The sequence below is a fragment of the Sulfitobacter noctilucicola genome (assembly GCF_000622385.1).
GTDB classification, from domain to species: domain Bacteria; phylum Pseudomonadota; class Alphaproteobacteria; order Rhodobacterales; family Rhodobacteraceae; genus Sulfitobacter; species Sulfitobacter noctilucicola.
In genome coordinates, this window is sequence record NZ_JASD01000008.1 from 1,987,521 (window position 1) to 2,910,266 (window position 922,746).

At 57.4% G+C, this 922,746-nt stretch carries 852 protein-coding genes, 14 tRNA genes, 3 rRNA genes, 2 other RNA genes, 6 pseudogenes, 1 riboswitch and 1 other annotated feature (2 of these 879 running past the window's edge); of the genes and pseudogenes, 492 read left to right on the forward strand and 385 right to left on the reverse strand.

The genetic code is table 11. The features are described 5' to 3' along the window. The 3 genes from Z946_RS0113385 to Z946_RS0113395 all read right to left on the reverse strand — a co-directional run. Positions 1-364 carry the 5' portion of an adenine phosphoribosyltransferase gene (locus Z946_RS0113385; RefSeq protein WP_025056243.1) on the reverse strand. The gene continues 167 nt to the left of window position 1, outside the view, so the window shows 364 of its 531 coding nt (coding positions 1-364); its start codon is at positions 362-364; its stop codon lies off the left edge, out of view. Continuing rightward, complete coding sequence (locus Z946_RS0113390) at positions 361-990, reverse strand: LysE family translocator (protein ID WP_025056244.1); 630 nt, start codon at positions 988-990, stop codon at positions 361-363. The genes Z946_RS0113385 and Z946_RS0113390 overlap by 4 nt, the downstream gene beginning before the upstream one ends. Before the next feature lie 113 nt (positions 991-1,103). Then, positions 1,104-1,976, reverse strand: coding sequence for an S-methyl-5'-thioadenosine phosphorylase (locus tag Z946_RS0113395; protein ID WP_025056245.1), 873 nt, complete (start codon positions 1,974-1,976; stop codon positions 1,104-1,106). Positions 1,977-2,260: 284 nt separating this feature from the next. On the opposite strand from Z946_RS0113395, the gene Z946_RS0113400 reads away from it, so the two are divergent. Both Z946_RS0113400 and alaE read left to right on the forward strand, forming a co-directional pair. Beyond that, positions 2,261-3,922, forward strand: coding sequence for a SulP family inorganic anion transporter (locus tag Z946_RS0113400; protein ID WP_025056246.1), 1,662 nt, complete (start codon positions 2,261-2,263; stop codon positions 3,920-3,922). Positions 3,923-3,972: 50 nt separating this feature from the next. Then, positions 3,973-4,374, forward strand: a complete 402-nt coding sequence (gene alaE / locus Z946_RS0113405; RefSeq protein ID WP_160170281.1) for an L-alanine exporter AlaE — start codon at positions 3,973-3,975, stop codon at positions 4,372-4,374. An 11-nt stretch (positions 4,375-4,385) separates the two neighbouring features. Here the strand turns inward: alaE and Z946_RS0113410 are convergent, their stop codons facing one another. Next, positions 4,386-4,991: a flavin reductase family protein gene (locus tag Z946_RS0113410; protein WP_025056248.1), complete on the reverse strand. Its 606-nt coding sequence runs from the start codon at positions 4,989-4,991 to the stop codon at positions 4,386-4,388. A 49-nt stretch (positions 4,992-5,040) separates the two neighbouring features. Between Z946_RS0113410 and Z946_RS0113415 the strand changes: the two genes are divergently transcribed. Beyond that, positions 5,041-5,571, forward strand: coding sequence for a GNAT family N-acetyltransferase (locus Z946_RS0113415; RefSeq protein ID WP_052836150.1), 531 nt, complete (start codon positions 5,041-5,043; stop codon positions 5,569-5,571). Between the two features lie 52 nt (positions 5,572-5,623). Next, positions 5,624-6,391 (forward strand): EcsC family protein, encoded by a 768-nt coding sequence (locus Z946_RS0113420; protein ID WP_025056250.1) that lies wholly within the window; start codon positions 5,624-5,626, stop codon positions 6,389-6,391. 21 nt (positions 6,392-6,412) lie between these two features. On the opposite strand, the gene modC is transcribed toward Z946_RS0113420, so the two are convergent. The 3 genes from modC to modA are packed head-to-tail and all read right to left on the reverse strand — an operon-like array spanning position 6,413 to position 8,915. Further along, positions 6,413-7,501, reverse strand: coding sequence for a molybdenum ABC transporter ATP-binding protein (gene modC / locus Z946_RS0113425; protein WP_025056251.1), 1,089 nt, complete (start codon positions 7,499-7,501; stop codon positions 6,413-6,415). Continuing rightward, positions 7,498-8,187 (reverse strand): molybdate ABC transporter permease subunit, encoded by a 690-nt coding sequence (modB, locus tag Z946_RS0113430; protein ID WP_025056252.1) that lies wholly within the window; start codon positions 8,185-8,187, stop codon positions 7,498-7,500. The genes modC and modB overlap by 4 nt, the downstream gene beginning before the upstream one ends. After that, complete coding sequence (gene modA / locus Z946_RS0113435; RefSeq protein WP_025056253.1) at positions 8,184-8,915, reverse strand: molybdate ABC transporter substrate-binding protein; 732 nt, start codon at positions 8,913-8,915, stop codon at positions 8,184-8,186. The genes modB and modA overlap by 4 nt, the downstream gene beginning before the upstream one ends. Positions 8,916-9,029: 114 nt before the next feature. Here modA and Z946_RS0113440 point away from each other — a divergent pair, with 114 nt between their 5' ends. The 5 genes from Z946_RS0113440 to ptsP all read left to right on the forward strand — a co-directional run bounded on the left by Z946_RS0113440 (position 9,030) and on the right by ptsP (position 14,556). Beyond that, complete coding sequence (locus Z946_RS0113440; protein WP_025056254.1) at positions 9,030-9,500, forward strand: NUDIX hydrolase; 471 nt, start codon at positions 9,030-9,032, stop codon at positions 9,498-9,500. Between the two features lie 62 nt (positions 9,501-9,562). Beyond that, positions 9,563-9,994, forward strand: a complete 432-nt coding sequence (locus tag Z946_RS0113445) for a DUF1178 family protein (protein WP_025056255.1) — start codon at positions 9,563-9,565, stop codon at positions 9,992-9,994. A 10-nt stretch (positions 9,995-10,004) separates the two neighbouring features. After that, positions 10,005-10,649, forward strand: a complete 645-nt coding sequence (locus Z946_RS0113450) for an SDR family NAD(P)-dependent oxidoreductase (RefSeq protein WP_025056256.1) — start codon at positions 10,005-10,007, stop codon at positions 10,647-10,649. 89 nt (positions 10,650-10,738) lie between these two features. Further along, a complete protein-coding gene (locus Z946_RS0113455; protein WP_025056257.1) occupies positions 10,739-11,977 on the forward strand; it encodes an aspartate kinase in 1,239 nt (412 codons plus the stop codon). 332 nt (positions 11,978-12,309) lie between these two features. Next, entirely contained in the window at positions 12,310-14,556 is a 2,247-nt protein-coding gene (gene ptsP, locus Z946_RS0113465) for a phosphoenolpyruvate--protein phosphotransferase (RefSeq protein ID WP_025056258.1), read from the forward strand. Between the two features lie 42 nt (positions 14,557-14,598). Here ptsP and Z946_RS0113470 read toward each other — a convergent pair whose 3' ends face one another. From Z946_RS0113470 to Z946_RS0113505, 8 genes are all read right to left on the reverse strand, one after another. Further along, positions 14,599-16,137: a caspase family protein gene (locus Z946_RS0113470; protein WP_025056259.1), complete on the reverse strand. Its 1,539-nt coding sequence runs from the start codon at positions 16,135-16,137 to the stop codon at positions 14,599-14,601. A gap of 11 nt (positions 16,138-16,148) precedes the next feature. Then, positions 16,149-17,225 carry an OmpA family protein gene (locus tag Z946_RS0113475; protein WP_025056260.1) on the reverse strand — a complete coding sequence of 359 codons (1,077 nt, stop codon included), beginning with the start codon at positions 17,223-17,225 and terminating at the stop codon, positions 16,149-16,151. Between the two features lie 170 nt (positions 17,226-17,395). After that, positions 17,396-18,085: a 2-C-methyl-D-erythritol 4-phosphate cytidylyltransferase gene (ispD, locus tag Z946_RS0113480; protein ID WP_025056261.1), complete on the reverse strand. Its 690-nt coding sequence runs from the start codon at positions 18,083-18,085 to the stop codon at positions 17,396-17,398. Further along, positions 18,078-19,613 (reverse strand): indolepyruvate oxidoreductase subunit beta family protein, encoded by a 1,536-nt coding sequence (locus Z946_RS0113485; RefSeq protein ID WP_025056262.1) that lies wholly within the window; start codon positions 19,611-19,613, stop codon positions 18,078-18,080. Before Z946_RS0113485 ends, ispD begins: the two co-directional genes overlap by 8 nt. Next, positions 19,610-21,760 (reverse strand): thiamine pyrophosphate-dependent enzyme, encoded by a 2,151-nt coding sequence (locus Z946_RS0113490; protein ID WP_025056263.1) that lies wholly within the window; start codon positions 21,758-21,760, stop codon positions 19,610-19,612. The genes Z946_RS0113485 and Z946_RS0113490 overlap by 4 nt, the downstream gene beginning before the upstream one ends. A gap of 9 nt (positions 21,761-21,769) precedes the next feature. Next, on the reverse strand, positions 21,770-22,249 hold the full coding sequence (locus Z946_RS0113495) for a MarR family winged helix-turn-helix transcriptional regulator (RefSeq protein WP_025056264.1): 480 nt from the start codon (positions 22,247-22,249) through the stop codon (positions 21,770-21,772). Next, complete coding sequence (locus Z946_RS0113500) at positions 22,246-23,808, reverse strand: phytoene desaturase family protein (RefSeq protein WP_025056265.1); 1,563 nt, start codon at positions 23,806-23,808, stop codon at positions 22,246-22,248. The genes Z946_RS0113495 and Z946_RS0113500 overlap by 4 nt, the downstream gene beginning before the upstream one ends. A gap of 5 nt (positions 23,809-23,813) precedes the next feature. Beyond that, positions 23,814-24,605, reverse strand: coding sequence for a cyclase family protein (locus Z946_RS0113505; RefSeq protein ID WP_025056266.1), 792 nt, complete (start codon positions 24,603-24,605; stop codon positions 23,814-23,816). A 114-nt stretch (positions 24,606-24,719) separates the two neighbouring features. Here Z946_RS0113505 and Z946_RS0113510 point away from each other — a divergent pair, with 114 nt between their 5' ends. The 7 genes from Z946_RS0113510 (at position 24,720) to Z946_RS0113540 (ending at position 32,619) form a co-directional block, all read left to right on the forward strand. After that, positions 24,720-26,288: a phytoene desaturase family protein gene (locus Z946_RS0113510; protein WP_025056267.1), complete on the forward strand. Its 1,569-nt coding sequence runs from the start codon at positions 24,720-24,722 to the stop codon at positions 26,286-26,288. A gap of 32 nt (positions 26,289-26,320) precedes the next feature. Then, positions 26,321-27,847 (forward strand): ABC transporter substrate-binding protein, encoded by a 1,527-nt coding sequence (locus tag Z946_RS0113515; protein WP_025056268.1) that lies wholly within the window; start codon positions 26,321-26,323, stop codon positions 27,845-27,847. Between the two features lie 60 nt (positions 27,848-27,907). Next, positions 27,908-28,918, forward strand: a complete 1,011-nt coding sequence (locus Z946_RS0113520) for an ABC transporter permease (protein ID WP_025056269.1) — start codon at positions 27,908-27,910, stop codon at positions 28,916-28,918. Further along, a complete protein-coding gene (locus tag Z946_RS0113525) occupies positions 28,911-29,762 on the forward strand; it encodes an ABC transporter permease (protein WP_025056270.1) in 852 nt (283 codons plus the stop codon). The genes Z946_RS0113520 and Z946_RS0113525 overlap by 8 nt, the downstream gene beginning before the upstream one ends. Next, on the forward strand, positions 29,759-30,628 hold the full coding sequence (locus tag Z946_RS0113530; protein ID WP_025056271.1) for an ABC transporter ATP-binding protein: 870 nt from the start codon (positions 29,759-29,761) through the stop codon (positions 30,626-30,628). The genes Z946_RS0113525 and Z946_RS0113530 overlap by 4 nt, the downstream gene beginning before the upstream one ends. Next, on the forward strand, positions 30,625-31,419 hold the full coding sequence (locus Z946_RS0113535) for an ATP-binding cassette domain-containing protein (protein ID WP_025056272.1): 795 nt from the start codon (positions 30,625-30,627) through the stop codon (positions 31,417-31,419). Before Z946_RS0113530 ends, Z946_RS0113535 begins: the two co-directional genes overlap by 4 nt. A gap of 81 nt (positions 31,420-31,500) precedes the next feature. Beyond that, positions 31,501-32,619 carry an aminotransferase class V-fold PLP-dependent enzyme gene (locus Z946_RS0113540; protein ID WP_025056273.1) on the forward strand — a complete coding sequence of 373 codons (1,119 nt, stop codon included), beginning with the start codon at positions 31,501-31,503 and terminating at the stop codon, positions 32,617-32,619. A 23-nt stretch (positions 32,620-32,642) separates the two neighbouring features. On the opposite strand, the gene Z946_RS0113545 is transcribed toward Z946_RS0113540, so the two are convergent. Further along, positions 32,643-33,806 (reverse strand): pyridoxal phosphate-dependent aminotransferase, encoded by a 1,164-nt coding sequence (locus tag Z946_RS0113545; RefSeq protein WP_025056274.1) that lies wholly within the window; start codon positions 33,804-33,806, stop codon positions 32,643-32,645. Positions 33,807-33,897: 91 nt separating this feature from the next. Between Z946_RS0113545 and Z946_RS0113550 the strand changes: the two genes are divergently transcribed. Then, a complete protein-coding gene (locus Z946_RS0113550; RefSeq protein WP_025056275.1) occupies positions 33,898-34,620 on the forward strand; it encodes an SDR family NAD(P)-dependent oxidoreductase in 723 nt (240 codons plus the stop codon). A 27-nt stretch (positions 34,621-34,647) separates the two neighbouring features. On the opposite strand, the gene Z946_RS0113555 is transcribed toward Z946_RS0113550, so the two are convergent. Then, a complete protein-coding gene (locus tag Z946_RS0113555; protein WP_025056276.1) occupies positions 34,648-35,406 on the reverse strand; it encodes an MBL fold metallo-hydrolase in 759 nt (252 codons plus the stop codon). 25 nt (positions 35,407-35,431) lie between these two features. Here Z946_RS0113555 and Z946_RS0113560 point away from each other — a divergent pair, with 25 nt between their 5' ends. The 8 genes and pseudogenes from Z946_RS0113560 to Z946_RS20730 all read left to right on the forward strand — a co-directional run. Continuing rightward, positions 35,432-36,562, forward strand: a complete 1,131-nt coding sequence (locus tag Z946_RS0113560) for a pyridoxal phosphate-dependent aminotransferase (RefSeq protein ID WP_025056277.1) — start codon at positions 35,432-35,434, stop codon at positions 36,560-36,562. 682 nt (positions 36,563-37,244) lie between these two features. Beyond that, positions 37,245-38,706 (forward strand): 16S ribosomal RNA (locus Z946_RS0113565). 291 nt (positions 38,707-38,997) lie between these two features. Further along, positions 38,998-39,074 (forward strand) — tRNA-Ile (locus Z946_RS0113570). A gap of 142 nt (positions 39,075-39,216) precedes the next feature. Beyond that, a tRNA-Ala gene (locus Z946_RS0113575) sits at positions 39,217-39,292 on the forward strand. A 555-nt stretch (positions 39,293-39,847) separates the two neighbouring features. Beyond that, positions 39,848-42,682: ribosomal RNA gene (locus Z946_RS0113580) — 23S ribosomal RNA — on the forward strand. A 91-nt stretch (positions 42,683-42,773) separates the two neighbouring features. Then, positions 42,774-42,888, forward strand: a 5S ribosomal RNA gene (gene rrf / locus Z946_RS0113585). Together the 16S, 23S and 5S rRNA genes with 3 tRNA genes alongside form the textbook arrangement of a ribosomal RNA operon. Positions 42,889-43,048: 160 nt before the next feature. Continuing rightward, a tRNA-Met gene (locus Z946_RS0113590) sits at positions 43,049-43,125 on the forward strand. A 306-nt stretch (positions 43,126-43,431) separates the two neighbouring features. Further along, positions 43,432-43,635: pseudogene (locus Z946_RS20730) on the forward strand (IS3 family transposase); the annotation flags it as partial. Positions 43,636-43,677: 42 nt separating this feature from the next. Here the strand turns inward: Z946_RS20730 and tnpB are convergent. Continuing rightward, positions 43,678-43,959, reverse strand: a pseudogene (tnpB, locus tag Z946_RS0113600) (IS66 family insertion sequence element accessory protein TnpB); the annotation flags it as partial. Next, on the reverse strand, positions 43,956-44,342 hold the full coding sequence (tnpA, locus tag Z946_RS0113605) for an IS66-like element accessory protein TnpA (protein ID WP_025056279.1): 387 nt from the start codon (positions 44,340-44,342) through the stop codon (positions 43,956-43,958). The gene tnpA and the pseudogene tnpB, both read right to left, overlap by 4 nt. A gap of 178 nt (positions 44,343-44,520) precedes the next feature. Between tnpA and ribB the strand changes: the two genes are divergently transcribed. Continuing rightward, complete coding sequence (ribB, locus tag Z946_RS0113610; protein ID WP_025056280.1) at positions 44,521-45,663, forward strand: 3,4-dihydroxy-2-butanone-4-phosphate synthase; 1,143 nt, start codon at positions 44,521-44,523, stop codon at positions 45,661-45,663. 111 nt (positions 45,664-45,774) lie between these two features. Here ribB and Z946_RS0113615 read toward each other — a convergent pair. Continuing rightward, positions 45,775-45,848 (reverse strand) — tRNA-Cys (locus tag Z946_RS0113615). Between the two features lie 144 nt (positions 45,849-45,992). Here Z946_RS0113615 and Z946_RS0113620 point away from each other — a divergent pair. The 3 genes from Z946_RS0113620 (at position 45,993) to Z946_RS21525 (ending at position 49,419) form a co-directional block, all read left to right on the forward strand. Further along, the gene (locus Z946_RS0113620) at positions 45,993-46,646 is read left to right on the forward strand and encodes a protein-L-isoaspartate O-methyltransferase family protein (protein WP_025056281.1); all 654 of its coding nucleotides are present in this window, start codon (positions 45,993-45,995) and stop codon (positions 46,644-46,646) included. Positions 46,647-46,701: 55 nt separating this feature from the next. After that, complete coding sequence (locus Z946_RS0113625) at positions 46,702-48,126, forward strand: TolC family outer membrane protein (RefSeq protein WP_025056282.1); 1,425 nt, start codon at positions 46,702-46,704, stop codon at positions 48,124-48,126. A gap of 75 nt (positions 48,127-48,201) precedes the next feature. Further along, a complete protein-coding gene (locus tag Z946_RS21525; protein WP_025056283.1) occupies positions 48,202-49,419 on the forward strand; it encodes a putative sodium/potassium/calcium exchanger in 1,218 nt (405 codons plus the stop codon). 10 nt (positions 49,420-49,429) lie between these two features. On the opposite strand, the gene Z946_RS0113635 is transcribed toward Z946_RS21525, so the two are convergent. Beyond that, positions 49,430-50,887 carry a cobyric acid synthase gene (locus tag Z946_RS0113635; RefSeq protein ID WP_025056284.1) on the reverse strand — a complete coding sequence of 486 codons (1,458 nt, stop codon included), beginning with the start codon at positions 50,885-50,887 and terminating at the stop codon, positions 49,430-49,432. Between the two features lie 98 nt (positions 50,888-50,985). On the opposite strand from Z946_RS0113635, the gene Z946_RS0113640 reads away from it, so the two are divergent. Continuing rightward, complete coding sequence (locus Z946_RS0113640; protein WP_025056285.1) at positions 50,986-51,564, forward strand: hypothetical protein; 579 nt, start codon at positions 50,986-50,988, stop codon at positions 51,562-51,564. Positions 51,565-51,631: 67 nt separating this feature from the next. Here Z946_RS0113640 and Z946_RS0113645 read toward each other — a convergent pair whose 3' ends face one another. Further along, positions 51,632-51,952 (reverse strand): DUF6280 family protein, encoded by a 321-nt coding sequence (locus Z946_RS0113645; protein ID WP_025056286.1) that lies wholly within the window; start codon positions 51,950-51,952, stop codon positions 51,632-51,634. Between the two features lie 211 nt (positions 51,953-52,163). Here Z946_RS0113645 and efp point away from each other — a divergent pair, with 211 nt between their 5' ends. Continuing rightward, positions 52,164-52,727 carry an elongation factor P gene (gene efp, locus Z946_RS0113655; RefSeq protein WP_025056287.1) on the forward strand — a complete coding sequence of 188 codons (564 nt, stop codon included), beginning with the start codon at positions 52,164-52,166 and terminating at the stop codon, positions 52,725-52,727. Positions 52,728-52,828: 101 nt separating this feature from the next. On the opposite strand, the gene ygfZ is transcribed toward efp, so the two are convergent. Next, entirely contained in the window at positions 52,829-53,581 is a 753-nt protein-coding gene (gene ygfZ, locus Z946_RS0113660; RefSeq protein WP_025056288.1) for a CAF17-like 4Fe-4S cluster assembly/insertion protein YgfZ, read from the reverse strand. 65 nt (positions 53,582-53,646) lie between these two features. On the opposite strand from ygfZ, the gene Z946_RS0113665 reads away from it, so the two are divergent. After that, on the forward strand, positions 53,647-54,324 hold the full coding sequence (locus Z946_RS0113665; RefSeq protein WP_025056289.1) for a TIGR04283 family arsenosugar biosynthesis glycosyltransferase: 678 nt from the start codon (positions 53,647-53,649) through the stop codon (positions 54,322-54,324). Here Z946_RS0113665 and Z946_RS0113670 read toward each other — a convergent pair. Next, positions 54,321-56,135, reverse strand: a complete 1,815-nt coding sequence (locus Z946_RS0113670) for an ABC transporter ATP-binding protein (RefSeq protein ID WP_025056290.1) — start codon at positions 56,133-56,135, stop codon at positions 54,321-54,323. The two genes, Z946_RS0113665 and Z946_RS0113670, sit on opposite strands and share 4 nt — an antisense overlap. Positions 56,136-56,278: 143 nt before the next feature. On the opposite strand from Z946_RS0113670, the gene Z946_RS0113675 reads away from it, so the two are divergent. Beyond that, positions 56,279-57,487 carry a pyridoxal-phosphate-dependent aminotransferase family protein gene (locus Z946_RS0113675; RefSeq protein WP_025056291.1) on the forward strand — a complete coding sequence of 403 codons (1,209 nt, stop codon included), beginning with the start codon at positions 56,279-56,281 and terminating at the stop codon, positions 57,485-57,487. 7 nt (positions 57,488-57,494) lie between these two features. Here the strand turns inward: Z946_RS0113675 and Z946_RS0113680 are convergent, their stop codons facing one another. Together Z946_RS0113680 and Z946_RS0113685 are read right to left on the reverse strand one after the other, a co-directional pair. Further along, the gene (locus Z946_RS0113680; protein ID WP_025056292.1) at positions 57,495-57,677 is read right to left on the reverse strand and encodes a hypothetical protein; all 183 of its coding nucleotides are present in this window, start codon (positions 57,675-57,677) and stop codon (positions 57,495-57,497) included. A 53-nt stretch (positions 57,678-57,730) separates the two neighbouring features. Then, positions 57,731-58,834 carry a pyridoxal phosphate-dependent aminotransferase gene (locus tag Z946_RS0113685; RefSeq protein ID WP_025056293.1) on the reverse strand — a complete coding sequence of 368 codons (1,104 nt, stop codon included), beginning with the start codon at positions 58,832-58,834 and terminating at the stop codon, positions 57,731-57,733. Positions 58,835-58,935: 101 nt separating this feature from the next. Between Z946_RS0113685 and Z946_RS0113690 the strand changes: the two genes are divergently transcribed. Continuing rightward, positions 58,936-59,100, forward strand: coding sequence for a twin-arginine translocation signal domain-containing protein (locus Z946_RS0113690; protein ID WP_025056294.1), 165 nt, complete (start codon positions 58,936-58,938; stop codon positions 59,098-59,100). A gap of 86 nt (positions 59,101-59,186) precedes the next feature. Next, positions 59,187-59,975, forward strand: a complete 789-nt coding sequence (locus Z946_RS0113695) for a crotonase/enoyl-CoA hydratase family protein (RefSeq protein ID WP_025056295.1) — start codon at positions 59,187-59,189, stop codon at positions 59,973-59,975. A 100-nt stretch (positions 59,976-60,075) separates the two neighbouring features. On the opposite strand, the gene Z946_RS0113700 is transcribed toward Z946_RS0113695, so the two are convergent. Then, on the reverse strand, positions 60,076-63,258 hold the full coding sequence (locus Z946_RS0113700; RefSeq protein WP_025056296.1) for a valine--tRNA ligase: 3,183 nt from the start codon (positions 63,256-63,258) through the stop codon (positions 60,076-60,078). Between the two features lie 132 nt (positions 63,259-63,390). Between Z946_RS0113700 and Z946_RS0113705 the strand changes: the two genes are divergently transcribed. The 4 genes from Z946_RS0113705 to arsB all read left to right on the forward strand — a co-directional run bounded on the left by Z946_RS0113705 (position 63,391) and on the right by arsB (position 68,212). Then, positions 63,391-65,688 carry a xanthine dehydrogenase family protein molybdopterin-binding subunit gene (locus tag Z946_RS0113705; RefSeq protein WP_025056297.1) on the forward strand — a complete coding sequence of 766 codons (2,298 nt, stop codon included), beginning with the start codon at positions 63,391-63,393 and terminating at the stop codon, positions 65,686-65,688. Continuing rightward, positions 65,663-66,715, forward strand: coding sequence for a DUF2235 domain-containing protein (locus Z946_RS0113710; RefSeq protein ID WP_081780829.1), 1,053 nt, complete (start codon positions 65,663-65,665; stop codon positions 66,713-66,715). Before Z946_RS0113705 ends, Z946_RS0113710 begins: the two co-directional genes overlap by 26 nt. A gap of 118 nt (positions 66,716-66,833) precedes the next feature. Next, a complete protein-coding gene (locus tag Z946_RS0113715) occupies positions 66,834-67,157 on the forward strand; it encodes an ArsR/SmtB family transcription factor (protein WP_025056299.1) in 324 nt (107 codons plus the stop codon). Beyond that, positions 67,154-68,212 (forward strand): ACR3 family arsenite efflux transporter, encoded by a 1,059-nt coding sequence (gene arsB, locus Z946_RS0113720; protein WP_025056300.1) that lies wholly within the window; start codon positions 67,154-67,156, stop codon positions 68,210-68,212. The genes Z946_RS0113715 and arsB overlap by 4 nt, the downstream gene beginning before the upstream one ends. 93 nt (positions 68,213-68,305) lie before the next feature. Here arsB and Z946_RS0113725 read toward each other — a convergent pair whose 3' ends face one another. After that, positions 68,306-68,785, reverse strand: coding sequence for a PaaI family thioesterase (locus tag Z946_RS0113725; protein WP_025056301.1), 480 nt, complete (start codon positions 68,783-68,785; stop codon positions 68,306-68,308). A 70-nt stretch (positions 68,786-68,855) separates the two neighbouring features. Then, positions 68,856-69,722 (reverse strand): methylenetetrahydrofolate reductase [NAD(P)H], encoded by an 867-nt coding sequence (gene metF / locus Z946_RS0113730; RefSeq protein ID WP_025056302.1) that lies wholly within the window; start codon positions 69,720-69,722, stop codon positions 68,856-68,858. A 92-nt stretch (positions 69,723-69,814) separates the two neighbouring features. Here metF and Z946_RS0113735 point away from each other — a divergent pair, with 92 nt between their 5' ends. Beyond that, on the forward strand, positions 69,815-70,720 hold the full coding sequence (locus Z946_RS0113735; RefSeq protein ID WP_025056303.1) for a LysR family transcriptional regulator: 906 nt from the start codon (positions 69,815-69,817) through the stop codon (positions 70,718-70,720). 143 nt (positions 70,721-70,863) lie between these two features. Here Z946_RS0113735 and Z946_RS0113740 read toward each other — a convergent pair whose 3' ends face one another. Beyond that, positions 70,864-71,904, reverse strand: a complete 1,041-nt coding sequence (locus Z946_RS0113740) for an NADP-dependent oxidoreductase (RefSeq protein ID WP_025056304.1) — start codon at positions 71,902-71,904, stop codon at positions 70,864-70,866. 220 nt (positions 71,905-72,124) lie between these two features. On the opposite strand from Z946_RS0113740, the gene Z946_RS0113745 reads away from it, so the two are divergent. After that, on the forward strand, positions 72,125-72,910 hold the full coding sequence (locus Z946_RS0113745; RefSeq protein WP_025056305.1) for an inositol monophosphatase family protein: 786 nt from the start codon (positions 72,125-72,127) through the stop codon (positions 72,908-72,910). On the opposite strand, the gene Z946_RS0113750 is transcribed toward Z946_RS0113745, so the two are convergent. The 3 genes from Z946_RS0113750 to putA form a co-directional block, all read right to left on the reverse strand. Beyond that, the gene (locus Z946_RS0113750) at positions 72,907-73,287 is read right to left on the reverse strand and encodes a GFA family protein (RefSeq protein WP_025056306.1); all 381 of its coding nucleotides are present in this window, start codon (positions 73,285-73,287) and stop codon (positions 72,907-72,909) included. The two genes, Z946_RS0113745 and Z946_RS0113750, sit on opposite strands and share 4 nt — an antisense overlap. Then, entirely contained in the window at positions 73,284-74,030 is a 747-nt protein-coding gene (locus Z946_RS0113755; RefSeq protein WP_025056307.1) for a rhomboid family intramembrane serine protease, read from the reverse strand. Before Z946_RS0113755 ends, Z946_RS0113750 begins: the two co-directional genes overlap by 4 nt. A gap of 76 nt (positions 74,031-74,106) precedes the next feature. Then, entirely contained in the window at positions 74,107-77,529 is a 3,423-nt protein-coding gene (gene putA / locus Z946_RS0113760) for a bifunctional proline dehydrogenase/L-glutamate gamma-semialdehyde dehydrogenase PutA (protein ID WP_025056308.1), read from the reverse strand. Between the two features lie 59 nt (positions 77,530-77,588). Between putA and Z946_RS0113765 the strand changes: the two genes are divergently transcribed. From Z946_RS0113765 to Z946_RS0113785, 5 genes are all read left to right on the forward strand, one after another. Further along, positions 77,589-78,113, forward strand: coding sequence for an Lrp/AsnC ligand binding domain-containing protein (locus tag Z946_RS0113765; protein WP_025056309.1), 525 nt, complete (start codon positions 77,589-77,591; stop codon positions 78,111-78,113). Between the two features lie 30 nt (positions 78,114-78,143). Beyond that, positions 78,144-78,701 carry a tetratricopeptide repeat protein gene (locus tag Z946_RS0113770; RefSeq protein WP_025056310.1) on the forward strand — a complete coding sequence of 186 codons (558 nt, stop codon included), beginning with the start codon at positions 78,144-78,146 and terminating at the stop codon, positions 78,699-78,701. A gap of 41 nt (positions 78,702-78,742) precedes the next feature. After that, a tRNA-Leu gene (locus tag Z946_RS0113775) sits at positions 78,743-78,829 on the forward strand. A gap of 667 nt (positions 78,830-79,496) precedes the next feature. Beyond that, positions 79,497-82,430 carry a rhamnosyltransferase WsaF family glycosyltransferase gene (locus tag Z946_RS21145; RefSeq protein WP_160170282.1) on the forward strand — a complete coding sequence of 978 codons (2,934 nt, stop codon included), beginning with the start codon at positions 79,497-79,499 and terminating at the stop codon, positions 82,428-82,430. Between the two features lie 257 nt (positions 82,431-82,687). Further along, positions 82,688-83,368, forward strand: coding sequence for a sulfotransferase family 2 domain-containing protein (locus Z946_RS0113785; protein ID WP_025056312.1), 681 nt, complete (start codon positions 82,688-82,690; stop codon positions 83,366-83,368). 375 nt (positions 83,369-83,743) lie between these two features. Here Z946_RS0113785 and Z946_RS0113790 read toward each other — a convergent pair whose 3' ends face one another. The 3 genes from Z946_RS0113790 to Z946_RS0113800 all read right to left on the reverse strand — a co-directional run bounded on the left by Z946_RS0113790 (position 83,744) and on the right by Z946_RS0113800 (position 89,228). Then, entirely contained in the window at positions 83,744-84,763 is a 1,020-nt protein-coding gene (locus tag Z946_RS0113790; protein ID WP_025056313.1) for a hypothetical protein, read from the reverse strand. Positions 84,764-84,975: 212 nt separating this feature from the next. Beyond that, entirely contained in the window at positions 84,976-88,089 is a 3,114-nt protein-coding gene (locus tag Z946_RS0113795; protein WP_025056314.1) for an efflux RND transporter permease subunit, read from the reverse strand. After that, entirely contained in the window at positions 88,086-89,228 is a 1,143-nt protein-coding gene (locus Z946_RS0113800; protein ID WP_025056315.1) for an efflux RND transporter periplasmic adaptor subunit, read from the reverse strand. The genes Z946_RS0113795 and Z946_RS0113800 overlap by 4 nt, the downstream gene beginning before the upstream one ends. A gap of 655 nt (positions 89,229-89,883) precedes the next feature. On the opposite strand from Z946_RS0113800, the gene urtA reads away from it, so the two are divergent. From urtA to urtE, 5 genes are all read left to right on the forward strand, one after another. After that, positions 89,884-91,113 carry an urea ABC transporter substrate-binding protein gene (gene urtA, locus Z946_RS0113805; protein WP_152540619.1) on the forward strand — a complete coding sequence of 410 codons (1,230 nt, stop codon included), beginning with the start codon at positions 89,884-89,886 and terminating at the stop codon, positions 91,111-91,113. 66 nt (positions 91,114-91,179) lie between these two features. After that, positions 91,180-93,105 carry an urea ABC transporter permease subunit UrtB gene (gene urtB, locus Z946_RS0113810; RefSeq protein ID WP_025056317.1) on the forward strand — a complete coding sequence of 642 codons (1,926 nt, stop codon included), beginning with the start codon at positions 91,180-91,182 and terminating at the stop codon, positions 93,103-93,105. Position 93,106: 1 nt separating this feature from the next. Further along, complete coding sequence (gene urtC / locus Z946_RS0113815) at positions 93,107-94,282, forward strand: urea ABC transporter permease subunit UrtC (protein ID WP_025056318.1); 1,176 nt, start codon at positions 93,107-93,109, stop codon at positions 94,280-94,282. Then, positions 94,279-95,019, forward strand: coding sequence for an urea ABC transporter ATP-binding protein UrtD (gene urtD, locus Z946_RS0113820; protein ID WP_025056319.1), 741 nt, complete (start codon positions 94,279-94,281; stop codon positions 95,017-95,019). The genes urtC and urtD overlap by 4 nt, the downstream gene beginning before the upstream one ends. Positions 95,020-95,022: 3 nt before the next feature. After that, a complete protein-coding gene (gene urtE, locus Z946_RS0113825) occupies positions 95,023-95,718 on the forward strand; it encodes an urea ABC transporter ATP-binding subunit UrtE (RefSeq protein WP_025056320.1) in 696 nt (231 codons plus the stop codon). Here the strand turns inward: urtE and ureG are convergent. The 7 genes from ureG to Z946_RS0113860 are packed head-to-tail and all read right to left on the reverse strand — an operon-like array spanning position 95,715 to position 100,621. Next, a complete protein-coding gene (gene ureG, locus Z946_RS0113830; RefSeq protein WP_025056321.1) occupies positions 95,715-96,353 on the reverse strand; it encodes an urease accessory protein UreG in 639 nt (212 codons plus the stop codon). The genes urtE and ureG overlap by 4 nt on opposite strands. A gap of 16 nt (positions 96,354-96,369) precedes the next feature. Next, the gene (locus tag Z946_RS0113835) at positions 96,370-97,008 is read right to left on the reverse strand and encodes an urease accessory protein UreF (RefSeq protein ID WP_025056322.1); all 639 of its coding nucleotides are present in this window, start codon (positions 97,006-97,008) and stop codon (positions 96,370-96,372) included. Then, positions 96,998-97,471 (reverse strand): urease accessory protein UreE, encoded by a 474-nt coding sequence (locus tag Z946_RS0113840; protein WP_025056323.1) that lies wholly within the window; start codon positions 97,469-97,471, stop codon positions 96,998-97,000. Before Z946_RS0113840 ends, Z946_RS0113835 begins: the two co-directional genes overlap by 11 nt. After that, positions 97,471-99,231 (reverse strand): urease subunit alpha, encoded by a 1,761-nt coding sequence (ureC, locus tag Z946_RS0113845; protein WP_025056324.1) that lies wholly within the window; start codon positions 99,229-99,231, stop codon positions 97,471-97,473. The genes Z946_RS0113840 and ureC overlap by 1 nt, the downstream gene beginning before the upstream one ends. Next, positions 99,231-99,536 carry an urease subunit beta gene (locus tag Z946_RS0113850; RefSeq protein ID WP_025056325.1) on the reverse strand — a complete coding sequence of 102 codons (306 nt, stop codon included), beginning with the start codon at positions 99,534-99,536 and terminating at the stop codon, positions 99,231-99,233. Before Z946_RS0113850 ends, ureC begins: the two co-directional genes overlap by 1 nt. Positions 99,537-99,545: 9 nt before the next feature. Beyond that, positions 99,546-99,848 carry an urease subunit gamma gene (locus Z946_RS0113855; protein WP_025056326.1) on the reverse strand — a complete coding sequence of 101 codons (303 nt, stop codon included), beginning with the start codon at positions 99,846-99,848 and terminating at the stop codon, positions 99,546-99,548. 2 nt (positions 99,849-99,850) lie between these two features. Further along, positions 99,851-100,621, reverse strand: coding sequence for an urease accessory protein UreD (locus Z946_RS0113860; RefSeq protein ID WP_160170283.1), 771 nt, complete (start codon positions 100,619-100,621; stop codon positions 99,851-99,853). 327 nt (positions 100,622-100,948) lie between these two features. Here Z946_RS0113860 and Z946_RS0113865 point away from each other — a divergent pair, with 327 nt between their 5' ends. Then, positions 100,949-103,384: a GcvT family protein gene (locus tag Z946_RS0113865; RefSeq protein ID WP_025056328.1), complete on the forward strand. Its 2,436-nt coding sequence runs from the start codon at positions 100,949-100,951 to the stop codon at positions 103,382-103,384. On the opposite strand, the gene Z946_RS0113870 is transcribed toward Z946_RS0113865, so the two are convergent. From Z946_RS0113870 to gph, 6 genes are all read right to left on the reverse strand, one after another. Then, the gene (locus Z946_RS0113870) at positions 103,381-104,307 is read right to left on the reverse strand and encodes an HAD-IIA family hydrolase (protein WP_025056329.1); all 927 of its coding nucleotides are present in this window, start codon (positions 104,305-104,307) and stop codon (positions 103,381-103,383) included. The genes Z946_RS0113865 and Z946_RS0113870 overlap by 4 nt on opposite strands. Further along, the gene (gene phnE, locus Z946_RS0113875; protein ID WP_025056330.1) at positions 104,271-105,086 is read right to left on the reverse strand and encodes a phosphonate ABC transporter, permease protein PhnE; all 816 of its coding nucleotides are present in this window, start codon (positions 105,084-105,086) and stop codon (positions 104,271-104,273) included. Before phnE (Z946_RS0113875) ends, Z946_RS0113870 begins: the two co-directional genes overlap by 37 nt. Continuing rightward, on the reverse strand, positions 105,086-105,895 hold the full coding sequence (gene phnE / locus Z946_RS0113880; RefSeq protein ID WP_025056331.1) for a phosphonate ABC transporter, permease protein PhnE: 810 nt from the start codon (positions 105,893-105,895) through the stop codon (positions 105,086-105,088). Before phnE (Z946_RS0113880) ends, phnE (Z946_RS0113875) begins: the two co-directional genes overlap by 1 nt. Then, the gene (phnC, locus tag Z946_RS0113885; RefSeq protein ID WP_025056332.1) at positions 105,892-106,689 is read right to left on the reverse strand and encodes a phosphonate ABC transporter ATP-binding protein; all 798 of its coding nucleotides are present in this window, start codon (positions 106,687-106,689) and stop codon (positions 105,892-105,894) included. The genes phnE (Z946_RS0113880) and phnC overlap by 4 nt, the downstream gene beginning before the upstream one ends. Before the next feature lie 70 nt (positions 106,690-106,759). Beyond that, complete coding sequence (gene phnD, locus Z946_RS0113890; protein WP_241461369.1) at positions 106,760-107,728, reverse strand: phosphate/phosphite/phosphonate ABC transporter substrate-binding protein; 969 nt, start codon at positions 107,726-107,728, stop codon at positions 106,760-106,762. 73 nt (positions 107,729-107,801) lie between these two features. After that, a complete protein-coding gene (gene gph, locus Z946_RS0113895) occupies positions 107,802-108,461 on the reverse strand; it encodes a phosphoglycolate phosphatase (protein WP_025056334.1) in 660 nt (219 codons plus the stop codon). A 138-nt stretch (positions 108,462-108,599) separates the two neighbouring features. On the opposite strand from gph, the gene Z946_RS0113900 reads away from it, so the two are divergent. Genes Z946_RS0113900 through Z946_RS0113910 form a run of 3 tightly spaced genes read left to right on the forward strand, consistent with a single transcriptional unit; the run spans position 108,600 to position 112,661 of the window. Beyond that, on the forward strand, positions 108,600-109,256 hold the full coding sequence (locus Z946_RS0113900) for an ABC transporter ATP-binding protein (RefSeq protein WP_025056335.1): 657 nt from the start codon (positions 108,600-108,602) through the stop codon (positions 109,254-109,256). Further along, positions 109,253-111,631 carry an FtsX-like permease family protein gene (locus Z946_RS0113905; protein WP_025056336.1) on the forward strand — a complete coding sequence of 793 codons (2,379 nt, stop codon included), beginning with the start codon at positions 109,253-109,255 and terminating at the stop codon, positions 111,629-111,631. Before Z946_RS0113900 ends, Z946_RS0113905 begins: the two co-directional genes overlap by 4 nt. Beyond that, positions 111,621-112,661 (forward strand): lipocalin-like domain-containing protein, encoded by a 1,041-nt coding sequence (locus Z946_RS0113910; RefSeq protein WP_025056337.1) that lies wholly within the window; start codon positions 111,621-111,623, stop codon positions 112,659-112,661. Before Z946_RS0113905 ends, Z946_RS0113910 begins: the two co-directional genes overlap by 11 nt. 56 nt (positions 112,662-112,717) lie before the next feature. Here the strand turns inward: Z946_RS0113910 and katG are convergent, their stop codons facing one another. Next, positions 112,718-114,946 (reverse strand): catalase/peroxidase HPI, encoded by a 2,229-nt coding sequence (gene katG / locus Z946_RS0113915; RefSeq protein WP_025056338.1) that lies wholly within the window; start codon positions 114,944-114,946, stop codon positions 112,718-112,720. 95 nt (positions 114,947-115,041) lie between these two features. On the opposite strand from katG, the gene Z946_RS0113920 reads away from it, so the two are divergent. Then, entirely contained in the window at positions 115,042-115,938 is an 897-nt protein-coding gene (locus Z946_RS0113920; protein ID WP_025056339.1) for a hydrogen peroxide-inducible genes activator, read from the forward strand. A 131-nt stretch (positions 115,939-116,069) separates the two neighbouring features. After that, positions 116,070-118,640: a methyl-accepting chemotaxis protein gene (locus tag Z946_RS21890; protein ID WP_025056340.1), complete on the forward strand. Its 2,571-nt coding sequence runs from the start codon at positions 116,070-116,072 to the stop codon at positions 118,638-118,640. Positions 118,641-118,724: 84 nt separating this feature from the next. On the opposite strand, the gene metG is transcribed toward Z946_RS21890, so the two are convergent. The 3 genes from metG to Z946_RS0113940 all read right to left on the reverse strand — a co-directional run bounded on the left by metG (position 118,725) and on the right by Z946_RS0113940 (position 122,961). After that, positions 118,725-120,569 (reverse strand): methionine--tRNA ligase, encoded by a 1,845-nt coding sequence (gene metG / locus Z946_RS0113930; protein ID WP_338152253.1) that lies wholly within the window; start codon positions 120,567-120,569, stop codon positions 118,725-118,727. After that, complete coding sequence (locus Z946_RS0113935) at positions 120,490-121,653, reverse strand: serine hydrolase domain-containing protein (protein ID WP_025056342.1); 1,164 nt, start codon at positions 121,651-121,653, stop codon at positions 120,490-120,492. The genes metG and Z946_RS0113935 overlap by 80 nt, the downstream gene beginning before the upstream one ends. A gap of 66 nt (positions 121,654-121,719) precedes the next feature. Then, on the reverse strand, positions 121,720-122,961 hold the full coding sequence (locus Z946_RS0113940) for an MFS transporter (protein ID WP_025056343.1): 1,242 nt from the start codon (positions 122,959-122,961) through the stop codon (positions 121,720-121,722). A gap of 192 nt (positions 122,962-123,153) precedes the next feature. Here Z946_RS0113940 and Z946_RS0113945 point away from each other — a divergent pair, with 192 nt between their 5' ends. From Z946_RS0113945 to Z946_RS0113965, 5 genes are all read left to right on the forward strand, one after another. Beyond that, positions 123,154-124,197, forward strand: a complete 1,044-nt coding sequence (locus tag Z946_RS0113945) for an aldo/keto reductase (RefSeq protein WP_025056344.1) — start codon at positions 123,154-123,156, stop codon at positions 124,195-124,197. A 162-nt stretch (positions 124,198-124,359) separates the two neighbouring features. Continuing rightward, the gene (gene bcoG, locus Z946_RS0113950; RefSeq protein WP_025056345.1) at positions 124,360-125,271 is read left to right on the forward strand and encodes a 3-dehydrocarnitine:acetyl-CoA trimethylamine transferase BcoG; all 912 of its coding nucleotides are present in this window, start codon (positions 124,360-124,362) and stop codon (positions 125,269-125,271) included. 37 nt (positions 125,272-125,308) lie between these two features. Continuing rightward, entirely contained in the window at positions 125,309-125,827 is a 519-nt protein-coding gene (locus Z946_RS20745; protein ID WP_025056346.1) for a lipocalin/fatty acid-binding family protein, read from the forward strand. Then, positions 125,824-127,296: a carnitine 3-dehydrogenase gene (locus Z946_RS0113960; protein ID WP_025056347.1), complete on the forward strand. Its 1,473-nt coding sequence runs from the start codon at positions 125,824-125,826 to the stop codon at positions 127,294-127,296. Before Z946_RS20745 ends, Z946_RS0113960 begins: the two co-directional genes overlap by 4 nt. Continuing rightward, a complete protein-coding gene (locus tag Z946_RS0113965; protein WP_025056348.1) occupies positions 127,293-128,042 on the forward strand; it encodes an SDR family oxidoreductase in 750 nt (249 codons plus the stop codon). Before Z946_RS0113960 ends, Z946_RS0113965 begins: the two co-directional genes overlap by 4 nt. A gap of 30 nt (positions 128,043-128,072) precedes the next feature. Here the strand turns inward: Z946_RS0113965 and Z946_RS0113970 are convergent, their stop codons facing one another. Continuing rightward, the gene (locus Z946_RS0113970; RefSeq protein ID WP_025056349.1) at positions 128,073-128,933 is read right to left on the reverse strand and encodes a helix-turn-helix domain-containing protein; all 861 of its coding nucleotides are present in this window, start codon (positions 128,931-128,933) and stop codon (positions 128,073-128,075) included. A gap of 105 nt (positions 128,934-129,038) precedes the next feature. On the opposite strand from Z946_RS0113970, the gene Z946_RS0113975 reads away from it, so the two are divergent. Then, positions 129,039-129,989, forward strand: coding sequence for a fatty acid desaturase (locus Z946_RS0113975; protein WP_081780832.1), 951 nt, complete (start codon positions 129,039-129,041; stop codon positions 129,987-129,989). A gap of 15 nt (positions 129,990-130,004) precedes the next feature. Then, positions 130,005-130,922 (forward strand): DMT family transporter, encoded by a 918-nt coding sequence (locus tag Z946_RS0113980; RefSeq protein WP_025056351.1) that lies wholly within the window; start codon positions 130,005-130,007, stop codon positions 130,920-130,922. Between the two features lie 50 nt (positions 130,923-130,972). Here Z946_RS0113980 and Z946_RS0113985 read toward each other — a convergent pair whose 3' ends face one another. Both Z946_RS0113985 and Z946_RS0113990 read right to left on the reverse strand, forming a co-directional pair. Continuing rightward, positions 130,973-131,668 carry an NUDIX hydrolase gene (locus tag Z946_RS0113985; RefSeq protein ID WP_025056352.1) on the reverse strand — a complete coding sequence of 232 codons (696 nt, stop codon included), beginning with the start codon at positions 131,666-131,668 and terminating at the stop codon, positions 130,973-130,975. 36 nt (positions 131,669-131,704) lie between these two features. Next, positions 131,705-132,124 (reverse strand): DUF983 domain-containing protein, encoded by a 420-nt coding sequence (locus Z946_RS0113990; RefSeq protein WP_025056353.1) that lies wholly within the window; start codon positions 132,122-132,124, stop codon positions 131,705-131,707. A gap of 188 nt (positions 132,125-132,312) precedes the next feature. On the opposite strand from Z946_RS0113990, the gene Z946_RS0114000 reads away from it, so the two are divergent. The 5 genes from Z946_RS0114000 (at position 132,313) to Z946_RS0114020 (ending at position 134,902) form a co-directional block, all read left to right on the forward strand. Then, positions 132,313-132,834 carry an EF-hand domain-containing protein gene (locus Z946_RS0114000; protein ID WP_025056354.1) on the forward strand — a complete coding sequence of 174 codons (522 nt, stop codon included), beginning with the start codon at positions 132,313-132,315 and terminating at the stop codon, positions 132,832-132,834. 54 nt (positions 132,835-132,888) lie between these two features. Further along, entirely contained in the window at positions 132,889-133,476 is a 588-nt protein-coding gene (locus Z946_RS0114005; RefSeq protein ID WP_037969760.1) for an RNA polymerase sigma factor, read from the forward strand. Beyond that, a complete protein-coding gene (locus Z946_RS0114010; RefSeq protein ID WP_241461336.1) occupies positions 133,466-133,834 on the forward strand; it encodes a hypothetical protein in 369 nt (122 codons plus the stop codon). The genes Z946_RS0114005 and Z946_RS0114010 overlap by 11 nt, the downstream gene beginning before the upstream one ends. Continuing rightward, positions 133,827-134,333 (forward strand): periplasmic heavy metal sensor, encoded by a 507-nt coding sequence (locus Z946_RS0114015; RefSeq protein WP_025056357.1) that lies wholly within the window; start codon positions 133,827-133,829, stop codon positions 134,331-134,333. The genes Z946_RS0114010 and Z946_RS0114015 overlap by 8 nt, the downstream gene beginning before the upstream one ends. A 65-nt stretch (positions 134,334-134,398) precedes the next feature. After that, on the forward strand, positions 134,399-134,902 hold the full coding sequence (locus Z946_RS0114020) for a hypothetical protein (RefSeq protein WP_025056358.1): 504 nt from the start codon (positions 134,399-134,401) through the stop codon (positions 134,900-134,902). Between the two features lie 76 nt (positions 134,903-134,978). Here Z946_RS0114020 and Z946_RS0114025 read toward each other — a convergent pair whose 3' ends face one another. Genes Z946_RS0114025 through Z946_RS0114035 form a run of 3 tightly spaced genes read right to left on the reverse strand, consistent with a single transcriptional unit; the run spans position 134,979 to position 137,490 of the window. Beyond that, positions 134,979-135,536, reverse strand: coding sequence for a TadE/TadG family type IV pilus assembly protein (locus Z946_RS0114025; RefSeq protein ID WP_025056359.1), 558 nt, complete (start codon positions 135,534-135,536; stop codon positions 134,979-134,981). Further along, on the reverse strand, positions 135,536-136,075 hold the full coding sequence (locus Z946_RS0114030) for a TadE/TadG family type IV pilus assembly protein (protein ID WP_025056360.1): 540 nt from the start codon (positions 136,073-136,075) through the stop codon (positions 135,536-135,538). The genes Z946_RS0114025 and Z946_RS0114030 overlap by 1 nt, the downstream gene beginning before the upstream one ends. Continuing rightward, on the reverse strand, positions 136,072-137,490 hold the full coding sequence (locus Z946_RS0114035) for a Tad domain-containing protein (RefSeq protein WP_025056361.1): 1,419 nt from the start codon (positions 137,488-137,490) through the stop codon (positions 136,072-136,074). Before Z946_RS0114035 ends, Z946_RS0114030 begins: the two co-directional genes overlap by 4 nt. A gap of 365 nt (positions 137,491-137,855) precedes the next feature. On the opposite strand from Z946_RS0114035, the gene Z946_RS0114040 reads away from it, so the two are divergent. From Z946_RS0114040 to Z946_RS0114110, 15 genes are all read left to right on the forward strand, one after another. Then, the gene (locus Z946_RS0114040; RefSeq protein WP_025056362.1) at positions 137,856-139,292 is read left to right on the forward strand and encodes a Glu/Leu/Phe/Val family dehydrogenase; all 1,437 of its coding nucleotides are present in this window, start codon (positions 137,856-137,858) and stop codon (positions 139,290-139,292) included. Between the two features lie 88 nt (positions 139,293-139,380). Beyond that, the gene (locus tag Z946_RS0114045; RefSeq protein ID WP_025056363.1) at positions 139,381-140,445 is read left to right on the forward strand and encodes a bifunctional transcriptional activator/DNA repair enzyme AdaA; all 1,065 of its coding nucleotides are present in this window, start codon (positions 139,381-139,383) and stop codon (positions 140,443-140,445) included. 2 nt (positions 140,446-140,447) lie between these two features. Beyond that, entirely contained in the window at positions 140,448-141,200 is a 753-nt protein-coding gene (locus Z946_RS0114050) for an isocitrate lyase/PEP mutase family protein (protein ID WP_025056364.1), read from the forward strand. Between the two features lie 110 nt (positions 141,201-141,310). Continuing rightward, the gene (locus tag Z946_RS0114055; protein WP_025056365.1) at positions 141,311-142,564 is read left to right on the forward strand and encodes a sarcosine oxidase subunit beta family protein; all 1,254 of its coding nucleotides are present in this window, start codon (positions 141,311-141,313) and stop codon (positions 142,562-142,564) included. A 76-nt stretch (positions 142,565-142,640) separates the two neighbouring features. Continuing rightward, positions 142,641-142,922: a sarcosine oxidase subunit delta gene (locus tag Z946_RS0114060; RefSeq protein ID WP_025056366.1), complete on the forward strand. Its 282-nt coding sequence runs from the start codon at positions 142,641-142,643 to the stop codon at positions 142,920-142,922. Then, positions 142,919-145,855: a sarcosine oxidase subunit alpha family protein gene (locus tag Z946_RS0114065; protein WP_025056367.1), complete on the forward strand. Its 2,937-nt coding sequence runs from the start codon at positions 142,919-142,921 to the stop codon at positions 145,853-145,855. Before Z946_RS0114060 ends, Z946_RS0114065 begins: the two co-directional genes overlap by 4 nt. Continuing rightward, the gene (locus Z946_RS0114070) at positions 145,848-146,390 is read left to right on the forward strand and encodes a sarcosine oxidase subunit gamma (RefSeq protein ID WP_025056368.1); all 543 of its coding nucleotides are present in this window, start codon (positions 145,848-145,850) and stop codon (positions 146,388-146,390) included. The genes Z946_RS0114065 and Z946_RS0114070 overlap by 8 nt, the downstream gene beginning before the upstream one ends. A 38-nt stretch (positions 146,391-146,428) precedes the next feature. Then, positions 146,429-146,737, forward strand: coding sequence for a hypothetical protein (locus tag Z946_RS0114075; RefSeq protein ID WP_025056369.1), 309 nt, complete (start codon positions 146,429-146,431; stop codon positions 146,735-146,737). A gap of 203 nt (positions 146,738-146,940) precedes the next feature. Continuing rightward, positions 146,941-147,303, forward strand: a complete 363-nt coding sequence (locus Z946_RS0114080) for a tautomerase family protein (RefSeq protein WP_025056370.1) — start codon at positions 146,941-146,943, stop codon at positions 147,301-147,303. 39 nt (positions 147,304-147,342) lie between these two features. Then, positions 147,343-148,065 (forward strand): HAD family hydrolase, encoded by a 723-nt coding sequence (locus tag Z946_RS0114085; protein WP_025056371.1) that lies wholly within the window; start codon positions 147,343-147,345, stop codon positions 148,063-148,065. 73 nt (positions 148,066-148,138) lie between these two features. Beyond that, positions 148,139-149,083 (forward strand): glutathione S-transferase family protein, encoded by a 945-nt coding sequence (locus Z946_RS0114090; RefSeq protein ID WP_025056372.1) that lies wholly within the window; start codon positions 148,139-148,141, stop codon positions 149,081-149,083. A 127-nt stretch (positions 149,084-149,210) separates the two neighbouring features. Next, positions 149,211-151,184, forward strand: a complete 1,974-nt coding sequence (gene dnaG, locus Z946_RS0114095; RefSeq protein ID WP_025056373.1) for a DNA primase — start codon at positions 149,211-149,213, stop codon at positions 151,182-151,184. Between the two features lie 123 nt (positions 151,185-151,307). Further along, positions 151,308-153,299, forward strand: coding sequence for an RNA polymerase sigma factor RpoD (gene rpoD / locus Z946_RS0114100; RefSeq protein ID WP_025056374.1), 1,992 nt, complete (start codon positions 151,308-151,310; stop codon positions 153,297-153,299). Between the two features lie 150 nt (positions 153,300-153,449). Beyond that, complete coding sequence (locus Z946_RS0114105) at positions 153,450-153,890, forward strand: hypothetical protein (RefSeq protein ID WP_241461337.1); 441 nt, start codon at positions 153,450-153,452, stop codon at positions 153,888-153,890. Positions 153,891-153,972: 82 nt separating this feature from the next. Then, on the forward strand, positions 153,973-154,389 hold the full coding sequence (locus tag Z946_RS0114110) for a secondary thiamine-phosphate synthase enzyme YjbQ (protein WP_025056376.1): 417 nt from the start codon (positions 153,973-153,975) through the stop codon (positions 154,387-154,389). 12 nt (positions 154,390-154,401) lie between these two features. On the opposite strand, the gene Z946_RS0114115 is transcribed toward Z946_RS0114110, so the two are convergent. Next, positions 154,402-155,073: an SDR family oxidoreductase gene (locus Z946_RS0114115; RefSeq protein WP_025056377.1), complete on the reverse strand. Its 672-nt coding sequence runs from the start codon at positions 155,071-155,073 to the stop codon at positions 154,402-154,404. 186 nt (positions 155,074-155,259) lie between these two features. Between Z946_RS0114115 and nrdR the strand changes: the two genes are divergently transcribed. Continuing rightward, a complete protein-coding gene (gene nrdR / locus Z946_RS0114120; protein WP_025056378.1) occupies positions 155,260-155,727 on the forward strand; it encodes a transcriptional regulator NrdR in 468 nt (155 codons plus the stop codon). 14 nt (positions 155,728-155,741) lie between these two features. Beyond that, positions 155,742-156,812, forward strand: a complete 1,071-nt coding sequence (gene ribD, locus Z946_RS0114125; RefSeq protein WP_037969770.1) for a bifunctional diaminohydroxyphosphoribosylaminopyrimidine deaminase/5-amino-6-(5-phosphoribosylamino)uracil reductase RibD — start codon at positions 155,742-155,744, stop codon at positions 156,810-156,812. Positions 156,813-156,845: 33 nt separating this feature from the next. On the opposite strand, the gene Z946_RS0114130 is transcribed toward ribD, so the two are convergent. From Z946_RS0114130 to Z946_RS0114140, 3 genes are all read right to left on the reverse strand, one after another. Further along, positions 156,846-158,885 carry a capsular polysaccharide biosynthesis protein gene (locus tag Z946_RS0114130; protein ID WP_025056380.1) on the reverse strand — a complete coding sequence of 680 codons (2,040 nt, stop codon included), beginning with the start codon at positions 158,883-158,885 and terminating at the stop codon, positions 156,846-156,848. 5 nt (positions 158,886-158,890) lie between these two features. Further along, positions 158,891-160,024: a polysaccharide biosynthesis/export family protein gene (locus tag Z946_RS0114135; RefSeq protein WP_025056381.1), complete on the reverse strand. Its 1,134-nt coding sequence runs from the start codon at positions 160,022-160,024 to the stop codon at positions 158,891-158,893. 116 nt (positions 160,025-160,140) lie between these two features. Beyond that, positions 160,141-161,433: a capsule biosynthesis protein gene (locus Z946_RS0114140; RefSeq protein ID WP_025056382.1), complete on the reverse strand. Its 1,293-nt coding sequence runs from the start codon at positions 161,431-161,433 to the stop codon at positions 160,141-160,143. 129 nt (positions 161,434-161,562) lie between these two features. Between Z946_RS0114140 and Z946_RS0114145 the strand changes: the two genes are divergently transcribed. The 5 genes from Z946_RS0114145 (at position 161,563) to Z946_RS0114165 (ending at position 164,190) form a co-directional block, all read left to right on the forward strand. Then, positions 161,563-162,150 carry a riboflavin synthase gene (locus tag Z946_RS0114145; RefSeq protein WP_025056383.1) on the forward strand — a complete coding sequence of 196 codons (588 nt, stop codon included), beginning with the start codon at positions 161,563-161,565 and terminating at the stop codon, positions 162,148-162,150. Next, positions 162,147-162,713, forward strand: coding sequence for a hypothetical protein (locus Z946_RS0114150; protein WP_025056384.1), 567 nt, complete (start codon positions 162,147-162,149; stop codon positions 162,711-162,713). Before Z946_RS0114145 ends, Z946_RS0114150 begins: the two co-directional genes overlap by 4 nt. A gap of 62 nt (positions 162,714-162,775) precedes the next feature. After that, the gene (locus tag Z946_RS0114155) at positions 162,776-163,327 is read left to right on the forward strand and encodes a 6,7-dimethyl-8-ribityllumazine synthase (RefSeq protein WP_025056385.1); all 552 of its coding nucleotides are present in this window, start codon (positions 162,776-162,778) and stop codon (positions 163,325-163,327) included. 10 nt (positions 163,328-163,337) lie between these two features. Further along, positions 163,338-163,811, forward strand: coding sequence for a transcription antitermination factor NusB (gene nusB, locus Z946_RS0114160; RefSeq protein ID WP_025056386.1), 474 nt, complete (start codon positions 163,338-163,340; stop codon positions 163,809-163,811). A gap of 55 nt (positions 163,812-163,866) precedes the next feature. Beyond that, positions 163,867-164,190 (forward strand): hypothetical protein, encoded by a 324-nt coding sequence (locus Z946_RS0114165; RefSeq protein ID WP_025056387.1) that lies wholly within the window; start codon positions 163,867-163,869, stop codon positions 164,188-164,190. A 65-nt stretch (positions 164,191-164,255) separates the two neighbouring features. Here Z946_RS0114165 and ssrS read toward each other — a convergent pair. The 3 genes from ssrS to Z946_RS0114175 all read right to left on the reverse strand — a co-directional run bounded on the left by ssrS (position 164,256) and on the right by Z946_RS0114175 (position 166,525). Continuing rightward, a non-coding RNA gene (gene ssrS, locus Z946_RS21430) (6S RNA) lies at positions 164,256-164,410 on the reverse strand. A 49-nt stretch (positions 164,411-164,459) separates the two neighbouring features. Then, the gene (locus tag Z946_RS0114170) at positions 164,460-165,227 is read right to left on the reverse strand and encodes a COG3904 family protein (RefSeq protein WP_025056388.1); all 768 of its coding nucleotides are present in this window, start codon (positions 165,225-165,227) and stop codon (positions 164,460-164,462) included. Further along, on the reverse strand, positions 165,224-166,525 hold the full coding sequence (locus tag Z946_RS0114175; protein WP_025056389.1) for a hypothetical protein: 1,302 nt from the start codon (positions 166,523-166,525) through the stop codon (positions 165,224-165,226). The genes Z946_RS0114170 and Z946_RS0114175 overlap by 4 nt, the downstream gene beginning before the upstream one ends. A 111-nt stretch (positions 166,526-166,636) precedes the next feature. Here Z946_RS0114175 and Z946_RS0114180 point away from each other — a divergent pair, with 111 nt between their 5' ends. Continuing rightward, positions 166,637-167,107 carry an MmcB family DNA repair protein gene (locus Z946_RS0114180; RefSeq protein WP_025056390.1) on the forward strand — a complete coding sequence of 157 codons (471 nt, stop codon included), beginning with the start codon at positions 166,637-166,639 and terminating at the stop codon, positions 167,105-167,107. 23 nt (positions 167,108-167,130) lie between these two features. On the opposite strand, the gene Z946_RS0114185 is transcribed toward Z946_RS0114180, so the two are convergent. Continuing rightward, positions 167,131-167,325: a DUF6324 family protein gene (locus Z946_RS0114185; protein WP_025056391.1), complete on the reverse strand. Its 195-nt coding sequence runs from the start codon at positions 167,323-167,325 to the stop codon at positions 167,131-167,133. A gap of 80 nt (positions 167,326-167,405) precedes the next feature. Here Z946_RS0114185 and Z946_RS0114190 point away from each other — a divergent pair, with 80 nt between their 5' ends. Both Z946_RS0114190 and Z946_RS0114195 read left to right on the forward strand, forming a co-directional pair. After that, entirely contained in the window at positions 167,406-167,888 is a 483-nt protein-coding gene (locus tag Z946_RS0114190) for a GNAT family N-acetyltransferase (protein WP_025056392.1), read from the forward strand. 77 nt (positions 167,889-167,965) lie between these two features. After that, positions 167,966-168,042: transfer RNA gene (locus tag Z946_RS0114195), tRNA-His, on the forward strand. A gap of 166 nt (positions 168,043-168,208) precedes the next feature. Here the strand turns inward: Z946_RS0114195 and Z946_RS0114200 are convergent. Further along, positions 168,209-168,502, reverse strand: a complete 294-nt coding sequence (locus tag Z946_RS0114200; RefSeq protein WP_037969209.1) for a DUF6476 family protein — start codon at positions 168,500-168,502, stop codon at positions 168,209-168,211. Between Z946_RS0114200 and Z946_RS0114205 the strand changes: the two genes are divergently transcribed. From Z946_RS0114205 to Z946_RS0114220, 4 genes are all read left to right on the forward strand, one after another. After that, positions 168,501-169,535, forward strand: a complete 1,035-nt coding sequence (locus tag Z946_RS0114205) for an RluA family pseudouridine synthase (RefSeq protein WP_025056394.1) — start codon at positions 168,501-168,503, stop codon at positions 169,533-169,535. The two genes, Z946_RS0114200 and Z946_RS0114205, sit on opposite strands and share 2 nt — an antisense overlap. Positions 169,536-169,687: 152 nt before the next feature. Continuing rightward, positions 169,688-170,584 (forward strand): RNA polymerase sigma factor RpoH, encoded by an 897-nt coding sequence (gene rpoH / locus Z946_RS0114210; RefSeq protein WP_025056395.1) that lies wholly within the window; start codon positions 169,688-169,690, stop codon positions 170,582-170,584. 73 nt (positions 170,585-170,657) lie between these two features. Then, positions 170,658-170,927 (forward strand): DksA/TraR family C4-type zinc finger protein, encoded by a 270-nt coding sequence (locus tag Z946_RS0114215; RefSeq protein ID WP_025056396.1) that lies wholly within the window; start codon positions 170,658-170,660, stop codon positions 170,925-170,927. 195 nt (positions 170,928-171,122) lie between these two features. Continuing rightward, entirely contained in the window at positions 171,123-172,034 is a 912-nt protein-coding gene (locus Z946_RS0114220) for a glycoside hydrolase domain-containing protein (RefSeq protein ID WP_025056397.1), read from the forward strand. Here the strand turns inward: Z946_RS0114220 and Z946_RS0114225 are convergent. The 5 genes from Z946_RS0114225 to Z946_RS0114245 form a co-directional block, all read right to left on the reverse strand. Beyond that, entirely contained in the window at positions 172,031-173,851 is a 1,821-nt protein-coding gene (locus Z946_RS0114225) for a M3 family oligoendopeptidase (protein ID WP_025056398.1), read from the reverse strand. The genes Z946_RS0114220 and Z946_RS0114225 overlap by 4 nt on opposite strands. Positions 173,852-173,913: 62 nt before the next feature. After that, positions 173,914-175,512, reverse strand: a complete 1,599-nt coding sequence (locus Z946_RS0114230) for an ATP-dependent DNA ligase (RefSeq protein WP_025056399.1) — start codon at positions 175,510-175,512, stop codon at positions 173,914-173,916. Next, the gene (locus Z946_RS0114235; RefSeq protein WP_025056400.1) at positions 175,509-176,522 is read right to left on the reverse strand and encodes a ligase-associated DNA damage response exonuclease; all 1,014 of its coding nucleotides are present in this window, start codon (positions 176,520-176,522) and stop codon (positions 175,509-175,511) included. The genes Z946_RS0114230 and Z946_RS0114235 overlap by 4 nt, the downstream gene beginning before the upstream one ends. Before the next feature lie 39 nt (positions 176,523-176,561). Continuing rightward, a complete protein-coding gene (locus Z946_RS0114240) occupies positions 176,562-177,509 on the reverse strand; it encodes an alpha/beta fold hydrolase (RefSeq protein ID WP_025056401.1) in 948 nt (315 codons plus the stop codon). Beyond that, on the reverse strand, positions 177,509-177,799 hold the full coding sequence (locus Z946_RS0114245; RefSeq protein WP_025056402.1) for an SCP2 sterol-binding domain-containing protein: 291 nt from the start codon (positions 177,797-177,799) through the stop codon (positions 177,509-177,511). The genes Z946_RS0114240 and Z946_RS0114245 overlap by 1 nt, the downstream gene beginning before the upstream one ends. A gap of 74 nt (positions 177,800-177,873) precedes the next feature. Between Z946_RS0114245 and Z946_RS0114250 the strand changes: the two genes are divergently transcribed. The 5 genes from Z946_RS0114250 to Z946_RS0114270 all read left to right on the forward strand — a co-directional run bounded on the left by Z946_RS0114250 (position 177,874) and on the right by Z946_RS0114270 (position 182,929). Further along, entirely contained in the window at positions 177,874-178,431 is a 558-nt protein-coding gene (locus Z946_RS0114250) for a tetratricopeptide repeat protein (RefSeq protein WP_025056403.1), read from the forward strand. 33 nt (positions 178,432-178,464) lie between these two features. Then, complete coding sequence (locus tag Z946_RS0114255) at positions 178,465-181,332, forward strand: helicase-related protein (RefSeq protein WP_174416556.1); 2,868 nt, start codon at positions 178,465-178,467, stop codon at positions 181,330-181,332. Beyond that, positions 181,333-181,719, forward strand: a complete 387-nt coding sequence (locus Z946_RS0114260) for an RNA-binding S4 domain-containing protein (RefSeq protein ID WP_025056405.1) — start codon at positions 181,333-181,335, stop codon at positions 181,717-181,719. Positions 181,720-181,771: 52 nt separating this feature from the next. Next, positions 181,772-182,110: a ferredoxin FdxA gene (gene fdxA / locus Z946_RS0114265; RefSeq protein ID WP_025056406.1), complete on the forward strand. Its 339-nt coding sequence runs from the start codon at positions 181,772-181,774 to the stop codon at positions 182,108-182,110. Positions 182,111-182,416: 306 nt separating this feature from the next. Beyond that, positions 182,417-182,929 (forward strand): CarD family transcriptional regulator, encoded by a 513-nt coding sequence (locus Z946_RS0114270; RefSeq protein ID WP_025056407.1) that lies wholly within the window; start codon positions 182,417-182,419, stop codon positions 182,927-182,929. 59 nt (positions 182,930-182,988) lie between these two features. Here Z946_RS0114270 and cobS (Z946_RS0114275) read toward each other — a convergent pair whose 3' ends face one another. After that, positions 182,989-183,774, reverse strand: a complete 786-nt coding sequence (gene cobS / locus Z946_RS0114275; protein WP_025056408.1) for an adenosylcobinamide-GDP ribazoletransferase — start codon at positions 183,772-183,774, stop codon at positions 182,989-182,991. Between the two features lie 81 nt (positions 183,775-183,855). Here cobS (Z946_RS0114275) and cobT (Z946_RS0114280) point away from each other — a divergent pair, with 81 nt between their 5' ends. After that, positions 183,856-184,869, forward strand: coding sequence for a nicotinate-nucleotide--dimethylbenzimidazole phosphoribosyltransferase (gene cobT, locus Z946_RS0114280; RefSeq protein WP_025056409.1), 1,014 nt, complete (start codon positions 183,856-183,858; stop codon positions 184,867-184,869). 21 nt (positions 184,870-184,890) lie between these two features. Here the strand turns inward: cobT (Z946_RS0114280) and Z946_RS0114285 are convergent, their stop codons facing one another. Continuing rightward, a complete protein-coding gene (locus tag Z946_RS0114285; RefSeq protein ID WP_025056410.1) occupies positions 184,891-186,810 on the reverse strand; it encodes a cation:proton antiporter domain-containing protein in 1,920 nt (639 codons plus the stop codon). 76 nt (positions 186,811-186,886) lie between these two features. Further along, positions 186,887-187,342: an Lrp/AsnC family transcriptional regulator gene (locus tag Z946_RS0114290; protein WP_025056411.1), complete on the reverse strand. Its 456-nt coding sequence runs from the start codon at positions 187,340-187,342 to the stop codon at positions 186,887-186,889. 158 nt (positions 187,343-187,500) lie between these two features. On the opposite strand from Z946_RS0114290, the gene hppD reads away from it, so the two are divergent. Then, on the forward strand, positions 187,501-188,598 hold the full coding sequence (gene hppD, locus Z946_RS0114300) for a 4-hydroxyphenylpyruvate dioxygenase (protein WP_025056412.1): 1,098 nt from the start codon (positions 187,501-187,503) through the stop codon (positions 188,596-188,598). Positions 188,599-188,649: 51 nt separating this feature from the next. On the opposite strand, the gene Z946_RS0114305 is transcribed toward hppD, so the two are convergent. Then, positions 188,650-191,124, reverse strand: a complete 2,475-nt coding sequence (locus Z946_RS0114305; RefSeq protein WP_025056413.1) for a hypothetical protein — start codon at positions 191,122-191,124, stop codon at positions 188,650-188,652. Between the two features lie 167 nt (positions 191,125-191,291). Then, positions 191,292-192,581, reverse strand: a complete 1,290-nt coding sequence (locus Z946_RS0114310; protein ID WP_025056414.1) for an O-acetylhomoserine aminocarboxypropyltransferase/cysteine synthase family protein — start codon at positions 192,579-192,581, stop codon at positions 191,292-191,294. 259 nt (positions 192,582-192,840) lie between these two features. Here Z946_RS0114310 and Z946_RS0114315 point away from each other — a divergent pair, with 259 nt between their 5' ends. Further along, positions 192,841-193,425, forward strand: a complete 585-nt coding sequence (locus tag Z946_RS0114315; RefSeq protein ID WP_025056415.1) for a hypothetical protein — start codon at positions 192,841-192,843, stop codon at positions 193,423-193,425. 1 nt (position 193,426) lies between these two features. Here Z946_RS0114315 and Z946_RS0114320 read toward each other — a convergent pair whose 3' ends face one another. Continuing rightward, a complete protein-coding gene (locus tag Z946_RS0114320; protein ID WP_025056416.1) occupies positions 193,427-194,431 on the reverse strand; it encodes a hypothetical protein in 1,005 nt (334 codons plus the stop codon). A 91-nt stretch (positions 194,432-194,522) separates the two neighbouring features. On the opposite strand from Z946_RS0114320, the gene Z946_RS20750 reads away from it, so the two are divergent. After that, entirely contained in the window at positions 194,523-195,137 is a 615-nt protein-coding gene (locus tag Z946_RS20750) for a hypothetical protein (RefSeq protein WP_241461338.1), read from the forward strand. Positions 195,138-195,369: 232 nt separating this feature from the next. Next, positions 195,370-197,538: a hypothetical protein gene (locus tag Z946_RS0114330; protein ID WP_152540582.1), complete on the forward strand. Its 2,169-nt coding sequence runs from the start codon at positions 195,370-195,372 to the stop codon at positions 197,536-197,538. Between the two features lie 89 nt (positions 197,539-197,627). Here Z946_RS0114330 and Z946_RS0114335 read toward each other — a convergent pair whose 3' ends face one another. Both Z946_RS0114335 and Z946_RS21530 read right to left on the reverse strand, forming a co-directional pair. After that, positions 197,628-198,815: a geranylgeranyl reductase family protein gene (locus tag Z946_RS0114335; RefSeq protein WP_025056419.1), complete on the reverse strand. Its 1,188-nt coding sequence runs from the start codon at positions 198,813-198,815 to the stop codon at positions 197,628-197,630. Between the two features lie 194 nt (positions 198,816-199,009). Then, positions 199,010-199,093 (reverse strand) — tRNA-Tyr (locus Z946_RS21530). Between the two features lie 111 nt (positions 199,094-199,204). Here Z946_RS21530 and rlmB point away from each other — a divergent pair. The 3 genes from rlmB (at position 199,205) to Z946_RS0114350 (ending at position 201,010) form a co-directional block, all read left to right on the forward strand. Further along, the gene (rlmB, locus tag Z946_RS0114340; protein ID WP_025056420.1) at positions 199,205-199,981 is read left to right on the forward strand and encodes a 23S rRNA (guanosine(2251)-2'-O)-methyltransferase RlmB; all 777 of its coding nucleotides are present in this window, start codon (positions 199,205-199,207) and stop codon (positions 199,979-199,981) included. Positions 199,982-199,991: 10 nt separating this feature from the next. Continuing rightward, positions 199,992-200,312 (forward strand): hypothetical protein, encoded by a 321-nt coding sequence (locus tag Z946_RS0114345; RefSeq protein WP_025056421.1) that lies wholly within the window; start codon positions 199,992-199,994, stop codon positions 200,310-200,312. Between the two features lie 230 nt (positions 200,313-200,542). Next, positions 200,543-201,010, forward strand: a complete 468-nt coding sequence (locus tag Z946_RS0114350; protein ID WP_025056422.1) for a CoA-binding protein — start codon at positions 200,543-200,545, stop codon at positions 201,008-201,010. A 51-nt stretch (positions 201,011-201,061) separates the two neighbouring features. Here the strand turns inward: Z946_RS0114350 and Z946_RS0114355 are convergent, their stop codons facing one another. From Z946_RS0114355 to hisA, 3 genes are all read right to left on the reverse strand, one after another. Continuing rightward, complete coding sequence (locus Z946_RS0114355) at positions 201,062-201,376, reverse strand: phosphoribosyl-ATP diphosphatase (RefSeq protein ID WP_025056423.1); 315 nt, start codon at positions 201,374-201,376, stop codon at positions 201,062-201,064. Further along, positions 201,373-202,134, reverse strand: coding sequence for an imidazole glycerol phosphate synthase subunit HisF (hisF, locus tag Z946_RS0114360; protein WP_025056424.1), 762 nt, complete (start codon positions 202,132-202,134; stop codon positions 201,373-201,375). Before hisF ends, Z946_RS0114355 begins: the two co-directional genes overlap by 4 nt. A gap of 68 nt (positions 202,135-202,202) precedes the next feature. Next, complete coding sequence (gene hisA / locus Z946_RS0114365) at positions 202,203-202,922, reverse strand: 1-(5-phosphoribosyl)-5-[(5-phosphoribosylamino)methylideneamino]imidazole-4-carboxamide isomerase (protein WP_025056425.1); 720 nt, start codon at positions 202,920-202,922, stop codon at positions 202,203-202,205. Positions 202,923-203,050: 128 nt separating this feature from the next. Here hisA and Z946_RS0114370 point away from each other — a divergent pair, with 128 nt between their 5' ends. The 3 genes from Z946_RS0114370 (at position 203,051) to Z946_RS0114380 (ending at position 204,477) form a co-directional block, all read left to right on the forward strand. Next, on the forward strand, positions 203,051-203,446 hold the full coding sequence (locus Z946_RS0114370; protein ID WP_025056426.1) for a DUF2147 domain-containing protein: 396 nt from the start codon (positions 203,051-203,053) through the stop codon (positions 203,444-203,446). A 123-nt stretch (positions 203,447-203,569) separates the two neighbouring features. Continuing rightward, positions 203,570-203,956, forward strand: a complete 387-nt coding sequence (locus Z946_RS0114375) for a DUF2147 domain-containing protein (protein ID WP_160170284.1) — start codon at positions 203,570-203,572, stop codon at positions 203,954-203,956. A 128-nt stretch (positions 203,957-204,084) separates the two neighbouring features. Continuing rightward, positions 204,085-204,477 carry a DUF2147 domain-containing protein gene (locus Z946_RS0114380; RefSeq protein ID WP_025056428.1) on the forward strand — a complete coding sequence of 131 codons (393 nt, stop codon included), beginning with the start codon at positions 204,085-204,087 and terminating at the stop codon, positions 204,475-204,477. A gap of 30 nt (positions 204,478-204,507) precedes the next feature. Here the strand turns inward: Z946_RS0114380 and hisH are convergent, their stop codons facing one another. Next, positions 204,508-205,146, reverse strand: a complete 639-nt coding sequence (gene hisH, locus Z946_RS0114385) for an imidazole glycerol phosphate synthase subunit HisH (RefSeq protein WP_025056429.1) — start codon at positions 205,144-205,146, stop codon at positions 204,508-204,510. A 7-nt stretch (positions 205,147-205,153) separates the two neighbouring features. Continuing rightward, positions 205,154-205,741, reverse strand: a complete 588-nt coding sequence (hisB, locus tag Z946_RS0114390) for an imidazoleglycerol-phosphate dehydratase HisB (RefSeq protein WP_025056430.1) — start codon at positions 205,739-205,741, stop codon at positions 205,154-205,156. 139 nt (positions 205,742-205,880) lie between these two features. On the opposite strand from hisB, the gene Z946_RS0114395 reads away from it, so the two are divergent. Then, a complete protein-coding gene (locus tag Z946_RS0114395) occupies positions 205,881-206,120 on the forward strand; it encodes an Lrp/AsnC ligand binding domain-containing protein (RefSeq protein ID WP_025056431.1) in 240 nt (79 codons plus the stop codon). Then, positions 206,120-206,464, forward strand: coding sequence for a hypothetical protein (locus Z946_RS0114400; protein ID WP_025056432.1), 345 nt, complete (start codon positions 206,120-206,122; stop codon positions 206,462-206,464). The genes Z946_RS0114395 and Z946_RS0114400 overlap by 1 nt, the downstream gene beginning before the upstream one ends. A gap of 12 nt (positions 206,465-206,476) precedes the next feature. On the opposite strand, the gene Z946_RS0114405 is transcribed toward Z946_RS0114400, so the two are convergent. The 7 genes from Z946_RS0114405 to Z946_RS0114435 all read right to left on the reverse strand — a co-directional run bounded on the left by Z946_RS0114405 (position 206,477) and on the right by Z946_RS0114435 (position 212,345). Further along, positions 206,477-207,463 (reverse strand): response regulator, encoded by a 987-nt coding sequence (locus Z946_RS0114405; RefSeq protein WP_025056433.1) that lies wholly within the window; start codon positions 207,461-207,463, stop codon positions 206,477-206,479. A gap of 256 nt (positions 207,464-207,719) precedes the next feature. Beyond that, a tRNA-Gly gene (locus tag Z946_RS0114410) sits at positions 207,720-207,794 on the reverse strand. A 169-nt stretch (positions 207,795-207,963) separates the two neighbouring features. After that, positions 207,964-208,353 (reverse strand): MAPEG family protein, encoded by a 390-nt coding sequence (locus tag Z946_RS0114415; RefSeq protein ID WP_025056434.1) that lies wholly within the window; start codon positions 208,351-208,353, stop codon positions 207,964-207,966. Between the two features lie 151 nt (positions 208,354-208,504). Continuing rightward, positions 208,505-210,178 (reverse strand): cytochrome c oxidase subunit I, encoded by a 1,674-nt coding sequence (ctaD, locus tag Z946_RS0114420; protein ID WP_025056435.1) that lies wholly within the window; start codon positions 210,176-210,178, stop codon positions 208,505-208,507. A 338-nt stretch (positions 210,179-210,516) separates the two neighbouring features. Next, entirely contained in the window at positions 210,517-211,173 is a 657-nt protein-coding gene (lipB, locus tag Z946_RS0114425; protein ID WP_025056436.1) for a lipoyl(octanoyl) transferase LipB, read from the reverse strand. A 39-nt stretch (positions 211,174-211,212) separates the two neighbouring features. After that, a complete protein-coding gene (locus tag Z946_RS0114430) occupies positions 211,213-211,581 on the reverse strand; it encodes a hypothetical protein (protein ID WP_025056437.1) in 369 nt (122 codons plus the stop codon). Between the two features lie 92 nt (positions 211,582-211,673). Further along, positions 211,674-212,345, reverse strand: a complete 672-nt coding sequence (locus Z946_RS0114435; protein ID WP_025056438.1) for a DsbA family oxidoreductase — start codon at positions 212,343-212,345, stop codon at positions 211,674-211,676. Between the two features lie 156 nt (positions 212,346-212,501). Between Z946_RS0114435 and Z946_RS0114440 the strand changes: the two genes are divergently transcribed. Both Z946_RS0114440 and Z946_RS0114445 read left to right on the forward strand, forming a co-directional pair. After that, a complete protein-coding gene (locus Z946_RS0114440; protein WP_025056439.1) occupies positions 212,502-213,851 on the forward strand; it encodes a peptidoglycan-binding domain-containing protein in 1,350 nt (449 codons plus the stop codon). A 122-nt stretch (positions 213,852-213,973) separates the two neighbouring features. Next, positions 213,974-214,059, forward strand: a tRNA-Leu gene (locus tag Z946_RS0114445). Between the two features lie 92 nt (positions 214,060-214,151). Here Z946_RS0114445 and Z946_RS0114450 read toward each other — a convergent pair. The 3 genes from Z946_RS0114450 to Z946_RS0114460 form a co-directional block, all read right to left on the reverse strand. Continuing rightward, entirely contained in the window at positions 214,152-214,616 is a 465-nt protein-coding gene (locus Z946_RS0114450; RefSeq protein WP_025056440.1) for a DUF3237 domain-containing protein, read from the reverse strand. A 35-nt stretch (positions 214,617-214,651) separates the two neighbouring features. Then, positions 214,652-215,437: a crotonase/enoyl-CoA hydratase family protein gene (locus Z946_RS0114455; protein ID WP_025056441.1), complete on the reverse strand. Its 786-nt coding sequence runs from the start codon at positions 215,435-215,437 to the stop codon at positions 214,652-214,654. Positions 215,438-215,551: 114 nt separating this feature from the next. Next, positions 215,552-216,403, reverse strand: a complete 852-nt coding sequence (locus Z946_RS0114460) for a helix-turn-helix domain-containing protein (RefSeq protein WP_025056442.1) — start codon at positions 216,401-216,403, stop codon at positions 215,552-215,554. A gap of 87 nt (positions 216,404-216,490) precedes the next feature. Between Z946_RS0114460 and pobA the strand changes: the two genes are divergently transcribed. The 4 genes from pobA to Z946_RS0114480 all read left to right on the forward strand — a co-directional run bounded on the left by pobA (position 216,491) and on the right by Z946_RS0114480 (position 220,369). Then, entirely contained in the window at positions 216,491-217,660 is a 1,170-nt protein-coding gene (gene pobA, locus Z946_RS0114465; protein ID WP_025056443.1) for a 4-hydroxybenzoate 3-monooxygenase, read from the forward strand. Positions 217,661-217,743: 83 nt separating this feature from the next. After that, positions 217,744-218,472 carry a protocatechuate 3,4-dioxygenase subunit beta gene (gene pcaH, locus Z946_RS0114470; RefSeq protein WP_025056444.1) on the forward strand — a complete coding sequence of 243 codons (729 nt, stop codon included), beginning with the start codon at positions 217,744-217,746 and terminating at the stop codon, positions 218,470-218,472. A 1-nt stretch (position 218,473) separates the two neighbouring features. Continuing rightward, entirely contained in the window at positions 218,474-219,073 is a 600-nt protein-coding gene (pcaG, locus tag Z946_RS0114475) for a protocatechuate 3,4-dioxygenase subunit alpha (protein WP_025056445.1), read from the forward strand. An 18-nt stretch (positions 219,074-219,091) separates the two neighbouring features. Continuing rightward, positions 219,092-220,369 carry a flavin-dependent oxidoreductase gene (locus Z946_RS0114480; protein WP_025056446.1) on the forward strand — a complete coding sequence of 426 codons (1,278 nt, stop codon included), beginning with the start codon at positions 219,092-219,094 and terminating at the stop codon, positions 220,367-220,369. Here the strand turns inward: Z946_RS0114480 and Z946_RS0114485 are convergent. Together Z946_RS0114485 and Z946_RS0114490 are read right to left on the reverse strand one after the other, a co-directional pair. Further along, the gene (locus Z946_RS0114485) at positions 220,361-221,059 is read right to left on the reverse strand and encodes a GntR family transcriptional regulator (RefSeq protein ID WP_025056447.1); all 699 of its coding nucleotides are present in this window, start codon (positions 221,057-221,059) and stop codon (positions 220,361-220,363) included. The two genes, Z946_RS0114480 and Z946_RS0114485, sit on opposite strands and share 9 nt — an antisense overlap. Beyond that, entirely contained in the window at positions 221,056-223,965 is a 2,910-nt protein-coding gene (locus tag Z946_RS0114490) for an FAD-binding and (Fe-S)-binding domain-containing protein (protein WP_025056448.1), read from the reverse strand. The genes Z946_RS0114485 and Z946_RS0114490 overlap by 4 nt, the downstream gene beginning before the upstream one ends. A gap of 151 nt (positions 223,966-224,116) precedes the next feature. Here Z946_RS0114490 and Z946_RS0114495 point away from each other — a divergent pair, with 151 nt between their 5' ends. From Z946_RS0114495 to Z946_RS0114520, 6 genes are all read left to right on the forward strand, one after another. Then, positions 224,117-225,274 (forward strand): pyridoxal-phosphate-dependent aminotransferase family protein, encoded by a 1,158-nt coding sequence (locus Z946_RS0114495; RefSeq protein WP_025056449.1) that lies wholly within the window; start codon positions 224,117-224,119, stop codon positions 225,272-225,274. A 68-nt stretch (positions 225,275-225,342) separates the two neighbouring features. Beyond that, complete coding sequence (locus tag Z946_RS0114500; RefSeq protein ID WP_025056450.1) at positions 225,343-226,323, forward strand: TRAP transporter substrate-binding protein; 981 nt, start codon at positions 225,343-225,345, stop codon at positions 226,321-226,323. Between the two features lie 118 nt (positions 226,324-226,441). After that, on the forward strand, positions 226,442-227,008 hold the full coding sequence (locus Z946_RS0114505) for a TRAP transporter small permease (protein WP_037969215.1): 567 nt from the start codon (positions 226,442-226,444) through the stop codon (positions 227,006-227,008). After that, on the forward strand, positions 227,008-228,288 hold the full coding sequence (locus tag Z946_RS0114510; RefSeq protein ID WP_025056452.1) for a TRAP transporter large permease: 1,281 nt from the start codon (positions 227,008-227,010) through the stop codon (positions 228,286-228,288). The genes Z946_RS0114505 and Z946_RS0114510 overlap by 1 nt, the downstream gene beginning before the upstream one ends. Next, positions 228,285-229,067, forward strand: coding sequence for an enoyl-CoA hydratase/isomerase family protein (locus Z946_RS0114515; protein ID WP_025056453.1), 783 nt, complete (start codon positions 228,285-228,287; stop codon positions 229,065-229,067). The genes Z946_RS0114510 and Z946_RS0114515 overlap by 4 nt, the downstream gene beginning before the upstream one ends. Continuing rightward, positions 229,064-230,269 (forward strand): CaiB/BaiF CoA transferase family protein, encoded by a 1,206-nt coding sequence (locus tag Z946_RS0114520; RefSeq protein ID WP_241461339.1) that lies wholly within the window; start codon positions 229,064-229,066, stop codon positions 230,267-230,269. The genes Z946_RS0114515 and Z946_RS0114520 overlap by 4 nt, the downstream gene beginning before the upstream one ends. Before the next feature lie 113 nt (positions 230,270-230,382). Here Z946_RS0114520 and Z946_RS0114525 read toward each other — a convergent pair whose 3' ends face one another. Further along, entirely contained in the window at positions 230,383-231,153 is a 771-nt protein-coding gene (locus Z946_RS0114525) for an SDR family oxidoreductase (protein ID WP_025056455.1), read from the reverse strand. A gap of 135 nt (positions 231,154-231,288) precedes the next feature. On the opposite strand from Z946_RS0114525, the gene Z946_RS0114530 reads away from it, so the two are divergent. Further along, complete coding sequence (locus Z946_RS0114530) at positions 231,289-232,203, forward strand: SMP-30/gluconolactonase/LRE family protein (protein ID WP_025056456.1); 915 nt, start codon at positions 231,289-231,291, stop codon at positions 232,201-232,203. A 9-nt stretch (positions 232,204-232,212) separates the two neighbouring features. Here the strand turns inward: Z946_RS0114530 and Z946_RS0114535 are convergent, their stop codons facing one another. From Z946_RS0114535 to Z946_RS0114555, 5 genes are all read right to left on the reverse strand, one after another. After that, positions 232,213-233,181: a Gfo/Idh/MocA family protein gene (locus tag Z946_RS0114535; RefSeq protein ID WP_025056457.1), complete on the reverse strand. Its 969-nt coding sequence runs from the start codon at positions 233,179-233,181 to the stop codon at positions 232,213-232,215. Between the two features lie 3 nt (positions 233,182-233,184). Beyond that, on the reverse strand, positions 233,185-234,174 hold the full coding sequence (locus Z946_RS0114540; RefSeq protein WP_206537784.1) for a DMT family transporter: 990 nt from the start codon (positions 234,172-234,174) through the stop codon (positions 233,185-233,187). An 80-nt stretch (positions 234,175-234,254) separates the two neighbouring features. Beyond that, on the reverse strand, positions 234,255-235,427 hold the full coding sequence (locus Z946_RS0114545) for an iron-containing alcohol dehydrogenase (protein ID WP_025056459.1): 1,173 nt from the start codon (positions 235,425-235,427) through the stop codon (positions 234,255-234,257). A gap of 136 nt (positions 235,428-235,563) precedes the next feature. Then, on the reverse strand, positions 235,564-236,238 hold the full coding sequence (locus tag Z946_RS0114550) for a GntR family transcriptional regulator (protein WP_025056460.1): 675 nt from the start codon (positions 236,236-236,238) through the stop codon (positions 235,564-235,566). Continuing rightward, the gene (locus Z946_RS0114555) at positions 236,235-237,143 is read right to left on the reverse strand and encodes a hydroxymethylglutaryl-CoA lyase (protein ID WP_025056461.1); all 909 of its coding nucleotides are present in this window, start codon (positions 237,141-237,143) and stop codon (positions 236,235-236,237) included. Before Z946_RS0114555 ends, Z946_RS0114550 begins: the two co-directional genes overlap by 4 nt. A gap of 81 nt (positions 237,144-237,224) precedes the next feature. On the opposite strand from Z946_RS0114555, the gene Z946_RS0114560 reads away from it, so the two are divergent. The 10 genes from Z946_RS0114560 (at position 237,225) to Z946_RS0114605 (ending at position 249,382) form a co-directional block, all read left to right on the forward strand. Next, the gene (locus tag Z946_RS0114560; RefSeq protein ID WP_174416557.1) at positions 237,225-238,433 is read left to right on the forward strand and encodes a CaiB/BaiF CoA transferase family protein; all 1,209 of its coding nucleotides are present in this window, start codon (positions 237,225-237,227) and stop codon (positions 238,431-238,433) included. A 13-nt stretch (positions 238,434-238,446) separates the two neighbouring features. Next, a complete protein-coding gene (locus tag Z946_RS0114565) occupies positions 238,447-239,331 on the forward strand; it encodes a MerR family transcriptional regulator (RefSeq protein ID WP_025056463.1) in 885 nt (294 codons plus the stop codon). A 53-nt stretch (positions 239,332-239,384) separates the two neighbouring features. Next, complete coding sequence (locus tag Z946_RS0114570; RefSeq protein ID WP_025056464.1) at positions 239,385-241,595, forward strand: hydantoinase/oxoprolinase family protein; 2,211 nt, start codon at positions 239,385-239,387, stop codon at positions 241,593-241,595. A gap of 18 nt (positions 241,596-241,613) precedes the next feature. Then, positions 241,614-243,506 (forward strand): hydantoinase B/oxoprolinase family protein, encoded by a 1,893-nt coding sequence (locus tag Z946_RS0114575; protein ID WP_025056465.1) that lies wholly within the window; start codon positions 241,614-241,616, stop codon positions 243,504-243,506. Further along, positions 243,506-244,144 (forward strand): isochorismatase family protein, encoded by a 639-nt coding sequence (locus Z946_RS0114580; protein ID WP_025056466.1) that lies wholly within the window; start codon positions 243,506-243,508, stop codon positions 244,142-244,144. Before Z946_RS0114575 ends, Z946_RS0114580 begins: the two co-directional genes overlap by 1 nt. A gap of 18 nt (positions 244,145-244,162) precedes the next feature. Further along, entirely contained in the window at positions 244,163-245,248 is a 1,086-nt protein-coding gene (locus Z946_RS0114585) for a sugar ABC transporter substrate-binding protein (protein WP_025056467.1), read from the forward strand. Continuing rightward, positions 245,245-246,822, forward strand: a complete 1,578-nt coding sequence (locus Z946_RS0114590; RefSeq protein ID WP_025056468.1) for a sugar ABC transporter ATP-binding protein — start codon at positions 245,245-245,247, stop codon at positions 246,820-246,822. The genes Z946_RS0114585 and Z946_RS0114590 overlap by 4 nt, the downstream gene beginning before the upstream one ends. Before the next feature lie 8 nt (positions 246,823-246,830). Beyond that, complete coding sequence (locus Z946_RS0114595; RefSeq protein ID WP_025056469.1) at positions 246,831-247,877, forward strand: ABC transporter permease; 1,047 nt, start codon at positions 246,831-246,833, stop codon at positions 247,875-247,877. Between the two features lie 6 nt (positions 247,878-247,883). After that, on the forward strand, positions 247,884-248,120 hold the full coding sequence (locus Z946_RS0114600; RefSeq protein WP_025056470.1) for a hypothetical protein: 237 nt from the start codon (positions 247,884-247,886) through the stop codon (positions 248,118-248,120). Between the two features lie 71 nt (positions 248,121-248,191). Then, a complete protein-coding gene (locus Z946_RS0114605; RefSeq protein WP_025056471.1) occupies positions 248,192-249,382 on the forward strand; it encodes an acyl-CoA dehydrogenase family protein in 1,191 nt (396 codons plus the stop codon). 16 nt (positions 249,383-249,398) lie between these two features. Here Z946_RS0114605 and Z946_RS0114610 read toward each other — a convergent pair whose 3' ends face one another. The 6 genes from Z946_RS0114610 to Z946_RS20755 all read right to left on the reverse strand — a co-directional run bounded on the left by Z946_RS0114610 (position 249,399) and on the right by Z946_RS20755 (position 254,738). Then, positions 249,399-250,286 (reverse strand): isocitrate lyase/PEP mutase family protein, encoded by an 888-nt coding sequence (locus Z946_RS0114610; RefSeq protein WP_025056472.1) that lies wholly within the window; start codon positions 250,284-250,286, stop codon positions 249,399-249,401. Between the two features lie 4 nt (positions 250,287-250,290). Further along, entirely contained in the window at positions 250,291-251,565 is a 1,275-nt protein-coding gene (locus Z946_RS0114615; RefSeq protein WP_025056473.1) for a TRAP transporter large permease, read from the reverse strand. Next, entirely contained in the window at positions 251,562-252,059 is a 498-nt protein-coding gene (locus tag Z946_RS0114620) for a TRAP transporter small permease (RefSeq protein WP_025056474.1), read from the reverse strand. Before Z946_RS0114620 ends, Z946_RS0114615 begins: the two co-directional genes overlap by 4 nt. A gap of 59 nt (positions 252,060-252,118) precedes the next feature. After that, a complete protein-coding gene (locus Z946_RS0114625) occupies positions 252,119-253,111 on the reverse strand; it encodes a TRAP transporter substrate-binding protein (RefSeq protein ID WP_025056475.1) in 993 nt (330 codons plus the stop codon). Positions 253,112-253,212: 101 nt separating this feature from the next. Next, on the reverse strand, positions 253,213-254,016 hold the full coding sequence (locus tag Z946_RS0114630) for an SDR family NAD(P)-dependent oxidoreductase (protein ID WP_037969218.1): 804 nt from the start codon (positions 254,014-254,016) through the stop codon (positions 253,213-253,215). Beyond that, a complete protein-coding gene (locus Z946_RS20755; protein WP_052836105.1) occupies positions 254,013-254,738 on the reverse strand; it encodes an SDR family NAD(P)-dependent oxidoreductase in 726 nt (241 codons plus the stop codon). The genes Z946_RS0114630 and Z946_RS20755 overlap by 4 nt, the downstream gene beginning before the upstream one ends. Positions 254,739-254,840: 102 nt before the next feature. Here Z946_RS20755 and Z946_RS0114640 point away from each other — a divergent pair, with 102 nt between their 5' ends. Then, a complete protein-coding gene (locus Z946_RS0114640) occupies positions 254,841-256,037 on the forward strand; it encodes an FAD-dependent oxidoreductase (protein WP_025056477.1) in 1,197 nt (398 codons plus the stop codon). Positions 256,038-256,044: 7 nt separating this feature from the next. Next, positions 256,045-256,788 (forward strand): GntR family transcriptional regulator, encoded by a 744-nt coding sequence (locus tag Z946_RS0114645; RefSeq protein WP_025056478.1) that lies wholly within the window; start codon positions 256,045-256,047, stop codon positions 256,786-256,788. An 8-nt stretch (positions 256,789-256,796) separates the two neighbouring features. On the opposite strand, the gene Z946_RS0114650 is transcribed toward Z946_RS0114645, so the two are convergent. Continuing rightward, a complete protein-coding gene (locus tag Z946_RS0114650) occupies positions 256,797-257,654 on the reverse strand; it encodes an isocitrate lyase/PEP mutase family protein (protein ID WP_025056479.1) in 858 nt (285 codons plus the stop codon). Between the two features lie 257 nt (positions 257,655-257,911). On the opposite strand from Z946_RS0114650, the gene Z946_RS0114655 reads away from it, so the two are divergent. The 3 genes from Z946_RS0114655 to Z946_RS0114665 are packed head-to-tail and all read left to right on the forward strand — an operon-like array spanning position 257,912 to position 261,452. Continuing rightward, the gene (locus Z946_RS0114655) at positions 257,912-258,580 is read left to right on the forward strand and encodes a maleate cis-trans isomerase family protein (protein WP_206537785.1); all 669 of its coding nucleotides are present in this window, start codon (positions 257,912-257,914) and stop codon (positions 258,578-258,580) included. A gap of 22 nt (positions 258,581-258,602) precedes the next feature. Further along, positions 258,603-259,547, forward strand: a complete 945-nt coding sequence (locus tag Z946_RS0114660) for a TAXI family TRAP transporter solute-binding subunit (protein ID WP_025056481.1) — start codon at positions 258,603-258,605, stop codon at positions 259,545-259,547. A gap of 15 nt (positions 259,548-259,562) precedes the next feature. After that, positions 259,563-261,452 (forward strand): TRAP transporter permease, encoded by a 1,890-nt coding sequence (locus tag Z946_RS0114665; protein ID WP_025056482.1) that lies wholly within the window; start codon positions 259,563-259,565, stop codon positions 261,450-261,452. 102 nt (positions 261,453-261,554) lie between these two features. On the opposite strand, the gene Z946_RS0114670 is transcribed toward Z946_RS0114665, so the two are convergent. Beyond that, the gene (locus Z946_RS0114670) at positions 261,555-262,085 is read right to left on the reverse strand and encodes a GNAT family N-acetyltransferase (RefSeq protein ID WP_025056483.1); all 531 of its coding nucleotides are present in this window, start codon (positions 262,083-262,085) and stop codon (positions 261,555-261,557) included. Between the two features lie 713 nt (positions 262,086-262,798). Between Z946_RS0114670 and Z946_RS0114675 the strand changes: the two genes are divergently transcribed. The 6 genes from Z946_RS0114675 to Z946_RS0114700 all read left to right on the forward strand — a co-directional run bounded on the left by Z946_RS0114675 (position 262,799) and on the right by Z946_RS0114700 (position 267,896). After that, positions 262,799-263,920: a glycosyltransferase gene (locus tag Z946_RS0114675; RefSeq protein ID WP_025056484.1), complete on the forward strand. Its 1,122-nt coding sequence runs from the start codon at positions 262,799-262,801 to the stop codon at positions 263,918-263,920. 116 nt (positions 263,921-264,036) lie between these two features. Beyond that, entirely contained in the window at positions 264,037-264,711 is a 675-nt protein-coding gene (locus tag Z946_RS21535) for a hypothetical protein (RefSeq protein WP_160170285.1), read from the forward strand. A 233-nt stretch (positions 264,712-264,944) separates the two neighbouring features. Then, positions 264,945-265,964 carry a tRNA dihydrouridine(20/20a) synthase DusA gene (gene dusA, locus Z946_RS0114685; RefSeq protein ID WP_037969222.1) on the forward strand — a complete coding sequence of 340 codons (1,020 nt, stop codon included), beginning with the start codon at positions 264,945-264,947 and terminating at the stop codon, positions 265,962-265,964. Between the two features lie 27 nt (positions 265,965-265,991). Further along, positions 265,992-266,813, forward strand: coding sequence for a sulfite exporter TauE/SafE family protein (locus Z946_RS0114690; RefSeq protein ID WP_025056487.1), 822 nt, complete (start codon positions 265,992-265,994; stop codon positions 266,811-266,813). Then, entirely contained in the window at positions 266,810-267,556 is a 747-nt protein-coding gene (locus tag Z946_RS0114695) for a hypothetical protein (protein WP_025056488.1), read from the forward strand. The genes Z946_RS0114690 and Z946_RS0114695 overlap by 4 nt, the downstream gene beginning before the upstream one ends. Positions 267,557-267,659: 103 nt before the next feature. Continuing rightward, the gene (locus tag Z946_RS0114700) at positions 267,660-267,896 is read left to right on the forward strand and encodes a hypothetical protein (protein WP_025056489.1); all 237 of its coding nucleotides are present in this window, start codon (positions 267,660-267,662) and stop codon (positions 267,894-267,896) included. A 47-nt stretch (positions 267,897-267,943) separates the two neighbouring features. On the opposite strand, the gene Z946_RS0114705 is transcribed toward Z946_RS0114700, so the two are convergent. From Z946_RS0114705 to ccmI, 3 genes are read right to left on the reverse strand one after another with little or no spacing between them, the layout of a single operon-like run. Continuing rightward, positions 267,944-268,177, reverse strand: a complete 234-nt coding sequence (locus Z946_RS0114705) for a DUF1289 domain-containing protein (protein ID WP_025056490.1) — start codon at positions 268,175-268,177, stop codon at positions 267,944-267,946. Beyond that, the gene (gene ruvX, locus Z946_RS0114710; RefSeq protein ID WP_025056491.1) at positions 268,170-268,658 is read right to left on the reverse strand and encodes a Holliday junction resolvase RuvX; all 489 of its coding nucleotides are present in this window, start codon (positions 268,656-268,658) and stop codon (positions 268,170-268,172) included. The genes Z946_RS0114705 and ruvX overlap by 8 nt, the downstream gene beginning before the upstream one ends. After that, complete coding sequence (gene ccmI / locus Z946_RS0114715) at positions 268,655-269,884, reverse strand: c-type cytochrome biogenesis protein CcmI (protein ID WP_025056492.1); 1,230 nt, start codon at positions 269,882-269,884, stop codon at positions 268,655-268,657. The genes ruvX and ccmI overlap by 4 nt, the downstream gene beginning before the upstream one ends. Before the next feature lie 232 nt (positions 269,885-270,116). Here ccmI and Z946_RS0114720 point away from each other — a divergent pair, with 232 nt between their 5' ends. The 6 genes from Z946_RS0114720 (at position 270,117) to Z946_RS0114745 (ending at position 276,563) form a co-directional block, all read left to right on the forward strand. Continuing rightward, positions 270,117-271,361: a sarcosine oxidase subunit beta family protein gene (locus Z946_RS0114720; protein WP_025056493.1), complete on the forward strand. Its 1,245-nt coding sequence runs from the start codon at positions 270,117-270,119 to the stop codon at positions 271,359-271,361. A 94-nt stretch (positions 271,362-271,455) separates the two neighbouring features. After that, positions 271,456-271,719, forward strand: a complete 264-nt coding sequence (locus Z946_RS0114725) for a hypothetical protein (protein ID WP_025056494.1) — start codon at positions 271,456-271,458, stop codon at positions 271,717-271,719. A 105-nt stretch (positions 271,720-271,824) separates the two neighbouring features. After that, on the forward strand, positions 271,825-272,157 hold the full coding sequence (locus Z946_RS0114730; RefSeq protein ID WP_025056495.1) for a sarcosine oxidase subunit delta: 333 nt from the start codon (positions 271,825-271,827) through the stop codon (positions 272,155-272,157). Beyond that, on the forward strand, positions 272,154-275,171 hold the full coding sequence (locus Z946_RS0114735; protein ID WP_025056496.1) for a sarcosine oxidase subunit alpha family protein: 3,018 nt from the start codon (positions 272,154-272,156) through the stop codon (positions 275,169-275,171). Before Z946_RS0114730 ends, Z946_RS0114735 begins: the two co-directional genes overlap by 4 nt. Beyond that, positions 275,164-275,739, forward strand: a complete 576-nt coding sequence (locus Z946_RS0114740; RefSeq protein WP_025056497.1) for a sarcosine oxidase subunit gamma — start codon at positions 275,164-275,166, stop codon at positions 275,737-275,739. Before Z946_RS0114735 ends, Z946_RS0114740 begins: the two co-directional genes overlap by 8 nt. 224 nt (positions 275,740-275,963) lie before the next feature. Continuing rightward, on the forward strand, positions 275,964-276,563 hold the full coding sequence (locus Z946_RS0114745; RefSeq protein ID WP_025056498.1) for a superoxide dismutase: 600 nt from the start codon (positions 275,964-275,966) through the stop codon (positions 276,561-276,563). 137 nt (positions 276,564-276,700) lie between these two features. Here the strand turns inward: Z946_RS0114745 and Z946_RS0114750 are convergent, their stop codons facing one another. Next, on the reverse strand, positions 276,701-277,261 hold the full coding sequence (locus tag Z946_RS0114750; protein WP_025056499.1) for an LOG family protein: 561 nt from the start codon (positions 277,259-277,261) through the stop codon (positions 276,701-276,703). 104 nt (positions 277,262-277,365) lie between these two features. On the opposite strand from Z946_RS0114750, the gene Z946_RS0114755 reads away from it, so the two are divergent. The 3 genes from Z946_RS0114755 (at position 277,366) to Z946_RS0114765 (ending at position 281,081) form a co-directional block, all read left to right on the forward strand. Continuing rightward, positions 277,366-278,790, forward strand: a complete 1,425-nt coding sequence (locus Z946_RS0114755; protein WP_025056500.1) for a LysM peptidoglycan-binding domain-containing protein — start codon at positions 277,366-277,368, stop codon at positions 278,788-278,790. A gap of 84 nt (positions 278,791-278,874) precedes the next feature. After that, the gene (locus Z946_RS0114760; RefSeq protein WP_025056501.1) at positions 278,875-280,734 is read left to right on the forward strand and encodes an ABCB family ABC transporter ATP-binding protein/permease; all 1,860 of its coding nucleotides are present in this window, start codon (positions 278,875-278,877) and stop codon (positions 280,732-280,734) included. Further along, positions 280,731-281,081, forward strand: a complete 351-nt coding sequence (locus tag Z946_RS0114765; protein WP_025056502.1) for a hypothetical protein — start codon at positions 280,731-280,733, stop codon at positions 281,079-281,081. Before Z946_RS0114760 ends, Z946_RS0114765 begins: the two co-directional genes overlap by 4 nt. A 94-nt stretch (positions 281,082-281,175) precedes the next feature. Here the strand turns inward: Z946_RS0114765 and Z946_RS0114770 are convergent, their stop codons facing one another. From Z946_RS0114770 to Z946_RS0114780, 3 genes are all read right to left on the reverse strand, one after another. Continuing rightward, complete coding sequence (locus Z946_RS0114770; RefSeq protein ID WP_025056503.1) at positions 281,176-281,631, reverse strand: DUF302 domain-containing protein; 456 nt, start codon at positions 281,629-281,631, stop codon at positions 281,176-281,178. An 80-nt stretch (positions 281,632-281,711) separates the two neighbouring features. Next, positions 281,712-285,593: an efflux RND transporter permease subunit gene (locus tag Z946_RS0114775; RefSeq protein ID WP_025056504.1), complete on the reverse strand. Its 3,882-nt coding sequence runs from the start codon at positions 285,591-285,593 to the stop codon at positions 281,712-281,714. Then, a complete protein-coding gene (locus Z946_RS0114780; protein WP_025056505.1) occupies positions 285,590-286,843 on the reverse strand; it encodes an efflux RND transporter periplasmic adaptor subunit in 1,254 nt (417 codons plus the stop codon). Before Z946_RS0114780 ends, Z946_RS0114775 begins: the two co-directional genes overlap by 4 nt. 254 nt (positions 286,844-287,097) lie before the next feature. Between Z946_RS0114780 and Z946_RS0114785 the strand changes: the two genes are divergently transcribed. The 3 genes from Z946_RS0114785 to der all read left to right on the forward strand — a co-directional run bounded on the left by Z946_RS0114785 (position 287,098) and on the right by der (position 290,729). After that, on the forward strand, positions 287,098-287,799 hold the full coding sequence (locus tag Z946_RS0114785) for a hypothetical protein (protein ID WP_025056506.1): 702 nt from the start codon (positions 287,098-287,100) through the stop codon (positions 287,797-287,799). Positions 287,800-287,848: 49 nt separating this feature from the next. Then, positions 287,849-289,204, forward strand: a complete 1,356-nt coding sequence (locus Z946_RS0114790; RefSeq protein ID WP_025056507.1) for a PQQ-like beta-propeller repeat protein — start codon at positions 287,849-287,851, stop codon at positions 289,202-289,204. Between the two features lie 61 nt (positions 289,205-289,265). Further along, positions 289,266-290,729, forward strand: a complete 1,464-nt coding sequence (gene der, locus Z946_RS0114795; RefSeq protein ID WP_025056508.1) for a ribosome biogenesis GTPase Der — start codon at positions 289,266-289,268, stop codon at positions 290,727-290,729. A gap of 60 nt (positions 290,730-290,789) precedes the next feature. On the opposite strand, the gene Z946_RS0114800 is transcribed toward der, so the two are convergent. Together Z946_RS0114800 and serS are read right to left on the reverse strand one after the other, a co-directional pair. Continuing rightward, the gene (locus Z946_RS0114800) at positions 290,790-291,503 is read right to left on the reverse strand and encodes a tryptophan-rich sensory protein (protein ID WP_025056509.1); all 714 of its coding nucleotides are present in this window, start codon (positions 291,501-291,503) and stop codon (positions 290,790-290,792) included. A 74-nt stretch (positions 291,504-291,577) separates the two neighbouring features. Next, positions 291,578-292,870, reverse strand: coding sequence for a serine--tRNA ligase (serS, locus tag Z946_RS0114805; protein ID WP_025056510.1), 1,293 nt, complete (start codon positions 292,868-292,870; stop codon positions 291,578-291,580). 281 nt (positions 292,871-293,151) lie between these two features. Between serS and yajC the strand changes: the two genes are divergently transcribed. The 10 genes from yajC (at position 293,152) to Z946_RS0114855 (ending at position 299,951) form a co-directional block, all read left to right on the forward strand. Continuing rightward, positions 293,152-293,430: a preprotein translocase subunit YajC gene (gene yajC / locus Z946_RS0114810; RefSeq protein ID WP_025056511.1), complete on the forward strand. Its 279-nt coding sequence runs from the start codon at positions 293,152-293,154 to the stop codon at positions 293,428-293,430. A gap of 33 nt (positions 293,431-293,463) precedes the next feature. Next, a complete protein-coding gene (secD, locus tag Z946_RS0114815) occupies positions 293,464-295,113 on the forward strand; it encodes a protein translocase subunit SecD (protein WP_025056512.1) in 1,650 nt (549 codons plus the stop codon). Between the two features lies 1 nt (position 295,114). Then, positions 295,115-296,083, forward strand: coding sequence for a protein translocase subunit SecF (secF, locus tag Z946_RS0114820; protein WP_025056513.1), 969 nt, complete (start codon positions 295,115-295,117; stop codon positions 296,081-296,083). Then, positions 296,076-296,831, forward strand: a complete 756-nt coding sequence (locus tag Z946_RS0114825; protein ID WP_025056514.1) for a sulfite exporter TauE/SafE family protein — start codon at positions 296,076-296,078, stop codon at positions 296,829-296,831. Before secF ends, Z946_RS0114825 begins: the two co-directional genes overlap by 8 nt. Before the next feature lie 3 nt (positions 296,832-296,834). Further along, the gene (locus tag Z946_RS0114830; protein ID WP_025056515.1) at positions 296,835-297,188 is read left to right on the forward strand and encodes an Mth938-like domain-containing protein; all 354 of its coding nucleotides are present in this window, start codon (positions 296,835-296,837) and stop codon (positions 297,186-297,188) included. Positions 297,189-297,194: 6 nt separating this feature from the next. Beyond that, a complete protein-coding gene (ccmA, locus tag Z946_RS0114835) occupies positions 297,195-297,812 on the forward strand; it encodes a heme ABC exporter ATP-binding protein CcmA (RefSeq protein ID WP_025056516.1) in 618 nt (205 codons plus the stop codon). Next, a complete protein-coding gene (gene ccmB, locus Z946_RS0114840) occupies positions 297,809-298,465 on the forward strand; it encodes a heme exporter protein CcmB (RefSeq protein ID WP_025056517.1) in 657 nt (218 codons plus the stop codon). Before ccmA ends, ccmB begins: the two co-directional genes overlap by 4 nt. A 64-nt stretch (positions 298,466-298,529) precedes the next feature. After that, a complete protein-coding gene (locus tag Z946_RS0114845; protein ID WP_025056518.1) occupies positions 298,530-299,264 on the forward strand; it encodes a heme ABC transporter permease in 735 nt (244 codons plus the stop codon). Next, positions 299,261-299,419, forward strand: coding sequence for a heme exporter protein CcmD (ccmD, locus tag Z946_RS0114850; protein ID WP_037969226.1), 159 nt, complete (start codon positions 299,261-299,263; stop codon positions 299,417-299,419). The genes Z946_RS0114845 and ccmD overlap by 4 nt, the downstream gene beginning before the upstream one ends. Further along, positions 299,412-299,951, forward strand: coding sequence for a DsbE family thiol:disulfide interchange protein (locus Z946_RS0114855; protein ID WP_025056520.1), 540 nt, complete (start codon positions 299,412-299,414; stop codon positions 299,949-299,951). The genes ccmD and Z946_RS0114855 overlap by 8 nt, the downstream gene beginning before the upstream one ends. Before the next feature lies 1 nt (position 299,952). On the opposite strand, the gene Z946_RS0114860 is transcribed toward Z946_RS0114855, so the two are convergent. Both Z946_RS0114860 and acnA read right to left on the reverse strand, forming a co-directional pair. Then, the gene (locus Z946_RS0114860; RefSeq protein WP_025056521.1) at positions 299,953-300,627 is read right to left on the reverse strand and encodes an SDR family NAD(P)-dependent oxidoreductase; all 675 of its coding nucleotides are present in this window, start codon (positions 300,625-300,627) and stop codon (positions 299,953-299,955) included. A gap of 96 nt (positions 300,628-300,723) precedes the next feature. After that, positions 300,724-303,513, reverse strand: coding sequence for an aconitate hydratase AcnA (acnA, locus tag Z946_RS0114865; protein WP_025056522.1), 2,790 nt, complete (start codon positions 303,511-303,513; stop codon positions 300,724-300,726). Positions 303,514-303,751: 238 nt separating this feature from the next. On the opposite strand from acnA, the gene Z946_RS0114870 reads away from it, so the two are divergent. Continuing rightward, on the forward strand, positions 303,752-304,450 hold the full coding sequence (locus Z946_RS0114870) for a DUF1223 domain-containing protein (protein ID WP_025056523.1): 699 nt from the start codon (positions 303,752-303,754) through the stop codon (positions 304,448-304,450). A 17-nt stretch (positions 304,451-304,467) separates the two neighbouring features. Here the strand turns inward: Z946_RS0114870 and Z946_RS0114875 are convergent, their stop codons facing one another. The 5 genes from Z946_RS0114875 to purB all read right to left on the reverse strand — a co-directional run bounded on the left by Z946_RS0114875 (position 304,468) and on the right by purB (position 308,895). Beyond that, positions 304,468-305,376 carry a lysophospholipid acyltransferase family protein gene (locus Z946_RS0114875; protein ID WP_025056524.1) on the reverse strand — a complete coding sequence of 303 codons (909 nt, stop codon included), beginning with the start codon at positions 305,374-305,376 and terminating at the stop codon, positions 304,468-304,470. Positions 305,377-305,452: 76 nt separating this feature from the next. Next, the gene (locus Z946_RS0114880; protein ID WP_025056525.1) at positions 305,453-306,529 is read right to left on the reverse strand and encodes a flagellar motor switch protein FliG; all 1,077 of its coding nucleotides are present in this window, start codon (positions 306,527-306,529) and stop codon (positions 305,453-305,455) included. A gap of 60 nt (positions 306,530-306,589) precedes the next feature. Continuing rightward, positions 306,590-307,114, reverse strand: a complete 525-nt coding sequence (locus Z946_RS0114885; RefSeq protein ID WP_025056526.1) for a tetratricopeptide repeat protein — start codon at positions 307,112-307,114, stop codon at positions 306,590-306,592. A 190-nt stretch (positions 307,115-307,304) separates the two neighbouring features. Then, positions 307,305-307,466, reverse strand: a complete 162-nt coding sequence (locus Z946_RS21595) for a hypothetical protein (RefSeq protein WP_160170286.1) — start codon at positions 307,464-307,466, stop codon at positions 307,305-307,307. A 121-nt stretch (positions 307,467-307,587) separates the two neighbouring features. Continuing rightward, the gene (purB, locus tag Z946_RS0114895) at positions 307,588-308,895 is read right to left on the reverse strand and encodes an adenylosuccinate lyase (protein ID WP_025056527.1); all 1,308 of its coding nucleotides are present in this window, start codon (positions 308,893-308,895) and stop codon (positions 307,588-307,590) included. Between the two features lie 82 nt (positions 308,896-308,977). On the opposite strand from purB, the gene Z946_RS0114900 reads away from it, so the two are divergent. After that, the gene (locus Z946_RS0114900) at positions 308,978-309,325 is read left to right on the forward strand and encodes a hypothetical protein (RefSeq protein WP_025056528.1); all 348 of its coding nucleotides are present in this window, start codon (positions 308,978-308,980) and stop codon (positions 309,323-309,325) included. Positions 309,326-309,334: 9 nt separating this feature from the next. Here Z946_RS0114900 and Z946_RS0114905 read toward each other — a convergent pair whose 3' ends face one another. Then, positions 309,335-310,549 carry a bifunctional alpha/beta hydrolase/OsmC family protein gene (locus tag Z946_RS0114905; RefSeq protein ID WP_025056529.1) on the reverse strand — a complete coding sequence of 405 codons (1,215 nt, stop codon included), beginning with the start codon at positions 310,547-310,549 and terminating at the stop codon, positions 309,335-309,337. 157 nt (positions 310,550-310,706) lie between these two features. On the opposite strand from Z946_RS0114905, the gene Z946_RS0114910 reads away from it, so the two are divergent. Further along, on the forward strand, positions 310,707-311,864 hold the full coding sequence (locus Z946_RS0114910; RefSeq protein ID WP_025056530.1) for a trans-sulfuration enzyme family protein: 1,158 nt from the start codon (positions 310,707-310,709) through the stop codon (positions 311,862-311,864). 68 nt (positions 311,865-311,932) lie between these two features. On the opposite strand, the gene Z946_RS21150 is transcribed toward Z946_RS0114910, so the two are convergent. Beyond that, complete coding sequence (locus tag Z946_RS21150; protein ID WP_025056531.1) at positions 311,933-313,003, reverse strand: LysM peptidoglycan-binding domain-containing protein; 1,071 nt, start codon at positions 313,001-313,003, stop codon at positions 311,933-311,935. Between the two features lie 302 nt (positions 313,004-313,305). Then, on the reverse strand, positions 313,306-314,646 hold the full coding sequence (gene dddP, locus Z946_RS0114920; RefSeq protein ID WP_025056532.1) for a dimethylsulfonioproprionate lyase DddP: 1,341 nt from the start codon (positions 314,644-314,646) through the stop codon (positions 313,306-313,308). 126 nt (positions 314,647-314,772) lie between these two features. Between dddP and Z946_RS0114925 the strand changes: the two genes are divergently transcribed. Continuing rightward, positions 314,773-315,483, forward strand: coding sequence for a heme-dependent oxidative N-demethylase family protein (locus Z946_RS0114925; RefSeq protein WP_025056533.1), 711 nt, complete (start codon positions 314,773-314,775; stop codon positions 315,481-315,483). Between the two features lie 30 nt (positions 315,484-315,513). On the opposite strand, the gene Z946_RS0114930 is transcribed toward Z946_RS0114925, so the two are convergent. The 5 genes from Z946_RS0114930 to Z946_RS0114950 form a co-directional block, all read right to left on the reverse strand. Beyond that, positions 315,514-315,945, reverse strand: coding sequence for a glyoxalase superfamily protein (locus Z946_RS0114930; protein ID WP_025056534.1), 432 nt, complete (start codon positions 315,943-315,945; stop codon positions 315,514-315,516). A gap of 214 nt (positions 315,946-316,159) precedes the next feature. After that, positions 316,160-316,963 (reverse strand): lytic murein transglycosylase, encoded by an 804-nt coding sequence (locus Z946_RS0114935; RefSeq protein ID WP_025056535.1) that lies wholly within the window; start codon positions 316,961-316,963, stop codon positions 316,160-316,162. Positions 316,964-317,042: 79 nt separating this feature from the next. Then, positions 317,043-317,288 carry a hypothetical protein gene (locus Z946_RS0114940; protein ID WP_025056536.1) on the reverse strand — a complete coding sequence of 82 codons (246 nt, stop codon included), beginning with the start codon at positions 317,286-317,288 and terminating at the stop codon, positions 317,043-317,045. Between the two features lie 161 nt (positions 317,289-317,449). Further along, on the reverse strand, positions 317,450-318,856 hold the full coding sequence (gene glnA, locus Z946_RS0114945; protein ID WP_025056537.1) for a type I glutamate--ammonia ligase: 1,407 nt from the start codon (positions 318,854-318,856) through the stop codon (positions 317,450-317,452). Between the two features lie 49 nt (positions 318,857-318,905). Further along, the gene (locus Z946_RS0114950; RefSeq protein WP_025056538.1) at positions 318,906-319,244 is read right to left on the reverse strand and encodes a P-II family nitrogen regulator; all 339 of its coding nucleotides are present in this window, start codon (positions 319,242-319,244) and stop codon (positions 318,906-318,908) included. 174 nt (positions 319,245-319,418) lie between these two features. Between Z946_RS0114950 and Z946_RS0114955 the strand changes: the two genes are divergently transcribed. Further along, on the forward strand, positions 319,419-321,077 hold the full coding sequence (locus tag Z946_RS0114955; RefSeq protein ID WP_025056539.1) for a bifunctional ADP-dependent NAD(P)H-hydrate dehydratase/NAD(P)H-hydrate epimerase: 1,659 nt from the start codon (positions 319,419-319,421) through the stop codon (positions 321,075-321,077). Between the two features lie 12 nt (positions 321,078-321,089). Here Z946_RS0114955 and Z946_RS0114960 read toward each other — a convergent pair whose 3' ends face one another. Continuing rightward, positions 321,090-321,611, reverse strand: coding sequence for a Hint domain-containing protein (locus tag Z946_RS0114960; RefSeq protein WP_025056540.1), 522 nt, complete (start codon positions 321,609-321,611; stop codon positions 321,090-321,092). Between the two features lie 137 nt (positions 321,612-321,748). On the opposite strand from Z946_RS0114960, the gene Z946_RS0114965 reads away from it, so the two are divergent. The 4 genes from Z946_RS0114965 to Z946_RS0114990 all read left to right on the forward strand — a co-directional run bounded on the left by Z946_RS0114965 (position 321,749) and on the right by Z946_RS0114990 (position 331,804). Beyond that, positions 321,749-321,832: transfer RNA gene (locus tag Z946_RS0114965), tRNA-Leu, on the forward strand. An 819-nt stretch (positions 321,833-322,651) separates the two neighbouring features. Beyond that, entirely contained in the window at positions 322,652-325,612 is a 2,961-nt protein-coding gene (locus Z946_RS21725; RefSeq protein ID WP_025056543.1) for a PIG-L family deacetylase, read from the forward strand. A gap of 220 nt (positions 325,613-325,832) precedes the next feature. Beyond that, a complete protein-coding gene (locus Z946_RS0114985; RefSeq protein ID WP_025056544.1) occupies positions 325,833-327,653 on the forward strand; it encodes an autotransporter assembly complex protein TamA in 1,821 nt (606 codons plus the stop codon). A 41-nt stretch (positions 327,654-327,694) separates the two neighbouring features. Continuing rightward, the gene (locus Z946_RS0114990) at positions 327,695-331,804 is read left to right on the forward strand and encodes a translocation/assembly module TamB domain-containing protein (protein WP_241461340.1); all 4,110 of its coding nucleotides are present in this window, start codon (positions 327,695-327,697) and stop codon (positions 331,802-331,804) included. Positions 331,805-331,813: 9 nt separating this feature from the next. On the opposite strand, the gene Z946_RS0114995 is transcribed toward Z946_RS0114990, so the two are convergent. Further along, a complete protein-coding gene (locus tag Z946_RS0114995) occupies positions 331,814-332,338 on the reverse strand; it encodes a flavin reductase family protein (RefSeq protein WP_152540585.1) in 525 nt (174 codons plus the stop codon). Between the two features lie 173 nt (positions 332,339-332,511). Beyond that, a complete protein-coding gene (gene acs / locus Z946_RS0115000) occupies positions 332,512-334,470 on the reverse strand; it encodes an acetate--CoA ligase (RefSeq protein ID WP_025056547.1) in 1,959 nt (652 codons plus the stop codon). Between the two features lie 283 nt (positions 334,471-334,753). Here acs and Z946_RS0115005 point away from each other — a divergent pair, with 283 nt between their 5' ends. The 4 genes from Z946_RS0115005 to Z946_RS0115020 all read left to right on the forward strand — a co-directional run bounded on the left by Z946_RS0115005 (position 334,754) and on the right by Z946_RS0115020 (position 339,305). Further along, positions 334,754-335,857, forward strand: coding sequence for a zinc-binding dehydrogenase (locus tag Z946_RS0115005; protein WP_025056548.1), 1,104 nt, complete (start codon positions 334,754-334,756; stop codon positions 335,855-335,857). Between the two features lie 302 nt (positions 335,858-336,159). Then, positions 336,160-337,179, forward strand: a complete 1,020-nt coding sequence (locus Z946_RS0115010; protein WP_025056549.1) for a C4-dicarboxylate TRAP transporter substrate-binding protein — start codon at positions 336,160-336,162, stop codon at positions 337,177-337,179. 97 nt (positions 337,180-337,276) lie between these two features. After that, positions 337,277-337,918, forward strand: a complete 642-nt coding sequence (locus tag Z946_RS0115015) for a TRAP transporter small permease subunit (RefSeq protein ID WP_025056550.1) — start codon at positions 337,277-337,279, stop codon at positions 337,916-337,918. Next, positions 337,905-339,305 carry a TRAP transporter large permease gene (locus Z946_RS0115020; protein WP_025056551.1) on the forward strand — a complete coding sequence of 467 codons (1,401 nt, stop codon included), beginning with the start codon at positions 337,905-337,907 and terminating at the stop codon, positions 339,303-339,305. The genes Z946_RS0115015 and Z946_RS0115020 overlap by 14 nt, the downstream gene beginning before the upstream one ends. Here Z946_RS0115020 and Z946_RS0115025 read toward each other — a convergent pair. Next, positions 339,291-340,382 carry an AI-2E family transporter gene (locus Z946_RS0115025; RefSeq protein ID WP_052836106.1) on the reverse strand — a complete coding sequence of 364 codons (1,092 nt, stop codon included), beginning with the start codon at positions 340,380-340,382 and terminating at the stop codon, positions 339,291-339,293. The two genes, Z946_RS0115020 and Z946_RS0115025, sit on opposite strands and share 15 nt — an antisense overlap. Positions 340,383-340,555: 173 nt before the next feature. Between Z946_RS0115025 and Z946_RS0115030 the strand changes: the two genes are divergently transcribed. Continuing rightward, positions 340,556-340,942: a carboxymuconolactone decarboxylase family protein gene (locus Z946_RS0115030; RefSeq protein ID WP_025056553.1), complete on the forward strand. Its 387-nt coding sequence runs from the start codon at positions 340,556-340,558 to the stop codon at positions 340,940-340,942. 18 nt (positions 340,943-340,960) lie between these two features. On the opposite strand, the gene Z946_RS0115035 is transcribed toward Z946_RS0115030, so the two are convergent. Genes Z946_RS0115035 through Z946_RS0115070 form a run of 8 tightly spaced genes read right to left on the reverse strand, consistent with a single transcriptional unit; the run spans position 340,961 to position 348,126 of the window. Then, positions 340,961-341,587 carry a nucleoside/nucleotide kinase family protein gene (locus tag Z946_RS0115035; protein ID WP_025056554.1) on the reverse strand — a complete coding sequence of 209 codons (627 nt, stop codon included), beginning with the start codon at positions 341,585-341,587 and terminating at the stop codon, positions 340,961-340,963. Between the two features lie 55 nt (positions 341,588-341,642). Next, a complete protein-coding gene (locus Z946_RS0115040) occupies positions 341,643-342,572 on the reverse strand; it encodes an AEC family transporter (RefSeq protein WP_025056555.1) in 930 nt (309 codons plus the stop codon). A gap of 58 nt (positions 342,573-342,630) precedes the next feature. Next, positions 342,631-343,431 carry an MBL fold metallo-hydrolase gene (locus Z946_RS0115045; protein WP_025056556.1) on the reverse strand — a complete coding sequence of 267 codons (801 nt, stop codon included), beginning with the start codon at positions 343,429-343,431 and terminating at the stop codon, positions 342,631-342,633. Then, positions 343,431-344,237: a TatD family hydrolase gene (locus Z946_RS0115050; protein WP_025056557.1), complete on the reverse strand. Its 807-nt coding sequence runs from the start codon at positions 344,235-344,237 to the stop codon at positions 343,431-343,433. The genes Z946_RS0115045 and Z946_RS0115050 overlap by 1 nt, the downstream gene beginning before the upstream one ends. Before the next feature lie 37 nt (positions 344,238-344,274). Beyond that, positions 344,275-345,387: a DNA polymerase III subunit delta' gene (locus Z946_RS0115055; protein WP_025056558.1), complete on the reverse strand. Its 1,113-nt coding sequence runs from the start codon at positions 345,385-345,387 to the stop codon at positions 344,275-344,277. A gap of 40 nt (positions 345,388-345,427) precedes the next feature. After that, positions 345,428-346,057: a dTMP kinase gene (gene tmk, locus Z946_RS0115060; RefSeq protein ID WP_025056559.1), complete on the reverse strand. Its 630-nt coding sequence runs from the start codon at positions 346,055-346,057 to the stop codon at positions 345,428-345,430. After that, complete coding sequence (locus Z946_RS0115065; RefSeq protein ID WP_025056560.1) at positions 346,054-347,223, reverse strand: D-alanyl-D-alanine carboxypeptidase family protein; 1,170 nt, start codon at positions 347,221-347,223, stop codon at positions 346,054-346,056. The genes tmk and Z946_RS0115065 overlap by 4 nt, the downstream gene beginning before the upstream one ends. Before the next feature lie 15 nt (positions 347,224-347,238). Further along, the gene (locus Z946_RS0115070) at positions 347,239-348,126 is read right to left on the reverse strand and encodes an SPOR domain-containing protein (protein WP_025056561.1); all 888 of its coding nucleotides are present in this window, start codon (positions 348,124-348,126) and stop codon (positions 347,239-347,241) included. Between the two features lie 231 nt (positions 348,127-348,357). Between Z946_RS0115070 and Z946_RS0115075 the strand changes: the two genes are divergently transcribed. The 3 genes from Z946_RS0115075 to Z946_RS0115085 all read left to right on the forward strand — a co-directional run bounded on the left by Z946_RS0115075 (position 348,358) and on the right by Z946_RS0115085 (position 351,512). Then, positions 348,358-348,447: transfer RNA gene (locus tag Z946_RS0115075), tRNA-Ser, on the forward strand. A gap of 160 nt (positions 348,448-348,607) precedes the next feature. Further along, complete coding sequence (locus tag Z946_RS0115080) at positions 348,608-350,302, forward strand: GMC family oxidoreductase (RefSeq protein WP_025056562.1); 1,695 nt, start codon at positions 348,608-348,610, stop codon at positions 350,300-350,302. 31 nt (positions 350,303-350,333) lie between these two features. Beyond that, on the forward strand, positions 350,334-351,512 hold the full coding sequence (locus Z946_RS0115085; protein WP_025056563.1) for a CaiB/BaiF CoA transferase family protein: 1,179 nt from the start codon (positions 350,334-350,336) through the stop codon (positions 351,510-351,512). 58 nt (positions 351,513-351,570) lie between these two features. Here the strand turns inward: Z946_RS0115085 and Z946_RS0115090 are convergent, their stop codons facing one another. Then, positions 351,571-353,166: a gamma-glutamyltransferase family protein gene (locus tag Z946_RS0115090; RefSeq protein ID WP_025056564.1), complete on the reverse strand. Its 1,596-nt coding sequence runs from the start codon at positions 353,164-353,166 to the stop codon at positions 351,571-351,573. A 132-nt stretch (positions 353,167-353,298) separates the two neighbouring features. Here Z946_RS0115090 and Z946_RS0115095 point away from each other — a divergent pair, with 132 nt between their 5' ends. From Z946_RS0115095 to choV, 4 genes are all read left to right on the forward strand, one after another. After that, entirely contained in the window at positions 353,299-354,231 is a 933-nt protein-coding gene (locus tag Z946_RS0115095) for an acetamidase/formamidase family protein (protein WP_025056565.1), read from the forward strand. Positions 354,232-354,437: 206 nt separating this feature from the next. Then, a complete protein-coding gene (choX, locus tag Z946_RS0115100) occupies positions 354,438-355,358 on the forward strand; it encodes a choline ABC transporter substrate-binding protein (RefSeq protein WP_025056566.1) in 921 nt (306 codons plus the stop codon). A 73-nt stretch (positions 355,359-355,431) separates the two neighbouring features. Next, on the forward strand, positions 355,432-356,265 hold the full coding sequence (gene choW / locus Z946_RS0115105) for a choline ABC transporter permease subunit (protein WP_025056567.1): 834 nt from the start codon (positions 355,432-355,434) through the stop codon (positions 356,263-356,265). Further along, on the forward strand, positions 356,262-357,275 hold the full coding sequence (choV, locus tag Z946_RS0115110) for a choline ABC transporter ATP-binding protein (RefSeq protein ID WP_025056568.1): 1,014 nt from the start codon (positions 356,262-356,264) through the stop codon (positions 357,273-357,275). Before choW ends, choV begins: the two co-directional genes overlap by 4 nt. Before the next feature lie 2 nt (positions 357,276-357,277). Here choV and ccoS read toward each other — a convergent pair whose 3' ends face one another. The 9 genes from ccoS to fnrL all read right to left on the reverse strand — a co-directional run bounded on the left by ccoS (position 357,278) and on the right by fnrL (position 365,999). Then, the gene (ccoS, locus tag Z946_RS0115115) at positions 357,278-357,418 is read right to left on the reverse strand and encodes a cbb3-type cytochrome oxidase assembly protein CcoS (RefSeq protein ID WP_025056569.1); all 141 of its coding nucleotides are present in this window, start codon (positions 357,416-357,418) and stop codon (positions 357,278-357,280) included. After that, positions 357,415-359,535, reverse strand: coding sequence for a heavy metal translocating P-type ATPase (locus Z946_RS0115120; RefSeq protein ID WP_025056570.1), 2,121 nt, complete (start codon positions 359,533-359,535; stop codon positions 357,415-357,417). Before Z946_RS0115120 ends, ccoS begins: the two co-directional genes overlap by 4 nt. Beyond that, the gene (locus tag Z946_RS0115125) at positions 359,532-359,984 is read right to left on the reverse strand and encodes a FixH family protein (RefSeq protein WP_025056571.1); all 453 of its coding nucleotides are present in this window, start codon (positions 359,982-359,984) and stop codon (positions 359,532-359,534) included. The genes Z946_RS0115120 and Z946_RS0115125 overlap by 4 nt, the downstream gene beginning before the upstream one ends. Beyond that, positions 359,981-361,525, reverse strand: a complete 1,545-nt coding sequence (gene ccoG, locus Z946_RS0115130; protein ID WP_025056572.1) for a cytochrome c oxidase accessory protein CcoG — start codon at positions 361,523-361,525, stop codon at positions 359,981-359,983. The genes Z946_RS0115125 and ccoG overlap by 4 nt, the downstream gene beginning before the upstream one ends. Positions 361,526-361,682: 157 nt before the next feature. After that, positions 361,683-362,546, reverse strand: a complete 864-nt coding sequence (gene ccoP / locus Z946_RS0115135; protein ID WP_025056573.1) for a cytochrome-c oxidase, cbb3-type subunit III — start codon at positions 362,544-362,546, stop codon at positions 361,683-361,685. Then, positions 362,539-362,775 carry a CcoQ/FixQ family Cbb3-type cytochrome c oxidase assembly chaperone gene (locus Z946_RS0115140; protein ID WP_025056574.1) on the reverse strand — a complete coding sequence of 79 codons (237 nt, stop codon included), beginning with the start codon at positions 362,773-362,775 and terminating at the stop codon, positions 362,539-362,541. Before Z946_RS0115140 ends, ccoP begins: the two co-directional genes overlap by 8 nt. A 9-nt stretch (positions 362,776-362,784) precedes the next feature. Beyond that, on the reverse strand, positions 362,785-363,510 hold the full coding sequence (gene ccoO, locus Z946_RS0115145; RefSeq protein ID WP_025056575.1) for a cytochrome-c oxidase, cbb3-type subunit II: 726 nt from the start codon (positions 363,508-363,510) through the stop codon (positions 362,785-362,787). 11 nt (positions 363,511-363,521) lie between these two features. Then, a complete protein-coding gene (gene ccoN / locus Z946_RS0115150; protein WP_025056576.1) occupies positions 363,522-365,138 on the reverse strand; it encodes a cytochrome-c oxidase, cbb3-type subunit I in 1,617 nt (538 codons plus the stop codon). A 129-nt stretch (positions 365,139-365,267) separates the two neighbouring features. After that, positions 365,268-365,999, reverse strand: coding sequence for a transcriptional regulator FnrL (gene fnrL / locus Z946_RS0115155; RefSeq protein ID WP_025056577.1), 732 nt, complete (start codon positions 365,997-365,999; stop codon positions 365,268-365,270). A 53-nt stretch (positions 366,000-366,052) separates the two neighbouring features. Between fnrL and hemN the strand changes: the two genes are divergently transcribed. Further along, positions 366,053-367,408, forward strand: coding sequence for an oxygen-independent coproporphyrinogen III oxidase (gene hemN, locus Z946_RS0115160; RefSeq protein ID WP_025056578.1), 1,356 nt, complete (start codon positions 366,053-366,055; stop codon positions 367,406-367,408). 95 nt (positions 367,409-367,503) lie between these two features. Here hemN and Z946_RS0115165 read toward each other — a convergent pair whose 3' ends face one another. Both Z946_RS0115165 and hydA read right to left on the reverse strand, forming a co-directional pair. Then, positions 367,504-370,554 carry a peptidoglycan-binding domain-containing protein gene (locus Z946_RS0115165; RefSeq protein WP_025056579.1) on the reverse strand — a complete coding sequence of 1,017 codons (3,051 nt, stop codon included), beginning with the start codon at positions 370,552-370,554 and terminating at the stop codon, positions 367,504-367,506. Between the two features lie 761 nt (positions 370,555-371,315). After that, positions 371,316-372,704 (reverse strand): dihydropyrimidinase, encoded by a 1,389-nt coding sequence (gene hydA / locus Z946_RS0115170; protein WP_025056580.1) that lies wholly within the window; start codon positions 372,702-372,704, stop codon positions 371,316-371,318. 116 nt (positions 372,705-372,820) lie between these two features. On the opposite strand from hydA, the gene Z946_RS0115175 reads away from it, so the two are divergent. The 12 genes from Z946_RS0115175 (at position 372,821) to Z946_RS0115230 (ending at position 384,780) form a co-directional block, all read left to right on the forward strand. Further along, positions 372,821-373,468, forward strand: a complete 648-nt coding sequence (locus Z946_RS0115175) for a GntR family transcriptional regulator (protein WP_025056581.1) — start codon at positions 372,821-372,823, stop codon at positions 373,466-373,468. Between the two features lie 101 nt (positions 373,469-373,569). Beyond that, on the forward strand, positions 373,570-373,971 hold the full coding sequence (locus tag Z946_RS0115180) for a VOC family protein (RefSeq protein WP_025056582.1): 402 nt from the start codon (positions 373,570-373,572) through the stop codon (positions 373,969-373,971). A 76-nt stretch (positions 373,972-374,047) separates the two neighbouring features. Beyond that, a complete protein-coding gene (locus Z946_RS0115185) occupies positions 374,048-375,607 on the forward strand; it encodes an ABC transporter substrate-binding protein (RefSeq protein WP_025056583.1) in 1,560 nt (519 codons plus the stop codon). 82 nt (positions 375,608-375,689) lie between these two features. Then, positions 375,690-376,655, forward strand: a complete 966-nt coding sequence (locus Z946_RS0115190; protein ID WP_025056584.1) for an ABC transporter permease — start codon at positions 375,690-375,692, stop codon at positions 376,653-376,655. Between the two features lie 7 nt (positions 376,656-376,662). After that, the gene (locus Z946_RS0115195) at positions 376,663-377,535 is read left to right on the forward strand and encodes an ABC transporter permease (protein ID WP_025044765.1); all 873 of its coding nucleotides are present in this window, start codon (positions 376,663-376,665) and stop codon (positions 377,533-377,535) included. A gap of 2 nt (positions 377,536-377,537) precedes the next feature. Continuing rightward, positions 377,538-378,521, forward strand: a complete 984-nt coding sequence (locus tag Z946_RS0115200) for an ABC transporter ATP-binding protein (RefSeq protein ID WP_025056585.1) — start codon at positions 377,538-377,540, stop codon at positions 378,519-378,521. Then, positions 378,518-379,552, forward strand: coding sequence for an ABC transporter ATP-binding protein (locus Z946_RS0115205; protein ID WP_081780840.1), 1,035 nt, complete (start codon positions 378,518-378,520; stop codon positions 379,550-379,552). The genes Z946_RS0115200 and Z946_RS0115205 overlap by 4 nt, the downstream gene beginning before the upstream one ends. Next, the gene (locus Z946_RS0115210; protein WP_025056587.1) at positions 379,549-380,988 is read left to right on the forward strand and encodes an ABC transporter substrate-binding protein; all 1,440 of its coding nucleotides are present in this window, start codon (positions 379,549-379,551) and stop codon (positions 380,986-380,988) included. The genes Z946_RS0115205 and Z946_RS0115210 overlap by 4 nt, the downstream gene beginning before the upstream one ends. Beyond that, complete coding sequence (locus Z946_RS20770) at positions 380,978-382,405, forward strand: amidohydrolase family protein (protein WP_037969236.1); 1,428 nt, start codon at positions 380,978-380,980, stop codon at positions 382,403-382,405. Before Z946_RS0115210 ends, Z946_RS20770 begins: the two co-directional genes overlap by 11 nt. A gap of 13 nt (positions 382,406-382,418) precedes the next feature. Further along, positions 382,419-383,090 (forward strand): aspartate/glutamate racemase family protein, encoded by a 672-nt coding sequence (locus tag Z946_RS0115220; protein ID WP_025056588.1) that lies wholly within the window; start codon positions 382,419-382,421, stop codon positions 383,088-383,090. After that, positions 383,087-384,010 (forward strand): dihydrodipicolinate synthase family protein, encoded by a 924-nt coding sequence (locus Z946_RS0115225; RefSeq protein ID WP_025056589.1) that lies wholly within the window; start codon positions 383,087-383,089, stop codon positions 384,008-384,010. The genes Z946_RS0115220 and Z946_RS0115225 overlap by 4 nt, the downstream gene beginning before the upstream one ends. Beyond that, positions 384,010-384,780 carry an SDR family oxidoreductase gene (locus Z946_RS0115230; RefSeq protein WP_025056590.1) on the forward strand — a complete coding sequence of 257 codons (771 nt, stop codon included), beginning with the start codon at positions 384,010-384,012 and terminating at the stop codon, positions 384,778-384,780. The genes Z946_RS0115225 and Z946_RS0115230 overlap by 1 nt, the downstream gene beginning before the upstream one ends. Before the next feature lie 345 nt (positions 384,781-385,125). Here Z946_RS0115230 and Z946_RS20775 read toward each other — a convergent pair. The 4 genes and pseudogenes from Z946_RS20775 to Z946_RS0115250 all read right to left on the reverse strand — a co-directional run bounded on the left by Z946_RS20775 (position 385,126) and on the right by Z946_RS0115250 (position 390,886). Beyond that, a pseudogene (locus tag Z946_RS20775) lies at positions 385,126-386,083 on the reverse strand (IS3 family transposase). A gap of 60 nt (positions 386,084-386,143) precedes the next feature. Next, positions 386,144-386,362: pseudogene (locus tag Z946_RS21540) on the reverse strand (integrase core domain-containing protein); the annotation flags it as partial. A gap of 183 nt (positions 386,363-386,545) precedes the next feature. Then, positions 386,546-386,950, reverse strand: coding sequence for a hypothetical protein (locus Z946_RS0115245; protein WP_025056591.1), 405 nt, complete (start codon positions 386,948-386,950; stop codon positions 386,546-386,548). A 21-nt stretch (positions 386,951-386,971) separates the two neighbouring features. Then, positions 386,972-390,886, reverse strand: coding sequence for a coiled-coil domain-containing protein (locus tag Z946_RS0115250; RefSeq protein ID WP_025056592.1), 3,915 nt, complete (start codon positions 390,884-390,886; stop codon positions 386,972-386,974). Between the two features lie 273 nt (positions 390,887-391,159). Here Z946_RS0115250 and Z946_RS20785 point away from each other — a divergent pair. After that, positions 391,160-392,526 (forward strand): annotated as a pseudogene (locus Z946_RS20785) (IS1182 family transposase); the annotation flags it as partial. 469 nt (positions 392,527-392,995) lie between these two features. On the opposite strand, the gene Z946_RS0115265 reads toward Z946_RS20785, so the two are convergent. Beyond that, positions 392,996-393,889, reverse strand: coding sequence for a Hint domain-containing protein (locus tag Z946_RS0115265; RefSeq protein ID WP_152540586.1), 894 nt, complete (start codon positions 393,887-393,889; stop codon positions 392,996-392,998). A 484-nt stretch (positions 393,890-394,373) separates the two neighbouring features. Next, positions 394,374-395,093, reverse strand: a complete 720-nt coding sequence (locus Z946_RS0115270; RefSeq protein WP_025056595.1) for a flavodoxin family protein — start codon at positions 395,091-395,093, stop codon at positions 394,374-394,376. A gap of 429 nt (positions 395,094-395,522) precedes the next feature. Here Z946_RS0115270 and Z946_RS0115280 point away from each other — a divergent pair. After that, positions 395,523-396,751 (forward strand): IS3 family transposase gene (locus tag Z946_RS0115280; protein WP_152540587.1). Its coding sequence is split into 2 segments (ribosomal slippage): positions 395,523-395,811 and positions 395,811-396,751, totalling 1,230 coding nucleotides; the frame shifts between segments, so codons are not numbered across the junction. After that, positions 395,804-395,920 (forward strand) — a sequence feature (AL1L pseudoknot). (Overlaps the previous gene by 117 nt.) An 80-nt stretch (positions 396,752-396,831) precedes the next feature. Here the strand turns inward: Z946_RS0115280 and Z946_RS0115285 are convergent. The 6 genes from Z946_RS0115285 to Z946_RS0115310 form a co-directional block, all read right to left on the reverse strand. Next, on the reverse strand, positions 396,832-397,758 hold the full coding sequence (locus Z946_RS0115285) for a hypothetical protein (RefSeq protein WP_025056597.1): 927 nt from the start codon (positions 397,756-397,758) through the stop codon (positions 396,832-396,834). Beyond that, the gene (locus tag Z946_RS0115290; RefSeq protein WP_025056598.1) at positions 397,758-399,599 is read right to left on the reverse strand and encodes a glycosyltransferase family 2 protein; all 1,842 of its coding nucleotides are present in this window, start codon (positions 399,597-399,599) and stop codon (positions 397,758-397,760) included. Before Z946_RS0115290 ends, Z946_RS0115285 begins: the two co-directional genes overlap by 1 nt. Further along, a complete protein-coding gene (locus tag Z946_RS0115295) occupies positions 399,596-401,167 on the reverse strand; it encodes a cellulose biosynthesis cyclic di-GMP-binding regulatory protein BcsB (protein ID WP_025056599.1) in 1,572 nt (523 codons plus the stop codon). The genes Z946_RS0115290 and Z946_RS0115295 overlap by 4 nt, the downstream gene beginning before the upstream one ends. Positions 401,168-401,241: 74 nt before the next feature. After that, complete coding sequence (locus Z946_RS0115300) at positions 401,242-402,447, reverse strand: NAD-dependent epimerase/dehydratase family protein (RefSeq protein ID WP_025056600.1); 1,206 nt, start codon at positions 402,445-402,447, stop codon at positions 401,242-401,244. Positions 402,448-402,768: 321 nt separating this feature from the next. Next, positions 402,769-404,028, reverse strand: a complete 1,260-nt coding sequence (locus Z946_RS0115305) for a class II D-tagatose-bisphosphate aldolase, non-catalytic subunit (protein ID WP_025056601.1) — start codon at positions 404,026-404,028, stop codon at positions 402,769-402,771. Continuing rightward, positions 404,025-404,981, reverse strand: coding sequence for a carbohydrate kinase family protein (locus Z946_RS0115310; RefSeq protein WP_025056602.1), 957 nt, complete (start codon positions 404,979-404,981; stop codon positions 404,025-404,027). The genes Z946_RS0115305 and Z946_RS0115310 overlap by 4 nt, the downstream gene beginning before the upstream one ends. Positions 404,982-405,098: 117 nt before the next feature. On the opposite strand from Z946_RS0115310, the gene Z946_RS0115315 reads away from it, so the two are divergent. The 7 genes from Z946_RS0115315 (at position 405,099) to Z946_RS0115345 (ending at position 412,979) form a co-directional block, all read left to right on the forward strand. Further along, positions 405,099-406,136, forward strand: coding sequence for a LacI family DNA-binding transcriptional regulator (locus Z946_RS0115315; protein ID WP_025056603.1), 1,038 nt, complete (start codon positions 405,099-405,101; stop codon positions 406,134-406,136). 104 nt (positions 406,137-406,240) lie between these two features. Continuing rightward, on the forward strand, positions 406,241-407,569 hold the full coding sequence (locus Z946_RS0115320; protein ID WP_025056604.1) for an ABC transporter substrate-binding protein: 1,329 nt from the start codon (positions 406,241-406,243) through the stop codon (positions 407,567-407,569). A gap of 137 nt (positions 407,570-407,706) precedes the next feature. Further along, positions 407,707-408,579, forward strand: coding sequence for a carbohydrate ABC transporter permease (locus tag Z946_RS0115325; RefSeq protein ID WP_025056605.1), 873 nt, complete (start codon positions 407,707-407,709; stop codon positions 408,577-408,579). Between the two features lie 14 nt (positions 408,580-408,593). Continuing rightward, positions 408,594-409,427, forward strand: a complete 834-nt coding sequence (locus Z946_RS0115330; RefSeq protein WP_025056606.1) for a carbohydrate ABC transporter permease — start codon at positions 408,594-408,596, stop codon at positions 409,425-409,427. Between the two features lie 10 nt (positions 409,428-409,437). After that, positions 409,438-410,442 (forward strand): ABC transporter ATP-binding protein, encoded by a 1,005-nt coding sequence (locus tag Z946_RS0115335; protein ID WP_025056607.1) that lies wholly within the window; start codon positions 409,438-409,440, stop codon positions 410,440-410,442. A 53-nt stretch (positions 410,443-410,495) separates the two neighbouring features. Beyond that, the gene (locus Z946_RS0115340; RefSeq protein WP_241461341.1) at positions 410,496-411,977 is read left to right on the forward strand and encodes a mannitol dehydrogenase family protein; all 1,482 of its coding nucleotides are present in this window, start codon (positions 410,496-410,498) and stop codon (positions 411,975-411,977) included. 6 nt (positions 411,978-411,983) lie between these two features. Beyond that, positions 411,984-412,979: a zinc-dependent alcohol dehydrogenase family protein gene (locus tag Z946_RS0115345; protein ID WP_025056609.1), complete on the forward strand. Its 996-nt coding sequence runs from the start codon at positions 411,984-411,986 to the stop codon at positions 412,977-412,979. A 9-nt stretch (positions 412,980-412,988) separates the two neighbouring features. On the opposite strand, the gene Z946_RS0115350 is transcribed toward Z946_RS0115345, so the two are convergent. From Z946_RS0115350 to Z946_RS0115365, 4 genes are read right to left on the reverse strand one after another with little or no spacing between them, the layout of a single operon-like run. Then, complete coding sequence (locus Z946_RS0115350) at positions 412,989-413,846, reverse strand: metal ABC transporter permease (RefSeq protein ID WP_025056610.1); 858 nt, start codon at positions 413,844-413,846, stop codon at positions 412,989-412,991. Then, a complete protein-coding gene (locus Z946_RS0115355) occupies positions 413,846-414,724 on the reverse strand; it encodes a metal ABC transporter permease (RefSeq protein WP_025056611.1) in 879 nt (292 codons plus the stop codon). Before Z946_RS0115355 ends, Z946_RS0115350 begins: the two co-directional genes overlap by 1 nt. Continuing rightward, positions 414,721-415,614, reverse strand: a complete 894-nt coding sequence (locus tag Z946_RS0115360; RefSeq protein ID WP_025056612.1) for a manganese/iron ABC transporter ATP-binding protein — start codon at positions 415,612-415,614, stop codon at positions 414,721-414,723. Before Z946_RS0115360 ends, Z946_RS0115355 begins: the two co-directional genes overlap by 4 nt. Before the next feature lie 27 nt (positions 415,615-415,641). Beyond that, positions 415,642-416,538 carry a metal ABC transporter substrate-binding protein gene (locus Z946_RS0115365; RefSeq protein ID WP_025056613.1) on the reverse strand — a complete coding sequence of 299 codons (897 nt, stop codon included), beginning with the start codon at positions 416,536-416,538 and terminating at the stop codon, positions 415,642-415,644. A 232-nt stretch (positions 416,539-416,770) separates the two neighbouring features. Between Z946_RS0115365 and Z946_RS0115370 the strand changes: the two genes are divergently transcribed. Continuing rightward, positions 416,771-417,883, forward strand: a complete 1,113-nt coding sequence (locus Z946_RS0115370) for an S-(hydroxymethyl)glutathione dehydrogenase/class III alcohol dehydrogenase (RefSeq protein WP_025056614.1) — start codon at positions 416,771-416,773, stop codon at positions 417,881-417,883. On the opposite strand, the gene Z946_RS0115375 is transcribed toward Z946_RS0115370, so the two are convergent. Next, positions 417,880-418,419: a TetR/AcrR family transcriptional regulator gene (locus Z946_RS0115375; RefSeq protein WP_025045479.1), complete on the reverse strand. Its 540-nt coding sequence runs from the start codon at positions 418,417-418,419 to the stop codon at positions 417,880-417,882. The two genes, Z946_RS0115370 and Z946_RS0115375, sit on opposite strands and share 4 nt — an antisense overlap. A gap of 107 nt (positions 418,420-418,526) precedes the next feature. Here Z946_RS0115375 and Z946_RS0115380 point away from each other — a divergent pair, with 107 nt between their 5' ends. From Z946_RS0115380 to Z946_RS0115390, 3 genes are read left to right on the forward strand one after another with little or no spacing between them, the layout of a single operon-like run. After that, entirely contained in the window at positions 418,527-418,985 is a 459-nt protein-coding gene (locus tag Z946_RS0115380) for a (2Fe-2S)-binding protein (protein WP_025056615.1), read from the forward strand. A gap of 2 nt (positions 418,986-418,987) precedes the next feature. Further along, positions 418,988-421,228, forward strand: a complete 2,241-nt coding sequence (locus Z946_RS0115385) for a xanthine dehydrogenase family protein molybdopterin-binding subunit (protein ID WP_025056616.1) — start codon at positions 418,988-418,990, stop codon at positions 421,226-421,228. Beyond that, positions 421,225-421,791: a hypothetical protein gene (locus Z946_RS0115390; protein WP_025056617.1), complete on the forward strand. Its 567-nt coding sequence runs from the start codon at positions 421,225-421,227 to the stop codon at positions 421,789-421,791. The genes Z946_RS0115385 and Z946_RS0115390 overlap by 4 nt, the downstream gene beginning before the upstream one ends. Here the strand turns inward: Z946_RS0115390 and Z946_RS0115395 are convergent. The 8 genes from Z946_RS0115395 to Z946_RS0115435 form a co-directional block, all read right to left on the reverse strand. Further along, positions 421,785-423,338, reverse strand: coding sequence for a trimethylamine methyltransferase family protein (locus Z946_RS0115395; protein WP_081780841.1), 1,554 nt, complete (start codon positions 423,336-423,338; stop codon positions 421,785-421,787). The two genes, Z946_RS0115390 and Z946_RS0115395, sit on opposite strands and share 7 nt — an antisense overlap. 117 nt (positions 423,339-423,455) lie before the next feature. After that, complete coding sequence (locus tag Z946_RS0115400) at positions 423,456-424,970, reverse strand: malonate--CoA ligase (RefSeq protein ID WP_025056619.1); 1,515 nt, start codon at positions 424,968-424,970, stop codon at positions 423,456-423,458. 433 nt (positions 424,971-425,403) lie between these two features. Further along, entirely contained in the window at positions 425,404-426,213 is an 810-nt protein-coding gene (locus Z946_RS21605) for a hypothetical protein (protein WP_025056620.1), read from the reverse strand. 374 nt (positions 426,214-426,587) lie between these two features. Beyond that, positions 426,588-427,598, reverse strand: a complete 1,011-nt coding sequence (locus Z946_RS0115415) for a cytochrome d ubiquinol oxidase subunit II (protein ID WP_025056621.1) — start codon at positions 427,596-427,598, stop codon at positions 426,588-426,590. Positions 427,599-427,600: 2 nt separating this feature from the next. Further along, positions 427,601-429,001, reverse strand: coding sequence for a cytochrome ubiquinol oxidase subunit I (locus Z946_RS0115420; protein WP_206537793.1), 1,401 nt, complete (start codon positions 428,999-429,001; stop codon positions 427,601-427,603). Positions 429,002-429,144: 143 nt separating this feature from the next. Further along, positions 429,145-429,846 (reverse strand): arylmalonate decarboxylase, encoded by a 702-nt coding sequence (locus Z946_RS0115425; RefSeq protein ID WP_025056623.1) that lies wholly within the window; start codon positions 429,844-429,846, stop codon positions 429,145-429,147. A gap of 1 nt (position 429,847) precedes the next feature. After that, positions 429,848-430,726 (reverse strand): NAD(P)-dependent oxidoreductase, encoded by an 879-nt coding sequence (locus Z946_RS0115430; RefSeq protein ID WP_152540590.1) that lies wholly within the window; start codon positions 430,724-430,726, stop codon positions 429,848-429,850. Next, positions 430,716-432,443 (reverse strand): dihydroxy-acid dehydratase, encoded by a 1,728-nt coding sequence (locus tag Z946_RS0115435; RefSeq protein WP_025056625.1) that lies wholly within the window; start codon positions 432,441-432,443, stop codon positions 430,716-430,718. The genes Z946_RS0115430 and Z946_RS0115435 overlap by 11 nt, the downstream gene beginning before the upstream one ends. A gap of 85 nt (positions 432,444-432,528) precedes the next feature. Between Z946_RS0115435 and Z946_RS0115440 the strand changes: the two genes are divergently transcribed. Continuing rightward, entirely contained in the window at positions 432,529-433,284 is a 756-nt protein-coding gene (locus Z946_RS0115440; protein WP_025056626.1) for a 2-keto-4-pentenoate hydratase, read from the forward strand. Between the two features lie 7 nt (positions 433,285-433,291). Here Z946_RS0115440 and Z946_RS0115445 read toward each other — a convergent pair whose 3' ends face one another. The 11 genes from Z946_RS0115445 to Z946_RS0115495 all read right to left on the reverse strand — a co-directional run bounded on the left by Z946_RS0115445 (position 433,292) and on the right by Z946_RS0115495 (position 444,552). After that, entirely contained in the window at positions 433,292-434,584 is a 1,293-nt protein-coding gene (locus Z946_RS0115445; protein ID WP_025056627.1) for a TRAP transporter large permease, read from the reverse strand. A 1-nt stretch (position 434,585) separates the two neighbouring features. Continuing rightward, positions 434,586-435,107: a TRAP transporter small permease gene (locus Z946_RS21160; protein ID WP_025056628.1), complete on the reverse strand. Its 522-nt coding sequence runs from the start codon at positions 435,105-435,107 to the stop codon at positions 434,586-434,588. A gap of 12 nt (positions 435,108-435,119) precedes the next feature. Continuing rightward, complete coding sequence (locus Z946_RS0115455) at positions 435,120-436,148, reverse strand: TRAP transporter substrate-binding protein (protein WP_025056629.1); 1,029 nt, start codon at positions 436,146-436,148, stop codon at positions 435,120-435,122. 106 nt (positions 436,149-436,254) lie between these two features. Further along, positions 436,255-436,980 carry an SDR family NAD(P)-dependent oxidoreductase gene (locus Z946_RS0115460; protein ID WP_025056630.1) on the reverse strand — a complete coding sequence of 242 codons (726 nt, stop codon included), beginning with the start codon at positions 436,978-436,980 and terminating at the stop codon, positions 436,255-436,257. Next, positions 436,977-437,756 (reverse strand): cyclase family protein, encoded by a 780-nt coding sequence (locus Z946_RS0115465; RefSeq protein ID WP_025056631.1) that lies wholly within the window; start codon positions 437,754-437,756, stop codon positions 436,977-436,979. Before Z946_RS0115465 ends, Z946_RS0115460 begins: the two co-directional genes overlap by 4 nt. Further along, positions 437,753-439,006, reverse strand: a complete 1,254-nt coding sequence (locus Z946_RS0115470) for an SDR family NAD(P)-dependent oxidoreductase (protein ID WP_025056632.1) — start codon at positions 439,004-439,006, stop codon at positions 437,753-437,755. Before Z946_RS0115470 ends, Z946_RS0115465 begins: the two co-directional genes overlap by 4 nt. Then, complete coding sequence (locus tag Z946_RS0115475) at positions 439,003-440,169, reverse strand: thiolase family protein (RefSeq protein WP_025056633.1); 1,167 nt, start codon at positions 440,167-440,169, stop codon at positions 439,003-439,005. Before Z946_RS0115475 ends, Z946_RS0115470 begins: the two co-directional genes overlap by 4 nt. Then, positions 440,169-441,791, reverse strand: coding sequence for an AMP-binding protein (locus Z946_RS0115480; protein ID WP_025056634.1), 1,623 nt, complete (start codon positions 441,789-441,791; stop codon positions 440,169-440,171). Before Z946_RS0115480 ends, Z946_RS0115475 begins: the two co-directional genes overlap by 1 nt. Then, the gene (locus tag Z946_RS0115485) at positions 441,788-442,267 is read right to left on the reverse strand and encodes an aromatic-ring-hydroxylating dioxygenase subunit beta (RefSeq protein WP_025056635.1); all 480 of its coding nucleotides are present in this window, start codon (positions 442,265-442,267) and stop codon (positions 441,788-441,790) included. The genes Z946_RS0115480 and Z946_RS0115485 overlap by 4 nt, the downstream gene beginning before the upstream one ends. Then, positions 442,264-443,598: an aromatic ring-hydroxylating dioxygenase subunit alpha gene (locus Z946_RS0115490; RefSeq protein WP_025056636.1), complete on the reverse strand. Its 1,335-nt coding sequence runs from the start codon at positions 443,596-443,598 to the stop codon at positions 442,264-442,266. Before Z946_RS0115490 ends, Z946_RS0115485 begins: the two co-directional genes overlap by 4 nt. A 15-nt stretch (positions 443,599-443,613) precedes the next feature. Next, entirely contained in the window at positions 443,614-444,552 is a 939-nt protein-coding gene (locus tag Z946_RS0115495) for a PDR/VanB family oxidoreductase (RefSeq protein WP_025056637.1), read from the reverse strand. Between the two features lie 96 nt (positions 444,553-444,648). Here Z946_RS0115495 and Z946_RS0115500 point away from each other — a divergent pair, with 96 nt between their 5' ends. The 6 genes from Z946_RS0115500 to Z946_RS21895 all read left to right on the forward strand — a co-directional run bounded on the left by Z946_RS0115500 (position 444,649) and on the right by Z946_RS21895 (position 450,812). Further along, positions 444,649-445,134, forward strand: coding sequence for a MarR family winged helix-turn-helix transcriptional regulator (locus tag Z946_RS0115500; RefSeq protein ID WP_025056638.1), 486 nt, complete (start codon positions 444,649-444,651; stop codon positions 445,132-445,134). 71 nt (positions 445,135-445,205) lie between these two features. Next, positions 445,206-446,597 carry an L-seryl-tRNA(Sec) selenium transferase gene (gene selA, locus Z946_RS0115505; RefSeq protein ID WP_025056639.1) on the forward strand — a complete coding sequence of 464 codons (1,392 nt, stop codon included), beginning with the start codon at positions 445,206-445,208 and terminating at the stop codon, positions 446,595-446,597. Then, positions 446,594-448,501 carry a selenocysteine-specific translation elongation factor gene (gene selB / locus Z946_RS0115510; RefSeq protein ID WP_025056640.1) on the forward strand — a complete coding sequence of 636 codons (1,908 nt, stop codon included), beginning with the start codon at positions 446,594-446,596 and terminating at the stop codon, positions 448,499-448,501. The genes selA and selB overlap by 4 nt, the downstream gene beginning before the upstream one ends. 16 nt (positions 448,502-448,517) lie before the next feature. Further along, positions 448,518-448,612, forward strand: a tRNA-Sec gene (locus Z946_RS0115515). Between the two features lie 64 nt (positions 448,613-448,676). Then, positions 448,677-450,266 (forward strand): TlpA family protein disulfide reductase, encoded by a 1,590-nt coding sequence (locus tag Z946_RS0115520; protein ID WP_025056641.1) that lies wholly within the window; start codon positions 448,677-448,679, stop codon positions 450,264-450,266. 24 nt (positions 450,267-450,290) lie between these two features. Beyond that, the gene (locus Z946_RS21895) at positions 450,291-450,812 is read left to right on the forward strand and encodes a UGSC family (seleno)protein (protein ID WP_260168401.1); all 522 of its coding nucleotides are present in this window, start codon (positions 450,291-450,293) and stop codon (positions 450,810-450,812) included. Positions 450,813-450,851: 39 nt separating this feature from the next. Here the strand turns inward: Z946_RS21895 and Z946_RS0115535 are convergent, their stop codons facing one another. Next, complete coding sequence (locus tag Z946_RS0115535; RefSeq protein WP_025056644.1) at positions 450,852-452,279, reverse strand: DUF6880 family protein; 1,428 nt, start codon at positions 452,277-452,279, stop codon at positions 450,852-450,854. Positions 452,280-452,385: 106 nt separating this feature from the next. Between Z946_RS0115535 and Z946_RS0115540 the strand changes: the two genes are divergently transcribed. The 5 genes from Z946_RS0115540 to Z946_RS0115560 all read left to right on the forward strand — a co-directional run bounded on the left by Z946_RS0115540 (position 452,386) and on the right by Z946_RS0115560 (position 457,841). Next, positions 452,386-452,459, forward strand: a tRNA-Gly gene (locus Z946_RS0115540). A gap of 84 nt (positions 452,460-452,543) precedes the next feature. Then, positions 452,544-454,346, forward strand: a complete 1,803-nt coding sequence (locus tag Z946_RS0115545; protein ID WP_025056645.1) for an ABC transporter transmembrane domain-containing protein — start codon at positions 452,544-452,546, stop codon at positions 454,344-454,346. 67 nt (positions 454,347-454,413) lie between these two features. Beyond that, on the forward strand, positions 454,414-454,845 hold the full coding sequence (lysM, locus tag Z946_RS0115550) for a peptidoglycan-binding protein LysM (protein ID WP_025056646.1): 432 nt from the start codon (positions 454,414-454,416) through the stop codon (positions 454,843-454,845). Positions 454,846-455,034: 189 nt separating this feature from the next. Beyond that, complete coding sequence (locus Z946_RS0115555; RefSeq protein ID WP_025056647.1) at positions 455,035-456,903, forward strand: acyl-CoA synthetase; 1,869 nt, start codon at positions 455,035-455,037, stop codon at positions 456,901-456,903. Continuing rightward, the gene (locus tag Z946_RS0115560; RefSeq protein ID WP_025056648.1) at positions 456,900-457,841 is read left to right on the forward strand and encodes an alpha/beta hydrolase; all 942 of its coding nucleotides are present in this window, start codon (positions 456,900-456,902) and stop codon (positions 457,839-457,841) included. The genes Z946_RS0115555 and Z946_RS0115560 overlap by 4 nt, the downstream gene beginning before the upstream one ends. On the opposite strand, the gene Z946_RS0115565 is transcribed toward Z946_RS0115560, so the two are convergent. From Z946_RS0115565 to Z946_RS0115595, 7 genes are all read right to left on the reverse strand, one after another. Continuing rightward, positions 457,838-458,674, reverse strand: a complete 837-nt coding sequence (locus Z946_RS0115565; protein ID WP_025056649.1) for an alkaline phosphatase family protein — start codon at positions 458,672-458,674, stop codon at positions 457,838-457,840. The genes Z946_RS0115560 and Z946_RS0115565 overlap by 4 nt on opposite strands. A gap of 66 nt (positions 458,675-458,740) precedes the next feature. After that, positions 458,741-459,676, reverse strand: a complete 936-nt coding sequence (locus Z946_RS0115570; protein ID WP_081780843.1) for an NAD(P)H-binding protein — start codon at positions 459,674-459,676, stop codon at positions 458,741-458,743. Beyond that, on the reverse strand, positions 459,673-461,310 hold the full coding sequence (locus Z946_RS0115575) for an ABC transporter ATP-binding protein (protein WP_025056651.1): 1,638 nt from the start codon (positions 461,308-461,310) through the stop codon (positions 459,673-459,675). The genes Z946_RS0115570 and Z946_RS0115575 overlap by 4 nt, the downstream gene beginning before the upstream one ends. Further along, positions 461,307-462,122 (reverse strand): ABC transporter permease, encoded by an 816-nt coding sequence (locus Z946_RS0115580; protein WP_025056652.1) that lies wholly within the window; start codon positions 462,120-462,122, stop codon positions 461,307-461,309. The genes Z946_RS0115575 and Z946_RS0115580 overlap by 4 nt, the downstream gene beginning before the upstream one ends. Beyond that, complete coding sequence (locus Z946_RS0115585) at positions 462,119-463,075, reverse strand: ABC transporter permease (protein WP_025056653.1); 957 nt, start codon at positions 463,073-463,075, stop codon at positions 462,119-462,121. Before Z946_RS0115585 ends, Z946_RS0115580 begins: the two co-directional genes overlap by 4 nt. A gap of 13 nt (positions 463,076-463,088) precedes the next feature. Then, on the reverse strand, positions 463,089-464,693 hold the full coding sequence (locus Z946_RS0115590) for an ABC transporter substrate-binding protein (RefSeq protein WP_025056654.1): 1,605 nt from the start codon (positions 464,691-464,693) through the stop codon (positions 463,089-463,091). A gap of 118 nt (positions 464,694-464,811) precedes the next feature. Beyond that, positions 464,812-466,809 carry a CocE/NonD family hydrolase gene (locus Z946_RS0115595; RefSeq protein WP_025056655.1) on the reverse strand — a complete coding sequence of 666 codons (1,998 nt, stop codon included), beginning with the start codon at positions 466,807-466,809 and terminating at the stop codon, positions 464,812-464,814. Positions 466,810-467,119: 310 nt separating this feature from the next. Here Z946_RS0115595 and Z946_RS0115600 point away from each other — a divergent pair, with 310 nt between their 5' ends. From Z946_RS0115600 to Z946_RS0115615, 4 genes are all read left to right on the forward strand, one after another. Continuing rightward, positions 467,120-470,584: an Ig-like domain-containing protein gene (locus Z946_RS0115600; protein WP_025056656.1), complete on the forward strand. Its 3,465-nt coding sequence runs from the start codon at positions 467,120-467,122 to the stop codon at positions 470,582-470,584. Positions 470,585-470,666: 82 nt separating this feature from the next. Then, positions 470,667-471,983, forward strand: coding sequence for a TolC family protein (locus Z946_RS0115605; RefSeq protein WP_174416558.1), 1,317 nt, complete (start codon positions 470,667-470,669; stop codon positions 471,981-471,983). Further along, positions 471,980-474,208 carry an ATP-binding cassette domain-containing protein gene (locus Z946_RS0115610; protein ID WP_025056658.1) on the forward strand — a complete coding sequence of 743 codons (2,229 nt, stop codon included), beginning with the start codon at positions 471,980-471,982 and terminating at the stop codon, positions 474,206-474,208. Before Z946_RS0115605 ends, Z946_RS0115610 begins: the two co-directional genes overlap by 4 nt. Further along, on the forward strand, positions 474,205-475,395 hold the full coding sequence (locus tag Z946_RS0115615; protein ID WP_025056659.1) for an HlyD family type I secretion periplasmic adaptor subunit: 1,191 nt from the start codon (positions 474,205-474,207) through the stop codon (positions 475,393-475,395). The genes Z946_RS0115610 and Z946_RS0115615 overlap by 4 nt, the downstream gene beginning before the upstream one ends. Positions 475,396-475,414: 19 nt before the next feature. Here Z946_RS0115615 and dtd read toward each other — a convergent pair whose 3' ends face one another. The 3 genes from dtd to Z946_RS0115630 are packed head-to-tail and all read right to left on the reverse strand — an operon-like array spanning position 475,415 to position 477,660. Further along, positions 475,415-475,858 (reverse strand): D-aminoacyl-tRNA deacylase, encoded by a 444-nt coding sequence (gene dtd / locus Z946_RS0115620; protein WP_025056660.1) that lies wholly within the window; start codon positions 475,856-475,858, stop codon positions 475,415-475,417. Further along, complete coding sequence (locus tag Z946_RS0115625; protein ID WP_025056661.1) at positions 475,859-476,533, reverse strand: nitroreductase; 675 nt, start codon at positions 476,531-476,533, stop codon at positions 475,859-475,861. Further along, positions 476,530-477,660, reverse strand: a complete 1,131-nt coding sequence (locus tag Z946_RS0115630; protein WP_025056662.1) for a TFIIB-type zinc finger domain-containing protein — start codon at positions 477,658-477,660, stop codon at positions 476,530-476,532. Before Z946_RS0115630 ends, Z946_RS0115625 begins: the two co-directional genes overlap by 4 nt. A gap of 144 nt (positions 477,661-477,804) precedes the next feature. Here Z946_RS0115630 and Z946_RS0115635 point away from each other — a divergent pair, with 144 nt between their 5' ends. Next, the gene (locus tag Z946_RS0115635; RefSeq protein ID WP_025056663.1) at positions 477,805-478,437 is read left to right on the forward strand and encodes a sulfotransferase domain-containing protein; all 633 of its coding nucleotides are present in this window, start codon (positions 477,805-477,807) and stop codon (positions 478,435-478,437) included. Positions 478,438-478,440: 3 nt separating this feature from the next. Here the strand turns inward: Z946_RS0115635 and Z946_RS0115640 are convergent, their stop codons facing one another. From Z946_RS0115640 to Z946_RS0115680, 9 genes are all read right to left on the reverse strand, one after another. Then, the gene (locus tag Z946_RS0115640; RefSeq protein WP_025056664.1) at positions 478,441-478,971 is read right to left on the reverse strand and encodes a cytochrome b561; all 531 of its coding nucleotides are present in this window, start codon (positions 478,969-478,971) and stop codon (positions 478,441-478,443) included. Positions 478,972-479,036: 65 nt separating this feature from the next. After that, positions 479,037-480,152 (reverse strand): SPFH domain-containing protein, encoded by a 1,116-nt coding sequence (locus tag Z946_RS0115645; RefSeq protein WP_025056665.1) that lies wholly within the window; start codon positions 480,150-480,152, stop codon positions 479,037-479,039. A gap of 70 nt (positions 480,153-480,222) precedes the next feature. After that, positions 480,223-480,702 (reverse strand): hypothetical protein, encoded by a 480-nt coding sequence (locus Z946_RS0115650; protein ID WP_025056666.1) that lies wholly within the window; start codon positions 480,700-480,702, stop codon positions 480,223-480,225. A 141-nt stretch (positions 480,703-480,843) separates the two neighbouring features. Further along, complete coding sequence (locus Z946_RS0115655) at positions 480,844-481,809, reverse strand: DUF2927 domain-containing protein (protein ID WP_025056667.1); 966 nt, start codon at positions 481,807-481,809, stop codon at positions 480,844-480,846. A gap of 7 nt (positions 481,810-481,816) precedes the next feature. Beyond that, positions 481,817-483,013 (reverse strand): toxic anion resistance protein, encoded by a 1,197-nt coding sequence (locus Z946_RS0115660; RefSeq protein WP_025056668.1) that lies wholly within the window; start codon positions 483,011-483,013, stop codon positions 481,817-481,819. A gap of 36 nt (positions 483,014-483,049) precedes the next feature. Then, the gene (locus Z946_RS0115665; RefSeq protein ID WP_025056669.1) at positions 483,050-483,940 is read right to left on the reverse strand and encodes a 5-bromo-4-chloroindolyl phosphate hydrolysis family protein; all 891 of its coding nucleotides are present in this window, start codon (positions 483,938-483,940) and stop codon (positions 483,050-483,052) included. 3 nt (positions 483,941-483,943) lie between these two features. Then, complete coding sequence (locus tag Z946_RS20795) at positions 483,944-484,174, reverse strand: hypothetical protein (RefSeq protein WP_037969247.1); 231 nt, start codon at positions 484,172-484,174, stop codon at positions 483,944-483,946. A gap of 43 nt (positions 484,175-484,217) precedes the next feature. Continuing rightward, positions 484,218-485,036, reverse strand: a complete 819-nt coding sequence (locus Z946_RS0115675) for a TerC family protein (protein WP_025056670.1) — start codon at positions 485,034-485,036, stop codon at positions 484,218-484,220. A gap of 150 nt (positions 485,037-485,186) precedes the next feature. After that, complete coding sequence (locus Z946_RS0115680) at positions 485,187-486,014, reverse strand: pseudouridine synthase (RefSeq protein ID WP_025056671.1); 828 nt, start codon at positions 486,012-486,014, stop codon at positions 485,187-485,189. Between the two features lie 62 nt (positions 486,015-486,076). Between Z946_RS0115680 and Z946_RS0115685 the strand changes: the two genes are divergently transcribed. Then, on the forward strand, positions 486,077-486,526 hold the full coding sequence (locus tag Z946_RS0115685) for a nucleoside deaminase (RefSeq protein WP_025056672.1): 450 nt from the start codon (positions 486,077-486,079) through the stop codon (positions 486,524-486,526). Positions 486,527-486,543: 17 nt separating this feature from the next. Here Z946_RS0115685 and Z946_RS0115690 read toward each other — a convergent pair whose 3' ends face one another. Both Z946_RS0115690 and Z946_RS0115695 read right to left on the reverse strand, forming a co-directional pair. Further along, a complete protein-coding gene (locus Z946_RS0115690) occupies positions 486,544-487,260 on the reverse strand; it encodes an NAD(P)-dependent oxidoreductase (protein WP_025056673.1) in 717 nt (238 codons plus the stop codon). Positions 487,261-487,336: 76 nt separating this feature from the next. Continuing rightward, positions 487,337-488,032, reverse strand: a complete 696-nt coding sequence (locus tag Z946_RS0115695; RefSeq protein WP_025056674.1) for a metal-dependent hydrolase — start codon at positions 488,030-488,032, stop codon at positions 487,337-487,339. A 200-nt stretch (positions 488,033-488,232) separates the two neighbouring features. On the opposite strand from Z946_RS0115695, the gene gatC reads away from it, so the two are divergent. The 8 genes from gatC (at position 488,233) to Z946_RS21610 (ending at position 493,484) form a co-directional block, all read left to right on the forward strand. Continuing rightward, a complete protein-coding gene (gatC, locus tag Z946_RS0115700; RefSeq protein WP_025056675.1) occupies positions 488,233-488,520 on the forward strand; it encodes an Asp-tRNA(Asn)/Glu-tRNA(Gln) amidotransferase subunit GatC in 288 nt (95 codons plus the stop codon). After that, a complete protein-coding gene (gene gatA, locus Z946_RS0115705) occupies positions 488,520-490,007 on the forward strand; it encodes an Asp-tRNA(Asn)/Glu-tRNA(Gln) amidotransferase subunit GatA (protein WP_025056676.1) in 1,488 nt (495 codons plus the stop codon). Before gatC ends, gatA begins: the two co-directional genes overlap by 1 nt. A 41-nt stretch (positions 490,008-490,048) precedes the next feature. Further along, positions 490,049-490,774: an excalibur calcium-binding domain-containing protein gene (locus Z946_RS0115710; RefSeq protein WP_025056677.1), complete on the forward strand. Its 726-nt coding sequence runs from the start codon at positions 490,049-490,051 to the stop codon at positions 490,772-490,774. Positions 490,775-490,777: 3 nt separating this feature from the next. Next, a complete protein-coding gene (locus Z946_RS0115715) occupies positions 490,778-491,440 on the forward strand; it encodes an N-acetylmuramoyl-L-alanine amidase (RefSeq protein WP_025056678.1) in 663 nt (220 codons plus the stop codon). A gap of 52 nt (positions 491,441-491,492) precedes the next feature. Beyond that, positions 491,493-491,869, forward strand: an RNA gene (gene rnpB, locus Z946_RS21215) — RNase P RNA component class A. Between the two features lie 70 nt (positions 491,870-491,939). Continuing rightward, entirely contained in the window at positions 491,940-492,647 is a 708-nt protein-coding gene (locus Z946_RS0115720) for an SDR family NAD(P)-dependent oxidoreductase (RefSeq protein ID WP_025056679.1), read from the forward strand. 104 nt (positions 492,648-492,751) lie between these two features. After that, positions 492,752-492,919, forward strand: coding sequence for a 50S ribosomal protein L33 (gene rpmG, locus Z946_RS0115725; protein ID WP_007119221.1), 168 nt, complete (start codon positions 492,752-492,754; stop codon positions 492,917-492,919). A 412-nt stretch (positions 492,920-493,331) separates the two neighbouring features. After that, entirely contained in the window at positions 493,332-493,484 is a 153-nt protein-coding gene (locus Z946_RS21610; protein ID WP_160170287.1) for a hypothetical protein, read from the forward strand. Between the two features lie 83 nt (positions 493,485-493,567). Here the strand turns inward: Z946_RS21610 and Z946_RS21960 are convergent, their stop codons facing one another. The 4 genes from Z946_RS21960 to Z946_RS21845 form a co-directional block, all read right to left on the reverse strand. Further along, positions 493,568-493,732, reverse strand: a complete 165-nt coding sequence (locus Z946_RS21960; protein WP_206537786.1) for a DUF1272 domain-containing protein — start codon at positions 493,730-493,732, stop codon at positions 493,568-493,570. Then, positions 493,713-493,811, reverse strand: a complete 99-nt coding sequence (locus Z946_RS21965) for a DUF1272 domain-containing protein (protein ID WP_206537787.1) — start codon at positions 493,809-493,811, stop codon at positions 493,713-493,715. The genes Z946_RS21960 and Z946_RS21965 overlap by 20 nt, the downstream gene beginning before the upstream one ends. 69 nt (positions 493,812-493,880) lie before the next feature. After that, positions 493,881-494,657 (reverse strand): Bax inhibitor-1/YccA family protein, encoded by a 777-nt coding sequence (locus Z946_RS0115730; protein WP_025056680.1) that lies wholly within the window; start codon positions 494,655-494,657, stop codon positions 493,881-493,883. Between the two features lie 124 nt (positions 494,658-494,781). Further along, positions 494,782-495,000, reverse strand: a complete 219-nt coding sequence (locus tag Z946_RS21845) for a DUF1127 domain-containing protein (RefSeq protein WP_025056681.1) — start codon at positions 494,998-495,000, stop codon at positions 494,782-494,784. 123 nt (positions 495,001-495,123) lie between these two features. Here Z946_RS21845 and Z946_RS0115740 point away from each other — a divergent pair, with 123 nt between their 5' ends. The 4 genes from Z946_RS0115740 to Z946_RS0115755 all read left to right on the forward strand — a co-directional run bounded on the left by Z946_RS0115740 (position 495,124) and on the right by Z946_RS0115755 (position 499,042). Beyond that, complete coding sequence (locus tag Z946_RS0115740) at positions 495,124-495,999, forward strand: LysR family transcriptional regulator (RefSeq protein WP_025056682.1); 876 nt, start codon at positions 495,124-495,126, stop codon at positions 495,997-495,999. Positions 496,000-496,393: 394 nt separating this feature from the next. Further along, entirely contained in the window at positions 496,394-496,771 is a 378-nt protein-coding gene (locus tag Z946_RS0115745; RefSeq protein WP_025056683.1) for a helix-turn-helix domain-containing protein, read from the forward strand. A 32-nt stretch (positions 496,772-496,803) separates the two neighbouring features. Next, the gene (gene hisN / locus Z946_RS0115750) at positions 496,804-497,601 is read left to right on the forward strand and encodes a histidinol-phosphatase (protein WP_025056684.1); all 798 of its coding nucleotides are present in this window, start codon (positions 496,804-496,806) and stop codon (positions 497,599-497,601) included. Between the two features lie 103 nt (positions 497,602-497,704). Then, the gene (locus Z946_RS0115755; RefSeq protein ID WP_025056685.1) at positions 497,705-499,042 is read left to right on the forward strand and encodes an 8-oxoguanine deaminase; all 1,338 of its coding nucleotides are present in this window, start codon (positions 497,705-497,707) and stop codon (positions 499,040-499,042) included. Here the strand turns inward: Z946_RS0115755 and guaD are convergent. Further along, positions 499,039-500,340, reverse strand: coding sequence for a guanine deaminase (gene guaD, locus Z946_RS0115760; RefSeq protein ID WP_025056686.1), 1,302 nt, complete (start codon positions 500,338-500,340; stop codon positions 499,039-499,041). The two genes, Z946_RS0115755 and guaD, sit on opposite strands and share 4 nt — an antisense overlap. 105 nt (positions 500,341-500,445) lie before the next feature. On the opposite strand from guaD, the gene mgtE reads away from it, so the two are divergent. The 6 genes from mgtE to Z946_RS0115790 all read left to right on the forward strand — a co-directional run bounded on the left by mgtE (position 500,446) and on the right by Z946_RS0115790 (position 506,628). Then, the gene (mgtE, locus tag Z946_RS0115765; RefSeq protein WP_025056687.1) at positions 500,446-501,846 is read left to right on the forward strand and encodes a magnesium transporter; all 1,401 of its coding nucleotides are present in this window, start codon (positions 500,446-500,448) and stop codon (positions 501,844-501,846) included. Then, the gene (locus Z946_RS0115770; protein ID WP_025056688.1) at positions 501,843-502,400 is read left to right on the forward strand and encodes a 5-formyltetrahydrofolate cyclo-ligase; all 558 of its coding nucleotides are present in this window, start codon (positions 501,843-501,845) and stop codon (positions 502,398-502,400) included. Before mgtE ends, Z946_RS0115770 begins: the two co-directional genes overlap by 4 nt. Before the next feature lie 237 nt (positions 502,401-502,637). Beyond that, the gene (locus tag Z946_RS0115775; protein ID WP_025056689.1) at positions 502,638-502,994 is read left to right on the forward strand and encodes a hypothetical protein; all 357 of its coding nucleotides are present in this window, start codon (positions 502,638-502,640) and stop codon (positions 502,992-502,994) included. 102 nt (positions 502,995-503,096) lie between these two features. Further along, positions 503,097-503,909, forward strand: coding sequence for a TIGR00282 family metallophosphoesterase (locus Z946_RS0115780; protein ID WP_025056690.1), 813 nt, complete (start codon positions 503,097-503,099; stop codon positions 503,907-503,909). After that, complete coding sequence (locus Z946_RS0115785) at positions 503,906-504,826, forward strand: DMT family transporter (protein ID WP_025056691.1); 921 nt, start codon at positions 503,906-503,908, stop codon at positions 504,824-504,826. Before Z946_RS0115780 ends, Z946_RS0115785 begins: the two co-directional genes overlap by 4 nt. A gap of 29 nt (positions 504,827-504,855) precedes the next feature. Continuing rightward, a complete protein-coding gene (locus Z946_RS0115790; protein WP_025056692.1) occupies positions 504,856-506,628 on the forward strand; it encodes an SLC13 family permease in 1,773 nt (590 codons plus the stop codon). A 21-nt stretch (positions 506,629-506,649) separates the two neighbouring features. Here the strand turns inward: Z946_RS0115790 and Z946_RS0115795 are convergent, their stop codons facing one another. Next, the gene (locus Z946_RS0115795; RefSeq protein ID WP_025056693.1) at positions 506,650-508,422 is read right to left on the reverse strand and encodes an SLC13 family permease; all 1,773 of its coding nucleotides are present in this window, start codon (positions 508,420-508,422) and stop codon (positions 506,650-506,652) included. Between the two features lie 194 nt (positions 508,423-508,616). Here Z946_RS0115795 and Z946_RS0115800 point away from each other — a divergent pair, with 194 nt between their 5' ends. Beyond that, on the forward strand, positions 508,617-509,369 hold the full coding sequence (locus tag Z946_RS0115800) for a YebC/PmpR family DNA-binding transcriptional regulator (protein WP_025056694.1): 753 nt from the start codon (positions 508,617-508,619) through the stop codon (positions 509,367-509,369). 32 nt (positions 509,370-509,401) lie between these two features. Here Z946_RS0115800 and Z946_RS0115805 read toward each other — a convergent pair whose 3' ends face one another. Then, positions 509,402-509,653, reverse strand: a complete 252-nt coding sequence (locus tag Z946_RS0115805) for a hypothetical protein (protein ID WP_025056695.1) — start codon at positions 509,651-509,653, stop codon at positions 509,402-509,404. A 228-nt stretch (positions 509,654-509,881) separates the two neighbouring features. Here Z946_RS0115805 and Z946_RS0115810 point away from each other — a divergent pair, with 228 nt between their 5' ends. From Z946_RS0115810 to Z946_RS0115840, 7 genes are all read left to right on the forward strand, one after another. Next, positions 509,882-510,478 (forward strand): LysE/ArgO family amino acid transporter, encoded by a 597-nt coding sequence (locus Z946_RS0115810; protein WP_081780887.1) that lies wholly within the window; start codon positions 509,882-509,884, stop codon positions 510,476-510,478. 37 nt (positions 510,479-510,515) lie between these two features. Beyond that, on the forward strand, positions 510,516-511,418 hold the full coding sequence (locus Z946_RS0115815; RefSeq protein ID WP_025056697.1) for a DMT family transporter: 903 nt from the start codon (positions 510,516-510,518) through the stop codon (positions 511,416-511,418). A gap of 72 nt (positions 511,419-511,490) precedes the next feature. Further along, complete coding sequence (gene betI, locus Z946_RS0115820; protein WP_025056698.1) at positions 511,491-512,066, forward strand: choline-binding transcriptional repressor BetI; 576 nt, start codon at positions 511,491-511,493, stop codon at positions 512,064-512,066. Then, positions 512,063-513,571: a choline-sulfatase gene (gene betC / locus Z946_RS0115825; protein WP_025056699.1), complete on the forward strand. Its 1,509-nt coding sequence runs from the start codon at positions 512,063-512,065 to the stop codon at positions 513,569-513,571. Before betI ends, betC begins: the two co-directional genes overlap by 4 nt. Before the next feature lie 52 nt (positions 513,572-513,623). Then, complete coding sequence (gene betB, locus Z946_RS0115830; protein ID WP_025056700.1) at positions 513,624-515,081, forward strand: betaine-aldehyde dehydrogenase; 1,458 nt, start codon at positions 513,624-513,626, stop codon at positions 515,079-515,081. 260 nt (positions 515,082-515,341) lie between these two features. Further along, positions 515,342-517,000 (forward strand): choline dehydrogenase, encoded by a 1,659-nt coding sequence (gene betA / locus Z946_RS0115835; RefSeq protein ID WP_025056701.1) that lies wholly within the window; start codon positions 515,342-515,344, stop codon positions 516,998-517,000. Positions 517,001-517,143: 143 nt separating this feature from the next. Beyond that, positions 517,144-517,725 carry a thermonuclease family protein gene (locus tag Z946_RS0115840; protein WP_311733197.1) on the forward strand — a complete coding sequence of 194 codons (582 nt, stop codon included), beginning with the start codon at positions 517,144-517,146 and terminating at the stop codon, positions 517,723-517,725. Between the two features lies 1 nt (position 517,726). On the opposite strand, the gene Z946_RS0115845 is transcribed toward Z946_RS0115840, so the two are convergent. Then, a complete protein-coding gene (locus Z946_RS0115845; protein ID WP_025056703.1) occupies positions 517,727-519,127 on the reverse strand; it encodes a helix-turn-helix domain-containing protein in 1,401 nt (466 codons plus the stop codon). A 50-nt stretch (positions 519,128-519,177) separates the two neighbouring features. Continuing rightward, positions 519,178-520,410, reverse strand: a complete 1,233-nt coding sequence (locus Z946_RS0115850) for a multidrug effflux MFS transporter (RefSeq protein ID WP_037969252.1) — start codon at positions 520,408-520,410, stop codon at positions 519,178-519,180. A gap of 171 nt (positions 520,411-520,581) precedes the next feature. Here Z946_RS0115850 and Z946_RS0115855 point away from each other — a divergent pair, with 171 nt between their 5' ends. The 8 genes from Z946_RS0115855 (at position 520,582) to Z946_RS0115890 (ending at position 527,066) form a co-directional block, all read left to right on the forward strand. Further along, entirely contained in the window at positions 520,582-522,114 is a 1,533-nt protein-coding gene (locus Z946_RS0115855; protein WP_025056705.1) for an acyl-CoA carboxylase subunit beta, read from the forward strand. A gap of 93 nt (positions 522,115-522,207) precedes the next feature. Continuing rightward, positions 522,208-522,471, forward strand: a complete 264-nt coding sequence (locus Z946_RS0115860) for a DUF7218 family protein (RefSeq protein WP_025056706.1) — start codon at positions 522,208-522,210, stop codon at positions 522,469-522,471. Between the two features lie 168 nt (positions 522,472-522,639). Continuing rightward, positions 522,640-523,020, forward strand: a complete 381-nt coding sequence (locus tag Z946_RS0115865; protein ID WP_025056707.1) for a DUF6497 family protein — start codon at positions 522,640-522,642, stop codon at positions 523,018-523,020. Positions 523,021-523,234: 214 nt separating this feature from the next. Beyond that, entirely contained in the window at positions 523,235-523,381 is a 147-nt protein-coding gene (locus Z946_RS21685; protein ID WP_169736909.1) for a hypothetical protein, read from the forward strand. An 81-nt stretch (positions 523,382-523,462) separates the two neighbouring features. Next, positions 523,463-523,810 (forward strand): hypothetical protein, encoded by a 348-nt coding sequence (locus Z946_RS0115875; RefSeq protein ID WP_025056708.1) that lies wholly within the window; start codon positions 523,463-523,465, stop codon positions 523,808-523,810. Positions 523,811-524,132: 322 nt separating this feature from the next. Further along, a complete protein-coding gene (locus Z946_RS0115880; protein WP_025056709.1) occupies positions 524,133-524,339 on the forward strand; it encodes a hypothetical protein in 207 nt (68 codons plus the stop codon). 105 nt (positions 524,340-524,444) lie between these two features. After that, positions 524,445-526,490, forward strand: a complete 2,046-nt coding sequence (locus tag Z946_RS0115885; RefSeq protein ID WP_025056710.1) for an acetyl-CoA carboxylase biotin carboxylase subunit — start codon at positions 524,445-524,447, stop codon at positions 526,488-526,490. Positions 526,491-526,496: 6 nt separating this feature from the next. Next, entirely contained in the window at positions 526,497-527,066 is a 570-nt protein-coding gene (locus tag Z946_RS0115890; RefSeq protein WP_025056711.1) for a hypothetical protein, read from the forward strand. A 94-nt stretch (positions 527,067-527,160) separates the two neighbouring features. On the opposite strand, the gene Z946_RS0115895 is transcribed toward Z946_RS0115890, so the two are convergent. Continuing rightward, complete coding sequence (locus tag Z946_RS0115895) at positions 527,161-527,616, reverse strand: DUF4174 domain-containing protein (RefSeq protein WP_025056712.1); 456 nt, start codon at positions 527,614-527,616, stop codon at positions 527,161-527,163. Between the two features lie 99 nt (positions 527,617-527,715). Here Z946_RS0115895 and Z946_RS0115900 point away from each other — a divergent pair, with 99 nt between their 5' ends. The 7 genes from Z946_RS0115900 (at position 527,716) to Z946_RS0115930 (ending at position 534,070) form a co-directional block, all read left to right on the forward strand. Then, on the forward strand, positions 527,716-528,720 hold the full coding sequence (locus Z946_RS0115900) for a hypothetical protein (RefSeq protein ID WP_241461342.1): 1,005 nt from the start codon (positions 527,716-527,718) through the stop codon (positions 528,718-528,720). After that, positions 528,689-530,812 (forward strand): methylmalonyl-CoA mutase, encoded by a 2,124-nt coding sequence (gene scpA / locus Z946_RS0115905; protein WP_025056714.1) that lies wholly within the window; start codon positions 528,689-528,691, stop codon positions 530,810-530,812. The genes Z946_RS0115900 and scpA overlap by 32 nt, the downstream gene beginning before the upstream one ends. Before the next feature lie 10 nt (positions 530,813-530,822). Then, on the forward strand, positions 530,823-531,437 hold the full coding sequence (locus Z946_RS0115910; protein WP_025056715.1) for a VOC family protein: 615 nt from the start codon (positions 530,823-530,825) through the stop codon (positions 531,435-531,437). A gap of 116 nt (positions 531,438-531,553) precedes the next feature. Next, entirely contained in the window at positions 531,554-532,234 is a 681-nt protein-coding gene (locus Z946_RS0115915; protein WP_025056716.1) for a molecular chaperone DjiA, read from the forward strand. Next, positions 532,234-533,265, forward strand: coding sequence for an endonuclease/exonuclease/phosphatase family protein (locus tag Z946_RS0115920; protein WP_025056717.1), 1,032 nt, complete (start codon positions 532,234-532,236; stop codon positions 533,263-533,265). The genes Z946_RS0115915 and Z946_RS0115920 overlap by 1 nt, the downstream gene beginning before the upstream one ends. A gap of 29 nt (positions 533,266-533,294) precedes the next feature. Beyond that, entirely contained in the window at positions 533,295-533,678 is a 384-nt protein-coding gene (locus tag Z946_RS0115925) for a hypothetical protein (RefSeq protein ID WP_025056718.1), read from the forward strand. Then, a complete protein-coding gene (locus Z946_RS0115930) occupies positions 533,675-534,070 on the forward strand; it encodes a VOC family protein (RefSeq protein WP_025056719.1) in 396 nt (131 codons plus the stop codon). Before Z946_RS0115925 ends, Z946_RS0115930 begins: the two co-directional genes overlap by 4 nt. Here Z946_RS0115930 and Z946_RS0115935 read toward each other — a convergent pair. The 4 genes from Z946_RS0115935 to Z946_RS0115950 all read right to left on the reverse strand — a co-directional run bounded on the left by Z946_RS0115935 (position 534,067) and on the right by Z946_RS0115950 (position 539,728). Then, the gene (locus tag Z946_RS0115935; RefSeq protein ID WP_025056720.1) at positions 534,067-535,650 is read right to left on the reverse strand and encodes a Ppx/GppA family phosphatase; all 1,584 of its coding nucleotides are present in this window, start codon (positions 535,648-535,650) and stop codon (positions 534,067-534,069) included. The genes Z946_RS0115930 and Z946_RS0115935 overlap by 4 nt on opposite strands. A 95-nt stretch (positions 535,651-535,745) precedes the next feature. Then, positions 535,746-537,920 carry an RNA degradosome polyphosphate kinase gene (locus tag Z946_RS0115940; RefSeq protein ID WP_025056721.1) on the reverse strand — a complete coding sequence of 725 codons (2,175 nt, stop codon included), beginning with the start codon at positions 537,918-537,920 and terminating at the stop codon, positions 535,746-535,748. 68 nt (positions 537,921-537,988) lie between these two features. Continuing rightward, positions 537,989-538,669 (reverse strand): HdaA/DnaA family protein, encoded by a 681-nt coding sequence (locus tag Z946_RS0115945; protein WP_025056722.1) that lies wholly within the window; start codon positions 538,667-538,669, stop codon positions 537,989-537,991. Next, positions 538,670-539,728, reverse strand: coding sequence for an AI-2E family transporter (locus Z946_RS0115950; RefSeq protein ID WP_037969833.1), 1,059 nt, complete (start codon positions 539,726-539,728; stop codon positions 538,670-538,672). A gap of 136 nt (positions 539,729-539,864) precedes the next feature. On the opposite strand from Z946_RS0115950, the gene pepT reads away from it, so the two are divergent. Beyond that, complete coding sequence (gene pepT / locus Z946_RS0115955; RefSeq protein ID WP_025056724.1) at positions 539,865-541,103, forward strand: peptidase T; 1,239 nt, start codon at positions 539,865-539,867, stop codon at positions 541,101-541,103. Between the two features lie 67 nt (positions 541,104-541,170). On the opposite strand, the gene Z946_RS0115960 is transcribed toward pepT, so the two are convergent. Continuing rightward, positions 541,171-542,811, reverse strand: a complete 1,641-nt coding sequence (locus tag Z946_RS0115960; protein WP_025056725.1) for an ABC transporter substrate-binding protein — start codon at positions 542,809-542,811, stop codon at positions 541,171-541,173. A 183-nt stretch (positions 542,812-542,994) separates the two neighbouring features. Between Z946_RS0115960 and proS the strand changes: the two genes are divergently transcribed. From proS to Z946_RS0115990, 6 genes are all read left to right on the forward strand, one after another. Further along, positions 542,995-544,335 carry a proline--tRNA ligase gene (gene proS, locus Z946_RS0115965; RefSeq protein WP_025056726.1) on the forward strand — a complete coding sequence of 447 codons (1,341 nt, stop codon included), beginning with the start codon at positions 542,995-542,997 and terminating at the stop codon, positions 544,333-544,335. A gap of 57 nt (positions 544,336-544,392) precedes the next feature. Continuing rightward, on the forward strand, positions 544,393-545,346 hold the full coding sequence (locus Z946_RS0115970; RefSeq protein WP_025056727.1) for a serine hydrolase domain-containing protein: 954 nt from the start codon (positions 544,393-544,395) through the stop codon (positions 545,344-545,346). Then, a complete protein-coding gene (locus tag Z946_RS0115975; RefSeq protein WP_025056728.1) occupies positions 545,343-545,840 on the forward strand; it encodes a DUF2937 family protein in 498 nt (165 codons plus the stop codon). The genes Z946_RS0115970 and Z946_RS0115975 overlap by 4 nt, the downstream gene beginning before the upstream one ends. A 51-nt stretch (positions 545,841-545,891) precedes the next feature. Continuing rightward, positions 545,892-547,175: a lipoprotein-releasing ABC transporter permease subunit gene (locus tag Z946_RS0115980; protein WP_025056729.1), complete on the forward strand. Its 1,284-nt coding sequence runs from the start codon at positions 545,892-545,894 to the stop codon at positions 547,173-547,175. Further along, the gene (locus Z946_RS0115985) at positions 547,168-547,851 is read left to right on the forward strand and encodes an ABC transporter ATP-binding protein (RefSeq protein WP_025056730.1); all 684 of its coding nucleotides are present in this window, start codon (positions 547,168-547,170) and stop codon (positions 547,849-547,851) included. The genes Z946_RS0115980 and Z946_RS0115985 overlap by 8 nt, the downstream gene beginning before the upstream one ends. A gap of 88 nt (positions 547,852-547,939) precedes the next feature. Then, on the forward strand, positions 547,940-548,926 hold the full coding sequence (locus Z946_RS0115990) for an Ldh family oxidoreductase (RefSeq protein ID WP_025056731.1): 987 nt from the start codon (positions 547,940-547,942) through the stop codon (positions 548,924-548,926). On the opposite strand, the gene Z946_RS0115995 is transcribed toward Z946_RS0115990, so the two are convergent. Next, on the reverse strand, positions 548,910-549,344 hold the full coding sequence (locus tag Z946_RS0115995) for a DMT family transporter (RefSeq protein ID WP_025056732.1): 435 nt from the start codon (positions 549,342-549,344) through the stop codon (positions 548,910-548,912). The two genes, Z946_RS0115990 and Z946_RS0115995, sit on opposite strands and share 17 nt — an antisense overlap. Positions 549,345-549,508: 164 nt before the next feature. On the opposite strand from Z946_RS0115995, the gene Z946_RS0116005 reads away from it, so the two are divergent. Then, positions 549,509-549,847: a c-type cytochrome gene (locus Z946_RS0116005; RefSeq protein WP_025056733.1), complete on the forward strand. Its 339-nt coding sequence runs from the start codon at positions 549,509-549,511 to the stop codon at positions 549,845-549,847. Here Z946_RS0116005 and Z946_RS0116010 read toward each other — a convergent pair. Both Z946_RS0116010 and Z946_RS0116015 read right to left on the reverse strand, forming a co-directional pair. After that, positions 549,844-550,500, reverse strand: a complete 657-nt coding sequence (locus tag Z946_RS0116010; protein WP_025056734.1) for a hypothetical protein — start codon at positions 550,498-550,500, stop codon at positions 549,844-549,846. The genes Z946_RS0116005 and Z946_RS0116010 overlap by 4 nt on opposite strands. Positions 550,501-550,526: 26 nt before the next feature. Further along, positions 550,527-550,928, reverse strand: a complete 402-nt coding sequence (locus Z946_RS0116015; protein WP_025056735.1) for a PaaI family thioesterase — start codon at positions 550,926-550,928, stop codon at positions 550,527-550,529. Positions 550,929-551,073: 145 nt separating this feature from the next. Between Z946_RS0116015 and Z946_RS0116025 the strand changes: the two genes are divergently transcribed. Then, positions 551,074-551,472, forward strand: coding sequence for a c-type cytochrome (locus Z946_RS0116025; RefSeq protein WP_025056736.1), 399 nt, complete (start codon positions 551,074-551,076; stop codon positions 551,470-551,472). A 196-nt stretch (positions 551,473-551,668) separates the two neighbouring features. Here Z946_RS0116025 and parE read toward each other — a convergent pair whose 3' ends face one another. Then, the gene (gene parE, locus Z946_RS0116030; protein ID WP_025056737.1) at positions 551,669-553,633 is read right to left on the reverse strand and encodes a DNA topoisomerase IV subunit B; all 1,965 of its coding nucleotides are present in this window, start codon (positions 553,631-553,633) and stop codon (positions 551,669-551,671) included. A 147-nt stretch (positions 553,634-553,780) separates the two neighbouring features. Here parE and Z946_RS0116035 point away from each other — a divergent pair, with 147 nt between their 5' ends. Then, positions 553,781-554,485: a dimethylsulfonioproprionate lyase family protein gene (locus tag Z946_RS0116035; RefSeq protein WP_025056738.1), complete on the forward strand. Its 705-nt coding sequence runs from the start codon at positions 553,781-553,783 to the stop codon at positions 554,483-554,485. A gap of 8 nt (positions 554,486-554,493) precedes the next feature. Here the strand turns inward: Z946_RS0116035 and Z946_RS0116040 are convergent, their stop codons facing one another. Next, positions 554,494-555,387 (reverse strand): DMT family transporter, encoded by an 894-nt coding sequence (locus Z946_RS0116040; protein ID WP_025056739.1) that lies wholly within the window; start codon positions 555,385-555,387, stop codon positions 554,494-554,496. 206 nt (positions 555,388-555,593) lie between these two features. Here Z946_RS0116040 and Z946_RS0116045 point away from each other — a divergent pair, with 206 nt between their 5' ends. Beyond that, positions 555,594-556,460 (forward strand): hypothetical protein, encoded by an 867-nt coding sequence (locus tag Z946_RS0116045; protein ID WP_025056740.1) that lies wholly within the window; start codon positions 555,594-555,596, stop codon positions 556,458-556,460. A 71-nt stretch (positions 556,461-556,531) separates the two neighbouring features. Here Z946_RS0116045 and Z946_RS0116050 read toward each other — a convergent pair whose 3' ends face one another. Both Z946_RS0116050 and Z946_RS0116055 read right to left on the reverse strand, forming a co-directional pair. Then, entirely contained in the window at positions 556,532-557,407 is an 876-nt protein-coding gene (locus Z946_RS0116050) for an alpha/beta fold hydrolase (protein WP_025056741.1), read from the reverse strand. A 69-nt stretch (positions 557,408-557,476) separates the two neighbouring features. Next, entirely contained in the window at positions 557,477-558,337 is an 861-nt protein-coding gene (locus tag Z946_RS0116055) for a LysR family transcriptional regulator (protein WP_160170288.1), read from the reverse strand. A 92-nt stretch (positions 558,338-558,429) separates the two neighbouring features. On the opposite strand from Z946_RS0116055, the gene Z946_RS0116060 reads away from it, so the two are divergent. Together Z946_RS0116060 and Z946_RS0116065 are read left to right on the forward strand one after the other, a co-directional pair. Next, positions 558,430-558,822 carry a DUF4260 domain-containing protein gene (locus Z946_RS0116060; RefSeq protein ID WP_025056743.1) on the forward strand — a complete coding sequence of 131 codons (393 nt, stop codon included), beginning with the start codon at positions 558,430-558,432 and terminating at the stop codon, positions 558,820-558,822. 43 nt (positions 558,823-558,865) lie between these two features. After that, complete coding sequence (locus Z946_RS0116065; RefSeq protein WP_025056744.1) at positions 558,866-560,227, forward strand: MATE family efflux transporter; 1,362 nt, start codon at positions 558,866-558,868, stop codon at positions 560,225-560,227. A gap of 69 nt (positions 560,228-560,296) precedes the next feature. Here Z946_RS0116065 and Z946_RS0116070 read toward each other — a convergent pair whose 3' ends face one another. The 4 genes from Z946_RS0116070 to Z946_RS0116085 all read right to left on the reverse strand — a co-directional run bounded on the left by Z946_RS0116070 (position 560,297) and on the right by Z946_RS0116085 (position 563,238). Further along, positions 560,297-561,037: an MIP family channel protein gene (locus Z946_RS0116070; RefSeq protein WP_025056745.1), complete on the reverse strand. Its 741-nt coding sequence runs from the start codon at positions 561,035-561,037 to the stop codon at positions 560,297-560,299. 212 nt (positions 561,038-561,249) lie between these two features. Next, a complete protein-coding gene (locus Z946_RS0116075) occupies positions 561,250-561,651 on the reverse strand; it encodes a hypothetical protein (RefSeq protein WP_025056746.1) in 402 nt (133 codons plus the stop codon). Position 561,652: 1 nt separating this feature from the next. Continuing rightward, the gene (locus Z946_RS0116080) at positions 561,653-562,024 is read right to left on the reverse strand and encodes a bleomycin resistance protein (RefSeq protein ID WP_025056747.1); all 372 of its coding nucleotides are present in this window, start codon (positions 562,022-562,024) and stop codon (positions 561,653-561,655) included. A gap of 8 nt (positions 562,025-562,032) precedes the next feature. Next, positions 562,033-563,238: a pyridoxal phosphate-dependent aminotransferase gene (locus Z946_RS0116085; protein WP_025056748.1), complete on the reverse strand. Its 1,206-nt coding sequence runs from the start codon at positions 563,236-563,238 to the stop codon at positions 562,033-562,035. A gap of 95 nt (positions 563,239-563,333) precedes the next feature. Between Z946_RS0116085 and Z946_RS0116090 the strand changes: the two genes are divergently transcribed. From Z946_RS0116090 to Z946_RS0116100, 3 genes are all read left to right on the forward strand, one after another. Beyond that, positions 563,334-563,732, forward strand: coding sequence for a helix-turn-helix domain-containing protein (locus Z946_RS0116090; protein WP_025056749.1), 399 nt, complete (start codon positions 563,334-563,336; stop codon positions 563,730-563,732). Continuing rightward, complete coding sequence (locus Z946_RS0116095) at positions 563,725-563,991, forward strand: FAD assembly factor SdhE (protein ID WP_025056750.1); 267 nt, start codon at positions 563,725-563,727, stop codon at positions 563,989-563,991. The genes Z946_RS0116090 and Z946_RS0116095 overlap by 8 nt, the downstream gene beginning before the upstream one ends. 83 nt (positions 563,992-564,074) lie before the next feature. Further along, entirely contained in the window at positions 564,075-564,575 is a 501-nt protein-coding gene (locus Z946_RS0116100; protein WP_025056751.1) for a MarR family winged helix-turn-helix transcriptional regulator, read from the forward strand. Positions 564,576-564,704: 129 nt separating this feature from the next. Here the strand turns inward: Z946_RS0116100 and Z946_RS0116105 are convergent, their stop codons facing one another. The 6 genes from Z946_RS0116105 to Z946_RS0116130 all read right to left on the reverse strand — a co-directional run bounded on the left by Z946_RS0116105 (position 564,705) and on the right by Z946_RS0116130 (position 569,740). Further along, positions 564,705-565,421 carry a DUF1194 domain-containing protein gene (locus Z946_RS0116105; protein ID WP_025056752.1) on the reverse strand — a complete coding sequence of 239 codons (717 nt, stop codon included), beginning with the start codon at positions 565,419-565,421 and terminating at the stop codon, positions 564,705-564,707. Continuing rightward, positions 565,418-566,119, reverse strand: coding sequence for a DUF1194 domain-containing protein (locus Z946_RS0116110; protein WP_025056753.1), 702 nt, complete (start codon positions 566,117-566,119; stop codon positions 565,418-565,420). The genes Z946_RS0116105 and Z946_RS0116110 overlap by 4 nt, the downstream gene beginning before the upstream one ends. Next, positions 566,116-566,829: a DUF1194 domain-containing protein gene (locus Z946_RS0116115; RefSeq protein ID WP_338152266.1), complete on the reverse strand. Its 714-nt coding sequence runs from the start codon at positions 566,827-566,829 to the stop codon at positions 566,116-566,118. The genes Z946_RS0116110 and Z946_RS0116115 overlap by 4 nt, the downstream gene beginning before the upstream one ends. Continuing rightward, the gene (locus tag Z946_RS0116120) at positions 566,813-567,247 is read right to left on the reverse strand and encodes a VOC family protein (RefSeq protein ID WP_025056755.1); all 435 of its coding nucleotides are present in this window, start codon (positions 567,245-567,247) and stop codon (positions 566,813-566,815) included. The genes Z946_RS0116115 and Z946_RS0116120 overlap by 17 nt, the downstream gene beginning before the upstream one ends. Positions 567,248-567,326: 79 nt before the next feature. After that, on the reverse strand, positions 567,327-568,703 hold the full coding sequence (locus Z946_RS0116125) for a surface lipoprotein assembly modifier (RefSeq protein WP_025056756.1): 1,377 nt from the start codon (positions 568,701-568,703) through the stop codon (positions 567,327-567,329). Further along, the gene (locus Z946_RS0116130) at positions 568,703-569,740 is read right to left on the reverse strand and encodes a hypothetical protein (RefSeq protein ID WP_025056757.1); all 1,038 of its coding nucleotides are present in this window, start codon (positions 569,738-569,740) and stop codon (positions 568,703-568,705) included. The genes Z946_RS0116125 and Z946_RS0116130 overlap by 1 nt, the downstream gene beginning before the upstream one ends. 195 nt (positions 569,741-569,935) lie before the next feature. Between Z946_RS0116130 and thyX the strand changes: the two genes are divergently transcribed. The 4 genes from thyX to Z946_RS0116150 all read left to right on the forward strand — a co-directional run bounded on the left by thyX (position 569,936) and on the right by Z946_RS0116150 (position 574,073). Continuing rightward, the gene (gene thyX / locus Z946_RS0116135) at positions 569,936-570,844 is read left to right on the forward strand and encodes an FAD-dependent thymidylate synthase (protein ID WP_025056758.1); all 909 of its coding nucleotides are present in this window, start codon (positions 569,936-569,938) and stop codon (positions 570,842-570,844) included. A 1-nt stretch (position 570,845) separates the two neighbouring features. Then, complete coding sequence (locus Z946_RS0116140; RefSeq protein WP_025056759.1) at positions 570,846-572,414, forward strand: HNH endonuclease signature motif containing protein; 1,569 nt, start codon at positions 570,846-570,848, stop codon at positions 572,412-572,414. Between the two features lie 87 nt (positions 572,415-572,501). Beyond that, complete coding sequence (locus tag Z946_RS0116145) at positions 572,502-573,683, forward strand: cytochrome P450 (RefSeq protein WP_025056760.1); 1,182 nt, start codon at positions 572,502-572,504, stop codon at positions 573,681-573,683. Positions 573,684-573,770: 87 nt separating this feature from the next. After that, entirely contained in the window at positions 573,771-574,073 is a 303-nt protein-coding gene (locus Z946_RS0116150) for a hypothetical protein (RefSeq protein ID WP_025056761.1), read from the forward strand. Positions 574,074-574,126: 53 nt separating this feature from the next. Here Z946_RS0116150 and Z946_RS0116155 read toward each other — a convergent pair whose 3' ends face one another. Continuing rightward, entirely contained in the window at positions 574,127-574,333 is a 207-nt protein-coding gene (locus Z946_RS0116155; protein ID WP_025056762.1) for a cold-shock protein, read from the reverse strand. Between the two features lie 161 nt (positions 574,334-574,494). On the opposite strand from Z946_RS0116155, the gene Z946_RS0116160 reads away from it, so the two are divergent. Further along, complete coding sequence (locus Z946_RS0116160; RefSeq protein WP_025056763.1) at positions 574,495-574,818, forward strand: ArsC/Spx/MgsR family protein; 324 nt, start codon at positions 574,495-574,497, stop codon at positions 574,816-574,818. A 27-nt stretch (positions 574,819-574,845) separates the two neighbouring features. Here the strand turns inward: Z946_RS0116160 and Z946_RS0116165 are convergent, their stop codons facing one another. The 6 genes and pseudogenes from Z946_RS0116165 to Z946_RS0116190 form a co-directional block, all read right to left on the reverse strand. Next, positions 574,846-575,391, reverse strand: coding sequence for a DoxX family protein (locus Z946_RS0116165; protein ID WP_025056764.1), 546 nt, complete (start codon positions 575,389-575,391; stop codon positions 574,846-574,848). Then, positions 575,388-576,146 carry an HvfC/BufC N-terminal domain-containing protein gene (locus Z946_RS0116170; RefSeq protein WP_025056765.1) on the reverse strand — a complete coding sequence of 253 codons (759 nt, stop codon included), beginning with the start codon at positions 576,144-576,146 and terminating at the stop codon, positions 575,388-575,390. The genes Z946_RS0116165 and Z946_RS0116170 overlap by 4 nt, the downstream gene beginning before the upstream one ends. Next, complete coding sequence (bufB, locus tag Z946_RS0116175; RefSeq protein WP_025056766.1) at positions 576,143-576,991, reverse strand: MNIO family bufferin maturase; 849 nt, start codon at positions 576,989-576,991, stop codon at positions 576,143-576,145. The genes Z946_RS0116170 and bufB overlap by 4 nt, the downstream gene beginning before the upstream one ends. A gap of 66 nt (positions 576,992-577,057) precedes the next feature. Beyond that, positions 577,058-577,360: a BufA1 family periplasmic bufferin-type metallophore gene (locus tag Z946_RS0116180; protein WP_025056767.1), complete on the reverse strand. Its 303-nt coding sequence runs from the start codon at positions 577,358-577,360 to the stop codon at positions 577,058-577,060. A 216-nt stretch (positions 577,361-577,576) separates the two neighbouring features. Continuing rightward, positions 577,577-579,523 (reverse strand): threonine--tRNA ligase, encoded by a 1,947-nt coding sequence (gene thrS / locus Z946_RS0116185; RefSeq protein WP_025056768.1) that lies wholly within the window; start codon positions 579,521-579,523, stop codon positions 577,577-577,579. Positions 579,524-579,871: 348 nt separating this feature from the next. Further along, positions 579,872-580,822: pseudogene (locus tag Z946_RS0116190) on the reverse strand (MFS transporter); the annotation flags it as partial. 119 nt (positions 580,823-580,941) lie between these two features. On the opposite strand from Z946_RS0116190, the gene Z946_RS0116195 reads away from it, so the two are divergent. Together Z946_RS0116195 and Z946_RS0116200 are read left to right on the forward strand one after the other, a co-directional pair. Next, positions 580,942-582,210, forward strand: a complete 1,269-nt coding sequence (locus tag Z946_RS0116195; RefSeq protein ID WP_025056770.1) for an MFS transporter — start codon at positions 580,942-580,944, stop codon at positions 582,208-582,210. 105 nt (positions 582,211-582,315) lie between these two features. Then, a complete protein-coding gene (locus Z946_RS0116200; RefSeq protein ID WP_025056771.1) occupies positions 582,316-582,561 on the forward strand; it encodes a hypothetical protein in 246 nt (81 codons plus the stop codon). Here Z946_RS0116200 and Z946_RS0116205 read toward each other — a convergent pair. After that, positions 582,558-582,989, reverse strand: coding sequence for an MAPEG family protein (locus Z946_RS0116205; protein ID WP_025056772.1), 432 nt, complete (start codon positions 582,987-582,989; stop codon positions 582,558-582,560). The two genes, Z946_RS0116200 and Z946_RS0116205, sit on opposite strands and share 4 nt — an antisense overlap. Positions 582,990-583,001: 12 nt before the next feature. Then, a complete protein-coding gene (locus Z946_RS0116210; RefSeq protein WP_025056773.1) occupies positions 583,002-583,748 on the reverse strand; it encodes an ArsR/SmtB family transcription factor in 747 nt (248 codons plus the stop codon). Between the two features lie 114 nt (positions 583,749-583,862). On the opposite strand from Z946_RS0116210, the gene Z946_RS0116215 reads away from it, so the two are divergent. The 5 genes from Z946_RS0116215 to Z946_RS0116235 are packed head-to-tail and all read left to right on the forward strand — an operon-like array spanning position 583,863 to position 586,749. Further along, positions 583,863-584,612: an alpha/beta fold hydrolase gene (locus Z946_RS0116215; RefSeq protein WP_025056774.1), complete on the forward strand. Its 750-nt coding sequence runs from the start codon at positions 583,863-583,865 to the stop codon at positions 584,610-584,612. Beyond that, positions 584,612-584,881: a hypothetical protein gene (locus tag Z946_RS0116220; protein ID WP_025056775.1), complete on the forward strand. Its 270-nt coding sequence runs from the start codon at positions 584,612-584,614 to the stop codon at positions 584,879-584,881. Before Z946_RS0116215 ends, Z946_RS0116220 begins: the two co-directional genes overlap by 1 nt. Then, positions 584,881-585,309 carry a VOC family protein gene (locus tag Z946_RS0116225; protein ID WP_025056776.1) on the forward strand — a complete coding sequence of 143 codons (429 nt, stop codon included), beginning with the start codon at positions 584,881-584,883 and terminating at the stop codon, positions 585,307-585,309. Before Z946_RS0116220 ends, Z946_RS0116225 begins: the two co-directional genes overlap by 1 nt. Next, positions 585,309-585,980 carry a hypothetical protein gene (locus Z946_RS0116230; protein WP_375782152.1) on the forward strand — a complete coding sequence of 224 codons (672 nt, stop codon included), beginning with the start codon at positions 585,309-585,311 and terminating at the stop codon, positions 585,978-585,980. The genes Z946_RS0116225 and Z946_RS0116230 overlap by 1 nt, the downstream gene beginning before the upstream one ends. Before the next feature lie 58 nt (positions 585,981-586,038). Further along, positions 586,039-586,749 carry an alpha/beta fold hydrolase gene (locus Z946_RS0116235; RefSeq protein WP_025056778.1) on the forward strand — a complete coding sequence of 237 codons (711 nt, stop codon included), beginning with the start codon at positions 586,039-586,041 and terminating at the stop codon, positions 586,747-586,749. 1 nt (position 586,750) lies between these two features. Here Z946_RS0116235 and Z946_RS0116240 read toward each other — a convergent pair whose 3' ends face one another. After that, positions 586,751-587,326 (reverse strand): DUF6151 family protein, encoded by a 576-nt coding sequence (locus tag Z946_RS0116240; RefSeq protein ID WP_025056779.1) that lies wholly within the window; start codon positions 587,324-587,326, stop codon positions 586,751-586,753. A gap of 4 nt (positions 587,327-587,330) precedes the next feature. Then, a complete protein-coding gene (gene phaZ / locus Z946_RS0116245; protein ID WP_025056780.1) occupies positions 587,331-588,632 on the reverse strand; it encodes a polyhydroxyalkanoate depolymerase in 1,302 nt (433 codons plus the stop codon). Positions 588,633-588,734: 102 nt separating this feature from the next. On the opposite strand from phaZ, the gene Z946_RS0116250 reads away from it, so the two are divergent. The 3 genes from Z946_RS0116250 (at position 588,735) to phaR (ending at position 591,903) form a co-directional block, all read left to right on the forward strand. Next, the gene (locus Z946_RS0116250) at positions 588,735-590,540 is read left to right on the forward strand and encodes a PHA/PHB synthase family protein (protein WP_025056781.1); all 1,806 of its coding nucleotides are present in this window, start codon (positions 588,735-588,737) and stop codon (positions 590,538-590,540) included. 159 nt (positions 590,541-590,699) lie between these two features. Continuing rightward, positions 590,700-591,143 (forward strand): phasin family protein, encoded by a 444-nt coding sequence (locus Z946_RS0116255; RefSeq protein ID WP_025056782.1) that lies wholly within the window; start codon positions 590,700-590,702, stop codon positions 591,141-591,143. Between the two features lie 208 nt (positions 591,144-591,351). Next, positions 591,352-591,903 carry a polyhydroxyalkanoate synthesis repressor PhaR gene (phaR, locus tag Z946_RS0116260; protein ID WP_025056783.1) on the forward strand — a complete coding sequence of 184 codons (552 nt, stop codon included), beginning with the start codon at positions 591,352-591,354 and terminating at the stop codon, positions 591,901-591,903. Between the two features lie 3 nt (positions 591,904-591,906). Here the strand turns inward: phaR and Z946_RS0116265 are convergent, their stop codons facing one another. The 16 genes from Z946_RS0116265 to secG all read right to left on the reverse strand — a co-directional run bounded on the left by Z946_RS0116265 (position 591,907) and on the right by secG (position 606,070). Beyond that, on the reverse strand, positions 591,907-593,211 hold the full coding sequence (locus tag Z946_RS0116265; RefSeq protein WP_025056784.1) for an NAD(P)/FAD-dependent oxidoreductase: 1,305 nt from the start codon (positions 593,209-593,211) through the stop codon (positions 591,907-591,909). A gap of 46 nt (positions 593,212-593,257) precedes the next feature. Next, positions 593,258-594,616, reverse strand: a complete 1,359-nt coding sequence (locus tag Z946_RS0116270) for a glutamine synthetase family protein (protein ID WP_025056785.1) — start codon at positions 594,614-594,616, stop codon at positions 593,258-593,260. Then, the gene (locus Z946_RS0116275) at positions 594,616-595,293 is read right to left on the reverse strand and encodes a type 1 glutamine amidotransferase (protein ID WP_025056786.1); all 678 of its coding nucleotides are present in this window, start codon (positions 595,291-595,293) and stop codon (positions 594,616-594,618) included. The genes Z946_RS0116270 and Z946_RS0116275 overlap by 1 nt, the downstream gene beginning before the upstream one ends. A 9-nt stretch (positions 595,294-595,302) precedes the next feature. Further along, positions 595,303-596,637 (reverse strand): glutamine synthetase family protein, encoded by a 1,335-nt coding sequence (locus Z946_RS0116280; protein ID WP_025056787.1) that lies wholly within the window; start codon positions 596,635-596,637, stop codon positions 595,303-595,305. A gap of 104 nt (positions 596,638-596,741) precedes the next feature. Continuing rightward, positions 596,742-597,548: an ABC transporter permease gene (locus tag Z946_RS0116285; protein ID WP_025056788.1), complete on the reverse strand. Its 807-nt coding sequence runs from the start codon at positions 597,546-597,548 to the stop codon at positions 596,742-596,744. Further along, on the reverse strand, positions 597,545-598,426 hold the full coding sequence (locus Z946_RS0116290; RefSeq protein ID WP_025056789.1) for an ABC transporter permease: 882 nt from the start codon (positions 598,424-598,426) through the stop codon (positions 597,545-597,547). Before Z946_RS0116290 ends, Z946_RS0116285 begins: the two co-directional genes overlap by 4 nt. Before the next feature lie 77 nt (positions 598,427-598,503). Then, positions 598,504-599,241 (reverse strand): transporter substrate-binding domain-containing protein, encoded by a 738-nt coding sequence (locus Z946_RS0116295; protein WP_025056790.1) that lies wholly within the window; start codon positions 599,239-599,241, stop codon positions 598,504-598,506. 30 nt (positions 599,242-599,271) lie between these two features. Next, positions 599,272-600,048: an ABC transporter ATP-binding protein gene (locus Z946_RS0116300; RefSeq protein ID WP_025056791.1), complete on the reverse strand. Its 777-nt coding sequence runs from the start codon at positions 600,046-600,048 to the stop codon at positions 599,272-599,274. Positions 600,049-600,160: 112 nt separating this feature from the next. Then, positions 600,161-600,601 carry a tellurite resistance TerB family protein gene (locus Z946_RS0116305; RefSeq protein WP_025056792.1) on the reverse strand — a complete coding sequence of 147 codons (441 nt, stop codon included), beginning with the start codon at positions 600,599-600,601 and terminating at the stop codon, positions 600,161-600,163. A 36-nt stretch (positions 600,602-600,637) separates the two neighbouring features. After that, on the reverse strand, positions 600,638-601,075 hold the full coding sequence (locus Z946_RS0116310) for a tellurite resistance TerB family protein (protein WP_025056793.1): 438 nt from the start codon (positions 601,073-601,075) through the stop codon (positions 600,638-600,640). Positions 601,076-601,086: 11 nt separating this feature from the next. After that, a complete protein-coding gene (locus tag Z946_RS0116315) occupies positions 601,087-601,737 on the reverse strand; it encodes a hypothetical protein (RefSeq protein WP_025056794.1) in 651 nt (216 codons plus the stop codon). 21 nt (positions 601,738-601,758) lie between these two features. Then, positions 601,759-602,052: a DUF1330 domain-containing protein gene (locus Z946_RS0116320; protein WP_025056795.1), complete on the reverse strand. Its 294-nt coding sequence runs from the start codon at positions 602,050-602,052 to the stop codon at positions 601,759-601,761. A gap of 14 nt (positions 602,053-602,066) precedes the next feature. Continuing rightward, positions 602,067-602,843 carry a 23S rRNA (adenine(2030)-N(6))-methyltransferase RlmJ gene (gene rlmJ, locus Z946_RS0116325; protein ID WP_025056796.1) on the reverse strand — a complete coding sequence of 259 codons (777 nt, stop codon included), beginning with the start codon at positions 602,841-602,843 and terminating at the stop codon, positions 602,067-602,069. Between the two features lie 54 nt (positions 602,844-602,897). Next, entirely contained in the window at positions 602,898-603,767 is an 870-nt protein-coding gene (locus Z946_RS0116330) for a hypothetical protein (RefSeq protein WP_025056797.1), read from the reverse strand. 127 nt (positions 603,768-603,894) lie between these two features. Next, entirely contained in the window at positions 603,895-605,541 is a 1,647-nt protein-coding gene (locus Z946_RS0116335; RefSeq protein WP_025056798.1) for a CTP synthase, read from the reverse strand. 175 nt (positions 605,542-605,716) lie between these two features. Then, a complete protein-coding gene (gene secG / locus Z946_RS0116340; RefSeq protein ID WP_025056799.1) occupies positions 605,717-606,070 on the reverse strand; it encodes a preprotein translocase subunit SecG in 354 nt (117 codons plus the stop codon). Between the two features lie 324 nt (positions 606,071-606,394). Between secG and nthA the strand changes: the two genes are divergently transcribed. Genes nthA through Z946_RS0116360 form a run of 3 tightly spaced genes read left to right on the forward strand, consistent with a single transcriptional unit; the run spans position 606,395 to position 607,993 of the window. Further along, positions 606,395-607,009: a nitrile hydratase subunit alpha gene (gene nthA, locus Z946_RS0116350; protein WP_025056800.1), complete on the forward strand. Its 615-nt coding sequence runs from the start codon at positions 606,395-606,397 to the stop codon at positions 607,007-607,009. Beyond that, entirely contained in the window at positions 607,006-607,689 is a 684-nt protein-coding gene (nthB, locus tag Z946_RS0116355) for a nitrile hydratase subunit beta (RefSeq protein WP_025056801.1), read from the forward strand. The genes nthA and nthB overlap by 4 nt, the downstream gene beginning before the upstream one ends. Next, positions 607,679-607,993 carry a nitrile hydratase accessory protein gene (locus Z946_RS0116360; RefSeq protein ID WP_037969259.1) on the forward strand — a complete coding sequence of 105 codons (315 nt, stop codon included), beginning with the start codon at positions 607,679-607,681 and terminating at the stop codon, positions 607,991-607,993. Before nthB ends, Z946_RS0116360 begins: the two co-directional genes overlap by 11 nt. 44 nt (positions 607,994-608,037) lie before the next feature. Here Z946_RS0116360 and Z946_RS0116365 read toward each other — a convergent pair whose 3' ends face one another. Then, positions 608,038-608,436: a DUF6524 family protein gene (locus Z946_RS0116365; protein ID WP_025056803.1), complete on the reverse strand. Its 399-nt coding sequence runs from the start codon at positions 608,434-608,436 to the stop codon at positions 608,038-608,040. Positions 608,437-608,630: 194 nt separating this feature from the next. Between Z946_RS0116365 and Z946_RS0116370 the strand changes: the two genes are divergently transcribed. Next, positions 608,631-609,923, forward strand: a complete 1,293-nt coding sequence (locus Z946_RS0116370) for an adenylosuccinate synthase (protein WP_025056804.1) — start codon at positions 608,631-608,633, stop codon at positions 609,921-609,923. Between the two features lie 13 nt (positions 609,924-609,936). Next, entirely contained in the window at positions 609,937-610,158 is a 222-nt protein-coding gene (locus Z946_RS0116375) for a DUF2842 domain-containing protein (protein WP_025056805.1), read from the forward strand. Positions 610,159-610,301: 143 nt separating this feature from the next. Here Z946_RS0116375 and Z946_RS0116380 read toward each other — a convergent pair whose 3' ends face one another. Beyond that, complete coding sequence (locus Z946_RS0116380; RefSeq protein WP_025056806.1) at positions 610,302-612,746, reverse strand: flagellar biosynthesis protein FlhF; 2,445 nt, start codon at positions 612,744-612,746, stop codon at positions 610,302-610,304. 138 nt (positions 612,747-612,884) lie between these two features. On the opposite strand from Z946_RS0116380, the gene Z946_RS0116385 reads away from it, so the two are divergent. Then, a complete protein-coding gene (locus Z946_RS0116385) occupies positions 612,885-613,577 on the forward strand; it encodes a thiamine diphosphokinase (protein WP_025056807.1) in 693 nt (230 codons plus the stop codon). Here the strand turns inward: Z946_RS0116385 and Z946_RS0116390 are convergent. Both Z946_RS0116390 and Z946_RS0116395 read right to left on the reverse strand, forming a co-directional pair. Further along, entirely contained in the window at positions 613,510-614,436 is a 927-nt protein-coding gene (locus Z946_RS0116390; RefSeq protein WP_025056808.1) for a DMT family transporter, read from the reverse strand. The two genes, Z946_RS0116385 and Z946_RS0116390, sit on opposite strands and share 68 nt — an antisense overlap. 101 nt (positions 614,437-614,537) lie before the next feature. Continuing rightward, positions 614,538-615,956, reverse strand: coding sequence for a diguanylate cyclase (locus tag Z946_RS0116395; RefSeq protein ID WP_025056809.1), 1,419 nt, complete (start codon positions 615,954-615,956; stop codon positions 614,538-614,540). 106 nt (positions 615,957-616,062) lie between these two features. On the opposite strand from Z946_RS0116395, the gene Z946_RS0116400 reads away from it, so the two are divergent. From Z946_RS0116400 to Z946_RS0116450, 11 genes are all read left to right on the forward strand, one after another. Further along, positions 616,063-616,347: a DUF3572 domain-containing protein gene (locus Z946_RS0116400; protein ID WP_025056810.1), complete on the forward strand. Its 285-nt coding sequence runs from the start codon at positions 616,063-616,065 to the stop codon at positions 616,345-616,347. Positions 616,348-616,352: 5 nt separating this feature from the next. After that, on the forward strand, positions 616,353-617,063 hold the full coding sequence (locus Z946_RS0116405) for an HAD family hydrolase (protein ID WP_025056811.1): 711 nt from the start codon (positions 616,353-616,355) through the stop codon (positions 617,061-617,063). A gap of 95 nt (positions 617,064-617,158) precedes the next feature. Continuing rightward, positions 617,159-618,721: a trimethylamine methyltransferase family protein gene (locus tag Z946_RS0116410; protein ID WP_025056812.1), complete on the forward strand. Its 1,563-nt coding sequence runs from the start codon at positions 617,159-617,161 to the stop codon at positions 618,719-618,721. A gap of 84 nt (positions 618,722-618,805) precedes the next feature. After that, positions 618,806-619,393 carry a heme NO-binding domain-containing protein gene (locus Z946_RS0116415; RefSeq protein WP_025056813.1) on the forward strand — a complete coding sequence of 196 codons (588 nt, stop codon included), beginning with the start codon at positions 618,806-618,808 and terminating at the stop codon, positions 619,391-619,393. Positions 619,394-619,434: 41 nt separating this feature from the next. After that, positions 619,435-620,424, forward strand: a complete 990-nt coding sequence (locus tag Z946_RS0116420) for a GGDEF domain-containing protein (RefSeq protein ID WP_052836159.1) — start codon at positions 619,435-619,437, stop codon at positions 620,422-620,424. Between the two features lie 82 nt (positions 620,425-620,506). After that, positions 620,507-621,208 (forward strand): GntR family transcriptional regulator, encoded by a 702-nt coding sequence (locus Z946_RS0116425; protein WP_025056815.1) that lies wholly within the window; start codon positions 620,507-620,509, stop codon positions 621,206-621,208. A gap of 7 nt (positions 621,209-621,215) precedes the next feature. After that, entirely contained in the window at positions 621,216-622,130 is a 915-nt protein-coding gene (locus Z946_RS0116430; protein ID WP_025056816.1) for a dihydrodipicolinate synthase family protein, read from the forward strand. A gap of 4 nt (positions 622,131-622,134) precedes the next feature. Then, entirely contained in the window at positions 622,135-623,634 is a 1,500-nt protein-coding gene (locus Z946_RS0116435; protein ID WP_081780845.1) for an aldehyde dehydrogenase, read from the forward strand. A gap of 13 nt (positions 623,635-623,647) precedes the next feature. Then, complete coding sequence (locus Z946_RS0116440; RefSeq protein ID WP_025056818.1) at positions 623,648-624,985, forward strand: NAD(P)/FAD-dependent oxidoreductase; 1,338 nt, start codon at positions 623,648-623,650, stop codon at positions 624,983-624,985. Positions 624,986-625,020: 35 nt separating this feature from the next. Then, on the forward strand, positions 625,021-626,064 hold the full coding sequence (locus Z946_RS0116445; RefSeq protein ID WP_025056819.1) for a glycosyltransferase family 2 protein: 1,044 nt from the start codon (positions 625,021-625,023) through the stop codon (positions 626,062-626,064). Further along, entirely contained in the window at positions 626,061-627,005 is a 945-nt protein-coding gene (locus Z946_RS0116450) for a glycosyltransferase family 2 protein (RefSeq protein WP_025056820.1), read from the forward strand. Before Z946_RS0116445 ends, Z946_RS0116450 begins: the two co-directional genes overlap by 4 nt. Positions 627,006-627,021: 16 nt before the next feature. On the opposite strand, the gene Z946_RS0116455 is transcribed toward Z946_RS0116450, so the two are convergent. Further along, positions 627,022-627,768, reverse strand: coding sequence for a WecB/TagA/CpsF family glycosyltransferase (locus Z946_RS0116455; RefSeq protein WP_025056821.1), 747 nt, complete (start codon positions 627,766-627,768; stop codon positions 627,022-627,024). A gap of 205 nt (positions 627,769-627,973) precedes the next feature. Between Z946_RS0116455 and Z946_RS0116460 the strand changes: the two genes are divergently transcribed. The 8 genes from Z946_RS0116460 (at position 627,974) to Z946_RS0116495 (ending at position 646,727) form a co-directional block, all read left to right on the forward strand. Beyond that, on the forward strand, positions 627,974-629,425 hold the full coding sequence (locus Z946_RS0116460) for a membrane protein (RefSeq protein ID WP_025056822.1): 1,452 nt from the start codon (positions 627,974-627,976) through the stop codon (positions 629,423-629,425). Between the two features lie 275 nt (positions 629,426-629,700). Further along, positions 629,701-636,180, forward strand: coding sequence for a type I polyketide synthase (locus Z946_RS0116465; protein WP_025056823.1), 6,480 nt, complete (start codon positions 629,701-629,703; stop codon positions 636,178-636,180). Between the two features lie 5 nt (positions 636,181-636,185). Next, a complete protein-coding gene (locus Z946_RS0116470) occupies positions 636,186-637,184 on the forward strand; it encodes a glycosyltransferase family 2 protein (RefSeq protein ID WP_025056824.1) in 999 nt (332 codons plus the stop codon). Next, positions 637,181-641,734, forward strand: coding sequence for a MupA/Atu3671 family FMN-dependent luciferase-like monooxygenase (locus Z946_RS0116475; RefSeq protein WP_025056825.1), 4,554 nt, complete (start codon positions 637,181-637,183; stop codon positions 641,732-641,734). Before Z946_RS0116470 ends, Z946_RS0116475 begins: the two co-directional genes overlap by 4 nt. Next, positions 641,734-642,426, forward strand: a complete 693-nt coding sequence (locus tag Z946_RS0116480) for a 4'-phosphopantetheinyl transferase family protein (protein WP_025056826.1) — start codon at positions 641,734-641,736, stop codon at positions 642,424-642,426. The genes Z946_RS0116475 and Z946_RS0116480 overlap by 1 nt, the downstream gene beginning before the upstream one ends. A gap of 4 nt (positions 642,427-642,430) precedes the next feature. Next, positions 642,431-643,375, forward strand: a complete 945-nt coding sequence (locus Z946_RS0116485) for a hypothetical protein (protein WP_025056827.1) — start codon at positions 642,431-642,433, stop codon at positions 643,373-643,375. Further along, positions 643,372-645,897: a hypothetical protein gene (locus Z946_RS0116490; RefSeq protein ID WP_025056828.1), complete on the forward strand. Its 2,526-nt coding sequence runs from the start codon at positions 643,372-643,374 to the stop codon at positions 645,895-645,897. Before Z946_RS0116485 ends, Z946_RS0116490 begins: the two co-directional genes overlap by 4 nt. After that, positions 645,894-646,727: a glycosyltransferase family 2 protein gene (locus tag Z946_RS0116495; RefSeq protein ID WP_221228690.1), complete on the forward strand. Its 834-nt coding sequence runs from the start codon at positions 645,894-645,896 to the stop codon at positions 646,725-646,727. The genes Z946_RS0116490 and Z946_RS0116495 overlap by 4 nt, the downstream gene beginning before the upstream one ends. Here Z946_RS0116495 and Z946_RS0116500 read toward each other — a convergent pair. Beyond that, on the reverse strand, positions 646,724-647,914 hold the full coding sequence (locus Z946_RS0116500; protein ID WP_025056830.1) for a glycosyltransferase family 4 protein: 1,191 nt from the start codon (positions 647,912-647,914) through the stop codon (positions 646,724-646,726). The two genes, Z946_RS0116495 and Z946_RS0116500, sit on opposite strands and share 4 nt — an antisense overlap. 153 nt (positions 647,915-648,067) lie before the next feature. Between Z946_RS0116500 and Z946_RS0116505 the strand changes: the two genes are divergently transcribed. After that, complete coding sequence (locus tag Z946_RS0116505; RefSeq protein ID WP_052836161.1) at positions 648,068-649,375, forward strand: oligosaccharide flippase family protein; 1,308 nt, start codon at positions 648,068-648,070, stop codon at positions 649,373-649,375. A gap of 11 nt (positions 649,376-649,386) precedes the next feature. Here Z946_RS0116505 and Z946_RS0116510 read toward each other — a convergent pair whose 3' ends face one another. The 3 genes from Z946_RS0116510 to Z946_RS0116520 form a co-directional block, all read right to left on the reverse strand. Then, positions 649,387-650,712: a GumC family protein gene (locus Z946_RS0116510; protein WP_025056832.1), complete on the reverse strand. Its 1,326-nt coding sequence runs from the start codon at positions 650,710-650,712 to the stop codon at positions 649,387-649,389. Between the two features lie 136 nt (positions 650,713-650,848). After that, positions 650,849-651,769, reverse strand: coding sequence for a CpsD/CapB family tyrosine-protein kinase (locus tag Z946_RS20800; protein ID WP_025056833.1), 921 nt, complete (start codon positions 651,767-651,769; stop codon positions 650,849-650,851). 75 nt (positions 651,770-651,844) lie between these two features. Beyond that, positions 651,845-652,591, reverse strand: a complete 747-nt coding sequence (locus Z946_RS0116520; protein WP_025056834.1) for a sugar transferase — start codon at positions 652,589-652,591, stop codon at positions 651,845-651,847. A gap of 665 nt (positions 652,592-653,256) precedes the next feature. Here Z946_RS0116520 and Z946_RS0116535 point away from each other — a divergent pair. Beyond that, positions 653,257-654,180 carry a carbohydrate kinase family protein gene (locus Z946_RS0116535; protein ID WP_025056836.1) on the forward strand — a complete coding sequence of 308 codons (924 nt, stop codon included), beginning with the start codon at positions 653,257-653,259 and terminating at the stop codon, positions 654,178-654,180. An 88-nt stretch (positions 654,181-654,268) separates the two neighbouring features. Here the strand turns inward: Z946_RS0116535 and Z946_RS0116540 are convergent, their stop codons facing one another. From Z946_RS0116540 to Z946_RS0116555, 4 genes are read right to left on the reverse strand one after another with little or no spacing between them, the layout of a single operon-like run. Then, positions 654,269-655,288 (reverse strand): glycosyltransferase, encoded by a 1,020-nt coding sequence (locus tag Z946_RS0116540; protein ID WP_025056837.1) that lies wholly within the window; start codon positions 655,286-655,288, stop codon positions 654,269-654,271. Beyond that, positions 655,285-656,265 carry a glycosyltransferase family 2 protein gene (locus Z946_RS0116545; RefSeq protein ID WP_025056838.1) on the reverse strand — a complete coding sequence of 327 codons (981 nt, stop codon included), beginning with the start codon at positions 656,263-656,265 and terminating at the stop codon, positions 655,285-655,287. Before Z946_RS0116545 ends, Z946_RS0116540 begins: the two co-directional genes overlap by 4 nt. Positions 656,266-656,285: 20 nt before the next feature. Beyond that, complete coding sequence (locus Z946_RS0116550; protein WP_025056839.1) at positions 656,286-657,209, reverse strand: glycosyltransferase family 2 protein; 924 nt, start codon at positions 657,207-657,209, stop codon at positions 656,286-656,288. After that, entirely contained in the window at positions 657,206-658,447 is a 1,242-nt protein-coding gene (locus Z946_RS0116555; protein ID WP_025056840.1) for an oligosaccharide flippase family protein, read from the reverse strand. The genes Z946_RS0116550 and Z946_RS0116555 overlap by 4 nt, the downstream gene beginning before the upstream one ends. A gap of 189 nt (positions 658,448-658,636) precedes the next feature. Between Z946_RS0116555 and Z946_RS0116560 the strand changes: the two genes are divergently transcribed. Further along, entirely contained in the window at positions 658,637-659,836 is a 1,200-nt protein-coding gene (locus Z946_RS0116560; protein ID WP_025056841.1) for a polysaccharide biosynthesis/export family protein, read from the forward strand. Here the strand turns inward: Z946_RS0116560 and Z946_RS0116565 are convergent. The 4 genes from Z946_RS0116565 to Z946_RS0116580 all read right to left on the reverse strand — a co-directional run bounded on the left by Z946_RS0116565 (position 659,826) and on the right by Z946_RS0116580 (position 665,254). After that, positions 659,826-662,327, reverse strand: coding sequence for an ATP-binding protein (locus Z946_RS0116565; RefSeq protein WP_025056842.1), 2,502 nt, complete (start codon positions 662,325-662,327; stop codon positions 659,826-659,828). The genes Z946_RS0116560 and Z946_RS0116565 overlap by 11 nt on opposite strands. A 36-nt stretch (positions 662,328-662,363) precedes the next feature. Continuing rightward, entirely contained in the window at positions 662,364-662,840 is a 477-nt protein-coding gene (locus Z946_RS0116570; RefSeq protein ID WP_025056843.1) for a putative pterin-binding protein, read from the reverse strand. Between the two features lie 103 nt (positions 662,841-662,943). Then, the gene (locus Z946_RS0116575) at positions 662,944-663,828 is read right to left on the reverse strand and encodes a UTP--glucose-1-phosphate uridylyltransferase (RefSeq protein ID WP_025056844.1); all 885 of its coding nucleotides are present in this window, start codon (positions 663,826-663,828) and stop codon (positions 662,944-662,946) included. Between the two features lie 46 nt (positions 663,829-663,874). Then, positions 663,875-665,254 carry a WecB/TagA/CpsF family glycosyltransferase gene (locus Z946_RS0116580; RefSeq protein WP_025056845.1) on the reverse strand — a complete coding sequence of 460 codons (1,380 nt, stop codon included), beginning with the start codon at positions 665,252-665,254 and terminating at the stop codon, positions 663,875-663,877. A gap of 252 nt (positions 665,255-665,506) precedes the next feature. Between Z946_RS0116580 and Z946_RS0116585 the strand changes: the two genes are divergently transcribed. From Z946_RS0116585 to Z946_RS0116600, 4 genes are all read left to right on the forward strand, one after another. Beyond that, entirely contained in the window at positions 665,507-666,121 is a 615-nt protein-coding gene (locus Z946_RS0116585; protein WP_025056846.1) for a response regulator transcription factor, read from the forward strand. 136 nt (positions 666,122-666,257) lie between these two features. Beyond that, a complete protein-coding gene (locus Z946_RS0116590) occupies positions 666,258-667,697 on the forward strand; it encodes a GumC family protein (protein ID WP_025056847.1) in 1,440 nt (479 codons plus the stop codon). Next, positions 667,694-668,965: a capsular biosynthesis protein gene (locus Z946_RS0116595; RefSeq protein ID WP_025056848.1), complete on the forward strand. Its 1,272-nt coding sequence runs from the start codon at positions 667,694-667,696 to the stop codon at positions 668,963-668,965. The genes Z946_RS0116590 and Z946_RS0116595 overlap by 4 nt, the downstream gene beginning before the upstream one ends. A 179-nt stretch (positions 668,966-669,144) precedes the next feature. After that, positions 669,145-670,893 carry a sugar phosphorylase gene (locus tag Z946_RS0116600; protein WP_025056849.1) on the forward strand — a complete coding sequence of 583 codons (1,749 nt, stop codon included), beginning with the start codon at positions 669,145-669,147 and terminating at the stop codon, positions 670,891-670,893. On the opposite strand, the gene Z946_RS0116605 is transcribed toward Z946_RS0116600, so the two are convergent. The 6 genes from Z946_RS0116605 to Z946_RS0116630 all read right to left on the reverse strand — a co-directional run bounded on the left by Z946_RS0116605 (position 670,890) and on the right by Z946_RS0116630 (position 678,067). Continuing rightward, the gene (locus tag Z946_RS0116605; RefSeq protein ID WP_025056850.1) at positions 670,890-672,110 is read right to left on the reverse strand and encodes a glycosyltransferase family protein; all 1,221 of its coding nucleotides are present in this window, start codon (positions 672,108-672,110) and stop codon (positions 670,890-670,892) included. The genes Z946_RS0116600 and Z946_RS0116605 overlap by 4 nt on opposite strands. A gap of 15 nt (positions 672,111-672,125) precedes the next feature. After that, entirely contained in the window at positions 672,126-672,908 is a 783-nt protein-coding gene (locus Z946_RS0116610) for an HAD-IIB family hydrolase (protein WP_025056851.1), read from the reverse strand. 256 nt (positions 672,909-673,164) lie between these two features. Continuing rightward, positions 673,165-673,239, reverse strand: a tRNA-Glu gene (locus Z946_RS0116615). An 80-nt stretch (positions 673,240-673,319) separates the two neighbouring features. Continuing rightward, positions 673,320-675,059, reverse strand: coding sequence for a single-stranded-DNA-specific exonuclease RecJ (gene recJ, locus Z946_RS0116620; protein WP_025056852.1), 1,740 nt, complete (start codon positions 675,057-675,059; stop codon positions 673,320-673,322). Positions 675,060-675,121: 62 nt separating this feature from the next. Next, positions 675,122-676,090, reverse strand: a complete 969-nt coding sequence (glpX, locus tag Z946_RS0116625; RefSeq protein ID WP_025056853.1) for a class II fructose-bisphosphatase — start codon at positions 676,088-676,090, stop codon at positions 675,122-675,124. 96 nt (positions 676,091-676,186) lie between these two features. After that, complete coding sequence (locus Z946_RS0116630; RefSeq protein WP_221228689.1) at positions 676,187-678,067, reverse strand: FAD-dependent monooxygenase; 1,881 nt, start codon at positions 678,065-678,067, stop codon at positions 676,187-676,189. Positions 678,068-678,155: 88 nt separating this feature from the next. On the opposite strand from Z946_RS0116630, the gene Z946_RS0116635 reads away from it, so the two are divergent. Further along, positions 678,156-678,587 carry a MarR family winged helix-turn-helix transcriptional regulator gene (locus Z946_RS0116635; protein ID WP_025056855.1) on the forward strand — a complete coding sequence of 144 codons (432 nt, stop codon included), beginning with the start codon at positions 678,156-678,158 and terminating at the stop codon, positions 678,585-678,587. A gap of 9 nt (positions 678,588-678,596) precedes the next feature. On the opposite strand, the gene Z946_RS0116640 is transcribed toward Z946_RS0116635, so the two are convergent. Together Z946_RS0116640 and Z946_RS0116645 are read right to left on the reverse strand one after the other, a co-directional pair. Further along, a complete protein-coding gene (locus Z946_RS0116640) occupies positions 678,597-679,883 on the reverse strand; it encodes a homoserine dehydrogenase (RefSeq protein ID WP_025056856.1) in 1,287 nt (428 codons plus the stop codon). 86 nt (positions 679,884-679,969) lie between these two features. After that, positions 679,970-680,266 (reverse strand): hypothetical protein, encoded by a 297-nt coding sequence (locus Z946_RS0116645; protein ID WP_025056857.1) that lies wholly within the window; start codon positions 680,264-680,266, stop codon positions 679,970-679,972. 78 nt (positions 680,267-680,344) lie between these two features. On the opposite strand from Z946_RS0116645, the gene Z946_RS0116650 reads away from it, so the two are divergent. Further along, positions 680,345-680,938 (forward strand): TetR/AcrR family transcriptional regulator, encoded by a 594-nt coding sequence (locus Z946_RS0116650; protein WP_025056858.1) that lies wholly within the window; start codon positions 680,345-680,347, stop codon positions 680,936-680,938. A gap of 64 nt (positions 680,939-681,002) precedes the next feature. On the opposite strand, the gene Z946_RS0116655 is transcribed toward Z946_RS0116650, so the two are convergent. The 3 genes from Z946_RS0116655 to Z946_RS0116665 form a co-directional block, all read right to left on the reverse strand. Beyond that, the gene (locus Z946_RS0116655) at positions 681,003-681,758 is read right to left on the reverse strand and encodes a hypothetical protein (protein WP_025056859.1); all 756 of its coding nucleotides are present in this window, start codon (positions 681,756-681,758) and stop codon (positions 681,003-681,005) included. A 177-nt stretch (positions 681,759-681,935) separates the two neighbouring features. Further along, positions 681,936-682,847 carry a pirin family protein gene (locus Z946_RS0116660; protein ID WP_025056860.1) on the reverse strand — a complete coding sequence of 304 codons (912 nt, stop codon included), beginning with the start codon at positions 682,845-682,847 and terminating at the stop codon, positions 681,936-681,938. 128 nt (positions 682,848-682,975) lie between these two features. Beyond that, positions 682,976-684,154 (reverse strand): 4Fe-4S double cluster binding domain-containing protein, encoded by a 1,179-nt coding sequence (locus tag Z946_RS0116665; protein WP_025056861.1) that lies wholly within the window; start codon positions 684,152-684,154, stop codon positions 682,976-682,978. A 164-nt stretch (positions 684,155-684,318) separates the two neighbouring features. Here Z946_RS0116665 and Z946_RS0116675 point away from each other — a divergent pair, with 164 nt between their 5' ends. Further along, the gene (locus Z946_RS0116675) at positions 684,319-685,263 is read left to right on the forward strand and encodes an NAD(P)-dependent oxidoreductase (protein WP_025056862.1); all 945 of its coding nucleotides are present in this window, start codon (positions 684,319-684,321) and stop codon (positions 685,261-685,263) included. Between the two features lie 240 nt (positions 685,264-685,503). Next, entirely contained in the window at positions 685,504-685,887 is a 384-nt protein-coding gene (locus tag Z946_RS0116680) for a hypothetical protein (protein ID WP_025056863.1), read from the forward strand. 33 nt (positions 685,888-685,920) lie between these two features. On the opposite strand, the gene Z946_RS0116685 is transcribed toward Z946_RS0116680, so the two are convergent. Further along, a complete protein-coding gene (locus tag Z946_RS0116685) occupies positions 685,921-687,294 on the reverse strand; it encodes an L-serine ammonia-lyase (protein ID WP_025056864.1) in 1,374 nt (457 codons plus the stop codon). A 201-nt stretch (positions 687,295-687,495) separates the two neighbouring features. On the opposite strand from Z946_RS0116685, the gene rpiA reads away from it, so the two are divergent. The 6 genes from rpiA (at position 687,496) to Z946_RS0116715 (ending at position 693,886) form a co-directional block, all read left to right on the forward strand. Next, positions 687,496-688,284 (forward strand): ribose-5-phosphate isomerase RpiA, encoded by a 789-nt coding sequence (rpiA, locus tag Z946_RS0116690; protein ID WP_025056865.1) that lies wholly within the window; start codon positions 687,496-687,498, stop codon positions 688,282-688,284. A gap of 11 nt (positions 688,285-688,295) precedes the next feature. Continuing rightward, complete coding sequence (locus tag Z946_RS0116695; protein WP_025056866.1) at positions 688,296-689,774, forward strand: FAD-dependent oxidoreductase; 1,479 nt, start codon at positions 688,296-688,298, stop codon at positions 689,772-689,774. Between the two features lie 83 nt (positions 689,775-689,857). Beyond that, positions 689,858-691,078 carry an FtsH protease activity modulator HflK gene (hflK, locus tag Z946_RS0116700; RefSeq protein ID WP_025056867.1) on the forward strand — a complete coding sequence of 407 codons (1,221 nt, stop codon included), beginning with the start codon at positions 689,858-689,860 and terminating at the stop codon, positions 691,076-691,078. Beyond that, entirely contained in the window at positions 691,078-691,977 is a 900-nt protein-coding gene (gene hflC / locus Z946_RS0116705) for a protease modulator HflC (RefSeq protein ID WP_025056868.1), read from the forward strand. The genes hflK and hflC overlap by 1 nt, the downstream gene beginning before the upstream one ends. After that, positions 691,974-692,168, forward strand: a complete 195-nt coding sequence (locus tag Z946_RS0116710; protein WP_025056869.1) for a DUF2065 domain-containing protein — start codon at positions 691,974-691,976, stop codon at positions 692,166-692,168. Before hflC ends, Z946_RS0116710 begins: the two co-directional genes overlap by 4 nt. A 206-nt stretch (positions 692,169-692,374) precedes the next feature. Beyond that, positions 692,375-693,886, forward strand: a complete 1,512-nt coding sequence (locus Z946_RS0116715; protein ID WP_025056870.1) for a DegQ family serine endoprotease — start codon at positions 692,375-692,377, stop codon at positions 693,884-693,886. A 68-nt stretch (positions 693,887-693,954) separates the two neighbouring features. On the opposite strand, the gene Z946_RS0116720 is transcribed toward Z946_RS0116715, so the two are convergent. Next, positions 693,955-694,518, reverse strand: a complete 564-nt coding sequence (locus Z946_RS0116720; RefSeq protein WP_025056871.1) for a peptidoglycan-binding domain-containing protein — start codon at positions 694,516-694,518, stop codon at positions 693,955-693,957. Positions 694,519-694,676: 158 nt separating this feature from the next. On the opposite strand from Z946_RS0116720, the gene Z946_RS0116725 reads away from it, so the two are divergent. Then, on the forward strand, positions 694,677-695,000 hold the full coding sequence (locus tag Z946_RS0116725; RefSeq protein WP_025056872.1) for a 2Fe-2S iron-sulfur cluster-binding protein: 324 nt from the start codon (positions 694,677-694,679) through the stop codon (positions 694,998-695,000). Further along, a complete protein-coding gene (locus Z946_RS0116730; RefSeq protein WP_025056873.1) occupies positions 695,000-695,692 on the forward strand; it encodes an FG-GAP repeat domain-containing protein in 693 nt (230 codons plus the stop codon). Before Z946_RS0116725 ends, Z946_RS0116730 begins: the two co-directional genes overlap by 1 nt. Here Z946_RS0116730 and purD read toward each other — a convergent pair. Next, positions 695,689-696,954, reverse strand: coding sequence for a phosphoribosylamine--glycine ligase (purD, locus tag Z946_RS0116735; protein WP_025056874.1), 1,266 nt, complete (start codon positions 696,952-696,954; stop codon positions 695,689-695,691). The two genes, Z946_RS0116730 and purD, sit on opposite strands and share 4 nt — an antisense overlap. Positions 696,955-697,024: 70 nt before the next feature. Between purD and xseA the strand changes: the two genes are divergently transcribed. Further along, entirely contained in the window at positions 697,025-698,566 is a 1,542-nt protein-coding gene (gene xseA / locus Z946_RS0116740) for an exodeoxyribonuclease VII large subunit (RefSeq protein ID WP_025056875.1), read from the forward strand. Between the two features lie 75 nt (positions 698,567-698,641). On the opposite strand, the gene Z946_RS0116745 is transcribed toward xseA, so the two are convergent. Next, a complete protein-coding gene (locus Z946_RS0116745) occupies positions 698,642-699,034 on the reverse strand; it encodes a hypothetical protein (RefSeq protein ID WP_025056876.1) in 393 nt (130 codons plus the stop codon). Between the two features lie 40 nt (positions 699,035-699,074). Next, entirely contained in the window at positions 699,075-700,085 is a 1,011-nt protein-coding gene (locus Z946_RS0116750; protein ID WP_025056877.1) for an alkane 1-monooxygenase, read from the reverse strand. Positions 700,086-700,269: 184 nt separating this feature from the next. On the opposite strand from Z946_RS0116750, the gene Z946_RS0116760 reads away from it, so the two are divergent. Next, positions 700,270-701,997 (forward strand): NAD(P)H-dependent oxidoreductase subunit E, encoded by a 1,728-nt coding sequence (locus Z946_RS0116760; RefSeq protein ID WP_025056878.1) that lies wholly within the window; start codon positions 700,270-700,272, stop codon positions 701,995-701,997. Between the two features lie 24 nt (positions 701,998-702,021). On the opposite strand, the gene Z946_RS0116765 is transcribed toward Z946_RS0116760, so the two are convergent. Beyond that, complete coding sequence (locus tag Z946_RS0116765; RefSeq protein ID WP_037969263.1) at positions 702,022-702,918, reverse strand: lytic transglycosylase domain-containing protein; 897 nt, start codon at positions 702,916-702,918, stop codon at positions 702,022-702,024. A 106-nt stretch (positions 702,919-703,024) separates the two neighbouring features. Here Z946_RS0116765 and ftsY point away from each other — a divergent pair, with 106 nt between their 5' ends. The 3 genes from ftsY to Z946_RS0116780 are packed head-to-tail and all read left to right on the forward strand — an operon-like array spanning position 703,025 to position 706,190. After that, positions 703,025-704,659 carry a signal recognition particle-docking protein FtsY gene (gene ftsY, locus Z946_RS0116770; RefSeq protein WP_025056880.1) on the forward strand — a complete coding sequence of 545 codons (1,635 nt, stop codon included), beginning with the start codon at positions 703,025-703,027 and terminating at the stop codon, positions 704,657-704,659. A 13-nt stretch (positions 704,660-704,672) separates the two neighbouring features. Further along, positions 704,673-705,575 (forward strand): DMT family transporter, encoded by a 903-nt coding sequence (locus Z946_RS0116775; protein WP_025056881.1) that lies wholly within the window; start codon positions 704,673-704,675, stop codon positions 705,573-705,575. Positions 705,576-705,584: 9 nt separating this feature from the next. Next, positions 705,585-706,190 carry an inner membrane-spanning protein YciB gene (locus Z946_RS0116780; protein ID WP_025056882.1) on the forward strand — a complete coding sequence of 202 codons (606 nt, stop codon included), beginning with the start codon at positions 705,585-705,587 and terminating at the stop codon, positions 706,188-706,190. 53 nt (positions 706,191-706,243) lie between these two features. On the opposite strand, the gene Z946_RS20805 is transcribed toward Z946_RS0116780, so the two are convergent. Beyond that, positions 706,244-706,888, reverse strand: coding sequence for a glutathione S-transferase family protein (locus Z946_RS20805; protein ID WP_037969266.1), 645 nt, complete (start codon positions 706,886-706,888; stop codon positions 706,244-706,246). 86 nt (positions 706,889-706,974) lie between these two features. Continuing rightward, a riboswitch (SAM riboswitch) is annotated at positions 706,975-707,051 on the forward strand. Positions 707,052-707,116: 65 nt separating this feature from the next. Between Z946_RS20805 and metZ the strand changes: the two genes are divergently transcribed. Both metZ and folE2 read left to right on the forward strand, forming a co-directional pair. Continuing rightward, positions 707,117-708,295 (forward strand): O-succinylhomoserine sulfhydrylase, encoded by a 1,179-nt coding sequence (gene metZ / locus Z946_RS0116790; RefSeq protein ID WP_025056883.1) that lies wholly within the window; start codon positions 707,117-707,119, stop codon positions 708,293-708,295. Positions 708,296-708,413: 118 nt separating this feature from the next. Continuing rightward, on the forward strand, positions 708,414-709,508 hold the full coding sequence (gene folE2 / locus Z946_RS0116795) for a GTP cyclohydrolase FolE2 (RefSeq protein ID WP_025056884.1): 1,095 nt from the start codon (positions 708,414-708,416) through the stop codon (positions 709,506-709,508). 3 nt (positions 709,509-709,511) lie between these two features. Here folE2 and Z946_RS0116800 read toward each other — a convergent pair whose 3' ends face one another. After that, positions 709,512-709,694 carry a hypothetical protein gene (locus tag Z946_RS0116800; RefSeq protein ID WP_025056885.1) on the reverse strand — a complete coding sequence of 61 codons (183 nt, stop codon included), beginning with the start codon at positions 709,692-709,694 and terminating at the stop codon, positions 709,512-709,514. Positions 709,695-709,868: 174 nt separating this feature from the next. Here Z946_RS0116800 and Z946_RS0116805 point away from each other — a divergent pair, with 174 nt between their 5' ends. The 3 genes from Z946_RS0116805 (at position 709,869) to Z946_RS0116815 (ending at position 713,314) form a co-directional block, all read left to right on the forward strand. Then, the gene (locus Z946_RS0116805) at positions 709,869-710,120 is read left to right on the forward strand and encodes a hypothetical protein (protein WP_025056886.1); all 252 of its coding nucleotides are present in this window, start codon (positions 709,869-709,871) and stop codon (positions 710,118-710,120) included. A 144-nt stretch (positions 710,121-710,264) separates the two neighbouring features. Beyond that, entirely contained in the window at positions 710,265-711,713 is a 1,449-nt protein-coding gene (locus Z946_RS0116810) for a TrkH family potassium uptake protein (RefSeq protein WP_025056887.1), read from the forward strand. Next, complete coding sequence (locus tag Z946_RS0116815) at positions 711,713-713,314, forward strand: 5-guanidino-2-oxopentanoate decarboxylase (RefSeq protein ID WP_081780847.1); 1,602 nt, start codon at positions 711,713-711,715, stop codon at positions 713,312-713,314. The genes Z946_RS0116810 and Z946_RS0116815 overlap by 1 nt, the downstream gene beginning before the upstream one ends. A gap of 52 nt (positions 713,315-713,366) precedes the next feature. On the opposite strand, the gene Z946_RS0116820 is transcribed toward Z946_RS0116815, so the two are convergent. After that, entirely contained in the window at positions 713,367-715,151 is a 1,785-nt protein-coding gene (locus Z946_RS0116820) for a serine protease (protein WP_025056889.1), read from the reverse strand. A gap of 156 nt (positions 715,152-715,307) precedes the next feature. On the opposite strand from Z946_RS0116820, the gene Z946_RS0116825 reads away from it, so the two are divergent. The 9 genes from Z946_RS0116825 (at position 715,308) to glmM (ending at position 726,905) form a co-directional block, all read left to right on the forward strand. Next, positions 715,308-716,246: a glycine--tRNA ligase subunit alpha gene (locus tag Z946_RS0116825; RefSeq protein WP_025056890.1), complete on the forward strand. Its 939-nt coding sequence runs from the start codon at positions 715,308-715,310 to the stop codon at positions 716,244-716,246. Positions 716,247-716,325: 79 nt separating this feature from the next. Continuing rightward, positions 716,326-716,850 carry a DUF6446 family protein gene (locus Z946_RS0116830; protein ID WP_025056891.1) on the forward strand — a complete coding sequence of 175 codons (525 nt, stop codon included), beginning with the start codon at positions 716,326-716,328 and terminating at the stop codon, positions 716,848-716,850. Positions 716,851-716,921: 71 nt separating this feature from the next. Further along, complete coding sequence (locus Z946_RS0116835; protein WP_241461345.1) at positions 716,922-717,752, forward strand: DUF1206 domain-containing protein; 831 nt, start codon at positions 716,922-716,924, stop codon at positions 717,750-717,752. A gap of 78 nt (positions 717,753-717,830) precedes the next feature. Then, on the forward strand, positions 717,831-720,107 hold the full coding sequence (gene glyS, locus Z946_RS0116840; protein WP_025056893.1) for a glycine--tRNA ligase subunit beta: 2,277 nt from the start codon (positions 717,831-717,833) through the stop codon (positions 720,105-720,107). Positions 720,108-720,173: 66 nt separating this feature from the next. Beyond that, a complete protein-coding gene (locus tag Z946_RS0116845) occupies positions 720,174-722,744 on the forward strand; it encodes a putative PEP-binding protein (protein ID WP_025056894.1) in 2,571 nt (856 codons plus the stop codon). A 187-nt stretch (positions 722,745-722,931) separates the two neighbouring features. Next, the gene (locus tag Z946_RS0116850) at positions 722,932-723,513 is read left to right on the forward strand and encodes a cell wall hydrolase (RefSeq protein ID WP_152540592.1); all 582 of its coding nucleotides are present in this window, start codon (positions 722,932-722,934) and stop codon (positions 723,511-723,513) included. Between the two features lie 94 nt (positions 723,514-723,607). Continuing rightward, a complete protein-coding gene (locus Z946_RS0116855) occupies positions 723,608-724,531 on the forward strand; it encodes a dihydroneopterin aldolase (RefSeq protein WP_025056896.1) in 924 nt (307 codons plus the stop codon). A gap of 2 nt (positions 724,532-724,533) precedes the next feature. Then, entirely contained in the window at positions 724,534-725,565 is a 1,032-nt protein-coding gene (folP, locus tag Z946_RS0116860; RefSeq protein ID WP_025056897.1) for a dihydropteroate synthase, read from the forward strand. Next, complete coding sequence (gene glmM / locus Z946_RS0116865) at positions 725,562-726,905, forward strand: phosphoglucosamine mutase (protein ID WP_025056898.1); 1,344 nt, start codon at positions 725,562-725,564, stop codon at positions 726,903-726,905. Before folP ends, glmM begins: the two co-directional genes overlap by 4 nt. An 18-nt stretch (positions 726,906-726,923) precedes the next feature. Here glmM and Z946_RS0116870 read toward each other — a convergent pair whose 3' ends face one another. Then, the gene (locus Z946_RS0116870; protein WP_025056899.1) at positions 726,924-727,847 is read right to left on the reverse strand and encodes a DMT family transporter; all 924 of its coding nucleotides are present in this window, start codon (positions 727,845-727,847) and stop codon (positions 726,924-726,926) included. A 136-nt stretch (positions 727,848-727,983) separates the two neighbouring features. On the opposite strand from Z946_RS0116870, the gene Z946_RS21695 reads away from it, so the two are divergent. Beyond that, a complete protein-coding gene (locus Z946_RS21695; RefSeq protein ID WP_169736910.1) occupies positions 727,984-728,154 on the forward strand; it encodes a hypothetical protein in 171 nt (56 codons plus the stop codon). Positions 728,155-728,210: 56 nt separating this feature from the next. On the opposite strand, the gene ilvC is transcribed toward Z946_RS21695, so the two are convergent. Beyond that, the gene (gene ilvC, locus Z946_RS0116880) at positions 728,211-729,233 is read right to left on the reverse strand and encodes a ketol-acid reductoisomerase (RefSeq protein WP_025056900.1); all 1,023 of its coding nucleotides are present in this window, start codon (positions 729,231-729,233) and stop codon (positions 728,211-728,213) included. Positions 729,234-729,383: 150 nt separating this feature from the next. Here ilvC and Z946_RS0116885 point away from each other — a divergent pair, with 150 nt between their 5' ends. After that, a complete protein-coding gene (locus Z946_RS0116885) occupies positions 729,384-729,839 on the forward strand; it encodes an Lrp/AsnC family transcriptional regulator (RefSeq protein ID WP_025056901.1) in 456 nt (151 codons plus the stop codon). Next, positions 729,836-730,291 carry an Lrp/AsnC family transcriptional regulator gene (locus Z946_RS0116890; protein ID WP_025056902.1) on the forward strand — a complete coding sequence of 152 codons (456 nt, stop codon included), beginning with the start codon at positions 729,836-729,838 and terminating at the stop codon, positions 730,289-730,291. The genes Z946_RS0116885 and Z946_RS0116890 overlap by 4 nt, the downstream gene beginning before the upstream one ends. 19 nt (positions 730,292-730,310) lie before the next feature. On the opposite strand, the gene Z946_RS21165 is transcribed toward Z946_RS0116890, so the two are convergent. Next, complete coding sequence (locus tag Z946_RS21165) at positions 730,311-731,399, reverse strand: Hint domain-containing protein (RefSeq protein ID WP_025056903.1); 1,089 nt, start codon at positions 731,397-731,399, stop codon at positions 730,311-730,313. Positions 731,400-731,667: 268 nt separating this feature from the next. Here Z946_RS21165 and Z946_RS0116900 point away from each other — a divergent pair, with 268 nt between their 5' ends. Further along, positions 731,668-732,792: an aminotransferase class V-fold PLP-dependent enzyme gene (locus Z946_RS0116900; protein ID WP_025056904.1), complete on the forward strand. Its 1,125-nt coding sequence runs from the start codon at positions 731,668-731,670 to the stop codon at positions 732,790-732,792. Positions 732,793-732,834: 42 nt separating this feature from the next. Here the strand turns inward: Z946_RS0116900 and Z946_RS0116905 are convergent, their stop codons facing one another. Both Z946_RS0116905 and Z946_RS0116910 read right to left on the reverse strand, forming a co-directional pair. Next, the gene (locus tag Z946_RS0116905; protein WP_025056905.1) at positions 732,835-734,031 is read right to left on the reverse strand and encodes a UbiH/UbiF family hydroxylase; all 1,197 of its coding nucleotides are present in this window, start codon (positions 734,029-734,031) and stop codon (positions 732,835-732,837) included. 9 nt (positions 734,032-734,040) lie between these two features. Next, entirely contained in the window at positions 734,041-734,688 is a 648-nt protein-coding gene (locus Z946_RS0116910; protein WP_025056906.1) for a pyrimidine 5'-nucleotidase, read from the reverse strand. 126 nt (positions 734,689-734,814) lie between these two features. On the opposite strand from Z946_RS0116910, the gene Z946_RS0116915 reads away from it, so the two are divergent. Beyond that, positions 734,815-735,468, forward strand: a complete 654-nt coding sequence (locus tag Z946_RS0116915) for a GntR family transcriptional regulator (RefSeq protein WP_025056907.1) — start codon at positions 734,815-734,817, stop codon at positions 735,466-735,468. Here Z946_RS0116915 and Z946_RS0116920 read toward each other — a convergent pair. Together Z946_RS0116920 and carA are read right to left on the reverse strand one after the other, a co-directional pair. Then, complete coding sequence (locus tag Z946_RS0116920) at positions 735,431-737,350, reverse strand: glycosyltransferase family 2 protein (protein ID WP_025056908.1); 1,920 nt, start codon at positions 737,348-737,350, stop codon at positions 735,431-735,433. The genes Z946_RS0116915 and Z946_RS0116920 overlap by 38 nt on opposite strands. An 87-nt stretch (positions 737,351-737,437) precedes the next feature. Further along, entirely contained in the window at positions 737,438-738,613 is a 1,176-nt protein-coding gene (gene carA, locus Z946_RS0116925; protein ID WP_025056909.1) for a glutamine-hydrolyzing carbamoyl-phosphate synthase small subunit, read from the reverse strand. Between the two features lie 197 nt (positions 738,614-738,810). Between carA and Z946_RS0116930 the strand changes: the two genes are divergently transcribed. After that, entirely contained in the window at positions 738,811-739,269 is a 459-nt protein-coding gene (locus Z946_RS0116930) for a GatB/YqeY domain-containing protein (protein ID WP_025056910.1), read from the forward strand. 160 nt (positions 739,270-739,429) lie between these two features. Here Z946_RS0116930 and Z946_RS0116935 read toward each other — a convergent pair whose 3' ends face one another. The 6 genes from Z946_RS0116935 to Z946_RS0116960 all read right to left on the reverse strand — a co-directional run bounded on the left by Z946_RS0116935 (position 739,430) and on the right by Z946_RS0116960 (position 747,196). Further along, positions 739,430-739,918: a DUF2244 domain-containing protein gene (locus tag Z946_RS0116935; RefSeq protein ID WP_025056911.1), complete on the reverse strand. Its 489-nt coding sequence runs from the start codon at positions 739,916-739,918 to the stop codon at positions 739,430-739,432. Positions 739,919-739,988: 70 nt separating this feature from the next. After that, positions 739,989-740,369 (reverse strand): VOC family protein, encoded by a 381-nt coding sequence (locus tag Z946_RS0116940; protein ID WP_025056912.1) that lies wholly within the window; start codon positions 740,367-740,369, stop codon positions 739,989-739,991. A gap of 151 nt (positions 740,370-740,520) precedes the next feature. Beyond that, entirely contained in the window at positions 740,521-741,909 is a 1,389-nt protein-coding gene (locus Z946_RS0116945; protein WP_025056913.1) for a PepSY-associated TM helix domain-containing protein, read from the reverse strand. Positions 741,910-741,976: 67 nt separating this feature from the next. Continuing rightward, positions 741,977-742,342: a hypothetical protein gene (locus tag Z946_RS0116950; RefSeq protein ID WP_025056914.1), complete on the reverse strand. Its 366-nt coding sequence runs from the start codon at positions 742,340-742,342 to the stop codon at positions 741,977-741,979. A 150-nt stretch (positions 742,343-742,492) separates the two neighbouring features. Then, positions 742,493-745,933 (reverse strand): pyruvate carboxylase, encoded by a 3,441-nt coding sequence (locus tag Z946_RS0116955; protein ID WP_025056915.1) that lies wholly within the window; start codon positions 745,931-745,933, stop codon positions 742,493-742,495. 123 nt (positions 745,934-746,056) lie between these two features. Beyond that, positions 746,057-747,196, reverse strand: coding sequence for an alpha-hydroxy acid oxidase (locus tag Z946_RS0116960; RefSeq protein WP_025056916.1), 1,140 nt, complete (start codon positions 747,194-747,196; stop codon positions 746,057-746,059). A 171-nt stretch (positions 747,197-747,367) separates the two neighbouring features. Here Z946_RS0116960 and Z946_RS0116965 point away from each other — a divergent pair, with 171 nt between their 5' ends. Further along, positions 747,368-749,821, forward strand: coding sequence for an ATP-dependent helicase (locus Z946_RS0116965; protein ID WP_025056917.1), 2,454 nt, complete (start codon positions 747,368-747,370; stop codon positions 749,819-749,821). Positions 749,822-749,827: 6 nt separating this feature from the next. Here Z946_RS0116965 and Z946_RS0116970 read toward each other — a convergent pair whose 3' ends face one another. Further along, a complete protein-coding gene (locus Z946_RS0116970; protein WP_025056918.1) occupies positions 749,828-750,463 on the reverse strand; it encodes a hypothetical protein in 636 nt (211 codons plus the stop codon). Between the two features lie 100 nt (positions 750,464-750,563). Here Z946_RS0116970 and Z946_RS0116975 point away from each other — a divergent pair, with 100 nt between their 5' ends. From Z946_RS0116975 to Z946_RS21170, 3 genes are read left to right on the forward strand one after another with little or no spacing between them, the layout of a single operon-like run. Next, a complete protein-coding gene (locus tag Z946_RS0116975) occupies positions 750,564-751,094 on the forward strand; it encodes a DUF2975 domain-containing protein (RefSeq protein ID WP_025056919.1) in 531 nt (176 codons plus the stop codon). Continuing rightward, the gene (locus Z946_RS0116980) at positions 751,094-751,300 is read left to right on the forward strand and encodes a helix-turn-helix domain-containing protein (RefSeq protein WP_025056920.1); all 207 of its coding nucleotides are present in this window, start codon (positions 751,094-751,096) and stop codon (positions 751,298-751,300) included. The genes Z946_RS0116975 and Z946_RS0116980 overlap by 1 nt, the downstream gene beginning before the upstream one ends. Beyond that, positions 751,293-753,260, forward strand: coding sequence for an alpha/beta hydrolase family protein (locus Z946_RS21170; RefSeq protein WP_025056921.1), 1,968 nt, complete (start codon positions 751,293-751,295; stop codon positions 753,258-753,260). Before Z946_RS0116980 ends, Z946_RS21170 begins: the two co-directional genes overlap by 8 nt. Before the next feature lie 189 nt (positions 753,261-753,449). On the opposite strand, the gene Z946_RS0116990 is transcribed toward Z946_RS21170, so the two are convergent. Further along, positions 753,450-753,785: a DUF1127 domain-containing protein gene (locus Z946_RS0116990; RefSeq protein WP_241461346.1), complete on the reverse strand. Its 336-nt coding sequence runs from the start codon at positions 753,783-753,785 to the stop codon at positions 753,450-753,452. A 392-nt stretch (positions 753,786-754,177) separates the two neighbouring features. Here Z946_RS0116990 and Z946_RS0116995 point away from each other — a divergent pair, with 392 nt between their 5' ends. After that, complete coding sequence (locus tag Z946_RS0116995; protein ID WP_025056923.1) at positions 754,178-755,254, forward strand: Mrp/NBP35 family ATP-binding protein; 1,077 nt, start codon at positions 754,178-754,180, stop codon at positions 755,252-755,254. 10 nt (positions 755,255-755,264) lie between these two features. Here Z946_RS0116995 and Z946_RS0117000 read toward each other — a convergent pair whose 3' ends face one another. Beyond that, positions 755,265-756,053, reverse strand: a complete 789-nt coding sequence (locus Z946_RS0117000; protein WP_025056924.1) for a hypothetical protein — start codon at positions 756,051-756,053, stop codon at positions 755,265-755,267. Between the two features lie 860 nt (positions 756,054-756,913). Here Z946_RS0117000 and mraZ point away from each other — a divergent pair. Genes mraZ through mraY form a run of 7 tightly spaced genes read left to right on the forward strand, consistent with a single transcriptional unit; the run spans position 756,914 to position 764,612 of the window. After that, positions 756,914-757,417, forward strand: a complete 504-nt coding sequence (gene mraZ / locus Z946_RS0117005; RefSeq protein WP_052836109.1) for a division/cell wall cluster transcriptional repressor MraZ — start codon at positions 756,914-756,916, stop codon at positions 757,415-757,417. Between the two features lie 4 nt (positions 757,418-757,421). Then, a complete protein-coding gene (gene rsmH, locus Z946_RS0117010) occupies positions 757,422-758,417 on the forward strand; it encodes a 16S rRNA (cytosine(1402)-N(4))-methyltransferase RsmH (protein WP_025056926.1) in 996 nt (331 codons plus the stop codon). A 5-nt stretch (positions 758,418-758,422) separates the two neighbouring features. Beyond that, positions 758,423-758,779, forward strand: coding sequence for a cell division protein FtsL (gene ftsL, locus Z946_RS0117015; RefSeq protein ID WP_025056927.1), 357 nt, complete (start codon positions 758,423-758,425; stop codon positions 758,777-758,779). Beyond that, positions 758,776-760,566: a peptidoglycan D,D-transpeptidase FtsI family protein gene (locus Z946_RS0117020; RefSeq protein ID WP_025056928.1), complete on the forward strand. Its 1,791-nt coding sequence runs from the start codon at positions 758,776-758,778 to the stop codon at positions 760,564-760,566. The genes ftsL and Z946_RS0117020 overlap by 4 nt, the downstream gene beginning before the upstream one ends. Positions 760,567-760,581: 15 nt before the next feature. After that, positions 760,582-762,063 (forward strand): UDP-N-acetylmuramoyl-L-alanyl-D-glutamate--2,6-diaminopimelate ligase, encoded by a 1,482-nt coding sequence (locus Z946_RS0117025; RefSeq protein ID WP_025056929.1) that lies wholly within the window; start codon positions 760,582-760,584, stop codon positions 762,061-762,063. Next, positions 762,060-763,487 (forward strand): UDP-N-acetylmuramoyl-tripeptide--D-alanyl-D-alanine ligase, encoded by a 1,428-nt coding sequence (locus Z946_RS0117030; RefSeq protein ID WP_025056930.1) that lies wholly within the window; start codon positions 762,060-762,062, stop codon positions 763,485-763,487. Before Z946_RS0117025 ends, Z946_RS0117030 begins: the two co-directional genes overlap by 4 nt. 42 nt (positions 763,488-763,529) lie before the next feature. After that, positions 763,530-764,612, forward strand: coding sequence for a phospho-N-acetylmuramoyl-pentapeptide-transferase (gene mraY / locus Z946_RS0117035; protein ID WP_025056931.1), 1,083 nt, complete (start codon positions 763,530-763,532; stop codon positions 764,610-764,612). A 6-nt stretch (positions 764,613-764,618) separates the two neighbouring features. On the opposite strand, the gene Z946_RS0117040 is transcribed toward mraY, so the two are convergent. Beyond that, a complete protein-coding gene (locus Z946_RS0117040; protein ID WP_025056932.1) occupies positions 764,619-765,530 on the reverse strand; it encodes a glutaminase in 912 nt (303 codons plus the stop codon). A gap of 71 nt (positions 765,531-765,601) precedes the next feature. Here Z946_RS0117040 and murD point away from each other — a divergent pair, with 71 nt between their 5' ends. Next, positions 765,602-767,002, forward strand: a complete 1,401-nt coding sequence (gene murD, locus Z946_RS0117045; RefSeq protein WP_025056933.1) for a UDP-N-acetylmuramoyl-L-alanine--D-glutamate ligase — start codon at positions 765,602-765,604, stop codon at positions 767,000-767,002. Here the strand turns inward: murD and Z946_RS0117050 are convergent. Continuing rightward, entirely contained in the window at positions 766,989-768,167 is a 1,179-nt protein-coding gene (locus Z946_RS0117050) for a BaiN/RdsA family NAD(P)/FAD-dependent oxidoreductase (RefSeq protein WP_025056934.1), read from the reverse strand. The genes murD and Z946_RS0117050 overlap by 14 nt on opposite strands. Before the next feature lie 110 nt (positions 768,168-768,277). Between Z946_RS0117050 and Z946_RS0117055 the strand changes: the two genes are divergently transcribed. The 18 genes from Z946_RS0117055 (at position 768,278) to Z946_RS0117140 (ending at position 788,534) form a co-directional block, all read left to right on the forward strand. Beyond that, the gene (locus tag Z946_RS0117055) at positions 768,278-768,802 is read left to right on the forward strand and encodes a peroxiredoxin-like family protein (protein ID WP_025056935.1); all 525 of its coding nucleotides are present in this window, start codon (positions 768,278-768,280) and stop codon (positions 768,800-768,802) included. A gap of 145 nt (positions 768,803-768,947) precedes the next feature. Next, positions 768,948-770,117, forward strand: coding sequence for a putative lipid II flippase FtsW (ftsW, locus tag Z946_RS0117060; protein WP_025056936.1), 1,170 nt, complete (start codon positions 768,948-768,950; stop codon positions 770,115-770,117). After that, a complete protein-coding gene (locus Z946_RS0117065) occupies positions 770,114-771,214 on the forward strand; it encodes a UDP-N-acetylglucosamine--N-acetylmuramyl-(pentapeptide) pyrophosphoryl-undecaprenol N-acetylglucosamine transferase (RefSeq protein ID WP_025056937.1) in 1,101 nt (366 codons plus the stop codon). The genes ftsW and Z946_RS0117065 overlap by 4 nt, the downstream gene beginning before the upstream one ends. Next, entirely contained in the window at positions 771,211-772,629 is a 1,419-nt protein-coding gene (gene murC / locus Z946_RS0117070) for a UDP-N-acetylmuramate--L-alanine ligase (RefSeq protein WP_025056938.1), read from the forward strand. Before Z946_RS0117065 ends, murC begins: the two co-directional genes overlap by 4 nt. Positions 772,630-772,786: 157 nt before the next feature. Then, on the forward strand, positions 772,787-773,038 hold the full coding sequence (locus tag Z946_RS0117075) for a DUF2484 family protein (RefSeq protein WP_025056939.1): 252 nt from the start codon (positions 772,787-772,789) through the stop codon (positions 773,036-773,038). Beyond that, positions 773,035-773,301: a DUF2484 family protein gene (locus Z946_RS0117080; RefSeq protein WP_025056940.1), complete on the forward strand. Its 267-nt coding sequence runs from the start codon at positions 773,035-773,037 to the stop codon at positions 773,299-773,301. Before Z946_RS0117075 ends, Z946_RS0117080 begins: the two co-directional genes overlap by 4 nt. Then, positions 773,298-773,591: a hypothetical protein gene (locus tag Z946_RS0117085; RefSeq protein WP_025056941.1), complete on the forward strand. Its 294-nt coding sequence runs from the start codon at positions 773,298-773,300 to the stop codon at positions 773,589-773,591. The genes Z946_RS0117080 and Z946_RS0117085 overlap by 4 nt, the downstream gene beginning before the upstream one ends. A 31-nt stretch (positions 773,592-773,622) precedes the next feature. Then, positions 773,623-774,564 (forward strand): UDP-N-acetylmuramate dehydrogenase, encoded by a 942-nt coding sequence (murB, locus tag Z946_RS0117090; protein WP_025056942.1) that lies wholly within the window; start codon positions 773,623-773,625, stop codon positions 774,562-774,564. Between the two features lie 109 nt (positions 774,565-774,673). After that, the gene (locus tag Z946_RS0117095; protein ID WP_025056943.1) at positions 774,674-775,552 is read left to right on the forward strand and encodes a D-alanine--D-alanine ligase; all 879 of its coding nucleotides are present in this window, start codon (positions 774,674-774,676) and stop codon (positions 775,550-775,552) included. Continuing rightward, positions 775,540-776,418 carry a cell division protein FtsQ/DivIB gene (locus Z946_RS0117100; RefSeq protein WP_025056944.1) on the forward strand — a complete coding sequence of 293 codons (879 nt, stop codon included), beginning with the start codon at positions 775,540-775,542 and terminating at the stop codon, positions 776,416-776,418. The genes Z946_RS0117095 and Z946_RS0117100 overlap by 13 nt, the downstream gene beginning before the upstream one ends. A gap of 62 nt (positions 776,419-776,480) precedes the next feature. Beyond that, positions 776,481-777,815 carry a cell division protein FtsA gene (gene ftsA, locus Z946_RS0117105; protein ID WP_025056945.1) on the forward strand — a complete coding sequence of 445 codons (1,335 nt, stop codon included), beginning with the start codon at positions 776,481-776,483 and terminating at the stop codon, positions 777,813-777,815. Positions 777,816-777,930: 115 nt separating this feature from the next. Continuing rightward, a complete protein-coding gene (locus tag Z946_RS0117110) occupies positions 777,931-778,860 on the forward strand; it encodes an LpxL/LpxP family acyltransferase (RefSeq protein ID WP_025056946.1) in 930 nt (309 codons plus the stop codon). 352 nt (positions 778,861-779,212) lie between these two features. Beyond that, positions 779,213-780,859 carry a cell division protein FtsZ gene (gene ftsZ / locus Z946_RS0117115; protein WP_025056947.1) on the forward strand — a complete coding sequence of 549 codons (1,647 nt, stop codon included), beginning with the start codon at positions 779,213-779,215 and terminating at the stop codon, positions 780,857-780,859. Positions 780,860-781,064: 205 nt separating this feature from the next. Beyond that, positions 781,065-781,988 carry a UDP-3-O-acyl-N-acetylglucosamine deacetylase gene (lpxC, locus tag Z946_RS0117120; RefSeq protein WP_025056948.1) on the forward strand — a complete coding sequence of 308 codons (924 nt, stop codon included), beginning with the start codon at positions 781,065-781,067 and terminating at the stop codon, positions 781,986-781,988. A gap of 202 nt (positions 781,989-782,190) precedes the next feature. Continuing rightward, positions 782,191-783,063 (forward strand): outer membrane protein assembly factor BamD, encoded by an 873-nt coding sequence (locus Z946_RS0117125; protein WP_025056949.1) that lies wholly within the window; start codon positions 782,191-782,193, stop codon positions 783,061-783,063. Between the two features lie 33 nt (positions 783,064-783,096). Further along, on the forward strand, positions 783,097-784,746 hold the full coding sequence (gene recN, locus Z946_RS0117130) for a DNA repair protein RecN (RefSeq protein WP_025056950.1): 1,650 nt from the start codon (positions 783,097-783,099) through the stop codon (positions 784,744-784,746). A 22-nt stretch (positions 784,747-784,768) separates the two neighbouring features. Next, positions 784,769-786,454 (forward strand): chloride channel protein, encoded by a 1,686-nt coding sequence (locus Z946_RS0117135; RefSeq protein WP_025056951.1) that lies wholly within the window; start codon positions 784,769-784,771, stop codon positions 786,452-786,454. A gap of 154 nt (positions 786,455-786,608) precedes the next feature. After that, a complete protein-coding gene (locus tag Z946_RS0117140; protein WP_025056952.1) occupies positions 786,609-788,534 on the forward strand; it encodes a calcium-binding protein in 1,926 nt (641 codons plus the stop codon). A 133-nt stretch (positions 788,535-788,667) separates the two neighbouring features. On the opposite strand, the gene Z946_RS0117145 is transcribed toward Z946_RS0117140, so the two are convergent. The 6 genes from Z946_RS0117145 to Z946_RS0117170 form a co-directional block, all read right to left on the reverse strand. Next, the gene (locus tag Z946_RS0117145; protein WP_025056953.1) at positions 788,668-789,012 is read right to left on the reverse strand and encodes a DUF427 domain-containing protein; all 345 of its coding nucleotides are present in this window, start codon (positions 789,010-789,012) and stop codon (positions 788,668-788,670) included. 33 nt (positions 789,013-789,045) lie between these two features. After that, the gene (locus tag Z946_RS0117150; protein ID WP_025056954.1) at positions 789,046-790,836 is read right to left on the reverse strand and encodes an aminopeptidase P family protein; all 1,791 of its coding nucleotides are present in this window, start codon (positions 790,834-790,836) and stop codon (positions 789,046-789,048) included. 42 nt (positions 790,837-790,878) lie between these two features. After that, positions 790,879-792,756, reverse strand: a complete 1,878-nt coding sequence (gene cobT / locus Z946_RS0117155; RefSeq protein WP_025056955.1) for a cobaltochelatase subunit CobT — start codon at positions 792,754-792,756, stop codon at positions 790,879-790,881. 78 nt (positions 792,757-792,834) lie between these two features. Then, positions 792,835-793,821 (reverse strand): cobaltochelatase subunit CobS, encoded by a 987-nt coding sequence (gene cobS, locus Z946_RS0117160; protein WP_025056956.1) that lies wholly within the window; start codon positions 793,819-793,821, stop codon positions 792,835-792,837. 113 nt (positions 793,822-793,934) lie between these two features. Then, positions 793,935-795,602, reverse strand: a complete 1,668-nt coding sequence (locus Z946_RS0117165; protein ID WP_025056957.1) for a tetratricopeptide repeat protein — start codon at positions 795,600-795,602, stop codon at positions 793,935-793,937. 37 nt (positions 795,603-795,639) lie between these two features. Beyond that, the gene (locus Z946_RS0117170; protein ID WP_025056958.1) at positions 795,640-796,266 is read right to left on the reverse strand and encodes a DnaJ domain-containing protein; all 627 of its coding nucleotides are present in this window, start codon (positions 796,264-796,266) and stop codon (positions 795,640-795,642) included. A gap of 75 nt (positions 796,267-796,341) precedes the next feature. Between Z946_RS0117170 and Z946_RS0117175 the strand changes: the two genes are divergently transcribed. After that, positions 796,342-796,599, forward strand: coding sequence for a BolA family protein (locus tag Z946_RS0117175; protein ID WP_025056959.1), 258 nt, complete (start codon positions 796,342-796,344; stop codon positions 796,597-796,599). A gap of 9 nt (positions 796,600-796,608) precedes the next feature. Here the strand turns inward: Z946_RS0117175 and Z946_RS21445 are convergent, their stop codons facing one another. From Z946_RS21445 to gatB, 3 genes are all read right to left on the reverse strand, one after another. Beyond that, the gene (locus tag Z946_RS21445; protein WP_025056960.1) at positions 796,609-797,136 is read right to left on the reverse strand and encodes a DUF4177 domain-containing protein; all 528 of its coding nucleotides are present in this window, start codon (positions 797,134-797,136) and stop codon (positions 796,609-796,611) included. A gap of 147 nt (positions 797,137-797,283) precedes the next feature. Beyond that, entirely contained in the window at positions 797,284-797,754 is a 471-nt protein-coding gene (locus tag Z946_RS0117185; protein ID WP_025056961.1) for a thioesterase family protein, read from the reverse strand. 85 nt (positions 797,755-797,839) lie between these two features. Further along, complete coding sequence (gatB, locus tag Z946_RS0117190; RefSeq protein WP_025056962.1) at positions 797,840-799,348, reverse strand: Asp-tRNA(Asn)/Glu-tRNA(Gln) amidotransferase subunit GatB; 1,509 nt, start codon at positions 799,346-799,348, stop codon at positions 797,840-797,842. Positions 799,349-799,609: 261 nt separating this feature from the next. Between gatB and Z946_RS0117195 the strand changes: the two genes are divergently transcribed. Next, on the forward strand, positions 799,610-800,158 hold the full coding sequence (locus tag Z946_RS0117195; RefSeq protein WP_025056963.1) for a hypothetical protein: 549 nt from the start codon (positions 799,610-799,612) through the stop codon (positions 800,156-800,158). 52 nt (positions 800,159-800,210) lie between these two features. On the opposite strand, the gene Z946_RS21180 is transcribed toward Z946_RS0117195, so the two are convergent. After that, positions 800,211-800,960 (reverse strand): lysophospholipid acyltransferase family protein, encoded by a 750-nt coding sequence (locus tag Z946_RS21180; protein ID WP_160170289.1) that lies wholly within the window; start codon positions 800,958-800,960, stop codon positions 800,211-800,213. 229 nt (positions 800,961-801,189) lie between these two features. After that, positions 801,190-802,497 (reverse strand): hypothetical protein, encoded by a 1,308-nt coding sequence (locus Z946_RS0117205; RefSeq protein ID WP_025056965.1) that lies wholly within the window; start codon positions 802,495-802,497, stop codon positions 801,190-801,192. Positions 802,498-802,752: 255 nt separating this feature from the next. Here Z946_RS0117205 and Z946_RS0117210 point away from each other — a divergent pair, with 255 nt between their 5' ends. Next, on the forward strand, positions 802,753-803,520 hold the full coding sequence (locus Z946_RS0117210; RefSeq protein WP_025056966.1) for a transglycosylase SLT domain-containing protein: 768 nt from the start codon (positions 802,753-802,755) through the stop codon (positions 803,518-803,520). 1 nt (position 803,521) lies between these two features. On the opposite strand, the gene Z946_RS0117215 is transcribed toward Z946_RS0117210, so the two are convergent. Genes Z946_RS0117215 through pepN form a run of 3 tightly spaced genes read right to left on the reverse strand, consistent with a single transcriptional unit; the run spans position 803,522 to position 807,257 of the window. Next, positions 803,522-803,956, reverse strand: coding sequence for a hypothetical protein (locus tag Z946_RS0117215; protein ID WP_025056967.1), 435 nt, complete (start codon positions 803,954-803,956; stop codon positions 803,522-803,524). Beyond that, entirely contained in the window at positions 803,953-804,693 is a 741-nt protein-coding gene (locus Z946_RS0117220) for an SDR family oxidoreductase (protein ID WP_025056968.1), read from the reverse strand. The genes Z946_RS0117215 and Z946_RS0117220 overlap by 4 nt, the downstream gene beginning before the upstream one ends. 2 nt (positions 804,694-804,695) lie before the next feature. Beyond that, positions 804,696-807,257 (reverse strand): aminopeptidase N, encoded by a 2,562-nt coding sequence (gene pepN, locus Z946_RS0117225; protein WP_025056969.1) that lies wholly within the window; start codon positions 807,255-807,257, stop codon positions 804,696-804,698. Positions 807,258-807,357: 100 nt separating this feature from the next. Between pepN and Z946_RS0117230 the strand changes: the two genes are divergently transcribed. The 5 genes from Z946_RS0117230 to Z946_RS0117245 all read left to right on the forward strand — a co-directional run bounded on the left by Z946_RS0117230 (position 807,358) and on the right by Z946_RS0117245 (position 811,497). Beyond that, entirely contained in the window at positions 807,358-807,600 is a 243-nt protein-coding gene (locus tag Z946_RS0117230; protein WP_025056970.1) for a hypothetical protein, read from the forward strand. 77 nt (positions 807,601-807,677) lie between these two features. Beyond that, positions 807,678-807,830: a DUF2256 domain-containing protein gene (locus Z946_RS21450; RefSeq protein ID WP_081780850.1), complete on the forward strand. Its 153-nt coding sequence runs from the start codon at positions 807,678-807,680 to the stop codon at positions 807,828-807,830. 105 nt (positions 807,831-807,935) lie between these two features. Continuing rightward, entirely contained in the window at positions 807,936-810,074 is a 2,139-nt protein-coding gene (locus Z946_RS0117235; RefSeq protein ID WP_025056971.1) for a malate synthase G, read from the forward strand. 101 nt (positions 810,075-810,175) lie between these two features. Then, positions 810,176-810,601: a GlcG/HbpS family heme-binding protein gene (locus Z946_RS0117240; protein WP_025056972.1), complete on the forward strand. Its 426-nt coding sequence runs from the start codon at positions 810,176-810,178 to the stop codon at positions 810,599-810,601. 119 nt (positions 810,602-810,720) lie between these two features. Further along, positions 810,721-811,497 (forward strand): gamma-glutamyl-gamma-aminobutyrate hydrolase family protein, encoded by a 777-nt coding sequence (locus tag Z946_RS0117245; RefSeq protein WP_025056973.1) that lies wholly within the window; start codon positions 810,721-810,723, stop codon positions 811,495-811,497. Positions 811,498-811,535: 38 nt separating this feature from the next. Here Z946_RS0117245 and Z946_RS20830 read toward each other — a convergent pair whose 3' ends face one another. Further along, positions 811,536-812,126 carry an REP-associated tyrosine transposase gene (locus Z946_RS20830; protein ID WP_025056974.1) on the reverse strand — a complete coding sequence of 197 codons (591 nt, stop codon included), beginning with the start codon at positions 812,124-812,126 and terminating at the stop codon, positions 811,536-811,538. A 104-nt stretch (positions 812,127-812,230) separates the two neighbouring features. On the opposite strand from Z946_RS20830, the gene Z946_RS0117255 reads away from it, so the two are divergent. From Z946_RS0117255 to Z946_RS0117270, 4 genes are all read left to right on the forward strand, one after another. Further along, positions 812,231-812,713, forward strand: coding sequence for a methyltransferase family protein (locus tag Z946_RS0117255; protein WP_241461347.1), 483 nt, complete (start codon positions 812,231-812,233; stop codon positions 812,711-812,713). 137 nt (positions 812,714-812,850) lie between these two features. Further along, on the forward strand, positions 812,851-814,425 hold the full coding sequence (locus tag Z946_RS0117260; protein ID WP_025056976.1) for a Re/Si-specific NAD(P)(+) transhydrogenase subunit alpha: 1,575 nt from the start codon (positions 812,851-812,853) through the stop codon (positions 814,423-814,425). A gap of 13 nt (positions 814,426-814,438) precedes the next feature. Beyond that, entirely contained in the window at positions 814,439-815,881 is a 1,443-nt protein-coding gene (locus Z946_RS0117265; RefSeq protein WP_025056977.1) for an NAD(P)(+) transhydrogenase (Re/Si-specific) subunit beta, read from the forward strand. A 396-nt stretch (positions 815,882-816,277) separates the two neighbouring features. Continuing rightward, on the forward strand, positions 816,278-816,619 hold the full coding sequence (locus Z946_RS0117270) for a hypothetical protein (RefSeq protein ID WP_152540593.1): 342 nt from the start codon (positions 816,278-816,280) through the stop codon (positions 816,617-816,619). 71 nt (positions 816,620-816,690) lie between these two features. Here the strand turns inward: Z946_RS0117270 and Z946_RS0117275 are convergent, their stop codons facing one another. Continuing rightward, the gene (locus tag Z946_RS0117275; RefSeq protein WP_311733185.1) at positions 816,691-818,247 is read right to left on the reverse strand and encodes an MATE family efflux transporter; all 1,557 of its coding nucleotides are present in this window, start codon (positions 818,245-818,247) and stop codon (positions 816,691-816,693) included. A 55-nt stretch (positions 818,248-818,302) separates the two neighbouring features. On the opposite strand from Z946_RS0117275, the gene Z946_RS0117280 reads away from it, so the two are divergent. Further along, positions 818,303-819,586 carry a DUF3422 family protein gene (locus tag Z946_RS0117280; RefSeq protein WP_025056980.1) on the forward strand — a complete coding sequence of 428 codons (1,284 nt, stop codon included), beginning with the start codon at positions 818,303-818,305 and terminating at the stop codon, positions 819,584-819,586. On the opposite strand, the gene Z946_RS0117285 is transcribed toward Z946_RS0117280, so the two are convergent. From Z946_RS0117285 to Z946_RS0117300, 4 genes are all read right to left on the reverse strand, one after another. Then, a complete protein-coding gene (locus tag Z946_RS0117285) occupies positions 819,522-820,595 on the reverse strand; it encodes a YeeE/YedE family protein (protein WP_025056981.1) in 1,074 nt (357 codons plus the stop codon). The genes Z946_RS0117280 and Z946_RS0117285 overlap by 65 nt on opposite strands. Before the next feature lie 375 nt (positions 820,596-820,970). After that, positions 820,971-821,969, reverse strand: a complete 999-nt coding sequence (locus tag Z946_RS0117290) for an ABC transporter permease (RefSeq protein ID WP_025056982.1) — start codon at positions 821,967-821,969, stop codon at positions 820,971-820,973. Beyond that, positions 821,962-822,999: an ABC transporter permease gene (locus tag Z946_RS0117295; RefSeq protein ID WP_025056983.1), complete on the reverse strand. Its 1,038-nt coding sequence runs from the start codon at positions 822,997-822,999 to the stop codon at positions 821,962-821,964. Before Z946_RS0117295 ends, Z946_RS0117290 begins: the two co-directional genes overlap by 8 nt. Positions 823,000-823,104: 105 nt before the next feature. Next, positions 823,105-824,823 carry a peptide ABC transporter substrate-binding protein gene (locus Z946_RS0117300; RefSeq protein WP_025056984.1) on the reverse strand — a complete coding sequence of 573 codons (1,719 nt, stop codon included), beginning with the start codon at positions 824,821-824,823 and terminating at the stop codon, positions 823,105-823,107. A 309-nt stretch (positions 824,824-825,132) separates the two neighbouring features. On the opposite strand from Z946_RS0117300, the gene Z946_RS0117305 reads away from it, so the two are divergent. Continuing rightward, positions 825,133-826,965 (forward strand): ABC transporter ATP-binding protein, encoded by a 1,833-nt coding sequence (locus tag Z946_RS0117305; protein WP_025056985.1) that lies wholly within the window; start codon positions 825,133-825,135, stop codon positions 826,963-826,965. 28 nt (positions 826,966-826,993) lie between these two features. On the opposite strand, the gene Z946_RS20835 is transcribed toward Z946_RS0117305, so the two are convergent. Beyond that, a complete protein-coding gene (locus Z946_RS20835) occupies positions 826,994-827,419 on the reverse strand; it encodes a hypothetical protein (RefSeq protein ID WP_152540594.1) in 426 nt (141 codons plus the stop codon). A 75-nt stretch (positions 827,420-827,494) separates the two neighbouring features. On the opposite strand from Z946_RS20835, the gene argE reads away from it, so the two are divergent. The 3 genes from argE to Z946_RS0117325 all read left to right on the forward strand — a co-directional run bounded on the left by argE (position 827,495) and on the right by Z946_RS0117325 (position 831,287). After that, entirely contained in the window at positions 827,495-828,655 is a 1,161-nt protein-coding gene (argE, locus tag Z946_RS0117315) for an acetylornithine deacetylase (RefSeq protein WP_025056987.1), read from the forward strand. Between the two features lie 76 nt (positions 828,656-828,731). Then, positions 828,732-830,081 (forward strand): NAD(P)/FAD-dependent oxidoreductase, encoded by a 1,350-nt coding sequence (locus Z946_RS0117320; RefSeq protein WP_025056988.1) that lies wholly within the window; start codon positions 828,732-828,734, stop codon positions 830,079-830,081. Between the two features lie 36 nt (positions 830,082-830,117). After that, positions 830,118-831,287, forward strand: coding sequence for a M20 aminoacylase family protein (locus Z946_RS0117325; protein ID WP_025056989.1), 1,170 nt, complete (start codon positions 830,118-830,120; stop codon positions 831,285-831,287). Positions 831,288-831,414: 127 nt separating this feature from the next. Here the strand turns inward: Z946_RS0117325 and Z946_RS0117330 are convergent, their stop codons facing one another. After that, positions 831,415-832,362: an SDR family oxidoreductase gene (locus Z946_RS0117330; RefSeq protein ID WP_025056990.1), complete on the reverse strand. Its 948-nt coding sequence runs from the start codon at positions 832,360-832,362 to the stop codon at positions 831,415-831,417. A gap of 206 nt (positions 832,363-832,568) precedes the next feature. On the opposite strand from Z946_RS0117330, the gene Z946_RS0117335 reads away from it, so the two are divergent. From Z946_RS0117335 to Z946_RS0117380, 9 genes are all read left to right on the forward strand, one after another. Beyond that, positions 832,569-833,414, forward strand: a complete 846-nt coding sequence (locus Z946_RS0117335) for an AraC family transcriptional regulator (protein WP_221228687.1) — start codon at positions 832,569-832,571, stop codon at positions 833,412-833,414. 598 nt (positions 833,415-834,012) lie between these two features. Then, positions 834,013-834,180 carry a hemin uptake protein HemP gene (hemP, locus tag Z946_RS20840; protein ID WP_081780892.1) on the forward strand — a complete coding sequence of 56 codons (168 nt, stop codon included), beginning with the start codon at positions 834,013-834,015 and terminating at the stop codon, positions 834,178-834,180. Then, positions 834,177-834,668, forward strand: coding sequence for a hypothetical protein (locus tag Z946_RS0117350; RefSeq protein WP_025056992.1), 492 nt, complete (start codon positions 834,177-834,179; stop codon positions 834,666-834,668). The genes hemP and Z946_RS0117350 overlap by 4 nt, the downstream gene beginning before the upstream one ends. 12 nt (positions 834,669-834,680) lie before the next feature. Next, positions 834,681-835,943 (forward strand): imelysin family protein, encoded by a 1,263-nt coding sequence (locus Z946_RS0117355; RefSeq protein ID WP_025056993.1) that lies wholly within the window; start codon positions 834,681-834,683, stop codon positions 835,941-835,943. A gap of 60 nt (positions 835,944-836,003) precedes the next feature. Beyond that, complete coding sequence (locus Z946_RS0117360) at positions 836,004-837,002, forward strand: porin (protein WP_025056994.1); 999 nt, start codon at positions 836,004-836,006, stop codon at positions 837,000-837,002. Positions 837,003-837,137: 135 nt separating this feature from the next. Further along, positions 837,138-838,703: a di-heme oxidoreductase family protein gene (locus tag Z946_RS0117365; protein WP_052836111.1), complete on the forward strand. Its 1,566-nt coding sequence runs from the start codon at positions 837,138-837,140 to the stop codon at positions 838,701-838,703. Then, on the forward strand, positions 838,700-839,716 hold the full coding sequence (locus Z946_RS0117370) for an imelysin family protein (RefSeq protein WP_025056996.1): 1,017 nt from the start codon (positions 838,700-838,702) through the stop codon (positions 839,714-839,716). The genes Z946_RS0117365 and Z946_RS0117370 overlap by 4 nt, the downstream gene beginning before the upstream one ends. A 1-nt stretch (position 839,717) precedes the next feature. Beyond that, on the forward strand, positions 839,718-840,800 hold the full coding sequence (locus tag Z946_RS0117375; protein WP_025056997.1) for a DUF1513 domain-containing protein: 1,083 nt from the start codon (positions 839,718-839,720) through the stop codon (positions 840,798-840,800). A gap of 120 nt (positions 840,801-840,920) precedes the next feature. Continuing rightward, entirely contained in the window at positions 840,921-842,084 is a 1,164-nt protein-coding gene (locus Z946_RS0117380) for a M20 aminoacylase family protein (protein ID WP_025056998.1), read from the forward strand. Between the two features lie 52 nt (positions 842,085-842,136). Here the strand turns inward: Z946_RS0117380 and Z946_RS0117385 are convergent, their stop codons facing one another. The 3 genes from Z946_RS0117385 to moaA are packed head-to-tail and all read right to left on the reverse strand — an operon-like array spanning position 842,137 to position 845,485. Further along, positions 842,137-843,189 carry a glycosyltransferase family 4 protein gene (locus Z946_RS0117385; protein WP_025056999.1) on the reverse strand — a complete coding sequence of 351 codons (1,053 nt, stop codon included), beginning with the start codon at positions 843,187-843,189 and terminating at the stop codon, positions 842,137-842,139. After that, on the reverse strand, positions 843,186-844,469 hold the full coding sequence (locus Z946_RS0117390; RefSeq protein WP_025057000.1) for a 3-deoxy-D-manno-octulosonic acid transferase: 1,284 nt from the start codon (positions 844,467-844,469) through the stop codon (positions 843,186-843,188). The genes Z946_RS0117385 and Z946_RS0117390 overlap by 4 nt, the downstream gene beginning before the upstream one ends. 8 nt (positions 844,470-844,477) lie before the next feature. Next, the gene (gene moaA / locus Z946_RS0117395; RefSeq protein ID WP_025057001.1) at positions 844,478-845,485 is read right to left on the reverse strand and encodes a GTP 3',8-cyclase MoaA; all 1,008 of its coding nucleotides are present in this window, start codon (positions 845,483-845,485) and stop codon (positions 844,478-844,480) included. A 108-nt stretch (positions 845,486-845,593) separates the two neighbouring features. On the opposite strand from moaA, the gene Z946_RS21900 reads away from it, so the two are divergent. Both Z946_RS21900 and Z946_RS0117405 read left to right on the forward strand, forming a co-directional pair. Beyond that, complete coding sequence (locus tag Z946_RS21900; protein WP_260168331.1) at positions 845,594-845,725, forward strand: hypothetical protein; 132 nt, start codon at positions 845,594-845,596, stop codon at positions 845,723-845,725. A gap of 36 nt (positions 845,726-845,761) precedes the next feature. Then, entirely contained in the window at positions 845,762-846,283 is a 522-nt protein-coding gene (locus Z946_RS0117405; RefSeq protein WP_025057002.1) for a hypothetical protein, read from the forward strand. Between the two features lie 7 nt (positions 846,284-846,290). Here Z946_RS0117405 and Z946_RS0117410 read toward each other — a convergent pair whose 3' ends face one another. The 4 genes from Z946_RS0117410 to glmU are packed head-to-tail and all read right to left on the reverse strand — an operon-like array spanning position 846,291 to position 850,723. Beyond that, the gene (locus Z946_RS0117410; protein WP_025057003.1) at positions 846,291-846,980 is read right to left on the reverse strand and encodes a DNA alkylation repair protein; all 690 of its coding nucleotides are present in this window, start codon (positions 846,978-846,980) and stop codon (positions 846,291-846,293) included. Continuing rightward, entirely contained in the window at positions 846,973-847,527 is a 555-nt protein-coding gene (locus Z946_RS0117415; protein WP_025057004.1) for a pyridoxamine 5'-phosphate oxidase family protein, read from the reverse strand. Before Z946_RS0117415 ends, Z946_RS0117410 begins: the two co-directional genes overlap by 8 nt. Before the next feature lie 20 nt (positions 847,528-847,547). After that, entirely contained in the window at positions 847,548-849,368 is a 1,821-nt protein-coding gene (gene glmS, locus Z946_RS0117420; protein ID WP_025057005.1) for a glutamine--fructose-6-phosphate transaminase (isomerizing), read from the reverse strand. A gap of 2 nt (positions 849,369-849,370) precedes the next feature. Then, positions 849,371-850,723 carry a bifunctional UDP-N-acetylglucosamine diphosphorylase/glucosamine-1-phosphate N-acetyltransferase GlmU gene (gene glmU / locus Z946_RS0117425; protein WP_025057006.1) on the reverse strand — a complete coding sequence of 451 codons (1,353 nt, stop codon included), beginning with the start codon at positions 850,721-850,723 and terminating at the stop codon, positions 849,371-849,373. 145 nt (positions 850,724-850,868) lie between these two features. Here glmU and Z946_RS0117430 point away from each other — a divergent pair, with 145 nt between their 5' ends. Beyond that, positions 850,869-851,543, forward strand: coding sequence for an HAD-IA family hydrolase (locus Z946_RS0117430; protein ID WP_025057007.1), 675 nt, complete (start codon positions 850,869-850,871; stop codon positions 851,541-851,543). Then, positions 851,540-852,739, forward strand: coding sequence for a DegT/DnrJ/EryC1/StrS family aminotransferase (locus Z946_RS0117435; protein ID WP_025057008.1), 1,200 nt, complete (start codon positions 851,540-851,542; stop codon positions 852,737-852,739). Before Z946_RS0117430 ends, Z946_RS0117435 begins: the two co-directional genes overlap by 4 nt. Before the next feature lie 34 nt (positions 852,740-852,773). On the opposite strand, the gene Z946_RS0117440 is transcribed toward Z946_RS0117435, so the two are convergent. Further along, positions 852,774-853,250 carry a pyridoxamine 5'-phosphate oxidase family protein gene (locus Z946_RS0117440; RefSeq protein ID WP_025057009.1) on the reverse strand — a complete coding sequence of 159 codons (477 nt, stop codon included), beginning with the start codon at positions 853,248-853,250 and terminating at the stop codon, positions 852,774-852,776. Between the two features lie 145 nt (positions 853,251-853,395). Between Z946_RS0117440 and Z946_RS0117450 the strand changes: the two genes are divergently transcribed. From Z946_RS0117450 to Z946_RS0117650, 41 genes are all read left to right on the forward strand, one after another. After that, positions 853,396-854,559 (forward strand): isovaleryl-CoA dehydrogenase, encoded by a 1,164-nt coding sequence (locus tag Z946_RS0117450; protein ID WP_025057010.1) that lies wholly within the window; start codon positions 853,396-853,398, stop codon positions 854,557-854,559. 3 nt (positions 854,560-854,562) lie between these two features. Beyond that, positions 854,563-854,868 (forward strand): hypothetical protein, encoded by a 306-nt coding sequence (locus Z946_RS0117455; protein ID WP_025057011.1) that lies wholly within the window; start codon positions 854,563-854,565, stop codon positions 854,866-854,868. Beyond that, on the forward strand, positions 854,865-856,388 hold the full coding sequence (locus Z946_RS0117460; protein ID WP_025057012.1) for an AMP-binding protein: 1,524 nt from the start codon (positions 854,865-854,867) through the stop codon (positions 856,386-856,388). Before Z946_RS0117455 ends, Z946_RS0117460 begins: the two co-directional genes overlap by 4 nt. Continuing rightward, the gene (locus Z946_RS0117465; RefSeq protein ID WP_025057013.1) at positions 856,385-857,989 is read left to right on the forward strand and encodes a carboxyl transferase domain-containing protein; all 1,605 of its coding nucleotides are present in this window, start codon (positions 856,385-856,387) and stop codon (positions 857,987-857,989) included. The genes Z946_RS0117460 and Z946_RS0117465 overlap by 4 nt, the downstream gene beginning before the upstream one ends. A 73-nt stretch (positions 857,990-858,062) precedes the next feature. Beyond that, entirely contained in the window at positions 858,063-858,473 is a 411-nt protein-coding gene (locus Z946_RS0117470; protein ID WP_025057014.1) for an ASCH domain-containing protein, read from the forward strand. Between the two features lie 87 nt (positions 858,474-858,560). Then, positions 858,561-860,507 carry an acetyl/propionyl/methylcrotonyl-CoA carboxylase subunit alpha gene (locus Z946_RS0117475; protein ID WP_025057015.1) on the forward strand — a complete coding sequence of 649 codons (1,947 nt, stop codon included), beginning with the start codon at positions 858,561-858,563 and terminating at the stop codon, positions 860,505-860,507. After that, on the forward strand, positions 860,504-861,169 hold the full coding sequence (locus Z946_RS0117480) for a glutathione S-transferase family protein (protein ID WP_025045095.1): 666 nt from the start codon (positions 860,504-860,506) through the stop codon (positions 861,167-861,169). Before Z946_RS0117475 ends, Z946_RS0117480 begins: the two co-directional genes overlap by 4 nt. A gap of 52 nt (positions 861,170-861,221) precedes the next feature. After that, on the forward strand, positions 861,222-862,079 hold the full coding sequence (locus Z946_RS0117485) for a hydroxymethylglutaryl-CoA lyase (protein ID WP_025057016.1): 858 nt from the start codon (positions 861,222-861,224) through the stop codon (positions 862,077-862,079). Continuing rightward, positions 862,079-862,861: a crotonase/enoyl-CoA hydratase family protein gene (locus Z946_RS0117490; protein ID WP_025057017.1), complete on the forward strand. Its 783-nt coding sequence runs from the start codon at positions 862,079-862,081 to the stop codon at positions 862,859-862,861. The genes Z946_RS0117485 and Z946_RS0117490 overlap by 1 nt, the downstream gene beginning before the upstream one ends. 153 nt (positions 862,862-863,014) lie before the next feature. Then, entirely contained in the window at positions 863,015-863,986 is a 972-nt protein-coding gene (locus tag Z946_RS0117495) for a YHYH protein (RefSeq protein WP_025057018.1), read from the forward strand. A gap of 160 nt (positions 863,987-864,146) precedes the next feature. Beyond that, positions 864,147-864,512 carry an NADH-quinone oxidoreductase subunit A gene (locus tag Z946_RS0117500; protein WP_025053309.1) on the forward strand — a complete coding sequence of 122 codons (366 nt, stop codon included), beginning with the start codon at positions 864,147-864,149 and terminating at the stop codon, positions 864,510-864,512. After that, complete coding sequence (locus tag Z946_RS0117505; protein ID WP_025057019.1) at positions 864,503-865,048, forward strand: NuoB/complex I 20 kDa subunit family protein; 546 nt, start codon at positions 864,503-864,505, stop codon at positions 865,046-865,048. The genes Z946_RS0117500 and Z946_RS0117505 overlap by 10 nt, the downstream gene beginning before the upstream one ends. Positions 865,049-865,073: 25 nt before the next feature. Further along, positions 865,074-865,682, forward strand: coding sequence for an NADH-quinone oxidoreductase subunit C (locus Z946_RS0117510; RefSeq protein WP_025057020.1), 609 nt, complete (start codon positions 865,074-865,076; stop codon positions 865,680-865,682). Continuing rightward, entirely contained in the window at positions 865,682-865,855 is a 174-nt protein-coding gene (locus Z946_RS21700; RefSeq protein ID WP_025057021.1) for a hypothetical protein, read from the forward strand. The genes Z946_RS0117510 and Z946_RS21700 overlap by 1 nt, the downstream gene beginning before the upstream one ends. Beyond that, entirely contained in the window at positions 865,852-865,974 is a 123-nt protein-coding gene (locus Z946_RS21905) for a hypothetical protein (RefSeq protein WP_260168326.1), read from the forward strand. The genes Z946_RS21700 and Z946_RS21905 overlap by 4 nt, the downstream gene beginning before the upstream one ends. Beyond that, the gene (locus Z946_RS0117525) at positions 865,974-867,218 is read left to right on the forward strand and encodes an NADH-quinone oxidoreductase subunit D (RefSeq protein ID WP_025057022.1); all 1,245 of its coding nucleotides are present in this window, start codon (positions 865,974-865,976) and stop codon (positions 867,216-867,218) included. Before Z946_RS21905 ends, Z946_RS0117525 begins: the two co-directional genes overlap by 1 nt. Continuing rightward, on the forward strand, positions 867,218-867,481 hold the full coding sequence (locus tag Z946_RS0117530; RefSeq protein ID WP_025057023.1) for a hypothetical protein: 264 nt from the start codon (positions 867,218-867,220) through the stop codon (positions 867,479-867,481). Before Z946_RS0117525 ends, Z946_RS0117530 begins: the two co-directional genes overlap by 1 nt. Before the next feature lie 18 nt (positions 867,482-867,499). Then, the gene (locus Z946_RS0117535; RefSeq protein WP_025057024.1) at positions 867,500-868,810 is read left to right on the forward strand and encodes an NADH-quinone oxidoreductase subunit E; all 1,311 of its coding nucleotides are present in this window, start codon (positions 867,500-867,502) and stop codon (positions 868,808-868,810) included. 114 nt (positions 868,811-868,924) lie between these two features. Continuing rightward, entirely contained in the window at positions 868,925-869,827 is a 903-nt protein-coding gene (locus Z946_RS21185) for a hypothetical protein (RefSeq protein ID WP_152540595.1), read from the forward strand. A 12-nt stretch (positions 869,828-869,839) separates the two neighbouring features. After that, positions 869,840-870,067 (forward strand): DUF5337 domain-containing protein, encoded by a 228-nt coding sequence (locus Z946_RS0117545; RefSeq protein ID WP_025057026.1) that lies wholly within the window; start codon positions 869,840-869,842, stop codon positions 870,065-870,067. 45 nt (positions 870,068-870,112) lie between these two features. Beyond that, positions 870,113-871,408: an NADH-quinone oxidoreductase subunit NuoF gene (gene nuoF / locus Z946_RS0117550; protein WP_025057027.1), complete on the forward strand. Its 1,296-nt coding sequence runs from the start codon at positions 870,113-870,115 to the stop codon at positions 871,406-871,408. A 158-nt stretch (positions 871,409-871,566) separates the two neighbouring features. Beyond that, complete coding sequence (locus tag Z946_RS0117555; RefSeq protein WP_025057028.1) at positions 871,567-871,980, forward strand: MAPEG family protein; 414 nt, start codon at positions 871,567-871,569, stop codon at positions 871,978-871,980. Further along, a complete protein-coding gene (locus Z946_RS0117560) occupies positions 871,980-872,468 on the forward strand; it encodes a DUF3291 domain-containing protein (RefSeq protein ID WP_025057029.1) in 489 nt (162 codons plus the stop codon). The genes Z946_RS0117555 and Z946_RS0117560 overlap by 1 nt, the downstream gene beginning before the upstream one ends. 4 nt (positions 872,469-872,472) lie before the next feature. Next, positions 872,473-872,712 (forward strand): hypothetical protein, encoded by a 240-nt coding sequence (locus tag Z946_RS0117565; RefSeq protein WP_025057030.1) that lies wholly within the window; start codon positions 872,473-872,475, stop codon positions 872,710-872,712. Positions 872,713-872,717: 5 nt separating this feature from the next. Further along, positions 872,718-873,197 carry a DUF3291 domain-containing protein gene (locus tag Z946_RS0117570; RefSeq protein ID WP_025057031.1) on the forward strand — a complete coding sequence of 160 codons (480 nt, stop codon included), beginning with the start codon at positions 872,718-872,720 and terminating at the stop codon, positions 873,195-873,197. Positions 873,198-873,545: 348 nt separating this feature from the next. Beyond that, positions 873,546-873,878 (forward strand): hypothetical protein, encoded by a 333-nt coding sequence (locus Z946_RS0117575; protein ID WP_052836112.1) that lies wholly within the window; start codon positions 873,546-873,548, stop codon positions 873,876-873,878. A gap of 116 nt (positions 873,879-873,994) precedes the next feature. Then, complete coding sequence (locus tag Z946_RS0117580) at positions 873,995-874,396, forward strand: DUF5333 domain-containing protein (protein WP_025057033.1); 402 nt, start codon at positions 873,995-873,997, stop codon at positions 874,394-874,396. Positions 874,397-874,400: 4 nt separating this feature from the next. After that, entirely contained in the window at positions 874,401-876,416 is a 2,016-nt protein-coding gene (gene nuoG, locus Z946_RS0117585; RefSeq protein ID WP_025057034.1) for an NADH-quinone oxidoreductase subunit NuoG, read from the forward strand. Positions 876,417-876,454: 38 nt separating this feature from the next. After that, positions 876,455-876,808, forward strand: coding sequence for a hypothetical protein (locus tag Z946_RS0117590; RefSeq protein WP_241461371.1), 354 nt, complete (start codon positions 876,455-876,457; stop codon positions 876,806-876,808). 21 nt (positions 876,809-876,829) lie between these two features. After that, a complete protein-coding gene (nuoH, locus tag Z946_RS20850) occupies positions 876,830-877,864 on the forward strand; it encodes an NADH-quinone oxidoreductase subunit NuoH (RefSeq protein WP_037969280.1) in 1,035 nt (344 codons plus the stop codon). Positions 877,865-877,871: 7 nt separating this feature from the next. Continuing rightward, complete coding sequence (nuoI, locus tag Z946_RS0117600) at positions 877,872-878,366, forward strand: NADH-quinone oxidoreductase subunit NuoI (RefSeq protein ID WP_025057036.1); 495 nt, start codon at positions 877,872-877,874, stop codon at positions 878,364-878,366. Next, positions 878,363-878,761, forward strand: a complete 399-nt coding sequence (locus tag Z946_RS0117605; protein ID WP_025057037.1) for a carboxymuconolactone decarboxylase family protein — start codon at positions 878,363-878,365, stop codon at positions 878,759-878,761. The genes nuoI and Z946_RS0117605 overlap by 4 nt, the downstream gene beginning before the upstream one ends. After that, a complete protein-coding gene (locus Z946_RS0117610) occupies positions 878,758-879,159 on the forward strand; it encodes a carboxymuconolactone decarboxylase family protein (RefSeq protein ID WP_025057038.1) in 402 nt (133 codons plus the stop codon). Before Z946_RS0117605 ends, Z946_RS0117610 begins: the two co-directional genes overlap by 4 nt. Beyond that, the gene (locus Z946_RS0117615) at positions 879,156-879,758 is read left to right on the forward strand and encodes an NADH-quinone oxidoreductase subunit J (protein WP_025057039.1); all 603 of its coding nucleotides are present in this window, start codon (positions 879,156-879,158) and stop codon (positions 879,756-879,758) included. The genes Z946_RS0117610 and Z946_RS0117615 overlap by 4 nt, the downstream gene beginning before the upstream one ends. Before the next feature lie 213 nt (positions 879,759-879,971). Continuing rightward, positions 879,972-880,277, forward strand: coding sequence for an NADH-quinone oxidoreductase subunit NuoK (gene nuoK, locus Z946_RS0117620; protein WP_008553673.1), 306 nt, complete (start codon positions 879,972-879,974; stop codon positions 880,275-880,277). A 6-nt stretch (positions 880,278-880,283) separates the two neighbouring features. Next, the gene (gene nuoL, locus Z946_RS0117625; protein ID WP_025057040.1) at positions 880,284-882,383 is read left to right on the forward strand and encodes an NADH-quinone oxidoreductase subunit L; all 2,100 of its coding nucleotides are present in this window, start codon (positions 880,284-880,286) and stop codon (positions 882,381-882,383) included. Next, positions 882,383-883,945 (forward strand): NADH-quinone oxidoreductase subunit M, encoded by a 1,563-nt coding sequence (locus Z946_RS0117630; RefSeq protein ID WP_025057041.1) that lies wholly within the window; start codon positions 882,383-882,385, stop codon positions 883,943-883,945. Before nuoL ends, Z946_RS0117630 begins: the two co-directional genes overlap by 1 nt. Before the next feature lie 11 nt (positions 883,946-883,956). After that, a complete protein-coding gene (gene nuoN / locus Z946_RS0117635) occupies positions 883,957-885,399 on the forward strand; it encodes an NADH-quinone oxidoreductase subunit NuoN (protein ID WP_025057042.1) in 1,443 nt (480 codons plus the stop codon). 55 nt (positions 885,400-885,454) lie between these two features. Further along, positions 885,455-886,189, forward strand: coding sequence for a biotin--[acetyl-CoA-carboxylase] ligase (locus Z946_RS0117640; protein ID WP_025057043.1), 735 nt, complete (start codon positions 885,455-885,457; stop codon positions 886,187-886,189). A 14-nt stretch (positions 886,190-886,203) separates the two neighbouring features. Continuing rightward, positions 886,204-886,983 (forward strand): type III pantothenate kinase, encoded by a 780-nt coding sequence (locus Z946_RS0117645; protein ID WP_025057044.1) that lies wholly within the window; start codon positions 886,204-886,206, stop codon positions 886,981-886,983. Continuing rightward, positions 886,980-888,647, forward strand: coding sequence for a ribonuclease J (locus Z946_RS0117650; RefSeq protein WP_025057045.1), 1,668 nt, complete (start codon positions 886,980-886,982; stop codon positions 888,645-888,647). Before Z946_RS0117645 ends, Z946_RS0117650 begins: the two co-directional genes overlap by 4 nt. Positions 888,648-888,716: 69 nt before the next feature. Here Z946_RS0117650 and Z946_RS0117655 read toward each other — a convergent pair whose 3' ends face one another. The 3 genes from Z946_RS0117655 to Z946_RS0117665 form a co-directional block, all read right to left on the reverse strand. Continuing rightward, complete coding sequence (locus Z946_RS0117655; protein WP_025057046.1) at positions 888,717-890,291, reverse strand: DEAD/DEAH box helicase; 1,575 nt, start codon at positions 890,289-890,291, stop codon at positions 888,717-888,719. 137 nt (positions 890,292-890,428) lie between these two features. After that, positions 890,429-891,355: a glycosyltransferase family 2 protein gene (locus tag Z946_RS0117660; RefSeq protein ID WP_025057047.1), complete on the reverse strand. Its 927-nt coding sequence runs from the start codon at positions 891,353-891,355 to the stop codon at positions 890,429-890,431. After that, the gene (locus tag Z946_RS0117665; RefSeq protein ID WP_025057048.1) at positions 891,355-892,974 is read right to left on the reverse strand and encodes a peptide chain release factor 3; all 1,620 of its coding nucleotides are present in this window, start codon (positions 892,972-892,974) and stop codon (positions 891,355-891,357) included. Before Z946_RS0117665 ends, Z946_RS0117660 begins: the two co-directional genes overlap by 1 nt. 352 nt (positions 892,975-893,326) lie before the next feature. Between Z946_RS0117665 and Z946_RS0117670 the strand changes: the two genes are divergently transcribed. Beyond that, the gene (locus Z946_RS0117670; RefSeq protein WP_025057049.1) at positions 893,327-894,655 is read left to right on the forward strand and encodes a hypothetical protein; all 1,329 of its coding nucleotides are present in this window, start codon (positions 893,327-893,329) and stop codon (positions 894,653-894,655) included. Between the two features lie 53 nt (positions 894,656-894,708). Here the strand turns inward: Z946_RS0117670 and Z946_RS0117675 are convergent, their stop codons facing one another. After that, positions 894,709-895,722, reverse strand: a complete 1,014-nt coding sequence (locus Z946_RS0117675; RefSeq protein WP_025057050.1) for a Hint domain-containing protein — start codon at positions 895,720-895,722, stop codon at positions 894,709-894,711. Positions 895,723-895,860: 138 nt separating this feature from the next. Between Z946_RS0117675 and Z946_RS0117680 the strand changes: the two genes are divergently transcribed. The 6 genes from Z946_RS0117680 to Z946_RS0117705 all read left to right on the forward strand — a co-directional run bounded on the left by Z946_RS0117680 (position 895,861) and on the right by Z946_RS0117705 (position 901,090). Continuing rightward, entirely contained in the window at positions 895,861-896,640 is a 780-nt protein-coding gene (locus Z946_RS0117680) for an SDR family oxidoreductase (protein WP_025057051.1), read from the forward strand. Continuing rightward, positions 896,640-897,761 carry a hypothetical protein gene (locus tag Z946_RS0117685; protein WP_025057052.1) on the forward strand — a complete coding sequence of 374 codons (1,122 nt, stop codon included), beginning with the start codon at positions 896,640-896,642 and terminating at the stop codon, positions 897,759-897,761. Before Z946_RS0117680 ends, Z946_RS0117685 begins: the two co-directional genes overlap by 1 nt. Before the next feature lie 92 nt (positions 897,762-897,853). Beyond that, the gene (locus Z946_RS0117690; RefSeq protein WP_025057053.1) at positions 897,854-899,212 is read left to right on the forward strand and encodes an SLC5/6 family protein; all 1,359 of its coding nucleotides are present in this window, start codon (positions 897,854-897,856) and stop codon (positions 899,210-899,212) included. A 32-nt stretch (positions 899,213-899,244) separates the two neighbouring features. Beyond that, on the forward strand, positions 899,245-900,327 hold the full coding sequence (locus Z946_RS0117695; RefSeq protein ID WP_025057054.1) for an ABC transporter ATP-binding protein: 1,083 nt from the start codon (positions 899,245-899,247) through the stop codon (positions 900,325-900,327). A gap of 39 nt (positions 900,328-900,366) precedes the next feature. After that, a complete protein-coding gene (locus tag Z946_RS0117700; protein WP_025057055.1) occupies positions 900,367-900,729 on the forward strand; it encodes a Lin0512 family protein in 363 nt (120 codons plus the stop codon). Further along, positions 900,722-901,090 (forward strand): Lin0512 family protein, encoded by a 369-nt coding sequence (locus tag Z946_RS0117705; RefSeq protein ID WP_025057056.1) that lies wholly within the window; start codon positions 900,722-900,724, stop codon positions 901,088-901,090. The genes Z946_RS0117700 and Z946_RS0117705 overlap by 8 nt, the downstream gene beginning before the upstream one ends. Before the next feature lie 12 nt (positions 901,091-901,102). Here the strand turns inward: Z946_RS0117705 and Z946_RS0117710 are convergent, their stop codons facing one another. Further along, complete coding sequence (locus Z946_RS0117710; RefSeq protein WP_025057057.1) at positions 901,103-901,795, reverse strand: helix-turn-helix transcriptional regulator; 693 nt, start codon at positions 901,793-901,795, stop codon at positions 901,103-901,105. Positions 901,796-901,965: 170 nt separating this feature from the next. Here Z946_RS0117710 and tatA point away from each other — a divergent pair, with 170 nt between their 5' ends. The 4 genes from tatA to Z946_RS0117730 are packed head-to-tail and all read left to right on the forward strand — an operon-like array spanning position 901,966 to position 904,507. Further along, positions 901,966-902,187, forward strand: coding sequence for a twin-arginine translocase TatA/TatE family subunit (tatA, locus tag Z946_RS0117715; protein ID WP_025057058.1), 222 nt, complete (start codon positions 901,966-901,968; stop codon positions 902,185-902,187). Positions 902,188-902,190: 3 nt separating this feature from the next. Then, a complete protein-coding gene (gene tatB / locus Z946_RS0117720; protein ID WP_025057059.1) occupies positions 902,191-902,766 on the forward strand; it encodes a Sec-independent protein translocase protein TatB in 576 nt (191 codons plus the stop codon). A 3-nt stretch (positions 902,767-902,769) separates the two neighbouring features. Next, on the forward strand, positions 902,770-903,648 hold the full coding sequence (gene tatC / locus Z946_RS0117725; protein ID WP_025057060.1) for a twin-arginine translocase subunit TatC: 879 nt from the start codon (positions 902,770-902,772) through the stop codon (positions 903,646-903,648). A 10-nt stretch (positions 903,649-903,658) separates the two neighbouring features. Next, positions 903,659-904,507, forward strand: coding sequence for an ATP-binding protein (locus Z946_RS0117730; protein ID WP_025057061.1), 849 nt, complete (start codon positions 903,659-903,661; stop codon positions 904,505-904,507). Here the strand turns inward: Z946_RS0117730 and Z946_RS0117735 are convergent. From Z946_RS0117735 to alr, 14 genes are all read right to left on the reverse strand, one after another. Further along, on the reverse strand, positions 904,493-905,527 hold the full coding sequence (locus Z946_RS0117735; RefSeq protein WP_025057062.1) for a Hint domain-containing protein: 1,035 nt from the start codon (positions 905,525-905,527) through the stop codon (positions 904,493-904,495). The two genes, Z946_RS0117730 and Z946_RS0117735, sit on opposite strands and share 15 nt — an antisense overlap. 175 nt (positions 905,528-905,702) lie before the next feature. Further along, positions 905,703-906,935, reverse strand: coding sequence for a LysM peptidoglycan-binding domain-containing M23 family metallopeptidase (locus Z946_RS0117740; protein ID WP_025057063.1), 1,233 nt, complete (start codon positions 906,933-906,935; stop codon positions 905,703-905,705). 62 nt (positions 906,936-906,997) lie between these two features. Continuing rightward, the gene (locus Z946_RS0117745; RefSeq protein ID WP_025057064.1) at positions 906,998-907,654 is read right to left on the reverse strand and encodes a protein-L-isoaspartate(D-aspartate) O-methyltransferase; all 657 of its coding nucleotides are present in this window, start codon (positions 907,652-907,654) and stop codon (positions 906,998-907,000) included. After that, a complete protein-coding gene (surE, locus tag Z946_RS0117750; protein ID WP_025057065.1) occupies positions 907,651-908,436 on the reverse strand; it encodes a 5'/3'-nucleotidase SurE in 786 nt (261 codons plus the stop codon). The genes Z946_RS0117745 and surE overlap by 4 nt, the downstream gene beginning before the upstream one ends. Before the next feature lie 81 nt (positions 908,437-908,517). After that, the gene (locus Z946_RS0117755) at positions 908,518-909,153 is read right to left on the reverse strand and encodes an SDR family NAD(P)-dependent oxidoreductase (RefSeq protein WP_025057066.1); all 636 of its coding nucleotides are present in this window, start codon (positions 909,151-909,153) and stop codon (positions 908,518-908,520) included. A 50-nt stretch (positions 909,154-909,203) separates the two neighbouring features. Further along, entirely contained in the window at positions 909,204-909,458 is a 255-nt protein-coding gene (locus tag Z946_RS0117760; RefSeq protein ID WP_025057067.1) for a hypothetical protein, read from the reverse strand. Positions 909,459-909,557: 99 nt separating this feature from the next. Then, complete coding sequence (locus tag Z946_RS0117765) at positions 909,558-909,971, reverse strand: hypothetical protein (RefSeq protein ID WP_025057068.1); 414 nt, start codon at positions 909,969-909,971, stop codon at positions 909,558-909,560. A 44-nt stretch (positions 909,972-910,015) separates the two neighbouring features. Continuing rightward, a complete protein-coding gene (purF, locus tag Z946_RS0117770) occupies positions 910,016-911,500 on the reverse strand; it encodes an amidophosphoribosyltransferase (RefSeq protein ID WP_025057069.1) in 1,485 nt (494 codons plus the stop codon). Between the two features lie 160 nt (positions 911,501-911,660). Next, complete coding sequence (locus tag Z946_RS0117775; protein WP_025057070.1) at positions 911,661-912,791, reverse strand: sensor histidine kinase; 1,131 nt, start codon at positions 912,789-912,791, stop codon at positions 911,661-911,663. Positions 912,792-912,892: 101 nt separating this feature from the next. Then, the gene (locus Z946_RS0117780) at positions 912,893-913,447 is read right to left on the reverse strand and encodes a CvpA family protein (protein WP_025057071.1); all 555 of its coding nucleotides are present in this window, start codon (positions 913,445-913,447) and stop codon (positions 912,893-912,895) included. Positions 913,448-913,477: 30 nt separating this feature from the next. Continuing rightward, entirely contained in the window at positions 913,478-914,845 is a 1,368-nt protein-coding gene (gene radA / locus Z946_RS0117785) for a DNA repair protein RadA (RefSeq protein ID WP_025057072.1), read from the reverse strand. Between the two features lie 111 nt (positions 914,846-914,956). After that, a complete protein-coding gene (locus tag Z946_RS0117790) occupies positions 914,957-915,733 on the reverse strand; it encodes a hypothetical protein (RefSeq protein ID WP_025057073.1) in 777 nt (258 codons plus the stop codon). Between the two features lie 154 nt (positions 915,734-915,887). Further along, positions 915,888-916,331, reverse strand: coding sequence for a paraquat-inducible protein A (locus Z946_RS0117795; protein WP_025057074.1), 444 nt, complete (start codon positions 916,329-916,331; stop codon positions 915,888-915,890). A gap of 14 nt (positions 916,332-916,345) precedes the next feature. Beyond that, positions 916,346-917,380: an alanine racemase gene (gene alr, locus Z946_RS0117800; RefSeq protein ID WP_025057075.1), complete on the reverse strand. Its 1,035-nt coding sequence runs from the start codon at positions 917,378-917,380 to the stop codon at positions 916,346-916,348. A gap of 259 nt (positions 917,381-917,639) precedes the next feature. Between alr and Z946_RS0117805 the strand changes: the two genes are divergently transcribed. Continuing rightward, entirely contained in the window at positions 917,640-918,959 is a 1,320-nt protein-coding gene (locus Z946_RS0117805; protein ID WP_241461348.1) for an alpha/beta hydrolase family protein, read from the forward strand. Positions 918,960-919,106: 147 nt separating this feature from the next. Here the strand turns inward: Z946_RS0117805 and Z946_RS0117810 are convergent, their stop codons facing one another. The 4 genes from Z946_RS0117810 to Z946_RS0117825 form a co-directional block, all read right to left on the reverse strand. Continuing rightward, entirely contained in the window at positions 919,107-920,603 is a 1,497-nt protein-coding gene (locus Z946_RS0117810; RefSeq protein ID WP_025057077.1) for a replicative DNA helicase, read from the reverse strand. A gap of 151 nt (positions 920,604-920,754) precedes the next feature. After that, positions 920,755-921,432 carry an orotate phosphoribosyltransferase gene (locus Z946_RS0117815; protein ID WP_025057078.1) on the reverse strand — a complete coding sequence of 226 codons (678 nt, stop codon included), beginning with the start codon at positions 921,430-921,432 and terminating at the stop codon, positions 920,755-920,757. Between the two features lie 51 nt (positions 921,433-921,483). Further along, on the reverse strand, positions 921,484-922,518 hold the full coding sequence (pyrC, locus tag Z946_RS0117820; RefSeq protein ID WP_025057079.1) for a dihydroorotase: 1,035 nt from the start codon (positions 922,516-922,518) through the stop codon (positions 921,484-921,486). A gap of 38 nt (positions 922,519-922,556) precedes the next feature. Further along, a protein-coding gene (locus Z946_RS0117825) for a hypothetical protein (protein ID WP_025057080.1) crosses the window boundary here: on the reverse strand, positions 922,557-922,746 show its 3' end. The gene runs 776 nt beyond the window's last position; the window shows 190 of its 966 coding nt (coding positions 777-966); the start codon falls outside the window, past its right edge; the stop codon is at positions 922,557-922,559.

The window sequence follows — 922,746 nt, forward strand, 5'->3', positions numbered from 1 at the left end:
GCAGATCGTCTACGACCAGAACCTTTTCGCCGGGCTGAATGGCATCGTCGTGGATTTCGACAATCGCTTCACCGTACTCAAGGGTATAGTCCTGACTGATTACCTTGCCGGGCAGCTTGCCTTTTTTGCGGATCGGCACGAAACCTACAGAAAGCTGGTGTGCAATGGCTCCTCCAAGGATGAAGCCCCGCGCCTCGAGCCCGACTACTTTGTCGATCTCCATCCCTGCGTAGGGATGAAGCATCTGGTCAATCGCCATGCGAAACCCGCGTGGGTCGGCAAATAAGGTGGTCACATCGCGGAACATGATGCCCTCGTGTGGGAAATCGACGATAGTGCGGATGTAGTCTTCGATCTTTTTCATGTGGTGCTCCGGCGTAGGGTGGCGGTAAGAATGCCCATTCCGATCAGCGCAGCACCGCCGCCGCGCGTAATCCAGGTTATGATCGACGGTCTGGCGATGATGCGGCGCAGACGGTCGGCCATCAGCGCATATGCAAAGGCGTTCAAGGCCGCAAGACCTACAAAGGTTGCAATCAGGATTGCGAACTGGGGCAGAAGGGGGGCCGCGGGCGATATAAATTGCGGTACAAAGGCAATGAAAAAGGCGATGGATTTCGGGTTGAGCGCGGTGACCGCCGCTGCATGACCAAAAACCTGACGTCCGGTAACATCCGCTTGCGCTGGCAGACTTAGCCCACCTGAGGGGGCCGAACGGATCAGTTTGATCCCGAGCCAAACCAGATATATGACACCGGCCCATTTGAGCACGGTAAACATCGTGGCAGAGGTGAGGACCAGCGCGCCCAGACCTGCAAGCGATGCGCTCATCGCGATCAGATCACCAAGCGCGACCCCCGCAGCAGAGGCAACGGCGACAGAGCGCCCTTTACTCAGTGCATAGCTCAATACCAGTAATACTGTAGGTCCGGGGATCAACAGGAGTGCTGTTGAGGCGGCAACGAAGGTGAGCCATAAATCGAGAGGCATCGGAAATCTCCTGTTTCGGATCGTGCTATCCAAGACAGCACAGCCTGCGCAATTCAAGCGTAAAGCCTGCCTTTGCAGGATTTCGCGGAATATCTTTCAGCCGCCATTCGGTTTCAGAGCATACGTCCGGCAACGGCGTCCAGCTTGGCCATCAGTGCAGGATCGCGTGCATCGGGCTGTGTCATAATCGCGAACTCTAGTGCCCGGTCGCATCCGTGCGGACAGGCAGCGCGGTCCTCCCCCAAAAGCTTTGGCAGGCCAGCAATTAGATTTCTCGCTTTGTCAGCATTGCCCATCAGCGTGGCGATAATCGCGGTTACGTCCACTTCGCCATGATCGGGATGCCAGCTGTCGTAGTCGGTGATCATTGCCACGGAAGCATAACAAAGCTCAGCCTCGCGGGCGAGTTTTGCTTCTGGCATATTGGTCATGCCAATCACATCGGCCCCCCAGCTTTCGCGGTACATTTTCGACTCAGCCAGCGTGGAGAACTGCGGCCCTTCCATCGCCAGATAGGTGCCACCGCGATGCACGTTGATGCCGCTGGCCTTGGCAGCCGTTTCGCAGGCGTCGCCAAGTCGGGGGCATGTCGGGTGTGCCACGCTGACATGGGCAACACATCCGGTGCCAAAGAATGATTTCTCACGCGCGAATGTGCGGTCAATGAATTGATCCACGATGACAAAGTCGCCCGGTGCCATTTCCTCGCGGAACGACCCGCAGGCAGAGACACTGATCACATCCGTGCAACCCAACCGTTTGAGCGCGTCGATGTTGGCGCGGTAGGGCACTGTACTGGGGCTGTGCACATGGCCTCGGCCGTGGCGCGGCAAAAATGCCATCTCTACCCCGTCCAAGGTGCCGGTCAGGATCGCGTCAGACGGCGCACCCCAAGGTGTCTCCACCGTGACCCAATCAGCGTCCTTCAGGCCGTCGATTTCATAAAGCCCTGATCCGCCGATCACCGCGATCTTGGTCTGTGTCATGGCCGTTCCCTTCAAACTTTTGCTCAGGCGCAGCAAGTCAGAGAGGCATGGTGATTTCAACCCCTGATGCGAGGGCCAAAGTCCGGCGAGACGATCACATTGTTGCGAAACGGAAGAGATGCGGCCATGACACTGAAGGGGCTCCATCTTGGCCGGTCTACATTCGTGTTGGTTCACGCACCGCAGACCCCGCTACCCTTGGCATCTTGGGCGAAGTGGTATAGCGAGCGCTCAAAGTGGCCTTATTGGGCCATATTCCCCGATTGATGATCAAAGGATGCCCGATGGCGCGCTCGATTTTTCATAGCTTTACCAAAAACCTTCAGGTGACCGACCTGCGCTGGATGCCCGATGACGGATTTTCGGTCAGCCGCTTGCGGATCGAGCTTCTGTCCGGCCTCACAGTTGCGCTGGCGCTTGTCCCCGAAGCGGTCGCCTTTGCTTTCGTTGCGGGTGTGCACCCGCTTGTCGGTCTCTACGCGGCGTTCCTTGTAGGTTTGATCACCGCATTGATCGGCGGTCGGCCGGGCATGATCTCGGGCGCTACTGGTGCACTTGCGGTTGTGATGGTCGCGTTGGTCTCCCAACACGGGGTTGAGTATCTTTTTGCGACCGTGATCCTGATGGGCCTATTGCAGGTTTTCGCCGGGGTGATGCAGTGGGGCAAATTCATCCGGCTGGTGCCGCATCCGGTGATGCTCGGGTTTGTTAACGGTCTGGCAATCGTGATCTTCCTTGCCCAGATGAGCCAGTTCAAAGTGCCCGGCACCATGGTCGACACAGGCCACGGAATGGGCGGCGGTGAATGGCTCTCGGGTCAGCCGTTATATCTGATGCTGGCACTTGTTGCGGCCACGATGGCGATCATCTGGGTAATGCCGCGTGTGACCAAGCTTATTCCTGCGCCTCTTGCCGGTATCGGCATTGTCGCGGCGGTTGTGATCTTTACCGGCATGGACGTGCCACGGGTTGGTGATCTAGCCTCTATCGAGGGTGGGTTGCCGATGCCGCATATGCCATTTGGCGATGGCCTTGGCCTTTACGGTACAGCGCTTGCGCCTTTCAACCTCGAGACGCTTTATATCATTCTGCCCTACGCCGTGATCCTTGCGGCCATTGGCCTGATTGAATCATTGCTGACGCTGAACCTGGTGGGGGATATGACCAACACACGTGGTGGTGCCTCTCAAGAATGTGTGGCGCAGGGTGTCGCAAATACGGTTACCGGCTTTTTTGGCGGTATGGGTGGTTGTGCGATGATTGGGCAATCCATGATCAATGTGAAATCTGGCGGTCGCACGCGGGTAGCAGGTATTGCTGCTGCGATCTTCCTTTTGCTTTTTATTCTTGTCGGATCGTCCGTGATTGAGCAGATCCCGCTGGCCGCACTTGTGGGTGTCATGTTCATGGTGGTGATCGGTACATTCGCTTGGAACTCGCTCACGATCCTGCGCAAAGTGCCGCTGACCGATGCCTTTGTCATCCTGTTGGTGACGGTTGTCACCGTATACGAAGACCTTGCCGTCGCGGTGGTTGTCGGTGTTATCGTTTCGGCGCTGGCCTACGCGTGGAACAACGCGCGCCGCATCCACGCCAAGACATACGTCACGCCAGAAGGCGCAAAAGTCTATCAGGTGCAAGGACCGCTGTTTTTCGGGTCTTCCGAAGGCTTTGCAGAACTCTTTGATGTGCAAAACGATCCGTCACTGGTGATTGTCGATTTTGCGGACAGCCGTGTGGTAGATCAGTCTGCACTGCAGTCTATCGAGGCAATTGCGGCGAAGTACGAAGGGGCGGGCAAACGGATCGAACTGCGTCACCTCAGCCCTGACTGCCACCGCCTGCTGACCAAAGCAGGCCACCTGATGGTCGATAGTGATGACGATCCTGATTACGAACTCGCTGTGGATTATGGGGTGCGCACGGGCATTCTGGGCGGGCACTGATCGGGCACAAGGGACCGGCAATTTATGTATTGGAGCCTTCGGAGTTGCGATTGACGATTGTCGACACGCTGACCACGATCGTTTTCTTTACGATGATTGCCGGCTTCACCGAGCTGTTTGTCGTCGGTATGGAACCTGTTGCGGTGCTTAAGACACGTGTCATCATGATACCAATGATGATCGTGACGGGGCGGCCTTACGGAGCATGGCGCGATTTGGTTTTCAAGAAAGCAAAGCCAGCGACCGCTTTAAGTAAATCAGTCGCTGACGGAGTGGCGTTTCTGTCGTTCCAGCTTCCTGTTTATGCTGCAACCTTGTGGATTGCCGGTGCCAGCGGTCGCGAGATCCTCGCGCTGCTGGCAACAACTTCCTTGCTTATGCTGTTGGTCAGCCGCCCCTTTGGTCTGGTGCTGGACACTGTACGCAAATGCGCAGGTGTCAGCGCCACCTGACTTGCCCGACTTCAGTCGTCTGGACGGGCTAGTTCAAACACCTCACGCACAAACGTATAATCGCGGTATCCAAGGCGCGATAGCGGTTGGTAGGTGGTCACGTCAAAGCGGCCATCTACGATGCAGTCGTCACGCATATGAACACCAATTACCTCACCAAAGACGGCAAAGTTTGCGGGCCCTTCGATCTGCACGATCTGGGTCATGCGGCACTCAAGGCTCGCTGGGGCATTTGCAACGCGCGCACAGTCAATCACATCACAGGCCGCCTTTTCGATACCCGCGTGGGCAAATTCGTCGGTTTCGTGAGGCAGGGTTGCCGAGGAAGCGTTCATCGCGTCACGCACGGCATATTCCACCACGTTCACACAAAAAACGCCGGTTTCACGGATGTTTGCCACGGAATCTTTGGTCCCATCCACATCATCCTTAACGCCAGTCGACGCGAACATGACCTGTGGCGGCGTGTAGGCGACACCGTTGAAGAACGAATAGGGTGCCAGATTATCGCGCCCTGCGCTGTCACGGGTCGAGATCCAGCCGATGGGGCGTGGCGTGACGATAGCATTGAAGGGATTATGAGGCAGGTTGTGGCCGTCTTCCGGGCGGTAGAACATGAAAGCTTCCTTTGTCGGTCTTTGTCGAATTGCGCCTATGCCTATCGCCATGATAGGGCGGTTGCCACGACAAAACAGAAGGCAAGGCGCTTTGTACCACCTCATTCCCGAAACGGCGGCAGATTACTGGGAGGTCGAGGCGCTTTATGACCTCTGTTTTGCGCCCGGACGCGAGGCGTTGTCTTCCTACCGTTTGCGCGATGGAATTACGCCGGTTGCAGGGCTTAGCCATGTCGCACGCGATGCTGATGGTATCCTCGGCGGTGCAATCCGTTACTGGCCGGTGCGGATCGGCGCGATAGAGGCGTTGCTGCTGGGCCCCGTCGCCGTCCACCCAACAAGGCAGGGTGAAGGGCTGGGACGTGCACTCATTGAGGAAAGCCTGCGCCATGCGGCCCCGCTCGGGTGGGACAGGGTGATGCTGGTGGGCGATGCGCCTTACTACGGTAGATTCGGGTTTGAACGGCTTGATAACGTCGTGATGCCACCGCCGACGAACCCCGAAAGGGTGCTGGGCAGAGCCTTGAGCGATGGCGCATGGGATGGCGTTCAAGGAGATGTTCGCCGCTGGGCGGATTGAATTACCCATCCGCAGGCCCCACTTACAAAGGGTCTCAAGGGAGTTAACGATCATGGACATCGACACCGATCTGCCGGCACATATTGACGTTGAAGTGCAGCTTGATGCGCTGGCGCAACGCTACAAAGCGGCGGGTGGCCTTGGGATTTCCGTGTTGAACCTGATCGGAGGCTCTGCCGAAAGCCTGATTGACCGATTGCCGGAAGGCGTGCGTGGGAACCTCGAAAGCGCCACGATATCCGCACTCAATCAGGCGATGAAAGCGGCCCATTCGAGCCGTTCCATTTTGCCGGATCAGAAAAGCTGGCTCAATCAGGTGGCGACAACCGCGATGGGCGCGGCTGGGGGCGCAGGCGGATTGCCAACCGCACTTGCGGAGCTGCCCGTCACAACGACACTACTTCTACGTGTCATTCAGGGCGTCGCGGTTGAGCATGGCTTTGATCCCGCTGCTGAAAACGTGCAGTTTGATTGTGTTCAGGTTTTCGCGGCAGCCGGCCCGCTTTCGGGCGACGATGGCGCTGATCTCGGCTTTCTGTCTGCGCGCATTGCGCTGTCGGGAAAAGCGATGCAGGCCGTTATTCACAAGATAGCGCCAAGGCTTGCCATTGTTATGGGGCAAAAGCTGGCCGCGCAGACAGTACCGGTGTTGGGGGCCGTTGCGGGTGCGGCGACGAACTATGCCTATACGAGCTATTACGAAGACATCGCACATGTGCATTTCGGCCTGCGCAAACTCGCTATAGATGCGGACGTGCCGCACGAGGACCTGATGGGACGACTGGCGGCGCGGATGGAAAAACCCGTCGTTAAAGCTTAACACGCGAGGCTGGCAGTTGGCTTAGCGCCCGATACTGATGGGTGCCACGCTGGTGGCCTTGATCACCGCAAAGCAGGGCTGACCCGGTTCGAGCTCCAACTCTTTGACGGCGCGTGTTGTGATCCGAGAGAGCAATTGATCCTTACCCGCTTGCAGAACGACCGCCGCACCCGGACCGTTGCCGAGGTGCACGGCTTGCACGGTCACGGGCAGTATGTTGAGCGCGGACAGCCCAACGGGCCGATCACGCGACACCAACACGTCCTGTGCCAGCACACGCAACCGAACTTTTGCACCGACTTCTGCCTGCACACCGGGCAGATGCAGATCACCGCCGCTGAACTTCAATCGGGTGAGGCCGTCGTCGGCATGTGCCATCACTGTTGCTTCAATCACTGCACCGGCTTCGCGCACCCCCAGCAACGGAACGGCCGCCGGATCGGCCATCACATCCATCAGGGGGCCCGCCTTTTGCACGCGTCCTGCTTCCAGCAGAACCAAGGTGTCCGCCAGCCGCGCAACCTCATCAACAGCGTGGCTTACGTAGAGGATCGGCAGACGCAAGGGACCGTCGCGCAATCGCTCCAGATAGGGGAGAATCTCTTGTTTGCGGGCACCATCAAGGCTCGCCAATGGTTCATCCATCAACAGCATCCGCGGTTTGCTGAGCAAAGCACGCCCCAGAGCCACACGCTGCTTCTCTCCACCCGACAGGGTAGCAGGCGCGCGGTCGAGAAGTGGGGTAAGACCCAGCAGCGTGCAGACACTGTCCTGATCCGGCCCCTTGGCATCAGCGGGAGAATACCGCGCACCGAACTGCAAATTCTCACGCACGCTCAGGTGCGGGAATAACCGTGCGTCCTGAAATACATAGCCCAGCCTGCGTTTTGCAGGCGGTACAAAGACAGCGTTTTTACTGTCGAACATCACTTCACCATGCACCGCGATACGTCCGGCATCAGGTTGCAAAAGGCCCGCAACAGCGTTGATAACTGTGGTCTTTCCGGCTCCGGAGCGCCCGAAAAGCGCGGTTATGCCCTCATCCGCGATGAAGCGGGTGTCCAAAGAGAAATCTCCCGCCCTATGGGTGATCTGAACCTCCAGCGTCATGATCGGGCAATCCGGGCGGCCACGCGGCGGGCGAGCATTTCAGACAGGGCCACTGCGCCTAACGCCACGATACAAGCCATCACGACCATGACGGCGGCCTGACTTTCCCCGCCGGGGATTTGCAGCGCTGTCCATATGGCGCTGGGCAGGGTCTGTGTCTGGCCGGGAATGTTGGCAACAAAGGTGATTGTCGCGCCGAACTCCCCCATCGCTTTGGCAAAGCCCATAACCGTCCCCGCCAGAATACCCGGCGCGATAAGCGGGAGCGTCACACGGCCAAAAACCGACCAGCGTGGCGCGCCAAGGGTGGCGGCGGCCTCTTCAAGCTTGGGATCGACGGCCTCAATCGCGAGGCGCATTGCGCGGACCATCAGCGGAAATCCCATAATCAGCGCGGCCAGAACGGCACCCGTCCAATTAAAAGCGAGGGTTAGCCCAAGCACTTCAAGAAAACGTCCCACAGGTGCCGTGCGGCCAAAGACGATCAACAGAAGATATCCGGTCACAACCGGTGGCAAGACGAGCGGCAAGTGCACCAGAGCGTTCAGCAGTGCTTTGCCGCGAAAAGAACGCCGCGCCAAAAGCCATGATACCCAAAGTGCCAGCGGGATCGCGAGAGCCGTGGCCCAGACGGAGACCCAGAGCGACAGACGCAACGCCTCCCATGCAGTGGCATCGGGGTTCATTCAGGCACCGCGAGGAAACCGTGGGTGGCGAAAATCGTGCGGGCATTGGGCGTATTCAGCAGAGCCAGAAAGTGTTTACCTGCCAAGGTGAGCGCGGCACCCGGGTAGAGGACCGGATCGTGCGATGTTTGGGGTACTTCCCAGACAATATCGACGGCAGGTTCAGCCAGTGCGTCCGTTGCGTAGACGACGCCAAAGGGTGCCTGACCGCGCGCGACAAGGGCAAGTGCGGTCCGCACGTTGTCTGTCTCGGCCAGATTGCCTGTCAAAGTTTCCCACAACCCTTCAGTTTCGAGCCACTGCCGTGCATATTTACCAGCAGGCACTGCATCGCGTTGTCCCATGGCAAGCCGCTGATCCGCCAAAAGGCGGGGCAGGACTTGCGCGTTTGTCAAAGGCGGCGTGCCAGCAGCGGCGATGACCACAAGACTGTTGCGCACCACTGGCTGAACATCTTTGGCGGTGATCAATCCCTGCTGTTCCAGCCACAAAATCCAATCGTTATTTGCAAGGATCACTGCGTCCGCCGGCGCACCTGCGGACACCTGCCGTGCCAAAGTGCCTGATCCACCAAAGGAAAAGACTGCATCAATCTCGCCCTGCGCTGCAATTTCTTGTAAAACGCCACGCAGGCTGGCTGCGGCAAATACGGTGACGCGGCTCTCGGCCACTGCCGAAACGGCAAAGACGGCGAAAAACAAGGTCAGTATGGCAGCAATCCGTGTCATGGCTGCACTATTAGCGATGCACTGCCCCCCTTCAAGCGCAATGGCCACCTGCGTGCCTTGCGAACATCGACGGGGCAGGCCATCTTGGCCACAACGACCCCGATGGAATTCCGCATGACCAAACAACCGCCACTTTCGCTCGACGGTGCCCGCAAAGGCGAAGTCCGCACGCAATTCGCTGCGCTGTGCTACCGTATCCGTCGCGGCAAAGTGCAGGTACTGGTAATCACCTCACGCGGCTCGAAGCGCTGGATCATGCCTAAGGGTTGGCCGATCGACGGGCGCACGCCTGCAGCCTCCGCAGCGCGGGAAGCATGGGAGGAGGCCGGGGTCACCGGTAAAGTCACCGACCGCTGCCTTGGTGCTTACAGTTATGGGAAGGACGTCGGCATGGATGACGCCATGCCCTGCATCGCGATGCTTTATCCGGTTGAGGTGAAATCGCTCGCCAAAAGGTATCCTGAAAGCGGCCAGCGCCGCCGCCGCTGGGTATCGCGCAAGAAGGCCGCGAAAATGGTCGCGGAGCCCGAACTGGCGCGGCTTTTGCTCAGTTTCGACCCAAGACCCGTTAAACAGCGTGCTTGACCCGCGCACAACAGCGCCCCATCTGATAAGAGACAAACCTTCGCTTTCTGTAAAAGGCTCACATGATCCAGTACACGCTCAAATGCGATCAGGGACATCACAGCGACAGCTGGTTCCAATCGGCTGCGGCCTATGATGCGCTGGAGAAATCCGGCCACCTGAGCTGTGCCACCTGCGGCACTACCAAGATCAGCAAGGCCTTGATGGCACCTCGGGTCAGCGTAAGTGAGGACAAGGAAGCCAAGACAGCACCTGTTTTGCGGGATCCTGGCAGTGACGTTGAAAAGGCCGTGGCAGAGCTACGGCGCAAGGTTGAAGAAACGTCCGACTATGTCGGGGACAAATTTGTGACAGAAGCCCGCGCAATGCATCTGGGCGAAAAGGCCGAACGCTCCATTTATGGAGAGGCGCGACTGGATCAGGCGAAAGAATTGATCGAAGAAGGTGTGCCGTTGATGCCACTGCCATTCCGACCCAAACAGAAACTGACCTGAGGATTTTGTTATGACCGTTATTATTACCGGTGCCAGCCGTGGCATCGGCGCGGCGCTTGCCGACAAGTACAAAGCACAGGGGCGTGAGGTTCTGGGGACGGGGCGTTCCGTTGCCGCGCAGATTCAGCTTGATGTGACGCGACCCGCCAGCCATTTCGAAATGGCACAGGGGCTCGCTGGCAAACCAATTGACCTGCTGGTGTGCAATGCCGGTGTCTATCTCGACAAAGGCGATGATCTCGATACCGGTTTCGGGGCGGATCTCTGGGCGCAAAGCTTTGCCACAAATGTAACAGGTGTGTTTCTAAGCATTCAGGCTTTGTTGCCCAACCTGCGGTTGGCGGAAAATCCGAAGATCGCCATCATTTCTTCGCAGATGGCCTCTGACACGCTTGCTCCGGGTGGCAGCTATATTTACCGCGCCTCCAAGGCGGCGGTGCTCAATCTGGGGCGTAACCTCGCGACGGACCTTAAGGACGAAGGCATCGCAGTGGGTATCTACCACCCGGGGTGGGTGCAGACCGATATGGGCGGAGACACAGCGGCGATAACCACGGACGAATCCGCAGATGGTCTGATCGCGCGCTTTGACGCCCTAAACCTTGAAACGACAGGCTGTTTCGAGACATGGGACGGACGCGTGCATCCGTTCTAGGCACTTTCATGTAGGGCCAGACAGGACCCATCTTGCGCAGCTGCGGCGTTCCGCGTAAACCGCGCCGGAACTGAGCGACGGAGGGTCTGATGCCCGTTTTGGTGATGAAATTCGGTGGCACGTCTGTGGCCACGCTGGACCGTATCCGGCGAGCCGCAAAACGCGTGGGCGTCGAAGTGGCCAAAGGCTATGATGTGATTGTCATCGTATCGGCGATGTCGGGCAAAACGAACGAGTTGGTCGGCTGGGTCAACGAGACTTCGGGCATGTATGACGCGCGTGAGTATGACGCTGTTGTATCGTCGGGCGAAAACGTGACCGCCGGTCTGATGGCGCTGACGTTGCAGGAAATGGATGTGCCTGCACGCTCCTGGCAGGGATGGCAGGTGCCCGTGCGCACCACGGATGCCCATTCAGCCGCACGGATCGAAGAAATTCCGCCCGAGAATATCATGGCGAAATTCGCCGAAGGTATGAAGGTGGCTGTTGTCGCAGGTTTTCAGGGTGTCAGCCCCGAGGGGCGCATCACCACACTGGGGCGCGGTGGCTCTGACACGACCGCTGTTGCTTTTGCTGCAGCGTTTGAGGCGGAGCGGTGCGACATCTATACGGATGTAGACGGCGTCTATACCACTGACCCAAGGGTCGAATCCAAAGCGCGCAAGCTTGATCGCATCTCTTTTGAGGAAATGCTGGAACTTGCCTCGCTTGGTGCGAAGGTTTTGCAAACCCGCTCGGTAGAGCTGGCGATGCGGTACAAGGTCAAGCTGCGCGTTTTGTCGAGCTTTGAAGAACAATCGGACGAAGCCGGAACGCTCGTCTGCGATGAGGAGGAAATCATGGAAAGCAATGTAGTCGCAGGGGTGGCCTTTAGTCGTGAAGAGGCGAAGATGACGCTGGTTTCAGTCGCGGACAGGCCCGGTATAGCCGCCACAATCTTTAGTGCGCTGTCCGATGCCGGTGTAAATGTCGATATGATCGTCCAGAACATCTCGGAAGAAGGGCGCACCGACATGACGTGGTCCTGTCCTGTCGATCAGGTCAAACGTGCCGAAAAGGCGATGGCAGAGGCGAAGTCTGGCGATGTATTCAACTTCGGTGAACTCCTTGCGGACACCGATGTGGCAAAGGTGTCCGTGGTCGGCATCGGCATGCGGTCGCACACCGGCGTTGCGGCCAAGATGTTTCAGGTGCTGTCAAACGAGGGCATCAACATTCAGGTTATCACCACGTCAGAGATCAAGATTTCCGTCCTGATTGACCGCAAGTACATGGAGCTTGCCGTTCAGGCGCTGCATGACGCGTTCGAACTGGACAAAGTGGCCTGACGCGCAGCGCGATGCCTCAGCTGAAATTGGCCGGCAGGGCTAGCATCACGGACAACCCCTAAAGCAAACGGTTCAGGCTTCGTCTGTTCGCGTCGCGGATGACGGCGAAGGTCGCGATCAGGGGACCTGCCGTAACGACGATTAACGGCATCTGTCACATTCCTTTTGTCAGCGATGCCTATGATATGGGCAGCTAGGCGTTGAATTGCCAGCTGCGCGGCGGATGTCATCGCGTTGATGCTGGAAATGACTGGTTGGGAGGCATCTAGGGCATTTCGCTTTTTGCGTGTCTATGGTCTAAGCTGACATTGGTTACAGGGGGATGTGCCAACATGGCCGAGCGTTTTGAGACAGAGAGCCGCAAGCTTCTGGGGCGTCTGCGTGATGCGATGGCGGGCGATGACGCAGGTCAGGCACGTCTGAACAAGATTACGCACCTGATCGCGACTTCTATGGGTTGTGAAGTTTGCTCCATCTATCTGTTTCGCGACGACGAAACCCTTGAGCTATGCGCCACCGAAGGTCTGAAAGAAGAGGCCGTGCATGAAACGCGCATGCGTCTGGGCGAGGGGCTTGTCGGCCGCGTGGCCAAGCAACGGCAAGTGATTAATACGCCAGATGCGCCGCAGGCACCGGGTTTCCGGTTTATGCCAGAGACCGGCGAAGAAATGTACTCGAGCTTTCTGGGCGTTCCAATTCAGCGCATCGGCGAGAGCCTTGGTGTGTTGGTCGTCCAATCCAAGAGCCAGCGGGCCTATTCAGCTGATGAGGTCTACGCACTGGAAGTTGTCGCCATGGTGCTGGCCGAGATGACCGAATTGGGTGCCTTTGTGGGTGAAGGTGCAGCGATGTCGGCGCGACACTCCCAGCCTGTGCTTTTGCGCGGGACGGTTGGTCAAGAAGGCGTTGCCGAAGGACATGTCTGGTTGCATGAGCCACGCGTGGTTGTCTCAAACCCCATCGCGGATGATCCCGCGCGCGAGGAGGAGCGGCTTGTCGAAGCTGTCGACGAATTGCGTGTGAGCGTGGACCAGATGTTGACCATGACCGTGGGCAACAAAGACCAGCAGCAGGTGCTTGAGACTTACCGGATGTTTGCCAACTCCAAAGGCTGGATGCGGCGGATGATTGAAGACATTGCAAGCGGTCTGTCTGCCGAAGCGGCGGTTGAGAAAGAGCAATCCCTTGCCCGCGCCCGGATGAGCCAGTCCAACGATGCCTATCTGCGCGAACGTCTGAGCGATCTGGACGATCTGTCAAACCGCCTTTTGCGCATTCTGACGGGGCAGGGGTCGGACACCGGCGCAGAGATGCCGCGCGATCCTATTCTGGTGGCGCGTAACATAGGGCCTGCGGAACTTCTGGAATATGGCCGCCAGCTTAAGGGGATCGTGCTTGAAAACGGCTCTGTCGGGTCACACGCGGCAATCGTGGCGCGGGCGCTGGCAATACCGCTTGTGGTACATGCCGGGCGGATCACAAACGATGCGCTCAACGGCGATCACATCCTCGTGGATGGCGAGCAGGGCATCGTGCACCTTCGTCCGGACGATTCCGTGGCGACGGCGTTCCGCGACAAAATCGCGATGCAGGCGGCCGCGCAGGAACGGTACTCCTCACTGAGAGATCAGCCAGCACAGGCGAAATGTGGAAATATCATTTCCTTGCATATGAACGCTGGCCTGATGGCAGATTTGCCGTCGTTACAGGGATCGGGTGCTGAGGGCGTCGGCCTGTTCCGTACCGAATTACAGTTTCTGGTGCGCAACAAAATGCCGCGCCGGTCCGAATTGTCGGCGCTTTATACGCGGGTGTTGGATGCCGCTGGTGACAAGCCGGTCGTGTTCCGGACGCTTGATATCGGTTCGGACAAGGTACTGCCCTACATGAAGCCGAACGATGAGCCGAACCCGGCGCTGGGCTGGCGGGCGATCCGTGTTGGTTTGGATAAACCCGGCGTGATGCGTATGCAGCTTCAGGCGCTGATCCGTGCCGCGAACGGCAGGCCGCTCACGGTCATGTTCCCTTTCGTCGCACAACTCGAAGAATTCCGCGCCGCCCGCAAAGAGGTGGACAAAGCAATGGCCCGCGAAGAGCGGCTGGGCCATGTCCTGCCATCAAAATTGACTGTAGGTGCGATGCTTGAGACGCCAAGCCTTGCCTTCGCACCGAGGCAGTTCTTTGAAGAGGTCGAGTTTCTGTCGGTTGGCGGTAATGATCTGAAGCAGTTCTTCTTTGCGGCAGATCGCGAAAACGAGCGGGTCCGGCGTCGCTATGACACGTTGAATGTCAGCTTCCTGACGTTCCTTGAAGGGATCGTCGCACGCTGCAACGAGACCAACACAGCGCTCTCTTTCTGTGGAGAGGACGCGGGCCGCCCCGTTGAGGCGTTGTGCTTTGCGGCCATCGGGTTCCGCAGCCTTTCAATGCGACCAGCGTCAATCGGGCCTGTCAAAAGCTTGCTGCGCCGTTGCAACCTAGAGGATGTGCGCACGGTTATCGAAACCGCAAAGGCGCAAGGCGAGATGTCGGTGCGGGCCGCTGTGATGGATTACGTGCGGGCGCAGCACCACGCCTGAGAATGGCACGGAGCGAAGCTGTGAATATGGCTTACGATAATCCTACTTGCAGCCGCCATCCGCCCATGCACGCAGGTTCATCTTGAAACCGCCGCCGTAGGGGTGGTTTTTGGAAACCGCTTCGTCATTGCCAGCCTTCACATAGGTGGTGCCTTGGGTGCAAAGCGCCTCCTTGGTCCACTGGTGGCAGTTCGAACAGGTCTGATCTTTCCACAGCTCTTCTGGAATGCCCTCAATTGGTGCGAACAGCGGAGAGAGCGTGACCAGTTCTTCGATGCTTTTGCCCAAGATTGCATCATCACCACTGGTGAATGGCATCACGAACGTCAATTCGGTTCCCATGGGGGCTGGTGCCGCGCGGGATGCTTCTGGAAGGGCCGCAACAACCGTTGCGCCCGCGTCTGTTCCTGCGTCAGCACGTTGAGCCTTTTCGGCAATGATCTTTAGCTCGAACGCCGCAAACTCCGAGAATATGCCGTCCGGATAGGCGTCCATATACGCGCGGTAATCTGCCTCAGCGCCGGAGTTTTGAGCAACAGAGATCAAACGCTGTTGGTCGGCTGTGGTATCTTCAACCGCCGCAGGTTCCGGTGCGGCTTCTGCCACCGGCTCTGCGGGGGCCTCAGGTGTGGCCGCCACTGTCGCGGTGCCCATCAAGCGTGACAACAGTGCGCGTGCCTCTGGAATGTAGGCACTGTCAGGATAGCCCCGCATGAAAAGAACGACAGGCACCGGATCTGTGCTGTCTTTCACCGATTCCCAAAGCCGTAGCTCGGCCTGTTCCGCTTCACTTACGACTTCACCAGCCGTGAACGTGAAATTGCCCGTGAGCGATGAGGTGTCCCACGGTGTCTGCTGGCCGTTTGTTTTTTCAATTACTTCAACACGGACATTTTTGAACACCTGTTCAATGGGCAAACCAGGTGTCGGAATTTCGCGGGCAAGTGCTTTGGTAAAGGGGCTGTTCCCCTCAAGCCCGTCCAGCGCCACAGCACCGGGAGCGGTAGAGTACGACAGGAAAGTCCCTGTGGGCGACTTCATCTCTGCAAGACCATTGTCATTAAGGTCAGGAATAGCCTCGAACGGGTTGTTGCGGCAGGCATCGAGGATAACGATGTTGGTCTTGTTCTTGGCCGAGAACATCTGCCGCAGTACGGCCTGTGCAGGCACAGCCACAAGACTAAGGTCAGCGGCATTGGTCAGGCTGGCATCAGTCGGCAGCAAAAAGTTGGAACCGAAGGACTGCACCGCGTGGCCCGCATAATAGAAAAGCCCGGTCGCGTCTGATCCACCATCGCGCAAGTCCCGCCCGAACTGCGCAATCGCACGATTCAGTGTCACCTGACTTGCGTCCAGCAACAACGTCACAGCAAAACCCTGCACTTCGAGGGTTGATGCCATCAGTTCTGCATCTGGGCCGGGATTGTCCAGCGGCGTCACAGTCCCGTAGTTCCCGTTGCCTACGATCAAGGCAATGCGCGGCGCACCGTCCTCCTGCGCGGATACGGCAGCGGTCAGACCGAAAAAGGTCAATCCGACGAACAGGGCGAAACGGCGAAGAAACATCGTTACGATCGACATACTATTTTTCATCAGTTGCTTAGTACCTTGAATTCGATGCGGCGGTTCGCCCAGCGCCCTTCAGCCGTATCATTTGTTTTTAGAGGAGTGGTTTCACCATAGCCCTTGCTGACCAACACGTCCGGCGACACATCGCGCGAAATCAGATAGCGACGCACAGAGTTTGCGCGTGCATCCGACAAACGTTGGTTGGTCGCGTTACTTCCGACTGAATCGGTATGACCACCTACTTCGATCACCATATTCGGGCATCGCGCGATGATACCGGCCAGTGAATTGAGCAGCGGCTCGCTTTTGCTGTCATGGCGTGAGCTGCCGGAGGCAAAGTAGATGTTGCCGGTGCGCGAGAGAATTTCAAAGCGGCCCTTGCAGGCATCACGGTCAAAATCGCCTTCCGCTTCAAGGGCGACAGAAGCGGGGTCAGCGGTCGCGGTCTGTGCCGGAGCAGCAGCCGCTGTGGTGGTGTTGCGGGCGAAAAGGAAATCAAATGACACTGTCGCAGACGGAATGATCGTCACATTCGCTGCTTCCTGCAATTTTCCAAGACCTTCCATAAGATCAAAATCATCAACGCTTACTGAGATAGGCGTGGTGCTGGCCACTGACACCAGGTCTTCGGTCAAGAGCGTAACCGCCACTTCCGCTTCATAGGTTTGGGACACGCCGTGCAGGTCCATCGTGTAGCTGACCGGTACAGTCTTGCGGCGGACGGTAGCCAGGTCATTCAGCACTGACGCATCCAACTGAGTGGTGATCTTGGCTGTGGGGAATTTGAACGTCTCAAAAAACAGGAAACGCATCCGTACGTTCCGCAAATCGATCTTGGTATCGACCGAATCCAGCAAAACGCTGACCTCGGTGGCTCCGTTTTCGGCGATGGCCCCCTCAAGGGTTGCGAAACTGCTGGATTCAACGACTGTCTGTTTTTTCACAGACTGAAAGTTGAGGTTCGACATCTCGGGCTGCAATGTCCAGCCGCCGCTAAAGGGGTTCTGCTGGGCGTTGGCTGTAGGGGTAAGGCCTGCCAGCACCATCAGTGCGGCGACGGCCAAAATTGTAAATTGGTGGCGCAAAATGCTAAAATACATCATATATTTCCTCCGGATCGATGAAAATTCGTGGGGGGAGTTCTAACTAAAATCTTTCCACAGCTTACACGAAGCCGCGCTCAGAAAAACCCTTTTTATGTGAACAATGGTGTGACGCTGCCGCCCTGATTGCCAAAGGCTGGGTCAAGGGTACGGCAGCGGGTGCTGGGTCAGGGTTGTTGAGCGCGAACAAAATTCTCTGCGCGCGCCAGATCATCCGGTGTCGTTACCTTAAAATTGGCGGTATCGCCCTGCACGATCTTCACAGAAATCCCTTGCGAACGGGCGATCTCGACATCATCGGCAGCATCGCCATCATAGGCCAGATGAGCCCGCAAAAGCGCATCAAACCGGAACCCCTGCGGTGTCTGTGCCCGCCAGAGGTTATCGCGGGACACGGGCGCAGAGACTAGACTCCCTTCGGCCTTCCAAAGCGCATCGACAACCTGAACCGCCGCAAAGGCTGCGTCGCATGTATCCAGCTCTGTCAAAACGCCACCGATAACCTTCGGCGAAATAAAAGGCCGTGCCGCATCATGCACCAGAACCTTGTCAGGATTGTGCAGCTGCAAGGCTTGCAATCCGTTCACGACGGACGCGGCGCGTGTGTCGCCACCTGCCACAGACGGCATCAACCGCGCATCTGTCAGCCCTGCAACCGCTTCGGCATAAAGCTTTGCGTCGTCGGGGTGGATCACGACCTGAACGCGGTCTATTTCTGCAACGCCTAGAAAGGTATCAAGACAGCGCCGCAGGGAGCAGGTGCCCGCGATAGGCAGGTACTGCTTCGGCAATGGATCGCCAAAGCGACGACCGCGCCCTGCCGCGACGATCAGAACGGTGCAGTCGCTCTTATACAAAACTGCGAACCGTCTTCAACGCGCCGTCAAGGGCTTCGCCTTTGGGATCTTGCAGCGCCGCTTCACGCAGCCGGTTCATCCACTCGGCGGCATCATCGCGCCCGCGCAGCAGATCGGCAGCGCCCATCACAGTGGCAAATTTCGTCAGCCCACGTGCATGGGTGTCGGAGTATCCTTTTACCAGCCTCCGGTTTTTAAGCATCTCGACAGCCAGTGCATAATCGGTACTCACCAGATCAAGGCTCGATTTCAGCCATGCTTCAAGATGTCCAACTTCAACCTCGTGTCGCCGCGTCTTGAGCCGGTAATTTTTCAGACCACCCAGAAAGTGCAACATCAGGAAAGAACGCAGTGTGTGCGTCCGCAGACGTCTTCCCTTATTGAACAGTCGGGCAAGCAGTGCCATCCGTCTTGGATTGGCTTCCCACGCCGCCCCCATTTTAGCGGGCATAAGGCTCGCAACCTCTTCGGCGCGAGGGTGAAAAAACTCTGTGAGCTCAACGAGATTGGCGTCTTTTGCCCCCATCTCGGTCTTGATACGGGACAGGCGTGGGCGGCGCGTCTTCAGATCGGCAACGCGGATGATATCGTCATAAGCCATCGCATTGGCGATGTACTTTGCCGCAGTCGCTGATAGCTGCCATTCGGTATTCGCACTGTCGAGGGTCACGACATGGTCCAGCCTGTTCAAATAGGTTTCGCCGTAGGCGCAATCCTGAAAGTCGACAATCTTGGTCAGACCCGCGAGCGCCATTTCCTGTACGGGGGTGGGCATACCGGACACCCGATTGCAAAGGGCCTGCCATTTGCCCAGTTCAGTCGCTGGTCCTGTCAGGCTTGCAGCAGGTTTTGCCAATGGCTTTTCAGGTGCCTGAACGCCGTTTTGCGCTGCATCAAAACCGGCGGCGAACGCCTTGAGCGAAGGCTCAACACCTTTTCCTCCGGCCCGTATCGCCTCCTCGAAGGCTTCGCGCGGGAAGGGCAGGCTGCCGGAGCCAGCCAAGGCACCGAAAAGGCTCGACGAGATTACAGATCCCTGTCCAACAGCCAGCTGTTCCATATCGGCCAAAATCAATTGCTGCGCTGCAAGTTCGGCAGCGGCACGCACCTCGTCGGCGTCAGCTATGCCGTCACCGGGCACCATTTTTTCGGAGACAGCCAAGGCGCGGTGGGTCGAGCCTATCAAGGTTGTGCGGTCGGGCGTCACGAATCCACGGATTACCGCACGGCCCACTTCCATCATTTCAGCGGCTATCAGCACATCCACGTCACCACCCGCAGGAGCGAGGGCAAATACCGGTTGCTGTTCCGACATCGGTGCCATCTCAACGTAGTAGATCGTGGCACCTGTACGCTGAGCCACGCCTGCCACGCTGGTTGCCTGACAGGTCCACCCTTGCGCCCGCGCCAATCCTTCGATCCAGCCCGTCAGAACGCCACCGCCCTGACCGCCAACCGCCATTACTGCCAGCTTGATGATCTGGCCAACACGCGCATCGGGCGTTTTTTGCTGCAGCACCATGTTCATGAGAGCGCCTTTTCAAGCCGTAGGCGCTTGCCGTCACGCCTTTCCTGTAACCAAGTGATTACCCGTGTGCGCAGCCCCGCGCGCCACGTCTCGAATTTTGTAGGGTTATGAACTACGTCGGCGCGATAGAAGGACGGACAAAGCACAGCCGCATCCGCAACTTCACCGCAGTTACCGCAACCGACACATGTCTGGTCGATATGCGCCACCGGATCATCGCGCAACGGATCATCCAGCCGTTTAAGCGACAGGGACGGGCAGCCCGACAAGCGAATACAGGCGTGATCACCCGTGCAGACATCGCTATCCACACCAAAGCGCGGCACATCCACGCGGCGCCCTTCCTTGATCGCCTTGTTACGGATCGGCTTTTCACGCCGCTGCTTGTTCAGCATACATTCGGACGAGGCAACGATCACCTTCGGCCCTTTGAAATCCGTCGTCAGCGCCTCGCGCACCGTATCGCGCACATGGCCCACGTCATAAGTGTGATCAATCTGGCGGATCCATTCGACGCCGACACCTTTCAACGCGGCCTTGATCGGATTGCCTGTCGATTTGGTGTCATTATGCGCGCGACTGGATAGAACATCCTGCCCGCCTGTCGCCGCAGAATAATAATTGTCGACAATCACGACGACATTGTCTGATTTATTGAACACCATGTTCCCGATCGAGGAACTAAGCCCGTTATGCCAGAAACCGCCATCGCCCAGCATGGAAATCGCACGACGTTCACCGCCCCCGTCAAAGGCCGCATTTGCCGCGGGGCCAAGGCCGTAGCCCATGGTCGCCCCCCCAATTTCGAACGGCGGCAGTGAGCCGAACAAATGGCATCCGATGTCGCCGGTGATCTGGTGTTTGCCCAGCTCTTGTTCAACCAGTTTCATCCCCGCAAAAATCGGTCGTTCGGGGCAGCCGGTGCAAAACCCCGGCGGACGGATCGGCACGGTTTCAGTCAGGTCCGGTATCGCTGGCGCTTCCATATTCGGCGCGCGTATTTGGCTGGGCAGCATATCCGGCGCGGCCGATTTCAAGAACGCCGTCACCCCGTCCAGCAAAACCTGACCGGTATATTCCCCGGCCATCGGCAGAACGTCCTTGCCATAAAGCTTCAGATTGCGACCCGCTTTATAAAGGTATGACCCAAGTTGCTGTTCGATGTGATCGGGCTGGCCTTCCTCGACGATCATCACGTGATCCTTGCCTTCGCAGAAAGCATCAAATTCGTCTTTAACAATCGGATATGTGACGTTCAGACAATAAATCGGCACCTCTGTCTTCCCGAATACATCCGCCAGCCCAAGGCGCTGCAACGCGCGGATCAACCCGTTATACATGCCGCCTTGCACCACGATGCCCAGCTTGGCCTTTTCCGGTCCGAAAACCTCGTTCAACTTGTTTTCAACGATGAATTTCTCGGCGGCGGGCCAGCGGTTTTTGATCTTGTCCTGTTCATGCACATAGGACATCGGCGGCAATACCACGCGGTTGAAATCGGACTGCGGATTGGCGATGGCATCCTTGACCGTCAGCGGGGGCGGCACGTTATCACGGGTCGCGAAACTGCCTGTGACGTGGCACGACCTGATGCGCACCATCAACATCACCGGCGTATTGCTGGCCTCACTCAGCTCGAACCCGTCTTTCACCGCTTTGGTGATCGACGGCAGGTTCGGACGCGGGTCCAGCATCCAGAACTGCGATTTCATCGCGAACCCGTGGCTGCGTTCCTGCATGATGGAGCTGCCTTCACCGTAGTCTTCGCCAACGATGATAAGCGCGCCGCCATTCACGCCGGAAGAGGACAGGTTCGCCAAAGCGTCCGATGCCACGTTTACACCGACCGGTCCTTTAAACGTGACTGCGCCCCGGATCGGGTAGTGGACGGAGGCCGCCAGCATCGCAGCGGCAGCAGCTTCGGATGCATTCGCTTCAAACCGCACGCCCAACTCGCCCAGCAGTCCTTCGGCATCGGCAAGCACATCCATCAGATGCGAGATCGGCGCGCCTTGATAGCCGCCGACATAACCGACACCGTTTTCCAGCAACGCTTTGGTGATCGCGAGAATGCCTTCGCCGGTAAAGACGTCGCCATCGCCTTTGCGCAGATGTTCGACTTCTGCTTTAAATGACCGTTCTGCCATGGTGTCCCCTTAGAAATCGTGCTTGCGAATGTTGCGCAATATGGTCTGTAGCGTCCCGATAAAGGCCCGCTTTTCGGCGGAATCGATACCTTTGAACATCGCCTCATAAGCTTCCGACATGTGCGGCCAAAGACGTTCATACACATCGCGCCCCGCGTCAGTGATAAAGACCCGCGTGGCGCGGCTGTCCTGCTCGTCCTGCTCGCGTCGGATCAGGCCGTTCTGGTCGAGCGTATCCAGCGCCCGACTGAGCGTGGATTGTTGTACAACCGCATATACAGCCAGTTCGCGGATCAGGATGCCGTCGATAACTGAAAGCACGGCGAGAGAGCGCATTTGTGGCGTGGTCAATCCCAGCGCCGCCATTTCCGAAGACATCGCAGCATTATAGCGGCCGATGATACGGTTCATCAGGTAGGGCGCGAAATTCTCCAGCCCCATTTCACCCAGACGTGCGGGTGACGTATCGACTTTCTCAGCGCGGTTCATGCGCCCAACCCCTTAGCGACATTCAACCCAGATCCACCGCCCAGACCGGGGCCAGGATGGGTGGAGGCCCCGATATGATAGAGGTTTTTCACAGGTGTCGCGTTGTTTGCCTGACCGGCATATGGCCGCCAGACAAAGAACTGGTCCAGCGCACAAGCTCCGCCATAAGGATCGCCACCCACGAGGTTCACGTTCATTTGTTCGAGGTCAGCGGGAGAATAGGCGCGGCGCTTCAGCTTGATTGCATCCCAGTTTTTGATGTGTTTGGAAAGAATTCCTTCAATCCGGTCGGCGAATGCTTCGCGCATTGCGGGTGTCCAAGTGCTCTCCGTTTCGATCTCTCCGGCAGCATCGCCTTTGATCACGGATGGCGCATCGGGGATTTGTAGCCACAGGATGCCCTTCCCGTCAGGGCAGCGCGTCGGGTCAAGGCGGTGTGGCTGGCCGACGCAGATCGTCGGTGTCGCTGGCAACATGCCGCGCTCCGCCTCGTTGCATGACTTCGATACCGCATCAATCCCGTCGGTCAGGTGTATCAAGGCAACATCATCAAGGCCGTCGGCTTCCCATTTAGGCTGTCCATCCAAAGCGAAATGCAGCTGAAAGTTGCCGCGCCCATGACGGAACTTCTTGGCTGTATCAGGACGGGGCTGATCGCTGAGCAACCCGTCATAGAGCTGGCCGGGGGCCGTGCTCGCGATGATGTTTTTCGCGGTAATTCTCTCATCTTCAGCGGTCTGAACACCAATCGCTTTGCCGTTTTCGATGATGATCTTCGTGGCTTCAACGCCTGTGCGCACCACGCCTCCGTTCGCTTCGATCAACGACTGGAACGCCTTTGCGGCTTGACCCGATCCACCTTTGACAACCGGCGCACCGGCCGCTTCGAGTGCGAAAGCGATGACGCGGGACATTTGCCCGCCATAGCTGGATTCAGGTGTCAGCCCAACGTGCAGGACCCAAGGTGCCCAGATCGCTTGTACATCGGGGCTTTCGTATCGTGTCTCAAGCCAGCCACGGCCGGGTTCTAATGCCTCACCGAACCATGCCTTGAGCGGGCCAATACCCTTCTTCCATGCTTGTTTCGCCATCAGCGTCATGGTTTGCCGGGACCAAAGTGGTTGACCCAATAACGAGAATAGAAAGTCCGCGTCTTGCTCGATGCTACCCACATCGCGGGCGTGCTGATCGCCGTCACCTGCGCTGCGTGCATTAAAGGAGGCGATGTTTGCGGCGCGGTCGGTAGCCAGAGTCAGGGCAGACCCATTCGGCCGTAGTGCTGCGGTGGGATGTTGCGTATGGCAGAACTCAAGCCCGTGCTCGGCGAGGTCTGCCCCCAATGCTTCATGTGCCGGACCTGTCAGGAAAAGCACGAAAGTGGCGGCCATCACGTCGTGGTGAAACCCCGGCAGGGTCACATCATCCGAAGTGTACATACAGCCGCCAACGCGGTCTTCGCGTTCGATCATCAAAACGCTGTCGCCTTTGCGCGACAACATCGCGGCAGCCACCAAAGCATTGATGCCCGAGCCGATAATCAGATGATCGAACGTTGCCATACCGATCAGCCTTTGGGGGCCAGCGCCAAAGCGCGGATCGGGCTGCCGGTGCCGTTTTCGATCTTAAGCGGTGCGGCAATCAGGATTGCACCCTTGGCAGGCAGCTTGTCGAGGTTGGCAAGGGACGCCAGGCCAAAGCAATTGTCGCGGTGCAGAAGGTTATGCGCTGGGTAGGGTGGCTCCATCCCCCCAGCCTGACCGGCATCGGTGCCGATGCACTGGGTACCCCAGCCGACGATCTTTTTGCTGAGCAAGTATTCGATGCAATCTGGTGTCGGGCCGGGGGAGTGGGGACCGGTATCATCCGCATTAAGGAACTTGCCCTCATCATCCGCGCGTTTGTCCCAATCGGTGCGCATGACGACCCATTCGCCTGCGCCGATCTCGCCGTGTTCTTTCTCCCATGCTTTAACGCCGTCGGCGGTCAGCAGGAAATCCTCGTTCTCGGCGCTCTCTTTTGAGCAGTCGATGACGTTGACCGGCGCGACCAGACGCTGCACATCCAGCTTGTCCGTATAACCGTCATCATAATCCTTGCCGGTAATCCAGTGATGCGGCGCGTCAAAGTGCGTGCCTGAATGTTCACCCAGCACCATCCAGTTCCACGCAAAGAAAGGACCGTCATTGTCGTATTCACTGATCTTGTGAATCTCGACTTTTGGTGTGTTCTTTGCAAAATCCGGCGGCAGTTGCAGGATCGGCGTGTCAGGTCCCAGCACGCCGGAACAATCTACGACTTCAACACCGCCAGAAGCCAGCATGGCCCCCAGGTTTCCCAAAATATCAGATGCGCTCATTTTCTAATCTCCCTGTGTCCCGCTCGTTTCGCTTCGCGGTTGTATGATGAATCAAAGCTAGACAAATTTATATGCGTTTGCAATTATCTTATCGCAAAGGAGTGCAGGAAACGCATGTCAAACCAATTAGACGCAGTCATCATCGGTGCTGGACACAACTCATTGGCCTGTGCATGCCATCTGGCCGCGCGCGGATGGAAGGTCGGCGTCTATGAACAAGCCGCAGAACCGGGCGGCGCGGTCAAGACGGGTGAATATACGCTGCCCGGATTTCGGCATGATTGGGCGGCTATGAACCTGTCGTTGTTTGCTGGATCCGCATTTCACACTGAAAAAGCTGCAGAACTGGCCGGGCATGGTCTGGCGTTCGCGCCAACTTCACATCCTTTTGCATCGGTTTTTCCGGATGGGCGCTGGTTTGGTGTTTCGGCGGATGCCGCGCTGACCACGGCGCGTGTGCGGGGATTTTCCGATGCAGATGCAGACACATGGGCGCGGCTAACGGCGGACTTTCCAAATCAGGCCGAATCGATATTCGGTGTGCTGGGTGCCGCGATGAATTTACGTGCAATTTCATCTGTAGGTTGGAAGCTTTGGCGTAAGAACGGCGGCGGTGGCAGTCTCGATCTGGCTAGGTTCATGATGATGTCGCCTCGTGCGTGGCTGGATGAGACATTTGAATCGGATCACATCAAAGCAACTTTAGCAGCGTGGGGTATGCATCTGGATTTTGCACCTGATGTAGCGGGCGGCGCGGTTTTCCCCTATCTGGAGGCGATGGCCGGTCAGGCGTTTGGCATGGTCTTGGGGCAGGGCGGTGCCGACACCATCACCAAAGCGATGGTCAAAATGATCGAGGCACGCGGCGGTGCGGTTCATTGCAACGCTGAAGTCACAGGGATCAAACAAGCGGCCGGTCGCGCCTTTGGCATCATCCTCAAGGACGGCACGCTGGTAGAAGCGGATAAGGCTGTGATTGCGAACGTATCGCCGTCCGCCTTGCTAAAGCTGACAGACGGCACCGGTTCGACCCGCCATGAGCAGGCGATGAAATCATACCAACACGCGCCGGGCACAATGATGATCCATCTGGCGATGGATGCGTTGCCGAATTGGACCGCAGCGGAGCTGAAACGCTTCGCCTATGTGCATATGGCCCCGTCGATGGATCAGATGGCCCGCACCTATGCGCAGGCCAAGGCTGGTTTATTGCCGGATGAGCCAGTGATTGTTTGTGGCCAACCAACGGTTGTTGACCCGTCGCGCGCACCTGACGGCAAGCATGTGCTTTGGTTGCAGGTCCGCATGGCCCCGGGTGAGATCAAAGGGGATGCAGGCGCAACTATTGACGCGACAAACTGGCAGGAGGCAGCAGAGCCCTTTGCAGAACGCGCCTTGGATATACTAGAGCGTTATGCCCCCGGCACGCGCGCCCATATCATTGGCAGACATATTGTGACGCCCGAGATGCTTGAAGCGGACAACCCCAACCTTGTTGGCGGGGATCAGGTTTGCGGCAGCCACCATTTGCACCAGCATTTTATGAACAGGCCTGCACGCGGTTACGCGGACGGGACCACACCCATTAAAAATCTTTACCATACCGGTGCCGCTGTCTGGCCCGGTGGTGGGACCGGCGCGGGACCGGGAACGCTTCTCGCCAAAAAACTTGTCGGAAACTGAAAACACAAAAACCACAAAACAGGGGAAATCGCATGAAACTATCCAGAAGAAGTCTGCTAAGAACCACCGCCGCTGCGGCGGCATTTGCCACCGTCGGCCTGCCGTCCTTTGCGCAAGAGATCGACGAACTGGTCATCGCTTATAACGTCAACCTGCCCAGCTGGGACCCGACCGTGGGTCTGTCAGCGGTGAACCCGACAATTCAGGGATTTTATCAATCAGTCTTTGATCTGTTCATTCCCCAGAATACTGACCTGAGCTTTGGCTCGGGCATCATCACGGACTACGGATGGAATGAGGACAATACGCAGGTCTGGATGGATGTGCGTGAAGGGGTCACATGGCACAACGGCGATCCGCTGACGGCTGAAGACGTCGCGTGGTCGCTGACCCGCGCAGGCAATCCCGAGACAGGTAGCCCGATCCAGTTTGTCTGGGGCAAAGTCGAGAATGTGATGGCCGATGGCAACCGTGTGACGGCGGACGTCAACGAATACGATCCTACATTCTTTAAGTGGATGTCATTCCTCACGGGCTATGTGATGCCCAAGAAATACTACGAGGAAGTGGGCGCGGACGGGTTCGAAGCAGCCCCCATCGGCACCGGCCCCTACATGGTAGAGAAGTTCGAGCGCAACGCGTTTGTGCGTCTGAAAGCCAATGAAAACTACTGGGGCGGTGCGCCTGAGTTCAAGACCGTAACGATCAAGTTCGTGACCGACGCGGCAAGCCGTGTGGCAGAAGTCGAATCCGGTAACAGCCATGTCACGCTAGAGATTCCTTACGAAGAATTTGACCGTCTGAAGGAAAAAGACGGGATGGCAGGTATCGCAGAGCCTGTGTCTGACATCGGCATGATCTTCCTCAACGATATTGAGGTGATGACTGACCCCAATGTACGCAAGGCTGCGGCCCATGCGATTGACAAAAGCCTCATCATTGATCGCCTGCTGTCCGGTTACGGCGTGCCGATCGACACGTTGCAAACGCCGGATTACGCGGCTTATGACGAGACGATCAAGGTGGCCTACGATCCTGAGCTGTCAAAGAAACTGCTGGCAGAGAGCGGTTATGGCCCTGACAATCCGGTGAAGTTCAAGATCCAGACCACCAAGGGTTTCAAGCCCAAGGACTATGAAATGGTGCAAGCCATCGTGGGGCTGTGGCGCCGTGTTGGGATTGAGGCCGAGATCGAAGTGTACGAGATCGCCAAACACTTTGAGCTGCGTGCCGCCGACCAGCTGGCACCTGCAGCCTTCTACAACTGGGGTAACTCGGTTGGCGATCCGACGACCTCAACTGGTTTCGCAATGTTCGGTCCATCGCCGCACTCCGTCTGGGATGGCAAGGAAACGTTTGATGCGATCCTGCCGCTTTGGGGTGAAGCCGATGAGGCCAAGCGCATCGAAGGTTGGAAAGCAGTGGACCGTCTGGTGGCCGAAAACGCCGAGGTCATTCCGCTGCTGCAATATGTGCAACCCATCGTGCATGCTGCTGGGGTGAAGGTTGTTCCGCACCGCTCCGGCGCATTGCTGCCGCATCTGATGACGCGCGCCTAAAGCGTATTTGTGACAACGGGCGGGGCCACATGGTTGGCCCCGCCGCGTCAATAGGTTTTCATGACACTTCTTAGAAACATCCTTATCCGGCTGCTCACCACCGCCGTCACCCTTCTTGGTGTCGCAGTGATCGTGTTTGTCGTGATCCGCGTCGTTCCCGGCAACCCGATTGCCATGATGCTTCCGCCTGGCGCGACAGAGGACGATATCGCCCGATTGCAGGCGCAATACGGTTTTGACAAATCCATCTTCGAGCAGTTCGTGATCTGGTTGAAAGGTGTGATGCAGGGGGACTTCGGCACGTCCATCTCGACACGCCAGCCTGTCCGACAGTTGGTGCTCAGCCGCTTGCCTGCCACGCTTGAACTGTCGATTGTGGCGCTGAGTATCGCGGTCCTTCTGGGCGGGGCTCTGGCGCTTTTGGGTACACGGTTTCGCGATACCAAGGGCGAAGGCGCGGTGGATGTGACTGCAGGCATGGCCCTGTCGATACCTGATTTTCTTTGGGGGCTGGTACTGATCCTGCTCTTCGGTGTGCTTTGGCCGGTATTCCACATATCCGGCCGCATCTCTCCCGCACTTAACATTGATTTTTCGAGCAACTTCTATCTGTTCGAGGCGCTCGTTCGTTTGCGGTTCGACGTGGTGGCGGATCTGATCGGACATATGTTCATGCCTGCACTAGCACTGGCCATCCCCTTGGCCGCGATTATTGCGCAGCTTCTAAAACAATCGCTGAAAGAGACCATGCATCTGGACTATGTCACACTGGCCCGCACCAAAGGCTACGGCGAGAACCATGTAATCACCCGCGAGGCGCTGCCCAATGCGATCCTGCCGACACTGACATTGGTCGGTGTGCAGTTTACCTTTCTTATCGGCGGCACCGTGATCATTGAGCGGCTGTTCAGTTATGAAGGATTGGGGAACATGGCCATTGATGCGGTGATCAACCGCGATCTGCCGCTGATCCAGGGAATCGTGATCCTTTTCGCGCTCATCTTTACCATCGTTAATCTGGTCGTCGACATGCTCTATGTGATGCTGAACCCGAGGCTGCGCCATGCGTGACGCCCGTGCTGATGTGAAACGCCCTATCGGCGTGCGGCTATGGCTGTCCGGTAGTTGGCTGACCTTGCTTTTGCTGGCGGCGGTCTTTGCGCCATTGATCGCACCCTATGATCCACTGATGCAGGACTTGTTTCTTGGCCGGATGCCGCCTTTCTGGATGGACGGGGCAGAGCCGGGGTATCTGTTGGGAACGGATTCTTTGGGACGTGATGTACTTAGCCGCATTCTCTATGGCGCCCGGATCGCCCTAATCGTCGCAGTCGTTGCAGGTACGATCACTTGTGTGATCGGTGCGGGGCTTGGCCTAATTGCGGGATACTACCGTGGTTGGCCAGACCGGATCATCAGTCGCTTTGTCGACATCTGGATGGCGTTCCCACCTGTCTTGTTCGGGATCCTTCTGATCGCGGTGCTGGGGCCGGGTCTGTGGTCGATCATCATCGCTATTGTCGTCATCGACTGGACCCGCTTTGCCCGCGTCATACGCGCCGAAGCGATGAGCCAGAGCGCGATGGACTATGTCGCTTCTGCCCAAGTGGCGGGCCGCACCAAGTTCGGCACAATGCTGACGGAGATACTTCCAAATGTCCTACCGACCATCGTTGCGTTGCTGACGCTTGAAATGGGGATCGCGGTGATCGTTGAAGCCATCCTATCCTTTGTGAACCTCTCGATTTCAACCGATAGCCCGACATGGGGCGGCATGATCTCGGAAGGTCGCACAAGCGTGCATCAGGCATGGTGGGTTTTGGTCTTTCCGCTCATCACATTGTTCCTCACGGTGCTCAGCTTCAGCCAATTGGGCGAAGGGTTGAAGGACCGCTTTGATCCGGTGTTGCGATGAATAAATTTCTGGAAATCAAAAACCTCACCGTTCAGTTGCGCGGGGGCGGCACTATTCTGCGGTCTGTGTCTTTGTCCGTGGATGCGGGGCAGGTGCAGGGACTGGTGGGTGAATCCGGTGCGGGAAAGTCGATGATCGGCAAGTCTGTCCTTGGCACGCTGCCGCGCGCGATGCAGGTGACGCAGGGCGAGATATGGATGGACGGGACCGACCTCATGCGGCTCACACCGTCCCAGCGGCGCAAGCGGATCGGTGCGATGGCTGCGCTCATCCCTCAAGACCCGCTTACGGCACTGAATCCCAGCAAGCGGATCGGGCCTCAAATCACGCGGCGGCTGGTGGATATTCTGGGCTGGACAAAGCAGGACGCGCAGGCACGCGCGCTTGAGCTGCTGGATGAGGTACATATCCCCGATCCCGCGCGTGTGATGGGCAGCTACCCGCACGAGCTGTCGGGCGGCATGCGCCAACGTATTCTGATAGCTTCGGCTTTTGCTGCGGAACCGAAACTGATCATCGCGGATGAGCCGACGACGGCCCTCGATGTTACCGTGCAAAAACAGATCCTGCGCCTGATCGCGGAAATGCAGACGCGGCATAATACGGCGCTGTTATTTGTGACGCATGATCTGGGTGTGGTTTCCAAGGTCTGCGATACGTTGACGGTGCTTTATGCTGGCAAAGTGGTCGAGCAAGCGCGGATGCGGCGGTTTTTTACACGTCCCATACACCCTTATTCAGCCGCCTTGCTGGCTGCGACGCCGACCTATACCGACCCGACCGGCAGTCTGACGCCGGTGCCGCAAGCGGTGATCGACGGTGTTGAGCAAGAAGTGCGCGAGCATGATGTGAGGGCGGGCGCATGATGTATGAAATCAGCGATCTGCGGCTGTCCTTTCCGGATTTGAACAACAAGCCCCTGCTGGGTGCCGCGCCACGGATCGAAGTCCTGAAGGGTCTTAGCTTTGATGTGCCCAAAGGTGCTGTGTTGGGTATCGTTGGTGGATCCGGCTCTGGTAAATCCACATTGGGTCGCGCGATGCTACGCTTGCTGGAGCCAACGGCGGGCTCCATCAAGTTTGACGGGAACGACATTACGCACCAGTCCGAGGACCAGCTGCGCGGGTTGCGCCGGCGCTTTCAGATGATTTTTCAGGACCCGATGTCATCGCTTAATCCGCGTCGCCGCGTGGGGGGGATCATCGCGGGGCCCTTGCGGCTACACGGACTGGACGGCATTCCTGCGCGAATTGACGAGGCGCTCGATATGGTTGGCTTGCCGCGCAGTTTTGCGCAGCGCTATCCGCATGAGTTGTCCGGCGGACAACGCCAACGTGTCGGCATCGCGCGCGCCATTGCGTTACGACCGGACTTTATTCTGGCGGACGAGATCGTGTCGGGCCTTGATGTCTCTAGCCAAGCGCAGGTGCTGAACCTGCTGGGAGAGTTGGTGCGCGAACTGGGGCTGACGCTTGCCTTTATCAGCCACGACCTGTCAGTGATCCGGCGGTTATGTTCGCGTGTTCTGGTATTGCACCTTGGTGAGATTGTGGAAGAGGCAGAGACCGCCGCGCTTTTTGCCGCGCCTCAGGCCGAATACACGCGTACTTTGATGAATGCGATCCCATTGCCGGACCCTGACCAGCCGTGGGAATAATTGTTTGGTGGTGGCGCAAGTGTTAGGCCGCAGTCCAAAGCGACGCTAAAAACCGGCGACTGAGTAAAGTGACAATATCAAATGAATAATGATCCCGCCTATTTTCTCTATCACTCCATCGGCCTTTATCCTGACAAGGCGTCGGACATGGCAGGGGCCCTGTCCGCATTTTCGAGCGAGTGGGCAGCGTTGGATGACGGACAGTGGCCTGCGGTTCTAAGCGCGCGTTCAGAGTTTCTTGCTCTCTGGCGCGATCTGATAGATGCGCCTGATGGTTCACTGACCTCCGCCGAAAATGTGACAACGGCACTTTTCTCTGTGCTTGGTGGTCTTCCGCCCGAGCGATTGCGCGGCAAGAAAGTGTTGATCGCGGCAGATTGCTTCCCATCGCTGCATTTCTTGTTGAACGGCATGGCAGACCGGCTCGGCTATGCCCTTGAAACGGTGCCAATCCGCCAAGGCGATTTTTGGGTGCGTGATGAAGATATGATCGCAGCATGGGACGAAAGTGTGGGGCTGGCTTTGTTGACCTTTGTGACATCCACGTCTTCGCATCGTTGTGATCTGGATGCATTGATTGCACACGGTCACCGCATGGGCAGCGTTGTTGGTGTGGACCTGACCCAAGGCATCGGGATCATTCCGTTTTCCCTTAATGACACACCTGCCGATTTCGTTGTGTCGACCACATTGAAGTGGCTCTGTGGTACGCCCGGTGCGGGTATCATCCAGATGCGGCCTGACATGATCGCAGAGGTCAAACCGGAGCTGCGCGGATGGTTCAGTCAGGACAATCCGTTCTCTTGGGATCTGGACGCTTTTGACTACGCGCCTGATGCGCGGCGGTTTGAGCATGGGACGCCTTCGGTTCTGGCTTGCGTTGGATCTGTGCCTGCGCTGCGATGGCATGCGGGGCAGACCGATCTTTTGGCGCATAACCGGATGCTGACAAAGGCGGTAATCGAACGGGCGGATGAGACTGGCCTGACGATCGCAACGCCGCGCGATGAAACCGCACGTGGCGGGTCGGTCATGCTGGAGCTGCCAAGCGATAGCGACCCCAAGGCGTTGGTGGATCATTTGCGTGAACAGCACATCCACACAGATGCGCGTGGCCGCATCTTGCGGATATCACCGGGTGCCGTGACCCGAGACGCGCATGTTGATCGCTTGTTCAACGCGCTGGGCGACCTATTGTAAGGTGGTGCGATAGCCCAACTGCATTACAGCCCGTTGAAGAAGCGCTGCATACGGTCCATCGCATCCGTCAGGACATCCATCTCCGCACATCCGAAGCACACACGCAGATGTCCTTCGCCCGCGTCACCATAGAAACTGCCCGCTTCGACGACGACACCTGTTTCCTGTAGCAGCTTGTCCGCACAGTCTTGGGCGTTCAGGCCTGTGGCGGTAATATTGGGAAAGGCGTAGATCGTCCCCTCCACCGGTGCGCAGGTCACGCCGGGCATTTGGTTCAGGCGGGTGACCACCAGATCACGCCGCTCCCGATCCCTTGAGACCATGTCAGACAGGATCGCCGGATCACCGGTCAGTGCGGCGAGGGCACCGTGCTGAACGAATGTGTTCACATGGGTGACTTCATTAGTTGTAATCTTCATCATCGGCCCGATCAGCGCCGCATCTGCCACGATATAGCCCAATCGCCATCCATCCATCGCATAGGCCTTGGTAAAGGCGCACATTGTTACCGTGCGTTGCTTCATCCCCGGCAATGACGCGATAGAGATGTGGCTGGCGGCGTCATAGGTGATTTCTTCGTAAACTTCATCGGACAGGATCAGCAGATCATGCTCCTGCGCCAGATCAGCCAATACTTGCAATTCATCACGGCTATAGACGCGGCCTGTAGGGTTGCAGGGGTTGATTAATGCGATGGCGCGGGTTTGTGGGGTGATCAACGGCTCGATCAATGCACGGTTGATGGAAAAGTTGTCAGATGCGTCGAGTGGAGCGATGGTAACTTTCGCGCCCGCAAGTTCCGCCTTGCCGATATGTTGGGGGTAGTAGGGGGCGAGCAACAGGCATTCGTCACCTTCATCAAGGAAAGCCATGAATGCGGCAAAGGAAGCCTGTGTGAGCCCATTGGTCACGATCACTTCGTCAGGCGTAACATCCACATTGTTCTGGCGGCGCATTTTGTCAGCGATTGCGTTGCGCAAATCAGGAATCCCTTGCAGGTCTGAATAATGCACATGTCCGGCCTGAAGCGCGGCGATGGTCGCGTCCTTGATATGTTGCGGCGTATCTTCGGCAGGCATACCTAGCTCCAGATGAATCAAATCGCCCTCCATCCCGACGGCTTTGGCAAACATGCCAAAGTTCTTTGGCGAGGTATCAGTGATGCGGCGGGCAGGACGGATCGGCATGTGGTTTCCTTGCAAGGGTAGATATGTGCGTTTACATATAAATTTGGATAACGTGGCCAGTAGCGGAATGCCACATGAAAAGGGGTAGGACATGAGCAAAATCGCAGTGGTCACTGGTGCAGCAGGCGGTATGGGGCGTGCAATCACAGCTCAATTGATGGGAGACGGCTACCATGTCGTGGGGCTCGATGTGGCGGAGGATGGACTTGCTGACATGGCCGCTGATGGATTTACCGCAATGGTGGTCGATCTGATGGATGCGGGTGCGATCCGCGCCGCCTTTGACCAGATCGGGGATGCGCACGGGGGCGTCGATGCTTTGGTCAACAATGCCGGCACCTGCTTTATGTCCGAGTTTCCGGATATTCCCGAAGACGAGTTCGAGCGGCAGATGGCGCTCAACTTCTCGGCGGCCTTCCATTGCTGCCAGGCCGCGATCAAACTCATGCAAGGTCGCGAAGGCGTGCGCAAAATCGTTAACATAAGCTCTAACGGTGCGTACAACTTCGACGTGTTTGATCCACCGCATTACCGCGCTTCGAAAGCGGCGCTTGATAACCTGACCAAAGACCTTGCCCGCCGGTATGCACAAGACAAGATCACAGCCAATTCCATTGCCCCCGCGATGACAGAGACTCCTTTATTTAATGTGCTGACCGAAGACGTATTGGCAAATGCTGTCGCGCAGATGCCTCACGGCCGCGCAATGCAACCATCAGAGATCGCCGCATGGGTGGGTTTCTTGATGTCTCCTGCCGGAGAAGTGTCGAGCGGGAATGTCATTATATTGAACCAGGGGCGTGATGTGCGTTGACGATGTGACCGTGCAATGCGCACTGGCTTATTGGAACCAATGCGGTGCTTTCTTTAACTCCGGCCATTGCTCCGGCGAATGGCCAAAGATCACAAAGGCGTCTCGTGCTTTTGCGAGTGCCATCAATCTGTCGCCGTGATGGATCGCCAGATCATCGTCCCATGATCCGGCGAATTTCTCGTCTATCTCAGATGCGCGGCTGATTGCATCAGAGGTCAGCATTATCCAGCCCGTCTGGGGTAGCCTGACCATAAACGCCAATTGGCCCGGCGCGTGGCCCGGACAATGCAGTACCTCAAAGCCGTCACCGATGGAGGTATCCTCAGTTAGCTCGATATAGTCACGCGCGGGCCATTCCATCGCCTGCTTGCCGGACCAATAAAGCGGGCGGGGCAGGGCTCGTTCATCAGCCGAGATCAGGATAGGTGCCTGCGGATACCCCGCCATGTCGCCGACGTGGTCGATGTGCGTGTGGCTCTGGATCATTAAAGTGACATCCGATTTCACCAGCCCCAGAAGCGCCAGTTGCGCTTCCGGCAAATTGTCATAGGTGACGCTCAACACCCTGCCGAAACTGCCAAGCTCATCTTCTGCTGTGGCGGCATCTGCATCCACAGCATATTTTGCGGGAAAACCTGTGTCGATCAGCACGACCTCATCTGCTTCGGTCTCGACCACAAAACCGCAGATGCCGATGGTGCGCGGCCCTGCGTGTACTTCAAACAGACCGTAATCCAGTACGGCCAGACGTTTCGGTTTGCCCTTAAGGGAGACTTGGGTACTCATGCGGGCATAGGAGAGGGGAGGCGGGATGAAAGTCAAGATACACACGCTGTTTCAATATCTACTTGAGACAACAGACGCTGCACCGGAGGCAATCGTCGGGTTCTCTTTGTCGGAATCGCCCGTGCTGGGGGATTACCTTGATGATCTAGACCCGAACCAATCGCTCGACTGGAACGGTAGGGATTTTCGCGGTCTGCCGGAATTGCGCGACCATGTTTTGCGGCAGTCAGGATTGCAGGGATTATGCGCGGCCAAAGATGTCCTGATTACCGCTGGTGCGGCAGAAGCGAACTATCTCGCGATAATGCAACTCCTCCAGCCCGACGACGAGATTGTCATCGAGACACCGGGCTGGCCGCAAGCCGAAGTGTTGGCCAAAGCCATCGGAGCGAAGATCATCAAGTTGCAGCGACGCGAGGCAGACAATTGGGCGCTGCCGCTGGATCAGCTTGCCGATGCGGTCACATCCAAAACGAAGATGATCTTTGTCACAAACCCGAATAACCCGACGGGGGATCTGCTTGACGAGAACGCGATCAAAGAACTGGTACGTATCGCAGACCGCGTTGGCGCGTGGTTGTTGGTAGATGAGGTATACGCCGGGCTTGAATGGGACGGGCCCCGCGCGCCATCTGTGGCGGGACTATATAGCAGGGGCATCACGACAGGTTCGGTAAGCAAGGCGCTGGGCTTGCAAGGGTTGCGCACTGGCTGGCTGATCTGTCCTGATCCCGATTTGATTATGGACGCGGTCATCCTGCGCGAGAATTCATCAGAGATCATGAATATAATGGGAGAAGCGATCGCCGAGATCGCGCTTCGCCCAGAGCGCTACAACAAGGCTATGGATAAGGCGCGCAGTGAAGGTGCTGCCAACCTCGACCAACTGAACCGTTGGATCGCTGATACGCCACAACTGGAGTGGGTGGCACCACGCGCGGGTCTGATCGGACTGGGCCGCCTGCCCAAGGGAACGCACAGCGATGCGTTCGCGAGCTTCCTGTTAGAGGAACCGTACAAGACGTTCATTCTACCGGGGTCCGCATATGAGCAGCCAGAGCACATTCGTTTGGGGGTAGGGGGCGGCGCAGGCGTAAACCTTCTGGATGGTTTGGACCGTCTTTCGCAGGCATTGAGGGACTGGAAGGGGGGCTGAAGGCCAAATTGATTCCATGATTCAGGCAAATCGACCAAAAGAACCCTAAAATATCGGAAAGGGGGGACATCTTCACCGACTGGTCGGCTTTGGGCCGCAATTTCTTACAAATTTATTGCCCAGCACTGCAGATCAGATGAATTTGCGGGAATGGCCCTATTTTATTGGCTTAAACGAAGGATTTCTCACTCCCATACCGTCCCCGAACTGACTTCCGGATAGGCGATTTCAAAGTTTTTGAACTTTTCTGACTGATTTTTTCAAAAAAGGGTTGCGGCCCTCCGACCATAAGTCTAGAGAACAATTCTACTCAGTAAGGCAGACGCCAAGCGGGTAGCAGCGAAGGTCTTCAGGGACACAAGCTGATAAGAAATTCAGAGGTAGTGAGGCGGGGCGCGCCGAATGTTTAGGGCGCATCCAGTTTCTTTTGTCTCTACGTTGTTTGAAAATTTGATATCTGAAGAGATATGTGGGCGGTTTGGTTCATTCGATGGATCAACGTCTGTATATCGCGCTAATAGGCTTCGGCCGATGATTTAGTGTCAGCTTCACTGTTTGAGTGGCTTTCGGTTACTTTGGTAACTTTAAGTACATCAAACAGAAAGACGCCATATGATTTCAGTAAGGTCATATGGTCGATGTGCAGAGGTTCGACGTCAAGGATATGATGGTAACATCATTTCAACTTGAGAGTTTGATCCTGGCTCAGAACGAACGCTGGCGGCAGGCCTAACACATGCAAGTCGAGCGCACCCTTCGGGGCGAGCGGCGGACGGGTTAGTAACGCGTGGGAACGTACCCTTGTCTACGGAATAGCCATTGGAAACGATGAGTAATACCGTATACGCCCTTCGGGGGAAAGATTTATCGGACAAGGATCGGCCCGCGTTAGATTAGATAGTTGGTGGGGTAATGGCCTACCAAGTCTACGATCTATAGCTGGTTTTAGAGGATGATCAGCAACACTGGGACTGAGACACGGCCCAGACTCCTACGGGAGGCAGCAGTGGGGAATCTTAGACAATGGGCGCAAGCCTGATCTAGCCATGCCGCGTGTGTGATGAAGGCCTTAGGGTCGTAAAGCACTTTCGCCAGAGATGATAATGACAGTATCTGGTAAAGAAACCCCGGCTAACTCCGTGCCAGCAGCCGCGGTAATACGGAGGGGGTTAGCGTTGTTCGGAATTACTGGGCGTAAAGCGTACGTAGGCGGATCAGAAAGTAGGGGGTGAAATCCCGAGGCTCAACCTCGGAACTGCCTCCTAAACTCCTGGTCTTGAGTTCGAGAGAGGTGAGTGGAATTCCAAGTGTAGAGGTGAAATTCGTAGATATTTGGAGGAACACCAGTGGCGAAGGCGGCTCACTGGCTCGATACTGACGCTGAGGTACGAAAGTGTGGGGAGCAAACAGGATTAGATACCCTGGTAGTCCACACCGTAAACGATGAATGCCAGTCGTCGGGCAGTATACTGTTCGGTGACACACCTAACGGATTAAGCATTCCGCCTGGGGAGTACGGTCGCAAGATTAAAACTCAAAGGAATTGACGGGGGCCCGCACAAGCGGTGGAGCATGTGGTTTAATTCGAAGCAACGCGCAGAACCTTACCAACCCTTGACATCCTGTGCCACTACCAGAGATGGTACGTTCCCTTCGGGGACGCAGTGACAGGTGCTGCATGGCTGTCGTCAGCTCGTGTCGTGAGATGTTCGGTTAAGTCCGGCAACGAGCGCAACCCACATCTTTAGTTGCCATCAGTTCGGCTGGGCACTCTAAAGAAACTGCCCGTGATAAGCGGGAGGAAGGTGTGGATGACGTCAAGTCCTCATGGCCCTTACGGGTTGGGCTACACACGTGCTACAATGGCAGTGACAATGGGTTAATCCCCAAAAGCTGTCTCAGTTCGGATTGGGGTCTGCAACTCGACCCCATGAAGTCGGAATCGCTAGTAATCGTGTAACAGCATGACACGGTGAATACGTTCCCGGGCCTTGTACACACCGCCCGTCACACCATGGGAGTTGGTTCTACCCGACGACGCTGCGCTAACCTTCGGGGGGCAGGCGGCCACGGTAGGATCAGCGACTGGGGTGAAGTCGTAACAAGGTAGCCGTAGGGGAACCTGCGGCTGGATCACCTCCTTTCTAAGGATGTTCCTAGCAGCATGAACTTGTTCATACTCGTGGAACACTTAGCAGGTCAGTAAACAAAACTGACCATATTTAGGGACATCTTCGGATGTCACCTACGGACCGAGCCGTCCTCATATCTCTTCAGCAAGCGTCTCACGCAGTGAGGCGCGTCGCCCTGGCAGTGTCTTTGCGTAGCAAAGATCACGAGAAGGGTTGCAATGGTTACGACCCCGTGGCGCACCTTGCGCATTGCTTCGCAATACGCTGTATGCGCGACGTCGATTTTGCTTAGCAAAATCAACTGGGTCGGTAGCTCAGGTGGTTAGAGCGCACGCCTGATAAGCGTGAGGTCGGAGGTTCAAGTCCTCCTCGACCCACCAAGACATTTTGCCGGAGGCAAAAGTCGTTGGCCAGGCAGTGTCTTCGCGAAGCGGAGATCACGAGATGGCCTCTGGCGCAACTCGCGCATTGCTTCGCAATACGCTGTTTGCGCGACGTCGATTTTGCTTTGCAAAATCAACTGGGGCCTTAGCTCAGCTGGGAGAGCGCCTGATTTGCATTCAGGAGGTCAGGAGTTCGATCCTCCTAGGCTCCACCAAGATTTTCCTTCGGAAAGGCATCGGTGGCAATTGCTACAAAGTAGCGATGAGAACCATTACTTAGTAGAACACATCTTCAAGCATTCGCTGAATGTTTGAACGTCTGTTCTACAGACGAATTGACATCGTAAAGAGAGATACAGTTACTTTGAGAGTAATCTTAAAGTAACAAACAACACTGTTTGATCGCACCGAGTAGGGTGATTGATCTCAGTTGCTGCTTCTTTTGAAGCCGGTGCTTATCGGACTGTTTCCTCGGTCTTTTAGGCATATCGCGACTGAAACGAACGTGTTGTCCAAGTCAAGTACACTAACCAGAGAGATGACGGTGTTTGCCCGCACGGCTGACACCTATCTGCATCTCTCGTTGTCCACTCGAATGAGTGGGCGGGAAAAAGTATGCTTTTGACCAGAATAAGGGCCCCCAGTTTCTTACCAGCTTCTGAGGGTCGCGCATGCCTTCTGTCTTATGCAGCAACGTTGGTTGCGGGTGTAAATAGCCCTCAAGTAGCGAAGCGGTAGGGCGTTAAGGAAGTCTTGCTTTTTCTGGATCAAATCAAGCGCGAAAAGGGCGTTTGGTGAATGCCTTGGCAGTAAGAGGCGATGAAAGACGTGATACTCTGCGATAAGCCATGGGGAGCTGAGAATAAGCTTTGATCCATGGATTTCTGAATGGGGCAACCCACCTGATACTTTGTTATTATTGCTCAGCAATGAGCAGCTAATAATGAGGTAAACCAGGTATTTCTAGACTGAATATATAGGTTTAGAAAAGCAAACCCGGGGAACTGAAACATCTAAGTACCCGGAGGAAAGGAAATCAATTGATACTCCCCTAGTAGCGGCGAGCGAACGGGGACCAGCCGAGCCATGAGTGTGGTTAGAATGCGTTGGAATGCGCAACCAGAGTGGGTGATAGTCCCGTATAAGAAGCATGATTGGACGTATTAAGTAGGGCGGAACACGTGAAATTCTGTCTGAAGATCGGAGGACCACCTTCGAAGGCTAAGTACTCCTTACTGACCGATAGTGAACCAGTACCGTGAGGGAAAGGTGAAAAGCACCCCGACGAGGGGAGTGAAACAGTACCTGAAACCGAACGCCTACAATCAGTTGGAGGGGCTTTACGCCCTGACAGCGTACCTTTTGTATAATGGGTCATCGACTTGGTCTCACGAGCAAGCTTAAGCCGTTAGGTGTAGGCGTAGCGAAAGCGAGTCTTAATAGGGCGTTGAGTTCGTGGGATCAGACCCGAAACCGAGTGATCTAGGCATGGCCAGGTTGAAGGTAAGGTAACACTTACTGGAGGACCGAACCCACATCTGTTGAAAAAGATCGGGATGAGCTGTGCCTAGGGGTGAAAGGCCAATCAAACTCGGAGATAGCTGGTTCTCTGCGAAATCTATTTAGGTAGAGCGTCATCCGAATACCCTCGGGGGTAGAGCACTGGATGGGTAATGGGGCCCCACAGGCTTACTGATCCTAACCAAACTCCGAATACCGAGGAGTACTAGATGGCAGACACACGGCGAATGCTAACGTCCGTCGTGAAGAGGGAAACAACCCTGACCTCCAGCTAAGGCCCCTAATTCATGGCTAAGTGGGAAAGCAGGTGAGACGACCAAAACAACCAGGAGGTTGGCTTAGAAGCAGCCATCCTTTAAAGATAGCGTAACAGCTCACTGGTCTAAATAAGTTGTCTTGCGGCGAAGATGTAACGGGGCTCAAGCCATGAGCCGAAGCTGAGGATGCATTTATTGCATGGTAGCAGAGCGTAGTGTGACATAGTTCCATGTGTCCTTATCTTCCCTCGGGAAGAATTGGACACAAGGAGCTTTCTGTGAAGCCGGCGCGTAAGCGATCCGGTGGAGAGATCACTAGTGAGAATGATGACATGAGTAGCGACAAAGAGTGTGAGAAACACTCTCGCCGAAAGTCCAAGGGTTCCTGCTTAAAGCTAATCTGAGCAGGGTAAGCCGACCCCTAAGGCGAGGCCGAAAGGCGTAGTCGATGGGAACCAGGTTAATATTCCTGGGCCAGATGGAAGTGACGGATCTCGAGGGTAGTTCATCCTTATCGGATTGAATGGGCTGCTTAGAGGTTCCTGGAAATAGCTCCATCGCTAGATCGTACCCTAAACCGACACAGGTGGACTGGTAGAGAATACCAAGGCGCTTGAGAGAACTATGTTGAAGGAACTCGGCAAAATACCTCCGTAAGTTCGCGAGAAGGAGGCCCGGTTCCTAGGCAACTAGGGGCTGGGGGCACAAACCAGGGGGTGGCGACTGTTTATTAAAAACACAGGGCTCTGCGAAGTCGCAAGACGACGTATAGGGTCTGACGCCTGCCCGGTGCCTGAAGGTTAAAAGGAGGGGTGAGAGCTCTGAATTGAAGCCCAGGTAAACGGCGGCCGTAACTATAACGGTCCTAAGGTAGCGAAATTCCTTGTCGGGTAAGTTCCGACCTGCACGAATGGCGTAACGACTTCCCCGCTGTCTCCAACATAGACTCAGCGAAATTGAATTACCTGTCAAGATGCAGGTTTCCCGCGGTTAGACGGAAAGACCCCGTGCACCTTTACTACAGCTTCACACTGGCATTAGGCCGAACATGTGCAGGATAGGTGGTGGGCTTTGAAACCGGAACGCCAGTTTCGGTGGAGCCTCCCTTGAGATACCACCCTTGTTCTGCTTGATGTCTAACCGCGGTCCGTTATCCGGATCCGGGACCCTGTGTGGCGGGTAGTTTGACTGGGGCGGTCGCCTCCTAAATCGTAACGGAGGCGCGCGAAGGTTGGCTCAGAGCGGTCGGAAATCGCTCGTTGAGTGCAATGGCAGAAGCCAGCCTGACTGCGAGACTGACAAGTCGAGCAGAGTCGAAAGACGGCCATAGTGATCCGGTGGTCCCAAGTGGGAGGGCCATCGCTCAACGGATAAAAGGTACGCCGGGGATAACAGGCTGATACTGCCCAAGAGTCCATATCGACGGCAGTGTTTGGCACCTCGATGTCGGCTCATCTCATCCTGGGGCTGGAGCAGGTCCCAAGGGTACGGCTGTTCGCCGTTTAAAGAGGTACGTGAGCTGGGTTTAGAACGTCGTGAGACAGTTCGGTCCCTATCTTCCGTGGGTGTAGGATACTTGAGAGGAGTTGCCCCTAGTACGAGAGGACCGGGGTGAACGATCCACTGGTGGACCAGTTGTTATGCCAATAGCAGTGCTGGGTAGCTATGATCGGACAGGATAACCGCTGAAGGCATCTAAGCGGGAAGCCCCCCTCAAAACAAGGTATCCCTGAGAGCCGAGGTAGACCACCTCGTCGATAGGCCAGAGATGTAAGCGTAGTAATACGTTCAGTTGACTGGTACTAATTGCTCGATAGGCTTGATTTGATCCAGTAGAAGCAAGATTCTACAGACTTATCAAAAAGCATACACAGTACATTAGATGTACATGACTTGGACATTCAGAGAATTTATTCGGTTTGGTGATCATAGCGAGAGCAAAACACCTGGTCCCATCCCGAACCCAGCCGTTAAGTGCCTTAGCGCCGATGGTACTGCGTCTTAAGACGTGGGAGAGTAGGTCATCGCCAAACCTAATAAGTCCTCTGAATACGTATCTCTCTTCGATGTTCAATAGGCCTCCAGTACTACATACCTGAAGGCAAAAAAGACGCAGGACAGAGCAACCCGCGCCTTAAAAACAAACCTCGTCAGGCTCATAACCTGAAATCTCGAGGTCGCTCAGCGCTTTGGCGCGGGATGGAGCAGCCCGGTAGCTCGTCAGGCTCATAACCTGAAGGTCGTAGGTTCAAATCCTACTCCCGCAACCAATTACAAAATCATTAAATGATATCCTAACTCGCCCGGTTCCAATGTAATGCAACGCGGCTTTGGCCCGATTGTGACGAGCGGGCTTGAATGCGGCTTTCAAAGGGTACTGCTAAGCCCTCCTATTCGGGCATTGATGGTAAGCGTCTGAACCGCGCCGGGTTTGCCGGAGGCTCCAACTCCTGAGTAGGATGGAGCATCATGAGCAAGACAACGAACAAATTTTCCCCCGAAGTGCGTGAACGCGCAGTGCGACTGGTCTTCGACAATGAGGGGCAGCATGGATCGCGTTGGCAAGCGATCATGTCGAAACGATCAACGGCCTGTTCAAAGCTGAGGTCATCCACCGTCGCGGCCCGTGGCGCAGTTTCGAGGCCGTCGAATACGCGACACTCGAATGGGCAGACTGGTTCAACAACCGCCGCCTGCTCGAGCCTATCGGAAACATCCCGCCCGCAGAAGCCGAAGCAAACTTCTACGCAGCTCTGGAAACTGAACCCGTGGCCGCGTAACTAACCGAAATCAGCCTCCGGCAAACCCGGCGCGGTTCACCGAGCCAATTGCGCCCCTGTCAGCGCGATCTTGCCCTCTTTTGCAGAGGGCCACACGAACCGACCCTTCTCCAAGCGCTTGCTGAAAACGCAGGCACCTTGTCCGTCCCACCAAATGATTTTGATGAGATCACCGCGACGACCACGAAAGACGAACAGGTGCCCGGTGAATGGATCCTGATTCAGCGTTTGTTCGGCCTGCGCCGCAAGCGTCGTGAACCCGCGCCGCATGTCGGTCACACCGGCTGCCAGCCAGACAAGCGTGTTCGCGGGAACAGGGATCATGTAGAAAGACCACGGATCAGCCGGGCCAACGCCTCGGGATCATAGCTGCCGACAATCCTCAGCTGATGACCGCCGGCGATATCGATCTCAATCGCACTTTGCGGGGGCTTGGTGTCAGTCGTCGAGGCCGTGTCTTTGGCCGGGGTGCGGTCGACAATCTCGACGGGAAGAAAGCATGGCGTCTCAGCAACCTCACCTTCAATGATCTCCGGGTCAGGCGCAAACTTGGGATCACGTAGCAATTTGTGGATCAGGTTGGTGTTCATCGCATACCGCCGCGCAACCTGCGCTACTGAAACACCCGGCGCGCAGGTTTGCGCGCAGATCGACACCTTCTCCTCATCCGACCAGAACCGCTTCTTCTGACCCTTCTTGCCCGCCATATCCGTCCTCAAGATGTCCACTATCAATGGTGGACACTTATCAACACACTCTATGGCGCGTCAGTGCAGGCAGGCCGGACGCTTACCATTGATGCGCCGTATTATCGCGTTGTTTCCTCAGCGACTGACACATAAAGTCAGCTGTGAAAGTAAGCACACAGACCAATGGATGGCAGGGATGATCAAGCCGGTAGATAAATCTGGAACCCACGATGTTCCCGGGGCAGTCGAAGACAGCCTGCGCCACGCGATTTCGCCTATCGAGGAAATCATCGAAGAAGCCCGCAATGGCCGGCTTGTCATCCTTGTCGATCACGAGGACCGCGAAAACGAGGGCGATCTCTACATTCCTGCCGAAAAATGCAAGCCCGACGCCGTTAATTTTATGGCGACGCATGGACGCGGGCTTATTTGTCTGACGCTCACATCCGACCGCGTTGATGCTCTTGGCCTACCGCCAATGGCGCGCGCGAATTCGATGCGGCATGAAACGGCATTCACGGTCTCCATTGAGGCGCGTGAGGGCGTTACGACGGGCATTTCTGCCTACGACCGTGCCACAACCATTGCCGTCGCAATCGACCCAGAAAAAGGTGCGCAAGATCTGGCATCTCCTGGCCATATCTTCCCTCTTCGTGCGCGTGATGGGGGTGTCCTAGTGCGCGCAGGACATACAGAAGCAGCCGTTGACGTTTCGCGTCTTGCAGGGTTGAACCCGTCGGGCGTCATTTGCGAGATTATGAATGATGACGGCCACATGTCCCATCTGCCCGAACTGATAGAATTCGGCAAAAAGCATGGGCTTAAGATCGGCGCGATCTCTGATCTCATCGCTTACCGTCGTCGTCACGATAATCTGATCAGTGAAACCCATTCGCAAACGGTAACTTCCGCTTTTGGCGGGGAATGGATGATGCGCGTTTTCACCGATCAGGCAGAAGGAATCGAACATGTCGTTTTGACCAAAGGCGACATCACAACGCCGGAACCGGTCCTTGTGCGCACCCATGCGCTCAGGGTGCTGGACGACGTGCTGGGGATCAATAACGATGCGACCGGTGAGCTGAACCGCGCAATGGAAATCGTCGCGGAAGAGGGCCGAGGTGCTGTCTGTTTGTTTCGAGACCCACATGTGAAACTCATCCGTGAAGAAGATACTGGCCCCCGAACGATCAAACAGATTGGTCTTGGCGCGCAAATCTTGTCCTCGATGGGTTTGCACGAGCTGGTCCTGCTGACGGACAATCCCCAGACGCGTTACGTCGGCTTGGACGCATATGACCTACATATCGTCGGCACGCGTCAAATTACGAAAGCCTGAAAATTACCAGCGCCGCAGCAGCGCAGGCAGAGCGAAACTGCGAGACAGATACCGGACTCCGGTTTCGAAGGGAGACTACGATCCCTCGAAATTTCGGCTACTGGGGGAAGATGGAGGCGAGTACCGGAATCGAACCGGTGTACACGGATTTGCAATCCGCTGCGTAACCACTCCGCCAACTCGCCGACCTTGTGGTTTTTGCTTGCTAACTGATCCCAGAGACCGCCGCAAGCGGGATGATGCTTGAAAGTGCGACAAGTGGGCGTTGCTGAGCCTTGCGCAATGTGGCACATCTGACAAATAAGAATCTGAACGGATGAGTCTAGCTGATGAGTGATTTCACCACACGCCGCACGATGATGGTAGATACACAGGTCCGCCCCTCGGACGTTACCAAATTCCCGATCATTGATGCCATGTTGACTGTGCCGCGCGAGCAGTTCGTACCTGCGACCCAACGTGAAGCCGCCTACATGGGCGAAAACCTTGATCTGGGGCAGGGGCGCGTCCTGCTTGAGCCGCGTACATTGGCGAAAATGCTGGACGTTCTTGCGATCAACAACAACGAGCTTGTTCTCGATATCGGGTGTGCGATGGGATACTCTGCCGCAGTTGTCGCGCGTATGGCCGAGGCTGTTGTGGCTTTGGAAGAAGACGAGGCTATGGCGAAAGAGGCGCAGGATGCGCTGATGGACGCCGGTGCCGACAATGTATTGATGCACGTGGGGCCGCTGGCCGAAGGTGCTGCCGCGCATGGGCCTTATGATGTGATCCTGATTGAAGGTGGCGTCAGCGAGGTGCCGCATAGCATTCTGGACCAGCTCAAGGATGGCGGGCGAATCGCTGCTTTGTTTATGGATGGCGCTTTGGGCGAAGTTCGGGTCGGGTACAAGCGCGGCACAGATGTCAGCTGGCGCATGGCGTTCAATGCCGCTGCGCCTGTTCTGGAAGACTTCAAGAGACAGGCCGCTTTCGAGCTCTAGGCCGGCGTCGCTCAAACGCGACACAGCACTACAACAGGAAAGAGGTCAAAGACCCATGGTAGTCCAGAAAATCACATTAGTTTTGCGGATGGGCGTTGCTGCCTGCGTTGTAATGGCCGGCGTTGCTTTGCCGCGCACCGGAACAGCTGATACGCTCGCTGATGCGCTGGTTGGGGCTTACACCCATTCCGGTCTGTTGCAGCAGAACAGGGCTCTGTTGCGGGCTGCGGACGAGGATGTCGCGGCAGCGGTTGCAACATTGAAACCGGTCCTGTCATGGTCAGCTAGCCTTACCCAGACATACGGTACAGTGCGCACAGCGTCTTCCGTCAACAGCTTTAACAACGATAGCCTTAGTGCTGCGGTCGGCTTGGCCGCGTCTTTGGTGCTTTATGATTTCGGGTCTCGGGCTTTCCGCGTCGAAGCAGCGAAAGAAACAGTTTTGGCAACGCGTGAGGCGCTGATCGACATCGAGCAGCAGGTATTGTTGCGTGCGGTTCAGGCCTATATGGGCGTGATCGAAGCGTCGGAATTTGTGGCGCTGCGTGAAAACAACGTCCGATTGCTGACGGAAGAACAACGCGCGGCCAATGACCGTTTCGAAGTGGGTGAAGTCACCCGCACGGACGTGGCGCTTGCGCAGGCTCAACTTGCGCAAGCAAGAAGCGGTCTTGCGGCAGCGCGCGGTCAATTGATCAGCGCGACAGAAGAATACCGCAACGTCGTGGGTCGCGCACCCGGTCGGTTGCGTCAGCCTCCCGGTCTGCCTGCCATTGAGGATAGTGTTGACGCGGCAAAAGCAATCGCAGTGCGCAGACACCCGTCCATGCTTAGCGCTCAGCGTCAGGTCGCCGCGGCGGATTTGCTGGTGCAGGCGACTGCGGCAGATATGAAGCCGACCATCAGTCTGACGGGCCGTTTGACCGCAACTGAGAGCCTGAGCTCGAGTGATTTCAATCGCGGCGGCAGTGTTGGCCTTGAGGCCGGTCAGACCATCTATCAAGGCGGTGCCTTGTCCGCGAGCAATCGGCAGGCGCAAGCCCGCGCAGATGCACAGCGCGGTAATTTGCATGTGGTGCGTCATGCTGTGCAGCAGGATGTGGGCAATGCCTATGCTACTTTGACGACGGTTCAGGCACAGCTTGCCGCATCCGAACGTCAGGTGCGTGCTGCGCGTATCGCGTTCCGTGGTATCCGCGAGGAAGCCACACTTGGTGCGCGGACTACTCTGGACGTGCTTGATGCTGAACAGGCGCTGCTGGATGCCCAGTCTTTGCAGGTTTCTGCCCGTGCGAGCCTTTATTTTGCAGCTTACTCGATCCTTGCATCTACCGGGCGCCTGACGGCAAAAGACTTGCAGCTTCCGGTTCAGATTTACGATCCGACAGAGTACTATAATCTGGTAAAAGACAGCCCTGCAAAACGCTCAAAAGAGGGCCAGAAGCTGGACCGTGTGTTGCGGGCGCTGCAAAAAGACTGACAAATTTTCACCAACCATTGATGGAATCTCTGTTAAGAGCTACCCTGAGCGTGAGAGAAAGAGTGGTAATTAACAATGTCCGACCCGGTTACGAATGCTGAGGTAGAGGATGTTCTGTCTTCGATCCGTCGTCTGGTATCAGAAGACAAGCGTCCCGTTCAGGCACCCAAAGCTGACTTGCGCAACGATAGACTGGTGCTGACGCCCGCTTTGCGCGTCACCACACCTAATGAGACACCTGCTGAGCAGGCGTCGCATGATGCGGTATCTGCTCAGTCACCAGATGTCGCTGAACGTTCCGAGATGTCGATCAGCAGTCTCGTTTCTGATGATGAAGCAATTGATACTTACGTGCCTGCGCATGAAGATGTAGATGATTCCGACCCGACCGAGGTTTCCGATATGTCGGCGACCGAAGACGAGTCGCTTTTCGACGATCCGGCACAGGATTACGCTGACGATCCATATCAGTTTGATGACGATGACAACATCGATGGTGAGGAAGAGATCAGCGTCCATACTTCGCCGGATGATTACGACTTCGGTGGGGCGCGCGACGACGCAAATACCGAGCGTGATTTGTCAGAAGCCGTGCTGCTGAGCGCGGAACTAAAAGAATCCGAGATGCACGATGCGGTTTCTGAGGGAGAAATCCACGCTGAAGGTCAGAGCGACGACTTGCACACCGAAGGGGCACAGCGCGCAGATATGCTTGCGGATGAAGAGCATGTCCAAACGGACGATCATGCCGAGGCTGCAAAGCAGGACGGTCAGACTGATGACACGCAAGCGCACGTCGAAAAGTCTGCTGCTCTGACGGCAAAGATTGCAGCGCTGGAAACGGCGATCGGGCAAATCTCTGATACCTGGGAACCGGACGAAGCGGGTGACGGCGATTATGCCGGTACTGAGCCGGACACAATGGAGTGGGAGGATGACACCCAGTCCGCAGAAGAGTTTTTCCGTCCGCCGAACGATGAAGCGGATACTTTAGAAGGTCAGAACACGAAAGAAGTTCAGGACGACCATCGCGAAGCGGAAGGTGCTGCCCGACAAAATGACGGATCAGACGATCAGCCGATGATGGCAGGAGCTGCTGGAAAACCCTCAGATGCGAAGATTGATCTAGGCGAAGAAGAGCAACTGCTGGATGAAGACGCTTTGCGTGATTTAATCAGCGACATTGTGCGTGCCGAGTTACAAGGTGCTCTGGGTGAGCGGATCACGCGTAACGTGCGCAAGCTGGTACGACGTGAAATTCACCGTGCGTTGACCGCTCAGGATCTGGAATAGCGCTTCAGCCTCAAACCTCTTTGGCAAGTGCCAACAGCTGATCGATGTCGAAGTAACGTTCCATATGCAACGCCAATGCGTCAAGGGCGTCTTCGACGCCTGCTTCGAAGTTCAACTGCGATCCCGCACCGAGTTGCGACAGGAATACTGCCCGAAACGCGTCTGCATTAAACAGCCCATGCATATAGCATCCGCGTACGAGGCCGTCTTTGCTGGTAGCGCCCTCCGGCTTGCCGTCAAAACGCAACCAAGCGCGCTCGGTGTCAGGTCCGCTCGTTTCTCCGATATGGATTTCGTAGCCGGAAAGCTCAGTTCCGCTTTCTGGATGGACGCCGGTCTTTAGGGACAAATGCTTGATCGGAGCCATTACCGTATGGATATCAAGATGTCCTAGCCCTGTAACGGTTCCCGGCTCTCCTTCGATCCCATCGGGGTCTGCAATGGTCTTTCCCAGCATCTGATAGCCGCCGCACAAGCCCAGAACCTGACCGCCCCGCCGAGTATGCGCGGCGATGTCGATATCCCATCCTTCGGCCCTCAGCGCCGCCAGATCGGCGATCGTCGCTTTGCTTCCGACAAGCAGGATTAGATCGGCATCCGCAGGCAACGGCTGGCCCGGCATGATGATGCGGAGGTCCACGCCCGGCTCGGCTGCAAGTGGATCGAGATCGTCAAAGTTTGAAATGCGCGGAAGGCGCGGCACGGCAATCACACATCCCGCACCTTTCGATCGTGCGCGGGCAGGCAGGTCCATCACATCCTCTGCGGGCAAGCGGTGCGCTGCATCAAACCAAGGAATGACGCCAAGGCTGGGCCATCCGGTGCGCGCCACAATGTCATCGCGTCCGGCGTCAAACAGGCTGCGGTCCCCGCGAAACTTGTTCACGGCAAAACCGCAAACCAGTGCGTTGTCGGTGGAATCTAGCACTGCTTGCGTGCCGACAATCTGTGCAATCACACCACCGCGGTCGATGTCGCCCATCAGAACAACGGGTACCTGGGCGGCACCAGCAAAGCCCATGTTTGCGATATCCCCGCTGCGCAGGTTTGTCTCTGCAGGGCTGCCGGCACCTTCGATGATGATGAGATCGCATCCGGCTGCAAGCCTTTGAAACGACTGAAGAACCGCAGGCATCAGTGCGGACTTGTTCCTGCCAAAAGCTGCGGCTTCCTGATGGCCTGCGATCTGGCCCTGCACGATCACCTGCGCACCGGTCGCGGATTGTGGCTTGAGAAGGATGGGGTTCATGTCGGTGTGCGGTGGTACACCCGCAGCGCGCGCCTGTAGCGCCTGCGCGCGACCGATTTCGCCGCCGTCCTCGGTCACGGCCGCGTTGTTCGACATGTTCTGTGGCTTGAAGGGGCGCACGTTCAAGCCGCGTTTAACACATGCGCGGATCAGCCCTGCCACGATCATGGACTTTCCGACATTGCTGCCGGTGCCTTGTATCATAATCGCTTTTGTCATCTGTTGAGCCTTGCGCAGTTTGCTGCAAACTGGCGCAAATAAAGACCCGGTGAAAGGCCATTTATGCAAAGGGATCAGTTGCCAAGGCGGTTAGCCCCATGAATACCCCTGCGCATCTGCTGATTGGCGCTGCAGTCTTTGGGAAGCGCGGCGAACGCCAATTGGTTTGGGCGGCTTTGGCCGGTGCCTTGCTGCCAGATCTGTCACTATACGTATTGGCAGGTGTCTCTATGCATCTGCTCAACATCCCGCCTCGAGTGGTGTTTGACGAGCTTTATTTCTCGGACCTTTGGCAGGCGGTCTTTGCCGTCGATAATTCGTTTATCGTCTGGGGGGCTTTGTTTGTGCTGGCCCTTTGGCGGCAAAGCCGATGGGCAATGGCGCTCACAGGGGCGGCGCTGTTGCATCTGGCTTTGGACTTCCCACTTCACCACGACGATGGAAGGCCACATCTATGGCCGATGACGGATTGGATATTCGAAAGCCCGATCAGCTATTGGGACCGTGCGCATGGTGCGCTTTGGATCGCACCGGTCGAAGCTACAGTTGCTCTGATCTGCGGGGGTGTCATTTTGATGCGCCGGCCCGGTTGGTGGCTCGGCCTTCTCACTATTGCGTTGGTCGCGGCGGAATTGATGGTTGCCCGGATATGGATGTTCGTGTTCGCAGGCGGGTAGGGTGCCATTCACGCATAAAAAAACGCAGCCCGTAGGCTGCGTTGATTTTACCCTCAAAAGGGAATGGTTATGCAGCTTCAGCCTGCTGCGCGGCGTGACGACGCTCGGATTCTTCGCGCGACAACGCAACAGATGTCCGCACACCTTTGCCAACAAAATCCATCAAACCTGATACCACACGCTCGTTGGGGTCGATCCCGGCGCAGCTCAGCACTTCGCGGCCATCGCGGGAGCGGGCCCAGCGGGCGATCTGCTCTGGTCCGTTGCCATATTTCTTGTCGTCGGCGATTGCATCATCCAAGGCAGCCAGTACCACAGCTGCGAAAAGTTTGCGGGCCCGATTTCCTTGCTCGTTATTGAAAGCGGTGCCATCAACGAAATCTCTCATCTCGTCGTCCTTTCTGTTATTCTTGCTCTTGTCATTTCGGCGTGGAGTTCCTTATGACCGATATCCTTCGATTCGGATACTACTTTATTGCATGGGTCCTATGCAGATATCGCATACCGAATAACGACATCTGGTTGGCTTGCAGGGTCCCATTCTCCCAGATATAGGTCCCGTTATACATTCATCAACCTTTTGCCATGGTTTTGCCACAATGCCCAAAATTAACGGAAATGAAATTCGCCCCGGTAACGTTCTGGAGCACAACGGCGGCCTCTGGGCTGCGGTCAAAGTCGACCATGTAAAGCCGGGCAAAGGGGGTGCCTTTGCTCAGGTCGAGATGCGCAACCTGCGCAACGGATCAAAGCTCAATGAACGCTTCCGTTCAGCTGACAAGGTAGAGCGTGTACGCCTTGAGCAGAAGGATCAGCAATTTCTCTATGAAGACAGTGGGATGCTGGTGCTGATGGACACTGATACATATGATCAGGTGCAGCTTTCAGCCGAGCTCTTGGGTGAACGTCGTCCGTTCCTGCAAGACGGTATGATGGTCGTTGTCGAATACCACGGAGATGAGCCGCTCAATGCGTCTTTGCCTCAGAAAGTGGTGTGCAAGGTTGTCGAAACCGAGCCTGTCGTGAAAGGTCAGACTGCTGCGAACTCGTTCAAACCGGCCGTTCTGGACAACGGCGTTAAGGTTTCCGTGCCACCGTTTGTGGGGCAAGATGAAGACATCGTGGTGAACACAGAGACAATGGAATACGTGGAGCGCGCTTGATTTCGGCCACAAAGACCCTTTCAGTTGACGCCAAGTAATCTTTCGTTAACTGTCTTGAAGACCTTCAAGCCCTGCCGTGTGCAGGGCTTTTTGATTCAACTTTAAAGACTTTTCTTTTCAGGTCTCCATGAAACCTTGGCCGAACCGGCCTCCATCGGGCCTGATGCGCGGTCGAATCGCAGATAAGCGATGCCTTGGTCCCCGCTCTGGGTGAACAAAACGCCCGCTGCTTTCCCGTTGCTGAGCAATTCGGACCCGACAGGCGCAGTACCTTTGACATCTACGCGGGCCAACCCCTTGCGCAGTTCGGTCTTGTGCTTCATCCGTGCGGTCACTTCCTGACCTACATAACAGCCTTTGCGGAAATCGACCCCACCAAGACGCTCAAACCCCGCCTCAAGAATGAAGGTATCGGGCGTCAGCTCGATACCGGTTTCCGGCACTAAATGCGCCACGCGCAGTGCCTCCCAATCGGTGTCGTCTTCCGTCTGCTCGCTATCGCGATAGGCCCGCCAGCCAAGGGCAGATTCACGTGGATCGGCAAAGCCATCTTCGGGGACCTCTCCCAAGCCACGGTGCAGATGAAGCGGAACTGTCTCTATCGTGACATCGGCCCTCAGCTTGTACATCGAGAGACGCTGTGTGACCAAATCACCTAATTCATCCGCTACGTCGAGGAGGACCGTGTCCCCGTCCGGCAGCAGAAAGAAATCCGCCATGTATTTGCCCTGTGGTGTCAGCAGCGCTGCATAGACGGCACCGCTTTCCAGCTTGGACACGTCATTGGTGACCAGTCCTTGCAGAAAATCGCGGGTGTCAGCCCCGCTGAGACGCAGAATGCGGCGTTTGGTCATGGGTTCTGTCCTTTTCCGGCTTCTTTGCGATATAGTGGTGTCACGCCAGACCAAAAGGGGCAAGCATGCCTGCGCCGATCACAATTATCATACCGACCCTCAACGCCGAGAGTTCATTACCCGACTGCCTAACCGCACTGATGGAAGGGCTGGAGGCGGGATTAATCCGTGAGTTGGTCATTTCCGATGGTGGGTCACAGGATGCAACGGGTGTCATCGCTCAGGCTTGGGGTGCCATAGTTATCGAAGGGTCGGCCACACGCGGCGGCCAACTTCGTCGGGGATGTGACGTGGCCAAAGGCGATTGGTTATTGGTGCTGCATGCTGACACTGTGTTGCAGCCGGGATGGACCAAAGAGGTGCAAGCACATCTGTCAAAGCGCGATCGCGCGGCTTGGTTCCATCTCCGGTTTGATCGCACAGGGATCGGCGCGCAGGTCGTTGCGGGCTGGGCCAACCTGCGGAGCCGGTTCGGACTACCCTATGGCGATCAGGGGCTCCTTATTTCGTCAAGCCTCTATGCCCGCGTCGGGGGATATCCCGATGTGCCGTTGATGGAAGATGTTGCACTGGCGCGCGCGCTCAAAGGTCGCCTTGTTGGGCTTGATGTTGTGGCACAAACCAGCGCCGATAAATACGCAAGGCAGGGGTGGATTAAACGGGGGGTGCGCAACCTTTGGACCCTTGGCCGCTATTTCGCAGGGGCGGACACGACGAAGCTCTCTGAAAGCTACCGCCGCTAGCGGCCTAAAAGGCGGTTGAAGAAACCGCCTGCTTTCGCGTGTTGGCTCGCAACAGGTGTCGGTGCATTGCCCTTGAATTGCAGTTGATACAGCTCGGCATAGGCACCGCCTTGTGCAAGCAGGCCCTCGTGCGTTCCTTCTTCAACCACGCGGCCACGATCCATTACCACGATATGGTCTGCATTGCGAATTGTCGCCAGACGGTGCGCGATCACGATCGTAGTGCGCCCTTTGGACAATCGATCCAGCGCTGTTTGCACGGTCTGCTCCGACTGTGCATCAAGCGCACTTGTGGCCTCGTCCAGCAACAGGATCGGCGTATCACGCAACAGGGCGCGGGCGATCACAACACGCTGGCGCTGTCCACCCGAAAGAGCAGATCCTCGGGGTCCGACCAGTGTTTCCAGACCTTTGTCGAGCTTTGGTAGGAAATCGGACACATGCGCCGCATCTAACACTTCTTTAAGACGGGCGTCCGTGACGTCCGTGCGTCCCAGAAGTATGTTTTCCCGCAGCGTATCATCAAACAAGAGTGCTTCTTGCGTCACCACAGAGAACAGCTTTCGCAGATCGGCCAACCGCATTTCCGTGGTCGCAACGCCGCCCAGAGTGGCAGAGCCTTTCTGGGCGTCGATCAGGCGGGTCAGCACGTTAAATACAGTCGACTTTCCCGCACCAGAAGCCCCCACGAGGGCGGTCGTCTGACCGGCTTTGGCGGTGAAAGATAAACGGTCCAACACGCGGGTTTCGCCATAGGAAAGGTCGACATCAGTCAGTTTTATCTCTGGCGTGCCAACGGGCGCAGTGACAGGCTTTGCAGGATCTTTCAGGTGTACGGGTGCATCCAGCAATTCGCGAATGCGCTCTAGCGCCGCCGCTGCGATCTGCCATAGCCCGGCCATACCGCCCAGACGCCGTAAGGGACTGAACGCAAACCCCATCGCCGTGAAGAACGTCATGAATTGGCCGATGGTCTTATCGCCCGAGATAATCTCGGATCCGCCGTAAAGGATCACTGCCATGAAACCGAGACCGGAGAGTATATCGACCATGCCGGGAATGGCCGAGTTCCCAAAGGCTGCACGCACTTCGGTGTCGATAAATCGTCCCGTCAGATCGCGGTACTGGCGCGTTTGGTACGCTTCAAGCGCATTCAGTTTGACCTGAACGATACCATGAAACACCTCGTCCAGTCGCGTCGCCAGATCAGCACCAAGGTCTCGCGCTTCGCGGGCGCGTTTGCGCACAAAGCGTTGCGCCATCGCGGCGGGCAGCACCATAACCGGAATGCCCACACAAGCGAGCAGCGCCCACACCGGATCAATAGAGATGGCCACACCGAGTAGAACCAGAAGCCCGATAAAGTCGCGCCCCGCGCCGGTGATAACCGCCCGCCAGACATCGCCAACTGCATTCACATCCGACTGCACACGTTGGATCAGAAAGCCTGGCGGATGGCTTTGGTGAAAGGCCCCGTCCTGCTTCATCATCCGTTCTAACAGGTCAATGCGCATATCTGCTGCCGTGCGCTGGGCAACCTTTGTCAGCAATACCTTCTGACTGACGCCCGCGATGGCGCGCAGCACGAAAATCCCGATCAGCGTGAGGCCCACCCAGATCAGCGCATCTTCCTGTCCTGCCACAAACACCCGGTCGAACATCGGCTCCATCAGGCGGGCTAGCGCACCGAGTGTGCTGCCTTCAATCACCATGAAAACTACAGCAAGCGTCATGAGCCAGATGTGTTTCTTGAGGTAATCGCGCCACAGCCAACCCATCAGATCGCGAGACGTGTAGGTCTGGTCATTCATCGCCGGATTTACCTTCGGTTGCTCAGGATCAAGCTACCTCTACGCATTCGGCCGGAACAGGGCAAGGCAGGGCCGATCCGGTGTTGACGCGACTGTGCCCAAGCCTAGTGTCGGCACTACCACTTCATTGAAAGGTCAGGTCCATGACACAACCGACATCGCTTGCGCAGGGGCGCTCTTATCTTGCCATTCCCGGTCCCTCTGTAATGCCCGATGCGGTCCTGCGTGCCATGCACCGTGCTGCGCCCAATATTTACGCTGGCGAACTGGTGGAAATGATGCCAGGGATCACAGCTGATCTCAAACGGGTGGCGCGTACCAAGCATCACGTGGCGATGTATACAGGGAACGGCCATGCCGCTTGGGAAGCATCGCTGTCCAACATCCTTTCGCCGGGCGACAAGGTGCTTGTTCCGGCTACAGGGCGCTTTGGCATCGGTTGGGGGCAAACGGCAGCCGCACTGGGTGCCGACGTCGAGACAATCGATTTTGGCAAGCAAAGCCCGATGGATATGGACCGGATCGCACAGGCGCTGGCGGCTGACAAAAATCACGCCATCAAGGCGGTTCTCGCCGTACATGTCGATACGTCAACATCGATCCGAAACGATATCAAATCCTTGCGCGAAGTTCTGGATGCTGCGGGTCACCCCGCATTGCTGATGGCCGATTGCATCGCATCCTTGGGCTGTGATCGCTTTGAGATGGACGCATGGGGCGTCGATGTCATGGTGACGGGGTGCCAGAAAGGGCTGATGGTGCCGCCAGGCATGTCATTTGTTTTCTTCAATGACCGCGCCGAAGAAGCCCGCGCCAAGATGGAGCGCGTCAGCTGGTACTGGGATTGGACACCACGGGCCCATGCAACAGAGTTCTTTCAGTACCATGGTGGCACGGCACCGACACACCACCTGTACGGATTGCGCACCGCACTTGATATGATCCACGAAGAAGGGATCGAGCAGGTCTGGGCCCGCCACAGCGTTTTGGCCCGCGCGATCTGGGCCGCTTGCGAGGCATGGAGCACCGCTGGTACCTTTGGAATGAACGTGGCCGATCCTGCGCATCGCAGCAACGCTGTTACCTCGTTGCGGCTTCAGTCCCCGCAAGCGACCGAACTGCGCGACTGGGTTGAAAAAGAGCTTGGTCTTACGCTGGGCATTGGCCTTGGCATGGCAGAACCGGGCGATCCTTCATGGCACGGTTTTTTCCGTCTGGGTCACATGGGGCATGTGAACGGTCAGATGGTGATGGGAATGCTGGGCGGCATTGAAAGCGGCCTACGGGCGCTCAAGATCGATCATGGTACCGGTGCGCTGGACGCCGCTGCACAAGTAATTGCAACGGGGTAGGTCGGTATCAGCTGCGGGAAATTGCAATTCGGTTGATGAGCTGGTTCACGGCCCACCCAACGGCAGCCACCGCGAACATGCCCCAAACAGCCCAGATTGCAAACAACACCCATGTCAGGTTGATCCCGAACATCACAATGCAGGCTTGGGTGAAATTCGGGGCTGATGGCCGTTCATCTGTATCGCGCATTCGAAGTCTCTTTGGCTGATCCATCAAAGACTATAGGGCGGGGCAGCTTAACGTCAGCTTATTTTTGCGTGGTTCAGTACCGATGGCAGTTCGGACGCCAGCAAATCCAGCTGGTCGGGCGTGCCGCAACTGATGCGGATGCATCGGTTTTGCGGGGCCACAAAAGGCATGCGGACAAAGATGCCACGCGCAACCAGACCCTCCAGCACCGCCTTGGCAAAAGCCCCGTCACGTCCACAATCAATTGTCACGAAATTCGCAGCAGAGGGTAGGGCGACCAGCCCGTTATCTTGTGCAATGGCGCTGATACGGTTACGCGCCTCGACAATCTTTGCCTTGACCTGCGCGAGCCATTCCTGATCCGCGAGTGCTGCCAGTGCACCGGCCTGTGCAGCCCTGTTCATGCCGAAATGGTTGCGCACTTTATGGAAGGCTGTAATCAGCTCAGGCGCTGCAATGGCGTATCCAACGCGCGCGCCTGCCATCCCGTAAGCCTTTGAAAAGGTGCGCATGCGGATCACGCGGGGGTCGTCCCAACTCAGCGGTAGTGCCGTCCCTTCCGGTGCGGTGTCTATATAGGCCTCATCGAGAACCAATAGACTACCGTCCGGCAAATGGTCCATCGCTGCAGCAAGGGATGACCCGCTATGCCAGGACCCCATCGGGTTATCCGGGTTGGCAAGGTAGACAAGCTTTGCATTCACTTCGGCAGCCTTGGCAAACAGCGCTTCGGGGTCTTCATAATCGTCGCGGTAGGGCACCTTGTGCAGGACACCTCCGTAACCGGCCACATGGTAGTTGAAAGTAGGGTAAGCCCCATCCGAGGTTACAACTGCATCGCTCTGACCAACGAACAAACGCACCAGATACCCCAGCAACCCGTCAATTCCTTCACCCACTATTATATGGTCAGGCGTGGTGCCGTGATGGGCCGCGAGCGCCCCGCGCAGCTCGAAGCTCTCAGGATCGCCGTACATCCAGTGATCGGCCTCGGCCATTGCCTCAATCGCTTTGGGGGAGGGACCGAAGACATTCTCGTTCGCACCCAGCCTTGCTTTGAAGGGGCGTCCAAACTGTCGTTCTTGCGTCTCCGGCCCGACGAACGGGACAGTTGCAGGCAGGGATTGAGCAAGCGAGGTAAGGCGATAATGGTTCATGGCAACGGTGATAGGCGCACTCCTTGCGCTGGGCAAGGGTTGGAAGAGGGCAACGCGATGCCTATATGAGAATCGCTCGCAACAAAGAAGGAGCAATTCGAATGGCCAAGCTGACCCGTCGCGGGTTTATTGCCGTGACCGCTGCTGCAGGCGCTGTGCGCGTGGTGCCGTCACTTGCGACGAAACCGCAAGCCCGACATATTCTCACTCTCGTTTATGACAAAAGCCTAGGCATGATGCGCGCAATAGACCGTTTGGTGCCCTGATGATTGGCAGGTGAACTGCCGCCACGTTTTGCTGGCACAGTCGGGGCAGGTAGGCTCAACTGGGATCAACCAAACCGGAGGATTCCATGGCCCGCGTCACAGTCACCTATGATAATCACATCGCTTTTGTCCGCCTGACCCGCGCAGACAAGATGAACGCCGTTGATCAGGAAATGATCGACGGGATCATTGCCGCAGGTACCGAAGTTGCCGCCTCGGATGCACGCGCAGTCGTTGTATCCGGCGAAGGCAAAGCCTTTTGCGCCGGTATCGACATCACGGGTTTGTCGGGAATGATGGGCAAAGATCCGGCTGATGCGCTGATGCCGCGCAGCCACGGGGATGGGACAACAAACCAATGGCAAGAAGTCGCGATGATCTGGTCGCGCATGGATATCCCGGTGATTGCGGCCATTCACGGCGTCTGCTTTGGCGCTGGTATCCAGCTCGCGCTTGGCGCCGATATCCGTATTGCGGCACCGGGTACCCGCTTTGCTGTAATGGAAATGAAATGGGGCATCGTTCCCGACATGGGCGGCATGGTCCTGCTGCCCAAGTTGGTGCGTTCGGATGTACTGCGCCGGATGACATACACGGCCGAGCAGATCGACGCAGATCAGGCGTTGGCATGGGGCTTGCTGACCGAGATTGCAGATGATCCGATGGCGGCGGCGACTGAACTGGCCACGACGATCGCGGGCAAAAGCCCCTCTGCAATCCGTGCCGCCAAACGGTTGATCGCAATTGCGGAATCGGAATCCGACGCAGAGGTTCTTCTGGCTGAATCGCGCCTTCAGGCGGAATTGATCGGTAAGCCACACCAGATGGAAGTGATCGCAGCTGAAATGGGCAAACGGCCCGCGGTCTTTAAGTAAACGAAAAAGGCGTGCCGCGTAGTTAAAACTATGCGGCACGCCCCGGCTTCGATTGGCCGATTAATTCAACGCTGCCCGTCTGAGCGCGCAGCGCCTGCGATCAGCCCATTTCGGCCAAACGGTCAAGCGCCGCTTGCAGCTGATCAGCCTCTTCCTGACGCGCATCCAGATTGGCCTGGGCCTCTGCTACAACGTCTTCGGGGGCGGAGGCGGCGAATTTTGGGTTGTTCAAACGCCCTTTGAGCCCGCCAATCTCTTTGCCCAGCTTATCAAGTGACTTCTGCAGACGCGTCTTTTCGGCGTCAATGTCGATGATGCCTTCCAGTGGCAGACCCAAGGTGGCCGCGCGTGCGGGGATTGACGCTGTGCCTTTCGGGAAGGCCGCGACTTCGCTCAGACTTTCCACACCGGCACGTCGCGCGATCAGGTCTTTGTTGCGCTCCCACGCGAGCTTGCCCGCGTCGTCCATTTCTGTATAGACCATCGGGACCTTGGCACTGCCCGGCACACCCATCGCCACACGGGCTGAACGGATGTTCTGGATCAACGCGATGACCCAGTTGAGCTCACCATCCGCTTCTGCATCCAGCATCTCATCGGCGGTGTAAGTCGGCCAATCTGCATGTACCAGCATCTTGGGACGGGCTTTCAGGCCCCACAGCTCTTCTGTGATGAAAGGCATAATCGGGTGCAGCAGGATCAGACATTGATCCAGCGCCCAGCCATATGTCGCTCGCGTCTCTGCAATCGCTGCCGCGTCGTCGCCATCAAAGATCGGCTTGGTGAACTCCAGGTACCAGTCGCAGAACGTCCCCCAGACAAAGGCATAAAGCGTGTTTGCGGCATCGTTGAACCGGTATTGGGTCAGCGCCGTATCCACCGCTTCGCGGGTTTTTGCAATTTCGCCCTTGATCCATTTGTTGACGGTCAGCTTGGTCTCGGGCGCTGTATCGCTATGCGGCACCTCGAGCACACCGTTGCGTTCGGCAAAAGCGGTGGCATTCCAGATCTTGTTGCCGAACTTGCGGTAGCCATCGATGCGGGCGGTCGACAGCTTCAGATCGCGGCCCATCGCCGCCATCGAGGTGAGCGTAAAGCGCACCGCGTCGGCACCGTATTCATCAATCAATTCAAGCGGGTCGAGCACGTTGCCGAGCGACTTCGACATCTTCTTGCCCTTCTCGTCACGCACCAGCGCGTGGACATAGACGGTATCGAACGGCTTTTCGCCAACCACAGCGTATTGCATCATCATCATACGGGCGACCCAGAAAAAGATGATGTCAAAACCGGTGATCAGCACTGATGTCGGGAAGTATTTTTCCAACGCTTCCGTCTGTTCAGGCCAACCGAGCGTGCCAATGGGCCACAGACCCGATGAAAACCACGTGTCCAGCACATCAGGGTCGCGCCATACAGGATACACAATATCCGTCGGGTCCAGACTGTTGGTGTAAATCGCGAGGCTTTCGGCGAGCACATGGATGGCTTCGCTGCGCGAGCTTACCTCCACAACACGCGCGTGGTTCAAAGGTGTTGGCATATTGACCAATACGTCATTGAAACTCTTGCTGACGCTGTCAAAACTTGCAGCGCAGTGAAGATGATCACTGGTCTCCGGCAGTGATTGGTTCAGCAGGAAGCGAGACATTTCAACCATGTCTAGCGCGTTGTCGCCCTCATCATCGGTGAAACCGGCTGTTTTGAGGTCCAGCCCGTACCAAACCGGTATTTGATGCCCCCACCATAACTGGCGCGAGATACACCAAGGCTCGATATTTTCCAGCCAATGGAAATACACCTTTTTGTCCTGCTCTGGCAAAATCTGGGTGTCACCATTGCGCACAGCGTCGAGCGCGGGCCCAACGATTTTGTCAGTGTCTACAAACCATTGATCGGTCAGCATCGGCTCGATCACGACCTTGGAGCGGTCGCCAAACGGCTGCATGATTTTCTTTGCCTCGACCAGCGGCGTTGGCTCTTCGCTGGGCTCTTCACCCTTTTTCAGCTTGCGGCCCAAACGGGGGTCATCGGGCTTGGTCATCACTGCCAAGCCTTCGGCAGAGATATCCGCGACAATCTTTTCGCGCGCCTCGAACCGGTCAAGGCCGCGGTAAGCGTCAGGCACAAGGTTCACGTCCGTTACATCCGGCACAGGCTGATCCGAAACCGATTGGAACCGGCCTTCGGTCTCCTGCATCATCTCGACGGTGTTCCGGGCGTAGGCCGCCGCCTGCGCCGCCGCTTCTTCATAAGGCAGTCCGTCGCTGCGCATGGCACCGCGTGTGTCCATCAGGGAATAAAGCGGGATGCGGTTGCGCTTGGCGACACCGTAGTCGTTGAAATCATGTGCGCCCGTGATCTTGACCGCACCCGAGCCAAAGTCTGGATCAGGGTACTCATCGGTGATGATCGGGATCAGACGGCGGTGCTCTTTCGGGCCGACCGGAATTTCGCACAGCTTGCCCACGATGGAGGCATAGCGTTCGTCAGAGGGGTGTACAGCAACCGCGCCGTCACCCAGCATGGTTTCGGGGCGCGTGGTCGCGATAGAAATGTAGTCGCGCTCTTCGGACAGCGTGACATTCCCGTCTTCGTCTTTTTCGACGTAAGTATAGGTGGCTCCCCCCGCGAGCGGGTATTTAAAGTGCCACATGTGGCCGTCGACTTCAGTGCTTTCCACTTCCAGATCGGAAATCGCTGTTTCGAAATGCGGGTCCCAGTTCACCAGCCGCTTGCCGCGATAGATCAGGCCTTTGTTGTACATGTCCACAAAGACCTTGATCACGGCATCATGGAAGTTGCCTTCCTCGCCTTCGGGGGCATTCGGCGCACCCGACATGGTGAATGCGTTCCGGTCCCAATCGCACGACGCGCCAAGCCGCTTGAGCTGCTCGATAATTGTGCCGCCGGACTCTTTCTTCCAGTCCCAGACTTTTTCCAGAAACGCCTCGCGGCCCATTTCACGGCGTGTGGGTTGCTGGGTTTCAGCCAGTTTGCGCTCAACCACCATCTGCGTGGCGATGCCCGCATGGTCCTGTCCGGGCTGCCAAAGGGTGTCGAACCCGCGCATCCGGTGCCAGCGCGTCAGGATGTCCTGAAGTGTATTGTTGAACGCGTGACCCATGTGCAGCACGCCTGTCACATTCGGGGGCGGGATCATGATCGAGAACGTCTCGTCGCGCGATGCGTTGGCCCCTGCAGAAAAAGCCCCTGCTTTTTCCCATGCAGCATAAAGGCGCGCTTCCGCTTCGCCGGCATTAAATGTCTTGTCCAGAGCCATGATGATTGTTCCTTCAGCAGGTTTGGTGTTGATCTAGCGGACGTTGCGGCGAAGGGAAAGGGCGGGCTGGACAAGACTGGCAGGACAGTTAAGTCTTTGGGCAGAAATCCCGCCAAAAGAAGGTAGTACGTCATGGACAAATTCGGAAAAAGCCAATCGGTCACGCGGACGGAAGACGTACGGTTTCTGACGGGAGACGGGCGTTATGTGGATGACATCGCTCCCGAGGGCGCTTTGCACGGATATTTTCTGCGGTCCACAGTAGCGCATGGCATCATCAACGAACTCGATGTGTCGGACGCTCTGGAGGTGGACGGCGTTCACATGGTGCTGACCTGTCGCGACATGGAAGCGGCGGGCGTAGATGTGTCGATGGCGGGTGCCGTGGTGCAAAACCGCGATGGGTCAAACGGGGCCAAGCCGCAGCGTCCGATGCTGGCGAAAGACCGAGTGCGCTATGTGGGCGAGCCTGTGGCGCTGATTGTGGCGGACACCATCGCACAGGCACGCGACGCGGCCGAGTTAATTATGTTTGACGTGGATGATCTGCCAGCCAAGATCGAGTTCGCTGCCGGTGGTGAGACGCTGCACGCAGAAGCGCCCGACAATAAGGCGTTTGATTGGGGTATGGGCGACGAAAGCGCGACTGAAGCCGCGTTCAAATCGGCTGCGCGAACTGTCGCCCTGGATGTCGATGACAACCGCATTATCGTCAATTCCATGGAGCCACGTGGGGCCTATGCCGAGTGGACAGATGGCAAATTACATGTGGCCCAGAACGGACAGGGCGTTTGGGCGCACAAAGGCTACCTCAAATCCGCTTTCGGTCTGGAAGACGATCAGGTGCGGGTCACCAACCCCGACACGGGCGGCGGCTTTGGCATGAAGGCAATGACCTACAACGAATATTTCTGTCTGGCGCAGGCCGCGCGCGTTCTGGATCGCCCTGTGCGCTGGATGTCCGAGCGGACCGAAGCAATGCTCAGCGACAATGGCGGTCGTGATCTGACATCGTTGGCCGAATTTGCTTTTGACGAAAACAACAAGATCACGGCCTACCGTGTCACGAGCAAATGCAACCTCGGTGCCTATAACTCCCAATTTGCCCAGTTCATCCAGACCCAGCTTTTTAGCCGCGTGTTGATGGGCGTCTATGATGTGCAGACCACATGGTTGCAGGTGGAGGGTTATTATACAAATACCACACCAGTCGATGCCTACCGCGGTGCCGGACGTCCGGAAGCGATCTATGTGCTAGAACGTCTCATGGACCGTGCCGCGCGAGAGTTGGGCGTTGACCCATGGGAGTTGCGCCGCATCAATTTCATCAAGCCCGATCAGTTTCCTTATCTGGCAGCGACAGGGGAGACCTATGATGTCGGCGACTTCAATAAGGTCCTAAGCCGTGTCGCGATCGAGGCCGACCGCGCTGGCTTCGAAGCGCGCCGTGCCGCCGACGCAGAAAAAGGTCTGCTACGCGGGCAGGGGCTTTGTTATTATATCGAGAGCATTTTAGGTGATCCTTCGGAAGGGGCGCATGTCGTCTTTAACGAAGATGGCACAGTCACGATCTATGTCGGCACGCAATCGAACGGGCAGGGGCACGAAACCGTTTATGCCCAGTTCCTGAGCGACCAAACCGGCATCCCCGCAAACAAGATAACCGTTGTACAGGGCGATTCCGACTTGATTGCGCAGGGTGGTGGCACGGGCGGATCACGGTCCGTCACAGTGCAGAACAACGCAACGCTCGCCACCGTGGCAAAGATGACAGAGGCGTTCACAGTTTTCCTGTCGGAAGAAATGGGCGTGCCCGCATCAGAGATCAGCTTTGATGACGAACGGTTCCGCGCTGAGGGATCGAACCTCACGCCCACCATGCTTGAAGTCGCCGAGATGGCTCGCGAAAAAGGTCGCGATGACCTGCTGAGCCACCAGGAACGCGCTACACTCCCGGCACGAAGCTTCCCCAACGGGGCGCATGTGGCTGAAGTGGTGATTGACCCCGAAACCGGCATTGTTGTGACAGACCGCTACACCGTGGTTGATGATTTCGGCAATTTGATCAACCCGATGCTGGCTGAAGGTCAGGTCCATGGCGGCGTGGCCCAAGGTGTGGGGCAGGCGGTGCAGGAACGCGTTGTTTACGATGAAGACGGCCAGCTTCTGACGGCCTCCTTTATGGATTATGCGATGCCGCGGGCGACGGATCTTCCGAATATTTCCTTCACGTCCGAGCCGGTTCCTTCTACCGCAAACATCATGGGAATGAAGGGTTGTGGAGAGGCCGGCACTGTCGGCGCACTTGCCGCTTTGTCTAACGCGGTGCAGGATGCGCTTTGGGATCACGGCGTGCGACAGGCGGACATGCCATTCACGCCGCACCGTGTCTGGGAGATGCTGAATGAGGATCGCATCGCAGCAGAATAATGCAAAGGCGGGCCGCGCGCCCGCCACTCATGTAATTATCATGGATGGTACGTTGTCTACGCTGGCTCCGGCAGGCCAGACAAATGCAGGCCGTACATATACGATCCTGCGCCGGATGGGTGCCGCTCTTTCGATCTATTACGAGCCCGGTCTGCAATGGGACAACTGGCGCTCCGTCAGGGATGTGGCGACCGGCAAGGGCATCAATCGACAGATCCGCCGTGCTTACGGCTGGCTGGCCAGTCGTTACAGGCCGGGCGACCGGATTTATCTGTTCGGCTATTCGCGGGGGGCTTATGCGGTGCGCTCACTCGCTGGTGTGATTGACCTTGTGGGGCTGCTGCATGCCGATCATGCAACCCATCGGAATATCCGTGCAGCATATCGTCATTATGAGCGAAATCCTCGTGGCGATACGGCACGCGCCTTCTCCGCGCATCATTGCCACGCGCAAACGGAAATCGAGATGATTGGCGTTTGGGACACCGTGAAATCGCTGGGGATCAACGCGCCGGTACTCTGGCGACTGTCAGAGCATCTGCACGCCTTTCACAACCACGATCTCAGCGCGATCGTGAAGCACGGGTTTCATGCGCTGGCTCATGACGAGAACCGCGTCGCCTTTGCCCCCGTCATGTGGGAGTGCCACGACGATTTTCCGGGGCGGCTTGAGCAGGTGTGGTTCCCCGGTGCGCACGGAGATGTGGGTGGCCAGCTCGGCGGGTTCGAGGCGGCCCGACCGCTTGCGAATATTCCGCTGGTCTGGATGCTTGGTAGGGCGATGGAGAGCGGATTGCCATTACCTGACGATTGGGAAACTGGTCTGGAGACTGACCCATTGGCCCCGGCGCGTGGTACGTGGCGCGGCCACGGACGTTTTCTGATGACGCGCAAACGTCGTGTTGTCGGTGCCGATATCTCTGAGCGGTTTCATGAAAGCGTTCTATTGCGACAGGCAAGGCCGACCCAGCTGACAAGCAGTGAACAGGCGCTGTTTGTGGATCATCAGGGCGATGAACCCTCTTAGAAACCGTTGCCCGAGCAGAGCTGCATATCAAAACTTTTGGGGATGTTTTCAACCTGAGAACAGCGTTGCGCTGCGGCTATCTATCGTTTATCGACGATAAGCGAAAGGGTGCTGTAAAATGGATGGGACGGACATAAATCTCGCTGATCTAGCCAAGGCACTTGCCCATCCCGCGCGGCTTCAAATTCTTCAGCTACTGCGCGACACGCCGGGCTGCATCGGCGGTGATATCGTCGAGGCCATCGGGTTGGCGCAATCCACCGTCTCGGAGCATTTGCGCATTCTGAAAAAGGCCGGAATCATCAAAGGTGAAATATCCGGCCCGCGCACCTGCTATGCGCTGAACCCTGCCGCTCTTGAACCATTGTCTCAGTTCATCAACGCATTGGCACCCCCCGCAGAAATGACATGCTGGGTACCGGACAATAAGGAAACCATATGAGCATTTTCGAACGCTACCTTTCGATCTGGGTCGCGCTGGCGATATTGGCAGGGCTCGCGCTGGGCAGTCTGGCACCCGGGCTCGTCGGGTTTCTGGCCGGACTTGAATATGGCTCCGTCAACTTTGTGGTCGCCATACTGATCTGGGCCATGGTCTACCCGATGATGATCGCGGTCGATTTCAAAGCGCTTTCACGCATCCACGAACGACCAAAGGGATTGATTATCACGCTGGTGGTGAACTGGCTAATCAAACCCTTCACAATGGCAGCGCTGGGCCTCGTGTTCTTCGAATTTGTTTTTGCGCCCTTCATCGAACCCGGAACAGCGGGCCAGTACATTGCGGGTATGATCCTGCTGGGGGCTGCGCCCTGTACGGCGATGGTTTTTGTATGGTCACAACTGACCAAAGGCGATCCGAATTACACGCTCGCACAGGTGTCCCTGAACGATGCGATCATGGTCTTTGCCTATGCGCCGATTGTTGCATTGTTGCTCGGGGTGACAGACATCGCTGTGCCTTGGACGACACTCGTGCTCTCGGTGGTCTTATACGTTCTCATTCCACTATTGGCTGGTATGATTACGCGGTGGTGGATGACCCGTTCAGCGGAAAATGCAAACGAGGCCGAGGCCTTGATCGGGGAATTCACAGCCAGGTTGAAGCCGTTTTCGGTGGTTGGCCTTCTTGCGACCGTGGTGCTACTTTTCGGTTTTCAGGGGGAGGTCATTCTTTCCCAACCGCTGGTCATCGTAATGATCGCAATCCCTCTGCTCATTCAGTCCTATGGTATGTTCGCGGTGGCCTATTGGGCTGCGAAAGCATGGAAGGTCCCGCACAATGTGGCTGCACCCTGCGCAATGATCGGCACATCGAACTTCTTCGAACTGGCGGTCGCGGTGGCAATCGGGCTGTTTGGCCTGAACTCCATCGCGGCGCTGGTCACGGTGGTCGGCGTTCTGGTCGAGGTGCCCGTGATGCTATCGCTGGTCTGGTTTGCAAACCGTACCGTTCATTGGTTTCCTGTCGATGGGGGCGTAGGTCGCGGAAAATAGTGCGCCCGCATGCGCTGAGGCGTGCGGGGTGAATGTTGCCTCCAAGTTGGTCGCATCTACGATTTATATTTCCAGTGTAGACAGGAAATCCGTTCAGGCGATCTTCATCACGATGCAGGTGGTTGATCCGGTCGCATAAAGCTTGCCATCCTCCACGCCCCTGATCTCGCCATGGGCTACTCCGGTGGACCGTCCCACATGATCGGTCTGGCCAATGCAATCGATCTCCATGCCCAGCGGGATGCCCTTAAGAATATTCACCTTATATTCCAAGGTGGTATAAACCGATCCGCGCGGCACGCGTGTCATCACTGCACAGGCCATCGCCGAATCCAGAAGAGTGCCGTACCAACCGCCGTGGACCGTCCCCATGGGGTTCGTCACATTAAATTCCGGCGCGCCGCGAAACACGGCGCGGCCTTCGTCGATACTATGAAGTTTGTATCCCATCGTCGCCCCGATCGGAGGACCTGGATTTGTGCCGTTCAGGATTGCCTGCATAAATTCCAGACCGGAGAGCTTGAGCGCTTCGGACTGGGAAAGAAGGTCTTCTGGTTTGGTGGCGATAGGCAAGGGGACACCTCTTTGTCAGGAACAGCAATCGCCCCGATGCTAGGCGCAGTGCTGTTGCCTTGCCAAGTCGTTACGCCACGTTGCGAACGGCAACCTGAGGTGTCACACCCAACGCGCGGCAGACATCGCGTGTCAGCTCCGCACGATTAAGGGTGTAGAAGTGCAGGTCCTCGACCCCTTCCTCGATAAGCGTGTCACACATCTCGGTGCAAAGGGCAGTGGCGAGCAGGTCATGCCGGTCATCTCTGATCGCTGCGTCGAACGCTTCATCCAGCCACGCGGGAACAGGTGTCCCGCAGCGGGTGGCGAATTTACGGGCTGATTTCCAATTCAGGATGGGCAGAATACCGGGAGTGACCTGCTTGGTGATGCCAGCCGCCGCGCAAGCGTCGCGGAAGCGCAAAAAGCTGTCCGCTTCAAAGAAGAACTGCGTGATCGCCTCATCGGCACCGGATTCAAACTTGCGCTTCAGCCATGCAACGTTCGCCGCCATATCTGTCGCTTCAGGGTGGCTATCAGGATATGCGCCGACGCGGATATTGAATGTTCCTTTGTCTGCCAATGCCTCGATCAAGGCGCAGCTGTCCGCGAACCCTTCGGGATGAGGTGTAAACGTATCAGCTCCGTCCTGCGGATCGCCGCGAAGGGCAACGATGTCCGTGACCCCGATTTTCGCAAAATTATCAGCGACTTCGAGCGTTTCCGTTTTGCTCGCACCAACGCAGGTCAGGTGCGCGGCAACGGGTAGGCCGGACGTGCGGCGCAGCACGTGGGCCGCGTCATGCGTAAGGTCGCGGGTTGTGCCGCCAGCCCCGTATGTCACAGAGAAAAAACGCGGATTAAGCGGGGCAAGTGTATGCGCTGTGTCCCAAAGATTAAAGGCCGCATCGACGTTTCGCGGCGGGAAGACTTCGAATGAGACATTGGGCGTTGGCATTGTGGAATCCTCTATGGGTTATGCTCTTGTTTCATACTTGCTGTTGTGAAACAAATTCATAACTTTCATCTTGAACATGAGGAACGCCTCACATGCATATCGAGTTCCGGCATTTGCGCACAATTCAGGCAATACACGAAGCGGGTGGTCTGGCGCGGGCAGCCGAGCAGATGAACATCACCCAATCTGCGCTGAGCCATCAGGTAAAGGGCCTCGAAGATCAGGCCGGAGTGGAGCTTTTTGTGCGTCGCTCAAAGCCGCTCAAGCTCTCTCCTGCGGGGCAAAGATTGCTCAAACTTGCGCAGCAGGTTCTGCCGCAAGTTCAGGCGCTTCAGGATGAATTCACCGGATTGCGCGCGGGCAGTACAGGCCGGATGCACATCGCGATTGAGTGTCACGCATGTTTCGAATGGCTGTTTCCTGTGCTTGAACAGTTCCGCCGCTCGTGGCCGGATGTCGACGTTGATATCCGCCCCGGTCTTGCCTTTGATGCGCTGCCTGCGCTGCTGCGCGAAGAGGTGGATCTGGTTGTGTCATCGGACCCCGAAGACCTGCCCGGCGTCGAATTTGTTGAGCTTTTTGACTACAAAGCAGTTTTCGTCGCTGCATCAACGCATCCGCTTGCTGCAAAACCTTTTGTAGAGGCTGCCGATTTCCGCAATGAGACTTTGATCACCTATCCGGTTGAACGGACACGGCTGGATGTCTTCAGCCAGCTGTTAATCCCCGCCAAGGTAGAACCTGCCAACATCCGACAGGTTGAGTTGACGGCTGTCATCCTTCTGCTCGTGGCGTCCAATCGCGGCGTTTCTGTTTTGCCGGATTGGGTGGTGCGGGAAGTGAAATACTCTTCCGACTACGTGACACGCCCCCTGACAGAGAACGGGATCACCCGTAGGCTTTATGCCGCTGTTCGGACCGATGATTTGGGTAAACCGTTTATGGACCAGCTCTTGCAACTTGCAGGTGTTGAGGCCCGTAAACTGCAGACGATGTGATCGACAGCCAGACAGCATCTGAAGCCGAGCGCAGCTGCACCCGATCTGAGTTTAAGCGCAACCGACGCCACGAAAGCGCCGGTTACGCACGGGCCGCGTCAATGCAGCCTTTCGTAAGGCGGGGGTGACCCCGCCATATATTGTCAGACGACTTTCACAATCGCTTTGCCGGTGTTGCCGCCGGTCAGCAGGTCCATGAATGCTTGTGGCGCGTTCTCCAGACCCTCGGTGATGTCTTCCTGAACGGCAATCTCGCCGCTGGCAACTTTGGGTGCTACCTCATTGATAAACTCAGGAAAGCGGTCCCAATGGTTCGAGATGATGAAACCGTTGACGGAAAGGAAGTTGACCAGAATGGTGCGCCAGAGCTTTGGCGCAGTCAAACCGGCACCGCCTGCGTTTTCGCCAAGACCACCAGCGTTATACCATGCGATCATGCCACAGATCGGGATACGGCCGAACGGACGCATGAGCGGGATCACCGCTTCCAGCACCTTGCCGCCCACGTTTTCGAAGTAGATATCGATGCCCTTGGGGCATTCGGCCTTCAGCGCTTCGCGTAGGGATTTCGCATCATCGTAGGCGCGGTGGTCAAGGCAGGCATCAAAGCCGAAATGCTCCACTGCTGTTTTGCATTTGTCCGCGCCACCGGCCACGCCTACAACGCGCAATCCCAGTGACTTTGCCAGCTGACCAACCATAGAGCCGACGGGCCCCGTTGCCGCAGCTACGACAAGCGTTTCGCCCGCTTTAGGTTTTCCGTAAGCCATCAACCCGTGCCAGCCGGTCAGACCGGGCATACCCAGAACGCCCAATGACGTGGTGATTGGTGCCTGTTCAGGATCAAGCTTGCGGCACATCTTGGCATCGGCAACCGCATGGGTGGCCCAGCCGAAAGGTCCAAAGACCATGTCGCCTTCTTTCAGATTTGGAGCGTTCGAAGCGATAACCTTGCCCGCGCTGCCGCCTTCCATCTTGCCTCCAATCGGAACCGGGGCTGCATAAGATTTCGCGTCATCCATTCGGCCCCGCATATAGGGGTCAAGGGACATGTAATGCACTTCGACCAAGACTTCGCCGTCGCCCGGCGTCGGCATGTCCGCGCTCTCAAGCCGGAAGTTGTCGTGGCTCGGCGCGCCATCAGGGCGGCTGGCGAGAACGATCTGCTGCATTTGGGTGCTCATGGGACTTCTCCGCTTTGGTTGATTGAACTGGCCGTCATCGTGACCTTTGAGAGGCGGATGACAAGCAGGACGCTGCGTGACGGCGCCAAAAGGCGAAGTCTTGCGCTTATTCACGAGAATTTCGGGCCCTGAATCGTACCGCGGGGGGCTCCCCACCCTTGGCAATTGGTGCCATCGGGCCTAAAGGGTGCATCTGATCGCGGCAAAAAGGCGTCCCAAAATGGTTGGCAGTGCAAATCTGAATATTATGATCAAAGCGGCCCGCAAGGCCGGACGGGCTTTGACCAAAGACTTTCGCGAGGTCGAGAACCTTCAGGTATCGGTCAAGGGTGCGGGCGACTTCGTGTCAAAAGCCGACATCGGTGCAGAGCAAATCATCAAAAGCGAGCTGATGAACGCCCGTCCCACTTACGGCTGGTTGGCCGAAGAGGGAGGCGAGGAAGAAGGGGCGGACCCTACGCGCCGCTGGATCGTGGATCCGCTCGATGGGACGACGAATTTCTTGCACGGTTTGCCGCACTGGGCCGTCTCTATCGCACTTGAGCATAAAGGCCAGATCGTTGCGGGCGTGGTTTTCGACCCCTCCAAGGACGAGATGTTCTTTGCCGAAAAGGGTGCGGGTGCCTGGATGAACGAGACGCGTATACGCGTTTCGGGCCGCCACAGAATGATCGAGAGTATTTTCTCCACCGGTCTGCCTTTCGGCGGTCGTTCCGATCTGCCGCATACTTTGCAAGAGCTGGCTCGCGTGATGCCGGTATGCGCGGGTGTACGCCGCTGGGGCGCTGCCTCTCTTGATTTGGCGTATGTAGCTGCGGGCCGCTACGATGGCTTTTGGGAGCGCCGTTTGCAGCCTTGGGATCTGGCGGCCGGACTGGTCATCGTGCGTGAGGCGGGTGGTTTGGTCGAACCGCTGGAACAAGGGCGCGATATCGTAGCCGACGGTCAGATCATTTGCTCGAACGAGCCGATCTTTACAGGGTTTGCGAAAGCCGTGCGCGGCTAGGACGATCTGTCTGACGGGTGATTGCGCCCGTCACTCCAGCGGATTGGATCGAAATCCCAAGGATCGACGCCTTCAATACAGCCCAGGTTGATCCCGCATTGTGTGGGGTCCGCACGGCGTTTGTGATGTGTATAGATGCCGCAAGTTTTGCAAAAGTAGTGCTTGGCCGTCCCCGTACCCCATGTGTAAAGCGACAGATTATCTGCGCCTTTGGTAACAACCACAGAAGCTGCCGTCGCTGTGACGGATGCCGCTTGCCTGCGTGCACAGAATGAGCAGTTACAGCGTCCCACATCGGAAAGCCCAAAGGGCAAGGTGGCAGTCAGGTTAACCGCGCCGCAATGACAGGACGCTTTGATGTCTGTGGGGGTGCTCATCTGCGTTTGACCTTTGGGATGCGGCTGCTGTTGATGCGCGGATATTTGGTCTCAGGATGCGGTGGATGGCCATCCGTACGCTGCCAGAACGTAACGCCGCCGCGTTTGAGCCAAAAAGGCAAAGCGCCGATCAATCCCGCAACAAAGCCACCCGCATGTGCCCAGAAAGCGGTGCCGCCCGCAGTTGGATCGGAGCCCAGACCGCCCAGAAATTGCATGCCGAACCAGAGCATCAGCATGATCCACGCAGGGATCGGGAAAATACGGAAAAACACGATAAAGATAATCAGAATATCTACCTTGGCCTTTGGGAAGAGCAAAAGGTAGGCCCCCATGACCCCCGCAATGGCACCCGATGCGCCGACCATCGGAATACGCGAGCTTGGGTCTATCGCGACTTGGGTAAGGCCTGCTGCCGCTCCGGTTGCGAGGTAGAACAACAAATACTTGAAGTGCCCCATCTCTTCTTCAACGTTGTCTCCGAAGATCCACAAGAACAGCATGTTGCCGGCCAGATGCATCCATCCGCCGTGCAGGAACATTGATGTGAATAATCCCTCGAACCCGTATCCTTCACCGATGCGGGCAGGGACCAAAGCGTAGCTATTGTAAAATTCATAGAGGGCCCGATCGTCTGACAGGATCGGCACATAGCTGAGGAAGATGCCAATGTTCAGCGCCATCAGCACGTAGGTGACATAGGCCACGCGGCCAGACGGGTTGTGATCGCGAATAGGAAACATCAGATCACGCTGGTCGATTGCGCAGGCAGGGTCAAGAGCCCCGCCTGCGGTCATTGTGTCATTGTCTGCAAATAGCTTAGCTGGCGGCACCCAGCAAAGCCGCGTTGCCACCGGACGCAGTCGTATCAACGCAGACGTGACGCTCTGCGCGAACGCGGGCAGGATCGGGCAAACCGGGGATCATAGGCAGGATCGGTCCTTGCCGCTTTGCAAGCGCCTGTTCGATCTGCGTCCCCGTTTGTGCATCGCCCCACCACAGCACACCGCCGTACGCGGGACCGGACGTGAGGTCCGCAGGATCAATCTGGCCTGTTGCCTTGATCGCGATGCCGCCCAATGCCTCGACCGCGCGCGCCTGTGCCGCCACAGCGTCGGACCCTGGACCCATGCACAAAAGCGGATCGCGGGGCAGGGTGCTCAAACGGTTTGATTCGCCGGTTGGGCCAGGCATTGATAGTGTCTCGATCGGTTTGGCGGGCGTATGCGCCGGAAGTGACGGGAGTGTGTCCTGCTTTCCGCTCCATGCGTCTGACGCTGTCTGGCGGTCAGGTGTTGCAAAGCGCGGCAGATAGTTCGGGCCGCCCGCCTTGGGCCCGGTGCCTGACAACCCTTCACCGCCAAAAGGTTGAGAGCCGACGATCGCGCCGATCTGGTTGCGGTTGACGTAGATGTTGCCTGCTTCAATCCGTTCGGACACATATTGCACACGGTCGTCGATACGTGTGTGCAGACCGAAGGTCAGCCCGTAGCCCGTCGCATTGATCGCGTCGATCACATCATCCAGCTCGTGTGATTTGTAGGTTGCAAGGTGCAGTACCGGTCCGAAAATTTCACGCTGCATTTCGGAAATACCGTTCACACGCAGGATCGCAGGGGCAACGTAGGTGCCATGTTTGGGCGGCGTCATCTCGGCGATGATCCGGCCTTCAGCGCGAGCGGTGTCGATATGATCCTGGATGGATTTACGGGCCGCCTCGTCAATGACGGGACCAACATCTGTACTCAACTCCCATGGCATGCCGATATTCAATGCTTCCATCGCACCGATCAGCATTTTCGTCAGATCGTCGGCAATGTCTTCCTGCACGTAAAGGCAACGCAGCGCAGAGCACCGCTGGCCAGCGGACTGGAAGGCGGATTCAACGATAGCCTGCACAGCTTGTTCGGGCAGAGCTGTGGAATCGACAATCATCGCGTTCAGACCGCCGGTTTCGGCAATCAGCGGTGTGCCGGGTGCGCAATGCTCGGCCAAATTGGCGCGGATGCGCATGGCTGTGGCGGTAGAGCCGGTAAAGGCGACACCGTTCACGCGTGGGTCGCCGGTCAGCGCCGCACCGATGTCTCCGCCGCCGGGCAACAGTTGCAGAGCAGTGCGCGGAACGCCTGCCTTGTGCAGCAGTTTTACCGTGACATAAGCCACTAGCGGCGTCTGCTCTGCCGGTTTGGCAAGAACCGCGTTGCCTGCCGCCAATGCGGCAGAGATTTGCCCCGAGAAGATCGCCATCGGGAAATTCCATGGGGATATACAGGTAAAGATCCCCGCAGGAGGCTCACCAGTGGCTTGCCCCGCGTAATAGCGCAGGAAATCAACGCCTTCGCGCAACTCAGCGACACAATCGGGCATGCCTTTTCCAGCCTCACGGGCGAGCAGGGCAAAGATTTCGCCAAAGTTTTCTTCGATCAGGTCGGCCGCATCGAGCAGCACCTTGCGGCGCTCTGCCAATGGCGCAAGCCAAGGCTCTGCATTCTCAAACGCGGTGGCGACGTCTTCAAGTGACGCATTACGCACAGTGCCGGGGGAGGCTGAATGATCGGCAGGGTTGATTACGTCAACAGCCGCTTCGGGCATGGCCTTGCCCGCCAAAAGAGGTTCGGCTTGCCATCTCGTGTCTGCAAAGACACCGCGGGCTTTTTCGATCTCGTCCAGTGTTTGCGTGTGAGCCAGATCAAAGCCGCGCGCGTTTGCACGCACTGGGGCAAAGACTTCGGGGCCCTTGGCAATCGCAAGATTGGTCTGGCCCAACTGCTCGAAAGGATCAGCGGCAACAACTTCCGGCGGCACATCTTCGTCAACAATCTGGTTCACAAAGCTGGAGTTTGCCCCGTTCTCAAGCAGGCGTCGTACGAGATAGGCGAGCAGATCCTTGTGTGCACCAACCGGCGCATAGATGCGGCAGCGTGTCCCGTGATCTTTCATCACCAGTGTGTGCAGGGTCTCGCCCATGCCGTGCAGGCGCTGGAACTCAAACGCTTCTTTATCTTGCGCCATGTGTAAGACAGCAGCAACCGTGTGGGCGTTGTGTGTGGCGAACTGCGGATAGATGCGGTCGGTCATACCCAGCAGTTTGCGTGCGTTGGATATATAGCTGACGTCGGTCGCCGCTTTCTGAGTGAAGACAGGAAAGCCGTCGACACCTTCGACCTGAGCGCGCTTGATCTCTGTGTCCCAATAGGCCCCTTTAACCAACCGCACCATAATCCGGCGATCGTGGCGCTGGGCCATCTCGTATAGTGCGTCGATCACTGTGCTGGCACGCGGACCAAAGGCCTGCACCACAATTCCGAACCCGTCCCACCCCTTAAGCGCAGGTTCGGCCATCACGCGGTCAATCACCTCAAGCGACAGGGCAAGACGGTCGGCCTCTTCCGCGTCGACGTTCAAGCCCATACCGGCAGATTTGGCCAACAGGCACAAAGCGCGCAGGCGCGGGACCAGATCGGTCATTACGGCTTGTTCTTGCGCCACTTCATAACGCGGGTGCAGGGCGGAGAGCTTGACAGAAATACCGGGGTTTTTACGCGTGTCGCTGTCGGTGCAGGCCGTCGCAATTGCAGAAATCGCACGGGAGTAGCTAAGGTGATACCTTTTGGCATCGGCCTCGGTCCGCGCCGCTTCGCCCAGCATGTCATAGCTGTAGGTAAAGCCCTTCTTCTCCATTCCCGCAGCGCGGGACATGGCAGCATTAATGTCTTCGCCAAGTACGAACTGACGTCCCATTTCCTTCATCGCTCGCGAAACAGCTGTGCGGATCACCGGTTCACCCAAGCGCTTGATCGCGGCACGCAAATGGCGCACGGGGCCGGGCTGGTCATCATCAAGCACACGACCTGTCAGCATCAGCGCCCAGGTAGAAGCGTTGACAAGGCTAGATGTCGAATGACCCATGTGGCGGCCCCAGTCGGAGGGCGCGATCTTGTCTTCAATCAAAGCGTCGATGGTGTCGGCATCCGGCACACGAAGCAATGCTTCGGCCAAACACATCAGCGCCACGCCTTCATCCGTAGATAGACCATACTCCGCAAGAAAGACTTCCATGAGCCCCGGTTGGGTCGCACCGCGGATGGAGCGCACGAGGTCAGCGGCATCTGCTGAAATCTTCATGCGGTCGTCACCTGACAGTTCCGCGTCTGCCACCAGCGAGTTTAATATTGCTTCGGGGTCGGCATACATGCCTGCATCGATTTGGTGGCGCAGGGTAGGTGGTGTATCGTAAGCCATGGCATCCTCCATCAGGCGTTTTATCAATAATAGCCTATGCCGATCAGTCTGTTTTCCCTATGATCGACTTTAATGTGGTTCATTTGGTGGTAGAACGCGTGAAGTACGAGAAAAACGAGCAGTCGGGGGTAGATCGCTTCGATCAGGCGATTCTCACAGTTTTGGGCGAAGACGGGCGGATCAGCATTACCGATCTGGCCAAAAGGATTGGATTGTCGAAGTCGCCAACGCAGGCGCGGTTGCGGCGTTTGGAGGAACAGGGGGTCATCTTAGGGTACCGCGCCATGCTGGATCCGATCCGGTTGGGGCTGGATCACGTGGCCTTTGTCGAAGTGCGCTTGAACGATACGCGCGAGGTCGCCTTGCGGGCATTCAATGCCGCCGTCGCCAAAGTGCCAGAGATCGAACAGGCACATATGATTGCGAGCCATTTCGATTATCTGCTGAAAGTGCGTACCCGCGACATGTCTGCCTACCGGCGGTTTTTGGGTGAAACGATCTCGGCTCTGCCGCACGTTTCAAACACGTCGACTTATGTCGCGATGGAAGCTGTAAAGGAAACCATGTTGTCGGACGGAACTTGACCCGCTCAAGAACTGCGCCAAGTTAGTTGCATGCGCAGTCTTATCGTTCTTGCTACCATCATGGCCCCGCTCTTTGCCCATGCGTCGTGTCCCGAGCCAAGCGATACACGCAACGAATTACTGAATCTAATCGCCAAGGCGAATGCCGCCCGTTCCCAAGCTGAGGGCAGGCGGGTCTCGAACGAGATGTGGCAAGTCTGGCTGCGTGCCCCCGACGAGGCGGCACAGACCGTTCTGGATGCAGGCATGGCACGTCGGGACGTCTATGATTTCGCAGGTGCGATTGCCGAGTATAACCGTCTGGTAGACTACTGCCCAACCTACGCTGAAGGCTACAACCAGCGGGCTTACATCCATTTTTTAAACGGGAACCATGAGGCGGCGCTGACTGACCTCGATATGACTATTTCCTTGCAACCCTATCATGTGGCGGCCCAATCCGGGCGCGCCCTCACGCTGATGAACCTTGGCCGCATAAACGAAGCCCGCGATCAGTTGTTGATTGCGGTTGATAACAACCCATGGCTCTCTGAAAGGGCGCTATTGGCAGACGACGCGCCACTGGGTTTGCAGGGTAAGTCACTCTGACCATTTACACCCGCAGTGGCATCGGGTTAGGTGCGAAGAATGCGGGCGTGATGGAATGGTAGACATACCAGACTTAAAATCTGTTGGGCCTTGTGCCCGTGTGGGTTCGAGTCCCACCGCCCGCACCAAAAAGCAAATTCTCCCGCCGATACCTCTACTCGCAGCATAAAAGACGTGAATCGCAGATTGCACTGTTAACTTTTAAAGTACTTTAAAAGTGATCAAAGACCGGGGCTGAGCTATCGACGGATGCACCCCTGCAAGTTGTACCCCCGTGTGTCACAACGGGATTAGCTTTCAAAGCCAAGATGCGGCTGCTCGGAATATACGTTGTTAGATCGAAGAACATAAATGTGAGTGAAAGCTGTTTAACCTAGAATTCGGAGGCACTTGTCCGCCGTGTATCCGCGAACAGTTATCAATCAACGAATGGCGACCTCCCCCAATCGTGGGGACTCTGCTGCCCGTAGGGGTTGTGGAGAGCCCTCCACATCCATTAATGCTTTACAAAACCGGGACACCAGTTGTTTAAGCGGCGTGGTTAGCGGTGCCGTTAGCTTATAGATGCAAGACTTTCGACCGGTCTATTTGCAGGGGAAGAGTATGTTCGATTGTGACGTTTACAGGTTTTGCAATCCTGATCTAGCAGGATTGAGTGACCGAAAACTGAAGAAGCATTTTGATAAAACAGGGTGGAGAAACCACCGTGACCCATCAGCTTTTTTTAACGTCGCAGCTTACCTCGATCAGAACCCCGATGTTGCCGAGGCTAAAGTTAACCCACTGGAACATTTTATGAAATCCGGTGAGGCAGAGGGGCGTCAAATATTCCTCAGCAACTGGAGCGGTCAGACTGAAGACCTGATGACGCGCGATGATCTTGAAAGATACCGGTTATGGATCGACCCTGCATTTCTGCGTAAGGCGAGCCCGAAAGTAGCTGCTTTCGACGATGACACGGTAATTTCTTGGTTCTTGATGGACGGATGGCGCGAAGGTGTTGATCCGTCTGAACGATTCTCCACCATGTTCTATCTTACGAACAATCCAGACGTTAAGGACGTTAATATCAACCCCCTTATCCATTTTGTTCGTTTCGGCGAATCCGAAGGTCGGTTTGCTACGCAGAATGAGGCGCAAGTTGCCGCAGACGCCGCGGAGGAAGAGCGTCAAAAGCAAGAAGCGGCCCTTCAGGCGGAACGTGAGCAACGTGAGCGTGAGGCGCAGGCTGAACAAGAACAGCGTGAGCTGGAAGAGAAGGCACAGCGCGAACGCGATGCACAGGCTGAGTTGAAGCGGCTCGAACGGGATCAGGAAAAAGCCCGTCAGGAAGCTCTGCTGCGCACGGATATGATCGCTGTCAAAGATGACTTCGATGCAGATTGGTACCGGAAGTCCTATCCGGAAATAAGCGGAACCGATGACGAATTGCTGGCGGACTACATGACGACAGGATGGAAAGGTCTCAAAGATCCTTCCCCATCGTTTTCAACAGCATATTACCTTGATGCGTATCAGGACATCAGTGAAAGCGGCCTGAACCCGTTTCTGCATTATGCTTTGTTCGGGCGTAAAGAGGGACGGCGTTGTTCTCCTGATGGTGCAGTCCGCCTGTCCGTTTCGCCGAAAGCAAATCTTACTCCGGGCCTGCCTGATCTGGGTCCCAGCAACTTCACAGGAAAGAAAGCACGGCCTCCTCGGAAAATAGATCCTGACGCACTGGATATTCACTGGGTCGTGCCTGATTTCCGGCCAGGTTCTGGCGGGCATATGACCATCTTCCGGATGGTGCGGTACCTCGAACTGTTTGGACACAAATGTACAGTTTGGATCGAGGAGCCGACGTTCCATGAAAAAGAACGGGACGCATGGGAGACGATCGTAAAGTCCTTCCAGTGTGTTGAAGCAGATGTACGCTTTGTTTCAGACGATCTGTACACTCAGTCAGGCGATGTCATCATCGCTACCGGGTGGAGCACAGCCTGGACTGTGAGGGACCTGACAGGCTTCAAAACGTCTATGTACTTTGTGCAGGACCACGAGCCCGAGTTCTACCCGACAGGTTCGATGTCAAACCTGGCGGAGCTGACCTACGGATTCGAACTAGGATGTATCTGTGCAAGCCCTTGGTTGGAAAAGCTGATGTCCGAAAGGTACGGACGCTGGGCGAAGGGTTTCTACCTCGCTTACGAACCCGACCAGTACTTCGTGTCAGATGAGCGCACGGAGATCTCTGACGGCAAAGGGCCCGTCAAGGTCGCGGTTTACGGGCGCGCGCATACGGATCGCCGCTGCGTCCAATTGGCGTTGGCTGGCTTGTCGATATTGGCAGACTCCCGCGATGATTTTGAGGTCCATCTCTTTGGACAGGATGAGCTTCCATTCAATGCCGCGCCGTTTGCAGCTTTCAACCATGGCGTTCTGGACCCTGCGCAACTCAATCGCCTGTATAACGACTGTGATATCGGGATTTGCTTTTCCGGCACAAATTACAGCCTCGTTCCGCAGGAGATGATGGCATGTGGACTGCCGCTGATCGAATTTAACACCGAGAGCACGCAGGTAATTTTCCCAAAGAACACTGTAACACTCGCCGGACCTGCTCCCACCGATATTGCTGCAAAGGTTGCGAAGTTGATCGACGACCCTGCAAAGCGCCTTCGCCAGCGAAAGGCTGCCTTGAAATGGGTGAAGTCCTTTTCGTGGGAAGCGAGTGCGCGCGAAGTCGAGGCCGCCATTCAGGATTATCTCACGCAAAAAGGTGCCAAGTTGGCGTCTCCTTCAGTTAATGCATCGAAAGAAATACTGTTCGATGTGGTGATCCCGACTTGGAACGGGAAAGAAGAATTCGAGCCTGTTCTTGAAGCGCTGCGGAGCCAGCGGATCGCTGATCAGATCCAGATCCACTGCGTGGATTCAACTTCGACGGACGGGACCATCGACTGGTTGAAAGGTCAAAAAGACGTCAGCCTAACGGTTATCGATCAAAAAGATTTTCAGCATGGCCGGACACGGAACTACGGTGCATCGTTGGGCACCGCACCGTTCGTCGGCTTTATAACCCAAGACGCGATGCCCGCCACAGTTGACTGGGCAACTGACATTGTAAAGATGATGCGGGCCGTTCCGGATGCTGCGGGTCTGTTCGGGCGTCACATCGCGTATCCCGACCATCCGATTTTTGTGCGCGAAGAAATCACCAAGCATTTCGAGAACATGAAACAATACCCGCTTGTTTTGTCAAAGTTCACTGACCCGGAACGCTGGGATAAAGGCGATATCGGCTGGCGGCAATTCCTGCATTTCTATTCCGACAACAACTCAGCAATGCGCCGCTCCGTCTGGAACGAGATACCTTATCCCGAAGTCGACTATGGTGAAGATCAGGTTTGGGCACGGACCATAATCGAAGCGGGATATTCAAAGATCTACGCACCTACCGCGACGGTGTATCACAGTCACGACTACGATCCGGAGCAGACCTACAAGCGGTCGAAAACCGAAGGCGCATTTTTCCTCGAGCATTTCGGGTATGAGTTGGGAAAGGGTAGCGAGAGCGATATCAACGACCGGATCGCCAGAGAGCAGCGTGACATGGAAGCCTGGGGTCGCCGTCGTGCTGTGAGCTCCGACGAAATTGAGATGCGCAAAGCTAACATCGTGGAGAAATATCGCGGCTGGCGTGATGGGCGGGCTGAAGTCGGGAATGTGAGCTCGGCGGATTGGTGATATTCAAAGGGCAGAAAGGGTATCACTCGGTATAGTCTGTCGATCGTCGTGCGGTATAAAAAATGCTGGTTTCGTCGATTAATGTGATATAGTTGCGAGAGACCACCATAAAGGAAAATTCTAGCTTCGCCTTTCATCGCCATAGCATTGGCAGTCATAATTTTGACGCGATATCAGCATCGCAGAGAAACGACTAGAGTCCCCCGAACGGTGATCTATTGCCGAGATTTGGAATAATGAGGTTACGACGGTCAAATATGTTAAAGACGGATTCAAATGAAAAGTTTGTGTTTCTCCATGTGACTAAGACTGCTGGCGGAACTCTGAAGCGATCGTTAAAGGATAGTCCATTAGAGGTTCATTTTATCTACGGGAAAGCGGACAAGGAAGCACTTGTTGGGAAAGATCTCTCAGCAGTCGATATCTTTTATGGACACATGCCTTATGGTGTACATTCGCAATGGGGGAATATCGAAAATCCACGATATTTTTGTTTTATGCGACACCCTACAGCGCGAACTATTTCCCATTATTTCCATCTACGTAACGTGGACAAAAGCGCTACGGGAGATCGAATAAGGAAGTCTTATGACATAAATGATTTTTTTCAGAATTCTGATCATTGGGAGTTTCGGAACTTTATGACTGGTTCTGTATCAGGTCTTGGACGGAACATTGTGAACGATTCGAGAAATTCGCTTGATATCGCAAAAGAGAATCTAGATAAGAACTTCGCCTTTGTTGGTTTTCAAGAATACTTTTCGTTTTCGATGAGAAAACTATCGAAAATACTTGATGTACAATTGAACGTTGAGCGAGATGTGAACGTTGGTAGATATGATCTCTCTCAAGTGTCAGAGGATACACTTGGCGTAATTGAAGAGAACACGAAGCTTGACTTTGAGCTTTATAAGTATGCGTTAGAAAAGTTCTTGTGAAGTATTCCAATATGTTAGAGAGTTAGGTGGTGGGCCGCTCTGGTTGTAATAGATACGCCTTTAGTTGCCAATTTGGGTTTCTCGAAGTTCGAATTTGAAATCTCTTTTTTCAATGTATTCGATTTTGCATAGGCTATGATCGTGGTCGTTGGTTTGAGTGTTAATCTATTCGCGGCCGCAGAGAGCAAAATTAAATGGGCGCTGCGCTTCGTTTGCAGTAATTATTTTTTGTACCATAATTTTATGTAAGGTATTTGATCGAGGATCTGCTACAATATTAGTTCTATTCATAACTTATTTGCTAGAGGACGGGACTAGAAACAGATTTTTTCTTAGGTCTAATTCCGCGGTTGTTCACGCTCTTATCTTAACAAACTAGCCACCAGGGTGTGGTGACTTTTTGGTCAGTTCGGCAATAACGTTATTGTAATGACTAACGAGATCTGAAAGAGCACCAGCGAAATTACATTTTTGCTCCAACACAGCTGTATTGCCGGTTTCTGGGAACTTTCCCCAATTCGGTTGAAGTTGACCTTCGCGCAGGTCGTCTCTGCGCGAAATTAGAGAACGATTACTCTCTTCGAAACGATGCTGAATTTGGCGAGCAAATTTTTGGTCTAAAGTGAGTTTTTCTGACACTGGCAGACGGTCGAGAACACGGAAATCGACACGTTGTTGTTTTCCGCTATCGACGAGTGCGTTGACAAGCGCCATGACGTTAACATCTAGCGCCTCGTTAGTACGTTTCGGAGTCGGAAGTGACTTAAGGTCAAGGCCAATGTATTGCGCCAACCAATCTAAGTAACTGGGGGTTTCCTTGAAAGCTAGGCAACGGACATTTTCGACACCAAAAACACCTTCCCAAAGGCCAACAAGTCGGTCGTAATTGTAGTATATCTGATCAGCGCGAACACTTTGAAAAAAGGCTTCTCCTATGCGTCCTCCTACTCGGGATTGAGTGGAAGCCAGAGAAATTGCGACGTCAACTTGTGGTCGCAGATGAATATGGACTTCAATATCTTCGAACAAAGGTGCAAGTAGCTGTTTGATTGACAGAACCTGTTCTTCTGTTCTCAGTCTGGAGTGTAGATGCTCGCTTGAAATGATGCAGTAACGTGCCGTCGAGGCCGCAGTTAGTTGCTCAGTTAGACGTGCTTCAGTATCACTATGAAAATTGTCTATTTGTTGTTGCGTATGAAGCCCCATTGCTCTCATCGATTCGTCTGCGGTATCAAGTTGAAGTGCATATGACGCAATAAACCTGTGATTTATCCCGCCGAGGTTAGATGGATAGACTATATCTTGAGAAAGCAATCGTGTTCGATTTTCATGCAGAAAATTCTGTGAAGATGTTGTGCCTGTCTTTTCTGTACCAATGTGTAGTATCGCGCGCATGATCGGTTTTCATCCCCGTGGTTGTTTCCTGAAGACAACATCGTGAAAAGCATGTTTTGCAGAAACATCAGGAAGTCACAACACTGTACGGCATAATATGTTGTGCAACGCACATGGCACATCAATCTATGTCGATGGCAGCTTAATGATGAATTTGGAACATTAACTGTTCTTGCTGGTCATAACGCTACTGCCGAGAGGTTGTCTTCCCCTTAGCTCGCGACACCCTCCCCCCGCGCTGCTTTCCGTTCGCCCAGCATCAGCATCGCAGGAGTGACCACGAGCGTAAGGACTGTGGCGACGACCAAGCCACCAGCAATCGCGGACGAGAGCTCAGTCCACCATTGTGTCGAAGGGGCACCATAGACAATCTCTCGCGTGAAAAAATTGAGGTTCAGTCCGATGACCATCGGCATGAGACCCAAGGCGGTTGTCACGGATGTAAGGATCACAGGCCGTAGACGTTGAGCACCTGTGCGCAAGGCTGCCTCCAACGGTGCGAGGCCGGTTTTCTTTAAGTCATTGTAGGTGTCGATCAGCACGATGTTGTTGTTTACCACGATCCCCGCCAGAGCGATGACACCGATCCCGCCCATCACGACCCCGAAAGGACGCCCCGTCACAATCAACCCCAGCAACACACCCGCGATCGAAAATATGATCGCGCTCATGACAACGAAGGCCTGAAAAAAGCTGTTAAACTGCAAGACGAGGATGACAAACATCAGGAAGATTGCAGCGGCAAAAGCAGAGACCAGAAAGATCATGCTTTCTTGCTGGTCCTCCGCTTCACCTGCAAAGCTATAGGCAACACCCTTGGGCAGATCGGCACCTTCCAATGCAGCCGTTAGTGCGATGACCTGATCGTTCACCAGATATCCCGGCGCGACGTTCGCCTCTATGGTGGTGACGCGCTTTTCGTCGATGCGGCGGATAATGCCTGTGCGTTCTGAGGGTGCGAATGTCACAAAGTTCGAAATCGGCACGAGGCCCGAAGTTGTCGGCACCCGCAGACTGCTAAGTTCGGCCAGTGACCGCTCCGCGCGGGGGAATCGGACGCGGATGTCGAGCGATCCGTCAACGTCATCAGGGCGGTAGTCGGCCACCGTGATGCCTTGGGTCAAAAGCTGGACGGCCTGACCCAGCAGGCTGACGTCAGCACCAAAGCGGGCGGCCTCTGCGCGGTTTACCAGAATCGACACCTCCACACCCGGAACAGGACGCGTGTCTGTTACATCTGTGAAGCCGCCAATCCGGTCCATCACCTCGCGTATTTGTTCAACTACCGCAGTCTGCAACTCCGGATCGCGCGCTGTGATTTCCAGATTGACGGGCTTGCCCGACGTGGGGCCGCCGCTTTCTGTTTGTACCTGAACATCAATGCCCGCGATATCGGACACGGTTGCGCGTATATCGTCGCCGATCACAGCGGCAGTACGGCGCGTGTCCCATGGTGTAAGCTCAAGCTGCAGGGTCCCGATTGTTTCTTCGTCTCCCTGACCTGCAGACATCATGGAGCGCGCATAGATGCTGGCAATCTCGTCATATCCGAGCAGGCGTTCTTCAACGGCGCGCACCAGTGCGTCACGCTCGAAGATCGAGAAATTGTCGCGCGCACGGACCTGAACCTGCATGAATTCTGGCTCGACCGACGGGAAAAAGCTGACACCCTTGCCGAACTGACCGTAAGCACCGAACCCGCCCAAGAGAAGCGCCATGGCCAACAGGAGGGTCGCGGCGGGGCGCAGAATGGCCCAATGCAGCACCCGGACATAAGCGCCGGTTAAGCCGGTCATTTGTCGCGGGTCGCCCGTTTCAGCGGCGTGCAAGGCAGCTTTCTGTTTGGCGGTTTGAGGTTGTCGTTTACCGATCAATCCACCCACCACAGGAATAAAAACGAGTGCCATAAATAGTGATGCTGTTAGTGTCAGGATCACTGTAATCGGAAGAAATTTCATGAATTCCCCGACCATGCCCGTCCAGAATAGAAGTGGGAAGAACACGCTGAGCGTTGTGGCTGTGGAGGCGATGATCGGCCAAGCCATCCGTTTGGCTGCAAGCGCGTAGGCCTCTGGCGCGGTGGCTCCTTCCTGAAGCTTGCGGTCTGCCAGCTCGGTCGTGACGATGGCCCCATCGACCAGCATCCCCACGACCAGAATGAGTGAAAACAGGACCACGATATTCATCGTGTACCCCATTGTCCAAAGCGCAATTACACCTGCTAGAAATGCACCCGGAATGGCAAGCCCCACCAGAATGGCCGAGCGGAAACCGAGGGCGAGGACAATAACGATCATCACCAGAATGACCGCAGCAATGACGTTTGCTTCCAGATCGCTCAGCATGTCTTTGACCTGTTTGGACTGGTCTTGCAGATAGGTGATCTTGATGCTCTCGGGCCAATCGACCCGCAGCTCATCAACAACATTGCGCACCGCCGCGACCGTCTCGATGATGTTCGCGCCGGAGCGTTTGGTAACTTCAAGCGCAAGTGCAGGTTGCCCGTTGATCCGTGCAAACGAACTGGGGTCTTCGAACGTACGCCGGATTGTGGCCACATCTCCAAAGGTGACAACGGCATTGCCACGCACCTTAACCGGCATCGCCATGACGTCTTCGAGATCCTCAATCAGCCCCGGAACCTTGAGGACAATGCGTCCCGAGCCGGTCTCAATGGCGCCGGCTGCAATCAGGCGGTTGTTGCGCTGGATCTGGCCAATCAGTTCGTCAAAGGAGAGATTGTAAGTCTGGAAAACGGTGGGGTCGATCAGCACCTCAAGAAACTCGAACCGCTGGCCGCCGATTTCGGCTTCCAACACGCCCTCAAGGGCTTCGATCTCCTCCTGCATGTCTTCGGCAAGGCTGTTCAGTGTTCGCTCGGGAACGGGGCCCGAAATGATTGCGGTGATGATCGGAAACAACGCAGTGTTAATTTCCGTAATTGTAATGTCGCGGGCGTCTTCGGGTAATTCACTTTCCGCACGATCAGCCGCTTCGCGCACTTTGTCGAGCGCTTCGTCGTTGTCACCGCCGGGGATGAACTCCAGCTGAATACTTGCAAAGCCCTCCGACGCGTCGGACTTCATCGTATCTAGCCCCTCGATTGATCCGAATTCGGCTTCCATCGGTTCAAGCAAGAGCCGTTCCGCGTCTTCGGGGCTAATGCCATCAAGTCCGGTGGACACGTAGAAAAGGGGCAGGGGCACCTCTGGGTTCGATTCTTTAGGGATCGCGACATAGGCGATTGTGCCAACAACCAGCACCATGACCAGCGCCATGACCACCACACGCGACCGCGAAAAGGCCGCATCAATGATGGCATTCATCGGGATGTCTCCCCGGCCGCGGGTGCGACGGTTTCACCCTCGCTCACAAAGCCCTGACCAACAGTGATAACGTCGACGGTATCGGGCAGGCCAGTGACCCATATGCCGTCGATCTGGGCCTTTACGATTTCGATCGGATAGAATTCGACGACGGCTTCGGCGTTCACAGTCTTCACGCCGAGCGACCCTTCGGTATCAAGCGAGACGATCGAGGGGGACAGGAAGTGTGCCGTAACTTCGCCCGTCGGGATGACGACTTCGGCAGAGATGCCGGCAGGGATCGCGCCCGCGTCGTTCTCGATCTCGACCTCGGCAAGGAACGTGCGGGTTTCGGATGCGGCAGATGTCCCGACAAAGGTGACGGTGCCGTCGCGTTCTTCTCCGGTGATGAACAGCACGGTGGCGGACTGGCCTACCTTCAGGCGGGTGAGCGATTGCTGCGGCACCTGAATGGCCACGGTGAGCGGTGTGATATCGACTAACCGACCGACTTCGGAGCCGCTTGAAACATATTCTCCCGCATCCAGGTCAAGGGTCTCGATCCGTCCGTCGAACGGTGCAGTGATGACCAAGGCATCAGCATCCTGTTCCACGGCAGTAACCTGTGCCTGCGCTGCCGCAAGTGCAGCACGCGCCTGCGTCACGCGGTCTTGCGTGGCGACACCACGCTCGAGCAAGGCGGCGGCATTATCAAATTCGCGTTGGGCGTTTGCCAGATCTTCAGCTGCGCGGTTGGCGTCTGCTTCGTTCGCGGCGCTGTCCAACCGTGCAATCACGTCTCCGGCCTGAACATCCTCGCCTTTCGCGACAAGTACTTCGATCACATCTCCGGAGGTTTCCGCCCGCAGCATCGTGTCACGATCCGGCAGCGCCTGTCCTTCCGCGCGGTAAAACTGCGTGACGGTCTCGGCAGTCGACGTCGTGACGGCAACCGCTACGGGGGCAAGCTCTTCGCGTGCATCGCTTTCAGCTTCCTCTGCCGCAGGAAATATAAAACCACTGCCCATCCATGCGACGATCATTACGACAAGCGCTGCCGCAATCCATGTCGAACGGGATGCGCCTTTGTCAGATGTGAACTCCAACGGGGCAGGGATTTGTGAGTCCGCTGTGTTGCTTGTTTTCTTAACGGTGGGCATGGATGCATCCTTTGACGCTCGGCGGGATTGCCTCTTACCGGCCGTCCCGACCGCTCGTGTGTCTATAATAGGGCGCAGTACCATCCCTGCAACGCCTGGCCAAATTGAAAGAGGGCGAATAAGTGCGCGGTGGTAAGCATTGGATCGTCGGCGAATACCGCTTTGGCAGGTTGAGCTTCTGCATTAACTGCACGTGATTGGCCAAGAGAATCTCTCCTCCGGTTGTGACCAAAGTGTAGTGGGTGAATAAGCTGAGCCATTCTCAGCGCCAGCGGCCGACAGAGCTTTCATAAAGAAAGCGCTCTAAAACCGCACTTGTTTTGATCGCTCCACCTGCTTGGCGCCACTTTTTTGGGCGAAGGCGCGCGCAAGAGCGGTCGGTCGTCTCAGAAACCTGTCCCGTTCGTAGATTATGTCCAAGGATTTGCGTGTTCCGATCTGAACATTTCGATGCCATGCGAAGGTGCAATCCTGTCCGATAACGACCCTCGCATGGCTGCAACAAAAGAGCTGCGGTTCCTGAATACCACTCTGTCCTGACGATGCATAGCAACGAAGGTCGGAAGCGCAGTGAACAATGGGGGATATTCCTTTGACGAAACGAAACATTCTGCTTTCTGCCCTGTCCGCATTTACGCTTGCTGCTTCCGGTGGCATGGCGCTCGCACAGGACTGCGCCGCACCGATCAAGGTTGGCGTGCTGCATTCACTGTCCGGCACAATGGCGATTTCCGAGACCACGCTTAAAGACACCATGTTGATGTTGATTGACCAGCAGAACGCCGCAGGCGGTTTGCTTGGCTGTCAGCTAGAGGCTGTGGTTGTAGACCCTGCGTCCGACTGGCCGCTCTTTGCAGAGAAAGCCCGCGAGCTGCTGACCGTGAACGAAGTTGACGTCATTTTTGGCAACTGGACATCCGTAAGCCGCAAGTCGGTTTTGCCTGTCATCGAAGAGCTGAATGGTCTGCTGTTCTACCCCGTTCAGTACGAGGGTGAAGAAAGCTCCAAGAACGTCTTCTACACCGGTGCCGCGCCAAACCAGCAGGCGATACCTGCTACGGATTATTTCCTCGAAGAGCTGGGCGTAGAGAAGTTTGCATTGCTTGGCACCGACTATGTCTATCCGCGCACGACGAACAACATTCTTGAAAGCTACCTCAAGGAAAAAGGCATCGCGCAAGACGACATCTTTGTGAACTACACACCTTTCGGACACTCCGACTGGGCAACAATCGTCGCGGACGTTGTGGCGTTGGGCGAAGATGGCAAACAGGTCGGCGTGATCTCTACTATTAACGGCGATGCGAACATCGGTTTTTATAAAGAACTCGCCGCCGCTGGTATCTCTGCCGATGATATTCCGGTTGTTGCGTTCTCCGTCGGAGAAGAAGAACTGTCCGGTCTCGATACCTCGAACCTCGTCGGTCATCTCGCGGCGTGGAACTATTTCCAGTCCGCAGAGAGTGATGCAAACACAGATTTTATCGCCGCGTGGAAAGAGTTCGCAGGCGAAGAGCGCGTAACCAATGACCCGATGGAAGCCCACTATATCGGCTTCAACATGTGGGTGAACGCGGTCAAGGCGGCAGAGACCACAAACGTGGATGCGGTACGCACTGCGATGTACGGTCAGGAATTCCCGAACCTGACAGGCGGAACAGCAGTCATGCTGCCAAACCACCACCTCGCAAAGCCTGTGCTGATCGGCGAGATCACGGCCGAGGGTCAATTCGACATCATCAGCCAGACTTCCGAAGTTCCGGGTGATGCATGGACCGATTTTCTGCCGGCTTCTGCGGTCCTGAAGTCTGATTGGAAAGACCTCGGCTGTGGCATGTACAACACAGAGACGGAAACCTGCGTGCAGCTGACCTCGAACTACTAAACCAATCCGGCACGCGCGGCTTTCCCGTTCGCGCGTGCCGCTCAAAGTTACTTCCGAAAGTCACAAATGCACCGTCTTCTGCTTGCCTGCTTCATGGTCCTGACCAGCCTAACCGCTGCGGCATCACAGGACCTGCAAACGCTTTTGCAAACCCATGCGGCAGAAATCGCGAAGCCTTCGCGCAATTCCGTGGGTGTCGTTCTGGATGATCTGGCAGGATCGGGCTTGCCTCAAGTCACCGCATTTCTGGAAAGCTGGTCGGACAAGCGCGTTTGGCAAAAGTCAGACGGACTGTTCTATATCGGCACAAAAGAGGGCGACCAACTTGCGTTGCGCGATGTCGATACCGATGAAGCGCTTAGCGGTGATCCTTCCGACTACAAACAGCTGCGCCCCAATGGCGGCGTGCGCCGTTTGATCGGCACTGCACTGGTACAGTTCCAGCTGTCCGACCCTGATGTCGAACGGCGCAGCACAGCAGTTGCGTCCATTGCGCGCAGACCTGAAGCAAGCCAGCTCGCGCCGCTTCTTGCTTCCATCGAGGGGGAGGTCGATCCTGTACTGAAGGCCCGTAAGGTCCAACTTGCGAACTTCATGTCCGCCCGTTTTGCAGAGACTGCGCAGGAGCGCATTGCCGCAATCAACAGTCTGGCTTCTGATACTTCTGTGGAAGCAAGGGCGGTTCTCAATCAGATCCTGCAATTCGAAACCGCAGTGGCAAAGGATGCGCCGGAAAGGAACATAGCGCGTTTGCTGGACCCGTTTGAAAACGCCGACGCTCGTTATGCGCAATTGGCCGAGGCTGACCTTGTTCCGCAGGCGTCGACCGACAAAGGCATCCGCGAAGTGCTGGAGGCGAATATTTCACAAGGCCGCATCGCAGGTTTTCCGACCGCGCAGATGAGTGATCCCGACCTTCGCGCACAAGCCTACCAAGCGCTGGCGGTACAGGGTTTGGCACCGCCTTTGGTGACGGAAGAAATGCGCGATGCAGCGCTGCGCGAGCATGTCTTCTATGACGTTTACGACGAACCGGATGCCCAAATCACAGCCGCTGCCGAAAAGGCGCTGAAATCGGTGGAGGGCAGGGTGGGCCGCGCGCAGGTCGCCGACCTCACGCTGGATGCCCTTTCGCTGGCCTCGATCTTTTTCCTGGCGGCTATCGGGCTGGCGATCACCTTTGGCGTCATGGGCGTCATCAACATGGCGCATGGCGAATTCATCATGATGGGCGCTTACTCGGGCTATGTGGTCCAACTGCTGATCCCCAATTACACCCTGTCGATTATCGTCGCCTTGCCGGTGGCATTTGCCCTGACCTTCGCTGCAGGTGTCGCGATGGAGCGTCTGGTGATCCGCTGGCTTTATGACCGCCCGCTTGAGACTTTGCTTGCGACCTTCGGCATCTCGATTGTCTTGCAACAACTTGCCAAGAATATCTTTGGTACGCAGGCGCGGCCCCTTACGTCGCCCGATTGGCTGGCGGGTGCATGGGTACTGAACGATGTGATCCAGATCAGTTATATACGCATTGCGATTTTTGTTCTGGCCCTGACGTTTCTGGTGCTGATCCTCTACATCCTCAAACGCACACGTTTGGGGCTTGAGGTGCGCGCAGTCACGCAAAACCCCGGCATGGCGTCATCAATGGGCATCAATCCCGACCGCATCAACATGCTGACCTTTGGTCTGGGTTCGGGCATTGCGGGGATCGCGGGCGTCGCTATCGGGCTCTATGCCAAGGTCACGTCCGAGATGGGGTCGGACTATATCGTGCAAAGTTTCATGACCGTGGTTGTAGGCGGTGTCGGTAACGTCTGGGGAACCCTTGCTGGGGCCGCGATGATCGGCTTCGGGCAAAAGGGGATCGAATGGTTCAACCCCTCCAACACACTCGCGGCGCAGACTTATATGATCCTCTTCGTCATCCTGTTTATTCAATTTCGGCCAAAGGGGATCGTCGCCCTCAAGGGCCGCGCGGCGGGAGACTGATATGGAACGCACCTTTCTTGCCAAGAATCCCTCGACCCTTTGGTTTCTGCTGGCCCTGTCACTCTTCACGATTGTTATCACCCTTCTGAGCGAAGCGGCCGGCGGTGGGTTTGTGTCGACCTCCTTCCTCAAGACTTTGGGAAAAACCCTCTGCCTGTGTCTGGTGGCGGTCGCGATGGATGTGGTCTGGGGCTACTGCGGCATTCTCAGCCTCGGCCATTTCGCGTTCTTCGGGATCGGTGGCTATGCGATCGGCATGTGGCTGATGTACGAGCGCACACGCGATATCGTTGTCTCGTCGTTAGAGACTGGGGTGCTGCCCCCGACGCCCGACGAAGTGACACAGGCCATCGGAACCCAGATTTTCGGGGTTGTTGGCAGTTCGGAGTTTCCGGCGATCTGGGCATTTTCGCATTCACTCACGCTACAATTATTGGCGGTTGTGCTTGTGCCTGGCCTGCTGGCGCTGGTGTTCGGTTGGCTGGCGTTTCGCAGCCGTGTGACCGGCGTTTATCTGTCAATCCTGACCCAAGCCATGACGCTGGCATTGTCGCTATACTTCTTTCAGAACGATACCGGCCTGCGCGGCAACAACGGGCTGTCGGGTCTGCAGAACATTCCGGGCTTCGAAGCAACCTCGCAGGACATCCTGTCACTATGGTTCTTCTGGGCCTCGGCCGTAGCATTGGCGCTGGGCTACATTCTTTTTGCGTGGATCACCTCGGGCAAGCTGGGGTCGGTGATCCGCGCAGTGCGCGACAACGAAGCGCGGGTGCGCTTTCTGGGATACCACGTAGAGAGCTACAAGCTGTTCGTCTTCACTGTCACCGCAATGATCGCAGGGATCGCGGGCGCGCTGTACTACCCGCAGGCCGGCATCATCAATCCGGCCGAAATTGCGCCGATAGCGTCGATCTATCTTGCGGTCTGGGTCGCAATCGGCGGGCGTGGCAGGCTTTATGGTGCAGTGATCGGCGCAGCTGTCGTTTCGTTACTGTCGTCGTGGTTCACGGGCGGCAGTGCGCCTGACGTGAACCTTGGGGTCTACGTGATCAAATGGACAGACTGGTGGCTCGTCCTCTTGGGTCTGGTCTTTGTTGCTGTCACGCTGTTTTTCCCAAAAGGCATCGGCGGGCTGTTTGATCTGGCAGAACGTCGGAAAGGGCAGGGCTCATGAGTACGCTTCTTGAGGTGTCGGGGGTCAGCGTCAGTTTTGACGGCTTTCGCGCCATCAACAATCTGTCCATCCAAATCGCAGAGCCCGAACTGCGTGCGGTGATTGGTCCGAATGGTGCGGGCAAGACGACCTTCATGGATATCGTGACCGGCAAGACAAAGCCGGATGAAGGACGTGTGATCTGGGGGGACAAATCAATCTCTCTTATCGGGATGAGCGAAAGCGAGATCGCGCAGGTGGGGATCGGGCGGAAATTTCAAAAGCCCACTGTGTTTGAGGCCCAAACTGTGCAGGAAAACATCGTGATGGCGCTAAAGAATCCGCGCGGCCCGTTTGATCTGTTGCTCGGGCGTAAGGATGCGGACCAGCAGGATCGCGTTAACGCCATCGCCGAAGAGATCGGACTGCGTACAGTCTTGGATCAGCCTTCAGGTGTGCTCAGCCACGGGCAAAAGCAATGGCTGGAGATCGGGATGCTGTTGGCGCAGGATCCGCGCTTGCTGCTGGTGGACGAGCCTGCGGCGGGCATGACCCCGTCAGAGCGCGAGCACACGACAGATCTGTTGCGCCGCGCGGCACAGACCCGCGCGGTGGTGGTGGTGGAACACGACATGGAGTTCGTCCGGAGATTGAACTGCAAGGTCACAGTGTTGCATCAGGGCTCTGTGCTTGCCGAAGGATCGCTGGATCACGTTACAAAAAACCAAGACGTCATTGACGTCTATCTGGGCAGATAAACCATGCTGGACATCCTCAATCTTACCCTAAAATACGGGCAAAGTCAGATCCTTAATGGTGTGTCCATGACTGCCAAAGCCGGTGAAGTGACGGCGGTTATGGGCACCAACGGTGTCGGCAAAACCAGTCTTTTGCGGGCGATATCGGGACGGCACCCTTATGCGGGCGGCACGGTCATGGTGGGTGGGACCGCGCTGGATCATCCCAGCCCCTTTGGTGCCGCGCGCGCCGGCATCGCCTACGTTCCACAGGGGCGCGAAGTCTTTCCGATGATGACTGTGGCTGAAAACCTTGAGACCGGATTTGCCTGCTTGCCAAAAGACCAACATCACGTGCCAGATCAGATTTTTGACCTTTTTCCTGTGCTTCACGATATGATTGACCGGCGCGGCGGAGACCTGTCGGGTGGGCAGCAGCAACAACTTGCTATCGCCCGTGCCCTGATTACAAAGCCGCGTGTTTTGCTTTTGGACGAGCCTACAGAGGGCATACAGCCCAACATCATTCAGCAGATTGGCAAAGTGATCCGCATTCTGTGCGAACAGGGCGATATGGCGATCGTGCTGGTTGAACAGTTTTTTGATTTCGCCTTCGACCTCGGTTCGGACTTCTATGTAATGAGCCGGGGTGAAGTTGTATTCAACAAACGCGAAGATGTGCTGACCCGCGAAGAGTTGTACGCTCAGGTTCTTGTCTAAGCGTCGCTCAGCGCGTTCTCGGGCACCGTGAACCCGCCGATCCTGGCAAGCAGCCTGACAACTTCGTCCGCACCGTTGCCATTGCGCAGAGCAGTAAAGACAAACGGCTTTTCCCCCCGCATCCGTGCCGCATCGCGCTGCATCACGTCGAGTGAAGCACCCACATAAGGTGCCAGATCGGTTTTATTGATAACCAGCACATCGGACTTTGTGATCGCAGGGCCACCCTTGCGCGGAATCTCTTCGCCTGCCGCCACGTCGATGACGTAGACAGTTAGGTCAGCCAGTTCGGGGCTAAAAGTCGCCGACAGGTTGTCGCCACCGCTTTCGATCAACACCACTTCAACGTCCGCGTGACGTTTGCGCATCTCGGCGATGGCCGCAAGATTGATCGAAGCGTCTTCGCGGATCGCGGTATGCGGGCAACCGCCGGTCTCTACGCCGATCACACGGTCTTGCGGCAGAATTTGCATGCGCATCAGCGCTTCTGCATCTTCCTGTGTATAGATGTCATTCGTGATCACGCCGATGGAAATCTGTGGATGCAAGATGCGGGCGAGGGCGGCAGTTAATGTGGTTTTACCGGCACCGACAGGGCCGCCGATCCCGATGCGCAAAGGGCCGTTGAGTGACATAGAAGGTGTATCCTTTTCAGCTTCTGAATACGCGGGCGTATTGTTTTTCGTGGCGCATGGCCATGATGTCGGACAAGAATGAATTTGCGTAAAGATCGGCGAGTATCGCGCCCTTGGTGCGTTCCGCGACTGACAGGCAGAGCGGTTTTAGCGCAGCTTGCACCAACTGCCCACCGGTTTGCCCCAGAGGCACGAGCCGCATAGCAGCGGCGCAAAGGTTGCCGACAAAGGCCTGAAGATACAGCGCCGTGGTGAGGTGCGGATCAATGTCCAACTCTGATGCTGCCCGGCCAACCGCGACCGGATAGGTCAGCCGCCCCAACTCCAGTCCCCAGACGTCTGCCAGCGTGTCGCAGAACGCGGCCCCCTGCAGGTCTGACTCCAAAAGGCGCTCGCGGGATGCCGCAAACGCACGTGCCTGCATGTCGATCGCAGCAACTTCAGGTCGAGGTGCTGCATAAGCGGCGTTCAGGAAAACCGCGTCGCTGTAGGCGCTGCCCTGCGACACAAGCGTTTCCAGCCAATCTTGTAAAGACAGGCCATCACCCACCAATCCGGCATCAATCGCGGCTTCCAAACCGTGAGAATAGGCAAAGGCACCGACTGGAAAGGACGGTGACAGCAGCTGCGTCAGGGTCAGAACGTCAGTGCTCATGTGCTGTGGCACCGTGCTCATGCGAATGTGTGCGACCGTGCCCGTAGGCACCTCCTTCTGGTGTAAACGGCTCCGACACTTCGGTGACTTTCGCGCCAAGGTGTTCAAGCATATGTCCGATCACCGGATCGCTCTGGATCAACAGGCGGGTCCGTTCAATCTGGCAGGGCGTGTGGCGATTGCCCACGTGCCATGCGAGGCGGACAAGGTCGTCTCCTTCGATCTGCAGCAAGGTTTGGGGTGCTGCCACGATCTCGATCAGGGTGCCATCGCCCAGGACAAGCGCATCGCCCTGTTCCAGCGATGTCGTGTGCTCCAAGTCAACCAGAATATCCTGCCCCTGAGCCGTCGTGACAACGCGTCTGCGCAGAAAGCGTTCATCGTAATTCAGCACACAGCGGTCCTGCGCTGTCTTGCTCCAATCACCTGCGCGGCGCAGCTCATTGCTTACCATGCCCGCCATCAGAACAGGAAATACCGTTGTGCCATCGGCAGGACCTCGGCAGGTTCACAGGTCAGAAGCTCGCCGTCCGCGCGCACTTCATAAGTTTCCGGATTCACGTCGATATCAGGTGTAGCAGTGTTCAGCATCAGATCAGATTTCCCTATGTTGCGGGTGCCTTCTACGGCAACGGTTTGTTTGGCGAGCCCCAGTTTGTCCCCGATCCCTTCGGCTTGGGCGGCGGCTGAAACAAAGGTTACGGCAGAATGTTCAACTGACCGGCCGTAGGCCCCGAACATGGGCCTTGTGTAGACCGGTTGCGGCGTGGGGATGGACGCATTGGGGTCACCCATCTGTGCCGCAACTATTGTGCCCGACATCAGAACCATCTCGGGCTTCACGCCAAAGAATGCAGGGTCCCACATCACCAGATCGGCACGTTTGCCTTCTTCGATGCTGCCGATCTCGCGGCTGATCCCATGAGCGATGGCAGGATTGATGGTGTATTTGGCGATATATCGGCGGACACGGAAATTGTCATTCTCTCCGGTTTCTTCAGGCAATCGACCGCGCTGTTTTTTCATTTTGTCGGCTGTCTGCCATGTACGGATCAGTACCTCGCCGACCCGTCCCATGGCCTGACTGTCGGATGCAATGATCGAGAACGCGCCCATGTCGTGCAGAATATCTTCGGCGGCAATGGTTTCGCGCCGGATACGGCTTTCGGCAAAGGCCACATCCTCTGGAATGGATTTGTCGAGATGGTGACAAACCATCAGCATGTCCAGATGCTCTTCCAGAGTGTTCACAGTGTAGGGCCGCGTCGGATTGGTGGAGGAGGGCAGGACATGCTCTTGGCCGCAAATCTTGATGATGTCAGGCGCATGGCCACCACCCGCACCCTCGGTGTGGAAGGCGTGAATGGTGCGTCCCTTCATGGCCGCGACAGTGTTCTCGACAAAGCCGCTCTCGTTCAGGGTATCAGTGTGGATCATCACCTGTACATCCATGGCGTCAGCGACGCTTAGACAGCAATCAATCGCGCCGGGGGTCGTGCCCCAATCCTCATGCAGCTTCATGGCGCAGGCCCCTGCAAGAACCTGCTCTTCCAAGGCGGCGGGCAGCGACGCGTTCCCTTTGCCTGCAAAAGCAAGGTTCATCGGAAAGGCGTCAGCGGCCTGCAACATGCGCCCGATGTGCCACGGACCGGGCGTGCAGGTGGTGGCAAGCGTGCCGTGTGCGGGGCCGGTTCCGCCGCCCAGCATGGTCGTGAGACCGGAATGAAGCGCATCCTCGATCTGTTGCGGACAGATAAAATGAATGTGCGAGTCAAATCCGCCAGCGGTCAGGATACGGCCTTCACCCGCGATGGCCTCGGTTCCCGGTCCGATGATGATATCGACACCCGGTTGTGTGTCAGGGTTGCCTGCTTTGCCGATTTTGTGGATGCGGCCATCCTTCAGACCCACATCTGCTTTGTAGATGCCGGTGTGATCCACGATCAGCGCGTTTGTGATGACGGTATCGACCGCCCCCTCCGCACGCGTTGCCTGAGACTGGCCCATCCCGTCGCGGATGACTTTGCCGCCACCGAATTTCACTTCTTCCCCGTAAACAAGGGCGTTCGGCCCGTCCCCGCCGGTTGACGCGGCACCAGCCCGCTCTGCAATCAGGTCGCGTTCGACTTCGACAATGAGGTCGGTATCAGCAAGACGCAGCTTGTCGCCAACAGTAGGGCCGAACATGGCTGCGTAGTCACGGCGCGAGATTGAGGCAGGCATCAGAGGTCTCCCATTACTGTTTGGTTGAACCCGAAAATGCGGCGGGCACCAGAAACCGGGACCAGTTGCACCTCACGGCGCTGGCCCGGCTCAAACCTGACGGCCGTACCTGCCGCAATATCCAGCCGCATACCGCGCGCCGCGGCGCGGTCAAAGTCCAATGCGGGATTGCTTTCGGCGAAATGGTAATGGCTGCCGACCTGCACAGGCCGGTCGCCGGTATTGGCCACCATCATGGTGATCGCAGTTGCATCACCGTTCAGCGACAGACTGCCTTCGGCGGGAAAAAGTTCTCCGGGGATCATGGCGCGCACCTACCTTATCGGATTGTGGACGGTGACCAGCTTGGTGCCGTCTGGAAATGTGGCTTCGACCTGAACGTCGTGGATCATCTCGGCGATGCCATCCATACATTGGTCACGGGTAATCACATGGGCACCTGCCTGCATCATATCGGCGACAGAACGGCCGTCGCGGGCGCCTTCGACAACAGCATCTGTGATCAGCGCAATGGCCTCAGGATAGTTCAGCTTGACGCCCCGGCTCAGCCGTTTGCGTGCGACTTCGGCGGCCATCGCCACCAGCAGTTTGTCTTTTTCCCTCGGGGTCAGCTTCATCGTCAGAGCCTCCAGTTTTTCGGCACGGTATCGTTTGTTAAGTGTTGCAGTAGCGGCATCAGATCACGTCTGAGGCTAAATCCATCCGCAGCCAATATGCGGGCGCAAAGAATGGTGTCTGCCAACAGGCTCGCCCCTGCGGTATCGGGAAGCATTGCGCGGATTTCGTCAAGATGGCGTTCGGCGCTGGGGCTGTGAAATACCACGCTCGCCATGGCACCCGCGCCGTTACCGATTGCACGATGCTGAAGCGATGCCGCCATGTCCCCTTCAAAACGCACGCGATCAATATAATGCATGTGCGTGCCTGTTCTGATTGTCACGCTGTCCTGAAAGAGGCCCGCGCGCACGGTCTCGCCGGAAGCCTCGCGCCCGAAGACGACAGGTTCTGCCATCACAAACTCCGCGCCTTCAGCAACATCAACGTCCAACTTTCGCTGTAGCCTGCTGCCGTCGAAGAGGATCGTTTCTTGTGGCAACCAGTTCACCCTCGCACCTGATGCGACAGTTATTGTGGTATCCAGTTTCCCGTTTGATGCATCGGAGACACCGTAAGCGCGTTCGGCAGCTTGGGTGGTCAGCGTCAAACAACTTTGCGCTGCGGCCGTGGCGTTTATAGAGTACCTGTCGCCCCCAGCGATGCCGCCCGCAGTGTTCAAAATTACCGCTTCGACACTGCCGGATGGCGCGCGCGGGAAGATCACCCTGAAAGACCCCTGTTCGCGCAGGTCCGTAAGGCCGCAAGATCCGTCCGTGCGCCGACCTACGGACAACGAGAGTTTCCCGATTGCACGCTGCAAGGTTTGCCTTTGCGCCACTGGTCATCGTTATCCTAAATTGATCCTCGGACCGCACTTTTGCGGAATTGCCGGATCAAAGACAGATGTTTGAGCCGAGCCTGCCACGACCGGTCACCTCGCGCGCGTGCGTGATTAAACCTCGATCATTTCGATGAAAATTTAGGCAAATATAAAACGCTAACGATGCAGGTCGGCTCCGAAGGGAGGCTCATAAAAATTCTGAGTGCGTGAGAAACTATATTGTGCCGGAACGACGACCCATGCATTGCTGAGGTAACCTAGGGGAAAAGGAAACTTATAATGCGCGATCAGGTGCGGGCTGTAGTCATCGGGGGTGGCATCGCAGGGTGCTCAACGCTGTACCATCTAACGCAGGAAGGCTGGACAGACGTTATGCTCATCGAACGCGATGAGCTGACATCGGGGACCACATGGCACTCTGCCGCACAGGTCACAAACTTCGGCATGACGCAGACAATGGTCGGTCTGAAAAGCCACTCCATCGCGCTTTATAAAGATTTGCGTGACGATCCGGATTATCCGGTCGGCTACAATTACGGTGATGGCGGCATCCGTCTGGCGAACACGCCAGAACAGATGGATGGCTACCGCCATTTCGCATCTATGGCTGCGGGCATGGGCGTGGAATTCGAAGTGATCGATGCTGAGGAATGTGCACGCAGGCATCCGTTGATCTCGACGGACAATTTGCTTGGTGGTCTTTGGGACGGCAGTGACGGACACATCGACCCCGCGCAGTTGTGTCAGGCACTGGCCCGTCGTGCGCGTCTGGCCGGGGCAGAGGTAAACAGGCACACTTCCGTCACCGACCTGACCCAGCACGCCGATGGCACATGGACCGTACATACTGACAAAGGAGATGTCCGCTGCGAAGTTGTCATCAACGCGGGTGGCTACCGCTGTAACGAGGTGGGCGCAATGATGGGTGTAGAGCATCCTGTTGCCTCGATGGAGCATCAGTATTTCCTTACCGAAGACATTCCCGCCATCGCAGAGGCCGGTCACCGCATGCCGCTGCTGCGCTGCCCGATCAGCGATTATTATTGCCGTCAGGAAAAAGGCGGTTTGCTGTTGGGGTTCTACGAACAGGATTGCCGCACATGGGGCATGGACGGCATCGACCCCAAGTTCACCAATGCATTGTGTCCCGACGATCTGGACCGCGTAACAGATGTGCTTGAGGGAGCTTTCGAGCGTATGCCAGCCCTTATGGAAACGGGCATCAGGCAAGTTGTGAACGGCCCCATCACATACACAATCGACGGCGCCCCGCTGGTGGGGCCAATCCCGGGAAAACGTAACGCATACTGCATTATCGGGTTGCGTGCCGGTCTGGGTGAGGGCGGTGGCCACGGCTGGTTGCTGGCACAACAGATCGTGCATGGCGAAGCGGAGTACGACACTTGGGTGATTGATCCGCGCCGCTTCACAGGTCACGCGAGCGTCGAGCTGACAGCGCTCAAAGCGATTGAGGACTACCAGAACGAGTTCCGCTTCCATTTCCCTCATGAGCACCGCCCCGCCGGACGCCCGATGAAGACGACACCGCTGACCCAGACGCTGGTGGCGGAAGGCGCTGAGATGGGCACAGTGAATGGTTGGGAACGCATCGACTATATCAAACCGTCACCAGATTTTCACGAAACACTCGGGTTCAAATTCAATGAGGTCCACTCTGTTGTGGCAGAAGAAGTTGCAGCCATTGCATCAGGCGTCGGCATGACCGAGGTATCAGGCTTCAACCGGTTTGAACTGACGGGTGCAGATGTGCACGAATTTCTCGATCGCATGATTTGTGGCACGGTCCCCCGGCGGCCCAATCGTGTAGGCCTTGGCTATCTGCTGAACCCCTACGGGATGATCAAAGCCGAGGCGACGATTGCCAATATCCCGGCCTCGCCGCGCGGACCTGATCGTGTGTGGTACGGTTCTGCTGCTGCCTCCGAATTTCATGATATGGATTGGTTGCAAAGCCATCTGCGCCCTGACGAGGATGTGCAAATCAGGTCCTTGACCAATGCCCAGACGATCCTTGTGCTGGCCGGACCCAAGGCGCGCGATGTGCTGTCTGCTGCGTCACGGGGCGACTGGTCTGCATCTGCATTCCCGTGGTTGTCGCTGCGCGAGACGCATATCGGGATCGCCCCCGCAACTGTCTTGGGCGTGAGCTTTTCCGGCGAGCTGGCCTACGAAATTCACGTTCCGAACGAGAGCCTGCTTGCAGCATATACCGCGCTGCGGGCCGCGGGGCGGGAACACGGTTTGCGCCTGTTCGGCTCGCGTGCAGTGGAGTCCATGCGGATGGAAAAAGGTTTCCTGCATTGGAAATCAGACATCCTGACAGAATTTGATCCCTTCGAGACGGGGTTGGACAGGTTTGTTAAGCTCGACAAGTCCGACTTTATCGGCAAAGACGCCCTGCTGGAGCGCAAAGCAGCAGGACCGCAACGCCGTCTGGTGACACTTTCTGTCGATACAGATGAAGCCCCCGCGCACGGAGGGGCCAGCCTGCGTATGAACGGGGAAATCGTTGGGACGGTCACATCAGGTGACTGGGGGCACCGAACAGGTCTGAACCTTGCGCTGGCCTTTATTGAACCCGCTCTCGCGACGCCGGGCACGGAGATGACCGTTGATATCATCGGCGTGCCGACACCCGCAAAAGTGATCGAAAGCGGACCATACGATCCGACCTATGCGCGGATGCGCAGTTAAGGACGGTCTAGAATAAAGTCGGGATAGATTGCAGCGGCGGAGATATGTGCATGCACATCCGCCCCTGCGAAAAAGCCATAGCCCGCAATGAGCGCTGTTCCGATGCCTGCAGTCTGCCCGCCCAGAATATCAGTGTGCAGACTGTCACCCACCATGAGGGTCCGCGCCTTATCGGCGGTAGGGACGCGTTCAAACGCCAAATCGTAGATTGTGCCGAACGGTTTGCCGTAGAATTCGGGCATAAGGCCGGTGGCATCCGCAAGTCGGTGCGCAAAGGCTCCGGGTTCTGTAGAAAAGCCGCTCTCTCTCGGTGCCACGATGTCCGGGTTGCCAACATAGACCGGACGCGGATTACGCCGTAGCGCATCCTCTAGCAGCTCCTGCCGTTCTTGCGTCCACACAGCACTTCCGATCAGCAAAAACGCTTCAACCTCTGCGTAGACATCAGGGTCTTCAGCCAGATAGGTCACATTGAGCGCTTCCAGATCAGCGCGGCCAAGGTTCTCTGTCGCCATCAGACCGAAGTGGCGGTTGGGAAGAGAACGCAGGCCATGAAGCAACGCCTTGCGACTGGTGATTACATCTTCTGGCGCAAAGTCGTAGCCGAGGCGCGTGTATTTCTCCATCAGGGAAGCATGGGGGAAGCCCGCGGCATTTGATACGATCAGCACGCGTTTCCCTGCGGCCTGCAACCTTGCCACCCGTTCCGGCACGCCGGGGATCGCGGTCTCGCCTATGTTCAGAACACCAAAAGCATCCAGAAAGAACGTATCGAAGTCCTCAGCCAGCGCATCAAGATCAGGCAGGGAAACACAGGCTCCCCGCTGGCGTGGTTCAGGCAGTCTGGCACGTACGCCTTCGTAGGCGGCAAAGGCTTCATCCAGGTTCAAATGATAGCTCCGCGTACCTTCGCTGATACCCATTCGGAAATAACAACAGCCGCCAGGATCACCAGCAGGATCAGAGACACCTGTGGCCACGCCAATACGTTGAGCGAGGAGGACAATTGCAGCCCGATACCGCCCGCACCGACCAAGCCAAGAACCGTGCTTTCGCGGATGTTGATGTCCCAACGGAACACCGCGATCCCTGCAAAGGCCGGCATGATCTGCGGCACGATGCCGTATGCCATTACCTGCCAGCGTGATGCACCTGTGGCCGTGATCGCTTCGACCTGTGTCTCGTCAATCTCTTCGATGGCTTCATAAAGCAGCTTGGCACAGAACCCGATGGATCGGATTGCAATGGCGATGACACCTGCGAAAACGCCGGGACCGATGATTGCGATCAACAGCAGTGCCCAGATAAGCGAGTTGATCGAACGTGTGGATACGATGATCAAAAGCGCGATAGGGCGGATGAATAACCGCGAGGGCGTAGTGTTGCGGGCCGCGAGAAACGCGACCGGCACCGCAAGGATCAGCGAAATGATCGTGCCCAGCGTCGCGATGTTGAGCGTATCCCAGATCGGCTTGCCCAACTGAGTGATGTATTCCCAGCGCGGCGGGGTCGCACGGGTCCAGATGTCACCCGCGATGCGGGGGGCATCCCAGACAAAGAACCACGTCGTTGAAGCTGAAATCTGCTGCCAGCAATAGGCAAAGACCGCAACGCCAATCAGCCACATGACCCAATGCGCCAGACTCTCGCGGGAGGTGCGCCGCTGCCAGATTGCACGGCCTTCAAGATCTTTTACGGGCATTATTGTACCCTCGCGCGGATCACACCGGACAGGTATTCCAGCGCCATCACGATAAGGATGATAATCAGAAGGATCGCTGCAGCGGTGTCATATTCATACCGGTCAAACGCGGTGTTCAACGTAGCCCCGATACCGCCTGCACCGACCAACCCCAAAATCGCACTTTCACGAAAGTTGATGTCGAGCCGGTACATGCTAAGGCCAATGAGGCGTGGCATGACCTGTGGTTGCACACCGTAGTTGATCCATTGGGTCCAGCGCGCGCCCGATGCCTTGATCGCTTCAGCCTGAACGCGGTCCATACTTTCGATGTCCTCAGCCAGCAGCTTTGACAGAAAGCCGATGGTCGCAAAACTGAGCGTCAGGAAACCTGCCAGCGGGCCAAAGCCGAAGATCGCCACCAGCAGGATCGCCACGATGATCTCTTGCAGAGCGCGGCTGATCGCGATGATAGACCGGCAAATGAGATAGACGGGTAGAGGGGCCACATTGCGGGCGGCCCCAAGCGCGATGGGTATTGAAATCGCGATACCCACGACCGAAGAAGCGACAGTCATGATGATGCTTTCCAGCATCCCTTCGTAGATATCGGATGAGCGGGTGGTGAAATCGGGGCTGGTGAAGGCCAGCACGAACTTCTTGCCGCGCTCAAGCCCTTCATAGACGCGGCTCCAGTTCACCTCGATCGTCATATAGGCTGCGATGAGATAGGCGATCGCTCCAAGGACCAGCGCCCAACGCAACCAGGGGCGTTTGATGAAAGACGGCTTGCGCCATGGCTGGCCGATCAATGTGTTTAGCTCGCTCATTCAGCGGCCTCCACTTCGTCATCGTCCTCGTCGACCGCTTCAATCGTCGCTTCCCAGTCTTCCTCTCCGTAGATGGTGGTCAGCACATCAGGCGTCAGCCCGTCAGGCGGACCGTCGAATTCCACAGCACCGAAACGCAACCCGATCACACGCTGCACAAACATCTGCGCAAGAGCCACGTCATGAATGTTGATGATCGCCGCCAACCCGCGTTCTTTGCAAAGCTCGCAGATCAAGCGCATGATCTGGCGCGAGGTTTTGGGATCAAGGGAAGCCGTCGGTTCGTCCACCAGCAACAGGGCAGGGTTCTGTATAAGCGCACGGCAAATGCCCACGCGCTGGCGCTGTCCGCCGGAAAGCTCGTCCGCGCGTTTGTCGGCCATGTGTGCAAGGCCTACGCGATCAAGCAGGCGAAAGGCTTCATCCACATCGGATTGCGGAAACCGGCGCAAAAAGCTGCGCCAGAAACCGACATAGCCCAAACGACCGGACAGAACGTTTTCCATCACCGTCAGTCGTTCAACAAGCGCATATTCCTGAAAGATCATGCCCATTCGGCGGCGTTCGCGACGCAGCGCACCAGAAGACAGTCCCGTCAGTTCCACATCCCCCAGATAGACCTTGCCGGATGTCGGCTCTACCAACCGGTTGATGCAGCGGATGAGGGTCGATTTGCCTGCACCTGACGGCCCGATCAGCGCCAGAACCTGCCCCTCGGGGACCTCCAGTTCGACCGCCTTGAGCGCCTGATCCCCGGTTTTGTAAGTTTTGACGAGTTTCTCAAGCCGTAGCATGAAAGCCCCCCTGCCGTTTTTTAAATTATTGTTGGAAAGGGTGGACCGCGCAGGTCCACCCGATCAGAGGTTACTCGCAGGAATAGCTCACGCCATTTGCAGTATCGATCTTGCGGATCACTTCCCAGAATTCCTTGTAAGTCATCGGCAGGAACTGTCCTTCGTTCGACTTCTCGAACTCAGCCTGAAGCGACGTGCCTTCCCACTCGAAGTTGAAGAAGGCGTTCTTGATCTTGTCCTTCAGCTCAGGAGTAAGGTTATGCGCCGTGCCGAAACCCGTGGTCGGGAAAGTCTGCGATTTGTAGATCGTTTTGACCTGATCTTCGGTAATCACATCACGGCTCAGCATACGTGCCTTGACCGAGTTGGCGATAGAGGCCGCCATGTAGTCTTTGTTGGCCACGCCGAGGATCGAGTTGTCGTGCTTGCCTGAATAAACAGGCTCGAAGTCACGCTCGGGCAGCATGTCGAAATCGCCCTTCAGGATCGCTGACGGAGCTTTGAAGCCGGAGTTCGACGTGGGCGAAGTAAAGGCCAACTGCTTGCCCTTAATGTCTTCGACTTTTTCGATGCCGGAACCGGGATAGGTGATGATTTCCATCTCGTACCCGAAGTTGCCATCTTTGGACGCCATAATGGTGAAGGGGTTGAAACCGGCACAGTTCACAGCCAGCGGGTTCGAGCCGGTGTTGAAACCTGCAATGTGCAAACGACCAGAGCGCATTGCCTCAATCTGTGCCGCATTGTTCTGGACCGGGAAGAAGACAACAGACTTGCCGGTCTCCGCTTCCAAATGCGCCAGAAAGTCGGACCAGGCCGCTTTGTAGACGGCGGGATCTTCAACAGGCGTGTAGGCAAAGATCAGTGTATCAGGGTCCACAAGTTCGGACGCATCCGTTGGCGTGTCTGCGATCAGATCGCCGTCCACATCGCAAAATCGTGCATCCAGATCACCGCGTGGGCAGTCCTGCGCCGCAGCGGTTTGAGCGAATGCAAAGGTGAGTGCCACGGCAGCGCCGGACAAAAGAATGTTCTTCATGTTCATTATGTTTCCTCCCAGAGCCATGACGTTATCCGGAACGCAAATTTTTACAAGGAGGTATCGTCACGGATCATTCCGGCAACGGAATGCCGTGCGCGGCCCAATCATCAAAGCTGTCGCTTTCTGACAAATCGGGCAACGGGTCGTTCAGATATCCTTTCGAGAAGAGACGAAAAGAAACATGGGCGTTGCGAGCTGTGTGATAATCGACTGCACTGTCCCCGACATAAAGCGCCTGTGCCGGGTCCACACCGAGGTTATCAATGCTGGCCAGCAGCGGCGCCGGATCTGGCTTTCTGGCCTGCCCATCCTGTGCACCTGTGATATCCGCAAAGTAGGCGGTGAGGCCCATCTGATCACAGATATCGCGAGCCGGTTGCACAGGTTTGTTGGTGCAAATGCCAAGTGGGATGCCGGTGTCGCGAAAGTCATTAAGGGCCGCTATCACGCCGGGGTATGCCTTTGTCAGGGTGGTCATGTTCTGCGTATAGAACGCCATAAACGTCGCCAGCGCGCGGACATGTAACGCTGCGTCAGAGCCGCCTGTCACATCAAGCGACTTCGCGATCAGGGCATCGACCCCGTTCCCGATAAAGGAAATGACGGTGTCGAGATCGAGCGGATCGCGCCCCTCTGACGCCAGTGCGACATTTGCGGCCGCATGCAGGTCGGGGGCGCTGTGTATCAATGTGCCATCAAGATCGAAGATTATCGCTTTGGGGGGGATCATGATGTGCTCCTGAGATTGCTGTTCAGCGTTTACTTACCGCGATGCAAGTAAGAGATGAACCTGCAACCGAGGCGAAAAAACTTCTGGCATCGGGATGATCTTGCGAGAAATGTCCTACCTATGAGGCAGGAGGCCGCGATGCTGCTAGAATTCAAAGACGTCAAAAAGTCCTATCCGGGCAGCGACGGGCCGGTGGCTGTGCTGAACGGCGTCTCTTTCCGGCTGGGGCAGGGTGAGACGCTGGCGCTGACCGGAGAATCGGGCAGTGGCAAAAGCACGCTGCTACACATCGCCAGCGGGCTTGAGCAGGCCGATGCGGGACGCGTTCTGCTGGACGGTCAAAACATGACGCAGGCCGATGACAGTTCTCGCGCGGCATTGCGACGGACCGATATTTCTTTGGTATTTCAACAGTTCAATCTGATCCCTTCGCTGACCGTCGCGGCAAACATCAGCTTTCAGGCCCGTCTTGCAGGTCGCGTCGATACCCAACACATCGATGGTCTGACGAAAGCGCTGGGGCTGGCGGAGCATCTGGGCAAATACCCTGAAACCCTGTCGGGTGGGCAGCAGCAGCGCGTCGCTATCGCGCGTGCGCTTGCCGCGCGTCCGAAGCTGCTGCTGGCGGATGAGCCGACAGGAAATCTTGATGAGGCAACGGCGGCTGACGTGCTTGAGCAGATGTTGAACCTCGTCGCTCAAACCGGTGCGGCGCTGATGATGGTGACACATTCACCCAAGATCGCAGGTCAGATGGACCGCCAATTGCACCTGCGCGGCGGCGTACTGGTATGATCCACGCCTGTCTGGCAGCGCTGTGGTCGCATTGGCGGCGCAACCCTCTGCAGCTGTTCGCCTATTTCGCGGGCCTTGCACTGGCCACGGCGCTGTGGTCCGGCGTGCAGGCCATCAACAGCGAGGCGCGGGCGAGCTATGATGCGGCGGCTTCCACACTGGGCGATGGCCAGTTTGACCAGCTTGTCCCCCGTCAAGGGGATGGCATTGAGCTGGAGACCTATGTCGCGCTGCGCCGCGCGGGATGGCTTGTGTCTCCGGTGGTCGAAGGGCGGCTTGAAGGGGTGCGCCTAATCGGGATTGATCCGCTCACGTCACCGACGGGATTGGGTATCGCTGATCTTTCGCAAACCCCAGACTTTCTGGACGCCGAAGGCGCGGATCAACTGGTCGCGAATGCCCAGACGGCGCAAGTTCTGGAGGGCAAGGCAACACTGCGCACCGATGCAACCATCGCCCCCGGTATCGCGGTCGGCGATATTGCCACCGTTCAGGAGATGTTAGGCACCGCTCGACTATCGCGGCTTCTGGTCTTGCCTGAGCAGCCTATCGGAAGACCCGATCTGGAGACTGTGGCCTCCGACCTGATGGTGCAACCGGCGCAACAGGTGGCGGACATTGGACAGCTGACTGACAGTTTTCACCTGAACCTCACAGCTTTCGGATTGCTAAGCTTTGCTGTGGGCTTGTTCATTGTTCACAGCACCATCGGGCTGGCGTTCGAGCAGCGGCGCGGAATGATCCGGATACTGCGGTCGCTTGGCGTACCCTTGCGTATGGTTGTCGCGCTTATCGCGATTGAGATGATGACCCTTGCTGCCATCGGTGCAGGGGTCGGGATCGTGCTGGGTTACATCATTGCAGCGCTTTTGCTGCCTGATGTCGCGGCGACCCTGCGCGGCCTTTACGGAGCCGAGATTTCAGGTGTGCTGGGCATCCGTACAGAGTGGTGGCTTTCGGGTCTTTTGATCGCGCTTTTCGGGACAGCTTTCGCTCTGGCTGGCCGCATCTGGCAGATTGTTCGGATGCCACTACTGGCAAGCGGGCGGCCTAGAGCCTGGGTTATGGCGTCAGCTTCGCGGTTCAAAGTGCAGACAGCAGCGGCATTCGTCCTGCTGACTGCAACAGGCGCGCTGGCGTTGTTTGGTAGCGGGCTTTATGCCGGCTTCGCGCTCTTGGGTTGCCTTCTCATCGGTGCGGCGCTGGCGCTGCCGGTCCTCGCGTCGCTCGCACTGTCGTGGGTGCAGGGACGGGGGACAGCCCCTGTCTGGCAGTGGTTCTGGGCGGATACGCGTCAACAATTGCCGGGGCTGAGCCTCGCGCTGATGGCGCTACTGCTGGCGGTTTCAGCCAACATCGGCGTGTCCACCATGGTGTCGAGTTTCCGGCTGACCTTTGTCGGTTTTCTGGATCAGCGGTTGGCACCTGAATTGTTTGTGCAGGTCGAAACCGCCGATCAAAGTGCTGCGCTTTTGGCGATGATGGCCCGGGATAACACAGAAGTTTTGCCGCTTGTCTCGACCAGAGGTCAGGTTGCGGGGCAGACCGTAGAACTTTACGGCGTGCGGGTGGGGCCAACCTACCGTGATGCTTGGGTATTTCTTGATGCACAGAACGCCGCCTGGGACGCTGTGGCGGATGGCACTGCGGTGGTGGTGAATGAACAACTCGCGCGGCGATCCAATCTATGGGTTGGTGATAGCGTAGATATTGCAAACGATCTGACGTTACCCATCGCCGCAGTCGTGGGCGATTATGGCAATCCGCAAGGGCAGGTGGTCATGTCTGAAGACGTGTTCATTAAATTGCATCCCGAACTGGTGCCGCTGAGGTTTGGCATCCGGACGCAAAACGCAAGTGAGCTGCGCAGTCGGATTGTCGATCAAGTGGGCATTTCTGACAGCGCTATCGTAGATCAAGCTTCTATCAAGGCGCTGTCACTCGAAGTCTTTGAGCGAACCTTTACCGTCACGGCAGCGCTGAATGTATTGACGCTTCTGGTCGCAGGCTTTGCGATATTGATGAGCCTGCTTACCCTTGCCGATCTGCGCCTGCCGCAACTGGCCCCTGTTTGGGCACTGGGTCTGACCCGCCGCGAATTGGGTCTGCTTGAACTGCTCCGCGCCGTGGCATTTGCGGCCTTGGTGTTTGTGCTCGCGGTACCGCTGGGCTTGGCGCTGGCGTGGGTTCTGCTTAGCGTCATCAATGTTGAAGCCTTTGGCTGGCGCTTGCCGATGTTTCTTTTCCCGTTCGAATACTTTCGCCTCGGCCTTTATGCGATGGTCGCAGCCTTTCTGGCCGCTGCTTGGCCGGCACTGCGCCTGATGCGCACACCTCCTTCCGCATTGTTAAAGGTGTTTGCCAATGAACGCTAAGATACTTGCGATCCTCGTTCTGTTGCCGTTCGCTGTCGGGGCGCAAGGTTTTTCGGGCCTCGGTACCGACGCGGACGGGTTTGCCACACCCGAACCTGATGCGGCATTTTCATTTCCAGCCGACCATGGGCCACATCCCGACTATCGCATCGAATGGTGGTATTTGACGGCGAACCTCGAAGATGCGGATGGCACGCCTTATGGCTTGCAATGGACGCTATTCCGCTCGGCCCTTGCACCGGGGGAAGCGGAAGGCTGGCGGTCTCCGCAGGTTTGGTTTGCCCACGCCGCAGTTACCACGCCCGAGCAGCATTTTGTCACCGAACGGTTTGCCCGCGGCGGGATCGGGCAGGCGGGGGTGCGGGCAGACCCCTTCCGCGCATGGATTGATGAATGGGCGTTGGAAGGTCCTGATTTTGACGCGCTGTCGCTAAGAGCGACCAGCACAGACTTTGGCTATGACATGGCTCTCAGAGCACAGGGCCCTTTGGTTTTTCACGGCAAAGACGGGTACTCGGTCAAGTCTGCTCAAGGGCAGGCAAGTTATTACTACTCACAACCATTCTATAAGATTTCCGGTACGTTGGACCTGCCACAAGGGCCGGTTGAGGTAAGCGGCACGGCTTGGCTCGACCGTGAATGGTCATCGCAGCCTTTGTCGGATGACCAGACCGGTTGGGACTGGTTTTCGCTGTCCTTTGAGAGTGGTGCAAAGATGATGGGATTTCAGCTGCGCCAGACGGACGGGACGGGCTATAGTTCTTCGACGTGGATTGATGCAGATGGCACCAGCACCGCTTACGATGATGGGGTTTTCAGCGCAGTTCCCTTGTCGAGCAGCTCCGTTGCGGGGCGTGATGTTCCGACGCAGTGGCGTGTGCGCCATGCGGCCCAGGGGGTTGATGTGACGGTGGAGGCGCTCAACACGGGTGCGTGGATGGACCTCAGCATTCCCTACTGGGAAGGACCGGTTACGGTGACGGGTACTCACAAAGGGCGGGGATACCTTGAGATGACCGGTTATGAATGAAAACGGCCCCCCGATCAGATCGGGGGGCCGTTTTGATGTCGGGTTGTACGTCCGCTTTAGGCTGCTACGTCAAACCGGTCCGCATTCATCACTTTGGTCCATGCCTTGACGAAGTCGGTGACAAAGGTGTCTTTTGCATCGTCTGCACCGTAAGCTTCGGACAGCGCCCGTAGTTGCGAATTGGATCCAAAGATCAGGTCGGCGCGGGTTGCCGTACGCACTGCAGCGCCTGACTGACGGTCGGTCGCTTCAAACACTTCCTGAGTGTCGTCCATCGCCTTCCATGTGCATGTCATGTCGAGGATGTTGACGAAAAAGTCGTTTGACAATGCGCCCGGACGATCGGTGAACACACCATGCTTGCGACCGGCATAGTTCGCACCAATCACACGCAGACCACCAACCAGCACTGTCATCTCGGGTGCCGTCAGCGTCAGAAGTTGCGCACGATCAACAAGCAGTTTCTCAGTTGGTACGGCAAAGTCTACCGCCAGATAGTTGCGGAAACCGTCTGCTTTCGGCTCAAGTGGCTCAAAGCTTTCGGCGTCCGTCTGCTCTTCTGTGGCATCCATGCGACCGGGCATAAACGGAACAGTCACCTCATGACCGCCAGCTTTCGCCGCTTCTTCGACACCGGCGTTACCCCCCAGAACGATCAGATCCGCTAGCGAGACTTTTTTGCCACCGGACGCTGACGCGTTGAAGTCTGCCTGCACACCTTCCAGCGCTTCAAGCACCTTGGCCAATTTGGCAGGCTCGTTCACTTCCCAGTCCTTCTGCGGAGCCAGACGGATACGTGCACCGTTTGCGCCACCACGGTGATCGGACCCACGATAGGTCGACGCAGATGCCCAAGCGACCGAGACGAGTTCGGGTGCACTGAGACCTGTCGCAAGGATCTTTTCCTTGAGGGTCGCGGCATCCTGATCGTCAATCACAGGGTGATCGCAGACAGGGATCGGATCCTGCCAGATCAGGTCTTCGGCAGGAACTTCCTTGCCCAGATAACGCGGCTTGGGCCCCATATCGCGGTGCGTCAGCTTGAACCATGCGCGGGCATAGGCGTCGGCAAACTTGTCCGGGTTGGCGTGGAAATCCTTGGAAATACGCAAATACTCAGGATCGGTGCGCATCGCCATGTCAGCCGTCGTCATCATCGGCTGATACTTCGGCTCCCCGGTCTCTGCGTCTGGCACGGTGTTGGCCATGGCGTCGCCCTTCGGCTTCCACTGGTTTGCGCCTGCCGGACTTTTGGTCAGCTCCCATTCGTTACCAAGAAGCGTATCGAAATAGGACATATCCCACTGGATTGGTGTTGGTGTCCAAGCGCCCTCAATACCGGATGTTGTCGTGTGGACACCCAGACCGGTCTCGAACGTGTTGGTCCAACCCAAACCCATCTCCTCAATGGAGGCACCCTCAGGCTCTGCGCCGACAAGCGTCGGGTCGCCCGCACCATGCGCTTTGCCGAAGGTGTGCCCACCTGCAACCAGCGCGACAGTTTCTTCGTCGTTCATTGCCATACGCGCAAAGGTGTCGCGGATGTCAAATGCGGAGGCTTGCGGATCAGGGTTTCCGTCAGGCCCTTCGGGGTTCACATAAATAAGACCCATCTGCACAGCGGCCAGCGGGTTCTCAAGCTCGCGCTCGCCCGAGTAGCGGCTGTTCGGTTTGTCGGAGGTGGCGAGCCACTCTTCTTCGGTACCCCAGTAGACGTCTTCTTCCGGCTCCCAGATATCCTTGCGACCGCCGGCATATCCGAAGGTTTTGAAACCCATAGTTTCCATCGCGACATTGCCAGTAAGAACAAACAGGTCCGCCCACGACAGGTTGCGACCATATTTTTGCTTGATGGGCCAAAGCAGGCGGCGCGCCTTGTCCAGGTTGCCGTTATCCGGCCATGAATTCAGTGGCGCGAAGCGCTGGCTGCCTGATCCGGCACCGCCACGGCCATCGCCGGTCCGGTATGTGCCCGCCGCATGCCATGCCATACGCACGAAGAACGGACCGTAGTGCCCGTAATCCGCAGGCCACCATGGTTGCGAATCTGTCATCAGCGCTGCGAGGTCTTTTTTCACCGCATCCAGATCAAGCTCTTTGAACGCTTTCGCATAATCAAAGTCTTCGCCCATTGGATCGCCAAGTGGCGTATTCTGGTGCAAAATCTTGAGGTTAAGCGAGTTTGGCCACCAATCTTTGTTGGTGCGAGCATCGTGGGTGACGTGCTTGGTGCTGCCGTGCATCACTGGGCATTTGCCGCCACCTTCATAATCGTTGCCGTCCATTGGTCTCTCCCGGTTTTGTGAATCTAGAATCGTTATAACAAGCGGTTTTGGTAAATATAAGTTGGTTTTCCTGATTGTTGTGATAACTTTTACTTATGGCAAATTTCACTCTTCGGCAGTTGCGGTATTTTGAGGCTTTGGCGATGCACCGGCACTTCGGTCGCGCGGCGGAGTTCAGTGCAGTGTCCCAACCCGCTTTGTCCGTGCAGATCAAAGAGTTGGAGCAGGCGCTGGGCAAGCAGCTGTTTGAACGCACAGCTCGGCAGGTGCGGCTGACCCCATTCGGTGAGGACTTTGCATTGCGTGTGCGCGAAATCCTTTCACGGGTCGATGCGCTTGATGATTTTGCGAGAGCAGCGCAAGGGGAGCTGTCAGGTCGCTTCCGTCTTGGCGTGATCCCCACAATCGCTCCGTACCTACTGCCATCATTGATCCGCCGCTTGGCTGACAGTCATCCCGCGCTTGATCTGCACGTGCGCGAGACCCTGACACCACGGCTGATGCAGGAGCTTTTGCAAGGCCAGATTGATACGGCCATTGTGGCCTTGCCCGTTTCAGAACCGGCTTTGACCGAGATACCTTTGTTCGATGAAAAGTTCCTATTGGTGAGGCCGGATACCGACCGCGATGCGCCAATGCCACGCGGCGAAGACCTCCGCGAGATGAGGTTGTTGCTCTTGGAGGAGGGGCACTGTTTTCGTGAACAGGCGCTGAATTTCTGCAATGCTCCAACGGCGGTTACGCGCGACGGGCTGGATGGCAGCTCGCTGTCTACATTGGTCCAGATGGTCGGAGCGGGAATTGGCGTAACCCTCATCCCCGAGATGGCGGTCGGGGTTGAGACACGTTCTGCAGGCGTGGCGTGTACTCCGTTCAAGGGACCGCAGCCCGGTCGTACTGTCGGAATGGTCTGGCGGCGCTCGAACCCCTTGGCAGAGGCATTTTCGGAGATTGCAGAAGCAGTGCGGGCCGCAGGAAAGCCGGAAACGTAGTCGTTTGTTTGTATTCTAGCGGTCACTTGTGAAGCAGCTTTGCTTCATTAATCTGGTGGAAAGACCTTAGCGTTTAGAAGGCCTCCGAGGCGCTCCTTGTGTGAGCGTATGTCGCGCCAAGGAGAACCATCATGTCGTCTGAGCCCCGGTCCCCGGATCATGTCAATCCGCTGCGAAGCTTGCTTGCCAAATGTACAATGATGGTGGCCGTCTGCGTGCTTTTGGTCGTGGCAGTTATTCTTTTCGTTGAGTTTCAGCAGAATCTGAAAAAAGCCGAAGATGTCATTGAAATGCGCGGATCTGAAGTGACGCAGCTTCTGGCCGGGCAGATGGGTGGGTCGATCAAGTTCTCCAATAAAGAGGCAATCGAACTGATCATCTCGGACGCGATGAAGGTCGGTGGCGAGGAACTGGTCACAGCAACCGTTTTCGATGCGCAAGGAAGTGTGATTTACTCTACCCAGCCTGATGTCTCAGGTGAGGTTCAATCGCTGGCAAAGCGGAGCATTCAGGAAGTCGGTGGTTTTACGGGAAGTGACGGGCTTTCCTTTGCGGTGGCAAGCCGCTTTGGTGCGAACAATGAGGTAGTCGGTGCGGTATCGACCGTTTGGACACTTGAGCCGAGTGTCGCGAGTATTCTGCAAAACCAGGGGGCTGCGATGCTACTAGGCTTTGCTGTATTTGCAGTTGCGATTATCGGTGCGGGAATTTCGCTTCGCGCCCAGATGTCACAGCCGCTGATCAAACTGCAGACCGCAATGCAAAATGTCGCCCATGAAGACTACGAGACCGACGTGCCTTTTACCAAACGGCGCGATGAAATTGGTCAAATGGCACGCATTCTGGATGCATTCCGGCTTGCGCTTTCAGAGGCCAATGCATCGCGTGCTGCTGCCCTCTTTGCAGGGGCCGGATTCGAAGGGTCTTCGGCTGCGATGATGGTCGTCGATAAGGATGCGCGGGTCGTGTTTGCAAACCCCGCCTGCGAGGAAATTATTCGCGCTCTATCCCCAGAAATCAGAACATTCTGGCCCTCCGCAGATGAAGAGACATTGGTTGGCGCTGATCTAAGCTCGGCTGAAAAACTGCAACCGCTGTTGAAAGCTGCGATTGATAATCCTTCCAAGAATCTCTCGGATGGCATGACCAAAGTTCGCATCGGCGAAAAAGTTGTTGCGATCAATGTCGACGCTGCTCTTGATCGTGATGGGCAGCTTCTGGGTTGTGTTATCGAATGGACCGATCGCACCGAAGCTGAAAAACATGCCGCTTTGATACAGGCGATTGATGTCGGGCAGGCGATTGTTGAGTTCTCTTTAGAGGGGAAAATCATCGCGGCAAATCAGAACTTCCTCGGCATGATCGGTGGCACTTTTGAAGACACTATCAAGTGTTCGATTACCAGCATGTTCGCACATAACCTTGACGGGGATACTGACGGAAGAGCCTTCGCGCGAGCGGCCTTTGCTGGTGAGGTGCCTGCGGGCCAATTCAAAGCGTTCAGTGTTCACGCGGACAAAACCTTTATCCTTGATGGTAACTTCGGGGTGGTCCACGACACAAACGGTGAACCTGAATCCGCGATCTTTATAGGCAACGATGTGACGAAGCGCTCCGAGATGGCAGAGCTTGCCGAGGCGGAGCGAACCAGTGTCCAAAGGGAACAAAACAAAGTTGTCGAGATCCTGACCGTCGCGTTGAAAAAGCTGTCAGACGGCGATCTGGAATCCGACATCAGACATGATGTGCCTGAATCTTATGTCAAGCTGCGCGACGACTTTAACGGAACAGTCGCATCCTTGCGCGAAACGATTTCGAAGGTCATTCACAATTCAGATTCCATCCGAAATGAAACATCCGAAATTACATCTGCCGCTGATGATCTATCCCGCCGGACAGAGAAGCAGGCGGCCACGCTGGAAGAAACCGCTGCCGCATTGGACGAGTTGACGGTATCCGTACGATCCGCTGCCGAAGGCGCTGACGAAGCCAGCCGAACATCAGCGGACGCGCAAAGTAACGCGGAGCAGGGTGGTGAGGTGGCCCGCAAAGCAGTTGTCGCGATGGACGGGATCAAGACATCGTCACAGGAGATCTCGAAAATCACCAGCGTGATTGACGACATTGCCTTCCAAACCAACCTGCTGGCACTCAACGCGGGCGTCGAGGCGGCCCGCGCCGGAGAGGCTGGGCGCGGGTTTGCTGTAGTGGCAACCGAAGTGCGTGGTTTGGCCCAGCGTTCGTCAGACGCTGCACGGGAAATCAATGCGCTTATTACATCGAGTGGCGAACAAGTGCAGCAGGGCGTTGATCTGGTCGGCAAAACCGGCACCGCGTTGGCGTCAATCGTAACGTCCATATCTGAAATCTCCAAACGCGTGGCCAATATCGCTTCGTCCTCACGTGAGCAGGCGGTAGGTCTAGCGGAGATCAATACGGCGATGAATGAACTGGATCATGTAACCCAACAGAACGCAGCGATGTTTGAGGAAACGACTGCAGCCAGCCATGCACTTACGTCAGAGGCGGACGCGCTGGTGTCTGCAGTCGCAGGCTTCAAGATCGGGGAGGGTAAACGCCAAGTGCATAAACCGGTAAAGCCAGCGGCCGTTCCGGCATCGGCTCCGCGGACAAGCCACGTTGTGCAGGGCAATACAGCGCTCGCACCGGTCCACGACGCGGATGGCTGGGAGGAATTCTAAGATGGGATAGTCCGGTTGCCTAGGCAACCAGCACCAAACCCACCTTGGTCTCGCTAGGATTGACGCAGGTCAACCCGACTTGCGTCAATCGCGTGTACCAGCGAAACGAACCGACCAATCTGCCACGTCATCGTCCGTAATCTTGGCAAAAAGAACTTCTGGCACCTCAAAGACATGTCCAGGTGCCAAAGAGGTCAGGACTGCGGCAACATCATCAGGCCAGCCAGCGGCTTCCACGTGCATCGCCTCCAACATGCTCGCTGACGCGGCTGGAATGAAGGGCGCAGACAAGGTCGCGTAGAGCGGAATGAGGTTCAAAGCCAGCCGCACCTGTGCAGCAGCCTTTTCCGGATCGGTTTTGAACGTCGTCCAAGGCGCTTCGGCTTGCAAGTACTCGTTCCCGGCAGCCCAAATCGCTCTGAGCTCCTGCGCCGACTTCCGCACGTCTATCGCATCCATATGCGCCTGATACCGCTGGACACGTGTGGTGATATCAGCAATCAGGGCTTCTTCTGCCGGACCGAAAGTCCCACCTTCAGGCACTGCTTCCCCGAACTTGGAACGACAAAACTTGGTGATGCGGCTGATGAAGTTTCCAAGCACATCTGCGAGGTCTTTGTTTGTGGAAGCCTGAAAATCCTCCCATGTGAACTCTGCATCCGACGTTTCCGGCGCATGGCTGAGCAACCACCAGCGCCAGTAATCGCTAGGCAGAATTTCGAGCGCTTGATCCATGAATACGCCACGTCCGCGCGACGTGGAAAACTGGCCTCCGTCATAGGTCAGGAAGTTGAACGACTTGATGTAATCAACCAGTTTCCAGGGCTCGTTCGAGCCCATGATGGTGGCTGGAAAGCTGAGCGTGTGGAAGGGCACGTTGTCCTTCCCCATAAACTGCGTGTAGCGCACGTCATCTGCGCCCTTGTCGGTGCGCCACCAGCGTTCCCAGTCTGTGCCTTTGCCTGCGTCTACCCATTCCTGTGCACAAGCAATGTATTCGATCGGAGCGTCGAACCAGACATAGAATACTTTGCCCTCCATCCCGGGCCAGTCTGCATCACCGCGTTTGACCGGGACACCCCATTCCAGATCGCGGGTGATGCCACGGTCGCGCAGGCCATCACCGTCGTGAAGCCATTTCTTTGCGATAGAAGTGGTCAGCACCGGCCAATCAGTCTTTGAGCTTATCCATTCGTCAAGGCGGTCCTTCATCTGGCTTTGTCTTAGGAAGAGGTGTTTCGTGTCGCGCATCTCAAGGTCGGTAGAGCCGGAGATGGTGCTGCGCGGATTGATCAGATCGACCGGGTCCAGCTGTTTTGTGCAGTTGTCACACTGGTCGCCGCGCGCGCTTTCGAACCCGCAATTGGGGCAGGTGCCTTCGATATAGCGGTCAGGCAGGAATCGACCATCAGCGTTGGAATAGACCTGTTTCTCGGTGACTTCTTCGATCAGGCCTTCGGCAGCCAGCACACCTGCAAAATGCTGCGTCAGCGCGCGGTTCTGTGGCGAAGAGGACCGCCCGAAATGATCGAAAGACAGCCCGAATCCGGCGGCAATCGTGGCCTGCACATCATGCATCTCGGCGCAATAATCGGCGACTGGCTTGCCTGCCTTGGCGGCTGCCAGCTCTGCCGGTGTGCCATGTTCGTCGGTTGCACACAGGAACATCACCTCGTGGCCGCGCCCACGCAGGTAACGGGCATAAAGGTCTGCGGGCAGCTGACTGCCAACAAGATTGCCTAGGTGTTTGATGCCATTGATATAGGGAATGGCGGACGTGATCAGATGGCGGGCCATAGTGCTTTCCTTTGCGCGGGTTTGCCTCACATAGACCGCTTGGTGCGCAGGATCAATTCGTCGCAGGCACCCTTTGCAGATAGGGGGCAATTGCTTTGCGCAAATCGCTGTAGGCTTTCTTGTCCAGATCACCCTGCCAATTCGCAACAAATGTCGCGCCGGTGTCGCTGGTGAGAAAGATCGCGCCATGCTGGCGGCTGGCTTTCTTGCTTTGCCAAAGCCCGGTGTGGTGGATGAGGTGGCCGCCGGTCCGCTGCGGGATTTGAAAAACGCCAAGTCCGGACTTGCGCCGCTCGTAATAGGCGAAATCCTCTGGGGTGGCGACCCAATCGCGTTCTGGGGCGTACCAATGCATCACAAAACGGGCGTAATCTTCGGAGGAAACCGACCATCCGCCAAACCCGGCGGTGGCCCACATGCGCCCGCCAACAATGGCACCATGCGCTCCTGCCGGAGTCATCACGCGGGGCTTGCAGGTGTCCTCATACGTCTGGCCGGACAGGGCGACGATGACCTGACCGAGGATGGCGTAATTGACATTGGAATAAGAAAATCTTGCCTTTTTAGGCAGATGCGCGGGGTTCGTCAGCGCCTCGCGGGCGATATTTTGCTGGGTATAAAGGTTTCGTCCCTCGCCTGCGGTGTCCATGCCCTTCAGGTTTTTGGTAAACCCTGTGGTGTGATTGGCCAAAGCCGCCAGCGTGATGGGCTGAACGCCCGCCTGAGGCGGCATGTTCAACCGGGCGAGCACAGGGGCAAGATCGCCAAGGGTGCTGGTCCAGCCATACTCTGTCTCTGCCAGCATCTCATTCAGGCACATCGCCGTGATTGCTTTGGACAAGCTGGCGACAGGGTAGGGTACATCGGGGCTGCGGCGCAGATTTGCGCTGCGCAAGATATGTCCATGTCGGCCGAGGCTCATCGCTCCAGCAGTCACGCCGTTATGTGCCATCCAGCTGCGCCAACCCTGTTCGGCCCCGGCAATGTCGAACTCGAAGGGCGTCTGAGGCACAGCGGCTACAATGGAGACGTTAACTTCTGTGCCACCTTTTGATTTGCCAACAGACCCCGGCACAAGATCGCTAATCGTTTGCGCGGTTTTATCGGCATCGCTTTGCCCACTTGGTGCGATTTGCATTGTAACCGGGCTGCCCTGATAGGCGTTTATGGCATAGCCTGCCAGCATCAGGCACAACATCAATATAAAACTGCGCATCAGGCGACCTCCGCTTTCGCCTTTCGCCTAGTGGAAAAGCGTGCATTTCATGCGGCGGAATAGCGGCTATTTTTTGTGGGTGGTGTTCTTCTTGTTTCTGTCAACGCGCAGCAAGCGGCCAATGGTAAAGCTGGTGCGTGGCGCATAGACATACGGCGTGCGGACAGTGCGCGCGGGACGGGCCCGCATTCGGGTCAACCCAAAGACTACCAGCAGCGCATGGCCAACCGAGATCAGCGTAAACAGCGCACCCGGCCCGTAGGTCTCAATCAGCACCGAAGCGATGTAGGGCGCAAAGATTGCGCCTGTTGCAAACCAGAACATCAGCGCGGCAGAAAGCTCCACGCGTTCGTCGCTGCTGGCAAAGTCATGGGCGTGGGCGGCGGCCACCGAATAAATCGGAAAGGTCGTCAGACCGAACAGTCCCGCAGAGAGCATAATGCTCGCGGTGCCAAGCCCGCTCGTGCCCATTGTAACGCCGCAGCTTATGATCGCTGCAACGGAAAGCCAGATCAGAACCCAACGGCGGTCATATTTGTCGGCCAGCCAACCTATCGGAATTTGCGCAATGGCCCCCCCTAAGACAAAAGCCGACAGGAACCAGGCGATTTGTCCGGCACTCAGTCCGACTTCTTGACCGTAGATTGGACCCACCATCCGGAAGGACGCGCTCGACAATGCTGCAACGACCACGCCCGCCGCCGCCAGTGGGGAACGCGCAAACGCCAGCTTTGGCCGCAGGCGGGGCGAAGATGGGGTCGGGGGTTGTTTGATCGTGGTCAGGGTAAGCGGCAATAGTGCCGCACAGCAACCAATCGCAAGCAGATTGTAGGAAACATAAGAAGCTGGAGCGAGAATGCCGACGATCATCTGCGCGCCCAGACTGCCGGTCATATCGACTACGCGGTACACGCCCATGGTGCGCCCGCGTGTCTCATTTGTCACCTTCGCCTGAAGCCAGGCCTCGATCACGGTATAGCAGCCAGCAACACATAGACCGGAAGCGATGCGCATTGCGGCCCATGCATAGGGGTTTACGACCAGCATATGCGCCATCAGACCGATGGCCCCCATGGCCGTGAACGCCGCAAAAGCCCGCGAGTGCCCGACTGAACCCATCAGCCGTGGCGCCCACCAGCATCCGATAAAGAAGCCAAAGAAATGCGCGGAGCCGAGAAGGCCGATTTCCTGATTGGAAAAACCCAGAACGCTGCCTGACAGGACGTCGATAGGCCCAACCCCCCCTGAAGAGAGTTGGAGCAGGATGACCGACAAAAATAGGGCGGCAAAGGAAATCAATAGACGCATAGCGAAGGGGTATGCCCGTTTGGGGGTCAGACCCAAGTAAAATCTGGCACCGATGCACAAATGCTCTCAATTTACGCAATCCGCCCTGCCGGTTCTGTTTTATTCACAGTTTTGTGGAACGAAGGGACGCGGGTTTGTGGCTTGTGCGTGCGTGGCACCGCTCTAGGATGACGCCAAATTGTGAGGATGACTATGAAGCGTAACAAATTGGGTGGCAGCCAGCTTGAGGTGTCAGAGCTTTGTCTGGGGTCGATGACATGGGGCACGCAGAACTCCGCCGAAGAGGCGCATGACCAGATCGACCGCGCGCTGGAGGCGGGAATTGATTTCATAGACACCGCCGAGATGTATCCCGTGAACCCGATCAGCGCTGAAACTGTCGGCCGCACGGAGCGTATCATCGGCCTTTGGTTCGAACGCGGCGCGCGGCGTGAGGATGTCGTGTTGGCAACCAAACACTCAGGCGCAGGAATGGAACATGTGCGCGAGGGCGCGCCGATTTCTTCTGACACCATCGGCGAGACGGTTGAAGGATCGCTCAGACGGCTTCAGACAGACTATATCGACCTCTACCAGTTTCATTGGCCAAACCGCGGCAGCTATATGTTCCGCAAGAACTGGACCTATGATCCGTCCGATCAAAACCGCGCTGATACAATTGCCCACATGGAAGACACGTTGGGTGCACTGCAAGCAGAAGTCAAACGCGGCACGATCCGCTATTTCGGGCTGAGCAACGAAAGCGCTTGGGGGATGGCACAATGGGCTGATGTCGCCCGTCGGGTAGGCGGGCCTAAACCGATCACGGTGCAGAATGAATATTCTTTGATGTGCCGGATGGCGGACACGGATGTCGCAGAAGCCTGCATCAATGAACAGATTGATATGTTTGCATTCTCACCGCTCGCGACCGGGCTTTTGACGGGCAAGTATCAAGACGGTGCCGTGCCGGAAGGGTCTCGCATGGCCCTGAATGACGACCTTGGCGGGCGCAAAGGCCCTCGCGCATTTGAGGCGGTGGATGCCTATCTCAAGGTTGCCAAGGATCACGGTCTGAACCCGGTGCACATGGCGCTGGCGTGGTGTTGTCAGCGGCCTTTCATGGGGTCGGTTATCTTTGGCGCGACACGTATGGACCAGCTGGAAACAGCCATTGCCGCCGCTGATGTGACACTGGACGAAGACGTGCTGACCGCTCTTGATGAGGTCAACCGTGCGCATCCAATGCCATACTAAGAGACCGCCTTTAGGAATTTAAGAAATACACGGGATCACCTGTTCAGGTGGTCCCGCAATCGTTCGTGCGCCGGAAAATGCTGAGATGTCGTTTTCGGCATGGCGTCCGCTAACGTCCTGTCGCATGGTCCCCGAAACCACTCTGACCAAGGAGCCTCCGACATGCCTCTTTCGATGAACCGCGACGTCTTTATCACTTGCGCCGTCACCGGCTCCGGCAGCACGCAGGACCGATCTGCGCATGTGCCGCGCTCGCCCGAACAGATTGCGACAAGCGCCATTGCGGCCGCAAAAGCGGGGGCTGCAGTTGTGCACTGTCATGTGCGTGATCCAGAGACCGGCCAGCCCAGCCGCGATCTGCGCCTTTACCGAGAAGTGACGGAACGCATCCGCGACAGCGAAACAGATGTGGTGCTGAACCTTACCGCCGGTATGGGTGGAGACATCGTTTTCGGCGGCACGGAAAATCCGATGCAGTTAAGCCAGCAAGGCACCGATATGATTGGCGCGTCCGAGCGGGTCGCCCATGTTGCCGACTGCCTGCCGGAGATTTGCACGCTTGACTGTGGCACGATGAATTTCGCCGAAGCCGATTATGTCATGACCAACACCCCCGGCATGTTGACCGCCATGGGACGGATGATGACAGAATTGGGCGTTAAACCGGAAATAGAAGCTTTTGATACGGGCCATTTATGGTATGCAAAACAGCTGGTTAAGGACGGCGTGCTGGACAGTCCTGCTTTGGTGCAACTGTGCATGGGGGTGCCTTGGGGGGCGCCGGATGATCTGAATACTTTTATGGCGATGGTCAACAATGTGCCGGATGACTGGACGTTCTCCGCCTTCGGTTTGGGGCGCAACCAGATGGCTTATGTCGCGGCCAGCGTTCTGGCGGGCGGCCATGTACGCGTAGGGCTGGAGGATAACCTCTGGCTGGACAAAGGTGTGTTGGCTGAAAACTGGCAGTTGGTCGAGCGCGCGGGCACCATCATCGAAAACATGGGCGCACGTGTGATCGGACCTGCGGAAGTCCGCGAGAAGCTCGGCTTGCAAAAACGCGCACCGAAGTGACCTCGGTACCAAGCGCATTGCGGCAGGGAATTTGGTTATGAAAAGCCCTGTATCTGAGAATGTCAGCGTGACGCGTCTTGGCCTGCGCGCTGCGATGGGCGCGATGGCCATGTTTCTCGTGGGTTGTACTGCGGAGCCCTTGCCCGAGATCGAAATTGGTTTGCGGAACCCAACCGTACCACTGGGCGGGACCAGCCGGTTCGAGGCGGGACGGTTTGCGGGTGACTGGCAGACGGTGCGGTGCCTTGGCGAATGTGAGCGGTCCGTGACCTATCAGGTCGCCACCGATGGTGTTTTCCTACGCAGGGCTGGCGACACTTTGACCGCCTATTCGGTGCCTGCACCGGGCATACTGCGCGAAATGGGCGGTGACAGCACGCTGGTCGTTATGTGGGTCGACGAAGGGTTTCGCACGGCGGCGGTCGGTGATGCAGACGGGCGCTGGGCTGCGGTTTTGGGCAGGAGCCGCAAAACCGCACCTGACAGAGTAAAGGCCGCGACAGAAATTTTGGACTTTAATGGCTGGGACATAGCCAAGATGCAGGTGGTGAAATGACGAAAACAGCAGCGATCATCGGTGGCGGTGTCATTGGCGGCGGTTGGGCCGCGCGGTTCGTATTGAACGGCTGGAACGTTCAGGTTTTTGATCCGGATCCAGAAGCCGCGCGCAAGATTGGAGAGGTGATGGCCAATGCCCGCCGGTCCTTGCCGGGATTAACGGATGTGGCATTGCCGGATGAGGGCGCGATCACATTTCACGAAACCATCGCAAGCGCAGTTGATGGAGCGGAATGGATACAAGAAAGCGTACCAGAGCGGCTGGACATCAAGCACGAGACGTTTGCTGAAGTACAGGCAAACTGCGACGCGAGTGCCGTGATCGGCTCTTCGACTTCCGGTTTTAAGCCGAGCGAATTGCAGCAGGGTGCGCTACGGCCCGGCCAGATTATGGTCACGCATCCGTTCAATCCGGTCTACCTTTTGCCGCTGGTGGAACTTGTACCGGGCGACGCTGGCGATGCTGCGCTCGTCGAGAAGGCGAAGTCCGTGCTTTCGTCGCTGGGGATGCACGCGTTGCATCTGAAGAAAGAGATCGACGCGCATGTGGCGGACCGTTTCCTTGAGGCTGTATGGCGCGAAGCGCTTTGGCTGGTGAAAGACGGCATTGCCACCACCGAAGAGATCGACGACGCGATCCGCTACGGGTTCGGCATCCGCTGGGCGCAAATGGGCCTGTTTGAGACTTACCGCGTGGCGGGTGGTGAAGCAGGAATGAAGCATTTCATGGCGCAGTTCGGTCCGGCACTGAAATGGCCTTGGACCAAGCTGATGGATGTGCCGGAATTCACAGACGAGCTGGTAGATTTAATTGCCGGTCAATCAGACGCGCAATCGGGTGCCTATTCCATTCGCGAGCTGGAGCGGATCAGGGACAACAATCTGGTCACGATGATGCGCGGATTGAAAGCGCAGGACTGGGGTGCCGGCGCGTTGTTGAACGCGCAGGAAAAACTGATGCGAGACGGCAGGCCGCTGGGTGCAAAAGCGGATGATGTGCCTGCAGATAAGCCGGTGCTGACCGCGCGGCGGACCGTGCCGCTGGATTGGACAGACTACAACGGACATATGACCGAGAGCCGCTACTTGCAGGCTTTCGCGGACGCGACGGACCGTTTCATGGAGATGATTGGTTGTGACGCGGAATATATCTCGAACGGCGGAAGCTATTTCACGGCCGAGTCGCATATACGGCATCTGGATGAAGTGCACGCAGGGGCTGTGATCACGATTGATACGCAGGTTGTGCTGGGCGAAGGCAAGAAGATGCACTTGTTCCACACCATGCGGGAGGGCGACCGTGTTCTTGCAACAGGCGAGCATTTCCTGTTGCACGTGAGCCTTGAGACGCGCAAACCGGCACCGCCCTCGCCGCAGATCGAGGCCGCCTTGGCGCGGATCGCCAAGGGGCATACCTCTCTGCCCCGACCGGAAGGGCTGGGTCGCGCAATCGGCGGGCCGCGATGAAACGGGTCCTCATCACCGCAGGCGCATCCGGGATCGGGCGCGCCATGGCGGAGGGTTTTGCAGACGAGGGATATGAGGTCTGGGTGACCGATGTCGACGCGGCTGCGTTGAAGGCGTGCCCGGACGCGTGGGTATGCCACCAGGCGGACGCTGTCGATGAGACGCAGATGGCAGGGGTCTTTGCGCAGATGGATGGTTTGGATGTTCTGTGTGCAAACGCAGGCATCGCGGGTCCGACTGCGCGGGTTGAAGACGTGGCACTTTCGGACTGGCGCGCTTGTGTGAGCGTCAACCTTGAGGGGGCATTTCTGGCGTCGAAATACGCAGCACCCATGATGAAGGCTGCTGAAGCGGGGTCAATTGTGTTGGTTTCATCCACCGCTGGTCTGTTCGGCTACCCGAACCGCGCACCCTATTCGGCGGCGAAATGGGCCGTCATCGGTTTGATGAAAACACTCGCGATGGAGCTTGGCCCATATGGCATCCGTGCGAATGCGATCTGTCCGGGGTCGGTGGAGGGGCCGCGCATGGAGGGTGTTCTTGCGCGTGAGGCCGCAGCCAAAGGTATGACGCGGGATCAAGTATACAACGGTTATGCATCAGGAACATCAATGCGGTCATTTGTAGAAGCACGCGATATTGCCGATATGGCGGTCTTTCTCGCGTCACCCAAGGCGCGGCGCGTCTCGGGGCAGGTGATCGCCGTTGACGGTCACACAGAAAATCCCGATCCAAAAGTCGGCTGAGACAGACGCGGCGTAATCGCGTGTGGCGCTCTACCGGATCAGTTGCCGCATGTCTTTAAGCACATCGGGAAAATCGCGAGCGGTATGGCGGGCCTCGCGGACAAGCACGTCGAAATCGGTGGTAAATGTTTCGATGCGCGCGCGGTCGCGAAAGGCCATATAGTGCCCGCCAGCGTAGAAGACCGCGAGCAGAGGGCCAAAGATCGTAACGGGCGCGGAATAGAGCTTGCGGGCATCGAATTGGTAGAGCCGCAGACGCGGATAAAGTTGCGTGCTCAGAGCGATCAACTGATCCGTCTGATCAAGCCGTGTTGTGACCGGCAAACCGGCATAGTAGCCGCTGCCCCGGATAAAACTTTCGATCTCGTAAAGTGGCATTGCGATTTCATATTCGGACCGGGCTTGCCGCATCCAGTCCAATCTGTCGCGGGACGCATTGATCGCCTGCTGAGTGGTGCGGCCCAGATGGGGGCCGTATTCCCATTGCAGCATGGCTTCGGTCTTAAGCATATCGGGTAAGGTTGCGGGAACATGCCGGATTTTGTATCCAGCCGCTTCGCGATGCCATGCATAGATCTGTTCGTCTACCAAAGCACGCGGGGCCTGTGAAATCTCGAAACTGTTGGTGACAAGATCAGCGGCCGTTTCGGGACGGTCGGAAAGACCCAAAAGCCAGTCCGACGACACGCCCAAAGCATGCGCCGCCGCCCCCACGACATGCGCACTGGGAAGCCGTGTGGCCGCACCGCCGAGCGCTTGTGACAGGGTGGAGCGATCAACGCCGATCGCGCGGGCCAGACCGCTTTGTGTCAAATCGCTTTCGCCAAGCGCCTGAGAGAGGCGCGCGCGGAAGGTCAGGGCGCGATCATTCTTGGTGAGTTTTCTCTGCATCTGGTGAAAGTTATCACAAGATGTGGGAAATGTTAATCGTTGTCCGAATTGTCCACATCGGAAGGCTTATGCAGTCTAGGTCAAAACTGATGTGATCGGAATTAAATGACCACCGCCCTCCTACCGCAGCTTAGCCAAGCCCCCTCAGAGCAAACACCGCCCACCCGAATTGTAACCGTAGATTGGCGTACCTTCAGCGTGCTGACAGGTTGCCTTTTGGTCTGGGGTCTTGCGCTCAGCATGCCGCAAGGGTGGCAGGCCTTCAGCTTTGTGTTGCTGGTTCTGTCGCTGACGTTGCATTCATCGTTAAGCCACGAGTTGCTGCATGGTATCGTGGTGCGTTCAAATCGCATCTCGACGGCCATCGGATTGATCCAGCCAGGGCTCTTTGTTCCCTACCTCAGGTTCAAAGAGCAGCATCTCGCGCACCATCATGATGCCCGTCTGACTGACCCCTACGACGATCCTGAATCCCACTATCTTGACCCGGCGGTTTGGGAACGTGTCCCGTTCTTGCTGCGACTTGTTTTACAGATGAACAACACATTGCTGGGCCGCATGATCCTTGGACCTGCTATCGGGCTGGCGGTATTCTGGACGGGTGACCTACGCCGGATTGCCAAGGGGGACACCAAAGTGCTTGCCCATTGGGTTTCGCATGTACCGGGCGTGTTGCTGGTGCTTGGTGTGGTAGCATGGTCCGAGGTGAGCCTGTGGAGCTATCTTCTTGCGTGTTATGGAGCCTTATCTGTCCTTCGCATCCGCACCTTTCTGGAACACCGCGCACATGAGCGCGCATCAGGACGCACCGTGATTATCGAGGATAGCGGTCCACTGGCGTTTCTATTTCTCAACAATAACTATCATGCGGTGCACCACATCCACCCGCAGGTGGCGTGGTACAGATTGCCTTCGGTGTACCGTGCCCGCCGCGCTGCATTTGTCGCGCGAAATCAGGGGTATGTGTACCGTTCATATGGGACGATCTTTGCGCAGTATTTGCTGCGCGCCAAAGATCCCGTCGCGCATCCGCTCTGGCGAAGGGGTCATAAATAGACCTATAGCAGTGGGATGAACGCTTTCGTCCCCGAATTCTGGATCATCGTGACGCTGGCAGCTGCCGCGTTTCAAACCGTCCGCTTCATGCTGCAGAAGCATTTGGCGACTGCAACGCTTTCGGCAGCAGGGGCCACATATGCGCGGTTCTTCTATTCACTGCCGTTCATACTGGCCCTTTCAGCGCTCTATCTGGTCTATTCGGACACCCGCCTGCCTGCGGTTAGTGCTTCGTTCTGGGGCTTTGGTATTTTGGGGGCGGGTTCCCAGATTTTGGCGACGGTCTGCGTCGTGCTGTTGTTCAAACAGCGCAATTTTGCGGTAGGCATCACGTTCAAGAAAACCGAAGTCATCCAAACCGTTCTGGTAGGGTGGCTGTTGCTGGGCGAAGGGGTCTCGCCGCTGGGGTTCGGTGCAATTGCCTTGGGCATCACAGGTGTGCTGATCCTTTCGGCAAACCCGGACACCAAGGGGTTCAGTCTGGGCGAGATAGGCAACCGTGCAGTGGGGTTGGGGCTTGCCTCGGGCATACTTTTTGCCTTTTCGGGTGTCAGTTATCGCGGCGCGACACTGGCAGTGGCGGCAGATGACCCTGTGCTGCGTGCGGTGGTGACACTGGCAGCGGTGGTGAGCATACAAACGGCGATGATGGTGGTCTGGTTGCGCTTGCGCGAGCCGGGCCAGATGCGTGCGGTGTGGGATGCGCGGCGGGTGGCGGTCTGGATCGGATTAACTTCAATGGCGGGGTCATTGTGCTGGTTCATCGCATTTGCGGTGCAGAACGTGGCCTATGTGGCCGCACTGGGACAGATCGAGTTGATCCTGAGCATGGCGGCATCAACCCTTTTCTTCCACGAGCGTATCTCTCCGCGGGAATTGATCGGCATGGCCGTTTTGGTCTGCTCGCTGGTCATGCTGGTGCTGGTGATCTAATACCACTTCGCTGACAGTGTTCCTTTGCTGCGAACCCTGCTTTGCAACGCCTACTCCGGCATTGGAGTGCCGCGCAGGCGAAGGAACAGGCTCTCTTCATCGTTGTTTTTGAAGTAGGGAACGGAGGCGGGCGGTGATCGGTCGTCGGCACGGGCTTCGACCTCTGCCAGCACAACTTCGGTGATGAAGGGCATGTCAAAGGAACGTGCCTTATCCAGAGGTACCCATTGCAGGTGGCTCAACTCGTCGCACGCGGCGTCAAAGTCATCGAGGTCTGTTGCGATGTCGTCGGCATCCACCAAAAAGAAACGCGCATCAAACCGGCGCGGGCGGCCGGGGGGCGTCAGGGCGCGGAAGGTGAATTGCAACGCTGAGGCATCCGGCAGGTGACCGGTAGCGGCGAAAGTCTCCCAATCAGGGGGCGGTGTGTGATCCCATGCGCCTGGTGTGCCGAGAATAAGGCCGGTTTCCTCCCACAATTCACGCACTGCAGCAACGGCAATGGCGTGGGCGAGGGTGGCGTCGGCATCTTCGGCAAGGCGTGAATGGCAGGTTTCGGGTAGCGGGTTGGCAAGCGGAATGTCGGCATCCCCTGCGTCCACAGCGCCACCGGGAAAAACGAACTTGTTGGGCATGAACACAGCCTTGGCACCGCGCTGACCCATCAGAATGCGGGGCGCTGTCAGTCGGTCGCGCAGGACGATCACCGTTGCAGCGTTGCGTACTTGGCTTTTGTCGATGGTCATAGATGCGTCCCGTCCTTGTTCAGACCGGGACGGGGGTCAGGTGTCGTCGCCGAACCCGCCCATGCCCTTGGCCCACTGAAAGCCGATCATGGCTCCCTTCAGTCTGGGCAGAAGGTAAAGCGACAGGCCGACACAGCCAACCGCAAAAATGGTGAACAGGGTCAAAGGCTCGGGACGCCATTTAACAAAGACCCAGTGCAGCATCGGCGCCATCAGATGACCGACGATCAGGATCGTCAGGTAGGCAGGGCCATCATCGGCTTTGTGGTGAAACAGCTCCTGCTTGCACACAGCGCAGTCGTCATTGACCTTAAGATAGCTTTTCAGGATCGGACCGGAGCCGCAGTTCGGACATTTGCCGCGCCATCCGCGCAGGATCGCGCCCCAGAAAGGTCGCTCCTCCGAGGTGTCGGTCAAAGGCATAGAAGAATCGGCATGCTGGGCTTGATCGGTCATTTGTTGTCCTACTCTGCATTCCATGTGCGCCTGATGGGCGAGAATTGAAAGACCTCAGATAGCTATTGCGGCGCGATGTCGCAAATTTCGACATCTGAAACTTTTTTCGACGGAAAGCCGGTGATGGCCCGTTTGATGATCATCTGGCCCGGAAAAACCGGGTCGATGGATCATTACAGGAGAATGACATGATCAACGCTTCATACACAAAGATTGCCCTCTTGGCCGGACTGATTGCTGTAGGCGGCGTGGCCGCTCAGGCAAAGTCGGGTGACAAGGGTGGGATGTTCGAGCAGATCGACGCGGACGGCAACGGTTCTGTCACGCAAGAAGAGCTTCGCGCCCATGCGGCGGCACGCTTTGCGACAGCCGATGCGAACGGTGACGGCTTTCTGACAGCCGAAGAGATGCAGGGCGCGCGCGGAGGAAAGCGGGCTGAAAAGATGCTCGAGAAGCATGATACCAATGGCGATGGCACACTGGACGCGGCAGAGCTGGAAGCCGCTGGCGGAAAACGTCAAGGCAAGCGTGCGGGCAAGATGATGGAACGTGTGGACACCAACAAGGACGGCAAAGTGTCCTTGGCCGAGATGACGGAGCGTCGTGATCCGGCAAAGATGCTCGAACGTCTTGATGCAGATGGTGATGGTGCCTTGAGTGCCGAAGAGTTCGCCAAGGCACGTCAGGGTGGCAAGCGCCATTCGAACTAAGCGATTGGACCGGAGGCGGTTTTTGTTGCGCCTCCGGTCTGCTACGTCATGCAAATGTACAACCAGATAGTGCCTGAAGAAGCAGACCCCGAGGCCGCGTTGCTTGAACGCTATGCTCAGGGTGACACGACAGCGGCGCGGGCCTTGACGGCCGCGCTGACGCCGCGCGTCTATGGACATGCTTTTCGTGTTCTGGGTGACGGGGCAGAGGCAGAGGACGTGACACAGGAAGCACTGCTGAGATTATGGAAAATTGCGCCGGAATGGCGCACAGGCGAGGCCAAGGTGACGACGTGGATTTACCGGGTGACTGCAAATTTATGTACCGACAGGCTGCGCCGCCGTCGCGGACCCGGCCTTGACGAGATTGAAGAACCCGCTGATCCCTCAATGAGTGTCGAGCAACGGCTTCAGGAAATAACCCGTCGGGATGCGTTGCAGGCCGCCTTGGACACCCTTCCGGATCGTCAAAGACAGGCAGTGGTCTTGCGACACATTGAGGGATTGGCCAATCCGGAGATTGCGGCCATTCTTGACACAGGGGTCGAGGCTGTTGAAAGCCTCACGGCTAGGGGAAAACGTGCACTGGCCAAGGTATTGCACGGGCAACGAGAGGCATTGGGATATGAAGATGACCAGTAGAAACCAGAACAACGATGCCATGCTGGAAGACTTGTTTCAGCAGGCGCGTGCCACGCCTCCGCATGCTCCCGATGCCTTGATGGAACGGGTGCTGGCAGACGCGCAGCAGGAACAGCCAAGGCCGGCTTTCAAGGGCTGGCGTGACTGGCTCGGGGCTTTGGGCGGTATACCCGGTCTGAGCGGGCTGGTTACTGCCAGCTGCGTGGGGTTCTGGCTGGGTATTGCACCACCCGATGCGGTGCCAGATCTGACAGCGACAGTGTGGGGCGTAGAGACCGAATACACGGAAGATAGTTTTGACAGCGCAGGGGTGTCGGCCTTTGGCTGGGATATCGAAGAGGATGCGACCGATGGATAACACTCAATCCGCACGGCGCTTGCCCCGCGCTTTCAAATGGGCATTCGGCATCTCTCTGGCGCTAAACCTGGCTTTTGTCGGTGTGTTTGCCGGAGCGGCCCTGCGCCACATTGGTGACGGCCCTCAAAAGCGCGGTCCTCGTGATATCGCGCAAAGTTATGGCACACCTTTTGTGCGCGCACTGCCACGCGAGGCGCGGCGGGACCTGCGGCAAAGCATGCGTCAGGGCAATCCGTCCGTGATGTCCACGCGTGAGGGGCGACGGGGTGTTTACCTTGAAATGGCTGAAATTTTGCGGGCTGATCCTTTTGATGCAGATTCCGCAACGGCCTTGCTGTCAGGCCAATCCGAGGCAGCACAGAATGCTCAGGCCCGTGCGCAGACAGCATGGTTGCGTATTGTCGGGACCATGCCGCACGCTGACCGCATGATGGTGGCAGACCGGCTTGAAGAACAGCTGAATGAAAGGCGATTCAAAAAGGACGGGCGCAAGCCCTGAGCCGCCCGCTTGCTCTGATGGGTGCTGCGCGGTAGGGACGCAAGCAATCAGGGACGGAGCGCAATATGGAATTTGAAGACACACTCGGCGATGAGGATGAAGTGCTGGCCACGGCCAAGGCTTCCAATGGACGCCGGTTTCTGGGGTTGGTTTCCCTCGCGCTTTTGGGCGTGCTGGTAATCTACATTTCGTTTGTGCGCCCGCCCAGCATGGGCTGGCAGATATTCCTGCTGTGCATCGGTGTCGGATCGTTGTGGTTGGCAGACAAGATGCGCCGCGCGACGGCAAGCTGCATAGAACTCACCAGAACCGAAATCCGCGATGGCGACGGGACATTGATCGCGCGGGTCGAAGATGTCGAAGGCATGGACCGCGGCGTTTTTGCTTTCAAACCGTCCAATGGCTTTTTGTTGCGGACCAGCACGTCTGCGCCGCGTGCATGGCGTCCGGGTCTGTGGTGGCGCATCGGCCGCCGCATAGGCATCGGCGGCATGACCCCCGGCAGCCAGACCAAATTCATGTCCGAAGTTCTGGCGGCCATGATGGCATTGCGCGACCCGCACCAATAGGGCGGATCGCGCAGCTTACTTTGTCACTCGTTATGAAGGTTGTTCAAGGCATCAGCCATTGGCGACTTCGAACTGTCTAGTTACACTGTTCCCAGCACACGCGCGGTGCAAAACGGGGACGGGTGAACACGAAATTGGTGATCTCGCGACGCTCCAGACCAGTTGCGAAGGGCGGATCGTATTCGCTCCATGTCTCAACCAGCATGATACGCTCACCGTCAGGCAGGACTGGCAATTTGGTCTGCCACGTCTCGACGTCATCGCTGCTCAGTTCAGCCACGGTACCGTTGCTTTTCGACCAGTCCGCGAAGAAGCGGTCTTGCGCAGCATCATACCAGAGGGACGAGACACGCAGCGCCGATTGTCCCTGACTTTGCGACAGGTATTCGAACAGCTGGAGCGTTCCTGTAAGATAGGCCTGATCCAGTGGTGCTGTCTCACGCGAGATAGAGTCGCCAATGGTAAAGGCCGCCTTCTGGTTGATGCTATACGTCCGGAAAGCGTCGAAGATTGAGAACATCGACAGGAATGCCCAGAACATCACAGGCAGAACAATCATAGCTTCAAGCGCGATGGTGCCGTCTTCGTTCCGGCCAAAACCGGACAGGCGGGATTTGATCCGTGCTAAGAACATTAACCTGGCTCCTGAACAAAGGCTGCGGAGGAGACCATCTTGGCCTTGCCGGAACCGTCTTTTTCAAATGCGTAACCCAGACCGCTTGTTGGATAGATCGGGTCGAACTTGATGCAGGCACGCAGCATCATCATCTGGTTCTCGCGACCCAAGGTGAAACCGCGTACTGGTTCAACAGGTTCTGACGTGTCGACACAGTCCGCAGTTTGTTCGAACTGGGCGAAGTCGCGCGGGTTGATCGAAACCATCTCGAGGCGCAGTGTCTCTCCGCAGTTTTCAAGCCAACCCGAGTTGTCACAGATCATCTGTTTGATGTCGTCGTGCGTGTAATCCTCGTTCGTGTTGAGGCGCACAAAGCGCACAGCGAGGTCCAGGCCGCGGTCCAGATACATCTGGCGCATGGAGTAGATACCCATTTCAACCGCCATCAGGAATGCACCGAACAAGAGCGGAACAAAAATGCAGAATTCAATCACGAGGGCGGAGCCGTCCTCGCTGCGGCGAAAACGCCGCAGGAAGTTTTTGACTGGCTGTATCATTGTGTGAGCCTCAGCTGGTTGATCTGGCGGGCGATGGACGAGAACGCTTCGGTGATCTCGACGCCTTCCACCCGGAAGAAGTGGCTGGGTGAGGAAGCGCAGTCGCGCATCACGTTTGCACCGTGGTCCTGAACCTCAAAACCAATAGTCCAGATGACGATCTTCTTTTCTTTCGCAGCTTCACAGACGCTTGAGAGCAAACCGTCACCCTGAGACGCATCATACTTCTGGGTGTAGAAGTTTCTATGGTAGTAAGAATTCACATATCTGCTGAGGTAGTAGTTCAGGTTGTAGTTCGCCCAGTGCACGATCTCGGAGCTTGAGTCGTAATAGTAGTCCGGGATCCGCATTGATTTGTCGTTTTGACCGTCCGTCATAAGGATGATCGTCTTGAGCGTCTCGTCATCATTGTAACCGGTTGGACGGTTGGCAAAGACAGCGTCGACGTTGCCCTGATTGGCAAGCTGGTAATTGATCGAGCGGAACGAGGGGTCGAGCATAGCCGAGCCCCATTTCATGCCCAAAAAGATCGACGTACCCGCACGCGGCTTGAGCTGCGAGATCTGCCCTTTGAGATAGCTGGCATTCTGGCTCGTTGGAATGATCCGTTCGTAAGAATAGCGAGGGCAAACGGTGTCATACCGCGTGTTTTGAGTATTGCCGGATTCATTGGAGTAGCTGTTCCACTGGTAGTGCTGCATCTGCTCGTACGTCATTGTCTTGTTGAGCGCGACGCTTGAGAACTCACTGTCCGGAAACTCGATGCAGTGTGAATAGTTGTGCAGCGTGTTCACATTCAGCTGGTCATAGATCATCGGACCAGCGTTCACGTGCTCTGAATAAGGAACGAGCGATACGGAAATAAGGTCTTCGTCAGTATCGTCCAGCACGGTGTCGATGAACGTCGCCGCCGCGTTCTTGAGGTTGTCCATCTTGCCGTTGTTCTTCATCGAACCAGAGATGTCGACCACGAGGGAAATCTCAACTTTGTTGACCTTCTCCTCAGCGCGCGAAACGCCCGGCACAATCAGATTGTCGACGCCAAGGTAGTCCATGAACTGCGTTTTGACGGTGGTGGACGCGTCCACCTTAACATTACGGAAGTTCAGGCCCTGGTTCACTTCGACATTTGAAACAAAGTCGGCCATGCCAGACTTGGCAAAGTAATCATGAACAACCGCTGTGGGGTCCAACAACTGGTCAAGGTCAGCCGCAGCGAGCACAGCGCGGTCGGCAACAGCCTGAATGCGCGTGCGCTCCATCTCGTGGCGCATCATGTCAACACCGATACCGCCGATCATAATCATGCAGAAGATCATGAAGCATGCAAAGATCGTGACCATGCCGTCCTCTTCCTTCGCAAAACTGCGGTAGAACGCGGTGAAGTCGCGAAACTCTTTCATTTGTCGTTTCATAATCGTTAACCTTTCCAGCCTAACCCTCTTCGGGGTGTTCCCATTCAGTGGGCGGACTTTTCCGTTGGTCTGTTGTGCCGTCAGAACGTGGCGGAAATGGGGCAAACTATTGGCAAATATAGGTATTTTTGGACATGTTTGAGCATCAATGCAGCCGAAGTTGGGCGGTTGTTGCGCCATCAGATACAGTCGGCTTCAAAACGGCCTTATACTGTGGCCAGTGTAAGGAATCGCGTTAACGATGAATAAAGTCGCAGGTTGCAAATTTGCAGCCTATGGTCGGACCCAGCCTTGAGCCGAGTCGCCTGTCCGCGATGCTCCCCCACAGCCCCCGATCTTGGAGGCGAGACGAACAGGAGAACCAGATGCAAACCAAGAACGAGCCGAGTTTCCGCGATAGTGTCGACATTATGTTCAACCGTGCTGTTGCGTTGATGGACCTGCCTGCCGGGTTGGAAGAGAAAATTCGCGTCTGCAACGCGACCTACACCGTCCGCTTTGGTGTGCGCTTGCGCGGCAAGATCCAGACATTCACAGGCTACAGATCAGTTCATTCAGAACATATGGAGCCGGTGAAAGGCGGCATCCGTTACAGCCTTGGCGTGAACCAGAACGAGGTGGAGGCGCTGGCCGCGCTGATGACCTATAAGTGTTCGCTGGTCGAAGCCCCCTTTGGTGGCTCCAAGGGTGGCTTGTGTATTGATCCGCGCGAATATGACGATCACGAGCTGGAACTGATTACCCGCCGCTTTGCCTATGAGCTGATCAAGCGGGACATGATCAACCCCGCACAGAACGTACCGGCACCCGATATGGGGACCGGAGAGCGTGAGATGGCGTGGATCGCCGATCAGTACAAACGGATGAACACCACGGACATCAACGGCGTGGCCTGCGTGACCGGCAAGCCGATCAACGCGGGCGGTATTCAGGGCAGGACCGAAGCGACAGGTCGTGGCGTGCAGTATGCGCTGCATGCGTTTTTCCGCGACAAACAGGGAATGGAAAAAGCGGGGCTGACCGGCACGCTAAAAGACAAAAGGGTCGTGGTGCAGGGTTTAGGCAACGTCGGCTATCACGCGGCCAAGTTTCTGAGCGAGGAAGATGGTTGCAAAGTCACCGCAATTATTGAACGCGACGGCGCTTTGCACGATGAGGCGGGGCTGAATGTGCAATCAGTCTATGACTGGATCGGCAAGCACGGTTCGATCCTCGGTTATCCAAGCTCCAGCGTAGAGAGCGCGGAGGAAGGTGCCAAGATGCTGGAGACGGAATGCGATATCCTTATTCCGGCGGCTCTTGAGGGGGTGATCAACCTTAGCAACGCAGAAAATATCAAGGCACCGCTGATCATCGAAGCAGCCAATGGTCCGGTAACGGCGGGGGCTGACGACATTCTGCGCAGCAAGGGGACGGTAATCATTCCGGACATGTATGCGAATGCGGGCGGTGTGACGGTATCCTACTTTGAGTGGGTCAAGAACCTCAGCCATATCCGCTTTGGGCGCATGCAACGCCGTCAAGAAGAAGCGCGTCACCAGTTGGTCGTGGACGAATTGGAGCGGCTGTCCGCCGACAGCGGCATCGGCTGGCAGCTAAGTCCGAACTTCAAAGACAAGTATTTGCGCGGCGCGGGCGAGTTGGAACTGGTCCGGTCGGGGCTGGATGACACGATGTCGACGGCATACCAGTCCATGGCCGACGTCTGGCACGGGCGCGATGACGTAGAAGACTTGCGCACCGCGGCTTATCTGGTGTCGATCGAAAAGGTGGCCGCAAGCTACCGCGCCAAGGGATTGTAGGACAGCTGCATAATTCCAGACGCGGTTTTCTGAATAGACGCCCGTTTGCAGGCGGACAGGGCCGCAGCGCTTTGGTAGGCATCTGTTCATGATGTTTGATCTGCCAAATGATGATGCGCTTTATGCTGCCCTCATTGCCCGCGATGCAGGGTTCGAGGGGCGCGCCTATGTCGGTGTGACATCGACCGGCGTGTTTTGTCGGCTGACCTGTCCTGCCCGCAAGCCCAAGCGTGAGAACTGTGTGTTCTTCGACCGGGTCGGGCTGTGTATCGAAGCGGGCTTTCGGGCGTGCAAACGCTGTCATCCTCTGGCCCCTGCGGCACAGAGTGATCCGACGATTTCGCGATTGCTGGTCGTTTTGGAAGCTGAGCCATCACGCCGGTGGCGGGAACGGGATATCGCGCAGATGGGGCTGGATACCTCGACCGTGCGGCGGTCGTTCAAACGGCAATTCGGCATGACCTTTCTTGAAATGGCGCGGCTTTCGCGATTGCGCACGGCCGCGCAGATTTTGCCGGAAGGGGGCCGCGTAATCGACGCGCAGATGGAAGCCTCCTATGACAGTCCTGCAGCATTTCGTGCGGCCTTTGCCCGTTGGTTGGGGGTGGCACCGGGCAAATTTGTTAAGGATGCGCTGCTGAGGGCCGACTGGATCGACACAAAGCTTGGACCGATGATTGCGGTGAGTGATGCGCAGGCGTTGCACCTGCTGGAGTTCGCCGAGCGCAAGGCGCTGCCTGCGGAACTGAAACGGCTTTATGCGCATGCCAAGGGGTCATTGGGTTTCGGGCGGTTCGGACCGATTGATCAGATTGAACGGGAAATGAACGCCTTTATGAGAGGGACCAGCGCGGATATCCGCACGCGGCTGGCCCCATTGGGAACGCCGTTCCACCAAGAGGTGTGGCGCAGGCTGCGGGACATTCCGGCAGGGCAGACACGGTCCTATTCGGAGGTGGCACGGATGATGCAGCGGCCTGACGCCACCCGAGCTGTTGCGCGGGCAAACGGTGCCAATCCGATAGCGATTGCGATCCCTTGTCACCGCGTCTTGGCTGCCGATGGGGCGTTGACCGGATACGGTGGTGGGCTTTGGCGCAAACAGGCTTTGTTAGAAATCGAGCGGGGATTTGCGCAGGCAAAAAAGGAATGATGATGAACCAAGGCGAAAAGGCAGAGGTATTCAGAGCGTTGCACCAACGCGGCACGCCTTTAGTATTGTGGAACGTTTGGGATGCTGCGTCGACAAAGGCTGTGACGCAGGCGGGCGCCAAAGCGATTGCGACGGGCAGTTGGTCGGTGGCAGCGGCATTGGGGTTTGAGGACGGCGAGGCATTGCCATTGGATGATGCCCTGCGTGTCGCTCGCCAGATCGTCGGCGCAACCGTTCTGCCTGTCAGTGTTGATTTCGAGGGCGGGTATGCTGTCACTCCGCAAGGCTTAGAGCGCAATGTTTCACAGCTGATTGCGACGGGTGTTGTGGGGCTGAATTTCGAAGATAGGGTCGTGCGTGGTGAAGGGTTGCATACTATTGAAGATCAATCCGCACGCATTGCAGCGATCAGGAAGACAGCAGATGACGCAAGTGTCCCGCTGTTCATCAATGCGCGAACGGATGTTTTCTTTCAGGACGATGGTGTTCCACCAGCCGCGCATATGGAAGAGGCTTTGGAACGCGCGGCGGCTTATGCAAAGGCTGGAGCGGACGGTGTTTTTGTGCCGGGTCTGTCTGATCTGTCACTGATACAACGGCTCGCTCAGGCACAACCACTGCCGGTTAATGTGATGCGGATGGGCGCGGATATTTCTGTTGCCGCATTTGCCGCAGCGGATGTGTCAAGGGTCAGCCACGGCCCTGGACCCTTCATTGCAGCGATGAAAGCACTGCGTGAAGGCGCGCTCGTTTGAATGGCGCTCACGGAAAACCATGAAGATTTACCGCGAGGTTTTGCGAAAAACCGTTGAACCTTGATCCTTTGCCTGACTAGATGACCCGATCGAAGATGGGGATGCACAGGATGCGGTTTTCAGGATTACGCGTGTTGCGCGAAGGGTTGACCGGAAACAAGGGCTGGACGCCCCATTGGCGCGATCCCGAACCCAAGGCTGAATACGACGCCATCATTATCGGCGGCGGGGGCCACGGGCTGAGCACCGCATATTACCTTGCCAAGAAGCATGGGCTGACCAACATCGCTGTGCTGGAAAAGGGATATCTGGGGGGCGGGAATGTCGGGCGCAATACGACGATCGTGCGGGCGAACTACGGGATGGAAGGCAATTCGCAATTCTACTCTCATTCTCTCAAACTCTGGGAGGGGCTTGAGCAGGACCTGAATTACAACGCGATGATGTCCCAGCGCGGCGTTTTGATGCTGTGCCATTCCGATGGGCAGCGCGATGCCTTTGCGCGGCGTGGGAACATGATGGCGGCGCAAGGCGATGATGCGGAATTGCTGAGTGCGCAAAGCGTCCGTCAGATGCTCCCTTATCTTGATTTTGAGAACACGCGGTTTCCGATCTACGGCGGCTTGCTGCACCGCCGCGGCGGGACGGCAAGGCATGACGCGGTAGCGTGGGGTTACGCACGGGGGGCGGATCAACGTGGCGTTGACTTGATCCAGCAGTGCGAAGTTACTGGCATTGATATTGAAAACGGTGTGGTCAAAGGGGTTCAGACCACTCGCGGCGCAATCCGTGCGAAGAAGGTAGGCGTAGTCGTTGCAGGCCGATCATCTCAGGTGGCGGCGATGGCCGGGATGCGGTTGCCAATCGAGAGCCATGTTTTGCAAGCCTTTGTGACAGAAGGGCTCAAACCGGTAATCGACCATGTAATCAGCTTTGGCATGGGTCACTTCTATATCAGCCAGTCGGACAAGGGTGGTCTGGTCTTTGGCGGCGATCTGGACTTCTATTCCTCTTACGCGGCCCGCGGCAACATGCCGATGATGGAGCATGTCATGGAGGCGGGCATGACCCTGATGCCGATGATCGGGAAGGCCAAGGTGCTGCGTTCGTGGGGCGGGATCATGGATATGACGCCTGACGGCTCACCTATTATTGACAAGACAGAGACCAAAGGTTTGTTCATCAACTGCGGCTGGTGTTACGGCGGGTTCAAGGCTGTGCCGGGATCTGGCGATGCATTCGCGCATCTGATGGCCACGGGAGAACATCATACAGCAGCGGCGGCTTACCGGTTGGACAGGTTCCGGATCGGTGCGGGGTTGATGGACGAAGAAGCAACAGGATCGCAGCATAATTTGCACTAATCGAGAGCAGCGAATGCGGGATCGAGTTTATGGGCCAAGTGAAGCCGGGCGTCGGTGATTTGACGGGAGTTTGGGTGTGAGAATTGACTGTCCGATATGTGGTCTGCGTGACCGGCGGGAATTCTATTATCAGGGGGCGGCCAGCATGTTGGCGCGGCCGGCACCTGGCACCGGTGTCGACGTCTGGGATGACTACCTGCACCTGCGCGACAATCCGGCAGGCGCTCTGGAGGAGTTATGGCATCATGACGCGGGCTGCGGCAGTTGGCTGGTGGTGACGCGGGACACACGCACCCACGAGATATCGAAGGTGGCCTTGGCGGCGGATACCAAGCAGGCCATGGGAGCTCTGTCATGAGGATTGCTGGTAAAGGCATCGTGAACGGGGGAAAACCCGTTCAGTTCAAGTTTGATGGTGTGAAGTTCAACGGTTTTGAAGGTGACACGGTGGCCTCTGCGCTTTTGGCCAATGGGGTTACCCTGATGGGACGGTCCTTTAAATACCACCGGCCGCGCGGCGTGCTGAGCGCGGGCAGTGAGGAGCCTAATGCGTTGATGACCGTGGGTAAGGGGCCGGATGCAGAGCCCAACGTGCGCGCCACACAGCAAGAGATTTATGACGGATTGGTTGTGCGCTCGCAGAATGCATGGCCGAGCCTTGATGTCGACCTGATGGCAGTGAACGATCTGGCGGCACCATTTCTGGGCGCGGGGTTCTACTACAAAACCTTCATGTGGCCGAAGCGGTTCTGGGAGAGCATTTACGAGCCGGTGATCCGCAAGGCCGCAGGTCTGGGTGGTCTGTCAGGCAAAAGCAATGGCGATACCTACGAAAAGGCCTTTGCATTTTGCGATCTCTTGGTGATCGGTGCGGGGCCCGCCGGTTTGATGGCAGCGCTGACAGCCGCAAAGGGCGGCGCGGATGTGATCTTGGCGGATGAGGACAGCCTAATGGGCGGGCGACTGAATGCCGAGAGCGGCGCGGTCGGACACCAGTCGGGGGCCGCTTGGGCGGCGTCGGTTGTGGCTGAACTCGCGGCGATGGACAACGTGCGCTTGATGCCGCGCACCACGGTCACAGGGGCCTACGACGGTGGCATGTATGGTGCGCTGGAGCGGGTAAACCAGCACACGGATCGTCGGAGCGGGGGCGCACCACTTGAGTGTTTCTGGCGCATTGCAGCCAAGCGCAGCATTCTCGCGGCAGGTGCCATTGAGCGGCCTGTGGCATTTCAGAACAATGACCGGCCGGGGATCATGACGGCGGGGGCCGTCAGGGCGTACGTCAACCGTTGGGGCGTGAGCCCGGGCAAACGGGTCGCTGTCTTCGGCAATAACAATGATGCGCATCGGACCGCACGCGATCTTGTGCAGGCGGGCGTACACGTCGCGGCGCTGATCGACAGCCGCAAGGATGCTGTCGTCGAGGGTTTCGGGGGTCGCGTGATCAAGGGTGGGCAGGTCTGCAATTCCGGCGGGCGCAAGGCGCTCGAAAGCATCACCGTGCGCACCGATGAAGGTGAGGAAGCCTTGCAAGTGGATTGTCTGGCGATGTCGGGGGGGTGGAACCCAACGGTGAACCTGACTTGCCATATGAATGGGCGTCCCACATGGCGTGAGGACATTCAGGCCTTTGTGCCGACACAAGGTGCCGTGCCGCATATGGATGTTGCGGGGGCCTGTGCGGGTACGTTTTCGACGCACGGCTGTATGGAAGCAGGCGTTTCCGCTGCCCACGACGCGTTGAAGGCGCTGGGCAAAAAGACTGTCGAGGTGGCTATTCCGGTCGCTGAAGATGAGGCTTACGCGTTGAATCCCCTTTGGGCGGTGGCTGGAAAAGGCCGGGCTTGGCTGGATTTCCAGAATGATGTTTCGGTCAAGGACATCCGGCAAGCTGTCGTCGAGAATTTCAAATCCGTCGAACATATGAAGCGGTACACCACGCAAGGCATGGCGACGGATCAGGGCAAGAACTCAAATGTCGCGGCATTGGCTGTTCTGGCAGATGCGACGGGGCGTGGCATACCCGAGACAGGTACAACTACCTTCCGTCCGCCCTATGTGCCGGTCAGCATTGCGGCGATGGGGGCAGGGGGCCAAGGCCACGGGTTTGCTCCTGAACGGCACACGACGTCACACCGTCAATCGGTTGAGGCTGGTGCACCGATGATTGAAGCGGGGCTTTGGTACCGCCCGAGCTATTTCCCGAAAGGCGGCGAGACGACATGGCGTGAAAGCTGTGATCGCGAGGTGGCCTATGTACGCCAGAGCGTCGGTGTCTGCGATGTCTCGACCTTGGGCAAGATCGACATCCAAGGGCCGGATGCGGCGGCGCTGCTGGATTTCGTCTACACCAATATGTTCTCGACGCTGAAAGTCGGGCGCGTACGCTATGGTTTGATGCTGCGTGAAGACGGACATGTCATGGATGATGGCACCTGTGCGCGTCTGGACGAGCAGCACTTTGTGATGACCACGACGACGGCGGCAGCGGGTGCCGTGATGCGGCATCTGGAGTTTGTAACGCAGTGTTTGCATCCAGAATGGAAGGTCACGTTCACCTCTGTCACCGAGCAGTGGGCGCAGTTCGCTGTTGCCGGACCAAAGGCACGAGAGCTGCTGAACGGATTGCTCGTCACCCCGATTGATGCGGACAGCTGGCCGTTTATGGCCTGCGGTGACGTGTCCGTCGGTGGTGTTGCAGGACGTCTGTTCCGTATCTCGTTCTCGGGTGAACATGCCTACGAGATCGCTGTGCCGTCGCGGTACGGTGCGTCACTGTTCGAAGTGCTGACCGAACGGGCGACAGCGCTGGGCGGCGGTCTTTACGGGATGGAAGCTTTGAATGTGCTGCGTATCGAAAAAGGCTTCATCACCCATGCGGAGATTGAAGGACGCGCGACCGCATTTGACATCGGAATGGGACGGATGATTTCGACCAAGAAGGATTGTATTGGCAAAGCTATGGCCGCCCGCCCCGGATTGGTTGACGAGATGCGCCCGCAGTTGGTGGGGCTAAAGCCGGTGGAGCCGGAAGGCACGCTGTCCGGTGGCGCGCACCTGTTTGACCAAGGCACCGAAGCGGTGAGGATAGAGTATCAAGGACATGTGTCCTCCGTCGGGTATTCGCCGGATCTGGGGCATATGATTGGATTAGGCTTTCTGCGGCGTGGACCTGCCCGCAAGGGCGAAGTGGTTGCGATGATCGACAAGATGCGCGGGATCGAGACACTTGTCGAAGTCTGCGATCCGGTCTTTATCGATCCGGAAGGGGAGCGTGTGCGTGGTTGAGTTGACACAAAAAACACCCTGCGCGGGCCTTTTGCCGGTGACCTATGGAGATGTGACGCTAGAGGAAGTTAACTTGGGGCCGATCACCTCTTTGTCGGCTTTTGATGACCTCTCAAAAATGGCAGCGGCATTGAAGAAGGCACACGGGTTGTCTTGGCCAAAGCCGCAGGAAAGCCATTTGAAAGACGACGTGCGCTGTCTCTGGTTCGGGCGGAAAGAGGTGCTTCTCACGGGCGTGGCACCTGATGAAAGCCTGAGAAAGCATGGCGCTGTTGTGGACCAGTCCGATGCTTGGGCAGTGGTGTCTGTTAATGGCGAAGGGACGACCGATGTGCTGGCTCGATTGGTACCAGTCGATCTTCGTGACAGCGCGATGCCGGTGGGCGCAACGGTGCGTAGTCAGGTGCAGCACATGCAGGGATCAATTACCAAACTGGCAAGCGATGAGTTCATCGTCATGGTGTTTCGCTCAATGGCGACAACACTTGTACACGATATGAAACAGGCCATGGCAGCAGTCGCGACACGCAAGTAAACTGGGTCAAATACACGAATCGTAAGCGGGAGTTCGACATGGTGCGTTTGTTTTTAGGTGCGACAGTGATCGCGGCGGCATTGGCTGGCCCGTTAATGGCGCAGAGCTCTGAAAAAGAGACGCAGTGCGGTTATCAGGCAGAAGTTGTGAAAGCGATTCAGCAGGCCCGCCTTGACCGTGTCAGAGAACGCAAGGTTCAAGAGCATGTACTTGCGGTGGCGACCTGGCCGGATAACTACAATACGGCCATTCCTCTGCTGACCCCATGGGTTTACGAAATGAAAATGCGCGACGTGCGCAAACAGGATCTGGCCGCAGCCTGGACAGAGTTGTGTCTGGCGCAATAGCCAGACGAACTTGAAGCGCTTTCCTGTATCTTTCCAAACAATTGCCTTGCGCAGCTGGGCTGCAAGTTGCTTCATACTGCAAGATCAGGGCAAGACTACAGCATCCATATGCTGAGCGCAGCGCCTGACTGGATTGAACCACAATGGGGTGGTCTGTCGTGCCGGTACGGGCGCGTCGTGTCCGATTGCAAAAGGAAAGAACTATGCCTGTCATCCGCATCGAAGTCCCCGAAGGAACGGCGCAAGATATCAAGGGCCGCATACGCGACGGCGTAAAGCAGGCAGTACTGGATACACTTGCTCCCAAGGAAACCAAATACGACTATGTCGCGGTCCGCGAAGCTTATGCGGAACTGGGGGATGGCTTACCGCTTGTGACAGTCGATCTGCGACCCGGCCGCGAAGCTGAGCGCAAGAAAGCACTGGTTGATGCGATTGCTGCTATCCTCAAGACCGAGTTGGGATCGGATCCTGTCGATCTTTATGTGCTGTTTCGCGAAAACCCTGCGGAAAACCACTATACCGGCGGAACACCCTTGCCCGACTGGGTGCCGGCGGACGCATAATTTTTCTGGCCAAAGTTTGCAGCATCCAAGGGGATTTTCATGAGCTTATCCGACATTCGGGCCCTGACCTTTGACACAGGCGGTACAATTCTGGATTGGCATACCGGCTTTTCACAAGCGCTTGGCAACGCGGGGGCAAACCACGGGATAAATCGGGACTGGCCGTCGCTTGCGAACGAAATTCGGCGCAAGGGGCTCGGCAAGGTTGTTAATCTGGGAAAAGACGCACCGCCGCCGCATAACTTCGACGGGGCACACCGGATGGCGCTGGAAGAAGTGATAGCCGAGCACGGGTTGGAGGCCTTTACCGAGGAGGAACGTCACGCCATTGCGTATGACGCACCACATGCATTCGAATGCTGGCCGGACTTTCCACCGGTCCTCCCGAAACTACGCGAGAAATATATCTGCGCGTCGTTCACGATACTGAGCTTTCGTATCATCATGGACACCGCACGCCGCAATGGCCTGGCATGGGACGCTGTTTTTTCCTGCGAAGCGATTGGCAAGTACAAGGTGCTGCCCGAAGCCTATGATACAGTCGCGCATTATCTGCAGCTCGACCCGTCGCAGATTTGTATGGTCGCCTGTCACAACTTCGATCTGGATGCCGCCAAAGGCCGCGGCTACAAAACTGCATTTGTCAGGCGTCCTATGGAATGGGGCAAGGATGGCCCGCCGGACCCCGAGCCGAACGAAATTCATGATATCGTCGTCGATGATTTCGCATCTTTGGCGCAAGTGCTTGGCGTGACAGCATGATTTGCGTTTCAATGCCCGACTGGCCAAGCAGCATGAAGCGGGGGGCCAGCGACGACCTGATGAGGTATATCCAGTGACTGATCTAAAACACGAACACATTTTTCACGCCTATCCACAATCGCCCGTCGCAGAAAAAGTAAGGGTCGCGTTCGGCATCAAGGGACTGGCGTGGCGCAGCGTGGACATCCCGCGACTGCCGCCTAAGCCGATGCTGACGGCTCTGACCGGCGGCTATAGGCGTACCCCGGTGCTGCAGATCGGTGCCGACATTTACTGCGACAGCCAATGCATCATCCGTGAACTTGAGCGCCGCTTCCCGTTGCCATCCTTTTTCCCGACCAAGGACGAGGGCCTTATGTGGTGCCTGAGCAGATGGACCGACGGCACCTTGTTCGATCAGGTGGTGAGGCACGTATTAGGGGCCGCGGGTGATAATCTGGATAAGCACTTTGCGGCCGACCGGGGGCGGCTTTATTTGGGGGAAGACTGGGCTGCGGGGCTTAAAAAAGCGAATGCTGATTTGCCGCATCTGGTCTCACAACTACGCGCGCCACTGACATGGCTGAATGCGCAGATGGCTGATGGTCGCGCCTTCTTGCTAGGCAATGCACCGGCAGCAATTGATGCACAGATTTACCACGTGGTCTGGTTCTTGCGGGGGCGCTGGGCTGGTGGTCCGTCGTTCCTGTCAGAGTTTGCTGAGCTGGAGCGCTGGGAAGCGAACATTCAATCTATTGGCCACGGCACCTCAAGTAACATGAGTGCAGAGGACGCAATCACTGTGGCAAAGAAAGCTGAACCCCTCGCCATAGCTGGCGTGGCAGCGCATGATCCGCAAGGTCTAGAGGTCGGTCAGGAGGTCACGATCAGCCCTGATGTGAATGGCGGAGAACAACCTGTCGCGGGCAAACTTCGCTTTGCCGATGCACAGACGGTTGTAATCGATCGTACTGCCGAAGATGTCGGAAACGTTTGCGTTCACTTTCCACGCGCCGGCTACCGGGTCGATTTGAGTTAAGATGTTCTCAAACAGGTAAAACCATCGCAGCGGCAGCAAACACTTTGCCTCTGCTTCACGCGCCGGAAACCGATCAAGATTTGGCGGATCACTGGACTCTGCATGCTCTAGCCCAATATAAAACCCCATGAGCCTACCACCCGGATTTTTGGATGAACTGCGGACCCGATCCAGCCTGTCACAGGTTGTCGGGCGCAAGGTCATATGGGACCCGCGCAAGTCCAATCAGGGCAAGGGTGACATGTGGGCACCTTGCCCGTTTCATCAGGAAAAATCGGCCAGTTTCCACGTCGATGACCGAAAAGGCTTTTACTACTGCTTCGGGTGTCACGCCAAAGGTGACGCGATCTCGTTCGTGCGCGAAACCGAAAACGTAGGGTTTATGGAAGCGGTCGAGATTTTGGCCCGCGAGGCCGGTATGCCTGTGCCGAAACAAGACCCGCGCGCGCAAGAAAAAGCGGACAAGCGGACCGAGCTTGCCGATGTGACGGAACTTGCCGTGCGGTGGTTCCGATTGCAGCTGAAGACAGGTGCGGCCGAAGAAGCACGTGCCTATCTGGAGCGGCGGGGCCTGAATGAGGCAGCACTGGAGCGGTGGGAAATCGGCTTTGCGCCCGATACATGGCAGGGACTGTGGGACGCGCTGAAAGGCAAGAACATCAGCGATGAGCTGATCCTCGGGGCAGGGCTAGCAAAGCCATCGACCAAAGGCGGCAAACCCTACGACACGTTTCGCGGACGCATCATGTTTCCGATCCGTGATGCGCGGGGGCGTGCGATTGCTTTTGGGGGCCGCGCCATGGACCCGAACGACAACGCCAAATACCTCAATTCGCCCGAGACAGAGTTATTCGACAAAGGCCGTAGTCTTTACAACGTCAAAGAGGCGCGGACCGCCGCCGGCAAAGGGCAGACCCTTTTGGTGGCTGAGGGGTATATGGACGTCATCGCACTTCAGCAGGCGGGGTTCGAGGCGGCGGTTGCACCTTTGGGAACGGCGATCACAGAAAACCAGTTGCAGATGCTCTGGCGCATCGATCCGGAGCCGATAATCACGCTTGATGGCGATACAGCCGGACAACGGGCAGCATTGCGGCTGATCGATCTGGCGCTGCCCCTACTGGAGGCAGGCAAATCGCTTCGCTTTGCGATGATGCCCGAAGGACAGGATCCCGATGATCTGCTCAAATCTGCCGGTAAGGGCGCGTTTCAAAAGCTGATCGAAGCTGCGTTGCCGATGGTGCAACTGTTATGGCAGCGCGAAACCGAAGGTCGTGTGTTTGACAGCCCCGAACGTAAGGCGGCATTGGACAAAGCGCTGCGTGAAAAGATCATGCTGATTAAGGACCCCAGCATCCGCAGCCATTACGGTCAGGAAATCAAAGATCTGCGCTGGCAGTTATTCCGGCCGAAAAAGAGCGGCAGCACTCCGGTCGCGCGAGGCAAGGGAAAGTGGGACAAGACGCCGCCCTACAAAGCAAGCCCTGCCGCCAAGACGTCGGTCCTCGCCGCCGCGGGTGATCTGCGCGCCACGGAACATCTGCGCGAGGCTGTCATTCTGGCGGCGTTTGCGTCTTGTCCGCAGATTATCGAAGAGTTCGAGAGCGGCTTGGAAGGAATGACCTGCCATGATCCAGACCACCGCATTCTGCGTGATCTGATGCTGCGCCATGGGGCGCAGGACGCTGCGGTGTTGCGCGAAAAGATTTACAGCGCACTGGGGCCGGATGCTCTTGAAAACCTCATGTCACAACGCCACGTTGCCATCACACCTTGTATCCGCAATCCCGGCGATACCGAAATGGCCCGGCTGACTGTCGCCGAAGAACTGGCCAAATCGGAAGCTGCACGCGGGTTGGATGCCGAAATTGAAGAAGCGGTAGAAGATTTGAGCGGCGTAGCGGATGAGGGCGTAACCTGGCGATTGAGTGAGGCCGCTCGTGCTGCGGATCTGGCCACACGATCGGGTCAGGAAGACAAGGCGGAGTACCATGTTGGCGACAATGGTGCCCGCATCAGCAAGGACGAACGCAGCGCATGGGACACGCTGCTGGGGACGATAAAATTCAGCAAGGCCAAAGGCGACACGACTGATTCGTGATCTTTTGGCAGGCACTTTAGGAAAAAACAGGATATCGGGTTTAAGAATCATGCCGAAACCCGCATGATTCGGACAAACCGAATCACCTAACTGATTCGCGCTTTCGCGCTGGAGGGACTTTATATGGCGGCTAAAGACACCAACGAAGACAGCAAGCGCGAAGAAGGCGACAGCGGTCACTCGCTGGACATGAGCCAGGCGGCTGTCAAAAAGATGATCTCGGAGGCCCGCGAGAAGGGCTATATCACCTACGATCAGCTGAACACGGTTCTGCCACCTGATCAGGTGTCTTCCGAGCAAATCGAAGACGTGATGTCGATGTTGTCCGAAATGGGCATCAACATCATCGAGGACGAAGACGCCGAGGAAGAAGAAGCCAAGGGCGGCACCGACCTTACGACCACTGACAGCAACAAAGAAGTTACGCTGTCCAGCGGCACGGCCGAAAAGCTGGACCGTACCGACGACCCTGTGCGCATGTACCTGCGTGAAATGGGATCGGTCGAATTGCTGAGCCGTGAAGGCGAAATCGCGATTGCCAAGCGCATCGAGGCGGGCCGCAACACGATGATCGCGGGGCTATGTGAGAGCCCTCTGACATTCCAGGCGATTACAATCTGGCGCGACGAACTTTTGTCCGAGGACATTCTGCTGCGCGATGTCATCGACCTTGAAGCTACCTTTGGTGACCAGTTGGGCGAAGACGGGGAGACAACACCGGTTGTACCTGCCGTCGGCGCCACGACAGAGACGAAAGATACTGAAGGAAAGCAGGAACTGGATGCCGACGGCAATCCGATCAGCTCCACCGACGATGACGACGATGATGAAGACGAACAGGCCAACATGTCGCTCGCCGCGATGGAAGCTGCGCTGAAGCCGCAGGTTCTGGAAGCGTTGGATATCATTGCCGACGACTATGCGATGCTGAGCGAGATGCAGGACAGCCGTATCTCTGCCACGCTGAACGAAGACGACTCGTTCAGCAAAAAGCAGGAAGATAAATACCAGAAGCTGCGCTCCGAGATTGTGTTGCTGGTGAATGAGCTGCATCTGCACAACAACCGTATCGAAGCCCTGATCGACCAACTTTACGGCATCAACCGACGCATCATGCAGATTGACTCTGCGATGGTGAAACTGGCGGATCAGGCGCGTATCAACCGCAAGGAATTTGTAGACGCCTATCGTGGCTACGAGCTTGATCCCAACTGGATGGAGCGGATGGCCGAAAAGTCCGGTCGCGGCTGGCAGATGTTCATCGAGCGCTCCACCGACAAGGTCGAAGAGCTGCGTGCGGACATGGCACAGGTTGGCCAGTACGTTGGTCTGGATATCCCTGAATTCCGTCGCATCGTGCAGCAGGTCCAGAAGGGCGAGAAAGAAGCCCGTCAGGCCAAGAAAGAAATGGTCGAAGCGAACCTGCGTTTGGTGATCTCGATCGCCAAGAAGTACACCAACCGTGGTCTGCAATTCCTTGATCTTATTCAGGAAGGTAACATCGGCCTGATGAAAGCGGTCGATAAGTTCGAATACCGCCGCGGCTACAAGTTCTCGACCTATGCGACATGGTGGATCCGTCAGGCCATCACCCGTTCGATTGCCGATCAGGCGCGCACGATCCGTATTCCGGTGCATATGATCGAAACCATCAACAAGCTGGTGCGTACGGGTCGTCAGATGCTGCACGAAATCGGCCGCGAGCCGACGCCGGAAGAATTGGCAGAAAAGCTTCAGATGCCTTTGGAAAAGGTCCGCAAGGTGATGAAGATCGCCAAGGAACCGATTTCACTGGAAACGCCAATCGGCGACGAAGAAGACAGCCAGTTGGGCGATTTCATCGAGGACAAGAATGCCGTGCTGCCGTTGGACAGCGCCATTCAGGAAAACCTCAAGGAAACGACAACACGTGTTCTGGCTTCGCTCACGCCGCGTGAGGAACGTGTTCTGCGGATGCGTTTCGGTATCGGCATGAACACCGATCACACGCTTGAAGAAGTGGGGCAGCAGTTCAGCGTGACACGCGAACGTATCCGCCAGATTGAAGCGAAAGCGCTGCGCAAGCTCAAGCACCCGAGCCGTTCCCGCAAGTTGCGGTCGTTCCTCGACCAGTAACGCGCAGTGATGTGAACTATCCAGAAACCCGCGCATATCTGTGCGGGTTTTTGCATTTGTGTCAGCTCCCATATTCGAAGCACGTAGTTGTGATTTTGACCTTTGGGAGTGCGCACCTACCTTTTGAGCAAGCAGCAAAGGAATAAAATCATGCCAAAGATAATGAAATCTATCGCCGTGCTGACCGCGCTGTCTATGCCGGTCGCAGCAACAGCGCAGGTGTTCGAAGCGGTCAATGACCTGAAAGTTGTCAGGTTGAGTGCGACGGACTTTGATGTGATCGAAGAGCGCGGCAAAGGCGCAAGGGGCATCTGGTGCGCCGCAGCCGACTATGCCCGTGTGCAATACGGTGGAACGGGCCAGCAACGCATCTACGTGAAAACCCCGCGCGGTCCGTCTGCCAGTGCGCAGGGACGCAAAAGCGTAGTATTTACTTCCGACCCCGGCTCGCTCGGTGTGGCACCGACGCAATCTGTGTCTGTCACGGTGCGCACACCCGGCGTTGGGCTGACAGTCAACCACGCGATCCAGTTCTGCAAGGATCACCTGATTTACCGTGACGTTCTGATCCGCCCAAGACCGAACCACTAACGCCAGCCCATCGGCGGTTTTTCATTTAATGTCTGGCGGTGTAGAAACGTCAGACATTAATATCTGTCGGTGGGACCCAAACATGCAAACGATTTTTGAGCAGAGGACACAGGGGCAGGCGCTATACGAGATCACACGCCCTGTTGCCGAATGGGTCAGACCTCTTGGCGACGGGCTTCTGACCTTGATGATACGGCACACGTCTGCTTCTCTGCTCATACAAGAAAACGCCGACCCTGACGTGCAGCGTGATCTGATAAGCTATTTCGCACGGCTGGTCCCGTCTGCAAATGATCCTTCTCTGAACTACCTGCGCCACCGCGATGAAGGCCCCGATGATATGCCCGCTCATATCAAGGCCACGATGATGCCGGTGAGCCTTTCTATTCCCGTGGCAAATGGCGCTATGCGGCTAGGCACGTGGCAAGGTATTTACCTGTTCGAACATAGAAACGCACCGCACACCCGTCAGGTGGCGGCGCATTTCAGTCGTGATTAGCCCCGCTTCGCCTTAGCCCACCGGCATTAGGTGGATTTCACGAATTGATGCGTGTGCGGGCGCTTCCAGCGCATGCATCACCGCATTCGCCACATCGTCGGGCTGAAGCTTGTCGGGTTTTGCCTCATCAAAGAACGCGGTGTTGACCATCCCAGGCGACACAACCATGCAGCGTCCGCCCCATTCGGCCATCTCATCCGCCAGATTGCCTGCGAAGCCGTGAATGAACCACTTGGTTGAGCCATAGATGGACCCCTTCAGATGTCTGCGGCCGGCAAGGGAGCCGGTGACAACATATTGTCCTTTGGTCTTGCGCAGGTGTGGCAGGGCCGCATGCGCGGTATAGAGCGCACCCATGATGTTAAGATCGACCATCCCCTTCCAGTCTTCAGGGTCGCCATCTTCTGTGCCTGATTTTGATGTCCCACGGCCAGCATTAGCAAACACTGCATCCAGCCCGCCGAATTTATCCACCAGCTTTGCGATTGCGTCTTTCTGCGTGTCATAGTCGGTTGCATCGCCGGTCAGCACCAGCGCGTTGTCACCAATGTCGCTGGCGATCCGCTCTAGCTCGTCTGTGCTGCGTGCAAAAAGGCCGACGTTCCAGCCGGCTTTGGCTGCTGCTTTGGCGGTTGCTTCTCCGATGCCGCTTGATGCGCCGGTAATGAAAAGTGTCTTCGTCATGGGATACTCCTATTTGAATTCACGGCCTAACGCGGCGGATGGCGTTCAGGTTCAACTTTTGGATCATTTCCCTAGATGTTGCGCTGCATTTCGCCTCTACCCAAAACTCTGCGGACACCCTATAAGTTTTGGGAAACGGGCAGGTGTGCCCACTACAGATGCACGAAATTAACAGGGGGACTGCCGATGCGCTGCCCGTTTTGCGGAAATATCGACACGCAGGTGAAAGACTCTCGTCCCGCCGAGGATCACGTATCGATCCGACGGCGCAGGTTTTGCCCCGCATGCGGCGGCCGTTTCACCACGTATGAGCGGGTTCAACTGCGCGATCTGGTCGTGATCAAAACATCGGGAAAGCGCGAGGACTTTGATCGCGACAAGCTTGAGCGTTCCATCCGTATTTCCATGCAAAAACGCCCAATCGATCCGGAGCGGATTGACCAGATGATTAGTGGAATCGTGCGCCGGTTGGAAAGCATGGGCGAGACCGACATAGGGTCCAAGCAAATCGGCGAGATTGTCATGGAAGCCTTGGCTCGCATCGACACGGTTGCCTATGTGCGCTTTGCAAGTGTCTACAAGAATTTTCAGGCGGCGGATGATTTCGATAAGTTCGTTCAGGAATTGCGTCCCGATCAACCCAGCGACGAGTGAGCGACGACCGCTACATGATGCTGGCCCTGTCGCTGGGTCGGCGAGGGCAGGGGCGGGTTTGGCCCAACCCTGCGGTTGGCTGCGTGATCGTTGGCAATGGGCGCATTCTGGGCCGTGGCTGGACTCAAGATGGCGGCAGGCCTCACGCTGAAACGGAGGCTTTGGCGCAGGCAGGCGAGGCGGCGCGCGGGGCCGTGGCCTATGTCACGCTTGAGCCTTGTGCCCATCACGGCAAGACCCCTCCATGCGCACAGGCGTTGATTGATGCTGGCGTTGCACGTGTGGTCGTCGCGGTTGCAGACAGCGACACCCGCGTTGACGGCAAAGGGGTCGAAATGCTGCGTGCAGCGGGGATAGAGGTGACTGTCGGTGTCTGCGAAACCGAAGCCCGCGCTGATCATGCAGGGTTCTTCATTCGCAACGAGACAGGCAGACCATTTCTGACACTGAAACTTGCCACTTCTTTTGATGGCAGGATCGCCACGGGCAGCGGTGAAAGTCAGTGGATCACAGGCCCGGATGCCCGTCGTGCAGTCCATGCCATGCGCAGTCGGCACGACGCCGTTCTGGTGGGAGGCGGGACAGCCCGCAAGGATGATCCTAGCTTGACCGTCCGCGACATGGGCGTTGACCACCAGCCGGTTCGCGTTGTGGTTTCGCGCAGGCTGGACCTGCCCTTGATGGGTAAGCTTGCCCGCACGGCCAAAGAGATACCGCTGGTTTTGTGTCACGGCACGGATGCCGACGCGACGCTGGTCAACACTTGGCGCGATCTGGGGGCCGAGATGTTGACGTGTTCCGTGCGTGGTGCGCAGCTTGATCCGGTAGATATCCTGCGCCAGTTGGGCAGCTACGGTCTAACCCGTGTGTTCTGCGAGGGCGGCGGCGCATTGGCGGCGTCCTTGCTGGAAGCGGATCAGGTGGATGAATTGGTTGGTTTTACCGCAGGTCTTGTCATCGGAGCTGAAGGTTTGCCGGGGATCGGAGCGTTAGGTGTGTCCAAGCTCGCACAGGCACCGTCCTTTGATTTGAAATCAACGCAGGCTATGGGCAAGGATATCTTGCACATCTGGACGCGTCGCTAGGGCATTCATTTTCTCTTAATGGAGAAGAGTGGGCTATCCGCGGCGCCACAAATGCGACTGCGTGGCAAATAGCCCCTGTAGTTTCGACAAAAGCCGATTGCCTGTACCAAGGCGGGGTAAGTCGTCGTTGGCAAGCCGCTCAACAATCACTTCAACGGGGCAGGGCAGGCGGGTCTTGGGGTCGTGGTAGCGTGGGTAGTCGATGAGCGTAGCATGTACCAGCCCCTCCAGATCGAGCTGCGCCCTGCGGCGCGGCGGTACATCCCCAAGGTCTGTGGTCAGCCCCCATCCTGCGTAAAAGGGCACGCCAACCGTCGTCACGGCCACGCCGCGCAACAGCGCCTCAAAACCCAGAAGCGATGTCATGGTCCAGACTTCCTGCACAATCGGCAGCAGTGCTGCCGGGTCCGTGCGGTTCAACACCACATCGGCAAGTCCGTCGGTTTCGACATGACCCGCGCGCAGTCCGGCCTCAACGTCAGGATGGGGCTTGTAGAGAATAATGGCATCGGGACGCGCTGCACGCACGGTCTCCAGCAAAGCACGATTTGTTGTAACCCTGCCTGTGCCGGTTCTGATAGACGCGTCGTCCTCAACCTGTCCCGGTACAAGGATGCGGTGCCCTTTCGGCAGCTTTTCCAGATCGGTGGGCGGCACATCGGGGTTGTATTTGCTTAACCCTTTGGCAGTCAGCGCCTCTATCAGACGGGCGGCGCGCATTCGTTGGTCGGGGCGCAGATCAGCGCGCGCTTCGATCCATCTTTCCAACCGGCTGGGGCGGGAGGGATCGTAGTAAATGCCTAGATCATCACAAACGAGCGACAATGGCGGAACAAGTTCTGCGCCTAGGCCACGCGACCGAAGGAAACCGTCTTCGACCCGTACCGCGTCGCCGTGTCCGACCTGCGCCTTGCCTGCCCAAACCATCCATCTTTTGCCTGTGGCACGCGCACGGGCGGGGTCGTCTTCAAACACTACGGGTTTGTGTTGGCCAAAAAATTGCTGCAACGGTTTACGCTTCCACATGCGCATCGCTGATGCGGTCCAGCCCGCGTGGTCTTCGCGCCAGCAACGGGTCTGCGCTGCCAGTGTCTCAATCGCGTCCTCAAGCGTGCACAGCCGGTCGCGGTAGGGATCGTACCACTTGGGATACAAGATCATGGCCCCCGCAAACAGCTGTGGCCGCGTCAGAACGCGCTGGCGACGGGGGACCGGAAATTCGTCCGTGGTGAGGCCCCAACCGGCATAGAACGGTTGTCCAAAGATGCGCGGCTTGTGACCTGCAAAGATCGCTTCGAAACCAAGCTGCGACGAAACAGTGTAGACGCCAACAGCCCCTTCAAACAACGTCCACGGGCTTATCGGGTCGGTCATCAGGGTGATGCGGTCATTCGCATCCTCCGGCCCGAAATAACCGGCGCGGTGACCTTGAGCGGTTTCGGGATGTGTCTTGATGATAACGCGTGCGCCGGGGTGTTCTTCCTGCGCAAAGACCAGCATTTCGACAAAACGTGCGCGATCCGCGCCGGACGCGCGGACAGATGCATCGCCCTGCGTCTGGTCAATCACCAGCACATAGCCGGGATCAGGGGCAGGGGTGTCAGCCTCAAAGCCTGTATATTTACTTAGATGGGCCTCGGTTATGCGGGCGATGGCACCCCGGGCGCGGTTCAGAAGGGCGGTATCATCCAACGGATGCGTGGCCAGCAGCTCTTCCAGTTTAGAGACGGTGGAAGGATCGAAATGAACCCCCTTTTCGTCGATCAGCAACCCGAGCGGCGGCTCACCGCTGCGTCCGGGAAATAGGGAGCGAAGCGGCGCGTCCTCTATGCGGACCAGAGGGGCGGAATATTTGTCGGCAATGCCGCGACCACGGTGGGCGGTGGGTGAGTTGCCCCAGATGGCAACGGCATCACCTTCGCGGGGCAGTCCTACGTGCAATGAGTATCCCGAGAGCTGGAGAATGCGTCGCACACGCTTTTGGGTCAGGAAACCGCCATTATAGACGAAAAGCCGCCGGTCCTTTGCGAGACCGGCGGCTGGGGTATCATATGTTTCGGGCCCAAGAGCCAAGAGGATCAGCCGCCTGCAAGCGATGTCAGGCCAGATGCCGAGGTGGCAGTGCCTGTGATGGCCGAGATAACCTTGTTCCACTGGGTAAACGGCGCTTCGGTCACGTAAAGCGTATCGCCGTCACGGATCACAAAGTCGCGGGCCATGAACATACCGTTGGGTTGGGTGAGGTCCAGCACGTACACCATACGCTGTGCGCCTTGCAGGTCACTGCGGCCAAGAACCTGTGACGCAACTTCCTGCGGCTCGTTGCGGAAAACAAACACACCCGTGGGGTCGGCAGTTGCTGCGTTCAGGCCACCGACCTGCGCGATGCCTTCCAAAGCGGAAAGCGACTGCGATTCAAATGGCACCTGAGCCTGTCCACCAGTCGCACCCAATGCGGTGAAAGAGCGTGTGTCTTCCTCGACCAGAATGCGGTCTCCGGCGCGCAGGGCGATATCGAGCTGCGGATGATCGTACAAGTCCTGAAGCCAGATCTTGCCGCGCTGGGTGCCACGTATGACAGTAACTTGTGCGATTTCGGGAACAATCGTCACACCGCCAGCCTGCGCCAGCATGGTACCAAGCGTCCGTGTCGGACGCTCGATCGCATAGACGCCCTGACCGCCGACAGCACCGATAAGAGACACTGTGGAGCCGTCGCCCGCTGCGCGGCGTACTTCGACCTGCGGGTCGGGGGTCTGTTCGCCCAATTTGTTGGTGATGATGCGGCGGATTGCGTCAGGCGTGTTGCCTGCGGCTTTGATGCGGCCAGCATAAGGAATAAAGATAAAGCCCGCGCCGTCGACCTGTACTTCTTCAAGGGCGGTGGCGGGGGCACCTTCAACGCCCAGCAGCGGATCATCTACGTTCTCGTAAACGGTGATGCCCAGAACATCGCCTGCGCGGATGGTGTCCGAACCAAGCTGTGCGGCGTTCTTGAAAGCATCTGAGAAGCCGAGCGCAGGAACAACTGCGGTGGCACGGGTCACACGGTCATTCACCGCAACAACAAAGGCGTCGCCTTCTTTCTGTACGGATCCCGCATAAATCTGACGCTTGTTCGGGCCAACATGCGGCAAACCACATGACGATACCACGCCAAGCGCGGCGATGACTGCGATGGGACGTGCCCACCGAAAAGTTACGGATTTCACTGCCCGGTCTCCTCGACCTATTCAACTCTGCCTCAAGTATTCGCCGGTTTTCCGGCGTAATTGCGGCCACGCTAGCGCAGGATGGTTTGAAAATCCAGTACGTTGAGGCGCTTAGGTCAGGTGACAACGCGCAACTGTTGCCGTGGGGCCGCGGTGCCCGATTGCAGGGCATCATATGGGTCTTCAGGCGACAGCATCATATCAACGACCTGTCGCAGCAACTGCCGGCGTCCGCGTGACGAGTAAAAGCCGCCAGGAATCTGTGATGTTTCAAGCAGATAGCGACGATAGTCTTTATACGCTTTGTTGTCAGGACGCGCAGCGCCTGCAAAAAATTCCGGCAGCGACTGGTCAGACACAAACTCGGGCTGTGCATAGACTGCGCGGCCAAAGACCTTGAGCGGGATACCGCGCCAAAGCACCTGCTGACCGGCAGTAGAATTTACCGTTACAGCACTGCGGGCATCATTAAGAAGCTGCGCCAGCTTGCCGCCACGGACATAGTGGACACGGTCCGCGACACCAAGGCTGCGGGCCAGACGTTTCAGATCGCGGCGCACTGGCACGCGGCCATCTTCTAGCGGATGGGCTTTGACAACGAGATGGTGGTGGCGCGGTGCGCCTTCGGCGAAACCCTTGATCACCAGCTCAAGAAAGTCGGACATCGTAGCGAAGGGGGAATGCATCTGGAAAGAGCTGTCGTGCTCAAGCTGTAGCAGCGCCAGATGATAGGGGAAGCCGCCCAACCGGATGCGAAGCGTGGCAATCAAACGATCCGCTGCGAGCAAAGGCATGAGCAAAAGCCGCTTGATATAAAGCGCGAATTCTTTGGTGACGGGCAGACTGCGGTGCGGCTTGAAATTGCGATAGTCACCGTTTCGGAACATGACGAACCAATGATAGAGAGCACCGTAGAAGATGTGCTGGCGCATGTCGCCCCAGTGTCCGGGTGGCAGCGGTGCTTCCATATCCGATTGCGCGAGAGCCGTTTGCATTTGCGGGATGGTCATGTCCATCAACCGCGAATTGCCGTTGGAGCCGCCACGCTCGTATGTCACCCAGTAGGGGCGCATGTAACCTTCCTCAAACACATGTACCATGATGCCACGCCGCTTGGCCTCGGCGACGGCATCTGCGTGGATCGGGCGTGTATCCCCGTAAAGGACGATGTCGGTCACCTGTTTCTCGGCAATCAGCGCCTTGAACGTATCTGTCCAATCAGCCGCAGTGCCCCGATAGGGCAGATAACTGCTAGGATGAAACCAGAAGGCGCGGTCGCCCGCATTGAAACCGACACGCCACACATCTGCTCCGGCCAGCCGCAGCATTTTGCCCAGCCGGTGAAAGAAGGGTCCGTGCGGCCCTTGCAGGAACAGAAATACCCGTTTGTCGGGCGTCGTGGTGTTCATGTCGCTCCCTCTGGTCGCGCAGTTACCCTTAGCTTGCACATAAAACAGGCCAAAATGTGACATGTGTCCCTCTTGTCAGGACCGGTCACGGGCGATACGTCACCAAGGTATGTAAATGAAAGGCTGGCCATGTTCACGGGGATTATTACCGATATAGGCATCCTTGCCGCGCTGGAGCAGCAAGGCGATTTGCGCGCGAGGATCACGACAGGCTATGACACCACGTCCATTGACATGGGAGCTTCTATCGCCAGCGATGGTGTATGCCTGACAGTCGTTGATCTGGGGCCGGACTGGTACGAGGTGCAGATCAGCGCAGAAACTGTCAGCAAGACAAGCCTGAGCGACTGGGCCGTGGGCCGCCGCGTCAATCTGGAACGCGCCTTGAAAGTCGGGGACGAGCTGGGCGGCCATATCGTATCGGGCCATGTGGACGGTGTGGCCGAAGTCGTCGCCATGACAGAAGAGGGCGACAGCACGCGGGTGACCCTGCGCGCGCCCAAGGAACTTGCAAGGTTTATCGCGCCAAAAGGGTCGGTTGCTTTGAACGGTACATCCCTTACGGTGAACGAGGTCGACGATTGCGATTTCGGCATCAACTTCATTCCGCACACGAAAGAGGTCACGACCTGGGGTGATGTGAAAGTCGGAGACAGGATCAATCTGGAGATCGACACGCTCGCACGCTACGTCGCCCGGCTGGCGGAAATGTCATGAGGGCCGGTATCGGGCACAATCAGGGCCCTACGATGGAGCGCGGCCAGAAATGGCGCAGCTTTCAGTGGCAAAAGGCGCGGGATGCGGCGATGCCGAAAGCGGTGCCGCTGATGGTGGTAAAGATGCACGTAGCGCGTGCGCGGCAGTTGGGGCTCGACTATCCGACCTATGCGGCAGTGCGTAAAGCCACGGGGCGCGATATCATGGGATTGCTTTTTTCATCCAACGCGCTGCGCGTGGTGCGTGCCGAGGCCCCTCAGATGCCGCTTGACCGCAGCGATGCCATCGAAGCCGTCAGTGGTGCGCGCAAGCTTGCGTTGGTGCACGCGCCCATTCGCGCCGAGATTGTCCAGCAGACAAACCCTGTACTTGACCACGTTGGCGTCGCGCCAAAGTTCACGGACAGCTGGAGCGCCATGCGTGCGCATCTGGGCGGTATCATCAGCGATCAGCGCCTTGCCCGCGATCAGGTGCTGGTGATCGGTGACACCGGCCTTGAGCGTGACTGGGCCCCGGCGGCGCAGGCCGCAGGATATATCGAAGCGGCGCGCTATTTTCCTTAAAGAGTGGTGCAAAGCCCCAACCTACCTGACCGCCGAACTACCTAATAAACAAAGGACATGACATGGCATCTTCCCAAGAGCACACGGTTCTGCCCAGACCCACATTTGATAGACCTGTGAAGGTGCTGATTGTTGTGTCACCTTACTACAGTGACATTGCCGACGGGCTTTTGACCGGTGCAAAAGCAGAACTCGAAGCTGCGGGTGCGGGATATGATGTGGTCGAGATGCCCGGTGCGCTGGAAATCCCGACTGCCATAGGGATCAGCGACCGCCAGAATAACTATGATGGTTATGTCGCTCTCGGCTGTGTGATCCGCGGAGAGACGACCCACTATGAGACGGTGTGCAACGACAGCAGCCGTGCCCTGCAACTGCTGGGGCTTCAGGGCTTGTGTATCGGCAATGGAATTCTGACCGTCGAGAACAAAGAACAGGCTGACGTGCGTGCCGCCCCCGAAGGTCAGAACAAAGGCGGAGGGGCAGCAGCGGCGGCCTTGCATCTGATTGCGCTGGCCCGTAAGGGGTCGCAAACCGGCAAAGGTATCGGGTTCAAGCCACTTGGGCAGGATACGCTGATGGCGGGTGACGCGGACGGAAAGACAACAGCATGAGTTTCAAGCGATGAGCACGGGCCTGTCAGGCAATCAAAAGCGCAAGATGAAATCGGCAGCACGGCTCTATGCGGTGCAGGCCCTTTTTCAGATGGAACATTCGTCCCAGACGGTTGAAAAAGTGCGTTCGGAGTTTCTGGAGCACCGTTTTGGCGCGACATATGACGGCGACGAATTTCAGGACGGTGATATCGCGTTGTTCAGCGACATTCTGGAGACGGCTGTGAATTATCAGGCCCCGATTGACCAGCTGACCGACCGCGCGCTGGTTGCGAAATGGCCGATTGCCCGCATCGACCCGACGATCCGCGCCCTTTTTCGTGCGGCCGGAGCAGAGTTGCGCGATACGCAAACCCCTCCGAAAGTGGTGATCGTTGAATACGTTGACGTGGCAGGCGCATTCTTTCCCGATGGCAAAGAACCGTCATTCGTGAATGCTGTCCTTGATCATATGGCCAGAGAGGCCCGCCCCGAGGCATTCTAGCGCATTTGATCCATCCTCGGGCGGTGCTAGGTTGATCTTGCAAGGGGGACGTACCATGCCTGACGTGTTCAAGTTCTATATCAAACATGCTCTGATCGGATTTCTGGTCGCCGGCGTATTTGTCGGGCTACTTTTGTACTTCAACGTGGCAAATCTCTGGCACCTGATCAGCACTTCCGACATCGCAATCATGGCGCTGGTCGTGTTCTGGGCCTTGAACGGTCTGGTGTTCGGCGGCGTTCAGACTGCTGTGGCTGTGATGCTAATGGCAGAAGACCGGTCAGACGACAGCAATGGCCCGCGTGGCAACACGCCCCAGCAGGTCTTGGCGGATGGCCTGATACCGGTGCCGCAAGAAGCGACAACGCCGCCGCGATAAAGCCGATTTGCCCCTGAGGGTCGCAAAAGCCTTCGCGCTTGCCGCAGTGCAATGTTGGAGGGTGTGACGGGACCACCATTGCCGGTCGGTTTTTTATTCCCGGGGACCTGTATATACAGGTGGGCGCCAGATAAACGAACCAGGGCTCGAACAGAGCCAGCTCCCTAGGATTTGCTTAAGGCCACTGGAATGTAACGTCTCACGAACAGGGCAGTACCCGTCACCGCTCATAGGTAGGCCGGCGGTAGCGGTCCTGCAAGGGGCGGGCCTCAACTCTCTTGCGGTTCGGTGATAAATCCGTATTCGCGTAGTTCTGCCGGAACCAGCACGTAAATTTCGTCGGGTGGTGTAATCAGTGCGTGACGCATGACCAGCGGGTCGATGCCCATATCGTCCAAGTATCCCATGACCTCCCCCTGACCGCGCTGAATATCCTCTACAGCGACGAAGGCAGGCAACAGGGTGCTTTGCCCGAAATAATGTTGATGTACGCCAACAGAGCCACCTTCGGGGATGTCGCGGACGGTGCCTGCGGCCAGAACATAGGGACATGCGGAGTAGCAGATATCGCCTTCGCGCATTCTTGTCTCAATCCCCTCGGCACGGATAAACCGGCCCAGCTCAAGTGCATCCGAGACAGAACCGCCGGGCGAGTTCAGGATGATGCGTTGCGGTTGCTGGGGCAGGGCGGCGATATCCTTGGCTATGCGTGCACCGTCACCACCGGCGATTGAGCCTTCCAGCAGCACAGTTTGACCTGCTTCAACAACTGTCAGCACCAGCCGGTCAGGCAAAGCCGTATCCGGCATCGGCTGCCCCGGAGACGGGGCGCGATCCTCTCTGTACCGTCTGGTCTGGTCGCCGGGGCGGATCGGTTCGGTCAGACTGGGTGCGCGGGGGCCGAAACCGGGCAAGCTCAATCCGTTACGCAGGTCGCCCCAGAAAAGCAGGCCGCCCAGCAGGATCTGAAAAAACAGAATACCACCCAGCACACGCGCAATCGGGTTGCGGGGTTTTACATTCTCTGCGGTACTCATTTGGTCTTCAACGAGGTGACCTGAACAGTTGGCTCGGTCGGAGGAGGCTCTGAGGACCGCGCGGTTCGCACGTCCCTCGCGTCGCCTTTCATGCCAAGGTCGACGTCTCGCATCGCTGTCATCGCCGCGCGCAACTCTGCCAAGGTGAGCGTATCGGCTACGGATGAATCATTGCGGCCTGACCGGATTGCCGACTGGGTGATGGCCAGAATAAACACCAACACAGCAGGCAGCAGGTCGATCGCGATGGCACCTGCCCAGGACGGGACAAAGTTGCGGGCATAAAGAATGACCGCATCCGCGCTTGAAATAGGCGTATAGGTTGTCTCGGTTGGTGGCGGCATGGCCATAACGGCTTGGGCTGCCCGCTCCAGCGTGGTGGCGCGCTGCGCCAAGACATCAAGTACCGATGTAATGGTGGCCGTCTGTGTGCCGCGGGTCTCGGCAGAGTTTGCGTCAAGTTCGGGCAGCACCACCGAAGCGGCGAGATCCTGCGCGGCACGCTCGACCAGTGGAGCGACAGAAAGCTGGCGCAACTGGGTGATGAGACCGGCAAGGCGCACCGATTGCTCTGAAAACTCAATGGAACGGATTTCGATCGGTCCGGGCTCGACCGTCAGTGCTCGCATACGGCTCAGGATCTGGTTCCCCTCGGTGAAAGCCCGTTCTACCAGCGGCGTCTGGCTGGCAATTTGGGTTTCCAGACTGCCGAGTTCGGCCGATTTCTGGCGCAGCACACGGAAAACGGCACCACGGCCCGCAAGACCGGAGAGATTGCCGGTGGCCTCTTGTTCGCTCAGGTCCTCAAAGCTTTGCCGCACGCGGGAGACATCACGTTCAAGCCCTTGTGCTGACACGGCAATCTCGTGGGCACGCTCGAGCGACGACTGGTATTCCTGCACCGTGCGGGCAAGGTGCTGTTCAACCGCTGCGGAACCCGCAAGGGCAGCAGCGTTCAGCCAGCTGGACATGGCAACAATTGCAAGCGATCCCAGCGCCATTGCCCCAAGAAGGCCTGTCCGCGCTCTGGCAGAGCGCACAGCAGGGAAAAGCCGCAGCATGTAAGACCAGAACACAAAGATCCCCACCGACACGGCCACCGAATAGGCGATGGCGGCAAAGGCTGACATGGCACCATTATCGTCTAACAGGGAAGAAACGCCGAGGTAGGTGTAGATGCCTGAAGCTGTCGCCAAGACGCCCAAAGCCGTCCCCGTAAAGGTATCGAGCCAGCTAAGGTGGCCCTCAAGCTCTTGCGCATAGCGCACGCCGCGCGCGTTTTCGTCGGACGCTGTCATACTGATTCCCTGCCTCACATTACCCGCCTCTTAAGATAGGAGGGATGGGCAGGAATACCATTGCACGTTACAGGACTTGCCAATGTTCACGAAATGTTCATAATTTCACACATGGCTTTTGTAGATCTCAATCCGTCCTCCGTTACGCCGCAACCCGGCCAGTTGCTCGCGCGTGGCGTGGCACGACATCTGGTCAGTCACGGCTTTGCTTGCGTTGAAGAACTGGTGCCCACGCGCGGACTACGCGTAGACATCATGGCGCTTGGGCCCAAAGGTGAGATCTGGGTCGTCGAATGCAAATCCTGCCGTGCGGATTTTACCTCCGATTCCAAATGGCAAGGATATCTGGAATGGGCGGACCGGTTCTTTTGGGCAGTGGATCAAGACTTTCCGACAGAACTGCTGCCGGATGAAACAGGCCTTATCATCGGGGATGCCTACGGCGGAGAGATCATCCGCATGGGGCCAGAAACGAAACTACCGCCTGCAAGGCGCAAAGTGATGGTGCAGAAATTCGCAGTGCATGCGGCACGGCGTCTGCATTTGTTGCGCGACCCTGACATGATGCCTGCGCGGGACTAGAGGAGACGTGCCGCAAATCCGCTTTAGCGGTTTTTTGCGGCCCCGTTGACCCGGTTCGCAGCGGCTGTGATTTCTTCCGCGATTTCCAATGCCTCTTCGGGCGTGAAATCCATCGGAATCTCGATGCCGTTTCCTTCAACAAACAGCCGGACCATGCCCGCATCTGTCGGGCCGATTTGCAGGTTCGCTTCGATATCGCGTTCGTCGTTAATGCCCATGATGCACTCCGCAGTTGATGGGCGGTATCGCTAGCCTGCGGACACTTGAAAGGCAAGCGGTGCGAAGCGCATCATCAAGTATGGATAATATCTCGATTCGTAGATTTGGACCCGAGGACCGCGACTGGCTGGTCCGCGAACACCGCGATCACTATGCGCGTGCGGAGGGTTTTGACGAAGGGTTCGGTGTGCTGGTGGCGGGAATTATTGACGATTATCTCGCAGATCACGACCCTGAGTGTGAAGCCGGTTGGATTGCCTGTCAGGGGGATAAGCGTCTGGGCAGCATCTTTTGTGTGAAGCTTGACAACGAGACCGCGAAGCTCCGACTGTTCTTGCTGACCGAAGACGCGCGCGGACAAGGCTTAGGCAAGCAGTTGCTTTCCACATGCATGGGCTTCGCCAAGTCATGCGGATTTAAATCAATGACACTCTGGACGCACGAATCTCACCGGGCAGCGGGCGCGCTTTATGCAAAGACGGGCTGGTCCCTGATCTCTTCAAAACCGGTGAAATCTTTCGGGCAGGATCTTGTAGAGCAACATTGGCAGATCACACTCTGATTTTCTGTAAGGTTCGACATTTCGCTGCCGCTTGGCTCTTGCAATCCATAGCAGTGGCAGCTAAATCGACCGCGTGTGCCGCCTTAGCTCAGTTGGTTAGAGCACTGGTTTGTGGAACCAGGGGTCCCCCGTTCGAGCCGGGGAGGCGGTACCACTTCCAACAGTTTCAGGAAATCGTTGGAAGTTTCGAAAAAGAGCTTTTGCAAAGCAAAGGCGCGGTTCGACCCGATTGATATTCGAGATACCTCATCACTTGCATCGTCTGTTGTTGCACCTCTGTCCCGTCTCACCGCTCGTACCCGCGGGTTCTTGCGAAGGGATTATGGTTTTTGGTCGATTTCTACGGTCTGCTGCAAAGATCCTGTCAGGCGATCGTAAATGAGAATCTGATTTGTGTCCGTCACAATAGCGTACCAGTCTGCCCCTTGGGTAAAGGCCTGCGCCTCAACACCGACTGGTAAAGCAATCTGATCGGGCAAAACCGGTGCATCGCGGCTCAGGCGCGTGACAAGCAGACCAATCACGACTAGAACGCCGCAAATCATCACGGCGGTCAGAACCGTCACCAACCGCCGCAGAAACCGCAGGTTTGCAGGCTCAATCGGATCATCCATGTCTTTGCACCGCACCATTACATTTGTTTTCGGCGAAGCCCCGCCTTCGCGCCTTGATAAGGCGCTTGCGCGTGATGTGCCAGAGGACGCGAACCTGTCGCGCACCCGTCTTGGAAAACTGTTGGAGCAAGGAGCTGTCAAAATCGCCGGACAGGTGGTGCGGGACCCGCGCGCCCGCGTGAGCGAAGGACAGCTGGTCGAGATTGGTGTGGAAGAAGCAGAAGAAAGCCACATCGTGGCGGAGGTTATTCCGCTTGATATCGTGTTTGAGGACGCTGATCTGGTAGTGGTGAACAAGCCCGCGGGTATGGTGGTGCACCCTGCGCCGGGATCGCCATCGGGCACGCTGGTAAATGCGCTGATGGCACATTGCGGCGACAACCTCTCTGGCGTGGGTGGCATGAAGCGGCCGGGCATTGTGCACCGCATTGATAAAGAAACCAGCGGCTTGTTGGTCGTGGCCAAGTCTGATGCCGCGCATCACGGTCTGGCCAAGCAGTTCGAAAAACACACCGTTGAGCGGTACTACAAAGCGCTGGTTTATGGGGTGCCGGATGCCAATGACCCGCGTTTGCGCGGGATCAAGGGGGCCTCATTCGAGCCGGGCAATATCCTCAAGCTGACCACACAACTTGCACGCCATAAGACGGATCGGCAGCGGCAGGCTGTGTTGTTCAACGGGGGCCGCCACGCCGTAACCCGCGCGCGCACGGTCGAACGTTTCGGCACGCCGCCGCTACTCGCCTTGATGGAATGTTGGCTGGAAACGGGCCGCACCCACCAAATCCGCGTTCATATGGCGCACGCTGGTCATGGCCTTGTCGGGGATCCGACATATGGTGGCAAACGCAAGCTGCCAAAAGCAGCCCTGCCAGACATCGCTGCTGATGCGGTGAAAGCCTTTAAAAGGCAGGCCCTGCATGCTGCGGTGCTTGGGTTTGATCACCCGGTTTCGGGCGAGATCATGCGATTTGAGGCGGCTTTGCCACAAGATATGACCGACCTGCTAGATATCGTGCGACTGGCTGTTTAAGCGGGGCGGCTCGCGCGTTCGTGTAACGTTGTGTTCATATTTGTGCCCACAAAATGAACCAAACAGGCGGGTCAAACCTTGTAACCATGACACGACAAACCCATATGCATGTTAAGCCCGTAAACATCGGGCATTGAGGGAAAGGACGACACATGGCAAATTATGCAAATCTGCCGGCCCCAACACCAGAAGGTGGTTTGAACCGCTATATGCAGGAAATTCGTAAATTTCCGCTGCTGGAACCGGAAGAGGAATACATGCTCGCCAAAGCCTGGGTCGAGCAGGAAGACACTGAAGCCGCGCACAAAATGGTGACATCCCACCTGCGATTGGCGGCAAAGATCGCTATGGGATATCGCGGCTATGGTTTGCCGCAGGCCGAAGTCATTTCAGAAGCAAATGTAGGCCTGATGCAGGCGGTCAAACGCTTCGATCCCGAAAAAGGCTTCCGGCTTGCGACCTATGCGATGTGGTGGATCCGTGCATCCATTCAGGAATATATCCTGCGTTCTTGGTCCTTGGTAAAGCTGGGTACGACCTCCGGTCAGAAAAAGCTGTTCTTCAACTTGCGGAAAGCCAAAAACAAGATCGGTGCACTTGAAGAGGGCGACTTGCGTCCTGAGAACGTTGCAACCATTGCGACGCAACTTGGGGTGACCGAGGCTGAAGTCATCTCTATGAACCGGCGTATGTCGGGCGGTGATGCGTCCCTGAATGCACAGGTCGGCTCCGAAGGCGAGGGGACCATGCAATGGCAGGACTGGCTTGAGGATGAAGATGCCGATCAAGCTGGTGACTACGCCGAACGTGATGAGCTAGAAACCCGCCGCGAAATGCTTGCTGAGGCGATGGATGTGCTTAACGATCGTGAGAAGGACATCCTGACACAGCGCCGCCTGTCGGATGAAACGATCACGCTTGAAGACCTTTCAGGTCAGTATGATGTGAGCCGCGAGCGTATTCGCCAGATCGAAGTTCGCGCTTTTGAAAAGCTACAAAAGCGGATGCGTGATCTGGCCAAGGAAAAGGGGATGATGGCAACAGCCTGATTTTCGCTTAACTTGAACTGACATAGACCCTGCCTACGTAAGTGGGCAGGGTTTCGTTTTTTGGAGAATGCATATGGCTGGTGGATGGGCAAAAGACGGCGCGGTCAGCGAGCAGATCGAAGCCTCGATCAATGACGAACTGGCGCGTCTGAAGGCGCGAAAGGCACCGGTAGGGGAAAGCCGCACCCATTGTGCAGAATGCGAGGAACCTATCCCGCAGGCCCGGCGTGAGGCGCTGCCGGGAGTGAAGTTGTGTATTGATTGTGTGAACGAGCGTGACGCTCAGTTCAAAGCCCGCGGCGGCATTAACCGGCGTGGATCAAAGGACAGTCAGTTGAAGTAGCGACCTGCGCCGTGGTTTGTGTTAGAGTGGTGTGAATTCATTTGCTCGGCACTTCCATTAACTTCAGGTTAAGCTTTAATGTCTATCCGTACCGCTCTGATATCAATCTTATTTTCATCATTTTCAAGTGGACTATTGGCTGGTCCTGCGTGTCAGGCGCATGCAGGCTTTACTGCAATAGACGCCTCTCACCCGATGACTGAACTGACGCCGCGCGGGGGTGCCTCGGGAATGGCGGCGTTGCGTGGCATGGGGGTCGATACGATCATCCGCTACTACGATAACGTCGCAGAAACGTTGCCCTGCAAAACACTTGTGCCAGAAGAGACCCGCGCCATCCTCGATGCTGGCTTTAGTGTCTTGGCGGTGTTCCAACACCACAATGACAATCCCATGACCTTCGTGACACCGGGGCGTGGTACGTTAGACGCACAGCGCGCAATCGAGCTTGCGCTGGCCAACGGGCAACCCAACGGATCGGCGATCTATTTTGGTGTCGACGGTGTTGATGGGGCGCTCGAATCCGCGAATTACGAGTACGCCAAAAGCAGCGGGGGCGCGATCAGCGCATCACGAGAGGCGACGTTAAAAAGCAGCATGGGCGCAGGGGCGTACCGAAAGCACAAAGCATTCTACGAAATTTACCGTATCGAGGGCGCGGCGCTTTTCGGGGGGACGTTGGGAAAACATCGTGCGCATGACATGTTGCCCGCAATTGAGGCGTATTTCCGCGATCTTAAGAACATATTTGACAACTTTGGCAACCAGACCGGATTGCGCTTCAAGCTGGGTGCCTACGGGGGCGGATTGGTCTGTGACCATCTGCTGTCGTTGGGTCTGGCGGACTACTGCTGGCTGTCGCAATCCAAGGGGCTGGCAGGATACGACAGCTTTAATGCCTCCCAAAAATGGGTGATGCGGCAAGAATTAACGACAGTTTGCAAAGGTTGGAAATTCCGCACTGGTGGCGATTTCCAATTTGATTTTAACACCGTGAATGCCCGCACGCCGGACTACGGGCAATGGAACACGCAGACCGATTATGCCGTCCCGTTCAGCAGGCCGCTGAAGCGGGACGGCATTGGCTGTTATGCGTGGAAGGATTAATCCTCCATCGCTTCCAGTTCATCGATGAAGCCTGATATCATCGACAGACCTTTGTCCCAGAACGCCGGATCGCTTGCGTCCAGACCGAAGGGGGCCAAGAGCTCCTTGTGGTGCTTTGAGCCGCCCGCCTTGAGCATGTCGAAGTATTTCTCTTCAAAACCCTCTTCTCCCTCTGCGTATACAGCATAGAGCGCGTTTACGAGGCCATCACCGAAGGCATAGGCATAAACGTAGAAGGGTGAGTGCACGAAGTGTGGGATGTAAGCCCAGAAAGTCTCGTACCCGTCCATGAACTCAAAGGCTGGCCCAAGGCTCTCGGCCTGCACGGACATCCACAGCGCGTTGATGTCGTCAGGGGTCAGCTCTCCGTTCCGGCGTGCTGCGTGCAGCTTGCATTCGAAGTCATAAAACGCGATCTGGCGGACGACCGTATTGATCATATCCTCGACCTTGCCTGCCAACAGCACCTTGCGCTCTGTTTGGGATTTGGCGTTATCGAGCATCTTGCGGAAAGTCAGCATCTCACCAAAGACACTTGCAGTTTCTGCCAGTGTGAGGGGGGTGGATGACAACATCTCGCCTTGGCCGGCGGCCAGAACCTGATGCACGCCGTGGCCCAATTCATGCGCCAGGGTCATGACGTCGCGAGGTTTTCCCAAGTAATTGAGCATCACGTAAGGATGCACGTCTGTCACTGTAGGATGCGCAAAAGCGCCCGGTGCCTTGCCCGGTTTGACACCCGCATCAATCCAGCCGCTGTTAAAGAAAGGCTTTGCCAACTCGCCCATGCGCGGATCAAACGCGGTGTAGGCGTCCATCACCATCTTTTCGGCCGTGGGCCAATCAACAATGCGAGGGTCTTCCATCGGCAGTGGCGCGTTCCGGTCCCAGACCTGCATCACATCGAGGCCCAGCCATTTGCGCTTCAGTTCGTAGTACCGGTGGCTAAGTTTGGGGTAGGCTTTGACGACTGCGTCGCGCAGCGCTTCAACCACTTCCGGCTCTACCTGATTGCTCAGGTGACGACCTGTCTGCGCCGTTTCCATCCCACGCCAGCGATCAATGATCTCTTTCTCTTTCGCTTGCGTATTATGCACGCGGGCAAAGGTTTTGACGTTTGCGCCGAACACCTCTGCCAATTCACGGGCACCCGCCTCTCGATTGGCGCGGTCGGGGTCTGTCAGCAGGTTGAGCGTACCTTCGATGCCCATGACCTCGCCATTCACCTCAAACTCGAGCCCTGCAATCGTCTCGTCAAACATCCGCTCCCACGCATCGCCGACAACGCCGAGGTCATGCATGAATTTCTCAAGCTCGTCGGACAGTTGGTAGGGCTTCATCGCGCGAATCCGGTCGAAAATCGGCTTGTATCGCGCCAGATCTGCGTTCTTGTTCAACAGCGTGTCGAGATGGTCATCCGGCAGCTTGTTCAATTCCAAAGTGAAAAACACCAGTGGTGTGGTGAAGTTGGTGATCTTCTCTTGCGCGTCAGACATGAATTTGGCGCGGCCTGCATCTGTTGTCAGCTGGTAGTACCTTAGACCGGCAAATGACATGATCCTTCCGGCAATCTGGTTGATCTTTTCATTACGCAGCACGCATTCAAGCAGCCCGCCAGCGTCCAGTTCAGCCAGCTTGCCCTCATAATCGGCGGCAAAACTGGCACAGGCCTGCTCAAGCCAGTCAAGATCGCGTTTGAGTTCGGGCGCGTCTTCACCGGTGTACAGATCGCTCAAATCCCATTCCGGCAGATTTCCAAGGTCTTTGGAGCCACCGCCAGCATTGGCGTCACGAACGGGGAAGGGAAGCTGAAACATGTGTCATCCTATATTGTGTTTCGAGGTATCTAAGCGCGCGGACAGGCGGGAACAACCACTGCTCAACCGTAGATGCGCAGCATTTCGTTCAGATCGTCGAGCGTATTTGCTTCCGCCAGCGGTTTGTCCTGCCTCCAACGCTTCATTCGCGGGAACCTGAGGGCCACGCCTGATTTGTGACGGCTCGAGGCCTGAATGCCTTCAAACGCGATCTCAAACACATGGTGGGGCGTCACTTGCCGCACCGGACCAAAGCGTTGCTGCGTGTTTTTCCTGACCCAAGCAGTGATTTTGCGGAATTCGGCGTCAGTCAGTCCTGAATAAGCTTTTGTGAAAGGCACCAGATCATCGCCATTGCGTACAGCAAAGGTGAAATCGGTGAACAGGTTCGCGCGCCGACCGGAGCCGGACTGTGCATAAATCATGACGGCGTCTATGGTCAGTGGATCAAGTTTCCACTTCCACCAGTCGCCTTTCTTGCGGCCCGATAGGTAAGGGCTGTCCGCACGTTTCAACATGAGGCCTTCGGCGTTTTCGTCGCGTGCAGTGCTTCGTAGGCTGGCCAATGTGTCCCAATCCTCGAAGCGGTGCTGCGGTGATAGCTTGACCGGCGCATCTTCTGGTAGGTCAGCGCATGCCGCCTCAAGTAACGAACGGCGCTCTGCAAAAGGCAGCTGCCTGATGTCTTCTCCTTGCCATTCCAGCAGATCGTACGCATGCAACACAACCGGCGCTTCCGCTAATAGCTTCTTTGGCACCGTCTTGCGTCCGATCCGGGCTTGTAGCGCGTTGAAAGATGAGGGCTTCTCTTTATGAGCGGGCCAAACCAGAAGTTCACCATCCAAAACGGTCCCTGAAGGCAAGTGATCTATGGCGCTGACCAGTTCCGGAAAACGGTCGGTCATCAACTCCTCACCGCGTGACCAGACAAAGTAATCACCATCCCGAAGGATCAATTGACCTCTGATCCCATCCCACTTCCATTCCGCGCGCCAATCTTCAGGCTCTCCCAGCGGTTCGGGTCCGTCTTCGAGCGCGTGAGCGAGGTAGAAGGGGTAGGGACGCGAGGCGTCGGCACTTGCGTCCTCCGCCTCAATCAAGCTGTGCCACGTGTCGGTATCAGGGTGCCAGTTCCCCATCAAACGGTGCGCCATCTCAGGCTCGGGTTTACCGGTCGCCTGCGCCAAGGCACGGGTCATCAGTTTCTGGCTCACCCCCATGCGGAAACCGCCTGTGATCAGCTTATTGAAGACGAACCGCTCAGTGCCGCCAAGCTGTCGCCATGCCTGCAAAACGAATGCCTTCCGCGCATCATCGTCGACTTCGGAAAGGCTGCGCAGGTCGCTGATCCACTGCGACAGGGATTGGTTGCTGACCGCAGCATTCTCCGGCAGAACGAGGGCAATAGTCTCCGCCAAGTCACCGACGATGGCGTAGCTTTCCTCAAACAACCACAGCGGCACCTCACCGACTTCCGCAGCCCATTCCCGCAGGCGGGTCGCGGTTACAGCCCGCTTGGGGCGCCGACCGGAAAACAGCGCGACAGTCCAAAGCTTATCGTCATCCTCCGCCTCCACAAAATAGGCGGCAAGTGCTGCAACTTTGACAGTTGTTTTTGTGCTCTGATCAATGGCGTTAAAGAGGGCGGCAAAACGTTTCATGCGTCCTCCGACTGATCCAGAGATTCACCTTCGAACTGTGTCGGTACAACCTGAGCATTCCAACCGTTTTCGTTCAAGTATCGCATGAAGATATCAGTATAACCATGTGTTACATAAATATTTTCCGCGCCCGTCTTTTTGATGGCGGACAGAAGGCCATTCCAGTCGGCATGATCCGATATGATAAATCCGCGATCACCTGCACGGCGCCTGCGAATACCGCGCACAGCCATCCAGCCGCTGGCAAAAGCAGTCTCTTGCGGTCCGAACTTCCGCGCCCAAGCGCTGCCCATCGCCGAGGGTGGCGTGATGACGATTGCGCCGGGGTGGTCCTTGTGAACCAGTTCTGCATCTGCCTGAACTGTATCGGGTAATGTGATGCCTTGATCACGCATGATCCGGTTTGTGTGTTCAATCGCTGTATGGGTCAGGATCGGACCAATATTCGGGTCCAGCATTGTCATGAGCCGCTGCGCCTTGCCCAAGGCGTAAGCGCCCAGAAACGCGGTCTTTCCTTGCGCAGCACAACCGGCCCACCACGTGTTAATCTGTGCGGCAATGTCGCTTTGCGGTGCCCAGCGGAAAACAGGCAAACCAAAGGTACTTTCGGTGATAAAGTGGTGGCAGCGCACAGGCTCGAACGGGTCGCTTAGCCCGTCATCGATAACCTTGTAGTCGCCTGAAGCTACGAAAACCTCGCCTGCAACTTCTACCCTGATCTGCGCGGAGCCCGGCACATGGCCTGCCGGATGGAAGGAAACGAGGGCGTCACCGATCTTACGGACTTCTCCATATGCGATGCTCTCAGCCGAAATATCCCCAAGTCTGTGGCGCATAACAGGCAAAGCGATGTCAGTGGCAAGATATGTCCCCATCCCCCAACGTGCGTGATCCGCATGGCCGTGCGTAATCAGCGCACGGTCAACGGGCCGCCATGGATCAATATAGAAATCACCGGCGGGGCAGTAGATGCCTTTGTCTGTGAAGGTAAGAACGGGTGTGCGTGTCATGCCAGAAGAAGTAAGGCAGACTTGCGCTTTGCAAAGGGGTCAGGTTGTGACTGTACCCAGAAAATGCTGTTCGAGGCCGTCAAGAACAGGTACGCGAATGGCCTCTTGCTCCATCAGGATCTCATGTTCTGCGCCTTGAACCAGCTCAAGCCGCCCTCCGGTCCAATTCTCCATCCGTTCGTGGATCGGGGGCAGGGCGACAATGCGCTCGTTTGTGCCCAGCCACGTGAGTGAGGGCAGATTCGGAGCAGCGCGGCCGGCCAAGTGGTTGGTCTCCGCGAAGGCTTCGCGCAGCCAGACATAGCTTGGTCCACCAAGCGACAATTCGGGGTGAGCCTCCAGCTGATCCCGCATCATATCGAACATTTGGCGGTCAGTGGTAAGCATATTGTCTTCGAAAGGCGCTGCTATGACATAGGGTTCCTTGACCGTGCCCGGAGGCATGCCATGCCCTTTGCCGATCCGCGGCATGGCATGGGCCAAAGTTTTTGCCAGCACCCGCAGATGCGGTTTGACGTAAATGCCCCACATCGGGCCGGTAAATGCCGCAGCCTGAACGCCCATGCCTTCCATCACAGCCCGCAAGCCGATGCAGCCCCCCATAGAGTGCGCGAGCAGAAAGTAAGGACGCGGCAGATGCAGTGCGCGCGCGGCCCGCATCATCGCGGCCACGTCTTTTTGATAGTCGGTAAAGGCCTCTACATGCCCGATCAGCGGATCGGGGATCAGGCGGTCCGCAAGCCCTTGTCCGCGCCAGTCAACAGCCATAGTGGCCAATCCGCGTGCCGCAAGATCACGCGCTGTGACGCCATATTTTTCAATATATTCCGTGCGACCGGGAAACAGCAGCACGGTGCCTTTCGCCCCTTCGAGAGGCCAGTGACCGACCCTGATCCGTTTCTGATCAGAGGTGACCGCCCAATGCGCAACCCCGCCCTCGGGGCCGGGATGCACATCGGTAAACAGGGGGGCCGGTGTCAGGTCCATCAGGCCAGTACAGAAGCCAGCTTCATCGCCATGCCCATGTCACCGTCAACTTTCAGCTTGCCGGTCATAAAGGCGGAGGTGGCGTTCAATTCACCTTCAAGGATTTCACGGAAAGTGTCGGCATCTGCGCTCAACGTCACGTCGGCTTCTTCGTCTGCAGCACGGGCTCCGGTGGAGTCCATCATCACGGCACCTTCGCCTTCAATGTCAAACTTGGCTGTGCCGTCAAAATCGGCCCCCGCCAACTTTTCATTCAGTGCCACAACCGCCTGGTCAATAATATCGCTCATCGTACGCCCTTTTTGGCAAAATGGTGCCGGCACGTCTGGATTTGTGGCGGCAGCCTGTTACATTCACTGTTGTTATGCGCATCTTACCCGTCAACCTCAAACGTCACCTTACGGCACTCAGCGCCGCTGTGTTGCTATGCAGCACAGGTTTCGCGGATGCTGCGACGTCAGAACTCTTGCATAGGTTGAAAAATGCTGATCCGGCAGAGGCCGCCCGCCTGAACAAGGAAATCAAGCTTGAGTGGGCGAAATCCGGGTCTGCAGCGATGGACTTGCTTTTGCGGCGGGGACGCGAAGCGTTGACCGAGGAAGACTACGGTCTCGCTATTGAGCATCTCACGGCGCTCACGGATCACGCCCCCCGATTTGCCGAAGGGTTCCACGCCCGTGCAGAAGCGTATTTCCGGTCCGATCTTTACGGTCCTGCGCTGGATGATCTTGAAACAGTGCTTGCGCTAAACCCCGACCATTACGAAGCGATCTTTGGACTTGCAGTAATGTTTCAACAATTCGGTAATTTGCGGCAAGCTGCCAAACTTTATCGTCAGGTATTGGCCATCCATCCCAATCACGAGAATGCTGCAAAAGCGCTCAGCGGGCTGAAACGCGACGGCATTGGCCGCGAACTCTGATCGGGGACAGACGTGTCGAACCAAGGTAGGGTTGTGGCCGTTCTGGGCCCGACCAACACAGGCAAAACCACCTACGCAATCGAACGGATGCTGGGGCATCGCACAGGTGTTATCGGTCTGCCGCTTCGTCTGCTGGCGCGGGAGGTGTATGACCGCATCGTAGCGCTGCGCGGCCCGTCTGTCGTTGCATTGGTAACCGGCGAAGAGCGGATCGTGCCACCGCGCACCCAATATTGGGTCTGCACGGTCGAGGCGATGCCGGAGGGTATGGGCGCGGACTTCCTCGCAATTGACGAGATACAGCTTTGTGCGGACCCCGAACGCGGGCATGTCTTTACTGACCGGCTGCTCCGTTCAAGAGGCTTGCATGAGACGCTTTTTCTCGGCGCGGACACGATGCGGGGCACCATTAATGCACTGGTGCCCCACGTCGAGCACATCAAACGGGAGCGAATGTCTGAACTTATCTATTCTGGTCAGAAAAAGATAAGTAGAATGCGCCCTCGAAGTGCAATAGTCGGATTTTCGGTTGAAAATGTATATGCCATCGCTGAGCTGATCCGCCGGCAGAAGGGGGGTGCCGCGGTTGTTATGGGCGCGCTTTCGCCCCGTACGCGCAATGCCCAAGTCGACATGTACCAGAACGGTGAAGTGGACTATCTCGTGGCGACTGACGCTATCGGCATGGGGCTGAATCTGGACGTTGACCATGTCGCATTCTCTGCGCTGTCGAAATTCGACGGGCGCCGGATGCGCCCCTTGGCACCGAACGAGTTGGCGCAGATCGCGGGACGTGCTGGACGCGGGTTCAAAAGCGGAACCTTTGGCACAACAGGTGATGCGCCCGCGCTAGACGACGGTGTGGCGCGTGCGATTATGGATCACAACTTCACCCCGCAGAACAAGATCAACTGGCGCAACCACGCTCTGCAATTTGGCTCGATCGACCGGCTTATTTCAACGCTTGAGGCAAAGCCCGATGACGAAAGGCTAGTTCGTGCGCGAGAGGCCGATGACCTAAAGGCATTGAAAACACTGGGGCAGGTGGATGAAGTATTCGCACGCTGTACCAATGGCCCTTCGGTCAAGCTGCTTTGGGATGTCTGTCGCATCCCCGATTTTCGCGGGATCAGCAGTGCGGAACATGCCAGCCTGCTTGAGAGCATATTCATCGACCTGCACCAGCGCGGAACGATCCAGGATGACTGGCTAGCACGGCAAATTAAAAGAATTGATCGAACCGATGGCGACATTGATGCGTTGTCCAAACGATTGGCGTTTATACGCACATGGACATACGTGGCGCAGCGCAAAGGCTGGACAAAAGACGAAAGCCATTGGCGCGGGGCCACTCGTGTCGTAGAAGACCGCCTATCAGACGCCCTGCACGAGCGTTTGACCCAAAGATTTGTAGACCGGCGCACATCCGTGCTTTTGCGCCGGCTAGGACAGAAGGAAGCCATGGTGGCCGAAGTAAGCGATACCGGTGAAGTAACCGTCGAAGGCGAATTTGTAGGCAAACTGGACGGATTCCGTTTCCGTGCCGACAAAGGTGCGGGCGGTGCTGAAGAGAAAACGATCAAATCCGCAGCGTTGCAAGCGCTGGCACCACAGTTTCATTTGCGGGCTGACCGTTTTTATAACGCGCCCGACACCGAGATTGATTTCACCGAACAAGGTGGCCTGATGTGGGGCAGCTCGGCTGTCGGCAAGCTGGTTGCCGGCCAAGACGCGCTCAAGCCGCAGGTTGAGGTGTTCGTCGATGATGTCGCCGGACCGGAGGTTGCCCAGAAGGTTCAGCGCCGGCTGCAACACTTCATTGACCGCAAGGTCGCGGCCCTGTTTGAACCTTTGTTGGGGCTTGCGTCCGACGAGGCCTTGAGCGGCCTCGCACGCGGGTTTGCGTTTCAAATGGTCGAGAGTTTCGGCGTTCTGCCGCGTTCGAAAGTTGCAGACGACGTAAAGTCACTGGATCAGGACGCTCGTGGTGCGTTGCGCAAACATGGTATCCGGTTCGGTCAGTTCACCATCTTCATGCCACTGCTGCTAAAGCCCGCTCCTACGCGTCTGCGCCTTGTGTTGTGGTCACTTTCCAAGGGTTTGACCGAATTTCCCGAAGCGCCCCCTCCAGGCTTGGTTACGATTCCGGTCGATGCTGGTGCGCCTGAGGGTGCCGATACAATGTCCGGCTACCGCAACGCCGGCACACGGGCGATCCGTATCGACATGCTGGAACGTCTCGCAGACATGCTGCGTACCGAAGATTCGCGCGGTGGGTTTGAAGCGAAGGCTGACATGCTGTCGATCACTGGCATGACGCTGGAACAGTTTGCCGATCTGATGGGCGGGCTCGGGTATCAAGCCGAGAAAGACGAACGCGTTAAAGCGAAGCCGGTCACGGAAGTGGTGCCGGAGGCCGAAACCGACACTGCCGCCAGTACGCCAGTTATGGACGTTGCCGCAAAGGCGGCCGATGGGGCAATCACGGGGGACGCAGAGGTCCCACCGGCCGATCCGGTTGATAAAATCATTGATGACGGCATCGCGCCGATTGCATCAGAGGCTGCCGAGCATCCAGAGCAAGAGCCTGCGATTGCGGACACATCCGAGACGGAGATCATGCCAGGCACTGCGCCGGATGCAGCCGTTGATGCAACGGAGATGGAAGTTTTTTATATCTTCACTTGGGGCCGTCCCGCCCGTAGCAAACCCAATCCGCGCCGTCAGACTGGTGACAAGCCGCGTGGCAAGGGCAAACCCGCACAGGGCAAGGGCCGTAAGGGCGGTGGCAAATCGGACAAGGCGCAGAACTTCTCGGCCAGACCACCGAGGAAAGAAAAAGCCATCGATCCGGATAACCCCTTTGCAGCAGCATTGATGGGGTTGAAGGACAACAAGTAAGTGTCCGGAACGAATGACAAACTGCGCGTGGACAAATGGTTGTGGCACGCGCGGTTTTTCAAGACACGGACCCTCGCGGCATCACGTGTCAAAACGGGCAACGTGCGGATAAACGGAACAACTACTCACAAACCTTCCAGCACTGTGTGCAAAACGGATGTGCTGACCTTCGCACAAGGGGATGACATTCGCGTGATCCAGATAGATGCCTTGGGCGAACGCCGCGGACCGGCTCCCGAAGCGCAAACGCTCTACACAGATTTGTCCCCGCCACAGCCCAAAGAAAAGAACATTCGATCTGAGAATCCGGCGTTTGACGGGAAGGGGCGCCCGACCAAGAAGGATCGTCGCACCCTTGATCTTTCTAAGGCCCGCCATCTTGAATGATGTTGCACCCTGATTTAGTCAGTGGCCTAGCTTTCCTGACAGAGACCTCTCCATGACCTATATCGTGAACGACAGCTGCATCGCCTGCAAATATACCGACTGCGTCGAAGTCTGTCCGGTGGACTGCTTCTACGAAGGCGAGAACATGCTGGTTATTCACCCGGACGAGTGCATCGATTGCGGTGTATGCGAGCCCGAGTGTCCTGCAGATGCGATCCGCCCCGACACGGAGCCAGATATGGACAAATGGGTCGAGTTCAATCGCAAGTATTCCGAAATTTGGCCGGTCATCATCACCAAGAAAGATCCGCTGCCGGAAGCCGAAGAGCGCGATGGCGAAGCGGGCAAGCTTGAGAAGTACTTTTCCGAAGCGCCCGGCGAGGGCGGCTGATTCGCGCACCTACATCCTTTGGGCTTTTGGTAATTTGAATGGTTTCAGTGGTTTACGCTGAAATTAAGGCTGATCCTGCCCAACTTTCAGATTGCCCGTTTTTATGCTATGATAGTGTAAAGCTATAACGGACAAACGGTCGACATGAACGATAACGATTACAACACTACTTTGATCGACTGACCTAACCCATCTGATATGACGCACCCAAACGCGGGCCATCCGGCCATCGTTTGCTTGCGTTTTTCTGTTGTCTGCTACAGCGCCACGTTTTCCGCGGGTACCCCGCACCATAGGAGCCACTACATGTCTAAATCTAAAAAGCTTGATTTCCGCCCCAGCGAATTCGTCGTCTATCCGGCCCACGGTGTTGGCCAGATCGTCTCGGTCGAAGAGCAAGAAGTCGCGGGCATCACGCTTGAGCTGTTTGTGATCGCGTTCGAAAAAGACAAGATGACGCTGCGGGTGCCGACACATAAGGCCACGGAAATCGGGATGCGCGCACTTAGCAGCCCTGATGTAATTGCCCATGCCATGAAGACCCTCAAGGGCAAGGCCAAGGTCAAGCGGGCGATGTGGTCCCGTCGTGCGCAAGAGTATGAGCAAAAGATCAACTCGGGCGACCTGATTGCGATTGCCGAAGTTGTCCGTGACCTGCACCGCACAGACGATCAGCGCGAGCAGAGCTATTCCGAACGTCAGTTGTACGAAGCGGCGCTTGAGCGTTTGACGCGCGAAGTCGCGGCTGTCGCCGGTGGCGACGAAGCTGGTGCCGCAAAGCAGATCGGTGATGTGCTCGAAAGCCGTATCGCCGCGTAAGCTGCACAACTGACCAATACATATTCAGCGCTGTCCCCACCGCAGGGGGCGGCGCTTTTCTATATGGAGGCGCTAAGGCAAGCCAGCAGCAATGCGGTTTCAAGCATTTGTTGGGTTGCTCCCAGAACATCCCCGGTCTGACCTCCGATCTTTGCCTTTGCGATCCGTCCCACGATGAACGTGACGATAAGGCTGAGGGCCAAGAGACCTGTCAGAGGGGCAGGTGTTATCAGTAGCGCCACAGTGCCGATAGCCAATGCGGTCAACGTAGCACCTATTGGTGGACGACCTGTGCGGCCCGACAACCCAGACGCACGCGCGACCGGCAAGGCGTACATCACCCAAACCATCCCAGCGCGTGACACGATGGCGGCTCCTATCAGGGCGTAGGGCCATGAAGGCGATAGCATAAGTGTGGCCAGAGCGGCCCATCTCAGCCCCAGTGAAACAATGAGCGCAATAACACCATATGTTCCGATCTGGCTGTCTTTCATGATTTCCAGCCGCCGCTCGCGCGTCCAGCCACCCCAGAAACCGTCTGCGCAATCAGCAAGACCATCTTCGTGCAGCGCACCTGTGCTCAGTATTCCACCCAAGAAGCCGATAAACGCGGCTGCTGATGGCGGAAGACCTAAAGCAAGGGCCAGATATCCCGCGATGATAATAACGCCCGCCACTGCCACGCCGGTCAACGGATAGGCCCAAGCGGCATGTGCTGCTGGCCGGGGGTCTTGTGCGTCAAAGGCGGGGTAGGGCAACGGCAGGCGGGTCAACAACCCGAATGCAGTCCAGATATCACGCAACTCGGGGCGAAAGGCACGAGGGGGCATGTCGTTTCCAGTCATTATTGTGCCTTTCGGCCCCTTCCTGTCAGGTGACGCTGTGGGTAGACAGAGGTCACACACTATTCAAGCGCGAGCATGCCAATGACCGATTATTTTGCAACCCTGTCCGAGTTTCGCGCACTGCTCAAGGCGCAGCCAGATCCTGATCCGCAAGCGCTTGCGGCGGCGGCGGATCACAACATGCAACTGACCAAACCCCCCGCCGCATTGGGGCAGCTTGAAGATCTCGCTCTGTGGTACCGCAGTTGGCGTGCAGGGCCGCTGACCGCTATTGCCGCCCCACAGGTGATAGTCTTTGCCGGGAACCACGGTGTCGCCGCGCGAGGGGTTTCGGCCTTTCCGGCGGAAGTGACTGCGCAGATGGTGATGAACTTCGAACATGGCGGTGCCGCGATCAATCAGATCGCAGGCAGTGTCGGCGCGATGCTGGACGTGGTGTCGATTGACCTTGACCGGCCTACCGATGATTTCACCCAAGGTCCTGCGATGTCAGAGGCCGACTTTTTGACGGCGCTCAAGCAGGGCTGGGACGCAGTCAACCCAAGCGCGGACCTGCTGGTGGTCGGCGAAATGGGGATTGCAAATACGACCGCTGCCGCCGCGCTCGCTTGCGCGATGTTAGGCGGCGAAGCGGCCGATTGGACCGGTCGCGGCACAGGTGTGGATGATGCGGGACTAACCCTTAAGACCAAAGTGGTGGCCGAAGGCGTGGTTTTGCATCAGGGGCAGGGCGACGGGATGGAGACATTGCGCCGTCTGGGCGGGCGCGAGATTGCAGCGATGGCAGCAGCGATTGCCCGCGCGCGCCACCTGCGTATTCCCGTGATCCTTGACGGTTTTATCTGTTCTGCGGCGGCGCTAGCGCTTGTCAAAACCCAAGATGGTGCGCTGGATCATACGGTCGCAGGACATCTGAGTGCCGAAGGGGCGCATGACAAGCTGTTGCAGGCATTGGGAAAAAAGCCCCTGCTAAGTCTAGGACTGCGACTTGGAGAAGCTTCGGGCGGTGCGCTCGCGATCGGCATCCTGAAGGCTGCCTTGGCGTGTCATGCGGGCATGGCGACCTTTGCACAGGCAGGCGTGACCGACGCCTAGCAGACGGGCACAAATAGGCGGTCACGCCCGTTTTTTGTCGTCATCCTCTTCGCCACGGTTAAGAAACGCAGTCTCAAGGTCTTTTTGCAGTTCCTTGGCGCGGTCTACATAGGCCTTGTTCTGTGACGGCTCCACGTCAGGGCGCCATAGGCTGGCGAGTTCCCGCACCGACATGCGGTCATGCGCGTAGAACATTTTTTCTGCCTCATGCGCCTCAAATTCCGAAAGCCCAAGGTTCTCTAGAACATAGCGGCCCGCCCGCAGCGACCCGTCGAACATCTCTCGCACGATATCGGACGATCCAGCCTGATACTGGCGGTATACATCCGTGCGGTCATGTGCGCGGCTGACAATATGCAGATCGGGACGTTCCTTGCGGGCATAAGCGATCAGGGACAGTGCTGCTTTGGGATCGTCAAGTGCAACGACAAGTACACGAGCATCCTTCAGACCTGCTTTGCGCAGGATGTCCGCACGCGTCGGATCGCCAAGGAAAGCCTTGAACCCGAAGCGCCGCATGACAGCAATTGTCTGGGGATTATGATCCAACACCACGGTTTGAAAGCCGCTCGCCTGGACAAGCCGGTTTACGATTTGGCCAAACCGACCGATGCCAGCGATGATGACGGGACCTTCCTCGTCGATTTCATCCGGTACGATCGGCCCACTGGCTTCTTCCATACGTTTGCTGATCTGATCGTACAGAATGAACAGGAGGGGTGTAATCAGCATGGACAGGGCAATCACCAGCAACAGCGTCTCGGCCACCTCGTTTGGCATGACGCCCGTTGTTACAGAGAAGCTGACCAACACAAAACCGAATTCGCCAGCCTGTGCCAATGCGAGGGCAAACAGCCACTGATCCCGCCCGCGCAGCTTGAATAACCGTGCAAGCCCGAAGAGGATCAGACCCTTCACGATGATAACCAACAGCGCCATTCCAATGATGATGACACTGTCGGCAAAAAGTAGCTCAAAGTTGATGCCCGCGCCCACGGTAATAAAAAACAGCCCCAAGAGCAGACCTTTGAAGGGTTCAAGGTCAGTCTCAAGCTCGTGCCGGAACTCCGAACTGGCAAGGACGACCCCCGCCAGAAACGCACCCAACGCAGGTGAAAGCCCCACAAGCATCATCAGAAACGAAATGCCCACGACAATCAGCAAGGCCAGCGCGGTGTACATTTCGCGCAGTTTGGCGGAGTGGATAAAACGGAAAACCGGCCGCGTGAAGAAGATGCCGACAATGATAATCGCGGCGATCGCCCCGATGGTGACCAGAGTGATCCCCCAGCCCGGCAGGCCCTGCACAAATGCAAAGGCAGCTTCAGCGGCGGCAGGGCCATGATGCGCGTCGACTGCATTGTGCGCTGCATCAACCTCATCCGTGCTGATAGAGATCGACCCGTCCGGCATCACCCCTGCAACAGTCGACAATGCCAGCAGCGGAAGCAACGCCAGAATGGGAATGACCGCGATATCCTGCGTGAGGAGTACAGAGAAAACAGATCGCCCCCCGCCGGTCTGCATCAGGTTCTTTTCCGACAGGGTTTGCAGAACAATCGCGGTGGAAGACAGCGCCAGCGTCAATCCAATGGCCAAAGCGACATTCCAGGGCTGGTTGTAGGCCATGGCAATGCCCATCAGGGCAGCGGTCGACAGAACGACTTGCAGACCACCCAAGCCAAGCAACCTGTGCCGCATATCCCACAAGGCGCGGGGCTCTAGCTCAAGTCCGATAAGAAACAGCATCACCACGACGCCGAATTCGGCGAAGTGTTGCAAATCCTTCGTTTCTGACCCCACGAGCCCCAGAACCGGACCAATCATAATGCCCGCAGCTAGATACCCCAGTACCGAACCCAGCCCCAACCTTGCGGCAATGGGCACGGCGATGACAGCCGCTGCCAGATAGATTGACGCTTGAAACAGGAAGCCTTCCATGGTGGTCCTTTCTGCAGCGCCGGTCAGAGCGCAAGGGGCGGGCAGGTGGGCGATGGCTTCGCCCGTCATATCGTGTTCAGGTGGGCAAAGGCCCGTCGGGTTTAAGCTGATCCATCACGATCTGGCTGTGTACCCGTGCGACCGCAGCATGCGGCAACAGCACTTCGTGGATCAGCCGGTTCAAATGCGGCAGATCATCACAATAGACGCGCAACAGGTAATCCGCATCCCCTGTCATGGTCCAGGCGCTCACAATTTCGGGACGGGTCGCCAGCAACTGCGCAAAACTGCGCGAGTGCTCGGGGCCGTGCGTGTTGAGGTGAACCTGCACAAAGCCCTGCACGTTTAACCCGAGCTTCAAGGGATCAAGGCGTGCAGTATAGCCAGTGATATACCCTTCGGCCTCAAGCCGCTGGCGTCGCCGTCCCGCCTGAGAGGCGGACAGATGCAGCCGTTCGCCCATCTCATGTGCTGTCAGATGCGCATCGCGCTGAAGCGCGGCCAACAATCGGGTGTCTGTGTCGTCTAGCATCCTGCATCCTTCCGTGCGTTGTTTCCGCATGAATTTCGCCTCTATTGGCGGATGTCTGCGCCATTGGCCAGTATCGAGCGCCGATATGCGCAAATATTGCCTTCAATGGGCGATAGTCTGCTCAAAGCTGCCCCTTTTTTGATCTCAGGAGACATCGCATGGGTCCTTTCCCGCATGACGCACCGAAATCTATCATTAGCGCTGAAAATCCGGCTGGCACGGACGGGTTCGAATTTGTCGAGTTCGCAAGCCCTGATCCGGAAGCACTGCGCGCGCTTTTCACCCGCATGGGTTACGCACACGTGGCCAATCACAAGTCGCGTGCGGTCGAGCTTTGGCAACAGGGCGACATCACTTACGTGCTGAACGCTGACCCGAACAGCTTTGCCGCGCAATTTGTCGAAGAGCACGGTCCCTGCGCCCCCTCAATGGGATGGCGCGTGGTGGATGCGCAAAAGGCGCTGGCCCATGCTGTCGCTCAGGGTGCAGAGGAATATACCGGCGAAGGTAAAGTGCTGGATGTGCCCGCCATCATGGGCATCGGCGGATCGTTGATCTATTTCATCGACCAATACTACGACACGTCGCCATATAACTGGGAATACGACTGGATCGCAGACTCAAAACCTGATGGCGTCGGGTTCTACTATCTGGATCACCTGACCCATAATGTTTTCAAGGGCAACATGGACGTCTGGTTCAAGTTCTACGGAGACCTGTTCAATTTTCGCGAGATCCGGTTTTTTGACATTTCCGGCAAGTTCACCGGGCTGACCAGTCGTGCGCTGACTTCGCCCTGCGGACGCATCCGTATTCCAATCAACGAGGACCGCGATGAGAAAGGCCAGATTGTTGCCTATCTCAAGAAATACAAAGGTGAAGGCATCCAGCATATCGCTGTCGGGGCACGTGACATCTATGATGCGACGGACGCGATTGCCGAGAAAGGCGTGACCTTTATGCCCGGACCGCCCGACACCTATTACGAGATGAGCACCGGGCGGGTGAAAGACCACCAAGAGCCGCTGGACCGGATGAAGAAACACGGCATTCTGATCGACGGGGAAGGGGTTGTTGATGGTGGAGAGACACGCATCCTGCTCCAGATATTTTCAAAAACCGTCATCGGACCAATCTTCTTTGAGTTTATTGAACGCAAAGGCGATGACGGGTTTGGTGAAGGTAATTTTAAAGCTCTCTTTGAGAGCATCGAACAGGAACAGATCAATAGCGGTGAGTTGAAAGACGCATCCTAGCGGATCAACGATTTCGCACCGATACAATTGAACTGCTTCTTGGGGCGGTTCTTATCTTGGCATCTTGAGGACGACGTTGCGGCCACTTTTTGTGTACCGCAACTCGCCCTCACCGATGGCGGAAACCTGTCCACCGTCAATGCGGTCGCCAACAACGACCTTTTTGTACCGCCCGTTACCAAGCCGTACCAGCGCACGGCGACTGGACGGTTTGCCATAAACGCCAATCAGGTTGATCTTACGCAAGTTCAACGCGTTCTTAACCGTGGCCTGCTTTGCCACAGAGGTTTTCGACGGCGTCTTGGGTGTGACCACGCGCGGTGCCACGGCAGCAGCACTTGCAACGCGGACCTCGTCCTTTTGCGCGTTGCGCTGTGCACGTTTTACAATCCTGCTAAAATTGCGCGGGCGCAGATCAGGCCGGACGGAGGCTTTGACAGCGTGTTTGGTTGCGTTCTGGATTGCCGGCGGGGTCGCCAGTGCAAGTGCTACGGCACCGGCTGTCGCAATTGTTGCGGGCTCGGGGTCTGCCGGAGCAGGGGCCGCCGCAGCTTCGGCTTCTTGTTGTAGCGATACAGGGCGCAAAGCAGGGCGTAACCGCGACAGTTCGCGGCGGGTAAGGCCGTCGAGCTGCGCACGTTCGGTTCGCTCGACCAGTCCGGCAGGGCGCGGAGCAGGGCGTGCGGCGGCAAGCGCAGATATGATCGCGGTATCTTCCGGCTCTTTCTCAAGACGAACAGGTGTGGCTGGTGGCACCAAGGGAGGCTTGCCCAGAATAACGGTGAACCCGTCAGGGCTGAGTGCGCCAAGTGCCGTGGGTATTACCAGCCCTGCATCATCCAGCGCAAATTGCGTGCCTGCCGCAGCAGGAGAGGAAAACGCTGCGAGGACAACATCCGTTGAAAAGCTGCTGATGGCAGGCAGGGCAATCGCATCCGTGGCGGTACTGACGGGATCAATGCTCGTCAGGTAGAGATTTTCGATGTCGACCAGTTCGGCGGGTTCGGGCGGTACGACAGGGCTACTGGTCCAAATGCCTGTTGCTGCATATTTCGCTTCAACCTCGGCAGCACTCGGCGCGACGGGGTCTGCGGGGACAACTGGTTCACGCAGAGCATCCAGAACTGCTGTGTCTTCTTCGGTCAAGGTCGGATCGAGACTTGCAACCTGTATCTGTGGCTCTTCCGCCGGAGCGTCCTTTGGTGGTTCAATTTGGGCGCTTTTCGGCGCGCGGTCACCAAAGAGGCGGGACAGGGCCATGCCGTCATCAAGAAACACGGATGCCCATGCCGCTACACCGGCAAGAAACACCAGCAAAGCTGCCGTCAGGATCAACCCGAGAAACCGTGGCTTGCCGCCTACGTTCGTTTTTCGTGCGCCGAAGATCGTCATGCGATCTTCTTCGGAGCCTGCGTCCGCTGCTGCTGTTGCCGCGGTGGCCTTTCGCTTGGCGGGTGGAGACTTTGGTTTCCGGCGGCTCAGGAAGCCTGCCTTGGCAGGAGCAGGTTCAGCAGCAGGAGCCGCCGGTGCGATGGGCGGGACAGGATCAGCAACCTGCGTGGCGGCTGTAATCTCAGGCTCAATATCAATCTTCGGAGCCGTGACATTGGCTTTTGGCAGTTCAACGGGTGGAACGGCAGCAGGCGGTTGTGGGGCCTGTTTGTCCCGCGTGACACCTTGCAGGCCGGGTCCTGCGGGTTTCTCACCGCCACGTCTGCTGGCAAAACCCAATGTTGGCTGGGCGGTCTCTTTACTCTCTTCGGCAGGTTGCGGTGATGCGACCTCCGCTTCCTTTGTGACGGGAACCGAAGGCGGTTCGGCAGGCGCGCTTGCCGTCGCCTCTGCTGTGTCTTTCGTAGCTTGCTCGGTTGGCTTTTCTTCTTCATCCGCAGGTACAGTTTCGGACAAAGTCTCCACATCAACCGGAACATCATCCGGCGTCTTCGCATCGTCCGCCACAGGACCTTTCGGTGTCTCGATGTCGCCAATCACGACAACAGCTATGCCGTCAGGTTCAACCTCCTCACCGTTTTCGAGCAATGTTGCGGCTGTGGCCGTGACCCCGAAGAATGGCTCCCCTAGATACGTATTGTCCCCTGGTACGGCAGCAAAGCTGACGGGATGGAAGCGGTGATCGTTGGCAAATGCCTCGGCTTCGGTCAGCGTTTCCTTGGCAACGGCAGCGATGTGGGTCTGATCGCCATCGACGCTGATGTCGTAGGCAAGATCTTCGACCGCGTAGGGCGTCGCACCGTCAAGCGCGATGGTCGCCGCCGCGCGTCGGGCGGCATCGTCCATGTCCGGTGTATCAATGGTCAGATACTTGATTTGTTCGTTGGGCAGCAGCACCTTGGTCCGCACGCCGCCCGGCTCCAGCGCGGTTGCCGTCTTGCGCAGCACGGCAAATGCACCGTGCATGTCTTCGGCATCAAGTGCGACGTCGCCGACCACACGCCACCCTCCTGCTGCACGGTGCAACAGACGGATACCGTCGAACGAAAGGGAAAGGGCGAAACTGGGCTTCATCGCTACGACTTTAACACAAGGACGGGCAGATGCATCATACCTGCCGATTGATTAAAGAATAGCGCGTGCCGTTGCGCATGAAAAGGCCTGCGGCAGGGTGACGCCCGCCGCAGGCCATTCTACGCATTTGGATAAGGGGCTGTGATGCTTCCTATCCGGCTTACACCTTAGCTTGATGCCTTGCTGAGCGCCTGATCCAGATCAGCGATCAGATCAGCGGCGTCTTCTGTGCCGATGGACAGACGTACCACGTTCGGGCCTGCACCGGCGGCTTCTTGCTGCTCTGCTGACAATTGGCGGTGTGTGGTGGACGCAGAGTGGATCACAAGGCTGCGTGCATCACCAAGGTTTGCAACGTGGCTGAAGATTTCCAGCGCGTTCACCAGTTTGACACAAGCCTCATAGCCGCCCTTCACAGAGATCGTGAACAGCGCGCCTGCACCTTTGGGGCAGACCTTGGCGACACGGTCATAATAGGGCGAGGATTTCAGACCGGCATAGGTAACCTTCTCGATCCGGTCATCCTGCTCCAGCCATTCGGCCACTTTGATCGCGTTCTCTACGTGACGTTCCATCCGCAGCGACAGCGTCTCCGTGCCCATCAGAGTATAGTGCGCGGCTTGCGGGTTCATCGTCATGCCCAGATCACGCAGACCGATTGCAATGCCGTGGAAGGTGAAGGCAAGGTTGCCGAATGTCTCGTGAAACTTCAGGCCGTGATAGGCGGGCTCCGGCTGGCTGAGCGAGGGGAACTTGTCATTGGCGGACCAGTCGAATTTGCCTGAATCCACAATAGCACCACCGGTAACAGTGCCGTTGCCGGTCAGATACTTGGTGGTGGAATGCACAACGAGGGTTGCACCATGCTCGATCGGGCGGCAGAGAAACGGTGTCGCCGTGGTGTTGTCGATGATCAGCGGAATTTCAGCCGCATCCGCGATGTCGGCGATGGCACGCACGTCCATGATATAGCCGCCGGGGTTCGCGATGGCCTCACCGAAAACGGCGCGGGTGTTCTCATCAATCGCGTCCTTCACGGCATCCAGATCGTCGAAATCGACAAATTTGCATTCCCAGCCAAAGCGTTTGATCGTGTGGCTGAACTGCGTGACCGTGCCACCGTAAAGACGTGTGGATGCAACGATGTTCTTGCCCGGTCCCATCAGCGGGAAAAGCGCCATGATCTGAGCGGCATGGCCGGAAGAACAGCATACCGCGCCGACACCACCTTCAAGCGTTGCAATACGTTCCTGCAAAACGGCAACCGTCGGGTTGGTCAGGCGCGAATAAATGTAGCCGACTTCCTGAAGGTTGAAGAGCGCTGCGGCGTGATCGGCGTCGCGAAAGACATAGGCCGTGGTCTGGTAGATCGGCGTCTGGCGCGCGCCGGTGGCGGGGTCGGGCCGTGCGCCTGCGTGGATCTGCAGCGTATCAAAGCCGTAAGTTGCGTCTGTCATGTGTCTCTCCCTTGGAATGCCGCCTGATGCGGATTGCCTCTTCGATACGGGAACCTGTTGGCCCAGACAAGAGAGCGGACGCGGGCAAGAACAGCGTTTTGGAAAGCGATGGCAGCGTTGGCGCGCTGTTCCGCAGATGGCATGTTTGTCGAAACGATAGTTTATCGGGGCAGTTTTGACCACATACATACAATGTATGTTGACAGACTCAGTAGTGAAAGCATACATGTATAGTATGTTTTGAGCAGGAGTTTTCAAAATGGGTAAAATAGAAAAAATCAGCGCACCCAAAGCCGGAACTGCAGAGCGTTCTGCGCAGCGGGCACGCAGAAAAGAAGCCGTTGCGAAGGCTTCAACCGTGACCTTCACGCTGGAGCCGACAGTTAAACGCGCTATCGCAGCTCAGGCGAAAGCCGCAGGCATGAATGTGACGCACTACTTGCAGATGATGGTGGAAAATCACGTGATTGATCATGCCGCCAAGGGCGATCCGCTTGCAACACGTCTCGCGGCAAAGCGCTTTGTCATCAATCATGCGGTGGCATTGGCAGGATCTCTGTACAGCGCGGGCAAATTTGACGAGCACTTCATCCTGACCGTGGTGCGGGAAGCGGAGAAATCGCCCGAGTTTTCTGCGAACTACGCAGAAGCAGTGGGTGGCGAGGACGCCGACGGAACACGGGCAGCAGCGCGTGCGCGGGTATCACTGAACCAGCAGATCGGTCGCGTAATCAAAAAAGCAGCGGGTGCGCGCAGCAAGCGGCTGGCAAGTGGCAAAATCGCCCGGGCGCAGGTCACGGATGCGATTGTTTCGACCTATACGCTGCTCGACAAAGCGGCTTGATCTAACGGATCCAGAAGCCATTCTTTTTTATCTGGTTACGGATCATCTGCTCGCGTCTGGGCAGGTGATCCTGATCAAACAGCGCACGCACTTTGTGGCCACGGCCCTGATAGATCGTGCGTTTGATCGCGTTTGATCCCTTTAGCACCTTCTTGAGCTTGTTGGGGGCGGTTACTGTTTCAAGCACCTCAATGGCGCGCTCGCTTTCGCGGGCATAAAGGAGGGGCAGGAAACGATAGTGACAGCTCACTTCCCCGTCCAGATACCCCGGTGCAAGTGTATCCCGTCCACCGCCCAAAGCATGGATGGCCAGCGGCAACGCGATCTGATCCAGCCAGGGATCAAAGCTCTGCGCACACAACTCGACCGGCGGCGTGTCACGGATGGCTAACGCGTATTGCAGAAATTTCGCGCCGAACTGGCGGGGACAGCGGTAATAGAAAAAACCTGCATTAAAATAGAGATACCTGCGCCAGTATTCGTCAGGCTGGGTCAGATCGAGGCTACTTTCAAAATCCAGTCCGAACTTGTCATAAAGCGATTTCCACAAGCCAGTATACCCGGGGCCATAAATCTGCGGTTCCGGCCATGTACCTTCGCGGCGCAGTGACGCGCTGGGCCTGTCAAAATTGAAAGGAACCGAATTGAGGTCGCCGGTGATCAGCGTGTCTGTATCGAAGAACACAAAGGGCTCACCCTTGGGCAACACCTTGAGCATCTCGATCTTGTTTCCGTAGGGGTATTTCTGGCCAAAATGTGTGTTCTCGAAGGGGATAATCTCTGCGCCAAGCTCAATAAGGGCAGCGCGGATATCAGCGTTCTTGATCCTTGGATCGTTCTCCCATCGCACACCGGGTTGCGGCTCTGCGACGAACAATCGGCCTTTGAAATCGGGGCTGGAGTGCCGCAGGGAAGCGGCGAATATGAGCGCCTCATATGCAAGCCGGCCTTGTTGACCGACGATTGCCACGTTGAAAGTTTGCGAGCCTGCTGCTTTGCGTGCCATAGTCGCGCGACGCCTTTTGTTTTTTACGACTATAGCGCCGTTTGGCATGGCACAAAAGATGCCATTTGCCACCATTCCGAGGGGGAAAATGATGTTTGATCTGGTATTTGCACTAATTGCAGCGGGCATGAACGGTGCCCCGTCGACAGCACCAGAGGTCACCGCCGCGGCGTCGGCGGCGCAGATGGCTGGCAGTCCGACGGTGCAGATTGCCCCTAATAGTGTGGTGATCGGGCAGGGTGTCGTGAAACCAACGACCCCCGCACCCCTTGAGGTGCAAAGCACCCAAGGGGATTCATTCAATATGGCGGTGGTGCCGCCCGGGCTGGTTGCTGATCCACAGGTCCCCAGCGGCAAATTCACAACGGCTGCAGAGGTGAAACCGATACTTAGTGCCACCAAGGGCAACTGGGTCGCCATTCGCGAGTATGAAGGGCAGGACTGGCTTTATATAACCCACCTCTGGGCGTGGCGTTGCGGGCTGAAGGCAATCGCGATTTCCATCAATCAAGAGCCGATGCAGAATTGGCCGGTGCCCGATTGTCACGAAAAGTACACGACCCCCAACGCAGTGCTCGAAGGCGACGGCCTGCCGTACCTTACGCTAAAGCTTGGCGGCGTGCAGACGGTGACCATCCAGATCGTCTATGACGACCTGTCGATGGACGTCGCGCAGTTCGAGCGTGGCAACATTTTGATCCCCTAAGAGACACTTTCTTCATGAGTGATTCGGAGCCGGCTACACGGCGCGCATCACGGATTAACAGTCTGTTAATTTGGTCAATATTGACGTTTGAAAGGAAACAATTCCCCCTACCAATCCGCTCCGTGACGGGTCACTGATGCCCAAACGTGACCAATGTGTGTTTTTTGCTGACCGTAATTAAGGCAATGCCTAAGACCGTCTGCGATACATTCAAATGCGCCAGGAGCCTGCCATGCTAGATGCGACACCAAAAGTACCTGTTACCGTTACTCTGGGATGCGATCCCCAAGTGACTGTTACTCTGACTGAAACACCAACGGGTACTATATTCGTTTCCATCGCTCCGACTGATCCGGCGATGCCTGTCGGTGATATCGACGGGATCTTCTTTAACCTGACTGACGACAGCACCCTCGACACAGTTAATTTCTTCCCTGAACCTAACACAGGGTCGATCTTTGCACCGGTAACTGGTGTGCAAGCTGCAGCGGATGCTGTGAACACGCTTTCTAACGGCGCACAAACCGCAGACAGCTATGACATCGGTATCCAGTTCGGGACAGTAGACGATTCCACCCAAGGTGTGGTGCCGCAGACGGCCTTCACCCTTTTCGCGGACAACGGGCCGTTGCTACTGGAAGACCTCGACCTTGATAGCCTTGCAACCGTTGTAAACTCCGACGGCGGCAACGGTCAGGTTCTGACAACTGGCGATACGCCTGATGATGATCCGGTGCTCGTGGTCAAGGAAATCCTGTTCGAAGACTTCGACGACATTCACAGGGCCACCGATTCAGACGCAATCGAAAGCAACACCGGTTGGGCTGTCGCATGGGACAAACTGGTCACCAATGGTCACAACGACGGTACCGTGACCTTTGAAGAGGTCGAAACAGACGGTCCCGTGACCCTGACAATGGACCTGAACACACACGACACACACAAGTTTGAAAACTCCGGCGCATATGCGGACAGCTTGCGCGTAGAGGTCAGCATCGATGGCGGCGAATGGGTTTTGCTGGACGAGTATGAAGTGAACGACGCGGGAACGGCAATTGTCGGTTCTGAAACCGGCCAGTCATTCGGCAACAGCGGCAATACCGTCAGCTATTCTGGCGGCATCCTCGATACGGCCGAAGATAACGTCCAGTTCCGTGTCGTCTCTGACATTTCTGCCGGTGACGAATACATCAAGATCGACAATGTCAGCATCACGGCAACCGAAGCCGAAGCGGTGCCGGGCGAGACCGAGCTTGTTCAATCCGAAGTGCTTGCGGATGACTTTAACGACATTTACCGCGCGACTGATTCCGATGTTGTCGAAAGCAATACCGGATGGGCTGCGGCATGGGACAAGCTGGTCACCAATGGTCATAACGACGGCACGCTCACCTTTGAAGAAGTTGCGACGGACGGTCCTGTCAGCCTGACAATGGATCTGAACACCCACGATACACACAAGTTTGAGAACTCCGGCGCATATGCGGACAGCCTGCGCGTTGAAGTCAGCATCGATGGTGGAGATTGGGTCCTTTTGGACGAGTATCAGGTCAACGATGCAGGCACGGCGATTGTCGGCTCCGAAACTGGTCAGACATTCGGCAACAGCGGCAGCACTGTCAACTACTCCGGCGGCATCCTTGATACCGCCGAAGAAAGCGCGCAGTTCCGCGTTGTGTCAGATATCTCTGCGGGTGACGAATACATCAAGATCGACAACGTCAGCATCGAAGCCTCCACGGAAGTTGCGGTTGAGGGCAGTGATGGCGACGCCGTCAAAGTCGATTTCGAGGGGCTGTCCTCTGGCGATGTGGTCGATGCCCAATTCGCAGGTGTCTCGATCTCTGCCCAGCGGGCAGGGGATGCGGACAACAGCGAAAACGATGCAATGATCTTTGACAGCAACGCACCAACGGGTGGCGACCATGATCTGGCGTTCGACAATCAGGACAACATCCTGATTATCTCTGAAGACAACGACAGTTCCGATGCGGACGATAATGCGCACGGCGGCACGATCACTTTTGATTTTGACGATCCATCCGATGTGGTCAGCATCACAATGCTGGACATCGAAGAAAGCGGCGGCACGATCGATTTGATCGACGCCAACGGTGATCTGATCCGGACAGTGGATATTCCTGTCACTGGCGACGGTGAAGCACAAGATGTCGATATTGATACCGCGGGTGTCTCAACCATGAATGTAAACATGGTCGGCTCCGGCGCGGTTGATGATCTGTGCTACATTCCGATGTCTGACGATGCAGATGATGAGTGCGGCGGCCAGTATGACGTGGGCTACATTGCCGGTATCCCTGTTTTGCAGCCGATCGACGAAGATCAGCTGAAAGACCTTGATGCGGCCGAAGACGACCTCGAAGCCGATGCTTTGATGTAAGACCGGTCAGGTTTATAAGAAAAGGCCCCTGCTTTTTAAGAAAGGCAGGGGCCTTTTGTGTTTTCGCTGACGGCGCATGGTCACGCCGTTTATTGGCGATCCCGTGATCCGGGTTTAAAAGCGCGTAGTGTCATCGCAGGCAACCGTCGCAGCACCTTGCGCCCCAAATCTCCATATTCGATCTCTCCGCCCAGCAGGCGCATGTATTCGTTCTTGAGCGTCGTCGAGCCAGCGAAGGCCCGCGCAAACGGACCCTTAAGGTGTTTTGAAAACATGATTGGCCGTATCATCCGTGCGATGGTGATCGCGCGGTGAATGGTGCTGAGGCTCTTGGCATAGTGTAATGTGGCAGAGGCGGGGTCTTTGGCGTGCAATGCCTCTGCGGCGCTTTGGGCGGCCAGGCTGCCGCTCTCAATTGCGAATGCGATGCCTTCACCGGTTACAGGGTCAACCAGACCCGCCGCATCGCCACAAAGCAACACGGCGTCGCGACCGGGTGTTTTGCGGAAATACCCGAAAGGGATAAAGTGTCCTCTGATCTTGAGCGCAGCCGGATCATGGCCAAGCTGTTCCAGATAACCATTCATCGCAGTTTTCAGGGCAGGATTGTAGCGTTGCAATCCGCCGATTCCGACCGTTGTGGTATGTGTTTTCGGGAAGGACCAGCCATATCCCCACACTGCAGCCGATAGATCAATCCGCACCGGCCCCTGATCGCGGCCTGCCTCTTTGGGAACTTCTGTTTCGAGCGCAAAGCCGATGTTGCGGCGATCATAGGCTGCGCCGAACAGCGCCTTGGCGACCCCGCTGTTGACCCCGTCAGCACCGATCACGACCTGTCCCGCAATTGTCCGCCCGTCCGCTAGCGTGACTCCGCCATGCGCCAGATCGTAAGATTGGATGCGCTGGCCAGAGAAATCGTTGGCACCGGCCTGAATTGCCAGATCAAACAAATGTGCATCAAAAGTTCGGCGCATGGTCAAAAAAAGCGGCGGAATATCCGAGATCAACCCTAGCGAGATGCCCTGATGCCAAAACGCTGCTGCGTCTTTACGCAACAAAACATCCTGAGGCGGATCTGCGTCAAACAAATCAAAATAGGCACGCCGTGCACGCCCCGTGATAAGGCCACCGCATAATTTGTCTCTGGGAAAACGGCTCTTGTCGATCAGCGCCGTTGAAAGACCCAACTTGCAACAGCGGTATGCCGCTGCTGCGCCGGCCGGACCGCCACCGATGACCACGACGTCGAAATTCAGGGTCCCGTTTGGGGTCATTCAGCCTTCTCATGGTCTACGCAGTAGTGGGGCGTTCAATAATGATAGAAGGGATGCCTCGGGAATGAAACCTTGGCCTTGGCATTCGGCTTTCGCACACATCTCGGCAATCTCGTTGTGAAGAGGCGCAAAAAACGAAAATCCAATGCTCATTTGATGTAACGGCAAAGCTGTCATATCAAATGGATGGAAAGTGGTGGGCGACCCTGGAATCGAACCAGGCGTGCGTCTCCGCGAGGGAGTTACAGTCCCCTGCCACACCTTGCGGCCTGTCGCCCACTGCGTCCTTCGCATTGCGCTGGACGTGGGGGCGTGATTACAAGCGGCCCTAAGGGGCGTCAAGGCAAAAACAGTCGTGTTTTGCACAGACCGCAAATAGGAATGAAAAGATGAAGAAACCCAAATGGGTCGTACAGAAAGAGCAGGACAAAAAGGCGCAGGAAAACCTGACTGTCTGGTTGTTCGGATTGCATGCCGTGCGCGACGCGCTGATGAACCCGGCCCGCGAGAAATTGACATTGATGGTCACACCGAATGCGCAGGCTAAGCTGGAAGAAGCGATTGCTTTTTCTGGTATGGAACCGCAGGTGCAGGACCCGCGCAAATTCAAACCACCGCTTGATTCCGGCTCTGTTCATCAGGGCGCTGTGCTTGAGGTAAAGCCGCTTAACTGGGGACGGCTTGAGGATGTCTGCATCGGGGACGCAGCACCGCGCGTACTGTTGCTTGACCGGGTGACTGATCCGCATAACGTGGGCGCGATCCTGCGCTCTGCCGAAGTATTGGGGGCCTCGGCCGTGATCGGAACGCGTCACCATTCCGCGCCTGAGACGGGTGCGCTGGCCAAAACGGCATCAGGTGCTCTGGAACGGCAACCCTATCTGCGGGTCCGGAACCTTGCTGATGCAATCCGTGCACTGCAAAACATGGGCTATCTTGTTCTCGGGCTGGACGGCGAGGCAGAGATATCTGTCGAACAGGCGGTTGAGGGCAAGCGGTCGCGTCCCGTCGCACTCGTTCTGGGAGCAGAGGGGCCGGGGCTGCGCGAGAAAACCCGCGAGACAGTTGACGCGCTGGTCAAGATTGACGCGGCAGGGCAGTTTGGTTCCCTCAACGTCTCAAACGCGGCGGCCATCGCCCTATATGCAGTAAGAGGCAACGCGTAGAGAGACCCTGATGGCCCATCCGACCAAGATTGCAACCTGCTGCCATTGCGGCAGTAAGGCCGCACTGACGCTGGAAAACGGGCGTCATGAATTAAGCTGTGCCAGTTGCGGCGCGCCGCTGCGCAATTTCAAGATGTTGCCGAAGGAACCTGCGACCCCGTCTGCTCCCAAAGCTGCGATCAGCCACCGTGCGCCATTGCGCCAGTTTCCGCAGGCCGCCAAAAGCGAGGCCCGCAAGAAAATCAAACCACGCAAGATCAAGAAACGCAAAGGGTGGCTGAAGGGGCTGGCCGAAGAGGTTTTCGACATCGTCGAAGACATTTTTGACTGACGAAGTGCACCTGCCAAAGGTCGGCAAATTTCTGCCGGTCGCGTTAACCGACCGTTCACAAGAAAGCGATAGCCCTTTTTAGGCATCGGATGGGTTCCTATCTGTTGTTCAAGACAAGCAGGTTTGGAACTCCTGCTGTCGTCTAACTGTCCCTCGTTCCACACTTATGCGCCCGCAGGTTTTACCTGACGGGCGCTTTTTTTCGGAATTGCGCTGGGGTAGGGTTGGGTATGCATTATTCCGATGATCATTTGCGCAACGTTCTGACCCGCCTGAAGCGTGTGGCGGTTGTGGGCGTTTCGATGAACCCCGTGCGTGCGAGCTATTTCGTAGCGCGGTATCTGGGGCTTCGGGGGATCGACGTGGTCCCTGTCAATCCCCGCCACAAGGGAGAGACGTTGTTTGGCAAAACGATTGTCGGCAGCCTTTCGGAGATCGAAGGACCTGTGGATATGGTCGACATTTTTCGTCGGTCCGAAGCGGTGCCGGAAATTGTCGATGAGGCGCTGGAGGTCTTCCCAGACTTGCAGACGATCTGGATGCAGATCGGTGTGACCCATGCAGAAGCAGCAGCGAAGGCAGAAGCACGCGGCGTCACCGTTATTCAGGACCGTTGTCCGAAAATCGAATACCAGCGTTTGTTCGGCGAGTTACGGATGGGCGGATTTGCCACCGGGGTAATCTCAAGCAAGCTTTGAACTGAAGGCCGCAGGACAAGCCAGCGGCGCGTTTCAGTCAGTGGCAAAGTGTCAGGTCCGCGAACGGCCCGCTTTTTCCGCGATGCCAGAGGTGGCCTGACGCGCTGCGAGCGTGTCCATGACATCACTTAGCGGGACATCACGGGCGGCAAGCATCACCAGAAGGTGGTAAAGGACATCGGCGGCTTCGGACGTCAGTCCAGCTTTGTCGTCTTTTACCGCTTCGATGATCGCCTCTACCGATTCTTCACCGAATTTTTCGGCGCATTTTTCCGGACCCTTCGCCAAAAGCTGTGCCGTCCAGCTGCTGGAGGGATCGGCATCCTTGCGGGCGAGGATGGTTGTGTAGAGCTCATCCAGTGTCATGTCAGCCTCATCGGAATACCGGCGGCGGCCATGTGAGCCTTTGCCTGTTGGATGGTGAATTCACCGAAGTGAAAGATAGACGCGGCGAGCACAGCAGACGCTCCGCCCTCGGTTACGCCATCCACCAGATGGTCAAGCGTGCCAACACCGCCTGAAGCAATGACAGGGACGCTCACCGCATCCGAAATTGCGCGGGTGAGGGGCAGGTTGAAGCCCTGCTTAGTCCCGTCGCGGTCCATTGATGTCAGAAGTATCTCTCCTGCACCTTTCGCCGTTACGGTACGGGCAAATTCGACAGCGTCGATACCTGTCGGCTTGCGGCCCCCGTGGGTAAAGATTTCCCATTTGCCGGGGGACACCGTCTTTGCATCAATGGCGCACACGATGCACTGGCTGCCGAACTGGTCAGCTGCTGTTGCGATGACGTCAGGATCGGCGACAGCTGCGGAGTTGAAGCTGACCTTGTCCGCGCCCGCAAGCAAAAGCGCCCGTACATCAGCGGCCGTGCGCACGCCACCACCCACCGTCAGCGGGATATAGCAATGCTCGGCCGTGCGGCGTACCAGATCGAACATGGTGCCACGGTTTTCGTGAGTGGCGTGAATGTCGAGAAAGCACAGCTCATCCGCACCCGCTGCATCATAGGCGATGGCAGCATCCACCGGATCGCCCGCATCGCGCAGGCCAACAAAGTTCACGCCTTTGACAACACGGCCATCGGCGACATCAAGACAGGGAATGATACGGGTTTTTAGCATGGCTTTGGTGTAATCCGGTGTCGGGAGCGGGGCAAGCAGGAGACCGTTGGCATAACAGCTGACTTAGATCAGTCCTTGAGAGCTTTAAGGGCCTGCTCAAGATCTATTGCGCCATCATAAAGTGCGCGACCGGAGATCGCACCATCTATGACACCTGTCGCCTTCAGCGCCTCAAGATCGGCCAGCGATGATACACCCCCTGACGCGATAACGGGAATCGAAACAGCACGCGCCAGAGCCTCGGTCGCGGCGATATTCGGGCCACCCATGGCCCCGTCGCGCAGGATATCCGTGTAGATGATCGCGGCCACACCGGCGTCCTCAAAGGATTTGGCTAGATCGGTGACCATGACGTCGGTCTCCTCAGCCCAGCCTTTAGTCGCAACCTTGCCGCCACGTGCATCGATCCCTACGGCCACCTGACCGGGAAAGGCTGCGGCGGCCTCGCGCACCAGATCAGGGTTCTCCACGGCCACTGTGCCCAGAATAACCCGAGCGAGACCTTTATCGAGCCACCGTTCTATCGTGGCCATATCGCGAATGCCGCCGCCAAGCTGCGCGGGCACCTTGCAGGCCTTCAAAATCGCCTCAACCGGCGCGGCATTGACCGGAGTCCCTGCAAAAGCGCCATTAAGATCAACCAGATGCAACCAGCTGCATCCTGCATCCACAAATGCACGCGCCTGCGCTGCAGGATCATCGTTGAACACGGTAGAGCGGTCCATGTCACCGTGGACAAGGCGTACGGCTTGTCCGTCTTTGAGGTCAATCGCGGGATAGAGGATCATGAAATGGGCCTTTGATTTATGCTGCCCTTCCTCTGCCATGCCCCCGCATCATTTGCAACGCGACCCTAGGTCAGCCTTGCCACAAAGGGGTCAGCGCCCTCAGACTAAGAAAAAACGGGAGGAAGAACATGAAAACGATTTTGACAGCGATTGCATTGAGCGCTGCAATGGGGACCGCTGCACTTGCGGCTGATCCGATTGTGGGCACGTGGCAGACGATCAAGGATGACAACGGCAATTCCGGACAGATCAAGGTGGTGGAATGCGGTGCTGCTATTTGTGGCACGCTGGTTCAGTCATTTGACTCTGCCGGCAAGCCGTTCGCGTCCAAGAATAAAGGCCGAAAGCTGATCTGGGATATGAAAAACCAGGGCGGCGGAAAGTATGCCGGCGGTAAAGTGTTTTCGCCCGATCGCGACAAGACCTACAACGGTCAGCTGGTTCTGTCGGGCAACACCCTCGACGTCAAAGGCTGTGTTCTGGGCATTTGTCGCAGCGGCGGCAAGTGGTCGCGCGTCAAGTAACGCACACCACACGGATCGCCCATGAACCGTCACAAGAGTATTGAACCCGTCGCCACAGCTTTTAGGGTGGCGGGTGCGATACTATGAAAGGCGGAGACAGCGCGGGTGAGAAAAAGCAGGCATTTGGCAGCGATGGTGTTGGGCATCTACGCAGGCGCAGCGCAGGCTCAGGAAGGGCAGGTCGAGGTGCCGCGCGGATTGTGGCAGACCGAGCCTGACACCTTTGGCGTTGTCCTGTTGGTGCGGACACGCGCCTGCGGGCGATCTTTGTGCGCCAGAGTGGAGCGTGCGAAGAACCGCGCGGGGTATGACGCGCCATCCGGCGCGGTCGGCCAGAAGGTGTTCTGGTCAATGGACCCACGGCCTGATGGCAGCTTCTTCGGGGAGTATCGCAGCCCCAAGGCAGAGCAATTCAGAGAATCCCGGGTCGAGGTTGCCGGCCGAATTCTGCGGCTTCGGGCTTGCCGCAAACAGGACTGCCGGGCGACGGAATGGAAGCGGGTCAAATAGCCCTGCGGTTCCGCGAAAAAAAATCTATTGCCAAGTCAGTTGACCAAGCGTAAGCGAAATCGACGTTCTCCCGATAGTCGGTGGTCGGCTACACAAGGACGTATGTATCGCTTTGGGGAGTGATGCGGATGACCCTCTATAAATTTATCGTACCGGCCGTTCTGGCTGCCGGTTTGTGCACGCCGTTACATGCTGATGTACCGCTTGGCTTGTGGGAATCGAAGCCGGACCGTCGGGGCGTTGTGGTGCATGTGCGTACAAAACCTTGTGGGCAGTCCATTTGCGGGCGCATTGAACGGGCAAAGGACCGGCGTGGCTATGACACACCGTCGAATGCCTTGGGGCGCAGGATGCTGATGGACATGCAAGCGCAGTCCGATGGCTCCTATTCGGGCAAAATCTGGGAGCCGTCGCGCAACCGGATAATCAGCAGCCTGATGCGCGTTCAGGGCAACCGGATGGAATTACATAACTGTGACGGCGATGCCTGCGAAGACGTGGTCTGGACCCGTTTGCGTTAATGCGCCAGGGCACCTCGGACACTCAGTGCCTTACGGTGCCCACGACAGGAAGTTCGCAATCAGGCGCAAGCCGGTGGTCTGGCTTTTCTCGGGGTGAAACTGCATCCCGAGCATGGTTTCACGACCTATAATCGCAGTCACGTCACCGGCATAGTCCACATGTGCCAGTCGCTCTTGCGGGTTTTTCACGGCCATGTGGTACGAGTGCACGAAATAGGCGTGATCCCCGGTCTGCAGATCGGCAAAGACCGGGTGCGGATGGTCAATTACAAGATCATTCCACCCCATGTGCGGCACTTTTAGCGCGGGATCAGATGGCGTGATGCGCGTGACCTCTCCTTCGATCCAGTCAAGGCCCGGCGTGTCCTCATACTCGCGCCCCATGCTCGCCATCAGCTGCATGCCGACGCAGATGCCCAGAAACGGACGGCCCTTGACCTCGACGGCCTCAACCATCGCGTCATAGAGGCCGCCGGCACCTTTAAGTGCTGCCATGCAGGCAGGAAAGGCACCGTCACCGGGCAATACGATCCGGTCCGCACGCGCAACTACATCCGCGTCATCGGTGACCACAACATCGCCTGCATCGGTTTCCTTTGCCATCCGCTCAAACGCCTTGTGGGCGGAGTGCAGGTTGCCGCTTTCGTAATCAATGATCGCAGTCAGCATGGCAAACTCACAATGCACCCTTGGTCGATGGGATCGCATCCGCTTTGCGCGGATCAACCTCGACAGCATCACGCAGGGCACGCGCGACAGATTTGAAGGTCGCTTCCGCAATGTGGTGGCTGTTGAGGCCGTGCAGCATGTCAACGTGAAGCGTGATGCCGCCATGCGTACTCAATGCCTGAAAGAACTCGCGCACCAGCTCGGTATCAAACGTGCCGATCCGGTCAGTGGGCAGAGCCACGTTCCAGATCAGGAACGGGCGTGCAGACAGATCAAGCGCGGTGCGCACCAATGCGTCGTCCATCGGAAGCAGGCAGGCACCGTAACGGCGGATGCCGCGCTTGTCGCCCAAGGCTGCCGTCAGCGCTTGTCCCAGTGTGATGCCCACATCCTCTACGGTGTGGTGATCGTCAATGTGCAAATCGCCCTTGGCGCGGATGGTCATGTCGATCAGCGAATGGCGCGCAAGCTGGTCCAGCATATGGTCAAAGAAACCGATACCGGTCTGGTTGTCATAAGCGCCTGATCCATCGAGATTGATCTCGACGCTCACATCCGTTTCGGCGGTGGTGCGGGTGAGGGCGGTGGTGCGCATGGGGTCTCTCCGGGGTCAGGTGTCTGCCGCCCTTATAGCAGCACCGGTTGCGGGGCCAAGCCCGCACAATGGCGTTATCTCCCATTGCGGGGGGCGGGGCCATGTGCGACCGTTGGCGGAACCAGTCTAAGAGGTCCAAATGGCTACTTGTGTCTTTATCCAGATCCGCTGCAAACCCGGCACGACCTACAGTGTGGCGGACCAGATCGCCTTGCGTGAAATCCATTCGGAGCTCTATTCGACTTCCGGCGATTTCGATCTGCTGATGAAGCTCTACATCCCAAAAGGGGAAGATGTGGGCGTCTATATCAACGATCACCTGCTGGACATTGAAGGGATCGAGAGATCGCTGACAACGATGACCTTCAAGGTCTTTTGATGCGCCGACGGCTGTTGTCTGTTGCTTTGGCTGTTGTGCTGGCGCAGCCCGTCATGGCCCAGAAGACGCGGACCTATGCAGGCGAAGAAGCAGCAGCGCTGCGGTGCTCCAATGCGCTGGCACTTACAGCGATCGCACTGTCACGAGCAGAGCTGATCGCGGACGTCGAGAAAGAAGTCATGCTGGGCGTGACGGTCCTCATCCTTGAGCGGCACGTCAGTGGCACCTGGCAACAGAAAAAACGCGCGCTCGAAGTCATGCGCGACCGCCGCAGTGTGCCTGACACGCTGGACGACTATCGCCGCAATGCCGTCAAATGCCTGCGGCAATTCCCTATCAATTAAGCTGTCAGAGGGTCAGGCCGAAGAAATCTGACCGTCGTCATCGTCTGCTTCCGCTTCACTCTGCGCATGCGTGCTCTGCATGCGGGTATGAACACGTGAGCGGGTCCGCTCAAAGGTTTTGTTGACGCGTTGGTAACGGCTGGCACTGGGCGTGATCGGATTGCCCACAGCGACTTCAAGACACATCTTGGTGCCATCGTCGCGGCACAGGTTTTGTGCGGCGATCGCATCCCGTACACGGTATTCCATTTCCGGCCACGCAGGCGGCTCTGAACCCAGTGTGATGCACATCAGTATGCCGCTGCCTTCATAGGCGGTCAGCATAGTAGGGCACTTCACAACCTCGCTTACCGCAGTGACAACCCCGTGGAGACCGCGCGCCAGCTCATGCGTTTTGCAGGTCTGGTAAAGCGTGTCGATGTCACAAAGCTGCACAGCGAACAAAACGCAATTGTCCAAGCGACGGCGCGACAGCTGGCAAAGATAGTTCCCAAGCGCGAAAGGCTGGATCAGCTGCGGGGCTCCATGGATACGAAGCGGGTCTTCAATGCTGAACTGGTGCAAACCCGGCTTGTCCGTCTCTTTGCAAAGGTCGCGGTCTATCATGGCGACCGGTTGGCTCTTCTGGGTCATTCGTTCCGCGACACGTACCCGCGCAACGATGTCTTTCACGTCAAACGGCTTGGTGATGTAGTCATCGGCACCGGCAGCAAACGCGCTTTCGACGCTTGCCGTGTCCATGACCGATGTCAGCATAAGGATTGGCTTGTGCTGATACCGCGGCATCCTGCGTACCAAGCGGCAAAGCTCGATGCCTGACATCTCTGGCATCGAGATATCGAGGATCAGACCGTCAAATTCAAAGTCGGGGTTGGATAACATCTCCAAAGCCAAGACAGCGGAGGAGGTGACACTTACTTCCGGCAAGTCAGCACTTTTGAAAATCAACTTCAGGAGATCAAGAACTACAGGATCATCGTCTACAGCGAGCAGTCTCATTTCTTACCTCACAATCAGGGTGCGGCACCCCTTGAAGAATATAACCGGCGATTGAATCGGTTAGAACGTAACAACCTGTCAGCTTTATGGCCGATATTAAGATTGTGTTTAGAAGTATGAAGCTAATGTGCCGAGAATGGGTCCATTCCCTGACGCTGGGCAATTTGTTGCTGACCGCTCAGAGTATCCGGGAAACGAAAAAGACCGCCCCGAAGAGCGGTCTTTTCACGTACTGCCTGGGTGCGGCAGATCCAAATGGAGCGGGCGAGGCGATTCGAACGCCCGACCCTAACCTTGGCAAGGTTATGCTCTACCCCTGAGCTACGCCCGCATCCTTTGGTGTGGCGGATGTACCCATCCTGTGCGGGCCGTGCAAGAGGGAAATCCATGTGATTGGCAAAAAAAATCAGATTTTTGAAACGGGGCAATAAAAGCCCTGTTTTGCCAGAGTGTACGGAGGGCGGGAGGGCGCGCCATTCGGCTTCACCGCGCTTCAGCGATCAGAAAAGTGTGTGACCAATCAGTCCCAATGACCCCAGACCTATAGAGAGCAACGTCAACACCATGCCAAGCTGGCGCAGAATCATTTTCTGCGGCGTAGACGAGAAGCCGATGGCGTGCAGCGTCCGTCCGGCTACGATCCCCAGACCCATCAGATGCAGCGCGATGGCAGGTGCCTGTGACAACTCGATAAGCAAAAGCAGGAAGAGCGCCACAGGCGCGTATTCAGCCCAGTTGCCATGCGCCCGAATTCGTTTGCGCAAGGCTTTGTCGTCATTGTCGCCTAGTGAGATCAAGTTGCGGCGGCGGTAGGTGATGACCCGCGCCGTCAGCGCCAAATAGATCAGAGCCGCAAGGCCCGCGTAGATTGGCGTGATCGTAACGCTCATGATTTCTTCTCCCTTAATCGGCGGCAGCAGTTTGCGCTGGTCGTCTCTGTACCGGCCGTATCCGTGTTCCAACAGGCTAGCCTAGCAGGCCAGAAATGCAAAAGGCCCCAACCGTGGTTGGAGCCTTTCTATTCTTATCGTCAGTCAGATCTTAGTGACCCGGCTGTTTGTCCCATTCTTCCTGCTTGGGAAGAATTTCAAACGTATGCTCCGGTGGTGGGCATGGAAGTGTCCACTCAAGCGTATCCGCATATTCGTTCCATGGGTTGTTCTGTGTCACACGTGCGCCTTTGCGCAGTGCATAGGCCATTACACCAAAGAAGAAGAGGAAGGATGCAAAGCTCAGGAAAGCGCCGATGGACGACCACTGGTTCCAGTATGCAAATGCCTCAGGATAGTCGATGTAACGACGCGGCATGCCCTGACGACCCAAGAAGTGCTGTGGGAAGAAGGTCAGGTTCGCACCGATGAACATCGCCCAGAAGTGCAGCTTGCCTGCCCATTCAGGATACATGCGGCCCGTCATCTTTGGGAAGTAGAAGTAGATACCCGCGAAGATGGCAAAGACAGCGCCCAGCGACATCACGTAGTGGAAGTGTGCCACAACGTAGTACGTATCGTGGTAGTAGCGGTCCACAGCAGCCTGCGACAGAACGATACCTGTTACACCACCAACGGTGAAGAGGAACAGGAAGCCGAACGCCCAGAGCATTGGCGTCTTCAGTTCAACCGAACCGCCCCACATGGTTGCGATCCATGAGAAGACCTTAACGCCGGTCGGAACCGCGATGACCATGGTCGCAAGCATGAAGTAGGCCTGCTGGTTCAGTGTCATACCAACAGTGTACATGTGGTGCGCCCAAACGACGAAGCCCAGTGCACCGATTGCGATGATCGCCCAGACCATTGGCAGGTAGCCAAAGATCGGCTTGCGCGAGAAAGTCGCGATGACGTGGCTGATGATACCGAAACCGGGCAGAATGATGATGTACACTTCAGGGTGGCCGAAGAACCACAGGATGTGCTGGTAAAGAACCGGATCACCGCCGCCTGCCGGATCAAAGAAGGCGAAACCAAAGTTACGGTCCATCAGAAGCATCGTGATCGCACCAGCCAGAACGGGCAGGGACAGAAGGATCAGCCAGCTTGTGACGAAGATCGACCATGAGAACAGCGGCACCTTGAACAGTGTCATGCCGGGCGCACGCATGTTCAGGAATGTGGTGATCATGTTGATCGCACCAAGGATGGAGGACGCACCAGACACGTGAACCGCGAAGATGGCGAGGTCCATCGACATGCCGCCTTCTTTAACGGACAGCGGTGGATACAGTACCCAACCCACACCGGAACCGGCCTGACCGTTACCACCCGGGGCAAGGACAGAGCAGACAGCCAGTGTTGTACCAGCCACATAGAGCCAGAACGACAGGTTGTTCATCCGCGGAAACGCCATATCAGGCGCACCGATTTGCAAGGGCATGAAATAGTTGCCAAAACCGCCAAAGAGGGCCGGAATAACAACGAAGAACATCATAAGAATGCCGTGACCTGTGATCAGAACATTCCAAAGATGCCCGTTCGGCGTACACACTGCGGAAGAATCGGCGATGAAACGCGCGCCTTCCATACACATGTACTGAACGCCGGGGTTCATCAGCTCCAACCGCATGTAGACGGTGAAGGCAACGGATACAAAACCCGCAAGTGCTGAGACGATCAGGTACAAAATACCGATGTCTTTGTGGTTGGTGGACATGAACCAACGGGTGAAGAACCCCCGTTCGTCTTCGTGATCGTGCCCGTGAATGGCTGCGTCTGCCATGCGGTGCCTCCTCGATATGTTAATTCTAGATACACCGCGCCTGTTGGCGACGCGCGGTGCAGGTCTTTTTCCGTTCTATTGAAGCATGGCGCGGGGGGCAATGGGCGCGTTTGCCGCAGTTTGCCTGAAATCGCATGATTCCGGTCTGCTTGGCACAGGTTGGCTTGGAAATCTGGACCGGTCATCCCCGATTTGTCGTCAATCCTAGATAGATTGGGTAAAATGGTAGGGGGTGAGGGGCGGCATACCTGTTTTCCGGTGCCCTGATGCAGTGTGATTCCTTGAGCCTTTGAAGAGGGGTGTTTGCCGTATCACTTAGCTGTGCGGCACATCACCCGTCAGATTGCGTCGCCGAAAACAGTTGTGAAGCTTTCGCGCAAAGCGAGATCGAGGTCGTCCATCGTCACGGGCAAACCCAGATCAACAAGTGATGTCACGCCGTGATCGGCGATCCCACAAGGCACGATACCACCAAAGTGGCTCAAGTCCGGCTCCACATTGATGCTGATGCCGTGAAAGCTGATCCATTTTCGCAGACGTATTCCGATGGCGGCGATTTTGTCTTCGGCAGGTGTCCCGTCCGCCTGCGGCGGTTTTTCCGGCCGCTGCACCCAAACGCCGACGCGACCGTCACGAATTTCACCACGCAAATTGAATTGCGCCAGTGTGTCGATTACCCAAGCCTCCAGATCACGTACGAAACAGCGGACATCGCGCCCCCGTTTCCCCACATCTAGCATGACATAGGCAACCCGCTGGCCCGGTCCGTGATAGGTGTACTGGCCACCGCGTTTCGTTTCGAACACATCGAAACGGTCAGGATCGGTCAGATCTTCGGACTTCGCCGATGTGCCGGCGGTATAAAGCGGAGGATGCTCCACCAGCCAAATGCATTCATCCGCAGTGCCAGCGGCGATAGCTGCCACGCGGGCTTCCATACGCTCTTCGGCCTTGCGGTAAGGCGTTAGCCCGTCTGTTGTGATCCATTCTACCATGAGGATGATGTATCCAAAGTGCGTCGCCGCCGGAAGAGGCTAGTTCAAGACCAAGGCATTCTCAGCAGTCAAATCCTTGGGTTGCTTCCGGCAATACCCTGGCAGCACGACATTATAGCGTACCCACTGGCGGGCAATCAGCCTGCGTTTGGAAACGCAGACCTGCGCCCCTTTTATCGTTGCGACAAAGGGATCTGACGTCCGCAGGACGCGCAAGCGGTCCGGTGCTTTGACCAACACAACACGGTCACGCTCTGATTTGCCCGCTACGGTCTGAACGTCCATCACCTTGGCCCAGCGATATTCGACCGAGAGCAGTATGCCATGCACCGCGATACCGCAGGCTAGAAACAATCCGGCACCTACTAGTTTCTTCAGCCAAGTCGGGCCATCAAAACGAATTTTCACGCTGCTGCCATGTAGATGCCGCTCCTTCCGTGATCGTAACGGAACAATCTGGCGGAGTGGGGCCGGCTTTGAGGCGTTAGAAAGGTATTGTGTCAGGCGGCGGCGCGTTCTGCGCGGATCTTCTCAAGCATCTGTGCATAGGTCTGCGCACCTTGGGCGCCCGTCAGCATATAGCGCCCGTCGAACACCATCGAAGGCACGCCTGACACACCACGCGATGTCCAGAAATGTTGGTGGGCACGGGTTTCCTCTGCACGGCTCCCGCTTTTCAGAATGTCGTGTGCTGCATCGCGGTCCAACCCGACCGAGGCGGCTATGTCCAGAAGCACAGACACATCTGATACGTCCCGCCCTTGAGTAAAATGCGCATCGAACAAGGCCATCTTCAACGGATGCTGCATTCCTTTGGTTTGTGCCCAGCCGAGCAATTGGTGACATGTAAATGTATTCACGATGCGGCTGTCCGGTGAATATGCGAAATCAATGCCAAGCGCTTTGCCCAGTGATTGCAATTGCGTTCGGGCCTGATCGGACTGCTCCGGCGTGCTGCCGTATTTCTCAACGATATGTTCGCGCAGGTTCTGCCCCTCGGGCGGCATCGCCGGATTAAGCTCGAAAGGGTGCCAGCGGATGTAAGCGCCGGTTCCCGTCATTCCCAATGCTTGCTCCAGTTGTTTGAAACCCACGATGCACCACGGACACATCACATCTGACACAATATCAATCTGGACGACATCTGCATCCTGCGGTGTTGCGTCGCTCATATGTGGTCCTTTCTGGTGTGATATATCCAAAATCAACGCGGATTGGCGGTAATTCAAGGGCAAACACACTTTATTGCACAGATTGCACCGTTGGCAGATCACCAAGCTGTGTTACCCTTCGCGCATTAATCGATTCATTTAGAGCGGAGAACGTTCATGCAATTTAAAGCAATCACGGGGGCCATTCTTGGGGCCTCGCTTATTTTCATTCCGGTCGAACGGGCACAGGCGGACGCCGGTGACTTTATCGCCGGTGCCATTATCGGAGGCATTGTTGGTGCAAATGCCAAAAAGCAGCGCACCAAAACCTACCGCAAGAAAACCTATGTCAAAAAGAAAACCTATCGGCCTAAAATCCCTGTGACGCAGGAAGGGCGCAGCATTCAGGCATCGTTGAACTATTTCGGGTTCGACGCAGGTGCGGTTGACGGGCAGCTGGGCAAAAAGACCCGCAATGCCATATCGCAGTATCAGGCCTATCTGGGCTATCCGATCACCGGGCAGATGTCCGCGTTCGAACAGAACCTTCTGATTTCGAGCTACAACAGGGCGCAGGCTGGCGGCTATGCTGTGCAGCAACAGGTTGCCTCGACGCCTGATGGTACGCGCGGATTGCTCAAGACATATCGTGCCGAAATGGCGGGACAGGCACCAGCAAACGCACCTGTGATGGCAAATACTATTGCGCCGCAACCTGCACCGGCTCCTGTGCCAACCAGCACCGTCGTGGCGGCGGCGGCACCCCTTGCTGCAGCGTCAGGGCTTGCGGCGGCGGTTGCGCCATCGACTGGTTTGCCCAATTTCATGGGGGCAGGGTCGCAGGCCTCACTCGCATCCCATTGTAATACAGTGTCCTTGATCACCAACACGAATGGCGGCTTTACCACGCTGGCCAGCATGTCGGACCCCAATGTCGCCATTAACGAACAGTTCTGCCTTGCACGCACCTACGCGATCGCGAAGTCGGAAGAGCTTGTCAGCCAGATCCAGGGGTTCACACCTGACCAGATTGCCCAGCAATGCGAAGGCTTCGGCCCCGCGATGAAAGAGCATGTGTCCTCCTTGTCGCTCAAGCCACGTGACGGCGTTGTGGCAGATGTCTCCTCGTTCATCCTGACCACGGGTATGTCGCCGGCGCAGCTTGCCGGAACCGCACGGATTTGCATGGGGGTCGGGTACCGGACAGACAATATGGACGTTGCCGTCGGCTCCGCGCTATTGCTTTATGCCATGGGCGAGGGGGTCTATGGCGAATTGATGGGCCACCACCTGAGCCAAGGGTTCGGAACGGCGCGCCGGATTGATATGGCTCAAAGCTGGTATCAGGCAGGTTTGACCGCAGTTGATACCGGCGCTGCAGCCGTGTTTGTGCCGGGCCAGCCCGAGCGCACAGAGCTGATCCGGGCTGCGTCCCAGCGCATGGCAGGTGTCCCGGCTGCGGCAACTTTGCCGCAACCTGTGCCGGCATCAACAGGCGGATTGCCCAGCTTTACCATCAGCGAATAACAGCAGTTCCGACTGTCGTCAGAGCCACAACCCTGATGCCTTCGGGTGTCAGGGTTTTTTGTTGGGTTTTGCTCTTCACAAGGGCGTAATTCCCAGCTACACCGCCGCGCATACCATGGCGTGCGGCCGTGGCGGAATGGTAGACGCGCAGCGTTGAGGTCGCTGTGGGGTAACACCCGTGAGAGTTCGAGTCTCTCCGGCCGCACCACTTTCACCGGACGTGTTCGTTGTGAAGCCGAGATCATCGTGAGCTGCAAGCTGGTCGCGTATTTACAACCGATGGCAAGCGAGCGGAGCTGCCTATCGCACCGCATACAGCTTTAGATGCACAGCTTGTTTCGCTCTTGCTCCGACACCGACAAAGAGTATCCGGTTCACCCAAGCGTACCGTGCATCGCCCGTTTCAAGTCGTGCATGGGTGCGCATGTAATAGCTGTCGGGCGCTACATCTTCGCCGCGGGCGATGGCTTCGATGACGTCTGTCGGACCGTGGCGGTATCCATAGTTGATGATTTCGATCACCGCGCCGTCATCCGTTTCCATAGCATAGCGTGTGTCCAACTCGGCCAAGCCATCATCGAATACAGTCTGCCAGTCAGCACCGACATTCAGAATTTTGCCAGAAAGCTGGGGGCCACGTACAACGCCGCCGACAATTGGAATAATCCGCCGCTGTCCTGCGCGGCCTGATCCCATCTCGCGGATCGGATCGAGTGTCACCTCAAGATTGCAGACATGTTCTAGCTTCGGTTCTGGTAGGTTCATGAATTATGGCCTCTGTGCGTAGGGGGAACGAGGAGCTAGGGGCGGAAATTCGGCGGGCGCTTTTCGAGAAAAGCACGTAACCCTTCGCTTGCACCTTCGGTGGTTTGGGCCATGGCTGCGGCCAGACTCTCGGCATAAAATCCGTCTGCGCGGGACATGTCACTGATCCGTGCCAGCGATTCGATCATCAGGGCGTTTGAAAACGGCGCATTATCGGCGACCTTTCGTGCCAGATCTCGCGCCAGTGGCAGCGCCTCACCTTCACCAACTGCGTAATGGGTAAGCCCCAGCGCCAGCGCTTCGTCAGCACCGTAGCTGCGGCCTGTCAGCATCATTTCACGCATCCTATCAGGCCCAAGCAGACGACCCACCCGCACCGTCGCACCCCCACCGACAAAAATGCCGCGACGCCCTTCAGGCAGTTGGAACCGCACCGAAGGTTCTGCAATGCGGACATGGGTCGCCGTTGCAATCTCCATGCCGCCGCCAATCACAGAACCGGTCAGTGCCGACACAATAGGCAGCCCGCCAAACTCCATCCGCTCTGTGATCCGGTGCCAGTCACGCGAATGCTGCATTGTGGCTTCCGGGGTGCGGGTCTCGTGCTCTGACAAATCAAGACCCGAACAGAAATGGCCGCCATTGCCGGTCAGGATCACGGCGTTGATCCCCTCTGGCGGCTTGCTGAAAAACGCGTCCAGCGCCTCGATCAACGCCTTGTTCATCGCGTTGCGCTTGGCTGGCCGATTGAAGGTCAGCGTGGCTATATCGCCGTCGATATCTAGTGTGGTTACCATGTCTTGTGTGGGGGGCAGTGTCATATCGGTCCGATCCATGGGCAGGCTTGCATAATGTTGTAGGGACGGGTGGCGGTTTTGCATAGTCCGACCTCAAATCTGTGGGTTTGGACACGCCGCAGAGAGAGGTTTTGTCAGTCACTCCAAAAACTTCTTTCGATACGCACTCGGTGCCTGATTGCGCACAACGCGAAAGCGTCGCGAAAAATACGATGGATCGTCATATCCCAGCCGGTACCCGATTTCGGATACGGTGAGGCGGGTAAACGCCAATAGGCGGCAGGCTTCCTCGATCCGGGCCTGCTCGATATACGCGGTTGCTCCTAAGCCAGTGGAATCGCGGCACAGACGGCTCAGATGGCCAGTGCTCACCGAGAGAGCGGCTGCATAGTCCGACGCCCCCCAACCAGCGGCCAGATTCTTAGCGATCAGTTGGTCAAACTGGGGCAGGCGAATATTGCGCTTACCATCCTTTAACGGTGCCGCATCATCTGCGGATTGTGCCACTAGGCTTAGGATGGCATGGGCAAGAGCGAGGGTTTCTTGCGTTCGAAAAGTACCGTTGTCTTCAACAGTGGCGAGCAACAATTCGGTCAATGTGGCCAACCTTGTGGGCGTTTCACTGATCATCGGTTTTTCGAGCGCGCCGCGCAGATCGTCAGACTGTGGTGAAATTGCAGCAACCACACCGACAGGCACTGACAAGACCTGACCCTCGGTTCCAGGTTCAAATTCGAACCGATGTACCATCTGCGCAGGTATATAAAGAAACTGACCGCTTTTGAGAGACATGGCTGCACCATCTACGGTGGCCGAGACGCCTCCGTCCTGGATGAGGAACAGCTGCGCAATATGCGCGTGGCGATGGGCTGAGATACGCCAGCCCAGTGCGGCTGCGCGTGCCGAGAATCTTTCGCAATGAACCACATCTGGGAACGCTTCGGTTTCACCATAAAGCGTAAAAATAGGGATGATCTGCGGGGCCGACATGCACGATGAGTACCATTCATCGCGCGGCAGGTCCATTCCCGCCAGCGTGACGGGTTTCTAAGGTATAGGCAGGGAAGAGGACTTTTAATGAAGACACAGGTGGTTATCATCGGCGGCGGGCCATCCGGGCTATTGCTGTCTCAATTACTCAATAGGGCAGGGATCGAGACGCTTGTTTTGGAGCGGGCAAGCCGGGACCGCGTCCTGTCCCGCATTCGCGCTGGCGTGCTTGAGGCCGGAACGGTTCAGATGCTGCGCGAAGCTGGGGTGGCCGAGCGTATGGAGCGGGAGGGGATACCGCACGCGGGTTGTTACCTGACAGACGATGATCTGATGGTGCGGATCAACTTTGAAGGACTGACAGGCAGTCCGGTGATGGTTTATGGCCAAACCGAAGTCACTGTTGATCTTTATGCCGCTCAGGATGCGATGGGTACAACAATCGTACACGACGTTGAGGATGTCGTGATTAACGACGCCGATAGCACCGCCCCTTTCGTCGAATACACAAGTGCGGGAAAACGCATACGGGTCGATTGCGACTATGTTGCGGGATGTGACGGGTTTCACGGTGTGAGCCGTCCAACGATACCGGCCGAGAAAAGACGTGAATTCGAACGTGTTTATCCCTTTGGATGGCTTGGCGTTCTGTCACGCACCCCGCCTGCCCATCACGAACTGATCTATGCGAACTCCTCAAACGGCTTTGCCTTGGCGTCGATGCGGAATGAGAACCTGAGCCGGTACTACGTGCAGGTTTCACTGACCGATAAGGTCGAGAATTGGAGCGACGAAAGGTTCTGGGACAAGCTGCAAAGCTGTTTGCCGTCGGAAGTGGCCAACACCATGATCACCGGGCCATCCATTGAAAAATCCATCGCCCCGTTGCGGTCGTACGTGAACGAACCTTTGCGGTGGGGACGGCTGTTTTTGGTCGGGGACGCCACCCATATCGTGCCTCCAACCGGTGCCAAGGGTTTGAACCTTGCAGTGTCAGATGTCTTTTATTTGCATCAGGCTTTGATAGACGCGCTTAAAAATCACGATGAAACAGGCATCGACGGCTATTCCGAACGCGCGCTTAAACGTATCTGGAAGGCGATGCGGTTTAGCTGGCAGATGACCTCGATGCTTCATCAATTCGAGGGTGAAGACAGTTTTGCAGCACAGATGCGAAAGGCAACGCTCGCCCATCTGGCGCAGTCGGAAACCGCGCGGCGCGAATTGGCAGAGAACTATATCGGCCTGCCGTTCTGAGTGGATGACGAAACCTTTAACCGCTGATACGCTGGCAAAAAATGAGGGCAGTACCGTTGATCTGCCCCGATGGAGGGTAACCCATGACAGAAAAATCCGCGCTGATGGCGCGTCGGCGCGAGGTACATCCCGTGCCGTATTCGCCGGAGTACAAAACATCTGTGACCCGGGCACCGTCGCTGCCGCTGCTGTCGATGGAATCAACCACCAGCGAAGAAACCGGCCCGCGCTTTGGTCACAGCACTATTGGTCCGCACGATAACAATCTGATCTCCAACTACACGCAGGGCAAGGCATTGGCCGTGGGCGAACGCATCCGCGTGCATGGGCGGGTGCTTGACGAAAACGCGCGACCGGTGGCTGGCGCGTTGATTGAGGTGTGGCAGGCCAATGCGGGCGGTCGCTACCGTCATGTGAAAGATACCTACTTTGCACCGCTTGACCCGAATTTTGGCGGATGTGGCCGGACCCTGACGGATGAGAATGGATATTACGAATTCATGACGATCCGGCCCGGTGCCTACCCTTGGCCGAACCGCGCCAATGACTGGCGCCCGATGCATATCCATTTCTCAGTCTTCGGCCATGCCTTCGGGCAACGTCTGATCACCCAGATGTATTTCGAGGGCGATCCGTTGATCGACCTTTGTCCGATCGCAGCTACCGTCAAAGATCGCAGCCAGCTAGACCGGCTGGTGGCACCCCTTGATCTGCAAAATGCGCGGGGGATGGATTACCTCGCGTACAAATTCGACATCGTGCTGCGGGGCCACCGCCAGACGATGTTTGAAAACAAGCCGGAGGGCATGTGACATGGTGCAACACCTTGATACATTGATAGAAACGCCAAGCCAGACCGCAGGGCCCTATGTACACATCGGTTGCATCCCGTCTTTTGCAGGGGTGGAAGGTATCTATTCGCAAGACCTTGGCACCACCCCAATTGCAGAGGGCGCCAAGGGCGAAAGCATCACGATCACAGGGTCGGTTTTTGACGGCACAGGCTGGGCGATGCGTGATGCCATGATGGAAAGCTGGCAAGCTGATGCGGCTGGTCGCTATCCCGGTCAGCCTGATGCCGATCCGAATGTCAGCGGGTTCTGCCGTTTTGCCGCCGACAAGGACAGTGGCGAATTTGTCCTGCATACCATCAAGCCCGGTGCGGTACAGGATCGCAACGGCGCCATCATGGCTCCGCACATTACGCTTTGGATCGTGGCACGCGGTATAAACATCGGCCTGCACACACGCATCTACTTCGAAGACGAGGACAACAGCGCTGATCCGCTTCTGGCCCGTATTGAGCAGCGACCGCGCGTCGATACGTTGCTGGCCCGCAAAACGGGCGAGGGGCAGTACCGCTTTGATATCCGCCTGCGCGGTGACGATGAGACTGTTTTTCTGGATATGTAAATTGGGGGCAACGGCACCATGAGCGATAGCAAAGTAATCATCGCGGGCGGGGGCATTGGCGGTCTGTCGCTAGCTCTGACCCTGCACCAAATCGGTGTGCCATGTATGGTGATTGAAAGCGTTCGCGAGATGCGGCCTTTGGGGGTTGGCGTAAATTTGCAACCCAATGCCGTACGTGAATTGTTCGATCTGGGTTTCGCAGCAGAAGACCTTGATGCGGTAGGCCTGCCTGCGCTGGAATGGGCTCTTGTCGGGCTGAATGGCAAGGAGGTCTACGCAGAGCCGCGGGGCACGAATGCCGGATACAGATGGCCGCAGTACGCCGTCCATCGCGGCCAGTTTCACATGATGCTCTATCAAAAAGTGGTCGAGCGGCTTGGCCCGGACGCGGTCAAGCTGGGCACCAAGGTCGTTGGGTACAAATCAACCGCCGATGGCGTAGAGGCGATATTGCGCAGCGCTGATGGGACTGATGCCACGATTTCGGGTAAGTTGCTTGTTGGAGCGGACGGTATTCATTCTGCCGTGCGGGCACAGATGCACCCGGATCAACCCCCGATCCATTGGGGCGGTGCGCTTCTGTGGCGGGGCACATCTAGGGTCAAACCGATCCGGACCACCTCATCGTTTGTGGGCCTTGGCACGCATGAGCATCGCATGGTGATCTACCCGATCTCCCATGCAGACGATGATGGATATGCAACGGTCAACTGGATCGCAGAAGTCACCATGCACGAAAACAACGGCTGGCAGGACGATCGGTGGTTCAAACCTGTCAAGACCGCGGACTTCGTGCATAATTTCGATGATTTCAAGTATGACTGGCTGGATGTGCCAGCGATGATCAGCGCGACGGATCAGGCCTACGAGAACCCGATGATCGACCGTGATCCGGTGCCCACATGGATCGACGGGCCGGTGGCACTTATGGGGGATGCCGCACATGCGATGTATCCGACGGGCTCGAACGGGGCCAGTCAGGCCATCATCGACGCGCGCGAGATCGGTGCGCAAATTTTATCACACGGGCTGACCCCGGCTGCCTTGGCCGCCTACAACGCCAAACTATGCGGTCCCATATCGGAGCTCGTTTTGCGCAATAGGGGGGCAGGACCGTTCGGAATGCTCAATCTGTTGGACGAACGGTGTGGCGGCGTGTTCGACGACATCGAGGATGTGATCCCGCAAGCGGAGCGCGACGCCTATATGGCCAAATATAAAGCTGCTGCCGGTTTTGCCATTGATACGCTTAATGCTGCCGAACCGACAATCCCGACAGGTGCGCGTTTAAGCTAGGCCGCTTTCTGCCTCGGTTTCCTGTGCTTCAAGCCAGCGTAAGACTGACAAGCGTTTGGCATCCATATGATCCTGAAGCGTCCGTGCCAGCGCTGCTCCATCGCGGGCGGCAAGGTGGGTCATGATGTTCTCATGCTCCTGCACCGCATCATACCAGCGCCCCTCGGTCATGTTTGCCAGATACCGCGCCCGCTGCATCCGGAGCGCCAGTGCCTGACACGATGTGGTAAGCGTGTCATTACGCGCGGCTTCAAGTATCGCACGGTGGATCTTTTGGTTGATCGCGAAATAGGCGTCCAGATCACGGCGTTCGTAACTGCCGATCATCTCGTCATGCAAATTGCGCACTGTTTCAATTTCGTCGTCCGTAATGTGGCGGCAAGCCAACTCACCTGACAGCGCCTCCAATGCGCCAAGCACCGGAAAGACCTCTTCGACCTCGCTGACGGTGACGGTTGTGACCCACGCGCCGCGGTTCGGCTCTAGCCGCACAAGACCGTCTGACGCCAGCACCTTCAACGCTTCACGCAGGGGCGTGCGCGAGACACCGAATTGCGCACAAAGGTCCTTTTCCGGGATTTTGCCACCGGGGATAAGATCGCCGCCGATAATCAGCAGTTGCAAGCGGTCCACCAGTTCCTGATGCAGCGACGTGCGGGTGATGGTCTGGGGCGCAGCAGCAAGGTTCATCGGGCATTCTCTCCATCAAGGGCCATTTCCAGCAACCGTGCCACGTGGATCGGTTTGCGGTCGGTTGTATCGGCAACCTGATGACGACAAGAAGTGCCGTCCGCAACGATCAAAGTATCTGCATCTGCGTTTCTTACTGCCGGTGCCAAATCTGCCTCCGCCATCTTGAGGGAAATCTCATGGGTGTCCGTACCATAGCCAAAAGCGCCCGCCATGCCACAACAGCTTGTCTCAACCACTTCGACCTTCGTGTCAGGCAACAGCGCCAGCGTCTTTTCGATGCTCGACATTACGCCCATCGCCTTTTGATGGCAGTGGCCGTGAAGCAGTACTTTGGGGGCAGGGGACTTAAGCGGCAGATTGAAATCCGGATTGCCTGCCTGATCGGCAATATATTCCTCCAGCATGCGTGCATGTTCGGCAATCAACTCAGTGTCTTTGCCCGGCAAGAGCGAGGGTATCTCGTCACGCAGGGTCAACAGGCAACTTGGTTCCAGCCCGATAATGGGGATGCCTTTCTGTGCGTAGGGCAACAGCGCATCAACTAAACGCTGCGCCTCAATCTTGGCCTGATCCACCAGACCGGAGGACAGGAAGGTGCGACCGCAACACAAGGCCCGCTCGCCCTTGGGCGGTGATGCCACATCGAATGGCACATTCGCCGCATCCAGAACCTTCATTGCAGCGCGCAGGTTTTCCGGCTCGAAGTAGCGGTTAAAGCTGTCTGCAAAAAGCACAGCTTGTGGCGCACTATGGGAAGTGACTTCACTGTCTTTGAAGGGGCGCGTGGCCCATGTGGGCAGATCGCGCGTGGCTGTGAAACCGGTCAGCTTTTCGGTCAGCTTCGCGACAAAAGGGATGCGGTTGCGCAGATTGGCAATGAACGGGACCCGCGATACCAACGGTGCATAGCGCGGCAGATAGCCGACCAGCCGGTCGTGCAGGCCGATCCCGTGCTTTGCAGCGCGCGCTGCCTGCACTTCGATCTTCATCTTGGCCATGTCCACGCCGGTAGGACACTCGCGCTTGCATCCCTTGCACGAGACACAAAGCTTCATCGTTTCTGCCATCGCGTCTGAGGTCAGCGCATCCGGCCCCAGTTGTCCGGTGATGGCAAGGCGCAGCGAGTTGGCGCGTCCGCGTGTCAGGTCCTGTTCCTTGCGGGTCACACGGAAGGACGGGCACATCACGCCGCCCTTCAGTTTGCGACACGCACCGTTGTTGTTGCACATCTCAACCGCGCCTTGAAAACCGCCGCCGCTGCCGGTCCAATCGGACCAATCCAGCTTGGTCTCAAAGGCGGGTGGAGTGTAATCTGGGCCATATCGGAACAGCGTGCGGTCATCCATCTTGGGCGGATCGACGATCTTGCCAGGGTTGAAGAGGCCGGTAGGATCAAACCGCTGTTTAACCTCCTTGAAGTTGGCAACCATGCGCGGGCCGAACATCTTTTCGTGGAACTCGGACCGAACAATCCCGTCACCATGTTCGCCCGAATGTGACCCCTTGTAGCTTTTGACCAGATCAAAACATTCCTCGGCAATCGCCCGCATGGTTTTGACGTCCTGGTCGAGCTTCATGTTCAGCACGGGCCGTACATGCAGACAGCCGACAGAGGCATGGGCGTACCATGTGCCCTTGGTGCCATATTTTTCGAAGATGGACGTCAGACCATCGGTGTAGGCGGCCAGATCAGGCAGTTCCACCGCGCAATCCTCAACGAAAGACACAGGTTTGCCGTCTTCTTTCATCGACATCATAATGTTGAGGCCGGAACTGCGCAGATCGGCGATGCGGGTTTGCAGGGCAGGGTCCGTGACATGGGTGACGCCGCCCCATTTCTCGCCCGTGCCTTTCCATGAAAAGCCCAGATCGCCCATCACCTCGCCCAGCTCTTTCAGCTTGGCAGCATGGCGGCTCGGGTCTTCCTCGGCAAATTCTACCAACAGCAGGGCGGCGGGATCACCGGTCACGAATTCCTCAATCGTCTGGCGGAACATCGGGATGTCGCGGGCCAGCGCGATCATTGTGGAATCGACCAGTTCAACCCCTTGCGGGTCCAGTTTGACCAAATGCTGTGCTGCATCCATCGCCAGATGGAAGGTCGGGAAGTGGCACACGCCTACGACCTTTTGCGAGATGATGGGCCAGAGTTTCAACTCAATCGCTGTGGAATAGGCAAGTGTGCCTTCAGAGCCGACCAATAGATGTGCCAGATTGTTCGGCGTATCTTTGGGCACCAGCGCGTCGATGTTGTATCCGCCCACCCGGCGCATCACTTTCGGGAAGCGTGCGTCGATCTCTTCCGCCTCACGCGCACCCAAGGCCAGCAGATCATCGCGCAGCGCGGCGTAGGCAGGGGTGAGCGTGTTGCCCACAGGTCCGAAGTGGTGCTGGCTGCCGTCTGCGAGAATGGCATCAATCGACAGCACATTGTCGCGCATCGTGCCGTACCGAAGGGATTTGCCGCCGCAGGAATTGTTGCCGGTCATGCCCCCGATTGTAGCGCGGGACGCAGTGGAAACATCCACGGGAAACCACAGACCATGCGGTTTCAAAGCGCGGTTCAACTCATCCAGGACGATGCCGGGCCGCACGACACAGCGGCGGTTTTCCACGTCCAGTTCAAGGATGTCATTGAAATATTGAGTGTTATCCAGAACCAGCGCGTCGTTCACCGTCTGCCCGCACTGCGAGGTGCCGCCCCCCCGTGCGAGGATCGGCACACCTTGCTGGCGCGAAACTTCAAGTGCGGCACGAATGTCGTCTTCTGATCTGGGAGAGAGAACACCCTTCGGCATGATCTGATAGAGCGATGCATCCGTGGCGTAGCGTCCGCGCGAAAAACTGTCGAACAGCAGGTCGCCGGTCACTCGGTTCTGGAGGGCATCGGCAAGCTGAGACATAGGGGCTCCGGTCGTTAGAAGGGGCGGATGGGCAAATATTTCGATTGACTTAATTATGAATTCAAAATTACGCTCCAGCAACAGAAAAGCAATCCAAGCCCGCGCTGCCGTGTGGCTTTGTCTAAAAATTTCAGGTCTGGGGCCTTAACACATGAGAAAAGCCGGTCGTCATTTTTTGCAGATTCCGGGGCCAAGCGCCGTACCGGACCGAATCCTTAGCGCTATTGGTCAGCAGACGATTGACCACCGCGGGCCAGACTTTGCCAAAGTGGGGATGCGTGCACTTGATGGTATGAAGTCGATCTTCAACACCAAGGAACACGTCTTCATCTATCCGTCTTCGGGGACAGGCGCATGGGAAGCGGCATTGGTAAACACATTGTCACCGGGTGACTGCGTATTGATGTTTGAGACGGGACATTTCGCAACGCTGTGGAAGAAGCTAGCGGAAAAGCTGGGCCTCAAGGCCGAGTTCATCGAAGGCGACTGGCGCGGCGGGGCAGACCCCGACCAGATCGAAGCCTATCTGGCCGAGGATAAAAACCACGAGATTAAAGCGGTCTGTGTGGTCCATAACGAGACATCGACCGGCTCCGTCTCGCCCATCGCGGCGGTGCGGCAGGCGATTGATAACGCAAACCATCCGGCCCTCTTTATGGTCGACACCATCTCCGGTCTGGCGTCACTTGAGTACCAGCACGACGCATGGGGCGTGGATGTTACGGTCTCAGGCTCCCAAAAAGGTTTGATGCTGCCGCCGGGCCTGTCGTTTAACGCGGCCAGTGCCAAGGCAATGGCAGCAAACAAGACGGCGACCTTGCAGCGTTCTTATTGGGACTGGGCTGAAATGGTCGGGCCGAACAAAACCGGCTATTTCCCGTATACCCCCGCGACAAACCTTCTGTATGGTCTGAACGAAGCCGTTGATATGCTGCATGAAGAGGGGATGGAAAACGTCTTTGCCCGTCATGCCCGCCACGGTCAGGCTGCGCGGGCCGCTGTGCGGACTTGGGGGCTGGAAGTTCTTTGTGCAGCACAGGGTCAGGAAAGCGGCGTGCTGACGGCCGTCAAGCTGCCGGACGGGCACAGCGCCGATGCATTCCGGGCTTCTACGCTTGAACACTATGACATTTCACTGGGCAACGGTCTGTCTAAAGTGGCGGACAAGGTTTTCCGCATCGGACACTTGGGCGACTTTAATGACCTAATGCTGGTGGGTACCTTGGCCGGTGTGGAAATGGGCCTCAAGAAAGCAAACGTGCCTCACAACGCAGGTGGGGTGCAGGCCGCGATGGAATTGCTATCATAAGACCAACGCCCCCGAAGCGGGGCGATTCAAAAAAAGCAAAACCAACATAATCTCTGGGAGGAGACCTCATGAAAGTAATCGCAAAAATCCTTGCCGCAACAACGGCGCTGGGCATGGCAACCGCCGCTTCAGCTGCCGATATGACAATGAAGTTCGGACACGTCGGCGCGCCTGGCTCCTTGTTTGAAGCATCGGTAAACAACTTTGCCGAATGTGTGAACGGTGCCATGCCGGACAAGGTCGAGGTGCAGACATTCGGTTCGTCGCAATTGGGCAAAGACAAAGAGCTGCTGCAAAAGATCAAACTGGGTCAGGTTGATTTCGCGCTGCCGTCCTCGGTGATGTCATCGGTAGACGATTCATTCGGCATCTTTGAAATGCCTTACATCATCACAGACCGCGACCACATGCGCCGCGTGCAGGGCGAGATGATGGACACGTTCCAGAACGCAGCCCACGAAAACGGCTATCACATCGTTGGTCTGGCCGAAAACGGCTTTCGCAACATCACCAACAACGTCCGCCCGATCAATGTGCCGTCCGACCTAGAGGGTATTAAACTGCGGACGCCAAATGGTGTCTGGCGCTTGAAAATGTTTCAGGAATACGGTGCGAACCCCACACCCATGGCGTTCTCTGACGTGTTTACCGCGCTGCAAACAGGTGTGATCGACGGGCAGGAAAACCCCTATGCCCAGATCGCATCGGCCAAGTTTCAGGAAGTGCAGAAGTACCTCTCTGTCACAGGCCACGTATATACGCCCGCGTATATTCTGACCTCGAAAAAGAAGTTTGACGGTTTGCCCGCGGACATTCAGGCGGGTCTGACGGATTGCGCAAACAAAACGCAGGACTTCACATACGAGAAAGCAGCCGAGCTGGAAGCAAGCCTGCTTAAAGTGATCGAGGATGCAGGTGTTGAAGTAAACACAGCCGACAAGGCCGCGTTCATTGAAGCGTCCAAGCCTATCTACAAGCAGTTTGCTGACGAAGTCGAAGGCGGTCAGGACATGATCGACACCGTTCTTGGCCTCGGCAACGCTGGCTAAACGACATCGGGCGGCCGGCGCAACTCTGCCGCCCGAAATCACTACGTGCAATGATATCCCGTCCTGACCTGTGCCGATTGCGCGGCAGGACATCCGTTACCCAACAGGTCAGTCCCACATGGAAAACGCCGCCTATCCTACGCTGTCCCGCATCAACAGGATGCTCAGCAGGGTTCTTGAATGGATCACCATCAGTCTGATGATCCTGCTTACCGTCATTGTGGCCATGGCGGTCATTGCCCGGCTGATGGGCCAGAGCTTTTCTTGGTATGACGAAGTCGCAGCGATTATGCTGGCGTGGATCACCTATTACGGATCGGCACTGGCAGCATTGCACCGCCGTCACATCGGGTTCGATACTGTCTTGCTGAAGATGCCAAGGCAATTGCGCGTCGCGGCACTTCTGGTGGGAGAGGTGATCGTGCTGGTCTTCTTCTTCCTGATGGCACGGGCAGGGTTGCAAGTACTCGAAGTTCTGGCGGGTGACACGCTCATCTCGCTTACATGGGTGCCGATCCAGTTTACGCAATCTGTCATCCCGATTGGTGCTGTCCTCTTCATGCTGTGCCAGATGCTCAGCCTGCCGGGATACCTCAAACTCACGGCGGCTGGCATCTCGCTTGAACATGCAGAGATTGAGGAAGAAGTCGAAACAGAGCTTGAGAAAAACAAGGATCGCGTCTGATGTTGATGGCCGGAATTTTCGCCGCGATGCTGCTGATGATCTGCATCAATATTCCCATTGCCGTTGCGCTCGCCATGTGCGGCGTGCTGGGGCTTTTGTTCACTGAAGGCACCGACAGCCTCGTCACGATCGCACTTGATATGTACGATGGGTCGACAAAGTTTTCCCTGATCGCCATCCCCATGTTCGTACTGGCCGGTGCCATTATGAACGCAGGTGGGATCACCGACAGGCTAATCAACTTTGTCTCTGCTATTATCGGGTTTATCCGTGGTGGTCTGGCGATGGTGAATATCGGCGTGTCGCTGTTCTTTGCCGAAATTTCGGGCTCTGCCGTAGCTGACGTGGCCGCGATGGGCTCCATCCTCATCCCGCAGATGAAAAAGCGCGGTTATTCCAAGGAATTCTCCGCCGCCGTGACCTCATCCTCGGCCTCACTTGCGATTATTATCCCGCCGTCGATCCCGATGATCCTTTATGCGGCTTCCGCCAACACATCTGTTGAACAGCTCTTCGTTGCGGGCGTTGTGCCGGGCCTCTTGGGGGCAGGGGGATTGATGACCGTGGCCTACTTCTTTGCCAAGCGGTACAACTTTCCGACCGAAGCCGCGTTCAACCTTGGCCGTCTGCGCGAAACTTTCATGGACGCCCTGCCAGCTTTCACATTGCCTGTGATTATTCTGGGCGGCATCTTTGGCGGTTACGTTACCGCCACCGAAGCGGCGGGCCTTGCGGTTATCGCATCGCTGGTCGTGTCGGCGTGGTACGGCAACCTTGATATCAGCCACCTGCGCCGTGCAATGCTCGACGGTGGCATCCAGACAGCGGTTGTGATGTTGCTGGTCGCGGCATCCGTGCTGATGGGCGGCTTCCTGACGCGTGCACAAATCCCGCAGCAACTGGCTGAAGGCATCCTGTCGATCACGACACAGCAGTGGGCGATCCTGTTGATCCTGAATTTCTTCTTCCTGATTATCGGTTTCTTCCTGCATTCGGCTGCGGCGATCATTCTGGTTATTCCAATCGTGATTCCGCTGATCACGGCAGCGGGTATTGATCCTGTGCACTTTGGTCTGGTTGTTACGCTGAACCTTGCCATCGGCCAACAGACGCCGCCTGTGGCTTCCGTGCTGATCACCGCCTGTTCGGTGGCTCGCGCCAATATCTGGGAGGTATCAAAGGTCAATATCTGGTTCGTTGGTGTTCTGCTGGCAGTGCTGATGCTGTGTACCTACGTGCCCTCTGTGCCGATGTTCCTTGTGGAGTATTTCTACCGATGACTGATGCACCGCAGATTACGGATGAGGTCCGTGACGGGGTCATGTGGATCACGTTTCAACGCCCGCAAGCCCGCAATGCGCTTACATTCGGGATGTACGAACGACTGGCGGAACTGTGTAAGACCATGCCGACAGATGGTTCGATCAGGGCGGTTGTCATTTCGGGCGCGGGCGGCAAGTCCTTTGCCGCCGGCACCGATATGACGCAGTTCCGCGCATTTGAAAGCGAACAGGATGCCTTGGACTATGAAGGCCAGATCGATGCAGTCCTAGATGCGGTTGAACGTTGCCCGCTACCTACCATCGCTGCGATCAATGGTGCCTGTACTGGTGGTGGTGGGTCTATCGCCGCAGCCTGTGACATTCGCATCGCGTCGGCCAGCCTCAAGTTCGGCTTTCCCATCGGGCGCACCTTGGGCAATTGTCTCGCCGCGGCCAATCTGGCGCGCTTGTCAGAACTGATCGGAGCAGGGCGCGTCCGTGAGATGATCTTTACCGCCCGCCTGATGGAAGCCGAGGAAGCGCTGGCCACCGGTCTCGTCTCAGAGGTTTTGCAGGATGAAGGTGCGTTGATGAACCGCGCCGCTGAGTTGGCGGAGCGGGTGGGATCGATGGCACCGCTTACCCTGCGCGCAACGAAAGAGGCACTTAGACGCAACCGTGTTGCTACCTCGGTAAATGACGATGATCTTATCATTTCGTGCTACATGAGCGATGATTTCCGCATTGGTATGGAAGCGTTCCTTGGCAAGACAAAGCCCAAATGGACAGGCAAGTGAGCGCGAAAACCGGCCCCTTGCAGGGCATGAAAGTGATCGAGCTTGCGCATATTATGGCCGGACCGGTCTGCGGCCTTATGCTGGCCGATATGGGCGCAGATGTGATCAAGGTCGAAAAGCCAAGCGGAGATGACAGCCGCCGCTTTGTGCCGCCCGAGATCGGCGGCGAAGCCGCCGCTTATATGATGATGAACCGCAACAAACGCGGTATCGCGCTGAACCTCAAAGATCCCGAAGCGGTCGATATTCTGCGAACGCTTTTGGCTGATGCAGATGTGGTCATCGAAAACTATCGCAAAGGCACGATGGCAAAACTCGGGCTGAGCTACGAGGTTTTAGCCGAAACAAACCCCCGTCTGATCTATTGCGAAATTTCCGGATTCGGGCGTACGGGGCCGTATGCAGAGCGCGGCGGATTTGATCTGATCGCGCAAGGCATGTCAGGCCTTATGTCGATCACGGGGGAGGGGCCGGGCAGGCCGCCGGTCAAGGTTGCGGCTCCCATTTCTGACATCAACGCTGGTATCCTTGCAGCCATGGGCATCAATGCCGCCTACGCCAATATGCTTCAGACCGGCCACGGTCAAAAGGTTGACACCTCGCTTTTTGAGGCTGCGATCGTGCAGACCTACTGGCAGTCGGCGATTGCCTTGGCGACGGGTGACAAACCCGAACCGCTCGGCTCTGCCCATCCGCTCAACGCGCCTTATCAGGCGTTTAAAACAAGTGATGGATGGATCAACGTGGGTGCCGCAAACCAAAGCAATTGGGAGCGGTTTCTGGATGTGATCGAAGCGCCCGAACTGAATGACGATCCCCGCTTTGCGGCGAATGCCGACAGGATCGTGAACCTGCCTGCGCTGGTTGAGGTCCTCAATACTTACATGGTCAAAGACACGACGGAAAACTGGCTTGCCCGGATGGAAGCGGCCAAGCTGCCCGCAGGGCCGGTCAATGACATACTGCAAATGCACGAAGATCCGCAGGCACGCGCGCGCGATATGATCGTTGCTGTCGATCACCCGACGGCAGGCAAGGTCGACACCATCGGCCATCCGGTAAAATTCAGCCGCACCCCCGCTAAAGTAGACAGCGCCGCACCGCTTCTGGGGCAGCATACGCGCGAGGTGTTGACCGACATGGGACTAAACGAGGATCGCATCAACGCCCTGATCGCGTCCAATGCGGTTATCGCTTCCTGACGCTCAGGTCGGGTCGGTGGCAACGCCCGCTATCGGGGCAGGAAAGCCTCGTTAAATACGAGTGGCACAATACTTGACTGTTAAGAAGTGTGCCTGATCCAACATAAACCACATTAGAGCTTCATGCCGCCCATCTCGGCAACGCCTACGAAACTGCGGTTCCAAGTGGGACTAATCAGGACTTCGTTGATGCAGACATGCGGTGGTGCTTCCGCGATATAGCGAACCATTGAGCCTAGATCGTCCGATTGCAGCATACGGGCCTGATCCTCGGCTGAGGGTGGCTTTGGCCGTGACTGCATGATCGGTGTCGCAACCTCGCCCGGCATGAGTGCGGTACACCGGATACCGTTCACGCCTTCGTCTTGATTGATGGAATGACTGAGCGCCACAACCGCATGTTTGGACGCGCTATACGCAGGGCCGGTCAATCGCGAGGGGTGCCGTCCCGCCCAAGAGGACGTAAGGATCAGCGTACCGCCGCCTGCCTTTCGCATCTGTGGCAATACCGCGAGAACACCGTTCATCACCCCGTTCAGATTGATGTCTACAACCTTGGTAAAGTCTGCAGGCGTGACAGCAGCAGTTGATCTGTTTGGTATATTGATACCTGCATTCGCCATGAAAATATCGATAGCACCCAATCGTGCGATCAGATCATCTGCGATGGCTTGGGTGGCTTCGGCATCCACCACATCCAGCGGTGCCGTCTCTGCCTTGCCACCGTCTGCTGTGATGTCTGATGCGACGCGGCTTATTTCCGCTTCGCGTCTGCCTGACAGCACGACATGCGCGCCACTTGCCGCCAGCGCCTTGGCCGAAGCTTCCCCGATCCCGCCTCCCGCGCCCGTAACCCAAGCGATCTTTCCTTGCAGCGTTCCCATGGCTCTCTCCCTGTCGTTTGTCCCTTCCGTCCAAGTCAGTCACAGACGGCGGGCATTGTCCACGACCACGCATGCAGATTTAGGCTGACGTGCTGCGTTCTTCGTGGAAGACTGGTTCGGCAGGGGGGACACATCATGGAATTGACAAAGATATGCGACGGGCTCGATTTTCCCGAAGGGCCAATCGCGATGGCGGACGGCAGCGTAATTCTGGTCGAGATCCGGCGGCAGACCCTGTCGCGGGTCCAGCCGGATGGACGGATTGAGGTTATTGCGCATTTGGGTGGGGGGCCGAACGGTGCCGCAGTTGGCCCTGACGGCCTGATATATGTCTGCAACAACGGCGGTTTTGTCTGGACCCAAGGCGAAGCGATCCGCCGCCCGATTGGTACGCCAGAAGACTACGCTGGGGGATCAATCCAGCGGGTAAATCCCGACACCGGCGCATTCGAAAAAATTTATGAAGCCTGTGACGGCATTCCGCTCAGAGGTCCGAACGATATCGTTTTCGATGAGCACGGAGGGTTCTATTTCACCGATCTGGGCAAGACGATGGCGGACTATGTGCATCATGGTGCCTTCTATTACGCCAAGGCAGATGGTAGCCGGATCACCCGCGTTCATGCACCCATGATTACGCCCAATGGCATTGGCCTATCGCCAGATGGCAAGGTGGTGCATGTGGCCGAAACGCGCACCGGACGTGTTTGGAGTTTCGATCTTGTGGCCCCCGGTGAAATCGCGCCTGTGCCCTATCATATGCCCGGACGGTTGGTGAGCAGCTTACCCGATTACCAGCTTCTCGATAGTCTGGCAGTGCAGGCAGACGGGCGGATTTGTGTGGCGACCCTCATGCGTGGCGGGATCAGCATTGTTCCGCTGGATGGCGGGCCAGTCCAGTTTCTTGAGGTGCCGGGAGACCGCTACATCACCAACATCTGCTTTGGTGGTGCGGACATGCGGGACGCGTGGATCACGGCGTCGGGCACCGGATGTCTTTATCACACCCGCTGGCCCGATCCGGGACTCAAGCTGCATTTCAACGGATAGTGCGCCGGTCTAGCGGGGCGTGCCGTTTGCAAGGATGGCTTCAACCAGCACCTGCACGCGCAACGCTTCTTCAAGCGTGGCCAGCCTGTGCGTTTTGCCTGCCATCATAAGTGACAAATCATCAAGCTGCGCTTTCAGACTAAGGGCGCGCGGGTCCGCATAATCTTCATGCAACTGAGTGAATTCACCACCATCGGAGGCGGCGTTCTTGTAAAACTCGGTGACACGGCGGCTCTCTTTGCTGCCTTTGATCGTCAGCTCCTGCCGGTCAGGTTGAGCGCCGCCGACGCTGCCCATGATCGACACAGGCTTGCCGGATGCAGAGATCAGCCGCGCCGCCACATGCGTCTCACACAGATTATCCTGGGCGGGGTAGTCGGTCTGTGCCCAGACCAGATTGAGCGGACCAAGCAACCGCTCAGAGAAGAAGATGAAATGCGAGATCACCTCGCGGGTCATCCCGCCTTCGGCACTAAAGCGCAGCCAGTCCGCCGTTTTTTGCCATTCACGTGGCCAATGGGCATAGCTCAGGATGATATCAGCGCCAGCCAGATCACCCATATTGCCACTTTGCGCAGCCGCAGTGACTTCTGCAAGCGCAGGTCCGGCAGCTTGGGTAAAGTTGACAGCCGCAGGCACACCGGATGCCGCCACCGCATCGACTAACGCGCGGCTTTCTTCGACATCAACGCCAAGGGGTTTTTCCAGAAAAAGAGCCGTCCCTGCCGCTGCGGCTTTTAGCGCATAGGCCTTGCGTGGTTCGGGCGGACAGGCGAGGTAGACCAGATCAGCACCTGCCATCGCGTCTTCTGCGCTGGACCCTATGCGGGCATCGGGTGCCAGTTCACGCGCCAGCTCACAGGATGCTGCATCAGGGTCCCAGACCGCGACCACGTTATAGTCAGCATGCAGCACCATATGCTCCAGCATCCGCCGGCCCATAATACCCAGCCCTATGATTGCAGTTTGGATGGTCATATCTTACTCCTGATTTTCAAGGCACTGCTTGCTTGCGGAACCGGTCTTTTGACGTTCCCTGAAAGCGATAGCAAGGCCAGAGGAAAAGATCACGGCGGCACCGATCCACGTAAACACGTCCGGTATCTCGGAAAAGAACCACGCACCGATGATGGCGGTCCAGATTAGCTTGAGAAAATCGAAAGGCATGAGCGCGGTCGGGTCGGTTTCCTTGAGCGCCTGACTAAGCGCCATTTGCGCAATCGACCCGAAAAGTCCGATCAGTATCATCCATCCCAAGGTCGCCAGCCCAAAGGGTTCCCAGACCCACCATGCAGGGATGACAGAAAACAGCCCAAGGAATATTCCCATATAGGCAACAATGGTCACACTGCTTTCTGTGCGCGAGAGTATCTTGATAATGATCATCGCAACCGCCCAGAGCGAGGCCGATCCGGTGACCAGCAGCGCACCGGTGTCGAGCGCCACGAGACCCGGACGCAAGATGATCAACATGCCTGCGAAGCCCGCAAAAATTGCAAGCCAGCGATAGATCTGAAACCGTTCGCCCAGAAACAGGACGGCAAGAACAGCCATGAAAATGGGTGCAGTAAAGCTGAGCGCTGTCACCTTGGCCAAAGGCGAGATCGACAGCGCGGTGAAGAACATCAACATCGCCAGAATATTTACCACCCCGCGCAGCGCATGCAGCCCGATCCGGTTGGTCCGCAGCATCGTAAAGCGTGATCGCATCAGCAGAGGCATCAGGAAGGCAAGGCCAAAAAGATTACGGAAAAAGGCGATCTGAAAAGGCGGAAGCGCCTCTGAAACAAAGCGTACCAGCCCGTGCATGATAGAAAACGCAAGCGTTGACAGGCACATCAAAAGGATACCCTGCAACGCAGGTGTCTGCCGCTGCCAGACGGTCGCAAACCCACGGGGGTCAAGCGCGTTAAGGAACATGTGATACAGACTTTCCAAGAGCGGCGGCACTTTTGCCACCGTACGAGACAAAGCGTACGGGGCGGGACACCGACTTACAAATTCAAACTGGCCCGCCCAGATATGGATCAGGCGAAAGGGGGCTCCTTGCCTTATAGAGAAGCAGTGTAGATTTGCGTGGCGTCTGCGTGTGTTACCTCCCGCGGGTTGTTGACCAACAGACGCGTCTGGTTCATCGAGTCACCCGCCAAGCGTTCAATGTCAGTGTCGGCGATGCCGACTTGTCGCAGGCCGCTGGGCAGTCCCAGATCGATATTGAGTTGCACAAGCCGTTCAATGAACTCCGCACAGATGATCTGTGCCCCGCGATCCGTTTCGATGTCTGGAAAGACATGAGGGGCGAGAGCCGCGTAATCAGCCGCGCAATCGGGCGCGTTAAAGCGCATGACCTCAGCCAGAACCAGCGCGTTCGACAGGCCATGAGGGACATGGAACAGGCTGCCGACCGGATAGGCAAGCGCATGCACGGCCGCCACTGGCGCATTGGCAAATGCCTGACCCGCAAGCATCGCACCCAGCAGCATATTCTCGCGCGCATCAAGATCGTCACCATTGCCGACAGCCATACGGATGTTGGCCCCCAGCAGGTCCAGCGCCTGACATGCGAGCATTTTGGATACCGGATTGTTGTTCGCACTTTTGGACGTATAAGCCTCGATCGCGTGGACCATGGCATCTACGCCGGTCGCGGCTGTGATATGTGGCGGCAGGCCAAGCGTCAGCGTTGCATCCAGCAGGGCAATATCCGGCAGGATGATAGGAGAGACGATGCCCTTCTTCTCTTGCGTGCCTGTGGTAAGGATCGATACGGCAGTCACTTCGGATCCGGTACCTGCGGTGGTGGGCACCAGCACCAGCGGCAAACGCGTGCCGGTCGCCTGTCCCACGCCATACGCCTCGTCAATGGGCTGACCTGACGATGCCAGCAATGCCACGACTTTTGCCACATCCATGGAACTGCCACCGCCAAACCCGACAATGCAAGCCACATCGTTTGCCTGTGCGATCTCTACCGCTTCGAGTACCGTACTGGCCTTGGGGTCAGGCTCGACCGCATCAAAAACCTTCACTGCAAATCCGCTTTCTTTCAAGCTGGAAAGCGCACCATCTGCCAGTCCCAGCTTCATGATGCCGGGATCTGTCACAACCATCACGTCAGCTTTGTCAGTGGCAAAAGGCATTTCGCTCAAAATTGCGCCCAAACGTGATGCACCGCCCCGCGACTGTCTGATTGAGGGTGTAGTGTTGAAGGTAAAGTCGGGCATCTAAAATTTCCTTTTGGCCAATGTCAGGCGCGGCAATTCGGGCCCCATTTTATTTGTGCATCTGGTGACGCTAAGTTTCCAGCCTTGTTTGAGCATGCAAAGTCGATCTCGCATTCGCGGGTCCAAGGGCGCGCAGTTATCCGTCCTGTGCATCCTTACGTCCCTGAAACGCAGAAGCCGCGGCGGCAAGAACATGCGACGACATAACGCTTTCGGCCCATTCGGGCGCTTGCGCTTCAACAGCATCGACAATTTCGGTGTGATGGCGGGCGCTGCGTTCAAGGTCAGCGGGGGAATAGCTGTGATAGGTGCGGGCAACCACACCGACATCAACAGCAGAAGTGATCAACGCTGTCAGGCGAGGAGAGCGCGCCGCTTCATAAAGCGTGCGGTGAAATTCGGTGTTTGCTGTTGAAATGATGTCGTAATCTTCTTGGTTGGCAGGCGGCGTGTGGGCGGCCATTTCATCTGACAGCTTACGCAAAAGGGCCACTTCGTCAGGCGTGGCCATTTTTGCCGCGCGGCCTGCCGCATAGCATTCAAGCCGTCGCCTGATCTCGAACAACTGGGCCAGTTCCTCATCATGGAAATCCGCAACGCGGGTGCTGTACCCTTGGCCCTTTTCGACAAAGCCCTCGTGCAAAAGGCGTCTGATGGCTTCTCTGACAGGGGTACGGCTTAACCCCAGATCCTTGGCCAAGGATTGCTCTACCAGACGCTCGCCAGGTCCCAGATCACCCGACAGGATACGTGATCTCAGGATGTCATACGCGGATTCGGCGGCAGGGGGGCGTGAGGCACCATCCATCATGACGCGGCCACGCCAGTTGGAAATCCACCCGCTTTCATCACCATGCCCGGCACCTGTTTCTCCAGTTGCACTTCCAGCCATTCGGCAGCGGCGATGGCTTTGTCGAGCGATACGTTCGTGCGCACACCGCTGCGGTCCAGCATATAGACCAGATCTTCGGTAGCGATGTTGCCGGTGGCCCGTGGCGCAAACGGGCACCCGCCGACGCCGCCAAGGCTGGCATCCAGACTGCTTGCACCCGCTTCCAGCCCTGCCCATGCATTTGCAATGCCGGTGTTGCGCGTGTTGTGCAGATGCAATCGCAGGCGGACGTCGGGGTAGGCCGCCCGCACCGCACGAACACGCTCGGTCACATCGCGGGGGGTGGCGACGCCGATGGTGTCTGCCAGAGCCAGTTCAAATGGCGCATGCGCCATGCAGCCGTCGACAACTTCCAACAGCCTGTCCAGTGGCACCTCGCCCTCGAACGGACACCCGAAGGCGGCCGCGATTGTGACGCCCACATCAATCTTGTTCCGTCCTGCATCAATGGATTGGCCGAAAGCCGCGATGCTGTCTGCTGTCGGTACACCCTGATTGCGCTGGTTAAATGTGTCGGAAGCCACCACCACAAAGTTTGCCTCATCCAGTCCGGCAGCAACTGCGCGGTCGAACCCGCGTGCATTCAGCGTCAGTCCGATAAACCGCGCATCCGTATCGCGTGGGAGTGCGGCTGCAACTTCATCGGCATCCGCCATTTGCGGGACCCGCTTGGGATTGACGAAGCTCGTCACTTCAAAGCGGCGCAGTCCGGCATCGATCCCACGCTGTATCAGCTCAATTTTCGTATTCGAACTCAATATCTTCTGTTCATTTTGTATGCCGTCTCGGGGCGAAACTTCGATAATCTCAGCAAAATCAGACATTTTGTCTTTCCCCTTCAGATTTTTGTATACAGATTACGAATTGTTTGGAATCATGCAAGCACTAACAGGGGGATAATGCCGATGGTTGCGTCGACAGGTGAGGGTGCACTCAGCGATTTGCGGGTGCTGGAAATGGGTCAACTGCTCGCAGGGCCATTCTGTGGTCAGATGTTGGCCGACTTCGGTGCAGAGGTGATCAAGATCGAAGCGCCCGGCGTTGGCGATCCAATGCGTCAGTGGGGGCGGGAAAAGCCGCATGGGAAATCGCTCTGGTGGCCGGTAGTGGCCCGTAACAAGAAATCTCTCACGCTCAATTTGCGCGAAAAAGAAGGGCAGGACATCGTTCGTAAACTCATCGAGAACACGGACATCCTGATCGAGAATTTCCGCCCCGGCACGATGGAGCGCTGGAACCTCAGTTATGAAGAGCTTTCGGCGATCAACCCGCGTCTTGTGATGGTGCGCGTCACCGGATTTGGCCAGACCGGACCCTATTCGAAACGCGCAGGCTACGGTGCGATTGGGGAAGCAATGGGTGGTTTGCGCTATGTCGTGGGCGATCCTTCAACACAGCCCAGCCGCATGGGCATTTCGATTGGTGACGAGCTGGCGGCTGTCCACGCATGCATGGGCGCGATGTTTGCCATCCACGCCCGCGAGCGGACGGGCAAAGGACAGGTCGTCGACAGCGCCATCTACGAGGCGGTCCTTAATATGATGGAATCGCTGGTCACGGAATACGATGTGGCGGGCTACGTGCGCGAACGGACGGGGGCCATTCTGCCCAATGTGTCGCCCTCAAACGTCTTTGACACGGCCGATGACAAATTGCTGCTGATTGCGGCAAATCAGGACACGGTATTCAAACGTCTGGCCGAAGCAATGGACCGGCCCGAATTGGCCGAAGATGAACGTTACGCCACCCATTCGGCACGCGGCAAATATCAAAAGGAACTGGACGGTCTGATTAATGAATGGACGCGCACCATTCCTTTGGCAGAGCTCGAAGAGAGAATGAACGAATTCGGCGTGCCCTGCGGATTGATCTACAAAGCCGAAGACATGATCGAAGATGAACACTTCAAGGCCCGCAACGCGATTGTAGATGTGGAGCATCCGGACTTTGGCCCGATCAAGATGCAGAATGTTGCTCCGCGCCTGTCCGACACCCCTGGCGCGGTGCGTCACGTGGGGCCGGAGTTAGGGGCAGATAACGCGTATGTGTTGGGCGAGCTGCTGAACCTCGACGCAGAAGCGCAGGCCCGGTTGAAAGACAGCGGTATCACCTAACGGATGTTCAAGAATGCGCAATGATCCTTCCGCCTCTGCCACCGGTCTGCATTTCCTTTCTGTTGAAGAGGCGGCGGACAAGCTGGGTGTTTCGCGGATCAAGGTTCGTGAGGCGGCAGAGCGTGGATTGATCCCCTCTAAGCGCGACAATGAAAATCGCTTGCGGCTAGATCTGAGCGATGTGAACCCGAAGGTGTTGGATAAAAAGGGCAAGCGGTTGACGCAGGCCCGTTTGATGCACGTGCTCTTTGATGAAATTGAAGAACTGCACGATGTGGCTTCCGCAAAGGCGGCAGAAGTCGAGGCGCTGCGCGGGATTGCCGACAGGCAGGCGGATGCACTGGATGCCGCCGCACGGCGGATGGACCAGGACGCCTTCGACAAGGCACAACTGTCACAGATGCTGGACCGGGCATTGGCCCATCTTGAGGCGGGCGGCGAAGATACGGCGCGGCTTGCGGATGTGTCGGGGCGGGCGCTAAGCGCGCTTGAGGCTACAGGCGCACACCTCGAAGACAGCCTCTCACAGACCGCGCGGTTCGACGCGCTTGTTGCCCGTGCGCTTGATTATGCGGATGCGGGCAAGGATGCAGATGCCAAGGGAACAGAAGCTATGGCCGCTACGGCACAGCGGGCGATGAACCTGCTGGATGCCAGCCTCGCGGAAGCCGAAGAAAGCCGACATGCCGTCGTGCGTACAGGCCAGATGCTGGATCGCGCACTTGAGACAGGTGCCCGCATGGAAGAGCGGATCGCGCAGCGCGACCGCGAGATCGAAGACAAGTCCGCGACCGTCACGAAAGTATTGGAAATGTCGGAACGTGCCGTGGCGCTTGCCACGCCTCCCGACACCATGCCGAAGAAGAGGTCGTTCTGGCAGTGGTTAATGGGAAAATGATCGGCGGGTTGATGCCGTACACTTAAATCTAACAGGGAGATGGGTAGAAGCATATGTCAGGAACAGATGAACTGATCCGCCAATACGAGGCCCGGCTGGCCGCGTTTGAAGAGCGGCTTCGCAAAATGGAAACGACTGGCGGCTCTGCCACCGCAGCCCTTGCGCAACCGCGCCGGCGCAGCACAGGCGGTACGGGTTTACGGCTTGGCGTTGATGTGGGCGGCACCTTTACCGACCTGTTGCTGCTAGATGAAAAGAACGGGCGCACGATTACCGCCAAGGTGCCATCAACCCCTTCGGACAGCTCGATCGGTGTTCTGAACGGTATCGAAAAGATCTGCCGTACCGCTGGCATCGATCCCACAGACATCACCGAAGTCCTGCATGGCACCACAGTTGCGACCAACACGGTTCTTACCAGTTCCGGCGCTCTTGTCGGTTTGGTCACAACCAAGGGGTATCGCGACACATTGCAGATTGCGCGGTCTTTTGTGCCCGGCGGCCTTGGTGGTTGGGTCATCTGGAACAAGGCAGAACCACTCGCACCACTTGAGCTTACGATTGAAGCGGACGAAAGGATGGATGCGCAGGGCAACGTTTTGGTGCCGCTGGACGAGGCGCAGCTCAGACGTGATCTCAAGGAGCTGCTGAATTCAGGGATCGAAGCCCTGACGATTGCGCTTTTCAACGGATATACCAACGACGCACATGAACGCCGCATCGCCGAGATTGCACAGGAAATAGCACCGAACATTCCGGTCTCGACTTCCGCTTCTGTCATGCCGGAGATGTATGAATACGAGCGTACAGAGACAACGGTCGTTAACTCCTACGTGCGCCCTGTGGTCAGTAAGTATGTGCATAACCTTCAAAGCGAACTGCGCCGCCGCATGGGCGACGATGTGCTGTTGCAAATCTTGCGGTCTGATGGCGGTCTAAGCTCGGCTCAGGCAGCGATGGAACAGCCGGTCAACCTGTTGATGTCGGGTCCGGCGGGCGGTGTGTCGGGCGCGCTCTGGATTGCCAAGCAGGCGGATTTCAAGAACCTTCTGACGTTCGACATGGGGGGCACGTCTACTGATGTGGCGCTTATCCAGAATGGTGTCGCGCGAACCCGCCGCGAAACACGGGTTGGCGATGTCACGGTCCGCGCGCCGTCGATTGACGTGCGCACGGTGGGTGCCGGTGGCGGTTCTATCGCATATGTGCCCGAGCTGACCAAAGCGCTGCGCGTGGGCCCGCAATCCGCGGGTGCCGATCCGGGGCCTGCCGCCTATCAAAAGGGTGGAGTGGAGCCAACGGTGACGGATGCCAATGTCGTGCTGGGCTATCTGCCGTCTGACGCCAAACTGGGCGGTGATATGGAGATCAGCCGTCCCAAGGCGGAAACAGCAGTCAAGACCATCGCGGATGCCATCGGCATCTCGGTCGAGGATGCCGCTGAGGGTATCATCAAGATTGTGAATGAAAACATGTGCGGTGCGCTGCGGCTTGTGTCGGTTGAACAGGGCTATGATCCGCGTGATTTCGCATTGATCGGCTTTGGTGGTGCTGGACCTCTTCATGCCAATGCGCTCTCCCGCCTTATCAACTCTTGGCCCACGATCATTCCGCCCGGACCCGGCGTTCTGTGCGCCTATGGCGATGCCACGACACGCCTGCGCAACGAAGCGACCCAGACCTATGTGACATCGGTCAGTGGCACGAGCGACGCAGAAATATCCGGCATGCTGAAAGACCTTGAGGACAGCGCAGGTGAGGATCTTACCGCCGAAGGTGTCGCCCGCGATGAGCAGGACGTCTTTTACCAGATCGATATTCGATACAAAGGGCAGGGGATGAAACTGACGGTTGACGTCTCTCCCGAAGACTTCGCGCGTGAAGGGCTGAAAGGTGTCGCATCTCGCTTTGATGCGGAGCACGAGCAGCTCTTTACCTTTGCCTTGGATGCAGAACACGAACTGGTCGGTCTACGGGCGGTCGTTCAGGGGGCCGAGAAGAACTTCATCAACACAGAAGGGGCGCGGGGCGCCAAAAGCGCCGAAGCGGCCAAGGTCACCAAGACGCGCATGTACGCGGATGCAGCGTGGCACGATGCCTTCATCTACGACCGAAGCAAACTTGTTCCGGGGAACGAGGTTCAAGGGCCCGCTGTGGTGACTGAGATGGACAGCACTTCGGTCATTCTGCCCGGTCACGTGGGCGAGATTGACGATGTCGGTAACATTCTGATCTGGCCCGCCGGTCATTCCAGAAACCGCTAAGACTTAGGAGAGAAAACAATGGTTGCACAGATTATAGAAGCAAATCCCACACCGTTCTCCCGTGTCGATGTGGACCCGATCACGCTGGACATCGTGGAAAACGCACTGCGCAATGCCCGCAACGAGATGGACGCGGTTCTGTTCCGCACCGCGATGAGCCCGGGCATCCGCGAACAGCACGACGCCTTTCCGCTGATTGCCAATCAGGAAGGCAAGATGGTCGTCGGCCAGTTTGGCAGTTTCCTGTATGGCTTTATGGAAGGCTACGAAGGTACGGTCGAGGATGGCGATATCTTTATCACCAATGATCCGTATTCCTGTGACGGTGCGGTTAGCCACCTGAACGACTGGTTGCTGATGATGCCCATTTTCCACGAGGGCAAACTGGTAAGCTGGGCCGCGATGTTCGGCCATATGACGGACGTAGGCGGCAAGGTGCCCGGATCACTGCCGACAGATGCCAAGATGATCTACGAGGAAGGCATCATCATCCCGCCGACCAAGATTTACCGTGGTGGTGAATTGCAAAACGAATTGCTGAACATCCTGTTACACAACACCCGGATGCCGGAATGGAACAAGTCCGACTTCTTTGCCATCATCGCGGGCCTGCGTCTGGCCGAACGTCGCGTGCGCGAAAACATCGAACGCTTTGGCACTGACATCTATATCTCCGCGATGTGGGACATGCTGGACCGCAACAAGGCAGCAATGGGCGCAATCATCCAGATGATTATCCCCGAAGCGGTCGATGGCAAGAAGGCATACTTTGAGGATTGGATCGACGATGACGGCATGGGCAACGGCCCTTACAAGATCGCCTGCCATCTGCACCGCGAAGGCGAGATTGCCTATTTCGACTTCACCGGATCGGACCCGCAGTCGTTTTCATCCATCAACTTTCTGTTGAACGAAGAGATGTTCAAGATGTTCTTCGGAGCGTTCACGATTAATCTTTTCGATCCGCAGATCCTGTTCAATGACGGGTTTTATGATCTGGTAGATGTGCACATCCCCGAAGGCTGTATTCTCAAACCGCAAAAACCGGCGGCATTGTCGTGCCGGACACACATGTTGGGCCGTATCTTCGATCTTATGGGCGGCTTGCTGGGGCAGGGCGCACCTGATGCGCTGAATGCGGCCGGCTTCTCGGACAGCCCGCACTTCATGTATTCGGGTTTCGACAAGGATGGTGATTGGTACCAGCTTTTCCAGATCGGCTTTGGTGGTGTGCCGGGGCGCCCTGCGGGCGACGGGCCGGACGGACATTCAATGTGGCCTGCCTTTACGAACGTACCGAACGAATTCCTTGAGGCGTACTTCCCCCTGCGCATCCGCGAATATGCGACCATTCCTGACAGTGGCGGCGCAGGTGTGCACCGTGGCGGCAACGGCATTACCATCGCGTATGAAATGCTTGAGACGGGCGAAGTATCTATCCACGACGACCGTTGGTTGACCTATCCCTGGGGCGTCAACGGCGGTGAGCCGGGTCTGCGTTCCACCAAACGGCTGGTACGTGCGGACGGGACAGAGGAGAACATACCCTCCAAGTGCGACCGCATCGCGGTTGAGCCGGGTGATATTCTGTACTTCAACACATGGGGCGGCGGCGGCTGGGGTAACCCGTTGGAGCGTGATCCCGAACTGGTGCTCAGGGACATGAAGCGCGGATTGGTCACGGTCGAGGGGGCTAAACGCTACGGCGTGGTTCTGAAATCGGGTGGCGTGGATCAGGCGGCAACAGCCAAACTGCGCAAGACGATGGAAGGCCAACGTGGTGAGCCGGAACTCTTCAGCCGCGGATTTAGCTCAATCGAAGAGCTCAAAGCCCGCTGCCTCAAAGAGACAGGTTTCGAGCCACCGATGACGCCGAAGTTTCGCGGTCAATACGCAAGGGCTGCGGAATAATGGCAGGCGCGCTTGACAAGAACTATGAGAAGGCAGGCTATCATGCCCGTCAATCATGGGGCCACCGGCCTGCGCTGGTGCTGATCGACTTTGCCAAGGCATATTTTGACCCCGACGCCCCGCTTTTTGGCGGGCAGGGATGCCAGACTGCGTTGGAAAACTCTGCGGTGCTTGCGGATGCGGCACGTGCCGCAGGCGTGCCTGTGGTCTTTACCGAAGTCAAATACCAGCCAGGCGGAAGCGATGGCGGCGCATTCTATGCCAAAGTGCCCGCACTTTCTTGTTTCGACGCAGGAACCGAAACCCAAGAGCTTGCCCCTCCTCTTGAGATGAAAGAAGGCGACATCCTGATCACAAAGCAGTACCCCAGCGGATTTTTTGGCACCTCGCTGGCGTCTACGCTGCACTTTATGAAGGTGGACACGGTGCTGCTTTGCGGGGTGACAACGTCGGGCTGCGTGCGGGCCACCTGCATCGACAGCATCAGCCACGGCTTTGTCACGCTGGTGGTCGAGGACGGCGTGGGCGACCGCGCCGAGGAACCGCACCGCGCCAACCTCTTCGATATGAGTGCCAAATATGCGGACCTGCTGAACACGCAGGACGCAATAGCCTATTTCAAGAACCTAAAAACATAACCAAAGGGAGAAACGACAATGAAATATCTTATGACCGCTGCTGTTGCAGCCCTTGGTCTGGCAAGTCCTGCGCTCGCCGATATGGACGCGGCCAAGGCGGTAATCGAAAAATACAGCCAGCTTCCCACGTTTGATGCGCCGGGCGAACCGTTTGATGCAAAAGCCTGCATGGCAGACAAGAAGATGTTTGTCATTCCGCTGACCAATGCCAACCCGTTTAACGCCGCGATCTCTCAGGGATTTGTCGATGCAGCCGCCATGGTCGGTTTCGAGCTGCGCGATTGGGAAACACAGATGGACCCCGCAGGATGGATCCAAGGCATCAACACAGCTGTTGCAGAGGGTTTTGATCTGATCGACATGCAGGGTGGTTTGCCACCAGAGTTTCTCGTGCCACAGATCACCGAGGCAAAGGCCGCAGGCGTCAAGGTGACAGCGACCCACAACTGGGATGCGACCACTCAACAAACTCCGGAATTTATGGATGGGGCCGCGAACACGGACTACGTGACCATCGGACAGATCATCGCGGCATGGTCGATTGTACAAACTGGCGGCAAGGTAAACGCGCTGGTTCTGGGCCCTGATGAGATCACACCAACCGCCCCGCTGCGTGATGCAATCTTGGGGTATCTCAAGGACAACTGCCCAGATTGTACAACCAAGTACATTAATGTGCCGGTGAACGACTGGGCAACACAGGGGCAGCCCGCCGTGCAAAACGCGCTTCTGGCTGATCCGTCCATCAACTACGTGCTGCCGGTCTACGATTCCATGTCACAGTTCATCGTGCCAGCGATCCAGATCGCAGGATCCAGCGCCAAGATTGTCAGCTACAACGGCACACCCTTTGTGCTCGACATGATGCGCGATGGGGACATCGTCGAGATGAACGTCGGAGAAAGCCTTGGCTGGGTCGGTATGGCCGGTGCGGATGCGAATATGCGTCTGCTCTGCGGTCTTGATCCGGTAACAAAGCTGAACACCCCGGCGTTTATTTTTACCGATGAAAACGTCGAGACAGCAGGCAATCCGGCGACGTTCAATGATGGGTATGGCGATGTCCACACCGCTGGCTTCAAGGCGCTTTGGGGCCTCGAGTGAGCCTCACCTCACACTCTCGCAGCATCCCCGATGGGGGTGCTGCACTTGAGATCACGCACCTGTCCAAACGTTTTGGCGGCATGCTGGCCCTTGATGATGTATCGCTGCATGTTTCGCGCGGCGAAGTGCATGGCCTTTTGGGGTCAAACGGGTCGGGAAAATCCACGCTGATCAAAGTCTTGGCAGGCTTTCATGATCCTGAACCGGGCGCGGAAATCCGTCTATACGACCAGCGCCTGACATTGCCGGTTTCAGGCGCGCATGCGCGAAATATGGGCCTCGCCTTTGTGCATCAACACCTTAGTTTGATCGGCTCTCTTTCTGTGACCGAAAACCTGTTTCTCAACAAGCTTGCGACCGAAGACCGGTGGCGCATCAACTGGCCCGCGCTGCACCGCGATGCGGCAGAGATCTTCGCACGCTTCAACCTCGCGCTTGATCCGCGCAGCGAGGTCGCCTTTCTGTCACCGGTGCAGCAGGCGCTATTGGCCATCGTGCGCGCCTATGAAGAGGTGCGTCAGGCCAGCAAAGATCACGCCGACCGCCCCGGCGTTTTGGTTTTGGATGAGCCGACACCGTTTCTGCCGCGCGCTGGCGTAGAGCAATTGTTCGGGCTGGTGCGCCAATGCACTGCCCTTGGAGCCAGCGTCATTTTTGTCAGTCATGATGTAGATGAGGTGCGCGAGATCACGGACCGTGCCACCATTCTGCGCGACGGCAAATTGATTGAGACGGTTGATACCGTACAAACCTCGCATGACGGATTTGTAGGACGCATCATCGGGGGGGCGCTTGAGACTTACGGCGGGCATGCCAAGACGCTCAAAAATGTCGAACCGTATGTCACGGTAAGCGATCTGACAGCACCCGGTATCGGTCCGCTGAGTTTCGACGTGGCAAAGGGCGAAATCCTCGGCCTGACGGGACTGATCGGTTCGGGCTGTGACGATGTCCCTGCCTTGATTTACGGCGCACGGGAGGCCACGGGCGGGACAGTGTTACTTGACGGTCGCCGCATGCCCGCCATGGCGCTTTCGCCTGAGAAGGCACTGGGCTGGGGCATGGCCTATCTTCCCGCAGACCGTTTGGGTGCGGCTGGTGTCGGCTCCTTACCGGTGTGTGAAAACATCGCGTTGCCGGTATTTGACCGGCTCAGACGCGGCTTTGGTCTGATGTCCTCGACCATCGAAAAACACGGGCTTGAACAGGGAGCGGGGGCAGGGGTCAAACCCAATGTGCCGGTGTTGCCGCTTGCCGCTTTGTCGGGTGGCAATGCGCAGAAGGCGCTTATGGCCAAATGGCTGCAGACCACCCCACGCCTGTTGTTGCTGGATGAGCCGACACAAGGCGTCGATGTGGGGGCACGCCAGCAGCTATGGGATGCGATGGACCGTGCGTCAGATGCAGGGACCTCAATCGTGATCGGATCGACTGACTATGACCAGCTGGCCCAGATCTGCCACCGCGTGCTGATATTTGCACGCGGCGAGATCGTGGCCGAACTGAAGGGCGACGCCCTGACCAAAGAAAACATTGCCGAACATTGCTACCGCTCTGTGACAGAGCTGGCCTGAGGATGCATATGGACCACACAAATACTGATGACCGCGTAGCAGCGCTTGAGGCGCGTATCAGGGATCTGGAAACCCAGACAGCCGCGCGTTCTGTCAAACCAGAATTCGAATGGAAAACATGGGCCGAGAAATACGGGCTGCTGATCGCGTGGATCGCGGTGATAATCATTATGGGTGCCTTCAAGCCTGCACAGATGTTTGCATGGAATTCCTACGCCACGATGTTGGGTTCAAATGCGATGGTGGTGGTGCTGACCCTCGCGCTGATCATACCGCTCACAACAGGTGATTTTGATCTGTCGGTTGCGGCGACTATGGGCCTCAGTTCGATGGTAATCGCAGTGCTCAATGTGAAAATGGGCTTGCCGATCTCAAGCGCGATCATCGCAGCATTGTTAACGGGCGTGGCGGTTGGCATCGTAAACGCCTTTTTCATCATATACTTCGGGGTGTTTTCGCTCATTGTCACCCTGGGGACAGGTTATTTTATCTCCGGCCTGATCTTGTGGGTCGCCGACAGCGGTACCGTGGCAGGTGTATCCATGAGCCTGATCAAAGCGGTCATTCTCACGCGGTTTTTGGGCATTCCAGTGGGGTTTTATTACGCGCTGCTGCTGACAGGCGCGATCTGGTATTTGTTCCAATATACGGCTTTGGGACGGCGGATGCTTTTTGTGGGACGGGGCCGGGAGGTGGCGCGGCTATCGGGCGTGAACGTGAACCGGATGCGGGCAGGCGCACTTATCGCATCCTCTACGCTCGCGGCGTTTGCTGGTGTGCTTTACACAGGGATGCGCGGCGTCGCGGACCCGTCATCAGCGCTGGCCTTCCTGCTGCCTGCATTTGCCGCGGCTTTCCTTGGATCGACCACGATTTATCCCGGCAGGTTCAATGCACCTGGGGCCTTTGTCGCTGTCTACTTTTTGTCGACAGGTATCATGGGGCTGAACTTTCTGGGCGTGGACAGCTTTGTGCAGAACCTCTTTTACGGGGGCGGGCTTGTGCTGGCGGTGGCGATTTCACAGCTGATCCGGGGCAGAAAGTCGATGGACTGACGGATCATGGCACAAGTGAACAAGGTTGTGCGGTCCGTGAACGCGCCAGGAGAGACGCTGTGCGTCGATGTATTCATGCGCCCCGACGCAAGCTTCGGCTTCGAAGAGTTCCGCCGCGATCCCGAAGACGGGCGCGGCTGGTATCCGGTAGGTCATCACAGCGCAGAGGTTTTCAAGACGGCCGAGGAGGCGTGGGGCCGGGCGGTACAGATCGTCACATGGCTGGATGCGTCATCCGATTGAAGTACCGCCGTTTTTGCGCGAGACATTAATGACAGGTTTTGCTGCACCGACTTGCGACAAAGGATAGTCAGATGACCCCCACTTCTGCGGATACGATCACCCTTCCTGCAGCCGAAGACTGGAACGATATCCGCGACGCGGTGGCGAAGCTATGCGAAGACTTCCCCAACGCATATTGGAACGCTTGTGATAAGGCGGATGAATATCCGACAGAGTTTGTCAGGACACTGACCGCGTCGGGATTTCTGGCCGCTCTCATTCCCGAAGAATTTGGCGGGTCCGGTCTGCCGCTATCTGCGGCATGCGCGGTTCTTGAGACAATCCATGAGCGCGGATGCAATGCCGCAGCGTGTCATGCGCAGATGTATACGATGGGAACCGTTCTGAAACATGGATCAGATGCGCAAAAGCAGGCCTACCTGCCCAAGATCGCCAGCGGGGATCTGCGTTTGCAAGCCTTTGGCGTGACAGAGCCGACAACAGGAAGCGATACGACCCAGCTCAAGACACGAGCCGAAAAGCAGAGCAACGACACCTATGTAATTAATGGCCAAAAAGTCTGGACCAGTCGTGCGTTCGAATCCGATCTGATGCTGCTTTTGGCGCGCACTACGCCAGCGGCAGAAGTGAGCAAGCGGTCGGACGGTATGTCGGTGTTCTTGGTCGATATGCGTGACGCGCTCGGCAAGGGGTTGGAGCTGCGCAAAATCGACGCGATGATCAATCACAACACCTGCGAGGTCTTCTTTGATAACCTCGAAATTCCTGCCGACACGCTGGTGGGCGAAGAGGGCAAGGGTTTTCGCTATATCGTCGACAGCATGAACGCAGAGCGCATTCTGATTGCCGCCGAATGTATAGGAGATGCCAAGTTCTTTATTCGTAAGGCGAGTGAATACGCAAACGAGCGCAAGGTTTTCGGCGGTCCGATCGGGGCCAATCAGGGCATCCAGTTCCCTATCGCACAGGCTTACGCGCAGGCGCAGGCGGCGGAGCTGATGGTGCGCAAGGCGGCAGCCATGTTTGATGCGGGTCTGAAGGCGGCGGCAGAGGCGAACATGGCTAAATTACTGGCAGCGGATGCGTCATGGAACGCCGCAGAGGTCTGTATGCAGGTTTATGGTGGTTTCGCCTTTGCGCGCGAATATGGCATCGAGCGGAAATGGCGTGAAGCCCGGCTCTACCAGACAGCGCCGATCTCCAAGAATATGATCCTTGGCTATTTGGGCCAACACGTGCTGGGCTTGCCACGCAGCTATTGAGCGTGGCGTGCGGCCTTTACTGGCCGCCTGATCCACGACGGGAAGAGGCGTACTGCTCCGATCCTTCATAGTAGGCGTCAAATCCGATTCGCTCGCGCAGCTCTCCAAAGTCCATAAGATCGGGGCGGGTCCCGCAGCGCATGTCGCGCAAGGTCGTAACCATCGCCTGCATGGCAGATGCCATGAGGGTCAGCGGGTAGGTCGCGATGGAATATCCGATTTCATGCAACAGCTCGATGGGCAGATCAGGGGTGTCGCCACCTTCAACGATGTTTGCCATCTTGGGGCCGGGCAGGGCACCGCAGACATCGCGCATCTCGGACTCCGATGTCGGGGCTTCGACAAACAGAATGTCGGCACCGAGTTCGGCAAAGACTTCCGCACGCGCAATCGCTTCACCCAGACCGTGCTCATACCGGGCATCGGTCCGCGCAAGGATCAGGATGTCGCCGCCTTTTTCGCGCAGGGCCTCGCGTTGATCGACGGCGGCACGGATACGGTCAAAGGCTTCATCGCGGCTGACCACTGCCTTGCCCGGCGTATGGCCGCAGCGTTTGGGAGCAAGCTGGTCCTCGATCATCACAGCAGCGCAGCCTGCCTTGGCGAACCCCGCAACCGTGCGGCGTACGTTCATTGCGTTGCCATAACCGGTATCCCCGTCCCCGATCAGGGGAATATTAATCGCACTGGTGATATTGTTCACCTGATCGACAACCTCGCCATAGCTCATCAGGCCCAGATCGGGTTCACCCAGACGGCTGGCGGAAGCGGCGAAACCCGACATGAAGGTCAGTGCATAGCCTTCCTGTGCAATCAGTTTGGCCGACAACGCGTCAAAACAGCAGGGCATCATGTGGCATGTGTCCTGCTCTAGCAGGGCGCGCAGGTTCTGGGCTTGGGTCACTGGGTCACCATTTGAAAGGGATGTACAAGGCAAGGTCGGGAAAGACATATAACACGCCGACGGTCACTAGCATGAGCGCCAGAAAAGGCCAGACCCCGCGTGCCACATCTGCAAGGCTGGCTTTCGCGACCGACTGGATCACATAGAGGTTCAGACCGACAGGCGGCGTAATCAACGCGCATTCCACCATGATGACCATGTAAATGCCGAACCAGATCGGGTCAAAGCCAAGGCCAAGGGCTGCGGGTAGTAAAACCGGTGTCATGATCAGGATCATCGACAACGCTTCGAACACCAATCCCATCAGCAACAACACAATGGATACCACGATGATAAACTGCAGCGGGCCGTCGATAGTCTGCGCCAGAAAGGCGGATATGTCCTGCGGGATGCGGTAGAGGGCGATGGCCTTGCCGAAAACCTTGGCACCCGCGACAATCAACAGGATCGCGGCAGTGGTAATCGCGGATTCCATGATTGCTTCCCGTAAGGCGGCCCACGTAAGGGTGCGCAGCCAGAACGCTGTGATGACCAAGGCGGCAGCACAGCCGACGGCCGCCGCTTCGGTGGGCGTGAAGGCACCGGAATAAAGCCCGATGATGACCAGCAGGGCCAAGGCCACCGATGGCAGAGCCCGTCTGGAGGCGGACATCCGCTCTGACATACTTGCTTTTGGCACATCGTCAAAATTGCCGGACAGACGTGCGTGCACCATTGCAAAGACAATAAAGAGGGTAACAAGAACCAGCCCCGGTCCGATGCCTGCAAGAAACAGCGCGATGACGGATTGTTCGGTGACAAAGCCATAGACGATCATCGGGATTGAGGGCGGGATCAGAATACCCAGCGTGCCGCCTGCCGCCAGCAGGCCGTAGACAAATCGTTTATCGTATCCTCGATTGATCATCTCGGGGATGGCGACAGTACCGATGGTGGCTGCTGTTGCCACGGACGATCCGGAAATGGCTGCAAACAGACCACAACTGATAATCGTCGCCACAGCCAGCCCGCCGGGCCAATGTCCGACCCAGGCCTGCACCGCTGCAAACAAATCACGCCCCACGCCGCCTTTCAGCAGCAGGTTCGACATGAGCAAAAAGAGCGGCACAGCCAGCAGAATGAAGCCGTCCAGCGTCGACAGAATGGATTGCGGTGCCATCAGCGGAGAGAACCCGCCGAGCAGCAACATGCCCAGCCCCATGCCACCAAGGGCAAAGGCCACGGGTACGCCCAACAGAAGAAGGACAAAGAGCGTAATCAGGATGAGAATAATTGTCATTCGTGCGTGGCTCCAAGGCTGGTGGTGTCAGAGCCGGGCAGTTGCACAAGTTCAACCACCCCCTGCAGCATCAAAAGGCCGAACCCGATCGGGACGGAAGCCTCGGCTATCCAAAGCGGGTAATTCAGAAGCGAACCGGTCAAACGCCCCCGGACAAAACTGTCATGTGCGATGTCGTAGCCCCAGAAGGCCACGATGGCCGAAAACACAACGATGACAGCCAGTGCTATGAAAGCGCAGGCTTTTTGCGCATTGTAGGGCAGCAAGGACGTGACCGCATTCACCGTAATATGGCGGCGCAAAGTCAATAGATACGCCATGGCCAGAAGGCATCCCCAGATAAGGCAAAGCTGGCTCAACTCTGCGGCCCAAATGGTCGGGCGTATGAAGAAATACCGAGCGATCACCTCGTAGGTTAGCATCACGCCGGTAGCGGCCAGCAGAACGGCACCCACGGTGCAAGCGATCCGCGACACGAATGTAATTGTATTCATAGAAACCTCGTACGGACGGCCAAACGGGCCGCCCGCATCTTGTTGTATTCAGCTATGCGTCAGGAGCCGCTCGCGACACCCAAAGCGTCGAGGATCTTTTGCCCTGTCTCGCCTGTGGCTTCGAGGTACTGATCGATCACCGGCTGCGATACCTGCTGCCACGCGGCAAGCTCTTCGTCGCTCAGTTCGACAACGGTCATGCCATTCTCTTCCGCGGCAGCATAGGCATCCGCTTCGATCTGGGTCATGCGATCACGCACATCGTCCTGCGCTACCTTTGCAGCATCACGGATATGGCCACGTGTTTCGTCATCAAGCCCGTCCCACCAGTCGTTGTTCACAACGACGATAAACTCGATATCGGCGTGGTTGGTCTTGGTGATTGTGTCCATGACTTCCCAAAGCTTGCGGGATTTTACGCCCGACACACCGGTCATGCCCACATCAACTGTGCCGCGCTGATAGGCCAGATACTGTTCCGATCCCGAAATCATTGTGGGGGCACCACCAGCTGCACTGACAAAATCGCCAAGCGTTTTGCCAAAAACGCGGGCTTTCTTTCCCACCATGTCTTCGGGTGTGCGGATCGGGCCGCCCTGTGACAACAGGATCGCGCCGCCATAAGCCTGCCAGTAAAGAACCTGACCGCCGGTCTTGGCAATCTCTTCCTCAAGTAGTGTGCGGACAGCAGAGCCTTCGGCCACTGCCGCACGCACTTTTTCTTCGGTGTTCAAAAGGAACGGCATGTAGAACACGTCGACGGCAGGCACATCACCCACATAGCGCGTCAACGAGGCTACGCCTGCCTCAATCGCGCCGGAGCCAACAGCGGCAGGCACCTCTTTGTCTTTGTAAAGCGTCGCACTGTCGTAAATCTCGACGTCAATCGCACCGCCTGTGCGGGTCTCGACTTCTTTTTCGAACAGCACAAGGTTTTCGCCGAGGTGGCTTGTCAGGGGCAGCTGCAGCGAAATGCGCATTTTTTCTTGTGCCACTACGGCCGTACCCAGAACGGATACACACAGGGCAGTTGCAATCGTTTTGTTAAACATCTTATTCCTCCCAGTAATTCAGATAATCAGACTACAAGCGTGCTCTCATTTGGCAACTATGGATTGCCTTTCTTTTTCGCGCTCTGCGCAAAGAGCATGCGCTACATAATTTGCGGTTTGCCTCCTTTATCGTCGCGTGCGGCACCCGGATCATCGGTGTTCCAAAGCCGCGCGATAAAGCGCGCACCGGTTATGCCATCCGCCGCATCCGACACCAGCCAAAGCGCTGGTGCGCACATGATCGAGGGGGACAGCAGATTGCCATCCGCCCCTTTTTTATCGGGGCCGGGCGGCAACAGATCTGTATCTGCGGCACCTCCCGGCAGAAGAACGTTCACGTCCACACCTGTACCTGCCAAATCAGCAGCCCAAACCCGCGATGCCGCTTCAAGAAAAGCTTTGCTTGGCCCGTAGGGCGCATAACCTTGTCGCACCATCGTCTGGTCCGAAGTGGAGATGTTGATGATCTTGCCAAAGCCCTGCGCCATCATATGTGGAACCGCCGCGCGGGCCATCAGGAACGGCCCGTTTACATTGGCATCCACAATGCGCGCCCAAGCCGAGCTGTCTGCCTCCCAGAACTTGGTGGGACTGGTGTTGAAGGTCTCTGATACAAGGCGCATGCCGATGCCTGCGTTGTTGATCAGAACGTCGATTCTGCCAAATTTAGCGACGGTTTTTGCCACCGCGTCTTCCGCAGCGTGTTCGTCAGTCACATCAGCAGGCAGCGCGATGGCTTCAGGGCCAAGCTGCGCCAGAGTGTCGTCCAAAGCATCAGACGCAGCGGCTCCGGTGATCGCCACTTTCGCGCCCGCCTGCGCTAATGCGATGGCCATTTCACGCCCCAACCCGCGTGACCCACCGGTGATCAGCACGACCCGATCCTGTACCAAAGGCTGCGTCATGGCATGTATCCTCCGCCGTTGATCCACAAAACCTGTCCGGTCATGAACGCGGCGTCTTGTCCCAGTAAAAACAAAATTGGGCCCACCACGTCGTCAGGCGTGGCAATGCGCCCCAAAGGCGTGGCCGCCGCCACCGCATCAAGATCGACGGCAGGGGCCGTCTTGGCGCTGCGTCCTTCGCCGCCACGCAGAAATGCGGTGTCAACCGCACTTGGCCCCACTGCATTGATGCGTACATCCGGTGCGGCCTCCAATGCGAGTGTCTTTGTCAGGCTGATCATTCCGGCCTTTGCCGCCGCATAAGGCCCAAACCCCGGACGCACATGTGCGCCCAATCCTGAGGCCACATTCACCATGGCCCCTTTGCGAGAATGGAGCAGGGGTAGTGCTGCCTGAGCTGCCAGAAATGCGCCCCGCAAGTTGCCGGTCATCACCTCGTCAAACGCGTCTAATGGCGTTTTCACCAAGGGACCGTGCGGTGACATGAAACCCGCGAGATTCACGAAGCCATCCAGTGGTCCAAGATCTTTAAAGGCATCCGTCACAGACGCGGCATCTGCGATATCGATTTCTTTGGACAAAACACCCTTTGGTGGAGGATGCGCCGCGAGGGATGCGGGCAGGTCTAGGATGGTCACATCCCATCCTTCGTACACCGCGCGTGAGGTCAGGGCCCGACCGATGGCACCGGCACCGCCCAGAATTGCAAGTTTCTGCGTCATAATCGCTATCCTGCTACCTCTGACAGATTTGTCCAGACAAATTTTCCTTGACCCTTCCGGCGTCACACGTACCGTTAGGGCAGAGCCGCAGGAGGGACATCTATGAAAATCGAAGACCGTGTATTGATCGCCGGGGCAGGTCCTGTCGGATTGGTCGCTGCTGTTTCCCTTGTCGAGAACGGCATTCCCGTCACCGTACTGGAGGCGTCTGCCGATCTTGCAGTGGACCTGCGTGCCTCAACCTTCCACCCGCCGACGATCGATTTTCTGGACCGTCTGGGCCTTGCCGACGGATTGATCGCACGCGGTATCAAATGTCCGCTGTGGCAGTTCCGCGATCGCAAAGAGGGCGAAGTGGCGACATTTGATTTGGGCATTTTGAAGGATGAGACAAACCATCCCTACCGTTTGCAGGCTGAACAGTGGAAACTGACCGAAGCGGCCCGCGCGCGTCTTGAGGGTGATCCAAACGCCGATCTGATTACCGACATCGTTGTCGAAGAGGTCGCACAGGATGCGGACAGCGTGACAGTTACGGCTCGTCGCAAAACCGGTGAGGTTGAAAAGTTTCGGGCGGCTTACCTCATTGGCGCGGACGGGGCACGCTCAACCGTGCGCAAATCCACCGGTGTCGAATTTCCGGGTTTGACGATCCCCGAGATTTTCTTGTCGCTTTCGACCCCGTTTCGCTATGATGAGGCGATCGAGGGGCTTGCGGACATTTGCTATATCTCGGACCCCGAAGAATGGCTGGTGCTGCTGCGCACGCCAACGCTTTGGCGTGTTCTTTTTCCGACGGACCCCAACCTGAGCGATGAGGAAATCCTTGATCCTGCTCGGATCGAACAACGGATGCAGGATTTGCTGCCCGGAGAACCCTATGAAATTGCGCATAAAACGGCCTACCGTGTACATGAACGTGTAGCCGAGCAATATGTGCATGGCCGCATCTTTCTGGCCGGTGACGCGGCACATTTGAACAATCCGTTGGGTGGTATGGGCATGAATGGCGGTATCCACGATGCGGTCAATCTGGCCGATAAGCTGACGCAGGTCTGGCAGGGAGCGTCGATTGATCTGATGGGCCGCTACAACAGACAGCGCCGTAAGGTGGCGATCGAAACGGTGCAGGCACAAGCGCTGCGCAACCGCGCTGTGCTGAACGAAACCGATCCCGCAAAGCGACAAGCTTACCATGATGAACTGCGTGCGACGGTGGATGATCCACAAAAACATATGGCTTACGTAATGCGTTCTTCGATGATCCAGTCTTTGCGCGATCTTGAGGATGTGTCATAGCAGCAGGATGTCCTCCACTGAGCGCACCCGCAAAACGCCACGCTACCTCGAAGTCTTCAAACTGATCCGCGCCGATATCGACACCGGCAAGGTCAAGGTCGGCGACCTGCTGCCCAGTGAAGCCAGCCTTTGTGCCCGCTTTGATGTCTCGCGTTTCACTGTACGCGAAGCTTTGCGCCGGCTTCAGGCGGATGGAATGGTGTCGCGCACCCAAGGGGCAGGGAGCCGCGTTCTGCGCACCACGCCTTCGGGCGTCTATGTCCAGAACTACCGTTCGGTGTCAGAGCTGTCGCAATATGCGGCAGAGACGACGCTTGATCTGCTCAAATCCGAAGACACGATCCTTGATGCAGACATGGCAGTGCGTCTGGGCCGGACCGAAGGGGAAGAATGGGCTCTGCTGACCGGCTTGCGTCGCACGTCAGAAGGGACCGCACTTGCCCTTGTCGAAAGCTATGTGCCCGCAAGGTTCAAGGATATTGCGGCTGAGCTGGCGCAGGGCGAGGGGGCCATTCACATAGGACTTGCCGAAGCCGCCGGTACCGCCATTAGCCATGCCGAACAGGAAACCCAAGCGCTACCGGCCCCGTATCATGTGGCAGATGCGCTAGACCTTCCTGAACACACGCCCGTGCTGCGCATCTTGCGCCATTACATAAGTGGTGAGGGGCTCTTGATCGCTTCGTTCAACTGGCATCGTGGCGGTGACAGCTACATCCACCGCACGCGAATCACGCTGGAGGCAGAGTGACGAACCTGTCAGCCCTGCGCCCATTTGCGATCAAATTCCCAGACATCCTCAAACCCCATCAGCTTGCTGAAGGCTTCGAAATCTTCAAGCTTGGCCCCTGACACATCGCCCTTTTCGGCAAGTGTTCCGTAGGCGTCCTTGAGCGCCTGACCAACCGCAAGAAAACCCAGGGCAGGGTGGATGCCGATGGCGAAGCCCAGACGCGCCAACTCGTCAGAAGGCAGCACAGGCGTCATTCCGCCCGACACCATATTTGCTAGTGTCGGCACGCCGATACGGTCTGTGATCAGCTTCATTTCATCGACGGATTCCGGCGCTTCGACAAAGACCACGTCGGCACCGGCACTGGCGTATGCTTCGCCGCGGCGCAGGGCTTCGTCCAGGCCCAGTGTGGTGCGGCTGTCGGTGCGGGCGATGATCAGTAAATCTGCGCTCGACCGTGCGTCGCATGCGACCCGTATCTTGGAGACCATGTCTTTCATCGGGACCACGCTGCGGCCCGGCGTATGCCCGCATTTCTTTGGGTATTCCTGGTCTTCGATCTGGATGGCGGTCACACCTGCGGCCTCGTATCCGCGCACCGTGTGGCGCACGTTCAGCAAGCCGCCGTAGCCTGTGTCGGCATCTGCGATAACGGGCGTCGATGATCCCTGAACGATCTGGCGGATGCGGCTTTCCATGTCGGTATAGGTCATGATCCCCGCGTCCGGCAGACCCATATGAGAGGCTGCCAGCCCGTACCCCGTCACGTAGAGCGCAGAAAAACCCATCCGGTCCGCCACCAGAGTCGAGATCATGTCGAATACACCGGGCGCGGTGATGAACGCGCCTGCGTCCAGCATCTGTCTGAGTTTCGGGTCGGCCATCTCTATGTCTCCCAACATCATTGCGAAGGTGATTAATCCTGCGGCACATCGCCGGATTTCTTCTCTGCATAATGGGGGAGACGATCCCGCGTCAATAATTTGTCCAGACAAATTCTTGACGCAGAGGCAAATGCTGTATCTTATCGTTGAAAAGGTGTTGTGAAAGCAGGGGAACCGCAATGTCAAAGGACGCAAGAGGATGGCGCTGTAAGTTTGCGGTGGTTGCTCCGTCGACGAACACAATCGTCCAGCCGGACATGGATGACTTTCGTGTGCGGGGCGTCACAAATCACTTTGGCCGGATCTATGTTCCCAATATGAAAGTCGGCAATGACGAGGAATTCGTAGCACTTGTCGATGCCATTGGTGCCACGCTTTACGACGCGGTCGACCGCTGCACTACGTCGGAGCCTGACTATTTGATCATGGGCATGTCCGCGCTGATGTTCTGGGACGGCCGTGCCGCATCTGAAAAACGGATGCAGGAATTATCGGATCATTGCGGGCTGCAAGTCTCAGCAGGGTCATTCGCTTGCGAGGCGGCGCTTAACCTGACGGGTGCAAAGCGGATTGCGGTCATATCCCCCTATTTCCCGATCTCGGATAAGAACGTGACACTGTTCTTTCAGGACTGCGGTTTCGAGGTTGTCCGCTTTCGTGGATTGAAATGTTCAAGCCCCGTGGCGATTGCACAGGTGCAGGAAGATACTCTGCGCGCCCATGTGGCTGAGATGGATGGCGACGATGTGGACGCTTTTGTTCAGGTGGGCACCAACCTGAGCATGTGTGCACTCAGCACCGAGCTTGAAGCCGAATACGGAAAGCCATTCGTGGCGATCAACGCGGCAACGTATTGGCACGCCTTGCGTGCCATGGGGATCAATGACCAGTTTTCCGGCCACGGTCCTTTGTTCGAAAAACACTAATATAAAAACAGGGAGAAATAATATGTCATTCAAGTATTTAGCAGGCGTCACAGTTGCGCTGACCCTTGGTGCGACCGCCGTCGCCGCCGAACTTGCGGCGCTGGGCTCCACCGCGCGGGGCGGCACAAGCCAGATCGGCCGTTCCCTTTCGGCGGCAATCTCCGAAGCGGGCGATCTACAGATGCGACCGCAGGAACTGGCGAATACCGCCGACTATATTCCGCTGGTCAATGCCGGTGAGATCGAATTCGGCATCGCGAACGTGGTTCAGCTGACCTATGCGATCACCGGCACCGGCATGTCGGAAGGACGCCCGAACGATAACCTGCAGATGGTTGCCACGCTGATGCCGTTTCGCAGTGCCTACATTGTGCGCAAGGATAGCGACATCCAGACCCTCGCTGACCTGAAGGGTAAGCGGGTTCCGGTTTTCGCGGACAAAGCATTGGGCGACTATGTGACTCGTGGATATTTTGCCAATCAGGACATGAGCCTTGATGACGTCGAAGGCGTCGCGGTGCCGAACTTCCCGCGTATGTGGGCCAGCTTTGCCGAAGGCTCCGCCGATGTGGCCATCGTTGTTGTAGGTGCCGGTAACAGTCGTGAATACGATGCATCTTTTGGCATTCGCTATCTCTCCTTCGATGATAGCCCCGAAGCGCTTGAGCGGATGCGGGCTTTGTTGCCGCAAAACTATTTGCAGGAAATGCCTGCAGGCAGCGTTCCGGGCATCGAGAAGCCGACGAATGTGAACGTCTTTGACTACACCCTGTTTGCGGGCAAGGACGTCTCTGAGGACATGGTCTATGACGCCGTGAAAGCGATCTGGGAAAAAGAAGCAGACCTGCTGGCCGGCGGTCCTTTCTGGAACGGGTTCACCAAAGAAATAATGAGCAAGGACGTAGGGCTTGAGTATCACCCCGGTGCAATCAAGTTTTACAAGGAAATGGGCGTCTGGCCTGAATAGAAAGGTCTCTGACCGGTGAGCGATCAGTCCTCTCAAACCGCCCGGCGTATTAGTCTGTCCGTTCCGGGCATTCTGGCGGCGCTAATCACGCTTACCTCTGTCTTCTGGTCCTCGGGGGCACCCCTGTGGATCGGTTGGCGGGTCTATTCGGAACAGGTGCTGATCTGCGCACTGGCCTTTGCTATGGCGGTGGCTTTTCTGACCCGCCCGTCTGGCCCGAAATGGGTGTCGCGCGGGGCGGCAGTCGCTTCGCTCTGCTTTGGCGCATGGCTTTCCGCAAGATTCCCCACGCTGTCTGAGAACGTGTTTTACCACCCGACAGAGGCGTTGATTGTATCGGTCATCGGCTTTGTCCTGCTGCTGGAGGCGGTCCGCCGCACCATGGGATGGAGCCTGATTGTCATCCTTGGCTGTGTGTCTCTCTACGCACTTTTCTCAAGCAACTTCTCTGGCCCGTTGCAAAGCCGTTCGATCGCGCCGGACCGACTGCTTACATTTCTGATGCTCGACAGCGCGTCGCTCGCCGGGGCCGCACTGTCTATCGCTGTGGCGGTGGTGGTGCCGTTCCTCATATTGTCACAACTGCTGCTCGCCACTGGCGGATCGGCGTTCTTCTCTGATCTGTCACTTGCGCTTGCCGGACACCGCCGTGGCGGGGCAGGCAAGATCGCAATCCTTGGCTCCGCGTTTTTCGGCTCCGTTTCTGGCAGCGCTGTGTCCAATGTGGCCTCTACAGGCGCAATCACGATCCCGATGATGAAGGATTGCGGCTACCAACCGAAAACCGCAGGCGCGATTGAGGCTGCGGCCTCGACCGGGGGGCAACTCATGCCTCCCATCATGGGGGCGGCGGCGTTCCTCTTGGCCGAAAACCTGCAAGCGAGTTACGTCGACGTGATGCTTGCAGCGCTCATCCCCTCTATTCTCTATTATTTCAGCCTATTCGCCTTTGCTGATCTTGAAGCGGGCAGGCGCAACATCTCCCCCGTCGCCAAAGACCGCATCCCGTCTAAGGGCAGTGTGCTGCGTAAAGGATGGTACGTCTTTGCACCCTTTGTTGTGCTTCTGGTGGGGCTTTTCGCCTTCAACCTGCGCCCTGAGACATCCGCGCTTGTCGCGATCATTGTGCTGTTGGGATTGTCGCTGGTGCTGACCTACGATGGCAGTAAACTGAACCTCAGAATACTGCTTGATGTCATCGTCACATCCGGTCGTGCCGCTGTCGAAATCATCCTGATTTGCGCCATCGCGGGCATGATTATCGGCCTTGTTGCGCGCTCCGGTCTGTCCTTCGGGCTTGGCTTTTTCCTCGTTCAGCTTGGCCAGTCCAGCCTGCTGTTGCTGCTGGTTGTCACAGCACTTGTCTGCATCGTTATGGGCATGGGGCTGCCGACCGTCGGGGTATACCTGCTGCTGGCATCGCTCGCCGCGCCGCCTCTGGTAGAGCTTGGTCTGCAGCCCATGGCAGCACATCTTTTCGTGCTCTATTTCGGGATGCTGTCGATGTTGACCCCGCCTGTTGCCATCGCCGCGTTTGTGGCGGCAAACATGGCCAAGGCACCGCCCATGGCCACCGGCATAGAAGCTGTACGCATTGCATGGCCTGCCTACGCCATCCCGTTCTTCTTTGCGGCATCGCCTGCGTTGCTGTTTGACGGCCCGCTGTGGCTTGTCGCGGTGACAGGCGTCAAGGCGGCAGTTGGTGTCTATGCGACCACAGGTGCCATCACCGGCTTTATCAGCCGCCGGTTATCTTCGCCCGAGCGCGTGATTATTGCCCTCGCAGGTATCGCAATCCTGTGCCCGTGGGAGGTCTTTGACGGCGCAATGTGGCTGAATGCAGTAGGGATCGGTGCGGCGCTCGCAGTCGTAATGCTGACCCCGAGACGTGTGGCGACTGACTAGAGGTAGGACGGCCATGCAGAAGTGCGCAGGCCTTTTGTGCGCGTGTTTTTAAGGCCCAGTTGGTCAACAATCAATGGCGATCCGCTGGGCCTGATCTTTCAACTACAGACTGCCCTCAGCAGTCGTCTTATGCACCCAGATTTCTGCGTCCGGCTCATGCGGTGCGCGCGTTCCGTCAGTCGTTGCACCAACCCTTTTCGCGACAGCCTGCGACCGCGTATTCCCTTTGTCGATATAGCTATAGAGCTGCGCTATTTTGAGCTGCTCTGCCGCCCACTGCTTTACGGTACATGCAGCTTCGGTTGCATACCCAAACCCTTCGGCACCCTCGAACAAATGCCATGCAAGCTCCACCTCCGGCCAGTTTGAATGTTTGATCAACCCAACCCGGCCTACGGGCTGTCCCGTCTGCTGAAGGGCAAGTGTGAAAAAGCCAAAACCGTGCCAATGCCAGTGGCCAACGCCAGCCAGAAACCCGAACCATGCCTGCTCCGCTGTGATGGTCTCGCCTTGGGCCTTCATCGAAGGGGCACTGGTCATGAAACGCGTGAGCTCCGCCAGATCATCCCGCTCCGGCCCGCGCAGGACCAACCGTTTTGTCTTGAGTGTTGGTGCAGATGTCAGGTGTTCCATTAACTGGCCTTTTTGATGCAAATGAGCGGGCGTCTGCGTTCACTATAGAGACCGGCCATCTATAGCTAAACACTGCTGGCTTTTCCCAAGCAAATTCGTTTCAGGCCGGATATTCAGGAAACGAAGGGTCCGACGTTCAAGCGCAGATTATCCGCCACCGGAGGGGGTGGACCGCCACATTCTCTTTGCAGTATGAGTCCGGTTCTTGCCAGCCTGGAGATAGGCGGTTTTTGGAGCCAGAAAAATGATACGGAATTTAGCCGAAGCATCAGCCCGCCTCTCTGTCGCACCCATGATGGACTGGACTGATGAACCATAAAGTCATTTATGTATCAGTAACTTACAGAGATTGAATTTGCGTGTTGTTCAAGGTATTGTACAAATTTTGGTCGGATTTGGCTGATAATGGGCAATATTGTATTCGAATCCTGGCTCAGATTACTCTGATAATCTGAATATTATCCGTTACTCTGACACCGAGAGATCTTCAATTTGTATTAGTATATACAGTCATAGTTAGCTTAAAGATGGCCGCGTGTCTGCTTGGCGAAAGTGGCAACTTCATCGAGAAGCGGTTGCTGCTTTTCCTTGTTCCTAGAATTAGTTTATGATCATGATCTGTTTGATATACTGCCATGCGCGCTAATAGGCTTCACGAGAGCATTCGATTATGCCAAGGGTTGCTCAGTAAGTAACACTGGGATGGTTAGACGATGAAAGCTCTGCTGTGCACGCATCATTTTGATACTTGGAGCGGGTCGGAGTTGGTTTTGTTAGAACTGGCTGAGGCTTTGAACAATGCCGGGTGGGATGTCGAGATTTTTTGCCCTTTTCAACGCGACGGCTTTTTGGATGCTGTCTTAGGGACGCGGTTTTACGTATATAAATCAGCAGAGGATGTGGCCGACCTAACAGGTTTTGAACTCGTTTATATTCAGCACAGTATGCATTCTAGGTTTCTTGCGGTTCAACCAATGAGCTCCATATTTGGAGTAGATGCTCCGACTTTCGTATACAATCATTTGTCGCCACATGAACCGTTTGAAAGCCCTATGACCGCAAGTGAGGCGGTTTTGGCTGATTTAGTATGCGCGAACAGCCCAGAAACAGCTGATCGTTATAAACCCCTAGGTGCACCGTTTGACCATATGATCGTGATGCCAAACCCTGCACCTATGGAATTTGAATCCGCACGTCGCCCCCGTTATCCTGGAAGGCTCAAGCGTTTGCTGGTCGTGTCTAATCACGTTCCTCCGGAAGTTATTGAGGCAATCACACTCTTGCAAGATGAAGGTGTTGTTGTTGAACGTGTTGGTATGCAGCACGAATCGAGGCGCATCATCCCGTCAGATTTGGCGCTGACAGATGCCGTGCTGACGATTGGTAAGACGGTTCAATACGCTTTGAGAGCCGGGTGCCCGGTTTATATCTATGACCATTTTGGGGGTGGCGGGTGGTTAACCCCTGCCGGCTTTGCAAGTGCGGAGGCAACAAATTTTTCAGGTCGGGATTGCGCTCAAACAAAAACGGCCCAAACGTTACGTGAAGAACTATCGGAATTACCACCCAAAGCGCTTGAAGCTGTAGAAAATTGTCCTGAACGATTTTGTCTCGAATATTGGGTTGAGAAGATTGCTCAAACGGTTGCATCAAAAGAGAAAAAGAACGCACCCGCAATCCCAATTCAAGCTTTAGAACTTGAGAAAAAGACTGTTGATCATATCGACTTTCTTTTTTCTGAAGTGCGAAGATTTAGAACGGCTTACCAAAGGTCGAGTGCCAAGAATAAGGTTTTGCGTGAGCAGCTTGAAAAGTTTAAGAAGGCAAAAAACTAATAGTTGGTGAGTACTATATGTTTATTTCTGGATCCTATAATTTTTTCAATGGGGATGAGCATTTGCTAGCGTCGCTTCGGACTAATCGTGGTTGGCTCGACCACATATCCATCATTATGCAAGATGTTTCGAATGCCGGGGAACCTATATCAAATTTTGCACGTCAAGCTGTCGACTCGGCTATTTGCGAAGGATTGGTGGATGAAGTAGTTCACTACCAGCCAAGCTTTGATGTTTCGCGCAAAGACAATGAAACAAAGAAACGTCAGATAGGGCTAAACGTGGCTCGATTGGCAGGAGCGACGCATTTCGTGAGTTTGGATGCTGACGAGTTTTATCGTACCGACGAGGCTCTTGGCGCGCGTAAACAGATTGCTGCGCATGGTTGGAAGAGCACTTCTGTCAATAGCTTCCTGCATGTTCGACGCCCAGTTTGGCGCACTCTAGATACAACTTGTTGCTGTTTTATTACTGAAATTCAGGAAGATACGGTGATGGGATATAAGCCATTTGCGCATCCTAATGTGGATCCTTCGCGTGGAATGACGTGCTCTCCGGCTTTTCACCATCATTTTGATATTCAAACGGTTGCTATGTATCACATGAACCTCATTCGGCGTGATTTTGATCAGAAACTTCGTAACTCCTCGACAATGGATCAGGGTTTTCTTGCAAAAGTGGCGAAAGCTGTAAGTGCTTGGGATCCCGGCCAGAAGTTGGAGTTTCCAAACAAAGGGGCGTTAAGTTTTGAGCTGGTCGAAAATGAATTTGAAACTTTTGATCCCCAGTAATTACTCATATTGAACGCTTTGAAGGATTGATTGGGCAACACTTTAAAAGCGCGGAAATTCGAACTTGAGCTGCTAGCATGCTTAGTTTTTTTTGGCAACAGTTGGCTGAAATTGGGGCTTGGTGGATGTTTGCGACTAACCCTATCCATTATTGCTTATTCCTGCCTATTGTTGTCCGTCCAATTTTCGACTAGCCAGACAAACCGAGAATCTACTAACATGTGGTCTAATAAGTGTCTGAAAATAAGAGATACAACCTGCATCAAAGTGCACGCTTAAGTTGTGCGCCCATGATGGACTGGACCGACCGTCATTGTCGTTACCTGCACCGGCAACTCAGCCGGCACACGCTTTTGTATACCGAGATGGTTACCGCGCCAGCGCTGGTGCGGGGCGGGGCTTTGCATTTGCTGGATCACGACGTGGCGGAGCATCCGGTGGCGTTGCAGTTAGGCGGCTCTGACCCGAAAGAGCTGGCGCAGGCGGCGAGGCTGGGGGCGCAGGCGGGGTATGACGAGATCAATCTCAACTGTGGCTGCCCTTCAGATCGCGTTCAATCCGGCAGCTTCGGGGCGGTGTTAATGGAGAACGCGGCGCTGGTGGCTGCTTGTGTCAGTGAAATGCGGGCGGCGGTAGATGTCGATGTAACGGTAAAATGCCGCATCGGTGTAGACGATCAAAACCCCGCCGAAATTCTTCCGGAGTTTTTGTCGCGGGTCGTTGCCACGGGATGTACCCGGGTTCAGATCCATGCGCGTAAAGCGTGGTTGCAAGGCCTCAGTCCCAAAGAAAACCGTGACATTCCTCCGCTCGATTATCCGCTTGTGCAACAGATGAAAGAGCTGTTTCCGAACCTTCATATCTCGATCAACGGCGGTATCACATCGCTGGATCAGGCCATCGCACTTCTCGACAGCGGGCTGGACGGGGTGATGATCGGGCGCAGCGCATATCATCAGCCCACCGATATCCTCGCGGCAGCGGACCGCCGCATCTTTGGCTCGGGCACTGATACCACAGCCGAAGCCGCAGTGGCGGCGATGTTGCCCTATATCGAAAGGCATCTGACAGGTGGCGGCAGGCTGAACCAGATTACGCGGCATATGATGGGGTTGTTCGCGGGACGGCCCGGTGCGCGGCTGTGGCGGCGCATGTTGTCAGAAGGGGCGTCCAAGCCCGGTGCAGGCCCCGAGTTGGTCGAAGCGGCGATGGCCGAAGTGGTGGCACTGGCAGCTTTGCAAGAAGCGGTGTAGCACTGACGCAAACCAGCGGAGGACGTCATGCCGGAAACCATGCTTTTGATCCAGATGGGTCTGTTATTGATGATCATCGGGGCGGTTGCCGGTGTTCTTGCCGGCCTTCTGGGTGTCGGCGGCGGTATCGTGCTGGTACCTGCCTTTTTCTATGCGTTTCAGACCCTTGGCTATGAAGGGCCGCAGCTGATGCAGATGTGTCTTGCGACCTCTCTTGCGACGATCATCGTCACTTCCGTCCGCTCGGTACTGGCGCATAACAAAAAGGGCGCGGTGGATTGGGATATCCTGCGCACATGGGCCCCCGGGATCGTCATCGGCGCTGTCATCGGAATGCTGCTTGTGGCGCAGCTTCGGTCTAATACATTGCAGGCGATATTCGGGGTGCTGGCGCTGGTTGTCGGTTTGTATATGGGGTTCGGACGTTCCGAATGGCGGCTGGGTCAGGCTATGCCGACCGGTGTGATCCGTGCTGTACAATCGCCGTTCATGGGTTTCTTGTCCGTGCTTATGGGGATTGGCGGCGGCAGTTTCGGTGTCCCGCTGATGAGCCTCTATAACACACCTATTCACCGTGCAGTCGCGACTGCTGCAGGATTTGGTGTGCTGATCGCAGTTCCTGCGGTGATCGGGTTTCTTTTTGTTCCGATGACCAGCAACGCGCCGCCGCTGACCTTGGGCACCGTTAATCTGGTGGCGTTTGCGATTATTATCGCGATGACGCTGATCACCGCGCCTTGGGGCGTCAAGCTTGCCCATGCGATGGATCCCAAGCCACTCAAGCGTGTCTTTGCTGTGTTTTTGATAGCGGTGGCACTTAACATGTTGCGCAAGGCGCTGGGCTGGTGACAGCGGCAGACGGTTTCACCGTCTTTGAAGCGACTGAACCAGCATTGAACTGGGCGAAATCGGCCCATCGCACCGCTCTGAAAGTCGCCAGCGATCCGCAAGTCAGATTGGCTAACCTGCGGCATGGAGAAACCTGGTTTGTAGGCGTGGATGCGCTGCCCAATGCGCAAGACGGCAGCATAGACGGCACGCCCTTAGACGGAGCATGGCGCGATACCGTGAACTGGCAGGGGGAGTGGCACCGCGCGCAGCTCTCTGTTGTTTATCCGGGCTACCCTGAACGGGATACCGGCGAAACGGATGGTACCCACCGCTACCGTGTCAAACGCCATGCTGCGCACGTTGACGGCTTGCTGCCTCTTGGTCCTGACAGGCAGCGATTTTTGCAGGAACCTCACGCATTTATTCTGGGGCTTCCGCTGAATGTCTCGGACGGCTCCCCCTTGGTTGTCTGGCCAGGCAGCCAGCGGATCATGGGGGACGCTTTGCGCAAGGCGATCGGCGATGCCAGACCACAGGACATCGACCTTACCGAACCTTATCAGTCGGCACGCAGGCTGGTTTTCGAACGCATCACTCCGCAGCGGATCATCGCAGCGCCGGGGCAGGCCGTTTTGCTGCATCGTCATCTATTGCATGGCGTCGCACCTTGGGAAGCATCTGCAAATGCACCACCCGAAGGGCGCATGATCGGATACTTCCGACCGCAATTTAGTTTGGCAGAATGGTGCCGCGAGGCCTGAAAGAAAGCTTGTTTTTCGCACAAAGACCCAATGCTCGCCCCATTGTTGCCATTTCCGACACGATACTGATGCGGGAAGAGAAACAATAACGAGACGATGCAGGATGGCACAGGTAATCACAGGCGCAGGCGGATCAATCGCCTATTTCAACGCTAAACCCAAACCCCGCGCGGTTCCGGTTTTTGACGCCACAGGGGGCTTTCATGCGGACGCGCAGCGCGGTTTCGCGGGGTTGAGTGCATTCGCTGCCAACGGGAATCACGCGCCAACCGATTTCGATGGCGCGGTGACTTGGGATGCGGGGGTCGACCTGCTTTTTAGGATCGCGGGCGCGCATTAGACGCAACCGGCAGCCGTTTTAACCAGCTCCGCCGTCCCGATGCGGCTCTATTTGTTTGCAAGTCGCGCGGCGCGTCCGCCGCGGCGCTTTGTCAGTTGACCGGCACGTGTCGGCAATTCGGCCATGATATCACGCCGCTCCTGCGCGCTCATTCGTGACCACTGTCCAATCTCGTCAATCGACCGCAGGCAGCCGGTGCATAGACGCGCTTTAGGGTGAACCACACAGATCTTGATGCAGGGGCTCTCGATCTCGTCGCGTTTCCAAATGCTGTCAGTCATATGTGCTTCCTTCGCGACGAATGACCGCCAGCCGGTCCAGTACACCTTGCAAGATATAACCAGCGGCCACGTGATCTATCACCTCGGCGCGACGTTTTCGTGTCGTATCCGCCTCAAGCAGTGCGCGTTCGGCGGCAACAGTACTCAATCTCTCGTCCCAGAAGGTAATGGGCAAAGGAGACAGCTTTTCGAAATTGCGGGCAAAAGCGCGGGTGGACTGGCATCGCGGTCCTTCCGTGCCGTCCATATTGCGTGGCAGGCCCAGCACCAACCCACCGATCCGGCGGTCGGTAATGATTTCGACCAGACGCGCCGCGTCCAACCCGAATTTTTTGCGTCGCACGGTCTCAAGCGGGGTGGCCACGCTGAGGAAACTGTCCGTGACCGCAACGCCAATGGTCTTTTCCCCCAGATCGAGGCCGATCAGAGCCTGCATCGGAGGGACCGCTGCGGCGAACTCGGCCATATCGTCATAGATCATTCTGCAACTCCGGCCTGACTGCCCGCTGCCCGGATTACATCGCGAGAGGCCGGATCATCCGCAAAGACATCCATCGCGTTGTTGTAGATCGCCAGTGCCTGTTCGCTGTCACCCAACACGCCAAGCGATGTAATCAACCGCGCCCAGTCCTGCGCAGGGCCACCTTCGGTCGCCAACCTGTTGGATAATCCCTCAACCATTCCGCCGATCATCTCCATCCGGGCCTCCGCGGTCATTTCTGAGGCCGCTTCTATATCATCAACTGACGGGCCGGGGGCCGCACCGCCACCGATCGCAGGAATGGAATAGTTGTTTACGCCCGCCAACTGCGCAACGTTCTCGATCTGGGCGGTAATCGGTGCAATCCACGCCGCATCGGCAGGTCCGCGCCGCAGAAGACCATTCCACAAACGAAAGGCTATGTCGGGCCGTCCCGTCTGCACCATCATGAGACCCAGATAGTATCTTGCGCGTCCGTCATTCTCATCGCGGTTGAGCGCTGCGCGAAAAGCGACTTCTGCCTCGGGGGAGACGTAGCCGCCCGCCGCCAAGACCAACAATTCGCCAAAGTCAGAGATATCCTCGGACGTGACGTCCTCGCCCTTGATCTGCATGACGCGGTTCTGTGCTGCGGCAGCATCCATGAAATTGCCCATCCGCGCCTCGTTCTGCGCCAGAAGGATGTGCCCCTGAAGGTCATCAGGGCGCGCAGACACGGTTTCGCGCAGGCTGGCCATGAGGTTTACAAACTCATCCGAAAGTTCTTCGGTGACGGGAAAGGGGGGCAGGCTATCAACCGCGGTTTGCTGGTCGGGCCGGTTTTCCCGCAGTTCTTCGGCAAATGCGATACGGTCCTGAAGCGCCAGATCACCATATCCCGGCTGGCCCAACCACGTGTAGATGGCAATGCTGCCGCCGATCAACGTGATGGCAAGTGCACCAACCAACAACAAGGGCGTTTTTTGCGGTTCGATTGTCGCAGCGCTGCGCCCGGCATCCGCAGCGAGAATTCGGCGCGAGATTTCGGTGCGCACGCGCTCTGCGTCTTCAGGCGGGATCACACCGCGTGCCACGTCGCGCTCGATCTCGGCCAGTTGGTCGCGGTAAACACGCAAATCGTAGTCGCCGGCGTCCCCCGCAACGGCTCGTCCACGTCCGATCAGGGCACGCGCGAGGAACGAGGCAACCAGCACAGCCATCAAAACCGTTGTAATCCAGAACGTCATATGCTGCCTTTTTGTGCGCTGCGCGTTATCTGGACCTGTATCTAGTCGCTCAGCCCGCAGGACAAAAGGCCGCAATGCGCAATCCGCCTGCGACACGCGGGCGCTATTGCACCTGATGTCGCAAAATTGATACCAAACGCCGTGGGGAGTATCCTTTTTTCTGACCGTCCCTCCAGAAGAGAGACATCTGCCATTCGCCGTTGCGGCTTCTTCCGTGCCAAGGATTATCGTTATGAAAAAATACTCCGTCTTTGCCGTGGCCCGTGAGGCGATGCGCCATCACACCGGATGGGACCGCGCATGGCGCGATGCGCAACCCAAGGCGAAATACGATGTGATTATCATCGGAGCAGGCGGTCACGGGCTGGCCACGGCCTATTATCTGGGAAAGAACTTCGGCATCACCAATGTGGCGATCCTTGAGAAAGGCTGGCTGGGTGGTGGGAACACGGGTCGTAATACGACGATCATCCGCTCGAACTATTTGCAGGACCCGTCTGCTGCGATTTACGAAAAATCGCGTTCGCTTTATGAGACGATGTCGCAGGACCTGAACTATAACGTGATGTTCAGCCCGCGCGGCGTGATCATGCTTGCACAGACGGAGCATGAGGTGCGCGGCTACAAACGGACTGCACACGCCAACGCCTTGCAGGGGATCACCACCGAATGGATCGATCCTGCCCGCGTCAAAGAGTTGTGCCCGATCATGAACATCGACGGACCACGCTATCCGGTGCTGGGCGGTCTTTGGCAGGCACGTGGCGGTACAGCACGGCATGACGCGGTGGCATGGGGTTATGCGCGGGCGTGCTCCGATATGGGCATGGACGTGATCCAGCAGTGTGAAGTCACAGGCATCCAGAAAAGCGGCGGCAAGGTAACAGGTGTCAGCACCAACAAGGGTGACATTGCCTGTGACAAGCTCGGGATGGTTGTTGCGGGACACTCGGGGCATCTGGCCGATATGGCGGGTTTCCGTTTGCCGCTTGAATCCGTAGCGCTGCAAGCACTGGTTTCAGAGCCGATCAAACCTGCGATGGACATCGTGGTGATGGCCAACACCGTGCACGGCTATCTGTCACAATCAGACAAAGGCGAGATGGTGATCGGTGGCGGCACCGACGGCTACAACAATTATACCCAGCGCGGCAGCTTCCATCATATCGAAGAAACTGTCCGCGCCTTGGTCGAGACATTCCCGATGCTCAGTCGCCTTAAAATGTTGCGCCAGTGGGGCGGGATCGTGGATGTGACGGGGGATCGTTCGCCGATCCTGTCAAAGACACCGGTCGACGGGGTTTTCGTGAACTGCGGCTGGGGAACCGGTGGCTTCAAGGCGATCCCGGGGTCCGGTTGGGCCATGGCCGAACTTATTGCAAAAGGTCACTCTCCTCTCACGGATGCCTTCGGGATGGAGCGCTTTATCGAAGGCCGCTTTATCGACGAGAGCGTCGCTGCCGGCGTGGCGCATTGAAAATGCAATTGCGCCTGTCCAAAGAGATTTTTCGGAACTTTTTCAGAGGGATTCATGTTTCCTTTCCAGAACCTATTTTGGAAGGAAATGAAACATGGCACATCCAGACCACACTGTTTCTGAACGCAACACAACAACCACAACCACCACATCAGGTGGGTCCGGCATGGGATTCATCGTCGGCGCACTCGTCGTCATTGTCGGTATTCTTGCCTACGTCGTCTTCGGCGACGGATTTGGCGGCGCTAGCGGTGCAAACGACGTCAACATCACTGTCGAAGGTGCGGGCGACGCTGCCCAAGGTGCCGCAGAAGCTGTTGATGAAGCTGTCTCAGGTGGTGCTGCCGCGAGCGAATAACGCGCAAGCGCATATTAACATTGCGAATTCAAGGGCTGTTCTTCTTTCGAAGAGCAGCCTTTTTGCTGTCCAACGGTCACTTATTCTGCGTGCGGGGGTTGCCTAATGCTGAACATCCACTGTCCTAATTGCGGTATCACCGCCGAGGAAACCGAATTCCACGCCCATGGCGAGGCGCACCTGAAACGCTTTGGTCCCGGTTCGTCGGATGACGAATTCGAAACCTATCTGTTCATGCGAGCGAACCCGAAAGGCGTGCATTTCGAGCGGTGGCGGCATCAGAACGGTTGCGGCAAGTGGTTCCACGTGGCCCGCTGCACCACAACGCTTGAGATCTTTGGCAGCTATTCGGCCCAAACCACCGAGCCGCCACAAGAAATCATCGACCAAATCAAAGACCGCCGCCCCGATTGGCGCGCGACAGAGGCATCCACATGAGCACACGTCTTGCCAATAAAGGCCGTCTGGTCGACCACACAAAACCGGTATCCTTCACCTTCAACGGGAAGAACCTGCGCGGCTATGCGGGTGATACGCTGGCCTCTGCACTGCTTGCCAACGACCAGATGCTGGTAGGTCGCTCGTTCAAATACCACCGCCCGCGCGGCATCGTAGCCTCTGGACCAGAAGAGCCGAACGGCCTGGTTAACCTGGGCAGCGAGGGCCGGTTTGAGCCGAACCAGCGCGTCACCACAACCGAGCTGTTTGACGGGCTGGAAGCGACAAGCCAGAACCACTGGCCGAGCCTTGAGTTTGATGTAGGTGCGATCAACAAACACCTCAGCCGCTTTTTGCCTGCGGGCTTTTACTACAAGATGTTCATGTACCCGCGTGCCTTCTGGAAACACGTCTACGAGCCGGTGATCCGCCATTCTGCAGGTTTAGGCAAAGCGCCAAAAACCCGTGACGTGGATACCTATGAACATTTCTATGCTTTCTGCGATGTGCTGGTTGTCGGCGGCGGTGTCGCCGGTTTGCAGGCCGCGCTCACGGCGGGCCGCTCAGGCGCGCGCGTGATCTTGCTTGAGCAATCCGACCATTGGGGCGGACGTGCACCGGTGGATGGCGGCATCATTGATGGCGCGCCTGTGGATAACTTCGTGGATGAAACGCTCGCCGCCTTGAAATCTATGGACAATGTCGAACTTCGTCTGCGCACCATGGGGGCCGGTGTTTACGATCACGGCTATGCGCTGGGCTATGAACGACTTACCGATCATGCACCGCAAAATGCTGGCCCGCGCCACCGTTTGTGGCGTATTCGCGCCGAACAGATCATCACCGCAACAGGAGCGATTGAACGTCCGCTCAGCTTTGCCGGAAATGACATTCCCGGCGTTATGCTTGCTTCGGCCGTGCGCGACTACGTGGTGAACTACGGTGTCTCGGTGGGGGACCGCACTGTCGTGGTGACAAACAACGATAACGCTTACCTTACGGCAATTTCGCTCAAGCATGCTGGGCTCGACGTGCCTGCGATCCTTGATGCGCGGGTCATGCCCGAAGACATCGGACTGGTCGCTCAGGCCCGCGCGCTGGGCATTCGCGTTCTAATGGGACATGCGGTTTCCAGCGTCAAAGGTGGCAAGCGGGTTACGGGCGTGACCGTTTGTTCGCAAGCGGGTGAGGGCGCAGTTCTAGAAGAGATCGCCTGTGATGCGGTAGCGATGTCTGGCGGTTGGTCGCCAGTGGTTCATCTGTGGTCCCACTGTGGTGGCAAACTGCGTTGGGATACCGCGAATGCCTGTTTCAGCCCCGATGTGGACAACCCGCCCAAAGGGGCGGACGGGATGGGCTTTGTCACTCCTGCGGGTGCGGCCTCGGGCATGTTCCCGCTGGACGATGTCTTGCACGATGCACATGCAGCCGCCGAAGGTGTTATCACCTGCCTTGATATGAAATTGCCTAAGGATGTTGCCTCTCCGATTGCGGAACGGCGCGAAGAAAGCCCGATGGCTCCGGTCTGGATGATGCCCCACGGTGCAAGTTCAAAGCTGCGTGAAAAGACGTGGCTTGATTATCAAAACGATGTGAAAGTCTCGGACGTGCGGCTCGCTGCACAAGAAGGTTTCGTCAGCGTCGAGCACGCCAAGCGCTACACCACGCTGGGCATGGCCACCGATCAGGGCAAGCTTAGCAACATCAATGGACTCGCCACATTGGCGGGTGCCTTGGACGCTGATATTCCAACTGTTGGCACAACCACATTCCGCCCGCCGTATCATCCTATCTCGCTGGCTGCGATTGCGGGTGAAGCGCGGGGCGAGGTGTTCCAACCCTTGCGCCGCACGCCGATGCACGATTGGCACGAAGCCAACGGCGCGGAGTTCGAACCTGTCGGCCAGTGGCGCAGACCCTATGCGTACAAGCGGGGTCTGGAAAGCACCCGCGATGCCGTGATGCGCGAGGTAAAGAACACACGTGAGAAGCTGGGTCTTCTCGATGCCTCGACCCTTGGCAAGATCATTGTCAAAGGGCCGGATGCAGGCAAATTTCTCGACATGATGTACACCAACATGATGTCGACCCTGAAGCCGGGGAAATGCCGCTACGGGTTGATGTGCTCCGAAAACGGTTTCCTGATCGACGACGGCGTTGTCGCGCGGATCGACGAGGATACATGGCTGTGCCACACCACCACCGGCGGTGCCGAAAGCATCCATGCCCATATGGAAGAATGGTTGCAAACCGAATGGTGGGACTGGCAGGTCTACGTGGCCAATGTGACAGAACAATACGCACAGATTGCTGTCGTGGGTCCGAATGCGCGTCAGGCGCTTGAGCGTTTGGGCGGGATGGATGTCTCCAAAGAGGCCCTTGGTTTTATGGAGTGGACAGACGGCGAATTGGGCGGCTTCAAGGTCCGCGTTTACCGTATCTCCTTTTCGGGCGAGTTGAGCTACGAGATTGCAGTGGATGCCAGCCACGGGCAGGCGTTCTGGGACGCGCTGTTGGCAGTGGGTGCTGATTTGGGTGTGATGCCTTATGGCACCGAATGTCTTCACATTCTGCGGGCCGAAAAGGGCTTCATCATGATCGGGGACGAGACGGACGGAACGATCATTCCGCAGGATTTGGGCTTGAACTGGGCGATCTCGAAAAAGAAAGAAGACTTCCTTGGCAAACGCGCACAGGAGCGCCCGCATATGACCAGCGCAGACCGCTGGAAACTGGTGGGTCTTGAGACCGTCGACGGATCAACCTTGCCGGACGGCGCATATGCGGTGGGCGAGGGGACAAATGCCAACGGTCAGCGCAACACGGTTGGGCGGGTCACTTCGACCTACCACTCCCCAACGCTGGATCGCGGTATCGCGATGGGGCTGGTGTTGCACGGACCGGACCGCATGGGCGAAGTTCTAAGCTTCCCCGGTACGGATGGCAAAACCTATGAGGCCAAGATTGTAGATCCTGTGTTCTACGACAAGGAAGGGGAGAAGCAGAATGTCTGATCCGGTCACAGCCCTGAAGGGTGCAAAGAACACGGATGGTTTCGCCTCAGTCACTGAGATTGGTCCGCTGGGCATGATTACCTTGCGCGGCGATCTTTCGGCAAAGCCCCTCATCAAGGCAGCAGTCGCCGCCAGCGGTGTGACAATGCCCGAACAGGGGCATTGTGCGACAGAGGGTGAGCAGGGCATGGCGTGGATGTCACCGGATGAGCTGCTCATCATGTGCCCCTATGCTGAGGTGGGCGATCGACTGTCCGAACTTCAGGGAAAACTCGCCAAGCATCACGCTCTGGCGGTCAATGTCTCCGACGCACGCGCGGTCTTTCGCCTGCGCAGTACTCAGGTACGGGACGTTATCGCCAAACTTGCACCTGTCGACATGCACCCCGATGTTTTCACTTCGGGGACGTTCCGCCGCACGCGGTTCGCGCAGATCCCCGCAGCTTTTTGGTTGCCCGAACCGGACGTGGCGCAGATCATCTGTTTCCGTTCAGTTGCGCGATATATGTATGATTTGCTGAACATCGCGGCTCAGGAAGGTTCAGAGGTCAATCACTTCAGCCGCTAGGCAGAATACTGATTTCCAAGGACTGTTATCGTTCAGCGGGTTCGATCGCTGTTAAAGCTCCGACCATTCCCATCTTGTGAGGGCCCTCAAGGATGGCATTCTTTCGACGCACTTCGTGGGCGAGAGCCGTCACACGCGACAATTCGCGCATTGCGACCTTGACGAAGCAGGTTCGAGCGCTCCATTTGGTGTAATCTGAACTTGAAACACGAAGGAGGCTTCAAATGGCTTTTTCACTTCCCGATCTTCCCTATGCTCACGACGCACTTGCATCCAAAGGGATGAGCAAGGAGACGCTTGAGTACCACCATGACAAGCACCACAACGCTTACGTCACAAACGGCAACAAGGCGATTGAGGGTACCAAGTGGGAGGGCAAGTCCCTCGAAGAGATCATCAAGGGCACCTACGATGCATCCGCCGTGGCGCAATCCGGAATTTTCAACAACATCAGCCAGCTGTGGAACCACAACCAGTTCTGGGAAATGATGAGCCCTGACGACAGCAAGATGCCGGGCGAGCTTGAGAAAGCAATCACCGAGAGCTTTGGTTCAGTCGACAAGATGAAAGACGAATTCAAAGCAGCCGGTGCAGGCCAGTTCGGTTCTGGCTGGGCATGGTTGGTCAAAGACACAGATGGCGGTCTGAAAGTCACCAAAACGGAAAACGGTGTGAATCCTGTTTGCTTCGGTCAGACCACGCTTCTGGGTTGTGACGTATGGGAGCATTCATACTACATCGACTTCCGCAACGCGCGTCCTGACTATCTGACTAACTTCCTCGATAACCTTGTGAACTGGGAAAACGTCGCCTCGCGCATGTAATCGAGGGACCGGCCGCCGCGTAATGCGTGGCGGCGTGTGCCACATGCCAAAAATGGCCCCGCCGGTACATACGGGCGGGGCTTTCATTTTCTGGCGAAGTCCCGAACCGCTTGCTATGGCGGGCCGAGTGAAGACGACTAGCCGATAGGTGCGGTAAGGGCACCCACGCGGTCGAGCACAGCGTCGCTGCTCGCCAGTTTTTCGATGAACGACAACAGGCTTTTGTCGGCAAAGCCATTTTCGACAACATGGTTCAGCAAGGTGACCAGCGGATCCCAATAGCCATTTGTATTCAATAGATAAATGGGCTTCTCGTGCAGACCAAGCTGTCGCCATGTCAGCGCTTCGAACAACTCGTCCAGCGATCCTGCGCCCCCCGGCAAGACCACGACCGCGTCGCAGTTCATGAACATCACCTTTTTGCGCTCATGCATGGTCTCGGTCACGACATAGGTGGTCAGGTCCGTCTTGCCGACTTCCCAATCCACAAGGTGCTGGGGGATCACGCCAAAGGTCGTGCCGCCGGCTGCCTGTGCGGCGCGTGCAACTGTCCCCATCAGACCTACATCACCGGCACCATAGACCAGCCGAAGGTCGCGCTCAGCCAGTCCGCGACCCAGCTTTTCAGCCTCGACAGCATAGGCAGGATCGGTCCCCGCACGGGACCCGCAGTAAACGCAAACAGATTTCTGTGCCATCGTGGCCCCTTTCGCCTGAAATAAGGCTATGATTGACAGGTCGTGCTTTGACCCCTGTTAGCCTGCTTGCTAAACAGGCTCAACCTTTTGGGGATAACGAAACGATGCGCAATTTTCTGGCAGGCTTCAGCGGCGGGTCCGGTGCCTTTGGTGCGGCGGCTGTAGTCGTGCTGTTGATCGGCGCGGCGCTTTGGGTGCAGTCCGGGCGTGAGGCGGAAGAGCCGGCCTCCGAAGTCGCGATCGTGATGCCGGACGCGCTGGAAGACACACCCGAGCCTGCCGCGGTCATGCCCGAGAAAAAGCAGGATGAGGCAGCCGCCACGGAGCCCGCGGCAAAGCCAGACACGCAGGATGAAGCATCTGTTGCTCCGCAGTTGAAGGCACCGGCATTCGACGAGGTACGGCGCGAGGCCGATGGCGTTACGGTGATTGCAGGCACCGCCGCTGCCGGAGCCGAAGTCAGTATCCTTCAGAACGGTGTGGAGGTCGGAAAAGCGACGGCGGACGGTACAGGAAAGTTCGCGACCCTTGCGATCATCCCGCCTGACGGGCGCGGCCATGTGCTGTCGTTGATGCAAAAAATCGGCGAAGCGGAACTGGCCTCAGCAGATGAGATTATACTTGCGCCAATGGACCCACCGGCAGAGGTGGAGCCAACCATCACCGCAACCGCAGGAGAGGACAAGGGCAGGTCGCCAACCCCGCCAACGGCAGAAAATGAAACCGCAAAGGAAGAGACCGGACCGGAACAGCCCGCAGCACCCGTGGCAGTGGCTGAGGTGGGTGAGGTCGAAGCCCCGAAAAAGCCTGAAACGTTGGCAGCAAACACTGCGACAGCGGAAGTTCCGACACCACCTCAGACACCTTTGACGCAAGCACCTGCTGCGCCTGACGCCTCTGCCGCGCAAAGCGTCGCCGTTGCCGCCGCGACCCCGTCATCAGATGAGGCAGCACCCAAGCTATCCCAAGCGCTACGTAACACGCCATCTAAACCGGCAGCCGTTGCAGTCCTGAAATCTACTGAAGCAGGTGTGGAGCTGTTGAACACGCCAGGCCCCGAAGTGATGACCAACGTCGCGATTGACACGATCAGCTATTCCGAAGAAGGGGCCGTTCAGTTGGCCGGTCGCGCTCAGGCTAAGACCAAATCTGTACGGGTCTATCTCGACAACAGCTCTGTCGTTAGTTTGGCGGTTGATGCAGACGGGCGCTGGCGCGGCGCGTTGCCGGACGTGGACGAAGGGATCTATACTCTTAGAGTTGATGAAGTTTCGGCCGAAGGTGACGTCACCAGCCGCGTCGAGACGCCGTTCAAGCGCGAACCCGTCGAAGTTCTGGTTGCTGCCGCAGGTGCACAGGATGGTCCGATCAAGGCAATTACCGTCCAGAAAGGCGCGACCCTCTGGGCCATCGCGCGTGACCGCTACGGTGATGGTGCGCTCTATGTGCGGGTGTTCGAGGCGAATACGGCAGCTATCCGTGATCCTGATCTGATCTATCCGGGGCAGATTTTCGATCTACCGGATTGATGGACCTGCCCGAGTAATTTTCGCAGACGGGTGGCAACCACGCCGGCGCAGGACTATGTAGCAGTCAAAGAGACTGGAACATGAATGCCCGCTGATACCGCCCGACCTGCCGCTGCCGCATCCCCCACCAAATCTGGACCATCCGCGCCACCTCCGTCAGAGGAGCACGACGAGCGCCAGTCAGGCTTTCTGGTGCTGCGCAAAGTGGCTCCCTATCTGTGGCCTGCGGATATGCCGTGGGTGAAGCGGCGTGTCGTTTGGGCGATGGTCGCGCTGTTCCTGTCCAAACTTGTATCGGTCATCACACCTCTGTTTTACCGCGACGCTGTTGATGCGCTTGCAGGTGAAGGGGTGCCGATGGTTGCGCTGGGTGCAATCGGGCTGACCGTGGCCTACGGCATGGCACGCTTGATGACGGTTGGTTTCCAACAGCTACGCGATGCGATTTTTGCCCGCGTGGGCCAACGCGCTTTGCGGATGCTTGCGCTTGAAACGTTCGAGCACATTCACAAACTCTCCATGCGGTATCACATCACGCGCAAGACCGGTGGCCTTAGCCGGATTATCGAGCGTGGTGTGAAGGGTGTTGAATTCCTGCTGCGCTTTTTGTTGTTTAACATCGGCCCGCTGATCCTTGAGCTTTTGATGATCGGTGCCGTGCTGACATATCTTTTTGACTGGACCTACCTGATGGTCGTTGCAGTCACGATCGGTCTTTATGTCTGGTTCACATTTTCTGTAACCGAGTGGCGCGTGCGCCAACGTCGTCAGATGAATGCCGCCGATACAGATGCCAACCAAAAGGCCGTGGACAGCCTTTTGAACTATGAAACAGTCAAATACTTCGGTGCCGAAGAGCGCGAAGCGCAGCGTTATGACGGAGCTATGGCAGGCTACGAAGAAGCGGCGATCAAGACCAGTCTTAGCCTCGCCTTTCTGAACTTTGGCCAGTCGGTCATCATCACCGGCGGTTTGGTCGCGGTCATGGTGATGGCGGCGATTGGCGTGCAGAACGGATCGCTGACAGTCGGTGACTTTGTGATGGTCAACGCGTACATGGTCCAGATCACGGTGCCGCTTAACTTCCTCGGTACTGTCTACCGCGAAATCAGACAGGCTTTGGTCGATATGGGCCAGATGTTTGGCCTGCTAGAACAACCGGCAGAAATCTCGGACAAGCCAAACGCAACAGAACTCGATGTCAAAGGTGGGCGGGTCACGCTGGAGAACGTCCATTTCGGCTATGATGCAGACCGAAAAATCCTCAAAGGAGTATCACTGGAAGCGCAGCCGGGTGAGACAGTTGCGATTGTAGGCTCCACTGGATCAGGCAAATCAACTATCGGGCGTTTGTTGTTCAGGTTCTATGATGTGAACAGCGGCGCGCTCAAAATTGACGGACAGGATGTGCGCGATGTTACGCAAAACAGTTTGCACCGTGCAATCGGTGTCGTGCCGCAGGACACGGTGCTGTTTAACGATACAATCGGCTACAACATTGCCTACGGGCGGGATGGTGCCACTCAGGCCGATGTCGAAGCGGCGGCAAGAGATGCGCAAATCCATGACTTTATTCAAAGCCTGCCTGACGGATACGACACAACTGTAGGTGAGCGTGGGTTAAAACTCTCTGGTGGTGAAAAGCAGCGCGTTGGCATCGCGCGGACCTTGCTGAAAGACCCGCCGATCCTTTTGCTGGATGAAGCCACAAGCGCGCTGGACAGCGAGACAGAACATGAAATTCAGGACGCTCTGATGCGTGCGGGGCAGGGGCGGACGGTGCTCACGATTGCCCACAGGCTCAGTACAATTGCGGATGCCGACAGGATCGTTGTGCTGGAAAAAGGCGAGATTTCCGAGCAAGGCACACACGATGAACTGCTGTCGCTGGACGGCCGGTATGCGCAGCTTTGGCAGCGGCAACAGTCCGAAGAGGACGTGTGAAGGGCAAGGATTACCCGCGCACGCCGGACGGGCATTTCTTTGTCTCGAAGGGACGGATGTGGCGATGCACCAATCCCGCGCTTGACGACAGCACGCGGCGGGCAGCGGTCAAAGAGCTGATGCAGGGCCGTCGCGGTGTGCAACTGGCCAAGACCGAGGATGAAACGCGCCAGGCGCGCGCTTCGGTCGATGCGGCGAAGAGGCGGTTAGGTGAACGCGGCCCGGTCTGGTGGCAAGACGACAGCCCGGACGAAGGCGGCAAACATCCACGCAATACGATTTACGCGGAATGGTGGGCCAGTCTGGACGAGGAAACCCGCGCCAAGGGTGATCCACCCAAATCCTGAACCTTCGAACGAGCAAGAATTAGCGACCATCTTTCGGGTAAATGGCCGCTAAGATCGGAACTCGCTTTAGAAGCGCGGGGTTCGATGCGGCTGTTTACTCTTCGGCGATTGCCTTTGAAGTAAGCTTGTCCAAAGCACCTGTCATCATCGTGATGTATTTGGCATCCTCTGGCAAACCGTGTGTCGCGGCCAGCACAGACGGTGCGTGGTATGTCACGTGCACAACCCCTTCGCCATCCGCATAAGCAAGCACACGCAGCGGCAGGTCTAATCCCGCTGTCTGCCCGTCGATCATGGCAGGTGTTCCAAGTTTCGGGTTGCCGAAAATCAGCAGTTCGGTGGGCCGCAGGTCCATATCGACCTTTGCCGCACCTGCCGCGTGATCCACCCGGGCGAATACGGTCGCGCCAGCCCCCTCAACAGCGGCTGCAAGACGGTCAATAGTTTGTGTCACGGAATGGGGGCTGACCTTGTCGATCAGGTCTGCAGCAACAGCTGGCAAAGCCATGGCAGCACTAAGGGCAGCGGCAGTAGCAAGGGGGCGGAACATTGTGGTGGTCTCCTTTGGAAATTTCTTCGCCACCCTAACAAAGCGGACCGTAAACGCAGGTCACGTTTCGTTGATCAGCGCTACTCCGCCGCAGACAGAACCGGTTTGGCACGCGGCGGCGCGGGCAGGAATTCTGCATCCGGATCCCAGATAATTTCATCCGCGCTCTTGCGCCGCGCGTCGCGCTGCAACGCCCAGTCGCGTGCGGCTTTGCTTGCGCGACCCATCGACATCTTGGCCAACAGGCGCGCGATCCAGCGCAGATAGGTGGTGGCCCAGACGCGAATTGCGAGCATGGACGGTGTCACCAGCAGCGTCAGTACCGTTGCAATGCCAAGGCCAAAGACAACCGCCGTTGCCAATTGCTTCCACCAAAGCGCTGTGGGGCTGTCGATCGTGTACCCGCCGTCGGCAAAGTTGAGGCTGAGACCGAACATCATGGGGGCCAGACCTGCCATGGTGGTGATCGTGGTGAGAAGGACCGGCCGGATACGCGCCTGTGCGGTGCGAATGATTGCTTCGATCCGCGGCATGTAGTTTTCGTATTCCTGATAGGTGTCGATCAGAATGATGTTGTTGTTCACCACGATTCCGGCCAGCGCCACGATCCCCGTACCTGTCATGATGATCGAGAACGTCTGATCCATGACCAGCATACCAATCAGGACACCTGTGGTGGACAGGACCACCGCCAGAAGCACCAGCACAGCATTATAGAAAGAGTTGAACTGAGCGAGCAGGATGATGAACATCAACCCCAGTGCGGCGGTAAACGCAGAGCTGAGGAAAGCTTGCGATTCTGCCTGATCTTCCTGATCGCCGGTCCATTCGGTGGTCACACCAAAGGGCAGGGGCTTCTCATCCAACCATTTGGTGATCTCGGCAATCCGTTCGTTCGCGTTGATTGGCACCATCCGCAAGCGGCCGTCGGTGATACCCTGCTGCAGGTCCTCGCCCGCCGCAGCATCCGTCCTCTGGGTGATCTTGTAGGCCACTCCGTCAATGCTGCGGATGTCAGCGTCATCGCCAGCGGGGCGCAACGTGCCAAGCGTGGTTGTAACATCTTCTCCATCAACACGTGTTGTCTTGACCACCTTCATCAGACCCGGTGCGACATCTGCTTTGACGTCGAGATACCGCTTTTGATCGATGCGGTTGATCTCTGCAAGTTTCGGCACCGGCGTGCGGGTGATGAAATTGCTCAGCGGGATCAGACCATCCTGCGTGCGCACCTTGAGCGTGTCCAATGTGCTGAGTACCCGGTCATCCTCTGGCAGGCGCACGCGGATTTCGATCTCTTCGTCAGAGCTATCGACGCGCATTGTGTCGAGCAGCAGGCCACGTGTGACCAATTGCACCATAGCACCGACCGTCAGCACGTCCGCGCCATAACGGCCTGCTTTTTCAACATCCACGTCGATCTGCCAGTCGATGCCGGGAAGGGGGCGGGTGTCTTCGATCAAAGTGAGACCGGGTGTCTGTTCGTACTGCGCCCGCGTCACTGCCGCTGCAGTTATCAGATCGGTAAAGCTGTCTGCTTTGAGGCGCAGATGCACAGGTTTGCCCGAGGCAGGGCCGCGCGCCTGTGCGAGTATCTCGATGCGGATACCGGGAATAGCGGAGAGCTTTTCGGTCAGCTCCGCGATGATGACATCGCCGTCGTAAGCAGGGTCCTGCGTCTCGCGCGTGATTGTGTATCCGATGAAGGGAATCGTAAACAAAGGCGTTACTTTGTTGGGCCGGTCTTCCCACGGGATCGTCTCAAGCTGGATTTGGCCGATGCTGTCTTTAGGTGCTGTGGCACCGCCTGTGTTGCTGTCCAACCCGCCTTCGCCAGCAAAGGCAAACGCGGTTTGAACACCGGGGTGCTGCAGCACGATCTCTTCTGCCTTCTCGAGCAGTGTGTCTTTCTCTTCCAGCGACAGGTTACCGCGCGCCAGAACATAAACGATTGCCTGTTCCGGTTCGGATTCCACAAAAAACTCGACCCCTTTGGAGTTGTTGCCAAAGAAGATCATTACCGTGCCGACAAAGACAAACACGATGCCCGCAGTTACCAGCGGCATCGCGGGATTACCCACGAGAAACGCCATGACCCGACCGAAGCCATTTCGGCGGTATCCGGCCTCGATCCTGTCCGGTGTCGTGCGAAACAGTTTGCTGGTGATCCAGCGCCCGCCGCGACCGGCACGTGTGAAGACGCCGAAGAACGCCAGCAGGGCCAGCATTGCGCCTGAAAGCCCCGTTGCCACCAGTGCACAAAGCGCCACTACGCACAGGAATACAGTCGCGAAAGTTGGAATGACCGACCCCAGCACATTCAACCCGTCCATAGCGGCGAACTGGGCCGAGATCACACCAAAGAGCGGGTTCATCAACGACATCGCCAGCAAGATCATCACAATTGCCACGGGGAACAGGGCCAGATGCAGATACCAGCGCAGGCCGGCAATCGCTTCCATGTTGTCCGCCATCCAACGCTCCAGCCGGCCTGTGACACCGCCCATAACAGGCAGATATACCAGTGCCACGACCAAAGACGCGGAGAGAACGAAGATCAATGTCACGGGCAGCATACCCATGAATTGCCCGGGCACACCGGGCCAGAACAGCATCGGCAGAAACGCGCAGAGCGTCGTCGCGGTGGAGGAAATGATCGGCCAGAACATCCGCTTGGCCGCCTCCGTATAGGCTTGCATGGGGCCATCACCCTGTTGTTGGCGGGCGTCCGCGTATTCCACCACGACGATGGCACCGTCCACCAGCATACCGACCGCAAGGATCAGCCCGAACATCACGATATTCGAGACCGAGATACCCATCAACGCGAGGAAGGCGAAACACAAAAGGAACGAGGTCGGAATGGCAAAGCCGACCAGCAAAGCCGCACGAATGCCAAGCGCTGCAAGCACAACAATCATCACCAGCGCAATCGCGGTAAAGACCGAACCCAAGAGCTGCTGCACCATCGAATCAACAATCCGGCTTTGGTCGTTCGAGGTGCCGACAGTCACTGCCGCCTGCAATCCGTCCGGCCAGTCGGCAGAGCGTTCGGCCACAATTTCCTGCACGCGCTTGGATGTGTCGATTAGGTTGTAGCCCTTGCGCTTGACCACCTGCAGGGCGAGCGTTTTTTCACCGTTGAAACGGGCGGTTCCCTGACGGTCTTCGAACGTCAGATTGATTTGTGCCAGATCACCAAGGGTCACAACACGGTCGCCATTTGTTTTCACAGGCAGTGAATAAACATCGCGCGGCTCGTCGAAAGAAGAAGGGATCTTGACCGCAAACGCCCCTTGGGCGCTGTCAATTTCACCGGCAGCAATCAACTGGTTATTATTCTGAACCACATTGATCAGCTCACCCGCCGTGACGTTGTAGGCTTCGAGCCGTAACGGATCGATCAACACTTCCAGCATCTCGTCGCGGTCACCGGCCAGGCCCGCTTCAAGCACTGCATCCAATGCTTCAAGGTCATCTTGTAAGTCGCGGGCAACACGCGCCATTGTGCGTTCCGGTACGGGGCCCGTCAGATTCACAATGATGATGGGGAATTCGGAAAAGTTGATCTCGTTGATCGAGTATTTGTCGTAGCCGTCTGGGAATTGAGCCTCCGCCGTGGACATTGCGTCGCGCACATCGGCCATGATCTTGGTCTTGTCCCATCCGAATTCAAACTCAAGCGCAACACCGGCGTAGTTTTCCGCTGCGGTCCCGCTCATCTGTTTAAGGCCGTCCAGGTCGGCCAACTCTGTCTCCATCGGTTTGACCAGCAGCGTTTCACTGTCTGCTGCCGAGATGCCGGGGAACTGGACAGAAACAAAGAGCGCGGGGATTTCGATATCCGGCTCGCCTTCTTTGGGAAGGGTGGAATAGGCATAGCCGCCCACAACAAGGCTCAACAGAATGAATGCCACAACCATGCGGGCGCGGTTAGCAGCCCAGTCGACGATACCCGTCATTGGGTGAACTCCTCCCATGTAGGTGCGACCGTCACACCAGCGGTGACATATTCCTGTCCGGTCACGATCACATCAGCAATCTGTGGCAGGCCCGTAACCCACACGCCGTCCATCGTATCGCGCATGATCGAGATCGGGGCGAAGGACACGACATTGTCATCTCCCACCAGACGTACACCCAACGCGCCCTCATCGTTCAGTGTCATCGCGGATTGCGGAATAATATGTGCCTGTACCCCGGCCGCAGCGATTCCGATCTCGGCGGTTTGGCCGTCGCGGATCGCCAGATCGGCATTCGGCACTTCGATCTCTACACGGAAGGTGCGTGTTTCGGGATCTGCTGAACGCGACAGGAAGGTGACTTTGCCAACAACTTCACCGCCACCTGCGGCCAGACGTGCACCGGCCTGCGCACCGATTTTCACGCGGTTCACTTCGGTTTCGGGCACAAACCCGACCAGCTTGATGGGATCAAGCTGTATAATGGTTGAGCACAGCGCACCCGGTTGCAACAGGCTTCCCAGTTCAGCGGTATCGCTTTCCAACAGCCCGCTGAAGGGCGCGAGAATTGTCAGACGTTCGATTTCTTTCTCTGCGCTGGCCACCGCCGCAGTTGCGGCTTCGATCCCTGACTTTGCAGCGCTCAGGCCTGACGTGGCAGAGGACACGCCTGCGCGAGCCGCCGCTGATGCCGCATCTGCACCCGCAACGCGCGTCTGGGATGCAAAACCGTCCTGAATAAGCCGCGCTGCTGCGTTTTGGTTGATTTCGGCCTCTTCCAGCCGCGCTTTCGCTTCCTGAACGCGGGCTTCCGCTTCGGGCACGCGCGACTGCGCTTCGCTCAAACGGGCACGTGCTTCTTCCAGTGCGGCACCGCGTGTTCCGGGATCAAGCACACAGAGTGCGTCACCTTTTTCAACCTGTGCACCTTTGCGCAATGGCTCCGATATCACGATTGCAGATGTCTCCGAGCGTACGTCCACCTGACGCGCTGCCTGTGTCTGGCCGCGCAGGATAACCGCACTGTCGACTTCCTGCCCCGTCAGCTTCCGCACCATCACCTTGACCAGAACGGTGGAGTCTGCGGTGGCGTCAGCTGCATCAGTGTCTTCGTCACTAGGCACGGCCTCTGCCACAGTCTCTGCCGATGTGTCGCCGCCAAACAGGGCCACCAGTGCAGGGCGGGCGAGGATCGACATTGCCAGGATGACCGTAACGACTATCGCCGCCAGTATGGAAAATATGCGCATCGTCGGCCCTTTGATATGGTTAGGTCAGGCGGTGCAGCCTGCCTTTTCGAGGGAGTATGTAATACGTCAAAACTAAACAGACCAGTTTAGACGCTATGTTTTTTTACATAATGTGCGGTGCTGCCTGATGTGTAGGCATCGTTATTTCTTGGGTCCGGCCTTACTGCGGGTGCCAGACAGGTTACGACTGAGGTATTGGCTTGGGTCCTGCTGCGCGTTAAGAGGGTCAAAAGTGCAGGCCAAGGGCGGATCAGATGAGCAACACAGACAGCTTTGTCGAAGAGGTCAACGAAGAGGTCCGCCGTGACCAGCTTTACGGCTTGCTGCGCCGCTATGGCTGGATCGCGGTGCTGGCTATTCTCGCGATTGTCGGCGGTGCCGCTTATTCAGAATACTCGAAAGCGCAATCACGTGCGGCAGCGCAGGGTTTGGGCGACGAGATGCTCGCGGCACTTGCCGTAGATGACAGCGCAGGTAGGGCGGCAGCACTTGGCGCGATTGACCCGCCATCACCGGTGTCCGCCGCTGTTCTGCGTTTGCTTACCGCAGCAGAGCAATCCGAAGCAGGCGAGACCGAGGAAGCGATAGCAACACTCGATGCTCTGGCCGTTGATGGCGCGGTGCCCGAGATCTATCGCCAGCTGGCGCAATTCAAGTCGGTTACGCTGCAAGGGAACAAGACACCTGCGGACGAACGCCGTCAGGCATTCGAGGCGATGGCGCAGGCCGGTAACCCCTTGCGCCTGCTGGCAAGCGAACAGCTCGCCCTGATTGACATCGAAACAGGCGATCCAGAGGCCGCGATTGCTCGGTATCAGGCGATCCTTGAAGACGCCGAAGTCAGCTCAGACTTGCAACAGCGCTCACTACAGGTGATTGTGGCGCTGGGTGGAGAGCCGGAACTGGCGGACGTCAATGGATTGTCCTCCGGCACCGGCGGTGCCCCTGAGAATTAAGTGAAGCCCCAGAGAGGGCGATGACAGCGACAGCAGAAGTGAGCAGGCCATGAACCATTCATTCCACCCGAAGGCGACCGCCTGGGGCCTGCCGCTGTTTGCCGCCCTGATGTTGCTTGGTGCTTGCGACGAACGTGAAACCTATCTGCCGGGACCACGCGAAGATGTGCGTTCCGTCTTGCAGACACCTGCATTGGCGGCACCTTTAGAAAACGAAGCTGTGCCGGAAAACACAACGCGGGCGATCTCGCTTGGTGCGGCCAGCAACAACGCATCATGGACACATACAACCGGCACCGCGCAGTACCGCGTGTCCCACGCAGCCTTGCGGACAGCCCCGCAATTGGCTTGGTCTGCGGACATCGGTGAGGGCGATAGCCGCCGGTTGCGGATTACGGCTGATCCGGTGGTTGCCGGTGGACGCGTTTTTACACTGGATGCTGGCGCACAGGTCGCTGCTACTTCAACGTCCGGCGCGCCACTGTGGGTTCGTGACCTGACCCCTGCGAGCGACAAACAGGGACAGGCATCGGGTGGGGGCCTCGCTGTTGAGGGTGACACGCTTTATGTTTCCGTAGGCTACGGCATTCTCGCGGCTCTTGACGTCAACAGCGGTGCAGTCCGCTGGACACAGGACCTTGAAGCGTCTGGTTCCGGCACACCCACGGTATCTGGTGATCTGGTCTATATCACATCCGGCGATGATACCGGTTGGGCCATCGACAAGACGGATGGCCGTGTGATGTGGCAAACGCGCTCCACGCCCAATGTAAATAATGTGCTTGGCGCTCCGGCTCCTGCGGTCACACCATCGTTGGCGATCTTTGCCTACGGGTCCGGTGAAGTGCAGGCGGTGTTCCGACGTGGCGGCCTTTCGCGGTGGGATGCTACAGTTGTCGGTAAACGCCCCGGTCGGGCCCGCTCGTCTATTTCGGACGTAACCAGCGCACCTGTGATCGCCGGCGACCGTGTGTTTGTCGGAAACGGATCGGGTCGTCTTGCGGCTCTCGATCTTGATAACGGCAGCCGCCTTTGGACGGCACGCGAAGGGGCTGTCACGCCCGTATGGCCCGCTGGCGGCAGCGTCTTTTTCGTGTCAGACCTGAATGAACTTCTGCGACTTGACGCCAGTGACGGCAGCCGCGTCTGGGGTGTGCCGCTCTCTAACTACGTCAAAGAACGTCCGCGTCGCCGGTCCGAAGTCGTGGCACATCATGGCCCGATTATTGCGGGCGGGCGTCTGATCCTGACGTCGAATGACGGCTTTCTCCGCAGCTTTGATCCGGTCAGCGGTGCACTTCTTGGCTCAACAGAGATACCGGGTGGTGCCACAACCGCACCCGTCGTTGCCGGTGGCACGCTTTATGTTGTGTCGCGCAACGGTCAATTGCTCGCTTTCCGTTAGACGAAAAATGGTCTAAAGGCCGGTTTTGATCCGGCCCTTCCGTGCCGGTTGGAGCTTTGAGATGTCCTTTACCCTCGCCATCGTGGGCCGCCCGAATGTGGGCAAGTCCACGCTGTTCAACCGCCTTGTAGGCAAACGCCTTGCTTTGGTCGATGACCAGCCCGGCGTAACGCGCGACCTGCGTGAAGGTGCCGCACGTCTGGCCGACCTGCGCTTTACCGTGATCGACACGGCTGGTTTGGAAGAGGTAACGGACGACAGCCTTCAAGGGCGGATGCGCCGCCTGACAGAGCGTGCTGTCGATATGGCCGACATCTGTCTGTTCATGGTTGACGCCCGCGTCGGCATTACGCCTTCCGATCTAGTCTTTGCCGATATTCTGCGTAAACGGTCCGCCAATGTTATCCTTGCAGCCAACAAGGCCGAGGGTAAAGCAGGCGAAGCAGGCGTCATGGAAGCCTATACGCTCGGACTGGGCGAGCCGATTGCGCTGTCTGCCGAGCACGGCGAGGGATTGAACGACCTCTATACGATGCTGATGCCGCTAGCCGATGCTTTTGCGGAACGTACCGAGGATGACACACCCGAAACGGATATCGATCTGGAAGAAGACGCCGAAGTCGAAGAAGATCACGTGCCGGTGCCCACAGATGCCAAGCCTTTGCAGGTGGCTGTTGTCGGTCGTCCTAATGCGGGCAAATCTACGCTGATCAACCAGATCATGGGCGAGGACCGTCTGCTCACCGGACCGGAAGCAGGGATCACGCGGGACGCGATTTCATTGCGCAAGGACTGGAACGGTGTCCCGATGCGCATCTTTGATACTGCCGGTATGCGCAAGAAGGCCAAAGTGCAGGAAAAACTGGAGAAACTCAGTGTTTCCGATGGTTTGCGCGCGGTAAAGTTTGCCGAGGTGGTGGTGGTTCTGCTGGACGCCGAAATCCCGTTCGAGCAACAGGATTTGCGCATCGCCGATCTGGCAGAGCGTGAAGGCCGTGCGGTGGTGATCGCGGTAAACAAGTGGGACATTGAGGAAGACCGTCAGGCCAAGTTGAAAGGCCTCAAGGAGAGCTTCGAACGTCTGTTACCACAGTTGCGTGGCGCGCCGCTGATCACTGTGTCTGCCAAGACGGGTAGGGGGCTCGACCGTCTGCACGATGCAATCATGCGGGCCTATGAGACCTGGAACCGTCGCGTGACGACTGCTCAATTGAACCGCTGGCTGGCGGGCATGATGGAGGCGCATCCGCCGCCCGCGCCACAAGGCAAGCGGATCAAGCTGCGGTATATGACGCAGGCCAAAACGCGGCCTCCGGGCTTTGTTGTGATGTGCAGTCACCCAGACAAGGTGCCCGAAAGCTACAGCCGGTATCTGGTCAATAACCTCAGAGTGGATTTCGACATGCCTGGCACGCCGATCCGGCTTTGGATGCGTGGGCAGAACGACGCAAACCCCTACAAAGGTCGCAAGAAAGCACCGCCATCCAAGCTGCGCAAACACACCGAAGGCCGGCGTAAGGACTGATGAGGGCGCGGAAACTTTGGAAGTTTCCGAGCCGTTTTCTTTGAAAGAAAACGTTTTTCTTCAGAGGGCGCGGAAAGCTTTCAGGGTCGGGACTGCCATGACTAAGGCCCCGCCGCCCGCGATATAGGCGACGAGAGGAGTTGATTCGAGGTTGGCCACGACGACTGCGATCAATGCCCAGATAACCGCCACGCCATATGTTGGTGCACGGCCCAACGCGGCTTGCACGAAGCATCCGATCAGGATGGCGAGGCCTACAAACACCATTCCGGCCGTGTCTTGCCCCATCCATCCATAGCCCGCGGCAAGCAGTCCCAAAGACACGCAGGACGCAGCTGATAGCCATCCCGCATAAAGCCCAACAGGCCACGCCGCCCAAGGGGCGTTTGCGACAGGGGCTACGAATAATGCTGCCAATGCCGTTAGCAGCATGATCCAGATCAGGACACTTGCCCAAATCGGGCTTGCCACGGCAACCGCTAGCCAGCCGGTCCCCACCAGCAGCGATAGGCACAGCGGTTTGCGCATATCATGCCATTGGCCGTCATTGCGCGCCTTCACCAATCCCCAAGCAAGCCCAAGGATCAACCAGCCGTAAATCACGCCCCAGATTGCAAACGCATATCCCTCGGGCTGTACAGGGGGATTGTCCTGCGGCACCGGGAACTGGTTGGGATCAAATCCTGCAAACCCTTCTACAAAGAAGGGTGATGCGGCAAACGCTACTGCCAGCAAGAGGCAGAGCACGGCAAAGAGCGGACGGGAATTGGACATAGGATTTCCTTTGCATTGCAGCTGTTTGTAACGTAGCGCCAACGCCGGCTTTTTCCAATGTCCCGTGTCTGACGTTACGCCAATCGACCTTCTGCCGTCAGCATCGTCTTGCCACCTAGATAGGGGGCCAGAACCTGCGGCAATTCTACCGAGCCATCCGCCTGCTGCCCGTTCTCCAGCACGGCAATCAAGCAGCGCCCAACCGCCAGACCCGACCCGTTCAGCGTGTGCACGAACTGCGGCTTGCCGCCATCGGCAGGTTTGAAGCGCGCATTCATGCGCCGCGCCTGAAAATCGCCGGTGGTGGAGACAGAGGAGATTTCACGGTAGGTATCCTGCCCGGGCACCCAGGCTTCGATGTCAAAGGTGCGGCGTGCGCCAAACCCCATGTCGCCAGTGCACAGGATTACGGTGCGGTAGGGGATGCCCAAACGTTCCAGAATATCTTCGGCACAGCGCAGCATGCGCTTTTGCTCGTTGTCGCTTTCCTCGGGCAGTGTGACGCTGACCATCTCGACCTTTTCAAACTGGTGCTGACGCAGCATGCCTGACGTGTCACGCCCTGCGGAGCCCGCCTCGGACCGGAAGCACAGGGTATGTGCAGTATAACGACGGGGCAGTGTGCTTTGCTCGACTACATCACCAGCGACAGTATAGGTCAGCGGCACTTCCGATGTCGGAACCAGCCACATGCCCTCGGACGTCTGATAGCTGTCTTCGCCAAATTTGGGCAGCTTGTCGGTGCCATACATTGCGTCATCCCCGACCAGCACGGGCGGGTTTACTTCTGTCAGGCCGTTTTCGTCTACATGCGTGTCCAGCATGAACTGCGCTAACGCGCGGTGAATGCGCGCTACGGCGCCCGTGAGCAACACAAACCGGCTGCCTGAAATTTTTGCCGCGGTTTCGAAATCCATGGAGGCGGCAACGCCTGCAATTTCAAAATGCTCTTTCGGTGTGAAGTCAAAGCTCGGGATATCGCCCCAACGGTTCACCTCGACGTTGTCAGCTTCGTCCTTGCCGTCCGGCACATCATCTGCAGGATTGTTGGGCAGGCGGGCAAGCACGTCCGTCAACTGCGCATCAAGCGCCTTGGCCTCTGCCTGCATTGTGGCGACTTCTTCTTTCTTCTGTCCAACCAGCGCGCGCAGACGCTCGAACTCAGCGTCATCGCCCTTTGCTTTGGCGGCCCCGACAAGTTTGGAGGCCTTGTTCTGCTCGGCCTGGGCTGTCTCTGCCGCGCCGATCTTGGCACGCCGCGCCTCGTCGAGTTTGAGGATCTCGGAAGACACAGGTGCATCCCCGCGCCGCGCGAGGGCGGCGTCGAAAGCATCAGGGTTTTCGCGGATGGCGCGGATGTCGTGCATGGGAGGCGTCCTTGGATTTGAGTCGTCTTGGCTGCGTTATGCCGGATTGTGGCGCGGAGGGGTAGGTGTTGATGGTTCGATATGCGGCGCTTGACAGGACTTAGCATACGCCCATCCCAGCGAAAGCGGCGCAGACCCGTAGCCTAATCGAACCGGCGTCCCGATAGTCCATCTAAATCCCACCTTTGCACCTTGCGTCCGTCCGTGCGCGTGCATAGGTTCTGCCAAACTTCGAAGGGGATGCCGATGCGTGCCCAATTCCGCGAAAAAAGGACTGTACGATGGCCGGTATCGAGCAATTTATCCCCCTCATTCTGATCTTTGGTATCATGTATTTCCTGCTGATCCGTCCGCAGCAGAAAAAGGTCAAAGAACACACTGCCATGGTCGCGGCGTTGCGCCGGGGCGATCAGGTCGTCACGCAAGGCGGGATCATCGGCAAGGTCGTCAAGGTCAAGGACGACGGCGAGATCGAGGTTGAGGTCGCTGACGGTGTGAAGGTGCGCGTTGTGCAATCCACTATCGCTACTGTTGTCTCCAAAACCGAACCGGCGAAGTAACCGCCCCCTAGCCGCGCCAGAGAGGGCTCAGCCATGCTTCAGATTGATCTGTGGAAACGGATAACGATCGCGCTTTGCTGTGCGCTTGGCCTATGGCTGGCGCTGCCAAATGCGTTCTACGGACCGGTTGAACAGCACAACGATGCTGTGGCCGCGATGGAGTTATCGGGCAGCACGCCCGAGCTTGAGGCGCAAAAGGCATTGTGGCCTGAATGGTTGCCGTCCGGTCTGGTTAATCTGGGTCTTGATCTGCGCGGCGGTGCACATCTGCTGGCCGAGGTCCGTGTGGAAGATGTTTACGCCAACCGCATGGAGGCCCAATGGCCTGCGGTGCGTGATGCCTTGCGCAGCCTGACACCGGTGCGCCGCCAGCAATCCCCCGCAGATGAGCTGCGCGTGCGGTTGAACGACGATACCAAGATGGCGGAAGCGCTGGAAATTACGCGCGGCCTTGCGCAGCCTGTCCAGACGATCACCGGTGCAGGTTCCACCGACATTGTGGTACGCGGCGAGGATGGCACCATCATCATCACTTTCTCGGACGCCGAAAAGCAGGCGACCGATGAACGCACTATGCAGCAATCGCTTGAGATTATCCGCCGCCGGATCGACGAGGTTGGCACACGTGAGCCGACGATCCAGCGGCAAGGCACCGACCGTATTCTTATTCAGGTGCCCGGTGTCGGTTCAGCCGCAGAGCTGAAGGAAATCATCGGCACCACCGCGCAACTGACCTTCAATCCGGTGGTCAGTCGTGGCTCCGACGGTGCTGCAAATCCCGGTTTGGGCAACAAGCTTATCCCGTCGATTGACGAGCCCGGTGCGTTCTATGTCGTAGAATCGGCGCCTGTTGTCACCGGCGAAGAGCTGGTCGACGCGCAGCCGTCCTTTGACCAGAACGGCCGACCGGCCGTTAGTTTCCGGTTCAACACCAGCGGCGCGCGCAAGTTCGGTGACTACACCGCAGACAACATCGGCGCACCTTTCGCTATCGTGCTTGATGATGAAGTTATCAGCGCCCCCACGATCCAAAGCCATATCCCCGGCGGATCAGGCATCATCACCGGTAATTTCAACGTCGAAGAATCGACGAACCTTGCCATTCTTTTGCGGGCAGGGGCCTTGCCTGCGGGTCTCGATTTCCTTGAGGAACGCACCATTGGGCCCGAATTGGGTCAAGACAGCATTGATGCAGGTAAAGTCGCCACGATCGTGGCCTTTGTTGCAGTGCTCTTTTTCATGTTTGTAAGCTATGGCCTGTTCGGCATCTTTGCGAATGTGGCGCTGATCATCAACGTTGCGATGATATTTGGTCTGCTGAGCCTTGTGGGTGCCACGCTGACCTTGCCGGGTATCGCGGGCATCGTGCTGACCGTCGGTATGGCGGTTGATGCCAACGTTCTGATCTTCGAGCGTATCCGCGAGGAACTGAAAACCGCCAAGGGTCCGGCACGCGCCATTTCGCTTGGCTATGAAAAAGCGCTGAGTGCGATCATTGATGCGAACATTACCACGCTGATTACAGCGATCATCCTGTTTATCATGGGCTCGGGTCCGGTGCGCGGCTTTGCGATTACACTGGGCTTCGGCATCATCACATCGGTCTTTACAGCCATCTTCGTGACCCGCCTGTTTGTGGTCTTGTGGTTTGAACGGGCACGCCCAAAAACGATTGAGGTCTGACATGCGTCTGCGTCTGTTCAAAGAAGCGCCAAATTTCGACTACTTTAACCGCTGGAAGCTCTGGTTGGGTATTTCCGCGCTGATGATGGTGGTCGCTGCAGCGTCCTTCATGCTTCAGGGACTGAACTACGGCATCGACTTTCGCGGCGGCACGACGATCCGCACCGAAAGCCCGCGCGTTGTGGATGTGGCTGAGTTCCGCGCCGCAATGGATGCGTTGGAGCTGGGCGACATCAGCATCACCGAAGTTTTCGACCCCTCGTTTCGCGAAGACCAGAATGTTGCGATGATCCGTATTCAGGCGCAGGACGGCCAAGAAGCGGTCACGGCGGACACCATTGAGCGCGTCGAGGCGGCACTCGCCGAAGTGCGCCCCGATATCAAATTTGTCTCGGTTGAATCTGTCGGGCCGAAGGTATCGGGCGAGTTGATCCAGACGGCGGTCATTGCCGTTGTCTTGGCGATTGGTGCGGTTCTGATCTACATCTGGCTGCGCTTCGAATGGCAGTTTGCGGCCGGTGCCGTGCTGGCGCTGGTACACGATGTGGTCCTGACCATCGGTGTCTTCTCGGAACTGCAAATTCGGTTTGATCTGGCGATCATTGCCGCGTTGCTGACCATTGTCGGCTATTCGCTGAACGATACTGTTGTTGTCTTTGACCGCGTGCGGGAAAACCTGCGTAAATACAAAAAGCGCGACCTGAAAGAAGTGATGAACCTGTCCATTAACGAAACGATGAGCCGTACGTTTATGACCTCTTTCACCACGCTTATTGCGCTGATCGCGCTGTTCGTGCTGGGCGGTGATGTGATCCGTGGCTTTGTTTTCGCCATGATCTGGGGCGTGATCGTCGGTACGTATTCCTCGATCTTTGTGGCCTCTGCCATCCTGCTGTACTTTGGCGTCAAGCGCGACTGGTCAAAACCTGATGCAAACGCTGGAAACCAATACGCCAACATAGATGCCTGACGCACTGGCATCGGCCTTTCAGACCGACGGTCTGATATGGTTGGTGCTGGTGGTGTTCATTGCAGGTCTGGTGCGCGGCTTTGCCGGATTTGGCTCTGCCATGATCATTATGCCTGTGGCCTCGTCGGTCCTGTCACCGGTTGAGGCGGTCATCTTTCTTGTCGCAGCCGAACTTATCGGTCCTCTGCCGAACCTGCCCGCTGCACTGCGTGATGGCACTCCGCGTGATATTGGATTGATGATGATTGGGGCCACTTTCGCGTTACCCTTTGGTCTTTGGGGGCTGTCGGTCATTAATCCGCAGATATTCGGCTGGTCTATCTCCATCCTAGTGCTGTTGTTGCTATGCCTTCTGGTGGCGGGATGGCGGTATCAGGGGCCGCTCGGCCCGCGTCTGGTGACGGCGACCGGTGCGTTGGGTGGATTTATGACCGGGTTTGCCGGATTGCCGGGGCCGCCCGTCATCATGCTCTATATGGCCAGCACATTGCCTGTCTCGGTTATTCGCGCAAACTTCCTGCTGTATCTCGTCGTGCTCGACCTCATGCTGGTGCCATTGCTCTGGATGACGAACCTGATGGTGTGGAAGATCGCGCTGCTGGGGCTACTGGTGGGGATTCCAAATCTGGTGGCCAACATGATCGGGGCGCGGCTTTTTGACCCAAAGGCAGAGGTGCTTTTTCGCCGTGTGGCCTATATCGTTATCGCGGCGTCGGCTATAGTTGGTCTGCCGCTTTGGAGAGGATGACACATGCGTCTGACCGAAATTGAATTTAACGATTCCAAACCCGTTGACGGCTACGGCCCGGGCTTTTTCCGGATCGGAGGAAAACTGATCGAGGGGCCGGTTGTCACGGGGCCATCCGGTACGCGCAGTTGGGGCGGGCTTGACGATACCGAAACGCTGCTCGCCTTCGCAGGTGAAGTCGATGTGGTGTTTGTCGGCACCGGTGCCGATGTAGCTCATCTGCCCGACGCTTTGTCAGAGGCGATGGAAACTGCCGGTATCGGCGTGGAGCCCATGTCGTCCCCTGCCGCCTGCCGTACCTACAATGTCTTGCTAAGCGAAGGCCGACGTGTAGCGCTGGCGCTGCTTCCGATCTGATCCCGCATGACGCTCAATGCCCATAACCTGACGCTGGCCCGTGGTGGTGTGCCTGTTGTGACCGGCCTCAGCTTTACGCTGAGCAGCGGACAGGCGCTGATCCTGCGGGGGCCGAACGGGGCGGGCAAAACGACGCTGCTGCGCACGGTCGCGGGGCTACTGCCGCCGCTGGCGGGTGACATTAGCGGGGCAGATGACGGTGTCGCCTATGCCGGACACGCGGACGGCATCAAAGCGATGCTGAGCGTGCGCGAAAACCTCCACTTCTGGGCGCAGATTTTCGGTGTGAATGATATCGAGCCTGCGATCGAGGCCTATGCCCTTGCACCTTTGGCCGACAGATTGGCCGGTACGCTTTCAGCAGGGCAAAAGCGCCGTCTGGGTCTGGCACGGCTGTTGGTTACGGGGTGCCCCGTATGGGTACTGGATGAACCGACTGTCTCACTTGATACAGATGCCGTGGCGATGTTCGCACGTGTGGTAGAAGCGCATCTGGGGCAGGGCGGCTCCGCATTGCTCGCCACGCATATTGATCTTGGTGTCGAAGCAGAGGTGCTTGACCTCACGCCCTTTCGTGCAGCGAGTACCTTGCGTGCCGGTGCAAGCGATGAGGCATTTCTGTGATTGCTTTGTTGCTATGTGACCTCAAGCTTGCCTTTCGCGCAGGCGGTGGCTTTGGCCTCGGCCTCGCGTTCTTTCTGATTGTTGTAACGCTGGTGCCATTCAGTGTAGGGCCGGAGCCGGCGCTTCTGGCTTCCATCGCACCCGGTGTGCTGTGGCTTGGTGCGTTGCTGGCGTGCCTCTTGTCGCTCGACCGGCTGCTGGCGCTTGATTATGAGGACGGGACGCTGGATGTGCTTTTAACTGCGCCGGTGCCGCTTGAGGCGGCTGTCACCGTCAAGGCATTGGCCCACTGGCTGACAACCAGTCTGCCGCTGGTTCTTGCGGCCCCCGTTCTGGGTGTTTTGCTGAACCTGCCGGAGGGCGGGTATGTCTGGCTGTTGATCTCTCTTGCCGTTGGTACACCTGCCTTGTCCGTGATCGGTACTTTTGGCGCTGCACTTACCGTAGGTATCAAACGCGGCGGTCTGCTATTATCATTGCTGGTTCTGCCACTCTACGTCCCGACGCTGATTTTCGGCGCGGAGGCGGCGCGCCGTGGCGCTGCAGGGCTGGATCCCTCGACGCCGCTTTTCATGCTGGCAGGGATCACGCTGGGGACAATTGCACTGATGCCTTTTGCCAGCGCGGCAGTCCTGCGGATGGGCCTGCGATAATGTGCGCCTTAGATGTGATGATTTGCCCATTGAGGCGACGCCTGCGGGAGATTAGATAGGTTCTATGTCGATCTGGTCCTATGCAAATCCGGTCAAGTTTCTGGCGCTGAGCGCCAAGGTGCAGCCTGTTCTTTGGGTGGCAGCAGCGGTTTCCGTGACCGTCGGCCTGCTTTGGGGGTTTTTCGGCACACCTGACGATTTCCGGCAAGGCTCTACCGTAAAAATTATCTACCTACATGTGCCGTCCGCTTTGATGGCGATTAACGCTTGGTTCATGATGTTGGTAACGTCGCTTATCTGGTTGATCCGTCGCCACCACGTCAGCGCACTGGCTGCCAAGGCCGCGGCTCCCGTGGGGCTGGTGATGACGTTGATTGCTTTGGTGACGGGTGCAATCTGGGGCCAGCCCATGTGGGGGACATGGTGGGCATGGGATCCGCGCCTGACGTCATTCCTGATCCTGTTCCTGTTTTACCTTGGCTATATCGCCCTGTGGGAAGCGGTCGAAGATCCCGATACTGCGGCGGACCTGACATCGGTCCTTTGCCTTGTCGGGTCTGTCTTTGCCATTCTGTCCCGCTACGCTGTTCAGTTCTGGAACCAGGGTTTGCACCAAGGCACGTCGGTGCCTGTCGCCACCGGCGGGCGCACCGTTTCTGATGTCTTCTTCTATCCGCTGGCTCTTAGTATGGTCGGCTTTGGCCTGCTTTTTCTGGCCTTGGTGTTGTACCGGACTGGCACGGAAATTCGTCTGCGCCGCACACAGGCGCTGCGCGTGCGCATGGAGAAAACCGCATGATGCCGGAGCTTGGTAAATACGCTGTTGAGGTTTTGTCGGCCTATGCCGTGTCGCTCACGTTGCTGGCTGGATTGGTCTGGCTAAGCCTGCGCCGTGGCAAAGCGGCGCGCGCTGCACTCAAAGCGGTTGAAACAGAGGCTGACAAAAATGGCTAAGTTTCGCCCGATGATGATTGCGCCGCCCCTGATCTTTGTGGCTTTTGTTGCGTTGGCCGCGGTGGGCATGTTCCGCGACGATCCTGACGGTTTGCCATCCACGCTCGTCGGGCGTACCGCCCCTGCGGTGCCAGTGGAAGTGTTGGAAGGTTACCCCGGTGTGACACCGGATATGCTGGCATCTGGTGAGGTCACGCTGGTGAACTTCTGGGCCAGCTGGTGCCCCCCTTGCCGTGCGGAACATCCTAAACTGCTTGAGATGGAGGCCGAAGGGCTGTCCATCATCGGGGTGAATATTCGCGACACGCAGGCCAATGCGGGTAAATACCTGCGCGAGGACGACAACCCGTTCTCAGGCGTTGCGTTTGATCCCAAAGGCCGTGCATCAATTGATTGGGGTGTGACTGCACCACCGGAGACCTTCATTCTGGACGGCGATGGCACCGTTCTGTTTCGCTATGCCGGACCATTGGTCGGAAGCGACTACGAACAAAGGTTCCTGCCGGCGCTGAACGACGCGTTGGGCAAATAGGCTAGAGCCTGTAGCCGCCCGAGACGGTAATCGTCTCTCCGGTAATAAATCCAGCTGCATCCGAGGCCAGAAAGCGCACCACCTTTGCGATGTCCTCCGGCACACCGCAGCGGCCCAAGGCGGTCATCTCGACAAAAGCGTTTACCAGTTCAGGCGGGCGGGGCTGCTCAACACGTTCAATCGCGCCGGGGGCCACACCATTTACACGGATACCGTCTGGCCCCAAAGTCTTCGCCATGCCCCGTGTCCATGTGTCCAGCGCTGCTTTGCTCGCGGAATAGAACACAGCTCCCATTGCGGGCAGTACTGCGTTTACAGACGATATATTCACAACAGATGCACCACGCTTGAGGTGCGGCAGCGCAGCGTTCAGCAGTGCCACGGGAGCCGCGACATTTACTGCGTAAATCAACGCACTGTCATCGGTGTCCATCGCGATGGCACCGGCGTTGTTCACCAGCACGTCCAGACGCCCGAATTTGCGGATCACAGCGTCGATAACCTGCTGCGCACTCTGAGGATCGCCTAGGTCGGCCTGGACGGCATAGACCTGCATCGCCGCATCGGGAGAGGTCGTATGATAGGTGATGGCCACATCATGGTCGGATGAAAAAGCCGCAGCTATGGCTTTGCCGATGCCGCGTGCCCCACCTGTTACCAAAACCACAGGTTTCATGACGCTCTCCTTGGATAACTGGCTTCACCCTCAAGTAAAAAGGCCCCTGCCGCAAGATGCGGGCAGGGGCCTTTTAATCGTTATGAGATTGGCTGGTTACTCAGCAGCGATTGCATCGCCTTTGGCCAGATCGCGCAGAACGTAGTGCAACACGCCGCCGTGCTCGATGTATTCGATCTCAATCGCGGTATCGATGCGGCATTTCAGAGTGATCTCTTTCACGGTGCCATCCGCCATTGTGATGGTGCAAGGCACTTCCTGAAGTGGCTTGATGGTGTCGAGGCCGGAAATAGATACCGTCTCTTCGCCAGTCAGGCCGAGTGTCTTGCGGGTATCGCCGTTCGTGAACTCGAACGGGATCACACCCATGCCAACAAGGTTGGAACGGTGAATACGCTCAAAGCTCTCGGCGATAACAGCTTTGACTCCCAACAGCGCTGTACCTTTGGCCGCCCAGTCACGGGAAGAACCCGCGCCATACTGCTCACCGCCGAAGATCACCAAAGGTGTATCGCTTTCCTGATAGGCCATGGCCGCATCAAAGATTGATGTCTGTTCGCCATCCGGACCTTTGGTATAGCCGCCTTCAACGCCATCCAGCATTTCGTTCTTGATGCGGATGTTGGCAAATGTGCCGCGCATCATCACCTCGTGGTTACCGCGGCGCGAACCGTATGAGTTGAATTCACGCGGGGCTACCTGACGCTCTGTCAGATATTTACCCGCTGGTGTGCTTTCCTTGAACGAACCGGCAGGGGAGATGTGGTCGGTGGTGATCATGTCACCCAAAACAGCCAGCACTTTCGCGCCTTCGATGTTGGTGATCACGCCCGGCTCAGGTGACATGCCCTGAAAGTAAGGCGGGTTCTGAACATATGTCGAGGCAGGTGGCCAATCGTATGTCTTGGCGTCCGTTGTCTCAACACCCTGCCACTTTTCGTCGCCTTTGAAGACGTCTGCGTACTTGGTCTGAAATGCCTCACGCGTAACAGTCTGCTCAACCAGCTCTGCAACTTCCTGTGTCGTTGGCCAGATGTCGCGCAGGTAGACGTCATTGCCGTCTTTGTCCTGACCCAGCGGGCTGTTGGCCAGATCGTGGTTCATGTCACCGACCAGCGCATAGGCCACCACGAGAGGGGGTGATGCGAGATAGTTGGCGCGTACATCCGGTGAGATGCGGCCCTCAAAGTTGCGGTTGCCGGACAGGATCGAGGTGCCGATCAGGTCATAATCGTTGATCGCCTTGCTGATCGCAGGCTCCAGCGGGCCGGAGTTGCCGATACAAGTCGTACAACCGTAACCGACGAGGTTGAAACCAATCGCATCAAGGTCTTCTTGCAGGTTGGCGGCCTCAAGATAGGCGCTCACAACCTGAGATCCCGGTGCCAGCGACGTCTTGACCCAAGGCTTGCGTGTCAGACCCAATGCGCGGGCTTTGCGGGCGACCAGACCGGCACCGATCATCACATAGGGGTTGGATGTATTGGTGCAGGATGTGATTGAGGCGATTACGATAGAACCGTCGTGTAGCTGGTAGTGGCCATCGTCTGTCATCACGTAGCCACGGTTGTGGTGGCCTTCGTCACCGGGGATGTCCTTTGGCTCGGGCTGACCGCCTTCACCTTCCCAACGGATTTCTTCCTTGACAGAGGCGTCTTTGCCCTCGCGCACGCCTTTGACGTATTCGGCAAAAGCGGTGTGCGCGGATGTCAGCGCGATGTAGTCTTGCGGACGCTTCGGACCGGAGATCGCAGGGACGATTGTGCCCATGTCGAGCGACAGCGTGTCGGTGTATACCGGGGCGTAGTCGTCGCCGCGCCACATGCCGTTTTCCTTTGCGTAGGCTTCGACCAGCGCGATCCGGTCCTCATCACGGCCCGTGGTGCGTAGGTAGCGCAGTGTCTCGCCGTCGATCGGGAAGAAACCGCAGGTCGCGCCGTACTCTGGTGCCATGTTCGCAATCGTCGCACGGTCGGCCAGAGGCAAGTGGTTCAGACCTTCGCCATAGAATTCCACGAATTTGCTAACCACGCCTTTTTCACGCAGCATTTCGACAACTTTAAGCACAAGGTCGGTGCCTGTGGTGCCTTCCATCATGCGGCCTGTCAGCTCGAAACCGACGACTTCGGGGATCAGCATTGAAATCGGCTGTCCCAGCATCGCAGCTTCGGCTTCGATACCGCCAACACCCCAGCCCAGCACGGCCATGCCGTTGACCATGGTTGTGTGGCTGTCGGTGCCGACCAGCGTATCGGGGTATGCCACGTCTTCGCCGTTCTGGTCTTTGTCGGTCCAGACAGTCTGGGCAAGATACTCAAGGTTCACCTGGTGGCAGATCCCGGTGCCGGGGGGCACAACGCGGAAGTTGTTAAATGCTTTTTGGCCCCACTTGAGGAACGTATAGCGCTCCATGTTGCGCTCGTATTCGCGGTCCACGTTCATCTGGAACGCACGCGGGTTGCCGAATTCATCGATCATGACAGAGTGGTCGATGACCAGATCAACAGGGTTCAGCGGATTGATCTTCTCAGCATCTCCACCCAGTGCCACCAGACCGTCGCGCATCGCGGCAAGGTCCACAACCGCAGGAACACCAGTGAAATCCTGCATCAGAACGCGGGCAGGGCGATAGGCGATCTCGCGCGGGTTCTTGCCGCCTTTGGTCGCCCATTCAGCGAAGGCTTTGATGTCTTCCACGGTGACGGTCTTGCCATCCTCAAAGCGCAGCATGTTTTCCAGCACGACCTTCAGCGCCGCTGGCAGCTTGGAAAAGTCACCAAGCCCTGCTTCCTGCGCGGCAGGAATGGAGTAGTAAGCGATCTTTTGATCACCTGCTGTAATGGTTTTGCGGGTTTTGGCTGTGTCCTGTCCGACTTGAATCGTCATGAGAAACTCCCTTTCTGGGGCTTGTGGCTACTGGGATGTTGGGGCCTAAATGCCACTGTCAGGGTGTCGGATCAACCACTATTCGTGGGGTTTTGCGATTTTTGTATACCATGGTGTACAGAAATTGAATGAAAGTGAAGGCAACTCGGATGACAGAGTCTCAACAAACCTTGATTGGTCATTTCAAATCCTTGGGTCTAGAACTCAGTGGTTCTGGATTTACGGTGATTGGAATCACATGAAAAACCTGCGCGCCGCTTTGCTCTGCTTCACTGCCGCCCTTGGCTCTCCGCTTTGGGCGCAAGAAAATCCTGTTGTGGTTGAGCTTTATACATCTCAGGGATGTTCCAGCTGTCCGGCGGCAGATGCATTACTGCATGAACTGGCCGATCGTGAGGATGTCATCGCATTGGCATTGCATGTGGACTACTGGGATTACATCGGCTGGAAGGACCCCTTCGGCGATCCCGCGCATGCAGAGCGGCAGCGGGCCTATGCTGCAGCGGGCGACAGGCGGTCCATCTATACGCCCGAGATGGTGGTCAACGGAGAGACAGATATCGTGGGTGCGAAACCGATGAAACTCTCGGAGGCGATAGCGGCGCATGCCCGTGCGCCCCGGCGCGTCGCACTCGATCTGGCCCGCTCTGGAGGTAAACTCACCGTTAACGCCCGCGCGGTCAGCGATGTACAAGGTCCGTTCACGGTGCATATGCTGCGCTACACTCCCGAGAAGACCACGGAAATCAAGCGGGGTGAAAACCGGGGGCACACCTATAGCTATGCCAACATCGTCGAGGGCTGGACGGTCTTGGGAAGCTGGGATGGCGCAGGCCCGTTGGATATGCAAACCGACATCGCCGGCACCCTGCCGGTGGTCGTGATCATTCAGGAACAGAACGCAGGCCCTATCGTTGCAGCAGCGCGTCTGCGCTGAACGCCGTCTCGCCTGCCTCAGACTTCGTCCCCGCGCCAACGGCGGTGTACCCAGAACCATTGCTCGGGTTTGTCCTTGATGCGGGCAGACAGGCTGTCGCTTAACGCTTGGGTCATGGTTTCGGGATCGCTCGGGGGGATGGGGGCCTCCAGGACGCACTCAAAGCTCAATCCGTCAGGTTGCCTGATGCCGTAGAACGGGATCAAAAGCGCATCATAACGCAACGCAAGCTCGGCGGCAGACACGGCGGTGCGTGCAGGCAATCCCATAAAATCCAGCACAGGTGCCGCATAGACATGCTGGTCAAACAGTAACACCAGCTGCCCGCCAGCTTTGAGGTGCCGCACGAAACCGGCAGTGCCCTTGCGTCCTTGTGGGAAAACAGGACCGCCGAAGGCTTCCATGGTCTTGACGTAATGGGCGTTGAAATAGGGGTTCTTCATATCGCGGTAGAGCCCGCCGATGTCATAACCCCGTGCCACAAGGGCCGCGCGTGTGGCCTCGTAGTTGCCGAAGTGTCCGGTAACCAGGATAACGGGTCGGCCTTGGGCGGTCGCTTCTTCCAGTGCCGCGACGCCTGGACCTTGGGGGACGTTTTTCGCCATCTTTTGCGGAAAATCACGGGCGGAATAGTTTTCGATCAGCGTGCGCCCGACATTATTCAGGCAGCGGTTGGCGATCAGGGCCCGCTCTGCTTTTGGCATGTCGGGCCAGACCAGTTCCAGATTATCGAGCGCACGCGCACGGTATCCGGCGACAGGTCCGACAACCTTCTGCACCATCCAGCCGACAAAGCGGATGCGCGCGGCGTAGGGCAAGGCCAGCGCCAGCCGGATCAGACCGACAATGAGTGCGTTGGTCAGAAAATCGCTGGCCTTGCCCGCCGGATGTGCGTGAAAGTCGTCTGAATTGGATCGGTCTGACATAAGCCCCGGGTCGGTTGTGCATTCCGGTCAGACATAGCCCGCAGGGGCAGGGTCAACAAGCGGCCAGTCCGATGTGTCACCCAACGGTATCCTCGTCGTCTTCGACAATCAGCAGCAGATCGCCTGATTGCTCCATCTCGCGGATGGTCTCTACCACCGATGCCATGGCCGCTTCGGCATCGGCGGGTTTGACCTTGCCTGCGCCGTCGATATCTTCGCGCAATTGGTCTGCCATGCGCCCTGACATGTTTTCGAGAATGAAGTCGCGCGACGTGGCAAAGCCTGCCGTCTCTGCGCCCGCAAGCGCTATCACAAGTTGCGGCTGGTCAATCTCGCGTAGGATGCGTGGAATATCCCGCGGCGCGATGCGGGTGGCAATGTTGCCGAAGGTGAAGATCGCTTTGCGCACCGCATTTGCAAAACCCTGATCGGTCTCATCCAGCCCCGTCAGCACATCGTCACGGGTCAGCGTGGTCGAACTGTTAAGGATTGCCCCGACCCGCGCAACGGGATCTGCATCAAAGGCGCGGGCAGGCTGGGCATCAAGCTGTGTGGCTAAAGAGAGGCCGATCCGGTCCACGGCTTCTGGTGTGACACCGCTGGTGAGAGATACTGCATAAGTAATCTTGCGGGCCTTTGGACCGGGGATGCGGCCCAGCATTTCCGCGGCCATGGCCACCGGCAGCTTTGACATCATCACCGCTGCCACTTCGATGCTTTCCGTTTCAAGCGCTGGCAGAAGGGCATCAATGCCAAGCTCGCGCAAGCGTTTCCACGGATCACCGAACTGTCTAACGCCTGCCTCCTTGCGCAAACGTGCGGCAGTCTGGTGGCTGATCTTACCGTCAAGCGAGTCGAGCGCACCGGCTATTCCTTTGGGAAAGGAAAGGCCGATCCGTTCAAGTTCCGCCGAAAATTCCTCTACCACTGCGCCAAGCGTGTCGCGGTCCACCGTGCGCATGGTGCCCATCTGATGGGTCAAGATGACCTGCAACTCGTCAGGCAATTCCTCCAGCGGGATGTCGGCCCCCTCATTCAGTAACAGGCGGACAACAATCGCGGCTTTGGCACGGCGGCTGAGCGAAACAGAAGCACCGCCACCGGTGGTTCCCGGTAGCGGTGCAAAGCTGTTCATCGGCACAATATCATTCATTCAAGCCAGTCCCCACGGGTCAGCAGGGTTATCAGGCTGAAAGGTGAATAAAGGCTGAAATCAGTAGTTAAATGTCTGTCCCGTTGCGATGGCCGTGCGCAGCGATGCTTCGGCCCATGTGCCTGTGCCACCATGTGCGCGAATTGCGCGCAACTGGGCAATCGCTTGCGTGACCTCACCCTGTTCGACAAGACCCTGACCCATGTAGGACCGCGCCAGAATGTTGGCCGGGTTTGCGACCAAGGCTTGCGCGTAGAAATCCATCGCTGCGTCGATGTTGCCCTGCTTGCGCTGGGTGAAACCACGATATGTCAGTGTGCGGTCATCGTCCTGCGGCATCTGCGCCAGAACCAGCTCGGCATCTGCATAGCGACCGGCATAGGCCAGCTCGCGCAGGTTTTCATAAAGCCCGTCAACATCCAGATTGCTTTCCTGCGCGCTTACACAGGTCTTGGTCTTTTTGTCATAGATCATGCCCTTTTCGCACTTGGGCTTGGTCGGGGCGTTATCGTTCGCACCACCCGCTGCGGCGGCTGTCGTTGCAAGTGGCAGAGCAAAGGCCGCTGCAAGAATGAAATGTTTCATGGGTCTCTCCTAAGGACTATGGCCTGGAAATAGATTAAATCTTCTCGCGGCCAAGCAATATTGAAATAATTACACGTCACTGTGAGTGCGAAAGTTTCGCGGAACGTCATTTTTGTTGAAAATGTCTTAAATAATTCAAAGCACAGACCCCAACAGGTCTGCGCAGTTTCTTGTCCGATATGTTGCCGGATCAGGTGCTGACAGGCAGGCAGGTTTTTGTAGCACTGTCGTATTCAGAGCCTGCAGCACAGGACATCGCCTGTTGCTCTTTACCGTAGTTGCAGCCGGACGCGAGGCTCAAAGTGGGCAGGGCTGTTAGAGCCACAGCAATCGCAAGGGTCTTGATCTTCATGGTCGGTCTCCTCTTGGTTGATAAAAAGAAGGTACACCGAACTCCGCGTTTTTCAAACACCTTGCTGACGCTGCGACAACTTGTGCCGCAGCGCGCCTGTTTTCTAGGCGATATCGTGCACTCAGCTGTCGCCAAATACCCGCGCAAAGATCGTGTCGACGTGCTTGGTGTGATAGCCAAGATCGAACTTCTCTTCGATTTCTTCCGCGCTGAGAGCTGCCAAAACATCTGCATCGGCCAAAAGCTCGGTTTTGAAATCCTTGCCTTCTTCCCAGACTTTCATCGCGTTGCGCTGCACCAGTTTGTAGCTGTCTTCGCGGCTGACACCGGCCTGGGTAAGCGCCAGCAATACGCGCTGAGACATTACCAGACCACGGAATTTGTTCATGTTGGCCAGCATGTTGTCAGGATAGATGACCAACTTGTCGATCACACCGGTCAGACGTGACAGCGCAAAATCCAGCGTGATGGTGGTGTCGGGACCGATGTTGCGCTCGACCGAGCTGTGAGAGATATCGCGCTCGTGCCACAGGGCGACGTTCTCCATCGCGGGAACAACGGCCATGCGCACCAGACGTGCAAGACCCGTCAGGTTTTCAGTCAAAACAGGGTTGCGCTTGTGCGGCATCGCGGAAGACCCTTTTTGACCGGCAGAAAAGAATTCTTCGGCTTCAAGCACTTCGGTGCGCTGCATGTGGCGGATTTCGGTCGAGATGTTTTCAATCGACGATCCCACCACACCGAGGGCCGCAAAGAAAGCAGCATGGCGGTCCCGGGGGATCACTTGCGTCGAGATGGGTTCGGGTTTCAGACCAAGTTGGGCACAGACGTGTTCTTCGATCTTGGGATCGATGTTGGCAAAGGTGCCAACCGCACCTGAAATGGCACCGGTGGCGATCTCGTCACGCGCGACACGCAGACGCGCAAGGTTGCGGTCCATCTCGGCGTAGAAACGTGCGAATGTGAGGCCCATTGTGGTGGGCTCCGCATGAATGCCGTGGGACCGTCCGATGCGCACGGTGTCCTTGTGCTCCAGCGCACGACGCTTCAGTGCGGCCAGCAGCCCTTCGACATCCGCGATCAGAATATCCGCTGCGCGGGTCAGCTGTACGTTGAAACAAGTGTCGAGCACATCCGAAGACGTCATCCCCTGATGCACAAAACGCGCTTCATCGCTGCCGACATGCTCGGCCAGATGGGTCAGAAAGGCGATCACATCATGCTTTGTAACGGCCTCGATCTCGTCAATGCGGGCCACGTCAAAAGTTACGTCTTTTGCTTTCCATACCGCATCCGCGTTCTCGCGCGGGATGACGCCCAGATCGGCCATCGCTTCGCAGGCGTGGGCCTCGATCTCGTACCAGATGCGGAACTTGGTCTCGGGCGACCAGATGGAGACCATCTCGGGACGGGAATAGCGGGGGATCATGGAACACACCTTTTTGTGACTGTTTTGCAGATTACGCGCGGCATAGACTGAAGGCGCCGCAAGAACAAGTCAGGAGCTCCTCATGATGCGTGTCGGTATGATGATTCTGCTGGTTCTGCCAGCTTTTCAGGCCACGGCTGATGGCGTGCAATGGACCGCGCTTGACGGGCCCGCGATTGCTAGTGCGCTGACCGATACGATCATTGACTACGAGGACAAGTGGCAGGATTTTCGTGCCTCTGGCCGCACCTTGTATTTCTCGGGCCATGAAAGCTGGGGCTACTGGGAGGTGCGCCAGGACAGGTATTGCAGCATGTGGCCGCCTTCGGACCTGTGGACGTGCTATGACATCCAACAATCGGGCAAGCGCCTGCGCTTTATCGACAATTCAGGGGACATGACCGAAGGGGTGTTTCGGGTGACCAATTGAGGTCGGGCCTCAAGGCAGCAGTTCTGTCAGCACTTCGGAAGAGCGTTCAAGCGTGCGGTGCACAGGGCATCTATCGGCAATCTCCAAAAGCCTCTGGCGCTGTTCGGCATCCAGCGCGCCGGTCAGTTTGATGCGCCTGCGCCAAGTGTCAATCTTGTCGCCACTGCCGGTTTCCGCATCCTGCGCATGCACCTTGTCGTGGCTCACGTCGACGCTCACATGTTCCAGTGGCCAGCCCTTGCGCCTTGCATACATGCGGATCGTCATGGATGTGCAAGCCCCCAGACCGGCCGATAGGAACCCGTAAGGCGACATCCCGCGATTGGTACCACCATAGGCCAGCGGTTCATCAGCCAAAGTGTGATGTGCCGGACCGTCATGAACATCTTGTAGGTATCCGTCAGGGTCGGCTTCTGACACACGCACGATCCCCTCGGGGGCACCGGGGGGCGGTGCAGGGGCACGTAGCGGCAAATACCGCCTTGCCCATGTAGCGATCACGTCGGCGGCATATTCAGCATCTTCAGGGCGGGTGATCAGATGATCCGCCTTGTCCAAAGTCACAAAGCTCTTGGGGTGTTTCGCAGCCCCGAAAATCTTGCTGGCGTTGTCGATGCCGACAATTGCGTCCTGCGGGGCGTGCATAACCAGCAGTGCCGCGTTCAGATGACCAATCGCCGGTGCGAGCTGTTCTTGGGTCACGTCCTCAACGAAGGCTTGCCCGATCCTGAAGGGCCGACCGCCAAGCGAGACTTCTGCCGACCCTTTGGCGGCAATCTCAGGCAGGGCGTCTGCGAAGTTGTGAGTGACGTGGCCGGGATCGAAAGGCGCGCCCAGCGTGGCAACGGCCGTAATCTGGTCCAGCTGCGCCGCCGCTTTCAGCACCGCAGCGCCACCCAACGAATGACCGATCAGCAGCTGTGGCGGCAAGCTTCGCGTCTCAAGGTAGGCGCAAGCGGCAAGCAGATCGTCTACATTTGATGTAAATGAGGTATTGGCGAATTCACCTTCTGAATGGCCCAAGCCCGTGAAATCAAAACGCAAAACCGCGATCCCCATGCCTGCCAGGCGGGCAGCGATCCTGCGGGCTGCGGGGATGTCCTTACCGCAGGTAAAACAGTGGGCAAAAAGCGCCGTTGCCAGATGAGGCCCCTCGGGCAGGTCCAGCCGCGCTGCAAGCTCTGTGCCGTCATGGCCGGGGAAGGTGATGCGTTCAGTGGCCATAAGTGTCTCTCCGATCCGCCTCAACGTGGGGCAGGGGCGCGTCCGGCGCAAGCCCTGCGCGGCTGTTGTCACGGGGGTGTGACAGAGATTGCCTGCATAGGAACAGCGGTGTAGCAAGCTGGCAGCATAAATAGCCCAAACAGACAAGGATCAGCCCATGGTCGATGCCCCGAAAAACCGCCCGCTGCACCCCGCAACCATCGCGGCGCAAGCCGCTGGTGCGACTGATGTAGAAACCGGTGGCGTTGTGCCGGCAATTCACATGGCGACGACATTCGCACGCGATGTCGATTACGCACCTCTGAAAGACAACAATGTCTATCTGAGGTCCCATAACGAGAATGCGCGTATTGCAGAGCAGTTGCTATCGCAATTGGAGGGGGCAGCAGACACATTGCTGTTCGGGTCCGGTATGGCAGCTGTCGCGGCCGTGTTTCGCACCGTGCCGAGTGGTGCAACTGTTCTGGTGCAAAAACAAATCTACTGGGGCACAACTGCGTGGATCAGGGCGTTCTGCGAACGGCGTGACATTACCCTCGAGGAGGTCGAAGCCTCCGATCCGCAAGCTCTGGAAGGTGCTTGCAATTCCTTGCGTCCCGCTTTGGTGTGGATTGAAACGCCCTCCAATCCCTGGCTTCGTATCACAGACGTAGCGCGCGCTGCAAAGATGGCGCACGACGTCGGAGCAACGCTGGTGGTCGATAGTACTGCGGCGTCTCCGGTGCTTAGCCAACCGCTGCGCTATGGCGCGGATATCGTGATGCATTCCGCAACCAAAGGGATCAATGGCCATTCCGACGTTCTGGCCGGTGCGCTTTGTGTCGCGGATCCGGACAGCAGGATGTGGCAGGACATAAGAGCCGACCGCGATATGGCCGGTGCTGTCTTGGGCCCGATGGAAGCGTGGCTTTTGACCCGTGGCATGCGCACGCTGCCGCTGCGAATGCGCGAAATGTCAAAGAACGCGATGACATTGGCCACCTATCTGATGGATCATCCTGCGGTAGAAGAGGTGCTTTATCCCGGTTTACCGGATCATCCCGGCCATGCAATCGCTGCCGAGCAGATGACGGGGGGCTACGGTTGCCTGTTGTCTTTTGTCGTGCGAGGCGGGGGTGATGCGGCGTTGAAGGCGGCGGGCCGTTTGCAACTTTTCCACCGTGCCACATCACTTGGCGGGGTCGAAAGCCTTGTCGAGCACCGCCATACGATCGAGCCTCATACAGGCATCCCTGAAGGGTTGTTGCGGGTGTCGGTCGGTATCGAGGATGCAGATGATTTGATTAACGATCTGGCGCAAGCGCTGGGTCAGTAACGCTATCACGATCGGGCCGCTTGCAGCGTCAGAATATGATGTGCAGGCGGCGCGCCAACCGGTTCTGATTACGCTTTCGGGATCACCAACCGCTGTCCAACCAGAATCCTGTTGGGAGAGCTGATCTTGTTCCGGTTGGCATCGTAGATCAGCATGAAGTCTTTGGTATTGCCATAGAATTGCAGCGCAATGTAGGCAAGGCTGTCACCGGCTTCGACCGTATAGTACCGCTCGCCCGCAGCATTTTCGGGGCTTCCTGAAGGATCACTCTCGGCCAACAACGCCACGGCCTCGCGGCGCATTTTCTCGCCTGCGCGTTGCTCTTCTGGTGTGCCGTTCTGCAAGGCGCGTTCCACCAGATCGAACAGCAGTATGTGGCCGTTTACTTTGCCGTCTGCATCTACCACCGCGTCACTATGGGCGACGATGCCTTTCTCTGCGGCCTGCGAGAGGAACACTTCAAGTGCGGTCTGGTCTTCTTCGTGACCAACAAAGGCAAAGTGGATGCGGCCCGAGAAATGTTCATCTTCGTAATCGGTGTGAATGTCGTAGTTGCCTTTGACCACTGCGGTGACAAGCTCTTGCACTCCGGCTTGAATAACGGCGAGCGTCTCAATACGGCGGGCATCACTGACGATCTTTGCCTCCGTGGTTTGTGCAGGTGCAGGCAAAACGGCTGGATCGAGGCTCGGTGTATCTGGCACGAGAGAGGCGCTTTCGACCAATGCACGCAACTTTTCCGCCGTGCTTTGCGCCAGACTATCGGGGAGCGCTGCATCCTGACTGGCCGAGGCAACAACTGCCTGTAGTGCCGGTACCGTGCCGGATTGTGCCACAGGCGTTGTGAAAGGCGCAGACGGCGTGGCAACAGGGGTCAACAGATCCACGGGGGCCTCGCGCGTGACCGTCTCCATCTGTGCCTGCGGGGCAGGTGCTGCTGGCGATACGGCGGGCCGGGCCTGCATTTCTTCGACCATCTGCGTCATCTGAGCCAGCTTTTCCTGCTGTGATGACCACTGTGCATACCCAAAGGCAACGGCAGCGCCGATAAGGAACGCGGTGCCGCCAATGGCCACAGCGACAAACGCCGTAGACCTAGGTTCTTTGTCTTTCGGCGCTCTTGCCTGGTAGCTTTTCATGACCGGCACCCTCCGGAAACGGGGCCTGCTTTGACGGCTGGACATCTAGCAAGAATCGATTTAGAAACACTACCTATGGTGGAATGTGAGTTTTGGTTGTACGACTTAAACGAAGCGAACCCCGCCAGCCTGTTCAATAATATACGCATACCGTTCCCCCCCGAGAGCGCCACCAAATGTAGCCAATGGGCAGCAGAACCCATACAGCTGGTAGATTTCGCTATATATAGGGAACTCACCTGCGGCGCGTCAAAGCAAATATGCCCTTGCCGGGTCATTCAACCTATGGGGGATTGTTGTTTTCATCGTCCGCTCAATGCGGGGTCGAAGGGGTAGGTCGTCAATCGCTCGAACCCGTCCTCGGTGATAATCACTTGATCCTCTAGCTTGATAGAGAAATCTCCACCCTCCGGCTGCACCAGGACTTCGACACAAAGCACCATCCCGGCCTCAAGCGGATAATCGTATGCTCCTTCAACGGCGTGATCGGGATAGGCGACCAGAGGCCATTCATCACAAAGCCCCACGCCGTGCATCAGGCAGCCGTATTTTCCGGCCTGAAACTGAGGGTCAAGCACATGCGTCCCTGCCGAGAGCTCTGGTATCATTACTCCGGGTTTCAACATCTGCATATTGGTCTCGATATGCTCAATCCCGTGTTGCATGGCATAGATCATGTCCGGCCTCGGATCTTCGTCACCGACCCACCATGTACGCGAAATATCGACGCAGATGCCGTAACTGCCAACCAGATCGGTATCAAAGGCCACAATTTCGTTGTTCTGCACAATCCTTGGGCCACATTCCTGAAACCACGGATTTGTCCGTGGGCCGGATGTCAGCAGGCGGGTCTCGATCCATTCGCCGCCACGTTTGATATTCTCTGCGTGAAGTACCGCCCAGATATCGTCTTCGGACGTCTGGCCCAAGGGAATATGGGCCCGCGCGAAGTCCTCCATCTTGCGGACTGCTGTTTCGCAGGCATGTGACGCGCAACGCATTGCCAGTAATTCGTCCGGTCCTTTGACAGACCGGCATTTCTCGGTGACTTCCTCGCCGTCGACAATCTCGAACCCCTGCCGCTCAAGGCTGCGCAGTCCGTGCAGCATGACCTTATCCACGGCCAGACGTCTGTTTGCGCCCCCATGCTCTGCAATCAAGTCGCGAATTTCTTTTGCCAGCACATCCGCTGCTGCGCCAACCTTGTCACCGCGATCAAAGTAGAACAGGTCCGCGCCCGAGCGTTGCTCGCGCACGAGGGGATTGAATTCGCTCAGAAAGGGAGAGTTTTTGTAGTCCCACATCACCATGTATCCATCAGCGCATAAGAGGACCGCGCGAAACGGGTTGTGGGTATTCCAAAGCTGCATATTGGTGCTGTCAGTCGCATAGCGTATGTTCAACGGGTCAAACATCAACAGCCCGCCAAGATCGCGCTCTACCACGTGCCGCGTCAGGCGTTCCCACCGGTAGCGGCGCATCGCATCAAGATTGGGCAGGGTCAGGCCCGCGGCCTCCCATTCACGAAAGGCAAGTAGAGTAGGGCCAATCTCGACCCGGTTTGCATCATTTGGAGAACCATCAGGCAATTGCGCTCCCTTTTCAGGGTCAATCTTGCGGGTATCGCTGAAATGCCGGTTCATGAGTGGCCTCGCTTTGGCTGATCTCGTCCAGCTTGCCTAAAACGGGCGACCATGGATGGCTGTCACCGACGTTTTCCAATGTCGTTTTTCGCAAGACTCGCGGCCACCCATTGGTAGTGTGCGCCTATGACAGTGATTTTGCAGCATGCATTGCCGAAAGAAATGTACAGCGAAGCGGGGTTGCCCGGCGTGGCACCTTGCGGCGCAAATGACTGGTTGCGCGTTGATGATGCCTATGCCGCACAGATGGCATATCGCGCCGACCTGCTGCGTGACCGGAGGGATGCTGTGCTGTGGTGTGATCCCGCCGCCCACGCAGCCGCGCTGGAGGTTCTGGAGCAGACGCTTGCGGTCCTTCCAGAACTTGGGTTCGGGGTGTCAGCGGATAGCGTTTCCTGCCCGGACGGACGCTCCGTACCGATTGACGCAGACAGACCGCTGCTGACACTGGGCCACCTGATCCAGCAGGATATCTGCATTCTGGAAAAACAGGGGCAAGAGCATGTGCTGACCGGTGCTGTATTGTGTTTTCCGGCGAACTGGAGGTTGGCAGACAAAGCGGGCAAGCCACTTATGGCAATCCATGAACCGGTAGACGAATACGACGCAAACATTGGGCGACGGGTCCAGCGCTTGTTCGACGGGGTCAGGGAGGGCAGGCCGCTATGGCGGTTCAACCGGCTCCAATACAGTGATGCAGACCTGCACCAGCCCTACAGGAAGGTGGGTGGATCAGGCGATTACATAAGGTCAGAGCGGCAGTGTATATTGCGCATGCCACGCACGAATGCGGTGGTTTTCGCCATTCATACCCATGTGGTGAAGAACAACGCGTAGGGCCGCCACGAATGGCAGCGGCCCTGTAGGTTAGCTGACGTGCAAGACCATGTGTGGTTGCCCGTCAGAGGTCTTTTGCGGCGAATGACCTTGGGCATTTACCGTCGTGTTCACCTGCCTGCGAAAAGCGCTGAACTGGGTAGAGGTGACAACGTCTATCGCCTCGTCAAAGCGTAGGGTAAGCGCCCAAAAACCGTTCGCCGCCTGCCGCGCCGCCTTGACCTCACCAGCAAAAGCGTGGCCCAGATAGCGGCCGGAAACGCGTTGACCAGGGGCCCATCCGGGATGGTGCTGTGCCGCTTTGGCACTCAACGTGTTCCAGTCACGCGCACCCCATTGATGCGCGATAGTTTCCAGCGCTTGCGCGTGGGTGATGGTTTGTCCGCGCCCGGCCAGATCCTGACGCAGACGTTTTGCCTGCGATTTCAGAACATCGCGGGACGGAATTGAAGTATCGGTCATATCAAACTCTCCTTCTCGCAAGCTCGAAAGGGGGTCCGCGTTGCCCATCAATCAGCGAGATTGAAGGTTTGGTATTCAACTCAGGACTTCACCGGAATGCGGACGGCAGGGGCCTGACCCTTGAGCGGCATATAGGGGGTGCGACTGGAACGCACAAGGCCCGGGCGCACTGCGCGGCCGGGCCTTGTCATCTCGTCGTCGAACTGTGGCAGATTTATCCGTCGATCCGCGCACCCATGATCGCAATCGCCTGCTGATAAACAGTCGCGGCGTTCCACTGCTTGATTACTTTGAAGTTTGGCTGACCTTCCTGATACCCCTGACCGGGTTTCCAACCCTTTTTGCGCAGGAAGTTCGCGGTAGAGGCCAGCGCGTCGGTCTGGTTGTAAAAATCAACGCGTCCGTTGCCATCGGCATCTACGCCGTATTTCAGAGCATTGCCTGGCAGAAACTGTGTATGACCCAGCTCGCCATGTTTGGCCCCTTTGGTGGCATTGGTGATTGCACCCTGATCCACAAGCTTGAGAGCCCCGATCGCATGGGGCACAAAGAACGCGGAGCGTCGGCAATCATATGCGAGTGTGGTGATTGCGGAAACAACTTCGCTTTTGCCCATGAAGCCGCCAAAGCCGGTTTCCATGCCATGAATGGCCAGTAGCACACCCGCAGGCACGCCGTATCTTTGCTCAAGCGACTGGTAGAACCCCGCATTGCGCGATTTGCGTTTGCGGCCTTGTGCCACGATTGTGTCGGCACCGCGTACCTGCATGAACTTTGACAGGGAGTATTTAAAGGATTTCTGGTTACGGTCTGCCTGAATGGTGCCGGTCGCGTATTGGGCATTGGCAAGCGCTTGAAGGCCGCGCTGACCAACGCCTGCTTTTTGTGCCTCGGAAGCGAAGGCCGCTTTCCATTGACCGAAGCCGCCACCGGAGTTGCCGCACTGCGCAGCAAGCGCGGGCGCGCTCAGCACGACACAGGTGGCCACGCTGGAAAGAACTGTACGAAGAATTTGCATGAGAGCACCTCTTAAAACTGTTGCCGACAGTTTACCGAGGTTTAACCAAGGTTCAAAGGGGAACCGTGCGGTTGGTGCGTCAGAGGAGTTTTTGCGCCTGATCGGCCAGCAGGGCGACCCACTGCATGTCAGGCTGAACGGAAGCGAAGGCGTAGGCCGTACCGCCTGTCAGGATACCAACGCCAACAAAGAAGGGAAACGTGAGCATCCGTGCCCGCAGCGGACGGCGATGCTTGGTTTTACCTACAGTCGCAGAGCTGTCGCAGGTTTGACCCCTGTTGATACGTTTGATCCGCTCATCGAATGACGTCTGTGACTTTGGCATGGCAGTGCTCTCCTATCCCCGAATTAGGATATCGGTGACATCTGGGGCGAAATTGGGGCAAGGGTTTGTCTTAGTCTGGGTAAGTCTGCGGCCACTTTCAGCACGTCCAACGAAAAAGGGCGCCCGAAACCGGACGCCCTTTCCCTAAATCTGAGTGTCGTTTAGCAGCTGTAGTACATGCCAAATTCGACAGGGTGTGGTGTGTGCTCGTAGTTGTGCACCTCTTCCATCTTCAGCTCGATATAGCCTTCGATCTGATCGCGGGTGAACACATCGCCGGCCAGCAGGAAGTCCATATCGGACTGCAGCTCTTCCAGTGCTTCGCGCAAGGAACCACATACTGTCGGGATATCCGCCAGCTCTTCTGCAGGCAGGTCATAGAGGTTCTTGTCCATGGCTTCGCCCGGATCGATCTTGTTCTTGATGCCGTCAAGGCCGGCCATCAGGAGCGCTGCAAAGCACAGGTAGGGGTTTGCTGCGGGATCAGGGAAACGTGCCTCAACGCGCTTGGCTTTGGGGCTTTCTGTCCATGGAATACGGACACAACCGGAACGGTTACGTGCAGAATACGCGCGCAGAACAGGTGCTTCGAAACCCGGGATCAGGCGCTTGTAGCTGTTGGTGGACGGGTTGGTGAAAGCGTTCAGAGCTTTCGCGTGGCCCAGAACACCACCGATGAACCACAGGGCTTCTTGTGACAGATCGGCGTATTTGTCGCCTGCGAACAGGGGCTTGCCATCTTTCCAGATAGACATGTTCACGTGCATGCCGGAACCGTTATCACCATAAATCGGCTTTGGCATGAATGTCGCGGACTTGCCGTAAGCGTGCGCCACATTGTGGATCACATACTTGTACTTCTGCAGCTCGTCGGCTTGCTCTGTCAGGGAACCAAAGATCAGGCCCAGCTCGTGCTGGCAAGACGCCACTTCGTGGTGGTGCTTGTCGACCTTCATGCCCAGACGCTTCATCGTGCTCAGCATCTCTGCGCGCAGATCATGTGCTTCGTCTGTTGGGTTCACAGGGAAGTAGCCGCCCTTAAGACCGGGGCGGTGGCCCATGTTGCCCATTTCGTACTCGGTGTCGGTGTTCCACGACGCATCTGTCGCATCAACTTCGTAGGATACTTTGTTGATTGTGTTGGAGAAACGAACATCGTCGAAGAGGAAGAATTCCGCTTCGGGACCGAAGTAGGAGATATCACCGATGCCGGAGGACTTCAGGTAGGCTTCGGCTTTTTGTGCTGTGCCGCGCGGGTCGCGGTCATAGGCTTCGCCTGTGTCTGGCTCAACGATTGAGCAGTGCACGCACATCGTCTTTTCTGCATAGAAGGGGTCGACATAGGCGCTGTTGACGTCCGGCATCAGCTTCATGTCTGACGCTTCAATAGACTTCCACCCTGCGATGGAGGAGCCGTCGAACATGAACCCTTCTTCAAGGAAGTCCTCGTCAACCAGATCCGAAACCACTGTCACGTGCTGAAGTTTGCCGCGTGGGTCAGTGAAACGGATGTCGACGTAATCGATGTCCTCGTCTTTGAGAGTCTGCAAAAATTCCTTGGTGCTCATCAGGGAGTGTCCTTTTCCTTAGAGGTAGAGATGGGTTGGCGTATGCCGATTACAGTGCGTCTGAGCCGGTCTCGCCGGTTCTGATGCGGATAGTTTGTTCGATGGGAGATACAAAAATCTTCCCGTCGCCGATTTTCTCGGTTTTGGCCGCGGAGATGATCGCATCAATGGCAGCATCAACCTGATCGTCGTCCAGAACGACCTCAACCTTAACCTTGGGCAGGAAGTCGACGACGTATTCGGCACCACGGTAGAGTTCGGTGTGACCTTTCTGGCGGCCAAATCCTTTGACTTCGACCACGGACAGACCTTGTACGCCAACGTCCTGAAGGGCCTCTTTCACTTCATCCAGCTTGAACGGCTTGATGATCGCTTCGATCTTTTTCATGTGTTCCCCTCCCAGAGAATCTAGGGCTGCCATGGTCATTTCATTTCGCCTCGGGGGAATCCATAATGTGCGGTAGCTTGGTCAGGTGAGCACGGGGAATTTGACGATGGCCGCCCAAAAAACAGCCTTTACGATTAAAAATGCATCACTATTGAATCTTCAGAAAGTGAACGAATGACAGAATTGCTCACATCCGCCCAAATGCGCTCGATCGAAGACGCCGAAATGAGCAGCGGCGCAGTCACCGGACTTGATCTGATGGAACGTGCGGGACAGGGTGTGGTAGATGCCATTTTCGCGCAGTGGCCCAAGTTCGCAACAGGGCGGCATCTTGCCTTGGTGCTTTGTGGACCGGGTAATAACGGTGGCGACGGTTTTGTCATCGCGCGACTGTTGGACGCGGCCGGTTGGACTGTACGCGTACATTTCTCAGGTGATACGCAGGGACGTTCCGGTGACGCGCGTGTCAACCACGGTAAATGGTCGGCCCATCATCCTGTAGCGCCTTTAACCTTGGCAACGGTAATGGCTGGGCCGCGGCCTGATCTTATTGTTGATGCAGTTTTCGGCACCGGCATCACGCGACCACTTTCGGATGATTTGTCCGCAGTGCTGGACGCAGGGATGAAAAAAGTCTGGTCCAAGCCGCATGAGATAAGGAAGGTCGCTGTAGATGCGCCCTCAGGTCTCAATCTTGATACCGGCTTCGTTCCATCAGACCGTAATCTGCCTGATGACGATGCGGGTGCGCTTCCGCAATATTTGAACGCGGCCGATCTGACGGTGGCCTTCCATGCGGCGAAACTGGGCCATTATCTTGGGATGGGGCCAGCCTTATGCGGCACGCTCAAGGTGGTTGATATCGGCTTGGGGCGACCGGGAGATGAGCGTGCGATCATCGGCACGGCACCTGACGCAGAACGCGTTCGTTTGGTCGAACCGCAATTTATGGGGCGCCCGCTTCCTTCAAGGATTTGGCCCGGTCAATGCATCGGAAGATCGCAATACAACAGTCACAAATATGATCACGGTCATGCAATCGTTTTTGCCGGAGGTGTTGGCAAAGGGGGCGCGGCACGACTGGCCGCACGCGCTGCACTGCGCATCGGAGCGGGGTTGGTGACTGTTGTCTGCCCACCATCTGCGCTGATCGAAAACGCCTGTCACCTTGATGCGATCATGCTGAGCGCTTTGGGGAAAGACGAAAACCTTGATGCAGTGGCTGATGATCGTGCTTCCGCCTTTGTTGTCGGTCCCGGGTTGGGTGTCGGACAGCATACGCGGCGCAGAGTTCTGGACGTTCTGGATCGCCGTGAGCAGAGGAACGATCAACGCGCACCCGCTGTAGTGCTGGACGCCGACGCCTTGACCAGCTTTTCGGATGATCCATCCGTTCTTTTCGGCAAAGTCCACTCCCGCACAATTCTGACTCCGCATGAGGGCGAGTTCGGAAGGTTGTTCCCCGATCTGAGCCAAAGCTCACGCATCGGCAAATCCAAAGTGGACGCCGTGCGTGAAGCCGCTGATCGCGCGGGATGTGTGATTTTGTTGAAAGGCAGCGATACAGTCATCGCTCAACCCGGTGGCGGGGCGAGTGTTCATTCCACCGCCTATGGACGCAAGGCACCATGGCTTGCCACTGCGGGGGCAGGGGATGTACTTGCCGGTATGATTGGCGGGATGGCAGCGCCAGCGACCAGCCCCGATATCTTTGAAGTCGCAGAAGCCGCAGTGTACCTTCACGTTGAAACAGCGCGTGCGTTCGGACCCGGCCTAATTGCCGAAGACCTTCCCGAAACGCTCCCGCAGGTGTTCCGCAACCTTGGACTTTAGACAGTCCTGCGTTCAGGCGGCGTGAAGAACCGCGCCACGTGCGCGTGCGCCATCTGCCGTGCTCAGCTCAAGACCATCGCAATAAAGGATGTGCGGCCCGTCACAGAAAATCTGGTACAGGGTCGTTTCCTGCACGCCAAGATCGGTGATGAATTCGCCATCGATAAGGGCGCGTGCCGCGACCAGTGCCACTTCGGAATTGAACAGCGATCTGGCGCGCCAGTCGCGGATCAGAATCATCTGGTCCCCGGCAAGCACCGCATCACGTTCGGGCCGTGTATGGCCGAGTGATCCCGCAGACAGCGCAATTTGGTGCACTTGCCGTGTGGTTCTCTGGATGTGGGTGACTTTGGATATGCCAGTGTCTCGTGTAATGAGCTTATCGCCGACCGACAGAAACTCGACGGGCATTTCCCCGTCCAGCGTCAGTAGCATAGCACCTTTCACAAGCCCCGTATCAATGGCGGCATAAGGCGTAAATTGGCCCGTATGACGGTTATCTCCGTCTACGCGCCCGACCGTATTCGGTTTCATGGGCGTATCTTTCTTGTTTCAACCTGCTCTGGTTATCTGAACTATATGACAACATCTTGTTAATGTCTTGCCCTTTTTTAGTCTCGCCATGGCTGTAAGTCTTTGTTACTGACGCCCTTAACCGCTTCGTGCGGTGTGCGGGTGTGGCGGAATTGGTAGACGCACCAGATTTAGGTTCTGGCGCCTATGGCGTGGGGGTTCGAGTCCCTTCACCCGCACCAAAATTAACTTTTTGATAATAAATCAAGGGGTTGTGCAGCGTTCCTTCTTAACACGACACATGCCGAGAATATTTGCGCAGCATTTGCCGCTGTTCGGATCACTACGAGCGATCAGACTCACCGTTCCAATTCGCTGCGGGGTCCGGCGGCCAGTATCCAAAACTTGTGGCTTAAAGGAGGAGCGATAGCTGAACAGGTTTGAACCGCATTGTGCTTTTCGCCGTGCATTCGGACTGAGAGACTTGGCGCTTTTAACGCCATGGCCGCCGCGCGCGCGAATGTAGCGCTGTCGTCCCACATGAAGAGGGGGGCGCGGCAGGCCATACGCTTCGCATCCGGCATTGATTGCGCGTTCATTAAACCTGCTGTGCTGCACCATCGGGTAATGCCACTTAGTAAAGAGATGTCACAGTGCGGATCTCCATCCTTTGCGCCGCACGGATCCGAAGGCAAAGTTCTTCGCTCAAGCCAATTCCGGTGACAATCGAATACAGCAGTATGCAGTGCTCCCGTTTCGTTGAGCGCATGACCGACCGCTTGGTCTCTCGGCGCAGCAGTTGCGATTCGCTTACTTGGGTCAGCTTCCTCAGGAGGGTCTGATACAATCGCCGAAGCACAATGCGCATCGTTTCCGGTTGCGACACCATAATTGCCTTAATTTGAACTCATTTTGTTTCCGTCGTTACCCGGAATTCCGCTAAGGTGCTGATAAACAATGCCTTACCGTATAGTCAGCAGATCGCGAACCTTGATCGCTGCGGTCCCCTTCGGTCTACTCATCTAATACTTCATTTTTCTAAACCTCTGCGAGGATGTCCCATGCCCCTTTCGAATGCGGCCGGATCGACCCTGTCTATTGTTGCCCATATCGACGATGATCTGTTGTTTCAGAATCCTGATATACAAAGCAGCATCAACGCAGGCGGGGGCCACACCACCGTATATCTGACCGCTGGCGATGCGGGGCAGGACGATACCTATTGGGCAGGGCGCGAGGAAGGGGCCAAGGCGGCCTATGCCAACATGGCCGGTTCGGATGATTGGGTTGATAGTGTTGCGACATTTGGTGACAGTGCCGACAGTTTCGAAGTGCAAACGTCTTACCTGGCCAGCGCGCCTGATATTCGCCTGTATTTCCTGCGCCTTCCGGACGGCAACCCCGACGGGACTGGGTACGCTTCCACAGATAGCGAAAGCCTTGAGCAGCTTCGGGACGGAGATATCTCCGAGATAAGCAGTGTCGACGGGGCCAGTACCTACACAGCGGATGACGTTTCGGGCCTCTTGTTGGGGTTGATGGAGCACCACCAGCCCGACACCATACTGATACAGGACCACAGCTCGGTCTATGCGGACACCAATCATTCGGACCACGTGCATGCATCCGAATTCGCCTATGACGCGCAGAATTATTACGACGGGGATCATCAGTTGGTTTCATACGTCGAATATGCGACAGCCGATTTCCGCCCCAATCTGACGAGCGAGGAAGTCCAGCAGAACCTCGAAACCTTCTATGCCTATGCGCAATATGATCCGGCGGTATCCGATACAGTCGATGAAGACGGCAACCCTGTGTTGTCCGGCACCTACCGCGCATGGACGGAAGTGAACTATCAGGTCACCACTCTGCCGGACGCAGGGGATGAGCCTGTGACAGAGGACCCGCCATTTGACGTTCTCTCTTTTGTCTCGGAACTAGTGCCGCCGGTTGCCATTCCCGCTGTTATCATCGGTACAGAAGGGGACGACGTAATCGCTGGCGGTGCGGATGACGATATCATTGACGGGTTGGGCGGCGACGATTCACTGACCGGTGACGAAGGCAACGATCAGCTTGTGGGGGGGCTTGGTAACGATACGCTGCGTGGCGGATACGGCGACAACACTCTTCTGGGTGGCGCAGGCAATGATGAGATCGAAGGCCTTTATGGCAACGACCAGATTGATGCGGGCGCAGGCAATGATCACGTCTTCGCACGCGACGGGGATGATCTGGTGTACGGACGCGAGGGCGACGACACGCTGATCGGCGGCATCGGGACTGATACGATTAACGGTGGCGACGGCAATGACTTGCTTGCTGGCAGTCAGGGAAATGACGAAATCCATGCGGGTGCTGGCAACGATCTGGTGTTCATTGGCGTGCACGAGGATTCCGACCGGATTTTCATGGATGACGGTAATGACTTCCTCGACGGACACACGGCGGGGTCGTCCTTTTACGCAGAGGGCGGCGCGGGCAATGACCGGATGGAGGCGGGTGTCGGCGACGACACGCTTTTCGGCGGGGACGGAAATGACAATATCCACGGTGGTGCGGGCGATGACCGGCTTGATGCTGGCGGCGGCACGGACATTCTGACCGGTGGTGACGGCGACGATGTCTTTGTGTTTCAGGACGTGGCAGGCCGGGTTGAAATCACCGACTTTGGCGCGAACGGTGCGGCTGACCTGATCGACCTATCCCAGATCGCGGGCTACGACACCGCAGAGGCTTTGTCTGCCGTGGGGAGTGTTCATGGTGGCGTTACAACCTTAACACTTGAGGTGAGCAACGGCACGTTGGTGATTGATATCAATTCTGAAAACCCACTACAGGCTGACGATTTTTCTTTGAACGGCACGGTGGAATTCCCTGAAGGTAGTAGTGAACCGGTCGACCCCGAAGACCCGCCTGAAGCAGACGATCCTGTTGATCCGGTGAGTGCTGCCTATACTCTGGAGGGTGACGACGCCGGGCATTTTGACGTGGATGCCGAGACTGGAGAGATCACGAACAAGGACTGGTTCACACCGTCCTACGATCAGGTGTGGGACAACAACGGCGATCATATCTACGAAGTGACTATTGTTCATCTTGATGCAGATGGCAGCGTGCTGAGCGAGAACGGCCTTGAACTGGTTGTGACGCCAACAGAAACCTTTTGGCAAGAAGCGGGCGCTGGAATGCCGGAGGAACCGGTTGATCCCGTCGATCCGATTGATCCGGTCGACCCGATTGACCCTGTAGACCCAATCGACCCGCCGGACGAACCAACGCCCCCAATTCCGGTTGGCGGTGGCGGCGGCATCACTTACGTTCTGGCAGGTTCAGACGCGGGACACTTCGACGTGGATGCCGAGACCGGAGAAATCTCGAACAAGGATTGGTTCACCCCGTCTTACGATCAGGTGTGGGACACCAACGGTGATCACATCTATGAGGTGTCGGTGATTGGTCTTGATGACCAAGGCGACGAAGTGAGCGAGACAGGCCTTGAATTGGTCGTCACACCCACCGAAACGCTTTGGCGGCCTGCCGAACTTGCGAATAACGACACCGACCCCGTGACTGATCCTGTCGATCCTGAAGAACCAGTGGACCCTGTCGAGCCGGTTGAGCCCGATGCTCCAGCCGATGGGCCATATTACGTGTTGGATGGGCCGGACGCTGGTCACTTCGACGTAGACGGAGAAACCGGCGCGATATCGAATAAGGACTGGTTTACACCGTCTTACGATCAAGTATGGGATACAAATGGTGATCACATCTATGAGGTCTCAGTGCTGGGATTTGATGCGGATAATCAGCCGATCAGCACGCAAAACCTTGAACTTGAGGTGACCGAGACTGAGACGTTTTGGCGTGATGTCACGCCGGTCGAGGACGAACCGGAAGGGGGCGAACCATCGGCACAGGACATCATGGACACGCTATTTGTCGCGCAGGACCCTGATCTTCTGGACATTCCGATGAGTGATGACGAAGAGACGATGGAGGACATGTCGATCCTTTAATCTTCGCCGCCTCTATAAACGCTAGAACAACCAAGCAGTCCATTTGCAAGGCACCACGGCTCACCTTCGCGTGACAAAACCGGTCAGGCCCCAACTGAGCGTTTGCACTGCCGTATGACTTAACGTTAAATCGCGCTACTTGAATAAAAACGACCCCACACATCATGCGGGGATCGCAGACGAACTGCGGCCCCATGATGGAGACACAAGGGCATTTGGTGTGCGAGTAACGAAAGAGCAGACAGTTCTGCGCCTGTTGGGGCGTGTTCTGGGCGGCGCGGGGCTGACGTGCCTTGCATCGCTGACATTGGCCGCAGAAGTGCGGATTACCGGAATCGACAATGACAGCGACCTCTACGATACTGTCGCAGGCGGTTCTTTGCTGATCGAGCAGACCTCCGAAGAGCTCACACCGACAACACAGGAAGTCGTGGCAGCGGCACAGGCGGATTACGGCAGGCTGCTGGCTGTACTGTACGATCAGGGCTACTTCGGGCCGGTCATTACCATCACACTGGACGGCACCGACGCCGCCGCAATTCCGCCCGTTCAGCCGCCACGCAGTATCAATCAGGCGGTCATTAACATCTCAACGGGTCCGAAATTCCGGTTCGGTACTGCAAAGATCGCGCCGGTCGCGCCGGGAACAGAAATACCAGAAGAGTTCGCGGGCGGACAGACGGCAAGTCTGAGCGTGCTGAAGGATGCCGTTTCCGAGGGCATAGACGGGTGGCGTGCGCAGGGTTACGCCAAGGCTGCTCTTTCCAGCCAGACCCTGACTGCGCGACATGCCGACCAGATCATCAACGCCGACCTTGTTCTTGCGCCCGGACCAAAGCTGCGCTTTGGCCGTTTGCAGATTTCAGGCAACGAGGATGTGCGCGAAGACCGTATCCGTGACATTGCCGGTCTGCCCGAGGGCGAGGTGTTCTCTCCCGAAGAGCTGCGTCTGGCAGCGACCCGTTTGCGCCGCACCGGTGCTTTTAGTTCGGTCGCATTGCTGGAGGCAGAGCAAATCGGACCGGATGCGACCTTGCCGATTACCGCTCAAATCACCGAAAACGCGCCGCGTCGCTTCGGGTTCGGCGCAGAGCTTGGCTCACTTGAAGGGCTGACGCTGAGCGCCTTCTGGATGCACCGCAACCTGTTGGGCGGGGCGGAGCGGCTGCGTATCGAAGGTGAAATCAAAGGCATCGGCGGCAATTCGGGTGGCGAAGACTACAGCCTGTCTGCCCGTTTCGAGCGGCCTGCGACATTCAACGAAGACACCGATTTTTATGCCCTGGCCGAGATCGAACAGCTTGATGAGGTGAACTACTTCTCGCGCCAGCTTGACCTCGAAGCCGGGATCGAGCGGTACGCCAGCGAAGAGCGGACATATACGTTAGGCGTCGGCCTGCGCCGTGCCGAGACGCGCGATGTATTTGGCGAAAATCGCTATACTCTGCTGACCTTGCCATTGAGCGCCACGTTTGACTATCGCGATAACACACTGGACGCCAAGAACGGGTATTACATCGACGCAAGCGTGATGCCGTTTCTGGCTGTCAGCGGGTCGGACAACGGCATGCGCAGTCTGATTGATGCACGCGCCTACCGCACTTTCGGTGAAGCGCGACCAGTGACACTTGCGCTGCGGGGGCAGGTGGGATCGGTCTACGGACCTGACATCAGCACTGCTCCGGCTGATTATCTTTTCTACTCCGGTGGCGGCGGCACCGTGCGGGGCCAACCTTATCAATCCCTTGGCGTCGATCAGGGCAGTGGCGACCTATCGGGTGGGCGCAGCTTTGTCTCTGTGAGTGCCGAAGCACGGTTCAGCGTGACTGACACCATCGGCGTCGTGGGTTTTGTTGATGGGGGCTACATCGGGTCCGAGGAGTTCTATGACGGCTCAGGCGAATGGCATTCCGGCGCGGGCGTTGGTCTGCGCTACAATACCGGCATCGGCCCGATCCGCCTCGATGTTGCCGTGCCGACCTCCGGCCCTGAAACGGACGAAAATTTTCAGGTCTATATCGGGATAGGACAATCGTTTTGATACGCTTTCTGCACAGTGTTTTTGTTGCCTGCGCTCTGTGCTTGGCGCTTTCTTTGCCGTCCCACGCGCAAGAGGACGACAAAGGGTTTCTAACACGCACCATCCAGAACGCGCTGAGCGGTACGGGCCGGACGGTCAGCATTGACGGGTTCGCCGGTGCGCTCAGCTCGGCCGCATCCTTTGACAAGATGACCATCGCGGACGCTGAAGGCATATGGCTTATCCTTGAAGATGTTGTGCTGGACTGGAACAGGTCGGCGTTGCTGCGCGGAAGGCTGGAAGTCGAAAGCCTGACGGCACAGCGTCTTTCTTTGCCACGGCTGCCTGTATCCGAAGAAAGCCTGCCAGATGCGGAAGCGACACCTTTCAGCTTGCCGGAACTTCCTGTCTCAGTCCGTGTCGAGACTTTTTCGATCGCGCAGATTGATCTTGGCGCACCCATCCTAGGCGTTGAAGCCCAATTGGAAATCAATGCATCGGCAACGCTGAATGACGACATTGCAGATGTAGAACTGGTTGCAAGGCGCACCGACGGCACGCGCGGTGCATTTGTGATCGAGGCGAATTACGAACGCAGCGACACCATTCTGGATCTGCTGGTGCAGGTGAGCGAGGGGCAGGCAGGTATCGCATCGCGTCTGCTGAACATTCCGGGCCAGCCGTCTATAGAACTTGAAATCGCGGGCTCCGGTCCGCTGAGCGAATTTACAGCTGACGTTGAAGTTGCGACCGATGGTGAGCCGCGACTGGCCGGTGAAGTGACCCTTGGGACCCAAGCGTCGCGCCGGTCGACAGAAACGCCGGACCGGATTGTGCAGGCTGACATTGGCGGCGACATCACAGCACTTCTGGCACCGCGCTATCGCGAGTTTTTTGGCGAAGATGTACGTTTGAAAATTGACGCCCTGCTTGAAGCCAACGGTGCCGTGGACGTGAACAGCTTCTCGCTCAAGGCGCAGGCGGCTGATTTGCAAGGCAAGGTGACACTTGATGCAGACAAATGGCCGACCTTGATTGATATCACAGGGAAGGTGGCCGGCCCCGATGGCACGGCAGTCTTGCTGCCGGTGGGCGGTGAAGGCACGACCGTTGAAAGCGTTGATCTGGTGATCAATTACGATCAGTCTGATGACGAACAGATTACCGCCAACTTTGATGTGGCGGGCCTGCGCCATACCGAAGCGGAGGTCGCACAGACCACTCTGGCGCTTGATGGTATTCTACAGCCGGGCGCGGGCACCTTGGGCAGTTTCGAAGGGGATGTGACCTTTGCGGTGCAGGGCCTCGACCTGACCGACCCTGCGCTCGCTGAAGCTGTTGGGCAACGCATAAACGGGCGCACGACGCTCACCTATACCGAGGAACAGCCGATACGTATATCCGATCTGGTGCTAGAAGGCACCGACTTCGGGTTGCGTGGGGCGGCTGTGATTGACGGTCTCTCTACGGGATTGAAAACCGATCTCGATGCCACTTTGACTGCCGGCGACCTCAGCCGCTTTTCTGCGCTCGCAGGACGCGAGATGGATGGCCAGACCGAACTTGCGTTAAAAGGGGAAATTACGCCGCTGGGCGGGCAGTTTGACCTGACCGCAAAGGGTATCACGCAGGATTTGGCGATTGGGATCAGTCAGGTTGACCCTGTTCTGGCGGGCCGCACGGACCTTAGTGTCGCAGCACGCCGCGATGAAACCGGCACCTTTCTGCGTGATCTCGTACTGGAAAACGCAGCGCTCAGCCTAACGGGAAGCGCCGCTTTGCGTACCGATGACAGTCAGGCGCAAGCCGAATTTCTGCTCAACGATCTTTCGCTTGTGGTGCCGCAATACGAAGGACCGGTCCGTGTGACAATGACTGCGACGCAAGACGTTGTGGGCTGGAGCGTGGATGCAGATACAAGCGGCCCCTACGGTGTGGCGCTGACCCTTGAAGGCTTGGCGACCGGCGCAAACGCTGCGTTGGATTTTACCGCAAATGTACCCGAGATGCAGAACTTTGTAGAACAGATCGAAGGGCCTGTGTCAGCGCAAGGTACGCTGCGCAAGACCGAGCAGGGTTGGAACATCATCACTGACGCGACAGGGCCATATAGCGCCAAAGCAGCCCTGGACGGAGAGTTGTTGCCGTCGGTCAATCTTGATTTCGATGTCTCTGTGCCAGACATACAGCCCCTGGTACCGCAGGTCAGCGGTGCGGTTACTGCTACCGGTAACGTGCAACAGACGGAAAACGGATTTGTTATCGATACCAAAGCTACGGGTCCTTACAACGCCCAAGCGGCAGTGCAGGGTTTGGCAACCGGTGCTGACATGAACCTCGACTTCGAGGTCTCGGTTCCGGATGTGCGGCCTTTGGTACCGGGTGTGTCAGGACCTTTGGCCGCCTCGGGGCAGGTCCGGCAATCGCCGGACGGCATCTTGATCGATGCCACTGCAAACGGGCCTTACAATGCCCGCGCTGCCGTTCAAGGCCTTGCGACAGGTCCCAACATGCGCATCGGTTTTGACGTGTCTCTCCCGAATGTGCAGCCTTTGGTGCCCACCATTTCTGGCGCTTTGTCGGCACGTGGCGATGTGCGGCAGTCTGAGGACGGCATCGTCATTGATACAACCGCCAGCGGGCCTTATTCCCTCCAGGCCGCGGTTCAAGGATTGGTTACAGGGCCGAATGCGAACGTTACGTTTAGTGCTGACATGCCCAACATCGGCGCACTGGTCGACAATATAAACGGCCCCTTGAGTGTGGATGGAACCGCCCGCAAGGAAGGCAGCGCGTGGCGGGTGCAGACCGACGCAGACGGGCCATCAGGCACACAGGCGACCGTGAGCGGCGTGGTTGGACAAAACGGCACGCTTGATCTCGCAGTGGCAGGCAATGCGCCTTTGGGCTTAACGCGGCCATTTCTGGAACCGAGGGACCTTCAGGGGCAGGCCCGGTTTGATTTGCGCATTAACGGCCAGCCAGCCTTGTCCTCGGTCAGTGGGACCATACGCACAAGCAACGCGTCGCTGAGCGCGCCAAATCTTCGGGTAGGGCTCACAGACATCAACGCGGATGTTCAGCTTGCCAACAGCCGCGCTCAAATTGATCTGACGGGACAGGCGGTCAACGGCGGCAGCTTGCGGGTCGGCGGCTTTGTTGCATTGACGGGCGGACTTGCGGCGGACCTTCGGATTGGTCTGTCACAAGTCGTGCTGATTGACCCGAACCTCTACCGCACAGAGATTGACGGTGCCCTACAATTGAACGGTCCCCTGACGGGTGGTGCGCAGATCAGTGGGCAGGTCGATGTGGGCGAGACCAATGTGACCGTCCCGTCCACAGGGCTGACCAGCATCGGGGACATCCCCCCGATCAACCACATCGGGGCCACCCGACCGGTGATAGCTACAAGACGCAAAGCGGGGATCGAGAATGCGCAAGCGGGCGTTGATCCTGCCGATGACGGAGGCGCAGGTTTCGGGCTGAACGTGCGGGTAAGCGCGCCGAACCGGATTTTTGTGCGCGGTCGCGGGCTTGATGCGGAACTCGGGGGAGCGTTGCGCCTTACCGGTACAACCAATCGCGTCATTTCCGCCGGGCGGTTTGATCTGCAACGCGGGCGTCTTGATATTCTGGGCAAGCGATTTGATCTGCGCGAAGGTGCGATACAGTTTCAAGGCGATCTGGTTCCTTACATCCGATTTGTCTCTGCGACAACGACCAGCACAGGCGAAGTGCGCGTGGTCGTGGAAGGACCCGCAGATGAACCTGTTGTCACTTTCGAAGCGACACCTGACGCGCCCCAGGACGAGGTTTTGGCCCAGTTGCTGTTCGGGCGAAACCTGTCTGAAATCTCGGCCATTCAGGCGCTGCAACTGGCCAATGCCGTTGCAACGCTGGCGGGCCGTGGTGGTACTGGCGTTATCAGCAACTTGCGTGAAGGGTTCGGGCTGGATGATCTGGATGTAACCACAACCGACGATGGTGCCACGGCAGTCCGCGCGGGCAAGTACTTGTCGGAGAACGTCTATACCGATGTCACAGCTGCGTCAGACGGAACAGGTGAGATATCGCTAAACCTCGACATTACGCCAAATCTGACCGGCAAGGCGACGCTGGAATCCGATGGCAATTCGGGTATCGGTATCTTCTTTGAAAAAGACTACTGATCGAAAGTTTCAGTCTTTCGGGGTAAACGCCCCGAAGCGACCCTGATCGAACAACAACCCTGCACCGGTGCCTGAACGCTCCGCCGCATGGGTGATCCGTCCCACGATGATCGAATGGTCGCCCGCAGGGTGAACGGCATAGGTGTCGCAGTGAAAAGCGGCAAGACAGCCGTTCAGCTGCGGCGCACCTTGTGGTCCTTCTTCCCAGAGATGCCCGGTGAAATCGTGTCCCTGGCTCGCAAAATGGAGCGCGAGGGCACGTTGATCGTCACCTAAAATGTGGATGCAGAAAGACGCGGCTTCGGCAAACGCATCGTGGCGTTTCGAGCGTATTGCGGGTGACCACAGCACAAGTGGCGGATCAAGCGAGACAGACGAAAACGAATTCGCCGTCATACCCAAAGGTCCGTGCGGGGTTTGTGTGGTGATTACCGTCACGCCCGTTCCAAAACGGCCGAAAGCGCTGCGCAGGGCAGCGCCGTCATCAGGGGCAAATGGCTTGAGCGTATCTGTCATGGAGGCATGCGGTGCCATGGCAGCTTTGATTTGTCCAGTGATGCCTGTTCTCCAATCCAATAGGCGACGGCCTGACGCACGCCTTTTGCCACTAGATAGATTGGCGGCTAAACATTGCCAGAGGATCAAACGCGATCCCGACCAGAAAGCGCGGGATCGCAGTGTTTTTAATTTGGCAAAAGCCGGTTGGCTTAACTGCGGTTCATCCGGTTCTCGATCAAATCGTCCACCACGGAGGGGTCCGCGAGCGTTGATGTATCACCCAAAGCGCCGAAATCATCTTCGGCAATCTTGCGCAGGATGCGGCGCATGATCTTGCCAGAACGTGTCTTCGGCAGGCCCGGTGCCCATTGGATCAGATCGGGAGAGGCGATCGGACCGATCTCTGTTCTGACCCAGGTGCGCAGTTCCTTGCGGAGCTCTTCGGTCGGTTCCTGACCGCCCATCAGCGTGACATAGCAATAGATGCCTTGTCCCTTGATGTCGTGCGGATAGCCCACCGTGGCAGCTTCGGCGACCTTGGGGTGTGCCACCAATGCGCTTTCGACCTCGGCGGTGCCCATACGGTGGCCGGAAACGTTGATAACGTCGTCAACGCGGCCGGTGATCCAATAGTCGCCGTCTGCGTCGCGCTTCGCACCATCACCGGTGAAATAGTAGCCCGGGTAATCCGCGAAATAGGTCTTTTCAAACCGCTCATGGTCGCCCCAGACACTGCGCATTTGGCCGGGCCAACTGTCGGCAATACACAAGACACCCTCAACCGGATTGCCCTGAAGTTCTTCGGCCGTGGTTGGCTCAAGGATCACTGGCTTGATGCCAAAGAACGGCTTCATCGCGGAACCGGGTTTCATCGCGTGTGCACCGGGCAGGGGAGTCATCAGGTGCCCGCCGGTTTCTGTCTGCCACCACGTATCAACGATAGGGCAGCGACCGCCGCCGATGATCTCGTTGTACCAGTTCCATGCCTCGGGATTGATCGGCTCACCCACGGTGCCCAGCAGCTTCAGGCTGGAGAGATCGCATTTCTCGACAAAGCTATTGCCCTGGCCCATGAGCGCACGCAGCGCGGTTGGTGCCGTATAGAACTGGTTCACCTTGTGCTTTTCACACACCTGCCAGAAGCGTGATGCGTCCGGATAGGTCGGGACCCCTTCGAACATCAGCGTGGTCGCCCCGTTAGCGAGTGGACCATAAACGATATAGCTGTGGCCGGTCACCCAGCCCACGTCAGCGGTACACCAGTAGATGTCGCCATCGTGGTAATCAAACGTCACCTCGTGCGTCATTGCAGCATAGACCAGATAGCCGCCCGTGGTGTGCACAACACCCTTCGGCTGGCCGGTCGAACCTGATGTATAAAGGATAAACAGCGGATCTTCGGCATCCATCACTTCGGGTGTGCAGGTATCGGCGGCATCTGCCGCAAGCGCGTTGTAATCATGGTCGCGCCCGTCTACCCAGGTTGTCTGGCCACCCGTACGCTTGACCACCAGACATTTGACGGTGTCCTTGCAGTGCAGCAGCGCCTGATCTGCGTTGGTCTTGAGCGGTGTATTTCGTCCGCCACGCGGGGCCTCGTCTGCGGTAATCACCACTTTGGCTTCGGATCCGTTGACACGTGCCGCCAAAGCGTCAGGTGAAAAGCCCGCAAAGACAATCGAATGGATCGCACCAATGCGTGCACAGGCCAGCATGGCATAGGCAGCTTCGGGGATCATCGGCAGATAGATGATAACGCGGTCGCCTTTTGACACACCAAGATCACGCAGGATATTTGCCATCTTGCAGGTCTGCGCGTGCAATTCTTTATAAGTGATATGAAGCGCTTCGTCCTCGGGGCTGTCCGGCTCCCAGATGATCGCCGTCTGATCACCGCGCGTCTCAAGGTGGCGGTCGATGCAATTCGCGGCCACGTTGAGCTGGCCGTCAGCGTACCAGTTGATGCTGACATTGCCGAGTGTGAAGTCCACGTCCTTGACCTGTGTGAAAGGTTTGATCCAGTCAATGCGTGCGCCCTGTTCGCGCCAGAAACCGTCCGGATCGCTGATCGACGCGGCATACATCGCGTCGTACTTTGTGGCGTCGACATGGGCATTTGCGGCCATGGCATCGGATGGTGGGTAAGTTTTTGCAGCTGTATCGGACATATCGGTCCCTCCCTTGGCAGTCACGGGTCGCGTTGCGTCTTTGTCTGCGCAGGCTGACCTGTCTAAGCGCGATCATAGCGTGGCAGAATGGGAAAGGAATAATCAACTGGAAGTGGGTCGTTTCCTTGTAAAAGACTTTCCTTCCAAGCGGAAAATATTGTAAATTTTGTCTCCGGTTCCGTTTTTGCCAAAGAAACTTTTCGAAGGTCTTGGTGCCAGAAATAAGGGATTGTCGCGGGTTTCGAGGTCGCCTTAAGTAAGACATATAACGAAGGATAAACAAATGACGACGCAGCTTCCGACAGCAATGCAGGCCTATGTTCTCCATCACCACGGCGGTATGGACGCCCTGCAATTCCACAAGGATTGGCCTGTCCCGGCCATCGGTAAGGATGACGTTCTCATCAAGGTTGGCGCATGCGGGTTGAACAATACGGACGTGAATACCCGCACCGGCTGGTATTCCAAATCCGTGAGCGGTGCGACGGACGAAGACAATGTGACCTCCGAGGCGTCCGATGATCCGGCTTGGGGCGGTGCGCCAATCAAATTTCCACGCATTCAGGGGGCTGATGCAGTTGGCGCAGTTGTTGCAGTGGGTGCAAATGCCTCTGAAGGGTTGATTGGCAAGCGCGTGATGGTTGACTGCTGGATGCGGGATTGGGATGCGCCACTGAACCGCGAGAAAACGGGCTATTTCGGATCGGAGCGCGATGGCGGATTTGCCGGATATACAACGGTTGACCGTCGCAATGTCGGGGTGATCGACAGCGAGCTAAGCGATGCAGAGCTGGCGACATTTTCTTGTTCTTACACCACTGCCGAAGGCATGCTGTCCCGTGCCGCGGTTGCAGAAGGGGACCGCGTGCTTGTAACAGGCGCGTCGGGTGGCGTGGGATCCGCCCTTGTCCAGCTTGCCAAGCGACGCGGTGCCCATGTCACCGCTCTGTCGCATCCAGACAAACACGATATCCTGCGCGACCTTGGCGCAGATGTGCTGCTGGACCGTGCGCCAACTGATCTTGGACAAGCGCTTTGTGATGCCACAGGACAATGCAACGTAAATGTGGTTTGTGATGTAGTAGGCGGGCCGTCATGGCCGCAATTCATCGACGTTCTTGCCCGCGGTGGGCGCTATGCCTGCTCAGGTGCGATTGCAGGCCCGATGGTCACGCTTGATCTGCGTACACTTTACCTACGGGATCTGACGCTGCACGGCTCGACGGTTATTCCTCCGCATATTTTCAAAGATCTGGTAGGCTATATCGAGCGGGAAGAGATCGCGCCGGTGTTGGCCAAGACCTATCCGTTGTCGCAGCTGAAAAACGCGCAGCAGGCATTTACGGAAAAGGCGCATGTTGGCAATATCGTCGTTGTCCCTGATTAAGACCACATCTCGCAATATGAACGCGCGGTAAAACCAGCAGTCACTTCCACTCAGGTAATCGAGAATAAGCTGGTACACCCGCCACGTTACAATTTCGCGCCAGATGTCGACGTTTAATGTCAACGAACGCGTCTTGGAGTATGTCATCGCGGCGCGCGACACACCGGTTTGAATGCCGGATCAGAGCGGATGTCTTTTGTCGAGGTGGAACTGAAGTAAAACAGGCTTGGCACTTTTCGACACCCAAGCTAGTTTGACGCCAAGCGTGCCGAGGAGGGCACGCATCAACGGGAGTAACATCAATGACCAAATACCTGAGCGGCGCCGCTGTCTGCGCCATCTCTCTTGCGTTCGTATCCGAAGCTGCGGCGACTGAATGGAACGTTTCTGTCTGGGGCAAGCGCCGCGCCTTCACCGAGCATGTTGAAAAGCTGGCCGAGCTGGTGTCCGAAAAGACCGGTGGCGAATTCACCATGAACGTAAGCTACGGCGGTTTGTCCAAGAACCGTGAAAACCTTGATGGTATCTCTATCGGTGCTTTTGAGATGGCACAGTTCTGCGCGGGCTATCACGCGGATAAGAACCGCGTTGTCACCGTGCTTGAACTGCCGTTTCTGGGCGTGGAAAACCTTGAGCAGGAACGCGCTGTCTCCAAGGCTGTCTATTCGCACCCCGCTGCCGCCGAGGAAATGGCGCAGTGGAATGCAAAGTTGCTGATGACCTCACCTATGCCACAGTACAACCTTGTGGGCACGGGCGAGCCCCGCATGACACTTGAAGATATGAAGGGCATGCGTGTCCGCGCGACTGGCGGTCTGGGCAAAGCGTTTGAAGCTGTTGGTGCCGTGCCGACATCCGTGACCGCGACCGAAGCCTATCAGGCGATGGAATCCGGTGTGGTGGATACAGTGGCCTTCGCCCAGCACGCACACCTGTCTTTCGGCACGATCAATCAGGCTGACTGGTGGACTGCAAACCTGAACCCCGGCACCGTGAACTGCCCTGTGGTTGTCAACATCGACGCCTACGAGTCGCTGTCTGACGCAGAGCGTGAAGCGCTGGATTCTTCCATCGAGGAATCCCTCGATCATTATCTGGCCAACTACGGTGAGTTGCTGGAGCGTTGGGATGCGGTGCTTGAAGAGAAAGGCGTGAAGAAGGTTGAGATCGCTCCGGAAGTTCTGGAAGAGTTCAGAGCCGCAGCAGCCGCGCCAGCACGTGATGCATGGATCGCCGACATGGAAGCACAGGGCCTGCCGGGTCAGGAGCTTTATGATCTGGTGGTCAAAACGCTGGCAGACACAAAAGCCGGCGGTAGCTAAGCCCAAAGCAAAGGTGGGCAAATTGCCCACCTTACACAGCAGTTGATAACGTAAGGTGGGCGGCCAAGCCCACCTACACCTTGGGGGAGGCGACACAATGGCAGGCTCAGCCGCCGTGCTGGAAGATTCCAGCCTATTAAGCAAACTTGACCGCATGTTACTGCCAATCGAGCGCTTCTGCGCGCTCTTGTCGGGACTTGCGATATTCTCACTCATGTTTCTGGCCGCCTATTCGGTGACGGGCCGTAAGTTCTTTGGCTCTCCCATGATGGGCTACGTCGACTATATCGAAGCAGCGATGCCTATCATCGCGATCATGGGGGTTTCCTATGTCCAGCGTGACGGTACCCACATCCGTATGGACATGCTGGTCTCCGCGCTTAAAGGACGGATGCTGTGGTTCTTCGAGCTGGTCTCGGTACTTTTGATCCTGATCCTGATCGTGGCGCTGACCTACGGCGCATGGGAGCACTTTGACCGGTCGTTTGACTGCGCACGCCCCCTTTGCAGTCGCGACAGCTCGATCGACGTCGGCATCCCCATTTGGCCCAGCAAACTTGTTGTGCCGGTTGCCTTTGGTGTACTTGTGCTGCGCCTTTTGCTGCAAACGTGGGGGTATGGCCGTGCGCTGATCCTCGGGCTGGAAAATCCGGTGGCCGTGCCGCTGAACCTGACCATTGCCGAACAGGCGATGATCGAAGCCAAGTCGCTGGAAGGACTGACCGATGGAACCGATTGAGATTGGCCTATGGGTCTCGGGCGGCATGCTGGTGTTCGTCATCCTTGGCATGCGTGTGGCCTTTGCCGCAGCCATGGCAGGGTTTGTCGGGCTGGTTTGGTTGCGCTGGAACGGGTTCGACTATGACCCGGACCGCTTCTGGAAGGCTGTTGAGATCAGCGTCAAGATTGCAGGGCTGACACCACACTCTAAGGTATCCGCACAGGTATTGTCGCTGATCCCCGTCTTCATCATGATCGGCTATCTGGCCTATTACGCCAAATTGACCACGGCCCTGTTCGAAGCCTGCAAACGCTGGTTTGCGTGGGTGCCGGGGGGCTTGGCCGTCTCGACGGTCTTTGCCACCGCTGGCTTTGCTGCAGTTTCAGGTGCATCTGTCGCCACAGCAGCGGTCTTCGCGCGTATCGCCATCCCTGAAATGCTCAAGATCGGATACAACAAGCAATTTGCGGCCGGTGTTGTGGCCGCTGGTGGCACGCTCGCCTCGCTGATCCCGCCCTCTGCGATCCTCGTGATCTATGCGATCATTGTTGAGCAGGACGTCGGCAAACTGCTGCTGGCAGGGTTCATCCCGGGCATGTTTTCCGCAATCGTTTATGCCGGCATGATTATTGGCATCGCGATGGTCTGGAAAACGGTCGGGCCGCCCGTCACCGGTTTCACATGGCGCGAGCGTTTTGAATCCTTGCCGCCCGCGTCGCCAATCGTGCTGGTTGTCGTGATTATCATCTTTTTTGTCTACAACCCCTTCGGGGATGCTTGGGGCACGCCGACCGAGGGCGGAGCGGTGGGCGCGTTTATCGTGTTCCTGATGGCGCTTTACAAAGGCATGCGGTGGGCCCAGCTGAAAGAGGCTTTGCTAGAGACAGCAAAGCTGACAGTGATGATCTTTACGATCATCTGGGGTGTCCTGATCTATGTGCGCTTTTTGGGATTTGCCGAATTGCCCGATGCTTTCGCAGACTGGATCACCTCGCTTGAGATGGCACCGATTGTCATTCTGATCTGTATCCTGCTGGCCTACGCGGTGCTGGGCATGTTTATGGATGCGATTGGCATGCTGCTTTTGACACTGCCTGTGGTTTATCCTGCGGTCATGGCCCTAAACGGCGGCGAAATGGTCGCGGCCGCAGATTCAGCCTTTGGGATGTCGGGTCCCATGTGTGCTATCTGGTTCGGCATACTGGTTGTGAAGATGGCAGAGTTTTGCCTGATTACGCCCCCCATCGGGCTCAACTGCTTTGTTGTGGCGGGGGTGCGCGATGACCTGACGGTTCAGGATGTGTTCAAAGGTGTGACACCATTCTTCATCGCGGACGGCGTGACCATCGCGCTGCTGGTAGCATTTCCGGGGATTGTCCTGTGGCTGCCATCACTCGCTGGCTAAAGGTTCAGCCTTGTTGCTACGGACCTCTTCGGTGTCATCACCGGAGAGGAAGATCGCGACCGTCTTCAATGGCTCGAAGTTTTCGCAAATGACCTTGAACACGACGAGGAATGGCACCGCGACCAAGGCACCGGGGATACCCCAGAGCCATCCCCAGAACACGACAGTCAGAAACACCGCAACGGTATTCATCGCCAGACGGCGGCCAATCAACCACGGGGTAATAAACTGGCCTTCAAGCGTCGTGAGAACCTGATATCCGATTGGGGCAAGCAGCGCGTAGCCAAGCGTGTCAAATGTCACGATTGAGAACGCCCCAACGAGGAGCGTCCCGATAAACCCACCCAGATAGGGCAGGAAGTTCAGCAAAGCGGCGGCCACCCCCCAGACATACGCGTTGGGCATGCCCAAAGCAGTCAGATAGAGCCACAGGCAGACGCCCAGAGCTATGTTGATGATCGTAATAGTCAGTAGGTAGCGGGAAACCTGTTTTTCGATGCTATAGACAGTCTGCAGGGCACGTTTTTTCCCTTCAAGCGTCGGAAAGGCCTGAACAAGCTTGCGATAGAAAAGATCACCGGACGACAGCAGGAAAAGAGCAAGGATAAAAGTCACCGCCAGCGTGGCCCCTATGCGGGTCATTGTGTCGAATGCGGAGTCCAGAAGGCCCGGTTGTTTTACAACCACTTCCGGCGCCGCTTCCGGATCAACGCTCAGCTTTTCGACTTCGTCTGTGGCAGAGCGGACTTCCTCCACAGCTTCGGACATGGTGCTGAGCTTGCCGCGGATTTCACTGCCCATGCGCGGCAGCTCGTCGCTCCACACTGCAATGGTCCCTGCAGAACCCGCAGCAATCAACAAAATGACCAGTCCGGTCCCCGACACCAATAAAATGGCAGCGGCGGTATGCGGCACGCCAATACGGAAAAGCGCCCGAGAGAGGGGGCTAAGCGTCAGGGCCATGAGAAAGCCGAGTAGAACGGGAAGGATCAGGTCGCGGGCAAAATATGCGGTGGCAAACAATGAGATCAACACGAGGACGCGCAGCGACCTCTCTACCGAATAGTTGTTTTCCACACCGCCCCCGCAAATTGGATTTCAGTACATAACGCCCAGCGGGCAGAAAAGGTTCCCGACGCGACGTGTCCCACGGGAAGTAAATGGGTCACCTGCTAATACGCAGGACCGATAGCGCTTGTAGATCAAATGCTGTTTGGCAACCATGGGGCATCAAATCGGGAGGATAGAAGATGGGCAGCTTTGACGAGGATCTCTTCCTTAAAGGATTGGAGAAGCGTAAAAAGACGCTTGGTGCGGAGTACGTGGAGCGTAACCTTGCAGCAGCGGATGATTTTACCAGACCGTTTCAGGAGGCAATGACCGCTTGGTGCTGGGGCTTCGGCTGGGGAGATGACGTGATCGACGCAAAAACGCGGTCAATGATGAACCTGTCGATGATCGGGGCCTTGGGAAAGATGACTGAATGGGAGGTGCACTGCAAAGGCGCGGTGAACAACGGTGTCAGCAAAGAGGAAATTCGAGCCATTATCCACGTTATCGGCATCTATTGCGGCGTGCCTCAGGCACTGGAATGCTTCCGCGTTGCCAAACGGGTGCTGGAGGCAGAAGAAGTTTAAAGGTGGTGAAGGTTATCTTTAAAGGGTGACATCAGCCGGACCCATCGACGCCGCAATCAGGCGGGCGTTGGGCAGGTCGTTTTCTTCTGCCCGCGCCCGTGCAGCATCTTCCGCAAGGCCGTGATCGAGCCACCGTTGGATAAGGCGCTCTTCCAGAACGTCAGGGGGGCAGGTGATGCTGATGGACAAATCCCAGTGCGTTTCCATATCGGCCCAGATTGGAGCCTGCATCATCAGGTAGTTCCCTTCGATTACAATGGTATCTGTCTGCGGGGAGATGTATCCGGCCCCCGCGATAGACAGATCAAGAGCGCGATCAAAGACGGGATAGTAAAGATCGAGGTCTGAGCCAAGCAAGCCGACAAGCCTCAGCAAACCTTCGGCGTCGAAGGTTTCCGGCGCGCCCTTGCGGTTCAGCAGTCCGCGTTCCGACAAGATGCGATTGTCCAGATGAAAGCCATCCATCGGCACGAGCTGCGTTGCACATCCTGCGCCGTTCAATGCGGCGACCAACGCCTCGGCCAGTGTTGACTTCCCGCTGGCGGGCGGACCCGCAATCGCGACGACACGGCGTGTGCCTTGACGCGGGGCGTTCATGACCAAGGGCAGCAGATGGTCGACATTGGACCTTGGATCAGACTTCATTTCCGTGCTCCGTTTAAGCAGCGCCGCGATGGCTCGTTTGCCTCAGAATGACGGCTTAACCCAGCACCGACAACCAGAACCAGACCGAAAATACTGACGCAGCGGTGGAGATCAGCACAGCGGAGGCCGCAACGCGGCGGGCGCGACCGTACATATTGGCGAAGATATACGCGTTAAAACCGGGTGCCATCGCCGCTGTCAGCACGGCCGCACGGAACAAATCCTGATCAAGGGCAAGCGAGGTCCCGATCACCCAGGTGATCGCCGGATGCACCAGCAACGTCAGCGTACAAACCATTGCGATGGCCTTCATATCACCTTCCGGTTTGTACTGGATCAACACGCCGCCAAGCGCAAAGAGTGCGGCGGGAAGGGCCGCGCGAACGATCAAAGACAGGGCGTCATCCACAACAGACGGGATCGCAAACCCCGACAGGTTCATCGCAAAGCCACCCAAGACACCAAGCACGAGTGCGTTGCGGAACATTGCCCGCCCGACTGAACGCGCCAGCGCCAGCGGTGATTGTCCGCGATTGCGCACGATCTCCATGACCGTAATGCCCACGCCGTAGCCGAAAGGGGAATGAAAGGCGATAATCGCAAAGTTGCCCGTCAGCGCATCCGGACCATAGGCACGTTCCGCGATGGGCAGGCCCAAAAGAACAGTATTGGAAAAGAGCGCACAGAACCCGATAGCGACGCAGTCTTCCCAGTCCCGTTTGAACACGAACCGTGCACCAAAGATCCCGATTATAAAGCACAAGGTCGCACCAGTGTAAAAGCTGACAAGCAAAGCCGGATTGAAGGATGCTTGCAGGTCAATCTTGGCGATGGCCTGAAACAGCAGGCAGGGGATCGCGAAATTCTGCGTGAACCGCATCACCCCGTCGATGCCAGAGATCGGAAACCATTCCCGCCATACGGCGACATAGCCAAATCCGATGACAAGAAAGACCGGCAGAATAACTTCGAGAAGGGTTTGCACGTAGTGGCCTTGGTTTGGGCCGATCAAACGGCGCTTGGGTCGTCTTAGAACACCAACATCACGAAAGCGGAAATTTCAGCACCATTCCGTCGAAGGCGGGGTCGATGTGGTCGGGAGTCTCCGCGGCGATGGTGGCATAGTCCAGATCATTGTGCATGTTGGTCAGCACAGCGTGTTCCGGTGCCACATCTGCGATCCAGTCCAGAGTTTGGGCTAGGTGGCTGTGGGTGGGATGTGGCTCGCGGCGCAGCGCGTCGACGATCCAGCAGCGCAATCCACGCAGATGCGGCCAGACGTCTTCCGGTATCGCTGCAACATCCGGAAGGTATGCCACATCATTGACGCGGAAACCCAAGGCATCCATGCCGCCGTGGTTCACCAAAAACGGCGTAAAGCGCAATGTGCCACCCGGACCTTTTACTGCCACTTCGCCGTCAATCTCGTTGAGATCCAGAATGGGGGGATACATCGACCCCTCTGGCCGCACAAAAGCATATCCGAACCGGTCCAGCAGGGCAGCCTTGGTCGGTGCATCGGCCCAGACCGGAAGGCGGGCGCGCATGTTGATCACGATCATGCGCAGATCGTCCAACCCGTGAACATGATCCGCGTGGGCGTGGGTATAAAGGACACCGTCAAGCCGCCCGACACCGGCATCCAGAAGCTGGCTGCGCATATCTGGGGAGGTATCAATCAGGACACTTGTCGTCCCCGCCTCCCGCACCCGTTCCACCAGAATGGAGCAGCGGCGGCGTGTGTTCTTTGGCTCGTCCGGATCGCAGGCTCCCCAATGGCCTCCAAGCCGCGGAACCCCGCCGGAAGAACCGCAACCCAATATTGTTAGGCGCATCTCATCCATCATGCGGCCTCTTTATAGGCGGCCGCTTTGCTGAACAGCCGATCAAAGTTGGCCTGCGTGGCGGCGGCAAATTCTGCGTAGTCGAGCCCGAATGTCTCAGCCGCGCGGCGTGCAGTATGAGCGGTGTAGGCCGGCTCGTTGCGCTTGCCGCGCTTGGGCGGCGGCGCGAGATAGGGCGCGTCTGTTTCGACCAGAATGCGGTCCAGGGGCGCGGCGGCAAAAATATCTCTCAGGTCAGCCGATTTCGGGAAAGCCGTGATGCCCGACATACTAAGGTAGAAGCCCAGATCAAGCGCGGCCCGCCCCAACTCTGGTGAGGAGGAAAAGCAGTGCATGACGCAGCTATAAGCTCCGTTACGGTGCTCTTCCGCAAGGATTTGTGCCATGTCTTCGTCCGCATCACGGGCGTGGATAATAAGCGGCAAGCCGGTCTGGCGCGCCGCATCAATATGAATTCGTAGCGACGTTTTCTGAACATCGGCGCTGTCGGCGGTGTAGTGGTAATCAAGACCTGTCTCACCAATCCCGACCATTTTGGGGTGTGCGGCAAGTGCTATCAAATCGTCGGCGCTCACCAACGGCTCTGACGCGGCAGACATCGGGTGCGTGCCGGCCGCCCAGAAGACCGGCGCATGGGCCTCTGAAATTGCCCGCACTGCATCCGCCTGACGCAGTTTGGTGCAGATCGTCACCATACGCGTGACCCCGACATCAGTGGCGCGGGTAACAATTTCCGGCAGTTCACCTTCAAAGTCGGGAAAGTCGAGATGACAGTGGCTGTCTGTGATCTGGGGAATGTCGGTCATACCTGCGGCGCGGCCTCGTGGCTGTACGGAGTGCATTCTATCGGGGTGCACATTCACCCATTCGTTGCAGGGTATCTAGGACCAGTGCGGCAGGGTCAAGGTTCACCGCCAGTCCGTGCTGTGCACGTGCGGAAATCGTTTGGGCCACTTCTGCCCAGATGCGGCCCTGCGCCATCGTGGGCGACAGGCGGCCAAGCATCTCGGCCTCGTGTGGGGCAGCCTCTATTGGGGGAGGAGCGCCCGTGGCCCCTGTGCGGGCCAGACGGGCCAGTAACAAGTCAATCAGCGTGAACAGCAGCGACAGCTTTTCTTCGGCACCGCGCTGAGCGGCGGCTTCCGCCAGTTTAATCGCACGCGCACGGTCCATGCGGGGCAGGGTCCCCATGAGGGCGACAAGTTCGGCATAGATCGCCTGCCCACCCATCAGCGACAAGCGCAGGGCACCACCAACGGAACCGCCAGAAAGCTCTGCCAGAGCGGCAGCATCGCCGCTGGTCTCAACGCCGCTTGCCTCAAGCGCCTCTGCCATTTGTGCGGGATCAAGCGTGCCCAGCCGGAGGGTGCGACAGCGCGAGCGGATGGTGGGCAACAGACTCGATGGTTGGTGACTGAGCAACAGAAGTATTGATCGCTCCGGCGGCTCTTCGAGCATCTTGAGCAACGCGTTGGCCGCATTCACGTTCATCTCGTCGGCGTCGTCGATGATGACCACGCGCCGTCCGCCATCAGCGGCCGACATCTGGAAAAAACCGTTCAGCGCTCGGATGTCGTCCACCACGATTTGCTTGCGCATCCGCTTGGTGTCGGGATTGATGCTGCGCGTGACGGACTTCAGCGCACCTTCACCACCCGCCGCAATACGTCGGGCGACCGGATGGTAGGCGTCAATGTCTAGAGTTGACGGAGTAGGGGCCGCAAACATGCCGCCATCATCGGCTGGTGTCGCAAGCAGGAAACGGGCAATGCGCCATGCCAGCGTTGCTTTTCCGACGCCGCGCGGACCGGTCAACATCCACGCATGATGCAGTTTGCCGCTGTTAAAAGCTTCCAGAAACGCGGCTTCTGCCGCGTCCTGACCGATCAGGCGAACGGTGTCGCGCGGGTGCAGGGCACCTTCGACGCGGTCCGGTTGTGGTGTTTCATCACTCATGGTGCGGGTTTAGCAGGTTTGCGGGTGGAAGAAAGGCGGCTCAGGCGACCAATCGTGCATCAACGGCGCGGGCCACGTCTGCGGCAACGGCGTCGATCTCCTGGGCTCCGTTGATCTTGATGAAACGCTCCGGAAATTCGGTGGCAAGATCAAGAAAACCGGCGCGCATGGCTTTTTGCAGGTCTTCGCCGAATTCTTCGAACCGTTCCTCTACACCTTGGCGCGAAAGCGCACGTGACAACCCTTGGTCAGGGGGCATGTCGATCAGAAGCGTGAGGTCCGGCTCCACTCCGATCATGAGGCGGTGAAGGTTATCGACTGTGCCACGCAGATCGCCGCGCGACAGCCCCTGATACATCCGCGTGGAATCTGCAAAGCGGTCACAGATCACAACCTTGCCCGCATCAAGAGCAGGCTGAATGGTACGTTCCAGGTGATCGCGCCGTGCTGCCGTAAACAAGAGGATCTCTGTCTCGGCGGACCAGCGGTCGGGTGAGCCTTGCAGCACGAGCGCGCGGATTTCCTCAGCCCCCGGAGAACCGCCAGGCTCCCGTGTTAGAACAACATCACGCCCCTTGGCAATAAGGTGATCCGCCAGCAAACGGGCCTGGGTCGATTTGCCCGATCCGTCGATGCCTTCAAAACTGATAAACAGACCGGTGCCGCTCACGAAGCGTCCTGCGGTCCGGCGTTCAATCGCGCAAGCAGGTGTTTCGCTGCTGCTGTCACTTTCACCATAAATCCACCGGGCGGCACATCTGTTGAGGGACGCAGTGGCACGCGCACGTCCGGCAAATCCTCACGGGTGATAAGGAGTTCCGCAAACGGTGTATTGCGCGGACTTTCCGGCATTTTAGCGATAGGGGCTTGCTGGGGGCCGCGATAGATGACCTCGGCGTTAATCTGTGTCGAGGGGCCGATCGGCACAAGGATCGACAACGGCTCCATCAATTCGACGCCGATGCTATCAACCGTCCCAAGCGCGACAGGGACCTGCGCAATCTGTGTGCCTTCATCGCCGATGCTGCGCACGGCAAACTGCCGGAACGCCCAGTTCACAATTGCTTCGGATTCCCGGGCGCGTGCAGCAGCTGATTCCAGTCCCGAAATCACAAAGATCACACGGCGGTCGCCCTGTTTGGCACTACCGACAAGGCCGTAACCTGCTTCTTGCGTGTGGCCCGTCTTGAGGCCATCTGCGCCAATGTTCAAAGATAACAGCGGGTTGCGGTTGAACCGGTTGGAGCTTTCGTTTTCATCGAACATGAATTCCTGTTCCGAAAACATCGGGTAGAACTGCGGGAAGTCTGAAATCAGGCGGTTCGCAAGAAGCCCGAGATCGCGCATCGACATCCGGTGGCCGGGTTTCGGCCAGCCATTGGAATTCATGAAGGTAGAGTTAGTCATACCCATCTGCTGTGCGCGCATGGTCATGTCACGCGCAAAGCGGTTCTCGGTTCCCGAAAGAGCCTCGGCGATAACCACGCAGGCGTCGTTGCCGGACAGCACGATGATGCCCCGCAGCAGGTCTTCGACCGTTACACGTTCGCCTTCGCGCAGGAACATCGTTGAACCGCCGTAGGCAGAGGCCGCAGAAGAAACCGGCAACGCTTCGTCGATCTTGAGCCTGCCGCTCGTGACCGCTTCAAACGCCATGTAAAGCGTCATCAGTTTCGACATCGAGGCAGGCGGCAACGGATCGTCGGCGTTTTTTGCAAGCAGTACGGTGCCTGTCGTCTGGTCGATCACATAGGCGGCAGTCGCCTTTGTCTCGAACGCAGCGGCGGACAGGGTGGTAAGGATCAGCGCCAGACTGGCAGCAAGAAGGCGGATCATAGGGACAGGCTCCCGTTAATTGGAGACCGCATAGGCATCAGAGAAGCCTTCGGCCTTAATGGCTTTAAGAAGATTGTTCAGCTCGGATTTACTGCTTGCCGGTCCTACAACCACGCGCCAGAACGGCTTGCCGTTAATCTGCGACTGTTTCACGGAAGGTATCATACCGGCACCACGCATCTGCTTTGCCACGCGGTTGGCATTGGCCTCGACACTGAAGATGCCCAGCTGGACAAACGGTTTCGCGAGCGAAGATGTCGGACGGGGTGCCGCAGGTTTGGGTGCAGATGCAGCAGCTGCGGCCGTCGCATTGGCGGGGGCTGTCTCGATCGCTGCACCGGCCGCGGCGATGGGATCAAGCGATGTTTCTGTCACAGCAGGTGCTGCCGCGACGGTCTCGGCTTCTGACACTTCGACCTCGGCAGGCTCTGCCGTTTCCTCACGCCGTAGCGCGGTGACATTCAGCGGGGCAGGGGCGCCGGCAAGCACCGACAGGGCGGCCGCAGCATCTGACGACATCTGCAGCTTTGGTCCCGGCAGATCACGTTCCTTGCGGAAAAGTGCTCCGATCACAAACTTACCGTTCGCTTCGTTGCGGATGATAACACGCTCGGGATCGCTCACGTCAGGGTGCGCGACCCAGACGCCGCCCAGTGACGGCCGACCGTCCCAGAGCCCTTGATCAGTCACAGAGAAAACTTCCGGCGCTTCGACGTCGCGCTCGACCAGTTTTGTGGATTTCGTGGTGCCTGCGGTGCTCGCGTTCGCATTACCCTGCGGCAGCGGCAGGCTGAATTTTCCGTTCTCGTCACATCCCGCAAGAACGATTGCTGCAAGCATCGCCGCGCCGTAAATTCTGACCGCTTTGCGCGCGGGCCGCCTGTTATGCGTGAGACTGCTCATCGTCGTGTCGTCCTTGCCTGTGGGCCTGTTCAGGCCTCATTCCGCCGCACTAAACGGCACACTTTGGGTCCCCTCAAGAGGATCTTGGCTGCACCCTAACCTGCATCGTCCCACCTGAAAAGGCCGCGGAAGTCAGATCGGCAATTTTCCCCATGGGCGCAGGGTAAGTTGCGATGAACGCATTTCGTGGTTTGCCGAATCAATTTTAGCAGATTAGGAGGGTCGGGCTGCGGAGGTTTGGCAGAGTGGTCGAATGCACCGGTCTTGAAAACCGGCGGGCGTGAGAGCGTCCCCAGGGTTCGAATCCCTGAGCCTCCGCCAGCACTTTACTGGTTCAAATTTGATGAGGTCGCCCTTGGCGGCCTTTTTCTGTTTTTGGTGCTTTTTGGGATGCCGCGGATTTTCCACCGGCAAGCGCGCTGTTCCTCCGTCGATAACTGCCATACGTTTATCCGTGACGGGATGAGGTGGTCATTAAGCTATGAGAGACGGCGCAAACGAATTCGACTTTATTGTTATTGGTGCCGGGTCTGCCGGATGTTTGATGGCCAATCGGCTTAGCGCTGATCCGGCAAACCGCGTGTTGCTGTTGGAGGCAGGCAAACCCGACAGATACCCGTGGTTTCATATTCCTGTGGGTTACCTCTATTGCATCGGTAATCCGCGTGCAGACTGGATGTACAAAACCGAAGCTGTTGACGGACTGAACGGGCGCAGTTTGCTGTATCCGCGCGGAAAGACGTTGGGGGGATGTTCGTCGATCAACGGTATGATTTACATGCGCGGACAGGCGCGTGACTATGACAATTGGGCCGCTTTGACGGATGAGCCTGAATGGAATTGGCAGAACGCGCTGTCAGATTTCAAAGCGCACGAAGACCATTACAAACTTGATGACGGGGCCGACCCTGCCACTGGCGACAACTCCCGTTTTTCAGACATGCACGGCCACGGTGGCGAATGGAGAATTGAGAAACAGCGCCTTCGCTGGGATGTGCTGGACAGTTTTTCCGATGCGGCAGTGCAAAAGGGTATCCGCAAGACGGAAGATTTCAATAGCGGTGACAATGCGGGGGTAGGCTACTTCGATGTGAACCAGCGGTCCGGCTGGCGCTGGAACACTTCAAAAGCTTTCCTGCGACCTGCAAAGAAACGGGAAAACCTGACCATCTGGACTGAGGCGCAGGTCGAAAAGCTGATCTTTGATCGCGCAAACGCAGGTGGCCTGCGCTGTATCGGTGCAATAGTGCACCGTGCGGGCACGTCGACGACAGTAAAGGCTGCACGAGAGGTGGTTCTGTCAGCCGGTGCGGTCAACTCCCCACAGATATTGCAATTGTCCGGTATCGGCCCTGCAAAACTTCTACAGCAACACGGTATCGACGTGGTCCTGGATCAACCGTGCGTCGGTGAAAACCTGCAAGATCATCTGCAAATCCGCGCGGTGTTCAAAGTAACGGGCACAAAAACCATGAATTCGCTGGCCAACTCGCTGATGGGCAAAGCAAAGATCGGTCTGGAATACCTTCTGAAACGTTCCGGCCCCATGAGTATGGCCCCAAGCCAGCTGGGGGCTTTTACGCGGTCGGACCCAAGCCGTAGTCACGCCAATCTGCAATACCATGTGCAACCTCTCAGCCTTGAGGCATTTGGTGAGGACCTGCATGATTTCCCCGCCATGACAGTAAGCGTATGTAACCTCAATCCGACCAGCCGTGGTCATGTACGCATAGCTTCGGGCGATTTCCGCGATGCGCCCAAGATCACGCCGAATTACCTTGATACGGAAGAGGACCGGAAAGTTGCCGCAGATAGTTTGAGGCAGGTTCGTGAAATCATGGCGCAACCTGCGATGCAGCCCTACGCGGTTGAAGAATTTAAACCGGGTGTGCAGTACCAAACGGATGAGGAGCTGGCGCATCTCGCGGGCGACATCGCCAGCACGATCTTTCATCCTGTGGGCACTGTGAAGATGGGTGCCACCGATGATGATAGCGCGGTGCTGGATCCGCATTTGCGGGTCAAGGGTGTGGCGGGGCTCCGGGTGGTAGATGCTTCGATCATGCCCGAAATCACCAGCGGGAATACAAACTCACCAACCATCATGATTGCTGAAAAGGCGGCACGGTGGATACTGGCGGCGAAACACGACACCACAGAACAGGGGTTTGTATGACAATCCATGCCATGAAAACGATGAACCGCACATGAGACCGCTCGACGGGATCACCGTCCTTGCGTTCGAGCACGCTGTTGCTGCGCCTTTTGCCAGCAGGCAACTGGCGGATCTCGGTGCGCGGGTGATCAAGGTCGAACGGCCGGGTGCCGGCGATTTCGCGAGAGGGTACGACACCCGGGTAAAAGGGCTGGCGTCCCATTTTGTCTGGACCAACCGATCAAAGGAAAGCCTGACACTGGACGTCAAACATCCCGCGGCCCGCGATGTGCTGGACCGGTTGGTGGGACAGGCTGACATTCTGCTGCAAAATCTGGCTCCGGGTGCCGCGTCGCGGTTGAAGTTGGGATATGAGGAATTATCCGTCCGCCATCCGCGTCTCATCGTCTGCAACATCTCGGGCTACGGGCCCGATGGCCCGTACCGCGACCGCAAGGCCTATGACCTTTTGGTTCAGGCCGAGGCGGGACTGTTATCGGTTACAGGCACGGCAGAGACACCCAGCAAGGCAGGTGTGTCCATCGGCGATATCGCGGCGGGAATGTATGCCTATTCGAATATTCTTGCAGCCCTTATCCAGCGCGGCACAACTGGCAAAGGATGCAACATCGAGATTTCGATGCTGGAGGCGCTCGCGGAGTGGATGAGCTATCCGATGTATTACGCATATGACGATGCATCGCCGCCTGCACGGGCAGGGGCCAGTCACTCCACCATTTTTCCCTATGGGCCGTTTCCTGTAGGGGACGGGTCCGTCGTTATTCTGGGGTTACAGAATGAACGGGAATGGGCGGTTTTCTGTGACGATGTCCTTGGCCAACCCGCGCTGCGTGAAGACGCGCGGTTTAACAGCAACGCGGGACGGACACAGCACCGCGTGGCTTTGACCGATATCATCGTCGCGGCCTTTGCGCCGCTGAATGGCGAACAGGTGATTGCACGGCTGCAAGGGGCAGGGATCGCCAATGCGCGCCTGAACGAGATGGCCGACTTATGGAACCACCCGCAACTTCAGGCGCGCGGGCGGTGGGCATCGGTCGGATCGCCTGCAGGTGAAGTGCCTGCGCTTTTGCCGCCCGGTGGGTTTGACGGCTACACCCCCCGAATGGATCCCGTTCCGGCACTGGGCGAGCAGACCACGAAGGTGCTGGCAGGATTGGGCTATACCGAAGACGAGATCGAGGCATTCAGGAAAGGTGGCGTCATCTGAAGGAGGCTGATGTTTGCGGTGGGCAGGGGCATCCCCGCCACTAACACTTCAAAAGATTTCAGAACCCGATAGCCGCACCATCCTTGCGCGGATCGGACCCGCCGGCATAACCGCGCGGGCCAAGCCGGTGGATCAGTTGCGCACCACCAAAACCGAAGGCGTTATCAGGGGCCTCAAGCGATATAACGTGGCCCATCGTTCGCAACGCCGCAATTGTGCTTTCCGGCAAAGTCGTCTCGCAGGCGACACCCAACCCGTCAGTAACCCGCCAGCGGGGAGCATCCGCGGCCATCTGCACGTCCTGTCCCCACAGCTGTGTCCGGAGAACCATCTGGACATGCCCTTGTGCCTGCATCGGGCCACCCATCACGCCAAAACTCATCAACGGGCTATCTCCCTGCATCAGGAACCCCGGAATGATTGTATGAAAGGGACGCTTGTTCGGGCCGACACAATTGGGATGCGCCGGATCAAGCACAAACCCCGCCCCACGGTTTTGCAACGCGATCCCCGTGTCCGGCACCACCACGCCAGAGCCAAATCCAGCATAGTTCGACTGGATGAAAGACACCATCATGCCAGACGCATCCGCCGCTGACAGGTAGACCGTCCCGCCCTGCTTTGGAGCGCCCGCACCGAAATCAGTCGCGCGATCCGGATCAATCAGCCGTGCACGCGCCGCCAGATAGCTATCATCAAGCAAGTCTTGCGTCGTGATATCCTTCATCTCCGGTCCATCCGCCACGTAGCTTTCTGCATCGCGCAGGGCCAGTTTCATCGCCTCTATCTGTAGGTGGAATGCACGCGGATCTTCCGGGTCGAGATCACGCAGGTTGGTTTGTGACAAAATGCCAAGCCCCATGAGCGCGGCAATCCCCTGACCGTTGGGCGGAATTTCGTGCAAGGTCACATCATCGAAACTCTTGGATATCGTGCCGCACCATTCAGGTGCGTGTGCGGCAAGGTCGCCCTCGCTCAGTGTTGCGCCGTGTTGCGCGGCAAAGGCTGCAATTTCCTGCGCCAATGTACCCTCATAGAATGCTTTGCCTTTGGTCTGGGCGATCAACGAAAGGCTGCGCGCATGTCCGGAGCTTTTGAAGTATTCACCGGCACGTGGCGCGCGTCCCTCTGGCATAAAACAAGCGGCAAACCCGGGCTGGTCACCCAACTCCTCAGCCGCCCGCGCCCAAAGGGTCGCGATGATAGGAGAGATGGGAAAACCGTCGCGCGCGTATCCGATCGCGGGCGCAAACAGGTCGGCAAAGGGCAGAGCACCAAACCGCTCCGAAAGCGCCACCCAAGCGGAGACTGCACCGGGCACGGTCACGCTTTCCCAACCGCGATAGGGCATATCCGCCAGCCCCTCAAATCGTGCAGTATCCCATGCCGCCGGAGAGCGACCCGAGGCGTTGAGCCCGTGCAACTCCGTCCCGTCCCACAGGATCGCAAAGGCATCCGATCCGATCCCGTTGCCCGTCGGCTCCACCACCGTGAGCGCAATCGCGGCTGCAAGGGCCGCGTCCACCGCGTTACCCCCGCACGCCAGCATCGAAAGCCCTGCCTGGGCCGCGAGCGGCTGAGAGGTGGCGACCATGTTGTCTGCCATCACGGCAGAACGGTGGGACGGGTAGGGGGAATGGGCGCGAAATTTCATGAGGGTTCGTCCTTGATATTTGAAGCGCATGATAGTCGCCGGTGCCGTACCCGCAAGGCGGCTCTCGTCACAGGTGATAAATTGGGTCAGACTGGATAGCAGCAAATGCGCAAACCGTGAAAGCCTTATGACATGATCCTGAATTCATCGCCCGACACCTGCCACTGGGGCTATTTCGATGCTGCGTGTTCTCCGGTGGCAGAGATCGACAGCGGGCAGGAAATCACAATCAACACAGTGTCCGGTGCCCCGCAGGTTCTGCCGGGTGACGGGTTCTACGTGCCTCCCGAATTGCTGGACATCCACGCCGCCGGTCCACCGCCGCTGCCGGGCCATATCCTGACGGGGCCTGTCGCGGTGCGCGAAGCGCAGGCGGGCGATGTGCTGCAGATCGACATTCTGGATGTGCAGCTTCGACAGGACTGGGGGTACAATGTGATCCGCCCGCTGTCGGGGACGCTGCCACTTGATTTCGACCAGACCCATCTGACGATTCTGCCGCTGGATGCAGAACGCGGAATTGCATCACTGCCTTGGGGCGCGGAATTGCCGCTTGCCCCCTTTTTTGGCGTCATGGGCGTTGCTCCTCCGCGCGGATGGGGGCGGATTTCTACGATTGAGCCACGCGCACATGGCGGCAACCTTGATAACAAGGAGTTAATCGCTGGCAGTACGCTTTATCTTCCTGTCCACGCTGAAGGGGCGCTCTTTTCCTGTGGCGATGGGCATGGTGCACAAGGCGACGGAGAGGTGTGCGTGACCGCGATTGAGACGGCCTTGCAGGGGCGCTTTCGTCTGACAGTGCGCAAAGATATAGACGTGGATTACCCAGAGGCAGAGACACCGGAGCACATCATCACGATGGGCATGCACGCCGATCTGGACCGCGCCGTAGAAATTGCACTGCGCCGGATGATAACTGTTGTGGCGGCCCGATTGGATATCACGCGGGCCGAAGCCTATATGCTATGCTCGCTTGCCGGTGATCTGCGGATTACGCAAACTGTGAACCGCGAAAAAGGGGTGCATATGATGATGGCGAAACACTTGGCTGGCGGCAGCTGAACGACACACGAAAGCGTTGAGCCATGAACTCCGTTTTCTGTTGCTTGCAGTGCAAGCGGATAAGGGGGATACGTGGCCTATACGCTGCCATGTGCCGAACAGTGATGATTGGTTGCAAGTCAGCGATGTTCGGTACCATGTTGTGATGCCGAAAAAACTGATGGACGGGTAACGTTCTGAATAAACTATAAACGGGAGTTCTTGATATGAAACGTCTTTTGACCACCACCGCCGTGATGCTTGGCCTTGGCAGCGCCGCAATGGCCGCCGAATGCGGCAAGGTGACCTTTTCTGATGTAGGTTGGACCGACATCACCGCGACGACCGCTGCGGCCTCCGTTGTGCTTGAGGCGCTGGGCTATGAGACGGAAACAAAAATTCTGTCCGTACCGGTGACTTACACCTCCATGGCGGCAGGCGACATTGATGTGTTCCTGGGCAACTGGATGCCGACAATGGAAGCCGACATCGCCCCTTACCGCGAAGCTGGCACAGTCGATACCGTCCGCGCCAATCTGGCCGGCGCTAAGTACACACTTGCTGTGAACAAGGCCGCGGCTGACATGGGTATCATGACATTCGCCGACATCGCGGCGAACGCGGATGCGCTGGACGAAACGATCTACGGGATCGAGCCCGGCAATGACGGCAACCGCCTGATCCAGTCGATGATCGACGATAACGCATTTGATCTGGCTGAGTTCGAGGTCAAGGAATCATCCGAGCAGGGCATGCTGGCACAGGTGAAACGCTTGAGCGACCGCGGCGAGCCGATTGTGTTTCTTGGTTGGGAACCCCACCCGATGAACGCAAACTTTGAGCTGACCTATCTTGAAGGCGGCGATGATTTCTTTGGTCCTAATCTGGGTGGTGCGACCGTCTATACCAACACCCGCGCGGGCTATGTTGAAGAATGCCCGAACGTAGGCAAGTTGTTGAACAACATGGAATTCACGCTGGCGATGGAAAACGAGATCATGGGCGCGATCCTGAATGACGGTGAAGAGCCTGCAGATGCGGCGGGTGCCTGGATCAAAGCGAACTCCGACGTTCTGGGCGGCTGGCTTGACGGTGTGACCACAATGGATGGCGGCGACGCGATGGCGGCGGCTGAAAGCCTGAAGTAAGATACGGCACAACTACAAAGATGCCCGCCTGCACCTGTAGGCGGGCATTTGCATTTGAGATAAAGGGATCGCGATGAACTGGCTGACGGAAAACAAGATACCCGTTGATGATATCGCCGAGACGGCCTTCACTTGGCTTCAGGTCAATGGCGGCTGGTTCTTTGACGGGCTGGCGCTAGCGATGGAATGGTTGATCGACGCGATCCTCTGGGTGCTGCAAACGCCGCATCCGCTCATCATTATCGCCGCTTTCGCAGCACTCACTTGGTTAATCCAGCGCAACTGGAAGACGCCCTTGCTGGTCATCGTTGGTTTTCTGTTCATCCTGAATCAGGATTACTGGGAAGAAACGACGGAAAGCCTGACGCTTGTGCTGTCGGCTTGTGTCGTTTGTATGGGGGTTGGCGTGCCTATAGGTATCGCGGCCGCTCACCGGCCCAAGCTCTACCGATTTATGGCACCTGTGCTTGATTTGATGCAGACCCTGCCGACTTTCGTCTATCTTATTCCCGCAATTGTCTTTTTCGGGATCGGCATGGTGCCGGGCCTTATCGCCACAGTGATTTTTGTTCTGCCCGCTCCGATCCGTTTGACGCAACTTGGGATATCTTCAACGCCCAAGGCATTGCTTGAAGCCGCGCAGGCCTTTGGCGCAAAGCCGAGCCAGACCTTGTGGAAGATCGAGCTGCCCTATGCGCTGCCGCAGATCATGACCGGGTTAAACCAGACGATCATGTTGTCGCTGTCGATGGTGGTGATTGCCGCACTTGTGGGGGCGGACGGGCTGGGCGTGCCGGTAGTGCGGGCGCTGAATTCTGTAAACACAGGTCTGGGATTTGAAAGCGGGCTGATCATCGTGGTCGTCGCCATCCTGTTGGACCGTATGCTGCGGGTGGGTAACAAATGAGCAATGCTGTCGCGTTCAACAACGTTTCTATCGTCTTTGGCGATCACCCTGAAAAAGCGCTGCCGCTGATGGATGCAGGGCAGGACCGTGCCGAGATTGAAGCGGCGACGGGGCAGGTGCTGGGGGTTCACAACTGCTCTCTTGAGGTAGAGGCCGGTGAGATACTCGTGCTGATGGGGCTTTCGGGGTCAGGGAAATCAACGCTTCTGCGTGCGGTCAATGGCCTTAACCCTGTCGTGCGGGGCCACGTTGATGTGACGGATGAGGCATGGAGCGCTAATGTGCAGGGGTGCTCGTCCAGTGATCTGCGGCGGGTGCGGCGCGAATGTGTGTCCATGGTCTTTCAGCAGTTCGGCCTGCTGCCGTGGCGGACTGTCCGTGATAACGTGGCGCTGGCGCTGGAGCTTGCGGATGTGCCCAAGAAAGAACGCCTGGCCCGCGCGGACGAACAGCTTGCCCTTGTCGGGCTGTCGGATTGGGCAGACCGTAAGGTAGGTGATTTGTCAGGCGGGATGCAGCAGCGTGTCGGGCTGGCGCGTGCCTTCGTCACCAACGCGCCGATCCTTCTGATGGACGAGCCGTTCTCGGCGCTGGACCCGCTGATCCGTACACGTCTTCAGGACGAATTGCTTGATCTTCAACGCGATCTGAAGCGGACCATTATTTTTGTAAGCCACGATCTGGACGAAGCTTTCAAGCTGGGTGGCCGCATCGCCATCATGGAAGGGGGGCGCATCGTTCAGGTCGGCACCCCGCGCGAGATTTTCTCGAACCCCGCGTCAGATTACGTGGCGGAGTTTGTGGCAAACATGAACCCGCTGGGCGTGCTGACTGCCCGTGATGTGATGGGAACGTTAGGTGATACAAGCGCGCCGGGCGTGGGTGCTGAAACCCCTGTTGCCGCGCTTATCGAGCAGTTGGACGATGCAACCCCCGCGCTGCGCGTCACCGAAGATGGCGTCGATGTCGGTAGTGTGACGGCACAATCTATCGTCGACAGGCTTGGCTAAACCTAGTCGTCGTCGAGCAAGATACGTGCCGCGTTACCTTTGTCATCGTCGTATTGGTCCGACCGTACGGTCCACAGAAACGCGACAAGCCCGATTGCGCCCAGAATGAGCGATACGGGGATCAGGATGACCAGAACATTCATTTCACAAACCTCATCCGTTGAGAGTTGAGCAACACTGTAATCGAAGAGATCGACATCGCCAATGCAGCCGCGAGAGGGGTTGCAAAGCCCGCCAGTGCGATTGGCACAGCGATGAAGTTATAAAGCGCTGCGATCGCGAAGTTCTGCTTGGACAGCAGGGCGGACATCCGTGCGACCCGCATCACCAAGGGCACCTGCGCAAAACTTTCTTTCAAGACAACAACATCGGCAGCATTGCGCGAGGCTTCCAGCGCAGTGGAAGGTGCGATGGAGGCATGGGCGCGGGCAAGGGCCGCGGTATCGTTCAACCCGTCGCCGATCATCAGGACGCGATGCCCTTGTTCGGCAAGCGCATCAAGTCGGGCAAGTTTATCTTCAGGCCGTGCATCGGCGGTGACGGTCAGGCCGGTCTCTTGCGAGATGCGGTTGGCAGGTGCGTGCGCGTCGCCTGTAATGATCTCGCCTGGCAGGGTCAGGCCGGACAGCATTTCTTTGGTGCCGGGTCGGAGGGTTTCAGCGGCGTCAAAGCGGACAGGGTCCGCGTCCCCGATACGCAGACCGAAGCCGTTGAAATCCGCGCCAAGCCATTCGCCGCGCCCAAGCCGTACGATCCGGTCGCCCATGCGCGCCTGAACACCGCGTCCGGTAACTTCGCGAAGCATCTCCAGATCAGCCGGAATGACATCAGGCAGTGCTTTGACAACTGCTTTCGACAGGGGGTGGTGAGACGCCTGTGCCAGTGCCTTGGCGATGGCGCGCCCCTCAGACCCGAGCGCGTATGGGAGGTCAACCGCAGGCAGCGTCAGTGTGCCTGTCTTGTCAAAGACGATGTGATCAACTTCGCAAAGCCGCTCAAGAGCTGTGGCGTGTTTGACGAGAAAGCCTGCGGAAAAGAGCCTGCTAATCGCAGCCGTGGACACAGCAGGAACGGCCAGACCAAGCGCACAGGGGCAGGTGATGATCAGCACAGCAATCGCGATGTTAAGCGCGTGGCGCACGTCACCATTGATGGCGACCCATACAACAAAAGCCGCAAACGCCAGCAGATGGACTGCGGGGGCGTAAATCTGTGCAGCGCGGTCCGCCAGCGCGGTATAGCTGTTGCGGCTGTTTTCGGCGGTCTCAATCAGCGCCGCCATCCGCCGCAGCGAGGTGTCTTCACCAACCGCAGAGGCACGCATCTGCATCGGCGCGCCCAGATTGATCTCGCCCGCTTGGAGTGCGTCTCCTTGCTTGAGCGCAACAGCCGCACTTTCGCCGGTAAGCAGGGAGCGGTCCATCAGTGCGTGATCGCAGGTGAGCACCCCGTCGACAGGGACCCGCGCACCGGATGGCACCAAAACCTCGTCACCGATCACAAGACTGGCAGCAGTCACGGTCTGGTTGCCTTTGGGGGTGATCCTTTCGGCCGTCTGCACTTCAAGTGCTGTCAGCTCCTTCGCGGCGGAACGTGCAGCACTGCGGGTGCGGTGGTCCATATAGCGACCGATCAGCAGAAAAAAGGTCAGTGACAAAGCCGCGTCGAAATAGGCATGTGCACCGCCGTTAAGCGTCTCGAACAGGGACATTCCTGCGGCCAGCAGTATCGCCAGCGAAATAGGCACATCCATATTCAGGCGGCTTACCCGCAAGGCGGACCACGCGTTCTGAAAAAAGGGCTGGCCTGAATAGGCGACAACCGGCAGCGCAATCGCCGCAGAAATCAGATGGAACAGATCGCGCGTTGCATCAGCGGCACCAGACCAAACCGCCACGGACAAAAGCATGACGTTCATCATCGCAAAGCCCGCAACAGCCATACGCAATAGCAGCATCCGCCCTTGATCATCCTGCGCCGTTGTCAAGGCTTCAAGGTCGAGCGGATAAGCTTCAAACCCGAGGGCGGCGAGACCCGTCTCAATACGCGCAGGATCTACCTGTCCTTCGACAGACAACCGTTTCAGCGACAGGTTGACCCGCAAGCGTTCCACGCCCGGAATGTCCGCCAGACCACGTTCAATCTTGCCGATGCAGGCGGCGCAGTGAATGGTGGGCAAGGAGAATTGTAGCGCCGGGCCGGTGGTCGCCAGCTCCTGCGCCAGCGGAGCGGCCGCGCAGGCAGGGCAGGCAGATGTCACGACACCACCTCAACTACAATGCGTTGTTCGAACAGTATCCCGTCTGCCGAACGTGCCTTCAGCCGCAGGTTCCAGTTACCTTTCCCGCCTTCGATCCGCGCGCGCAGGGCTTTGCCGTCGAACACAAACGCGGGGACTTGATCCTGCCCGACGTGTGTTGCCCGCCCGAAGGTCGCAGATTCAATCAGCGGAGAAATCGGTCGGCCGTCTTCTTTGATGACCAACGATAACTTGTCTCCGTCGAGTTGCGCGGAAACGTCCCAGCCGAGTGCCAGTTGCGCGGTACGATTGACGTCGAAAGACTGGCTTGCAACGTAAGAGTTCTTGACCTCAAGCCCCGGAAACGTACGCACGGCATTGAAAGCCAGCGTCAGGTTCACGGTGATGATGATGCCGAAGGCCAGAACGAATCCGGCCAGAACATGCCATCCTTTGATTTCGGTGATCATTGGTCTCTCCCGTTGAAGGTTGTGGCTTTGCTGGCGCGGATGTCTGCGTCAGCATCTTCGACCCAAAGACGCAGGTCGGTCGTGGCACTGGTTGCCGCAGGGTCATCTGGTCGGGCGGTTACATAGACGCGTTGCAGGATGGTCGTATTCGCCGGTACCCGCACGTTCAGTTGCCGGTCTGCCCCTTCAAGCTCGATCCGCAGTATTTCATCGCTGCTCAGGCTCATATGGAACAGGCGGTCTTCACCGGCTTTGTTGCGCAGGCGTACGTCGTAGATGTTGCGCACTGATCCATCCGATTGCAACACGTAGGTGGGGTTGCGCAGCGGGCTGACCGTCAGCTCGATATCGGAGCGGATGAACAGCGCGTATACAAGCCCGAGACCGATGGCGAGCCAAGCGGCAGTATAAAGCAGGGTGCGCGGTCGCAGGACGTGTCGCCAGACCGGCACAGGATCCTCGCCCGCACGCTCTGCGGGTTCATCCGACAGCGCGAGGTAGCCGATCAGGCCTCGCGGTTTGCCGATCTTGTCCATGACATCATCGCAGGCGTCGATGCACAGGGCGCAAGTGATACACTCCATCTGCTGCCCATCACGAATATCGATGCCCATAGGGCAGACGTTTACACAGGCCATGCAGTCGATGCAGTCGCCCGGGCCGGCATCAGCGCCTGCCGGCATGTTCCCGCCAACCTGGCGAAGCCGGTCAGGGTAGGGTGTACCGGCATAGCGCGCCGCACCTGGTCCCGCCGCTTGTGCTGCAGCAGCGGCGGCTTCTGCTTCAGCCTTCGCGCGGCGACGAACGTTGCCTTTCCCTCGCGGCTCGCCACGCCATTCGCGGTAGGCCACGGTGATGGTATCGGGGTCCATCATTGCCGCCTGAATACGCGGCCAAGGGCACATATAGATGCACACCTGTTCGCGCATGAAGCCGCCAAAGACAAAGGTGGTCGCGGTCAACACGGCGATTGTGACATAGGCCACCGGATGGGCCGAGAACGTAAAGAGATCGTTCAGCAGGGTAGGCGCATCGGTGAAATAGAACACCCAGGCACCGCCTGTCGCGATGGCAATGGCAAGCCAGACCGTCCATTTGGTCAGGCGAAGACGCCATTTGTGCAAATCCCATTTCCCACGGTAAAGGCGCACACGTGCGTTGCGGTCGCCCTCGATCCAGCGCTCGACCAGAATGAACAGATCGGTCCAGACGGTCTGGGGACAGGTATAGCCGCACCAGACACGCCCCAGGGCCGACGTAAACAGAAAGAGGCCAAGACCGGCCATGATCAAAAGGCCTGCGACGAAGTAGAATTCGTGTGGCCAGATTTCGATCCAGAAGAAATAGAAGCGGCGGTTGGCCATATCTACGAGTACCGCCTGATCGGGCAGGCTTGGCCCGCGGTCCCATCTGATCCACGGCGTGAGGTAATAGATCCCGAGGGTGAAAATCATAATCCACCATTTTAACTGGCGGAATTTCCCGGACACACGGCGCGGAAAGATTGGTTCCTGAGGGGCGTAGAGTGCTGGTTCTGACATGTAGTGATTCCTGTTCGCTTACTCTGCCTACCGCGTGGCGGTCTAGGCGACCTTGATCTGGGTCAATAAAAAGGCCTCTGGCGCGAAGAGTGCGAACAGGTCGCGCCAGAGGCCGGATACCCCGCCAGTGGACGGGCGGGGTATCTGTGCTATGAAGTTACTCGCCGCCACCCAAAGCGTGGACATAGACCGATACGGCCCGCACATCTTCGTCGCGCAGACGCTGTCCCCATGCAGGCATCACGCCGTAGCGTGAATAGCGCACGGTTTGTTCAAGGGTGTCGCGGTCCCCGCCATAGAGCCAGATGGCATCGGCAAGGTTAGGAGCGCCCATGTCACGATCACCTTCGGCGGTCTCGCCATGACAGGCAGAGCAGTTATCGGCAAAGACTTCTGCGCCCGTCTCGGCCAGTGATGCGTCAAATTCGGACGCGGAAAGGCTCGCCACATATTCGACCACTGCGCCGATCTCCTCGTCTTCCAGGATCTCGTCAAAGGCAGGCATTTCGGAATAGCGCGCATCGTCGTCGGTCGCGTTACGTACACCATGCGCGATGGTGGCGGAGATATTTTCGATATCACCGCCCCAAAGCCAGTCGTTATCCAACAGGTTGGGGTATCCGACCGCACCAGCCGCACCGGACCCGTGGCACTGGCTGCACTGCGCGCGAAAAACCGATGCACCACGTGCGACAGCATAACGGTGCAGGTCGCTGGTCGGCGGCAATTCCGCAAGATCGGCGGCGATCAGCTCGGCCACCAGACCTTCGTTCTGCGCGTCATGTTCGGCGATTTGCACCGCTACCTGACCGCGGGTCGAATAGCCTAGCGCACCTTTGGTCGCCCCCGAAATCATCGGCCACGCAGGGTAGGCAATCGTATAGCCGATTGCCCAGATGATCGTAGCATAGAGCGTCCAGAGCCACCAACGCGGCAGCGGATTGTTCAGCTCTTCGATGCCGTCCCAGCTATGGCCTGTCGTCTCGACACCGGTTGGTTCGTCAATCTTTTTATCAGCCATTGCTCAGACCTTTCGTCTTGTCACCGTAGGATTGGCCGGTGGTGGTGTCGCGGGCCTGTACACAGACCTTTTCGGGGGTTTCATTGCGAAACGGGATCTGGCTGGCATCTTCACGCGCGCCGCGTTGACTTGGCAGAAATGCCCAGATTGCAGCGCCCAGAAAGAAACCAAACATGGCAAGCAGAACCCAGCTGTCGGCGAACTGACGCAAGAGGGAATAGGTATCCATCCTGTCCTCCTATCGGCTGGCGTCTGGGGTGAAGGTCGAAAAGTCGACCATCGTGCCCATGACTTGCAGGTAAGCGATCAGCGCATCCATCTCCGTCAGGCTGTCTTGCCCGTCAAAGTTTGACACTGCTGCTCCGGGATAGCGCTCAAGCAGCCCGTCCCAATCACCGTCCGGATCCGCCTGAACCTTAAAGTCGGCCTTCGCCTCGGTGATCTGCTCGTCCGTGTAGGGAACGCCCACAAAGCGGTGAGTCTTAAGAAGGGCCTCGATATGCTCGGGCTCGATGATGGTTTCGGCCAGAAAGGCGTACTTTGGCATCACACTCTCAGGCACCACGGATTGCGGGTCCTTTAGGTGATCCACATGCCACGCGTCCGAGTAGCGACCGCCCACACGGGCCAGATCAGGCCCCGTGCGTTTGGATCCCCACTGAAACGGGTGGTCATACATCGATTCCGCTGCAAGCGAGTAGTGGCCATACCGTTCCACCTCGTCGCGCATCGGGCGGATCATCTGGCTGTGACAGGTGTAGCACCCCTCACGCACGTAGACATCGCGGCCCGTCAGCTCAAGCGGGCTGTAGGGGCGCACGCCTTCGACCTCCTCGATTGTATTTTCGAGCCAGAACAAAGGTGCGATTTCCACAATCCCGCCAACGGTCACAACCAGCAGCGAAAAGGTCAAAAGCAACGTCGGGCTTTTTTCAAGAAGGGCGTGTTTGTCTAGAATACCCATGTGTCAGCTCCTTATTCGGCTGGAATGGCGGAAGGGGTGGCGGAGGGCAGGCTGGCCGCCGCGGGTTTTGCCCCGCGGATGGTCATGAACATGTTCCACACCATGATCAGCGCACCTGACAGGAACAGAACCCCGCCCAATCCGCGTACCACGTACATCGGGAACTTGGCCGATACGGTGTCCGCGAAGGAGTTGACCAAGAAGCCCTGATCGTCGACCTCGCGCCACATCAGGCCTTCCATGATACCTGTGACCCACATGGACGAGGCGTAAAGAACGATGCCAAGTGTGGCGAGCCAGAAGTGCCAGTTGATTGCAGACATGGAATACATCTCTTTGCGGCCCCAAAGTTTGGGTGTGAGGAAGTAGATGCATGCAAAGGTAATCATGCCGTTCCAGCCCAGAGCACCGGAGTGCACATGACCGATGGTCCAGTCTGTGTAGTGCGACAAGGAGTTCACAGCGCGGATCGACATCATCGGACCCTCGAATGTGGACATGCCGTAGAAGCCAAGGCTGAGCACGAACATCCGCATGATCGGATCGGTACGCAATTTGTCCCACGCGCCTTGCAGCGTCATCAGACCGTTAATCATCCCGCCCCATGAAGGCATCCACAGCACGATTGAGAAGACCATACCAAGGGTCGCTGCCCAATCCGGCAAAGCGGTATAGTGCAGGTGGTGGGGACCGGCCCAGATATACAAGAAGATCAGCGCCCAGAAGTGGATGATGGACAGCTTGTAGCTATAGACCGGACGACCGGCCTGCTTGGGCACAAAATAGTACATCATGCCGAGGAAACCCGCTGTCAGGAAGAAGCCAACGGCGTTGTGGCCGTACCACCACTGCGTCATCGCATCCTGCACGCCAGAAAAGACCTGAACAGATTTACTGCCCCAGATGCTGACCGGAATGGACAGGTTGTTGACCACGTGCAGCATTGCCACGGTGATGATGAAGCTGAGGAAAAACCAGTTAGCCACATAGATGTGCTTTTCGCGGCGCTTGAAAATCGTGCCCATGTAGATGGTCAGATAGGCCAGCCAGATGACAGTGAGCCAGATATCGACGTACCATTCAGGCTCCGCATATTCTTTGGACTGCGTGGACCCCAGCAGATAGCCTGTCGCGGCCAGCACGATGAACAGTTGATAGCCCCAAAAGACAAACCATGCCGTGTTGCCACCCCACAGCCGTACGGCGCTGGTGCGCTGCACAACGTAAAGTGAGGTCGCAATCAGCGCGTTGCCACCAAACGCAAAAATCACCGCACTGGTGTGCAGCGGGCGCAGGCGGCCAAAGTTGGTGTAGGGTTGGCCCCAATCGAAATTGAGCGCTGGAAAAGCAAGCTGGAAAGCAATGAATGTGCCCACCAGAAACCCTGCGATTCCCCAGAACGCGGTGGCAATGACCCCGGCCCGGATGACCCCGTCAAAATAGATGTCATCTCTTACCGGCGGCTTTTTCGGCCCATCCGTGTTGCGCAGCACCCAGATAAACATACCCGCCGCAACGGCCATGATTAAAAAGGCATGCACCTTGTAGGCAAGGTCATGTCCCCAGCTTGATGCGATAGCAGCAAACAGGGTGACAAGACCGAGAACGATTAATTTCACATAGTCCATAGAAATTCCCTAACGTCGAAGAGGAGCCGCAAAGCTCCTGTTGGCTAGGGTCTTCTAGGATGGGGGGGCAGGTCACACTTTGATCTGAATCAAGACAGGTGAAAAACCATGTCTTTAGGTGGATGCGGCTTAGGCGACGACACCACCGTCCGCATCGTCGCCGGTTTCGTCCCGCAAGGCAGCAAGATCTTTGAGGGTAAAGTGCTTGCGGTCAGCGAAATCGATGATCCCGTCTTTCTTCAGCGCACTGAACTGACGGCTGACAGTTTCGAGCGTCAGCCCGAGGTAGTTCGCGATCTGGTCACGGGTCAGGTTCAGCTTGATTTCGGGCGCATCGAAACTTGCCTGCAAGTTGGATCGCCGCGCGAGCATCTCGATAAACGTCGCGATCTTCTCGCGTGCGGTCTTGCGTCCCAACAAGAGCATCCAGTCTCTTGCTGCATCAAGTTCGTCTAATGCCAGCTCCATCAGACGCTGGGCGATATGAGGCGTCTCTTGCACCACTTTTTCAAACTTGGTGCGGTCGAAACAACAAAGCGTCACATCCACCGTCGCTGTTACGTCGAATTCGATTTCGGTTCGGCCAGGGCGGCCAATGAAATCGGACGGCAACAAGAGCCCGACCATCTGCGTACGTCCGTCCTCTAGCGTCTTGGAGAGGGTCGCCACACCCGAAACCATACTGGCAACGAACTCAAGCGGTTCACCGCGCCACAAGATGACATCACCGGCTGCAAAAGACCGGTAAGTTTTCATGCTTTCGAGGATCATAAGCTCATCGTCGTCGCACCGCGCGCAGACAGCTCTGTGTCGAATTGGACATTCGCCGCACCTGACTGGTGCCGATGAGAGAAGGTTCATAAGTTTGATCTGTATCAAGGTGAAAGATGCTAGAATCAGTTTCTAACAGACCCATGGAAAAAATCGACCAACTTCGGGCACATGGTCTTTTTGACGCAAAGGTGCCGCGCTATACAAGCTACCCTCCTGCCAACCATTTCGAGGATTGTGTGGGGCAACGCATGCAATCCGACTGGTTACAGACTGTCGCTGACGGATCGGACATCTCTGTCTATATTCACATCCCTTTTTGCAAACGTCTGTGTTGGTTTTGCGCCTGCCGAACGCAAGGCACCAAGACGATGCGTCCGGTCGAGGCCTATGTCGAAGTGCTGCGGCGCGAGATCGCGTCCGTGCGTGCATTGCTGCCCGCGAATGTTAGAATGGCACGGCTTCATCTGGGGGGCGGTACGCCGACGATTTTGGAACCCCACACCATGCGCGCACTGCTTGGTGATGTGTTTGATGCCTTTGAGCTGGGGACTGATTTCGAATTCTCGGTAGAGATTGATCCTACAGAAGCTTCCCCCGAATTGCTGCAAACACTCATTGATTTCGGTCTCAATCGCGCCAGCCTTGGCGTGCAGGATTTCGCACCGGAAGTGCAGAAAGCCATCGGACGCCCGCAATCGCTGGAGCAGACGCGCAGCGTTATTGCTTACTTGCGCAAGGGTGGAGTGAAAGCCCTGAACCTTGATCTGCTTTACGGTTTGCCACACCAGACCATGCAAAGTTTCCGCGAAACGCTCGATCACGTGATCTCGATGGAGCCGGACCGGCTTGCGATCTACGGCTATGCACATGTGCCGTGGATGTCCAAGCGACAGGTCATGATCAAAGATGCCGATCTGCCGGACAGCGATACGCGTTTTGCGCTGGCTGGCGCGGCAAAAGAAGTCCTGAATGCAAAAGGGTTCAAGAGTATCGGGATCGACCATTTCGCCAAGAGCACAGACAAGCTGGCGATTGCGCAAAGGGAAGGGCGCGTGCGCCGCAATTTCCAAGGATATACCGATGATCAGTGTGAAACCCTGATCGGTTTGGGCGCCTCCTCCATCTCAAGGTTCAAGCAGGGATATTTGCAAAACGCAGTCGCCACCTCGGCCTATCAAGACCGGATCGATCACACACAGATTGCCGGCCACAAAGGGTATGCCATGACCGAGCAGGACGTGCTTACCGCCCGTATCGTCGAAGACCTTTTGTGCCGTTTCGCGTTCGAGATGGCAGACCTTTACGAAGCGTTCCCAACCCAGAAAGATACCATTCGCGCCATCAGCGTGATGCTTATGCGGTCTTTCCCGGACGCATTTTTCCTTCGGGACCAGGGCCTCGGGATGATGGAGTGGGCCAAACCTCTGGTCAGGATCGTGGCAAGCCGCGTGGATCAGTTTTCAAGTAAGGAAACAGGCCATTCAGCCGCGATTTGAGCGGTTCGGGTGCGTACGTTCAGCACAATAGATGGCGGGTAGGGGTGTCAGTCCGGCTACAATAAATTGATCGCCTGTGCCGACACCCCTGAACCTTAGAACAAGCTTCCGAGTTTCCCCAGCAGTCCCTTGGCCGTGTCAGCGGCGCCACCGGCAACGTCTTTCACCTCGTCAAATGCGTCTTCGGCGGTTTCCATCAGACCTTCGCCTGCTTTCTCAAGCTCTTCTTTCGCCTTTTGCGCCTGTTCCATTGCCAACTCGGCTGCTTTTTCAAGCTGGTCCTGCGCTTCCTTGGCCTTCGCCTCAGCGTGCTTGCGCGCCTCTTCGGCCTTTTTCATCGCTTCTTTGGCGTATTCGCCAGCTTTGTCGGTCGCGTCGTCAAAGGCGTCATTGAACTGGTCCAGAAGTCCGCTGGCCGTATCCTCAACTGCGTCCTGCGCATCGTTGGCAAAGTCCTGAGCGTCCCCGGCCATATCCTCCATCTGTTTTTTGACGGCTTCGGCTTTCTTTTTGGCGGCTTCTGCCATTTGGTCGACCGCCTCAAGCACCCCTTTGCGGGTCTCGTCGAGCACTTCGATCGCTTCTTCGGCCCCGTCTTTGAGGTCTTCGCCGAACTCGCTGACCTGCTCTTCAACGCCGTGATAGGCGTCCTCAAGCTCCTCTTTCGCGGCTTCTGCCGCTTTCTTGGCGTTCTCCGCGACTGTCTTGAGCTTGTCCTTGGCCGCATCAGACATGTCTTCGGCAAAGTCCCAGAATTCGCCGCCCAGATCAAAGAGGTCATCTACGGCTTCGCCGACGAGGTTTTGTATCCCGTCCTTGACGCCCATCGCCCTTTCTTCAGCGGCTTTGGTTGCCTCTTGTACAAGGTTCCAGACGTCCTCTACCTTATCTTCGACCTGCTCGCGTGCATCGTCAGCAAATTCGAGGGCCTCTTTGGCACTCTCCACAGCTTCTTCGCCAAAGTCCTTGGCCGCATCGAAGATTTCTTCGCCTGTCTCGCGCAGCTCTTCAGCGGCACGCTCTTTGGCTTCCTCGGCCGCTTTGCGCCCTTCGTTAATCTGCTTCATCAGATCTTTGCCAACGCCGCCGATGACCTCGCCGACCTGTTCCGCAAACTCAAGCACGTCGTCAGCCGCATCGGCCAACTCTTCGCCCGCTTTGTCTTTCAGCGCTTCCACAGCCTCTTCGACGTCTTCGACCAAATCTTCGGCCAATTCGCGTCCTTCGTCTATGGCCTCTCCGGCCTGCTGGAGGAGGTCGTTCGCGGCATCCTTGGCCTCTTTGACCTTATCGCGGATTTCCTGAAGCATCCTCTCGGCTTCCTGACGCCCTTTTTCGATCTCGTCAGCGGCATCATCAATCGCCTCGCCTGCGGTATCCGCCGCGTCGTCGATCTCTTTCATCAGATCTTCGTAGGCGCCACCGGCAAGCTCTCCGATATCCTCGCCAGCCGCTTCAAGCTCTTCCAGCAAGGCTTCAGCTTCCTGGCGTACAGTGTCCATGGCTTCTTGGACCTGCCGTTTGGATTCCTCGTAATCCGCCTCCAGCTTCTCAATGACAGCCTCAAGCTCCTGGCCTTCTCGATCAAAGATTTCCTTGGCAACATCCGGCACAGCACGAATGAACTCGATGTACTCCAGCGCCTGTCTACGCTGTTCTTGCGCATAAGCGGCCGGGTCTTCGAGAAACTTGCGGATTTCCAGCGCTCTTTCGTAGGTGTCCGCAAAGGTGCCCAAAATCGGGATCATCTTCGTATACTGATACGTCAGGAACTTTAGCAGATCATCATAGATCGGCGTGACGCCGCTTGCCTCGATCTTCAGACCGATAATCGGGTCCCATTTCTCTAATGTCAGCTTCGCGGCAGCACTGGCTCCAACCGCTTTGATGTCACCACTCGCGCCAAGGATCAGGCTCTCCTCGCCCTTGAATGCAATTATTGAAGGCACAGTGAACAGCATGTTGGTAGATGCCACCGCGACCCCGTCCATGATGGATTGCTTGAGCATTTCGATTGAAAGGGACGCGGTCATTTCCTGGTTTTGCGAGACCTTGAATTCGATCTGCTTGCCCAGTCCTGCCCAACTGTCGGCGGCCGCCGCGCCAATACCTGCAATGGCCGAACCGCTGGTTGACAGCTCGCAGGTGGTGATGAATTCGTCGCCCTTCGTCGAAAAGGAAAACTCGGCCGAGAAGGGCTTGAATTCGCCCGTGACAAAGATGCCGTACGCCCCTGTGCCGATGCCGATGCTTTCGACAATATCAACCTCAACAGCCGCTTCGACCTGACCTTTTTCGGTGAGTTTGAGTTTAAGAGTGCCGTTGTAGGGTCCTAAACTCATGCCAACAGAGATTTCGCCGCCCTTGAAATCCAGCCCTTCGAGGGTCTCGATAATCAGCGCCTCGCCATCCGCACCCGTCGGCTGTTTAACCGTAACTTTCTGATCTGGTAGGTGCTTGTTAACTTCTTTGACGATTTCTTCGGCAACTTTTTCGTCCGTAGGATCCTGATCAATGACGATGGGTTGAGAGGGATCACCGCATTTTATCGCCTCTGCAATCGCGTCCTCAACCGGCTTGCCTTCCAAGGGCTGGTCGCCACCTGAGGCACTGCCACCGCCGCCCTGTTCCGGAGCTGTGGTGCCTTCACCGCCGACAGACTGGCCGCCGCCCGTTTCAGAAACGCCGCCTCCTCCGGCCTCGGATGTGCCGTCGCCAGCATCCACAGCACCGCCGTTCAGCGCCTTCATCGTCTTGCCACCCGGCTCGACATAACAATCGCCAAAGCCCAATGCTTTTTCCTGAAACGCCGTGATTGCCGCGCGTGTCTTGGGGCCTATGATTCCATCGACCGACAGGCTGGCACCGTTGTTGTTGAGAAGCGTCTGGACAACAGTGACATCGTCAGGTCCGTTATCGGCCCCTTTCCCGACGGAGCCGGAGATCGTCTTGCCAACATTGCCGGCTCCGCTCAGCAAGGCTTCAAGGTTGGTAAGCTTGCCATCAATGCGGTCCAGTATTGCCTGCTCATCCGGTTCGATAACCTGATCAGCAATAAAGTCCTGGTAGAATTCTTCTCTCAACGATTTGAGAGCATCGAGCCGTGGTTGAAGTTCAGAAGCCTTCGCTGGGCTGAGCGTGGACATAGGTCAATCCCCCGAAAAATATAAAGATGCAAAATGTAGAAAGTTCAAATTTAATGAACGCAGGGTAAGCGGAAGATCACCTCCGGCGCAACAATTTTAATTTTACGCAAGAATAGGGACGCATTTATTCGCAACGCGCTCTACGGGCTACACCTCAGAACATGGAGTGGCGACATCAGCGCACTCCGGCGGCTGCCCGGCTTGTAATTAGCCAGGCTATCTCCTCTCTTCACGAATCCTCATGCCGGTCACAGGGGCGGAGTAAGACAGCTGCCGAGCGACCTCGAAAGACCTTGCAATACCAGGTACCAGCAGACACGTTTCAGGCATGTGTTGCGTCGATCGGTTGAAATCATACCGCTCTGCAGACCTTCACCCAGACAGTTCCGAGAGTCCGGTTTGGGTCGGTATTGCATGAATCCTCCTGATAACATTCAGAGATTCCCAGCCATCGAGTCAAAGGTGCGTGACGTGCCACACCTTTTGAAGTGGCAGGATACCGGCAAAAATTAAAAGGCGGATCCTGAGGATCCTCCTTCTTGAGTTCTATAGCTTTACAGCCTGCAATGTCCTCTGTGACGCTATTTCGATCACCGGCTTTCAGTCACCCGCAAAATTCGCCAGAAAATCCGTCTTTTGTCGTTAAGACGGATTTTCGATGTCGAACGTCACCGGGCCTCCAATGCGGTCAGTGTCAGCCCAGCTTCTTCCTCCCCCGTATCCAGTCGGATTTGGCCGCAAAAACTTCATCAATCATTCCATCATAGCACCATGGACTGCCATTCGCCCTTACCGGGTAGTCCTTTTACCGCACGGTCTTTCACGACGATGCGACCACGTGACAGAGTGCTTACCGGCATCCCGCGTATAGTCTTGCCTTCAAACGGGTTGTAACCAACATTATCGTGCAGATCATTCGCACCATATGTTTGCAATAGATCCGGGTTCCAGAGGGCGATGTCGGCGTCAAAGCCCTCGGCAATACGTCCCTTGCGCGAAAGACCAAACGCCTCGGCGGGGGCGGTCGATGTCAACTCTGCAAAGGCGGTCAGGTCCATGCGCCCGTTGCTCACCATTTCGTTGAACATCAGGGGCAATCGCGTTTCAAGACCGGGCATGCCATTGGCGATTTTGTTGAACGGCGCATCGGCGCCGTGGGCGAACTTTCCGGTTTCATCCATGCGGTACGGGGCATGGTCCGACGTGACCAGCCGAATGGTTCCGTCGGCAATCGCGTCCCACAGTGCATCTTGGTCATCCGCCGTGCGTTGCGGCGGAGAGCACATGAAACGCGCAGGGTTGTCCTGCTCCAGAATATCCGCGGTCATGAACAGATAGTGAGGGCAGGTTTCCGCCATGACCTTCACGCCGCGTTTCTGGGCCGCACGAATGATTTCGGCCCCTTCGCGTGTGGAAACATGAAAAATCATGATGCGCGTATCAGTGAATTCGGCAAACCGGCACATGCGGTCGATGGCTTCAGTTTCGGCAAGACGGGGATGCGACAGGGCATGATATTTCGGCGCTGTTTTGCCTTCGGCCAAAAGCTTTTCAGTCATGTGGCGGATCAGGCCGTCATTTTCTGCGTGAAAACACACCAGTGCGCCGTCGCGTTTCGCCACGGCCAGAATGTCCAGAATCGATTTATCGTCCTGCCTGACCTTATCATAGGTCGTGAATATTTTGATTGAACGGTGACCCTGCGCGATCAGGGCGGGAATGTCGTCTTCCAGATTACCATGTGCTGTCTCGGCGACAATCATGTGGAAGGCATAGTCGATCAACGATCCCTTGCGCGCCAATGTGGCATAGGCGTCGACAACATCCCTGATCTTGTTGCCGGGGTGTTGTGCTGCAAAGGAGACGACAGTTGTTGTACCGCCCATCGCGGCAGAGCGTGTTGCGGTTTCAAAGGTATCGGCATTCAACAGGCCCGCACCGGAGACCTGTTCGATGTGGCAATGGGTATCCACACCGCCGGGTAGGGCGATCAACCCGCGCGCATCGATCCTCGTCACGGCTGTATTTTCCAGGTCCGGCCCGATTGCGGTGATGACGCCATCCCGAATGCCGATATCGGCAATATCCACGCCATTTGAGTGGACGACGGTGGCCCCCTGCACCAGTGTGTCGAAATCTGCGTCTTTCATGTGGTTTCCGCCGCCTGAGTTTTGTATAGTGAAATACCAAGTGTATACCAAATTTGGAAACTTGGAATACACTGCGTGCTTTTTCACAGAAAATGCATGCCAACAGGAGGGACGACATGGCCGATGCCGCACAAACTTTGGGCACTTCAACCTTCGAACGGATGAAGGCGATGATCCTTGACGGGACATTGGAGCCCGGCATGCCCCTGCGGGAAAAAAGCTTTGCCGACCGGCTTGGCGTGTCGCGCACGCCGGTGCGTGAGGCGATCAGTCAGTTGGTGAGCGAAGGATTTGCCGAACGTGCACCCTCTGGCACGCCGGTGGTTAGTAGTATCTCATTGGCGGATATTATGGAGATCTTGCACGTCCGCAGTTTGCTGGAGTGCGAGGCGGCGCGCAAGGCTGCCGCATCTAACGCAAAATTGGACGAATTGCTGAATTTACGGGAGAAAACCGTTGATTTTCTGGATGGAAGTCGCCCAAATCCCGAAGCGCATTTCGCTCTGGACGTCCAGCTTCACCTTGCAATCGCCCGCAGGGCGGGGTCACGATTGTTGGCCGAACTGATCGAGAGTCTGAAGGTCAAAACCCGCATGTATGACCAAGGGTCCATACCTGAAAGGTTCGAGCCGGGGTGTCATGAACACCTCGCCATCATCGACGCGATTGTGGATGGTGCGCCCGAGAATGCCGCTGAAGCGATGAGGCTGCATCTTAAAAAGGTGCGCGAATCGATCATCTCGCACATTAATCACCCATTCTGATTGACGAAGGCCCGTGACAGCCGGCTTTTTTCCGACAGGCGTTGACTCGGTTTTTTTAATGTATACCGTCTGGATACCAAATTTGATATTCAGGAACGCACATGTCCCAACTCCCGCCTCAACGACCCGACGATGGCATCGTCCTTGCGATCACATTTCAATATTATCGCGACCTGCCGACGGCGATGGCGTTCTATGAAAACGTGCTGGGGTTCGAGTTGGCCATCGATCAGGGGTGGTCCAAAATCTATCGCATAGACGGGCAGGCCCACGTCGGTCTGGTTGATGAAGCCCGCGGGATGCAGAACTGGGCCGAGGATAAAACAGTACAGATTTGCCTGCGCGTCCCGAATGTAGACGCTTGGTATGCCTGGGCGCAGTCGCAAGGCGTGGCGGGGATGACCGAACTGCGCGACAGCGAAGAGCTCGGCATACGTGCCTTCGCCATGAATGACCCCGAAGGATACCAGATCGAAGTGCAAACCGCGAAGCCGGGCCACTGACGAACGACGGATAAGCAAGAGAGGCGGCAAACCGCCCCGACGACCTCACGCGAAAGCGACCAACAAAGGAGTTACCATGAAATACCTGAATAGAAATATGTGGCGCATTGGCGCCCTTGGCGCGACATTTGTCTTAGCCAGCGCCGGCGCGACGCTCGCCCAAGAGAAAGCCGTGACCATCGGTCTAACATCGGATCCGAGCCACCTGTACCCGCTCGCGGGCGAGGAGTTGTCCTCCAATATCATGTACTACCACCTGTATGACGCGCTGGTGTCGCGCAGCCCCGAACTGGAATTCGGTCCCGGCCTCGCGGAAAGCTGGGAAAACGTGGACGACGTGACATGGCGCTTCAAGCTGCGCGAGGGGGTAACGTTTCATAACGGCAATGCGTTCACCGCAGCGGATGTTGTTTACACGGTCGAAAAAGCGCGTGCATCGATCCGTCCTGATCTTGTGGCGAATGTTGCCTCCGTTAAGGCCGTGGATGACCTGACGGTCGAGATCACAACGCCGAAACCCTATGCGGTACTTCCGAACGATCTAGCCGAATTGCTGATCCTTGATGAGGAATACACGGATCAGACCGGCGACGAGAAAATGGACCTTATGCCGATGGGCACAGGCCCATACATGCTGGAAGAGTGGATCAAGGAAGAAAAACTGGTCCTGACGGCATTTGGCGATTACTGGGGCGGTGCTCCTGCGATCCAGACGGTCACGTTCCGTCCGATCACCAATCCGGCAACGCGCACGGCCGCGCTTTTGACGGGCGAAGTTGACGTTATTCAGGATCTCGCGGTGCGCGATGTTGACCGCGTAAAGTCCGAAGACCGCTTTCAGGTGATCACACGGCCAAGCCTTTTGAACGTCGTTCTTGCGATGGACACGCGTGAGAAATCGCCGACCATCGAAGGCAAGAACCCGATGACGGACCAGCGTGTGCGCGAAGCAATCGCGCGGGCCATCGACATGGATGCGATCAACAAAATCGTCATGAATGGACTGGCCACGCCCTCCGCGCAATTCGTGCCAGAGGCCCATCTGGGCTTTGTGGACGGAATGGATTTCCGCGAGATGTATCCGGTCGATATCGAAAAGGCGAAAGAGCTGCTGGCAGACGCGGGGTATCCCGACGGCTTTACGATGACGCTCGACGCTACAAACAACCGCTACGTGAACGATGCCCAGATTGCACAGGCGCTTGCGTCGATGCTGGCCAAGATCAATGTAAATCTTGAACTGAACATCATGCCCAAGTCCAACTTCTGGGGCTATATCCGGGTGCCGACGGAAAATTCCAGCCTGATCATGAGCGGCTGGGATGTGCCATCGGGGGATGCCGGTTCAATGTATGGTGCGCTGTTCTATAGCCGTGACAAGAAAGAGGGCTACGGGCAGGTCAACCGCGGTTCCTATTCCAACGCTGAAATGGACGCGCTGCTGGATAAGGCCGATTCAACGCCCGACATCGCCAAACGCGATGAATACCTTCAGGAAGCGACCAAAATCCTGATGGCGGACATTCCGATGATCCCGATGCACTACGAGCAGGACGTCTATGCCGCCCGCAAAGGTGTCACGCTTGTACCGCGCGTCGACAAGTTCATTTCGGCCTTTGAAATGGACGTCGACTGATCCTGCACGTCCCGCGTTCCCCGCAGCCTATGCGCTGTGGGGAACATACTGATTTCCCTTCAATGAAAGACGGCCCGCTGCGATGTTTGGATACCTTCTCAAACGCCTGATACAGATGCTGCTCGTGCTCTGGGTCGTCTCTGTCGTGGTTTTCATGATGATGAGCTTCACGGGCGATCCGGTCTTTATGGTCGTCCCAATTGATGCGACGGATGCTGAAATTGCACAGGCACGGCGTATTCTCGGGCTCGACCAGTCATTGATCGTTCAATACTGGAAATTCCTGACCAGCCTGCTTCAGGGTGATTTCGGACATTCTTACGTTTTCCGCCAACCCGCGATGACCCTGATCCTTGAACGTCTGCCCGCAACTGTCGAAATGGTTCTGGTCGCAATGGTTCTGGCAATCGTTTTCGCGATCCCCCTTGGGGTCTATGCCGGTGCGAATCCCAATGGCCGGCTGAGCCGCGCGATCATGTCGGCTTCGTTGCTGGGCATTTCATTGCCGGGTTTTTGGGTTGGCATGGTGCTGATCTACCTGTTCGCGGTGAACTGGGGCATTTTTCCGTCCTCGGGGCGGGGAGACACTGCAGAGGTCTTCGGCTTTCGCATCAGTTTGGTGACGTGGGACGGTTGGCATCACATCGTGCTGCCCGCCGTGACCCTATCGCTTGGCACCATGGCCATTCTGCTGCGCATGACGCGCGCGGGCATGATGGAAGTCGGGCGTCAGGACTATATGAAATTCGCGCGGGCAAAGGGCGCGACGCGGCGCGATGTTCTGTACAAGCACGGCCTGAAAAATGCGCTGATCCCCGTTGTGACAATCTTTGGCCTGCAACTGGGCGATCTTATCGCCTTTGCCACGATCACCGAGACCATCTTTTCCTGGCCAGGGATGGGCAAACTGCTGATCGATTCAATCTACCGTGCCGACCGTCCCGTGATCGTCGTCTACCTGATGCTGGTCGCGGTGATTTTTGTTGTCATCAATTTTCTGGTCGATCTCGTTTATACGCTGATCGATCCGCGCATCACGCTGAAATGAGGGCCGCATGACTTCTTTCCTCCGCTCGGAGTTCTTCCATAATTACACCCGCAGCACCTCTGCTGTCATTGGCAGCGCGTTGATGGTCCTTTTTGCGTTTGCGGTGATCGTCGGGCCGTTTCTGGTGTCACAAAACCCCTATGACATCGCATCGTTGAACCTGATGGACAGCTACAAACCACCGGTCTGGCTTGAGGGCGGAGATCCGCAATTCGTGCTGGGCACAGACGGGCAGGGCCGTGATGTCTGGGCGTCAATCCTGTACGGCGCGCGCATTTCCGTTTTCATCGGTCTGGTCGCAATGATCGCTTCTTGCACCATCGGAACGGTATTGGGGCTGATTGCCGGGTTTTACGGTGGTATCGCCGATGCGATTATCATGCGGATCGCAGACATTCAGCTGTCGTTTCCCTCCATCTTGATTGCACTGTTTTTGATGTCGGCTGTGGGCACGGGGGTCGACAAAGTGCTGATCGCCTTAACAGCGGTTGGCTGGGTCGTATATGCGCGCACGGTGCGCGGCTCCACCTTGTCCGAGATCGAAAAAGAATACGTTCAGGCGGCAAAGGTCGCAGGCCTGTCGAACGCGAAAATTATCCGAAAACATGTTTTGCCGAATGTGCTGACGCCGCTGATCGTTATAGCGACAATTCAGGTCGGTACCTTTGTGCTGATCGAAGCATCACTCAGCTTTTTGGGGGTGGGAGTGCCGATCACCCAGCCGTCACTGGGTTTGCTGATCAAAAACGGTTTTGACGTATTGTTTTCGGGCCTGTGGTGGACGTCGGTCTTTCCCGGGGTCGCCATTATGATGCTGGTTTTCGGAATCAACCTGTTCGGTGATTTCCTGCGCGACGAATTGAATCCGAGGTTGAAATGACGGTGTCTGATCCTTTGCTAGATGTGCGTGACCTGCGCACCTATTTCCACACGTTTTCCGGCACGGTAAAGGCCGTCAACGGCGTCAGCTTTTCGGTTGGCAAGGGCGAGGTGATGGGCCTTGTGGGCGAAAGCGGCGGCGGCAAATCTGTCGTCGGCTTTTCCATCCTTGGCCTGATCGACAGCCCCGGAAAAATCGAAGGCGGGGAAATCCTTCTTGAGGGGGAAAACCTGGTTCAGGCTGGCGAAGACCGGCTGCGCCAGATACGCGGGCGCGACATTGCCATGGTGTTTCAGGATCCCATGACATCATTGAACCCGTTGCACACGGTCGGACGGCAAATGGATGAAATGCTGTGCCTGCACACTGATCTGGATGCAGCAGCACGCAAACAGGCCTGTATTGATATGCTTGAAAGTGTCGGCATCAGCCGTGCAGCAGAGCGGCTGGGTGCCTATCCCCACCAGTTTTCCGGCGGCATGCGCCAACGCGTCGTGATTGCGATTGCGATGCTGGCGCGGCCCCAGTTGATCATCGCGGATGAACCGACAACGGCCTTGGACGTCACAATCCAGAGCCAGATACTCAAGCTGATGCGCGCGCAGATTGCGGAAAAAGGCGCATCCATGATCCTGATCACGCATGATCTGGCTGTGGTGTCGGAAATGGCCGATCACATCACTGTCCTTTATTGCGGAAAAGTCGTCGAGCGCGGCCGAACGCGCGATCTGATCTCTTCGCCTGCGCATCCCTATACGCGTGGGTTGATCGACAGTATCCCCGATCCGCTGAACCGTCATGCGCGTTTAAAACAAATTCCCGGCTCAGTGCCGGATATCCGCAAGCTGCCGAAAGGATGCAATTTTCAGGATCGCTGCCCCCGTGCGCAGGCCCTCTGTGCCCAGCAAGAGCCGGTGTTGCAGCCTCAACATACCTCGCTGGAGGCGGCCTGCCACTTTCCACTGGCACCGGGAGAAAGCGCATGAATGATATGACACCCATGCTCGACGTGCGTGACCTTGAGATGCACTTTCCCATCGGGGGCGGCGTGTTGGACCGCCTTCGATTAAGCGCCAAAGGCATCCGCATTGACCGGCCCGTCGTGCATGCGGTGAACGGTGTCAGCTTCAAGATCGCGCGCGGCGAGATCATGGCGCTGGTCGGCGAAAGCGGCTGTGGCAAGTCTACGGTCGCGAAAACAATCGCGCGCATTTACAAACCAACGGGCGGCACCGTGCATGTCGATGGCGAGGATATCGCCCAGCACGGGTTTTCGGAAATGTTGCCCGTAAGGGCCAAGATGCAGATGATTTTTCAAGACCCCTTTGCCTCTCTTAACCCGCGCCAGAGGGTGCGCGACATTGTGGCGGAACCGCTGTTGGAGCAGACCAAGTCGGCGGCTGAACGCAAGGGCGTCGCGGGAAAAACCGAAGCGCTTTTGGCCAAAGTCGGTTTGAACGCGGAACATGCAGGGCGTTACCCGCACCAGTTTTCCGGCGGCCAACGCCAACGCATCGGCATCGCGCGCGCCTTGTCGGTGACGCCGGGGCTTATCATCGCGGATGAACCTGTCTCTGCGTTGGACGTGTCGATTCAGGCGCAAATTCTGAATCTGATGATGGATCTGCGGGATGAATTCGGTCTGGCCTATCTGTTCATCAGCCATGACTTGTCCGTCGTGAACCACATCGCGGATCGGGTCGGGGTCATGTACCTTGGTTTCATGGTCGAAAACGCGCCGCGCGATGCGCTGTTCGCCAAGCCGCGCCATCCCTATACGCGTGCACTCCTGTCAGCAGCACCAAGCATCAAGGAAAAGCGCGAAGTCGAAGAAATTTCGCTGAGCGGCGAGGTGCCATCCGCACTGGAACTGCCCTCCGGGTGCTGCTTTCGCACCCGCTGCCCCTTTGCGTGGGACCGCTGCGCCAAAGAGCGGCCAGTGTTGCAAGATGTCGGCAATGACCAGACGGTGGCCTGCCATTTGGTCGATGAACCGGCAAGGGACGTACTGACATGATCATTGCGCAACCGCGGCTTGGCCTGCACGACCCTCATGATTGCACGGATGCGACGGATGAGCTGACGATCCTGCACGCGGTATATGACACGCTTGTGCGCCGCGTCGGTCAGGACTTTGTGCCCCATCTTGCGCAAAGTTGGGAGGTTTCGACCGATGCGCGTCAATGGACATTCCATTTACAGCCGGATGTCGCGTTCCACGACGGGTCTCCCTGCGACGCAGATGCGGTTGCGGCCTGTCTGGTTCGGATGGCCCGCGAGGACAAGGGGTACACACTGGGCGCACCTGCAGTCTGGCGGCAGTTCCTTGGCGGTGCGCAGATTGAGGTGCTGGACGGAGTAACGCTGACGGTCACGCTGGCAAAACCGATGGCGGACCTGCTTGATGTGCTCGAACAGGGGTTCATTGTCGCCCCGTCCGCGTTTGCCGCTTTGGATGCCAATGACTACGACGTGCAAATCGGATCGGGCCCTTATCGGTTAAACAAGGTTTCCAAAACCCGCATCACTGCAGAGCGTATCGATGATCATTTCGCAGGTTCTCCTGCAAACGCTGGCGTCACATGGCAATTAGAGGTCGATCCGCAAAAGCGTCTCGATCTGTTGCAGCAGGGTGAGGTGCAAGCGGCCATTGGCCTTGATTTCGAAAAATCACGGTGCCTTGGCACCATGCGCCACGTCTTCTTGTCACCTGTCGCAATCATCTATTTGCTGAACGCGGCCCGTGGTCCTTTGGCAGATGCGGATGTCCGTCTGGCGCTTAGCCTTGCTGTCGACCGGGAGGCTTTGATTGCCACCGTCATGCAGGGTGCTGCACGCCCCTTGGGCGGTTTCGTCAGCCCGAACCATTTCGGTGCGGGGCAGGGCGATGGCATGAGGATGGACCGTGCCCGCGCCAAGACCCTGTTGGCGGCTGCAGGATATGCGGATGGCCTGACCCTGCTAGTTGATTGTCCCACACGTCTACCAGACGAAGCGGAGCGCCTGACGGCGGCGCTTGGCGAACAATTGGCGCAGGTCGGGATCAAACTGGAGGTGTTTATTCACCCCGAAAGGGAGGAATATGCGCATATGGTGCGGCGCAAGGAAATCCGCGATCTATGTGTTTTCGATTCCAGCCCGATGAGCACATACCGCGTGCTTTTCGAAAAAATCGATTCACGTGTGGCAGGGTCATGGTGGCAGGGCTACGCGAACCCCAAGGTCGAAGCGCTGATTGATGAGGGGCGCGTAAAAACTGACCGCCGCGCACGGGCCGATATCTGGCGCAAGGCCTATGCCCTTCTGCAAGAAGACCCCGCATGGCTGACGCTTTATAATCCCTTGCGCGTGATTGGTCTGGCGGGAAACCACCCCGCGTTCGAGATGCCCGCCGACGGCGTGATCGATGTGGCGCGACTTCCCGATCTGAGCGAGGTGCGCGATGCAGGTTGATACACTTTTGACCGGCGGCACGGTCGTCACCATGGACCCGCAGCGCCGCATGATCGACGCGGGCGCTGTCGCTGTCGCGGCGGGCAAGATCGTTGCAATCGGAACGGCGCTTGAGATTGGCGCGCAGGTTCAGGCCGCAGAGGTCATAGATTGCGCGGACAAGATCATCATACCGGGATTGATCGATGTCCATGCCCATGCGGGGCACGGATTGATCAAATCAATCGGTATGCATGGGGGTGACCGGTGGGAAGACATCTGCGGCGAGGTTTATACGCAAGCCTCACCGCCGGAATTCTGGTACGCCGAAGCACGCCTGGCCGCGTTGGAGCGGTTGCGTTTTGGCGTGACGACGGGTGTTTCGCTATTGGGCGGCGGCGATACCATCATGCGCACTGACGATCCGGCTTATGCCGCCGCGCATTGTCGCGGTGTGGTGGAGGTGGGCACCCGCAGCATGGTGGCCGTTGGCCCCACGCGAGCACCGCATCCGCGGCCCTATGCCGATTGGGAAACGGGTGAGCAGCGCCATTATGAGGTGAGTTTTGAGCAGCAGATGCAAACCTCTCGCGAGATTGTGCAAGCCTGGCATGACACCCACGAGGGCCGCATCCAGATTGCGATGCTCTATCCCGTGTTGCGTGATGAGCACGAGGAAGAGATGCCGCCCGCCGATTATGCCACCGCCTGTGAGCAGGCGCAGCTTGTGCGCGCTTATGCCCGCGAACGGGGGCTGGTTTTCACCCAGGACGGACATTGGCGCGGCTCCATACGGCGGGCAGAAAAGCTTGGCCTTTTGGGTGCGGAAACGCTGCTGTCGCATTGTATTGATCTTCACGAGGATGAAATTCATCTGGTCGCGGCAAGTGATACTAAAATTGCGCATAATCCTTCGGCGAATGCGTCAATCATGGGCCGCTGTCCGGCGATCGAGCTGATGGCGGCAGGGGCGACTGTTGCGCTGGGGTCTGATGCAACTGCGCCAGACCGCTCGGGTGATATGTTGCGCCATATGCAGCAGGCAATGCATTATCACCGTACCCATTTTCGGGACGCATCGGTTCTGGCCATCGGCAAGGCGTTGGAAATGTGTACCATTGCAGCGGCACGCGCGCTTGGGTTGGACAGCCGAATTGGCTCGGTTGAGGTGGGTAAGCAGGCCGATCTCACGGTGGTGGATTTGCGGCGCGCACATCTTTTTCCGCCCAATATGCCGGTGCACCGGCTGGTTTGTTTCGCCAACGGCAATGACGTCGATACCGTTCTTGTCGGCGGAGAGGTTGTCCTTCGCGATGGACAGGCGACACGTGTAGATGAGGCCGCAATTCTGGAGGACGCCCGTGTGCAGGCCGCGCAAATGATTGCACGTATCGGCGGGCAGGGCGACCTGGAACTGCCATCGGATTTCTGGGGATAGGTAGGACGAATAAATGACGATTTATGTGATAAACCCCAACAGCAGCCAGCATGTGACCGATGGCATTGACCGCGCGGTCGATCCGATGCGCGCCGCCAGTCCGGTTCCGATTGCTGCGCGCACGCTGGCCGAAGGACCGCCGGGTATCGAAAGTCAGGCGCATGTGGATGGGGTGGTTGCCCCGCTATTGACCCATTGTGCCGCACTGGAAGAGGACGCAAGCGCCTTTGTAATTGCGTGCTACTCCGACCCCGGTTTGGCAGCCGTGCGCGAACAATCCGCACGCCCCGTTGTTGGCATCGCCGAAGCATCCATACTGACCGCAATGACCATGGGGCAGCGGTTTGGGATCATCTCGATCCTTTCCAAGAGCATTCCGCGGCATATGCGCTACGTCGGCGCGATGGGGGTGATGGACCGTTTGGCCGCCGACATGCCGCTGGAACTGGGTGTGTTGGAACTGGCGGATGAAAACCGGACCTTTGAGCGTCTCAAAGACGTGGGCACGCGATTGCGCGACACTGCGATGGCAGACGTTTTGATACTGGGCTGCGCGGGCATGACGGCCTTTCGCACAGATCTCGAAAATTACCTTGGCTTGCCTGTGGTCGAACCCTGTCAGGCGGCGGTCGCTATGGCAATCGGCCGCGTGGCATTACAAAAGACTCGATTGGAAAAAGCATGACACAACTGACTACTGACGCGCGGGGCGTTTTCGTGATTGCGGTCACGCCGTTTCATCCGGATGGCCGGATCGACATGGAAAGCTGTGACCGGATGGTCGATTTCTATCTGGACGCGGGCGCGACCGGACTGACGGTTCTTGGCATGATGGGCGAGGCACCCAAGCTGACGGTAGAGGAATCACGCGATGTGGTGGCCCGCATCCTGAAAAGGGTGGCGAACCGCGTGCCAGTGGTTGTTGGCGTGTCCGCCCCCGGCTTCGCACAGATCGATGCGCTGACGCGGATGGTGATGGATCTGGGTGCCGCTGGTGTAATGGTTGCCCCGCCGGGCAGCCTGCGCACGGACGATCAAATTGTGAATTATTACACGCAAGTGGCCGAATTGATTGGCGATGTGCCGTTTGTCTTGCAGGATTTTCCGCTGGCAACCGGTGTGCAAATGTCGTCGGGCGTGATTGCACGCATTGTGAATGATTTGCCGTCCTGTGTCTGTCTGAAACACGAAGACTGGCCGGGCTTGGAAAAGATCAGCTTCTTGCGCCGCGACGGTGTGCTGAACAAGCGTATTTCTATCTTGTGCGGCAACGGCGGGCTTTTCCTGCCGGAAGAAATGGATCGCGGGGCCGACGGTGCAATGACCGGATTTGCTTATCCCGAAATGATGGTCACGGTTGTGGACCATTACGCCCGCGGCGAGGCCGAACGGGGCCGTGATCTGTTTGATGCATACCTGCCATTGGCGCGGTTTGAACAGCAGCCGGGGATGGGGCTTGCGATCCGCAAATACACGCTCGCGCAGCGCGGCATCATTGCGCATGACGCGCTGCGCAAACCGGGTGCGGCGTTGTCGGAAGCGAGCCGCCGAGAGGTTGATCAGTTGATCACACGACAAGAACAAAGACTGAAGGAATTGAACTGATGGATCTGGAACTGAACGGCAAACGCGCACTGGTGCTGGGCGCCAGCCGTGGCATTGGCATGGCGATTGCGAAATCCTTGGCCGGCGAGGGGGCAGTTGTTTTCGCGGCGGCCCGAAGCGTCGATAAGATCGAAAGCTGGGCAGAGGGTATGAGTAATGTAACCCCGATCAAGCTGGATCTGTCGGACATCGACGCGGTGGATGCGGTGGTTGACGGGCTGATGGCAGAGGGCGGCGTGGACATCGTGGTCAACAACGGTGGGGGACCGCCCCCCGGTGCCGCACAGACCACAGAACGAACTGCGTGGATTGCCAATTTCGAAGCAATGGCCGCGAACCTGTTCCACCTGACGACACGCCTGTTGCCAGCGATGAAAACGCGCGGCTGGGGACGGGTGATCACGGTCACTTCCTCGGGTGTCGAACAGCCGATCCCGAACCTCGCGCTGTCGAATGGCATCCGCTCTGCGGTGGTGGGGTGGTCCAAAACGCTGGCGGGCGAAGTGGCTGCTGACGGGATCACGGTGAACGTGGTGATGCCGGGGCGTATCCACACGCAGCGCGTGGACGAACTGGATGCAGCGGCAGCGAAACGAACACAAAAAGATGTGACGGAAATTGCTGCAAATTCGCGCGCAGGAATTCCTGTTGGTCGATACGGCAAGCCTGAAGAGTTCGCTGATGTCGTAACATTCCTTGCATCCGCTCGGGCTGCCTATGTCACCGGCTCGCGCATTCGCATCGATGGTGGCGCGATCAAGTCGATCTAAGCGTCAAACTTTTTGAATTGGACGCGGCTTTTAGTGGTGCCGCGTCAGTTAAACGGCGTTGCAATGATATATGCTGGGCCGTTTACTCGCTCCTTACACCCCGCACATTCTCGGAAAAGTTGCCGAGGCTTGTGCATCAGTTGAGCAAGGTGACTGGTCCATACGTGTCGAGGAGATGGGTTGTCGGTTTGGGAACATCCTCCGAAGTGATGGACGATACTTGATACCGTGTTCGATAAGGTCTGCACGGCCCCTTTTACCCATGCGGTCGGCCAGATCACTCCGTCGCCAGCGATGAAAATACCTTGCTGTTCGGGTGGTATATTTTGAGGTGCCCCTAATTTCCTAGTCGCCTGCCTCGTTAATTTTCTGCTGTTTTATTTCATAGTCAACCGGTGACAGCATGCCATTGTTGGTGTGTTTGCGCGCCAGGTTATAAAACATCTCGATATATTCGAACACGTCCCGCCTTGCAGCGTCGCGTGTGAGGTAAGTCCGCCGCCTGATGCGCTCCCGTTTCAGGAGTTGGAAGAAGCTCTCTGCGACAGCGTTGTCATGACAGTTACCACGACGGCTCATGCTGGCGATCTGATTGTGTTTGCCGAGGAACGATTGCCACTCCCCGCCGGTATATTGGGAACCCTGGTCGGAATGAATGATGACCTTGTCCTTTGGCTTGCGCCGCCAAACCGCAGCAAGCAACGCCTGCAAAGCGAGATCTGTGGTCATTCGGGATTGCATTGACCATCCAACGACTCGCCTGGAGAACAGATCAATGATGACAGCCAAATACGACCAACCTTCATGGGTTCTGATGTAGGTAATGTCAGTCACCCAAACCGTATCCGGCGCACTTACTTGAAACTGTCGGTCCAGGCCTGCTGGATGAGTTCAGTTTGACGCGCATCTTCAAGCGCACGCGCACTTAGCGGTTCTTTAACCCATGCATAGAACCCACTGAAATGAACGCGAAGAACGCGGCACATCGAGCGGACAGAAAACTCAGCACGGTGAGCCTCAATAAACGCGTACCTCACTGATACTCTCGCGCGAAGTACGCGGTCGCCTTTTTTAGGACGGTGCGCTCTTTCGTGACCCGTGCCAGTTCCCGCTTCAATCGCCTGATCTCGGCAGCCTGATCCGCGACCTCGGATCTGACACGTGCTGACTTCGCAAACTGCGCCTTCCATGTGTACAGCAATTTCGTACTGATCCCCTAACGCTCAACCACTTCGCTGACCGCATAGCGGCGCTCAACAACCTGTGCCACAGCGTCCTGTTTGAACTCGTCTGTAAACCGTATTCCCTTACTCGTATCCTTCTCTCCTTGGACCCATAATTACCAAGCAAACCGTCTACAAATCTAGGGGACCTCAGAGGTTACATTGGCTTCCGGCGCTGGAGGGCGGTAGTCCGATGCACTCTGTGGTCGTTTGGTATTGGAGAGGTTCCTCCATTATTCGATGATTATCTGGGCTTCGCGCAGCGAGTAGAAGATCTAACCGTTCAGCAATTCTTCCTGCGTTCTCCCATTGAAGCTTTCGCAGTATCCGTTCTCTTAAGGGGAGCCCGGTTCGATGTAGCGAATTCTATGCGTCCATAATCTCATCATTTTTCATTTCAATCTACAGTGTCACCTGATTTGCTTTCCAATTCCGCCAGCAAATACGCGCGCGCCGGGGCTAATTGGCATTGAACTAATGCCGCATAATTGCGATATCTCTGACCTCACGGGGCTGGTTAGGATAAAACCGCAGCCGCTTCTCTAGGCCTCATCGCTCAAGATTGAGGGCAGCTCTCTCCACTCCAGTGCGCCGTCGGCTGGGTCATCTTTGCCGAAACCGGGCAGGAGACGCGAAATGTCAAACACGAATTCCATCCCATACACGCGCATCCCATAAACCTTTAGCGCCGGCAGGAAATCGACGCTGTCACGATATATCTTATGCTTTGCAACAGAGCCTCTGGGCGCGTCAGCAGGCGGCGGCTCTTTCAGCACGACATGGTCGCGCGCGTTCAGTTCCCCCATTTCGGTTTTAACATAGTCCTCCTGCCCTGAGCGGGGAGCGGTGATGTCGATGATCCCACTGTTGTCAATCGTACCGGTTCCCAGGCTTTCCCGGCGGCCGTCTTTAAAGTGATAGATGATTTTAATCGGGGTGGTTGTCATAACCTTACTCTCCTGCCCACATTACATGCTCGGTTCGGCCTTGAGGGCATCTCTGACGCCGCCGCCGATCTTCCAGGCATGTTCCTCCATGGGCTGCTTTTTGTAAGTATCATAGTCTTCGTCCCCATCTACATAAGCGTAGGGGCCGTCGTTGCTTTTGAACATGAGGGCTTGATCATATTCCGGGTCGTCCGGGGTAAGCAAACCCTCATCAAGCCGTGTGACCAAGTAGTCCTGATAATTGTGGGCGTTTTCATGCACCATCAGGTCAATGGCTTCGAAGAAGTCATTGAACGAAGAGTTGGGGTGAATGTTGATATTGATCGTGCCATCCGACGGGTTGAAAAACCCGTTTGTTGTTGTGTCCTCCGCGTAGGTTTTCACCTCTGGCACCGGCATTTTGTAGAGCTCGCATTCTTTTTTCAGAAGATTGGTCAGCAAGCGGACCTTTTCTTCGTCCGAGATTTCGGTACTCGGGTCTGTACTGTCCCAATTGGAACGGGCGGCCTGCAAATCGCCGTCATTCAGGATTGCAGTCTTCAATTCCTCGCGTCGCTTGTCATCCAATCGCACAAACTCGGGATCAAGCTCCATCGCGTTATAGATGCGGCGTTGCAGGGCACGTTGTTCATCGTCCAGTTCTTTGTGCTGGCCACGCAGATCATCGAGGAGCTGTAGCTTTTCGTCGGCTGTCTTGCTGCGCAGATCAGCGTCAGTGATGCTGTCTAGCGCGGTGGCTGTTGCATCGGCCTTTGTCTCGGCCGCGATATCGGCGGCATCATGATCGGGCTTTTTCGCCACCAGATCTGCGGCGGCGCGACCCAGATCCGGCGTCTTGGCCAAAGCGGTCGCATAGTCATGGCTGTAGTAACTTTTGTCATAGAGCGCGGTTTCGGCCCAGAACTTGTCGCGCAGAATTTCGATATCTGGGGTCAGGGGGCGCATGTCGCTGGCGGTGTTCCAATTAGCCGAGATCGGAGGCCATGCGGCATCGGCTGCATCTTTCGCGGCCCTGTTGGCGTCATAGACGGCCTGCACCGCATTTGTATCGTCAATCTCTGATTCATAGGTTGGCCAATAGACCCGGGCCGCCGGAAAATCTGGGGAGTCGTAGTCCGTGGTGAAAATCTTTTTCGCGGCGTTGTATGCGTCAACCTGAGCTTGTGTTTCGCGGTTTACGCCTTCGATCGCTTCGGCGGTGGTGATGTCAGGCTGCTTGCCGGTCATCTCTGTCTGCAACCACGCGCGATCAGCCAAAAGCGAGGCATCGGCAGCCTTTAGCGTCTCAAGTTCGCCGACTAGAGGATCGAGAATATCGAATTTTTCTAAGGCATACTTGAAGTAGTTCTGGTTCTTGCCGTTCTCCAAATCGGCTTTCACGCGCACGGCATCGGCGCGTTTGGTTTTCATGTCATTGGAAGAATCCTGATAGCCGATAACGGCATTCAGGCGAGCAACAAAGGCCGCATCATATTTTCCGTCAAGCTCGGCCTTACGCGCGTCAGTGGCGGTTTGAGCTGCCGCAACATCAGCCATAATCCCCTGTGCAAGCGGCTCAATTTCATCCAGCAGGTCTTTGGCAACCATGTAGTTGGCGGACGTGTAGTTCCCGTCATAGGAGGTCCGCTTTGCGCTGATCTCCGCGCCTTTCGTATGCAGCTCCGTCGGGTAGTTTCTTACCTCAACCATCGCGGCGTCAAACTTGGGTTTGACCACCGCATCGCGGGCATCGCAATCAGCCTTGAGTTGGGGCAGGTCGCCTGTGTTGTTTGGGATCTCCGCAATCACCGCATCTGCGGCGGCAATCACCGCGTTCAGCTTAGCTTCGCAGGTGGCATCAGCCACGTTGCTCGCAGCATCGAAATCTGCTGCGGTCGATTTGAAGGTGGCAAACAGCGCATACATCGCATCTGTTTGCGGTTTGACCGCCTTGGCATGATTCAACTTGGGCTTGGCCGCCGCGGCCAAAGCCAGAACGCGATCCCTTTCTTGAACTGCCGCCTTGTCAGCAAGGTCGAGGGAAACCAAATTTGCGCCGATCTGCTCAAGCTCTGCTACAAGGATGAGTGCCTTGGGCATGTCTGGCTTTTTGATAAAGGCCCCGTGGGTCTCCACCCACTTGACCTGAAAATCCTTTAGCGCCTGTTTCAGTGCAGGCGTGGCCACGTCGGTTCGTTTCCGGACCGGTTCGGTCAACGCCACAACCGCGTCATAGCGTGTGTTCACCTCATCGTACTGGGCTTCATGCGCTAAACAGTCAGCCTTGCGTGCAAGAACTTTCTGGCCGGCAGTTTTCGCCCTGCCAGCGGGGGCAAGCACTGCAGCATAGTCATTTTTGTCCCAAGCATCATAGGCGTCGCCGTTCTCTTTCGCATATTCGTCATAAAGTGCGCGAACATCTTCGAGCGTGATTTTCATAGCGCCTACGTCTGTGCGAATTTGCTTGTAGGCGTCCAGGGCGTCCTTGGCCGTTTGGCGCGCTTGCAGCGCTTGATCGAACTCTGCCTGACGGGCCAGCAACCGTTCCATTGCGTTTATTGTGCGGTCCATTGAGGCCAGAGCTTTGCCGAAGTGATTATTATTGATATCGGTGGTGATGCCTTCATCATTGGTCTTGAAGGTCTCGACATCTGATTTGAATTTTGGCGTAATCGCATAGAATTCGCGGGCCTTGATCAGTTTTGGCGTCAGCGCCGCATATTCCCGTTCGATCTGTTCACGCAGCGCTTTGGCCTTAGTGATTTCGACCTCTTCGGCTTGAAGCATTGGGATTGTCGCCTTCAGGCGGATCAGCATCGCTTGCGCCTCTAGCACCTTTTTCGCAGCGCAAAGCGCATCAATTTGCTCGTGCTCAAACGACAGCTTGCGTTGCAGTTTTTCCCCCTGCGTCGTGTCACCAGGCAATGCGAGCAAACGGTCAATCTCTGCCCGCAAAGGTTCGCGTTCATTGATGATCTCGGCAATACGCTTGCGTATCTCGACAGCGATCAGTATCTGCGGGATCAATAGGATTAGTCGACCGAAAGCCGCTTGTGCCCTAGCAAAGTCATCCGGCTGCGGTGCCTCAACAGACAGCGCATCAGAGGCTTCCTTTTTCAGATCTTCGAAGGCCGTGATCTCTGTGTCGATGGCATCGCTAGGCACCTCAACTATGTCGAGCGCATCAAGGAACGCCTGCTTGCGTTCAAGTATCCCCTTTTTGATTTGTTGGGCCTTCGCAACCTCGCCAGCAAGGTCGGCACCGCAGGATTTCGCCCGATCAAGATCCCCGGTGTCACAGGCGGCGACAGCACCGGTATAGAGCTGGCCAATCCGCGTGGAAAGGTCCGGTGCAAAGGCTTGGAGGTCATTGTATTTGACCTTGATATCGGCGATCTCCTCACGCAGAGCGACGGCATCTTCAATGTTTCGAACCTTATCCTCAAATGCGGCTTTGGCCTCGTCCGCGGCGTTTGGCGCTCCAAACAATACCTCAGACATCTGGTCCGTGAGACTGCTGAACATTCCCAAGTTCGCGTCGACTCCAGCCACCTGCAGTGCCTCGGCAGTTGGGTTTTCGAACGCACCGAGCATAGTGCTAATCTCTTCCGTGCCGCTGCTGAAGGCTGCGTTCACCCTATCACCGAGGGAGCTTATCTCAGATGCCAACGCTTCCCCGAAGCCTGCCAGACCACCTTTATAGGGAGTTTCCGCCGTTACATCAGAAGCTGAAGGCGCTGATGTCGCGGCAGGTTGGGTCTGCGAATCGCCGGACCGAGCGTCGATCAGCGCTCGGAGTTTGGCCAACTTAGTTTCCAACCGATCAAGGGCTTGCTGCTCATCCGGTGCCGGGGCGGTGTCCCCAAATTCTGTTCCTATCAACCGATCAAACTGTTCTAGAATATCTTGGAACCGTCCGATCAGTCCATTTGGAGTGTCTGAGGCTGCATCGTTCATGAACGCCTCCAATTTATTGTTTGTAAAAGGATATTAAAAATGAAACGCAAAAAATCTTAATGAGTAGAGCCGGAGCAGAAGGGGAAGTCAAGATCGACCCAAAGATGAAGGGCCGGTTTCAGGAATCTGCAGCGCAGCGTTGTGATCGTCAGTCAATGTTCAGAATGGACCGGAAGCGGGACTCAACACAGGGGGCTAATTCTGTTGAAAAACTCTGGTTGATTGAGGTGCTGTCGCTGATTCAGTTCTCGCAAGGATGCGGGATATTGAGCGATGATGGGACCGAAGCAAGAATCGCAGCCAGCACTGTTTTATGAGTTCTCGTTGGAAGGTCACGTCCCACAGGATCACCTGCTGCGCTCGATTGATTGGTTCGTTAATCTGAGCGACAACTGACAGTACTTGGCAGAGTTCTACAGCCACACTGGCCGTCCATCCATCGATCCCGAGCTACTGATCCGGATGCTGTTGGTGGGGTACTGCTTTGGCATCCGGTCTGAACGTCGGCTGTGTGAAGAGGTGCATTTGAGATTAGCGTATCGCTGGTTTTGCCGCCTCGACCTGTCTGATCCTATCCCAAACCATTCGACGTTCTAAAAGAACCGACATGGTCGCTTGCGCGGGAGTGCATTGTTGCGGCATCTGTTTGAGAAGACTGTTGCGCGGTGTATCTCGGATGGCTTGGTGAGTGGCCAGCGCCTTGCGGCAGATGCCAGTTTGATTGAGGCCGATGCGAACAAACAAAACTCCACGCCGAAGGAAGATTGGGACCGCAGCGCCATTGATCCAGCCGATGCGCCGCCCGCTGTGAAGGAATATCTCGATGTATTGGATGAAGACGCTTTTGGCGCAGCATCTGAGGTTGAGCCAAAGTTCACGTCCCATTCAGACCCGTCAAGCCAGTGGAAGGCCGCGCGCAAAGGCCCCGCATTCTTTGCCTATTCTACCAATTATCTGATCGACACGGACCACAGTGTCATCGTCGATGTTGAGGGCACAAGATCAATCCGGCAGGCTGAAGTCGGCTCTGTGCGCACTATGCTGGATCGGATCAAGGACCGGCATGATATCGATCCTGAGCGATTGATTGCAGACAGCGCTTATGGATCAGGGCCGATGCTTGGATTGCTCGTTGGTCGCAAAATCAATCGCCACATTCCAGTGCTTGATAAAGCTGGACGGACTGACGGTACATGGTCTCGCACAGACTTCGAATGGGACCCAGAGAACGATCAATACATCTGTCCCGAAGGTGAATCGCTCAAGCAGTTCCGCCGCAACTATTCCGATCCCAACCGTGGTCCAGACGGCAAAGGCGTCGCCAAGTATCGCGCATTGAGGCTGACCTATCAGGCCAGCCCATCGAAAGCGAAATGCTGCCCCAACGCCGACTTTCGTCCCACAACCCCGAAGAACGCGAAGATGCCCGCCAAGTCGCCCGCGATACTGCTAAAACCAAGCAATACAAAGTCTCAATGAGCCTCCGAAAGAAAGTCGAAATGCTCATCGCCTACTTAAAGCGCATCCTTTGGCTGGGACGATTGCGATTACGCGGCCCATGCGGCGCAAACGATGAATTCCTACTCGCCGCAACCGCCCAGAACCTTCGCAAACTGGCGAAGATCTTTCCTGCACCGCAGCAAATGAGAAAAGCCTTAAAGGATGGGCGTTTGCGCGACGTTCAAGGCGGTACTTTTTGCGCTCGCAACACGTTGTTTGTTCGCAGAATCAGCCCAACTGCGCAGTGTTTCTGCAACGCGGCCAATGTCGGCTTTCATAATTGGATTCAAAACCTTTTCACCAAGCAAAGGGCCTTCTACAAGGTTGTAGGCATATTGATACGATTGATGCGAAGCTTCTGAAGTCGTCCAGTCTTTGCTACCATTGTAGGCTTAGCATTCAAGTAAATTGACTAAGCCATCGGCAAGGTGCGAAAATTTGTGATTGTCTCCGGGAAGGGTATGCAGTCAGGAGTTGAGCCTTATACCATTTTGGTAAGGATTTTCGTTCCGATGTGCATGATGAGCTGGCGAATACTTTGGGAGGTCATCCATTGCCGCAAGCGGCGGTTCAGGCAGATCGTCAGGATCAGCTAGTTCAACGCCTTGCTCAAGTACAGCGTGCGCCTCTCGAGGGCGGATGAGCGGAAGGCACGCTTCCCCTGCTTTTCGGTGCCCAAGTATCGCTATCAAGGGATGACAGCGTCTGCTCGACCATATTGCCGGGGAGCAGGCTTTCGGTCATTAATCTGCCGCTTTCAATGAGCGCGTGAACCGGTAGGCCAAGATGTACCCAACGCATATGCCGCCGCCCTCTCATGAAGCGGATGCCACGCCAACCGACAAGCACTTTGGCCGGAAACAAAACTAACCGGCGTTGTTGGCCCACGGCCAATGGTATCCGGTGATTGGATGACACAATCAGCGGCCGATTGTGCGCGGCACGATTGATAAGTTTTGACGGGATCAGAACGGGGCGCTGCCTGTCCGGGGTCGTCGAGGAATAAGACAATTCCCGAAACCGAATTATTTTTAACTCCTGTAATCCTGCGCTCCATGTGGGCAACATGATGCCGGGCTGCAGTCTTTCGATGGGAACACGCCCTTCAATTGTCCGGATCAGGGTACCTTCGGCGAAGCAGGCCACACTGCCCGGCGTCAGTGTGCTCGTCACTTCGTAGGTGTCGCCTTTATCGTTGGTGACCAGGCCTGTGCCACTGCTTGTTGCAGACCCCATATACTGGCTGGTCATGCCCGCTGCTGCGCCATCTATTGCAGTAAAAGGTCCCGAGCCATGCGATACGAACTGCAGAACGCTCCCGCCGGAATCCACCAGTGCGAAGCCTTCGCCGTCACCCATGGAGGACGGAAAGCTAATGACTGTATCTTTGCTAAAAACATACACGTCATTGCCAGCGATTGTGGCAGCCAAGGTAGGGAACGGCAGCACACCGCTGCTGTCTTGGCCGCCCTCTTGGTACCGTTCGAGGTAAAATCCAGTCACATCCGTACCAGCAGGCAAAACCACTTCGATGAAATCGCTGTTCCCGTTCCCAGCATAACTGATTTCCGAGATATACGATTCCAGTAATGCTATATTCTATATCCATCGAAATCCGCCGATAGAATAAATCATAAAGACCTAATAATTTGTAAACTGGCTTCGAATGCGCCTCCTGCACATTACAATCAAGAATGAATGACCTGTCGAATGGCGGCCCTGAAGCCGTCATTCGTGTTCGTCCTTCTAACTGTCGCTATGTCCGCTCTGTAGTCATCTGGACATCTTGAAATGCTGCGGTATCAGCCAAGGTCCGCTATGCGGGCTGCGACCGCAGCATTGAGACAGTGAGGTGAACGGCTGGTTTGAGCCGGAAACAGACCTCTCCAATGAAATCAATGGGTGGCGGCACTGCGGGCAAAGAAGAATGCGACCATTGGATTAATTTTCACTGTTGGTCAAAATTTTTCTTGTCCTTGGAAACTCCTCAACTTCGGTACTCTGGGTTTTCAAACCCGAACCTTGCACCTGCTTCCCAAGCGCTGCGATCGTTGCCTCGGTTCGAGTAACCGTGTGCGTCTTTCAGAATCCGCGTCAAATGCATCAAATTCCATGTCATGATTGTGGTGTTGCGTTGGGTGAATTCGTTTTCGTAGCCAACACGCCCGCCATCGTCTGCTTTGTCGCCATAGGATGGGCCGGGCCCGGCTTCGCCTATCCATCCGCAATCGGCCTGCGGCGGGATCGTAAATCCAAGGTGGCTCATGGCGTAACCGATTGTCATTGCAGCATGTTTAATGCCGTCTTCGTTACCTGTGATCACGCAACCCGCTGTTTTACCATAAAAAACGGATTGACCTTTTTCGTTTAGCTCTCCTGACATACCATAAAGGCGTTCGATCAAAACCCGACACACTGAGGATTCTTCGCCCAGCCAAAGGGGGGTTCCGACCACCAAGATGTCAGCTGCTTTTACCATTTCCCAAACTTTGGGCCAATCGTCGGTGTTCCAACCGTGTTCCGTCATATCTGGATAGATGCCTGGGGGGATGTTGTGGCTCAACATGTGCACAAATTCTACGTTCACCCCATTGTCAGTCATGATTTTGGCAGAGGCGTTCATCAGCAGTTTAGTATGGCTTTCGCTTGGTTGCTTCTTCAGAGAAGTGTTCAAGAATAGCGCTTTGATATCCGTATAGTCTGTCATTTTATGTCCACCATATCTGTCCTATCCAATCACAACACGTAAACGAAACGGTGTGTTCCGCAACAATCGAAGATTGCGGCCGCTGCTTTGAGCAACAAGTGCTCGTTCTGTGAGCTACGCGGAACTTGTCGACACAAGCCATTCGTTTATCCCGCAACCTCGGTCGGATTGGTCTCACAGCAGACCGTCGGCGGTGCAGCCAGACAAATTGACGATGTTTTTGTACCCAAGGACTGGGATGCGGACTTTCCCGACCTTTGTTTTTTCGCTTCGTGGGCGCAGAAAACCTTCGCATTTGTAGCATGTCTGTTGCCGCCGTGCAGCTCACGTCACCAAAGCTGCCGTTGAATCTCGTCGCTACACCCAAGGTCTGCTATGAACCGCGCCGGGTTTGCCGGAGGCTCCAACTCCTGAGTAGGATGGAGCATCATGAGCAAGACAACGAACAAATTTTCCCCCGAAGTGCGTGAACGCGCAGTGCGACTGGTCTTCGACAATGAGGGGCAGCATGGATCGCGTTGGCAAGCGATCATGTCGATCGCGGCGAAGATCGGCTGTGCGCCCCAGACCCTGAATGATTGGGTCAAGAAGGCCGAGGTCAATAGCGGCAAGCGCCCGGGCGTCTCCAGCGAGATGGCCGAGCGCATGAAGGCGTTGGAACGCGAGAACCGTGAGCTGCGCCAGGCGAATGAGATCCTTCGCAAGGCGTCAGCTTATTTTGCGCTGGCGGAGCTCGACCGCCGGTCGAAGTGATGGTGGGTTTCATCGACGCGCATCGTGATGCGCACGGGGTCGAGCCGATCTGCAACGTGCTGCCGATCGCCCCGTCCACCTATTATGATCATCTGGCCAAGCGGGCCGATCCAACCCGGCGGTCGGATCGCGCGCGCCGGGATGATGCGCTGCGGCCAGAGATCCGGCGTGTCTTCGAGGAGAACTGGAGCGTCTACGGCGTGCGCAAGGTCTGGCACCAGCTGCGCCGCGAAGGCTTCGATGTCGCTCGCTGCACGGTCGCGAGGTTGATGAAGGACATGGATATACAAGGCATCATTCGAGGCAAGCCACACAGAACGACGATCCCCGACAAGAAGCAGCCCTGTCCGTTGGACAAAGTGAACCGCCAGTTCCGGGTGCCCGCACCGAACATGCTGTGGGTCAGTGATTTCACCTACGTCGCAACCTGGAAGGGGTTCGCATATGTCGCTTTCGTGATCGATGCCTATGCTCGGAGGATCGTTGGCTGGCGCGTCAGCACTTCCCCTCACGCCGGTTTCGTCCTTGATGCATTGGAACAGGCGGTCCACGAACGTCGCCCGGTCAAAGGCATGGGGCTGGTACATCACAGCGACCGAGGCAGCCAATACCTGTCCATAAAATACACCGAAAGATTGGCGGAGGCGGGTATCGAACCTTCTGTGGGCAGCGTCGGTGACAGCTATGACAACGCCCTCGCCGAAACGATCAACGGCCTGTTCAAAGCTGAGGTCATCCACCGTCGCGGCCCGTGGCGCAGTTTCGAGGCCGTCGAATACGCGACACTCGAATGGGCAGACTGGTTCAACAACCGCCGCCTGCTCGAGCCTATCGGAAACATCCCGCCCGCAGAAGCCGAAGCAAACTTCTACGCAGCTCTGGAAACTGAACCCGTGGCCGCGTAACTAACCGAAATCAGCCTCCGGCAAACCCGGCGCGGTTCATAGGGCACGTTTGAAGATAACTCAGGCAATACAACTAAAGCTCACTTCAAGACCATGCTGATACCGGCACCGAAAATTGCACCGTCGTAGCTGCGTGATGTTATGTTTGATCTGTTGCTGTCCCAACCGATGTACGCAAAACCTTTGGAGTTCTGTGACAGTTTGCGATCGACCCGAATATGTGCTGCCATACGTGTGTCCGACCGGGTGAGAGGGGAGGAGCTGGCGAATGCGCCGTCGAAATCTCTTTGGTAAAATTTTACCCGGCCGGTGATTTCCGTAAGGTCTGATAATGGCACACGCAGGGTCGCGCGGGCGCCGACTTCGGCATAGCTGTATTGATCTTTCTCCGCACGCCGAGTTTCGCCATAGATTGTTCCCGACACCATGAAACGGTCCGCGTTCGGCCGCCATTCGTGAGTGATTTCTGCCAGGACTTCGCGCTGGTCATAGCCTTCAAACAGCGCTTCGTTCTGATCACGATGTCCAAGGCGCAGCCGCGCGCGCGTCGTGTGCTCTTTATCGTGTTTGAATTGCAGTCTGGCACCGATGCGGGTGCGGTCAAATATCCGGTCTTTCTCTGATTGAGAGACGGCATGGACGGCCTGTAGCCGAAATTGCCATTTGTTTTCAGTATCCAGAGGCACTTGATAGGACCCGATGAATTCGACGGTCGCTTTGTCGTCCACATCGTCAGACGCATAAGCCTGCGCTTTGATTTTTATGCCAAACGCAAATGTTGATCCCTCGGTTGTGCGGTGCTTAAGCGCAACGTCGGTCTCTGAAACCAACGCGTGCCGAAGGCGGGATGTTTCCGATATGCCTTCACCGGCGAGCACAGGTAGGTTCTCATACGAGAAAGCCTGCTTCACGGTTGTTTTTGTCTGCGCATCTGCCTGCGGTGCGATTGCAAGTACGGCTCCGGTAAGCAGCGTCAGGAGCGATTGCTTGAAAGCTGAAAAGTGCATCATGCGATCCTCAGAAGTTTTTCGGGGATAACGTTATTCTTGAATGCTTTTTCGAGGTTTTCGCCGTCCTGTTTGACGAGGATGCTCAGCATCGATTCAAGGGTGAAATAGGCCCGCAAGACGCGGAAGATCAGGTATTCCGGCAGGCAAAGGACACCGCGTGGCATACCGTTCAGCAGGGATGAGATGACGGCCATGATAGCGGGTGCCCCGGTCGTGACTGCAACAATAGACTGCCAGATGATCGGACTTTGGGGATTGAATCCGAGCACGTATTCAAGGGTGCCGAACAAGATCAGAGGGACAAGCATGGCGCGGCGGCCTGAGTTGATCAGCATGTAAGGCAGGATGATTTTGCCGCGCAGTGTCATCCAGTCGGAATAGATCAGGTCGCGGCAGCGCGAGCTGATGTGATACACGGACCGAAACCAGCGCATCCGCTGTTCGCGCATATGTGCATAGGAAGAGGGGACCTCGGAGATGTAGCGGATCTTTGGGTCCACAACGGAGTGAAATCCCAGCTCGCCTATGCGCAACGAAATGTCGGTATCTTCCCCGTTCATACCTTCGACAAAGCCGCCCAGATAGCGGGGGTGCTCTGTGCGGTAGACCACGAACATGCCGGGGATCCCGACAACGCCGTTCACGGCCCCCATCGCGACGGAGTAGAAGCCGTGTTTCACTAGAACTTCGAGCAGACGCGCGCGGTCAAACAGAGCGCCGCCGGGCGGGATCGGTACACCGCCGACCACGCCGACCGCAGGGTCAGAGAAATAGGCCATCGCACGTGTGATGTTATCTTCGCCGACCAAAGTGTCTGCGTCGACGCGGATCAGGAATTCGGTCTTTGTCGCCTCAAGACCTGCATTCAGGGCGTTAGACTTTCCGGGCTTAGGCACATTGATCAGCTGCCCTTTGGCGCTTTTGCATTTCGCCAGTGTTTCGCGGGCAATCGTTTCGGTATTGTCAGACGAATTGTTGTTCATAATCAGGATATGCACGTCACCGCCGTAGTGCGCTGCCGCCTTGTCCATCGCGTTGATTGTGTTTTCGATTATATATTCTTCGTTGTGGGCAGGTACGATGATGCTGACGGCAGGCTTGAACGTCGCTTTTTTGGCTGTCTTCACGTCATAGATCGCAAGCAAGTATAGCTGGCCGAACAATGTGGGAAGGAAAAGAAACACCCCCGGACCAATACCGCCCAGCATGGTCAGCTGACGCATTTGCTCAACCACGTCGAGCTTCATCGAGCTGACATATGCTGACACGGCTCCGGCGATGGTAATCGTGATTGCAAGGCGCAGCAGCGCCCTTTTATTGCTGATCGCGCGATGTTCGATGGGAATACGCACTGGCATCCGGCCACGCTCCAACAGCTTGAAGGAGTAGATTGCGAAGCCCAAAAGACCCGACAGGATGGCGCTGAAATGCAGCGAGTAGGACAGGCCAACCATCTTTTCCATGACGATATTGGCCAGATCGAAAATGCCGCAGATCACAGCATAGCTCAGAACAAGATCAAGTGCGAAAAGGGCCCTGCCGCTCCAGTTCGCGGATGAAAAAGCGGCGAAGGAGATGCAGAAGGACACGATGAAAATTCTGATCGCGATGGCGTGGTGGCCTTCGTAAGGTGAAAAGACAAGATCGCGGTTGGGGAAGGTGGCGCTGACCGTTGGCGTGTTCACAATCCAGAGCAGAGCGGCTGCGATACAGCAAAACGTCAGGAGCATGGCCGGCGCACGGAGTTGCGAAACGGGGCCTGCGAAACGCTTTGGCGCACTGTCGACCGACACAAACTCGATCTGATCGCGCTTGTCATGGGTGGCAACCGTGGTCATTGGACCATTCCGGCGCGCAACAGGTTGTCGGTCTGGATGATGATGCCCGCTACAGGCGTGCGCTGAAGCTGCGCGATGACTTCGGCAGAGGCGGGTTGCGCACGGATTTCCTCACCATTGACAGGATTATACGCAATCCAAGTGGTTCCGCTTGTGACGTCCAATTCTGCGAGACTACCAAGATCGGCGCGGCTGAAAGGGAGTAGGTTGACGGTTTGACGGATTGGAAGGATTTTCGTGTCGGTGGGCACCAACTTTGCAATCAATCCAGATACCACTGTCGCTTCGGTAGCTGAGAGTGAGGGGACGTCTACCACACCTACTGCCGTAAAGCTGGACAACATTGATTTCACGGCGGAGGTTTGCGTCTCAAACACTGGTCCTACGCCGCGCAGCTGGGATGTCGGATGCATCTCGGCAATAAGTTCGGGGCCAAGGGTGCAAATACCGTCAACGTCGGCGGAGGATGCGGCCGTGACCTCAATCACGTTGACCTTGTCATGCATGTCTTCTGGCAGAGCAATTTCGGCGCGGTAGGTGTTTTGGCCTGTAGGCACGCGGTCCATCTGGAGAATACGGTTGTTCAGCGTGGTCGTGACCGTCCAAACTGCCCCGTCATCCAGAAACCCGAGTGTAAGGTCGACGTCGAACGTGGTGGGCATCACGTTGTTCTCGACATCGTCGAGGTCATAACGTGTGCGCCAGCTAGTGCTTTTCTGGAAGCGGCGGATGCCCGCGTTGGCACCAGTCGTCGCCACGGCCATCGGCCAGATCGTGCGGGAAGAAATATCTGTCGATGATGTTTGCAGCAGTTCGCGAAGGCCATCTGTCGTCAGGGCAACGGAGGCACCATCCTCAACAAAACGTAGATCCTGACCCTGACGGGATAGTTCAGCGCCAAGTGCAAGGCGGCGTGGCTGTTCTTCACTGGCCAACCACGCAGGCCAGCCGACAATAATCTGGTCGCCCCAGGCAAGAACACGGTCGCGCGTGCTTTCCAACGGGCTGTCCGTTGTCAGGTACAGAGCACTGGTCGTCTCAACTTCGGTGACGGCTTGAATGCGTGAGTTAGAAGCGCAACCGGCGTGATCCCCATCGCCCACCTGACTGAATGACACGACAAGTCTATCGCTTGCGAGCTCTTCGGCGGTCAGATCAATACGAAGCGATCGGCGCACTTCACCCGGCTTCAACAAAAGCTCTCCGCGGCGGGTGTTGTTGATGGCGATGCGGAGGGTCCCTTGAACACCTGCCAGAACTTGATGGGTTGCGTCGATCTGAAGGGTGCCCGCTGTCGCGCGTGCATCTATCGGCAGGGAGAACACAGCACTCTGATAAGCGGGCAAACCGGAAAGGATGATCGGGTTGGCGGCGTTGTTTCTGTGCATGACAGCGTTTGCTGCGGCAGAGGCAGACGCCAAGGGTGCGCTGGTTTCAAAGGCCAGTTGGGGGCCGGACAGGGTTTCGGTGAATTTCCGAACTCCTTTGTGCCAGATATCAAGTGAAGAGAAGAGCAGCGCCGCGCCCGTCAAGAGGAATGCCAAAAGTCCGATACCAATAATACGCATGTCGATCACTCGTTCGTTTGAAGGAGAAGGGCTGACCCGACAGGGTGCCGGATCAGCAGGGCGCGCGTCTGCGGTTAGGCCGCTTCGTCAAGCTGCACGACGCCGGGTGCCTGATTGTCGGTCCAGGTTGAGACGCAGGGGATCATGTCCATGCGGCATCTGTCGGCGAACCGCTGTGCAATTTGCTGGGTTTCTTCCAGCAGTCCTTCGGCAAGTGTGATCGGCTTGAGGCCGAGCGAGATGAAGGTTTTGTTGGACACGCGCAGGCCGTTTTCTGCAGCCTCGTTGCGCGGGTTGTCGACATTCGCAATCGTCGCACCGGACGCCTTGGCAACCAGTTCCGCCAGATTGCGGACGGTGTGTGTCTCTGTCATCTGGTTCAGGATCTTGACCTTGCCGGTCCGCTCTGGCGGATTCATCACGGCGAGCGCCAGACATTTGACGGTGTCCTGAATGTGGATAAACGCACGTGTCTGACCACCGGTGCCATGTACTGTCAGCGGATGACCTACAGCAGATTGCATCAGGAAACGGTTCAGAACTGTGCCGTAGTCGCCGTCATAATCGAAACGGTTCATCAAACGGTCGTCAAGCTTGGTCTCATCGGTCTGTGTGCCCCAGACGATGCCCTGATGCAGGTCGGTGATGCGCAGGCGGTCGTTCTTGGCGTAAAATTGGAACAGCAACTGATCCATTGACTTGGTCATATGGTAGACGCTGCCGGGGTTTGTCGGATACAGGATGTCGCGCTGGTAGATCTGCTTTTCATCACCCGGGATGTAGACTTTGAGGTAGCCTTCGGGGATCTCCATGCCATCATCATCATAGCCGTAGACACCCATTGTGCCGAGGTGAACGATGTGTGGATCAATGCCAAGGCTTGTGACAGCCGCCAGCAGGTTGTGAGTCGCACCAATGTTGTTGTCGACGGTAAAGCGTTTCTCGGTCGCCCCTTTCATAGAGTAAGGTGCCGCGCGCTGTTCGCCAAAGTGGATGACGGTATCCGGCTTTTGCTGGTCCAGCAGCGCCTCAAAGCGATCATACTCAACGGCTACGTCGATTTTCTCGAATGCAATTGTCTTGCCGGTGGCTTCTTTCCAGGCGGTCAGGCGTGTTTCCATAGATTGGATCGGTGTGAGGCTGTTGGCACCGAGTTCTTCGTCAATGGAGCGACGTGACAGATTGTCGACGATAGTGACGTCATTGCCCATCTGGGAAAGGTGAAGTGCTGTTGGCCAACCGCAAAAGCCGTCGCCACCGATGATCATGATCTTTTTCATAGTCTGTTCCTCTTTACTGTCTTCACTGACCGCAGCGGCCCTTGGCACGAACTGGATGTGCATTTGTTTCGGTGAAGACAGATTTAGAGAGGGAGAGAACGGAAATCTGCTGGCTTGGAGGGTAGTCTGAAGGGCCATTGGTCAGCAGGTATATGCGAAAGGATAGGTTACCTATGCAGAATCGGGCAGATTCACTGAGAAAGCGAATCTGCTGTAGGAAGTGTAGGCAGAATCAGTGCGTGGATCGCAAAAGCGATTCCCTAGCAGGTCTTGCTATGCGCTTGCTTCAGGACAAATCTCGGTAAGAAATCCAAAGCTGGTCTAACCCGCCGTCATACCGGCGGCTTCGAAATATCTGCCGACGCAGCGCTGGATGTGACTTTCGATCAAGGCGTCGGGATCCGTTGGCATGTTACCGAACTCAAGGCCCATGAATGCTTGTGAAACCAAAGTTTCGGGCATCCCGTGTTCTTTCAAACCGCTGATGAGACCGTTTAATGCCGTCGCGATCTTGGGGTCCGTCCAATAATAACGGATCCTGTCGCTATAGCTGTAGGTCCTCAGAATGCTCAGCTCTGCGTCTGTGCCGCTATAGTAGTTTCGCCAGTAGCCGGGATTGTCGTCCATCTGGGCACCGATGACGCTTCGGATGTTCGAGGCCTCATCAATGTTCAGCTGTTCTTCAATCGTGGCCAAGGCCCAGACGGCTTCACGGAACCGGAAGGTCAACTCTGGACCTACCTTGAGAAAGAAGAAGTGGGTGCGGACGAGATTGGCCAATGCATCCGTTGATTGGTAATCTGTGGAGTGCGCCTCAAACGTCAGGCCGTCTTCGTCTAGGATAGCGTCGCTCAACGGGCGGGCTTTTTCAGGAACGAAGGGATAAATCGACGTGTGCCCGAAATCGACGCCGGGCTGGGTCACCACGGAGACGATGCGCGACCATGCCGCGTCCAACCCTTTGGCCGCCCAAGCGTCGCGGTGCGTTTGGATTGTATCGCGGAATCTGTCGACGGACGTAACGTCCAGCGCATCTGGTTCTTCGGTCTCGCCACCCGGAATAGGAACTTCGGTTCCGATGATATAGAAAAGCTCTTCGGGGTTTGGTGCATGGGCCTCTGCCACGGCACACAGATCGGCGGCGCGTTCCGCAATTTGCGCGAACGTCGGGTTCGGTTCGCCGCCGCAGGCCATGCTGGTATCAAGGTGGATCTTCTTGAAACCGGCTTGCACGTAAGATTTTACGAGCTCGCGGGATTTCTCCATCGCGGTCTCAAGCGGTTCGTCCTTCCAGACGTTCGGGCCAAGGTGGTCACCGCCAAGGATAAGCTGATCCATGGGCACACCTGCCTCTGCCGCCATACCGCTGAGCCACGCCATAAAATCAGACGCCGTCATGCCGGTATAACCGCCGTACTGGTTCACCTGATTACAGGTCGCTTCAATAACAGTCGGAAAGCCGGTCTGCTTGGCATAGGCCAGAACAGCCCGCAGCACATGTTCGTTGGCGGTGCAAAAACAGGGCAGGCCGATCGCTTCGCCGTTACGGTTACGGGCGATCAAATCATGAACGGGGCTCATGCGACATTCTCACTTCTTTGGGTTTCAAGAAACTTGGCGATCTGCGCTGGGCTGGAATTACCTTCCATCGGTCCGCGCCGAGTGACCGCTAGTGCGCCTGCGGCATTTGCCTGTGTGCCGGCATCAAGCAGGGATGCGCCCTGTGCCAGTAGGGAAATAAACGTTCCGCCGAAACAGTCGCCTGCACCGGTGGGGTCGATCTCCTCCACGGAATGTCCTGTGAAGTCAAACCTCTCGCCGCCGCTGACAACTGTAGCACCGTGCGCACCGCGTTTGATTACGATGACCTCCGCTTTGGACGCCAACAGCTTTTCGATTGCGGCATCTTCGGACATGTCGGGAAACAGGAAACCAAGGTCGCTGGTGCTGGGCATGAGGTAAGTGCTGCGATCTATCGCTTCTTGAAGCGCGTCGCGCACCGCTTCATCCCTCATCAATTCTGGACGGGCATTCGGATCGCAACTGATCTTGCCGCCAGCATCATCGATACGGCGCAGCGTCGGCACAATCATGTCGCGCATACGGGGATTGCCAAGCGATGCTGCCGAGACATGTAGAATGGTGTTGGCTGGATCAAACGCATCTTCCGGCACGTCGAAATGGTCGGACGCTGTGTTTTCCATATGGAAGATAAAGTCACGATTTCCGTCAGTATAATAAGAGACAAAGGCCACACCCGTTGTGCGGTCCGCGTTGACCGTCACGCCTTTGGTTCCGACACCATCACCCTTCAAGCGATCAAGGACAGCTCTGCCGAACCCGTCATTCCCGATGCCGCCAATCATCTCGGTGGGGGCACCCATACGGGCGGCCTGATCCAGAAAGATCGCAGGAGCACCGCTGGGGTAGGGACCGGAGTAATCGCCGACCTGCGATAGACCGCAGTCTTTCGTGTGCGAAACAAACTCCACCAGGATTTCCCCGATCGTCACAACTTTGAGATTCTTCGCCATCACCCGTCCGCTCCCTTTGTAAAAGGAAGTTAGTTCCTTTTGTTCCGCGTGTCAAAAAAAGTTAGCGCTTTTGCGGACCGTTGTTATAGTGGGCATTACAAGCAGTGGAGAAGATTGATGCCAAAGCCTCTTATCAAGACAATGGAAGAATTATCGGTTGCAATTGGGGTTTCTCGTCCGACGCTGTCGCGCTTCTTTCAGGACCCGACATCGGTCAAGGCTACTACCGTAGCGCGAATCGAGCGAGGGCTCTCACAGGTCGAATACGTCCCCAATTTCTTTGCGACTCGCCTCAATCGAAAATCCACCGGAATTATCGGAGTGATCATTCCGTACCTTAACGACCTCTTCTTTACCAAGCTTCTGGAGGGGATCGAGGCCGCCGCGATGGAGGCGGGTTTGACTGTCATCACACAATGCTCACACTCCGATCCGGCCATCGAAGCGCGTGCGGCAGAGACCTTTATGTCGATGAATATGGACGGTGCTTTGGTCGCGCCATTGGGGGATCATAGTGACTGGTCAGTGCACCTTAGGTTGAAATCGCGACTGCCATTCGTATTGATGGACTCACGGCCAAGGACGATGCCTGACGTCGATTTTGTTGGGACAAACCATCGCCAAAGCACTGGTTTAATTACAGAATATCTTTGTCGTGTGGGCGATCCGCCTGTGTTTCTTGCGATGCCGAGGGTCAACTTTAACGCGTTGGAGCGTGAAGCCGCCTATATAGAGCAGATGGAAGAGTTGGGTTTCGAGCCGCGTGTAATCGGTACAGAGCTGATCGGCGAAGACTGGCATTTCGAAGAGCACGGGGCGGCGGTGCTGGGCGACGAATTCGCGCGGGGGCGGCTGACGGAGAGCTCTATTTTATGCGCCAACGACCGCGTTGCGATCGGCGCGCTGCACGCGGCATCGCGCCATGGATTGAAGCCCGGCCGCGCTGAATTCGGCGGTTTGCGGATTGCGGGTCACGACGATTATCCGCTGTGCCCTTACATGAATCCCGCTTTGACAACCGTGGCTCAGGATACCGATGCGATCGGCCAGAAAGCCGTTTCTAGACTTCTGCAGATCATCAATGGCGGAGGAGAGGCGGGCGCGCCAGAGCTCACCTTGTTCGACGGAACGCTAAAATTGCGTGATTCCGCTTAGGGTTAATTAATGCCGCATTGCAGCAACCATAGGCTTAAATAAAATTCTTGACTCAAGCTTGGTCATGCCCATACATTTACACGTGTAAAAAAGGGAGGACGTCAATGTCTATTAAAACAAAGCTGCTGACCACTGCGGTCGGATTTGGCTTGTCTGCGGGTATCGCAGCCAGCGCCATGGCAGAAGAAATTACGATCGCGACAGTGAACAATGCTGACATGATCACCATGCAAGAGCTCGCGCCAGCGTGGGAAGAGGCAACAGGCAACACCATCAACTGGGTTGTTCTGGAAGAGAACGTACTGCGTCAGCGCACGACAACAGACATTGCAACAGGTGGCGGTTCTTTCGACATCATGTTCATCGGTGCTTATGAAACACCGATCTGGGGTGCCAAAGACTGGCTCACACCATTGAACGATTTCGCGGATGACGCGGACTATGATCTGGAAGACGTCTTCCCGCTGGTACGCAACGGTCTGTCTGCAAACGGCAACCTTTACGCTTTGCCGCTTTATTCAGAGACATCTTTCACATTCTACCGCACCGACCTGTTCGAAGCGGCGGGTGTTGAAGTGCCAACAGCGCAGCCAACATACGAAGAGTTCGCGGAAATGGCAGCCAAGCTGCACGATCCAGACAACGGCGTATACGGAACTTGCCAGCGCGGCAAAGCCGGCTGGGGCGAGAACATGGCCTTTGTTGGTACAGTTGCGAACGCGTTTGGCGCTGACTGGTTCGACATGGACTGGAATCCACAGCTGGACAGCCCAGAGTGGAACGCAGCCGTCACTTACTATGTCGACCTGATGAACAACTCGGGCCCTCCCGGAGCATCTGCTAACGGTCACAACGAAAACCGTGCTTTGTTCAAAGACGGCAAGTGCGCCACATGGGTAGACGCGACATCCGCTGCTGGTGATGTGCGCAACCCCGAGACATCTTCGGTTGCCGACAAAACAGATTTCTTCCAGGCACCAAAGCAGGTTACCGACAAGGGTACAGGCTGGTTCTGGTCATGGGCGCTCGCCATCCCGGCAAGCTCCAAGAAAGTCGACGAAGCAAAAAGCTTCCTGAAGTGGGCAACATCCAAAGAGTACTTTGAGATGGTTGGCGAATCCAAAGGTTGGGTTGCGGTTCCAAGTGGTACACGCAAGTCCGTTGAAGAAGACGCGCGTCGTCTGGAAGCAGCGCCTTTCGCCAACACAATTGTTGAAGCGATCCTGTCAGTAAACCCTGCGGACCCAACACGTGATCCGGTCCCTTACACAGGTGTTCAGTTTGTTGCGATCCCTGAGTTCCAGGGCATTGGTAACTACGTCGGCCAGCAGGTTGCTGCTGCTCTGGCGGGGCAGTCGACAGTTGAAGAAGCTCTGGCAAACAGCCAGAAGTTCGCAGTACGCGAAATGACAAAAGCCGGTTATATCAAGTAACTAGTACTTCGGAGCCGGCGCGATTTTGCGCCGGTTCCCTTTAATTGCTATCATTCACATCACAGCGTTTTAGAAAGGACCTCGTTTGAGGTCTTCCCTTAAGTGCTGACACGACACTCGCCGGGAGGACGAACCGTATGGCCACCAAAGCTTCAAGATCTTCTGCGCGACTGATGATTGCCCCAGCGGTAATCCTTTTGCTGGGTTGGATGATCATACCTCTGGGTATGACACTCTATTTCTCGTTTCTGCGATATAACCTGCTGCAGCCGGGGTTGGCTCCGTTTGTGGGGTGGGAGAACTATTACTGGTTCTTTACAGACCCCAGCTTTACCGCAGCGATGTGGAACACGCTGGTGCTGGTGGGTGGTGTGCTGACCATCACCACAATCGGCGGTATCTGTTTTGCGTTGCTTCTGGACCGCCCGATGTTCGGTCAGGGCATTATCCGCATCATGGTCATTGCGCCCTTTTTCGTTATGCCAACGGTCTCAGGCCTTGTCTGGAAAAACATGTTCATGAATCCGGTGAATGGCATCTTTGGCCAGATTGCGACCGGACTTGGTTTTCAACCGATTGATTTTTTTGGGCAAATCCCCATGGCATCAATCATCTTTATTGTTTCGTGGATGTGGTTACCCTTTGCCACCCTCATCCTGCTTACGGCCCTGCAATCATTGGACCAGGAACAGCTTGAGGCCGCAGAGATGGATGGTGCCAGCTGGGCAAACCGGTTCTGGTTCATTATGCTGCCGCACCTTGCACGCGCTATTACGGTCGTCATTCTGATCCAAACGATCTTTTTGCTGTCGATCTTCGCCGAAATCCTAGTGACCACCAACGGCGGTCCCGGTGTCGCGACAACGAACCTCACCTATCTGATCTATGTGTCATCGCTTCTGCAATTTGATGTGGGTATCGGCAGTGCCGGTGGTGTGGTCGCAATCATTCTCGCCAATATCGTCGCATTCTTCCTGATGCGTATGATCGGCAAGAACCTCGACGCATAAGGGAGGGAACGGATATGGCACGCGCAGTTTCGAACAAGAAGAAAATCTCCAATACCGCCGTTGCGGGCATCCTTGGTTTCTTCATGTTCTTCCCGATCCTCTGGATCCTGATTTTGTCCTTCAAGACAGAAGAGGACGCCATCCGCGCACCACTCGAAGTTCTGTTCGGGTCCGGCTGGACATTTGACAGCTTTGCAGCGGTGCAGGCGCGGTCGGATTACTTCAAGCATTTTATGAACTCGGTGATTATCTCTCTGGGCTCGACGCTTGTCGGTCTGATCATCGCGATCCCGGCAGCCTGGGCCATGGCCTTTGTGCCAGCCAAGCGCACGAAAGACGTGCTGATGTGGATGTTGTCGACCAAGATGTTGCCGCCGGTGGGCGTTTTGATCCCGATCTATCTGATCTTCCGTGATCTTGGCATCCTCGATTCACGCATCGGCCTGACCTTTGTGCTGATGATGATCAACCTGCCGATTATCATCTGGATGCTCTATACATACTTCAAGGAAATTCCTGGTGAAATTCTGGAAGCTGCCCGCATGGACGGGGCCTCCCTGCGGGACGAAGTGCTTTATGTTCTGACGCCAATGGCTATTCCGGGCATGGCATCTACTGCGCTCTTGAATATCATTCTGGCTTGGAACGAAGCGTTCTGGACGCTCAACCTGACGTCTGCCAAAGCCGCACCGCTCACCGCGTTTATCGCCAGCTACTCAAGCCCCGAAGGGCTGTTCTATGCCAAGCTGAGCGCGGCTTCCATCATGGCGATTGCGCCGATTTTGATTATGGGCTGGTTCAGCCAGAAACAACTTGTCCGGGGTCTGACCTTCGGTGCTGTGAAGTAAGGGAAAAATCATGGGACGTATACAGCTCAAGCAGGTTCAAAAGAAGTTCGGCGATGTCGAGGTTATCCCACCGCTGGATCTTGAAATCGAAGAAGGCGAATTCGTTGTTTTCGTCGGCCCTTCTGGCTGCGGCAAGTCTACACTGCTGCGCCTGATCGCGGGACTGGAAGACACGACGAGCGGCAACATCGAAATTGACGGTGCCGATGCCACGGACCTGCCGCCGGCGAAACGCGGTCTGGCGATGGTGTTCCAATCTTATGCGCTTTATCCGCATATGTCGGTGCGCAAGAACATCGCGTTCCCGATGAAGATGGCAAAGATGCCGGAAGACGAACAGAACCGTCGGATCGAAAGCGCCGCGAAAGCGCTGAACCTGACGGACTACCTTGATCGCAAGCCCGGTCAGTTGTCCGGTGGCCAGCGCCAGCGTGTCGCCATTGGTCGTGCGATTGTACGCGAACCCGCAGCGTTCCTGTTCGATGAACCGCTATCAAACCTCGACGCTGCTTTGCGGGTGGGCATGCGGATGGAAATCGGCGAGCTGCACAAGAAGCTTGAAACAACGATGATTTACGTGACCCACGATCAAGTCGAAGCCATGACCATGGCGGACAAGATTGTTGTGCTGCAGGCCGGTGTAATCGAGCAGGTCGGAAGCCCGCTTGAGCTTTACCGCACGCCACGCAACAAATTTGTTGCGGGTTTTATCGGTAGCCCGAAGATGAACCTGATTGAGGGCAATGAAGCCGCCAAGCACAGCGCCCACACAATCGGCATCCGCCCAGAGCATATCGAAGTGTCCACGACCGAAGGTCAATGGAAGGGGACGGTTGGCGTAGCAGAGCATCTGGGGTCGGATACGTTCATCCACATTCACGGTATTGAAGGCTGCGATCCGATGACCGTACGCACGGCAGGTGACGTTCCTGTCAAGCACGGCGACACAGTGTTCCTTACGCCAAACCCATCTTTGATCCACAAGTTCGGCGCCGACGGTCTGCGTCTGGCTTAAATCCGACTGACGGATGAACAGCCGGACTTTTCCGGCAGAAAACGTGTGAACTGATGCAAGATACGATGCTGAAACTCTCCAATGCCGCATTGCATGATTTGCCCGATGGCGTCAGCGGTCCCAACTATGACCGCTCGGCGATCAAGCCGGGGATCGTTCATATCGGTTTGGGCAATTTTCACCGGGCGCATCAGGCGTGGTATCTGCACCGTTTGATGCAGCAAGGCCAGGCGCTTGATTGGGGTATTATCGGCGCAGGTGTGCGTGCCGGTGATGAAGCACAGCGTCAACGGCTCGCGGGGCAGGATTATCTGACCACGTTAATCGAGCTGGACCCAAAGGGCCGTTCGGCTGAGGTCGTCGGCTCCATGATCGGGTTTGTTCCGGTTGAGGGCGACAACGCTGGGCTTATCGCGCAGATGGCCGCACCTGAAATCCGCATAGTCGCGCTGACGGTTACCGAAGGGGGGTACTACATCGACCCTGTGACCAAGCAGTTCGATGCGCGGCACCCTGATATGCAGTATGACGCTGCGCATCCGGACCGACCACGTACCGCATTCGGCGCGATGATCGCTGCACTGAAAGATCGGCGTGCTATTGGCACAGGTCCTTTCACAGGGCAAAGCTGTGACAACCTGCAAGGCAATGGTGCAATCCTGCGCCAGACGCTTGTGTCGCTTGCGCGGATGTCTGATCCCGATCTTGCGGATTGGATTGATGCTAACTGCACTTTTCCCAATTCAATGGTAGATTGCATTGTCCCTGCCACGGGACCCAAAGAGCTGGAGCTTGTCAAGCGCTTCGGCATTGCAGACGCGGCACCGGTCACGCACGAGAATTTCCGACAATGGGTCATCGAAGATAATTTTTGTGCCGGTCGCCCTGATTGGGACAAAGCCGGCGCAACTTTTACGGACGAAGTACACGCGTTTGAAGCCATGAAAATTCGGCTTCTGAACGGGAGCCACCAATTGATTGCAAATGCCGGTGAGGTTCTGTCGGTCGAGTTTATCTCTGACTGTATGGATCATCCGCTGATCGGTGACTTCGTGCGTAAGGTCGCCAAGACAGAGATCGCTTTGCAGGTTGCACCGGTGCCGGGTATGACGCCTGCCGCCTACGTTGATCTGGTTGACCGCCGTTTCTCCAACCCAGAGATCATCGATACCGTGCGCCGGGTCGCGTTTGACGGCTCTTCACGGCATCCGGGTTTCATACTGCCGACGCTGCGTGCTGCGCTCGCAAAGGGCGATCCGATGGACGGGTTGGCCCTGTCTCAGGCGATCTGGGCACGGATGTGCGCAGGCACCCGCGAGGACGGGACCAAAATTGCGCCAAATGATCCGGTCTGGGAAAAGCTGACGATTGCGGCCGTTGCCGCCAAGAATAATCCGCAAATCTGGTTGGAGCAGCGTGATTTTTACGGCGATCTTGCTGACAACACGGCGCTTCAGGACAGCTTCAGACATTGGCTTTCGTTGATCTGGTCGGACGGCCTTGAAGCTGCGCTTCGTACATACCTGCAAGGATAATTAGGAATGAAAGCTGTTGTCTTCACTGGGAAGAATGAAGTTCAGTTTACCGACTTGCCCGACCCCAAGCCTGCCGCCGATGAAGTTGTCGTCAAGGTAAAGGCAAGCGGGATTTGTCATACGGATTACGAGGTCCTCAAAGACAACTATGGCACAGGCGCGTTTCCGGTTGTACCGGGGCACGAATATGCGGGCGTCGTTGTCGAGGTCGGCTCGGATGTGCACGGCGTTTCCGTTGGTGACCGCGTGGCGGTTGATCCGAACCGCGAATGCGGAACGTGTCGCGCTTGCAAGCGGGGCTGGGCGCATTTGTGCGAAAATCTGGGTGCCTACGGTGTTACTCAAAATGGCGGGTTTGCCGAATTCAGCCTTGTGAAAGCGTCCGCTGTGCACTCGATTGGCGAGATGAGCTTTCTGCAGGCTGCGTTGGCTGAACCGATGGGATGTGTGCTGAACGGCGTTGCTGCGGTTCACGCGCCTTGGATGGAAGAGGCGTTAATATTTGGCGCGGGTCCGATGGGCTTGCTGATGGGCATGGCGTTAAAGGCCGAGGGTGTCTCTACGGTTGCCTTTGTAGATATCGCAGAAAGCCGGCTTGAGCTGGCGGAGAGCTTTGGGTTTGATGCAGTGCCATCGGGCTCTGATGCCCTGAAAAGCTGGCATCACCGCGCAGATCTGGCTGTGGAAGCCACGGGCGTATCGGCTGTTGCTTCGGGTTTGACCGGCTATATGGCGAACGGCGGTAAGGGATTGTTCTTTGGCGTTTGCCCGTCGGATGCCGAAATAGAGGTCTCGCCGTTTGAGGTGTTCCGCAGGCAGTTGACGCTGGCAGGATCACACTCGCTCAACCACAACATCCCCCGTTCGCTTGAGGTTATCGCGGGGCTTGGCGCAGATGTCGACCGCGCGGTGTCGCACCGCCTTTCATTGGGCGAGATCGCGGAGACATTGGCCACAAAGCCGCCGAAAGACAGCTTGAAAGTTCAGTGGTTGGCCGACTGATCCAATCTCCTAGTGTGGCACCAGAACCTGTTTGTGTTCTTTGGCCGTCCGCCGTGTCAGCACCTGTCGGCGGACGAAGGCCAGCAGGAACATGGCTGTCAGTATCAGAATGATGGTGGGCGCGGGTGCGCTGTCGATGAAGAAGCTGGCATATGTTCCAAGCAACATCGCGGACATACACACCCCGACCGACACCCAAAGCATTGTCGAAAAGGTACGCACCAGCAAGAATGCGATAGCCCCCGGCGCGATCAAAAGACCGATGGCAAGGATCAGACCAGCTGCCGACAGTGTCGCGACGATCGTGAGCGACAGGGCGGTCAGCATCCCGTAGTGCAGCCAGTTTACCCGCAAGCCAGAGGCCTGTGCCTGTGCCGGATCAAAGCTGTGCAGCAGCCAATCGCGCCATTTAAGCACCAGCGCACCAGCGACAATCACGGCAATCACGCCCGCAGTCCACAACTCTCCTGCATCAATGCCGAGCATGTTGCCGAATAGAATGTGGTCCAGGTGGGCGTTCGTCTCAATCGAGACATAGAGCACAATGCCCAATCCAAACATGCCAGAGAAGACGACACCCATCACCGTATCCTGCTTTACGCGGCTATTGGTTGCCAGATAGCCCGTTGCCACGGCGCAGGTCATGCCCGCGACAAAGGCACCGATGATCAGCGGGATACCAATGATATAGGCAATCACGATTCCCGGCAGCACGGCATGGCTAACCGCATCGCCCATCAAGGCCCATCCTTTCAGCACCAGAAAGCATGACAGCAGGGCGGTGGGTACGGATACGATGAGGCAGATCAGAAAGGCATTCTGCATAAAAGCAAAGCGGAAAGGCAGGGTCAGTGTCTCGATATCCATCACAGCTCTTCCACCGTAAACCGGCCGCTTGCGAGCGCCGCTGCGGATTTGCGCCGCGCGGCAAGCAATCCGTGTTTGGGTGCGAATACAAAAGCTCCAAGAAAGATCAGTGTCTGCAAGACCACGATGATGCCGCCTGTCGCCCCGTCCAGAAAATAGCTCGCGTAGGCTCCGACAAAGCTGGTGATTGCGCCAATCGCAACCGAAAGCGCAATCAGACGGGGGAAACGGTCACAAATCAGATAGGCTGTGGCCCCCGGCGTCACGACCATCGCAATTACCAAAAAGGCACCGACTGTCTGCATCGCGGCCACGACAGATGCAGAGAGCAGCACAAAAAACACAGCCTTAAGCAGGCCGGGCCGCAACCCGATGGTGCGGGCGTGGCTCTCGTCAAAGAAAACGACCATCAGGTCTTTCCATTTGGCCAGCAAAACAGCCAGAGAAACGAAACCGATGATCGCCAGTTGCAGCGTGTCTTCCGGTGTAATGGCAAGGATGTTGCCCATTGTTATCGTCTGGATCGACACGGACATCGGGCTGATGGAGACGATGAACAGGCCCAGACCGAAGAACGACGTAAAGATAAGCCCGATGATTACATCGACTTTCAGGCCGGAGCGTTCAGAGAGGAAAAGCATCGCCCCTGCGGCCAGCCCGCCTGCAATAAACGCCCCGAGCGCGAAGGGCAGGCCAAGCAGGTATGCACCCGCAACGCCCGGAACGACAGAATGGGAGAGGGCGTCACCGATCAGGGACCAGCCCTTGAGCATGAGGTAGGCCGACAGAAAGGCACAAACCCCGCCGACCAATGCGGATACCCACATAGCGTTTACCATGTAGCTGTAGCTAAAGGGTTGCAGGATAAGGTCTATCATGTCGTTTGATCCGTGCGCTGCGTCTTGTCGCCGTATTGGACCAAAGGCCGCTCATCATCGGTAAAGATCGTGACCGCGCGGGCGTCTTCATCATCATGCAGCGCATCACCACCCAGTGTGAAGTGACGCAACACACCCCCAAAGGCCTGTTCCAGATTGGCACGGGTAAAGGTTGTTTCTGTCAGGCCGTGGGCCAGCACGGTGCCTTTGACCAGAATGGCGCGGTCGCAGAATTCCGGCACGGAGCCGAGGTTATGAGTGGAGACAAGCATCACGCGACCCTCGTCGCGCAATTCCTGCAAAAGCTTCACGATCTGTTCTTCGGTGGTGACATCGACGCCGGTGAAGGGCTCATCCAGCAGGATAACCTGACCATCCTGTGCCAAGGCCCGCGCCAGAAAAACGCGTTTGCGTTGCCCTCCTGACAGTTCGCCGATCTGGCGGTGACGAAATTCCTGCATACCCACGCGCTCCAGCGCCAGATTGACCGCCTCGTGGTCGGCCTGCTTTGGTCGACGCAAGAAACTCATATGGCCATAGCGGCCCATCATCACCACGTCCTCAACGAGCACAGGGAAGGCCCAATCCACTTCTTCCGACTGGGGTACATAGGCGACAATATTCTGTGCCAATGCACTTTTTACGTCTTGCCCCAGAATTCGAATGTTGCCTTTGGCTGTCGGCACAAAACCCATGATCGCCTTGAACAAGGTGGATTTACCCGCGCCATTGATCCCGACCAAAGCGGTGACCGTGCCGCGCGGGATTTCAAAGCTCGCGTTCCATAGTGCGGTGTGACCATTGCGATAGGTCACCGTGACATCGCGCGCCATGAGGCCCGGCGCGGCTGGAACCTTGGCAGTCTTGCCTTGAGTAATCTCGGCTTGCATCGGATATCCTTGCGATTGTGGTGAGGCTTACTTGATTGCGGACAACCCGTCCGTCACGGTCGTCGTGGTGACGCGCAAAAGATCGAGGTAGGTTGGCACCGGACCATCGGCGGCGCTCAGGCTGTCGACATAAAGCACGCCGCCATAGCGGGCACCGGTCTCGCGTGCGATCTGCTTGGCAGGGGCCGTGCTGACAGTGCTTTCACAAAAGACAACGGGGATGTCGTTTGCTCTCACCCCATCGATGACGTTGCGGACCTGCTGCGGTGTTCCGACCTGATCGGCGTTCATCGGCCAAAGATACAGCTCTTGCAGGCCCAGATCGCGCGCCAGATAACTAAAGGCGCCTTCGCAGGTGACAAGCCAACGCTGGTTTTCCGGCAGATCGGCAATGGCTTCGCGCAGAGGTTCCAGGGTTTCGCGCAGGGTCTGCTTGTACCGCGCGGCGTTGGCGACGTAAGTTGTCGTGTTTTCGGGATCATTCTCAACAAACGCTTTGACGATATTATCTACATAAATCAGCGCGTTTTCCAAACCCATCCACGCGTGCGGGTTAGGCTGGCCCTCATAGCTGCCCGAAGAAATCGAGATAGGCTCGATCCCGTCCGTCAGGGTGACTGCAGGAACATCTTTCATATTGGAGAGGAACTGCTCGAACCACAGTTCAAGGTTCAGACCGTTCCACAAGATCAGATCGGCATCATAGGCGCGCACGATGTCCTGCGGCGTCGGCTCGTATCCGTGGATCTCCGCACCCGGCTTAGTGACCGAAACCACCTCGGCTTTGTCGCCCGCAACCTGTGCCGCCATATCGGCCAGCACAGTGAAGGTGGTGACAACTTTCATCTTGTCTTGCGCCTGCGCAGCACCTGCCAAAATGGATGCCCAAAGGAGAACGGGCAGTGAAATGCGTAGAAGTCTCATGTGAAAGTCTCCTCAAAACCAACGTATTACAATCTACATGCAAACCATTCGCAACAGATGTCAACGACTTTGCGAATAATTCGCATGTAGCGGCATTGTCTGGTGGATCAATGGACGCTCCTGCATCTTTTATCGGCAGAGGCATGCCACAGCCCCATCCGAGAGCGCCTTGACATCACATCATGCCTTGGGTCACCTGAGCCTAAATCCACAGAGAAGGAGCCGCACCATGATGAAGACCCGCGCCGCAGTAGCAGTTGAAGCCGGAAAACCGCTTGAAATCATGGAGGTAAACCTCGAAGGGCCCAAGCGCGGTGAGGTACTGGTTGAGATCAAAGCAACCGGTCTGTGCCATACCGATGAATTCACACGTTCCGGCGACGATCCCGAAGGTATCTTTCCCGCCATTCTAGGCCACGAGGGGGCAGGTGTCGTTCTGGAAGTGGGCGAGGGTGTCACAACGCTCGAGCCGGGCGATCACGTGATCCCGCTTTACACGCCAGAGTGCCGCGAATGCGAATACTGCCTGTCCGGTAAAACCAACCTCTGCCAAAAGATTCGCATCACCCAAGGACGCGGTCAATTGCCTGATGGCACGACGCGTTTCTCGATGCTGGATGGCACGCCAATCCACCACTACATGGGCTGCTCCACCTTCGCGAACCATACCGTTGTTCCCGAAATCGCACTGGCAAAGGTGCGCAAGGACGCGCCGTTCGACAAAATTTGTTATATCGGTTGCGGCGTGACAACTGGCATCGGGGCCGTGATCAATACCGCCAAGGTCGAGATCGGTGCGCGCTGCGTGGTCTTTGGTCTTGGCGGCATTGGCCTGAATGTTATTCAGGGGCTGCGCCTTGCTGGTGCAGACCAGATCGTTGGCGTGGATTTGAATGACGACAAGGAAGAGACCGGCAAATATTTCGGCATGACCGACTTTGTGAACCCCTCCAAGGTGGACGGCGATCTGGTCGAACATCTGGTGGAACTGACCAAGGGCGGCGCGGATTATTCGTTCGATGCAACCGGAAACACCAAGGTTATGCGCGATGCGCTGGAATGTGCACACAAAGGCTGGGGCGAGAGCATCATCATCGGTGTCGCTCCCGCAGGTGCCGAAATCTCAACACGGCCCTTCCAGCTGGTCACCGGCCGTGTCTGGCGTGGAACAGCCTTCGGCGGTGCCAAGGGACGCACGGATGTGCCCAAGATCGTCGACTGGTACATGGACGGCAAGATCGAGATTGACCCGATGATTACCCACAAGCTGACTTTGGACGAGATCAACCACGGGTTCGATCTGATGCACGATGGCAAATCAATCCGCGCAGTGGTTGAGTTCTAGGGCTTTTCGTATTGAAGTGCGGCGACCATCAGGTGTCGCAGCTGCGCCTCAAAGGCGGGAGTGCCGGGTATGGCAATCCCGTCTAGCTTGAGGGTCTTTTCCGCCATGGCGAAGCCCATGAGAACACTCATGAAAAGCGCGGCGCGCTCTTTGTCGCCAATTATCTCTTCCAATATCCGCTGCATGCTTTCGGACTGCGCTGCGCGAACCGTTTCACCCACTTCCGGATCATTGGCGTTGGTCTGAATCAGCTGAAGTGATGACGGCGTGTCGCCGCCACGTGGGGCATCGCGAAACATCTGCAAAACCGTGTCCACCAACTGCGCCTCATCGGGCAGGGACGGCGCATCAAAGGCACCCTCAAGCGTTGCTTCGAACAACCCGCGCTTGCCGCCAAAGTACCGTGAAACCAACGCGACATCGACGCCGGCTCCCTGCGCAATCTCACGCAAGGAAACGTTGGAATATCCACGCGACCACAGCAGTTTACGCGCCTCGGTAAGCAGTCTTTCCCGGGTCGCTAGGGCTTTATTCATTGTAATGTTTGTACGCTTTTGAGAAATATTGTCAACGCGCGTTGACAAGAGCTTGAATTGAGATATTTGATAAGTCAACGGATGTTGAATTCCTGTAGGAGGCACTCATGAAGTTAACGGTAAACGGGACCGAGCACGAGGTCGATGTCGAAGACGACATGCCGCTTTTGTGGGTCTTGCGGGATGAGCTGGGCATCACGGGGCCGAAATACGGCTGCGGGATTGCGCAATGCGGGGCCTGCACGGTGCATATGGACGGGGTCGCAGTACGATCCTGTCAGGTGGCGGCGGCCGACGTTGACGGTGATATCACCACCATCGAAGGGTTGGGTACGCCAAAAGCCATGCATGCGGTGCAGGAAGCATGGGTAGAGCATCAGGTCGCGCAATGCGGCTACTGCCAGTCCGGTCAGATCATGCAGGCGGCATCGTTTCTAGATCTGAACGCGGAACCGACCGATGACCAGATTGACGCCGCAATGAGCGGGAACCTGTGTCGCTGCGGCAGTTATCCACGCATCCGTGATGCAGTCAAAACAGCGGCCCGCCGCTTGCAGGGAGTGTAATCATGGGACGTGTAAAAACCATTGCGCGGCGCAGCTTTCTGATCGGATCGGCTGCTGTGCTCGGCGGTGTCGCCTTTGGCACCTATATGTACAAGCGCGAAGTTGACAATCCACTGGAGCAGGGGCTGGCTGATGGCGAAGTCACCTTCAACCCGTACGTCAGAATCGACGCGAATGCCGTCACGCTGATTACTCCGCGCGCTGATGTGGGGCAGGGGGCCTATTCCATTCAGGCCCATCTGATTGCCGAAGAACTGGATGTAGATCTGGACGCCGTTCGCATTGAACCCGGTCCACCTTCTGCCGCCTATTACAATGGTGTTGTCGCCGCTGAAGGCATGCCGATTGCTGCCACCTCCGAGACGTTTCTGGCCCGCACAGGGCGCGGTGCATCGGATGTCGTGGGCAAGCTGATGGGGTTGCAGATCACCGGCGGCTCTACCACCGTTCCGGATATGTATGACCGGTTGCGGATGGCAGGTGCTGTCGCGCGAGAGACGCTGATTACGGCTGCGGCACAGCAAACCGGCCTTGAGCGGAGTACATTAAAAACGGCGAACGGGGCAGTGATTCTGCCGGATGGGACCAGCCTTTCTTACGTTGATCTTGCCGGTACGGCCGCAGAGATGCCTGTTTCAGACGAGGTCGCGCTGCGCGATCCCTCAACGTGGCGGCATCTGGGCAAGCCCCATATGCGCACCGATATCGTGGCAAAATCTACCGGTACGCAGGACTACGGTATTGATATGCGCATGGAGGGTATGGTTCACGCGACCACGCGGACAAACCCTGCGCTGGGCGGCGGCATCAACAGCTTTGATGCATCCGCGGCTGAAAACATGCGCGGCGTGCGCGCTGTGCTGCCCATCACGGGCGGTATTGCTGTGGTGGCAGATAACACATGGCGCGCCTTTCAAGCGGCACAGGCAGTTACCTGTGAATGGGGACCATCGCCATATATCGGAGAGACTGAAAAGCAATTCGATGAAGTCGCATCATCCTTTACCGAGGATCGTCAGGACAGCCGGTTCAAGGACGAAGGCGATGTGGAAGCAGCGCTTGACGGAGCGGACGTGATGGAAGCGGAGTACCGCATTCCCTATCTCGCACATGCCCCGCTTGAGCCGATGAGCGTGGTGGTCAAGCTTTCGGACGGACGGCTGGATATCTGGACTGGCACGCAAATCCCGCGCTTTATGCAAGCCAATGCGGCAAAGCTGACAGGGCTGGACGCTGACGATGTGCATGTCCATGTTTTGATGTCGGGGGGGAGTTTTGGCCGTCGCCTGGAAGACGACTATGTCTCCCAGGCCGTTGAGATTGCAATGCAAATCAGGGATACGCCGATCCAGATGGTCTGGCAGCGCGAAGAAGACATGACACACGACTTCCCGCGCCCGCTGGCGATTGCGCGGATGCGCGGGGCGGCGTCTTCGGACGGAATTGCGGCTTACGATCTGTCGATTGCGGCACCGTCGGTGGTGGCATCTTCGATGGAGCGTTTGGGCCAACCTGCAATGGGGCCGGACGTGGCGATTGTCGCAGGTGCATGGGATCAGCCATTTGCCATACCGGATTACCGTGTGACGGGTTACCGCGTGCCACCTATGGTGCCGATCAGTTCATGGCGGTCGGTCGGCGCGTCGGGCAACGGGTTCCTGCATGAATGCTTTGTCGATGAGATGTGCCATGCTGCCGGGATTGATCCGCTGGCAGAGCGTTTGCGTCTGTGTACACACGAACCTTCGCGCAAAGTGCTGGAGGCTGTCGGCGATATGTCCGGTTGGGACATGCCGCTGGAAGAAGGCCGCGGGAGAGGGCTGGCGTTCGTGCTGGCCTTCGGTGTGCCTGTCGCGCAGGTGGTTGAGGTGACAGATATGGAGAACGGCATTCGCATCGACAAGGTTTTTGTGGCCGCAGATGTCGGGCGTGTTCTTGATCCGGTGAACTTTGAAGCGCAGCTTTCGGGCGGTGTGATCTGGGGGCTGGGCCATGCCATGAATTGCGAAATTACCTATGAAGGTGGCGTTCCACAGCAAGACAACTACCACGTATTCGAAGGGATGCGGTTGCACCAGTCACCGGTCGTCGAGGTGCGCGGCCTTGAGAACGGAGACAAGATCAAGGGTATCGGTGAGCCGGGCGTGCCGCCTTCGGCACCTGCACTAGGCAATGCAATCTTCGCCGCGACAGGCAAGCGGATCAGAACGCTGCCGTTCTCCAACTCGGTGGACTTCGCATGAGGGGCGCGTTTTTCGCCGCGCTTGTCGCTGGCACCGGTGCGAGTGCGCAGGATGTGACCGAGCAGCAAGCGCTTGAAGCGTGGGACCGGATTTACGAAGTCGCCTCGCACCCGCGCTGTACCAATTGTCATGTCGGCGAACAGTCCGAGCCGATGTGGAATGGTCTGGCCTATGGCACCAATGTGCGCCATGGTATGAACGTGCAGGCAGATGAAAGCCGTATTGGTGCTGAAACTATTCCGTGCCGTACTTGCCATGTGACGGCTTTGGGCCGTGATGTTGCCTCACCGGCGGCCCCACAAATTGACGATGCATGGCGATTGCCGCCGGTTGAGTTGGATTGGCTGGGCGAGAGCAGCGAGAGCATATGTGCCCAACTGCGCGATCCAGACACAAACGACGGCTTCGACATCGCCGGTCTGGTGGAACATCTGGAAACTTCCGCGTTTGTCGCTTGGGGCTTTGAACCAGGCGCGGGCCGCGAGAAGGCACCTGGTAGTGTGGCCGACATCGCCCGGGATATCGCGCTTTGGGGTGCTGCGGGCAGCCCCTGTCGTCAGTAGCTTTGGTTCAGCTCATCTGCTGCAGGAATTTCTGCTTCGCGCTTTGCAATATAGGCGCGTAGCTCTTCATCCTTGGCTGGGTCCAGCAAAGGTTCCTGATACTCGGACAGCAATTTGCGCGCCCGATTGAGCGCCCGTTCGGTGATTTCGACACTGCCGCCGGCCTGCCATTGCTCGATCGAATTGTTGTCGAACATCTCGGGCATAAAATAGGCGGTCTGGAAATTTTCTTGAGTATGCGGATGGCCCAGATAGTGACCGCCCGGACCCACATCCCCCACAGCGGAAAGTGCCGCATCGAAGTCGTCGAAATTCACCCCCTGTGCCATCCGGTGCGCCATCGCGCACTGCTCTGCATCAACGATGAACTTTGCGACAGAACAGTGCATCCCTGCCTCGTTCCACCCCGCAGAATGCCAGATATAGTTGGCACCGGCATGCATGACGGCCGACAGGGTTGTCGCGCTTTCATAGCCTGCCTGCGCGTCAAACGTCTTGGCCCCGCCGAGCGTGTTGGAGGTTCGCCAAGGCACGTCATAGAACCGGGCCATCTGCCCAATCATAAAGTTCATCAGCGAGATTTCGGGCGTGCCTGCCATCGGCGCGCCAGACTTCATCGACACGGTAGACAGGTAGTGACCATAGATCGCCGGTGCCCCTTTGCGGATGACTTGGGTGTAGGCGAGGGCAGATAGCGCTTCGGCGTTCAACTGTGCGACAGAGGCGGCGACAGAAGCGGGTGTATTCGCACCGCCCAATACGAAAGGAGAGCAAAGCACAGGCTGGTTTGCGCGGCTGAACGCCCGCATTGCCCCCAGCATGGTTTCATCCCAGACCAACGGCGAATTGCCGTTGCAGTTACCGGTGACAACAGGATGGCTGTCGATAAACTCGGCCCCGAAAAGGATGCGGCACATATCAATTACATCTTCTGCGTTCTTGGGGCTGGTGGTCATGCCCATAAAGGTCTTGTCGGAGTGCTTCATCGACGAATACGTGATGCGCAGGTGTCGTTGGCTGATGGGATGGTCGTAGGGTTCGACAATGTGATGCGCAGAAGAATGCAAACCGGGCAGCATGTGGCTAAGCTTGTGAAACATCGCCAGATCGTCCAGCGTCGGATTACGGCGCACATCATCCAGATCGCGCAGATATGGCGCGCCGGTCATGGGCACAAAGATCGCATCACGCCCCCCAAGTGCGACATTCTTGGCCGGATCACGGGCATGATATGTGAGGTTAGCTGGAATGGTCGCAATCAGGTCGCGTATCAGCCCACGGTCAAGGTAGACGCGGTCGCCCTCAATTTTGGCCCCGGCGGCTTTCCAATCGGCCAGCGCGCGGTCATCGCGAAAGACGACACCGACGTTTTCGAGAATGTCCATTGATGCCGCATCAATCCGCTCAACCTGTGAACCGGTCATAATCTCACATGTGGGGATCTTGTTGTGCACACCCGCCAGCATCGTAAAATCAGAGGCGCTGCGCAAAGCGCGTCTGGCGCTGCGTCCCCCTGCGCGGGGCCGGGTTTTCTGTTGAGATAACATCGGTCAAAGGCTCCTTGTCTGTCAGACAAAGGTGCCACATTGCGCGGTCGTATGATTGTTCAGGGGCGAAGCCGCGCCCTCATAAAAGGACGCAACCGAAACTGTGCGTTTCGCGCTTCAGGCGTTGAAGGTGTCGCTATACGTTTCGCGCAGAATGTTCTTTTGCACCTTACCCATCGTGTTGCGTGGCAAAGCATCGACAACGACAATCTTGCGCGGGCATTTGAACCGCGCCAGCTGACTGCTCAGGGCAATCTGAATAGCGGCGACATCGGGTTCCTTGTCAGCGGCGCGGGCAAGCACCGCAAAAGGCGCTTCGCCCAGATCGCCATGGGGCAGGCCGATGACGGCAGATTCAAGCACACCAGGCATTTCATCAAGGATGACTTCAAGCTCTTTGGGATAGATGTTGTAGCCACCCGAGATGATAAGGTCCTTGCCGCGCCCAATAATCTGAACGTAGCCCTGATCGTCGATCAAACCCAGATCGCCGGTGATAAGAAACCCGTTTTCACGCAACTCGGCGGCGGTCTTTTCAGGCATCTTCCAGTAGCCTTTGAACACATTCGGGCCACGCACTTCGATCATCCCTATCTCGCCCTGCGGCAGGTCGGCACCGGTTTCCAGATCGGTGACTTTCAGCTCCACATCCGGCAGCGGCAGACCCACTGTGCCTGCGCGGCGCGGGCCGTCATAGGGGTTAGAGGTGTTCATGTTGGTTTCGGTCATCCCGTAGCGTTCAAGAATGCGGTGGCCTGTCAGCGCCTCGAACGCTTTATGCGTTTCTGCCAGCAAAGGAGCAGAGCCGGAGATGAAAAGCCGCATGTTTTCGGTAACGGCCTTGGTAAAGCCGGGATGATCCAGAAGGCGGGTGTAGAATGTCGGAACGCCCATCATCGCCGTAGCCCGTGGCATCAGACTGATAAGCTGATCCACATCCAGTTTCGGTAAAAAGAACATGGAGCCGCCGGAAAGTAGCATCACATTGGTCGCCACAAAAAGCCCATGCGTGTGAAAAATCGGCAAAGCATGCAACAGCACGTCGTCGCGGGTAAACCGCCACAGGTTCTTGAGCGTCTGACCGTTTGACAGCAGGTTCGTCTGCGTCATCATCGCCCCTTTGGAGCGTCCGGTGGTGCCGGATGTATACAAAAACGCCGCCAGATCTTCGCCGTCGCGATCTACAGTCTCAAACTCTTCAGGCATCGTGGCTGCACGGCTGGCCAGAGTACCGCCACCTTGCGTGTCCAGTGTCTCTAACGCGGCACCTGCCTGCTGGGCCACTGATGTCAGGGTCGCCGCCTTTGCCGGATCACAAATTAACAGCTTCGCGCCCGAGTTCGAGACGAAGTAATCGACTTCGGCAGGCATATACGCCGGGTTGAGGGGCAAGAAAACGAACCCGCCTTGGACACAGGCCGCATAAAGCGCCAGCGCATCAACAGATTTATCTATCTGCAACGCCACACGGTCACCGGGCTGCAGCCCGCACGCCTTGATCGTCGCGGCCAGCTGGGCCGCACGGTTGATGAAAGCCCCGTGGCTGACGGTGGTGCCATCTGGCAAATGCAAAAACGGTGTGTTCGCACCGGCGTGCTGTCCAAAAAGCGCGTCATACAAAGGGTTAGCCATGAGGAAGTCCTGTTGTGTCTTACGTATTCTGCCGGGGAATGTGCGGGATGAAAGGAGCCGCGTAAAGGGGGCAAGGCACGATGGACGCGCTTCTACACCGGATTAGGATGCAAAAACCTCAGGTTATGGGACTGGGTGCATGCCTGCTACTTGGCCAGGCCGATAACCGTATGGGTTAGTTTGCCGATCGGTGCTTGCCTCAACTCGAAAGGGCACGCCCAGTTAGATAGTCTCGGCTTAGTAAATTAACGTTACGCCTTCGATGGCGGGCGGTACGATCTGGGGAAATTCGGACGGACTATAGTTGCGCAAGCGTGTCTGAACCGATGTTTTTTTATCCGGTTCATTGGTACAGGACTAAAGTTTCGTTGCCGGTGCAGGGGCCGCACCATCCGGCGCGGTCCCTGTTTTGGTCAATCGCAATGCAGCTGTGTTATGCGAATTCCGCCAGCAACTCGTCCACACCACGTTCCAGTTCAGCAATTTTGGACCGGCGCGCTTCAGCCACCGCAGGATCAGGTGCGGCAGCAGTGTTCTCGGGAATGTCGCCCGATTTCTTAGCTGTCTCCAACGTGGTTTTCAAAAGGCCGATGATAGCGCGTGCCTTTTTGGGGTTCGTTTCCAGTTGGGATTCGAACATGGCTTTGAGGCCGCCAACCTTTTTGCCGACACCCGCGTTTGTGGAGACAACTGCGGCTTCTACATCGGGTTCGATTTCGGAATATTCGCGGCGGAGCACGTCGAGATCGGATTCGCCTGCCGGAGCCGCAGCTTCTTCTTCGCCGCCCCCGCCTTCGGGGGCCGGCGCATCGCCTGCCGCGGCTTCCCCGCCTGCGGCACCACCGCCGCCTTCTTCCGCTGCGGCACCCTCTTCTGCACCTTCGCCCTCTTCGTCGTCCTCGGCTCCTTTAAAGAAGACCTTGGCGGCCATGCCACGGTCGGCAAAGTGCACCTTTGCCTTTCGCAGCAGGCCGGAGGGCGCGGCGTCTTCGTCAACACAATCGAGAATGATCACGTTGCCCTTCATCTCGCAGGTGCCCATGGCTCCCTTACTGCTGCCACCTTCTTTCTTGGCAGCGCGCCACAGGGCTTCTGGCGGCTTCTTGCGGTCGGCCATAAAGACGATGCCTTCCGCGCCGATCTGCATAGCGAAATTGTGCTGCGTTTTGCGCATTTCGCCAAATTTTTTCTTGAGTTCCTCGCCTTGCTTTTTCAGCTCGGCTGGGGCTGGTTTCTTGGCCATGTTATCCTCCAAAATCCGTGGGTGGATCAGTTCTCTAATTGTCGGACGGTCCGTCGGACCGATACCAGAGCGCCTTGAATATTCGCGCGATTATCGTTTCAAATGCCGGTCTGTTAAGCATGCATAATTGCGTGCACCGACGACCTTTCAATTACTATGTCTGAGCAAATCAGGCGTAATTTACCCGATGACTCGTTCTTGCAATGCTCTACAGCCTAACGGGTTTTCCGCAAATTTCTAGCAAATTTATTCTTTGGCCTCAGAGTTCAGCGGTGGGTTTTAGGATGGAACAGGTCGCTATTAACAAAAGGGGCGGGGGCATTCTACCGCCCCCGCCGTCAGAAGTATCCTTGATTGTCGTCAGTACCCCATCGTTAGTCGTATCGCAGTTCAGTCGCCTTACCGCGAAAAATAGAATAGGACAGAATGGTATAGCCCAAGATGGCGGGCAGAACGAAAAGTGTGCCGATCAGGATGATAAGCAAGCTTTCCGGGGCGGATGCGGCCTCGTAAATCGTTATCTGTTCCGGCACCACATAGGGGTAGAATGAATAGGCCATGCCACCGAAAGCGAGCACGAACAGCGCCATTGCCGCCATGAACGGCCCCCACGCGCTGCGATCATTGTCCTGTGGCAAGCGTTTGATCTGCCAAAGCAGATAGAGCACCATCGCCGCAGACAAGAGTGGTAGCGGAGACAGGTAAAGCATCTCGGGCATGCTGAACCATTTCTCGTAGATCCGCGCACTAACGTATGGTGTCGCCATGGAGATTGCTGCGATGCCAAGGATCAGTCCCCAGATACCGCGTTTGGCCCAGCCGACAGCCCGTTTCTGTAATTCACCGCTTGTCTTTGCGATCAGCCACGCGGCACCGATAAAGCTGTACCCAACCGTCAGGAAAACCGCGGTCAGCAAGGCAAAGGCCACGTGTGGCAAGGTCCACGTGAGGCCCATGACGTACATTCCAAGCATGAAACCTTGGCTCATGGAGGCCATGAGCGATCCGACGAAGAACGCTACATTCCAGCGCGGTTTCTGCGATGCCGGTGCTTTTGCACGAAATTCGAAAGACACGCCGCGAAGGATAAGACCCACCAGCATGACGAACACTGGCAGGTACAAGGCACTTAATATGATGCCATGTGCCGTGGGGAAGGCCACCAGCAATAGCCCGATTGCCAGCACAAGCCATGTCTCGTTTGCATCCCAGAACGGCCCGATGGAGGCGACCAGCAAGTCTTTGTCTTCATCCTCGGCCAGCGGCACCAATAGGCCCACACCCAGATCGAAACCGTCCAGAATAACATACATCAGAATGGACAGGCCCATCAGGGCGGCAAAAGTCCACGGCAGCCATATGGCCGGATCGCTGAACAGGTCCATCATCATTCTCCCGGCTGCATAACGGCGACTTCGGCTTCACCGCTGTGTTTGTATCCGCGCGACGGAAGAGCTTCGCCGCGAGCAGCTTTGCGCGCCAGATAAAGGATCACACCGATGTAGGCAAAAATCAGCGCGGCGTAGATAACGAGATATCCGATCAGTGTGCTCAGGACCATACCGGCGGAAACGTCGCTCACTGCGTCCTTGGTCGCAAGCACACCTTGAACCAACCAAGGCTGGCGTCCGATTTCGGTCGTGTACCAGCCTGCGAGTGTGGCCAACCAACCGCTGAGGCTCATCGCGGCAAAAGCGTAGAGGGGCAAGCGCGGCATTTCACCGGCACCGTAGCGTCGCAGCAGGAAAAGACCGGTCCACGAAAGGACGAGCATCGCCATTCCGGTTGCGACCATGATCCGGAAGCTGAAGAAAACCGGTGCCACACGCGGATGCAGTTTCGTCCCGTCCTCGGCCACAAAATCATTGAGACCGGGCACAACGCCTGACGGTTTATGCTTCAGGATGATCGATGCCCCGTTGGGCACACCTATCTCGTACTTGTTCTCGCGTGCTTCTTCATCCGGGATGGCAAACAGGACCAGCGGGATGTTGGGACCTGTTTCCCAGTTGCCCTCCATCGCGGCAACTTTGGCGGGTTGATGCTCTAGCGTGTTCAAGCCGTGAAAATCACCGGCAAGAATTTGCAGCGGGATCAGACCGGCGGCCACGATGATACCAAAGCGCAGCGTAGATTTGGCGCTTTCGGCGCGGTCGCCCCACAAAAGGCGCAGCGCGGAAACGCCGGCGATCAGGAATGCGACCGTCAGACCGGAGGCCAGTAGCATATGCACCAGACGGTATGGCATCGACGGATTAAAGACGATCTCCCACCAGTTGGTCGCAAACACAACGCCATCGCGCAGCTCAAAGCCCTGGGGCGTGTGCATCCACGAATTCAGAACGATGATCCAGAAGGTAGACATGGTCGTGCCGAAGGCCACAAGGAAGGTCGCCAGCGTATGTACCCACGGCTTCACGCGGGACGCACCGAACAGCATGATCCCCAAAAAGACCGCCTCAAGAAAGAAGGCTGTCATGACCTCATAAGCCAGCAGCGGTCCGGCCACATTGCCGACGGTTTCCATGAAACCGGGCCAGTTGGTGCCGAACTGGAACGACATGGTAATGCCCGACACAACACCCATCGCAAAGGATAGCGCAAAGATTTTTACCCAAAACATATAGGCATCCATCCATTTGCTTTCCCGCGTTGCGTTGTAGCGCAATTTGAAGAACAGCAGCACCCAGCCCAAAGCGATCGTGATCGTGGGGAACAGGATGTGAAAAGAGATATTCGCACCGAACTGAATGCGTGACAAAAGTAATGTATCCACGGGGTACTCCATGCCTGACGGACTTATGGTGTCTTGTGACACATTATATATTCCGAAACCCCACCAAGTCAGGGAGATGCGACGAAACGCGCACCAGTTTTCCGGTTTACGTAGGATTTTGTTGCGTAGCGCAAAGTAACCGATTGAAGACGGGTCTAATCGCCGAACAATCTGCCGAAACCTGCGGCTTTACCGGAGTGGCCCAGTAGCCGGCGCGCGCCCCAAGCACCAGCGGTCGCGCTAGTGACGACAGGCAGGTTAAACTCATCCTCCAGCGGCCTGATCACCGGCAGCGTCCGCAATCCGCCGCAAGAGATAAAGAGCGCCTCCGCTCCCTCGGCTTCCTCCATCGCTGAACGTCCTAGAGTGATCAGGTCATCTGCGGTAACAGCAAAAATATCTTCGATCTGTCTCAGGTGAAGCGCCTTGAGCGTGACGGTCTCGATGCCAGCCTGCTCAAAGTACGCCATCAAAGCGCGGTTGACAGGCTCTTCATAAGCGGTGGCGACGGCAACGCGACTGGCGTTGAGCGTTGCCAACGCTTCCAGAACGGAATCTGTCATGGTTGTCACAGGCAGGCCCGAAGCCTCTGCCATGGCATCACGCACCTGCGCGTTTCCTTCTGGCCCGCGGTAAAAGCTTAGGGATGTTCCCATCAGGGATACCGCTTCTGCACCGCACTCTTTCAGGCGCTTAGCCAATGCGGCGGTGTGACCGATCACGCTATCGTACCCTTCGGGCGTGAGTTGCGGCAATGCCATCCCTTCAGCGATGAATGTCACGTCGGGATAAAGCTGTGGTGGTTCAGGCGGGACTTCTCCGGCGGCAGGCGGCACGATAAGACCGACACAAGCCATGTCAGAGCCGCGCCGCAAGAGTTGCCACAATGGTCGATATATCGCTTTGATCGTACCCCCTTACGCCGGTCTCGCGCATCAGGTCAATCGCGGCGTCCGTCATTGGCAGCGCTGCCTTGCCGGCACCTTTGGCAGCCACTGTGTCGAGGTCTTTGAGCATCATGGCCACTGTGCCAAGCGGGTTTTCAAAGTTCTCCGACGCCATGCGCGGCGCAAGCAGTTGAAACACCTTGCTGTCGGCAAAGCCTCCGGCCAGAGCATCGGTCAATTGGGTCGCGTCCACGCCGGATTTCTTGGCGAAGTTCACGGCTTCGGCGACAACGGCCATGGTGCAGCCGGATATGATCTGGTTGACCAGTTTGGTCATCTGGCCCGCACCCGCTGGCCCCATATGGGTAACCTTTTGCGCCAGTGGTCCCATGAGCGGTGCAGCAAGGGCAAAGTCCTCATCCGTGCCGCCAGCCATGATTGTCAAAGTGCCATCGGTCGCGGCGGGCGTCCCCCCGGAGACTGGCGCGTCGATCCAGCCCATACCGTTTGCGGCGCGCAGCCGTGTGCCAAACTCCCGCGTCTGATCCGGGTCCATTGATGACAGGTCGATCAAAATCGACGGGCCGTTAACGCTGGCCACGCCGTCATCACCGAACATCACCTCCTCGACCGCGCGTGCGTCGGTCAGGCAACACATGATCACGTCACAGTGCGCCGCCAGTTGGGCAGGGCTTTCGGCGAGCTTTGCACCAGCGGCCACGGCGGCGTCTTTCTTGCCTGCTGAGCGGTTCCAGACCATGACGTCGCATCCTGCGTCCAGCAGCCGCATTACCATCGGCGCGCCCATGAGGCCCAGTCCGATGTATCCCAGTCGAGGATTATTCATCATCAAGTCCGTCCATTGGCCATTCCGCAGCCCCCGAGTGCGTCACCGCCCCGTAGAAGGCGCTGCCAACCTGCGCTGCATACTTTTCGTGAACCCCGGCCAGACGGCGGGCGGGACGTGCGGCCAATGCTGCACGGCGTTTGTCCAATTCAGCATCATCCACCAGCAGGTCAATCGCGCGGGCGCTTTCAGTGTCGATGCGGATGATATCCCCATCCTCCACCAATCCAAGCGGCCCGCCGCCATAGGCTTCAGGGGATAGATATCCGATGCACATGCCACGCGTCGCACCGGAGAAGCGTCCGTCCGTAACTAACGCCACCTTTTCGCCCATGCCCTGACCGTAAATCACGGCGGTCGGTCCCAGCATCTCGCGCATGCCCGGCCCGCCAGCAGGGCCTTCGTTACGAATGATGATCACATCGCCTGCCTTATAGGTTTGTTGGCGAATGACACGCATGCAGTCTTCTTCGCTCTCGAAAACCCGCGCAGGCCCCTCGTGGACACGCTTTTTCAGGCCTGCCACTTTGATAAACGCGCCTTCGGGGGCAAGGTTGCCTTTAAGGACAATCACGCCGCCACTGCTGTCAATCGCCTCCGCGACCGGCCGGATAACCTCGCCATCAGGATCAGGCGCGTCTTTCACGGCCTCGGCCAAGGTCTCACCGCTCAAGGTCAGCGTATCGCCGTGCATATGTCCGCTTGAGATAAGCGCTTTCGCGATCATCGGCACGCCGCCCAACCGGTGCACATCGAGCGCATAGTAAGCGCCGCCCGGACGCAGGTTGCCAATCAGCGGCGTCCGCTCGAACACCGCCCCGACATCGTCCATCGTGAAGGTGATACCGGCCTCGTGGGCGATGGCAGAGATGTGCATGCCTGCATTGGTTGACCCGCCGGTGGCCGCTACAATCGCACAGGCGTTCTCAAGGCTTTTGCGGGTGATCAGATCACGCGGGTATGGCCCGCCGCGTTCCAGCACCTGCATGACGAGGTGTCCGGCCTTGCGGCCCAAGGCCATCCGTTCGGAAAACACTGCAGGAATGAGCGCACTGCCCAAAGGCGCAATGCCGAGGATTTCGGACACCATGCCCATCGTGTTGGCAGTAAATTGACCGGGGCAGGCTCCGACCGTGGGCATCACCGCGCGTTCCATCCGGTCCAGTGTTTCTTGGGCCATGTCGCCCGCCATTACGGCCCCTGCGCCTTCGTAGGCATCCAGAATGGTTGCGGGCTTACCACCGAACATGCCGGGCAAGGTGCTGCCGCCAAAAACAAAAACGGACGGGCAATTCAGGCGCACCATCGCCATGATAAGCGCGGGCAGGTTCTTGTCACAGCCGCCATAGGCCACCAGCCCGTCATAGGCATGACCGCGCATCACAAGCTCAACTGAATCCGCAATCGTTTCGCGCGACATCAGCGAATTCTTCATGCCCTGATGGTTCATGCTGAACCCGTCAGAGACAGAGATCGTCGTGAATTCACGCGGCGTGCCGCCCGCTTCTTGAACGCCGCGATAGGCGTGTTCGGCCTGATCGCGCAGGTTCATGTTGCACGGTGATGTTTCGCCATGCGTTGACGCGACACCAATCATCGGGCGCGAGATGGCATCATCATCGAGACCCGCACCACGGTAGAACGCGCGGTGCGGGACCCTATCGAGCCCATCTGTTGTCACGCGGGAGCGCAGCTTGCGCTTGGGATCAGAGGGGGACATGGCGTTCTCCTGTGGATTGGGAAAGGACTGGTCTTTGGGCGGTTGCTGCCGCACAGTCAGGGTAACACTTTTTCAGGAGCCGCATATGTCCGACGCTATCACCGTAATCGCTCACGCCCGTTCGGGCATCGGTACGTATGATCTGTCCGTGCTGCCGGACACGCTTGCGGGCGCTTACGACTTTCAGGACGGGCTTGCTGCTGCTGTAGGCAAAGCAGGTGGTTTCAAGATGGCGGTGAACGGCGCCCCGCAGATGGCACATTTCGGTGTCGATGAACCTGTCTGGGCGCGCATCTTTGCGGATCAGGTCCATGCCTCCGGCGTAACCTTGCCGCGCTCCGGTTTTGACGCGGTCAGTGTCGAGCCCGAGATCGCGGCCATCTTGGGTGCAGGTGTCGAAAAACTGACAGGAGCGGTGGACCGCGACACGGCGCTTACCCTGATTGACCGGTTCCACCCCGCGATTGAGCTGATCGACCAGCGCGGGTTGTCGGTGCCGCAACTGACCCTCCCGCAGGCTGTTGCGCTTAATGTATTCAATGCAGGATGTGTGCTGGGGCCGGATCACATCGCGCCCGCCGATTTGGACCTTGAAGCGATGCATGTCACGATACATGACGATAGCGCACTTGTTGGAGAGGCCACAAACAACGCGCCGCAGCATCCGGTGGATGCGGTGATGTGGTTGGTCAACCAGCTGACTGTCCGTGGAGTAAAGCCGCAGGCGGGAATGGTTGTGTTGTGCGGGACGCATCTGCCTCTGCGCACGCTTGACGCTTCGGTAGGCCGTGTGGACGTCAGGATGTCCGGCCTTGGCGAGGTGTCTTTCTCGCTGGTGTGAGTGCGACCTAGACAACAAAAGACGGCAACCATAGCGACAGCGCGGGGATGGCCACGATCAGCGCCAGCCGAAAGATATCCGCGACCCAGAAAGGGGTGACCCCTTTGAAAATCGTGCCGGTGCTGACATCAGGCAGAACCCCACGCAGGACAAATACATTCAGGCCGACAGGGGGCGTAATCAGACTGATCTCGGTCACAACGACGACGACGATGCCGAACCAGATTGGATCGTAGCCGAGATCGCGCACCAGTGGAAAGAAGATCGGCACTGTCAGCAGGATCATCGACAGGCTTTCAAAAACGCATCCCAGCAAGACATAGATCGCGAGGATCGCCATGATGACCAGCCACGGCCGGTCGGCGAATTGCGCCGCGAAGGCCAGCAGCGCCTGCGGGAAGTCGGTGTAGTTGATGAAATTCGCAAACAGCAGCGCACCGATCAGGACCGTAAAGAGCATCGCTGTAGTCTCAACGCTTTCCAGCAGGATGTCCTTAAGAATGCTCCACGTCAGTGCGCGGCGCAGCAAAGCAAAGGCAAAAGCACCCATCGCGCCGATCCCTGCTGCTTCTGTCGGGCTGAAGACGCCCCCATAGATACCACCCATCACGATGGCAAAGAGCAAGATAACACCCCAAACCTGACCAAGGGCACGCATCCGCTCGGACCAATCCGTCCGTTCGCCAGCGGGACCTTCTTCCGGCCTGCGCCATGTGACAAAGCGCACAGCCGCGAGATACAGCAGGACGCCCAGCAGTCCGGGAATGACACCGGCAGCAAAAAGTTTGCCGATGCTTTGCTGCGTGAGGATGCCATAAATGACAAGGATCACCGACGGCGGGATCAGGATGCCGAGTGTACCGCCCGCAGCGATAGAACCTGTCGCAAGCCGGTCGGAATAATTGAACCGCCGCATCGACGGCATTGCGACTTTGGACATCGTGGCGGCAGTTGCCAGTGATGAGCCGCAGATCGCGCTAAACCCGCCGCAGGCGACAACGGTTGCCATTGCGAGCCCGCCTTTGCGGTGGCCCAGAAAGGCGTTGGAGGCGGTGTAGAGTTGTCCTGCCAGCCCGGCACGAGCCACAAGATTGCCCATCAGGACAAAAAGCGGCACCACCGACAGCTCATAATTGATCGCGGCGTCATACGCTGTCTGTCCGACGTTATAAAGCGCGCCTTCGGGATTGAGCACCCATGCCATTCCGGCAGTGCCCACAAGGATCATAACAATCGCAATTGGAATGCGCAGGAAGGCGAGTATCAGCAATACTGCCAGTCCGGTCAGTGCTTCGATCATCTCAGCTGGCCTTATGAAGAGGAGGGTTGGTCGCATAGGCCCAAGCATTTGCAAGGGCGGCTAAAGCTGCAATCGCGCACAGCACAACCATCGCGGCGCCGACGGGCCAGATCAGCAGCAGCAATTCATCCGTGATCGTTTCATAAACATAGTCGTCGCGCGCTTTGACGCCCAGACGCCATGCCAGAAGACCCAAGGCGCAGGCACTTACGATGTTGACGACGACGCCTTGGATGCGAGCCGTTCCGCGGGACATAAAGCTGTCCAGCAAATCAACTGTGACATGCCCTTCACGCAAGACCGTGATCGGCATCGCGCAAAAGATAATGGCGGGCATCATCAGCGAGATCATTTCGTAGGCGGCGGGCAGGGGGCTGAGGAAAACATACCGCCCCACCACGTCAGCAAAGGTTACAAGCATCATGCCAAACAGCACAATGCAGGCGATCCATGACAGCACCGCGCTGGCGGCGCCTAGGCCGCGGACATTGCCCGCGACCGGCTGGTTGTGTGAAAGGTCCATTCTTGTCGGGCCTTACATCGAGCCTGCTTTTTCGGCTTCGGCCTTGAAGTAATCAATGACCTCCTGACCGTTCAATCCGAAACCCTCTGCTTCCTTGATGTAGTCGGCAACAAAAGTATCGTTCAGCTCGCTCAACGCTGTCTTGAGCTCTTCGCTGGCCTCGACAATGGAGTTGCCCGCAGCGTTCGCGGCCTCCAGTCCGATCGCGTTGATTTCGTCCCATCCGCCGCCTGCAAGCGCTGCATAGGCTTCGCCCGAGAACTGATCGACCACCGCTTTATCCTCATCGGTCAGGCCGTCATAGGCGCGTTTGTTCATCACAAGATAATGGCTGGAGTTGTACCAACCGCCCGGCATTGTGGTAGTGTAAGGGACAAGCTCGGTGATCTTGAAGCTTGGCAGGGATTCAAAAGGGAAGGTGATGCCGTCCGCGATGCCCGAAGAAAGAATTTCATAGGATTTTGGCGCTGGCTGGCGAATAGAAACGCCGCCCCACGCTTCGACAATCGCAAGCGGGACCGGACCACCGGTACGAATTTTCTGACCTTCGAAATCCGCAGGTTTCGTCATGTTCATCTTTGAGTGGTGGACCTGGCCCGGACCGTGCAGGTTTACCCCGATAAGGTGCACACCTTTATAAAGGTCCATCTCGGACAGGAATTTGTCGTGGGTGCGTTGGAACGCGATAGAACTTGCCTTGGCGCTGTCACCAAGAAATGGAAATTCCCCGAAGATATAAGGCGTGAACTGGTTGCGGGAATAACCGTGTACCGCAAAGGCGACATCGGCTTGACCGGTCCTAACGGCGTCCAGATGTGCGGGCGGTGACGCAACCGGTTTGGGCAGGCGTTTGAAGGTGATGCGTCCTTCGCTTGCGGCCTCGATCCCTTCCATCCATGGGATGTATATCGCTGTGTTCACGGGGTGCGTCCACGGCAACCACGAGGAATATGTCAACACGACATCAGCCCAAGCGGCAGATGCGGTCATCGCCAGCGCGGCAACGCCTGCACTGAGCGGTTTTGTAAGTGTTTTCAGCATGGTGTTTCTCCTTGTTGGTCTTTTTTTATAGTTTCGTTTTTGTTTCGGCTCTCTCAGCGGACCCGTTTTTAAGTGAAGCGTAGCAAGTGTTTCTCGACATAGGGAGTCAAAGTTGCATGGCCCCGACACTCGCCCCGCCGCAAACATAGAGTGTCTGTCCTGTGATGAAATTGTTGGCAGGTTCGCAGAAGAAGAGAAACGCGTTGGTGACATCACGCACTTCACCTAATCGTCCAACGGGAATACGCTTGGCCAGTGCTTCCTCCTGCGGGCTGTCTTTCTCTACGATGCCCCAAAAGTTGTCCGTCTTGATCGGTCCGGGAGCGACGACATTGACTGTGATGCCGTGGGGGGCAAGCTCCAGTGCCCAAGTGCGGGCCATCCCGATGATACCTGCCTTTGTCGCTGAATAAGCAGTACGCGTTGGCACGCCCATCGCAGCACGTGAGCCGTTGAACAGAATACGCCCCATGCCGCCTGATTTCATCGCAGGCAGAAACGCCTGGGCAAGGGTGAGGGCGCTGCCAAGATGGAGCTGGGTCAGACCTGCGAGGTCTGCGGGCGTCGCGTCTTCGATCAGGTTTGGCCAGATTAGCCCTGCATTGTGAATGAGGTGTGTAACTTCGTGCGCACGTGCAATCTCGGTCGCGGCCTCGCGGACTGAGGTTTCGTCAAGCAGGTCTGCCTGTACCTCGATCAATCCGTCGGGTGGATTTTCGGAAAGCCCCCGCGCGATTGAAATGACCTTGTACCCACGTTCCAGCAGGCAAGCGGCCAAATCGGCCCCGATGCCTTTGCTCCCGCCCGTGATGACCGCGCAAAGGTGGCTCATGTCTCGCGCTCCACCAATGCCAGCACGCGTAACGGGCTGCCGGTGCCGCCTTTGATCTTGAGCGGTGCTGCCATCAATACGGCACCCGTGGGTGGCAAGAGGTCCAAATTGGCCAGACATTGCAGCCCGTATTTGCCTGCGCCGTGCAACAGATAGTGCGCGGGGTAAGGCGGCGTCAGATGCATGCCTTGGCCTGCGTCGGTCCCCACCGTCTCGGTGCCAAAACCGCGAATGTTGCGCGTCTCTACCAGATAGCGGATGGCCTCAGCACTCGGCCCCGGCGAATGCGGCCCGTCTTCGTGCATGTTAAGGTATTCCGCGCCGCTGCGCTTGGACCAATCTGTGCGCATCAGCACCCAAGCGCCTTCAGGGATATCGCCATGGGTGGCTTCCCACGCGATAATGTCATCCGGCGTCATGCAGAAATCAGCATCTGCGGCGGCTTGCGTGGAACAGTCGATCACTACAACCGGTCCCACAAACATATCGACGGGTATTTCATCAACCGCACCCAAAGGCACATCGCGCCCCGACACCCAATGCGAGGGCGCGTCGAAATGGGTGCCGGTGTGCTCCGACATCGAGATGTTGTGCCACTTCCACGCAGGGCCGCGGTGGTCATAAGCGCTGACCTCTTCCATGCGGAACCGCGCGCATTGGCCGAACTCCGGCGGCAGGATGATGACGGGAAAATCGGGATCGAGGGTGTGGGTCAGGTCGACCACGTCGATCTGGCCGCTAGACAGCGCGGTAGCGAGGGTTTGCAACGTACTCATGCGCCGTCCACTCCCATCGTCGTCTCACGTTCCAGCACCTTGGGACTGCGGTTGAACCGCTCCCATACATCGCGGGCAACATCACCGCAGAACACATCCTCCAAACCGTCCTGCAGGCCCGCAACGACAGATTTTGCAAGGGCGTTGTGGCTGACCTTGGGTGGTGGCAGCGCTTGAAACCAGTCGTCCTCCGTCGGTCCGGTAAAGACATTCATCACGCGCAGGCCGGATGTGCGAAAGTCGGCGCGCAGGTTCTGGCTGAGCGAATAGGCGGCGGCATGGGAGGCCGAGAAACAGCCAAAGCCCGCGTCATTGCTCAGCGCATGCACAGACAGCAGGTTCACCCAAGCCACGGCAGAATTTACCCCGTCACCTGTACGCGCGCACATGCCCGGCCCAAAGCCCTGCGCGAGCCGCATCAGCCCGAGATAGTTCACGTCCATCTCTTGTTGCGCAAAGCTGGTGTCGCCCCGTGCCATCGCGCCGCCGGGGCGCAGGAACATCGCGGTGTTGATCAGGATATCGACCTTGCCGCCGTATTCTGCCGCCATCCGTTTGACTGATGCGGCATCCGTCACGTCAAGCGGCATAAATTCCACATCCGACGCCTCAAGCGCTGCACGATGCGGGTAGGGACGCCAGGTTTCACTTTCGCCGACATAGATTGTCGCTGCACCAGCGCCTTGCAGGGATTTGACCAAGGCAAGTGCATTCGGGTTCCGCCCGTCAGTGATGAGCACGCGGCGGTGCTTGGGATCAGCGCTCATTGCGCGCAGGATCGGGTCGTCTTGCATCAACGGCGTCCTTTCTGGTGGCACGGCGATCAGCACCGCTTGTCCCGACCGGTCTAGTTTGTTCCACAGCGTTACGCGGCCATGGCGGGCGCAATCGCCATGCACGTGGCAGATCACTGTCGGACCCGCATCAAGCCGCACCGATCCCGTGCGCCACGGGCTGCGTTCACGGAAAAATTGCTTCGTCGAGGCGCGGATCATCGTATCGGCCAGCAGCTCTCCGTCCGGCGACACATCCTGCCATGGCAGATCGGTCCCCAGACATCCGCAGCAGGCGTCGCGCGGGGGATACTGAACAGTACCGCACTCGGCGCAGACTTGCAGGGCAAAGCGCCCCTCTGCCGCCGCCACTGTCAGACCCATCGCCGCACGGCTGCGCGCTTCGGGCGGACGGGCTGACGCGGGTGTGCGTTTTTGCGGGTCTTTGCGCGGGGGAGGAGGGAGCGCTTGTGTCATGCGGCCTCCAGAATGGCGGCGGCCGAGCAAACGCCGCGGTCATAGTTAATCATTCCAAAGCCCGAGATCAGCGCGCGCCGTGCGTCAGCCACCTGAGTGCCTGCCGCTTGGCCTGTGACCTGACGGATGCCTTCGACCAACCCGATGAATCCGCCTGCGGCCCCAGCCTGTCCGGCGCTTAGCTGGCCACCATTGGTGTTGTGGGGAAAGTCGCCGCCGGTTGTCATATCCTTGTCGCGCAGGAAATCTGCGGCTTGGCCTTTTCCGCAGAACCCCAAATCCTCGATCTGCATCATCGAGATGACGGGATAATCGTCATAGGTATTCACGAGGTCCATGTCCGCAGGGTCACAGCCGGCCATGCCGTAAAGCGTGTCGATGTCCACCGTCCATCCGCCACGCAGCTGGATCGGGTCGGCTGCATGGGCGTTGTGCCGCTCGATCGTGCCTGCGATGCGGGCAAAGGGCAAGCCGCGCTTTACGGCGTTTTCCTCACGCATCACAAGAAACGCTTCGGACCCCGCACAAGGCATGACGCAGTCAAACAGCGCCAGCGGATCGGCGATGGGCCGCGCCTCCAGATATTGTTCAAGCGTCAGTGGCTTTTTCATAATTGCGTGGCGGTAGTTCAGCGCATTATCGCGCTGGGCCACGCAGATGCGTCCAAAATCGGCCCGGGTGGCCCCGTATTCATGCATGTAGCGGTCGGTGAGCAGGGCAAAATTCGCGTTCGGCCCGCCGTAGCCGTAGGGATAGGAGGCATCCATCGCAAAGCGCGAAAAGCCTGAGAGCAACGTGCGAAAACTATCGATCTGGTTCGTGTCACCGGCCACACAGGCCACCACATCCACGTCCCCGCATTGCACTGCTCGGGCGGCACGGCGCAGGGCGACGACACCGCTGGCCCCGCCCATTGGAATACTGTCGAGCCAGCGGGGCGAGAGGCCAAGATGCTGGGTCAGCGCCACAGGGCTGTCGGGGAACAGGGTAAAGCTCGCGACGGAAAAACCATCAAGCTCGGCTGGTTTGATCCCCGCAACCTTCAGCGTTTCGCGCAAGGCGGTCGCGATCCAAAAATGCGCAGTCTCAATGGAATAGCGGGCGTAAGGGATGGACACCGGTGCCGTCACCACGACGCCGTCGTAGGGAAGGGGCAGCGCCATCAGGCGACCTGCCGTTTCTTGAGGTGGCCCAGATCAAAGGCGCGGCCCTTTGCCAGCAAATCCTGTGCCATAGCCTTAAGTGTGGCCCGCTGGATTTTCTGGGTCGCGGTCAGCGGTAGCGCATCCACAAATGCGATGTACCCGGGCACCTTGTAATAGGCCATTTGGCTCAAGGCCCAGTTGGCAATCTCGCGGGCTTTTGCTTCTGATGGATCGGCGACGGTCAGGCAGGCAAACACCTCGTCTCCGCGCAAGGCATCCGGCACGGGGGCCACTCCGGCGGCGGTAATGTCAGGATGGCGCATCAGCACGGATTCCACCTCAACTGCTGCAATGTTTTCGCCAGAGCGGCGGATCACGTTTTTCTTGCGGTCCACAAAAAAGAAACGCCCCTCAGCATCACGCCGGACGATGTCGCCGGTGTGGAACCAGCCGCCATCCCATGCCTCTGCGGTGGCGGTGGGGTTCTTGTAGTAGTGGCTGAAAAAACCGTATTTGGGATCGTTGCCCGCACGGCGGACCAGCAACTCGCCGGGTGTGTCTACATTTGCATCTTGTCCGCTGTCATCGACGATGCGCGTCTCGACGGCTGTGTCAGGTGTGCCCAAGCAGGCTAGACCCACCAGACGATCCGGGTTTTGCGCTGAAATAACGGCACCAACACCGGTTTCGGTCATTGCCCAAGCCTCGACCAGCGGCAGGTTGAACCGCGTCTCGAATTCCGCCTGAAGCTTCGGATCGACGCCTGCACCAAAGCCGAAACGGACCTGATGAGTGCCATCTTTTTCATGAGGCGGCGCTTTCATCAGCATCGAGGGCATAACACCGAGATAATGCAGGCATGTCGCCTTGGCCGCTCGAACATCATCCCACCAGCTTGACGGGTGAAACCGGTCAAGCGCTGTGAGACAGCCGCCGACAGTCACCATGCCCATAAAGGAACAGGCCATCGCATTCATATGGAAAATCGGGAGCGGCGTTATCATGCGCTCGCCGCCTTCGGAGAGCGTCGCGATGCCGCCAAGGTCGCGGTACCAGTCGCCTGCGTGCAGGAAATAGGTGTTCGGCAACACGCAACCCTTGGGCTGGCCCGTTGTGCCGGAAGTATAAAGCACCGCGGCTTCGCGGTCAGCACCCATTAGAGGCTCCGCGACTTGCGCATCGGAGCGCGGCGGAGGTGGCGTGTCCTCCACCCCAACAACGGCAAGCGCGATGTTTGCCGCCTTTGCCGCCTGCCGCAACTCTTCCTGGCGGGCGGGTATTGCAATAATCAGCGCAGGTTCGGCATGGCCGATCATATACTCCAGCTCAGCCGCTCTCAGATCAGGGTTGATCGGCACGACCGAAATGCCCAACTTGTTCAGCGCCAGCCAGATGACAAAGAAATCGGGGCGGTTCTCCAGCAGCAAGGCCACCCGCATTCCGGCCCCGTATCCTGCTGTGGCAAATCGTTCGGCCAGCGTGTCTGCGCGTTCTAGCGCCTCGCCATAGGTCGTTTCGCCTGGTGGGATACCGTAAATCTCCGCAGTGACCGGCAGGACGTTGAACACAGGCCGCTCGGGCCAGCGCGCCGCTGTCTGTGCAAAGACAGCATAGACCGAAGGGAGAGGAATACCCGTCATGGGAGCAACTGGATGTTGCCGAACGCAGCATCGGAGTTGAGCAAATCTACACGTTTGTTCGCAATCCGCAGGGCTCCGTCCACGACCGTCAAATCATGTACTGCCGTGAGTGCCAGCAAGAATTGCTCATCCAGTCGCGTCTCTACATAGTGCATCGACGTGTTGGTCTGATACCGGTTCTCCTCCGGCTCGAACACATCGACGAAGGGACGCTGGATCACGTGGTGACAGCGGCTTTTGGGTTTCTGGCTGAATGTACGCGCACCTTCCAGCCGCTCCACCCGCAGACGCAGCATGAACTGGTCTTCGTAGAGCAGGGAGGTGATGCAATCGGGGTCGGTCTGTTTGTAATCAAGCGGCATCCAATAGATGCCATCTGGCTGCCACAGGTCGAGCCATTGGCTGAAATGCCCCTCGTCAAGCATCCGCGCTTCGGCATAGATGAAATCAATCAGATCATCGCGGGACGGGGTCATTCTGCGGCCTCTGCATTTGGAACCGAAGGTTGAGGGGTCATGAATTTGGCCCAAGCGTTGAACTGGTTGCGCATCTGACGCTCGGTCGTACCGTTCTCGACGGCCTCAACGTCAAAGTCCTCATCCTCTTGATAAAGGCGCTGGACGTTGACCCACTCAAGCCCCTCCGACATCAGCCCTTCCTGCGCGCGTTCGTACATCTCCAGATCATCGTGCCCGACGATGGAGGTCGGCGCGTTGATCATGCGGTTGTACATGGCGGACCGTGCGACCAGCGCATCGGGTGCGCCAACGGGGCGGTAGACGTAGCTTTCGACCAGCGTTTTGTCGGCACCCATCGGGATAAAATTACGCAGCTGTCCCAAAGGCGCTTTAACCATGATGTTAGGAAAATAGACGGTGTTGTGGCGGTTCTCATCCAGAATGGCGCGGGCCATGTCGGCGCCATAAGCCTCGGTCATTGCGTCAAAGTAGCCCGGAATGGAATCGTAGTCGGAATGGATCGACCCCTGCACGCCAGTATGGCCATGCCCGTTGGGCCACGTGCGAATACCCATCCCTTCAAAAAAATCATACGCACTCATAAACGGGGCGATGATCTGCATCGCAGCGGGGCGCGGTTCGGGATTGCCCAGCTCGTCCCAGATTTTTACCGCTGTGCCTGCGCTGCTTTCGTGCGCGACCATGGGATGGCAGGTATCGGTCTGGTTCTCGACCAACATCTTCCAGTTGCATTTATGCATGTAGCGCAGAGGCGGGCCCGCAACTTCCATGCGTCCCTCTGGTGCGCGGTCAACCATATTGTCGATGGAGGACAGGCTGTCGCCAAAGAACTCCTCAAAGGAAATTCCCTCATCCGCCAACCGAGCAAAGACGAAGCCGCGGTAGTTGTGCACAGCACCGACGGCCTTCATGCCCTTGCCGTTCTCTGTCTCTTTCAGCGTGGTTCCATCATAGCCCTTTTTCAGGGGTATCGCCAAAAGGCAGCCATCCGTCTTGAACGACCATGCGTGATAGGGGCAGCGAAAGAACTTCCCGGTGTTGCCCTCCCGGTCGATGGCAATCTTGGTCCCCTTGTGCGGGCAACGGTTGTAAAGTACGTGAATTTCGCCATCCGAATGACGCACCTGTATGATCGGCTGATCGGCGATCTGGGTGGTGAAATAGTCGCCCTTGTTCGGCGTCTGGCTGTCGTGCCCGACAAACATCCAGACATTGCGAAACAGATGCTGTGTCTCAAGCCGGTAGACCTCGGGCGAGGTATAAAGGTCGCGGTGCACGCGGTGGCCCTGCACCAGATCGGTCACATTTTCTTGCGTATAGGCAGGCATGGGCAGGCTCCTTTCCTAAAGATCCAGAACGAGACGGGCGGACTTGGCGCGGCTCACACAAATCTGCATGACGTCACCGCTGGCTTTTTCGGCGTCCGACAGTACCACGTCGCGATGATCCGGCGTACCGCTGACCACATCCGTCTGGCAAATCCCGCAATCACCGCGCTGGCAATCGTACATCAGATCAAGGCCGTTTTCCTCAAGCACGTCAATGATGCTCTTGCCAGGCGGGATGACATAGACCTCACCGGTCGAGGCGACTTCGACCTCGAATGCTGTGTCGCCGTCCTCGGCCTGTGGCGTGCTAAATAGCTCCAGATGGACTTGCGCATCGGGCAGGCTTGCGGCGCTCGCTGCATTGCGCGCGGCGTCGATCATGCCCTTGGGTCCGCATATATAAAGGTGGGTATCGAGGGTGAGCGTCGCCATCAGCGCGGTGAGATCGAGAGGTGTCTCATCGTCGGGGTGGCAGGTGAGTTGATCGCTGAAATCTTGCGAGAGCGGTTCCAGAAATCCCATCACATCGCGCGACCGGCCCGCGTAGTGTAGCGCGAATGGGCGACCAGTGCGTTGCAGCGTTGTTGCCATGGAAATCAGCGGGGTGATCCCGATGCCGCCACCGAGCAACACGGCAGGACCGGTGTGGTCTTCTACTCCAAAATCGTTCTTGGGCGGCGTTGCTGCGATCTTTGTTCCGACGGTCAGTGCGTGCATGGCACGCGATCCACCGGTACCGCCGTCCTCACGCTGAACCGCAATACGGTAGGCCGCGCCAGCAGCGTCCTGCGCCCAATCAATCAGGGAATAAGATCGTGTTCCTTTGTCACCCAGATCAAAAGTCAGATGCGCTCCTGCTTCATAATCGGGGAGGGGAGAGCCATCCGCTGTTGACAGATCGAAGACACGGATGCGGTCCGTCTCGTTGTGCAGTCCGGTGATGATCAGGTCCATGGTCACGGCAGCGCTCCCTCGAATTTAATATGAAATTTCATATACCCTGCGTCAACAGTTTTGTTGACCGCCTGGATCGGCTGACCTATCGCAGCGATGGAGCAGTCGGAGAGAACAGGTTTGAACGACAACCGGACAAACACGCAGGACGGCTTTGTTTCGTCTTATTTGCTTTACCTTCTGGCGGCGGTCAGTGATCGCGCCTCTGCGCAGTTTCACACCCATGCGCGGGCGTATGGACTTCGTGTGCCGGAATGGCGCGTGCTTGCCTGCCTAATGGATGAGGATGGTGCGATGGTGACACGGCTGGCGCATCTGTCGCTGTTGGAACAATCACGACTGACCAAGATTGTGGACCAGATGGTCGCACGCGGGTTGGTGAGCCGTCGTGCCGATGCCAAAGACAAGCGGCGCGTGCGGGTTTTTCTAAGTGACGAAGGCCGCAAGCTGGCCACAGGTCTGATCGACGATGCCCGCGCGCACGAAGAGAATCTGCTCGGGCGACTATCCCAGTCAGAGGCGGCGGCGCTGAAACCGGTGCTGCAAAAGCTGCTGAGGTCGCTTGACCAGACTGACGGATGAGCGTGTAAGTGGCACCTGACTTTGGCGTTTCTGCCCGTTAGGTTGCCAACATTCCAGTACTTCGAGGTCCCATGCCGCCACGCTTGCAAGACTTGCCGCAGATCCAAACCCTGCTGGATCAACCCGCAATTGCGGTACTTACAGAACGCTACAGTCATGAAGAGACCGCTGTCGCATTGCGTTTGATTGTGGGTGCCCTGCGCGATGCGTTGCGGGGAGGTCGCGAGGTTGTGTGGCCCGATTTCGAGAGCATGGCTTTTGCAGCAGAGGTGACGGCAAAGATTGAGGCAGGTCGTGCGCCCTCCCTGCGCCCCGTCATCAATGCTACGGGTATCTTGATCCACACCAATCTGGGCCGCGCCCGTATGGCACCGCAAGCTGTAGCAGCGATGCAATCCGTCGCCGAAGCTGCCGGTAATCTGGAATTCGATTTGAGCACAGGCAAGCGCGGCTCGCGTCACTCTCATACCGAACGCCTCATCTGCGAGCTTACAGGGGCAGAGGCCGCAGTGGTCGTTAACAATTGTGCCGCCGCCGTGCTTCTCAGCCTGATGGCCACTGCTGGCGGGCGCAGTGTTGTTGCATCACGCGGAGAGTTGATCGAGATCGGTGGCTCCTTCCGGTTGCCGGACGTGATTGCACAAAGTGGTGCGACCCTGCGCGAAGTGGGAACAACAAACAAAACAAGATTGTCTGATTACGCGGATGCAATTGAACCGGATACGGCCGTCCTTTTGAAAAGCCATACCAGCAACTTCAGAATTGTGGGCTTTACCGCAGCGCCCGCACGGCGCGATCTTGCCAAGCTTGCCGCGGAGCGAAATGTTATCCTGATCGAAGATCTCGGCTCGGGTGTGTTGGTTGATCTATCGCCTTTCGGGCTGCGGGATGAACCTGTGGTGGCGGATATACTCAAGGATGGTGTTGATCTGGTGATGTTCTCTGGCGACAAGCTGTTGGGTGGGCCGCAGGCCGGTATCATTGCGGGGCGGCGTGATGTGGTGGCCCAACTCAAGGCGCATCCGCTGATGCGGGCGCTGCGCAGTGACAAGCTGACCTTGGCCGCACTTGAAGCGACCTTGCGGCTGTACCGTGCGCCCCACAACCCGATGAAAGAAGTGCCTGTTCTTGCCATGCTGTCAGAGCCTTTGGCGTCGGTTCAGGATCGCGCGGACAAACTGGCGCGAGAATTGAGCACTATTGCAAACCTTGATCCAGAGACCGAACAGACTGCGGCCTATGTCGGCGGTGGTTCCTTGCCTCAGCAGGATTTAGACAGCTTTGCCGTCAGTGTTGCTCTTGACGGCATGTCTCCCGACGATCTGATGACCGCCTTGCGAAGCGCGGCGACACCTGTGATTGGCCGGATCGAGCGGAACCGTGTGCTGTTGGATATGCGGACCGTGCAGGATTGCGAGACAGCTCTTATCGTTGCCGCATTCACTCAGATTTCCGCCGCATGACGACCCGCTGCGTTGTTGTCATCGGACATGTCGATCATGGCAAGACCGCGCTCGTGCGCGCTCTGACTGGTACCGAGACTGACCGTTTGGCCGAGGAGAAGGAACGCGGGCTGTCGATTACACCCGGTTTCGCATACTGCAAATATGACAGGGGCATCATTGATCTGGTCGATGCGCCGGGTCACGCGGATTTTGTTCAGGCGATGGTTGCAGGGGCCAGCGGTGCAAGCGCGGCTTTGCTGGTGGTGTCTGCCACGGATGGTATCGGCGTGCAGACGCAAGAACATTTGGCGATTGCCGCCGCACTTGGGATCGACTGCGGCGTGGTGGCAGTCACAAAATCTGATGCTTTGCCCGCGGGTGCGGAGATCAAGGTTCTGCCCGATCTGAAACAGGCGCTGCGCGGCAGTGCGTTAGAAGACGCGCCCATGATCCTGTGCTCTGCGCTCCGCGGTGATGGCATCGCAAAAATTCATGACGCCCTCGAAGCGCTTTTGTCGCTCTCGCCTGCAAAGAACGGCCCATTGCACAGTTTCCTGCCGATTGATCGCGCTTTTTCGGTGGAGGGGCGCGGGACAGTTGTCACCGGTACGCTTTCGGGTGGTGGATTGCGAACGAGCGACACACTGACTGTGCTTCCCGCAGGCCGATCAGTCACGCTTCGGGGGCTGCAATCGCGGGCGCAGGATCGTAAAGCCGTTCGGCCAGGTGAAAGGGTGGCGGCCAACCTGCGCGGCGTGAGTGTGAGCGAAGTATCTCGTGGTTCGGTGCTTTGCGCTGAGGGGCAGTTTGTTCCGTCCACCTGCCTGGACGTGCATCTGGCGCTGATACCCGGAACCAAAATTGAGCTGCGTCATATGCAGGACGTGCGCTTGCTGATCGGAACCCAAAGTGTCACTGCGCAACTTCGCCTTTTCGGTCGGCGAATGTTGGCATCTGGTGAGGCGGGTACGGCACAACTGCGGCTGTCAAAGCCGATAGTCGGGTTTGCAGGACAACGCGCTGTGCTTCGACGTTTGTCGCCTGCTCAAACGCTTGCCGGGGTCGATGTGCTCGACCCGAATGCAGTGCCAGCGGGCGGCGGGGACAAAGCCCGGTCGTGTATCCTTGAGGCAGCGTTAGAAGGCCCAGTCACCAGCATCGCGGCAGCACTGGCCGCCGCCAATCGTGGTGCTGTCTCTATCGAAGACGTGGCGCGTTTGGCGCGTATGCACATTGCGGATGTTCGTGCGGCTTTGGCTGCGAGTTACGTCGCATTGGATGCCGAAACCTTGGCTGCCCGCATAGATGCGGAGGCGTGCCGCACGGCCATCCTCAAAAACCTGTCGTCCTATCACGCCCGACACCCTTTGCGTTCGGTCGCGCCGCTCGCTGACATTTCGCCGACTGATTTCGCGCCTGCGCTTTTGAACATGGCGTATACCACACTGAAAGAGAGCGGCGAAATTCGCCAGAGGGCCAACAAGGTCGGCCTGCGGAGGCATGATCCGACCGCTTTTGCATCAGCCGAACAGCTTGCGCGTATGGATGATTTCGAAATGATCTTCCGGCAAGGCGGGCTTGCCTCTCCGGCTTTCGAGAGCCTGAGCAAGACGGATGAAGATGCCGAAATTCTGACCCTTCTGCTGGATAGGGGGCAGTTGCTCTCGCTGGAAAATATCGGACTTAAACAAACCGTCATACTCCACTGCGATACGGTCTTGCGGTCGGCCAAAACGCTGGATGGGGCATTTCCGAACCAAGGTCGGTTTACAACAGGGGCAGCGCGGGATGCGTTAGGCACAAGCCGACGTGTGATCGTGCCGTTGCTTGAATACTTCGACAGCATTGGTGTGACGCAACGGGACGGCGACCTGCGGTGTGTTTCGCGTGTGAACAAGGGTTTACCCCAAGATACTGATTGATAGGGTCGCGGGATGTGGAGGTGACTGGAGTCTGGTGGCTTCCCTGGTCTTCAAAACCACGGACGCGTCCTTGGGGCGTGTGGTGGGTTCGATTCCCATCCACCTCCGCCACAGCTTATGACTGGACATCAGCCTGCGATCCCGCAGTATGACAGTCCACGCGGGGGAGGGAACGATGAGCAATGGAACACAGGCGTTCGCGCTGAAGGATTTGGCGGGGAAACGCCACGAATTTTCAAAAGATCGCCCTGCGCTGGTCTGTTTCGTGAAAGAAGATTGTGACACCTGCAACACTGCCGCACCTGTGCTTGAGGCGATGCACAAGGCTTATGGTGGTGCGTTTGAGATCATGCTGGTCGCGCAATCGGGCGCGCAGAATGCGGCCTTCGCTGCGCGACACAACCTGACAATGCCGGTGCTGGACGACAGCGATTGCAAGGCGGCATTCGACTGGGACATCGAGAGCGTACCGTCGGTGCATTGGTTGGATGGTGATGGGGACGTGAAGACCGCGTTTGAAGGGTTCATTCGCGCGGACTGGGAAAAACTGGTCGCCGATCTGAGCGTAGCACTTGATCTGCCTGCTGCGCAGGTCTACTGGGAAAGCTTGCCTGCATGGCGGCCCGGCTGCGGCTCCAAACATCTTGATCCGACGATCTATGACAGGTTGCGCGCGCAAGCCGATGGCAGCCCTATTCAAGCCCGCAAAATCGAGGTGGCAAGTGATGACGACGTGGCAGAGTTCATGTTCGATCAAGGGTTTTCTGACGGTTTGCCGCTTGTGCCACCCACACCTGAGCGGGTGATGCGTATGCTGTCTGGCACCCGCCGCGATGCACAGGATGTGGTGGCAGTCGTGCCTCCTAATATGGGCGTGGCCACCGTTGAAAAGATCGCGATCAACGCGGTTATGGCCGGGTGCAAGCCCGAATACCTTCCCGTTGTCATTGCGGCGGTTGAGGCGGTTTGCACCGATGAGTTCAATGTCCACGGTGTCACCGCGACCACCATGGGCGCGGCACCTGTTATGATCGTGAATGGGCCTATACGTGACAAGATTGGCATGAATAAGGGGTTGGGTGCTTTGGGCGCGGGGAACCGAGCGAACGCCACGATCGGGCGGGCCCTGCGGCTGGTGGTGCGAAATGTTGGCGGGGCGTCCACTGGTGGTGTGGAACGGTCGACCCACGGCAACCCCATGAAATTCACCATGTGCTTTGCGGAGCACGAGGAGCGTTCCCCATGGCCTGCGCTGCACGTAGAGCGAGGGTTTGATCCGGAGGATTCCGTGGTCACGGTCTTTGCGATGACCGGCGGCCCCGTACATATCGTCGATCAAACCTCGCGCAAACCTGAACAGATCGCGGGCTCTTTGGGGCTGGGGCTTGAAGGGGTTTTCCTGCCCAAGCTGCGCAATCTGCCAGTGGATGCCGTACTGGTGGTGTGCCCTGAACATATCGACACGCTGATGCGTGACGGCGACTATTCCAAAGACCGCCTGCGCGACCGTATTCAAGAAGTCACAACGCGTCCGCTTAGCGATATTATCGTAGACGAGAATTCAGGTGCCGGAATATCGCAGGACGCAGCATACAAGCTGGGGCCTGAAAAGATGGCAGGCTCGGTGCCGAAGTTCGCCAGCAAAGAACACATCCACATTGTCGTTGCCGGATCAGATGCGGGCAAATTTTCTTCTGCCTTCCACGGCTGGGCGTCAGGGCAGGTCGGCTCGCAATCTGTTTCCAAAAAGATCGACATGGACTAGGCTTACCTAACAAGGAGGGGTTATATGACAACAATTCTTGATCCCACAGACGAACGCACGCCGGTAGAGCGTCAGATCACCAAACGGTCTGGCGCGTTGGCGGGTGTGATTGGTCTGTTGGACATCAGTAAACCACGCGGCAACGTGATGCTGGACGAGCTGGAGCGACTTTTGTCCGCCAAGGCACCGGACATCACCGTGCGTCGCTACACCAAGCCTACGTATACCAAGCCGTGCCCGGATACGCTGCGCCAGCAGATGCGCGATGAATGTGATTTCGTGGTTGAGGGGTTGGCGGACTGAGGGTCCTGTACGACGTGCAGTATGCACGACACAGTCTGGTTTGAAATCCAGGGACTTCCCGCAGTTGCCGTTGCCTCAAGCGAATTCGCTCAGGCCGCAGAAGCACAACGCAAGGCGTTGGGCATGACATCGGCGCGTTACGTATTGGTGCCGCATCCCATTCAGGATGCCACTGATGATGAAATGCGCGAGAAAGCCGCACAAGCGTTGGCACAGATTACCGACGCTTTGATCGAGGACTGAGATCTTTTCAGGGGGCGGCAAGCTGCCCCTTGAACCTTGTCAGGGTAGACGGGCCCAGAAGGACGCCTTGTGTTTGTGGCGCTGCCTTAGACCTTCCATGAACGCATCGTGATCTTGAAACCTGCCGTAGTCGGTGATCTCCATATCAGCGGCGGTGCAATCCATCACGTGATCTGCAGTATGGCCGTAACGGGTTGATTTGCCGTCCCAAAGTGCGTGTTCGATCATGGACCGCCACAGCAACACGGCGGCCAGTGGATGCCGCTCGCGCAACCGCTCGGCGGCTGGGGCGAGAACCTGATACAGATCGCCATCCATCTCTGACGCACGTGCCTCAATCAGCTCGGCCGCCCCGATAAGGTCGGACCAATCGAGAAAGAACATCAGTGCAGCGATCGCGTTATCGTAGGTTTGGGCAAGGGCCTTGGCGCGGTCTTCGATCTCTATGTCTTCGAAATCCGGGAGGCGCTTGAGGTGGTCCCGCAGCATTCCGGTATGCAGTGTCGCAGCAAAGACCGCCCAACGATGTTCTTGGGCCGCGTCAATCTGATCCAGCGCCGACAAGCAGTCGATATAGGCCTGATCCCACTCTATCTGACCTGAGGCGGGATCATCGGGGTTGGCGTCCTCTAGCATCGACAAAGCCTCATCCGTATTGCCCTCCGCCATCAGCAAGCGCGCTACCTCCGCCGCAATGATCGGCCGTTTTAGTTCGCTTCGGGTATACTGTGCGATATAGCCTTTGCTATCACCCTGCGCCTCCGCAATATCTTGCAGGACCAACCGTCGCAGGCGTGCCTTGCTGCCTTCGCGCTGGGGGCCACCGGTGCCGCGCAGCTCCCTTAGGAAGCGGAGAGCCGCATGATCCGGGGCATCCTGCTCGGGGGCACTTTGGTCGGCCTCTATCAGCGTTTTAAGGGTATCGAGACCGCTATCCCCCAAAGTCGGGGCCAGCAGCGGAACAATTCCGTCGAACTGGCCATATCCGTTGTCTTGCACCGCTTCCCATATTCGGGCGGCAAGCTGTTTTGGCTCTTGCTCCGCACGCGGGCCGATCTGTTCGAATGCCATCTTGGCTTCGCGGAAAACATCCCCCACTTCACCCCTGCTGTCGTCGACGCGTTCATAGACGGAGGGTGCAAGTTCTATGAACGACCACAGCAGATCAAACGCCTCGGCGGGCGCGTCGGGTGCTATTTTCTGGGTAATCATGTCGGCCTGCGTGCCCAGATCGCGAATCAGGGATTTCCGCTTGCGCCAGCCGACAAAGCTCTTGGATTTGCGAATTGCAGCCAAGCGTTTGCGCACATCATGCGCCAGTTCTTGGGGTCCAAGATTATGGCTCAGCTCAAGCCTGAGACGCCGCTTGATCTCCGCGCTGCCCGTGCTGACTTCCATCAATAGGTCTGCCAACCGGTCGGCCCCGAGATTCTTCAGATTTGCGGCATTGAGGGTCTTCTTTGACATAAGGCTTTTGTCGCATCGCAGATCAGGGAAGAAAAGGGTGGCCATTTGATACCGCGCATCTCGCTCTTGACCACCCATGGGTGCTGTCATATTGGAAGGGTGCGCAGCGGGCGTTGTGTAATGGTAAGACCTCAGCCTTCCAAGCTGATGACGCGGGTTCGATTCCCGCCGCCCGCTCCAAACTTCCCCCACCTTGCGACATCCTCAACGCTTGACCCTGCCGCTTAGTCGCGCCATCACGCCTTGACGAAAAAAGGATGACACATGGCTGCGGCACCGCCCCCTGTATTGAGTGAGAACAAGGAACGCGAAAAATCGCGTAATTTCGGATCCTTGCGGGCGTTAATGCCTTTTCTGTTGCCCTATCGCGTGCTTATGGCGGCAGCTGGCTTTGCTTTGGTAAGCACAGCGATGGTGTCTCTGGCGCTGCCATTGGCGGTGCGTCGGGTCGTCGACAATTTCAATTCCGCCGAAGTTGAGCTGCTTGACCAGTATTTTATTGCCGCTCTTGCGATTGCAGGTCTGCTGGCGCTGGGCACAGCCTTGCGTTTTGCGCTTGTGACCCGCTTGGGTGAGCGCGTTGTGGCGGATATTCGCAAAGCGGTGTTTGACCGTGTGATCGGTATGAGCCCGGCGTTTTACGAGCGTATCCTGACCGGAGAAGTCCTGAGCCGGATCACAACCGACACAACGCTCATTCAATCGGTAATCGGATCCTCTGTCTCAATTGCTTTGCGTAACCTGTTGATTTTTATCGGTGGCCTCGCACTGATGTTGCTGACCTCGGCCAAGCTGGCGGGCATGGTCCTTTTGATTGTTCCTGCGGTTGTCATCCCGATTCTGACGCTGGGACGGCGTATGCGTACGCTCAGCCGCGAGACACAGGACTGGATCGCAGCGTCTTCGGGCAATGCCTCCGAGAGCCTCTCGGCTGTTCAGACTGTGCAGGCATTCACCCACGAAACGGCCAGCCGTGCTTCGTTCGGAAAGATTACCGAAGCTTCCTTTGATGCGGCCAAGCGGCGCATCAAGGTGCGGGCGTTTATGACTGTTATCGTTATTTTTCTGGCCTTCTCCGGTGTCGTCGGGGTGCTATGGATCGGCGCACGGGATGTCCGTGCGGGTGACATGACGGCAGGCGCGTTGGTGCAGTTCGTGATCTACGCCGTGATGGTCGCGGGCGCGGTCGCCGCCTTGTCCGAAATCTGGGGCGAATTGCAACGCGCGGCAGGTGCCACAGAGCGGTTGGTGGAGTTGCTGCAAACAGACGATAGCGTGACGGACCCTGAGGATGGCAAAACACTAACCCAGCCGGTGCGCGGTGAAATCTGCTTTGAGGATGTACAATTCACCTATCCTGCACGACCGGAAACGCTTGCCCTAGATCAGGTATCGCTGTCGATCAAACCGGGCGAGACGGTCGCATTCGTCGGCCCGTCGGGTGCGGGAAAGACGACGATTATTCAGCTTATCCTGCGATTTTATGACCCGCAGTCGGGCCGGATCACGCTGGATGGCGTTGATCTGAAGGATCTTTCGCGGTCAGATTATCGCAGGTCCATCGCACTTGTACCGCAGGATCCCGTTATCTTTGCGACCAGTGCCGCGGACAACATCCGCTTTGGCAGACCTGATGCGACGGATGCAGAAGTAGAGGCCGCCGCCCGCGCCGCTGCTGCGCATGACTTTATCTCAGCTTTGCCGCAGGGCTATGAAAGCTATCTGGGTGAGCGCGGCGTTATGCTGTCTGGCGGTCAAAAGCAGCGCATTGCCATTGCACGTGCCATTCTGCGCGATGCGCCTGTGTTGTTGCTGGACGAAGCGACCAGTGCGCTGGATGCCGAGAGCGAACGCGCGGTGCAGCAGGCGGTTGACCTGCTGAGCCAGAACCGCACGACCTTGATCGTGGCGCACCGGCTGGCAACGGTAAAGAAAGCCGACCGGATTGTTGTGCTCGAAGCGGGTAGGGTAGTAGCCACGGGCACACATGGCGAACTGGTCGCCAAGGGGGGGCTTTATGCCCGATTGGCCCGGCTACAATTCACCGATGGGATCGCGGCAGAGTAATTCCCCTTTTGTTTCTACATCTCTTAGAGGCATAGTTGCGCTGAACTTACCAAAGGGGAGATCCAAAATGGGTTTGTGGAGTTTTGTTAAAGGTGCGGGCAAGAAAGTATTCGGTGGCGACGACGACGCCGAGGTTTCAGGTGCGGCACTTCAGGACGAGCTGAAAGATCTGGGACTGGATGCAGAAGGTCTCGACATCACGGTTGAGGGCGATCAGGTCAAGGTCAGCGGCAAGGCCGCCAGCCAGGAAATGAAGGAAAAGGTTATTCTGGCCGTGGGCAACGTCGAAGGCGTCGCAGCGGTAGATGACCAGATAGAAGGCGGCGAAGGTGACGGCACCTTCCACACCGTCGAAAAGGGCGACACGCTTTGGGCGATTGCCGAGAAGACCATGGGTAACGGCGCGAAATATACAGAGATTTTCGAAGCCAACAAACCAATGTTGAGCCACCCGGACAAAATCTATCCCGGTCAGGTCTTGCGGATTCCTTCAGCATAAAAGTCTGACAGACCAAATCAGAACAGGGCGCGTGCAAGTCTTTGCATGCGCCTTTTTCATATTGTGGTGCGGAATGCTTTACGCCGCGTCCGATACGCCCTGTTTCCCTTGCGTATATCCGCATTTCGCAGCATCCTTTCGCAAAATCAAAAGAACGAAGGCCGAAACGGCCACTCGGGAGGGAACACTATGAAATACGCCGGTATCGAAGACCGTAATGCGATTGAAGCACAGATGCCTTGGGCCGACCGCGACGTCCCCAAAACGCTGTTTGGCCAGCTGACGGAAACAGCAACCAAATTTCCTAATCACAACGCGATCAGTTTCCAGCTTTTGTCCGGTCCAAAGGACAAGAAAGAAACGTTCACATGGCAGCAATTGCACGGCAAGATTTCACAGGCGGCAAACATGTTCCGCGATCTTGGGATTGGTCCAAAAGACGTAGTCGCCTATGTCCTGCCGAACTGTAACGAGACGGTTCTGACCTTGTTGGGCGGCGCTGTTGCCGGCATCGCGCAGCCTATCAACCCATTGCTCAGCCCCGAGCAGATCGGATCGATCCTGCGGGAGACAGGTGCCTCGGTGGTTGTAACGCTGCGGCCTTTCCCCAAAACCGATGTGGCGGAGAAAACGGCAGAAGCGGTCAAGCTCGCCCCCGGAGTCCACACTGTCCTTGAAGTCGATCTGCTGCGTTACCTCACGCCGCCTAAATCATGGATTGTGCCGCTGATCCGTCCCAAGAATACCATCGGAAACCAAGCGAAGTATCTCAACTTCAACGCCGAGATGGACAAGCGCAGCACGACCCTCGCTTTCGAAGATATTCAGGAAGACCGTGTCGGGTTCTATTTCCATACCGGCGGCACGACAGGCATGCCCAAAGTGGCGCAACACCTTTATTCCGGTGCGATCTATAACGGTTGGGTCGGTGCCACGACCTTGCTAAGCCCCGATGACGTCATGCTTTGCCCGCTGCCTCTGTTCCACGTCATGGCGTGTCAGGTCATGCTGATGGGCGCGGTTTGCTCGGGCGCGCATGTGGTCTTCCCGACACCGCAAGGCTATCGCGGGGAAGGTGTTTTTGACAACCTGTGGAAACTGGTTGAGCGCTACAAAGTGACATTCGTAGTGTCTGTTCCGACCGCACTGGCTGCGACCATGCAGGTGCCGGTCAATGCTGATATATCTTCCGTAAAAACAGCGTTCTCTGGCTCTGCGCCATTGCCGATGGAATTGTTCAAACGGTTCGAGAAGACGACCGGCATGACCATTGTCGAAGGATACGGGATGACCGAAGCCACCTGTCTGGTGTCGGGCAACCCTGTAGACGGGCTTAAGAAAGTCGGCTCTATCGGTATTCCGTTCCCTTACACGGACATCAAGATTGTCCACAACGGAAAGGAATGCGAGGTCGACAAGATCGGTGAGATCTGCGTTTCGAACCCCGGTGTATACGTGGGCAACACCTACACCGAAGCGGACAAGAACAAAGATCTCTACTACGAAGGGACCTATCTTCGTACCGGTGACCTTGGACGTGTCGATGAGGACGGATATCTCTGGATCACAGGCCGCTCAAAAGATCTTATCATCCGGGGCGGACACAACATTGATCCCGCAGAGATTGAAGAGGCGCTTTTGGGCCACCCAGCAGTCAGTTTTGCCGGTGCAATCGGCCAGCCTGATACCCATGCCGGTGAGCTGCCATGCGCCTTTGTAGAACTGGTCGAGGGTGCCTCTGTCACCGAAGAGGAACTGCTTGCCTATTGCGCCGAGCACGTTCAGGAACGCGCCGCACGTCCAAAACACATCAAGATCATGGAAGAGCTGCCCAAAACAGCGGTCGGCAAAATCTTCAAACCTGATCTACGCAAAGACGCGATTTCACGCATCTACAACGAAGCGCTGTCAAATGCCGGTGTTGCCGCACGGGTGGATCATGTGATTGACGACAAGAAGCTTGGTCTGGTCGCCAAGATCTCAATGAACGGTGCCAGCGAGGCGGACGTAAGTAAGGTGCTTGGCGACTTTAACAACAACTGGGAAGTCGCTGCTTGAGCACACCCGATTACGCGACACTGATCGACGATGAGACCTGGGCGTATATCGCCCGGCTTGATGCCAACTATCCGCCTGACGCGGTAGACATGTCCATCGCCGATCAGCGCGCGGCCTACGATGAAATGTGCGCTGTATTTCACGCGCCGCGTCCCGAAGGGGTCGTGGTGCGTGATGTGCCTTTTGGGGGCGTCCCGTGCCGGACCTACAGCAGCGGTCCGTCTGAGGTCACGGTAATCTACTACCACGGCGGCGGCTTTGTTGTGGGGGGATTGCAAAGCCATGACGATATCTGCGCCGAGCTATGTGCGCGCACCGGTCTCGAAGTCATCTCGGTCGATTATGCCCTCGCGCCTGAAACTGTTTTTCCGGGCTGTTTCAACGATGCGTGGACTGCTTTCAGCGCCATTACGCAGTCGCGTTCAGGGGGGATAGTTCTGTGTGGCGACAGCGCGGGGGGAAATCTTGCAGCGGCAGTCGCGCATCATGCGCGGGGCCGTGTGGATGGACGGATCGTTGGTCAGGTGCTGATCTATCCCGGATTGGGTGGAGACATGAGCAAAGGGTCCTATGTGACCCACGCCAACGCGCCACAGCTGACGATGGCCGACCTCGAATTCTACAAAACCGTGCGGACCGGTGGCGCGCCACCCCCGCAGGATGATCCGCGCTTTGCGCCTTTGGCGGATAGCGATTTTGAAAGTTTGCCGCCGACGGTCTTGATCACTGCCGAATGTGATCCGCTGGCCAGCGATGGCGAAAGCTACCGTGACGCGCTGCAGGCAGCAGGTGGCAAGGCAGTCTGGTTCAATGAGCAGGGCATGGTGCATGCCTGCCTCCGTGCCCGCAACATGAGCACTCGGGCCGCAGGTTTCTTTGACCGTGTGGTAGACGGTGTTGCGCAATTGGGGGCGCGAAACTGGCCCTATGATGACTAGCTAAGAAAGCTCTTCGCTTTCATGGTGCTGGCGGGGGCGGCAACCAAGCGGTGAAGGATTGTGGGTGCCAGCTGTAACTGATCGATCACGGTATCCTCTGCCGGACCTTCCGCATCGCCGAAATAGTAAAGCGCCGTTTCCTGTTGCAACTCTCCGCGGCCGCCATGGTGGCCACGCTCGTCCTGTCCGTGATCCGCCGTCACGATGACTTCATATCCGGCAGCCAGCCACTGCGGAATGAACGGGGCAAGCATCTCGTCCATAACAGCGCAGGCGTGGTCCATTTCCTGACTCTCGTGAAAGAAACGATGGCCCATACTGTCAAGTGTGCAGGTATGTAGCATCCCGTAGTTCAGCCCGTTCTTGAGGCAAAGGTTGGTCAGGGTGGCGAACAGGTCCACGTCAGAGGGCGTCATCTGGTTGACCATCCCGTAGCCGGTCATCGTGTGAAACCGGCCATGGTTGATCGTGGCGCTTTCGGGTTCGTCGTATTCGATATCGCGCACATAGTCGAAAGGCGCACGGTTAAAGAACTCCGACCAGAACGAATGGGCGACCGCGCCGGTGATACCACCCGCCTTACGGGTTTGCGCAAAGACATCTTCATGGGTCAGGCGGAAGACATTGCCATTGCCGGTGCAGCCATGTTCCTGCGGGCTGACGCCTGTGTGGATCGAAGCATAGCAGGAGGCCGAAATAGACGGCAGCACGGCGCGATGCTTCCAGACGCGGGCTGTCCCTGACTGAACCCACCCTTCCAGATTGCCGAACAAGCGCCGGAAGTTGCGGTATGGGACGCCGTCAAGGATGATCAGCAGTAGTTTCTTGTCCATGCAGTGCCTCTAGGTGTTGTTGGCTGCATTGAGCCACAGGGGCCGCGAGGGTGCAACGCTTAAGCCTCAGAATACCGCGTGGTCACCGCGCTCGATATGGGCTTCACCCGACGCTAGCTTCCGGTAAAAGTCGAAGAGCGTCTCGCTTCCGAATTCAGGCGTAGCGTCAGCATCATATTGCTGGGCTTTCTCGTCCCAAAGCAGCATGGACTCGGTCGCATAGTAATGGCCTATACGCGCGAGATCTGCTTTGGCCTGCAATGTGGGGATCACCTTTCCTGCAAGACTAAGGCCTTGTGCGATGCCGGCGATGATATGCGGGGATACGCTGCGGTACTTCGGTTCGATCTGGAGCACTTCAAAGAGGGCAGCCCCCATATCCAGCGGTGTCAGGGCAGGGCCGGGTCCACCTATTGGCAAAACAGCGTTTTGCCGCTTTGTATCGGTCAGGGTGCTGGTGATGAAGCTGCCCAGATCACCATCAGAAATCGGTTTGCAAGCGGTAAGGGTGCCCCCCCCGAACATCAGATAAGGCTTGGCCGCACGCAAGCGATCAAGCTGCCCTGACAGAGATTTGAAATATGCCGTAGGACGCACGATGGAGTAGGTAAGGCCAGAGCGTTTGAGCGTGTCTTCGAAGGCAAGCTTTGCGTACTGAAAGGCGAGGCGCGGCTTTTGGACACAGATGGCTGACAGCAACACGAAATGGCCCGTTCCAGCGCTTTTTGCTGCCTCCAACACCCTTAGATTGGCATCGTGGTCAACTTGCCAAGCATCAGCAGGTGCACCCGTGCGCGAAGCCAGACAGGATATCACCACGTCAGACTTGAGCGCCGATAGATCAGGCGCGTGAATATCGGCGGCTTGAAATGCCACACCGTCGATCTTCGGGTCTGTCCGACCCAGCGCGGTAACATTGTATCCGGCATCGCGAAGCGTCAGCGTTGTTGCGTGTCCGGCCGTGCCTGTGGCCCCGAATATCGCAACCCGCTGCGCGGTCAGTTGCCAGCGCTTTCCATTTTGCGATGCGCGAGCACATCTTCAAGCCAGCCCAGTTTCATCTCCGGCACAGAGCTCAGCAACAGATCAGTGTAGTCATCAAATGGCGGCGACAGCACCTGCGATTTCGGACCGTAGCGGACAACTTCGCCTTGGAACATCACGGCAATACTATCTGCGATCGCTTTCACTGTGGCCAGATCATGGGTGATGAACAGATAGGATACATCCTCCACCTTCTGTAGTTTCAACAACAGTTTCAGGATGCCATCCGCAACCAACGGGTCAAGCGCCGAGGTTACCTCGTCACAGATAATCAACTTGGGCTTGGCCGCCAAAGCCCGAGCAATACAGACACGCTGTTTCTGACCGCCCGAAAGCTCTGCTGGATAGCGGTCCTGAAAACCTTCACCTAACTCGATTTCGTCCAACAGTTCCTGAATGCGGGTCTGTTTGGCTTTGCCTTTAAGACCGAAGTAAAATTCCAGCGGACGTCCGATGATTGTCCCGACGGTCTGGCGCGGGTTCATTGCCGTGTCCGCCATCTGGTAGATCATCTGCAACTCGCGCAAATCATCTAGTGGCCGTGTTGCCAAATCCGGTGTCAGGCTGCGCCCGTCAAATGTGATGGAACCGTCGGATGGGGGCAGCAGACCGGTAATAACCCGCGCAAGCGTCGATTTCCCCGACCCGGATTCGCCAACGATGGCGAGGGTCTGACCAGGGTGTAGTTCGACGTTTACATCCTTGAGCACGTCAAAGTCTGTGCCGCGGTAGCGCGCGGTGATGTGTTCGACTTTAAGCAAAGGCGTGTCAGTCGGTTCTTTCTCCACATGCTTGATAGAGCGGACGGAGACGAGCGCCTGAGTGTACTCTTCCTGCGGGTTGTTGATGATCTGATCCGTGGTGCCATATTCAACCATTGATCCCTGTTGAAGCACCATGATGTGGTCGGAAACCTGTGCCACCACAGCAAGGTCGTGTGTGATGTAGAGGGCTGCAACACCGGTGTCACGGATCGCTTCCTTGATGGCCGCCAGCACATCGATCTGGGTTGTTACGTCTAGGGCGGTTGTCGGTTCATCAAACACCACAAGATCGGGTTCAGGACACAGCGCAAGCGCGGTCATGCAGCGTTGAAGCTGGCCACCCGAAACCTGATGTGGATACCGGTCACCGATGTTTTCAGGATCGGGCAGGCCAAGTTTTGCAAAAAGCTCGACAGCGCGGGCCTCGGCTTCTTTCTTCGAGAATTTGTTCTGAAAGATCGCAGCTTCGGTGACCTGTTCCATGATCTTTTTGGCTGGGTTGAAGGAGGCGGCGGCGGATTGGCTCACGTAGGTGACTTCGCCGCCACGCAGTTTGCGGACGTCGCGTATCCCGGATTTGAGGATGTCGCGGCCTGAGACGTGGACTTCGCCGCCGGTGATTTCCACGCCGCCGCGCCCGTAGGCCATGGCCGCCAGACCGATTGTGGATTTGCCTGCACCGGATTCACCGATAAGGCCGAGGACTTTGCCGCCTTCCAGATCAAAGTCGACGCCGTGCACGATCTCGATATCGCGGGGGCGTTCTCCGGGGGGATAGATGGTCGCTCCAATCTTGAGATTGCGGACCTTCAACAGGGGTTCGGTCATCCGCGACCTCCTTTCAATGAGGTCGTCCGGTTCAGAATCCAGTCGGCCACGAGGTTGATCGAGATACAAAGGATCGCGATGGCATAAGCAGGGTAAAGCGCAGCCTGAATGCCATAGTTGATGCCTTCCTTGTTCTCTTTCACGATACCACCCCAGTCAGCGAGCGGGGGTTGCACCCCAAGACCAAGGAACGAAAGCGTTGAGATAAAGAGCACGGCAAAGATGAAGCGCAGACCCATTTCGGCGACTAGCGGCGACAGGGCGTTTGGCAGCGTTTCGCGGAAAATGATCCAACCGATCTTTTCACCCCGCAGGCGCGCGGCCTCAACATAGTCCATCACGGTGATGTCCACGGCAACAGCGCGGGCAAGGCGGTAAACGCGGGTTGAATCCAGTAGACCCATCAAAAGGATCAGGATGAAGGTTGTCGTGGGCATCACCGACAACACGACTAACGCAAAAATCAGCGAGGGGATCGACATGATTAGGTCAACAAAACGCGATATGACCTGATCAACCCAGCCGCCGGACACAGCGGCAAAGAAGCCCAGTACGGAGCCAAGTGTAAAGCTGAGCAGGGTGGCCATGGTGGCAATGAAGATTGTCGTGCGTCCGCCATAGATCAAACGGGTCAGCAGATCGCGCCCGATGCTGTCAGTGCCGAGCAGAAACTCGCTTGAGGAAGGCTCCCATACATCGCCGACCACTTCGGCCATGCCGTAAGGCGCGATCAAAGGCGCAAAGAGGGCCATCAGGAAGAACAGACCGGTAAAGAACAGGCCGATAAGGGCAGCAAAAGGAATGTTTTTCATTTCGGATGCCTCAACCGCGGATTGGCCAGTATCGAAACGATATCAGCGATCAGGTTCAAACCGATGTAGACGGCTGCAAAAATCAGACCGCACGCCTGCACCACAGGCACATCGCGTTTGGCAACATGGTCCACAAGGTATTGCCCCATGCCCGGATAAGCAAAGACAACCTCAACCACCACCACACCGACGACGAGATAGGCGAGGTTGAGCATGACAACATTCACGATCGGTGCAATCGCGTTGGGAAAGGCGTGCTTGGCGATGATCCGCAGCATGCCCATGCCCTTTAATTCGGCGGTTTCGATATAGGCCGATTGCATCACGTTAAGGATTGCAGCGCGGGTCATCCGCATCATATGGGCCAGCACCACAAGGGTCAGGACCATGACGGGGATCGCAATCGCGTTCAGCTTTTGGCCCAGCGTCATGCTGTCGTTGATAATCGCGACAGAGGAGAACCAGCCGAGCTTGATCGAAATCCAGTAGATCAGGACGTAACCGATCATAAATTCGGGAATCGAGATGGTGGTGAGCGTCACTGCAGAAATAAGCTTGTCCGGGATGCGGTCCTTGTATCGCACGGCAAGAAGGCCAAGGAAGATCGCCAGAGGCACCGAGATGACGGCGGCCCAGAAGGCAAGGAAAAGGGTGTTGCCAAGTCGCGCGGAGATGCTTTCGCCGATGTCGCGGCCATTGGTGAGGGCGGTGCCGAGATCGCCTTGAAGAAAACCGCCCAACCAGCTGAAATATCGGGAGATGGCGGGTTCGTTCAAGCCGAGGCTTTCGCGTAGGTTCGCGAGGCTTTCAGGGGTCGCGGACTGGCCAAGGATTTGCTGGGCCACGTCGCCGGGCAGCATCATGGTGCCGCCAAATATAAGGATGGATGCTGCGAAGAGGAGCATCAGGCCCAGCGCAACGCGCTGGGCTATCAGTTTTAAGATGGGATGCATGTGCTAGGCGCTCTTACGCGTCCTTCACCCAGCATTTGACTGCGGCAAGGTTGCCCATCATGTCGCCACCCGGATCGCTGACCCAGCCGCCGAGGTTGTTGGACACACCGGATACAAAGTCGTTGAACATCGGCAGGATCAGCCCGCCTTCTTCGTTCAGCATACGGCCCATTTTGGAGTAGATTTCCTTACGCTTGGCATTGTCCAGCTCTGACTTGGCTGCGTTCAGCATCTCGTCAAACTCTGGACGCTTCCAGCGTGTGTCGTTCCAGTCGGCGGTGGACAGATACGCGGTCGCATACATCTGGTCCTGAACAGGACGGCCGGACCAGTAGGACGCACAGAACGGCTGTACGTTCCAAACCTCGGACCAGTAGCCGTCGTTTGGCTCACGCTTGATTTCGAGTGGAATACCAGCTGCTTGGGCGGACTGCTGGAACAGTGCTGCCGCATCGACCGCACCGGGGAAGGCACCGTCGGCAACGCGCAGAACAATCGGGCTGCCATCATGGCCGGACTTCGCGTAATGCTCTTTGGCCTTCTCGATGGAGTGCTCACGCTGCGGGATGGTTTCGTCAAACAGCGGGTAGGCCGCGTTGATGGGCATGTCGTTCCCGATGGAGCCATAGCCGCGCAGGATCTTGTCGACCATTTCTTCGCGGTTGATCGCATATTTCAGGGCCAGCATTACATCGTTGTTGTCAAACGGTGCTGTGTCCTTGTGCGCGATAAACACATAGTGGCCGCGGCCGGCGATGGATTGAACGCTCAGGTTTGGCGCACGGTCCAGAAGGGCCGCGACTTTGGGGTCAACGCGGTTGATTGCGTGAACTTGACCGGATTGCAGCGCGGCAGTACGCGCTGTTGCGTCGTTCAATACCAGCTGTTCTACTTCGTCAGCAAAGCCACGGTTTTCGCTGTCCCAATAGTCATCACGGCGCTTGAACGCGTGACGGACACCCGGCTCGTCGATCTCTAGCGTGTAAGCGCCTGTACCGATTGCGGCTGTTGGATCATCCATGCCGCCGTTCGGCTGCACGATCAGGTGATAGTCGGCCATCAGATAGGGCAGGTCAGCATTTGCTGTGTCCAGATCAACGATGAAGTTATCGCCATCCACTTTCATATCCGCGATCCCTTTCATGATGCCGAGGGCACCTGATTTGGAATCTTCGTTCGAGTGGCGCTGCATTGTCTTCATGACATCGTCTGGTGTCATGTCTTTGCCGTTCGAAAACGGGATACCTTTGCGGATTTTGAACACCCACTGCTTTGCATCAGCGGACGCTTCTACGCTTTCTGCCAGACGATAGCTGAGTTCACCGCTTGGATCGACTTCAACAAGGGTTTCACCCCATGCATAGAGGTTGTTGACCGGCACTTCGGACGCGGCCAGTGCGGGATCTTGGGTGTTTGTGCTTTCACCGCCGGAAGAGCCGATTTTCAGCATGCCGCCACGGACAGGCGTGCCGTGACCATCTGCGCGTGCGGAATCTGCCAGCATGGTGTTTGCGACGGCGGCTGTGACGCCAAGTGCGGCAGCGCGGCCGACAAATTCGCGGCGTGTCATCACGCCCTTGGCGACGTCAGCCGTCATGGATTTCAGTTGGTCGTTCATTGGTGGTCTCCCGTGTGGTGATCGCGCTTTTGAGCGCGTTTTATTGATTGATGAATCAAGGTTAAGCATTTCAGGCCTGCTCGCAAGCGCTAATCCGTCAATGGGAATGACAGTTTCATTACATGTGATTGCGGGGAATGCTGTCTTTGACGTCCCGCTCATAGATCAGCTTGCCGTTCTCATAGGCTTCGATCCTTGCGGTTAGATAAAAGTGGGTGGCATCGCTGGTCATTTCGCACGTGGCTTCCGTACGCAGTTGGATGTCGTCGCGCTCCAGTTCATCCGTCCAGTGACAGGAACCCTTGGCGCTAAGCGGATCATCGGGATGGATCGCCCATTCTTCACGCGCAACAGAACCTGCAATCAGACCGTGATCGATGTCGCGTATTTTTCCGAAATCATCCTCGATCACCAGCGTCGTGATGCCGCTCACCATATCCATTTCGCGCCGTCTTATGTGGTTTTCAGGGCGCAGTTCTTCGGTTTGCCACGGGTCAGCGGCTGTTGGTGGGGCAAAGGTATGTTCGTCACTGTCACCTGATGGGCGCTGGGGAATGTCGATATGCCCTGCTGTGAGGCTGAGTGCGGTGCGACCTGGCGAGGGCCAGATGAGCGGCCAATAGGCATCAGAGATCGAGACCCGCAAACGGTGCCCCGCAGGCACACGGTAAGCGATGTGATCGAGATTAAACGTTACGTCAAAAGCCTGATCCGGGATCAACGGTGCGGGGTTGGCCGCACTATCGCGGTGGCTGAGGTTCAATACGCCATAGGTAATACGCGTGGTGGCACCATCCGGATGCACATGGTTCAGGCGTACGGCGATCTGTGCCTGCGGTTGGTCCGATGCCAACGTCAGCGTGAGCTTTGGCGCGCCGACAATATCCATGTCTTCAGTCAGTGGCGCACTGTCGAAGGTTGTAGAAAGCGCATCATCCTGCCTTTGATCGCCAGGCAGTTCGGGGCCAAGCCAGATTGCGCAGTATTCGCCAGCATCTGCACCAGTATGCGCTGGCGATGAAACCGTGGCAGTCAACGTGCCGACGCTGTCGCGCAACCCGTCATCCGTCAGATGCAGGCGCTGGCTGGTCAAATGCGAGGTGGTTCCGGTTTGCTCCGCGATCCAGCGGCCTGGACGCTCTGTGTACCATGCGGCCGGGCGCACGCCGTCCATGAGGTAAGCGCGGTAATCGGGATCATTCTCTACGCCTGTGTCGATGCCTTTGAGCCATCGGTCCCACCAACGCAGTGCTTCTTGTAGAAATCCGATGCGGGGTTCGGGCACGGCAAAATGCGGGTACTTGTGAACCCACGGGCCCACGATACCCTTTGCGTCCGGCAAAGCGTTGACCAGCTGCGGGACTGTGTTCTTGTAGGCATCTCCCCAACCGCCGATCGCAAGTACCTTGGCTTTGATGGCGCTATAGTCCTCGATCACCGAACCGTGCTGCCAATAGGCATCCCGGCTTTGGTGCCGTAGCCAGACGGAAGGCAGAAACGGCTCCGCCTCCAAGCGCTCCAGCCACATCTCGCGCCAGTCATCGGGCCGAAGGGCAGGGTCGGGCGCTTTTGAGGAAAAGGACCACATGGTCGCGCCCCAGCCGAGGTTTTCGTTCAACAGGCAGCCGCCCTTATAATGGATGTCATCTGCAAAACGGTCCACGGTAGAGCATAGCGTGATAACCGCTTTCAGCGGGTCGGGCGCGAGCGCTGCAACCTGCAATCCGTTGAAACCGCCCCAGCTGATGCCCATCATCCCCACGGTGCCGCTGCACCAGTCCTGTGCTGCTAGCCAATTAATGACTTCAATACAGTCTGCCTGCTCTTGCGGGGTGTATTCGTCCTCCATCACGCCCTGACTGTCGCCATTCCCACGCATGTCGACGCGCACGCAGGCATAGCCGCGCGCGGCAAACCACGGATGGGTCAGCGCATCGCGGGCACAGGTACCGTCGCGCTTGCGATAGGGGAGGTATTCAAGGATCACCGGTACAGGTTCATCCTTGGCATCTTCTGGCATCCAGACACGGGCCGAAAGCCTGCATCCATCGGACAGAACGATGCCCATGTCAGCGGTTTCCGCGATCTCTCGCAACGAATTTTGAGGCATTTTCATGACGCGGATGGAGCGCAGGTCATCAAATATTGTCAACTGTTGCGAAAATGCATGGCGCACGGAATTCGTTGCAAAAAGCCAATAAATCAGGCGGGGGTGCCTACAACCATACGTTGGCGTTGCCTGTGTTAGCGCCCCCAACGCAATGAAAATTGGGGAGAATCGCTAAAAAATCTCTAGGCAAATCACAGGTTACGAGCTAATCAGAAGCAAGAATAATGTTGCACGACGCGCTTGAACGGGTCGGCTTCGCAATAAAACAAAAGAAGGGCCGCACAGAACGGTTCCTTCGAGGTAGAGTGGTGGTGTTATGAAGGCGATTGAATTCGTCGTCCGCGATGGTGCGGGCGGACTAGAGCGTGGAACTGTGCCAGGTGGTGCAAAAGAACACGTTATCCAGGCTGGCTCAAACCAGCAGATTTCCCTTAATCTCAGACAGATCGATCTGCAAACGCAGACGCGTGATGGCGATAATCTGGTGATCAAGCTCACCGACGGTCGTGAGATTACGATTGATAACTACTTCAATGCTGCAGGCACGCCGAACCGGTTGTTCGTGTCAGCCGACGGTTTCCTGAACGAGGTTGCATTCGTCGATACGGGCGCGGGCGAGCTTTATGCCCAGTACGGACCGACAGAACAGTGGGGCAAATGGAGCCCATCTGATGATCTTATCTATCTGGGACGCACAGATCTTGCTGCGACCGGATATGCCGCTGACGAAGTATCGCTCTTTCCTGCACCACTTCTGGGTGCGGCGGGTCTGCTGGGTGGGAGCGGTGCCGCAGTAGCAGCCGCTGCAGTCGGTGGTGCCGCGGTGATCGGGGCCACAGGTGGAAGCGGAAGTGAAGCATCATCTGAAGAGCCAGTTGTAGAAGAGCCTCCGGTTGAAGAACCACCAGTCGAAGAGCCTCCCGTTGAGGAGCCGCCGGTTGAAGAGCCTCCTGTAGAAGAGCCCCCCGTGGTAGAGCCGCCGGTTGTCGAGCCTCCCGTTGAGGAGCCGCCAGTCGAAGAGCCACCCGTTGAAGAACCTCCAGTTGTGGAGCCACCGGTTGTGGAACCTCCAGTTGTCGAGCCACCGGTCGTTCAACCACCGGTCGTGGAACCGCCTGTGGTTGAGCCTCCTTATGTGGAGCCGCCGTATGTAGAGCCTCCGGTTGTTGTTGTGCCTTACGTCAACGACGCGGAATTGAGCACAGATATCGGCGGGACCAACCCTGCGCCACAAAGCGCCACGGTTTCAGGTGGCGGTGCGGTAGGTCACTCTGTGACAGTCGTGCTGGGCGATCAGCAGATCGATACCGTAATCAACGCAGATGGCGAGTTCTCTGTCACGTTTGAAGGCGAAACCTTCCCTGTCGACGGCACATACGAGTCCATCGTGACGTTTAACGGCAACGTAGAACTCGACGGGCCAGGGTTTGTGATCGACACGACGCCACCGATCGTCGAAGTTCTGAACGGCACAGAGTCTGTAGGCGACTTCTTTAACTCGGTCAGCTTTGCAGATGGTGTGACACTTTCAGGTCTCGGTGAAGCGGGGGCAACACTTGTTGTCACTATTTCCGGGATCGAACAGTCCACGACAGTCGGCGAAGACGGGACATGGTCTGTATCTTGGGACGTTGGATCGCTTGAGGGCGGTGAATATTCAACCGGCGCGACAATCGTCAGCACCGATGCCTTCGGTAATTCCACGACAGTGTCGGAAACTATCGTTATCGACACCATCTCGGATGTGACAATCGCAACCGAAAGCGTTGAGACAGACGGGATCGTGAACGCGGTAGAGCGTGAGGACGGCGTTACCCTGACAGGTACAGCACAAGCTGGATCTTCTGTCATGGTCACGTTCGGTACAGGCTCACACCCGGCAACTGTTGATGCAGACGGCAACTGGTCGGTTGATTTCGCAATGAGCGAAGTGCCGGTGGGCGAGCTGATGGCAGAAGTCACAGCGGTCGCGACCGACAGCTTTGGCAATAGCAGTTCTGCATCGGGCATGGTTGATATCGACACGCTGGTCCGCGACTTTGCCTTTACCGGCACAACAGGCGGCGCAGACGGTGTTGTAAACATCGCCGAAGCGAGCCAGGGTCTTGTGATGACCGGCACGACCGAGCCGGGTTCTACTGTCATGGTGAGCTTCGGTACGGCGACGCAGGCAGCAACTGTCGCGGCAGACGGCGCATGGACAGTGACCTTTGCAGAAAGCGTCATCCCGACGGGTGAACAGACCGCAGTCATGACCGCAGTTGCGACAGATATCGCCGGAAACGTCGATACCATCGCCCGCAACGTCGAAATCGACCGCGATGCAGGTATCCTGACAATCAGCTCCACGCCGGTTGAGACGGATGACATCATCAACCAAGTCGAGGCCAGCGATGGTGTGACGCTGACGGGTACATCCAACCCGGGTGCAATTGTCACAGTGGTCATGGACGGTGTGTCCAAGACGGTTACGGCAGACGGCTTTGGCAACTGGGAAGCCAGCTACCTCAGCACGGAAATCGCGCCAGGCGTCTACACAGCCGACATCACCGCGCAAACGGTTGATCCGGCAGGCAACCCGCTGAACGCGTCGGACAGCGTGGAAGTCGACACACGTGTCGATAACCTCGATATCCGGTCGAATACTGTCGAGACAGACGGCGTCATTAACGGTGCCGAGCGCCTTGAAGGTGGCGGTGTCCAGATCACAGGTACAACCGAAGTCGGTTCCACCTCTGTGGTTGTGACCATGGACGGCGTGTCTGTGAACGCAAATGTTATGGCAAACGGCGAATGGACGGCGGACTTTACAACTGCGCAGGTCCAGACCGGCACCTACAACGCGCTGATCACCGCAGAAGCCACGGACCACGCTGGTAACGTCGCACCGATCACAGCATCTGTGCGGGTTGATACCGAAGTTGTGCCGCTGACAAAGCGCGACGGCGAAGGTGGCGCGGACAATACCGTGAACATCGCAGAAGCTGCCAATGGCATCGATCTGGGTGGTCAGGTTGAAATCGGGTCGAGCGTTGTCGTCAACTTTGACGGTATCGCCTACACTGCGAACGTCGATGGGGCAGGCAACTGGAGCCTGACAATTCCGCCATCGGCAATCCGCGCGGGCGAATACAACGCGGCTATCACCGTGATTGCTACCGACAGCGTCGGCAACGTCGACACGCTGAGCGATACACTGGCGATTGACACGCTGGCCCCCGAGGGTCCGGTCATTCAGAGCTTGATCGAAGACCGTGTTGACGGTTTCCGCGGCATCTCGACCGATCTGACGGCCGACGAACTGAACGTCTATCAGGTGAGCGGCAACGGTTCTGTAAATCAGGTGGCTTCGCAGAGCGAAGACAGCACGACACGCAACGAGACGGACATCGTGTTCAACTCGAACGTGCCGGATGGTTCACAGCTGATCGTGACCGCAACGGACGCGGCGAACAACACATCAGGTACCTACGTGGTACTGGATGACGGTGCGCCGAATTCGACTGTCGACATCACGAACCCGGTGCTTGGCAACTACAACATCGAAATGGTCGACCTCAGCTTTGCCGAGGAAGCGAACCTCACGGTGGATGAAGCTGCACTGCTGGCGCTTTCAAGCAACTCAAACAGATTGCTGATTGCAGGTGGTTCTGATGACGATGTGTCTATCGTGGGTGCGGTCCGTCAGGGCTCAAGCATCACACGTCCGGCGGCATCCGACTATACGCTGGGCACCGAAGGTACGATCATCGTCGATGATAACATCGATCTGATCACTTAAGACGAAGCCAAAAACAAAGAGAGGCGCGGGCGGCAAATGATCCGCGCCCTCAAAAAAAATACCGAGGCGGTAAGGGCAGGCTATGGGGCATGGTGTAAAAAGGGCAATCGTGGTGTGTGCATCGGCATTCACACTTGCGGGATGTCTCTCTGATGCAGGTGGGGGCGCTGGCGATTTCGTGGCGCGGCTCAAATCACCTGATGCGAATTCTGTTGCACGGCCCAGCCATGCGGAAAAGGTAAATTCCGAAAGCGTTATCATTCAAGGGCTTATGGGCCGCCGCTCTGCTTTGCCATCGGGCAGCAGTTTTGATCGTGTCGCAAGCGCGGTACTCGCCGCGAATTCCCGCACAGCCGAAGCAGAATTGCGTTCGGCGCGCTTGCGTGCCGAGGCTGCATCAAAGAACTGGCTGCCCAAGATCGGCCCAAGCATCAGCCTGACTTCCCTGGGATCGCTGGTCGCCAATCTGGTTGTTGATCAGGTGCTGTTCGACAATGGCCGCAAGAAGGGCGAACGCGAGTTTGCTGTGGCGGATGTCGAAGTGGCTGCTGTGAACCTCGCTCAGGATACCAACGACCGTGTTCATACAGCGCTGCAGCTCTACGTGATGGCTGCTGAGGGGCGCGAGAAGGCCGTGCTGGCAGACGCGTCGCTGCGCGACATGAGCCATTTCGAATACATTATGTCAGAGCGCGTGCGCGGTGGGGTGTCGGATATGTCCGATGTCCAGATCCTGCGCCAGAAGTTGGGCGAGATCCGCGCCGATCGTGCTGCAAACATCGAAACCGCGAACACAGCTGTTGCCGAATTGAACGCCATGTCCGTCGAGCCCTTGCAGGGTTTGCGCGGCGTTCCGGCGTTCAGCGTGTCCTCATCATCTGCGCAACCGCTTGATGTTGTGCTTGCCGAGGCCGAAAAAACCCGCGCGATCGCGGCCGCCAAGATCGAGCGTGCCGACCAGTTGCCGGGCCTGACCGCAGGCGGCACAATCGGTGAAAATTCGGACATCGGTTTGCGGGTCAGCTCTGACACTCTGTTAGGATTTGGCACAGGTGCGTCCTTGCGTGCCATTGAGGCTGCAAAAGAAGCAGCGGGCCGCCGAGTGGCGCAGGCCAACGAGGACGCGAACCGCAAGCTGCGCAAGCTTGAGGGACAAATCGCCGCCAAGTCACGGCAGGCCGCAGAGGCCGCTACGCTGACAAAGCAGGCCAAGCGGAACCTCGATATCTTTCAGGAACAATACGATGCAGGCCAGCGCCAAGTGCTGGATGTCGTCGGTGTGTACGAGACTTTTGCCCGCCAGCAGCAGGCAGAGGTTTCTTTAAAGTATGAAACTGCACAGTTGCAGATTGATTTGGCGCGACTGCTGGGCGTTTTGGCCAACGGGGACGACATTTGACCCAGAAACGCGCCTTTACGCTTACCATTTCGAACGGAAATCAGGGTCGTATCGCTGCGGCGAATGCTTCTGAGCAACCAGTAGAGACAGGGTCGGACGCCGGCTTTGCCGACCGGATCGGGGTGCGTGCGCAGCTCGCATCGGTCTATGCAGGATTGCTCGGTGTTGAAGCCGTTTCACGGGACCTGTTTGAAGCCATCGGTGGCGCGACCCGCGAGGGTGCGGCAGCTAAGGATGAAGCCACAGCCATCGCACATGGTCTGCGGTCCTTGGGGCTTTTGGCGCAGGTCACGAAAGTATCATCGCTGTCCGCAGATGTCTGGCCCGCTCTGGCTTATATGACTTCTGGTCAGGTTTTGTTGGTCATGGGGCAGTCGCGCGGCGATCTGATTATTTACGACACAACTTGCCCGGACAACCGCGCTTATGTGGCCCTCAGCGATTTCAAACCCTTCTTTGACGGCATGCTGGTCCGCGCCGAGGCACCTTTGTCCAAAGTGGCAGAAACGCATAAGACCGAGAGCGCCAAACCGCACTGGTTCTGGAGCCAGTTCGGTCGCTTCAAGCGTCAAATGGGCGAGATTGCTTTGGGGTCTTTCGTTGCGAATCTGCTCGCGGTGGCCGTGGCGCTGTTTTCCTTGCAGGTCTATGACCGCGTGATCCCGCACCAGTCCGAGGCAACGCTTTGGGTATTGGCAGGCGGTGCAGCACTCGCCCTGTTGATGGAAGCCTTCATCAAAGTAGCACGTGCACGTCTGATGGACGGTGCCGGTCGCCAGATTGAAGTGTCTGTTTTGCAAATCCTGATGAACCGCATTCTCGGGATGCGGTCCGATTTGAAAGGGCAAGCTCCCAATCAGGTCTTCTCTTCCATGCGCGAATTCGGGTCTGTTCGCGAATTCTTTACCGCCTCCACCATCGGCACGATTGCCGATATCCCGTTTATCTTTGTGTTCCTGTTCCTCGTGGCCAGCATCGCGGGCAACGTGGTCTGGGTCTTGATCGCAGGCGGTATCTTGATGGTGATCCCCGGTTTCATCCTCCAGAAGAAGATGATCCGCCTGACGCAGGAAACCCAAGGTGCGTCAGCCAAATCCTCGCGCCTGTTGCACGAAACTATTTTCGAACTCGATACGCTCAAGACCCAACGCGGCGAAGATCGTGTGGCGCGTCTTTGGCAGGAACTGAACACGCTTCAGGCGATGAAATCGTCAGAGCAGCGTAAACTGGCGTCGACACTTACTTTCTGGTCGCAAGGCGTCCAGCAGGGTACGTATGTTGCCGCAGTTATCACCGGTACATATCTGGTCTTTGCGGGACAGTTTACTGTCGGCTCCATCATCGCGGTCGGTATCCTGACGGGGCGCACCCTGTCACCCCTGACACAACTTGCCGGTACGCTGGCGCGTTGGGGTAATGTGAAGTCCGCACTGGATGGGCTGGAGATGATCGCACAGGCCGAGCAGGACGCGGGCGAGGGGCGTACCTATTTGCGTCGTGAAACTCTTAACGGTCATTTCGAGCTGCGCGATGTGAGCTTCCGCTACGAAGAGGACGGCGCGCCGACGCTCGACATCAAGGGCCTTGCGATCCTGCCGGGTCAGAAGCTGGCGGTGCTGGGTGCCAACGGATCGGGCAAGTCTTCGCTGCTCAAACTTCTTAGCGGTCTTTATGCCCCAGAAGCAGGGCGCGTCATGATCGACGGCACTGAGATGAACCAGATCGAGCCGCGCGATCTACGCCGTCTGATCGGCTATCTGGGTCAGGACGTGCGCCTTTTTGCGGGCACGTTGCGCGATAACCTGAACCTTACAATGCTGGAGCGTGACGATGCGCGGCTGTTGGCGGCATTGGACTTTGCGGGCCTTGGCCCCTTTGTTCAGGCGCATCACAAGGGTCTGGATCTTGAAATCAAGGATAACGGTGCGGGCCTCTCTATCGGGCAACGCCAATCGATCGGGTGGGCGCGTCTGTGGCTTCAAGATCCCAAGATCTGCTTGCTGGATGAACCCACCGCGGCCCTTGACCAGACGCTGGAGCGCACCTTGGTCAGCCGTTTGGAAAAATGGATGGAAGGTCGTACTGCCGTGATCGCAACGCACCGTGCGCCGATCCTTGCACTGACCGAGCGGACACTGGTCCTGCAGAACGGTCGTATGACGATTGACGGTCCAAAAGAAAAAGTACTGAGCCATCTGGCCAGCATGAAAGGGCAGGCGGCATGACCTTTATCAACCCTAACAGCCTCGACGCCCAAATGGGTCGCCAGATGCGCGGTCCTTCCGCTGTCATCTGGCTTTGCGGCGCGACCCTTTTGTTGTTTCTTATCTGGGCCACATTCGCCTGGGTGGATGAGATCGTGCGCGCTGAAGGCTCGATGATTTCCAGCTCGCGTCCGCAGATTATCCAGAATCTTGAGGGCGGTATTCTGGCCGAGCTTGAAGTCGGCGAGGGGGATATCGTCGAGAAGGGCACAGTTCTTGCCCGCCTGCATGGCACGCAATTCCAGTCATCCGTAGACGACCTTCGCGATCAGATTTCCGCCTTTGAAATCCGCCGCCTGCGGCTTGAAGCAGAGCTTGCAGGACAATTTGATTTTGCGGTCCCCAATGAATGGGCCGGTCGCACGCCAAGCATCGTCGAGAGTGAGCGCGCGCTGTTGTTGGCGCGGCAGTCGGACTTTGTTTCCCGCTCTGATGGCGCGATGCGTGTCCTGACCGAAGCCAAACGTGAACGCGACCTGATGAACGATCTGCTTGAGCGCAATATCGTGTCGCTGATCGAGGCGACCCGCGCGCGCAAGGCCTATGCCGACGCCCGCATCCGCCACGACGAAATCACGACACAGACCGAGCTGGACCGTGCACAGGAATATTCCGATGTGCTGAAAGAGCTTTCGACGCTGCGCCAAAACCTGAAGGCATCGACCGATCAATTGAACCGCACAGTTCTGACCAGCCCGATGCGCGGCATTGTGAACAACCTATCCGTCACGACCATCGGTGGCGTTGTGCGTCCGGGCGAGGAGATCCTACAGATTATTCCGCTGGATGAAGAGCTGTTTGTCGAGGCACGCGTCCAGCCTGAAGACATCGCCGGTCTACGCCCCGGTCAGGATGCGACTGTGAAATTGTCGGCTTATGACTACACCATTTACGGGACGCTCAAAGGCAAGGTGGTTCTGATCTCTGCGGATACCTACAAGGACAAGAACGCACGCGATCCTGATGGCAACCCGCACTATAAGGTGACTTTGCAAGTAGATACCGAACATCTGACAGCGCGTCAGGCATCCTTGCAAATCCGCCCCGGTATGCAGGCAAGCGTTGAATTGCACACCGGTGCCAAGACGGTTTTGCAGTATCTGCTGAAGCCTCTGTACAAATCCAAAGAGGCGTTTAGAGAACCCTAGAGCCGGTCGCGGCCAACGGTCATGAGTCAGTATCAAGCCAGATGGTGACGGGCCCGTCGTTGGTGATGTCCACGGACATGTCCGCACCGAACTTGCCGGTCTGAACGGCAACACCGCAATCCGACAGAGCCTGTGCAAAGGCTTGATAAAGCACTTCGGCGATGTCCGGTTTGGCAGCATAAGAGAATCCCGGTCGCGTACCGCGAGAGGTATCGGCTGCCAGCGTGAACTGACTGACGACCAGAGCCTCGCCTTCGGCCTGCAGAATGTTGAGGTTCATCTTTCCGTCGGCATCCTTGAACAGACGTAACTTGGCGACCTTTTGCGCAAGGGCCTCTGCTGTTTGCGCGCTGTCGTCGGGCATGGCGCAGACAAATATCATATAGCCTTTGTCAATTTCGGATATTTTGTCACCGTCGACTGTAACTGCGCCGTGCGTGACCCTTTGCAACAGCGCTCTCATTCAGGATTTCCAGTCGATGATCTGTTCCGGCGATGCTCTTTCCGTGCGGAAAGCGTTGGCTGGTGCGGTTTCATCTGCATACCCGAACGAGATCGCACAAAGGATCATGCGGTCATCCGCGATACCAAGATGCTCCCTCACCTGAGGTGCATAAGCTGCAATTGCGGCCTGCGGAATTGTGGCAACACCCAATGCGGTCGCGGCCAGCGTGAAGGCGGTCACGAACCCTCCGGTATCCATCGCCCCATATGGTCCAAGCTCTGACGGAGAGTGGATCATTGCGACGTGAGGCGCATCGAACAATGCGTAGTTTCGCAGCATTTGGGCAGCGCGCTCCGCACGGTCGGATTTCTCGATACCCACCGCATCGTATAGCTGGAAACCGCAGGTGCGGCGGCGCTCACTATAGTCACCGGAATACTTTGTCGGCCACTCCAGATCAGGCGCGGGCAGGGTGCCTTTGGTCGCTGTTTCAATCATGAGTGCGCGGAATGCGTCCGTCGCCTCGCCCTTGGTGATGGTCACCTGCCAAGGCTGGGCATTGCACCATGACGGAACGTGGCGGGCTGCGTCGACGATTTGCGTGATTGTGTCGTCCGGGACCGGATCGGGTTTGAACGCCCGACAGGAATAGCGCGAAGTCAGCGTTTGGGTCAGTGTGTCGTATGAGGTCATTGGTTCAGTGCCACGAAATAGCCGATGATGCCTGCGGCGATCGCGCCGAGGATCACCGCGATGGTGATTTTGATGGCCGAGAAGGGGCGTTCGCCCTGCACCCGACCGGTGCGTCCGTTCACGACGAAACGATATGTTTTGCCACGGTATTTGTAAGCCGCGAGCCAGACCGGCAGCAGAACATGCTTGAAGGTCAGGTTACTGAGCGTTGTGTCAATGTTGTGAACCCGCTGGCGGTCCCCGCCGATATCAAACTTTACATCCCGTTCGATCACGCGGTCCATATGGGCACGGGCCTCTCCAAAACCTTCTTCCAGCGAAACAGCATAGGCTTCGGCGCGAAAACCGGCGAGGTACTCGGGCGCATAGGGTTCGAGCGCGGAAAGATCCCATGGCTCAAGGGCATCCGTGTACTTCTTGGGGAGCGACTTTGACGCCAGCACCAACACGTCATCAAAGAACCGCGCCACGCGGCCAGATGCGCTGCGCCACCGCACTTTGGCGACCTGCCGTTGCTGGCGCTTGCCATTCACCGTCACGGTTTTCGTGACATAGTAGATCGTGCCACGCTGACCGGTATAGCTTGAGCGGGTATCGGCGTCATAGGTCCAGTAGGGGACGTAGATGCCGTCCATGCGCCGCCCCTTGCGGGCATAGTTCTGCAATCCATTCGGGGCGAACCACAAAGAGCCAAGCCAGTCTTTCATCGCATCGCGGGCGACCTCTTCTGTCAGGGAGAAGGGCAAGACGGCCCGCGGTTTGATGTGGCGGTTTGTGCCGGTGTCCACCACCACAGGGGTTGCGCAAAACGGGCATTCTGTGGCGTGCTTGCCTGCGTCGAACTCCACCTGAGCGGCGCAATTGGGGCATTGCGTGACGCGGGTTTCCTCCATCTGCTCGGCTGGCAAATCGGCGCGCAGGCCTTTGCGCAAATCCAGCTCTGCGATGGGTTGAAACCGGAAACCGCTTCCCTCGATGGGTTGAGTATTGCCGCAATGATCGCAAACGAGCTGCGCCGCACCGGGCGCATAGCGCAGATCAGAGCCGCAAGTGTCGCAAGGAAAGCGATGCTCCACCAGCGGCTGGTCGATGTCGAAATAGGCGTCGGGGTGCGATGTGTCAGACATAGCCAAGACATAGCGTTGAATGCCCGCGTGTGCCACTAGCAGGACGGGGAAGAAGGCAGTCTTTTCGCAACCGGGGCCGAATTCTATTGCATTGTGCGCCCAGGCTACCTTTGCTGGGGAAGCCTGCATCAAGGAGGGGCATGGATGGACCACCGGCGCTGCCTCAAGAGCCACACGCCAATGGACGGCCTGCCGCTGAACGATCATGCACAGTATATTTGTGTTTTCCGGCATCCGATCGATGCGCATTTTTCCTACCGCAAACATCTGCGCAACATGCAGATGCATTTTTTCAATCTCTGGTATCCGGAGGAGGACACGGAGGGCGTCACCTTCAGGCGCTTTCTGGACGGCGGGCCGGAGGGGTTTGACGGTGATGCCATGCCGCTGGCTCATATTCTGCGCCACTACAGCGCAGCGCTGGCACTGGCGGATCGCCCGAACGTTGCGCTGTTTCACTATGCGGATATGTGTCGTGATTTGCCGGGGACATTTGAGAGGGTGGCGGCACTTTTGGGGGCATCCTATGGGGCGGACGTGATGGCGCGTCTGGTAGAGGCGGCTGGCTTCGACCACATGAAAGCCAATGCGGCGCGTTATGCGCCAGGGGGCGGGACGGGGTTCATGAAATCCGACGCAGATTTCTTTGACAGTGGCACCAGTGGGAAATGGCGCGGTGGGCTGAGTGAGGATGAAATCGCCAAGTACAATGCCGTGATAGAAGCGCATCTTGGCCCCGAAGAACGGGCATGGCTGGAATTCGGGACGCCGCAATAGCGGCTACAGAAATCTGTGAAACACCTTGGGTGCCATGATGCGCAGGGCGTTGTCGCGCAGGTAAATATGTCGCCAGCAATGAAACACGGCGTGACCCGCTGCAATGACCCCGACCAGATAGAATTCAAAGATATGGATCTGGCCGATGATGTGATTGGCCTGCTGGAGGTTCAGCGGCGGTGCAATTGGGAGGAAACCACCGGCTTTCAAAAGGATGGGCGAGGTCAGGCCCAAAAGAAACCCACCCAGCGCAATACCGAACAATCCCCAGATCAAAGCCTTGTGCATCAGCTGATGCGCGATCCGCGCACGGGGGCCAAGCTTTGGTCCCGGTCGGCCTGCCAAACCTTTGCGAAGATAATCGGCGGTCCATAGCAAACAGAGCGTCACAAATATCAGCGCAAGAATGGAATGTGCCTGAAAGGCGCGGGGGCCGAATGGCAAAACATCGTCCGGTGTCACGAGGATGAACCACACAAACAAAGGCAGAAGCGCCCAGTGGAGTATCTTGAGGAAGCTGCGGCGCGTTTGCATGACTTTAGTAACGAAAAGCGCGGCCCGAAAGTTTCATACCGCGCAAATGCCGTACCAATCGTGCCTTAGGCACCGGGAGGGGGCGGTGGCAGTACAGTGAAGAGCTGTGCCAGTTCCTGAACATCTTCGGCGCGCTGCCATCCGTCCTGACCGGGCGTCCAGACAAAGGTGTCACGGCCTAGTTTGCCTTCTGCGGCCATGCGGCCCATCGCGGCTTTGGAAAAGGGGCCTGAGGTCTCGCCATCTGTTGCGATATGCCAGACGTGCTCCACCGGCGGGAGAGGAGGTATCATCTGCGCTTGGGTGCTGGCCGCAGGGCGTGCGCCCCATGGTCCTGCTGTGGCAGCCGCAGCCTGACCGATCTGCATACCCAGACCTGCACCCAGCCCTGCCTGAATGGCAGCGGCTCCGCCACCATCGCGGCCCAAAGCTTCGGCTGCCTGAAACTGCATGTATTCGTTGAGGTTTCCGATCACGCCCATGGAAGACCGTTTATCCATGACTTCCTCAACCGCGGGTGGCAGCGAGATATTCTCGATGTAGAGCTCAGGCATTGCCAGACCGTATTCGGCAAGCTGCGCCGCGATTTCTTTGCCCACAAGTGTGCTGAGCTCGCGGGTGTTTGCGGCCATGTCGAGCACCGGTATTTGTGCCCGGGCGATGGTTCGGGAAAACTCTTGTACGATGATGTTACGGATCTGGTAGCTGATCTCGTCCATCGTAAACTCGCCGTCGGTGCCGACAATCTCTGTCAGGAACCGCGCAGGATCGGATACCTTGACGGAATAGGTGCCAAAGGCGCGCAGGCGGACCGGGCCGAATTCGGGGTCACGCACGATAATAGGGTTCTTGGTACCCCATTTCAGATCGTTGAAGCGCGTTGTATTGACGTAATAGATCTCGGATTTGAACGGTGACCGGAAGCCGTGGTCCCAGTGCTGGAGCGTCGTGAGGATCGGCATGTTATTGGTCTCAAGCATGTAGAGACCTGGGGTGAAGACATCAGCCAGCTGGCCTTCATGCACAAAGACGGCTGCCTGCCCTTCGCGTACGGTCAGTTTGGCACCGTATTTGATGGCATGGCCCTCACGCTCAAACCGCCAGACCATCGTGTCGCGGGTGTCATCCGTCCAATGGATAACGTCGATGAATTCACCGGAGAGGAAATCGAAAATGCCCATTGCGCAGCCCTTTGTAATGTACCCGCCCGCACTATAACGGGCAGGTCCGGTGAAGGCGATGGCGATTTCGCTATACTGTCGCTGTGGTCGGTCTTGCGAGGGTGACACGCAGCACAAGAGCCATGAGAATGCACATGCCCACGTGACCGACAAAGGACGACTGCGTGTAGGGACCGAAACCCATCATGAAGTCACGCCCGACGATCGGGGCCAGAATGCCCTGCGCGACGAACCACAGGATTACTCCGGCTAAGGCCCCTGAAAGGATCAGTCCAAGACCCGTTAGGCGATAGACGATCCATAAAAAGAATGAGAACCCCACAGCTCCGATGACAAAATGAACCGGAAAAGCGACACCATAGGACAGTTCCATCCCCGTTGTCAGACGGGTCAGAGCAATTACCAAATTGGCGGGCTCAAGGCTTGGGCCAAACAGCGCTGGCGATAGCAGCCACGCGTAAAGTTCAAAGGCGACTTCGCCGATCACGCCGGCAATCAGCAGAGGGATGATCGGAAAGGCAGGTCGTTTGGTCGAAAGCGTATCGTTCATTTTTATGTATCCTGTAGGCGTGTTTCTACAGGGCGAGGTAACCGTTTGCCGTGATTGCACAATGATGATCACGCGAACGTGCCAGCGCAGTGTGTCGGGCGCAATTAACCGTGAAGTTTCTGTAAGATAGCGAAGGAGGCGCTAGAGCGGCCCTGCTATCATTTCGCGTGCGATGATGCGCGTTATCGGTGCAGCCTCAATGGCGTGCATACCGGCCCGCAGGCGTTTGTCGTAAAGCATTTTAAGCAGCAACTCGTCGTGTGTGGTGAGCAATGCAAATTCATCGTCGTCATTGAAAATCGAAGGCCGTGCGGCAGGGCTGTCGTTGGCAAGGCCCAAACCTTGCGCCAGTTCCTCATGAATACACGACAGTCGCAGAAGGTCGGGGTTTTCTGCGCGGATCACGGCAACGGCAGCGGTATAGGTGCTGGCGTCAGGCCCTGCCGCATAAGCTGCGACAGCGCAGTATGTATCTCGGCGCAGGTTGCGCAGGGCGTTCAGAGAAGACAGCGAAATCCCCGGTACGCGTCCGGCAGCATCGGCCAGCGCATCGGCACGGTCATCTTCTGACGCGATGATCACCAGAAAATTGGGGGCACCGATGGCGGAGATCGGATGGCCAGTGGCGCGGGCCAGACGCCGCGAATAGCGGTTAACGGTGTCGGTGTCGGACTTGCGTTGTGAAGGGGGCACGCCAGCGCCGAAAATGACCTCCATGCGTACCGGTTCCGCCCACCGGCGCAGCGGGCTTGCACCACCGCGTCCGGAAAGGGCGCTGTCGTATTCATTGAAGAACGCGATTTGTTCGAAGTTCCGCGCCAGCATATCGGCGGTGAAGGGCGTATCGGCGCCTCCGCCGTCCTTGCGCAACAAGCCCTGACTAAGCTGCGCGCTTTCCACTTGATGCAGATACTGGCGCAGCATCGCGCTTTTCTGCGATGTTGGCTTGGCGACCACGGGCGGCGCGGGCGGCTTTACCACCGCTGGGCGCGCCTGTGGTTTGAGGGACGGGGTCACAGGAGCCGGCGCGGCACAGCCGACCAGCACCAGCGCGCCGAGCGCGGCAGCGACTGCTTTGAAAGACCTGATCTGTTTCCGCCCCGTCATCGTTGGATCAGCCCGGTACTGCGCCGGATGCGGTTTCCCCCAATCCGGTTTTCTTGGCTTTTGCAGCGGCAAGCGTGTCGCGCAGCTTGGCTTCCATCTCTTTCAGCTCCACTTCTGCGGCAGCGCGCTTGGCTTTGCCTTCATCCGCGATTTGCAGCGATTCTTCGATGGTTCCGATAAGATCGGCATTGGCCTGCTTGACGGCTTCGATGTCAAAGACGCCGCGCTCCATCTCTTGGCGGATGATCTTGTTGCTGTCACGCAGGTTTTTGGCGTTGGACGTGAGCAGCTCGTTCGTCAGATCATTGGCCTCGCGCACGGCGGTCGCCGCTTCTGCTGAACGCTGGATGGTGACCGCTTGGGCCAATTGGGTTTCCCACAGCGGCACAGTGTTGACGAGTGTGGAGTTGATCTTGGTGACAAGGCTCTTGTCATTTTCCTGTACCAGACGGATCGAGGGCAGGGATTGCATCGTGACCTGACGGGTCAGTTTGAGATCATGAACACGACGTTCCAGATCGTCACGGGCCGCACGCATATCGCGCAATTCCTGTGCAACCATCACCGCATCGTTTTCAGCGGCCGCCTGAACCTGTTTTTCTTTGGCTGGAATTACAGTGCCGTCAAGTTCGGCCAGCTTTGCCTCGCCCGCCGAGATGTAGAGCGCCAGTTCATCATAAAACTGGAGCGTCTTTTCATAGAGCATGTCGAGCGATTTGATGTCCTTGAGCAGCGTGTGCTCATGGCTCAGCAGATTGTCGGTGATCCGGTCGATCTGACCCTGAACCTGCTCGAACTTGGCCGTGAACTTTGCAAAAGGTGCTGCGCGGCCAAGCAGCTTTTCCCACCAGCTGCGCTCGCGGCGCACATCCAGCTCCGAGACTGAGAAGCCGCGAATGGTAGTGACAATGCTGCGCAGGCTGTCGCCCGCTGGACCTACGTCCTTGTTACGTACATCCGCCAGCATGGACTGGCTGATTTCTTGCAATTCGGCCTGTGCCGCAGAACCGAAAGAGACGATGGACTGGGTGTCTTCCATGTCGATCTCCGCCATGCGGCGCTTGATCTCGTCACCCAACGGCTTGTCGGCCTGATCCAGCGGCACAATCGCATTGGCTTCGGTCGGTTCAGCCAGAACAACGGCTGTTACTTCTTCGACCATCGCAAGCGATTGGGTGGCTTTTTCACGTACAGTATCAGACATTTCTATTGGTTCCCTAAAGTGTTTGTTGATCTGCGCTTACCGGTCTAGGCGCACGCCTTCTCGTGCCAGACGGTCGCGCAGCACATCGATTTCAATTGTCAGGTCACTGCGGTCATCCAGCAGCGATTTGCGGGTGCGGGCGGCAAAGTTGTCTTCCAGATCATCAAGCAGCGCGAAGTAGTCGTCGCGCGCTTCCTTGTCGCCGGTGCGGGCGTAGATGTCAGCGAACTTGATGGTCGCATCGCGCGCCCCTTGCAAGTAGACGCCCAAGTACTTGCGGGCCGCAGTCAGGTCGCGGGGATCTTCTTCAACCGTGCGGATAAGCGTGCGTGCGGCTTCCTGAAAATCTTCAAGTTTGGCACGGGCCTGACGGTCTTTGGCACGCATGATCGCATCGGTCATAGCACTTAGATGCTTTTCGGCCTCATCCACAACGCGGGCAACGCGGTCCTGCTGAAAGGTATCGACGCCTTCCATCCCCTTGGATTTCATCGGATCAATACCGAACGCCGCCAGATGCAGCGCACCGGTGCAAAGACCAAACAGAAGCGGAGACAGAATTCCGGGAGCATTCAGATGCGCGGCCACGGCCAGTCCGGCACCGATCCCCATGCCCACGGCGGCCAATATTTTCCGCGGCAGGGCAGGGCGGCGTGCAATTTTGCGATCATTGAATGCCGCTTCCGCCTGCAACCCTTCACGCAGTAGCCACGCAGAGAGGGTCCAGATAGCAGCACCGGCCAATCCCAGTGTCATCGGTATCGCGCCATCACCAAGGGTGGTCGCCACAAGGGGGATCGCGGGAATGAACATTACATTGCTGCGCCCGCCAGCAGGGTTCACCTGTTTGCGCCGCCGCTCACTGCGGGGCGCACCATCGGATGCCGTCGGGTCCGGGCTGAATTTGCCGCCATAGCGTTGCGCCATCGCTTAAAGCCCCCCGAGCCAGCCTGTGGCCACACCGAACAGCACGGTGATCAGCGCAATATAGGCGGCTTTCTGGATGCCCGTTGATCCCATTTCATATTCTCCGTTTGGCCCGCGGCCTCCACGCAAGGTTTGCGTGCCGGCCTGAACAATGTTGGTCCAGATCGAATAGAACAGCGCTGCGATCGCGATGCAGACTGCTACTACAATCAATGCAAGTATTAAACGGGCCATCCCACCTCTCTGGCATTAACATATGCGTTCTGTCGCGGTTGCGCTAGTGACGCGCCGATGTACGGCGTTCCGCATTCAGCTTGCGGGTATAGCCCGACTGGATGATTTCGACCGCAACCAGAACTAGAACCGAGAAGTAGAAGGTCGTTTTGGACATCGGTATGACCTCGTATCCGAAGAACCGCAGCGCCAGTTCTGGATCATGCATCGCGTGTGCGGCAGCTTGGCCCGCTTCGCCCAGTAGAACAATGCCCACGATCAACAGGATGAACAGGCCCAGAACTTCGTACATCCGGTTCGCCTCAAGAAAGCGCGTGACGCTGTCGGCCAGTACGAGCATGGCAATGCCTGACAGGATGATCGCGGTGGCAAGAATGATGAATACGTCTGTGATGGCTAGAGCGGAAAGCACTGAATCAAAAGAGAAAATCAAGTTCATGATTACAATCAGCATAACCACCTGAGCCGCCGACTTGCCTGATTTTCCGGATACATCGGTGTCCAGATGTTCAATCGCAAGCATGTGCCCGATTTCCTTGACCGCGGTATACATAATAAACGCGCCACCGATGATGAACACCAGCGTGGCAAAGTTCACGCCGCCGGTTAGCACGCCTTCCCAGTTTAGGATAAAGAAGGGTTCGGCCATCGCATCGATGAGCTGGATCATCGTGAACAGAAGGATAATCCGCAACGCCACGGCGATAATGATACCCCAACGGCGTACAGCAGCCTGCTGTGCCACAGGGGCACGCTGGCTTTCGATGGAGATATAAAGGAGGTTATCAAATCCGAGCACGGCTTGCAGGAAACAGAGCATTACCAGATTGCCGAGATTTTCGATTGTCAGTAGATCGGTCATGGTGTCCCCTTTTTCAACATGGTTGCTATCGCGTTTAGGGGCATACGGGGTCAATGTGAATTGGCTGTGACGGGGAAATTTATCTCTGTGATGTCCTTAGGCACCGAAAGATTCCGCAATTCGAACGCAATTGGTTTGCAGTAGACTTCGTTAGCGACGCGGGCGCGGAGCCGGCTTTCGGGGGCTGCGCTTGACCGACTTGGGCTTTTTCGCAGCCGTGCCGCTGTCGTCTTCCAGCACCAGACCCAATTGATCACGCACAACTTTGCGACGTAATTCTTCGACTTCGCCCTGCTTCAGCTCGCCCAGTTGAAACGGGCCATAGCTCACGCGGATCAGGCGGTTCACACTCAGGCCTACAGCTTCCATCGCACGACGGATTTCGCGGTTCTTGCCTTCCCGAAGCCCGATGGTCAGCCATGCGTTTGCACCTTGCTGGCGGTCCAGTGTGACCTCCATCGGTTGAAAGCGTTCCCCTTCAATGGTGATTCCCTTGCGCAAGGGTTCAAGTGCCACGTCAGAGGGGCGGCCGTTCACGCGCACACGGTACCGGCGCAGCCATCCCGTGCTTGGCAGCTCCAACTGGCGTTTGATGCCGCCATCGTTGGTCAACAGCAGCAGACCTTCGGAATTGAGGTCGAGCCGTCCTACGGACATCACGCGCGGCATCTCGGCAGGCAGATCATCGTAAATCGTCGCACGGCCTTTCTCGTCGCGGGTCGTTGTCACCAGACCGGTGGGCTTGTGATAAAGCCACAAGCGCGGCGGTTCCGGCTCTGATATTTCCTTGCCGTCGACGGCGATGCGATCCGATGGTGTGACGTTGAGTGCAGGCGAGGTAATTTGCGCGCCGTTCACCCGCACGCGGCCAGCTTCGATCATCCGCTCGGCTTCGCGACGGCTGGCGATGCCTGCGCGTGAAAGAACCTTGGCGATACGGTCGCCGTCCGGTCTGTCTGTATCTGGCTTTTGTGTCATGCCCCTGCCTTAGCGGGTTTGCGCACCTTGCGAAAGGGCGGCAATTGCGGTCCTGTAGCGGGATGGTTTTTCGATCTTTCATGGATGTAGCGCTTGAAGAAGCGCGGGCGGCAGGTGCACGCGGAGAAGTCCCTGTCGGGGCTGTGGTGGTGGATGCTGGTGGCGTGGTCGTCGCGCAAGCGGGAAATCGGACCCGTGAATTGCATGACCCTACCGCTCATGCGGAAATTCTTGCGGTGCGTGATGCCTGTCAGAGGGTCGGTAGCGAACGTTTGCTGGGGCACGATCTATATGTGACGCTAGAACCCTGTGCGATGTGCGCGGCGGCTATCGCGGCGGCGCGTATTGGTCGGTTATACTACGGGGCATCAGACCCGAAATCTGGTGGGGTGGCTCAAGGCGCGCGCGTATTCTCACATCTTCAATCCCACCATGCTCCAGAAGTTTTCGACGGCATTTCAGCACAGGAAAGCGAAACCTTGCTGAAAGCGTTCTTCGCGGCGAAGCGTTAGGGCCATTCCCGGGCCGGTCAGTTGCCAACCATTTCCGTAAGGACCGCAGCGGGCGACGATTCCTTTTCGTCTTCATGGCGGGCAATGGCCGGTGTGCCGCGCACCCAATCGTCAGACGCTGCCAACGTCACCATAAAGGCACCAAGATCGGCGTGGCGTGTGCGGATCATGTTTTCGGGTATGACGTCAGCTTGTACAGTGTAATCTTCTGTAGCGTCGCCATCCATCAACCAACCGGGACGCACGGCGGTCCAGTCAATGGATCGGCGCTCGGCAAGCTGCTTTTCCATCTTTGCCATCTGCGCAAAGACATTGTTCAGCGCGACCATGGCAGGCAGTTTAAACCAGATCGGGCCACGGTTCTTTTCTTCAACAAAGCTGGCCGAGATAACGACGAGCCGCTTCAGGCCGTGCGTTTGCATCCCGTCACAGATCGCACTGGTCCCTTTGGTGTAAAGGGGAGGCGGATCAAGTAGGGTTTGCGGATCGTTCCCCACGCCAAGGCAGGAGATCACCGCATCAACGCCGCTCAGATGAGGGGCGAGATCGTCATTGAGCACATCCACCGTGACATGGGTGATCAGGGGGTCCTGTTCGGGATTGTCCGGCGCGGAGTGATCGAACGCGATGACACGATACCCTTTTTCGCGGGCCGCGCGCAGGGCTGCCCGTCCTGTTGCGCCGCCCGCACCAAAAAGTCCGATGGTGAAGGGGGATGCTTTAACGTCTGACATGTTTGGGCTCCTCTGAACACTCAAAGGCTAACCACGAGCGGCGCGCGCTGTTCCCGCCATTAGGGGAACTGCGACATCACAGCGCAATAGGCTCCATTACCTGCGGTTCCACTACAGATACGCCGGGCAGACCGTCGGCCAGCACTTGTGCTGATTGCTCCAGAAGCGGGAAGGTGCGGTAGTGACAGGGAATAACTGTGCTGAAATCAAAGTACCGTTTTGCAGCATAGGCGGCCTCGGCCATTCCCATCGTGAAATGCCCGCCTGCAGACAGAATACCGATGTCGGGCTTGTAATAATCTGCGATCCAATCCATGTCCGCCATGATCCCAGTATCGCCTGAGGCATAGATCGTATGACCTTCACCGCGCAGGATAAAACCGCTTTCATTGCCCATATAGCGGCGGATTTCTCCGACGTCGGCGCTTGAGGAGTGCGAGGCAGGGACCATGCTGGCCGTGACATTCTCTCCCAGCGCAATCGTGCCGCCCATGTTGAAGGGTGACCCTTCTACGGCACCTTCGGCATGCAGGTACTGCGCGAGCTCATACATACCCGACACCGGCGCACCGGTTTTCTTGGAAATGGCGACGACATCTGTGATGTGGTCAAAATGCGCATGGGTCACCAGGATTTGCGTGGCCCCATTAACGGCCGCTTCATGCTGGTCTTCGCCAAGCATCGGATTCCCGTTCAGCCAAGGGTCGAGCAGGATCACCTGATCTTCGATTTCAAAACGGAATGAGCCGTGGCCAAGCCAGATGATGTTCATTGGGGGTGTCTCCTTTGATCTGTCGGGCGGAGTTTAGAGAACGTGCGCGCAAGTGGTACCCCCTTTGTATGCGCTGCCTTGATGGAGGCTTGCGCAAAGGTATTTTTAGAAGCGAGAAGCTGAGGGGCGTGCGCACCCTTGCTTGGCGCGGCGCAGGGCGGTATTGGCAGGGCAAACGTGATCACCGTGAGGGAAGCCCCATGTCCATTGACGAAAATACCGCCGCCCGGGTGGCGAAACTGGCCCGTATCAAGGTCGAGCCCGACGCGCTGCCTGCGCTGGCACAGGAATTCAACGGTATCTTGGGGTTTATCGAGCAACTGAGCGAAGTCGATGTTGAGGGCGTGGAGCCCATGACATCGGTCACCCCACAGCGTCTCAAGCGCCGTGAGGATGTCGTGACCGACGGTGATCAGCAGGAGAAGGTGCTGAAAAACGCACCCGATGCCCGTGAAGGATTTTTTGCCGTGCCTAAGGTGGTTGAATAATGACTGATCTGAACAAACTGGGCCTGGCGGATGCGCGTGATGCGCTGCGCGCGGGCGAGACGACCTCCAAAGAACTGACCGAAGCCTGCCTTAAAGCCATTGAGGGTGCAGGGGCGTTGAACGCATTCGTTCATAATACGGCAGACATCGCGCTGGCGCAGGCAAAGGCGGCAGATGCCCGCATCGCGCAGGGGGATGCGCCCGCAATGTGCGGATTGCCCATCGGGATCAAGGACCTGTTCTGCACCAAAGGTGTGCCTAGTCAGGCAGGTAGCCGCATCCTCGAAGGGTTTCTGCCTGAATATGAAAGCACCGTGAGCCAGAACCTTTTTGACGCAGGCTCCGTCATGCTGGGCAAGCTGAACATGGACGAATTTGCCATGGGCTCCTCTAACGAAACATCGGTTTATGGCAACGCGGTCAATCCATGGCGGCGCGGCAATGACGATGCACAGCTAACGCCGGGTGGCTCTTCCGGCGGGTCTGCCGCAGCGGTGGCCGCTGATCTTTGTCTTGCTGCTACTGGTACTGACACCGGCGGCTCCATCCGCCAGCCTGCGGCTTTCACCGGCATTACCGGCATTAAACCAACCTACGGTCGCTGCTCGCGCTGGGGTATTGTGGCATTTGCGTCCTCGCTTGATCAGGCGGGGCCAATGACCAAATCGGTGCGTGATGCCGCAATCATGCTTGAAGCGATGTGTGGCCATGATCCCAAAGATTCCACCTCGGCCGATCTGGCTGTGCCGGATTTTGAAGCTGCACTCACAGGCGATATTCGCGGTAAGAAAATCGGTATTCCCAAAGAGTACCGCATGGACGGCATGCCCGAAGAAATCGACGCGCTTTGGCAGGATGGCATTGCGATGATGAAAGACGCCGGTGCCGAGATCGTCGATATCTCGCTGCCGCACACCAAATACGCGCTGCCTGCCTACTATGTGATTGCTCCCGCCGAGGCATCCTCGAACCTCGCGCGGTATGACGGTGTGCGTTATGGCCACCGTGCCAAGCTGGATCAGGGCGATGGCATCACGGAGATGTACGAAAAGACCCGCGCCGAAGGCTTTGGTTCAGAAGTGCAGCGCCGCGTGATGGTCGGGACCTATGTGCTTTCGGCGGGTTTCTATGACGCCTATTACAACCGCGCGCGTAAAGTACGCACACTGATCAAGAAAGACTTCGAAGACGTGTTTGCGCAAGGGATAGACAGCATCCTGACGCCGGCCACGCCTTCTGCTGCCTTTGGTCTGGGTGAGATGGCGGATGCCGATCCGGTGCAGATGTATCTGAACGATGTCTTCACGGTCACTGTGAACCTTGCCGGATTGCCCGGCATTGCTGTGCCGACAGGCACGGACCGCACAGGTCTGCCACTGGGCCTTCAGCTGATTGGCCGCCCTTGGGAAGAAGCTGAATTGCTGTCCACCGCCTATGCGCTGGAACAGGCGGCGGGGTTTGTAGCCAAGCCTGAGAAATGGTGGTAAGAAAAGGCCAATAAAGCAGTCAAAAAGACAAAGCAGGACCTATGATTATACGCTCTCTTCTCGTTCTCGCCGCAGGCGTGACGCTTGCAGCTTGCCAGCCCGCGATACCGGATTCCGGTCGTGGTGCCGGTTTTGGTGATGACTTTGTGGAACGCCAGAGGGCGCGTGACGCAGCGCTTGCGGGCGTGCCTGCACCGGCAACCGTTACGGCAGCACCTTTGAGCGCAACAACACCGGTTCCCGGTAGCGCAGAAGCGACAGCGGCTGAGACAGCGCAAATTCTGGCGGCAACCCGTCAAGGTGCCGCTGCGAACTCAGGTGTAGAGCCAGTGAATGCGAGCCCTTCCAATGCGCCACCGCCGGTGGTGAACTCGGCAGGTATTTCCAACGAGAATAATTTTGATGCGGTCTCGGGACAGCGCAGCATTGATGCCGATGCGGCACGTTTGGCTTCCAACCGGTCCCAGTATCAGGTCATTCAACCCGAAGCCTTGCCTGACCGTATCGATTCCGGTCCGAACGTTGTCGCCTATGCTTTGCAGACATCCCATCCGCGCGGCAGCCAGCGCTATCGCCGCACAGGGTTTAACAAACAGGCGAAGTTCGTGCGCGCCTGCGCCGAGTTTGCGACAGCGAACGAAGCGCAGATTGATTTCCTGAGCCGTGGCGGACCCGAGAAAGATCGCAAAGGCATGGACCCTGACGGGGACGGTTACGCCTGCGCATGGGATCCTGCACCGTTCCGGCGGGCTGCCCAGCAGGGCTGATCCATGCCGGACGGGATTGTCGATCATCCGTCGCCCAATTGCGGACCGCGGCGAAATGGCCTGACGCCGTCACTGATTGTGATACACTATACAGCCATGGAAAGTGCGGACGCTGCGCTGAACCGTTTGTGCGATCCGGCAGCGGAAGTTTCTGCGCATTATCTGATTTCGAACCGGGGGCGGGTCACGCAGATGGTGGACGAGAACCAGCGCGCTTGGCATGCCGGTGCGGGATCGTGGCGGGGCGTTGACGACATCAATTCACGCTCCGTCGGGATTGAGCTGGACAACACCGGTAAACATCCGTTTTCCGAACCGCAGATGACAGCGCTGGAAGAATTGCTGCGCAGTATCATGGAACGGTGGGCCATTCTGCCATCTGGTGTGATTGGTCATTCCGATATGGCACCAGGCCGCAAATCCGATCCGGGGCTGCACTTTGATTGGGCAAGGCTGGCGCGTCAGGGGCTGGCGGCTCCGGTTGTGACGCAGGCCGTCACCGACTGCGACCCCGACAGCTTTGTCCAAGCTGCGATGGATGCAGGATATCCGGCAGGGTCAGACTTTGACGATCTTCTGGCCTGCGTCCGCTTGCGCAGTGCCCCTTGGCGCAGCGGGGCTTTAACGCGGGATGATTATGCCTTTCCCGAAATTCCGTCAGACTGAACATCGCGTGCATTGACCTTCGTACACTTGACGCGGTACCTGCAAAACACGCGCGGAAGGCTGGATGATCGCGGTCCCTTTATCGGGGTCGAGGAAAGTCCGGACTCCCAAAAGGAACGGTGCCGGGTAACGCCCGGGCGGGGTAACCCGACGGACAGCGCCACAGAAATGAAACCGCTTCGGGCTTTCCGGAGTAAGGGTGAAACGGTGGGGTAAGAGCCCACCGCGTCCTTGGCAACAAGGGTGGCACGGCAAGCCCCACCGGGAGCAATGCCAAATAGGGACCGCGCGTCGCAAGACAGGGCTTCTTTTGCCCGAGCAGGTCCGGGTTGGCAGCTATAGCCGTCGCGGCAACGTGACGGTCAGAGGAATGATCATCCAGAGGCATCACGCCTTGGACAGAATCCGGCTTACAGGCCTTCCGCGCGTCTTTTTTCTGACTTCCATTGGGCGGATCGTCAGAGGATCGAGTTAACACCAAAGGTCGGAGAAAAGGTTCATGGAACTCAATGGAAAGACCGTATTGGTCACAGGCGGCAGCGATGGCATCGGGCGTCATATCTGCCTTAAACTGGCGGCCGCTGGCTGCAACATCGCTGTGTTGGGGCGTAGTGAGAGCCGGTTGCGAGACGTCGCAGGTGAATGCCGCGCTGCGGGCGCGGGGCGGGCTGTAGGTTACGCTTGTGACATGCGCGACAGCGATGCGATTGTCGCCACGGTCGAGCGCATTGCCAAGGAATTGCCCCCGCTAGATATTGTCATCAATAACGCCGGCATCTGGCACAAGACCGGGCCCTTGGACGATATTCCAGCGCAGATGGTCGAAGATACGATAGCCACAAACATGACCGGAGCGATCCAGCTGACGCGTGCAGTCTTGCCGGGTTTGCGGACCCGTCCTGACGCTGCTGTGCTGAATGTCATCTCTAAATCCGGCATTCTGGCGCAAGCGGGACAGTCCGTTTACACCGCGACCAAATACGGCATGCGCGGCTTTACCGATGTGCTGAAAGAGGACGAGGCACAAAGCGGTGTGCGCGTCGCGGGCCTTTATCAAAGTGGCACCAACACTGGCATGTTCGCCAAGGCCGGCGAAGAGGTTCCGAACCATATCTTCACCGAACCCGATGATCTTGCAGATGTGGTGGTTTTCATGCTTTCACGCCCGCCAAAGCTCTGGATGCACGATGTTCGGATAGAGTTGTGACGAAATACAGCTTTTGGTGTTGACTCGGTCCATGTGCAGGTTAAAAGCCGACATCTGGATTTCACGCACCCGCTTTGCGCCGTGGTGCAGCAGGAGAAGATAAGATGGCAAAGCCAACCACGATCAAGATCCGTCTGAACTCGTCCGCGGGCACAGGCCATTTCTACGTGACAAAGAAGAACGCCCGTACAATGACGGAAAAAATGGTGATCAAAAAGTATGATCCCGTTGCGCGTAAGCACGTTGAATACAAAGAAGGTAAGATCAAGTAAGATCTTTCTCTTTGACGGAATGCAGGGCCGCGCAGTTTGCGCGGCTTTTTGCATTCGGAGTGGCCTGTTTTCCGCAAGGCGATGTTTGTCGACGCATCCGGTTCATGGAGCGTGCTGTCAAAGCTCAGGGATATTAAGTGTTGGAAGGCAACATATCGGCAACCATGGAAAGTCGCTCGTCCCGCGTTGACACCGCTGCTCTTTGCCCGCGGTAACGATTTAGAAATCATCCGAATGCAATGCAGGGCCGACGTTTCACAGTTTTTGAGTGCGATGGAGCAGAGGCACTGAGGCTAGCTCAGAATGATCTGCAATATTCCGAAAATCAGCCATATTGAATCGAGCGGTCCTCTTGTGAACCCTTAGGGTTACAGCAATAGTAGAAGTGTCCCAATCTGCCAAGGAACACAACATGCTGCGTCACTCTTTGATTGCTCTGTGCTGCGCAGGGCTTTTGTCCGCCTGCACCGATATTGTCGTACAACCGACACCACCCCAACCGATGATGGACCCGAACTATAGCTATAGCGCAGGTTTCACGAGCATCGGGTACGAACCTTTCTGATCTCACCTCTCTGGTGGCGGTATGTTTCTGACTGCGGTGACCAATTGGACGATGTCATCTATTGAATAGTTAAGGCTGCGTCGCTAGGTGCCCGCCGGCTTGTGATTGAGACTTGTTTTGTGGCACCTTTTTACCGAGGGGCGTATGACGCGCGGGGCGAACCCGCCGGCACAGTTCGGGCAGACTTTGTGCAGTAGCTTCTCCAGGCATTCGGCGCACAACGTACATTCAGCAGAACGTACATTCATAGGAGCATATCAGCGCCTTTGTTGAATGCGGTGGAAGGCCCGTGCCACACATTTCATTGTGGGGGTCCAATTTCAGCATTCGATCTTTCCAATAAAAAAGGCCGGTCCAATCTGGACCGGCCTTCCTGTTTGTTCAAATATGTTTGATTTACTCGCGGCTGCCAAAGAGCTGCAGAAGCATCATGAACATGTTGATGAAGTTCAGGTAGAGGCTCAGCGCTCCCATAATGGCAGCTTTGCCCAACCACTCTGTGTCGCCGTGGTGCGCGTGCGCGATATACTCGGTCTTGATGCGCTGGGTGTCATACGCTGTCAGACCCGCAAAAATCAGCACGCCGATTGCGGAAATCGCAAACATCAGGGCAGGGGAGCCGAGGAAGATGTTGACGACTGATGCAACGATCAAACCAATCACACCCATGATAAGGAAGCTACCCCAGCCGGATATGTCCTTCTTGGTCGTGTAGCCGTACAGCGACAGTCCCGCGAAAGCGATCGATGTGATCAAGAAGATCTGGGCGATCGAGTAACCGGTGAAGACCAGAAAGATCGAGCTGATGGAGACACCCATTACAGCAGCGAAAACATAGAACACAGTCTGTGCCGTCGCGGCGGACATGCGGTTGATTGCGGCACCGAAGCCGAAAACAAAGGCAAGCGGTGCGAACATGACAACCCATTTAAGGGGGGATGCATAAAGCGCGTAACCGATGCTTGTCAGATACTGGTCCGGCCCGATCTGTGCGGATGCGGCGGATGGATCAGAGGTGACGGCAAGGCCCGAGATGGCCCATGCCGCAGCAAAAGTGATCAGCATTCCTACGGACATTGTGCCGTAGACTTTATTCATGTGGGCGCGCAAGCCCGCATCGATATCGGCGGCGCGGGCTCCGGCTGTAGTCCGGATTGTATTCACGTCAGCCATTAAGGACCTCCAATTGGCTAAAAGGACAACTCCCGCACTTTGTGGTGCGGTATTGTAGTGAATATCGTTGCTTGTGCCTGTGTTTTCAAGGACCTTACTGCGACCGGGTGCCGCAAATTGCGCTTTATTCGACCCAATGTGCCGGAACATCCCAAATCGGTCTGTTCGCTTCCGCCTCAGCGGCGTGACGGTCCGCACCGATGTCTTCCAACATATGTGCAGGCAGGCTGCGCAACTGCTGTCGACTGCGCCAGACGTCCACTGCTGCGAAAAGAACGTTCAACAGGGAGGGGCGGTTTGATGCGAGTGGTGCCGGGCATACGGATGAAATGTTATGTGCCATGATATTATCCTTCGAATTGTGTGATGTATTCTTCGGTTCATATGTTGATGCTTGATATATGGTATGAAGTAGTAGATAAGGAAAACGAATGTTTGTTATACTTGACATCACGGAGATTGATGTATGAGAAATCTGGATATCACGACGCTCAGGTCGTTTGTCGCCGTTGCGGATTCCGGAGGGGTGACCCGCGCTGCGGGTTTTTTGCATCTCACGCAGTCTGCAGTGTCCATGCAGCTTAAGCGGCTCGAAGAGATGCTGGATTTGTCGCTGCTTGACCGAAGCGGCCGGACGATCGCGCTTACCGCTTCAGGGGAGCAGTTGCTGGCCTATGCGCGGCGCATGGTTGCGTTGAATGATGAAGTTATTTCGCGCCTGACTCATCAGGCATTTGAGGGAGAACTCACGCTGGGTGTGCCGCACGATGTTGTTTATCCCGCCGTGCCGCAGGTGCTGAAGCAATTTCATGCAGCTTACCCCCGCGTGAAAATACATCTGGAGGCATCCTATACCCGTACCCTAAAGCAGCAATTCGCGAAGGGTGACTGTGATGTGATCGTGACAACCGAGACAGGCGTGGATCAGGGCGGGGAGACGCTGGCCAGCAAGCCGCTTGTCTGGGTTGGGGCACCTGGTGGCACGGCGTGGCGGCACCGTCCCCTTCAACTGGCATTTTGCCGCCGCTGTGTGTTTCGCAGTCACATCGTAACGGCGCTGGATGCAATGGATATCGCGTGGGAGATGAGCGTTGATACCGAAAGCGACCGGACGATTGAGGCCGCTGTGAGCGCCGATCTTGCGGTCCATGCGATGATCGAGGGGACGCAACCGCCTTACCTTGAGATTATCGATCACGCGAATGCGTTGCCGCGTCTGCCGATGCAGCACATCAACATGTACGGAGCGGACGAGGGCGCAGACGAAGTGCGCCAGACATTGGTGAGTCTCTTGCGCGGGGCCTTTGGCGGTATGCCCTCGCAGCGCTTGCGTGCGGTTTAGCGCTAACAAGAAAGCAGTCGGCGGAATTCAGCCCAGAGTTGCATTTGTGACCGACATCGAATTCGGGGCGGACGGGGCTCGGGAGAAACCTTTACTTGAGTTTCAACTATGGGGAGAATTTTGCCCTTTAAAAACAACGTGACCCGTTCGCCTGCTTCAGCCCCGCATAACCAGCGGTTACGGCGGATTGGCGCTCTCGCAGCGGTCGCCCGGAAGGTGAAAGGGTGCCACAGTTACGCAAAGTAAGCTCGAGGACCTTGATGCCAGCGAATTGATTTGCTCATTCCAATCAGCGTAGTAGTCTATTGGTAATCAGCGCACGTGTATTTGTCGTGCAGGAAAAGCTTGATGGGGTCTGGGACCTGTCGTCATGGCTGAAGAAGGGAAGATGGGGATGGCGCACAAAGTTGATGTTTACGTAGGCCAAAGAATTCGCCAGCGGCGCTGGCTGACTGGTATGACACAGCAACGCCTCGCGGAACTGGTCGGTATTAAATTCCAGCAAATCCAGAAGTACGAGACCGGCGCAAATCGTGTCAGCGCTTCAAGACTTTGGGATATCGCAGACGCGCTTGGCGTGACCGTTGCTTTCTTCTTTGACGGGTTGAAATCAGAAGCGCCCGAGAAAACTGGAAAAGCTGAAGAGAATATTCCGGTTGATGTTATGGGCGACAAGGAAGCGATGGATTTGATCCGTTCCTACTACAGTATTCCTGAAGATCAGCGCCGGCGCCTGTTTGAACTTGCCCGTGTGCTAAGCGATGTCGCCTAGACTGCAACGCTGTTGATCGACACCTAAAGGCAATGACACATCAATCATTTGATCCTGACGTCAGACGTGTTGGACATCTTTTGGCCGACGCTGCACGTGCAGCTATCCTACCGTTTTTCAGGGGTAGCGAACTTGCAACCGAGAACAAGCTCGACGATGCATATGATCCGGTGACGGTTGCCGACCGCGCTGCAGAAGTCGCTATGCGCGACATTCTGCAACGGGAACGGCCCGATGACGGTATACTCGGGGAAGAATTCGGTTCTGTCGCCGGTACATCCGGTCTGACGTGGGTACTAGACCCCATTGATGGTACACGCGGTTTTGTTAGTGGCACCCCGACGTGGGGTGTGTTGATCTCGCTCGCGGACGGCAACGGCCCGTTCTACGGGATCATCGACCAGCCCTATATCGGCGAGCGATTTGAAGGCGCGCCGGACAAAGCGGAACTTGTCGGCCCGTTGGGGCGCAAGGCGCTTGTGACCCTGCCGGCACGGGACCTGTCGAAAGCGACCGTCTTTACCACTTTTCCCGAAGTGGGTGAGGTACGTGATGGCGAGGGGTTCGCGGCTGTAGCAAAAGAGGCGCGTCTGGTGCGGTACGGCATGGACTGCTACGCCTATGCCCTTGTTGCGGCAGGACAGGTTGATCTGGTGATCGAAGCGGGCCTGCAAGCCTATGACATTCAGGCACCCATCGCAGTGGTTCAGGCCGCAGGCGGGATTGTGACGGACTGGAAGGGCGGTCCTGCGCAGGATGGCGGGCGTGCAATTGCTGCTGCAAATGCAGAGATACATGCACAGGCATTGGCTATTCTTCAGGAGTACTGACAAGCAGAGCGGGAAAATTATTGTGTGTCCAGGTTCTTCCCCGTTTTCCACCTGGTAGTAACCACGATTTCTGAGATGGGAATAATCGCCTCAGGAGGCTACCATGTCCCATGTGTTATTGCGCAATGCTGACCACATCGTCACGATGGACGACGGCCGGCGGATTTTGCAAAATTCGGATATCCGTATCAGCGACGGTGTCATCAGCGAGATTGGCAAAGACCTGACCGCAAAAGGCGAGGTCGTTGATGCCAGCAGGTGTGTAATTACCCCCGGTTTGGTCAACACTCATCACCATCTGTATCAATCCATGACAAGGGCCGTACCCGGTGCCCAAGACGCGCTCCTTTTCGGGTGGCTCAAGAGGCTCTATCCGATTTGGGCGCGCATGACGCCCGAGCATTTCCATGTCTCGACGCAAGTGGGGCTGGCCGAGCTGGCACTGTCCGGTTGCACGCTCAGTACCGATCACCTCTATCTTTATCCGAACGGTGCGCGGCTTGAAGATACCATTCACGCGGCGGCGGAACTGGGGCTCAGGTTTCACCCGACGCGTGGCTCTATGAGCATCGGGGCAAGTGCGGGTGGCTTGCCGCCCGATGATCTGGTCGAGAAAGAAGACGCGATCCTTGAAGATTGCATACGCTTGGTCGACGCCTTTCACGATCCTGATCCGGGATCCATGTGCCGCATAGGTCTGGCCCCTTGTTCGCCTTTCTCTGTCTCTCAGGACCTGATGCGCGAAACTGCAGTGCTTGCCCGCGACAAGGGCGTGATGATGCATACCCATCTTGCCGAAAGTGACGAGGACATTGCCTATAGCCTTGTCATGTTCGGATGCAGGCCGGGCCAATACGCCGAAGACCTAGGTTGGGTCGGGCGTGATGTCTGGCACGCGCATTGTGTCAAACTCGACGCCTCCGAAATCGAATTGTTCGCGAAGACCGAAACCGGCGTGGCGCATTGCCCATGCTCGAACTGCAGGCTCGGCTCCGGTATCGCACCGGTGCGGGCGATGCGCGATGCGGGCGTGCCCGTGGGGCTTGGTGTGGACGGATCAGCCAGCAATGATGCGGGCAATCTGGTGGCTGAGGCCCGCATGGCAATGCTGTTGCAACGTGTACTGCAGGGGGGGGATGCCATGTCCGCGATGGAAGCGCTTGAAATTGCCACACGTGGAGGGGCCGATATGCTGGGCCGACCGGATTGCGGACGAATTGCTGTAGGTGCGCGGGCTGACATTGCCGTCTGGGACATCAGCGGCATTTCCAGTGCCGGATCATGGGATCCCGCTGCATTGCTATTGGCAGGGCCGACCACTGTCAAAAACCTGTTTGTCGAGGGCCGGCAGTTCGTTCGCGACGGGCATGTAACCACAATCGACCTTGGCGCGGTGATTGAGCGGCAAAACACGATGGCGCGGGCTCTGGCGGCCGTTTAAGCAGCGACGGACTTTATTCCGGCGATCCAGACGTCCGCAATGGCGCGGTCGTCGCCCATCATGATCGTGGCAAAAAGGCTTTCCCACATGTCTTTGGCCTGTGCATGCCGCTGCGCGATTGCGGGTGTGGATGACAGATCGAGAACCGTGATGTCTGCTTCGTAGCCGATTGATATCGAACCTATTTTATCTGCCAGATGCAGAGTTCTGGCGGAGCCTGCCGTGGCAAGCCAAATCAGCTCTGCCGCATGCAGCGGTGTCCCACGCAATTGTCCGATCTCATAAGCAGCTGCCATCGTGCGCAGCATGGAGAAAGACGAACCACCGCCTGTATCTGTAGCAAGACCGACAGGTAAATGGCGTGCGGCAAGCCCGGCCATATCAAAGAGGCCCGATCCGATAAATGTGTTTGATGTCGGACAATGGATCAGCGCGGCACCTGTCTCGGCAATCCGGTCTATTTCTCGCGGCTCCAGATGGATTGCGTGCCCGAAGACTGCCCGTTCCCCGATCAGGCCATGCGCTTCATAGGTATCAAGATAATCCCGTGTTTCGGGGCGCAGGGCGCGCACCCATGCAATTTCGTCGACCTGTTCGCTCAGGTGGGTCTGCATCAGGCAATCGGGATGCTCGGCCCAAAGTGCGCCCAATGCGGCAAGCTGGTCGTTGGTGGACGTGGGCGTAAAGCGGGGCGTAATCGCATAGCTGGCGCGCCCATTGTCATGCCACCGCTCGATCAGCGTTTTGCTGTCGTCATATGCCGATTGCGCTGTATCACAGAGCCCTTCCGGCGCGTTGCGGTCCATACAGGTCTTGCCTGCAACAACGCGCTGGTTGCGTTCGGCGGCAGCCGTAAATAACGCATCAACGGAATGCGCATGTATGGTGCAATAGCTGGCAACTGTCGTTGTCCCGTGTGCCCGCGTGAGATCCAGATAGCGGGCGGCGACCGCCTGCGCATATGCGGGATCGGAAAGGCGCATCTCTTCGGGAAACGTGTATTCGTTCAGCCAGTCAATCAGCCGCTTACCCCATGACGCAATGATACCAGTCTGGGGATAATGCACATGGGCATCGACGAAACCGGGGCAGATAAGGTGATCGTCGGCGTATTCTATCCGCGCCGCCTGTGGATGGTCTTGCAAGAGAGTGTCGCGGCTTCCGACAACTTTTATCACGCCGTCGCAGACCAAGACGGCGCCCGCAGTATCAATGCGCACGGCATCCTGCCAGGAGCCGTCCATAGGGTTACCGTCAAACCGCAGAACTGGGCCAACTAAAAGGGTCGTATCCATCATAAAAGTAACCTTAAGGTCCTGCGCAGGCCCCTACAATGGCAAGTGCCATTGTCACTGACACAGGGCTTGCATATTGTCCTCTCAAACGTCGGGGAGACAGGATAGATGTCGGATCAGGTCGCGGAAAACACTGAAGCTCCCGAAGAGGACGAAGCCCAGAATTATCAGTTGGAACCGCGTACCGTCGCCTCGATCCTTTACGCGGTTGAGATTGATGACCGCGCACGACTGATCGAGTTGATGGAGCCGCTCCATGCGGCTGATATTGCTGACCTTCTTGAACAGATCAGTGTGTTCGAACGCAGCCGGCTGATTCGGCTTTATGACAAGGAATTCGACGGCGAAATCCTGTCTGAACTGGACGAATCGATCCGTGAAGAAGTGATCGAAGTTCTGACCCCGCAAGTGCTGAGCCAGGCGGTGCGTGAGCTGGACAGTGACGATGTGGTCGATCTGATCGAAGATCTTGAAGACGACCAGCAGGAAGCGATCCTCGGGGCATTGGAAGAAGCCGACCGAGCGGCAGTTGAGCAGGCGCTAAGCTGGCCCGAATATTCGGCAGGTCGTCTGATGCAGCGCGAGGTCGTCATGGCCCCCGAACACTGGAGCGTGGGCGAGGCGATTGACCATCTGCGCGGCACACCGGAGCAGGATTTGCCGGACCAGTTCTACCATATTGTGATGGTCGATCCGCGCGGGCATCCGGTTGGCAATGTGACGCTGGGCAAGCTCATGCGTTCCAAACGCGCCACCAAGCTAAGGGACCTGCTGGAGGAGACCTTCCAGATCATTCCTGCGATGCAGGACGAGGGGGACGTCGCCTATGCGTTCAACCAGTACCACCTGATTTCCGCACCGGTTGTGGACGACGAGGGGCGCCTTATCGGGATCATCACCATCGATGACGCGATGGCGGTGCTGGATGAAGAGCACGAAGAAGACATCCTGCGTCTGGCGGGTGTGGGCGAAAGCTCCCTGTCGGACCGTGTGATCGAGACCACCAAACAGCGGCTGCCGTGGCTAGCGGTCAATCTGGTCACTGCGATTGCGGCATCCATGGTGATCTCGCAGTTCGAAGTTGCGATTGCACAGATCGTGGCGTTGGCTGTGCTGATGCCGATTGTGGCGTCGATGGGCGGCAATGCGGGTACGCAAAGCCTGACTGTCGCTGTGCGCGCTATTGCGACGAAAGACCTTACAGGATCAAACGTCTGGCGGGTTATCCGCCGTGAATGTCTGGTCGGGCTGATCAACGGTGTCATTTTTGCGGTCGTGATGGGAATAGTCGGTATCATCTGGTTCGGCTCGCCAGCGCTGGGGTATGTGATTGCGGTGGCAATGGTCATCAACATGGTCGTTGCGGGGCTGGCGGGCACGGGCATCCCGATCCTGTTGGAACGTGTGGGGGTTGATCCGGCGCTGGCGTCTGGTGCGTTCGTGACCACGGTGACAGATGTCGTCGGCTTCTTCGCATTTCTGGGTCTGGCAGCAGCGGTCTTGCTATGAGCGAGATAGCGACTGCTAAAGCTGAGATGCGCAAAGCAGCCTTTGCGAGGCGCAAACCATTGTTCGAAAGGGCGAATGCGGCGCAGTCCGGATTCCTAAGCGAGGTGCTCGCGGGGTATCGGGGTGTTCCGCTGTCAGGTTTTATGCCCATCCGCACGGAGATTGACCCGACACCCGCCATGGCAGAGGCGACGGCGCATGGTCATGTGGGTGTGCCTGTTATTCAGGGTGCCGGCATGCCGTTAACATTTGCGCGGTGGACATCCGAAACAGAGATGGAGCCGGGATCTTTCGGGGCCTTGGTACCAAAAGACCCAGAATATTTCGAGCCTGAAATTCTGATTGTCCCATTACTGGCCTTTAACCGGCAGGGCGGGCGTTTGGGTTACGGTGGTGGATTTTATGACCGCACGCTTGAAATGCTACGCTCTAAACGGGCCACGCTTGCCATCGGGTTTGCTTTTGCAGGGCAGGAAGAAGAGCACCTTCCGTTGGAAGCTACAGATCAGCCGCTTGATTTGATCGTCACTGAAAACGGTGTCATCGAAGTCTAGAGCGGGCGCTTCATTGGCGAATATCCACAGATGACAATGTGATGCCAAACGCGTGCTTCAGTTCCCTCTTACCTGAAGACCCGAGTTGGAACGGAGACGAAAAACATGCGGGTATCAATTCTGACTGGTGTGATGGGGCTTGCGGGCTAGTCGCTTGTTGCGGTGGCAGCGGCGATCTGGACGTCAGGCGGAATGACCTCTGTGATGCCAGATAAAGGCCCATAGAAACGGGCATGGTTGCATGCGCAGGCGCAGGATTACGCACCCAAGATCGCCAAGACCCTTCAGAGGACGATCGTTGGTGGTGGACCATTGGCATTCGAGGCGATTGAGGTCTACCCAGAGCAGTCTCGCGTGGATATCGTCTATGCCGGTGACAAGGACGCCTTCAGTAAATTCGCCAATGCACAGCATGCAAGGCCCTGGGATGTGATGCGCTTTGCCAATTTCGAGTTGCGCAAGGCTCTGTGCAAGAATTTCCAGAGAACCGCGATGAAGGCAAATGATGTGGTCTTTGTCGTGGGCTTCAAGCTCGGGGAACAGCCGAACCACAACACGGTGTTCAGTGATGACGCCTGTATGCTCTATATCTGAACGGGGCTAAGCCGCCGTATCGAACACAGGAGGGGTCAGGGCAAGAGATCATACTCATTTGCCGCTTGCCCAAAAGGCCGCAGAAGCATACCCGTAGAGCCTATGAAAATACTCTTTCTTGGTGATGTAATGGGCCGCGCCGGCAGGCGTGCCATTTCTGAAAATCTGCCCCGCCTGCGCGAAGAGCTGAAGCTCGATTTCGTAGTGGTGAACGGCGAGAATTCGACCAGCGGGATGGGCCTCTCAGGATCCCACGCGAAAACGCTGCTGGAGGCGGGGGCGGACTGTCTGACGCTCGGTGATCATGCCTTTGACCAAAAGGATATGCTCAACTTCATCGAACAGGAACCGCGCATTATCCGGCCGCTGAATTTCTCAAAGAATGCACCGGGAAAAGGGGCGCGTCTTTTCACTGCCAAAGGTGGGCGTAAGGTGCTTGTTACGCAGGCGCTGGGGCAGGTGTTTATGAAGCGGCCCTTTGACGATCCGTTCTCGGCGCTTGATCAGGTGCTCAAAACGCACCCCTTGGGCGGCATGGCCTCGGCAATTATCGTTGATATCCATTGCGAGGCCACATCAGAGAAAATGGCAACCGGACATTGGTGCGACGGACGTGCGAGCCTTGTCGTAGGCACCCATACCCATGTGCCGACATCAGATGCGATGATCCTGCCGGGCGGGACTGCGTACCTAAGCGATGCGGGCATGTGTGGCGATTACCATTCGGTGATCGGGATGGAGAAAACCGAACCGATGCGCCGCTTTATCACCGGCATGCCGAAAGAGCGCTTTACACCCGCCAACAGCGAGGCAACCTTGTCCGGCGTCTATATCGAGACTGATGACAAGACAGGCCGCGCCACCCGCATTGTACCTGTGCGCAGCGGCGGAAAGTTGCAACAGAGCATGCCATGACAACCCGCCAGATTGCATTCTTTACGGGATGTTTGATCATCATGGGCGCAGGCTGGGGTGCCACACAGCCTATGACCAAAATCGCGGTTTCTACGGGATATGGCCCGTTTGGACTGTTGTTCTGGCAGACAGTGATCGGCGCGGCTCTGATGGCAGTCATTTGCGCATTGCGCGGTACCGCGCCGCCTTTAAACAGGCAGGCGATTAGGCTTTACATCATCCTTGCGCTGATTGGCGCAGTGCTGCCGAACACGATCTCATATCAGGCGGCGGTACATCTGCCGTCTGGGATCATGTCTTTGTTGCTCAGTATCATTCCGATGTTCGCCTTTGCGATCGCGCTTGCGGTGGGCAGTGAAACCTTTCAGTGGCGTCGAATGATCGGGCTTATTTTCGGATTGATTGGCGTGCTGATGATTATCGCGCCTTCTGTCGAAATGGGGCAGGCGGTCCCGACGGGATGGGCGCTGATTTATCTGCTGACTGCTGCATTCTACGCCTTTGAGGGGAACTACATCGCCAAATGGGGGACGCAGGGCCTTGATGCGTTTCAGGTGATGCTGGGGGCATCGGTGGCTGGCATGGTGCTGATTACACCGGTGATGCTGTTGACCGGTCAGATGGTTTTCCCCGAACTTCCGATGCCTGTACCACAGATGGCGCTTGTCGCGGGCTGTGTGATCCATGTTTTCGTCTACACCGCCTATGTCTGGCTTGCCGGACTGGCGGGGGCTGTGTTTACCGTTCAAGTCAGCTATTTGGTAACGGGGTTTGGTCTGGTGTGGGCATATCTGATCTTGGACGAAGCATACGCACCGACCATCTGGGTGGCACTGGCCGTGATATTTGCGGGCATGTATCTGGTTCAGCCCAAACCGGCATCGGCGGATGGCGGCATGCTGGATCCAGCTGAATAACACGCGCTGCGGCGCCTTGAGGACGACACATGGAATTCCTTTCCCTTTCACAGACCGGCAGTGCGATTTTGTCCATCACGGTCGTCGTGGTCATGTTTATTCTATTCCTGCGCGAGACTTTCCCGACCGAAGTCGTAGCGTTGGGTGGCGCGGCGATGCTTCTGGCGACAGGTGTGCTGCCCTATGAGGACGCACGCATGGTCCTGTCGAACTCTGCGCCTTGGACCATCGCGGCCATGTTCATCGTGATGGGCGCGTTGGTACGTACCGGTGCGCTGGATGTGCTGACCCGTATGGCCGAACGGTACGCCCGTACAAACCCCAAGATGGCCGTGATCGGCGTGATCCTTTCGGTGATGGGGGCCAGTGCAATTATGAACAACACACCCGTCGTTGTCGTCATGATCCCCGTGGTTGTGCAATTGAGCAAAACCCTTGGCACCAAGGCGTCCAAGCTTCTGATCCCGCTCTCATACGCCGCAATCATGGGTGGCTCGCTGACGTTGATCGGCACCTCGACGAACCTGTTGGTTGACGGTGTCGCACGCAGTCAGGGGCTTGCCCCTTTTGGCATCTTCGAGATCCTGCCCATCGGTCTGGTGGTCTGCGCGTGGGGGCTGACCTATATGGCGGTTTTCGGTCGCAAGCTTTTGCCAGATCGCGAGAGCATGGCCTCTATGCTGTCTGACCGCTCCAAGATGAAGTTCTTTACCGAAGCCGTCATTCCGCCCGAGAGCAACCTGATCGGCCGTGAAGTGCTGGATGTGCAGCTTTTCAAACGGCAGGGCGTGCGCCTGATCGACGTTGTCCGTGGCGACGAATCCCTGCGCCGTAACCTCAAAGGGGTGGTGCTGGAGATTGGTGACCGTGTTGTTCTGCGGACAGAAATGACCGAACTTCTGAGCCTTCAGGCCACTAAGGAACTCAAACGCGTTGACCAGCTGTCGGCGGTCGAGACGACAACCGTCGAGGTACTTATTACGCCTGGATGTCGCATGGTTGGCCGTGCATTGGGCGCGATGCGCTTGCGCCGCCGTTACGGTGTTTATCCGCTGGCCGTGCACCGCCGCAACCAGAACATCGGTATGCAACTAGATGATTTGATTGTCAAAGTTGGCGATACGCTGCTGCTGGAAGGCGCGGCTGAGGACATCTCTCGTCTGGCGTCCGACATGGACATGGTCGACGTTAGCCACCCGACAGCGCGCGCTTACCGGCGCGGTCATGCGCCGATAGCCATCGCGGCATTGGCAGGCATCGTTATTTTGGCCGCACTCAATGTGGCCCCCATCCTGCTGCTTGCTGTCGTGGCTGTGGCGGTCGTTCTGCTGACGGGCTGCATTGATGCAGAGGAAGCTTTTTCCTTCGTGGATGGCCGCCTGTTGGCACTCATTTTCTCGATGCTGGCGGTCGGGGCGGCCTTGCAAAATTCCGGTGCTATTACCCTGATGGTCGATGCGATTTCGCCGACACTGGCTACGATGCCTCCCGGTGTAGTGATTTTCTGCGTGTTCCTGCTGACAACGATCCTGACCGAGATCGTTTCAAACAACGCCGTTGCTGTGATTATGACACCTATCGCAATAAGCCTTGCTGCGGCGCTGGGCATGGATCCAAGGCCGCTGGTGGTGGCCGTGATGATTGCGGCATCCTGCGCCTTTGCAACACCTATCGGCTATCAGACTAATACGCTGGTTTACGGTCCGGGTGGGTATAAATTCACGGACTTCATGCGCGTTGGTATCCCGTTGAACGTGTCCATGTCGCTGCTGGTCAGTGCAGTCATCCCGCTGTTTTGGTAACAGCGGGCGATGGGGGCAGGATCATAGCGGCCAGAACACCAGAATGGCCGGTATGGATACAGCAACGACAATAATCTCCAACGGAAGGCCCATACGCCAGTAATCGCCAAAGCCATAGCCGCCGGGGCCAAGGATCAGCGTGTTGTTCTTGTGCCCGATAGGCGTGAGAAACGCGCTGGAGGCGGCAACAGCGACAGCCATCAGGAAAGGATCAGGCGACACGCCCAGCGTCTGGGCCATCTGGATGCCGACAGGGGCCGCGACAATGGTGGTCGCTGTGTTGTTGAGCACATCAGACAAGGTCATGGTAACGACCATCAGCACAGTCAGGACGATCCATGGCGCGAGGCCCTCTGTCAGGCCCAGCAAGGCACCAGCGATCAGCTCGGTTCCGCCGGAGGTCTCCAGTGCAGCGCCCAAGGGGATCATTGATCCCAATAGGACAACGACTGGCCATTCGATATGTGTATAAAGTTCGGATAGCGGTACGATTTTGGCAAGCACGTAGGCGATGACCACTAGACCAAGAGCCACCGGCAGGTAGATCAGACCAAAGCTCGCGGCCAGAACCGCCGCTCCGAACAACCCGATGGCAAGCCAGACCTTAGTATTCTCTGTCACGGCAAGGCCGCGGTCCGCCAGTGGCAGGACGTTCAGCCATTCGGTCACATCAGCGGCTGTGTCACGTGGGACCAGCAGAAGCAGAATATCGCCTACTTCCAATTCGGTACCGCGCAAATGTGAAGTAATCTTGCGGCCCCGTCGCGATATGCCCAATAGTACAGTGCGTTGCCGCCAGGCAAGCCCCACGGCCTGCGCAGTCCGTCCATTCAGTCGCGAATCTTCGCGGACGACAACTTCAATAATTTCAACGCCTTCTCCGCCGGCCTTCAGTTGATCTTCGCGGGCGCTGTCCGCCAGCGCGAGATCCAGCGTGCTGCGGAACTCGTCCAGCGCATCCGGTGTCGCCTCAAGCACGATTGCATCACCAGCTTTCAGTGCCACATTGCGCGATTGCCCGTAGCGCCGTTTGCCGCCACGGGTGAGGCCAAGTATGGCCACGTCAGCAGTTTCCGCGACCGGAATAAGTTCCTCCAGCCGTTTGCCGACGTGTTTGCTTCCCTCGGGCACCACCAGTTCGGCAATGTATTGCGAGATATCTTCGGTGCTGAGTGATGCATCCTCGCGCGCGGGGATCAGCCGCCAGCCGATCAAGGCGACAAAGATCAGTCCTGCAATCGCCGCCACGCCGCCAACGGGCGCAAAATCGAACATCCTGAAGGGCTCTCCGAGGCTTTCCTGCCGGATGGATGCGATAATGATATTGGGCGGTGTGCCGATCAGAGTGACCATGCCGCCCAGAATGGTGGCAAAACTCAGCGGCATCAGGCTGAGCCCCGGCGCACGACCTGCCTTGCGGGCGGTCTGGATATCGACCGGCATGAGCAGGGCCAGCGCAGCCACATTGTTCATAAATGCAGACAAGATGCCGCCAACGGCACCCATAAGTGTGATGTGAGCACCCAACGATCGCGACGCATCAATCAGCGTGCGGGTGATCAGCAGCACAGCGCCGGAGCGTACCAGCCCCGCAGAGACGACCAGAACCAGCGCCACAACAAGCGTGGCAGGATGCCCGAACCCGGAAAACGCGTCCTTGGAGGGGACGACACCCAGCACAACGCCTACCATAAGGGCGCTGAAAGCCACGATGTCATAACGGAATTTACCCCACAGCAGCATCCCGAAGACGGCACCGAAGAGAGTGAATAGAATGATCTGATCTGTACTCATTCCGGCACCATGTTGTGATTGGGGGGGCAGGGCAAGAGGCGTTGTGCAGGATCACGCCGACTGATCCCTTGCGCGCGTCGCAAGTGGTAGAATGGCGGACCCTGCTAATTACCACAGCAGACGTGAGCCTTGCGAACCGGTCGGGCGCTGCCCTATAAGCGCGTCGAACGCAGTACGCTACACAGAGGTATCTCATGGCCGGCCACTCCAAATGGGCAAACATCCAGCACCGCAAGGGGCGACAGGACAAAATCCGCGCCAAGCTGTTCTCAAAATTCAGCAAGGAAATTACCGTTGCTGCAAAGATGGGCGACCCCGATCCGGACAAGAACCCGCGTTTGCGTCTGGCCGTCAAGGAAGCCAAAGCGGCATCCATGCCCAAGGACAACATCGACCGCGCGATCAAGAAATCCGTCGCGGGCGAAGGTGAGGACTATAAGGAAATTCGCTACGAAGGGTATGGTCCCAACGGCGTAGCGGTGATCGTCGAAACGATGACGGACAACCTGAACCGCACAGCATCAACCGTCAGGTCCACATTCACCAAGAACGGCGGCAATCTGGGCGAGACCGGTAGTGTCGGATTTATGTTCGATCGCAAAGGCGAGATTACCTACACCGCCGAGGCGGGCGACAATGATACGGTAATGATGGCTGCAATCGAAGCCGGTGCCGAGGATGTTGAAAGCTCTGAAGAGGGCCATGTCATCTGGTGCGCCGATACAGACCTGAACGATGTGGCAACGGCGCTCGAAGCGGAACTTGGCGAATCTGCATCAACCAAGCTGGTTTGGAAGCCGACAACGACCACCGAAATGGATCTTGAGGGCATGCAGAAGCTGATGAAGCTGGTGGATGCGCTTGAAGATGACGATGATGTTCAACGCGTTACCACGAACTTCGAAGCGTCTGACGAAGTTATGGAGCAGCTTGAAAACGCGGATTAAGCCGCGCTTTCAGAGATTTGGCGGGGCCTGCGTCAGACGCGGGCCTTGCCACTGAACAGGCAACGCAGGTTAAACCAGCTGTTGCAATTGGACGCCAAAGATTTGACCGGCTTTTGCTGTGACACGTGGGCCAACACTCTTTTTACTTCGTTAAGTTGCGAACGTGCGGCGGCACCACCTGCTGCGGCCTGCACATCAAGAATTTTGGTTTGTGTATGAAGGGCCGCTTCGATCACTTTGAGATCGCTGGCTGTAACGTCGAGTTGGTGTGCTTTTGCAAACATCTTATTTATCCTTTTAAGTGCTGCTGGTATTTAAGCGCTCCTGCCCAAATTTCCAGCCTTTCATTGACCGATCACCAAACCGTGTGTGATTTTTGACGTTTTCCTGCCGAGAAGCTTGATTTGTTTCAAAAACGTCCGGCTCACCGGTGGTGATGTTATGGCAATCCGTGTCTCCTGGCCGCTCAACACTTGTTGCCGCCGGTGAAAAAGGGCAATCAACTGCCTATGATGACGTCTTTCTTCCCCGGCTTCGCATTAAGCCTCACTCTGATTCTGGCAATTGGAGCGCAGAACGCCTTTGTTTTGCGACAAGGCCTGCGGCGCGAACATGTCTTCTGGGTTTGTCTGACCTGTGCTGCCTGCGATGCGCTGTTAATCGCTGCCGGGGTCGCGGGTTTCGGGGCGCTGTCAGAGGCGCTGCCGTGGTTCGAGACTGTCATGCGGTATGGTGGTGCGGCTTTCCTGATCTGGTATGGATGGCTCAACGCGCGGTCCGCATGGCGGGGCGGGGAAATGCTTGACACCGGCGGTGTGACGACGCAATCGCTGCGGCGGGCGATCTTAACCCTTTTGGGGCTGACCTTTCTCAATCCCCATGTCTATCTCGACACCGTTGTTCTGCTTGGATCAATCTCGGCGCAGTATCCTGACAGGCTGGCCTTTGGCACCGGCGCAGTTACTGCAAGCTTTTGCTTTTTCTTTACTTTGGGATACGGTGCGCGCCTTTTGGCCCCCTTGTTTGCCAAACCTGTCAGCTGGCAAATTCTTGATGCGCTTATTGCACTGACAATGTGGGCGATTGCGGCAAAACTTTTGTTCGGATGACCTTGCCCTTTCCCCGCGCGGCGCTCAATCTGGTGATATGACCACTGCATTACCCCAACGCCCGCTGACGGGAATATTCTGGATGCTGGTGACGGGACTGTGTTTCATCATGGTGACCGCACTGGTGAAATACATGGGGCCGCGCCTGCCCGCTGCAGAGGCGGCATTTATCCGCTACGGTCTGGGGCTGGTGTTCCTTATCCCCATCATCGGCTCATTGCGCAGCACGCGGTTGTCGCGCCGCCAGTGGACGTTGTTCAGCCTACGAGGCTTTTGCCATGCGATGGGGGTGATCCTGTGGTTCTTTGCCATGACCCGCATCCCAATCGCCGAAGTCACCGCAATGAACTATCTCGCGCCGATATACGTAACGATCGGGGCGGCGTTATTCTTGGGCGAAAAGCTGGCACTACGCCGTATCATCGCTGTGATTATGGGGCTTGCGGGTGCCGCCATCATTTTGCGCCCGGGATTTCGCGAAGTCAGCATGGGCCATCTGGCAATGCTGTTGGCTGCAGTTGTCTTTGCCGGTTCGTATCTGATTGCCAAAGTCCTTGCTGATGAGGTGCGTCCGGGCGTGGTTGTGGGTCTTTTGTCCGTATTCGTAACACTGGGGCTGGCACCTTTCGCGATCCCCGTCTGGATCATGCCAACGTTACAGGAACTGGCGATCCTTATGGCAGTCGCCTGCTTTGCCACCGCAGGGCATTACACCATGACGCTGGCCTTTGCAGCGGCACCTTTGACGGTCACACAGCCGATCACGTTCCTTCAATTGGTTTGGGCCACAGCCTTGGGTGCCATCGCATTTGCCGAACCTGTCGATATCTGGGTTGTCTTAGGCGGTGCGGTCATTCTTGGGTCCGTCACATTTATCACCTGGCGCGAGGCGACATTGAAACGCCAGATCACACCTAACGCCAACGCAACGAAGGTCTGATCTCTTTTTATTGATTGACTGATCAATAAAGATGTCTACCCTTATCGGGTAACGTCGAGAGGACCGATTCCCATGCCCAAGGTCGGAATGGAACCCATACGCCGCTCCGCGCTGGTGCAGGCTACCATACACGAGATCGGTGCGGCACATTCCCTGGATGTGACGGTGGGCCAGATCGCAAAACGTGCTGGCATGTCGACTGCGCTGGCGCACCATTACTTCGGTGGCAAGGATCAGATATTTCTGGCGGCGATGCGGCATATCCTTTCGGAGTACGGCGCAGAGGTCCGTGCGCGTCTGGCAGAAGCCCGCAGTCCGCAGGACCGCGCAGCGGCCATCATCATTGCTAGCTTTGACGAGACATGTTTTGACCCTGCTACCGTGAACGCATGGATGACGCTTTATGCAGCCGCGCCTACCAATGTTGAAACCCGCCGCCTGCTGCGGCTTTACCAGCGCAGGTTGCGGTCAAACCTGACCCATGCGCTGCGGCCCGTATCGGCAACGGCCGAGGCTGATGCCGATACATTGGCCGCGTTGATAGACGGCCTTTACCTGCGTGCTGCCTTGTCCGAGCGGGGTAGAGCCTCCGCTGCGCGGGCAAGTGCGCTTTCTACATTACACCTTTTGCTGGAAGCCGCGAAATGACCAAGCCGAATATCCTGATCGTGATGGTGGACCAGCTTAACGGCACGTTGTTTCCCGACGGCCCTGCCGATTGGCTGCATGCGCCCAATCTTAAGGCATTGGCGGCGCGCTCCACCCGGTTCGCAAACTGCTATACCGCATCGCCGCTGTGCGCGCCGGGGCGTGCGGCGTTCATGTCGGGCCAATTGCCGTCTGCCACAGGTGTTTATGACAACGCGGCCGAATTCGCGTCCTCCATTCCGACCTATGCTCATCACTTGCGCCGTGCGGGCTATCAGACTTGCCTGTCAGGCAAGATGCACTTTGTTGGACCGGACCAGTTGCACGGGTTCGAGGAGCGCCTGACCACGGATATCTATCCGGCAGACTTCGGCTGGACACCTGACTACCGCAAGCCCGGTGAGCGTATCGACTGGTGGTATCACAACATGGGGTCGGTCACAGGCGCTGGCGTTGCAGAAACGTCCAACCAAATGGAATACGACGATGAAGTTGCATACAACGCAACCCGCAAGATTTACGAATACGCGCGTGGTGCCGACGCGCGGCCATGGTGCCTGACAGTCAGCTTCACCCATCCGCATGATCCTTATGTGGCCCGTAAGAAATATTGGGACCTCTATGAAGATTGCGAACATCTGCTGCCGGAAGTGCCGGCAATGGACTACGCGGACCACGATCCGCATTCCCAGCGGATTTTCGACGCCAATGACTGGCGCAGCTTCAATATCTCCGAAGATGATATCAAACGCTCGCGCCGCGCCTATTTCGCCAACATCAGCTATCTTGATGACAAAGTAGGTGAGATCCTACAGACGCTCGAAGATACCCGTCAGGAAGCGACAATTCTCTTTGTCTCTGACCATGGCGATATGTTGGGGGAGCGCGGACTTTGGTTTAAGATGTCCTTCTTTGAAGGGTCCTCTCGTGTGCCGATGATGATTTGCGCACCGCAAATGTCACCCGGTCTGCAAAACACACCTGTCAGCAACATCGATGTCTGCCCAACGCTTTGCGATTTGGCCGGCGTCAGTATGGAAGAGGTGATGCCATGGACCAGCGGCCAAAGCCTTGTGCCGATGGGGCAGGGCGTTGAGCGCACGGAGCCGGTTGCCATCGAATACGCGGCTGAAGGCACCTATACGCCAATGGTTTCGCTCAGGTACGGCAGATGGAAATACAACCGCTGCACCATCGACCCTGATCAGCTTTTCGACCTTGATGCTGATCCGCATGAGTTGACCAATCTTGCCGGTCACCCAGAACATCAGGGCACGCTCAATTCGATCAAGGCCAAGTCCGAAGCACGCTGGGACCTTGCCGCCTATGACGCCGATGTCCGCAAATCACAGGCGCGCCGTTGGGTGGTCTATGAGGCGCTGCGGGAGGGCGGCTACTATCCATGGGATTACCAACCGCTGCGTAAAGCGTCAGAGCAATACATGCGCAATCATATGGATCTGAATGTTCTAGAAGAAAACAAACGCTTCCCACGGGGCGAATAAACCAAAACCAACCAATACCCATTATTGTACTACCGCCGGAGACGCACAGCAGATGCCATACGACACGCAGCCACCCGCAAGCCATTTCATCGATGGTTCCTATGTAGAAGACACCGCAGGGACCCCGATTGACGTGATCTACCCTGCCACCGGCGAAAAGATTGCGACCGTACATGCAGCAACGCCTGCTATCGTCGATCAGGCAATCGCTTCGGCAAAAAAGGCCCAAGCCGCGTGGGCCGCGATGACCGGCACGGAGCGGGGCCGCATCTTGCGTCGCGCGTCAGAGATCATGCGCGAGCGCAACCACGACCTCAGCGTGCTTGAGACCTATGACACCGGCAAACCCTATCAAGAGACCTCCGTTGTCGATGCCACCTCGGGAGCGGATGCGTTGGAGTATTTCGGCGGTATGGCTGCGACACTTACAGGCGAGCATATCCAGCTGGGCGAGAACTGGGTTTATACGCGGCGCGAGGCGCTGGGCGTCTGCGTTGGCATTGGTGCTTGGAACTATCCAACGCAGATTGCCTGCTGGAAGGGCGCACCCGCGCTCGCCTGCGGCAATGCTATGATCTTCAAGCCTTCTGAGACTACACCTCTCTGCGCACTGAAGGTGGCAGAAATTCTTTATGAAGCGGGCCTGCCCGCGGGTCTTTATAACGTGGTGCAGGGCATGGGTGAGGTCGGCAGTGCGCTGGTCACGGACCCCCGCGTGGACAAGGTATCATTGACCGGTTCAGTACCCACCGGCCGCAAGGTTTATGCCGCCGCTGCCGAAGGCATCAAACATGTGACAATGGAGCTTGGCGGAAAATCCCCGCTGATCGTCTTTGACGATGCGGACATCGAAAACGCCGTTGGCGGCGCTATCCTCGGCAACTTCTACAGCTCGGGACAGGTCTGTTCCAACGGTACACGTGTGTTTGTACACAAGGCGATCAAAGAGAAATTCCTGAGCCGTCTGACAGAGCGACTGGGCAACGCGGTTATCGGGGATCCGATGGACCCCGATACAAGCTTTGGCCCGATGGTGTCCGAGCGGCAGATGAATATCGTGCTGGGGTACGTCGAGAAGGGCCAGTCAGAAGGTGCGCGGCTTGTGACAGGCGGTGCGCGGCTTGAGCGCGAGGGGTTCTATCTGCAACCCACCGTTTTTGCCGATGTGACCGACGATATGGCCATTGCGCGGGAAGAAATTTTTGGACCTGTGATGGCTGTGCTTGATTTCGAAGATGAAGACGATGTCATGGCGCGTGCCAATGACACCGAATTTGGTCTGGCGGCGGGCGTATTCACCCGCGATCTGACCCGCGCCCACCGCGTTGCCGCGCGGTTCGAGGCAGGGACCTGCTACATTAACACCTACAATGACGCGCCGGTAGAGGCGCCCTTCGGGGGATCAAAGAATTCCGGTGTGGGCCGCGAGAATTCGAAGGCGGCAATTGAGCACTATAGCCAGTTGAAGTCGGTCTTTGTCCGGATGGATGACGTCGAAGCGCCCTTCTGAGGGGCGTGATCCGAAGGCGCGCTGACGCGCAAGACATTCTTGGTGCGGATGAGAGGCGAGCCCAAGAGATCGGGCGGCGCGGATGGGCCAGCCGGTTGGTGGATTTGCTGAGAGGTGCTTGAGGCCACAGTCTGTGGCTCAAGACACCAGTACAATTTTGAAGGTGCGATTCTGCGCAGCCTCAAGGACAAGCGGGGCAAAGCCCCGTCGCTGACGCGATCCTTGACCCTGTGCAGAATCACGAAAGATGTGGTGAGACTGTGAAAGCTGAATTTGTGATTGTTGGGGCCGGCAGCGCAGGATGCGCCATGGCCTACCGGTTGGCGCAGGCTGGCCGCAAGGTTATCGTCATCGAGCATGGCGGGACCGATGCGGGGCCTTTCATCCAGATGCCGGCAGCGCTGAGCTATCCAATGAACATGAAACGGTATGATTGGGGCTACAAGTCTGAGCCGGAACCGCATCTGGGTGGCCGCCAACTGGTTTGCCCAAGGGGCAAAGTCATTGGCGGCTCGTCTTCCATCAATGGAATGGTTTACGTACGCGGTCACGCGCAGGATTTTGACCACTGGGAAGAGGCCGGTGCGCGAGGGTGGGCATATGCCGATGTACTGCCTTACTTCAAGCGGATGGAAACCTGGCATGACGGCGGTCATGGTGGTGATCCCGCTTGGCGCGGCACAGACGGTCCTTTACATGTAAGTCGGGGCACCCGGACCAATCCGCTTTTCGATGCGTTTGTGCGGGCGGGTCAGCAGGCCGGATATCAGGTCACGGACGATTATAACGGTGAGCAACAGGAAGGCTTTGGCCCGATGGAGCAAACCGTCTGGAAGGGCCGTCGGTGGTCCGCCGCGAACGCCTATCTGAGGCCGGCGCAAAAGACCGGAAACGTGGAAGTGGTGCAGGCGCTGGCGCAGCGTGTCCTGATCGAAGGGGGGCGTGCCAAAGGCGTTGAAGTCCTGCGGGGCGGGCGGCTTGAGGTGATCGAGGCGGAGTGCGAAGTTGTGTTGGCGGCGTCCTCTATCAACTCGCCCAAGCTTTTGATGCTCTCTGGTATCGGTCCAGCGGCACATCTGACCGAACATGGCATCGAGGTGATTGCAGATCGTCCTGGCGTGGGCGCAAACCTGCAGGACCATCTTGAGATGTATATCCAGATGGCAGCATCCCAGCCGATTACCCTTTATAAACACTGGAACCTGTTGTCCAAAGCCGTCATTGGCGCGCAGTGGCTTTTCACAAAGCGGGGCATGGGGGCATCGAACCAGTTCGAGAGCGCGGGTTTCATTCGCTCTGCGGCGGGGGTGCCCTATCCCGACATTCAATTCCACTTTCTGCCCATTGCGGTTCGGTATGATGGACAGGCCGCTGCCGAGGGACACGGTTTTCAAGCGCACACCGGTCCGATGCGCTCACGCTCCCGCGGGACTGTCACACTGCGATCGGGCAATCCTGCCGACGATCCGGTCATTCGTTTTAATTACATGTCTCATCCGCAAGATTGGGACGAGTTCCGCACTTGTATCCGGCTGACACGCGAGATTTTTGCGCAAGAGGCGTTCAAGCCGTTTGTGAAGCATGAAATTCAACCGGGTGAGTCCTATCAGACTGACGCGGAACTTGATGATGTCATTCGCGAGCATGCCGAAAGCGCGTATCACCCCTGCGGTACCTGTCGCATGGGGAAGCCTGACGATACGTTGGCGGTGGTAGATCCTCAGGCGCGGGTCATTGGTGTTGAGGGGTTGCGCGTGGCGGACAGCTCGATTTTCCCGCGCATCACCAACGGCAATCTGAACGCCCCTTCCATTATGGTGGGCGAGAAAGTGTCGGATCATCTACTGGGGCTTAAGCCGCTGCCGCGGGCCAACGACATGCCATGGAACCACCCCGCGTGGGCAACGACACAGCGGTAAAAGATCCTTAACCTTCCTTAAGCAATTTGGTTGATTATGCGTCAGAGCCGACGCACATTAACCTTATGTTAAGGATTTGTTCATGTTTTGCGCTCGCTTTTCTGCTGGCCGCACAAGTGCTTGCGGCAGACGTGCGCGGAAAGGTGCGAGTCATTGATGGTGACACCCTGGACGTAGGGACCACCCGTGTAAGATTGCACGGCATTGACGCACCTGAGCGGGATCAGCCCTGCACCACCCTTAACGGTCAAAACTGGGGGTGTGGAGACTGGGTCACACAGCAGGTCCGCGACCTTTACCAAGGTGCGCAAGCGCGGTGCGAACCTGTGGACCGCGATCGCTATGGGCGTGTTGTTGCGCGCTGCTACGTCGGTCGTGAAGATATCGGGCAGCGTTTGGTATCGGATGGGCTGGCCTTTGCATACCGCAAGTATTCTTATGACTATGATTTGGAAGAGAAATCAGCGGTTGTCGCAGATCGTGGCATCCACGGATTTACCATTCAGTCGCCCGCGCGGTACCGTTTGACGCGTATCAGAGGACGGGATGCTCCTGATGCTTCCTGCCGCATCAAAGGCAACATCAGCGCCAAAGGTGCCCGTATCTACCACATGCCGGGCCAGAAGTTCTATGAACGTACCGGTATCCGACCAGAGCACGGCGAACGCTGGTTTTGTTCCGAAGCACAGGCGCGTGCCTCAGGATGGCGACCGGCAAAACGCTAGATTATTCAACGCGGTAAGGTAGCGTCTCGCGCAGGTTCTGATCGACGATGAGGTGCCGTTCCAGCGGGGGGACCGCGCGTTGATGACAGGCTTTACGCTCGCAAATCCGGCACGATATTCCGATAGGTTCAAAGGCGGAATCCCGCGACATATCCATGCCGTCGGCATAAACGAGTTGATCTGCGTGGCGCATCTCGCAACCCAAGGCGATCGCAAAGCGGCGAACGGGCGCTCCGAACCGGCCGGCGGGTTTCGAGATATCGCGTGCGAGGCTGATGTAGCGTACTCCGTCGGGTGTTTCGGCCAGTTGGCGTAGGAACCGACCGGGGGTTTCAAACGCACGGTGGACGTTCCAGAGCGGACAGGCACCACCAAAGCGTGCGAACTGTAATCGTGTTGCCGAATGGCGCTTGGTGATCGTGCCTGCCTGATCGACGCGCACAAAGAAAAATGGCACGCCTTTGGCCGCGGGACGTTGTAATGTGGCAAGCCGGTGGGCGACCTGTTCGATTGATGCGCCGAACTGGCTAGACAAGAGTTCGAGATCATGACGGCAGCTTTGGGCAGCAGCGTGGAAACGTGTATAGGGCATCAGGGCCGCCCCTGCGAAATAATTTGCCAGCCCGATCTTCGCGATGCTCCGCGCATCGGATGTTGTGAATCGCGCAAGATCAAGTGTGGCCTCCAACAGCTTGTTCTGGCTGGTTAACGCAACCTGAAGAAGCAGCTGGAATGTTTGGGTTTGTGCGGCAACGCGGCCCGAAAGCACGAGAGTTTTGCTGTCAGGGTCAAAGCGGCGCAGAGTGTCAGTGTCTTCGAACTCCACCGTCACGCCTGCATTTGCCAAAGCAGAGACAGCGGCCACGCGCATGTTCCGATGCCCACCTGTTCTGCCCGCAAAATGCTCTGCCGCCTGATCGACTGCGTCGATGTAATTATCGCAATAGTGAAAGAAATCGCGTACCTCTTCCCAAGCGGATGGCGCGGCGCGCGCTTCTTCGCGTCCCAGTGCTTCGTCAAGTGAGGCGAGGCGCTCGTGCACCTGCCGGTAGCTTTGGTGGAGATCGAGCAGAGCCCGCGCAAGGGCAGGTGCATTTGACGCCGTCAGACGGATATCTGCCATTGGTGGCAGCTTGCCCTGAAACACCGGGTCCGCCAGCGCCTCGCGCATGTCGCTCACCAGCCTTTCGCTATCTCCGGCGCTCAGCTCAGTGACGTCGAGGCCAAACTCGGACGCCAAAGCAAGAACGACGGTTGTAGAAATGGGCCGGTTGTTGTTCTCCATCTGGTTCAGGTAGGGGAGGGAGACACCGAGGCGCGCGGCAAAATCCTTCTGTGTCAGGCCTAGCTTTGTGCGCAGTTCGCGCAACTTTGCACCCGCATAGAGTTTTTGAGTAGCCATCGGCGCGCCCTTTGCAGATTTGTAGACGGGCCTAGCCTAGCTTTGCAAAGCTAGTGCTGCAAGGCGAGTATGCGTTCGCGGCGGATCACAAAAAGGATTGAGACCACACCGCAGAGCGCGGTGATCTGCATGATAAGAATGAGCGGGTAAGCACCGGTTTCGGGCGTGAGCAACATACCGGCGAGTACGGCAAGGCCGCTGCCACCACCAATCATGATCGCGCCCCCCAGACCCGAGGCAGTCCCCGCAATATGCGGACGCACAGAGAGCATACCTGCGGTCGCGTTGGGGATACACAGGCCGTTGCCAAGTCCGACAAGCGTCATCAAGCCAAAGAAGGTCTCGGCGGTCCCGTAACCTGCCAGAAACAATAAAAGGGTCAATGTGCCACCGGTGGCGTTGGCAAGGCATCCGGCAAGCACCAGTCTGTTGACGCCAAACCGCGTCGCGAACAGACCTGTGATCCAGTTGCCGCAGAAATATCCGATTGCGGGTGCGCCGAAATAGATGCCCAGCCAGAACGGATCGAGGCCGAATACGATGGACCCGACAAAGGGTGCGCCGCCCAGATAGGCGAAAAATGCTCCCGAACAGAAAGCTGCCGCCAACGCATAGCCCCAGAACCGACGGGCGCGCAGCAATTCTGGATATTCACGAAATTGCCGAAGGATCGAGATATCGGAAGGGCGGGCCGTCTCTCCCATGTCCCAGATCACCAGAGCGAGAATGCCACCGGCAATCGCGAACATCAGCCAGAAGGTTGCGTGCCAATCACCGACCTGTTCGATTGCACCGCCAACAGCAGGCGCCACCATTGGAACCAGCGCCATGCCCATGGTGACATATCCGATTTTGGAAGCGGCCTGATCCTGCGTGTAAAGGTCGCGTAGCACCGCGCGGCTAAGGACCATGGCAGTTGCGATGACGGCCTGCGCGATCCGGAAGATGAGGAATACCAGCGTATTGGGTGCAAAGATGCAGCCCAAGGTGGCCAGCATGAACAGAACCAGACCAGTTATCATCACTTTCCGGCGGCCCAGGTTGTCCGAGATCGGGCCGACGAACAGTTGCAGTATCGCGCTAAACAGAAGGTAGAGCGGTACAGATAGCTGCATGGTGGCGTAGGATGTGTCAAAGTGCTCTGCCATTTGGGGCAGGCTTGGCAGGAAGATGTTCATCACCAGGGCCGACAGGCCGGCCAGTAATATCAATGTTAATACGGTCGGGGGTGTGCTGCGGTCCAAGAAGCGAATGGTCGGCAGCGATGCATCTGCGTTATTCATGCATATGCAAGTAATCCGACCTGACCGCCTTGTCCATTCAGTGTGGCGAGATTTGCAATATTGCAATTAGCTAACTTGCAAGTGAATATACTTTGCAAATATTCACAAACGCTCTTTCCTCTGCCCTGTCTCGTTAGGTAGTATCGGCTAAATGTTAAGCAGGGGTTAGCCATGAAAGATATTCTCGAACAGCTCGAAGAGCGCCGCGAAGCCGCCCGTTTGGGGGGTGGACAGGCCCGGATCGATGCGCAGCATGGCCGGGGCAAGCTGACCGCGCGCGAACGCGTTGATCTTCTGCTTGATGACGGGTCGTTCGAAGAATTCGATATGTTCGTAACACACCGCTGCACCGATTTCGGTATGGAAAAACAAAAGCCAGCGGGTGATGGCGTTGTCACTGGCTGGGGCACGATCAACGGCCGTCTGGTCTATGTGTTCTCTCAGGACTTCACGGTATTGGGCGGTTCGGTCTCCGAAACGCACGCGAAGAAAATCTGCAAGATTATGGATATGGCCGTGCAAAACGGCGCACCTGTGATCGGGATCAACGATTCCGGCGGTGCACGTATTCAGGAAGGTGTGGATTCACTCGCGGGATACGGCGAAGTGTTCCAGCGCAATATCGAAGCATCCGGTGTGGTCCCGCAAATCAGCGTGATCATGGGGCCATGCGCCGGGGGTGCGGTCTATTCGCCAGCGATGACCGACTTCATCTTTATGGTCAAAGACAGCTCTTATATGTTTGTGACGGGCCCCGAAGTGGTCAAGACCGTCACCAACGAAGAAGTCTCGGCTGAAGAGCTGGGGGGGGCCAGCACGCACACCAAGAAGTCCTCGGTTGCGGATGGCGCGTTTGAAAACGATGTCGAAGCACTGGCAGAAGTGCGCCGTTTGGTCGATTTTCTGCCGTCCAACAACCGCGAAGCGCCTCCGGTCCGTCCGTTCTTTGACGATCCCGAGCGGATCGAGCCGTCCCTTGATACGCTGGTCCCTGCCAACGCCAATACGCCCTACGACATGAAAGAGCTGATCCTGAAGTTGGCGGACGAAGGTGATTTTTATGAAATACAGGAAGACTTCGCCAAAAACGTGATCACCGGCTTTATCCGCATCGAAGGCCGTACCGTTGGTGTCGTGGCAAACCAGCCAATGGTGCTGGCGGGTGTGCTTGATATTGACAGCTCACGCAAGGCTGCACGGTTTGTGCGGTTCTGTGATGCCTTCGAGATCCCGATCCTTACGCTGGTCGACGTGCCCGGCTTCCTGCCCGGCACCACGCAGGAATACGGCGGCGTGATCAAACACGGTGCAAAGCTGCTGTTCGCTTACGGCGAAGCGACAGTACCGATGGTCACCGTGGCCACGCGCAAGACCTATGGCGGGGCTTACGTTGTTATGGCGTCCAAGCACTTGCAGGCTGACTTCAACTACGCGTGGCCCACGGCCGAAGTGGCCGTGATGGGGGCCAAAGGGGCGGTTGAGATCATTCATCGTGCTGACAAAAATGATCCCGACAAGATCGCCGCACACACCAAGGAATACGAGGACCGCTTTGCGAACCCGTTTGTTGCTGCTGAGCGTGGGTTTATTGACGAGGTGATCCAGCCACGGATGACGCGCAAGCGCATCGCGCGTGCCTTTGCATCCTTGCGGAATAAGAAAAAAACCATGCCTTGGAAGAAGCACGACAACATTCCGCTGTGAGGATTGTGATGCGCCGCCTCAAATCAGAACCAGTGTTGCCCGTGCAGGGAACCCATCTGCCTGTCGTGCCGTTCTTCTGCAAAGGAGAACAGCATGACCAAAGATCACGGACCAAGCATCAAGGACGATGCGACCTACGAAGCTCTGCGCGAGGATGGCGCATCCAAGGAAAAAGCCGCACGGATTGCGAACGCCAAAGCAGACAGCGATCAGAATCCATCCGAGAAGGGGGGCAGTCAGCCACCCTACGAGGAATGGACGAAAGATGCGCTCTACGAGCGGGCGCAGGAGCTGGAGATAGACGGACGCTCCGACATGGACAAAGACAGTTTGATAAAGGCGTTGCGCAACAACTGAGCGGTGCGGTGCCTACAAAAAGGTGGGCAGCATGACATTTCTGAAGTGCCGGTCCATTGCTGTCTGCCTCATAGAAAGCGGCGGCTTTCAGGTCCGAAATCTATGTGATTCTAATGACCTCAAATTGATCTCTTCGGCCTTCTTTTCGGCTCTGGCGGGACCTGTTCGATGATGCGCGTGGTAACAGCCGCGTTTCTGGCCGCAAGTCCCGCCTGGGGCTTTGACGTGCCCTCGGGTCAGCCGGTCAGCCTGCAAGAGGTTCTGGTAGATACTGTAGGCGAAGAAACATGGCTGCGCTTTCGTTTTGTGGCCCCCGAATTAGTCGGTACTTCAGGTGGCGTGGATTACGATGCGACTGGTGATGATATGATGTATCTGTGCACCGAAACTGCCATTCCTTACGCAAATGAATACGCGCTGGAAGGCGATGTGATCGTCATCTCAATGGCTGACCGCGCTACCGAATTCGGGCAGGCCGACCCCGAAGCGACCCAGCTTTTCGAGGCCTATCGCCCTGTTGATAACACCTGTATCTGGGAGGCATTATGATGCAACCACAATATCTTGCGGCAGAATGCTCATCCGTGTGCTCTATTGAGGCTTTACCGTCACAAGTCCGCCGATTGCGTAAGGCTGGATATGTTTTTAAAGCGGACTACCCTATAAAGGCATCAAGGAATACCCAAGTATCCCTTACCTCAGTAACGGTGCGCGTGAGGCAGTTTAACGATGCGCGTACCACTCACATAGACAGGAGACTCAGATGTCAAAGAGCATCAAATTCCTGGCAGCCATTGGCTTCATCGCCACTGTCGCTGCCTGTACGTCCGGCCAGACAGAAGAAGAATACGTTGTTGTCGAGCCCGAGCCCATCTCGGTTGAGCCAGTATACAACGGCAAGTACAAGTAAGACTGTACCGGAGCAGGCGTCTGCGCCTGCTCCATCCCCCGTCGCGCTCCAATTCGGGGAGGGCGTCTGATGCCGGCATATATGCTGAAACATCGCGGATTTCCGGGCCGTTTGCCCAGCACCGATTACCAATTCACCATCCGCAGACCCAACCCCAAGGGCGTGACCCCGATCACACGGCGTGAGCGTCGCTCTGATCGCCGTCCACCTGACCGCCGTGCAGATGCAGCCTTTATGAAGGCTTTGTGGGAACACTTCGGCGATGAGCCGTTCGAGCGGGGCAATCTGGATGCAGGCCGACTGTCGTGGCTTTTTGGCCGCGAGGTTCTGCCCGCGACGGATCCGTTTGATCCCGCGCATTACGAATCCATGCTGGTTATCGACGAAGCCGCAGCCCGCGCTGCATTCCCCGAAGCGTTCGAGGATTGATCGGCGTGAATTTGCCCGTGCATCATCAAAAGCAGCGGCCGATAGCCGAAACCGTCAGCGGTTTAATTCCGTGCTTGGGAATTCTCGCGCAATACGGGAATGTTCGGGGTGTGAACAGTGGTCCCTTTACCGGATCGCCTGAAACACACCCAAACCATACCCCTTCCTCTAAAGGGCAGCAGAAGACCAAGGTCGCGCTGCTGCCCTCTTTTTCCGGTGGGCATGTTTCGGGTGCGGTGGCAAAGCCTGCTGCCCGCGACACGGAACCAATGTTCCTGTCACGTGTTTCGTTTGCACAAGCGAGCAGTCAAGGAACAAGCAAATGTCGATCACACCCAAACTCATCATCCTTAGCCTCTGTGCGGGCCTTGCAGCCTGCGGTGACACGATTGCCGAACAGGGCATCGGCGGTGCCGCCGTTGGCGCAGGCGCAGCAGCAATCACGAGTGGCAGCCTTGCCCAAGGTGCAGCCATCGGAGCAGCAGGCAACATCGCTTACTGCCAGCTCAACCCCGGCAAATGTAACTAACCTTTCCCTTCCGGCGCACCCGCGCTGTACCCGAAATCAACGCCCTGCACAGCTTTCGCTGTTGCAGGGTTTTTGCGTTTACTCAAAGACCCAAGAGGACACCCCATGTTCAAGAAAATTCTGATCGCCAACCGCGGTGAAATTGCCTGCCGCGTGATCAAAACCGCCCGCAAGATGGGGCTGACCTCTGTCGCGATCTATTCGGATGCGGATGCGCAGGCGCTGCACGTGCAAATGGCGGATGAGGCCATCCACATCGGCCCGCCGCCTGCCAACCAGTCCTATATCGTCATCGACAAGGTGATGGCCGCGATCAAGGAAAGCGGTGCCGAAGCGGTGCATCCCGGCTATGGTTTCCTGTCTGAAAACAGCAAGTTCGCCGAAGCGCTTGAAGCGGCTGGCGTCGCTTTTGTCGGGCCGCCTGTGGGTGCGATTGAAAAGATGGGGGACAAGATCACCTCCAAAAAGATCGCGCAGGAAGCGGGGGTTTCCACAGTGCCCGGTTACATGGGCTTGATCGAGGACGCCGATGAGGCGGTCAAAATCTCCAATGATGTCGGCTATCCTGTCATGCTTAAGGCCTCTGCAGGCGGCGGCGGTAAAGGCATGCGTATCGCGTGGAACGACGAAGAGGCCCGCGAGGGGTTTCAGTCCTCCAAAAACGAAGCGGCGAACAGCTTTGGCGATGACCGCATTTTCATCGAAAAATTCGTAACCCAGCCGCGCCACATCGAAATTCAGGTTTTGTGTGATGCACACGGCAACGGCATCTATCTGGGCGAACGCGAATGTTCGATCCAGCGCCGCAACCAGAAAGTAGTTGAGGAAGCGCCCAGCCCGTTTCTGGACGAAGCGACCCGCAAGGCGATGGGAGAGCAGGCGGTCGCGTTGGCGCAGGCCGTGGGTTATACTTCGGCCGGTACGGTCGAGTTCATCGTGGACGGCGACAAGAATTTCTACTTCCTCGAGATGAACACACGTTTGCAGGTGGAACACCCTGTGACCGAGCTGATCACCGGTGTCGATCTGGTCGAACAGATGATCCGTGTTGCCAATGGCGAAAAGCTGACGATCAAACAGTCGGATGTAAAACTGAACGGCTGGTCCATCGAGAACCGGCTGTATGCTGAAGATCCCTATCGCGGTTTCCTACCCTCTATCGGCCGCTTGACCCGTTACCGCCCGCCACAGGAAGTTGCCGCCGGCCCGTTGTCGGATAATGGCAAATGGGCGGATGATGCGCCTACCGGTACTTTTGCGGTGCGCAATGACACTGGTGTTTATGAGGGCGGCGAGATCAGCATGTATTACGATCCGATGATCGCCAAGCTATGCACATGGGCACCGACACGCGCCGAAGCGATTGAGCAAATGCGCGTGGCGTTGGACAGCTTCGAGGTCGAAGGCATCGGTCACAACCTGCCGTTCCTCTCTGCTGTGATGGATCACCCGATCTTTATCGACGGCACCATGACCACTGCCTTTATCGAAGAGCAATATCCCGAAGGGTTCGAGGGTGTTGAGCTGGCTGAGGCCGAATTGCGCCGGATTGCGGCCGCCACGGCCGCCATGCACCGCGTCGCAGAAATCCGCCGCGCGCGCGTATCGGGCCGGATGGACAACCATGAGCGGAAGGTCGGAGCAAACTGGAACGTCAGCCTGCAAGGGCAATCTTTTGATGTTGTCATCAATGCGGACAAAGAGGGCGCGACCGTCGAGTTCGACAGCGGTGAAAGTCTTCGAGTGTCTGGCAACTGGACACCGGGTGACCAACTCGCATCAATGATGGTGGACAATGCGCCGCTGGTGATGAAAGTCGGCAAAATCTCGGGGGGGTTCCGTATTCGTACGCGTGGGGCTGATATTTCCGTACACGTCCGCAACCCGCGTCAGGCAGAGCTGGCGCGCAAGATGCCGGTCAAAGTGGCACCGGATACCTCCAAGATGTTGTTGTGCCCGATGCCCGGTCTTGTCGTGAAGCTGGACGTGGCCGTGGGCGACGAAGTGCAGGAAGGGCAGGCGCTCTGCACGATCGAGGCGATGAAGATGGAGAACATCCTGCGCGCTGAGAAAAAAGGTGTGGTGACCAAGGTCAACGCGGGCGAGGGCGACAGCCTTGCCGTGGATGATGTGATTATGGAGTTCGAATAACACCGGATGGATTTTGACGTCTGGATAGGCCCGGTCATCATTGCGGCAGGTATTGCCGGAGTGGTGAACGTGCTGGGCTGGTTTGTGACCGGACGGCGTGCCCGTCTTGCGAATGAACAACGCAGACGTGAAAAACAGGATGATATAGCGACAGCGCTTCTTGCGGAGATCACCCACTACCGTGATGCGCTGACGTTCTTCGATCTGGACGAGGTCTGGGAAAGCGTGGCGAATGAAATGGCCGAGAATGAGGATTACATGCCGTTTATCCCGTCAGAGCGGAACGACACGATTTTCACAGCGATCGTCGGTGAAATTCACGTCTTGCCCGAAGATGTGATCCAACCGGTGACGCGCTATTACAATCAGGTATTTGCAATCGACGCGATCATTGATGATCTGCGGTCAACCTCATTCCGTCAGGAGCCGTACCGCACACGAATAGCGGTCTATACGGACTACATGTCTTTGAAAAAGCAGGCGATAGAAGACGGAAACAGCGCGATCAAGGCGCTGTCAGCGCATCTTTCAGTATCCGGGGCGCGGCCCGCGTTGACCAAGGACAGGGCGCGGTGATTTTGGCGTACTCATATCCGGTATCCTTTCTGTCTATTCCCAATATAGGCACGAATGACTTGCCATGCAATGAATCGCTGCGATCAAGGCACCTTCAGCGTGTGGCAGCATTCTCTTTCTCTTCGCGGATTTCCAGCTGTCGCATGGGCATTTTGTCGATGCTGCGGGTGATCTCGCGCACGTCCCATGGAAACGGCTTGCGCAGCTTGTTACCGCCGTCCTTGCCGACCAGCACCAACATGAAACCTCTGGGTCGCATCAGCAATCGCAAGGCAGATCGGGCATCAGGGTCTGTATCAGTCAGAACCACTACATCCCGCTCTACCAATTCTTCTGTGCGGGCGCGCAACAATTCCATCTGTTCGATGTATTCGGGATCATCGGGACTGTCGGCAAAGACCAGAACTGGCCGCTTTTTCCAGCGAAATTCGCTCAAATCATCCATGTCGGCGGGTAAAAACAGCGTGTCGGGCTCTTTCATAGGTGTTTCCTGCGCCAGTGCTGTGGTCGCGATTAGTCCAGCAATAACAAGGGTCATAAGGCGTTTCATAGTGTCTCCTGCTGGTTCAGATATAAGTGTCAGGAACCAAAATGCGATGATAAATCGCCAAGAGATGTGCATTAAGCGTAACGCAAGGGGTTTGGCGGCATGACTGCACTCACCCCTGCAACATGGCCGGACGGGGCGGCGACATGGAAAAGACTGGGTCGGACCTTTATGGACGTCATCCTGCACTTGGGCGCGCACCGCACTGCCACAACAACTTTTCAGCATTATATGAGGGACCATCACGACAGGCTGGCGGCTGACGATGTCTGTTTCTGGGGGCCGCACCGAACTCGCCGGTCGGTCTTCCCCGGTCTCTTTCGCAGTTCTACCGCGCCAAAAGGCCGCAATGTTGCACAACGTGCCGAAGGGCGTATTCGTATGTTTGCAAAACAGGCGCAGGGCAAAGGCGTGCGTCAATTGCTGGTCAGCGACGAGAACCTGCTAGGCACCTGTATCCAGAACATACGTACCGGGCGCCTTTATCCTGCAGCAGGCGAACGCACGGCGCGGATATCGGCAGCTTTTGGCGGTCGGTTGCGGCGCATTGTGCTCAGCATCCGGTCGCCTGATCTGTGGTGGGCCTCTGCCGCAGCAATGACGGTGTCGCGTGGCCATCCGATACCAACCAAAGCGAAATTTGCGGCGATTGCGGATCATCCGCGCAGTTGGCGGGATGTAATTGCTGATCTGGCCTGTGCCGCACCGGGAGCCGAGATCGAGGTTCTTTTGTTTGAGGATACAGCAGGCACACCGGACCGTGTGCTAAGCAGCGCGCTAGAGGCCGAGGTGCCGCGTGATCGCAGCAAACGCTGGATGAACCGTTCGCTGGACCTGCCGCATCTGCGCCAGATCCTGAAAGAGCAGGGAGGCGACATGAGCCTTCTCCCTGATGCGGCTGGCCGGTGGCAGCCCTTCACCACTGCGCAGGCTGCACAGCTGCGCGAGAATTACGCAGACGATCTGCACTGGCTGGTTGCCGGTGCGGATGGTCTGGCAAGACTGACAGAGAATACGCATCGAAAAAGATCAGACATAAGTCTGCCATCGGGCGTCATGCAAAAAGGACAAGGATATGACGAAGGACAACTGGCGCAGCACCGCTGAGGCGGAGCTTCGGGGCCGTAGTGTTGACGATCTGACATGGAACACCCTTGAGGGGATTGATGTCCAGCCGGTCTATGATGCCTCCGATCTGGAGGGGGTCGATCACATCGGTTCCATGCCCGGCGAGGCTCCTTTCACGCGTGGGGTGAAGGCGACGATGTACGCGGGCCGGCCATGGACGATCCGTCAGTACGCCGGTTTTTCGACCGCGGAAGAATCAAACGCCTTCTACCGCCGTAACTTGGCTGCCGGTCAGCAGGGTGTATCGGTTGCCTTTGATCTGGCCACCCACCGTGGCTATGACAGCGACCACCCCCGCGTTGAGGGCGATGTGGGCAAGGCGGGCGTGGCCATCGACTCCGTTGAGGATATGAAAATCCTGTTCGATGGCATCCCGCTGGATAAAGTCAGTGTTTCCATGACGATGAACGGCGCGGTTATCCCGATCCTTGCCAGTTTCATCGTTGCAGGCGAAGAGCAGGGCGTCGACAAATCACTGCTGGCGGGCACCATCCAGAACGACATTCTCAAAGAGTTTATGGTCCGCAACACCTATATCTATCCGCCGGAACCCTCGATGCGGATCATCGCGGATATCATCGAATACACTTCGAACGAGATGCCGAAATTCAACTCAATCTCCATCTCTGGCTACCACATGCAGGAAGCGGGCGCGAACCTCGTTCAGGAGCTGGCTTTCACCCTTGCCGACGGCCGCGAATACGTGCGCGCCGCCATCGAGCGGGGCATGGACGTGGACAAATTCGCAGGCCGCCTATCGTTCTTCTTTGCCATCGGCATGAACTTCTTCATGGAAGCCGCCAAACTGCGTGCCGCGCGCCTCTTGTGGCACAAGATCATGGCGGAGTTCGAGCCGAAGAACCCCAAATCCTCCATGCTGCGCACCCACTGCCAGACATCTGGTGTGTCGCTGGCCGAGCAGGATCCATACAACAACGTCGTGCGCACGGCCTATGAAGCGATGAGCGCTGTTTTGGGCGGCACCCAGTCGCTGCACACCAATTCGCTGGACGAGGCGATTGGCTTGCCGACAGAGCACTCCGCCCGCATTGCCCGCAATACGCAATTGATTTTGCAGGAAGAAACCGGTGTCACGAATGTCGTCGACCCGCTGGCAGGCTCCTATTACGTCGAAAAACTGACACATGATCTGGCCGAAGCCGCGTGGAAGCTGATCGAAGAGGTCGAAGAGCTGGGCGGCATGACCAAAGCCGTGGGCTCTGGCATGCCAAAATTGCGCATCGAAGAGGCTGCCGCGACCCGTCAGGCAAATATCGACCGTGGCGAGGAAGTCATTGTTGGGGTGAACAAGTATCGCCGCGACAAGGAAGAACCGATTGATATTCTGGACGTGGATAACGTCGCAGTACGCGAAAGCCAAATCAAACGGCTGGAAAGCATCCGTGCCAGCCGCGATGAAAGTGCCTGCACTGCAGCGCTCGAAGAGCTGAGCCGCCGCGCACAGGAAGGCGGAAACCTGTTGGAAGGAGCGGTCGAAGCCGCCCGCGCCCGCGCCACCGTAGGAGAGATCAGTATGGCAATGGAGAACGTATTCGGTCGTCATCGGGCGGAAGTGAAAACACTCGCGGGCGTTTATGGTGCGGCCTATGAGGGCGATGAGGGCTTTGCCAAAATTCAGAAATCGGTCGAAACATTTGCCGAAGAAGAAGGCCGCCGCCCCCGTATGCTGGTCGTCAAAATGGGGCAGGACGGACACGATCGTGGTGCCAAGGTCATTGCGACAGCCTTTGCTGACATCGGTTTTGACGTGGATGTGGGCCCCTTGTTCCAGACGCCAGCTGAGGCCGCTCAGGATGCCGTGGACAACGATGTGCACGTGATCGGCATTTCCTCACAGGCAGCGGGTCACAAGACACTGGCACCGCAACTGGTCAAGGCGTTGAAAGACGCAGGGGCCGAAGACATTCTGGTGATCTGTGGTGGCGTCATTCCGCAGCAGGATTATCAGTTCCTTTATGACGCAGGGGTCAAGGCGATCTTTGGACCGGGCACGAATATCCCTGTCGCTGCCGAAGATATCCTGAAACTGATCCGCGCGGCCCGAAGCTGAGGATGCTGGCATGATAGAACTCGATCACGTTGCCATTGCGGGTCCATCCCTCGCAGCGGCCACCCAGCACGTCGAAACCGTGCTGGGTGTGTCCTTGCAGCAGGGTGGGGAGCATGCGGTTTTCCATACGCATAACACCCTATTGGGGTTGGAGGACGGGCTGTATCTTGAAGCGATTGCCGTAAATCCTGCAGCGCCCGATCCTGACAGGCCACGCTGGTTCGATCTTGACCGCTTTACGGGGAACGCACGGCTGACCAACTGGATTTGCCGTTGCGACAATCTTGAAGAAACCCTCAGCGCCCTGCCTGACGGATTTGGCGAACCTGTTTCTTTGCAGCGCGGCGATCTCAGGTGGCGCATGGCTGTGCCGGCGGATGGTATCCTTCCCTTTGATAATTGCGCACCCGCGCTTATTGAGTGGGAAGGCGACGCACATCCCGCCGCGATGCTGGACGCATCAGGCACCCGCCTTCGGTCTTTGACGGTTACGCATCCCGATGTTTCGGAACTGGAAACAATGTTGCAACCCGTATTGGAAGACACGCGTGTTCACTTCCGCAAAGGACCGGCTGCGCTTGGCGCGGCGTTCGATGTGCGTGGAAAGACCGTGAACCTCTCATAACCATAGGCGGTTGCGCAGCCTATCCGCGGCAAGACAAACTTGGGCTGACCTCAAATTGATGTGGAAAACCCCGTAATCTCGCTGACTTCCCTTTCGGGGTCGTTTAAACAGTCGCCATGTCGATTTGGACCCGCATCACCGAAGCGCTATCCGCGCTTACTGCTGGCGAAGGCCTGTCTGCGGTCTTTGACAAGCTGCGCAGCCCGCCTGAACGCTCGGTCGCCTTTACAATCGCGGTCATCGCGCTGGGCGCAAAAATGGCCAAAGCGGACGGTGTTGTTACCCGCGACGAGGTCACGGCCTTTCGTGAGGTTTTTCAGGTCGCAGAGGGCGACACAGAAGGAGCCGCTCGCGTATTTAACCTCGCGCGACAGGATGTTGCCGGGTTTGACGATTACGCCCGTCGCATCGCGGCCATGTTCCATGACCAGCCGGAAATGCTGTCTGATCTGATGGAAGGTTTGTTTCACATCGCGATGGCCGATGGCACATACCACCCCAATGAGGACGCCTTTCTGGAAGATGTCGCGCGTATCTTCGGATTGTCCGAGACCGCTTTTGCGATCCTGCGTGCCCGTTTCGTGCCTGATACGTCTCCTTTACCCCATACCGTTCTGGGGATTGCTCCCAATGCCAGCCTCGAAGAAGCCCGCGCGGCCTGGCGCAAACTGGTCAGGGCCAATCATCCCGATGCGCTTGTTGCTCGCGGCCTGCCGCAAGAGGCCATTCGCATGGCCGAAAAGCGGATGATCGACATCAATCGTGCCTGGGAGACGCTGTCAGGTAAGGCCATCTGATGCGCATCGCGACCTACAACGTCGAATGGTTCAACTCTCTTTTCGACGATGCTGGTACATTGCTGGACGATGCAGGGTGGTCAGCACGCTACAATGTGACCCGTGCACGGCAGATCGCGGCTTTGGGAGTGGTCTTTCAGGCGCTCGATGCGGACGCGATTATGATTATTGAAGCGCCGGACCAGAACAAGAACCGGTCGACCATCGCAGCACTCACCAGTTTTGCAGAGCAGTTTGGCCTGCGCGCCCGCGAGGCATTGATCGGCTTTGCCAATGAAACCCAACAGGAAATTGCGCTGCTGTACGACCCGGAGAAGCTGACGGTGCACCATGCACCACAAGGCAAGACATCAGGGCCGGCTGGTGCGCACAACGCGCCGCGCTTTGACGGCGCGTTGCTGATCGATCTGGACATCGACGCGACCGAAGATCTGGTGGTGTTTTCCAAACCGCCGCTTGAGGTCGCGGTGCAAACAGCGGGCGGGTTTGTATTCCATATGATCGGGGTGCACCTGAAATCGAAGGCACCTCATGGTGCACGCAGTCAGGCTGAGGTGCTCAGCATCAACGTCGCAAACAGGCGCAAGCAGTTGGCGCAGGCGATCTGGTTGCGCGGTCGGATCGAAGCGCATCAGGCAGAAGGTACGCCACTGATGGTGATGGGCGACATGAATGACGGTCCCGGCCTGGACGAATTCGAGAGTCTGTTCGGGCGATCGTCGGTCGAAATTATCATGGGCGATGGCAAGGGTGCGCCATTGTATGACCCTCACGCACGTCAGGCTCTATCGCGGAAGCTGGGGGCCACGCCCACCACGGCGCGTTTCTGGATTCGGCCGGAAAAACGTTTTTTGCAGGCTCTTCTGGATTACATCATGGTCACAGATGAACTGCGTGAACGCGATGCGATCTGGCGCATCTGGCATCCGATGGACGATCCGGAGTGTTGGAATAATCCTGAGCTGCGGGATGCCCTTGTGACAGCGTCCGACCATTTCCCCGTGACAATAGATTTTGACGACCGCTCGTAATCCGGCCGGAGATCCTTTATATTTAACTCATGAAACAGATTTGCGCTGCCGCTTTTGTTCTGTGCCTGCTGCCGGTCGTATCGTCCGCGCAAGAGGCATCTCCACCGCAAGATGACGGGCTGTCCCTGATGGAGCGGGGTGCCCAGCTTTTTATGGAGGGCATCCTGAAAGAGATGGAACCTGCTATTGAAGAGTTTTCCGGTCTCGCCGACCAGATGGCTCCGGCCTTGCGGCAGTTCGCAGATGAGATGGGGCCAAAGCTGACCGACCTACTGTCAGAGGTGGAAGACTGGAGCGTGTATCAGGCCCCTGAGATTCTGCCCAACGGCGATATCATTATCCGTCGTAAGCCCGACAGGCCGGTTGAACCTCCGAAAGCACCGGCCGAGGCTGCGCCGCAGATTGACCTGTGACCGGTTCTGCCTTTGATGCGATACGGGCAGTCGATTACACCGTCATCATCACACGTGACTTTGCCGCGATGCGGACGTTTTACGAGAGCGTCCTTCGTTTCGAACTGGAGCGCGCACTCTCAGAAACATGGCTCGAATACCGCGTCGGAAGTACCATTCTCGCACTATCGCAACCCGGACTGACAGCGCAGGATGATCCCGTTTCACCTGGCACCGCGTCTCTACAGCTTGCGTTCTGTGTAGCCCGCGATGACGTCGACGCCTGCGCCGCCGAATTGGCGGAAAAAGATATCGAAATACTGTCTCCGCCCACGGATAGGGATTTCGGGCATCGCACGCTGTTCTTTCGCGATCCTGATGGCAATCTGCTGGAAATATACGCGGAGATTTAAACGGTCTTCGGGGGTTTTACCGTCTTGATCTCGACCTCGGCCCCCAGAGATGCGGCAAGCGAATTCAAGCGAGCCTCTGCCACTTCTCCGAAAAGCGGCATCATGTCGGTTGTCAAACGCAGGTGCAGAAGCTTTTTCTGGGCAAACCACCGCAGTTCCCCGCGATCTTCGTCAGGGTTCATCCAAAGCATCGCACCAAACCGCATCGCTTTGCCCAGCACTTCGGCCTCGGCGCGGTGTTGCTCGCTCAACATCTCGTAGAGATCATTGAAACGGGAATTTTCGCGCTTGTTTGAATAGCGGTGCAGCAGGGCGAGACCTAGAAAAACGCGCTCCGTATGTTTCAGGCCGCCAAGGTTGGCGCGGGTCGCATTATCAAAACAGACCTCTGCGCGATAATCGGGATGCGCACGCCAACTTACATCGTGCAGCAGACAAGCCGCCTTTATCAGACGCTTCCGGGGCGCGGAGGCGGATTTGAAAAGTGGCAGGATGAAGTTGTAAAGCGTTTTGCCGAACCCCGGCATGCGTGCATCTTTGGCTTCAGCGAACCGGCAAGCCTCGATCAGCGGGTCGCGGTCGCGCAAGCGCTGCGGCATCTGCTCGTACAACATACCTTCGCGGATACCGTAGCTGGAAATTGCGATGTCCTTGGGACGAAACGTTTTCACCAGCCTGCTCAGCACCTCTGACGCGTAGGGAACAAGCGCCATCCGGCTGGAGGAGACGCCTGATATCAGCCGCAGCTCTTCGGGATCGGTTTGATTGATATATTTCAAGGTGGCGCTGACGGCCCTGGGCGTCATGCGGTATTCATGCAGAACCTGAAGGGGATAGCCGCGACGCACCATGTCGATACGGGCAATCGCGCGCCACGATCCACCCACCAAAAACAGGCGGTCACGCTGTGTGCCCAGCACGCTGTGCAGATCCTCGATAACCTGTTTGATATGCGCTTTTCTTGCTTTTGCGCCGCCTTTGATGTCCCGCAGTTTAAGCGGGCCAAGCTGCGAGGTTTCACGCCGGCCAACGCGCCCGCCCGATATCTCCGCCAGCTCCATCGACGAGCCGCCAATGTCACAGATCAGGCCGTATGCACCGGGCCAGCCCAACAGGACGCCTTGCGCAGAAAGCCGTGCCTCTTCCTTGCCGTCAATGACCCAGATGCGCAGTCCGGTTTCGGCCAGCACCTCGTCGCAAAAAGCGCGGCCATCGCTGGCATCGCGTACCGCTGCCGTGGCCACAACGGTCAGCTCGGACAGCCCCATGCCGTCAGCCAGCTTTTTGAACCGCCGCATCGCTGACAAGGCCCGTACGCGGCCCTCGGGCGACAGATGACCGGTTTCAGCCATGCCAGCCCCCAAGGCGCACATGATCTTTTCGTTGTAAAAGTAAGCGGGCGAGCGTGCCGCGCCATCAAAGACCACCAAACGAACAGAGTTCGAGCCGACATCCACAACACCGACCCGCGCCAGTGCACGGGCAGAAGGGTCCTCAAACAGGGGTTTGCCAAAAAGGCCCAGATCGGCCACGCCGGTTTCGGGAACGGCGGGGCGGGTCGTTTTGGTCTGGTCTGCCATGCAGTCTCCTTGCGGGGCTTGGTCGGGCGCAAGATGGGTTAGCAGACCTTGGGCGTCAATCGCAAAGACGCGCAGCCATGGGCGCGCACAGCAAATCAATCTTCGGTGTGCGTCAACTTTGGCACATCCGATGCACCTGCCGAGCCACGCCCGGACAGCGACGGATTCTCCATGAAGAACCGGTGGCAATTGAACATGAACTGTCCTTCCTGAAACGCGGGCCGATGGAAGCTGCCATCAGGTGACATGATCCAGCTTTGCGCAACGTCAGCCAGATTAGCGGCCATGATCTGGCTTACGATCTGCGCTTTGACAGTGGCATTTTCAATCTCGACCAGTGTCTCTACGCGCCGGTTCAGGTTGCGGCCCATCCAGTCCGCAGAAGAGATGAAGACGCGCGCCTTTTTGTGCGGCAGGCCCGATCCATTGCCGAAACAGACAATCCGCGAGTGCTCCAGAAAACGGCCGACGATGGACTTTACGCGGATGTTTTCGGACAGGCCGGACACACCGGGGCGCAGACCGCAAATGCCGCGGATGACCAAGGATATCTGCACGCCCGCCTGTGAGGCTGCATAAAGTGCGTCGATCACTTCGGCATCAATGAGTGAATTCATCTTGGCCCAGATCACCCCCGGACGGCCTGCGCGTGCGTGCTCGGCCTCGGCGGCGATCATTTCAAGCAATCGGGGTTTCAATGTAGTGGGCGAGATCGCGAGGTTGTCCAACTGCTCGGGCGGGGCGTAGCCCGATAGATAGTTGAAGACTTTTGTCGCATCGCGGCCCAGCTTCTGATCGCAGGTGAAGAAGGACAAATCAGTATAAATACGCGCGGTGATAGGGTGATAGTTACCGGTGCCATAATGGGTGTAGGTGACCAACTGGTCGCCTTCCCGACGCACCACGGTCGAGATTTTCGCATGTGTTTTCAGATCAATAAAACCGTAGACGACATGTGCACCGGCCCGCTCCAGACGCCGTGACTGCCGGATGTTCGCAGCTTCGTCAAAGCGTGCTTTTAGCTCGACCAGTGCAGTGACGGATTTGCCATCCTCGGCCGCCTCGCAAAGTGCTTCTACGATGGGGCTATCGCGGGAAGTGCGATAAAGCGTTTGTTTGATTGCGACCACGTTCGGATCACGCGCTGCTTGCGCGAGAAACCGGATGACCATGTCAAAGGTTTCATAAGGGTGATGCAGCAGCATGTCTTTTTGCCGGATCGCGGCAAACATATCGCCGTCGTGGTCCGTCACCCGTTCGGGAATGCGCGGCGTGAACTGCGGCCACAGCAGGTCGGGACGCGCGTCTGTCACCAGCTCGGCCAGATCATCTACACCGATCATGCCGTCAATCTCGATGACATCACGTTCATGCACGCCAAGCTCGGCCATCACGACGGATTTCAGCTTTTCGGGCGCACCAACGGAGTGGGTCAATCGAACAACCTCACCTCTCCGGCGGCGTTTGAGCGCGACTTCGAACTCGCGGACCAGATCTTCAGCTTCGTCTTCGACTTCCAGATCGCTGTCGCGCAATACCCTGAATTCGAAGTGAGATTTAAGCTTATAGCCCGGAAAAAGGTCGGGGATATGGATCACCAACAGATCTTCGAGAGGCAGATAACGCAAGGTGCCCTCGGGAGCGGGCAGGGCAATAAAACGGTCGATCTTCGCGGGGACAGGCAGCAATGCCTGCAAGGGCCGCTTGTCTGCGGTCCGCTCCAGCTGCAGCGCCAGCGCGTAGCCGGTGTTGGGAATGAACGGGAAGGGATGCGCGGGGTCAATCGCCAGAGGGGAAAGCACTGCGAACACCTGGTTTAGGAAAACCTCCTTGAGATATTTCAAGTCATCCTTGGTCAGATCGGCCGTATGCTCCAGAAATATATTCTGGGCATCCATCTCGGCCATCAAGTCCACCAGCACGCGCTGCTGGTTCAGCATCAGTTTGCGGGCGTCTTCATTGATCAGAACCAGCTGCTCCGCCGGTGACAGGCCATCTGCTGCGGGGGTTGTATTCCCAGCCTGCGCCAGTTCGCGCAGGCCGGCCACGCGCACCGTATAAAACTCGTCAAGGTTATCTGCCGAAATCGACAGGAAGCGAAGCCGCTCCAGTAAGGGGACGCGCGTGTTTTCGGCCTCTTCCACCACACGCCAGTTGAAGCCCAGCCAGCTTAACTCTCGATTGAAAAAGCGTCCTGGTCCGGTCATGTCCAGATCAGGCAGAACTGCAGGTTCGGGGAAAGCCCCCTGAAGAAAATCGGTCTGTGTCATGGCGGCCTTATAAGGCTGAAATGTCTAGGTTTTGTGACGCTCGTGCGAAGGCGTCCAGAAAGACAGTATCACGTGTCCGGCGTGTCTTTGTCCAGCACTGCAGCAGCAAAGGGTCGGGTGATCGGCTTTTGCTGGGCCAGACTGGCTGCATCCAGCCGTTCGACCAGATCAATCGCTGCCGCGAAGGATCGGTCCATCCGGTCCAGCAGATAAGAAATCACTTCGGGTTTTGGTGCCAATTGGCGATCCCCGAGCAGTTTGACCAACAAGGCTGAAAGAAGTGTGTCATCCGGCGCGTCCACTGCCGCGGCCGTGGTGCCGCGCAGTCGGCTATCAAGATCGGGTAAGGTGATGCTCCAATCCGTCACAGCCTTTGTGCCGGTCAGCAGCAGATTACGGCCCTCGGCCAACAGCAAATTGTGCAAGTGGAACAGGGTGTTTTGCGCATCCACATTTCCGGCGATGTCAGGCACATCTTCCACGGCGACATGGTTTTGGGCCAGTTCCGGCACCATTCCACCAACAAGGTCTGCGGCCGATATGATGGTGGCACCCGACGTTTGGGCCCAGACGTGGGTGAGGTGGGTTTTGCCTGCCCCTTGCGGCCCAGTCAGGATCAGTTTGCCACCGGGCCAGTTTGGCCAGGTCTCGATCATGCCTAATGCCACGGCATTGCAGGGTGCTACGAAAAACGCGTCGCGATCCAAAGCGGTCCGGCTAGGCAGGTCAAACCCGAGTTGCTGCGGCATTCAGAGCTTGCCCGTTCCACGGTACAACAGGCTGTCGCGGTATTGATCGACGCCAAAGCGGGCCAGCACACCTAAGGCGGCGGCAAGCGGTACAGCAACCAACATTCCCACAAACCCGAAAAGCGTGCCGAAAACCGAGAGGGCAAGGATAAGCCATACGGGATGCAACCCGACCGAGTCGCCCACAAGTTTCGGGGTGAGTACGTTACCTTCGATGACCTGACCCAGCACAAAAATGCCGCCGACTAGCCCAATAGATACCCAGTCGCCCCAGAACTGAAAAAGGGCCAGACCGATCGCCAAAGCACCGCCCAGAAGGGCACCCAGATAAGGGATAAAAGTCACAACACCGGCAATAAAACCGACAACCAGCCCGAATTGCAGGCCGACCAGCATCAGTGCTATTGCATAATATGTACCAAGGATCAGACAGACCGTGCCCATTCCACGGATAAAGGACGCGAGTGTGTTATCTATTTCGCGCGCGAGGTGGCGGATGGTGGGGGCATGGTCACGTGGCAGCAGGGTGTCGATGGCGGCGACCATCCGGTCCCAATCCAACAACAGGTAGACCGCGACGACAGGTACGATGACAAACAATACCATCACGTTGATGATCGAGGCAAAGGAAGACAGGGCAGTTTCAAGCACCTGACCGCCGCGTTCCTGAATTGCGGTGCCGATCGACAAAAGGGAGGTTTGCAGGGTGGAGCCTTCTTCCAGCAGCGTCGGGAAGCGTTCATTCAGAAACGCCGTGAAATCACTGAACAGATCGGGGGCGATTTTTACCAGACTGATCGACTGATTTATCAGCGTCGGGATCACCAAAAGCGCCAGCAGAACAAACACAAGGATGCCTACAAAGGTAATCAGCGCGGTCGCAAGCGCCCGACTAAGGCCCATACGCTCCAACCGGTCTGCAACGGGATCAAGGAAATATGCGATGGCACCACCCAGCAGGAATGGCATCAAAACATCGCCCATGAACCAAAGAGCAACCATCACGACGATTGCCGCGATGCCCCAGTATTTCAGTTGTTCTCTGATCGGCAATGCCATGGGGGCGTCTCCAAAAGGGTCCCTATTCACATCGCGCACACAGTCCCATCTTTCAAGGGGCAGACGCGAAAAGCTGCCGGCTTGACTTCCCACCAGTCCGTGACCCAAATCATGCCGGTATTCCAAAGGAGCCACCATGCGCACGCCGTTTGACAAAGAGCTTGAAGACCGTCTGGTCCGTTATGCTGCCATCGATAGCCAAAGCGATGCAACATCCTCCAGCCAGCCAAGCACTGCGATCCAGCTGGAGATGTCGCGCCTGCTGGTGACCGAGCTTGAGGAGATGGGTGCTCAGGATGTGCAGCTTACGGATTACGGTGTGGTGCTGGCCACAATTCCCGGCACGACCGAAGGTCCGACAATCGGCTGGTGTGCCCACGTCGACACTGCGCCCCAATTCAATGCCACTGGTGTAAAGCCTGTTGTACATCGCGGCTATAATGGCGGTGACATCACCTTTGCGGATGCGCCTGACCTGCGCCTGTCGCCTGAAAATTCGCCCTATCTGGGCCAGAAACAGGGTGAAGACATCATCACCGCCTCGGGCACAACCCTTCTTGGTGGCGATGACAAAGCTGGCGTTGCCATTGCCATGACCGCCGCGCGGCACCTTCTCGAAAACCCCGATATCAAACATGGGCCCATCAGGCTCGCCTTTACCCCTGACGAAGAGATCGGGCGTGGGGTTGATACGCGTCTTCCTGCGGACTTCGGCGTTGATTTTGCTTACACTTTCGACGGTGGTAAACCCGGCGAGATCGAATTCGAGACATTCTCTGCGGATGGTGCCGTTGTCAAAGTTACCGGTGTTTCCGCCCATCCCGGTTTTGCCAAGGACAAGATGGTCAATGCGCTCCATCTGGTCTCAAAGATTATCATGACATTGCCGCATGTGACCATGACACCCGAGACCACCGAGGGGGTTGAAGGATTTATCCACGTATCCGAAGTGAAGGGCGGGTCGAGTGAGGCGGAGATCATCCTTATCATCCGCGATTTTGAGCTCGACGGTCTTGAAGCGAAGGGCAACCTGCTGCGCCAGGTTTGCGAGGCCGTTGCGGCAGGTGAGCCGCGAGCCGAAATCACCTGTGATATCACGCCACAGTATCGCAATATGCGCTACTGGCTGGAGAAAGACATGACGCCGGTTGAATTGGTCCGCGCTGCTGTGGTCGATGCGGGGCTGGAGCCTGTGTCGATCCCGATCAGAGGCGGGACCGATGGCTCGCGGCTGACGGAAATGGGCGTGCCGTGCCCCAATGTCTTTACCGGTATGCAGGAAATTCACGGGCCGCTGGAATGGATTTCGGTTCAGGACATGGCCAAGGCTACGCGTGTTGCCATCGCGTTGGCGCAGCGGGCTGCCGTCAAATAGTCATCGCAAACGAAAGCGGCGCGCCTCGAAAGAACGCGCCGTTTCGAAATTTTATCAAGGTCAAAAATCAGGCTGCAAAGCCAAGTTTTGAAACATGGATTTCAAAGGTCGGGTGCATTTCCGCGCCGATCACTTCGGGTTTGTAGTGGCGGTAGATTGAACGCCAATAGGGTTGAATCACCACACCTTCGTCCTGCATGATTTTTTGCAACTTCGCCATAACCTCGCGCCGTTGATCCGCATCTGCAATTGCCAGTGCATCCGTCAACAGGCTGTCGAACTCGGCGTTGGCAAAGGCGGATTCATTCCACGCCTCACCGGATTTGTAAGCCAGCGCCAACACTTGCACGCCCAGAGGCCGCTGCGCCCAGTCCGTGGTAGAGAAGGGGTAGCCGACCCAATCGTTCCAGAATGTTGCGCCGGGCAGGATCGTCCGTTTCACGTTGATACCCGCATCGCGCAGTTGCGCCGCGACCGCATCGGTCGTGTTTTTGCGCCAGGTGTCATCAATCGAAATCAGCTCGTGCTCGAAATCACCCATGCCTGCTTCATCCATCAGGGCTTTAGCGGCAGCGGGGTCATAAACAGGGGCTGGCAGTTCTGCGTATTCGGGGTGCAACGGGGCAACATGATGGTTTTCCGCGACAGAGCCGTTATCGTTAAAGCCAAGTTCCAGACACACCGCATTATCAACCGCCATGGCCAGTGCGCGCCGCACGCGTACATCCGCATAAGGCTTCGTACCGTTCACTTCGGCGTTCTGGTTTGGGCGGATACACACCGTGTTGGCAGTGACGGCTTCGGATTTGGACCAGCCCACATCATCAAAAAGCGTGATGTAGTCGCCAAGGGATTCGTAGACCATGTCGACTTCGTCCGCTTCAACCGCCGAAAAGATCGCGGATTGTTCTGTGCCGTAGTCGATATATTCGATCCGGTCGAGATAGGCTCCTTCGTCCCACCATGTGTGGTTTTCGTTCCGCACAAGAACCGCCTTGATGCCGACTTCGAATTCGTCTGGCAGGTAGGGGCCTGTCCCGATGGGGTTTTCAAGTGGATCACCGTTGAAGGAACTATGCACGATTGCCGCAGGATAATCTGAAAAGCCCGCGATCAATGTGATATCGGCGTTGTTCAAAACCAGCTTCACAGTCCGGTCGTCTGTTGCCGTAATGGCACCATCACGTGCTTTGCCGCTTTCTTCATCGATCAGAGACGCCATGCGGGACGCCATCGAATTGCCCTCGACTGCCTTGTCGCACCAGCGTTCGATGTTCATGGCCACGTCGGCTGCGGTAAAGGGGTCGCCATTATTCCATGTGACACCCTCGCGCACCGTCAGCGTGTATTCAGTGGCGTCATCGTTGATTTCCCAGCTTTCCAGTAGCGATGGCTTGAACGACCCGTCTGTTTGATACTCCACCAGATATTCCAGCCACCCGCGGGTGTAGTTTGACATCTGTGGCCAGTCGAAAGTGCGCGGGTCTTTCAGGGCTTTGACGCTGCTCTCGATACGCAGTGTGCCCCCTGACTGCGCATGGCCGGCGGCCTGCGCGGGCTGTGAAAGCCCCAAAAGACCGTATGCAGCGCCTGCTGTCAGGCCAAGCGATGTCGCGCGGGTCATGAACTCGCGTCGCGATAGAGTTCCGGCAGCGACTTCATCGGCATAAGCAGTGGCGGCGGGGTGAATGGAAGCAGATCGGATCATCATGTGTCTCGTCTGTTAAGGTCTGTTGAAAGGCGAACGGTTGGGCGCTGAACGCGCGTGACCTTGACGGTAGGGCGTTCTGCTAAAATTCAATCATTCATTTGGTTGATGCCAACCCGATTGCGGGTTTCGTCCAACTCGCATAGTCAGGGCCAAGCTAATATACATAGATGGAGCGCCCTCATGCGTTTGAGCCGTTATTTCTTACCTGTGCTGAAAGAGAACCCTTCGGAGGCGCAGATCGTCAGCCACCGGCTGATGTTGCGTGCGGGCATGATCAAACAATCGGCCGCAGGGATCTATTCTTGGCTGCCGCTGGGCTTCAAGGTGCTGCGCAAGCTTGAAAACATTGTGCACGAAGAACAGGCGCGTGCAGGCCACCACGCCATGCTGATGCCCACGATCCAGTCGGCAGACCTGTGGCGCGAAAGCGGGCGCTATGACGCTTACGGCGAAGAGATGCTGCGGATCAAGGATCGCGGCGGTCGCGACATGCTGTTCACGCCCACGGCCGAAGAGCTGATTACCGACATCTTCCGCGCCCATGTCAGCAGCTACAAAGACCTGCCGCTGACCATGTACCAAATCCAGTGGAAATTCCGCGATGAGATCCGCCCGCGCTTTGGCGTGATGCGGGGCCGTGAGTTCCTGATGAAAGACGGCTATAACTTTGATCTTACAAAAGAAGACGCGCTGCACGCGTACAACCGCCATCTGGTGAGTTACCTGCGCACGTATGAGCGGATGGGCCTTCAGGCGATCCCGATGCGTGCTGATTCCGGCCCTATCGGCGGCGACGATACACACGAGTTCCTCGTGCTGGCAGAAACAGGCGAGTCGGAGGTGTTCTATGACAGCGCCGTGACCGATCTGACCTTCGGTGATCGCGAAATCAACTATGACAGCGTGGAAGACTGCGCCGCCGTCATGGAGGAATTCACGTCGAAATACGCCCGCACCGACGAGACGCACGATGAGGCATTGTTCAATCAAGTGCCGGAAGAGCGCCGCCGCACCGCACGTGGCATTGAAGTCGGTCAGATATTTTACTTTGGCACCAAGTATTCCGAAGCCATGGGGGCCACGGTCCAGGGGCCGGATGGCAAGAACACACCTGTCCACATGGGCAGCCACGGCATCGGCGTCAGCCGCCTGTTGGGTGCGATCATTGAGGCCAGCCATGATGACAACGGCATTATCTGGCCTGAAGGTGTCACACCTTTCCACGCAGGTATTGTGAACCTCAAGCAAGGGGACGAAGAAGCAGATGCCGCCTGCGAGGCGCTTTATTCCTCGCTGAAGCTGATTGGCCTTGATCCGCTTTATGACGACCGCAATGAACGGGCCGGTGGAAAGTTCGCGGGCATGGACCTGATTGGTCTGCCTTGGCGCATCACTGTTGGTCCCCGCGGCTTGAAGAACGGTGTGGTTGAGCTGACCTCCCGCAAGACAGGCGAGAGCGAGGAAATGCCACCGGAAGACGCCGTCAAACGCCTTGCGCAGATTTATGCCGGTATCGCCTGAGGCTTTGATCGAGGGCGAGGGGTGCGGTAGGCTCAAGCAAAACTGGAGCAGCCTATCGTGATCCGAGCCGTTGTAATTGCTGTGTTATTTGCGGCACCGATGGCCGTGGCCGATGTGCCTGCGCGACTGGATCAAGCCTTTCGGGGCTGGGTGGAAGACGTGGGCGCGCAAGCTGCGGTTATGACCGTCTGGGAAGGCGGCACGCACAATAGCGATGTCGCCATTGGGATGTCTGCGGATACGGCGGTTGAGCTGGCTAGTCTAGGCAAAGCCATCACGGCGCTTTGTGTAACGGATCTGATCGACAAAGGTATCTGGGCGGCAGAGACAACCAGCTCCGGTGTTTTGGGATATGGCCCTGACGGCATAACCTTAGCTCGGCTGATGACCCATAGTGCTGGCCTTGGACCCGATCAAACGCAGTCCGATATGCCACGTTGGCTGGATACGGCAGAGGACAGATCGGACGATGCCGCTCAGCAGGCGCTTAGACGTGACGGGCAGTCGGGCTTATCTGGCAGCTTCAGCTACAATAACGAAAACTATGCCATTTTGGGGGCGATGATCGCAGCCGAGACCGGTCAATCTTACGCGGCTTATTGCAAGGCCGCGGTCCTGGACCGCGCTGGTGTCACGACCGCACAGATTTCGCCACGAACGGGCAGCATGGCGGCCTGGGGTGGGTGGCAAATGTCTGTGCAGGACTACGCGCGGTTCATGCATTGGGCCTACGGGCCGCAAGGCATCATCGGTTCAGCACCACAGAACTGGCCGCAGGCTGCAATGGGGGGCGGCGCGTTTTACGGCGCAGGCATGACCCAACGCGCATTTCGCGGAAGCATGAACTATTGGCATTTTGGCCTGCTGTGTTTCCCGGAGCGGATGACCGCCGGAAGCTACGCGGTGCGATGGCAGGAGAAATGGAGCGTGGTCGTCAGCTTCGATCGCTGTCTCGATTGGGATCAGCTCTTCGCCCTGGATGCGGCTCTTGCACGGGCGGTATTTCAGTGATCCTGCGCACGCTCACTCTGGCTGGCGGCATCGCTGGCGCTGCTGCGACATCGCAATTCCCCGAATATTCCCAGCAGTATACGCAGCGCCTTGGCGGGGCGGTTGATGCATTGTCCGAAGTTGTTGCGGATTTTGACGCCTCTGCTGCTGCTGTGGGGCTGGAGCGCGAGGCGGCGCTTGCGCAGATGCAGGGCACTGAGTTTATGGAACGTCGTCGCGCTGATATGACCCGCACGTTTGCTCGCTATGAAACGCTTAGCGCGGATCTGGCCGCGCTCGAAGGGGAGGGTCCGTTTATGCGTGCCTATCACCTACCGCGTCTGCGCGATGGTCAAATCGCGAAAGCGGCGTGGGATGTTTATCAGCCGGCGGTCCCGCTAAACCTTGCGGGGATGATATTTGCAGGTGTCGGGTTCGTGCTGGGGGGCGGGCTTGTGTCCATCTTTCTAGGCCTTGTGCGCTGGCCCTTTCGCAGACATGCAAAGCCCGCTTGACCCGCCCTCCTCAAAGCCTCAGTTTGCGCGAGATCTGACAGGAGCCTTCCCTTGGCCAACACTGCCCCTTTTGCCCCTTTCGAGTGGATGATCGCGTGGCGCTACTTGCGTGCACGCCGTGCTGAAGGTGGTGTCAGCGTAATGACATGGATCAGCCTGATTGGTATCACTCTGGCAGTCTTTGCATTGATTGCAACGCTGTCCGTTCGTTCCGGCTTTCGGGCCGAGTTTGTGGATACGATTCTTGGGGCCAATGCCCATGTGACCGTCTACCAACTTGGCGAGGTGGGCGCGAATGGACAGATTGATCGAACGATCTCTGATTACGATACGCTTGCCGCAGCTGTGCGGGACGTGCCTGGCGTAACCCGTGTTGCCCCGCTGGTGCGTCAGCAGGTGATGGCCAACAGCGGCCAGAACAACGCAGGCGTCGAAGTATACGGGATTTCGGGGGCTGACCTTAAAACCATTCCCCGCATCGCGTCTTCGGATCAGGCTCAGGGCGACATCGACAGGTTCAACGAAGGGATCGCCATCGGTATCGGCGTTGCGCGCAGTCTGAATGTGACGGTCGGGGATCGCATCAAACTGATCTCGCCCAATGGGGTCAAAACAGCTTTCGGTACCAGCCCGAGGGTGAATGCCTATGAGGTGGTCTATATCTTTGCGGCTGGCCGTTATGACATTGACCGTACACGTGTCTATCTGCCCATCGGAGATGCGCAAATATTCTTTAATCGCGAGGGGGTGGCCGACGAGCTTGAAGTCATGATCGAAGAGCCTGAAGCCGTCGATGACATGGCCTTACCGATCCTTCAAGCCATGGGGGAACGGGGTCAGGTCTGGACCTGGCGCGATGCGTCGGGATCGTTTCTAAATGCACTCGATATCGAAGATCGGGTGATGTTCGTCATTATGTCGGTACTGGTTCTGATCGCTGCCATGAATATCGTTTCTGGTCTGATCATGCTGGTCAAGAACAAGGGGCGTGACATCGGTATCCTGCGCACCATCGGCCTGACTGAAGGCTCGATCATGCGCGTGTTTTTCATCTGTGGTTCGTTCACCGGCATCATCGGAACGGTGGCTGGCGTCATTCTGGGCTGTCTTTTCGCCCTTTATGTCGATCAGATTTTCGGGTTCGTGAACTATCTTTCGGGTGGCACCGCGTGGGATGCCTCCATCCGGGGTATCTATTTCCTGCCTGCGAAGCTCCAGCTTGCTGATGTGTTTTCTGCCGTCGCCTTGTCATTGGGATTGTCGTTCATTGTCACGATCTTTCCGGCCCGCCGCGCTGCGCGCATGAACCCTGTGGAGGCGTTGCGCTATGAGTGATCCGGCCTTGAGCCTTTCCGGCATTACAAAGTCCTATAACACCGGCAAACCAAACGAGATCAATGTGCTGCGCGGTGTCGATCTGACCATTGCTGCCGGTGAGGTAGTGGCACTGGTTGCGCCCTCTGGTGCCGGTAAATCCACTCTCCTGCATATCGCCGGTCTGTTGGACACGCCGGACAGTGGTCTGGTCCATGTCGCGGGTGAAGACATGACAGGACGCTCTGACCGCAGGCGTACACGTGTCCGCAGGGGGGATATCGGCTTTATCTACCAGTTCCATCATCTGCTGCCGGAATTCACGGCGCTTGAGAATATTGTACTGCCGCAACTGGCCAACGGTATCGCGCGACCAAAGGCCGAGGACCGCGCACGCAGCCTGCTGGCCAAGGTCGGGATCGAGGCGCGTGCAGACCATAGGCCCGCAGCACTTTCCGGCGGTGAACAGCAGCGCGTTGCGTTCTGCCGGGCGCTTGCCAATGCACCGGGGCTCTTGCTGGCGGATGAGCCGACCGGCAATCTGGACCCCAGCACGTCCGATCAGGTCTTTGTAACGCTGATGGAATTGGTACGCGATACAGGCCTTTCGGCTCTAATTGCCACGCACAACCTTGAGTTGGCAGCGCGTATGGACCGCCAGATCAGGCTTGACGCAGGGCAACTGGTTTCTGTCTGAAAGGCATGACGGCTTGACGCCCCTTGCGGCCTTGATCAAAGTCGGTCCCAGCCCTTGAGGCTGGAGTATAATTAAAGGGCTGTTGATCATGGTGCAGGTTTCACTCGAAGACATACATCAGACAGTTCAGGCTGCGTTGATAGCCCACGGAGCTGACGCCTTTCAGGCAGCCGAAGTTGCCCGCGCAGTGGCGGCGGCCGAAGCCGTCGGCAACAAGATATGCGGGCTGTATTACGTCGAGAGTTATTGCCAGCAGCTGCGCTCGGGTCGTGTGAACGGGACTGTGAACCCCGTAGTATCGACCCCGCGCAGCGCGGCCGTGCACGTTGATGCGCTGTTCGGCTTTGCTCAACCTGCCTTCGCCTACGGCTTGCCAGTGGCCCTTGATGCGGCACGGCAGGCGGGCATCGCAACGCTTGCCGTCGGGCATGCACATACCTGCACATCACTTGGCTATTTTACGGAACAGATTGCGCGCGCTGGCTTTATCGGGATGGGCTTTACCAACGCCTCGCCTATCGTGGCGGCACCGGGGGGCAAGTCGCGGGTGATCGGCACAAATCCCATCGCATTCTCTGTGCCGGACGGGCAGGGCGGGGTCGCCATGCAATTCGATCAATCCACAACCACGGTAGCCTTGGGCAAAATCACAATGGCCAAAGCGGCGGGGCAGTCGATCCCCGAAGGGTGGGCTGTCGATGCACAAGGCAATCCGACCACCGATCCCGACGCGGCACTTCAGGGATCGCTCGTGTCGATGGGGGGCTACAAGGGCTGGGGCTTTGGCCTCATGGCCGAGATTTTGGCGGCAGGTATGACCGGTGGTGTGCTTTCACGGGATGTCAAACCGCTGAAGGCACCCGATGGGCCGCCCCACGACTTGGGGCAGTATTACATCATCATTGATCCCAGCACCTCACCCGATTTTGGTGCACGCCTCGAAGTCCTCGCTGCTGCGGCCCAAGCGGATGAAGGTGCGCGGATGCCCGGGCAGGACAAGGTGAAAATGGATCCGGTCGATGTGGCAGTAGCAGTCTGGGATCAGATGCAGGCGCTTGCTACACCTGCTGGGTAAGCCAGACCCCGACAGCCATAAGGACAATGCCGCCAGCCCGCGCGAGGCCCAAGGGTGACACCTGTGCGCCAAACAGCCCGAAATGATCAATTGCCGCGGCCGAGATCAACTGCCCCAGCAGGACAAAGAAAACCGCATTTCCCAGACCGAACACCGGCGCGATATAGGTTACGGTCAGGACGTAGAAGGCAATCAGTACGCCCCCCAGAAACAAGGGGCGGGGTGCCGTTGCGAAACGCGAAACCATATGCGGCCCGGTGGCAATGGCTACGGCCAAGGACGCAACAAGCGCCACAACGAACAAGACCACAGCCGCCGCCGCAGGTGATCCCACGTGCCGACCAAGGCCTGCGTTCATCGCAGCGAGGATCGGCACACCGAAGCCTGCTATTAACATAATTACAGCATATTGAGCCATTTCGCGCCTTCCTGCATCAATTTGATTTGAATCATGGCGGCTGATCCCGCATAGCGCAATGTATCAATATCGACGTTTTGCAGGAGAACGCCATGCACGCTGTTACAACATCTTTCGGGGCCGGTATCGGTCTTGCTTTGTTGGTCGCATGCGCCCCGGTATCGATGCCTGAACCGGAGGAGGGTCAGGCCTTCTTTGCCGAGAACTGCATGTCGTGTCACGGGAGGGATGGGCGAGGGAACGGACCCGGGAGCGCTGGCCTCTCGCCCATGCCTCCTGATCTTACACTGCTGGCACGTGGTAACGACGGCATGTTTCCGACCGCGCGATCCCTCAGCTATATCTGGGGCGATCCGGATCAGGGCCACCTTGCACGTGTGATGCCACAATTCGGCGGGGCCATGGCCGATGATCTGGTTCCGCTTGAAGTGGACGGCGTGCTGACGCCGACACCGCGCGCTTTGGCGGCTGTGCTGGCCTATCTTGAAAGCATCCAGCGCTAACCGCAGATCCCGTTCAGCTCGACCCCGTCCCACGGCAGACGGACATCCCATTCGCGGCTTTGTGGCAGCGGTTTCACTGGCATGACCTGCCCGATGAGGGCGTGTAAACGCGCCGTACGAGAGGCTTGCGGCGCGAGTGCGCGGCAGCAGACGTATTCTTCAACGATTGAGCCCTGTTGTTCGAAGCCGAAATCGCCGAACCTGCGATCCTTGTTGATTTCAAACAGATATGGGTCTGCGCTCACGCCGTGTTCTGACGCTGCCCGCAAAGGAGAATAGCCGGTCGTTGCGCGGTTTTGCCATTGCCAGATGTGTGTCAGCTCATGCGCGAATAGCATCGCGGCAATCAAGCCGATGCTGTCGGGATAGTCGGGCAGATAATCATCAATGAACCAGTCCTTGTCGAAGAGGATGGTATTGAACAGCGCCACAGCCGCCGGTTTTGTCGTCACAATCGCTTCCGTAGGCGGCGGCAGGATCAGCTCGCGGCAGGTCGTGCGCGGACGGGGCTTGCGGCGAAAGGTGACTGCACGCGTAGGTGCGCCATCATGCAGGCGCACGCGGTCCATATCCAATGTCCCGCCATGAATCGTGCTGAGAAAACTGCGTTCGTTTTCGGTCAGGGGTCGCCCGCACGCACTTAGCAGGGCCATCAGCAGTAACGTGATTAGCGCCGCCTTCACCGTGCGAACGTCGCCGTGGCCATCGCGACAGGCTTGCCCGACGGCTCCGCAATGAGGGTACAGCGGGTGAACATCATCGACTTTCCGGCCCGCGTGACTTCTGCTTCGGCGCGGATGCTGTCCCCCGATGCAGGGCGTAGGAACTGCGTGTCGAGGGTCACGGTGCCCACAGGTTCAGGCGTATCCAGATAACCAAAGCAGGCAAAGACCATTGCGGTGTCCGCAAGTGCCGCAAGGGCTTGTCCAGACACAATATCGCCGATGCGCGTGATATTCGGGCTGATGGGAATGGTCATCACCAGTCTTTCAGCCGTAATTTCGGTTATCCGGGGCTGAAGGTCGCGCACCCAAGGGGCGAAGGCCTGATCTAGGATGGTCTGGGCAGTTTCGGGCGTCATGGCAAGCCTTTGGATAAAAAGCGATTGGGTGCCACCCTACGCGGTCGCCAACATGTTTCAAGCACGCAAGGCCTTGCTTTGATCTGGATCACGGCGCCGCCCTGACGCTTGCCCTTAGATGAATGCAGCTCAGGAGGAAAACGAGATGAAATATTTTTCAATGACCTTGATCGGTTTGTGGATGTCCTGCGGTGCGGTGGCGGCACAGGACGCAGATGCGGGTGCGGCTCTATATGATCTGCACTGCGCCGTTTGCCATGGAGCAGAGGCGCGGGGCGGTGGGCCGCTTGCACCAGCGCTCATCTTGCAACCGCCATCGCTTGCGGACATCACCGCGCGGCATGACGGGGTCTTCCCGATGTTAAGGGTGGTAACGCGGATCGATGGTCGCGATCCGCTGGTCAGCCACGGCTCCCCGATGCCTGTCTACGGACCGTTCTTTGAGGGCGATGATACTGCGCTTAAGACGGAGACAGGACAGCCGATTATGACAAGCAGACCGGTAGCGGATCTGGTGGCATATTTGCAGGAGATACAGGAGTAGGGAGAGCTGCTGTCTTTGGTGATAACTCGGATCGAGCCGCTGAAGCCCTTTCCCAATCATGAAGGGGCCAAAGCGACTTTTGCGCATTGGGATGCAAGTTCAGAGCTACTAAAGGGTCGCTTTGCCGGTTAGAGGTGCGGTAAGAAAGCGGATCGTTCAGACCGCTGCCTTACGACGATAAAAGCGTCCGTACCCCTCAAACGTCCAACTCCTCCAGATCCGCGAACTTTGCGTTCTCCTGAATGTACTGGAAGCGCAGCTCCGGCTTTTTCCCCATCAACCGCTCCACCAGATCGCCGGTCTCGCCGGGCAAATCTTCTTGCACGGTCACACGGATCAGCTTGCGTGTTGTCGGGTCCATCGTTGTCTCTTTGAGATCCTTCGCGTCCATCTCGCCCAGACCCTTAAAGCGTTGCAGGTCGATCTTGCCCTTGCCGCCAAGGCCCTTTTCCATCCAGTGATCCTTCTCAGCATCGTCGGCCACATAAAGACGCTTGGCCCCTTGGGTGAGGCGGTAAAGCGGTGGGCATGCGAGATAGAGGTGACCACCGTCAATCAGCGGGCGCATCTGGGTGTAGAAGAACGTCATCAGCAGCGCCGCGATGTGGGCACCGTCCACGTCTGCATCCGTCATGATGATGATCTTTTCGTAGCGCAGATCGTCGATGTTGAACTTGGTCCCCATGCCACAGCCCAGCGCTTCGCAGAGGTCCGAAATCTCGGCATTGGTGGTTAGCTTGTTGGAGGCGGCACCCAGTACGTTCAGAATTTTACCTTTCAGCGGCAGTAATGCCTGGGTCTTGCGGTCACGCGCGCCTTTGCCGGAGCCGCCCGCAGAATCGCCCTCCACAATGAACAATTCGGTGCCGACGCGGTCCTTGGATGTGCAATCCGTCAGCTTGCCGGGCAGGCGCAGTTTCTTGGTCGCAGATTTTCGCGCCGTTTCTTTTTCCTGACGGCGGCGCAGGCGTTCCTCGGCCCGCAGTACCAGAAAATCGAGGATCGCACCGGCGGATTTCGTATCTGCGGCCAGCCAGTTGTCGAAGTGGTCGCGCACAGCGCCTTCGGTCATCTTATGGGCGGATTCGGTCGACAAGCGGTCCTTGGTCTGGCCCACGAAGGCAGGGTCCGCGATGAAACACGACACCAGCGCACAGCCGCCCGACATCAAATCCTCGCGCGTGATCTGCGCGGCTTTCTTGTTGTTCGACAGCTCGCCGTAGGCCTTGATGCCTTTAAGGATCGCGGCCCAGAAGCCCGCAACATGTGTGCCGCCTTCGGGCGTGGGGACCGTGTTACAATAGGACTGGATGAACCCGTCGCGGGCAGGGGTCCAGTTGATGGCCCATTCCACCTTGCCTGCCGCCCCGAATTTTTCCTGAAAATCCACCGTTCCGGCAAAGGCGGCATCGGCATACGTCGTGGCCGCGCCCAACGTTTCTTTTAGGTAGTCGGAAAGCCCGCCCGGAAAGTGGAACGTGGCCTCTAGCGGGGTGTCCCCTTCCGCAATTGCTGATTTCCAACGGATTTCAACACCCGAGAACAGATATGCCTTGGACTGCACCGATTTATAGAGTTTCGCAGGTTTGAACCTGTGCCCGCCGAAAATCTCGGGGTCCGCGTGGAAAGTGACCGTTGTGCCGCGCCGGTTCGGTGCCGCGCCCAGTTTCTCAAGCTTTCCGAGCGGAATGCCACGAGAGAAGCGCTGCTCGAACAATTCACGGTTACGGGCGACCTGAACCACCATCGAATCCGACAGCGCGTTGACCACGGAAGAGCCCACACCGTTCAGACCGCCAGAGGTCTGATAGGCCTTACCCGAAAATTTGCCGCCTGCGTGCAGGGTACACAGGATGACTTCGAGCGCGGATTTGTCAGGGAATTTCGGATGCGGATCAACCGGAATGCCGCGACCGTTGTCTCGGATCGTAATGGCGTAATCTTCGTGAAGCTCCACCTCGATGCGGTTCGCATGACCTGCGACTGCTTCGTCCATCGCGTTGTCCAGCACTTCTGCAACCATGTGGTGCAACGCCCGTTCATCGGTGCCGCCGATATACATGCCGGGCCGCAGGCGCACAGCTTCAAGCCCCTCCAACACCTCGATAGAGGAGGCATCATAGTCGGACGGTTCCTGACCGGAGAGAAGATCGTTCATCACAGCGCCTGTTTTATTGGTTTTGTAGGTCACGAGTATGCCAGAGCCTGCCCGCAGGGGAAAGGGCACATGGCACAGGCGGGCTTGCTTTTGAGCGGTATCGCGGGCCATATCGGGCCAAGGTAAGACCCGTGATGAAAGTCCTAACAGATGAGCGACCCAGACACAGTGCCGATCGACGTCCATTCGCAGAACGAGGTGGAGCCGTCCACTCTGCGTGATCTGCCCGATTGGCTTTATATGATGCGCGAATATGATGAGCTTTACCGTTTTCTGCCCGCAGGCGGCAGTACACGTATCGCGGGGCATCAACGCAAAGTGCGCGAGGCCATCAGCCGCCTGATCCGCATCAATGCCACAGTGCAACTACAACCGCGTGCAGTGAAACCTGTCACCGCACATTTGCGCCGTGCACTGGATGAAGGACGCCATGGCGTCCTTGCGCCTGCGGTGCGGGCATTGGATGCGGTGTCGCCCTATCTCAGCTGGCAATACGGCTATGAAAAGGTGCCGAAAGGTCTGCAACGCAATTATGCCTACGCGGAACTGGCCGGGATGCAGGGCCCGATCCTGAGTGACGAGATTATTCTCGGAGTGGTCTTGTTTGCGCCGGGATGTACCTATCCTGCCCATGCGCATCAGGGCATTACCGAAAGCTATGTTTGCTTGTCAGGCGCTGTGTCAGAGAACCATCAAGGGGTCTATGTTCCCGGTTCGATGATCTTCAATCCACCCGACCATCTGCACCGCATCACTGTTGGTGTGCGCGAACCTGCATTGCTGGCTTATGCGTGGATCGGAGACAAGGCTGATCTGCACGGGCAAAAGATGGTCTTTACCCGCAGTCGAAAATAATTCGGCGTTCAAACCGGTGGCGGCAACCGTCTGCGCACAGAAATCAGCAAACCGATGGTCAGCACTACAAGTGCCACGATCCCGGTTACACTCAGCGCCTCCCCCAGAATCAGCGCGCCCAGCAGCGCACCACCCCCCGGAACCGCTGCCAGAATAGAAGACGTGTTCGCGTTGCCGATGGCCCGCGACGCGTGGGCGATAAATAAAAGTCCTATGAGATTTGGCACGAACCCCTGATACACCGCCTGCAAAAGTAGTGGCCCCATCGGCGCATCGGCCAGACCAGATGGCAAAAACAGCGCCCAGATCGGCAGATATATCACCGCGTTCACAATGGTCCCGCAGAAGATGATCTGCATAGACCCGAGCTGCCACCGCTCTGACAGGATCATGTAGGTGGAAAAGAACATCGCTCCGATGACAAAAAACAGATCACCAACCCACGCGTCCTTGCCGCTGGTCGCGCTGCCATCCCACGTTAGGACGATGGCCGAAATCAGGATCAGCGCCGCGCCGGAGAGTTGCCGAAGGCCGGGACGCAGACCAAACAAGATGACACCAAACAGTATGCTAATCAGTGGCAGCACACCGTTCATAAAAATTCCGCCGTGTGCCGCAGGCGCATAAAGAAAGCCAGAGAAGACGAGCAGGATGTAGACTGGCCCAAGAATGAACGACAAAACCGCGATCTGGGTCAGACGCATGCCGCGCCACGGCTTGTAATAGATACACAGCGGCAGTGCGACAATCGATGCCAGCCCGTACCGCATCGCGGCCAGATCGTAGACAGTCAGCCCGCTGTTGCCCGCAACCCGGCTGACGATAAGCCAGAACGACCATACGAACACAATGCTCCACGCAGCGGCATAGCCGGTAATGGCTGGGGTCTTTGCAATGGGCATGAATGGCATCTTTCGGGCGGGTCCTCTTTGGCGATATCGCAAAAGCAGCAGGGGCAGTAGCCCTTTCGCGAGACCGGGTGCGGGTTTTATGCGGCAACCTGCGTTTCTCATCGGGAAACAGACTGTTTGAAAAAGACGTTTTGGTTAAGACGCGGGAACCATGCTTTTCGGAGTGCAGAGAATTTTAAATAAGTTGGAGCGTAACGATGTCTGTAACCACCGTGATTAAAAACTTCTGTATTCAACTTGCTTTTGGCGCAGCCCTTACCGGTGTCGGGACGGTCACTGTGGCGGCAGAAACGCCAGCGCTGCCATCCGCAACTGAAAAGCTAGACATCGCCAAGGCCGGTATCGCGTCTCTTCATATGGTCAATCTGAATACTTGTTACCTAATCCAAGGCGGTGCGGACGCAGAATTTACAATGCGTGCAGAAGCAAGCGCGGTCGAGCTGCGCAATCTGATGACCCGCCTCACCACTCTGGGCACCGACACCAACACTGCTGTGGAGAAAACCAAAAAAATATCAGAAATCTGGACTGGTTTTTCCGGTATCGTTGCGCAGGTGGCCGCGGCTGATCTGCATTCTATTCCTGTCGGGCAATATCTGGACCAGCAGCCACGCATTCACAGTGCGCTGCTTGAATTGCGCGACATGCTCGCAGAAAATGACAAACGCCCGATGACAGTCGAATCTCAGCGCGAAGTGTACATTTTCGAAGAGAAAATGCTGGTGCGAAAGCTATTGAACAGGGCCTGCCTTCTGAATCAGAACGTGTCACTGGGCAAAAATCGCATGGCGATCTACGAGCTGAAAGCCGCATTCGAACAGGTGCTGCACGGGCCCCTTTCGCGCTACCTTGCCGCAGAAGAGAAAAAGCAGGTGCGCGAGATCGCGGCCGCATCGTCAGAGTTTTTTGCAGTATTGGAAAAGATGGAGCTCCAGTCCGAAGAAAAAGGTGCGATGGCGCTCAAGGTGACAGCTGTTGGCGAACAACTTATCGAGCAACTCGACCAGCTCGCCTCAATTCCCTACCGCAACGGCTTTATGATGCATCTGTCTCAAAACCGCTAAGCAGAACGGATCGGTTGCTCTGGCAACGGTCCGCACTGCATTCGGGGGGCAGTCCTCGCCGATGGATAGGGCTAGGGAAGCCAGTTCAAAATCGCCTCTGCCACAGCCTGCGGCTTTTGATGGTGCAACCAATGATCAGCGCCTTCGATCTCAACCCGCGTCAGATCAGCGGCAAATTCTTCCAGCCCCTCGGTCGCATCGGGTAGCAATGCAGTGTCATCGGTACCCCATACCAACAGATGCGGGCAACGAACCTGCAATTTCTCAACAGGCAGATCGGGGATATCCTCAATCGGCTCCCCCGGTGTGCCGACCATCAGCGGGGATGCGCGGTACCAGTTTATCATCCCGCGCAACCGGCCCGGCCGGCCCCATTCCTGTTTGTACTCTGCCATCAATTCCGGCGTGAGCCATCCCAGATGCATCTTGGCAGAAAACAGTGACATCAGCTTGTCGAAGTCATCCGCCGCCAGTTTGTCTTCCGATCCTTCGGCGCGCAGGTAGTGAATATATTGTGACGCTTCGCACTGGGCTTCGCCCTTGGCCAAGGCCCGTTGGAACGGCACCGGATGTACGCCGTTCATGATTGTGAGCGTACGCACAAGATCGGGATGGAACATCGCGAGACCATAAGCCACCGCCGCACCCCAGTCGTGGCCCAGCACATGCACCGGCGCATCGCCGATCAGTTCAGCCATATCGCTGACAAGTTTCGAGCCGGTGTATTCTGACACCTCGGACGGTGCCCAGCTTTGGCCGAAACCGCGCTGGTCTGGCGCAATGCAGTGAAAGCGTTCAGCTAAAAGGGGAGCCAACTGCCCCCAAGCTCCGCCAAATTCGGGAAAGCCGTGCAGGAGTAGCAATTTCGGCAGGCTCTCGTCGCCCCAGTGGCGGACGAAAAAGGGCTGTTCGTTCAGCTTGACCATTTCGCTGCGTGGCGTCTGCATGGCTGTCTTCCCTTCGATTGACCTCTTAACCATCGCAAAAGCGGCGCACAGGTCCAGCAGAACCTTGCGTTACATCCACTTTGGCAATGTCCGTTTCAGGTGGTCGAAGGCTGCGCGAATGTGCGGGGTGCGTGCCTGATCTTCGTGCACGACCAGCCAGCAGGGCATAGGTATCCGCAGATCGGGAAGAACTGGCACCAGCCCTTCTCGGGCAGCCAGCTTGATTTGTGCCACCCCCACACCCAACCCCGCTTTGACATGGGCCAGTTGGGCCAAAGGATCATCGCAGCGCAACACGACACGTTCAGGCAGGGCCACGCCCCGCGCTGCAAGTGCGGGCAGCAGGCGCGCTTCGCGATCATCGCTGATAAAGGGGACGTCTTTGAGCGATGTCATCCCTTTCGGCAAGGCCAGATCGGGTGACGCGAAGAAACCGACTTCTGCATCAGGCATCCGTTGCGCCACCAGCGCTTGCTGGGTCGGTGGCGTGAACCTGAGCGCGATGTCTGCCGCGCGGTGGGCCAGATTCTCTGCTTTATCTGTAGCGGCGAGTTCAAACCGCAGACCGGGTGCTGTGCCATAAAGTTCGGTCAACACCATAGGCATTATATGGGTTGCCACGATCCGGCTGGTGGTCAGACGGACGGTGCCCTCTATCCTGCCTTCCACGGCAGAGGCCGCGCGCGCCATGGCTGCGGCTTCTTCCATAACAGTAGCGGCATAGGGCATCAGAGCGTGCGCTTTCTCAGTGGGTGTCAGCCCATTGGCCGCGCGGGTGAACAAGGTGGTGCCCAGCTCCAGCTCCATCGCCTCGATCTGTCGTCGTATGGTGGGATGCGCGAGTTTCAGATGACGCGCCGCACCGCTGAGGCTTCCGGTGTTCATCACGGCATAAAAGGCTGGGATGTGGGCGAGGGACATGTTGCTCATCATTTAGTGATAGGTGGATGTACGGCTTTGGGCAATTTATTTCAGGCGCGCTGAGGTGCACAACTAAGTCATCATAGTTACAGGAGACGATCATGACGCAGTTTCGACATATCAGCGCAGAACACTCTACTCTCGGGACAATTGCACAGGTTTTACGGTTGGAGGGGCTGATAATTGCCGCTGCCGCAATTGCCTTTTATTGGCAAATGGGCGGGAGTTGGTTGATTTTCGCGCTCCTAATTCTGATGCCCGATGTGATGATGTCGGGGTATCTGGCGGGCAACCGTATAGGTGCCTTGGTGTACAACCTCGGACACAGCTATATCGGTCCGGTCGCAATCGGTGTGCTGGCATTCGCCACGAATTGGACGGTCGGAGCGCATCTGTCGACGATCTGGCTGGCACATATCGGGATGGACCGCGCGCTGGGGTATGGTTTGAAGTATGCCACGGGCTTTGACGACACCCATCTGGGCCGTGTCTGAATATATCTTCACCTTTTGACGGGCGAGGGGTAAGGCGGTTGGTATGACACCTTCAATGACATACCCCGGCCACGTCCGTGCTATTTTGCGGCTCGGCCTTCCGTTGATTGGCGGGCACTTGGGACAGATCGCTATTGGTGTGACCGATACCGTCATGGTTGGCTGGTATTCGATCGAGGCGCTGGCAGCAGTGACCTTGTCCAGTACATATTTCTTTGTTTTGTTCATCTTCGGGTCAGGGTTTGCCTGGGCGGTGATGCCGATGGTTGCCACTTTCGTTGCCGAAGAGGACGAGGTGTCGATCCGGCGGGCCACGCGGATGGGTCTTTGGCTGTCAATCGGGTTTGCAGTGCTTGCGCTGCCTTTGCTTTTGTTCTCGGAGCCAATTCTAAAACTGCTGGGGCAGGGCGACGCTTTGGCGGCAGAAGCTGTGCGCTATCTGCAAGTCGCAGGTTGGGGCATTCTGCCTGCGTTGTTGGTTATGGTGCTGAAGTCATATCTAGCAGCGCTTGAGCGCACGCAGGTTGTATTGTGGATCACGCTGGTTGCAGCTGTGGTGAATGCGTTCGCGAACTACGCTTTCATTTTTGGCAACTTCGGTGCGCCGGAACTGGGGATCGTCGGAGCGGCGACTGCTTCAGTTTTGACCCATACTGTCTCGCTGATTGGCGTTGTGATCTACATCCTTTGGGTCGTACCGCAGCACCAGCTTTTTGTACGGTTCTGGCGGGCGGACCGTCAGATGTTGGCGCGGGTTTTCAAACTGGGCTGGCCAATCAGCGTGACATCGCTGAGCGAAGTCGGTCTTTTCGCGGCCTCCGCGGTGATGATGGGCTGGCTTGGGGTGATCCCACTTGCGGCACATGGGATCGCGATCCAACTCGCCTCAATCACATTTATGGTGCATGTGGGGCTGAGTAACGTGGCGACCATCAGATCGGGTAACGCGCATGGCCGCAGGGACAGACCGCATATGGGGCGGGGCGCAGTGGTCGTCACCGTGATGTCCGTGGTTGTGGCGCTGTTGACTACTGTCGCTTTTGTCGGCTGGCCCGAAGCGTTAATTTCGATCTTTATGCAAGATGGTGAACCTGCGCGGGTCGAAATTCTGGCGATAGGCGTGGGTCTGCTTGCCATGGCCGCACTTTTCCAACTGGTCGATGGCCTTCAGGTCATAGCGCTTGGATTGTTGCGCGGCGTTCAGGATACGGCGATCCCGATGTGGATGGCGGCGTTCAGCTACTGGGTTGTGGGCATCCCTTGTTCCTATCTGCTCGGCTTTGTGCTGGGCTTTGACGGGATCGGGGTTTGGGCCGGTTTGGTCATCGGCCTTGGCATTGCCGCAGTACTGCTGAACCTACGTTTCTGGGGCTTCACCATGCGTGGCCCGCAGGAGCGGAACTAGGCCCGCGTTCTCATTGGCTGCGCTTGCCGAGGGCGGCGTTTCGCCCCCGGCAGAGTTGTACGAGACAGATCAGGCTTCGTTTCCTGACGCGACTTCTTCTGTATTCTCTGGCGGTGATGTCACCTTCAACTTGTGCAACATGCCACCGGCGAAAGCGCCCAGCAGGGGGGCAGCGATGAACAACCAAAGCTGCGCAAGCGCTGTGCCACCTGCGAACAAAGCAGGCCCGATAGACCGTGCAGGGTTCACGGATGTCCCTGTTACGGTGATCCCCACAAGATGGATCATGGTCAGCGTCAAACCGATCACAAGGCCGGCGAACATCGGCGTGCCGGTTTTTTCTTCGGTCACACCAAGGATAACGACGATGAAAACCATCGTTGCAATAAACTCGAACAGGAATGCGCCGAAGAAGTTGAACTCACCACCGTATCCGTCACCATATCCGTTCTGGCCGATCCCGTGCGCGGCAATATCGAACCCGCCCGAACTGTTTTTTGCGATGATAAAGATCGCAAGGGACGCAATTATGGCCCCCACAGTCTGTGCAATTGAGTAGCTGACGAAGGTCTTAGTATCGATACGCCCCGCCACCATCGCACCGAGCGATACCGCCGGATTGAGGTGCGCACCTGACACCTGACCGATCGAATAGGCCATCGCGACCACAGAGATACCAAAGGCCAGACTGATACCGGTTATCGAGATGGAATCCGCGACTCCGATCCCGCCACCGGCCAACACGGCGGATCCCATACCAAAGAACACCAACACAAATGTCCCGAATGCTTCTGCAATTTCACGTTTCATAACTTTCCCTCACTTATTACCCCGCCCTTATGATTGATGCAGGCTGGGCTATCATGGGGAATGTTGAGGGATTAAACCGCTCTTGTCGCTGCGGCGCAGCGAAAGGGGCATTGCTGCACCCCTTCCGGAATCGCAACGGCAGGTGCGTCAAATGTTTGGGAGTACAGGCCGAGAAGGCCAAGTTCTGCATGTGCTATTGATTTCTTACGCGGTCACTTCTTTAGCAATCGGTCCGCTTTCTTGCGCACCAGCGTGCTGCGCAGGTCATGCATTGCAAGTAAAAGCTGATCGGTGACGGCCTCAAGCTGTTCCGGGCTGGCTTTGGACTGCACCCACTGTGTGGTGAGGTTCATGTAGTCCACAGCGCGGTAGATGTCGTCGATGTCGCGGTGCGCCAAGACGCGCAGGCGTTCCTCCATCCATTTCTCGATTGTCTTGCGGTCTTCATCAGTCAGACTGCGGTCACCGTGGGGTTTGATCTCGCCATTCTTGATATTCACCACCGCGATCTGGTCCATCTCGATCCGCCGCTGGCGGTTCTCTGTGTCGACACGGAACACTGCCGCTCCGTTGTCACGTACTCTGAAATAATACTCTGGCAGTTCGGCAGTCATTCTAGACGCTCCCGTTGTCGATGCAGCGTATGAGCGATCCGTCACAATCGATCAGCACGAAAAACCGTGGCTTTCCATCGCCACCTTGTATGGTCAAATCGCGAGGACGATCCATCGGATCATCCGGCAGGTCAAGCGCGTGCCAAGACGTGCGCAATCCGTCCAGATCATCCACACGTATGCAGGCACTGAACCAGCTTTCGGCAAGCACCAGATCAGGGTGAGCAAAGAACTCCACCTCCATTGTACCGCGCCGCAAGATCAGCCAGCCGTCATCGCGGTATAGCGGATCAAACCCCAACAGCCCGTAAAACGCACAGGTGCGGTCAAAGTCCCGGGATGGCAGATTTGCGGTAACGCGGTCCGGTGTCATAGGCTCTCTTAGTCGGTCAGCGCCGCACAGAAATTCTGGATGCGGGTGCAGGCCTCTTTCAACTGCGCATCAGACGTGGCGTAGCTGACGCGGAAGTTGGGTGAGAGACCGAAGGCCGCGCCAAAGACAACGGCGACACCGGTTTCTTCAAGCAAGGCTGTGGCGAATGTTTCGTCGTCATCAATCTTTACGCCCGCAGCAGAGATTTTGCCGATGCAGCCCGCAATGGAAGGGTACACATAGAAAGCGCCATCCGGCATCGGACAGCGTATGCCTTCGGCAGCATTCAGCATCTCGACCACCATGTTACGGCGGCGGGCAAACATTTCATTGTTAGGCGCGATATAGTCCTGCGTGCCATTCAAAGCCTCGACCGCCGCCCACTGGCTGACGCTGCACGGGTTGGAGGTAGACTGCGATTGCACCTTGCGCATGGCACCGATCAGCTTTTCCGGCCCTGCAGCATACCCGATCCGCCAGCCGGTCATCGCATAGGCCTTTGACACGCCGTTGACTGTTAGCGTGCGGTCATAGAGCTGTGGCTCCACCTGCGCAGGGGTGCAGAATTCGAAATCATCATAAACCAGATGCTCATACATATCGTCCGACATCACCCAGACATGCGGATGTCGCATCAGAACATCGGTGAGGGCCTTCAGTTCTTCCCGTGTGTAACCTGCACCGGTCGGGTTTGAAGGCGAGTTGAAGATCAACCACTTTGTCTTGTCCGTGATTGCTGCTTCCAACTGGTCGGGGGTCAGCTTGAAACCTGTCTGCAAGGAGGCTTCGGCAATGACTGGCGTACCACCGGCCAGCAGCACCATATCGGGGTAGCTTACCCAGTAGGGGGCAGGGATTACCACCTCGTCACCCTCGTTCAGGGTCGCCATCAGCGCATTATAGAGTATCTGCTTGCCGCCGGTGCCAACGCTGACCTGTGCCGGAATATAATCCAGATCATTGTCGCGCTTGAGCTTGGCGCAGATGGCCTGTTTCAGCTCACTGATCCCATCGACCGCGGTGTACTTTGTCTTGCCGCTATTGATCGCAGCAATCGCGGCGTCCTTGATGTTCTGCGGCGTGTCGAAATCCGGCTCACCTGCACCCAGACCGATGACATCCTTGCCAGCGGCCTTCAGCTCTGCTGCCTTGGATGTGACAGCAATGGTCGGAGACGGTTTGACGCGGGCAAGAGTTTTAGAGAGCAGTTCCATTCTGGGCCTCTGGCAGTTATAGGTTCATCGCTACTCATAGGGGTCACCCCCCCACCGATCAAGCGCTTTGGCGCAGAGCAATCACAGAGAAGAAAATGGATACTGAAACAGACTGGTACGGACCTGACGCTGCAACTTTCGGAGACCGGCTCGCTGCCGCGCGCGAGCGGGCTGACATGACTCAGGGGATGCTTGCCAAGCGGCTGGGGGTCAAGTTGGCCACACTGCGTGCTTGGGAGGATGACCACTCGGAGCCACGGGCAAACCGTCTGTCGATGCTGGCGGGATTGTTGAACGTCTCGATGATGTGGCTGATCAATGGCGAAGGCGAGGGGATCGAAAGCCCGGAAGACAGCACACCGACACCGGTCAACCTTGCCGAGGCGCTGAGCGAAATCCGCAAACTGCGCGCTGATATGCTGGCCAGTGCCGAAGCAATGGGCCGACTGGAAAAGCGTTTGCGACTGATGCGGGATGTGACGGACAATGGCTGAAGAATTGCACGAACATAAGGTCAAGCGCTTGCACATGCGCTCGATCCGCCGGGGGATCAAAGAAATGGACCTCATCCTGACGTCCTATGCAACCGACGTGCTGCCCAACCTCGATGACGAGGCACTGACGCTTTATGACGCGCTTTTGAACGAGAGCGACCACGATCTATATCAATGGGTCACCGGCCAGTTTCCCGCGCCCGATCCATATGCTGCAATGATCGACGATATCCGGACAAATTTCACGCCACTGGTGTGATACTCGGCGTACCGCCGCGTTTAACGAAATATTCTGTTTTATTCTTCAGTTTCGCCGCTAGCAACGCGAGTCGGAGAAACTGTATGACCCTTCAAGAGCCTATCGGGCAGCACGTCCAGAGCAAGGACTTCATGGTTGGCTACCTCGAAGCCCTGTCGCTGGTCGAGCGATTGCACAGGCTGCTGCTGGATGTGATCAAAGACGAATTTGAACGCGTTGGCGTGCTTGAGATCAACGCGGTGCAAGCGCTGCTTCTGTTCAACATCGGCGACAACGAAGTCACGGCGGGCGAGTTGAAAAGCCGCGGCTACTATCAGGGCAGCAACGTCAGCTATAACCTGAAGAAACTGGTCGAGATGGGCTATATGCATCATCAGCGGTGCGAGATTGACCGCCGTTCTGTACGTGTTCGCCTGACGGAGCAAGGGCGCAAAATCCGCGATGTAGTCGGCGATCTATTTTCGCGTCACGCGGACGGGCTGAAAGAAAAAGGTGTACTTGGGCAAGACGGCGTGGCCGAGATCACGACATCGCTTAAGCGGATGGAACGGTACTGGACCGACCAGATCCGCTACATTTATTGATATGACCAAGTGGGGCTTTGGCGCCTCGGCGGTGTAGGCCTGCGACAGCGTATAGCTTAATAGTGCGGTACATATCAGGGCCACATTGGCGGCAAATGACTTGAGCGGCCGCTGATGGTTGAATGGGCGCTAACGTTCAACCTTCGACAGAACCAAACCGTCGAGTTCACGGATCAGTTTTTCGGTCATTGCGCGTGCGTAGTCGGCAAAGCCGATGGCAGTTTGAACAAATGCATCCGGCCCTAAAATGACCTCTGCCCGAAAGTAGGAAGACAGCTCTGCAATCTCGGCCTGCCGGATATCACCTGTATTAGGATCGTCCACACCGATTACCAGAGCGTTGATGGTTATACCGCTGGCAGTGATCCTGTCGCGCACATCCCGTGGGCGGGGGCCAAGGTTTGATTTGCCGTCCCCGGAAATGTCCAGCGTACGCTTCCAGCAATCGGGCTGTCGTGCCAAATGCAATTGACCTTCACGCATTGCCACTCCTAACGCCGTTCCCGGGCTCGCATCGCGCCGCTCCGTCTCGCTGAGCGTCAGAATAACGGCATCCAATACGGCCTCATCCGAAATCTCTGTCCAAGGCACGACCACCGACTGATCCGAGGGGCCGGACCATTCAAAGATCATGAGACGGACGGGGGCCGACGGCATGGCCATCAGTTTTTCACGAACACGTGGTGCATCAAGCGCGGTCGCCAAGCCCCCCATTTGAAGACGGTACTCACGGGCATCAACGGAGCCTGACACATCCAATCCCAGCGCCAGCGCCTGCCGGCAGTCGGCAAATGCCTCTAGCGCGATCGTATTCATACAAAAGGCGAGGGCCAATGCGGCCTTCATTGCACAACCTTGTGGTTCACACCGCCAATGACCATCGGCGTCAGCTCCCGCTCCAGTTTGCGCCGCATGGCGCGTTCGTAGTCTGCAAAGCCATTCGCTATCTCCAAAAAAGCGCCGCGCCCGTGCAGCACTTCGGCGCGGTAAAAGGCGATCAGGCCCAACTCTCCTTCGAAATCCGCGGCATTTATCACCAGCCCGTTCACGGTGACCCCTTCAAACGGAAAGGCGGCGTATGCGTCTTGCGGACCAAACCCCTCGTTGTTTTGCCCGTCACCTGCAATATCCAACGTCTTTTGATCGCAAGCCGGTGCGCTTTCGAACAGACGTGCCCCATGCCCTAACGCATATCCCATGGCCGTTGGAAAATCGGAATGCCCCCGGACACTTGCCGCGACGGCTCCTGCGGCTTCCAGCAAGGCAGCGCGACCGTCGATCAGTGTCCAGTCCAGCAAAAGGTCCTGCTGGTACCGCCCGGACCACTCATAGACCGCCAGTGCAACATGTTGATCGACAGCGAAAAAAGCTGCCTCCACCTCGGGCGCTGTCAGCGCTGCGACCACGCCGCCGCGTTGCAGACGGTCTTCGGACGAATCGACGGAACTGGAGACGTCCAAGGCCAGCAATAACGCCAAACGACAGGCGGCAGCACTGGCTTCCGGCCATAACAGGATCAACCCGGTGAGTGCGAATGATTTCATGGCAGCGCCCCGACCACCGTCACGGCAAGCTCCCGCTCCAGTTTGTCCCGCATGGCGCGCGCGTAGTCATTGAACCCTTCCGCTACGATCATAAACGAACCGTGTCCGTGCAAGACTTCTTCCCTGTAAAACTGGGTGAGCCGGGCAGGCGTCTGGAAATCTGCTGCGTTTGCAACCACCAGACCATTTACAGTAATCGCGTCAAAAGCAGCATCCTGATAGACCTGCTGCGGCCCTTCACCTTCGTTACTTTCGCCATCTCCCGCGATATCAATTGTTTGGGCAAGGCACCGCGGGCTGCGATTTAGCATCTGGGCGGCGAAACGCAGGGCGTCTCCCATTGCTGTGGGGAATTCCGCGTAGCTGCGTCGCGAGTTCGAAATTGTTTCTGCTGCGACGGCCAGATCGGACTGGTCGTGAATCAGACGCCAGTCCATGAGCACCTCTTGATTATAACGACCCGACCATTCGAAAACGGCGAGCGCTACGGGCAGGCCGCTTGCAAAGAACGCTTCTTGCACACGTTCATCAAGCAGCGCTGAGGCAACGCCACCACGTTGCAGCGCGTCCTCGGCCCTGTCCACTGAACTGGAGATGTCCAGACCCAATACCAAAGCAAGTCGACAGTCCGCGGCCGGAGCCGGATCTGCCGACAGAATGCATGCAGCAAAAGCGCTGCTCAGGAGGAGGCGCTTACCAATGGCCGATATTCTCCATGCTGGTCCAAGGCTCCGCTGGGGTCAGGGCTTCGCCTTCCTGCAATAGCTCGACCGAGATGTTGTCGGGGCTGCGCACAAATGCCATGCGACCTTCACGAGGAGGGCGGTTGATGGTCACGCCGTTATCCATAAGGTACTGGCACGTCTCATAAATGTTCTCGACGGTGTAGGCGAGGTGTCCGAAATGACGACTGTCGCTTGGTAGAGCGTCATCACCGTCCCAGTTGTATGTCAGCTCTACATCTGCATGGCCATCATCCATCCCGGGAGGGCAAAGAAAGACCAATGTGAACCGTCCGCCTTCGTTTTCGATCCGGCGGCGCTCCACCAGCCCAAGCAGTTTGTAGAAGGCGATCGAGGCGTCAAGATCTTTGACGCGGACCATGGTGTGCAGGTATTTTATAGGCATCGGGGCTCTCCTTGGATCAGTTGAGGCTGAACCTAGCATGGCGATTACAGGATACCAGTCACACCTGACCGTTAGGCGGCTAAAATGCCGATTTTATGCCGATGTTCAGGCCGACCCTGTTGGTGTCGAACAAGCCGATATTGCTGTTCGTGCGCGACGCCGAAAGAGTGAGGGAAGGGTTGAAGCCATAGTAATCGATTTGCTTGAACACTGCTGTGACATCTGCAAACAGTCGGTTGTCTTGCCTGCCATCGCGTGAGTGTACCGACGCATCGTAGTCCCGCCAGCTTGCCCCCAGGCCGAACTGAACCGACGCCCCAAGCACCGGTTTGGCAAGCGTAAAGCCCGTGCGCAGCTCGATCTCGGCATAGTCCGAGCTGGCACTGTCCGACTGCGAGGTCGAAGCCGAAAGCCCCAAGTACGCCGAGTTTCCGGTCGGAAGGCTCTGGGTTATGCTCGCGGAAAGGCCGATAAGATCACGGTCTGGGGTTGCTTGCCCCCACAGCCGCTCCAACTCTCCGCCAAAACGGAGCTGCTGGGTCCGGCTTGGCCGAAACAGCTGCTGGGCCTGAGCGCGAAGGTATTGTGCATAACGTGCACCGCCGTACCAGCTTTGACCGGTTTCAATGTCGCTGGCAAATTCGCCACGACCGTCGATGTTAAGCCGGCGGTAGCCGTATCCCGCCGCCAACGTACCATAAGCAAAGTCGGACCCCGACAGGCCGGGCAAATCATCGTGCAGCGAAAATGTGCGGTATGAGAGTGCCAGTTTGGCATCATGCGCCGACACGGGGGTCTGGTGAAACCGGTAACGCGTGCGAAGGGTGCCACCGATCTCAAGCCCTGCAATGGCCTGCGCCTCTGCGTTGAGTTCGTATTCAATCGGCTCCCCGAATAGAATTTCCGACACTGCATAGTTCAGTCGCGAACGGTCCTGGGCCGATCCATTATTGATGTTGGAATTCGGTGCCAGCGTGAAAGTCAGATCGGTCTTCCATTGGTTTTGTTGTTTGACATACCGGAAGTCCTGCTTTGCTTTTTCGCGCAGCAGATCATTTGGCGCATGTTGTGCTGCGCGTCTGAGCCAGAATTGCGCGCGTGTACGTTTGCCTTCGGTCGACAGAACCTGCGCTGTAATCAGTGCGGCTGAATACCGCTCCGCATCTGTTTGCGCCAATGACCAAGCAGTCTGCGCAGCCGAGCGGGCAGGAGGAATGTCGCCCAAATCCCGCGCAGCACGCGCCAGAATCAGATGTGCATTCAAATCGTCGGGATCACGCAGAATCAAGGCCTGCGCATAGCGCCGAGCAGTGATCGGATCACCCGCCTGCAAAGCACCCACCGCGTTCTGCCGCAAGGCATCAGGCGTGAGCGTTTCCTGCGCACTCAGCGTGGGCAGCCCGACCAATAAACAGGCAGCGGCCGCAGCGATACATCGCGCCAGCCCGCTTGCCATTACTCTCGGTCTTCTCGGTAGATTGTGAATCCGATGGTATCACGCACGTTGTCAGCGCTTGGATCAACGCCTGTTTCAGCAACGATCACCCCAACAATCTCATTGGCACCGTCGCCAGAGATGATGCCGTAGTAGTTGCCTTCCTCATATGTGACCGCTTGGCCGGAATCATTGCCAAAGCGCGAACCCAATGTCCCGACGATCTCACCGTTTACGTCAAGCGCGTCCGGCCCGATACGGAACACGATGGTCGGCACCGATTGAAGGGAGGCATTGTTGCCTTCGTTGATGCGGTCCAGAACGTTTTGCGTGATCTCGGTCCCGTCCTGGCTGAAAATCCGGCGATTGAAGACAAACCCGTCAACCGCACCTTCATACTGACCTGTGTCAGCGTTGAAATCACCGAAATCGATCGCGATCTGGACGTCCGCTGTGGAATACTCAAGCCCGCCCCGACCGTTGTAGTCGCGCAATCCTGCACCCTGACCGTTGTAAAGCGCCTGACCGGTTGTCGGCAGGTCCACGTCGCCGTTACGCTGGTAAACGAAACCGCCGAAACCGTAGTTCACATAGGCGCCCGAGCGTACGATCGCGAACTCGGTCTGACCGGAGCGGCTGACACCATAGATGGCGCGGTGCGTGAACTGGTTGATCGTCGATCCGTTCGCGCTGTCGGGATACTGTTCTACCGCTTCATAAACGGCATATTGACCCAGACTGCCCACCGCACGGCCGCGGATGTAGGGTGTGTCGTCACTGCCATCGAACGGCAGGTTATCAACCGAGAATGTATCATCTTCGGAGTTGTAGCTTACGCCCGTCGCGAAACCGTTCCCGCCTTCGTCGTCGCGTGCTTCCTTGCGAAAGATCAGGTCGTCAGACGTGGGGTTCGCCGTGCCGGGCGGGACCGTGCGATCGCTTTCGATGATTTCCTCATCACCGTCCTCGACAACGTCGGTCTCTTCTCCAAACGGGGCAGTACCACCGCAAGCCACCAGAAACGTGCAAAGCATCAGCCCGGCCAAATTGATTTTCATGATCGCCTGCCTTCTTAAAACCTGCGCGCACAATCCCAACAACGCCGCCCCTTTGTCAACGGCCCCTCCTGCAAAAACGCCGAAATTGCAGCACAAGGGACGCAATCAACACAATACCGCATATGGCTGTTCCTGCATACAGTCGGCCCAGATATAGTGGTGAACGAATCCCAGACCGATCAAGGACCGCACCCCATGCCCGTCAGCCCCGAACAACAAGCAGAAATCGACGATCTGCGCACGCAAACCTCGCCAACCCTGCGCGCCACCGTGCCGGGGATGGAGGCGCATCTGTACAAAGCCTATGACGTGCTCGACCACGGGTTCATCCGCGTCATCGACTATATGGGCGATGATTCTGCCATCTGTCAGGCGGCCCGCGTGTCCTACGGAAAAGGCACCAAATCCGTGCAGAACGACGAGGGGCTGATCCGCTACCTCATGCGCCACTGGCATTCGACGCCGTTCGAGATGTGCGAGATCAAGCTGCACGTCAAACTGCCTGTCTTTGTCGCCCGCCAGTGGATCCGGCACCGCACCGCCAACGTCAACGAATACTCCGCCCGCTATTCGATCCTCGACCGCGAATTCTATATCCCCGCACCGGACCACCTGAACGCGCAAAGCGTGGTGAACAATCAGGGCCGGGGTGGCCTGCTGGAGGGCGAGGAAGCCGCCCGCGTTCTCGAAATCCTGAAATCAGACAGCAACCGTGCCTACGACCACTACGAACAGATGATCTCGGTTGAGGGCCAAGACGGCCTCGCCCGCGAACTCGCCCGCATGAACCTGCCTGCGAACATCTATACCCAGTGGTACTGGAAAGTGGACCTCCATAACCTGTTTCATTTCCTGCGGCTGCGGGCAGATGCCCATGCCCAATACGAAATACGCGTCTATGCGGATGCGATTAGCAAAGTCGTCGCCGACTGGGTGCCCGCGGCCTACGGCGCCTTCGAGGACTACCGTCTGGGCGGTGCCACGATGTCTCATACAGCCCTTGATTGTATTCGCCGGATGTTAAAAGGTGAGGAGGTAACGCAAGAAACTTCTGGAATGTCCAAGGGTGAATGGCGGGAATTTCAGGTGGCTATAAAGGTTTGATATGGCACAGACAGTAAATATTGATGCAATGATCCCAAGAGCTGACTTTCGAGACGTAGATGATCATGAGAGTTCAGCATCCAAGAAAATTAGCGACATTAGTTTATCCCAGCTTACGCCTGACTCTTTCCTTGTGCCTAGCTTACGTAAACCTGATTTCCAAAGAGAGACGACCCAATGGACTCCAGATCAAATCGTAAAGTTTTTAGAGAGTTTTTTGGACGATGAGCTAGTTCCTTCAGTGATCTTATGGAAGTCTAAGACCTATTATTTCGTTATTGATGGTGCGCATCGCATGAGTGCGTTGTTGGCTTGGATCAATGATGACTATGGCGATGGTGTAATGTCCAAGAACCTATATGGAGACGATATCTCCGAGGAACAAAAACGGATAGCGACACGGCTGAGAAATAAGGTGCGTTCGACTGTCGGAAGCTTTGCCGACATGAAAAAAGTGATGCTCGATTCCAGTAAGGCTGGAACTGACGCTCGTTTGTTGGCTCGTGCGGCTAGCGCAAAGACAAGGTCTATTGACCTGCAGTGGGTCGAGGGTGATGCGGAAAAGGCAGAAGCTTCCTTTTTCAACATAAACAAACAGGGGACACCGCTGCATGCTACGGAGGAACGCTTGTTGCGAAATCGCGATAAGCCGATTGCAATCGCATCTCGGTCAATAGCGAGGGCGGGAGCAGGACATAAGTACTGGAGTTCTTTTGAGGAAACCGTCCAGCAAGAGATAGAAGAAAAGTCACGGGAGGTGCATGGACTATTATTTTCTCCAGAACTCAGCTTTCCAATAAAGACTCTCAATTTACCGCATGGAGGGCAGTCATCTCCGCTGACGGCCTATAATCTGCTGATGGACTTCCTTGCCTTCTCCATCGTCGGTCATGATCGCAAAGATGAAACAAAAAATCTTTACCAGTCTGACCAAGATGGGAGTGCGACGATTGAAGCACTTAATAGCTGTATACGTGTATTGAAGAGAATGACGTCTAATGAGTCTAAAAGCTTGGGCCTTCATCCAGCAGTTTTCTTCTATAGCGAAAGGGGCCGTCATCTGGACACGGTCTTTTTGGGCTTTGCAGCTGCAATAGCAAAAGCAGTCCGAAATAACGACAGCAGTTATTTCAAAAAGTTCACAGCCAACCGAGAATTGATTGAAAAAGTTTTCGTTGATCACAAATTTTTGCTTTATCAAGCAAATTCACTTTTTGGATCAAAGCAGCGCGTCACGAGATGGCAGGCTTTCTTCGAAAAAATTGTCGCACCAGGGGCGATCAAAGAGAGTTTCAGACAGAGCGAATTATTGGTGCTTCTTGACCTCAAAGACAAAGTGATTGCTGAGAGCGCCAACGAAAGCGGCAAAGCATTTACCAGCGCAACAAAATCAGCTATATTTTTGCAGAAGTCATTGGATAGCGCTACTAGATGTCCTGAATGTGGTGGCAGGGTCCACGTGGAGAAAGCAATTCAATATGATCACATCAAAGGCAAGGCGACTGGTGGAATGGGCACCGTCGAAAACGGTCAGATAACTCATCCTTTTTGTAATTCTATTAAAAACTAATATTCAAACGATAAATATCTGCGGTGCTTAGAGGATGCACAGGGGGGTATGCTAGACACCCCCCTCTAAAACACCCAAACTCCCCCCATGTTCAACCTCGCCAATCCCCCCGAAGGTTTCACCGAAAACCCCTTTCCGCATTACGATGATTTGCTGCAAAACAGCCCCGTCACGCCCCAGCCTGACGGCTCTTTCCTCATCACCAAACACGCCGATCTGAACGCCATCTACCGCGACACGACCCTCTATATCTCTGACAAAAAACAAGCCTTTGCGCCCAAGTTCGGCGCCGGCACGCCGCTCTTTGAACACCACACGACCAGCCTCGTCTTCAACGATCCGCCGCTGCACACCCGCGTGCGGCGGATTATGACTAGCGCGCTTACCCCCAAGGCGCTTGCGCGGATGGAGCCGGGGTTGATCGACACCGTCGACACGCTGCTTGATGAAATGCCGCAAAGTCCTGATCTGATTGAGGATTTCGCCTCCACTATTCCCATCCAGATCATCGGCAATTTGCTTGATATTCCCATGTCCGAACGCGGCCCCCTGCGGGATTGGTCGCTCGCCATCCTCGGCGCGCTGGAACCTGTGCTGTCGGATGCGCAACTGGCCGCCGGTCACACTGCGGTGCAGGAGTTCAAGGCCTACCTGCAAGACCTGATCGCCCGCCGCCGTGCTGCACCGGGTGATCCTGACACTGATGTACTGACCCGTCTGATTGCCGGTGATGACACAGGCCAGCTGACCGAAATCGAGCTGATCCAGAACTGCATTTTCATCCTCAACGCGGGGCACGAGACGACGACCAACCTTATCGGCAGCGGCCTTGCCCTGCTGCATGACCACCCCGATCAAAAGGCGTTATTGCTGAATGACATGTCGCTGATCGACACTGCGGTGGAGGAGGTTCTGCGCCTGCGTTCCCCCAACCAGTTCGGCAATCGCGAGACCACGGCCGAGGTCGCGTTTGGCGGATATACCATCCCGTCCGGTGCCAACCTGCACCTCTGTATCGGGGCGGCAAACCGTGACCCGGACGTGTTCAAAGACCCCGCGCGGTTCGACATCACCCGAAAACCCAACCGGCATCTGGCCTTTGCCGGTGGCCCGCATGTCTGTGTCGGCCTGACGCTTGCGCGTATGGAAGGGCGGATCGCCATCGCACGCTTTCTGCGCCGCAATCGCGATTATGCGCTATCCGATGATCGCATATCTGGTGGCCGGATCAGGTTTCACGGCTACACCTCGCTGCCTGCGACCCTCTAAGCCCAAGAAAAGACTGGACTTGCCCGCCCCCGCACGGCAAGCTTGAGCGCAGAAAAAGCGGTGAAAACAACTAAACGAGGGAACCTCATGCGTCTCACAACCGGAGCACTTGCAGGCGTTGGCCTGTTGCTGACCACTCTTATGCCTGCCCAGGTTGCGGCAGAAGCCAAGATTTATCCCTATCACGGGGCCAACTACTGCCCTGCGGGTCTGCAACCTATTACGATTTCCGGTGTGATTTGCTGCGGTCAGCCGAACCAGCATATGAGCTATCAGCAAGCGCTGGCGCACCCTGTCGCCAAGAAAAAGCGGCACTACAAGGTCAAGCGCGTCGTACGCTCCGCGCGCCCAACCTGCCAGCCTGGTACGAAAGGCTGCTCGGATTACTGAGCGCGCGTACAGTTAGGATTGATTTGGCCCCGCAGGAGACTGCGGGGTTTTTCTTAGGCCAGCGTGATGTTCGACGCCATCTGCCGCCCGTCGCGCCCTTCCGCCAGTTCGAAGTTGACCTTCTGATCATCGGCAAGACCTGTCAGACCAGATTGTTCGACGGCTGAAATATGGACAAAAACGTCATTGCCGCCGCCGTCCGGTGCAATAAACCCATATCCTTTTGTGGTGTTGAACCACTTCACGGTGCCTGTTGGCATAGTTTCCGTGCCTCCTGTGACTTTGACTTCAACCTGCCCGAAGGCAGGCGGTGGGTGCCACTGTCATGCACACAGTGGCATAATTAAGAGATCGCGCATTATTGTAAAAAATCAAGGAATCGGTGCAAGTTCTTTGGAAAATTCATTAAGGAAAATGAGCTGTGCTTATAATTTACGGTCTTAGGAATTGTGACACCTGCCGCAAGGCGATGAAGGCGCTGCCAGAGGCGCGCCTGTGCGATGTCAGAGAGGATGGCGTGCCTGACGAGGTGCTTGCGCGTGCGATCGAGCAGTTCCCTGATACCATCCTCAACACTCGGTCCACAACGTGGCGCGGGTTGGATGAGACGGCCCGTCAGGCGGATAAGATGTCGCTGCTCAAGCAACATCCTGCCCTTATGAAGCGGCCGCTGATCTCTGTGGCCGACTCTCTTTTCCTGTCTTGGAACAATGAGGTAGAGGCCGAAGTTAAGAGTCGACTTTAAGTAGCGAGTGGCGCTGGCCCGTATCTGTCACTCGGTGCGTGGTTTAAGTGCACGATCAAAGGATAGCGGCCCGGCACCTTTGAAAACCAGAACCAGAAACAGGAAGACCCACAGCGCGCGTTGGTCAAGAATGATGGCATCTGGAAACCGGTCAAACCATGCGCCGATTTCGCCAGCCTGACCATGGCCGTAGATGTCTGTTAGCGATTGGACGGTCACAAAGCCGATCATTCCCAAAGCGGCAAGCCGCGTCAAAATGCCCAGCACGATCATCGCCGGCAAGAGAAACTCTGCCCATGTTCCAGCGAGTACGACCAGCGTGTGGAAAGGGGATAGGGCGTCTGTGTCATAACCGGCGGCTTCCAAGGCTTTGGGAAAGATCTGGGCGTAGGCACCAACGGATGGTGTCCAGATGCCTGATATGCCTTCTCCGATCTTTGTGAGGCCAGAGTTCAGGAAATAGACCATCAGGATCGCGGCAAAGAGAAAGCGTGCCGAAGTTGGTAGCAGCCAGCCTGCTGCGCGGTCCAGAGCGTCCGAGAGCGATGCGTAGAGCGACAGAATTGAAGTCATATTAGGTCCTTGTGGTGAATTTCTGCAAAGGCACCTGTGGATAGGGCCAAGGTCAGGCTGGTTGTCAGATCGAAATCGGCGTGCGCACTGCACGCGGTATCATGGGCCGCGCCAAAAGAAGCCCCAGAGTGTAAGGATTTCAGCCACTGCACGGCACCGGGTGGCAGCGCATGGGGGGCAGGATCAAACGCAGGCCGCGTGATGAGCACGTCTTGCCCCAGTTTTCCGACAGGTGGCGCATCGGCGCTTTGATTAAAACGCCAAATGTCAAAGAGGGGCCACCGCGATGGAATGATCTGCGTTGCGGGTGCAAGTGAGACAGTGGCCTCTGAAAGGGCGTCAGGGTGTAGTGTTTGCAGAGGCGACGGGTCGAAGGGCGGAAGGTCCGCAGCATGATAGGCTGCACGCAGTCCAATATCCAACCGGGCGGCATCAGGCAGGTAACCGATATGGGAAAGCGGCGCGAAGCTGGCCAGAAACGCGGGAAATTCGGCGCCATAGAACATCATAAGCGGCGAGGTTGGCGGATGCGCCCGAACAAACAGTCGCGCCAATTGTCCAAAGTTCTGCGAACCGATTAGCTTTTCCACAAGGGGGAAGGCTGTGTGCATGGCCTCAATCAAGGACACCGTGACGTTGTTGCGGTAGACGTCGTACCTTTTGCCCGCTGCTCGATTGGCTCCATCCTCTAGACCGTTAGGCGATGGGCACTCCGGATCAAGCAGACCGGCACGGAAGCTGGCTTGTCCGGTCACGGAACCAGAACACCGGAAACACGAAGCGCCTCTGATTTTAGGGTGTTCCAGTCAGGGACATCGTTGTCCCACTCCACCAAAACCGGTTTTGGCCCTGTCTGCGCAAGGGTGTATTCAAGAAGCGTCCAGACCGGATCAGAGACCGGCGCATCGTGGCTGTCGATCAGCAAAGGTGCGCCGTGGTCATCCGTATCTCTGTCATGGCCGCCCACATGAAGCTCGCCGACTTGGTTTGTCGGGTAGGCATCTATGTAGTCTTGAGGGCTGACACCCAGATTTGTGGATGAAATGAAGACATTGTTCACATCCAGCAAGAGACCGCAGCCGGTTTTGTGCGTAAGCTCTTGCAAAAAGTCGGTTTCGGACAAGGTAGATTCAGCGAAAGCCAGATAGCTGGAGGGATTTTCCAGCAACATTCTGCGCCCCAGAACATCTTGAACCTGAATGATGTGGTCTGCGACCCGCGCAAGTGTGGCTTCGGTGTATGGCAAAGGCAGGAGATCGTTCAGAAACTCGGCCCCATGGGTCGACCATGCTAGATGCTCAGAAAAGCTGGCTGGCCTAATCCAGTCACACAGCCGCTTCAGGCGGGCGAGATGGTCGGTGTCCAGGGGCTCTTCGCCACCGATGGAGAGACCGACGCCGTGGACAGAAATTGCAAACTGTTCTGCCAACGCAGAAAGCTGTGCGAGCGGTCGCCCACCATCGCCCATATAATTCTCTGCATGAACCTCAACCCACTCTACGGGACCGGGGTCGGACTGCAGTGCGGCGAAATGTTGGGATTTGTACCCCACACCGGGGGCATCGGGCAGTGTTTCAAAGGAATGAGACGTGTCGCGCATGAGGCGTCTTTCTGTCTGTGATCCTATAGGTGCTTCAGGCGATGGGTACCGCCTGAAGCAAAACTCTTATGCTGGCAGGTCGCGCTCAAGCGGCTCAAGAGAACCTGTGCGGCCCGTGCCGTCTGCCATCTGGGGCAGGTCGATCTCGGCGCAGGTGCCTGCGTCTACAAGCGTCCAAGCGTTGCCTTGATAGTCGGTGACTGAAGTGCCTGCGCAGGTCGTGCCGGGGCCTGCGGCGCAGTCGTTTTCGCCGGCAAGCGATACGCCGTAGCATTTCTCTTTGGATGCAGCGTCTGCTGTGGTTGTCTGAGCGGCCATTGCGGCGGCGACGGCACCGGCGATTGCAACTGTTTTCATTGCGTTGGACATGTGATCCTCCTTTTAAAACTCACATTCGGTGTGATGAACTGACTAAAACATGTGCAGAATATCAATGCCACTCACGACAGAGTGTGTCACGTTCCTGTTAAGATTTGCGATGAAAAATCGGTTATTTCACTCTATTTCGCCGAACTGGCGGCTGGAATGTTTCAGGTGCGGCTGTCGCGACATGCCGCCGCACCTGTATTGTTACAATGGGTCTTCTTAGCGCAGATCGGGCGGTGTCGCTTCATCCGCTAATGTTACAGTCATCTCAGCAAGCGGTTGAACGGACGTTTGCTTTTCACCAAGACGACGTACGGAAACGGTTTTTTCCTCGACCTCACGCGCGCCAACGGCCAGGATGACGGGCACCTTACCAACGGAGTGTTCACGCACCTTGTAGTTAATCTTTTCATTGCGTGTGTCTGCTTCGGCCCGCACGCCGGCTTTGCGCAGCGTGTCGACAACTTCTGCGACGTAATCATCAGCCTCTGACGTGATAGACGCCACGACAACCTGACGAGGGGCGAGCCAGAACGGCAATTTGCCCGCATGTTCTTCGATAAGGATGCCGATGAAACGCTCGAATGAGCCAAGGGTCGCACGGTGCAGCATTACGGGGCGGTGTTTGCCGCCGTCGGCACCGATATATGTCGCATCCAGCCGCTCTGGCAGGACAAAGTCGACTTGATGGGTGCCGCATTGCCAGTCACGGCCGATGGCGTCCGTGAGCACGAACTCCAGCTTGGGGCCGTAGAACGCGCCTTCACCGGGATTGAGTTCCGGCTCGATCCCCGCGTTGCGTGTGGCTGACAAAAGGGCGGCTTCCGCCTTGTCCCATACCTCGTCCGAGCCGGAGCGTTTTTCGGGTCTGTCTGAGAACTTCACGCGGAAGTTTTCAAAACCGAGGTCGCGGTAGATGTTCGAAAGGAATTCGATATAGATCGCGGTTTCACTCTCGATCTGGTCTTCTGTGCAGAAGATATGCGCGTCGTCCTGTGTGAAGCCCCGCACCCGCATGATGCCGTGCAACGCACCTGACGGCTCGTACCGGTTGCACGATCCGAACTCGGCCATGCGCAGCGGAAGATCGCGGTAGGATTTCAGACCTTGTTTGAATATCTCGACGTGGCAGGGGCAGTTCATGGGCTTGAGCGCATTCACAGCCTTTTCGCGTGCGTGCTCTTCGTCGACTTCGACGATGAACATGTTTTCCTGATACTTTTCCCAGTGACCCGATGCTTCCCACAGTTTGCGGTCCACAACTTGCGGTGTGTTCACCTCGACATAACCGCCCGCACGCTGCTGCCGGCGCATGTAGTCCTGAAGCTGGGTGTAGATCATCCAACCGTTGGGGTGCCAGAAAACCTGACCCGGTGCTTCTTCCTGCATGTGGAAGAGGTCCATCTCGCGGCCCAGCTTGCGGTGGTCACGCTTGGCGGCTTCTTCCAGCATGTTGAGGTGGGCTTTGAGCTTCTCCTTGCCGGTGAAGGCCACGCCGTAGATCCGTTGCAGCATGGCGCGGTCGCTGTCGCCGCGCCAGTAGGCACCAGCGATGGACATCAGTTTGAAAGCGTCGCCAGGCACCTGGCCTGTGTGTTGCAGGTGAGGACCACGGCACAGGTCCTGCCAGTCGCCGTGCCAATACATCCGCAGCGGTTCGTCGCCCGGAATGGCGTCGATCAATTCGACCTTATAGGGTTCGTTATTGTCTTCGTAGTGCTTGATCGCGCGGTCGCGGTCCCAGACCTCGGTGCGGACGGGATCACGCTTGTTGATGATCTCTTTCATCTTCTTTTCGATCAGGCCGAGGTCTTCTGGCGTGAAAGGCTCTGCGCGGTCAAAGTCGTAATACCAGCCGTCCTTGATGACAGGGCCGATGGTCACTTTGGTGTCGGGCCAGATTTCCTGCACGGCGCGGGCCATGATGTGGGCCAGGTCGTGGCGCACCAGCTCATTGGCCTGGTCTTCGTCGGCCATTGTGTGGATGGCGATATCGGCATCAGCTTCAATGGGCCAGGCCAGATCAAAATGCGCACCATTCACGGTGGCGCTGATGGCTTTCTTTCCAAGTGATTTGGAGATGTCGGCGGCAACTTCGCCCGCAGTGATACCTGCGTCGTAGCTGCGTGCATTGCCATCGGGAAGGGTGAGTGAGATTTGAGCCATCGCTGGGCCTCCTCGTCAGTTTGGCGCCCACGAGACGCCCGGTTGCGGGTTATGTGTGCCGCTGTTTGCCTCTATGGATCAGGCACGTCAAGAGCGCAGCGCTTGCGCTCAGGCAGATGTGGTATTCGGGTCGGTGTAGGGCACCGGAGCCCGGCGCGCTGAAATGGTCAGATGGATGAGGGCAAGCAGGGCGGCCAGACCGGCAAAGAAGCCAAGCGATGTGATCCCGAATTGGGCCAGCACCAAGCCGCCGAAGGCAGAGCCGATGGCTGCGCCCACATAGATAGCTGCCGCGTTCAGCGCCAGTACCACCGGCGCGCGCGGACCTGCGAAATTGATCAAACGCATCTGCTGCCCGGCCATGAAGGACCAGCCGCTGACAGCCCAGACCACGCTGAGTACACCAAGCAAGGGCGTGCTGAACGGGAGCAGTGAAAAAAGCGGCATCAAGGCGATCTGCGCAAAACAAAGTCCAGTCAACGTGCGGTGCCAGCCATAGCGGTCCGCCAGCATCCCCCCGAGGATGTTTCCTCCGACAGCGCCTAGACCGAACATCACCAGAATAAAGGTGATGCCGTCCCTGCCGTATCCCATGGTTTGGCTAAGCAGGGGCGCGATGTAGGTATAAAGAACGTATGTCGATCCCAGAAATGTACCGGTAAAGGTGATGGCCAGCATTGTGCGAAAATCGCCCAGTGTCTGGCCCAGGTCAGACATCCGCACAGGTTGAAACCGCAGGCCCGCAGGGACGCGGGTCCAGATCAGCCAGATGCACGGCAGGCTAAGCACGATCACCACGCCAAAAGCATAGCGCCAGCCGATAGAGTAGGCGATGTAACTGCCCGCAGGTACGCCCGCGACCTGAGCGATTGTCAGGCCAAAGAACACAGCTGCCAGCACGCGTGCGCGCTGGTCCGGGGCATAAAGGGCTGCGGCAACTGCCGCGGCGACAGGCGTGAACATGCCTGCGCCGGCGGCCGCGACGATCCGGCTGAGCACAAGCATACCAAAGCCCGGTGCCAATGCGGCCAGGATGGCGGCAATCGTAAAAAGGACAAAGGCAGCAGTCATCACGCGGCGTCTGCCGATCTGGCCGGTCAGCGCAACCAGCACAGGCGACATTACTGCGTAAGCGAGCGCGTAGACGGTCATCAACTGTCCGGCCTGCGCAGGTGTGCGTCCGATGTCCTCGCCCAAAGGTTCGATCAGGCCGATAATCACAAAGGCCCCCATCCCGATCACGAAATTACACGCTGACAGGACAGGAATGAGCAGGCGATCGGGTTTTGTTTCAAGCATGATGTCAGCGTTATCAGAAGGCGGGGGCGACACAACAGGCTGGAGAATGCGGCAGGTTGCCCTACGTCACGTCACCAGACCTGTCCGAGTTATGTAAAACCGCAAGAAGAGGCGTATCCATGTCCCCGTCAGACACTACAACGGCCCAGCAGGCGTTCGAGACGATCTCCGGCGCGGAAAAGACCCCGGACAAAGCGCATGCCCGCAATGGTCTGCGCCACATCGCGTCCCTTTCGATGACGAAAGTCGCGGATGGCCTCATTGATCCGAAACTCGTCCTTGCGTGGCTTTTGACGTCGCTTGGTGCGCCGGCTGTATATGCGGGTGCCTTGGTGCCGATCCGTGAGGCAGGCGCCCTGTTGCCGCAGATGCCCCTGGCGTCGGTCGTGCGCAGGACTTCCTTGCGGAAATGGATCTGGGTTGCAGGCAGTGCGGGGCAGGGCGTTGCAGCAGGACTGATCGTGCTGGCAGCCCTATCTCTGGAAGGCGCGGCGGCCGGTTTCGCAATCTGTGCCGCATTGGCGCTTCTCGCGCTATGTCGCGCGGCCTGTTCAGTCTCCTACAAGGACATCCTTGGGAAGACGGTTCCCAAATCGCAGCGGGGTTCGGTAACGGGCCTTGCGGGATCGGCCTCCGCCATCGGGGTCGTGGTGTTTGCGGTGCTGTTGATCTCGGGGCTTGTGCAAAGTCGCGGGGTGGTCATCGCGGCCATCGCACTGGCCGCAATCCTTTGGGTTGTCGCTGCGTTGCTGTTTTCACGAATGGAAGAGGACCCCAGTGAAAAGACCGGTGCCACGGGTGCAGGCTTTGCCCTCCTCAAGGAGAAACCCGAATTGCGCAGCTTTATCCTTGTGCGCGGCTTGCTTGTTTCGACCTCACTGGCACCACCCTATCTGGTCGTGCTCGGCGGGCAAGGCGCAGAAGAGACACTGGGCGCATTGGGTGCCCTTGTTTTGGCATCAGCCGTGGCGTCATTCCTCAGCTCTTATGTCTGGGGGAGGTTCGCGGATAAGTCTAGTAAGACAGTCCTAATGCTAACAGGCATCCTTGGCGCGGCGTCCATGCTGTCGGCCGTGGCGCTTTGGGCGGTGGGACTTGCGACACAGGTTTGGGCAATGCCCGCGGTGCTATTCGTTCTGATGATTGCCTACCACGGCGTACGGCAAGCCCGCTCGACCTACCTTGTAGACCTCGCGCCGGAGGACCAACGCGCGGCATATGCGGCTGTTAGCAACACGGTGATCGGCAGCTTGCTTTTGCTCGCAGGCGTTGTGGGCGGCGGGGCAGCGCTGATCGGTGCGCAGGCGACGCTTGTTGTGTTTGCCGTGATGGCGATTGCGGCGGCGGGCGTGGCGCTGCGTCTGCCTGAGGTCGAGGAAGGGTTCTAGGTCGGTGGAAGTATGCCTATGTATACGTTGACTGCGACTAGAAAGCCGCTATTTACGACAAAGCCGCTGACCCGTACAGCACTGCCAATTTACATGGGGACCGCAATGTCGAGCTATAATCGTACTTTCAATCTGTCCATCGAAGATGTCGATCTGATCGAAGAGGCGTTGCGCGCGCGTGGGCGCGAACTGTGCCGCATGCGGCTTGCGCTGGGCGATGACAACCCCGCCAACCTTGAATCGATCCGGGTAATCGAAGAGGATCAGCGCACGGGCGAGGAATTGCTGGGCCGGCTACATGGCCAAAAGGTCTTTTACCGGCCCAAGACAAGCGTTTACGTCGGCGGCTAAGGTGCTGCGGCAAAGACCGCATAGCCCATCAGCAGACAACAGATCCAACCACCCAGAAATAACAGCGGGCGTAAGGGCAACCTTGCGCCCGCCGTAATATAGCCAACTGCATGCGCCACGCGGAGCCAGAAAAAGGCAATCGCGGTCCAGTAGGTAAGGGCGGAAAAACCGTCCATCCGGTCTACCAGCAATACAAGTACCGCAAAGGGTATGCCCTGCTCCAGCAGGTTCAAATGCGCGCGCCATGCCCGCTGCACCCAAGGACGCTGCTGTGTCGGATCGGCGATACGGATAAATCCATCTGGCGCATCACTTGGAATTGATCCCGCAGGCGCTGTGTTGACGCCGACGATGTAGGGTATCCACATGGATGCTGCCATCAGGGTAAGGCACGTCAGAATGCCAAGCTCGGTGGGAAAGGTTTCCATCAAATTGATCCTCTACATTGCCGCTTTCATGCCGGTGCCGGTCTCAAGCCATGACTTGAGCGAGGCCGCCAGTCGGGCCCAACCTTCGGCCACACCGTCCTGGCCTTCGGGGATGTCGTAGTGTTCGATCGTCAGCTTGCAGGCGTCGCCTTGAGGCTCAATGATAAACGCCATGCGCGAGGCAGGGGCGTCCGGCCCGAAGAAATGCGGCTCGAACGTAGCTTCGATCCTTGTTTTCGGCTCCACCTTTATCGGACGTTGGGACAACATCTTGTTCCCGTCTGGTAAGATCCAGACAAGGTTGCCGCCCTCGACAGCTTCACCTTCTACGCGGTCACACATGAAGTGATAGGCCGCCATACTGTCCGGATCGCTTAAGGCGTCCCACAAAGCGTCCTGCGTGCAGCGGATGAATGTCTGCATCATAAAATCGGGTTTGGTCATCGTATCGTTCCCTTCGAGTGTTGATTTTAGGTTCAATACTGCTCTCGCTGCCGGTTTTACGCGCATCGGCTCAATCCAGCGGTCTATGGTTTGTTGCAGGGGGACGGCGTTCAGATAATGGAGTTTGAACCGTCCTTTTTTGTGGGTCACGACCAGTCCTGCGTCTTCGAGCACACCAAGGTGCTTCATCACGCCAAAGCGGGTCATATCCAGCAGTTCCGTCAGTTCTTGCAATGACTGACCGTCCTTGCGGCGCAAAGCGTCAAGCAAGGTACGGCGGGCCGGATCGGCAAGAGCTTTGAAAACTGCGTCCATGGAATCGTTTATACGTGAGTAATTAGTCACGTGACAATATGGTAACTTATAAATCTGATGGTTGTGTCCGAGGTGGACCCCGCGCATGATCCAGCAAAACATGAAGGAGCTTACATGGGCGAGACGCAGTTTCTGTCAACAAAACAAGGGCGCAGGCTGGCCTATCATCACACACCGGGGAAGGGGCCGACGGTGGTGTTTCTGGGCGGGCTGAAATCTGACATGGAGGGCACAAAAGCTGTCTTTCTGGAGGATTGGGCACGCAAAAACGGGCGGGCTTTCCTCCGATTTGACTACTCAGGCCATGGCGAATCGTCGGGCGCGTTCACCGATGGAAGCATCGGCGACTGGGCAGAAGACACAGCAGAGGCTGTCGGGGCGCTGACCGAAGGGCCACTTTTGCCGGTAGGTTCTTCGATGGGAGGGTGGCAGGCGCTGTTGCTGGCGCGGGCGCAGCCTGCGCGGGTCGCTGGCCTGGTGACAATCGCTGCCGCGCCGGACTTCACCGAAGACGGGTATTGGGCTTCTTTCACAGACGCGCAGAAGCGCGAGCTGGAGCAGGAAGGCCATATCGAGTTGCCCTCGGATTACATGGAGCCCTATATCATTACAAAGAGGATGATTGAAGACGGGCGCAAGCAGTTGGTGCTAAGAGCGCCTCTTGATCTCCCGTTTCCGGTACGCTTCCTTCAGGGGACCGCGGATACGGCAGTCTCCACCTCGACCGCAGTGAAGTTGCTTGAGCATGCTAGCGGGCCGGACATGCATCTGCGACTGGTCAAGGACGCCGATCACAGGTTTTCGGATGGTCCATGCCTAGATCTCATCCTTCAGGCAATAGATGAGGTTGATCGGGCAAGTTAATGAAAGATTTCGTTAAATTCGTGTGTTTTATTGTTAGCATCACTTTTCTCTGCGGGGCTGTACTCCACCTCTTCGGTCCTTACGATGACGACAATCTGACCGCCGAATTTGACGAACCTCAGATGTCGGTAAGCGTGTCGGGCTATTTCACCGCGCAGGAAACACTGTTCGAAGATATCATCTCTGGCGTGCAAAAGCGGCCCATCATGTCACCGACGCAGACGGACGGCGTTATTGCCGGTATACTCAGCCGGGCGAGGAGACTTTGATGGAGCAACGGATATCTTTAATCACACTTGGTGTGCGCGACATGGAGCGGCAAGCGGCGTTCTATGACGCGCTTGGTTGGCAACGTGTCGAAACCCAGGATGGTGTGATCGCATATGATCTGATCGGGCAGACACTTGGGCTTTACCCGCTGGAAAAGCTGGCCGAGGACATCGGCGTTGACGTGGATGCTTTGGGATGTGGCGCGATGACACTTGGCCATAACGTGCCATCGAAGAAAGAGGTGGGCCAGATCATAGCGCGGGCCAAGGAGGCAGGGGCTAACGTTCTCAAACCAGCAAGCGATGTGTTCTGGGGCGGGCATCATGGCTACTTTGAAGATCCCGAAGGGCATATCTGGGAAATCGCGCATAATCCTTTCTCGCCCTTGAGTGACAAGGGTGCGTTCCGCTGGAACGGGTTTGGCTGATGCGTAAACCGGCCAGCATGTGGAGCCTTGAGACGTTCGGCCGACAGCGACTTTCACGGTACTTCTTCATGCGGGATTTTATGTATTCTGAGATATCGGGGTTCCACGGTTTGCCGAACTTGCCTGAAAACCCTGATCTTGTGCTCGAAAACGGAAGGGCGTTTTGTACCGCGTTGCTTGACCCGCTGGAGGAAACGTTCGGGCGTGTCGCAGTGCGGTCCGGCTACCGGTCTCCTGACCTGAACCGCTATGGGAACGAACATAAACTCAACTGCGCACGCAACACGCACCCGCTTGAATGCCATATCTGGGATCGCGGGGCGGGGGATGATGCGATTGCCGGTGCCTCCATTGTGGTTCCATGGTTCGCGGATCAATACGACCAGGGCCGCGACTGGCGCGATTTGGCGTGGTGGCTGCATGATCATCTGACCTATTCGGAAATGTGGTTCTTTCCGAAACTTGCGGCGCTGAACCTTGTCTGGCGCCCACAACCGTGGCGAACCATTTCCAGCTATATTGCACCGCGTGGCCTGTTGCTGCGCAGGGGCGAAACCCCGACCGAGCCGCTTGAGAAGCGGCGGGCGCGTTATGCTGATTTCCCGCCTTTTCTGGGGTTGAGGCCGCCCTTGGCCCCGGCGTATGGTGCGGCTGGACCGTCCGGTGAATAAGGCGAACGGATCCTGTGGGGAGGTCATTTAACATGCAAATTCAAAGCGGTTTCTTTTAATGGCTGAACCATTGGTCCTGCTGCCTGGTATGATGTGTGACGCGCGTGTTTTCGGCCCGCAGATAGCAGAACTTTCGGCAGATACGGCTGTGATGGTAGCCCCTGTGACGCAGGGCGAACGCATCGAGGAAATAGCATCTAGTTTGCTGGATATGCTACCTGCACGCTTTGCGCTGGCTGGGTTGTCTATGGGCGGCATCGTTGCAATGGAGCTTTTGCGCCGTGCGCCCGACCGGATCACGCGGATTGCGCTGTTGGATACCAACCCGCTGGCTGAAACGCCCGTTATTGCCGCTGATCGCGAGCCACGCATCGTCAAGGTGCGCTCGGGGCGTTTGCTTGAAGTTATGCAGGATGAAATGCGTCCCGAATATCTGGCACCGGGGCCGCACCGTCCTGACGTGCTGGAATTGGTGTTGGATATGGCCGAAGTGCTGGGACCGGAGGTATACATCCGCCAGTCACGCGCGCTGCAGCGGCGGCGCGATCAGCAGGCCGTACTACGTAAGTGCCGCACGCCTGCGCTGATCCTGTGCGGCGAGCATGACCAGTTGTGCCCGGTGAAACGCCATACGTTCATGGCCGAACTCATCCCCTACGCCGAACTTGTTGTTTTGGAGCACGCAGGCCATCTGCCGACGCTGGAACAGCCAGCCGAGACGACTGCTGCTTTGCGCAACTGGATGCGCCAGCCACTGGTTTTGCAATAGATCAAACGGTGTCGAGCAGGGCGCGTTTTTCTGCGACAGAAATCAGCGTGACGGGAACGATCGGCTGTTCCGTTTCTACATTGTAAAGCGGCGTCTTGCGCCACCTCCCACTCAGCCGGGCTCGCACCGCGTTGAAGACGTATTTCGCCAACCTTGCCTTGCCTTCGATCCGCGTCTTACCGTTTCCCGTCGGCACGAAGGCCCGTGATCTGACGGGGCCGAGGGCCGCATGATCTGACAGTTTGTCGGTGCGTACCGACATAAATCCGGACTTTGGGTCAGGTTGAGAAGAAAATATCTGTCCGCCGCAACAAGCCGCTTGCCATCGAATGATGCCCTCGGGACTGAAGGCATAAGGCTTCAGCTGGTCAAGTCCCTGGATGACATTGATATTTTCAGGTTGGGTAAGGAAGAAATAAACCGGTTCTCCCTTGTCCGGTGCATCACCAGCATGGAGCGCTCCGGCAAGGCATGAAGCGCAAAAGCAGCCAAGATGTAGCCCTTTTGCAGGGGCATTGTGTAACTCGCCCCGTATCTTTTGGCAGGCGCAGGAAAACTCAATCGCTGCACCTGCCATTGCTTTAGACTGCGACGTTCATGTTCGCCGCATCTTTGACGGGCTTACCACGTTTGCGGTAGCTTGGCGGTGTCGCGTTCTCATGATCGTCAATAAAATCGAGCACAAGGGGGCGGATATTCTTGCGCCAGCTGTTACCGGCAAAGATGCCATAGTGGCCTGCACCGTCTTCCAGATGACTTGCCTTTTTCGATGCGTCCAGACCGGTACACAGCGCAAGCGCTGCGATGCACTGACCGGGTGCGGAAATGTCATCCTTGGTGCCTTCAACAGTCATCACGGCAACGTCCGTGATCTTGCCGATATCCACCTTCTTACCTTTGACGGTGAAGCTGTTGGACGCAATCTCGCCCGCTTTAAAGATACGGTCTACCGTCGAGAGGTAGAATTCAGCCGGCATATCCATCACAGCAAGATATTCATCATAGAACTTGTTGTGCTTGTCATGCTCGTGCGCTTCGCCGTTTGCAACACGGTTGATCTGGTCCTGAAACGCGGTCATGTGGGTTTCCGCGTTCATTGAGATAAACGATGACAGCTGCAAGAGGCCGGGATAGACCATCCGGCCAACCCCTTCGTATTTAAAGCCGACACGCTGGATCATCATCTGCTCAAGCTGCCCCATCGTCACGGAATGACCGAAATCCGTTACTTCGGTCGGTGCGGCAGATGGATCAATTGGCCCGCCGATCAGCGTGAGCGTGCTTGGCTGTGCTGTCGGATCTTCTTCTGCCAGCAAGGCCGTCGCCGCAAGGGTAAGAGGTGCAGGCTGACACACCGCGATCACATGCAGGTCTTTCCCAAGCTCGCGCATGAAGTCAGTGATATAGAGAGTGTAGTCCTCGATATCGAACTTGCCCGCACTTACCGGAATGTCCCGCGCATTGTGCCAGTCGGTGATATAGACATCACAATCAGGCAGAAGGCTGATCACGGTCGAGCGGAGCAAGGTAGCGTAGTGGCCGGACATCGGTGCAACCAGCAGCACTTTGCGCTTGGGGGCCGAACGCCCCTGAACACGGAAGTGCAACAAGTCACCGAAAGGCCGCTCAATCACGATTTCTTCGACAACGATGCGGTCCTGGCCTTCGGAATTCACGAAGGGTGGAATATTCCAGTCCGGCTTCATTACCATGCGGCTGAAGGTCCGTTCCGTTACTTCACCCCAAGCTGCCATCCAGTTCAAAGCAGGGTTTGGAAACACAGAGAAAGCGGGGTAGGATGCCATTGCAAGCGCCGACGCGCCAAGCCATTGGTTGGTATTCCGTACCGTTTCCATGAGGTCGTAGGTCGCCATATAACGCATGTGGGGTCTCCTTTTTGGGCCCTGGTCGGGCATCTACGTCGCTCCTGCCCCTGAAAGGACGACATTATGCTGCACCTGCGAAGATAGGAGTAAAAGATTAAGATGACAACTAAAACCACGGAACATGACGCTGCGAGTGAGGCGTCCATGGCGCGGATGGCTGAAAATCTTAAGAAAGTAGAGGAGTTGACCGAGCGTTTGGCCAAGGTCATGTCCCACCGACAAACCCACCAGCAATCACTGGATGGCCCGAATCAAGAATTGTTCGCCAAGGCAGGGCAGGCGTACTTTGCAGAGGCACTGACCAATCCGGCCAAGCTGATGGAGCATCAGATGGGCTATTGGACCAAGACCGTTACCCATTTTGTCGAAGCCCAGCAGGCGCTGGCCAAGGGCAAGCTGTCAGCCCCCGAGGACCGCACAGGAAAAGACCGCCGTTTCACCAACCCGCTGTGGGAAACGCACCCCTATTTCAATTACGTGAAACAACAGTATCTCATAAACGCAGAAGCGGTCAGTCAGGCTGTCGAAGATGTCACCGACATGGACCCCCGCGAGAAACAGCGTCTCGCATACTTCAGTCGCCAGATCATTGATATGATGAGCCCCACCAATTTTCTGGCTACCAACCCCGATGCGTTGCAGCGCGCGGTCGATACCGAAGGGGAGAGTCTGATCAAGGGGCTGGAAAACCTGATCAATGATCTGGAATCCAACGACGGCGAACTGATCGTGAAGCTTGCCGACGAAAAGGCGTTCAAGTTAGGCGAAAACATTGCGACGACACCGGGCAAGGTTGTGTTCCGCAACCGCATGTTCGAGTTGATCCAGTATGCGCCCACGACTGAGAAAGTGCACAAGACGCCTTTGCTGATCTTTCCGCCTTGGATCAACAAATTCTATATCCTTGACCTCAAGGCGCAGAACTCTTTGGTCAAATGGGTCACGGATCAGGGGTACACCTTGTTCATGGTGTCTTGGGTCAATCCTGATGCCACCTATCGCGACGTTGGCATGGGTGACTATGTCGAAGACGGCTATCTCGCCGCCATTAAAGAAGTCAAAGCGATTACAGGCGAAAAGCAGATCAACGCAGTCGGCTATTGTATCGCAGGCACGACTTTGTCGCTGACGCTTAGCCTTCTCAAGCAAAAGGGTGACAAGTCTGTCAAATCGGCCACGTTCTTTACCGCTCTGACAGACTTTTCCGATCAGGGGGAATTCCAGCCGTTCCTCACAGATGATTTTATCGACGGGATCGAGGCGGAGACGGAGGACAAGGGTATCCTGCCGTCCATCATCATGGCGCGGACGTTCTCGTTTCTGCGCTCAAATGATCTTGTTTATGGGCCTGCGGTCAAAAGCTACATGATGGGAGAGACACCTCCGGCTTTTGATCTGCTTTACTGGAACGGTGACGGTGCAAACCTTCCTGCCAAGATGGCGATGGAATATTTGCGCGGTCTTTGTCAGGGCAACCAGCTCGCTGAAGGCGGGTATGACCTTTTGGGTCATCATCTGGTGTTGGATGAAGTCGACGTGCCTATCTGCGCCATCGCTTGTGAGACGGATCACATCGCTCCGTGGAAGGACAGCTTTCGCGGCGTGCAAAAGATGGGATCAAAGGACAAGACGTTCATCATGACCCAATCGGGCCATATCGCAGGCATCGTCAACCCGCCGTCAAAGGGCAAATACGGTCACTATACCAACGATGATCTGACCCTGGACTATAAGGCCTGGCTTGAAGGGGCAGAATTTACTGAAGGGTCTTGGTGGCCACGTTGGGAGAAGTGGCTGAAGAAGCGCTCCGGATCGATGATTCCCGCGCGCCATCCGGGCGATAACGGGCATGCAGTCCTGTCTGACGCCCCTGGTGCCTATGTGGAAAAGAAGGCAAATCGCTGAAATTGTTGGCAGTTTTGGAACGAAGTTCCCCCTAGGGAAATTTTTTGCTGCAGTGCAGAATAATACTTGAAATGCCGCACTGCAGCATGTATATCCTTTGCAAGCGCAGAAAGAGGGTGACCCTCCGGACGCAGCGAAACGCCAGCAAAGGACGATAACATGACAAAGACACCTGATATGACCGCGATGTTCAAAGATGTAATGGGTTCATTCCCTGTTGATACAGCTGCGATGGAAGATGCATTCAAAACGACTGCAACACTGAACGAAAAGCTGTCCGGCGTAGCCCTGACAGCCGTTGAGAAATCCACAGAGATTTCTTCAAAGTGGACAAAAGAAACCGTTTCCAAGCTGGCAGAAATGTCAAAAGCAAAGAACGAGCCTGCTGACTACGCAAAAGCGATGACAGATTTCGCTTCTGCATCCGCTGAAACAGCTGCAGAGCACATGGCTGCTTTCGCTGAGATCGCGAAAAAAGTGCAGATGGAAACAGTTGAGCTGATGATGGCCGCTGGCAAAGACATGCAGGAAGAAGCAACAGCTGCAGTCAAGAAAGCGACAAACGACGCGACAACAGCCGCGAAAAAAGCAACAGCGAAGTAAGCCGATCCCTCGGACTATTTCACTTCACGCCGCTCTTCCCTGAAAGGCGTGACGCAAAGGCGGGCTTGCAAAAGTCCGCCTTTTTGCTGTCCGTTGGATGCAAAACCGATTGTGTAAACTGCTAGAATGCGCAGCTATCGGGATTGTCTTTCCTTTTTTGCCGCGACCGCATAAGCTGCAATGCAGCACGTATTCGGGGAGGAACCACGTGACAGAAGACTCCAAACCCCTGCTTATCAAACGCTACGCTTCGCGGCGGCTTTATAATACCGAAACAAGCGATTACGTCACGCTTGAAGACATTTCCGGTTTCATACGCGATGGGCGGGAAGTGCAGATCGTTGATTTGAAGTCGGGCGATGACCTGACGCGCCAATACCTGCTTCAGATCATTGCAGAACACGAAAGCCGTGGTGAATCGGTCTTACCCGTCAGCGTGCTGAATGATCTTGTGCGCAGCTATATGTCAGGCAACGTGTCTGTGGTGCCGCAATTCCTGCAAGCCTCATTCGACATGCTACGCGATGGTCAAAGCAAGATGGTCGAGAACATGACCTCCATGAACCCGATGGCCAAGATGCCGGGTATGGATGCGATGAAGGCCCAGCAGGATGCCTTCTTGAAAGCGATGACGGGCGGATGGACCAGCGGTGGAATTGCCAAAACGGAGCCGGAGCCCGAGGTGGAACCTTCCGAAGATCTGGATGCTATCAAAAAGCAGTTGGCGGATTTGCAGAACAAGCTGTCCAAGCTCAAGTAGCAGTCATACTCCCAACCGGTCACGTAAGGCGTACCAGCTCATTGCGAGGGTGAGCAGGGGAGTGCGCATGGCAGGACCACCCGGAAATCTCTGGCTCGGGATTGCCGCCATCGCGTCAAAGCCGTCACCATCCCCGATCAAAGCCTGCGCCATCAATTTACCTGCATGGGTTGCCGTGCCAACGCCGTGGCCCGAATAGCCGGATGCGCTCAGGATATTTGGTGCGACGCGCGCCATGTAGGGCAGGCGGCGCATGGTGATCGCCAGTGTGCCACCCCATGCATAGTCGACCTTCACATCCGCCAGCTGCGGAAAGATCACTGACATCGGCTTGCGTACCTTTGCTGCGATATCCTTCGGAAACTTGTAGCCATAGCTTTCGCCGCCACCAAACAACAATCTGCCATCATGTGACAGCCTGAAGTAGTTCACCACAAACCTGCTGTCGGCCACCGCGACATCGCGGGGCAGAACATCTTTTACGCGTTCACCCAGCGGCTCTGTAGCGACGATGAAGTTATTGATCGGCATCACACGCGCCGCGACTTTGCGATTTAGACCACCCATATAGCCGTTACAGCCAAGAATGACGTGATCGGCGGTCACATGGCCCGCGTCAGTTGCGACCTTTACACGCGTTCCTTGGTCTATGTGATGGACTGCGCTGCCTTCGTGGATCACCACACCGGCGTCCCGCGCCGCTTGCGCCAGACCCAGCGCAAAATTCAGCGGATGCAAGTGGGCTGCACCCCTGTCGAGGATCCCGCCAGTGTAGTCGGGGGAGGGGCAGACCGATTGCAACGCCGCGTGATCCAGCGTTTCAATCTGGTCGTAGCCATATCGTTTTTGCAAAAAGGCAGCGTAGTCATGCAGATTGTTCAGGTCGGATTTGTCTGACGCGGTCCATGCCACGCCGGGTTTCAAATGGCAGTCGATATCGTGCTTTGCGATCAGGTCTTTGACCAGCTGCACTGCCTCAAGACCCATGTGCCACAACTGCGTCGCATGCGTCTGGCCGACAAGCTTTTCAAGCGCGTCCTGCTCGACCCGTTGGCCGGTACCAAGCTGGCCGCCGTTGCGCCCGGACGCACCAAAACCCACGCGCTGCGCCTCGAGCAGGACAACCTTGCGGCCGGCTTGAGCCAGATGCAGCGCTGCGGACAAACCGGTGTACCCTCCACCGATGACGCAAACATCGGCAGTCTGTGCACCTCTGAGCGGCTCGAACCTTTCAAGCGGTGTCGCGGTCGCGGCGTACCAGCTTTGCGGATACTGACCGCGGCGGTCATTGGCATAAAGCAGGTTCATCCGTTTCACCTTTTTCGAGATATTTGAAATGCAGTTCTGCCGCGTCCTAAACGTTCAGCAACAGATGCTCCCGCTCCCATGGTGAGATCACCTGCAGAAACTCGTCATATTCGGCGCGCTTCACGATCCCGAAAACGCGGGCGAATTCCGGCCCCAATACGTCATGCAACTGCGTGGCCTCGTCAAACAGATCCAGCGCGGCACCCAGTACACGAGGGATGTCACCATCACCTTCATAGGCGTCACCTTTGAATTCTGTTTTCGGCTCGGACTTTTCTAGCAATCCCAGGTACCCGCAGGCCAAAGACGCCGCGATGGCCAGATAGGGGTTACAGTCCATCCCGGCGAGACGGTTCTCAACCCGCCGCGATGCCGCGCCCGACAGCGGCACACGAATGCCTGTGGTGCGGTTGTCATACCCCCATTCCAGATTGATTGGTGCGGCATGATCTTTGACGTAGCGCCGGTAGCTGTTCACGTAAGGAGCAATAACAGCAAGGGCTGCAGGCATATGGTTCTGCAAACCAGCGATGTAGTGTTTGAATTCAGCGGTTTCCTCGCCGTTCTCGCCCGAAAAGATGTTCTTTCCGGTCTTCGCATCAAGCACGGAATGGTGAATGTGCATCGCTGATCCGGGTTCATCCTCGATCGGTTTGGCCATAAAGGTGGCATAGCATTCGTGCCGCATCGCAGCCTCGCGGATCAGGCGTTTGAAATAGAACACTTCATCCGCCAGCTTGACCGGATCGCCGTGCAGCAGGTTGATCTCCAACTGACCTGCGCCGCCTTCCTGGGTGATGCCGTCAATCTCGAACCCCTGCGCTTCGGCAAAGTCGTAAATGTCGTCGATCACAGGGCCGAATTCGTCCACGGCAGTCATCGAATACGCCTGTCGCGCAGCGGCGGGTCTGCCGGAGCGGCCGATCATCGGCTTGATTTCCTGTGCGGGATCAAGATTCCGCGCGACCAGAAAAAACTCCATCTCCGGTGCCACAACCGGTTCCCATCCTTTGTCATGATAAAGCTGGACCACGCGTTTAAGCACATTGCGCGGGGAAAACTCCACAGGTTTGTCGTGACGGTCATAAGCATCATGGATAATCTGCAACGTCCAGTCGCCGGTCCATGGCGCGGCGGTCGCCGTGCTCATGTCGGGCTTCAGGATCATATCCTTTTCAGTGAACCCTTCATCGCCTGCCGCTTCGCCCCAGTCGCCTGTGATCGTCTGGTAAAAGATGCTGTCGGGCAGATGGAAGTAGTCCTGACGCGCGAACTTGCTGGCAGGCACGGCCTTGCCGCGCGCGATTCCCGGCAGATCGGAAATGATGCATTCGACCTCATCCAACCGTTTTCCTTCAAGATAGGTAACGGCGGCGGGAGGCAGGTTTTTGATAAAGTCGGCCATCAGGCTCTCTCTTTCTTGAAAAATGCGATCATCTGGTCCGCAATCTTGCGGCTGTCGAGTGGCAGTTCCAACCGCGCGCGCGCCTTGGCAATCTGATCGTCGGGCACAATACCCTTGCCGCGATACCGCAGCAGTCCTTCGATAAAATCATGGCCGTATTCCGGATGCGGCTGGATCGTCCAGAAAATATCATCGTAAAGCAGCGCTGCATGGGCGCAAAAATCGCTGGAGCCGATTGTTTTGGCTGCATCGGGCTTTGCCGTTACCTGATCCTGATGCCATGCATTGATCGTCATCTTCTGACCTTCAATATCATATTCGACATGCCCAACGGACCAGCCTTTGTCATATTTTTCTACTTTTCCACCCATGGCCTGCGCAATGATCTGGTGACCAAAACAGACGCCAATCATTGGAACTTTGGCGGCAAAGCAATCGCGGATGAAACCTTCGAGTGGCGGTATCCACGGATGCGGCTCATAGGCACCGTGACGTGACCCGGTAATCAGCCAACCGTCAGCGTCATGTACGCCTTGCGGCATCTCTCCATCGACAACTGACCACGTCTGATAGGTGAAAGTGTCATCGCCCAAAAGCCTTTTGAAATATGCGTCATAGCGCCCGTTTCCTGCCAGTTCTTCAGGCGGATGTCCGGTAATCAGAATGCCGATTTTCATAACCTGTCCTTAAACGGTTTCGAGATATATCTCGACTTGTTCTTCACGGCTCAACTCTCCCATGTCGCGGCATTCCTGACGCTTTGTCATGACAAGGTTGCGGATAAGTTCGGGGGCAAAGATGCGGGCCACATGCGGATCGCTTTCAAACATATTGATCGCGGTTTCCCAGTCGCCGGGAATTTGGGGCAGATTAGCCGCATAAGCATTGCCGGTTATTGGGGCAGGCGGCGTAGCACCATCTTCGATCCCGTTAATAGCAGCGCCAAGTACTGCAGTAAGCATCAGGTAGGGGTTCACATCGCCACCCGCCACGCGGTGTTCGATCCGTCGTGCCTTGGGATTTCCCGATGGAATTCGGATCGACGAGGTACGGTTCTCGTAGGCCCAGCACACAGAGGTCGGCGCATGGGCATCCGGCACGATCCGGTCATAGCTGTTGGCGTGGGGCGCAAAAATCAATCCACAGCCCGCCATCGCGTCCATGCAGCCGGCAACCGCGTGCCGCAGCATGTCAGTGCCTTCCGGGCCGCCGTTATCAAAGACGTTGTTGCCGTCTGCATCCAGAACCGAGAAATGCATATGCAGGCCCGACCCCGCATAGTCGGGGTAGGGTTTGGCCATAAAGCTGGCTGCGAACCCGTGTTTGCGGGCCAGACCTTTGACCAGCATCTTGAACAGCCATGCATCGTCAGCGGCACGCAGGGCATCGTCGCAATGCATCAGGTTGATTTCGAACTGGCCCAGACCTGCCTCGGAAATGGCGGTGTCGGCGGGAATGTCCATTTCCTCGCAAGCGTCATAAAGCTCGGTAAAGAAGGTGTCGAACTGGTCAAGTGCGCGCATCGACAGAATGTCGCCCGCCTGGCGGCGTTTGCCGGAACGCGGTGAGGGCGGCACCTGCAGCTTGCGGCCAGAATCATCGATCAGGAAAAACTCAAGCTCCACAGCGCAAACCGGCGTCAGCCCGCGCGCTTTGAAACGTTGCAAGACTGTGTTCAGGGCGTGACGTGGATCACCGGCAAAAGGGCGTCCATCATCGTGGTACATCCAGATCGGAAGCAGGGCAGTCGGCGCTTCGAGCCAGGGCATCGGCATAAAGCCACGCTCGGTCGCACGTAGCACCCCATCCTTGTCGCCGCTTTCCATGACCAGCGGGCTGTCTTCAATGTCCTCCCCCCAGATGTCGAGGTTGAGAACGGAGAAAGGAAACCGGGTGCCATCCTCAAGTGCCTTGTCGGCAAATCGGGTCGGAATACGCTTACCACGGGGTTGACCGTTAAGGTCAGCAGCAGCGACCCGGACAGATCGGACATTCGGGTTCTTGCGAAGCCAGTTGTTCATTGCACACCTTAGAGGCGGTGGGCCATGCGGTTGACGCGGGCCTCATGGCTCCGTCAAAGGCATCCGCCGCCCACGCGCCGGATAATTTGATCAAATCCGTGATACTACCGTATCAGATTGAGACGCAAGCGTATTTTTCTGCGCTGCTCTTGTGGCAGATGGCGGTTGAGCCGCCGGTTGATGGCACCGAAAAGCGCAATGATGACCAGCGTCAGCAGAATGAAGTAGCCTGCAAGGATGGGGTAGGGGATGAACGGATTGAACGTCTTGTCGGCAAAATAGCTCGCGTAATAAAGCGCATCACCGCGCTGTTGCTGTGCGGGGAAGCCACTGAAATAGACAAGCGTCGTGGCATGAAAAAGAAAGATCGCCTCATTCGTATAGGCAGGCCACGCGAGCCGCAGCATAGTGGGCCAAATCACACGACGAAACCGCGTCCATCCTGACAGCCCATAAGCGTCTGCGGCTTCCACGTCCCCTTTAGGCACCGATTGCAGCGCACCATAGAAGATTTCGCCAGTGTAGGCGGCAGTATTGAGAAACAGCACGATAAGCGCCCCAAGCCAGGCGGCCGAGAATGCGTCGAAGAAAGCGGCCTGCTGCTTGAGCGCCAGAAACAGGAAATAGCCGAAGAAAAACTGGATAAAGAGCGGTGAGCCTCGAAAGAGAAAGATGAACCACGCGGCAGGTCTGCGGAAGAACGGATTGGCGCTGGCTTTGCCCACACCCAAAAGGGTCGCAAGCAAAAAGCCGAAGGCCAGCGCAAAGACCCCGAAATAAATGTTCCAGATCATGCCCGAGCCGATGAGCGTGAATTGTTCGCACAGGGTGAAGTTGTCGCGTGGTAGCAGGCGTTCCCCGATGCCAATAGCGCGCAGCCCGTAATCCTGAATTGTTTGCAGACAGCTCATGCCGCCTTCCTCTGCGCTTCACCTGCGGTTGTCGCCTGTCCACGGGTCAGCCGCGCCATAAGTCGGTCCAGCACCAGTTCGGACACGCGTGTGAATGCGAGGTAGAACACCAGCAGCACGAGGAAATAATAGACCCGCCAGTCGCCGTGCGGGTAATCGGTAAAACGGGGTGTTTTGGCGCTGCCAAGATCACGTGCCCAATAGACGATATCTTCGACACCCAAGAGGAACAGCAGAGGCGTGGCCTTGATCAACACCATCCACAGGTTCGAAAGGCCGGGCAGGGCATAGACCCACATTTGCGGCACCGTTATGCGCCAGAACGTCTGACGGGGCGACATACCATATGCTTCGGCAGTCTCGACCTGCGCACGTGGAACAGCTTGCATGGCTCCGAAGAGCACATTGGCGGCGAAGGCTCCGAAAACGATAGCAAATGTCAGAACCGCAAGAGAAAAACCGTAAGCTTCGTGCACCCATTGCGGAGAATTTCCCAAGGGCAGCTTGGCGGCCTGACAGACGATAAAATCGCTGCCTTGTCGCAAGGGTTCATCCCAGTCGGGGCATTTGACCTTGTGACGCAGGTATTCCAGCCCCTGATCCAGTGCGATCACAAAGAACAGGAAAAATGCAATGTCCGGCACGCCACGCACAACCGCGATATAACCTTTGCCGAACCAGCGCAGGGGGGCAAGACGGGCACGCGCTGCCATCGCACCCCCAAAGCCAAAAGCGAGCGCCGTGGGTGCAGTGATGGCGAGCAACAAAAGCACAGTGCCGAAGGCACCGTAGAACGCCATATGCTTGCCTGTTGTCAGATAACAGCTTAGCCACACCAGCCCTTCAAGCGAGGGTGGATCAACGCAAAAATCAAACATTGCGGAGCCGTGTGGTGTGGGGACGGGTCAGGTACATGGCAGAAGGGGCAGGCCGATCCGGCCCGCCCCGTTTTATCTTATTCGAAGACCTTGGCGTCTTCACCGAACCATTTGACGATGGCCGCGTTGATTGTGCCGTCCTCTTTCATGGATGTGATCGCTGCGTTGAACTTTTCTTTCAGCTCTGTGTCGCTTTCGCGCAGACCCATGCCAACGCCGCCGCCCAATGGCACGTCGTCACCTGCAAAGACCAGCTCGCCGCCGGAGGCTTCAACAGTTGGGACCAGTGCGTCTTTGTCAGCAAAGACAGCATCCGCTTCGCCGGACATCACAGCCGCAACTGTGTCATCATAGGTGGCAAATTCCAGCAAAGTCGCACCGGATTCAGCGACGTAACCTGCCTGAATGGTGCTTGTCTGTGCTGCGATTACGCCGCCCGTCAGATCCGCATCTGCAGATTTCGCCATATAGGCGGAGGATGCCGGTGGGATGTAGTTCTGTGTGAAATCAATGACTTCTTCGCGCTCGTCTGTGATAGACATGCCCGCGATTATGGTGTCGTAGTTGCCTGAAGTCAGGTTCGGGATGATGCTGTCCCACTCGTTTGTGACCCACTCGCACGTCAGCTCGGCGCGTTTGCACATCTCGTCGCCCATTTCGCGCTCATAGCCGTCCACTTCGCCCGCATCGTTGAGGAAGTTATAGGGAGGGTAGGCACCTTCTGTACCCATGCGGATGGTTTTGCCGTGGCCGTCAGCCAGTGCGATCCCTGCTGTCAGGGCCAGCGCTGCTGTAGAAAGAATGATCTTCTTCATTTGGAATACTCCCGTTATTTTTTACTTTGATTACGCGGCGTGGGTTGCCGAAAGGAACCCGCGCAGACGTTCGGATTTGGGCGCACCGAACAGCATGTCCGGCGGCCCTTGTTCTTCGATAAGGCCCTGATGCAAAAAGATGACGTGGTCGGACACATCAGCGGCCAGTTTCATATCGTGGGTCACGATGATCATGGTGCGGCCCTCGTTCGCCAGATCCTTGATCACCTTCACAACTTCCTGCTCGAGCTCAGGATCAAGCGCGGATGTTGGTTCGTCGAACAGCAGCGCTTCTGGTTCCATGCACAGGGCACGCGCGATCGCGGCGCGTTGTTGTTGGCCACCAGAAAGCTGAGCCGGGAACACATCGCATTTGTCGCCGATGCCGACCTTGTCCAGATATTTGCGGGCGGCTGCTTCGACTTCGGCGCGTTCGCGGCGCAGTACAGTCAGGGGGGCCTCCATCACGTTTTGCAGGATCGTCATGTGGGCCCACAGATTGAACTGCTGAAATACCATCGAAAGGTTCGTGCGGATGCGCAGGACCTGACGCGGGTCGGCTGGGCGGCGGTTATGGCCGCTACCCTTCCACAATAAGGGCTCACCCTTGAACAGGATTTCGCCCTGTTGGCTGTCTTCAAGCAAATTGCAGCATCGCAGCAGTGTCGATTTTCCGGACCCCGAAGACCCGATTAACGAAATGACATGCCCGCGTGGTGCTGACAGGCTGACACCCTTGAGCACTTCAAGCGCACCATAGGCTTTGTGCAGGTCATCAATCTGGATAACGGGGGGCGTTGGGGTCACGAAGGGTACTCATCTGATTCCAGCGTTAGTAAAGCTGCAAATCGGTCCGAATTGCAATGCGTTCCCCCGGTTGCGTAAAAGCATGACCAAGGGTCAGTGCGCATTGAATGTGCTAGTCGGCCCCGGACACACGCTGCCGTGCCATTGCACTGTCAGGATCAGAGACGCCCAACAGGCTGGCGACAAGGCGCAAAAGAGCGTCTTCTTCGGCGGCACGGGTGCCGTCGCTCAGGACCACTTTCCACAAAGCTTCGATCACCGCGACCCGTTCATCGTATGCCACCGCATCCTTGATCGCGCGTGTAAAACGCACCGTGTCCGGAGCTTCGGCTTCCAACCCTTCAGCCTGCACCCGTAGGTCTGACGCATCTGATTGGCTCAGACCGTAGCGGCTGGCGGCGATTTCCTCGATCTTGCGGACTTCATCTGCGCTGTAGTCATTGTCAGAACGTGCCACGCGCACAAGCAGCGCCGTCAGCGCCAGACGTGCGTCGGTGCTATCAAGTTCTTGAGGTTCGGGAGCGGTGAGCCGCTTAAGGAAATCTGCAAACATAGTGTGGATATAGGGTCATCCAGCGCAAAGGCCAAGTCAGAGTGTGCCTGTCGCCTTGGTGCGCAGCATTTCGATATCCGTATCCGTCAGACCCAGCGCGGTTTCGATCGCAAGCAGTTGAATTTCTTCCTGTTCGTGGCGGTGGCCGTCAGCCAAAGCCACGGACCACATCGCTTCGCCCAAGGCGAGACGGTGTGCATAATCGACTTCCTCGCGCAGAATTTTTGCAAAGGTCGGCGTGTCATGTGCATCGCGTTCCAGCGCTTCGCAGGTTGCTCTCAGCTTGGCAGCCTCAATCGGTTTGAGGTCAAACGTCTGACCAAGAATACGGTCGATCTGACCGATCTCGGTTGCGCGGTAATTCTTGTCAGCAAAAGCGACACGCACCAGTAGCGCTCCAAGTGCAAGCTGTGCATTGGGTTGTGGAAGTTGTTTCGGTTCGGGTTTGCGGCGGGGAAAAAGACGTTCAAACATAAAGACAGTGCTTAACTCAAGTCAGGCGGTTTTCCAAAGCGTAATGTGTCGATGGCCAAACCTTCAGGGTCGGTGTTGGTCACGATAAAGCCGGCAATGTCGGCTGCACCGCTGCTGCGCAGAAATCCGACAGCGAATTCACCGGTGGGAGACACCGGAACCTGACCGATCAAACGACCGTCACGCCTGTGAAAGGCTACAAGGGCACGACCGGCCTCGCCCCCCCGCAAATCGAATGCAAGGGCGGACTGGTCACTGTCAAACAGGACGGCAATGGCACCTTCACCCTGACCTTCACGCTTTGGAAAACCTGCCGGACCATAGCCGTTCAGGACGGTGTTCCCGTAAAAATGCACAACAGAAAGGTTCTGACCTGCGGCTCCGGGTAGCATCGTGAGGGGGGCAGAGGCATCCCCGGTGATCTGGTCATGTGTGCCGCTCTCCATGGTTTGCTGCCCGACAAACCGTTCCCCAAAAGTGGCACCCTGCAGGGCGAGGATTTCATCAAGATTGTGACCGGGACCTGCGCTGCTGCGCAGATCGTCAAATGTAATCATTTGCGGCAGGTTCAGGCTGTCGGGATCGATCAGGCAAACGGGCGCGCCGCAGGCGAAAACGGTGCTGGGGGTAAGAAGCGCAAGAAGATATGCCAGCTGTCTCATGACAGGCTTATAGCACGTTTTTTAGCCCTCGTATCCCTCAACGATCACCAAATCACCCTCTGACACCGGCAAGCGGATTGATTTGGCGTTTTGATAGGCATCGCTCTCGTAACAAGCGATGGCATCGGCGAGGCTTGCAAATTCGATGATAACGGTCCGGGCACGCCAACCGCCTTCGCGCACAGATTGCTGTCCGCCCCTGACAATAAACTTGGCACTATAATCCGCAAACGGCTTGGCATTGGCGGCACGGTATTTGTCATAGACTTCCGCATCATGCACGTCCATCTGGCCGATCCAGTATCCTTTTGGCATCTTCTATCCCTTTGTTATAATTTCGAAAAGTGTTTGCTGAGCAATGCCGCTGCGTTGTCCAGACCATAAGGCGGATTGACCACAAAAAGCCCTGATCCCACCATTCCGTGACCGGGGCGTGCGGGGGGAAACCGGACCTCGTGCCGCAACGCATCGGGATGGTTTGCCACAAGCGCATCAAGCATGGGCAGATGCGCCTTGTTCGTCAGGATCGGATACCAAAGTGCCACAATCCCCACGTTCCAGGCCCGCGTAATTTTCGCGATGTGGCGGGGGATTGCGACATAATCTTCTTTGATCTCGTAGCTTGGATCAATCAGCATAAGGCCCCGCCGCGGTGTAGGCGGCGTCAACGCATGGGCCATTTCGAATCCGTCACGCAGATGGATTTTGGCATCATAGGGCGACATGGCGAGGCTCAGCGCACTATGTTCACGTGGGTGCAATTCGGCCAAGTGGATCGTGTCTTGCGCGCGCAGAAGTGTCGCTGCAATGAGCGGGGAACCGGGATAGCTTGATGCGCTATTCTCAGCGACAGTCTTATTCAGAACACGCGCGTAAGGGTGATCGGCGGCAAACCAGTGCCGGACCTTCTCAATACCCTGTGCAGCCTCGCCTGTTTTGAGCGCTTCGTCGTCACGCAGATCATACAAGGCGCGACCACCATGTGTCTCGATATAGCTAAGCGGTTTGTCCTTGGCCGTCAGATAGTCGAGCATCCATGCAAGCAGCGCGTGCTTGTGCACGTCAGCAAGGTTTCCGGCATGGTAAATATGTTGATACGATAGCATGGGGCAGGGTGTAGCGGATTGTTGTGACCTTGTAAGTCCCCATTCGTACCTGCCTCAAGCAGCTGCTTTCGAATCGTCCCACTTTTCGGCTTCGTCCTTGAGCCTTTCGAAGAAGCGTCCTTTTACCATCCATGAGATGCCAAAGGCCCAAAGCGCAAAAGCCTCGCACCAGAAGGTCCAGTTGCCCGCGTTCCAACCGCCGTTGCCTTTGCCCCCGAAGAAGAAATGGGCGACAAGTGCGACGATCGACGCCACCATGATTGTGCCGCAGGCATAGTAGAGCCTGTTGCGCAGAATTTTTTCGTCGGTCAGGGAGCCATCCGCATTTTTCTGGTCGTCATCGACCGAGGTGAAGACGAAAAAAGCAAACCACGCCAAGAATAGAAAAAGGATAAGCGCGCTGCCATAGTGTATCCATTCGGCTAGCGGCATCATCTGGAAATACTGGTCCACGTTCTCACGCCCGATCAACGTCAGTGCTTTTTCCGGTTCGGTCAGGGGGCCGAAATCCGCAAAGGCCCGCGCGGCGAAACCGGGCTGGTCACAGCCATGATGCGATGTGGGAAAGATAGCCACCCCGAGCGCGGCAAAGCCCGCACCCGTCGACAGCTTGCGTTCGGCACCGCCCGCGTCTTCACCTTGATAAACGAAAAGATAGGTCGCTATGAAAACGAGGCTGCCGATGAACGGACCACCCCAGAAATGGGCATAATAATAATGACTTATGGAATCGCGAAAGCAGGTTCTGAAGTAGGGATAGCTTTGGGGAACAAGATAGCTGACCAGCGAGGCGACCAATAAAACCAATGGCAACAGGATAGCAACCGACCCCACGATCTTGGCCAGCCTTCTTTGGTCCACCGTTGCATATTTGGGGTCGCGTGTGGGCGCGTATCTTTCGGCACCGTACTGAAATACTTGCATGGGGCACACCTTCTGCAGCTACGGATAAGATATCCAAACCGTAGCGAAGGCAGAAAATTCACGCAATAGTGGTATTCCTGACCCTGCTCAACATCGCGAAAGCGTTATGCCATGGGGTACGGACGCATCAGACCAGCCGCGACATTTCCTTGGCTGCGCGCACGAAATCCTTGAACAAGGGATGCGGTGCAAAGGGTTTCGATTTCAGTTCGGGGTGGAACTGTACACCGATAAACCACGGGTGGTCCGACCATTCGACAATCTCTGGCAGCTTGCCATCGGGCGACATGCCCGAAAAGCTGAGCCCCACTTTTTCAAGCTGCTGTTTATAGGCCATGTCCACCTCATAGCGGTGGCGGTGGCGTTCATCGATCGTTGTGGTGCCATAGACCTCGGCCACCCTTGATCCGGGTGTGAGAGTTGCATCGTAGGCACCCAGACGCATGGTGCCGCCCTTGTCGTCACCGACCTTGCGCTCGACCTTGTGGTTGCCTTGCACCCATTCTTTGAGGTGGTAAACGACGGGTTCAAAACGCTTTTTTCCCGCCTCGTGATCAAATTCTTCCGACCCGGCTGTTTTTACACCAGCGACATTGCGCGCGGCTTCGATCACGGCCATCTGCATGCCCAGACAGATACCCAGATAGGGAACTTTGTGCTCACGGGCATATTGCGCGGCTTTGATTTTACCTTCGGTGCCCCGTTCGCCAAATCCACCGGGCACAAGGATCGCGTGGAACCCTTCGAGGTGCGTGGCGACTTCTTCGCTGTTGTCGAAAACCTCTGCGTCGACCCATTCCACCTTAACCTTCACCCGGTTGGCCATACCGCCATGGGTCAGCGCTTCGGCAATGGATTTGTAGGCATCTTCAAGCTGTGTGTATTTGCCAACGATGGCGACGCGCACTTCGCCTTCTGGGTTGTGAACGCGGTCGAACACGTCATGCCAGACGGACAGATCGGGGCGCGGGGCAGGGGAGATGTCGAACGCATCCAGCACCGCCTGATCAAGGCCCTGCGCGTGATAGGCCAGCGGGGCCTCATAGATCGACTTGAGGTCATAGGCGGCGACGACCGCTTCTTTGCGGACATTACAGAACAGGGCGATCTTCTCGCGCTCTTTCTCGGGGATCGGGTGTTCGGAGCGGCACACAAGGATGTCAGGCGCGATACCGATGCTTTGCAATTCCTTGACGGAGTGCTGTGTCGGTTTGGTTTTTAACTCACCAGAGGCAGCAAGATAGGGGAGCAGCGTCAGATGCATGAAAATACACTGGCCGCGTGGCTTGTCATGGCTGAACTGGCGGATCGCTTCGAAGAACGGCAGGCCTTCGATGTCGCCTACAGTGCCGCCAATCTCGCAAAGCATGAAATCGACTTCGTTATCACCGACCTTAAGAAAGTCTTTGATCTCGTTGGTTACATGCGGAACAACCTGAATGGTTTTGCCGAGGTAGTCGCCACGGCGCTCTTTCTCAAGCACGGTAGAATAGATGCGACCCGATGAGACGGAATCAGTCATCCGCGCAGGCACGCCGGTGAAGCGTTCATAATGACCCAGATCCAGATCGGTTTCAGCACCGTCGTCTGTGACGAAAACTTCACCATGTTCAAACGGGCTCATCGTGCCGGGATCGACATTCAGATATGGATCAAGCTTGCGCAATCGTACCGAAAACCCGCGCGCCTGCAACAATGCGCCAAGGGCAGCTGACGCAAGACCTTTGCCAAGTGAAGAAACCACACCGCCGGTGATGAAAATATAACGCGCCATGTGCGGCTTCCCCCGTGAACGTCTTTTACAAAGCGGAAAATCCGCAGAATGCGCAGCCCAAAAACCGCAGCATCACGGGATTTAAGGATAGCAGGATTCGGAAAGTTAAGGCAAGGCCGCCCCGCAACATCCTGTTGCAAAAATCAGCCAAGCCGCAAAGTCTAGTCTGGTATGATCAGTCCGCGAGCGGAACCAGCGGCGCGTTGTCATCCGCAGAAGGCGGCAACAGCAAATCACCCGAAGGGACAGTTGTATCGCTTGCTGCAGGTGGCGTGACGCCCAAACGGTCAATCACGGAAGCACCGGAAGATTTCTGTGCAACAAGAACGGTCAACGTGATCGATGTCACAATGAATGCCGCGCCCAGAAGCCATGTAAGTTTGCCGAGCGCCGTCGCCGCAGCGCGGCCCGACACGGCACCGCCGCCCCCGCCCATTCCAAGACCGCCACCTTCGGAACGTTGCATCAACACAACGGCAATCAGCCCGAGGGCCAGCAAAAGGTGAATGATCAGGACGACGTTTTCCATGGGGCAGTGCGCTTTCGTTTTCCGTTTGCCGCTATCTAGGCATCTTTGCGCGTCGGGGCAAGGGAGGGATTGGCAGCTGACAGTCGGTTGCGCCGACCCTATCCAAACAAAGACCGCCGTTAATGACGGCGGTCTTTCTTCAAGCGGTGCTCTACCACGCCACGTTTAAGAGGGTTATCCTGGAATTGAGGTGGATCAGACTCGCTCTATGCCTATATCATACCATAAATCCGGCCAAAAATCGCATCTAAATTCTGATGGCAATTGAACAGCTTGGAGCATCAGGCATGGACATGGACCGGAGGCTGGGGCAGTCTTTGAACCATGCCCCATGATCACGCACATGATGACCCGCACGCCCTTTTGCCTTCTGACCCTGCACTGCGGGTAAAGGCCCTTGAAACCCTGCTGACACGCAAAGGTCTGGTTGATCCCGCCGCGCTGGACGAGATTATCGATACCTATGAAAACAAGATCGGACCGCGCAATGGTGCTCACGTGGTTGCCCGCGCATGGCATGATCCGGCTTTCCGAGCGGCGTTGCTGGAAGACGCTACGGCAGTTGTCTCTGACTTGGGATACTATGGACGACAGGGCGAACACATGGTCGCGGTCGAGAACACGCCTGACACCCATAATATGGTCGTCTGTACCTTGTGCAGCTGCTATCCGTGGCCTTTGCTGGGCATCCCGCCGGGCTGGTACAAATCAGATGCTTACCGTGCCCGCGTCGTGCGCGAGCCGCGAAAGGTGCTTGCTGATTTTGGCGTTGTGTTACCGGACGAGACAGCGGTGCGTGTCTGGGACAGCACTGCCGAGATCCGCTATCTGGTGATCCCGCAGCGTCCCGCGGGGACCGAGGGGATGGACGAAGACGCACTGATGGAATTTGTCAGCCGCGACAGCATGATTGGCACCGGATTGGCGGGCAAGCCATGAGCAGGGTGCACGATATGGGCGGGCGGTTCGGTGACGGAGCCGTGGTGCCGGAAGCAGAAGGCGTGATCTTTCACGCCGACTGGCACCCGCGTGCGCTGGCGTTGACATTGGCGACGGGCAGCTTTGGGAAATGGAATCTCGATATTTCGCGCCATGCGCGTGAGCGGCTGGCACCGAACGATTATGCGCGGTTCACCTACTACGAAAAATGGATCGGCGGTCTGGCGACGCTTCTGGTCGAAAACGGTGTTGTCACCCGTGACGAATTGGCAGGCAGGGTAGAACCTTCACCCAGCCCCATAGCTGAGCGGGCTTTGAAACCTGATCAGGTTGCAGACGTTTTGGCAAAGGGTGGGCCGGCGGATCGCCCATCGAACATCGCTCCCGTATTCAAAACAGGGGATCGGGTGATCGCTCGCCGTTTTGCGGAGAATGAAAAGGTAGATGGGGGCCATACGCGGTTGCCGGGATACGCTGCAGGTGCGCGGGGGCGCGTCCTGCGTCTGCACGGAAGCCATATTTTGCCCGATGCGCATGCGCATGGGTTGGGAGAGGCACCTGAGCCGCTTTATGCCGTCGTGTTTGCCGCGTCAGAGCTTTGGGCGCACCCCGAACATCCCCGCGATGAAGTGGTGATTGACATGTGGCAAAGTTATCTGCGGGCAGACAATGAAGCCTGAACCGGCGTTTGACGCACCTTGGCATGCGCAGGTGTTTGCGCTGACCGTGCATTTGAACGAGGCGGGCCACTTTGAATGGCCAGCCTGGGCGGAGCGGTTTGGCGCGACGTTGAAAAGACACGGCGTCTCACGCGAATTGAACGGAGGCGACGATTATTTCAACGCATGGCTGGAAACGCTTGAAGGGTTTCTGGCCGAGACCGGCATGGCTGAACAGGATCAGGTTGCCGCACTGCGGGATGCGTGGGAATCGGCGTATCTCAGCACGCCACACGGTGCACCGGTGAAGTTGGCGGATGTCTGACGTCGCTGTTTGCCAAGGGGAAACGCGCCCCGCCCGCCGTCGCGCTACTGATCAACGTCGTCCATATCCGCCTGGCCGGACAGCGCGCGCCGAACATGGCTCCAGCTGAGGCCTACGCCAAGGACAAAGCTGAGGGCAATCAACCCCAGCCACAGGTTAAAGCTGGCATTGTCGAGCCGTAGAACGCCGAAGTCATAAAGTACCCAGAGGCCGGCCCCGACAACTGCCAGTACAAGCAACATGCCAACAGCACCGATAGATCGCAGCGTCGCACGTAGATAGATGATGTAGCCAATGCCGAGGATGAGCGCTGTCAGCACGGCAATCGACAGGTTCGCATTACCGTAGTCCCTGACCCAGTTTACGTAATTATACTCGGTCGGGTTGAAGGTCGCCGCCAAAAGTAAAAAGGCGAATCCCCAACGCAAAATGAAACCAGTCATCGCGTCCTCCTGACGTCTATGCGGCTGTGTCGCGCAGATATTGCTTGGACGGGATGAAATGTCCATTGGGCAGCGGTATCTTGGCCCTTTCGCGTGCGTTTTGTCACAAAAGACCTTTGCGGTGCGTTTTGCAGTTTAACGGCTGACGCGCTGACGCTATGAGGGGCGCGGTAGTTTGCAAAGGAAAGTTGATCATGGCCAATGTCGTTGTTGTCGGAGCCCAGTGGGGTGACGAAGGAAAAGGCAAGATCGTGGACTGGCTGTCAGAACGCGCAGATGTGATCGCGCGCTTTCAGGGCGGCCATAACGCGGGCCACACGCTGGTCATCGACGGTGAAGTATTCAAGCTGAGCCTTCTGCCCTCCGGTATTGTGCGCGGCGGCAAGCTTTCTGTCATCGGCAACGGTGTGGTTCTTGACCCTTGGCATCTGGTCAAAGAGATCGAGGGTCTGCGCGGGCAGGGCGTTGCGATCAACCCCGAGACGCTGATGATTGCGGAAAACACACCGTTGATCCTTCCTATCCACGGAGAGCTGGACCGTGCGCGCGAGGCGCAGAATTCTGTTGCCAAGATCGGTACAACAGGACGCGGCATCGGCCCTGCCTACGAAGATAAAGTTGGTCGTCGTTCTGTGAGGGTTGCTGATCTTGCTGATGAAGCGACGCTTGAGCTACGGGTTGATCGCGCACTGGTGCACCATGATGCGCTGCGCCGTGGCCTTGGCCTTGAACCCGTCGACCGCGACGCGCTGCTGGCGCAACTGCGCGAGATAGCGCCAAGCGTGCTGGAGTATGCGGCACCCGTTTGGAAAGTGCTGAACGAGAAGCGCAAGGCGGGCAAGCGAATCCTTTTCGAAGGGGCGCAGGGCGCTCTTTTGGACATCGACTTCGGGACGTATCCTTTCGTGACTTCCTCCAACGTCATTGCAGGGCAGGCGGCAACAGGCACGGGTATCGGTCCCGGCTCCATCGATTTTGTGTTGGGTATCGTCAAAGCCTATACCACCCGTGTAGGTGAAGGCCCGTTTCCGGCAGAGCTGAACGATGCAGACGGTCAGCGGCTGGGCGAGCGGGGGCATGAATTCGGCACGGTTACCGGCCGAAAACGCCGCTGTGGCTGGTTCGACGCCGTCCTCGTGCGCCAGACTTGCGCGACGTCTGGTGTGAACGGCATTGCCTTCACCAAACTGGATGTTCTGGACGGTTTCGAGACGCTGAAAATCTGCACCGGCTATGAACTGGACGGGGAGCGGTTGGAATACCTGCCCACTGCCGCCGATCAGCAAGCGCGATGCAAACCGATTTATGAGGAAATGCCGGGCTGGTCCCAATCGACAGAGGGTGCGCGGTCTTGGGCTGATCTGCCCGCAGAGGCGATCAAATACGTGCGCCGCGTTGAAGAGTTGATTGATTGTCCCGTGGCCCTACTTTCCACCTCACCCGAGCGGGAGGACACCATTCTGGTGACGGATCCTTTCGCTGACTAAGGACGGAGCAGACATGGCATTGAGCTATAAGGCACGCAGACGGTGGTCACTGGTGATTTTGTTGATCGCCTTGCCTATCTACATTGTGGTCGCGCTGAATGTCGTGACGCTTTTTGATCGTCCCTCCATTCTGGTCGAGTTACTGATCTATGTGGGGCTTGGCGTGCTTTGGGCGATACCTTTGCGCACGATCTTTAAAGGGGTGGGGCAAGCGGATCCGGACGCCAAGGACTGATGAAGTGTTAGGACTGAGTTGCGAGAAACGTCTTTCTGATCTTTGAAAGAATGCCCCGACTTCCGATCCTCAATACGAGAAATCCCAAGCGAAACGGGCGACCCCATGTGGGGCCGCCCGTTTCGTTTTTCATATTCGTGGACTTAACCCGCGGCGCGATGGTCCGGACGGTAGCCGATGTCATCCGACACGGTGAAGCGTCCACCTTTGATCTTTTCGATTTTGCCTGCGCGCAGTAATTGTCCAAAGGACCGCAAACCGTCTTCTCGGCTGAACCCGTCTTCCACACCGGCCTGACGCACTTTGGTCATCAGCTGCGGGCGTGAGAATTGCTCCCGACCTTCGACAAACGACATATAGGCGGCAGCGGCTTCCAGTAGTTGGGGCAGTGTCGCAGCACCCATTTCCGCGGCAAAGTCGGCAAAGCTCTCTCCATCGGCGGATTGCGGCGCGGTTTCGGTCTGGGCCGAAACGCGGCGGGGGCGGACGGGGCCTGCTGTGCGTGGCTTGTCTGCGTCGACACGTTGTTCGGCAACCAGTTTCAGCGGTGCGGGGCGGTCTTCTGATGGGCGCTCTGTGCGTGCTGCTCTGCTGATCGGGCGGCGCGGGCGCACCACTTCGGCAAGGTCTTCGCGGTAGGCACCATCTGTATCCTTACCATCCGAGGAATCGCCTGCCGCGACGTCTGCTTTCTTGGCAGCGACGGCAGCACGCAGATGGGCAAAGGCATCACGGCGCGTGGCGCTTTCCGGTTCATCCATCTGGTGATCGGTTTCGGCCAGCAGACGATTTACATCCACGTCTGCGTTTTCATCGATTGAAGGCAGTGCCCGGCGCAAGGCTGAGCGGGCGCGAACCGGTGTTTTTTCCGCGGTTGGTTGATCGTCTGCGTCGTGGTCTTCTTCCACACCAGCCGAGATATCTTCTTCCAACTCAGCTAATTCGCGTGCCAGCTCCGCTTCGTCCTCTGGGGACAGCGCTGTCTGCGCCTTGTTGCGGGCAGGAGCGATATCGTTCAGACCACGAGGTGTGTCGGCCTTCGGCGCATCAGCTTGTGCTGTGTCGTCCTCATCGCCGTACTCTTCCAGATCACCCTTTTCGATTGCCGCTTCAAGGTCGGCACGCTTTACCTTGATAACACGGGCGCGTGGTGCGGGCTTCTCTTCTGGCTGGGCGCTGTCTTCTTCGGCCTTAGGCGTTGAGGTCGGCGCATGTGACACAGTTCTGACGGTCACACGTGGGGTTTTACGCAAGGGCACTGGTGCCGCTTCGGGGGCCGCATCAAGTGTCTCTACGTTTTCATCGAAAAGATTGCTGATGCTGTCTTCTACACTCGGCTCATCGGCTGAAGTAGGCTCCTTTGCAGTAAGTTCAGCGCTCGGCGCCTCAACCGAAGGGGGGGCCGGAGCTTCAGTATCTGCCGCGAGGCGGTCAAGGATCGCGGTGACGTCATCGTCGTCGCCCGAGATAGTTGGCCCAGCCGCTTCAGACCCTTCGTCATCTGCAATGTCGACAGAGCTGAATTCGGCTTCTTCTGCCGCATCATCGGCTTCCAGCGCGTCCTCGATATCGGTACGTGCATCGGCGATCACATCGGATGCTTTATCCTGTGCTGCCTCTGCATGCTCATCTTCAAGGTAATCGTCATCGTCTTCGGCTTCTTCATGCTGGGCAACAACAGCGCGGATACGCTGAAGCTTGGCTGCAATCGAATTCGGGTCCAGCTCTTCTGCCGGTTTAGCCGCCGCTGAAAGGGGCTCGGCTGTCACGTCTTGCGTGTCTTCGAAACCGGTGTCTTCAGGCTCAACCGCGGAAGGGCTATCTGCAAAGAACGCTTCGACATCCGCATCAGGTTGGCCCGGAACGATATCGTTTTCGTCTTCAACAGCCTCGACCGAGATCACGCCATCCACGTCAGTTTCGGGTTCTGCCGCTTCAGCGGCTTCTTCGCTTTCGCGAACAAGCGCGGACAGGTCATCAAGCTTCGCTTCAGCCGTTTGGTCGACATCGGAAACATCAATCGACACATTTGCATCCGTGTCTTCAACATCATCCAAGGCTTCAGGTTCAACGCTGGTCAGCGTTTCTTCGATAACCTCTTCTTCGGGAGCATCCTCAATCACCAGATCGTTTTCAGTCAGACCGGCCAAACCTATTTCGATAGGTGCGGTGGCGACTTCCAATTCAGCAGTCTCTGGCGCTTCTTCTTTGGGCGCTTCGGCTTCGGCTGCTTCGACGGCCACATCTGCAACCGTGGTCGCGACCGCGCCGGCGGCGAGCGCTGCCGCGGCGGGGGCGGCAGTAACGGAAGGTGCAATCGTTTCGGTCTTGTCTTCAAGGGCGCTCAGGACAATCTTGCCGTCCTGCTCTCGGGCCTGCACCTTGCGCGACACTTCCTTTTGCGCAATGCGGGCGAGCATCTCTGCATCCGGTTGCGGCGGTTCGGCACCGAAGTAGCGGTCATCGGCGGCCAGATCACGGAAATATTCCGCGATGGCTTTCATGGTGCCGAATGAATCGTCAAAGCCTTCCAGTGTGCACGAGAATGTGCCGTAGGAGACCGTTAGAATTTTATTATTACTCATCATCGGATGCTCGTCCTCTGCGGTTTTGCAAGCTACCGTTTACCACGATATCCAAGACCAAAGCGGCCCGAATCTGTGCCTCGCACCGTATCATTTCATGTCGAGAATGTGACCAGATTCCTAAAATGGCGATAATTGACAATGTTTAGACCTATTCTTCACAGTTTAGAACCAGTCACGCTGGTGGGTGGAGGTCAGGCTACGCCGGAAGACCTGCACAAAGCTTTAACACTTGCGCCGCTCTGTGTCGCGGCTGATGGCGGCGCAGAGCTTGCTGTGCGCGCGGGCGTCGATGTGACTGCACTAATTGGCGATTTCGATTCTGTTTCGGCCGATACCCTCGCCAAGATCCCTGCGGCGCGGCAGCACCGGATCATAGAGCAGGAAAGCACGGATTTCGAAAAGGCGCTTACCCGTATAGATGCACCGCTTGTGATTGGTGTGGGGTTTCTGGGGGCACGGCTTGACCACCAGTTGGCGGCCCTGCATGTCCTCGCAACCGTGCCGGAGCGGCCCTGTATCTTGCTGGGCGAAGAAGAGATTGCCTGCCTTGCTCCGCCATTTTTGAACCTCCCCACGCAGGAAGGTGACACCGTATCCCTATTCCCGTTTGCAGACGTGCAAGGGCGCAGCGCGGGTTTGCAGTGGGCTATTGAGGGTCTGGGTTTAGGTCCGACCACAAAGATCGGTACGTCCAACCGCGCCGCAGGCCCTTTGACACTTGAAATGGAAAAAGTTGGTATGCTGCTGATTTTGCCGCGCAGGCTTATGCCGGCGTTGGTTGAGGCGCTGATGTCGCCAGCAGCTGCGCGGTGGCCCGCTCCCGCAAGATAATATAAAGGCCGGATGCGATGGTGATTGCGATACCAACGCTGGCAAGCCCATTGGGAAAGTCCTGAAAAATCAACAGGCCCAGCACGGTCGCAAATGGAATTTCAAGATATTGCATCGGGGCAAGTGTGGCCGATGGCGCATAGCGCAAGGACCATGTCATGAGCAAATGCGCCATCGTACCGATGATCCCGAGACCCAGCAGATACGTCCACTGAATGCCGACAGGTAAAGTCACCTCAAGCGGTGCGAATTCGAGCAGACTGCCGAAAATCAGGAGCGGCAGGATGATGGCGACAGCGATGACACCGCTGACCGCCTGAAGTCCGATAGGGTCTGTTTCTTTTGCGATTTGCCGTGTGACCAGCATGAAAAAGGAAAAGTTCAGGGCCACAAAAACAGGAAGTAGCGCCGGCCAACCGACAGAGACAAAGCTGGGCTGGATCACCAGGAGCGTGCCGATGAAACCGATCACGCAAGCGGCCAACCTACGCGGGCCAACTTCTTCTTTCAGGACGTACTTACCCAGAATGAGCATGAAGAAAGGCATGACAAATGCAATTGCTACTGCATCAGCGAGCGGCAGATAGGAGAGCGCACTGAACATCGCAGCGATCCCGATGATATGGAGAATGGTGCGCAAGAAGGCGAGGCGCAGAACGCGGCCGCTCATCTGCCAGCTCCGCGCACTCAACCAGACCAGCGGCAGCAGCAAGAGCGCCTGGATACCGAACCGGATAAAGACCACTTGCGCGATCCCGACGCTGGTTCCGAGCAGTTTGGCCACTGCATCCCCCAAAGGGGCGAGAAGGCAAAAGCCAAGCATCAAAGTAATGCCGAGAAGGGGCCGATCTTGGGTCATTGCGAAACGTTAGAGGAGAATCGACCCGCCTGCAACTGGTGGTTGTTGTTGCGGCGCGGGCGCAGCTTTTGAATGTGTCATGAATTTTACGAACGCGACTTCTACGCGGCGGGACGGCTCAATTTGACCTGATTGCGGCCTCTGCCTTTGGCGGCATACAACGCGCTGTCGGCTTCTTCCAAGAGGCTGTGACCTGTCTCTTTTGGACTATTTGCCACGCCATCCTTCCCCATGCCTGCATCGGCACCGCCGATTGTCATGCCGATACTGATCGTCACATGAATTGGCTGGACGTTTCCCGGAACGATGAAGGGTGCGCCAGAAATATCATCACAGATGCGCACTGCTGCAGTTTGCGCCTGAGGCAGATCGGTGCCGGGCATGATAATCAGGAATTCTTCGCCCCCGATACGTGAAACCATATCTGTTCCGCGAAGTGCCTGACGCAGACGGTGTGCCACCTCTACCAGAACAGCGTCGCCAGAGGCATGTCCATAGGCATCATTGATCTGCTTGAAATGATCCAGATCACCAAGCATTACAGCAAATTTCCGCCCGGTGGTGCAGGCATGCTCTGAGATGCGGTCAAGATGCGGCATTGCATAGCGGCGGTTATAAAGTCCGGTAAGCGGGTCAAACACAGCGGCCTGCAAGCCGGTGCGCACTGTTGCACGCAACTGATCCCCCATACGCTTGCGCCGCAATACCGATTTGATGCGCAGCGCAAGTTCAGCCGCGTCAAATCCGTCCGTCATGAGATCATCCGCGCCCAGATCCAGGGCATGTGCCCCCAGTTCCGGGTTCACATTGCGTTGCAGAACAATAATGCCCGTGTGTCGTGCGCGCGCATTTGCCCGCAGGGCAGAGATGAGGCGCAAGTCTTCCATCGCGGCGTTATGATCTTGCGGCAAAATAAGTACGAAAACTTCCGGCACTTTTTCAAGGACGACCTCCCGCATCAGTGCAGCAGCGCAGGTGAGTGTCAGCTTGGCACGTGTCATCGGCCGCATCTGAGTGGCGTATTTCTGCAAGACGCAACGGTCGTCGTTCACCAGCACACAGTGCCCTTGTTCCTCGAACCCGCTGGCTGCTTCCGCAAGGCCTAGAGCACGGCAGGTATCATCACGCATTTGCCATTCAGCAGTAGCATTATGCGCGCGGATAAGGCTGCGCACGCGCCCCATCAACAGCGTTTCGTCCACCGGCTGACGCAGTACATCATGAACGCCAGCCTCTAACGTCGCCATCCGTCCCTCTGGCCCGACCTGACAGCCGATTGCGATCACCGGTACATGTCCGATCGGGGAGCCGAGGCTCAGTTTCTGACAAAGTTCGGTCGCACCGCCATCCGGCAGCGAAAGCGCGCAGATCACGAGGTCGGGCAGTTCGCTCTGCACCAGGTCAAGCGCCTCCTCCATTGAGGCCGCCTGAATTACATCATAATAGGCCTTCTTAAGTTTGACCTTGAGCAGAATGCGGTTTGTCGCAATAGCGTCTACAACGAGGATTTTACCCTGCATGTGCTCACCCTCCTGCCGTATCAAGATATTCACATTTCATGACGCAGTTTTTGGGCCTATTGGTTAATAAAGCGTTTCCAGCATGAATAAAAAGGGGACAGAATCCATGACCTATGCGCGAGAGAGTGCCGAAACCTTAGGATTGCAGGCCCTCGGATGGCTGGTCGGAAACGAAGACCTGTTGCCCGTTTTCATGAATGCAACGGGGGCTTCTCAGGACGATCTGCGCAGCCGCGCAGGTGATCCGGTCTTTCTTGGGGCGGTGCTGGATTTTCTGATGATGGATGATGCGTGGGTGATCCGGTTTTGTGATGATGCATCATTGCCTTACGAGCGTCTTATGGAAGCCCGTGCTGCCTTGCCCGGTGGCGAACAAATGAATTGGACCTAAGCCCAATGAGCACGATCAAAGGCGTTATCTTCGATAAAGACGGCACACTCTTCGACTTTGCCGCCACGTGGGAAGTCTGGGCAAAGTCCTTTCTTTTACGGCTGTGCGAAGGGGACCAAGTAAAGGCTGCCGAGATTGGTAGGGCCATTGGCTTCGATCTTACCGAAGAACGGTTTGCACGTGACAGTGTCGTGATCGCGGGAACCCCTGAAGAAGTTACAAAAGCGTTGCATCCATATTTCGCGCATTTAACCCACGAAGACCTCGAAGCGGTTTTGAATGAAGAAGCAGAGAACGCACCGCAGCGCGAAGCCGTACCACTTGCACCGCTTTTGGAAACCCTGCGCGGACGGGGGCTCCAGCTTGGCGTAGCCACCAATGATGCCGAACAACCGGCTCGTGCCCATCTTGATCAGGCGGGTATCACGTCCTTTTTCGATTTTATCGCGGGGTACGATTCCGGTCATGGCGGTAAACCTGCACCCGGTCAGCTTCTGGCATTTGCCGCTCAAACAGGTCTGGCTGCGTCGGAGGTCATCATGGTCGGCGACAGCACGCATGACTTGCGGGCGGGCAGGGCCGCGGGCATGGGGTGCGTCGCTGTGCTGACGGGCCTTGCCGATGCGGATGATCTGCGCCCGTTTGCGGATGTCGTGCTGCGTGATATCGGCGAGCTGCCGGAATGGCTTGCTACTGGCACCGGGCGTAAAACCTAGGGCATTGGACAAAAACGACAGATGTCGTCGTGAACGGGCAGGCTGTTCGCATCACCTTGAGGCCTTCTGACGCTATCCGGTTACAGGAGACTCCGATGGCACAAGATATTCCCAAGCGCAGAACTCGCGGCGGCGGTCGTGCCGGAGCCAAAGGACGGCGCGGCACCGCTGTGATCGAGCAAATGCCGTGGCAGCCGCCGGTTAACATTGACCGGCCCGTGGAACCGCTTGGGCCTGAAGGCGTCGAAGCCATTCATGATGGTGCCATGCGGATTCTCGAAGAGATCGGAATCGAATTCCTTAACCCCGAGGCGCTTGAGATTTTGCGCAAAGCAGGCTGCACAATCAATGGCGAGAACGTGCGGATGGGCCGCGATTTCGTGATGGAATGGGTCGGCAAAGCCCCATCCGAGTTCACCATCACGCCCCGCAATCCCGATCGCAAGATTACAATCGGTGGTAAGAACCTGTTGTTCGGCAATGTGTCCTCTCCACCGAACTACTGGGATATGGCGATTGGCAAAAAGGTCCCGGGCACACGGGAGATGTGTCAGAACCTTTTGAAGCTTACACAGTATTTTAACTGCATCCATTTCGCGGGCGGCTACCCGGTGGAGCCTGTCGATATCCACGCCTCTGTCCGCCACCTTGATGTGCTCTATGACAAGCTGACGCTGACCGATAAGGCAATGCACGCTTATTCCTTGGGCGCGGAGCGGGTCGAGGATGTGATGGAGATGGTGCGGATCGCAGGCGGATTGAGCCACGAAGAATTCGACTCCACTCCGCGTATGTACACCAACATCAACTCGACATCTCCGCTCAAGCATGACTTTCCGATGATGGATGGCTGGATGCGATTGGCGCGGCGCGGGCAGGGCTTGGTGGTCACGCCGTTCACACTGGCGGGTGCAATGGCTCCGGTGACAATGGCGGGGGCTGTCGCGCAATCACTTGCAGAAGCGCTTTGTGCTGTGGTGTTGGCGCAGATTATCCGTCCAGGCTGTCCAGTAGCGATCGGGACCTTTACCTCCAACGTGGACATGAAATCGGGAGCGCCCGCATTCGGAACACCGGAATACATGCGTGCGACACAGATGACCGGTCAGATGGCGCGGTTTTATGGTTTGCCGCTGCGGTCTTCCGGTGTTTGTGCGGCCAACGTGCCGGACGGGCAAGCGATGTGGGAAACCTCCAACTCGCTTTGGGCGGCGGTACAATCGGGAACAAACATGGTGTACCACGCGGCAGGGTGGCTGGAGGGCGGATTGATTGCGTCGCCGGAGAAATTCATCATGGATTGCGAAGTGTTACAGCAGATCCAGCGCTATATGGAGCCGGAAATCTGCGCTACAGGACCAGATGAAATTGCGCTTGATGCGATCAAATCGGTAGGCAATGCGGGCCACTTCTTTGGCATCCAGCATACACAGGACCGGTATACGACGGCCTTTTACCAGCCTTTCCTGTCGGACTGGCGCAACTATGAAGGCTGGGAGGTCGCGGGCGGCATTTGGACGCCCGAGCGGGCGCATCACATGTTCAAAGAGATCATCACCAGTTTTGAGGCGCCGGCGATGGATGCCGCCATCCGCGAGGAACTGGCAGATTTTGTTGCACGCCGAAAGTCAGAAGGGGGTGCGCCGACAGACTTCTGACGGTTATGCCTTCAATTTAATCTATTGCAGAAATTTTAACTCCTGAGCGCTAGCTTCCCTGCGGGGTAATCGGGAGATTTGGCCATGCATGGGCTGATAAATCGCAGCATACAAATGTTCATCAGCCACACCTATGGCGCGTCCAAATGGGAGGCTGTCGCGCATGCGGCCGAGCTTGATTTTACCGAATTTGAAGCAATGCTTTTGTACAAGGACAGCTATACGCCGCTTGTGCTTGATACTGCCGCGCAAGTGTTGGGTCAGAAACGCGCGGACATCATGGAGGACATCGGGACCTTTCTTGTGTCGCACCCCGGCTTCGAAGCTGTGCGCAGGCTCTTACGTTTTGGCGGAGAGGACTTTGTCGATTTCCTACATTCGTTGGACGATCTGCATGAACGTGTACGGTTGGCCTTGCCTGACCTGCGCCTCCCCAAGCTTGAGCTGCACAGTACCTCCGCTGACCATTTCGATCTAATCTGTGAGGCGGACATTGCCGGATATGCCCATGTAATGATGGGCGTTTTGCGGGTGATGGCGGATGATTACGGCGCCTTGGCCGTTCTGCAGTTTTCGGGCAGCCTCAGCGGGCGGGAACGGGTGTCTGTCACACTGGTCCAGAACGATTTTGCCGAAGGACGCAGCTTTGAGTTGGGTGCGTGCGTCGGATGAGTGCAGTGTTGGACACCAGCGCCTTAGACGTACTTTGCCCCATGCACCTGATCCTAGACAGGGCGGGCAAAATCCTGCACGCGGGGCCAACACTGCACAAGATGCGCGATGCCGCACAGCTGGTCGGGCGTGACCTGCTGGATGTTTTTGATATTAAATTTCCCCGCAGCCTCTCATCCCAGACAGACCTGCAAGGCATTGATCAGACCAAGCTTCGCTTGAAACTGCGCGATGCACCACACACATCGCTCAAAGGCATCATGCTTCCTATGGACCGTACACAGGACCGCGTGATTGTGAACCTGAGCTTCGGAATTTCGATCCTTGATGGTGTGCGCGATTTCGCTTTGACGAACGCTGATTTCGCCGCGACTGATCTTGCTATCGAAATGCTCTATCTGGTGGAGGCGAAGACCGCCGCTATGGATGCTTCTTACCGGCTCAATACCCGTCTGCAGGGGGCCAAGATCGCCGCCGAAGAGCAGGCATATACTGACACTCTGACCGGATTAAAGAACCGACGGGCCTTGGATACGGTGCTTACACGGTTGCTAGAAAGACATGCATCTTTTGCGGTGATGCAGATTGATCTGGACTACTTCAAAGCGGTCAATGACACGCTGGGCCATGCCGCTGGCGATCATGTGTTGCAGAATGTCGCCCGGATTATGGTGGATGAAACCCGTGGCCTTGACCTTGTCGCGCGTGTGGGTGGCGACGAATTCACCGTGGTTCTGCCGGAAGTTTCCAGCGACGAAGTGCTGCGCCGAGTGGGTAACCGGATCATACAGCGGCTGGAAGAACCCATGCCCTTTCAAGGCACCGATTGCCGCATATCTGCCAGCATCGGCACTGTCTGGATCCAGCCGGGCGAGACCGCGACAATGGAAGATCTGTTGGCAGATGCGGATGTAGCACTTTACGCCTCCAAGAACGCGGGTCGCGCCAAGCAGACACTCTACCATCCGGAGTTGCGAGAAGCGGCCAACGCCGTCAGCGCGCCCGCACAAAATGACAGACGCCATCCCTGAGAAATCATCAAGACTATATTGTATACATATTGTATAGAATCAGCTATTCGTTTGAAAGGTTTCCTTTTCAAATGAGGGTGATGTGGCGACAGCTGGCAAAACGATCAAAGCGGAGCTGCTGAAGCATCTGCGACACGCGATCCTGACACAGGCATTGGCACCGGGGGCTGATCTGGATGAGGCGTCCCTGTCAGAGCAGTGGGAGCTGTCGCGTACACCATTGCGGGATGTCTTGCGCCAACTTGCGGGCGAGGGCTACGTCGAGATCCGCGAAAATCGCGGCGCGCGCGTGACCGAGATGACCCATCGCAGCTTGCATGACTTCTTTATGGCCGCACCAATGATCTATGGGGCGATCCTCCGACTTGCAGCGCACAACGCCACGCCCACCCAGATCGAGGTGCTGAAATCCGCCCAACTGACGTTCAAGACCGCTTTGCGGGGCGGCGATATCGCGGCCCGTGCTTTAGCCAATAATCGTTTTCACGAGATCACCGGCGACATGGCGGGCAACACCTATCTGATGCCGAGCTTTCAGCGGCTGCTGATTGACCACGCCCGCATTTCGATGACGTTCTTTCATCCGCGGGATCAGCAAAACACGCAAAACCTTGATACAGCCAGCCAACAGCACGATGCGATTATCGCCGCGATTGAGGCTGGGGATGCCGAGGCCGCTGGCGATCTCGCGGTTCAGCACTGGAACCTGTCACGCAATAACATTGAACTTTTTGTCACGCCGAAGGGGTTGGATCTTCCTCTTGGGCTGGCGATGCCCGCATGAGGACCCTATGACCCCGATCTTCAAATTTGAGGGCATTTACACGCCCATCGTCACACCGCTGGCACCTGATGGCAGTTTTAACCTCGACGCGCTTGCCGATCAGGTCGAACATCTGGTTGATGCGGGCGTGCACGGCATCATCTCAGGCGGGTCGACCGGCGAGAACTATGCCCAAAGTGTAGAAGAACGTTTGTCACTGGCACGTTTCACACACGAGCGCCTGAATGGGCGGCTGCCGCTGATCGTCGGCACAGGCACCATGCGCACGCCCGATTCCATCGCACTGGCATCAGGTGCGAAAGAGATGGGTGCCGATGCAATCCTTCTGGGTACACCGCCCTATGCGGTCCCCACGGAGCAAGAAAACGCGCTGAACGCGCTCGCGATTGATCGCGCGGCGGATTTGCCAGTGATGCTTTATAATTACCCCGGCCGCATGGGCGTAAACATGGGCGAAGAATTTCTGGACCGTGTAGGGCGAAGCCGCAATATCTGCGCGATCAAGGAAAGCTCGGGCGACATCAACCGTGTGCATCTGCTGGCGCGGGATTATCCGCATATACAGATGTCTTGCGGTATGGACGATCAGGCGTTGGAGTTCTTTGCTTGGGGCGCGCGGTCGTGGGTCTGCGCTGGCTCCAACTTTCTGCCGCGTGAGCATGTCGCGCTCTATCAGGCCTGCGCGGTGGAGGGGGACTTTGACAAAGGCCGCCGCATCATGTCGGCGATGATGCCCCTGATGCGCGTGCTGGAACAGGGCGGCAAGTTCGTCCAATGCGTCAAGCATGGCACCACTATGGCGGGCGTCGATGCAGGCGGCATGATGCCACCGCTCAAGCCACTGAACAAAGACGACAAACGCAACCTTGAACAGGTTATTCGCGTACTGAAAATCACCATCGACGACATCGTGAAGGGCTAGGATTATGGATCTGCTGACGAAAGAAGAATACGCCGCCCTTGCTGCTGATATGACGTTCGCGACCAACGCGTTTGTTGACGGTGGATACCGCCCGGCAGCGTCCGGCAAAACGTTTGCGACAGTAAACCCCGCCACGGGCGAAACGTTGACCAACGTCGCCGCCTGCGGGCCACAGGACGTGGACTTTGCCGTGGCCAAATCGCGTGAAGCATTTGAAGACGGTCGTTGGTCGCGGATGCATCCTTCAGATCGCAAGGACGTGTTGATCCGCTTTGCGAAGCTGCTGACCCGCAATTCACGCGAGTTGGCGGTGATGGAAAGCCTCGACAGTGGCAAGACGATATTTGATTGTGAGACGGTCGATGTGCCAGAGACAATCCATTGCATCAAATGGCACGCCGAAGCGATTGATAAAATGTACGATTCTATGGCGCCGTCTTCCGACGATCATATCGCCATGGTGGTACGTGAACCCATCGGTGTCGTTGGTCTGGTACTGCCGTGGAATTTTCCGTTGCTGATGCTGGCGTGGAAAATCGGGCCTGCGCTGGCGGCGGGCTGTTCTGTGATCGTGAAACCGGCTGAAGAAACCTCGCTGACGGCTTTGCGTGTGGCAGAGCTTGCTTACGAAGCCGGTGTACCGCGCGGCGTATTGAATGTGCTGCCGGGCAGTGGTGAGGAGGTGGGCGAGCCCATCGGCCGGCATATGGATATCGACATGGTCAGCTTCACGGGATCAACCGTGACTGGCAAAAGGTTTCTGGGCTATGCCGCCGAAAGCAATGCCAAGGAAGTAGTGCTTGAGATGGGCGGCAAAAACCCCTGCGTGGTGATGGACGACGCGGAAAATCTTGACCGTGTCGCCGCGCACATCGTGAACGGCGCGTTCTGGAACATGGGCGAGAATTGCTCCGCGATCAGCCGGCTAATTGTGCATAAGACTGTGAAGGCAGAGGTGATGCAGCGGATCGAAGCGCATGCGCGCGAATGGCCTTTGGGCGACCCGCTTGATCCGGAAACACGCTTGGGTGCGATGGTGTCGAAAGCGCATTTCGACAAGGTCTCCGGATATTTGAAAGACGCGCCTGATGCAGTACTCGGGGGCGGCACAAGGGACGGTGTCTTTGTCGAAGCGACAGTGCTCGAAGTCGCCGACAACAAGCATACGCTTGCGCGGGACGAGATTTTTGGCCCTGTCCTGACGGTGATTGAGGTTTCTTCGTTTGACGAGGCTATCGCAGTGGCAAACGACACGGATTACGGCCTGTGTGCCTCGCTCTTTACCGCCAACGCCAAACGCGCCATTCGCGGCGCACGGATGCTTCGGGCTGGCACGGTCACGGTCAACAGCTATGGCGAAGGCGACATTGCTACACCGTTTGGCGGATACAAACAGTCCGGTTTTGGCGGCAGGGATAATTCGATCCTTGCACACGATCAGTACACGCAGATCAAAACCATATGGATCGACCTTGCTGATGATGCGGAAGAGGCCGTGTCGTGATCCGCAAAGGTGTATGATGTACAGCGCCAAACGGATACCGCGCTTTGACAGTCCTGCAGCATGGGCGGAACTGCTGGGTGACTATCCGGCCGCTCAGCCGCTAACGGAGGGGCACAAAGCCGACGTCACAATTATCGGCGCTGGTTTTGCCGGTTTGTCTGCGGCACGGCGATTGGTTCAGTTGGACACGAGTTTGCGCGTCACGGTGCTTGATGCCTTGCGCGTGGGCGAGGGGAGCGCGGGCCGCAACTCAGGCTTTATGATCGATCTGCCACACGATCTGGCATCGGATGATTATGCAGGCGGCGGCGATGACAAGGCGCTGACGACACTAAACCGGCAGGCAATTGCCTTTGCCAAAGGCGCTGTGGCCGAATACCGGATCAATCCCGCCTATGCTGATCTTGTGGGCAAAGTGAACGGAGCGGCGACCGAGGCGGGCGACGCACATAATCAAAGCTATGCGCGGCATCTGGCGTCACTGGGCGAACCATCCGAGATGTTGGACGCTCATGCCATGTGCGAGCTGACAGGCAGTAGTTATTACCGGTCAGGGCTCTACACGCCCGGAACTCTGATGCTGCAACCCGCAGGCTACGTGCAGGGGCTCGCCGCCGGTCTGCGTCAAGCTGGCGTGCAGGTCGTCGAACACTGTGCAGTGCGCGGTTTTGAGAAGTCAGGCAGCGGTTGGCGCGTCCGCACGGCACAAGGCGACGTTCGGTCGGGTCACATCATAGTCGCGGCGAACGGGCATCTGGAAAGCTTTGGGATAGCAAAGGCCAGATTGATCCAGCTTTTTCTATTTGCATCGATAACGCCGGAATTGTCATCAGAGGAAATTGCAGCCCTTGGCGGGGCGCCCCGCTGGGGCATCACGCCTGCCGATCCAATGGGCACCACGATGCGGCGGATTGATACCGCGCAGGGTGGCAACCGGATCATCACGCGTACCTGCGCTGTGGTACGCCCAGACATGTCGGCGCGTCCAAAGGATCTTAGTCGCGCCAAGGCAGTGCAGATGAAAAAGTTTGCAGACCGCTTCCCTAACCTGGCAGGCATGGAGATGGCACAGGCTTGGGCAGGGCATTTGTGCCTAACGCTCAACGGTGTGTCCGTCGCCCGCGAAATCGAGCAGGGCGTGTTTAGCGCTTGCGTGCAAAACGGCTTGGGCACTGCACGCGGCACTCTGACGGGGATCGCGGCGGCCGAAGCGGTGATGGGGCATCCTTCGGCCATTCGCGATCATTTCGAACAAGAAGCGCAACCAAAACCCCTGCCGCCACAGCCCTTTGCCACATGGGGTGCCAATGCATATCTACGCTGGAAAGAGCGCCGCGCAGGCGCTGAATAGTAGACCGCAGGACTAATCTGCCGTATTGCGCCCTCATGAAAAGCCCCGTCCATATTCTGCGCCGTTTGTGGCAGCGCACAGCCGAGCGCGCCCGCGTTGCACGTTTCGAACGCTCGGTGCGGCATCTGCATGGACCGGTGGCCCCCGATATTCGTGAGCACGAGGTGCTGGCCATCGTACTCGTGCGCAACGGGTCCTATTATCTGGACGAATTTCTGGCGTATTATCGCGCACTTGGCGTGAAACACTTTGCCTTTATCGACAACGGTTCAACCGATGACACGATAGCACGGATCATGGCAGAGCCTGACACAATCCTTGACCAATCTCCGCTTCCCTTGGCTGAATACGAGGATCTGATCCGCGCGCACCCTGCCCAGAGGTACGGCCGAAACCGATGGTGTCTCTATATCGACATGGACGAGATGTTTGATTTCGAGGGCCGCAAACAGATCGGGATCAATGGGCTGACCCGTTATCTTGAAGCGCAAGGCGCGACTGCGATGGTTGCGCAAATGCTTGAAATGTTTCCAAAAGCCCCGCTCAATGCGGTGAGCAATTACAGCTATGCACACGCGCTTGATGCCTTTTCCTACTTTGACATCTCGACCCTGCGGCGGTTTGCGTATCACAGCCCCGAGATCGAGTTCAGCGATCTTTTGCGGAACAACACGGTGTCCGATGATCGGATACAGTTCATGTTCGGAGGGGTCCGCGGGAAGGTCTTTGGCGAAAACTGCTGCCTGACCAAACACCCGTTGATCTTCAACGGTGAAGGCGTCACTCCGGCCCCGCATCCGCATCTGTCGATGGGAGTTGTCTGTGGCGATGTGACAGGCGTGATCAAACACTACAAATTCGCAGGCGATGCTATCGCACGGGATGCGGCATCTCTTTTGTCCGGCGATCTGGCGCATGGCGAAGACGCGGCGCGTGCTGCGGTGCTCTCTGACCAACCCGATGTGTCGCTTTTCTCTCTTGATGCGCGGCGCTGGAACCGCGTTGACCTGCTGATCCGCGCCGGATTTCTGGTCGGCTCGGCTCGGTTTTCAGCCTTCATCAAAGAGTATGAGGCATGAGTATCGCTGCTGTTGTGATCGGGCGCAACGAAGGTGATCGGCTGATGGAATGTTTGGCGGCGTTAAAGGGCAAGGTCGCGCAAATCATATATGTCGATTCAGGGTCAACTGACGGGTCGGTCGCGGCTGCCCGCAATGCAGGTGCCGAGGTCGTCGAACTAGATATGGCACAACCCTTTACTGCGGCGCGTGCCCGCAACGCAGGGCTGGCAGAGCTAGACGCAGAAACCGAGTATGTCCAGCTGCTCGATGGTGACTGTGTGCTGCGCGAAGGCTGGATCGAAGCGGCCCATGCTTTTCTACACGACAACGCCAAGGTTGCAGTTGTCTGTGGCCGGCGGAGAGAGCGGGCACCTTCGGCCTCAATCTACAATGCATTGATTGATGCGGAATGGGATACCCCTATCGGGCAGACCAAAGCCTGTGGTGGTGATGCGTTGATGCGTGTGACGGCCTTGCGCGAGGTTGGTGGATACCGCGATGACCTGATAGCCGGTGAAGAGCCGGAGATGTGTGTGCGGTTGCGACAACGCGGATGGCAAGTCTGGCGGCTGGACGCCGAGATGACATGGCACGATGCGGCGATCACGCGCTTTGCGCAGTGGTGGCGGCGGTCGGTACGGGCGGGTCACGCCTTTGCGGAAGGTGCCGCACTTCACGGCTCCGCGCCAGAGCGGCACTGGGTGGTCGAAACCCGCCGCGCATTGCTCTGGGGCGCGGTGATGCCACTGGGAATTCTGCTGCTGGCATTTCTTTTCGGACCTTGGGCCTTCGCTCTTTTCTTGGTTTATCCGCTACAGGTCTGGCGCTTGACCCGCCGCGTGGGGCTGGCTTGGGCGTTCTTCACGACCATCGCAAAGTTCGCGGAAAGTTACGGGGCGCTGAAATTCTACATCACGCGCCTGCGTGGCGGCTCCACCCGCATTATTGAATACAAATAAATATCAACGCGACGCGCTACCTCTGTCGCAGCGACTGCGCGATCAATGAGGGCAGAATAGCAAAACATTTGGCATAGCGCGGTATCATCCGGGTTGGACTTTGCAACGCACGCCACAGCCATTCCAGCGCAAGCGCGCGCATGATTTTCGGGGCGCGTACCTGATGACCAGAAAGGAAGTCCAGACCCGCGCCAATAGACGCAAAGCCGACGTCAGGCGCGTGCTTGCGACCCTGCGCGGCAAAAATCTCCTGCTTTGGTGCACCCAAAGCAACAAAGCATAACCCCGCGCCAGAGGCCGCAAGAGCCTGAAAAATCTCCTTGGCCTCATTGCCCGCAGGGTCGAACCCGTAACGCGGAGAATGGGTGTAGGCGACCTGAAGACCGGGTACGGTCCGGGTCAATGCATCGGCTGCGCCCTTCAATGCCGCGTCAGAGCTTCCGACCAGCGCAATCGGTGCGTCCATTTCCGCGCAGACTTTGCAAAGGGGGATAATCAGATCAGAGCCGGGCATCAGCGCGACCGGTTTGCCTGCAAGACGGGACATCCAGACCACAGGTCGCCCATCCGCCACCACCAAATCATGCGCGCGGTAAGCGCTCAGAAAGTCAGGGTCATGCGGCAGTTTGGTCAGATGATCCAGATTGAGCGTGGCAAGGGCAAAGCCCGTACGATTTTCAAAGCGCTGGCGGACCGCCTGAAACAATGCCCTACGTGTCGGCACATTAACCTCGACCTCATGCGCAATACTGCCAAATTTCACTTGTCCACATCCACCCGACCTGTTGCCGATAGGCGGCAGTCGCGCACTGTGTCGCATGAATTACTCATTAAAATCAAATTCTTGATCCAATATTGCCCAGATCGTTTGTGACTGAGCGTGCAGTCTAGCGGGATGACAAGCACCGCGCCAAGTGCTAGTTTGTCCGCCAGTTCAAATCAACGGCAGGGCAGGCGACAAGACATACATGGGAAACGGACTTGCATACCTGATGCTGGCCATCTGGCCGTTTGTCTGCCTCGTGCTGTTTCGCACACAGAAGGTGGAGCGGGCTTTGATCTGGTCCATTCTTGGGGGATATCTGTTTCTGCCGCCGCTGACAGAGTTCAATTTGCCGCTGGTGCCAGGGATGGACAAAGTAACCATCCCGAATCTTTCAGTCCTTTTGATTATGATGTTTGCGCTCAAACAAAAGGTGCAGCTGATCCCGCAGTCGCGCCTGGCGCTTTTTCTTGGGGCGGGGCTGATCCTTTCGGCCATTCCGACCGTGCTTACCAACAGGGACCCGATCATATTCGAAGTGCTTCGCAATGCCGATCCGATCCTGTTCGTGGTCGACCGGTTGCCCGGCCAGTCGGTGCGCGACATCGGCTCGGTTCTGATCTCTCAGGTTCTGACAATCGTGCCGTTTGTGCTGGCGCGGCAGTTTCTGTCCAGTGACGAAGGGTTGCGTGAAATCCTGTTGGCCTTGATGGTTGGCGGACTGGTCTATTCAGTGCCTTCGCTCATCGAAATTCGTCTGAGCCCGCAGATGAACGTCTGGATTTACGGCTTTTTCCAGCATTCCTTCGAGCAGACCATTCGGGCAGGGGGCTATAGGCCCATTGTCTTTTTGCCTCACGGCCTGTGGCTTGCGCTGCTTGTCTGCGCGGCCCTGATGTCGGCGGCGGCATTGACCCGTGCGACAGCACCGGTTGACCGCTGGAAGGTGCTGATGTTGGCTGGCTATCTGGCGATGATGCTGGTGCTGTGCAAAAGTTTTGCGTCTTTGGCCTACGGGCTTGCGCTGACACCGCTTGTCTTGTTCGCCCCGCCCAAATGGCAGATCCGGCTGGCGGCAGCTTTTGCATTCATCGCGGTGGCCTATCCGATGCTGCGCACCTTCCAGCTTGTGCCACTGGACGCGATCCTCGCCCAAGCAGAAGCGATCAGTGTCGAGCGTGCAGAAAGTCTCGCCTACCGCTTCAACAACGAAGAGCAACTCCTTGCCCGTGCTGCAGAAAAACCGGCATTTGGCTGGGGCGGTTGGGGTCGCAGCTTGATCCGCAATCCGGAAACCGGTGAGATTATGACGATCCCGGATGGCCGCTGGATTATCATTTTCGGCACATTCGGGTGGCTGGGCTATATCTGCGAATTCGGGCTGTTGGCCTTGCCGCTTGTCCTGATGTGGTGGTCATTGCGGCAGGGGCCTGCGCTGTCGCCCTATGTTGCGCCGCTCTGCCTTATTCTGGGCGTAACGATGATCGACATGTTATTGAACGCTACATTGACCCCGTGGACATGGCTGACCGCTGGCGCAATCCTCGGACACGCGGAAAAGCGGATGCCGCGTCCCGCCAAAAGACCGCGTTTTGAGTTGCAGGGTGCCGCGATATCCGATGCGGCGCTGCCGCAAGGGAAACGCACCATCTTTTGAACTTGTAGATCGTCTGGCGCTCCATACATCCGTTCAAAGTCAAATCGGTCGTAGTATTGTTTCCAATCCCGGGAAACTCCCCGTGAAGCGGCTTGATTGTTGTGATATTCACGGCATCGAACTGGCCTGCTGCAACACATGGCCTCAAACCCAGCGCAGAAGGTTCTAAATGGCATAAAAATGCCTGAATTAACACGTAAACGGCTTCGGTAGCCCATATGAAGGGCATTGGGCGGCGTTTGATGACCCACTTGAGACGGGATGAGTTGGTACAGATGACGACTTCGGAAAAGCACCCTCAGCGGGGTGAAGACATTGCAATTGTTGGCCTTTCCGTCAACGTCCCCGGTGCTGCCGGGGTGGATGCGTACTGGGCTAACCTCGCGCAAGGGGTGGAATCGATCCGCCGCTTGTCAGAGCAGGAACTGCTGGATGCAGGCGAGACTGCGCAAACTTTGGCCCAAAAGAACTACGTACCGGCCGCTGCCCTTCTGGAAGGGTTTGATACCTTTGACGCGGATTTCTTCGGTTTTTCGCCCAAAGATGCGGCGATCCTTGACCCACAGCACCGCAAGTTTCTTGAGGTGGCGTGGGAAGCGATGGAGCAGGCGGGCCATCCGCCCGAAACCATTCCCGGACCTGTCGGTGTCTACGCAGGCTGCGGTATGGGCAGCTATTTCTATTTCAATATCTGCTCTAACCCCGATCTGGTTGACGATGTGGGCATGTTCCTGCTGCGCCACACCGGCAACGACAAGGATTTCCTGTCGACCCGTGTAAGCCATGTGTTTGACCTCAAAGGTCCGTCCATCAATCTGCAAACCGCGTGTTCCACGTCTTTGGTGGCCATACACTATGCGTGTCAGGCGTTGCGCGCAGGCGAGATCGACATGGCGCTTGCAGGCGGTGTCACGATCGAGTTGCCGCAGGGGCGCGGCTATGTGTTCAAGGAAAACGAAATTCTGTCGCCCGACGGGCATTGCCACGCCTTCGATCACCGCGCTCAGGGTACGGTGTTCGGTTCCGGTGCAGGTGCCGTGGCGCTGCGGCGTTTGTCGGATGCGGTGGCAGATGGGGATCATATCTGGGCGGTCATCAAAGGCTCTGCCGTCAACAATGACGGCGCAGCCAAGGCGGGCTACCTCGCTCCTTCCGTGGATGGGCAGACACAGGCGATTGCAGCGGCGCTTGATGCCGCAGGGGTGAAGGCACAGAGCATCGGCATGGTCGAATGTCACGGAACGGGCACGTATCTCGGTGATCCCATCGAGGTCGCGGCGCTGACCGAAGCCTATCGCGCGCAAACAGACGCGGTGGATTTCTGTCGCATTGGATCGGTGAAAACAAACATCGGCCATTTGGACACGGCGGCCGGTGTCGCTGGTCTGGCTAAAGCGACGCTCGCATTGCACCATAAACAGATGCCACCGTCTTTGGGGTACGAAGCCCCGAACCCCGCGATTCCTTTCAATGGCTCCCCGTTCAGTGTGAACGATACGCTGACCGACTGGCAGGCGGGTGACGGCCCGCGCCGTGCTGCGGTAAACGCGCTTGGGGTCGGGGGTACAAACGCCCACACGATCCTCGAAGAAGCGCCTTTGCGTGCGCCTTCCGAGGAAAGCGACTGGCCTTTTCATGCGTTGACGGTGTCTGGCGCGTCGAAAGCCGCGCTTGACGCAAATACCAAAGCGCTGGTGCAGCACCTGCGGCAGCACCCCGATCAGCCGTTGGCAGATGTGGCGTACACGCTCAAGAACGGGCGGCGTGCGTTCGAGAAACGGCGTGTTGTTGTGGCTGAAACGCATGAAGAAGCGGCGCAACTGCTGGAGAACGCGGACACCCGCCGCGTGTTTACCCATGATACGCTGGGCGACGCACCCGAAGTGGTGTTCATGTTTCCCGGTGGCGGGGCGCAATATGTTGGCATGGCACGGGATCTTTATGAAACCGAGCCGGAGTTTGCCGAGTGGATGGACAAGGGGCTTGAGCATCTCGCCCCGCAGCTCGACTATGACATACGCGCCATCTGGTTGCCTCAGGACGCTCAGTCCGATGAGGCGACAGAGCGTTTGAAGACACCGTCGGTGCAGCTTCCGCTGATTGCAATCGTGGAATACGCGCTGGCAAAACTGTGGATGTCATGGGGTGTTCAGCCTGCCGCGATGGTGGGCCACTCCATGGGCGAAAACGTCGCCGCTTGTCTTGCCGGGGTGATGAGCTTTGAGAACCTGATAGATCTGGTTCTGTTGCGCGGTCGCCTGTTCGATGAGGTGCCGGCGGGCGGGATGTTGTCCATTTCAGCACCGCTTGGCGCTATTGCGCCGCTGTTGGGTGACGACCTTGATATCGCGTCTGTAAACGCACCTGAGCTGATCGCTGTTTCAGGCCCGCAGGCGGCACTTGATGCGATGCAGGAACGGCTTGCCGGCGCAGGGCTTGAGTACCAGCGCATTGCCATCGACATCGCTGCACACAGCCGGATGCTGGAGCCGATCCTGGACCGCTACCGTGATTTTCTGGCAGGCCTTGATCTGCAAGCACCACAGATGCCGTTTGTCTCGAATCGATCCGGCGCGTTGATCACCGCCGACGAAGCGACAAGCCCCGATTACTGGGTCGGACAGCTGCGCAATACCGTAAATTTCGCTGACTGCATCACGACATTGTCGGCCCCGCGCAAGCGTATCTATCTCGAAGTCGGGCCGGGCAAAGCGCTGTCCGCATTGGCACAGATGAGCGAAACAGTGGCACCTGCGCAGGTGCTGTCATCCCTGCGCCATCCCGAGCAGGATATCGCGGATGACATGTATTTCGTATCGGTGATCGGACGGCTTTGGGCCTGCGGGCTTGATGCGGACTGGTCACAGATTTGGGGCGAGGCACGGCGCAACCGTGTGGTCTTGCCAACCTATCAATTCCAGCGCGCACAATACTTTATCGAACCCGGCAAAGCTGCAGTGATCGAAGCGGCACCTTTGCTTGAGCGTCGTGATAACATGGAAGATTGGGGATCTGTGCCCGCGTGGCGCCCGCGTCTGGCTGAAACAGAGATCGACGTTGCAACTGAACTGGCGCTTGCGCCGTCGAAGTGGCTGTTCTTTACAGACGAGGAGGGTGTCGCCGCTCCTGTTGTTGCGCGGTTGCGTGATGCGGGTCACCTCGTCACTTGTGTGCGCGCGGGCGATGCATTTGCTCAAACAGACAAAGAGACCTACACGATTGCACCCGAGCAAGGGCGCGCCGGATATGACCAACTGATTGCCGCAGTGGCAGAACAAGAACGATCACCGGACCGCATTGCGCATTTCTGGCTGACCGACGATCATGTAGCACCACGGCCCGGCTCATCGAAATTCGACCGTAATCTGGAGCAAGGTTTCTGGAGTCTCACGTGGCTTGCGCAAGCGCTGTCTGAGGCGGGGCTGGACGCGCCTTTGCATCTATCGGTGTTCACCGCCGGTGCCGCACAGGTAAAGGGAGAGGACGTCCCACATCCCGAAGAAGCGATGGTTTCAGGCCCTGCAGGGGTCTTTGGCCGGGAATTGCCGGGCGTGACTTGCGATCAGATCGATCTTGAGCCGCAGGCAAAAATTGACGACACCGCGAAAGGCTGGTTTGCCAAGCGCCCGCCCGAAACGGATGAAAACGATGACGACCTTACGGACCGATTGCTAGAGGAATTGACTGCAGTTTCCGGCAACCGTGTTGTCGCCTACCGCGGCGCAAAACGGTTTGAGCAAAGCTACAAGCCGGTGCCCCTTGGCCCGAACGATAAAGCTGCATTCCGCGATGGCGGCACCTATCTGATTACGGGTGGTTTCGGTGGGATCGGCCAGACACTGGCCGCCGATATTCTGCGCGAAAACAAGGCGGCGGTTATTCTGCTGTCGCGTGAGGCGCTGCCGGAACGGTCCCTCTGGGATAGCTATCTTTCGACCCATGACACTTCAGATCGCACCGCCCGGCGGATGCGTGCGGCAATGCGCCTTGAGGAAATTGCCAAAATGGGTGGTGGCACGCTTGAGGTGGCAGCGGCCGACGTTGCCAACCTTGCGCAGATGCGCCGCGTTGTTTCGGACCTGACAGAGCGCTACGGCAGCGTCACAGGTGTGATCCATGCGGCCGGAACGCTGGATGACGCGCCATTGCTGGCTAAGTCGGACGCCCGGATTGACGCGGTTCTGGCCCCCAAGGTTCAAGGCTTGCGCGTGATCGATCAGGTGCTGCCTGATGGTGCGCTTGAACTGCTGGTGCTGTTTTCGTCCACGTCTACGGCCACCCGCGCGGCAGGACAGACAGATTATGTTGCCGCTAACGCATGGTTGAACGCCTTTGCCGCAGCCCGTCGCGGTGGCAAGACCAAGGTCGTCGCAGTCAACTGGGGGATCTGGTCAGATGTCGGCATGGCCGCCAGCGCCTTGCAAGGTGGCGCAGGCGATGTGCTGCCACCGCGCCAGATAGACAGTGCACTAATCAAGCAAGCTGGTGCCGATTCTGCCGGCGATCCGGTCTTTACCGCGCCGCTGTCGACAGATCATTGGATATTGGACCAGCACCGGACAACCGACGGTCAGGCAATCCTGCCCGGTACCGGATATATCGCCGTGCTTGCAGAAGCAGCGGCGGCGCAAGGGCTGGCGGGCTTCGAGATTTCCGACCTCTATTTCCTGCGCGCCCTGCCGGTCGAGGCAGGCACGTCACGCGAGTTGCAGCTCACTTTGCATCCCGAGGGAGACGGCTTCGCGGTCGAGATGCGCAGCGATTGCAGGCTTCAGGGGAAATCCGGCTGGCAACTGCACGCGCAGGCCATGGTATCGCCTCCTCAGGTGGCGCGCCCGAATGCGCTTGATCTCGCCGCGATCGAAAGTCGATGCCCCGACACGCAAACCGCGCCTGAGGGCGGACGCCTTAAGACGGCGCAGGAGGCGCATCTGGACTTCGGTCCCCGCTGGCATGTCTTGCAAAACACGCGAACGGGCGCGGGCGAGGGGCTTGCCGATCTGTCATTGCCTGTCGCATTAGAAAGCGACCTGCGAGACGGTCATGTGTTGCATGCAGGATTGATGGATCTTGCGACCGGTTGGGCGATGGAGCTTGTCCCGGGCTATGACACATCCCACCTCTGGGTGCCGGTCTCCTATGGCATGATCCGTGTGCATGCACCGTTGCCGGCCCGGATACGCTCATGGGTACGTTTGTCGGACGGGGCGGCCAGCGACGGCTTTGCACGGTTTGACATCGCGCTGACCGATGTCTTTGGCAATGTGCTGGTTGAGGTCGGTGATTTTGAGATGAAACGCCTTGAGGGTGGATTTGGCACCACGCCACTGACATCCGCCGAAGTTCGCTTTGAAGATGAGGATGACAGCGGGGCAGACCTGACACCGGCGGAAGAGCGCCTCGCTTATCTGGTCTCACAGGGGATCCGTGCAGAAGAAGGGCCGCAAGCGCTGCGCCGTGCACTGGCATTGGACGTCCCGCAAGTCATGGTGTCTTCGGTGCCTCTGGCCCAGTTAATCGCGCAAGCCAACCAGCCGGTGCAGGACAGCGCGCCTGTAGGTCAAAGTTTTGAGCGGCCCGATCTTGACGGGTCATTCGTGGCACCGCGCAACCGTATCGAAGAACGGCTGGCGGATCTTTGGCAAAATCTGCTGGGTGTCAGCCCTGTGGGGGTCGAGGACAGCTTTTTTGATCTTGGTGGGCATTCCCTGATCGCGGTGCGGCTTTTCGCCAGCATCAAACGCGAATTCAAGGTGGAGTTCCCCATCTCCGTTCTGTTTGAGGCTCCGACAATCGCCAAATGTGCGGCACTAATCGCTGCTGAAACAGGCGACGCGGGCGATCTTGCGGATGGAGAAGTCACCGCTGCGCCGGTTGAACGTTTCGAGTTCCTTGTGCCGCTCAATCAAAGTGACCGCACAGATGCACCGCCGCTGTTCATTGTGGCGGGTATGTTTGGCAACGTGCTGAATCTGCGGCATCTGGCACTGCCTTTCAGTAAAGAGCGCCGGGTGTATGGCGTGCAGGCCCGCGGACTTATCGGCGAAACTGACCCACACCGTGATGTGAGCGCCGCCGCCGCCGATTATCTGGCAGAGATTAAGCGGGTCCAGCCACAAGGCCCCTATCTGGTGGCAGGATATTCCGGTGGCGGTATCACCGCCTACGAAATGGCGCAGCAATTGCGCGATGCCGGAGACGCAGTTGGTGCTGTGATCTTGCTTGATACCCCGCTGCCTGTGCGTCCGTCGCTGAACAGACCGGACAAAGCGTTGATAAAGATTGCGGAGATGCGCAGCAAAGGGCCGCGCTTTTTGCTGGAATGGGCGCAAAAGCGCTGGGCGTGGGAAAAGCAGAAACGCAGCCAGACGGGTGATGTGCCAACCGTCGGCACGGGGGCGGAGTTCAACAATCTCAAGGTGCAGGACGCATTTCTCGAAGCGGTCGGCAAGTACAAGACACCGAAGTGGGATGGACCGCTTGCGCTTTTCCGTCCCGCGCTTGACCGTCATTGGGCGGTCACCGGCGGCAACTGGGTAAGTCAGGAACGCGAGTATGTGTTCGAGGACAACCAGTGGCGCCAATTCGCGCCACAGCTTGAGGTGATCGAAGTGCCGGGCAATCACGAAAGCATGGTGCTCGCACCAAATGTCACCACGCTGGCGCAAGAAGTTGGCGAAGCTATTGCACGAGGCTTGCAGTCGCAAGGCGCAGAAGCGCCCGATGTCTGGTCACAGGCGACAGCGGCGGAATGACTTCGATGACCTCTCCCCGCGTGCTTGTGGTGCTTTTGAATTATCGCACGGCCCAGATGACCCTCAAGGCGGCACAGGCCGCTTTGGCGGACATGCCGAAGACCGCAGAGCTTGTGATTGTCGATAACGCTTCGGGCGACGGGTCCGCTGAAGTCTTGGGGCAGGCCATCAAAGATAATAATTGGGACGCAGGCGATCGTGTCCGGCTGATCCTGTCACCGGTCAATGGCGGCTTTGGCGCGGGCAATAACCTTGGCATGCAGGCTGGCATGTCGGACGGCACAAAGCCCGACTATTTTTATATCCTGAATTCCGATGCATTTCCCGATGCCGGATGTCTGGCCGCGCTGATTGAGCATCTACAGGCCAAGCCACAGGCAGGGTTTGCCGGCAGCCACGTGCGCGGCGAAGACGGCGTGGCCCACACAACCGCATTCCGATTTCCTTCCATTGCGGGTGAATTTGAGGGCGCTGCCCGTTTCGGGCCGATTACACGCATGCTTAAGTCCTCTGTCGTCGCTCCTGATTTGCCGAGAACAACCACGCAAGTGGATTGGGTCGCGGGTGCATCTGTGCTGGTTCGCGCTTCTATGATTGACGCCATCGGCGGATTTGATGAGACCTTCTTTCTCTATTTCGAAGAAACCGATCTATGCAAACGCGCGGCAGATGCCGGATGGGAATGTTGGTATTTACCAGAGGCGGGCGTTGTCCACATCGGCTCTGTCTCTACGGGGATGAAGGAATGGCAGCGGATGCCAACCTACTGGTTCGCTTCGCGCCGTCACTATTATACGAAAAACCATGGCGCGCTCTATGCGGCCGCGGCGACGGTTGCACGTCTGGCCGGCGGCGCGATCCATGTGGTGCGGTGCAAACTGACGGGACGGCCGACACATGATGCGCCACGGTTCCACCGTGATCTGATTGCATTTAGCCTGGGATTAAGCCCACGAGTCCGAACTGTTGAGCCCCGCCGGGCCTTACCGGAGAAAAACACATGACCGCCACCTTTAGTCCCCAAGGGTTCTCTGCACTGTTGATCGGTGATGAATCCCTGACCATCGCCTGCGGTGACATGATGTTGTCGGGCGGCCACCGGCTTGAGGCTGTTATTACGGGCGATGCCACGGTTAGGGGCTGGGCCGAGGGGAAGGGTATCACCGTACTGGCGCAACCGCGTGATGCAATCGGGGCAAGTCTGCATGCGGACTGGTTGCTGAGTATCGCAAATTTAAGGATGATCCCTGACGATGTGCTGGCGCTTGGACGCAAAGGGGCGATCAACTTTCACGACGGCCCTTTGCCTGCGTATGCCGGACTGAACACGCCTGCTTGGGCCATTATCAATGGCGAGACCACGCACGGTGTAAGTTGGCATATGATGGAGGGCGGCGTGGACGAGGGCGATCTGCTGGCCCAACAGATGATCGATATCGCGCCACAGGAGACTGCCTTCAGTCTGAACTCCAAATGCTATGCGGCAGGGATGGAGAGCTTTGGCACCGTGCTATCGCAACTGGAGGCTGACACGCTGGAGCGCAGGCCCCAAGACCTGAGCGAACGCAGCTATTTCGCCCGCGATGAACGCCCCGAGAATATGGGCGTTCTGGATTTCCACAAACCGGCGTCGAAGCTTGATGCGCTGGTGCGCGGGCTCGATTTCGGCAGCTATTGGAATCCGCTGACCACAGCGAAACTTGCGGTGCCGCATGCTTTCTGGCGCATCGGGTCGCTGGAGGTCGTGACCGGAGAGACTGCCGATGCAGGACAGGTTCTGCGCGTTGGCAAAGATAGTTTGGTTATCGGTACAGAAAGCGATCCGGTGATGTTACGTGGTCTCACCGATCTGGATGGCACTGATATCGACCCGAGCGTCGTTTTCTCTGCTGGTGATGAAATTGCGGGTGCCGATCTCCCTGCATTCAATGTCTCATCCGAACCGCGCTGGCGGCGCAGATTGTCAGCGGCTGGTCCGGTCGATCTGGTGTTTTCCCATGCGGCCATAGGGGACACTGACATGCAGTCGGTCAATGTGCCTGTACCGGCGCAGATGTCCGCTTCCGATCTTGCGGCAGTTGCCGCACTTTCCTTGCTGGGCAGCGGTGACAGCACGGACGGGTGCATCGCGCTTGCAACGACCCAAATTCATCCGCTTGCTACCGACTGGGGTCCTTTGCGCGTCACCGCTGTGGGTAAAGACAGTGCCAAAGCAAGTGTTGCGCGGATAACAAAGAACGTATCGGATGCGAAAGACGCGGGCGGCATCGCACGTGATCTGATGCTGCGCGATCCCGATCTCGGTAAGGGGCATGTGCCGCAGATTGGTCTGTCGTTCACTTCAACCCCGATCATGTCGCTTGCAGCGACCGTCTGTGTCAGTGATGGCGTGGCTGCACTGCATTTTGACGCATCGCGTCTGGACGCCCCTTCCGCCGGTCTGCTCGCTGCGCGGATTGAGGCGGCGCTGAACCTCTTTAGTGATGCGCGAACTTGCGATGATCTTTGGGCCATGCCGCAAAGCGAACTTCAGCTGCTGCGCGACTGGAACGCAACCGACCGCGCCTACGACGCCACCCCGATCCACGCAGCGTTCGAGGCACAGGTAGCCCGCACGCCAGATGCAGACGCACTCGTGTGCGAAGGGAAGACGCTGAGTTACGCAGCACTGAACGCTGCCGCGAACCGTCTGGCGCATGTGCTACGGGGCGCGGGTTTGGCACCGGGCACGCCGGTCGGCCTTTATATGGCGCGCGGGGTTGACCTTTTGACGGGTGCGCTTGGCATCCTCAAGGCGGGCGGTGCCTATGTGCCACTTGATCCCGGTTATCCGGCTGACCGGATTGCGCATTACATCAGCGACAGCGCGGCACCCCTGATTGTCAGTCATTCGACGCTTGCCGCGAACCTGCCCGATCATTCCGCACAGGTGATCGAAATTGATACGCAGCCCGATCTTGGACAGGCCAGCCCTGACAATCCTGAACCGCGTGCGACTGCGGATGATCTTGCTTATCTTATCTATACTTCCGGCTCCACCGGCACGCCCAAAGGGGTGATGGTCAGCCATGGAAACGTCGCGAATTTCTTTGCCGGTATGGATGACCGGATTGACCACGAAGCAGGCGCTGTCTGGCTTGCCGTTACATCACTCAGTTTCGATATCTCTGTGCTTGAACTCTTTTGGACACTGGCTCGCGGGTTCAAGCTGGTGCTTGCAGGGGACGAAAGCCGTACGTTGGTCTCGAACGGGCCGATTGCGGTCTCTGACGCCAAAATGGATTTCAACCTGATGTACTGGGGGAATGATGATGGTGTCGGGCCCAAGAAATACGAGCTTTTGCTTGAAGGGGCGAAGTTCGCGGATGCAAACGGCTTTAACGCGGTCTGGACACCGGAACGGCACTTCCATGCCTTCGGCGGTCCTTATCCCAATCCATCGGTAACCGGTGCTGCGGTTGCGGCAGTGACGCAGAATTTGGCCGTGCGGGCAGGGTCCTGCGTGGCACCACTGCACCATCCGGCCCGCATTGCCGAAGAATGGGCTGTTATCGACAATCTGACCAACGGACGGGTTGGGCTGGCCATTGCATCAGGCTGGCAGCCTGATGACTTTGTGCTGCGGCCAGAAAATACGCCGCCCGCGAACAAACCTGCGATGTATGCCGCAATCGACCAGCTGCGCAGTCTGTGGCAAGGCGATGCCGTCGAATTCCCAAAGGCGGATGGCAGCATGCATGCGGTCGTCACCCAGCCGCGTCCCGTGTCGAAAAAGCTGCCCATCTGGGTGACCACGGCGGGCAATCCTCAAACCTGGAAGGAAGCGGGCGAAATCGGCGCAAACGTACTGACCCACCTGCTGGGGCAAAGCATTCAGGAGGTCGGGGACAAGATCAAAATCTATCATCAGGCCCTGCGTGAGGCAGGCCATGATCCAGCAGATTTCACCATAACGCTGATGCTGCACAGCTATCTGGCCGACACGCGCGAAGCCGCTGAAGAGGTGGCGCGTGGCCCGATGAAAGACTACCTGCGCTCTGCTGCGGCACTGATAAAACAATATGCTTGGGCATTTCCCGCATTCAAGCGCCCCGAAGGCACATCAAATGCCTTTGATCTGGATCTTGAGGGAGTGTCCGACGAAGAGCTAGACGCGATCCTTGAGTTCGCTTTCCAACGCTATTTCAACGACAGTGGCATGTTCGGCACCGTGGCTGACGGCGTGGCGCGGGTCGAAGCGCTCAAGCAGATCGGCGTGACCGAAGTTGCCTGTCTGATCGACTATGGCATTGATCCGGCCCTGGTCATGGAAGGGCTGAAGCCGCTGGCCGAGGTTCATAAGCTCAGCAATCAGGGCGCGGCGCTGGCGGACGATGATTTCTCGCTTGCGGCCCAGATCATCCGGCACAAAGTCACCCATCTGCAATGTACCCCGTCTATGGCCCAAATGCTTGTGACAAATGATGAGGCGCGTATGGCATTGGGTCAGGTGTCACACCTTATGGTAGGCGGCGAGGCGCTGCCGGGATCGTTGGTAACCGCGTTGCAGTCAGCCACCCGCGCCAGCCTGCAGAACATGTATGGCCCGACTGAGACAACGATCTGGTCGACCACCCATAAGGTTACGGATGGCACGGCGGCAACGGCACCCGTTGGAACGCCGATCGCGAACACAGAAGTCTTCATTTTGGATGACAACATGGGCCTGCAACCTGTTGGTCAAGAAGGACATCTTTGGATCGGCGGGGATGGCGTGACACAGGGCTACTGGCAGCGCGACGTGCTTACCGCAGAGCGTTTTGTCGACAACCCGTTCGGCTCCGGCAAGATCTATGCCACCGGAGATCTGGCCGTCTGGGATGCACAAGGCTGTCTGCACTTTGCGGGTCGGGCCGATGCACAGGTCAAAATACGGGGCCACCGGATCGAACTGGGCGAGATCGAGGCCCGCCTTGCCGAGTTGCCCGGCGTCACACAGGCGGTCGTTAGCACGGTCGAAGCGCAGGGCAGCACGCATCTGGCAGGCTACGTCACAGCGACACATGAGATTGACCCCGACACCGCCCGCGCTGCTTTGGCCAAGGTATTGCCCGATATTATGGTGCCCAGCTACTTGATGACGCTAGATGCGATGCCCCTGACCCCGAACAAGAAGATCGACCGCAAAGCGCTGCCGATGCCCGAGCGCCGCCGCGCCTCACGTGCACAGGCACCGGCCACGCCACAGAGCGGCACACAAGGTGTAATCGCACAGGTCTGGTCGACGCTGCTGGGTTTGTCCGATATCCGTGGTGAGGATAACTTCTTTGCGCTGGGCGGTCATTCGCTGCTCGCTGTGCAGGCCCACCGTGACATCAAGGCAGCGCTTGGCACAGACAGCCTGTCTATCACCGATATCTTCCGGTTCCCCACGCTGGACGGACTGGCCGGCCACATCGACAAGGCGTCCGGCAATCAAACAGCGACTGCGGCCACAACGCCGGAGCCCGCAAAGTCCGAGACAATTTCAAAGCGTCGCGCCATGCGGGCAGGGCGCAGCAAGGCAGGCACCTGATGGGCATGCGCGACCCGAAGATGCACGCAACTATCGCGCCACAGATCGCAGCGCTTTATGATCTTCCTGTCGCGGTCGGTGTCACTGACCCCCGCGTGGCGCAACCTGAACCGATGGGCCGTGAGGCGCGCCATTTGAGGCGTGCATTTCCGGTCCGTAAACGAGAATTCGCAGCAGGGCGAACGGCGGCCCGTCAGGCCATGACCGCGCTTGGCCGATCCCCCGAACCGATACCAGCACATCCAGATCGCGCGCCGCACTGGCCAGAGGGGCTGAGTGGCAGCATCTCGCACACAGGGAAGTTGTGCGCGGCTGTGCTGACCACAGCGCCGTTTCATCTGGGGCTGGATATGGAAGAGAATGCCGATCTGGAGGTTGGTCTGCTGGCGACCATCTGCTCGGACCGCGAGCTTGCACACATTGATGGACCTTACAGGTTGCGACTGGCCAAGCTTATTTTCTGCGCAAAAGAAGCCGCCTATAAAGCCCAATATCCGATCACGCGTACGCTTTTCGGGTTCGATCATATTGAGATATCGCTTGATCTGGCGCAGCAACGCTTTACCGCAGCATTTACAAAACCTGTGGGGTGCTTTGCTGTGGGCGATAAAATGCCGGGCAAGTTCGACGGGATTGAGGATCATCTTGTCACAGCGGTCTGGACAGATCACGGTGGCTGCAAAGGAGCCTGATCAGATGTCACGATGGACCCGCCGTGCGGCGATGGGGGTGCTGGCGCTCACCGGAGCCTACGCAGCCTACGCTTATGTCACAGGGCGGCGAGGCAAAGATGTTGCCGATGCGCTTTATTCCAATCCGTTGCCGCGCCCCGAGGGAAGTCTGTCGGTTTACCATCTGGGTCATTCTTTGGTGGGACGCGACATGCCCGCGATGCTTGCGCAGCTTGCGGGCGACGGCCACGAATATGATAGCCAGCTTGGCTGGGGGACCTCGCTCAAAGAACATTGGGAGCCTGATTTGCCCGTTAACGGGTTCGAGCAGGAAAACGATCGTCCTCGTTTTCGGGCCGCCAAAGAGGCGCTTCAGTCAGGTGGATATGATGCGGTTGTGCTGACGGAGATGGTCGAGATTGCCGATGCTGTCCGCTACCACGACAGTGCAGAATATTTGGCAAGATGGGCAGGTCTGGCGTGGGATGCCAACCCGAAGGCGCGTATCTACCTTTACGAGACATGGCACCACACCAATGACAATGCTGGCTGGCTTGAGCGAATTGATAGTGATCTTCGCACGTATTGGCAGGGACGCGTGATCTACCCCGCACTTGCGGCGGGGGATGCGCCTATTCATCTGATCCCTGCGGGGCAGGTGAAAGCGGCATTTGTACGCAGCATTGAGGAACGCGGTGGCGTGGCCGAAGTCCAAGGTGTGAACGATCTTTTTGCCAAGCGTGACGATGGCACGCCGGATACCATTCACTTTAACGATCTGGGTGCCTATCTGGTTGCGCTTACCCACTACGCTGTTCTTTATCACCGGTCGCCAATCGGTTTGCCGAATGTTTTGATGCGTGCGGATGGGACGCCCGCGACGGCACCGTCACCCCAGGTCGCTGGGTTGATGCAGCAGATCGTCTGGGATGTTGTGCGGGCGCATCCCGAGACGGGAGTAGCGGCATGAGTGGTCTGAACGCGCTCTATGCGGTGTTGATGGTGGGTCATAGCCTGTTTGGCACGACCGGCCCGACGATGCTTGAACAGGCGTTGCTCGCAGGGACTGGTGATGCGCAGGTCGCCGCGCAGATCATCAACGGCGCGCCACTGCGCTACAACTGGGAAGAATCCGACGCTGCCGAAGGTGTCGACGCCCGTGCCGTTCTGCCGGAAGGTGGCACAACGCACCTCATTCTCACCGAAGCGATCCCGCTTGAGAACCATACGAAATGGTCCGAGACTGAAGTATATGCACAAGCCTTTGCAAATCTCGCGATCTCCGCCAATCCATCTGCCAAAGTCTATGTACAGGAAACGTGGCACAGCCTGAAAAGCGGCACAGGTGAGTCGGTCGAACATGACGAGAAGGCCGGTACGCCGTGGCGTGAGCGGCTGGAGCAGGACCTGCCTGTCTGGGAAACAATCGTCGCACAGATTGCCGCCGCCAACAGATCGGACAAGGCGACTGTTGCATTGATCCCCGCGGGGCAGGCAATGGGCCGCCTTCATGACGAGATCGCGGCAGGCCGGATCACAGGTCTGTCCGGAATTGATGCGCTATTTGCTGACGACATACACCTTAACGACACCGGCCACTATTTCGTGGCCATGGTGCAATACGCCGTAGTCACAGGGCTCGATCCATTGGGTTTGCCTGTGGACTTCAAAGACCGCTTTGGTAAGTCTTTCGACACACCCGATCAGGATCTCTCCCGCGAGCTGCAACGCGTGGCATGGGAAGCGGTGCAGGCATACGGAGGGGCGACAGTAGCCCCAGTACCGCCGGCACCTTTGGCCCGTAAAGTGACAGCGCCTGCTGCACCAACCGGGCCGCCTGACCGTCCTGTCGGCGAGTTGGTGAAGGTGCCGGAAGGGGCTGTCGAGGGAACGAACGCGGTTGCGATTGGTCTGGCTGGCATCGCCGACTGGGGTACCCAGAACCCGTTTCTCGACCTGATGAAGACCGCCCGTCCTTGGCTGGGTCATAAGCCCGGACAATTCGGCGGGATGGAGTATGACGCACTGTTATCGGGCGGCTTTCTGGACGCAGACGGCTGGCCGGTTAAGATGCCGCGCAGCCTCAGCAGTATCGGCACGCTCATCCTGACAGATATGCCACCCGAGGCGGTCTCTCTCAAAGGGCGCTACAGGCTCAGCTTTGACGGAACAGGCGTAATCGAGGTTGGCGGGCTGGCGCAGAACGTGCGCTACGGCAAGGGAGAAGTGACGTTCGATTACACGCCCGGTCCGGGCAGCGTCGACATTCGCATCCAGCGCATCAACACCACCAACCCGCCGCGCAACATCGCCGTTGTTCACACCGACAACATCCGCCGGTTCGAACGGGGCGCGAAGTTCAATCCGTCGTGGACTGCGCGGATCGGCCAGTTTCGAGCGCTGCGTTTCATGGATTGGTCGCAGACAAATGATTCAAAACTGTCAGCTTGGGGTGATCGCCCGCTTGTGGGTGATGTTACCTATGCGACGGGTGTTCCCTTGGAAGTGATGATCAGGCTTGCCAATGAATTGGAAATGGATGCTTGGTTCAACATGCCGCATCTGGCAGATGACGACTTCGTGCGCGCCTATGCGACCATGGTGCGGGATCAGCTTGATCCGCAATTGACTGCATATGTCGAGTTTTCAAATGAAGTCTGGAACTGGCAGTTCGAACAGGCCCGTTGGGCAGATGCCATGGCGCTGGAGCGGTGGGGTCAGAAGGACAAATGGATGCAGTTCTACGGCATGCGCGCAGCCGAAGTGGCCCGCATCTGGACGGATGTGTTCGCAGACGCGACGGATGGGCGGTTGGTGAATGTTGCGGCAAGCCAGACTGGCTGGCTGGGGCTTGAGACTGAAATTCTAGAGGCACCGCTGGCGGTCGAAGATGGCGCGGCTGCACCCAAGACGGCCTTCGATGCCTATGCCGTCACCGGCTATTTCGGTGGTATCCTGGGGCTGGAAGACCGCGGCCCCATGGTCAACGCTTGGCTGGAGGAAAGCGAGGCCAAAGCGGTTGCAGATGCGCAGGCACAGGGCCTCAAGGGGGATGCTGAAACACGGTATGTCGCGCAGCACCGCTATGACTATGCCAGCAAACTGGCGGGACGTGAGTTGATGGACGGTGCCGTCAGCGGCAATCCGGCCGACACGTTGTCTGACCTTCTGGGTCGCGTCTGGCCCTATCATGCTCAGGTTGCCCGCAGCCATAATATGGACCTCGTCATGTATGAGGGGGGCAGTCATGTGGTCGGAATTGGACCGCAGGTCGATGACGCAGCGCTGACCGCCTTTTTCCAGCACTTTAATTATTCGGCGGAGATGGGTGCGCTCTACGGTACATTACTTGAGGGTTGGAAAGCGGTGGGCGGACAGCTCTTTAATGTATTCAACGATGTCTACGCACCCACAAAATGGGGATCTTGGGGCACGCTGCGGCATCTGGATGACAGCAACTCCCGCTGGGACGCGGTACTGGCATTTCAATGAAAACAAGCATTCTGATCCCCGCGCATAATGAAGCGGCTTATCTGCCCGCCTGTCTGGAGGCGGTGATCGCATCCGAGCCGGTTGCAGGTGGGGCGGAAGTGATTGTGATCGCCAATGGCTGCACCGATGACACGGCGCAGATTGCGCGGGATTTCGCGGTCAAGGCCGAAGCCGCAGGGTGGACGCTTATCGTGCTGGACCTTGCGCAAGGGGGCAAGCTGAACGCCTGGAACCAAGGCGAAGCAGCCGCAAGTGGCGAGGTGCTGATCTATCTTGATGCGGACGTTGTTGTCTCGCCTCCGCTTATGACGCAGCTCAGCGCCACACTTGATGTGGCAGGTCCACGCTATGCAAGCGGCTCACCAAATGTGACCATCACCGGAAAGGACGCATTGACGCGGAATTATACCCGTTTCTGGCTGACCACGCCTTTTATGGTCCACGGTGTGCCGGGTTTCGGCGTTTTTGCGATGAACCGGGCAGGGCGCGCGCGCTGGGGCGCTTGGCCGGATATTATATCGGACGACACTTTTGCGCGGCTTAACTTTGCACCAGAAGAACGCCACCGCGTTCCTGCGTCCTATGACTGGCCGATGATCGAAGGGTTTGCTGCCTTGGTGCAAGTTCGCCGCAGGCAGGATATTGGCGTTGCAGAGATCGAAAACCGCTATCCTGAACTGATCGCCAACGACGACCCGCATGATCGCACGGTGCCCTTGTGGAAGCGCGCTGTCAGAGATCCGGTGGCCTTTGTTACCTTCGCACTGGTGCGTTCCGCCATCCGCCTGCCAGTGCTGAAGTCGGATAACCGATGGGTGAGGGGGCGTTAACCGCCCTGCATGTATCTCACGAGCTTGGCGGCCTCTACATCAGTATCATGCCGCTCCAGCACGCGGGCGCGGGCAACGTCGCCCATTTGTGACAACTTCTTGAGAGGGGTTGAAGCGCAGGCGTCCATGGCACCGGCGAGTGCTTCAACATCTCCGGCAGGAACCAGCCAACCGTGGGTGCCGTCCTGGACCAACTCGGGCGTTCCCGCGATATAGGTTGCGATGACAGGACGGGCGGCCGCCATGGCCTCCATGACCACCATCGGAAGCCCTTCGGCAAAGCTTGGCATCACGAGCGCATGGGCGCGGGAAAGTTCGTCCTTGATCCGCGCTTCGTCCACCCAGCCGGTAAGCGTGACGCGGTCTGCCACACCAAGAGTGCGCATCAACGTTTCGATCTCGCCGCGCAGCTCACCGTCGCCAATCAGGGTGACATGTATGTTTTCGCGGGTCTGTGCCAATGCGCGAATAAGGGCAAGCTGGCCTTTCTGCTCCACCAGACGTCCGATCGCGACCAGACGGCGGGGCCCTTGGGGCATGGGAGCGGGCGCATCGAATTTCGCAGGTTCAATGCCGCAGTGCACCACCTTTATGCGCCCCCAATCGGCGGGTGCGGCCCAGCGGTAAAGTTGCGAGCGGCCGAACTGGCTGATGGCGACGGTAAAGTTGGACTGTGCGACCTTGGTCCCCAAGGACAGTGCCCGGGGCGCATCGAATTCTTCGGGGCCGTGTACGGTAAAGCTGAATTTCGGCCCGCCTAACATCTCTGACAGCATCGCGACCGCCGCCGCGTTGGTGCCGAAATGCGCGTGCGCATGGGTCACGCCCTCGGCGCGGCACCGCATGGCGACAAAAGCGGCCTCTGCCAGATAGATCAAATGGCGCGGCACACCGTTCTCTGAAGCGCGGCCCATGGCAATTGCAGCACGCGCTGCTTTGTGTAGTTGACCCGGATCGGCTTTGAGTGCCTGCAACAAGGCGCCCGCCAGCACCGACTTGCGCTCGGACAGAACATATTCTGTCTTGTCGCCTTCGGCCCTATCCTGCGCATCCACGAGAGGCACCTCTGCGCGGCGCATCGCCATGCGCAGCACGTCGTGGCCTTGTCGTTCAAGGCTACGGATCTCGCGGCGGATAAAGCTCTGGGACGGTTGGGGATAGGTGTTGAGGATATAGGCAATCTTCACGAGGTGCGGCTTTCGGGTCCAGTGGGCATCGGCAATCGTCTTCCAAGGGCATAGACCATCGCGCGGCGGTGTTCTATCACCCTTAGACGGCAGAAGTGAGGCGGGGATACAGTGTTCGCAATTTTGTCCCGTCTTCTGGGCGGCAACCGGTTGATGGCACGGGTGGCGCGGTCCGCTTCGTGGATCGTGCTGGGGTACGGGGCATCACAGGCCATACGGCTGGCGTCGAACCTGATCCTCACACGGCTCTTATTCCCCGAAGCCTTTGGCTTGATGGCGCTGATTTCGGTTGTGACAGTTGGGCTGACACTGTTCTCGGATGTCGGCATCGCGCCGTCGATCGCGCAGTCGAAACGGGGTGATGATCCTGATTTTCTGAACACCGCGTGGACCATCCAGATCATACGCGGTTCCATTTTGTGGGTGGTCGCCTGTCTCTTGGCCTATCCGGCGGCGTTGTTTTACGATCAGCCTGACCTGATGCAATATTTGCCTATCGCGGCGCTGTCGTTGCTGATCGCTGGCTTCAACCCCACACGGATCGAGACCGCGCACCGGCATCTGCTGATGGGGCGTCTGACGGCGCTTGATGTACTGAGCCAGATCATCGGTATTGTCGTCATGGTGGTACTGGCACTGATCTGGCAATCAGTCGCAGCATTGGTGGTGGGTGGCGTAGCAACGGCGGTGGCCAAGCTTGCACTGACGTGGTTCTACCTGCCCGGAGACCGCAACCGCTTGACGTGGGAAAACACCGCGGTTACCGAGCTGGTTACCTTCGGCAAATGGATATTCCTTTCAACAGTATTCTGGTTTTTCGCCAGTCAGGGTGACAAAGCCATTCTGGGCAAGTTCCTGTCGCTTGAGGCTCTTGGTATCTACAACATCGGGTACTTTCTGGCGAGTTTTCCCTTGTTGCTGGGCCTTGCCGTTACCGGACGGATTATGATCCCTGTCTATCGCGAGAAAGCTGATCCGGTACGGATCAAGCGCTTGCGCTACGGCCTGAGTATCGGGGTTGTCGGTCTGCTGGTCGTGATGGCGCTTGCCGGTCCATGGCTGGTGGATGTGCTTTACGATGCGCGGTACGTAAGTGCGGGGGCGATTGTGGTTTTGCTGGCGGCAGGGTTGATCCCACAGGTGATTGGCATGACCTACGATCAGGCCGCACTTGCGGCAGGCGACAGCAGACGTTTCTTTATCTATAACGCCATCCGGTCCAGTCTGCAGGTGGGGATGCTGCTGGTCGGTGCGGTCTATGCTGGCCTGATTGGCGCGATAATCGGCATGGCCTTGGCAATGGCACTGGCCCACTTGGTGTTGATCTGGCTGGCGCGGGCCCACGGCATATGGGACGCCCGTCATGATCTCTTGTTCTTCGTAGTAGGCGGGATCGCAGCGGCAGCATCGCTTTGGCTTCATAAGGACGCCATCGCGGCCATGATTGCGGCGACGCAATAGCGCGTTACTGGTTAGCTGTGTTCAGGGTCGCCACTAGATGTGTTGCGGGCAAGCCGCGCAGCACGGCCTTGCAAACCAGCCTCACGCCTGTCCTGCCAAAGCTTTGACAGACCTTTGCGTTTGCGGGGAGGGCGGGTTTCAGGGATGGAAACCACAGGAAGCAGACCTGTCTCACGTTGCATCTGGCGGGCGGTCCGGATGACCGGGCGGCGCAGTTCCAACAGAAAGGCGAGGGCCAGTCCGATAACTCCGGATGCAAAAACACCCATGATAACGCGCTTCTTCCGGCTCATTGAGGTTGCATACTCTGGCACGCGCGCCTCTTCGAGTGTGATAAACCGCTCGCCGCGGGAGGCATCCTCCAACGTGTAGCCGACTTCGGCCTCGTTCCGGCGGGTAGAGACAACGTCAAGCTGACCGCGCAACTGTGTCATGCGTCGCTCGAACTCGGCCAGAGTGCGCTCAACCTCGGGACGGGTTTCGATGCTGGCACTGAGGGCCGCACGCCGGTCTTGCAAAAGCTGACGCTGAGTGGTCAGCCCGTCCATAAGACGTGTCAGTTCTTCTTCCTCGCGCTTCACCGTAGCTGCACGGGTGCCGCCGCTGCGGTCGATGTTCTGGATGGCGAGTTGTGCTGTAATGATCTCGCGGTCCAACTCCAGCATCGCATCGTTCAGGCTGCTCAGCTCCGAACGGCGGAATTCCAGACCACCGTCGATAGAGATGTCGTTTTGGCTGCGAAAGGCTGCGAGGTCTGCTTCCTGCTGTGCTATTTCAGCCAGCAAGGCATCCTCTTTTTCCTGAAAGAAATCGAGCGTTTCGCGGGTTTGGGCGCGGCGTTGGTCTGCGGCCAGCTTGCGGGTTTCATCCGCAATTGCATGGGCCAGTGCCTGCGCCTTATAGGCGTCATAGGTGGTCGCAGTGATGGTCAGAACGGATATGGCACCGTCATCGGCAAATCCTTCGCGGACCGCGGCCAGACCGGTGATTGATACCGAACGACGCAGCAAATCGACTTTTTCATAGGGCCGCAACGCGGGCAGATTGGAATAAAGATCCAGTTCTTCAATGAGGCGTTCAAGATTTGATCGCGCCATGACCTGCTGCTGGATCAGTTGCAAGCGACGGGCGGCAGAGCCTTCTACGGTGGAGCGGGCCAGTTCATCTGATATGGTCGGCTGTTCGACCTGAATAACTTCGGTCGCCTGATACTCGTGCGGCACCGACAGCGCCCAGTAAACGGATACAAAGCAACCCATGATGATGGCAGCCGAAATGATGCCCACCCTACGGCGCACCATATCGAGAAAGTCAGCCAATGTATAAATCGGACCCATCAGTCTTGCTTATCCAAATTTCACGGTTCCCCGTCAGGCGTTAACCTTTTGAGGCTTCATGCTCAAACCACCACAATAGGGCCATTATAGGGCATATTCCGCGAAAAAGACGAGCGACGCCCTGTCGCAGTACAAATCAGTTGTAATGTGGGATCGAATTGGGGCGCGCACGGTTCAGGACAACACCAAGCAGCGGAACCTGACCGTCAAGAATGCGCTCGCATTCGACCAGCTCGCGGGCCATGGTTTGTGACCCGTCAGAGACCAAAAGCACACCGTCAAGTTGCGGCAGGAAGGCCGAGACATCGTCGTGGGCCAGCATTGCGGGCATGTCATATAGAACCAGTTCCGGCTGAAGCGCTGCCCGCATCCGCTCAATCGTGTGGGCGGTTTCGGCAGCTTGCAGCGTTTCGGCTGCGTTTTCGTCTACCGTGGTGTTCAGTCCCAAGGCCAGTGTATCGCTGATGCGTACCATGTGATCGCCAATTGGCATCTGGCCGGCAAGAAAATCGCTCATGGCACCGCGTGCGGTCACGTCTACCGCCTGTGCCACACCGGGGTTGCGCAGGTCGAAATCCATCAGGACCGTGCGCGACCCGCTGATCCGCGAGAGGCTCAGCGCCAGATTGACCGCGGTGAAAGTGTTGCCACAGCCCGATGTGGGGGCAGTGATTGCGATGTTTGACCAGCCGTGTTCCTGAGTGGTCTGGCGCAGACGCGTGCGCAGCAGATCAAAGGCACGCACTGTCGCACTGTCGCGAGATGCATCGACCACGGGCAATGCTGTTGTTCCGGCCTTTTTGCGGGCACCGGTCTGAACCAGTTCCAATTCATGCCACCGCGGCAGGGAAGTATCGGGCACGTAGGCAGGCGGAATGGCGTTCAGTTCGGTGGGATCAACGGGCAATTCGCGCCGTGCTACCGCAGGCGTGGTGGAAGGGTGTGTGATCAACGCCCGGCGCGGACGGATACTGTGGCGCATGCCCAAGCTTGACCCGACCGCAGTCTGTTCGATCACATCATCACCGAGTGCATCTGACCCATAGGTATCACGCATCCCGGTCTCCTTTGTATGTCTGGCCATAGGACCTGTTTACACCCGTTCGTGCCATCTGGACAACGTTCCCCATGATCAATGACCTGTCGGGCGCAAAACCACGCCGATGGTCTTGAACAGGATCAGTAGGTCCAGCTTCAATGTCAGTGACCGCTCGTAAGAACCGTCTACCTCGTTGCGGTAAGTGAACCGTGAATTGTTTCGCGCTGACACCTGCCACAGACCAGTGATGCCTGGTTTGACCGCGTTGTAATGCTTGGGGTCACCGTACATTTCAAGCTGTTCTGGCATCATTGGGCGCGGGCCAACCAGGCTCATGTCGCCAATCAACACGTTAAACAGCTGCGGTAGCTCATCCAGTGAAGTTTTGCGCAGCAGATGTCCGATGCGGGTAACACGCGGGTCATTGCGCAGCTTTTGCAGCTCATCCCATTCCTGCCGCATGGCTGGATCGGACGCCAGATATGTTTCAAGCACCTCATCGGCATTTCGTACCATTGTGCGCAGCTTGAGGATCGAAAACCGTTTGCCACCTTCGCCAAGACGGGGCTGCGTGTAGAACGGGTTGCCGCCCTCAAGCCACAGCGCGATGGCGCAAATTGCGATAATACCAAGGGAGAAGGGCAGGGTGACAAGAACGAACAGGATATCCATCAGCCGCTTGCCAAGATCGCGATACAGGTAAACCGGACCATGCTTGGCCGCGAGCGCGGAATCCCAGACATAACTCGGTCGGGCATAAAGCGCCCCCGCCGGATCTGCCCTGTGCGAGCCAAACCGAAGCATGCCGAAACCGGCCGCCTGATCAACAGTATCTTTCATTCCAACCCCCCAGGGCCAAAAAACTCAATAACCAAACACGCATTCTGCGAATGCATGAAACACAACCACTGCTGCTGAAAGGAACTGTTTGTCCGGCAGCACCCGAAACAGCGTCACTTTACAGCATATCCAGACACGCCTGCAACAAATGCCTTGTCACATTGATGTCATATTTCAACACGCCGTTGTCCAATACAGCGGACGTGCTCCAATCTTGCCCTATCAATATCATTTTTTTGTCGCATTTGCCGAGATTTGGGCGAAACAGTCTGTTTTTTTCTACTTTGGAAAACAGTTCCCTTGCAGGGGAGCTATTGTTCATGTTTCCCCACCTTTGAACGCCATAATTCCCGCCTAACGAGAAGGATTTTAGGCCTTGTTTTCATGCTTTTCGGCGAAATTTGGGCTGGCAGTGCCTTTTTTCTGCCGGAATTGAAAGAATCAGTTTCAATCTGAAAATGAGTATTGGCGTTCTGGCCTTTGGGCAGATTGGTTTTTTCAGCCGCAAGCAATCTGCGATGGTGAAATTGCCGTTTCATTTCAAAAGCGAGCAAAAAGGCTAATTAAACAGTGATGATATTTTGCCTCTTGCGGCCGGTTGCAGTAATAGGGCGCGAAACGGATCGGCCCGAAGTGGTACGGATCGCAAGTGAGAAGGCGAAGCTATGATTTTGTGTTGCGGTGAAGCGCTGATTGATATGATCCCCGTAGCCGGGCCGGACGGGCAGACAGCGTTTGTACCCCATTGCGGCGGTGCTCTTTTCAACACAGCCATTGCTCTTGGCAGGCTCGACGTTCCGGTTGGCATGCTAAGCGGTGTTTCGCGTGATCGTTTCGGCGTGCAACTTGCTGATGCCCTGTCCGAAAATAATGTTCAAACCGACATGCTGGTGCGCAGCGATCGCGCAACGACACTGGCGATTGTCCATTTGGTTGACGGACATGCAACATATGCCTTCTACGACGAAGGCTCTGCGGGCCGCATGGTACGGCCAGCAGACGTGCCGGATATTCCTGAAGCTGTGGAGGCCCTGTATTTCGGGGGTATCAGTCTGGTCAGTGAACCTGCTGCGGATACCTATGCCCACGTCTGCGCGACCGCAGGCGGCTCGCGGTTGGTCATGATGGATCCCAACATCCGCACCTCGTTTATCACCGATGAGCAAGCCTACCGCGCACGGCTGGACCGGATGATGCCCCATTGCGATATCGTAAAAGTGTCGGACGAGGATTTGGCTTGGATGACAGGCGGGTCCGGCAGCATTGCAGATCAGGCAAAGGCCGTGCTGGCCAAGGGCCCCAAGTTTGTCATTGTGACCAAAGGGGCAGAGGGCGCCATGGTGTTTAGCGATGGGGGCCATGCCAGCGTGCCGGCAGGCAAGGCGGTTGTGGTGGATACCGTCGGGGCGGGCGATACCTTTAACGCCGGCGTCTTGGCGGGGCTGACGCAGCAAGGGGCGCTGTCCAAAGAAGCCGTCGCCACGCTGTCGGCAGAAGATCTGGTGCCAGCGCTGAGCTATGGCGCGAAGGTCGCGGCGGTTACAGTATCGCGTGCCGGTGCCAACCCACCGTGGAAAAACGAACTCTGACAGCCGGATGGGGTGCTGCGGATAGGTGCTTAGAAAGTGCTTGCTCTGGGCCCTCCGGTAGCCGTCTTTAGGTATTGGTTGGTGCAGGTTAGTGCGTTGGAACAGCATCTCGCGCGCCAACGCCGACGTCGCTCAACAAAAAGCGCCAGCAGGCACGGAACTGATTTTCCAAACGGGCAGAGCTGCGAACAAAAGACGGTGTGCGCATCGCTGCGGTTGATTGCGCTTCCTGCATAATGATTGCGCTCATATTCTCGGTATCAGCCGTGTTAAGCATCACGCCACCACTTTCGGCATGATCGCTTAACCCGTCAATGTCGTGGCATAGCAAACGGCGGCCGGCGGCAAGCGCCTCGATGGCGACCAGACCATAGGCCTCCCAACGGGACGGCATCATTACGATATCAACGCTACGCAGTGCCTCTATCGGGTTGGCCTGAAATCCTCTGAAAACAATCCGGTCGTCGCCCAGTGCAAGTGACCTCAGAAACGGTTCCTGCGCCCCTTCGCCGATGATGTGCAGTTCGATATTCGGATCTTGGCACTGACGAAACGCCTCGATCAACGTGTCGAACCCTTTTTGGTCGTCAAGGCGACCAATGGCACCGAACACATGTGCGGGCCCAGCAGGGGCAGGGATCGCGCGGAAAGCTGTCAGATCAACACAGGACTGGATTGTTGACAGTTTGTCCGCGTGAACCAGACGCTCGGCGACCATCCAGTCGGCCTGTCCATTGCTGACGCAGACGACGCGGTTGAAGCAGCTGTATGCTGTTTTCAGTAGTGTTCTAAAACGCCCACGATGGCGCACGTTATGTGTCACGAAGCAACCGGTATAGCTGTGTTCGACATGGATCAGCGGCGTCAATGGATGCATAGCCCGCAAGGCGACCAGCGAGGGAAGGCTCCGCCAGGAGACGGCAAGATGCGAGACAATCGCATGGGCGGGGCCGAGATTCCCGATAATCCGGCCGCGATTGACCGAGACAACCTCATGATTTGCGGTCTTCGCCAGCTCGCTATCGGATTGCAGAAAATCCAGCACACGCATCACGCCGCCTGCTGTGGTATCGTCAACAAGGTGGAGTACTCGGGGAAGGTCGGTCATGTCGCGGCTCCTCTGCGTGCCATCAATGCGTCCAGTGCGAGAGGGCCAGCATAGCGCAAAACCAAGGCGGCAGCGATGGTTGTCAGTGATTTCACAGGCTCTTCCCAGAGGGGTGACCAAGACTGGCGGAACGACTGCTTCAGCAGCTCAATGGCCCGGCCTGTATCTTTGTCGCTGATTGCGCGGCGGGACAGATAGCGCAGCTGATAGGAACGGGCCGACTTGGCGTTCTTGGAGAAAAATGACGGGGCAACCTGCGACAGTTTCGCAATCATCCGCTCCCATGCAGCAAGCTGGAGGTCGGTGGCGGCAGACAGTCCGCCCGCATTGATACGGTAGTGTGTCAGATCACCCGCAATGCCTTCGAACTGCCAGTTGGTGGTCAGTGCGATGCGCAACCAGCACTCGATGTCTTCTGACTGCCGGAAGGTTTCATCAAAATACCAGTCGCGTGTCTTCTCGGAGGCGGGGCGGTGTGCAATCGCATCAAAGACGGCTTTGCGGATCACTGGTGCTGAACCATTACCAATCGGATTACGCTTGAAAATATGTGCTGCGGTAATGTTCGTCAGACGCGGGGACTGCGCCATGCCGAGCGCGTCACCTTCATCGTTGATAAGGGCGGAGCCTGAGAAGCTGACACCGACGTGAGGTGCCGATTGCAGGTGTGCTACGTGAAGCGCGAGTTTTTCCGGCACCCAAAGATCATCCGCGTCGCAAAAGCCGATAAATTCACCGCGGGCCAACGAGATTCCGGTGTTGCGCGCACCGGCAAGGCCGCGGTTACGCTGGGTGATGACGCGGATCGGAGATATGTTGGCGTATTCTTGCAAAAGCGTTGATGTCGTATCGGTTGAGCCATCATCGACCACGATGATCTCGTAATCATCAAATGTCTGGGCAAGAAGTGCTTTCAGCGTGGCGGGGAGGGTATCTGCGACATTGAAGGCGGGAACGATGATGGAAGCGATGGGCATTGGAGGGATCCTTGAAAGAGTTAGCGAGAGAAGAGAATTTCGGAAATTCGCGAGGGCAGGATGGGAGCGAGGCACGCACCCGCCAGAGTGGCAAACCCGCGACGCGGGACGCTGAAAAATCCTGACGGGCTGCGGGCAACGCCCTGCAAAGCGAACGACAGTGGCAAAAGCCGCCCCTGACCAAGGCGCAATGCACGGCGGCTGAGGTAGCGCAGAAAGATTGCATCGGCAGACCGATCGGGGGCATGGCCGTAACGGGCGGCTGTCCGAATAGCTGCTGTTCTGCCTTCCAGCATCGCCTGAAGGTTTGCCGACAATCCGTAAGGGCTGGTGCGATACCAGGTCTGGCAGCTGTCGATGCCGATAACTCTGCTGCCGGTGCCGACCAAGCGGATCAGCCAGTCCAGATCTTCGTTGTGGACCATGGTCTCGTCGAAACCGCCGGTGCGCAGAAACGCGTCGTGGCGCACCGCAATGTTGGACATGGTGCACACCGGGTTTTCGCCAAGCAGCATCGGGATGCTGAGCGGCGTTGCCGGAATGCTTGATACGGCCGAGACGATTGATGGGTCGTCGTGGAAGAACGCGATCTTGCAGAAAGCGGCATCAACGGATGGGTCTGCAAAACAGGTCTTGAGCTCGCTCAGCTTGTTCGGCCCCCAAATGTCATCGGCATCGCAGAAAGCGATGATTTCGCTGCCAGCAAAGAACAACGCACCCAGATTACGCGCGCAGCTCGGGCCTTTGCCCATATTCTGGAACACGTGGATACGAGGGTCTTCAGCGCGTAGGTCGTGCAGCAGACCGAGCGTATTGTCCGTTGATCCATCATCGATGCAGATGACTTCCCAGTTGTCGCAGGTCTGTGCCTGAATGCTGTCAAGCGTCGCGCGGATCGTTTGGGCGGCGTTGTAGCAGGGGATGATGATAGAGAAGTCGGTCATGACTGCACCTGTGGGTAGGAAGGAAAGAGATCGGTATGGAGGGTCGCGAAGGCACCGATCACCATCAGTAGACTGGTCACGACAAGATAGCCGACAGCCATCGCAAAGAGGCCGAGAGGGGCGAGGACAGCGGTGCTGACAAGAACAGCGGCGGCCAGTGCGCAGGTCATCCAAAGCTCGACCTGCGGTTTGCCCTGAACGCGCAACCATCCGGCAGCGGTCGCCCAAAGGGTGGTCGGAATTGCGACGAGGCACAAGATCGATACCAACGGGGCGACCGCGTCCCAGCCATCGCCCAGGAGCAGAGGGACATAGAGCGGCGCAAGAGCAGATTGCAGGATCACCACAGGCGCGATGAGAGAGAGACCCACGATGATGCTTTGACGCATGGCTGCGGCAGGATCGGATGATTGGCTTAGATGGGGGAAAAGTACGGTCGAGAATGCAGTGGCAAAGGCTGTCGACAGGCTGAGGCCCGCGTTGAAAGCCATGAAATAAAGACCAAGCGCCTGCGGGCCCATTGTCAGACCAACCACAATCTTGTCACCCTGCAGGCGCAGCACCTTGACGACTTCGATGCCCAGCACGGCCCACCCGTAGGTGATGAACGGGCGCAGAGGGGCAGGCGTAATGCCGGATTTTGGATTCCAGGGATGCAGGGCGCGGACGGCGAACAGCCAGATCGGCGCGGACAGAACACGTGGCAGGATCAGCGCGATGGCGGATGGGTAGATCAGCACAAGCATGATAGAAAGCAGGTTTGCGCCGACCACCTGTGTGCCACCAATGGCCGCTGTCTGGCGCATTTTGCCAGCGCGCATTGCCAGTGCCACTTGGACCAGACCCGCAGGCATGAAAAGATACTCAAGACCCATCAAGAGGATCAAACCTGACAGCATCACACTGCCACCTGAAAAGTACATTGCACCGGCGATCAGGGTTTGCAGCACACAAAGGCCAAGGCACCAGACCCAGAAAATGCGGCGGGCGGTGGTGCAGGTCTCTTCGAGCGTGTCGTCACTTGCCGCGATGATGCGCTGCCCCACACCGTTTTCTGTCAGTGCCTTCAGCAGATCACCCGCGGCCATCGCTGATGCGGCGATGCCGATCTGTGTCAGGTCCAGCGTCCGTGCCACGGCAACCACTACCAGCAGGCGTGATGCCTTTGCGGCCACTTCTGACGCGCCGTATGCGATCAGGTTGGTAGCGAGTGATTTGGTTGCGTCCGAGAAGGGCATGTCGTGGGCTTTCGTTGATTTCCACCAACCTTACCCCGCACACAACCACCGTGTCCCAGACGCCACGGGACAGGTTACCTGCGCAAATGGAACACACCCTATCCATCAGTATAGCTTCGTCATCGCTTGTACCGTGGCGCCAACACCAACATGCGGCTAATGTACCCCAAACCTGTTTCTGGAGCTTACATGTCAACCAGACCCATCCTGACCGGCGCATTGGCGTCATTGGTGCTGACAACCGCCTGCGCACGCTTTGACACGCCCGACAACCTTGAGCCTGTGGCCGAAGGTGATGGATATCAGGCGCAATACCGCGAACCGGATGTATCCCGCGAGGATGCAGGATTGCTGAATTCGGAACGTCTAAATGCGCAAAAGTGCCTGCCCCTTGGCGGGTCCGCCGGTAAAGGTTCCAGCATCGCGGCAACTGTTTTGCGGGGGGAGCGATTGTCACGCAATGACCTGCTGGATGTGCGGATCGCCGAAGATGATACCTTTAACGGCAGCTACGTAGTGTCGCGTGACGGCATGCTGAAACTGCCGTTCCTGTCGCCAATCCGCGCGCAAGGGCGCAGCACCGATGAGGTCGAGGCGGATATAGCCCGCGCTTTGCTGGCGGATGATTTCTATCAAGATGCGCCGCGCATATCAGTGCGGGCGGCTGATTTTGCCTCTGTTTCCGTAGGGGTGTCGGGGGCGGTCTTTGAACCCCATGCGGTTGAAATCGGCGGCGTGCGCGGGGACACGGTGGACAGTCTGCGTCAGGTGGCGTCGGGTGCGTCTACAGAAGGGCGCAATCTGTCTGCTGCTTTGCGCGCGGCAGGTGGTGTGCGCCCGGATGCAGATATCTCTGCGGTCGAGGTGCAGCGCGCAGGCAAGACGTACCGGCTCGATATGCGCGGCGTCTTTGAGGGGCGGAATTCAGTCGATATCATGCTGCTGACAGGTGACGAGGTCCGTGTGCCAAGCCGTCAGTGCTTTCAGGACGATCTGATGCGGCCCAGCCCGATCAGCCCGCCGGGCATCAGCCTCTACCTGTCCAACCTCACACAACCTGCATTTAATAACGCGGCCTCTGCCATTGGGCAAACTGTGCGGCAGGTGCCTTATGGATCACGCTATATGCAGGCTGTCATCGACGCAAACTGCGTAGGCGGGCCGCGATCTACCAGCGCTGACCGCTCCGCGGTGCTTTTCTCGCGCAATCCGATGACAGGTGTGTCAGTGGTAATCGAACGTGACATCGAAGACCTATTGCGCCGGGCTGACCGGGATGACTACGATCCCTATCTGCTGCCCGGCGATGCGATGGCATGTTATGACAGCACCATCACCAACATTGCCGAGATCGGCCGCGTTCTGGGTACCATCGCCTTTATTCCTTAAGCGTGATTTCGGTCAGCGCCTTTTTACTGTCCTTCCACAAATCGGGCAGGGTGGTGATGGCAGACATGACAACCGCGTCCTCGCCCGCCTTTGCGGCGTTTTCTAGCTTCAGCAGCACATCGCGGAAACCGGTGGCCCCGAACAGGGCTGCATTGCCTGCGATCTTGTGAGCCTCAGCAGCGATGTCGTTGCGGTCGAGCCTTTCGTCACCTTGAAGCCATTCGATGAAGTGCTCGACCTCGGCGTTATAGCGGCCGAGTAGCTTTGGAAAGTTTTCGGCGCCTATCACATCATAAGTCTCAAGCGTGTGGGCCTCATCGATCAAGGCAGATGCTTCGGTCATCGGTTCATGTCCCTTCTGCCCGAGGGCGATCCTCAGGTCCGATTTCTTGAGCGGCTTTGTCAGGACATCATCCATGCCGTTGGCAAGAAAATCTTCCCTCTCTGACGGCATTGCATTAGCGGTCAGCGCGACGATGCGCGTTTTCTTCGATGCACCGTGGCCCTGTCTGATAAGTCGTGTGGCACTGCGGCCATCCAGAACGGGCATGCTGATGTCCATCAGGATCAGGTCATAGTTATCGGCTTGTGCCATATCGACACCTTGTTGACCGTCATGGGCCTCGTGAACTTCGTGACCATCTGCCTGCAACATCTCACGCACGACGAACCTGTTGATTTCATTGTCTTCTACAACAAGTACCCGCTGTGGTGTGACAACGGCGCGCCGTTCTATCAGATTGCCAGCCTTGGCGGGCTCAGAGGTGGCTTTGGCGGGTACGGTGACGCGGAAGGTACTGCCGATGCCAAGTGTGCTGGCCACCATGATGTCACCGCCCAACATATCGATGAAACGCTTGGCGATGCTCAATCCCAGACCTGTGCCACCCACTTCGCGGTCATAGGCTGCGTTGCCCGTGACAAAATCCTCGAAGATACGGTCTTGCAGTTCGTCCGGTATGCCGACGCCGGTGTCTTCGATTTCAAAGCTGATTTCGTCGTTATGCCAGCTGACAGTGACGGACACGCGGCCGCGTTTGGTGAATTTGACTGCGTTACCGATCAGGTTCATCAAGACGTGCTGCAAGCGATCACAGTCGGAACTGATCCAGTGTTGTGCAGGACCGTCCCAACCCCAATCCAGAGCCGTTTCCTGATTGGCGGCCATTCCGCTTTGATTGTCGATGATATCTTGCAAAAGATCAGAGACATTCATCGGCTGAAGGTTTGCGCTGACCTTGCCGGAATCGTAGCGGGTGATGTCCAGAACGTCAGAGACGTGGCTGAGCAGCAGGCGGCCGGATGTCTCCATGTTGCGCATATAGGTATCTTGTTTGCCGGTGAGCGTCGTGTCGCGCAGCAGGCTGAGATTGCCCAACAGGCCGTTCAGGGGCGTGCGGATTTCGTGGCTCATGGTGGCAAGAAACTCCGAGCGGCTTTTCTCGCCGGCGATGGCCTTGTCCCGTGCATCGACAAGTTCAGCTTCGTCTGCTTTTTGTTGGGTGATGTCACGCAGGAAGGCGATAAAGATGTCTCCGGCTTCTGTAACTGCCGATTGAATGGCAAGCTCCACCGGAAAAACCGTCCCGTCGGAGCGTTTGGCTTCAAGCTGCACACGTCCCTTGCCTACGACGCGTCTCTCGCCGCCCTGGCGCATCCGCTCCATCCCGGCGTCATGGCCCGCGCGCAGGTGGTCCGGCACGATGATGGCACCCAATTCATGTCCGATCACGTCCGCTGCCTTATGGCCAAAAATCTCTTCGGCGGCTGGACTGAATTCCATGATGTATCCACGGTCGTCGCTGATGATGACCCCATCCAGTGAGGTATTGATGACGGTATTCATGCGAGCGCCGGTCTGTCGTTGAGAGCGTTCCTGAGTGCGCATCTGCTTATTAAGGCGGAACAAATATACCACAGCCAGACCAAGCGCACCGATCAATGCTGCTAGTGCCAGCGCCAGTTCTGTCAGTGTGGAGGCCACATCCGCACGCTGTGCATCCGCGTTACGTGCAAAGATATTGAGGCCTGAATTGGAGAGTTTGCGCACCGATGGGCGGATATCCTGGACCAGTGACATGAGCCTTGGAATGCTAGCTGTCAGCTCCACATCTGTTGCATCAATGTAGGGGACAGTGGTGTCCAGCCAGTTCTTTATGTCGCTCAGGGTCGCGGCAAAGTCTTCGTCCTTGCGCAATTCCTCGAATACCTGCGCCGTCGAGACCGTTTCGATCCTGCTATAGAAAATATCGAACCGACGGCGGATGCCTGCCAGGTCTGCACCCACTCTGATCCGGTTGGAAAATTCCTGAAATTCGACTTCTGTCTGGGACAGGGACCATTGAACATTGTCCGAACTGGCCGAACTCAGTTCTGCGATTTCACGCCTCACGTTCCACGTCAGGAAAGCAATGGCCAATACAATGACAAGACCGGCCAGAACAAGAAATGTCCGGCCGGTTTTCGCACGCGTGTTGAGGAAGTCTACCACATCAGCTCCTGTACTCTACGGGATCTTCTGAAGGGGTTACTCGACCGCTTCTATCCTGTCGAGTTGCCATATGCTGCGCGAATAGATGACTTCGGACCGGTAGTCGGCATTCGCATCGTAGGGATAAACCACCCAGAGCGGACCTTTGTCGCGCAGGGACATCACCTTACCGTTCATCCTGGTGGCAACGATCGGGCCGCCTTCGACCGCGTCCGTGACAGGGATCTCGACCGTATAGTCGTTGATTGCTGTCGCCAACAAAGTGCCGCCCTCAACGCCTACTTCTTCTGCCAATCGCGCCAGCGAGACACCTTCAAAGGTTTGCGTGCCTTCGGTCCAGATGGTTGTCGTCTCGATTGTTTCGGTGCCAAGCGCTTCAAGTGCGGCCAGATCGAAGGTTTGCTCGCGGCCTTCATGCGTCAGGGTCAGGACCGTGTCGCTGGCATTTGCCGTGGCACCAAGTCCGAGGACCAGCCCCAATGCGACAACGAATGTGTGAAACCGATTAAACATGACGTACTCCTACAAGTGTTTGAGCTACCATGTCATGAAGAGCCAGTTGGCGCATTGGGGTATCGGGATAGGACCCTATCCTTTCGGATAGGGTTTGGGTTTATCAGGCTGCTTTCTGCTGTGCTGTCCGCGCTTCGATGAAGGCAGAGAAGTCGATGCCAAGGTCTTCGCGGGCAAGAGCAAAGGCCGCGGTTGCCTGAACAAAACCTTGCACTGAGCCGCAATCAAAGCGTTCGCCGTCAAAGCGGTAACCTGTTACGCCAGCCGTGTTCACATCCGCATTGATCGCATCGGTCAGTTGCAATTCGCCGCCAGCACCCGGCCCGAGCGCGTCGAGGCGGTCAAAAATTGAGGGTTCAAGGATGTAGCGACCGACAATCGCTTGGGTGGAAGGTGCCACATCGGGGCGGGGTTTTTCGACCAGACCACGCGCCTGAGAGATGCGGCCCTTTTGCTGGCTCACGTCCAATACACCGTAAGACGAAACATTGGCGCGCGGCACATCCATGGTGGCAACCATGTGGCCACCTTGCGCACGGTGTGCTTCGACCATCTGTGCCAAAGCACCGGCTGGATGCATGATGACGTCATCGGGCAACAAAACCGCAAAAGCCTCGTCTCCGACCAGACGCTTGGCCTGTCGCACGGCGTGACCCAAACCAAGAGGCTTTGCCTGACGCAGAATGCTCAGCGCACCTTCCGGCATCCGTGTGGGGGCAAGCGCGTCTAGGGCTTCGGTTTTGCCTTTTGCCTTCAGTTGCATCTCAAGGGCGGCGGCGGTGTCAAAGTAATCTTCCAGCGCGCCTTTGCCGGCGGCGGATACAAAGATGAATTGCTCGATACCGGCCTTGCGTGCCTCGTCTACAGCGTACTGGATGAGGGGGCGGTCAACCAAAGTCAGCATCTCTTTCGGGACGGATTTGGTTGCGGGCAGAAAACGTGTGCCCATGCCTGCGACGGGGAAAACAGCTGTACGGATATGTGTCATGTTTTGGGTTCCTTGGGAATTTATGAGTTTGAAGCGAGGAGGTGGGTTAGTGTGCGCCACGGCCGGAGATGACCGCGCGGAATGTCATGCAGATGAGAATGACGTCCAGCAGCACACTGCGCGAGCTTGCATAGGCCAGATCCATCTCGACCATCTGGTCGAAGCTGACATCGGCCCGACCTGATACCTGCCAGACACCGGTGATGCCGGGCTTTACAGCCAAACGGCCAAGGGCGCGTTGGGGATAGACTTCGACTTCGCAAGGCAGGGCGGGACGCGGGCCGACGATGGACATCTGACCGCGCAGCACATTCAGGATCTGAGGAAGCTCGTCGATCGAGGTGCGGCGGATAAAGCGGCCGACCCGTGTGATGCGGGGATCGGATTTTGATTTGAAGCAGATACCGTCACGGTCGGATTGCTCCAGCACGGAGCTGCGCAGCGCTTCCGCGTCGCTGACCATTGAGCGGAACTTGATCATCGTGAAGGGGCGACCGTCTTTACCGACGCGGGTCTGCGTGAAAAGGGCAGGACCCTTGCTTTCTGTTTTGATGGCAAGAGCTGTCAGCAACAGGATCGGGGAGAGAAGAACCAGGGCGCAAAGTGCAACAGTGATATCCAGCAGACGTTTCGCAACGGAGGCAGGTGTCCAAGTGGCCATCGACTGTTTGGCGGCGCGGGCAAGAAAGCTGAAGTTGCCTTCGAGATAGCGTTTGGCCAGACGACGTGGCTCCATCGCCAGACGCCAGACCCACTCGCTCTTTGCTTTGCGGACCCATGCAGGGGCGCGAACGACGTTGCCTGCAAAGAAATCAAGTGCGGCACCCACACCCATCGTTAGGTCGGCATCAAGATAAGGTGCGTTGCGGTGCAACCAAAGTTCTTGCATCGGAACGCCCAGAGCAACCAACACGATGTCTGCGCCGCTTGCATTGATGTCGGCAATCACTTCCGCTTCGTTTTGCGCTTCGGCATAACCGTCACGGGTGCCTGCAATTTGAAGGCCCGGAATTTTGTGAATGAGGTTTTGTGCGGCGGTGTCGGCTGTGCCGGGCGTGCCACCGAACAGATAGACTGATTTGCCGTTTTTCGCTGCCTGCTCAAGCAGGGCCGGGATGAAGTCGGTGCCGTTCAGGTTTTCCTTCAGCGCCTGACCCGTCATTTTGGCCGCAAGGGCGACACCAATACCGTCTGGTAAAAGCAAATTAGCGCTTTTTACTGCCGCTGCATACTGCCGGTCGCGGGCCATTACGTTGAAGCAATGTGCATTCATAAAGTTAATGCGGCGGCGGCCGGGGGACAAAAGTGTTGCGATCGTATCGGTTGTTGTCGCGTCGACCAGTCGTGCACGCAAACCGGGAAGGTATGTCTGGTTCAGTGTGTTTACCGCGGTTACGGGGCCGTCGAAGGTTGTGAGATATGTCATGGCAGCAGTCCTGTGTGATCAAATTTGTTGGACTACTGATCAACGAAAACAACTGCTTGGCGCAACGGAGCGGGCGGACAGGTTCGCGGCTCGGATGGCTTGGGGACTAGCCCATCCGGTTCCCTGACCGGGCGCGTTTGCGGCGTACCCTATCCCTTTGGAGGGGAACAAATAGCCTATTTTTCCCATCATTTGCGCCTTTGAACCAACACAATCTAGGGGTAGTGTGTATTTACGTTCAAAGGACACGTTATGAGAGTATTAATAGCTGACGACCACGATCTGTTGCGTGACACACTGGTGATGTTTCTCGAAGGTGAGGGCCGCATGGAAACAGCAAGCGTCGGCACATTTCAGGATGCGTGCGCGCGTATTGAAGGTGATGCGCCTTATGATCTGATCTTGCTGGACTATAACATGCCGGGCATGAACGGTCTTGAAGGGCTGCGCCACGCGCTGTCGCTCAAAGACGGACAGCGGGTCGCGCTGATCTCGGGTGAGGCAACACGCCAGATCGCCGAAGATGCGCTAGAGGCCGGTGCTGCCGGGTTTGTGCCCAAATCTCTGCCTGCGAAATCGCTGGTCAACGCGGTGAAGTTCATGGCCATGGGAGAGCAATACGCGCCCATTGATTTCATGACTGCTGTGGAAGAAGAATCGACCAATGCGCTGGCCGAGAAACTGACCCCCCGCGAATTGCAGGTGCTCAAAGGTCTGACCGAAGGCAAATCCAACAAGGAGATTGCCCGCGATCTGGATATCACTGAGCCTACGATCAAGCTGCACGTGAAAACGCTTTACCGTAAAGTCGGGGCCGCAAACCGGACGCAAGCGGCATTGATTGCCCGCGAGGCTGGCCTGTTTTAGGAAACATCAACTGTTGTATGACGCGCAAGCCTATCCGAAGGGATAGGTACGCTCCCGAAAGTGCCCTCGTGCTGCCCCTCTGCCCAAATGATTAAATCTGCACAGTAAGATAGGTCATCGGTAAAGGAGCCAACCGATGACCACACTTTCACTGCCTTTCGCCCCGAAAAAACGGAAAACCACCGGCGGCGTCGCCAAGCGCGTCCTGATGGGCGGCAGGCTGAGCGATATCAAACGTCTGCCACGCTATGTCGCCACCGGCGTACTGGGCGCAACGTTGATCTGGGCACCGCTGCTTGGCTACCTCAAGACCGCGCCGCTCAGCTACCGTTCAACCACATCGCTGATTATGCCAGGCTCCGGCGCATCCGCTTCGATGAATGTGAACGGTATCGGTCAGGCCACATCTTATGCAAACTCTGCTTTCGCCAGCAACGCGGTCAGCCCGACAGAAACATACAAGCGCCTTTTGGGCGCGGACCGGATTGTGGATGCGGCAGCGGCCTCTCTGAACATAGAACGGGCGGAGCTGGGCCAGCCGCGGGTGCGTCTGGTGGACCAGACCAGCCTGATCCATTTTGAGACGACAGGCCGCACACCGCAGGCTGCCCAAGAGCGTGGCGATGCCATTCTCGCGGCGTTCTTTACCGAACTGGATGCCTTGCGCGCAGACGAAGTTGATACCCGACAGGACAGCGGTCTGCAGGCCATCTCGGATTATCGCGCCTCTGTTGCAGATACGCGTGCCCAGATCGAAGCCTTGCAGAAATCCACTGGCTTGCTGTCTGTCGATCAATACGATGTGCTGCTGGACCGTCACCTGACGTTGGATGAAAAGATCCTCGACCAACGCGCCGAGCTGAATGATCGTCTTGCTGCGACATCAGCGCTGGAAGCCCAACTGGGGCTGGACGCCAGCGTTGCCGCAGCGACGCTCAAGCTGTTTGCGGATGGTGCCTATATCGCGTTGCTTGAAGAGATCGGTCGCACTGAAGTGGCCCTGACCGAAGCGAGCGCGCGTTATGGTGTCCGCCACCCCAAGGTGCAGGCGGCACAGTCTGCCCGCGATCAGGCCCATACCGCCGCTCTGACGCTTGCCCAGTCCATCACCGGTCTGGACGCCGAGGCACTGGGTGATTTCGATCTTGCCCCTGACGGCGCGCGGGCCAACCTGCTGGCGGAACTTGTGCGTATGCAGGTGGAGGTGTCCGGCGCAACTGAGCAGCTGGCCACACTTGAGGCACAACATAAGGACGGACAGAAAAGGCTGAGCGGTTTTGCCCCTGCCGCCGCGAAAATGCAGGATCTCGAGCGGGACTTCTCCGTGGCCGAAGCATTGTTTGCCTCTGCCATCGCGCGGGCGCAATCAAGCAAGTCCGACGTTTATGCATCCTATCCTCTGGTACAGGTTCTGGAAAACCCGTCCCTGCCTGCAAAACCATCGTCTCCTAACCGCAAGCTGGCGCTGATGGCCGGTATCGCGGCAACCATGATGCTGTTCATTAGCCTGGCAATGGGTTGGATCAGAATTGCACTCATCTCGCGTCTGATGAAAAAGCCTGGTACGCCGTTGTGATTGTCGAAAACCCAATCGAGCGGCTGGTCTACCGCACCTTCGTTCTGACCTGGCCATTCTACGCCGTGGGCGCACTTTATATCGTGGGTCCGGTACTGGCGTGGGTTCTTGGCGGGTTGGTCGTGCTGGTGCTGTACCTCGGGCCAGCGGTACGCGAAGACATGCGTGCCACAGGGAGTATTCCTCCGGTCATCTGGGGGTGGTTTGTCGGGATGTTCGTGATGTTGATCGCACTTTGGGTCGGGCATCTTGATTGGGGACTTGGGACCGGCAAAACAATCAAGTCCTCTATCGGCTGGGCCAAAGGCTGGGCATTGCTGGCACTTTTCCCGCTGGCAGGGGCCGTGCTGCCGATCCGCCGCGAAACGCTTATCAGAGCGCAGTGTGTTGTTGGCCTGTGGACCTTGATCCTTACCCCTATCCTGATCGCGGCACCTTATATCGGTCTGCCGGAGCGCATCTTTACCTCACCGCTCAAGGCGGTTGGTGGGCCGGGGCCTGAGTACTTTTCGGTCTATTTCTTTACGTGGGACCCCTCCAGCTGGACGCCGCGCTGGCAGTTCTACGCACCTTGGTCGCCTTTTGCCGCATTGCTTGGCACTGTCATGGTGCTCTTTGCGCTGGAAGAGAAAGACATCAAATGGCGCAGCATCGGTATTGCGGCAGGGGCGGTGATGATCTTTGCCTCCAAGTCGCGCATGGGCCTTGTCGGTCTTGTCGCCTGCACAACTGTGCCGCGCTTGCTGCCGCTGATCCTGCGCGGTTGGGCGTGGCAGGTTCTGGCGGCATTCACCGCGTCCATGTCGGTCTTGGGGACTGCCATCGCTACCGCTGCAACCGACGCCATATCAGCTTTCAAAGGGGCACGCGCCGACAGCACACGCGTGCGCGAAACCCTGCAACGGATCGCAACAGAGCGGTGGCAGACGGACGGTTACTGGTTCGGCCACGCAACCGTTCAGCCGGGCAGTCACGCGGTAGAGTATATGCCCATCGGAAGCCACCATACGTGGTACGGCCTGTTGTTCGTTAAAGGTTTGGTCGGTTTTCTTGCGCTGCTGGTCCCTTTTGTGTGGCAAACTGTGCTGGCGTTGAAAGACGCAGCCTTGGGTCCGCGTGGACGGCTTCCGCTGGGAATCATGATGACGCTTACGCTTTTGTCTTTTGGTGAGAACATCGAGATCGAAGCCTACCTTTTGTGGCCAGCGCTGATCGTTCTGGGCATCCATGCACGCGAGCTTCAGGGGCCTTACGATCTTGAGCAATAGGTTTGGCTCCGTTCCCGCAGTTTCGCGAAGGTATGTAATTTAGGCGAATTCCCCATGGATTAGGCAGTTTTCGTATCGCGCCTTTCCACCCTTTGCGCGAAAGCTGTTCATCACCTCGCTAAGCGGAGGGTGGTATGTTAGAACGCACATGTGAAGACAAGGCATGAGAATTGAGACCCATGGAAGTACCGACGCGATCTATCGGCCCCAAATTGTCGTCCCTTCTCAGGCAGATATACCCTGATCTTGATGTTGATATATTGTCCAGTCTGGTAATCGATGCCTTTTGGCCGGACGGCACCCGCAAGCGCCAGCGCGGGCGCATTCGCGGCAATTCCCTGTGGTCGCAAAAAGACAGTATGCTGATCACTTACGGCAATTCGATCATTGATGGCGCCCACAAACCGCTGGACCTGCTGTCGGATTTTCTGAGCACCTATCTGGATGGTGCTCTCAGTTCCGTCCATATCCTTCCGTTCTTTCCATATACCTCCGATGACGGATTTGCGGTTTCAGATTTTCGCGCCGTCAATCCACAATTGGGCGATTGGGCCGATATTAATAGGATTTCGGAACACTTTAACCTGATGTCCGATCTGGTTCTGAACCACGTTTCCAGTCAGGGCCAATGGTTCAATGCCTACCTGCAAGGTCAGGCCCCCTATGACAAATTCTTCTTTGAAGCGTCACCTGATGATGACCTTCGCGATGTGGTGCGGCCCCGGACAACACCCCTGCTGCGTGAGGTCGAGACGTCAAACGGGACGCGCCATGTCTGGTGCACCTTCAGCCATGACCAGATTGATCTCGATTTTCGCAATCCCGAAGTCCTGCTGGAATTTCTGCGGATCATCCGGCTTCACGTGGACAATGGCGTACAGATCATCCGGCTGGATGCAGTGGCGTTTCTCTGGAAAGAGGTCGGCTCGCCATCCATCCATCTGCCACAGACCCATGCGATCATTCGCTTGATGCGTCTGCTGTGTGATTACGCCGATGAAAAGATCATTCTGCTGACCGAGACCAACGTGCCCAAGGCAGAGAACCTGAGCTATTTCGGCACCGGAGACGAAGCGCACGCGATATACAACTTCCCGCTGCCGCCGCTAATCCTGCACGCGTTGATGTCCGGCGATGGTCAGTATCTGCGCCGCTGGCAAAGGGGTATGCCGCCCGCACCGATGGGCTGTGCTTATCTGAACTTCACCGCCAGCCATGACGGCATAGGGATGCGACCTGCCGAGGGGGTGCTGCCCGAAGAAGAGAAGCAAAAGGTCATAGAGACCGTGAAGGATATTGGCGGCCTTGTATCAATGCGTGCGCTGCCCGACGGCGGCGAAAGCCCCTATGAGTTGAACACCACATTTTATGACGCGCTTTCGCGAACGTTCGACGGGAAGGATACGCATCACCATGAGCGTTTCATCTGTTCGCAGACTATCGTGATGTCCCTGGAGGGAATTCCCGCGTTCTATATCCATGCGATGCTGGCGACAGCAAACGACCACGAAGGTGTGGTGCATCGTGGCATGAACCGCGCCATCAACCGCCACCGCTGGGACTATCCGAGCCTGCGGGAACTGCTGAGCGATCCGTCGACACCACAGGCCCGCGTTATGCACGACCTTTCTGCGCGGCTGAAAATTCGCAAGAAACAGGGGGCGTTTCACCCGAATGCAACGCAGTTTACGGTCAATCTGGGCGATGATCGTGTGTTCGGGGTCTGGCGTCAAAGCCTCGACCGCCACCAGTCGATTTTTGCGCTGCACAACGTCAGCAAAGACCCCGTCACAATTCCCGCCGCTGCGCTAAATCTGATCGAAGATCAGGCTTGGATCGATCTGCTGACGGGCACGGAGATCGATGCAACAGCAGCTGATATCACCATTGCGCCGTATCAGTGCATGTGGATCAGCAACCGGCTTTAGACGTATTCAGCCTCATCTGCGGCAGCGGCGGCATGTAGCTCTGACAGGAATTCAGGGTCCGCCGAATGCACCCTGTTCCATGTCGGAATGAACGGTGTCTCGTGCGGGTTATCGAGAAAGGAATTTCCTGCCCGCATGAGGTTTTCAGCGAAAAGCTCAATCGCACGTTCTTCCTTGTGGCGGTCGATGGTCAGGCCATTCATCTTGGCATCGCTGTAATAGGCCTCAAGCACGTCAAGGGCGCAGCGGTAGTAGGTCGCCTTGAGGGTACGGAATACATTTGGCGTAAAGATAATACCCTCTGCTGCCAGCTTGCGGAACACAGCCTTGCAGATATCCGTAGACATGCGGCTCAATCCGGCACTGGCGTCTTCTTCGCTAAGGTCCTGATGCTTGTGGTCGTATTGATCGGCGATTTCCACCTGACAGACGGCCCGAGGCGCCAGATTACGCCATGCCTCCGAAAGGATACCGATCTCCAGCCCCCAGTCGGACGGGATACGCAGATCGGGAAGGATTGTGGTGCGCATCGCGAATTCCCCTGACAGCGGATAGCGGAAGCTGCGCAGGTAATCGATGTAGTCGCGATCACCTACGACCTTTTTCAGCGCGATCAAAAGCGGGCTGACCAGAAGGCGGGAAACACGACCGTTCAACTTGTTCTGGCCGACACGCGCATAATACCCCTTGGCAATCTGATAGGGGAAATTGACGTTGGCGACAGGGTAAATCAGGCGTGCCAAAAGCTCGTTGGTGTAGGTCACGATATCGCAATCATGGATCGCCATGACTGCGCTGTCCTCACAGGCGATCAGATACCCGATGGAGGTCCAGACGTTTTTTCCTTTACCCGGCTCTGACGGCGCAAGTCCAAGCGCTGAAAGTTTGGCCCCCAGTGCAAGCATTCGGGGGCTATCGTTCCAGATGACGATGTGATTCTGGTTTAGACCTTTGAAGAATTCCTTGGCGTGGCGATATTGTTGCTCATCCGCGCGGTCCAGACCGATAATGATCCGGTGCAGATAGGGCACCTTGGCCAACTCGCCCAGAATGCGCGGCATCGCGGCGGTCTCAAGCTCGGAATAAAGACATGGCAGCACCAGCGACATCTTGCGATTCTGCGAAAACGTCTCAAGCTCGTAGGTCAGTTCATCAAGTGACCGTGTACGCAGGTTATGCAGTGTTGCGATGTTACCATTTTGATGGAAGTCAGCCATAAAGTCTCTTTCATATCACAAATGAAGACGTGCCAGCAGGCTCAGCATCGCCTCGTTCCATCCTTCGGGGCCTGACCGGTCCGTGCGCAGGACCCGACCGGTATCTTCTCCCTTCAGCAAGGGTAATGGCGTGCGGTGGGGATTTGCAACAATGATCCCGAAATCAGCGGCTTGCAGCATCTCAATGTCGTTGGGCGCGTCCCCCAGTGCCACTGTATTGTGCGGCGTGTAGCGGGTGATGATCCGTGCCATCTGATCTGCCTTGGTCTTCCCGAACGACAGGGTCAGGAACCTCCCCCCTTCGCGCGCAAAGATGCCACGTGCCTTGAGATGCGCCTGAAAGGTCTCCAGCTCTTTGGTGGCGCCAGACCACGTTCCCGGCTCCGAAAAACGCCGTCGGGCAGCAAGGGTTGCTGACGCTTCGGCCAGACCTGTCACTTCCGCGATCTGCGAAACACTCATATCACCGAAGCCCCGGAAGAATTTGCGCAAAGCATCAGGTAAGCTGTCCAATTCGGCGCGCAAACGGGCGTAGTCGTCGTGCTGGGCCCTTGCGTTGTCGCGCTTGTCCAGCAGACCCGCGCCGTTTTCGACGATTGCCGGCCAATCGCTCAATCCGGTCTCTTGTTGCAATACCTCGATCTCGGGAGCTGTCTTGCTGCTGGCCATGATGACACCTGCACCGATAGTCTTGAGCCGCGTCAGAGCAGGCAAAGCTGCGCGCCAGTCGTAATCTTCATGGGAAAGCAGTGTCCCGTCCAGATCGGTAAAGACGAGCAGGGGCATCGGTTTTGTCATGCGAACATTATGGCGCAGTGGGTGTGCTGTGAGCAAGCTAGGTTCGCGGTCTTTAAGCAGGACCTCACGGATTGCGGCAGCTATTCAGAAGCGGTCGCCGACCAAGGGCAACAAGCCCGATATCGAGCAATCTAAAAGGCACCGCTCGGAAAGTTTCCGACTCTTCGATGGGAGAATCGCAAGCCTAAGGACAACACACGCGTCGCATCGGTGCGCCCACCGGACGATGAGTTCCAAATCTTTATGGAGATCCGAGTGGCAGCCCGTAGGGGAATCGAACCCCTCTTTCCAGGTTGAAAACCTGGCGTCCTAACCGATAGACGAACGGGCCACTCTCTCGTGAGCGGTTCTCTAAGGAATGCGCGGGAGACGCGCAAGAGTAAATTTCACAGTCTTTGAGAAAAAGTTGGACTAGGCCCGCGCGGCGTCCTCCAGACGCAGTTGAACGGACCTCCGCCCACGCCAGTCGTTGATGTCCAAGCGCCCCGCTAGATGGAACCTCGAGCCGCCGTGTCCCTCAAGCGCCGGGCCAAGATCGCTGTCATACGCGCCGAAGGCTATTGCATCCAGTTTGCCGCCCAATCCATCGCCAAAGCTGATCTTGAGGTGGCTCTCTCCGACACGCTTTGCAAAAAGAATCTGCATATCGGCAAAAATATATCGCGGGGCAGGGGCGGCGGCCCCGAAGGGACCCGCCTGTTCCACCATCTCGGCCAGCTCCACTGTCGCGGCACCGGGCATCAAAAGGCCAGTCACGTTCAGGTCCGCTGGACCCCCAAGATGTGCGCCCTGCTTGGCCAACAGCTCTGACAGCCGCGCCATCGCAGCCTCGATCTTGTCGGCCTCGACGGTCAGGCCAGCAGCCATTTTGTGCCCGCCGCCCTTGATCAGCAGACCCTCTGCGGCAAGACGCTGGATCGGGGCACCCAGATCGATACCACTGACCGATCGGCCTGACCCTTTGCCGATTCCATCCTCGACGCCAATGACGATCGACGGACGGTTCGATGTCTCTTTCAGGCGTGATGCCACAATGCCCACCACGCCCGCATGCCATCCGGGGCCACTCGCCCAGACCAGCGGTGCATCAAAGCCGCGCTCTTCTGCCTGCGCAAGCGCTGCGGCGCGGACAGATGCCTCAACCTCGCGACGCTCTGTGTTGAGCGCATCCAGTCGTTCTGCCAATGCTGCCGTCTCATGCGGATCGTTTGACGCGAGCAATCGGGCACCAAGATCCGCCTGACCGATGCGGCCGCCCGCATTGATACGAGGCCCCAGAAGAAACCCGAGGTGGTAGGCCGTAGGAGCGGTTTCCATCCGGGCTACATCAGCAAGCGCTGTCAGACCTACACGTTCGCGCCGCGCCATCACGCGTAAGCCCTGCCGCACAAATGCGCGGTTGACCCCGTGAAGCGGTGCCACATCCGCAATGGTGGCCAATGCCACCAGATCCAGCATCGACATCAAGTCAGGCCCCTTGCGGCCTGCTTCTCGTAGTTGTCGCCCTGCTTCCACCAACATCAGGAACACGACAGCAGCGGCGCACAGGTGGGCGGAGGCGCCATCTTCGTCCTGCCGGTTGGGGTTCACCACGGCAAAAGCAGGGGGCAGTGTCTCGCCCCCCAGATGGTGATCAAGCACGACCACCTCTGCTGCGGCTGCCGCAGCGATCGGGCCATGCGAAAGAGTTCCGCAATCGACACAAACGATCAGATCATGCTGTGCAGCCAGTGCGGCCATTGCTTCGTCGTTGGGCCCGTACCCTTCATCGATACGGTCCGGTACATAAAGACTGGCATGACACCCCATCTCGCGCAGCCAGATCAGCAAAAGCGCGGCAGAGCTGCCACCATCCACATCGTAATCGGCAAAGACGGCAATCCGTTCGCCATTTGACACGGCTTTGAGGAATCGCGATGCGGCTTTTTCCATGTCTCTGAGACTGCGCGGATCGGGCAACAGATCACGCAAGGAAGGTGCGAGAAAGCTCTCGGCATCTTCTGGGGCCACCCCGCGTCGGGCCAATACCTGACAGACCGCAGAAGGCAGCGTGGTGCGCTGCACCAATAGCTCTGCTGCGCGCTCCACCTCGACGCCGGGCCCAACCCAGCGCCGACCCGTCAAAGATGCTTCAACGCCTAGATAGGACACGCGCCATCCCCCGCTTCACTTCGCCTATAGCTTCGATCCCGCTGATGTAGCGGGTGCGCCGCTCAGTCGGAATCGACGGGCGTGCGGTAGTTAATCCGTCGCACAGAACCGGTCTTTGAGCGCATGATCAGCGTTTCAGTCGTCATCCAGCCCGGCTCGCGTTTGACACCCGGAAGCAAGGCACCATCAGTCACGCCCGTCGCTGCAAAGATCACGTCTTCGGTCACCATTTCATCACGGGTATAGATGCGGTCAAAATCAGTGATGCCCGCCTTGGTTGCGCGGCCACGCTCGTCATCGTTGCGGAACAGCAGGCGGGTATACATCTGGCCACCCATGCATTTCAGTGCCGCAGCGGCCAGCACACCTTCGGGTGCTCCACCCGAACCCATGTACATATCGATGCCGGTCGCAGGATCGGCGCAGTGCATGACGCCTGCAACATCCCCATCGGTGATAAGCCGGATGGCAGCGCCTTTGGCGCGCACTTCGGCGATCATGTCTTCGTGGCGGGGGCGTTCCAGAATGCACACCGTGATGTCGGAGGGCGCGCAGCCCTTGGCCGCAGCAAGCGCATCCACACGCTCGCCCGGAGACATTTCAAGCGTCACCACGTCCGTTCCATACCCCGGCCCAATGGCCAGCTTGTCCATGTAGGTGTCAGGCGCGTGCAGCATTGAGCCGCGTGGGCCAATTGCAATCACCGTCAGCGCGTTCGGCATGTCTTTGGCCGTCAGCGTAGTGCCTTCGAGCGGGTCCAGCGCGATGTCCACGCCCGGACCGTTGCCCGTTCCCACTTCCTCACCGATAAACAGCATCGGGGCTTCGTCCCGCTCGCCTTCACCGATTACAACAACACCCGCGATATCCAGCATATTCAACTGTTCACGCATCGCGTTCACGGCGGCCTGATCAGCGGCTTTTTCATCGCCTTTGCCAACAAGCTTGGCAGAGGCGAGGGCCGCAGCTTCGGATACACGGGCAAGCCCGAGAGAGAGCATGCGGTCTTGGAAATCGGCTTTGGCGGTCATGGGGCTGGGTCCTTGATGGCAGATGTTGCGTCTCGTCTAGCGTCAGGTGCCGATTTGCACAAGCATATGGATGTTTTGATCCCGGCGTTGATCCGTTCAGATCATGAAGCCGTCAAAGAACGCAGCAATATCCGCGTACGCGGTGAGGGGTAGGACGGCGGCGACAAACTGGTCCGGGCGCACGATCAGAAGGGCACCTTTATTCCGGTCAATTCCGCGCAGATCATAGATATCCGGGGAAGAGCGGAGATCGGAACAGAACACCTTTTCGTAGTCTGTCAGCCCATAGCGCCCCTTGGACGGGCGCAAAAGCGGAGGGAGCGCGGAAAAATCCATTTGCCGGTGTGGTTTCTGGAAGACACAGCGCAGGTCGATCGCAGCGTCTAAATCGGCATCTGTCGGCGTGTAACGGCACACAGGGCTTGCAGGATCGTTTTTCAGAAAATGGCATAGTGCAGCAATCTCACTCTCCGAGGTACCGGTGTCTTGCTGACCGGCAAAGGCGAACAATCGCCACCTCCCGTCCGCCCGCAGAACTTCGGCAAGCTCCATCGGTCTGGCGTCGCCCAGACGGATCACCTTGGCGGAATGGAACCGTTTGCCAACGATCATGCCGGTTGCCAGCCCCTGATGGGCAGCTTCCGAAGTAATTAATGAAGGATCGTACCGCGTTTCTACACCAGCGGTGTAGCGACCGTGCTGCTTGAAATATTCCTGAAACCGCGCCGCCTCTGCTGCATTGCGGGTTTTTGCGCTAAACAGGCGGGCCATGTCGCGATCAAAGTCGATCAGCTCTTTGGCTTTTGCCTGACGTTCTTGCGAATAGCTGTGCAGGAGCGCAGGGTTTGCCTGCCCGCGCAGCACCGCCGACAGCTTCCAGCCAAGGTTGAACGTATCGGCCATCGACACATTCATGCCTTGACCGGCCTTGGGGCTATGGGTGTGACACGCATCGCCAGCAATAAAGATGCGCGGCGTCCGTTCCGCGCGTTCGGTCTCGGGCACATCATCGAAGGCATCACAAACCCTTTGCCCGATCTCGTAGGCGGACCACCATGCGACTTCCTTTGCTTCAAAATCAAACGGCGCAAGGATCGCACTGGCCTTGGCAATCAACATTTCGGGCGATACTGCCCTGTCGGCAGCCCGCTCATCACCATGCAACGCGTCTAGTTCTATATAAAGCCGCACCAGGTGCCCACCCTCACGCGGAATGATGAGAATGCTGCCGTGCGCCGCTGACTGGATCGCGCACTTGAGCCGAATGTCGGGAAAGTCGGTGACCGCCAGCACATCCATAACGCCCCAAAGCTGCCGCGCGGCTTCGCCTTTCAATCTGTGGCCAAGAGATTTCCGCACAGTGCTGCGCGCACCGTCGCAGCCGACAACATATTTTGCCCGGATGGTCTCAGTCTGTCCGGTTGCCCCAAGACAACGGAAGGTCGCTGCGACCGGATAATCGGGATCCTCCGTTAAGGTGACGTCCACTAGCTCCCGATTATAATCCGGCGTCATACGATGCGAGGAGTTTGTCATCACCTCAAGATAGAAGTCGTGAATACGCGCCTGACTGAGGATAACGTGGGGCATATGCGACAGGTCGTCCTCCACATCCTGAATGCGGTCAGCGCGGTGCAGGCCCACGCCATCCTGCTGGGGGCGCCAAAACGCCACCTCGTTCACGTGGTAGGATTCTTTCAAGACCTTCTCTGCAAAACCGAATGCCTCGAACATCTCGATAGAGCGGCATGCGATGCCGTCCGCCTGTCCGATTTCCAGTGGACCGGATTTTCGTTCGGTGATGCGCGTTCTGATATCAGGGAAGGCGGCAAGTTGTGCGGCGAGGGTAAGACCGGCAGGACCGCAGCCGACGATCAGCACGTCAACCGCGTCAGCCGGATGGTCAACAAATGCGGATGCTTGCTGCACAGACGGATCACCGCTTCGAAATCCGTTCAGATGGTACTGCACTGCCATCACTCCTTATTGTAAGTATGCATACTAAATAGGGCGGCGTGTTGCAGGATGTCAATGTAGTATGCATACTTACTAAAAAGGAAAGCTTATGTCGTCGAAACCGAATCTTGACCAGATGCCTGGTCACCTGATCCGCCGGTTGCAGCAGCAATCCTCCTCGGTCTTTCAGGACAAAGTAAAAACTGCTGGACTGGATGTCACTTCGGTCCAGTTTGCGGCGTTGGACACTTTACAGGCGCAACCGGGGCTGGATCAGGCAGGGCTGGCCAAGCGGATTGCCTATGACCGCGCGACCATTGGCGGCGTGATCAAGCGGCTGGAGGCCAAAGGCCTGATCCGTCGCGTGCCTGACAAGGAAGATCGCCGCGCCTATTGTCTATGGCTGTCAGACGCGGGGCAGGACTATCTTGCGAGACTGCGACCGCTTGTAGAGACGGCGCAGGACGACATTCTTCCCAACTTGGACCGCGAGGAAAAGATTCAATTTCTCAAGCTCGCAAAGAAAGCGCTGGAGGGATAGCGGAGGCTCTCAGACCTCTTCTATGCGCAACGCCACAGGCTCGCCCGCCATCACGCCGGTGCTGTCCATCGCTGCAATAGCCGTCTCGATTGAGGCTTGTGTTGTCTTGTGGGTCACGATCAGGACCGGTGCCGAAGTCGCCTCGTGGGCATACTGGCGCATCCGGTCGATGCTGACGCCTGCTTCGCCCAGAACGGTGGCAATCTTTGCCAAAGCACCGGGTTTGTCGACCAAGCTCATTCGCAGATAATAAGCGGCCGGCAGCTTTGTCAGTGCTGCTGTTGCGGATTCCAGTGTCGACGCGGGCTGGCCAAAAACGGTGCCCCGAACGCCACGCGCAATGTCGCAGATATCGGCCATCACGGCACTTGCGGTTGGACCTTCACCTGCACCGGCACCGCGCAGCACGATCTGGCCTACGGCATCGCCTTCCAGCACGACCATATTGGTGCCACCTTCAAGCTGACCCAAAGGCGAGGTATCCGGCACGAGGCAGGGCTGCATACGCTGTTCCAGTCCGCGACCGGTCTTTTGCGTCACGCCCAGAAGCTTGATCTTGTAGCCCATGTCGGCGGCAGCTTTGATGTCTTCGATGGTGACCCGCTCGATCCCTTCCAGCTGGATGCCGTCGAAGTCGACTTTCGTGCCGAAAGCGATGGACGACAGGATCGCAAGTTTGTGCGCCGCATCAATACCACCCACATCAAGCTGCGGATCAGCTTCGAGGTATCCAAGGCCGTCGGCTTCGGCAAAGATATCCTGATAGGTTCCGCCAGAGCTTTCCATCCGCGTCAGGATATAGTTGCACGAGCCGTTCATAACACCCATGACGCGCTTGATCTCGTTGCCTGCAAGCCCTTCAAGCAGCGCTTTGATGACAGGAATGCCGCCTGCAACGGCCGCCTCGTACCGGATGACCCGGTTTTTCGCCTCTGCCAGTTCGGCCAGCGCCTGACCATGGATTGCCAGCATTGCCTTGTTGGCGGTTACCACGTCCTTGCCTGCGTTAAGCGCGGCCTCGGTTGCGTCCTTTGCAGGGCCTTCGTCGCCGCCCATCAGCTCGACAAATACGTCCACGTCATCGCGTGTCGCCAGCGCGACCGGATCATCTTCCCATGCGTAATCCGACAGGTTCACACCACGGTCTTTGCCTTTCGACCGGGCGGATACTGCGGAGATTGTGACCTTGCGGCCTGTGCGCGCTTCCAGCAAGGCGGCTTGCTGGCGGATAATACGCACGACCCCGACACCGACTGTGCCCAGACCTGCAATACCAAGGCGGAGGGGAGCAGACATCGCGTCAGACATGGGGGCAGTCCTTTTCAAAGATTGTGTTGCTGGCGATGTAACGGGTTCGGTCCAAGGGCGCAACGCGGCAAGTGCTATCGCAGGCCTGCGCGCAAACGCTCTTTTTCGGCGTTGGTCAGCACAGTGCCGCGCAGGCCATTGGCGCGTGCCCGGAGGGCTGACAATCTTGCATCAAGCGCACCCTGCGTCTGAACGGGATCGGGACCCGTCGTCTGCGCTTGCGCCAGCAGTGGCTCCAGCGGGACAAGGGCAGGGTAGGCCGCCGCGTCAATCTCCGCCGTTTGGGTGCTGTCTAGATCCGGAAACTGCGTGCAGGCCCCCATACCAAGGCCAAAACAAGTGATCAAAATCTGGGCGGTTGCGCGGCTCATGAGAATGTTCTTGCACCAGCAGGGGGACCCGCGCAAGCAGGCTTTGCTTTTGAACGTTTGTTCATTTATTTGATCTTCATGGCACGTACGACCGGATCACATGCAGGGATCACCGGACCCAAGGTAAGGCAAACGGCATTGAAGTTGTTTGCGCAAGACGGCTATGCGGCTGTCTCGATGCGGCGGATCGCAGGGCAGGTTGGGGTGCAGGCAGGCGCACTTTACAATTACACACCTGACAAACAATCGCTGCTGTTTGAACTTATGCGCGATCACATGACCGATCTCCTGGACCAGCCGGTAGAGGACGGCGACGGCCCGCCGCTTGAGCAGCTCGAACGCTTTGTCTCTTTCCACATCCGCTATCACGCGGACCGTCCTGACGAGGTGTTCATTGCCTATATGGAGCTGCGAAACCTGACGCCCGAAAATTTCGCAGAGATCGAAAAATTGCGCCGGCAGTACGAAGACCGCTTGGAAGCAATCTTGCGCCGAGGTGTCGAAGCAGGCGACTTTGGCGTGGCCGACCCGAAAATTGTAACTCTTGCCATCATTGCGATGCTGACCGGGGTGAATACCTGGTTCAGAGAAGGTGGCCGGCTATCGCTTGATGAAGTGGTTGCACAGTATTGGGATATGGTCCGCAAGGCGGTTGCCGCCGACCGACGCTAAATGCAGCGCAGTCTTCGAAAAGCATAGCATGAACAAATCTGCGCCAGGTTCATGCATCGCCAGTTCAATATAGCCCGCGCCGCAGAATCTGCCGCATCGGATCAGAGATACGGAAAGATGGCTGGTTGTTGCCGGTCCGACCCAAAGCAATGGAGATACCGGCCCGCAAAGTTGTATCGCCGTCGGCACTGTTTGCGCCAGATAGCCAGTCGCGTGTGGCTTCTGCAAAAACCGTTGCTGGTGTACCTTTGATGGCCGTCTTGATGCCAAAGGTCACTTCGTGCCCATAGGCGCCGAAAGTCTCTTCGTCGAATTCGGCAATGTCGTAGTGTCCGTAAATCTGCGTATTGGCACCTGCGCTCCAGTGCGCACCGATACCGGCCGTAATCCAGTCGAGGTCATTGTCCGCGGACAGCCCGCCACCCGCACGCAGCTCTATGTTGAAGTCTTCAGCAGCGGTGAACATTCCTACGGCGCTGATTTGACCATAGGTCGAGGACACGTCGTTCTTGTCCGCCATCATAAGCGATAGCCCGTATTTTTGCCCGACACGCGGTGTCATATAAAGTGTGGTCCCAATACGCCCGATGCCGCCGGTACTGCGTTCTTCGTACTGAAGGTCGAACTGGGCACCGTGATAATGCGTGATGGCGACATCGACGGTTCCGCCAACATAGCCGCCTTCGATCTCTTGATTGGAGAATCCCAGCCGCAGGTCTGCGCCGATGATACCCAATCCTGAATCTGTCACGGTTTGTGCCGTGGCGGGCAGGGCTGCAAGGCTGAAGAGAGTGACGGCGATAAAACGGGAGTGGAGCATGGCGGCGGTCCTTTGCAAGATGTCTGTAAATGCCGGCCCCCGACGGCAATTGCCTTCCGCTATGCCTGATCTCCTGCCTGAAATAAAGTTTGACCTAAACAGAAGGTTAAGTGGTTAAGTGGTTAATTTTGCGAGTGAATGTGCCGCGCAGAGAAGGGCTGCTGCGCGGTGGTTTTTTCAATGCGCTGGCTTAATGAACGTGCCGTTGCGCAGCTCTGCAAAAGCAGTTTCAAGCTCTGCGCGTGTGTTCATCACGATAGGGCCATGCCATGCGACAGGCTCCTCAATCGGGGCCCCCGAAATAAGCAGAAAACGAATGCCTTCGGGACCGGCCTGCACCGTGACCTCGTCGCCTGTTCCAAACCGGATGAGTGTACGATCCCCCGACATGTCGCGGATGTTGACTTCTTGTCCCGCAACTTCTTTTTCCAACAGGATACCTGATGGTTTCGACGCATCGGCAAAGGCTCCGGCACCTTGAAACACATAGGCGAACGCCCGTCGATAGGTATCGATGCGAAACGTTTTTTTCACACCTGCTGGGACGGTGATGTCCAGATACTGCGGATCGGCGGCGATGCCATCAACAGGGCCGGTCTTGCCCCAGAAATCGCCGGTGATCACGCGCACATGGGTGCCATCATCGTCGGTCACCTCAGGAATATCGGCAGATGTAACATCCTGATACCGCGGCGCAGTCATCTTTTGGTCGCCGGGCAGGTTACCCCAAAGCTGGAAGCCGTGCATCTGGCCGCGCGCGTTGCCGTGCGGCATTTCCTGATGCAGGATGCCGCGTCCGGCGGTCATCCACTGTACATCCCCCGCCCCAAGCGAGCCGTTGTTGCCCAGCGAATCTGCGTGTTCGACAGTGCCTTCCAGCACATAGGTAATCGTCTCGATCCCGCGATGGGGATGCCATGGAAACCCTTTTTCAAAGTCCTGCGGATGTTCGTTGCGAAAGTCGTCGAATAGCAGAAAGGGGTCCAGTTCGCTTGGGTCCTGAAAGCCGAAAGCACGGTGGAGCTTGACACCGGCACCTTCCATCGTGGGCGTGGCGCGGCGTGTTTCTAGCGTGGGTCTGAGGGACATTCTGGCCTCCTGCGTTGGTTTCGACCATCACATGGTCGGTAGCGGCCTTCCTTGCAATCAGCAGCTACGAACGCTGTCTGTGCAGATTTGCGCAAGGTAAACTAACGGGTGATGATAATTTTGCAGCGTTATGCGGTACCGCTTCCCTTCCACCATTCCGATGGCTTTTTGCGTCCCCCGCGCTTGCGGTCCAGCCAAAGCGCGAGCTTGCGTGCAGGGGAGAGCGCCAAACGCAGCCATAACCTGTGCTTTGCTTTGGAGAAATCGCGGTTGAAGGGGCAGACGCGCATGCAGATAGCGCAATCAGAGGACATTTTCGCCCAGAAGCCGAAACATTTTGCGGCATCGGATGTCCATTTGCGGACGCCCTTGATGGCAGAAATATCATCGCTGGTTTCCGGTGGACCGAAGGGCAGCGCTTTGACGGGGCAGGCATCAGCACATTTGGTGCAGATATCACAAAAAGCCCGCACACCCTGCGGTTTAGGCGTGTCGTGTGAGAGCGGCAGATTTGTGAAAATCTTGGAAAAACGCAGGCGCGGTCCAAACTCGGGAGTGATTACAAGTTGGTTTCGAGCGTATTCGCCCAAACCAGCCTTGATCGCATAGGGGATGACCAGTCCCGTGTCATTCATACTGGCTGTCGCCTCATAGCCCAGATTTCGAATGTAGGCGGCAAGTTGCATGACCACAGCGGCCTCGTGGCTGTATTCCCGACCCGTGGCAGCACTCGCAAGGGCGGAGGGGTAGGTGGCAACAAGGTCCTCTTCCATCTGGTGTCCCATCACGATCACAGAGGTCATACCGGATGGCAGATCATTTGGAGCATCGGACATATCGCGGGTATCGACGCGTGTGGCGTATAGCCAGCGTTCATCCATATCGGTAATGCCGCAAAGATCTGCGCCAAAGAAATTGGCAATCCGTTTTATCTCGGCGGACATTCTTGCGGGATCGTCCACTTCCTGCTGCATTGGTGCGACCGGCGTGTCATTGTCGATCGCGGCTTGAAACCCTTCGCGTTTGCCGCTGGCACCGCCCCTGTCCGAGATCAGATCGGAAATGAGCCAGCTCGCGTTTCTCAAGGCAAAATCGCGTTGAGTGAAACCGTCACCGCGTCTTGGCGTGGCCTCCATCCGGTAGGAGGCAAAGAAAGCATCGGTTTTAGGCGTGCGCACCCTGTCGTCCCAAAAGGCGCGGCTGAAGATGTCATTGCGCTGGGAGAATCGTTCGAAACCCTCAATCACTTCGATACCGGCGGCGGCATCGTCCGGTCGCGGCTTAATGTGGTTTTCGGGATAGGACATGGCAGGAGTTGATCGTCTGTGAGGTCTTCACGCAAGGCTTTTGCGAAAGGCGCGCGTAACTTTTTGAGAGAAACCTGCAACTTCAGTGAGACGAAGGTCGCATCCGGGCGCGACATGTCGGCAGCAGACCCGATTGATGCACAGAGCACAAAAAAGGAAGAGATATGAAAATTGGTTTTATCGGTCTGGGGAATGTCGGCGGCAAGCTGGCAGGATCGTTGCAGCGCAACGGGGTAGACCTTGCGGTCCATGATTTGAACGCCGACTTTGTTGCCGCCTTTGTCGCGCGCGGTGCGCGTGACGGGGGATCGGCAGCGGCACTGATGCAGGATTGCGAAGCTGTCATCACCTGCCTGCCCAGCCCGGCGGCCTGTGCGGCAGTGATGGCCGAGATGTTGCCCCATGTAGGTCCCGGTAAAATCTGGATGGAGATGTCGACAACAGATGCGGACCAGATCAAGGCCCATGCTGATGCGGTGATCGCGGCGGGCGGTGAAGCGGTGGATTGCCCTGTGTCTGGCGGCTGTCACCGGGCGGACACGGGTAATATTTCGATCTACGCAGGCTGTACGCGCGACACATTCGACCGCGTTCTGCCCGTGCTGACGCACATGGGGCGGCGTATTCTGCATGTGGGCGACGTCGGGGTCTCAAGCACGTTAAAGGTGATGACCAACTATCTGGCAACGATCAACCTTTTGTCGTTGTGTGAGGCGCTGACGGTGATGAAGGCTGCCGGTATGGATCTGGGCGTGACCTACGAGGCAATCGCTGCATCTTCGGGCAATTCATTTGTGCATGAAACCGAAAGCCAGCTGATCCTGTCGGGATCGCGTGACGTGAACTTTACGCTGGATCTGGTCCAGAAAGATGTTGGTCTTTTCCAGAAGTTAGCTGACGATAATAATGTGCCGCTTGAACTGTCACCCTTGATGATATCGATGCTCACGGACGGTCAGAACCGGTACGGTGAACGGGCGCAGTCGGACCGGATGATTGAACGTCTTGAGGAGGCAACAGGGCTGAGCATCACGGCAGCGGGGTTTCCGACCGAGCTGGTAGATGATGAGCCAGAGGAGCGCGGGTATGAGGTGCCGGTGCGCGGGTAGAAAAACCTTCTTTTTTCAGGTTTCAGGCCTTCGCGCCGATGTACTTGCTGCATTGGCGCGACGACTTTCGCTATATCATCAGGCCCTGTCCGACGGTCCAGACAGGAGTAGTTAGGCAAGTAGCGGCGCAATATTGCATCCCAGAGCAAATGGGCGAAATCCCATAGAATTTGGTCGAAACAGCAAGATCGTGTATCTTTCGGCTATTCAAAAAATTCTATTGTTTACCGGAGATGCGAAATGAAACGCTTGTTCAAGATACTGCTTATTGTTGCCCTAGTGATTGGTGTGATCGTTGTGGGTGTAATGCTGATGACCGCAGGGGACAGAACCATTGCCCGGCAGTTTATGACGGACGTGAGCACTGGCTCTTTCGACGCGGCGCTTGCTGCCCTTCATCCGGAGGTCGCCAAAGAGATGCCGCTGGAGCGCATGCAGAGTGTTTTTGCCGATGTTGAACCTTACACCGATGTGAGCTTTTCCAATGTGCAGGCAAGCGGCGGGCGGACCACACTGTCGGGCACAGCGTCCACAGAAACGGGATGTACCAGCGCGGTGGACTTCATGATCTTGGGTGACCAGATCGCCATGTTCAACATCGAACCATTGTGCCGCAAACCCTGACGTGCGCCCGTTTAATCCGGCGTTTTGGTGTGCCTAGCAATTGGGAATGTTGACCGCGAGGCCACCAAGGGACGTTTCTTTGTACTTTTCAGACATGTCCGCGCCGGTCTGCCGCATCGTTTCAATACAGGCGTCCAGCGGGACAAGATGAGTACCATCGCCACGCAGGGCCAGCGAAGCGGCAGACACTGCTTTAATCGCACCCAGTCCATTGCGTTCGATACAAGGGACCTGCACCAATCCTTTGACCGGATCGCAAGTCATGCCAAGGTGGTGTTCCAGTGCGATTTCCGCCGCATTTTCAACCTGTTCAGGTGTGCCACCCATGACGGCACAGAGGCCCGCGGCGGACATGGCCGCGGCTGACCCCACCTCGGCCTGACAGCCCGCTTCAGCCCCCGAAATTGATGCGTTGAATTTGACCAGACCCCCGATGGCAGCGGCCGTGAGCAGGAAATCTTCGATATGGCTTTGCGATGCGCCCGGCACATGGTCAAGGTAGTAACGCAGGGTCGCGGGAAGCACGCCGGCGGCACCGTTTGTGGGGGCGGTGACCACCTGTCCTCCGGCGGCGTTTTCCTCGTTCACTGCCATCGCATAAACGCTCATCCAGTCATTGATCGTGTGAGGCGCACTGAGGTTCGTGCCACGTTCCGCGATAAGCGCGTCGTGAATACCCTTGGCGCGTCGCCTGACCGACAGTCCACCGGGCAGGATGCCATCGGTGGTCAGTCCCCGATCAATGCAGTCGTTCATCACCTCCCAGAGCCGTCTGGCCCCGTCACGCAGGTGGATTTCGCCGTTGCGGGCGACTTCGTTGGCGCGTTTCATCTGGGCAATCGACTTGCCCGAAGCTTTTCCCATCTCCAGCATCTCGGCGGCGGATTTAAACGGGAAGGGGACAGGCGTGCCTTCGTCGGTGTCCTTGCCTGCGGTCAGTTCGGCCTCGGTCATCACAAAACCGCCACCGATGGAATAGTATGTCTCGCGAAGGGTCACGTCGCCTTGGGCATCGGTGGCCATTAGCATCATGCCGTTGGCATGGCCGTCGAGCTTGGTGTCATAGTCAAAGATCAGGCTGGTCTTTGGATCAAAGGCAAGCGGCGGCAGTCCCTCTACGGTGATCTGTCCAGTGTTGGTAATGTCTTCCAGCGTGCCCTCCGCCTTGGCCGCGTCGTAGGTTTCGGGGGTGAAACCTGCCAGCCCCAATATGGTAGCGCGGTCCGTGGCATGGCCGACACCGGTAAAGGCGAGCGAGCCATGCAGCGAGGCCCGCAGACCTGCAAACTGGAACGGAGACCCGCGCATCAGGTCCAGAAAGCGCGCGGCAGCCACCATTGGTCCCATAGTATGCGAAGACGAAGGGCCAATGCCTACTTTGAACATGTCGAAGACAGAGAGAAACATGCGCTGGTGCCTTGTATGGGGACCGGTGATCCCAGTTTGCTTGGCACAAGGCTTCGTCCCATTGCAACCGCGTTGCGCGTGTGAATGCGACCATTTCACATCGTCAAGCGGAAGTGGTGAAAAAAAGCGGTCTCCTGCACTCGCACACTGACGGGAATCTCCCTATAACGCCCGCCAGACCCCAATCTACGGAGCTGCCCCATGGCCGGAGAACTTTCCCCCATCGACAAAGCTAAATTTGTCGCTGCGAAACGTGCGTCACAATATGTCGAAGACGGGATGCGTGTGGGGCTGGGAACCGGCTCGACTGCGGCATGGCTGGTGCGCTGTCTGGGCGAAATGGTCCGCGACGACGGTCTGCGGATCAAAGGCGTGCCGACGTCCTCCCGCACAGCGATGCTCGCCCGTGATGTTGGTATCGAAGTGATTTCGCTGGACGAAGCCAAGTGGCTTGATCTGACCATTGATGGTGCAGACGAATTTGACGGTGACCTGAACCTGATAAAAGGCGGCGGTGGCGCGCTGCTGCAGGAAAAGATCGTGGCAACCGCATCCGATCAGATGATTGTGATCGCTGACATCGGCAAAGAGGTCGAAAGCCTTGGCGCGTTCCCCCTGCCGATTGAGGTCATACCGTTTGGCTGGCAGACCACACAAGCGCTGGTGGAGGAAACGCTGATCTCTATGGATGTGCTTGGCCGTACGTCTACGCTGCGGATGAACGGGGACGTGCCGTTTGTTACGGATGAGGGCAACCACATCCTCGATTTGCATCTTAACCGCATCGGTAATCCGCGACAGCTTGCCCTCGTCATCAACCAGATGCCGGGTGTGGTTGAAAACGGGTTGTTCATAGATATCTGTGATGCGGTGGTTATCGGATACGGCGACGGTCGGGTGGAAGTGCGTGACATAAACGAGGGGACAAGCTCGACAGAACGGCTTGATTTCGTCGAGACCGATAATCTTTTCTCCGACCTCTCAGACTAAGGACTGGCCCCATGGCAGATAAATTTGATTTCGACCTTTTTGTCATCGGCGGGGGCTCTGGCGGGGTGCGTGCTGCACGTGTAGCAGCCGGTGAATATGGTGCAAAGGTGGGGCTTGCCGAAGGAGACCGTTATGGCGGGACCTGCGTTATTCGCGGCTGTGTGCCCAAAAAGCTGATGGTTTTTGCGTCCGAGTATTCGAGCGTGCCCGAAGAGGCCGCGGCCTACGGGTGGGACGATATGCATGCCGGTACGTTCAACTGGCACGGTTTCCGCGAACGGCTGAACGGGGAGCTGGACCGGCTCGAAGGGATCTACCGCAACCTGCTGTCGGGTGCGGATGTCGAAACCTTCGACCAGCGCGCAAAGGTCAAGGATGCCCATACGGTGGAACTGGCGGATGGCACGACGAAATCGGCCAAGCATATTCTGGTCGCGACAGGCGGCTATCCCGTGCGGCCCGATATCCCCAATGCCGATCTGGGCATTGTGTCTGATGATATCTTCCAGCTGGAAAAACTGCCCAAGTCGATCCTGATTATTGGCGGTGGCTATATCGCTTGTGAATTCGCTTGCATCTTGAATGGCTTGGGCGTCGAGGTAACGCAGTATTACCGTGGCGCACAAATCTTGCGTGGCTTTGATGACGAAGCACGTGGTTTGGTTGCGGAAAGCATGAAAGAAAGCGGCGTTGATCTGCATGTCGGCAGCGATATCGTCGAGATGTGCCTTGCCAAAGACAAACACGATGGCCCGCAGCCGACGGCCTCTGATGCGTCTATGGGCATGTCGGATAAAGAAGCCGAAGCGATGCGCTCCGAGACAGACGGTGCCGTGGCAGGGCAGCAGGGACCGATCTGGGTTAAGGCCAGCACCGGTACCGAAAAGGTTTTCGATATGGTTCTGTTCGCGACAGGCCGGATGCCTTCGACCAATGACATGGGTCTGGAGGACGTGGGCGTCAAACTTGGCCGCAAGGGCGAAATCGAGGTTGATGAGTACAGCCAGACTGGCGTGCCGTCGATCTACGCCATTGGTGACGTTACCGACCGCGTGAATCTGACACCCGTGGCGATCCGCGAAGGCATGGCCTTTGTGCAGACGGTGTTCGGTTCTGATCCGACACCTGTCGATCACGACTTGATCCCCAGTGCGATCTTTACCCAACCAGAGATGGGTACAGTGGGACTGAGCGAAGAGCAGGCGCAGGATCAGGAAGAAATCGAGGTATACTGCACGTCGTTCAAACCGATGCAGACCTCGTTCGCGGGCAAGTCGAACCGTGTTATGATGAAGCTGATCGTGAGCAAGGAAAGCCGCGTTGTGCTGGGCTGTCACATCGTCGCACCTAACGCGGGTGAGTTGATCCAGATGGTCGGGATTGCGGTCAAAGCAAAGCTTACAAAAGAGCAGTTTGACGCCACCTGTGCGGTTCACCCGACCATGTCCGAGGAGCTGGTGACGATGCGCAAACCCGCGCGGACAGCTTGATTTTGAGCACTAAGACCACACATGCGTATAACAATATAGAACGATGGCCGCAGGCTGCGGTACGAAGAGGGGAATACAACTAGATGGCTGGTAACAACGGCGGCCCATGGGGCGGCGGCGGAAATTCAGGCGGTAACAACGGCGATGGACGTAAAGACACGCCCGGCAACCGCGGGAATAACAATGGCGGCGGACGCGGCCCCGGCAATGACAAACCACAAATTCCGGAAATCGACGAACTTGTCCGCAAAGGACAGGAGCAGCTTCGCGTTCTGATGGGCGGCGGCAATGGTCGCGAGCGTGGTAATGGTAGCGGCGGCGGCGACAACAATGGTCCGCTCCTCACACGCGGCACTGTCGGTTTGGGTCTGGTTGTTGCAGTTGTTGCTTGGGCTTTTGCCAGCTTCTACACGGTCCGTCCCGAACAGCAGTCGATCGAGCTGTTTCTTGGCGAATTCAGCGAAGTCGGGACTGAAGGTCTGAACTTTGCGCCATGGCCGCTGGTGACAGCGGAAGTGTTCGACGTCACCACCAACCGCACCGAAGAGCTGGGTGTGCGCCGTGGAAACAGTGACAATGACGGACTGATGCTGACCACGGACGAGAACATCGTCGACATCGACTTTCAGGTGGTCTGGAACATCAAAAACGCGCGCGACTTCAAGTTTTCGTTGCGCGATCCCGAAGCATCTGTGCGGGCGATCAGCGAATCTGCGATGCGTGAAGTCATCGCCCAGTCGGAGCTTGCACCGATCCTGAGCCGTGACCGTGGTGCGGTTGCCGATCAGGTGAAGACCTTGATCCAGACAACCCTCGATAACCGCGAAACAGGGATCAACGTGCTCCGTGTCAACCTTAACAAGGTTGACCCGCCAAGCCAGACTGTCGTGATCACCAACGCAGACGGCACAACGACCCAAGGGTCTGTTGTGGATGCCTTCCGTGACGTTCAGGCCGCCGAGCAGGAACGTGACCGAGTTGAGCGTCAGGCGGATGCCTACGCCAACCGGAGAACTGCCGAAGCACGTGGTGAATCAGCAGAGCTTCTGGAAGCTGCCGAAGGCTACCGCGCCCGTGTGGTGAACGATGCCATTGGTGAAGCAAGCCGCTTTGAGGCGGTTCTGACCGAATATTCCGCCGCACCCGAAGTAACACGCAAGCGTCTCTATCTTGAGACGATGCAGAAAGTTCTTGGCGATGTGGATAAAATCATCCTTGAGAGCGGTGCCGGTGGTGCCGGACAGCAGGGTGTCGTGCCCTATCTGCCCCTGAACGAGCTGCGTCGCAGCGGAGGATCAAACTAATGAAAAAGATGGGATTTTTGCTGCCTGTCGTGGTGGTTGCAATCGTTGCTGTACTGTCTGCGATCTTTGTTGTTGATGAGCGCGAAAAGGTGCTTGTGCTGCGCTTTGGTCAAATCAAACAGGTCGTGACCGAGCCGGGCATCGGTTTCAAAGTACCCCTTCTGGACGAAGTTGTCCGTTTTGAAGACCGTATTCTGAGCCTTGAGACAGAGGTGATCGAAGTCACGCCTGCGGATGACCGCCGCTTGGAGATCGACGCATTCGTGCTCTACCGGATCGACGACATCGTTCAGTACCGTCAAGCGATCGGTGCAGGCGGCGAACGTCAGGCTGTTAATGATCTGGCCGGTATTCTGGAATCCCAGATCCGTGCAGTTCTGGGTTCGCAGGGTGTCACGTCAAACACCATCCTGTCGCCTGAGCGTTCCGCCCTTATGGAGCAAATCCGTGTGCGTGCCGACGCCCGCGCTGATGCTTTGGGCCTTGCTGTGGTCGACGTGCGCCTGCGCCAGACAAACCTGCCTGAGCAGAACTTTGACGCAACCTTGCAGCGTATGATCGCCGAGCGGGACCGTGAAGCCACAGACGAACGTGCACGTGGCCGCGAAGCCGCGCAGCGTGTCATCGCTTTGGCTGATCGTACCTACGAAGAAATCCTGTCGGAAGCACGTCGGGACGCTCGTATCATCGAAGGTGAAGCCGATGCAGAGCGCAACAAGATCTTTGCAAACGCCTACACCAAGGATCAGGAGTTCTTTGAATTCTACCGCTCGCTGACCGCTTACGAAGAAGCCTTGAAGGGCAACAACTCCACCATGGTCTTGTCGCCGGATAGCGAATTCTTCAACTACCTGCGGTCCGATCAGGGCAGCCGCTCTGAAGAGGGTGAGCGCAATTGAGCCTGTTGCTTCTGGCAATCGGGCTGGTGATGATCTTCGAGGGGCTGGTGTACGCACTGGCCCCTTCGCTATTGGAACGTATGCTGGAAGCCCTGCGCGCGATGCCTGAAGGGGCTGTCCGCCAGATCGGTGCGCTTGTCATTGTTGCAGGTTTGGTTTTCGTCTGGATTGCGTTTCAGATCGGGGTTTGATCACCCTGGACTGCGCCGCCAGCGAAAAATCTGTTCATCAATGCTGTTTCATCGCGTAATCCGCATTTTGCGCAGGTCCAACCCGTTGAAAACCGCGTGATCAGATACATCTTTGATATTGCGGCAGGGGAGTTCGCGATGCACTCTGCCTTTAAGAGATGCGTGGCTACCCGATGGCCCCGCCAGAACAAAGCAGGAGATCACCCATGCAGTCACAGGCCAATGTGAGACAACAGCGCGCAGGACAGGCCCAAGTCAGAGCACGCCAGATGCGTGACGGGACCGTCTTCAAGGCGATGATGCTGGCGATGCTCGCCTTGGCGTTGGTGATGGCACAGTCGGTTGTCGCATTCGCCAAGCCCGAGAGTTTGGCACCCCTCGCTGAAAAGATTAGCCCGTCGGTTGTGAATATTACCACCTCGACCGTGGTCGAAGGTCGGACAGGACCGCGTGGAATTGTACCCGAAGGGTCCCCGTTTGAGGATTTCTTTCGCGAGTTTCAGGACCGCAACAACGGTGGTGACGGCGAAGGTCAGCGCCCGCGGCGGTCGTCTGCTCTGGGGTCCGGCTTTGTAATCTCCGAGGATGGTTTTGTCGTTACAAACAATCACGTGATTGAGGGTGCGGACGAAATCACAATCGAATTCTTCTCTGGCGAAGAACTGAAGGCGGAAGTCATCGGGACAGATCCCAACACCGATATTGCGTTGTTGAAGGTCGAGGCCGAGACACCTTTACCCTTTGTGAAATTTGGCGACAGCAATGCCGCTCGGGTCGGGGACTGGGTTATTGCGATGGGTAACCCGCTGGGGCAGGGCTTTTCTGTTTCCGCTGGTATCGTCTCCGCACGTAACCGCGCGCTTTCAGGAACGTATGACGACTACATCCAGACCGATGCCGCAATTAACCGCGGTAACTCTGGCGGTCCGCTGTTCAACATGGACGGCGATGTGATTGGCGTTAATACCGCGATTCTTTCTCCCAATGGCGGGTCGATTGGTATCGGGTTTTCCATGGCTTCTAATGTGGTCACGCGTGTTGTCGATCAGCTCAAGGAATTTGGTGAGACACGCCGCGGTTGGCTTGGTGTACGTATTCAGGATGTGACGCAGGACGTTGCAGATGCCATGGGCCTCGCGTCTGCGACGGGCGCACTGATCACGGATGTACCCGATGGCCCTGCGAAAGAAGCAGGTCTGCTGACCGGTGATGTCATTCTGTCATTTGATGGTGTCGAAGTCGCTGATACCCGCGCGCTGGTCCGTCAGGTTGGCAACAGCCCCGTTGGTGCAAATGTGCGCGTCACCGTGATGCGGGAAGGCAAAAGCCAGACGATCAAGGTCGCTTTGGGCCGGCGTGAGGACGCCAATGGTGCGACATCCGGTGACGAAGATACACCAGATCAGCAATCCGAGCCCGAGACCAAGGATCTGTTGGGGCTGACGCTTTCCCCCCTTACCGATGCGATCCGCGGTGAGATGGGACTTGATGCAGATATGATGGGCCTTGCGGTGACGGCTGTCGATGAAGGGTCCGAAGCCTTTGAGAAAGGTCTGCGCACAGGTGATGTCATCACTGAAGCGGGCCAGCAAAAGGTCACATCCATCAGCGAACTGGAAGCACGTGTGGACGCTGCTAAGGATGCCGGCCGGAAGTCACTGCTTTTGCTGGTGCGTCGCGCAGGTGACCCGCGTTTTGTGGCGTTGACACTGGGCTGATCGTACCTGTCACTGTCGAACAGATTTTCATGGGGCATCCGCTAGCGGGTGCCCCTTTTGCCATTCCGTTATTCGGTCGGTGTGCGGGGAACTGCGATCAATCCCAGATCGCGCGCAGATGCGACTGTCAGCACTGCACTGTCTCGTCCGTTGCTTTTCTGAAAGGCCTGCACCGCATCGCGGGTGGCTTGATCCAGCCTTCCTGTAACGGCCCCACCATAAAGACCACGTGCTGACAAGGCACGCTGCAACGATGAAACGAACTCCTCGGTCAGCACATCAGGGCAGGGCGTCTCAAACCAATTGTCCCTGCGCGGTGACACGATTACCTGTTCTTCCTTGGTGCGGTAGACCGGCGGGCTGCCGATGGTGCCGTCAGGGTTCACCTTGGCGGCTTTGATCTGCACGCGGCTGCTGACGACCTCGACCACGGCGGGGCTGACCGTTTTGCCCCAACAGGTGCCGGGCGCTGCACCGGGCGGACCATTACGTGTCGGCTCAAGCACGCCGGGTTCGGGCGGTGCGTCATCAGTACCTGGTGTTGTCTGGTCGCACGCCAAAAGGGTAAGTCCCGCCAAAAGGCAAAGGGACACGCGCAGCTTGCGCGGAAAAACGGATCGTACCTGTATCATTGCCCGTGCCTCCGGGTCTGGATTTTGGGGCTTTGTAGCCTGTTTCGACCGCTGTGCCTAGAAGCCCGCGTCGGAAACGACCTGCGGCGAAAAGGGACTGGCCGATGTGCGCCACCGCCGCTAGAAACATGCGAACACTTTTGAACAGGAAAGCAGACATGGCAAAAATCACTTACGTAGAGCATGGCGGCAAAGAGCACGTTGTGGACGTGGCCAATGGCATGACCGTTATGGAAGGCGCACGCGACAACAATATTCCAGGCATCGAGGCCGACTGCGGCGGTGCCTGTGCGTGCTCAACCTGTCATGTCTACGTCGATGCGGCTTGGGTCGAGAAGATCCCAGCAAAGGACGATATGGAAGAAGACATGCTTGATTTCGCTTATGAGCCAGATCCGGCACGCTCGCGCCTGACATGCCAGATCAAGGTCACGGATGCGCTGGACGGTTTGCGTGTTCAGATGCCAGAGAAGCAAATCTGATGTGGCGTGCGGTCCTTTTCGGGACCGTGCTGGCCGCTCCGGCGGCGGCAGAGCAGATAACAGCAGCGCACTTTGTTGAGCCGACAACACGGTACGCACACGCCGTTCTAGGCGACGCCATCGAGTACGGTGCTCTGCGTATCGAGGTGACAGGGCTCGGCTCTGTTCTGGTGCGCCTGCCGAAGGATCACGTTTTCGAGGATGTGGCCCCCCGTCTTTGGGACGTGGACGGCGACGGCAATCCGGAAGTGGTCGTGATCGAAACGGATGTTACCCAAGGTGCTGCGCTGGCGATTTATGGGCCGGAGGGCAAAATCACAGAGACCCCGCACATCGGACGTCCAAACCGCTGGTTGGCCCCGATTGGTGCTGCTGATCTGGATGGGGACGGCCTTATTGAACTGGCCTACGTCGACCGGCCGCATCTGGCCAAGACCATCCGCGTCTGGCGTTTCGAGGCGGGGGCGCTCAAGCCGGTTGCAGATTTAGCTGGCTTTACCAATCACCGGATTGGCGAAGATAACATTGCCGGCGGCATTCGCACCTGTAACGGCGGTCCCGAGATGATTGTGGCGACCGGTGACTGGACGCGGCTGTCAGCCGTCAGCTTTGCAGAAGATGCTTTCACGGTGCAAGACATCGGGGCACACGATGGGCGCGGCAGCTTTGCCACCGCGCTGCGCTGCGATTAATCTAACGCACGCCAGCCGATGTCCCGGCGGCAGAACCCTTCGGGCCAGTCAATCTGATCGACCATCGCATAGGCGCGTTTCTGCGCCTCAGCCAATGTTTCGCCTCGCGCGGTGATGTTCAGCACGCGCCCGCCTGTCGCAGTAATCGCACCTTTGTCAGACGCTGTGCCGGCGTGAAATGTCATGTTCTTGCTGTCTTCGGGCAGGGCATCCAGCCCCTTAATGACAGACCCTTTTTCGTAGGCACCGGGGTAGCCGTTTGCGGCCATAACAACTGTGACGGCATGATCGTCAGCCCAGTTCACGCGCATTTCTGACAGACGACCTTCCGCAGCGGCATGCATCAGGTCGAACGCCTGTGCACCAAGCCGCATCATTAGGACCTGACACTCGGGGTCGCCAAAGCGCGCGTTGTATTCCACAAGCCGCGGCTCACCATCTTTTATCATCAAACCAGCATAGAGGACGCCTTGATAAGGCATGCCGCGTTTCGCCATCTCTGCCATCGTCGGGCGGATAATCTCGTTCAATGCTTTTTCCGCAATCGCATCGGTCAAGACAGGCGCGGGGGAGTATGCCCCCATGCCGCCGGTGTTCGGACCAGTGTCCCCGTCGCCCACACGTTTGTGATCTTGCGCCGTGCCGATAGGCAGCACGTTCTCACCGTCGCAGAGCACGAAGAAAGACGCTTCTTCGCCTTCCATGAATTCCTCGATCACCACTTCGGCACCTGCATCGCCAAAGGCACCGTCGAACATTTCGTCGACTGCTGCGGCAGCTTCGTCATTCGTCATGGCGATAATGACCCCTTTGCCTGCCGCCAGACCGTCCGCTTTGATCACAATCGGCGCATCGTGCGTGGTGAGGTATGCGCGGGCATCGGCATGGTTTGTGAAATGCCCGTAAGCGGCCGTTGGCGCGTTGCTCGCGTCGCAGATGTCCTTGGTGAACGCTTTGGATGCCTCAAGCTGTGCGGCGGCGGCGGAGGGCCCGAAGACGTTGAAACCAGCGGCACGCAGATCATCGGCCACACCCACGGCAAGCGGTGCTTCTGGACCGATAATGATGAAGTCGATGCTGTTTTCTTCGCAAAATGCGATGACGGCCGCGCTTTTCATAATATCCAGTGCCGCGCAGTCGGCGATCATCGCGATGCCCGCATTCCCGGGGGCCACGATCAGCTTGTCGCATTTGGGATTTTGCAATGTGGCCCAAGCCAAGGCGTGTTCACGTCCACCACTGCCTAAAATGAGGATGTTCATGGTGCGCACTCCCTTGGACTTTGTTGTGGGGCGTTCTAAGCTGTGGGATGCGCGGTGACAAGGTGGCACAATGGACCTGATAGACGATCCCATGGAAGGGCAGAACAGCCCGGAATTCTCCGTCACGGAGTTGTCAGGTGCGATCAAGCGCGTGATTGAGGGTGAATTCAGCCATGTGCGCATCAAGGGCGAAGTGGGCCGTGTCAGCCGCCCGCGATCGGGGCATATCTATCTGGATCTTAAAGATGACAAGTCGGTGATCTCCGGCGTGATCTGGAAAGGTGTTTCGGCACGGCTGGAAACGCAACCCGAAGAGGGTATGGAGGTCGTCGCCACAGGCCGCATCACCACCTTTGGAGGGCAGTCGAAATACCAGATTGTCATCGAAGACATCAAGCCGGCAGGCATGGGCGCTTTGATGGCCTTGCTGGAGAAGCGCAAGAAAATGTTGGCGGCCGAAGGTCTGTTCGATGCGTCGCGCAAGCAAACTCTTCCTTACCTGCCAGAGGTCATCGGGGTGGTCACCTCACCTTCGGGGGCTGTTATTCGCGACATCCTGCACCGCCTGCGGGACCGGTTTCCGCGCAAGGTGCTGATTTGGCCCGTTGCTGTGCAGGGGGCAAAATGTGCGCCCGAAGTGGCCCGCGCTATCGAAGGCTTTAACGCCATGACCCCCGGCGGCGCATTGCCGCGCCCGGATTTGCTGATCGTTGCCCGTGGTGGGGGATCGGTTGAGGACTTGTGGGGGTTCAACGAGGAAGTCGTCGCACGGGCGGCGGCTGCATCGCAAATCCCTCTTATCTCTGCCGTTGGGCACGAGACTGATACAACCCTGATCGATTTCGTCTCTGATATGCGTGCGCCGACGCCGACGGCCGCGGCGGAGCTTGCGGTGCCTGTCCGGCACGAGCTTGCCGCGTGGCTGGAAAACCAATCCGCGCGGATGCGGCAGCTTTTGAGCAACGGTTTGACAGCAAGAGGCCAGCGATTGCGCGATGTCTCGCGGGCTTTGCCGCGTGCAGACACGCTGCTGGATGCCCCACGTCAGCGCATGGACCGCGCAGGCGAACAGCTTGGCCCGGCGCTGATTGCAGGTGTTCAACGCCGGCGGGTACGTCTTGCGGATGTTTCAGGATCGTTAAGACCTGCCACCCTGCGTCAGCGGATCGCCAATGACCGTACGCGTCTCAACGGATTGGCGGCGCGGCTGGGGCCAGCACTGTCGAGAGGTATCGCGTCCAAACGGGACCGGTATGAGAGCCGCGCAAAGGGCTTCCGACCCGCCGCGTTGCAGCGTGACCGCGATGCGAAGGCTGAGAGTTTCCAGCGCCTTGTCACCCGATTGTCCGGCGCGGCGCAGAGACAAATGATGGATTGGCAAAAGCGGCTGGCCGCGATGGAACGTTTGCGCGAAACGCTGAGTTACAAATCAACCCTTGCGCGGGGGTATGCGGTGGTGCGCGGAGACGGAGCCGTGGTCACCGGAACAAAAGCTGCGAAAAAGGCGGCGGTGCTGGAGATCGAATTTGCGGATGGCCGGATGGTTGTGGGCGGCAAAGCTCCCACCAAGAAAGCGGCCCCACCAGCGAAGGATCAGGGTTCCCTTTTTTAGGGGATGCCAGTTTCGAGCAAAGTGTGAGCGTACCGACAAAATGAAGCGGGGAGCCCGTGTTTTCAGGCCACGTGGTCAGACACCGATTTTGGGCCCGAGGCAGAGCATTTTTTCGCCGATGTCTTGGGCTTCATATAGTTCGGTGGTGGTCGGGTTGTTCTCAAATCGTGCGATCAGGCCATTGGCACCCTGGGAAAAGCTCCAGCATTGCGGGTCCGGGTTGTTTTCATAGACAAAACAGATCAGTCCGGCGTCTTCATACCATTCGCCTTCCTTGCATTCGCCATCAAGGAACGACCATTCAACACGGCGGTTTTCATGATATATTTCAGCGCCATATGCCTGACCGTTCTTGCCGAAGTACAGCGTTTTGCCGCGTGTATAGGTGTCGAACTCTTCGGCGGTCATCAAATCCTGTGCCGCAACCGGCATGGCAAGAAGAAAGAGGATCGGTGCAAGTGCTTTCATAAAGCGAGACTGGCAGATAATCCGCGCAGGGGCCAGCCGTTCAGGTGGATTTTCGCCATTTTGCCACACGCCTGTCCATCAATCTGCGCCAAAGCGGCGGGAAGAGCGCGATGACCGCCATAACAGGTAGCGAGTGGGGCAGGACAGGCATGGTGTCGGGCGTGACTTCCAGCGCGGGAAAGGCGCGGGAGGGGCGCATGTGGTGATCCGAATGTTTTGGCGCATTCAGCATCATGGCGCTTGAATACCACTTGGGGGCGTTCCAGCTGTGATGCGGTCCCATTGGCTCTGTGCGTCCATCCGGCTGCACTTCGCGGCGCAGACCATAGTGCTGCACATAGTCCGACAGCAGCAGTTGTAACTGGGCGTAAAGCGCGATCGCCAGATAAGCGATGAGACCTTTGCCCCCGGCAATCATAAACGCGAGCAGCAGCATAACCGCAGCCCCGACCACATAGCCGACATAGGGATGGTTCCAGATGGCAGGCTTTGTGCGCGCGCGGACGCGGTGCGCATTCTCGGCCTCCAGCCCTTGCATGAATTCGCCTTGAAAGACCCGCACGACGTAAGCCCAAAAGCCTTCACCGGTGCGGGCTGAGTTGGGGTCCGCATCTGTCGCAGCATGGACGTGGTGCACTCTGAGATGGGCCGAGACGTGGTGGCCGTGCAGCAACGAGACATATATCGCCGAGCCGATCCTGCGTGGCCAGCGCGAGGTGGCATGGATCAGTTCGTGCGCGTTGGAATTTGACACCTGTCCAAAGTATAGCCCCAGCCCCGTGAACAGGAGCAGCTTCTCCAGAGTGTTGAGGCTCATACCGCCAAGCGCCCAGACACCAAGACCCAAGAGCGGGAAGTGAACCGCTGCCAGAATGAGGCTCAACCGGCGACCGGATTCCTCGGTATTGGGTAAGCTGCCGGAAAGCTTGTCGAGAAGGAATACGACCACAGTAATCGACAGCAATGCGAGTACCGCGAAGGGGCCGCCAGTGAGGGCGGCAAGCCCAAGAAGGACCGCAGGGGTCAGGCTGGCGACGGCGTACCAAAACATGCTTCGGGTTCCTAAAACTAACGACAGGTTTCTTATAGGCGAAATGGAGCGCGGCAAAGGTCACATCGTGACGCAGACCGCCACCGCTGTACGCGCAAAGGAGGGCGGAATTGTCGTTTTTTGCGCGTGGAGCCGGAATGATTATTGGTAGAACGAAACTTACATCGGCTGAAGGGAAGAGATCATGGCGCTGGATCACGACAACAAGACGGGTGAAAACGCCGGTTCCGGAAGCGCGCCGCGTAAAGGCGTTTGGAAGTCGGGTAAGGGCAAGGGGCGTCACCACACCAAAGGACGCCAGCTGACCGACAGCGCGTGGGAAGATGTGCGCGGGTTGCTTGGTGACAGGCCGCGCCGTGCCGATCTGCTGATCGAATTCCTGCATTTGATACAGGATGCCTTTGGCCATCTGTCAGCAGCACATTTGCGGGCTTTGGCGGAAGAGTTGCGCCTTTCGATGGCCGAGGTTTTTGAAGTTGCGACGTTTTATGCGCATTTCGATGTGGTGAAGGAGGGCGAGGTCCCGCCGCCCGCACTGACAATTCGCGTGTGCGATTCCCTTTCGTGTGAGCTGGCCGGAGCGCAGGCGCTCAAGGCTGCCCTGGAGGACGGACTGGATCCCGCCGAAGTCCGTGTTCTGCGTGCGCCCTGTATGGGCCGCTGTGATACCGCGCCGGTGCTTGAGCTTGGTCACAACCACATTGACCATGCCACGCCTGAGAAAGTCATGCAGGCCGTGGCCAATGGCGACACCCATGCGCATGTGCCCGATTACGAGACATATGCCGATTATGCTGCCGAAGGCGGGTATGAAACGCTCGCAACCTTGCGCACTGAGGGCGATTGGGAAGCCGTTCAGGACAAGATACTTGACGCAGGTCTGCGCGGGCTGGGCGGTGCGGGTTTCCCGTCGGGCAAGAAATGGGGCTTTGTGCGCGGCAACGCGGGACCGCGCTATATGGCCGTGAACGGGGATGAGGGCGAACCGGGCACATTCAAAGACCGCTACTATCTTGAGCGGGTGCCACATCTGTTTTTCGAAGGCATGTTGATCGCCGCTTGGGCGGTCGAGGCGGATCGCATCTATCTTTATATGCGTGACGAATATCCGGCAGTGCTGGAAATCTTGACGCGCGAGATCGCGGCGCTGGAAAAGGCAGGTGTCGTGGAGGCCGGCTATATCGAACTACGTCGCGGTGCCGGCGCGTACATCTGCGGCGAAGAATCCGCCATGATAGAAAGCATCGAGGGCAAGCGTGGTATTCCGCGTCACCGCCCGCCCTTCGTGGCGCAGGTCGGAGTGTTCGGCCAACCGACTTTGGTGCACAACATCGAGACCCTGCATTGGATCGCACGTATCTGCCGCGAAGGCCCGCAGGTGCTGTCCGGAACAGAGAAAAACGGGCGAAAGGGTTTGCGGTCCTATTCGGTTTCAGGACGGGTGGCGCAGCCAGGTGTCTATCTGTTGCCGGCGGGATCAACGATATTGGATGTGATCGAGGCTGCTGGCGGCATGGCGGCAGGCCATGAATTCAAGGCGTACCAACCGGGAGGACCATCATCCGGGCTGCTGCCCGCATCGATGGATGACATTCCGTTGGACTTTGACACGCTGCAGCCGCATGGCAGCTTCATTGGCTCGGCGGCGGTGGTCGTACTGTCACAGAACGATTCTGCACGCGATGCCGCACTTAATATGTTGCGGTTCTTCGAGGATGAAAGTTGCGGCCAGTGTACGCCTTGCCGTGTGGGATGCGAGAAGGCTGTCAAGCTGATGCAGGCCGATCAATGGAACACGGGATTGCTGGAAGAGCTGAGCACCGCGATGGTCGATGCATCGATCTGCGGGCTGGGGCAGGCGGCACCGAACCCGATACGGATGGTAATGAAGCATTTCCCCGAAGAGGTTTAAAGCCATGGCTGGAATGCACGGGGTCTAGTTCTGCATCACTCGGCAGCGGCATCCCTTGCGGCGCATCGTATCGCATAGCTTTTTCGCACCATCACGGCTGTTGCGGCCGAAGCGGGCAAAGAAATAGCCCTTCTTGGTCGAAACTTTGTGCGGTTTATAAATCAGTTCCGCTTTCTCATTGCCCAAAACACTTCTGCACGAACGGGTGGTTGACCGCGCAGCGGCCTGCGCTGCTTTCTTGGATTGGGCAAAACCGACCTGCACGCCCCATGGCTTGAATTTCGGCGCGGGCGGTTTGGGGCGGGCCAGCGGTGTGATGCGGCGCTTTTGTGCCATCGCATAGCAGGCTGGCAAGAAGCTTTCTGTTTTGGACAGTCGCATGTCCTGTTGTTTGGGTTTTCCATTGCGCCAGTCTTCGGCGTTAAGCCCCGTGATGATTGGCACATAGTTGACCGTCTCTGGGGCCAAACCCTTGCCCACCAGAAACCCTTCGGCACGCCTTTCGCCGCCGTTATAGCCAATCGCCGCCATGCCTTCGTTGCCGTAGCGCCGGACCATCTCTGCAAGGTATTGCGCTGAGTGCTCCAGCGCGTCGGCCGGGTTGTAAGGGTCCGTAAGTCCCCGCAGTTTGGCAGTGGATGGGATGAACTGTGCAATGCCACGGGCGTTTGCATGGCTCAAAGCGTTGGGGTCAAAACGGCTTTCCTGCCAGATCAGACGGGCAAAGAAATCGGTGTTGAGGCCGTGACGTGTGGAAAAAGTCTTGATCGCATTGCAAGTATCATAGACGAAATGGGACCGCCTGATGCACAACTGATGCCCCCATTTCGAGCTTGAACACATTGTACCCGGCTCTGCCTGTGCAGAGGGAGCCGTAGCAATGGCGACAACGGCAAAAACAAGGCTCAAAAAGATCCGCATGGCCCTTTCGTGCAGGGATCAAAGGCTTATGTCAATTGCCACGGCCACACTTCCCTCTGGCGCGTGGAGGGGGTAAGTCTGATCGAAACTGGTGCGGAGACCCTCCTTGGCGTTTTTCAAAAAACTTAAAGACCGTTTGTTCAAATCCTCGTCCAAAATCGACGAGGGTCTCGAAGCAATTGTAAGCGATGGGGGCGAAGAAGAGGCCGCTGTTGATGAGGTGATGATCGAGGCTCCGGCCGCAGCGGTAGAGACCGAGGACCGCGCCGCGGCCGAAGCAACCTTGGCGGATGAGGAAGCGGCACGCGAAGCAGCGCGCGCCCAAGCCGAAGAAGAGGCGCTTCGGGAAGCGGACCGCGTGGCAGCGCGTGAGGCCGAAAGGCTGGAGGCGGAACGGCTGGCGGCAGAGCAGGCCGCCCGGGAAGATGCCGCACGAAAGGCAGAGCAGGAACAGCGCGAGAGAGAACAGGCAGAGGCCCGTGCAGCCGAAGCAAAGGCCATTCAGGACGCCGCCGACGAAGCCGCACGGATTGAGGCCGAGACAGCTGCGCAAGAAGCTGAAATGGCCCGATTGGCCGAAGAAGACCGCGCCGCTGAAGAAGAACGTCTGGCCGAAGAGAAACGGATAGCGGATCAGTTGCGTAGGGAAGAGCAGGCAGCAGCACGCGAAGCCGAAGCTGCACGTCAGACCGAAGAAGAACGCGATATGGCGGAGGCCGCAGCGCATAGTGCCGCCGAAAAAGCAGCGCAGGAAGCCGCTGAAGAGGCGGCAGAGCAGGCCAAAACCGAACCACTGCGCACTACGTTGACGCCGGTGGCACCCGATCTGGCCGCAGCCACACAAAGCGCGGCCAAGCCGGGTCTTCTGGGCCGTCTTATGGGGCGTAGCACGCCCAAGACCGTTGTGCGCCGCACACTTGATGATGACATGCTTGAACAGCTCGAAGAGCTGCTCATCACAGCAGATATGGGCGTAGATACAGCGCTGCGCGTGACTGCGAACATGTCCGAAGGACGCTTTGGCAAAAAGTTGTCGGTTGCCGAGATCAAAGAACTGATGGCGAGCGAAATCGCCCGCATCATGGAGCCTGTTGCGCGTCCGTTGCCCTTGTATCCAAAGACACCACAGGTGGTGCTTGTCGTTGGCGTCAACGGCTCCGGCAAGACCACGACCATCGGCAAACTGGCTAGCCAGTTTCGCGCTGCGGGCAAGAAGGTCGTCATTGCGGCGGGGGATACTTTCAGGGCTGCGGCGGTAGAGCAGCTACAGGTCTGGGGCGACAGGGCGGGTGTGCCGGTTCTGACTGCAGCGCAAGGCTCCGATCCGGCGAGCCTTGCTTTTGATGCCATGACCAAGGCCGAGGCTGATGGTGCCGATCTGTTGTTGATCGATACAGCGGGCCGGTTGCAGAACCGTGGTGACCTGATGGAAGAACTGGCCAAGATCGTGCGTGTCATCCGCAAGAAGGACGAGACAGCACCGCACAATACGTTGTTGGTGCTGGACGCGACCACGGGGCAGAATGCGATCAATCAGGTTAAGGTCTTTCAGGAAATTTCGGATGTATCCGGTCTGGTGATGACCAAGCTGGACGGCACGGCCAAAGGCGGTGTGTTGGTGGCGCTGGCGGATAAATTCGGTCTGCCCATCCATGCCATCGGTGTCGGCGAACAGATTGACGATCTGTCCCCCTTTGATCCGCAGGAATTTGCAGATGCGCTTGTGGGTTACGAACGGTGAATGATCTTTCCGCATGACTGACTGGCTCCTTTCCATCGAGGGTACGGAAGCGGGGCACAACGCTGCGCTGATATTGGCGCTTATGGCGGCATTTCTGCACGCGGCGTTCGGCGCATTGCAAAAAGGGCGGCATGATCCGTGGCTGACACGCGGGGCGATTGATTTTTCCTATTGCGTCATGGCGGCACCCTTCGCGCTGTTTGTTGTCCCTTGGCCCGAACCGCATATGTGGATCATCTTTGCGGGCGCGTTCATTATTCATGTGATCTACAAGCTGCTACAGGCATGGGCCTATACCAAGGGTGCCTATACGGTTGTTTATCCGGTGGTGCGGGGCACAGGGCCGCTTTTTGCCGTCATCGGGGCCTACGTGATATTCGGAGAGCGTTTCACCGGCATCCAGTGGCTGGGCATGGCCGTGCTGTTGAGCGGGATCTTCGGTCTGGCGCTTTATAACATGAAATATCTGGTGTCAGAGCGGGACACATTGAACGCGGCGCTTGGGCTGGCCGTGCTGACGGGGCTTTTTGTAGCACTATATACGACCTACGACGCTTACGGCATTCGGGCGACGCAGAACCCCTTCACCTTTCTGGCTTGGTTCTTCATGCTGGACGGTCTTGTGATGCCGGTTATTGCGGCGCGGCGCTGGATCCGGATGGAGCAGGCACCGGATTTGGGTCCGCTGATGCTGCGCGGTGTCATTGGCGGGATCATCGCGTTCTTCAGCTTTGGCGCGATCATGATGGCAACGCGGCTGGACAAAGTGGGAGAGGCGGCAGTGTTACGCGAAACTTCTACCGTGTTTGCCGCACTTATCGGCGTTGTTTTTCTTAAAGAGACGGTTGGCCCAAGAAGGGTAGCCCTGATGGCATTGATCGCAGCGGGCGCTGTGATAGTTGAGTTTGGCGGATAGGAGAGACCCATGGACGAACCCAAGACGATCAACCCGATCCTCAAACAGGTCCTTGAGCTGGGTCCGCCCTTGCTGTTCTTCGTGATCTATCTGCGCATCCGCGATGATGTGTTTACGTGGGGCGGGGTGGAATATACCGGATTTATCGTGGCCACGCTCATCTTTGTGCCGATCCTACTGATCGCCATGGGTATCTTGTGGATTTTGACCGGCAAGTTGAGCCGGATGCAGATTTTCACCGCCTTTATGGTGATCTTTTTCGGCGGTCTGACGGCGTGGTTCAATGACGAACGGTTCTTCAAGATGAAGACCACCATCGTCTACGCCTTTTTCGCCGCTATTCTGTCGATCGGCCTTATCCGCGGGCAAAGCTATCTTGCCTACGTGATGTCAGAGATGATCCCGATGAAACAGGAGGGCTGGATGCTGCTGACGCGGCGGTTGACTGTGTTTTTTATCTGCCTTGCAGTCGCGAACGAAATCGTGTGGCGCACGATGTCGACAGATGCATGGGTCAAGATCGAAACGTTCGGCTTTCCGATCCTGATGTTCCTGTTCCTTTGGAGCCAGATCGTGGCGCTGGAGCGATATACAGAAATTGATGAGCCAAAGTAATCCGGTGCTGTAAGAAGCCCGAACGTCTTTTCTCAAAAAACACGTACCGCTCTTTAGCTCTTGCGCAGTTCCGCGTGAAGCGCACGACCGCGCTGCACACCTTCACGCGCACCCATCAGCTCAAGCCAGCGTGCCATATGCGGCTTGTCATCAAGCGTTTGTTGCTGGCCTTCCCACAATGATGCCCATCCCCAGATCGAGAAGTCGGCGATAGAGATGAAATCACCCGCGACAAATTCGTTTTGAGCCAGCTGTCGGTCAAGCACGCCGTAAAGCCGTCCCGTCTCCGCACGGTAACGGTCTTTGGCGTAGGGCACGTCCTCTTTGGCGAATTTCAGAAAGTGATGCGCCTGTCCTGCCATCGGACCCAGCCCGCCCATTTGCCACATCAGCCATTCATCTACGGCTATGCGCTCGCGCTCTGTCGTGCCGCCAAACTGGCCGGTCTTTCGTGCAAGGTATTGCAGGATCGCACCTGATTCGAAGACCGACACCGCCGCGCCATCCGGCCCTTCTGGGTCCACAATGGCAGGCATCCGGTTGTTGGGCGCAATCTTTAGAAACTCTGGATCGAACTGGTCGCCTGCACCGATGTTGATCAGATGTGTTTCATAGGGCAGCCCCATCTCCTCCAGTGCGACAGAGATTTTCCAACCGTTTGGCGTGGGCCAATAGTAAAGCGCGATGGGGGCGGACATGGGCAGGCTCCTTTGTATCTGCAGCCATCATGCCGATACCGGCACGGATGCCAAGCATGATTGACGAGGCAGGCCAAGAGGCGTAAGCCACTCCCTGTGGTGATTTGTTACCGGATTGCGGGCCACGTTAAACAATCTGCTAAAAGGTCAGGATGAAAGCCCCCTTTCGCTTGACCGCGTCTGGGGTTTTTTATTGCCCGGTTTGGACCGGGGCGGAAGGAAAAGGTCATGAGCAAGGATTGGAACAAGAGCACCAAAGCGGTGCACGCCGGTACGCGGCGCAGTCAGTATGGCGAAGTCTCCGAAGCGATCTTTATGACGCAGGGCTTTGTGTATGACAGTGCGGAAGATGCCGAAGCGCGGTTTGAAAGCGCGGGACCAGACGAGTTCATTTATGCCCGTTACGGCAATCCCACAGTTGCGATGTTTGAAGAACGCATCGCTGCGCTCGAAGGGGCGGAAGATGCCTTTGCAACTGCATCTGGCATGGCTGCGGTCAACGGTGCGATGATGTCGATCCTCAAGGCTGGTGACCATGTTGTATCGGCCCGCGCGCTTTTTGGGTCATGTCTGTATATCGCAGAAGAGATCTTGCCGCGATTTGGCGTCGAGGTAACCTTGGTTGACGGTGCCGATCTGTCCCAGTGGGAAGCCGCGATCCGGCCCGACACGCGGGCCGTCTTTTTTGAATCCCTGTCCAACCCAGCGCTTGAGCTAGTGGATATCGAAGCTGTCGCGAAACTGGCCCACGCCGCCGGCGCGCTTGTTGTCTGCGATAATGTGTTTGCAACGCCGATCTACTCAAAGGCTGTCGCGCAAGGCGTTGATCTTGTGATTTATTCTGCGACCAAGCATATTGACGGGCAGGGTCGTGCTTTGGGCGGTGTGATCCTGGGCAGTCGCGATCTGATACGCAAAACGATTGAGCCTTACATGAAGCATACCGGCGGCTCCATGAGCCCGTTTACCGCGTGGATCATGCTCAAGGGGTTGGAGACCATGCGCCTGCGCGTGCGGGCCCAAACAGATGCAGCGCAGAAGATCGCGCAAGAGCTTGAAGGACACGCGGCGCTGAAGCGGGTCATTTATCCCGGTCTGCCCAGCCACCCGCAGCACGCGCTGGCGATGGCACAGATGGGCGCAGGCGGCACGATGCTCGCGATTGAGCTTAAAGGCGGCAAGGAAGCCTCCTATAAATTCCTGAATGCATGCAAGGTGGGTCTCATCTCGAATAACCTCGGGGATGCCAAAACCATCCTTACGCCGCCAGCCTTTACGACACACCAACGCCTGCCGCAGGACCAGAAGGACGCCTTGGGTATCACACCGGGATTGGTGCGTATTTCCGTTGGACTGGAAGATGAAGTTGATTTGATAGAGGATTTCTTACAGGCTCTTTCCAACTGAAAACTGCCGTTTTTCAGCGGTTTACCAAAGCGATGTCAAGCTAAGTCATATCTTAGTTGGTAATCTTTGGGATGCACCCTAAGTATCAAGGGCGTACAAAGTTGGGGGGGCTAAGCCCATGAATGCAATCACTTCTGTTGAAAAGGCACCGGAACGTTCGGCTGCCGAAGAGGCGCTTGCGACCCTCAAAGCATGGGCGGCAGGTGCCACTCGTTCTGAAATTGAAGCGCTTGATCCGGCAGTCGCAAGACTGTTGTCGGATGATGCGGGCTATCCCGAGTTCAACCGGACATATCCTGACGATTTTGCCATTGGCGACAATTACAAAGCGACATTGCCCGACCTCCAAAACGGGCCCTCCAGCCTAATCCGTGGGGCAAAACGTCAGATCCAGCACGTTGGTATTTCCAATTTCCGCCTGCCCATCGGTTTCCACACCCGCGACAACGGTGATGTGCGGCTTGAGACCTCTGTGACGGGGTCGGTCAGCCTTGAGGCGGATAAAAAGGGCATCAACATGTCCCGCATCATGCGCAGCTTTTACAAACACGCTGAGCGGACATTCAGCTTTGCGGTGATCGAAGCCGCGCTGGATGATTACAAAGCTGACCTAGAGAGTATGGACGCGCGTATCCAGATGCGGTTCAGCTTTCCGATGAAGATCGAGAGCCTGCGGTCCGGCTTGTCAGGATATCAGTATTACGATGTAGCTTTGGAGTTGGTGGAAAAAGCCGGCGTGCGACAGAAGATGATCCATCTGGATTACGTATATTCAAGCACCTGCCCCTGTTCGCTGGAGCTGTCAGAGCACGCCCGCGCGACCAGAGGGCAACTTGCCACGCCTCACTCGCAACGATCGGTTGCGCGTATTTCGGCGGTGATTGATTGCGACAGCAATTGTCTGTGGTTTGAAGACCTGATTGATGCCTGCCGCCGGGCAGTTCCGACCGAGACTCAAGTGATGGTCAAACGCGAGGATGAGCAGGCTTTTGCGGAATTGAACGCAGCCAATCCTATTTTTGTCGAGGACGCCGCACGACTTTTCTGTGAGCAACTGCTGGCAGAGCCGCGCGTGAAGGATTTCCGTGTCATCGCCAGCCATCAGGAAAGCCTGCACAGCCATGATGCAATCTCGATACTGACAGAGGGGCCGACGTTCGAAATGGAGAGCATCGACCCCAAGCTGTTTAACACGTTATTTCACGTCGGTTGACGATCACCCGTCACTGACCCGACCGCGCTTTTGCGCATTGGGGTCGCTGGCGGGTGCTTCCCCTAGTGTCGCTTCGGCGTTGTGCCATTTTTCCTGAGCGCCTTTCGGCGATTTTGGATTGTCGTCGCGTGCTACCTCGGGACGGCGGTCTTTGCCTTGGTCTGTTTCGTTGTCATGGTCGGCCATTTTTGATCCTCTCATATTAACGGTTTGTCTGCCCCCTCAACGCATAGGTTCAGTGCCGGTTCCTGCGGCTTATGCATTTGAGAGGGGGCGGCTATGCAGAAATAGGCCTTCTCTGCGGTGCAGCATCGGCCTATCTGAAGCTCAACGAAACACAGGCAAATCGAAAGATTAATTATGGCTTACCAAGAGATTACAGCGGCAAGCGCCGTTCTGAACCACGAAATCGCACTGACCCGCCGCTTCTTTGTTGGCGTTGGAAACTGGTTTTCCCGCGTAGGTGAGAGCATGGCAAAAGGCTCCGTTGGCCAGCGTCGTTACGATCAGGCCGAAGCGCTGAACGCACTGTCCGACGCAGAGCTGGCGAAAAAAGGTCTCAAGCGCGAAGAGATCATCCACCACGTCTTCCGCGATCTATACTACATCTAATTCGCAATCGGGCCTGAATAGGCTTGATTTGAGAACCGGCTCGTCCCCGCTGCAGCTTTTCAGGCAGATCGGGGCGGGCCGTTTTTGTTTGCGCCGCAAGGTGATCGCTTGACACGGCCCAACCACCGCGCCAACGCTGCGATCATGTTGGATTTGCGCCCTGTCGGATATGTGGTTGGTCTGTTGGTGGCCGTGTTGGGCCTTGCCATGATCCTTCCCATGATGGTGGATGTGGCCGAGGGACGGGGCCACTGGACGGTCTTTGCGGAATCGGCGCTCATCACCACGCTCGCCGGTGGAATGATCGCACTTGCCTGTGCGAACGGTGTGGACGAGGGGTTGTCGATCCAGCAGACCTTCTTGTTGACCACTGGCGTCTGGATGATGCTGCCGCTTTTTGGTGCGTTGCCGTTTATGCTGGGTGCCACCGGCTCAGATTTCACGGATGCGTTCTTCGAAGCGATGTCAGGACTGACTACCACAGGATCGACGGTTCTTAACGGGTTGGATACACTGCCTAAAGGCCTGCTGTTGTGGCGCGGTATTCTGCAATGGCTGGGTGGTGTCGGTATCATCGTTGTGGCCATGGTTTTCCTGCCCGAACTCAAGGTCGGGGGAATGCAGATTTTCAAATCCGAAAGCTTTGATACGTTTGGAAAAATCCTGCCGCGTGCGGGTCAGATTGCCACCCAGATTTCCGTCATCTACCTCTGGCTGACGCTGGCTTGCGCCATGGGGTATCTTGCCGTCGGGATGAGCGTTTTTGACGCGAGCGTTCATGCCCTGACTACCATCGCGACAGGCGGATTTGCCAACTACGACGCATCATTCGGCGCGTTCACGGGTAACGCCGAATACGTGGCATCCTTGTTCATGATCCTCGCGGCTTTGCCCTTTGTGCGGTATGTTCAACTGCTCAACGGGAATGCCATGGCGCTGCACCGCGATCCGCAGGTGCGCGGGTTTCTTTTAACCTTGCTGATCATCATCATTGTTACGGTCATCCTGCTCCAGCAGATATTCCCGCACAGCTGGGAGCAGAGCTTTCGCGAAGCGCTGTTCAATGTGACGTCCATTATATCCGGTACCGGCTATGCCTCGGTCGACTATATGAAATGGGGATCGTTTGCGGTTACCTTATTCTTCTTCATCGGTTTGATCGGCGGCTGCGCGGGCTCCACCGCATGCTCGATCAAAGTCTTCCGCTACCAGCTGTTGTTCGCGTCCATTCGCGCCCAGTTGATGCGCATCCGTTCGCCGCACGGTATTTTCACCCCGCGCTATGACGGGCGGCCGGTTGGGCCTGATGTTTTATCCTCCGTCATGTCGTTTTTCATGTTTTTTATCGTGACACTTGGTCTGGTCGCTGTGGCGCTCAGCCTGACTGGTCTGGACTTCATCACGTCTGTTTCAGGGGCAGGGGCCGCTTTGGCAAACATCGGTCCGGGGCTGGGTGATATCATCGGGCCTGCGGGGAACTTCAGCAGTCTCAATGACACTGCGAAATGGATACTGGCCATTGCCATGCTGGTCGGTCGGCTGGAGTTGCTGGCCGTCTATGTCATTCTTACCGTCAAATTCTGGAGAGCCTGATGGCTGAACAAATCCGCCCCCTTGGCGCACAGATATCCCATATGTTGAAAGATCGCGGGGTAGATGTCATCTTTGGCATTCCCGGTGTGCACAATCAGGAAATGTACCGCGGCATCGAAGAGGCGGGTATCCAGCACGTTCTGGCCCGCCACGAGCAGGGCGCAGGGTTTATGGCCGACGGCTATGCGCGGGCGACAGGCAAGCCAGGGGTGGCTTATGTGATCACCGGACCGGGGGTGTGCAACATCATGACGCCGATGGGGCAAGCCTATTCGGATAGCGTGCCGATGCTGGTAATCTCGTCATGCTTGGATGAAGTCGCGGCCAAGCGCGGGCAATTGCACCAGATGAAGGACCAGCGCGCCGCGGCCGAGACAGTATGTGACTGGTCCGAAGAGGCGCGCACCCCGCAGGCGGCCTATGCGTTGATCGACCGCGCTTTTATGGAGTTTGAAACGCGGCGTGCCCGGTCCAAGCATGTGCAGGTGCCGATCCAGCTTTTGGAGGCTGAGGCCGCGCCCGCGCCCGAAATGGCCAACGCTGAACTTGCCGGAGAGATGCGACGCGATGCTTTGGCGGTGCGCCGTATCGCGGATGCGCTGATGTCGGCGCAGCGGCCCGTCATGGTGCTTGGGGGCGGTGCCACTACGGGTGCATCGCTCTATCCAAAGCTGGCCGAACAGGTGGGGGCTGCCGTCTTCACCAGCTACGCCGGACGCGGCATCATGCCGCCAGAGCATCCTCTGTCCTTCGGTGCCGTTCTGGCACGACCGGAATCCGAGCGGGTAATCGCGAGCGCTGATCTGATACTCGTGGTCGGCTGTGAACTGGCCGAAGTGGACCTGTGGCGTGACAATCTGGGCGGTGATGCACCGATCATCCGGGTCGATATTGATCCTGCCGTGCTTGCTAGCCAACAGCGCGCGCAGGACAGCGTTGTGTTGGGCGAGGCCTATGAGACGATGGAGGCGGTGTTGGATGCCGTTGAAGGACATGAGCCCGCAACCGGATGGACACCGCAGGAAATCACCAAGACCCGCGCCCGTTGGCGTGCCGAGACAGATGCCGAGCGGCCCGGTATCGTGCCGATTTGCGATGCGCTGCGCGATGCAGTGCCAGCCGACACCATGATCTACTCCGACATGACACAGTTCGCCTATGTGGCGAAAGAGGTATGGGATATGGACCGCCCCGCACATTGGCACCATCCTTACGGCTTTGGCACGCTGGGCTATGCGACCCCTGCCGCCATTGGCGGGGCAGTGGCGCGGCGCGGCAAACCCACGATGGCGATCATCGGGGATTACGGGTTTCACTATACTGTGCAGGAACTTGGCGTGGCGGTCGAACTCGGGCTGAGCCTGCCAATCATCCTGTGGGACAATGGCAAGCTGGGCGAGATTGAGGACAGCATGGTGCGGGCACAAATTGCGCCCAATGCAGTGGTGGCGCGCAACCCTGACTTCGTGAAGCTCGCAGAGGCCTTTGGTGCACGCGCGGCGGCACCGCAGACGCTGGAAGAGATGCAGACGGCGGTTCGGCAGGCGTTCGACGCGGAGGGTCCGACGCTCATTTATCTGACGCCGGCACTCACCGCGTAGTCGTTTTCTTCGGAAGAAAACGGTCGGAAACTTGTGAAGTTTCCGATGTCCGTCACTCCCAGCAGCTGACCAGAACTGTCATGCCCTGCGCTGCAATGCGCAGATCGCGGGGGGCAGCAGCTCCGGTCTGCGCAGCAGCCGTCAACGATACGCCCGCCTGATCCGCAACTTGCGCAATGGCTGACGCATCAAGCGCAAAGCTCACATCTTCGGGCAATTGAGGGCCTTGATCCGACTTGGGCATCAGCATGCCGATCACGTTGCCGCTGGCGTTGAACACTGGACCGCCGGTGTCACCCTGCTGGGCCTTGAGGGACAGACGTTTGAGGTTTTCTTCTCCCTGCAGCCCGCGCACATCGGCCAACGCACCAAAAGTGAGGGTCGCCGCACTCAGCACGCCTTCGTAGGAGTAGCCGGCCACCGACACTTCAGACTGCAGACGCGGGGGCGTAAGGTTAAAAGCGGCAACCGCCAGCGGGGCAAGGGGGCTGTCCGGGCGCAGCAGGGCCACACCCGTGGAAGTGTCCTGTGCCACAACCTGCGCCTCGGTGTCGCCGTCCACGGTCAGGCGTGAGCAACTGCCCACAACTTCCGATGTGGTCGCCACGGTGCCATTGCTGTCGATGAAAAAGCCCGAGCGTGACAGCTTGGGCTGGCGCACCTGAAGGCCGGACACGAGATCGATTGCCTGTTCAGCCTCCGATCCCGCCGCAGGGTCAAGTACACCGTCAATGCGGGCAAAGGACTTAATCATCTCTGCCAGCACACGGCGGCGGCGCTCTTCGTCACCTGCGGGCCAGATGAGCGTAAAGCCTTTGACCTCACCGTTCTCAAGCGACACGCGTGTCTGGCTAATGATCGCGCCATTCTCGCCTACCAGTTCGAAAGACCGGCTTTTGCGCTCGCGCGGGCCATTTAAGGGCACGATTTCCAGCGTTTGCATGATATCGTACAACCCGTGCAGCGTCGCCTGATCACCTGCCTGAGAAATCAGCAACACGCGTGCGCCGATATCGCCGCTGCTCTCGTAATGGGCAAAGGGTGCTTCGTAATGGGAGAACGCTACTTCGGCGGTGGGCATCATCATTTCGATCCCCGCAGAAGTATCGCGCACCATTTTCAGGCCAAGACCATCCAGTACAGAATTGTACTGCTTTAGCAAAGTTGCCCGCTGGAGTGTCGTCAGAACGCCTGTAGTCTCAAAGTTGTTGGCTTCCTGCCATGCGGCCATCGAGCTGCGGGTGCCACGTCCGTAGGAGCCGTCTATAGCTGCATTGTAGAAACCGGCCCATTGCAGCGCGATTTGCAAATCCTTGCGCTCTTGCGCTGTCAACGTCCGCTCGCTGCGCCGCGCTTCGGCGAGTGTCTCGTCAGACGGTTCAATGACAGGCGCTTCGGGCTCTGCATTAGGTGTTTCAGGTGGGGACGTTTGCGGGGTTGCTGTGGTGGTCTGAACGCCTGAAGGGGCATCCAGAACGCCGCGGTTCAGAACATTGGCCCCGACAGGCCAGAACTGCTGTCGAAACGCCTGCGACAACTGGATAAAGCTGTCACGTGGCACAATGCGCGAGCGTACATAGGTGCGCAGCACCTGCTCTGCATCCGCCCTGCGGTAAGGACCAACTGCAATGCCGTACCAGCCGCCACCAAGTGAAAAGCCGTTCACGTCTTCCAGTTGGGCGGCATATTCTCTCGCGCGGGCAGTCGCCTCGGACAGGCTGGGCTGCGCTTCGATCTGGACCCAGACCACGTCTTCGGGTGACTGTGCTTGTGCGGTAGCTACAGTGAAGAAAAGGCCGGTCAAAATGGCCAGAAAGCCGAACAGAATACGCGTCATGCTAGAAGATACTCGTGTGATTTAAAGCTCAGCGCAGATAAGCAGCAAACCGCCTGAAACGCCATGGGCGCTGCGGCGATTTTGAGCCATTGATGTAATTGACGCGCAACAGTGTGGCCCGTAGGTAAGCCCTAACGCCAAAGAGAGGCCAAAGAGATGTCGCAGACCGCCGAAAAACCACGTTCGTTCCAATCTATCATTCTGGCATTGCAGAATTATTGGGCCTCTAAGGGGTGCGCGATTCTGCAGCCGTACGATATGGAAGTCGGGGCAGGCACCTTTCACCCTGCCACGACGTTGCGCTCGCTTGGCACCAAACCTTGGGCCGCTGCCTATGTTCAACCCTCGCGCCGTCCCACCGATGGCCGCTATGGCGAGAACCCGAACCGCTTGCAGCACTACTACCAATATCAGGTGCTGATCAAACCAAGCCCGCCCGATTTGCAAGAGCTCTACCTCGGCTCGCTTGAGGCCATCGGCATCAACATGGACCTGCACGATATCCGCTTTGTCGAAGACGACTGGGAAAGCCCGACGTTGGGTGCTTGGGGCTTGGGCTGGGAAGTCTGGTGTGACGGTATGGAAGTCAGCCAGTTCACCTATTTCCAGCAGGTCGGCGGGCATGACTGCCATCCGGTCTCGGGCGAGCTGACCTACGGTCTTGAGCGTCTGGCGATGTATGTGCTGGGCGTCGATCATGTGATGGACATGCCGTTCAATGATCCCGGCTCCCCGATTGAGCTGACATACCGCGATGTTTTCAAGCAAACCGAAGAAGAATACGCCCGCTGGAATTTCGACACCGCCAATACGGATGTATTGTTGCGCCAGTTCGAAGAGGCGGAGGCCCATTGCAAGTATATTCTGGAGCAACCGGCCGAAGACCCGAAAACCGGCAAGCGGATTATCATGGCGCATCCAGCCTACGACCAGTGCATCAAGGCCAGCCACATGTTCAACCTGCTGGACGCACGGGGCGTGATCTCGGTGACGGAACGGCAGGCTTACATCGGGCGTGTGCGGGCCTTGGCCAAGATGTGCGCGGATGCATTCGTGCAGACGGGCGCGGGTGGCTGGACCGAGGACGCAGCGTGATGCGGGGTGCATCAAAACCGCACCTTTCGGGATGTGGCAGGGCGCATGCCCATGCAGCTTTGATCAAGGGCATGTGGTCATGAACGGCAGAATTGCAGGAGTTGTCATCTTGATATCGGCAATCATCGCGGGCGCAGGTATGTATTATCTGCAAGTTTATGGCTTTTATGAAGCGGTCTACGAAGAGGACGTGCAGCTTGTTTCGCTCACCTCAGAGCAACCCGAGACGATCGTCTTTGACAACTTCCAGGCGATCGATGCCGAAAGCTCTCCGATCCGCTACCGTGCTTGTTTCACAACCACCCAGAGCCTTGCCTTCCTCACGGAATCCTATGTGCTTGTGGACGATGTCGATCCGCGCAATGCACCCAATTGGTTTGATTGCTTTGATGCGGCTGCAATTGGCGCAGAGCTTGAAGCGGGAACCGCGCTCACGTTTCTGGGGGCCAAGAACATCGAGTTCGGCGTTGACCGGATCGTGGCGATCACAGATGACGGGCGGGGCTATGTCTGGCACGAGCTGAATGATTGCGGTGACAAGGCTTATGACGGCACAATCGTCGGGGAAGAATGCCCCGGACGACCTGCTGACGCGTCTGAATAAGAATCGCTAGACGGGAACCAATGGTCGCTCTCAAGCGCTCACTCTAGGTGAGCCGTGTTGAGGAGCGACCATTGGAAACGACATCACAGAAAACGCTGAAGTGGATCATGCGGGCGGGCTACGGCGCGCGCGGCGCGATCTATGTGATAGTCGGTGTGCTGGCGCTTTGGGCGGCAATCGGGACAGGACAGGCCGAGGGCACGCAAGACGCACTTGTTCAGTTGCGGGGGGCACCGCTGGGCCGTCTAGCGCTATGGATAATCGGACTGGGACTATTTGCATATCTTTTCTGGCGCGCGGTCGCGGGTATTTGTGACGTGGAGGATGAGGGCACCGACTTCTCCGCGTTCGTCAGCCGCACGCTGTGCGTGACAACGGGATTGATCCACGGTGCCATCGGCGTTTCGGTCATCGGATTGGCGCTGGGCGTTGGCGGTTCGGGTGAGGGGGCCCAAGGCTGGACGCAGACGGTGCTGGAATTGCCAATGGGGCGGATGATTGTCGCTATCGGCGCCGCAGTGCTCGCAATGGCGGGGCTGTATTACGGGCGCAAAGGCTGGCTTGGCACCTACAAAGACCATCTTGCTGCTTCCAAACTGACGACAAGAACCGATCCGGTGCTTAAGGCAGGTCTGATTATCTATGGGGCCTTGCTGGTTCTGGTCGCGGCCTCATACGGTTTTGCTGCATTCCACGGGGATGCGGCCCATGCAGGCGGTCTGGGTGCAGCGTTGACGGAACTGCGCGGTATGATTTTTGGTCGTCTTCTGCTTGGTGGTGCGGCACTTGGGTTGCTTGCATTTGCTATTTATAACTTTGTCGAAGCCGCCTGCCGGGTTGTGCCCAAAATCAGCGGTCCGGACGTAGAGACATTGGCCGCACGGCTGAAATCCGCAGGCTAGGTCTGGACGCTTGCGGGCAGGGCGGCTATCCCACCTCGCAACGCCGCGCCGATTTGCGCGCCTACCAAGGACACCGCCGTGCCAGACCTGCTGATTGAATTGTTTTCCGAAGAAATCCCCGCCCGCATGCAACGCCGCGCGGCTGACGATTTGCAAAAACTGGTAACCAACGGGTTGGTCGATGCCGGACTGACCTATGCATCTGCCGCGGCCTTTAGTACGCCGCGCCGTCTGACCCTGACGGTTGAAGGGCTGCTTGATGCCAGCCCCGCGATCACAGAAGAGCGTAAAGGCCCCAAGGCCGATGCGCCCGAGAAAGCGATTGAGGGTTTTCTGCGTGGTGCAGGGGTGACGCGCGAGCAGCTTGAAGAACGCGACACGCCCAAAGGCAAAATCCTGTTTGCCATGATCCACAAAGAGGGTCGTCCGGCAGCCGACATCATCGCCGAGGTGCTGGAACAGACCATCCGCAACTTTCCCTGGCCCAAGTCGATGCGTTGGGGTGCCGGTAGCCTGAAATGGGTGCGCCCGCTGCAATCCATCCTATGTCTGCTGAGCGCCGAGGATGGCGCAGAGGTGGTCGCGCTGGATGTGGATGGCATCAAGGCCGGCGATACCACCTATGGGCACCGCTTTCTGGCACCCGATGCGATCAAGGTGAACAGCTTTGAAGATTACGAGGCCAAGCTTGCCCGCGCCCACGTTGTGCTGCGCCCCGAAGCGCGGTCGGAGACGATTTGGCACGATGCCACAAACATGGCCTTTGCCAGCGGAATGGAAGTCGTCGAAGACGCTGGATTGCTGGCCGAGGTTGCCGGGCTGGTCGAATGGCCGGTTGTGCTGATGGGGCCGATTGCCGATGATTTTCTGGGCCTGCCGCCAGAAGTGCTGCAAACCTCGATGCGCGAGCACCAGAAGTTCTTTTCTGTCCGCAACACCAAGACGGGCCGGATCGAGCGTTTCATCACCGTGGCAAACCGCACCACGTCGGATGACGGAGCCACGATCCTTGCAGGCAACGAAAAGGTGCTGTCTGCACGTCTGGCAGATGCAAAGTTCTTTTGGGAGAACGATCTGCGCGTTGCTAAATCCGAAGACGGAATGGGCGCTTGGGTAAAGGCGCTTGAGAATGTCACTTTCCACAACAAACTCGGCACACAAGCCGAGCTGATTGAACGCATGGCCGTGTTGGCACGCGAGCTTGCTCCAATGGTCGGGGCCAATGCCGATGAGGCAGAGCAGGCGGCGCGGGTCGCCAAGGCCGACCTGTCATCTGAAATGGTCTATGAATTCCCCGAATTGCAGGGCCTGATGGGCCGCTACTATGCACAGGCAGCGGGCCTGCCGGATGCTGTGGCCGCCGCAGCAGAAGAGCATTATGCGCCTTTGGGGCCGTCCGACGATGTACCAACTGCGCCTGTCTCAATTGCGGTGTCGCTGGCCGAGAAATTCGACAAGCTGACCGGCTTCTGGGCAATTGACGAAAAGCCGACGGGGTCGAAGGATCCCTTTGCGCTGCGGCGGGCGGCGCTGGGGGTTATTCGGATATTGGTTGAGAATGATCTGTCTGTGCAATTGAGCACCTCGCTGTTTGGGAGCATCTTCGCTGAGAAAGATCCCTCATACCCAAAGCTACTCGAATACCTTGAAGAAATTCGGATTACTAAGGCAATGATGGAAACAGCTCCAGAATTGAAGATTGATAACCTCTCATGGGAGAAAATCAAAGAAATGGGCACGACTTTTCAGGCAATCGATGAAGCGGAAAAAAAGAAAAAGCCGATGCTTGAGGAAATAGAAGCGATAGACAGCCGGATTGCTGCGAAGAAGGCTGATCTGTTTGCATTTCTCCAAGACCGCCTCAAAGTCTACCTGCGCGACCAAGGCGTCCGTCACGACATCATCGACGCCTGCATCGCGATGGAAGGCAACGACGACCTGACCCTCCTCGTCAAACGCGCCCGCGCACTCAGCGAGACATTGAACACCGACGACGGTGAAAACCTCATCCAGGGTTTCAAACGCGCCAACAACATCCTCACCCAAGCGGAAGAGGCCGACGGCGTCGAATACTCCTATGGCGCGGATGTGAAGTTCAGCGAAACCGATGAAGAGCGTGCCTTGTTCAAGGCACTGGATGAGGCCGAGGCCATCATCAACCCCGCGATGAAGGAACAGGATTTCACTACGGCAATGTCCGCCATGGCTGCATTACGCGAACCAATTGATGCGTTCTTTGATGCGGTTCAGGTGAACTCTGATAATGGCACCGTGCGGCGCAATCGTTTGAACCTGCTAAGCCGGATTCGCACAATCTGTACCTCGGTGGCTGACTTGACGCGCATCGACGGGTAAACGACCGGCGGGCAAACCAGCCCGCCGGTCGCTGTCTGCGCTCTTGTCAGGCATCGAATAGACCCTATGCTGCACCGGAACGCAGAAGGTGCCGCAGTGCAGAATGATCCCAATACCACGCTGGTGACGCAGACCGCGCCCATCGCCAACGCAACCCATGGCGGGCGGGCAAAATGCCTGCAACGTCTGGTCCGGCTCGATCTGCCTGTGCCGCGCACGGTCGCGATTTCCTTTTCTGCCGTCCAGAAGATCGCCAAGGGCGAGATGCCCGATGTGGCAGGCATTGTTGCGCAGATGCCGTCCGGCGCTTTGATGTGTGTGCGACCGTCCAGCGAAGACCCCGATTGGGGCGGGCCGGGGGCTGTTCTGAACATCGGGATCAACAACAAACGGTTTCAGGAATTATGTACCGTCATTGGAGAGGATGCCGCGGCAGCGCTTTATACCCGATTTGTGCACGGCTACGCGATCAACGTGGCACGACTTGATCCCGATATGTTCGATGAAGTCAGCGGGCAGGGCCGTGCCGCGCTGGAGGAATCCTTGCGGGCCTATGAGGCCGAAACCGAAGAAGAGTTTCCTCAGGACCCCACGGTTCAGCTGGCCGGTGTGTTGCGCTCCATGGCGCGGGCCTGGGATGGCACGTCGGCGCGGCTGTTGCGGCAGGCAAAAGGGGCACCTGCAGATGCGGGTCTTGGGCTGGTCGTGCAGCAAATGGCCTTCGGCGTGGGGGTTGGGCAATGCGGGTCAGGTGTCCTGCAACTCGTGGACAGTGACACTGGCCTGCGTCAGGTCACGGGGCGTTACCTCAGTCAGTCTCAGGGTCGCGATGCGATGCAGGGCGACAGTGCATCGCTTTATCTCGGGCGGGATCCGCGCGGTCCATCGCTTGAGGAGCTGGCACCAGAAGCCTATGCAAAGCTGTTGGAGCATGCAGCCCTGATGCGCACCCGGTTGCGCGCCGAGATGCAGGTGGAATTCGTCATCGAAGGCGGAGAGTTGCATATTCTGGACGGCATGCGCGTGGCGCGATCCTCGCGGGCAGCGGTACGCATTGCAGTCGCCTTGGCCGACGAAGGCATCATTCCACGCGAAGAGGCTTTGATGCGGGTTGAGCCGCGCACCCTGACCGAATTACTCCACCGTCAGATTGATCCGCGCGTAAGGCGGGACGTGATCGGGCGCGGGATCGCCGCCAGCCCGGGCGCGGCGACCGGCAAGATCGTATTCTCCGCCAATGACGCCCAAGCCTATGCCGCACGCAATGAACCCTGCGTGCTGATCCGCCGCGAGACATCACCAGAAGATATTCGCGGTATGCACGCCGCCAAAGCCGTTTTGACAGAGCGTGGCGGCGTCACCAGCCACGCAGCCGTGATCGGGCGCGGTCTGGGCCTGCCTTGCGTGGTCGGCGTGTCGAATATGAAATTCAACCTTGTGCAAAAGCAACTGGTCACCAAGGACGGGCGTGTGTTCAACGAGGGTGATGAAATCACCGTGGACGGCTCAAGCGGTCAAATTCTTGCCGGTGCGGCACAGATGCAAGAGGCGGCACTGGACGAGAATTTCAACCGGCTGATGTCATGGGCCGAGGATGCGGCGGATATCGGGGTGCGCGCAAATGCAGATACGCCGGCCGATGCGCAGACGGCGCGGAACTTCAATGCACATGGCATCGGATTGTGCCGCACCGAGCATATGTTTTTTGAGGCGGGTCGCCTGACCGTGATGCGCGAAATGATCTTTGCCGAGACCGGTGAGGACCGCCGCGCGGTTCTGGAACGCCTGCTGCCGATGCAGCGCGACGATTTCAAAGAGCTTTTCCGTATTATGCAGGGCCAGCCGGTTTGTATCCGCCTGTTCGATCCGCCGCTGCATGAATTCCTGCCCATGCACCGGGCAGGGCAGCGCGAACTTGCAGAAGCTCTGAACCTGCCGCTTTCCGATGTGACGCGGCGGATTGAGGCGATGTCGGAATACAACCCGATGCTCGGATTGCGCGGCGTGCGTTTGGGCGTCACGGTTCCCGAAATCTACGAGATGCAAGCGCGGGCGATTTTTGAAGCCACCGTAGAAGCCAGCCGCAGTGGCGAGCCGGTGGTGCCGGAGATCATGATCCCGCTGGTGTCTGCACGGCGCGAGGTTGAACTGGTCAAAACGGCGATTGATGCGGTTGCCTCTGCGGTGCGCACCGAACAGGACGCCAGCTTTGAATACCGCCTGGGGATCATGGTCGAGACGCCACGTGCCGCGTTGCGTGCGGGAGAGATCGCGCCGCATTGCGCGTTCCTGAGTTTCGGAACGAACGATCTGACCCAGATGACCTACGGCCTCTCCCGTGATGACGCGGGACGCTTTATGTCGGACTATGTGCAGCAGGGTGTATTCTCCGAAGATCCGTTTCACATGCTTGATACCGAAGGTGTCGGAGAGCTTTTGAAGCTGGGGTCGGAACGCGGGCGGGCCGCGCAACCGGGCATCACAATTTCGCTCTGCGGGGAGCACGGCGGCAACCCCGAATCGATTGCTTTCTGTCGGGATGCGGGATTTGACTATGTTTCGTGCTCTCCATTCCGTGTTCCGGTCGCACGATTGGCTGCCGCGCAATTGGCGATCAGACACAAGATCGGGTACTAAACGGCTCTAATCGCGCAACCTATGGCAGCAATAGGCGGGTTTCGGCAAAGCCGGATGTGGCAGGGTTTACCCCGTGAAACTTTGCGGCTAGGCGCTGGCGCAACAGAAATGACCCATGAGTTCTTTTATGCTGCCGCTTCGCTCCCGTTTGCTTGCCCTGATTTTGGGCTCTTTGTCCCTGGTCCCGATGACCGCACATGCCTCCTCCGAGACCGCTCAGAAGCTGGCACGGGTAGAACAGTCCGGGCTTGAAGCCGCAGGCAAGAAACGGGTCGAAGAGTTGCTCGTGCAACCAGCCGCAGCAAAGACCGGTGTCGAATTTTCACGCAGCTGGATTGATTCACAACCCAAAGCAAGCGGTTCGGCGCAGTGGCGCTGTCTGGCCGAAGCGCTCTATTTTGAAGCGCGGGGCGAGACGGTCAAAGGCCAGTTTGCTGTTGCAGAAGTAATCATGAACCGTGTGCAATCCGCGCGTTTCCCCGGTTCGCTGTGCGCGGTCATCAATCAGGGGACGGGCAAGAAATACCAATGCCAGTTTACTTACACCTGCGATGGTCAGGCGGAGGTGATCTCGGAGCCGCGTGCGTTCGCTCGTGTGGGTAAGATCGCCCGGCTGATGCTGGATGGCAAAGTCCCAAAGCTGACCGAAGGGGCGACCCACTACCATACGACTGCTGTCAGCCCACGCTGGGCGCGGGTTTACACCCGCACGGCGAAAATCGGTGTGCATCTGTTCTATCGCCATACATGGCGCACGGCATCTAACTGACGCAATAATCGTGCGCGGTGCCGGAACCGGACTGGTCAGACAGGTGTGATCTGCTAGACCTGTATCTGGAACCGACCCAGTAAAGAGACTGCCCATGACCAACGAAGTCCGCCTTGCCTTCGCGCATCCATCAGAGCGTGCGGCGGCAACCGCAGGGGCGGAGCCGCTGGATCGTATTTCGCTGCGCGACCACACCGTAGAGGTCGAAATCGGTGCCTTTCAGGCGGAGCGCGGTGTCACACAGCGTATTTGTTTTAATGTGGTGGTCGAGGTGCAGCCGCTGACAGGTCCCATCGATGACGATGTGGACCGCATCCTCAGCTATGACCGAGTGACCGAAGCCATCGCTACAGAGCTGGCGGTCGAGCGCTTGGCGCTGCTTGAGACGCTGGCGGAGCGTGTGGCCGAACGGATTCTGCTTGAACCACAGGCAATGCGGTGTTTTGTGCGGATCGAAAAGCTGGATCGCGGGCCTGGTGCGTTAGGGGTCGAGATCGTTCGCGCGAGGGACGGGGATGTTGTGGCTGAGGTCGCGCCCGAAGACACACCGCACCCGGCACTTGTATATTTAAGCAATGAGGCCATCGCAGCACCGTTTCTGACCGGTTGGCTCGACCAGCTTGAGGCGCAGGGCAAGCCATTGATCCTTTGTGTTGGCGCGGCGGACGCGCCCGCGCCGCAAGTCCCGCACAAGATGGCGCAACGTCGTATCGACCTGCTGGCAATAGAACAAAACGCATGGGTGCTTGCCGCCTGCGACGACCGCTGCGTCGTTGTGCAAACCCGAACCGAGCTCGACTGGGCGATGAAGAACGGCCAGACTTGCGTTTGGGCACCGTCCAAGATTGTGCTGGATTCGGTGGACACGCCTTCTGCACAACCGCGTGACGCTGTGGCATTGGCCGCGTGGTTCGCCGGTACGTTCGAAGCGAGCGATATGCTCGTGGTCGGCGCAGAGCTGCCGCAGAAAGCCACCGTTGCGCTCAGGTCGATGCCTGTCACGCAAGAGACACTTTGAAGATGAGAGATACCTATTACCGCCCGATAGTTCAGACCGGTCCGGCGCGCCCCGCAGGTGCGATGCGGTTGGCGGGCGGGTGGTGCTGGTTCAACCACATCGAAGTTCTGGGCAGGGGGCGTATCCCTTCGATTATTCCGCTTGCCAATGCGCCGGATGACATCCTCGACGCGATACACGCGCCGCGCGCTGATGTTGGAGCGCTTTCGATGGATCGACCGCGTGTCATGGGGATCCTCAACGCCACGCCGGACAGCTTTTCCGACGGCGGGCTGCACGCCGCTGCCAGCGATGCGGTTGCTGCCGGGGTGGCCATGCGGGATGCTGGTGTCGATATTCTTGATATCGGCGGAGAAAGCACGCGGCCCGGTGCGCAGACCGTTCCCGTGCCGGAAGAGACCAACCGCGTCGTCCCGGTGATCGCAGGGTTGCGAGACGCAGGCGTGGACACGCTGGTTTCCGTCGACACGCGCAAAGCGGAGGTCGCTCGGGCGGCGCTCAATGCGGCAGAGAGTAAAGGCGCTGGCCTTATCAATGACGTCTCCGGATTTACCTATGATGCGGCCCTCGCGCCACTGGCAGCAGAAGCGCAAGTGCCGGTATGTGTGATGCACGCGATGGGTGATCCGGCGACCATGCAGCAGGACCCGCAATATGACGATGTGCTGCTGGACGTTTACGATTTCCTTGAAACGCAGATTGATGCGCTGACCCGCGCAGGCGTTGCGCGCAGCCGCATCATCGCGGACCCGGGTATCGGTTTTGGCAAAACATTGCAGCACAACCTGACATTGCTGTCCCGCCTAAGCCTTTTCCACAGTCTTGGTGTGCCGGTTCTGCTGGGCGCGTCGCGCAAGCGGTTCATCGGGACGATCGGCGGGGAAGAGCAGGCAAAGGCCCGCGCACCAGGGAGTATAGGGGTAGGATTGGCCGCACTTTCCCATGGCATCCAGATTCTGCGTGTTCATGATGTGCCCGAAACAATACAGGCAATTGCCCTATGGCGTGCAGCCATGGCAGGAAGACAGATATGACAAAACTATTTGGTACAGACGGCGTGCGTGGCACGGCAAACACCCATCCAATGACACCTGAAATGGCGCTGCGCATCGGGGCCGCTGTCGGACGGCACTTCCGGCGGGACCACAGCTCGGTGCACCGTGTCGTGATCGGCAAGGACACGCGTCTGTCTGGTTATATGTTTGAGAACGCGCTGACAGCGGGCCTGACGAGTACAGGCATGAATGTGCTGTTGCTGGGCCCTGTGCCGACACCTGCCGTTGGTCTGCTGACGCGGTCCATGCGTGCTGATCTGGGCGTGATGATTTCCGCCAGCCACAACCCCGCGCATGACAACGGGATCAAATTTTTCGGACCGGATGGCTACAAGCTGTCGGATAAGGTTGAGGCAGAGATTGAAGCACTGGTCGCCAGCGGCGTAGACCCTGCACCTGCCTCCGAGATCGGGCGCGCCAAGCGGATCGACGACAGTCGGTTTCGTTATATCGAAAGGGTGAAGTCCTCGTTCCCGCGGCGGATGCGTCTGGATGGTCTGAAAGTCGTAATCGACTGTGCCAACGGTGCGGCGCACCATGTGGCCCCGATGACACTTTGGGAATTGGGTGCGGATGTTATTCCGATGGGGGTGGCACCGAACGGACTCAACATCAACGAAGGCTGCGGATCAACACATCCAGCCGCCGCAGCCGAAATGGTCGTGGCACACGGCGCGGATGTCGGCATCTGTCTGGATGGCGATGCGGACCGTGTGATCCTTATCGACGAAAAGGGCAACGTCGGCGACGGGGACCAGTTCATGGCGCTGATGGCTGCGCGCTGGGCAGAAGAAGAGCGCCTGAAAGGTGGTGCTCTCGTCGCCACGGTGATGAGTAATCTGGGACTAGAGCATTTCCTGCAAGACCGTGGGTTGCGGCTGGAGCGGACGAACGTAGGCGACCGCTATGTGGTGGAGCGTATGCGTCAGGGGGGCTTTAACCTTGGGGGAGAGCAATCCGGTCATATCGTGATGACAGACCATGCAACGACCGGTGACGGCCTGATGGCGGGCTTGCAGTTCCTTGCCGAAATGGTCCGGTCTGACAAACCGGCGTCTACGCTGATGCACCAATTCGAAAAGGTGCCGCAGTTGCTCAAGAATGTGCGTTTTGCGGCCGGTCAAACGCCGCTGCAAAACAAATCTGTTATCACCGCGATTGCACAGGCTGAATCCGATTTGTCTGTTGGCGGGCGTCTGTTGATCCGCACGTCAGGCACCGAACCTCTTGTGCGCGTCATGGCGGAGCATGAGGATGCCGCGCTCATGAACAAAGTGGTCGATATTGTCGTGGCAGCGGTCGAGGATGCGGTGGCCTAAGACAAACCTTATCCCGGCTTATCCCGCTTTGCCAAACAGCCGCCGCAATGCGCCGTACTGGCTCAGACCTAATCCGGCAAGGATCAGCACCATCGCGTAAAGCAACGTGGGGGGCAGTGGTTCGGACAGGATCAACGCGCCCAGAACCACGGACCAGACCGGCACCTGGTAATTGACCAGAGACATAAATACAGGCCCCGCGCTGCGCACCACCAATACCCGCAGAAAGTTTGCTGCCGCTGTAGGGACCAGCCCCAAAAACAGCAGCACCAGCAATATGTCCGTTGTGGGCATCGGGGGCGGGCCGTCCGCGATCAGCGCAAGCGGGATACTGTAAAGAGATCCGATAAGGAGCAGTATGGTGGCGAGGCCGATGGCATCTACGGCGGGCAGGCGACGCATCAGGATGGAACTGAGCGCATAGCAGCTTGATGCACCAAAACAGGCTATTCTACCCGCTGTTTCTAACGTCCCGCCGTTGGTTTCGAAAGCCTGACCACCGATCAGGATCGCAACACCGATAAAGCCGACGACAAACCCTAAAACCCTGCGCCATGTCATGCGCTCTCCGGGGACCAGAAAATGCGCAAGAGGCAGGATTATCAGGGCGGTGGATGCCATGGACACGCCTGCAAATCCGGACGTTACATGCTGTTGGCCCCACGCCAGCAACGCAAATGGAATGGCACCGCTTAGCCCGCTAATTGCGAAAGTCGTGAGCAGATCAGCCCGCGAAGGGCGGGTGTCAAACAGCAAAAAGCCGCGCCAGGCCCAGATGACAAGCATTACAATAGCGGCAAAGCCGATCCGTGATGCTGCAATCCAGAAAGGCGGCATGCCGGTGAGGGCGACTTCGGTCACCAAAAAAGTCCCACCCCAGATGAAGGCCAGCGCAGCGATCATCATCCAACTTGCAGCGGTTATTCTGGGGGCGTCATTCATTCGCTGGGCTTAGGAGGCGCGACCGACAGGGTCAATGTACATTCCGCCGAGTTTGGGGCGATCTTCCGCAGAGCGGAACAAACAGCGTTGTCGCGGCGTTTATTCCCCAAGTTTATTTACACAGGAGACCAAACCAATGGACTGGACCTTCCTTATCGGCATCCTTGCCGCCTTCACACTTTTGATCTGGGTCGTGTTTGCATTTGCAAGCAAGCAAATGGTCGAAAAGCGTATTGATAACCCGAATGCGCGTAAATCTACGCTCGCTTCAGACAAGTCATCCCACGGTAAGCCCGCGGACGTCTAAGTAAAAAAAGGCCCGGATTTTTCCGGGCCTTTTGGTTGTGTCAGACCGGGTCTGGCTTAGTTCTTGGCTTTGTCGACCATTTTGCCATCGGAAATCCATGGCATCATTTCGCGCAGCTTTGCACCGACCTGTTCGATCTGGTGTTCGTCGTTGATACGACGCGTACCTTTGAAGAATGGCTGGCCAACAGTGTTTTCCTGCATGAAGTCGCGCACGAACTTGCCGTTCTGGATGTCTGTCAGAACTGCTTTCATTTTTGCCTTTGTTTCGTCGTAAGGCAGGATGCGCGGGCCTGAAACGTATTCACCATACTCGGCTGTGTTCGAGATGGAGTAGTTCATGTTGGCGATACCGCCTTCATAGATCAGGTCAACGATCAGCTTTACTTCGTGCAGACACTCGAAATAGGCCATCTCGGGTGCGTATCCAGCCTCGACCAGTGTTTCAAAGCCCATACGGATCAGCTCAACCAAACCACCACACAGAACGGCCTGCTCACCAAAGAGGTCGGTTTCGCACTCTTCGCGGAAGTTCGTTTCGATGATGCCCGAACGGCCGCCGCCGATGGCGGAGCAATAGGACAAACCGATTTCCAGCGCTTTGCCGGACGCGTCGCGGTCAACCGCAACCAGGCAAGGCACGCCGCCGCCTTTGGTGTATTCGCCGCGCACGGTATGGCCGGGGCCCTTAGGTGCCATCATGATGACGTCGATGCCTTCTTTCGGCTCGATCAGGCCGAAGTGCACGTTCAGGCCGTGGGCGAACGCGATGGCGGCACCCTCGCGGATGTTGTCGTGAACGTATTTTTTGTATGTTTCCGCCTGAAGCTCGTCGGGCATTGTGAACATGATGACATCAGCCCAAGCAGCAGCTTCGGCGATTTCCATAACCTTGAGGCCTTCACCTTCCGCCTTGGCTTTGGAAGCAGACCCTTCGCGCAGTGCGACGACAAGGTTCTTTGCACCGGAATCGCGCAGGTTCAGGGCGTGAGCGTGGCCTTGGGAGCCGTAGCCGAGGATTGCGACTTTCTTGTCCTTGATCAGGTTTACGTCGCAGTCACGGTCATAATAAACGCGCATGAATTCGTCCTTTGGTTTGAGTGTTTTTCATTCTTGGGTGTTCTGCGATGCACCATATGGATGTTTGCGCTTGTGGCCATCGGTGTTCTTTGGGTTTATAGGTCAACCAAAGAATAGTTATTCTCCAAAAGTGGAAAAAGTGGAAAAATCATGCTTGATGATCAGGATCGTCGCTTGTTGCGCTATTGGCAGGCGGAACCGAGCCTTAGTCCCGGAGAGTTGGCGGAGCGGTGCGGCATGACGCCGGGCAGGGCGGCGAGGCGGTTGGCGCGGATGGAAGAAGAGGGAATTGTCGAAGGGGTCGGCGCGGTAGTGAACTGGCCCGCGCTAGGCTATGCGGTTGAGGTGTCCTTGCGCGTTACGCTGGACAAGACCCAAGGCAACGCGTTCGACAGCTTTCTGGAAGCGGCGCGCAAAGTGCCGGAGGTGATCGAAGTGCAGACCTTTCTGGGGCGGGTGGACGTCCGCTTGTCCATCATTGCGCGGGACATGGCGCATTATCAGCAAATCTATCGCAGCCAGATCCTCAGTCTGCCGCATATCGCTGACATTGAGGCACTGATGCATGTGGCGCGGATCAAGTCAGAACAGACATTGCCGTTATGACGCCGCTTGATGATATCGATCGCAAACTGGTGATGGCGCTCGCCCGGGATGCGCGACAACCGGCCAGTATATTGGGAAAGCGGCTTGGGCTGTCGCAACCTGCAACATGGCGGCGGATCAGGCGGCTGGAAGAGGCAGGGGTGCTGTCGGGCAGACGACTTCGACTGGATGCGGCAAAGCTGGGCTTTGGCGTCACCGTTTTTCTGGGGATCAAACTGGCCACAAAGGGGCGCGTTAGTCTTGAGGATTTCGAGCGAGCCGTGTCAGGCATTCCGGAAGTGCAGACCGTGGAGCACGTGCTGGGGCTCTATGATTACCGCTTGCGCGTGGTTGCCCGTGACCTTCCGGATTTCGAGCGGGTCTTGCGGCGGCGGATTATGACATTGCCCGGCGCAGGTGAGGTGGAAGCGAATGTCTTGCTAAGCGAAGAGCGGCTCGCGGGGCCCCTCTAGCAGTGCTCGCGCCAACGCTTTAGGCGACGTGATACAGCAGCGATGCCTCAAATCCGCGCAACGTGTAGCGTGATAGTGGATCGAGCGTGTCTTTCAACTCCAGCTCGGGGAAGAGTGTAACGATTTCCTCTCGCGCGGCGGGGTCGACGGCGTTTAGCGTTTCTGTGCCGGGGTAGAGCGTTTCAGTAGGGCATCCTTCGGCAAAGACAATCTGGTGGCTGTCACACAGAAAGTGGTAATACCAGACGAAGGCACACGGTTTGATACGAATGGTGCGATCATTGACCAGATGCTTGGCGGCAACCAGAACTTCGGACTGACCAAAAAGCAATTCGGACGTAGGGCCGGTCACCAGCATTCTGTGATTTTGGGAAACGGCCATCGGCCTTATGTTTCCGAGTGCGCCTGCCGCGATATGAACCGGTGCATTGTTGCCCGTTCCGGCCACCTTCCGACCGGCGATCCACCGGATCTGTTGCGGTCCGTCATCCAGCGTATTGACCAGATCACCCTCTTTCAGACTTTCGATATAGCGCGGACCCGACGGTGTTTCGATCAGTGTCCCACGTGTGAAACAGACAAAAAGCAAATCATTGAGATCATCCGAAAACGCGCCGTCAGCTTCTTCGTCGGGCGAAATGACACCGTCGTCGTTGACATCAATGTCTTCGTTTGTCGCGATCCTCAATGGGCCGTTTATGGTTGCAAGCGTGCCGAGGATGTCGATACCTGCGGCGAGTGCAAGATCGCCGAGAACAGGAGCGTTCGCATCGGTCGAGGTCAGCCCGCTGGCATCGAATTCCAGATAGCGGTCGCCCATATTATTGCGTCCGGCGTCGATATCTGCTGTGCCGGTATAGGTGTAACTGGCTGTCTCGTAGTAGTAGTCTGTCGCGTTGTCGTAGACGGTAATGCCGGTGATAACAGACTGACCGGTCAGAACGCCATCTACGGTGACACTCGTGACAGTAAAGGCAATGATATCGTCCCCTTCAAACACAGCATCACCGTTGTGTATGAAAAGGTTACCGCCACTTCTGGCGTTTGTATTCGTCTGTGGGTCGCCTATGATGCTGAAACCATTCAGCAAAAGCGTTGTTTCTGCCATCAGCCTGTTATCAAATCTGCTCTCGAATTGTTCGACCCTCTGTGTGGTCGTTAAGAGCACCCTAATCTAAAACGCGGTGCTTGGTGGCATCCTTAGGCTTTTGTTAAGCCTATAGATGAAAGCAGAGTCTTTTGCGCAACAGGCGCTTGGTGCTGGCAGGGGGCGAGGTGTAGGGCAGGCGGGCCGCTTGATTGTATACAAAGATAGACTTTGCACATTGTCCGTCGGGCACATATTCAAGCCAAAACCAATGTGGAGGAAACCCGATATGGCATTGCTCAATACAGTCGACCCAACAGGACTTGAAGAATTCTCAGTTGTATTCACGGACCGTTCGCTCAACAGCATGAGCGGCGCTTTCCAACAGGTGATGCGCGATATCTCGGAGATGCTCAAAGATGTGTATCAGGCCGATGCTGTGGCCGTCATCCCGGGTGGCGGGACCTATGCGATGGAAGCGGTTGCGCGGCAGTTTGCCCGTGGTGTCGATGCTTTGGTCGTGCGCAATGGCTGGTTCTCTTACAGGTGGTCACAGATCATCGAGACAGGCGGCCTTACCGCGAAGACGACGGTGATGAAAGCTCGCCAGCAAGGCAATTCAGCCACATCTCCTTTCGTGCCCGCAGACATTCAGGATGTGGTGGCTGCCATCCACGAGGAAAAGCCGCAGGTTGTTTTTGCACCGCACGTAGAAACAAGCGCCGGTGTTATCCTACCGGATGATTATGTAGCCCAGATGGCCAAGGCCGCCCATGATGTGGGTGCGCTGATGGTGCTTGACTGCATCGCGTCGGGCTGCGCGTGGGTCGACATGCGGGCGCTGGGTGTGGATGTGTTGATCTCCGCGCCGCAAAAGGGGTGGTCGGCGTCTCCGGCAGCCGGGTTGGTAATGATGTCAGCACGCGCCGAGGCGCGTCTGGCCGAGACAACCTCTGACAGTTTCTCGATTGATCTGGGCAAATGGCGTGCGATTATGAAAGCCTATGAAGACGGCGGCCATGCGTATCATGCAACAATGCCGACGGACGCGCTGCGCATGTTCCGGGACACGATGATCGAGACCAAGGAGTACGGGTTCGAGCGGCTAAAAGAAGCGCAGTGGAAGCTGGGTGACGGCGTGCGCAAGATGCTGGCCGACAAGGGCGTGCAATCTGTTGCAGTCGAAGGATACGGCGCACCGGGTGTGGTGGTTGCCTATACCAGTGACCCCGATATCAAGACCGGCAAGAAATTTGCAGAGCACGGGATGCAAATCGCGGCAGGTGTGCCGTTGCAAGTTGGCGAGCCGGACGGGTTCAGCACCTTCCGGTTGGGTTTGTTCGGTCTCGACAAGCTTTATGATGTGGACGCCACGCTTGGACGCTTGGCATCGGTTGTCGACGAAGTTCTTTAAATGAATGGTTCGGGGGTGGGCGGCTGCCCACCTTACAACCCGTCAGCGCATGCCTAGCCCCATCTGCATCAGCAGTTTGCGCACAGGGGCCATCGCATAAAGCGCATCCAGTCCGGTTGCACGGATATCGCGGGCCAGCGGGCTGCTGGCCTGCGAGACGCGGTTGAGCATATCGATACCGTTTACCCGCAACTGGATGTCGCCATAGCGGGCCTTGTGATACGCCTCCAGCATAGTGGCACTGCCTAGATCTTCGGGGCTTTTCTGTGCCAAACCGAGCAAGGTGGAGACGTCTTTCAGGGACATATTCAACCCTTGCGCCCCGATAGGGGGCAGCACATGCGCGGCCTCAGCAATCAGCGCCACCCGCTCACCGTTCAACCGTGCGGCATGCTGGCTGATGATCGGCCAGCAGTTGCGTGGACTGGCGAGGGTAAGTGGCCCGAAGAGACTGCACGAACGTTCTGTCATCTCTGCTGCAAAAGCGGTCACATCCATCTCGGCTCGCGCTTGCGTCAGTGGGCCATCGTCCATCCAGACAATCGCAGAGCTTGGCATTCCGTCGCGGTCCGGTAGCGGTACCAATGTAAACGGCCCGCCCGTCCGATGAATCTCGGTTGAGACATTCTCGTGCGGGACGGGGTGCGTGACGGCAAAGGCCAGCGCCTTCTGACCGTAGCGGCGGGTTGTCACATCAATGCCTGCGGCCTCGCGCATCGGACTTCCACGTCCATCCGCGGCGATCACCAATGGCGTTGTGATGCTGGTGCCATCCGTCAGTCCGACTTTGGCTGAGGCGGTTCGGGTGAAAAGCGAACGGGTGCCGGTCCCGGGGCGGAAATCCACGTTCGTTAACGCCTTGAGCCGAGCAACAAGCGCATGTCGCAACAGCCAGTTAGGAAAGTTCCAGCCGAAAGGCTGCTCGGATATCTCGGATGCATTGAATTCCCGCACCACACGCGGTTCCGCCACTTCTCCCCCCGCATCAACGATCCGCATGATCTGCAACGGGGCGGCGTGAGGGGCGAGTTCATCCCAGACGCCGGCGTTTTCGAGAACTTCACGGGCGGGTTGTAGCATCGCGGTTGAGCGCATGTCGGCGCCTGCTGCATCGCGTTCGGTCACAGGCGGTGCCGGATCCACACAGATAACGTTGAACCCGGCGGTGCCAAAGGCTGCTGCCGCTGTCAGTCCGGCAATGCCGCCGCCCGAGATCAGGATGTCGCAATCAAATTTCATGAAACATATCTAGTCGACAAGCGCGGCAAGGAAACGGGACAAATCGTCCGTATGATACTCAATGTGCGGCGCGCTCAACGGCTCGGGGGCAACATGCACTGTCCGCATGCCCATCTGGTGCGGGGCTGCCAGATTTCGGGGATCATCTTCGAACATGGCGGCACGGTCTGGTGTCACCCCGTCCAGTGCAAAAATCCGATCGAAAGCATCACGATCGGGTTTTGGCAGAAAATCTGCATGTTCAACGCCGTAGACGGCATCAAAGAGGCCCGAGAGACCGCGCGCGGCCAGCACACGCTCTGCATAGGGTGCGCAACCGTTGGTATAGACGATGCGGCGACCGGACAGGTTTTTGATGCGAGAAGCAAGGTCGGGATCCGGCGCGAGGCTGTCCATCGAGATGTCGTGCACATCGGTCAAGTAAGGCGCAGGATCAACGTCATGCTCGCGCATCAGCCCTGCGAGCGTGGTGCCGTGGGTCTGCCAATAATGCAAACGCAGGCGGTCCGCTTCGGTCCGGTCCACGCCAAGCGCATTCATCACCCACGCGGTCATACGGACTTCGATCAGGTCAAAAAGTCGCGCGGACGGCGGATAAAGCGTGTTGTCCAGATCAAAGACCCAAGTATCAACATGTGAGAAGGCATCGCGTGGCATGGCCGCCGTGATAGGCGCTAGACTGGACCGGCGCAAGCGGCTGGCTGGCGGGCGGGTGGTGCTTGCGCAAACGGGACGGGTGGCTAAGGTGTGCCCGACACAACGGGACGAGAACAGCTTATGCCGATGACGGGGCCGAAACCTGGCAATACCGATGCCTACTCCATGATCCTTGATGCGATCGATGGGGGCACTTACCGTCCGGGGGACAGGTTGGTCGAAAGCGAGCTGGCGGAGCGGTTTAGCGTTTCGCGTACGCCCATCAGGGAAGCATTGCAGCGGCTCGAAACGCAATCCCTGTTGGCCCGCCAGGGACGAAGCCTGATTGTAGCTTCGTTGGATCACAACCAGACAGCAGAGCTTTATGTTGTGCGCGGCGAGTTGGAGGGGCTGGCGGCACGGTTGGCCGCGCGCCATGCCACTGCCGAAGAGGTTCGGGTTCTACGTGAGATGGTCGAAGCGGATGACGCGTTGATAGAGCAGCCACATGCGCTGTCGCGCAGCAACCGGCGGTTTCACAAACAGGTCCATCTGGCATCGCATAACCGGTATCTGGTACAGCAGCTGGACCTTGTTTACCGTTCAATGGCCCTGATGGCGACGACGTCGCTTGCGGCCGAAGGGCGGGGTGAAATTGCACAGGCGGAGCATGCCAAGATCGTGGCGATGATTGAGGCACGTGACGAAGACGGCGCTGATGCCGCCTTGCGTGAACATATCTCTGTGGCTTTCGTGACACGGCTCAAGCAAGAGGCTGCGCGGCTTGAGCGGGAAGGATAGTATCGGACGTTGGTGGCGTGACGCCGTGCTCTGTCTTGTCCCAGAAAAAGGGGCTTACCACGAATTCGTGTAATCCCTTGAACGCGGCCAATGCACCCAAAGGGTAATAGAACGGCGTAGTGAAGACCCACCACATCAGATGCCTATGCTCCTTGCCGGAGACAGCGAGGATCGACAGGCCAAGGTTCAAAGTCGAAGATAGGATAAAGACGCCCACCATGGACCACAGGACCGGTGTGCCAAGCGTTGTCTCAATCGGGTGACCAAACCCCAATGCCGCAAGCCAGAACGACCATAACAGTGGCGCGCAGGCGAATTGCGATACCGTGGCCAGTAGCATTGTCTGAAGCCCCAGGAAACGCAACCACCCTAGATCGGCCAGCAATTGCATGGGGTGGCGCATGTGGACACACCACGTAATCAAAAACCCTTTGAGCCAACGGGAGCGTTGCCGCACCCAAGGCCACAGTCGGCAATTCGCTTCTTCATGTGTGACAGTAGGGAGCAGTTCCGTGACATAGCCGCGGCGGGCCAATCGCACGCCGAGGTCCGCGTCTTCTGTCACGTTATGCGCGTCCCACCCGGCCAGCTCTTCAAGGATCGCGCGGCGAAAGAAAAGCGTTGTGCCGCCCAATGGAATGACCAGCCCCAGACGTGCCACCCCGGGCAAAAGAACCCGCCACCATGACGCATACTCGATGGTAAAGCAGCGCGATAACCAATTGGATTCGCTATTATAATAGTCAAGGATGCCCTGAAGGCAGGCAACATTTTCCGGCGCTTTGTGAAAGCGGCTGACGACGCGTTCGAGCTGGTCCGGATCAGGCGCGTCTTCCGCATCCCAGACACCGATGATGCTGCCTTTGCAAAAATCGAGCGCGTAGTTGAGTGCGCGCGGTTTGGTTGTCAGTTTGTCAGCCTCGGGCACCTCGACCACGCTGATCCACGGCGGCAAGGCCGTGCGTGCTAGTGTCTCGTGAGTAGTTGTATCGCCTTCCTCAAGGACGAGTACGACATCCAACAGGGATTTGGGGTACGTCAGCCGCGTGAGGCGGGCAATCAAGGCACCGGCGATTTCCTTTTCCTTAAGCAGGGGAACCAGCATAGAGACACGCGGTAGACGGTAGGGCATGGCATGGCGGGGAAAAAGCGCAGGCGGCGTTTCGGTGGCCTTGTGCGCGATCTGTGACCAGAGTGCTGCCGACTTAAGTGTTGTGGTCATCAGCAAAGTCACAAAGGCCCAGAGGATTGCGACGGTCAGGGTCCAGAGCGGCGCTATGACTAGTAGCGCAATGAGAAACGCGATTATTGCCAACGCCCATATGGTCCGGCTGTGGCCCGTGATCTTCCAATTGCGACAGCTGATGGCGGCAGGCACCCGGCGGGCAGCCTGCTGCGCCAGCTCCGCCCCGTAAAGGCGGGTAATCTCGTTCTGGATTTGCTGTTCGTCCGCGATGACCGGTAAGATTGCGGGAACGCGGTCGCCCAGGGCTGTACGAAGGGTTTCGAATTCATGTGGCCTGCTGGTTGCAACCAGAAGCACACCCGCCATATCCATCCATAGCACCGCGCGAAACTGAAGACACAGCCCCACAGGCAAGCGCGCGGCGAGGCTGGGGCGCGCCGGATCATCACGTAGATCGACGATCTGTGTGTTGTGCTGACGGCTCAGCGCTTCAAGAACGTCGCGGCGATCTGCCAGACCCTCGGCGATAAGGATCTCGCCTAAAGGCGCATCGACATGACGTTGAAGATCCAGCGCATGCACCAGATCGCTGCTGCTGATAATACCTGCCTCTACCAGATACCGCCCCAAGGGCATGGGGGGATCAACGCGGCGGGCAAGTTGCGGGTCCAGAAGGTCTAGCCGCAGGTTACTCATAGGAACGGTGCCTTAACTCAAATGTAAGGCACCTTAATCACAGCGTGGTTAATGCAGTGTTAATGTTCGGGCTGGTCGCAATTGCGATCAGGCTGGCGCTTTGTTCTTTTCTGCCATTGCGGCTGCAAACCGTTCGAACAGGTAATAGCTGTCTTGTGGACCGGGGGAGGCCTCGGGATGGTGCTGAACCGACCAGACCGGGCGGCCTTCCATACGAATACCGCAGTTTGAGCCGTCAAAAAGCGAAACATGCGTCTCAACCACGCCTTTTGGCAGCGTTTGTGCATCGACAGCAAAACCGTGGTTCATCGAAGTAATCTCGACCTTACCGGTGTCGTTGTCTTTTACCGGATGGTTTGCGCCATGGTGGCCGTGGCTCATCTTGATGGTCTTGGCCCCCAGTGCGAGTGCAAGCATCTGGTGTCCCAGACAAATGCCAAACATCGGCACATCCGTCTTATCCAGAACGTCGCGGATCATTGGCACGGCATAGGCACCTGTCGCGGCTGGATCGCCTGGACCATTGGACAGGAATACCCCGTCAGGATTGTGCGCCATCACGTCTTCAAAGGTGGCAGAGGCGGGCAGTACCGTCACTTCGCAACCGGCTGACGCGAGACACCGCAAGATATTGCGCTTGGCACCGTAATCAACTGCGACAACCTTGTGCTTGGGTTCGGTTTGGCGGGAATAGCCGTCAGGCCACGCCCAGCGCATCTCATCCCAGCGGTAAGATTGTGCACAGGTGACATCACGGGCCAGATCGACACCTTCAAGACCGCCAAATTCGCGCGCAGCCTTGATCAATGCCTCGATATCAAAGTTTCCGTCAGGATCATGGGCCAATGCCACATGTGGCGCACCTTGATGGCGGATGGCGCGGGTCAGCCGCCGGGTATCAACACCACCGATTGCGATACGGCCACGCGCAGCAAGCCATTCCGACAGGGGCTGCACGTTGCGCCAGTTCGACGGGTCGGTAGGCATCCACTTTACCACCATACCTGCTGCAACCGGATCACCGGTTTCGTCATCCTGCGGATTGGTGCCCGTGTTGCCGATATGCGGGAAGGTAAAGGTCACAACCTGACCCGCATAAGACGGATCGGTCATAATCTCCTGATATCCGGTCATCGCAGTGTTAAAACACAGCTCGGCGACGGTCATTCCCGTGGCCCCAAAGCCCATGCCGTAGAACAGGGAACCATCCGCGAGGGCAAGGCAGGCGGTAGGGCGTGTCGGTGCGTTGGAAGTGGCAGACATCGGCGCAGTCTCCGGCAGCTGGAAAGGGATAAACGATGCAGTAGATATCGTTCGGCCATGGCAGGGTCAAGGTGTGAGCGAAAATGAGATTTTATTATATATCATGGGCTTACGTCGGGCGAGGGGCCATTGCACCATGGCTTGCCTTTGTCTATGTTCGGAAACTCGGATTTGAACAATGACAGGATACCCCCCAGATGGTTCTGCGCACACGCATCTCAGAAGCTCTCAAACAAGCGATGAGAGACAAGGACGCTGCACGTCTGTCCACTTTGAGGCTGATCAACGCCGCAATTAAGGACAAAGACATCGACGCTCGTGCCGGCGGCAGCGACGAGGGTGTGCCAGAGGCAGATGTACTGTCGATCCTCGGCAAGATGACCAAGCAGCGGATGGAATCCGCACGCGCCTATGAAGAAGGCGGTCGCCTTGATCTGGCGGAGCGGGAACGCTCGGAGATCGAGACCATTGAAGAGTTCCTGCCACGTCAGTTGAATGAAGAAGAGACCAACGCAGCTGTCGATGCAGCCATTGCCGAAATTGGGGCGGACAGCATCCGCGACATGGGCAAGGTGATCGGGAGCCTCAAAGCAAAATACACCGGTCAGATGGATTTCGGTAAGGTCGGTCCGATGGTGAAAGACCGCCTAAGCTAAGATTGACGGTTTGTTTATCGATGGGCCTGGGTTCCCATCGGAGTAATTTATTTAATTACATCAAGTTCTTGCCGGCCTGTCTTGATGTATCACGTCAGCGCCTCCTGACGGACGGTTTTGCTCTCGAGAAGCATAGCTGAAAAGCGATAACCCGCATCATTCAGGTCCCGCGCAAAAGACTGCGTTGCAATTCATCGTAGAGCGCCACGCGTTCTTCCTCGCTCAAAAAACTGCCGATTTCGACCTCGCGGCCTTCTCCGCGCAGGGTGACATAGTGCGGCACAGGCCCGTCGCGTTCGTACTTGAGCACCTGCGTCCAATACCGGTTGCAGTGCCATTCTTTCACTTCGCCTTTCGGGTTTGTGTGGATCAGACGCGCGCTGTCGGCATCCAGCGTCAGTACCTCTTCGATCTGGCGGGATTTGTAGTTTGATTGCAAAGCGAGATAGATCCCCCCCACGGCCATCAGCACAAAGGGCAGCATCCCCCACAACAATACAGTTCCCAGTAAGGTGAAGATCGGGATCAGGATCAGCGTAAAGGTTGCCAGAACGAAAGCTGCAAACCCTCGCGCGGGCAGGGACTGATGCGGCCACAGGCGCATCTCTTGCAACTGGGCATCAGGCGCGGTTTTCCATTCGTAGGGCATGAGTGTCATCCTTTGGATGGCAAAGGATAGCGCGCCTATGGTGCGCTGCAATGCGACAGGATGCGGCAGGTCAGGCGTACTCGATCAAATCCCATCGATTGCCGAATTTATCGGCAAAGACAGCGACCGTTCCGTAAACTTCTTGGCGGGGTTCTTCCTCGAATGTAACGCCGGCTTTGGTCATGCGGGCGTGATCGGCCGCAAAGTCCTGCGTTTGCAAGAACAACCACACGCGGCCCGCGCCTTGGGTTCCGATCGCACTACGCTGCGCCGGAGTAGAGGGCTCCGCGAGGATGATCCCGGTCTGGGCATTGGCAGAAGGGGCAATGCGGACCCAGCGTTTGCTGCCCTGATCAATGTCGTCGATCAGCGTGAAGCCAAGGGTCCGAGTGTAGTAGGCGATGGCCTCATCATAGTCGGGAATGATGAGCGTGAGGGCGGAGAGTTGCATAGCGGTCTTCCTGTACTGTCGGGATCTGCATAACATCTGCGGCGGCGGGCAGGAACAGTTCGCGGTTGGGACTCCGATGCACCGCGTGCAAAGCTACCCGCACTTCCTGATCCATCGGCACTGCTCCCTAGGGAGCAGTGCCAGATCATGCTCAGGTCAACCTCCGGCGAAGCCGTGGCAGCCTTGAGAGGACCAGCGTGTCCAAAGCGAGGACGGTGAGCAATGCCAAACCCGCCATGGGGAATGCCATAGATACGGCCAGGCCCACCAGAACCGCGCCTTGCCACAGGGGCAACTCTTTCGGCATTGGCGGCGCAGAGAGGCGTCCGGCGTTGACCGGTCGGCGCTTCCACCACAAGACGACTGCACTCAGGCACAAGAACAGAACAGAGAGACAGACCACAGTATTAGCCAGTACGCTCCAGAACCCAAGTGTGCCCATGTGCAGCGCGATGCCAACGGCCATCGCCTTGCCTGCAAGCGAGTAATCTTCAAACCGGACATCCGCCAGTATCTTGCCAGTAAACTGATCGACGTGAACAGTCCGGTCCGACATCGGATCAGTGCTGTCGGTGTTCATTGAATCCCGGCTTAGCGTCCAGACACCTGTGTCCGACTGCGGCACATTCAACTGATAGCGGGCGTCAAACCCGATCTCACGCGCAAGCATATCTACCGTATCGATGCTAATCGTAGCCGCAGTAACACCTTCCGTGCCTACATTGCTGCCAGATGCAGGCATAGGGGTTTGCTCAAGCGCCCAAGGCACCTCGCGACGATTGTGGTTCATGCTTGCGTGGGTTTCATCAGACAACGGTACATTGTCCCACTTCGCCGCCGGAAACTGGCTCCATGCCTGCACCATCTTGCCGCCCCAGATACCGGCCCAGGCCAGCCCCGAGATCAGGAAAAACACGAGGAAGAGCGAAATCCAGATACCGACAACACCATGCAAGGATTTCCACAGCGCGCGTCCTTGGCCAAAGCGGGGGATCAGCGCCCTGCGCCAACCGGCTTCGCGCGGCCACCACATGTAAAGACCCGTGGCAATCAGGACCAAGGTAAGCGATGCCGCTGTTTCCAGCATGCGGTCACCGGTTACGCCAAGCATCAGTTCGCTATGAATATTGTCGACAAAATCGTACCACCCGCTGCGGCGCGGGAAAGTCTCGATCACCTGAGCGGTGTAGGGATTAACCGCAACCATTATGGCATCTCCGTCCGCATCTACGCGGAACAAGGCAGCAACGTCGTCAGTGCGCGGTGCGACATATTGCTTCAACTCGCCGTCCGGCACGGCTGCGACGGCCGCTTGTGACTGAACCGATACCGGCTGCACGATCTCTTGAGGGACCACAGCAGTGCGTTCACCATCCCGCCCGTCAATCCATGCGATCCACAGCATCGACATGCCGGTAATGGCAAGGATCGTAAGAAACGGCAGGACGACAAGCCCCGCATAGAAATGCCAGCGCCAAGCGGCGAAATAGAGTTTGTTCACGCCGCCCTCGGGCTGCGCATTGATGTTCGTAGATGTCATGTGTCGGCTCCAAGCCTTGAGACCCGCGTGAATGCGGGCAAAATTTGAACTTTGGTTTGTGATAAGTTCAGGCTTGGGGTGGGGCGCGGGTCTGGCGTGCAGGGTCAAGCGGTCGGCTGTTGTGAAGCCGTTTCGCGACGAAGGTCAGGATACGCGTCTGATCGCAGCGTGCCACCGGAACGCCATGCGCATCGCGTGGCAAGAGAGCAGCGCCAATCAAACGGCAGGCTTCGCATTTCTGACCTTGTGTTCCGTCCTGCTCTCCTGCTGTGCCGCAAAGCTCTGCCAAGGTCCCGCCGGCAGCAACATAGGCCTCAAGTTCCGGTGACAACGCAGGCCGCGCACCGGTATGCGCAAATGCGGACACCGCCATCGCCACAATGAGGGCGAAAGATATAAGAAGCTTGCTTATCATCCGGGTCGTGCTGCGCATGGGAAGTCGATTATATTACTTCTGGGCATGGCACGAGAGGAATTTTAGCACGCGCGGCATTTCAAGCCAGACTACTTTGCGGCAGTAAAAGGTGGAGCTGCTTTCCGCAACGAAAGCGGAAAGCGAGCCAGAATTCGTGCGGGCCTCGCCTTACTCCAGCTCTACAAGCAAATCCTTGGCGTCAATCTGACCACCTGCTGTCACATGCACAGCTTTGACAACTGCGTCGCGCTCTGCATGGATGCCCGTTTCCATCTTCATCGCTTCAATCGTCAGCAGCAGATCGCCTGCATGAACCTGCTGGCCGACTACCGCACCGACGGAGGCCACGACACCCGGCATAGGCGCACCGATGTGGTTTTCATTGGCGGGGTCTGCCTTTGGCCGCTGGATGGTGGTGGCCTTTACCAGACGGTTGGGCACGCGGATCACACGAGGCTGGCCGTTGAGTTCAAAGAAGACTTTGACCTCACCATCTTCATTCGTGTCGCTTGCGGCCTGCATGCGGATTTCCAGCGTCTTGCCGGGGTCGATTTCAGCGCTGATTTCTTCGGAAGGCTCCATACCATAAAAGAAAGTCTGGGTCGGCAACGTGCGCACCGGCCCGTACTGGCGGTGGCGGCCCATGTAATCGAGGAACACCTTGGGATACATCAGATAACCAGCGAGGTCTTCGTTATCGATTTCCAGACCTTCGAGTTTCTTCGAAAGTTCAGCGCGGGTTGCTTCAAGATCGACAGGGGCAAGGTGCTTGCCGGGGCGTTCGGTATTGGGCTTTTCATCCTTTAGCGCCTTACGGATGATTGTATCAGGAAAGCCGCCGGGAGGCTGGCCGAGGTTGCCGCGCATCATGTCGATCACTGAATCGGGGAAGGCCACGTCGGTTTCGGGGTCTTCGACATCCGCCCGGCTTAGCCCTTGGGACACCATCATCAATGCCATGTCACCGACAACTTTCGAGGACGGCGTCACTTTGACGATATCACCAAACATCTGGTTCACATCCGCATAGGTGCGTGCGACCTCGGGCCAACGGTCGTCCAGACCAAGTGAGGACGCCTGCGCCTTGAGATTGGTGAACTGACCACCGGGCATCTCATGGAGGTATACTTCTGAAGACGGAGCCTGCATGCCGGTCTCAAACGCACCGTACTGGTGACGGACCTCTTCCCAATAATCGGAAATCTCGCGCACCGCATCCATATCAAGGCCGGTATCGCGGTCGGTGTGTTTGAGCGCTGAAACAACGGAGCCCAGAGTTGCCTGCGAGGTGTTCCCTGACAGCGCGTCCATCGCGCAATCAACGGCATCAACGCCTGCTTCGGACGCGGCAAGGATCGTGGCGCAGGCAATGCCGGCAGTGTCGTGCGTATGGAAGTGGATCGGCAGGCCCACTTCTGATTTCAGCGCCTTAACCAACACGCGCGCCTGAGCAGGCTTCAGCAATCCGGCCATGTCCTTGAGACCGAGCACGTGGGCACCTGCGGCCTTCAGGTCTTTGCCCATCTGGACGTAGTATTTCAGGTCATACTTCGCACGGTCGGGGTCAAAGATGTCACCGGTGTAGCAGATCGTGCCTTCGCAGACTTTGTTGGCGTCAATCACGGCGTCCATCGCGACGCGCATGTTTTCGACCCAGTTGAGGCTGTCAAAGACGCGGAAGACATCAACGCCGGATTCAGCGGCCTGTTTTACAAAGAACTGCACCACATTGTCGGGATAGTTGGTGTAGCCCACACCGTTTGAGGCGCGCAAAAGCATCTGCGTCATCAGGTTGGGCATGCGTTCGCGCAGGTCGCGCAGGCGCTGCCACGGACATTCCTGCAAGAAGCGATAGGCGACGTCGAAAGTCGCACCGCCCCAGCACTCGACGGAGAAAAGCTGTGGTAGGTTGGCGGCGTAGGCGGGGGCCACCTTGATCATGTCATGGCTGCGCATTCGGGTGGCCAGCAGGCTTTGGTGGCCGTCGCGCATTGTGGTGTCGGTGATGAGCAGTTGTTGCTGGGCCTGCATCCAGTCGGCCACGGCTTGCGGGCCTTTTTGCTCCAGCAGGTTGCGGGTGCCCATCATCGGCTCTGCACGGCTTTCCGGTGGTTTCGGTTGGCGCACGGTCGCGGGCAGACGCGGGTGGCCTTTGGTCTCGGGATGGCCATTCACGGTGATGTCCGCGATGTAGGTCAGGACCTTGGTACCGCGATCCTTGCGCTTGGTGAACTGGAACAGCTCAGGCGTCTCGTCAATGAATTTGGTGTGGTAGGTATTGTCGAGAAAACTCGGGTGATGCAGCAGATTTTCAACAAAGGCGATATTGGTCGATACGCCTCTGATGCGGAATTCGCGCAAGGCGCGGTCCATACGGGCGATGGCAAGCTCGGGCGTTTGTGCCTTGGCGGTTACTTTTACCAGCAGGCTGTCGTAGTAGCGCGTGATAACGCCACCTGAATAAGCGGTGCCGCCGTCAAGTCGGATGCCCATACCTGTGGCTTCGCGGAAAGCGGTGATGCGGCCATAGTCGGGGATGAAGTTGTTCTGCGGGTCTTCCGTCGTGATGCGCGTTTGCAGGGCATGACCTTGCAACTGGATGTCGTCCTGTGACGCCTTGCCCGTCGCTTCGGCGATGGTCTTGCCCTCTGCGATCAGGATTTGCGCTTGCACGATGTCGATGCCGGTGACTTCTTCGGTGACGGTATGTTCGACCTGCACGCGCGGGTTCACTTCGATGAAGTAGAACTTGCCGTCGGCCATATCCATCAGGAATTCGACGGTGCCTGCGCATTCGTAGTTCACATGGGCGCAGATCTTGCGGCCAAGATCGCAGATTTCGGTGCGCTGTTCTTCGGTGAGGTAGGGGGCGGGAGCGCGCTCAACCACTTTTTGGTTGCGGCGCTGGACGGAGCAGTCACGCTCGTACAGGTGGTAGATTTCACCGTGCTTGTCGCCAAGGATCTGCACTTCGACATGGCGCGCCTTGAGGATCATCTTTTCAAGGTAACCTTCGCCGTTGCCGAAAGCGGCTTCGGCCTCGCGGCGGCCTTCGAGGACTTTCTCCTCCAACTCGCTCTCTTCATAGATAGGTCGCATGCCGCGACCGCCGCCCCCCCAAGAGGCTTTGAGCATGAAAGGATAGCCGACTTCTGCGGCTTCCTTGCGGATGGCATCCATGTCATCGCCCAGCACTTCAGTGGCGGGGATGACCGGAACACCGGCTTCTTGCGCTACGCGACGGGCGCTGGCTTTGTCGCCCAACGCCCGCATGGTTTCAGCCTTGGGGCCGATAAAGGTAATGCCGTTATTTTCGCAGGCGTCCACGAACTCGGGGTTTTCCGACAGCAGACCGTAACCGGGATGGATCGCGTCAGCACCGGAGGCTTTGGCGACGCGAATGATCTCTGGGATGCTCAGGTAGGCGGCAACGGGGCCAAGGCCCTCACCGATGCGGTAGGCCTCATCAGCCTTGAAGCGGTGCAGGCCCAGTTTGTCCTCTTCGGCGTAAACGGCGACGGTTTTCTTGCCCATCTCGTTGGCCGCGCGCATGATGCGGATCGCGATTTCGCCGCGGTTGGCGATGAGGATTTTCTTGAAGTCGGGCATTTGGTTCTCCGGTCTTTGCTGTCGCGCACTCTAGGGACGCCGCACTGCGGCACAATACCCAATACCCCGCAGTTTGTCACATTCGTGAAACAATTGACCCGCTGTGTGGCGTGGCGGGCGATGTCATCCTAGTTTCAGCGTATCGGGAAGTGATCCGAGGTCTGCGGCACCAAGCTGGCCCATATTCGCCGCCATATCTTTGGCCAGAATATCGATCAGGTGATCGACCCCCTTCGCGCCCATAGCGCCCAGCGCAAAATGGAATGCACGCCCCAGCATGACAAAGTCAGCGCCTAGGGCGAGGGCGCGCAGGATATCGAGGCCGGATTCCACACCACTGTCGAAAATCAGCGGCAACTTGGTGGCTGCGCGGATGGCGGGGAGGGCCTCAATGGACGCGGGAGACGCGTCAAACTGACGGCCTGCGTGGTTCGAGATCCAGATGGCATCCGCGCCCATTGTTTCGAGCCGTGTAGCGTCTTCGCCGCGCATCACACCTTTGACCACCAAAGGACCGTCCCAATTGTCGCGCAGCCAGGTCACATAGCTCCAATCCGGTGAAGTCCGCAAAAGATAGCCGACATGGGCGGTGGGCGGCAGGCCTTCGGTCGCGGCGGATGTGTATTTGTCGATCCCGCGCATGTAGGGCATGCCACGTTTTGCGGTCTCCATTGCCCATGTGGGACAGGTTGCGATCTGGGCCAAAATCCGCGGAGTGATCTTGGGCGGGTTGGTAAGGCCCGAGCGGACCTGCCGCTCCCGGCGCGAGGATGTCGGCACATCAACTGTAAGAACGAGCGTGTTAAAACCTGCATCTTTGGCTCTTGCCAGCATGTCACGGCGAATGTCGGGATCACGTGGCGGATAAAGCTGGAACCACGCGTGCTCGCCAATGTGGGGGGCCATGTCTTCGGGGCTGCGCGTGGCCACGGTCGAGATGCAATAGGGGATGTTATGTGTGGCACCGGCCTGTGCAAGTGCCGGCTCTGCTCCGGGCCAGATCAGGCCGGACATGCCGATGGGCGCGATCCCGAACGGCAAGGGGTAGGTCTGGCCCAGAAAAGACGTGGTGAGATCAGGAGTGATATCGCCATGCAGAATCGAAGGCGGGAAACCGATTTTGTCCAGCTCGGTCCTGTTGCGGGATTTCGTCGCTTCGTTGCCTGTCCCGCTGTCGAGGTACTCCCATACAAATTTTGGAATGCGCCTTTTTGCAAGACGGCGGAGATCGGAAAGTGCGGGATAGCGGCTGTGTAAATCCATAAACGTATCTGTGCCTAGTGGGCGCGGATTGTCCAGTAAGAGAGGTTCGGGTTTATGCGCCAAGCGCAGCCGGGCACCGTGGGCAAAGCGGTGAAAATTCTTTGTGAAGACGTGAGGAACATCTGTGGAACATGGGTTTTCCTTTGATGGATACCTCGCTAGGTTAGCGTCATGAGCGATTTTGATGAAATGGACGCCTTTGAAGGCGCATCTTTGTCGGCACGTGCGATGGCAGCACGGCCACAGCCGTATCTTGACGGGTTGAACCCTGCACAACGCGCCGCCGTGGAGCAGATGGACGGCCCTGTGTTGATGCTTGCGGGGGCTGGTACTGGCAAGACAAAGGCGCTGACCACGCGTATTGTGCACCTGATGCAAACGGGGCGGGCGCGGCCCAACGAGATTCTGGCGGTGACCTTTACCAACAAAGCCGCGCGGGAGATGAAGAATCGCGTGGGGTCCATGTTGGGGCAGCATGTTGAGGGAATGCCGTGGCTGGGCACATTCCACGCCATCTGCGTGAAGTTGCTGCGCCGTCATGCGGAACTGGTGGGGTTAAAAAGCAACTTCACCATTCTGGACACTGACGACCAGCTGCGTCTGCTCAAACAATTGATCCGTGCCGAGGATATCGATGATAAACGCTGGCCGGCGCGTATGTTGTCGGGGATCATCGACGCTTGGAAGAACAAGGCGATCACACCGGATAAGGTGCCGGTCGCGGATGCGGGTGCCTATAACCACCTTGGCCCTAAACTCTATGCCGCCTATCAGGCGAGGCTGACCGAGCTGAATGCCACAGATTTCGGTGATCTGTTGCTGCATATGGTGACGATATTCCAGAACCACCCCGACGTGCTGGAGCAATACCAGCGCTGGTTCAAATACATCCTTGTCGACGAGTATCAGGATACCAACGTCGCTCAATACCTGTGGTTGCGGCTGCTGGCGCAGGGGCACAAGAACATCTGCTGTGTGGGGGATGACGATCAGTCGATCTATGGCTGGCGCGGGGCCGAAGTGGGCAACATCCTGCGGTTCGAGACGGATTTCCCCGGTGCCCATGTGGTCAAGCTGGAACAGAACTACCGCTCAACCCCGCATATTCTGGCAGCTGCGTCCGGCGTGATTGCCGGTAATCAGGGGCGTTTGGGCAAAACACTTTGGACCGAACGGGACGAGGGCGAAAAAGTGCGCCTGATCGGCCATTGGGACGGCGAAGAAGAAGCCCGCTGGATCGGGGACGAGGTCGAGGCGATGCAGCGCGGCACGCGCGGGATGGAACCTGTGTCGCTGGATCACATGGCGATCTTGGTGCGGGCGTCGCACCAGATGCGCGCCTTCGAAGACCGGTTTCTGACCATCGGATTGCCGTATCGCGTAATCGGCGGCCCGCGTTTTTACGAGCGGATGGAGATCCGCGATGCGATGGCCTATTTCCGCGTTGTCACCAGCCCGGATGATGATCTTGCGTTCGAACGGATTGTGAATACACCAAAGCGGGGCCTTGGCGATAAAGCGCAGCAAAAGATACAGGTCACGGCGCGGCAACACGGGGTTAACCTTGTGGATGGTGCACGCATCCTGCTGTCCGAGGGCGGCCTTACTGGCAAGGGGGCCGCACAGTTGCGGTTGTTGATCGACGGGATCGAGCGCTGGAACAGCAAGCTGCGCGGACCTGCGATGCCGGTGGATGTTGAAAACGCTGTTCTGGATGATGAGACCGGACCAGTGCGGCAGGAATACGGACCGCCAGAGATGTCCCATATGGAGCTGGCAGAGATTATTCTGGACGAGTCCGGCTATACCGGCATGTGGCAGAACGACAAGACGCCCGAAGCGCCGGGGCGGCTGGAGAACCTCAAGGAACTGGTCAAGGCGCTGGAACAGTTCGAGAACCTGCAAGGGTTCCTTGAGCATGTCAGCCTGATTATGGACAACGAAAGCGATGACGGCGGTGCGAAGGTCAGTATCATGACGCTGCATGCGGCCAAGGGTCTGGAATTTCCGGCAGTGTTTCTGCCCGGGTGGGAAGACGGGCTGTTCCCTTCACAACGCTCTATGGACGAGAGCGGGATCAAGGGATTGGAAGAAGAACGCAGGCTTGCTTATGTCGGCATCACGCGGGCCGAGGCGATTTGCACGATCAGCTTTGCCGCGAACCGGCGGGTTTTCGGGCAGTGGCAATCCTCCATGCCGTCACGGTTTATTGACGAATTGCCAGAGGATCATGTTGAGGTGCTGACGCCACCGGGTCTGTATGGCGGCGGATTTGGCGCGGCTGGTATGGCGTCGTCTGCCTCCGTGCGCGAACAAGAGATGATGGGCTCGAACCTGCACAACAAGGCGGCAGAGGCGAATGTCTATAATTCACCCGGTTGGCGGCGGTTGCAGGCGCGGGCAGGGGAGCGGGGCATCTCGCAGCCTGCGGAATCCCGCAATATGACGATTGATATGAACGCGGTCAGCAGCTTCATGATGGGGGAGCGCGTGTTCCACCAGAAGTTCGGCTATGGCGCGATCATCGGTATCGAGGGCGACAAGCTGGAAGTGGAATTCGAGAAAGCGGGGACCAAAAAGGTCGTGTCCCGCTTCCTCACCGGTTGTGATGATGTGCCGTTCTAGAGCGCGTTACTGGCTGGGCGGCGTGTAGGTGTCAATGACGCGGCAAGTGGTCAGGCCGTTCGCGCGCGCCCACCTGCGATCTTCGATGCGGATATTTGTCATTTCCTCGGCCACTTCAGCCTCGCAATAGGCGATGGCGGTTGCGCGGGCTTCGTCCATATTGGGCCAGCCGTGGGAATAGCCGTGATCGCCTGCACCTGAAATGGCGAATGCGCCATAGCCTGTGGTGGTTTGCATGTCGCGGTAGACGCCCTGTAGATCATGGGCGGTGATGGCCCCCAACCCGCTGGCGAATGTCTCGTTCGGGTCCACGCCTTCGGGCACGGCAACGCCGTAGAAGGTGCAGGGACCATTTGCGTAAGCCTCGCAGCCGCGTTTGGCGACGGCCTTGGCCGTGTTCAGGTTGTGATAGCTGTAGCTGTAGAACGATCCGTCGCCTTCGGCGGCGGCATAGAAGGCACCGAAGTAGGCCTTGCGGTTCTTGAATTCATTGTAGTGGCGGCGCTGTTCGCGGGTCAGCGTGACATCGGCAACCGATGCATAGGTGTGTTCGGGCCCGTAGACCCGCGGCTGTTCGGCGACCAGCGGCAGGGCAAGGAACATCGACAGGGCAGCGGTGAGAGAAAGTGACGTTTTGGTCATGATATGCATCCTGTTGAGAGAATCGGTATGATTGTTTATTGACCAAAATATAGATTTATGGAACAAAAAATTATCGTAAAGCAGTAATTTTGGAATTCCCATGCACCGTATTCGTAATCTGTCGACCCTTGCCATGATCATTCTTGTGCCGATGCTGGTCTATTATCCCTACGAGGCTTTGTCATGGAACCTTGAGCTGTCATTTCTGGACTGGGGCAAGTGGACGCGCAACGACAACTGGGTGCATCCGGATGCGGAGATCGCCCTGCCTACGCGCATTGTCTTTTTCACGGTCTGGCTGATTCCGACGGTGCTTGGTTGGCTGGCCTATGCCACGGGTTTCAGCATTCTGTGGTTGCTCCGCAATGGAACGGTTTTTGATGTGCGGATCGCCACCCGCCTGAAGTGGATGGGCGGGTTGATCTTCGGATCGTCTACTGCGGCTTTGGTCGCGGGTGCTGTCAGCCCGATGGTCCGGTCGTGGCATAATCCCGACGGGCCGCTCCCGCTTCGGTTTTGGTATGAAAGCACCAATATTGGCATGACTTTCTGCGGGCTGGGTTTTCTCTTCTTGGGTATCGTCATGCATGAAGCGATCCGGATCGCGCGTGAAAACGAGGAATTCGTCTGATGGAGATTGTTGTCAGGCTTGATGTGATGCTGGCCACCCGCAAGATGAAGTCCAAAGATCTGGCTGAGGCGGTGGGGATCACGGTTCAGAACATGAGCCTTTTGAAATCGGGGAAGGTTAAGGGGGTCCGATTTGAGACCCTCGCAAAGATTTGCGAAGTGCTCGAATGCCAGCCCGGTGATCTTCTGGAGGCCGTGAATGTTTAAAAAGGTCGGAAAGGTAGCCGCCTTCTGCGTTGCATTCCTCGCCGCGGGTGCGATTTGGTCCACTCGCGATATCGACGCGAGGCATCCGGTTCTGAAAGCCGCTGATCTCCCGCCCCTGATCCCGACACGGACCTTCTATGCTGATCCCACGTTTGAATGGGATTTCGTTGTTTCAGGTGACGCGCAGTACGCGACGGTACAGAAATCCAGCCTGTTGGGCCGGAAGTTGGTGGTGCAGAACCTGAATACCGGTGAGGAGATCGCGGAGCTGCGTCCGGGCATCAGCTTTTTGCGGTGGCACCCAAGCAAGCCGTTGATCCGCTTTATCTATCAAGGTCACGACTGGGAAGTGGACCCGCTGATGCCGCAGCGTGCCAACTGGAAGCGGATTAGTCCGGTCAAATTGCCAAGCGGCTGGGTGAAAAACCAAATCGCGACTGATCCCGATATGCCAATTCTGACATGGGGCAAGACCTCGACGCGGGCACCGGCGCATATGTGGCTGGTGTCACAAGACGGCCAAACAGCGCAGAAGGTGGCGGAAGGAACGCAAGAGACGGTCTATTGGGTGTTTGATGAAGACACTGCACCGGTCCTGCGCTTTGATACACTCGACCCCGCGACAGGGCAGTTGTTGCGCAAAACGGCGGAAGGGTGGAAGCCTCTGGTAGAGATCAGCGTCAATGACCTGTTCCAACCGCTTGAGAGCGTCGCTGCTGATGGCACGATGCTGGCGCGATCCTCACGAGGGCGGGACAAAGCAGCAGTGGTGCGATTTGACACGCATACCGGTGATGAAACCGTTTTGCATATGGTGGCGGAAACCGACATCGGCATGGTGACATCGCTTGCACCTGACGGGAAGGCGGATGTTCTGCGCCTGCGGCAAGACACCCAAGAGCGTATAGCGCTCTCTGATCGGGGCCAGATTTTTCTGAACCAGTTGGCAAAACTCCCCCAACCGGTGACGCTGGGTCAAACGCTGCACAGTGCTTCGGGACGTTATGTGACGCAACTGGTGTCCGGTCCAGGCCTCGCGCCGCAGACGCTCCTGATCGATCTGGTGCAGGGTACGTCCAAGGTAATTTCTGATGGTGGGGGGCTGTCCAAATACAAAGAACACCTTGTGCCTGAGGAAGCTGTGCGCTTTTCGGCGCGGGACGGGCTTGAAATTCCCGGGGTTATGACTCGCCCGCGGGGGGTAAAAGGCCCAATCCCCTTTGTGATCCATGTGCATGGTGGGCCTGCGCTGCATGTATCGATGGGACAAAACCCGTTTACCCAGCTGTTGGTCAATCGCGGTTACGGGGTTTTATCCGTAAACTTTCGGGGATCGACCGGTTTTGGAAAGGACTTTCAGGCGAAGGGCTTTCGTGAATTCGGCCGCGCGATGCAGGACGATATTGCAGATGCCGCGCTTTGGTTGGTGGAAAAAGGTATCGCCGATACCGATGCCCTGATTGTAATGGGTGAAAGTTATGGTGGCTACGCAGCCGCGATGGCAATGACGCGTGACCCGGGATTGTTTGATGCGGCGATTGTTGAATTTCCTATGCTGGATGTCGAATTCCAATCTAAACACTACCCCTACACTTGGAAAAATGAGCTCGAAAGCTGGTGGCGTTATTTTGGCCGGATAGAGCACTCCGAAGACCTTGAAATGATGCGGAAATACTCGCCGACGAACCGTGTGGAACAGTTGCACGGTCCGGTGCTGGTGCTGGCGGGCGCGCAGGACCAGATCACTGCGGTGCAGCAAGTGCATGATTTTGAAGAGAAAGTGAGAGCCACAGACAAGGATGTGCGGTTTCACTATTTTGAGAACACAGGCCACGGTGCCGTGCATTGGCGCGACAGACTGCGTCGCGCGCGCTTGATCGAAGAGTTTCTGGCAAAACATGCCGGCGGGCGCACGGGTGGCTTCGAATTTGCGGAGCGTGCTCCGGCGTTCATCGACTAGATATCCGGCATCCCTTTAAATGAAAAACAGCTGCACCTTGGGAGGAAGGTGCAGCTGCTCTCATGTCGGCCCAAAGCTTCAAGGGAGGATCGGCTTTGGGTCTTGCTGTGCAGCGGGCTCAGGGAGGAGGAAACGCCCGGCTGCGCAACTCAGACCTACCGCAGGGAGGAGCGGCAGGTCCGATCTCTGTTAGTGCGTCGCGTTGTACGCTGATTCCCGCGCGATCTGGCGAAGGTTGCACCGGTGGAGGCCCAGGTCCGCAAGGTCGCGGTTGGACAGGGCGCTAAGACCGTCAAAGGTTTCATTATAGATGCGACGCTGCCGGATGCGGGTCGCAATATTCTGAAAAATTGCTGCGGCGCGGAAACCAAAGGTTGAGCCCTGTGCCGCGGAAGTATTCAGATATGCCATTGTGGCGCCTCTTTCTTGAATTTGCTGTTTGTCTGTTTTCGATGGGGGGTATGTACGCCTTATGTTGGCGCAAACAATGGTCATGACAGCAAAGCCGTTATGCGGTTTTTGCATGGGCGACGCAGGGTCAATACACTGTTTCCAAAACGGAAATTACCTTGGGTCAAGGTGTCTGACATAGAAGATGGCCGGGGATAAAAAAAGGGCGACGACATCAGGGAGGAGGAAGATGTCGCCGCCTAAAATGCAGACTTACTCGGGAGGAGGATGAGCTCGTCTGGTCTTCTTGGTGAAGCAGCATAACCGCTTCGATGGATTTAAATTGCCATTTATGCTGCGGATGCACAATAGGAAAAATTTGCAATGCTGCTATGCAGCAAAAACATGGGGTCCGTGATCTATCGTTGTGCGGCGTGCCAACAAATTAGGCAATTGAGCGCACCCCCTTGCGCAGCGGGCGGAAACTGTGATGTCAGCAGGGGAGATATATTGTAAGGAGCCGCGCCATGTCCGTGACCAAAGCTGAAATCGAAGCCGCGCTTTCCCGTGTGACCCTGCCGGATGGACGCAATGTGCTGGAACATGATTTGGTGCGTGCTCTGACCGTTGAGGGAAGTGTTGTCCGGTTTGTCATAGAGGCACCTAACGCGGACGTAGCCCGGCAGATGGGCCCGCTGCGCGATGCGGCGGAACAGGTTGTCACGGAACTTCCAGGAGTCACGCAGGCGACGGTCGCGCTGACAGCGCATGGACCGGCTGCGAAATCTGCTACGCCGCCACCCAATTTGAAAATCGGCGGACACCCCAAACCGCAAGACGGCCCGACCAAGCCAAGCGGTGTGCAGCGCATTCTCGCGATTGGGTCCGGCAAGGGAGGTGTTGGCAAATCTACCGTCAGTACGAACCTCGCGGTCGCTTTGGCGCGTGCAGGGCGCAAGGTCGGTTTGCTTGATGCTGATATCTATGGGCCAAGCGTACCGCGCATGATGGGCATCAACAAAAAGCCGGCGAGTCCTGACGGTAAGACAATTATACCTCTGCACGCGCATGGGGTCACGCTCATGTCCATCGGGTTTATGATGGAAGAGGGTAAGGCGGTTGTCTGGCGCGGGCCGATGTTGATGGGCGCGCTTCAGCAAATGCTGGGTCAGGTGGAGTGGGGCGAGCTGGATGTGCTCATCGTCGATCTGCCGCCTGGCACTGGCGATGTTCAGTTGACACTCTGTACCAAGAGCGAGCTTACAGGCGCGATAGTGGTCAGCACGCCGCAGGACGTGGCATTGATCGACGCGCGCAAGGCGCTGGATATGTTCGCGACGTTGAAAACGCCGGTGCTGGGCCTGATTGAAAATATGTCGATGTTCGTTTGTCCCGACTGCGGCTCCCAGCACCAGATCTTCGGGCAGGGTGGCGTTGCCGCCGAAGCCGAAGCTCTGGGTGTGCCGCTTTTGGGTGCATTGCCGATTGATCTGGAGACGCGGCTTGCCGGTGATGGCGGCACGCCTGTGGCAGCAGGTGACGGTCCGATGGCGCAGGCCTATGCGAAGATGGCGAAGGGCCTGATCGATGGCGGCATGGCTTAGGCCGCTGGGCCTATTGGCCCAATGACCGTCCTTCGACCAGATGTCCATAAAGCGTGGTAAGGACAGAGATAAAGACCAACCCTTCGATGATGAAGATCGCCGTCTGAACCACAACAGACAGCACGTCTTCCGAAGGAAGGATCGGCCCGGTCACAGCGGTAATCAAGACATTGAGGCCGGTCAGGAGTAGTGCCAGGCCAAGCAATGGCCAGCCGGACTGTCGGGTGAGTGCCCAGCTTTCCATCACCCGCATCCCGCGGCCCACAGCGGCACTTGGAAGTACAACGCTCAGTCGCAATGCCAGCCACACAAAGGCGACGCTGCCGAGAATTGCGAAGATCAAGCCTGCAAGACCTGACGGATTTCCGTTCGAGGATATCGTCATGCCGACCAGCCCCAGTGCGATCGTGACGGGGATCATCGCGATCATCTGAAGGATGCCCACAACAATGGCGCGCCATATATAGCCAAAGAACACGCCAGCATCGGGGCGCAGGGCTTCTGTCTTCTCTGCTCCGTTCAGCAGCACATGCCGGTGCCACAGGATGGCCATCAACGCGTAGCCAAGCAGTCCGACGATACCTAGGCCAAAGAATACCAGCAGGCTTGAGGACGGCGGCGGCGTTATGGCTTCTGGCTCTCCGGTAATAAGCAGAAGCGCATCGGGTGACAGCATGGCGATTGCCAGACTGCACCCCATCACGATGCCCATCGCAGGTAACAGGACCCTGATCGTCGTGGGTACATCAAAGAGGAGCATGCGCAAGGCATGGGCAAGTATGGCCAGCGCGGTGTTCATGGGACCCCCAAGTGGACGTTAAATCACTTTTTGCCGTTTTGAATAGAAAGAAGCAAGACGGCTCCATGTCCGGCTATGGGGATGTGCTTTTGGGAAATGGCTGGTTCCTTGTGCCCCGTTCTAAACGAAAACCCTGACCAACGCGCACATTTGACTGCAAGAAACCTCCCATCTTGGGTGGATCAGGGAATTTATGGGTCTGTTTATGGGAAACGATGGGACGAATGGGGTGGGCAGGGGAGGAGGAGAGGTGGAAATCCGAAGATTCGAATCGCATTTTCGCTAATTTCGGAAATTTGGACTGGAAAATAGATCCGAAGAATGAGAACAAGAAAAGAACATCGCCTGTGGATAACTTTGTGGGTGAAAAAAGTTGGGAATTGATGGGATTTCGTAGGGCGTCAAGGTGCGACACTATATGTTGTGTCTATTGGGCGGTTAGGGTCAATTTGAGCTAAAATCCGCTTACTGGTGACTACTAAATCTTGCTTTTCGCACCTGTGTAAAACAAGATATTGGGTATAAATCCCAAAAAAAATGTAGACGCCCACGATTTCCCATGGCATCCCTAGTGCATCGGATGAGAACGGGACACGGGGCAGCAAACGACCCCAAATAAAAACAAAACCTAGCAGGTTTCATACAGGCACCTCGCTTTCATCAGACCAAGAGATCCGGCGCGCGGGCGAGCAGACATCCCCCCAGGTGGCGCGCGCAGTCGGACTTCCCCGCAAAGCGGGATCGAAACGGCGGGTTGATCAGTGGCAGCAGATCAGACCCGCCGTTTCTACATCCAACACCATGTTCTCCGCGGGGGCGGACAGCAAAAAGCGCAAAGGCGCAAGTAGGGACGCGATACAGTGAGCCGCAGGTTCAGAGGCGAAAGCCACCACAAAGTCGATACGAAGGGGCGGGTGTCTATCCCAGCCTCTTTTCGGCGTGTGCTGGAGGCGGGCGACCCGAACTGGAAAAGCGGCGAAAACCCGGAGTTGGTCATTGTTTACGGTGACAAGCGCCGCAACTACCTTGAATGCTATACCATGCAGGCGATTGACGAGGTTGATGCCAAGATCGATGCCCTGCCACGCGGCAGTATGGAGCGTAAGATGCTTCAGCGTCTCTTCCATGGCCAGTCCTTCCCTACAAATGTAGACGAGACAGGTCGTCTGGTGCTGCCTGCCAAGCTGCGTCAGAAGATCGATCTTGAGAACGAAGCCTTCTTTATCGCAGCGGGCGATACCTTCCAGATCTGGAAGACGGAAACCTACGACACGATTGAACGTGCCAAGGAAGAGGAATGGCTGGACGAACTGCCGGAAGACTTTGATCCTATGGCGTTCCTCGACGGTTTGCCGGGGGAATAACGCGATGGCTGCTGCGGCCCCCACATCAGATAAAGATGCTGCCCCCCATACACCTGTCTTATTGCGCCCCATCCTTGAGGCTGTCGCACCTGTCGAGGGTGTATGGCTGGATGGGACGTTCGGCGCTGGCGGCTATACGCGCGGTTTGCTGGATGCCGGTGCTGCGCGTGTCATAGCCGTGGACCGGGATCCGTTGGCATTCGAGATGGCAGCGGACTGGGTTGGTGATTACGGTGATCGTATCGTGATGCAGCAGGGCGTGTTCTCGAAGATGGACGAATACGCGCAGGATCTGGACGGTGTGGTCCTTGATCTGGGTGTCTCTTCCATGCAGTTGGATATCGCAGAGCGCGGTTTTTCTTTCATGCGCGATGGTCCGCTGGATATGCGTATGTCGCAGGACGGGCCGTCGGCGGCTGATATCGTGAATGGCGCAGACGAGGACGTGATTGCCTCTATCTTGTTTCAGTTTGGTGAAGAACGTGCATCCCGCCGCATAGCAAAGGCAATCGTTCGCGCCCGCGATGAGGCTCCGATTAAAACCACGCTTGAACTGGCACGGCTGGTCGAAGGCTGTCTGCCGCGCTCCAAGCCGGGGCAGAGCCATCCGGCAACCCGCAGCTTTCAAGCGTTGCGCATTGCGGTAAACGATGAATATGGCGAGCTGTTCCAAGGGCTTATGGCAGCTGAGCGGGCATTGAAACCTAGTGGTCAGCTGGCTGTTGTCACCTTCCATTCGGTCGAGGACCGGATGGTAAAGCGGTTCCTCACAGCGCGCTCAGGCGGCGGTGGGAATGCTAATCGCTTTGCGCCCGAAGTCGAACGGGCCAAGCCGCAATTTGACGTCAAAAAGCGCAAGGCGATCGGACCGGACGCGCAAGAATTGGCAGAAAACCCACGGTCACGCTCTGCAAAGTTGCGCGTGGCGATCAGAACGGATGCGCCCAGCGGCGCGGTAGATGCAAAATCACTCGGCATGCCGATGGTGAAGGGGCTTTGAGATAGATGCGGGCGATACTTCATATCCTGACGACAATCGCGGTGATTGCATTGGCTTTCTGGGCCTACCGCGAGAACTACGCGACGCAGCAGGCGCTGTCCGAGGCGGATAAGCTGCATGCAAACATCCGTGACGCCCATTCCCGCCTTGCAGTGCTGAAGGCTGAATGGGCCTACCAGAACCGCCCCGAACGTCTGCGCGACTTGGCAGAGATCAATTTCGAGCGTCTGGGCTTGTTGCCCTTGCACCCGGACCAGTTTGGCCGTGTGGACGAGGTGGCCTATCCACCTGCACCGCTCCTGCCGATTACCAACCCTGTCGATGTTTCCAGTGCCGCCGCTGATGACGAGGACCCGCTATGATCCGCACGCCCCTGCGCCCGCTTGCCCGTATCCTAGAGGCCCGCCAAAAAGGCGAAAACCCCGATGCGATCGAGAACGAGAACAAGCGTATCCGGCATGAGCAGATGCGCGATCAGTCGCGCCTTCGCGCGGAAGGCCGGCTTCTGGTGCTTGGTGCGTTTTTCTTTTGTGCGTTTGCCGTTGTCGGTGCGCGCATGGCAATGTTGGCAAGCACTGATCCGGTTGAACCACGGGCACACGCCCCCGGTGCCGTCATTTCGGCCAGCCGTGCAGACATCGTAGACCGCAACGGCAATCTGCTGGCAACGAACTTTGACACACACGCGCTCTATGCCCAGCCGCGTCACATGGTTGATCCGATAATGGCGGCAAAAGGATTGGTCAAAGTCTTTCCCGATCTGAATGAAGAGCGGCTGATCAAAGACTTTACGGGCAAGCGCAAGTTCCTGTGGATTAAAAAGAAAATCAGCCCCGAGCAAAAACAGGCAGTCCATGACATCGGTGATCCAGGCTTGCTGTTCGCGCCACGCGATATGCGCCTGTATCCAAATGGCTCACTGGCCGCGCATGTGATGGGCGGGGCGTCTTACGGCAAGGAAGGCGTACATGCTGCGGAAGTAATTGGTGTAGCAGGGGTCGAGAAATACTTCGACGATTACCTGCGTGATCCTGCCAATGCGGGTAAGCCGTTGCAGCTTTCGCTGGATCTGACAGTGCAGGCCGCAGCGGAGCGTGTGCTTTGGGGTGGCATGAAGCTCATGAACGCCAAGGGCGCGACCAGCGTTCTGATGGATGTGAAAACCGGCGAAGTGATTTCCGTGGTCTCTCTGCCGACATTCGACCCCAACAACCGCCCACGGCCCGCTGTTGAAGGCGATGCATCAGACAGTCCACTGTTCAACCGGTCGGTGCAGGGCGTCTATGAATTAGGATCTGTCTTCAAGATTTTCACCGCCACGCAGGCGATCGAACTGGGGCTGGTCAATGCAAATACGATCATCAACACGGGCACCCCGCTCAAGGTTGGCGGGTTCAAGATCGGCGAATTTCAGGGCAAGAATTACGGCAAGCTGTCGGTGCAGGACATTATCGTAAAGTCGTCGAACCGTGGAACGGGCCGCATGGCCTTGCAGATCGGTGTGAACCGCCAGAAGGAATTCTTGCAGAGCCTGGGCTTTTTTGAGGCAACCCCGTTCGAGATCGTCGAAGCAGGTGGCGGTAAGCCGTTGTTGCCCAAACGCTGGACAGATTTGTCGACAGTAACAATTTCTTACGGGCACGGTTTGTCCACATCACCGATGCACTTGGCCGCCGGTTATGCGGCAATTGCCAACGGCGGCTACAAAGTGAAGCCCACGTTGCTGAAGCAGGACAAGCCGGTGCAGGGCCCCCGCGTCATGTCAGAACGTGCAGCGCGCGACGGGCGCAACATGTTGCGTGCCGTGGTGGCCAAAGGCACGGCAAGTTTTGCGCGCGTTCCGGGATACTTTGTCGGTGGCAAAACCGGCACTGCCGACAAGCCAAAGCCGCGCGGTGGCTACTACAAAAAGAAAACCCTTGCCACATTCGCGTCGATCTTTCCCTCCCATGATCCCAAGTACGTGCTGATCGTCACGCTGGATGAGCCTTCTGAGAATTCGGGCGAAAAGCCACGCCGGACTGCAGGTTGGACGGCGGTGCCCGTTGCGGCAGAAATGATCCGCCGCGTTGCTCCTTTGTTGGGGTTGCGACCGACTGTTGAACCCGTCAGCGAGGCCGTGGTAACGCTGACCAGCAGCAGCAACTGAGCAAAGAAGACAGCCATGTCCACCCGCACCGTTTCGCTTTCATCTTTAGGGCTTACGGGTCGGGGTGGCGGGAATCCCGACATCACCGGTATTGCCGTGGACAGCCGCGAAGTGCGCGATGGCTATCTTTTTGCCGCGATGCCTGGAAGTCGCGTGCACGGTGCAGAATTCATTCAATACGCTCTGCGGCAAGGGGCCGTTGCAGTTCTGACTGATGCTGAAGGTGCTGCAATTGCAGCTGACCTGATGGCTGAGGCGGGAACGACCGTTGTGGTATCAGACGCGCCGAGAGAGGCGCTGGCGCGTACCGCCGCGCTTTGGTTCGGTGCGCAGCCCAAGACCATGGTGGCCGTGACCGGAACAAACGGTAAGACATCCGTGTCGACCTTTGTGCGCCAGATCTGGATTGAAATGGGGATGCAGGCGGTCAACCTTGGCACGACCGGTGTCGAGGGGGCCTGGACCGCACCGCTGGCCCATACCACGCCAGAGCCGATTACCCTGCATCGCGCTTTGTCGGAGGCGGCTGCAAACGGTATCACCCATGCCGCGATGGAAGCATCTTCGCACGGTCTTGATCAGCGGCGCCTTGACGGTGTTACGCTGAAAGCGGCAGGTTTTACGAATTTTACGCAGGACCATCTGGATTATCACGAAACCTTTGAGGCTTACTTTGACGCCAAGGCGGGGCTTTTTGCCCGTGTCTTGCCCGAGGACGGCACAGCGGTGATCAACATTGATGATCCCAAAGGCGTCGAGATGGCAGCAATTGCACGGGCGCGTGGCTGCGAAGTTATGACAGTGGGACGCGATGCAGGCGACCTGCACCTCGCGGCGCAAAGGTTTGATGCGACGGGGCAGGATCTGCGGTTCTCCTACCGTGGCAAGGAATACCAAAAACGGCTGAACCTGATCGGTGGGTTTCAGGCGGAAAACGTGCTGCTGGCTTGTGGACTTGTGATCGCTTGTGGTGCGGATGCTGCGGATGTCTTTGATACGCTGCCGCACCTCACAACGGTCCGGGGCCGCATGCAACTGGCTGCGACACGCGATAATGGCGGGGCGGTCTTTGTGGATTATGCCCACACGCCAGACGCGATTGCGACAGCGCTTCAGGCGATGCGCCCTCATGTAATGGGCCGACTTGTAGCGATCGTGGGGGCAGGCGGCGATCGGGACGCAGGCAAGCGACCATTGATGGGAGCTGCTGCGGCGCAACATGCCGATCTGGTGATTGTGACCGATGACAATCCGCGCTCCGAAGACCCTGCAGCAATCCGCGCCGCGGTGTTGGAAGGCGCGCCAGAGGCCAGAGAAGTCGGCGACCGCGCCGAAGCGATCCTGCGCGGCGTTGATATGATCGGCCCCGGTGATGCGCTTCTGGTGGCCGGCAAGGGACATGAAACAGGGCAGACCATCGGTGACGATGTGCTGCCTTTTGATGATGTGGAACAGGCAAGCGTTGCGGTGGCGGCACTTGACGGGAGATTGGCATGAGCTTGTGGACAAGTGAGCAGGCAGCTGCGGCAACCGGTGGACGCGCCGTAGGACAATGGATCTGCGAAGGTGTGTCGATTGACACCCGTACGCTTGAGAAGGGCGATTTGTTTGTTGCGCTGACAGATGTGCGTGACGGACACGACTTCGTCGCGCAGGCGCTGGAGAAAGGCGCAGGTGCTGCACTTGTGTCCCGCGTGCCAGAAGGTGTGCCGGAAGATGCGCCGCTGTTGATCGTCAAAGATGTGCTGACCGGACTGGAGGCATTGGGCGCCGCAGGGCGCGCACGGACCGCCGCCAAGGTGGCTGCTGTCACAGGCAGCGTCGGCAAGACCTCGACCAAGGAAATGCTATTGGCGATGCTCTCTGATCAGGGCCGCACCCATGCCTCGGTGGCAAGTTATAACAACCACTGGGGTGTGCCGCTGACGCTTGCGCGGATGCCGCAGGACACGGAATATGCTGTCATTGAAATCGGAATGAACCATCCGGGTGAGATCGCGCCGCTGGCACGCATGGCGCAGCCTGAAGTGGCTATGGTGACAACTGTGGCGGCAGCACATCTTGAAGCTTTCGAGAATGTCGCAGGCATTGCGGTGGAAAAGGCGTCGATTTTTGAAGGCGTAGCGCCCGGTGGTGTGGCTGTTATCAACGCCGATATCGAACACGCCGCAATCCTGATGGCCAAGGCAGTCGACCGTAAGCTGCGCGAGATCGAGTTCGGCGAGAACGGCTTCCAATTCAAGCTGTTGGAGGTTGATGTTCAGGCTGATGCGACGGTGGTTCAGGCTGATGCAGACGGCACACCTTTGTTGTTCAAGATTGCCACGCCGGGGCGGCATTTCGCGATGAACGGTCTTGGCGCACTGGCCGTGGTGCAGGCTTTGGGGGCCGATCTGGCGCTGGCCGCGCAATCATTGGGACGCTGGACCCCATATGCCGGGCGCGGCGTCCGCGAGACAATCGTGCTCGATCCGGTCGAAACCCATCTGACACTGGATCTGATTGACGACAGTTACAACGCCAACCCGACCTCGATGGCGGCGTCGCTTGAAGTGCTGGCGGCAAGCCCCGTAACCCACGACATCGGCAGGGTCAGCAAGGGAAGGCGCATTGCTTTCCTTGGTGACATGAAAGAACTTGGCTCAGACGAGATCGCCTTGCACGCGGGTCTGGCGCATCTGGACGCGACCAAGACCCTTGATGTTGTACACTGTATCGGGCCGCTGATGCGCTCGCTCTATGATCTGTTGCCCGAACACCAGCGTGGTGACTGGACCGAAACATCGGAAGAGATGTTAACCGGTCTGCGTCAGAAACTCGACTCGGGCGATGTGGTGCTGGCCAAGGGATCTTTGTCGATGAAATTGGGCAGAATTGTTGACGCCATCCGCAAAATGGGCCATCGCAGTGACGATACATAGATGGGTGTGCGGCCCACTACATGATGATGAGGGACGCATAAGATGCTCTATTGGTTGACCCTGCTGTCGGATGGTGGCGATTTCTTTAACCTATTCCGCTATATCACCTTCCGTGCGGGCGGGGCGTTTCTGACTGCGCTTATCTTCGGGTTCCTGTTTGGCAAACCACTGATTGCTGTGCTGCGCCGCCGTCAGGGCAAAGGCCAGCCCATTCGTGATGACGGCCCCGAAGGGCATTTTGTCAAGGCGGGGACGCCGACAATGGGCGGGCTGTTGATCGTCGGGGCGTTGCTGACTTCCACATTGCTGTGGGCGCGGCTCGATAATCCGTTTGTCTGGCTGGTGCTGTTTGTCACGATGAGCTTTGCCGCCATCGGGTTTGCTGATGACTACGCAAAAGTAAGCAAGCAGAATACCAAGGGCGTTTCTTCTAAGGTGCGGTTGTTATTGGGTTTTCTGATCTCTGCCATCGCAGGGTATTGGGCCGCGCAATACCATCCCGAGGCGCTGCAATACCAGCTGGCGCTGCCGATCTTCAAAGACACGCTGATTAATCTTGGCTTCTTCTTCGTTCCCTTCGCGGTCATTGTGATCGTTGGGGCCGCGAATGCGGTAAACCTGACGGACGGTCTGGACGGGCTGGCGATTATGCCGGTGATGATCGCCGCCGGCACGCTGGGTGTGATTTCTTATGCTGTCGGTCGGGTTGACTTCACCGAATATCTGGATGTGCACTATGTACCCGGCACAGGTGAGATCCTTATTTTCACTGCCGGTCTTTTTGGCGGCGGGCTCGGCTTTCTATGGTACAATGCGCCACCTGCGGCGGTGTTCATGGGCGATACAGGCTCGCTTGCACTTGGCGGCGCCTTGGGTGCGATTGCGGTATCCACCAAGCACGAGCTGGTGCTGGCCATTGTCGGCGGGCTTTTTGTCGTCGAAGCACTGTCGGTTATCATTCAGGTGCTTTACTTCAAGCGCACCGGCAAGCGGGTGTTCCTGATGGCACCGATCCACCACCACTATGAAAAGAAGGGTTGGGCAGAGCCGCAGATCGTCATCCGTTTCTGGATCATCTCGCTTATCCTCGCCATCATCGGTCTGGCCACGCTTAAGGTCCGGTGAACTCGCTTAGAAGATCGACCAGTTCATTTTGCGGGCAAGTGTCGCAAGGGCTTCGGTGCCTTTGAGGCTGTTTCCATAGCGATTGAGACCGGGTGACCAGACCGCGATAGCAGCGGTCCCCGGCACAATTGCCAGAATGCCGCCGCCAACGCCCGACTTCCCCGGAATACCCACGCGGTAGGCAAAGTCGCCCGAGCCATCATAATGCCCGCAAGTCAGCATCAAGGCATTCAAGCGGCGGACCCGTGCGGTAGACAAAAGGCGCGGTCCTGTCGCGGCATCCATCAGGAACCGGCCTGCCATCGCAAGCTGGGTGGTCGTCATCTCAAGCGCGCAGTGGTGGAAATACGTGCCAAGTGTCATCTCCGGCGCGTTTTTCAGGTTGTCGAACGACGCCAGAAAATGCGCGAGGGCGAAGTTGCGGTGACCATGTGCTGTCTCGGAGGCGGCGACGGCCTCGTTGATGTGGATGTCATCGGACCCTGCTGCCGTGCGAATAAACTGCACGATTTCCGCCAGCGCATCGCGCGGCGCACGGCCGGACAGAATCTCATCGGTCGTGACGATGGCACCTGCATTGATGAATGGGTTTCGCGGGCGGCCGCCCTCGTGTTCAAGCTGAACAATGGAGTTGAAGGCCAGACCGGAGGGTTCGCGGCTGACCCGCTGCCACAACTGGTCACCCGAACGCCCCAAAGCGATGGCGAGCGTAAAGACCTTGGTCACAGATTGCACAGAGAAGCGGGTGTCGCTGTCGCCGGCGCTGTGAATTTTTCCATCGGCGGTGACAACGGTAATCGCGAATTGCGCAGGGTCTACGCGGGCAAGTTCGGGGATATAGCTGGCAGGCGTGCCCCAATTGGCATCGGTGCGCAGGTCAGCGTCAAGTTCACTCAAAAGCGTATCAAGATCGGGAATGGGCCTGCTCCGGCTTGTGAATAGGGCGCATCGGCATCATGGTGCCGCTGACAACTAACAGGGGTAAGGCAATGATTCCAGTGCAGGGTTTGGCAGGCGGCAAAGTGGCTGTGCTGGGGCTGGGGCGGTCCGGCTTAAGCGCTGCACGTGCCCTTCGCGAAGGCGGTGCGGAGGTGGTGTGCTGGGACGACAATCCGGCAGCACGCGACGCGGCCGCAGCAGAAGGTTTCGACTGTGAACCGTTCAAGACGCCGCAAGCATTTGAAGGTATAGCACGGCTGATCGTCAGCCCCGGCATCCCGCATCTCTATCCGCATCCCAATGCCATTGTTGCCTGCGCATTAGAAGCCGGTGTGCCGGTCGACAACGACATCGGTCTCTTTTTTCAAAGCTTTGCGACCTCTGCCTGGGGCAGTTTCGAGACGATGCCGAGGGTTGTGGCCGTGACGGGCTCAAACGGCAAATCCACGACCTCTGCGCTGATCCACCACATTCTGGAACACGTGAAACGCCCCTGCCAGTTGGCCGGGAACATCGGGCGTGGTGTGCTTGATATCGAACCTGCGGTGGACGGAGAGGTTGTCGTGCTGGAACTGTCGTCTTATCAGACAGACCTCGCGCGGAACCTGACCCCAGATGTTGCCGTATTCACCAACCTCAGCCCCGATCATCTGGACCGGCATCACGGTATGGGTGGTTATTTCGCTGCCAAAAGGCGGCTTTTTGCCGAAGGCGGGCCAGACCGTGCGGTGATTGGCGTGGACGAGGACGAGGGGCGGTTTCTGGCGGGACAGTTAAGCGAAGGGCCAGCAGATGACCGCGTGATCCGTGTCTCGGTCGAGCGCAAATTGACGGGGCCGGGCTGGCAGGTCGCTGCACGAAAGGGATTTTTGTCCGAGTACCGCAAAGGCAAGCAGGTGGCATCCATTGATCTGCGCAATGTGCCGGGCCTGCCGGGTTCGCACAACCACCAGAACGCCTGCGCCGCTTATGCCGCTTGTCGCAGCCTTGGCCTTGCACCCAAGGTCATTGAGACCGCGTTCCATTCGTTCGGGGGATTGCCGCACCGGAGCCAGACCATCGCTGAGCATAAGGGTGTGCGATACGTCAACGACAGCAAGGCCACGAATGTCGACTCTGCGGCAAAGGCTTTGGAAGCGTTCAAGAATATCCGCTGGATTTGTGGCGGACTTGAGAAAGAGGGCGGGCTGGAAGGCTTGGAAGGGCCAAGCGCGTCCGTTCGCAAGGCCTATGTAATCGGGCGAGAAGCGGCGGCTTTTGCAATGCAGCTTCCTGTCGAAGCAGAGGTTTGCGGCACGATGGATATCGCGGTGCGCCGCGCGGCGGAAGATGCGCAAGAGGGGGACGTCGTTTTGCTGGCACCAGCGGCGGCCAGCTTTGACCAGTATGACAGCTTTGAAAAACGCGGCGAAGATTTCATCGCGCAGGTTCAGACGGTTATTGCCCGCTGATCGCCCGCGCCGCTGCCATGCCGGATGACCACGCCCACTGGAAGTTGTAGCCGCCCAGCCATCCTGTGACGTCGACCGCTTCGCCGATAAAGTACAACCCCGGCACGTTTTTGGCCTCCATCGTCTTGGAGGACAGCGCATCGGTGTCGATACCCCCAAGGGTCACCTCGGCGGTGCGGTAGCCCTCTGTACCGTTGGGATGCAGCTCCCATGCAGCAAGGGTGTCAGTAAGATCGGTGAGACGCGCATCAGACCAATCGGCGAGGTTTCCAGAAAGGTCCATCTGTGTGCTCAGGTGATCCACAAGACGGGCGGGCAGGTGGCGCGACAGCTCGGTTGTAAAATTTTTGCGGCCTGCTGTCTGGCGCTGATCGCGCAGCTTGCCCAAAAGGTCGGCGGCAGGGATCAGATTAACCGTGATCGGATCGCCTGTATGCCAATAGGACGAGGCCTGTAGAACAGCGGGACCGGACAGGCCACGGTGTGTGAACAGCAAGGCTTCCTCGAATGTTGTACCGTTTGCGGTGACGCGTGCGGGGGTGGCAACGCCGGAGATTTCTGCAAAGCGGTTTTCGGCAAAGGTGAAGGGCACCAATGCGGCAGAGGTATCGGTAACGGGGATGCCGAACTGGTGCGCCACATCATAGGCAAAACCGGTTGCCCCCATCTTGGGAATTGACTTGCCACCGGTGGCAACAATCAAATTGTCGCTTATGATTTTGACTTCTTTGTCAGATGCTTCCAGCGTGAAGCTGAAGTGGTTGTCGAGCTTCTCTATGTTACGGACGCTTGCGCGCAAGCGCAGATCAACGCCCGCGTCCTCCATCAGTTTTCGCAACATCGCAACAATATCTTTGGCGGAGGTGTCGCAAAAGAGCTGGCCCAATGTCTTTTCGTGCCACGGGATATCAAAGCGATCTACAAGGGCGACAAAATCCCACTGTGTATAGCGGGCCAGCGCAGATTTGGCGAAGTGAGGGTTGTTGGACAGGAAGTTTTCCGGTCCTGCATACATATTTGTGAAATTGCAGCGCCCCCCGCCGGATATGCGGATTTTCTCTCCGGGGGCCTTGGCGTGATCGACCACGAGAACACGGCCCCCACAGTGGGCCGCGCACATCATTCCGGCAGCGCCGGCACCTATAATGACTGTGTCATAATGCATGGGGCGGGGCTTGCACCGATGCGGGGGCGGGGTCAAGTTCGTGTGATGCACCTTGCACAAATCCCGTGCGGCATCACCTCCCTTATGAACGCAAATAAAGGAGAGATAAAATGACACTCGCTGCAGGATCTGAATTCCCGAATATCGAAGTGCCGAAGCTTGGTGGGGGCACGCTGGTGCTGGGCGCACCACAGGGCGGGCATGACTGGAAGTTGGTCGTGGTTTACCGTGGTTTGCACTGCCCGATCTGCAAGAAGTACCTTGCTCAACTCGATGATCTCACAGCTGATTTTGCCGATTTGGGTGTGGATGTCGTCGCGGTTTCTGGGGACGGCGAGGAAAAGGCCCGTTCGATGGTTGACGAGAAAGAGCTGAAGCTGCCTTTGGGCTATGGCCTTACGATTTCTCAGATGAATGAATTGGGGCTCTACATAAGTGATCCGCGTAGCCCGCAGGAGACAGACCAGCCCTTCGCAGAGCCCGGCCTTTTTGTGGTGAACGGCGAGGGCAAAATCCAGATCATCGACATTTCGAACGCGCCGTTTGCGCGGCCTGATTTGTCTTCACTCGTGAACGGGGTCAAGTTTGTGCGCGAAAATGACTATCCGATCCGCGGGACCCACAAGCCTGCCTAAGATGTCCGCAGGCCGGGGCGAGCAGGGGGAAGACGCCTTGCGGAAAACCCCTAGCCTGCGGTCAAAAATGCGTTTATGCTGCAAATAACGACCCCAGAACGGGGCGGCCCTTTGGGGCTATCGAGGCAGTGTAAGGCAGACAGTCATGACAGCGATGGCGCATGGCATCATTCCGGTAACGGATGGTGAACCGATTCTTCCAAAGTGGTGGCGGACCGTTGATCGCTGGGCGTTGTCCTGTGTTCTGATGTTGTTTGCGGTGGGGCTCTTGCTAGGGCTTGCGGCGTCTGTCCCGTTGGCAGAGCGTAACGGCTTTCAACCCTTCCATTACGTGCAGCGGCAGGCGGTTTTTGGCAGCTTGGCGATTATGGCAATGCTGTTGACGTCAATGATGTCACCTATCGTGGTGCGTCGTCTGGCCGTAATCGGCTTTGTCGGTGCCTTTGTGGCTCTCGCTTTGTTGCCGTTTTTCGGTACGGACTTCGGAAAAGGGGCAACCAGATGGTATTCACTTGGATTTGCCTCGATCCAGCCGTCGGAATTTCTCAAGCCGGGTTTTGTGGTTGCGGCTGCGTGGATGATGGCGGCTTCACTTGAGATTAACGGCCCTCCGGGCAAAACGTGGTCTTTCGCGCTGTGCATCGCAATCGTGTTAATGTTGACGTTGCAACCGGACTTCGGACAGGCATGTCTGGTCCTTTTCGGCTGGGGTGTAATGTACTTCGTCGCTGGCGCACCGATGGTGCTGCTGGTCGGCATGGCAGCCATGGTCGTAATTGCGGGTACTGTTGCCTACGCAAATTCCGAACACTTTGCCCGCCGCATTGACGGATTTCTAAGCCCTGATGTCGATCCGACGACACAACTTGGTTATGCCACCAATGCAATCCGCGAGGGTGGTCTGTTCGGCGTCGGCGTGGGCGAGGGCGAAGTGAAATGGTCGCTGCCCGATGCGCACACGGACTTTATTATCGCAGTTGCAGCCGAAGAATACGGGCTGATCCTCGTGATGTGCATTATTGCCCTTTATACAGGCGTGGTTGTGCGGTCTTTGCTGCGATTGGTGCGCGAACGTGATCCGTTTATCCGTTTGGCAGGGACCGGCCTTGCCTGCATGTTCGGTGTGCAGGCGATGATCAACATGGGGGTGGCTGTACGTTTGCTTCCCGCAAAGGGAATGACGCTGCCGTTCGTAAGCTATGGCGGATCGTCAGTCATTGCGAGCGGGATTGCGGTGGGTATGCTGCTCGCCTTTACGCGCACACGCCCGCAAGGCCAGATTTCCGATCTTCTCGGGCGGGGGCGCGGCCGATGAGTGCGCCATTGCTCATCATTGCAGCGGGCGGGACCGGCGGACATATGTTTCCCGCGCAGTCGCTGGCTGAAGTTATGCTTGCGCGCGGCTGGCGCGTAAGGCTCAGCACGGACGCGCGTGGCGCGCGCTACACCAGCGGATTTCCTGATGCTGTCGAGATCGTCGAAGTCAGCTCGGCCACCTTCGCGAGGGGCGGGCTGCTCGCCAAGGCGCTGGTCGCCCCAAAAATTGCGATGGGTGTTTTGACGGCAGCATGGCGTATGATGCGTGATAAACCCGATGCAGTTGTCGGCTTTGGTGGCTATCCTTCCATTCCTGCGCTTGGCGCGGCTGTGATGCTTCGCATTCCTCGCATGATCCACGAACAGAACGGCGTTCTGGGGCGGGTGAATGAACTTTTCGCAAAGCGGGTCGATGCAATTGCCTGCGGAACCTGGCCCACCGAACTGCCCGAGGGTGTTGAAGGCACGCATGTCGGCAATCCGGTTCGCGCCGCTATCCTTGAGCGCGCAGGCGCGGGGTACATCCCGCCCGGTGATTACCCGATGGAGCTTTTGGTCATGGGCGGATCGCAAGGGGCACGTATCCTGAGTGATGTCGTGCCGCCTGCCATCGCTGCCCTGCCGATGGAAATGCTCCGCAACATCCGTGTCAGCCATCAGGCCCGTGACGAAGACGCAGAAAGAGTGACCGCCTTTTACGCAGAAAGCGGGATCGATGCGGAGGTGAAGCCTTTCTTTGATGATGTGCCGCGCCGCATGTCCGAAGCACAACTGGTAATTACGCGCGCCGGGGCGTCGACCATCGCCGATATGTCCGTCATCGGCAGGCCCAGCGTGCTGATCCCGCTTGCCGCCGCGATCCGCGACGAACAGACCGCAAACGGTCGCGGGCTGGTAGAAGCAGGTGCCGCGATCATGATGCAGGAAGATGTGGCTACACCAGAGGCCCTGAGCGAACAGATTTTAACCGTGCTGAGCAATCCCGAAGCAGCATTGCTGATGGCGCAGGGGGCGCTGTCGGTCGGCAAGCCCGAGGCCGCCGAAGCGCTCGCACGGATGGTGGAATTTCTCGTGGATAGAGGACAAAGACAATGAACGCAGCAGCCACGAAGCTTCCCACCGACGTGGGTCCGATCCATTTTGTGGGCATCGGCGGTATCGGCATGTCCGGCATTGCCGAAGTGCTTCTGAACCACGGCTACACCGTGCAGGGGTCTGACCTTAAAGCGTCCAAGATCACCGACCGTCTCAAGGAACTTGGTGCAAAGATTTTCGAAGGTCAGAAGGCCGAGAATATCGACGGCGCAGAAGTCGTCGTTATCTCTTCGGCGATCAAGAAGGGCAACGCAGAGCTGGACGCCGCGCGTCTTGCCGGTTTGCCGATTGTGCGCCGCGCCGAGATGCTGGCAGAGTTGATGCGCCTAAAATCCAATATCGCCGTGGCCGGAACCCACGGTAAGACGACCACAACAACTATGGTCGCCGAATTGCTTGTAGCCGGCGGCATTGATCCGACGGTTGTGAATGGTGGCATCATCCACGCCTATGGCTCGAACGCGCGAATGGGGCAGGGCGAATGGATGGTGGTTGAAGCGGATGAGAGCGACGGCACGTTCAACCGTCTGCCCGCAACCATCGCGATCGTCACCAACATCGACCCCGAGCACATGGAGCATTGGGGCGACTTTGATACCCTGCGTCAGGGATTTGTCGATTTTGTCTCTAACATCCCCTTTTACGGTCTGGCTGTGTGCAACACCGACCATGACGAAGTGCAAAAACTGGTTGGTAAGATTACCGACCGGCGTGTGATGACCTATGGTTTCAATGCACAGGCAGATGTGCGGGCGAAAGGTCTGCACTACAAAGCTGGCGTTGCGCATTTCGATATTCATTTGCAGGCAGAAGACAAGGTTATCGAAAACTGTGCCTTGCCGATGCCGGGGGATCACAATGTCTCAAACGCCTTGGCCGCTGTCGCGGTATCCCGGCATCTGGGCATGAAGATTGACGAAATCCGAGAAGCGCTTGCGGCCTTCGGTGGCGTTAACCGCCGCTTTACGAAGGTGGGTGAAGTTGACGGCGTGACAATCATTGATGACTACGGCCACCATCCGGTTGAGATTGCCGCCGTGCTGAAAGCGGCGCGTCAGGCGACCGAAGGGCGCGTCATTGCCGTGCATCAACCGCACCGGTATTCGCGTCTTAGCCATCACTTCGATGAATTCTGCGCGTGCTTCAACGATGCGGATGTCGTTGGTATCGCGGATGTTTTTGCCGCAGGCGAAGACCCGATTGAAGGGGCGTCCCGCGATGATCTGGTTGCCGGTCTTATCCGGCACGGGCACCGTCATGCGCGGTCTGTGACTGGTGAAGAAGACCTCGTGCGGCTGGTTCGTGAACAAGCGGGACCGGGTGACATGGTTGTTTGTCTGGGTGCCGGTACGATCAGCACCTGGGCAAACGGATTGCCGGAAAAGCTGGCGGCTCTAAAAGGTGCTGCCGCGTGATGCAGGGACTTGCGATATCCGCGCCATGGTGCGCCGTCGCAAATTCCGACTTTGGGGGACCATCGAAGGCGAAGGGTGCTTGCAACATCCGACACTTCATTAACTCCGGTCCGCAAGGCCCTTGGCCTGTGCGACCTCTTAAGAAAGGTATCTCCTCATGACCCTCCTTTGGATATGTGTGCTTTGGGTGTTTGCATCCGCTGGCATTGCCGTTTTGCCGTTGCGCCAGCAATTTTTGCCCGGCGCGTTCTTGTTGCTGACGGGTCCTTTGCTGATCCTGCTGATCGCGTTTCAGGTTGGCTGGTTCATGGCGCTTCTGGCTTTGGCGGCATTCGGATCGATGTTCCGTAACCCGCTGATGTTCCTCTGGGCCAAATTGCGCGGCCAGAACCCGGCTCTGCCACAGTGAGCCTTTCGCTGACGTTAGCCTGCGTTTGGGCGTTAATTGCCAATGTTCTGGCCATGACGCCCAGTCGCGACCAACATTGGCGCAATGCCTATATTCTGATTGCGCTTGGTATTCCTCTTTTGGGGTATGTCACGGTGCAGCACGGCCCATGGGTCGCGCTTTTGGTGTTGGCGGGTGGCTGCTCTATTCTGCGCTGGCCGCTGATATATCTCGGTCGTTGGGTGCGGCGCAGTGTAACACAGACGGGCGGCCCGGCGGAATGACCGTAACGGTCGGAACACTGGTTGGCCTGCTGGCGTTCTGGATGGCGGCCTGCTGTTTTTGCGGGCTCAAGGGGCGCTACGTCTGGTTTGCAGCGGTCTTGCTGTTTGGCCTGACGCTCAATCTGATCTGGATGATGGTCGGGCTGGATGCCAGCATTCGCGAAATACATGTGCTGGTCGCACAGATCTCTGCCACGATGTATGCGGTGATCGCTTTCGTCATCGGCAGGTTTCTGGGCCGCATCCGTCGTGCGTGGGCAGAAAGTGCAGTTGACGAGGCTGGGATTTGACCTCGGCTTGTTTCGCGCATAATCGGGCAATATGAACGATATATCCCTTCCTCCCGTGCGCGGCACGCTGACAGCACAACGCGCCTTGGACACACTCACATGGTTACGCGTGGGCGGACCGGCTGACTATCTTTTCCAGCCTGCCGATCTGGATGATCTGCGCGACTTCCTAAAGGCCTTGCCGGGCAATGTTTCAGTTTTCCCTATGGGTGTTGGCAGCAACCTGATCGTTCGGGACGGCGGGCTGCGCGCCGTAGTGATCCGCTTGGGCCGCGGCTTTAACGGGATCGAAATCGCTGATGGCGTTGTTACGGCAGGGGCGGCTGCGCTTGACGCGCATGTGGCGCGCAAGGCTGCGGATGCCGATCTCGATATGACATTTCTACGCACCATCCCTGGTAGCATCGGCGGTGCGGTGCGCATGAACGCAGGCTGCTACGGCAGCTACACAGCGGATCACTTCGTTTCGGCCAAGGCCATGCTGCGGGATGGCACACTGGTCACGCTTCATAAAGATGATCTGAATTTCCGGTACCGTCAAAGCGATCTGGCAGGTGAAGCGGTCATCGTTTCAGCCACTTTCGCGCCACCTTCGGGCGATGCTGCGGCATTGCATGCGCGGATGGAGGACCAGCTTGCCAAGCGTGATGCGACGCAACCGACGAAGGACCGTAGCGCAGGAAGTACGTTCCGAAATCCGGCTGGATTTTCCTCTACAGGGCAGGCGGATGATGTGCATGACCTCAAGGCGTGGAAGGTCATAGATGATGCCGGACTGCGCGGTGCTACCAAGGGTGGGGCGCAGATGTCGCCCAAGCATCCTAATTTCCTGATCAACACAGGCGATGCCACGGCGGCAGACCTCGAAGGATTGGGCGAAGAGGTGCGAAAAAAGGTTTACGATTCCCAAGGGATTACGCTAGAGTGGGAAATTATGCGAATTGGCGAATTTGTAAGCGACCAAGACGTGTAAAGGACAAGCTGGCAAACAGCAAAGACCAATAAAAAGGACCATAAAGGTCCGGGACAAAGGCACATCAGTGGGTACGTCGAGCAGACAAACCCCGACAGTAGCGGTTGTAATGGGTGGCCCTTCGGCGGAACGGGAGGTGTCACTGAGCACGGGACGTGCGTGCGCTGCCGCTTTGCGGGAACGGAATTTTAATGTGGTTGAGGTCGATGCCGGCCCCGACCTTTATGCCGTTTTGACGGACCTTAAACCTGATGTTGCACTGAACTGTCTGCATGGCCGCTGGGGTGAAGACGGCTGTGTGCAGGGGTTATTTGAATGGATGCGTTTGCCCTACACCCACTCCGGGGTGCTGGCCTCGGCTCTTGCGATGGACAAGCAGCGCTGCAAGGAAATTTTTCAGCTCCACAATCTCCCCGTAATGCAAAGCCATGTTCTGCCTAAAGCAGAGGTGATGGCGGACCATGTGATGTCGCCGCCTTATGTGATCAAGCCGAATAATGAAGGCTCCAGCGTCGGGGTTTATCTGGTGCAGGAGGGTGCGAACACTCCACCGCAGTTGGATGAGAGCATGCCGGAGTTTGTCATGGTCGAGGCTTTCGCGCCGGGGCGCGAGTTGACCACTACCGTGATGGGCGACCGCGCCTTGACGGTGACAGACATCATCACCACCGGCTGGTACGATTATGACGCCAAGTACAAGGAAGGCGGCTCTAGCCATGTGGTGCCTGCCGATATCCCGCCACATATTTTCGATCTGTGTATGGACTACGCCTTGCAGGCGCATAACGCATTGGGATGCCGTGGTGTCAGCCGAACGGATTTCCGCTGGGACGAAAGCAAGGGCGCTGACGGGTTGATCTTGCTTGAGACAAATACACAGCCTGGCATGACCGCTACTTCGCTGTCGCCGGAGCAGGGGCAAGCGTGCGGCATCTCTTTCCCGGATTTTTGCGCATGGATGGTAGAGGACGCCTCATGCGATCGTTGATGTCGCGCAAAAAACCGCTGCGCTCTGATCCCGCGCCCTCACGCTGGGCATGGCGGATGCAGCGTTTGATGTTGACGCCGGGCTTCCGGCTCGCGTTGCGTGCGGGCGTCCCTTTTTGTCTGACCTTGATGGCCGGCACGATCTATCTATCCAATGATGATCGCCGCATGGCGATCACGCAGGCGGTCGCAGATGCCCGCGCCAGCATCGAAGAGCGGCCTGAGTTCATGGTCAAGCTGATGGCCATTGACGGAGCCGAGGGTGATCTTGCCGCCGAAATCCGCACATTGATGCCACTGGAGCTTCCGCAAAGCTCGTTCGATCTGGATCTGTCAGAACTGCGCGCCAAGATCAAAGCCCTGCCGGGTGTGAAAACCGCTGCTGTACGTATCAAACCGGGCGGTATCCTGCACATTGATGTGGCTCCGCGTGTTGCCGTTGTCATCTGGCGCAATGACGAAGGTCTGACATTGTTGGACGAGGGCGGTGCCCTTGTGGCTTATGCCGATGCGCGCACGGACCGGCCTGATCTTCCTTTGATCGCGGGCGAGGGTGCTGCGCGGCACGTGCCCGAAGCGCTTGATCTGATGCGTGCGGCCACGGCTTTAGGGGAACGGGTGCGCGGCGTCGTCCGCATGGGTGACCGGCGTTGGGATGTTGTGCTTGATCGTGACCAGCGGATCATGCTGCCGGAAAACGGTGCTTTGCCTGCCTTGGAGCGGGTTATCGCGCTGGAACGTGCGCAAGAGGTTCTGACTCGCGATGTGGCGCGGGTCGACATGCGGTTGGGCAAACGTCCGACCATCAGAATGAACGCCGATGCTCAAAAGGCTTGGTGGAGCGTAAAGCAAGAACAAAGCCAGTAAAACTGGCGCAATATAAATAGTAGCGGTCAGTCAAAAGGCCGGGGCAGTGAAGGCAGAACAAGATGAACGATCTCTATGAGAGCCAAAGGTCGATGCGCCATATGCGCAAAGTCGCCATGCAGCGGGGTGTGGTGGCCATTCTGGATGTAGGCAGCTCAAAAATTGCCTGCCTTGTTCTGCGGTTTGACGGTGGCGACACGCTAAGCGATGAGGGCATGATCGGCTCTCTTGCGGGGCAGTCGGGATTTCGTGTTATCGGTGCAGCGACGACACGTTCGCGCGGTGTGAAATTTGGTGAAATCTGCGCCATGGGCGAGACCGAGCGCGCGATCCGCACGGCTTTGCAGGCCGCGCAAAAAATGGCTGGCATCCGCGTTGACCATGTCATCGCTTGTTTTTCAGGGGCCGAGCCGCGCTCTTACGGGTTGGATGCACAGATTGATCTGGACGGTGATACCGTCAGTGAGGACGACGTCGCACGGGTTTTGTCCGAATGTGATGTACCGGAATACGGTGCGGACCGCGAAGTGTTGCACGCACAGCCGGTGAACTTTGCGCTCGATCACCGCTCGGGCCTGAGCGATCCGCGCGGCCAGATGGGCCAATCCCTTTCAGTAGATATGCATATGCTGACAGTCGATGCTGCGGCGGTTCAGCATCTGGCACACTGCATCAAACGCTGCGATCTTGAGCTGGCTGGCATCGCCTCATCCTCGTACGTGTCTGGCATTTCCGCGCTGGTCGAAGACGAGCAAGAGCTGGGTGCCGCCTGTATCGACATGGGGGGCGGGGCCACCGGCGTGTCGATTTTTATCAAGAAGCATATGATCTATGCCGATACCGTCCGAATGGGTGGCGATCACGTGACGCAGGACATCTCGCTTGGGTTGCAGGTGCCGACGGCAAATGCCGAACGGATCAAGACGTTCTATGGTGGTGTCCACGCGACAGGCATGGATGACCGCGAGATGATCGAAATCGGTGGCGATACCGGTGACTACGAGCATGACCGCCGCACCGCCAGCCGCGCCGAACTGATTGGCATCATGCGTCCGCGTGTCGAGGAAATCCTTGAAGAAGTGCGCGTGCGTCTGGATGCTGCTGGCTTTGACCATCTGCCGTCTCAACAAATCGTGCTGACCGGCGGTGGCAGCCAGATCCCGGGTCTCGACGGGTTGGCCAGCAAAATTCTGGGACAGCAGGTCCGGCTTGGTCGCCCTTTGCGTGTCCATGGCTTGCCGCAGGCGGCGACCGGACCAAGCTTTGCATCAGCAGTGGGCCTGTCACTGTTTGCGGCTCATCCGCAAGACGAATGGTGGGACTTCGACATTCCGGCAGACAAGTATCCCGCACGTTCGCTTAAGCGGGCGGTGAAGTGGTTCAAGGACAACTGGTAAAACTGCAACCCGCAATACAGCGTGCTGCATGTCTGCAATGGCGCGGCAGACTGTGCTGGTTCACGGGCGTTGGAGCAGCTAATCTTGCTCCAACTGTACAAACCGAAATGCGCCCATGAGCTTTACGACGATAAAGGATAGGATCTGGGTCTTTTATGATGCCGGTGCCGCTTGGCTTGCGCAGCGGCCTTTGTCCGTCCGTAAACTGGGCTATAGTGTCTTCGGACTTGTTCTCTGGATCGCGTACATCGTCCCACGCAGCAGGGTTCGCGTAACCATGATGGCACTTGCGGCCCACGTCGGTGTGGGATCGCCCATACGGCTATTTCGCAAATATGTGCAGGGCTTTACGCGCGGGTTGGACCGGATCGAACAGGTCCGTCATGGGCGTACAGACGCAATTGATGCGATGCTCGATATCCCGCAAAAGCAGGAACTGGATCATCTGCTTCAACACGGCGGCGTTCTGATGCTTGTGCCGCATGCCCATGCAACACTGGCGATGGGTCGGGGGCTTTCGCGACATTACCCTTATTTAGCCTTGGTGCGGTCAACGGCCAACAAGCGGCGTGCGGCCTCAGAATTGGACATATACCGCAACCTTGGCTGCGCCTTTCTGGACATACAATCCGAAAGCCCGACGACGGTTGCCCGTAGGGTACTGAAGGCGTTGAAAAACGGGCAGCTGGTTGTTGCGATAGCGGATCGTCTGCGCGATGCGCCGCCTCTTCATCATCCTGTCGATCAGGTGAACGATCTGGTGCGTGCGCGTTCTTTCGGGGCGGATGTCGGTGTTCCGGGGTGGCCTGCGCGGTTTGCACAAAAGGCGAGAGTGCCTATTGTCCCCGCGACAATTACGCAAACGGCCACATCAATATCGCTTGAGATCGGATCACCTGTGACACCCTCCACCGATCTGATCGGCACAACGCAAGACTGGCTGACGGAGCTGGAACGCATAATCAAATCAGCGCCGCATGAGTGGACCTTCGCGTTGGATCGGCACTGGTCAAAAGCATTGCTCGGGTCAGGTGACAAGGACTGATTTTTGCGTGACAACCCTTGCGGGCCGATATATCCTTTGTGCAATCGCCAAGGCCATCCACAGAGCCACTATAAAAGGCGAGAGCGGGTCGAGCAGGACCTAACAAAATCTGAGTCGTTTTTCCCGTCCCGGTTGGGCGCGGGCCAAGTGTCTTTTTGTGGTGCGTTTGGCAAATCTTACCAGATTTGGCCTTCTAGGCGAAATCTCGCGTGTTGATTGCTATTATCACGCCATATTTGGTACAAAATTGGCGATTTGTGGGTGACGTAGCGGTTTACTGCCGTTAATGTCACAGAAATCTAAGTCGGAAAGTGCCCTTGGGACATGGGCTAAAACAACAGGCGGACAGCACATGACACTCAATCTATCGATGCCCGGTCAAGAGGACCTCAAACCACGTATCACCGTTTTCGGTGTGGGTGGTGCCGGTGGCAACGCGGTCAACAACATGATCGAAAAAGAACTGGACGGCGTTGATTTTGTTGTCGCCAATACAGATGCGCAGGCGCTTCAGCAGGCGAAGTCGGAAAACCGCGTTCAGCTGGGGATCAAGGTTACCGAAGGATTGGGGGCAGGGGCCCGCGCCACGGTAGGTGCCGCCGCCGCGGAAGAATCTATCGAACAGATCGTCGATCACCTCGCAGGTGCGCACATGTGCTTTATCACTGCCGGTATGGGCGGCGGTACAGGGACAGGTGCTGCGCCAATCATCGCACAAGCTGCACGTGAACTTGGTGTTCTGACCGTTGGTGTTGTCACCAAGCCGTTCCAGTTTGAGGGTGCCAAGCGCATGCGTCAGGCCGAGGACGGCGTCGAGGCGCTGCAAAAGGTCGTCGATACGCTGATCATCATTCCAAACCAGAACCTGTTCCGTCTGGCGAATGAAAAGACCACATTTACCGAAGCCTTCTCCATGGCAGACGATGTTCTGTACCAAGGTGTGAAGGGCGTGACCGACCTGATGGTCCGTCCGGGCCTGATCAACCTCGACTTTGCTGATGTTCGCGCCGTGATGGACGAAATGGGCAAGGCGATGATGGGTACAGGCGAAGCCGAGGGCGAAGATCGCGCCATTCAGGCCGCCGAAAAGGCCATCGCGAACCCGCTGCTGGACGAAATCAGCCTGCGCGGCGCGAAGGGCGTTTTGATCAACATCACGGGCGGTGCCGATCTGACCCTGTTCGAACTGGACGAAGCGGCCAACCGCATCCGCGAAGAAGTGGACCCAGAAGCGAATATCATCGTCGGTTCCACAATGGACGAAAGCCTTGGTGGTCTGATGCGCGTCAGCGTTGTTGCAACGGGCATTGACGCAATGGATGTGAACACAGAAATGCCTGTGCCACGCCGTTCCATGAGCAAGCCCCTGCCACAGCAGACGATCACACAGGAAACGGCCGCACCTGCTGCCGCAGTGGCCATGTCAGCGACAGAGGCGACAACCCAGGAAGAAGAGCAGGCTCCTCTGTTCGAAGAACTGGATGTGCGTCGCGCTGCCGAGCAGGAGCAGGCCGAAGATATCTTTGCCGAAGAGACATCCGATGCGGATGAGCTTCCCGCACCGGCCTATCAGCCGCAGGTCGCAGCGTTCGAACCGCGCCGTGAAGAAGACATCGAAGCAGAGCCAGAAACATTTGTCGCACCGCGCGCACCAGCACCCGGCACACCATCACCAGAGGCGTTGGCCCGTTTGCGCGCCGCTGCACAAAAGACCAACCCCGACCAGCAGCCACAGCAGCAGCGTCCGGCAGCCTCCGCGCCCGCAGGTGGTCAGGCCGGTGGTGAAAAGCCTCGCTTCGGGATCAACTCTTTGATCAACCGGATGACCGGTCACGCCGAAGGCGAAACGCAGCCTCAGCAGCAGCGTCCTGCGCGTCAGCAGCCAAGTGTTCAGCAGCCACAGCCTCGTGTTGCAGCCGCTCCACAGCCCGCACAAGAGCAGGATCCAGATCAGGAACGCATCGAAATCCCTGCGTTTTTGCGTCGTCAGGCGAACTAAACACCTCACAATGTTACAAAAAAGGCCGCTTTCGAGCGGCCTTTTTCTATTGTAGATCAGGGGCTTAAAGCGAGACAGGCGTCTTTGCGCCCATCTGTTACAGTCATGTTTCAGACCGTTGCAAAGATTGAGTTGAGCGGAACCGTCTCAGGCCCTAGATCATTGTCAACTTAGACAGCGATCTATGAACTTGAGGTTAACACACGTGCAGACCACCATTAAATCACCGGTCAGCTTTGACGGCAAAGGTTTGCATTCCGGTGCTCCTGCGACCGTCACAGTACGCCCTGCCGGTGCCCATCATGGAATCTGGTTCAAGCGGACCGATGTGTCGCTGGGCGACCGGCTGATCCCCGCCCGCTGGGATTGTGTGAACCGTTCTCCACTGTGCACCAAGCTTGAAAATGCTGCCGGACTTTCTGTGTCCACGGTAGAGCATCTGATGGCGGCCCTCGCAGGTTGCGGTATTCATAACGCTTTGATTGAAATCGACGGTCCCGAAGTTCCGATCCTTGATGGTTCTGCCGTACCGTTTGTGCGCAGCTTCATGCAGCGCGGTATTCGCCGTTTGGCCGCGCCCGTCATGGCGTTCGAAGTTCTGAAGACCGTGACTGTGACAGAAGGCGACGCAACCGCGACGCTTTCACCTTCCGACACCATGCGTATCGACTTTGAGATCGATTTCGCGGATGCGGCCATTGGCCACCAGAAGAAGTCTTTGGTCATGAACAACGGGTCCTTCGCCCGCGAGCTTTGCGACAGCCGCACGTTCTGCCGTCAGGCGGACGTGGTGGCAATGCAGGCAAACGGTCTGGCCTTGGGTGGAAACTCTGGCGAAAACGCCGTGGTATTTGACGGTGACCGTGTGGTGAGCCCCGGTGGCCTGCGTTATGCGGATGAGCCTGTGCGCCACAAGATGCTTGATGCATTGGGCGATCTGGCTTTGGCCGGTGCGCCGATGATCGGACACTACACCGGCATCCGTGCGGGCCATTCCCTGACCAACACCTTGTTGCGCAAGCTTTTTGCGACGCCGGGCGCTGTGCGTCTGGTCGAATGTGACGGGGCAATGGCGCAGCGTTTGCCGGGCTACGGTCTGGTTTGGGACGAAATTCCGCAGGTTGCGTGACCCTTCGCGACTGAACCTTCATCCGCATGATTGAAACCGGTTCAGTTCAGTTGTACCTATACCGATACCACAAACGTGAACCTTCTTTGCGGATCGCCTGCAAATCGGGGTCAATCGGCGTTTTGCATTGCAGATTAATGTGCTAGCAAGTGGTTAAGAAGGTTGCAAAGACCATAGGTGTGAAGATGCAAGAGGTTCAGGCATGAGCAGGGCGGGATCGGCTGCAAAGGTGATCGGCACAGTGCTTGTCGTCGCAACGCTTGCAGCATGTGGCGGCAACCGCAATGCGGGGCGCGTGGGTGGCAGCTTTTTCAACCCCGAGGAAATCCCGTTGGAGACATACTCCGCCGAGCAGATTTTCGAACGTGGTGAATATGAGTTGAACCGCAAACAGGCGGGCGAGGCGGCGTTCTATTTCTCTGAAATTGAACGGCTTTATCCGTATTCCGATTGGGCACGCCGTGCCCTGATAATGCAGGCTTTCGCCTATCACCGCGACAAAGATTACCCCAACAGTCGGTCCTCAGCCCAGCGTTTCATCGATTTTTATCCTGACGATGACGATGCGGCCTATGCGCAATATCTGTTGGCGCTCAGCTATTATGACCAGATTGACGAAGTGGGCCGCGATCAGGGCCTGACCTTTCAGGCGCTGCAGTCCTTGCGTGAAGTGATCGAGATATATCCTGACAGCGAATATGCGAAATCCGCGATCCTGAAATTCGATCTGGCCTTTGACCACCTTGCGGCCAAAGAGATGGAGATCGGGCGGTACTATCTGCGCCGTGACCATTATACAGCCGCCATCAATCGCTTCCGTGTTGTGGTAGAGGATTTCCAGACCACGACGCACACGGCAGAGGCATTGCACCGCTTGGTGGAAAGCTATCTTTCGCTGGGTCTGACCAAAGAGGCCCAGACTGCAGGCGCGATCTTGGGTCATAACTTCCAGTCGACCGAGTGGTACGAAGACAGCTACAAATTGCTGACGGGCAGGGGTCTTGAGCCTGCCTTCTTCAAGGACAACTGGTTGGCCGGTCTCTATCGCCAGACGATCAAGGGCGAGTGGTTGTAGGCGCGGGGGCATCCCCGCTTAACGGAAACGACAATGCTGCGCGGACTTGATATTTCCGACATGTTGATCATTGATCGGCTGGAACTTGGGTTTCAGCCGGGCTTGAACGTGTTGACTGGTGAAACTGGCGCAGGCAAGTCGATCCTGTTGGATTCATTGGGTTTTGTTCTAGGTTGGCGCGGGCGGGCCGATCTGGTCAGGCAAGGGGCTGCACAAGGCGAAGTGACGGCTTGGTTCGATCTGCCTGCGGATCATCCGGCCCACGCCGTGCTGGAAGAGGCGGGTCTACCTGCCGGGAACGAGCTGATCCTGCGGCGCATCAACAGCGCAGACGGCCGCAAGACAGCATGGGTCAATGACCGTCGGTGCTCTGGCGAGGTGCTGCGCGCGCTGTCCGAGACGCTGGTGGAACTGCACGGGCAGCATGATGATCGTGGTCTTTTGAACCCACGCGGCCATCGGGCGATACTGGATGATTTCGCTGGCAACGGGCCAAAGCGCGACAAAGTCCGGCAAAGCTGGTCTGCGTTGGCTGCTGCACGCAAGGCCGCTGCTGTGGCTGAGGCAGAGCGTGAGGCAATCCGGGCAGAAGAAGAATTCCTGCGCCATGCCGTAGCGGAGCTCGACAAGCTCGATCCGCAAGAGGGCGAAGAAGCCGCACTTGATACCAAACGCCGGCTGATGCAGGGAGCAGAGAAGATCCGCTCCGATGTCGTCAACGCCTATGAGATGATGGGGCAGGAAGGGGCCGAACGCCACTTGAGCGACGCGCTGCGCTGGCTTGATGGTGCTGCGGCAAGAGCCGAAGGTGCGCTGGAAGCGCCGATGGCTGCGCTGAACCGCGCTATGATCGAGCTGGATGAAGCGATGAGTGGCGTAGCCGATGCGATTGACGCGATGTCATTCAACCCGATCGAACTGGAAGAGGCCGAAGAGCGGCTGTTTGCCATTCGTGCACTGGCCCGAAAGCACAATGTTAGCCCGGATGATCTGGCAGGCTTTGCCGGAACCCTGCGCACAAAGCTGGACGCGCTAGACGCCGGAGAGGCCGCGCAGGCGGCACTGGAGGCAGCTGTTCATGATGCTGAGCGCGCCTATGATGCTGCTGCCGAGGCATTGACTGCAGCGCGCACAAAGGCTGCATCAAAGCTGGACAAGGCCGTATCGGCTGAACTTGCGCCGCTCAAGATGGAGCGCGCCGTCTTTGCCACGCAGATCACCGAAGAGGTCGCAGGGCCGGACGGACGCGATGCCGTAAGCTTTACCGTCGCCACCAACCCGGGCGCACCTGCCGGACCGCTGGGCAAGATCGCTTCGGGTGGCGAGCTCAGCCGCTTTTTGCTGGCATTGAAAGTCTGTCTGACCCAAGGGCAGTCGGGTCTGACGCTGATTTTCGACGAAATTGACCGCGGTGTCGGCGGGGCCACTGCCGACGCAGTGGGACGACGATTGAAATCATTGGCCGCTGACGGCCAGGTGCTTGTCGTGACACACTCGCCACAGGTTGCGGCCCTTGGCGGGCACCACTGGCGGGTCGCCAAGGGTGTCGCAAAGGGGATGACCACGTCGACCGTCACGCCGCTGTCTCCGCCTGAACGGGTGGACGAGGTGGCGCGGATGTTGTCCGGTGACACCATCACCGACGCTGCCCGCGCGGCCGCAGAGGCATTGTTGGCGGGCTGATGGTGCAAGGGGGGTACATAGCATGAGCGAACCCGCCCCCTCGTTTCTGTCCCAACAAGTGACGCTGGCTGTCACCTCATGCAGGAACGGTCTTAATGTGATCCGGCACAAAGGACCGGGCAAGATTACATTCTGGTTCATCGCTTTATTGATCGGGATCGCGGCCGGCTTTGCGGCACTGTTTTTCCGCAAAGGCATCTATTGGCTTCAGTCGACAGTTTACGGCACCGAAGATGTCCAGAGCTTACATACATTTATCAGTGGTCTGGAATGGTACTGGGTCGTCTTGATCCCGACTATTGGCGGTCTCGTTGTCGGCGTCATTCTGCATCATTTCACCAATGATGCACGTGCACGTACGGTCGGGGATGTCATTCTCGGGGCAGCGCTGCACGACGGGCGTGTTGAAACAAAAGCAGGTATCGCCTCTGCGATTGCATCGCTCATCACGCTCGGAACCGGAGGGTCTTCGGGACGTGAGGGGCCGGTTGTTCACATGGCCGGTGTCATCTCGACCTGGGTTTGCAAGCGGATCAACGCAGACGGAATCACAGGGCGCGACCTGTTGGGGTGCGCAGTGGCTGCGGGGGTCTCGGCGAGCTTTAATGCGCCGATTGCCGGTGCGCTTTTCGCGCTTGAAGTCGTCCTGCGGCACTTCGCGGTCCACGCCTTTGCACCGATCGTAATTGCCAGTGTGGCAGGCACCGTAATCAACCGTATCGAATTTGGCGGGGTGACCGAATTCGTGCTCCCGACCTATGGTGATTTGCAGTTTTACGTCGAACTTCCCGCCTTTTTGTTGCTTGGTTTGACCTGTGGACTGGTCGCTGTCGCATTGATGCGCAGCATCTTCTGGGCCGAGGATTTCGGCAATTACCTGCAAGCCCGTACCGGTTGGCCACGCTGGTTGCGGCCAGCGGTGGCAGGTGCGCTGCTTGGCATCATCGCATTGTGGTTCCCGCATATTATTGGGGTCGGATATGAGACGATGTCGCTGGCCCTGACCGGAGAACTTGGCCTTTATGAAGTTATTGTATTTGCCATCCTCAAGGTTGCTGCGGTGGCGATCACTCTGGGGGGGCGCATGGCGGGCGGCGTATTTTCGCCCTCTTTGATGACCGGTGCCCTGACGGGTCTTGCGTTCGGTCTGGTAGCCACCGGTGTCTTCCCCGATGTGTCGGGATCGTCCTCTCTTTATGCCCTTGCAGGTATGGGTGCTGTTGCGGCTGCGGTGCTGGGGGCGCCTATATCGACCACGCTGATTGTTTTTGAGTTGACGGGGGATTGGCAGACTGGATTGGCCGTGATGGTGGCTGTCAGTATGTCCACCGCTCTGGCCAGCCGGATTGTTGACCGCAGTTTCTTCCTCACCCAGATCGAACGGCGGGGTATCCATCTGGCGGCTGGCCCGCAGGCCTATTTGCTTGGGATGTTCATGGTGGCGCGCATCATGCGCAGACCTGAAGATGCGCGCGCGGCAGATGAAGAGGCCTGTTGGACCCTGATAGATGAGGGGACGTATATCGATGGGACCGCCACGCTTGAATCCGCAATGCCAATCTTTGACGCGAGCGGGGCGCGGTTTATTCCGGTGGTGACACTCTCGGCCAATGCGCCGCCGGAACTTTTGGGCGCGCTGTTCCACGTTGATGCGCTCAAGGCATATAACAGGGCTTTAGCCGCTACGGCTGCGGAAGAACATTCTTAAGTGTGTCAGTAGGTTGGGTAATGAACCGACTGTCCCGCATATTGTTTCCACCAATGCATCAATTCAGACGATTCTCTTTGTATTTAAAGTAGCTTTGCTGCTTGCAACCGGTATGCTTTGGAAAAGTTAATTCATACAAAGGAGCTTTGCTGCCATGCTCGCTTTCACAATTCTGCCCCTTCTTGCACTTGGTTTGTTGGCTTACCTCTTTGAGGACGATGACGATGATGCGGTATCTCCTCCTCCCCCCGAGGAGGGCACAGACAGCGACGACCAGCTGAACGGCACGGGTGGCAATGATCTGCTGGACGGGTTGGCAGGCAACGATGAAGTGCGCGGCTTCGGCGGTGAAGACACGCTGGCCGGCGGCACGGGCAATGACTTTGTTATCGGCGGCACCGGCAGCGACGACATGCAGGGTGGTGATGGCGAGGATACTCTCTGGGGTCGTGAAGGGGATGACACGATTACCGGCGACGCAGGGAACGACACTCTGCGCGGCGATGATGGCGATGATATGTTGGACGGCGGCGACGGTGATGACGCCATCCTTGGCGGCGCAGGAAACGATATGCTGTTGGGCGGCGCCGGCGATGACCTGATCCAGACCGGCTATGGTGCCGACACCGTTGACGGCGGTGAGGGCGATGACCGGATTTCAGGCTACAACCTGCCCGTAACTGAAGGCGTCCCTGCGGGATCCGATGATGACCAGGCTGACGTATTGAACGGCGGCGATGGCGACGATACGATCACAGGTAACCTTGACGATACCATCACCGGCGGCAGTGGTGCTGACTTTATCCGGAGCCTTGGCATTGACCAGGAAGGCGGCGGCAGTGTCGTAATCACTGATTTCGATCCTGAGGAAGACCAGCTGTTGCTGACGTCGACCAACGGGCCTGAATTAAGCTGGGATGCTGATGATGACGGCTATTCCATCGTCGCAGCTGAAAATGGCACAGACACCAATGTTCTGTACGGTGGCACATTGATGGCTGTCTTGCAGAATACAGATGCCGAAGCACTTGCCGCTGACACATCATGGCTGGCGAACGTGAACGTTGACCCGACACCTGATCCCGTCACCGGCACCGATGGCGATGACACCATTTCCGGTACAGGTGCGGATGACGACATCTCCGGCGCAGACGGCGATGATGAAATTCGCGGTTTCGGCGACGATGACACGTTGAACGGTGGCACTGGCGACGATTTCCTAGTTGGCGGTTCTGGCGCTGACCTGCTGGAGGGCGACAACGACAACGACACCCTTTGGGGCCTGTCGGATGATGATGTCCTGAACGGCGGTAACGGTAACGACGTGCTGCGCGGTGATCCGGGCGACGATCTGCTGAATGGTGAGGCCGGTCAGGATGTGCTTCTGGGTGGTGACGGCGACGACACCATGAATGGCGGCGACAATGCAGATCGGATCGAGACTGGCTTGGGGGCAGATGTTGCCGATGGTGGCGATGGTGGGGATGTTATCGTAGGTTACGATGTACCGCGCGGCGAGAGCACGTCACTTGGGGCCACAGACACAATTGCGGATACGCTGAATGGCGGTGCTGGCAATGATACGATCTCCGGCAACGACGGTGATGTCATAACGGGCGGAGCAGGCGAGGACGAAATCCGTGCCGTCGGCGTTGATCTAGCTGATCAGGAAGTGGTGGTCGTAACCGATTTCAATTTGGCTGAGGACGTTCTGGTTCTGACCAATGGTGCGGGCGAGCCAATCAGTCTAAACGCTGAAGACCTGCGTTTCCGCGCAGCCTCCGCTGGCACGGACACCGAAGTTCTTTATGACGGCGTGGTAATGGCGCTTCTTGAGAATACAGTGGCGGCAGACCTTGCTGCGGACCTTTCCTGGATCAGCAATCCGATCGCGATTTCTGATCCTGCGCCGACACCACCTGAGGCCGAAGAAGAGACCCCGGATGCGGCTGCAGAAGAAGAGGCTCCTGCGACGGGTGTTGAAGAAGAGGAAGCACCAGTCACAGCTGAAGAAGATGAGGGTGAAGTGCCTACAACCGTTGCGGAAGAAGAAACGCCTGTAACGACGACAGGCTCATAAGCAACTTCCAACGGGCCGGAGATATCTTTGCGATACCGGCCCGCTGCTTCCCAGGCTTTTGGGATACACCTTAAAAACTAAAAATGCCGCCTCAAGGGCGGCATTGTTTTTATCAGGCTGTGCATTCAGCAGGTTAAATCTGCTCTACTGCGATTTCGTCCATGTCATAGAATGCCAGATAATCTTTGATCTCGCTGACGGCATCCTTCGGCGCTTCATAAGACCAGACGGCATTGCTGAGCGTTCTGCTTTTTGTGATAACCGAATAATAGCTCGCATCCCCTTTGTGGGGACAATGGCTTGTCTCGTCGCTTGCATCGAGAAACGCCATGGCGATGTCGGAGCGGGGGAAATAGATCACTGGTGGGTAGTCACCTTCCCGCAATTCCAACGCAGCGCTGCTTTCGCCCAGCACGGCACCGCCCGCGCGTACCGTCCACGTACCCGGTGCTTTTGTAATCTTGATGTGACTTGCCATGTTTCTCTTCCCCAATATGGATAGCACACTTTTCTAGATCGGTGCGGTCGCCGCATCCAACCATAGTTTCGTGGCAGACGATAGTCGTGGCCCGATCTTTTCCGCAACCTCTGCGTGATAGCTGTTAAGCCAGTCGCGTGCGTCTTGGTCCAGCAGTTCAGGATCAATCAAACGCTTGTCGATGGGGGCAAAACTAAGGGTTTCCCAGCACAACATCTTGCGGTGGTCGTCGCCGCCGGGCAGGGCAGGTGCCTTGCGCACAACCAGCAGGTTTTCGATGCGGATACCAAAGGCTCCCTCGCGGTAGTATCCGGGTTCGTTGCTCAGGATCATGCCGGGCTGTAGCGGAACCTGACTGATCCGGCTCAGCCGTTGCGGTCCTTCATGCACGCTGAGGTACGCGCCTACACCATGTCCCAACCCGTGATCGAAGTCCTGTCCGGCCAGCCAAAGCGGCATCCGCCCTACAGCCTCGATGTGACTGCCCGCAAGCCCCTCCGGCCACCGCAAGCGGCTCATGGCGATCATTCCCGACAGGACGCGGGTAAAAGCCGCCCGCGCCTCAGCGGGAGGTGTGCCAATGGCAACGGTGCGGGTAATATCGGTCGTGCCGTCAAGGTACTGCCCGCCGGAATCGAGCACGATTAGCTGACCCTCTTCAAGCAGGCTGTCTGTTTCTTCTGTCACACGGTAATGCATGATCGCGCCGTTCGGGCCGGTCCCTGCAATCGTTTCAAAGCTGATGTCTTGCAAGGCATTATCGCGGCGGCGCGCGGCCTCAAGCTGGGAGACAACCTCGGTTTCGGTGACGGTATCGGGAGCCTGCGCGTCAAGCCATGCCAGAAGCTCACATAGGGCCGCCCCATCGCGCAGATGTGCTGCAGCTGAGCCCGAGATTTCGGCCTCGTTCTTGCAGGCTTTGGGCATCGCGCAGGGATCGTCCCCCCACTGCAACCGCTCACCCAGAGCATCAGCCACGATCAAAGGTACAGTTTGTTTATCCAATCTCACGGGGCCGTCCAAACGCTGCAACGCAGGCAGGAAGGCATCCGGCGCGTGGCACCTGACATCAGATCCGAGGTAATCCATGATCCCGCCCAGCTTTTCCGCAGCCATATAGAGATCAACAGTGGCGTCTGAATGCAGAACAGCAAATCCATGAGCGACCGGATTACGCGGTATGTCCGCACCGCGGATATTCAGCAACCAGTTGTGGCTGTCGGGCAGGGTTATCACCGCCGCCAATTGGCCAGCCTCCGCCAAGTCTTTTGCGAGCCGCTCGCGTTTGGAGGCATGGCTTTCGCCTGCAAATTCGATCGGATGAGGTTTAGCAGGCAGCATTGGCGGCGCTGGCTGATCCGTCCAGATGCGATCAACAAGGTTATCGCAGGTTTGCAGGACAATGCCTGTGCCCGCCAGTGCATCCGTGGTCAGCGCAATCTGGCCCGGTGTGTGCAACCAAGGATCAAATCCGACCTTGCCCCCTTGCGGCAACTGTTCTTTTAGCCATTCCGCAAGTGATACTTCGGGCCAAGGGACGGGAGTGAAGTCCGCCGCCACCTGCGCCTTGACCTGCGTGCGGTAGCGCCCGTCGATGAAGACACCGGCAACGTCGCGCAATGCACAACAGAATCCGGCAGAGCCGGTAAAGCCGCTGAGCCACGCCAGCCTGTCATCATGAGGGGCGACATATTCACCTTGATGCGCATCAGCGCGGGGAATCAGAAAACCGTCCAGCCCTTCGCCGATCAGTTCCTGACGCAAGGCCTTCAGTCGGGGCGGCCCCTGTTCCGGTCGTGCAGTGACCTCGAAACTCTGGAACATTGGCCCCTCCTTCGCTTGGTTCTTAGATTTAATACGGTACCCTCAGCCTGCTCGGCGCATGCCCATCACGCGCGCCCGTGCTCTCGGGTCACTGTCAAACAGGGCTGCGAGCTGCTCTGTCATGGCACCGGCCAGCTGGTCCACATCCGTAATGGTAACGGCGCGGTCGTAATAGCGTGTCACATCGTGCCCGATACCAATGGCCAAAAGCTCGACCGCGCGCTTTTTCTCGACCATGGCGATCACATCACGCAGGTGCTTTTCCAGATAGTTGGCAGGGTTTACCGACAGGGTGGAATCGTCCACAGGTGCGCCATCACTGATCACCATCAAAATTTTGCGGGCCTCGTGACGTGCCATCATCCGGCGGTGCGCCCATTCCAGTGCTTCACCGTCGATGTTTTCTTTCAGCAGACCTTCTTTCATCATCAGACCCAGATTGTCGCGGGTCCGCCGCCATGGCGCATCGGCAGATTTGTAGATGATGTGACGCAGGTCGTTCAGACGGCCGGGCTGTACCGGACGGCCCTCGTTCAACCATGCTTCACGGGCTTGTCCGCCCTTCCACGCACGGGTGGTAAAGCCGAGGATCTCAACCTTCACGTTGCAACGCTCAAGCGTGCGGGCGAGAACATCTGCGCAGATCGCCGCGATAGAGATAGGCCGACCGCGCATCGATCCCGAGTTATCCAAAAGCAGCGTCACGCAGGTGTCACGGAATTCTGTGTCTTTCTCGACCTTGAAGCTGAGCGGCGTTGTGGGGTTCGCCACGATACGCGCCAGCCGGCCCGCATCCAGCGTGCCTTCTTCAAGATCAAACTCCCAAGAACGGTTCTGCTGGGCTTGAAGACGGCGTTGTAACTTGTTGGCCAGACGGCTGACCGCCCCTTTCAGGGGCTCAAGCTGCTGGTCAAGGTAGGCGCGCAGACGTTCCAGCTCAACCGGATCGGCGAGATCTTCTGCGCCAATAACCTCGTCTTCACTGTCCATATAGACAAGATAGTTGGGATCGGCGTCTGATACAGGCTGTGGGGCAGGCGGCTCCATCGGGGCATCGCCTTCAGGCATTTCCGCCTCGTCACCCATTTCCTGATCAGCCATATCGTCCATGCTGACCTGCGCTTCGGCGCTGTCTTGCTGTTCTTCTTGGGATTGCTCGGCAGAACCTTCCGCCTCGTCCTCTTCCTGATCGTCCTGGCCGGTGCTGTCAGGGTCCTGCTCCTCTTCTGCACCGTCTTCGGCTTCGTCTTCCATATCCTCGTCCAGCGCGTCGGGGTCGTCGCCCAACTGATCGCCATAGCCCAGATCGGAGATCATTTGTCGTGCGAGCTTGGCAAAGGCCGATTGGTCTTCGAGGATGTCATTTAGATTTTCGAGCGTGCCACCGGCCTGATCTTCAATGAAACCGCGCCACAGCTCCATCGCGTTCTCGGCACCCGCCGGCAAATCGCGGCCCGTGGCCAGATGGCGCACAAGATAGCCGGCCGCCGTTGCAAGCGGCACATCACTGGCCTGCTTGGCCTGATCATAGCCTTTGCGCTGCGCTTCGTATTTGATTTTGACGTCGATATTGGTCGCTGTGCCGGGCATGTCGCGGGCACCAACGGCTTCACACCGCGCGGTTTCCATCGCTTCGTAAAGGTCCCGCGCCATCTCGCCCTGCGGCTGGTAGCGGGCGTGGGTCTGGCCGTTGTGATAGCGTCGATTGAGCGCAAGCGCGTCTGCGGTGCCGCGTGCCAGCAACACCTCTTCGCGGGTCATGCGGCGCGATACCTGCGGCAGTCGCATGGTGTCGCCGGACAGGCCTGACGGATCAACGGAGTAGGAGACCGTAAGTTCGGTATCGTTGGCCATCACTTTAGAAGCTTCGGCCAGCGCCTTTTTGAACGCGTCTGCGGGATTGTCAGATGGTTTGCTCAACTCGGTCTCCCCCGTCGGTTACAGACGCAGACCTCCCGCAGGAGATCTGCCAGATTTCTGATGTGAAATCCGCGCCCCTTAGCCCAAACTCACACTTGCAGCGCTCTCTGGCAGTTCCTCGTCGAACAGACGCTGGTAGAACTCTGCAACTGTCTGGCGCTCCAGCTCGTCACATTTGTTGAGGAAGGACAGACGGAACGCATAGCCGACGTTGCGGAAAATCTCAGCGTTTTGCGCCCAAGCGATGACCGTACGTGGCGACATAACCGTCGACAGTTCGCCGTTCATAAAGGCAGTGCGTGTCAGGTCGGCCACTGTGACCATCTGCTTTACGGTCTTGCGGCCCTTGTCGGTATTGTAGTGCGGGTTCTTGGACAGAACGATCGCCGTTTCCGCGTCAATCGACAGATAGTTCAGCGTCGCCACCAGTGACCAGCGGTCCATCTGGCCTTGGTTGATCTGCTGCGTGCCATGGTAAAGGCCAGTTGTGTCGCCCAGACCCACAGTGTTTGCGGTGGCAAAGATACGGAAATAGGGGTGCGGCTCGATCACTTTGTTCTGGTCCAGAAGCGTCAGCTTGCCGTCCACTTCCAGCACACGCTGGATCACGAACATAACGTCTGCACGCCCCGCGTCATATTCATCAAAGACGATGGCAGTAGGGTTACGCAGAGCCCATGGCAGAATGCCTTCCTGAAAGTCGGTGACCTGTTTTCCGTCACGTAACTTGATCGCGTCCTTACCGATAAGATCGATCCGGCTGATGTGGCTGTCGAGGTTTACACGCACACAGGGCCAGTTCAGAAGGCTTGCCACCTGCTCGATGTGGGTCGATTTACCTGTACCGTGGTAGCCCTGCACCATGACGCGGCGGTTGTGCGCAAAGCCCGCAAGGATCGCCAGCGTGGTATCAGGGTCGAACTTGTACGTGCTGTCCTGATCCGGCACACGCTCGGTACGCTCCTCAAAGCCTTTGACAACCATGTCTGTATCAATGCCGAAAACGTCGCGGACGCTGATTTCCTTGGTTGGTTTTGTGTCGATATCCAGCGCGCCGTCGGCCATTGGGTCGTCCTTTCATTCAAGCTCTGTCGAGAGACTAAAGTCCCCCACGTGGTGCAACAAATCCGTGCCACCTGCAAGGGTAGGCCTAAGGGTTTATTCCCCCTTCAGGCCAGTTATATGGACCTGCCTGTTCGCATGGCAACCTGTGCACAACCGCAGGCGGCGGTGACAGGACGGTCCGCACGTGCTTCTGCCAGATCAAGACGCAGCCTGACGTGCGCAAGCTCTTGGGTTTTGCTTTGTGCGGCCAGACAGTCGTGAAGCCCGCGCAAGGCCCAGACGTTGTCGGGATGCTGACAGGCGCGGGGCAAGCCGGGGGCAAGACCCAGGTCCTGACGAAAGACCTCTTCTGCTTCGGCTGCGTGACCTTGCTCTAACAGCAATGCCCCGAGCGCGTGACGTGTGGGCTGCATCCAGCCCCAAGGCTCGTCGTAGGGCAGGGCATCATCCAGCGCCACTGCATCGCGCAAACGTGCAAATGCCGACACGTAGTCGCCTTTGCGGTACGACAATTCGCCGTCAAGCATGGCGGTCGCGATTTCCAGCAAATCAATGGCGCGCACATTATGCAGCAGACGGCTTTCGGGGACACGCGCCTTTGCCGCGATGAAGACTTTATGCTGTGCTTCAGCTTCCGGCACCCGGCCAAGTGCGGACAATGCCAGCGCCTTTGCATATTCAATCATCGCAACCTTGGTGCAGCGGATCTCATGGTCTTCCGGCAGCGGCAGCTTGAGGATTTCTTCCCACATGCCAAAGCGGATCAGAACATGTGGCTCCATGCTGAGATAGGCCTCGAAAAAGTCCGCCATCGGGGGGGAGGTTATTTCCAGCAAAGCGTCCGGTGTGGTTTCATCCATGCCCCGCACCGCCTCCATGGCGGGCTCGAACTGGCCAAGGAACAAAGCGCCGTAGATCACGAAGTGGTAATTGTGCTGACGGTAGCCGGTGTAGATGTTGAAGGCACCCTCGGCCTCGTAATACTTCAGGTCCGCCTCGATTGCCCGCTCGTTCCAACGCACCACGTTTTCATAATGCCCGCAAAGCACGTCGATGTGACTGGGCATATGTACCAGATGGCCCGCATCGGGCACCAGTGTCCGCAGGACATCGCCTGCTTTCAGTGCTTTTTCTGGGAAGGGCGACATTTCCATCAGATGTACATAGAGATGAAGGATGCCGGGGTGGACCATGCCGCCGGGCAAGGCCATGTGCCGCTCAAGCACGGCGCGGGCTTCTGCCGTAGCAGCGCCGGAAGCGATCGCACCGCTCGGAAGATCCCACATCGCCCATGGGGTCAGATTCATCAGGGCGTCCACAAAGATCGTCGCGATTTCCGCATCATCCGGAAAACTGGCCTGAACGCTCCGCATCCCATCGGCAAAGGATTTATCCCACGGTGCCATATCTTCAACCGGATCGCGCTGTGGGTATCGGGCACTCAGCGCTATGATCAAAGCCGCCTCGGGGGCTGACGCGGTCCCAACATTTGCGAGAGCGGCTTGTGTGGCATCATAAGCTTCAGCAAGCGCCTCTGCGCGCCCTTTGGAATCGTAAAGCACCCATGGCATGTTGTAATTCGGACCAGCGGCATAGGCATGGCCCCAATGTGCCATCGCAAAGGACGGATCAGCGGCAGTGGCGCGCTTGAAACAGGCAATCGCTTCTTTGTGGTTGAAACCGTAAATCCAGTTCAGGCCTCGATCGAACCAAATCTGTGCCTCAGCACTATCGGTCGTCACAACACGCGAAAAGCGCCCTAAATCATATGGATAGTCCAAACCGGGCTCCTTTTCGCGTGTGTACTGCTGCCGTGTACTAGTCTTTAAAACTGCGGCTGCCTTTGATCTGGTCCCACGCCCACATGACCTGTTGCAACTGGTCTTCCTGACTGCGGTCGCCGCCGTTCATGTCGGGGTGAAGCACCTTGATCAGCATCTTGTAGGCCTTGCGGATTTCCGGCTTGGTCATGTTGTCTTTGACCTCCAGAATCTCTACAGCGCGGCGTTCGGTCGGCGGCAGGCGGCGTCCTGCTTGTGGGCCCTTGCCGGGGTTCTGCGTCGCGTTCTTGCCCAGAACCTGATGCGGGTCCTCGATGCCAAGACGTGCCCATGCACGCGCTTCGGGGTCGCCCAGCGGCTTGGTCTTGCGCTCCCAGACCTTGTCCTCGCTCAGCTGCGCGTTCATCTCGGCCTCGGTGGTGCCGTGGAAGAAGTTCCATTTCAGATTGTACTCGCGCACGTGCTGCTGGCAGAACCAGAAATAGTCATCAAGCACATCGGGTGCCTTCGGGGCGCGGTATTTGCCCGCGTCCTCACATCCTTCGTGATCGCATACGCGGGTCGAGGTTTCAGAAGCACCCGACATGCCACGACGGCCGCGCGGGTTCTTCTTTTTCGACGACGACACCGACATGTCGAAACCAAAGGGATCAGATTTGCTCATGTGTTCGACCTTTCCGACTCAGGCGAGTGAGTTTAGACGCTGTGGTGCGAGATTGAAGGGGGCGAGGAGAAAAAAATGGCGAAAGTGCAAGAGATTGAAGAACGGCTTCGCGCGGCGTTGAACCCGCACGAGATGGAAGTGATAGATGACAGTGAAAGCCACCGTGGACACGCCGGTTTTCGAGAAGGCGGCGGCAGCCACTTTAATGTGATGGTGCGGTCCGAGACATTCAAGGGGTTGAACCGTTTGGCGCGTCACCGCGCGGTGCACAGCGCCATCGGTCCTGAGCTTATGGGGCGCATTCATGCGCTCGCACTTGATCTAGACGTTTAAGTTCGCAACCTAAGTTTCTGATTTGGAAGGGTTTCGAGATGCGGCAAGCGCTTTTAGCGTGCTTGACGTGTCGGCGAGGTTATCGGTGTCCTCTACGCCATTGTCGAACGCGCCATCGATATCATCCGCGATGACTTCAGGTTTGATTTCAGATTTTTCGTCCGTATTTTTGCCGCTGCGGGCTGCAGTTTCCGCATCGGCGGTATCGGCTTTCGCGGGCGTGCCTACGTCGTTTTGATCCGGGTTATCATCGGCAGACGGCGGTGGCGGCAGAAGTTCCGGCGCAAACGCTTCTGCGTCATGTTCGCGCAGACGGCGAAACACCAGCACGTTGCGCCACTCGGTTGTGCTGGACGTCAGGCCAGACCGCTCGATCGAGGGCAGGGTCTCGGCCCGCTGGTACTCCCATCCGTATCCCGCAAGCCCGTTCATAAGCTCCTGCACTGCGTGGGCAAAGCGCGCTTCAGCCCCTTTGACACCTTTGGCTTTCAGGCCCTTGGTCGGGGCGGGAACGACTTTGTATTCGTAGCGGGGCATGAATTCTATCTTTCTGTGGTCGCGTGGTTTTAGCCCAAGGCTGGAAGAATTGGAACGGGAACGCGTGTTAGATCAGACATGGTCGGCACGCAGGTCTTTGTGGAGTACGAACGCAGCCGACGTTGGCGGTAACTGCTGAACGCAGACTTAGCGCTTCAAGCCGACCTTACGGCCGATATTCGCAGGGTCCGGCATCTCAGTCTGGGCGGCTTTGTAGGTCGCCAGCGCATCCTGAATGTTCTGGGGCATCGGCGCGACGCGAGGGCCGCTCTGATCCACGTGTAGCGTCAGCCCTTCGGCCGTCGCAGCAAGCCAGCCGTCCTTGTGATAAAGTTCGGAATAGCTGTGAAAGCGTTTCTCATCAAAATCAATGAGATAGAAGAGGGCGTAAACTTCGTTTCCTTCGTGCAATTCGCGCAGATAGCGGATGTGCCACTCGGCCACGTAAGTGGTGCAACCCGTTTCCTTGATATAAGCCTCGCCAAAGCCGATGTGCGGATAGAGCTCATCCACAGACTCATCGAAAAGAACGTTGTAGTAGGCCATGTTGAGGTGGCCGTTGATGTCGATCCATTCTGGTTTGACCATCATCATCGAGGATCGGAAAGGGGTCTGCATCGGGTACTCCGGCGTGGGGGGGGCGGTAAGTGCTCCGCCCTTTATGTGAGGTGAACAGAGGGCTAGGGCGGGGGAAGACCCCGCCTTACTTGAGCTTTGCCGCGACGAGCTGGTTCACCGCTTTGGGGTTCGCCTTCCCGCCTGTTGCCTTCATTACCTGACCGACAAACCAGCCTGCGAGCTTGGGGTTCTCGCGGGCCTTGGCGACCTGATCGGGGTTGGCGGCGATGATTTCGTCCACGGCGGCTTCGATGGCACCGGTGTCGGTGACCTGCTTCATGCCTTCGGTTTCGACAATCTCTGCGGGGTCGCGACCTGTGGTATAGGTGATCTCGAATACGTCTTTGGCGATCTTTCCCGAAATCGCGTCAGAGGCGATCAAATCGACAATCGCACCCAGTTGCGCCGGTGTGACCGGGCTTTCAGAGATGTCCTTTTCGTCTTTCTTGAGACGACCGAAAAGTTCGTTAATGACCCAGTTCGCAGATGTTTTTCCGTCGCGCCCTTTGGCAACGGCTTCGAAGTACCCGGCACTGTCGAGGTCGGCTGTCAGGACCGATGCATCATAGTCGCTAAGGCCGAAATCACCAATAAATCTTGCCTTTTTGGCGTCTGGCAGTTCGGGCAGGTTGGCCGCAATGTCATCAACCCAGGCCTGTTCGATCTCAAGCGGAAGGAGGTCGGGGTCGGGGAAATAGCGGTAATCGTGCGCTTCTTCTTTGGACCGCATGGACCGGGTTTCCTGCTTGTCGGGATCAAACAAGCGTGTTTCCTGCGTCACCTCGCCACCACCTTCAACGATGGCAATCTGGCGCTTGGCCTCGACTTCGATCGCCTGCTGGATAAAGCGCATGGAGTTCATGTTCTTGATCTCGCAACGCGTCCCGAGGTGGGCGAAGTCCTGTGTTTCGACGTATTTTTCGTACTGGCCGACACGGCAGATGGAGACGTTGACGTCTGCGCGCATCGCACCTGACTGCATGTCGCCATTACAGGTGCCCAGATAGCGCAGGATCTGGCGCAGCTTGGCCAGATAGGCGGCAGCCTCTTCAGGGCCACGGATGTCGGGACGCGAGACGATTTCCATCAGGCAGACACCCGTGCGGTTCAGGTCCACGAAAGACATGTTGGGGTCCATGTCGTGGATGGATTTACCGGCGTCCTGTTCCATATGGATACGCTCAACCCGCACCAGGCGTGCGGTGCCATCACCCATTTCCACCAGCACTTCGCCTTCACCCACGATGGGATGATAGAGTTGGCTGATCTGATAGCCTTGCGGCAGATCGGGATAAAAGTAGTTCTTGCGGTCAAAGGCAGACTTCAGATTGATCTCGGCCTTCAGGCCAAGGCCCGTGCGCACAGCCTGTTCGATGCAGTATTCGTTAATGACGGGAAGCATGCCGGGCATGGCCGCGTCTACAAAGGCGACGTTCGAGTTTGGCTCGGCACCGAATTGCGTCGACGCACCAGAGAAAAGTTTCGCGTTTGAGGAAACCTGCGCGTGGACCTCCATCCCGATGACGAGTTCCCAGTCGTGTTTCGCGCCGGCGATGACGCGTGGTTTTGGGGTGTCGTAGGTCAGATCAAGCATGCTGTGCCCTCTTAAGCGGTAGTGTTCTGCTGGTCTTAAGACAGGGCGCGAGGTGCTGCAAGGGTGGCGGCGGTATCAAGCGGCGTGTGCGGGCCCGCATGTGCAGATATTTGGGTTCTGGCAGTGTAAAAGACGTCAGGCAGGCGAAAGCTGTGGTTTCGTTCCTGCTTGCACTATCTTTGTGTCAGATGAAGGTTATCTTTGTCGTAAGGGGCGGATTGCGCGGCCCCCGATCGCATCGCGACTGCATTGGAGTAGACCATGAAAGCTGTTCTTCATTACGTACCAAAGCTGGCAGGAGCACTGCTTTGCTGGAGCGTCATTGCCGGGAGCGTTTGGGCCGCGGATATCAGCGCCTTTGTCGGCACCTATACCGGCTCTGCGGAAATTATCGGAAATGACGGTTCCCCCGCAAAGCGTGATATGTCTGTGAGCATTGCTGAGGACGATGACGGCTTTGTGGTGCAATGGTCGACGGCCACAACGGGTGGCGACGGGGACAGAAAGGTCAAAAGCTACAGGATTCAGTTCGCTCCGACTGAGCGGGACGAAGTTTTCAGTGCACGTATGCAGCGGAATGTATTTGGCAAAGAGGTGCCGCTCGATCCGATGAAGGGCGAACCTTATGTCTGGGCGCGGATTCTGAATGATACGCTTACAGTATATTCGCTGTTTGTGACGTCTGAAGGGGGCTACGAAATCCAGCAGTTTGACAGGACGTTGTCAGAAGGTGGGTTGGAGCTTGAATATCAGGCGGTCAGCAACGGCAACATCGGGCGGCGGGTCTCCACTTTTCTTGATGCGAACTGACCCACGGCCGGCGCTGGTCTGAGCATTCTAGCGGATGCACTTCCACGGGCCTTCACCCTTCGTCGAATACTGCCATCATCATATTGCGGAGCCGGTCAACATCTTCGTCCACGGTTGCGTTCGGGTCACAGACAAAGGGCGGCAATGCATCGATACGGATCGTGCCGCTTTTGGGAACGAATGTGCCGGGCGGCAGCAACCGGTCGGAATCGTGGATGACGATAGGTAGAATGGTGCGTCCTGTGTCGCGCGCCACGACAACGGCACCTGCTTTGAAGGCACCAAGGCTCTCAGACTTCGTGCGCGTTCCCTCAGGGAACAGCACGACAGAACGGCGATCCGGCATTTCGCGCACGGCTTGGGTCAGGGTATCCATCGCGACGGAGCCTGATGCACGGTCAATCGGTATCAAACCGGCGCCGTTAAATCCGGTACTCAAAAGCTTGGCATCGCAAAGTTCTTTCTTGGCCGCGAAGGTAAACCATTTGGCATCCGGAACAGTATCCATCAGCACGAATCCGTCCAAGTGACTGCGGTGGTTGATGACGATGATGCTGCCGGTGTTCGCAGCCAGATCACGCTTGTTCGCGTCTGACATTTGCGTGCGGATGCTCAGTAACCACAAAAGACGCGAACAGGCGCGCTTTACCAGCCGCCAGTACCAGCCGCGAAATCCTTTTCGGCGTGAGCAGATCAAAGGAACAAAGGCGATGCCAAGAAAATAGAAAGGCCCCAGAACGACAAGCAATGTCCGCTTGAGCACTCGAACGGGCATCGGGTCGATCTCATCCGTAGATGTCACGGAGCCAGCGGATTGGTTTTGCATCGGGGCCTGCCACATATTTTGCCGACCCACGTGATCCGCAGGGAGGAGGTGATGCCATGAGGACGGATTATGCAGCGTCATGACACACGCCGGACCGAGGGCTTGGCCGCTCTGCGGCTTCTCTATCTGCGATTGTGCGACAGACCGCAATGATTATTGTTTACGTAGCGGTAAGACAGGGTAGCCGGTATCGGCCCCGCGCGGATCAGCTTGCCTGCGCAATCGGTCCGTTATCGGTGAAAACAATGCGTTTGCCTGATGCAATTTCCGCGCTGAACAGAGATGAGATGATGCGCATTGCATCGTCACGGCCAGAAGCGGCAAATCGTGCGGGGGAATAAACACGAAGGTTGTTGTCAAATCCCCGCGCGGCATGTGCCCAGATCATCGGGTGCAATTCGGTCAGGTGCTCGCGCACAATCCATTGCGCACAATCGGCAATCTGGCTCCGGACCTGATCGGCTTGGTCGTTGCCCGAAAAGGACTGCCCGACAGAGTTCGCGCAATAGGCGGCTAGAAGGTTCGCGTTGTAGGCGTTTGGCCGTCTGGACAGAATATCGTGCAGACCCTCGACGAAAAAGTCGAGATCGAGGTTGGCGCAAGCCGTATCGTCGCAGGAAATTGCGTCGAACTGAACCCACGTGTAGCCGCCAGCGCCCCATGTGTCTGCGGTCCGCGCGGCGGTACGGCGCGCTTCAAGTTCGAGCTCCGCGTAGGAACCGTACCAACGTGGCAGCAGGTGATTGCCCATCGCTCGCATCGGGCGCGGATTCAGCGGGTTCAGGTCGATCAGCGCTTCGTAGCAATCTGCAACGGGGCGTTTGTCTTCGGAGGATCCACCCAAAAGTGCACAGCCGGTGGCGGCCAGCAGCGGCGAATCTACAGTAATTGCGCAGAACGGCTCCATGATGTCGGACGCACGGTCAAAGTGAGCGCAGAATGCTTCGCGGTTGCGTGTGGGTACTTCGATATCCCAACCGGTACCACGCCATGCCCAAGCTGTATCCATGTGTGCCTGTGCTACAATGCAGGCCACGACATAGCTTTCGGAATGCTCTACCAACACATGCTCCAGCGCCTCGATACCGGCCAGCAAAGGCGCGTCCTTTGGGGGGCGTCCATCCATCAATGCATGCTCAACCGCGTGGACCACATCCGAACGTGCACCAAAGGCCATCAATTCAGCGACCGGCATCCCGCCGGGTGTCAGATGACGCTTGAGATCGGCAATGCCGATCGCCGAGATCAGATCTTCCCAACGCTCTTGTCGCACGAGGTGCTGGGCCGAGAGGAGATACTTGTCGCGGATCGCATCTTCTGCCGTAGGGTCAGGGCAAGCGATGTGCAGCAGGTTTTGCGCCACGGAGTTCATGACAGTGCGCGGAGCCCGACGGCGGATCAGCGCGGGCAGGGGAGTGGACGCAGGTGCCGTGTCCTCGGCCTGCGGGGAAAACGGCAGCGGGCTGCCCTTGGGCCGCACATGTTTCTGAATAAAGGCGCTGAGGGCTCTCATGTTGATCGATCCGTGCCATGTTTCGTTAATGGACATTTCCCATTGTAATTGGGCGGAACAGTGGCGGGCGTGCGGAGATATGGCGGAATTTGCACTACGCAGGCGGGAATCCGCTTAAGGTTGTGTGTGCTGCTGTGCTGCTATTGGCAGTGGTGAGTGCGAGAATATTGGCTTTGTGGGCGTATTGTTTCCAATAAAACCAACCGATTGACCGAAAACTTGCAAATTTGTCTAAATCACATTCTTAGTGTGCCGATGAAAATGCAATGGATGATACAGGCTGCGGCAATCGCGCTCTTTGCCGTTCCTGCAGTGGCCGAGAATACGGTCCGGCCTAAGGCGCGTGCGACGGTGGTTGAAGCGTCGCACAGTGCCGATCTTTCCACTGACGTTACACCCTCGGTAGCAGAGGCCGCCCAGGACCTCAGCGTCCTGCCGCCACGATTTGACACGCATCTGCGTCCTCCGGCCAGACGCGGTAACCTTCCCCGCACCCGGTTTCAACACAAAGGCGGTCATGCGCTGTGGACGCGGGCGGCGCTGTCAGCGCTGAAACAGCATGGCAAACCGTTGGTCAATCTGGTGCCGGCAGACATCCAGAACTGGTGCCCCAATTACCCTCTGGCAGATGATGCGACGCGCCGTGCCTTCTGGGTCGGGTTTCTTTCTGCGCTGTCCAAGCACGAGAGTACCTACAAGGCCAGCGCCGTTGGCGGTGGCGGTCTGTGGTACGGATTGCTGCAAATCCTTCCGTCCACGGCACGCGGCTATAAATGCAACGTGGGCACTGGCGAGGCGCTTAAAAACGGTGCGGCGAACCTGAGCTGTGCAGTGCGGATCATGGCGCATACAGTCCCGCGTGACGGGGTCATCCACGGCTACAAAGGCAAACGGGGCCAAGGTGTCACGGCGGATTGGGGGCCTATGCACTCAAGCGCGAAAAGGCGGGACATGGCAGGCTGGCTCAAGCGGCAGAACTATTGCAAGCCGGTCAATGCCACGCGGCCACGGTCGCGGCCCTGAGTTACTGAAAAAGCTGGAAGTGAAAGCGTTTGGTTGCAAGGCCGCGCGCAAGCAGGGCTTGCTCAAAAGCTTCATGGGGCGGTGTTGCCTCGAACGGGAGCCGTAGTTTCGCGCCGGTCTTCAGCACAAGGGTCGCCCGCACAGAGAAATCGAGCCGCGTATCGAGGCGCACGTGGTCGATTTCATCAAAGGCGACGGCACCCCTCCGCTTGCCGCTGAACCACAGGATATTGCCGTCTTCCAGCGTCAAACCACTGAGCGGATTTGTGTAGTGGTCCCACATGGCGGGCAGGGTGCACAGCCCGACCAATGCGACCAGCCAAGGTGCCATATCAAGCAGCGCCCACGCGCTGACGATCGCGGTCCAGATGGCAAGCACAACCACGGCAGTGGTGCGGCTGCGGCCCTGACGGGTGTAGGTATAGGCGGCGCTCACCGTCCGCCGGTGACGTTCAGGGTTGATCCGGTGATGTAGGATGCCTCGTCCGACAGCAGGAACAGCACCGCTTTGGCGACTTCTTCCGCTGACCCGGTGCGCGCCATCGGCACCATATGCGCCAACCGTGCGGCGCGGTCGGGATCACCGCCCTTGGCGTGGATTTCTGTGTCGATCAGCCCCGGTGCCACGGCCATCACGCGGATGCCCTTTGCTGCGACTTCGTCTGACAGTCCTTTGGTGAAGATGTCCATGGCGGCCTTGGAAGAGGCGTAATCGACATATTGGTTGGCCGAGCCAAGACGGGCAGCGGCGGAGGTGATGTTGACGATAACCCCTTTCCCTGCCGCTTCCATCCGCACCACAGCGCCCTGTGCGACTTCGATAGCGCCGATCACATTAACGTCGAACATCTGGCGCAGACGGGCATGGGACATTTGGGTAACGCGTGCGGCCTGATCGACAATGCCTGCGTTATTGACCAGCGCATCTAGGCGGCCGAATTGCGCATCGACGGTTGCATACATTGCCTCGATCGCGGCGGGGTCGGCCACATCACATTGAATGACATGCGTTTTCGCACCGGCCTCACCGGCTGCAACGGCGACAGCCTTGGCTCCGGCGGGATCGGAGTTGTAGGTAAGCGCCACGTCATAGCCGCGCTGGGAGGCAAGCACGGCACAGGCGGCACCAATGCCCGCAGAGGCACCGGTGATCAGGCAAACGGGTCTGGCCATCCTTACGCTCCTTTAATGCGGGTCAGCATTTCGGTGGTGTCACGGCTAAGGTTTGGCGTGGCGAGGATGCGGGTGATCTCTGCCAGCATTTTAGCCTGCTGGTCACTGTCATAGCGTTTCCACGTCTGGAAGGCAGAGCACATACGTGCCGTGGTTTGCGGGTTCAACGGATCAAGGGTGATCAGCCAGTCGGCCAGCAGCGTGTAGGCGTCACCGGAAGCGTGGTGAAAGCCCGCGTGATGCATCACAAGCGCGCCGAAGACTGCACGAAAACGGTTGGGGTTGGTGTGGGTAAAGGCGGGGTGTTCGGTCAGACGGCGCGCCGTGGCGGCGGCGTCCTCCGGCTTCGCCTTGGAGACCTGAAGACCGAACCACTTGTCCATCACCAGGCGGTCATCCTGCCATTGCTTTTCAAAAGCTTGCAGCTTTTCATCGCCTTTGCCCGCACCAACGAGCAGGGCCAGCGCCACAAGCTGTTGGTTCATATTGTCGGCGCCGTCATATTGTGCAGCCGCCTGTGCGCCGTCATCACGCCGCGTGATCATCGCCAGCATGGCATTGCCAAGAACGCGCCGTCCCGCCTGATCGGCGTTCGGCTGATAGGCTTCGGTTACGGTATTGGCCGCATAGATGTCGGCGGCGACGTCAGCAAAGGCGTCGGCGCGCGCTTCGGCCATCGCCTCGCGTGCGGCATATATTGCCGCAGGGTCGGGCGCGGTGCCTGCTTCGTGCAGGACGGTAGCAAGTTCTGCTTCTGACGGCATGTCCAGCATCAGCGCACGGGTCGCGGGATCAAGCGTAGTGTCGGTGGCGACCTTGTGAATGCCCGCAAGATAGGCGGGGTCGGGGTCTGCGCCTTCTGTGATCATGGCAAGCAGTGATTTGCGCGCCAGCATGCGCCCCTGTTCCCAACGGTTGAAGGGATCGGTGTCATGGGCCAGCAGATGGGCGCGGTCCGCATCGCTTAAGTCATGGGTCAGCACCACAGGTGCGGAAAAGCCGCGCAAAATGGATGGAACGGGTTCATCTTCCAGCCCTGTGAAACGGAAGCTCTGGGTGGCTTTGGTCATTTCCAGCACGCGGGTTTCCAGCGCCTCGGTCCCGTCAGGATAGATCAGGCCAACAGCAATCGGGATCACCTGCGGCTGCGGATCGGGTGTCGCCGCGCTGGGCGGTGTATGTTGCGTAAAGGTCAGGGTCAGCGTGTCCAGCTCGAAGCTATGTTCGACCGACAGGCGCGGGGTGCCCGCCTGTGAGTACCAGCGCTTGAATTGGGCAAGGTCGCGGCCTGTGCTTTCCTCGAACACCTTCAGCCAGTCCTCGATGGTGGCTGCATCGCCATCATGGCGCGTGAAATAGAGATCGAGTGCTTTATAATAGGCTTCGTCCCCGACAAGGGTTTTCAGCATCCCGATGACCTCGGCACCCTTTTCATAGACGGTGGCAGTATAGAAGTTGTTGATTTCCTGAAAGCTTTCGGGCCGGACGGGGTGGGCCAGCGGGCCTTGGTCCTCGGCGAACTGGCGACCGCGCAGGTCGATGACATCAGAAATACGTTTGACGGGGGCCGAGCGCATATCGGAGGTGAACTGGCTGTCGCGGTAGACGGTCAGCCCTTCCTTGAGGCAAAGCTGGAACCAATCGCGGCAGGTGATGCGGTTGCCGGTCCAGTTGTGGAAATACTCGTGCGCGATGATTGCTTCGATCCGTTCAAAGTTCAGATCGGTGGATGTTTCCGGCGATGCAAGAACAGCAGAGGAGTTAAAGATATTCAGGCCCTTGTTCTCCATCGCGCCCATGTTGAAATCGTCCACGGCGACGATGTTGAACAGATCCAGATCGTATTCGCGGCCATAGACGTCTTCGTCCCATTTCATTGAGGCCTTGAGCGCCTGCATGCCAAAGGCGCATTTGCCCTCGTCACCGGGACGCACATAAAGGTTCAGATCGACGTGGCGGCCTGACATGGTGGTGAAGCTGTCGGAATGGGCAACCAAATCACCCGCAACCAATGCGAAAAGATACGCCGGTTTGGGCCAGGGATCATGCCATTTGGCGAGATGGTTTTCAGTGACGACCGGATTGCCATTTGAAAGCAACACGGGATGCGGGCCCTCAACCGTTACGGTAAAGACGCTCATCACATCGGGACGGTCAGGGTAGAATGTGATCTTGCGGAACCCTTCGGCCTCGCATTGAGTGCAATACATGCCGTTTGACATATAAAGCCCCTCAAGGGCGGTGTTGTTCGCGGGGTCGATTTCGACCTCGGATTCCCAAGTGAACGGTCCGCCCGGCACCGCACAGGTCAATCCTTCGCCCGTCAGGTCGGGATTGATCGCCGTGCCCTCAATCTGCGCCGAGATCAGTTTGATCTGCTCGCCGTGCAGGAACATGGTGTTCGGGGTCTCGCCGGTAAAGGCTGGATTGGGGGCGAAACGGATCAAGCTGCGTACGCGGGTCGCATGCGGGTCGAGGGTAAAGTGCAAATCGACGCTGTCGACGGTCCACGGATAGGGCGTGTAATCGGACAGATAGATCGTTTTCGGAGCGGCATCGCGCATCGGGAGCACCTTTTGTTTGGAACCTTACGGGTTGCGCCACGTTAAACCCGCAACACAGCACCCTCAACGGGTGAAATGAAGATGCAAATAGGAGATGACGATGTCAGCCCCAGATACAAATGTAGAACGCCAAGCCGATGAACATAAGCCCTCGCTGCTGGGCATACGCGGTGCCATGATCTTCGGGGCGCTGATGATTGTCCTGATGATCGCCTTTACCGCCTTCCGTGGCACCACTCCATCCGAGGAGACGCTGATCGGATCCGAAACTGAAACAAGCACACAGGGCGCTGATGGCGTGGCAATTGATCCGGTCGCACCGGGGACAAACGAAAGCAACTAAGCGATTGTTGGTTGTGACGATGGTACGAAGCGATGTCAGGGAACTGGCATCGCTTTTGCATTGAGTGGAAGGGTACAATGACGCGCATGCGCAAGAAGTCCGATTTGCCTCAGAAGGATTGCGTCACTTGTGGCCGCCCTTTTGTCTGGCGGCGTAAATGGGCCAAGGTCTGGGAAACGGTGAAATACTGCTCTGACCGCTGCAGGAATGAGCGCCCAAAACAGACCTGAAACCTACCCGCGTATCTGGTAATATTTTATGACCAAATGCGCTTGTGCCGCGTTTCCTTTGGCTCTAAGTGTTTCCGAAAGGAAACTTTGCGGGAGGCATTGGACATGGCACGGATCGAAAAACATGGCTTGCAGGTAGACGAGACGCTGGTCTCTTTTATCGAGGAAAAAGCACTGGGTGGCACGGGTGTTGCTGCTGATGATTTCTGGGCAGGGTTCTCTGCTTTGGTCCATGATATGGGGCCGAAGAACCGCGATCTTCTGAACAAACGCGCTGATATTCAGTCAAAAATCGACGAATGGCATAAAGCCCGTTCGAACCAGCCGCACGATACCACAGCCTACATGTCTTTTCTCAAAGAGATCGGCTATCTGGTGCCCGAGGGTGACGATTTTTCTATCGATACCGCGAATGTTGATCCCGAGATTGCCTCTATCGCTGGGCCGCAGCTGGTTGTCCCCATTACAAACGCGCGGTTTGCGCTGAACGCGGCCAACGCCCGGTGGGGCAGTCTTTATGACGGGTTCTACGGCACAGATGCGATGGGCACACAGCCACCTAAAGGGCCCTATAATCAGGGACACGGTGCTCGCGTTGTTGCGCGATCACGTGTGTTTCTAGATGAAGCGTTCCCCATTGAAGGGGTGAGCCACGCAGATGCCACGAAGTATGCGGTGCGGGATGGCGCGCTGACCGTAGACGACCAGCCGCTGATGCAACCGGAGAAATTTGTCGGGTATCGCGGCGACGCGCAAACACCGGACAGGGTCTTATTGCGCAATAACGGTCTGCATGTGGAATTGGTGTTTGACCGTAGCCATCCGATTGGCAGCCGCGATCAGGCCGGTCTGGCAGATGTGCAGCTGGAAAGCGCGGTTTCCGCCATTATGGATTGCGAAGATTCCGTGGCTTGCGTTGATGCCGAGGATAAGGTTCTGGCTTATGGCAACTGGCTGGGGTTGATGAAGGGCGATCTGGAAGAGAGCTTTGTCAAAGGCGGGGCCGAGATGACGCGCCGCCTGAACGCTGATCGTGACTACACCACACCCGATGGCGGGACCACCACGCTCAAGGGGCGGGCGCTGATGCTTGTGCGCAACGTGGGCCACCTGATGACAAACCCTGCGGTGCTGGACCGCGACGGCAACGAAGTGTTTGAAGGTTTGATGGACGCGATGGTCACCACGCTGATTGCCAAGCACGACCTTGGCCGCGAAGGTGGCAATTCAGTTACCGGTTCGGTCTATGTCGTCAAACCAAAGATGCACGGACCTGAAGAGGTTGCGTTCTCGGACGAGATTTTCACCCACGTCGAAAAGGCGCTGGGCCTGCCCAAGAATACGGTCAAGCTGGGCATCATGGACGAGGAAAGACGCACGTCTGCGAACCTTAAAGAGTGCATCCGTGCCGCAAAATCGCGTGTGGCCTTTATCAACACCGGCTTTTTGGACCGGACGGGCGACGAGATCCATACCTCGATGGAAGCAGGCCCGTTCAGCCGCAAAGACTATATCAAGAACAAGCCGTGGATTAACGCCTACGAGATGCAAAACGTCGATATCGGACTGGAATGTGGTCTCTCGGGTAAGGCGCAGATCGGTAAAGGTATGTGGGCCATGCCCGACATGATGGCCGCGATGCTGGAACAGAAGATCGGGCATCCCAAATCCGGTGCGAACTGTGCCTGGGTCCCGTCACCAACGGCGGCAACGCTGCACGCGTTGCATTATCACAAGGTCGACGTCTTTGCCGTGCAAGACAAACTGCGCGAGACAGGGCGGCGGACCTATAAAGAAACACTGCTGGATATCCCGCTGGCGACCTACCAGAAATGGACAGACGCGCAGGTGCAGCGTGAGGTGGAAAACAATGTGCAAGGTATCCTTGGATACGTCGTGCGCTGGATTGATCAGGGGGTCGGTTGCTCAAAGGTGCCTGACATGAACAACGTGGGCCTGATGGAAGACCGTGCGACCTGCCGCATCTCGGCACAGCACGTGGCCAACTGGTTGCACCATGAAATTGTCAGCCGTGATATGGTGATGTCGGCGATGCAAAAAATGGCAGCGGTCGTAGACGACCAAAACGCAGGTGATCCGCTGTATCGTCCGATGTCACCGTCTTTTGATGGCATCGCGTTCAAAGCGGCTTGTGATCTGGTTTTCGAAGGCCGCACGCAGCCATCGGGCTACACCGAGCCGGTTTTGCATGCACGTCGTCTTGAGTTGAAGGCTGCGAGCTAAGCCGATCCGTCAATAAAACAAAGGGTGGCGGGCAGGGCATCTAAGTCATACCCAAGTCCGGCACCGTCCCGGAACAAGACAATTCAAGAAAGGTCACACTGATGACAATCTCATTGCGCAAGGCGCGGACAATCATTCGCAAAGCACTGGAAAAAGGCCGCGAGCTGGAACTGAAGCCGCTTTCGGTGATCGTGTTGGACGCGGGCGGGCACGTGCAGGCGTTTGAACGTGAGGACGGTGCATCCGTCGGTCGTTTTGGCATTGCGCATGGCAAGGCGTACGGTTCCGTCATGATGGGCATGGCCGGCACGGCGCAAATGAAGCGTGCCGAAGATCAGGCCTACTTTCTGGCAGCCGTGAACGGCGTGTTTGGCGGTAACGTTGTCCCTGTGCCGGGCGGTGTTTTGTTGCGTGACAAGAAAGGTGCCGTGATTGGTGCTGTGGGTGTGACGGGCGACAGCTCTGACAACGATGCGATTGCCGCGATGGCGGGGATCGAGGCCGCAAATCTGGTCGGCGAAATCTAAGAATTGCCTGTTGTTTAGGCGAAGACGATGCACAGGCCGCCCGCATGGCGGCTTGTGTGCTTGAGGGATCGGCGCGGCTGGCCTATAAACGCATCAAAGCAGGCAATCTTTGGTGACATATGGCACGACCCGTCGTTGGTATTATCGGCAATTCCTATCTGCTGAACGATCAGTATCCGGTCCATGCAGGTGGACAGATGAATTCTGACGCGGTTGCAGATGTGTCGGGATGCCTTCCGCTTATTATCCCGTCCGATCCGCGCCATGTAAGCGTTGAGGAACTGCTGGAGGTCTGTGACGGCTTTCTGCTGACGGGCGGGCGTCCGAATGTGCACCCCGAAGAATACGGCGAAGCGGCAACCGAAGCGCATGGCGAGTTTGACCGGGCCCGAGATGCGATTGCCCTGCCGCTTGTGCGGGCCTGCGTTGAGCGTGGTCAGCCTTTTTTTGGCGTTTGTCGCGGCTTTCAGGAAGTGAACGTTGCCATGGGCGGGACGCTTTACCCCGAGATACGTGAATTGCCTGGCCGAATGAACCACCGCATGCCTCCCGATGGGACCATGGAAGAGAAGTTCGAACTGCGCCATGATGTGACCTTCACCGAAGGGGGCTTGTTCCACAATGTGATGGGCAAGTCGCGGGTGCGGACGAATACGCTGCACGGGCAGGGGATCAAGGAACCCGGTCCACGTATCGTAATTGACGGGCACGCGGATGATGGAACGCCCGAAGCGATCTACGTACAAGGCGCTGCCGGTTTCACCCTTGCGGTTCAGTGGCATCCAGAATGGAATGCTGCTGACGATGCTGTATCACGTCCGCTGTTTACCGCATTCGGTGATGCTGTGCGTGATTGGTCTGCCCGCGCTGCGCGTCCTGCGTTGAAAGCGGTCTGATCTTGCGCGGTAAGGGGCGCTCTGCCCACCTTTCGAGATCACGAAAGCCTCTGTTCTTCTAGCAACTCGCGTGTTTTTTCGTTTTGCCGCGATAGAGTTGTGTTTCCAGCAAGCTGCGGCGTGCCCCGGTCAAAGCCGAAGGCGGGTGGAATTGGTGCCCCTCGGCGCAGGTCACGGTGCAAAGATGTATGCGGCCAGTCCTGCGGCCGGGGGCACAGGCCCGCGTGAACCGGGCTGAGATAGATCAGGTCGCGGTGACGGTCAAAGTCGGCCGCATCTTGGATCGCATGTTCCCAATAGCGCCTCTGCCAAATGCCCTTTTCTGCGCGTTTGATCTGGGACAGGGTGCGGTGGGGTGGCATGGGACAGCCGCGCGAAAATTGTGATTTCAACAAAGCGATGCGGGCGGGATAGGCGTCATCATCAGGCGGCAGCGTGCAAAGCATATGGATCGTGGCCGGCAGCACGGTAATCGCATCAATGCGAAACGGATAGCGCTCCAGAGTGGCACGCATGCAGCGGCGCAAATGATCAATGCGGCGCAGCAACAGGTCATCGTGGCGCTGTGCGAGACGCAGGGTGAAGATATACGTAGCACCCGGTGTGCGGCGGCGGATGTAGTTTGACATGTGCCGGAGCTTAGGTGCTTTGTAGTTAATCAACGGTTAAGCAAACAGCAGACCCTGTGAGGTAGGCTTCTGCTTACGTTGCAGAGTACAGAGGGAGAGGAAGTTTGGCCAAGTGGCGTGACACGGAGGGTTTGACCTTTTCGCAACTGGTGGATTTGCCGCCTGTCTGGCTCCTTGCTATGCTGCTGCTGACGTGGGCGCAAACGCAACTTTTGCCCGCGCTGACGGTGCCTTTCACCCTGACCAGTGGCTTGGGTGTTGTATTGGTTTTGTGTGGTATTGGTCTCATGTTCTGGGCCGTGGCCGCGTTCCGGCAGCATCAGACCAGCGTGGTGCCGCATCAGACGCCGGACCGTATCATTACCTCAGGTCCGTTCACCCGCAGCCGCAATCCGATCTATCTGGGCGATGTGCTGGTTTTAGGCGGGGCGATCCTCTGGTGGGGGGCGTGGCCCGCGCTTGTGCTGATTCCCGTCTTCGTCTTTGTTCTGACGCGACGCTTTATTGCGCCGGAAGAAGCGCGCATGAAAGAAAGTTTCGGCGAGCTATTCGATGACTTTGCTGAAAAAACGCCACGTTGGCTTTGAAAATGAGGTGGTTAAGCCTCTTTTAAACCTTGCCGCGCTTGTGGATAATGGGTCACCGCGCTACTTGCTGCGTATGCAAAGGACGGTCCTAGACAGGGGCCATCTTCAGGGGACGACCAAACAGGGGGGAAGACCGAGTGAAGATCGGAACGCCAAAAGAAATTTTTAAAGGCGAGAACCGCGTCGCGATGACGCCAGACTCCGCCGTGCAGCTTCAAAAGCTTGGGCACAGCTGCCTCATCGAAGCTGGCGCCGGAGTGCCAGCAGGCTTTGCCGATGCGGATTATACCAAGGCCGGTGTCGAGGTGGTCAAGACCGCCACTGCCCTGTGGAAAGAGGCCGATGTCATCGCCAAGGTGCGCGCACCTGATACGGGCGAGATGAAGAAACTACGTGCCGACCAGACGCTTATCTCCTTCTTCAGCCCCGTTGCGGACGAGAAAAAGATGAAAGCCGCAGCCGACAAAGGTGCGACGGTCATCGCGATGGAGATGATCCCGCGCATCAGCCGTGCCCAGAAGATGGACGCGCTGTCGTCCATGGCCAATATCGCGGGCTACCGTGCGGTGATCGAGGCAGGTAACAACTTTGGCCGTTTCTTTACCGGTCAGATCACGGCGGCGGGCAAGGTGCCTCCTGCCAAGGTATTGGTGGTTGGTGCCGGTGTTGCTGGCCTTGCCGCGATCGGAACATCCACGTCACTGGGTGCGATCACGCTGGCGTTCGATGTGCGGCCAGAAGTGGCCGAGCAGGTTGAATCGATGGGTGCCGAATTTGTTTACCTCGATTTCGAAGAGGAACAGCAGGACGGTGCTGCGACAGGCGGCTATGCAGCCGTGTCCAGCCCCGAGTTCCGCGAAGCACAGCTTTCGAAGTTCCGCGAGTTGGCACCGGAGGTGGATATCGTTATCACCACGGCGTTGATCCCGAACCGCGAAGCACCCGAGCTTTGGACGGATGACATGGTCGCCGCGATGAAGCCCGGCTCCGTTATCGTTGATCTAGCTGCGGAAAAGGGCGGTAACTGCAAGCAGACCGTCATGGACGAAAAGATCGTGACCGAGAACGGTGTGACGATCATCGGGTATACCGATTTCCCAAGCAGGATGGCGGCACAGTCCTCCACGCTTTATGCCACGAATATCCGTCATTTGATGACGGATCTGACGCCGGAAAAAGACGGCGTTATCAATCACAACATGGAAGACGACGTGATCCGCGGGGCGACTATCGCTCATGCCAAGGAAGTCACCTTTCCGCCGCCACCGCCCAAGGTGGCCGCGATTGCCGCACAGACCAAAAAGCCTGCGCCCAAGGAGCTGACCGCGGAAGAAAAACGTGCGGCAGAGGTTGCGGCCTTCAAGCAGCAGACCAAAAATCAGGTTACGCTGCTCGCAATTGGTGGCGCGTTGCTGCTGGCGGTGGGGCTGGTCGCTCCAGCAAGCTTCATGCAGCACTTCATTGTGTTTGTGCTAGCGGTCTTTGTGGGCTTTCAGGTCATCTGGGGCGTGGCGCACAGCCTGCACACGCCATTGATGGCCGTCACGAACGCTATCTCGTCCATCATTATTCTAGGGGCGCTGATGCAGATCGGATCAAGCTCCTTCATCGTGATATTGCTTGCTGCGCTGTCGGTCTTCATGTGTGGGATCAACATCTTCGGCGGCTTCCTCGTGACACGGCGTATGCTCGCCATGTTCCAGAAATCGTAAAGGGGCTGGAATAATGGATTTTGGTTTTACAACAGCAGTTTACGTCGTTTCGGCGATCCTTTTCATACTTTCGCTGGGTGGCCTTTCAGGTCAGGAGAGCGCCAAACGTGCCGTCTGGTACGGCATCGCAGGTATGGCTTTGGCGGTTGCCGCCACGCTGATCGGACCCGGTTCGGGCTACTGGCTCTTGTCGCTTATTCTGATCGCCGGTGGTGGTGCCGTGGGCTACCAACTGGCCACGCGGGTGCAAATGACGCAGATGCCGGAGCTGGTTGCCGCAATGCACAGCCTTGTGGGTCTGGCAGCCATCTTTGTGGGCCTGAACGCGCATTTCCAGATCGGTTATGTGCAAGAGACCCTGCTGAACCCCAACTTTGACGTCAAAGACTTCGGCACCTTTGCGGCACTGATTGCCAAGAAAACAACCGTAGAGATCAATATTCTGCGGGTTGAGCTGTTCCTTGGGGTCTTTATCGGTGCGGTCACATTTACCGGTTCCGTGATTGCCTATGGCAAGCTGGCGGGCCGTGTTAATACAGCGGCTGAAAAGCTGCCCGGTGGTCACATGCTGAACGCGGGTGCGGCGGCATTATCGCTGATTTGTCTGATCTGGTATTTCAACACCGGCGGTTTCTTCCCGCTCTTCATCATGACATTGGCGGCGCTGTTCATTGGCTACCACCTGATCATGGGAATCGGCGGGGCGGATATGCCTGTGGTTGTCTCAATGCTCAACAGCTACTCCGGTTGGGCTGCGGCGGCGATTGGTTTCTCGCTTGGCAATGACTTGCTTATCGTTGTTGGTGCGCTGGTCGGTTCTTCTGGCGCGATCCTGTCCTACATCATGTGTAAAGCGATGAACCGTTCGTTCATCAGCGTTATCCTTGGTGGTTTTGGTGGACCTGCCGGTGAGCAGATGGCCGTAGAGGGTGAGCAGATCGCAATTGAAGCAGACGGTGTTGCTGCGGCGCTCAACGAAGCTGATAGCGTCATCATCATTCCAGGCTATGGTATGGCGGTTGCGCAGGCGCAGGGAGCGGTAAGCGAGCTGGTCAAAAAGCTGCGCGCAAAAGGCAAGAATGTGCGTTTCGCAATCCACCCCGTTGCCGGTCGTTTGCCGGGGCACATGAACGTGCTGTTGGCCGAGGCTAAGGTGCCCTATGACATCGTGATGGAGATGGATGAGATCAACGACGATTTCCCGTCCACGGACGTCGCGATTGTCATCGGCTCCAACGACATCGTAAATCCTGCGGCACAGGACGATCCGAACAGCCCGATCGCCGGGATGCCGGTTCTCGAATGTTGGAAGGCCAAGCAGGTGTTTGTGTCAAAGCGCGGGCAGGGTACGGGGTACTCCGGTATCGAGAACCCGCTGTTCTTCAAGGACAACACGCGGATGTTCTACGGCGATGCAAAAGCATCCCTGGATAAGCTGTTGCCGATGATCGACTGACCATCTGTAGCGCGCTACATCATCAAAATTACACTGAACGCCCTGCCAGAGATGGTGGGGCGTTTTGCTTTCCCGGCCACTGCGCGTTGTCCGCGTAGCGGTGACCATAGCCAGCTTCCGACTCGCTTGGCTACATGTGGCAATATATGGCGCGTTTTGGGCGCGCGTGTGAAGAAAGCAGCCACATTTCCTCATGTCCTAAGGCTTAGGACAGCGCTTTTTCGGACCTAGTCGCCTGAGGTAACTAAATCTTTTCACTTGCCATCATTTGAATGCCAGTCGGCAGAACAAGTGCAGTTTTCGTCAAATCCGTGACAGATTCTATCGTTAACCTTTACGTAACGAAAACCTTAAGACGGGAAGGAGAACAAAGTGATATTTTTCTTTTGCGCAGCCATGATCAGCTGCCATTTTTTCCTGTTGCTTGGTTTTGCCAACACCATCTCGGGGATCAGCCCCGGTTTGGGAATGCCGGTGTTCATGGTCCTCTCGGTTCTGTCCGGTTTCTTCATAATGCGCGTTCAAGCACGGATCGAAATTTTCTTTATCCGCCGCCACCTGAAGCGCAATCCGACGTCCGGTTGGCGCGTGCTGGCTGCTGCGACTAAAGCGGAGAAGAAAAAGCCTTTGAAAAGATCTGACGTGCAGGACCGTGGGCTGCTCACGAAGGCCGCTTTCTACTGGGGTGCGGATATTCGCGAGCTTTTGCCCTCAAAGCTGCGGCGCGGATTGACCTGAACAGACCGCAAGCACTGGTCTTGCGCATTGGAGCGCTCGACTACTCCTTGTCATCGCTTGGCGCGGATGACCTAGCTGCGGGCAGGGATCAAATTCAACGGAAATTTGATAAACACGTTGTCAGTCTTCAGCAGATCGGTGCCCCGTGCCGAAACAATCGATGCCCAGCCCGCAATGACATTTGCGAGCACAGCTGCTGCCACAATCCCCGCATATCCCAACGTCATCGCCCCGATCCATGCCAATGGCAGATAGATGACAAAGATGCGGCTCAAACTTAGGCTCATCGACCAGACGGCCTTGTCCCGCGCGTTCATTGCCGCATTTGCCGTCACCACCAAACCATAGCCGAACAGTGAGGCCCCTACAAAGCGCAGATAGGTTGCGGCGTAGCGCGCATCGTCTTCGCCGGAGGCAAAGATCGCGGCAAGTGGCTCAGCGAATACCCCTAGCACCACGGCGATCAAGATCCCGTAGCCGATACAGAACCAGAATGCGTTCGCGGTAGCCTCTCTGGTGCGGTCATGTTTCTCAGCCCCCCAGTTCTGGCCGATGACAGGGCCGATGCCTGAGGAGAGCGCAAGCAATGGCACCAGCGCCATAGACTGGATGCGCGTGGCGGCACCGAATCCGGCCACTGCCGCTTCTCCGACGGTTGCGACCGCAGCTGTGACCAGTGCCATGCCGGCGGGATTGATCGCATTGGAGAATGCCGCGGGCAGACCCACATTCAGTATCTTCTTGGTTGAGGCAAGGGCACCGGCAAGGAGACTGCCACACCAGCCAAGCAGGCCCCGCCGCCATGCGATATAGAGCGCTATGACCACGGCAAGGATACGGCCGCTCAGGGTTGCGATGGCTGCGCCTGTCATGCCCAGTTCTGGCAATCCCCACATCCCGAAGATCAGAAGCGGATCAAGACCGACGTTGACGACCGCCGCCAGAACCATGATCCATGCCGATGTCAGGCTGTCGCCATGCGCACGAAACACCGCATTGGTAATCATCATCACCACCAGAAACGGAAAGCTTAGCGCCCATACGGGAATATACTCTGTAATGCGTCCCGATACGTCGCCGCCTGCGCCCAACGCGCCGAAGAGCAGGGGATAAATTGCCCAAACCGCCAGCGCGATTAGGGTCGACAGGACCAATCCCAGCCCGATGGCATGAAGCCCCAGTCGCTGTGTTGCCTCTGCGCCGTCGCCCCGTCCGACACCCTGGCTAAGTGCGGCGTTGGCACCGGCGCTCAGACCGATCGACAGGGACGTGACCGCCGTTGTGACAGGATAGATGAAACCAACGGCTGCCAGTTCTGTACCGCCAAGCTGACCAAGAAAGTACGCATCCGCCAATCCGACACTCAGCACCGCGAAAATGCCAAAGCTCATCGGTGCAGACATCGCGGCAAGTGCGCGCCAGACCGGTCCCTGTGTCAGATCGGAACGGTCGGATGTATCATTTTCGCTTTGCGCTTGGTCGGGCAAGGGGCAATCCAGTCCTTTGTTGTGGAAGCAGGGCAGATAGTCCGAAAGCAGCAGAGGGCCAGTGCGTATACGCTCAGTTGGACCTGCGGTATACAATGGTGTGCGGGCAACATCCTGAAAAGTATAACTTTTCTCTGTCAATATCGCGGAACCGGCTTATGTTTGATGCAATCAAGCCGACGAAACGGACAAACTGATGGCCCCGATAAAAGACTATCCGCAACGATATGCCCTCACCGGTGAGCTGCACGCGCGGCCGTTTCCTTCCCTCAAAGCGCCCTCTACGGCTGTGTTTCTGGCAATCAAACAGCCCGATGATGCCGCCAATCGGGACAAATCAAAGGATCTTGCCCATCTGATTGCGCTTCTCGATCACTACGGTGCCCCGCGACCCGATGCCGACGCCACGCATTATTACGGCGAAATGGGAAGGTACTGGCTGAAGTGGGAGCAGCATACGGAACTGGTGACATACACCGTATTTCGCAACGATATGGGAGATCGCGCCTTTGATCCTTCGGAGTTCGATGTGTTTCCCGAGTATTGGCTGATGGATGCACCGGGGGGGCGCATCACCTCCGCGCTCTTGCGGATCATGCCACGCCCCCCAACGGATGATGCGATACAAACAAAGCTCTCTGAATGGTTCGTACCTGAAAGCCTCGCCGTGGCTTCGGTGCTTGATGATGCCGCAGTGATTGCATCTGATTTCAGGATCGATTCAGCAGGCCATCTGCGCATCGCGATTTTCAAGAACGCCGAAACAGGGGACAGACGCACCGGGCGGATTGTACAGCGGTTGTGCGAGATCGAAACCTATAAATCGGCATCCATGCTTGGCTTTTCCATGGTGCGCTGGATGGCGCCTCAGCTGAACGATCTGGACGCCAAGCTGGAACAGCTGATGGCGCAGATGCGCGGGCCGGCTGCCAAAGCGGAGGACACGCTGCATGCGCTGTTGGACATTTCAGTGGAGCTTGAGACGCTGTCGGTGAAGACCGCGTTCCGCTTTGGCGCGACGGGCGCGTACCGTGCTATTGTGGGCCAAAGGATCGAAGCATTGCGCGAAGAGCGCTTTATGAGCAGGCAAGGGTTCGCAGAGTTCATGATGCGCCGCTACGAGCCTGCCATGCGCACTGTCGAATCCAGCGGGAACCGTTTGCAGACTCTTTCTGCACGGGCCATTCGGGCGTCCGAGTTGTTGCGTACGAGGGTGGATGTCGAACGGTCTGCGCAGAATCAGGAAATTCTGGCCAGTATGGACAAGCGCGCCGATCTGCAACTGCGCCTGCAAAAGACGGTGGAAGGTCTGTCCGTTGTGGCGATCAGCTACTACGCGGTGTCCCTTGCAGGCTACCTTTTGTATCCGGTGGCGGATGCCTTTGGCGTTAACAAAGGCACCCTGTTGGCTTTGGTCACTCTGCCGGTAGTGGGTGCTGTTTGGGCGATGGTGAGGCGCTTGCGGAAGCACCTCGACTAAGCACGGCTTGTGTCGCTTTCGCACCGACGGCAATCATCACGATAGCGAGCACTGCAGCGACCGAAAGCGTTGGTACACCAGACAGACCGGCACCAAGTGTACAGCCACCCGCCAGCACGCCGCCCACGCCCATAAGCGCGGCACCCGCGATATAGCGACCGGTCTGGCGCGGATTCTCAAAGCTTTGCCACTGGAACCCACCGAAGATCAGGCTTGACGCAAGCGCGCCGATTACAACACCGCCCAGCAGCCCCGTTCCAAAACCCGCCGAGATGGACGTGCTGGCGATGCTCCAGAACAATGTGTCAGCAGCAGGAGAGGTGAAGGAAAGGCTTTCCATCGCGATCGGGTCAAAATCATCATAAAGAACGTAGCCGGTTCCGACCCAAGCAAGCGGTGCCAGCAGACCGATGGCAGCGGCCAGACCCAGCATGACAAAGCTATTGCCGGAGCGCCAAGCGACTGCGAGGGCTGCCAATACGATTACAGATGTCCAGACCAGGGCACCACCCGGCAGCGCCGCAAGCGAGATGTATTCGCCCAGATCAACAGTCACAGCGCCCAGCGTGGTCCGTACTGGCGCAAGCACCCCTTTGAGCGTCATATGCGCCACAACAGCGAACACCAGCAGCACGGTTGCACCGCGTAAGTTGCCGGAACCCGTGAGAACAGTCAGGCGTGACACACAACCACGGGTCAGCACCATACCGGCCCCAAACAGCGCGCCGCCCAAAGCGATGGCAAGCACCGGCAATTCGGAAACCATAAAGCGGTGATCCGCGAAGGTGATAAGGTCAGCCGCGACTGCGATCTGTGTACCTGCAACGGCGACCGCAAGGGCGGTAAACCAGACACCCGCGGCGGCGCGGCGGTCTTCGCCGACAATCGCCCGCCTGAAACAGAATTTCGTCAGTTGAGCGAGCACACCAAACACAAGGCCAATAGCCAAAGCAAAGTAGACTGCGGCCTGCGGCGCTGTCAGATTTTCAAATCCGAAACTCTCAAACATAGGTTCATCCCCCAATAGATAGCATGGGATGTGGAGCGGAGGCTGTGAGTGATCAAGTCCTTGTGAACAATTCGATCGCGCTGCTGGAAGAATTTTTTCCTTCCAGCGCCTCTGGTTCGGTCCTTACGTTCTGAATTGAGGGGCAGGGCCGTAAAGTGATCTAATGATACAGGCGGAGCCGCAGTACGATCCTTTTTTGCGTCTTGTGGCTCTGATTTTCGAAGCAGGACAATTCGCGGGGCATCGATGGTGTTTAAAAGCCAAGCAAAGGTGCGGTGGGCTCCTTCACTTGGCTAATAAAGATACATTCGATGGCATGGGGCAGCGCATCACCCATGCGCACACGCTACGCAGGCAGCTTTTGAAAAACTTTGCTTATCGTCCCCGAATACGTGGATCAAGCGCGTCACGCAGACCATCACCAAGGTAGTTCACACTGAGAACAGTAAGGGAGATCGCGATGCCGGGCAGCAGAACACGCTCGGGGAAGTCCTGCATCCGTTGCACAGCATCGGCCAGCAGTTTGCCCCATGTCGGATAGTCAGACGGGAAGCCGACCCCAAGGAAGCTCAGAGCGGATTCCGTGATGATCGCTGTCGCAAGGCCAAGGGTGGCAGAGACCATAATTGGCGAGATCACGTTCGGCAACAGGTGGCGGCGGATGATCTTGCCGCTGGTTGTACCGATGGAGCGGGCCGCGAGAATAAACTCGCGTTCCTTGAGCGCCAGAATATCACCCCGAACAATACGGGCGGTTTGCATCCATGACGTCAGACCGATGATGCCGACGATCAGGATAAACATCCCACCTTCCGGACCAAAACGCGCGTTCAGCGGTTGGCGGAAAAGCGTCACCGCCAGCAGGGTCAGCGGCAGAATTGGAAGCGACAACACCAGATCGGTAAAGCGCATCAGCAGGAAGTCGAGGCGCTTGAAATATCCTGAAACAACACCAATCGCCGTCCCGATGAGCAGGGCCAGCGCCATGGCGAGCCAGCCCACAGCCATGGACACACGCCCACCGGCAATCATCTGCGCGAGGATGTCGCGTCCCAGTTGGTCGGTACCGAAAGGGTGCGCCCAGCCCGCCTTGGCGGCATCATCCCACAGCAGGGTATAGATCGGCCGCCAGTTCTTGTTGCGGATATCGAGTGTTTTGGGATCCACATCCCAAAGCCATGGGCCAAAGATGACGCCGAGCGTGATAAACAACAGGAAGCCGCCGCCAAACACGGCGCCTTTGTGTTTACGGAATTGGTCCCACACATCTTTCCACTGGCTGCGCGGGGGCTTTTGCGGCTCTTTGTCCACCAATGCGCCAAAGGTTTCGATGTCGGCTTCGATGGGGCTCGCTGGAATGGCTTGCTCAGTCATAACGGATCCTTGGGTCTAGCAGGCCGTAAAGGATATCGGCGATGAGGTTGAACAGAACGATGAGGATCGCAAAGATAAAGGTAAGCGTCATCACCATTGGCAGATCGTTGGCAAAAAGCGCCGTCAAAAGAAGCTGGCCGATGCCATTCACCTTAAAGACGTTCTCGGTGATGATCGCGCCGCCAAAGATCGCGGGCATGCCAAGGGCAATGACTGTGACCACGGGGATCATTGAGTTGCGCAGCACATGGACCATAACAACGACACCCTCTCGTAGACCCTTGGCGCGCGCGGTGCGCACATAATCCTGGTTGAGATTGTCGAGCATGGCACCGCGCATGTAGCGGCTGATCTGGGCGGTGGTTTGCAGGGCCAACACCATGACCGGCATGATCATCTGGTAGAATTGCACTTTGAAGCTTTCCCAGTCGGTCACCACATGAGTGGTGTCATAGATCGACGGGAGCCATCCCAGATAAACCGAGAAGATCACGATGAGCAGGGGGCCTGTAAAGAAGGGCGGGATCGAGAAGCCGACCATGGTGACAAAGGTACCGGCCTGATCAAAGACCGAGTAGTGGCGATAAGCCGAATAAATGCCGATGGGGATCGCGATGACAATGCCGACGAGGTAGCTAAGGCCGACAACCCAAAGCGTCTGCGGCATGCGCTGGATCACGATGTCCATGACGGGAGAACGGGTCTGCCATGAGATCACGCGCAGCTCACCGTTGTAGAAAGACGTGTCTGGCAACCAGCCCAAAAGAAAGCTGGTGTTGGTCAGGTAGTCGATGAAAATCTTCGGCTCGATCCAGAAGAACTGTATCAACCATTTGTAATACTGGACGTACCACGGCGCACCAAGGCCAAGGGCTTCGCGCATCTTCTGTTTGACTTCGGGCGGTACCGTCAGGGGCACCTGTGCCATCGGATCACCGGGGGCGAGTTGTAACAGGCCGAAGATGATAAAACTGATAAACAAAAGCGTCGGGATCGACAGGATCAATCGTCTTAGGGTGAAGGTCAGCATGAATGGCCATCGCCTTTGGTTAGCAGTCTTGAGAAATGTGTAAGGTGGGGTCAGACCCCACCTTACGAGAGCGCATCCGGCAGGGCGAACCCTGCCGCACATGCATTACTTCATACGGTACCAGTCCGCCACATTCCAAAGCTCGGAATCCCATGTGTTCAGGATAACGCCACCAAGGGTGTTGGATGCTGCGGATACACGACCACGGTCAACCAGAGGTACAATTGTCATTGTGTCTTTGGTGATGATCTCGTTCAGACGCTTGGCAATTTCGCCGCGCTTGTCGAGTTCGCCGGTGCGGGACAGTTCGTCCAGCAGGGTGTCGTATTCTTCGTTGCAGAAGCGGTTGATGTTTTCACCCTGCCACTGTGAAGATGGCTTGGGTTCGTTGCCACAACGGTAGGCCGACAGATACGCCTGCGGGTCTGTGCCGTCGAAGTTGTTCGCGTACATTTCGACGTCCGCATAGAACTTCTGGAAGGTGTCAGGGGAACCCGGGTCACCACCAAAGAAGACAGACGCATCAAGGTTACGCAGCTCGGTTTCAACACCGATCTGGCTCCACCAGTCTTTGATCAACGCCTGGAAATCCTGACGGACAGCGTTTGTTGATGTCTGGTACAGCAGGGACAGCTTCATGCCGTCCTTTTCGCGCACGCCGTCACCGTCGGTGTCGGTCCAGCCAGCTTCTTCGAGCAGTGCTTTTGCACCTTCGATGTCCTGCGTCAGACACTCTGTGTTGTCGGAGGCATAAAGCGCAGGGGCAGGGACCAGGTTACAGGTCGGACGACCAGCCTGACCGTAGCCAACTTCGACCAGCAAAGGACGGTCGATTGCCATGGAAAGTGCTTTGCGCACGTTGAAATCCGACAGGATCGGGTGTGGATGCGCCACGGTGGACCGCTCGCCTTCCGGCAGATCGGGGGACGGGTTGGTCATGTTCATCTCGATACGCTCGACCAGTGTGCCGAATGCGGAGATTGGTGTGCCTTTGCCCGCTTCAGCCATTTTGGCCAGAACATCGGGTGCCAGCTGCATGTTCCAAGCGTAGTCGAATTCGCCTGTTTCCATTACTGCACGGCCGGCTGCAACAGCGTCGCCACCGCCTTTGAAGGTGAGTGAAGCGAATGCAGGCTTGCCCTCATGGCGGAAGTTCTCGTTCGCGGCCATCGTGATCACGTCGTTTGGACGGAATTCGGTGACTGTGAAGGGACCTGTGCCGATCGGGTTGAAGTTTGCTTCTGTACACTCAGGCGCCTTGGCACCGAGGCAGTCAGCGAACTGTGCTTTTTGCAGGATCGGGGATTGTGCGCCCATGAAAGGGCCATATGGGTTTGGCTTCGCTTCGGAGAAGGTCACTTTAACCGTCATGTCGTCGATGGCTTCCACGCTGGACACGCCGTCAAACTTTGACGCCTGTGCGCAACCGCCTTCGGGGTGCATGCAGTATTCGGCTGTGAAAACAAGGTCAGCAGATGTGACAGGCGTGCCATCGGACCACTGCATGCCGTCTGCGATTTTCCATGTGATGGACGTCAGGTCTTCGGAAACACCGCCGTTTTCAACTGTTGGGATTTCTGCTGCCAGATAAGGCACAAGCGCGCCTGTTTCGTCGTAGCGGCCCATCGGCTCAAGCACGAGAGACGCTGATTCCAAATCTTTGGTGCCGCCGGACAGATAGGGGTTCAGGATCGATGGCGCCTGCCAATAGATGATTTTCACTTCACCATCACGGCCGCGCTCACCTTCATGGCCATCAGCCATAACCATGGGGGCAAATGCGGTTGACGCAATCGCACCCATTAAAAGGGTTCGTAGTTTCATTCGTACTCTCCATGTTGGACACGATTTCCGCGTGTCGCGTTTTGGGGCAATGCTGCCCATCTTGCATGATCACTCCGGGGATGACTTTAACTACGTCAGGTAACCATAGGTAAACATGGGACAACTGACTCGTTTGTTTCACACACCCCCAGAGCGCATGGGCGCAATGACACCAACTTTCGTGCAAATTGCAACCCTTCTCATGAGCCGATTGCAAAAAGCGCCCGAAAAGGCGGCGGCTGTTTGACCTGCGCTGGCAATAGCCTTAGCTTCGCCCGATGAACGCTGAAAAAAGCGACAGGGGATAGTATGCTCGACCAGACAAACGTAGCGCCGATTGCACAAATTCAGGGGCTCCGCGTTGAATTTCAGACGAAAGACGGCCCTGTCGTAGGGGTTGAGAATGTCAGCTTTGACATCAATCCAGGCGAAACTGTTTGTGTGGTGGGCGAATCTGGGTCGGGAAAATCGGTCTCATCGCTTTCGCTGATGCGCCTTGTCGAATACGGCGGAGGTGAAATTGCCGGTGGGCGCCTATTATTTGATCGCTCGAACGGCGACCAGATTGATCTGGCCGAAACGTCTACTTCAGACATGCGCCGCATCAGGGGCAACGAGATCGGAATGATCTTTCAGGAGCCTATGACGGCGCTTAATCCGGTGTTTACTGTCGGCAAGCAACTGACAGAAGGATTGCGCCTCCATAAGGGTATGAGCAAGCGGGCCGCCGAAGCCCGTGCGCTGGAACTGATGACGCAAGTGCGCATCCCCGAGCCCGAGCGGCGGCTGAAGCAGTATCCTCACGAATTGTCCGGCGGCATGCGCCAGCGCGTTGTGATCGCGATGGCACTGGCCTGTGAGCCGCGTCTCTTGATCGCGGACGAGCCGACGACGGCGCTGGACGTGACCATCCAAGCGGAAATCCTTGCCCTGATGGACCGCCTCAAGCGTGAGACCGGGACAGCCGTGATGTTTATCACCCACGACATGGCGGTTGTGGCGCAGATGGCCGACCGCGTGGTCGTCATGTACCGCGGCAACAAAGTAGAGGAAGGCACGGTCCAAGAGATATTCGAAGACCCGCAGCATGGGTACACCAAAGCCCTGTTGGCTGCTGTGCCGAAGCTTGGTGAAATGACGGGCAGACAATACCCGGAGCCGATGAAGTTGTTGGGGAGCGAAGACAAGCCCATCGAGCCGATCAAAGGCACCGAAGAGGTGCTGCTGGAGGTGAAAAACCTGACCACGCGCTTTCCGGTGAAGGGTGGGTTTTTCCGCCGCACTGTGGCGAATGTGCATGCCGTCGAAGACCTCTCTTTTACCATCAACAAGGGCCAGACACTGAGCCTTGTGGGCGAATCGGGATGCGGCAAATCTACGGCAGGCCGCTCGATTCTCCGGCTTGTTGAGCCGCAGTCAGGATCCATCAATCTGGGTGGCAAGGACATCATGGCACTGAACCAGCGTGATCTGCGTACGGCGCGGCTGGACATGCAGATGATTTTTCAGGATCCCTTCGCCTCTCTGAACCCTCAAATGCAGCTGGCGGATCAGGTGGCCGAACCGATCTACAATTTCGGAACGCTTAAAGGCAAGGCGGTTCAGGAGCGTGTCGAGATGCTGTTTGACCGGGTCGAGCTGCCCCGCAGCTTCATGCGCCGGTTCCCGCATGAATTGTCCGGCGGTCAGCGCCAGCGTGTGGCGATTGCCCGCGCGCTCGCACTGAACCCCAAGCTGATTATCGCGGACGAAGCGGTGTCGGCGCTGGACGTGTCGGTGCAGGCGCAGGTGCTGAACCTGATGATGGAGCTGCAACAGGAAATGGGCCTGAGCTTCTTGTTCATCAGCCATGACATGGCGGTGGTCGAACGCGTCAGCCATTATGTCGGCGTGATGTATCTTGGCCGGATCGTAGAGTGGGGTACACGCAGTCAGGTTTTCGAGAATCCGTTGCACAGCTACACGCAGGCTTTGATGAAGGCCGTCCCGATTGCCGATCCTCGCAAACGCAAGGACGAGAAAGATCTGAACTTCAAGCCGATCCCGTCGCCCATTCATTCAACCCGCTATGTCGCCGAGCCGTCCGAATATGTTGAGGTCGATCCGGGACACCACTTGCTGGTAACGGACAGTGGTTACTAGGCCCGCGGCATAACGTGCACGAAAGAAACTAGCGCATCAGGCGGCAGGTGTACTTGCCATTTCCGGTGCCTAATTTCGATTCCCACTTCCGGCAATTCTCCAACGCCTTGATGTGTGCGGTGTTTTCGTTGGTGTGCCACGCATAGCCACACCCCCTAATCCCCGTAATGGTAGGGGCTTTGCGGCCTGCGAATGCAAAATGGTAGGCGGGGTAGTCGCTTGCGATCTTCGCTAATTCTTTGCGGACGTTGCTGCAGCTGAAGACCTTTCCTGCCGCTTCCTTGATCCTGCCCCTGATTTCTTTGGATTGCGCCTGCGTTTGCGCGTGGCCGGCGGCCGGGAAAGCGCTGTGAGCCGCGACACATGCAACAACCATCAGCAACATGCCAAAACTTCGCGGGGCGCGTGCATTTCGATGCCTTTGGGCCTGTACCATCATCGCAATCTGCTCCATGTTCGTGACATGCGTCTTCAACAGACATGATGAAGACTGAAAAATCCAACCCGCCACTTTGCCAAAGGAAAAACCTTGCCTGTTCGGTTATCCCCGTTTGAATTGATGGAAAAGCTGATCAGCTTTCCAACCGTAAGTCGAGACACCAATATCCCGTTGATTGACTGGGTGGCGGAGTATCTCGACAGTCATGGCATCGAAAGCCACCGCTACATCGACCCCGATCAACCCAAGCATGCGCTTTTTGCCCATGTCGGGCCGTGGGAAGAGGGCGCGATTGTTCTTTCGGGGCACACGGATGTGGTGCCGGTAGATGGTCAGCCGTGGGACACCGATCCTTTCAGCGTGGTCGAAAAGGACGGCAAATACTACGGACGCGGCACCTGCGATATGAAAGGGTTCGATGCGCTTGCGATTTGGGCTCTGGTCGAGGGAAAATATGACGGTCTTGCGCGGCCGCTGCAGATCGCGCTCAGCTTTGACGAAGAGGTCGGGTGCACCGGCGCACCACCGATGATTAAAGCGATGCAACCGGTACTGCCCAAAGGTTCTGCCGCGATTATCGGTGAGCCGTCCACGATGCAGGCTGTCACCGGCCACAAGGGTGGCACGGGGTTCAATACGCATGTTGTGGGGTTTGAGGTGCACTCGTCCCTTCTGCATACGGGCGTGAACGCGATCATGGCGGGGGCCAAGCTGATCGAATGGGCCAACGAGATGAATACTGAAAACATGGCGGCCAAGCCGACCGATCTTGCGGCGATGTTCGAGCCGCCCTTTACCACGGTTCACGTCGGCATGATCGAGGGCGGGACGGCTCATAACATCACGGCCAAGGACTGTAAGTTCGCGATGGATTTCCGCGTGGTGCCCGGTGAGGACAAGGAAAAGTGGGCTACAGCCTATCTGGAGAAAGTGCGCGAGGTCGAGGCGCAGATGCAGGCCGTAGTGCCGCAAACGCGGATCGACATCACGCCGCGCTTTGATGTGCCTGCGCTACAACCCGAATCCGATGGCGCAGCTGAGACTTTGGTGCGCCAGATCACGGGTGACAACGCCAGCCACAAGGTCAGCTACGGCACCGAGGCTGGCCAATTTCAGGAAGCAGGCTATTCCGCTGTGATTTGCGGACCCGGTGACATTGCTCAGGCTCACCAGCCGAACGAATTCATCGAGGTGGCGCAGTTCGAAGCGGGTCATGACTTTATGCGCAAACTGTTGGCGCGATTGGCATGAGCGGAGGGTGGGCGATACGTCCACCTTCCGTTTGCCCGCGTAATGTGCAGCAGCGCTGCACCGTTGGTTTGATGTTATGAGCCATCCATTCGTTATCTCTGAGAGCTCTCCGCTGACGTACGGCGGACCTCTGCCCGAACAGGCAGAAGTAGTTATTATTGGTGGCGGTGTGATCGGCATTTGTACGGCGATTGAACTGGCGCAGCTTGGCCATGACGTCGTTGTACTTGAAAAGGGCCGCATTGCGGGCGAGCAATCGTCGCGAAATTGGGGCTGGATTCGCCAGCAGGGCCGTGACCCCGACGAACTGCCGATCATGGTGGATGCGATTCACGGTTGGAAAGACCTTGCCAGCCGCACAAATGTGGATTTCGGCCTGCGCCAGACCGGCGTGACATATCTGGCGAAAACGGCTTCTGATATGGCGGGGTATGAGCGGTGGTTACCCCATGCCAAGGCCCATGGCGTCGATACTAAAATTCTGAACAGTAGCGAGGCCGCGGCCATGCTCCCCGGTCTCAGCCATGCCGTGGCCGGTGCGTTGGTCACCCCCTCTGACATGCGGGCAGAACCTTGGCTGGCCGTGCCGGCCCTTGCCGGTATTGCTGCGCGCGCCGGTATAAGGCTGCTTGAAAACTGCGCGGTGCGGATGCTGGACCTTGCCGCAGGCCGTGTCGCGGGTGTGATGACCGAGCGCGGTCGGATCCACGCTTCGACGGTGGTGTTGGCCGGTGGCGCGTGGTCATCGCTGTTTTTGCGCAATCACGGTGTGGGCCTTCCGCAACTCGCAGTCCGCGAAAGCGTCGTGGCGACCCATCCGTTGCCGGATATCCACAGTGGGGCAGCAGCAGACGACAAGGTTGCCTTCCGGCGCAGGACTGATGGCGGATATACGTTGGCACCTTCGGGTGTTGCAGAGCTTTATATCGGACCGGATGCGTTTCGTGCTTTGCCTGCCTATCTGCCCCAACTCAGGGCGGCTCCTTTTAACCAGCAGTATCTGGCCGCAGCGCCCAGGGGTTTTCCAGATGCATGGGGCACGCCCCGTCGGTGGACAGAAGATGAGATCACGCCGTTTGAGCGAATGAGAGTGTTGAACCCCACACCCAATAGTCGCCATTTGTCGCGACTGGTCCGGCGCTTTGCGGCGTTGTTTCCGGCGCTCCCGCCTGTGCGTGTCAAAGCCACGTGGGCGGGAATGATAGATACCATGCCTGATGTTGTGCCGGTGGTGGATCATTGTGCAGAATTGCCGGGGCTGGTTATCGGGACGGGGATGTCGGGCCATGGCTTCGGCATTGGGCCGGGCATCGGGCAGGTCCTGGCAGGTCTGGTGCGCGGCGATACCCCGCGCCATGATCTGTCACGTTTCAGGGCCAACCGGTTCAGGGATGGATCAAAGATCAAGCTCAGTCCCGGTGTATAAGCATTTCAAAAATTGACTTTTATCAGGAGTAGTACGATGCCCATCAAGAACCGTTTCGCCGAGACACACGCCGAAATTACAGCGTGGCGCAGGCATCTGCACCAGTATCCCGAGTTGCAGTTTGACGAGCATGAGACCGCCAAGTTCGTCGTGGACAAGTTGCGCAGCTTTGGCATCACGGACATCACTACAGGGATCGGCCAGACGGGTGTCGTGGCCGTGATTGAAGGCCGTCAGACAACCTCTGGTCGCGCCATCGGTCTGCGCGCGGATATGGATGCGCTGCCCATTATGGAGGCCACGGGGCTTGAGTATGCCTCAAAGGTGCCGGGCAAGATGCATGCTTGCGGGCATGACGGGCATACCGCGATGTTGCTGGGTGCAGCGCAATATCTGGCAGAGACACGGAATTTTGACGGACGCGTAGTGCTGATCTTTCAACCCGCCGAAGAGGGCGGCGGCGGTGGCAACGAAATGGTCAAAGAAGGATTGATGGACCGCTGGGGTATTGACGAGGTCTACGGCATGCACAACATGCCCGATTACCCTGTCGGGCAATTTGCCATCCGCAAGGGTGCTCTGCTGGCTGCTGCTGACCAGTTCGACATTGTAATCGACGGGCAGGGCGGTCACGCGGCTGCCCCGCATGAGGCGGTGGACAGCAATCTGGCGGCAGCGCAGGTGGTCGTGGCTTTGCAAAGCATCGCGAGCCGAAATGTCGATCCGGTCAAACAGGTCGTCGTGTCCGTCTGTACCATGCGCTCGGACACGGACAGCCACAATGTGCTGCCTCAGACCGTAAAGCTGCGCGGGACGGTGCGCACGCTGGATGAAGATGTGCGCGATCTGGCCGAAGCGCGCCTGCGCGATATTGTCACCCATACTGCTGCGGCGCATCAGTGTCGCGCAGAGATCGAATATGAACGCGGCTATCCCGTGACCGTCAACCACGATGCCGAGACGGATTTTGCGGCGGACGCAGCAGAGAAAGTCAGCCCCGGGGTCTGGCGTGACACGCCGCCCATTATGGCGGGCGAGGATTTCTCCTACATGCTGAACACGCGGCCGGGTGCGTATATGATGATCGGCAACGGCGAAGAGGGCGCAACCGTCCACCACCCGATGTATGATTTCAACGATGAGGCAATCCCTGCGGGCTGTTCGTGGTTTGCTGAAGTCGTAGAGACGCGCCTCAAGGCCAGCTGATAACTCACGGCTATGACAGGCCGTTCACCCGAGGCAGTGGAGGGCATATGGCGAAATCCACTGCTTCTTAATGTTTTGGTCTTTCTGCCGTATGAAAGTCGCGCGGAAAGACCAGCCTGCTAAATTCTCACAAGCTCCAGTTATACCCGGTTGCTTGTTCTGACCGCGACCATAGCTTTGACATTACCTCTTTATCGTAGGCGTAAGGTTCCAGTGTGCCGCGTCCAACGGGACCGCCCGTTTCCATGCGTCCGGCCGGGCCGTATAGGGCGCGCTCTTCTAAACCGTTTTCGGTGGCGCACATGACTTCTGGGTAGGCTCCTTTTTCGGCAGATTGCACAAACGGTGATTTGGACATGACGTACCACATCGCGCGGGTGAAAAAGCCGCCGCTGGTGCTGATAAGAGAGGTCGCTGATGCGCCGGGATGACAGACATAGACGCGGACATCTTTCCCCGCAGCTTTGATGCGGTCCTGCAGCTCATAGGCGAACATCATCTGCGCGAGCTTGCTTTGGCTATAGGCGGGATTGGCGCGGTAGTCGTTGTCCCAGTTCATGTCATCGAATTTGATTGTTCTCAAACCCATCTTGTAACCTAGGCTGGCCACCACAACGATCCGCCCGTTGGAGGTGTCAATTCGGTCAAAAAGCATGCCACACAAAACGAAATGACCGTAGTGATTGGTGCCTAGCTGGCTTTCGAATCCATCTACGGTCAGCTTGCGAGTAGGCACCTGCGCGATGGCCGCATTGCAGATCAGCGCGTCGATCCGGGGTGCGCTCTCAAGCACCTCTGTTGCTGCGTTGCGGACGCTTGCCAGTTCCGCCAGATCCATATGGATAAAGCTGACATCGGCATTGGCCCCAAATTCGGCCTTCAGCTCTTTGATCGCGACAGTCGACTTGCTCGCACTGCGGTTTAACATGACCACTTTTGCTCCCTTGCTGAGCAGCGTTCGCGTGGCCTGAAAACCTGCGCCAGCATTGGCACCGGTGATCAAATACGTTTTGCCCGCAAGCGAGCCGAGCCGCTGAGGTGTCCAGCCTTGAGGTCCGAATTGTGTGTCTGCCATGATAATGCTCCGATTGCCTCAAACGCGTGGTCTGCGGTTTGATGTTTCTATCTGATCAGAGAGATATCTCTCGATCCTATGCAAAAACAGACGATATCGTCGCGAATACTTGCCTGATTGTATCACAACCGTTGCCAGCGTTAGGAAGTCACTTCTAAAAGGAACGCATTATACAAGAAGAGATTAAACTCCTGATCCAAAACCGGATGGACAAGGACGGTATGGTCGACACGGGCGTGGCGGGCATCAAGCTCTTCCGCGCTACGCAGTCTGTCCCTTGTGCGCCTGCCGTCTACGAACCTTGCGTGATTGCGATCGCGAGCGGTGCCAAGGAGGCGGTGCTAGATGGCGCACGGTATATCTATGATCAAAGCCGCTACATGTGCTGTCCGATATCCATGCCGGTCATGGCGGGGACACCTTCGGCGTCCGAGGGTAATCCGCTTTTTGGTGTTTTCATTGCTCTTAACCCGCGCATCATGAGCACCCTCGCCATCGAGATGGAGAACGCCGGTGCCGCTATCCCATCTTCTGACCGAAGGACTATCAGTAGCGAGCAGGGCATCCGGCTGGCACGATGGGATAATGCGTTTTCCGACTCTCTGCTTCGGATCTTGAAGTTGGGCGGCAATGACGTTGACAGGATCGTTTTGGAGGAAGCGCGCCTGCGGGAGCTTTACTACGCAATTCTCAAAGGCGAGGCCGGACAATTCGCGAGGACCGCCTTCGGAGCCGGTAATGCAATCGCACGGTCCATCGCGCATGTCTCGGCAAATTTGGGTGAGGGCATATCCATTGATGAGATGGCAGGGCGGGCGGGTTTGAGCCGCGCGGTCTTCCATCGCAAGTTCAAGCAGGCGACAACGATGTCTCCGATCCAATTCGTTAAATCTATGCGGCTTAACAAAGCGGCGATGCAGATCGCTGAAGGCATGACAGTGAGCGAGGCCGCGATGGATGTCGGCTATCTCAGCCCGTCCCAGTTCAGTCGCGAATTCAAGCGTCTTTACGGACAGTCACCCCGCCAATGGGGGGACGCGCTCCAGTCATGAAGATATAGCTGGTTCCAGAAATCCCAGTTCCTGCTGTGTCGGATTGGCAGGGAATCTCCCTGAAATTCGGCAGCCTTACCTTTGGCAACCATGCAAAATTTTATCTGATCCGTGCGCAGGCAGGATACATTCTGGCAGACGCGCGGTTTTTCTCAGGGTGACGCTTAGACAGCGCGGTTTCTGGGCGCTAGAGGCTGTCTAGAGTGATGGCCTATTAAGTTTGCCGATAAAGCCATTGATTTTTATTATAAATATTTAGAAGCTAGAAAGTCGTTTGGGTCGGGGGACGGTCAGCGTGCGCGACTGATGCAGAGAAAATCGGGCAATATCCCCGCAAATCCCTGCGCAATTATTTCCGACTAAAAAAGTCGGATTGACATATCTTACAAAATTACTCAGATATTAGACCTGCATCCAGCCACTCCCGAAACCTGCGGAGAAGCCCGATAGTTTTTTGATGGAGGACTTCCCGAATGCGAGATCTAATGACCCGTTTTAAATACTGCCGGTCCGCATCGGGTAAACCCGAGGGGATCAACATGAGAAGGACTTCTCAGCGACCTGAATGCGGCACAACACCAAAGCGGGGGGAGCTGTGATGTCTTATCACAATGCAAAAGAGACCCTCAGCCCCGCGCAAAAGGCACTGCCAGCCTATGCTGCTGACGAACTGACAAAAGGTGGCGATCAGGCACAGATCGTTCTTGGAGATCAGGTCTATACCCTGCGGATCACGCGGGCCGGCAAGTTGATCCTGACCAAATGACGGATATAGCAGAAAATCGCGGTGGCGCGCCGGTCGGCTTTATCACCGAACTTGACGGGATCGAGGCGGCTTCGGTCATCTATCTGCGCCTTTGGTGCGATGGCGCGGAAAGCCAGTCACAGGTCTGGAATGATTTTGCGTCTTGTCTTGGGGCAGATCAGGGGCGGCGGGCTTTGAACACGTTTCAGGAGCTCTGCGCGCTGTGCACCCAGCATGGCAGGCGTCCGCTGATGCGGCATTCCGTAAACTGCAAATGCCTTGGCGCGGACGAAGCCTGCTTTGCCAATTTCATCGCAACCGCCGTGATGGGGGAACGCGAGGACGCAATGCTGATTGCAACACTCATTGTGCGCCCCGATGTCGCTCCTTTACTCGCGTCACTCGCGACGGACTTCGGGCTGGCGCTCAAGCGGATGAACCTGCGTGCACCCAGACAAATGGTGGCCAAAGACCAGCGCCTTCACACACAACCGATCACACTTCACTGACAGGACTTATCGATGAAAAACGCGTTTCTTACTTCCACAGCACTGCTGATAGCAGGTGTCGTTCCGGCCTTTGCGGTTGAGAAAACAGACGTTCTCGACACCTATGCCGATATTGCTGCGGCAAAGTATCAAGACAGCCTGACAGCGGCGCAAAAACTGCAAGAGGCTGTCATTGCGTTGGTCGCGGACCCTTCTGCCGAAGCGCTGAACGCTGCAAAGGCGGCTTGGCTCCAGGCGCGTGTGCCCTATCAGCAGACTGAAGTTTACCGTTTCGGCAATGCGATCGTTGACGAATGGGAGGGCCGCGTGAATGCATGGCCTTTGGATGAGGGGCTGATCGACTATGTGGATGCATCCTATGGCGGGCCATCTGATGAAAACGCCGCCGCCGCCTTGAACGTGATCGCTAACCCGACCTTTACGTTGTCGGGCAAGGAGATTGACGCAACCGAAATCACTCCGTCTTTGTTGGAAGATACGTTGCAAGAGGCTGACGGGATCGAGGCGAATGTGGCAACGGGCTATCATGCCATCGAATTCCTGCTGTGGGGGCAGGACCTGAACGGGCATGGGACAGGGGCAGGCAATCGGCCATGGACAGATTACGCATCTGCTGAGCTTTGCACCAATGGCAACTGCGACCGACGTGCCGAGTATCTTACCGCAGCAACCGACCTGCTGGTTGCGGACCTGAACTGGATGTCTGCGGAATGGGCCAATGGTGGAAAGGCACGCGCCGAGCTGATGGCAGACACAGACGCGGGCCTGACGGCAATGCTGACGGGGATGGGATCGTTGTCCTATGGCGAGGTTGCGGGCGAACGCATGCGCCTTGGCGTTATGCTCAATGATCCTGAAGAAGAGCATTCCTGCTTTGCCGACAACACCCACAACGATCATTACTATGACGGCCTTGGCGTCAGAAATGTCTATCACGGCGCATACATCCGTACTGATGGCACGCTCGTCAGTGGTCCCTCACTGTCTGATCTGGTGGTTGAAAGCGATCCCGCACTGGATGCAGAAATGAAAGCCAAGCTGGATGCGACGATGATCTCTTTGGGGCGGATCAAGACGGCGGCAGAGGCAGGATTTGCATACGATCAGATGTTGGAGCGCGGCAACGAGGGCGGCGAGATGCTGATCATGGGTGGTGTGGATGCTTTCATCGATCAGACACGGTCAATCGAGCGTGTGGTCACCGCGCTCGATCTTGATGGGGTCGCTATCGAAGGGTCAGACAGCCTCGACGATCCGAACGCCGTTTTCCAATAGGTCAGGCCCGCCAGCCCTGTGCTGGCATCGTTACCTGAGAAAAGCAGAAAGAGCATAGAAATGAAGATGAAAATGATTGCTGCGACCCTGTGCGGTCTGGCAAGCAGCAGTGCCGCCTCTGCGCAAGAGCGCGGGCTCACGTGGGAAGGCGAAGTCGAGATCGGTGTGGACAGCACGATCTCGGCGGATGACCCTAAGGCAGAGCTTACCGATACCTATGTCTCGGCTTCTGTCGCGTTTGAGGCGGCAATCACCGATAGATTGAGCGCATTCGGCGGGCTGACACTGGAATCCGTTCTGGATGCCGAAGAAAGCCGGACCTTTGATGATTTGGGTCTGTATGTAAGCGAGCTTGGCCTGCGTTACACGTTTGGTGATATTGCCGTCTCGGTAGGTAAGATCAGCCCGACATTTGCTGTCGCTTGGGACGAGACACCGGGCTTCTACGGCACCGCACTGGCCGGAGACTACGAGCTGGCCGAGATGATCGGTGCGACGGTCGAAGCGCCGGCGGGACCGGGCACTGTTTCATTCGCAGCGTTTTATGTCGATGAAACCGGCCTTAGCGACAGCATCGGTACGAAACGCGGACGGGTGAGTGTCGCAGATGGCGGTGTGGGTAATACCGGCAAGCTTGATAACTTCGCGCTGCAATACACGCTGGAATTCGGTGAAACGACGGCCTGGGTCGGGGCGCGGCACCTCACGGCAGGGGAAACTGATGCCTCGGACGAAACAGGGATCGTTGCGGGGATGTCGCATGACCTTGGTGACGGGCTGAGCGCGATTGCGGAGCTGGCTCACTTCAACGGGGCAGGCGGAACTGACGAAGACGCGCTTTATGCCACGCTTGGTGGGGCATACGCGCTGGGCGACTGGACCTATAGCGCGGCTGCAACGCTCGTCGATCACAGCGCTGACGGTCAGGACCGCATGATCACGGTGGGCGTAGACCGGACACTTGCTGAAAACCTCGACATCAGCTTTGGTCTGGCACGGTTTGATGTAGGAGGCGAAAAGTCCACCGCAGTTGGTCTTTCAGCCATCTATGCCTTTTGATAGGTGAAAGGTCATCAGGGTCGTCGATTACACCGGTCAGGACACCGCCGTAGGGTCACAGACCTCAAAGACATACCTGATTGGCCACATGACATCTGCAGATCAGCCTGAAGGCAAAAAGCAACGAAAGATACCATGCACAAACTCACACGAGGATTTTGCATACGGTCGGTAGGGACGGTGTTGGCAGCTTTGCTTGTCAGCACCGCCGCGCTGGTCGAAGGACATGCCGCAGGACCCTTCGGGGACCTCGGTGATCCGCATTTGAATGTGATCCCCAGAACGGCCGAAGAAGCGGCGCGAATAGCGGATGTGACAGCGCTTGCCACGGACTTTTCCGCGCCCCAGCGGTTCGAGGAAAAATCCGGTGGTGCCGCAACTGTGCGGGCGATGACCAACGCGGATGCTTTCTCACAACCTTCCGGAAATATTCGGTTCGAAGACCAGCTCGACTTCAGGGTCGGCAATGGCCTGTTCCGGAAGCTATGGGTGTCGTCCCCGTCATCAACGCTAGCCTCTGACGGGTTGGGCCCGTTGTTCAACGCACGCTCCTGCCAGCGGTGCCATATCAAGGACGGTCGGGGGCATCCTCCCGAGACTCCAGAAGATAATGCGATCTCCATGTTCCTGCGGGTTTCCATCCCCGGACCGGCAGACGCCGCTATCGCTGACATCAAGGACTATATCGCGACGCTTCCCGAACCGAATTACGGCCTGCAGATGCAGGACTTTGCAGTTCAGGGACATGCGGCTGAATACCGGCTCGACATCGTGTATGAGGAAGAAACGGTCGTTCTGGCCGACGGCACCGAGGTATCTTTGCGCCATCCGCAATATACTGCTGCGGATTTGGCATATGGGCCGTTACATCCGCAGGCAATGCTGTCGCCGCGCGTTGCACCGCAGATGATCGGTTTGGGGCTGCTCGAGACGATACCGGCTGCTGACATTCTGAAGAATGCCGATCCTGACGATCTGGACGGGGATGGTATTTCGGGGCGGCCAAACGTGATCTGGTCGGTTGAATATGAACGACCCATGTTGGGACGGTTTGGCCTCAAGGCCGGAAGCCCCACGATCAAGGAGCAGTCAGCCGCTGCATTCGCGGGTGATATCGGCATCTCCAGCCCCTTGTTTCCGGCGGGTGCAGGTGAATGCACTCCGGCGCAGGCGCTGTGTGAAAACGCTATCCATGGCGATGGTGACGAGCGCGGGACAGAGATTGACGCCGAAGGCATGGAGCTTGTCACCTTCTACAGCCGCAATCTGGCTGTTCCTGCGCGCCGTGCGGTCGCCGATGCACAGGTCTTGCGCGGCAAGGAGGTGTTCTACAACACCGGCTGCACAGCCTGCCACACACCCAGTTACGTCACCCACAGGCTTGAGGACCGCCCCGAGCAGAGCTTCCAACTGATCTGGCCCTACACCGACGTGCTTTTGCATGATATGGGGCCGGGCCTTGCAGACAACCGCCCCGAGGCGCGTGCCACGGGGCAAGAGTGGCGCACCCCGCCTTTGTGGGGGATCGGGTTGACCAAACAGGTAAGCGGCCACACCTATTTCTTGCATGACGGACGCGCCAGATCGCTTTTGGAGGCTGTCCTTTGGCATGGCGGCGAGGCGCTTGGCCAGCGTGACACAGTCATTAACCTACCAACAGCAGATCGCGACGCGTTGATCGCCTATCTGGAGAGCTTATGAGACCCCTGATCCTATCTCTTGCATTGCTTTGCGCACCGGTGATGGCCGTTGCGGATACACCAAATCCCAAGATTGGTGACATCGTGAGCAACCACATTCTGCCTAGATTTGAAATGCTTGCCGATACCACGGCGGGGTTGGCGTCTGTGGCGCAACAGGAGTGTGCACCGACATCTGAAGGCCTGCGCGATGCTTATGGTAGCGCATTCGATGCATGGGTGTCGGCAAGCCATCTGCGTTTCGGTCCGACAGAGACAGACGACCGCGCATTCGCTTTGGCCTTCTGGCCCGACAGCAGAGGGGCCACGCCAAAAGTGTTGTCCAGCCTCATATCAGCACAGGATCCGATTGCAGAGACTGCCGAGGGCTATGCGCAGGTCTCAATCGCGGGGCGTGGATTTTATGCGATGGAGTTCCTGCTTTATGACGATGCTTTGATGAAGGCAGGTCCGCCAGCATATCATTGCCAGCTTTTGCAGACGATGAGCGCAGACATGGCGGCCACCTCGCAGAATATTCTGACGGACTGGCAGGATCGGTTCGCAGACGAGATGCTGAACCCCTCAGCAGAAGGTCAGTACCGGTCTGACGAGGAGGTTCTGCAAGAACTCTTCAAATCGCTGTCCGCAGGACTTCAGTTTACTTCCGAGACACGGCTCGGGCGTCCGTTGGGCACATTCGAACATCCCCGCCCGACACGTGCCGAAGCCCGCCGCTCGGCGCGTTCCTCACTGCATGTGACGCTTAGCTTGCTGTCTTTGCGGGACCTTGCTGCACGCCTTGCCGAAGGCGATGACGATCTGATGGCGCACCTGCAGTCTCGTTTTAAAAAGCCTCTGGAAGAATTGAACGAACTGGATGATCCGGTCTTTTCCAGCGTGGGCGCACCGCAGACAAGGTTGAAGGTCGAGGTCATACAGCAATCGGTTGATGCCATCCGTGATCTTGTGCGCGACGGGCTTGGCCCGACATTGGGTGTCGCGGCAGGCTTCAATGCGCTGGACGGTGACTGATATGACAGCAACTGACAGGGGACGCCGTGCTTTTCTGGGTGGGCTGCTTGCGGCAGGTGCGGTGCCCCGCATTACCTGGGCCGATGCTGGCGCACCCGCGTTCCTGTCAGCCGCAGCCAGACCTGATGGCAACTATGTGCTCTGCGGTATCGGAGAGGACCTGAAAATCCGTTTCGAACGCCCGTTGCCAGCACGGGGTCATGCCGCGGCGGCGCATCCGGTTCGCCCTGAAGCGGTGGCTTTTGCGCGGCGTCCGGGCACCTTTGCCGTTGTCCTTGATTGTGCCACCGGAGACCAAAAAGCCAAGTTGACCGCACCGGCGGGGCGGCACTTTTACGGCCATGGAGCTTTCTCGCAGGATGGGCGTCTACTGTTCACGACGGAAAACAATTTTGAGGCCGGGCGCGGCTGTATCGGCGTGTGGGAAACCTCGCCCGGCTATCGCAGGATTGCTGAATGGGACAGCGGCGGCGTAGGCCCGCATGACATAAGGCGGCTTCCCGACAGTGACACGCTTGTGGTCGCCAACGGCGGGATCGACACCCACCCCGACACTGGCCGGACAAAACTCAACATCCCCACAATGGCACCTAATCTTGCTTATATTGAAGACGGTGAGGTGGTAGAAACGGCCGCGTTACCTGCAAGGTTGCACAAGAACTCTATCAGGCATCTGGATTTGGACGCGCATGGAACAGTGGCCTTCGGGATGCAGTGGCAGGGCAGCGGCCCCGTCGACGTGCTGGTTGGCACCCATACGAGAGGCAGTGCGCCGAAGCTGATGACCGCTGATCCGGGTGTTCTGCGGGATATGGACGGCTATATCGGAAGCATTGCGTTTTCGGGGAATGGCAAACAGATTGCCGTGACCTCTCCGCGTGGCGGAGTGCTACAGCTCTACGAGGTCGAAACTTCGGCTTTGGCGCAAGTGGTGGCATTTGAAGATGTCTGCGGGGTCGCGACGGTGGGAGGGCGCTTTGTAGCGACTTCAGGCACCGGGCAGGTGCGGTCGCTTGGACGCACTCAAGCGAAGACCGCGGAAGTGGTCGGGCTTGCATGGGACAATCATCTGGTGCGCCTTTGAGTTTCTTTTACGAGGTTTGCGCGGTCACACCGCACGACCTGGCTGCTGACCGGGTGGGGGGCTTTCCTCTGCGCGAGACAGGGTTTAGGTGTGGCGAAACCCTCCCCGAAAGGATTTCCCATGCCCGTCAAAAACCGCTTTGCCGAACTGCACGATGACATCACCGCTTGGCGCCGTGATCTGCACGAAAATCCCGAAATACTGTTCGAAACACACCGCACCTCGGCGACGGTCGCCGAAAAGCTGCGTGCTTTCGGTTGCGACGAAGTCGTCGAAGGCATCGGGCGGACCGGCGTGGTAGGTGTAATCAAAGGCAAGTCTCAGGCCTCTGGCAAAGTTATCGGCTTGCGTGCTGACATGGATGCGCTGCCGATCCCTGAACAGACAGGTCTTCCCTATGCCTCCAAGGTGCCGGACGCGATGCACGCCTGTGGTCATGACGGCCATACGGCAATGCTGCTTGGCGCGGCGCAATATCTTGCCGAGACACGCAATTTCGATGGCACTGCGGTGGTGATCTTCCAGCCTGCCGAAGAGGGCGGCGGCGGCGGCAAAGAGATGTGCGACGACGGGATGATGGAGCGCTGGGGCATTCAGGAAGTATACGGGATGCACAACTGGCCTGGGATGCCTGCCGGATCCTTCGGCATTCGCACGGGCCCGTTCTTTGCAGCAACCGATCTGTTGGATATCGAGATCGAGGGTCTGGGCGGTCATGCGGCCAAACCGCACGAGACGATTGATACCATGGTGGTGACGGCTCACATCATCACAGCTTTGCAAAGCATTGTCAGCCGCAACGCAGACCCGATCGGCAACATCGTGGTGTCGATCACGTCAATTGAAAGCTCTTCCAAGGCGTTCAACGTCATCCCGCAGCGGGTGAACCTGCTTGGCACCGTGCGCACCCTGTCGAATGAGCTGCGTGATCTGGCGGAAAAACGGGTGAGCGAGATTTGCGAAGGCATCGCTGCGACCTTCGGCGCGACGGCCAAGGTAAACTACAAGCGGAACTATCCGGTGATGGTGAACCACGAGGCACAGACCGAATTCGCCGCCGAAGTGGCGCGTGGCATTTCCGGCCAGTGCGATGAAGCGCCTTTGGTCATGGGGGGCGAGGACTTTGCCTTTATGCTCGAAGCGCGGCCGGGTGCCTATATTCTGGTTGGCAATGGCGAAGGTGCTGCGGTGCACCACCCGATGTACAACTTCAACGACGATGTCATTCCAACGGGATGTTCATGGTGGGCCGGAATTGTAGAGCAGCGTATGCCCGCCGCGTAAGATGTGGATCGCGTAAGGTGGAGGAAACCTCCTCCTCCTAACGGCGCACGCCCTAAGCCAATAATCGTCGGTAGAGTCTCACCAAATCTGTCGCCTCACGCTCGATTGAGAATTTCTCGGCGATATGAGGTCGGCTGTTGTCAGCCCAGCGCGCAAGCGTTTCCGGCGCGTCCAAGGCTGCCTGTGTGGCTTCCGCTAAAGCAGGGATGTCATCGGGGTCGACCAATGTGCCAGTCTCGCCTTCGACCACAAGCGCGTCGAAAGCACCAACACGGGTGGCGATGACAGGTATGCCGCAAGCCATTGCTTCGATCGGTGTCAGGCCAAAGCCCTCCCACCTTTGGGGGGCCACGTAGAGATCGAGAACGCGGTACCAGTCCGCCATGTCCTCGACCGGCACTTCGGGCAAAAACAACAGGCGGTCTGAAAGTCCTTCTGCGGCCACGCGGTCCTTTAATGATTGTTCAAAAGCGCGGTGTTTGTCGGTGGCGCGGCCCATAACGAGCGCGTGAGCTTCGGGGTGGGCATGCAATACTGGGATCATCGCATCGACAAAGGCGTCAGTGCCTTTTTGGGCGCGGATGCGGCCGTAGCACCCTATCAGGACACCATCGGGAAGACCGAGGCGGCCGCGCAGCGCAGCGCGGTCCTGCGCGGGCGTGTAATCGTCCAGATCAATGCCGTGCATGATGACTTGGGCAGGGTGTTCGAGATAGCTGTTGGTGCGTTCAGATGTGGCGACGACAGCATCCATGCGCCGGATTAGCCAACGGGTAAGGCCGGATTGTTTGCGTTGCGATGCGGACGTAAAGACTAGCTTCAGGCGCTTGCCCAACAGGTATTTCAGCGCCAGCCCGCCGATCATCTCCACGTTGCGCCGCGCATGCCAGACACGGTGTCCATCCGGACCGGAGCGCGGCATGGTGAGCAGCGCCGTGAGCGGGATTTGCGGAACATGCGGCGGGATCACAGGGCCGGTCGCGGCAATCGCAATGCTGCGCGATTGGACAGGGACGAGGCGCACCACGGTCGCTGTCACACCAGAGAGGCGCTTTTTGAAATTGGGCGCAATGACCTGCAGCTTTCGGATGTCCACACTGCTCATGGTGCCAGCTCCAGCGCGTTGATCAATCTTTCGGCGATGCTGTCGAGCATATCGGTCTGCCCTGCCACGAAAGCCTGTGCGGCGGTACACGCCTTGGCACGGGCTGTGTCATCGTCTAGTAGATGCCCGACGCGCGCAGCGAGATCAGCGCCATCGGCGACCAGCCGCGCGGCCCCGGCCGCCTCCATCGCGGCATATGTTTCGGCAAAATTGGTGACGTGTGTACCGGATAGGACAGTGGCACCCGATTGCGCCACCTCAAAGGGGTTGTGCCCGCCGATGGGCCGCAGCGATCCGCCAAGAAAGACAATATCGCCAAGTGCATACCAAAGACCCAATTCGCCCATCGTATCGGCAAGAAAAACTTGCGCGCCGGGCATGTCGCCGCGCGTGCGCCGGGTAAAGCTCAGGCCCGCGCCTGCAATCAGGTTCATCACATCCCGACCGCGCTCCGGATGGCGGGGGGCGAGGATCAGGCAAAGGTCAGGGTGCGTCTTCAACAGCTCTTTATGAGCGGCCAGAACGGCTTCTTCTTCGCCCGCGTGGGTGGAGGAGGCGATCCAGACGGGCCGGTGGCCAAGGGCTGCGCGGGCTTCGAACAGTGCGTCATCATCCAGCGGCAGGGGACCCGCCATGGATTTAAGGTTGATGCCGCGGGCGACCCGGGCGGCGGGGGCGTGCATCGCCACCATTGCTTCGGCCATCGTATCGTTCTGGGTAAGGATCAGCGAAAAGCTATCCAGAAGATAACGCGCCAGACGCGGTCGTTTGCGCCATCCGGCCATAGAGCGCTCCGAGAGGCGCGCGTTGACCAGCGCCAGTTTGGCATCGCTGTCATGGGTACGGCGCAACATCTGCGGCCAAAGCTCGCTTTCCACAAAGATTGCAGCGTTGGGCCGCCAGTGTTTCAGAAACCGTTTCAAAGGGCCGGGGGAATCGAAGGGCGCGAATTGATGAACAGTACGGGGCGGCATGCGTTCGGATAGCAGCTTTGCCGAGGTGGCAGTGCCAGATGTAATCAGGAATTGCGCCTTGGGCAGCTTCAGTCCCATTCGTGTGATCAGCGCCAGCACCGACAGGCTTTCGCCGACGGAGGCCGCGTGAAACCAGATCAATGGTCCGCCATCTTCGCGTGGCTCCGTGGCGTGGCCGATCTTCTCATGCGCCCGCATCGCGCTGAAACCTGCATCACGCAGCTTGCGCGTTTCAATCATGGCAGCGAAAGGCACAAGCAACATGCTCGCCCCGACCCATGCACGGTAGAGAAAGGGCACGGACATCTGTTTGCTCAGCCGCCTGTGTGGCTCATGTGGCGGGGCATCTGGCCATCCAGCTTTTGGCGTGAATAGTCGAAGTCATGGCCTTTGGGCTTGAGATTGATCGCGGCGCGAATGGCGTCCTCGAGCGGGCCATTGTCGGTCGGGCTGGCACGCAGAGGGCTGCGCAGATCTGCCATGTCTTCCTGACCGAGGCACAGATAAATCTCGCCCGTGCAGGTCAGGCGCACGCGATTGCAGCTTTCGCAGAAGTTATGGCTGAGCGGTGTGATGAAGCCGATTTTCTGACCGGTTTCTTCCAGCCGCACGTAGCGGGCAGGGCCGCCCGTTCGCTCTGCCAGATCGCTGACGGTGTAGTGATCGGCGTACCGTGCGCGTACGTCTTTGAGTGACCAGTATTGCCCCAGACGATCTTCGTTGCCCAAATCGCCCATCGGCATGACTTCGATCCACGTCAGATCCATGTCCCGCTCAGCGCACCATGCAGTGATGGTTGGCAGTTCTTCTTCGTTGAAACCTTTGAGCGCAACTGCGTTGATCTTGACGCGCAGACCGGCTTTTTGTGCCGCATCGACACCGCGTAGCACTTGGGGCAGGCGACCCCAGCGGGTGATATCTGCAAACTTCTGCTCGTCCAGCGTATCAAGAGAGATGTTCACGCGGCGCACACCAGCGGCGTAAAGCTGATCTGCAAAACGTTCGAGTTGGCTACCGTTGGTTGTCAGTGTCAGCTCTTTCAACGCTCCGCTTTCCAGATGGCGGGTCATGCCGTTGAAAAAGGTCATGATGTCACGGCGGACCAGCGGCTCTCCACCTGTGATGCGCAGTTTCTGCACGCCAAGCCCTACAAAGGTAGAACACATGCGATCCAGCTCTTCCAAGGTCAACAGTTCCTTTTTCGGCAGGAACGTCATGTTCTCGGACATGCAATAGACACAGCGGAAATCGCAGCGGTCCGTCACAGAGACACGCAGATAAGTAATTGCGCGCGCGAATGGGTCGATCAAGGGTGCGTTCATGCCTGTATTGGTAGTCCTCCGCCGGTGAGGGGGCAAGCAACATTTGGGTGATTGAAGCGGCAGCAGAGGCGGGCTAGGCTGAGGTATTGCAAAAAGAAGGAATTGAATATGAAACAGCTATTGATCGCGGGCGTTTTTCTGAGCTTTCTCGCAGGGTGCACAGAGCCGGAACCGGTTGCAGCGCCTGAGCCTGAACCGGAAGACAAGATTGTACCGCTGAGCATCAAATTGCCGGAATAAGCGAACACAAGATCGGTTGGTAAGGGGTAGTCGGGTATGAAACAGGTTGTATGGGCAAGCGGTCTTGGACTGTTACTGTCAGGGTGTGCAAACGTCGGAGATTTCTTCCGGCCTGACGCACCTGCTGAGGTAACAACAGCAGCGCAGACTGTGCCAGCAGCCCCCGAAGTGGAGGCCGCACCGCTTGCGCCTGCGACCGCCGCACCCCCGCCACCACCAGCCGCCCGCACTGCAGAAGCGCTCGACACGACGACGCCAGAGCAACGCGCGGCGGCGGCCGCACCTGCGGCTGCGGATACCCCCAAGAAAACCCTCGGAAAAACAGTGGTTTCATTGGGTAGCCCAACGGAGCCGGGTTTGTGGTTGAAGACACCACTTGTCACAGCCGAGGCACAGGGCCGGGTGACAAACCCTGCGAACGGAAAGTCATCGCTGGTGACGTTGCTGCCGCTGGAAGGGCCCGCCACAGCGGGCAGCCGCATGTCGCTGGCTGCGATGCGCGTAATCGACGTGTCTTTGACTGATTTGACAGAAGTGGATGTCGCGCTAGAAGGTTAGCGCCGCATCACTGTTGTGACTTTTTCAGAATCCGCAGTGCTTCCTTGACCGCGAAAGGCTTCATCTGCGTGCCGTATTTATCGATAAATGCCGTGGTACGGGCCGCGTCATGTTTGGACAGCTCGCGCAACCACCAGCCAATCGCCTTTTGAATGAACCACTGGTGGTCTGTTGTCAGCTCAGCCGCCCAGTCCAGAACACGGTCACGTGCTTCGAGCTCTGCCGGTTTGGGATGGTTCTGTTTGGTCCAGGGAAGCGTGCTGACCAATGCCGCGCGGCGGGTCCACATGTGGTCGGACTTCACCCACTCCGCCACTGTGTCGAGCCGTGACGGATCTGCAACCAACCGCTTTTGACCGGCCATGCAGGCATGATCCGCTATCGCCCAACTGTCAAAATCGGGTGTCCAGGATGCGATCAATTCCCACGCAGCCGTATCGTCAGGGCGGATACGCGCTTGCGTTAGCAGCTTTGCCGCCGCGACCCGGGCTTCATAGATGTCGGTTTTCCACAGAGCATCCGCCAGTGCGACACGCTCGGGCGTCTCAAGCTCGCTGCGCCATTCTTTTGTTAGCGTGTCGATTTGGGGGTTGCTGAGGCCAAGATAGACGCGATCTGCCTTGTGATATTTGCGCATATCAATGGCGCGGGCTGGGTCTGTCAGGCCAGTCAGCTGTTCGAGATAGGGTTCATGCATCGGGATCCGCCAGTATATGAGTTGGCATTCCGTCAATGGAATGCTGATTGTCACGCGCCCATGTTGCCTCAACCCCCGGACGCCCCTTGGTTTCGGACCATCTGGCCAGCACATTCCGCTCCCCTGCGTAGTCATAGAAGGGGACTGCATATCCGCATGAGGTCTGGAGCAGATCAACCTCCATATCATAGATCTGGCGCGCACCGTTGTCCTGCGCGAACTCTGAATTGAGATGGTCAAACGCGGCATCGCGTGGATGCAACGTGCGGGCAGTGCCGTAAGCTCGCATGATCATCGGGCGGGTCTCAAACCCGCACCACATCAGCGTCATGCGGTTAACACGGGCGAGGTGGGCTGCCGTTTCGTTTCCGGAGCCGGACAGATTGCGCCAGATAATCCGGTTCGGGCCCATAACGCGCAGGCTGTCCATCCCCTTGGGGGAGACATTTACACGGCCTTCCTCCGCAGCAGTGCCGCAAAAGAAGATATGCTGCGCTTCGATAAACTTGCGATGGTCGTCGGTAATCTGGTCGAACTGCTTGGCCATTTGGTCCTTTCGAAGCGACGCTATTCTACCGTCACGGATTTGGCGAGGTTGCGGGGCTGGTCCACATCGGTGCCCTTTGCGACAGCGGTATGATATGCCAGCAACTGTGCCGGAATGGCATAAAGGATAGGGGTCAGCGCATCCGCAATCTTGGGCATCTCAATTGTGGCCCACACGCCGTCACGCGCTTCGGCAATCCCTTCGGCGTCTGATACCAGGATCACCTTGCCTTTGCGTGCCATGACCTCTTGCATGTTGCTCACAGTCTTATCGAAAAGCACATCGCGAGGGGCGAAAACCACAACGGGTACCTCTTCGTCAACAAGGGCGATAGGGCCGTGTTTCAGCTCGCCGGATGCATAAGCTTCGGCGTGTATATAGCTGATTTCTTTCAATTTAAGTGCGCCCTCTAGCGCAAGAGGGAACATGTGGCCCCGGCCCAGAAATAACACATCGCGGGCGGTTGAGAGCTTGTAGGCAGCGTCACGCATCGCCGTGTTTTGCTCAAGTGCGGTATTGATAACAGAAGGCAAGCCTCGCAGGGCGCTGATGTGGTCAGCCAGCGCGGCCTCGCTCAGCACGCCACGGTCTTTTGCTGCCTTCAGCACAAGCAGATAGAGCACCGTCAACTGGCAGGTGAATGCTTTGGTGGAGGCCACGCCGACCTCTACGCCAGCGTAAATCGGCAGCACCAGGTCGCTTTCGCGGGCGATGGAGGACTCCGGTACGTTCACGACGGACAGGATGCTCTGCGCTTTGCCCTCACAGAACCGCAGCGCGGCAAGTGTGTCGGCAGTTTCGCCGGATTGGCTCACGAACAGGGCCAGCGTGCGGGCGGGGATCGGAGGCTCGCGATAACGGAACTCAGACGCGACATCGACTTCAACAGGTAGGCGGGCGATCTGCTCGAACCAGTACTTCGCCGCCATGCAGGCGTAGGACGCTGTGCCGCAGGCGGCCATCGAGATGCGGTCGATGGAGCTGAAGTCGATACCGTCCCCTGGCAACAGAATTTCACCTTCGTCCGTCAGGTAGTGGGACAGTGCCTGACCGATAACGCCAGGCTGCTCTGCAATCTCCTTGGCCATGAAGTGCTTGTGACCGGCCTTGTCGATGCGGGTAGAGTCGATCTGGATCTGTTTGATCGCACGGTTTGCCAGATTGCCGTTTGCATCCGTTACCTCGACAGAAGTTCTGGTGATAACGGCGATGTCGCCTTCTTCCAGATAGGAGATGCGGTCCGTCATCGGAGAAAGTGCAATGGCATCACTGCCAACAAACATCTCACCGGTGCCGTAACCGATGGCGAGTGGCGATCCTTTGCGTGCCGCAATCATCAGATTGTCATGGCCATCAAACAGAAAGGCGAGGGCAAATGCGCCTTCAAGCCGCGCGAGCGCTTGCTTTGCCGCCTCTACCGGACCTGCACCGTTCTTCATGTATTGATGGGTCAGCAGCGCAACAGTTTCAGTATCCGTCTCGGTCACGAATTCGACACCGGCATCTGCCAGTTCAGCCCGTAATTCACGGTAGTTCTCTATGATCCCGTTGTGGACTACTGCTACGGCACCCGCCTGATGGGGGTGCGCATTGGTGACAGTCGCCGCGCCGTGGGTTGCCCAGCGTGTGTGTCCTATGCCGGACTTGCCAGCGAGGGGTTCATGGACCAGCAGATCGCTGAGGTTGACCAACTTGCCTACGGCGCGGCGACGGGCGAGCGCCCCGTCATTTACCGTGGCAATTCCCGCGCTGTCATAACCGCGGTATTCAAGCCGTTTCAGTGCCTCAACCAGAATAGGTGCCACTTCGTGGCTGCCTAAGACCCCAACAATTCCACACATTTTCAGCTGCCTCGCTGCTGTTTTGCCTTTTTGGCTTTTAACATTTCGAACAATTTGCGTGCCATGCCCGGTTTTTCAACCTGCGGCGCACGGGCCAGCGCCAATGCGTCCGGCTCCACGTCGGAAGTGATAACAGAGCCACTGCCGGTGAGTGCGCCGTCACCAATTGTGACCGGTGCCACAAGCATCGTGTTGGACCCGATAAAGGCACCGGCACCAATGTGCGTGTGATGCTTCATGACCCCGTCGTAGTTGCAAGTGATCGTGCCTGCGCCAAGGTTTGCACCGGCCCCAACAAATGCATCGCCGACATAGCTCAGATGGTTAACCTTCGCACCTTCGGCAATCTGGGCGTTCTTGATTTCCACAAAGTTGCCGATCCGCACGTTCTCTGAAAGCTCGGCACCGGGGCGGAGACGTGCATAGGGGCCAACGGTGCTACCGCGCGAAACGTGACACCCTTCCAGATGAGAGAATGCGCGAATGGTGGCTCCGCTCTCTACCGTGACGCCGGGGCCAAAGACAACATTGGGTTCAACGACCGTGTCGCGACCGATAACCGTATCGCGGGCCAGAAAGACTGTCTCTGGCGCAGTGAGGGTGACGCCGTCTTCGAGCAAGGCAGCGCGGGCGCGGCTTTGGAAATCCGCTTCCGCCTTTGCCAGCTCACTGCGCGAATTAATCCCGACAGTTTCCCACGCGTCGCAAGTCACAGCGGTGGCAGACAGGCCACGGCCACGCGCGATACCGACAATATCTGTCAGATAGTATTCTTCGGAAGCGTTTTCATTGTCGACGGCATCGATCAGATCAAAAAGCAGATCCGCCTTGCAGGCGACGACGCCGGAATTGCACAGCGTAATCATGCGTTCTTCGGTGCTGGCATCCTTGTATTCCACAATGCGGTCAAGCTGCTGGCCGTCCATGACCAGTCTGCCATAGCGGGCAGGGTCGTCCGCCTCGAACCCGAGCACGACGACGTCATTCTCGGCCAGTGATGTTTGCATCTGCTCCAGCGTTTCGGGGCGAATGAAGGGCGTGTCACCATAGAGGACCAGTGCCATGCCATCAAAGCCTGCCAAAGAAGCGCGGGCCTGTGCCACGGCATGGGCGGTGCCCAGCTGTTCGTTCTGTTCCACAACGGCAATCATCGCGTCATGTGCGACCGTCGCCGCACGCACCTGATCTGCGCCGTGGCCTGCAACAACCACGCTACGGTCAGGCTCCAGTCGCGTGCCTGCCTCGAGTGCATGAATCAACATCGGCTCGCCTGCGATGGGATGCAGGACCTTGGGAAGTTCAGAGTTCATCCGTGTGCCTTTGCCTGCGGCAAGGATGATTAATGCGGTTTTCATGCGGTCTCTTGCCTCATTGCGCGTCTTTGCCCCTCTTTACGCGCTTGACGCAAAGGCGCAAGACTGGGACGGATCAATCTACGTTGCGTGTTGCAACATCGGCGGGCGGGGTTCCGCCCATGGTGGCCTACGGGGAGACGGATGAGTGAAGACAGTTGTATTCGATCTGGACGGGACATTGGCGGACACCAGTGGTGATCTGATCGCGGCGGCCAATGCCTGTTTTCGCGAGATGGGTGCGGGCGACATGCTGAATGCCGGCACCGATGCCGGCACTGCGCTTCGCGGTGGTCGGGCAATGCTCCGTCTTGGCATGTCGCGGCTCGATCGGGCAGAGGACGAGGCCACGATTGATGCCTATTACCCCAAGTTGCTGGAAGCCTATGCGCGCGAAATCGACACGCATACGGTTCTTTATGATGGTGCTATGGCGGCGGTAGAGCGTTTGAAGTCGGATGGTTACTTTGTCGCGATCTGTACCAATAAGCCCGAGGGGCTGGCAGACACGTTGCTGACGCGTCTCGGTGTTCGCGGCAGCTTTGATGCAATGCTGGGAGCGGACAGTCTGGCGGTACGCAAACCTGATCCGGAACACCTGTTCGAGACGGCCCGCCGCGCGGGCGGCGATCCGGCGCGGTGTATGCTGGTTGGTGACACCGATACGGACCGCAAGACGGCGCACGCAGCAGGTGTACCTTGTGTTCTGGTGACATTCGGACCCGCCGGCGGTGACATGGCGGCGCTTAAGCCGCAGGCGCTCCTCAACCACTACGATGATCTGGATGCGATCGTTTCCGACTTGATTGGGAAAGCCGCCTGATGGAAACCTTCAAAGGCAGCTATACCCAACAGGAACCTATTCCCGAAGAGGGGATTGAGGCCGCAATTGCTGTCATGCGGTCAGGGCGATTGCACCGCTACAACACAGCAGAAGGAGAGCTGGCCGAGACCGTCCTGCTGGAACAGGAGTTCGCAGCGCAGGTGGGTGCGAAATACTGTCTGGCGGTGGCGTCGGGTGGCTATGCAATGGCAACGGCTCTGCGGGCGGTCGGGGTCAAGCCTGGCGACCGCGTCCTCACCAATGCCTTCACGCTGGCACCTGTGCCGGGTGCCATTGCCGCGGTTGGCGCAGTCCCCGTGTTTGTCGGGGTGACGGAGCAGCTGGTCATTGATTTGGATGATCTTGCAGCCAAAGCAGACCTTGCTGACGTACTGTTGCTCAGCCACATGCGCGGGCACCTTGCTGATATGGAAGCGCTCATGGCGCTGTGTGACCAGCAGAATATAATCGTGATCGAGGATTGCGCCCATACCATGGGTGCGGCGTGGAAAGGCGTGCCATCGGGTACGCAGGGTCTTGTCGGTTGTTATTCGTGCCAGACCTATAAACACGTCAATTCGGGCGAGGGCGGTCTTTTTGTCACCAACGATGCAGAAGTCGCGGCCCGCGCTGTGATGCTGTCTGGCTCTTACATGATGTTTGGAAAGCACCTTGCGGGCCCCCCGCAAGAGACGTTTGAAACGATCCGTTATGAGACGCCCAACATATCCGGACGGATGGATAATCTGCGTGCCGCGATACTGCGCCCTCAGCTGCGCAAGCTTGACGGGCAGCGGGACCGTTGGAACGCGCGGTACAATCTGATCGAAGACGGCTTGCGCGACACGCCGGGTCTCACCGTGATTGACAGACCGGCAGATGAAACAATGGTCGGATCGTCCATTCAGTTCTTGTTGAAAGGCTGGGACGGTACATCCGTGGAAGAGGTCTTGTCCCGTTGCCTAAAAAGGGGGGTAGAGTTGAAGTGGTTCGGAGCATCCGAACCGGTCGGCTTTACCAGCCGCTACGATTCGTGGCGTTATGTCGATGCGCCAGCCATGCCTGAGAGCGATGAGGTTCTGGCAGGGATCATTGATATGCGGGTCCCGCTGACCTTTTCGTTGGAGGACTGCGCGCTGATTGCGCGGATCATCAAATCCGAAGTGAGCGCGGTATATCAGTCGGTAAAAAGCTGACATCCGGGATCGCCGGATGTCAGCCTCTTTGATCTTAAAATGAAATGACCTTGTGTTCGCCCATATCGGGCTTGCTGTCCGTCAGGTTTGCCTTGGCTACCTCATAAAGAAACTTCATGCTGCCACCTGTGACCCAGATTTCTGCTGTGGTTGGCTTGAAATTCAAAAGCTGGACATCGGGGTCTTGTTTGCCCCCTTCAAACCATGCGTCGGCGACAAAATTCCATAGCCTGTCCAGCTGTGCCGTATCGTGTGACAGGTGCAATGTGCCGTCAATACGGGCATAAAGCGACTGGCCCGTGCTGTTGACGATGAATGTACTTTCAGGGCCCGCTGCCGCTGCCTGAGCAAGATCGGTCTGCTTGGCCGTGATAAACCAGATGCCTTGTTCGGGGTGATCGTCATCGACGTAATGGCTCATAGGAACAGCGCGCGCCGCGCCAGCAGATAGCATGCCAACGCGGGCGTCTTCCAAGCGGTCCCAGAATTCTTCTTTGATGTTGTCTGTCATGGTTTCGGTGTCCTTTGTCATCTTGTTATCGGGTGAACACATGACGGTGCTTGCGGGTTCCGGCACGCACGCAGTTGACGAAATGTAATCTGTCGGCTTTAATATGAACAACTGTTCAATAAATCCAAATTTGGGGAGCGACCCTATGTTCACCGCAAGCATGAAATTCAGTCTGGGCGAAGATATCGAGGCGATGCGAGAGATGGTGCATCGCTGGGCGCAGGAGCGGGTCAAACCGATGGCCGCCGATATCGACACATCCAATGAGTTCCCGTCCGAGCTTTGGACCGAGATGGGCGAGCTGGGTCTGCTGGGCATGACCGTTGATGAAGAATACGGCGGCTCCGGCATGGGGTATCTGGCGCACACTGTCGCTGTTGAGGAAATCGCCCGCGCTTCTGCGTCGGTGTCGCTTTCTTATGGTGCGCATTCTAATCTGTGTGTGAACCAGATCAGCCTGAACGGAACCGATGAACAGCGCGCGCAATTCCTGCCCAAGCTGTGTTCGGGCGAGCATGTAGGCGCATTGGCCATGTCCGAGCCTTCAGCGGGGAGCGACGTGGTGTCGATGAAACTACGTGCCGAAAAGCGCAACGACCACTATCGGCTGTCAGGCAACAAATACTGGATCACCAATGGGCCTGATGCGCAGACGCTTGTTGTCTATGCGAAAACGGACCCGGATGCAGGGTCAAAGGGGATCACAGCCTTCCTGATCGACAAGGACATGAAGGGTTTCAGCACCTCTCCGCATTTCGACAAGCTTGGCATGCGTGGATCAAACACAGCCGAGCTTATTTTTGATGACGTAGAAGTGCCTTTTGAAAACGTATTGGGCGAAGAGGGGCGCGGCGTGCGCGTTTTGATGTCGGGCCTTGATTACGAACGTGTGGTACTTGCAGGCATCGGCCTTGGGATCATGGCCAACTGTCTGGACGAGATCATGCCCTATATGGCCGAACGCAAACAATTCGGGCAACCGGTCGGGAACTTCCAGCTGATGCAGGGCAAGATGGCCGACATGTACACAGCGATGAATTCGGCACGCGGGTATGTCTATGCCGTGGCGCAGGCGTGTGATCGTGGCGATGTGACCCGTCAGGACGCGGCGGCCTGTTGCCTTTATGCGTCCGAGCAGGCGATGGTGCAGGCGCATCAGGCGGTGCAGGCCATGGGCGGTGCGGGATACCTCAGCGACAACCCTGTTGGCCGGATCTTCCGTGACGCAAAACTGATGGAGATCGGGGCAGGTACATCCGAAATCCGCCGCATGCTGGTGGGACGCGAGATGATGGCGGCGATGGCCTGAGCCATGCCGCGTTGGGTATGGTGGATGCCGGTGGTGGTGTTGACTGTGGTTGCGGGGCTCATGGTCTACCGCGCAGGGTATATTGCGGCGAGTATCACCGAGACAGATGTGATCAACCACTATGCTGCTTTATACGTGGAGACTGGACCGGAAGGAGCACAGGTGACCGATTGCGTGGCACGACCAAGCGCTTCTGATGATGTATGGCTCGTGGTGCACTGCGGCGGCGCGGCGCATATGGTGCAATACCGTGTGGACCGTTTCGGCCGTTTGGTAGACGAACCAGCAGGGACGGGGCCGCGTACATGACGCTACCGGGTTTGCAAGAAGATGGATCATGGGACATCCCTGCGCGTCTGAACATGGCGGCGCAGTGTCTGGCGCAGGATGATGACCGCGTTGCGATTATTGATCTCACTGGGGCTGACCGACGCGATGTGACTTACGGCGCATTGGCCGCCATGACGGATGGTCTGGCGCGTGCAATGCTGGGAAGAATCGAAGCGGGCGACCGTGTGGGCGTGCTATTATCACAGTCGCCATGGTGCGTCGCTGCGCATCTGGCGATCTGGAAAATCGGTGCAATTTCCGTGCCGCTTTTCAAACTTTTCAAGCGCGATGCGCTGTCATCGCGGGTGTCGGATGCCGGATGCGCGCTGGTTTTGACCGATGCCGAAGGTGCTGCGCTGCTCGGCGATCTGGCGAAGCCTTGGATGGTCGAAGAAGTTGGCGTGCAAGGCGGTGCAGTACCATTTGCGCAGACAGGTCCGGATGATCCTGCCGTGCTGATCTACACCTCTGGCACGACGGGAAAACCCAAAGGTGCGTTGCACGGGCACCGCGTTCTGACAGGACATTTGCCGGGCTTGTCGATGAGCCATGACCATCTGGGACAGCAGGGTGATTGCCTTTGGACACCTGCGGATTGGGCTTGGATAGGCGGATTGTTCGACGTGGCGATGCCTGCTTTGGCGTTCGGCGTGCCAGTGGTGGCCGCACGGATGACCAAGTTCTCGCCGGAAGGCTGTCAGGATGTGATAGAGCGGGGCGATGTGCGCAACGTGTTCTTCCCGCCAACCGCACTAAGGATGCTGAAGGCTGCGGATGTGTCGATCTCTGGCTTGCGCTCTGTCGCGAGCGGAGGAGAACCTTTGGGTGCCGAGATGCTGGCGTGGGGCCGGCAGGCATTCGGGCTGGATATCAATGAGTTTTATGGGCAGACCGAGTGCAATATGGTCGCATCGTCTTGCGGTACGGAGTTTGAGGCGGCACCGGGATGTATCGGCAAAGCCGTTCCCGGACACGAGGTTGCCGTGGTGGATGCGGCTGGGCAGCCGACCCACGACGAGGGTGACGTAGCAATCCGGCGCGGCTCGGCTTCCATGATGCTGCGCTACTGGAACCGGCCTGACGCAACCGCAGAGAAGTATCGCGGCGACTGGATGCTGACCGGTGATCGCGGCATTTGGGAAGGCGACTATCTGCGCTTTGTCGGGCGCGAGGATGACGTGATTACATCAGCTGGATACCGAATTGGTCCGGCCGAGATTGAGGATTGTCTGTTGACGCACGACGGGGTGGCAACCTGCGGTGTCGTGGGCAAACCCGATGTGCTGCGCACAGAGGTGGTCAAAGCCTATGTGGTGCGCAAAGCGGGGTCGGATGTGACAGCGGATGCGCTTCAGGCATGGGTTAAGGAACGGCTGGCAAGCTATTCATACCCAAGAGAAATTGAGTTTCTGGATGCGCTGCCGATGACGGTGACAGGCAAAGTGATCCGCAGAGAATTGAAACGCCGTGCGGCGCTGGAATTGGAGAAGGTAACATGAAGTTAACATCACAGGCATTGCCTTCGTCGGAAGCCTACAAAGCGAATGAGGCGGCGCATCTGGCTGCGCTTGGGATTGTGCAGGAAGCAGCGGAAGCCGCGGCGCTAGGCGGTGGCGAGAAGTCCCGCGCGCGCCATGAAAGCCGTGGCAAGATGCTACCGCGCGAGCGGGTCGCGAACCTGCTTGATCCCGGATCACCGTTTCTGGAAGTCGGTGCCACCGCAGCGCACGGCTTGTACGACAACGCCGCCCCCTGCGCTGGCGTCATCGCGGGGATCGGACGCGTGCAGGGACAGGAAGTTATGGTCGTGTGCAACGATGCGACGGTGAAGGGCGGCACCTATTTCCCGATGACGGTGAAAAAGCACCTGCGCGCCCAAGAGATTGCCGAAGCCAATCATCTGCCATGTGTCTATCTGGTAGACTCCGGCGGTGCGAACCTGCCGCAGCAGGACGAGGTGTTTCCTGATCGCGACCACTTTGGCGCGATTTTCTATAATCAGGCGCGGATGTCAGCAAAAGGCATTCCGCAAATTGCGGTGGTTATGGGATCATGCACCGCAGGCGGCGCTTATGTACCGGCGATGTCGGACGTGACGATCATTGTAAAAGAGCAGGGCACGATTTTCCTTGCGGGTCCCCCGCTCGTCAAAGCGGCCACGGGCGAGGTTGTGTCAGCCGAGGATCTGGGCGGCGGCGATGTGCACACACGGTTGAGCGGCGTTGCGGATTATCTGGCCGAGGATGACGGCCACGCGCTTGCACTGGCACGGCGCGCCGTGGGGCAATTGAACCGCGCAAAGCCTACGACGGTGCAGTGGGAAACACCCGAAGAGCCTGCCTATGATCCCGCTGAATTGCTGGGCGTTGTGCCAGCGGACTTGCGCACGCCTTACGATATACGCGAGGTGATCGCGCGTTTGGTGGACGGCTCGCGGTTTGACGAATTCAAGGCGCGGTTTGGTGAGACTTTGGTGACGGGCTTTGCCCATGTGAAGGGCTGTCCGGTCGGCATCATCGGCAACAATGGCGTGCTGTTTTCAGAAGCCGCCCAGAAAGGCGCGCATTTTGTCGAGCTTTGTTCGCAGCGGAACATCCCCTTGGTGTTCTTGCAGAACATTACTGGCTTTATGGTGGGCCGGAAGTACGAAAACGAAGGGATCGCGCGACACGGTGCCAAGATGGTGACGGCTGTGGCCTCTACCAACGTGCCGAAAATCACCATGCTGGTGGGTGGCTCTTTCGGGGCCGGTAACTACGGCATGGCGGGGCGGGCCTACCGTCCAAGGTTCTTGTGGACATGGCCCAACAGCCGGATTTCCGTGATGGGCGGGCCACAGGCGGCGGGCGTTCTGGCGACGGTCAAGCGTGATGCGATCGAACGGGCGGGCGATACCTGGTCCGCAGAAGAAGAAGCGAAATTCAAGCAGCCGACGATCGATATGTTCGAGGAGCAGTCGCATCCGCTTTATGCCAGTGCAAGGCTTTGGGATGACGGGATCATTGATCCGCGCAAAAGCCGCGATGTGCTGAGCCTGAGCCTGTCTGCGTCTTTGAACGCACCGATTGAAGAGACGAAGTTTGGCGTGTTCCGCATGTGATGTTTGAAAGTCGGGCTAATTGGCGCGCAGTGTTCATCGTATGGGCAGGCTGGGTGCATCAGGAGGACGGTGGATGATTTCTGAAAAAGAGGCGTTGGCAAAGTACCCCGGTGCGGTTTCGTTCCGCTACGGGGATAGTGAGACGTTGAATGCGGAGATACTGGCGCTGGTGCTGGCTGGCAAAAAGACGATCACATGCGATGCGGTGGCCGGGTTTGAAGCGCGGGGCGAGGCAAAGCCAGAGCCGGGGCGGACGGATGTCGCGCTGGATTGGGGCGGGCGGCCTGTGGCGGCGGTCCGCACTGTGGCTGTCGATATCGTCCCTTTTAACAAGATGTCGGAGCAGCTCATCGCGCCACAGGGCGAATTTCGCGACCTTCAAGACTGGCGCAATGGTTATGAGGCGTATCTCACCCGCGCAGGGATCTTTGCACAGGACGTGGCGATGTTGGTTGAGACGTTTGAAGTGGTTGAACGGTTCTAAGGGTTTGAGGCGCTGCCCCATCGTGCATGCGCGACACCCCGTAGTTTAAGAGCCAGATGAAGATAAGAGTGGAGAGGCTGAAAGCTGATGTTTGATACAATCCTGATTGCCAACCGGGGCGAGATAGCCTGTCGGGTCATGGAAACGGCGCAAGGTTTGGGCGTGCGCTGTGTCGCAGTCTATTCGGATGCGGATGCACGGGCCAAGCATGTGGCAATGGCCGATGCGGCAATTCACATCGGCGGGTCAGCCCCGAGCGAGAGTTACCTGCGCGGGGATGTGATCATTCAAGCGGCACTTGATAGTGGCGCGCAGGCCATTCATCCGGGCTACGGCTTCCTGTCGGAGAACCCTGATTTCGTCGAAGCGGTCGAGGCGGCGGGACTGGTGTTTATCGGTCCGTCTGCATCGGCCATCCGCGCCATGGGGCTGAAAGACGCGGCCAAGGCGCTGATGATAAAGGCGGGTGTGCCAGTTGTGCCGGGCTATCACGGCGCGGATCAGGATGATGCGCTTTTGGCGGAAGAAGCGGGCAAGATCGGCTATCCGGTATTGATCAAGGCGGTTGCAGGGGGCGGCGGCAAGGGGATGCGCCTTGTTGAGGAGGCCAAAGGATTTCAGGCGGCGCTCGATTCGGCACGGTCCGAGGCGAAAACGGCATTCGGGAATGCAGATGTGCTGGTCGAGAAATTCGTGGCCAAACCGCGCCACATCGAAGTGCAGGTCTTCGGCGATGGCTCCAAAGCCGTACATTTGTTCGAACGTGATTGCTCGCTGCAGCGCCGCCATCAGAAGGTGATCGAAGAAGCTCCAGCCCCCGGCATGACACAAAAGATGCGGGATGCGATGGGCGATGCAGCAGTGAAGGCCGCAGAAGCGATCGGCTATGCCGGGGCTGGCACGGTTGAATTTATCGTGGATGGATCGGACGGGCTAAGCACTGACGGGTTCTTTTTCATGGAAATGAACACGCGCTTGCAGGTTGAACACCCTGTCACGGAACTTATCACCGGCGTTGATTTGGTAGAATGGCAGCTGCGTGTGGCGGCGGGAGAGGCTTTGCCCGCAGCGCAAGAGGACCTGTGCATCAATGGTCATGCGTTCGAGGCGCGGCTTTATGCCGAAGATGTGCCCGCAGGCTTCCTGCCTGCGACGGGAACGCTAACGCATCTGGCGTTTACGCCGCAAACGCGTGCGGATTCGGGAGTACGGGCAGGCGATACCATCAGCCCGTTTTACGACCCGATGATCGCCAAGGTGATTGTCCATGGTCCCACGCGGGATGTGGCGTTGGCCAGATTGCGCGCGGCCCTAAGCGGGTGTCAGGTGGGTGGCACGGTTACGAACCTTGCGTTTCTTGGCGCGCTTGCGGGGCACGAGGGGTTCGGTAAGGGTGATGTGGATACAGGCCTGATTGCCCGCGATATCGACGCGTTGACCTCTGTGCCAGCGGTCGAGCCGCGGCATGTGGCGCTGGCGGGCATGGCCGCGCTTGGCGTGCTGGAGGTGAAAGCCGACACTGGCTTTACCCTGTGGCGGGCGCTGCGGCGGTCGGTCACGCTGGCTTGGGGCGGCGAAGAGCATCTGTTGAAGGTGCGCATCATGGGACAGGACAAGCAGGTCTGGAGCATCGGTGAGGCGGAAGTTGTGGCAGCGCGGCGCGGCGCGCAATGGATCATCGACGGGCAACCGGCGGCGGATGTCGCGGTCGCGGGCGGCGTTGTTACGGTGTTCGAGGGCTACGGTATGGCCTTTGACGTCATTGATCCGCTGGCCCGCGCAAGCGGTGCGCAGGGTGACGGCAATCTGGTCGAGGCCCCGATGCCCGGTCTTGTGCGCACGGTGGATGCCAAGGTCGGCCAAGCAGTGTCAAAAGGGGACCGGCTGGCCGTTCTGGAAGCGATGAAGATGGAGCATGCGCTGTTGGCAGCGCGGGACGGGATTGTCGCGGAGGTGCTGGCCACCGAGGGCGATCAGGTAGAAGCGGGGGCAGCCCTTGTACGCCTTGAAGCGGAAGCGGAGGAAGCGGCATGATTACACTGCATCATTGCCCGCAAACGCGCTCCATGCGGACCCTTTGGTTGCTCAACGAATTGGACGTGGAATTTCAGGTCCGCGTCTATGCTTTTGACCGCTCGCTGCGTGATCCGGCCTATCTGAGCCTGTCGCCCGCAGGCCGTGTCCCTGCGTTGGAGATCGACGGGGAGCGCATGTTCGAGACAGGTGCCATCACCGAATATCTGTGCGAGCGTTTCTCACCGGACCGGATGGGGCGGTCTGTGACCAGCATGGACCGGATGGCGTGGCTTGTCTGGGTGCATTTTGCGGAAACCATCAGCCAGCATACGGCGGCATTGACCCAACAGCATGTGGCGCTGCGCGAGGATTCGATGCGCAGCCCGATTGTGATGAAGCTGGAGGCGGCGCGGGTCGCCAAATGTTATGACGCGCTTGAGGCGCGGTTGAGCACGCCGGTAGAAAACCGCGACTATCTGCTGACCAGCGGCTTTTCGGCGGCGGATATTTCCTGCGGGCAGGCGGTGTACATGTCGCGATTCTTTGTAACGCTCGATAACCACCCTGCGGTGGCGGAATGGTATGAGCGAATTACGGAGCGGCAGAGCTTCAAGGATGCCCTGCCGATCGGGGACGGGATCTACGAAAAGGATTTTTATGAACCTTGGCCTTTGGACTGAGACGCGGATCGTGCAAGGGTGATTTCAGACAGCTCAATAGGGGGAATGTGCGGTGTCTTTGGGACCATGTGAGATTTTCGAAGTGGGGCCGCGCGACGGGCTGCAGAACGAAGGGCGGGAAATTCCTGTGGCCGAAAAGGTCGCCTTGATCGACAAGCTGTCGCAGGCGGGGTTCCGGCGGATTGAATGCGCTAGCTTTGTCAGCCCCAAATGGGTGCCCCAGATGGCAGGCTCGGGCGAGGTGATGGCCGCGATCAAACGGGTTGACGGGGTGCGCTATGCGGCGCTGACACCGAACACCAAGGGGTACGAGGCCGCGCTTGAGGCGCAGGTTGACGAGATTGCGGTTTTCGGATCGGCCTCCGAAGGGTTCAGCCAGAAAAACATCAACGCGAGCATTGCGGAAAGTCTGGAGCGTTTCGCACCTGTGCTTGAGGATGCGCGCCACCGCGATATTCCGGTACGCGGGTATGTCTCCTGTGTGGTGGAGTGTCCCTATGACGGGGCTGTGGCCCCTGCGGCGGTGGCCGAGGTGGCGGACAAGTTGTTCGCAATGGGATGTTACGAGATTTCACTGGGTGACACCATCGGGGCAGGGACGCCGGATAGCATCGCACGGATGCTGCTGGCGGTGCGCGATGTGGTGCCGGCAGGGCGGCTTGCGGGCCATTATCACGACACACACGGCCGCGCGATGGCCAATATCGATGCGTCGTTGTCGCTGGGGTTGCGGGTATTTGATGCGGCCGTTGGCGGGTTGGGCGGATGCCCCTATGCGCCGGGTGCTGCGGGCAATGTGGCCACTGAAGCTGTGAACAAACACCTAACCGCGCTGGGATATGAAACAGGTCTGGATCAGGCCGTGTTGGAAAAAGCCGCAGAAATGGCGCGGGCACTGCGAGGCGAATGATGTTCGAGACGATCAAGATCGAGACCGATGCACGCGGCGTCGCAACACTGACGCTGGCGCGGGAAGACAAGCACAACGCCATGTCGGCGCAGATGCTGGCGGAGCTGACGCAGGCCGCAGCAGATCTCGGGGCAGATGAGCGGGTGCGCGTTGTGGTGCTGACCGGTGCGGGCAAGTCGTTCTGCGCGGGCGGTGATCTGGGCTGGATGCGCGATCAGCGCGACATGGATGCGGACACGCGCAGCAAAGAAGCGGGCAAGCTCGCCACGATGCTGGGGGCGCTCAATACATTGCCGAAACCTCTTATCGGTAAGGTGCAGGGCAATGCCTTTGGCGGGGGCGTCGGTATGGCGTCGGTCTGTGACGTAGCGATCGGTGTCGACAGCCTCAAGATGGGATTGACCGAAACACGGCTGGGGATCATTCCGGCGACCATCGGGCCCTACGTCATCGCGCGTATGGGAGAGGGGCGTGCGCGGCGCGTCTTCATGTCGGGACGGCTGTTTGGTGCTGAAGAGGCGGTGGATCTGGGGCTGCTGGCACGGGCTGTGCCTGCGGAGGCGCTGGATGCGGCGGTCGAGGCCGAAGTCGTGCCCTATCTTTCCTGTGCGCCCGGCGCTGTGGCCGCCGCGAAAAAGCTGGCGCTGGATCTGGGGGGGCTCGCAACGCAGGAGGCTGTGGCATTGTCGATTGCGGCATTGTCCGCGCGGTGGGAGACCGAAGAGGCAGCCGAAGGGATCGGCGCGTTCTTTGACAAGCGCAAAGCGGCGTGGATGGTTTGAGGATAAGCGCTGACGTGCCACTCAAGAAGCTTCTTGAAGACCAGCTGCAAAAGTTGCGGGAGAAATATTGGAGAGGAGCAACGGAAAAAACTGCGTCGTCCGTTTAACGATCGCAACGCTACGCCGTGATCAGCCCGACAGAATGGAAACCCGATGAAACACCTTTTCCTGCTCCCCATGGTTCTTTGCCTTGCTTCGCCACTATACGCTGATGCGGGCGGAGACAGGTTGCACAAGATCGCGCATTTCTTTGAAGATGCGAACGTCCTCAGCGGACCGACTTTGGTTCCATGTACCCTGTCGCGGGGCACAGAGACGGAGTGCTTTTCCATCACCGTCAAAGCAGAGCCAAAAGACTATACGCCCGGCCCTTGGTGTCCGACGTCGGTGACAGATAACGCGGACAAAGGCGGTATCTGGCTCAAGGACGGTGAAGTTCTGGATGTCGACGGTGCCTTTATTACAAACCTGCCCACGCTGTTCGACGATGAGGATTGGCAGCTTTTTGATCCGGCAACGGGTGATGTGCGCGTGACAGACACCAAAGCGGCCTGCGAAGCTGCTGCACGGCCGGATGTTGATCCCGAATACAACAATTATTGCGTGCAGTGCCTGCCTGAGTATATGGCCGAGGATGCCTCCATGACCTACGTAATTCCGCTTGAGCCTCAGGATTCGTGGCTGACCAATAGTGCAAGATCCGGTTCGGGGATTGCGCGCAACGGGATCAGACTGGACGGACCTGCGCCGGTTGATGCGATTCTCGATGCGCATACCATTGCGCCCTTCGACGATTGCGGAGGCCATGTGAACACACATGTGGGATATCACTACCACGCGGTGACCGATTGTCTGGGCGGCGCTGTGGCAGACGGCGGGGACGCCGTGCATATCGGGATTGCGATGGACGGCTATGACATCTTTTCCCACATGCTGGTGGACGGGACGACCCCGACCGATCTGGATAAGTGCAACGGGCACGTATCGGAAGGTGTCGGATATCACTACCACGCAGGGGCGCCGGGCTCGAACGCGATTCTAGGCTGCCTGAAGGCGGAAACAGGCTGTTCATCGGAAAATCCCGATGCGGTTTGTGACGCGACTGCACGGCCACCGCGCCCCTGATTGCCCGGGGCATCTGTTCCGCCCGTCGGAGAACAGATGCGACCCATTTCCTCACCCTGATCCCGTTGACCCTTGCCGCGGCACGGGGTAGACCCGACTTCAAGTCTGTTGCCAGCTGCTCGAATGCCTCAAGAGTGGCCTAGCCCCAAAGGAGCCTCCCTTGGACGATATGCTGCGGGAATACCTGCCAATCCTTGTTTTTCTGGCCGTTGCCATTGGTTTGGGCCTTGTTTTGATCCTTGCTGCGGTGGTGGTTGCTGTGCGCAACCCTGACCCGGAAAAAGTGTCTGCCTACGAATGTGGATTCAACGCATTTGATGATGCGCGGATGAAGTTCGACGTGCGTTTCTATCTCGTGTCAATTTTGTTCATTATTTTCGATCTCGAAATCGCGTTTCTTTTCCCTTGGGCCGTGGCGTTCAAGGATATCTCGATGGTGGGTTTCTGGTCGATGATGGTGTTCCTTGGCGTGCTGACCGCAGGTTTTGCATATGAGTGGAAAAAAGGAGCGCTGGAATGGCAGTAACGGACGCAGGCGTTGCGGGCGGCTACAAGGCTGGTCCCGACCGCGAGGTTGCCACGCAAGAGCTGAACGCGGCTTTGCAGGACAAGGGGTTTCTGGTCACGTCATCCGCTGATGTAATCAATTGGGCGCGCACCGGTTCTCTGCACTGGATGACCTTCGGCTTGGCCTGTTGTGCGGTCGAAATGATGCACACCTCCATGCCGCGCTATGACCTTGAACGGTTCGGGACAGCGCCACGTGCTTCCCCGCGTCAGTCGGACCTGATGATCGTGGCCGGCACGCTGACCAACAAAATGGCACCGGCGCTGCGCAAGGTCTACGACCAGATGCCGGAGCCGCGCTATGTGATCTCGATGGGGTCCTGTGCGAACGGTGGCGGCTATTACCACTACAGCTACTCCGTGGTGCGTGGGTGTGACCGGATCGTTCCGGTAGACATTTATGTACCCGGCTGCCCTCCGACGGCTGAAGCGCTGCTTTACGGCATCTTGCAGCTTCAAAAGAAGATGCGCCGGACAGGGACGATCGTTCGATGAATAGGGCGTCTGAAAGGAATCTACGATGAGTGACGCACTGCAAGAACTTGGTGCCTATATCGAGGCAAAACGCCCGGATTGTGTGCTGTCTTGGGATGTGACCCGTGGGGAATTGAACCTGAACGTCACGTTGACCAACATCGCGGGTCTGGTGGAGTTTCTGAGAGGTGACGCCACATGCCGTTTTTCAACGCTGGTGGATATCACTGCGGTGGACCACACAGGTCGCGCCAAGCGGTTTGATGTCGTCTACCACCTGCTCAGCATGTATCAGAACCACCGCATTCGCCTGCGTGTGGCTGTGCGCGAAAAGGACATGGTCCCGTCGCTGGTCGATGTGCATCCTTCGGCCAACTGGTTCGAGCGTGAAATCTTTGACATGTTCGGGATCTTGTTCTCGGGCCATCCAGATTTGCGCCGTATCCTGACGGATTACGGCTTTCGCGGCTATCCGCTGCGCAAGGACTTCCCGACAACGGGTTATACCGAAGTGCGTTATGACGAGGTTGAAAAGCGGGTTGTCTATGAACCTGTGAGCCTTGTTCAGGAATATCGCCAGTTCGACTTTATGTCACCGTGGGAAGGGGCCGAGTATATCCTGCCCGGTGACGACAAGGCCGAAGGAGCTAAGTAATGGGGGGCGTTTGGTGGCTGATATTATCTGCACTAACGGCCATTCCGATGCTCAAGCTGCTGCCGTTCTTCGGCATCAACAAATATTGGGCTGCGGCCTGTCTGGTCCCGTTTGGCACGATTGCCTTGCTGTGGTGGATGGGCATGCGGTTGCAAGAATTGGAGAAGCTATGATTGCCTATCTGGAAGAGATGTTTGCAAAGCTGTTTGGCGTGCGCGACGAGATCGCGATCCCCGTGCGCAGCGACGACGATCTGCCGCCACGTGACCGGCAACTGAAAGGGCGCAAGTAATGGACGGCGATATTCGCGTTAACACCTATGACGACGGGTCCACGGACTTTGTCACGGGTGAGCAGAAGATCCGCAATTTCAACATCAACTTTGGCCCGCAGCACCCTGCGGCGCACGGCGTTTTGCGTCTGGTGCTTGAGCTGGATGGGGAGATTGTAGAGCGGTGTGATCCGCACATCGGCTTGCTGCACCGTGGCACAGAAAAGCTGATGGAAAGCCGCACGTACCTTCAAAACCTTCCGTACTTCGACCGGTTGGACTATGTGTCGCCCATGAATCAGGAGCACGCTTGGTGTCTCGCGATTGAAAGGTTGACTGGTACAGAAGTACCGCGTCGCGCCAGCCTGATCCGCGTGCTGTTCAGCGAGATTGGCCGTATTCTTAATCACTTGCTGAACGTGACAACGCAGGCTCTGGACGTGGGCGCTTTGACGCCGCCGCTTTGGGGTTTTGAAGAGCGCGAGCAGCTGATGGTGTTTTATGAGCGCGTCTGCGGCGCACGCCTGCACGCGGCCTACTTCCGTCCCGGTGGTGTGCATCAGGACCTTCCGGCGGGCTTGCTTGAAGATATCGAAGCATGGGCCGATCAGTTTATGACCAAATTCATGGTCGATATTGACGAGCTGCTGACCGAGAACCGGATTTTCAAACAGCGTAACGTCGATATCGGGATCGTCACCGAAGAGGACATCCTGAACTACGGTTTCTCCGGCGTCATGGTGCGCGGGTCGGGTCTTGCATGGGATCTGCGTCGCTCGCAGCCTTACGAATGCTACGATGAATTCGAATTTGAAATTCCGGTTGGGAAGGCGGGCGACTGCTTTGACCGCTACCTGTGTCGCATGGAAGAAATGCGCCAGTCGGTCCATATCATCCGTCAGGCGATCGAAAAGCTTCGCGCACCCGAAGGGCAGGGCGATGTTCTGGCCCGTGGCAAGATCACACCACCCTCTCGCACCGCGATGAAGCAGGACATGGAAAGCCTGATCCACCACTTCAAACTCTATACCGAAGGCTTCCACGTGCCTGAGGGCGAAGTTTATTGCGCCGTCGAAGCGCCCAAGGGCGAGTTCGGTGTTTATCTGGTGGCAGACGGGTCGAACAAACCCTACCGCTGCAAAATCCGCGCACCGGGGTTCTTGCATCTGCAAGCGATGGACCACATGAGCAAAGGCCACCAACTGGCTGATGTTGCTGCGATTATCGGTACAATGGATGTCGTGTTCGGAGAGATCGACCGGTGATGCGTGGTGCTGCCCTGTGCATCGCGACGCTTGGGTGCACTGCCGTCTTCGCGTCGGACGATAACAAGGCCGCGCTCATCAAGGCGATGAACGACAATGAATGCAAGATGACTACGGAACAGGCAAATGTGATCATGCCCGAACTTGGCATCGACAGACCGACAGCCATCCGACTGTCCCGTGAAATGATGGCAGAAGGTGTTGCGACCTTCGCCGATGATGAAGAAACGCTTCTGCTCTTGCCACCTGCGTGCAAGTCGTAAAGCGGTAGGAACGAAAAAATGCTTAGACGCCTCCACCACGACCAACCCGACAGCTTTGCCTTTACTCCTGCCAACCAGGCATGGGCCGAAGGGCAGATGACCAAGTATCCCGAGGGGCGTCAGGCCTCTGCGATTATACCGCTGTTGTGGCGCGCGCAGGAGCAGGAAGGGTGGTTGACCCGTCCTGCGATCGAACACGTGAGCGAAATGCTCGGGCTGGCCTATATCCGCGGGCTGGAAGTGGCGACATTCTACTTCATGTTCCAGCTGCAACCGGTTGGAAGCGTTGCACATATCCAGATTTGCGGCACGACCACCTGCATGATCTGCGGTGCAGAGGATCTTGTGTCGATCTGTCAGGAAAAGATCGCAAAGAACCCGCATGAGCTTTCTGCGGATGGCAAGTTTTCATGGGAAGAGGTTGAGTGCCTTGGGGCCTGCGCGAATGCGCCAATGGCCCAGATTGGCAAGGACTACTACGAAGACCTTACCGCCGACAAACTTGTCCAACTGCTTGATGATCTTGCTGCGGGCAAAGTGCCTACACCGGGTCCCCAGAATGGGCGCTTTGCGGCTGAACCTGCGAGCGGGCTGACCAGCCTGAAAGAATACGAGAGCGGAAAAACACAGTACAACGCATCTGCGCAGCGTGCCGTCGACATCGGCGATACGGTCAAGCGCATTGATGGCACCGAAGTGCCTCTTTTGATGCCGTGGCAAGGCAAAGGTGCCAACAAGGACGCGGCACCAAAAGGTGCCGATGCCAGCGTGAAGCGGGACGAGATGATGCCGCCGGAAGGACCGGACGGCAAGCAGGGCGGCCGCAGCAAGGGCGAGGCCGATGCACCGCGCAATGTCGGGGCAAGCTCTGACGGGAGTGGTGAAGTAGCGGGCGAGGCAGGTAATGCCGAGCCTGTCGCGAAGCCCGAGACCGGTAGTGTTGCACCGGCCAAGAAGAACAAGAACGTTAAGGCTGAATCCGGTCGCGTTGCCGGTGCCAACGCAGAGGCAGGCAACGCCGAAAGCGTCGGCAAGAAGCCTGAAATGATGACAGAACCGCGCGAATCCGGCGCGGATGATCTGAAAATGATCAAAGGTGTAGGTCCAAAGCTGGAAAACATGCTAAACGGCATGGGCATTTTCCACTTTGACCAAATCGCAACCTGGGGCGAGGCGGAAGTGGCCTGGGCGGACAGTAACCTGAAAGGGTTCAAGGGCCGTGTAAGCCGCGACAGTTGGGTGGATCAGGCCGTAAAACTGGCGGCGGGTGAACAGACTGCATTTTCCGCCAAGGCCCGCACAGACGGGCGCTATAAGGGCGATACTTAACGGTCGCCTGCACCAAAAGGGATGTGAAGTATTATGTCAGAAAAGCAAAATAGCTTTGAGTGTAAGACCGTCTGCTGGGCCATTGCGGCCCTTGTCGGTTTCGTTTCCATGATCATGTTGTACATGTTGGCCGAATTCGGCGCGTTGCAGGCGATCTTTACCGGCGCTTTGATCGGCCTCATACTGGGTTTTATTCTGAGCCTGTTTATCTGCCGGTCGTCTACCGCCGCAAATGATCTGAATGCCGAAGAAAAGCCCGCACAACGCTATGCCCGCGAAGCGGAAGAGAAAAAGGCCAGCCGCGTCGCAAGTTCCGGTGCCACCACAGGCGCTGCCTCGCATAATACGTCGGCTGAAGCCGCAACGGGTGGTGCATCTGCCGCTACGCCAGCGACAGCAGGCACCACAGCTGCCAACACTGACACTGCCGCAAATACCAAAGCTGCAAAGCCCGCTCAGGCGGCTGATACGTCCAGCGCGAACACAACTGCCGCTCCGCTGATGTCCGGTGGTATCAAACCTTCTGCGCCGCTCGCAGGGCAGGCTGAACTTGCCAGCCGTAAGGGTGAATGGAAGTACGAGGCGAAAAAGGATACCGGTGCCAAGGTCAACAAGGCCAAAGCCATGCCAGCAGGCGAGACTGTGGCACCTGCCGTTGCCCCCGATGCAGATGCCGTCGACGGCGCAACCATTGCGAAAGAACCGACATCAAAGTCGAAGCCCAAGCGTGCACCGGTTGCCGCAGATGGAAAGCCTGAATTGTTCGAGACAGCGCCAGCCGATGGCGGGGATGACCTCAAACTGATCAGCGGCGTCGGTCCCAAGTTGGAGCAAACCCTGAACGAGATGGGAATTTACCGGTTCGAGCAGGTTGCCGCTTGGCGCAAGAAAGAAATCGAGTGGGTTGATTCCCGTCTGCGCTTCAAGGGCCGGATCGAGCGGGACAACTGGATGTCACAAGCCAAGATTTTGGCGAAAGGCGGCGAGACAGAGTTCTCAAAGCGCAAAAAGAAGTAAGCGGATCACTGCATGGGAGAGCGTGAAGACAAAGCCCTGGCGAAGAAAGGCCAGACCGTCGGTCTGGTCATCGCCATTACCATGGTGCTTTGGCTGATCGCCAACCTTGCGGGGCCGCAGTTGGGTTTGCCTGGGCGCTATGCGCTCTTGTTTGATTTTGCCGCACTGGCTGCGCTCATTTGGGCGATGGTGAATGTCTGGCAGATGTGGCAAGCCCGACAAGCCGATAAAAGAGACTGAACCGGCCCGCCACAGGGCTGAGATGGACAAGAGTAGGACGCAGCAATGCTTGCAGATCAGGACCGCATTTTCACCAACATCTACGGCATGCATGACCGCACGCTGAAGGGCGCGCAGGCGCGCGGCCACTGGGATGGCACGGCGGGGATCATCCAGAAGGGCCGCGACTGGATTGTGGACCAGATGAAAGCATCGGGTCTGCGCGGACGTGGAGGTGCGGGTTTCCCGACCGGCTTAAAATGGTCCTTCATGCCCAAGGAAAGCGACGGGCGTCCGGCCTATCTTGTTATTAACGCTGACGAATCCGAGCCTGGTACATGCAAAGACCGCGAGATCATGCGCCACGATCCGCATACGCTGATCGAGGGTTGCTTGATCGCGTCATTCGCGATGAACGCGCATGCCTGCTATATCTACATCCGGGGCGAATACATCCGCGAGAAAGAGGCGCTGCAGGCCGCGATTGATGAGGCTTATGACGCAGGTCTTGTGGGCAAGAACGCCTGCAAATCCGGTTGGGATTTCGATATTTATCTGGCGCATGGTGCCGGTGCCTATATCTGTGGTGAGGAAACAGCGCTGCTTGAAAGCCTTGAGGGCAAAAAGGGCATGCCGCGGATGAAACCGCCGTTTCCTGCCGGTGCGGGGCTTTATGGCTGTCCGACAACCGTGAACAACGTGGAATCGATTGCTGTTGTGCCAACGATCCTGCGCCGTGGGCCGGAGTGGTTCGCAGGCTTTGGTCGTCCGAACAACGCGGGCACGAAGCTGTTTGCGATCAGCGGCCACGTCAACAACCCTTGTGTGGTCGAAGAAGCGATGTCGATCACCTTTGAAGAGCTGATCGAAACACATTGCGGCGGTATCCGGGGCGGCTGGGATAACCTCAAGGCGGTGATCCCCGGTGGGTCATCCGTGCCGATGATCCCCGGCAAGGACATGAAAGACGCGATCATGGATTTCGATTACCTGCGCGAGCAGCGGTCGGGTCTGGGTACGGCGGCGGTGATCGTGATGGATAACTCGACGGATGTGATCAAGGCGATCTGGCGTCTGGCGAAGTTCTATAAACACGAGTCCTGCGGCCAGTGTACGCCTTGCCGTGAAGGCACAGGTTGGATGATGCGGGTCATGGATCGTCTGGTGACAGGCGATGCGGAACCGGAAGAGATTGACATGCTGCTTGATGTGACCAAACAGGTCGAAGGCCACACAATCTGCGCGCTGGGTGACGCGGCGGCCTGGCCGATCCAAGGGTTGATCCGCCACTTCCGTGACGAGATCGAGGACCGGATCAAGCACAAGCGGACGGGGCGTGTGAGCGCAGTAGCGGCTGAGTAAATTGACCCAAAATCACAAAGAACGAGGCCGCAGTTTCTGCGGCCTTTTTTCGTCTCCGATGTCTGCCATCCTCAATTATCTTTCTTGTTGCCGCCCACGTGGTAGACATGCAGGCAAATCAGAACGGGCCTTACCGTCATTTTAGAAGGAACGAATTCATGGAAGCATTTGCAGGCTACAGCCACGCGATCGCATCGTTGGCGCTCTGGTCATTGATCTGCCTTGTCTTGGGCGGACTATCTACGCGAGGCCGTACCGCTGAGAACCGTTGTGCCTGTGGCCAACCCAAGCGGGACTATTCCGATGTGGTTTACCGTCGGGGGCGGGCCTTTGCTAATGCGATAGAGATGTCGGGGCCGTTTATTGGGACTACGATTGCGGCGATCCTGATTGGTGTAGCACCATTCTGGGTCAACTTGTTGGCATCTGTCTTTGTGGTCTCTCGCATTGTAATGGCGATAGTGCACATCGGTACCGAAAACCAACCCGCGCGTTCGGCCACATGGGTGATCGGCTGGATTTGCGTCATTGTGTTGGCGTTGATGACGTTTCGCACAGCGCTTATCGGCTGATGCAGCCCGCAGATCACCATCTGGCGGAGTTGAACCTTGGTATCCTGAAATACGATTGGGATGATCCGCGGGTGCAGGACTTTGTAAACGGACTTGATCTGGTGAATGGGGCGGCTTTACGCTCGCCCGGCTTCGTCTGGATGTTGCCCGAAGAAGACATGCATTTTGAGCAGACCAGCGATGACGGCAACATGGGGGCGAATCCGCGAATGGCTTCGACGCTAAGTGTTTGGGAAAGCGTTGAGACGCTCGAGCACTTCGTGTGGAATACAGTGCACAAACGCTTTTATGACCGGAAAGCGGAATGGTACGACATGGGCGCGGTCTTGCGCTTTGCCATGTGGTGGGTGCCGGTGGGGCATCGTCCCACGATGGCCGAAGCGATGGCGCGGTTCAGGCATCTTGATGAAAACGGGGCCAGTGAACACGCCTTTGGATGGGATTATGTAAAAGAGGCGCAGCTTTGGAAAACGAAAGCATGCGGGTGATATAGTGGGATTTTTCAAAAACATCTGGGACGGATTGCTGAGCTTGTTGTCAGCGATACTGACTTTCGCGGTTTTCGGCGTACCGATCTGGGCGACACATCTTGCGATCAGCTATGGCATCGTGCCGATCTGGGCCTATGCGGCATTGGTTGGACTTGTGTTTATCGGTGGTAATCTGGGCATCGCGTTTCTGCGCAAGGCGCTGGATGGTGTCGCACCCTTGCGCGACAGGAAAAGACGTTGAAGGGCATGCATCTGGCGGAGTTGAACGTGGGGCGTTTGGTTGCCCCGCAGGATGATCCGCGAGTTGCGGACTTTATGGGCAACCTCGACAAGCTGAATGGATTGGCCAAGCGGATGCCCGGCTTTGTCTGGATGATGGAAGGTGAAGAGGGCGCGGGGAACACCGATACGTCAATCGACGGTGATCCGCAGTTTATCCCGAACCTTAGTGTTTGGGAAAGTGTCGAGACCCTTGAGACCTATGTATGGGGGACGATCCACAAGCAGTTCTACGAACGTCGTGCGGAGTGGTTCGAAGTTTTGGGGGCCATGCATTTTGTGATGTGGTGGGTGCCGGAAGGGCACAAACCGACGCTGGACGAAGCACTGGCGCGCCTGGAACACCTCAAACAGAATGGCGACAGCGATCACGCCTTTGGCTGGTCGCATCTGCGTGAGGCGACAATGCACCAGACGCATAGGTGTCGTGAGACGAAGGTTGCTTGAATTAATTCTTGGATAACGATGGGAAGACTAGGGGGTCGTACCTTTAAGCACCGAATGATGCATTCTAGGGCTTAGGTATTCCTAAACACATTCTTTTGCGCCGATGTGCGATAGCGCGGCCAGCGTGATGGAGCAGCTATCAGGCAATGAATGACAGCTGTTCGGCAAGGGGTTTCATGCACTTACAAATTTCTCTAATACTATGCGCAACATGATGGATCACATGCACAATTGATACGACGGTACGCGCGGATTTGCGCAGCGTTTCAGCAGTATCTAAGTGCACGGTTCGATCGTGGTAATTGACAAGGCGGCAGATCAAAGGCCGACGCATTCGAGGGTTCTAAAATGATCAGATTGTGTGTGGCGGGCCTGCTGGCCATTGGGGTTCTGGGTGGCTGTGCGAATAGCAAGAACCGTCTGGCATTTGACGGGCAGTACTTCCGGACGAAAGTTGCAAAAGTGGACGGCCAGCGGGACATCTTTACGGTACGTATCCGCGACGTTTCCCGCTCGCTTGACGGCGCGCGCGAAGCGGGGCGGCACGCAGGCGTATCCTACTGTGTCAAAAATTACGGCGATTCCGATATTACCTGGTCTGTCGGGCCGGATACACCGCCCGAACAGTTGCAGATCAGCGATGATACATTGGTGTTTCAGGGCATTTGCCCTCAGCGATAAATCGGGGCATAAGGACGCCAGCATGACACAGGCCAGCCCCTGTTATTGCATAACACCGGGACCCCAACCCATGTTGGATAAAGGCGAAAACGCCCTGACCACATGAGGAAGAGCACATGAGATACCTGATTGCAGCACTATTGGGTGCAAGCCTGCTGACCACCCCCGCGATGGCCAAGCCACCGCTGCGCGAGGTGTCGGCGATTGACGACGCTTTGTTTGATCTTGGTATTGCCGACATCGTGCGCAAAAACTGCCCGACCATCTCTGCCCGCATGTTCAAAGCGATCGGATATGTGCGCAATCTTGAGAAAAAGGCGCGCGGAATGGGCTACTCCCAGACCGAGATTGATGCCTATACAGACAGCGATGCAGAAAAGAACCGGTTGCGGGCCAAAGCCGCTACATTTTTCCGCGCACGGGGGGTCGATACTTCTGACCCGCAGAGCTATTGTGCGCTAGGGCTGGAAGAGATTCAAAAAGCGAGCCGGATCGGTTCGCTCCTGAGAGCAAAGTGAACCTATGAGCGACCTCAAGAAGATCATCATCGACGGCAAGGAAGTTGAGACGGATGGGGCCATGACCCTGATCCAGGCGTGCGAGCAGGCGGGCGTTGAAATTCCGCGTTTCTGCTATCACGAACGTTTGTCGATTGCCGGCAACTGTCGCATGTGTCTGGTCGAGGTTGTTGGCGGTCCGCCCAAGCCTGCCGCGTCCTGCGCGATGCAGGTGCGTGATCTGCGTCCCGGTCCCGAAGGCCAGCCACCCGTGGTGAAAACCAACAGCCCGATGGTCAAGAAAGCGCGCGAAGGCGTGATGGAATTCCTGTTGATCAATCACCCGCTGGATTGCCCTATCTGCGACCAGGGCGGCGAGTGTGATTTGCAGGATCAGGCGATGGCTTACGGCGTCGACTTCAGCCGCTATCGCGAGCCGAAACGTGCGACCGAGGATCTGGATCTGGGGCCGTTGGTCGAAACCCACATGACGCGCTGCATTTCGTGCACGCGTTGTGTCCGTTTCACCACCGAAGTCGCGGGCATCCACAAGATGGGCCAGACTGGTCGCGGCGAAGATGCCGAGATTACGTCCTACTTGGGTGAGACACTCGATTCGAATTTGCAGGGCAACATCATTGACCTGTGTCCGGTCGGCGCGCTGGTGTCCAAGCCCTATGCGTTCACGGCACGCCCGTGGGAACTGACCAAGACCGAATCCATCGATGTGATGGATGCGCTGGGGTCCAACATCCGTGTGGATACCAAAGGCCGCGAAGTGATGCGGTTCCTGCCGCGCAACCATGACGGCGTGAACGAGGAATGGATTTCCGACAAGACACGCTTTGTCTGGGATGGTCTGCGCCGTCAGCGTCTAGACACACCCTACATCCGTGAAAACGGCAAGTTACGCAAAGCCGAGTGGCCTGAAGCACTGGCAGCTGCCGCTGCCGCGATGAAAGGCAAGAAAATCGGTGGTCTGATCGGTGATCTGGTTTCTGTTGAAGCGGCTTACGCCTTGAAGAGCCTTGTCGAAGGTCAAGGCGGTTCGGTCGAATGCCGGACAGACGGGGCAAAACTGCCTGCGGGCAACCGGTCGGGCTATGTCGGTACAGCAACAGTCGAAGACCTCGACACGGCTGAGGCGATTATGCTGATCGGCGCGAACCCAGCGGTTGAAGCGCCTGTTTTGAATGCACGTATTCGCAAGGCGTGGACCAAAGGCTGTGGCGTTGGTGTCGTTGGGCCGGATGTTGAGCTGACCTACGAAACAATGCACATCAGCGATGATCCGACAAAGATGACGGAACTGCTGACGCGCGACCATTCCGATGTAGCCGAAAAGCAATCGGTGATCATCATCGGGCAGGGCGCATTGGCGCGTCCCGATGGCGAAGCGGTTTTGGCCGAAGCAATGGCGCTCGCGGAAAGCACAAAGTCTACATTCATGGTGCTGCACACAGCAGCAGGCCGCGTGGGTGCGATGGACATCGGGGCCACAGCCGAGAACGGCATCACCGATATTCTGGAAGCCGAGGTGATCTATAACCTTGGTGCCGACGAAGGTGACATTCCTGCCGGTCCGTTTGTCATCTATCAGGGCAGCCACGGCGACCGTGGTGCGCACCGCGCCGATATCATTCTGCCGGGTGCGGCTTTTACCGAAGAGCCGGGCTTGTTTGTGAACACCGAAGGTCGTCCGCAAATCGCGCAACGTGCGAGCTTTGCGCCCGGCCAGGCGAAAGAGAACTGGGCAATCCTGCGGGCGTTGTCGGCAGAGCTTGACGCGGTACTGCCGTTCGATTCCATTGCCGCCCTGCGTCAGTCCTTGGTCAAGGACGTGCCCCATCTGGGTGATGTTGATGTAGTTGCCGAAAATGAATGGCAGCCTTTGGCACGTGGTACGGTTTCAAGCGATCCTTTCCAGCCTGCGATTGCTGATTTTTATCTGAGCAATCCGATTGCGCGGGCATCCGCGTTGATGGCCGAGCTGTCTGCCAATGCGGCAGCACGCAATGCCAAACCCATGGCGGCGGAGTGAGAGTGATGATGGCCCTGACCGCACTGGGGCCGCTTTTGATGGGGGCCGCCTGTGCGCCGCAAGTGCCTGTGGCCTCCGATTTTATACCTGATTACAAGGGCGTAGAGACAGCATTGCTCGATGGTGATCTGGTGCAGTTCAAGGTGGCCATGACCAACGCACTTAGCAGTCAGGATGTCGCGGATTATGCGGAATGTGCGGCTGCGCAATATACGCTCATTCGTGGCTACGGATTCGCAAGACATGTGCGCACAAATGTGGATCAAGAGGCTGGCCTTTGGCGGGGCGATGCTGTTTATACGATCTCGCCGAGCTTGCCACGTGGCATAAAGACAATCGATGCCGAAGTCACAGTTGCAAACTGTGTCGAGAAGGGCATTCCGAGGGTATGATGGACGGGATTTTTAGGGACAATGGCTGAATTCTTTACGCAAACCGGCCTTGGTATGGGGCTTTTGCTGGTCGGGCAGGTTCTCCTGCTTGTGGTGCCCTTGCTGCTGGCGCTGGCCTTTCTGATGTACGCGGACCGCAAGATCTGGGCCGCTGTGATGATGCGGCGCGGGCCCAACGTGGTTGGTGTCTTTGGTCTGCTGCAATCATTCGCGGACTTTCTGAAGTATATCGTCAAAGAAGTGGTCGTACCTGCGGGGGCCGACCGTCCGGTTTTCTTTCTGGCTCCGATGATCTCGTTCGTAATGGCGATGATCGCATGGGCGGTGATCCCGTTTAACGACGGTTGGGTGCTGTCCGATATTAACGTGGCCATTCTGTATGTCTTCGCCATCTCCTCGCTTGAGGTGTACGGAGTTATCATGGGCGGATGGGCGTCGAACTCCAAATACCCGTTCCTCGGATCGCTTCGCTCTGCCGCTCAGATGATTTCATACGAAGTTTCCATCGGTCTGATTATCATTGGTGTGATTATCTCGACCGGCTCAATGAACTTCGGCTCTATTGTTGCAGCACAAGAAGGCGGCGGTGGCATCCTGCACTGGTATTTCCTGCCGCACTTCCCGATGCTGATCCTGTTCTTTATCTCGGCCCTGGCCGAAACAAACCGTCCGCCGTTTGACCTGCCGGAGGCGGAATCAGAACTGGTTGCGGGCTATCAGGTTGAATATTCGTCCACGCCGTTCCTGCTGTTCATGATTGGTGAACTGGTGGCCGTGGTCCTGATGTGCGCGCTGGTGTCGCTGCTGTTCCTTGGCGGATGGTTGTCGCCTGTGGCATTCCTGCCGGACGGTTTCTTCTGGATGTTCATCAAGATGCTCTTTGTCTTCTTCATGTTCTCCATGGTGAAGGCGATCACGCCGCGCTACCGCTACGACCAGCTGATGCGTCTGGGCTGGAAAGTCTTCCTGCCGTTCAGCCTGTTCTGGGTTGTGTTTGTGGCCTTCGCGGCGAAATTCGAATGGTTCTGGGGCATCTATGCCCGCTGGCCGATGTGAGGATGATATGAGCCAAACAGATTTCTCCCGCAAAGCCGGATACTTCCTGCTGACCGACTACGTGAAGGCGTTCATGCTGGGCATGCGCTACTTCTTTGCGCCGAAGGTGACGTTGAACTACCCGCATGAAAAGGGGCCTTTGTCACCGCGTTTCCGTGGGGAGCACGCCTTGCGTCGCTATCCCAACGGGGAAGAGCGCTGCATCGCCTGCAAACTTTGCGAAGCGGTATGTCCTGCACAAGCCATCACAATCGATGCGGAGCCGCGCATTGACGGCTCGCGTCGCACGACTCGCTATGACATCGACATGACCAAGTGCATCTACTGCGGTTTCTGTCAGGAAGCCTGTCCGGTCGATGCGATTGTCGAAGGTCCGAACTTCGAATTCTCGACCGAAACCCGCGAAGAGCTTTACTACGACAAAGAAAAGCTGCTCGACAATGGCGAGCGTTGGGAAGCAGAGATCGCGCGAAACCTTGAGATGGACGCGCCTTACAGATGAGCCTGAATGCGCCACATAACGACACCTATGCGAAGGGCAAGGCCCTGTCAGAGCAGGTCAATCCGGGCATGGAGGACGCGTTGCGCGCCCGCTATGACGCATTGGTTCCTGGTATGGCGCGCACGGTTGTGGATGTGGCCTATGGCCAGTTTTATGCACGCGGCACTGTGGACGAGAAGACGCGTCTTTTGGCGACCGTCGCAGCGCTGACTGCTCTTGGTGGCCAGACGCGGCCTCAGCTTAAGGTGAATATCGCCAGTGCGCGGGCGGTCGGTGCAAGCCGCGAAGAGATCTGCGAGATTATTTTCCAGATGGCGCTTTATGGCGGTCTGCCGTCCATGATCAACGCGCTGAATGGTGCGCTTGAAGTCTTCGAAGCAGAGGACGCAGAATGAACGATCCCATCAATCCTTTTGAAGCGATGATGAAGCAGGCGCAGGAGATGACCAAAGCATTTCCGGCGGCGGATGCGTTTTCGCCAAAGGTGTTTGAAGCGATGATGGGAACGATGCCCAAGGACGTTATGGAAATGTTCTTTGGCAACGGGATCAACACGGACGGGCTGGACGCGCGCACGCGCCTTTTGCTGACGCTTGCCGGTCTGACGATGCAGGGGGCGCAGAACGATACTGTCATCAGACAAACCGTGCGTCACGCATTGGAGGCAGGGGCCTCTGAGCAACATATCAAAGAAGCAATTGCGCAGATGTCGGTCTTTGCCGGCCTGCCAGCCATGACCCGCGCGATGGATTTCGCAGCCCAGGTCTTTGACGAAAAAGAGGATGACGCATGAGTGTCTTTTCATTCTACCTGTTTGCGATCTGTGTGGTCGGGGGCGGACTATTTACGGTGATCAGCCGGAACCCGGTACACTCGGTGCTGTGGCTGATTTTGTCTTTCCTGTCGTCTGCGGGGCTGTTTGTTCTTTTGGGTGCCGAATTTGTCGCGATGCTTTTGATCATCGTCTATGTCGGTGCCGTGGCTGTGCTTTTCCTCTTCGTTGTCATGATGCTCGACGTCGATTTCGCCGAACTCAAAGCGGAGATGGCCAGATACATGCCATTGGCACTGTTGATCGGACTTGTGATCCTGATGCAGTTCGTGATGGCCTTTGGCGCATGGGAAAGTAACGCGGCTGCCGAAGGTCTGCGCACGCAGGTGACAGACCTCTCTGTTCAAAATACAGCAGCGCTAGGTCTTGTGCTTTACGACGAATATTTTCTGATCTTCCAACTGGCCGGTCTTATTCTGCTGGTGGCGATGATCGGGGCGATCGTTCTGACGTTGCGCCACCGGGTGGACGTCAAGCGACAGGATGTGGTTGCGCAAATGATGCGTGATCCTGCCAAGACGATGGAGCTGAAGGACGTGAAGCCGGGGCAGGGCCTGTAAGGCAGCGCTGGCATATTGAAGGGCGAAACTGATGTCGAGAAATACAATCGTGGTGCTGGTGGTGGTCTTGATCGTGCTACTGGGCGGCTACGGGTTCATGGGCTGACACGGCCGGGTCGGTTTCGACCCACATGACATAAGAAAGGCCCTAAGCGGGCAACATGGCTGGTTTCTTTGAAAGAAGGCGGTCAAGGACAGAAAGACGGAACTACGATGATCGGACTTGAACATTACCTGACGGTGGCGGCGACGCTGTTTGTCATTGGCATCTTCGGCCTCTTCCTCAACCGCAAGAACGTCATCATCCTGCTGATGAGCATCGAACTGATGCTGCTCGCGGTGAATATCAATCTTGTCGCTTTCTCCAGTTTTCTGGGCGACTTGGTCGGGCAGGTCTTTACCTTGTTTGTCCTTACCGTGGCCGCCGCAGAGGCGGCGATCGGTCTGGCCATTCTGGTCTGCTTCTTCCGCAACCGTGGCACGATCGCGGTTGAAGACGTCAACGTGATGAAGGGCTAAAGGCACATGGAAACCATCATCCTTTTCGCCCCGCTGGTCGGCGCATTGATCGCGGGCTTCGGTTGGAAAATCATCGGTGAGACTGCAGCACAGTGGATCTCGACGGGCTTGTTGTTCCTGGCAGCTGCTTTTTCATGGATTGTGTTCCTGTCGCTGGACGGCCCGACGGAGCACATCCAAATCCTGCGCTTTATCGAATCCGGTAGCCTGAGCACGGATTGGTCGATCCGCATGGACCGGCTAACAGCAATCATGTTGATTGTGGTGACCAGTGTTTCGGCGCTCGTGCACCTCTATTCATTCGGCTACATGGCGCATGACGACAACTTTGCGGGCGAGAATGAAAACTACCGCGCGCGTTTCTTTGCTTATCTGTCGTTCTTCACTTTTGCGATGTTGATGCTGGTGACTTCGGATAACCTGATCCAGATGTTCTTTGGCTGGGAAGGTGTTGGCGTCGCCTCATACCTCCTCATCGGCTTTTACTACAAAAAGCCAAGCGCCAACGCAGCGGCGATCAAGGCCTTTGTGGTCAACAGGGTGGGCGATTTCGGCTTTGCTTTGGGGATATTCGCGCTGTTTCTCATGACGGATAGTGTCCGTTTTGACGATATCTTTGCAGCCGCACCTGATCTGGCAGAGCAGACGATCTCGTTCCTGTGGACCGACTGGAATGCGGCGAATATGATTGCCTTCCTGCTGTTTGTGGGGGCCATGGGTAAATCGGCGCAGCTGTTCCTGCACACTTGGTTGCCCGACGCGATGGAAGGACCGACCCCAGTTTCCGCCCTGATCCACGCGGCGACCATGGTCACAGCAGGTGTTTTCCTGGTTTGCCGGATGTCTCCGATTATGGAGTTTGCGCCTGAAGCGATGATGTTTGTCACCGTGATCGGTGCCACAACGGCCTTCTTTGCCGCCACCGTGGGTCTGGTACAGACCGACATTAAGCGCGTGATTGCTTATTCCACCTGCTCGCAGCTGGGTTATATGTTCGTCGCCGCAGGCGTTGGCATGTATTCAGCCGCGATGTTCCACCTGTTCACGCACGCGTTCTTTAAGGCGATGCTGTTCCTTGGTGCCGGTTCGGTGATCCATGCGATGCACCACGAGCAGGACATGAACAACTACGGCGGTCTGCGCAAAAAGATCCCTTACACCTTCTGGGCAATGATGATCGGGACGCTGGCAATCACAGGTGTTGGCATTCCGCTGACGCACTTCGGATTTGCCGGGTTCCTGTCCAAAGACGCGATCATCGAAAGTGCATGGGCAGGGGGCAGCATGTACGGCTTCTGGCTTCTTGTTGTGGCTGCGGCGATGACGAGCTTCTACAGCTGGCGTCTGATGTTTCTTACGTTTTACGGCAAACCACGTGGCGACAAACACACGCATGAACACGCGCACGAAAGCCCGATGGTGATGCTTGTGCCGCTTGGCGTTCTGGCCTTGGGTGCGATCTTTGCCGGGATGATCTGGTTCAAGCCGTTCTTTGGCGATCACAAGTACGTTGCGGATTTCTACAACATCCCGCTTGCCGAAATGGCTGAGGGTGGTGACACCCACGCGGACGGTGCCGAGGACAGCGATGGCAAGTCCGGTGACGGGCATGGCTCGGATGAGGCGCACCATGATGCCTTTGGCGGCCAACCGGGTGAGGGAGCCTTGTACTTTGGCCCTGACAACCACGTCTTGGAAGACGCCCATGGTGCCCCCAAGTGGGTGAAGGTCAGCCCCTTCATCGCGATGGTCTTTGGCTTCCTTATGGCCATGTGGTTTTACATCTGGAACCCGAGCCTGCCTAAGCGTCTGGCCGAGAACCAGCAGCCGCTATACCAGTTCCTGCTGAACAAATGGTACTTCGACGAAATCTACAATTTCATCTTCGTACAGCCTGCCAAAGCGATTGGCCGCTTTCTTTGGAAGCGCGGTGACGGCGATGTCATCGACGGCGGCCTGAACGGTATCGCTATGGGGATCATTCCTTTCTTCACACGGCTGGCCGGTAAGGCGCAGTCCGGCTACATCTTTACCTATGCCTTTGCCATGGTGATCGGCATCGCGGTGCTGGTCACATGGATGACGCTCACCGGGGGAGCGAAATAATGGATACCCATCTGCTTTCCATCATCACCTTTCTGCCGGCTTTTGCAGCGCTGATCCTAGCGGTGTTCCTGCGGGGGGATGACGCGGCCGCACAACGCAATGCCAAATGGCTTGCGCTGATCACAACGACGGCGACATTCTTGATCTCGCTCTTTGTTTTGTTCGAGTTTGACCCAAGCAACACGGGGTTCCAGTTCGTGACCGAAGCTGAATGGCTGTTGGGTCTGAAGTACCGGATGGGGGTCGATGGTATATCGATCCTGTTTGTGATGCTCACAACCTTCATGATGCCACTGGTTATCGTGGCCTCTTGGGCTGTCGATGTGCGGGTCAAGGAATACATGATCGCCTTCCTGATGCTTGAGACGCTCATGCTGGGCGTGTTCATGGCGCTCGACCTGATCCTGTTCTACCTGTTCTTCGAAGCGGGTCTGATCCCGATGTTCCTGATTATTGGTATCTGGGGCGGGGCGAACCGCATCTACGCGAGCTTCAAGTTCTTCCTCTACACCTTTTTCGGTTCGGTGCTGATGCTGGTGGCGATGGTTGCAATGTTCTCGGATGCGGGCACGACCTGTATCGGGGCTTGTGACGTCAGCTTGCTGAATCATACCTTTGGTTCCGAAACATTCAGCGTTCTGGGCGTACAGATTGTGGGTGGCATGCAGACGCTTATGTTCTTGGCGTTCTTCGCAAGCTTCGCTGTGAAAATGCCGATGTGGCCTGTGCACACCTGGCTGCCGGATGCGCACGTACAGGCGCCGACAGCGGGCTCTGTTGTCCTGGCGGCGATCCTTCTGAAGATGGGCGGATACGGCTTCCTGCGCTTCTCGCTACCGATGTTCCCGGTGGGGGCAGACGTGATGGCACCTCTCGTGCTTTGGATGTCGGCCATCGCGATTGTCTATGCCAGCCTCGTGGCTTTGGTGCAGGACGATATGAAAAAGCTGATTGCCTATTCATCCGTTGCACACATGGGCTTTGTCACCATGGGTATCTTTGCCGCCAACCAGCAGGGCGTCGACGGTGCGATCTTCCAGATGATCAGCCATGGCTTCATTTCGGGCGCTTTGTTCCTTTGTGTTGGTGTGGTCTATGACCGGATGCACACACGTGAAATCGACGCCTATGGCGGTCTGGTAAACCGGATGCCGGTCTACGCGATGATCTTTATGCTGTTCACCATGGCCAACGTGGGCCTGCCAGGCACATCGGGCTTCGTGGGTGAATTCCTCACGCTGATGGCGGTCTTCCAGGTCAACACATGGGTTGCAGCGGTTGCGACAACTGGCGTTATCTTCTCGGCTGCTTATGCGCTGTGGCTGTACCGCCGCGTCGTGATGGGCGAGCTGATCAAAGAAAGCCTGAAGGCAATCAAGGACATGAGCGCGCGGGAAAAATGGACCTTTGCACCGTTGGTCGTAATGACCCTGTTGCTGGGCGTCTATCCGGCGCTTGTGCTGGATATGATCGGCCCCTCGGTGTCGGCACTGGTCGAGAATTATGCATCTGCGGTGGAGGCGGCTGACACCGCCGTACAAACCGCTGAAGCCGGAAACTAAGGAAGATCACGATGACACCTGCAGACCTGAACGTCATTCTGCCAGAGATTATCCTGTCGGCCTTTGCGCTGGCCGCACTTCTGGTGGCTGTATACACCACCAAGGACAAGACCGGCGGTTTGCTGGTCTGGGCGACTGCGATTATCTTTATCGCATTGGCCGCATGGATCGGTTTCACAGGCGAGGGTACACGCGTCGCCTTTAACGGCATGTTCATCGAGGATAGCTTTGCGCGTTTCGCCAAGGTCACTATCCTGCTGTCTGCGGCAGCCGTGTTGATCATGTCTGAAAACTACATGAAGACACGTGGCATTCTGCGGTTCGAATATCCTGTGCTGGTCGCGCTAAGCGCCGTTGGCATGATGATGATGGTATCCGCAGGCGATCTGATGGCGCTTTATATGGGGCTGGAGCTGCAATCGCTGGCGCTTTATGTCGTTGCCTCCTTGCGTCGCGACTCTGTCAAATCAACAGAAGCCGGTCTGAAGTATTTTGTGCTGGGTGCGCTGTCCTCCGGTCTTTTGCTGTATGGCGCATCGCTGGTCTATGGCTATGCAGGCACCACGTTGTTCACCGGTATCATCACGACAGCCCAGGCGGGCGAGACTTCTTTGGGTCTGCTCTTTGGTATCGTATTCCTGATTTCGGGTATGGCGTTCAAGGTTTCTGCTGTGCCGTTCCACATGTGGACGCCTGACGTCTACGAAGGCTCACCCACACCGGTCACAGCCTTCTTTGCCACAGCACCGAAAGTCGCGGCGATGGCGCTCTTTGCGCGCGTGCTGCACGATGCCTTTGGCAACGCGGTGGGGGACTGGCAGCAGATCGTGGCACTCTTGTCGGTTCTGTCCATGTTTCTGGGTGCCGTTGCGGCCATCGGCCAAACGAATATCAAACGTCTGATGGCATTCTCCTCCATTGCCCATATGGGCTATGCGTTGATGGGCCTTGCTGCCGGTACTGCCTTTGGTGTGCAGGCGATGCTCGTCTACATGGCGATCTATGTCACGATGAACGTGGGTACCTTTGCTTTCATCCTGATGATGGAAAAAGACGGCGCACCTGTAACGGACATCTCTGCTTTGAATATGTATGCCAAGAACAACCCGGGCCGTGCGCTCGCGATGCTGGTTCTGCTGTTTTCGCTGGCCGGTGTGCCGCCGATGCTGGGCTTCTTCGGCAAGCTGTATGTCCTGCGCGCGGCCTATGACGCCGGCCTCGCATGGTTGGCCATTGCCGGTGTGATCGCCTCGGTCATTGGTGCCTACTATTACCTGCGGATCGTGTTCTTCATGTACTTTGGTTCTGAACAGTCAGAGCCGCTGGATGCGGGTAAAGGCGGCGTGTTGCCAGTATTCCTGACGGCTTCCGCGCTGATCATGGTGCTGGGTATCATCAATATGTTCGGCGTTGAAGCTGCTGCGCAGGCGGCTGCGGGCGCGTTGGTCAACTGATCCTGCCGCCGCGCTACAACCTCGTTTTGGAAGCCATCTTTAGAAGGGTAGGGCCATGACAGCTTGGCCGGACGGTTACGGGCGTCATGTGTTTGACAGTGTGGATTCGACCCTGAGCCAAGCTGTGCGCATGGTACCTGATCTGGCGGGCCCAGCTTGGATCTTGGGGTTGGAGCAGACGGCGGCACGTGGGCGGCGCGGACGGTCGTGGTCTACGCCCCGTGGCAACTTCGCTGGTACTCTGATCATGGAACGGCGCGAGGCACCGGGCATCGCCGCTTTGCGCTCCTTTGTTGCCTCACTGGCGCTATACCGAACCTTCGTGGCCGTCACAGGTGTTGCAGATGCCTTTGCATTGAAATGGCCAAACGACGTGCTGCTTTATGGCGGGAAGGTCGCGGGAATTTTGCTGGAATCCACTGGCGATCATCTGGTCATCGGGATTGGTGTCAATCTGGCCCATGCGCCGGACGCGGATCAGCTTGAAGCGCGGGCATTGCCCCCCAAGAGCCTTGCGCATGATCTGAAGATGGATGTCGCGCCAGAGGTGTTTCTGAATATGCTCGCCGTGGAATATGCGGCGCTAGAGGCACAGTTTACATCGCAAGGCTTTGCGCCGATCCGTACGGGGTGGCTCGCGCATGCTGCACGTCTGGGTGAGCAGATTACCGCGCGGACAATGCGCGATGAGACGACAGGCACCTTTGAGACCGTGGACGAAAACGGTAATCTGATATTGCAGACATCCCAAGGCCGCGTGGCGATCACTGCGGCGGATGTGTTTTTCTAAGAGGAGGGCGCGGGATGCTCTTGGCCATCGACTGCGGCAATACAAACACGGTGTTTTCCATTTGGGACGGGCAGGAGTTCATTGCCACGTGGCGCACGGCGACCGAATGGCAGCGAACGGCTGACCAGTATTACGTCTGGCTATCGACCTTGATGAAGTTCCAGAAGGTCGAGGCAGACATCACCGATGTAATCATTTCCTCGACTGTGCCGCGTGTGGTGTTCAACCTGCGTGTGCTCGCGGACCGCTATTTCAACACAAGGCCAATGGTGGTGGGGAAACCCGAATGCTTGTTGCCCGTTGATGTGCGAGTGGACGAAGGCACCGCCGTGGGGCCCGACCGGCTGGTGAACACGGTGGCGGGATATGATCTTTATGGGCCGGACCTGATCGTGGTAGACTTTGGCACTGCTACAACCTTTGACGTGGTCGCGGCAGATGGTGCCTATGTCGGTGGCGTGATCGCCCCCGGCGTCAATCTGAGCCTGGAAGCGCTGCACAATGCGGCGGCCGCTTTGCCCCATGTAGACATCACCCAACCGCAGCGCGTGGTGGGGACGAACACTGTGACATGCATGCAATCAGGGGTTTTCTGGGGTTACGTTGGGCTCGTCCGTGAGATATGTGCGCGGATAAAGGCGGAACGAGAGCGCGATATGCGCGTTGTTGCGACCGGAGGGCTGGCCCCGTTGTTTCAACAGGCGGCAGACCTTTTCGATGAATATCAAGATGATCTTACGATGCACGGCCTGACCGTGATCTATAAATATAACAAGGAATTAGCTGACAAATGAGCAGTGAAAGATTGATCTATCTGCCCCTCGGTGGGGCAGGTGAAATTGGCATGAATGCCTACGTCTACGGGTACGGAAAGCCCGGCAAAGAGCGACTGATCGTCGTCGATCTGGGCGTTGCATTTCCCGACATGGACGGAAGTCCCGGCGTTGATTTGATTATCGCCGACATTGCATGGCTGGTTGAGCGGAAGGACCAGATCGAGGCGGTGTTCATCACTCACGCCCATGAAGACCACGTCGGCGGCGTTGCCCATACTTATGCGCAGTTGCAGGCACCGATCTACGCGCGAAAGTTCACCGCCAACATCGCCAAGCGTAAAATGGATGAACATGGGCATCCCGATGATGCCGTGACCGTAGTGGGGGCGTGGCCCGAGCAGATTTCTGCGGGCCCCTTCACCGTGGGCTTTTTGCCGATTTCGCACTCCATCCCCGAAAGCTCCGCATTGGTGATCGACAGCCCAGAGGGCCGCGTCATCCACTCGGGCGATTTCAAGATCGACCGCACACCCGGTGTGGGCGAGGCCTATGACCCGGAGCTTTGGGCAGACGTGTGTAAGGATGGCGTGAAAGCGCTGGTTTGTGACAGCACAAACGTCTTCTCTCAGGATCCAGGCCGGTCAGAGGCAACTGTTGGCCCGGCCATCGAAGAGCTGGTGAGCGCCGCTGACGGTATGGTCGTCGCAACCACCTTTGCCTCTAACGTGGCACGTGTGAAAACGCTGGCTGTCGCCGGCGACAAAGCTGGACGATCTGTTGTGCTGCTTGGTCGCGCGATGAAGCGCATGGTCGAAGCATCGCTTGAGACGGGCGTGATGAAGGATTTCCCGAATGTTGTGAGCCCTGAAGAGGCACGCGGCATCCCGCGCGAGAACCTGATGCTGCTGGTTACCGGATCACAAGGTGAGCGCCGTGCGGCATCGGCCCAACTGGCCCGCGGCAAATATCAGGGGATCGAGATGAAAGAGGGCGATCTGTTCCTGTTTTCGTCCAAAACAATCCCCGGCAACGAAAAAGGCGTTATCCGTATCATTAACCAGTTCTCTGAACGTGGTGTGGATGTAGTGGATGATTCATCTGGCAATTACCATGTTTCCGGTCACGCCAACCGGCCCGATCTGGAAACTCTGCACGACGTAGTCAAACCACAGGTGCTGATCCCGATGCACGGCGAACACCGCCACCTGCGCGAACACGTCAAAATTGCGGATGCACGCGGGATGACGGGGGTTCTGGCCGTGAACGGCATGATGATCGACCTCTCGGGCAACCAGCCGAAGGTTGCCGAATATGTTGAGACAGGCCGCACCTATATCGACGGCTCTGTCCAGATCGGGGCGCTTGACGGTGTCGTGCGCGACCGTATTCGTATGGCGCTGAACGGTCATGTGACTGTGACCGTAATCCTTGATGATGAAGACGAGCCGCTTGGCGATCCTTGGGTGGATGCCATGGGCCTGTCGGAGACCGGTAAGTCGGGCGCACCGTTGGTTGATGTGCTCGAAGAGGACCTGAGCCAGTTTTTGGGACGCTCCAAAGCGGCAACATTGCGCGATGACACCAAGCTTAATGATGGCTTAAAGCGTGTTGTGCGGCAGTCGGCGCAAGAAGAGATCGGTAAGAAACCGGAAGTAACAGTGGTGGTCAGCCGTCTGAGCTGATCCTTTCACGACACTGAAAAAGAAAAGGCCTCACAAATTGTGAGGCCTTTTTGCGTAGATAGGAAGCGCTTAGCTGCTTGGACGGTCTTCGAAGCTCAGCTCGATGAACTCTGGCGTGTGATCGCCCAGGCCGACAACCTTGTTGCCGCCGCGGTCATTGCCGCGCCCGCCACGGTTGTCATTGCGGCTGCGGCTATTGTCGCGGCCCTTGGTGTCATCGCGACCTTTGTTCTCTGTCTGGTTGCGATTGTTGTCGCGGCCACCTGACTTACTCTCGGACTTCGCCTTGGGGGCTTCGGTCTTTTCGGTGGCAGCGGCAGATGCGGTCTTGTCATCGGTCGATGCGGATTGGTCAGCGGCCTCAGACGCAGTCGCCTCAGACGGATTGCTGTCTTTCGCACTGGCTGGCTTGCGGCTGCGTGACCGTGACCGCTTGGGCTTGTCACCATCTTCTGACGATTTCGCTGCTTCTTTAGGTTCTGACGCTTTATCGCCGCCCAATGGATTGTCGAGGCGGGGGATCTCGTTTTGGACCAGACGTTCCACATCCGCGAGGTTCTTTTCGTCCCGCGCGGTGCAGATCATGATCGCAGTACCATCGCGCCCAGCGCGACCGGTACGGCCAATGCGGTGCACATAGTCTTCGGCATGGCTTGGCACATCGAAGTTGAACACGTGGCTCACGGCGGGCACATCCAGCCCGCGTGCGGCAACATCAGACGCGATCAGGAACCGCAGGGACCCTTCGCGGAAACCGTCTAGCGTCTTGGTACGCTGGCTCTGATCCAGATCACCGTGGATCGGGGCGGCGTCATAGCCGTATTTCTTCAACGATTTCGCAACAACATCCACGTCCATTTTGCGGTTACAAAAGACGATCGCGTTCGTGCATTTATCGCCCTCTGCATCGATCAGCGCGCGCAGGACTTTCCGTTTCTCTGTTGCTTCGCGGTCTTTACGCGATGCTTTGAACATCAGCACACCTTGGGTGATGTTCTGGTTTGTGGTCGCCTGACGGGCGACTTCGATCCGCTCAGGGTTGCTAAGGAAAGTGTTGGTGATCCGCTCGATCTCGGGTGCCATCGTGGCAGAGAAGAACAGTGTCTGGCGGGTAAAGGGCGTCAGGCCGAAAATACGCTCGATATCGGGGATAAAGCCCATGTCGAGCATACGGTCGGCTTCATCCACAACCATAACCTTCACGTCATTCAGGATCAGCTTGCCGCGCTCGAAGTGGTCAAGCAGGCGGCCCGGTGTAGCGATCAAGACGTCTACACCTTTGTCGATGAGCGTGTCTTGTTCCTTGAACGAAACGCCACCGATCAGCAGGGCTTTGGTCAGCTTTACGTGTTTTGCATAGGTGTCGAAGTTTTCCGCAACTTGCGCGGCCAACTCGCGGGTCGGGCAGAGAACAAGCGAACGTGGCATGCGCGCGCGGGCGCGGCCACGGGCCAGCATGGTAATCAAGGGCAGAGTGAAACTTGCAGTCTTGCCAGTGCCGGTTTGGGCGATCCCGAGAACGTCGCGACCCTCAAGAGCAGGGGGGATAGCACCCGCCTGAATCGGGGTTGGTTCGGTATAGCCTGCCTCATCAATAGCTTTGAGGACTTTAGGGCTGAGCTTCAGATCAGAGAATTTTGTCATATATGTCCGGTTTTGGCGGACACGATCTGGCCCGCTTCATCTGTCATACCGGCCCGCATGGCCCTTGGGGCGGCTTCTGCCGCGATATGTTGCGCCCGCATACCAAGTTGCCGCGTACCCGTCAAATAGATCGCTGTTTAGGAAGTAAAGTCAGGGAAATGCTTGGCCAATGTGGTATTTAGGTCAAGATTGGCCAGTTTTAGTAAACCGAAATCCGCCAGACGCTTCCGAAGCGCGGGCGTATCTGCGCAAACCTCATCAAAAAAGTAACGCAGACCTACTGTGCCGTCCTCGGCTTCAATCATGGCAAGCAGCTCGTGCATCGACACCCCACCTTTGTCACGGGGGCGGTTCGGAGCCAAATCTGGACGATAGGATCCTTGCGTGTGCCGGTAACGATAGGCCGCATACCATGCGTCCCAACTGCTGGCGTGACAATGGGCAAGGTCGATGCCGTCCGTATCCTCTGGCCCCGTCAGCATATCGTCGTTCTGGAAAGCGTTGTGTATCTGGATGCGGGCACCCTCAATACCAGTGCGGACAAAGACCTTACCCGCCAGATGGCTGAGAAATCCGCCTTTGATGTAATTTCCGTAAGTTGGATACAACGCGTCTACGGTTTTCTCCCGACCGGGACCGTTCGGGACGAATGCCTTGAAATGCGATCCGTCCCCTGCAAGCTGCTCCATCGGGCGGATACGGGCGATGGTCTGACTGTCAGGCAAGGTCGACAGAATATCCGATACCGGACGCTCCGACACCAGAAATTCGTCCACATCCATGTGGATCATCCAATCCACATCGGCCCGACGTTTATAGGCGTGGGTGGCGTTGCGGGATTGGCGAACCTGATGTTTCTTCGGACGCTTGCCGTTCCACCAGGCATCATCACATAGGGTGGGCCGTATTTTCGGATGGGCCTTGAGTGCTGCGAAAGCCGTTTTGTTATCATCGTCGAGATAGATATAGAGCCGGTGTGCACCTGCATCCAGATGATAGGCCGCAAAGCGAAGAATGTCCGCCGTGGGAGCGAGGATCGTAGCGCTGATCCCCCATGTCTGCATCAGACCATCATCTCTTTGGTGGCGGTCAGGCGCACGTCCGGATAGTCCCGCTCGACGCGGTCGATGTCCCATTGCAAGCGTGTCAGGTAAACAATGTCGCCATCATGATCATGGGCGATATGCTGCTTGTTGCTTTCCGTAAATTTTTCAACAGCTTGCCGGTCGCCGTTCACCCATCGGGCCGATGTGAACTGGGACTGCTCAAACCGCACTGGCAGGCCGTATTCCAGCTCGATCCGGCTGGCCAGCACTTCGAATTGCAACTGCCCCACAACACCTACAACAAAGCCCGAACCGATAGAGGGCTTGAATACCTTCGCGGCACCTTCTTCTGCAAACTGCATCAGCGCCTTTTCTAGATGCTTGGCCTTGAGCGGATCGCCTGCTCGGACGCCTTGCAGCAGTTCGGGCGCAAAGGACGGGATGCCTGTCACACGCAAAGCTTCGCCTTCGGTCAAGGTGTCACCGATGCGCAGCTGCCCGTGGTTCGGAATGCCAATGATGTCGCCTGCCCATGCTTCCTCGGTCAGTTCACGGTCAGAGGCAAGGAACATCACGGGATTTGTAATCGCCATGGGCTTCTTCGTGCGCACGTGCGTCATTTTCATGCCGCGCAAAAAGTGGCCGGAGGCGAGGCGAACAAAGGCAACGCGGTCGCGGTGCTTGGGGTCCATGTTGGCCTGTACCTTGAAGACAAAGCCTGAAACCTTTGTTTCTTCTGGCAAAATTTTCCGTGGCTCTGCGGATTGTATCTGCGGTTCCGGCCCAAAGGTTGCGATGCCCTGCATCAATTCCTTAACGCCGAAGGAGTTGATAGCCGAGCCGAACCAGATCGGCGTCAGCGATCCTTCCGCCATCAGTTCAGCATCCAGAGGGGGCATCAACTCGCGGACCATCTCAAGGTCTTCGCGCAATTTTTCCAACAACTCGGCGGGAACGTGTTCAGCCAGCTTTGGATCGTCCAAGCCGTTGATCTCTACCGATTCAGCGACCTTGTTACGGTCGGCGCGGTCCATCAGCTCCAACCGGTCGCGCAGGATGTCATAGCAGCCGATAAAGTCGCGGCCGACGCCGATAGGCCAGCTGGCCGGCGTCACATCAATGGCAAGGTTCTGCTGGATTTCATCAATGATTTCAAAAACGTCGCGGCTTTCGCGGTCCATCTTGTTACAGAAGGTCAGGATCGGAAGGTCGCGCATCCGGCAGACCTCGAACAGTTTCTGTGTCTGGCTTTCCACGCCCTTGGCACCATCAATCACCATAACGGCCGCATCCACCGCCGTCAGCGTGCGGTAGGTATCTTCGGAAAAATCGGAGTGACCCGGTGTATCCACCAGATTGAAGCGGAACACAGTATCCTTGTTTGTAAAGTCGAACGACATGGCAGAAGCGGAGACCGATATGCCGCGATCCTTCTCCATTGCCATAAAGTCGGATCGCGTGCGGCGTGCCTCACCTTTGGCGCGGACCTGTCCCGCCATCTGGATCGCCCCGCCGAACAACAGAAACTTTTCCGTCAGCGTGGTTTTCCCCGCATCGGGGTGGCTGATGATGGCAAAGGTACGTCGCCGCGCGATCTCAGGCGGAAGTTCGGGGCGATTGTTGTTTTGATCCAGCATCTTGCGCGTTAATCCTGATGTGATGGTTGCCTGGAAGGCAGCAAGGTGGCGCACGATGCGTGAGGGATCACGCCGCGCAGGCCGCGCGTACACATACCCTACACACCGGCGAGAGCAAGTGTTTGGCACTGCGGCGCGCCGTGATGCCTGCGGACCGGGCAAGAACGCAGCCAAATTTCCGATGGACGTTCGTCTGTGCCGCTGCTAATTTTTCCCTGCGCATTTGCGGGCTTCCTTGCTGTAACCAGTGGGACAACCTGCCGGATGGAACGCTTTGACGTGCCCGATATTTACGGTGCACGCGTTTCTCCGAAGAAATGATTTTACGCGCCGATTGATAAGGAATTTTATTATGTGGACGGTTTATACAACCAAAGAAGGCGACACGATGGATACCATCATCGCCAAGCTCAAGATCAAGGACCCGGCCACGGTTCTGATCCACAAAGACAACGCGAAGCTCAAAAAGGACCTGAAGGCAGGCAGGCCTTTGCCGAAAGGGACGAAGGTGACTGTGCCCGATCCCAAGGCGAAGGTGTATGTTGTCAAAACAAGGTACGGCACTGAGTACATGGGCGAAAAGGCCTATAAGGAGTACATGAAGGTCGTAAATGCCAAGATGGACGAGGTCGCGTTCAAGCTTAAGCAGCAGATGACCGGCGCCACGACGCGGCACGACTCGCAGCGCAAGATCAATTCGGATCAATGGTTTGTTGCGGCAGTTCTGGATGTGGCGAGCCGGATCGAGGAGCCGACAAACCGCAAACAGGCCGAATCCGCGCTGAAGAAAGCCCAAGGTTATGCGAAATCGCGAAATCACGCCGCATATGACCGGGAGATTGAAGCGCTCAGTGTGATCATTGCCACCTATGAGCGGGACGTGAATGCATGGGTCGAGGGGCTGATCGGTGCCGGAACCAGCACTATTCAGGTTCTGGAAGGCGTAAAAACCGTCGGCATGGTTTGCGGTGCGGTGGCTGCGACGACCGTAATTGCGCCTGTGGGTCTGGCAGCGGGTGTCTTGACCGGTGCCGCTGTCGGCGGCGGCACACAGCTGGCCTACGACGGGTTTGACAATATTGGCCGGGTGGCTGCGGGTACCAAAGTGAGATCCACCGGTGAAAACCTCAAGCGCGCGGCGGGGTCTGCGCTGGCTGGCGCGGCAGGTGCCGCAGTTGTCGGCGTCATCATGAAATACGCCGGTCCCCATATCATCAAATTCGCCACCTCAAGCAAATTCGTTCAGGCGCAGGCAAAGAGGGTCCTTTCCCGGGCGCCGATCAATCTGAACAAGATTTTCTTTAAGGAGACAGAAGCGGTAATGACGAAGCTAGGCGTCACAACCAAAGATGCCTTCCTCAGGGCGCAGCCCGAAATTCTTGTCACGGCACTTACCAAGTTCTTTCTGCGTTCCTCTGCGGGCGCGTTGAACAAGTATATCGGCACAGGTGGATTGATCAAAAAACACATCATTGACTGGATCGCAGGGGATGAAAAACGCGTATCCGGATCAAACCCGGAAACCACGGCCAAGTCTTTTGCCAACGACGTCGTAAAGTCCGGGAAAATAGACGAGGTTTATGACGATTTGATCAAGACCAACGAAAAGACATTCACTAAAATTCTACAACAGGAACTTAAAGTTGTCGCTTTGGCAGAGCTGAAAAAGCAAAAAGCCTGATTAATTGGCGAACAAGGTGGCTGACTGGCGGGCAGGGTTGCTCGCCATCAGTCCTACCGCGAAGACGCCTTGCGCAGCAGCTCTGCGGCATCGGGGCGATCCAGTAGGGCTTCGTTCACATCCAGACCGGCATGCGGCAGGTCCGAGTGTCCCGGGATCACATCGCCCATGCTGGCAGAAAGGTCTTCGGGCAGCACAGATTTGGTGCGGGTGTCGATCAGCATTGTCTCAGCCGCGATACCTTCGGCATAGATAATCTGGTGGCTGTCGAACAGCAGCTGGAAATAGTCGACAAAGCCACCGTCCATGATCGTGACGGTGTAGCCGTTCACCAGATGGCGTGCCTTGACCAGTATCTCGGACTGGCCCGCGCCCAGTTCATCACTCCGCTGATATATAAACAGCCTGTGATCGGGGCTGACGATCAAGTCGTTTTCATTGTGCAGGGTGCCTGCGTGAATTTTGATCGGGGCAAACTCACCGACGGCACGGACAGTTGACTGACCGATCCAGCGGATGGCTTGGGTGCCGTCGTCACGTGTCAACACGCGGTCACCTACTTTCAGGTCTTCGATCAGACGCTGCTCACCCGAGGACAGGGTGATGTGGGTGCCACGGGTGAAGGACACACAAGCAAGCTGTGCGAATTTACGTTGCGCAGTCTCTGTATCGATGCCGACAAGCCGGTATTCAACACCACTGCTCAGGGCCGTGAGCGGCAGCATGAAGATGCCAGCAATGCCTGCATCCTCGTCCACTTCAACCAGCACCAGCACTTCATGCGTCATGCCGTCAGGCGACATAAAGCTGAGCGCGCAATCCAGGTGAAGTACCGCCTGCGGTGTGCCGATCTGTGTGCCTTCTGCGACGCGAAAGCGGGTGCCGTCGAGCGGAAGCACAGCAAGGCGTTGCGGATCCTCGCCGAAAGGAACCTCATAGATGTCATCGAGCAGCAGCTCGGACGCGATGGTCAGTGCGTCGCCCATGTTGGCACCATCGGTGCATTGGATATCTTCGGCCCTGTAGACGGGCAAACTTTGAGCAGGAGCAGGGCGGGCGCGGGCCATAGGGCACCTCGGATCTGGCGGTTTCAGGCAAAGACCTAAGCTAGAATTATGGCAGGGGTTGGTCAAGCGTCCGGTGTTTTGCTGGCGCTCCAAGACGGGCATGATAGGTCTGGGAAAATAGCATAAAGGAATCGACAGATGGATTTGGGTATCAAGGGAAAGAAGGCGCTGGTTTGTGCGTCCTCAAAGGGGTTGGGTCTTGGCTGTGCAGAGGCGCTGGCAGAGGCAGGTGTTGATCTGGTCATGAACGCACGTGGCGCGGAAGCGCTGGAATCGGCCGCGGAGCATCTGCGTCAGGAATATGGTGTGACAATCACGACCGTTGCAGCAGATGTGGCGACCGAAGACGGGCAGGCGGCGGTGATCAAGGCTGCGGGAGACGTGGACATACTGGTCAACAACGCGGGCGGACCGCCTCCGGGCATGTGGCAGGATTGGGACCGCGAGGATTTCATCAAGGCGCTGGATGCCAATATGCTGGCCCCGATTGCGCTGATCAAAGCGTTGGTGCCGGGCATGATGGACCGAGGCTGGGGCCGTGTGGTGAACATCACCTCCCAGTCTGTGCGCGCGCCGATCGGAGTGCTGGGGCTTAGCAATTCGGCACGGACAGGGCTTACGGGTTATGTCGCGGGGACAAGCCGCCAAGTGGCGGGCAAGGGTGTGACAATCAACAACCTGTTGCCCGGCATTCATGCGACGGACCGCGCTGACGCGTTGGACGGTGCAGTCGTGAAGTCGCGCAACATCACGCTTGAAGATGCGCGCGCCGAACGTGCGTCCACAATTCCTGCTGGGCGCTACGGGACGCGGCAGGAGTTTGGCGCAGCTTGTGCGTTCCTATGTTCGACCCATGCAGGCTTTATCATCGGGCAGAACCTGTTGCTTGATGGTGGTGCGACCAACATCACAATGTAATGGCAGAACGCTTTTCCCTCAAAGACCATTTGTTCAATGCCGACACCGTGGGGCGTCTGGCGGCGGAATATGCCGCCGGCGTGCCCGGTTTCGACGCAGCACGGTTTGAACGTGAGGCTTTGGCGGGATTTGCAGAACGTGAACTGTTGGCACGTCTGGAATGGATGGCGGATTGTCTGACGCCGCAACTGGCTGCGGACTTTCCGACTATGGCGGAGCAGTTGGAGGCGGCGATGCCGCCGCCGCTGGACCCGGGCTTGCGCGACGACGACTTCGGACATTTTATCCACGCGCTGCCGGGCATTATGGCGGTGCGACACGGATTGGAGGATCACCGCGAGCGGGCGCTTGACCTGCTCCATGCAGCAACGCAGCGTTTCTCGATGGAGTTCTATATCCGACCTTTCCTGAACCGCTGGCCCGAAGAAACGTTGGCACGGATGACGGTCTGGGCAGAAGATGACAACTACCACGTGCGCAGGTTGGTCAGCGAAGGATCGCGGCCGCGTTTGCCATGGGCAAAGGCCGTGCAGTTGGAATTGGGGCAGCGCGTGCCGTTTCTGGAACAGCTCCATGCGGACAAGACGCGCTATGTGACACGCTCGGTTGCCAATCACCTTAACGACATCGCCAAGACCGAGCCGGATGTCGTGATCGACCTGCTGCGGGGCTGGGCTGTCGCTGGGCGGCAGGAGACCAAGGAGCTGGCTTGGATGACGCGCCACGCTTTGCGCGTATTGGTCAAACAGGGCCACGCTGAGGCGCTGGAGTTGCTGGGCTACCGGCGCGATGTGGCGGTGGACGCCGAACTGTCGGTCGGCGCGGATGTCGTGCGCATCGGAGAACAATTGGAGATGTCCTGCGTCCTGCGGACCACCGAGGATTTGCCGGTGATGGTGGACTACCGGATTATTTTTGCGCGACCCGGTGGCAAGCAGGCCGAAAAGGTATTCAAGTTGAAGGCGGCTGATGTCAAGGCAGGCACACCGGTGACCCTATCAAAGCGGCACAGACTAAAAGGGGATGCGACGACCTTCACGCTCTATCCCGGACCGCATGAAATTGTCCTGCAAGTTAACGGCCGTGATGTGGCTCAAACCACGTTTGAGCTCACGGAATAATCACATTTCCGACAACGGCTGAGTGCTGCGTGGCGATGTGCCGCGTGCTGCGGTATCCAACCCGAACGCAATTCCGGTAAAGGCCACTTCTCATGCAAACCACTGTTCTGATTGCGCTCTTCGGAGCGATCCTCATCGCGTCTGTTCTGGCGGCACCGCGCCGCACCTCGGTCGAGGGGTTCTTTGGCGGGCTAGGCACAACAGGTGCCACACCGGGCCTTTGGGTGCTGGTTCTGAGCCAGGTGACGACGTGGATATTTGCACGTTCGCTGATGAATGCAGCCATTTTGGGGTACTACTACGGGATTGCCGGCACCTTGGCCTATGCGGCCTACTACGGGTCGTTCCTGACAGGCGGATTTATCGTCGGGCGTTTGCGGCAGCAGGGCGCGGGGTCGGTACAGGACTGGCTGGGCGCGCGGTTCGGCGCAGTCGGCAACGGTTGTTATAATCTGGTCATCGCCTTGCGGCTGTTGTCAGAGGTTTTTGCCAATCTGCTGGTGGTGGGATTGATCTTTAATGCTTTGCTGGATGGAAGCGGGACCACGGCAATCATTATCGTTGCTGTTCTGGGATTGGCCTATTCGGCTTGGGGCGGGTTGAGTGCGGCGTTGCGGACGGACGTGCTGCAAATGTTGGTGTTTCTGGGCGTCTTTGGTGCCGCATTTTTCGCGTTGGTGATGTCGCCCGGGTTCGATTTGGGTGCCGTGTTGACCGCACCGGGGGCGTCCGGCCCTTGGAACGGCTGGGTGCTGCTGCTGGTGGCACTGTTGCAGGTGTTCTCCTATCCGGCACATGACCCTGTGATGATGGACCGCGGGTTTATCGCAGACGAGGACACAACTCGTGCATCGTTCTTGCATGCCTTCTGGATTTCGACGCTGTGCATCATCGGTTTCGGTTTTTTCGGCATACAGGCCAGCTTGGCCGGCGCCGCTTACGAGGGTGAATTGATCGGGACATGGAGCGCGATGTTTCCGGCGTGGATCTTTGTCGCTTTGATGATCTCCCTTTTGGTATCGGCGTTGAGCACGCTGGATTCGGCGCTTGCATCAGCATCGAGACTGGTGGTCGAGGAATTGCGGCTGGCCCCGCGTACTTTGAACGGCGGACGCATGGTGATGCTGGGCTTTATGGTCGCAGGCACCGTCCTGACGCTTTGGGGGAATGCGACATTGTTTGACGCGGTTGCTGTGTCGGGAACCGCGTCGATGTTTCTTACACCGGTGCTGGTTGTCGGCCTTGTGATGCGTCGCGAAGTGGCGCTTTGGGGCTACATGGTTGCCTTTGCGGCTGCAATTCTTGGTGCCTTTATGTACTTCGCACGCAGTTGGTCTTGGGTCGCTGCCATGCTGCCCGACGGCCATAAATACGAGCAGCTTCTGGTCATCTGTATCGCCGTATTGGCTGTCGGCTTTGCCGGAGTGCTTGCGGGGATGAAGCGAGGCTGATACCTCCACCTGAGTCATTCTATCGGGTATTTATGTCAGCATCAGTTCCACGGCTTGAGATCAAGGACCTGCGGCGCAGCTACGGCGGGCGTGCGGTTGTGGACGGAGTGTCGTTACAGATCATGCCAGGGCAGGTGACCTGCCTGCTGGGGCCGTCGGGTTGCGGGAAATCTACGACCCTGCGGATGATCGCCGGTGTCGAGATGCAGGACAGCGGCACGATCCACGTGGATGGCAACCTGATCTGCGACACGGTGTTCCGTGTACCGCCCGAGCGGCGTGAAATTGGCCTGATGTTTCAGGACTTCGCGCTTTTTCCGCATCTCAGCGTGGCCGACAACGTGGCATTCGGCCTGAAAGGCACCAAAGCGGAAAAGCGGGTAAGGGTGGAAGAACTGCTCAAACGGGTGGATCTCTTGCGGTTTATTGACGGCTATCCGCATCAGTTGTCCGGCGGCGAGCAGCAGCGGGTGGCATTGGCCCGCGCCTTGGCCCCGAAGCCGCGCATCATGCTGATGGACGAGCCGTTCTCGGGCCTTGATAACCGCTTGCGCGATGGCATTCGCGACGAGACGCTGAGCATCCTGAAGGAAGAGGACACAGCTGTGTTGCTGGTCACCCATGAGCCGGATGAGGCAATGCGGATGGCTGACGAGATCGCTCTTATGCGGGACGGTGTTATCGTGCAGCAGGGTGCGCCCTATAACGTCTATACGCGGCCCTTCGACCGGGCTGCTGTCGCCTTCTTCTCTGATGCGAATGTGGTCGAAGCGGTGGTGCAGGGCGCGCTGGCGCAGACGGCATTTGGCCGGTTTCTGGCCCCCGGTGTTGCAGATGGCACTGCGGTCCAGATCGTGTTTCGACCTCAACATGTCAGAATCGATTTTGACCGTGCTGGTCGCGGACCTAACCCAACGGCCAAGGAAGGGACGCCCGCCCGCGCCGTGGTAAGCCGTGCGCGGTTTATGGGATCAGAGAGCCTTGTCGAGTTTGTGATGGATCACGATGGATCGACCCTGCGGGCAACGGTGCCGAATGTGTTCCTGCCCCAACCCGGTGCAGTGATGTGGCTGACCATTCCGCGTGACAGGTGTTTCGTGTTTCCGATGACCTGACCAAAGGCCCTTGCAGGGCAGACCGAAAGGGAGAGACTGATGGCTGAGACGTTACTTGTAGAGTTTGGCATGGGGACCTCCCTGCGGCGGGGGGACTATACCCAAGCAGCAGAACGGGCAGTGCGGGATGCGCTTTGGCACAATTCCATTAACTTGGCAGAACTGTTCGGCTTTGAAAAATCCGCAATGCAGATCACCGTTGATGTGGGGGTGCAGCAGCCTGACCGCGTCGATACGGACACGATCAAGGCTGTTTTCCCTTATGGCAACGTCAACGTCCGCGTCTCCAAGGGCGGGCTTGATGTAGCGCGGCCGGTCGGGCAGGAGGGCGAAGGACATCCGACCATCATGGCCAATGTCGCGTTGTCTGTCGGTTTCAATATGGAGCAGGCTGATGGCTGATCTAAGTAAAATGCACCGCATCATCATCGAAATGGGCATGGGTAACGACCTGCACGGCATGGACTATACAAAAGCCGCTGCCCGCGCGATCGAGGATGCTTTGCGCCATTCATCGCTGCCCTTGTTCGGCGTTGCAGGTCTTGGCCATGACGAAATGCGTGTGCAGGTCACAATCGGTGTTCAGGAACCTGACAAGCTTGACCTCGAAACCCTGACCGCCAAATTGCCACGCGGCAAGGCTACGGTAAGCGCTGTTGTGGGCGGGCTGAATGTGCCGACCGGTGGTGACACCATCGTGGTCGCACAGGCAAGTGTTGAGGCGTTCTTGCCGCCTCAAACGGGGTGGCAGGTGACGTCCTGATATCCGCAGCAGCTATAATGGCGCGTGGGATGCTTCGCTGCGGGCTGCAAAATCGGCAAGCGTTCTGCCCGGTGTGTCGACAAACAAGTCTGGCAGCGCTTCAAGGCTTTCAATCAAGTCCAGCCTGAATACTTCAAAGTCGCGGCTTAGCTCGCACCATGCGGTCAGCGTCCAAACGCGGCCCCAATACTCCATATGCAAAGGTCGGACTTTCCGTGTCGTGACCGTTCCATCCTGATCGGTATAGGTGAGGCGTACCTTTTGTTGCGCTTTGACCGCAGAGCGCAGCAGAGGCAAATGCGCCAGATTGCGTGTCGGATCCGTGAAGGCATGCAAGGACGGCTTCCATGCTTGTGCCTGCGCCATGTCATGCGCAGGCAGAACGGCATCAATCTTTTCGATCAATGTATCTGCAGCGGCTTTTAGCGTGTCGTCGGCCGCTTGTCCGACAATCGCAAGCCCGAGATTCAGAGCCTCCAGTTCTGAGGGAGTTAGGCTGAGCGGGGGCAGGGTGTAACCGGGCGTGATCCTGTAGCCGATGCCGCGTGCGCCTTCGACCGGCACACCCGAGGCCTGAAGGCGGTCCATGTCGCGATAGATTGTCCGCTCAGACACATTCATGGTTGCAGCGATGTCGGCAGCACGGTGCAATCTTCCGTCACGCAGCAGGGCCAGAATTTCGAAAAGGCGGTCTTGTCGGCTCATTCTACTGACATAATGCTGTCAGTAGCGTCCAACAACCCCTTTTCGCGGCGGTGTTTTCTTAAGTTCGGACAGTGATTTGGGGCAATCCGGCTTGGCCTGAACATCATAACAGCCCTAAACCTAAGCCCGAGACGTGCGGGACCACTCCGTGCGAAGACAGGAGAGACAAAATGTTGAACAATATCGGATTGCCCGGCATCCTGCTGATTGCGGTTGTTGTACTTGTGCTGTTCGGGCGCGGAAAAATTTCCAGCCTGATGGGTGAGGTCGGCAAAGGCATCACCAGCTTTAAGAAAGGCATCAACGAAGGCGAGAAAGAGCTGGCCGACGACAAGGATGTCGTCGAAAGCGAGATCGTAGCAGACAGCGACACGACCAAAGATAAGGTCTAATTCATGTTTGATCTGGGCTGGACCGAACTTCTGGTCATTGGCATCGTGGCCTTGATTGTCGTGGGGCCCAAAGATCTGCCGATCCTGTTTCGCAGGGTAGGGCAGTTTGTGGGCAAGGCCAAAGGCATGGCGCGAGAGTTTTCATCTGCGATGAACGACGCGGCCGATGAAAGCGGGATGCGCGAGATGTCATCGTCGCTGAATAACTCGTTGAAGGCTGCCACCAATCCTGTTGGCTCTGCGATGGATGGTGTCAAATCTGCAGCCAAGTCGCTGACGGATATCGATCCAAACAGCGAGACCGGCAAACTGGCGGCCAAGCGTGCCGAAGATACCAAGAAAATTCAGGCGGCAACCGCGCGAGCGGCTGCAGAGCGCAAGCAACGTGAAGCCGTAGAAGCGATGTCCAAGGCGGACGCGCTGGATGCGGAGATCACGCCCGCAGCGGCCAAGCCCGCCGCAAAACCTGCCGCCAAAAAACCGGCAGCGGCGAAAAAGCCTGCGGCGAAGAAACCCGCGGCCAAAAAGCCAACTGCCAAGAAAGCGCCGCCCAAGAAAACCGCTGCGAAAAAAGAGTAAATCATGAGTGCCACGGACGATATCGACGACAGCGCTGCCCCGCTGATTGAGCATCTGGCAGAGCTGCGCACGCGGCTTATTCATTCGGTGATCGCGTTTATCATCGGGATGGTGATCTGTTTCACCGTCTGGAATCCGATATTCAACTTCCTGACCAACCCTTTGTGTTCTGCAATGGCCGAGCGGGGGCAGGAAGATTGCGGTCTGATCCTTATCAAGCTGCAAGAGGGCTTCTTTGTCGCTATCTCCATCTCGCTTTTGGGCGGGTTGGTTCTGGGTTTTCCTTACATCAGCTACCAGTTGTGGCGGTTTGTGGCACCGGGGTTGTACAAGAACGAGAAGGGCGCGTTCCTGCCGTTCCTGATTGCCTCACCCGTGATGTTCTTTATCGGTGCGTCGTTCGCCTTCTATGTGGTGACGCCGCTGGCGTTTGATTTCTTTCTGGGATTCCAGCAAGGGTCGTTGACCGGTGACGGATCCGAACCTGTGGCCAACGGTGTTGCGGGGATCGCGTTTCAGGGTTCTGCGCAAGAATATCTGAGCCTGACGATCAAGTTTATTGTGGCCTTTGGTCTGTGTTTCCAGCTCCCGGTGTTGTTGACCCTCATGGGCAAGGCCGGATTGGTCAGTGCCGAGGGGCTGGGCAATGTGCGCAAGTACGCCGTCGTAGCGATCTTGGTTCTGGCGGCTCTGGTGACACCGCCGGATGTGATTACTCAGGTGATCCTGTTCGTGGTGGTCTACGGTCTTTATGAAATTTCGATCCAGCTGGTCAAAAGGGTTGAGAAGACCCGTGAGGCCAAGCTGCGCGCCGAAGGATATTACGACGACGAAGACGACCTGATGGCCGAATTCGACGATGACGAAGGCGAGTTGAAGTAAGCCCATGTCGATGATTGATGATCCCATGGACCGCATTGCGGCAGCGCTGGAGCGGATGGCTCCGGCACCGCTGGCAGCCCCTGATTTTGATGCCGCGTCCGCCTTCGTCTGGCATACCGATCCGGATCGGTTGGAACCTGTGACAAAGGTCAGCCGGGTTGATCTGGAGCTGCTGGTCGGGGTCGACCGCTCGCGCGATACGCTGCTTCAGAACACACGGCAATTCGCTGCCGGCTTGCCCGCGAATAACGCGTTGCTCTGGGGGGCGCGGGGCATGGGAAAATCAAGTCTGGTCAAGGCAATACATGCAGATGTTCATGCGACACATGATGCTTTGCGTATTGTCGAATTGCAGCGTGAGGACCTGCCGTCTGTGGGCAGGCTGTTGAACCTTTTGCGCGGTGCGCCGCAGCGTTTCATCATGTTCTGCGATGATCTTAGCTTTGGCCACGACGATGCCCATTACAAGTCGCTCAAGGCGGTACTGGATGGCGGTATCGAAGGGCGGCCGGACAACGTCGTGCTATATGCGACGTCTAACCGCCGCCATCTGATGCCCCGCGATATGATCGAGAACGAGCGTGGATCAGCGATCAATCCGGCTGAAGCGGTAGAGGAAAAGGTTTCGTTGTCGGACCGTTTCGGGCTTTGGCTGGGCTTTCATGCCTGCGATCAGGACCAGTACCTTGCGATGATACGCGGCTATTGTGATGCGCACGGTGTCGAGATTGACGACGATACATTGCGGGCGGAAGCGATTGAATGGCAGGCCACACGCGGGTCCCGTTCGGGTCGAGTGGCATGGCAGTATTTTGTCGATCTTGCGGGTCGCAAAGGCGTCTCCCTAAGCAGCACGTAAGAGGCAGGACGCCTCGAACGCGCGCAGGCAAGGGGCGGCTTTCTTGCCATATTGCGCCAGGTCCGGAAAAAGCTCGGTTATTTCGGCGCGTGCTCGCGGGTTTACGCTTTGCAGTGTCATATCGCCGGGATATAGGCTTTCGGTCCAGATCCCTTCGGACATCACAAGTTCATGCGCGTCAAACAGGATGTGATAGTAAGTGACTGTGCCGCCCGTCTTGCGGTAGACGCCATCGTGGCCCAACAGGTCAACGGCACGGACAAGCACTTCTTCCTGACCGAACAGAAGTTCGGCCCGCCAGTCGTTCAGCAAAATCGCGTGCTGTGGAGAGACAACCAGATCGCGATCATTGCCGAGCGTGCCCTTAGTGATGACAATCGGGGCCAGATCACCCTTTGCCACTACGGTGGTTTTGCCAATCCACGCGATGGGTTGGAGGCCCCCATCGCGCGTTTCCACCATATCGCCCGTGTCCAGCTCCTGAACCGGGATTGTGTGGGACCCTGCTGAGATCAAAGTCCCTTCCGCAAAACATACAATGCTTGCCCCGAGGTCCACATGTGCGATGGAATCGAGGTTATCAACGATGCCACCAATGGTCAGGTTGGTGTCGGCAGGTGGCATGCCATCGGGAAAGATCAGGAAATACCCGTCTTCGCCTGCGTCGTTCAGATCATCATCGTTGTTAAGGTCAACGTCGATAACCGTGACGCGCCATGTGGTCGTGCCATCGGTGACCGTAAATGTGTAGTCATAGATGATCTGGCGGTCGATGCCGCCGATTTCGGTGGTCTGCTGACCAATGCCACCAATCTGTTCTTGTGCTGAAACCTGTTCGTTCGTGGGGTCGCCGTTAAACCGACTTGCCCCAGTGTTTTCGTCCACGACAAAATAGGTGTCGGGCCCGGTATAGCGCCATGTGCCGCCGACAGGAGGACCAAAAGCATAATCCTGCGCGGCACCGTTGACAGTGCTTTGCGTGCCGAAAATTGTGTTCGTATAGCCGAAATGTTCGGGCATTTAACAATCCAATCGCGCTTTCTGCGTTGGATTGTTTCTATTTGCGAAACCGGGCTGCCTTGCGGCGGAACCCGCTCATTTGAGGCAAATGAGAGGCGATTTGAGGGTAATTCGACCTTTTGGATAACCAAGGGTAGTAACAGCAGGTTTTTGCCTTCGGCCTTGGTTCAACCCGTCAATTGATGAAGTCGCTCGGGTCCACGCTGTCAAAGCCCTGGCGGACTTCGAAGTGCACATAGGCATCGGTCCCGCTGCGCAGCTTAGCGATTTGCTGCCCACGGCCCACGCTGTCACCCTTGGCGACGTTTACGTCCGTGACGTTTGCATAGACGGTCAGCAGGTTGCCGGTGTGGCGTACCACCACAATCGGTATGCCTTCCGCGCTCTTGGTGATTGCAGCCACCGTGCCGCTGTCAGCGGCTTTCACAGGCGCTCCATCTGCGGCCTTGATGTTAATGCCTTCGTTGCGGCCTTTCGCATAGCCGCGGATGATGCTGCCCTGCACGGGTGTCAGCATCTTTGTCGCTTTTGCGGGCTTGGTGGTGGTACCCACATCTGCAACCGGCTTTGCTGGTGTTGCGGCGGCAGCCGCGGGAGTGGGAACAGCCGTGTCATCTTGCGGCAGCGGTTTGGCTGCCGAGGGTGGTGTTGGTGTCGGCGTGCCGCTGCCGGGCAGAGTGGTCGCAGCGACTGCGGTCGGCGCAGGTGATGCCGTGCGCGCAGGCGGGTTTTGTTTTGGCACCGGAATCAGCAGGAATTGCCCTTCACGTACGGCAAAGTCCGCACCAAGGCCGTTCCAATCTGCCAAAGCCTTGACAGGAACGCCATAAAGCCGCGCGACAGTATACGCCGTTTCACCCCGTTCAACCTTGTGGCGCACAGGTTCTGTACCGGTTTGCGCCGCAGGGGCGGGAGCGGTGGCCGGCGGCAGGGCGGCGGTTTGTACACCGGGAGTTGCCGGAGAGCGATCAATCGCACCACCTGCAAGGGACGTTATATCTACCGGCTTGATCGGACCTGTCGTTGCCGCACCTGTCGCGGGGGACGGTTCCGCCACACGTCGGGGCAGGGCGATCACTTCGTCGCGGCGCAGTTGTACACCGGCGTCGATGCCGTTGTAGCGGGCGAGCTGGTCCGCATCGATACCGACACGGCCAGCAACATCAGCCAGCGTATCGCCGCGCCGTGCGACAGCGACCTGATAATTCGGGTAAGAGATTACGCCGCGGTCATCCGGACGGGGACGGTTAGCCAGAGGGCCCGTCGCCGCATCCGCCGTGGTGAACCCACCGCCAAGTCCACGCAAATCGAAATCGAGAGGCTGGTCGCCGCAAGCCGACAGAAAAAGGGCACTGCCCGCTGCACATAGGGTCAGGTGCGCACGACCGCGCAAGGGGGTGATCTTCATCTGCTCGTCCTCGTCAACAATACATCCCCGTGTCCTCCGGGGTTCGCGCGCATGTTAACCTATTATCCGTCTTTGCCCAAGCCCTCGAGCAGCGGAACAAACCGAACCGAGCGCATTTCGTCATATTCCAGCCCATCTGCGGTCTTACGCACACGTATAAGGTGCTGAACGGCATCGGACTGCCCCACAGGCAGCACCATGATGCCGCCTTCCTTGAGTTGTGCCAGCAAAGGGCCGGGTGGGTCTTCGGCGGCGGCGGTCACGATGATGCGGTCGAACGGCGCTTGTTCGGCCAGACCAAAACTGCCGTCAGCCGTGATGGCGGTGATATTGACCAGATCCATGTCGGCAAAGATCGCGCGGGCTTCATGTACCAGACGACGATGCCGGTCGATGGTATAAACACGGCGGGCAAGCTTGCTGAGGATCGCGGCCTGATAACCGGAGCCGGTGCCGATCTCCAACACCTTGTCACGCGGGCTGACCTCGAGTGCTTGGGTCATCATGCCGACAACAGATGGCTGGCTGATGGTCTGGCCGCAGGCAATCGGCAGCGGCATGTCCTCATAAGCACGTTCGGAAAACAGACCCTTGATAAAGGGACCACGGTCCACGGCTTCCATGGCACCCAAGACCCGGGCGTCTGTGACACCTTTAGAGCGCAGCGCGTAAAGAAACTGCATTTTGCGTTCCGCAATGCTGTCAGCGTCTTCGTTCATATAGAGATACCCGACAGGCTGTCGAGCATGTCATGGGCTGTCAAATCGGCGCGCATCGGGGTGACCGAAATATAGCCCTCAAGGTTGACTGCGGCGTCCGAGCCGGGGGCGGTCTTGACCTGCTGATCGCCACCTTTGATCCATGAGAAACGCCTGCCGGAAGGAGCGGTGTGGGCCTGCGTGCCAAATACCACGCCAGGACGGCGTCCTTGCGCAGACAGCCGCGTGCCTTTGACGTCGCCCGCAGGAACCGGCGGGAAATTGACGTTGTAGAAAAGGCTGTAGTCGGCAGTTTCTTCAGGTGTTGCGTCAAGAATACGCGAGATGACGTCAGCACCGTGCTGCGCTGCTGCCTCGAACGGATCATCCAGATCGCGGTTCGCGGGGCCGTAGTATTGCGAAAGCGCGATGGCCGGCAATCCTTGCAACGCGGCTTCCATCGCGCCGCCAATTGTGCCGGAATAAAGTGTGTTCTCGGCCGAGTTGTTGCCCCGGTTCACGCCGGACAACACCAGATCGGGACGGGTGTCTGCCATAATATCATGCAACGCAATCAGGACGCAGTCCGCAGGTGATCCTTCGGCGGCAAAGCGGCGCGGACCAAGCTCTGACATGAGGGTAGGGTGGACGTAGTTGATACAGTGGCCGACGCCTGACTGCTCAAACGCGGGTGCCACGGTCCAGACTTCGCCGTTTTCGCCCGCAAGTGTGGTGGCAATCGCGTGCAGAACCTCAAGTCCCGGTGCGGTGATGCCGTCGTCATTTGTGATGAGAATGCGCATGATGTGCCCCTTTGTCCCTTGATAGGTGAGGGGCGCGCGGGCGGCAAGCTTGTGTTCGGGCATTTGAAAAAGGCGGATGCGTCAGAGTTGCGCCAATACCGCAGCGGCCTGTTTGTGACAGTCCGACAGACCCGTGCGGTCTTCGCCCGGGAAAAAACGCGCACGGGTCGCCGTTGGCATGGGCGCGGGGGTAACGATTTTCACTTTCGGTCCGATGTTCGTCGTCTCTGCGGCCCAAGCACGGGCCAATGCGATTTGCGCGGCTTTGGTTGACGCATAGGCACCAAAGAATTTCTGTCCTGCGCGTGGATCGTCAAAGAACACGGCTTGGCCGGTTTGCCCCAGCAGTGGCGCAACATAAGAAATCAATGTCGCGGTCGCCGTGACATTTCCAGCGACCGATTTCGCCATGTCTTTGGCGTCAATGTGATCTGCCGGTGCCATGGGTGCTGCGTGAATGGCCGTATGCAACCACAAATCAATAGTACCCCAGCGGTCATGGATGCCACGGCATAGGACTGCCATCGCGTCCGCGTTTGTGATGTCCATGGGGGCCAAAGTCGCAGAACCGCCTTTCGCCTGAATGCGGTCGTCCAGCTCTTCCAGCGCGCCTGTGGTGCGTCCCACCGCGATGACGTGATGGGAGGGGCTAAGCGCTTCGGCGAGGGCGGCCCCGAGGCCACGGGATGCGCCGGTGATGAGAGCTGTTTTTGTCATGCGAGGGATGTGCCTGCTGCACGGCGCGGGGTCAAGTCCCGCATGGGCAATCAGGACGCAGGTAGACGCAGGGTTTTCGTGCGGTTGCCGTGCGAAAGAACGATGTAGTCTTCAGCGATGGCAGCCACTGTATCACGTTGCACGCGGTCGCCGGTGCGCACAGTCATGCTGTTGCCATCGGGTGTGCGGATCAATGCCTGCAAGGCGCTGGAGCTGCCGAAAATGCCAAGCAGAGCGAGCGCGGGAAGCTTTGCCTTTTCGGTGGCGAGTTTTGCGATGTTGGAGGGCGTTTCAGAGCTGGTCATAGTCGATTTGCCTTGTGTGCACGGGTCAGTGCGCGCGAGGTAGCAAGGCAGGAGAACCTGCGAAAGTGGCAAAAAAGATGTCGGCGGGCGACTGCCGGTTCAGCCGGTAAGGGCCGGTTTCAGGTGATAGGTAAAGGTCATCTGCGCGAGGTGGGATACTGCCTGTTCCGGCAGGTCGGCGCGCAGATCAAAGGCGATGCGGCGGCGGCCATCATTTGAAGGTAAGTCGGGATAGAGTTCACGCATACGCTCTGCCAGATCGGTTTTGCAATCTACAAAGAGGGCCAGCTGGTGCGGATCGGACTGGGACCAGTCCATACGAAGCGTACTGCCAGTGCGCGGCTTTACAGGGCGCCATGCGGGCTGACCCCATTTAAGGTCTTCGCCCAACGGGCCGACGCTATTTCGGGCGGCAGTTTCCAGAAATACGGCCCGACAGGTCCATGCGGCGCGTTGTGCAGGATCAGACCAGTGGGAGATTGTAGAAAGGAGCAAAGCGGGTGCATGTGTCATGCGTCTGACGCTACCACACCCTGCTGACAAAATCCGGCAGCAGATTACTCTGCAGCCGGTTTCATTTCAAAACCCTGTGCCAACTGGTCGGCGGGCGTGACTGGGTATTCACCTGAGAAGCAGGCATCGCAGTACTGCGGGCACTTGGAATTGCGCCCCTCTGCTTCGCCCACCGCACGGTAGAGACCGTCCAGCGAGATGAACTTTAGCGAATCTACTGCCAGATGATCGCGCATCTCCTCCTCGGACATCGTCGCCGCCAGCAGCTTTTCGCGCTGGGGCGTGTCTACGCCATAAAAACAGGGCCACGCCGTCGGCGGGGAGGCGATGCGGAAATGAACCTCTTTCGCACCTGCGTCCAGAATCATTTCCTTGATTTTGCGGCTGGTCGTGCCGCGCACGACGCTGTCGTCCACAAGGATCACTCGTTTACCCTTGATCAGGGCACGGTTCACGTTGAGCTTGAGGCGCACACCCATGTTGCGGATCTGCTCGGTCGGCTCAATGAACGTCCGGCCCATATACTGGTTGCGGATGATGCCCATCGCATAAGGGATGCCGGATTCAAGACTGTAACCGATGGCTGCCGGTGTGCCACTGTCAGGAACCGGGCAAACCAGATCAGCCTCGACCGGGCTTTCCTTGGCCAGTTCGCGGCCAATCGCTTCGCGGGTTTCGTAGACAGAACGGCCACCCAAAATACTGTCAGGGCGCGAGAAATAGACATGCTCAAAAATGCAGAAACGTGAAGACTGACGCCGGAAGGGGAAGTGGGATTCGACACCCTTGGGTGTAATCACAACCATTTCGCCGGGTTCAATCTCGCGAACGAACTCTGCGCCGATGATGTCCAACGCACAGGTTTCAGAGCTAAGCGCCCATCCATCACCGATCTTTCCGAGCACCAGCGGGCGCACGCCAAGAGGGTCGCGAACACCGATCAGCTTGGTACGAGTCATTGCGACAACAGAAAACGCGCCTTCAACGCGGCGCAGCGCGTCTTCCATCCGCTCGGGAATGTTGCGCTGTAGCGACCGCGCCATCAGGTGAATGATGCATTCGCTGTCGGAAGAGCTTTGAAAGATGGAGCCGCGTTCGATCAACTCACGGCGCAGCGCGTTGGCGTTCGTGATATTGCCGTTATGGGCAATTGCCGCTCCCCCCATGGCGAATTCGCCAAAGAAAGGCTGCACATCGCGGATTGCAGTCTGCCCCTTGGAGCCGGTGGTGGAATAACGCACATGGCCGATGGCCAATTCGCCCGGCAAGGTTTCCATGACTTTTTGCGAGGTAAAGTTGTCGCGGACATAGCCAAACCGACGGGCAGACTGGAAGCCTGCTTCGGGATCATGACTGACGATGCCGCCTGCCTCTTGTCCGCGGTGCTGCAAAGCGTGCAGCCCAAGTGCGACGAAATTGGACGCATCGGCAACGCCGACAACGCCAAACACGCCGCATTCTTCTTTCAGTTTATCTCCGTCCTCGCTGTCACGTAGATAGGACGTATCAAACGGATGGGCGGGGGGCATGATCTTGGACTTAAGATTGGGCACAGGTGTGGCAGCTCCGAATCCTCTGGGGGTCGGAATAACGTTTAGGGTGATTGTCCTGTGGTGTCACCCCGACGATGTCACTCTGCACGGCTTTGTTTGTCCGGTTGGTCGTTTAAAAGGCGCTAATTGACGCAGTTCACGCGCGATGCTGCATTGTGAGGGGGAAGGAGACCGGCGGGCTTTCAATCCCGAACGGTAAGCCGCCAAGGTTCATGGTACTGTTTATGCAATCGCCCGGCAGGGAGAACCGGACCACTGCACCGCCACTATCCGGAAGGTTACGGGCTACCAAAGTGCCGCCCCTTGCATCGATCAGGCGCTTCACGGCAAAGAGGCCATAGCCACTTTCAGCCCGGAACCTGCCACCGTTCATCAGCTCCAGCCCGTCTTTGGAAAAACCACCGCCGTTGTCGGAAAGGGTCACGTCTATCATGCCGGGCAGGCCTTTCTGGACATCGATATCAAGGGAAAGTTTTTTGCGCCCGCCGTGTTTCATCGCGTTTTCCGTCAGATTGCGCAGTACGATCTGCATTGCGGTTCTGTCGGCACGCATTGTGACAGTGGCAGCTTTGACCTTGTGCTGCGACAGAGGGTCAAGCGCACCCAGAATATCATAGCACAAGGCCGGAAAGCTGAAAGTGCTCGCCTTGGATTGCGCCCGCACACTTTCAACATGGGACAGCACGTCGGTGATGAGTTCGCTCGTTTTGATTGCAATCTTGTCGAGTGTTTCGATCAGTTCAACCTTGCCATCACCGCGATCCACAAATTCATCCAGCAGCAGGTCGGCAATGGCAGAGATATTGCGCATCGGGGTGCGCAAGTCATGGGCGGCCAAAGCAACAAACTGTTCCATTTCATTCGTCAGTGCTTCGAATTCTTCCTTTGCCTGCTGTGCAGCTGTCTGTGCCGTGAGGTCGATGGACGTCCCGTACAGACGTTGAAGTTTGCCATGGGCATCTTTTTCAGGGTGCAGGGTGGTCTGGATGGTGCGGGTACGGTCAGCAATGGGAAGGTCCACCTGATAGACCAAAGGTGCAACACTATCGCGGGCCTGACAATGGCGTTCATAGGCAGCTCGGCCAAAGGGGCCAACGTAGACTTCTTTTGCGGTGCGGCCCAGATAGTCGGACAACGGGCGGCCCGAGACACTGCGGGCCTTTTTGTTAAACGCCGCATAAACAGGCTGACCTTCCGCATCAATCTCCAGCACGAAGACGGGCGATGCGATCAGGTCGAGTTGTGCATAGTGCGGTGAAAGCGGCATTTTATGTCCCTGGTTAGTGGACATATTCCTAGACCGAGGAGGTTAACCAGTGGTTACCGACCCTCGAAATCTGCGTTGGCTTTTAGCCAATCGCGGGGAAATTATTCGCCGCAGGCACCGACGAGAGCCTCATAACGTGTTGTGATCCAGCCAAGTGCAGCTTCGGGATTCTGCTCTTCGATCTGACCGGTAAAGCGCGAGAACACGACGGCAGAGCGGCTTTCATCGACAATCGTGAACTGCTGGCCGGTGATCACAGTTTCATAGACGAAAAATGCGATCGCCACCAAAAGGATGCCGCGTGCCACGCCAAAGATGAAGCCCAGACCCTGATCGAGCCCGCCAAGGACCGAGCGCTGCACCAAGGAAGAAAAAAGCGGTGTGAAAAGGGACACGACAATCAGCGCAATGGCAAATACGATAGCGAAGGCACCGATAATCGACAGCTCGCAGCTGTCCGCCAGAAAATCGCCGATGACAGGGATTTCGCGGACCAAAGGTTCGACACGCGGGGCGAACAGGAACGCGAGGATCGCAGCGGCGATCCAGCCGACGATGGCCATTGCCTCGCGGACCAGACCGCGGCCATAGGCCAGAAGAGCAGACAGGATAATGACAAGCGCCACAACGCCGTCGATGATCGTAAAGCCGTCCATGTGGTCCTGCCTTTTATGCCTCTTGGCGCATTACCCTGCGCCGAAAATTTCACCAACAAAGCCGGTCAGATCGCTCATTGTGTTGATCGAAATACCAGCGGCTGCTGCGGCTTTTCCACCGGCAGGAGCGATAGCGGAGGTAAAACCAAGTTTTTGCGCTTCTTTCAACCTATTTTCGGTCTGGGACGCAGGACGCAGGGCACCCGATAGGCTGATTTCCCCGAAAACAACGGTCTCGGCGGGCAAGGCTGTGTCTTCGCGGGCACTCAAGAGAGCGGCGGCAACTGCCAGATCGGCGGCAGGTTCGGAGATTTTCATGCCACCTGCAACATTGAGATAGACGTCCAGACCGGCAAAAGGGATGCCGCAACGGGCCTCAAGCACGGCGAGGATCATCGCAAGGCGGCCAGAATCCCAGCCTACGACGGTTCGGCGGGCCTGCGCATGCGGAGATGGTGCGACAAGGGCCTGAAGCTCGACCAGGACGGGGCGGGTGCCTTCGATACCTGCAAAAACGACAGAGCCCGCCGCAGGTTGTCCACGTTCGGACAAAAACAGGGCAGAGGGGTTGGTGACTTCTGCCAATCCCCGACCCGTCATCTCGAAGACGCCGATCTCGTCTGCGGGACCGAAACGGTTCTTGACGGACCGCAAAATGCGGAACTGGTGCCCGCGTTCACCTTCAAAATAGAGCACAGTATCGACCATGTGCTCAACAACGCGCGGTCCGGCGATTGCGCCTTCTTTGGTCACATGCCCCACGAGGATCACCGAAGTACCGGACCGTTTGGCAAATGCGGTCAGCTCATGGGATGCCGCACGCACCTGCGAAACAGAGCCGGGGGCGCTTTCTACATTATCTGCCCACATGGTCTGGATGGAATCGATGATGGCAAGCTGAGGGCGTTCTTTGTCCAAAGTCGTCAGGATGTCGCGCAGGTTGGTTTCTGCGGCCAGTTGGACGGGAGCATCGGCCAGACCAAGACGCTGCGCACGCATGCGGACCTGCGCGGAGGCTTCTTCGCCACTGACGTAGATTGTTTTCAGGCCCGCCTTCGCAAAATGCGCCGCGGCTTGCAGCAAAAGAGTAGACTTACCGATGCCTGGATCACCGCCGACGAGGATCGCAGATGCCGGCACAAGCCCACCCCCGAGCACACGGTCAAGCTCGTCGATGCCTGAATGGCTGCGTGGGGGCGGGGCCTCTTCAGTCGAAAGATCGGTGAGCTGCATCGCGCTGCCACGTTTTGCCCCTAGCGATTTGCTGGGCGGACCGGCAGAGATGCCTTTGTCTTCGGATATGGTGTTCCATTCGCCGCAGTTGTCGCAGCGGCCAGACCACTTGCTGAATGATGCGGCACAGGCGGCACAGGTGAAGGATTTTACGGGTTTTGCCATATGCGCGTTGTGGCGCCGCGCGCGATTGGCGTCAAAGGGAAAACGCCAGGGCAGACGGCGACGTTTTCTTGCAAAGAAAACGGGCCGGAATTTTTAAGAAATTCCGTCTCTTTATTCAGCCGCTTTTGGCTGCAAATCAACGATAGTGTTGTCCAATGCCGTTTGCTCTGTCCGGATTTGGCTTTCCATACCCAGCTCCGGAAGGATTTCCTGCATTTCGGCACGCAGACGCTCCAATTGCGCTACCGCCACGCTTTCCTCAAGCTCGACTTCGTGCACCCAGTGCTTCAGGTCGGTGGTGATGCCCTTGGCCTGATCCAGACGTTCGTTGAAAAGCGCCACTTCCTGTTGACGCTCTTTCAGGAAATTGCGGGCGCGGCTGATCTTTTCATCAGAGTAGACCTGCGCCAGTTCGCGGCTGATGTGGCTCATCTGTGCTGCGACTTCCAGAAGGGACGGCTCTAGCGTGCTAAGATCAGGATGGTCGCGTAAATAGGCAAGCCGTTCACGCACAGCATCAAATTCAGAGCTGAGCCTGAACGTCTCTGCGCGGTCTGCTGCATGTACCGCAGCATAGGCGCGGGCCACGTCATCCATTCCGATGGAAAAAGCACGGTGTGAATTTTCAAGCTGCATGATCCGACGGTTGCCCGGTAAAAAGAAACACAGCCCGACGGCCAAGACTGTCAGGGCAATCTGCGCGTACATGCCTGCATTCTCGATCGGTTGGCCGTCATAGAGCACTGAAAGGCTGATCCATGACCACTGGCCGACCGCAGCCATGACTGTTGCCCCGAAGAGGCCCAAAGCCCCTACAAGGAAGAAGGCAAACGCAAGGCGTTGCGCAAGGTAGGTAATAATGTGCGCCAAGGCGCGTACGGTGGACACCGTGACATTCCCCCCGGAAGTCGGTTAATCGCTACTAGGCAAGTTTATGCCGATTACTCAGATAATCTATGGGAAATTCGCGGGGATTGCCTCAAAACCCTGCAATTCTGCTCCAAATGCAACAGTATGACAGAGGTCTGTTTCCCAAATCAGGCTAATGATCTGATCTTTGTATGGATTGTTCGGTTTTATACGAGATCAGAAGCGACGAGAGAATGCAGGCGGTGAAGAGGTAAAGGCCCCAAGCGACCTCAATCCGGCCTACACCGATGCCCTTTGACAGCGTGATATAGAGCGCGATCAGAAAGATATCTGCCATGGCCAGCTTCCCAAGCAGATGCACCGCAGGAAGCACGGAGGGTTTCAGCAGATCAAAGTGCACCAGCGCCAGCGCCACGGTTTTCAAATATGGCGCAAAGAGCGCAAAGAGCGTGACAACCAGCGCAAGGAAGATGTCTGTCGCCCAAAGCGATTGTAATCCTTTCAGCACGGAAATCTCATTCAGCGAGAAAAGCGGCAGCAGCCCTGCGCGCATCAAGGGTGCCCACCACGCTAAGGGGTAGAGCACCAGAAGGGCTAGATTGGCGATCCGTAGCAACCAGTTTGTTTGGTTCACGTCAGATAGACCCGGTCATAGCGCGCACCCAAGGACGTCAGAATTTCGTAGCCGATGGTACCGGCAAAGCCTGCAACAGTATCCACAGATTGATGTTGACCGATAAGCTGCAAATGTTCCGGCACTTCTGCCAAGGCGCTGACATCGACGGTGATCAGGTCCATTGACACCCGTCCGATCACCGGCAGCTTGCGTCCTTGGTGGGTGAGCGTTGCGTTTGCACCCATGCTGCGGATCAGGCCATCGGCATATCCGGCGGCGATTGTGGCAACCCGTGTCGGTCTGTGCGCCACGAAAGCGTTTGCGTAGCCCACGCTTTCACCCGGTGCCACATCGCGCACCTGAATGACCGGCACGTCCAGCGATATCACTGGCGTTGCATCAACGAAGGGCAGGCCGCCATACAGCCCCACACCGGGGCGCGTGAGATCGAAATGATACTCAGGACCCAGTAAAATTCCGCCCGTCGCCGCAAGGGATCGTGGAATATCAAGGCCTTCTGTCATGTCCTTGAAGTTCTCGAGCTGCAATCTGTTCATCAGGTGATCGGGTTCGTCGGCGCAGGCCAAATGCGAAATGATGAGTTCGGGTTTTTGCGCCACTGCAATGTCGCGTACGGCTGACCATTCCGCAGGCTCCATCCCTAGCCGGTTCATACCTGTATCAAGCTGGACGCCGAAAGGACGACCGGGAAGGCTTTCGACATGTGTCAAAAGCTGGTCAACGGAGTTGATCATCGGTGTGAGATCCGCACTGCGGATCATGTCGGCATCGCCGGGCATATGGCCTGCAAAGACGAATATCGCGGGGCCCGGGCCCAACGCGCGGCGCAGGGCCACGCCTTCTTCGGCCATCGCCACAAAGAACAGACGCGCTCCAGCGCGTGCAAGCGCTGGGCCCACCTTGGCCACGCCCAAACCGTAAGCGTCAGCCTTGATCACCGCCGCAGTTTCACATTCGGTTAGCTGGTCCAGCGCGCTCCAGTTTTCGGTGATCGCTGTCAGGTCGATGGTGAGTGTTGCTGTGCTCATTTTCGGGTCCTGTTGCTGCGGCTTGCCTAACAAAAAAGATGTCCTCTAGGCGGCATTTACAGGTGGGTGTACTGGCCTTTGGTGTGAGGGACAAGCCAGCCCGATAGTACGGCGTTGCAGGTGCTTTCTGTCGGCCAACCAAGCGTTCTGCAAACTAAAGCGTGGTCATGTTGCTGCCCGCACGCGCCGTAACGTCATTCACTGTCTGCTTGCGCGATAGCACCAAGTGCCTAAGCTGCCGCAATCAGAGGAGGATACCATGCTTACAAAGACCCTGAAGACAGCACCCGTGATGCTGGCGTTGACCGCCGCACCGGCATTTGCTGAAAACCGAATTGATACCCAGCTTCCAAGTGCGCCGGAACTGGCCGCCTATGGGGATATGCCCGTCGGCGTGCGCCAGCTTGAGATGGTGAACCCCGGCCAGATTGATATTCTGGCGATTGATCCCGCAGCCCCAAAACCCGATACACTGCCAACCTATGACCGTCCGCTGACGGTTGAGATGTGGTATCCGGCTGTGGCGGGCGAAGAAGGCGATACAACTCTCAAAGCCTACCTGCGCGATGGGACCACGGAAGTCACGTTGCAGGGCCGTGCGGTGCGCGATGCCGCACCAGCAGCCTCAGATGCGGCTTATCCTCTTGTGCTGATCAGCCATGGGTATCCTGGCAACCGCTTTCTGCTGTCGCATCTGGCAGAGAACATTGCCTCCAAAGGCTATGTTGTGGCCTCCATCGACCACACTGACAGCACCTACCGCACACAGGCTGCGTTTGGCTCCACCCTCGTAAACCGGTCGCTTGACCAGTTGTTCGTGCTTGAGGAAATGGCAAAGATGAGCGCCGATGGCGGTGATTTCGCGGGTCTTTATGACGCCAACAACACGGGCCTTATCGGTTATTCCATGGGTGGATACGGTGCCATCATTACCGCAGGCGGTGGTGTGACGCAGGCTTCTGTGGAGTATGGCTGGGGCGGGCCGCATGGCACATTGGGAATCCACCTTGCTGGCTCCGACACCCATAACGCGCTGCCGGACGCGCGGATCAAGACGGCCGTGGCTTTTGGTCCCTGGGGCATGAACACCGGTTTCTGGGATGCCGAAGGGTTGGGCGGCATCAAGATTCCGATGCTGTTTATCGCTGGGTCACAGGATGACGTATCGCTTTATGAAAACGGTGTTCGCGCGATTTGGGAAAACGCATCGGCGCTACCGCACGCGCTGCTGACCTATGAAAACGGTGGTCACAATGCGGGCGCCCCGATGCCGGCACCAGCCGAAAGCTATTACGACAACGCGGACAAAGGCTTTAACATTTCGGAGCACTATACCGATCCGGTGTGGGATACGGCGCGGATGAACAACATCGCACAGCATTTCGTGACTGCATGGATGGACCGCGAGTTGAAGGGGGATGCCGACAAAGGCGCGTATCTGGAGCTGACCGAAAATTCCAACGATGGCGTCTGGTCGATGAACGAGGACGGCACGCAGAAAGAAGACCACACCTATTGGAAAGGCTTTGCCGAAGGCACTGCGAAGGGCCTGCGCTATGAGGTTAAGTCAGGGGAGTAAATTTCCCAGATCAGGCTTCTTCACTTATTGTTAACGTGAAGAGGCCTGCTCAAGAGGTTGACCTTGCGTCAAAAGCGAACAGCGGCCTGTCCCGGATCGGGGCGGGCCGTTGCTTTTCAAAGTGTGGAAAATTCTTAAGCGACCGGATCAGAATTCCTGATCGCCACCGTCTTGCTGCCACGGCTTTGCTAGATTGCCAAAACGCGTAAAGCGACCCTCAAAGCTGAGATCGACGGTACCGATAGGACCGTGACGCTGCTTGCCAATGACAACTTCTGCCCGGCCATGAAGGCGCTCCATCTCTTCCTGCCAGCGTGCCATCGCCTCTAGGTCGTGATCGCCTGGTTTTTCTCGCTCTTTGTAATATTCCTCGCGGAACACGAACATTACGACATCGGCGTCCTGCTCAATTGAGCCCGATTCACGCAGGTCAGACAGCTGCGGGCGTTTATCTTCGCGGTTTTCCACCTGACGGCTGAGCTGCGACAGGGCGATCACCGGAATATCAAGTTCCTTGGCGATGGCCTTGAGGCCCATCGTGATCTCGGAGATTTCGTTTACGCGGTTCTCGTTTTTGCCGGTGCCACGCACCAGTTGCAGGTAGTCGACGATCAACACATCCAAGCCATGCGTCCGCTTCAGGCGGCGCGCGCGGGCGGCCAGCTGGCTGATCGGCAGGGCGGGCGTGTCGTCGATGAAAAGCGGGCAGGCCTCAAGCGTCTTGGCGGCATCCACAAAACGACGGAATTCGGTTTCGGTCATGTCGCCCGACCGGATTTGCTGGGACGGGATTTCCGCAGCCTCTGAAAGGATACGCGCAGCGAGCTGTTCGGCGCTCATTTCCAAGGAATAAAAGCCCACCACACCGCCATCGACCGCCCCTTCGGATCCGTCATGCAAGACACCACGTTTGTAGGCTTTGGCAACATTGAAGGCGATGTTGGTCGCGAGGGACGTTTTGCCCATCGAAGGACGCCCGGCGAGGATCAAAAGGTCGGAGCGGTGCAAACCGCCCAGTTTCGCATCCATATCAATCAGGCCCGTAGACACGCCCGAAAGGCCACCATCCCGCTGATAAGCAGCGTTTGCGACGTTCACGGCGTCCGTGACTGCCTTGAGAAAGCTTTGGAAGCCGCTTTCTGTCTGGCCTTGCTCGGCAAGCTTATAGAGCTGCTGTTCGGCTTCGACAATTTGTTCACGCGGCTCAGACGCCACATCGACCTGTGCTGCTTTGGCGCTGATGTCGCGCCCCAGTTGGATCAGGTCGCGACGCACGGCCAGATCATAGATCATCTGGGCGTAGTCACGCACGGCAAAGGCGCTGATTGCCGCACCGGCAAGACGGGCCAGATAGGCCGGACCGCCCAGCTCTTTCAGACCTTCGTCCTCTTCCATAAACGCCTTGAGCGTTACGGGTGAGGCAAGGTTGTTCTTGGCGATACGCTGGGCAGCAATGTCGAAAATGCGGGCGTGCACAGGGTCGTAGAAATGCGATGGCCCGATAATGGAAGCCACACGGTCATAGATGTCGTTGTTGGTGAGGATCGCACCCAGAAGCTGCTGTTCCGCTTCGATCGAATGCGGCATCGTTTCCGGTGCTTGCACAGCAATATCGTTCGCGTTCAGCGATGTAATTTCGTTCATTGTCTCACCCGAATTTTCCCGCCCCAACCTTTAGAGTCCGGGCCGTTCCGGCGCAAATTGTATGTTTTGTGGATAACCTGATTTGCGCTAGATGCTACCAGATATTGCCTGATGAGCGTGCCTCAGGTCAACATCTGGCGGTAACAAACATTCAACTTTTGTGGGCGTCCTGCCATTCGCGCGGTGCGTTCAAGAAGGCTTCGACCTCTGTCAGGGTAGCTTCGCTGAAGGCTTCCTGCGCCTTCGCCTCAGCCAGCACATCCCACCACGTACACAGGTGGTGAAGGGTAATACCATGATCGCCAAGGGTCTTTTCAGTCTGCGGGAATATTCCGTAGTAGAAGATCACTGCTGTGTCATTGCACGTGGCACCGGTCTCGCGAATCGCGTCCACAAAGCTGAGCTTGGAGCCGCCGTCGGTTGTCAGGTCTTCGACCAACAAAACACGCTCGCCTTCGGTCATCGCACCTTCGATGCGGGCGTTGCGTCCATACCCTTTTGGTTTTTTGCGCACGTAGGTCATAGGCAGCGCCATACGTTCTGCCACCATGGCAGCAAAGGGGATGCCTGCGGTTTCACCGCCTGCGATGTTGTCAAATGCCTCGAAGCCAGCGTTGCGCATGACCGTCACGGTCAAAAAATCCATCAGCGTGGATCTGATGCGGGGGAAGGAGATCAGTTTGCGACAGTCGATATAAGTCGGGCTGGGCAGCCCTGAGGACAGGGTAAACGGTTCATCTGTGTTGAAATGCACCGCCTTGATTTCCAGCAGCATGCGTGCGGTGAGGCGGGCCATTTCCTGAGGCGAGGGGTAGCTGCTGGGTATCATGGTCGCTCCTTAAGGCAGTCAGTGCGGGGTCTTGGGTGAAAAGCCGTGGCCTTAGGCGACGCGCCAGTGAAGCGGCATCGCGGGGTCAAAAACTGTCACAGGCCCCTCGGGGGTATCAATATGATCGGGATAGCTTGGTGCCTTGCGGGTAAGCGTCATGGTGGTGTCATTTACCGGTAGGCGATAGAACGCAGGGCCGTTTAGCGATGTGAAAGCCTCCAATCGGTCCAATGCGCCGTCCTGCTCAAATACTTCAGCAAGGATCGACATCGTGTTGGGCGCGGTGAAACAGCCAGCACAACCACAGGGCAGCAGTTTGTTCGCGTCTGTGTGCGGCGCGGAATCGGTCCCTAGGAAGAACCGGGCATCGCCGGATGTTGCAGCTTGGCGCAGGGCGATACGGTGCTCTTCTCGTTTCGCCACGGGCAGGCAGTAGTAGTGCGGCTTGATCCCTCCGGCGAGGATATGGTTGCGGTTGATCACCAGATGGTGCGTGGTGATGGTCGCGGCCAGATTGCTGTCATTGGATTTGACATACGCGGCGGCGTCAGCGGTGGTTATGTGTTCCATCACCACCCGCAAGTCGGGATGCGCACGGCGGATCGGGTCGAGCACACGGTCGATAAACACGGCTTCACGATCAAAGATGTCGATTGATGCGTCGGTGACTTCACCGTGGGTACACAAGGGCAAGCCGATCTCGGCCATCTTGTCCAGCACAGGCGCGACTTTATCAAAGTCGGATACACCGGAGGCGGAATTGGTGGTGGCCCCGGCGGGATAGAGCTTTACTGCTTTCACAAGACCTGAAGCATGCGCTTTGGCAACATCCTCGGGATCAGTATCCTCGGTCAAATAGAGCGTCATCAACGGCGTGAAATCCGCGCCTTCCGGCAAGGCTGCCATGATGCGGTCACGATACGCGGCGGCATCTGCCCCTGTTACAACGGGCGGAACCAGATTTGGCATAATGATCGCACGGGCGAAATCACGGGCGGTATGCGGCAGAACCGAACGCAGCATATCTCCATCGCGGAGGTGCAGGTGCCAGTCATCAGGCCGTTTGATTGTCAGGGTTTTGCTCATGGCCTGTGGGCTAGCACAGGCCGTTTGCGCAGGCTAGATCAATCTGTCGCGTCTGCCTCATCCGCATCTATTTCGCGATCGATACGAGCCTCTCGGATCGCGTTCAGGCGTGCTGCAAACTTGCGGGCGCGCATACGACCCGTGACATTGGCGCACAGTGTTTCGACAAGTGATGTCCGGTTGTCCGCCTCAAGCGCGTCTAACAGATTGCGCAGATAAGGACGGTAG

Coding starts and splice junctions, on each gene's coding strand:
- Z946_RS0114140 (WP_025056382.1), bottom strand. CDS start 161,433: ATGAACACCACGACGCCCGACAAACGGGTATTTCTGTTCCTGCAAGGG.
- Z946_RS0115695 (WP_025056674.1), bottom strand. CDS start 488,032: ATGAACATCATCTGGCTTGGCCACGGCTCATTCCGTTTTGAAATCGAA.
- Z946_RS0114910 (WP_025056530.1), top strand. CDS start 310,707: ATGGTCGATGCCCCGAAAAACCGCCCGCTGCACCCCGCAACCATCGCG.
- Z946_RS0115710 (WP_025056677.1), top strand. CDS start 490,049: ATGATTATACGCTCTCTTCTCGTTCTCGCCGCAGGCGTGACGCTTGCA.
- Z946_RS0116050 (WP_025056741.1), bottom strand. CDS start 557,407: ATGCAGACGCCACGCAGCGAAATGGTCAAGCTGAACGAACAGCCCTTT.
- Z946_RS21450 (WP_081780850.1), top strand. CDS start 807,678: ATGACGCGCATGCGCAAGAAGTCCGATTTGCCTCAGAAGGATTGCGTC.
- pepN (WP_025056969.1), bottom strand. CDS start 807,257: ATGCGCGATGCCGCTCCGAAAACGATCTATCTGTCCGATTACACGCCC.
- Z946_RS0114305 (WP_025056413.1), bottom strand. CDS start 191,124: ATGAAGCCCAGTTTCGCCCTTTCCCTTTCGTTCGACGGTATCCGTCTG.
- Z946_RS0113900 (WP_025056335.1), top strand. CDS start 108,600: ATGCTGCTAGAATTCAAAGACGTCAAAAAGTCCTATCCGGGCAGCGAC.
- Z946_RS0116395 (WP_025056809.1), bottom strand. CDS start 615,956: ATGCAGGGTAAAATCCTCGTTGTAGACGCTATTGCGACAAACCGCATT.
- Z946_RS0116935 (WP_025056911.1), bottom strand. CDS start 739,918: ATGCCCTACGAATGGAAAACCGCGCCTGATGCCCAGTTGCAAGAGATG.
- hppD (WP_025056412.1), top strand. CDS start 187,501: ATGGGTCCTTTCCCGCATGACGCACCGAAATCTATCATTAGCGCTGAA.
- Z946_RS0114655 (WP_206537785.1), top strand. CDS start 257,912: ATGGATGACTTTCGTGTGCGGGGCGTCACAAATCACTTTGGCCGGATC.
- Z946_RS21170 (WP_025056921.1), top strand. CDS start 751,293: ATGTTTAAAAAGGTCGGAAAGGTAGCCGCCTTCTGCGTTGCATTCCTC.
- Z946_RS21725 (WP_025056543.1), top strand. CDS start 322,652: ATGCCCCTTTCGAATGCGGCCGGATCGACCCTGTCTATTGTTGCCCAT.
- Z946_RS0116255 (WP_025056782.1), top strand. CDS start 590,700: ATGACAAAGACACCTGATATGACCGCGATGTTCAAAGATGTAATGGGT.
- Z946_RS0116545 (WP_025056838.1), bottom strand. CDS start 656,265: ATGCCCATCGCTTCCATCATCGTTCCCGCCTTCAATGTCGCAGATACC.
- Z946_RS0114345 (WP_025056421.1), top strand. CDS start 199,992: ATGGCCCATCCGACCAAGATTGCAACCTGCTGCCATTGCGGCAGTAAG.
- Z946_RS0116285 (WP_025056788.1), bottom strand. CDS start 597,548: ATGAGCTGTCTGCAAACAATTCAGGATTACGGGCTGCGCGCTATTGGC.
- Z946_RS0117185 (WP_025056961.1), bottom strand. CDS start 797,754: ATGCAGACCCCTTTCCGATCCTCGATGATGATGGTCAAACCAGAATGG.
- Z946_RS0115485 (WP_025056635.1), bottom strand. CDS start 442,267: ATGACCCCGTCCCGCGATGATCTGATTGATTTCATCTATGCCGAAGCG.
- Z946_RS0115310 (WP_025056602.1), bottom strand. CDS start 404,981: ATGGCGAAGAATCTCAAAGTTGTGACGATCGGGGAAATCCTGGTGGAG.
- Z946_RS0115945 (WP_025056722.1), bottom strand. CDS start 538,669: ATGCCGCAGCAACTCGGGTTTGACCTGCCTAGCCGGACCGCTTTGGAT.
- Z946_RS0117670 (WP_025057049.1), top strand. CDS start 893,327: ATGTGGACGGTTTATACAACCAAAGAAGGCGACACGATGGATACCATC.
- Z946_RS0117330 (WP_025056990.1), bottom strand. CDS start 832,362: ATGGCAGACACACAATTCGGACCTCAAGGCTGGACACCTCAGCGGCTC.
- Z946_RS0117410 (WP_025057003.1), bottom strand. CDS start 846,980: ATGCATGAACCCTATCTCGAACAGCTGACTGGCCTGACAGACCCAGCC.
- Z946_RS0115305 (WP_025056601.1), bottom strand. CDS start 404,028: ATGAGCCCCGTTCATGATTTGATCGCCCGTAACCGTAACGGCGAAGCG.
- Z946_RS0114330 (WP_152540582.1), top strand. CDS start 195,370: ATGCTAGATGCGACACCAAAAGTACCTGTTACCGTTACTCTGGGATGC.
- Z946_RS0115315 (WP_025056603.1), top strand. CDS start 405,099: ATGCCAAAGCCTCTTATCAAGACAATGGAAGAATTATCGGTTGCAATT.
- Z946_RS0116305 (WP_025056792.1), bottom strand. CDS start 600,601: ATGTTTGCAGATTTCCTTAAGCGGCTCACCGCTCCCGAACCTCAAGAA.
- Z946_RS0114570 (WP_025056464.1), top strand. CDS start 239,385: ATGTCAGGAACAGATGAACTGATCCGCCAATACGAGGCCCGGCTGGCC.
- Z946_RS0115935 (WP_025056720.1), bottom strand. CDS start 535,650: ATGGCAGACCAGACCAAAACGACCCGCCCCGCCGTTCCCGAAACCGGC.
- Z946_RS0115460 (WP_025056630.1), bottom strand. CDS start 436,980: ATGAGCCACCTTTGCGCGGTCATCACGGGCGGGAGCAAAGGCATCGGG.
- Z946_RS0116600 (WP_025056849.1), top strand. CDS start 669,145: ATGGAAGTACCGACGCGATCTATCGGCCCCAAATTGTCGTCCCTTCTC.
- Z946_RS0114660 (WP_025056481.1), top strand. CDS start 258,603: ATGTCATTCAAGTATTTAGCAGGCGTCACAGTTGCGCTGACCCTTGGT.
- serS (WP_025056510.1), bottom strand. CDS start 292,870: ATGCACGACATCCGCGCCATCCGCGAAAACCCTGATGCTTTCGACGCC.
- Z946_RS0115600 (WP_025056656.1), top strand. CDS start 467,120: ATGAAGGCGATTGAATTCGTCGTCCGCGATGGTGCGGGCGGACTAGAG.
- Z946_RS0117075 (WP_025056939.1), top strand. CDS start 772,787: ATGACCCTCCTTTGGATATGTGTGCTTTGGGTGTTTGCATCCGCTGGC.
- ctaD (WP_025056435.1), bottom strand. CDS start 210,178: ATGGCAGACGCAGCCATTCACGGGCACGATCACGAAGACGAACGGGGG.
- Z946_RS0115685 (WP_025056672.1), top strand. CDS start 486,077: ATGGTTTTTCGATCTTTCATGGATGTAGCGCTTGAAGAAGCGCGGGCG.
- Z946_RS0115985 (WP_025056730.1), top strand. CDS start 547,168: ATGAGTGATCCGGCCTTGAGCCTTTCCGGCATTACAAAGTCCTATAAC.
- Z946_RS0115300 (WP_025056600.1), bottom strand. CDS start 402,447: ATGAAAAAGATCATGATCATCGGTGGCGACGGCTTTTGCGGTTGGCCA.
- Z946_RS0116095 (WP_025056750.1), top strand. CDS start 563,725: ATGGCTGAAGAATTGCACGAACATAAGGTCAAGCGCTTGCACATGCGC.
- choV (WP_025056568.1), top strand. CDS start 356,262: ATGAGCAATGCTGTCGCGTTCAACAACGTTTCTATCGTCTTTGGCGAT.
- ftsA (WP_025056945.1), top strand. CDS start 776,481: ATGAACGATCTCTATGAGAGCCAAAGGTCGATGCGCCATATGCGCAAA.
- tnpA (WP_025056279.1), bottom strand. CDS start 44,342: ATGGCGGGCAAGAAGGGTCAGAAGAAGCGGTTCTGGTCGGATGAGGAG.
- Z946_RS0116415 (WP_025056813.1), top strand. CDS start 618,806: ATGCATGGGCTGATAAATCGCAGCATACAAATGTTCATCAGCCACACC.
- Z946_RS0113800 (WP_025056315.1), bottom strand. CDS start 89,228: ATGCCCACCGTTAAGAAAACAAGCAACACAGCGGACTCACAAATCCCT.
- Z946_RS0114355 (WP_025056423.1), bottom strand. CDS start 201,376: ATGACACTGGATGAGCTCTACACAACCATCCTCGCCCGCAAGGATGCC.
- Z946_RS0113445 (WP_025056255.1), top strand. CDS start 9,563: ATGATCCAGTACACGCTCAAATGCGATCAGGGACATCACAGCGACAGC.
- Z946_RS0115640 (WP_025056664.1), bottom strand. CDS start 478,971: ATGCAAACGCGCCGCAGCTTCCTCAAGATACTCCACTGGGCGCTTCTG.
- ccoG (WP_025056572.1), bottom strand. CDS start 361,525: ATGTCAGAACCAGCACTCTACGCCCCTCAGGAACCAATCTTTCCGCGC.
- secF (WP_025056513.1), top strand. CDS start 295,115: ATGCGTCTGCGTCTGTTCAAAGAAGCGCCAAATTTCGACTACTTTAAC.
- Z946_RS0115800 (WP_025056694.1), top strand. CDS start 508,617: ATGGCCGGCCACTCCAAATGGGCAAACATCCAGCACCGCAAGGGGCGA.
- Z946_RS0113670 (WP_025056290.1), bottom strand. CDS start 56,135: ATGAATGACCAGACCTACACGTCTCGCGATCTGATGGGTTGGCTGTGG.
- Z946_RS0113415 (WP_052836150.1), top strand. CDS start 5,041: ATGATAGGGCGGTTGCCACGACAAAACAGAAGGCAAGGCGCTTTGTAC.
- Z946_RS0115490 (WP_025056636.1), bottom strand. CDS start 443,598: ATGCCTGCCTATACGCAAGAAAATGTGACCGATCTGGTGCAGGGCCAC.
- Z946_RS0114730 (WP_025056495.1), top strand. CDS start 271,825: ATGCTGAACATCCACTGTCCTAATTGCGGTATCACCGCCGAGGAAACC.
- Z946_RS0114050 (WP_025056364.1), top strand. CDS start 140,448: ATGAACCAAGGCGAAAAGGCAGAGGTATTCAGAGCGTTGCACCAACGC.
- nuoH (WP_037969280.1), top strand. CDS start 876,830: ATGGCTGAATTCTTTACGCAAACCGGCCTTGGTATGGGGCTTTTGCTG.
- Z946_RS0114675 (WP_025056484.1), top strand. CDS start 262,799: ATGAAAGCTCTGCTGTGCACGCATCATTTTGATACTTGGAGCGGGTCG.
- Z946_RS0116800 (WP_025056885.1), bottom strand. CDS start 709,694: ATGGCCGACCATGACAACGAAACAGACCAAGGCAAAGACCGCCGTCCC.
- Z946_RS0114035 (WP_025056361.1), bottom strand. CDS start 137,490: ATGAAACGACAAATGAAAGAGTTTCGCGACTTCACCGCGTTCTACCGC.
- Z946_RS0115415 (WP_025056621.1), bottom strand. CDS start 427,598: ATGGACCTGTTCAGCGATCCGGCCATATGGCTGCCGTGGACTTTTGCC.
- Z946_RS0116535 (WP_025056836.1), top strand. CDS start 653,257: ATGATTTTGTGTTGCGGTGAAGCGCTGATTGATATGATCCCCGTAGCC.
- Z946_RS0116650 (WP_025056858.1), top strand. CDS start 680,345: ATGGCACGTACGACCGGATCACATGCAGGGATCACCGGACCCAAGGTA.
- Z946_RS0117765 (WP_025057068.1), bottom strand. CDS start 909,971: ATGACACATGCACCCGCTTTGCTCCTTTCTACAATCTCCCACTGGTCT.
- Z946_RS0117385 (WP_025056999.1), bottom strand. CDS start 843,189: ATGAGCAGTGTGGACATCCGAAAGCTGCAGGTCATTGCGCCCAATTTC.
- Z946_RS0114700 (WP_025056489.1), top strand. CDS start 267,660: ATGGCACAGGTAATCACAGGCGCAGGCGGATCAATCGCCTATTTCAAC.
- yajC (WP_025056511.1), top strand. CDS start 293,152: ATGGCCGGTATCGAGCAATTTATCCCCCTCATTCTGATCTTTGGTATC.
- Z946_RS0114650 (WP_025056479.1), bottom strand. CDS start 257,654: ATGGCCGACCCGAAACTCAGACAGATGCTGGACGCAGGCGCGTTCATC.
- phnD (WP_241461369.1), bottom strand. CDS start 107,728: ATGAAGAACATTCTTTTGTCCGGCGCTGCCGTGGCACTCACCTTTGCA.
- Z946_RS0115370 (WP_025056614.1), top strand. CDS start 416,771: ATGAAGACCCGCGCCGCAGTAGCAGTTGAAGCCGGAAAACCGCTTGAA.
- Z946_RS0113390 (WP_025056244.1), bottom strand. CDS start 990: ATGCCTCTCGATTTATGGCTCACCTTCGTTGCCGCCTCAACAGCACTC.
- Z946_RS0117280 (WP_025056980.1), top strand. CDS start 818,303: ATGGCCCCGATAAAAGACTATCCGCAACGATATGCCCTCACCGGTGAG.
- Z946_RS0114935 (WP_025056535.1), bottom strand. CDS start 316,963: ATGCAAATTCTTCGTACAGTTCTTTCCAGCGTGGCCACCTGTGTCGTG.
- dtd (WP_025056660.1), bottom strand. CDS start 475,858: ATGAGAGCGCTGTTGCAAAGGGTCACGCACGGCGCAGTTACAGTCGAC.
- Z946_RS0114350 (WP_025056422.1), top strand. CDS start 200,543: ATGCATTATTCCGATGATCATTTGCGCAACGTTCTGACCCGCCTGAAG.
- murC (WP_025056938.1), top strand. CDS start 771,211: ATGAACGCAGCAGCCACGAAGCTTCCCACCGACGTGGGTCCGATCCAT.
- Z946_RS0115375 (WP_025045479.1), bottom strand. CDS start 418,419: ATGAATAAAGCCCTAGCGACCCGGGAAAGACTGCTTACCGAGGCGCGT.
- fnrL (WP_025056577.1), bottom strand. CDS start 365,999: ATGAACCTTCTCTCATCGGCACCAGTCAGGTGCGGCGAATGTCCAATT.
- Z946_RS0114600 (WP_025056470.1), top strand. CDS start 247,884: ATGGCACAAGTGAACAAGGTTGTGCGGTCCGTGAACGCGCCAGGAGAG.
- Z946_RS0116085 (WP_025056748.1), bottom strand. CDS start 563,238: ATGGAACTGCTCTCTAAAACTCTTGCCCGCGTCAAACCGTCTCCGACC.
- betI (WP_025056698.1), top strand. CDS start 511,491: ATGCCCAAGGTCGGAATGGAACCCATACGCCGCTCCGCGCTGGTGCAG.
- Z946_RS0113490 (WP_025056263.1), bottom strand. CDS start 21,760: ATGGCAGAACGGTCATTTAAAGCAGAAGTCGAACATCTGCGCAAAGGC.
- Z946_RS21890 (WP_025056340.1), top strand. CDS start 116,070: ATGTCGTCTGAGCCCCGGTCCCCGGATCATGTCAATCCGCTGCGAAGC.
- Z946_RS0116910 (WP_025056906.1), bottom strand. CDS start 734,688: ATGCCACGCGATGCCTTCTCACATGTTGATACTTGGGTCTTTGATCTG.
- Z946_RS0114505 (WP_037969215.1), top strand. CDS start 226,442: ATGGAAAACGCCGCCTATCCTACGCTGTCCCGCATCAACAGGATGCTC.
- Z946_RS0117305 (WP_025056985.1), top strand. CDS start 825,133: ATGCTCGACCAGACAAACGTAGCGCCGATTGCACAAATTCAGGGGCTC.
- Z946_RS0116855 (WP_025056896.1), top strand. CDS start 723,608: ATGACCAACGAAGTCCGCCTTGCCTTCGCGCATCCATCAGAGCGTGCG.
- Z946_RS0113865 (WP_025056328.1), top strand. CDS start 100,949: ATGCGCGATCAGGTGCGGGCTGTAGTCATCGGGGGTGGCATCGCAGGG.
- modA (WP_025056253.1), bottom strand. CDS start 8,915: ATGACACGGATTGCTGCCATACTGACCTTGTTTTTCGCCGTCTTTGCC.
- Z946_RS0117590 (WP_241461371.1), top strand. CDS start 876,455: ATGGGGGCCGCCTGTGCGCCGCAAGTGCCTGTGGCCTCCGATTTTATA.
- Z946_RS0116015 (WP_025056735.1), bottom strand. CDS start 550,928: ATGACGCCCGAAACTGCCCAGACCATCCTAGATCAGGCCTTCGCCCCT.
- ccmA (WP_025056516.1), top strand. CDS start 297,195: ATGACGCTCAATGCCCATAACCTGACGCTGGCCCGTGGTGGTGTGCCT.
- Z946_RS0113835 (WP_025056322.1), bottom strand. CDS start 97,008: ATGAGCACTGACGTTCTGACCCTGACGCAGCTGCTGTCACCGTCCTTT.
- Z946_RS0113940 (WP_025056343.1), bottom strand. CDS start 122,961: ATGCGTCTATTGATTTCCTTTGCCGCCCTATTTTTGTCGGTCATCCTG.
- Z946_RS21960 (WP_206537786.1), bottom strand. CDS start 493,732: ATGAATGTACGTTCTGCTGAATGTACGTTGTGCGCCGAATGCCTGGAG.
- Z946_RS0115740 (WP_025056682.1), top strand. CDS start 495,124: ATGAGAAATCTGGATATCACGACGCTCAGGTCGTTTGTCGCCGTTGCG.
- Z946_RS0113700 (WP_025056296.1), bottom strand. CDS start 63,258: ATGGCTCTGGACAAGACATTTAATGCCGGCGAAGCGGAAGCGCGCCTT.
- Z946_RS0116775 (WP_025056881.1), top strand. CDS start 704,673: ATGACTGACTGGCTCCTTTCCATCGAGGGTACGGAAGCGGGGCACAAC.
- Z946_RS0116475 (WP_025056825.1), top strand. CDS start 637,181: ATGACCGCCACCTTTAGTCCCCAAGGGTTCTCTGCACTGTTGATCGGT.
- Z946_RS0116495 (WP_221228690.1), top strand. CDS start 645,894: ATGAAAACAAGCATTCTGATCCCCGCGCATAATGAAGCGGCTTATCTG.
- Z946_RS0115270 (WP_025056595.1), bottom strand. CDS start 395,093: ATGACAGACTATACGGATATCAAAGCGCTATTCTTGAACACTTCTCTG.
- Z946_RS0115175 (WP_025056581.1), top strand. CDS start 372,821: ATGGCCGATGCCGCACAAACTTTGGGCACTTCAACCTTCGAACGGATG.
- Z946_RS21700 (WP_025057021.1), top strand. CDS start 865,682: ATGGGGGGCGTTTGGTGGCTGATATTATCTGCACTAACGGCCATTCCG.
- Z946_RS0117150 (WP_025056954.1), bottom strand. CDS start 790,836: ATGTTCCAGAGTTTCGAGGTCACTGCACGACCGGAACAGGGGCCGCCC.
- Z946_RS0116765 (WP_037969263.1), bottom strand. CDS start 702,918: ATGCGGATCTTTTTGAGCCTTGTTTTTGCCGTTGTCGCCATTGCTACG.
- Z946_RS0115880 (WP_025056709.1), top strand. CDS start 524,133: ATGTCGATCACACCCAAACTCATCATCCTTAGCCTCTGTGCGGGCCTT.
- Z946_RS0117100 (WP_025056944.1), top strand. CDS start 775,540: ATGCGATCGTTGATGTCGCGCAAAAAACCGCTGCGCTCTGATCCCGCG.
- Z946_RS0113960 (WP_025056347.1), top strand. CDS start 125,824: ATGACGAAAACAGCAGCGATCATCGGTGGCGGTGTCATTGGCGGCGGT.
- selB (WP_025056640.1), top strand. CDS start 446,594: ATGACGACCCGCTGCGTTGTTGTCATCGGACATGTCGATCATGGCAAG.
- Z946_RS0117675 (WP_025057050.1), bottom strand. CDS start 895,722: ATGGCCCGCGCCCGCCCTGCTCCTGCTCAAAGTTTGCCCGTCTACAGG.
- secG (WP_025056799.1), bottom strand. CDS start 606,070: ATGGAAAACGTCGTCCTGATCATTCACCTTTTGCTGGCCCTCGGGCTG.
- Z946_RS0113715 (WP_025056299.1), top strand. CDS start 66,834: ATGGATGGGACGGACATAAATCTCGCTGATCTAGCCAAGGCACTTGCC.
- Z946_RS0114395 (WP_025056431.1), top strand. CDS start 205,881: ATGGCTACTTGTGTCTTTATCCAGATCCGCTGCAAACCCGGCACGACC.
- Z946_RS0115780 (WP_025056690.1), top strand. CDS start 503,097: ATGAAAATACTCTTTCTTGGTGATGTAATGGGCCGCGCCGGCAGGCGT.
- Z946_RS0116010 (WP_025056734.1), bottom strand. CDS start 550,500: ATGGCCCTGCTAAGTGCGTGCGGGCGACCCCTGACCGAAAACGAACGC.
- hemP (WP_081780892.1), top strand. CDS start 834,013: ATGTCTTATCACAATGCAAAAGAGACCCTCAGCCCCGCGCAAAAGGCA.
- Z946_RS0113855 (WP_025056326.1), bottom strand. CDS start 99,848: ATGAAGCTGACCCCGAGGGAAAAAGACAAACTGCTGGTGGCGATGGCC.
- Z946_RS0116640 (WP_025056856.1), bottom strand. CDS start 679,883: ATGTCTGCTCCCCTCCGCCTTGGTATTGCAGGTCTGGGCACAGTCGGT.
- Z946_RS0113635 (WP_025056284.1), bottom strand. CDS start 50,887: ATGACAAAAGCGATTATGATACAAGGCACCGGCAGCAATGTCGGAAAG.
- Z946_RS0117460 (WP_025057012.1), top strand. CDS start 854,865: ATGACGCTACCGGGTTTGCAAGAAGATGGATCATGGGACATCCCTGCG.
- Z946_RS0113685 (WP_025056293.1), bottom strand. CDS start 58,834: ATGAACCATTATCGCCTTACCTCGCTTGCTCAATCCCTGCCTGCAACT.
- Z946_RS0117495 (WP_025057018.1), top strand. CDS start 863,015: ATGAAACACCTTTTCCTGCTCCCCATGGTTCTTTGCCTTGCTTCGCCA.
- Z946_RS0113790 (WP_025056313.1), bottom strand. CDS start 84,763: ATGCGCGCGATACTACACATTGGTACAGAAAAGACAGGCACAACATCT.
- Z946_RS0117525 (WP_025057022.1), top strand. CDS start 865,974: ATGGACGGCGATATTCGCGTTAACACCTATGACGACGGGTCCACGGAC.
- Z946_RS0116555 (WP_025056840.1), bottom strand. CDS start 658,447: ATGCCCTTCTCGGACGCAACCAAATCACTCGCTACCAACCTGATCGCA.
- phnE (WP_025056330.1), bottom strand. CDS start 105,086: ATGCCCGTAAAAGATCTTGAAGGCCGTGCAATCTGGCAGCGGCGCACC.
- Z946_RS0115290 (WP_025056598.1), bottom strand. CDS start 399,599: ATGACCACGGTTGCCACCCATGACAAGCGCGATCAGATCGAGTTTGTG.
- choX (WP_025056566.1), top strand. CDS start 354,438: ATGAAACGTCTTTTGACCACCACCGCCGTGATGCTTGGCCTTGGCAGC.
- Z946_RS0115865 (WP_025056707.1), top strand. CDS start 522,640: ATGATGCGCGTGGTAACAGCCGCGTTTCTGGCCGCAAGTCCCGCCTGG.
- Z946_RS0116460 (WP_025056822.1), top strand. CDS start 627,974: ATGGGAAACGGACTTGCATACCTGATGCTGGCCATCTGGCCGTTTGTC.
- Z946_RS0115055 (WP_025056558.1), bottom strand. CDS start 345,387: ATGAGTGATGAAACACCACAACCGGACCGCGTCGAAGGTGCCCTGCAC.
- Z946_RS0116665 (WP_025056861.1), bottom strand. CDS start 684,154: ATGTCCTATCCCGAAAACCACATTAAGCCGCGACCGGACGATGCCGCC.
- Z946_RS0114495 (WP_025056449.1), top strand. CDS start 224,117: ATGAGAAAAGCCGGTCGTCATTTTTTGCAGATTCCGGGGCCAAGCGCC.
- Z946_RS0116040 (WP_025056739.1), bottom strand. CDS start 555,387: ATGCCCATTGCAAAGACCCCAGCCATTACCGGCTATGCCGCTGCGTGG.
- rlmJ (WP_025056796.1), bottom strand. CDS start 602,843: ATGCTATCGTATCAACATATTTACCATGCCGGAAACCTTGCTGACGTG.
- Z946_RS0117535 (WP_025057024.1), top strand. CDS start 867,500: ATGCTTAGACGCCTCCACCACGACCAACCCGACAGCTTTGCCTTTACT.
- Z946_RS0116045 (WP_025056740.1), top strand. CDS start 555,594: ATGTCTGTAACCACCGTGATTAAAAACTTCTGTATTCAACTTGCTTTT.
- Z946_RS0117110 (WP_025056946.1), top strand. CDS start 777,931: ATGAGCTTTACGACGATAAAGGATAGGATCTGGGTCTTTTATGATGCC.
- Z946_RS0113485 (WP_025056262.1), bottom strand. CDS start 19,613: ATGAACATGGTGCTGCAGCAAAAAACGCCCGATGCGCGTGTTGGCCAG.
- Z946_RS0115565 (WP_025056649.1), bottom strand. CDS start 458,674: ATGGACAAGAAACTACTGCTGATCATCCTTGACGGCGTCCCATACCGC.
- Z946_RS0116990 (WP_241461346.1), bottom strand. CDS start 753,785: ATGCAAAAACCGCATAACGGCTTTGCTGTCATGACCATTGTTTGCGCC.
- nuoL (WP_025057040.1), top strand. CDS start 880,284: ATGGAAACCATCATCCTTTTCGCCCCGCTGGTCGGCGCATTGATCGCG.
- Z946_RS0114565 (WP_025056463.1), top strand. CDS start 238,447: ATGCGCAATGATCCTTCCGCCTCTGCCACCGGTCTGCATTTCCTTTCT.
- Z946_RS0114150 (WP_025056384.1), top strand. CDS start 162,147: ATGAGGGCCGGTATCGGGCACAATCAGGGCCCTACGATGGAGCGCGGC.
- Z946_RS0115250 (WP_025056592.1), bottom strand. CDS start 390,886: ATGAACGATGCAGCCTCAGACACTCCAAATGGACTGATCGGACGGTTC.
- Z946_RS0117370 (WP_025056996.1), top strand. CDS start 838,700: ATGAGACCCCTGATCCTATCTCTTGCATTGCTTTGCGCACCGGTGATG.
- Z946_RS21525 (WP_025056283.1), top strand. CDS start 48,202: ATGTCCGACCCGGTTACGAATGCTGAGGTAGAGGATGTTCTGTCTTCG.
- glmS (WP_025057005.1), bottom strand. CDS start 849,368: ATGTGTGGAATTGTTGGGGTCTTAGGCAGCCACGAAGTGGCACCTATT.
- pcaH (WP_025056444.1), top strand. CDS start 217,744: ATGACAGAAAAATCCGCGCTGATGGCGCGTCGGCGCGAGGTACATCCC.
- Z946_RS0114585 (WP_025056467.1), top strand. CDS start 244,163: ATGAAATATCTTATGACCGCTGCTGTTGCAGCCCTTGGTCTGGCAAGT.
- Z946_RS0114320 (WP_025056416.1), bottom strand. CDS start 194,431: ATGGCACGCAAAGCAGCAGGCTCGCAAACTTTCAACGTGGCAATCGTC.
- Z946_RS0117235 (WP_025056971.1), top strand. CDS start 807,936: ATGGCACGGATCGAAAAACATGGCTTGCAGGTAGACGAGACGCTGGTC.
- Z946_RS0117735 (WP_025057062.1), bottom strand. CDS start 905,527: ATGCCCGAACATTTCGGCTATACGAACACAATTTTCGGCACGCAAAGC.
- glmM (WP_025056898.1), top strand. CDS start 725,562: ATGACAAAACTATTTGGTACAGACGGCGTGCGTGGCACGGCAAACACC.
- Z946_RS0115555 (WP_025056647.1), top strand. CDS start 455,035: ATGAAATACGCCGGTATCGAAGACCGTAATGCGATTGAAGCACAGATG.
- Z946_RS20835 (WP_152540594.1), bottom strand. CDS start 827,419: ATGGAGCAGATTGCGATGATGGTACAGGCCCAAAGGCATCGAAATGCA.
- Z946_RS0113785 (WP_025056312.1), top strand. CDS start 82,688: ATGTTAAAGACGGATTCAAATGAAAAGTTTGTGTTTCTCCATGTGACT.
- Z946_RS0115520 (WP_025056641.1), top strand. CDS start 448,677: ATGAGCAATGGAACACAGGCGTTCGCGCTGAAGGATTTGGCGGGGAAA.
- Z946_RS0117380 (WP_025056998.1), top strand. CDS start 840,921: ATGCCCGTCAAAAACCGCTTTGCCGAACTGCACGATGACATCACCGCT.
- Z946_RS0116560 (WP_025056841.1), top strand. CDS start 658,637: ATGTCAACCAGACCCATCCTGACCGGCGCATTGGCGTCATTGGTGCTG.
- urtA (WP_152540619.1), top strand. CDS start 89,884: ATGGCGCTCGCACAGGACTGCGCCGCACCGATCAAGGTTGGCGTGCTG.
- Z946_RS0114575 (WP_025056465.1), top strand. CDS start 241,614: ATGGTTGCACAGATTATAGAAGCAAATCCCACACCGTTCTCCCGTGTC.
- rpiA (WP_025056865.1), top strand. CDS start 687,496: ATGGCCGGAGAACTTTCCCCCATCGACAAAGCTAAATTTGTCGCTGCG.
- scpA (WP_025056714.1), top strand. CDS start 528,689: ATGACGAAGGACAACTGGCGCAGCACCGCTGAGGCGGAGCTTCGGGGC.
- Z946_RS0116410 (WP_025056812.1), top strand. CDS start 617,159: ATGGCACAAGATATTCCCAAGCGCAGAACTCGCGGCGGCGGTCGTGCC.
- Z946_RS0114530 (WP_025056456.1), top strand. CDS start 231,289: ATGGAATTGACAAAGATATGCGACGGGCTCGATTTTCCCGAAGGGCCA.
- nthA (WP_025056800.1), top strand. CDS start 606,395: ATGCCCCATGATCACGCACATGATGACCCGCACGCCCTTTTGCCTTCT.
- Z946_RS0114995 (WP_152540585.1), bottom strand. CDS start 332,338: ATGGCACCGCATGCCTCCATGACAGATACGCTCAAGCCATTTGCCCCT.
- Z946_RS20770 (WP_037969236.1), top strand. CDS start 380,978: ATGCAGGTTGATACACTTTTGACCGGCGGCACGGTCGTCACCATGGAC.
- Z946_RS0115845 (WP_025056703.1), bottom strand. CDS start 519,127: ATGGCTACTCAAAAACTCTATGCGGGTGCAAAGTTGCGCGAACTGCGC.
- Z946_RS0113690 (WP_025056294.1), top strand. CDS start 58,936: ATGGCCAAGCTGACCCGTCGCGGGTTTATTGCCGTGACCGCTGCTGCA.
- Z946_RS0113910 (WP_025056337.1), top strand. CDS start 111,621: ATGAACGCTAAGATACTTGCGATCCTCGTTCTGTTGCCGTTCGCTGTC.
- Z946_RS0116675 (WP_025056862.1), top strand. CDS start 684,319: ATGAAAATTGGTTTTATCGGTCTGGGGAATGTCGGCGGCAAGCTGGCA.
- Z946_RS0117390 (WP_025057000.1), bottom strand. CDS start 844,469: ATGTCCGTGCCCTTTCTCTACCGTGCATGGGTCGGGGCGAGCATGTTG.
- Z946_RS0116810 (WP_025056887.1), top strand. CDS start 710,265: ATGTTGGATTTGCGCCCTGTCGGATATGTGGTTGGTCTGTTGGTGGCC.
- Z946_RS0116120 (WP_025056755.1), bottom strand. CDS start 567,247: ATGCCTATAAAATACCTGCACACCATGGTCCGCGTCAAAGATCTTGAC.
- Z946_RS0114220 (WP_025056397.1), top strand. CDS start 171,123: ATGACTGAACTGACGCCGCGCGGGGGTGCCTCGGGAATGGCGGCGTTG.
- Z946_RS0114625 (WP_025056475.1), bottom strand. CDS start 253,111: ATGTTTAACAAAACGATTGCAACTGCCCTGTGTGTATCCGTTCTGGGT.
- radA (WP_025057072.1), bottom strand. CDS start 914,845: ATGGCAAAACCCGTAAAATCCTTCACCTGTGCCGCCTGTGCCGCATCA.
- Z946_RS21165 (WP_025056903.1), bottom strand. CDS start 731,399: ATGGCAGAAACAACGCTTTTGCTGAATGGTTTCAGCATCATAGGCGAC.
- Z946_RS0117645 (WP_025057044.1), top strand. CDS start 886,204: ATGCTCTTGGCCATCGACTGCGGCAATACAAACACGGTGTTTTCCATT.
- Z946_RS0114860 (WP_025056521.1), bottom strand. CDS start 300,627: ATGAAACCTGTGGTTTTGGTAACAGGTGGGGCACGCGGCATCGGCAAA.
- rpoH (WP_025056395.1), top strand. CDS start 169,688: ATGGCAAATTATGCAAATCTGCCGGCCCCAACACCAGAAGGTGGTTTG.
- Z946_RS0114030 (WP_025056360.1), bottom strand. CDS start 136,075: ATGATACAGCCAGTCAAAAACTTCCTGCGGCGTTTTCGCCGCAGCGAG.
- Z946_RS0115850 (WP_037969252.1), bottom strand. CDS start 520,410: ATGAATAACGCAGATGCATCGCTGCCGACCATTCGCTTCTTGGACCGC.
- Z946_RS0116635 (WP_025056855.1), top strand. CDS start 678,156: ATGTCGTCGAAACCGAATCTTGACCAGATGCCTGGTCACCTGATCCGC.
- Z946_RS0115385 (WP_025056616.1), top strand. CDS start 418,988: ATGGGACGTGTAAAAACCATTGCGCGGCGCAGCTTTCTGATCGGATCG.
- Z946_RS0114560 (WP_174416557.1), top strand. CDS start 237,225: ATGGTTGCGTCGACAGGTGAGGGTGCACTCAGCGATTTGCGGGTGCTG.
- gatC (WP_025056675.1), top strand. CDS start 488,233: ATGTCCATTGACGAAAATACCGCCGCCCGGGTGGCGAAACTGGCCCGT.
- Z946_RS0115195 (WP_025044765.1), top strand. CDS start 376,663: ATGACTTCTTTCCTCCGCTCGGAGTTCTTCCATAATTACACCCGCAGC.
- Z946_RS0116655 (WP_025056859.1), bottom strand. CDS start 681,758: ATGCTCCACTCCCGTTTTATCGCCGTCACTCTCTTCAGCCTTGCAGCC.
- murD (WP_025056933.1), top strand. CDS start 765,602: ATGATTCCAGTGCAGGGTTTGGCAGGCGGCAAAGTGGCTGTGCTGGGG.
- Z946_RS0115790 (WP_025056692.1), top strand. CDS start 504,856: ATGGAATTCCTTTCCCTTTCACAGACCGGCAGTGCGATTTTGTCCATC.
- Z946_RS0116025 (WP_025056736.1), top strand. CDS start 551,074: ATGAAATATTTTTCAATGACCTTGATCGGTTTGTGGATGTCCTGCGGT.
- Z946_RS0117560 (WP_025057029.1), top strand. CDS start 871,980: ATGCAGCCCGCAGATCACCATCTGGCGGAGTTGAACCTTGGTATCCTG.
- Z946_RS0116405 (WP_025056811.1), top strand. CDS start 616,353: ATGAGCACGATCAAAGGCGTTATCTTCGATAAAGACGGCACACTCTTC.
- Z946_RS0115330 (WP_025056606.1), top strand. CDS start 408,594: ATGGCACGCGCAGTTTCGAACAAGAAGAAAATCTCCAATACCGCCGTT.
- Z946_RS0114780 (WP_025056505.1), bottom strand. CDS start 286,843: ATGCGCATATTTTCCATACTGGCGGCGATAGTCGTTACGGTCATCCTG.
- ccmD (WP_037969226.1), top strand. CDS start 299,261: ATGATGCCGGAGCTTGGTAAATACGCTGTTGAGGTTTTGTCGGCCTAT.
- Z946_RS0117610 (WP_025057038.1), top strand. CDS start 878,758: ATGAACGATCCCATCAATCCTTTTGAAGCGATGATGAAGCAGGCGCAG.
- Z946_RS0115210 (WP_025056587.1), top strand. CDS start 379,549: ATGATCATTGCGCAACCGCGGCTTGGCCTGCACGACCCTCATGATTGC.
- cobS (WP_025056956.1), bottom strand. CDS start 793,821: ATGGCCGACGGCGCGCTGGATATCGACACAAAACCAACCAAGGAAATC.
- Z946_RS0115430 (WP_152540590.1), bottom strand. CDS start 430,726: ATGATGAATAATCCTCGACTGGGATACATCGGACTGGGCCTCATGGGC.
- Z946_RS0117775 (WP_025057070.1), bottom strand. CDS start 912,791: ATGCCGCTTTCACCGCACTATGCACAACTCGACCTGATCGCATCGCCC.
- Z946_RS0113625 (WP_025056282.1), top strand. CDS start 46,702: ATGGTAGTCCAGAAAATCACATTAGTTTTGCGGATGGGCGTTGCTGCC.
- Z946_RS0114025 (WP_025056359.1), bottom strand. CDS start 135,536: ATGTTCTTAGCACGGATCAAATCCCGCCTGTCCGGTTTTGGCCGGAAC.
- Z946_RS0113740 (WP_025056304.1), bottom strand. CDS start 71,904: ATGAGCACCCAAATGCAGCAGATCGTTCTCGCCAGCCGCCCTGATGGC.
- Z946_RS0117545 (WP_025057026.1), top strand. CDS start 869,840: ATGGGAGAGCGTGAAGACAAAGCCCTGGCGAAGAAAGGCCAGACCGTC.
- Z946_RS0116820 (WP_025056889.1), bottom strand. CDS start 715,151: ATGACGCGTATTCTGTTCGGCTTTCTGGCCATTTTGACCGGCCTTTTC.
- Z946_RS0114925 (WP_025056533.1), top strand. CDS start 314,773: ATGACAGTGATTTTGCAGCATGCATTGCCGAAAGAAATGTACAGCGAA.
- Z946_RS0115440 (WP_025056626.1), top strand. CDS start 432,529: ATGTCCGACGCTATCACCGTAATCGCTCACGCCCGTTCGGGCATCGGT.
- recN (WP_025056950.1), top strand. CDS start 783,097: ATGCTGCGCGGACTTGATATTTCCGACATGTTGATCATTGATCGGCTG.
- Z946_RS0115455 (WP_025056629.1), bottom strand. CDS start 436,148: ATGCTGAAAACACTTACAAAACCGCTCAGTGCAGGCGTTGCCGCGCTG.
- Z946_RS0116885 (WP_025056901.1), top strand. CDS start 729,384: ATGCTTGATGATCAGGATCGTCGCTTGTTGCGCTATTGGCAGGCGGAA.
- Z946_RS0115470 (WP_025056632.1), bottom strand. CDS start 439,006: ATGACACAAGCGCTCCCTCCTCCCCCGCGCAAAGACCCGCAAAAACGC.
- Z946_RS0117730 (WP_025057061.1), top strand. CDS start 903,659: ATGATTGATGATCCCATGGACCGCATTGCGGCAGCGCTGGAGCGGATG.
- Z946_RS0115185 (WP_025056583.1), top strand. CDS start 374,048: ATGAAATACCTGAATAGAAATATGTGGCGCATTGGCGCCCTTGGCGCG.
- dddP (WP_025056532.1), bottom strand. CDS start 314,646: ATGAACCGGCATTTCAGCGATACCCGCAAGATTGACCCTGAAAAGGGA.
- Z946_RS0115380 (WP_025056615.1), top strand. CDS start 418,527: ATGAAGTTAACGGTAAACGGGACCGAGCACGAGGTCGATGTCGAAGAC.
- Z946_RS0114640 (WP_025056477.1), top strand. CDS start 254,841: ATGAAAATCGAAGACCGTGTATTGATCGCCGGGGCAGGTCCTGTCGGA.
- Z946_RS0117135 (WP_025056951.1), top strand. CDS start 784,769: ATGAGCGAACCCGCCCCCTCGTTTCTGTCCCAACAAGTGACGCTGGCT.
- Z946_RS0116180 (WP_025056767.1), bottom strand. CDS start 577,360: ATGTCCAACGCAATGAAAACAGTTGCAATCGCCGGTGCCGTCGCCGCC.
- Z946_RS0113990 (WP_025056353.1), bottom strand. CDS start 132,124: ATGACCGATCAAGCCCAGCATGCCGATTCTTCTATGCCTTTGACCGAC.
- Z946_RS0116845 (WP_025056894.1), top strand. CDS start 720,174: ATGCTGCACCGGAACGCAGAAGGTGCCGCAGTGCAGAATGATCCCAAT.
- Z946_RS0116850 (WP_152540592.1), top strand. CDS start 722,932: ATGACCGCACATGCCTCCTCCGAGACCGCTCAGAAGCTGGCACGGGTA.
- Z946_RS0117285 (WP_025056981.1), bottom strand. CDS start 820,595: ATGTTTGAGAGTTTCGGATTTGAAAATCTGACAGCGCCGCAGGCCGCA.
- folP (WP_025056897.1), top strand. CDS start 724,534: ATGAGAGATACCTATTACCGCCCGATAGTTCAGACCGGTCCGGCGCGC.
- Z946_RS0113450 (WP_025056256.1), top strand. CDS start 10,005: ATGACCGTTATTATTACCGGTGCCAGCCGTGGCATCGGCGCGGCGCTT.
- mgtE (WP_025056687.1), top strand. CDS start 500,446: ATGTCGGATCAGGTCGCGGAAAACACTGAAGCTCCCGAAGAGGACGAA.
- Z946_RS0117465 (WP_025057013.1), top strand. CDS start 856,385: ATGAAGTTAACATCACAGGCATTGCCTTCGTCGGAAGCCTACAAAGCG.
- acs (WP_025056547.1), bottom strand. CDS start 334,470: ATGTCCGATACAGCTGCAAAAACTTACCCACCATCCGATGCCATGGCC.
- Z946_RS0114225 (WP_025056398.1), bottom strand. CDS start 173,851: ATGTTTCAGCTTCCCTTCCCCGTTCGTGACGCCAATGCTGGCGGTGGC.
- Z946_RS0114105 (WP_241461337.1), top strand. CDS start 153,450: ATGCCAAAGATAATGAAATCTATCGCCGTGCTGACCGCGCTGTCTATG.
- Z946_RS0114310 (WP_025056414.1), bottom strand. CDS start 192,581: ATGACAGACGCAACTTACGGCTTTGATACGCTGCAGATCCACGCAGGC.
- Z946_RS0113505 (WP_025056266.1), bottom strand. CDS start 24,605: ATGAGCGCATCTGATATTTTGGGAAACCTGGGGGCCATGCTGGCTTCT.
- Z946_RS0116450 (WP_025056820.1), top strand. CDS start 626,061: ATGAGTATCGCTGCTGTTGTGATCGGGCGCAACGAAGGTGATCGGCTG.
- Z946_RS0114845 (WP_025056518.1), top strand. CDS start 298,530: ATGTCGATCTGGTCCTATGCAAATCCGGTCAAGTTTCTGGCGCTGAGC.
- Z946_RS21905 (WP_260168326.1), top strand. CDS start 865,852: ATGATTGCCTATCTGGAAGAGATGTTTGCAAAGCTGTTTGGCGTGCGC.
- Z946_RS0117335 (WP_221228687.1), top strand. CDS start 832,569: ATGGACAAGGACGGTATGGTCGACACGGGCGTGGCGGGCATCAAGCTC.
- Z946_RS0117570 (WP_025057031.1), top strand. CDS start 872,718: ATGCATCTGGCGGAGTTGAACGTGGGGCGTTTGGTTGCCCCGCAGGAT.
- Z946_RS0114775 (WP_025056504.1), bottom strand. CDS start 285,593: ATGACGGGTATCGTCGACTGGGCTGCTAACCGCGCCCGCATGGTTGTG.
- Z946_RS0113795 (WP_025056314.1), bottom strand. CDS start 88,089: ATGAATGCCATCATTGATGCGGCCTTTTCGCGGTCGCGTGTGGTGGTC.
- Z946_RS21845 (WP_025056681.1), bottom strand. CDS start 495,000: ATGGCACATAACATTTCATCCGTATGCCCGGCACCACTCGCATCAAAC.
- Z946_RS21610 (WP_160170287.1), top strand. CDS start 493,332: ATGCTGCGTCACTCTTTGATTGCTCTGTGCTGCGCAGGGCTTTTGTCC.
- Z946_RS0114735 (WP_025056496.1), top strand. CDS start 272,154: ATGAGCACACGTCTTGCCAATAAAGGCCGTCTGGTCGACCACACAAAA.
- Z946_RS0113695 (WP_025056295.1), top strand. CDS start 59,187: ATGGCCCGCGTCACAGTCACCTATGATAATCACATCGCTTTTGTCCGC.
- Z946_RS0114485 (WP_025056447.1), bottom strand. CDS start 221,059: ATGAACCTTGCTGCTGCGCCCCAGACCATCACCCGCACGTCGCTGCAT.
- ftsW (WP_025056936.1), top strand. CDS start 768,948: ATGACAGCGATGGCGCATGGCATCATTCCGGTAACGGATGGTGAACCG.
- Z946_RS0117030 (WP_025056930.1), top strand. CDS start 762,060: ATGAGCTTGTGGACAAGTGAGCAGGCAGCTGCGGCAACCGGTGGACGC.
- Z946_RS0116940 (WP_025056912.1), bottom strand. CDS start 740,369: ATGCAACTCTCCGCCCTCACGCTCATCATTCCCGACTATGATGAGGCC.
- Z946_RS0113935 (WP_025056342.1), bottom strand. CDS start 121,653: ATGCGCAGTTTTATATTGATGTTGTGCCTGATGCTGGCAGGCTATGCC.
- Z946_RS0115875 (WP_025056708.1), top strand. CDS start 523,463: ATGCTGAAACATCGCGGATTTCCGGGCCGTTTGCCCAGCACCGATTAC.
- Z946_RS0114885 (WP_025056526.1), bottom strand. CDS start 307,114: ATGAAACATTTCATTCTTGCAGCGGCCTTTGCTCTGCCACTTGCAACG.
- ccoS (WP_025056569.1), bottom strand. CDS start 357,418: ATGAATGTTCTGGTCATCCTGATCCCCGTATCGCTCATTCTGGGCGCA.
- Z946_RS0116385 (WP_025056807.1), top strand. CDS start 612,885: ATGTTTAGACCTATTCTTCACAGTTTAGAACCAGTCACGCTGGTGGGT.
- thrS (WP_025056768.1), bottom strand. CDS start 579,523: ATGGCTCAAATCTCACTCACCCTTCCCGATGGCAATGCACGCAGCTAC.
- Z946_RS0114510 (WP_025056452.1), top strand. CDS start 227,008: ATGTTGATGGCCGGAATTTTCGCCGCGATGCTGCTGATGATCTGCATC.
- glnA (WP_025056537.1), bottom strand. CDS start 318,856: ATGAGCACCAAGGAATTTTTGCAGACTCTCAAAGACGAGGACATCGAT.
- ccoN (WP_025056576.1), bottom strand. CDS start 365,138: ATGGACTATGTGAAATTAATCGTTCTCGGTCTTGTCACCCTGTTTGCT.
- Z946_RS0115890 (WP_025056711.1), top strand. CDS start 526,497: ATGGATTTTGACGTCTGGATAGGCCCGGTCATCATTGCGGCAGGTATT.
- Z946_RS0115245 (WP_025056591.1), bottom strand. CDS start 386,950: ATGACAACCACCCCGATTAAAATCATCTATCACTTTAAAGACGGCCGC.
- Z946_RS0115090 (WP_025056564.1), bottom strand. CDS start 353,166: ATGAAATTTCGCGCCCATTCCCCCTACCCGTCCCACCGTTCTGCCGTG.
- Z946_RS0115810 (WP_081780887.1), top strand. CDS start 509,882: ATGACGTCTTTCTTCCCCGGCTTCGCATTAAGCCTCACTCTGATTCTG.
- Z946_RS0113515 (WP_025056268.1), top strand. CDS start 26,321: ATGAAACTATCCAGAAGAAGTCTGCTAAGAACCACCGCCGCTGCGGCG.
- Z946_RS0115180 (WP_025056582.1), top strand. CDS start 373,570: ATGTCCCAACTCCCGCCTCAACGACCCGACGATGGCATCGTCCTTGCG.
- Z946_RS0115680 (WP_025056671.1), bottom strand. CDS start 486,014: ATGACACAAAAGCCAGATACAGACAGACCGGACGGCGACCGTATCGCC.
- secD (WP_025056512.1), top strand. CDS start 293,464: ATGCTTCAGATTGATCTGTGGAAACGGATAACGATCGCGCTTTGCTGT.
- rpoD (WP_025056374.1), top strand. CDS start 151,308: ATGGCGGCTAAAGACACCAACGAAGACAGCAAGCGCGAAGAAGGCGAC.
- Z946_RS0115125 (WP_025056571.1), bottom strand. CDS start 359,984: ATGATCACCGAAATCAAAGGATGGCATGTTCTGGCCGGATTCGTTCTG.
- Z946_RS0115020 (WP_025056551.1), top strand. CDS start 337,905: ATGGAACCGATTGAGATTGGCCTATGGGTCTCGGGCGGCATGCTGGTG.
- Z946_RS0115715 (WP_025056678.1), top strand. CDS start 490,778: ATGCCGGACGGGATTGTCGATCATCCGTCGCCCAATTGCGGACCGCGG.
- Z946_RS0115660 (WP_025056668.1), bottom strand. CDS start 483,013: ATGTCTGATACTGTACGTGAAAAAGCCACCCAATCGCTTGCGATGGTC.
- Z946_RS21445 (WP_025056960.1), bottom strand. CDS start 797,136: ATGCCCCGCTACGAATACAAAGTCGTTCCCGCCCCGACCAAGGGCCTG.
- Z946_RS0114175 (WP_025056389.1), bottom strand. CDS start 166,525: ATGACAGCGTCCGACGAAAACGCGCGCGGCGTGCGCTATGCGCAAGAG.
- Z946_RS0116485 (WP_025056827.1), top strand. CDS start 642,431: ATGTCACGATGGACCCGCCGTGCGGCGATGGGGGTGCTGGCGCTCACC.
- Z946_RS0116400 (WP_025056810.1), top strand. CDS start 616,063: ATGACCTATGCGCGAGAGAGTGCCGAAACCTTAGGATTGCAGGCCCTC.
- Z946_RS0115860 (WP_025056706.1), top strand. CDS start 522,208: ATGACCAAAGATCACGGACCAAGCATCAAGGACGATGCGACCTACGAA.
- Z946_RS0117605 (WP_025057037.1), top strand. CDS start 878,363: ATGAGCCTGAATGCGCCACATAACGACACCTATGCGAAGGGCAAGGCC.
- Z946_RS0117680 (WP_025057051.1), top strand. CDS start 895,861: ATGGATTTGGGTATCAAGGGAAAGAAGGCGCTGGTTTGTGCGTCCTCA.
- Z946_RS0116430 (WP_025056816.1), top strand. CDS start 621,216: ATGACCCCGATCTTCAAATTTGAGGGCATTTACACGCCCATCGTCACA.
- glpX (WP_025056853.1), bottom strand. CDS start 676,090: ATGACCGCCAAAGCCGATTTCCAAGACCGCATGCTCTCTCTCGGGCTT.
- Z946_RS0113970 (WP_025056349.1), bottom strand. CDS start 128,933: ATGCAGAGAAAACTCACCAAGAATGATCGCGCCCTGACCTTCCGCGCG.
- Z946_RS0116905 (WP_025056905.1), bottom strand. CDS start 734,031: ATGAAATTTGATTGCGACATCCTGATCTCGGGCGGCGGCATTGCCGGA.
- Z946_RS0115095 (WP_025056565.1), top strand. CDS start 353,299: ATGATCCTGAATTCATCGCCCGACACCTGCCACTGGGGCTATTTCGAT.
- Z946_RS0114240 (WP_025056401.1), bottom strand. CDS start 177,509: ATGGACCTGACACCGGCCCCCCTGTTTACCGATGTGCATCCCGGCCCC.
- Z946_RS0114080 (WP_025056370.1), top strand. CDS start 146,941: ATGCCTGTCATCCGCATCGAAGTCCCCGAAGGAACGGCGCAAGATATC.
- Z946_RS0117325 (WP_025056989.1), top strand. CDS start 830,118: ATGCCCATCAAGAACCGTTTCGCCGAGACACACGCCGAAATTACAGCG.
- ptsP (WP_025056258.1), top strand. CDS start 12,310: ATGGCCGAGCGTTTTGAGACAGAGAGCCGCAAGCTTCTGGGGCGTCTG.
- Z946_RS0117480 (WP_025045095.1), top strand. CDS start 860,504: ATGATTACACTGCATCATTGCCCGCAAACGCGCTCCATGCGGACCCTT.
- Z946_RS0113985 (WP_025056352.1), bottom strand. CDS start 131,668: ATGACCATCGACAAAAGCCAAGTACGCAACGCTGCAACGGTGATCGTC.
- Z946_RS0113420 (WP_025056250.1), top strand. CDS start 5,624: ATGGACATCGACACCGATCTGCCGGCACATATTGACGTTGAAGTGCAG.
- Z946_RS0116150 (WP_025056761.1), top strand. CDS start 573,771: ATGCGTCTCACAACCGGAGCACTTGCAGGCGTTGGCCTGTTGCTGACC.
- Z946_RS0116270 (WP_025056785.1), bottom strand. CDS start 594,616: ATGGCCGACTTTATCAAAAACCTGCCTCCCGCCGCCGTTACCTATCTT.
- Z946_RS0114015 (WP_025056357.1), top strand. CDS start 133,827: ATGGATAACACTCAATCCGCACGGCGCTTGCCCCGCGCTTTCAAATGG.
- Z946_RS0117195 (WP_025056963.1), top strand. CDS start 799,610: ATGAAAGCTGTTCTTCATTACGTACCAAAGCTGGCAGGAGCACTGCTT.
- Z946_RS0113735 (WP_025056303.1), top strand. CDS start 69,815: ATGCATATCGAGTTCCGGCATTTGCGCACAATTCAGGCAATACACGAA.
- ribB (WP_025056280.1), top strand. CDS start 44,521: ATGATCAAGCCGGTAGATAAATCTGGAACCCACGATGTTCCCGGGGCA.
- Z946_RS0115140 (WP_025056574.1), bottom strand. CDS start 362,775: ATGGATACCTATTCCCTCTTGCGTCAGTTCGCCGACAGCTGGGTTCTG.
- Z946_RS0117780 (WP_025057071.1), bottom strand. CDS start 913,447: ATGGACGGCTTTACGATCATCGACGGCGTTGTGGCGCTTGTCATTATC.
- Z946_RS0117350 (WP_025056992.1), top strand. CDS start 834,177: ATGACGGATATAGCAGAAAATCGCGGTGGCGCGCCGGTCGGCTTTATC.
- Z946_RS0114200 (WP_037969209.1), bottom strand. CDS start 168,502: ATGGATGATCCGATTGAGCCTGCAAACCTGCGGTTTCTGCGGCGGTTG.
- Z946_RS0114955 (WP_025056539.1), top strand. CDS start 319,419: ATGACAGAATTGCTCACATCCGCCCAAATGCGCTCGATCGAAGACGCC.
- Z946_RS0115445 (WP_025056627.1), bottom strand. CDS start 434,584: ATGATCGAAGCACTGACCGGACTGGCAGTATTGCTGATACTCGCCTTC.
- Z946_RS0114855 (WP_025056520.1), top strand. CDS start 299,412: ATGGCTAAGTTTCGCCCGATGATGATTGCGCCGCCCCTGATCTTTGTG.
- Z946_RS20795 (WP_037969247.1), bottom strand. CDS start 484,174: ATGGCCCGTTTAATACTTGCATTGATTGTAGTAGCAGTCTGCATCGCG.
- Z946_RS0115770 (WP_025056688.1), top strand. CDS start 501,843: ATGAGCGAGATAGCGACTGCTAAAGCTGAGATGCGCAAAGCAGCCTTT.
- Z946_RS0116065 (WP_025056744.1), top strand. CDS start 558,866: ATGACACCTTCAATGACATACCCCGGCCACGTCCGTGCTATTTTGCGG.
- Z946_RS0116610 (WP_025056851.1), bottom strand. CDS start 672,908: ATGACAAAACCGATGCCCCTGCTCGTCTTTACCGATCTGGACGGGACA.
- hisB (WP_025056430.1), bottom strand. CDS start 205,741: ATGCGCACCACCGCCCTCACCCGCACCACCGCCGAAACGGATGTGAGC.
- Z946_RS0116335 (WP_025056798.1), bottom strand. CDS start 605,541: ATGGCGCGTTATATTTTCATCACCGGCGGTGTGGTTTCTTCACTTGGC.
- Z946_RS0116760 (WP_025056878.1), top strand. CDS start 700,270: ATGGCGCTGGATCACGACAACAAGACGGGTGAAAACGCCGGTTCCGGA.
- Z946_RS0114000 (WP_025056354.1), top strand. CDS start 132,313: ATGATCAACGCTTCATACACAAAGATTGCCCTCTTGGCCGGACTGATT.
- Z946_RS0116060 (WP_025056743.1), top strand. CDS start 558,430: ATGACGCAGTTTCGACATATCAGCGCAGAACACTCTACTCTCGGGACA.
- Z946_RS0115465 (WP_025056631.1), bottom strand. CDS start 437,756: ATGAGTACGTTGCAAACCCTCGCTACCGCGCTGTCTAGCGGCCAGATC.
- Z946_RS0115480 (WP_025056634.1), bottom strand. CDS start 441,791: ATGACGGGTATTCCTCTCCCTTCGGTCTATGCTGTCTTTGCACAGACA.
- Z946_RS0115665 (WP_025056669.1), bottom strand. CDS start 483,940: ATGGCGCAACGCTATGGCGGCAAATTCAGCCCGGACCCGACGGCATCC.
- Z946_RS0114900 (WP_025056528.1), top strand. CDS start 308,978: ATGATGCGTGTCGGTATGATGATTCTGCTGGTTCTGCCAGCTTTTCAG.
- betC (WP_025056699.1), top strand. CDS start 512,063: ATGACCAAGCCGAATATCCTGATCGTGATGGTGGACCAGCTTAACGGC.
- Z946_RS0117125 (WP_025056949.1), top strand. CDS start 782,191: ATGAGCAGGGCGGGATCGGCTGCAAAGGTGATCGGCACAGTGCTTGTC.
- Z946_RS0113920 (WP_025056339.1), top strand. CDS start 115,042: ATGGCAAATTTCACTCTTCGGCAGTTGCGGTATTTTGAGGCTTTGGCG.
- Z946_RS0115005 (WP_025056548.1), top strand. CDS start 334,754: ATGACGACGCAGCTTCCGACAGCAATGCAGGCCTATGTTCTCCATCAC.
- Z946_RS0116490 (WP_025056828.1), top strand. CDS start 643,372: ATGAGTGGTCTGAACGCGCTCTATGCGGTGTTGATGGTGGGTCATAGC.
- xseA (WP_025056875.1), top strand. CDS start 697,025: ATGGACCTGATAGACGATCCCATGGAAGGGCAGAACAGCCCGGAATTC.
- urtE (WP_025056320.1), top strand. CDS start 95,023: ATGCTGGACATCCTCAATCTTACCCTAAAATACGGGCAAAGTCAGATC.
- Z946_RS0115755 (WP_025056685.1), top strand. CDS start 497,705: ATGTCCCATGTGTTATTGCGCAATGCTGACCACATCGTCACGATGGAC.
- Z946_RS0117740 (WP_025057063.1), bottom strand. CDS start 906,935: ATGAAGATCACCCCCTTGCGCGGTCGTGCGCACCTGACCCTATGTGCA.
- Z946_RS0113710 (WP_081780829.1), top strand. CDS start 65,663: ATGAGGATCGCATCGCAGCAGAATAATGCAAAGGCGGGCCGCGCGCCC.
- Z946_RS0116295 (WP_025056790.1), bottom strand. CDS start 599,241: ATGAAGAAGATCATTCTTTCTACAGCAGCGCTGGCCCTGACAGCAGGG.
- ccoP (WP_025056573.1), bottom strand. CDS start 362,546: ATGGCTGATAAAAAGATTGACGAACCAACCGGTGTCGAGACGACAGGC.
- Z946_RS0116815 (WP_081780847.1), top strand. CDS start 711,713: ATGGCTGAACAAATCCGCCCCCTTGGCGCACAGATATCCCATATGTTG.
- Z946_RS21595 (WP_160170286.1), bottom strand. CDS start 307,466: ATGAAGATCAAGACCCTTGCGATTGCTGTGGCTCTAACAGCCCTGCCC.
- Z946_RS21150 (WP_025056531.1), bottom strand. CDS start 313,003: ATGAAAAGCTACCAGGCAAGAGCGCCGAAAGACAAAGAACCTAGGTCT.
- Z946_RS0114825 (WP_025056514.1), top strand. CDS start 296,076: ATGCCTGACGCACTGGCATCGGCCTTTCAGACCGACGGTCTGATATGG.
- Z946_RS21685 (WP_169736909.1), top strand. CDS start 523,235: ATGTCAAAGAGCATCAAATTCCTGGCAGCCATTGGCTTCATCGCCACT.
- Z946_RS0116235 (WP_025056778.1), top strand. CDS start 586,039: ATGGCTGAACCATTGGTCCTGCTGCCTGGTATGATGTGTGACGCGCGT.
- Z946_RS0115650 (WP_025056666.1), bottom strand. CDS start 480,702: ATGAACGATACGCTTTCGACCAAACGACCTGCCTTTCCGATCATCCCT.
- Z946_RS0114480 (WP_025056446.1), top strand. CDS start 219,092: ATGAGCGATAGCAAAGTAATCATCGCGGGCGGGGGCATTGGCGGTCTG.
- Z946_RS0114115 (WP_025056377.1), bottom strand. CDS start 155,073: ATGACGAAGACACTTTTCATTACCGGCGCATCAAGCGGCATCGGAGAA.
- Z946_RS0114230 (WP_025056399.1), bottom strand. CDS start 175,512: ATGAAACGTTTTGCCGCCCTCTTTAACGCCATTGATCAGAGCACAAAA.
- ureC (WP_025056324.1), bottom strand. CDS start 99,231: ATGCCTGCCTCAATCTCGCGCCGTGACTACGCAGCCATGTTCGGCCCT.
- Z946_RS0114595 (WP_025056469.1), top strand. CDS start 246,831: ATGGACCACACAAATACTGATGACCGCGTAGCAGCGCTTGAGGCGCGT.
- Z946_RS0116585 (WP_025056846.1), top strand. CDS start 665,507: ATGAGAGTATTAATAGCTGACGACCACGATCTGTTGCGTGACACACTG.
- Z946_RS0117810 (WP_025057077.1), bottom strand. CDS start 920,603: ATGAACGAAATTACATCGCTGAACGCGAACGATATTGCTGTGCAAGCA.
- Z946_RS0114010 (WP_241461336.1), top strand. CDS start 133,466: ATGACCAGTAGAAACCAGAACAACGATGCCATGCTGGAAGACTTGTTT.
- Z946_RS0117705 (WP_025057056.1), top strand. CDS start 900,722: ATGGCTGATCTAAGTAAAATGCACCGCATCATCATCGAAATGGGCATG.
- Z946_RS0113475 (WP_025056260.1), bottom strand. CDS start 17,225: ATGTATTTTAGCATTTTGCGCCACCAATTTACAATTTTGGCCGTCGCC.
- Z946_RS0116375 (WP_025056805.1), top strand. CDS start 609,937: ATGGCATTGAGCTATAAGGCACGCAGACGGTGGTCACTGGTGATTTTG.
- modB (WP_025056252.1), bottom strand. CDS start 8,187: ATGAACCCCGATGCCACTGCATGGGAGGCGTTGCGTCTGTCGCTCTGG.
- Z946_RS0117490 (WP_025057017.1), top strand. CDS start 862,079: ATGTTCGAGACGATCAAGATCGAGACCGATGCACGCGGCGTCGCAACA.
- Z946_RS0114515 (WP_025056453.1), top strand. CDS start 228,285: ATGACTGATGCACCGCAGATTACGGATGAGGTCCGTGACGGGGTCATG.
- Z946_RS0117575 (WP_052836112.1), top strand. CDS start 873,546: ATGATCAGATTGTGTGTGGCGGGCCTGCTGGCCATTGGGGTTCTGGGT.
- Z946_RS0115690 (WP_025056673.1), bottom strand. CDS start 487,260: ATGTCAGACGTTAAAGCATCCCCCTTCACCATCGGACTTTTTGGTGCG.
- Z946_RS0115605 (WP_174416558.1), top strand. CDS start 470,667: ATGGGGCATGGTGTAAAAAGGGCAATCGTGGTGTGTGCATCGGCATTC.
- Z946_RS0113525 (WP_025056270.1), top strand. CDS start 28,911: ATGCGTGACGCCCGTGCTGATGTGAAACGCCCTATCGGCGTGCGGCTA.
- Z946_RS0116900 (WP_025056904.1), top strand. CDS start 731,668: ATGGCATTGCTCAATACAGTCGACCCAACAGGACTTGAAGAATTCTCA.
- Z946_RS0114800 (WP_025056509.1), bottom strand. CDS start 291,503: ATGTCCAATTCCCGTCCGCTCTTTGCCGTGCTCTGCCTCTTGCTGGCA.
- ruvX (WP_025056491.1), bottom strand. CDS start 268,658: ATGATCTATGACGATATGGCCGAGTTCGCCGCAGCGGTCCCTCCGATG.
- Z946_RS20750 (WP_241461338.1), top strand. CDS start 194,523: ATGTTTGATCTGGTATTTGCACTAATTGCAGCGGGCATGAACGGTGCC.
- Z946_RS0114400 (WP_025056432.1), top strand. CDS start 206,120: ATGCGCCGACGGCTGTTGTCTGTTGCTTTGGCTGTTGTGCTGGCGCAG.
- Z946_RS0114690 (WP_025056487.1), top strand. CDS start 265,992: ATGCCGGAAACCATGCTTTTGATCCAGATGGGTCTGTTATTGATGATC.
- lysM (WP_025056646.1), top strand. CDS start 454,414: ATGGGTTTGTGGAGTTTTGTTAAAGGTGCGGGCAAGAAAGTATTCGGT.
- Z946_RS0117640 (WP_025057043.1), top strand. CDS start 885,455: ATGACAGCTTGGCCGGACGGTTACGGGCGTCATGTGTTTGACAGTGTG.
- guaD (WP_025056686.1), bottom strand. CDS start 500,340: ATGATGGATACGACCCTTTTAGTTGGCCCAGTTCTGCGGTTTGACGGT.
- Z946_RS0116105 (WP_025056752.1), bottom strand. CDS start 565,421: ATGAAGGCCGCATTGGCCCTCGCCTTTTGTATGAATACGATCGCGCTA.
- Z946_RS0114315 (WP_025056415.1), top strand. CDS start 192,841: ATGGGTAAAATAGAAAAAATCAGCGCACCCAAAGCCGGAACTGCAGAG.
- Z946_RS0113945 (WP_025056344.1), top strand. CDS start 123,154: ATGAAGCGTAACAAATTGGGTGGCAGCCAGCTTGAGGTGTCAGAGCTT.
- Z946_RS0116930 (WP_025056910.1), top strand. CDS start 738,811: ATGGTTCTGCGCACACGCATCTCAGAAGCTCTCAAACAAGCGATGAGA.
- rlmB (WP_025056420.1), top strand. CDS start 199,205: ATGAAGAAACCCAAATGGGTCGTACAGAAAGAGCAGGACAAAAAGGCG.
- bcoG (WP_025056345.1), top strand. CDS start 124,360: ATGCCTCTTTCGATGAACCGCGACGTCTTTATCACTTGCGCCGTCACC.
- betB (WP_025056700.1), top strand. CDS start 513,624: ATGCCATACGACACGCAGCCACCCGCAAGCCATTTCATCGATGGTTCC.
- Z946_RS0114790 (WP_025056507.1), top strand. CDS start 287,849: ATGAACCATTCATTCCACCCGAAGGCGACCGCCTGGGGCCTGCCGCTG.
- Z946_RS0116960 (WP_025056916.1), bottom strand. CDS start 747,196: ATGGATTTACACAGCCGCTATCCCGCACTTTCCGATCTCCGCCGTCTT.
- Z946_RS0116695 (WP_025056866.1), top strand. CDS start 688,296: ATGGCAGATAAATTTGATTTCGACCTTTTTGTCATCGGCGGGGGCTCT.
- Z946_RS0114045 (WP_025056363.1), top strand. CDS start 139,381: ATGATGTTTGATCTGCCAAATGATGATGCGCTTTATGCTGCCCTCATT.
- Z946_RS0117375 (WP_025056997.1), top strand. CDS start 839,718: ATGACAGCAACTGACAGGGGACGCCGTGCTTTTCTGGGTGGGCTGCTT.
- Z946_RS0113870 (WP_025056329.1), bottom strand. CDS start 104,307: ATGGGTATCAGCGAAGGTACGCGGAGCTATCATTTGAACCTGGATGAA.
- Z946_RS0115500 (WP_025056638.1), top strand. CDS start 444,649: ATGGAGCAGTCGGAGAGAACAGGTTTGAACGACAACCGGACAAACACG.
- Z946_RS0113410 (WP_025056248.1), bottom strand. CDS start 4,991: ATGTTCTACCGCCCGGAAGACGGCCACAACCTGCCTCATAATCCCTTC.
- Z946_RS0115795 (WP_025056693.1), bottom strand. CDS start 508,422: ATGAGTACAGATCAGATCATTCTATTCACTCTCTTCGGTGCCGTCTTC.
- Z946_RS0115925 (WP_025056718.1), top strand. CDS start 533,295: ATGAAACAGATTTGCGCTGCCGCTTTTGTTCTGTGCCTGCTGCCGGTC.
- Z946_RS0117320 (WP_025056988.1), top strand. CDS start 828,732: ATGAGCCATCCATTCGTTATCTCTGAGAGCTCTCCGCTGACGTACGGC.
- urtB (WP_025056317.1), top strand. CDS start 91,180: ATGCACCGTCTTCTGCTTGCCTGCTTCATGGTCCTGACCAGCCTAACC.
- Z946_RS0113395 (WP_025056245.1), bottom strand. CDS start 1,976: ATGACACAGACCAAGATCGCGGTGATCGGCGGATCAGGGCTTTATGAA.
- Z946_RS0113675 (WP_025056291.1), top strand. CDS start 56,279: ATGACACAACCGACATCGCTTGCGCAGGGGCGCTCTTATCTTGCCATT.
- Z946_RS0117220 (WP_025056968.1), bottom strand. CDS start 804,693: ATGGCCAGACCCGTTTGCCTGATCACCGGTGCCTCTGCGGGCATTGGT.
- Z946_RS0115345 (WP_025056609.1), top strand. CDS start 411,984: ATGAAAGCTGTTGTCTTCACTGGGAAGAATGAAGTTCAGTTTACCGAC.
- Z946_RS0114750 (WP_025056499.1), bottom strand. CDS start 277,261: ATGGCACAGAAATCTGTTTGCGTTTACTGCGGGTCCCGTGCGGGGACC.
- nrdR (WP_025056378.1), top strand. CDS start 155,260: ATGCGCTGCCCGTTTTGCGGAAATATCGACACGCAGGTGAAAGACTCT.
- Z946_RS0114460 (WP_025056442.1), bottom strand. CDS start 216,403: ATGTCGGCCCCGCAGATCATCCCTATTTTTACGCTTTATGGTGAAACC.
- Z946_RS0116745 (WP_025056876.1), bottom strand. CDS start 699,034: ATGAAAGCACTTGCACCGATCCTCTTTCTTCTTGCCATGCCGGTTGCG.
- Z946_RS21965 (WP_206537787.1), bottom strand. CDS start 493,811: ATGCTGAAATTGGACCCCCACAATGAAATGTGTGGCACGGGCCTTCCA.
- ureG (WP_025056321.1), bottom strand. CDS start 96,353: ATGTCACTCAACGGCCCTTTGCGCATCGGGATCGGCGGCCCTGTCGGT.
- Z946_RS0115355 (WP_025056611.1), bottom strand. CDS start 414,724: ATGATAGACCTTATCCTGCAACCCTTTAGCTACAGCTACATGGTAAAC.
- glmU (WP_025057006.1), bottom strand. CDS start 850,723: ATGAAAACCGCATTAATCATCCTTGCCGCAGGCAAAGGCACACGGATG.
- ccoO (WP_025056575.1), bottom strand. CDS start 363,510: ATGGGTATTCTAGACAAACACGCCCTTCTTGAAAAAAGCCCGACGTTG.
- Z946_RS0113535 (WP_025056272.1), top strand. CDS start 30,625: ATGATGTATGAAATCAGCGATCTGCGGCTGTCCTTTCCGGATTTGAAC.
- Z946_RS0115495 (WP_025056637.1), bottom strand. CDS start 444,552: ATGGACCTGATCATCACCGGACTGCACAACGAGACGGACCGCATCCGT.
- Z946_RS0113530 (WP_025056271.1), top strand. CDS start 29,759: ATGAATAAATTTCTGGAAATCAAAAACCTCACCGTTCAGTTGCGCGGG.
- Z946_RS0116250 (WP_025056781.1), top strand. CDS start 588,735: ATGACAACTAAAACCACGGAACATGACGCTGCGAGTGAGGCGTCCATG.
- Z946_RS0113975 (WP_081780832.1), top strand. CDS start 129,039: ATGACCACCGCCCTCCTACCGCAGCTTAGCCAAGCCCCCTCAGAGCAA.
- gatB (WP_025056962.1), bottom strand. CDS start 799,348: ATGCTTGATCTGACCTACGACACCCCAAAACCACGCGTCATCGCCGGC.
- Z946_RS0116370 (WP_025056804.1), top strand. CDS start 608,631: ATGGCCAATGTCGTTGTTGTCGGAGCCCAGTGGGGTGACGAAGGAAAA.
- Z946_RS0117815 (WP_025057078.1), bottom strand. CDS start 921,432: ATGATACCCAGCAGCTACCCCTCGCCTCAGGAAATGGCCCGCCTCACC.
- Z946_RS0114940 (WP_025056536.1), bottom strand. CDS start 317,288: ATGCCAAAGTCACAGACGTCATTCGATGAGCGGATCAAACGTATCAAC.
- Z946_RS0113555 (WP_025056276.1), bottom strand. CDS start 35,406: ATGAGTACCCAAGTCTCCCTTAAGGGCAAACCGAAACGTCTGGCCGTA.
- Z946_RS0116440 (WP_025056818.1), top strand. CDS start 623,648: ATGATGTACAGCGCCAAACGGATACCGCGCTTTGACAGTCCTGCAGCA.
- Z946_RS0115575 (WP_025056651.1), bottom strand. CDS start 461,310: ATGACCGAACCCCTGTTGAAGGTCCGCAATCTCAAGATTGGAGCGACC.
- Z946_RS0116055 (WP_160170288.1), bottom strand. CDS start 558,337: ATGAGCAACATGTCCCTCGCCCACATCCCAGCCTTTTATGCCGTGATG.
- Z946_RS21605 (WP_025056620.1), bottom strand. CDS start 426,213: ATGGCCAAGAAACCAGCCCCAGCCGAGCTGAAAAAGCAAGGCGAGGAA.
- Z946_RS0113755 (WP_025056307.1), bottom strand. CDS start 74,030: ATGTTTCCTATTCGCGATCACAACCCGTCTGGCCGCGTGGCCTATGTC.
- Z946_RS0115395 (WP_081780841.1), bottom strand. CDS start 423,338: ATGTTATCTCAACAGAAAACCCGGCCCCGCGCAGGGGGACGCAGCGCC.
- Z946_RS0115350 (WP_025056610.1), bottom strand. CDS start 413,846: ATGGATATCGAGACACTGACCCTGCCTTTCCGCTTTGCTTTTATGCAG.
- Z946_RS20800 (WP_025056833.1), bottom strand. CDS start 651,769: ATGCGTGATACCTATGGGTCAGATGCACTCGGTGATGATGTGATCGAA.
- Z946_RS0116995 (WP_025056923.1), top strand. CDS start 754,178: ATGTCCGTGACCAAAGCTGAAATCGAAGCCGCGCTTTCCCGTGTGACC.
- Z946_RS0115325 (WP_025056605.1), top strand. CDS start 407,707: ATGGCCACCAAAGCTTCAAGATCTTCTGCGCGACTGATGATTGCCCCA.
- Z946_RS0113665 (WP_025056289.1), top strand. CDS start 53,647: ATGCCTGCGCCGATCACAATTATCATACCGACCCTCAACGCCGAGAGT.
- dnaG (WP_025056373.1), top strand. CDS start 149,211: ATGAGCCTACCACCCGGATTTTTGGATGAACTGCGGACCCGATCCAGC.
- Z946_RS0117660 (WP_025057047.1), bottom strand. CDS start 891,355: ATGCAGACATGGGGGATCAGCGCTACGATCCTCGCTCCCACGGCGGAC.
- Z946_RS0114180 (WP_025056390.1), top strand. CDS start 166,637: ATGGCTTTTGTAGATCTCAATCCGTCCTCCGTTACGCCGCAACCCGGC.
- hydA (WP_025056580.1), bottom strand. CDS start 372,704: ATGAAAGACGCAGATTTCGACACACTGGTGCAGGGGGCCACCGTCGTC.
- Z946_RS0114720 (WP_025056493.1), top strand. CDS start 270,117: ATGAAAAAATACTCCGTCTTTGCCGTGGCCCGTGAGGCGATGCGCCAT.
- Z946_RS0116130 (WP_025056757.1), bottom strand. CDS start 569,740: ATGAAAATCAATTTGGCCGGGCTGATGCTTTGCACGTTTCTGGTGGCT.
- Z946_RS0115885 (WP_025056710.1), top strand. CDS start 524,445: ATGTTCAAGAAAATTCTGATCGCCAACCGCGGTGAAATTGCCTGCCGC.
- Z946_RS0117055 (WP_025056935.1), top strand. CDS start 768,278: ATGACACTCGCTGCAGGATCTGAATTCCCGAATATCGAAGTGCCGAAG.
- Z946_RS0116580 (WP_025056845.1), bottom strand. CDS start 665,254: ATGACATATCTCACAACCTTCGACGGCCCCGTAACCGCGGTAAACACA.
- nuoG (WP_025057034.1), top strand. CDS start 874,401: ATGAGCGACCTCAAGAAGATCATCATCGACGGCAAGGAAGTTGAGACG.
- Z946_RS0115595 (WP_025056655.1), bottom strand. CDS start 466,809: ATGAAAATGCCTCAAAATTCGTTGCGAGAGATCGCGGAAACCGCTGAC.
- Z946_RS20745 (WP_025056346.1), top strand. CDS start 125,309: ATGAAAAGCCCTGTATCTGAGAATGTCAGCGTGACGCGTCTTGGCCTG.
- Z946_RS0113765 (WP_025056309.1), top strand. CDS start 77,589: ATGATCGACTTTAATGTGGTTCATTTGGTGGTAGAACGCGTGAAGTAC.
- Z946_RS0115295 (WP_025056599.1), bottom strand. CDS start 401,167: ATGCGTATTATTGGTATCGGACTTTTGGCATTCCTCTTGACGGGCGCG.
- Z946_RS0115360 (WP_025056612.1), bottom strand. CDS start 415,614: ATGCAAGCCGAGATTACTCAAGGCAAGACTGCCAAGGTTCCAGCCGCG.
- Z946_RS0115220 (WP_025056588.1), top strand. CDS start 382,419: ATGACGATTTATGTGATAAACCCCAACAGCAGCCAGCATGTGACCGAT.
- Z946_RS0117685 (WP_025057052.1), top strand. CDS start 896,640: ATGGCAGAACGCTTTTCCCTCAAAGACCATTTGTTCAATGCCGACACC.
- Z946_RS0115990 (WP_025056731.1), top strand. CDS start 547,940: ATGGTGCAGGTTTCACTCGAAGACATACATCAGACAGTTCAGGCTGCG.
- Z946_RS0115230 (WP_025056590.1), top strand. CDS start 384,010: ATGGATCTGGAACTGAACGGCAAACGCGCACTGGTGCTGGGCGCCAGC.
- Z946_RS0117450 (WP_025057010.1), top strand. CDS start 853,396: ATGTTCACCGCAAGCATGAAATTCAGTCTGGGCGAAGATATCGAGGCG.
- Z946_RS0116140 (WP_025056759.1), top strand. CDS start 570,846: ATGGCACAGACAGTAAATATTGATGCAATGATCCCAAGAGCTGACTTT.
- Z946_RS0116550 (WP_025056839.1), bottom strand. CDS start 657,209: ATGACCGACTTCTCTATCATCATCCCCTGCTACAACGCCGCCCAAACG.
- Z946_RS21900 (WP_260168331.1), top strand. CDS start 845,594: ATGAAACAGCTATTGATCGCGGGCGTTTTTCTGAGCTTTCTCGCAGGG.
- acnA (WP_025056522.1), bottom strand. CDS start 303,513: ATGACGATTCAAGTCGGACAGGACACAGCCAAAACCCGCAAAACCATT.
- Z946_RS0117240 (WP_025056972.1), top strand. CDS start 810,176: ATGACAATCTCATTGCGCAAGGCGCGGACAATCATTCGCAAAGCACTG.
- Z946_RS0115655 (WP_025056667.1), bottom strand. CDS start 481,809: ATGACGGGGCGGAAACAGATCAGGTCTTTCAAAGCAGTCGCTGCCGCG.
- Z946_RS0116200 (WP_025056771.1), top strand. CDS start 582,316: ATGTCGAGCTATAATCGTACTTTCAATCTGTCCATCGAAGATGTCGAT.
- Z946_RS21535 (WP_160170285.1), top strand. CDS start 264,037: ATGCAAGATGTTTCGAATGCCGGGGAACCTATATCAAATTTTGCACGT.
- Z946_RS0114290 (WP_025056411.1), bottom strand. CDS start 187,342: ATGCTAGACGACACAGACACCCGATTGTTGGCCGCGCTTCAGCGCGAT.
- Z946_RS0117000 (WP_025056924.1), bottom strand. CDS start 756,053: ATGAACACCGCGCTGGCCATACTTGCCCATGCCTTGCGCATGCTCCTC.
- Z946_RS0113705 (WP_025056297.1), top strand. CDS start 63,391: ATGGACAAATTCGGAAAAAGCCAATCGGTCACGCGGACGGAAGACGTA.
- Z946_RS0117475 (WP_025057015.1), top strand. CDS start 858,561: ATGTTTGATACAATCCTGATTGCCAACCGGGGCGAGATAGCCTGTCGG.
- Z946_RS0116570 (WP_025056843.1), bottom strand. CDS start 662,840: ATGTTTAATCGGTTTCACACATTCGTTGTCGCATTGGGGCTGGTCCTC.
- Z946_RS0116975 (WP_025056919.1), top strand. CDS start 750,564: ATGCACCGTATTCGTAATCTGTCGACCCTTGCCATGATCATTCTTGTG.
- Z946_RS0114670 (WP_025056483.1), bottom strand. CDS start 262,085: ATGGAACACCTGACATCTGCACCAACACTCAAGACAAAACGGTTGGTC.
- Z946_RS0114215 (WP_025056396.1), top strand. CDS start 170,658: ATGGCTGGTGGATGGGCAAAAGACGGCGCGGTCAGCGAGCAGATCGAA.
- hisF (WP_025056424.1), bottom strand. CDS start 202,134: ATGCTAAAAACCCGTATCATTCCCTGTCTTGATGTCGCCGATGGCCGT.
- lipB (WP_025056436.1), bottom strand. CDS start 211,173: ATGGTAGAATGGATCACAACAGACGGGCTAACGCCTTACCGCAAGGCC.
- Z946_RS0114525 (WP_025056455.1), bottom strand. CDS start 231,153: ATGGGAACGCTGCAAGGAAAGATCGCTTGGGTTACGGGCGCGGGAGGC.
- Z946_RS0116380 (WP_025056806.1), bottom strand. CDS start 612,746: ATGATGAGTAATAATAAAATTCTAACGGTCTCCTACGGCACATTCTCG.
- Z946_RS0115190 (WP_025056584.1), top strand. CDS start 375,690: ATGTTTGGATACCTTCTCAAACGCCTGATACAGATGCTGCTCGTGCTC.
- Z946_RS0116980 (WP_025056920.1), top strand. CDS start 751,094: ATGGAGATTGTTGTCAGGCTTGATGTGATGCTGGCCACCCGCAAGATG.
- Z946_RS0117295 (WP_025056983.1), bottom strand. CDS start 822,999: ATGCTGACCTTCACCCTAAGACGATTGATCCTGTCGATCCCGACGCTT.
- Z946_RS0115225 (WP_025056589.1), top strand. CDS start 383,087: ATGACACAACTGACTACTGACGCGCGGGGCGTTTTCGTGATTGCGGTC.
- Z946_RS0115645 (WP_025056665.1), bottom strand. CDS start 480,152: ATGGGCATTTTCGATTTCCTCTCCGGTGAATTCATCGACGTTATCCAT.
- Z946_RS0116365 (WP_025056803.1), bottom strand. CDS start 608,436: ATGACTGGTTTCATTTTGCGTTGGGGATTCGCCTTTTTACTTTTGGCG.
- Z946_RS0116830 (WP_025056891.1), top strand. CDS start 716,326: ATGAACGGCAGAATTGCAGGAGTTGTCATCTTGATATCGGCAATCATC.
- Z946_RS0115590 (WP_025056654.1), bottom strand. CDS start 464,693: ATGAACGACCAACTGAAATCCATGACGGCTGACGTCGCCAAGGGCGTG.
- Z946_RS0114500 (WP_025056450.1), top strand. CDS start 225,343: ATGAAAGTAATCGCAAAAATCCTTGCCGCAACAACGGCGCTGGGCATG.
- Z946_RS0115995 (WP_025056732.1), bottom strand. CDS start 549,344: ATGGCTCAATATGCTGTAATTATGTTAATAGCAGGCTTCGGTGTGCCG.
- ccmI (WP_025056492.1), bottom strand. CDS start 269,884: ATGACGTTCTGGATTACAACGGTTTTGATGGCTGTGCTGGTTGCCTCG.
- rpmG (WP_007119221.1), top strand. CDS start 492,752: ATGGCAAAGCCAACCACGATCAAGATCCGTCTGAACTCGTCCGCGGGC.
- Z946_RS0117230 (WP_025056970.1), top strand. CDS start 807,358: ATGTCAGCCCCAGATACAAATGTAGAACGCCAAGCCGATGAACATAAG.
- Z946_RS0114490 (WP_025056448.1), bottom strand. CDS start 223,965: ATGTCTCAGCTTGCCGATGCCCTCCAGAACCGAGTGACCGGCGACCTG.
- Z946_RS0116070 (WP_025056745.1), bottom strand. CDS start 561,037: ATGAAACGTGAAATTGCAGAAGCATTCGGGACATTTGTGTTGGTGTTC.
- carA (WP_025056909.1), bottom strand. CDS start 738,613: ATGTCTGCCACTTCCAACGCACCGACACGCCCTACCGCCTGCCTTGCC.
- Z946_RS0114435 (WP_025056438.1), bottom strand. CDS start 212,345: ATGAGCGACGCAACACCGCAGGATGCAGATGTCGTCCAGATTGATATT.
- Z946_RS0114725 (WP_025056494.1), top strand. CDS start 271,456: ATGGCACATCCAGACCACACTGTTTCTGAACGCAACACAACAACCACA.
- Z946_RS0115035 (WP_025056554.1), bottom strand. CDS start 341,587: ATGAAGTCTGATCCAAGGTCCAATGTCGACCATCTGCTGCCCTTGGTC.
- Z946_RS0116165 (WP_025056764.1), bottom strand. CDS start 575,391: ATGACTTCAATTCTGTCGCTCTACGCATCGCTCTCGGACGCTCTGGAC.
- Z946_RS0115615 (WP_025056659.1), top strand. CDS start 474,205: ATGACCTTTATCAACCCTAACAGCCTCGACGCCCAAATGGGTCGCCAG.
- Z946_RS0117440 (WP_025057009.1), bottom strand. CDS start 853,250: ATGACAGACAACATCAAAGAAGAATTCTGGGACCGCTTGGAAGACGCC.
- Z946_RS0114165 (WP_025056387.1), top strand. CDS start 163,867: ATGCCTGACGTGTTCAAGTTCTATATCAAACATGCTCTGATCGGATTT.
- Z946_RS0117655 (WP_025057046.1), bottom strand. CDS start 890,291: ATGACAAAATTCTCTGATCTGAAGCTCAGCCCTAAAGTCCTCAAAGCT.
- Z946_RS0117065 (WP_025056937.1), top strand. CDS start 770,114: ATGAGTGCGCCATTGCTCATCATTGCAGCGGGCGGGACCGGCGGACAT.
- Z946_RS0114085 (WP_025056371.1), top strand. CDS start 147,343: ATGAGCTTATCCGACATTCGGGCCCTGACCTTTGACACAGGCGGTACA.
- purB (WP_025056527.1), bottom strand. CDS start 308,895: ATGATCCCCCGCTATTCCCGTCCCGAGATGGTCTCCATCTGGTCGCCC.
- Z946_RS0117020 (WP_025056928.1), top strand. CDS start 758,776: ATGATCCGCACGCCCCTGCGCCCGCTTGCCCGTATCCTAGAGGCCCGC.
- Z946_RS0116750 (WP_025056877.1), bottom strand. CDS start 700,085: ATGTTTTGGTACGCCGTCGCCAGCCTGACCCCTGCGGTCCTTCTTGGG.
- Z946_RS0113510 (WP_025056267.1), top strand. CDS start 24,720: ATGTCAAACCAATTAGACGCAGTCATCATCGGTGCTGGACACAACTCA.
- murB (WP_025056942.1), top strand. CDS start 773,623: ATGAACGATATATCCCTTCCTCCCGTGCGCGGCACGCTGACAGCACAA.
- nusB (WP_025056386.1), top strand. CDS start 163,338: ATGAGCACGGGCCTGTCAGGCAATCAAAAGCGCAAGATGAAATCGGCA.
- cobS (WP_025056408.1), bottom strand. CDS start 183,774: ATGACTGGAAACGACATGCCCCCTCGTGCCTTTCGCCCCGAGTTGCGT.
- Z946_RS0117210 (WP_025056966.1), top strand. CDS start 802,753: ATGAAAATGCAATGGATGATACAGGCTGCGGCAATCGCGCTCTTTGCC.
- Z946_RS0117355 (WP_025056993.1), top strand. CDS start 834,681: ATGAAAAACGCGTTTCTTACTTCCACAGCACTGCTGATAGCAGGTGTC.
- ftsZ (WP_025056947.1), top strand. CDS start 779,213: ATGACACTCAATCTATCGATGCCCGGTCAAGAGGACCTCAAACCACGT.
- Z946_RS0116075 (WP_025056746.1), bottom strand. CDS start 561,651: ATGACTGCCGAACTGCCAGAGTATTATTTCAGAGTACGTGACAACGGA.
- Z946_RS0115045 (WP_025056556.1), bottom strand. CDS start 343,431: ATGGATGAGATGCGCCTAACAATATTGGGTTGCGGTTCTTCCGGCGGG.
- Z946_RS0114740 (WP_025056497.1), top strand. CDS start 275,164: ATGTCTGATCCGGTCACAGCCCTGAAGGGTGCAAAGAACACGGATGGT.
- Z946_RS0116825 (WP_025056890.1), top strand. CDS start 715,308: ATGTCGCAGACCGCCGAAAAACCACGTTCGTTCCAATCTATCATTCTG.
- Z946_RS0116730 (WP_025056873.1), top strand. CDS start 695,000: ATGTGGCGTGCGGTCCTTTTCGGGACCGTGCTGGCCGCTCCGGCGGCG.
- Z946_RS0114830 (WP_025056515.1), top strand. CDS start 296,835: ATGCGTCTGACCGAAATTGAATTTAACGATTCCAAACCCGTTGACGGC.
- surE (WP_025057065.1), bottom strand. CDS start 908,436: ATGCGCATTCTCATCACAAATGACGACGGCATCACCGCACCGGGACTT.
- Z946_RS0117085 (WP_025056941.1), top strand. CDS start 773,298: ATGACCGTAACGGTCGGAACACTGGTTGGCCTGCTGGCGTTCTGGATG.
- hisH (WP_025056429.1), bottom strand. CDS start 205,146: ATGCTGACTGCGATCATTGATTACGAAAGCGGCAACCTGCACTCCGCC.
- Z946_RS0117555 (WP_025057028.1), top strand. CDS start 871,567: ATGGAAGCATTTGCAGGCTACAGCCACGCGATCGCATCGTTGGCGCTC.
- metF (WP_025056302.1), bottom strand. CDS start 69,722: ATGCCAACGCCCAATGTCTCATTCGAAGTCTTCCCGCCGCGAAACGTC.
- Z946_RS0114605 (WP_025056471.1), top strand. CDS start 248,192: ATGACCCCCACTTCTGCGGATACGATCACCCTTCCTGCAGCCGAAGAC.
- Z946_RS0115545 (WP_025056645.1), top strand. CDS start 452,544: ATGGCTGCGGCACCGCCCCCTGTATTGAGTGAGAACAAGGAACGCGAA.
- Z946_RS0116205 (WP_025056772.1), bottom strand. CDS start 582,989: ATGGAAACCTTTCCCACCGAGCTTGGCATTCTGACGTGCCTTACCCTG.
- Z946_RS0115675 (WP_025056670.1), bottom strand. CDS start 485,036: ATGACCGATCTACTGACAATCGAAAATCTCGGCAATCTGGTAATGCTC.
- Z946_RS0113540 (WP_025056273.1), top strand. CDS start 31,501: ATGAATAATGATCCCGCCTATTTTCTCTATCACTCCATCGGCCTTTAT.
- Z946_RS0113440 (WP_025056254.1), top strand. CDS start 9,030: ATGACCAAACAACCGCCACTTTCGCTCGACGGTGCCCGCAAAGGCGAA.
- Z946_RS0115030 (WP_025056553.1), top strand. CDS start 340,556: ATGGGCAGCTTTGACGAGGATCTCTTCCTTAAAGGATTGGAGAAGCGT.
- Z946_RS0113520 (WP_025056269.1), top strand. CDS start 27,908: ATGACACTTCTTAGAAACATCCTTATCCGGCTGCTCACCACCGCCGTC.
- Z946_RS0115420 (WP_206537793.1), bottom strand. CDS start 429,001: ATGGAGTACCCCGTGGATACATTACTTTTGTCACGCATTCAGTTCGGT.
- Z946_RS0113550 (WP_025056275.1), top strand. CDS start 33,898: ATGAGCAAAATCGCAGTGGTCACTGGTGCAGCAGGCGGTATGGGGCGT.
- Z946_RS0114960 (WP_025056540.1), bottom strand. CDS start 321,611: ATGAAACCGAATACGGTCGGGCGCGTAGACGGAGATAACCGTCATACG.
- Z946_RS0115285 (WP_025056597.1), bottom strand. CDS start 397,758: ATGCACTTTTCAGCTTTCAAGCAATCGCTCCTGACGCTGCTTACCGGA.
- Z946_RS0116435 (WP_081780845.1), top strand. CDS start 622,135: ATGGATCTGCTGACGAAAGAAGAATACGCCGCCCTTGCTGCTGATATG.
- Z946_RS0114370 (WP_025056426.1), top strand. CDS start 203,051: ATGAAAACGATTTTGACAGCGATTGCATTGAGCGCTGCAATGGGGACC.
- Z946_RS0116680 (WP_025056863.1), top strand. CDS start 685,504: ATGAAACGCTTGTTCAAGATACTGCTTATTGTTGCCCTAGTGATTGGT.
- tatB (WP_025057059.1), top strand. CDS start 902,191: ATGTTTGATCTGGGCTGGACCGAACTTCTGGTCATTGGCATCGTGGCC.
- Z946_RS0113750 (WP_025056306.1), bottom strand. CDS start 73,287: ATGAGCACCCCCACAGACATCAAAGCGTCCTGTCATTGCGGCGCGGTT.
- Z946_RS0116965 (WP_025056917.1), top strand. CDS start 747,368: ATGAGCGATTTTGATGAAATGGACGCCTTTGAAGGCGCATCTTTGTCG.
- urtD (WP_025056319.1), top strand. CDS start 94,279: ATGAGTACGCTTCTTGAGGTGTCGGGGGTCAGCGTCAGTTTTGACGGC.
- Z946_RS0116230 (WP_375782152.1), top strand. CDS start 585,309: ATGCGTAAACCGGCCAGCATGTGGAGCCTTGAGACGTTCGGCCGACAG.
- Z946_RS0116645 (WP_025056857.1), bottom strand. CDS start 680,266: ATGAGCCGCGCAACCGCCCAGATTTTGATCACTTGTTTTGGCCTTGGT.
- nuoK (WP_008553673.1), top strand. CDS start 879,972: ATGATCGGACTTGAACATTACCTGACGGTGGCGGCGACGCTGTTTGTC.
- Z946_RS0114880 (WP_025056525.1), bottom strand. CDS start 306,529: ATGAATGATATTGTGCCGATGAACAGCTTTGCACCGCTACCGGGAACC.
- Z946_RS0114785 (WP_025056506.1), top strand. CDS start 287,098: ATGAGCAACACAGACAGCTTTGTCGAAGAGGTCAACGAAGAGGTCCGC.
- Z946_RS0114555 (WP_025056461.1), bottom strand. CDS start 237,143: ATGTCTGATTTTGCTGAGATTATCGAAGTTTCGCCCCGAGACGGCATA.
- selA (WP_025056639.1), top strand. CDS start 445,206: ATGCCGCCACGCTTGCAAGACTTGCCGCAGATCCAAACCCTGCTGGAT.
- phnC (WP_025056332.1), bottom strand. CDS start 106,689: ATGCTACGGCTTGAGAAACTCGTCAAAACTTACAAAACCGGGGATCAG.
- Z946_RS0116330 (WP_025056797.1), bottom strand. CDS start 603,767: ATGCAAGTATTTCAGTACGGTGCCGAAAGATACGCGCCCACACGCGAC.
- Z946_RS0114075 (WP_025056369.1), top strand. CDS start 146,429: ATGGTGCGTTTGTTTTTAGGTGCGACAGTGATCGCGGCGGCATTGGCT.
- Z946_RS0114040 (WP_025056362.1), top strand. CDS start 137,856: ATGCAAACCAAGAACGAGCCGAGTTTCCGCGATAGTGTCGACATTATG.
- Z946_RS0114145 (WP_025056383.1), top strand. CDS start 161,563: ATGTTCACGGGGATTATTACCGATATAGGCATCCTTGCCGCGCTGGAG.
- Z946_RS0116505 (WP_052836161.1), top strand. CDS start 648,068: ATGGCACGGGTGGCGCGGTCCGCTTCGTGGATCGTGCTGGGGTACGGG.
- Z946_RS0117650 (WP_025057045.1), top strand. CDS start 886,980: ATGAGCAGTGAAAGATTGATCTATCTGCCCCTCGGTGGGGCAGGTGAA.
- Z946_RS0115625 (WP_025056661.1), bottom strand. CDS start 476,533: ATGACCTCATACGACACACTGACCCAAACGCTGACTTCGCGCTATTCC.
- Z946_RS0113770 (WP_025056310.1), top strand. CDS start 78,144: ATGCGCAGTCTTATCGTTCTTGCTACCATCATGGCCCCGCTCTTTGCC.
- modC (WP_025056251.1), bottom strand. CDS start 7,501: ATGACGCTGGAGGTTCAGATCACCCATAGGGCGGGAGATTTCTCTTTG.
- Z946_RS0114405 (WP_025056433.1), bottom strand. CDS start 207,463: ATGAGACTGCTCGCTGTAGACGATGATCCTGTAGTTCTTGATCTCCTG.
- Z946_RS0116950 (WP_025056914.1), bottom strand. CDS start 742,342: ATGCGCAGCACGACCCGGATGATAAGCAAGCTTCTTATATCTTTCGCC.
- Z946_RS0117745 (WP_025057064.1), bottom strand. CDS start 907,654: ATGAACGAAGACGCTGACAGCATTGCGGAACGCAAAATGCAGTTTCTT.
- Z946_RS0117665 (WP_025057048.1), bottom strand. CDS start 892,974: ATGCTGGATCAAAACAACAATCGCCCCGAACTTCCGCCTGAGATCGCG.
- Z946_RS0114545 (WP_025056459.1), bottom strand. CDS start 235,427: ATGCCCGACTTTACCTTCAACACTACACCCTCAATCAGACAGTCGCGG.
- Z946_RS0116225 (WP_025056776.1), top strand. CDS start 584,881: ATGGAGCAACGGATATCTTTAATCACACTTGGTGTGCGCGACATGGAG.
- thyX (WP_025056758.1), top strand. CDS start 569,936: ATGCCCGTCAGCCCCGAACAACAAGCAGAAATCGACGATCTGCGCACG.
- Z946_RS0117760 (WP_025057067.1), bottom strand. CDS start 909,458: ATGACCAGCTCTGAAACGCCCTCCAACATCGCAAAACTCGCCACCGAA.
- Z946_RS0117455 (WP_025057011.1), top strand. CDS start 854,563: ATGCCGCGTTGGGTATGGTGGATGCCGGTGGTGGTGTTGACTGTGGTT.
- Z946_RS0114870 (WP_025056523.1), top strand. CDS start 303,752: ATGAAAAACCTGCGCGCCGCTTTGCTCTGCTTCACTGCCGCCCTTGGC.
- Z946_RS0116215 (WP_025056774.1), top strand. CDS start 583,863: ATGGGCGAGACGCAGTTTCTGTCAACAAAACAAGGGCGCAGGCTGGCC.
- Z946_RS0117360 (WP_025056994.1), top strand. CDS start 836,004: ATGAAGATGAAAATGATTGCTGCGACCCTGTGCGGTCTGGCAAGCAGC.
- Z946_RS0114745 (WP_025056498.1), top strand. CDS start 275,964: ATGGCTTTTTCACTTCCCGATCTTCCCTATGCTCACGACGCACTTGCA.
- Z946_RS0117290 (WP_025056982.1), bottom strand. CDS start 821,969: ATGACTGAGCAAGCCATTCCAGCGAGCCCCATCGAAGCCGACATCGAA.
- Z946_RS21145 (WP_160170282.1), top strand. CDS start 79,497: ATGAAATCCGGTGAGGCAGAGGGGCGTCAAATATTCCTCAGCAACTGG.
- Z946_RS0117805 (WP_241461348.1), top strand. CDS start 917,640: ATGCTTACAAAGACCCTGAAGACAGCACCCGTGATGCTGGCGTTGACC.
- Z946_RS0117265 (WP_025056977.1), top strand. CDS start 814,439: ATGGATTTTGGTTTTACAACAGCAGTTTACGTCGTTTCGGCGATCCTT.
- nthB (WP_025056801.1), top strand. CDS start 607,006: ATGAGCAGGGTGCACGATATGGGCGGGCGGTTCGGTGACGGAGCCGTG.
- Z946_RS0115635 (WP_025056663.1), top strand. CDS start 477,805: ATGGACCACCGGCGCTGCCTCAAGAGCCACACGCCAATGGACGGCCTG.
- phaZ (WP_025056780.1), bottom strand. CDS start 588,632: ATGCGTTATATGGCGACCTACGACCTCATGGAAACGGTACGGAATACC.
- Z946_RS0116035 (WP_025056738.1), top strand. CDS start 553,781: ATGAGCGACCCAGACACAGTGCCGATCGACGTCCATTCGCAGAACGAG.
- Z946_RS0115805 (WP_025056695.1), bottom strand. CDS start 509,653: ATGTTTGCAAAAGCACACCAACTCGACGTTACAGCCAGCGATCTCAAA.
- tatA (WP_025057058.1), top strand. CDS start 901,966: ATGTTGAACAATATCGGATTGCCCGGCATCCTGCTGATTGCGGTTGTT.
- Z946_RS0116265 (WP_025056784.1), bottom strand. CDS start 593,211: ATGAACCTGCTTTATGCCAATGACCGCCGCGGTCAGTATCCGCAAAGC.
- Z946_RS0115080 (WP_025056562.1), top strand. CDS start 348,608: ATGAGAGACGGCGCAAACGAATTCGACTTTATTGTTATTGGTGCCGGG.
- Z946_RS0117755 (WP_025057066.1), bottom strand. CDS start 909,153: ATGACAAAAACAGCTCTCATCACCGGCGCATCCCGTGGCCTCGGGGCC.
- Z946_RS0116420 (WP_052836159.1), top strand. CDS start 619,435: ATGCACCTGATCCTAGACAGGGCGGGCAAAATCCTGCACGCGGGGCCA.
- Z946_RS0117505 (WP_025057019.1), top strand. CDS start 864,503: ATGGCAGTAACGGACGCAGGCGTTGCGGGCGGCTACAAGGCTGGTCCC.
- Z946_RS0116715 (WP_025056870.1), top strand. CDS start 692,375: ATGCAGTCACAGGCCAATGTGAGACAACAGCGCGCAGGACAGGCCCAA.
- Z946_RS0116155 (WP_025056762.1), bottom strand. CDS start 574,333: ATGCCAACAGGCACCGTGAAGTGGTTCAACACCACAAAAGGATATGGG.
- Z946_RS0115585 (WP_025056653.1), bottom strand. CDS start 463,075: ATGCATCCCATCTTAAAACTGATAGCCCAGCGCGTTGCGCTGGGCCTG.
- Z946_RS0116005 (WP_025056733.1), top strand. CDS start 549,509: ATGCCTGAACCGGAGGAGGGTCAGGCCTTCTTTGCCGAGAACTGCATG.
- Z946_RS0113495 (WP_025056264.1), bottom strand. CDS start 22,249: ATGAACCGCGCTGAGAAAGTCGATACGTCACCCGCACGTCTGGGTGAA.
- Z946_RS0114170 (WP_025056388.1), bottom strand. CDS start 165,227: ATGAGTACCGCAGAGAATGTAAAACCCCGCAACCCGATTGCGCGTGTG.
- Z946_RS0117470 (WP_025057014.1), top strand. CDS start 858,063: ATGATTTCTGAAAAAGAGGCGTTGGCAAAGTACCCCGGTGCGGTTTCG.
- ftsL (WP_025056927.1), top strand. CDS start 758,423: ATGCGGGCGATACTTCATATCCTGACGACAATCGCGGTGATTGCATTG.
- Z946_RS0115785 (WP_025056691.1), top strand. CDS start 503,906: ATGACAACCCGCCAGATTGCATTCTTTACGGGATGTTTGATCATCATG.
- Z946_RS0116685 (WP_025056864.1), bottom strand. CDS start 687,294: ATGTTTCTCTCTGTCTTCGACATGTTCAAAGTAGGCATTGGCCCTTCG.
- Z946_RS0114285 (WP_025056410.1), bottom strand. CDS start 186,810: ATGGAAGGCTTCCTGTTTCAAGCGTCAATCTATCTGGCAGCGGCTGTC.
- Z946_RS0115390 (WP_025056617.1), top strand. CDS start 421,225: ATGAGGGGCGCGTTTTTCGCCGCGCTTGTCGCTGGCACCGGTGCGAGT.
- Z946_RS0113640 (WP_025056285.1), top strand. CDS start 50,986: ATGAATACCCCTGCGCATCTGCTGATTGGCGCTGCAGTCTTTGGGAAG.
- hflC (WP_025056868.1), top strand. CDS start 691,078: ATGAAAAAGATGGGATTTTTGCTGCCTGTCGTGGTGGTTGCAATCGTT.
- Z946_RS0114245 (WP_025056402.1), bottom strand. CDS start 177,799: ATGAGCGATATTATTGACCAGGCGGTTGTGGCACTGAATGAAAAGTTG.
- Z946_RS0116470 (WP_025056824.1), top strand. CDS start 636,186: ATGACCTCTCCCCGCGTGCTTGTGGTGCTTTTGAATTATCGCACGGCC.
- nuoI (WP_025057036.1), top strand. CDS start 877,872: ATGAGCCAAACAGATTTCTCCCGCAAAGCCGGATACTTCCTGCTGACC.
- Z946_RS0117710 (WP_025057057.1), bottom strand. CDS start 901,795: ATGAGCCGACAAGACCGCCTTTTCGAAATTCTGGCCCTGCTGCGTGAC.
- Z946_RS0113645 (WP_025056286.1), bottom strand. CDS start 51,952: ATGAGAGATTTCGTTGATGGCACCGCTTTCAATAACGAGCAAGGAAAT.
- hisN (WP_025056684.1), top strand. CDS start 496,804: ATGACACATCAATCATTTGATCCTGACGTCAGACGTGTTGGACATCTT.
- Z946_RS0117170 (WP_025056958.1), bottom strand. CDS start 796,266: ATGAGCAAATCTGATCCCTTTGGTTTCGACATGTCGGTGTCGTCGTCG.
- hisA (WP_025056425.1), bottom strand. CDS start 202,922: ATGATCCTCTATCCCGCGATTGACCTCAAAGACGGACAAGCCGTACGC.
- Z946_RS0116310 (WP_025056793.1), bottom strand. CDS start 601,075: ATGTTTGAACGTCTTTTTCCCCGCCGCAAACCCGAACCGAAACAACTT.
- folE2 (WP_025056884.1), top strand. CDS start 708,414: ATGAATGCAATCACTTCTGTTGAAAAGGCACCGGAACGTTCGGCTGCC.
- ribD (WP_037969770.1), top strand. CDS start 155,742: ATGATGCTGGCCCTGTCGCTGGGTCGGCGAGGGCAGGGGCGGGTTTGG.
- Z946_RS0115475 (WP_025056633.1), bottom strand. CDS start 440,169: ATGGCGCTGCCCCTTCCCTACGACGGCGTCGTGGTGACGGCACCGGTG.
- Z946_RS0115900 (WP_241461342.1), top strand. CDS start 527,716: ATGACTGCACTCACCCCTGCAACATGGCCGGACGGGGCGGCGACATGG.
- Z946_RS0116220 (WP_025056775.1), top strand. CDS start 584,612: ATGAAAGATTTCGTTAAATTCGTGTGTTTTATTGTTAGCATCACTTTT.
- Z946_RS0114235 (WP_025056400.1), bottom strand. CDS start 176,522: ATGACACGCACACCCGTTCTTACCTTCACAGACAAAGGCATCTACTGC.
- Z946_RS0115940 (WP_025056721.1), bottom strand. CDS start 537,920: ATGACACAGACCGATTTTCTTCAGGGGGCTTTCCCCGAACCTGCAGTT.
- Z946_RS21185 (WP_152540595.1), top strand. CDS start 868,925: ATGTTGTACATGTTGGCCGAATTCGGCGCGTTGCAGGCGATCTTTACC.
- Z946_RS0113500 (WP_025056265.1), bottom strand. CDS start 23,808: ATGGCAACGTTCGATCATCTGATTATCGGCTCGGGCATCAATGCTTTG.
- Z946_RS0115720 (WP_025056679.1), top strand. CDS start 491,940: ATGGAACTCAATGGAAAGACCGTATTGGTCACAGGCGGCAGCGATGGC.
- Z946_RS0116575 (WP_025056844.1), bottom strand. CDS start 663,828: ATGACACATATCCGTACAGCTGTTTTCCCCGTCGCAGGCATGGGCACA.
- gatA (WP_025056676.1), top strand. CDS start 488,520: ATGACTGATCTGAACAAACTGGGCCTGGCGGATGCGCGTGATGCGCTG.
- Z946_RS0114065 (WP_025056367.1), top strand. CDS start 142,919: ATGAGGATTGCTGGTAAAGGCATCGTGAACGGGGGAAAACCCGTTCAG.
- Z946_RS0117580 (WP_025057033.1), top strand. CDS start 873,995: ATGAGATACCTGATTGCAGCACTATTGGGTGCAAGCCTGCTGACCACC.
- Z946_RS0114705 (WP_025056490.1), bottom strand. CDS start 268,177: ATGACTGACAGCATTTGGAAACGCGACGAGATCGAGAGCCCCTGCATC.
- Z946_RS0114055 (WP_025056365.1), top strand. CDS start 141,311: ATGCGGTTTTCAGGATTACGCGTGTTGCGCGAAGGGTTGACCGGAAAC.
- Z946_RS0115425 (WP_025056623.1), bottom strand. CDS start 429,846: ATGGCTTGTGTCGGTCTTATCGTGCCGCCTGCCGCCGGAGAAGTCCCG.
- Z946_RS0114905 (WP_025056529.1), bottom strand. CDS start 310,549: ATGGCCACTGAACGCATCACCTTCCCCGGCCATGACGGCACAGAGCTT.
- Z946_RS0114020 (WP_025056358.1), top strand. CDS start 134,399: ATGGAATTTGAAGACACACTCGGCGATGAGGATGAAGTGCTGGCCACG.
- Z946_RS0117095 (WP_025056943.1), top strand. CDS start 774,674: ATGGGTGGCCCTTCGGCGGAACGGGAGGTGTCACTGAGCACGGGACGT.
- Z946_RS0114185 (WP_025056391.1), bottom strand. CDS start 167,325: ATGGGCATTAACGACGAACGCGATATCGAAGCGAACCTGCAAATCGGC.
- Z946_RS0115015 (WP_025056550.1), top strand. CDS start 337,277: ATGGCAGGCTCAGCCGCCGTGCTGGAAGATTCCAGCCTATTAAGCAAA.
- Z946_RS0117530 (WP_025057023.1), top strand. CDS start 867,218: ATGCGTGGTGCTGCCCTGTGCATCGCGACGCTTGGGTGCACTGCCGTC.
- Z946_RS0114110 (WP_025056376.1), top strand. CDS start 153,973: ATGCAAACGATTTTTGAGCAGAGGACACAGGGGCAGGCGCTATACGAG.
- Z946_RS0113840 (WP_025056323.1), bottom strand. CDS start 97,471: ATGGCGGGCATGGTAAGCAATGAGCTGCGCCGCGCAGGTGATTGGAGC.
- rsmH (WP_025056926.1), top strand. CDS start 757,422: ATGGCTGCTGCGGCCCCCACATCAGATAAAGATGCTGCCCCCCATACA.
- Z946_RS0117700 (WP_025057055.1), top strand. CDS start 900,367: ATGGCTGAGACGTTACTTGTAGAGTTTGGCATGGGGACCTCCCTGCGG.
- Z946_RS0116970 (WP_025056918.1), bottom strand. CDS start 750,463: ATGACCAAAACGTCACTTTCTCTCACCGCTGCCCTGTCGATGTTCCTT.
- Z946_RS0115070 (WP_025056561.1), bottom strand. CDS start 348,126: ATGAGCAGTCTCACGCATAACAGGCGGCCCGCGCGCAAAGCGGTCAGA.
- Z946_RS0116195 (WP_025056770.1), top strand. CDS start 580,942: ATGTCCCCGTCAGACACTACAACGGCCCAGCAGGCGTTCGAGACGATC.
- Z946_RS0114755 (WP_025056500.1), top strand. CDS start 277,366: ATGCGCAATTTTCTGGCAGGCTTCAGCGGCGGGTCCGGTGCCTTTGGT.
- Z946_RS0114615 (WP_025056473.1), bottom strand. CDS start 251,565: ATGACAATTATTCTCATCCTGATTACGCTCTTTGTCCTTCTTCTGTTG.
- purD (WP_025056874.1), bottom strand. CDS start 696,954: ATGAACATCCTCATTTTAGGCAGTGGTGGACGTGAACACGCCTTGGCT.
- Z946_RS0114950 (WP_025056538.1), bottom strand. CDS start 319,244: ATGAAAAAGATCGAAGCGATCATCAAGCCGTTCAAGCTGGATGAAGTG.
- Z946_RS0114455 (WP_025056441.1), bottom strand. CDS start 215,437: ATGACACTGCCCCCCACACAAGACATGGTAACCACACTAGATATCGAC.
- nuoN (WP_025057042.1), top strand. CDS start 883,957: ATGACACCTGCAGACCTGAACGTCATTCTGCCAGAGATTATCCTGTCG.
- Z946_RS0114005 (WP_037969760.1), top strand. CDS start 132,889: ATGTACAACCAGATAGTGCCTGAAGAAGCAGACCCCGAGGCCGCGTTG.
- Z946_RS0115050 (WP_025056557.1), bottom strand. CDS start 344,237: ATGACCGACATTCCCCAGATCACAGACAGCCACTGTCATCTCGACTTT.
- Z946_RS0116210 (WP_025056773.1), bottom strand. CDS start 583,748: ATGGACGCAGTTTTCAAAGCTCTTGCCGATCCGGCCCGCCGTACCTTG.
- Z946_RS0115895 (WP_025056712.1), bottom strand. CDS start 527,616: ATGAAACGCCTTATGACCCTTGTTATTGCTGGACTAATCGCGACCACA.
- Z946_RS0114155 (WP_025056385.1), top strand. CDS start 162,776: ATGGCATCTTCCCAAGAGCACACGGTTCTGCCCAGACCCACATTTGAT.
- choW (WP_025056567.1), top strand. CDS start 355,432: ATGAACTGGCTGACGGAAAACAAGATACCCGTTGATGATATCGCCGAG.
- Z946_RS0115815 (WP_025056697.1), top strand. CDS start 510,516: ATGACCACTGCATTACCCCAACGCCCGCTGACGGGAATATTCTGGATG.
- Z946_RS0116100 (WP_025056751.1), top strand. CDS start 564,075: ATGACCCTTCAAGAGCCTATCGGGCAGCACGTCCAGAGCAAGGACTTC.
- proS (WP_025056726.1), top strand. CDS start 542,995: ATGCGTTTGAGCCGTTATTTCTTACCTGTGCTGAAAGAGAACCCTTCG.
- phnE (WP_025056331.1), bottom strand. CDS start 105,895: ATGAGCGAGCTAAACACATTGATCGGCCAGCCATGGCGCAAGCCGTCT.
- Z946_RS0116280 (WP_025056787.1), bottom strand. CDS start 596,637: ATGAACAACTGGCTTCGCAAGAACCCGAATGTCCGATCTGTCCGGGTC.
- katG (WP_025056338.1), bottom strand. CDS start 114,946: ATGGACGGCAACGATTATGAAGGTGGCGGCAAATGCCCAGTGATGCAC.
- metZ (WP_025056883.1), top strand. CDS start 707,117: ATGAGCAAGGATTGGAACAAGAGCACCAAAGCGGTGCACGCCGGTACG.
- Z946_RS0114630 (WP_037969218.1), bottom strand. CDS start 254,016: ATGACGCAGCCTTTGGTACAGGATCGGGTCGTGCTGATCACCGGTGGG.
- Z946_RS0117145 (WP_025056953.1), bottom strand. CDS start 789,012: ATGGCAAGTCACATCAAGATTACAAAAGCACCGGGTACGTGGACGGTA.
- Z946_RS0115855 (WP_025056705.1), top strand. CDS start 520,582: ATGAAAGATATTCTCGAACAGCTCGAAGAGCGCCGCGAAGCCGCCCGT.
- Z946_RS0116080 (WP_025056747.1), bottom strand. CDS start 562,024: ATGACACCGGACCGCGTTACCGCAAATCTGCCATCCCGGGACTTTGAC.
- cobT (WP_025056409.1), top strand. CDS start 183,856: ATGACCGATTATTTTGCAACCCTGTCCGAGTTTCGCGCACTGCTCAAG.
- urtC (WP_025056318.1), top strand. CDS start 93,107: ATGGAACGCACCTTTCTTGCCAAGAATCCCTCGACCCTTTGGTTTCTG.
- Z946_RS0116890 (WP_025056902.1), top strand. CDS start 729,836: ATGACGCCGCTTGATGATATCGATCGCAAACTGGTGATGGCGCTCGCC.
- Z946_RS0115910 (WP_025056715.1), top strand. CDS start 530,823: ATGATAGAACTCGATCACGTTGCCATTGCGGGTCCATCCCTCGCAGCG.
- Z946_RS0114620 (WP_025056474.1), bottom strand. CDS start 252,059: ATGAATACAATTACATTCGTGTCGCGGATCGCTTGCACCGTGGGTGCC.
- Z946_RS0113400 (WP_025056246.1), top strand. CDS start 2,261: ATGGCGCGCTCGATTTTTCATAGCTTTACCAAAAACCTTCAGGTGACC.
- fdxA (WP_025056406.1), top strand. CDS start 181,772: ATGACCTATATCGTGAACGACAGCTGCATCGCCTGCAAATATACCGAC.
- Z946_RS0113850 (WP_025056325.1), bottom strand. CDS start 99,536: ATGATCCCCGGAGAACTTTTTCCCGCCGAAGGCAGTCTGTCGCTGAAC.
- Z946_RS0116630 (WP_221228689.1), bottom strand. CDS start 678,067: ATGGCAGTGCAGTACCATCTGAACGGATTTCGAAGCGGTGATCCGTCT.
- Z946_RS0115630 (WP_025056662.1), bottom strand. CDS start 477,660: ATGTCTGACACATCGCACCCCGACGCCTATTTCGACATCGACCAGCCG.
- Z946_RS0116590 (WP_025056847.1), top strand. CDS start 666,258: ATGACCACACTTTCACTGCCTTTCGCCCCGAAAAAACGGAAAACCACC.
- Z946_RS0115335 (WP_025056607.1), top strand. CDS start 409,438: ATGGGACGTATACAGCTCAAGCAGGTTCAAAAGAAGTTCGGCGATGTC.
- Z946_RS0114335 (WP_025056419.1), bottom strand. CDS start 198,815: ATGACCCCAAACGGGACCCTGAATTTCGACGTCGTGGTCATCGGTGGC.
- Z946_RS0117025 (WP_025056929.1), top strand. CDS start 760,582: ATGTCCACCCGCACCGTTTCGCTTTCATCTTTAGGGCTTACGGGTCGG.
- Z946_RS0114550 (WP_025056460.1), bottom strand. CDS start 236,238: ATGATGGATGGTGCCTCACGCCCCCCTGCCGCCGAATCCGCGTATGAC.
- Z946_RS0117405 (WP_025057002.1), top strand. CDS start 845,762: ATGAAACAGGTTGTATGGGCAAGCGGTCTTGGACTGTTACTGTCAGGG.
- Z946_RS0113905 (WP_025056336.1), top strand. CDS start 109,253: ATGATCCACGCCTGTCTGGCAGCGCTGTGGTCGCATTGGCGGCGCAAC.
- hemN (WP_025056578.1), top strand. CDS start 366,053: ATGGAAAAAATCGACCAACTTCGGGCACATGGTCTTTTTGACGCAAAG.
- Z946_RS0117365 (WP_052836111.1), top strand. CDS start 837,138: ATGCACAAACTCACACGAGGATTTTGCATACGGTCGGTAGGGACGGTG.
- Z946_RS0116720 (WP_025056871.1), bottom strand. CDS start 694,518: ATGATACAGGTACGATCCGTTTTTCCGCGCAAGCTGCGCGTGTCCCTT.
- gph (WP_025056334.1), bottom strand. CDS start 108,461: ATGATCCCCCCCAAAGCGATAATCTTCGATCTTGATGGCACATTGATA.
- pyrC (WP_025057079.1), bottom strand. CDS start 922,518: ATGAGCAAAACCCTGACAATCAAACGGCCTGATGACTGGCACCTGCAC.
- Z946_RS0115435 (WP_025056625.1), bottom strand. CDS start 432,443: ATGTCCCCCTCTGATCCCAAGCGCAAGCTGCGCTCCCGCGTGACAACA.
- Z946_RS0113620 (WP_025056281.1), top strand. CDS start 45,993: ATGAGTGATTTCACCACACGCCGCACGATGATGGTAGATACACAGGTC.
- Z946_RS0113470 (WP_025056259.1), bottom strand. CDS start 16,137: ATGTCGATCGTAACGATGTTTCTTCGCCGTTTCGCCCTGTTCGTCGGA.
- Z946_RS0114270 (WP_025056407.1), top strand. CDS start 182,417: ATGTCTAAATCTAAAAAGCTTGATTTCCGCCCCAGCGAATTCGTCGTC.
- Z946_RS0116510 (WP_025056832.1), bottom strand. CDS start 650,712: ATGGGTCCGATTTATACATTGGCTGACTTTCTCGATATGGTGCGCCGT.
- Z946_RS0117510 (WP_025057020.1), top strand. CDS start 865,074: ATGAGTGACGCACTGCAAGAACTTGGTGCCTATATCGAGGCAAAACGC.
- hflK (WP_025056867.1), top strand. CDS start 689,858: ATGGCTGGTAACAACGGCGGCCCATGGGGCGGCGGCGGAAATTCAGGC.
- Z946_RS0113965 (WP_025056348.1), top strand. CDS start 127,293: ATGAAACGGGTCCTCATCACCGCAGGCGCATCCGGGATCGGGCGCGCC.
- Z946_RS0114760 (WP_025056501.1), top strand. CDS start 278,875: ATGCCCGCTGATACCGCCCGACCTGCCGCTGCCGCATCCCCCACCAAA.
- Z946_RS0116465 (WP_025056823.1), top strand. CDS start 629,701: ATGACGACTTCGGAAAAGCACCCTCAGCGGGGTGAAGACATTGCAATT.
- Z946_RS0116145 (WP_025056760.1), top strand. CDS start 572,502: ATGTTCAACCTCGCCAATCCCCCCGAAGGTTTCACCGAAAACCCCTTT.
- Z946_RS0116870 (WP_025056899.1), bottom strand. CDS start 727,847: ATGAATGACGCCCCCAGAATAACCGCTGCAAGTTGGATGATGATCGCT.
- Z946_RS0116110 (WP_025056753.1), bottom strand. CDS start 566,119: ATGAAATCATTCGCACTCACCGGGTTGATCCTGTTATGGCCGGAAGCC.
- Z946_RS0114580 (WP_025056466.1), top strand. CDS start 243,506: ATGGCAGGCGCGCTTGACAAGAACTATGAGAAGGCAGGCTATCATGCC.
- Z946_RS0116780 (WP_025056882.1), top strand. CDS start 705,585: ATGGACGAACCCAAGACGATCAACCCGATCCTCAAACAGGTCCTTGAG.
- Z946_RS0115205 (WP_081780840.1), top strand. CDS start 378,518: ATGAATGATATGACACCCATGCTCGACGTGCGTGACCTTGAGATGCAC.
- Z946_RS0116090 (WP_025056749.1), top strand. CDS start 563,334: ATGGATACTGAAACAGACTGGTACGGACCTGACGCTGCAACTTTCGGA.
- Z946_RS0116445 (WP_025056819.1), top strand. CDS start 625,021: ATGAAAAGCCCCGTCCATATTCTGCGCCGTTTGTGGCAGCGCACAGCC.
- Z946_RS0116290 (WP_025056789.1), bottom strand. CDS start 598,426: ATGTTTGATTTTTGCGTTGATCCACCCTCGCTTGAAGGGCTGGTGTGG.
- ilvC (WP_025056900.1), bottom strand. CDS start 729,233: ATGCGCGTTTATTATGACCGTGACTGCGACGTAAACCTGATCAAGGAC.
- Z946_RS0116725 (WP_025056872.1), top strand. CDS start 694,677: ATGGCAAAAATCACTTACGTAGAGCATGGCGGCAAAGAGCACGTTGTG.
- mraY (WP_025056931.1), top strand. CDS start 763,530: ATGCTCTATTGGTTGACCCTGCTGTCGGATGGTGGCGATTTCTTTAAC.
- Z946_RS0117615 (WP_025057039.1), top strand. CDS start 879,156: ATGAGTGTCTTTTCATTCTACCTGTTTGCGATCTGTGTGGTCGGGGGC.
- Z946_RS0117205 (WP_025056965.1), bottom strand. CDS start 802,497: ATGAGAGCCCTCAGCGCCTTTATTCAGAAACATGTGCGGCCCAAGGGC.
- Z946_RS0116955 (WP_025056915.1), bottom strand. CDS start 745,933: ATGCCCGACTTCAAGAAAATCCTCATCGCCAACCGCGGCGAAATCGCG.
- Z946_RS0113455 (WP_025056257.1), top strand. CDS start 10,739: ATGCCCGTTTTGGTGATGAAATTCGGTGGCACGTCTGTGGCCACGCTG.
- Z946_RS0116920 (WP_025056908.1), bottom strand. CDS start 737,350: ATGAGTAACCTGCGGCTAGACCTTCTGGACCCGCAACTTGCCCGCCGC.
- Z946_RS21695 (WP_169736910.1), top strand. CDS start 727,984: ATGGACTGGACCTTCCTTATCGGCATCCTTGCCGCCTTCACACTTTTG.
- Z946_RS0117415 (WP_025057004.1), bottom strand. CDS start 847,527: ATGGCCAAGCAGTTCGACCAGATTACCGACGACCATCGCAAGTTTATC.
- Z946_RS0116320 (WP_025056795.1), bottom strand. CDS start 602,052: ATGCCAAAAGGATACTGGATCGGCCAGATGGACGTGCATGATGCGGAA.
- pepT (WP_025056724.1), top strand. CDS start 539,865: ATGCGCACGCCGTTTGACAAAGAGCTTGAAGACCGTCTGGTCCGTTAT.
- Z946_RS0115010 (WP_025056549.1), top strand. CDS start 336,160: ATGACCAAATACCTGAGCGGCGCCGCTGTCTGCGCCATCTCTCTTGCG.
- Z946_RS0115745 (WP_025056683.1), top strand. CDS start 496,394: ATGGCGCACAAAGTTGATGTTTACGTAGGCCAAAGAATTCGCCAGCGG.
- der (WP_025056508.1), top strand. CDS start 289,266: ATGTCCTTTACCCTCGCCATCGTGGGCCGCCCGAATGTGGGCAAGTCC.
- Z946_RS20805 (WP_037969266.1), bottom strand. CDS start 706,888: ATGTCCGCCCCCATCGCGCTTTACTATTGGCCCACGCCAAACGGTTGG.
- Z946_RS0114250 (WP_025056403.1), top strand. CDS start 177,874: ATGCGCATCTTACCCGTCAACCTCAAACGTCACCTTACGGCACTCAGC.
- Z946_RS0113560 (WP_025056277.1), top strand. CDS start 35,432: ATGAAAGTCAAGATACACACGCTGTTTCAATATCTACTTGAGACAACA.
- Z946_RS20755 (WP_052836105.1), bottom strand. CDS start 254,738: ATGACGCAGAAACTTGCAATTCTGGGCGGTGCCGGTGCCATCGGTCGG.
- Z946_RS0117140 (WP_025056952.1), top strand. CDS start 786,609: ATGCTCGCTTTCACAATTCTGCCCCTTCTTGCACTTGGTTTGTTGGCT.
- Z946_RS0114190 (WP_025056392.1), top strand. CDS start 167,406: ATGGATAATATCTCGATTCGTAGATTTGGACCCGAGGACCGCGACTGG.
- Z946_RS0115165 (WP_025056579.1), bottom strand. CDS start 370,554: ATGTCCACGCTCAGCCCAGCGAAGGCTTCTGAACTTCAACCACGGCTC.
- Z946_RS0113545 (WP_025056274.1), bottom strand. CDS start 33,806: ATGCCGATCCGTCCTGCCCGCCGCATCACTGATACCTCGCCAAAGAAC.
- Z946_RS0117270 (WP_152540593.1), top strand. CDS start 816,278: ATGATCAGCTGCCATTTTTTCCTGTTGCTTGGTTTTGCCAACACCATC.
- putA (WP_025056308.1), bottom strand. CDS start 77,529: ATGGCTTACGATACACCACCTACCCTGCGCCACCAAATCGATGCAGGC.
- Z946_RS0114930 (WP_025056534.1), bottom strand. CDS start 315,945: ATGACCGATACTTCAATTCCGTCCCGCGATGTTCTGAAATCGCAGGCA.
- Z946_RS0114380 (WP_025056428.1), top strand. CDS start 204,085: ATGACCCTCTATAAATTTATCGTACCGGCCGTTCTGGCTGCCGGTTTG.
- Z946_RS0115950 (WP_037969833.1), bottom strand. CDS start 539,728: ATGGCATTGCCGATCAGAGAACAACTGAAATACTGGGGCATCGCGGCA.
- ygfZ (WP_025056288.1), bottom strand. CDS start 53,581: ATGACCAAACGCCGCATTCTGCGTCTCAGCGGGGCTGACACCCGCGAT.
- Z946_RS0116915 (WP_025056907.1), top strand. CDS start 734,815: ATGACGGGGCCGAAACCTGGCAATACCGATGCCTACTCCATGATCCTT.
- Z946_RS0113680 (WP_025056292.1), bottom strand. CDS start 57,677: ATGCGCGATACAGATGAACGGCCATCAGCCCCGAATTTCACCCAAGCC.
- Z946_RS0117630 (WP_025057041.1), top strand. CDS start 882,383: ATGGATACCCATCTGCTTTCCATCATCACCTTTCTGCCGGCTTTTGCA.
- Z946_RS0117695 (WP_025057054.1), top strand. CDS start 899,245: ATGTCAGCATCAGTTCCACGGCTTGAGATCAAGGACCTGCGGCGCAGC.
- Z946_RS0116945 (WP_025056913.1), bottom strand. CDS start 741,909: ATGACATCTACGAACATCAATGCGCAGCCCGAGGGCGGCGTGAACAAA.
- Z946_RS0114415 (WP_025056434.1), bottom strand. CDS start 208,353: ATGAGCGTTACGATCACGCCAATCTACGCGGGCCTTGCGGCTCTGATC.
- nuoF (WP_025057027.1), top strand. CDS start 870,113: ATGCTTGCAGATCAGGACCGCATTTTCACCAACATCTACGGCATGCAT.
- Z946_RS0115085 (WP_025056563.1), top strand. CDS start 350,334: ATGAGACCGCTCGACGGGATCACCGTCCTTGCGTTCGAGCACGCTGTT.
- Z946_RS0114450 (WP_025056440.1), bottom strand. CDS start 214,616: ATGAACCTACCAGAACCGAAGCTAGAACATGTCTGCAATCTTGAGGTG.
- Z946_RS0116520 (WP_025056834.1), bottom strand. CDS start 652,591: ATGAAAGATACTGTTGATCAGGCGGCCGGTTTCGGCATGCTTCGGTTT.
- Z946_RS0113980 (WP_025056351.1), top strand. CDS start 130,005: ATGAACGCTTTCGTCCCCGAATTCTGGATCATCGTGACGCTGGCAGCT.
- Z946_RS0116390 (WP_025056808.1), bottom strand. CDS start 614,436: ATGACCCAAGATCGGCCCCTTCTCGGCATTACTTTGATGCTTGGCTTT.
- Z946_RS20830 (WP_025056974.1), bottom strand. CDS start 812,126: ATGTCAAACTACATCCGCCGCCGCACACCGGGTGCTACGTATATCTTC.
- Z946_RS0114205 (WP_025056394.1), top strand. CDS start 168,501: ATGTCTTTGCACCGCACCATTACATTTGTTTTCGGCGAAGCCCCGCCT.
- Z946_RS0116540 (WP_025056837.1), bottom strand. CDS start 655,288: ATGACCGACCTTCCCCGAGTACTCCACCTTGTTGACGATACCACAGCA.
- pobA (WP_025056443.1), top strand. CDS start 216,491: ATGAAGACACAGGTGGTTATCATCGGCGGCGGGCCATCCGGGCTATTG.
- Z946_RS0116660 (WP_025056860.1), bottom strand. CDS start 682,847: ATGTCCCTCAGACCCACGCTAGAAACACGCCGCGCCACGCCCACGATG.
- Z946_RS0117050 (WP_025056934.1), bottom strand. CDS start 768,167: ATGCATTATGACACAGTCATTATAGGTGCCGGCGCTGCCGGAATGATG.
- Z946_RS0115730 (WP_025056680.1), bottom strand. CDS start 494,657: ATGGCTGACGTGAATACAATCCGGACTACAGCCGGAGCCCGCGCCGCC.
- Z946_RS0115365 (WP_025056613.1), bottom strand. CDS start 416,538: ATGAGACTTCTACGCATTTCACTGCCCGTTCTCCTTTGGGCATCCATT.
- Z946_RS0117690 (WP_025057053.1), top strand. CDS start 897,854: ATGCAAACCACTGTTCTGATTGCGCTCTTCGGAGCGATCCTCATCGCG.
- Z946_RS0115920 (WP_025056717.1), top strand. CDS start 532,234: ATGCGCATCGCGACCTACAACGTCGAATGGTTCAACTCTCTTTTCGAC.
- Z946_RS21160 (WP_025056628.1), bottom strand. CDS start 435,107: ATGGACCTTTCACACAACCAGCCGGTCGCGGGCAATGTCCGCGGCCTA.
- Z946_RS0115915 (WP_025056716.1), top strand. CDS start 531,554: ATGTCGATTTGGACCCGCATCACCGAAGCGCTATCCGCGCTTACTGCT.
- Z946_RS0115400 (WP_025056619.1), bottom strand. CDS start 424,970: ATGGCTAACCCTTTGTATGACGCGCTTTTTGGACAGCACGCCGGTGCG.
- Z946_RS0116275 (WP_025056786.1), bottom strand. CDS start 595,293: ATGAAAATCGGCATTCTGATTACCGGACATCCGCCTGAAGAACTGGCA.
- Z946_RS0116315 (WP_025056794.1), bottom strand. CDS start 601,737: ATGAGACAGCTGGCATATCTTCTTGCGCTTCTTACCCCCAGCACCGTT.
- tatC (WP_025057060.1), top strand. CDS start 902,770: ATGAGTGCCACGGACGATATCGACGACAGCGCTGCCCCGCTGATTGAG.
- Z946_RS0116805 (WP_025056886.1), top strand. CDS start 709,869: ATGGCTTACCAAGAGATTACAGCGGCAAGCGCCGTTCTGAACCACGAA.
- Z946_RS0116480 (WP_025056826.1), top strand. CDS start 641,734: ATGGGCATGCGCGACCCGAAGATGCACGCAACTATCGCGCCACAGATC.
- Z946_RS0114645 (WP_025056478.1), top strand. CDS start 256,045: ATGTCCTCCACTGAGCGCACCCGCAAAACGCCACGCTACCTCGAAGTC.
- bufB (WP_025056766.1), bottom strand. CDS start 576,991: ATGCGCGACACGTCTCATTCCTTTGAAACACTGCCCGATGCCCCCGGT.
- Z946_RS0114535 (WP_025056457.1), bottom strand. CDS start 233,181: ATGACCATCCAAACTGCAATCATAGGGCTGGGTATTATGGGCCGGCGG.
- Z946_RS0117245 (WP_025056973.1), top strand. CDS start 810,721: ATGGCACGACCCGTCGTTGGTATTATCGGCAATTCCTATCTGCTGAAC.
- Z946_RS0115535 (WP_025056644.1), bottom strand. CDS start 452,279: ATGTCAAAGAAGACCCTCAATGCCGCAAATCTGAAGAATCTCGGGGCC.
- Z946_RS0115320 (WP_025056604.1), top strand. CDS start 406,241: ATGTCTATTAAAACAAAGCTGCTGACCACTGCGGTCGGATTTGGCTTG.
- Z946_RS0114770 (WP_025056503.1), bottom strand. CDS start 281,631: ATGTTCCGCCCCCTTGCTACTGCCGCTGCCCTTAGTGCTGCCATGGCT.
- pcaG (WP_025056445.1), top strand. CDS start 218,474: ATGGTGCAACACCTTGATACATTGATAGAAACGCCAAGCCAGACCGCA.
- purF (WP_025057069.1), bottom strand. CDS start 911,500: ATGCCCCCCGCCCATCCGTTTGATACGTCCTATCTACGTGACAGCGAG.
- Z946_RS0116125 (WP_025056756.1), bottom strand. CDS start 568,703: ATGGCAAGCGGGCTGGCGCGATGTATCGCTGCGGCCGCTGCCTGTTTA.
- Z946_RS0116605 (WP_025056850.1), bottom strand. CDS start 672,110: ATGGCTGACTTCCATCAAAATGGTAACATCGCAACACTGCATAACCTG.
- Z946_RS0117175 (WP_025056959.1), top strand. CDS start 796,342: ATGGCGAAAGTGCAAGAGATTGAAGAACGGCTTCGCGCGGCGTTGAAC.
- efp (WP_025056287.1), top strand. CDS start 52,164: ATGCCCAAAATTAACGGAAATGAAATTCGCCCCGGTAACGTTCTGGAG.
- Z946_RS0115065 (WP_025056560.1), bottom strand. CDS start 347,223: ATGATCCGCCTTCTTGCTGCCAGTCTGGCGCTGATCCTTACCACCCTG.
- alr (WP_025057075.1), bottom strand. CDS start 917,380: ATGAGCACAGCAACACTCACCATCGACCTGACAGCGATCACCGAAAAC.
- Z946_RS0114875 (WP_025056524.1), bottom strand. CDS start 305,376: ATGTCAGACCGATCCAATTCAGACGACTTTCACGCACATCCGGCGGGC.
- Z946_RS0115580 (WP_025056652.1), bottom strand. CDS start 462,122: ATGAAAAACATTCCTTTTGCTGCCCTTATCGGCCTGTTCTTTACCGGT.
- Z946_RS0116360 (WP_037969259.1), top strand. CDS start 607,679: ATGAAGCCTGAACCGGCGTTTGACGCACCTTGGCATGCGCAGGTGTTT.
- Z946_RS0115340 (WP_241461341.1), top strand. CDS start 410,496: ATGCAAGATACGATGCTGAAACTCTCCAATGCCGCATTGCATGATTTG.
- Z946_RS0114440 (WP_025056439.1), top strand. CDS start 212,502: ATGCAATTTAAAGCAATCACGGGGGCCATTCTTGGGGCCTCGCTTATT.
- arsB (WP_025056300.1), top strand. CDS start 67,154: ATGAGCATTTTCGAACGCTACCTTTCGATCTGGGTCGCGCTGGCGATA.
- Z946_RS0116240 (WP_025056779.1), bottom strand. CDS start 587,326: ATGGCAGGTGCAGCGATTGAGTTTTCCTGCGCCTGCCAAAAGATACGG.
- Z946_RS0115960 (WP_025056725.1), bottom strand. CDS start 542,811: ATGATCCGATCTGCTTCCATTCACCCCGCCGCCACTGCTTATGCCGAT.
- Z946_RS0117300 (WP_025056984.1), bottom strand. CDS start 824,823: ATGAAACTACGAACCCTTTTAATGGGTGCGATTGCGTCAACCGCATTT.
- moaA (WP_025057001.1), bottom strand. CDS start 845,485: ATGAACGCACCCTTGATCGACCCATTCGCGCGCGCAATTACTTATCTG.
- Z946_RS0113745 (WP_025056305.1), top strand. CDS start 72,125: ATGGTTGGCAGTGCAAATCTGAATATTATGATCAAAGCGGCCCGCAAG.